The following is a 922,746-nucleotide window of genomic DNA, read 5'->3' as shown; positions in this document are numbered from 1 at the left end:
CTACAACGCGACGATGCAGCTGCTTTCGCTGCACGACCGCCCGAGCGCGATCTTCTCGGCCAACAACCCGATGGTGATCGGCACCATGAAGGCGATCCGCGACATCGGGCTGTCCTGCCCGGAGGATATTTCGGTTGCCTGCTTCGACGATTTCCCATGGTCGGACGTGTTCCAGCCGCAACTGACCACGGTCGCCCAGCCGGTGCAGGCAATCGGCGAGCAGGCGGCCAATCTGCTGCTCGACCGGCTCGCCGGAAATAGGGACGCGCCGCCGCGCAAGCTGGCGCTCAAGGGACGCCTGATGATCCGCAATTCATGCCGGCCACTTGGGCCGCCCTTGGGCGCGATCGCACAAAGCGTCAGCGCCTAACGCGCCTTCGCAGTCTCGGAAAAACCGTCAGGCCGCTTGTGACAGCGATTTGTGGGCTTCGGCCAGGATCTCGAAGGATCGCACCCGCGCTGCGTGGTCGAAAATCTGCGCGGTGACCATCAGCTCGTCGGCGCCGGTGCGGCGGACAAACGCTTCTATGCCTTGCCTGACCGTTTCCGGGGCGCCGACGACGGCGCAGGACAGCGCCTGGCCAAGCATTGTTTTGGCCATTGCGTCGAGGTCGCGCTCATATCCCTCGACCGGCGGCGGCAATCGGCCGGGCCGGCCGGTGCGCAGATTGACGAAGGCCTGCTGCAGCGAGGTGAACAACAGCCGCGCCTCGGTATCGGAGGGTGCAGCGAACACATTGAGACCGAGCATCACATAGGGCTTGTCGAGCTGTTCCGACGGCTGGAAGCGCGAGCGGTAGACTTCCAGCGCGTGGTCGAGCTCGGCCGGTGCGAAATGCGACGCGAAGGCGTAGGGCAGGCCGAGCATGGCGGCGAGCTGCGCGCCATAGAGGCTTGAGCCCAGGATCCAGATCGGCACCTGCTCGCCCTCGCCGGGCACGGCTCGGATACGCTGACCGTCCTCGGCCGGCTGGAAATAGCCCATCAGCTCGACGACATCCTGCGGGAAACTGTCGGCGCCGGCCTCGAGGTTGCGGCGTAGCGCGCGCGCCGTGCCCATGTCGGTGCCCGGCGCCCGGCCGAGACCGAGGTCGATGCGGCCTGGATGCAATGCGTTAAGCGTGCCGAACTGCTCGGCGATGACCAGCGGCGAATGGTTGGGCAGCATGATGCCGCCGGCGCCGACGCGTATCGTCCTGGTGCCGCCGGCGACATGGGCAATGACGACGGAGGTGGCGGCGCTGGCGATGCCCGGCATGTTGTGATGCTCGGCCAGCCAGTAGCGCTTGTATCCCAGCCGCTCGGCATGGCGGGCGAGATCGAGCGAATTGGCGAGCGATTGCGAAGCGTTGCTGCCTTCGACGATCGGCGACAGGTCGAGAACGGAAAGAGCGGTCATGGCGGGGATCCTGTGGACGGGAGGGATGTAGGAAGCGACCGCCACGGCCGCAAATTCAAAAAATTGAACAGACGCCGCGCGTCCAAGCAGCCGCAAAGGACGCTCTAGGCATTTTTAATTCGAGGTCCCTTCCGGAACTTATCCCGTTTCCCGGACATGCGCCCGCCGCCGACGCGTATCGTCCTGGTGCCGCCGGCGACATGGGCAATGACGATGGAGGTGGCGGCGCTGGCGATGCCCGGCATGTTGGCGGGCGAGATCGAGAGAATTGGCGAGCGATTGCGAAGCATTGCTGCCTTCGACGATCGGCGACAGGTCGAGAGCGGAAAGAGCGGTCATGGCGTCTCAGGCCTCCAGGATTTTCTTCTGTCGCGCCATAGCTTCGAAGGCTGCACGGTCGGGAATGGCGATTTCGAGCGGGCCTTCCAGCACGTCGGCGAGTTCGGCGGCTGTCGCTATCTCCATCTGCTCGGTACGGCCGCCGAGATGATGCGTCGACAGCCGGTTGTTGCGGAGCGCATAACGGCGGCCCGGCAAGGCTCGTGCGGCGATTACGGAGGAAAGGAAGTGCGAGGTTGGGTGGGTCGACAGGAAATGGTTGCTGACCGAATAGTCGACCTCATAGTTCTGCTGCATGTCGAAGCGGTAAACTGTCCGCCAGTCGCCGCCGACATTGGCCTGCAGCCGAAAATGATCGCCTGTCTCAACCATGCGGAATGTCTCATGTGGGGTCTTTTGCTCGAGACCCGGTCGAAGCAGGAGCGGCGCTGTCAGTGTCAGTCCGCCGAAGCCGACATCGGCAATATAGGTTCGGCCGTCGAGTTCGACGCGCAGCAACATATGGCTCCGGGCGGTTATGGCATCATCGGGCTGGCCCCAAAGAACGCGTGCGGCAAGGCCGCTGACGGCGAAGCCAAGCGCCTTCAGCACATGCATGAAAATGAGATTGTGCTCGAAGCAATAGCCGCCGCGACCCCGAGCGACGATCTTTTCCTGCAGCGAGGCGAGATCGAGACGAACCGGGTGGCCTAGAAACGGATCGAGATTTTCGAACGGGATTGCCTGCGGGTGTAAGAGATGGAGCGACTTCAGCGTTTCCAGCGAAGCGTCTCTCAAGCCGGTGTATCCGATGCGGGCGAAATAGGCGTCGATGTCGAAGGAGATATCGGTCATGGAAGGGAGCCAGGCTTTGACCAGCTCGATATAGGCATTCAATCCGGGCGCCGCAAACGCCGCGTGCCGGTTTGCGCTGCAGCGCTGTTCGTCTCCTCGATGAGTTCTTCTTCAACCACCGCAGTATGCTGCGCCGCCAGGAAATTGCCGACATGGCTGAGGCCGTCGAAATGATCGCAGAACACCTTGATGACGACCAGCAGCGGCACCGCCATCAGCGCGCCGACGAAACCCCACAGCCAGGACCAGAAGGCGATGGCGATGAGGATCGCCACCGCATTGATCTCGAGGCGGCGGCCAACCACCGTCGGCGTCACGAATTGGCCCTCGACGGTATCGCACAACAGCACGAAGGCCGGCGCCAGCAGCGCGTAGGAGATGCTGTCGAAGCTGATCAGCGCGATGATCGTGACAAGCGTGATTGTAATCAGCGCCCCGATATAGGGCAGGAAATTGAGCAGAGCCGCTGCCGCGCCCCAGACCTGCGGGTTGGGCACGCCGAGTGCCCAGAGGCCGAGTCCGATGACCAACCCCAGGCATGTATTGATGACGGCGACGGTGAGCAGGTAGTGCGAGATTTCACGTTCGACGTCATAGACGACGCGCAGTGCCCGCTTCTTTTCGCTGAGACTGGGGAAGGATTCGACGATCTTCTCATAGAACATCGTGCCGGAGGCGAGCAGGAACAGCGACAGGACGAAGACGATGATGAGGCTGGTGCCTGCCGACAGCAAATTGCTGGCGGCTTGCGGGAGAAGGCCGGATTGCGCCATGGCTACCCTCTGAACGCCCGGCTCCTGGGATGTCTGCGTCAGCCCCTCTATCTGCCGCGAAATCTCCATGATCCTTTCGAAAGGGCGCCGCAGTTGCGCGAGCCGTTCGGTCAGCTGCTGGCCAATCACCGAGGTGTTGTTGATGAGATCAATGACTGGCCCGCTGAGTAGATATCCTGCGACGGCGACGACGCAGAACGACAGCAGCACCAGCAATGTCGCCGACATCACGTCGGGCAAGCCGTGTTTGCGCAGGAAGCGGACGATCGGCGTCAGCGTCAGCGCCAGCAGGAAAGCCAGAATGACCGGCATGAAGAAGGCACGAGCGAAGGAGAGCGCGTAGATCGCCATAAGGATGAAGATGCCGACGAGCAGCGAACGCATCAGATGCGTGTCCGCCCGCGCCTCGACGCGCGGATCCGGGCTTTCGGCAGCGCCTGCGCCCAAAGCGGCGGGGTCGGCTTTCATTCTGGCCCTCGGCGGCACACCACGATTGGTGTACGCTGTTGGCGGAAACGCCTTTGCGGCTTCAAAGTTCCGTTAGAGCGACGTGCGTCCACTTGGACGCACAAAGCACGCTCTAACACTTTGAATCTACGCATCGTGCTTTCCGAAAATCGATTCCGATTTTCGGGCCGATGCGTTAGCCGGCGTTGATGGCAAGGCCGTACTGCGCCCTTGCCAGTGAATCAGGGCCGATGAATCAGGCGGCCGGCGCGGCCACGGCAGGGATGGTCTTCGCCGTTTCCTTGCGCACGATCGGCGCGACCTTGGTGCCGTAGAGCTCGATCGCCTTCATGATCTTGGCGTGCGGCATGGTGCCGATCGCCATTTGCAGCAGGAAGCGGTCGTTGCCGAAGATCCTGTGCTGGGCAACGATCTTTTCGGCCACCTGTGCGGGATTGCCGACGAACAGTGCGCCGTTCGGGCCACGCGACTGGTCGAAATGCGCCCTTGACGTTGGACCCCAGCCACGCTCGCGGCCGATGCGGTTCATCACCTCGGCCTGCGGCCCATAAAAATCGTCGGCCGCCTGGTCGGTGGTCTCGGCGATGAAGCCGTGGACGTTGAGGCTGGTGGCGAGATCAGCCGGATCGTTGCCGGCCCGTTTGGCCGCCTCCCTGTAAATGTCGAACAACGGCGCGAACCGTGCCGGCTCACCGCCGATGATGGCCAGCGCCAGCGGCAGGCCGAGCGCGCCGGCCCGCGCGGCGGACTGCGGCGTGCCGCCAATCGCGATCCAGATCGGCAATTTGTCCTGGAAAGGGCGGGGATAGACGCCGCGATCGTTGATAGGAGCGCGCAGCCTGCCCGACCAGGTCACCTTGACGCTATCGCGGATGGCAAGCAGCAGGTCGAGCTTTTCGGCGAAGAGCTCGTCATAGTCTTCGAGATTGTAGCCGAACAGCGGAAAGGATTCGATGAACGAGCCGCGCCCGGCCATGATCTCGGCGCGGCCACCGGAGAGAAGGTCGAGTGTCGCAAACTGCTGGAAGACGCGAACCGGATCGTCGGAGGAAAGCACGGTGACCGCGCTGGTCAGCTTTATGCGCCTGGTGCGTTCGGCGGCCGCGGCCAGGGCCACGACTGGCGCTGAAGCTGCATAATCGGGACGGTGATGCTCGCCCAGCCCAAACACGTCGAGGCCGACCTGGTCGGCCAGCTCGATCTCCTCGATCAGGTTGCGCAGCCGCTCATGCGCGCCGATGGCACCGGGACCCGGTTCCGGGCTGACGTCGGCGAAGGTATAGAGACCGAGTTCCATCATGTGTCATCCTGGCGTTTTGTATTTCGCGCTACAGGTAGCGACCAGTCCGCCGCGCCGCCAGAGGGGCGGATGGTGAACGGTGCCTGTCCGTTTCAGTCGAATTCAGCCGAAAAGGCGTCTCCCGACTGCAACAGCTCAGAATTTCATGGCTGGCATACCGTTTTGGCGCTTGAACTCTGGGTTTTCACGCGTATGTAAGCCTCGCAAATTGACTCCAGGGAAGTGGACTTGGCTATCTATAGGGAAAAAGACGTTTTCGAGCGGCGCAATGCCGCAAACGAGGCAAAGAAGGCGCTTCTCGAGCGCTTCAAGGCAAAGCCGGCAGCAGACGATCCAGCAGTGCTGGCACGACAGGCCGAACGCAAGGCAATCCTCGAAGCTCGTGCGATACGCGAGGCCGAAAAGGCCAGGCTGAAGCAGGAAAAGCTGGCGCGCGAAGCGGCCGAGAAGGCCGAGCGCGAAGCGGCTGCCGAAGCAGCGCGTATCGCTGCCGAAGAAGCGGCGCAGGCGGAAGCGAAGATTCGGGAAGCCGAAGAGAACGAGCGCATCGCTCGTTTGCTCGCCGACGAGGCCGAGCGCAAGGCTAAGCGCGACGCGCGCTATGCGGCGCGCAAGCAGCGCACCGGCAGGACGCCCCCGGGCTTTTCGGCTCGCTAGCGCTCCTACAGCGCGATTTCACCAAGCAAATTCAGGGCCGCCTTGCAGCGGCCCTGAAGGCGTTTGTGTTGCAATCTTGCAGCCAAACTAGGCCGCGAGCTTCAGCCCCATAATGCCGCAGACGATGAGCGCGATGCAGGCCAGCCTGATCGCCGTCGCAGGCTCGCCGAGCAGCCAGATGCCAAGCAGCGCCGTGCCGACTGTGCCGATGCCGGTCCACACCGCATAGGCCGTGCCGACCGGCAGCGTCTTCAGCGCCAGTCCGAGCAAGGCGAGACTGACGACCATCGAGACAACCGTCAGGACCGTCGGCAGCGGCTTCGAAAACCCATTAGTGTATTTGAGGCCGATCGCCCAGCCGATCTCGAACAGGCCAGCGAAGAAGAGAAGAATCCACGACATCGGAACGCTCCATTGAATTGCGGGTCGTCCCGGTCTTTTCGGAAAGCGCGAAGTCGTCTTCGCTGCATTGATATAGAAATTTCGGGTGCCCAATCAACAGCAGCGCCGGCGGCATTTCAGGACCAATCGCTGACTGTCGATTGGTCCTGAAATGCCGCCGGTCATGGCCTTGCGCCGAAACGCCGAGACTTACCTGTCCTTGAGTTTGGTCGCCTTGACGGGCGGCGCCTTCAGGGTCGGGGCAGCGGCGGGTTTCTTCGCGTCCTTCTTCGGCTTGCGGGCTTCTTTGCCCGCCTTCATCGCACCTTTAGCCATGATTCGTCCTCCGATTGTGGCAAGCGAAATGAACCAAGAGAAACGCCCGACCGCAAGAGGCATAATCTGGCGCCTGTGCCGGCCGGCGGCCGTCAAGCGGTTTCTAATTCGCTCGCAAACCGCGTTGGTCCGTGCGATGATCTTTTTGCACTGCAGCAACAGCCCGTGCCTTCGCCGGGTGTTGATCCGGCAGGCCGGTCAGGACGACAATGCGAATCCACATCGGCTGCGAGATGAGCTTCGACTTTCCGCAGGAAGCGCCGCTGATCGCGATGCTCAACGTCCACTATTCCCGGGCGTCCGATCTCGAGCGGCCGGATTTCCTGACCTCGAACCCACCGGTGCCGATCGAGAGCTACCGCGACAGTTTCGGCAATTGGTGCAACCGTCTTGTCGCCCCGCCCGGTCGCTTCACCTTCGGCACGGACGCCGTGATCCGCGACCCGGGAACCTTCGAGTTGGGCGAGCTGGTGGCGTGGCAGCACGAGGTGCGCGACCTGCCGTCGGAAACATTGCTGTTCCTGCTGCCTAGCCGCTATTGCGAGAGCGACGTGCTGGCGAGCGAGGCATGGCGGCTGTTCGGCCACACACCGCTCGGCATTCCACGGGTTCAGGCGGTCTGCGACTTCGTCCACAACCACATCATCTTCAATTACGGCAATGCGCGGCCGACGCGCACGGCAGCCGAGGCATATCGTGAGCAAAGCGGCGTCTGCCGCGATTTTGCCCATCTCGCCGTCGCCTTCTGCCGCGCCCTGAACATCCCGACCCGCTATTGCACCGGCTACATCAGCGACATCGGCCTGCCGAAACCGTGGTCGGACATGGATTTCGCTGCCTGGATGGAGGTCTATCTCGGCGGCCGCTGGCATGCCTTCGATCCGCGCAACAATGCGCCGCGCATAGGCCGCATCCTGATCGCCTCCGGCCGCGACGCTGCCGATGTGCCGCTGACCCATATTTTCGGGCCGGGCACGCTGGCCGGTTTCAAGGTCTGGACGAACGAGATCGTCGATTAGGCCGTGTGGACAGTTACCGCAACCACAAGACAATAGCCGCGAGAGTGACAACGGCGGTAATTGCGGGCGGTTTTCTCGAGCGGGTTGCGACCCAGCGGAACTGCTTGAGTTTGGAGGAGCAGCACTCGGCGAGATGATGCTGGGCATAGAGGTGCCCTGACAGTGGGACAGTTTCTAGAGAACCTAAAAAGCGGCGGGCTTGCTTCGGATGGTTAAGGCCAGGAGCGCCTCCGAAAGTCGTTTCTTCGCCCGCTCGACCCCGTTCTCGTCGATTGCCTCAACATCGAGGAACAAGTCGAGGCCAGTCGCGTGCTCGCTGATGACCTGAGGGCGCTGGGCCAGTTCACCCAGGAGGCCCTCGACTTCATAGGGGACAACCTCCCGGCTGATCCCCTTCATGGCAATCGGTGCTAACGGACGCGCCCGGACAAGGTCGCGGACGAGCGCGTAAGTTTCATAGCTGAGGCAGATGCCGCCGGGCTCGGCAATCGACTGCAGACGGGCCGCCAAGTTCGCTTCGGCTCCGATGATCGTGTAGTCCATCCGATCATCGGAACCGAAGTTCCCAACATTGCAATAGCCCGTGTTGATGCCCATGCGAGCTCGGAAGGGCCGTTCAACTCCGCGGTCACGCCACACCCTGTTCAACTGCTCCAGCCGACGCTGCATGTCGACAGCCATGCGCAAGCAGGCTCTCGCGTCTTCCTCGATGCCTTGCGTCTCCGGGTCTCCGAAGAACACAAGAAGCGCGTCGCCGATGAACTTGTCGACGGTGGCGCCGTGTTTGAGCGCGATCCTCGACATCTCGGTGAAGTACTCGTTGAGGAGAACCGTCAGGTCCTCGGGCTGGAGCCGTTCCACGATCGCGGTGAAATCCTTGACGTCGGAGAAAAAGATCGTGAGCTTCTTGCGCTCGGTCGCGATGGTGACGTCCTTCTGGCCGCTGAAGATGCTTTTGTAAATTTGAGGCGAGAGGTATTTGGCGATCTTCAATGAAATCGCGGCCAGGAAGTCGTTTGCCTCGGAAAGCTCCTTGTTGATGCCCTGAACCAAGGCGGACTGCCGACGCTGCAGGAGAATGAACGTCAGGCCCGCCGCCGCCGCGAAGCCGAAATATAGGAGCAGATACTTGAAGGCGAGGACGTTCGCAGCGATAGGCTGATTGACTGATATCTCCTGGATCCCTCGGACATCCCCTACCTTCCAGTCCGTCTTGGGGCTGTCCGGGTGTGAGTTATGGCAGGTCACGCAGACTTGTCCCATTACAACGGGGGCCGCGGCGCGGACGTGCCGGTCAAACAGCGAACCCGAGACTTCGATGATCGGCTCCCTCGGGTTGGCACGCAAAGCAAAGATTGCATTCCGCTCGAATAGATCGAGCTGGTGGGGGTCGCGACCTTTAAAAGGTAGATCGGAGACGAACCGATATTTGACGGACCCGTCGTGAGCGCTGATGCGCTTGCCGAGTTCGATCGAGAGGGTTGCTGGAATAGGGATCGCACCTGGCACGTCCCGGTAGTTGTGCGTCGCGGTCACGGCGTCGTCTGCTTGCAGCACGCGTCCCACGACGTCGCTGCCGTAAAATCCGCGCATTTCGTCGATGATCCGGCTGATTTCGCTGGCTTGCGTGCGCAGCATCCGTTCCGATAGGTCTCGGAGGTCGAGCCAGGCTGCGACGGGCAGGCCTATAAGGCCGATGACCACTGCCGCCACCAGGAGCGGTCCCATGGTGCGCTGCTGACGCGCAATCTGTTCACCCAGTCCAGCCATTGTGCCAGCGCCCGGCAGTCACTAGTATCTGAACTATATCTCATTCCCGGCACGGTACCTAGCGTCAGTCTTGGCTCGATGAAAACACGCCAGCCCTGCAACGACGGACCGACCTTGGCGGTTGTGGCTAAGCCCCCACGTTCACAGCGGATTTCGCATACTGGCGCGCCCGGCCAACTGCGGACTGTTCTCACGCTTGGAGAAGGAATGCTCAAAGTCCGACCGATGGCGCCCGAGCCGGTTGCCAACGAGGACCATTTGTCGGCGCCCGAGATCGAGACCTGCGTCGAACACATCGAGGCACGGCTTGAAGACCGAGATGCCCGAGGTCACGCGACTGTTCGTCAAAGCCGCAGACCAGCGGAACCTGAGCCCGCCGGCTCAAGGCCATAGAGGCTGCGTCGGGACAAGCGCCGGACTAGAGGCCTGCCGTTGCAAGGTTCGCCTGCCGCGCTGCCGCATCGACTCGAATGTCGGAGTCGATTTCGGAAAGCATGATGTGTAGGTTCAAAGCATTACACCATACTATGTGTCCAAACGGGCGCACGTCGCTCAAGCATTGCCGAACGGATTTTGGGAGGAATGAAGATGAAAATCGACGGCGGGTGCCATTGCGGGGCCATCACCTACGAGGCCGAAGTCGATCCGGAAAAGACCAATATCTGCCACTGCATCGATTGCCAGCAACTGACTGGAACGGCGTTTCGGGTGACCGTGCCGGCGTCGGAGGATCATTACCGGATCACCAGGGGCACGCCGAAGATCTACATCAAGACCGGGTCGAGCGGCGCCAGGCGCGCCCAGGCTTTTTGCGGCGAGTGCGGTTCGCATCTCTATGCCACGTCGGTCGGTGACGGACCGAAAGTCTACGGCATCAGGGTAGGCACGGCGCGTCAGCGCGATGAACTGGTGCCGAGACGGCAGTTGTGGCATCGCTCGGCGCTACACTGGCTGCCGGACTTCGAAGGCACGACGATCGTCGAGGAGCAGTAGCCTCTCAGTCGTCGCCTTCGACGACCCTAAGTCTCAGATGACCGGTCTTGGAGTCGGCGACGCGCGCACCCGCTTCGACCTTCGCGCCGTGTGTGGTCTCGGCCGATCCGGCGTCGCCCTCCGTCGGCTGCGCGCCGAACTCCAGCGCCTCGATCTTCTGGCCGCGCTTGGTCACCTTCGACGTCGAGACGAGGATATCGTCGATATCCTTGGCCGACTGGCCGAAATGGCTCTGCAATTTGCGCACCCGCTCGTCGAGGCGCGAGACATCCTCCATCAGCCGGATCACCTCGCCCTGAATCAGATGCGCCTGCTCGCGCATGCGGGCGTCCTTGAGGATCGCCTGGATGACCTGGATCGACAACATCAGCAGCGACGGCGAGACGATGACGATGCGGGCGCGGTGCGCCTTGTGGACAATCCCCTCGAAATTCTCGTGGATCTCGGCAAACACCGATTCCGACGGCACGAACATGAAAGCGGTGTCCTGCGTCTCGCCCTGGATCAGGTATTTTTCTGATATATCGCGGACATGCACCTCGATGTCGCGTCGAAACGCTTGTGCGGCGACCTTCTGCAAATCGACGCCTTCGGCGGCACGGATGGCGTTCCAGGCTTCCAGCGGAAACTTGGCGTCTATGGCAAGCGCCGGCGCGCCGTTCGGCATCTTCACCAGGCAGTCGGGCCGGCTGCCGTTCGACAAGGTCGCCTGGAATTCGTAGGCCCCGTGCGGCAGGCCGTCGGCGACGATCGCCTCCATGCGCGACTGGCCGAAGGCGCCGCGCGTCTGCTTGTTGGAGAGGATCGCCTGGAGCTGAACGACCTGGCCGGCGAGCGACTGGATGTTGCCCTGCGCGATATCGATGACCGCCAGCCGTTCCTGCAGCTTGGCAAGGCTCTCATGCGTCGATTTCGTCTGCTCGGTCATGGTCTGGCCGAGGCGGCCGGTCATCGCGTCGAGGCGTTGGCCGATCGACTGTGTGAGTTCGGCCTGCCGCGCCCCGAACACTTCGGCGATGGCGCCCATGCGGCCCTGCATCTCGGCCTGGCTTTGCAGGATGCCGGCCATCCGCGCCTCGGCGTCGCGGGCGTGGTCGGCGGCTTCCGCAGCCGCCACTGCACGCGCCTTGGCCGACCGCCACAGCGCGACGACCAGCGCCACGAACAGGCCCAGAAACAGGATCGCGCCGAATGCCAATGCGTGGCCGAGCGTGATCGTGGTGGCGCCGAGCCGGGCGATTGGTTCGGACAGGATTGATGTCAGGTCGGTCATATGGACAGCATAGATGATTCTCCCTGACGGCACAGATCAAAACGTGAACGGCGCTTCAATTGCCCCGGTTGACGCTTTCCGTGCGACGTCTTAGGTGAGACGCCATGTCGATCAAGCCTCTCATCATTCTTCCCGATCCCGTCCTGCGCCAGGTTTCGAAACCGATCGAGCGCGTCGACGGCGCCTTGCGCAAGCTCGCCGACGACATGCTGGAGACCATGTACGATGCGCCGGGCATCGGCCTGGCGGCGATCCAGGTCGGCGAACCGTTGCGCATGCTGGTGATCGACCTCGCCAAGGAAGACGAGACGCCGGCGCCGCATGTCTTCATCAACCCCGAGGTTCTCGACAGCGCCGATCAGCGCTCGGTCTACGAGGAGGGTTGCCTGTCGATCCCGGATTACTATGCCGAGGTCGAGCGCCCCGCCGCCGTGCGTGTGAAATATCTCGATCGCGACGGCAAGCTGCAGGAGATCGAGGCCGAAGGGCTGATGGCGACCTGCCTGCAGCATGAGATAGATCATCTCAACGGCGTTCTGTTCATCGACCACATCTCGAAGCTGAAGCGCGACATGGTGGTCAAGAAGTTCAAGAAGCTCGCCAGGGACAAACCATCAGGCAGCAAGGCGCCGGGCAAGTTGGTGGGATAGGGCTCAAAAATGCCCCTGCGCGTCGTTTTCATGGGTACGCCCGAATTCTCGGTGCCGACGCTGCGGGCGATCGCGGAGGCCGGGCATGAGATAGAAGCCGTCTACACCCAGCCGCCGCGCGCCGCAGGTCGCCGCGGGCTGGAACTGACGCCATCGCCGGTGCAGCGCGAGGCGGAGCGGCTGGGCGTCGAGGTGCGGACGCCGGTGTCGCTGAAGAGCGAGGCCGAGCAGCAGGCGTTCCGCGCCTTGCGGGCCGACGTCGCCGTGGTCGTCGCCTATGGATTGCTGTTGCCCAAACCCATCCTCGAGGCGCCGCGGCTCGGTTGCCTCAATGGCCACGCGTCGCTGTTGCCGCGCTGGCGCGGCGCCGCACCCATCCAGCGCGCCGTCATGGCCGGCGATGCCGAGACAGGCATGATGGTGATGCGGATGGAGGAAGGTCTGGACACCGGTCCGGTGGCGATGATTGAAAAATGCGCCATCGGCCCCGATATGACGGCCGGCGACCTGCACGATCGGTTGATGCTCATTGGTGCCGCGCTGATGGCGGAAGCGCTGGCACGGCTGGAACGGGATGCCCTGACATTTACCACGCAGGCGACGGTGGGGGTGACCTACGCCAAAAAGATCGATAAAGCGGAGACGCGCGTGGACTGGACGCGGCCTGCTGGCGAAGTCCACGATCATATTCGCGGCCTGTCGCCCTTTCCCGGCGCATGGTGCGAGACCGAAATCGGCGGCCGCCTGGAACGGCTGAAACTGCTTCGCTCGACGCTTTCGCAAGGCGCCGGCGAGTCGGGAGGAATTCTCGATGACCGCCTGACGGTCGCCTGCGGGTCAGGCGCCATCAGGCTGGTCGAAGTTCAACGTGCGGGCGGAAGGCCCATTGCCGCGCAAGAGTTTCTGCGCGGGGCCAAGCTCGAAAAAGGAACGAAATTCTCATGAGCATGATGTCGATACGCGCGGCGACGCCGCGGGACCGCGAGGCGATCCGCCTTGTCGAGGAACACGCATTCGGCCAGCAGGCGGAGGCCGGACTGGTCGACGCGCTGGTCACCGGCGGCGATGCCGTCGTCGAGCTGGTGGCGGACGAAGATGGGCAGGTGGTCGGCCACATCCTGTTTTCCAGGCTTTTCGTGCAGAATGGTGGCAAGAGCTTTCCAGCGGTGGCGCTGGCGCCTTTGGCCGTCGAGCCGTCATTCCATGGCACCGGCATCGGCGGCGCGCTGGTCCGCGAGGCGCATATCCGTCTCAAGGACGCCGGCGAGGTGCTGGCGGTGGTGCTTGGCGATCCCGCCTATTATGGCCGCTTCGGCTACAGCCACGCACGCGCCGAAAAATTCGAGAGCGAATATCAGGGCGACGCGCTGCAGGCGCTGGCCTGGGGCGAGGCGCCTGAGACCGGCAAGCTGGTCTACGCTTCGGCCTTCGGCTCCGCGCTCGCCGCCTAACCTCATCCTGCTTTAGGAATGCCGCGTTTTCGCCTCGACATCGAATATGACGGCAGCCTCTATGCCGGCTGGCAGCGCCAGGCAGACCAGCCTTCGGTGCAGCAGGCGATCGAGCAGGCGATCGAGAAATTCTGCGGTGAGCAGGTCTCGCTGCGCGGCGCCGGCCGCACCGATGCCGGCGTCCATGCGACCGGCCAGGTAGCGCATGTCGATCTCGTCAAGGCGTGGCCCGATGACAAGGTGCGCGATGCGGTCAACGCCCATCTGCAAGCGGCCAAGGCGCGCATCGCCGTCCTCAAGGCGGCTGTCGTGCCTGATAGCTTCGATGCGCGTTTCTCGGCGACCGGCCGCCACTATCTCTATCGCATCGTCAACCGGCGCGCGCCGGCAGCGCTCGACAAGGGCAAGATCTGGTGGGTGCCGAAGCGGCTCGACGCCGAGGCCATGCACGAGGCGGCAAAAGTGCTGCTGGGGCGGCATGATTTCACTACGTTCCGCTCGACCCAATGCCAGGCCGACAGCCCGATCCGGACGCTTGATCGGCTGGATGTCAGTCGGCTGGGTGACGTGATCGAAGTGCGAGCCTCGGCGCGCTCGTTCCTGCACAATCAGGTGCGCTCGATGGTCGGCTCGCTGAAGCGCGTCGGCGAAGGCGGCTGGACAATTGCCGACCTGAAGGCGGCGCTCGATGCGCGCGACCGTGCAGCCTGCGGCCAGGTTGCGCCGCCCGACGGACTTTTTCTCGTCGGTGTGGATTATCCGAAAGTCGATTAAGCGGGCGCACCGATGCCGAGCAGCGCCTGCAGGCCGAACAGAACGACCAGCGACGCCACGAACATGCCGGCGAAGACGGCGGTGCCGACAGCTGCGCCCCTGCCGATGGCGATGTTTGTCATCCGCCAGGTCAGGACCATCGACAGCGCAAACAAAAGCAGCGACGCCAGTACGGCGAACTCGTTGGTGGAAGGCAGGAAAAGCCTGATCAACGCCGACGGCAGCATCATCCAGGCGATGATCGCCGACGCCCAGTTGCTGGCGACGACATAGTGGACGAAGCGCCCGCCAATGCCGGCACGCGGCGCGATAAAGGCAAGGCCGACAAGCGGCAGTACCCAGGCGCCAATGTCGACCGTCGCCAGACGGATCAGCATGCTGAAGCGCCCCGCGAATGCATCCGGATCGCCGATCTCGTTGGCAAGGCCGACCCAACCGACGATCAGCGCCGGTGCCGCGACGATGATGGCGAAGAAGGAATTCCAGAAACCGTCGGCCGAAAGGTCGAGCAGGCGCAGCCCGTCGGCCTTGCCGAGCATCAGTCGCCAGGCGCCTGTCAGGGAAGCATAGGTTTCGTCCGACGAAAGCATGGTTACGATATGCCTCGCTCGAACCAGTCTTCGATGAAGCGCTGATAAATTTGCGTCAGCGTCTCGAGGTCGGCAAGCGCGACGCGTTCATCGACCATGTGCATGGTCTTGCCGACCAGCCCGAACTCGACCACCGGACAATAGTCCTTGATGAAGCGGGCGTCTGAGGTGCCGCCGGAGGTGGAAAGCGCCGGCTTCCTGCCGATCACCGCCTTGACCGAGCCGCTGAGCGTCTCGATCAGCCGGTCGTCGCGAGTGAGGAAGACGTGGCTCGGTCGATCGCGCCAGAGGAGCTCGTAATCGACCGGCATCGTCTTGCCGGCCCGGTATTTCTTGCGCTTCGCCGCCTTGTCGAGACGGTTGTGGATTTCCGCCTGGATGGTCTCGGCGGTCCATGTGTCGTTGAAGCGGATGTTGAAGGTGGCGGTCGCCTTCGCCGGAATGACATTGGTGGCCGGATTGCCGACGTCGATCGAGGTCACCTCCAGATTGGTCGGCTGGAAATCCTTTGTGCCCTCGTCGAAGACGGGGTGCAGCAAGGCGTCGACCAGCGTCACCAGGCCGCGCACCGGGTTGTCGGCAAGCTGCGGATAGGCGGCGTGGCCCTGCCGGCCGTTGACGATGATGCTGCCGGACAGCGAACCGCGCCGGCCGATCTTGATCATATCGCCCAGCGCGTCTGGATTGGTCGGTTCGCCGACGATAGACGCATCCCACTTCTCGCCCTTGGCGGCTGCCCATTCGAGCAGCTTTGTCGTGCCGTTGATGGCCGGCCCTTCTTCATCGCCGGTGATCAGCAGCGAGACCGAGCCTTTCAAGCCGCCCTTCGACTCGATATGGCGCGCCACCGCGGCGATGAAACAGGCGATGCCGCCCTTCATGTCGACGGCGCCGCGGCCGAACATCTCGCCCTTGGCAATCTCGGCGGCGAAAGGCGGATGTGTCCATGAAGCTTCGTCGCCGACCGGCACCACGTCGGTATGCCCGGCGAACATCAGATGCGGACCGTTGCCGGAGCGCCGCGCATAGAGATTTTCGATATCGGGCGTGCCGCCTTCCGAAAACACCGGGCGCTCGACGGAAAAGCCGAGCGGCTTCAGCATTGTTTCGAGCGTGCTCAGTGCTCCGCCTTCAGCGGGCGTCACCGAGGCACAGCGGATAAGGGCGGCTAGATTTCTGGCGGGATCGGAAGGCAACGTCATGGGCAAAAGCGATAGTGGAAAGCGTAAGGCCTGTCACGGCCAGACATAAGGGCCAGCCATCCCGCCGACATTATGGTTTTCATGTCGTATAGTCGCAGGCCAAGGCAGCACCATCAGATGGCCAACGAGGACAGGAGGATCGTCATTGCCGGCGCCGGCAGCATCGGCTGCTATGCCGGCGGCTGTCTCGCGCTCGCCGGGCGACGGGTGATTCTGCTGGCCCGGCCGCGCATCGAAGAGGCCTTGCGGAAGGACGGGTTGCGGGCCACCGAGCTTGACGGCCGCGATCGCTCCATCCAGCCGGATGGGCTGTCGGCCACCGCCGATCCGGCGGCCGCCTTGCGCGGTGCTGAAATTATTCTTGTGACGGTCAAGAGGACGATCTGCAGCGCGGCCGGCCGACCGAGATCGACGAGTTGCAAGGCGCGATTCTGCGCCTGGCGGACAAAGCCGGCACGCCGGCGCCACTGATAAAGCGGGTCGCGACGCTGGTGCGCAAGGCAGAGCAGGAAAGGCGTGGATCGCCCGGCCTGACGCCCGAGGCCATCATGGCGGCGCACAGCCCCGATGATCAGGTGTGATCGTCAGTTCGCGGCCCGCACATGCGCCCAGTAACGGCCCTTGCCGGTGCGCTTGGCTTCATAGAGCGCGTGATCCGAACAGGTGAGAAGAACTTCCGGCTCGCCGCCGTCGGCAGGCGCGAAGGCGCTCCCAATACTCAACCCGATCCGTATGGCGGTGCCCACCTCAAGGTCGAAAGGTACCGAAATCTTCTCAATGGCCCGCTTTGCCAAATAGGTGGCTTCGATCTCGGATGTGCCGGGCAGCAGGATGACGAATTCGTCACCTCCGATGCGAAAGACCACATCCCCCGCCCGGAAAGCGCGCTTCAATCGTTCGGCCACCTTGCGCAGCAGTATGTCGCCGATCGCGTGGCCGAAGCGGTCATTGACGTGTTTGAAGCGTCGAGGTCCATGCTGAGAACGGCAAACGGCCTGCCGCCATTTGCCGCCGGCGCCGCAAGCTCGCTGCACATGTCGCGCAGTTTCTCCTGAAGGAAGATGCGGTTTGGCAGGCCGGTCAGCGCGTCCTTGATCGCCAGATCGCGATTGTCCAGTTCGGCGCGGAGCATGCGGGCGTTGATCGCATGGTTTTGAAGCAGCGCGATGACGACGCCGGCCGCATAGAACGGCATTTGAATTCCGACGATCGGCATTCCGGGCGCCGGAGAAAACAGCGCGCCAATCAGATAGGGCAGGCTTACGGCCAGCATGACGAATATGGCGAAGCGCGGGGTCGCAGCATTGCGTGACGACACCACGCCGACGACGCCTGCGACATTCAAGGCAGCCAGCACGGCGAGCGTCATGTGCCCGCTGGCGACACAGCCATAGCAGCCGAGGCCGAAAATGACCGACCATAGGCCCCCGGCGGCCATGAGGGCGGCCAGCGGCCCCTTTCGCCCGCGCTTGCGGACCTGCTCACATTCCCGCATCAGCAGGAAGCGGACGGCAAACAGGATGAGGTCGGCCGCGATCCAGGCGTAAGGCCACCAGTCGCCGGTGACGACCGCGGCGCTGACTGCCAGCACCAGGACGCTGATGGTGCCGAACAGGACAGCGAATTTGCGGTCGTAAGTGGTGTCGAGAAGCCGCGCGCGGACAGCTTCCGGTTCCGCTTTCATCGGCGAAGAAAACCAGGCGAACAGCCGCGCGCCGGCGCTTCGCTGTCCGCGCGTTTCCGGGTTGGCCAGGCGTTTGTCGTGTGCCAGTCGAGTGCTCCGTGTCGGGCGACACAGTCTACACGGGCATGCTGGACCAAGGTGATTAAGATTAGCTTAGGTATCTGGATGTGCCGACCGCAAGGGAGCGTTGATCAGCGTGATCTTTTGCCAGATCTTCCGCGACAGGTTGGAGGCGAGAGTCTCGATGTCGTTGACGCCATCGACGACGACATTGTCGTTGACCGACTGGGCGAACAGCGCGGCGATTTTGCCGGTGATCGACAGCATTTCGGAGCAATAGTCGAGATAGCGGGCGAGATCGGCACGGTCGGTTATGCGTGCCGGTGAATGCGATGCCGGCTTGAAGTCGGCTGAAAGCACTGCCGGATCCTTGGTCAGCTGATGCATGTCGATGACATGGATCAGCGATCGCAAGCCGTGAAGCTTGCGAAACACCTGCTTGCGCTTGATACGCTCCTCGGTTCGGATCAAGGCCAGGAAGCCCAGCGCCGTCAGGATGATCACGTTGATCGAGGATTCTATGCCCTGCACCGACTGGATGGCATCGTGGTTTGCCGAGACACGGCCGAGCGGCAGGATGGTGCCGACGAACAGGAACATCAGCGCGCCAGCGGCAATGGCGGCGATGATGACGCCGCGCAGCCACCAGATCGGCGCTTCCAGCGCCTTCGCCGCCTTGGCCAGATCACGCGACAGCGACACAAGTTCAATGGCGACGCCACGCAAGCCTGCATCGGGAAAACGGTCGGCGACGCGTTTTTCCAGTTGCTCGGCGGTTTCGATGATCAGTTTCGAATCAAGCGTGCGGTAGCGCATGGCGAGAGACCCGATCGACGTTCAGGATTCGGCCGGTGCATTGGTATGTTTGCCGTAGCGGTTGGGTCCGGGATCACTTTTGAAAAAGGCCAGAATGATAAGGAGAATGGCGCCGATGACGAGAGAGATCAATGCGTAGTAGGTAGGCTTGCCGAAATCATGGAACCGCTTCGCCGTTAGCGCAAAGGTCGACCATGTCGAGACGACCACAGCGATCCACCAGGCGAGCGCCCAGTACTGGCTTGCGGCAGTGCCGAGCGGCGTTCGCGAGAACTGGTAGAGCAGAAAAAGCTGAACGAGGAGCGGCAAAAGACCGGCCAGAACGTAGGCGCTGGGGTTCACTCGCCCGGAAAGGCTGAAGAAAAGCCAGAAAAATCGAGGTCTGTCGAGCAATCGGGTGCGTCCGTTTTTTTGCGAAGGATCAATCGCGAAGCAGTTCATTGATCGAGGTTTTGGACCGGGTCCTGGCATCGACCCGCTTGACGATGACGGCGCAGTAGAGGCTCGGACCGGGCTCACCGCTGGGCAACGGCTTGCCGGGCAGCGAGCCGGCGACGACGACGGAATTGGCCGGCACTTCGCCGTAGAAGACCTCACCGGTGGCGCGGTCGACGATCTTGGTCGACTGGCCGATGAAGACGCCCATGCCGAGCACCGAGCCCTCGCGCACGATGCAGCCTTCGACCACTTCGGAGCGTGCGCCGATAAAGCAATTGTCCTCGATGATGGTGGGACCGGCCTGCATCGGCTCCAGCACGCCGCCGATGCCGACGCCGCCCGACAGATGCACGTTCTTGCCGATCTGGGCGCAGGAGCCGACCGAGGCCCAGGTGTCGACCATGGTGCCGCTGTCGACATAGGCGCCGACATTGACGAAGGACGGCATCAGCACGGCACCTGGCGCGACATAGGCGGAGCGCCGCACGATCGATGACGGCACGGCGCGAAAACCTGCCTTCTCGAAATCGATGGCGCTCCAGCCGTCGAATTTCGACGGCACCTTGTCCCACCACACGGCCTGGCCGGGGCCGCCCTTGATGATCTCCATCGGGTTGAGCCGGAAGGACAGCAGCACCGCTTTCTTCAGCCACTGGTTGACATGCCATTTGCCGTCGGCCTGGCGCTCGGCAACGCGGGCGACACCCCGGTCGAGCAGGTCGAGCGCCGACTGGATGGCGTCGCGCGTCGCGCCACGGGTTGCCGTCGAAATCGTGTCGCGTTCCTCGAAGGCTTCTTCGATGATCTTTTCGAGACTCGCCAGATCGGGCTTCGACATGAATTCGCTCCATTACCAAGCTGTTAAGGGGCCGCGCCTTAACCTGTTTTGAAAGTCGCCGGACCCTATGTGAAGGCTTGGTGAGGGTCAATCGCGGCTGCGCCACGGGACGGCGCAAGTGAATAATTGGACGGTAGGTAACATGACTCCTATGGAAAAGGCGGGGTGGACGCCGCTGCCGCATTCGGACGAGGATCTGGAGCGTTCGAAAAGCGTGCCGGATACGCCGCAGACGCGCGCCGAAACCTACCGGTTGGCCTGGAACGATCCCGACTTCATGACACGGCGCGAACTGCGCGCGGTCAGGCTACAGCTCGAACTGTTGAAGCCGGAGATGATCCTGGCCGAGCGCGGCATCCGCTCGACCGTCATCCTATTCGGTGGCGCGCGCATCCCCGAGCCGGGCGGAGAAGCCTGGGCGGCCAAGAACGAGACGCAGAAGAAGAACCTTGAGAAAAACAGCAAATATTATGAGGAAGCGCGAAAATTCGCCCGCCTCTGCTCGCAGCAGTCGGCCACCTCGTATTATCGCGAATTCGTCGTGGTGACCGGCGGCGGACCCGGCGTCATGGAAGCCGGCAACCGCGGCGCCGACGATGTCGGCGCACCGTCGATCGGCCTCAACATCGTGTTGCCGCACGAGCAGGCGCCGAATGCCTATGTGACGCCGGAGCTCTGTTTCAACTTCCACTATTTCGCGGTCCGCAAGATGCATTTCGTCATGCGCGCCAAGGCTGTCGCGGTGTTTCCGGGCGGCTTCGGCACGATGGACGAATTCTTCGAGACGCTGACCCTGATCCAGACCGGCCGCATGGAGCGCGTGCCGGTGATCCTGTTCGGCAAGGCTTTCTGGAAAAGGGCGATCGACCTCGATTTCCTCGCCGAGCAAGGCACGATCACCCCCGGCGACCAGGACATCATCGATTTCGTCGACACCGCCGACGAGGCCTGGGGGATTATCAGCCGTTTCTACAAGCTCTGAGACCTCGCTGCGGACCCACGGGTCAAGCCCGAGGGCATGCTTTTGGCGACATGCACTAGAGCAATTCTAGGAAAAGTGCGGAGCGGTTTTCCGTCCGGAATTGCGTAAAAACAAATACTTAGAGCGGTTCGGCGTTTCCGTGAAACGATGAAGTGCTCTAGGCTGCGACTTCGACGATCGCAGTAAGGAATTCGGCAAGATCGTCGGTGACGAAATCCACATCGTCCTCGTTGGCCGGGTCACGTTCCCAGATTTCCGAGAAGGTCGGCTCGAAGTTGCGCGGCACGACCAGCACCGTGGTCATGCCCAGCGATTTCGGCACGGACAGGTTGCGGGCCAGGTCCTCGAACATCACCGCATTGTGGCCGGTGACGGCGTGGAGTTCCGCAAACTTCTCGTAGGTCCGGCGCGCCGGCTTGGGGTTCAGCCCGGCGGCGACGATATCGAAGATGTCGTCGAAATGGTCGAGGATGCCGAGTTGGCGCGCGGTGCGTTCGGCATGCCTGCGGTCGCCATTGGTGAAGATGAACTTGCGGCCGGGAAGTTGGCGGATGGCGGTGCCGAGAACGGGATCGGGAACCAGCCAGGAATAGTCGATGTCGTGGACCTTCTCGAGAAAGTCGTCGGGATCGATGCCGTGGCGCGCCATCAGGCCATTCAGCGTCGTGCCGTATTCCCGATAGAGTTCCTTCTGCAGCTTGCGGGCATCGTCGCGCGGCAGCGTCAGCAGCTCTCCGACATAGGCGGTCATCTTCACGTCGATCTGCGAGAACAGGTTCGAATGGTGCGGATAGAGCGTGTTGTCGAGGTCGAACACCCAGTCGGTGACATGGGCAAAGCGGGCGGGATCCGGGAGTGTGGTCATGCAATCCTTATGGCACGAAACATTGCTTTTGGCAGAGGCTTTATCCACAACTTATGCGGGTTTCGGGTGGCGAAAATGACGCCATGATTCAAATTTTAGGCATCGCAGAAAGGTGGCATTCAGGGCTTGCTGGCACACAGACGGTCGAGGGGGAGCCAGCGATGAGCCGCATATTTCTGAAGTCTGCCGCCGTCGCTTTCGCCTCCCTCGCGGTCTCGCTTTTGCTGACGCTGATCGTCGTCCCGGCAATGGGCTTTCCGTTCAACCGCACGATGTGGCTGACGTGCACGGTCTGCCCGCTCGCGCTTGCCTGGATTGCTAGCGCTTATACATTCTGGCAGGGCGAGAGGCTGAAAGGCGCCCATCGCGATCTCGCCCGCGCTCATGCCCAACTCGCCGCCGCGCATCGGCGCCTGTCGGAAAAGGCGAGCCGCGACGACATGACCGGCATGCTCAACCGCGAGAGCTTCTTTGCGGCGCTCGACGCCTCCCGGCGGAAATCCGATCGCGGTGCGTTGCTGATCATCGATGCCGACCACTTCAAGATCATCAACGACAGCTACGGCCATCTGACCGGCGACGACGCGCTGCTCCTCATTGCAAGCGCGATCGAGCGCGGCGTGCGCAGCGGAGACGTGATCGGCCGCATCGGCGGCGAGGAATTCGGCGCGTTCCTGATCGGCGCCACCGAGCAGGAAGCCAAACGCGTCGCCGAGCGCATTCGCCGTGAAGTCGAGCTGATCCGCTTCCGTCCCGTTGATGAGCGGATCATACCCCTCACCGTCAGCATCGGTGGCGTCACCTGCGGCGAGGGCGCCGCCGTATCGGATCTGATGCGTGCCGCCGACCGGCGCCTTTACCAGGCCAAGCACCGCGGCCGCAATCTGACCATCCTGGACACGGACATTTCCGAGGCGGCTTGAGCGGTTTTCAATCAGCCTGGCCGTTTACACGGCTTAAGCAAGTGTGCGGCTAGGTTTGGCACGGAATTGGCTTCTCTTGGCGAGCATGTGCCGTTCTGGGAACGCCATGCGTGGATAAAGGCCCCATCGAGACGTGTCATGAGTTTCTTCACAAAGAAAATGTCGCGCCGCACGATCATGCAGGCGCTGATCGCATTGCCGGCCCTGTCGCTGTTCCGCAAGCTGCCCGATGCCGATCCGGACGCAATCGTCGAGGTCAATGGTTGGATCCTAAAAAGGAGCGACCTGGCGTGATCTTCGACAGCTACGAGGCATTTCGCGCGGTGAATTTCACCGCCAAGGTCTGCATTCTCGGCTCGGGGCCAGCCGGCACCACGATCGCCAGGAAGCTTGGCGTGGCCGGCATTCCGGTTGTGGTGCTGGAGGCCGGCTCCCGTGAGTTCAGCGATGATTCGCAGGATTTCTACCGCGGCGCCACGGTCGGCGATCCCTATTTCGATCTCGACATCACCCGGCTACGCTTCATGGGCGGCAGCTCCAATCACTGGGCCGGCTGGTGCCGCGTGCTCGACAGCCAAGATTTCGAGCCCAAGGCCTGGGCGCCGGATACCGGCTGGCCTATCAGCCGTGCCGACATCGAGCCCTACCTGCCTGAAGTCCACGATATCCTCGAACTTCCCGATTTCCGGCCGGATGTGCCGATCTCGGACGACATTCGCTGGGTGCAACTGATCAAAAGCCCGGCCGTGCGCTTCGGCGAGAAATTCGCCGACGAGCTCGACAAGAGCAGGAACGTCGCCGTGGTGCTCAACACCTATGCCACCGAGCTTGCCGGCGATGGCAAACGAGTGACCGGCGCCAAATTGTGGTCGAACGGCCAGGACGCCGGTTCCTTCACCGCCGACTATTTCATCGTTTGTACCGGCGGCTTGGAAAACTCGCGGCTGCTTCTGTGGTCGAACCAGCGCTCGAATGGCGGCGTGGTGCCGAAGGCGACGGCACTCGGCAGCTACTGGATGGAGCATCCGACCTTCGAGGGCGGCAATGCCATCCTCGCCGACTATAGCGCGTTCGAGGTCGACGCCACCAACGAGGCCTTCTTCTCGCCGACGCTTGCCGCCATGGAGCGCCTTGAGATCATGAATTTCGGGATCAGGCTGATCGAGACGCCGTACCCCGGGGTCAAACGCGTCATCGCCGACCTCGCCTGCACGGCGCCCGAGATGGCCGAATGGGTGTCCTATCAGCTCAGCCAGGACCTGCGCTGCGCCGCCCAGCTCTATGTCACCTGGGAACAGGCGCCGCTGGCCTCGAACCGGATTCAGTTGTCGAAAGCCGATGTCGACCATGCTGGCGTGCCGCGCATCGAGCTGCACTGGAAAAAGTCGGAGCTGGAGCGCCGCACGCTTCTCGAGGGCTTGAGGCTGTTCGGGACGACGCTCGTCCAGAAGGATCTCGGCCGGGTGCGCATCGCCGACTGGCTCACCAATGGCGGGGACTATCCGACGAATGAGGAGCTGGCCGGCCACCACCATATGGGCGGCACCCGTATGGGCACGGATGTGATCAAGAGCGTGGTCGACGCCAACTCAAAGGTGCATGGCATGGACAATCTCTATGTCGGCGGCTCTTCGGTGTTCTGCACGTCCGGCGAATGCAACCCGACGACGACGATCGTCGCATTGGCCTGCCGGCTGGGCGATCACCTCAGCAAGGTTATCGGCGTATAGAAGGCCGGCTCAGCCGGCCGGCCGAGGGATCGCCATCGCAGTCCACCGCCAACAACGCCCGCGCCGGTCGGCTACGAGCGTCCGAGCCTGCCCAGCGTTTAAAGTTTCGCCGGGTCGAGCGCCGGTTTGCCCTTGTGGCGTCCGACAATCGCTGCCATCCCGGCGACATTCTGGAATCCATCGCGCAAAACGTCGAAGGATGGCAGCACGAAATAGGCGCGCTGGAACTTGTCGATCTCGTAGCTGGTGCGCATCACCGTTTCCAGATCGAAGGGGACATGGTGCGCGTCCTTGCTTTCAATCGCGAATTGAAGTTCCGCAAAGGACGACATCAGCCCGGCGCCGAAAGCCTTTAGCGGTTGGCCGGCTTCCTGTATCAGCCCGTATTCGACGGTGTACCAGTAAAGGCGGCTGATCATCTCGTCGCCGCCAAGCGCGATCAGGTCCTCCGCCTTCTCCCCATACATCTGCATGAAATCGGCAAAGACCGGCTGCGTCAGTGCCGGCACGTGGCCGAAGAAGTCGTGGAACATGTCCGGCTCGACGATGTAGTCGAGCTCTTGTTTCGTCCGCAGCCAGTTGGTCACCGGGAAGCGCCGGTGGGCGAGGTGGACGAAGAAGGCGGGGGCGGGAATGAGGCCCGGCACGGCGACGATTTCCCAACCGGTAAGCTTGCGCAGTTTTTCGCTGACCACACCGAAATCCGGAATCTTGTCTAGCAGGCCCAGCGTGGCGACGCCGTCGAGATAAGACCGGTGTGCCAGCTTTTTGGTCAACTTCGTCTGGCGGTCGCACAGTGTGCGCCACACCGCCTGCTCGTCGGCGGTGTAGTTGTAGCTCTGCTCGACGGTGAAATCGGAACGGCAGATCGAATAGTCGCCGCGAAGGCCTTGCGCCGCGCATTCGCGGGCGTAGTCGGCAACGTTGATCGTCATGGCTGTTCTCCCTGGAAATCACGACTAACATCATAAAAATCTAGCCGGATCCGGTGAGGCAAATCCGCTTTGATGATGGCTCGAATACGCGATTTGAGGTAAAAGCCACCACAGCAAAGCTGTAGGAGAGTGAAAGTGCCTCAGTTTGACGATTTTGAGATCAAGATGCTCGATATCTTGCAACGTGACGGACGCAAGCCTGTGTCCGAACTGGCCCAGGAGATCGGCCTGTCGACGACGCCATGCGCGCGCCGCTTCGAGGCTCTTCAGAGTGCCGGCATCATCAAGGGCTTTGCTGCTGTGCTCAGCCGCCGCGCCGTCGGCCTGCTGGTCGAGGTGTTCATTCAGGTGCGCCTCGTAACCCACAGCGACGGTTCGCCCGAAACCTTTATCGCTGCCGTGCAGCGCATGGACGAGGTGTCGTCGTGCTGGACGATGACCGGCGACTACGATTTCCTGCTGCATGTGATGGTGCCGTCGGTCGACGAGCTCAACGCCTTCGTCATGCACCGGCTGATGCGGCTCGACGGCGTGCGCGACGTCCACACGCAGCTTGTGCTGCAGAACATCAAGGGGCCGGGCCACGTGCCGCTCGGGCACCTCAGGCGATGAGCCTGTATCTCGGCAAATGCATTTCTGCGGAAAAGCTGCACGGAAACTGCTGAACCGGGCCAGCTGCAGGCCCAGATCGACGACCAGGATGACCGGACCGCCATTGCAAAAGGTCCTTCATGAAAATCGTCCTGATCAATCCGCCGCATACCGCCATCGGCAGCCGCGTGCCCGACGACCATTCGCCGCCGCTCGGCCTGCTCGCATTGGGCGGCCCGCTGATCGACGCTGGCCATGAGGTGCGGCTCGTCAATGCCGAGTTCGGGCCGATGCCGCTTGCCGCAGCCGTGCAAGACGCCTTGAGCGATCATCCCGATTGCATTCTGATCGGCCATTCCGGTTCGACATCGGCGCATCCGACAGCACTGGAGATCGCACGAATGGTCAAGCACATCGATCCGGCGACGATGGTGATCTATGGCGGCGTGTTCCCCACCTATCACTGGCGCGACATACTTGCCGAAACGGACGTCTTCGACTTCATCGTGCGCGGCGAAGGCGAGGCGACCATCGTCGCGTTGGTTGAGGCGCTGGGAAGGCGCCGGCCGCTGTCTGGCGTGGCGGGCATCGCCTTTCGCGACGATTTGCGCCGTCCCTTTGCCACCAATCCGGCAAGCACGATCGCCGACCTCGATGAATACCGCATCGGCTGGGACCTGATCGATATCAGTCGTTACAGTTATTGGGGCGGCAAGCGCGCGGTGGTCATGCAGTTTTCTCGAGGCTGCCCGCATCTGTGCAATTATTGCGGCCAGCGCGGTTTCTGGACGCGATGGCGGCATCGCGACCCGGTGAAGTTCGCGCAAGAGATCGCCTGGCTGCACCGCGAGCATGGCGTCGAGCTGATCAACCTTGCCGACGAGAATCCGACCTCGTCCAAAAAAGCCTGGCGCGCCTTTCTCGATGCGATGGTCGCCGAGAACGTGCCGGTCCTGATCGTCGGCTCAACCCGCGCAGATGACATTGTTCGTGATGCCGACAGCCTGCATCTCTACCGCAAGGCAGGCGTCATCCGTTGGCTGCTGGGCATGGAAAACACCGATGAGAAGACGCTTGCGTTGATCCGCAAGGGAGGCAGCACCTCGTCCGACCGCGAGGCGATCCGGTTGCTGCGCCTCAATGGCATACTGTCGATGGCGACCTGGGTCGCCGGTTTCGAGGATGAGCGCTTTCGCGATCTCTGGCGCGGCTTCCGCCAGCTCATCGCCTATGATCCGGACCAGATCCAGGCGCTCTATGTCACCCCGCACCGCTGGACGCCGTTCTTCAGGATGGCCAGGGACCGCAAGGTGATCCAACTGGACGCCCGCCTGTGGGACTACAAGCATCAAGTGCTGCAGATGACCCGACTGAAGCCTTGGATGCTGTTCTTCAGCGTCAAGCTGATCGAACTGGCGGTGCAGTCGCGGCCGAAGGCACTGGCGCGCATCCTGTTCCACAAGGACCCGGAACAGCGCCATTCGATGCGCTGGTACACGCAGATGGGCCGCCGCGTCTGGTTCCGCGAGGTCTGGGGCTTTCTCGCCCGCGACCGCCGCCTGAAGGACGGTCCGACACTGGCCGAATTCTGGGGCGCGCCGCAGGACGAGGAAGAGGAATCGATGGTGTTCGGGCACCCGGCGCGCAAGCTGACACCGCCCGGGATCGCGATTTCGCCGAGCGCCTGATCAGCTCTGGGCAATCTCCTAAAAACATACGCAACGTATGCGTATTGACATACGGAGCGTATGTACCCACTTCGGGGAGACGGGGTATGTCAGCAACCGCCCGGAAACCGGAGCGCAGCGATCCAAAACCCTGAAGCCTTGCGAGCGGCTCTCGCCCTTCTCGGCGAAGCCACATCGCGATCGTCGGGAGGTCTGGCCTGCCTTGTCTAGATGGAGTGAAACAATGACCAAACGCGATGCGATCTTCCCTGCCGGTCGGCAGGCCCTCTACGAGATCAACCGCTATTCGGCGGCGATCCGCTCGGGCGACTTTCTGTTCGTCTCAGGCCAAGTCGGCAGCCGCGAGGACGGGTCGCCCGAGCCGGTCTTTGCAAAGCAGGTCCAGCTTGCCTTCGACAATCTCGCGGCGGTGCTGAAGGCTGCCGGCTGCACCTTCGACGATATCGTTGACGTCACCACGTTCCACACCGATCCGGCCACACAGTGGGAGGCGATCAACGCCGTCCGGCTGAAGGCGATCGGTGAACCGCCCTACCCGAACTGGACCGCGGTGGGCGTGAACTGGCTGGCTGGCTTCGATTTTGAAATAAAAGTCATCGCGCGCCTTCCTCAGCCCAGCTAATCGACTGGCGGCGCGACCAAAGGCCGCCGCTTATGGCACGATCAGCGTGCCGGCGCCGTGTTCAGTGAACAGCTCGAGCAGCACCGAATGCGGCGTCTTGCCGTTGAGGATGACGACGCCTTCGACGCCGCGCTCGATCGCCTCGATGCAGGTCTCGACCTTGGGGATCATGCCGCCCGACACCGTGCCGTCCTTGATCAAGGCCTTTGCCTCGGCCACGGTCAGCTCGTCGATCAGCTTCTTGTTCTTGTCGAGCACGCCGGGCACGTCGGTGAGGAACAAAAGGCGTGTCGCCTGGCAGGCGCCGGCAATCGCGCCGGCAAAGGTGTCGGCATTGATGTTGTAGGTGTGGCCGTCGCGGCCCGGTGCCACCGGCGCCAGCACCGGGATCATTTCGGACCGCGCCAGAAGGTCGAGCAGCGTGCGGTCGACCTCGACCGGCTCGCCGACGAAGCCGAGATCGAGCACGCGCTCGATGTTGGAGTCCGGGTCGATCATGGTCTTGCGCGCCTTTTCGGCGAAAACCATGTTGCCGTCCTTGCCGCACAGGCCGATCGCCCACTCGCCCTCGGCATTGATCAGCGCGACGATCTCCTTGTTGATCGAGCCGGCCAGCACCATCTCGACGATCTCGACCGTCTTCTGGTCGGTGACACGCAATCCGCCCTCGAACTTCGATTCGATGCCCATCTTGCTCAGCATGGCACCGATCTGCGGCCCGCCGCCATGGACGACGATCGGATTGACTCCGGATTGCTTGAGCAGCGCGATGTCGCGGGCGAAGGCCTTGCCGAGCGCAATATCGCCCATGGCATGGCCGCCATATTTCACCACAACCGTCTTGTTCTCGTAGCGCTGCATGTAAGGCAGCGCCCTCGAAAGCAGCGCGGCCTGCATTTCGGCGGTGGCGGCGACGTCCGTCATCGGCATTGTTCCCAGCTTGAAATGATCGGCGGCGTCTTAGCGGGAATTGCGGCGGGCCGCAAACGGCTTTGCTGTCACATCAGGTGAAATCGGCCCGCTTCTATGCTGGCATTCTCATCGGCGCCCGCCGCGCCTGCCATCCCGAAATCTTTTCCATTTGCGCGGCGAGGGACAGAAGCGTCTCTTCGTCGCCGGGCCGGCCGGCAGCCTGGATGCCGAGCGGCAGGCCGGCATCGGTGACATGGACAGGCAGCGTGATCGACGGCTGACCGCTGACGTTCTGGATCGCCGGCCAGTGGGTGAACCACAGGCTCTTGTCCATCAACTGCCCAAACAGCGGCTTGAATATCAGCAGCCGGGCGAGGCGCAGCCTGTCGAGCACGTCCTCTATGAACGCATCTGCGCCTTTCGGATCCATGGCGCCGCAGGCGAGTGGCGGATGGGCAATAACAGGCATCAGCACGGCATCGTATTGCGCGGTCTCGGTGATCAGGCGACGCGATACGGCATGCAGCCGCTGCAGGCCGGCATAGATCTCGCCGGCCGAGACGATCTCGCCGAAGCGGCTCATCAGACGCGTGGCGCGCTCGACGTCGCCCGAGACGGAGCGTCCGACACGCAACGCTTCAGCGCGCATCGTACCGGCCACCGCCGCGGCGACAATCTTGCAGAAATCGGCCATGAAATCACGATCGATATAGGGCAGGTCGATCTCCTCGATCGTATGGCCGCCTTCGCGCGCCAACGCCACGGCCGTGTCCAGCGCGGTCAGCGTCTCGGCCGATATCGGCAGGCCGAGCGGCGATTTCCGATAGACGGCCAGCTTGAGCTTGCCGGGATCGCGCGCCACCGCGGCGGCGAAAGCGCCTTTCGGCGGCGGCGCCGCATAGGGCGACAGCGCATCAGGGCCATGGGTCAGGTCGAGCAGCAAGGCCGAATCCCGGACCGAGCGGGCAAGCGCGTGATCGACGACCAGCCCGTACCAGCTCTCGGTGACGAGCGGCGACAGCGGCACGCGGCCGCGCGAGGTTTTCAGCCCAACCAGCCCGGTGCAGGCGGCGGGAACGCGGATCGAGCCGCCGCCGTCCGAAGCATGTGCCACCGGCACGACGCCGGCCGCGACAAGCGCCGCCGCCCCTCCAGACGAGCCGCCGCTGGTGTGTGCCGTGTTCCACGGATTGCGGGTGATGCCGAAAGCGGTGGATTCGGTCATCAGCCTCAGCCCATGTTCGGGCGAGGTGCTGGTGGCGATCGGGACAAGGCCAGCGGCCAGATGGCGTTCAGTCATCACCGAGTCGAAATCGGCAACGAAAGCCGGAATGCGGCTGCCGCCATGCGTCGGCACGTCTTTCATGGCGATGCCGAGATCCTTCAGCGCAAAAGGCACGCCGGCCAACGGCAGCTTGCGGTCGATGGTTTTCGCCCGCGTCCGCGCTGCCTCGTAAAGCGGCTCGGCGATGGCGTTGATGTCCGGGCGGGTGGCCTCGGCCCGCGCAATCGCCGCATCGACGAGCTCCTGCGGTGTGATCTCGCCCTTGCGCACCAGGCTGGCAAGCCCGGTTGCGTCGTGCTCCCACAAGACCTGTTCAACCGACATTGCCGCTCTCCCCGCTATGAGAAGGCTAGCGGTTGCGGATTTTCTTGGCAATCGAAGTCCACGACGCTCCCGGTGCACAAGAACGCTTCCGCCGTTGCAAATACATTGCAATTGCCTAATTTGGCAGCCGATGACGCCGCAGGACATCAGCAACCTGATCGTTCGGACTTCGATGAAGGACCGGGCTGCGTTCGATCTGCTCTACCGGCAGACCAGCGCGAAACTTTTCGGCGTCTGCCTTCGTGTATTGAAGGACCGGGGAGAGGCAGAAGAGGCGCTGCAGGAGGTCTTCGTCAAAATATGGACGAAGGCGGATCGTTTCGCCGTCTCGGATCTAAGCCCGATTTCCTGGCTGGTGGCCATTGCGCGCAATCATGCGATCGATCGTATCAGGGCGCGGCGAGAGCCTGCCGCCTATATCGATGCTACGCTCGAGGTGGCCGATCCGGCGCCGGGACCAGAGGCAGCGGCTGTTGCGGGCGGTGAATCCGAGCGCATCTATCGTTGTCTCGACGAATTGGAAAAGGACCGGGCGGCGGCCGTCCGGGGCGCCTATCTGGACGGCGAAAGCTATGCCGAACTGGCGGCACGCCACGACGTGCCGCTGAACACGATGCGGACCTGGCTGCGGCGCAGCCTGTTGAAGCTCAGAGAGTGTCTGGAAAGATGACGCTGGAAGAGGATAACGGACCGGAACCTGGGGGCGACGACCTGTTCGCCGCCGAATATGTTCTTGGCGTGCTGGCCGCGGACGAGCGCGAGATTGCGTCACGCCGCATCGACGCGGACGCCGCTTTCGCGCGCCTTGTCGATGCATGGGAGGCGCATCTTTCGCCTATCGCAGGCGCCTATCCGGAGACAGAGCCTCCGATCAGGGTCAAGGAGGCGATAGATCGCCAGCTGTTCGTAGCAGAGCCTCGCGCCGGCCTCTGGTCGAGCCTTGCCTTCTGGCGCGGTCTTGCCGCAGCTTCCGTCGTGGCGCTGGCGATCACCATCGCCGTGCCTTACCTCAACCCGCCGGTCGAACAGCCGCGGCTTGTCGCCTCGCTGGCCGCTGACGGCAGCGACGTCAGATATCTTGCCGTCTATGACGCCGCCCATCGCGAGGTCGGCCTGTCGCATGTCTCGGGCGAGCGTGCCGCCGGCAAGGATTTCGAGCTGTGGATGATCGAGGGCAAGAATGCGCCGGTCTCGATGGGCGTCATCCCGGCCGGTCAGACCGCGCATATGACCATCTCGCCGGCCGTTCAGGAAAAGCTTGCGCAGGGCGCCGTGCTTGCGGTTAGCCTCGAGCCGGCCGGCGGTTCGCCGACCGGTCAGCCGACCGGCCCCGTGGTCGCTGCGGGCGATTTGAAGAGCATCTGATCGCACCTGTCTTCTCGCTCTTACGAGAAGATTTCAATCTATCTCTTATGGTTGAATGAGATTAGGAACATACAACCGAGCATGGCCTGCTCTGAATCGCCGTTATGAAAGATAAGATTTTCTCCTGAGCGACGAAACTCACGCACTTATCTCCCGTATCTCCTTGCGCCCCCAAAGAGGGGAAAGATAAACTGAGGAGATTGACATAATGCGTAAATTCGCCACCCTTTTGCTTGCCGGAACGGTCGCCGTCTCCGCGCTCGCCACCGCCGCCTATGCCCAGAATCCGATGGTCGGCGGCGCCGCCATGTATGCAACCAAGAACATCGTCGAGAACGCCGTCAATTCGAAAGATCACACGACACTGGTTGCGGCCGTCAAGGCCGGTGGTCTCGTCGAGACGCTGCAGAGTGCCGGTCCCTTCACCATGTTCGCGCCAACCAACGAGGCCTTTGCAGCACTTCCGGCCGGCACGGTCGACACACTGCTCAAGCCCGAAAACAAAGACAAGCTGGTCAAGATCCTGACCTGCCACGTCATCGCTGCCAAGGCGCTGGCCGCCGACGTCACCAAGATGGTCATGGACGATGGCGGTGCGCACAAGGCCAAGACGGCCGGTGGCTGCGAGCTGACGCTCAAGGCCGATGGCGGCAAGGTCACGGTGACCGACGAGAACGGCAATGTCGCCAATGTGACGATTGCCGATGTCGAGCAGTCGAACGGCGTCATCCACGTCATCGACAAGGTTCTTCTGCCGAAGATGTAACGAAGGGCCTGCTGCCAGCGAAGATATGGGCGAGGCTCCATGCCGATAGCGCGGGTTCCGCTTGCGTGACCCGCGCGATCGACAAGCGTACACTCCGCACCGTCCGCTGCAAGCGGGGGCCCGGTGCGGAGTATCCGTTTTCAGGAGCTAGCCGTCACCGGCTTTTGATTTCCGTATGACGGTCGAATTTGGCAGACGGATAACAGGAGAAATGATCATGAACCGTCGCGATCTTCTTTTGAGCGGTGCGGCTGGAATTGGGGTGGCTGCAGGTGCCGCGGCGCTGTTGCGCATGGGCGGACCGCAGGATGCGGGGGCGGCCGAAACCTTCGAGGTCACCAAGACCGAGGCCGAGTGGCGCGCCGTGCTGTCTGACGCGGCTTTCAATGTGCTGCGCAAGGAAGGCACCGAATATCCGGGCACCAGCCCGCTGCTCAACGAGCACCGCAAGGGCATCTTCGCCTGTGCCGGCTGCGACCTGCCGCTCTATTCCTCCGAGACGAAGTTCGATTCCGGCACCGGCTGGCCGAGCTTCTGGCAGGAGATTCCCAATGCCGTCGGCAAGACCGTGGACAGGTCTCTCGGCATGACCCGCACCGAGGTCCATTGCCGCCGCTGCGGCGGCCATCTTGGCCATGTCTTCGACGACGGCCCGCCGCCGACCGGCTTGCGTCATTGCATCAACGGCGTCGCCCTGGCCTTCAAGCCGGCCACGGCCTGACGGCTTGAATTCGAGCGCGACCGCCATCAGCGTTCATCCAGCCATCAGCGTTCATCCAGAATGGCGAGGGCCGCGAGCGTCAGCAGAATCGACGGAACCACCTTGACGAGGGGACCGAGCGGATCGAGCCAAAGCACAGGTTCGGTGAACGTTGCGGCAACCAGATAGACAAGCGTCAGGAAAAGCATGCCGATCAGCGCGCGTCTTGCCCAGGGTCGGAAAAGAACCGCAAGCCCCAGCATGATGTCGGCAAGACATGTCGCGACCACCATGATGCCTGCGAGACGATCGGGCAGAAAGGCGAGATGGCTTTGCGCCGCCTCGAATGTGAGGAACGGCGCGAGGCCGGAAATCAGCCAGAAAAGCGCCAGGATGATAATGATTGGCGACTTCAGCAGATAGAGGCGGGCGAACCAGAGATCCTGGACCCCCGAAGGGACCGCGGCGAGCGTCTCGGCCGTCGACGACAGACGCGGGCAGTGGTCCCTTGGCCGCCGGTTTTCAACGCCACCTGACATGACTGCCATGGCGGTAGAGCGGAGCGGCGAACGCCAACCAAGCCTGCCGGCCATGTCGGCGAACCATGTCACCGGCCGAGCGACCGCCGACGGCATGGAAATCACCGGCGCGGCAGGAAGGCCGAGCCAGCTGCGATGCAATAGGACGAGTTCTCTGAGCGTGAGCCTTTCATCGCTGCCGAGAGCGACATCGGATCCGGCTGGCAGCGTTCCCTGGATGGCCGCGCTGACGGCGCTGGCGACATCGTCGAGTGCGACCGTCGTAACGAAGCTTTCAGCGTAAACCAGCGGAATGACCATGGGAAGGCTGCGAGAGCCCTTAGCAATGCGGATCCGCCATGCGCGTTGCGGCCGAGCACAAGCGCCGGACGCAGAATGATATGGCGTACGCCACTTGCCACGAGAGCCGTGTCCGCTCGCCTTTTGGTGCTGAGAAAAGGAATGTCGCGGTCAGCGGTTTCCGTTTCCGCCGATATCTGAATGATAAGCAGCCTCTGGTCGCGCGCCGCCTCATAGAGGGCGAGCATCGCCCGTTCCTGGGTGGCACTCAGATCGTCCGAGAGCCCATCCTGAAGCGCGCCGGCGCAATTGACGACAACCTGCTGCTCATCCAGCACGTGCTGCCAGCTGACGCCCTGCGTCATGCCGGCGAGATCGGCCTTCAGCCAGCGAACGAACGGCATCTTCAACGAGGCACGCGCGATATCACGCCCAAGCCCCGTGACCTGATGGCCTTCGTCCGCGAGTTTCCTTGCGACGGCGGAACCGATGAAACCGGTCGCGCCGAGAATCAGGATATTCATCCCGGAACTTTAGCCCAAACCATCTAATGCATGTCGCCCAAAAGTGGCAGCGGTTTTGGGGGAACGACATGCAAAGACCTAAAGCCCGGCGCGTGGTTCCCATCACACGCGACGCGCCTACTGCCTTTTAAGATTTTGCGCATGACCCCGAAAATTGCTTTTCGGGGTCATGCGCGAGGATGCCGGGCGGGGGGTCCCGGCGCTCCTCAGTGTCCGCCACCACCGCCGCCCTGTGCGGCTGGCTTGCGGATCACCAGGGTGAAGAGCCCAAGCGTGGCGAACAACACGGTCAGCATGAAGAACACGTCCATGAAAGACAGCAGCGACGCCTGCTGCTGGACCATGCCTGATAGTTTGGAGATCGCCGCCTTGGAGGCGTCGAGTCCGGCAGTCTGCTCGAAGTTGAGCGTCATGTTCTGCAGCTTTTCCTGTGCTGCGGCACTGCCCCATTGCACGTGCTCTGAGAGCCTTGCGTAGTGGAAGGCGTTGCGGTCGATCAGCACGGTGTTGATGACGGCCAGGCCGACGGCGCCACCGAGATTGCGGGTCAGGTTGAACAGGCCCGACGCGTTCTTCAACCGCTCGGGCGGCAAGGTTCCGAGCGCGATGTTGTTGATCGGCACCATGCACAGCATCATCGAACAGCCGCGCAGGATCTGCGGGATCAGCAGTTCATAAAAATCCCAGTCGGCGGTGAGATGCGTCATCCACCAGGTCCCCGTGGCGAAGCCGAAGAAGCCGATCATCATCATCAGACGCGGGTCCATCTTGTTCGACAGGATGCCGGAAATCGGGGCGGTGAAGAACATGGCCAGGCCGCTGACGAACAGCACCTCGCCGATCATCAGGGAATCGTAGCCGCGGATGCGCCCGAGGAACACGGGATAAAGATAGGTCAGCCCGTAGAGGCCGATGCCGACGACGAAGGAGAACAACGAGCCGAAAGCGAAGTTGACGTTGGTGAAGGCCTTCAGGTCGACAATCGGCTCCTCGGCTGTAAAAGCGCGCCAGAAGAACAGCGCCGCGCCGACGGTCATGATGGTGGCGCAGATGAACACCGCCTGATCCTGCAGCCAGTCGTTGTTAGGACCTTCTTCCAGCACATATTCCATGCAGCCCAGGAAGGCCGCCATGCCGGCAAGGCCCCACCAGTCGAACTTGCTGAACAGCTTGAGATTGGGCTTGTCGAAGTCGATCAGCGACCAGGCGGCTGTCGTCACCAGAATGCCGGGCACGACGTTGACGAGGAACAGCCAGTGCCAGGACATGGCGTGACTGATATAGCCGCCGACAGTCGGGCCGATGGTCGGCGCCAGCGTCGCCACCAGGCCGATCATCGGCGAAACGATGGCGCGGCGCGCCGGCGGGAAGATGGTGAAGGCGGCTGCAAAGACGCTCGGGATCATGCCGCCGCCGATGAAGCCCTGCACGGCGCGGTAGACGATCATCTGGTCGATATTGGTTGCGGTCGCGGCAAGAGCGCTTGCCGCAGTGAAGCCTGCCGCCGAGATCGTGAACAGCACCCGCGTCGACAGCATCCGGCTGAGGAAGCCGGACAGCGGGATCATGACCACCTCGGCGATCAGATAGGCGGTCTGCACCCACGGGATTTCGTCGGAGCTGGCGCTCAAGCCCGCCTGGATCTCGGCCAGCGAGGCCGAGACGATCTGGATGTCCAGGATCGCCATGAACATGCCGAACACCATCGCCAAGAAAGCGATGACGCGCCGTGTGGAAATGGTGTCAGGCGTAGCCGGCCTCGCCGGCGGCGATCCTGCCGTCACGGTTGCCCTTGCCATGGCATTGCTCCCAAGCGGCCGCTCAGTTCGACGCGGCCGGCGCTGTGCGGCTGTCGACGGCGACGACGACGCTGAGGCCGGCGCGCAGCTTGCCGGTCTTCAGCACGTCGGCCGGCACGTCGATGCGAACCGGCACACGTTGCACGACCTTGGTGAAGTTGCCGGTGGCGTTTTCCGGCGGCAGCAGCGAGAACACCGCGCCGGAGGCCGGTGCCAGCGACGACACCGTGCCTTCAAAGTCGTGACCGTCGATAGCGTCGACCGAAATCCTGACCTTTTCGCCAGGCACCAGCCGGGCAAGCTGGGTTTCCTTGAAATTTGCGACGATATAGAGCTTGTCCATCGGCACGATAACGGCGAGCTTCTGTCCAGGGCTGATCAGGTCGCCCTGCTCGACCGAGCGGTTGCCGACCACACCGTCATAGGGCGCGCGCAGCACGGTGAAGGACAGGTCCCGCGCGGCCTTGTCCCGGGCAAGCTGCAGCGACGCCAGTGTGCTTGCCGTCTCCGCGCGCTGCGCCTGAAGCACACCGATATTGGCCTGCGCCGCTGCGATCTGGGCGTCGGCGCCGACAAGGGCGGCATTGGCCTGCTCGACCGCGGTCTGGGCATCATCCAGTTGAGCTTGGGTGCCGACACGCGTCTTGAGCAATTGGGCGGCGCGCGCTTGAGCTCGCGCCGCATTGTTGGCGGCTGCCTGGTCGGCGGTCTTCTGCGCCCGCGCCTGCTCGAGCGATGCGCGCGCCGCCTCGGTCTGGGCGTCGATACGGTCGAGCGTCTTGCTCAAGGTGGCGATCTGCGCCTCGGCCTGGGCGACCGCTATTTTATAGTCGCCATTGTCGACGACCAGCAGAGGGTCGCCGGCCTTGACCTGCTGGTTCTCGGTCACCTTGACCTGATCGACATAGCCGGAAATTTTCGGCGAGATGAACGCCATGTCGGCCTGGACATAGGCATCGTCGGTTGAGATCATGAAACGCCCGTCGGTCCAGTAGTCGTAGCCATACCAGGCGCCTGCGCCCAGCAATCCAAGCGCGATGATGGGCAACAGAAAGGAGCGTGCCGAACGTTTCTTTTTGGCCGGCGTCTCGGCCGGAGGACTTATTGCGGGCTCGGTCGGTGCGGTCGGCGCTTCGGTCGCTGGCGCAATCTTGGCGTTGGGGAAAGGACGGACTTCGGCGGTGGGGGTCGCGTTCGAGGACATGGAATCTCTCTGGGTCTCTGGAGACTGGGCATTCTCTCTGGAAAATCAGTCAGACTGAACCGTTCGGTTCGATGTGAACATTGACTTAGCGCGGAGAGAGGCCCATATCAAGGGTGATCGAACCGATCGGTTCGAATATTTTTCGAGGTGTGACGTTATGACCGAAGCCGACAAGGACCAGTGCGATCTGCTGGATGGCCTGCGTCGCGGCCGTCCGGCGGCGGGGCAAGACCCGGTCAAGCGCAGCCAGATCATCGAAGGCGCGCGCCGTGTCTTCATCGACAAGGGTTTTGAAGCGGCGTCGATGAACGACATCACCCGCGAGGCCGGCGTTTCCAAGGGCACGATCTATGTCTATTTCGCCAACAAGGAAGAGCTGTTCGAAGCACTGATCGAGGAAGAACGCGGCACGATCTTCAAGAACATGTACGATATGCTCGACCGCGCCGACGACCTTCGCGAGACGCTGGTGAAGTTCGGCAAGGTGCTGTCCCTCAAGATCACGTCGGCCAAGGTCATCCAGGCGCAGCGCACGGTAATCGGCGCGTCCGACAGGATTCCCGAACTTGGCGCGCGTTTTTATGAACGCGGCCCGAAACGCGGCCACGACAAGGTCGTTGCTTTTCTCAATGCCGCCATCGAGCGCGGCCTGCTGCGGATCGACGATGTCGATCTTGCCGCCTATCAGTTCACTGAGCTGTGCCTTGCTGGCCTTTTCCGCCAGTGCATATTCGCCTACCGCACCAAAGCCCCGAGCCAGGAAGAAATCGACCACATCGTCAGGTCGGGCGTCGGCATGTTCCTGAAAGCTTACGGCACCGAAACGCTTGCCACGGAAGAAAGCACCCAGACGATTGCACTAGAGGCAAAGTCCTAGCCGCCATTGGCTGCCAGCACGATCGCCGCGCGCAATTCCTCGAGGCCCTCGCTCTTTTCCGACGACGTGGCGAGAACGAACGGAAACGCGGCCGGCCGCTTCTTGATCTTCGCAAGCGTCTCTTCGATCAATCGCGGCACGCCGGCCGCCTTGATCTTGTCGGTCTTGGTCAGCACGACCTGGTAGGACACCGCCGCCTTGTCGAGCAGCGACAGCACCTCATCGTCCTTGGCCTTGATGCCGTGGCGGGCGTCGATCAGCACGTAGACGCGCTTCAGCGTGACGCGGCCCTTGAGATAGTCGAATACGAGTTTCGTCCAGTCGTCGACCTTTTCCTTGGGCGCGGTGGCGTAGCCGTAGCCCGGCATGTCGACCAGCGCCATCGGCGGCAGATCGGCGCCTTCGCCGGAAAATCCACCCGGAACGAAATAGTTGAGTTCCTGCGTCCGCCCCGGCGTGTTGGATGTCCGCGCCAGCCCCTTCTGGTTGACCAGCGCGTTGATCAGCGACGATTTGCCGACATTCGAGCGGCCGGCAAAGGCGATCTCCGGCGGTCCTTCCGGCGGCAGGAATTTCATTGCCGGCACGCCGCGGATGAAGATCCACGGCCGTGTGAACAGCTCGGTGCCGATCACGGTCTTGTTCAACGCGTTCAAACCGCTGCCTCCAGAAGAGAAATATCGGCGCCACGAATGGCATTGAGGTTGCGGCTGATCTTTTCCACCGGCCAATCCCACCACGCCGCCGCCAAAAGCCGCCAGATGGTCCTGTCGTCGAAGCGCATCTTCACCACCTTGGCCGCATTGCCGGCGACGATCGCATAGGGTGGCACGTCATGCGTCACCACCGATTTTGCCGCGACGATGGCGCCATGGCCGATCGTTACGCCGGGCAGGATCACCGCTTCCATGCCGATCCATACATCATTGCCGACCACTGTGTCGCCGCGCAATTCCTTCGACCATGTCGCCGGGTCGAAGCCCTCTTCCCAGCCGTGACCGAAGATGTTGAACGGATAGGTCGAAAAGCCGGACATGGCATGATTGGCGCCGTTCATGATGAAGCGCGCGCCCTCGGCGATGGCGCAGAACTTGCCGATGATCAGCCGGTCGCCGATAAACGGATAATGATGCAGCACGCATCGCTCGGCGAATTTGTCGGGCCCGTCCGGATCGTCATAATAGGTGAAGTCGCCGATCTCGATGTTCGGCGCCGTGACCAGTCCCTTCAGGAAACCGACGCGCGTATGCATCGGGATCGGGTGCTTGATGTTGGGGTTGGGTCCGATCATGGTCTGGGTCCATCGGCGAAATAAACGGGCAAGGTCAAAATAGCGCGATCCGCCCGGCAGCACCAACTGCGTGCGCAGCGGATCATCCTTACCTGTTCATCGACAGAGCGCTCCTGAAACGAGAGCGACCTTATAGGGATGTGTCGCGGCGGCGTCTACCGCCGGGCCGACGGGTTTCGCCGTTCGGCGGCGGCTCGGCTTGTTCAAAAAAAGCCCCGGTGCAGGGCTTTTTTGGATTCGCGAAAGGGGGCGCCGGCTACTCCGCCGGCGACGGTTTCTTCCGGAAAAGCGCGACCAGATTGTCCCACAATTCGATCTTGGCGCCCTGCCGCTTCATGATAACGCCTTGCTGGATGATCGAAAGCAAGTTGTTCCAGGCCCAGTAGATGACCAGGCCGGCCGGGAAGCCCGCCATCATGAAGGTGAAGATGACAGGCATCCAGGTGAAGATCATGGCCTGCGTCGGGTCCGGCGGCGTCGGGTTCATGCGCATCTGCAGGAACATGGTCACGCCCATGATCAGCGGCCAAACGCCGACCATCAACATATGCGGCAAGGTGATCGGGATGAGGCCGAACAGGTTGAAGATCGAGGTCGGGTCGGGCGCCGCCAGATCCTGGATCCAGCCGAAGAACGGTGCGTGCCGCATCTCGATGGTGATGTAGAGCACCTTGTAGAGCGCGAAGAAGACCGGGATCTGCAGCGCCACGGGCCAGCAGCCGGCGAGCGGATTGATCTTCTCGGTCTTGTAGAGCTCCATCATCGCCTGTTGCTGTTTCATCTTGTCGTCCGCGTATTTCTCGCGGATCTCAAGCATCTTTGGCTGCACCTTCTTCATGTTCGCCATCGACGCGTAGGATTTGTTGGCAAGCGGGTAGAAGACGGCCTTGACGACGACGGTGGTGGCGAGGATGGCCAGACCGAAATTACCGAAGAATTTGTACATCGTGTCGATCAGGTAGAACATCGGCTTGGTGATCCAGATGAACCATCCCCAGTCGATCAAACGGTCGAACAGCCTGATGTGGCGATCTTGCGCATAGGCGTTGACCTTGGCGACTTCCTTGGCGCCGGCGAAGATCTCGGTCTCTACCGTCGCCGACTGGCCGGCATCAACATTGATCGGGTCGGTGAGGAAGTCGGCCTGGTAGCGGGGGCGGCCGTCCTCGAAATAGGCGTAGCGCGGCTGGAACGGCTGCTTCTCGGTCGGCACCAGCGTCACCGCCCAGTATTTGTCGGTGATGCCCAGCCAGCCATCGGTCGACTTGCCGGGCGTGAACTGCTTGTCCTCCTCGACGGCCGCGTATTTGTGTTCCTGCAGGCCTTCCGTGCCGGTGACGCCGATCAACCCCTCATGCAGCACATAGATGCTGGCAACGGCAGGTTTGTCGAAGCGGGTGACACGGCCGTAATTCGACAGGGTAACGGCGGTCGAACTCGAATTCTGCACCGTGTCCGAAACAGTGAACATGTAGTCGCTGTCGACGGAGAAGGTGCGCTTGAAGGTCAGGCCCTTGTCGTTGGTGAAGGTCAGCGCGACCGGTGTCGCCGGGGTCAGTGTCGCATTGCCGTCGACGGTCCACACCGTTTCCGGCCCCGGCACCGCGCCGGTCTTGTCGCTGCCGACAAAGCCGATCTCGGCATAGTAGCCGGTAGGCAGCGCCGCCGGGTTGAGCAACTCGATCTCGGGCGAGTTCTTGTCGACCGTCGTCGTGTAGTGCTTGAGCCTGAGGTCGTCGAGACGGGCGCCGGTGAGATTGATCGAGCCCTCCAGGCTCGGCGTGTCGATCTTGACGCGCTGGGTCGACGCCAGTGCCTGCTCGCGGCCGGCCGGCGTCGTGCCGTCGGTTCCCGGTGCGTTGGGGCCCGCTGCATTGGGAATGGCGCCTTGCGGCGGCACCGGCGTTTCGCTACCGCCCGGACTGGTGGCTTGGGCCGCCTTCTTCTGCTCCGCTACCCGCTGTTCTTCGATGCGGGCCTTCTCGCGCTGTGCCTCGCTCTGCGGCAGCACGTAAAAATACTGCCAAAGCGACAGGATCAGCACCGACAGCGCGATGGTGATGAAGAAGTTCCGGTTGTTTTCCATCGAAAGCCTTGGCCTATCGTGTTCCGCGCAATCGGCGGGAGAGTTCGGCCTTCAATTGGCCGAACGGAGTGGTAAGCACGTCTTCGCGCCCGACGATGACATAGTCATTGCCAGGCGCCATGTCACCCGCGGCATGCGTGCGCACGGCTTCCCTCAGCCGCCGCCGGATGCGGTTGCGCACGACTGCGTTGCCGACCTTCTTGGTGACCGTGTAGCCGACGCGAGGCGCCTCTGCGTCGCTGCGGTCCAGAACCTCGACGAGAAAAAGCCGCCCGCGGCGCTTCTCGCCACGCCGGACAGCCAGGAATTCCGCGCGTTTCAGAAGCCGCTTGGGATGTGCTCCCACTGGCTTGCCGGTTGCGGGCAACGATCTCGTCTTCCGTTCAGGCGCTGAGCCGCTTGCGACCGCGGTTGCGGCGGGCTGCGACGACGCCACGACCACCCTTGGTGGCCATGCGGGCACGAAAACCGTGCCGACGTTTGCGGACGAGTTTGGACGGTTGGTAGGTACGCTTCATTTGTTTTAATACCGCGGGGTGCGGCCCTTCTTGATTCTGTCACTCTGTAACAGGAGCTTTGCCGGGTCGGTTTTGGCGCGATCGAAACCGCGCCGGGACGAATGGCCCGAGCGTGAGCGGGCTTATAGAAAGAAGGGTTTTGGAAGTCAATCCGGCGCCGTCATGGCCGATGGCTGAAGTGATGGCCGAACTCTGGGCGGTCTTATCCCGTATTGGGACGAAGGATGAAATTGGCAAAAAAGCCGCAATGGCCTAATCTTGGCTGATCAAGTGATCGTGAAGAAAAAGCAGCATGAGTGAAATCCCATCCGCGGACGAAGGGACCGACCGGGCGACGGCCGCCGCCCGGACCGTGCCTTTGTCGCGTGGATTGTCGACAAAGCTCCTGCTGCTCACGATCGTCTTCGTGCTTCTGGCCGAGGTCCTTATCTTTCTGCCCTGGATCGCCAGCTACCGAATGAGTTGGCTGAAGGAAAGGCTGAGCACCGCCGCGGCGGTCTCGATCGTGCTGGTGCAGGGAGAGCCAGCCTCGCTGTCGCGCGCCGCGCAGAACGACGTGCTGACGGCGATCGGCGCCAAGGCGATCGCCGTGCGCGACGGCGGCGTCTCGCGCCTTCTGGTCGTGGCTGAAATGCCGCCGCACGTCGACGAGCATATTGACATCGCCAATGTCGGCCTGGTCCAGGGCATGACCAGTGCTTTGGACACGCTGTTTTTCGGTGGCGAGCGGATGCTGCGCGTTTTCGGGCCGGTCGGCGACAGCGACAAGGAATTCGAGCTGATCATGCCCGACTACAGCCTGCGCAATGCCATGCTCATATATTCGCGCAACGTCGCCTTCGTCTCGCTGCTGATCTCGCTGTTCACCGCCATGCTGGTCTATGCCGCCATCGACCTGATCATGATCGGCCCGATCCGGACGATGACGCGTTCGATGCTGGCCTTCTCCGAGGCGCCCGACGACCCCGGGCGGATCATCCACCCTGCCGCCCGCGCCGACGAGATCGGCGTTGCAGAGCGAGAGCTCTCGCAGATGCAGGAGCGGCTGCAGAAGATGCTCTCCGAGCAGAAGCATCTCGCCGATCTCGGTCTCGCCGTGTCGAAGATCAACCACGACATGCGCAACATCCTGGCGTCGGCGCAGCTGATGTCGGACCGTTTGCGTCAGGTCAAGGACCCGACCGTGCAGGCCTTCGCGCCGAAACTGCTGCGCGCGCTCGATCGTGCCGTATCCTACTCGGAAGGTGTGCTTTCTTATGGCCGCACCCAGGAGCCGCCGCCTTCGCGCCGCAGGCTCAGGCTGCGCCAACTGGTCGACGACGTCCATGGCCTGCTCGACACCGAAGGCGGCATCGAATTCGTCAACGCCGTCGATCTGGCTTTCGAGGTGGATGCCGATTCCGATCAGCTCTTTCGCGTGCTCACCAATCTTTGCCGCAACGCCGTGCAGGCAATGGCGGCGGACGCGGAAAGCGCGGTGGTGCGCCGGTTGGCGGTGTCGGCCGAGCGCGTCGGCAGCGTCAGCCGTATCACCGTCACCGACACCGGCCCCGGCCTGCCGCCGAAGGCGCGCGAGAACCTGTTCGCGGCGTTCCGCGGCTCGGCCCGCAGCGGCGGCACCGGCCTTGGCCTGGCGATCGCCTATGAATTGATCCGCGCTCACGGCGGCACGGTGGAGCTTGTCGAAAGTAGAGGCGGCCGCACCACATTCGCGGTCACCATCCCGGACGAGCCGGTCCGGCTCGACCAGGCCCGCAACGGCCTGCGCCGCCCGGCCTGATCCAGAGCAATTCCAGGAAAAGTGTGTGACGGTTTTCCGTCCGGAATTGCGCAGAACAAAGAGCAATTCCAGGAAAAGTGTGTGGCGGTTTTCCGTCCGGAATTGCGCAGAACAAAGAGCAATTCCAGGAAAAGTGTGTGACGGTTTTCCGTCCGGAATTGCGCAGAACAAAGAGCCGGCCAGCACGAACAGCAAAACTTTTGCCGGATCGGCTTGCTTTTCGGAAATTCAGTCGCTAGGGAACACGTCACATCGCGGCCGGTCGTTAAGGATCGGATCGCGGGCTATGCAAAGCATGGCCTGTTGCGCGCCCGTAGCTCAGCTGGATAGAGCACCAGACTACGAATCTGGGGGTCAGGAGTTCGAATCTCTTCGGGCGCGCCAAATCTACGCTGCAGCACGCCGGACGCGCTTGTAGCCAGCGAAAGCCCTCCAACCTATGAGAGACGTTTTCGTGCGGGCGAGCCCCTGTGGCGCTTCGGCGCGGCCTGCTCCGCTATTCCCGGCATGTCGAAGAGCACGCCAGACCCATGTCATTGAGCCGAAAGCTGCCCAGCGGCAGGCGATGCTAAGGCAACCCTATCCGACGCCATCAATCAACGCGTGCGCTGCTAACTCCTCAGCAGTAGTTCGGCGTTAGGAACTTAGGGCATGCACGACGCTGGCGCTCAATCTCCCTTAACTTTTCGTAAGACAGATCATGGGTGCTAACGCCCATTTCAACCAAAACAGATATCCTGATGTTGTGCCATTGAACTCTTCTTGTCCCCGTAGACTCTGATCGAATGGTGCCTTTAGATAGTCGCGGTCGCTGAGCCGCATGGTCTCCGCCCAACGAGCCCCGCTCTCATTTTCCACGGTGGTTACGATCTTTCGAGCCTTTTGGATGTACGGTCCCGTAAATGTGTCTATGGCTTCAGTAGGCTCAAAATCGCACCCGACGAACTCCACAGTCAGCTCATTTCTCCCATTCCAATTCTCTCTTTTTTGCTCCCGGCATCTGCTGGAGGAGCTGTCCGGCGGGTTTTCAGAAATTAAATCTGCGAATCGCGCGCCTAGTTCGCCACCTTCTTCGACAGTATAGACATAACGAACATTGACACCCTTAACGGATCCGCGGCCATAATTCTTTGTGTAGGTAACTACTTGGAATATTTTTTGACCCTGGTAGTCTTCCGTGTGGATTACTTGTGCTTGATTGAGGAAGCAGGCCTTGCCGGAGGCGACTTCGGCAACAACAGAAGTAACACCCATTCCAATCAGGACACTACCTATGACGCCAATCGTCCACTTAGCCAAGGCCGGCAGTGAAGAAAACCATTGGTTCATTTTGCCACCCTCCAGCAGCGACATAGCGAGCAGGCACGCCCCAGTGGACAGATCGGATTGTGAACATCTGCATGCTGGTGCGCCGCGAGCATAACAGCTGCGTAAAACTGGAGCTATCGCCAGGAACGCCGCCCATCGTAGCGGCTTTGGCGGGCTTCGGATTTTTCCGGCCGCTCCTGCCACGCAAAGCCGTCTAGGCCGGCTTCGCGTGGGCGCCAAGCCAAAGTGGACTTGCGCCGGCGGGAGCCACGCTGCCCGTTTCGTGGGCGGCCTCAGCCCGAATAGCGGAGCACATTGACAAGCAGAGCGAAAGCGGGGGACGTTTGGCGGCGGCTGGGATAGTAGAGGTGATATCCCGGCCAAGGCGGGGACCACTCATCGAGCACCCGCACAAGGCGACCGCTGTCAAGGTGGGCCTGCGCCACGTCCTCCGGCATATAGGCGAGGCCGAAGCCCTCCAACGCGGCTTCGAGAATCTCGACGGTGCCATTCAGGATGATCTGGCCGTCCACCCGCACCTTCAGCTCGCGACCGTCTCGCTCGAAATCCCAGGCCCACAGCCCGCCGTTGGAGGAAAAGCGCTGGTTGATGCAAATGTGACCAGTTAGCTCCTGCGGTGTCATTGGCGGCGGCCGCTTGGCGAAATATGATTTCGCCCCAACGACGGCGAAGCGGATGTCCGGCCCGACGCGCACAGCAATCATGTCTTTTGCGACGCTCTCTCCCATTCGCACGCCTGCGTCGAACCGTTCAGCTGCAATGTCTGTCAGTGCGTTGTCGAGGAACACCTCCACTGTGACGTCGGGATAGTCGGGAAGGAGCTTCGCCAACCTCGGCCAGATAACAGAATTAAATGCGTGATCGCTGGCGGTGAGGCGAATGGTGCCGGCAGGCTTTTCCCTCAATTCGCTCAACGCCTCGACCTCGACGTTGATCTCCTCGAAGCGCGGGCCGATGTTGCGCAGCAGCCGCGCGCCGGCCTCTGTAGGTGAAACGCTGCGGGTCGTGCGGGTCAGCAGCCGAATACCCAGTTGCTCTTCGAGTGCACGGACCGTGTGGCTCAGCGTGGACTGCGAAATTCCGAGCTGCGCCGCAGCCCGCGTGAAGCTGCCCTCCCGTGCGACGGCCAGAAAGGCCAGAAGCATATCAAGTCTTCCACGCCGCATTTATGGCTCAAACCGAAAAGTCGATACTCATTATACAATCTAGTGGGACGAGTTGCACCTGGGTCCAATCGAAATCGCCGAGAGCGTGGAATATTCTAGGTGGATCACACCTCGGTGAATCGGACGAGCAATGACGATGAAAGTAAGAGCAGCCAGCCGAAAGTGATCGACAACCTTCCAACGTTCTTTCTGCGTGATTGATCCGTCGTGGTAAAACGCTCCGAACCGACAACGCTGCATCACCGTTCCTCCGGGGGCTTGAGATGCCGGAACTGCATCAGAAGCAGCAGATCGTACGTGATCTTCAGGGCACCGCAAATGAGGAGGGGCCAAGCCCGGAACGAGGCCGCGAACAGCGCGCCGGCCAGCGCGGGACTGGCGGCGGCGGCCAGACTGCGCGGCACCGATGTGAAGCTCGCTGCCGCCGCCCGTTCTGCCTCCGTGACGACGGCCATCACGTAAGATGATCGCGTCGGCACGTCCATCTGCGAAAGTGCTGCGCGGATCAGCAGTAAGGCGAGCGCCAAGGGGAGCGTGGGCGCCAACGCCGCCAACATCAGGGCGATGCTCGACGGAATGTGGGTGAACACCATCGTGTTGATCAGTCCAATGTGCCGGGACAGCCAAGCTGAAACGGGGAAAGAGAACGCCGAAAGCACGCCGGACCAGAAGAAGAAAAATCCCGCTTCCGAAAGCGACAGATCGAATTTTTCGAAAAGCCAGAGGGCAAGCAGCGACTGGACTACAAAGCCTCCGGCAAAAGCATCGAGGCTGAAAAGCGCCGCGAGCTTGAACACAATCTTGCGCGAGGGGCCGAGCGCGGACCCGCTGCTGGAGTCCGTCGCCGGACGGCGCTGCGGGATCTGCGCGTAAAGGAGGCCGCCGAGAAGACCCAGAAACGCATAGAGCACGAACATCGCCTTGATGCCGGCGAGTTGGTCGAGGCCGGCCGGAGCCAGAAGATCAGGTGTCGCCGAAACGAGCGCGCCAACCGCGCCTGCCAGCGCACCCACAAGGCTGTAACGCGCGAACATCCTGGTCCGCGCGGCATCGGTGACTTCGCGTGTCAGCACCGCATGCTCCAATGGCACGAATACGCTGACGCTGCCGGCCGAGGGGTTGATGGTGCCTGCGAACGCGACCACTAACAGCAGCGCGTAGTCATGGACCAAAGCAAAGGCCACGCCCGTGGCGACCATCAGGCTGGCGGCGGCAAACAGGAGTTGGCGGTGATCGTAACGGACGCCGAGGAACCCGACAACGATGGTTAAGAGCGCGGAACCAAGCAGTGACGCCGTTGCGATCACGCCGACCTGAAGGGGAGTGAAGCCTAATGCGAGGAGATAGACCGGCAGCAGAACGGCCACGAAGCCATCGCCCATGTCGCGCAAGGCACGGGCCATGAAAAGAAACGTCGTCGAATGGATCCGCAGCACTGATCTGCCTGCCCTCATCACCTGCGTGAGCGCCCGCGTGTTCTGTTTCAGGCGGCCGTTTCGACCGGCAGGCCGGCGGTCTTCCATTCGGGATAGCCGTCTTCGAGCCGACGCGCGAGATAGCCCTGCTCTCGCAAGGCGGCGACCGCTTCGAACGAGAGAACGCAATAGGGGCCGCGGCAATAGGCGATCACTTCCCGATCTGCCTCTAGCTCGCCTAAGCGACGCTCCAACTCGGCCAGCGGGATGTTGAGGGCGCCTGGAAGATGTCCGGCCGCGAACTCATCCTCTGGCCGCACGTCGAGAACCGTGACCATGCCGTCATGCAGCCTTGAGACGAGTTCGTCTCGCGACACCGGCTCCATCGCATCGCGAGCCCGGAAATAGTCGGCCATGACGCGGCCGATTTCGGCAACATTTCGCTCGCCGACGCGGCCGAGCGCCTTGATCAGCGCCACCACCTCGGCGTCGCCGGCGAGGCTATAGAGCATGTGCTTGCCGCGGCGCTCCGTCTCGACGAGGCGCGCCCGCCGCAGGATCTGCAGGTGGCGCGACGTGTTGGCGAAGCTCAGATGGGCTCGCGCGGAGAGGTCCTCGACGCTGCGCACCCCTTGCGCGAGGTGCTCCAGAAGCTCGAGCCGATGCGGATGGCCGAGCGCCTGAGCCACTTCGGCAAGGCTCGCGTAGATCGCCTGTTTCGGTCCGGTGCTTGACACGGCTTCTCCTCAGTGGAACATTCAGCGGAATGATTGAATGTCTCTAGCCCGTCGTCGCGAGGCGCGCAAGACCATGATCCTTCGCCAATTCCTTCATACCGATCCAGTCGGCGTCTCATACCTGTTCGGCTGCGGCGGCAAGGCAGCCGCGGCCGTCGTCGATCCGGCCGGCGACATCGAGTTTTACCTGCGCGCCGCCGAAGACGCCGGCATGCGCATCCACTTCGTCGTCGACACGCATGTTCATGCCGACCATCTCTCTGTCGGCCGCGCGCTCGCCGAAGCGGCGGGCGCCGCATACGTGCTCGGGGCGGAGGCGTATGTCGCGTTCCCGTTCAAAGGAATGCGCGACGGAGAGGCCCTCTCGCTCGGCAACGTCGCCGCAACCGTCCTGCACACACCCGGTCACACCCCGGAGCATATCTGCATTCTCGTCAGCGACCGCACGCGTGCCGACGAGCCATGGTTCGTGCTGACCGGCCACACGCTGATGGTCGGCGATCTCGGTCGCACCGAACTCGCCGTCAGCGCCGAGCAAGGCGCAAAGGATATGTTTCACAGCGCCGGTCGGCTCAAGGCTCTCCCAGATCATGTCGAGGTGCTCCCCGGCGCCTATGCTGGCTCGGTCTGCGGCCGGCGCCTGAGCGCCAAGCCCTGGTCGACCATCGGTTTCGAGAAACGCCACAACGAGGCCTTGCGGATCGAGGACGAAGCCGCGTTCATCCGCTTCATGCTCGCCGAGATTCCCCCGGCTCCGCCCGAGGCCGCGGCGCTCCGGGCCGCCAATTCCGCCTTGGCTGCGGCGGCGGCCTGACCCATGGACGAAGCGGCATCGGTGCCAGGCAAGGCGGGTTCACCCGTCAGGCTAGGCCTCAGAGAGAACTGGCCGCAATTCGCGCTGCTCGTCGTGATCAACGCCTTTGTCGGCGGTATGGTCGGTATAGAACGAACGGTGGTGCCGCTGATCGGGTCGGAAGAGTTCCACGTCACGTCGACAACGCTCATCGTCTCCTTCATCGTCAGCTTCGGCGTCGTCAAGGCGCTCGCCAATCTGGTCTCGGGGCAGCTTGCCGACGCGTGGGGCCGCAAGCGCGTGCTCGTCTTGGGATGGCTGGTCGGCCTGCCGGTGCCGTTCATGATCATCTGGGCGCCGACCTGGGAATGGGTGATTGCGGCCAACGCATTGCTCGGCATCAACCAGGGGCTCGCCTGGTCGATGACCGTGATCATGAAAGTCGATCTCGTCGGGCCGAAATCGCGCGGCCTGGCCGTCGGTCTCAACGAGTTCGCCGGCTATCTTGCCGTCGGGGTGACGGCGTTCCTGACCGGCTATCTCGCCTCGCAATACGGACTTCGGCCAGTGCCGATCTATCTCGGCATCGGCTATGCGGTCATCGGTGCCGCACTGTCGATCCTGCTCGTGCGCGACACGCGGGACCACGTTCGGCTGGAGGCCTCATCCCACGCGCAGCAGCCCGCGCCGATCAGCTTTCGGGAAGTCTTCGCGCTCACCTCGTTCGGGGATCGCAACCTGTTCGCCGCTTCGCAGGCCGGCCTCGTCAACAATCTCAACGACGGCATGAGCTGGGGCATTTTCCCATTGTTCTTCGCGTCCTTCGGCCTCGGCATCGAGCGCATCGGCATCCTCAAGGCGGTCTATCCCGCGACGTGGGGTGTCTTGCAGATCGCCACCGGCCCCTTGAGCGATCGCTGGGGGCGCAAGGGCCTGATCGTCGCCGGCATGTGGGTACAGGCCGCGGGTCTGTTTCTCACCGCGGCGACGCGCCAGTTCGAGTGGTGGATCGTCGGCAGCCTTCTGCTCGGCCTCGGCACGGCGATGGTCTACCCAAGCCTGATCGCAGCCGTCTCCGACGCCTCGCATCCGACCTGGCGCGCCCGCTCACTCAGCGTCTACCGGTTCTGGCGGGATCTCGGCTACGCGATCGGCGCGCTCTCCGCCGGCCTCATCGCCGACAGCTTCGGGCTATCATGGGCGATCACATCGATCGCCGCGCTGACGTTTCTCTCAGGGGTGGTCGTGGCTGTTGTGATGAGCGAAACCGAGGCTCATCCGTCCGCGAGGAGGGCAACATGACAGCGGCGGCAGATCGCTGCCCAAGCAATTGATCCGGCGCAAGCTCGCCGCGCTGCCCGTTGGGCCTATATTGGAATTTGACCGCGACCGGCAGTTTGCCGGCAGTACGGAAAGAGCCCAAAGCATTTCCGGCCGCAGAGCCGCCAGTGGGTCAAAACTGCCGAGCCCATGAGAGGAAGGAGGATGCTATGACGTTGATTTCATTGACGCGCGTGGCCGCGCTCGCCGCAATTGTCGCCGCCGGCATGACGGCTATAGCCGCCGCGCAAACGACCGCAGCCGATCCGCACCATCCCGATACGACGGTCGCACAGGCGGCGCCGTCCACCGAGCCTGGAGATATGGCGGGACAAGACCAAGGGGCACAGCCCGCTCAACCCGGGATGATGCCTCCCGGAATGATGGGTCAAGGCATGATGGGCCAAGGCATGGGTCAGGGCATGATGTGCGAGATGAAGCAGCCCGGCATGATGGGCGCAATGCCGATGATGCGCATGCGCGGGCACATGATGAAGATCATGTTCGCCGTTGCCGACACGGACGGCGACAGCGCGCTTTCCTTCGAAGAGATCATCGCCATCCATAAGCGAATCTTCGACAAGGTGGACGCAAACAAAGACGGCAAAGTGACACCCGAAGAAGTGCAGGCATTCATGCGGCAGTAGCCGCGCGCAGCTGATCGCCGGGCGACAAGCCGCGAAGGAGGCTCCCGAACATGACGTCGATCTACCTCGACTACAACGCGAGCACGCCGATCGATCCGGCCGTCACGGCTGCCATGCGGCCATATTTGGATGAGGCTTTCGGCAATCCGTCGAGCGGCCATTGGGCGAGCATGCCGGCGAAGGCTGCGCTGGAGAAGGCCCGCGGCCAGGTTGCGGCACTACTCGACTGCGCACCCGACGAGATCGTGTTCACAAGCGGCGGCAGTGAGGCCAACAACCTGGCGATCAAGGGCACGTTCTTCGCCCTGCGCCACAAGGGCGAGCACATCGTCACCACTACGGTCGAGCACCCGGCCATTCTCGCGCCTTGCCGTTTCCTCGAGCAGCTCGGCGCGGCAGTGACCTATGTGCCGGTCGACAGCACGGGCCGGGTCGATCCCGACGACGTGCGTCGTGCCATCACGTCGCGCACCATCCTGATCAGCGTCATGCACGCCAACAATGAGGTTGGCACGATCCAGCCGATCGAGGAGATCGGTGCTGTTGCTCGGGAGCTTGGAGTTCGATTCCACACCGACGCAGCGCAGTCAGTCGGCAAGATTGCAAGCAAGGTCGACACGCTTGGCGTCGATTTGCTGACCATCGCCGGCCACAAACTCTATGCACCAAAGGGTGTCGGGGCGCTCTATGTCCGCGATGGTGTCACGCTCGAGCCGCTGATCCATGGCGCGGGGCATGAACATGGCCGGCGCGCCGGCACTGAAAGCGCCTTGCTCGCGGTTGGCCTCGGTACGGCCTGTGGGCTCGCCAGCGACCTGGAGCCGATGGCGCGCGTCCGCGTGCTGCGGGATCGTTTTTGGGACGCGCTGCAGGAAAGTTTCGGCGACCGTATCGTGCTCAACGGGCACCCTCAGCATCGCCTTCCCAACACGCTCAACGTTTCATTCGTAGGCATGATCGGCGCCGAGGTGCTTTCGCATCTCGACGGCGTCGCGGCATCGACCGGTTCGGCCTGTCATGCCGGCCGGGTCGAGCTCTCCCCAGTGCTCACGGCCATGGGCGTGCCCGAGGAGATCGGCATGGGCGCCGTTCGCTTCAGTCTTGGTCGAGCCACGACCAGCACCGAAATCGACGCCGTCGTGGGTCAGCTTCGAGCCGTCACGGTCCGATCCGCCATCCGCTAGACGATAGGACCCAAAGAGACGGCACCACCCATCGTTGCGTCATAAAGCCGGTCGCGCCGGCGGCTCTTTCGCCGCTGTGGGTTCCTCTGGACTGAGGGCGCCCGGCCGGAGCCTGAACAGGATCAGCAGCGGCCCGGCGACGAAGATGGAGGAATAGGTCCCGGCGAGGATGCCGAAGATCATCGCGACCGTGAAGGACTGGATGACCTCGCCGCCCCAGATCGAAAGCGCCGCCAGCGCGAACAGCGTCGTCACGCCGGTAAGGACCGTTCGCGCCAGAGTCTGGTTCATCGACAGGTCGAGCAGCTCGGCGATCGGCATCTTTTTATAGCGGCGCAGGTTCTCGCGGACCCGGTCATAGACAACAACCGTATCGTTGATCGAATAGCCGACGATAGTCAGGATCGCGGCTATCGAGGTCAAATTGAACTCTATGCCCGCGACGACGTAGAAGCCGATCATCAGGATCACGTCGTGGAAGGTCGAAATGATGGCGCCGAGCCCGAACTGCCACTCGAACCTGACCCAGATGTAGACGAGCATCGCCAGCAGCGAGGCGAGCACGCCCATCGTGCCGTTGAAGGCTAGTTCCGAGGACACAGTCGGGCCGACGACCTCGATGCGGCGGAACTCGTAGTCAGATTCGAGCGCGCTTCTCACTTTCTGGACGGCGGACTGTTCGGCAACGTCGCCGCCCCCCTGGGTGCCGATGCGTATCAGCACATCCCGGGTCGACCCGAACTCCTGCACCTGCACCTCGCCCAGTTCGAGACCTGTCAGGCGCTCGCGGATGTTGCCGATGTCGGCCTGCTGACCCTTCGCCTGCACCTCGATGCTCGAACCGCCGCGGAAGTCGATGCCGTAGTTCATGCCGACAGTGAAGAACGCCGCGGCCGAAGCGATCGACAATAGCAGGGACAGCGTGAAGGCGTACTTTCGGAACGCCATGAACGGCACGCGCGTGTCGTCGGGCACCAGTCGCATGACACCGCTGGGCATGGTTTTCGGGCGTTGCCGGCGAAGCCAGAACGCGACCAGCCAGCGCGTCAGCGTGAACGCCGTGAACACGGTGGTGACGATGCCGATGGCGAGGGTGACGGCAAATCCCTTGATCGGCCCTGAGCCGAGAAAGAACAGGATGACGGCGGCAATCAGCGTCGTCACATTGGCGTCGACGACTGTCGCCAGCGCCTGTTTGAACCCGGAATCCATCGACTGCACGATCGAGCGCCCTTGGCGGCTCTCTTCGCGGACGCGCTCGAAGATGATGACGTTGGAATCGACCGCCATCCCCATCGTCAGCACGATGCCGGCGATGCCGGGCAGCGTCAGCGTCGCGCCGAGAACCGACAGGACGGCGATGATCAATGCGACGTTGGCCAGGAGCGCGATATTCGCGATCAGCCCCAGTCGCCCATAGGCGAACAGCATGAAGCCGACGACGAGGAACCCGGCGACGATTGACGCGAACTGGCCGGCGTCGATCGAATCGCTGCCGAGGCTCGGACCGACGGTGCGTTCCTCGACGATGGTGAGGTCGGCAGGCAGTGCGCCGGCGCGCAGCAGGACCGCAAGGTCGTTCGCGCTCTCCACCGTGAAACTGCCGGATATCTGCCCGGTGCCGCCCAGGATTGGTTCGCGGATCTGCGGCGCGGAGATCACCTCGTTGTCGAGGATGATCGCGAACAGGCGCCCGACATTGGTCTGAGTAGCCTGACCGAAGCGGCCGGCGCCGCGGCTGTCGAAGCGAAACGAGACCACCGGCTCGTTGGTGCGCTGGTCGAAGGTTGCCTGCGCATCGACGAGGTTTTCGCCGGAGACGATGATCCGATTCTCGATCAGATGCGGAACCCGCGGTTCGTCCGTCGAATACAACACCGTCGAGCCCGCCGGCGGGCGGCCGGAGATAGCCTCCTCGACCGGAATCGACTGGTCGACCATCTGAAAGGTCAGCTTCGCGGTCTGTCCGAGAATATCCTTCAGCCGCTGCGGATCTTGCAGGCCCGGCACCTGGACCATGATACGGTCCGAACCCTGGCGCTGGATGATCGGCTCGGTCGTGCCAAGCTCGTTCACGCGCCGGCCCACCACCTCGATCGATTGGGTCAGCGCCGCGGCGATCCGGTAGTCGATCCCGGCTTCGGTCAGCGTAAAACGCAGCAGCCCCGGTTCCGGCTCGGCCATCTCCATCTCGGTCACGGAGCCGCTCATGAAAAGTCCGGTCGAGATCGGCTGCGTCAATCTTTCGAGCGCGCTCTTCGCAGCTTCGACCTGACCTTGGTCGCGAATGCGGACCTGGATCGAATTGGCGGTGCCGGCAAGTCCGGTATAACCGATCTGGGCATCGCGCAGCGATGTGCGAACCTCGTCGCGGGCCGCTTCGAGGCGTTCGTTGGCGAGGTCCTGCCGATCGATCTGGAGCAGGATGTGCGAGCCGCCCTGCAGGTCGAGCCCCAGCGTCAGCTGCTGCTTTGGCAGCCAATTGGGCAGCGATGCCAGAGTGGAGGCGGGAACCAAATTGGGCGCTGCGTACAGGACACCGGCTAGGACCGTCAGCCAGATGAGAATGGTCTTCCAGCGCGAAAAATGCAGCATATTCTTATCCGTTCAGCCCATATCGGGCGGAAACCGCCTCCGACAAGTGCTTTGGCATTCCGATCGGCGAGCAACTCGACGAGAGCCCGGGAACGCGATGTGAAAGTTTTGGGAGCCGAGGGCCGCGGTCGCGCGGCCAAGATCATGCCGTGAGAAGCGGAGGCGCGCGCGCATCGAAGGCGCGGTTCGGCGACAGTTTCGGCCGGTCTTCGGACCCTATACCAAACGGTGCGGCTGACGCTGTTTCGAGCGGCAGGCGCAAATCCGGGATGATGCAAAAGGGCTTGCCGTTTCCCGCAGTGACAGGCGTTCCCGTCTTGAAACGGGAAGTCTCAGCAGCAACACGGCGTGCAATGTCGCGGACAAGGAAAGTCGGGTGTGTGACGGGCTCGGTCGCGCCGAGCCTCATTTGCCCCTTGGCAAGATCCTGTGCGACGTGCTCGGCTGTTGCCGCGGGAATGGTCCAGATCAAGAAGAGCAATGAAGCGAGCAGCCGCAGACCAGCACCCATGCTGAGCAGAGTGCCGGGCCTTATGCTAGCCTGTCTTCGACCGTTTCGTCTCATCTCACCGGCACGGCTCGTCATACACTGGGGCAAAATATGCTTTCGCCGACGTTGTCTCAGCAAGCGGCAAGCCGCCCTCCTGGTCCTTAACTATAGTACTTGGATTGCGAATTGAAGCGCACCTTTCACGCACTCAAGGGTAAGTGTGTTGGCCGATCGGTTGGCGGCCTACCGCTTCTCTATCAACTGGACATAGTTTTTCAGGATACCGCTCCAGCCGCGATCGGAGTCGAAGATCTCACGCACCGCTTCGCCGGCCGCGCCCATGTTCTCAAGCCGACGATGCTCGAGCTCGACGCGAGTCGCGTTCTCGCCGGCCTCGGAGAAGTTGATCTCGACTTCGGTCAGCAGCGACGGATCATATTGCCAGTCGGCGCGAATCCGCCATGCCAGGACGATGCGGTTTGGCGGTTCCCACGCCAGCACTTCGCCCCAGTCGCATTCCGTCCCATCCTCGCCGGTCTCAAACCAGCGGCCTCCTGCCTTTGGCTCGATAGTCGCGCTCCTGAGCGCGGACTTGCCTATCGAGTGGGACGCCGGCCACCAACGTCCGAACCCGCTCGTGAACACTTCAAACGCCGTGGCAACCGGCACGTCCACGGTGACCGACTTGCGCACAGGCGCTGGTTTAATGATCGCCGTCATTATTTCGCTCCTTGGCTTTGTTGATCTCGTTTCGGAAGGCGTCGAGCGCGTTCCCCCACATCTGGTCGAGCCAGGCTCGCATCTCGCCAAGACCATGAGGGTCGACATGGTAGATGTTGCTGGCGCCGCGAGGCTCGGCGCGGACCAGCCGCGCCTCCCTCAGCACCTTCAGATGATGAGAGATCGCGGGCTGAGACACCGGCAGGGTTCGAGCGAGGTTCGCTACCGAACGCGGCTCTTCGGCCACAAGCTCGAATACCTTTCTGCGCGTGGGGTCGGCCAGCGCGACCATACCTGCATAATCATAAATCATGGTTTATGATAAGCACAGGTTTATGATCAAGGCAACCCCAGTTGCTTGCGAAGCAGGGCAGAGGGCAGCGTATTCTCTCCTCATTCAGGTCTCATGCTGCGCTTCCTTCAATGAGAGGAGCACTGGGGAGGAGACCGAACCCAAGCACCTCAGACACGGACTTGAATGGCCACCTCTCGACTCGTGTACGAGCATACGAGTCGATCATCTACATAACTTCATGACCTTCGTCGGGAACCGTTCGGGCTGCGCGCCGAGACCCAATGTGCCTACTGCCGGCATCCCTGCCAGACCATTTGGAGACGCTCATGGCCGACACCTCGAAAAGACTGCGCATTGCCGTGCTCTTTGGCGGACGCTCCGCCGAGCATGACGTTTCGGTGCTGTCGGCAACCAATGTCATGCGTGCGCTGGAACCCGCGAAATACGATGCCGTTCCCGTCTTCGTCACCCGCGAAGGACAATGGCTGCTGAGCAGCTTCGAGGATGGCACGCTGGCGAAACCTTCGACCGGTACAGAAGTCTGTCTGGTGCCGGGCGGACAAGGACGGGTGTTGGCGATCCCGACGAATGGCACGCCTCACGAACTGCCTGCCATCGACATCCTGTTTCCCGCCCTGCACGGCCTCCATGGCGAGGACGGCTCGGTGCAGGGGCTCGCGGAGGTGGCGCGTGTGCCGCTCGCCGGCTGCGGCATACTCGGTTCGGCCGCCGCCCTCGACAAGGACATTGCCAAGCGGCTGCTGAACGAGGCGGGCTTGCCCACCGCGCGTTCCGTCACAATCCACCACGGCGCCGCACCGGCCTTTGCGGAACTGGAGAGCGTGCTTGGTCTTCCGCTTTTCATCAAACCGGCCCGGCAGGGCTCCTCTGTCGGCGTCAGTAAGGTTTCGGCTGAAAAAGACTATGAGGCAGCGCTGACAGAAGGTTTTGGTCACGACCGCAAGCTGCTGGCCGAAGAATTCATTCGAGGCCGCGAGATCGAGTGCAGCGTGCTGGAGGATACGCAAGGCGGCCTCTTCGTTTCCCGTCCTGGCGAAATCATGCCAGCACAGAGCCACGGTTTCTACAGCTACGACGCCAAATATATCGACGAGCACGGCGCCGCGCTGAAAGTCCCGGCTGAACTGCCGCAGGAGATTGAGGGCAAGATCCGCGCGATGGCAGCAAAGGCCTTCCGTGCGGTCGGCTGCGACGGCATGGCCCGCGTTGATTTCTTCGTGACGCCTGACATGCGCGTCCTCATCAACGAGCTCAACACCATTCCCGGTTTCACCGATATCAGCATGTATTCCAAGGCGATGGCGGCAAGCGGCGTCAGCTATTCCGAAATCATCGATCGGCTGGTGGCGCACGGGCTGGCACGCGCTGGTCGATCTGCTTGATGGCGAGAGCTTGTCGGAATATCCCCAACTGAAGCGACGATCTTGCGACCGGATCTGGCTGAATAATTTGGTGCGTGGCCTATGACACTGAAGACCTTATCAACGGCCCGAAAAAGCCGACGATACGCGTTATTCGCTTCTGGCTGGAGTCGAGGAAGGCTATGTCCAAACCCTCGGGGAAGGACGATCCATCAGGCATCACAAACTTCCACGCGAAGCGTGCGATCCCATGATGAACATCCACGTCACTTGTCCGTAAGATGCGGGCACCGGGATGCTTGGCCAGAACTCCTGCGATGTGCGCGAGCAGTTCTTCCGCGCCAGTCGCATGGACTGTAGGGTCGGTGTATGTTGCGCCATCGCTCCAGACCGATGACAGCAACGCCCGCCGCTGCTGGGCGTTCTCATCAGACCAGGCAGCACAATACGAATCGATGAGAAGCGTCAAAGGCATCCTATTCCCCTAATGCGGATCACTGGCCTGACTCGGCCCATGCTTGGACAACAAAGCCCGAACGCAGCTCACCGTTAAACGGCCCGCTGGCTGACGGTAAAGCATGATCCGCCTCAGTAAGGCCGAAAGCTGCATAATGAAAATCCGCTCAGCCAGTCAGAAAGGGCCTTCTCGCAATCCAGGTCGGAGAGGTCTCCTATCCGGACTTTCCCAGAAACTGCGATAACGCGGCAAAATCATCATGTAAGTGGCCAGCTGCAATCGCCCGTTGGAAGATCGCGTCGTAAGCGTTGACGACCGAGCGGTCGATCTTGCGCGCCTCCATCAGCTCCAAGAGATGCTGGAATGCGCCGTAGTGCGGGGAGATCGACGAGAGCGTCTCGTCGTCGCTGGCAAAACGGCCAGCATTCGTCCGCTTGATGAGGTCGACGATAAGCCCGTCAACAACAGGCGCTGTTGCGGTCCACTGCCGTGCCAACTCGCCGAGGTCGATCTCTTCGGCCTGAGACACGGCGATCGCATGGAGCGCTCCGAACAGCGCGCCCCACATGAGAGCAAGCAGCGCGCTATCAAGTGCGTTTGCCCGTCCCGGTTCTTCCCCGACATGCTGGACATTGCCGCCCAACGCACGAAACATCTCCTCGTTCGCGTCGAAAGCCTGCCTTGGCCCCGAGATCAGTATCGTCCCGGCATCTGTGCCAATGAAATCCGGCGTGGCCATGATCGCGCCATCGAGATAGTTGGCTCCGTGCTCGGCAAACCATTCAGCGGCTTCGCGTGCGCCATGCGGCGTTCCCGAAGTGAGTTCCACGATCAACTTGCCGCGAATAGCTGAAGCAACGGCATCGTCGCGCAGAACCGCGCTTGCCTGGTAGTCGCTTACGTTCACGATGATAATCTCAGCCGCATTGACAGCTTCGAGGACGGACCCCGCGACAGTGGCGCCGAGCGCGGCCAGCGGTTCGGCCTTTTGTTTTGTCCTGTTCCAGACCGTCGTCCGATATCCCGACTGAAGCAGGGCGCGGGCGAGCGCCGATCCCATACGACCCGTCCCCACAACGCTGATTGAAAGCTTCATTGCAACACTCCATACCAATAGATGCCAATAGGCGCCCGGCGCCATGGTTTTGCCGTCACGGGCAGAGGTATGCTGGAGTGAATGGCGCGCACAATACGCACCTGGAGGTAAGTGGTTACCCAACGGTAAGGAGAACATCATGAGTAAGCCGACGGCCAATTGCGGCTTCGCAACCGCGATCAAGGCGATCGAAGGGAAGTGGAAAGTGGATATTCTTTGTGAGCTTGGAACGGCGTCTCGCAGGTTCGGCCGGTTGAGGCAGTCGATTCCGGCGATCAGTGAAAAGATGCTGACGCAGCAATTGCGTGAACTGGAGGCCGACGGGCTTGTGAACCGAGAAGTCTATCCGGGATCGCCGACCAAGGTCGTCTATTCGTTGACAGAAAGCGGAGCGGCGCTCAATGCTGGAGCTGAGGCATTATGCCGTTGGGGTGAGCAATTCCCTTCCGGTATCGATGCTTAACGGAACTCCACAATTTTCAGAAGTGGTTTGGTCCATGCTCAGCTGGTTGTCGGACCGTTTGAGCGCGCGGGCGCCACAGCACCGACCGATTCCCGTTCGACCAGCGGGCATTCAAGCTTGGTGATGGGATAGCGGCCCCGGCCGGGCGGTGCGGGAACTTCCAATTGCTCGATCGCCCATTGCCCCATCGCCATATGCGGCAGGATCGACGTCGTCAAAGGCGGGAACAGATGGCGGGCGATTTCCTCGTCGTCATAACCGATAACCGAAATGTCCCCGGGAATGTGCAAGCCGGCTTCCTTGAGCGCTTCGTAGCAGCCGATCGCGGTGCGGTCGTTCTGGCAGAAGATGGCGGTCGGGCGGTCCTTGAGCGCCAGCAGCTTGACGGTCGCCGCGTAACCGGCGCTCGCCGACCAGTCACCCTCGACCACCAGCTCCGCATCGAACGGGATGTCGGCCGTCGCCAGCGCCCGGCGGTAGCCCTTCAGCCGATCCTGCGCTGCCTGCATCCAGGGCTCGCCGGTGATGGTGGCGATGCGGCGGTGGCCATGGCTGATCAAGTGGCGGGTGGAACTCTGGCCGCCGGCGATCTCGCTCGGCACCACGGCGGGGAAGGCGTAGTCGGCGGTGTAGCAATTGAGCAGGATGACCGGGATGTCGAGGCCGTAGAGATAGTCGGGCGCGACGATCTCGCGCGTGAAGATGGTCATGTAGATCAGCGCCGAAATGCCCCGCTTGGTCAGCGCCGCAATGGCGCGCGGCTCCATGACGGAATCGCCCAAAGTCTGCGCAACCAAGACGACATTGCCGGCATTCCACGAGGCCTGGCGTGCCCCTTCGATGGCGACGACCGCTTCGGGGCTGGTCGCCAGTTGATCGACCGCGAAGCCGATCACCCCGTCCAGCCCCTCGAACGAGGCGACAGGGCCGCGAAGAGCAGAGAAGGCTGGTGGCGCATAGCCGAGACCCCGCGCGGCCTCGATCACCCGTTCGCGGGTCTGCTGCGACAGCCTTATGCCCGGCGTGTTGTTGAGCACGAACGAAACCGTCGCCTGCGAGCAGCCGGCGGCCCTGGCGATGTCCGTCATGGTGACGCGACCCTTGGGGTTTTTCGCAGGGGCCTTTCGGGGCTTGGAGACCTCAGGCGCAGGATCACGCAGATCCGTCGGTTCGTTCATGGCATTGTGTTCCAAATTCCCGGCCTGGCTGATCAGAGGTCGCCTTGGACGTCGTTAAATACGGCAGCACGGCCCCGTGCTTCGCGTTTATAAAACAAGCACTCGATTAATCATTATTACCAGTCCTGGCAACCGAATGGCTATCAGCGCGAAGAGAGCAATGTGAGATACACGCGGTCTTGAAGGGCGGATTCCTCACTTCTCGCGCCATGCGGCAGGCAGCCATTTCGTCAGCGACACCAGGTTCCAAGCAGAAGACTAATACTATTTACTAATAGTCGTAAGCGTTTTAAAGTCAATTTGTCATGCCGGCCCGGGGTCGAACGGGCATGACGGGAAGCAGGCGTGTGGCGCGGCATCCGCGGCTCTTGGACCGGCAAAGCAACGCCACGCAATTACAGAAATGTCAGACAAATCCGACTATACGAACAGCCAATGAGTCTCTAAAGTCCAAAATCGCGGCTGGAATGGCGCCGTTCTTTCGCTGCCAGCACCCCTTGAGGAGGAGGGCGTCCAAGCCGCATTCGACAAAGTTCAGATCAGCGAAAATGACTGAATCAAACGGGAGGTTGAACATGAAATCTGTAATACGAAATGCGTCCGTCGCCGCCGCGGCTTTGGCTCTCGGCCTGTCCATCACGGCAATTGCACGCGCCCAGGACAAACCGACGCTGGCCTTCGTCGTCAACGGCGCTTCCGATTTCTGGAAGGCGGCCGAAGCCGGCGTCAAGAAGGCGCAGGGCGAATTGCCCGACTACGATCTGCAGCTCAAATATCCGGAGCAGTCGTCGGTCGCCATCCAGCAACGGCTGATGGACGATCTGGTGACGGCCGGCGTCAAGGCCATCATGGTTTCGGCAGTCGACCCCAAGACCTCGACCGACGGGCTGAACAAGATCGCCTCGGAGACGGCGCTGTTCACCACCGACAGCGATGCGCCGCAGACCAAGCGGGTCGCCTATATCGGCTCGTCCAATATCGACGCCGGCAAGCAGGCGGCAGAGATCGCCAAGAAGGCGATGCCTGACGGCGGCAAATGCCTCGGTTTCGTCGGCCTGCTCGGCGCCGACAATGCCAAGGAGCGCATCGAAGGCATGAAGGAAGGGCTCGCCGGCAGCAAGATCGAGCTGATCGACGTTCGTGGCGACGACATCGACCAGGCCCGCGCCAAGAAGAACGTCGAGGACGCGCTGGTCGCCAGCCCCGACGTCACCTGCATGGTCGGCTTCTACTCCTACAACACGCCGCGCATCTATGAAGCGCTGCGCGACGCCGGCAAGCTCGGCCAGATCACGGTCGTCGGCTTCGACGACGATCCGATCACGCTGGGCGGCGTCAAGGAAGGCACCGTTGCCGCCACCGTTGTGCAGCAGCCCTTCGAATGGGCCTACCAGGGCATGAAGCTGATGGCCGCCTATCTCAAGGGCGACAAATCGGGCGTTCCCGCCGACGGGCTGATCATCGTGCCGACCAAGATCATCGGCAAGGACGACGTCGACGCCTATGCCGCCAATCTGAAGACAATGGCGGGTAAATAATCGGCGTTGGCGCTGCCCCTCATCCGCCTGCCGGCACCTTCTCCGGTGAACAACGGGGAGAAGCGACAAGCTCCAGCGCTGGCGATCCCCCTCTCCCCGTTCTTCACGGGGAGAGGGTAAGGGTGAGGGGCAGCGCGACGCTGTTGTTGACGGGCCTCGCCAGGCCCGTCAGTCTGTGGCCCACCGGCTGCTGTCAGGCATGATGAATTATTCCGACGCATCCATCAGCGCATCCACGATTGCCCCGTTCCTCAGTCTCGAGGACGTGCGCAAGACCTACCCCGGCGTGGTTGCGCTGGACGGGTTTTCGATGGACGTCAGGCCCGGCGAGGTCATCGGCCTCGTCGGCGAAAACGGCGCCGGCAAGTCGACGCTGATGAAGATACTCGGCGGCGTGACCACCCCCGACACCGGCACGATTATCGTCGACGGCGTCGCCCATGACGGGCTGACGGTCGAAGCCAGCATCGGTTCCGGCATCGCCTTCGTCCACCAGGAACTCAACCTGTTCGAAAACCTCGACGTTGCCGCCAACATCTTTTTCGGCCGTGAGCCGTTGCGCGCCGGGCCGCTCAAGCTGGTCGACCGCGCCAGGCTGCGCGCGCTGTCGGCGCCGCTGCTCAAACGCGTGGGCGCCAATTTTTCCGCCGACACGCCGGTATCGGCCCTGTCGCTTGCCCAGCAGCAGATGGTCGAAATCGCCAAGGCGCTGTCGATCGAGGCGCGGCTGGTCATCCTCGACGAGCCGACATCGAGCCTGCCCCTTGCCGAAACCGACAAGCTGCTCGATGTCATCAGGGCGCTGAAGGCGGAGGGCATCAGCGTCATCTTCATCTCGCACCGCCTTCACGAGGTCGAGCGGGTCGCCGATCGCGTTGTCGTGCTGAGGGACGGCATGCTTGCCGGCACGCTGCCGAAGAACGCCATCAATCACGACCAGATGGTCAAGCTGATGATCGGACGCATGCTGAAGGAGAGGGAGAAGGCCGCAGAATCGGCGCGCCCGCCCGGCACCGTCGCCCTGTCGGCCAAGGCCGTTCGCACCAGCGCCTATCCCGATCGGCCGGTCGATCTCGGCGTCAGGCATGGCGAAATCCTCGGGCTGGCGGGTCTTGTCGGCTCCGGCCGCACCGAGCTGGCGCGCGTGCTTTTCGGTATCGAGAAGAGCCTAGGCGGTGCGCTCCAGCTTGATGGAACAGATCTGGTCCTTGGTTCGGCTGCGGACGCGGTCGCCAGCGGTATCTTCCTCGTCCCGGAAGACCGCAAGCTGACCGGCGTCCTGCTCGACCTGTCGATTGCCCAGAATATTTCGCTCCCCAATCTGCCGGCGCATGCCCGGCGGTTCCTGGTTTCTGCCGGCGCCGAAGCCGTCACCGCCGAGAAGCAGAAACGCAATCTCGGCATCAAGGCGCCCTCGGTGGCGACGCGCACCGGCACGCTGTCCGGCGGCAACCAGCAAAAGGTGGTGCTTGCCAAATGGCTGGCCATGCACCCCAAGGTGATGATCCTCGATGAGCCGACACGCGGCATCGATATCGGCGCCAAGGCCGAAATCTACGGGCTGATGCGGGCGCTGGCCGATGCCGGCGTCGCCGTGCTGATGATCTCGAGCGACATGGAGGAGGTGATCGGCGTCTCCGACCGCATCGCCGTCATGCATGAGGGCCAGATCTCAGGCATTCTCGACAAGGAGCAATTCAGCCAGGAAAACGTGCTGCTGCTGGCGGTTGGCAAACAGCCGAAATAGCTTTTTGTTTTGGCGCGGGTTCTAGGCAGGCATTGGGAGAAGACGATGAGCAAGAAAGATCTCGGCCTGCTGATCCTGATCCTTGTGGTGGGAGCGGTGGTGGCGATCATCAATCCGCGTTTCCTGCTGCCGATCAACCTCGCCAACACGTCGAACCTGATCGGGCTGTTCGGCATCCTGGCGATCGGCCAGGCCTTCGTCATCATCACCGGCGGCATCGAATTGTCGGTCGGCTCGGTGGTCGCGCTGCTCGGCGTCCTGTTCGTCGATTTCATCGCGACGCGCGGCATGGCATGGCCGGTGGCGCTGCCGCTGATCCTCGTGCTCGGCGGCCTCATCGGGCTGGCACATGGCTGGCTGATCACGCGGCTCAAATTGCAGCCCTTCGTGGTGACGCTCTGCGGCCTGCTGATCTACCGCGGCGTGGCGCGGTTCTACACAGCCGACGGCACCGCCGGGTTCGCCTTCGGACAGAACTTTCCGGAGCTCGAGTTCCTGACAGCGGGGCGATCCTATGGCGTGCCAAACAGCTTCATCGCGCTGATCGTCATCGCAATCGTGACGTGGGTGGTGCTGCACCGCTCGGTGTTCGGGCGCTACCTCTATGCCATCGGCAAAAACGAGGAGGCGGCGAAATATTCCGGCATCCGCACCGGTCGCGTCGTCATCGCCGCCTATGTCATCTGCGGTGTGCTGACGGCGCTGTCGGCGATCTACTTCGCCATGTACACGCGCTCGATCTCGCCGGCGAGCCACGGTCAGTTCTACGAACTCTACGCCATTGCCGCAGCCGTGCTCGGCGGCTTCTCGCTGCGCGGCGGCGAGGGCTCGCTGATCGGCGTCATCCTCGGCACGGTCTTGCTGCAGGAGCTGCAAAACCTCGTCAACCTGCTCGGCATCCCCTCCTCGCTCAACTTCGCGGTGATGGGCGGAGTGATCCTCATCGGCGTGCTGGTCGACCAGCAATGGGGCGTGTTCCGGGAGCGGCGACTGATGCTGGGGGCAGCCCGCAAGGGCGCGACAGGTGCCGCCGCGGAATAGTTGCACCGCCTCGTCCTTCTCCCCTTGTGGGAGAAGGTGGATCGGCGCGTAGCGCCGAGACGGAAGAGGGGTGTTGGACGGATCGCTGGCGATGCCAAGCTGGAGCACCCCTCATCCGACCGCTTCGCGGCCACCTTCTCCCACAAGGGGAGAAGGTAAGGGGCAGCCTAGATCAGGCCCGACATGTCGGAGAAGGCCATCGCCTTGCGCAGCACATCGGCGAAGCGCTCGCCGGCTGCCTCGCGTGGGCCGCTATTGTCGATCGAGGTGACGCCTGGCCCGGACAGCGCCACATTGGCGCTGCGCGCCAGGCGCGCCAGCACCTCGCCGCGCGACTCGCGGCCGCGCATGGCCAATCGCTCGGCCAGGATTTCCGGTGAAGCGGTGATCTCGACGATGGCGAGATTTGCGTAACGCTCGCGTAGAACCGGGATAATGGCGCGGGAGACATTGGCAATGGCGACGCGTCCATTGGCGACCGACCAGTCGACTTCAGCCGGAATGCCGTAGCGCAAACCATGCGCCTCCCAGGAGATGGCGAAGGCGCCATCCGCCTCGGCCTCGACAAAGGCCGCATCGGCCAACGTGTCGTGATCCTCGCTTGTCGTGTCGCTCGGCCGGGTGATGACCCGGCGCACGAACTCCAGCCTTGTCTCGTCAGCGAAGCGGGTGCGGGCATAGCCGATCACCGTGTCCTTGCCGGCGCCGCTCGGCCCGACAACGGCGACAAAGACACCGTCGCGGATCGGAAACGCCGCGGCCGACAACTCACGCTCGATCAACGCCGACGCCATCATGCGACCCGGCGTCCCTGCCGCCAGACCGTGCGGACGACCGGGACATGGTCGTCGAGACGTACACGCACCAGATCGGCGCGCCGGCCCTGCTCGATGACGCCACGGTCGGTTAGGCCGACTGCCTCGGCCGGGTTCTTCGAGACCATCGCCACCGCCTGAGGCAGGGAAATGCCGTCGACCACGTCGCCGAGAAAAAAGGCCGACTGGATCAGGCTGAAGGGAATGTAGTCGGACGACAGTATGTCGAGCAGCCCGTCGCCGGCGAGTGTGCGGGCTGAAACGTTTCCAGAATGCGAGGCGCCGCGCATGACATTCGGCGCGCCCATCAGCACGCCAAGCCCTGCTTCTTTCGAGGCCCTGGCGGCTTCTTCTGTAGTTGGGAACTCGGCGACGCGGACACCCTGCTCGATCGCTTCGTCGACATGGCCTGTCGTGGCGTCGTCATGGCTGGCGAGCACGATGCCGCGCTGATGGCAGGCGGCGGCGATGAAGGCGCGGTTCGGGCCGGAATTCGTCGCCGATTCCGCCATCCGCTTCTCGCAAAATTGCTGGAATTCGCGATCCGTCAGCTTCAGCTTGCGCTGGTAGTAATAGGCATAGGTTTCCAAGTCGACGAACTGGCGCTGTCCCGGCGCATGGTCCATCAGCGACGCCAGCTTGATCCTGTCATCGCCGTCGAAATGGGCGAAGGCTGCGAGGCAATCCGGCGCCGAAACCTCGCAGCGCAGATGGATGAAATGATCGGCCCGCAGCCGGTCCTGCTGGACGCTGTCCTCGATCGCATCGGCCAGCTTGCGCATGTCGGCCGAATTCATGTCGGCATCGTCGTCCATGCCGACGCGCAAGGCATCGAGCACGGTGGTGATGCCGGCGGTCGCCACCTGCGCGTCGTGAGCGAGCACCGCGGCGATCGGGTTCCAGCGCACCTTCGGCCGCGGCGCGTAATGGCCTTCGAGGTGGTCGGTGTGAAGCTCGACCAGTCCGGGGATGATGAAATCGCCGCCCATGTCCTCGCCGGTCCGGCCGGCACCGGCATCGATCCCGGTGATCAAGCCGTCGCGCAGCACGATCGATCCTTCGACGATCTCGTCGGCAAGCACGATGCGGGCATTGTTGAGAACGGTCTCGGCGGTCATTTCAGGCAGTCCTTGGAGCATTTTGCAGCCAATTGGAATCGATTGGCATCGCACAAATGCGGTTAAAACAAACAGTCATCTCAGGCAGTTTTTCTAGCCGGGCGGCGCCCGAGCGCGTGATGGGAAAGCACCATGAACGGGGCGCCAGGTTCGGTTTCGACAAACAGGGTCAGCGCGTCCACCGGCACCGGCTTTTGCAGGACGTGCGCAAACAGGCTGTCGATTGCTAAGCGAAGACGAGGGCTTTCCTGTGGCGAGGCCCGGCCGGACAGCGTCATATGGAAACGAAAGGTCTCGAAGACATAGGGGTAGCCCCATTGGCAGAGATTGCGGAATTCAGCCGGCTTCAGCGAATCCGGGCTGCGCCGCTCGATTTCCGCCTCGCTCAGCGGCGCGCGAAAACGGTCGAAGTCGCGCACCACGTCATCGGCGAAGCGGTTGAGCGCCGGCAGTGGTCCTTCCGGCACCAGTGCGAAGAAGCCGTCGATCTGGCTGACGACCAGCCGTGGGATGGTCACCACCGGCGTCGCCTCGGCAAAATCGTCGAGCGCCGCGCGAAGCGAGGCTTCCGTCTCGTTCGGGGCTAGCCGGAAGGGCGCCTTCAGCGTCGCATGGAAGCCGTAGCGGCGCGCCGAAGCGGTGTGGAAGGCGACTTCCGCCGCCGACAGCTCGCCCACGGCCTCGACCGGCCTTGTGGCGGCGCCGAATGGGTCGCGGCCGAGCCAATTGGCGGCGATCCGCGCCAGCGGTTCGTCCTGCCGGGGGGTGAAATAGATCGCGTAGCGCATCGAAGTTCCTCGTCAACACCCGCTGCCATAGGCGATTTGCATGACGAAATGACGAAGCTGATGATCGCTCCTGATAACAAAGTTGTTCAGGCGGGTCATTAGCCGACGATTTTTTCGCTTTGGGCCAGTTTGCCGGCCCGGAAGAGCCGCGCGATCAGCTCTTCATCAGCCATTCGTGCTCGGGCGCGTTGTGGAACTTCCACGTCCGCTTCGGCCCGGCCATGACATTGAGATAATAGAGGTCGTAGCCATGGCAGGCGGCGCAAGGGTGATAGCCCTTTGGCACCAGCACGACATCGCCGTCCTCGATCGCCATCGCCTCATCGAGCGAACGAGCGCCATTCCTGTCGGCATCCGTGTAGACGCGCTGGAAGGCGAAGCCCTGTGGCGGGTTGAGCCGGTGATAGTAGGTCTCCTCGAGATAGGACTCATCAGGCAGATTGTCCTGGTCATGCTTGTGCGGCGGGTAGCTCGAGGTGTGGCCGCCGGGCGTGATGACCTCGACCACCAGCAAGGAATCGGCCGGCTTGCCTTCCGGCAGGATGTTGGTGACATAGCGCGTGTTGGTGCCCTTGCCGCGAACCTCCTGGCCGAGATCCTTCGGCGCAATGACGCGGACGGGCAGGCCGCCGCCAAGCCCCGGCGCCGAGCAGACGGCGAGTTCGAGATCGGTGTCGGCAGTTACCGACCAGTCAGAGCCCTGCGGCACATAGACCGACCACGGCTTGCCTTCGAAGGGCGACATGCGTTCGCCGAGCAGGCCGAGATCCTTGTCGCCGGCCCTAGCCTTGCCCTTGCCGGTGACGAACACCAGGCAGACTTCGCAGTTCGCGGTCTGCCCGGAGGCTGCCTCACCGGGCCGCAGCCGATGCAGATCGAAACCGACATAGGTCCAGCCGGCGCTTTGCGGCGTCACATGGGCGACGCGGCCGTGGCCCTTATCGGCTTTGACGAGCAGTTTCGACATTGTGTCTCTCCTATCGCAAATCTTCGAGATTGGCCGAAGCCCCAACTTCGTCATCCTAGGGCGTAGCAGGAGCGAAGCTCCGTCGCGAAGACCCTAGGATCCATGCCGTAACCTCAGTCCAAGAGCGCAGCGGAACGGAATTCTGCACCGTAGCGGCCGTTTTGATGTCACGGCATGGATCCTGGGGTCTGCGCCGCGTCGCTTCGCTCCTTGCTCCGCCCCAGGATGACGAAGCGAGAGGCGTTTCAGCTAAATCTTCAACGCAGGCGATCCGTCATGGGCGCAGTGCCCGACCCGTAAGCCTTGAGCGCCATGGACTGCTTTATTCCTTCGGCTCGACCGGAGGCTTCGCCTCGTCGGCCGGCTTGTAGAGATAGAAGAACTGCCACACGGCATAGCCGGTGAAGCCGAGCGCGATCGTGCCCCAGAATGGTGCGCCGGTGGCAAACTCGACCACGGCCCACACCAGGCAGACCGCGACGATGGCAACGCGCCGCCACAGGGGCCGGAAGAACGGATGCTCAGAGTCCTTCATCGGATCAACCCCCGCATCGGATCAGCCATTTGCCGGGAATAGTGCATTCAAGCATTGGGGAAGCCCTGTGTTTCAACCGTGTAGCCTGCGGCCGTCATCACCCGCATCAATTCCTTGTAGCCGACTTGCGCCATCTTGAGCGGCGGATTTTTTCTGGGGTCCTGCTCGGCCTCGACCACGAACCAGCCTTCATAGCCGTAGTTCGCCAGCCTTTCCACAATGGCGCCAAAATCCAGCGAGCCATCTCCCGGGACCGTGAAGGCGCCGAGCGCCACGGCATCGAGGAAGGATTGCTTCTGGCGGTCGAGTTTCTCGATCACCCCCATGCGCACGTCCTTCACATGCACGTGGTTGATGCGCCGGTGATGATTGTCGATGGCGCGCAGCACGTCACCGCCGGCAAAAGCCAGGTGGCCCGCATCGAGCAGCAAGGGAATGCCTTCGCCCGAGTACCGCATGAAGGCATCGAGTTCGGGCTCGGTCTCGACGACCGCCGCCATATGATGGTGGTAGGAGAGTGGCATGCCTTGCTCGGCGCACCATTCGCCGAACTCGGTGAGGCGCCTCGCATAGGCTTTCATCTCGTCGTCCGAAAGCTTGGGCTTGGTGGCGAGCGGCTTCGAGCGATCACCCTGGATGGAGCGGCCGACCTCGCCATAGACGATGCAGGGCGCGTTCACTGCCTTGAACAGATCGATCATCGGCTGGATGCGATCCTTATTCCTGGCCATGTCTTCGTCGACCAGCGTGCCGGAGAACCAGCCGCCGCAAAGCGTGACGTCGGCCTCTTTCAGGATCGGCAGCATGATCTCCGGATCGCTGGGAAAACGGCGGCCCATTTCCATGCCGGTGAAGCCTGCCGAGCGCGACTGCGCCAGGCATTCCTCCAGCGACACATCATCGCTGAGTTCCGCAAGATCGTCGTTCCACCATGCAATGGGGGACATGCCCAGTTTGGCTCTCAAGTCGTTACTCCAGTTCAGGCCTTAGGATCAGCTTCACGGACGGCTTAAGGCCGCCCGCTCAGCGCTTCCTCGTATTTCTTGCGCGCCGCGTTCACTTGCGGGCGCACCGAGACTTCCGGCACGGCGACATCCCACCAGCTTCCACCGGCTTCGGTCGAGACCAGCGGGTCGGTGTCGATGACAACCACAGTGGTCCTGGTATTCTTCTTCGCTTGCGCCAGCGCCGTTTCCAGCCCGGCGATCGACGAGACTTTCTCGGCGATCGCACCAAGGCTCGCGGCATGCGCGGCGAAGTCGATATCAGGCAGAACCTCGTGGCGTGCGTCCTTCAAGAGATTGTTGAAGTTGGCGCCGCCGGTCGCCATCTGCAGCCGGTTGATGCAGCCATAGCCTCGGTTGTCGAGCAGCACGATGGTCAGCTTGAGGCCGAGCATGACAGACGTTGCGATCTCGGAATTGAGCATCAGATAGGAGCCATCGCCAATCATCACGACGACCTCCTCGTCGGGCTTGGCCATTTTGACGCCAAGCCCGCCTGCGATCTCGTAACCCATGGTCGAGAAGCCGTATTCGGCATGGTAGGAGCCGGGCGCCCCCGCCTGCCAGAGCTTGTGCAATTCGCCGGGCAGGCCGCCGGCGGCATGAAGCAGCGTCACACCGGCGCCCATGGCGCGCTGCACGGCACCGATCACCTGCGCGTCGGAGGGATAGGCGGCATTGGTCGACGCCGTCACCTTGTCGGCATCGGCCTGCCAATCCTTCTTGCCCCTGGCCGCATTGTCGGTCCAGGCAGGAGGCGCCTTCCAGCCCTTCAGCGCCGCACCGAGCTCGGCGAGCCCTTCCGCGGCATCGGTGACGAGCGGCAGCGCCTGGTGCTTTCCCGCATCGAAAGGCTGGACGTTGAGGCCGATGATGGTTTTGCCGGAATTCTTGAACAGCGCCCACGAACCGGTGGTGAAATCCTGCAGCCTGGTGCCGACGGCAAGCACGACGTCGGCTTCTTCCGCCAGCCGGTTGGCAGCCGAAGTGCCGGTGACGCCGACCGCCGCCATGTTGAGCGGATGATCGTCCGGCAGCGAGGATTTGCCGCCCTGCGTCTCACAGACAGGGATACCGGCGCCTTGCACCAGCTTCGCCAATTCACCCGACGCCTGCGAATAGAGCACGCCACCGCCGGCAATCACCAATGGCTTAGTCGCCCCCTTCAGCGCTGCCACCGCGGCCGCCAGCTCCTGGCGGTCCGGACGCGGCCGTCGCTGATGCCAGACCCGTTCGGCAAAGAAGCTCTCGGGGTAATCATAAGCCTCGGCCTGCACGTCCTGGCAGAGCGCCAGCGTCACCGGTCCGCATTCAGCCGGATCGGTGAGCACCTGCATGGCACGGTTCAGCGCCGGGATGATCTGCTCGGGCCGGGTGATGCGGTCGAAATAGCGTGACACCGGCCGAAAGCAGTCATTGACCGTCGCGGTGCCGTCGGAGAAATCCTCTGCCTGCTGCAGGACGGGGTCGGGGATGCGATGGGCGAAGACGTCGCCGGGGAGAAACAGGACGGGCAACCTGTTTACATGCGCGAGTGCCGCCGCCGTCACCATGTTGAGCGCGCCGGGGCCGATCGAGCTGGTCGCCGCCATGAAGCGGCGGCGAAAATTGGCCTTGGCATAGGCGATCGCCGCATGCGCCATCGCCTGCTCGTTATGGGCGCGGAAGGTCGGCAATTCGTCGCGCATCTGATAGAGCGCCTCGCCGACGCCGGCGACATTGCCATGGCCGAAGATCGCCCAGACACCGCCGAAGATCGGCATTTTCTTGCCGTCGATCTCGGTCATCTGGCGAGCAAGAAAGCGGGTCAGCGCCTGCGCCATCGTCAGGCGGATTGTCTTGGTCATCTTGTTTTCCTCCGCAGTCCTTATGCCGCGCCTTCTTATGCTGCTTTGCGGCCGCGCGCGGCAAGCCATGCCTCGGTCAGTCTCTCGAAGCGCGACGCCATGTCGGCCACCGCCTCCTCATCCGACATCTTGCCGGCAAGCCATTGTTCGGCAGCGTTGATGAAGATGGTGCGACCGACGGCGAAGCCCTTGACGATGGGCGCCTTGGCGGTGGCAGCGAAGGCCGCTTCCAATTCGTCCTGTGGCGCTTCCAGGCCGAGCAGCACAATCCCGCGGCACCATGGGTCGTTCTTCAGGATCACCGCCTCGATCTTTGCCCAAGCCCCGGCTGAAGCCTGCGGTTCGAGCTTCCACCAGTCAGGCTTGATGCCAAGGGCGTAGAGTTCCTCGAGCGCGCGCGGGATCGTCGTGTCGTCGAGCTTGCCGTGCTTGCCGGCAATGATCTCGATGAGAAGTTCCCTGCCCACTTTCCGCGCGGCCTCGAACAGGCTTTTGAGCTTCTGCTGCTGCTCGGTTTTCAGCGTCTCCGGGTCGTCGGGGTGATAGAAGCATAGGCACTTGATGCAATGGTCGACCGGCCACTCGATCAATTGCGAGCCGATGTCCTGCGAGAATTCGAAACGAAGCGGCCGCGATCCCGGCAGCTCGACCGGCCGGCCGAGCCAGGCGAAGGAATGGCGGGCGAATTCGAACATCGCCTCGCGGCCGTATTTCTCGTCGAGCAGCATGCCGTAGCCGGCACGGCCGGCGGCAACCCTTGCCGCCGCCTTGACCGTCAGCACCTTGAAATCATGGATGCGCGATGGGTCGGCACCGGCTTTCGCGGCGACATCGTCAAGCTGGATACGGTGGTCGCAGGCCAGCGCCATCAGCGAGGGAATGTCGCGCCTGCGCGTCGTCGCCCAATGGACATGGTTGATCGCCTCGTCCTTGCGCAGCGCCAAGTGCCTGCTGCCGTTCTTCAGGAAGAACTGCAATTCCTCGAAGGTCGGGTATTCCGGAGCGCAGAGCAGCCGCGACACCGCGAAGGCGCCGCAGGCATTGGCCCAGGTGGCCGCCGTCTCAAGGCTTTCCTCGCCGAGCCAGCCGCGCAGGAAGCCCGACATGAAGGCATCGCCGGCACCGAGCACATTGTAGACCTCGATCGGAAAGCCCTTGCCGACAATGCCGTCTTCGAGATCGTCGCTGATCGGCCCGTCATAGACGATGCAGCCCATGGCGCCGCGCTTCAAGACGATGGTCGCCTTGGACAGCGAGCGGATCGTCTTCAACGCGCTCAGGCAATCGTCGGCGCCGGAGGCGATCATGATCTCTTCTTCGGTGCCGACGATCAGGTCGCAATCGGGCAGCACCGTCTTCAGCTGGGCGGAGACCCGGTCGGATTTCACGTAGCGTTCGAACCCTTCGGCATGGCCGGCAAGGCCCCAGAGATTGGGCCGATAGTCGATGTCGAACACCACCTTGCCGCCCTTGGCCTTGATAGTGCGGATCGCCTTGCGCTGCGCGGCATCGCTGTTGGGCCGCGAAAAATGCGTGCCGGTGACGACGATGGCACGCGCCGAAGCGATGAACGCTTCGTCGATATCGTCTTCCGAAAGTGCCATGTCGGCGCAGTCGCTGCGATAGAAAATCATCGGCGAGACGCCTTCCTCCTCGACCGACAACAGCACCAGCGCGGTCAGCCGGTCGGGGTCGGTCTTGAGGCCGTCGACGGAGACGCCCTCGCGTGTCAGCTGCTCGCGGATGAAGCGGCCCATCTGCTCGTTGCCGACGCGGGTGAGCAGCGCCGAGCGCAAGCCGAGCCTCGCCGTGCCGACCGAAATGTTGGCCGGACAGCCGCCGACCGACTTGGCAAAGGAGGTGATGTCCTCCAGGCGGGAGCCGATCTGCTGGCCGTAGAGGTCGACGGAGGCGCGACCGATGGTGATAACATCGAGCGGCGCATGTTTCGCGTCCACGGCTTCGCCCATTCGAACCTCCCATCGGCCTTGTTGTCTTGGGGTACACGCGCGAGCGGCAGCGTGGCGCCGGCAATATGAAATAATAATTCCAATCCATAGTCAATATGGAACGCGCGTTCCTTTGCTGAAAAGTGCTGACGCGATGGCCGCCTAGGCCTTGCGCTTGCGGCCGGTATCGCGCCGCTTCTCGCCAACCGCGACGGTCAGCGCCATGGCCAGCGCCATGGTCGCCGACAGCGAGCGGAAGCCGGCGAAATCGGCTTCGGCGACCTCGAACCAGACCTTGGCGAACTGGGCGAGCGGCGAGAACGAGCTGTCGGTGATCGCCACGATCGGCACGCCTTGCTCGGAGATGACGCGCGCCTCCTCGATGGCCGCCGGGGCATAGGGTGAGAAACTGATGGCGATGACGGCATCCCTGGGCGAGGCAAAGCCGATCATCTCGGCGTTGAGTCCGGCGGCCGATTCGATCAGCTGGTTGCGGATCTTGAGCTTGCCCAGCGCATAGGCGATGTAGGAGGCGACCGGATAGGAGCGGCGCTTGGCCAGCACATAGATGGTCTCCGCCTTCGCCAGCAAGGCGATAGCATCTTCGAAATGCTCTTCGTTCAACCTGCCTGAAATATCGTTGAGCGAGGTGCTGGCCGCGGCGACGAAGCCGTCGAAGATCGCCCGGTGACCGGCGCCTTCCTCGGCCTTGGCGCGCAATGCCGCCAGCCTTTCATCATAGGACGAATTGCGCTCACGCAGGCGCTCGCGAAACACCAGCTGCAGGCTGGTGAAGCCGTCGAAGCCGAGCTGCTGGGCAAAGCGGATCAGGGTCGAAGGCTGAACGCCGGCGGAGGCGGCGATGCTGGCGGCGGTGCCGAAGGCAATATCGTCGGGATTGTCGAGCGCATAGGCGGCGATCTGCGCGATACGCTTGGGCAGGCTATGGCGCCGTTCCAGGATCGTCGTACGCAGCGTCTCGAAATCGCGGGGCACCCGTTCGTCCATCGTCGCTCCGCCTAGGCCCATCAGTCGATGCTGTGTGCCCCATCATAGCGAGCCTGTGCAAGAAGGCCATAAAAAATGAGGCATGCGTTCCATTTCTGGATAAAATGGACTAATTCATCCACGCAAATCTTCCTGACAGCGGAGACAAGGGAATGGTCGGAGTCGGTCTTATCGGCACAGGCTTCATGGGCAAGTGCCACGCCATCGCCTGGAACGCGGTCGGCACTGTCTTTTCCGACGTGGCCAAACCAAGGCTGGTCCATCTCGGCGAGGTCGACGAGGAGCTTGCCAAGCGCCGTGCCACCGAATTCGGCTTCGCCAAGGGTTCCGGTGACTGGCGCGCCGTCGTTAACGACCCCGAGGTCGATATCGTCTCGTTGACGACGCCAAACCAGTTCCATCCGGAAATGGCCATCGCCATCCTCGAAGCCGGCAAGCATCTATGGTGCGAAAAACCGATGGCGCCGGGCTTCGCAGAAGCCGAAGCCATGGCGGCAGCAGCGAAAAAATCCGGCAAGGTGGCAGCCCTCGGCTACAACTACATCCAGAACCCCGCGATCCGCCATATCGGTGCGCTGCTCGACGAAAAGATCATCGGCGAGGTCAACCATCTGCGCATCGAGATGGACGAGGATTTCATGGCCGATCCAGAGGCGCTGTTCTTCTGGAAGCACGAGGCGGCGTCCGGCTACGGCGCGCTCGACGATTTCGCGGTGCATCCGCTGTCGCTGGTCGCCGTGCTGTTCGGCCGCGTCGCCCGCGTCATGTGCGACATGGCAAAACCCTATGCCGATCGCCGCGTCGCTTCAGGCGGGCGCCGCACGGTCGAGACCTATGACATCGCCAGCGTGCTGATGCACCTCGAAAACGGCGTTGCCGGCACCTTGCTGGCCAACCGTTCGGCCTGGGGCCGCAAGGGCCGGATCGCTATCCAGATCTTCGGCTCGAAGGGCTCGATCCTGTACGATCAGGAGCGGATGAACGAGTTCCAGCTCTATCTCACCGCCGACCGGCCGACCGAGCAGGGTTACCGAACCATCCTGGTGGCGCCGCACCACAGACCTTACGACGCCTTCCTGCCGGCACCCGGCCACGGTCTCGGCTTCAACGATCTCAAGATCATCGAATGCCGAGAACTGCTGACTAGGCTCGCCGGCAAGCCGGCGCGCATCATCGATTTCGACGAAGGCCTGGAGATCGAGCGCACCGTGCATGCCATGGCGCGCTCGTTCGAGGAACAGCGCTGGTTGGATGTTAGGTAGCGCGGGCGTTGGCTCCCCTTCTCCCCTTGTGGGAGAAGGTGGCCGAGCGAAGCTCGGTCGGATGAGGGGTGTTGGACGGATCGCTACTTTGATGTCTTAAGAGCTTAAAATCATTCGATATCTTAACGTCTCGTTTCTTCCAACACCCCTCATCCGGCTCGGCGCTTCGCGCCGATCCACCTTCTCCCACAAGGGGAGAAGGGGAAAGCGTCAAGCGGCTCCCGGGCGGCTGGCGACCAGGGCGCGTCGCGCCGACCGGCGTTGCTCGACCGCGTCGGCAAGGCCGTGCAGCACCGTTTCGGTGGTTGCCCAGTCGATGCAGCCATCGGTGATGCTCTGGCCGTAGACGAGCGGCTTGCCGGGCATGACGTCCTGCCGGCCGGCAACGAGGTTGCTCTCGATCATGACGCCGATAATGCGCTCGTCGCCTGCCGCGACTTGGCCCGCCACGTCGGCCGCTACCTTCGGTTGGTTCTCTGGCTTCTTGTTGCTGTTGGCGTGGCTGACATCGATCATCAGCCGGGGCGCGACACCGATCCGGGCGAGTTCCGCACTGGCGGCGGCGACGCTTGCCGCGTCATAATTGGACTGAATGCCGCCGCGCAGGATGACGTGGCAGTCCTCGTTGCCGGTGGTCGTCGCGATGGCGCTGCGCCCGCCCTTCGTCACCGCCAAGAAATGATGCGGCTGGGCAGCGGATTTCACCGCCTCGGCGGCGATCCGCAAATTGCCGTCGGTGCCGTTCTTGAAGCCGACCGGGCAGGACAGGCCGGATGCGAGTTCGCGATGGATCTGGCTCTCGGTCGTGCGCGCGCCGATCGCGCCCCAGGCGACGAGGTCGGCAATGTATTGCGGGGTGGCCATGTCGAGGAATTCGGTCGCTGCCGGCAGGCCGAGATTGTTGACGGCGGAGAGCACATTGCGCGCCATCCTCAGTCCTTTGTCGATGTTGAAGCTGCCGTCCAGGTCGGGATCGTTGATCAAGCCTTTCCAGCCGACCGTCGTGCGCGGCTTCTCGAAATACACGCGCATCACGATCTCCAGCCGATCGGATAGGCTTTCGCGCAGCGATGCCAGGCGGCTGGCATAGTCTACGGCGGCGGCCGGGTCGTGGATCGAGCAGGGGCCGACGACGACGATCAGCCGATCGTCAGTGCCGGTCAGCACGGCGTGGATAGCGTTGCGCGACGCGGTCACGGTGCGCGTCGCCGTCAGCGTGCGCGGTATCTCCCGCATCACCTGGTCCGGCGTACTCAGTTCCCTTATTTCCTTGACCCGAAGATCATCTGTGGTGGTCAACACGGCTCTCTGCTCCTGATTGGGAGACCTGCCGGCTGAAACAAAAAAGCCGCCAGGTCTGGCGGCTGTTCGGATTTTGATGCTGCAATCTTCAGATCGAGCGCAATCCTCCCGCCGCCAGCGAGTTCCTAAAGTACCAATAGGTGGCGGTCAGGTTGATCATGGGGCTCATATAGTCGAAGCCGTGGCGATTGTCACGTGTCTGATGAGGAGGAGGTCTACTCCAGCCCATTCGCGATTGGCTGAAGCCTTCCGAACTTCGTCATCCTAGGGCGAAGCAGGAGCGAAGCTCCGTCGCGGAGACCCTGGGATCCATTCCGTGACGCTAGCCGAAGAGCGCAGCGGAGCAGAATTCTGCATCGCGGCAACGCGTTGAAGTCACGGCGTGGATCCTCGGGTCTGCGCTGCGTCGCTACGCTCCTTGCTCCGCCCGTGGATGACGAAGTGATGACGAGGACACATCGGTCGCTTTCGAGCCCCAACACGCAGTGCCGAGCGGTTCATGCAGTCCAGGGATTGAAGAGTTCAATTCCAAAGCCTTCGAAATCGTTCGTATTACGCGTTGCCAAGGTGAGCTCCTGCGCAATCGCCGTGGCTGCAATCAGGCCGTCCATCGACGACAGGCCGCGACCGCGGCGCTTCGCCAGGCCCATCAGGTCGCCCCACGCCAAGGCAATCGGTTCGTCCACCGAAAGAACCCTCTGTTCGAAGCGCTGCGGCAGGTCTTGAGCGAGCCATTGGGCCAGTGCCTCGCGTTTCCGGCTCTCATCCATGAGGGCGACGCCACGCCGGATCTCGGCGATCGACACGACGCTGATGAATGAGCGGTCCTCATCAAGCCCGTCCAGCCAGTCCAAAACGCGTGGGTCAGGCGCCGGCCTAGTCACCTCGGACAGGACATTCGTATCGAGCAGGAGCCTCACAGCGGCAGATCACGCGGTTCGTCGCGCTGACGCTCGAGGTCGAGATCGGCGCCGCGCAGCGGCGACTCCAGCAGAAACTCCGCAAGCGTACCCTTGCGCGCGGTCTTGCGCTGCCATTCCTCGGCGGAGACGACAACCACGCTTGGTTTGCCGTTTCTGGTGATCGTCTGCGGCGATGACTGGGCGCGCTCGATAACCTCCGAGAGCCGAGCTTTTGCCCCAGCGACCGTCCAGTTGGTGCCCTTTTTGGGCGCAGACAGCATTTCGTCCTCCATGACCATTCTGACCATCTTGACTATATGGGAATGATGATCCGGCGGCAACAAGGAAGGAGAGGGGTTTTTCAGCCCGAGCGCCTTGGTGAGTTTGGTCGAATCGATCACGCCGGCCGCGGGTATTCTCGGGTCATCTCGGCCGACGCGTGCCGAGCTGCTTCTGGACGTGAGGCTACTCGGCTGATCCTATTCCGGCGACGATCCCGCAATATTCTGGTCATAGTCGACCAGCGACCCGGTCATGACGCCCGACTGCGGGCTGACCATATAGCTGATCAGCCGGGCAAGCTGGTCCGGCTTCACCAATTGGCCCATCGGCTGCGCCGCCTCGGCCTTTTCCAGCCAGTTATCAGGCGCATCGTGCCATTTCTTCTGCACGATCGCCTCGCCCTCGGTGTCCATCCAGCCGGGCAGCACGGCGTTGCAACGGATGCGGTTGCTGCGGTACGCGTTGGCGACATTCTTGGTCAGCGTCGCCAGTGCGCCCTTGCTCGACGAATAGGGCGCCAGGAACGATTGCCCGCAATGCGCCGACATCGACAGCACATTGACGATCGAGCCTGGCGCCTTGCGGGCGAGCAGCTGCGCCACCACGCCCTGCATCAGGAAGAAGGGGCCGCGCACATTGGTCTGGAAAATCTGGTCGAAAAGCTCTTCACTCGTCTCGACCAGTGAACCGCGCGCCGAGGTGGCGGCGGCATTGACCAGCGCGTTGACGCTGCCGAAATGGCCGATCGCCGTTTCGACCGCGCGCTTGCAGTCGGCCACTTTGGAAACATCGGCGCTGATGAAGATGGCGTCGACGCCCGACTTCTTGAGGATGGCGACGGCCTTGTCGCCCTTCTCCTGCGAGCGGCCGACCAGCGCCAGCGCCCGGCAGCCCTCATCGGCCAGCGCCTCAGCGACGGCGAAGCCAATGCCTTGCGCACCGCCGGTGACGATGGCGCGTGTTTCTGAATTGCGACCGGCGGAACCGTTCATCGCCTTGCTCCTGTGCTTGATAGTCAGACTGTCTTGTCGAGGCGAACGGTCTTGCCTTCCTTCGCCGATTTCAGCGCCGCGTCCGCCAGCCTCAGCGCGACGAGCCCGTCCTTGCCGCTCGGCGCCGCCTTCTTGCCTGATGTCGCCGCCGCGATGAAGGCAGCGATCTCGTTGGCATAGGCGTCGAGGTAGCGGGTCATGAAGAAGTCGTGCAGCGGCGGGCGCGTATAGCCCTTTTCATTGGCCAGTTCGATCGACACCGGCCGCTGGTTCTCGGCCGCAATCATGCCTTTCGAGCCATGCACCTCGATGCGCTGGTCGTAGCCATAGGTGGCGCGGCGCGAATTGGAGATGATGCACTGCTTGCCGGAAGAGGTTTCGAGGATGACGCTGACGCTGTCGAAGTCGCCGGCCTCGCCGATTTGTCTGTCGACCAGCACCGAGGCATGGGCGCTGACGGCCACCGGCTCCTCGCCGAGCAGGAAGCGCGCCATGTCGAAATCATGGATGGTCATGTCGCGGAAGATGCCGCCCGAGCGGCCGATATAATCGAGTGGCGGCGGGCCGGGATCGCGCGACGTGATAGTCACCATCTCGACCGTGCCGATGGCGCCGTCGTCGATCGCCTTGCGCACGGCGGCGAAATGCGGATCGAAGCGGCGATTGAAGCCAACCATCAAAGTGGCTCCGGCCTTGTCGACCACTTCAAGGCATTCTTCCACTCTGCCGGCGTCGAGGTCGATCGGCTTCTCGCAGAAGATCGCCTTGCCGGCCTTGGCGAACCGCTCGATCAAGTCGGCATGGGTGTCGGTCGGCGTGCAGATGATGACTGCGTCGATATCTCCGGCTTTTTCGATGGCCTCGATGGTTCGTACTTCGGCGCCATAGGCCGACGCCAGATCCGTCGCCGCCTTCTCGAAGGCATCGGCAACTGCCACCAGCCTGGCCTGCGGATTGGAACCAACGGCACGGGCGTGGACCTTGCCGATGCGGCCGGCACCGAGAAGAGCGAAGCGGAGAGACATGGGAATTTCCTTTGAGGATTGTTCGAAAATGAAAGTGCGTCTTTCCTGCACCGTTCAGCGCGAGGCGCAGTAGATTTTCTTATCGCGGCAGATCGGCGACGGGTCGATGACCCGCGCCGGCATTGGCCCTAGGCCGCAAGTTCCGCCTCCCCGGTCTTGGCGCCGGTGATATATGAGACGATATCGTTGCCGTCGGTGTCCTGCTTGCGCAAATTGGCGACGATGCGGCCGCGCCGGAAGACAACGATGCGGTCGCAAAGGTCGAACACCTGGCGCATGTTGTGGCTGATCAGGATCAACGGCTCGCCATTGGCTTTCAGCGTGCGGATGATGTTTTCGACCTGCATCGTCTCCTGCACGCCAAGTGCTGCCGTCGGCTCATCCATGATGATGAGCTTGGACGCAAAGGTCGCGGTTCTGGCGATCGCCACGCACTGGCGCTGGCCGCCCGACATGTGGCGGATGGTGTTGTTGAGATTGGGAATCTTGACCGCCGTGCGGATCAACGCCGCCTCGGTCGCCTTGCGCATGAACTTGCGATCGAGGATCGAGAAAGGCCCGAGATTGAAAAGCACCTTCTCGCGGCCGAGAAACAGGTTCGACGGCACGTCGAGATCGTCGGCAAGCGCCAGGTTCTGGAACACCGTTTCGATGCCCGCCTCGCGCGCCGCGATCGGGCCGGCGAAGTTCACTTCCTTGCCATCGAACCAGACCTTGCCGCTGGTGCGCTGCTCGACGGCGGTGATCTGGCGCACGAAGGTCGACTTGCCAGCGCCGTTGTCACCCATGATGGCGACATGCTCGCCCTTGCGCAGCTCGAAATTCGCGCTTTCGAGCGCATGCACGCCGCCATAGTATTTGGTCAGGTTTTCGGTTTTCAGGACGATGTCTGACATGATCAAGCCCTCATTGCCCGCAGGCGCTGGCGCCACTGGTCGAGAACGACTGCGCCGATGATGATCACGCCCTTGACCATCTCTTGGTAGTAGGCGTCGAGGCGCAGGAAGGTGAAGCCGGAGATGATGACGCCGAAGATCAGCGCACCGATCACCGTTCCGATAATCGAGCCGCGGCCGCCCGACAGCGAGACGCCGCCGATGACCGCCATGGCGATGGCGTCCAACTCGTACATCACGCCCATGCCGGCCTGAGCGGTGAGGTTCTTGGAGCTCAGCACCACGGCGGCGAGCGAGGCGAGGATGCCGGCAATGACGAAGACGAGGATCTTGTGGTTCTGGACATTTATGCCGGACATCCGGGCGGCGTCCTCGTTGGAGCCGATGGCATAACAGTGCTTGCCGTACCTGGTGTATGACAGGATCAGCTGGAACAGAATCGCCAGCGATATGAAGATGATGACCGGCATCAGCCCCTTGCCGATGGCGGCGAAACTCTCGGTGGGAAACGAGATCGGCTGCCCCTTGGACCACCATTTGGCGATGCCGCGCGCGGTGACCATCATGCCGAGCGTGGCGATGAACGGCGGAATGCGCGTGTAGGCGATCAACGAGCCATTGACCAGGCCCGCCAATAGGCCGCAGCCGATCGCGACCAACACCGGCACGATCACCGGCAGGTCGGTCCAGCCTTGCGCGAGGAACACCGCCTTGGGGTTAGGGTTGCCGTTGACCGTCGCCACCTGGGCGAAACTCATGGCGATCATCGCCGTGGCGCCGACGATCGAACCAGAGGAAAGGTCGATGCCGCCGGAAATGATCACCTGCGTCACGCCGATGGCGATGATGCCGACGATCGACACCTGCAGGATGATGATCTGCAGGCGCGCCTCGTTGAAGATCGTATCGACATTGGCGCGGGTATTGAACAGAAAGCTGTCGCCAAGAAAGACGCGGCCTATCAGCTCGAAGGCGCCGACAAGGATGATGAGCGCCAGGAAAACGTTGAATTCGGCAGGCCATGTGCGCTTCTTCGCATCATAGCTCAGCCCGCCGACGCCATGGGTTGTCTGTGCCAAATCTTGCTTCCTCCGTCAGCAGTCGCCTCCCGCCGCCTGTCTACGGCGATAAGGAAAAGAGGAGCGGCGCTTTTTGTTTTTCGAACATCGGATTCTTAAAAGGGTCCGATGCTCTGCCGCGCCGCTCCCTATCGAAAAACCGTCCTCTGCCTCAGTTCTTCTGCAGGAACTTGTCGATGTTCGCCGGCGTGACCAGCTGGAAGGGGATGTAGACCTTCTGTTCGACCGCCTCGCCCTTGGAAAGCTTGAGCGCCGCGTCCAGCGCCCCGGCGCCCTGGCCGGCCGCGTCCTGGAACACGGTCGCGTCGAGGTCGCCCGCCTGCATCGCGGCAAGCGCGTCCTGGGTGGCGTCCACGCCGCCGACGACAACCGACTTCATGTCGATGTTGGCAGCCTTCATGGCCTGGATGGCGCCGATGGCGCTTTCGTCATTGTTGGCGATAACGCCATCGAACGGCGTGCCGGTCGACAGCCAGTTGGTCATCAGGTTCTGCGCTTCCTCGCGTTTCCAGTTCGACGTCTGCTTGTCGATGATCTTGATGAAGCTGCATTCCGGAGTGGCGATCACGTCGTCAATGTCCTTGGTGCGCTGCACCGCCGCCTGGTTCGACAGCTCGCCCATGATCACGTAGACGTTGGCCTCGGTCTTGCCAGCCTCTTTGAACAGGCGGCAGACTTCCTGGGTTTCGAGAGTGCCGGATTCGACCTCGTTAGAGGCGACGAAGGCCTGGTTGTCCGGCAGCGTGTCGACATTGACCGGCTCGCGGTTGACATAGACCAACGGAACCTTGGCCGCAGCCGCGGCGTCCGACATCGCCTGGGTGGCCGAGGTGTCGACCGGATTGACGATGATCGCGTCGACGCCCGAGGCGACGAAGTTCTTGATCTGGTCGAGCTGCTTGGCGACGTCGTTCTGCGCGTCCTCGACCTGCAGCTCCACGCCATCCATGCCCTTGGCCTGCTCGATCATGCCGTTGCGCAGCACGGTGAGAAAATTGTCGTCGAACAGCGCCATCGACACGCCGATCTTGGCCGCGAGGGCGGACGAACTCATCAGCGCCGAAAACACGACGCCCAAAAGCAGTTTCTTCATTTTATTTTCTCCTCCACAGAATTGGTGTCCGGCTGCACCGATCTACCCGGAATCCCCGATCTCACAGGGAATCTCTCCCGATTGCCATCTCCGTTCCCGATGGCGATTTCCGAGTTGACTGGAACGCCAGGCCCTCTGCTTGAAACAGATGTTCCGGAACGAAAGAACCAAAATACCTATCTGGTGAAATATTTATTCCATTCCGCGTGCGGGCGTCAAGGAGATTCCGAAAGCGGATGCCGGATTTTCGGATAACGCAGCTGAGGGCCGGCAAATCGTCTGCAAGAATCCATCAGGCTGATTGTTCACATCATTGCCGACGCATCGTGCCCGAACCTAGATGTTTTCCGGCAGATAGATGTCGAAGGGCAGGAAGGTCTGGCCGGGCGCGTTGGCAGCGCCTGCCTCGATGGCATGCGCCATCAGATCGACAAGCTCGCGGCATAGTGCTGCCAGCGGCGTCGAAATCACCATCGTCAGGATGTTGTCGGCAAGCGCCGCGCGCGATTCGGCGTTGATCTCGTTGCAGACGACCACCGGCATGTTTGCCGGCCTGGCCGCCCGTAGCGCGGAAACCGCGCCTTCCATGCCGCCGCCAGCGACGTAGCAGCCGGCAAGATCCGGGTACCGCGCCAGAAGATCGATCATCGCATCATGGGTCACCTGGTTGGCCTCCAGATTGACCAGCGTCTCCAGCACCGTGAATTCCGGCGCATGCTCGCGGAAGAATGATCTGAAGCCGATCTCGCGCAGCTCATGACCATGGAAGCGATGACTGCCGACAAAAAGCGCGACCTTGCCGGGCTTCCTCGCCGCCCTGGCGATCATCCAGGCCGCGGTGCGGCCGACCTTGCGGTTGTCGAGGCCGACATAGCCTTCGCGGATGCCGGCGGCAAAGTCGGACAGCAGCGAGAAGACGGGTTGCCCTCTCGCCTTCAGCGCCTCGACGGCTGCCGTCAGCGTCGGATGATCCGGACCGACAAGGGCGACCGCCCTGGATTTCGCCGCCAGCTTGCGCATCTGGGCAGTGATCTCGCCGGGGGCCAGCGAACCGGCGAAATCGATGGTTGCCACGCCGCGGAAGCGCTGCGACTGCGACACCGCCAGTTCGAGCTCCCGCGCGAAATCGCTGTAGAAAACATCATTGCCCCTCAGCAGCAGGAAACCGAGCCGGTACTCCGGCAGTTCCTGGCGCATCCGCTGCTTGATCAGTCCGGCAGCGTGATAGCCGATATCGGTCGCCGCCTCATAGACACGGCGCGCGGTTTCCTCGCGCACCGGCAGGCGATTGTTCAGCACCCGGTCGACGGTGGCGACGCTGACGCCGGAGGCGCGCGCCAGATCGGTGATGGTCGGCCGTTTTGCCATTGCTGTCTCTCCGCTTGCCAAAAGCAATTTATATCATTCTGATGGGAAATGATAGAAACTATCTTTGTGATATTGAGCCTATCATGCCTTGGCGCTATTTCTAGCCTACGATGCTTGCGACCGCGGCCCGGTCATTGGCCGGGGCGGATCGCAGGGCGCTGGTGGAGGCACTCCGATGGACGCAACGATGGACGCAGCACCGTCCCGGCGCGACTACAGCCTGATCGGCCGCGACGCAAAGCTCGCCGTCGAGACCGGGCTGGCGGCGGCCGAGTGGTATCACACCGACGTGCCCCGCAAGCAGATGAAGGAGCTGATGCAACGCTCCGATGGGCCGGCGATCCGCGACACCATCATCTGGCTCGGCGCCCTCATCCTGAGCGGAGCGGGCGGTGCCTGGTTCTGGGGCACGTGGTGGTGCGTGCCGTTCCTCTTCGTCTATGGCGTCCTCTACGGCTCTTCCACCGATTCACGCTGGCACGAATGCGGTCACGGCACCGCGTTCAGGACGCAGTGGATGAATGACGTGATCTATCAGATCGCCTGCTTCATGATCATGCGCAACCCGGTGACCTGGCGCTGGAGCCATACGCGGCATCACACCGATACGATCATCGTCGGCCGCGATCCGGAAATCGCGGTGATGCGCCCACCCGATCTGTTGCGCGTCGTGCTCAACTTCTTCGGCATTGTTGATGCCTGGCATGCCATGAGCGACATGGTGCGCAATGCGGCCGGCATCATCAGCCCGGCGGAAAAGGCCTTCATTCCAGAGCAGGAGCAGCCAAAGGCGATCCGCATTGCCCGCATCTGGGCGGCAATCTATGCCGCGACCATCGCGCTGGCACTTTATAGCGGCTCGTTCCTGCCCCTGATGCTGGTCGGGCTGCCCAGGCTTTACGGCGCCTGGCATCATGTCATGACCGGCCTGCTGCAGCATGGCGGCCTCGCCGAAAATGTCATCGACCATCGCCTCAACAGCCGCACGGTCTACATGAACCCGATCAGCCGCTTCATCTATTGGAACATGAACTACCATGTCGAGCACCACATGTTCCCGATGGTGCCCTATCACGCGCTGCCCAGGCTGCATGAGATGATCAAGCACGACCTGCCGGCGCCGACGCCATCGATCCTGGCCGGCTATCGCGAGATGGTGCCTGCCTTCCTGCGCCAGCTGCGCAATGAAGATTATTTCCTCAAGCGCGAACTGCCGCCGACCGCGAAGCCCTATCGCGAGGAATTCCACAACGATAACGCTGCTGTCGCGGCAGCAGCGGAATGATATGCGCCCATGCCAGGTAACATGCCGGGCAAGTTGACCAAGCAAAAAACTGCGGGAGGACTGATGAGCGACTGGGTCGAGGCCTGTGATGCCGAAGACATCGACGAAGAGGACGTGATGCGGTTCGACCATGGCGGCCGCACCTTCGCCATCTATCGCAGCCCCGACGACGAATATTTCGCGACGGACGGCCTTTGCACGCATGAGAAGGTGCATCTGGCCGACGGGTTGGTGATGGACGACATCATCGAATGCCCGAAGCACAATGGCCGCTTCAACTACAAGACCGGTGCGGCCAGGGGTGCGCCGGTCTGCGTCAATCTCAGGACCTATCCGGTCAAGGTCGACGCCGGCAAAATCCTCCTTCAGATTGGGTGACGGTGATGACGAAGGGGATGGTCATCATCGGTGCCGGCGAATGCGGTGGACGGGCTGCCTTGGCGCTGCGCGATCTCGGCTATGACGGGCCGGTGACGCTGGTCGGCGACGAGCCGCATCTGCCCTATGAGCGGCCGCCGCTGTCGAAAGACGCGATGGCCAGCAATGCGCCCGAGATCAAGGCGATCGCCAGCGATGAGATCCTGGCCGACAGGTCGATCCGGCATATCCATTCGGTTCAGGCGGTGGCGATCGACCGCGCGGCGCATGTCGTGCAGCTGTCGGACGGCTCAGGCCTTCCGTATGACAAGCTCTTGCTGGCGACGGGTTCTGTGCCGCGCAAGCTGCCGATGCCCGGCCTTGGCGCGCGCTGCGTCTATCTCCGGACCTTCAACGACGCGCTGGCCATCCGCGCCCATCTCAGCGCCGGAAACCATATCGCCATTGTCGGCGGTGGCTTCATCGGCCTCGAGCTTGCCGCCGCGGCGCGCAGACTGGGCGCCGCAGTCACCGTCATCGAGGCGCAGCCGCGCATCCTGATGCGCGGCGTGCCGGCCGAAATCGCCAAAATCATCCACCAGGCGCATGAAGCCGAAGGCGTGAAAATCCTGTGCGGCGACGGCATCGTGGCGATCGCCGACGACGGCGCCGAGGTGCGCATTGGGCTTGCGGGCGGGCAGGACATCGTCGCCGATCTCGCCGTGATCGGCATCGGCGCCGTGCCGGTGACCGGACTTGCCGCGGAGGCGGGGCTGACGATCGACAACGGCATAGCAGTCGCTGCCGAGCTTCGCACCAGCGATCCGGATATCTTTGCCGCCGGCGATTGCTGCTCGTTTCCGCTTGCCGTCTATGACGACCGGCGCGTGCGGCTGGAAGCCTGGCGCAATGCGCAGGAGCAGGGCGCGCTCGCGGCCAGGAACATGCTGGGCGCCAGCGAAAGCCATGCAGCAGTGCCATGGTTCTGGTCGGATCAATACGGCCTGACCTTGCAGATCGCCGGGCTCTCGGACGAGGGCAGCGAGGTCGTGCGACGAGACCTCGACGACGGCGCCTTCATCCTGTTCCACCTCGCCGACGACGGCAGACTGGTCGCGGCAAGCGGCATCGGCCCAGGCAATTCGGTCGCACGCGACATAAGGCTGGCCGAGATGCTGATCGCCAAAAGGGCGAAGCCGGCGCCGGAAGCGCTCGGCTCGCAGACGGTCAAGCTGAAGTCTCTGCTGGCGGCGTGAGCCGTGGCGCCGATTGCCGAAAGCCGGCGCCGCACCTCATCTGCCTGCCGGCATCTTCTCCCCGTATAGTGACGGGGAGAAGGACACTGTCGCTTAGGATTTCGCCAATCGCCAGCGCCGCAGAACGGGCGTTGCAGCCGATGCCAGCGTGTCCAGTTGATAGATGGGTAACACTTTGAACCGGATACATGGGTTACAGTTTTCCCCCTGTGCTGTCGGCCGCAGCGCCAAGCGGTCTGGTTGGCGCGGCGCTGCGGCGGACAAGTTTCATGCGCCTGGTGTCGAGGATGCCGAGCGGATGGGCATGGAAGCTGAGCGCCCATTCACCATCCTCGGTCTCTGCGGCGGCGACCGCTTCGCCGGCCAGCGTCTTGGAAACGTAGATGAAGCCGCCATTCCACCTGATCTCGCCGTTGTGACGCACGCTGCGCACCGCCGCCTCGGCCGGATAGTCGGGCTCGGGCGGTGTCGCGGGCATGGCGCGCGGCGAGGCGCGGTAATGCTGCGCCGGGGTGTCCATGGCCAGCGCCTCATGCGGACGCTCCTCATTGTAGCTGCGCCGGAAGGCCTCGAAGGCCTGGCTCTGGGCCATTCTGTCGGCCTCCGGCGTCTTGGCCAGCGGCAGCATGGTCAGGTGGAAGCGCTCGTGGCGCCCGTTCTGCTGCGGCTTGCCGGGCGCGATCCGCTCCAGCGTGATGCCGAGCTTGATGAAGCGCACCGAAAGCGGCGTCAGCCCGGTGACGCCGGCCGATGCGAAAGGCGGGCCATTGTCGCTTCTGAGCCGATCTGGCAGACCATGCTCCTCAAACAGCCGCTCGAATACCGGCCAGGCCTCATCGTCCGCCGTCGAGCCCGTCGCTTCGAGCGCCAAAAGGTAGCGGCTCGACGCATCCATCACCGTCAACGGTTCGCAGCGCCACCCGTCACGGGTCCGGAACCAGCCCTTGTGATCGCCCGTCCATACCGCGTTCGGCTCCTCGGCTTGCGGCCATGGTCCGTTGCCACAGGCCCGCAGCCGTGCCCGCTTGCGGACGCTGACAAGCCCGTGCCGCGCAAGGATCGCACCAGCCGTCGAGGCCGACGGCCACAGCAGCTCGGGAGCGGTGCGCTTGAGCCGCGCCATGATCTTCTTCGGGCCCACAGCGGGTGCGTCTCCTTGGCCGCAACGATCCGCTCCACCAGATCCAGGGCCGTCGCTCGGCCATGATTGAGCGGCGCCCGCGGCAGATCATGCAGGCCTTCCGGGCCGAGCGCGCGATAGCGACCAAGCCATTTGTAGCCGGTCTTGCGCGATACGCCGTAGGCCACACAAAGCTCGCTCATCGTCTCCTCACCCGCCAGGCACTCCACAACAAACCGAAGCCGCTCGTCCATGATGCCAGTCTCTTGCCAAACCATCGCCGGTCCTCCCGGCGGACAAGAAAACTGTCACCCATGCAATCGGTCCATTCTGTTACCTATCTATCCGGTTCGGACAAGCGTTCTTTCTCCCCGTCACTATACGGGGAGAAATGCCCGGCAGGGCAAGGAGGGGCAGCGCAAACGCCCGAAAGGGGCGACTTCGATCCGGCTCAAAATCCGAATCTCAACACGTTCTAAAACAGCGCCTTCAGCTCCGGCAATTTGTCGTTGACTAGCCAGCCATAGTAATTTTCCTCGGGCAGCTTCTCCGGTTCGCCCGCGGCACGGCGCTTGTCGTTCTCGGCCTTCAGCGCATAGGCGCGCTGTTCCGGATTACCGACATTGTAGAGCGTCGATGTGATGCCGGGATTGTCCGATATGTCGAAGCCGGCAATGTTCTGGTAGGCATCGATCGATTTCCGGATCGTCGCCGCGACATAAGCCAATGTCAGGTCCGGATCCATGATGGTCTTGTAGACCCCGTTCGGATCGCCGACGTCGAGCTTCGGCAGGCCGGAAACCTGGTGCACGAGATCGCTCATCTGCAACGCCGTCAGCGGATTGAGTTGCCCAAGACCGAAGGTCTGGCCGGCATAGTAGGGCTGGAAGAAAGTGGCGCCGAAGCGGTCATTGGGAAAGCTTGTCCCCCCGACATTCTTGCCGCGAAAGGACTGGTTCCACACCTGCTCGCGGCACGCCCACAGCGCGTAACTGTCCGATTCGCCGGCGCATTTGGCAAATTGCGGCCGTTGCACGAAATCGGTGATGTCCTCGCCTTCATAGGCGAAGGACAGCTTGCTCGACAGATAGGAGATCGCCTTGACGTAGTAGGTCTGCAGCCGGTCGTAGGCGTCGACATTGTAGGTGTGCTCGCCGACGATGGCGCCGACGATGTGCATCGGATCGATGCCATAGGTCGCCGCCGCTTGGCTGATCTTGCCGCGAAGACCGGCGTCGTTCTGCAGCAGCGCGTAGACCTTGCGGTATTTCGCCTGGAAGGTGGTGTTGGTGGCCTGGGTGCGCCGGCTCGATGCGCCCGGTATGTTGGGCTGCTCGGCATGACTGTTGCCAGGCGGCACCATCGTCGCCGCTTGCGCAGCGAACATGGCTGCCGCCAGCGTCAGCCCGAGAATGACGAGGATCAGTTTTTTCATGCGCCGCCGCCTGTAATAGTCGCCGGGCAAACTAGGTAAAGCCCCAGGTCGAGTCGAGAGCCCTTCGACAACTGAGACAAAAGGTGGCCAGATGCTTCCATTTGGCCACACACTGCGGAATGTCCGGAAATCGCCCGTCGCCCGGGCACCGGGCTTGGCCGGCGCCGTCTTACAGGATGAAACGCGACAAATCCGTGTTTCTGGATAGGTCGCCGACATGCTTTTGCACATAGGCGGCGTCGATGGTCACCGACGTGCCGTGGCGGTCCGGCGCGTCATAGGAGATCTCGTCCAGCACCCGCTCCATCACCGTCTGCAGCCGTCTGGCGCCGATGTTCTCGACGCTGGCGTTGAGATCGACGGCAATGCCGGCCAGCGAATCGATGGCGTCGTCGGTGAAGACGAGGTCGACGCCCTCGGTCTTCATCAGCGCGATATACTGCTTGATCAGGCTGGCCTCGGTCTCGGTCAGGATGCGGACGAAATCGTCCTTCTCCAGCGCCCGCAGCTCGACGCGGATCGGCAGACGGCCCTGCAGTTCCGGCAGCAGGTCGGACGGCTTGGCGACGTGGAACGCACCCGATGCGATGAACAGGATGTGGTCCGTCTTCACCGGTCCGTATTTGGTCGCGACCGTTGTGCCTTCGACAAGCGGCAGCAGGTCGCGCTGCACGCCTTCGCGGGAAACACCGGCGCCCATGCCGCCCTCGCGCGAGGCGATCTTGTCGATCTCGTCGAGGAAGACGATGCCGTCGTTTTCGGTCGATTCGAGCGCTCTGCGCACCACCTCATCCTGGTCGAGCAGCTTGTCGGACTCGTCGCCGACCAGCAGCGTGTAGGATTCCTTCACCGTCGTCTTGCGCGTCTTGGTCTTCTGGCCGCCCATCGCTTTCGACAGCATGTCGTTGATGTTCAACACGCCGATATTGGCGCCCGGCATGCCGGGAATCTCGAAGCCGGGCATTCCGCCAGTGCCGGTGTCGGCCACTTCGATCTCGATCTCCTTGTCGTCGAGCTCGCCGTCGCGCAGCTTCTTGCGGAAACTGTCGCGCGTGGCAGGGCTCGCCGTCTTGCCGACGAGCGCTTCCAGCACACGTTCCTCGGCATTGATATGGGCGCGCGCCTTGACGTCCTCGCGCATCTTCTCGCGCACCAACCCGATGGCGATCTCGACCAGGTCGCGGATGATCTGCTCGACGTCGCGGCCGACATAGCCGACCTCGGTGAACTTGGTCGCCTCGACCTTGACGAACGGCGCACCGGCAAGGCGTGCCAGGCGGCGCGAAATCTCGGTCTTGCCGACGCCGGTCGGGCCGATCATCAAGATGTTCTTCGGCATCACCTCTTCACGCATCTGGCCTTCGAGCTGCTGGCGGCGCCAGCGGTTGCGCAAGGCGATGGCCACGGCGCGCTTGGCGTCCTTCTGGCCGATGATGAAGCGGTCGAGTTCCGAAACGATTTCGCGGGGAGAGAAGGTGGTCATGTCACTAAATTCCACTTTGCCACTGCCGGATGGACTCGAACGGATGCAGCAGCATGATCACGTTGAGTGTCAGATTGTCCCTGATGATGTAGCCGACACCGAATTCGAAGATGAGAGCGAGGGTCACGATCACCCATATAGGAAGCCTCCGCGCCATCACAAATCCCAGCACCATTGCCAGCGTGTCCGCCACCGAATTGATGATGCTGTCGCCGTAGTAATCGAGCGAAATTGTGCCGGCGCGATAGCGCTCGATGATCAAGGGGCTGTTCTCGAGAAGCTCCCAGCCGCCCTCGATGACGACCGCAAATGCCAGCCTGAGCCCGATCGGCGAGCGCGGGAACAGAGCCCACGCCAGCGCGTAGAACAGGAAGCCATGGATGATGTGCGAGAATGTGTACCAGTCGGAAATATGCTGGGAATTCTCCGAGCTCTGCACGATGCCGTGCCACAGCTTGACATAGCCGCATGTGCAGATCGGCGTTCGGCCCATGCCGTAAAGGGCTCCGGCCTGGAATATGATCAGGCCGAGGACGAGCAGAAGTCCCATCCGCCAGCTGTCTTCGTAGGCCGAGACGGATTTGTCGGCGCCGGTTGTGCTCATGCTGTTACTGCCCCTCTTCGGCGTCGCCCACTTCGACATCGATTGCCATCAGCAAAACGTCGCCATATTCCGATTGCCTTCGATCGATAGCTCTGAAACCGGCCTTTTCATAGGCGCGGATGGCTCGTCCGTTGGCCGGATCCGGGTCGATGATGACACGCGGCGCCCCTTCCTCGAACAGCTGTTCCACGAACTGCCGCACAATTGCCGAGCCGTGGCCGTGTCCGACAAGCTCAGGCCTGCCGATCGACAGATCGATGCCGAGCGTGCCGAACGGCTGGTCGCTATAGGGATGGCCGTCCTCCAGATGCGGGTCGTAGCTCTGCATATAGCCGATCGGCTCGCCGTCGAGCTCGATGATCAGCGGTTCGACGGAAATCGAGTCGATATGCTCGCGGATTTGCGTGATCTCCGTCTCGGGATCATCCCACCACTCGGCGACATGCGGCTCGGCCAACCATGCCGCGATCATCGGCAGGTCCGCCTCGGTCACCGGCCGAAAGTCATATCTATTCTCTTGTTTGGCCATGATTTCCGCCGAAAACCGGTTTCCACTTTTCGGGATCATGGCCAGCGGCCGGCTCAACCGGCATCGAGTGTTTCGATGACGAAGTTGTTGTTGGTGTAGACGCAAATGTCGGATGCGATCTGCATCGCCTTGCGGGCGATCTCCTCGGCATCCTTGTCGCTGTCCATCAGCGCGCGCGCCGCGGCCAGCGCGTAGTTGCCGCCCGAACCGATCGCCATGACGCCATGTTCGGGCTCGAGCACATCGCCGGTGCCGGTCAGCGCCAGCGAGACCGACTTGTCGGCGACCAGCATCATCGCTTCCAGCCGGCGCAGATAGCGGTCTGTGCGCCAGTCCTTGGCGAGCTCGACGCAGGCCCGCGTCAATTGCTCCGGATATTGTTCGAGCTTGGCCTCGAGCCGCTCCAGAAGGGTGAAGGCGTCAGCGGTGGCGCCGGCGAAACCGGCAATGACATTGCCGCTTTTGCCAATGCGGCGCACCTTCTTGGCGTTGCCCTTCATGATGGTCTGGCCGAGACTGACCTGGCCATCGCCGGCGATGACCACCTTGCCGCCCTTGCGCACCGTCACGATGGTCGTGGCGTGCATGGTCAGTTTATCAGACATTTTCTGCTCCGATCAGCACCGATCCCGAAGGCAATTGGCGCGTTACGAGTGACTTGATCGGCCATATGTATGCATAGGCCCGATGATTGCAAACCGGTCATCTGCCAGGCTCGATATCCCCTGGCATGGCAACTGGCAATCGCCGGATCATGCTGCTAGAAGGCTCTCGTTTTCAAGCACGTGGGCGCTTGGAACGTCTGAACTCTGGACAAGGATGAGGTCATGCCGCCCCGTTCCGCCAACGCAAGCCGCAAGACTGGGGAAACCGACATCTCCGTATCGGTCCAGGTCGACGGCTCGGGAAAATCCGATATTTCGACGGGCGTCGGCTTCTTCGACCACATGCTGGACCAGCTTTCGCGCCATTCACTGATCGACATGACGGTCAAGGCCAAGGGCGATCTGCACATAGACGACCACCACACGGTCGAGGACACCGGAATCGCGCTCGGCCAGGCTTTGGCCAAGGCGCTGGGCGAGCGGCGCGGCATCATGCGCTATGCCTCGATCGATCTCGCCATGGACGAGACGCTGACACGCGCGGCGATCGACGTCTCCGGCCGTCCTTTCCTGGTCTGGAACGTTGCGTTCTCGTCGCCGAAAATCGGCACGTTCGACACCGAACTGGTGCGCGAATTCTTCCAGGCCCTGGCGCAGAATGCCGGCATCACGCTGCATGTCACCAATCACTACGGCGCCAACAATCACCACATCGCCGAGACCTGCTTCAAGGCAGTGGCCCGCGCGCTGCGCGCAGCACTTGAAAGCGACCCGCGCCAGCCGGACGCGGTCCCCTCCACCAAGGGATCTCTGAAGGGATAGGTCATGGCCATCTATGTCGTGATGGAACCGTCCGGCCGCGGCGAAAAGTCTGATATGACGGCCTTTGTCCGTGATGGTTTTTCCTGGCTCGGCTTCCTCGTGCCGCCGCTGTGGCTGCTCTGGCACCGGTTGTGGATCGAGGCAGCCCTGGCCTTTGTCGCCATGGCTCTCCTTTCGATGCTTGCTGAAGGATTGAGCCTGGGGCTGGCAGGTCCGCTGCTGTCGCTGCTTGTATCGCTCTATGTCGGGCTGGAAGGGCAGACCTTGCGGATTGCCGCACTGCGCCGCCGTGGCTGGCATGAATGGGGCGTCGTCGAGGCCGACAGGCTCGATGATGCCGATACGCGCTATGTGCTGGAAGCCGAAGCGCATTCGGATGAGCAAGCGCCCGCGCAACGCATCGTTCCCGACGCTGTCCATGCCAGGCCAGCACATATGGGCATAGCGCTAGGGCTGAACCACACGCCGGGAAGACCCTGACATGCGGGTCGCGATCATCGACTACGGCTCGGGCAATTTGCGCTCGGCCACCAAAGCCTTCGAGCGCGCCGCGCACGAAGCCGGCATCGCCGCCGCCATCGACCTGACCGCCGATGCCGAGCGTGTCAGAACCGCCGACCGCGTCGTCCTGCCCGGCGTCGGCGCCTACGCCGATTGCGCGGCCGGGCTGCGCGCTGTGGCCGGCATGTGGGAAGCGGTCGAGGAGGTCGCGATCGTCAAGGGGCGGCCGTTCCTCGGCATCTGCGTCGGCATGCAGCTGATGTCGGAGCGGGGGTTGGAGAAGACTGTTACAAAAGGCTTTGGCTGGATCGCCGGCGACGTCAAGGAGATCGCCCCGGCCGATCCTGCGCTGAAAATCCCGCAGATCGGCTGGAACACCATCGAGCTCACGCACAAGCACCCGCTGTTTTCCGGCATTCCGACCGGCGCCAAGGGACTGCACGCCTATTTCGTTCATTCCTATCATCTTGACGCCAGGAAAGCGGACGACGTGCTGGCGATTGCCGACTATGGTGGTCCGGTGACGGCTACGGTCGCCCGCGACAATCTCGCCGGCACGCAGTTCCATCCCGAAAAGAGCCAGGCGCTTGGCCTGGCGCTGATCACCAATTTCCTGAGCTGGAGGCCCTAGGATGAGCAAGAAAGGCTACTGGATGGCGATGGTCGATGTCCGCGATCCTGAGGTCTACAAGCAATTTATCGAGGCGAACGCCGCAGCTTTTGCGAAATATGGCGCGAAGTTTCCCATGCGGGCCGGGCGTCGCGCGAACCCGGAAGGGCCGACAGGCAACCGTCATGTCCTGGTGGAGTTCGAGTCCTACGACAGGGCGATAGAATGCTACGAATCGCCTGAATACCGGGCGGCCCTGAAGTACAGGCTTGCCGCCTCGACCGGTCACTTCGTCATTGTCGAAGGCGCTTGAACGGTGATCCTGTTCCCGGCCATCGACCTCAAGGACGGCAAGTGCGTGCGCCTGAAGCATGGCGACATGGCGACCGCGACGATCTACAATGACGACCCGGCCGCGCAGGCCAGAGCCTTCGAGCAACAGGGCTTTGAATGGCTGCATGTGGTCGACCTCAACGGCGCCTTCAAGGGCCAGAGCGTCAACGGCGCGGCGGTCGGCGCCATCCTCAAGGCGACGAGAAATCCGGTGCAACTCGGCGGCGGCATCCGCACCCTGGCGCAGGTCGAGGACTGGCTCGATCGCGGGCTGGCCCGCATCATTCTCGGCACGGTGGCCGTGCGCGATCCCGATCTGGTCAGGCAGGCCTGCAAGGCATTCCCCGGCAGGATCGCCGTCGGCATCGACGCCAAGGGCGGTAAGGTGGCGGTCGAGGGCTGGGCCGAGGCCTCGAGCCTCGGCGTCATCGAACTGGCGAAGAAATTCGAGGGCGCCGGCGTTGCCGCCATCATCTACACCGATATCGATCGCGACGGCGTGTTGACCGGCATCAACTGGGACGCCACCATCGATCTCGCCGAAGCGGTTTCGATCCCGGTCATCGCCTCTGGAGGTCTGGCCTCGATTGCCGACATCGTGCGCATGACCATGCCCGATGCGCAAAAACTCGAAGGCGCCATCTCGGGCCGCGCGCTTTATGACGGGCGTATCGATCCGGCCGAGGCACTGGCGATCCTGGCGGCAGCACCGGACAAGGCGAGGGCGCGATGAAACTCTCGATCATTCTCGCACCCTATGACAGCGGCCTTTACCATGCCGGCTGTGGCCAGGGCCCCGACGCCATCATTGCCGGCGGCCTCGTCGATGAACTTACTTTCCGCGGCCACGATGTCGTCGTCGAGGACATCGGCGAGGTCGGCGATGCCCAGAGACGCGAAATCGCGACGGGCTTCGCGGTTTGCCGGGCAGTCGCCACCAAGGTCGATCTGGCGCGCGACGATGAGCGTTTTCCCATCGTGCTCGCCGGAAATTGCCTGACCGCCGCCGGTGCGGTGGCCGGCAACGCCGCGGATTCGATCATCTGGGTCGATCAGCATGGCGATCTCAACACGCCCGAGACGTCCGCCTACGGGTTCCTCGACGGCATGGCGCTGGCGACGACGCTGGGGCTCTGCTGGCGTCCGATGACGTCAGCGATTCCCCGCTTCCAGGCGATAGATCCATCGCGGTGCATGCTGGTCGATGCACGCGACCTCGATCCCGATGAAAAGCGCCTGCTGGACACATTGCCTATCATTCGCACCCAATGCGCCGATGCGCTCGACAATGTCGGAAAGCTGAAGGCGGCCGGCGCGGTTCGGGCACATCTGCATCTGGATTTGGACGTTCACGATCCGGATGTGCTGCAAGTGAACCGCTATGCGCAGCCGGGAGGCCCAAACCCGGATCAACTGCGGCAACTGGCGTGCGGACTGGCCAGGTCGATCCCGATTGTCGGCGTCACCCTGTCTGCCTACGACCCGGCATTTGACGCCAAGGGCGAGGTTCCGCCCATCGTCGGGCAATTACTTGGCGATTTTCTTGCCGCGCTTGAGAGGATCTGATGCTGAAAGCCCGCGTCATCCCCTGTCTCGATGTCAAGAACGGCCGCGTCGTCAAGGGCGTCAACTTCGTCGACCTGGTCGATGCCGGCGATCCGGTCGAGGCGGCCAAGGCCTATGACGCCGCCGGCGCCGATGAGCTCTGCTTCCTCGACATCACGGCTTCATCCGAAAATCGCGAGACGATCTTCGATATCGTCGCCCGCACGGCCGAACAATGCTTCATGCCGCTGACCGTCGGCGGCGGCGTGCGCCAGGTCGCCGACATAAGAAGGCTGCTTTTGGCCGGCGCCGACAAGGTGTCGATCAACACGGCGGCGGTGAAAAATCCCGATTTCGTCGCCGAGGCGGCCGACAAGTTCGGCAACCAGTGCATCGTCGTCGCCATCGACGCCAAGAAAGTATCGGGTGAAGACGAGGCCGACCGCTGGGAGATTTTCACCCATGGCGGCCGCGAGAAGACCGGCATCGACGCAGTCGAATTTGCTCGGCAGATGGTCGATCGCGGCGCCGGCGAGATCCTGCTCACGTCGATGGACCGCGACGGCACCAAGGCCGGCTACGACATTGCGCTCACCCGCGTGGTAGCCGACGCCGTGCGTGCGCCGGTCATCGCCTCCGGCGGCGTCGGCACACTCGATCACATGGTCGAGGGCATTCGCGATGGCCATGCCGGTGCGGTGCTGGCGGCATCGATCTTCCATTTCGGCACTTACAGCATCGCCGAAGCCAAGGCGCATATGGCCCGCGCCGGGCTGCCGATGCGGCTGGACTCATCGGGCGATCGGCTCTAAAGCATGAAAAGTGGGGACCCGGTTATCGGAAAAGATCATGCTTAAACAAGCAGATAGATGGTGCCATGGCTGAGTTTTCGCTCTCCGATCTGGAGACAATCATCAGGGAACGCGCGCATTCCGGCGATGCGGATTCATGGACGGCAAAACTGTTCGCGCGCGGCATCGACAAGGCGGCACAGAAGTTCGGCGAAGAGGCGGTCGAAACAGTGATCGCGGCCGTTGGGGGTGACAGACAAGCGCTCGTTTCGGAAAGCGCCGATCTCATCTATCATTGGCTCGTCGTTCTGGGCGTCGCCGGCGTTCCGCTTGCCGATGTCCTGACCGAACTCGAACGCCGCGCCGGTCGTTCGGGGATCGCCGAAAAGGCGTCTCGGCAGGACCGGGGCTGATCGCTGCGGAGGGTAGGAAACTCGATGGACCAGCTCGCCCCCACCGAGAAATATTCACCCTTTCGTTTCTTCTCGGCGGAGCAATGGTCGCAGTTCCGCGCCGACACGCCGATGACGCTCGGCGCGGATGAGATCCGTCGCCTGCGCTCGCTCAACGACCCGGTCGACCTCGAAGAGGTCAAGCGCATCTATCTTTCGCTGTCGCGGCTTTTGTCCGCGCATGTCGAGGCGAGCCAGCTGCTGTTCAGGCAGCGCCAGGCCTTCTTCAACGCGGTGGATATCGTCAAAACGCCGTTCATCATCGGCATTGCCGGCTCTGTCGCGGTCGGCAAATCGACCACGGCGCGCGTGCTCAAGGAATTGCTGGCGCGCTGGCCGTCGAGCCCCAAGGTCGATCTGATCACCACCGACGGCTTCCTGCTTCCCAACGAAATCCTGCGCCGCAACAACCTAATGGAACGCAAGGGCTTTCCCGACAGCTATGATGTCGGCGCCCTGCTGCGTTTCCTGTCGGGCATCAAATCGGCGCAGCGCAATGTCCGCGCGCCTGTTTATTCGCACCTGACTTACGACGTCATTCCCGGTGAGTTCCAGACCATCGACCGGCCGGACATATTGATCTTCGAAGGCATCAACGTGCTTCAGCCCGGCAAGCTGCCGAAGGACGGCAAGATCGTGCCTTTCCTGTCGGATTTCTTCGATTTCGCCATCTATATCGATGCCGAAGAGGAGCTGATCCATCACTGGTACATCGCCCGCTTCATGCGGCTGCGCGAGACCGCCTTCCGCAACCCGGACTCCTTCTTCCACCGCTATTCGCAACTTTCGCAAGCAGCGGCCCGCGCCATCGCCGAAGGCTTGTGGGCCAATATCAACCTGAAGAATTTGCGCGAGAACATCCTGCCGACGCGTGCCCGTGCCGATCTCATCCTGCGCAAGGGCGCCAATCACCTGGTCGAGGAAGTGGCGCTCAGGAAGCTGTGAAATTCCGAGCCATTCCTTAAAGTCATCTTAACCCAGTCTTTCTATTGTCGAGCCTGATCTGCGGGCTCCGGCAAACAATGAACGCGCCATTCCTTCATATTGATCGACCGGCAGCTGACCGCGTCGCACATCCGGCGAACGGGACCGCAACGATTGCTTTGATCGTGCCGGTGCACAATGAGGAAGGCGCGATCGCGCCATTTCTGAAGGCCGTATGCGAAAGCATCGATCCGCTGCAGGAAAATGGCGTTACCTTCGATCTCATCTTCGTCAATGACGGCAGCAGCGATGCGACGCTCGAACGGCTGATCGAAGCCCGGCAAGCCGATCCGCGTATTCGGGTGATCGACCTTTCACGCAATTTCGGCAAGGAGGCCGCGATGACCGCCGGTCTCGACAGCTGCGATGCCGATGCCGCAATTCCCATCGATGTCGACCTGCAGGACCCGCCGCATGTCATTCCGCTGCTTGTCGAGAAATGGCGCGAGGGTTTCGAGGTCGTTCTGGCCAAGCGAGCCAATCGGTCGAGCGACAGTTTTCTAAAGCAGCGCTCCGCCTCGACGTTCTACCGCGTTCACAACTGGATCGCGCAGCAGAAGATCCCGCATGATGTCGGCGACTTCAGGTTGATCGATCGTCAGGTCATCGAAGCGCTGCGCTCCTTGCCCGAACGCCGTCGTTTCATGAAGGGACTGTTCGCCTGGGTGGGCTTCCGCACTGCAACCGTCGAATATATCCGCGATCGGCGCATCGCCGGCCAGTCGAAATTCTCCGGCTGGAGGCTGTGGAACTTCGCGCTCGAAGGCATCACCAGCTTCTCCACCGCGCCGCTTGAAATCTGGACCTATGTCGGCGCGACGATCTCGGCATTGTCATTCCTCTACGGCCTGCTGATCGTCGCCAAGACGATGATCTTTGGCGCGGATGTGCCAGGCTACGCTTCGCTGCTGGTCAGTGTTCTTTTCCTTGGCGGCATCCAGTTGCTCGGCATCGGCATCATCGGACAGTACCTTGGCAGGGTCTACGCCGAGATCAAGCAGCGTCCGATCTACATCGTGCGTCGCAAATATGAGGGGATGAACTGATGGAGCTCGACGCCTACCGACAGATGGCCGCCACGGAAGACGAGCATTGGTGGTTCTGCGGGCGGCGCGCCATCGCGGAGGCGGTCATTCGCCACCTCGACCTGCCCGCAAAGGCGCGCATCGTCGAGATCGGCGCCGGCACCGGCGGCAACATCGCGATGCTGGAACAGTTCGGCGCGGTGACGGCGGTGGAAATGAGCGATCTGGCGCGCGAGATCGCCGGGGAAAAGACCGGCCGCGACTTTCTCGCCGGCCATCTGCCGGACAACATTCCTGTCGCGCCGCAAAGTTGTGACCTCATCTGCCTGTTCGACGTGCTGGAGCATGTCGCGGAGGACGAAGCATCGCTGGCCGCAATCCGCCAAATGCTGAAACCAGGTGGCCGCGTCATCCTTACGGTGCCTGCACATCAATGGCTGTGGAGCGCCCACGACGTGGGGCTGCATCACATGCGGCGCTATTCCCGCAATCTGCTGCGTGAGCGCATTGAAAAGGCCGGCTTCACGATCGACCGGCTGAGCTACACCAATGCCGCGCTGTTTCCCGCAGCTGTGTTGGCACGACTGGTTGACAGGCTGCGCAAACCGGCCAGGCCAGCGGGCCACGCGACGCCGCCGAAGCCGGTCAATGCGGCGATGAAGGCTGTGTTTTCGGCGGAGGGCCGTATCGTGCCAAACGCAAGCCTGCCGTTTGGTGTCTCGCTACTGGCCGTGTTTCGTAGGGATGGCGCCGTCGACACCGGTCGCCTCGACGAGAAACTGGCGGCCTGATCGCGCCATGTCGGCTACTGGCTCGTATCGTCGCCTGTCGCGCTTTGCCCTGATCGGGATTGCCTCGACGCTGATCTATGCCGTTTGCGCTTTCCTGCTGTCGCGTGGACAGGCAACGGCGGGCCTGCCGGCAGCGCTCACATCCTTTGCGGCTTACGCCATCGCCGCGCTGTTTTCTTATACCGGGCATAAATATTTCACATTCATCTCTGGCGGCAGCCACGCAATGGAACTGCCCCGCTTCCTCCTGCTCACCGCTTCGGGCCTCGCTGTCGCGGTCGCTCTGCCGGGGCTTTTGACCCAGATGCTCGGCGTCCCTGCTTCAGTCCCGATCCTGCTGACCTGCATTGCCGTGCCGGTTATCAACTATGTCGTCCTCGGGCGTTGGGTGTTTCGTGGTCTCTAGCGCGCGATCCCTCGGTGAACCGCTGCCTGCCATAGGCCGTTTCTCGCGGTTTGTCGGCGGCGCAGGTGCTGCTCCGTCGTTGCTGGTCGGCGTGGTCGTGGCGTATGCCGTCTGGTTATCGACAGTTGTGACGCCGACCAATGTCGATGTGTCATGGCTCCTGGTTGCGTGTGATCGGTTGCTCGGCGGAGAGCGACTGAACACCGACATCATGGAGACCAATCCGCCTTTCTCGATCTTTCTCTACATGCCGTTTATGCTCTTGGAAAAGCTTAGCGGCATACGTGCCGAAGTCTGGCTGACGCTCGGTGTCGTCTGCCTGAGCTTGGCCAGCCTGTTTGTTTCCGCCCGCATTCTCGTCCGCGTCGACCCGATTTACCGACAGCCTAACGCTCTCTGGGCAGCTCCGGTCGCGCTGTTCATGGTCCTGTGTTTCCTGCCGGACCAATTCGGCCAACGCGAGCATTTCGCGCTGATTGCCATTCTGCCCTGGTTGGCATTGCAGTGCGCACGCCAGCGCACGCCGGACTTCGTCACAGGCTCGACCGTGGAGCGCGTTCTGGCGGGGCTGGGCGCGGCCACCGTCATCATGCTCAAACCACCGCATTTTGCCCTGGCCCTCCTGCTGCCCTCGCTGTGCCTTGCGCTCCAGAGACGGTCTCTAAAGCCGTTCTTCGCCATGGAAAATCTTCTCGGCGCTGCGATCATTGTCATCTATGTGGCTTCCATTGCGATCTTCGATCGCGCCTACTTCAGCGAAATACTGCCCTTCATCAGGGAGGTGTATCTGCCGGTGAGAGCTTCGGTCGTCGAGATGATGGCAAACTGGCCGAAGATAGTGCTGCTTCTGGCCGCGGCTGTCGTGCTGGCAGCGGGCGACATCAGACAATTGCATTGGGACGTCCGGATTCCGCTCCTGGCCGCTCTCGGGTTCATCCCCGCCTTCGTCGTCATGGGCAAGGGTTGGCCTAACCACGCGCTGCCGATGGTGGTTGTGGCGGTACTTGCATTCGCTGTCCAGCTTCCGCGGTTCGGTGAGTTCCGCGCTGCAGGCTTCGTTCGCAAAGCCGCCCTTGTCTTCGGCTGCGTGTTGGTGCTGCAAATAACGGGTAGAGCACAATACGCTGCGCTGACTGCGGACAACGAGCCGATAGAGCGGTCCGCCGCCACAATCAGAGCCACGATCGAAAACCCGACGATCATGTCGATCGCGGATCGGATGCAGGTGGGCCATCCCCTCACCAGGCTGGTCGGCGGCAAGTTCATGTCGCGTCACCCAGGCGCCTGGGCGGTGTTCAATGCGGAAATACTTGCTCGCAAGGCCGATGAATACGGACAGAAACGGAAATTTGAAGGGATCCGCGATCGGGTGATCGGCGAATACGCCGCCGAAATATCAGCGAAGAAGCCCGATATCGTGCTGTCAGGCTCTCCCTCGTGGACTGCCTTGATGCTGCAGGACAAGCGAATCGCAGCTGCCTTGAGCGACTATCATGTGCTGCACGCCGAGCCGGAGATCACCGTCTTTCTGCGCGGCGGCGCGCGCCAATTGACGCCCGTTTCGAACTAGTTCCGTCCGAACGATTGGCTGATCGAGGAAGAGGCTACAGAGAACATGGTAAGGGCTATCCAATCGTTTTATCGGAGAGCACATATGTCAACGTTCCGGGGCAGGACAGCACCGTGAGCGTCGCGAACGAGACTGGCGGCTGGGGCCGGTGGGGCAGTCGGGATTTTGCGGCGTCGCTGCATCTTGGCCGCAATGTCCTTGCGATTGCTGCGCTCACAGTCTTGTCGATCGCCTGTCAGGTGCGCTGGGGAACTATTCCGGATACGAGTTGGCTGATCACCGTCTGCGAACGGATACTCTCTGGTGAGCGGCTTTACACGCAAATCTACGAGACCAACCCTCCATTCAGCGTATGGCTCTATCTGCCGCCAGTGGCTGCGGCCAGGTTGCTGGGAATCGCCCCGGAAGTCCTGGTTCAGGCCTGGACCTATCTTGCCGCACTTGTCGGGCTTTCGTTTTCGGGCGTGATCGTCAAGCGTGCGGGTTTCGCCGAAGCAGCATCACTATTTGCGTTGGCGCCAGCTTTCTACGCAATGCTGGTGATCTTTCCCGGCAACGCCTTCAGCGAGCGAGAGCATATCGGCATAGCGCTTTTCATGCCGCTGCTGGCACTTCATGCCTGGCGCGCGCGCCGAGATGCAACGGCGCAACCAGGCTTGGGTCTTGCAGCCCTTGCCGGCCTGTCGGGCAGTGTTCTGTTGCTGATCAAGCCCTACTACGCGATCATGGTGTTGGCGCCGGCACTGCTCGTCGCAGCACGCCGATGCAGTCTGAAATCGGTTTTCGCTCCGGAGCACTGGGTCATAGGCGGCGTCTGCATCGCTTATTTCGGCGCGGTCACATTGATCCATCCGGAATTCCTGCGCGACGTTTATCCCCTGATGGCGGATGTTTATGCAAAGGTCAGCGTCTTTCTGCCGATTGTGATCGTCTACGGTTTTACGTGGGGCTTTCTCGTATTCCTGACGTGGTGGCTGTGGCCGGCCGGGCGATTTCCGGAGCTGGCGGCGGTAGCGCTGACCGCGTCGGTCGCCGGCATGTTCCCGCTGTTCTACCAGGCGAAAGGCTGGGCCTATCATGCCTATCCCGCCATCTTTTGCGCCGTGGCAGCCATTCTCTGCCTGCTGGCATTGCCCAGGATCGAGCAGCAGCAGCCAAGGCTGTTGTCATTTGTGACGGCACCTTCGCGAGCTTGGGCGCTGGCGGGGGTGGCGATCGCTTTCTTGCCGTACTGGAGCACTCAGAAGCCAGACCCCGGGCTGGTTGCCGCCATTCGCGCCGCGACCGATCGGCCGACCGTCGCGTTGATCAGCCCGGACATTTCCTCTGGACATCCGCTGAACCGCATGATCGACGGGCAGTTCGTTTCGACCCATGTCAGCGATTGGCTTGGAGCGTTCTCGCTCCGCCTGTCCCAGCAGGCGGTTCTCTCCGGTGACACCGCCGAGGCGACACGTTACCAAGCCATCATGGTGCGCTACGCCGAAAGCAAGCGCGAAGAATTTGAGCGCCTGCGCGCGGATGTCATCATCTTCAAGAAAAACAACACCAACTGGACAAGCCAACTGACCGAGCGTTTTGGCTTTGACGCGATCCTGGCCCGTTACCACGTGCTCGCCGAAGACGGTGCCCTGCGCATCTATCTACGCGATGACTATGTCCGCCCCGGCCCGTTGACGGTCGGGCGCCTCACGTCGGCGTCGTCACCCGCCTCAGCGTCAGATTGATCCGTCCGCCATTCCTGAGCAACGCCGAGGTCGAGGGATAGATGCGGTCGACGCCGTGAAAAGAGAGGCGGCCTTCGCCGCCAAGCACGACGACGTCGCCGCTTTTCAGCCTGAACGATTTTGTGCCGCCTTCGCGCGTGCTTTGGCCGACCCTGAACAGGCAATCGTCGCCCAGTGAGACCGACACGACCGGCGCGGCGAAATCCTCCTCGTCGCGGTCCTGGTGAAGGCCCATCTTCGCGTCCGGCGAATAGAAATTGACCAAACAAGCCTCCGGCGGATGCGGATAGTCAGACACGTCCCGCCACAACTCGAGCAGCACGTCCGGGATCGGCGGCCAGGGCGTTCCGGTCACCGGGTGCGTCGGCTGGTAGCGATAGCCGTGCTCCTTGTCGGTGACCCAGCCGAGCGGGCCGCAATTGGTCATGCGCACGCTCATCTCCTTGCCGGTGCGCGGCATGGCCGGCACGAACAGGGGAGCCTCCTGGACGACCCGTCTCACATCCTCGACCAGCGCTTCCTGCACCGCACGGGACAGATAGCCGGGCATGTGGCGGACACCTTTGGGCAGAACGAGCATCAGCTTGGTCGCTCCATTAGGTTCATCTGGCGGATAATGCCACCAACAAACAAGAACGGCGACCCGAAAGCCGCCGTTCTTCTCTTGTCGCGATTGCACCGGGCTTAGAGACTGTTTCGAAATTCGCTCTGGCGAGTCATATGGTGGTGGTTTCGAGAACCGGAGCGGAGCGTACTTAAGCACGTGAGCACCGGAAGCGCAGAAAACGCTATCAGATAGCCGCCGGAGTAGAGTTTCCAAACAGTCTCTTAGTCGAGGTCCGGTATGCGCAGGACTTGCCCCGGATAGATCTTGTCCGGGTGGGTCAGCATCGGCTTGTTGGCCTCGAAAATGATCGGGTTCTTCGCACCTTTGCCCTTGCCGTAGCTCTTTTCGGCGATTTTCCAGAGGTTGTCGCCTTTCTTGACCGTGTAGAAGGTCGGTTCCTTGGCCGCGGTAGCGGGCGTGCCGGACTCGGGTGCGGCGACCTGCAATTCGTCCGCCTGCACCTTGGAGACGCCGAGCGTGTTGCCGACGGCGATGACAGCCTTTTCGAAGATCGATTGATCCTTGACCACGCCTTTCAGGACGGCCGTATCGCCTTTGACGACGACTTCCACATTGTCGGTGCCGAGCGCGTGCGAATCGAGCTCCTTCTTGAGCGTATCGGCGGTCGGCTCCGGCTCATCGTCGCCGAAGCCGAGCTTCTTGCCGACGCCCTTGACGAAATCAAACATGCCCATCTGTGGTCTCCCTTGCTGTGGCGAATACAGAACTTGCCATCTGCAACCTTGAATTGGAAGCCGTCTCGACCGCGGGATCGATGTCGCGCCTGCCACATCGTGGACGCACGTCGCTCTAATCGTCGTCCACCCGGCCGCGCAGTTTCTTGATTGTGCCGCGCCCAGCTTTAGTCTTCAGCCGCCTTTCTACCGCGCCTTTCGACGGCCTCGTCTTCTTGCGCGGCGGCGGCGGCGGTTCGGCGGCCTTGGCGACCAGTTCCGCAAGCCGCGCGCGGGCGTCAGCCCGGTTCTGCTCTTGCGTGCGGAAGCGTCCGGCCTCGATGACGATGACGCCGTCCTTGGTGGCGCGTTGGCCGGCCAGCTTTATGGTTCGCTCGCGGACGCGCTCCGACAGGCCCGGCGCATTCGCCGCATCGAAGCGCAATTGCACCGCCGTCGCCACCTTGTTGACGTTCTGGCCGCCAGGGCCGGACGAGCGGATGAAGTCCTCATGCAGGTCATCCGGATGGATCACCGCATCGTCGGCAATGATGATCTTGTCGTCGGCGTTCATGCCGCAGTCATGGCGCGGCAAGCGAAAAAAGAAAAGGCCCGATCCCCGGGGTCGGGCGTTCCCGTTCCCCGGGTCGGGCCTCCCCGATCCCGGTCCGGGCCTTGAGGTGCAGGATATCCGCCCGGCGATTATTCCGCGGCTTCGCGCATGCGCGGGGCGGCGCCGAGCACAATGGCGTCGACATGAGGTTCGAATTTTTCGAAATTGATGGCGAACATGCCGACCAGCCTCGCCGCCTGCAGGTCATAGGCTGATGTGTCGGCCCAGGTCGATCTCGGATCGAGAATGGCGCGGTCGACGCCAGCGACCGCCACCGGCACATCGAAAGCAAAATTGGCGTCGGTGCGGAAATCGGCCCCGTTCAGCGAGCCGTCGAGTGCCGCGGCAAGCAGCGCCCGCGTCGCCTTGATCGGCATCCGCTTGCCGGTGCCATAGGCGCCGCCGGTCCAGCCGGTGTTGACCAGCCAGCAATCGACACCGTGATGGGCGATCAGCTCGCGCAGCAGATTGCCGTATTCCGACGGATGGCGCGGCATGAACGGTGCGCCGAAACAGGTCGAAAACGTCGCTTCGGGTTCAGTGACGCCCTTTTCGGTCCCTGCCACCTTGGCGGTATAGCCGGAGAGGAAATGATACATCGCCTGCGCCGGAGTGAGCCGGGCGATCGGCGGCATCACGCCGAATGCGTCGGCGGTCAGCATGATGATGTTTTTCGGGTGACCGGCGCGGCCCGTCTTGCTGGCGTTGGGGATGAAGTCGAGCGGATAGGCGCAGCGCGTGTTTTCGGTGAGACTGCCGTCGTCGAAATCCGGCACACGGTCCGCGTCGAGCACCACATTCTCCAGCACCGTGCCGAAGCGCTGCGTGGTGGCGAAGATCTCCGGCTCGGCTTCGGCCGAAAGCTTTATCGTCTTGGCATAGCAGCCGCCTTCGAAATTGAAGATGCCATCCGGGCCCCAGCCGTGCTCGTCGTCGCCGACCAGCGTGCGCGACGGGTCGGCCGACAGCGTCGTCTTGCCGGTTCCCGAAAGGCCGAAGAAGATGGCCGCGTCTCCGCCAGCGCCTTCATTGGCCGAGCAATGCATCGGCATCACGCCCCTCGTCGGCAACAAATAGTTGAGCACGGTGAACACCGATTTCTTCATTTCGCCGGCATAGGAGGTGCCACCGATCAGCACGATCATGCGCGAGAGATCGACGGCGATCACCGTTTCGGTGCGGGTGCCGTGGCGGACGGGATCGGCGCGGAATGACGGCAGGTCGATGATCGTCATGTCAGGCACGAAATGCTCGAGCTCGGCGGCTTCCGGACGAATGAGCAGATTGCGGATGAACAAGGAGTGCCAGGCAAGCTCCGTGACGACCCTGGTCGTCAGCTTCAAGTCCTCGTCGGCGCCGCCGACCAGATCCTGCACATAAAGATCCTTGTCCGCCGCATGGGCGCGAAAATCGGCGAGCAGCGCGTCGAACTGGGACGGCGAAATCGCCTTGTTGTTGTCCCACCACACATGCGGCCCGGTGGTCTCGTCGCGCACGATGAATTTGTCCTTGGGCGAGCGGCCGGTGTGCTGCCCGGTTTCGGCGACGAGCGCGCCATGCGCGGTTGTCCGGGCCTCGCCGCGGCGGATCGCTTCCTCGTAAAGGGCCGCCACGCCGAAATTATAGCGCACCGCGCCCGTGGTTTTCAGGCCGATCCGATCGATCGCCCATGCGGGATTGCGTTTGCCGGCTTCCGACATGAGGGTTCCTTCTTCGATTTGAGCATCCTGGCCGGCGAATTTCCGGAGCCCCCACGACGGAGACTGTAAGCGTCAGAACCAGAAAAGCCAAATGATATCAAATAATTAATCGATTTAAATATTTTGAAAGTTGTTTAAATCGTTTATATATGCAAAAAATCAGGCGGTTGCCCAAAGGATTGGCGGTCTTTATCAGTCCAATCCATATCGAGGTGAGATTGTGGCCGCCGGCATGCCGCTCGTGACAGCGGACTGAGCCTGTGCCACATTTTGTACCTAATTTGTCCTGCAAAAGCCCCTTCTCGACCAAAGAAGGGACAGCTCATGAGGGAGCCACTTGAAATGGCAACAATCGCGCTTGTCGACGACGATCGCAACATTCTGACTTCGGTGTCGATCGCCCTCGAATCGGAGGGGTATCGCGTCGAAACCTACACGGATGGGGCATCGGCGCTGGAGGGCCTGGCGGCGCGTCCGCCGAATCTCGCCATCCTCGACATCAAGATGCCGCGCATGGACGGCATGGAGCTTCTGCGCCGGATGCGCCAGAAATCCGACCTGCCGGTGATCTTCCTGACGTCCAAGGACGACGAGATCGACGAGCTTTTCGGCCTCAAGATGGGCGCCGACGACTTCATCCGCAAACCCTTCTCGCAGCGTCTTCTGGTCGAGCGGGTTCGGGCCGTGCTGCGCCGTGCCAGCGCCCGCGAGGCGTCGGCCAAGACGCCCAACCAGCAGGCACGTTCGCTCGAGCGCGGCCAGCTTGTCATGGACCAGGAGCGCCACACCTGTACCTGGAAGGGCGAGCCGGTGACGCTTACCGTCACCGAGTTCCTGATCCTGCATTCTCTGGCCCAGCGTCCCGGTGTGGTAAAAAGCCGTGATGCGCTGATGGATTCGGCCTATGATGAGCAGGTCTATGTCGATGACCGCACCATCGACAGTCACATCAAGCGGCTTCGCAAGAAGTTCAAGGCCGTCGATGATGACTTCGAGATGATCGAAACCCTTTACGGAGTCGGATACCGGTTCCGCGAAGCATGAATTGATGCATGTCGCCCAAAAGTGGTCCCGGTTTTGGGGACAACGACATGCATCGAAAACGTTATTGCATGTCGTCCAAAAGTGGTCCCGGTTTTGGGACAACGACATGCTCAAAACTAAAGACCGAGCGGGGGCTGCTATTCGATGGCAGTGGACGTAGAGCGAGTGAGACGGACGGGCGGCCGGCGCCCGTCGCGGATTCTGCCCGCATTCCTGTCGAGGATCACGGTGCCGATGCGCCGCTTCCTCGGCCACCATATCTTTTCCAGCCTGACGCGGCGCATTCTCTTCCTCAACCTCGCCGGCCTGGCCGTCCTGGTCACCGGCATTCTCTACCTCAACACGTTTCGCGACGGGCTGATCGATGCCCGCGTCGAGAGCCTGATGACCCAGGGCGAGATCATCGCCGGCGCGATCGCGGCATCGGCGACGGTCGAGACCGATTCGATCAGCATCGATCCGGAAAAACTTCTGGAACTGCAGGCCGGCGAAAGCCTGGGTCCCGGCTCCGATCAGCTCGACAATCTGGACTTTCCGATCAATCCGGAGCGCGTCGCGCCGGTGCTCAGGCGCTTGATTTCGCCGACGCGGACGCGTGCCCGCATCTATGACCGCGACGCCAACCTGCTGCTCGATTCCCGCCATCTCTATTCGCGCGGCCAGATCCTTCGCTACGACCTGCCGCCGGTCGCCGCGGAAGAGCCCGACCTTCTGGAGCGTATCCAGAAATTCGTCTTCGATTTCTTCCGCAACACCGCGCTGCCGGTCTATCATGAGCAGCCGGGCGGCAATGGCGCTGCATTTCCGGAGGTGGTCAAGGCGCTTACCGGCAGCCCGTCGACCATCGTGCGGATCTCGGAACAGGGCGAGCAGATTGTTTCGGTCGCCGTGCCGATCCAGCGCTTCCGCGCCGTTCTCGGCGTATTGATGCTGTCGACGGAAGGCGGCGACATCGACAGGATCGTCGCGGCCGAGCGCAAGGCGATCCTGCGCGTCTTCGGCATTGCCGCCCTTGTCACCGCCATCCTGTCGATGCTGCTCGCCTCGACCATCGCCAACCCGCTGCGCCGGCTGTCGGCGGCGGCGGTCAGGGTGCGGCGCGGCGTCAAGAACCGCGAGGAAATCCCTGATTTCTCCGACCGGCAGGACGAGATCGGCAATCTGTCGATCGCCGTGCGCGACATGACCAATGCGCTCTATGCCCGCATTGAGGCGATCGAAAGTTTCGCGGCTGACGTCTCGCACGAGTTGAAGAACCCCCTGACCTCGCTGCGCAGCGCAGTGGAGACCCTGCCGCTGGCCAAGAACGACACGTCGCGCAGCCGGCTGATGGATATCATCCAGCACGACGTCAGGCGGCTGGACCGTCTCATCACCGACATTTCCGATGCCTCCCGTCTTGACGCCGAGCTCGCGCGGGAAGACGCAGGAACCGTGGATCTCAAGAAGTTCATCACGGATCTGGTCGACGTTTCACGCACCGCCACGCGCAACAAAAAGACGGTCGAGATCGAGTTCAAGGTCGCCAAGCCGCCGCAGGGCGTCAAGGGCTACTTCGTCGCCGGCCACGATCTGAGGATCGGCCAGGTCATCACCAATCTGATCGAGAATGCCCGCTCCTTCGTTCCTGAAGAGCGCGGCCACATCACTATCTCGCTGGCGCGTGCCGGCAAGGTCAACATCATCACCATCGACGACAATGGTCCCGGTATAAGAGCCGACAACATCGACCGCATCTTCGAACGCTTCTACACCGACCGGCCGGCCGGCGAGGCGTTCGGCCAGAATTCAGGGCTTGGCCTGTCGATCAGCAGGCAGATCGTCGAAGCCCATGGCGGCACGCTGACCGCCGAGAACATCCCGGGCACCAAACCCGGCGAAATCAAGGGCGCGCGCTTCGTCGTGACACTGCCGGCCGAAGGCTGATCTATGCGCGCTGAAAACATTCATGGAACGGCGCTGCTGATCGGCGAGCGCGGCGTCCTCATCACCGGACCGTCCGGCGCCGGCAAGACGACGCTGGCGCTGACGCTCCTGGATCATTGCCGCGCGCGCGGGCTGTTTTCGCGGCTTATCGGCGATGACAGGCTGCTCGCCGTGGCCCACGCCGGGCGGCTGGTCTGTGGCGTGCCGGCGACCATCGCCGGTCTCGCCGAAGTGCCTGGGTTCATGCCGCGCCCGCTGCCCTTCGAGCCGGGTGGAGTGATCGACCTGCATGTCCGGCTGGTGCCGAAGGCAGAAATGGCCCGTTTCCAGGAGGAAATCAGCGAACCGGTGGCAGGCTGTCCGGTGCCGCGTATCGACCTTGCCGAGCGCAACGCCGCCACGGCCTTGCCGGCGGTGATGGCACGGCTCTCCATCGCGCCTTTTCTATGATCCGGTTCCGGTTTTTTGCTGCAATGCGTCAAAATGGCCTAGGCCTATGCAATTTTGGGCTTGTCAACGCGTCTCGCGTCGACAAGATAGCGCTCCCGCCGCCTAAAATGGCCGGCGAGTATGAAACGCCTTATGAAGCGGCGATGACGGGAGCCACCAAAGAATGATCGGACTCGTGCTTGTAACGCACGGTCAACTGGCCGCCGAATTCCGCCATGCCGTGGAACATGTCGTCGGGCCACAAGACAGTTTCGAGACCGTGGCGATCGGCGCCGATGACGATATGGAGCAGCGCCGCAGCGACATCGTCGACGCCGTTGCCCGTGTCGACACGGGGGCGGGCGTCATCGTTTTGACAGACATGTTCGGCGGCACGCCCTCCAATCTCGCCATTTCGGTGATGGAATCCGGTCGTACCGAGGTCATTGCCGGCATGAACCTGCCGATGCTGATCAAGCTGTCCAGCATTCGCAAGGGCGACAATATGAGCGCGGCGCTGGACGAGGCGCAGGCAGCCGGCCGCAAATACATCAATGTCGCCAGCCAGCTTTTGAGCAGCAAATGAACGCGCTGTCGGCCAAGAAGGATGACATCGTCCGGGAGTTTCCAATCGTCAACCAGCGTGGCCTGCATGCCCGCGCCTCGGCGAAGTTCGTTCAGGTTGCCAGCGGCTTCGACGCCTCCGTCCATGTCGAGAAGGACGGCGTCAAGGTCGGCGGCACCTCGATCATGGGTTTGATGATGCTGGCGGCGAGCCCCGGCTATTCGATTCGCGTCACCGCCAGCGGCCCGGAGGCCGAGCAGGTCATCGACGCACTGGAGAAACTGGTCGCCTCCCGCTTCGGCGAAGAGTCCTGACGCCTGGAGCGCCGCGCGTCCTTTGGACTCGAATTTGCGCATCGTGCTTTCCGAAAATCGCTTCCGAAGACATGCACGGATAAAGATTTCTTTATATCCCATTGTCGTTCGACCGGCGATCTGCTAGTCAGGCCGGCAACTCGCGCCCTTCGAAACGCCTTTGGCGCGGGCGCATCCCGAAGACAATTCTTGATCGGAGCACTGCCATGACGGGTAGCAAAGACTATGTGGTCGCCGACATCTCTCTTGCCGGCTGGGGCCGCAAGGAGATCGAGATCGCCGAAACCGAAATGCCGGGTCTGATGGCCTGCCGCGAGGAATTCGGCAAGGCGCAGCCGCTCAAGGGCGCGCGCATCACCGGTTCGCTGCACATGACCATTCAGACGGCGGTGCTGATCGAAACGCTGAAGGTGCTCGGCGCCGATATCCGGTGGGCCTCCTGCAACATCTTCTCGACCCAGGACCATGCGGCCGCGGCCATCGCCGAGGCCGGCATTCCGGTCTTCGCCATCAAGGGCGAGACGCTCGAAGACTACTGGGTCTACACCGACAGGATCTTCCAGTGGGCCGATGGCGGCACCTCCAACATGATCCTGGATGATGGCGGCGACGCCACCATGTACATCCTGATCGGCGCGCGCGCCGAAGCCGGCGAGGATGTGCTCTCCAATCCGGGCAGCGAGGAGGAAGAGATCCTGTTTGCGCAGATCAAGAAGCGTATGGCGGCTTCGCCCGGCTTCTTCACCATGCAGAAGGAAGCGATCCGCGGCGTCACCGAAGAGACGACGACCGGCGTCAACCGGCTCTATCAGTTGCAGAAGAAGGGCCTGCTGCCGTTCCCGGCCATCAACGTCAACGATAGCGTGACCAAGTCGAAATTCGACAACAAGTACGGCTGCAAGGAATCTCTGGTCGACGGCATTCGCCGCGGCACCGACACGATGATGGCCGGCAAGGTCGCGGTCGTCTGCGGCTATGGCGACGTCGGCAAAGGCTCTTCGGCGTCGCTCAAGGGCGCCGGCGCCCGCGTCAAGGTCACCGAGGTCGATCCGATCTGCGCGTTGCAGGCGGCGATGGACGGCTTCGAAGTCGTCACGCTCGAGGATGCCGCACCGACGGCCGACATCATCATCACCACCACCGGCAACAAGGACGTCGTCACCCTCGACCACATGCGGTCGTTCAAGGACATGGTGATCGTCGGCAATATCGGTCACTTCGACAACGAGATCCAGGTGGCGTCGCTGCGCAATCTGAAGTGGACCAACATCAAGCCGCAGGTCGACATGATCACCTTCCCGGACGGCAAGCGGATGATTCTTTTGTCGGAAGGCCGCCTGCTCAATCTCGGCAATGCCACCGGCCATCCGAGCTTCGTCATGTCGGCGTCCTTCACCAATCAGGTGCTGGCGCAGATCGAGCTCTACACCAAGCCCGGCCAGTACAAGAATCAGGTCTATGTCCTGCCGAAGCACCTCGATGAAAAGGTCGCGCGCCTGCATCTCGACAAGCTTGGCGCCCGGCTTACCGAACTGTCCGGCGAACAGGCCGCCTATATCGGCGTGACCCCGCAGGGGCCGTTCAAGCCGGAACACTACCGCTATTAACCAAAGCTTAAATTACCACTAGATATTGATGCCGGGCGATTGACTTTTCGCCCGGCTTTATTTTTGCGCTGATTGATTCTTCACGCCGATTCGCGCAAGCGCTATGGTGCTGATTCGCGGGTCCGGGGACGAGGGCCGACGCACGCATCAGGGCGGTCTTGCATTCAGGCGGCGAAGAGGACCAAGACATGCCGGGGGATAACCCGCCTCGCGCGGGACAGGCCGTTTCCGGCGGCCACAACGATTCGGTGACCACGGATTCCGCTGCAACAGGCGGAAGTCTCTTATGGTGCGCTGGCGCTCGCGTCGGAAAATTGCTTGCCTCTTCCGCGCTCGCCGGTCCGCTGCTCGGTTTTGCGGCACATGCTGAAACCGTCGCTGCGCAAAAAGCCGGGCTGTCGGTCTCCACGGTCGAGGTCATGCAGCTCGCCATGTTTGTCGGCGTCATGGGCGCGGCACTTGTCTCGGCCATCGCCCTGATCCGCGAAAGAGCGCGCACCTCGGCACAGAATGTCGAACTCAGAGCCCGCTTAGCCGACGTCAACGCTGCGCTGCGGCGCTCCGAGGCGCTGCTCAATCTGCGCGACCAGCGTGTCATCGTATGGGCCGCGGAAAACAAGAAACCCGAGCTCGTCGGAACATTGCCGGTTGAGAGCGGCGCCCCGGAAGACCGCGCCGCTTTCCTCGCCTTCGGCCGTTGGCTGATGCCGCGCTCGGCGGCGGCGCTCGAGAATGCCGTGGCGGGACTGCGGGAAAAGGCGAGGCCGTTCGATCTCGTCATCGAATCGCAGGTCGGTGCGCCGCTCGAAGTGCACGGTCGCAAGAGCGCAGCACACGTGCTTGTGCGCTTCGTCTCGCTGTCTGAAACGCAGCGAAGCGAGGCCAGGCTGAAAATCGAGAACCAGCGCCTCGCCGCCGACTATGACACGATGCTCGGCCTTCTCGACGCGCTCAGCATGCCGTCATGGCTGCGCACGGCGGACGGGCGGTTGAAATGGGTCAACCGCGCCTATGCCAACGCAGTCGAAGCGGAAAATGCCGAAGCGGCCGTTCGCGACGCGAAGGAATTCCTGGGTGGCCAGGCGCGCGATGCGATCGCTGCGCAGCACAAGTCGCATCCCGTCTTCGAGCAGGCGCTTTCCACCGTCATCGAAGGCGACCGCCGCATGTTCGCTGTGACCGACTTCGCCGGCGCGGATGGTTCGGCGGGTCTTGCCTGTGACACCAGCGGCATCGAGATCATCCGTAACGAATACGAGCGGACCGTGCGGAGCCATGCCGACACGCTCGATCAACTCAACACCGCCGTGGCGATTTTCGATACCGACGAGAAGCTGCGGTTTTTCAACCAGGCGTTCCAGAAACTATGGGGCCTCGACAGCGGCTTCCTGCACAGCGCCCCGGACAACGCCTTGTTGCTCGACAGGCTGCGCAGCGAAGGCAAGATCGCCGAGCAGCCCGAATGGCGGCGCTGGAAGGAGAGCCTGCTAGGCGCCTATCGCGCGGTCGAGTCGCAGGAACATTGGTGGCATCTGCCGGACGGCAAGACCATCCGCGTTGTCGCCAATCCGCAGCCCAAGGGCGGCGTGACCTGGGTGTTCGAGAACCTGACCGAGAAGATGGACCTCGAAAGCCGCTACCAGACCGCGGTGCGGGTCCAGGGCGAGACGCTCGACAATCTTGCCGAGGGCGTGGCCGTGTTCGGCCCGGACGGAAGGCTCAGATTGTCGAACCCGGCATTCGCAGCACTTTGGGGACTGGACGCCGACGCCGCCAAGCCCAACGTCCACGTCTCCACGATCCGCGATCTTTGCGACCGGCGCGCCGCCGACAGTCCCTGGGCCGGGTTCGTTGCCGCCATCACCGGTTTCGACGATGAGCGCCGCGACCGCCACGGCCAGACCGAGCTGAACAACGGCAACGTGCTGCGCTACGCGATGATCCCGCTGCCCAACGGGCAGGTGATGATGACCTTCGTCGACGTCACCGACAGCGTCAATGTCGAGCGGGCCCTGAAGGACAAGAACGAGGCGCTGGAAAAATCCGACCAGCTCAAGAACGAGTTCGTGCAGCACGTCTCCTACGAATTGCGCTCGCCGCTGACCAACATCATCGGCTTCACCGAGCTTCTTTCGCTGCCGTCGACCGGGCCATTGAGCCAGAAGCAGCGCGAATATGTCGAGCATGTCGGCTCGTCTTCCTCGGTCCTGCTCACCATCGTCAACGACATCCTCGACCTGGCGACCGTGGATGCCGGCATCATGGAGCTCGACATCTCCGAAGTTCACGTCGACCGGACCATCGCCGCCGCCGCCGAGCTTGTTGCCGACCGGCTGGAGGAGCATGCAATCAGGCTCAAGATTGACGCGGCCACCGCGCCAAAGACGTTCCACGGCGACGAAACCCGCATCCGCCAGATCCTCTACAATCTGCTGAGCAACGCCGCGAACTACGCTCCGGAGGCGAGCACCATCACGCTCGCCTGCCGCTCGCTTGCCGAAGGCGTGGAATTCTCCGTCCACGATGACGGTCCCGGGATGCCGCCGGACCTGCTCGATTCGGTGTTCCGTCGTTTCGAGCCGCGCACCAATGGTGGCCGCCGGCGCGGCGCCGGCCTCGGCCTGTCGATCGTCAAGAGCTTTGTCGAGCTGCATGGCGGCAGCGTCCGCATCGAGACCGGCAAGGACAGGGGCACCACCGTCATTTGTGCCTTTCCCGACACGCCGTCCGGCATCCGCGCGGCGGCCGAGTAGCGCGCTCGATGGCAGGCGTGGTGCTGGAGCGTTTTCTCGCCGACGAGGCTGCGACCGCAAGGCTGGGCGAGGATCTGGCCATGTCGCTGCGCCCCGGCGACGTGCTGGCGCTCAAAGGCGACCTTGGCGCCGGCAAGTCGAGTTTGGCGCGGGCGCTGATCAGGGCAATGACCGACGATTCCGGTCTCGATGTGCCGAGCCCGACCTTCACGCTCGTCCAGAGCTATGAGGCGCGCGTTCCCATCCATCATTTCGACCTCTATCGCCTGTCCTCGGCGTCCGAGCTGGACGAGCTGGGCTTCGACGAAGCGCTGGCGCAAGGCGCTGCCCTGGTCGAATGGCCGGAACGGGCAGGGTCCTATTTGCCAAAGACTTCGGTCCAGATCGAGCTGCTCCATCAGGGCGACGGCCGCCTGGCGAGACTGTCGGGACAAGGCGCTGCCTTCGAGCGCGCGGCGCGATCGCTGGCGATGCGCGATTTTCTGGAAAAAGCTGGCTGGGGCAAAGCGCAGCGACGATACTTTGTTGGCGACGCATCGGCCCGCTCCTATGAGATCGTCTCGCTGGCCGGCCTGCCGCGGCGCGTGTTAATGAATTCACCAAGGCTGGTGCTCGGGTCGCCGGTCCGCAACGGCAAGCCCTATGCGGTGATCGCCCACACCGCGCAATCCGTCTCGGCCTTCGTCGCCATCGACCGGGCGTTGCGGGCCGGCGGCGTCAGCGCCCCGGAGATCCATGCGCAGGACCTGGACCAAGGCTTTCTTCTCTTGGAGCATCTCGGCTCGGAGGGATTTCTCGGCCAGCATGGTCAGCCGGTGGCGGAGCGGTACGCAGCGGCGGCCAAACTGCTTGCCATGATGCATGGCAAATCATGGCCCGATCGAATGGAGGCCGCGCCCGGCGTCTTTCACGACGTGCCGCCTTTCGACCGCGACGCCATGATGATCGAAGCCGAATTGCTGCTCGACTGGTATGTGCCGGCGATATCGGATGGCCCGGCAAGCGATGCCTTGCGCGCCGGCTATGACAGGGAATGGAATGCGGTCCTCGACCGGCTGGAAGGGCGCGAATACACGCTCATGCTGCGCGATTTTCATTCGCCCAATATCATCTGGCGCGGCAATCGTACCGGTCACGATCGCCTTGGGGTCGTCGATGTCCAGGACGCGCTGATCGGCCCGTCCGCCTATGACCTCGCTTCGCTTGCCATGGATGCGCGCGTCACGGTTTCGCCTGAGATCGAGAAGCGGACGCTCGAAGCCTATATCGCCGCGCGCCATAAGGCTGGCGCCTTTAACGAAGACGAATTCGTCGAGACCTATGCGATCATGGCCGCGCAGCGCAATTCGAAGATACTCGGCATTTTCGTTCGGCTCGAAAAGCGCGACGGGAAGCCCTATTATCTAAAACACCTGCCGCGCATTCGCGACTATCTCAGGCGAGCGCTGGCGCATCCCGGGCTGGCCAGCTTGCGGGATTTCTATACCGCCCACGGCCTGCTAGAGGAGCGGTCGCTGTGACGACACACCTCAAAACCGCAATGGTGCTTGCCGCCGGGCTGGGAAAGCGCATGCGGCCAATCACCGACACGATGCCGAAGCCGCTGGTCAAGATATCAGGCAAGACATTGCTCGACTGGTGCCTGGACAGCCTGGCGCAGGCCGGCGTCGACAAGGCGATGGTCAACGTCCATTATTTCCCCGAACAGATCGTCGCCCATGTCGCCGCGCGCCGCGCCCCGAAAGTCGTCATTTCCGATGAAAGCGAAAGACTGCTCGATTCCGCCGGCGGTATCGTCCATGCTTTGCCGGAACTGGGAGGGGCTCCCTTTTACATCGTCAACGCCGACACCTTCTGGATCGACAGCGGCGTGCCCAACCTTGCCCGCCTCGCCCTTGCATGGGATGCGACGAAAATGGATATTCTGCTGATGCTCGCAGATATCAAGTCAGCAACCGGACACAACGGCGGTACCGATTTCCTGATGGCGCCGGACGGCGCCCTGCGGCGTTCGAAGGGCGATCCGGCGGGCCTGATTTATGCAGGTGCGGCCATTGTCCATCCGCGCCTTTTTAGGGATGCGCCGGCCGGGCCGCATTCGCTCAACGCGTATTTCGATGCCGCCATTGCCACTGGGCGCCTGTTCGGCATGGCGATGCAGGGCCATTGGATCACTGTCGGCACGCCAGACGCCATTCCGCTTGCGGAAGCCGCCGTCGCCGCTGCTCTCGCTGAGTCACCCAGTGCTTTTACCGAGTTGACAAGCGCCTTCACTAAGTCGAAATGAGCGGCTCCCGCCGCGTTTTCTCGATCCCACCCGGAGCGCCGTTTCTGCCGACGCTGGCCGAGGCCCTGCTGTCAGGACGGCTTGTCCCCGGTTTCCGCTTCGACGGCGACCCGCTGGCGCTGGCCGACGCCACCATCTACGTGCCGACGCGCCGCGCCGCGCGGGCGCTGCGCGGCGTCTTCGTCGACCGTCTGGGTGGCCGCTCGGCGATCCTGCCGGTCATCCGTCCGCTTGGCGAGTTCGACGAGGACGAAGCTGCATTCGAGGCCGACGCATCGGCGGCGATCGATCTCGCGCCGCCGATCGCGGCGATCGAGCGGCTGCTGCTGCTGGCACCGCTGGTGCGCGCCTGGAAGCGCCGCTTGCCTGCCCATGTCGCGGCACTTTTCGATGAGGAGATCGTTGTGCCGGCCTCCGCCGCCGACGCCATCTGGCTGGCGCGCGACCTGGCCCGGCTGATGGACGAGATCGAGACCGAAGGCACAGACTGGACCAGGCTCGCCGATCTGGTCACCGGCAACCTTGCCGGCTGGTGGCAAGTGACACTCGACTTCCTGAGCATCGTCACCGAAAACTGGCCGGATTTCCTCGAGGAACGCAACCGCTCCAACCCCGCCGCGCATCGCAATGCGCTGATCAGGCTGGAAGCGGCGCGGCTGAAGCGCAATCCGCCCACTGGGCCGGTGATCGCAGCCGGCTCCACCGGGTCGATTCCGGCCACCGCCGAATTGCTTGCGGTGATCGCCGGCCTGCCCAGCGGCGCCGTCGTGCTGCCCGGCCTCGATTTGATGCTGGATGAGCCGTCATTCCAGGCAATCGCGGCGCCCGGGGCGCGCCCGGCCTTGCTTGGCCATCCGCAATACGGCCTGGCAAAACTGATCGGCAAGATCGGCGTGCTGCGCGGCGATGTCGAGGAGATCGCCGTTGCCGAAAGGCCGCTGGCGCTGCGCGCCGCACTTGTCGGCGAGGCGCTGCGGCCGGCCGAAACCACTGAGCTATGGGCGCAGACGCGCGCTGGCTTTGCCGCCGCGGACATCACTGATGCCTTCGCCGACGTGACGCTTCTCGAAGCCGCCGGCGAACGCGACGAAGCGGTGGCGATCGCCGTCGCGCTCAAACGTGCCGTCGAGCAGCCCGGCCAGCGCGCGGCGCTCGTCACCGGCGACCGCGCCCTGGCGCGGCGCGTCTCGGTCGAGCTGTTGCGGTTTGGGGTCGTGGCCGACGATTCGGGCGGCACGCCGCTCATCAACACGCCAGCCGCCAGTCTGCTCAGGCTGGCGCTTCAGGCCGCGTTCCGGCCCGGCGATCCGGTCGCCCTGCTGTCGCTGCTCAAGCACCCGCTGCTTGGCCTCGGCCTGGAACGCACAAGCGTCCGTCATGCGGCGGAGATCATCGAACTGGTGGCGCTGCGTGGCGGCACCGGCCGCCCCGATATCGCATCGTTGCCGGAGCTCTTCGAGGCCCGTCTCACCAGCCTGGGCGATGCCCGCCCGCCCTTCTGGTTTTCCCGCCTGACCGTGCGCAACATCGAGGGCGCCCGCAAATTGCTCATCCGCCTAGCCGCGGCGCTGGCGCCGCTGATCGCCTTTCGCAATCAAGCCGAGGCCGATCTTGCCGAATTGACCCGGGCCAGCGTCGTCGCGCTCGAAGGTCTCGGCCGCACCGCGGATGGCAGCCTGAGCGAACTCTATGCGGGCGATGCCGGTGAAAAGCTCGCCGAACTCTTGCGCGGGCTGGTCGCTGCCTCGGCGTCGTTCTCCTTCGCGGCGGACGAATGGCCCGATGTGATGGAGGCGCTGATCGCGCCCGAAACCGTCAAGCCGGCACAAGGCACCGACAGGAACATCGCCATCTGGGGCGCGTTGGAAGCCCGGTTGCAGAGCGTCGACACGCTGGTCGTCGGCGGGCTCAATGAAGGCGTGTGGCCGCGCAAGCCGGAGAGCGACCGCTTCATGTCGCGGCTGATGAAGACCGGCATCGATCTCGAACCGCCCGAACGGCGCATCGGCCTGGCCGCCCATGATTTCCAGATGGCGATGGGGGCGAAGAAAGTGGTGCTGGCGCGCTCCGCCCGCTCGGGCGACGCGCCGGCGGTGCCGTCGCGCTGGCTGCAGCGCCTCCTGACCTTCATCGGCAAGGACCATGCGGCAGCGCTGCGCCGGCGTGGTGATGAATTCCTTTCCTGGGCACGTGCGCTCGATGCCGGCGAAAGGAGAGATTTCGCGCCGCGACCGCAGCCGAAGCCGCCGCTGGCTGTGCGGCCGCAGCATTTCTCGGTCACCGAGATCGAGACGCTGCGCCGCGACCCTTACGCAATCTACGCCAGGAGGATCCTCCGCCTGATGCCGCTCGACCCGGTCATCCGCGACCCGGGCGCTGCCGAGCGCGGCACGCTGTTTCACGCCATCCTGCATCTCTTTTCGCGGACCGTGGCCGATCCGCTTGTGCCAGAGGCGCTTGACGGTCTCATCGTCGCCGGCCGCCAATGCTTTGCCGAAGCGGCCCTCCCTCACGATGTCGAGGCGGTGTGGTGGCCGCGCTTCGAAAAGCTTGCGGCAGGGATCATCGAATGGGAGCGCGGCCGCGCCCTTGCCGTGACAATGCGGCACGCCGAGGAGCGCGCCGAGAAAACCGGCGTCGGCCGGTCCGGCGTGACGCTGTCCGGCTACGCTGATCGCGTCGACCTGCTGGTCGGCGGCATGGCCGACATTCTCGACTACAAGACCGGCTCCTCGCCGTCCAAGGCGCAGGCGCACACGCTGCTGTCGCCACAATTGGCGCTGGAAGGGGCATTGCTGAGGCGCGGGGCCTTCAAGGGGCTTGGCGCGCGCGAGCCGTCGCAGTTGGCCTTCGTCAGGCTGAAGCCGAACGGTGAGGTATTCGAGGAATCCATCCTCGAATACAACCGCAAGCCGCGAACCGCCGCCGATCTCGCCGAGGAGGCCTGGGCGCGGTTGGAAAAACTGCTGATCCATTACGCCGACCCGACGACCGGCTATTTGTCGCGGGCGCTGCCATTTCGCGAAGGCGAGACCGATGGCGACTACGACCATCTCGCCCGCGTTCTCGAATGGTCCGCCGGCGGCGACGCCGACGACGAAGGAGGGGAGGCATGAAGAAGGCCTATCCCATCCCGACCGATACCGCCGCCAGCCAGGCAAGCGCCTCCGACCCGAAAAATTCCGCCTGGGTGTCGGCCAATGCCGGATCGGGCAAGACCCATGTGCTGGCCCAGCGCGTCATCAGGCTCTTGCTGCGTGGCACCGATCCATCGAAGATCCTGTGTCTGACCTACACCCGTGCCGCCGCCGCCAACATGTCGAACCGGGTGTTTTCGACGTTGTCGGAATGGACTGCGCTTGCCGACGTCGATCTGGCGGCGAGGGTAGAGGCGCTGGACGGTCGCCAGCCCGATCGCGAAACCATGCGCCGCGCGCGCCGGCTGTTTGCCGAGGCGCTGGAGACGCCGGGCGGGCTGAAGATCCAGACCATCCACGCCTTCTGCGAATCGGTGCTGCACCAGTTTCCGCTGGAAGCCAACATTCCGGCTCATTTCGAAATGCTCGATCCGCAGATGGAGGCGTCGCTCTTCGCCGCCGCCCGTCGTGACATGATCTCGGGCACGGCCGCCGGCGATGCGGGACTGGCAGAGGCATTCGCCACCATTCTGGAGCGCGGCGGCGAACATGGGCTCGACGCATTGCTGGCCGAGATCGTGCGCAAGCGCGACGGCTTGCGCGCCTTCATCAGCGCGGCCGGTGGCGATGGCTTCCGGGCGCTGTTGGACGAGTTTAGGTTTCGCGCCGGCCAGACCGCCGAGGGCCTGGCGGCGTCCGTCTGGCCGCTGCCGGGCTTCCTGCCGGACTATTTCACCACTTTTGCCCGCGCCGCTGAAGCCGCCGATGCCCGCATCGTGCTGAACAATCTTCTGCCCTACGCCCACCTTGCCTTCGCTGAGGATGATCCGGTACGGCGGCTGCAATTGCTGGCAAAAGCTTTCCTGCGGGCGGATGGCGAGCCTTATGAGCCGGCAAAGACATTCAAGAAGGCGTTGCTCGATCGGCTGCCGGATCTTGCCGAGCGCTATCTCTCAGCGGCCGATGCCATCCTCGAAATCTCCGATCGATTGGCGTTGTTCAGGATGCTGGAGGGCACACGTGCCGCGCTGACCATCGCCGACTGGCTGATCGCCCGTTACGAGCACTTGAAGCGCGCCCGCGGCTTTCTCGACTTCAACGACCTCATCACCCGAACGGTTAATCTTCTGGCGCGGCCCGACGCCGGCCCTTGGGTGCAACACAAGCTCGACCAGGGCATCGACCACATCCTGCTCGACGAGGCGCAGGACACCAGCCCCGACCAATGGGAGGTGGTTAAGCGGCTGGCAGAGGAATTCTTTGCCGGGCTCGGCGCGCGCGACAATGTTCATCGCACGGTCTTTGCCGTCGGCGACGAAAAGCAGTCGATCTATTCCTTTCAAGGAGCGGCGCCCGACTCCTTTGCCGACTCAAGGATCCTGTTTGCCGGAAGGGTGCGCGACGCCAACGCCGCCTTCGCCGACCTCAAGCTGACCTGGTCCTTCCGCTCGACCGACGACGTGCTTGCGGCGGTGGACCGTGTCTTTGCCGACCCGATCGTGCGGCGCGGCATCAGCCACGATCCCGACCCGCTGAATCACAAGGCGATCCGCACCGATGCGCCTGGCTATGTCGAGGTCTGGCCGTCGATCGGCGCAGACGTCGTCGACGAACCCGACGACTGGACGCAGGCCGTCGACCACGCCCACGCGCCGGCGGTGCGTGTTGCCGAGAACGTGGCGGCGACCATTGCTGGCTGGATCGGCACCGGCGAGATCATCGAAGGCCGTGGCAAGAAGCTTCGGCCCGGCGACGTGCTGGTGCTGGTGCGCAAGCGCGATCGTTTCGTCCATGCGCTGACGCGTGCGCTGAAGCGCCGCGACATCCCGGTCGCCGGCGCCGACCGGCTTAGCTTGCCCGGCCATATCGCGGTGAAGGATCTGATCGCGCTCGGCCATTTTCTCATCCAGCCCGAGGATGATCTGTCGCTTGCGGCAGTGCTGCGCAGCCCGATTTTCGATGTTTCGGAAGAGATGCTTTTCGCGCTGGCGGGCGAGCGGCCGTCTGGTCTCTCGCTGATCGCTTCGCTCAGGCAGCAAGCCGGCGAAAGCGCTGCCTTGGCCGCAATCGTTGCCCAACTCGACACATGGTCTGATGAGGCCGCCTTCAAACCGGTGTTCGAATTCTATGCCGGGGCTCTCGCCCGCGACGGCCTGCGCAAGAAAATGATCGCGCGGCTCGGGCCGGAAGCCGGCGACATCCTCGACGAGTTTCTAAGCTTTTGCCTGGCCGAGGAACGGACCGGCCTGCCGGGACTGGAATCCTTCCTGTCGACGCTGGAAAATGCCGGCCCCGAGATCAAGCGCGAAATGGACCAGACCCGCGACGAGGTTCGCGTCATGACCGTGCATGCCGCCAAGGGCCTGGAGGCGCCTGTCGTGTTCCTGGTCGATGGCGGCTCGGCGCCGTTCAGCGACCAGCATCTGCCGCGACTGATGCCGTTCGATGGCTCGGGCGAGCACTGGGGTGGCAAGGGCTATCTCTGGCGCTCGGCCAGCGATGTCGCCAATGGATTCTCGCGGGCCGCTTCGGTTCGCGCTCGCGAGCTGTCCGACGACGAATACCGTCGGCTGCTCTATGTCGGCATGACCCGCGCCGAGGACCGGCTGATCGTCTGCGGCTACCATGGCAAGCGGGCACCGAACGCCGGTACCTGGCATTCGATCGTCAGCCGCGCGCTGGTCGGCGCCCCCGAAAGCGATGAGCGACTGCACCCCGCCACCGGCGAGACCGTGCATCGGTTTCACGTGACAAAATTGCCGCCGGTCGCACAGGCGGCGGCCGAAGAGGCGCGGCAGACGCAACAGTTCGAGCCGTTGCCGAAGACCCTGTTCCAGCCCTTGCCGCCTTTCGAGGATCTGCCGCGACCGCTGTCGCCCTCCGGCGCCTCGGCCCTGATCGATGAGGCCAAGGAAGCCGTAATCGACACCGGCTCGCCGGTGCTGGACACCGAGGCGGAACCTGGCTTTGCCGTGATGCGAGGGCTGGCGCTGCACAAATTGTTGCAGATGCTGCCCGGCATTGCCGAGGCCGAACGCCGGGATGCCGCGGAACGCTATCTCAAGCGCGTTGGCGCGCAATGGCCTGAAGGCGAGCGCGACAAGGCCTTGACCTCGGTGGCGGCGATCCTTGCCGACAGCCGCTTCGATCAGCTGTTTGCATCATCGTCGCGCGCCGAAGTCGCGGTCATGGGCAGCCTGGAGGTCAAGGGCAAGCTGCGTTCCATCTCCGGCAAGATCGACCGGCTGGCGGTCACATCAGGCAAGGTGTCGATCGTCGATTACAAGACCAACCGGCCGGCGCCAGCAGCGCTGGCGGACGTTCCGCCGGCCTATGTCCTGCAGCTCGCGCTCTACCGCGCGCTGCTCCAGCCGCTTTACCCCCGGCATGAGGTCTCGGCGGCTCTGCTGTTCACTGAAGTGCCGCGGCTGATCGAGCTGCCGCCGGCGGTCATGGACGACGCTCTTGCCCGACTCACGGGAGCGTGACACAACAGCTGCTTGAAGAAGGCCACGATCACCACCACATTTGGTGCGACAATAACTCTCGAAAGGATTTTCGCATGGCCACCGTCAAGGTCGACAAGAGCAACTTCCAGACCGATGTGCTTGACGCCAAGGAGCCGGTCGTGGTCGATTTCTGGGCGGAATGGTGTGGCCCGTGCAAGATGATCGCGCCGGCGCTGGAAGACATCGCCATCGAACTCGGCAGCAAGGTGAAGATCGCCAAGCTCAACATCGACGAGAATCCGGAGCTGGCCGCGCAGTTCGGCGTGCGCTCTATCCCGACGCTGATGATCTTCAAGGGCGGCGAAATGGCCGACATGAAGGTTGGCGCCGCGCCGAAGACGGCGCTGTCGCACTGGATCAACGGCAATCTCGCCTGATCCGACCGAAAATTTCGCAGACGAGCCCGGCCCTCGCGCCGGGCTTTTTGTTGGTGTCACCAATCCGCCGATCTGGCACTCGCCACTTGCCGCGTCATGTTCTTGTCTGGCTTAAAGCAGGAGAACGACATGACCGGATCCGCAAAAGCCACCGTCTTCATCGACAATGAGCGCGTCATCGTCACCGAATATCGCTTCGCGCCGGGCGACAACACCGGCTGGCACCGTCATGGCCACGACTATGTCATCGTGCCGCTGATGGACGGCAAGCTCAAGCTCCTGACCAAGGACGGCGAATCCTTCGCCGAAATGAAGAAGGGCGCGCCCTATTTCCGCAAGGAGGGCGTGGAGCATGACGTCATCAATGCCAATGAGGGCGAGTATGCCTTCATCGAGATTGAGCTGAAGTAGTCCCCACCGAGGCCGTCTCCGCCATAGGCGTGAGGCGATCACCAATCCGCGATACGATCGCCTCCGACGAACTGCGCACTTTTCTCAGTGTATTCAAACAGTTCTATCTTCACGTCGTTAGGGTCGCGAATCCACGCCTGGTAGGTATCATCGCATGCGTGTTTCTTTGACGTGACTTCAACGCCTTTCGCTCTTACGTGGGCGATCGCGGCGTCAAGGTTTTCCACTTCAAGGCAGAAGTGGTTGATCTGGTTCAAGTCGCTATAGCTGGCCCCGTCTTTCTGGAACACCTCGACGTGGCTGCGGCTGCCGCAATTAAGGTAGAAACCGAAAATCTTGCCGTCGCGCAGGAAGTTGAACTGGGTGTCCATGCCGAGGACGTCCCGATAGAAGCTTCGCGTCACTTCGAGATCATCTGCGAAGATGCAAACGTGAGCGAGCTGCTTTACGTTGATCATGGCTGACTCCTCGTGGTGATTTGACGAAGTCCGTCATCATGGCCTGGTGAACCAGAGCCTCAAACCGGCGGCGTGCCGTTTTCGGCCAGCACCGCGCCGGCCAGATAGAGCGAACCGCTGATCAGGATGCGCGGCGGCGGTCCGTCCCAGGTATCGCGCAGCAGCATCAGCGCATTGGCGACAGAACTCACCGGTTCGGCCGACAGGCCGGCCTCGACGGCGCGGACCGCCAGTTCGTCATTCGGCACGCTGGCCTCGCTGAGGCTCACCGGCACCGTGTACACATGCCGCACCAAGCCCTTGAAGGCGCTGAAATAACCGCTCTGGTCCTTGGTGTTGATCATGCCGGAAATCAGGAACAGCGGCCGCGGGTTCTTTTCCTCCTGCTCGGCCAGCGCCTCTGCGACGACCACGCCGGCGCCCGGATTATGGCCGCCGTCGAGCCAGATGTCGGCGCCCTTCGGTGCCAGTTCCGTCAGCCTGCCTTGCGGCAACTTCTGCATCCGCCCCGGCCAGGCGACATTGGCCATCGCCTTGTCGGCGACGCGATGGCTGATCTCGAAACCCGCCGCCTTGACCGCCGCAATCGCCGCCGCCGCATTGGCGAACTGATGGCGACCCGGCAGCCGCGGTGGCGACAGGTCCATCAATCCGTCTTCGTCCTGATAGACCATGCGGCCGTTTTCCTCGAAGGCGAGGAAATCCTGGCCATAGACGAAGGCGGGACAGTCGAGCCGCTCGGCGGTTTCGAGAAGCACCTGCAGCGCCGTCTCGCTTTCCTGCGCGCCGATGACCACCGGGCAACCGCGCTTGATGATGCCGGCCTTTTCGGCAGCGATCAGTTCGACACGGTCGCCGAGAAAGGATTCGTGATCGAGCGAGACCGGCATGATCACCGACACTGCCGGCTCGGTGATGACATTGGTGGCGTCGAAGCGGCCGCCGAGGCCGACCTCGATGATGACGGCATCCGCCGGATGTTCGGAAAACAGCAGGAAGGTGACCGCGGTGAGGATTTCGAAGACGGTGATCTTCTGGCCTTCATTGGCCTTGGCGACCCGGGCGATGGCGTCGGCAAAGACTTTGTCCTCGACCAGCCTGCCGCCACCATCGGCGGCCAGCCGGTAACGCTCATGCCAGTTCACCAGATGTGGCGATGTGTGGACATGGACGCGGTGGCCGGATGCTTCCAGCAGCGCCCGCGAAAACGCGGCGCAGGAGCCCTTGCCGTTGGTGCCGGCGATGTGGATGACCGGCGGCAGATGGTCCTGCGGATTGCCCAACCGCTCCAGCAGCCGCGAAATGCGGTCGAGCGAAAGATCGAAGCCCTTCGGATGAAGCGACATCAGGCTTTCGATTTCGCGGTCGGCGGCAAGCGTGGTCATGGGAGAATCCTAGGCGCGCCACAGATGGCGCGCAATCGCGGTTCGCGACGAAGGATGTCGCGTCAGGCTTGCGGGCGTGCTTCCGCCGGGATCGCCGCCGGCGGCAGGATTTCCGGCTCCAGCGGCTTTTGCTCTTCCGGCAGCTTGAGCAGCATTTTCAGGAGCCGCGCGATCGTCTGGCGCATCTCCAGCCGCGACACCACCATGTCGACCATGCCGTGCTCCATCAGATACTCGGAGCGCTGGAAGCCGTCGGGCAGTTTTTCTCGGATGGTCTGCTCGATGACGCGCGGCCCGGCAAAGCCGATCAGCGCGCCGGGCTCGGCGATGTGCACGTCGCCCAGCATAGCGTAGGAGGCGGTGACGCCGCCGGTGGTCGGGTTGGTCAGAACGACGATATAGGGAAGACCGGCCTCTTTCAGCCGATCGACGCCGATCGTGGTCCTCGGCAATTGCATGAGCGACAGGATGCCTTCCTGCATGCGGGCGCCGCCGGACGCTGCGAACAGGATCAGCGGCCGCTTGCGTTGCAAGGCGACCTCGAAACCACGAACAATGGCGTCGCCGGCGGCCATGCCGAGCGAGCCGCCCATGAAGGCGAAGTCCTGCACGGTCACCACCACCGGCAGGCCTTCGACGGTGCCCAGCGCATTGATGATCGCGTCTTCCAGGCTGGTCTTGGCCTTGGCGTCCTTCAGCCGGTCGGTGTAGCGCTTCTCGTCGCGGAATTTCAGCGGGTCCTGCACCACCTTGGGATTTTCGAGCGTCTCGTACTTCCCGTCGTCCATGAAGAATCTCAGCCGCTCCTTGGCCGAGATCTTCATGTGGTGGCCGGAGGATGGGATGACGAACTGGTTCTGCTCCAGATCCTTGTGGAAGACCATCTCGCCGGTCTCGGGATCCTTGATCCAGAGGTTCTCAGGCATGTCGGTGCGCCGGCCGAGCATCGAATTGATCTTCGGGCGAACGTAGTTGGTGATCCAGTTCATCGCTTCGGCTCCTGTCCTGACGAAGACGTAGGAAGACTATTCGGCGGCAGCAAGGCGAGCCGCACGCACGCCTTGCGAAAGCCCGCTGACCAGCGTGGCGACCGCCTCGGCCGGGTCGGCGGTTTTTTCGCCCTTCGGCCCCAGAACATTGGCGACCGCATTGACGATCGCGGTGCCGACGACGACGCCATCGGCATTGGCGCCGATCACGCGCGCCTGCTCGGCGGTCTTGACGCCGAAGCCGACGCAGACCGGCAGGTCGGTATGGCCCTTGATGCGCGTGACCGCTGCCGCCACCTTGCCGGTGTCGGCAAGTGCGGAACCGGTGATGCCGGTCATCGACACGTAGTAGACGAAGCCGGAGGTGTTCTGCAGCACCTTGGGCAGGCGCTTGTCGTCGGTGGTCGGCGTCGCCAGCCGGATGAAATTGATGCCGGCCTTCAGTGCCGGAATGCACAGCTCCTCATCCATTTCCGGCGGCAGGTCGACGACGATCAGCCCGTCGATGCCGCTGGCCAGCGCGTCGCTCAGGAAGCGGTCGACGCCGTGGATGTAGATCGGATTGTAGTAGCCCATCAAAACGATCGGCGTTTCATTGTCTCCGGCGCGGAATTCCGACGCCATCTTCAGCGTCTTGACCAGCGTCTGGCCGCCTTTTAGCGCCCGCAGGCCGGCCGCCTGGATCGCCGGGCCGTCGGCCATCGGATCGGAAAACGGCATGCCAAGCTCGATGATGTCACTGCCGGCGCCGGGCAGCGCTTTCATGATCGACAGGGAGGTGTCGTAGTCCGGGTCGCCGCCCATGAAATAGGTGACGAGCGCCGGGCGGCCTTCGGCCTTCAGCTTGGCCATGCGGCGGTCGATGCGGGTGGTCATGATCAGATCTCCATGCCCAGCATATTGGCCACCGTATGCACGTCCTTGTCGCCGCGGCCGGACAGGTTGACGATGACGATCTGGTCCTTGTCCATGGCGGGCACGATCTTCACCGCATGCGCGATGGCATGGGCGGATTCGAGCGCCGGAATGATGCCTTCGACGCGCGTCGTCAGCTGGAACGCCTCCAGCGCCTCATCGTCGAGAACAGGCACATAGTCGACGCGGCCACTGTCGCGCAGCCAGGAATGCTCCGGCCCGACGCCCGGATAATCGAGGCCGGCCGAGATCGAATGCCCGTCCATTATCTGCCCGTCGGCATTCTGCAGAAGGTAGGTGCGGTTGCCGTGCAGCACGCCGGGCGCGCCGGCGCTCATCGAGGCGCAGTGCTCGATGCCGTCCAGACCGCGGCCGCCGGCCTCGATGCCGATGATGCGAACCTCTTTGTCATCGAGGAAGGGGTGGAACAGGCCGATGGCGTTGGAACCGCCGCCGACGCAGGCGATAATGGTGTCCGGCAGCCGGCCTTCCTGCTCGAGGATCTGCGCGCGCGCCTCGGTGCCGATCACCGACTGGAAGTCGCGCACCAGCTCCGGATAGGGGTGCGGGCCGGCGGCGGTGCCGATCAGGTAATAGGTATCCTCGACATTCGTCACCCAGTCGCGCAGGGCCTCGTTCATGGCGTCCTTGAGCGTGCCGTGGCCTGCTGTCACCGGCCGCACCTCGGCGCCGAGCAGCTTCATCCGGAAGACGTTCGGGCTTTGCCGGGCGACGTCGGTTGCGCCCATGTAGACGACGCAAGGAAAGCCGAAACGCGCCGCCACCGTGGCCGACGCCACGCCGTGCTGGCCGGCGCCGGTCTCGGCGATGATGCGCTTCTTGCCCATGCGCTTGGCCAGCAGGATCTGGCCAAGGCAGTTGTTGATCTTGTGCGAGCCGGTGTGGTTCAAATCCTCGCGCTTGAAATAGACTTTCGCACCGCCCCCGAGGCCCTTCGCCGCGGAAACCTCACGAAGATGCCTGGTCAGGCCTTCGGCGAAATAAAGCTTCGACGGCCGCCCGGCATAGTGGGTCGAAAGGTCCGTTAGCTCAGCCTTGAAATCCGGATCGTCCTTGACCTCGTTCCAGTGCCGTTCCAGGTCGAGGATCAGCGGCATCAGCGTTTCGGCAACGAAACGACCGCCGAAGATGCCGAACATGCCCTGTTCGTCGGGTCCGGTGCGGAAGGAATTGGGTATCGCCGGCTTGTCCATCGCCGATCTCCTACTTCTTGTTTGGAGCATGTCCTTGTCGGAAAACCGGTTTCCACGTTTCCGGGACATGCTCCGGGTTCTATCCTCAGGCGGCGCGGTTGTCGCGTGCTGCCCTGACGGCCCGGAAAAACTGTTCGATCAGCGCCGGATCCTTGACGCCCGGCGCGCTTTCCACGCCCGAGGAAATGTCTAATCCGGACGGGTTGGCAAGCCGAAGGGCATCGCCGATATTGGCGGCGTTGATCCCACCGGAAAGCATGTAATCGACGCCTGCGTCAAGACCGGCCAGAATGCGCCAGTCGAAGGCAACGCCGTTGCCGCCCGGCAGTTCCGAACCCCTCGGCGGCTTGGCGTCGAACAGGAAGCGGTCGGCAACGCCGACGAAGGGTTTTAGCCGCTTCAGATCGACAGCCTCGCTGACCGACAGCGCCTTCATCACCGGCAGGCCATAGCGCGCCTTCAACTCGACCACCCGCTCGGGCGTTTCCGAACCATGCAGCTGCAGCATGTCCGGGCGCATTTTCCCGACGATTTCATTCAAAAACGCGTCGCTGGCGTCGACCGTCACGGCAACCGCCTTGGCCTTGCCGATCGCCGCTCCGCGCAAGCGGCCGGCTTCCGCCGGCTCGACATAGCGCGGGCTTTTGGCAAAGAAAATAAAGCCGACATGACTGGCGCCGCCGGCCAATGCCGCGGCCAATGCCTTGTCGGTCTTCAATCCGCATATCTTAATGTCGAGCGCCATGGCGCGGGATTGGCACGAAACGGCAAAAGAGTCGAGAAAAAGCATCCTGTTTGCCACCAGCGCGGAACGCGCTACCTTACTTCAGACAGTACAGGCGGGAGCAAACAAGCATGGCAGACCAAACCGTCGCCCAACTCAGGCAAAAGATCGCCCAGGCCCACGAGGTCATCGCTCATCTGATGGACAAGGCCGCCTTCAACGGCGCCGAGGCACATCGCGCGCTGGCCTATTTCAGCAACGATGGCTTCGAGAAGAATTTCTTGCCATGGCCGCGCCATACCGACGAAGGCTTACGTCCCGAAGAGCTGAACGCCGCCAACGACGATTGATCGGGCGATCTACTCGAACATGATCGCTTGCAGCGCGCCGCCATTGCGCTTGAGCCAATCCTTGCAGCGCTCGGTGTCGGGGCAAAGCTGCTCGCACAATTTCCAGAATTTCGGGCCGTGGTTCATCTCCTTGAGATGCGCCACCTCATGCGCGACGAGATAGTTTATAACAGGCGATGGCGCCATCATGATGCGCCAGGAGAAGGACAGATTGCCGTCGGAGGTGCACGATCCCCAGCGGCTCGACGTGTCCTTGAAGCGGATCGCCTTGGCGCGCTTGCCGACCGCGCCTGTATGCTTGACCACCAGCGCCTCGATCTCGCGCTTGGCTTCGCGCTTGAGGAAATCGGCGATGCGGCGCGGCAGGTGCACGCGATCGCCATGCACGATCATCAGCGGACCGCGCTCGTCGCGCGACAGCGTGACGGTCCCGCGTTTCGAAGGCTCATGAACGATGCGATGCGGCACGCCGCGCACCGGTACCTTGATGCCGGGCCGCACCTGCGGCCGGTTGGGCACCTTGGCCAGCCGCTGCTCCAGCCAGTCCTGATGGCGGTCCAGGAATTTTTCGACTTCGCCACGGCGCAAGCCCGGCGGCACGGTGATGCGCAAGCCACGGCCGCCGGAATCGATGCGCAGCGTCAGGCGCCGCGCCCGGTCGCTCTCGACGATCTTGAGCGGCAGCGTGCGGCCGGCAACACAATGCTCTCGCTCCACGACGGGGGCGGGCCTGGGTTTGGTCAGGTTGCGGAAGAAGCCGAATGACATGGGGCGACGATACGTGATTCGAGGAAAACGAATAGAACATAAAAGAAACGGCGCCGCTGACGCGACGCCGTTTTTTGATTATTTATCGGGGCAAGTGCCTTACTCGTCCAGTAGGCCTGGCGTGGATTTGCCACCGCGTTTGCCGGTCCCCGTCGAGCCGGTTGATCCACCGGTTGTAGGCGACGTCGACTTGTTGCGGTTCGCCATGAAGCGGTCGAACTCTTCCTGGTCCTTGGCGCGACGCAGTTCCCTGGCATATTCGTCGAACTCGCTCAGCATCTCGTCGAGCTTGCGGCGCTCTTCATTGAGCCGCTCGAGTTCCTTTTCGCGCCAGTCGTCGAAAGCGACGTTGCCGGTGCGGGCGGAGCCGTGGCCCCAGCGCGCCGCTTTGTCGGAACTGCGGCGGCAGCCGGCGAAGATGCCGTCGGTGGCGCGGTTGACGTCGCGCTTGAAGCCTTCAAGCCGGTCGCCCCAGATGATGTAGGCGAGCATGGCGAGGCCGAGCGGCCAGAACACCATGAAGCCGATCACCATCAGTGCGATGGTTGCCGGCGTCCAGGCCGGACGGATCAATGCAGATGTGTTCATTTTCTCCCAATCCTTCAGTTGGAGACAGCCAATCCCGGCTGCGTGGAATCGAAATGGGAAGGGAAAAACGGCGATTCAAGACAGTGTCAGCCAAAACCGGACAAGCAGCTGAAATGATTATCGCTTTTTGAGAGTTTCAAGGAAAAGGATGACCAGGCCCGCAATCAGGCCCCAGAACGCCGCGCCGACGCCGAACAGCGTCAGCCCCGAGGCGGTGACGGCAAAAGTGACGGTGGCGGCCATGCGCTCGCCGTCTTCCTTCAAGGCGATCGACAGCGCGTTGGCGAGCGGTGCCATCAGCGCCAGTCCGGCAACCAGCACGATCAGGCTCTGCGGCAGCACGGCGAAGATCGCCACCAGCGAGGCGCCGAAAATGGCGAAGACGAGATAGGCAAGCGCGTAGAAGGGACCGGTCTTCCAGCGCTCGCCCGGATCGGGATGGACGTCGGGGCCGGTGCAGATCGCCGCCGAGATCGCCGCCAGATTGCTGGTCGAGGCCCCGAATGGCGCCGACAGCAGCGAAAGCAGGCCGGTGACGCCGATCAGCGGGCCGGGTTCTGGGTGGTAGCCCGCGGCCCTCAGCACGGCGAGGCCGGACAGGTTCTGCGAGGCCATGGTGACCAGATAAAGCGGCAGCGCCAGGCCGATGATCGCCGTGACGGTGAACTGCGGCGCAATCAGCGTCAAAGTCGAAAGCTCCGGCGTCGGCAGGCCACCGACCCGGCCGGTGAGGAAGGCGGCAGCGCCGCCGCCGATCAGCACCGCCAGCACCGAGAGCGCCGGATTGAACAGGCGGATGACGAAGAAGGCGGCGATCAGCGGCAGGATCAGCCACGGGTCGGCGGGAATGGCCTTCACCGCGTTGATGGCGAAGGTGACGACGATGCCGGCAAGCATTCCCGACGCGACCGAGGCCGGTATCCTGGCGATCAGCTTGGTCAAAGGCCTGAACAGGCCGGTGGCGATCAGCAAAATCCCGGTGACTATGAAGGCGCCGACAGCCTCGCCGATTGAAAAGCCGCTCGATGCCGCGATCAGCGCCACCCCCGGCGTCGACCATGCCGCGATGACCGGCATCCTGGTGCGCCATGACAACCACAGGCTCTCGATCGCCATGGCGAGGCAGATCGCCGTCACCCAGCTCGCGGTTTCGACCTGCGTCGCGCCGACCGCCTTGGCGGCGGCGATGACGATGGCCAGCGTGCCGCCGAAGCCGACGATCGCCGCGACGAAGGCGGATACCGGAATGGAAATGCGCATGTCTCTACCCCGCCTGCCGCACCATGGCGTCGACCGCCCGTACCAGCATGTCGAGGTCATGCGGCCGCGACAGGCGGTGATCGCCGTCCGGGATCAGCGACAGCGTGACGTCGTCGGCCGGCAGCAGGCCGACCAGTTTCAGCGCATGGCTCGACGGCACGTCAGCATCGGCCAGCCCTTGCAATATGTGGACGGGGCAATGGGTGTCGATTGGCCCGGTCATTGTCAGGTTGTTGCGGCCGTCCTCGATCAGCGCTCGGGTGTAGACGTAAGGCTCGGCCGAATAGTTCGACGGCTCCTCGAAAAAACCCTTTTTGGCAAGGTCTCGCTTCTGCGCTTTGGTCAGCGCCGGCTCGACCAGCTCGGCGGTGAAATCCGGCGCCGGAGCCAGAAGCACCAGGCCGGCGATGCGGTTCTCGCCTGCCTTGTGCGATTCCTGAACCATGCGCAGCGCGATCCATGCGCCCATCGACGAGCCGACCAGGATTTGTCTGCCTTGCGTGAAATGGCGGAAGACAGCGAGGCTCTGCGAAAGCCATTTCGAGATGGTGCCGTCGGCAAAGGCGCCATCCGATTCGCCATGGCCGGAATAATCATGGCGCAGGAAAGCACGACCTTGCCCGCTCGCCCATTCCGACAGCTTCTCGGCCTTGGTGCCCAGCATGTCCGACTTGTAGCCGCCGAGCCAGACAATGCCTGGTGCAGCACCCGCAGCGCGCCTGACAGCGATGCTGGTTCCGTCGACGTCGAGAAAAATCGGTGCGGTCATGGCTAACTCCTCAGGCAGGTCTTTTGGCACGGCTGGCGGTTCAACGAAAAGCGCTCGGCAAGTTTCTTCGTTTGGTGCAGGCTGCGGTCAGGGAACAGGTGATTTCCTGTGAACGCTGTGCTATTGACTCCGGCCGCGCGCTCACCACATTGGCGCGTTCACAAATCTGAACTGAAAATCCTGAACGAAACGGCTCAAGGAGACCACGACCATTCGCAGACCTTTCAAAGCAACGGCGCCCACCAAGGAGGGCCCGCGCTCCAACCGTGACATCCGGGTCCCCCGGGTCCAGCTTATCGACGCCGAAGGCCAGAACCACGGCGATGTCTCCATCAACGACGCATTGTTGCTCGCCGAAGAGGCTGGGCTCGATCTGGTTGAGATATCGCCCAACGCGGTGCCGCCCGTCGTAAAAATCCTCGATCTCGGCAAGCTGAAATACGCCAACCAGAAGAAGGCGGCCGAGGCGCGCAAGAACCAGAAGGTCATCGAGATCAAGGAGATCAAGATGCGCCCCAACATCGACAGTCATGACTACGAGACCAAGATGAAAGCCGTCCGGCGGTTTTTCGAAGAAGGTGACAAGGTCAAGCTGACATTGCGCTTTCGCGGCCGCGAGATGGCGCATATGGAACTCGGCATGCAGCTTCTGAACAAGGTTCGCGAGGAAGTGGCGCCGATCGCCAAGGTCGAAGCCGAACCGAAGCTCGAAGGCCGCCAGATGATGATGGTGCTGGCACCCCGCTAAAAGCGATTCCGTCAAAGCAAAGGCCGCTTCGGCGGCCTTTTGTTTTTGTCTTCGCCATGATTTCTCCGCAAGTTGCCCATGATTTCTCCGCAAGTTGCATCGACAAGGAACCTGGTTGCCGGTCCTCGCGGCAAAGGATTGTTCCATGGCCGCTGCGGCACGTTCTCCGATCGAAAAGTCGTTCGACGAAATGGGCCGCTATCAGCGGCGCCGGCGCATCCTGCTGGCGCTGCTGGTTGGCGTTTTTTGCGCTTTGCTGATCTTCGGCGGCTCCGCGCACGATGAGCTTGGCCACGAACGCATAGAGGGGCAGTACGGCGTCGCCCTGATACTGATCGGGATCGGCGGCCGGCTCTGGTCGATCCTCTATATCGGCGATCGCAAGTCGGCCGAAGTGGTTGCTACCGGCCCATATTCGGTGATGCGCAACCCCTTGTATTTTTTCTCTACCGTAGCGGCCGCCGGCATCGGCGCCCAGACCGGCAGCGTGATCGTCTCGGTGGCGTCGGCGGTTTTGTGCGCGGCCGCGTTCTACATCGTCACGCTGCGCGAGGAACGGCATTTGACCACCGTGCTCGGGGCGCCGTACAAGGACTACATCGCACGGGTGCCGCGGTTTTTTCCCAATCCCCTGCTTTTTCGCGATCAGGCCGAGGTCACCTTCACACCGCGCGTCTTCAATCACACGCTGCGCGATGGCTTGATGTTCCTGGCTTCCATACCGTTTTTCGAACTCATCGAGTCCGGACAGGAAAGCGGTGTAATTCCCGTCCTCTTCTGGCTGTATTGAGCTGCGGATGCCGGCAAAAGAGGCGACATGCATTAAATACGCCTGAATTATCCTGCAAAGGCGTCCCGGCGATCGGCGGGGCGCCTGTTTTCTTAGCCAGACGCTGCGATCGCCGGCAAAGTTCCTCGACGATCGGATTCCCGACATGCTCAATGAAGTTAAATCGGCGCAGGCCGAACAAGTGCAGGCCAGGCGTGCGCTGGGCAGCTACCAGCACGCGCGCAGGATGGTGCTTGCCGTGCTCGTGCTCGTCATGTTCGTGGCGCTGCTGTTCGGCCAATCTGCCTTTCCTCCCGAAAGCGTGCCGCACGAAACGATCGAAATGGTCGGCATCCTGCTGATCTTTCTCGGCATTGTCGGGCGTTTGTGGTCGACGCTCTATATCGGCGGACGCAAATCCTCCGAGGTGGTCACCGGCGGACCCTATTCGATTACCCGCAATCCGCTCTATGTCTTCTCCTCGATGGCTGCCGCCGGCGTCGGCGCGCAGATGGGCTCGATCACCGCGACGGTAGGCTTCGCGGTGATTTGCGCCGCCGCCTTTCATGTCGTCATCCTGCGCGAGGAGAAGTTCCTGAAGGAGGCGCTCGGCACTCCATTCCAGGCCTATGTGGCGCGGGTGCCGCGCTTCTTCCCGAAGCTTTCGCTGTATCAGGAAGGCGACACCGGCAGCTTCAAGCCGCGCCTGCTGCGCACGACGCTGCTGGACGGATTGGTGTTCCTCGTTGCCTTGCCGTTTTTCGAATTGATCGACGGCGCCCAACAGTCGGGCATACTGCCGGTGCTGTTTCGCTTTCCATGAACACTGGGTGTTGGGCGCATTGGTGTGTCGGACTGGGTGTTGCGCGCCGGCCCGCTTTGACGTATAGGACCGCCGTTCCCAAAAACCGCCCGGCAGGGCATGCCGTGGCGGTTTCATTTGCTTTTCGGGCTTTGGTCGGCCTGAAGCGAACAAAAAGCGCGATGATGCGCATATAAACGGAGTAGCAAAATGCCCAAGATGAAGACCAAGTCGGCCGCCAAGAAGCGGTTCAAGATCACAGGTACGGGTAAAGTCCTGTCGGCTGCGGCCGGCAAGCGTCACGGCATGATCAAGCGTTCCAACAAGTTCATTCGAAATGCCCGCGGCACGATGGTTCTGGCTGAACCGGATGGCAAGAAGGTCATCAAGAATTTTCTGCCGAACGGCCTCTAAGGCATTCGGTCTGGACAGCGTTTTAAGGAGATCATGACATGGCACGCGTAAAAAGAGGCGTCACCTCGCACGCCAAGCACAAGAAGGTCCTGAAAGCCGCCAAGGGTTTCTACGGCCGTCGCAAGAACACCATCCGCATCGCCAAGCAGGCGGTGGAAAAGTCGCTGCAGTATGCCTACCGCGACCGCAAGAACCGCAAGCGTTCGTTCCGCGCTCTGTGGATCCAGCGCATCAATGCCGCGACCCACGAGCATGGCCTGACCTATGGCCGCTTCATCGACGGCCTCAACAAGGCCGGCATCGAGATCGACCGCAAGATCCTGTCGGATATGGCCATCCACGAGCCGCAGGCATTTGCCGCACTTGTGGCTAAGGCGAAGGTCGCGCTCGAATACCTCAAGAACACCACGCCGAACGCTTTTGAAAGCGCTGTCGCCTAAGCCAGCGCTTCCCAAGCATTCGCAATTCTGATTTTGGGGAACCCGCGCTGGCACGGCTGGCGCGGGTTTTCTTTGCTTCCAATCGAGTCTGAAACATGAGTGACATGGAAACTCTCGAAAATTCCCTGATGACCGACATTGCGTCGGCCACCGACGAGCAAGCGATCGAAGCCGTGCGTGTTTCAGCGCTCGGCAAGAAGGGCTCGGTCTCAGAAATGCTGAAGACGCTCGGCTCGATGAGCGCAGAAGAGCGCCAGATAAACGGCCCGGCTATCAACGGCCTCAAGAACCGCGTCACCGAGGCGCTTACAGCGCGCCGCGCCGAGCTGAAGGACGTGGCGATCGCAGCCAGGCTCGCGGCGGAAAAGGTCGATGTGACGCTACCGGTGCGGCAATCGCCGGCCGAGCGCGGTCGTATCCATCCGATCAGCCAGGTCAGCGACGAGATCGCCGCGATCTTCGGCGATCTCGGCTTTGCCATCGCAGAAGGTCCCGATATCGAGACCGATTATTACAATTTCACCGCGCTGAATTTCCCGGAAGGCCATCCGGCGCGCGAGATGCACGACACCTTCTTCTTCCAGTCGGACGAGAAGGGCGAGCGCAAGCTGTTGCGCACCCACACCTCGCCGGTGCAGATCCGCACCATCGAGGCGCAGAAGCCGCCGATCCGCATCGTCATTCCCGGAAAAACCTACCGGCAGGATTCCGATGCCACACACTCGCCGATGTTCCATCAGGTCGAGGGTCTGGTGATCGACAAGACAGCCAATGTCGCCAACATGAAATGGGTGCTGGAGGAGTTCTGTAAGGCCTTCTTCGAGGTGCCACAGGTCAAGATGCGCTTCCGGCCGTCCTTCTTCCCGTTCACCGAACCCAGCATGGAGGTCGACATCCAGTGCGACCGTTCGCGGCCGGGCGAGGTGCGCTTCGGTGAAGGCTCCGACTGGATGGAGATCCTCGGTTGCGGCATGGTTCACCCCAATGTGCTGAGATATGGCGGGCTCGATCCCGACGAGTATCAGGGCTTTGCCTGGGGCATGGGCATCGACCGCATCGCCATGCTGAAATACGGCATGCCGGACCTGCGCGCCTTCTTCGACGCCGATGTGCGCTGGCTGTCGCATTACGGCTTCCGGCCGCTCGACATGCCGACGCTATTCGCAGGCTTGAGCGCATGACAGCGGCCCACACCGGCGGCTGCCGCTGCGGCGCCGTGCGGTTCGAGGCTTCGGCCGAACCGCACCATGTCAGCTATTGCCATTGCGGCGATTGCCGGCGGGCCAGTGGCGCGCCGGTGTCGGCCTTCGTCGGGTTCCTGACTGAGCAGGTCGCCTTTACGGGCAAGGCGCTGAAGATGTTCGAGAACGGGTCGGTGACGCGCTCCTTTTGCGGTGTCTGCGGCTCGCCGATCGCCTATGTCGACGAGCGGCTGGCCGACCACATCTATTTTATGCTCGGCGCCATGGACATGCCGGCCTATTTCAAGCCGATGCACCACGCCCATGTACGCGAGCAGCTTCCCTTCGTGCACATGCCGGACGACTTGCCGCGCCATCTGAAGACCAGCGTGCCCAGGCCTGACGGGCAAAGACCAGACGGAACACAGTCATGAAATTCACTCTCTCCTGGCTCAAGGACCACCTCGAGACCGACGCCTCGCTGGCCGAAATCGTCGAGCGGCTGACCTCGATCGGCCTCGAAGTCGAGCATGTCGACGACAAGGCGAGCCTGAAACCCTTCGTCATCGCCAAGGTGCTGACGGCGGTGCAGCATCCCGACGCCGACCGGCTGCGCGTGCTGACCGTCGACACCGGCGACGGCAGGCCGCCGGTGCAGGTTGTCTGTGGAGCGCCGAACGCCCGCGCGGGCCTGATCGGCGCCTTTGCAGCGCCTGGCACCTATGTTCCCGGCATCGACGTGACGCTGACGGTCGGCAAGATCCGCGGCGTCGAAAGCCACGGCATGATGTGCTCCGAGCGCGAGCTCGAGCTTTCTGACGAGCATGACGGCATCATCGACCTGCCCGAAGATGCGCCGGTCGGCACCAGCTTCGCCGCCTATGCCCATCTCGACGATCCGCTGATCGAGATCAATTTGACGCCGAACCGGCCGGATGCGACCAGCGTCTATGGCATCGCCCGCGATCTGGCGGCGAGCGGGCTCGGCCAACTTAAGAGCGCGCCGGTCGAGGCGATCCCCGGCAAGGGCGAGACGCCGGTCAAGGTGACGATCGAAGCGCCGGAGCTGTGCCCCGGTTTTGCGCTGCGCCTGGTGCGCGGCGTGAAGAACGGCCCGTCGCCGAAATGGCTGCAGCAAAGGCTGATCGCCATTGGTCTGCGGCCGATCAGCGCGCTGGTCGACATCACCAATTATGTCACCTTCGACCGCGGCCGGCCCTTGCATGTGTTCGACGCGAACAAGGTCGCCGGCAACCTGGTCGTGCGCCGAGCGCGCGACGGCGAAAAGGTGCTGGCGCTCGACGGCCGCGAATACACGCTGACGCCTGATATGTGCGTGATAGCAGACCAGGACGGCGTCGAGTCGATCGCCGGCATAATGGGCGGCGAGCATTCCGGCTGCGACGAGAACACCACTGACGTGCTGATCGAATCGGCACTTTGGGACCCGATCACCACCGCCCGCACCGGCAGGACGCTCGGCATCATCAGCGACGCGCGCTACCGCTTCGAGCGCGGCGTCGACCCTGAATTCATGGTGCCCGGCGTGGAGCTGGCGACCAGACTGGTGCTGGATTTCTTGGGCGGCACGCCGACCGAAACCGAAGTCGTCGGCTATGCCGGCCATGTCGAGAAGATCGTTTCCTTCCCGCTGTCGGAAGTGAAGCGGCTGACCGGCATCGAGGTGCCGAGGGACGAGAGCCTCGGCATCCTGAACCGCCTCGGCTTCAAGCCGGAAGGCGCGGGCGATGTCGTCAATGTGGCGGTCCCGTCCTGGCGGCCGGATGTCGACGGCAAGGCCGACCTGGTCGAAGAGGTCATGCGCATCCATGGCGTCGACAATATCGCGCCGCAGCCGCTCGGCGCCCATGATGCCGTCAACGCCAAGATCCTGACCGTGCTGCAGATCCGCACCCGGGCGGCCAAGCGGGCGCTGGCGGTGCGCGGCATGATGGAGGCCGTCACCTGGTCGTTCATTCCGGCAAAACATGCCGAACTGTTCGGTGGCGGCCAGACCGCGCTGAAGCTCGCCAATCCGATCGCCGCCGACATGTCGGACATGCGGCCGTCGCTGCTGCCGGGCCTGATCGCCGCCGCCCAGCGCAATGCCGACAAGGGCATCGGCGATGTCGCGCTGTTCGAAGTGTCGGGCACCTATGAAGGGGACGGCGCCGACCAGCAGCGACGCGTCGCTGCCGGTGTGCGGCGCGGCACGGCCAAGCTCGACGGCTCCGGCCGCAATTGGGCCGGCAATTCGGGTCCGGTCGGTGTGTTCGACGCCAAGGCCGACGCGATCGCCGCGCTCGAAGCCTGCGGCGCGCCGGTCGAGCGGCTGCAGATCGAGGCCGGCGGGCCGGCCTGGTATCATCCCGGCCGTTCCGGCACGATCAGGCTCGGGCCTAAAGTCATTTTGGGGACATTCGGCGAATTCCATCCGAAGACGCTGGAGGGGCTGGATGTCTCCGGCCCGCTTTGCGGCTTCGAGGTTTTCGTCGACGCCGTGCCCGAGCCGAAGGCTAAGCCGACGCGGACAAAGCCGAAGCTGGAACTGTCCGCCTTCCAGGCGGTCAAGCGCGATTTCGCCTTTGTCGTCGACAAAGCGGTCCAAGCCGCCACGCTGACCCGCGCCGCCCTTGCCGCCGACAAGAAGCTGATCACCAATGTCTCGGTCTTCGACGTGTTCGAAGGGGCGTCGCTGGGTGCTGCCAAGAAATCGATCGCCATCGAGGTGTCGATCCAGCCGGTGGAGAAGACGCTGACCGACGAGGATTTCGAGGCGCTGGCCAAGCGCATCGTTGAGAATGTGCACAAGCAGACCGGTGGCGTGCTGCGAGCATAAATTTGGAAACAAGAAGGGGCGCCGCGCCGGCTTTTGCCTTCTCCCCTTGTGGGAGAAGGTGGATTGGCGCGCAGCGCCAAGACGGATGAGGGGTGTTGGACGGAGTGCGGCGGTGCCAAGCTGGAGCACCCCTCATCCGTCGCCTTCGGCGACACCTTCTCCCACAAGGGGAGAAGGGAGAGCCGCGCGAGGCTGGACGGCGGCGAGACAAGCGGCTCGCCCCGGATGAGGGGGGCGAACTCAAGCCTGAAGCGATTGCCCTAGCCGAAACCGCCTCCTTTGAATTTTCATCCAGCCCGCCGTTTATCCGTTGACCAGCGCCAGCGCCGCTTCGGTGTAGCGCTTGCCGACCACCTTTTCCGGCGAAAGGGCGTCGCCGATGGCCGCCACCTCGGCTTGGCTCAGCGCAATCTGTGCCGCCGCGGCGTTCTGCTCCAAATGGCGGATTTTTCGCGCGCCGGGGATCGGCACGATGAAATCGCCCTGGTGCAGCACCCAGGCGAGCGCCAGTTGCGCCGATGTCACGCCCTTCTCCGCCGCCATTGTCTCCAGCGTGGCGATAACAGCCGCATTGGCGGCCATGGCGTCGGCCTGGAAACGCGGCAGGGTGAGGCGCCAATCGCCGGCGCCGAGAGCCTCTGGCTTGGCGATCGTGCCGGTCAGCAGGCCGCGGCCGAGCGGGCTGTAGGGAACGAAGCCGATGCCGAGCTCGCGGCAGACGGCAAACACCTCTTCTTCCGGATCGCGGCTCCACAGCGAGTATTCGCTCTGCACGGCTGATATCGGATGCACGGCATGCGCCCGGCGAATGGTCGCCGCACTCGCCTCCGACAGGCCGAGCGCGCGCACCTTGCCCTCGCGCACCAGCTCGGCCATGGCGCCGACCGTATCCTCGATCGGCACGTTGGGATCGACACGATGCTGGTAGTAGAGATCGATCACCTCGACGCCCAGCCGCTGGAGCGAGGCTTCGGCGACCGCCTTGACGTGTTCGGGACGGCTGTCGACGCCGGCCATGCGCTCGACGCCGTTGCCTTCCTCAAGAATCTTGAAGCCGAATTTTGTCGCGATCGTCACCTGACCGCGCACCGGCTTCAACGCCTTGCCGAGCAGGATCTCGTTCTCGTAAGGCCCATACACCTCGGCCGTGTCGAAGAAATTGACGCCGATCTCGACGGCGCGGCGTAGCGTCGCGATCGCGTCGGCCTTCGGCTGGCCGCCATAGCCGAAGCTCATCCCCATGCAGCCGAGGCCGACCGGATAGACGTCAAGTTCATTTCCAAGCTTGCGGGTTTGCATCACGCGTCTCCTTGTTGTGATGCGGCGGAGATAGCGCCTTGCAGCGCGTTCGATAATCGGCTCTCTTTCGCACGGGCTGTTCTAAAGAATAGAGCAATGAACCGAACTCACCTCTTACAGCTTGTAGTGCTGGCAACCGTTGCCCAGTGCGGCAGTTTTCGCGGCGCGGCCAAGGAACTCGCCATTGCGCCCTCCGCAGTCAGCCATGCGGTTTCCAGCCTGGAAGCGCGTCTCGGCGTGCGGCTCCTGGCGCGCAGCACGCGTAGCGTCGCCCCGACCGAGGAAGGCGCCCAGCTGCTCGAGCGGCTGAGGCCGGCATTGTCCGAAATCGACCTCGCCCTGGAAGCGGCGGTCGAGGCGCGCGACCGGCCGGCCGGCAATCTCAGGCTGACCGTGCCGCGCACCGCGGCCCATCTGGCGCTGACGCCGCGGCTCGGCGCCTTTGCATCGGCCTACCCGGACGTCGTGCTGGAGATCGTCATCGAGGATCGCTTCACCGATGTGGTCGAAGGCGGCTTCGACGCCGGCGTACGGCTCGGTGAGAGCCTGCAGCGCGACATGATCGCGGTGCGCATCGGGCCAAACCTTCGCGGCGCCGTCGTCGGCGCGCCATCCTATTTCGCGACCATGCCCAGACCGCGCCATCCGCACGATCTCGTAGGTCATCGTTGCCTCCGTTTCCGTTTCTCCAGCGGCATCCTCTACCGCTGGGAGTTCGAGAAGGACGGCGAGGCGATCGAGATGGCGGTGCAGGGGCCACTGATCCTCGATGAGGATCATTTGGTCGCCAATGCGGCAGTCGACGGTGCCGGCCTTGCCTTCCTGTTCGAGGACTATGTCCGCGAGGCGTTGGCCACCGGCCGACTCATTCGCGTGCTGGAGGACTGGTGCCCGTCCTTCGACGGTTTTTTCGTCTACTATCCGAGCCGCCGCCAGATGCGGCCGGCGCTCAGGGCCTTTGTCGATTTCTTCAAGATAGCCGGATGAAAGCCGGGCTCGCCGGCGTTCACTTCCCATGCCCGCATTGATCACAAACGACACCACCCGCTATGGCTGGGCGGCGATCGTCCTCCATTGGCTGATCGCCGCGATCTTCATCGGCCAGTTCGTGCTCGGCTTCGTCATGATGCGGGTGTTCAGCCAGCGCACCGCCTTCGAGCTGATCCAGCTGCACAAATCTTTCGGTTTCTTGCTGCTCGGCTTGGTGATCCTGCGCATTGCCTGGCGGCTCGGCAATGCGGTGCCGGCGCTGCCACGCTCAGTCGGACGCTTCGAGCGCCGGGCGGCGGCGCTCGTTCATTTCGCGCTCTACGCGTTTCAGCTTGCGCTGCCTCTGTCCGGCTGGGCGCTGGTATCAGTGTCGATGCTGGAGATACCGAGCGTGCCGTTCAACCTGTTCGTCATGCCGGACCTGCCACTCGTGGAATCGGACACGGCGGAAAGCTTCTGGATCTCAACGCATTGGTATCTTGCTTATGCTGGCATCGGACTTGTCGCCCTGCATATCGCCGCGGCGCTGCGCCATCATTTCTGGCTGAAGGACGCGGTGCTGACGCGCATGATCACGCCTTCTTCAAATCACGATGCGGAATAGAGCTGGCGGCTCATTCGTTGATGGGGCGAGGACGCGGAAAAAGCGTTGCCTGCAAGAAAAGGACTAATCCCATGTATGCGCGCATCCTCGGACTCGCGGTGGTCGCCACCTGCCTTGCCATGCCTGTTTTCGCTGCGGTCGCGCTTGGTGATGCCGCCGGCAGCTACACGATCAGCCCGGCCGCTTCCAGCATCCGTTTCTCCGTCGGCAAGGCCGGCGGCGGCGGGCTCGCCGGCGCCTTCGCCCGCTTCAAGGGCAACATCCGCATCGACAACAGCGATGTCGGGCGCTCCCAGGTCAATATCACCATTTTTCCCGAAAGCGTCGGCACCGGCCAGAGCCGCATCGACGCCTTCCTTCGCTCCGACGCGGTGTTCGACGCCGCCAACAACCCGGAAATCCAGTTCCGCTCGACCAGCGTGAAACGCATCGGCGACACGTCAGCTCTCGTCACCGGCCGGCTGACGGCACGCGGCAAGACCTTTCCGGAAAAGTTCACGGCCGAACTCGGCGGCCTCAAGTCGGGCACGATCAGATTCCATGTCACCGGCAAGGTGCTGCGCTCGCGCTACGGCATGGACGTCGGCACGCCGATCTATTCGAACGTCGTCCACTTCGACATGACACTGACCGGCAAGCGGAGCTAGCTTCACTTTCGCGATTGGCAGAGACACCTCTCGCATCGTCATCCTGGGGCGGAGCAAGGAGCGAAGCGACGCGGCGCAGACCCCAGGATCCATGCCGGGACATCAAAGCGTTGCAACGGTTCAGAATTCTGTTTCGTCGCATTCCTCGGCGATGTCGCGGCATGGATCCTCGGGTCAAGCCCGAGGATGACGAAAGTGCGGATCGACGAGCCAGTGTCTGATTGGCTTTTCTCCTGAATTAGGGCAAACCTCCAGTCCTGCAATCGAGAGGGAGAAGCCTGATGTTCCGATGGGGTGTTTTGTCGACGGCCAAGATCGGCCGCGAGCATCTTTTGCCCGCAATGGTCGAGGCGGAGAACGGCGTGCTGTCCGCCATCGCCAGCCGTGACCTGTCGAAGGCCCGCGCCCTGGCCGATCGTTTCGGCGCGCCCCATGCTTTCGGTTCCTATGACGAGCTGCTCGCATCCAAGGAGGTCGACGGCGTCTACATTCCGCTGCCGACCGCGCAGCATGTCGAATGGACTGCGAAGGCCATTCAAGCCGGCAAGCATGTTCTGGTCGAAAAGCCGCTGGCGCTCGATGCCAGGGACATTCCGCCGCTGATCAAGCTGCGCGATGCCAATAACGTGCTGGTCTGCGAAGCCTTCATGGTCGTCTACCACCCGCAATGGATCAAGGTGCGCGAGCTGATCGCCAACGGCGCCATCGGCCGGCTGCGCCATGTCCAGGGCGCGTTCTCCTACTACAATGTCGATCCCGCCAACATGCGCAACCAGCTCGACCTCGGCGGCGGCGCGCTGCCCGACATCGGTGTCTATCCGACAGTGTCGACGCGCTTTTCGACGGGCAAGGAGCCGCTGCGCGTCCAGGCGACGATCGAGCGCGACAAGACGTTCGGCACCGACATCTACTCCTCGATCCGCGCTGATTTCGGCGACTTCGAACTGTCGTTCTACCTGTCGACGCAGATGGCGGCGCGGCAGGTGATGGTGTTCCACGGCGAGAAGGGCTTCATCGAGGTGCTTTCGCCATTCAACGCCGGTATCTACGATCATCATCGCATTGAGCTGCACAACCAGAAACACAGCGAGGCGCAAGTGTTCCGCTTCCCCGGCATGCAGCAGTACCGGCTGGAGGTCGAGGCCTTCGCGCGGGCGGCACAGGGCGGCACGGACCGCGTCTTCACGCTGGAAGAATCGGTGCTCAACCAGAAGGTCATCGACGCCATCTTCCGCGCCGGCGAGAAGGAAGGCTGGGAGACGGTCTGACAACTAAGCAGGTTCCGCAAAAGTGTCCCCACGGTTTTGCGACAAGAACCTGCGACAAACCAAAGAATCAAAGCCGGAGAGGAGAGCCCCGGGGAGGAGAGAATGGCTGACGATGCCGATGTGATCATTGTCGGCGCCGGCCTTGCCGGCCTCGTCGCCGCGGCCGAGCTGGCCGAAGCCGGCAAGAAGACCATCATCGTCGACCAGGAGCCGGAACAGTCGCTCGGCGGCCAGGCGTTCTGGTCGCTTGGCGGCATCTTCCTCGTCGATTCGCCCGAGCAGCGGCGCATGCGCATCCGCGATTCGCATGATCTGGCGCTCGAGGATTGGCTGGGCACCGCCGCCTTCGACCGCGCGGAAGATCTCTGGCCGCGACGCTGGGCCGGGGCCTATGTCGGCTTTGCCGCCGGCGAAAAGCGCTCCTGGCTCATGCAGCGCGGCATAAAGTTCTTTCCCGTGGTCGGCTGGGCGGAGCGCGGCGGCGGCAACGCCGTCGGCCATGGCAATTCCGTGCCCCGCTTCCACGTCACCTGGGGCACCGGGCCCGGCGTGCTCGAGCCGTTCGTTCAGCGCGTGCGCGAGGCCGAGAAGAGCGGGCTGGTCCGCTTCAGATTCCGCCACCGGGTCAACGAACTGACACGGACGGGCGGCGTCGTCGACGGCGTGCGCGGCGACATGTTGGCGCCGAGCGACGTCGAGCGCGGCCGCAAGAGTTCGCGCGAAATCGCTGGCGATTTCGAACTCAAGGCGCAAGCGGTCATCGTCGCTTCCGGCGGCATCGGCGCCAATCCTGAGCTTGTCCGGAAAAACTGGCCGCAGCGGCTGGGCACGCCGCCCAGGCGTATGATCTCCGGCGTTCCCGATCATGTCGACGGTCGCATGCTGGCCATCACCGAGGCGGCCGGCGGCAGCATCATCAATCGCGACCGCATGTGGCACTACGTCGAAGGCATCAGGAACTGGGCGCCGCTCTGGACCGACCATGCCATCCGCATCCTGCCCGGCCCGTCATCGCTGTGGCTCGACGCCCGCGGCAAGCGCCTGCCGGTGCCGCTCTATCCCGGCTTCGACACGCTGGGCACGCTCAGCCACATCATGGGCACCGGCTTCGACTATTCCTGGTTCATCCTGACCCAAAAAATCATCCAGAAGGAGTTCGCGCTCTCGGGCTCCGAGCAGAACCCCGATCTCACCGGAAAAAGCTGGCGCCAGGTGCTCGGCCGCGCAACATCAGGCGTTCCCGGTCCGGTGAAGGCATTCATGGAGAAGGGCGAGGATTTCATCGTCGAGCCTGATTTGCCGGCGCTGGTCGCCCGCATGAACGCGCTTGTCGGTGGCGAGCCGCTGCTTGAGCTTCGCCAGGTCGAGCGCGAAATCCGCGCCCGTGACCGGCAGCTCGACAATCCGTTCTCCAAGGACATGCAGATCACCGCCCTGCGCGGCGCTCGCGCCTATCTCGGCGACCGGCTGATCCGCACGGCCAGGCCGCACAAGATGCTAGATCCTGCCAATGGCCCGCTGATCGCGGTCAGGCTCAACATATTGACCCGCAAGACGCTGGGCGGCTTGCAGACCGATCTCGGCAGCCGAGTGCTGGATGCCGAGGGCCAGCCGATCGAAGGGCTCTATGCCGTCGGCGAAGCCGCCGGTTTCGGCGGCGGCGGCATGCATGGCTATGCAGCGCTGGAAGGCACGTTTCTCGGTGGCTGCATTTTTTCCGGCCGCAGCGCCGGCCGCGCCGCGTCACGCGGGGTGGGGTAGAGCCCTCACCAGATCCATTCGCCGCGTCCCAGAACCGACACAGCGTCGACGATGCGGGTGAAGCTCGAACGGGCGTGGCCGACCGTATGCCTGGCTCTGAGATAGCCATGCACCAGCCCCGGCTCCTCCAACCAGTAGGCGTGGCCGTCCGCCGCAACGATGCGGTCGCGATAGGCCTCTCCGTCTGACGACAGCGGATCGCATTGCGCGGTGATCAGCACGGTCGGCGGCAGATTGGCAAAATCGGCATCGGCCAGCGGCGACAGAGTGAGATCGCCGGTGCGGTCCTCGCCGCCAGTCCTGATATTCGTGTAGAAATCGAGGTCGCGCACCGTCAGCAACGGCGCTTCGGCATGGGCCACGTAGGACCCTTGCGAGCGGTCGCCGCCAAGACCGGGATAGATCAGCACCTGGCCGATCGGCCTTCGCGCATGGCCGCGTGTTGCGTGGCTGACGGAGGCGCAGAGATTGCCGCCGGCGCTGTCGCCGCAAAGCAGGATCGCGCGCTTGTAAGTTGTCGCCGCCCATTCGAAGGCGCTGATGGCATCGTCGAAGGCAGCCGGATGAAGATGTTCCGGCGCTAGCCGATAGTCGACCGAAACCACTTCATAGCCGGTGCGGCTGCAAAGCTCGGCGCAGACGTCGTCATGGCTGTCGAGTCCGCCGAGGATAAAGCCGCCGCCATGGAAATAGAGCACCATCGCCGCCGCTTCCGGCGCCGGTGTGCGATAGACGCGGATCGGGATGGGATGAGAGGGCGTGGCAATGGCGGTGGTCTCCGCCGTCACGCCTTGGGGATAGCCGGCAGAGAACTCACGGCACATGCGGTCGTAGATTTCGCGCTGCTGATCGATCGTATAGTCGATCGTATCAGGCGGATAGTAGGAATTGGTCCATTCGATGAAGGCCCAAGTCTCGGCGTCGATGAGGGTTTTGTAGTCGGTCATGAGAGGAGACCAACCTGCGACGACGGCGCCCAGGCACCCCCCTCTGCCCTGCCGGGCATCTCCCCCTCAAGGGGGGAGATTGGCAGCTTCGGGCTCGGCGCTTTCCCTGCGACATAGAAGATTGGCGAAAGCCTTCGCGACATCCGATCTCCCCCCTTGAGGGGGAGATGCCCGGCAGGGCAGAGGGCGGTGGGCCGGATCGCCATCATCTCCGCGATACCTTCACTTCCCCTTCCACACCGGGTCGCGCTTTTCGGCAAAGGCGCGAAAGCCCTCGAGATTGTCCTCCGAGCCGTACAGTGCGTCAACTGTCGGCAACTGGCGGCGCGTCACCCGGTTCATAGCGTCCTGGAAGGTGAGCGCCTCGGCCACCCGCGCCGTCTCCTTGATCGCGGCAAAGACCAGCGGCGGGCCGCCGGCCAGCAGTCGTGCGATCTCCCAGACGCGGTCCTCGAGCCTGTCCCTGGGCAGCACCTCATTGACCAGGCCCCAGCGATGCGCCTCTGCGACATCCATCCAGCGGCCGGTGAGCAAAAGATCCATGGCGACATGATAGGGGATGCGCTTCGGCAGCTTGATCGTCGCCGCATCGGCAAGCGTGCCGGCGCGGATCTCGGGCAGCGCGAAGGAGGAATGATCGGACGCGTAGATGAGGTCGCAGGACAGCGCCAGCTCGAAGCCGCCGCCGACCGCCATGCCGTTGACGCAGGCGATGACCGGCTTGTTGAGGTCGCGCAACTCCTGCAGCCCGCCGAACCCGCCGACGCCATAGTCGCCGTCGACCGCATCGCCGCCGGCCGCAGCCTTCAGGTCCCAGCCGGCGCAGAAGAACTTGTCGCCGGCAGTCCTGACGATGGCGACCCGCAGATCCGGATCATCGCGGAACGCCTTGAACGTCTCGCCCATCAGCCGCGAGGTCTTCAGATCGATGGCATTGGCCTTGGGCCGGTCGAGCGTGACTTCGAGGATCGTGCCCTCGCGGCGCGTTGAAATGACGTCAGACATACTTTTTCTCTCCAAGCACCAGCAGCGCGTCGGCGATCCAGGCGCCTTTGCCGTGCGCGCAGACAATCAGCGGATTGATGTCGAGTTCCTCGATCTCGCCGGCATTTTCCTGCACGAAGGCGGCGATGCCTGATATTGCATCGATGGCCGCCGCGACATCGGCCTTCGGCCGACCGCGATAGCCTTCGAGCAGCGGGAACAATTTGAGCCCGCGCAGGGCCGCCTCGATGTCGTCGCGTGTCGCCGGCAGCATCAGCGTGACGCTGTCGCGCAACAGCTCGACCAGCACGCCACCGGTGCCGAGCGTCATCACCGCGCCGAACATCGGGTCGCGGGTGAAGCCGACGAGCAGCTCGGCGACGCCGTCGCGCACCATGCGCTCGACATAGAGGCCGGTGCCGAGCGGATCGAGATCATGGGCGGCGGTGCTGACGGATTCGGCATCCCTGAGGTTGAGCCGCACCGCGCCAAGCTCGGATTTGTGGGTGACGCCCAATGCCTTCAGCGCTACCGGAAAGCCGAGCGCCATCGACGAGATCACCGCCTCGACGGCGTTGCCGGCGCGTTCGCCCCTGGGCACGGGAAGCCCGGCCTCGATCAGCCGTGCTTTCGCCTCGGCCTCATCAGGTGTGACATGGTCGCCACTCGGTGCACCGGAAGCGGAGGTGTCGATCGGCTGCGCCTGCGGCTCGCGCCAGGCCCAGCCGATAAAGGCTGCCGCCTGGGCGGCGTCCATGGCCTCGGAAATGCCGAACAACGGCACCATGCCGCGCGCCATCAGTCCGGCGGTGTATTCCTCGGGCAGGTTCTCCGGCAGCGACGACACGATCGCGCCCTGCGCCTTGTTGGTCTTCAGCGCCGATTCGAAGGCACGCAGCGTCGCCCACCAGTCAGTGTCGGAGCAGCGGTCGGGGCGCGGAAAGTCGAGCACCAGCATGTTGAGGTCGAAGCCGCCCGACACCATGGCGGTGAAGGTGGCGGTCATCGCCGGCTCGTTGTTCCAGATGAAGGTGTGGTAGTCGAGCGGGTTGGCCACTGCAACCAGCGGCCCGAGCGTCGATTTGACGTGGGCGCGGTGCGTGTCGGTCAGAACAGGGAAATTCACCCAGCGGCCTTCGGCGCTGTCGGCCATGACGGAGGCCTCGCCGCCCGAACAGCTCATCGACGACAGCCGGTAGCCGGGCAGGGGTCCGGTGACGTGCAGCAGCTTCAGCGCCTCGATGAAGGCGGGGATGGAGTCGACGCGGGCGATGCCGAGCCGCTTCAGGAAGGCGCCCGAGGCCGCATCCGAGCCGGCCAGCGATGCCGTGTGCGAGACGGTCGCTTGCCGCGCCTGCTCGGAGCGGCCGACCTTCATGGCAATGATCGGCTTTCTCAACTCACGCGCCCGCGCGGCCAGCCTTTCGAAGCCGGCTACCGAATCGAAGGCCTCGATATGCAGGCCGAGCGAGGTGACGCGGTCGTCCTCGATCAGGCCGAGCGCCATTTCGGAAAGGCCGGTCTGCGCCTGGTTGCCGGCGGTCATCAGAAACGCGATCGGCAGGCCGCGCTTCTGCATCGTCATGTTGATGGCGATGTTCGACGATTGGGTGATGATGGCGACGCCGCGGCCACCCTCGACCAGCCTGATGCCGCCATGCTGGTCGGGCCATAAAAGCGCGCCGTCGGCATAATTGATCAGGCCGTAGCAGTTCGGCCCGATGATCGGCATCTGGCCGGCCGCTGCGACCAGTTCGGCCTGCAGCCGCTCGCCGTCCTCGTCATAGGCCTCGGTCTCGAGAAAGCCGGCGGCAAAGCAGACGGCGCCGCCGGCACCGCGCTCGGCCAGCGCCTTGACCACCTCGATGGTCAAATGCCGGTTGACGCCGACAAAGGCAGCGTCCGGCGCGCCGGGCAAGTCGGCCACCGAGCGATAGGCTTTGCGCCCGGCGACCTCATCCTTGGTCGGGTGCACCGGCCATATCTCGCCGGCAAAGCCCATCTTGATCGATTGCGCGACGACGGCAGCCGCCTGCGCGCCGCCGAACACGGCAATTGTTCGCGGGCGCAAAAGGCGCTCAAGTTTGTGCATGAACACCCCCCTCTGCCCTGCCGGGCATCTCCCCCGCAAGGGGGGAGATTGGCAGCTTCCCCAGCCGCGCCACGTTTGCAACGGTAGCTACTGGCGAAGTCAGAGATCGTAGCGAATCTCCCCCCTTGCGGGGGAGATGCCAAGTTTTGGCAAAGAGGGCAGGACAGAGGGGGGTGGGAAGGAATGCGAACATTGCGCTTTCAGCCCCCAACCGCTCGCAGCAGCGCCCGCGAGATAATGTGGCGCTGGATTTCCGATGTGCCTTCCCAGATGCGCTCGACGCGGGCGTCGCGCCAGATGCGCTCCAGCGGCAGGTCGTCCATCAGGCCCATGCCGCCATGGATCTGGATTGCCTCATCGGCAACGAAGGCAAGCATTTCGGTGGCCTTCAGCTTGGCCATGGCCATGTCCTGGTCAGTGACGGTGCCTTGATCGTACTTCCAGCCGGCTTCGAACACCATCAGGTCGGCGGCCTTCAACTCGGTCGCCATGTCCGCGAGTTTGAACGACACGCCCTGGAACTTGCCGATCGGCTGGCCGAACTGCTGGCGCTGCGCGGCATATTCGATGGCGTGGCCAAGCGCCCGCTCGGCACGGCCGAGGCAGGTGGCGCCGACCTGCAGGCGGGTCGCGCCAAGCCAGGAATTGGCGACGTCGAAACCCTTATGGACTTCGCCGAGCACTTGGGCTCCGGGCAACCGGCAATCGTCGAATTCGAGTATGGCGTTGGTGTAGCCGCGATGCGAAACGTTGCGGTAGCCGTCACGCACCGTAAAACCCTTGGTGCCCTTGTCGACGAAGAAAGCGGTGATCTTCTTGCGTTTTCCACGCGAAGTTTCTTCCTCTCCCGAGGCCATGAAGACAATGGCGAAGTCGGCAAGATCGGCATGGCTGATGAAATGCTTGGTGCCGTTCAGCACCCAGTCGTCGCCGTCCTGGACGGCGGTCGCCTTCATGCCGCGCAGGTCGGAGCCGGCACCCGGCTCGGTCATCGCCAGGCAGTCCCATTTCTCGCCGCGAATGCAGGGATAAAGGTATTTCTCGCGCTGCTCTGGCGTGCCGGCCAAGAGGATGTTGGAGGGCCGCGCCACGCAGGTCCAATGCAGCGCGTAATTGGCGCGGCCGAGCTCCTTTTCGTAGAGCAGCCAGGTCACCGTATCGAGGCCGGCGCCGCCGACATCCGCCGGCATGTTGGCGGCATAGAGCCCGGCTTCGATCGCCTTGGCCTTGATCTCCTCGATCAGCTCGCGGCGCAGCACGCCGGTGCGCTCGACCTCGCGCTCATGCGGGTAGAGCTCGTTCTCGACGAAGGCGCGCGTCGTCTCGACGATGAGTTTCTGTTCTTCCGAAAGACCAAAATCCATGGTCTCAGCCCTTCTTCTTTTTCTTCGGCTTTTCAGCTTTGGCCTTCACCGGCTTGGTTGCCTTGGCCTTATCGGCTGCCTTGGAAGAGGCGGGCTTCTTCGCCGCAAGCTTGGCGAGCTGCTTGGTATAGTCCTTGTGCAAAGCGCCGGCGCCCCAGCCCTTGCCTTTGTTCTGCTTCGACAACGCCTCCATGATCGCGACCAGATTGTCGTCGCGGATCTTTTCAAGCTCGCGGATCGACAGGCCATGCGCCTGATCGTCCGACTGGGTGGCGATCAGGTCGACCAGTTCGTCGTTGAACTCCGGCACATCCATCAGCTTGGTCCACGGCCATTTCAGGCATGGCCCGAACTGCGCCATGAAGTGGCGCATGCCGGCCTCGCCGCCGGCGACGCGATAGACCTGGAACATGCCCATCTGCGCCCAGCGCAGGCCGAAGCCATAGCGCATGATGTCGTCGAGTTCCTCGACCGTGCAGATGCCATCCTTGATCAGCCATAGTGCCTCGCGCCATGCCGCCTCCAGCAGGCGGTCGCCGACGAACGCCTCGATCTCCTTGCGGATGACCACCGGCTTCATGCCGATCGAGGCATACATCTCCTTGGCGACCTCTATCGCCTCGGGAAAGGTCTGTTGGCCGCCGACGATCTCGACCAGCGGCAAGAGATAGACCGGGTTGAACGGATGGCCGACGACCAGCCGCTCCGGATGCTTCTTCATCGCCACCTGCATGTCGGTCGGCTTGATGCCGGAGGTCGACGAACCGACAATGGCGTTGGCCGGCGCATAAAGGTCGATCTCGGCCAGCACGCGGTGCTTCAGGTCGAGCCGTTCCGGCACGCTTTCCTGGATGAAATCGGCATCGGCGACGGCATCGGCGATGGTCTTGGCAAAGGTCAGTTTTCCTTCCTTGGGCAGGCCACCGGGCAGCATCTGCTTGTAGGCGCGGCGCGCACCTTTCATCACCTCGCCGACCTTGCGCGAAGCTTCCGGGTCGGGATCGAAGATCGACACGTCGATGCCATTCAAGAGCAGCCGCGCCACCCAACCGGCGCCGATGACGCCGCCGCCGATGGCGGCCGCCTTGTTGATGATGCTCATGCGGAGGCTCCGGTTCTGGTCCTGGCTACTTTGGAATCGGTGAGGGGCACGCGCTGGCCGGCGCGGATCACGGTGGGGTCATAGGCCTTGCGCGCAAACACTTCGAGCACGAAGGGCCGGAAGAAGTCGATCGGTAGCGTCTCGTAGCCGGGGTCGAAGCTCGACTGGTCCCAGCGCTCGCAGAACTCATCGCAGTCGTCGAAATAATGATGATCGGCGAAGCGGTCGCGCGCATGCGGATTGCCGCCAAGGTGGTGCGCGTAATAGAGACGCTGGAAGTCGCCGTGCTTTTCCACCACCCAGGTGCACTGCTCGCGCACGAACGGCTTCAGGATCGAAGCCGCATATTCGTCGTGATTGTAGGGTGCGTAGATGTCGCCGATGTCGTGCAGCAGCGCGCAGGCGATCCAGTCGGTGTCGGCGCCGTCGCGCCAGGCACGCGTCGCCGCTTGCAGCGAATGGCCAAGCCGGGTGATCTTGTAGCCGGACAGCCCCTCGTCGAGCTGGACAAGTGCATCCAGCAGCCGGTCGCCGGTCTTCGCCGCATAGTCGATCTCGTGCTCGGTGAGGAAGGCGTAATCCTCGCGGTCGCCGTCCTTCATGGCGGTGAATTTCACGGTCTTCATCGGCGGCTCCTCCCTACCGATTCCCTTCAAAGCGGCGCGCGCTTCGTCAGGTTGAGCTTCTTGCGCACCTCATCCGGGCCGATGACCCTCGCGCCCATGTTCGACACGATGCTGACCGCCCGCTCGACCAGCTGAGCGTTGGTGGCCAGCACGCCCTTGTCGAGCCAGAGATTGTCCTCGAGCCCGACGCGGACATTGCCGCCGGCCAGCACCGCGGCGGCGGCATAGGCCATCTGGTTGCGGCCGATGGAAAAGGCCGACCAGGTCCAGCTCGACGGCACGTTGTTGACCATGGCCATGAAGGTGTTGAGGTCGTCAGGTGCCCCCCATGGCACCCCCATGCACAATTGCACGAGCGCATCCGGATCCAGCACTTTTTCCTCGACCAATTGCTTGGCGAACCACAGATGGCCGGTGTCGAAGGCCTCGATCTCCGGCTTGACGCCGAGCGCCGTCATCATGCCGCCCATGGCGCGCAGCATGCCGGGCGTGTTGGTCATCACGTAGTCGGCCTCGGCGAAATTCATGGTGCCGCAGTCGAGCGTGCAGATTTCCGGCAGGCATTGGCGGACATGTTCCACGCGGCTGGTGGCGCCGCCCATATCGGTGGCTTTTTCGTTCAGCGGCAGCGGGTTTTCCGGCGAGCCGAACACCATGTCACCGCCCATTCCGGCGGTCAGGTTCAGCACCACGTCGACGTCTGCCGCGCGGATGCGCTCGGTCACTTCGCGGTAGAGATGCACGTCACGCCTAGGCTTGCCGGTTTCGGGATCACGCACATGGCAGTGCACGATCGCCGCACCCGCCTTTGCCGCATCGATGGCCGAATCGGCGATCTGCTTGGGCGAACGCGGCACATGCGGGCTGCGGTCCTGCGAGCTGCCGGACCCGGTCACGGCACAGGTAATGAAAACCTCACGGTTCATCGCAAGCGGCATGGACTTTTCTCCCAATCAGCACAGACGGTTCCGATCAAACATGGCCCAATCAAACATGGGCCCAATCGAGCAGATGGCAACAATGCCTGACTTGCTGGAAACTGTTTTGCGTTTTACGAAGGCCATATGATAAAAAGCGAAAAGCCATCGATCTTTCGCGCCGAGCGCGCGCCGCTCAAGGTGACGTTGCTGGTGTTTTCCGGCTCGTCGATCATGTGCGTTGCATCGGCCGTCGATCCGCTGCGTGCCGCCAACCGTATTGCCGGCGAGACGCTGTTCGATTTCAGGCTGGTTTCGGTGACCGGCGAAGCGCCGCTCACCACATGCGGCCTGCCGGTTGCGGTCAGCGGCCGCTTCGATGCAGCGGACACAACCGATATGCTTGTTGTGGTCGCCGGCTTCGGCACGCAGAACTATGCCACATCGGCCCTGCTTGCCGGCCTGCGCCGCGCGGCCCGCGCTGCGCGCGCCTGCGGCGGTGTCGAGGCCGGCACCTGGCTGGTTGCCCGCGCGGGCTTGCTGGAAGGGCGCAGCGCCACCACCCATTGGGAGGACATGGAGGATTTCTCGGCGGCTTTTCCAGGCGTCGATGTGCGCCCCGACCGCTATGTCATCGACGGGCCGGTCTTCACCTCCGGCGGCGCTTCGCCGACCTTCGATCTGATGCTGCATCTGATCCGCACGCGGCTCGGCATGGCTGTCGCGCTCGATGTGGCAAGTGTCTTCATCTACGACCAGGCGCGGGCGGCGACCGATGCGCAGCCGCTGGTCTCGCTCGGCCGCCTAGACGGCTACGATCCGCGACTGGCGCAAGCCATCCGGCTGATGGAAACCCATGTCGACCAGCCTTTGACCATTGCCGCGGTGGCAAAGCGCGCCGGGGTGACGGCGCGAACGCTGGAAAGCATTTTTCGCAAATCGATCGGCGAGACGCCGGGTGCCTATTATCTCCGGCTGCGGCTGGGCGCCGCGCGCCGGCTGGTGGTCGACACGCGCGTGGCCATGGCCGATATTGCCGGGCGGACAGGGTTCTCGTCCGCCGCGGCATTTTCCAGGGCGTTTTCAAGAGCTTTCGGCGAAGCGCCGGTCAGGCTGCGTCAGAGATAGTGTGGGGATTAGGCAGCGTCCTGGCGGTCGCTGTTGCCGTCGATCTGCGAGCGCATCTGTCTCGCAAGGTGGGTCTCGAAGCGGCTGGCGACCGCGCGATCCCATTCGTTTGCACTGCGCGCACCATGCTTCGGATGCGGCAGCGCCATCAGCCGGTCGATGATCGATCCGGCCTCGCCAGATGAGAGCAGGGCGTCGATTTCGCGTTCGTGCTGCATATCGTTTCGCCTCCTTCTTTCTGTTCCCGCCACGAACCACACTATACGAGATTCGTGACGGCTGTTTGAAGGCAAGAGCGAGGCGATTGAGGGGCGTGCGAGGCAAAACCTTGTCGCCGGTTCCGCCCTCGCGCAAAGCTGTTCCGGGCCGGCGGGTCGGTTAGGAGACCCGCCGGCGCGACACCTCAGACGTAGCGGTTGACGATATTCTCGAGCAGTTCCTGGCGGCCGGATTTGGGCTGCGGCTCGATCTTCTTCTTGACGACGCGCTCGGCGATCTCCTCCAGCGTCCGCTTGCCGGCAAGCATCGCCTTGGCCTCGGCAGAGTTCCAGCCGGCATAGCGCTCGGCCAGCGGACCCGACAGCGCCTTGTCCTCGACCATCTTGGCGGCAGCCTTGAGGCCGCGTGCGCAAGCGTCCATGCCGCCGATATGGGCGATCAGCAGATCCTGCGGATCGAGCGACTGGCGCCGCAGCTTGGCGTCGAAATTGGTGCCGCCGGTCTTGAAGCCACCCGCCAACAGGACCTGGTAATAGGCCAGCGCCATCTCCGGCACATTATTGGGGAACTGGTCGGTGTCCCAGCCCGACTGGTAGTCGTTGCGGTTCATGTCGATCGAGCCGAAGATGCCGAGCGCATTGGCCAGCGCCAGCTCATGCTCGAAGGAATGGCCGGCCAGGATCGCATGTCCCTGCTCGATGTTGACCTTGACTTCCTTCTCCAGTCCGAAGCGTTTCAAGAAGCCATAGACCGTGGCGACATCATAATCGTACTGGTGTTTTGTCGGCTCTTGCGGCTTCGGCTCGATCAGAATGGTGCCCTTGAAGCCGATGCGGTGCTTGTAGTCGACGACCAGGTTGAGGAAGCGGCCTGCCTGTTCCTGCTCGCGGGCAAGGTCAGTGTTGAGCAGCGTCTCATAGCCTTCGCGGCCGCCCCACAGCACATAGTTCTCGCCCTTCAGCCGCTTGGTGACGTCGATGCAGTGCTTTACCGTCGCTGCCGCATAGGCAAAGACATCCGGGTCGGGATTGGTGGCGGCCCCCGACATGAAGCGGCGGTTGGAGAACAGGTTGGCCGTGCCCCAAAGCAGCTTGACGCCGGTCTGCTTCATCTTGCCGGCGAAGTAATCGGCGATCTCGTCGAGGCGCGCGGCACTCTCGGAAAAGTCCCTGCCTTCCGGCCGCACATCGGCATCGTGGAAGCAGAAATAGGGTGCGCCGAGCAGCGAAAACATCTCGAAGGCGACATCGGCCTTGAGCTTGGCCAACTCCATCGTGTCGGTGCCGCCGGCCTTGGCGAACCATGGCCGGTCAAAAGTCTGGCCGCCGAACGGATCGCCGCCCGGCCAGGCGAACGAATGCCAGTAGGCGACGGCAAAGCGCAGATGGTCCTCCAGCCGCTTGCCGGCGACCACCTCGTCTGGGTTGTAGAAGCGGTAGGCCAGCGGATTGGTCGAATCCGGTCCTTCGTATTTGATCGTCTTGATGTCGCCGAAAAAGCCGCTGGTCATGTTTGTCTGTCCTCTCGCATGGTTCTGTCCTGATTACCTCAGGCGTAATTGGTTTCGCGCTGGCGCTGGGTGAAAAGGGTCGTGTCAAAGCCACTCAACAACGGAGACAGACCATGACCGACCTCAACACGATCGCCGAAAACTACATCACCGCCTGGAACGAGAGTGATGCGGCTCGCCGGCAAGCCTTGCTCAAGGCGACCTTCACCGAGGACGTCAGCTACCGCGACCCGATCATGCAGGGCGACGGCCATGACGGCGTCGCCGCACTGATCGACGGCGTGCAGCAGCGCTTTGCCGGCTTCCGCTTCTCGCTTAAGGGTAAGCCGGACGGGTTTGGCGACACGATCCGCTTTTCGTGGAATCTCGGGCCGGAAGGCACTGATTCCGTCATCGAAGGCACCGACATCGGCGTCATCGAGAATGGCCGCCTGAAAAGCGTCACCGGCTTTCTCGACAAGGTTCCGGCGCAGTGAAGACTTCTGGGTAAGGCGGGCGCCAAGCACCCCCCTCTGGCCTGCCGGCCATCTCCCCCTCAAGGGGGGAGATTGGCTGTCTTTTCTGCTTTCGCCAATCTCCAGCGAAACAAGGTTGGCACCAGCGCTGGAACTGCCGATCTCCCCCCTTGAGGGGGAGATGGCCGGCAGGCCACAGGGGGGTAAGCGCCGGCTCACGCCGTGGCGCCTTTGATCGCCGGATAAAGCGCCCAGTAGCGCTGATAGGCATCCGCATAGGCGTTGCTTAGCGCGGCGACCGGTTCGATGGTGGCATCGGTGGCCGGCGCCGTGCACACTCTGAGCGGATCGGCGCCTGTCGCCGCGATCATGCCGAGCCGGGCTGCACCGAAGGCAGCGCCGAAATCGCCGTCGGCGGGAACGTCGACGGGCAGGCCGAGCGCGGTGGCGATGGCCGTCAGCCAGTAGCGCGAGCGCGAGCCGCCGCCGATCGCCGTCACCCGCGTCAGCGTCGTGCCGGCCTTGGCCAAGGCTTCGAGACTGTCGCGGAAGGCGAAAGCCACGCCCTCCAGCACGGCCTGGGTCAACACGGCGCGGCTGGTTTCATGTGCAAGCCCGGTAAAAGAGCCGCGAATGGCCGAGTCATTGTGCGGCGTGCGCTCGCCGGAGAGATAGGGCAGGAAGGACACGCCGGTCGGCGCCTTCAGCGCATCGCCGAGTTCGGCGGTCAGCTCGCCGGCGCCTTTTCCTGATATCTCCGACAGCCAGTTGAGCGAATCGGTTGCCGACAGGATGACGCCCATCTGGTGCCAGGTGCCGGGCAGCGCATGGCAGAACGTGTGCACCGCGCTTTCCGGGTTTGGCAGATAGGACGCGTTGGCGGCGAACAGCACGCCTGACGTGCCAAGCGAGACGAAGGCCTGGCCCGCTCCGACAGTGCCCATGCCGCAGGCCGAGGCCGCATTGTCGCCCGCGCCGCCGGCGATCGGGATGCCGGCCTGCATCCCCCATTTCGAGGCCAATTCGCTGCGCAAGGCGCCAGCCTTCTCAGTGCCTTCGACCAGCGACGGCATCTGCTTCTCATCAAGCGACGTGGCAGTGAGCAGGTCGGATGACCAGCCTCGCTTGCCGACATCGAGCCAGGATGTGCCGGCCGAGTCAGACATTTCCGAAATGTGTTCGCCGGAAAGCCAGAGCCGCAGGAAATCCTTCGGCAGCAGGACCTTTGCCACCTTGGCGAAAATATCAGGCTCGTTGTTTTTCACCCAGACCAGCTTTGGCGCGGTGAAACCGGGGAAGACGATGTTGCCGGTGAGCTTGCGAAAGCGCGGATCGGCGTCGAGCTTGGCCGCCTCGGCATGGCTGCGCGTATCGTTCCACAGGATGCAGGGACGCAGCACATGGTCGCCGGCGTCGAGCAAGGTGGCGCCATGCATTTGGCCGGACAGGCCTATGCCCTTCACGGCGGCGAGCTGCCCTGGATGCGATGCCTTGAGCTCGGCGATCGCTTCCTCGCAGGCGCGGATCCAGTCGGCCGGATTCTGCTCCGACCAACCGGGATGCGGCCGCGACACGTCGAGTGAAGCATGGCCGGAGCCGATGACGGTCTGCCCGGCATCGATCAAAAGCGCCTTGACGCCCGACGTGCCCAGATCGAGGCCGAGATACATGGTATCCTCCCAATGCCATTAATTTTTTCGGATCTCGAAAAAATCTGACTTGGCAGTTTTTAAGACAAGAACTGCCTCCGGTCAATTCTCCGACGAATCGTCCGCCCGACGCGAGAACAGTGCCGACAGCGGACTGTCCGGCCGCGCCAGCGCTCGTTCCGCAGCAAGCGCCCTTGCCAGCGCATGGTCGCCGGAACGCAACGCCGCCTCGACCAGCGTCAGCTCGATGACGTCGCGTTGCGCGTGGCTGCCGCCGAAGCGGTGGGCGATCGCCCGGATTGGCCGGATCAGGCGCACCGTCTCGGCATAATTGCCGTCGCCGAATGCGTTGATGGCGAGCGTCAGGGGATGGCCGACGTCCCGGGTGAAGGCGGCGTTGTCGTCGTTGCCGCGCATAGCCTCGCGCTGCGCCTCGAGCAAGGTGCGAGCCGGCGCTTCGAGGCCGGCGCCGACGAAGGCCATCATCGCGTGGACATCGTTGAAGGCATAGTTGCCGGCGCTTGCCTTGGCCCAGTTGGCGGCGATTGCCGCCCAGCGGTCGCCGACATCGCCGCCGCCGAGATGCAATCGCCACAGGATCGCCGAGGCGTCGACCATGTTGAGCGCCAGCGTCGAGCGCTCGCCGTAGATCGGCCCATCATAAAGCGCCAGCACCTGGTCGGTCTCGCCGAGATCGTAGTGGAACAGCGCCAGATGCCACCAATTGTGCACTTGCAGGAAGCTCTCTTGCGTCCACGCTTCGGGGTTGGCGCGCATCCAAGCGATGCCGTCCTTTTGCCGGCTCTGCATCTCCATGACATGGGCGACGGCGTGCTGCGCCCAGCCGTCGCGCGGCTCGATGTCGACTGCCGCGCGGCCAAGCTTTTCGGCGCGCGCATAGTCGCCCATTTCCTCCAGCCCGAACGCCTGCATGCCGAGTATGGCGTGATAGCCCGGCATGCCGCTCTGCCATGACGGCAGCGCGCGGCCGATGCGGTCGCGCAGCATGCGAGCGTTGCCGGTGAAGAAATCGATCTGGTGCCCGGTCTGCAGCGCCAGCGCGTCGAGCGGAAACTCGATCGCGATATCCTCGAGCAGACGGGCGGCTTCATGCCAGCGTCCTGCTGCAAGATGGCCGAGTGCTGCGACGTGCGCCTGCTCACGCGTCGTCGCGGCAAGCGGCAGCGCCGCCTCGTGGCATGTCCTGGCCACAGCAGTCGCCTCGCGCTCGGTGGCGAGGCCGAAGAGATAGCCCTTGAACACATGCGCCATGACGAAGCCGGGATCCTCGGCGATGGCTCGGTCGACCGAGCCGACCGGATCGCCGATGAAGCATTGCAGTTCGCGGACAGCTTGGCTGTAGGGCGAGAACCCGGCTTCGGTCGCGCCCGAAAAAGTCAGGCCGAATGCGTCCCTGACTGCCATGTCATGTCCTCAATTGCCCGAGCGCATCGCCACCGTGGCGATGCCGGCGCCGACCAGCAGCGTGCCGCCGGTGCGGTTGAAGATACGGATCGCCCGGGGATTGCGCACCACGTTGCGCGCCCTTGCGGCGATCAGGGCATAGCCGAAGGCATTGGCGAAGGCGAGCGCCAGGAAGGTGGTTTCGAAGATCAGCATCTGCGTCCAGAAATCGCCATGCCGGTCGAGGAACTGCGGCAGGAAGGCGACGAAGAAGGTGATGCTTTTCGGGTTGAGCGCGGTGACCAGCCAGGCATGCGCCATCATCTTGGCCGACGACACCGCATCCAGGCGCGGCTCGGCCCTGAGCGTGCCACCGGCGCGAAACAGCTTTACGCCGAGATAGATCAGATAGCCGGCGCCGATCACCTTCAGCACCGTGAACACGGTGGCCGAGGCCGCCAGCAGCGCGCCGATGCCCAGCATCGACAGCGTCATCGCCGTGAAGTCGCCAAACGCGACGCCGACCGCCATCGGCAGCGCCGTGCGCCAGCCCTGGCCGAGCGCATAGGACACGACCAGAAGGATGGTCGGGCCGGGAATGACAAGGAGGATCGTCGAGGCCGCGGCAAAGGCGGCCCAGTTTTCGAAGGACATGCTCGTCTCCTTGAACTCAAAGAAGAGGATAAATCCTCGACCCCGCGAAGATGTAAAGGGGCAGCATTGAAATAGACGGCACGACGGCTCGGCCAGAGGTTAAGGTAGGGCAAGACGTCTTCACGCTTTTTCAACCATGATTGGTGAAAATACCATCGATCCGGCCGGACCGTGTTTCCCGCCGATAGCGTAGGGTTTGGGTACATGCGTGAGTTGCCGCAAGGTCTGACACCGCCGTACAATGGCGACGCCGTCGAAATCGAAATTTCCGAAATCCAGCTTTCCCGCCGCGCGGTGTTGTCCGGCGCCGGTGCGCTGGCGCTACTCGGGGTTGCCGGCTGCAGCCAGACGCTCGATTTGCCATCGCTGCAACTCGACGGCGTCACCACCGGCGCGATCACCCCTATCCGCCCGAGCATCAGCGTCGACAAGAACATCACCAGCCCTGGTGTGATGTATGCCTCTGTCACCGATGGCGGCTTCACGCTGCCGGAAGTGCCCTACCTCAAGGTCAAGCCGGAGTTCCGCCGCCAGATCGTCGTCGACCCGACCGGCGAGCAGCCCGGCACCATCGTCGTCCATTCGCAGGAGCGGCTGCTCTATCTGGTGCAGCCCGGCGGCGACGCGATCCGTTACGGCGTCGGCATCGGCAAGGAAGGCTTCCGCTGGTCCGGCCGCGCCAACATCCAGTACGGCAAGGAATGGCCGGTCTGGACGCCGCCGGCCGAGATGATCGCCCGCAAGCCGGAGCTGGTGAAATGGCAAGGCGGACAACCCGGCGGCCTCGAAAATCCGCTCGGCGCGCGCGCCCTCTACATCTATCAGAATGGCCAGGACACCGGCTACCGCATCCACGGCTCGCCCGAATGGTGGAGCATCGGCCAGGCGATGTCGTCGGGCTGCGTTCGCCTGATCAATCAGGACATTATCGACCTCTACAGCCGCGTCTCTAGGAAGAACCCCGTCGTCGTCGTCTGACCCTCCCGGTCGTCGCCTGACCTCATAGCGGCTGGCGCGACCGCTCGACTCTCCCGTTGCGTGATCTCGCAAGACAGGCGAATGTGCCTGCAAAGCCACTGCTCGGGAGACGTGAAGCATGTCCGGAACTTTTGTGATCGCGCAAGGCGGCGGCCCGACCGCCGTCATCAACCAGACGATGGTGGGCGCCGCGCTCGAGGTCCGCAAGCGGCATCCCGGCGCCAAGGTTTTAGGCTCCATCCATGGCGTGCGCGGCATTCGTGACGGCAACTATGTCGATCTTTCCGCCATTGCCGAGGACCGGTTGCGGCTGATCGCGGCCACGCCGAGCGCCGCCCTCGGCTCGACGCGCGACAAGCCGGATGCCGCCTACTGCGAAATCATCCTCAACGGCCTGAAGAAGGCCGGCGCCGACGCCTTCATCTACATCGGCGGCAACGACACGTCGGGCACGCAGCAGATCCTGACCGACGCCGCCGGCGGCAAGATGGCTTTCGTCCATGCGCCGAAAACCATCGACAACGATCTCGAGGAGAACGACCACACGCCCGGCTTCATTTCGGCGGCCGAATTCGTCGCCGGCGCCTTTCTCTCGGTCGACCTCGATTTCCGTGCCCTGCCCGGCATCTATGTCGGCATCGTCATGGGCCGGCACGCCGGTTTCCTCACCGCCGCCGCTGCCGCATGGCAGCTTGACCCCGACAGCGGCCCGCATCTCGTCTATGTGCCGGAGCGCCCGTTCTCGGCTGCGGCCTTCATCGACGATGTTCGCGCCACGCTCGATCGCCATAAGCGCTGCATCGTTGCCGTCTCCGAAGGCGTCAGCACCGCCGACGGCAAGGCGCTGGTCGAAAGCCTCGTCCCGCCGGACAAACTGGAGCGCGATGCACATGGCAACGTCAAGCTGTCGGGCAGCGACCTGCCGGCCGCCCTCGAGCGTGCGCTGGCCGAAGGATTGCCGGGCAAGCGGGCGCGCGTCGATGCGCTCGGCTACATGCCGCGCGGCTATGTCGGCGCCATCAACGCCGTCGATGCGCAGGAAGCCTTCGATGCCGGCGTTTTTGCGGTCGCTGTCGCCGAGCAGGGCGGCGGATCGGTCGCGCTGCAATATGACGGCAAGAAAACCGTGCTGAGGAAAGTGCCGCTGAAAAACGTCGCCGGCAAAACCCGCCACATGCCCGACGATTTCATGCTGCCGGATGTCAACCAGCTCTCCGATGCGGGCATGGCCTATCTGAAGCGGCTGGTCCCCGAAAAATACAAGGTCGGGAAGCCGTTCGTCTGATGCCGGATCTCTCCTGATGCTTGACTGGTTCAGCAAGACGGAAGTCGACGCCCATACGACGATGCTGACCGAGCCGTTCTTGCATGATTTCGTGCGCGCCAACATCTGGCATCTGCGCGGCCGCGACGTCGACCTGCTCGTCGACACCGGCATGGGGATTTGCCCGCTGGCGCCGCAGATCAATACGCCTGCTGGCAAGCCGCTGCTCGTCGTCGCCACCCACATCCATCTCGACCATGTCGGCTCGCTGCACGAATTCCCCTCGCGGGCGGGGCCGAGGATGAGTGCCGCGCATTTCGACAGCATGGACGAAGCGGTCACCTACGCCCACATGTTCCACGATCTCGAGGGCGCCGTCTCCAAGCTGCCGGCGCCCGGCTGGAAAGCGGCCGATTACAAAATTCCACCCGCGCCGCTGACGCGGACGCTTGACGAGGGCGACACGGTCGATCTCGGCGACCGGCAGTTCCGTGTGCTGCATCTGCCCGGCCATTCGCCTGATTCCATCGCGCTGTTCGATGAGGCCGATGGCCTGTTCTTCGCCGGTGACGCCATCTACGACGCTATGCTGATCGACGACCTGCCGGACTCCGATCGAACGGCCTATCGTCGCACCATGCAGCGGCTGCTCGACCTGCCGATACGCATCGGCCATGGCGGCCACGGCCCGAGCTTCGACGCCAAACGGATGCGCGAGATCGCTAACGGCTATCTCAGGCGGACTGACGGGATCGGCGCATAGGGGGCTCCGGCAGGACGGGAAGAGATGCGGGCAGGCGCCGTCGGCGAAGCTGCTGATCTCCCCCGCAAGGGGGGAGATTGGATGCCGCCACGGCTTTCGCCAGTCGTCAACGCCGGAAGCAGGGCCAGAGGTGTTCATGCTCTTGTGCCGGGTCTCAGTGATTTTGTTCTTGCTTTGTGCCGGCAGTTATGCTAGTAACTTTGGCATGGTGCTGATTGCGCCAGCGACCCGCCGTTGAGGCGGGTTTTTTGTTTTCGGGTTTCGGCGCCATCGCGGCAGGCCGGTGCCAGGCCGTTATATTAAATCTTCGTAATATCATCTGGAAACCACGATCGCCGCCCTAGATGCGGGGGCTGTCGATCGGTCGGCTGCCTGCCAGGCGAGACAGGCAAGGCGACCCTCGACACGCCGAATGGGCGGTTTCCCAGCCGGAACGCCACGGTGCCCGACCAATTTCTCGCCCGGACAACGGCCATGTCACCCATCCACATTCTTCGCAGACATCGCGTCGCCGCCTTGCTGGGCGCCGCATTGATCGTCAGCCCTTTCATCCTGCCGCTCGCCCCCAAGCTGAATGGCGCCCTGGCAGAAACAGTGACCCCTCCCGTCACCGGCATGACGGTGCCCAATGGATCGTTCGCCCCGATCGTGGCGGCCGACAAGCCGGCAGTGGTGACGATCACCACCGTCATGAAGGCACAGTCGGAGACCATGAGCGACGCTGCTCCCTTCGGCGACGGTTCACCCTTCGACGACTATTTCCGCCAGTTCTTCGGCGACCAGGGGCTGCCCGGCCCCAGGACCCCGCCGCAGCAGCAGGCGCCTCGCGCAGAGGCGCTCGGCTCCGGCTTCATTGTCGCAGCTGACGGCACCATCGTCACCAACAATCACGTCATCGATGGCGCCACGTCGATCAAGGTGACGCTCGACGACGGCACCGAGCTTCCCGCCGAGCTGGTCGGCCGCGACGCCAAGAACGACCTCGCCGTCCTCAAGATCAAATCCGACAAGACTTTGCCGACCGTCAAATGGGGCGATTCCGACAAGCTCATGCCGGGCGACCAGGTGCTCGCTTTCGGCAATCCGTTCGGCCTCGGCACCACGGTTACATCAGGCATCGTCTCGGCGCGCGGCCGCGATCTGCACAGCGGGCCGTTTGACGACTTCATTCAGATCGACGCACCGATCAACCACGGCAATTCCGGCGGTCCGCTGATGGATGTGAGCGGCAACGTCGTCGGCATCAACACGGCGATCTTTTCGCCGAATGGCGGCAGCGTCGGCGTCGGCTTCGCCATCCCGTCGGACCAGGCGCAAAAGGTGGTCGCCAAGCTGATGAAGGGCGGCTCGATCCAATATGGCTATCTCGGCGTCCAGATTCAGCCGGTGACGCCCGACGTGGCGAGCGCCGTCGGCCTCGGTCAGTCCAGCGGTGCGCTGGTTTCCGAGGTCAGCGACGGCTCGCCGGCGGCAAAAGCCGGGATTGAGACCGGCGACGTCGTCACCAGCTTCGCCGGTCAGCAGATAAAGGATCCCAAGGACCTGTCGCGTGCCGTTGCCGATGTCTCGCCCGGCGAGACGGAAACGCTGGGTGTCTGGCGCAAAGGGCAGAATGTGAAGATTTCCGTCGATGTCGGGCGCAATGGAGACGATGTGGAGACGGCATCGGCCGGCGGCGGACCAGAGACACCGTCCGCACAGCAAGGCCTTCGTGCTCCTGCGATCGGCCTCGGCCTGATGGACGTCACCCCGGATGTCCGACAGGCGATGAACCTGGCGCCCAACCAGCGCGGCGCGCTGGTCGAGAGTGTCAATCCTGACAAGGCGGCCTCGGCTTCCGGGATCCAGCCGGGCGACATCATCATCGCCGTCAATCAGGCGCCGGTGAGGGACGCCAGGCAGGCGGACCAGGCGATCGCGCAGGCCGGAAAGGCTGGCAAGAAGTCCGTGCTCCTGCTCGTCGAACGGGGCGACGCGCAGATCTTCGTCGCCGTGCCCTTCGCCGCCGGCTGAAGCGCATTGGCGCGAGGTCGCGGCCAAGATTTCGGTTGCCCGTCAGAGCATCTTCGAGAAGACTAGCGCAGGTTGGCTTCAACCTGCATGGATTGTCTCGATGGTCACCCGCGGCTTCTCTTCAGGACGAAAGCCCCCGACGGATGCGGATGCGCGCATCCCGCCGGGGCAGTATCTCGAGCAAGGGTTCCCGGTGCTGTCGGCCGGGCCGACGCCGCGTGTGCGCACCGAGGAGTGGTCGTTCACGCTCAAGCACGGACCGCGGCCGATCAAGAAGTGGAATTGGACGGAGTTCAACGCGCTGCCTTTGACCAAGATGACGCGCGACATTCATTGCGTCACCGCATGGACCAAGTTCGACACGGCGTGGCAAGGCGTGCTGGTCGACGATATTCTGGCGGATGCCGGCATCGAGCCGCCGACCGGCTTCACGCTGGCGCTGTCCTTCGACGGCTACACCACCAATGTGCCGACGAAGGACCTCACCGCCGGCAAGGCGATGGTGGCACTGCTTTACGAAGGCAAGCCGATCACGCCGGACCATGGCGGCCCGGCGCGGCTGCTGGTTCCGCATCTCTATTTCTGGAAGTCGGCCAAATGGCTGAACGGGCTGCAGTTCACCGAGCGCGACGAGCCGGGTTTCTGGGAACTGCGTGGCTATCATATCTATGGCGACCCGTGGCGCGAGCAGCGCTATACGGGCGATCCATGAACGACGGGCCGGCGGCGCAGTCGCCCTGGCAGACGGTGACCATCACCCGCATCGAAAAGCGCACGCCGCGCGTCACCAGCTTTTTTCTCCGGCCGTCACGGCCCTTCGCCTATCGTGCCGGGCAGCATGTCGATGTCAGGCTGACGGCGCCGGATGGCTATCAGGCGCGCCGTTCCTACTCCATTGCCTCGGCGCCGGAAGCCGGCGAGACGATCGAGCTGGCGATCGAAAGGCTCGATGATGGCGAGGTCTCGCCGTTCTTCCACGAGGTCGCGGCAGTCGGCGACGAGGTCGAGCTGCGCGGCCCGCTCGGCGGACACTTTGTCTGGTCCGACAGTGACGGCGGCCCGCTTCTGCTGGTCGGCGGCGGGTCGGGCGTGGTGCCGCTAATGGCGATGATCCGCCATCGCGCCGCACGCAAATCGGCGGTGCCTGCCACGCTGGTGTTTTCCGCACGGATCTGGGACGAGGTGATCTTTCGCGACGAGCTGATCGACTTCCACGATCGCCGGGACGGCTTCGATCTGGTGTTGGCGCTGACCCGCGAGCCGGCCCGGCGCCCGGCGGACTATTCACGGCGGATCGATGCCGCGATGATAGAGCAGTCGATGGTGCGGCTGCCCGCGCCGCCAAGGTTCGCCTTTGTCTGCGGCTCGAATGCCTTCGTGTCGGCCGCCGCCCAGGCGCTGATCGATGCCGGCGTTCCGGCAAGCCTCATCCGCACCGAGCGCTACGGGGTCTAATGCATGTCGCGCAACAACCTAAAGCGCGTCGCATAAGGCCGGTCAAAACGCGACGCGCTTTAGGGCCGCCGGTCATGCCTCGATCTCGATCGCCGTCAGCGGCTTCGAACAGCAGGCAAGGATGAAGCCGTCGTCGATCTCGTGATCGAGGATGCCGCCATTGTGGCTCATCTCGACCGTGCCCGAGACCTTTTTCACCTTGCAGGTTCCGCACAGGCCGAACTCGCAGGCCGCCGGGATGCGCACGCCCGAAGCGCGCGCCGTCTGCAGCACGGTCTGGCCGGCAACGCAGTCGGCATCGACATCCGAAAGCGAAAAGCGGATTGGCGTTGCGGCTTCGGCAGGTATTTCGACCCCACCCTCTGCCGGCGAACCGAACGGGGCCGGTATTTCCTCCACCATCGGGGCCGCAAAGCTCTCCTGATGATAGTTGCCCATGTCGAAGCCGGTGGCCTCCAGCATCTGCCGCACCGCACGCATAAACGGGTCGGGGCCGCAGCAGAAGATTTCGCGCTCGCGGAAGTCTGGCGCCAGCAGCGGCAGCCGTATCGCGTCGATCCGGCCCATATGGCCGAACCAACCCTCGCGGCTGGACCGTTCCTCGATCATGAAGCCAAGCGTCAGACCCGGCATGCGGCTGCCGAGCAGTTCGAGCTCCTTGCGGAAGATGATCTCCTCGGGCTTTCGCGCGCAGTTGACGAAGCCGACATCGGTCCATGGCGCGCAGTCGTTCAGCCAGCGCAGCATCGACATCATCGGCGTCACGCCGGAGCCGGCCGAAATGAACAGATACTTGGCCGCGGGATGGCTGTGCAGCGAAAAGTCACCCGTCGGACCATAGGCCCTCACGTGAACGCCGGGCTTCAGATTGTCGAACATCCAGCGCGTGCCGAGACTGCCGGCTTGCGCCTTCACCGTCACCGCGATCGAGAACGGCCGCGACGGCGAGGAAGACAGCGTATAGGTCCGCATCAGCGGGCCGTCGGAGGTCGGCAGTTCCAGCGTCACGAATTGGCCCGGCTTATAGCGGAACCAGGTCTGGTTGTCGGAGCGGAAGGTGAAGGTCTTCACGTCAGGCGCCTCGTCGCTGACGCCGATCACCTCCAGCACCTGCAGCCGGTCGTTCCAGGGCGCCATTTCGTCGAGATGGCGGTAGAGCCCGAGGTCCGTCATTGCGTTCATCTCTTCACGTTTCTCTCAGGCGACGCTGCGCAACGCCGGCCGGCCGTCCTCGGCAAGGCGCGGTCCGATGAAGGAGGCGTACCATTCGACGAACTGGATGACGCCGCCCTCATGCAGTTCCGAATAGGGGCCGGGCTCATAGGCCGGCGACAGGATGCCGAAGGCGTTTTCCTCGACAATGCGGCGGTCCTGGTCGTTGGTTTCGGTCCATACATGGGTAAGTTCGGCGAGGTCGTAATCGACGCCTTCGACCGCGTCCTTGTGGACAAGCCATTTGGTGGTGACGGCGGTTTCCGTGGCGCTAATCGGCAACACGCGGAAGGTGACGGCATGATCGCCGAGGATGTGGTTCCAGGTCGTCGGATAGTGGTAGAGCAGCAGCGAGCCGACACGGTCGGTCGAAACGCTGTCGGAAAGGTTCTTCTTCACCGCGCGCCTTCCCGTCATCGTATAGCTGACGGCGTCGCGCAGCAGCGGTGCGCGGGTGGCGCGATATTGCCCAGCCGGATCGATGCGGAACTTGCTCGGCAGGCCCGCCGCCTCGCATTTGGCCCAGTGCGCCAGCATCTCAGGATCGCTGTCGGCGCCCTGCACGCCGGTAACGGTCGGTGCTTCCGGGAATGTCTTGCACAGTTCCGGATGGTTGCCGGCGCAATGGTAGCACTCGCGGTTGTTTTCCCAGACGAGCTTCCAGTTGCCCTTCTCGACGATGGTCGATTCGAAGGCGACCTTTGCCTCGCGCAGTCGGTGCGGCAGGAGGTAAGGCTCGATCATGGCGCGCATCGGCGCGAAATCCGCCGGCTCCTTGGCCAGGCAGATGAAAATGTAGCCGCCGACACTTTCGCAAGCCACCGGCTTGAGGCCGAACTGGCTCTTGTCGAAGCCATCCGCCATCTGGCGAGCGAACAAAAGCCGGCCGTCCAGCTCGTAGGTCCACTGGTGATAGGGGCAGACGAGCTTTGCCGCCGTGCCCTTGTCGGCGTTGCAGACGCGGCTGCCGCGATGCCGGCAGGAATTGTGGAAGGCATTGATCTTGCCTTGCTGGTCGCGGACCAGCACGACCGGATAGTCGCCGATCTGGGCGGTGATGTAGCTGCCCGGCTTCGGCAACTCGCAATCGTGGCCGATGAACAGCCAATCGCGATACCAGATCAGCTCCATGTCGAGCTTGAAGAAATCGGGATCGGTGTAGAAGGGCTGCTCGAGCGAATAGCCTTGCCTGCGGCCGTGCAAGAGCCTCAGCATGTCGTTGCGCGAATCCATGTCCTGTCCTCATAGCCGTCGCATCGGCCCGAAATCGGAATCGATTTCGGAAAGCACGATGCGCAATTCAAAGTCTTGGAGCGTACTTTATGCGTCCAGATGGACGCATGTCGCTCCAAAGACTGAACTGGTGGTGATTGAGGAAGGATCGCTTGCACGCCGGCGACAGGCCAGACATGCATCATCCACCTCTTGACCGCCCACCGCGATCAGTCGAGTCTAGACACCTCGGGCTGGTTTCCGGGCTCTGGAGTGTCCTTGCGGACAGTCGCGACACCTTCCCAGGCTTGTGGCCCAGTGGTCTCCCGTTGCGACTTGAACTCCACCACCGTTGCGGGGGCAGCGCCGGGATTTGACCGGCTTCCCAATTCTCCGCTTCGTCGTCACCAAGCGGCACCTGAGATGGCGTCATCTAATCATGACGGCCAGCTGACTGTCGGCATGAAAGCGACATCGTATCCATGCGGCGCGACACGGCCCGCGAAACGTGCAGGTTGGTAATTGCAGGGCTGAAAACCCATTTTTTCGGCCACCATTGTCGGCCGCCGTGACATCGAATTCCGACCCGCGGCGGAGGCAAAGAAGGTTAACAGTTTCCAAAAGTGACTATTAGCCGCTTCTAAAATCGAACCGAACGGTTCGTTTCTGTTGACAATGCGTGCATGACGCTGTGAACGCAGGTCCGCCAATCCGTCAAATCGTCAAATGGCGACTTTGGCATAAACCTTTGAAAATAAAAGATAAAGCAGCGCCCGTAGAAGCGTCTGGTACAATTTCAAGGTGTAGATTCTTGGTCCACACGGAACAACTTCGTGATTGGAATCTGCGGGATGGCCTTCCCACATCGGGGCTGTCCGAACGACGCGAATTCCTTCCAAGACACGCCGCTAGCCGGACGGAAAACTAAGATACTGGAGTACCAAAAATGAAAAAGATTGCTCTTACTGCCGTCGCCGTTCTGGCCATCACCGGCAGCGCCTTTGCCGGCAGCGACCATTATGGGTCCAACGGCGCCAACCAGCCGGCCGCTGCGGTCGACAGCTCGTACACGGCTTCCATTCAGAAGCCGGCTCACGCTGAAAAGCCCGCCGTCCAGGGCGCCGACCGCAACCTTTTCGGCAACAATTAACAGCTGATCCCAGACCATGGTCCCGAAAAGTGGAAACCGGTTTTCGGAAAAGATCATGGTCAAACAAGAAGACAGAGCGGCGGCAGGTCCGCCGCTGGGGATCTTTAGAAATTCAGGAGTATTGGAAATGAAGAAGATTGTTCTTGCCACCGCCGCCATTCTGGCCATCTCCGGCAGCGCTTTTGCCGGTAGCGACAACTATGGATCGAACGGCGCCAACCAGCCGGCCGCTGCGGCCGACAGCTCGTACACGGCTTCGGTTCAGAATTCCGCTTCGGCGCAGAATCCGGTTCCGGCCGACGAGAAACCCGTCCACGGCAGCGACCGTAACCTCTTCGGCAACAACTAACAGCCAGTTCCAACAGCAGCGGCGGCATTTGCCTGCCGCGCTGATGGGATACGAAAATCCAGGAGCACTGAAATGAAGAAGATCGTTCTTACCGCCGCCGCGCTTTTGCTTGCTGCCGGCAGCGCCTTTGCCAACAACGACAATGTTGGCGGGACCGACATCAACAAGCAGGCGACCGTCAACGTCGACAACACGCAGACGTCTTCGGTACGCAACACCGGTTCGCCGATCTACAAGCTGCTCAATTCGTCGGGCGACGTAGAGAAGTCCGCCCCGCAGGGCAGCGACCGGAACCTGTTCGGCCGCTAGCGCATCGGCCCGAAAATCGGAATCGATTTTCGGAAAGCACGATGCGTAGGTTCAAAGTGTTAGAGCGTACTTTGTGCGTCCACTTGGACGCACGTCGCTCTAACAGCAACCTGAATGCACAAGAGCGGCGGGCTTTGCCCGCCGCTCTTGTTTTTGGCTTCGCCAAACAACTGCTCGGCAGTCCTGCTGCCGTTCTCAGGCCGCCTTTGCTTCCGCTTCGTGAAGCGTGAAGGACCGCCCGTCGGTATCGAAAATATGCAGGTCGCCGGCATCGGCACTCAACCGCAGCGTCGCACCCCGCTTGACCTCGACATTGCCGGGCAGCTTGGTCACCAGCGGCAGGTCGGCGCGGCCGATGTCGACATAGACGAGCTGGACCTCGCCGAGCTGCTCGACATAATCCACCGTTCCCTCGAAAAGATAATCCGCGCCGCTAGCGATCATCAGATCCTCCGGCCGCACGCCGAAGCTCACCGAAGCGCCCTTCGCTGAGGCCGGCGTGGCGATCGGCACCGTCGCCTTGCGCCCGCCGACATGGCTGACGATGGTCGGGTTGCCTGATTTGTCGATTGTCGCCGGCAGGATGTTCATTGCCGGCGAGCCGATGAACTGGGCGACGAACAGATTGCCGGGTTTCTTGTAGAGCTCCATCGGCGTGCCGACCTGCTCGATATGGCCGTCCTTGAGCACCACGATGCGGTCGGCCAGCGTCATCGCCTCGACCTGGTCGTGGGTCACGTAGATCATTGTTGTGGCAGGCATCGACTCCTTGAGCTTGGCGATCTCGATGCGGGTGGCGACGCGCAGTGCCGCGTCGAGGTTCGACAGCGGCTCGTCGAACAGGAAGACCTTCGGGTTGCGCACGATGGCGCGGCCGATGGCGACGCGCTGGCGCTGGCCGCCCGACATCGCTTTGGGCAAGCGGTCGAGATATTTGGTCAGCTGCAGGATTTCCGCCGCTTGGCGCACCCGCTTGTCGATCTCGGCCTTGCTCTCCTTGCCGATCTTCATCGAGAACGCCATGTTGTCGTAGACGGTCATGTGCGGATAGAGCGCATAGGACTGGAACACCATGGCGATGCCCCGCTTCGACGGCGGCACGTCGTTGACCACCTCGCCGGCGATCTTGAGTTCCCCGGAGGTGATTTCCTCAAGCCCGGCGATGGACCGCAGCAAGGTCGACTTGCCGCAACCCGAAGGGCCGACGAAGACGATGAACTCGCCCGACTTTATGTCGAGGTCGATACCGTGGAGAATGTTGAGATTGCCGTATGATTTCTTCACTTGCCTTAGCGTGACATCGGCCATGGGTTCCCTCCAGTGAATTGCAAACTCAGTCGATGCGCCCGAACCAGGCGCCGTAGCCGCCGAGGCGGATAGAGCCGGCGCCAGTCTGTCCCGAAAACCCGTGCCCCGGCAAGGGCTGCAGCGAGCGTCCGCCGAGATTGACTTCCGCCGGTCGGCTGCCGAGATTGAAAACGCAGACGATCTGCTCGTTGCCCTCGCGGCGCGTGAAGGCGACCGTATCGCCCTCGCTTTCGATGAAGTCGATATCGCCCTTGGCCAGCGCCGGATGCAAACGGCGGAAGGCGAGAAAGCGCCGGTAGTGTTCGAGCAGCGAGCTGTCGTCGCCCTGCTGCACATCGACCGCTTGCGAAAGGTGCTTGGCGGGCACGGGCAGCCATGGCTTTGCCTTGGAGAAGCCGCCATTGCTGTCGGCGCCATCCCAGACCATCGGCGTGCGGCAGCCGTCACGGCCCTTGAATTCCGGCCAGAAGCGGATGCCGTAGGGGTCCTGCAGATCCTCGAATTGCAATTCCGCTTCGCCAAGACCAAGCTCCTCGCCCTGATAGATGCAGACCGAGCCGCGCAGCGACATCAGCAGCGCCGAGATCACCTTGAGATAGGCGGTCTGGTCGGCTTCGCCGGCCGCCCAGCGCGAGGCAGTGCGCATCACGTCGTGGTTGGAGAACGCCCAGCACGACCAGCCGTCGCTGGCGACCTTGCCGAAGGCTTCCAGCACCGAGCGCACCTTGGCCGCGCTGATTTTTTCGGGCGCCAGGAAGTCGAACGAATAACACATGTGCACGCGCTTGCCGCCGGCGGTATAGGCCGCCACCACCTCCAGCCCGCGTTGCGAATCGCCGACTTCGCCGACCGCCGCTGTCGCCGGATAGTCGTCGAGCAGGGCGCGGAAGCGCTCGAGGAAGCCAAGGTTTTCGGGGCGGCTCTTGTCGTAGAGGTGGTCCTGGTAGTTGTAAGGGTTGACGGAAGGAGCAGTCTGGTCGTTGCGTTCTTCGGGCGGCAGCGGCGGATTGTCCTCCAGGCCCTGGCTGTGGAAATAGAAGTTGATGGTGTCGAGGCGGAAACCGTCGACGCCGCGCTCCAGCCAGAAGCGGGTGACATCGAGCAGCGCGTCCTGGACGGCGCGGCTGTGGAAATTAAGATCGGGCTGCTCGGCCAGGAAATTATGCAGGTAATATTGCTGGCGGCTGGTGTCCCACTGCCAGGCAGAGCCGCCGAAGATTGACAGCCAGTTGTTGGGTGGCGTGCCGTCGGGCTTGGCGTCGGCCCAGACATACCAGTCCGCCTTGGGATTGGTGCGGCTCGAGCGGCTTTCCCTAAACCACGGATGGATGTCGGCCGTATGCGACAGCACCTCGTCGATCATCACCTTGAGCCCGAGCCTGTGCGACTCGGCGGTCAAGGCATCGAAATCGGCCAGCGTGCCGAACATCGGATCGACATCGCAATAGTCTGACACGTCGTAGCCGAAATCCTTCATCGGTGATTTGAAGAACGGCGAGATCCAGATGGCATCGACGCCGAGCGCAGCGATATAGGGGAGCCTGGCGATGATGCCCCTGAGGTCGCCGATGCCGTCGCCGTTCGAATCCTGATAACTGCGCGGATAGATCTGGTAGATCACGGCACCGCGCCACCAGTCGCGGCCGACGGCGAGGTCGGGGCTCAACGTCGCTTTCACAGCGGATTGCATGATCTCAACCACCTTTCACTGAGCCGGCGAGCAGCCCGCGGACGAAATAGCGCTGCAGCGAGAAGAACACGATCAGCGGCACGACAATGGTGATGAAAGCCGATGTCGTCAGGATCTCCCAGTCGCCGCCGCGCGAGCCGAGCAACGCATTGAGCTTGGCGGTCAGCACGATCTGGTCGCCCTCAGTGCCGAGGAAAACCATCGCAACCAGCAGGTCGTTCCACACCCACAGAAACTGGAAGATGGCGAAGGAGGCCAGCACCGGGAACGACAGCGGCAGCACGATCTTGACGAAGATCTCGAAATCGCTGGCGCCGTCGATGCGCGCCGATTCCATGATTTCGCGCGGCAGGCCGGCAATGTAGCTTCTCAGGAGATAGATAGCGAAAGGCAGACCGAAGCCGGTATGCGCCAGCCAGATGCCGAGATAGGTTTTCGACGGCACGCCGAAGAAGCTGCCGACGCCGTTGTAGAGCTTCAGCAGCGGGATCAGCGACATTTGCAGCGGCACGACCAGGAGGCCGATGATAACCGCGATGAGCAATGCCCGGCCGGGAAAGCGCATCCAGGCCAGCGCATAGGCCGCGAACGCCGCGATCAGGATCGGGATGACAGTCGCCGGGATGGTGACGGTCAGCGAATTCATGAACGAGCGGCCGATGCCCTCCGAAAACAGCACCGTATTGTAATTGTCGGTGGTGAACTTCGGCGGCGCCGACGAGGCGTAGTAGACGCGCTGGCCGCGCTTGCCCTCGAAGGGCTTCGTTGAGGTCATGACGAAACTGCCGTCGGCGTTGAGCTGCAAGGTCTCGCCGTCGCCGAGATCGGCTGTCGTGCCGGCGGGATATTGCGTCGGCGCCGCCGACTTGACGCCGAAGGCGCTGATGTCGCGGGCCGCATCCTCGCCGAAGATGTTGCCCTCGAGGACGAACTTGCCGTCCTTCTCGACTTGCGCCGAGGCGGGTGGCAGCCGGCCCGCTTCCGTCTGGGTGGAACTGGCAAACGAGTTCCACCAGCCCGAGGCGATGATCTGATCCTTGTCGCGCAGCGACGAGACGAGAATGCCGAGGGTCGGGATGGTCCAGATCGCGACGAAGATGAAGACGGCGATATGGACGCCGAAACGGCTGGCAAAAGACTTTCCGGTCGCCACGGCCATCTCAATGTCCTCCCGTCTCTTTGTTCGCCTGGCGGATGTTCCAGACCATGATCGGAATGACCGCGACCATGATGATGATGGCGATGGTCGCGCCACGGCCGAAATCACCGCCGCCGCGGAACATCCAGTCGAACATCAGATTGGCCAGCACCTGGCTATTCCATTGGCCGTTGGTCATGGTCAGCACGATGTCGAACACCTTCAGCACCAGGATGGTGATGGTGGTCCAGACGACGGCGATCGTGCCCCAGATCTGCGGCACCATGATCTTCCAGAAGATCTGGAACGGATTGGCGCCGTCGATGACGGCCGCTTCCAGCGTCTCTTCGGGAATCCCCCGCAAGGCTGAGGACAGGATGACCATGGCAAAGCCGGTCTGGATCCAGATCAGGATGATCATCAGGAAGAAATTGTTCCAGAACGGCAGCGATATCCAGACCTGCGGCTGGCCGCCGAAATACTGGATGATGGCGTTGAGCAAGCCGATCTGCGTCTGGCCGGCGCCTCTATACTCATAGATGAATTTCCAGATGACGCTGGCGCCGACAAAGGAGATGGCCAGCGGCAGGAAGATGAGGCTCTTGGCGATGGTGCCCCACCAGATCTTGTCGGTGAGGACGGCGATGATCAGCCCGAGGAAGGTGCAGGCGGCAGGCACGACCGCCAGCCAGATGATGTTGTTGAGGATGGAGGTGCGGAACTCGCGGTCGCCGAACGCCCATTCATAATTGGCGAAGCCGACGAAATTGGCGCCGCCGCGATCGAGGAACGACAGCCTGAGCGTTTCCACGACCGGGTAGATCAAATAGATGGTGAGGATGATCATGGCCGGGCCGACGAACAGCCACGGCCGGATCATCCCCTGCCGGCGCAAATTGTCGATGGCCGCAGCACCTGCGACGCCGCGCGACGGGAAGATGATGTCCACCAGCTTGTTGGCGCCCCAGAAATAGGCGACGCAGCCGCCGACGCCGACGATGATGACAAATATGGCCGAGAAAATCTGAGCCGCCACGGGTCCCTCCCTCTGCGCATGATCCGCCAGTCGAGAATGGCTTTGGCGACGGGATCATGGGCCGATTCAGTTGTTGAGAGCGATCGAACGCAAACCGGTTTCCACCATTGCTGATCGCACTCCAAGCTGGAATGTCGTTGTACTCGTGACAATCGGTGCGGCGCGGGCCGCCGGTCGGATCCGGGCCATTGAGGCCCGGATCCATTCAGGATCGGTAGTCCGCACGTTCAGCCGGGGACGCCTACTTGATCGCGTCCCAGCTCTTCTGGATGTCGGTGGCGACATCCTGCGCGGACTTGCCGCCGACAAGATCGATCATGCCGGTCCAGAAGGCGCCGGCGCCGATCTTGCCCGGCATCAGGTCGGATCCGTCGAAGCGGAAGGTCGAGGCTTCGGCAAGGATTTCGCCCTGCTTCTTCAGCGCGTCGCTGGCATAGGCATCCTTGTTGACCGATTTGAGCGGCGTCACGAAACCGCCCTGGGCCATCCAGATCTCATGGGCGAGCGGCATCTTCAGGAATTCGATGAACGCGCGGGCACTCTTGCTATCCTTGGTGATCATGGCCAGCGTGCCGGCGCCGAGCACCGGGGTGCCGAGGTCGGACTTGGAAGCGTAAGGTGGGAAGTAGAAGAAGTCGGCGTCCTGGCCGATCTCTGTGCCTTCCGGAAAGAAGGTCGGGATGAACGACGCCTGATGATGCAAATAGCACTTCGGCGGCACCGAGAAGAGGCCTTTCGGGCTGTCGCGGAAGTCGGTCGCGGCAACCGCCTTGGCGCCGCCGTCGACCATTTTGTCGTCGGTCGCGATCTTGCCGAAAATGTCGATGGCATTGACCACAGCGGGATCGTTGAACGGAATTTCGTTCTTCACCCACTTGTCGTAGGTTTCGGGCGTCTGGGTGCGCAGCATGATGTCCTCGACCCAGTCGGTCGCCGGCCAGCCGGTGGCGCCGCCCGAACCGAGCCCGATGCACCATGGCGTGCCGCCGTCGGCGATGATCTTCTTTTCGAGCTCGGCGAGCTCTTCCTGCGTCTTCGGCACCTCGTAGTCGGCTTCCTCGAAATTGTCAGGCGAGTACCAGACCAGCGATTTCACGTCGGCCTTGTAGGGAAAGGCGAAGAAGCCCGGCTTGCCGTCCTTGTCGTTGAAGGTGCCGAGATCGACCCATGACTGGCCGGCGCCGTAATTGTCCTTGATCCAGTTGGCGGTGTCGTCGCCGAGCGGCGTCAGCAGGCCCTTGGACGCCAGGTCCTGGATCAGGCCCGGCTGCGGCAGCACGGCAATGTTGGGCGGGCTGCCGGCCTGCGTGTCGATGACGATCTGCTGTTCGTAATTTTCCGACGAGGAGTATTTGATCTCGGCGCCGGTGGCTTCCGAGAAATAGTCGAGAACGGTGCGGATGAGGCCCTCGTCCTCGCCGCGCCATGGCCCGAAGATCGACAGCGTCTCGCCCTTGAGGTCGACTTTCTTGAGGTCTTCGTAATTCGCCCAGTTGAAGCGGGGATCTTCGCCCGGCTTGAACTTCAGTTCGGCTTGCGCCGGCGCGCCCAGGGCGAGCGCGACAAAGGCGGCGCTCAGCAGAAGCATTTTCTTCATCGGTATTCCCTCCCAGTGGTGACAAACACTCGGACGGAACCTCCATTCCGTCCGCCGACGCTGCAGGACTGTGACTCAGTCGGAAAGGAACCGCAACCTTTCGAAGAGTCTTCCAAAGCGCTTTGGTCTTTTCGATCACGCCACTGAATCGATCAGGAGTCAAGAGGGGTCGCGTGCTAATCGATTTAATTTTCGCGATATAAGAGCAACTAAAGTGCGCTGCAGCATGCTTTTTTGGCGCTGCGGCAGCATATTTTGCTTCAAACTGGTCGGAAACGGTGCTTATGGTCTTTGCATCAGGCAGGGCTGCCCGTAGCGGCTAGGCCGATCCATAGTTAAAGCGCTTTGAGGCTTGGAGGCCTCCGGTGAACCTTAAACAGCTCTCCCACATGCTGGCGCTTTCGCAGACAACGGTAAGCCGCGCGCTGAACGGCTACCCGGAAGTCAATGAGGAAACGCGCCGGCGGGTGATCGACGCAGCCAAGCGCCACGGCTACCGACCCAACCCGAGCGCGCGCCGGCTGGCCACCGGCAAGACCGGGATGATCGGTTATGTCTTGCCGACCGGCACGGCCGTCGACATCGACCCGCATTTCGTCGAATTCCTGTCCGGTCTCGGCGACTATGCCCGTTCGCATGAACTCGACCTGGCGCTGTCCCCGGCCGATGCCGACGACCAGGAGACGACCTACCGGCGTATTGTCGCCAACCGGCAGGTCGACGCCGTCTACATCTCCTCGCCGAAGCCGGCCGACCGGCGGGTGGCGCTGGTCAACACGCTCGGCATCCCGTTTATCGTCCATGGCCGCAGCGAAGGGCTCGATTTCGACTACCCTTTCACCGACATCGATAATGAGGGTGCCTTCCACGAGGCGGCACGGCTGCTCGTCCAGCTCGGTCACCGGCGGTTGGCGCTGATCAACGGCGACGACCGCGAGACTTTCGCCATCCACCGCGAGCGTGGCGTGCGCCGGGCATTGGCAGCGAGCGGTCTGGTGCTTGGCGAAGGCCATGTCTGTTCCCTCGCCATGACCGAGGAGAACGGCTACCGCGCCGCCAGACGGTTGCTCGAGCAGAGCGATGCGCCGACAGCGATCGCCTGCTCCAGCCTGATCATGGCGCTCGGCGTCGTGCGCGCGGTGCGCGATCTCGGCCTGACCATCCCGGGCGACCTGTCGCTGATCGCCCATGACGACGTCTTCGCCTGGCTGAAGCCGGAGAATTTTTCGGTGCCGTTGTCGACGACGCGTTCGTCGATCCGCCTGGCCGGCGCCCGCGTCGCCGAGCGCCTGGCGGCGCGGATTTCCGGCCTGGAGGAGGGCGCCCGCGGCGAAGTCTGGCCGGTCGATCTGGTGATCAGGGGATCGGTCGCCGGCGCGCCGGGTTAGAGATCCAAATCCAAATCGCTCTGAGCGACGGAGTTCGACCCATTCCAGTCATCCACGTCACTTGCGCGACCGCGCAAGTGACGTGGATGGAAACTTTCGGCCCGTTACCAAACGGCTGGTAAGGACATGGCCGGTCTTCCTGAAAACTTTCATTCTTTCAGGGCTGCCACCATTCATTGAGCCGTCGATGGGCGTGGCTACGATCAGGCATTCGTGGTATACTTTGCCGGCTTGAAACCGTGACGCTTACTGCGGTTTGCCTTGGGAGATGCCGAATGCGCGTGTCCTTGCTCTTCATTGCACTGCTGCTTGTAAAAATCCCGATTGTATCGCATGCCGCCGACATTCACGATGCCGCCATGAACGGCGATGTCGCAGCGATCACGGCTGCGCTGGATGCAGGCGCTGATGTAGATGAGAGTGATGGAAGCGCAACGCCGCTCTATCTCGCGGTCTTTATGGGCCACATCGAAGCGGCAAAACTGCTCATAGAACGTGGTGCCGAAGTCAACGCCCAGACGACTGGTGGTCCACCGCTGATGGCGGCTGTCGGGACAGGCAAGATCGATCTGTTAAATCTGTTGCTGGAGCGGGATGCGGATCCAAATTCCGATCATGGTGGCGAATTCGCCCTTCATGTCGCCGTCACTCTCGATTGTTTCGACTGCGTGAAGGCACTGGTCGAGGCCGGAGCGGACGTGAATGCGAAGGCAATGCACGGCAAGACGCCGCTCCATCTGGCAAAAAGCAGGGGGCAACGCGAAGTTGCTGACTATCTCTTGGCGCATGGCGTCGTCTTGCCAACACCAGCCCCAATCTCAATGAAGTTGGCTTCTGCGGATGTCGAGAAAGGCCGAACCGAATACACCCGCCGGTGTACTACTTGCCACGACGCCGAGCCACAGGGAGGAAACAAAATAGGACCCAACTTGTGGAGCGTCGTCGGCCGCGACAAGGCATCCATGGCAGATATGCGCTACTCTGACACCTTGCTGGGCTGGGAGGGTGTCTGGACGTACGAGGATCTGAACAGATTTCTCTTCGGGCCCATGCTCACCACGCCGGGCGTCAAGATGGAGACTCCCGGTGTCCCGGACGAGACCGAACGGGTCAACATGATCGCCTACTTGCGCACACTCAGCGACAAGCCGATCCCGCTGCCCCCTGGCTGAAGCCGGAGAATTTTTCGGTGCCGTTGTCGACGACGCGTTCGTCGATCCGCTTGGCCGACGCGCATCGCCGAGCGGCTGGCGGCGCGGATTTCCGGATTGGAGGAGGGCGCCCGCGGCGAAGTCTGGCCGGTCGATCTGGTGATCAGGGGATCGGTCGCCGGCGCGCCGGGTTAGAGGTCATTATCTCATTATCTCGGAGAGAGGCCATCCAGCAGGAAGCCGAGGCCTTTCCGGAAAGCACCATCCCAATCATTATCCAACAGCAGACGAGAGCGTTCGATTGTCGGGTAGCGTTCGGTGAGACGTGTAAGGCGCTGCTGCGCGGCTGCCCTGTCCGCGTCCGAGAGGTCGAAGTTCGCCCGGGTAATGGTGGCGCCCATCACATAGTTCCAGAGCGACCATATCGCGACGTTCACATCGGCGTCCGCTACACCGGCTTTGGACAAGGTCTTGCTCAGCAATTCTAGGCGGCTGAGGATGTTTGGGCCGAGCGCCCGGCGCGGCAACAGCGATGCCGACCAAGGATGGCGCAGCATGCTGGCGCGCCAGTCTTCGAGCATGTGAACGGCTTCTCCGCGCCAGTCTTGAGACTCGACTATTTGCGGCGGTCCGCGATATTCGAGCACCGAGTCGAGTGCCAGATCAAAGACATCCTCTTTGTTGTCGACGTGCCAATATAGGCTCATCACGCCCGAGCCGAGGCGATCGGCCAGCCGGCGCATCGTCAATCCGTCGACTCCCTGGGCGTCCAGCAGTTCCACCGCGGTCACCACGATGCGTTCCCGAGAGAGCGGCGGTTCACTGCGCGGCTCCTGAACGGGCTGGAGCCGCTCACTTATCTGTTGAGACCGTTTGCTCCGGGCGCCGCTGCGTTTGGCTGCCATCTGTCTTCCTCGCTGTTCTGAACGTCGATTTTGACCGGCAACGCGACGAATGTCGATCTTGAACGATTGACTCGTACGGCGTACCATATGATTGATCGTACCTCGTACGAGTCAGTCGTATGGGCGATATGGCTACAGTTCAATCATGTCGGCCGCGAGGGCCTGTCGCTCGCAGTCCGCAGAGCCAAGAGAAAATCATGTCACGCGTAATCAAGCATCTGCTTATCGGAGGGCTATTCATCATGACCATGGGAATTCCCACTGCCACGACAGCGAATCAGAATGATCTCAAGCTGACCATCGTCAATCCACAAAACCTCTACGACCCGTCGCCGAATGGCTATAGCGCGGCGGTGATCACGCCCCGCAATGCACAGGTGGCCTACATCTCCGGACAGGGCGGCCAAGACAGCACAGGAGCCTTGTCGCCCGACTTCGCTGTCCAGGTCGAGCAGGCCTACGCAAATTTGCGCACCGCCCTCGATGCGCTCGGTGCCAGGCCCGATCAGGTCGCCAAGCTCACGGTCTTCGTGGTCGATCACGATATGTCCAAGCTTGCGGTGTTGACCAGGAACGTCAAGGAAATGTTCGGCGAGGCGTTGCCGGCGCAGACTCTGATTCCCGTTCCCAAGCTTGCAATTGACCCCATGCTCTTCGAGGTGGAAGCCGTCGTCATTCTGGAATAGTGGGGCGGCGCTGTTGGCCCGATCGTTCGAATTGAAATGGGTCGAGCCGCCGATTGTCGCGGACCTATTCCTTGGCCGCTTCGGCCGCCTTGGTGTCCAACAGGCCGTAGCCGAAATCATTGTCTCGTCCCTTGGGGCCGAGATCCTTGGCGGTGGCGGCCAATGCCTTCTCGACCCAGTCGGCGGAACGGTCGGGCGCGGCATGTAACAGATTGGCGACCGCGCCGGTCACGATCGCTGCGGCAAACGAGGTGCCGGTGACCACATCCGAACCGGTGCCGCTCGGCGCCACCATCTCGACGCCGGGAGCGGAGAGGAAGACATAGGCGCCGCGATTGGCCTCCTGCATCAGCCCGTCCTTCGCATCGGTGGCGGTCACCGCAATGACGCCGTCGAAGGCGGCCGGGTAGCCATAGGGTGCTTTCGGCCCGTTATTCCCCGCGGCGGCGACCAGCACGATGCCGAGCGCCCTGGCATTGCGGCAGGCGATGCCGAGCAGGTCGTTCTTCGGTCCGACGAAGCTCATATTGATGATGCGAACATCTTGGCTTGCCGCCCAGTCGAGCGCCGACAGGATGATGTCCATGGTCGACTTGCCGCCCTCGAAAGCGCGGGCATGGTAGATTTTCGCGCCCGGCGCCATGCCTTTGAGTGCGCCGACGCCGGCGATCAGGCCGTCGATCGAGGTGCCATGATCGCGCGCCTTGATCGGCACATCGGGCATGGCGTCGAACTGATCGACGATGACGCCGGAGAGTGCTGGATTGGCATCGTCGATGGCGGTGTCGATGACGGCGACGCGCACATTCTCGCCGCTGGCCGCTTTCGAATCCAGCGCGATGCGCTCGAAGGCATAATTGACGATCGTGGCTGCCTGTTGCAGCGAGTAGATATGGTTGGGCTCGCGCCGCACGGTGCGGCCGTCGGCGGCAAGCTGCGCCAGCACGACGCCGACCGGTCGGCCATCGGGAATGCCGAAGCGCACCAGCGTGGTGCCGAGCAGCAGAGACTGGCGCTGCGAGCGCACCTCGAGGCCAAATGAGGCGGCGATCTGCTGGACGGCGTCGCCGTCTACCGTCACCAGCACCTCGTCGGGCACGAAATCACCGATGACGGCGCGCGGCGGCTCGGCCGCGACGAGATCGCTGGGCGAAACGATCGGACCGCCCGTCGCGGCGGCCTGTATCGCAGGCGCACCGGCGGCCTGCGGCGGCAGTGCCCGACCGGCCGGATTGCGGCGTGGATCGGGCGTCGGCAGCGGAGCTTGGCCGCCGCCGACCGGGTTGGGAAACAGGTCAACGATCAGCGCAGGAAGAACGACCGCATTTGTCGCGGCGGAACCAGCGCCGGGCTTTTCGCCGCTGCCATCCCTTATATCGTCCTCGATACAGTCGGCCGCCGCCGTCGCCCGGTTGAGGCAGTCGATTTCCGTCTGGGTGAGGTTTGGATCATTGGTCTGCGCCAAAGCGGGCGCGGCAACGAGCGTCATCGCCGCCACAACGAGCGCCACAAACCCAATGACCGCCCTAGCCGCCATCAACCGGTTTCCTTCCCTCGACCACAGCCTCGGCGAACGGCTGGGCGGCAATAAGGCCGAGCACTTTTTCATAGTCGGCGGCCGTCGTGGCGGGGATGCCAAGGCGGAAGACACCGTCGGCGGTCGGCCCGCCGGCAATCTTCAGCTGGTGTTCGCCAAGAAAAGCGACAATGTCGGCCATCTTCGCATCCGGCTTGAACTTCACCAGCGCGAACGGCATTTTCGCCAGATCGCCTTGTTGGCCGGCAATTTCGAAATCGCCGTCCTTGCCACCTGGCTGAACAACCGATTGCACCATGACGAGGGCAAGCAGTGCTGCCGCCGCAGCCCAGGCGATGCCGGCCGGCACCGCCATGAAGCGGCCCCACACCTGCGCCAGCCAGGACGATGTCGCCGGCGCGCGCACGGGGCCGGCTTCGGCGTCGAGCGCCCGGGCGAAGCGGCCGAGCGCATCGGCCGGCGGGCGGATCGCCTCATTGGATGCAGCAGTGCTGGAGAATTCGGCTTCGGCCTCGCCGAGTGCAGCAAGTGCTGCCGGATCGGAAGCCAGCCATTCCTCGACGGCTTCGAGTTCCGAGCCTTCCAGCGAGCCGTTCAGATAGAACGGCAGCAGCGTTTCCATTTCATCGCGGCGGGACATCTTTTCAGCGGCGCTCATGGCCACCCCCTGTCGTAACCGGCGGCCTTGAGCGCCTCGCCGAGTTTCTTGCGGGCGTAGAACATCCGGGTCTTGACGGTAGCAACCGGGATGCCGAGCACCTCCCCGATCTCGGTCACCGACTGTCCGTGGTAATAGGCAAGGTCAATCACCGTGCGGTGCTCTTCCGGCAAGGCATCGACGAAGCGCCGCAAAGCGGCGCCCTTGTCTTCCTTCATGGTGACGACTTCCGGCGTGTCGGCGCTGTCTGGGACCTGGGCCGCGTCATCGTCGTCGATCCAGTCTTCCTTCTTCTTGCGCAGCGACGACAGCGCCTTGAAGCGGGCGATGCCGAGCAGCCATGTCGAGACTTCCGAGCGCCCCTCGAAGCCGGGCGCCTGGCGCCACAGTTCGAGAAACACCTCGTTGGCGATATCGTCGGCCATCATTTCCGATCCCGTCTGGCGCACCACGAAGCGGTAGACCCGCGCGTGGTGGCGCATGAACAGGAGCCGCACGGCGGCACGGTCGCCCTTCGCGACCCGGCCGACAAGCGCGCGGTCGGTTTCCGTCGCTGCCGTCATGGCCGGTCGAGCCGCCTGGCTCCTGTCTGCTCTGTCGCCGATCGGCCCAAAAAGGTTCACCGCTTTCCGCCCGGATTTTTGCGGAGGCTAACCGAAGAGCGGAAAGGTTGCCAGAGTATACCGTTGCCCCCCGTTTTTAGGGGTCAGTCTCAGTCAGGGGCACCAAGCAAAAGGCAGCCGTCAGGCTCGCCATGATGGCGGCCACAAGGCGGCTCATCCCAGTCGGCAAGGTGCAGTCGTTCAGCCTCGGGCGGAGCGTCATTGGACGCCGCCGCCGCGCAGGGGATTCCCGACAGGTTTGTAACTCACCGGTCCGCTGCCGGGCGACTAAGGTCCCGATCGCAAACCGCAACCCTCTGAAGAAGTGAAAGTCATGACCAACAACAGCTTTTCGGCCGCGACTCGTGGATCAGTCGCCGATGGCGGTGTTCGACGCGGTCAATCGTCCATGCGACTGGTGAGGCGCATGAAACCCTTGCGCGATCGGAAGGACCTTTCCATGAGACTGATTAGGCTGAAAGCGCCGGGAGGCTTGGAAAATCTCAAGCTGGTCGAGGAAGATTGTCCGAAACCGGGGCCGGGTGAGTTGCTTGTCAGGATACGAGCGTGTTCGTTGAATTTCCACGACAGCATGGTGGCGCTGGGAAAGAAACCGTGCGCCGATGGCCGAATCCCGCTGTCCGATGGCGCTGGAGAAGTGGTTGCGGTCTCAGACGATGTCCAAGAATTCAAGGCCGGAGATGCCGTCGTCAGCACTTATTGGCCCCATTGGCTGGCCGGCGAACCGACGCCAGCCAATAAGAGGGGCGAATTGGGAGATGATGTTGACGGCTATGCCCGCGAGTATGTGTGCATGCCGTGGCATGCCTTCACAAGGGCACCGGCAGACTTCACGCATATGGAGGCGGCAACGCTTACCTGTGCCGGCGTTACCGCCTGGAAAGCCCTGATGGTGTGCGGCCAGGTGAAGCCCGGTGATACGGTGCTGGTCCTTGGCACGGGAAGTGTATCGCTGTTCGCGCTGCAATTCGCAAAAATTGCGGGCGCTCGCGTTATTGCCACCTCTTCATCGGAGGAGAAGCTGGAAAAGCTGAAGCGGTTTGGAGCCGACATTGTCGTCAATTACAAGGCAGTGCCGGATTGGGGCCAGAAGGTAAGGATTTTGACGGACGGACGCGGCGTCGATCACGTGATCGAGGTTGGCGGGCCGGGCACGTTGGCGCAGTCGATAACAGCTTGCAGGATGGGCGGCCACATCGCCCTGATCGGCGTCCTGACTGGCTTTGCCGGACAAGTTTCGATCCCGGCCCTGTTTTCCAATCAGATTAGGATCAGCGGAATTTCTATTGGCAGCAGGGCAGACCAGGAAGACATGATTCGTGCCATCGAGGCCAACCGTTTGAAGCCAGCTATCGACCGCGGTTTTCCGCTGCAGGAGATCGCCAATGCCTTCAAGTACTACGAATCCCAAAAGCACTTTGGCAAGGTTTGTCTCGAACTTTGATACGACATATGCGTCGCTGCTCTATCGTATCTGGCTGCGTTCGGCGCCATATGTCGGCGCCTGCAGGAGAGAGGGCCAGCATTCGTTCAGTCGAGGAACGGCCTGGCCTTCATCGTCGCAGGCACCGGCACGCCGAGGCGGGCAAGCACGGTCGGCGCAAGCTGCAACTGGTCTAACAGCGTGCCGGCCTCCGGCCCCTCGCCCTGTCCGAAATAATACAGAGCAAAATCCTGCATCTCGTCGTCATGGCCGCCATGATGGCCGCGATCGGTCTGGCCGTGATCGGCTGTGACGATGACCTCGTAGCCGGCTTCCCGCCAGCGCGGCAGGAAGGCTGCGAGCATGCCGTCCATCGCATAGACGGCGTGATCCATCTCATGGCAGTCATGGCCGAAGCGGTGGCCCATCGAGTCCAGCGTGCAGGTGTGCAGGATGCCGTAGTCGATGCGGTGGCGCCTGGTCAGCATGGTCAGCGTCGCGAACAGGTCGACGTCGCTCGGCGTCATCTGGTTGCGGGCGTTGTAGCCGGTCATGGTGTGGAACCGGCCATGCGTGATCGGCCCGCCGGGCTCGTCGAACTCCATGTCCTCGACCAGATCGAACGGATAGGCCCGGAAGAATTCGGACCAGTAGGAATGAGTGACCGCGCCGGTCTTGCCGCCGGCCTTGCTGACCTCCGAAAATATATCCGGTTGCTTGACGCGGAACCGGCTCTCGTTGGTCAGGATGCCATGCACTTGCGGTGCCACGCCGGTATGGATCGACGCATAGCAGCAGGCTGAGGTCGACGGCAGAACGGAGCGCATCTTCCAGACACGCGCTTCGCCCGATTGCACCCAGCCTTCGAGATTGCCCATCAGCCGGCGCCAATTGCGGTAAGGCACGCCGTCGAGGATGATGAGCAGAAGTTTTGTATTCAACGCCACCGGGTGTCTAATTCCCGGCGCTTGCCATGCGCCGTCCCTTGATCGCCTTCTCCAGCCAGCCGATCTCCATTTCGGGCACCGAGGACAAGAGAAGGTCTGTATAGTCGTCGAAGGGCGGCGCCAGCACCTGGCTCTTCGCGCCGTAGCGCACCACCTCGCCGCGATACATCACCGCGATCGAATCGGCGATCGACTTCACCGTGGCGAGGTCGTGGGTGATGAACAGATAGGCGACGTTTTCCTCTTTCTGCAGCTCGAGCAGCAGCTTCAGGATGCCGTGGGCCACCAGTGGGTCGAGCGCCGAGGTGACCTCGTCGCAGATGATCAGCTTCGGCTTGGCGGCAAGCGAGCGGGCAATGCAGACGCGCTGCTTTTGGCCACCGGAAAGCTCGGCCGGGTAGCGGTCGACGAAGCCCTTGCCCATCTCGATCTTGTCGAGCAGCTCGGCGACGCGGGCGTCACGTTGCCTTCCACGCAGACCGAAATAGAATTCGAGCGGCCGGCCGATGATGGTTCCGACGGTCTGGCGCGGATTCATCGCCACGTCGGCCATCTGGTAGATCATCTGCAATTGGCGCAGATCCTCCTTCGGCCGGTCGGCAAGCCGGTTGGCGAGTGGACGTCCGTCGAAGGTGACGGTGCCTTGTTCGGGCGGCAACAGGCCGGTGACGGCGCGCGCCAGCGTCGACTTGCCCGAGCCGGACTCGCCGACCACCGCCAGCGTCTGGCCTGGATAGATGTCGACCGAGACGTTCTTCAGCACCTTGATGTGACTGCGGCCATAGGCGGCGGTGATGTTCTTGACAGACAGGAACGGCGTCGTGCCGGGCTTCTGTTCCTGGTGCTCGATCTCATGCACCGAGACCAGCGCATTGGTGTATTCCTGGCGCGGTTCCTTGATGATCTGACGGGTGCCGCCCCATTCGACCAGCCGGCCGTGGCGCAGCACCATGATCTCGTCCGAGACCTGGGCGACGACGGCAAGGTCGTGGGTGATGTAGAGCGCCGCGACATGGGTGTCGCGGATGGCGTCCTTGATCGCCGCCAGCACGTCGATCTGCGTCGTCACGTCGAGCGCCGTGGTCGGCTCGTCGAAGACGATCAGGTCGGGCTCGGAACAGAGCGCCATCGCCGTCATCACGCGCTGCAGCTGGCCGCCCGACACCTGGTGCGGAAACCGCTCGCCTATGCTTTCGGGGTTCGGCAGGCTGAGCTTCTTGAACAGTGCGACGGCGCGCTTCTCGGCCGCGGCCCGTGTCGCCGTGCCGTGCAGCAGCGTCGCCTCGACCACCTGGTCCATCAGCCTGTGCGCCGGGTTGAAGGCCGCCGCGGCCGATTGCGCGACATAGCAGACCTCGCGGCCGCGCAGCTTGCGAAAGCCCTCCTTGCCGCCCTTCAGGATGTCGCGGCCGTTCAGGATGACCTCGCCGCCGGTGATGCGGACGCCGCCGCGGCCATAGCCCATCGAGGACAGGCCGATGGTCGACTTGCCGGCGCCGGACTCGCCGATCAGGCCGAGCACCTTGCCCTTCTCGAGCGTCAGTGAGACGTCGTGGACAAGCACGATGTTCTTGGGCGGCTCGCCTGGCGGGAACACCGTGGCCTCGATGCGCAGATTGCGGATATCGAGCAGCACGGACTTTGCTCGCTGGTCAGCCATCACCCGCGCCCTCCCTTCAGGCTTGTCGTGCGGTTGAGCACCCAGTCGGCGACCAGATTGACTGAAATCGCCAGCATGGCGATCGCCGCCGCAGGGATGAGCGCCGCCGCGATGCCGAAGACGATGCCATCCTTGTTTTCCTTGACCATGCCGCCCCAGTCGGCGCTAGGCGGCTGCACGCCGAGCCCGAGGAAGGACAGCGTCGACAGGAACAGCACGGCATAGATGAAGCGCAGGCCAAGTTCCGAAACCAGCGGCGACAACGCGTTGGGCAGGATTTCGCGGAAAATGATCCACATGCTGCCTTCGCCGCGCAGCTTGGCCGCCTCGACGAAATCCATGACGTTGATGTCGACGGCGACTGCCCGCGACAGGCGGTAAACGCGGGTCGAGTCGAGGATGCCCATGACCAGGATCAGCGTCACCAGATTGGTTGGCAGCACGGACAGCACGACGAGGCCCATGATCAGCGTCGGAATTGACATCAGGAGATCGACAAGGCGCGACATAAGCGTGTCGAACCAGCCGCCGAAAACCGCCGCCGAGAAGCCGAGGATGGCGCCGAGCGAGAAGGACAGGGCGGTGGCCAGCACCGCGATGAACAGCGTGACGCGGGCGCCGTAGATCATGCGCGAAAGGAGGTCGCGGCCGAGATTGTCGGTGCCCAGCCAATGTGTCGCCGACATCGGTGCCCAGACGTCGCCGACGATCTCGCCATTGCCGTACGGCGCGATCCACGGCGCGAAGATCGCCGCCAGCACGAACAATGCCGTCAGCACCAGGCCGATCAGCGCAGGGATGGGGATGCGTTTTATGTCGAGCATGCCCTCTCCCCTATTTCGGGTGTCTGAGACGCGGATTGGCGACGATCGCCGCTATGTCCGCAACGATGTTCAGGCTGATATAAACGGCGGCGAAGATCAGGCCGACCGCCTGCACCACCGGCACGTCACGCTTGGTGACGTGGTCGACGAGATATTGGCCCATGCCCGGATAGACGAAGATCACTTCGACGACGACGACGCCGACGATCAGGTAGGCGAGGTTGAGCATGACGACGTTGATGATCGGCGCAATCGCATTGGGGAAGGCATGCCTGCGAATGACGGCGAATGCCGAAAGCCCCTTGAGCTCGGCGGTTTCCACATACGCCGACTGCATGACGTTGAGGATCGCGGCGCGCGTCATGCGCATCATGTGGGCGAGCACCACCAGCGTCAGTGCCGCCGCCGGCAGCATGATCGCCTGCATGCGCTCGCCGAACGGCATTCCGTCATAGACCGTCGAGATGCCGGGGAAGATCTGGTATTTCACGGCAAAGAAATAGACGAGCACGTAACCGATGAAGAATTCGGGAAACGACGTCGAAGCAAGCGCCAGTCCGGAGATCAGCTTGTCGACCCAGCCATTGCGGTAACGCACTGCGATCAGGCCGAGGATGATCGCCAGCGGCACGGCCACGACCGCCGCCCAGAAGGCGAGGAACAGCGTGTTCCACAACCGCCCCTTGATCGACGTCGCAATATCCTGCCCGCTTGACATGGCAGTGCCGAGATCGCCGGTCACGACGCCGCCGAGCCAGCGGAAATAGCGGATAAAGGCCGGATCGTTGAGGCCGAGCTGCTCGCGCAGATTGGCGAGCGACTCCGGTGTCGCCGACTGTCCGAGGATGGCTTGCGCGACGTCGCCGGGCAGGATCTGGGTGCCGGCGAAGATCAGGACCGATACGGCCAACAGCAGGAGAATGCCCAGCGCAATGCGCTGGGCCACCAGTTTCACGATGGGTGAGGACATATCCGCAAGGCCGGGCTCAGGCTTCGAGCCAGCACTTTGCCAGAGCGTACCCGTTCATCAGCTCCTGATGCGGATCGTCGACCCAGCCGGCGACCTTGGCGCCCGTCGCGTCGATGAACTGGTTGAACATCGGCAGGATCAGGCCACCTTCGTCGCGGACGAGCATCGCCATGTCGCGATACATCGCCTTGCGCTTGGCTTCGTCGAGCTCGGCACGCGCCGCCAGCACCATCTTGTCGAAATCGGGACGCTTGAAACGCGTGTCGTTCCAGTCGGCCGTCGACAGGTAAGCAGTCGAATACATCTGGTCTTGCGTCGAGCGTCCGCCCCAGTAGGAGGCGCAGAAGGGCTGCTTGTTCCATACTTCCGACCAGTAGCCGTCGCCCGGCTCGCGCTTGATCTCCAGCGTGATGCCGGCCTTGGCCGCGCTCTGCTGGAACAGTTGCGAGGCGTCGACTGCGCCTGGGAAGGCGACGTCCGATGTCCTGAGCAGGACGGCGCCGTCATGGCCCGACTTCTTGTAGTGGAACTTTGCCTTGTCGGGATCGTATTTGCGCTGCTCGATGTCCTCGGAAAACAGCGGATAGGCCGAGTTGATCGGAAAGTCGTTGCCGAGCGAGCCATAGCCTCTGAGGATCTTGTCGAGCATCTCCTCGCGGTCGATCGCCAGCTTCAGCGCCATGCGCAAATCGTTGTTGTCGAACGGCGCCGTGTTGCAATGCATGATGAAGACGTAGTGGCCAGGACCCGCATGGTTGCGGATGGTAACGCCGGGCAGCCGCTTGATCAGGTCGACGATCTTCGGCTCGACACGGTTGATCATGTTGACCTGGCCGCCCTGCAAGGCAGAAGTGCGCGCCGTGGCGTCGTTGATGACGATGATCTCGATCTGGTCGGCATGGCCCATCTTGTCGGCCTGCCAGTAATTGGCGAACCGCTCGCCGCCATGGCGCACGCCGGGTTCGTTGGTGGTGATCTTGTAGGGTCCGGCCGAGATGCCGGCGTCGGCCTTGTCCTTGCCGCCATTGGGCTGGATGATCAAATGGTAATCGCTAAGCAGATAGGGCAGGTCGGCATTGGCTTCCTTCAGCGTCAGCACGACTTCCTTGCCGCTGGCCTTGATGCTCTCGATGCCTTTCATGTAGCCGAGCGCGCCCGACTTCGACTTCTCGTCCGAATGGCGTTCGAGCGTGGCGGCCACGTCCTCGGCGGTCACCGTCTTGCCATTGTGGAATTCGACGCCGTCGCGGATCTTCAGCGTCCAGACCTTGGCGTCGTCCGACGAGCCGATCTCCTCGGCGATGCGGTTCTCGAGATTGCCTTCCGGGGAAAGCTCGACGATCAGTTCGCCCCACATCTTGCCGAAGGCGAACGGCACCTGGGTCATGAACAGGGCCGGATCGAGGCTGTTGGTGGACTCGCCGCCGACCAGGCCGGCCTTCAGCGTGCCGCCCTTGACCGGACCCGCGGCGCGCGCCGCACTTGAAAGCAGCGAGTTGGCGAAGGTCGCGGTGACGCCGAGCGCTGCCGCCCGGCCGAGAAAATCACGACGGCTCAGTTTGCCGGACGCGACGCGCCGGCTGAGAAATTCCAGTTCGTTCGACATGTTGAGTTCCTCACTCTGTTGGTTCGACCTTGTGGTCGTTTTTTATCATTTCTTGTGAGGAGAATAATGACCGCAAGGGAACGCCGTAAGCAAGACCGAATGCGACATGCCGTGGCGTAAATCGTACGTCGCAATTGGACCAATCCGCATAAGCGCTCAAAGCAGCGCGCGCGGGATTTTCTCTTCGAAAGAGCGCTCGAAAACCAGTTTCTCGCCTTCATAGGCTTCGATTCTGGCGCTTACCATGAAGCTTTGCGCGTCGGACCGCATTTCGGCTGATGTTTCGGTGCGCACCGACCATCCATTTCGCGACAGCGTCTGCGTCCAGTGCGTCTTGCCCGACGCCGACAGTGGATTGTCCGGATGGATCGCCCATGTCTCACTCGCGATGCTGCCATTGGCAAGGCCATGCTCCAGGTCGCGCACCTCGCCGAAATCGTCGACGATGGAAAGCGTGACGATTCCGGTCTTCTCGTCGCGGTCGACATGACGTTCGGAATTGGCGACGCGGACCGTTTCGGTCGCCCAGAGCGCGGCGGCCTCGGGCGAGGGGAACGTGACTTCATCGCGGTGCGCCAGCGGGCGCAACGGCAGCTTCAGTGTCGCCGCCGACAGGTCGAGCCGGACCGGCTCCGGCGATGGCCAGATCATCGGCCAATAGGCGTTCGAAACGGCAATACTCAGGCGGTGGCCTGATGGCACGCGATAGGCGCACTGGTCGAGCACCACACGGGCGCTGACGGTTTCGCCCGGCACCAGCGCCTCGGGGAATTCGTGCGAGTTGCGATGCGTCAGGTTGAGCACGCCATAGGAGATCAGCTCCGACGCGCCGTCGGGATGCACGTCGCACAGCCGGATCGCGATGTTCGCTTGAGGCCGGTCGGACGAAACCCTGACCAGTGCTTCCGGCGCGCCGACAATGTCGATCGCCTGTGTTAGCACCGGCTGGTCGAAACACACCGATAATGCATCGTCGGGGCGCTGGTCGCCGGGCAATTCCGGGCCGAAGGTGAAGGGAAAGTATTCGCCGCCGGCAAGGCCGCAGCTTTGCGGCGAAGCGACGATTACCGGCTTGGCGCCTTCATGGATCAGCTCGATCTCACGTGTCTCGATTTCGGGCGACGGCCACACCGATTCAGCGACCCAGCGGCCCGGCCGCTCCGGATGCCAGCGCGCGGGGCGCACGCTGTCCATCACATAGGCGCGGTAGGCCGGGTCGGCCTCGACGCCGGTGTCGATGCCCTTTAGCCAGCGGTCCCACCAGCGCAAGGCCTCCTGCAGGAAGCCGATCGCTGGTTTCGGTGCTGCGTAGTGCGGGTACTTGTGGATCCAGGGGCCGACGATGCCCTTGACCGGCGCCTCGATATTGGCGGCGAGATGGGAAATGGTGTTGCGATAGCCGTCATGCCAGCCGCCGATCGACAGCACGGCGGCTTTAATGGCGGAATAGTCCTCGCAGATCGAGCCGCGCTTCCAATAGGCGTCGCGGTGCTGGTGCCTCAGCCACAGCGGCGCCAGGAAGGGCTGGTTCTCCAGCCGGGTCAGCCACAGGTCGCGCCATCTGTTGTCGCCGGCCAGCAGCGGGTCCGGCGGTCGCGACGAATAGGACAGCATGGTCGAGGCCCAGCCGAAGTTCTCGATCAGCAGGCAGCCGCCCTTGTAGTGGATGTCGTCGGCATAGCGGTCGACGGTCGAGCAGAGACTGATCACCGCCTTCAGCGCCGGCGGCTGCTTGGCTGCTGTCTGCAGGCAGTTGAAGCCGCCCCAGGAGATGCCCATCATGCCGACTTTGCCGTTGCACCAGGGCTGGGCCGCCGCCCAGGCGATCACATCACAGGCGTCCTGCAATTCCTGCTCGGAATATTCGTCATCCATAAGCCCTTCGGAATCGCCATTGCCGCGCATGTCGACGCGGATCGAGGCGTAGCCGTGGCCGGCGAAATAGGGATGCGTCAGCTGATCGCGAAAGATCGTGCTGTCGCGCTTGCGGTAAGGCAGATGCTCAAGGATCGCCGGCACCGGATCGTCGCTGGCGTCGTCGGGCATCCACACTCGCGCCGACAGCCGGCAGCCATCCGGCATGACGATCCCCATATCCGGAAATTCGACGACCTTGCGGGGAAATTCAGTGACGGTTTTCATGCTGGGCTCCTAGGTGACTGCATGATGGAGCCCAAGCCTGCCGCGTCGTGGGCCAGCCAACGAATTCGGCTGGTCAATCCGCGTCAACTCAACGGAATGTCGTTCTCGGTCTTGCTCGCCTGGTAAGCGCTGGACAGTTCGTCATAGCGCGCCGAAATGGTGCCGATCCGCGTTTCCAGCCGCAGGCGCTCGGCCTCGGGCAGTGACCGCACCAATTTGCGGATCGAAAAGCTCTTCCAATAGGCGTTCTCGGCATTGTAGCCGCCGGGGTCGAGGGTGAAGACCTCCTTCAGGATTTTCAAATCGTGCGGAATGGCGAAGCTGTCGCGCGAATCCTCGTGGCTGAACAAATAGTAGAAATTATCGAAGCCGGTCCAGGTGATCGCCGACAGGCAGAGCGAGCAGGGTTCGTGCGTGGCGAGGAAGATGGCGTCCTTGGTGTCGACGCGCTCGGCCTTCGGCATTTCATAGAATCGCTTCAGGCAGTGCACTTCGCCATGCCAGAGCGGATTCTCCGTCTCGTTGTTGGTTTCAGCGAGCACCAGCGAGCGGTCGCCCTTTCTCATGATCGCCGCGCCGAACAGCTTATTGCCGTGGGCGACGCCTTCGGCCGTCTTCGGCACGATGTCATGCTCGATGACGTCGAGCAGGCGGTCGATCAGCGAGACGTCGGCCATCATGCGGTCCCATCGGGAAGGTGGATCTCGTAGGCGTGCGAGAAATGGCACTCTTCGAGGTTGGAGCCGTCGCCGCCGCGATCGACGACGAGAAAATCCTGGGCCTCGCCGATCGGCGTCAGCACGCCGTGCCACAGATTGCGCGGATAGTTGACGCCTTGCCCGGGCGCGGTGATGAAGGCGTGCGGCTCGCCTGGACCTTCGTCGCCATCATGGCAGACGATGACCAGGAACGGCCGTGGCGACAGCGGGATGAAGGCCTGGCTGCCGAACGGGTGACGCTCGACCATGGTGAGCTTCAGCGGAAAATCGTAGGGCGCGCCCCGCACCATGGAGATCAGCACGCGCGCATTCGGCCCCAGCGCTTGCGCCGTGGCGAGGTCGTGATAACGCTCGGCCTTGCCGCCATTGATCGGGTAGTGATTGTCGCCGCCCATATCGATGACGTCGCCGAATTCGGCGAAGCTCTCGCGGGTCAGCGGCCGGGCGACAATGCGGCTCATGGCACGCGCTTCGCGATGCCGGCACCGCCAAGCTTGGCGTGCCGATTGACGTCCTTGTAGAGAAGATAGCGGAATTTGCCGGGCCCGCCGGCATAGCAGGCCTGCGGGCAGAAGGCGCGCAGCCACATATAGTCGCCGGCCTCGACCTCGACCCAGTCCTGGTTGAGGCGATAGACCGCCTTGCCTTCCAGCACATAGAGGCCGTGCTCCATGACATGGGTTTCGGCGAAGGGGATAACCGCGCCGGGCTCGAGCGTGACGACGGTGACATGCATGTCGTGGCGCATGTCTTCAGGATCGACGAAGCGCGTCGTCGCCCATCTGCCTTCGGTGCCGGGCATGGGCGTGGGCGCGATGTCCCTTTCGTTGGCAAAAAAGGCCTGCGGCGGATCGATGTCTTCAACGGCGTCGTAGGCCTTGCGGATCCAGTGGAAGCGGACAGCAGCACCACTCTCGTTGCGAACGGTCCATCCGCTGGCCGGCGGCAGGAAAGCAAAGCCACCCGGCTGCAGGACATGTTTCTCGCCAGCCAGCAAGACGCTCAGCTCGCCCTCGACCACGAACAAGACGCCCTCGGCGCCGGCATCCGGTTCCGGCCGGTCGCTGCCGCCGCCGGGCGCGACCTCGACGATATATTGCGAGAACGTCTCGGCGAAGCCGGACAATGGGCGCGACAGCACCCAGACTCGGGTTTTGTCCCAGAACGGCAAGGCGCTGGTGACGATGTCCTGCATCACGCCTCGGGGAATGACTGCATAGGCCTCGGTGAAGACGGCCCGGCCGGTCAGCAGCTCGCTCTGGCCGGGGTGGCCGCCATGCGGCGCGTAATAGGTTCGGTCGGCCATCTTGATCGTATCCATGAGTTCAAGCCTATTGCGGGAGCCAAAGCCCATTACGGAAGTAAGTCCTTGAGGCGAAGCAGCGCGATGCGCTCGACCTGTTTGCAAGCGGTGTCGAATTCGACGCCGCGGGTGTTGCCGCTGCGCGCCTCGAACTCCGCCAGGATTTCCACCTTGGTCTTGCCTTTCACCGCGATGATGAAGGGAAAGCCAAAGGACGTGACGTAGGCGGCATTGAGTTTTGAGAACAGCTCGCGCTCCTTATCGGTCAGTGCGTCGAGCCCGGCTGAAGCCTGCTCTCTGGCCGATTCCGCCGTCAGCCGCTTGGCCTGCGCCAATTTGCCGGCAAGGTCGGGGTGGGCGTTGAGCACGGAGAGCCGCTCGGCCTCGCTGGCGCCGCGAAAGACACGACACAGTGCATTATGGAGGCCGCCGGCGCTGTCATGCGCCGGGCCGAGCTCCAACTCGTAGGCGCGTTCGGCGATCCACGGCGAATGCTCGAACATCCCACCGAATGCCTGGACGAAGGCCTCGAACTCCATTTTCGACGGGCGCAGCGCCGGCCGCCGGAACGGATGGGTCTCCTGCCAGTGCCTGGCGATGTCGATGCGCCGCGCCAGCCATACCTTGTCGTGCGATTTGACGTAGTCGACAAAGCGCTTGAGCGCCGCGACCCGGCCCGGCCGGCCGACGAGACGGCAGTGCAGGCCGATATTCATCATGCGCGGCCGCCCTAGCTTCCCCTCGGCATAGAGCGTGTCGAAACTCTCCCTGAGATAGGCGAAGAACTGGTCGCCCGAGTTGAAGCCTTGCGGCGTCGCGAAGCGCATGTCGTTGGCGTCGAGCGTGTAGGGGATGATGAGTTGCGGCTTTGTCGACCCGTCCGGCCCATCATGCTCGAACCAGTAAGGCAGTTCGTCGTCATAGGTGTCCGACACATAGTCGAAGCCGCCTTCTTCCGCCGCCAGCCGCACAGTGTTGATCGACGTGCGGCCGGTGTACCAGCCGGTCGGCCGTGCCCCGGTCACCTCGTAGTGTAGCTGGATCGCCGCTTCCATGTCGCGGCGCTCGTCTTCCGGCGCATGGTCGCGATAGTCGATCCATTTCAGCCCGTGCGAGGCGATCTCCCAGCCGGCCTCCTGCATCGCCGCGACCTGGTCGGGCGAACGCGCCAGCGCTGTGGCGACGCCGTAGCAGGTGACCGGCACCTCAGCCTCGGTGAACAGGCGCAGCAATCGCCAGAAGCCGGCGCGCGCGCCATATTCGTAGATCGATTCCATATTCCAATGGCGCTGGCCAAGCCAGGGCGCGGCGCCGACGATCTCGGAGAGGAAAGCTTCCGAAGCCTTGTCGCCATGCAGGACGCAGTTCTCGCCACCTTCCTCGTAATTGACGACGAACTGCACCGCCACATGCGCCCCGCCAGGCCATTTCGGATCCGGCGGATTGGCGCCGTAGCCACGCATGTCTCGTTCGTAACGCATTGTCGCTCCTGCCGGATGGTGTGATCAGGATAGTCGAAAGGGCCGCTTGCGCATTCCCCCGAAATTTTTGAAAGTGTTTTTGCAGCACTCCGCTCGACCGGAACTTATGCATCGCCTTTAATTGGCGCACAATTCGTCAAACATGTTCGACGGTACCGGGCATGTTCGACTGTACCGGGAATGGGAGCAGCCAGTGGCGGAAACGTCGAAAGCCGAAGGCGGACGTCTGACGACCCATGTCCTCGACACCGCGACCGGCAGGCCGGCGGCAGGCCTGTCGATCGAGCTTTACAGCATCAACGGCGACATGCGGACGCATCTGAAGACGGCGGTCACCAATGCCGACGGCCGCTGTGACGCGCCGCTGCTTGCCAACGCGGAATTCCGCACCGGCGAATACGAGCTGGTCTTCGCGGCCGGCGACTATCTGCGCCGGCAGGGATTGAGGCTGCCGGATCCGGCCTTCCTCGACAGCGTGCCGATCCGCTTCGGCATGGCCGAGCCGGTGCACTATCATGTGCCACTGCTCATATCGCCTTACGGCTATTCGACCTATCGCGGGAGCTGATACATGGCCGGGCTCAAGACACGCAATGAGATACGCTTCATCCTCAATGGCGAGCACGTTGCGCTGACCAAGGTTGCGCCCGACGAGACCTTGCTCGACTGGCTACGGCTCGAGCGCTCGCTGCGCGGCACCAAGGAAGGCTGCGCCGAAGGCGATTGCGGTGCCTGCACCGTGCTGGTCGGAAGGCTCTCAGCCGGCCGGCTGGTCTATGAAAGCGTCAATGCCTGCATCCGCTTCCTCGGCTCGCTCGATGGCACTCATATCGTGACCGTCGAGCATCTGCGCGGTGACGGCGATAGGCTGCATCCCGTGCAGCAGGCGATGGTCGATTTCCACGGCTCGCAATGCGGCTTCTGCACGCCGGGCTTCGTCATGTCGCTTTACGCCCTGTGGATGCGGTCGCCGGAGCCGTCGGATGCGGCCATCGAAAAGGCACTGCAGGGCAATCTCTGCCGTTGCACCGGCTACGAGGCGATCGTTCGCGCCGCACGTGCCATCTCCAGCTACGGCAAGGCGGCAAAGGACCCGCTGGCAGCAGAGCGCAAGGCGATCGCCGAGAAGCTTGCGGCCATAAAAGACGGTGCGCGCATCGAGATCGGCGCCGGTAAGCAGCGGCTGGTCGTGCCGGCCAATGCCGACGATCTCGCTGCCGTGCTCGACAAGGAGCCGGGCGCCACCATCGTTGCCGGTTCGACCGATGTCGGCCTTTGGGTAACCAAGCATATGCGCGATATTGCGCCGGCGATTTTCATCGGCAATCTCGACGGTCTGTGCGGGATCTCCGAGGACAAGGGCGTCATCTCGATCGGCGCCGGCGTCACCTATACCGAGGCTTTCTCGACGCTGGCGAAACGCGTCCCGGCGCTCGGCCCGCTGTTCGATCGCATCGGCGGCGACCAGGTGCGCAATATGGGCACGATCGGCGGCAACATCGCCAACGGCTCGCCGATCGGCGACACGCCGCCGCCGCTGATCGCACTTGGTGCGCGGCTGACGCTGCGCCGCGGCAACAAGCGGCGGACCATCCCGCTCGAAGATTTTTTTATCGCCTATGGCAAGCAGGACCGGCAGCTGGGCGAATTCGTCGAGGCCGTGCATGTCCCGGTGCCAGGCAGAGACACCAAATTCGCCGTCTACAAGATCACCAAGCGCCGTGACGAGGACATCACCGCAGCACTTGGCGCGTTCCTGCTGACGCTGGCCAGGGATGGCACGGTGGCGGAGGTGCGTATCGCTTATGGCGGCATGGCGGCAACGCCCAAACGGGCTTTCGGCGTGGAAAAGGCGTTGCTCGGCAAGCCTTGGACCGAGGCGACAGTCGAGGCGGCGATGGCCGAATACGCCAGGGATTTCACCCCGCTGACCGACATGCGAGCGAGCGCCGAATACCGGGCGTTGGCGGCACGGAACCTGCTGTTGCGCTTCTTTGCCGAGACCAGCGGCACCAAGGCGCCGATCCAGGTTTCAAGATACGAGACGGCGTGATGACCAAACATGCCCCAAACCTCAAGGCGCAAAAAATCTCCGGTGGCGTTGCCACCGACCAGCGCCATGATTCCGCGCACAAGCATGTCCGCGGCACGGCCGTCTATATCGACGACATGCCGGAATCAGCCGGCACGCTGCATGGCTGCCTTGGGCTTTCGACGGCCACGCACGCCACCATCACCAGCATGGACCTGTCGGCGGTGCGCGCAGCCCCCGGCGTCGTCGATGTGCTGACGGCGAGCGACGTGCCGGGTGAAAACGACATTTCGCCGACCGGCCGTCACGACGAGCCGGTGCTGGCCGACGGCAAGGTGCAGTTCTTCGGCCAGCCGATCTTCTGCGTCATCGCCGAAACGCGCGAGCAGGCGCGCCGCGCCACAAGGCTGGCCAAGGTCGAATACAAGGAATTGTCCTTCGTCACCGACATCGGTGCACTTGATCCCCGCAAGGACAAGCTGGTCACGCCGCCGCTGACCTTGAAGCGTGGCGATGCCGCCGCCTCGATAAAAGCGGCGCCGCGCCGGCTGAAGGGAAAAATGCGCATCGGCGGGCAGGATCATTTTTATCTCGAAGGCCAGATCGCCATGGCCATTCCCGGCGAGGACCAGGACGTCACGATTTATTCCTCGACCCAGCATCCCAGCGAAATCCAGCACATGGTCAGCCATGCGCTCGGCGTGCCGAGCCATGCCGTCACGGTCGAGATCCGCCGCATGGGCGGCGGCTTCGGCGGCAAGGAAACGCAAGGCAACCAGTTTGCCGTATTGGCCGCTATCGCCGCGAAGAAACACCATCGTGCCGTCAAAATCCGGCCCGACCGCGACGACGACATGATCGCCACCGGCAAGCGCCACGACTTTCTGGTCGACTACGAGGTTGGCTTTGACGACGAGGGCAATATCCTCGGTGTCGATTTCATGTTCGCGGCGCGCTGTGGCTTTTCGGCGGACCTGTCCGGCCCGGTGACCGACCGCGCGCTGTTCCATTGCGACAACACTTATTTCTGGCCGGCGGTGCACGCGCAATCGGCGCCGCTCTACACCAACACCGTGTCGAACACCGCCTTCCGAGGCTTCGGCGGGCCGCAAGGCATGGTCGGCGCCGAGCGTGTCATCGAAGAGGTCGCCTTTGCCGTCGGCAAGGACCCGCTGGAGATTCGCAAGAAGAACTTTTATGGCACCAGCGACCGCAACGTCACGCCGTACCACCAGACGGTCGAGGACAACATCATCCACCGCATCGTCGCCGAGCTGGAGTCGAGTTGCGACTATGCGAGGCGCCGCCGCACGGTTCGTGCCTTCAACGCCAACAGTCGCTTCATCAAGCGTGGATTGGCGCTGACGCCGGTCAAGTTCGGCATCTCGTTCACCGCAACGCACTACAACCAGGCCGGCGCGCTGGTGCATGTCTACACCGATGGGTCGGTGCATCTGAACCACGGCGGCACCGAAATGGGGCAGGGCCTCTACGTCAAGGTGGCGCAGGTGGTCGCGGAAGAATTCCAGATCGACCTCGACCAGGTCAAGATCACCGCAACGACGACCGGCAAGGTCCCGAACACCTCGGCGACCGCCGCATCGTCCGGCTCCGATCTCAACGGCATGGCGGCGCAGAACGCAGCCCGGCAGATCAAGGAGCGGCTGACCAATTTCGCCGCCGAAAAATATCAGGTGCCGCGCGACCAGGTGCTGTTCCTGCCCAACCGGGTGCGCATCGGCAATCAGGAGATCGCCTTCGCCGACCTCGTCAGGCAGGCCTACATGGCCCGCATCCAGCTTTCTGCGGCGGGCTTCTACAAGACGCCGAAAATCCACTGGGATCGTGACAAGGGCGAGGGCCGTCCCTTCTACTATTTCGCCTATGGCGCCTCGTGCTCGGAAGTCTCGGTCGACACGCTGACCGGCGAATACATGGTTGAGCGCACCGACATACTGCACGAGACCGGCCGCTCGCTGAACCGCGCCATCGACCTCGGCCAGGTCGAGGGCGGCTTCATCCAGGGCATGGGCTGGCTGACGACGGAGGAACTGTGGTGGGACGATAAAGGCCGGCTGCGCACCCACGCACCGTCGACCTACAAAATCCCCTTGGCCTCGGACCGGCCGAAGATATTCAACGTGACTTTGGCCGATTGGCCGGAAGCGAGCGAGCCGACGGTCCACCGCTCCAAGGCGGTCGGCGAGCCGCCGCTCCCGCTCGGCATATCGGTGCTGCATGCGCTGTCGGATGCGGTGGCGAGCGTTGCCGACCACCGGATCTGTCCGCGCCTCGACCCACCGGCGACACCGGAGCGGGTGCTGATGGCGATCGAACGGCTGAAGGGTGAGGCCAAGGCCGGCACGTGAACCCTGCCTCGGAATCCCAGAAAGCGTGCAATTCAGGCCGAAAACTCTATATTTCCCGATAGGGAATGCGAATGATGAACGCGAAAGTGCAAAGCTTGAAAGCCTTTCTTGCGCGCGCCGGCCGGGTGGCCCTGGTCGAGGTGGCCGGAACAAAAGGCTCGACGCCACGCGAGAAGGGCGCCTTCATGCTCGTCTCGATCGCGGCGATTTTTGGCACGATCGGCGGCGGCCAACTCGAATATATGGCGATCGACAAGGCGCGGCAGATGCTTTTCTCCCCCCTTGAGGGGGAGATGGCCGCGGAGCGGCCAGAGGGGGTCGGTAGAGGGAGCGCGCGACCTAAAAAAATGTCGAGCACTGCCGCGGCGACCCCACCCGGCGGCTTCGCCGCCACCCTCCCCTCAAGGGGGAGGGATATCCGAGCCACCCTCGACATCCCGCTCGGACCGGAAATCGGCCAATGCTGCGGCGGCAGGGTCGAGGTGCTGATCCGGCTGGTCGATGCTGCGCTGGCGCAAGAGCTGGTTGCGGCGGCGGAAGCCGAGGAGGCGCAGTTGGCGCATGTCTACATCTTCGGCGGCGGTCATGTCGGCCAGGCGCTGGCATCGGCGGTGGCCTTGCTGCCGGTGCGTGTCGCCGTTGTCGAGACGCGGGCCGAGGCGCTGGATGGCATGCCGGACACGATCGAAACGAGCCTGACGCCTATGCCGGAGGCGATGGTGCGCGAGGCTCCGGCCGGGAGCGCCTTCGTCATTCTTACCCACGACCACGCGCTGGATTTCCTGATCGCCACTGAGGCGCTGAAGCGCCGGGATGCCGCCTATGTCGGCATGATCGGCTCGAAGACCAAAAAGGCGACATTCAGGAGCTGGTTCCTGAAGTCGGCGGACGGCAGCGAGGCGGAATTTGCTCGCCTCGTCTCGCCGATCGGCGGCGAAACGGTCAAGGACAAGCGACCGCAAGTGATTGCGGCCTTGGCGGCGGCCGAGATCATGACGGCGCTGGCCGCTCACGCCGTCGCACCAGCGGCTCCGCACCCCGCCTCTCGTGGCAAGGCGATGGCCGGCTGACGGCTAACATACTGCCGAGCTGCATTTTTCGTGCAGGCGCGCTTCCATAGCGTGCTGCTCAGATCGGCCGCTTCAGGCCCAGATGGTCGCGCAAGGTGCGGCCTTCGTACTCCGTGCGGAACAGGCCGCGCCGCTGCAATTCCGGCACGACGAGCGCGGCAAAGGCATCGAGTTCACCGGGAAACCAGGACGGCATGACGTTGAAGCCGTCAGCGGCGCCGCCCTCGAAGCGTGCCTCGAGCTCGTCGGCGATCTGAGCCGGCGTGCCGACGACGCGCCAGTGGCCGCGCGCGCCGGCGAAGTGGCGCGCAAGCTGGCGAATGGAGAGCTTGTCCCGGCGCGACTGATCGACGACGAGAGCTTGCCGGCTCTGCATGCCTTCGCTGGCCGGCAGCTCCGGCAATGGTCCATCGATGGGATAGCGCCACAGATCGGAAATGCTGAGATAGCTGGAAAGCAGCGCGATGCCGACATCGTCGGGGATCAACTCCTGCAATTCCTCGTATTTTTCCTGCGCTTCAGCCTCGGTTGCCGCCACGATCGGTGCGACGCCCGGCATGATCTTGATATCATCAGGCTCGCGCCCATAGGTCGCCAGGCGACCCTTGAGATCCTCGTAGAAGGATTTCGCCTCCTCGAATGTCTGCGCCGCTGTGAACACGACGTCGGCGGTGCGGGCGGCAAGGTCCCGGCCAACGTCCGAGGCGCCGGCCTGAACCATCACTGGCGCGCCCTGGGGGGAGCGCGGCAGGTTGAGCGGGTCGCGAACCGAAAAGCTCTGGCCGTCGTGACCGGATCCGGAAGCCCCATCGAGCTTGCCGTGCCAAAGTCCGGTGACGACTTCGGCGAATTCACGCGCGCGCTCATAGCGATCGGCGTGCGGGCGCAGGCCGGTCGAGCCGAAATTGGCGGCTTCGATGTGGCTGGCGGAGGTAACCAGGTTCCAGCCGGCTCGGCCGCCGCTCAGATGGTCGAGCGACAAGAAGGTCCGCGCCAGCCCGTAAGGCTCGTTGTAGCTCGTCGATGCCGTGGAGACGAGACCGATGTGGCTGGTCTGGACTGCGAGAGCCGAAAGCAGGCTGATCGGCTCGAAGCCGATCGAGCGCGAGGTCTGGCTAGCGATATTGACATTGGCCTCGCGCACGCCGGCAGCGTCCTCGCAGAAGATCATGTCAAACTTCGCCGCCTCCGCCGTCCGCGCCAGCTGGATGTAATGGTCGATATCTACACCCGCCGTCACATGCGCCTGCGGATGGCGCCAGGCCGCGATATGGTGGCCTGTTGCCCACAGAAAGGCGCCAAGCTTCATCTGACGTCGATGGGCGGTCATAGTTCATCTCTCCCAGCAAGTCCGAGATCGGAGCGAAGCGTCGCGCCGGGATAATCCGATCGAAGAAGGCCGCGGCGACGAAGCTCCGGCAGCACGAGGTCGACGAACTCGTCGAACACAGCCTCAACCGGCGGCATGACTATGTTGAAACCGTCGCAGCTTTTTGATCGGAAGGGCTCTTCGAGCCTGTCCGCGATAATCTCCGGCCCAGCGGCCGTTTCAGCACCAGGCGCGACGTTCATCAGCGCCTTTATCGCGTCCGGACTGCGCCCGACCGCAAGCGCGCGGCGCTTCAGATCATCAGCGTTCGCGCCCGCTGGCTCGTCAAGCAGGATGACATCGGCGAAGCGGGCGGCGATGTCCATGTCAGCCTCCGACAGGCCAGACATGACGAGCACCGGCATATCCTGCGGCGAGCGTGCAACGTTCAGCGGTCCGCGCACAGAGAAAAACTCTCCCTTGTGGTCGAGCAGGTGCATCTTTTCGGGATCGAAGAAGCGGCCGCCGCTTTTGTCGAACAGCAGGGCATCCGTATCCCAACCTTGCCACAAGCCCTGCACGATGCCGATGAATTCCTCCGCACGTCGGCGGAAGTCGTCGCCGGAAAACCCCTCTGGCCGGCTGAAATTGGCTGCCTCGCGCGGATTGGGGACCATGCTAGCGTTCCAGCCGGCGCGGCCGTGGCTGATGATGTCGAGCGAGGCAAAACGGCGCGCCAGATTGTAGGGTTGATGCGCGACGGTCGAGGCCGCGGCGACGAGGCCGATCCTGCTGGTCACCGTCGCCAGCGCCGCCAGCAGGGTAGTCGCTTCGAAGGGCACTTGCCGGTTCGGCGCGTCGCCGCGTGCAACCAGCTCGGAATCGGCAAGAACCACCATGTCCAAGCCGGCTGCTTCGGCCTTTTGCACGAACCGGGCCAGAAGGCTGAAATCCGGGCCGGCGTCGGACGGATGGGAAGGCGCGGCTTCCGGAACCAGTGAAACGGCAAGATGCATTGTGGCGCCGTCGGCCATCGGTCTTCCCTGGTGAGTGAGATTCCGCAGGAATTATCTTCACCAGCTGGACGGAAAGCAACCGGCCAGCCACGCATCATTTGCCGGCCAGAATATCCTTGATCAGCCGCTGACAGCGCTCGGCCATGAAGTCGAGCAACAGCCGCACCTTCGGGTCCTGCAGCTTCTTGTGCGGATAGACGGCGGCGAACTGCACCGGCGTCGGCGGCGTGTCGGACAGGATCACCTTCAGCCGCTGGTCGCGGATGAACGGCTCGACCTCGAATCGCGGCTTGTTGATGATGCCGCGGCCGGACAGCGCCCAGCCGGTCAGCACGTCGCCATCGTCCGTGTCATAGGGTCCGTGCACTTCGAATTTCCGCGGGCCGTCGGCCGTCTGCAGCGTCCAGACGTATTCGCGCGCGCCGGAATAGCGCAGCATCAGGCAGTCGTGCTTCTTGCCGATCAATTCCTGCGGCTCGGTCGGCTCGCCACGCGCCTCCAGATACTTCGGTGCCGCCACCAGCACCCGTTCGCACTCCATGATGCCGCGCATCCTGAGGCTGGAATCTTCGATGATGCCCAGCCGGAAGGCGACGTCGATGCCTTCCTTCATAATGTCGACATTGTGGTCTGAAAGTCTCAACCGAACCTCGATATCAGGATATTTGTCGTGGAAATCGGGGATGCCCGACGCCACCAGCCGGCGGCCGAGGCCGAGCGGCGCTGTCACTTTTATGGTGCCGCGCGGCTGGCCGGATAAGGCGCTGACCGCAGCCTCCGCCTCGGTGACCGCCTCCAGCACCTGCTTGGCGCCGGAGTAGAACACGGTGCCGTGCTCGGTCGGCATCAGCTGCCGGGTCGTGCGGTTGAACAGCCTGACACCAAGATGCTTCTCGAGCTCCTTGATGCGGTTGGAGGCGACCGCCGGCGAGATGCGCATGTCGCGGCCCGCCGCCGACAAATTGCCGAGTTCGACGACGCGGACGAAGACGGCGATGTTGTCGAGGTAGGCCATGCGGGTTTCGGGGCTCTCATGCAGCTGCGTGTAACGAGCCTAGTATTTTCCAATTTTTTTTGAAAGTCATCGTGCAGCTCGGCCCTTTCCGTTTGCGCTCCAGCCCGTAAAGTCACCCAATCGGCAGGGACGACCTTTCAATGATGGATTTCGCGATTTTCTGGGACTGGCTGAGCTTCGCCGTGCGTTGGCTGCATGTCGTCACCGGCATCGCCTGGATCGGCTCATCCTTCTATTTCGTCGCGCTCGATCTCGGCCTGCGCCAGCGTCCGGGCATGCCCGCCGGCGCCTTCGGCGAGGAATGGCAGGTGCATGGCGGCGGCTTCTATCACGTGCAGAAATATCTGGTGGCGCCGGCCGAGATGCCTGAGCACCTGACTTGGTTCAAATGGGAATCCTACGCCACCTGGCTGTCGGGCTTCGCCATGCTGTGCGTCGTCTACTATGCCGGGGCGGACCTGTTCCTGATCGATCCCAATGTCCTCGCCATGTCGGTGCCTACAGGCATCTTGCTGTCGCTGGCGACGATCGGCGTCGGCTGGGTGGTCTATGATCTCTTGTGCCGCTCGCCGCTCGGCAAAAGCGACACCGGCCTGATGCTGGTGCTCTACGCCGTGCTGGTGTTCATCGCCTGGGGTCTTACCCATTTGTTCACCGGCCGCGCCGCCTTCCTGCATCTTGGCGCCATCACAGCGACGATCATGTCGGCCAACGTCTTCATGGTCATCATCCCGAACCAGAAGATCGTCGTCGCCGACCTGATAGCCGGCCGCAAGCCCGACCCGAAATACGGCAAGATCGCCAAGCAGCGCTCGCTGCACAACAATTACCTGACCCTGCCTGTTTTGTTCCTCATGCTGTCGAACCACTACCCGCTGGCCTTCGGCACTGAGTTCAACTGGGTGATCGCCTCGCTGGTGTTCATCATCGGCGTGCTGATCCGGCATTATTTCAACACCATGCATGCGCGCAAGGGCAACCCGACCTGGACTTGGCTGGCTGCCGCCGTCCTGTTCGTCGTCATCATGTGGCTGTCGACGGTGCCGAAAGTGCTGACCGGCGAAGCCAAGGCGTCCTCGGCGGCACAAATCTATGTCGCCTCGGCGCATTTTCCCGCCGTGCGCGACACAGTGCTTGGCCGCTGCTCGATGTGTCATGCGCAGGAGCCGTCCTACGAGGGCATCTATCACGCGCCAAAAGGTGTGATGCTCGACACGGACGCCGATATCGCCGAGCAAGCCCGCGAGATCTACCTGCAGGCCGGCCGCAGCCACGCCATGCCGCCCGCCAACGTCACGCAGATTACCGACAAGGAACGGGCACTGCTGGTGGCATGGTTCGAGGAGGCGGAGAAATAAGCATGATCAGCACACTCCTGCGCGGCCGCACACTGTCCTTTCTGCGCTGGCCTGAGACCGTCGACGACCATCCCGCCTGGCGCTACGAGGAGGACGGCGGCCTGCTGATCCGCGACGGCAGGATCGCAGCCGCCGGCACCTATGCCGAGGTCGAGAAAAAGGCTGATGAAGGCGCAAAAAAGATCGATCACCGCCCACATCTGCTGCTGCCGGGCTTCATCGACGCGCATGCGCATTTTCCGCAGATGCAGGTCATCGCCTCCCATGGCGCGGAACTGCTCGACTGGCTGAACACCTATACTTTTCCTGAGGAAACCAAATTCCAGAACGCCCAGCATGGCCGCCGCATTGCCAGGCTGTTTCTCGATGAGGTGGTGCGTCACGGCACGACGACAGTCGCCGCCTATTGCTCGGTCCACAGGGAGTCCGCCGAAGCGTTCTTCGCCGAGTCGCATGACCGCAACATGCTCAACATCGCCGGCAAGGTGATGATGGACCGTAACGCGCCGGAGGGTGTGCTCGATACAGCGCAATCGGCTTATGACGATAGCAAGGCGCTGATCGCCGATTGGCACGGCAAGGGACGCCAGCATTATGCCATCACGCCGCGCTTCGCCATCACCTCGTCGCATGAGCAGTTGGAAATGGCGGGCGCGCTCTGCCGCGAATATCCTGATCTGCACATGCAGACGCACCTGTCGGAAAACCACGCCGAGATTGCCTTTACGCTGCAGCTCCATCCAAAGGCGCGCGACTATACCGACGTCTACGAGCACTACGGGCTGCTCGGGCGCAAAAGCTTGTTCGGCCACTGCATTCATCTGTCGGAACGCGAGGCGGATTCGCTTTCGGATTCAGGCTCGGTGGTGGTGTTCTGCCCGACCTCGAACCTGTTTCTCGGCTCGGGCCTGTTCGATTATCAGCGCTACCGCACGCGAGACAAAGCTCTCCGCATCGCGGCCGCCACCGATGTCGGCGGCGGCACCAATTACTCGATGCTGCGCACCATGGACGAGGGCTACAAGGTGATCGCGCTGAACGGCGAAAAACTCAACCCGTTCCAGTCGTTCTGGCAGCTCACCCGCGGCAATGCCGAGGCGCTGTCGGTCGTGGAAAGAATCGGCACGCTGGACCAAGGCAGCGATGCCGATATCATCGTGCTCGACGCCCGCGCCACGCCGGCGATGCGGCTGCGGATGGAGACGGCGGACACGCTGGCGGAGGAATTGTTTATGCTGCAGACGCTCGGCGACGACCGCGCCGTGCGCGAAGTCTATGTCGCCGGGCGGGCGGCGAAGAGCGATATGGCGGTTTAGCTATCCCGCACGTTCCGTCTTGACCGGGCGGCAGCCATCGGTCAAAGCCTGCAGCGAAGTTGACAGGGGAACGACATGGCCGTTGCGGACGACATCGCTCTGATCAAGAAACAGGAAGCCACGCTTGTCTTCCCCATCTTCGACGAGGCTGTCGCCTTCAAGATCGGCTCGGCGATCCGCGACCGGGCGCTAGCCGAAGACCTGCCGATCATCGTCGACATCAGGACCTTCGACCGGCCGCTGTTCTATGCAGCGATGCCAGGCTCGAATGCCTCCAATCCGGACTGGGCGCGGCGCAAGACCAACGTCGTGCGCCGGTTTTTGAGAAGCACCTACCGCATGGTGCTGGAGCAGCAGCGTCCCGACCGCAGCTTCAAACCCGGTGAGGGGCTCGACATATCAGACTATGTGCTGGCCGGTGGCGGCTTTCCCATAACGGTCAAAGGTGCCGGCGTGATCGGTGTGATCGCGGTCTCGGGCTTGCCGGAGCGCGAGGATCACGGCGTCGTCGTCGATGCGCTTTGCGCCCACCTAGGTATCGATGCGCGCGAGCTTGCGTTGCCGCCGGAAGCAAAATCTTGACGTTGGCGGCGCCCCTCATCCGCCTGCCGGCACCTTCTCCCCGCATAGTGACGGGGAGAAGGGAAGCGCTCCAACGCTGGCGACCCCCTCTCCCCGTCTCTATACGGGGAGAGGGTAAGGATTGTCCGAACCGGATAGATAGGTAACAGAATGGACCGATTGCATGGGTGACAGTTTTCTTGTCCGCCGGGAGGACCGGCGATGGTTTGGCAAGAGACTGGCATCATGGACGAGCGGCTTCGGTTTGTTGTGGAGTGCCTGGCGGGTGAGGAGACGATGAGCGAGCTTTGTGTGGCCTACGGCGTATCGCGCAAGACCGGCTACAAATGGCTTGGTCGCTATCGCGCGCTCGGCCCGGAAGGCCTGCATGATCTGCCGCGGGCGCCGCTCAATCATGGCCGAGCGACGGCCCTGGATCTGGTGGAGCGGATCGTTGCGGCCAAGGAGACGCACCCGCTGTGGGGCCCGAAGAAGATCATGGCGCGGCTCAAGCGCACCGCTCCCGAGCTGCTGTGGCCGTCGGCCTCGACGGCTGGTGCGATCCTTGCGCGGCACGGGCTTGTCAGCGTCCGCAAGCGGGCACGGCTGCGGGCCTGTGGCAACGGACCATGGCCGCAAGCCGAGGAGCCGAACGCGGTATGGACGGGCGATCACAAGGGCTGGTTCCGGACCCGTGACGGGTGGCGCTGCGAACCGTTGACGGTGATGGATGCGTCGAGCCGCTACCTTTTGGCGCTCGAAGCGACGGGCTCGACGGCGGACGATGAGGCCTGGCCGGTATTCGAGCGGCTGTTTGAGGAGCATGGTCTGCCAGATCGGCTCAGAAGCGACAATGGCCCGCCTTTCGCATCGGCCGGCGTCACCGGGCTGACGCCGCTTTCGGTGCGCTTCATCAAGCTCGGCATCACGCTGGAGCGGATCGCGCCCGGCAAGCCGCAGCAGAACGGGCGCCACGAGCGCTTCCACCTGACCATGCTGCCGCTGGCCAAGACGCCGGAGGCCGACAGAATGGCCCAGAGCCAGGCCTTCGAGGCCTTCCGGCGCAGCTACAATGAGGAGCGTCCGCATGAGGCGCTGGCCATGGACACCCCGGCGCAGCATTACCGCGCCTCGCCGCGCGCCATGCCCGCGACACCGCCCGAGCCCGACTATCCGGCCGAGGCGGCGGTGCGCAGCGTGCGTCACAACGGCGAGATCAGGTGGAATGGCGGCTTCATCTACGTTTCCAAGACGCTGGCCGGCGAAGCGGTCGCCGCCGCAGAGACCGAGGATGGTGAATGGGCGCTCAGCTTCCATGCCCATCCGCTCGGCATCCTCGACACCAGGCGCATGAAACTTGTCCGCCGCAGCGCCGCGCCAACCAGACCGCTTGGCGCTGCGGCCGACAGCACAGGGGGAAAACTGTAACCCATGTATCCGGTTCAAAGTGTTACCCATCTATCAACTGGACAGGATGAGGGGCAGCGGCAGCGGTGGGAAAACTGCATCGACGTTGGTGCCGGCGCAGTATGACCGTGCTCGACCCGAAACCCTTCCTCATATCGATCTTCAATGCCGCCGTTACCGCAGCCGATCCCCAGAGGACCATCAGGGATCATCTGCCGGCAATGCCGAAACGCCGCACCATCGTCATCGGCGCCGGAAAAGGCTCAGCGCAGATGGCGGCGGCCTTCGAAAAAGTATGGGACGGGCCGATCGAAGGGCTGGTCGTCACCCGCTACGGCTATGGCGCGACCTGCCAGCGCATCGAGATCATCGAGGCGGCGCATCCGGTGCCGGACGCCGCCGGCCTCGAAGCCTCGCGCCGGCTGCTCGAAAAGGTGCAGGGGCTGACCGCGGACGATCTGGTCGTGGCGCTTATCTCGGGTGGCGGCTCGGCGCTGCTGCCGTCGCCTGCTGGAGGTCTGACGCTGGCCGACGAGATCGCCGTCAACGAGGCGCTGCTCGCCTCCGGCGCGCCGATCGCCGCAATGAACACCATCCGCAAGCATGTATCCACGATCAAGGGCGGCAGGCTGGCGGCGGCAGCATATCCCGCCAAGGTGGTGTCGCTGGTCGTCTCCGACATTCCGGGCGACAATCCGGCGCTGGTCGCTTCCGGCCCGACCGTTCCCGATTCCGGCAGCCGCGAAGACGCATTGGCGTCGATCGCCGCCTATGACATGAGACTGCCGGCCGCGGTGATGGCGCATATCAATTCGCCGGCCGCAGAGGCGCCGCACGCCGACGATCCGCGTTTTTCGCGCAATGAAGTGCATCTGATCGCCTCGGCCGGCGTGTCGCTGGAAGCGGCTGCGGCCGAAGCCAGACGCCAAGGCATCGAAGCGGTCATCATCTCCGATTCCATCGAGGGCGAGGCGCGCGAGGTGGGCGGCGTCCACGCCGCGATCGCGCGTGAAGTTGCGACGCGCAACCGGCCTTTCCCAAAGCCGGTGCTGATCCTGTCGGGCGGCGAGACGACAGTGACCGTGCGCACAAAAGGCAAGGGCGGCCGCAACAGCGAGTTTCTGCTCGCCTTCGCCATAGGCATCAGCGGCATGGATGGCATCCATGCACTGGCCGCCGATACCGACGGCATCGACGGTTCGGAAGACAATGCCGGCGCCTTTGCCGACGGTTCGACTGTGGCGCGGATGCGGGCGGCAGGCGTCGATGCCAAGGCGATGCTTGCCGGCAACAATGCCTGGACGGCATTCAAGGCTATTGGCGATCTTTTCGTGCCCGGCCCGACCGGGACGAACGTCAATGATCTCCGGGCGATACTGATCAGGTAGGTTCAGGCGGCCATCAGCGTCTTCACCGCCTTCATATCCTTCAGGAACCGCTCGCGTTCGGCCTGTTTGTCCGCCGGCTCGCGGATACGCAGGATGAAGGACGGATGGATCGTGACGAACACACGCAGGCCATCCTCGCGCTCCACGACCGCGCCGCGCATCTTCATGATCGGCACGACTTTACCGAGCAGTGACTGCGCCGCCGTTGCGCCGAGCGCCACAGCCAGATTGGGTTTTACCAGATCGAGCTCTTTGTCGAGCCACCAGCGGCAGGCCTGCACCTCGCCGGCATTCGGCTTGGAGTGGATGCGCCGCTTGCCGCGCGGCTCGAATTTGAAATGCTTGACCGCGTTGGTGACATAGACTTTCAGCCGGTCGACGCCGGCTTCGTCCAGGATTGCGTCGAAGACCTTGCCAGCAGGCCCGACGAAAGGTTTGCCAGCCAGATCCTCCTGGTCGCCGGGCTGTTCGCCGACGAAAATCACCTTGGCCTTATCAGGGCCTTCGCCGAACACGATCTGTGTCGCATTGCGCCACAGCGAACATCGGCGGCAGGCTTTCGCCACTTCGCTGAGTTCGGGAATGGTGCTTGCGCCGTCGTCTTCCGCCGTCTCAGGCAATTCAGGCTTCGGCCAGCGTCTTGCCTGCACCTTGGCGTGGTGCGGCGTGGGATTTGTCTGCATCCTGGCGATCATGGCTGATGCGGCCTTCGTCCGCTGCTGCGATCAGATGCGGAATGAGCGAGGCCCCGGAAAGGTTCCTTGAAATAACCCGGACCGGGCTTCGCCGGGAGAATGTCGGGCGATGCGATCGCCTCACACCTCGTGCAGATAGAGATGATAATCCAGTTCACTGACCGTGCGCGCCACGCGCAGATATTCGGATTGCTTGATCGCCACGAACGTCCGGTGCAGGTCTTCGCCCAGTGCGCCTTTGAGGAATGTCGAAGCCCTCGCCGCCTCGATCGCGGCGCGCCAGTCTACCGGCATCGTCGTGCGCGTGATTGCCGACTCGTAGCCGTTGCCGATGGTTTCGGGGCCGGGATCGAGGCCCTCGTCGAGACCCCTCGTGATGCCGGCCAGCACCGTTGCCGCGACCAGATAGGGATTGGCGTCGACGCCCGACGGCCGGTGCTCGATGCGCCGGTTTTTGGCATCACCCGCAGGCACGCGCAGCGCCACCGAGCGGTTGTTGACGCCCCAGCTCGGCGCTACCGGCGCATAGGATTGCGAGACGAAGCGACGCCATGAATTGGCGTGCGGTGCGAACACCAGCATTGATTCCGCCATGGTCTGGATGAGGCCGCCCAGTCCGCGCAGCAGCGGTAAGGACCAAGTCTCGCCACTGGCTTCAGCGAAGACGTTCTTGCCGGCCTTGTCCTGCAGCGAAACATGGAAATGCATGCCGGAGCCGGCATATTTCTCGATCGGCTTGGCCATGAAGCAAGCGGTGACGCCGTGGCGGCGCGCCTGCGCCCGCACCAGCCGCTTCAGCATGACGAGATCGTCGGCCGCCCGCATCACATCCTGGCGATAGTTCAGCGTCAGCTCGTATTGGCCGGGCGCATATTCGGAAATGACCGTCTCGGCCGGGATGCCTTGCACCTTGGCCGCGGCATAGATGTCGGAAAACAGCGGCTCCATACCGTGTAGGTGGTCGACGGAATAGACTTCGGTCTTGGCCGAACGTCGGCCGTCGAGCACCGCGTTCGCCGGCTGCACCTTGCCGTCGGCGTCGCGCTCGTTGGCGAGCAGGAAGAATTCGAGCTCGAAGGCGCCGGCCGGATGCAGGCCCTTGGCTGCCAATATCTCCACCTGACGGGCAAGCGCCAGCCGCGGGTCGGAGGACATGGGCTGACCGTCGAGATGATACATCGCCATCAGCACCTGGCCGCGCGGCGGCTGTGTACCGAACAGCGGCACCAGCGTGCCGGGGATCGGCCATGCCCGCAGGTCGCCGTCGCCGGTCGTCCAGATCAGCCCGGTCTCGTGAACGTCCTCGCCGGTGATATCGAGACCGAGGATGGATATCGGCATGTGCCGGCCGCCCTCGAAGATGCTCATCAACTCGTGCCGGCGCACGATCTTGCCGCGACCGACGCCATTGGCGTCTGTCAGCACGATGTCGAACGCTTCGATCTCGGGATGGGCGTCGAGAAAGGTTTGCGCCTCGGCGAGCGTCGAGCCAGAAGGGGAGGCGATGATGGCGTTCAAAGTTTGCTTGTGCGCTTCTCTCATGCGCTAGCTTGTCTCATGCCGCGAGCCTTGCCGCAACCGCGCCGAAGGCGGTGATCAGGCGGTTGACCTGGGTAGCGCTGGTCGCCGGCGAGATCAGCATCATGTTGTGGAACGGCGCGATCAGCACGCCGCGGTTGACCAGCGCGACATGGATCGCCGCTTCGAGCTCCGGCGCATGCGCTGTTTCCGCCTCGCCGCCATTCCTCAGCGGACCGGGTGCGCAGATGAACTCGACGCGCGCACCGACTCGGGCGACATGCCAGGGCAGGCGGTAGCGGTCGATGACAGCGGTCAGCCCGGCGTCGAGCCGCCGCGCCAGATGGTCCATATGATCATAGTTCTCTTCGGTCATCACTTCTTCCAGCGTGGCACGCATCGCCGCGAATTGCAGCGGATTGGCCGAGAGCGTCGTGCCCATGCCGGAATAACCGGGCTGTTTCTGGCTATTATAGGCAGCATAGCGCGCGGCGACGTTTTCGTTCATGCCCCACACGCTGGCCGGCACACCGCCGGCGATCGGCTTGCCGAGCACGAACAGGTCCGGCTCCAAGCCGTGTTTCGCCGTATAGCCGCCGGGACCGGTCGAGATCGTGTGCGTTTCGTCGATCAGAAGCAGGGTGCCGGCTGCGCGGGTGAGGCGTCGCAGCGCGTCGTGGAAGCCGGGATCGGGCAGCACCATGCAGGAGTTGGTCAGCACCGGCTCGGTGATGACGCAGGCGATATCCCCGTCCCGGAGCGCGGCCTCAAGTGCCGGCAGATCATTGAACTCGATGACGTCGGTTGCCCGCGTCAGGTCGCGGAATTCGCCGCCCAGTCCAGGCCGGTTGCCCGGTTTGCCGTCGACCAGCCGCACCATCGTCTCGTCGACCGAGCCGTGATAGCAGCCGTTGAAGACCAGGATCTTTTCCCGGCCGGTGATGGCGCGGGCGACGCGCAGCGCAAAGCGGTTGGCGTCGGTTGCCGTCGTCGCGATCTGCCAGAACGGTAGGCCGAAACGCTGTTGCAGCAGCGGGCCGATGGCGAGTGCATCCTCCGAAGGCAGCATGTAGGTGAGGCCGCGTCCAGCCTGCCGGCGGATGGCGCGGGCGACCGGCGGCGGCGAATGGCCGAACATCGAGCCGGTATCGCCGAGGCAGAAATCGTCGAGCCTGTTGCCGTCGATATCGGTGATGGTGGCGCCCTTTGCGCTGCCGACCAGGATCGGGAATGGCGTCGGCCAGTCGTTCATCCAGTGCATCGGCACGCCGCCGAAGAAGCCCCGCAGACCATTGCCGGCCTTCGCTGCCGATTTTGGCCGTGCCTTGCGGAAGGCTTCGGCCTCGGTCTCGCGCAGATCGGCGATGCGGGCAGTGCTGATGCCGCCGACGGATGTCTTTGAATGGTCGATTGTATGCATGAAGGCCCCTCTCGTACGTCACTCTAGCCAATCGGCATCCGGAACCGCAATTGGCCGCGCGGCCGCCCTGCATTGGTTCAGCGATCGCGGTGAAGAGGACTGGAGCTTGACCTCAGGGCATCATCGAGCATCAATGCCGATGGGGTTTGTGGCTAGGGGAACAAAAGATGCGGACGATCTTCTGTGTAACAACGCTGCTGTTGTCGGCCGGCGCGGCTTCCGCCAGCGGCGGCATCTGGTGCTCCGTCGATGATAATGCGGCGGTGAAATTCGAGGTCGAAGCCGGCGTCACCAGAGGCATGGGCGGTCCAACGTTCAATTTCCGCGGCGACCTCGAAATTCTTGGCAGGCCCGTTGGCGACGATCTGCGCAAGACCATGTTCGAGGATTCCAACCTCACGCAATACTGGCTCGACGGCAAGGAACTGCGGCTGCTCGTCTATCGTGAGCACGAGGTCGCAAACACCTATAGCTCAGTCGAACTGACGATCCTGACCAAGGCCAGCGAGGAAGGCGTCTATGACGGGCGCTATTCGCTTGCCATCTATGACGGCGCGGCTGCCGCGGACAAAGACGGCAAGCCTGTCGAATTGACCGGCAAGGTCTCCTGCGGGGCCGAGTAGAACTCCCGGCTAGTTATGCCGAAATATCGATAACGCCGCAGTCGCCGGCCGCACTGCCGAAGGCGACGCGCCGCTCTTGCCTGTCCCACATCATCGAGGTGATGGCGCCCTTGCCCGGCCGGCGCAACAGCACTTCCTTGGCGTCGGTGAAGCGCACGGCCATTACCATGCCGTCGTCATAGCCGACGGCGACGACGTCCTGGCTTGGATGGCAAGCGACCGAGGTCACCATGGCGTTGCCGCGCGTGCCGAGCTCCAGCGGCGCTTTGCCCATCGGCCCGTCCTTGCCCGAAAACGGCCAGACGATCGCCGCCGGCGCGCCGGAACTGGCCAGCCATTTTCCCTTGGCGCTCCACGACAGGCTTTTGACCTTGCCGGGATAGCCGCTCATGCGCATGTGCTTGCCGTCGGCCAGCTTCCAGCCATGCAGCGCGTTTTCCTGCATGGTGGTGACGAGGAAGGCGCCGTCCGGCGAGAAGGTGATGCCGGTGTGGGCGCCGGCCCATTCGAGCTCGACAGGCTTGCCGTCGGCCGCCGGGAAATGCAGCGTCGCGCCATTATAGCGGGCAACGCCAAAGCGCATCCCCCTGGGCGAGAACGCTAGCCCCTCGACCGAACGCGGATGCGCAAATTCCCTGGCCTTGCCGTCGGCGAAACGCACGAAGGCGATCTTGCCCGAGGCGTAGGCAATGGCGCCTTGCGGCCCGGCAGCGACGCTGGTGATCCATTTTTTGCCGGCGCTTGCCAGTTCCGCCGCATTGCCGCCGGCGGTGACGGCAAAGACCTTGCCGTCCTCGCCGCCGGTGATCAGCCGGTCGTTGGCCGCGTCGTGGAAGGCCGCGAGCAAGCCGTCATTGGCCTGCACAGTCTTGTGGCCATGGTCGAGCCGATGGATGGTGCCGTCGGCCAGGGCAAAGTGCGGCACGTCGTCAAGGAAGACGGCGGCGATGCAATGGCCATCGAGATCAAGCGGGGCGACTGTGGGCATGCGAGCTGTTCCATTAGAGATCGTTGTGGTCGCCTTGCCGCCGCAGAGGAATCGTTAGCGTGGCTAGGTGCGACGCGACCTTCTCCCCTTGTGGGAGAAGGTGGATTGGCGCGCAGCGCCAAGACGGTTGAGGGGTGCTGGACGAAACGCCGTCAGTGCCAAGCTGGAACACCCCTCATCCGACCGAGCTTCGCTCGGCCACCTTCTCCCACAAGGGGAGAAGGAAAGAAGGTGCAGCGCTATCGTTATAAGGTTTGGAAATCAAGCGGCCTGGCAGGCGTCAAAACTCTTCTTCAGCCGCTCGGCATCGAGCTCGCGGCCGATGAACACCAGCCGGCTCTCGTGCTTCTCGCCGTCCTTCCAGGCGCGCTGGTGGTCGCCCTCGATGATCATGTGCACGCCCTGGATGACATAGCGCTCATCATCGCCCTTGAGCGCGATGATGCCTTTTAGCCGCAGGATGTTCGGGCCTTCCATCTGGGTGATCTTCTCGATCCACGGGAAGAATTTCTTCGGGTCCATCTCGCCGCCGCGCAACGACACCGATTGCACCGTCACGTCATGAATATCGGACGGGTGCGCGTGATGATGGTGGTCATGCCCGTCATGATCATGGTGATGATGGCCGTCATGGTCATGATGGTCGTGGTCATGGTCGTCATGCGCCTCGAGGAAATGCGGGTCGTTCTCCAGCGCCCGCGAGAGATCGAAGGCGCCGCGGTCGAGCACTTCCGACAACGCCAGGCCGGCGCGTGTGGTGCGATGGATCCTGGCCGCCGGGTTGATCGCGCGGATCGTCGCCTCGACCTTGCCCAGTTCCTCCGGCGTGACGAGATCGGTCTTGTTGAGCACGACGACATCGGCAAAGGCGATCTGGTCCTCGGCTTCACGGGAATCCTTCAGCCGCAACGGCAGGTGCTTGGCGTCGACCAGCGCCACCACTGCGTCGAGCCTGGTCTTGGAGCGCACATCATCGTCCATGAAGAAGGTCTGCGCCACCGGCACCGGATCGGCGAGGCCAGTCGTCTCGATCACGATGGCGTCGAAACGGCCCGGCCGGCGCATCAGGCCTTCGACGACGCGGATCAGGTCGCCGCGCACCGTGCAGCAGACGCAGCCATTGTTCATCTCGTAGATTTCCTCGTCGGATTCCACGATCAGCTCGTTGTCGATGCCGATCTCGCCGAATTCATTGACGATGACGGCGTAGCGCTTGCCGTGGTTTTCCGAAAGGATGCGGTTGAGCAGCGTGGTCTTGCCGGCGCCGAGATAGCCGGTGAGAACGGTTACGGGGATCTGCGTCGTCTGTGCATCGCTCATGTTGGGCCTCGAAAAGGATTGTTGGCTCCATATAGGATGTGCGCCTCGCTTTTGCACGCAGCAAACCAATGGGCCAAACAGGTCGCCAACATTGCCGAACTTTCATTAGTGCTGGCTGGCCTCACTGCCTAGATAAGAACAAGGTGAGTTGCTCGACAGAATGAAAGTGACGCCGGATGCCCGACAATCCATCCTTATTTCCATTGAACCGGCGTCGGGCGCTCGGCCTCATCGCCGTCACTGCCGGCGGCGGCATTTTCCTTCCAGCTGCAAGGGCCGAAGAAGCCTCGCCCTTTGCCGGGCTTGCCCTGTTCGATAGTGGTGCCGGCGTCTGCGCGATCACGCCGGAGGCGACCGAGGGGCCGTTCTATTTCGACCCGAAGCTCGAGCGCGCCGATATCACCGAGGGCAAAGCGGGCATTGCCCTCAATGTACGGCTGCAGGTGGTCGACGCGGGCTGCCGGCCGCTTCCCGGCGCGCGCGTCGACATCTGGCATTGCGATGCGCAAGGGCATTATTCGGGCTATCCTGGACAAGGTGACGGCCAGGATGTCGACACGTCAGGCCAGAGTTTTCTGCGCGGCTGGCAAAAGACGGACGACACCGGCATCGTTTCCTTCGCCACCATTTATCCCGGCTGGTATCGCGGCCGCACCACCCACATCCACTTCAAGGTCTTCCCCAACGACAATTCGGTGATGACCGGCCAGCTGTTTTTCCCCGACAGCCTGAGCGAGCAGATATTCACCACTGTCGCGCCCTACACCGACCGGTCCGGCAGGCGGGATACGCTGAATGCCAGGGACGGTATCGCCCGGCGCGCCGGGCCGCTGTCGCAGGCGGCGCTGCGTGAGGTGGCGGACGCCTACCAGGCGTTGATGATCGTCGCGGTAAAGGCTGATTGAGTCTCGTTTCGTGTGTGCGGCGCTCCTGCGGAAAGCTCCCACCTGCACTGAAAAGTCGTTTGTCATCTAACTGAAATAAACATCTGGCATTAGCCACGGCGGACATCGCATTGCTTGCCGGCAAAGCTGTTTTGCAGAGCCGGATCTTTTTGATCGTCGATTGCCAACCGGGCGGCTGCCTCTATGCTGTCCGCACCGGTTCGGCCGAAGAGGGATGACCATGGCCAAGGCGGACAAAACTGCGACAATGAGCCGGCTGCATTCGGCGGCGCGGCTGGCACGTACTGCGCTGGCGGCGCGGCTCCTAGGGCACGGCTTTTATGCCGGCCAGGACCAGATCATGCTGGCGCTCGACCGCGAGGACGGGCAGACGCCCGGCAATCTTGCCGGCCGCCTCGGTGTTCGCCCGCCGACCATCACCAAGACCATCAACCGGCTTCAGGCGCAGGGCTTCCTGGAAAAGCGCGCCTCGGCCGCCGATGCCCGCCAGGCCCATATCTTCCTGACCGACACCGGCCGCGAAATCATTCACGCCATCGAGAAATCGGTGAAGAAGACCGAGAAGCAGGCGCTGAAAGGTCTCGACAAAAAGGACCAGAAGGCGCTGTTCAAGCTGCTCGCCCGCGTCGAGGCGAACCTCTCGAATGGAGAGATGGTTCTCGTCGATGATGAGATCGACGCCGACGAATGATCCGCGGCTGACGGCATCAGGCAGCTGCTGCCGACGACCCATGGACCAATGCCGACCAGCGGCCCGGCGTGACACCGAACGCCTTCTTGAAGTGCCTGTTGAAATGACTTTGGTCGCTGAAACCGGCCGCTATTGCGATCTGCGCCAATGGCTCGCTCGCCTCGATCATGCGGCGTGCTCGTTGAAGTCGGCGCATCAAGAGAAAGCGATGCGGGCTGGTGGAGAAGGCCGCACGGAAATGCCGCGATAGGGCGTAGCGATCCAGCCCGGTGATCGCCTCCAGCTCCTCAGAACGGACGATACGGAAAACATTTTCTTCCAGATAGTCGCGTGCCAGGCTGGCTGCCCGCCACGCTGTCCTCGGGATCGGCTTCGCCGGCAGGCCTGCATGCCGTGTTAGGCTTTGCATCAGCTGCGCAATGAAGTCGGCGACAAAAAGATCGTCCAGCTTCTGGTCCAAAGGCCCCAGCGCCGAAAGCAGCCTCATGCGGAAAGCTGGATCCGTCACCACGGCATCCCTGACGAAAGGCAGCGGTGCGCCGACCGTATCGAGGCAGTCCAGCACGACGGACGGCTCCAGATAAAGCATCCTGTAACGCAGGCCGTCTTCGGTGCCGGCACCGCCGTCGTGCAATTCGTCGGGATGCAGCACGATAATCTGGCCGGGCAGGCTGTGATGCGTCGCGCCGCGATAGCGGAAGGTCTGCACGCCATGCAGCGTCACGCCGATCGCGTAGGTATCGTGACGATGGAGATCGAAGGCGCTGCCGTGGAACCGTGCCTCGATACGCTCCATGCCGACCGAATCGGGGGCCGAGATGACGCAGTTTTCAGCCACGTCAACGCACAAACGTCCAAGACCCTGAAAGGCCTCGCCCGCTAAATCGTGTGGCATCGCTTCATCCACGAACCAATGGCGAATGTCTCATGTTCGACACCAAGTTTGCAATCGTGCTGCAGGACGATCTTCCCGTCTGGCAAAAGCTCAATGTCACGGCCTTCCTGACCAGCGGCATCGTCGCGCAGTATACAGAAATCATCGGCGAACCCTATCGCGACCGCGCCGGCAATATTTATAACCCGCTCTCGATCCAGCCGGTCATCGTGCTTTCGGCCGACCGCCCGACGCTTAGTGCGATCCACCGGCGGGCGCTGGACCGCGGCGTGACAACTTCGCTCTACGTCGACGAAATGTTTTCGACTGGACACGATGCCGCCAACCGCGCCGTCTTTGCCGAATTCGCGCCCGACGACGCCAAGGTCGTCGGCATCGCGCTGCGCGCCGAAAAGAAGCTTGTCGACAAGATCACCAAGGGCGCCCGTATGCATCCCTAGCGCATCGGCCCGAAAATCGTAGTCGGTCTTTTTGGCTTGCCGGCAGGTGGCAATTCCCGCAAAGGTGGGCTCTACCTCACTATCCGGCCCGAAATTGACTGCTCCCCCAACACAAGACGAAAGCGCGACGCCTCCGGCGGCGATCCTTTGCATGCTTTCGGTCTATGTGTTTTTTACCTTTCTGGACACCAGCAGCAAATATCTTGTCCTGGCCGGGGTCTCGGCGTTGATCGTCGCCTGGGCTCGCTTCGCCGTCCACGTCGTGCTTGTCGGTATCTTTCTCCGCGGATGGCGCGAGCCGGCGCGCTTTCGCGCCAACAATTTGCCAGCGCATATCCTGCGCGGCGCCTTCCTGTTCGGATCGACCATTTGCAACGTCATGGCGCTGCGGACCCTGCAACTGGCCGAAACCACCTCGATTTACTTCTTCGCACCGATGGTGATCACAGCACTCGCCGGTCCGCTGCTCGGCGAATGGGCCGGCTGGCGGCGCTGGCTGGCGATCCTGAGCGGCTTCATCGGCGTCCTCATCATCACCCGGCCGGGCGTTGGCGTCTTTGGCCTTGGCCACCTCTTCGCGCTAGGCTCGATGCTGTCGAACTGTTTCTACGTCATCATGACGCGGCGCATGTCGGCCACGGAAACCTCGGAGAGCCTCATCCTCTTTTCGGCGCTGGCGCCCGCCGTGCTGCTCCTGCCGATGCTGCCGTTTTCGCTCTCCCTGCCGCAGGATGGCTGGCACTGGTTCATCTTGCTGATGCTTGGCGTCTTCGGCGCAATCGGCCACTGGCTCCTGGTTCAGGCCTATCGTCTCGCCACCACCACGGCACTGGCCCCCTATCCCTATTCGCAGATGATCTGGATGATCATTGCCGGCTGGATTGTCTTCAACCAGTTCCCCGATCGGTGGACGCTCGTCGGCGCGGCCGTCATCGTCGCCAGCGGCCTTTACATCGTCCATCGCGAGCACAGGCTCCGCGTGCGCAATCGCGCCGCCCTCGACGTCGAGATGGAAGCGCTGGCAAAAAAACTTTGATTTGCTCCCGATCGATGGCATAAGAGCCCGCCTTTAAACAGTTTAAAGAAGCTCGGGGAGCGAAGAGCGCTGGCACAGAAGATCAAGCTTTCAACGATCGCGGACGCGCTCAGCGTGTCCACGGCCACGGTTTCGCTAGCCCTGCGCGACAGCCCGCTGGTCGCCGGAACCACCCGTGACCGCATCAAAGAACATGCCCGCGCCATCGGCTATATCTACAATCGCCGCGCCGCCAGCCTGCGCACCTCGCGCTCGGGCATCGTCGGCGTTGTCGTTCACGACATCATGAATCCCTTCTTCGCCGAGATACTGCGCTCGATCGAAAGCGAGCTCGATCGCAGCCGGCAGACCTTCATCCTGTCGAACCATTACGACCAGCTCGAAAAGCAGCGCACCTTCATCGACACGCTTTTGCAACTCGGCGCCGACGGCGTCATCATGTCGCCGGCCATCGGCACGCCGCCCGAAGACATCCTGATGGCCGAGGAAAACGGCTTGCCGGCGGTGCTGATCGCGCGCACCGTCGAAGGCGCCGACGTGCCGGTGTTTCGCGGCGACGATGCCTACGGCACCGCGCTTGCCACCAACCATCTGATCTCGCTCGGGCACAAGCGCATCGCCATGGTCGGGGGCACCGACCAGACCTCGACCGGCCGCGACCGCTACCAAGGCTATGTCAATGCCATGGAGGCGGCCGGGCTGGAGGTCAGGCCGTCCTGGCGCATCGCCGGTCCGCGCACCAAGCAGGCCGGCTTCGAAGCCGCTGGGCAGTTCCTGGCGCTGAAGGACAAGCCTACCGCGGCCTGCTGCTGGAACGACCTCGTCGCCATCGGCCTGATGAACGGCATCGCGCGCGCCGGGCTGGTGCCGGGCATTGACATATCCGTCACCGGCTATGACGATCTCGAGGAGGCCGCGATCGCGACGCCGGCGCTGACCACCGTCTGGAACGGCCAGCGCGAGGTCGGCCGCCGCGCCGCCAGCGCGCTGCTCGACAAGCTCAATGGGCAGATGGTGCGGCCGTCGCAGGAACTGATCAAGCCGGAACTGCATGTGCGCCAGTCGACCGGTAAACCGGTGGAACGTGCATGACAAAAGCCGAACAGCAAACAGTCGCCATTCTGGTGCCGGGCCAATTCAACGACCACGCGGTCGGTCGCATCGACCGGACGTTTAGCCGGGTGGGGATCGAACGGCCCGATGCGTCACTGGTCACCGATGAGCTGCGCCGCTCGGTGCGCGGCATTGCCGCCTTTGGCGGCATAAATGCCGCACTGATGGATGCGTTGCCGAACCTCGAGATCATCGCCAATTTCGGTGTCGGCTATGATTCGGTCGATGTCCGCCACGCCGCGCAGCGCGGCATCATGGTGACCAACACGCCTGACGTGCTGACCGAGGAGGTCGCCGACACGGCGCTCGGCCTGCTGATCAACACCCTCCGCGATCTGCCACGCGCCGAGACCTGGCTGCGCGACGGCAGTTGGAAGCGCAAAGGCAACTATCCGCTAAGCCGGCTGACCTTGCGCGGCCGCAGCGTTGGCATCTTCGGCATGGGCCGCATCGGTCTCGCCATTGCCCGGCGGCTGGAGGCCTTTGGCCTGCCGATCGCCTACCACAACCGGCGCCAAGTCGAAGGCCTGCCCTACGACTATCACCAGACCCTGAAAGGCCTTGCCGAGGCGGTCGACACGCTGATCTCGGTAGCGCCCGGCGGCGCCTCGACCGAAAAAGCGGTCAACGCCGAGATCCTATCGGCGTTGGGCGCTGACGGCGTCTTCGTCAACATCGGCCGTGGCAGCACGGTGGACGAGGCAGCCCTTGCCGCAGCCCTTGCCGACGGCACCATCGCCGCTGCTGGGCTCGACGTCTTCGCCGACGAGCCGAACGTGCCGCAGGCGCTGCTCGCCGCCCCCAACACCTCGCTTTTGCCGCATGTCGGCTCGGCCTCGGAACATACCCGCCGCGCCATGGCCGATCTGTGCGTCGACAATCTGGTTTCCTGGTTTTCCCGGGGAAAGGCGCTGACGCCGGTGCCGGAGACGGAAAAGGTAAAGGCGCAGAGCTAAGCGGTGACCTTCCATATTTATTAACGTCGGCTTAACGCTTTGAAATCATTCTGTATCTATCGCCAAATAAGCAGAGAATACAGGATGAAAGCACTTGCCGCATTGATGGCGGCCGCCGCGCTGTTCGGTAGCGTTCAGCTGCTTCGCGGCGGTGGTGGCGAAGCAGCCAGTGAGCCAACGCCGCCGTCCGGCAGCTACAAGCTGGTGGCCAATGGCGACGAAGCGTCCTGCGCGGTCAAGCGCGGTGCCGAAATTTCCGATGGCCTGTCGCTGCTGACGGTCGCTGCGAACTGCCGCCGGATTTTACCCGGCATCGAGCGCGCGAAATTCTGGCGTGAGCAGGATGACGACACGATCGCCTTCAGCGCGAACGGCATCGACCCGATCGTCACTTTCGGCATCGCCGACGGCGACGGTTATGAATCCTACGCACCGGCCCTGCCGCTGCTGTCGCTGGCAGCCAGCGCCCCCTGATTTCGGGCGACTGAGTTATCTATTCCGCGGCGGCGCGCGCGCCGGATTTCGCCGCGGCGTGCAGGCGCACGGCGTCGCCGAAGGCACGGAATATCCTTGCCGAGACGCTGTCCGACTTGACCCAGTATTCGGGATGCCACTGGACGCCAACGGCGAAGGCGCGGGCGTCCCGCACCGAAACCGCCTCGACCGTGCCGTCGCTGGCGACCGCCTCTATCTGCAGCTTCGGGCCGAGCCGGTCGACGGCCTGGCGATGCACCGAGTTGACCATTATGTCGCCCGCCCAGAACACACCGGCGAGGCAGCTTCCGGGCTTGATCGAAATGGCCTGGCGGATGGCGAAACGTTCGTCCTGATTGTCGCTCGCCGGCGCGCGATGGTCCAGCGAACCCTCGCGCTCCTGGATTTCGGTGGCCAGCGTGCCGCCCAGCGCCACATTCATCTCCTGGATGCCACGGCAGATGGCGAGCAGCGGCACGCCGCGCTCAACTGCCTTGCGGATCAACGGCAGCGTCGTGGCGTCGCGGGCAGGATCGTAGGGACCATTGGCCTCGCTGGCATCGCCGCCGTAGAGCGAGGGATGCACATTGGACTTCGAGCCGGTGACCATGACGCCATCGACCGATGACAGGAGTTCATCGAAATCGAGCCGGTCGCCGAAGGACGGCACCAGCAACGGGAACACGCCGGCGGCCGAAAGCGCCGCCTCCAGATATTGCTGCGGAGCGGCATGCCAGGTGTAGTTGTCGAACTGGCGGACGTCGGTCGATATGGCGACGAGCGGCTGCTGCATTTTATCCGGGTCCATTCAGTGCAGGGACATATTCTGCCTTTAAAATAGGCGATCCGAACGCGCTTTGCCATGACAAGTTTCGGCATGTCGCATGGGCCACGGAGCGGTCGTTAGACTATAGTTGCAGGAGGCGCGTTCACCTCGCGAATTTCGTGGAAACGCCGCCGGCAAAACCGGCTGCCAAGCTGGACTCGACTTCTTGCCCGTGTATTGTTTGCCGCGAAGCCGATCCGGGGAACAGAGCATTTTCCGTACGTCGGTCTGTTGATCCAATAGGGAGGACTTCATGGATCGTCGATCATTCATCCGCAAGGCCGGCGCGACCGGTGTGGGCGCCGCTGCGGCTACAGCAGCGCTTGCCGCGCCGGCCATCGCTCAATCCAATCCGAAAGTGACATGGCGCCTGGCGTCGTCCTTCCCGAAATCCCTGGACACGATCTATGGCGGCGCCGAGGTCTTTTCCAAGATGCTTTCAGAGGCGACCGACGGCAATTTCCAGGTCCAGGTCTTTGCCGCCGGCGAACTCGTGCCCGGCCTGCAGGTTGCGGACGCCACCACCGCCGGCACTGTCGAAGCCTGCCATACGGTGGCATATTACTATTGGGGCAAGGACCCGACATGGGCACTGGGCGCCGCGGTTCCGTTCTCGCTCAACGCGCGCGGCATCAATGCCTGGCATTACCACGGCGGCGGCATCGACCTGTTCAACGAGTTTCTGGCCACGCAGGGTCTTTTTGGCTTGCCGGGCGGCAATACCGGCGTGCAGATGGGCGGCTGGTTCCGCAAGGAGATCAACACGGTCGCCGACCTTTCGGGCCTCAAGATGCGCATCGGTGGCTTTGCCGGCAAAGTGGTGCAAAGGCTCGGCGTCGTGCCGCAGCAGATCGCCGGCGGCGATATCTATCCAGCGCTGGAAAAAGGCACCATCGATGCCGCCGAATGGGTCGGCCCCTATGACGATGAGAAACTCGGCTTCTACAAGGTCGCGCCCAATTATTATTATCCCGGCTGGTGGGAAGGCGGACCGACCGTCCATTTGATGTTCAACAAGGCGAAATACGAAGAGCTTTCGCCGGCTTACAGGGCGCTGGTGCACACCGCCGCGCAGGCCGCCGACGCCAACATGCTGCAGAAATACGACTATCTGAATCCGGCGGCCGTGAGGCGGCTGGTGTCCGGGGGCGCCAAATTGCGCCCGTTCAGCCCGGAAATCTTGGCAGCCTGTTTCGAAAAGGCGAACGAGGTCTATGCCGAGATGGAAGCCTCGAACGCGCCGTTCAAGAAGATCTGGGACTCGATCAAGGCCTTCCGCAAGGAGCACTATCTCTGGGCGCAGGTGGCCGAATACAATTACGACACCTTCATGATGGTCCAGCAGCGCACCGGCAAGCTCTGACAACCGTCACGGCGCCACGCGTTCTTCGGACGCGTGGCGCCGTGACATTTCGATTTGCCGATCAGCGCGGCACCACCACCACCTTGACTTCACCTGGCGCAGGCGGGTTGGCGATCACCGCGGCCGCCTCCTCAAGCGTTACCTGCCGTGAGATGAGCTTGTCGATCTCGATCGCACCCGAGGCGATGAGATCGGCGGCCCGGCGATGCGTAAACGGATTGAGGAACGAGCCCAGAACCTTCAATTCCCGGAACAGCAGGTCGAAGGGTTCGAATTCTGCCTTCATGCCTTGAGGCGTCACGCCGACGACGACGATTGTGCCGCCGGCCCTGGCGAGCCGCATCGATTGCTCGACCGTCTCTCTTACACCAGCACATTCGAACACCACATCGACGCCGCCCGGCAGCAGACCCGACGGGCCGCCGACCGTATCGATAATATCGCAAGCGCTGGGGTCGACCGTCGCTGTTGCGCCCAATTCTTCGGCGAGGGCACGCCGCGAGGCCTGGCGCGTCGACAGGATGATTGTGGTCGCGCCGGCAAGCCTCGCCAGTTGCACGGTGAGCAGGCCGATCACGCCGCCGCCAAGCACGGCGACCGAGGAGCCGGGCTTTATCTGGGCCAGTTCCACGCCATGCAGGCAGCAGCCAAGCGGCTCGCAGAACGCGCCATGCGTCGGCTTCAGGTCTTTCGGAAGGAGGAAGGCCTGCTTCTGAGGCAGCACGACATATTCGGCGAAACCGCCGTCGCGGCGGATGCCGATGGCAATCAGATTATGGCAGAGATTGATGCGACCGGCATGGCAGTGCGGACAGCGCCCGCAGGCGATGTTGGGATCGCCGGTGACGCGATCGCCGACCGAAAAGCTAGACACAGCGGCTCCAATCGCCTCGACGATCCCGGAGAATTCATGACCGAGCGTGACCGGCGGCGTACAGGGAAATTCGCCATGGAAAAGATGCCGGTCGGTGCCGCACACGCCGCACGCCTCGATCCGCACCAGGAGGTCATCCGGCCCGGCGGATGGTTTGCCGACCTCGCGCAGGGCAATGCTGCCCACGCCCTCCAGCCGCACCGCTCTCATGTCTGTCGGGCCTCCGGCATCAATTGAAACTCGGCGGTTGGGACAGATCGGATGCCGGCGCTGCTGGCTTGGCAGGCGGCGGTTCACCGAAACTCGGCGGCTGCGACAGATCCGGTGCAGTCGGCGCCGTGCCGCCATCCGCCGGCGGTGCGCCGAGCGGCGACAGGCTTGGCGTTTCCGGCACCTGGTAATCGATCGTGCCCGGATCGACTGGCGTGCCCTTGTAGTGCATCACCATCTGCGGGAAGGCGATGGTCAACCCGATCATGATGACCTGGATGCAAACGAAGGGAACCGCCCCCCAATAGATCTGGCCGGTTGTCACCGGCGCGATCTGCTTGCCGGTGAGGCGGTCGAGATAGGGCACGCGGGCGGCGACCGAACGCAGGTAGAACAGCGCGAAGCCGAAGGGTGGATGCATGAAGCTGGTCTGCATGTTGACGCCGAGCAGCACGCCAAACCAGATCAGGTCGATGCCGAGCTTGTCGGCGGCCGGCGCCAAAAGCGGCACGATGATGAAGGCGAGCTCAAAGAAATCGAGAAAGAAGGCGAGCAGGAAGACGAGTATGTTGACGCCGATCAGGAAGCCGACTTCGCCGCCCGGCAGCGAGGTCAGGAGATGCTCGACCCAGATATGGCCGTTGACCCCGTAGAAGGTCAGCGAGAACACGCGCGCACCGATCAGGATGAACAGCACGAAGGACGACAGCCGCGTCGTCGACGCCAGCGCCTGCTTGATCACATCCAGCGACAGCCGCCCTTTCATTGCCGCCATGATCAGCGCGCCGACAGCGCCCATGGCGCCGCCCTCGGTCGGCGTGGCGATGCCCAGAAAGATGGTGCCCAACACCAGGAAGATCAGCGCCAGCGGCGGGATCAGCACGATGATCACCTGCTGCGCCAGCCGCGACATCATGTTGATGTTCAGGCGCTGGTCGGCGATCGCCACGACATAGATCAAGACCACGCCGATGGTGGCGCCGAGAATGTCGGCATTTTGGCCCTGCGAAGGCGCAAGATAGCGATACGCCGCGTAGGAAACCACGACTGCTGTCAGCACCGCCACCAGCAACGACAGGATGCCGTGGCCGAGCGTGCGTGCCTCCAGCGGCAATGCCGGCATGGACTTCGGCCGGACAATCGACATGATCAGGATGTAGAGCGTATAGAGGCCGGTCAGCACCAGGCCGGGGATCAGCGCGCCCGCATACATGTCGCCGACCGAGCGGCCGAGCTGATCGGCCAGAACGATCAGCACCAGCGAGGGCGGAATGATCTGAGCGAGCGTGCCCGATGCGGCAATGACGCCGGACGCCACACGGCGGTCATAGCCGTAGCGCAGCATGATCGGCAGCGAGATCAGGCCCATCGCGATGACGGAGGCAGCCACTACACCCGTGGTTGCGGCAAGCAGCGCACCGACGAAGATCACGGCATAGGCGAGGCCGCCGCGGATCGGCCCGAACAATTGGCCGATCGTGTCGAGCAGGTCTTCGGCCATGCCCGATCGTTCGAGCACGATGCCCATGAAGGTGAAGAACGGGATGGCCAGCAGCGTGTCGTTCGACATCACCCGGCTGCCGTAGAAATTATCCGGCAGTGCGTGCAGCAGCGGCCAGGCGAGATTGATCGAGCCGCCCGAATAGGGTGACAGGAGGACGCCGATAAAGAAGAACAGCAGGCCGTTGGCGGCGAGCGAAAACGCGACCGGATAGCCGATCAGCATGAAGATGATCAGCGAGGCGAACATGATCGGCGCCATGTTCTGCGCGATGAACTCGATCACGAGCGCACCTCTTCGGCGAGCGCCTTCGCTTCGTCGGCGAGCGCTTTCGCTTCGAGTTCGGCCTGCTCATGCACCGATATGAACGGCGTGGGATCGTCCATGTCGCCGCGCATGATGGCAATCTTCTTGATGATCTCGGAGATGCCCTGGAGCGCGAGCAGGAAAAAGCCTACCAGCAGGATCGCCTTCGCCGGCCAGATGATCAGCCCGCCTGAATTGTTCGACATTTCGCCGCTGCGAAACGACAGCGAAACATAGGGGACGAAATAGATCACCATCAGCGTCACGAACGGCATCAGGAAAAAGAGGTGACCGAGAAGGTCGATCCAATGCTGCACGCGGCGCGAGAACATGCCGTAGACGATGTCGATGCGGATATGGTCGTTCTGCTTCAGCGTATAGGCGGCGGCCAGCATGAAGGCGGCGCCGAACAAATACCACTGCAGTTCCAGCCAGGCGTTCGACGACATGTCGAACGTCTTGCGGATGACGGCATTGGCGGCGCTGACCAGAATTGCCAGCAGGATCAGCCACGACACCCATCTGCCGATGAATTCGTTCACACGGTCAATGGTTCTGGATAGAGCGAGAAGCCCTGCCATGCATTCCTCCCTTTACGCATCGGCCGAAAATCGGTGTCGATTTTCGGAAAGCACGATGCGTGACTCAAAGTGTCAGCGGCGGCTGATTCCCGCTTGTTTTTCGTCGCGCCGCTGTGGCCCAACGGTATGCCGTGCGTGGCCCGGCGGGTCAACACGGCGCAAGCCGAGTAAACAATCTTGTGAGGTGAGCAAGGGCGAAACAGCCGCCTGACCGAGCGTCATGCAACCAAAGTCTACCAAAACCCGAGGCGGTTCAGGCAATCTTGCTCTGGTCGCGGCCGGCGCCGACCAGCACCAGCATGGCGACGAGGAACAGATACATCCAGGCGTCGCGCCACTCGACCGGGAAATAGCCGGCCCAGAGCGATTCGGCCATGCCGAAGGCGGCAGCGCCAAGTGCTGCCCGCAACGGCGAGAGATAGCCGCCCACCGCCGTCACGAAAAGGATTTTCAGCCCGTAGACCAGGCCGGAGCCGAAGCTGATGTTGCCATAGTAAAGGCCGGCAAGGACGCCGGCCAGCGCCGCGCAAAGGCCGCCGGCGAGCACTGCGTGCCGAAACACCGCGCGCACATCGACGCCGCACATGGCCGCGGCTTTGGGGTCGTCGGACACGGCGCGCCAGCGCCGGCCGAAGCTAGAGCGGGCGAACATCCAGGCGGCGAGCCCTATGGTTGCCGCGACGACTGCGCAGTCGAGCAACTGGATGAGCGTCAGCGTGGCATTGAAATTGGCTCCCCGCGCAAAAATGATGGGCTGGGCCAGCATTGGCGGCAGCCACAGGTCGTGGGTATTGGCGGCGATGCGGCTTACCTCTGACAGGAGCAGCAATATGCCCAGCGTCGTCACCACAATCGCGTTGGGCGTGCGGTCGACCAGCGGCTCGAAGATGCTACGCGACAGGACATGGCTGATCAGCGCCGCATACAGGAACGCAGCGACAATGCCGAGCGCGACGGCCGCGAACAGGGTCAGCCACAGGGCCTGATAGCCGAAGGCTGCGGTGAGGATCATCGTCTGTCCGCAAAAGGCGAACAGCGCGCCGTAGGCGAGGTTCGTCCGGTGCAGAATGCCGTTGGTCAGCACATAGCCGAAGGCGAGCAGCGCATAGAGCGCGCCGGAATGCAGTCCGTTCAGGACCTGCTGGAAGAAATAGAGCATGCGAACGTCCTTGGATCGCGGAAAACCGCGTCCATGCGAAGCAGATTTGCATCGGGTAATCTAACTTGTCAAACGCGATTTATCGGTTAGAAATGGCGCTCATGACGGTTTCCTGGACTCCGCACCGCTTCACTGGTGGCCTTCTTGCACTCGATACGGCGAACACCGTCGTACTGCGTGGCGATCCCCAGAAAACCTTCGACCGGCTCAAAGATCCGGCAGAGATCGCCCGTTTCGCCGACGCGGCAAGCGTCTTTCGCGCCGCCGAGCTTGGCGGCAGGCGGCTCGAAGCGCCGTTGCCGGGTAAGATCGCGCCGGTCGTGCTGGCGATCCGCGAGACGACCGACCGGCTGTTTCGTGGTGCGGCGTCGAAAGGCGCGGTCGCCACGGGCGATCTGCCTGGCTTTCTGGAGGCCTGCGCCGAGGGTCTCGCGCACAGCCGCACCGAAATTCGTGCGCCGGGACGGCCGTTCGGCGATCCGGCGACGCCTATCGCCTTCGAGGCGGCACTGGCGGTTTCGGCACTGTCGCTGCTACAGGGCGACACCGTCGCTAGGTTGAGGGTCTGCCCCAACTGCACTTGGCTGTTCCTCGACCGAAGCCGCAATTCCAGCCGTCTTTGGTGCGACATGGCGGTGTGCGGCAACCGCCAGAAGGCGAGCCGCCATTATCGTCGCCGCCGAACGGCAGCCGGAGGGACAGCCAATGTCTAGGAAAATCTTGCGTCTGGTCGGTGCCGCGCTCGTGGCAGCGACGATGCTCAGCGCCTGCCGCGATACCGGCAGGGACGGCGAAGGCAGATTGTTCGAGATCTCCGGCAAGCTGTTCGTCTTCAACTACCGCCTCGCAAGGGCGACCTATGTCGTCACGCTGAGACCGTTGCAGCCTATGCAGGAAGGGCAGGTCGCGGTCGCCAGCTTCCAGAATCCGGCTGGCGGCGAGCCGCTGATCGTCGAGCAGAAGGTCTGGCCGAAGCTCGGCAAGGTGTCGCTCGAGAGCCCGGCGCTTTTCTGCATCGTCAAGGACAAGCCCTATGCGATTGCGATCAGCATCAAGGATGCCGACGGTACGGTTCTCCAGAAGATCGACACCACGCTGATGTCGACGCAGGACCAATCGGTCCTGCCCGACCGGCCGTTGGTCATCGACCAGCTCTATACGCCCAACCCCGAGCTTGCCGGCCATCCTGACGGCAAGCTGCCGGGCGCGCCTAAGCCCGACTGTTCGAAGACCGGCTGACGCGTCGCCGCCGGTATCGGCTGCGGCCGGAATTTTCATGCGCTGGCGAGCAACCGGTGTGCGGTTTCTTACACCATCGGGCGCGGACCGGATCGTTTGTTGCGCTTCGCCTTCGTATCTTCGATTTTGTTTGACCTGCCCGCCAAGGGAAGAAACACTGTAGCATCCGCTCCCGACGTTGGCTGTGCTTGCGGCCTCCGCAGAGGAAATGCCTAATGACGCTGCATGATGTCGCGCTCGACGACAAGTTCGACTTGGGAAAGGAGCGCATCTTCCTTTCCGGCGCGCAGGCGGTCATCCGTATGCTTCTGATGCAGCGCGAGCGCGACCGGCGGGCTGGCCTGAACACTGCCGGCTTCGTCTCCGGCTATCGCGGCTCGCCGCTCGGCGGGCTCGACATGCAGCTTTGGAAGGCCAGGAAGCAGCTCGCCCAGTCGGACATCGTCTTTCAGCCCGGTCTCAACGAGGAACTGGCAGCCACCGCCTGCTGGGGATCGCAGCAGGCCGAATTGCTCGGCGAGGGCACGCATGACGGCGTCTTTTCAGTCTGGTACGGCAAGGGACCGGGCGTCGACCGATCCGGCGACGTGTTCCGCCATGCCAATCTCGCCGGCTCGTCTAGATATGGCGGCGTGCTTGCCCTGATGGGCGACGACCACATGGCCGAATCCTCGACCAACGCGCACGCCACCGAATTCCTGTTCGTCGACACCATGGTGCCGATTCTCAATCCGGCCGGGGTTCAGGAGATCATCGACTACGGGCTCTACGGCTTTGCCATGTCGCGTTTCGCCGGCACCTGGGCGGCGATCAAATGCGTCAAGGACAACATCGAATCGACGGCTTCGGTCGATGCCGCGCTCGAACGGCTCGATATCGTCGTCCCGGACTTCGACATGCCGCCCGGCGGTCTCAATATCCGCAACGAGATCGACATGCTCGGCCAAGAGGAACGTCTGCATGAGTACAAGCGCGCCGCGGCTTCGGCCTTTATCCATGCCAACGGGCTGAACCGGATCGTCTATTCCGGTGGACGTGCCCCGAAGCTTGGCATCGTCACCATCGGCAAGAGCTATCTCGACGTTCGCCAGGCGCTGGAAGACATCGGCGTCGACGAGGTCGCCGCCAACCGCATCGGCATCAGGCTGTTCAAGGTCGGCTGCCCGTGGCCACTTGACCTGCAGCACATCGCCGACTTCGCTCGCGGCCTCGACACCGTCGTCGTCGTCGAGGAGAAACGCTCGCTGATCGAGGTGCAACTGCGCGAGAACCTTTACGGCACCGCCACGCAGCCGGTCATCGTCGGCAAGAAGGACGAGCGCGGCGACGGGCTGTTCCCGGCCAAGGGCGCCCTCGATCCCAACGACATCGCCATAGCGCTCGGCGAGAGGATCTTGCGAACGATCGGTCCGTCGGACGAGATTGCCGCACGGGTGGCGAAACTTCGCCAGTTCCAGGCGATGCTCGCCGACACGTCAGACATCGCCTCGCGCACGCCCTTCTTCTGCTCCGGCTGCCCGCACAATTCCTCGACCAAGGTGCCGGACGGCTCGCTCGCCGCCGCCGGCATCGGCTGCCATTTCATGGCGCTTTGGATGGACCGCAACACCGTTGGTTTCACCGCCATGGGTGGCGAGGGCGCGCAATGGGTCGGCCAAGCGCCGTTCTCGAAGCGCGACCACATCTTCCAGAATCTCGGCGACGGCACCTACAACCACTCCGGCGCGCTGGCGATCCGCTTTGCGCTGTCGACCGACGCCAACATCACCTACAAGATCCTCTACAACGACGCCGTCGCCATGACCGGCGGCCAGCCGCACGAGGGCGGCCTGACGGTGGACATGATCGCCAGGCAGGTGCGCGCCGAGGGTGTCGAGCGCATCGCCATCGTCACCGACGAGCCGGACAAATATGCCGGCAAGGTCGAATTCCCCGCCGGCGCCACCATCCATCATCGCGACGACCTCGACCTCGTCCAGCGCGAATTGCGCGCGGTCAGGGGCACATCCGTGCTGATCTACGACCAGACCTGCGCCGCCGAAAAGCGCCGCCGCCGCAAGCGCGGCACCTTCCCCGATCCCGACAAGCGCGTCTTCATCAACGAGTTGGTCTGCGAAGGCTGCGGCGATTGCGGGGTGCAGTCGAATTGCGTGTCGATCCAGCCGGTCGAGACCGAATTCGGCCGCAAGCGCAGGATCGACCAGTCGAGCTGCAACAAGGATTTCTCCTGCATCAACGGGTTCTGCCCGTCCTTCGTCACCGTGCATGGCGCCAAGATCAGGAAGGCCGAGGGTATGGCCGGCACGACCGATCCGCTCGACGGCGTGCCCGCGCCCGCCGAATTTCCGCTCGGCGAACAAGGCTGGGCGGCGATCATCGACGGCGTCGGCGGCACCGGCGTCGTCACCATCGGCGCGGTGCTCGGAATGGCGGCCCATCTCGAAGACAAGGGCTGCGGCATGATCGACATGGCCGGCCTTGCCCAGAAGGGCGGCTCGGTGTTCACCCATGTCCGCATCGCGCAGAGCCCGGACGATATCCATGCCATCCGTGTTTCGGCCGGGAAGGCCGACCTCGTGCTAGGCTGCGACCTCGTCGTGTCGGGCGCCCAGAAGGTGCTCGCCGCGGTGCGCGAAGGCCACACGATCTTCCTCGCCAACACCGCCGAGATCATGCCCGGCGAGTTTACCCGTTCGGCGGATTTCTCGCTGCCTGTCGAGCGGCTGAAAAAGGCGATCCGCACTGCCGCCGGCGAGAATAAGGCGCATTTCTTCGATGCCACCCGCACCGCCACCGCGCTGTTCGGCAGCTCGCTCGGCGCCAACATGTTCATGCTCGGCTTCGCCTTCCAGCATGGCGGCTTGCCGCTGTCAGCCGAGGCAGTCGAAAAGGCGATCGAGCTCAACGGCCAGGCCGTGGCGATGAACGTCTCAGCCTTCCGCTGGGGCCGCCGTGCCGCCCACCAGCCGGATTTCGTGCGCGGCCTCGTTGCCCAGCCGGGCAAGACTGCACAGACGGCCGCTGTCGCCGAAACGCTGGACGACATCATAGCCCGCCGCGTCGCCTTCCTCACCGCCTATCAAAGCGCCGCCTATGGCAAGCGCTATGCCGACAGACTGGCCGCGCTGCGCAAGGCTGAAGCCAAGGCGGTGCCCGGTTCGACCAATGTGACCGAGGCCGCCGCGAGGAACCTGTTCAAGCTGATGGCGATCAAGGACGAATACGAGGTGGCGAGGCTCTATACCGACGGCTCCTTCGCCGCCGAGCTGGGCAAGCAGTTCCAGAGCTACGACAGCCTCGAATTTCATCTCGCGCCGCCAATCATGGGCAGGCGCGGCAAGGATGGCAAGCCGAGGAAATCGAGCTTCGGTCCCTGGATGATGAAGGGGTTTCGCCTGCTGGCAGCGATGAAAGGATTGCGCGGCACGGTCTTCGATGTGTTCGGCTACAGCACCGAGAGGCGTATGGAACGGCAGCTTCTTGTGCAGTACGAGGCTGACCTGGAGCTTGTCGCCGCAGCACTCGCGCCGGGCAAGGTCGAGGCCGCCGCAGCGCTTGCCTCGGTGCCGGCGCTCATTCGTGGCTATGGTCACGTCAGGCAGGCCAGTGCCGAAAAGGCCGCTGGCGAGCGCCAGAGGCTGCTCGATCGGTTGGCAAAGACGCCGGTACGGCGGGAACTCCAGGCCGCCGAGTGATCGATATGCCCTATTTACCTGAAACCTGCCTCACGTTGGGTCAACGGGGTTGGTGGCGGAGCCCGAAACGGCCTCTCTAAACCTTTCTTAAGGCGAATGTGACACAGCTTGGCTCCCCAGGGTTGGGATTCAAGCGTGAATCTAAGAAGAAAGAACGAGATCCCGGTCGACGTCTACATTCCGTTCGTGGAAACTCTGTTTCGCGACGGTTTCACGCTGTCGATTGGTCTCGTCGCGCAGACGCTCCTCGTCATTCTGGTCTACTGGAAGACCATGGACGTGACGTATCTTCTGGTCGCCGCTGGGCTGATCATCGTAGGCACGCTGCGCCTTCGCAATATCAAAAAGTATTTGCGGCGTCCTTCCCCGACGACTTGGGAGGAAGCGCGCGCCCGCGAAAACGACTATATCATTTATGGTTCGATGCACGGCTTCATGCTTGGTGCTTTCTGTTTCGTCGGCATCTATCTGGCACACGACAGCTATGCCGAAATAGCCGCTGTCTGCGTTACGCTGGCATCGGTCACGTCGATCGCCGGCCGCAACTATGGCTCGCCGCGGATGGTCATGATCTTCATCATGACCACCACATGGCCGATATCACTGGGTTTCATCCTGCGTGGCGATGTCTACCATGTCATACTTGGTCTGATGTCGGCTCCCTTCCTGTTCGCTATCAAACGGTTTGCCGATATCGTCCGCGAAGTCCTGTTTACCGCTCTGTCCGAGGAGAAGAAGGCGAATCGCATCGCCCAACGCTTCAATCGGGCGTTGAACACCATGTCGCATGGCCTTGTCATGCTCGGCCCCGACGGCCGAGTGGCGGTGGCCAATGCCGAAGCCGCGCATCTGATGTCGCTCAAGTCCCCCGACGCGCTGCTCGGGCGGTCGATCCACGGTCTGCTGATGCGCGGCGTTGCCGGCGGCATGCTGGCGCCGAAAGACTGCCGCTACATCGAAGCCCAGCTTACGCGCGCCCTGCGCGAAGGGCGCGACCGCAAGGTTCTCGTCTCGCTCGCGAACGGTCAGCATTACGAGTTCTCGGCGCGCGAGGGTAGCCAGGAGCTGGGCGTCATCACCTTCGAGGACGTGACGGCCCGCGTTGAGGCGGAAGACAAGATCCGCTTCATGGCGCGTTACGACAGCCTCACCGGTCTGCCCAATCGCGCTTATTTCCACGAGCTGATCGGAGAGGCGATGGCGTCCGGCGACCTTGAGCGCCTTTGCGGGCTCGCCGTGCTTGATCTCGACGACTTCAAAAACGTCAACGACACCCTTGGTCACCCGGTCGGCGACGGATTGATCTACGCCGTCGCGGAGCGGCTGGCGGCGGTCGCCGGCCCAGGCATCACCATCAGCCGTTTCGGCGGCGACGAGTTCATGATCTTCTTCGACCGTGTCGAGGACGAAAGTCATCTGATCGGCCAACTCGACGGGATTTTCGTCGACTTGCAGGGCGAGGTCGACGTAGCCGGCCATGGACTGCGCATCCAGGCCAGCGGTGGCGCCGTGCTGTCGCGGGTCAAGGATACCGATGTCGACGCCATGATCGTCAAGGCGGATCTCGCGCTCTACAAGGCCAAGGAACTCGGCAAGAACACTTGGCGATTGTTCGAAGCGTCGATGGACGCCGCTTTCCGCAACCGCCAGCTGATGAAGGCGGATCTGCGCACCGCAGTGGAAAGCAAGGGGTTGCGGGTGGTCTACCAGCCGATCGTGGCGATGAGCACGATGCGCATCGTCAGTTGCGAGGCGCTGTGCCGTTGGGATCACCCCGAGCTCGGACCGATTTCGCCCAGCATCTTCATTCCGCTGGCGGAAGAAATGGGCATCATTTCCGAGATCAGCACCTTCGTCCTGCATGCCGCGTGCACTGAATGCGCCAAATGGCACGCGCAGACCAGTGTCTCGGTCAATCTCTCGGCCAAGGACTTCCGCAACCGCGACGTTATCCAGAAGGTTCGCGATGCGCTCGCCAGTTCCGGTCTCGCCGCCGGCCGCCTGGAGATCGAAGTCACCGAGACGGCATTGCTCGACGACAAGTCGCTGACGCGTCAGTACATCGAGGAATTGAAACGGCTTGGCGTGCGCATCGCGCTCGACGATTTCGGCACCGGATATTCGAGCCTGAGCTATCTCCACAAACTGCCGCTCGACAAGATCAAGATCGACCGTTCGTTCCTTATAGACGTCACCCAGAACAGCCGTTCGCTCGAATTGCTCAAGGGCATCGTCAATCTGTCACGGCCGCTGGGGCTTTCGGTGACCGTCGAGGGCGTCGAAACCTTCGAACAGCTCAAGATACTCTCGTTGCAGGTCAAGCCGGACCTGGTCCAGGGATTCCTGTTCGGCTCAGCGCTCAGCGCATCCGGCATCGAGACCATGTCGAGCACGGTCTGGCCCTTTGCTAAGGACATCAAGACGGGCAGGAAGGCGACACGCCGCTAATTCCTGACGAAAAATCTCGTACTTTAGTATAATTTTACCTATTATTAAGGTTAATGACTGGTAAATGACCCCTATCCAGTTTTCATCTTTACATCGTACGACCCCGCCGTAGTGTTGCTCGCGGGGGCAGTTTGCGGGGTTTGAGTTCATGGTTGTTGAGTTGACTTCGCCTCGCCAGGCGGCGGGCGCTGAACATGAGAATATGTCTACTTTCGCGCGTCACGTTTATGCGCTCCTCGACCGGACGGAATACCGCCGCTGTGAAACCGGCGAGGATTTCGAAAGTATCTACAGGTTGCGCTACAACGCCTATCGGATGAACGCGCTGGTACCCGAGAATGCTTCCCGCGAGGTCCATGACGAGTTCGACGAGCTGCCGAACTGCCATACGTTCGGCATCTACATAGACGGGCGGCTGGTCAGTACGATGCGCCTGCACGATGTGTCCGCCGACAACCCAGCGTCGCCGGCTCTAAGCGTCTACAAGGACCTGTTGACGCCGCGTCTGGCGGCTGGCGAGCTCTTTATCGACCCAAGCCGTTTTGCCGTAGACGCCGAGTGGTCGCGGGTTTATCCGCAGATCCCTTACGTCACGCTGCGCTTAGCCGGCATGGCGTGCTTCCACTTCCACGCGCCTTATTGCATATCCATGATCCGCGAAGATCATGCCGCCTTTTACAAACGTATCTATCGGGCACGGCCGATCGGCGACGCGCGTCCTTATGCTGGCGTAATCAACTGTTTTGCGCTGCTCTATCAAGCCGATGTCCTGGCGATCAAGAACGAGACCTACGCCCGGTTCCCATTTTTCCGGTCGACGCCGATGGAACAGCGCCTGATGTTCGGCAAGCCGCCGGCCGGAGAACTCGCGCCGCTGACCATCCTGCCGACAGCCAAATACTATCGCGAAGCCGCCTGACATCTGGCAAATTTAGAGCGCGGCTGGAGCTTTCCGGCCGCTTCGGCGTTCTGGGAGGCGCGCGGGTGGCGCGTGGACGACGTCAATCTGCATCGCTCCGGCGGCAATTCTATCGAAAGGAACCGACATGACCATTTCCACGCTCGCACTCACTCCACTGATCTCGCTGATTGCCGGCGTGCTGATCCTGGTGATGCCGCGGCTCCTCAACTACATCGTCGCGCTCTATCTGATCGTCGTCGGCCTGCTCGGGTTGTTTCCACAGCTCGCCGGCTGAAAATGGCGGCTGGCGCGGCGAGCGTTAGCCGGCAAGCAAGCGCAAGGCGGCTGCAACGGTCGCCTCCGGAACATCCTTGGCGGCTTCAACTTTCCTTTGAGGCTGTTGTCTCCGGCGATGCGGCAATAGCGCCATTGCCCTCGGCCCGGCTTTTCGCTATGTGCCTCAAAGATGTCTTCGAAGGGGTATTCCTATGGCTGATCACACGCCGACCGGTCCTGTCGAACTGGGCGCGAAGATGGACTATGCCGAGCACGACCGCACCTATGCCGGCTTTGTCATGCTCGCCAAATACGGATCGCTCTTTTGCGCCGCCGTGCTCTTGGCAATGGCTTTCGGCTTCTTTGCGGGCGGCTTCTTCTCCGGGTTTATCCTGTTCGTTCTGATCCTCGCCGTCGGCGCCTTCATTCTCCGGTAAATTCTTCAAAACCCCTTGCCCTTCAAACCCTTGCCCGCGACATCGCCGGAAGTCCGGCCGGCGTCCTGCGCAGACAGGTTCCAGCCGAAAGGATCATGCGGTGGGACAGACGGTTTTCATCCCTCGTGAGCTCGATGCGAACGAGCCGCGCGTTGCTGCCTCGCCGGATACGGTGAAGCGGCTGGCGGGGCTGGGGTTCGACGTGATCGTCGAAAGCGGCGCCGGCACGGCATCGCGCATTCCCGACGAGGAGTTCGCCAAGGCGGGCGCCGTGATCGGTAAGGCCGGCGATATCGCCAAGGCCGATGTGGTGCTGAAGGTGCGCCGGCCCAGCGAAGCGGAGCTGAAGGCCTATCGCCGGGGCACAGCGGTCATCGCCATCATGGATCCCTACGGCAACGATGCTGCCGTCGATGCTCTGGCAAGGGCCGGCGTCACCGCCTTCTCGATGGAGTTCATGCCGCGCATCACCCGCGCCCAGTCCATGGATGTCCTGTCCAGCCAGGCGAACCTCGCCGGCTATCAGGCAGTGATCGACGCGGCTGCCGAATATGACCGGGCGCTGCCGATGATGATGACGGCGGCTGGCACAGTGCCGGCGGCGAAAGCCTTCATCATGGGCGTCGGCGTCGCCGGCCTGCAGGCCATTGCGACGGCAAGACGGCTTGGCGCCGTCGTCACCGCCACCGACGTGCGCCCCGCCGCCAAGGAACAGGTCGCCTCGCTGGGAGCAAAGTTCCTGGCGGTCGAGGATGAGGAGTTCAGGGCGGCCGAGACGGCGGGCGGCTACGCCAAGGAAATGTCCAGGGAATACCAGGCCAAGCAAGCGGCGCTGACCGCCGAGCACATCGCCAAGCAGGACATCGTCATCACCACGGCGCTGATTCCCGGCCGTCCGGCGCCGAAGCTCGTTTCGGCCGCGATGGTCGCCTCGATGAAGCCGGGCTCGGTGATCATCGACCTCGCGGTCGAGCGCGGCGGCAATGTCGAAGGCGCCGTGCCCGGGCAGGTGGTGACCACGGCCAACGGGGTAAAGATCGTCGGCCATCTCAACGTGCCGGGCCGCGTCGCGGCATCCGCCTCGCTGCTCTATGCCAGGAACCTCTTTGCGTTCATAGAGACGCTTGTCGACAAGACCACGAAGGCGCTTGCCATCAACCGCGACGACGATCTGGTCAAGGCGACGATGCTGACCGATGGCGGCCAGGTCGTGCATCCGGCCTTCGCCGGCAAGCCGGCGGTGATGATCGCTTCGGCTGAACCTGCGAAGCCCGCTGCTGCAAAGAAGCCCGCTGCTGCAAAGAAACCTGCCGCACCCAAGTCGCCCGCTAATAAGCCGAAAGGGATCGCGTGATGGACCAGACCTTGCAGAAAGCCCTCGACCAGCTCGACCAGGCGACCGCCGCCGTCCGGCTTGCGGTGCAGGATCTGGCCACCGCTCCAGGCGGCACCGATGCGGCAGCCGACGCTGCGCACGCGCTGTCCGGCGGGGCGATCGATCCGTTCGTCTTCCGTTTCGCCATTTTCGTCCTGGCGATCTTCGTTGGCTATTACGTCGTCTGGTCGGTGACGCCGGCGCTGCACACGCCGCTGATGGCAGTGACCAACGCCATCTCCTCGGTCATCGTCGTCGGCGCGCTGCTTGCCGTCGGCATCTCGGCGTCCGGCATCGCCACCGGCTTCGGTTTCGTCGCGCTGATGCTGGTCTCGGTCAACATCTTCGGCGGCTTCCTCGTCACCCAGCGCATGCTGGCGATGTACAAGAAGAAGGACAAGTAGAGCGCCATGAACGCCAACTTCGCCTCCTTCCTCTATCTGGTCTCCGGCATCCTGTTCATCCTGGCATTGCGCGGCCTGTCGCACCCGACCACCAGCCGTCAGGGCAACATGTACGGCATGATCGGCATGGGCATCGCCATTGCCACCACGTTGGCGCTGGCGACCCCTTCGGCGGGCGGCTTCGGCCTCATCGTGCTCGGTCTTTTGATCGGCGGCTCGGTCGGCGCGGTCACCGCCCGGCGCATCGCCATGACCTCGATGCCGCAGCTGGTCGCCGCCTTCCATTCGCTGGTCGGCCTTGCCGCCGTCATGGTGGCGGCTGCCGCCATCTATGCGCCGGAAAGTTTTGGCATCGGCACGGTCGCCGACATCCACGCCCAGGCGCTGATCGAGATGAGCCTCGGCGTCGCCATCGGCGCCATCACCTTCACCGGCTCGGTCATCGCTTTCCTCAAGCTCGACGGCCGCATGTCGGGCAAGCCGATCATGATCGGCGGCCGCCACTTCATCAACGCGGCGCTTGGCATCGCGCTGGTCGTGCTGATCGTGCTGCTGGTCACCAGCGAGTCCAAGCTGGTGTTCTGGCTGATCGTCGCGGCATCGCTTGTCCTTGGCGTCCTGCTCATCATCCCGATCGGCGGCGCCGACATGCCGGTGGTCGTGTCGATGCTGAATTCCTATTCGGGCTGGGCGGCGGCAGCACTCGGCTTCACGCTCGGCAATCTGGCGCTGATCATCACCGGCGCGCTGGTCGGCTCGTCCGGTGCGATCCTGTCCTACATCATGTGCAAGGGCATGAACCGAAGCTTCATCTCGGTCATCCTCGGGGGCTTCGGCGGCGAGACGGCGGCTGCCGTCGACGACGGTATCGAGCGCACGGTCAAGCAGGGTTCGGCCGACGACGCCGCCTATCTGATGATGAACGCGCAGAAGGTCATTATCGTGCCGGGCTACGGCATGGCGGTCGCCCAGGCGCAGCATGCGCTGCGCGAGATGGCCGACAAGCTCAAGGCAGCCGGTGTCGACGTGAAATACGCCATTCATCCGGTCGCCGGCCGCATGCCCGGCCACATGAACGTGCTGCTCGCCGAAGCCAACGTGCCTTACGACGAGGTGTTCGAGTTGGAGGATATCAACTCCGAATTCGCGCAGGCCGACGTCGCCTATGTCATCGGCGCCAACGACGTCACCAACCCTTCGGCTCGTGACGACAAGTCGTCGCCGATCTACGGCATGCCGATCCTCGATGTCGACAAGGCGCGCACCTGCCTGTTCGTCAAGCGCTCGCTCGGCTCCGGCTACGCCGGCATCGACAACACGCTGTTCTACAAGGACGGCACCATGATGCTGCTCGGCGACGCCAAGAAGATGACCGAAGAGATCGTCAAGGCGATGGATCACTGACCGGCTTCGCGGCGCCGATACACCGCCGGTTGCTCGAATTAAGCCCGGCTCCCCGCCGGGTTTTTTCTTGACCCTGAGCATCCGACGTCTTTGCTTCCATGCCGGTTTCAGAGCTACGATGGGCGAATTCTGTTCCGGGATTTTCACCAACGGAGGCACTGGTGTCCGACCTTCATCCTGCTGCGTCGCCGGTCACGGGCAGTACGCCGGCCCCGGGTAAAACGCCGCGCAAGCTCAGTCAGGCTGTGGTCATCGTGCATGGCATGGGCGAACAGCAGCCCATGAGCACGCTGAGGGAATTTGTTCAGGCTGTTTGGAGTCACGATCCCGCTCGCGTGCCGTTTTATGCCCGTGTCTCCGATCCGGGCCGGCCCGCCGGCGAGAAGATCAACCGGAGCTGGATCACGCCCGACAGCCGGACGAATTCGCATGAGCTTCGCCGGATCACCACCCCTTACGACGTCGCTGGCCGCCGCACCGATTTCTACGAGCTCTATTGGGCCGACATCACGCAAGGCACGACACGGGGCCGGCTTGCAGCCTGGGTGACGAGCCTGCTCTGGCGCAAGCCCGCCGACATTCCGCGCGATGCCCGTGGGCTTTATGTCGTCACGCTTCTGGCCGTCATAACGGTCCTGTGTGCGGCGCTCGTGCTCGCGACATCGGCCTCGCAAGGGTATCTTTCCTGGACCACGGGCACGCTCGTCACGATCCTGGCCTCGTTCGTCATCTGGTTGGTGGACCGATTTGGCCTGCCTTATTTCGGCGATGTGGCCGCCTATGTGCGTGCTGAAGCGGCAACGGTCGAGAAGCGCGCGCTTGTCCGCGACCGTGGCCTGACGCTGCTGAGGCGTCTCATGATGGACGATGGCTACGACCGGGTCGTGCTGGTCTCGCACAGCCTGGGATCAATCATCGCCTATGATCTGCTGCAGATATTGTGGGCCGATTTCAGGCCCCGAAAGCTGGAAGCTGCCCGCGACAAGGCGAGGCTGAAGGCAATCCACGCCGTCGACAAGGCCACGCTCAAGTCAGATGGTGCTGCGTGGCCCAGCTTGGATGATTTTTCCGGATTCCGGCGCGCCCAATGGGAGCTCTATCGGCAGCTTCGCGTCAGGGACGCCGATCATCCATTACCATGGAAGATCAGCGATTTCGTCACGCTTGGCAGTCCGCTGACTCACAGCGAATTTCTGGTGACCTACAATCTCGCCGAATTCAGGCGCGGCATCGCTGAGCGGCTGTTCTCGGCATGCCCGCCGATTGCCGAGACGGCGGCCGGTGGAACCGTCCTTTACCAGGAAGGGCGCAGCCGTTCGGGCAAGCCACAGCGGGCGGTGCATCATGGTGCGGTGTTTGCCGCGACCCGTTGGACCAATATCTTCGACCGGGGCAATGGCTGGCTGACGGGCGACCCGATTTCCGGGCCGATGGCAGAAAATTTCGGCCCCGGCGTGGAGGACATTCAGGTCAAGTTGCGCAGTTCGCGTGGTCGCATCTTCACCCACACGCTCTACTGGTCACTGAAGGCTACCGGTATCGAGATCGCCCCAGCCGCCGGCACGCCGCGTTCGCATATTGACGTGCTGCGCGACGCAGTCGACCTCGGCCGCAAATTCGAGCCAAGTCAGGCAGTGCCGACGATCGCTGCTGGAAAATAGGAGCCCGCTCGTCTCGGCGAATCAGCGCGCGCAATCCATGGCGATCGCCATTAAAACAACAGGCCCATGCCGGCTCACAGTCCGGCATGGAGGGCACCGTCAAGCACCGATCAACGGTTGGTCAGGAAGACCGCCTCCTCGTCGTCGCGTTGCCTGCCGCCAAGGGCGGCCGCCGCGCTCGCGATGAAGGCGCCGACGACCAGGGACAGCGCGCCAACCAGCGCAAAACTGGCACCGGCCTTCCTGGCGGTATCGGCGGCCTGCTGGGCCTGGACCTTTGTTTCCTGTGCCCTGGCAATCACCGCATCCACACGGGCCTTGGCATCCGGTTCCGACAGCCCCGTGCGGGCAGCCACCAACTGCGACAGATAGGTCTTGTCGTCTGCCGAAACTTCGCCTGCAGCTGCGCTCGCGATCAAAATGCGTGAAGCCTGCGCCGTGGCCGCCGCATCGCTCTCCGGATTGGCGGCAGCAAGCCTGGCCGCATCGGCCGGGCGGAACAACGTATCGACGAAGTACGACGTTGCGTTGTCGGTCGAGCCGCTTCCGACGTTCGCACTAGCACCTGCCGAAGCGCCCATTGCCGCGCCAGACGCGACAGTCGAAGCGGCCTGGACACCAGTTCCGATAGCCGCGGAGAGCGCCGAACCGAGCACCGCGGCAACGAGCAAGGTCGCAAGCGCCCAAGCGAGGAAGCCGTGAGCGGTATCGCGGAAAAAGACTTCATCGGTGTGGACGCCGACCCATTTGGTGCGCAGCCGCCCGGCAAGATAGCCGCCGAGAGCCGACGACAGCCACTGCACGATGATCAGCCACGCCGCGGTGGAGGCCGCGAAAGTTGTGACCGAGGTGCTCAAGCCGGACCACGGCGAAACCATGGTCAGCCCGAGCCCGGAGCCGAGCAGCATCAGGATCAAGGTCAGCGTCGAGGCAGCGAACGCGCCGGCAATGATCGGCCCCCAGCTGACAGCGGTGGAGGAGGATTCCGTCGGCGTGGAAACGTCGACAGCCGTTAGGGTTGACTGCATGTCAGCCCCCTACCGTGCGAAAAGCATGATGAGAATAATGATCGGAATCGGGACTCCGAGAAGCCAGAGCAAAATGCCACGTCCCATGAGTGCCTCCTGCGGCTATTGTGATCGTTGATCGATTACAATGCCTTGGAAGCCGTTCCGTTCCGGCCGGCCCTCAGTGATCTTTGTTGGGGGCGGTAGACATGTTTGGTAAGCTTAAGCCTACCAATTATGTCTCAAACATCCGAAATTGAGCACCCGGCTTGGGCTTCAGATATCCAGATTAGCGACCGACAGCGCGTTTTCCTGGATGAACTCGCGCCTGGGTTCGACCTCGTCCCCCATCAGTCGCGAAAACAGCGAGTCGGCGTCCGTCGCGTCATTGACCTTGACCTGCAGCAGCGAGCGCACATTCGGGTCGAGCGTGGTTTCCCAGAGCTGCTCGGCGTTCATCTCGCCGAGGCCCTTGTAGCGCTGCATGGTCAGGCCCTTGCGTCCGGTGGCAAACACGGCGTTGAGCAGTGCCAGCGGTCCCGAGATGGTTTCGGCCACATCCTTGCGGCGCAGCACCGGCGGCTCGCCATAGACCTCTGCCAGGCGCGGCGCATAGCGGTCGAGCTGGCGGGCATCGGCCGAATTGATCAGCGCGAGATCGAGATGCGCGAACTCCTTGACGCTGCGCACCGTGCGCTCGAACACATAGCCGCCGATGCCTTCGTTCGAGGTCGACATGCGGCCGGTCCAGCCGCGTTCGGTGTCCTCGGCGATGATGTCGAGACGCCGGGCGACACGCTCGGCCATGGCGTTGGCCCGGCCGAGATCGGCGAAAACCTCCGGGTTGAGCCCGCCCGCGATCGCCGCCTGCTCGACCACGCCTCTGTTATAGCGTGTGTGCAGCCCATTGATGAGCTGGCGCACCGCCAGCGCATCGTCGATGGCGCTGCGCAGGTCCTGTCCGGCCCGCACCTCGCCGGTGCTGAGCGCAAGCGACGCCTCTTCCAGCCCCGAGCCGATCAGGAATTCCTCGAAGGCGCTTTCATCCTTGATGTATTGCGAGCTCTTTCCGCGCGTCACTTTGTAGAGCGGCGGCTGGGCGATGTAGAGATGGCCGCGCTCGATCAGTTCCGGCATCTGCCGGAAGAAGAAGGTGAGCAGCAAGGTGCGGATATGGGCGCCGTCGACGTCGGCGTCGGTCATCAGGATGATCTTGTGGTAGCGCAGTTTGTCGGCGTTGAACTCGTCCTTGCCGATCGAGGTGCCGAGCGCGGTGATCAGCGTGCCGATCATGTCGGAGCCGAGCATGCGGTCGAAGCGGGCCCGCTCGACATTGAGGATCTTGCCGCGCAGCGGAAGAATGGCCTGGTTCTGCCGCGAACGGCCACCTTTGGCCGAGCCACCGGCGCTGTCGCCCTCGACGATGAAGATTTCGGATTTCGCCGGGTCGCGTTCCTGGCAGTCGGCCAGCTTGCCGGGCAGCGAGGTGACGCCGAGCGAGCTCTTGCGGGTGATGTCGCGCGCCTTGCGCGCGGCTTCGCGCGCCGCAGCCGCCTGGATGACCTTGTCGATGACAACCTTGCCCTCGGCCGGATGCTCCTCGAGCCAGGTGCCGAGCGCCTCGTTGACGAGCCCTTCAACCACCGGGCGGACTTCGGATGAGACCAGCTTGTCCTTGGTCTGTGACGAGAATTTCGGGTCGGGAACCTTGACCGACAACACCGCCGTCAGCCCTTCGCGGCAATCGTCGCCGATCAGCGCCACCTTCTCCTTCTTGGTGAGGCCCGAGGAGTCGCCATAGCCGGTTATCTGGCGCGTCAGCGCGCCACGGAATCCGGCAAGGTGCGTGCCGCCGTCGCGCTGCGGAATGTTGTTGGTGAAGGCCAGCACGTTCTCGTGGTAGCTGTCGTTCCACCACATGGCGACTTCGACGGTGATGCCGTCGCGCTCGGCTTTGATCGCAATCGGCTTGTCGATCAGCGGTTTCTTGACGCGGTCGAGATATTTGACGAACTCCTCCAGCCCGCCATCATAGTGCAGCTCATGGCGCACGACGTCGGCATGGCGGGCATCGGTCAGAACGATTCGCACGCCGGAATTCAGGAAGGCGAGTTCGCGCAGCCGATGCTCCAGCGTGCCGAAGTCGAACTCGACCATGGTAAAGGTGTCGGACGACGGGAAAAAGGTGATTTCGCTGCCGCTCCGCCCCTCATAGGTGCCGGCAACCTTGCGCTGCTCGTAGGTGCCGGTGACCCTCAGTGGCGCGTCGGCGTTGCCGTGCGTGAAGCTCATCTCGTAAATCTGGCCGTTGCGGCGGATCTTCAGCTTCAGCCAGGCCGACAGCGCGTTGACCACCGAGACGCCGACGCCGTGCAGGCCGCCGGACACTTTGTAGGAGTTCTGGTCGAACTTGCCGCCGGCATGCAGCTGCGTCATGATCACTTCGGCCGCCGAAATGCCTTCCCCGGTATGGATATCGGTCGGAATGCCGCGGCCATTGTCGATGACCGTCACCGAACCGTCGGGGTTGAGCGTCACCGTGACGAGGTCGGCATGGCCGGCCAGCGCCTCGTCGATGGCGTTGTCGACCACCTCGTAGACCATGTGATGCAGGCCCGAGCCGTCGTCGGTATCGCCGATATACATGCCCGGCCGTTTGCGGACGGCATCCAACCCCTTCAAAACCTTGATGGAATCGGCGCCGTACTCGGCCTCAGCGCCGCTGGCGTTGTCGATCTGATCGCTCATGAAAACCTGTCTGATTGATGCCGCATATCCAGCGCTAAAAATCGGCTCCGAATCGCGCGTCCTTGATGCCCTAGATATAGGCGCAAAAGGCGGTTTTTCCAAGGTTTGCAAGCATTTCCGAATGGAGGAAGAGCACGCCTGGCCGGTTGGGGCATCGGACCCGAGAAGTCGAGCCGGTGTTGGGGACAGAGCGGCGGCAACAGGAGCAGGCCGGCCTGTTCCGGCAAGCAGGCACTTGGCGGTGCTCCGGTCACATCCGGGAGCGGGATGCTTCGCCTTTGCCGTTCGGCCACATGGACGGTTGCCTTGCCAGCCCCTACATTGAGTTCACCAGCGGAGCACGCCATGGACAGTCAGCCCGCCCCCTTCGTCCCGCCGGCGCCGAAACCGCGCACGTCGCCGCCTTCGACGCTGGAGATGATCCGTATCGTCTATCGCAACCCGCTCGAACTGTGGGGCGAGCCGACCTATAACCAACCCTGGATATCGGTGACCGGCATCGGGGGGCCGCTGGTCATCGCCAACGACCCCGGCCTGATCCGCCACGTGCTGGTCGACAACGCCAAAAACTACAAGATGGCGACGGTGCGCCAGATGATCCTGCGGCCGATCCTGCGCGACGGCCTGCTGACCGCCGAAGGCGAGGTATGGAGGCGTTCACGCAAGGCGATGGCGCCGGTGTTCACGCCGCGCCACATCTTCGGTTTTGCCGAGCCGATGCTGAGGCGCACGCGGGAGTTCGTAACGCGCTACGAGAGCGGCGGCACGTCGGACATCGCCCATGACATGACGCTGCTTACCTTCGACATCCTGGCCGAGACGCTGTTTTCCGGCGAAATATCAGGCGAACCGGGCAGCTTCGCCAAGGAGATCGACCGGTTGTTCGAGACCATGGGTCGGGTTGATCCGCTCGACCTGTTGCGGGCGCCCGAATGGCTGCCGCGCCTGACCCGCATCCGCGGCCGCAAGACCATGGCCTATTTCCGCAAGATCGTCACCGACACCGTCAAGATGCGCGAAGAGCGGGTCAAGCGCGATCCGGACAAGGTGCCACAGGATTTTCTTACGCTTTTGCTCAAGGCGGAGGGTCCGGATGGGCTGACGCGCGCCGAGGTCGAGGACAACATCATCACCTTCATCGGCGCCGGCCACGAAACCACGGCGCGAGCACTTGGCTGGACGCTCTATTGCCTGGCCGAAGCGCCTTGGGAGCGCGAAAAGATCGAGCGCGAGATCGACGCCGTGCTGGCCCGCGAGCCCGACCCGACAAAGTGGCTCGACGCCATGCCGTTCACCCGCGCCGCGTTCGACGAAGCGCTCAGGCTCTATCCGCCGGCGCCATCGATCAATCGCGAGCCGATCGAGCCCGAAACCTGGAACGGCCTCTATATACCGCGCCGCGCCGCGGTGCTGGTCATGCCCTGGGTCGTTCACCGTCATCGCAAGCTGTGGGACAGGCCTGACGCCTTCATGCCCGAACGCTTTCATCCGGGAAATCGCGAGAAGATCGACCGCTTCCAATATTTGCCGTTCGGCGCCGGCCCTCGCGTCTGCATCGGCGCCAGCTTTGCCATGCAGGAGGCGATCATCGCGCTGGCCATCATGATGTCGCGGTTTCGCTTCGACACCACCGCCGAGACCAAGCCATGGCCGGTGCAGAAACTGACGACGCAACCGCAGGGCGGCCTGCCGATGCAGGTCACACGGCGCTTTTAGTGGAGCGCCTGATTGGCTAAGCCGCTGTCTTGCGCTGGAACTGGCCGGCGGCGCGGTAGCGCCAGAGATAGCTCGGCAGGATACTGCCGATCGACTGCGGCTGGATGCCGAGGCCGGCGAGCGTCGTGTCTTCCCTGGTGGCCGCGTCCGACACGATGTTGTGCTCGCGCAGCTGCAGGACCTGATCCTTGGTCAGCAGCGGATTGGGCAAAAGCCCGAGGATCGATGCCTGCATGTTCGCCACCCACCACGGCACCGACACCAGAAGCCGTTTGCGGTCGATCATGGCAAGCATTTCCTGCATGCATTCCTTGAAGGTCAGCACCTGCGGTCCGCCAAGCTCATAGACCCGGCCGCCCTGGACCTTGCCATCGACCGAGCGCGCCACCGCTTCGGCGACATCGCCGACATAGACCGGCTGGAATTTGGTCTGCCCGCCGCCGATCAGCGGCAGCACCGGCGAATAACGCGCCATGTTGGCGAAGCGGTTGAAGAAGCTGTCCTCCGGCCCGAAATTGATCGACGGCCGCAAGATGACGGCATCGCCGATGGTTTCCAGGACCGCTTTCTCACCGAGCGCCTTGGTGCGCGCATAGTCCGATTGCGCGTTCAGATCGGCGCCCAGCGCCGAGATATGGGTGAGGCCGGCGCCGACGGCGCGCGCCGCTTCGGCGACGGCGCGGGCGCCGAATTCGTGGACGGATGTGAATTTCTGCCGGCCGCTCTCATGCAGGATCGCCACCAGGTTGACGACATGGTCGGCGCCCTGCACGGCGCGGTCTACCGACCAGCGCACGCGAACATTGGCCTGCACCGGCTGGATCTGGCCGACATTGCCGAGCGGCTGCAGATGGCCGGCGAGATCGGGCCGGCGGCAGGCGACCCTGATGCGATAACCGCGCCTGGCCAGCGCCCGCACCACGTGGCGGCCGACAAAGCCGGAGCCGCCAAACACGACGACGAGCTTTGGGGTCTGCAGGATTTCGGTCATTGCTGGCTCCGGCGCAGTTTCCAGATTTACTGGGGCCCAGATCTACTGGGGCTTGGCTGAAGCCGTTTCATAATCGGTTTCGCATCAAAGGCAAAGGGCGATCAATTGTCGCCGATGCCTCTGCTTCGGCTGGTTCAGAACGCTCTGCCGATGCGCGCGTCGGTCGATTGGCGGTTGCCGCCGCGGATGACGAAGAAGAACAGGATCGCCGCCCACAGCAGCGATTTCTCGGCGCCGGAAAAACCCTGACCCATGGTGACCCAGTGGAACCACACCGTCACCAGAAGCACGAACATTCCGGCGAAAGCGGCCGGGCGGGTCAGTAGGCCGATGGCGATGAAAATGCCGCCGAAGAACTCGGTGCAGGCCAGCAGCAGAGACCAAAATGCGCCGGGATAGAAGCCGAGGCCTTCGACCATCTCGGCTGCGCCGAACGGATCGGTGATCTTGTGCGAGCCATGGATGGTGAGGAAGATGCCGGCCACGGCACGCAGGATGGTTTCGGAGGCGGTGTTCAGCGCCGCATAGAGGCTGCCAAGCGCTGGGAAGAAAAGGCATCTGCTGGAATTGTCGGTGCTTGCGGACATTGGGGTTCCTCTTTTGCTGCTCGGCGCAAACACCCGACCACCTCGGTTAAAGTCAAATGAACAAAAGTTGACCAAAACAGGCATGTTAACCGATCAGATCCGAGAGAACGCAGAAAACCCCGCCGAAGCGGGGTTTTCCGGGTGACTTCCATGGTCGGCGTCAAGGTCCGACGAGGCGGCCTGACCTGAGACGGTATCAGGACGACGTGAGACGCCCGCCTCAGCCTTGGACACATCGGGACCGGATGTCACCGCCCGGGCAAACCCCACCCCGGACAGGCATTGGTCGCGGCACCGCGCGAAAAGGTTCAACGACCGCGAAAAAAATCGCAGACAAACTTTTCAGGAAGAATACCGGGCGGCGAATTCGGAGATGCGTTGCACCACGGCCTTGGGCGCCGTTATGCCCCGTGCCGCCGCCTTCTCCGCCGCTTCGGCTCGGGCGCGGCCGGGAACATGCACGCCGTAGCGGCGCCGCAACCGGTCGAGCTGGTCCTTCATGCGCTTCTCGAAATCCGGATCGAGCAGCTTGGGCTCGACGGCCAGCACGAAGAGGCCGGTTCCTGGACTGTCCGGACCGTCGGTGAACCATGGCGCATCGAGCGACCAGTTGGCGCCCGACAGGCCCGCCGCCAGCACTTCGACCATCAGCGCGATGTTGGCGCCGCGCTGGCCACCGAAAGCAAGCATCGCGCCTTTCATGGCGGCAGCGGGATCGGTGGTCGGGTTGCCGCTGACGTCCAAGGCCCAGCCTTCGGGAATTTTCTTGCCGTCCTCGGCCGCCTTGCGGATGTTGACGAAAGCCGTGGCGCTCGACGATTGGTCGATGACCAGTGGCGCTCCGTCGGCGGCGGGCGCGGCGAAGGACATCGGGTTGGTGCAGTAGACCGGCTTGACCGAGCCCGAGCCGGCAAGCACAGCCGGTCCGTTGGTCGCGGCGAAGGACACCAGCCCCTGCGCGGCCAGCCGCCCGGTGAAATAGCCGAGTGCGCCGCATGTATAGGCGTTCTTCTGCGAAAAGATGGCGACGCCAAACAGGCGCGCCGCCTTGGCGAGACCGTCGATCGTGCGGTCGAAGCCCGTATGCGCCAGACCGCCACGCGCGTCGGAGAGATAGATCGCCAAAGCCGGCCTGGTGATGACCGGCTCCGCCTTGCCGTCGATGCGGCCGGCCTCCAGCGCTTCGAGATAGTCGATGAAATGCGACAGCCCGACCGTCGACAGACCTTCCGCTTCGGCCGCTACGATGGAGGCTGCGAGCGACTGCGCCGCTTCTTCATTGGCGCCGGCGCCGAGCGCCGCCATCCGGCACAGCCCTGTCGCCTGGTCGAGACTGAGTTGCATTGTGAGTGCCTCTAGTGAGTAGTGAGTAGGGATTTAGTGAGTAGTGTGAGCGACTGCCTACGCACTACTCACTACCGACTACTCACTAAAAACCCTAGCCGATCTTGTTCGGGATCCGCGCCTCGATCTTGCCGAGGGCGAAGACCAGGATGCCGGTGATCGCCATATAGATCAACGCCAGGAGCAGCAAGGGTTCATAGGTGAGGAAGGTGCCCTGCCTCACCTTGGACGAGACGGCGAAGATGTCGATCACGCTGATGGTCGCCACCAGCGGCGTCGATTTCAACTGCAGCACGGTTTCGCCGGTCAGCGTCGGCAGCGCCCGGTAAAAGGCTTGCGGCAGCCAGATCCGCCGGAGGATCTTCCAGCGGCTCATGCCGAACGCGCGGGCGGCCTCGAGCTGGCCCTTCGGCACCCCGGCAAAGGCGCCTCGCATCACCTCGCCCTCATAACCGGCGAAGGACAAGGTCAGCGCCAGGACGCCGTAGGGCCACGCTTGCCTGAGATACGGCCACATCCAGGATTCGCGAATCCATGGATACTGTGGAAACAGCGAGCCGAGCCCATAGTAGAGCAGCCAGAGCTGCAGCAGCAGCGGCGTTCCCCTGATCACGGTGCAGAAAGTCTTTGCGGGCGCCGCGAGCCAGAAGGGGCCGGCCGCCTGCGCCAGCCCGAGCGGCACTGCGAGCGTGAAGCCCAGTATGCAGGTGACGGCGAGAATCCAGAGCGTGCGCCAGATCCCGACAAGCGCCATTTCATAATATTGCGGCAGCCAGTCCCAGCGCATGAAGAAGGCGGCGGCCAGAACCAGAGCCAGCCCGATCAGGACCAGCACGATGCGGTGCGGCTGCAGCCACAGCGACGCGCCGGCGGCTACGTTGACGATGGTCGCTTCGACAGCCATCAACGCGCCTCCTTGACGGAAGGCATGCCGCGCCGGGCCCGGGCCTCGATGCGGCCGATGATCAGATTGGAGACCAGCGTCAACAGAAGATAGATCATGCCTGCGGCGAGGAAGAATGTGAGATAGGCTTTGGTTACGCCCGCCGCTTGCCGCGTGGCCAATGTCAGTTCGAAGAAGCCGACGACTGCGAGCAGGGCGGTGTCCTTGGTGGCGATCAGCCAGAGATTGGCAAGGCCTGGTATAGCGAAGGGCAGCATCGCCGGCAGCGTGATGCGTCGCAGCAGGAGGCCGGGAGACATGCCAAAGGCTCTTGCGGCCTCGATCTGGCCTTGTGGGATGGCAAGGATCGCGCCGCGCATCACCTCGGTCGAATAGGCGCCCTGGACGAAGCCGAGCACGGCAATGCCGGCCACCAGCCCGCTGATGTCGATGCGCTGATACCCCATCGCCGTCAGCAACTGGTTGATCAAATCGGTGCCGGCATAATAGAGCAGCAGGATCAGCACCAGCTCCGGCACGGCGCGGACGATCGTCGTGTAGACCGCCAGCAGATCGCGCACCACGGGTCCGCCGTAGAGCTTGCCATACGCACCGCAAATGCCGATCACGAGGCCGAGGCCGAACGCACCGGCGGCGATCTCGACGGAGTGGAGAAGTCCGACCAGAAGTGTTCCGCCCCAGCCAGGCGGCGTCGGCGAAAGAAGTTCGATGATGCGGGCCGCAGAGGCCGGAAGAAATGCGTCGATCAGCGTCGCCCCCGAATTGCTGGCGCCAAAACCGCTGGCGATACCGTCAGCGGAAAGCTTGCATGGGTGGATTTCGACGAAGCCACACGGCGCGCTGTCCGCGCCGCGTGGTTATTCGCTCAGGGATGCCGTCAGTTCGACTGTGTGTCGGCGCCGTAAATGTCGAAATCGAAGTATTTCTTCGAAATCTCGTCATATTTGCCGTTGGCGCGGATCGCCTTGATGCCGGCGTTGATCTTCTCCTTCAGCTCGGTGTCTTCCTTGCGGACGCCAGCGCCGACGCCGGGCCCGAGGATTGCCAGATCCGGCGCGACCGTGCCCTTCATATCGCAGCATTGCTTGCCCTGATCCGATTTCAGGAAGGCATCGAGCGCGATAGAATCGGCCTGCACCGCATCAACGCGACCGGCGGCAAGATCCTGATTGGCCTCGTCCTGGGTCTGATATTCCTTGATTTCCGCGGCTTCGGTGAAGTGCTTCTTGACGTAGTCGGCATGCACGGTCGAAACCTGGACGCCGATGATCTTGCCCTTGAGATCTTCCGGGGAAGCGCCGAACTTCTGGTCCTTCGGACCGATGATGGCCGTCGGCGTGTTGTAATATTTGTCGGAGAAGTCGATCGTCTTCTTGCGCTCGTCGGTGATCGACATGGAGCTGGCGATAACGTCGATCTTCTTGGTCGTCAGCGCCGGGATGATGCCGTCCCAGGCGACAGGCGTGATAACGCAGTCGAGCTTCTGCTCGGCGCAGACCGCGTCGATGAATTCGATCTCCCAGCCGACCCATTTGCCCGAGGCATCCGGCGAGGTGAACGGCGGATAAGGTTCGGCGGCGACACCGATCTTGACCGGATCGGCCTTGGCCACGCCCATCGCGGCAACGCCGAGCAACAGCGCCGCGGCAAATGTCTTCAGAACGGTCTTCATTTCATTAACTCCCAGTTTGTTGTTGTTCCCGTTTGTCCATCCGCCTCGGCCTAACCGATGTTGCGGATGAATTGCTTCAGCCTTTCGGATTTCGGAGCGCCGAAGATCTGCTCCGGCGGTCCCTCTTCCTCGACCAACCCGTTATAGAGATAGACGACATGCGTCGCGACCTCGCGGGCAAACTTCATCTCATGGGTGACCAGCACCATGGTGCGGCCCTCGCGCGCCAGATCGCCGATCACCTTCAGCACCTCGCCGATCAGTTCCGGGTCGAGCGCCGAGGTCGGCTCGTCGAACAGCATGACGCGCGGATTGATGGCCAGCGCCCGGGCGATGGCCGCACGCTGCTGCTGGCCACCCGACAGATAGGCCGGATAGACGTCGCGCTTTTCGGCCAGGCCGACGCGGGCGAGCAGCTTTTCGGCCTCGGCGATAGCCACGTCGCGCTTGACGCCAAGAACATGCACCGGAACCTCGATGACGTTCTCGATCAGCGTCATGTGGCTCCACAGATTGAAGTTCTGGAAGACCATGCCGAGCTTGGAGCGGATGCGCTCGATCTGCTTGCGGTCGGCGGGAACCGTGTGGCCATGGCTATCGGCCTTCATCCGGATCTCCTCGCCATTGACGCGGACGATGCCGCTGGTCGGATTCTCCAGGCAATTGATGCAGCGCAGCAGCGTCGACTTGCCCGAGCCGCTGCCGCCGATGATAGCGATGACCTCGCCGTCGCGCGCCGACAGCGAAACACCCTTCAGCACATGCAGTTCGCCGAATTTCTTGTGCAGGTTCTCGACATGGATGGCTTCGGCGGCGCTGTTCTGCGCCGTGTGCTTCAGGGCGGGGGCCGTGCCTTGCGTTATCACCTTTTCGGTGCCTCACGAAGCGGCTGGACCCGTCGCTGCTGGAATCTTTTACTCATTACCCATCACTGGACAGACTTCTCATGCTCAAGATGGACCGTTCCGCTTGCCTCCGTCAACCATGCTTTTTGGACCATTGATCACGGCTCGCTGAGTGGCTATTGGCTGGATGGGATGTTTCAGGAGCACTTGGTGGGTAGAGCATACGGGTCGCAGTCCATGGTCGGACCCCTGCAGCGCGTGCTGATGCGGTCCGCCGCAAGCGCCATGCACCGCGCCGAAGCATCGGAATGGCACTATGGCCCCGGCTTCGATCCGCAAAAGGCGGCTGCCCAGCATGAGGCGCTGACGACGCTGGTTTCGGCATCTGGCGCCGAGATCGAATGGCTGACCGACGCCGACGACGGGCTTGCCGATTCCGTCTTCACCCACGATCCGTCGCTGATGACCGACCACGGCGCCATCATCCTTGCCATGGGCAAGGCGCTGCGCCGGGCCGAGCCCGGCCTGCACGAGGCGGCCTACAGGCGCATGGGCGTGCCGATCCTCGGCCGCATCGAGCATCCCGGACAGGTCGAGGGCGGCGACTGCGTCTGGCTGGACGCAAGGACTCTGGCCGTCGGCCGCGGCGTGCGCACCAACCAGGAGGGCATCCAGCAACTCGCCAACCTGCTCTCACCCAAAGGTATCCAGGTCTACGGTTACGACCTGCCGCTATGGCATGGCGAGGAGGCGTGCCTGCATCTGATGTCGGTGATCAGTCCGCTCGCCGACGATCTGGCGCTGGTCTATGCGCCGCTTTTGCCAGCTGCCTTCTACCAGATGCTTCGGGCGTGCGGCATTCGCCTGGTCGAGGGCGACGCCGAGGAGTTCTTCGCCTCCCACGGTCTCAGCCTCAATGTGCTGCCGACCGCGCCGCGCGACGTGATCGCCGTTGCCGGCTTCCCGAAAACGGCTGCGGCCATGGCGGCCGCCGGCTGCCGGGTTTCGACCTTCGAGGCGGACGCGCTGTGTATCGCCTGCGAGGGCGGCCCGACTTGCCTCACACGTCCGGTGCTCAGACAATGACGACGGTCGGCGAAGCGCTCATCACTTTGCTCGAAGCCCATGGTGTAGACACCGTCTTCGGCATTCCGGGTGTGCATACGGTCGAGCTCTATCGCGGGCTGGCGCGCTCGAAGATTCGCCACGTCACGCCGCGCCATGAGCAGGGCGCCGGCTTCATGGCCGACGGTTATGCGCGCGCTAGCGGCAGGCCGGGTGTCGCCTTCGTCATCACCGGGCCGGGGCTGACCAACACCATAACCGCCATGGGCCAGGCCCGTGCCGATTCGGTCCCGATGCTGGTGATCTCGGGGGTCAACGCCACGCCGACGCTGGGCAAGGGCCTCGGCCATCTGCACGAGCTGCCCGACCAGCGCGGCATGATGGAGAAGGTCGCGCTGTTCTCGCACCGTGTCACCGAGGCTGGCGAACTGCCCGGCGTGCTCGCCCGCGCCTTCGCCCTGTTTTCGTCCTCGCGTCCCGGTCCGGTCCATATTGAGATCCCAACCGATATTATGGTCAAGCCGGCCGACGGCATCGCGGCTTTGCTGACGAATGTAGCGCCGCCCGAACCGGATGCGGCGGCGATAGCAGAGGCGGCAAGACTTTGCGCGGCTGCCCGCCGACCGCTGATCCTTGCCGGCGGCGGCGCCAGGAGAGCCGAAGCGCCGTTGCAGCGCCTCGCCGAAAGGCTGGGAGCACCAGTGGTTCAGACCGCCAATGCCCGCGGCTTGCTGCACCGCCATTCGCTTGCCGTGCCGGCCAGCCCCAGCCTGAAGGCGGTGCGCGCGCTGATTGCCGACGCCGACCTGGTCATCGCCGCCGGCACCGAGTTTGGCCCGACCGACTATGACGGATATGGCGATGGCGGCTTTGTCCTGCCTACCAATCTCATCCGCATCGACATCGGCGCCGACCAGCTTGCCCGCCGACCAGCTACGATTTCGATCCAGGCCGATTGTGGCGTAGCCCTCAAGGCGCTGCTTTCAGAAATTGGTAGGGACCAGGCGCCATCGGGCGACGGTCAGGCTCGCGCCGCTGCGACCAGGCAAGCCGCGTTCGCCGAAATCAGCCCGGGTCTCCAAGCGCAAACCCGCGCCGTCGAGGTGATCCGTGATGCATTGCCGGGCTCGATCATCGTCGGCGATTCGACCCAGCCGGTCTATGCCGCCAACCTCTATTACGACCACGACCGCCCGGGCGGCTGGTTCAACGCCGCCACCGGCTTCGGCGCGCTGGGCTATGGTCCGGCGGCCGCGATCGGTGCGGCCCTTGCCGTGCCCGATGCGCCGGTCGTTTGTCTCACCGGCGACGGTGGGTTTCAGTTCACGCTGCCGGAACTGGGAGCCGCGCTCGATGCTGCGGCGCCGGTGATCTTCGTCGTCTGGAACAATCGCGGCTATCGCGAAATCGAAACCTCGATGCTCGATGTCGGCGTCGAGCCGGTCGGCGTATCGCCGGCGCCGCCTGATTTCTGCAAGCTGGCCGAAGCCTATGGCATTGCCGCCGAGCGACTCGCCGGCACCGGTCATCTGGCAGACGCACTTAAGCGCGCGCGGGCGACCGGACTGCCGTATGTCGTCGAGATCACTGTCGATTGAGTGCTGTGGCAGCGTCTGCTTGGAGATACGATCTTCGATGGATAGCCGACGGCTTGACGCGCACAAGCGACGCTGTGTCATCGAGATTTTGGTTGAGTGATCGCGCGAAAGGCGCGACCCTTCGGCGGCGGCGCGGCATATGAATGACTGGAGCGGTCGAAGATGACGGACACACTGGACGGCAGACATATTGTGGTGACCGGCGGCACCGGAGCGCTCGGTGGCGCGGTTGTCGGCAAACTGCTGGGTGAGGGCGCGATCTGCCATGTGCCCAATGCCCATGCTGCCGCGCCTGCGCATTTTCCCTTCCCGGCCCATGAGCGCGTCCGGCTGGCGCACAATGTCGATCTCGCCGACCCCGCCAAGGTCGATGCATTCTACGCCAGTGTTACGGATTTGTGGGCATCCATCCATCTGGCCGGCGGCTTCACCGCCGCGCCGGTCGAGAAGATCGAGCCCGCCTCCTTCGCCGAAATGATGGACACCAACGCCCGTACCACCTTCCTGTGCTGCCGCGCGGCAATACGCTCGATGCTGGTATCTTCCGTGTCGGGCCGCATCGTCAATGTCACGGCGCGCGCCGGGCTCGACCTGCGCCGCGGGTCCGGCATGGTCGCCTATGCCGCTAGCAAGGCGGCGGTCGCGGCAATGACGGTGGCGATGGCCGAAGAACTCAAGGGCAAGGGCATCCTGGTCAATGCGGTCGCGCCCTCGACGCTCGACACGCCAGCTACCCGGGCTGACATGCCGGCCGCCGATTTCGGCAAATGGGTCAGCCTCGAAGCGGCCGCGGAGGCCATTGCCTATCTCGCTTCGCCGGCCAATCTGGCGATGAGCGGCACTCTGGTGCCGCTTTACGGCAGGGCCTGATTTGCCGGTATCGGATCGGGCGGATGGCTCGCTGGAAAACCAGCGTCATCCGGCGGCTCAATTGCAGACGAGATCGCCGAGCTTGAGCTTGAACTTGCGCGGTCCCGGCATCAAGGCCGCGCTGGTATCGTCGACGATCAGCACGTCGAGTGCGCAAGTGCCTGCCCGCACCCGGTAATGGTCGTTTCCCACGCGCTCGACCGCATCGATCGGGCCGCGGCTTTCCAGTACGCCGGCGACGGCACCGCTGTCGACTATGGCCTGGATCTCGGCCTGTCGTTGCCAGTAGGGTGGCAACGCCGCCGATGCCGCGATCGTGCCGACCAACAGGATTGCAAGGCTAAAACCGGTGCGGATCACAGAGCTCGCGCCTCCGATCGTTTCGCATACATATCCAGGACGGATCTTTCGGGCCGATGCGGCAGACTATAGGCTCCGTCGGCCGTTTCAAGCACGATCGGCTGCCGGACCACCCAGTCACATTGCGCGACTCCTCGCGGCCATGAAAAAACCCGCGGACCTTTCGGCCCGCGGGTTGCGTGTACAGGCCGCGCGCGAGGCGCGGCGTTTATAGACTTAGCTGCCCTGCTTCTTCAGCGCGGCACCCAGGATATCGCCCAGCGAAGCGCCGGAGTCGGTCGAGCCGTACTGGGCGACCGCTTCCTTCTCCTCGGCGATTTCCAGCGCCTTGATGGAGACCTGCAGCTTGCGGGTCTTCTTGTCGAAAGCGATGACGCGGGCGTCGACCTTCTGGCCGACCGTGAAGCGCTCGGGGCGCTGCTCGTCGCGGTCGCGGCTGAGGTCGGAGCGCTTGATGAAGGTCTCGATGCCGCTGTCGACCAGCCGCACTTCCAGACCGCCATCCTTGACGCCGGTGACCTCGCAGGTGACGACCGCGTTCTTGCGCAGTTCGCCTGAAGTCGCCGCCTCGCCGGCCGTGTCCTTGGCCAGCTGCTTGATGCCGAGCGAGATGCGCTCCTTGTCGATGTCGACGTCGAGCACCTGCGCCTTGACCATGTCGCCGCGATTGTACTCCTCGATCACCTGCTCGCCCGGACGGGTCCAGTCGAGGTCGGAAAGATGGACCATGCCGTCGACATCGCCTTCGAGGCCGATGAACAGGCCGAACTCGGTCTTGTTCTTGACCTCGCCCTCGACCTGGCTGCCGACCGGGTGGCTGCTGGCGAAAGCCTGCCACGGATTCTCGAGCGTCTGCTTGAGGCCGAGCGAGATGCGGCGCTTGGCCGGATCGACCTCGAGCACCACCACGTCGACTTCCTGCGTCGTCGAGAGGATCTTGCCGGGATGCACGTTCTTCTTCGTCCACGACATTTCCGAAACGTGGATGAGGCCCTCGATGCCCGGCTCCAGCTCGACGAACGCGCCGTAGTCGGTGATGTTGGTGACGGTGCCCTTGATCTTCTTGCCGATCGGGAATTTCGTTCCGATCTCGGACCACGGATCGCTCTCGAGCTGCTTCATGCCGAGCGAGATGCGATGGGTTTCCTGGTTGATGCGGATGATCTGCACCTTGACCGTCTGGCCGATGTTGAGGATTTCGGTCGGATGGTTGACGCGGCGCCATGCCATGTCGGTGACATGCAGCAGGCCGTCGATGCCGCCGAGGTCGACGAACGCACCATAGTCGGTGATGTTCTTGACGACGCCTTCGACCACTTGGCCCTCTTCGAGGTTCTGCACGATTTCCGAACGCTGCTCGGCGCGGCTTTCCTCGAGCACGGTGCGGCGTGACACCACGATGTTGCCGCGGCGGCGATCCATCTTGAGGATCTCGAAAGGCTGCGGATTGTGCATCAGCGGCGAGACGTCGCGGATCGGGCGGATATCGACCTGGCTGCGCGGCAGGAAGGCCACGGCGCCGTCGAGGTCGACGGTGAAGCCGCCCTTGACCTGGTTGAAGATGACGCCTTCGACGCGCTCACCCTTGGTGAACTTCTCTTCGAGACGGACCCAGCTCTCTTCGCGGCGGGCCTTTTCACGGGAAAGCATCGCTTCGCCAAGCGCGTTCTCGATGCGCTCGACATAGACCTCGACCGTGTCGCCGACCTTGAGCGTCGAGTCCTTGCCCTTGACGCCGAATTCCTTCAGCGGCACGCGGCCTTCGACCTTGAGGCCGACGTCGATGATAGCCATGTCCTTTTCGATCGCGGTGATCGTGCCCTTGACGACTTGGCCTTCGCCGGAATGGCCGGCGGAAAAAGATTCTTCGAGCAGGCTCGCGAAATCATCGCGAGTGGGATTTGCAACTGACATAGTTTCTCCTGGAGTGCCCCGCATCTCAAGCGGGGCGGGCGCCGTGGGTTAGCGTTGCGTGGCCTGCCGGCGTTCCGGGCTTGCAAAAGCCCTTGGCCGCCTAAGCGGCAATTCCGGCGCATGAAGAATGCTGGCAGGCTGGTTCGTGCCCGATGGGTATCTTTTCGCCGCCGGCAATCGGCAACGGGTGGAAAATCCCGGCTCAGGCTTTGTTTCTCTTGGCCAGAACGTCGTCGATGATCGCCTTGGCCGTAAGAAACGCGGCTTCTATAGCCATTTCCGACGTGTCGAGCAAGTGCGCATCGGCGGCCGGCTTCAGCGGCGAGTCGGCGCGGCCCATGTCGCGCTCGTCGCGGCGCAGGATATCGGCCAGGATCTCGTCAAAATTGGCGGTGCCGCCGATGCTCTCGATCTCGGCCAGCCGTCGCTGTGCCCGCACCTCGGCGCTCGCCGTCACATAGAGTTTTATGTCGGCGTCGGGGCAGACCACCGTGCCGATGTCGCGGCCGTCGAGCACCGCGCCGGGCGGCGCCTTGGCGAATTCACGCTGCTTTTCGACCAGTATGCGCCGCACCGACGGGAACACAGCGACTTTCGAGGCCGCCTCGCCGACCGCATGCGCCGACAGCACCGACCGGTCGAGCTTTGCCAGATCGACCTGGCGGGCAGCGGTTTCGGCGGCCGAGACATTGTCGAGCGGCAGGCCGAGCCGAAGCAGCGCATGCGCCACCGCGCGATAGGTGAGGCCGGTGTCGAGCAGGTTCAGCCGGTAGTGGTCGGCCAGGCGGCGGGCCAGCGTGCCTTTGCCGGCGCCGGCGGGGCCGTCGATGGCGATGGTGAAGGTTGATGTCATTCGCCGCCCACCGTAACCGAAAAGCGCAATGATCCAGATAGGCGTGGCGATCCTTCGCGCCCCCCTCTGTCCTGCCGGACATCTCCCCCACTTGGGGGGAGATTGGCAGTCACCGCGGCTTTCGCCAATTGTCTACGTTGCAGGATTGAGCGGAGCGCCGAAGCTGCCGATCTCCCTCCTTGTGGGGGAGATGTCCGGCAGGACAGAGGGGGGCGCTGTCCCGCCGACGTTCCAGTTTGGCCCCAACCTCCAAGGCTATTGATTGCCATCAACTGTCACTCAATCTCCACGCCCAGCCTCTTCATCAGCCCCATGAACTCCGGAAAGCTGGTCGCGATCATCGCCTGGTCGTCGATGGTGACAGGCTTTTCCGTTGCCAGTCCCATGATCAAAAAGCTCATGGCGATGCGGTGGTCGAGATGGGTCTGGACGACGGTGTTGTGCCCATTGGGGTGTTGGCCGAGCCCTTTGCCGCCGGGTTTTCCACGTACGGCAAGCGTCGCCTCGCCCTCCGTGCAGTCGACGCCGTTGAGCTTCAGCCCTTCGGCGACGGCCGACAGCCGGTCGGATTCCTTCACCCGCAGTTCTTCCAGCCCCAGCATCAGGGTCTCGCCCTCGGCGAAGCTCGCCGCAACCGCAAGCACCGGATATTCGTCGATCATCGTCGGCGCCCGTTCGGGTGGCACGGTGACGCCCTTCAGCTCGGAATAGCGCACGCGCAGATCGGCGACATCTTCGCCGCCTTCGTTGCGCGGGTCGAGAATGTCGATCCGGGCGCCCATTTCCTGCAGCGTCAACAGAAGCCCGGTGCGGGTCGGGTTCATAAGCACGTTTTCGATTGTAATGTCCGAGCCCGGCACGATCAGCGCCGCCACCAGCGGGAAGCCGGCCGAGGACGGGTCGCCCGGCACCGCGATCGTCTGTCCCGTGAGCTTGCCCTGGCCTTCGATGAAGATGTGGCGCACGCCGCGCTCATCGGTCTCGACCGACAGATTGGCGCCGAATCCCTTCAGCATCTTCTCGGTGTGGTCGCGCGTCATCACCGGCTCGATGACGGTGGTGACGCCGGGCGTGTTCAGCCCGGCGAGCAGCACCGCCGACTTCACCTGCGCCGAGGCCATCGGCACGCGGTAGGTGATGGGCGCTGCGTGCTTGGGCCCGTGCAGCGTGATCGGCATGCGGTCGCCGGGCGTCGCCTTCAGCACCTGCACGCCCATCTGGCGCAGCGGCTCGAGCACACGGCCCATCGGCCGGCCGGACAGCGAGGCGTCGCCGATGAACGTCGTTTCCATGTCGTAGGTGCCGACCAGGCCCATGGTGAGGCGCGAGCCGGTGCCGGCATTGCCGAAATCGAGCGGACCTTCCGGCTGCAGCAGCGCGCCGTTGCCGGTGCCGCGGATCACCCACTCAGTGCCGTGCTTCTCGATATGCGCGCCCATCGCCTTCATCGCCGCGCCGGTGCGCATGACATCTTCGCCTTCCAGCAGGCCGGTGATGCGGGTCTCGCCGGAGGCGAGGCCGCCGAACATGAACGAGCGGTGCGAGATCGACTTGTCGCCGGGCACTCGCGCCGTGCCTGAAAGCGCTGACGATTTGCGAGCGGTGGCCGGTTTCGGGGCGGCAGTGTGCGACATGGGGTTTTCCCTGGATCAAACGCCGGCAGCCGGCCTTTTCTTTTGGTTTGGGCGGTCTCGTATCACGGCGGACCGAAATGGTCATCCCCTTGCAACAGGTCTCTCAACACCGGGATTTATGACGTTGGCTTTAGGCTTTGACAGCGCCGTAAACTCTGGTTATGGGGACCAAACTTTCATCGACGAGGCTTGCTGTGGCAAAACCCGAACTTGGCACCAAACGCATCGACCCCGAGACGGGTCAAAAATTCTACGACCTGAACAAGGATCCGGTCGTCTCGCCCTATACCGGCAAGAGCTATCCACGTTCCTATTTCGAGGAAGGCAAGGTCGCCCCCATCGAGGAGGAAGAGGAAGTTGCCGAGAAGGAAGCGGACGCCGAGGAGGAAGAGGGTGTCGAGGTCGTCTCCCTCGAAGAGGCGGACGAGGATGCGAAAGCCGACGATCTGCCCGATCTCGGCGATGACGAGGACGATGTGGATCTCGGCGATGACGACGACGATACTTTCCTCGCCGACGAAGAGGAAGAAGACGACGATGTCGCCGACATGATCGGCGTCGGCGACGACGACGACGAAGTCTGATCCGGCCTCTGACGCGAGCGCCCGCCGACTTTCGCGGCGTCTTAAGAAAAAGCCGCTCTTGAAGGCTTGATATTGACGGAAGGCGGGGTTAGAAGCCGCCTGCACTAACGGCGCGGTCTCAACCCGCGCCGGATCTCTTCGCCGGCAACGGCGCCGGTAGACTGCCGGAAGTGGGGCCATAGCTCAGTTGGGAGAGCGCTTGAATGGCATTCAAGAGGTCGTCGGTTCGATTCCGATTGGCTCCACCAGTCTTCTCCTACGGAAATCAGTCTCTTTAGGCCTGCCTATCACTGGCAGGCCTCACAAAACCGGTCGGTCCTCCTGTTCGCTGGATTTCTGCTAGCCGACACCTTGCGGTGACATCCGCCGCAGGATTCCTAGCGGTCGCCTGAAGCGAAAACCCCGGCAACCACCGGGGTTTTCAGCACACTATTTGCTAATAATACCAATCCCAGACCCAAACCCGCCTGCGACGGCACCGGACGCGCCGATAGCCATTCCGCCAGTAGCGACGGCAGACCCTTCTCCAAGCGCGCCGCCTGCGCCGCCGCCTGCGGTGCCACCGCCGATGGCGGACCGGCTCTGCTTGAGTATCTTCGTCCTCGAAGGTTTCTATATCCGGCGCGTCGAGTTCATCGAGAATGCCGCTTCTGGCGTCCGGTACACCGGCTATCGCGTCGATAGGCCGAACTGCGCTCACAAGGGCTGCTGCCCCAGCAAGGCCAAACATTCCTGTCAAAAATGATCGCCGATCCATGGAAACCTCCAATCTTCTAGGCAGCGAGACAAGGTTCGCAATTGGAAGATAGCGCAGTGGATACAAAAACCAAAGTCAGCCCTATTAATGGTATTTAAAGAAGCTTAACGGGTCGGCTCCGCGAACATATGGCGGTCCCTCTGAATTCGAAGAGATGACTGCGTCAATTATTGCCGTGCCGCATTGCACAATCGCGCGGCGTGCGCAAAATACGGCATGATCCGAAAATCCCTCACCGTCCTGGTGATCGATGAAAACCACATCCGCGCCTCCATTATCGAGGCGGGATTGCGGGAAGCCGGGCATGAGCAGGTCACGGTCGTTCACGATGTTGCGGGAATAGCGCGGCGCATTGCCGAGATCGAGCCGGATGTAATCGTCATCGATCTCGAAAATCCGAACCGCGACATGCTTGAAAACATGTTCCAGCTTTCGCGCGTGGTGAAGCGGCCGATCGCCATGTTCGTCGACCGGTCGGATCAGGCTTCGATCGAGGCTGCGGTGGAGGCGGGGGTCTCCGCCTATGTCGTCGACGGGCTGCGCCAGGAGCGCGTCAAGCCGATCCTCGACATGGCGATCAGCCGCTTCAACGCCTTCTCTCGGATGGCGCGCGAGCTCGAAGAAGCCCGCAGTGAATTGGAGGACCGCAAGGTCATCGACCGCGCCAAGGGCATCCTGATGAGGTCGCGCGGCCTGTCGGAGGACGCAGCCTATGCGCTTCTGCGTAAGACCGCGATGAACCAGAACCGCAAAATCAGCGAAATCGCGCAGAGTCTGGTGACGGCCGCAGGCCTTCTGGATCCCGGAGAGAGTTGAGCATGGCGGCCGAACACCAGATCAATGCCGGTTTCATACCGCTGTTCGACAGCGCGGTTCTTGTTGCAGCGAGCGAGATCGGCTTTGCCGCGCGCGAAGGCGTCGATCTGACGCTCAGCCGCGAGACATCCTGGGCCAACATCCGCGACCGCATCGCGATCGGGCATTTCGATCTGGCGCATATGCTGGGACCGATGCCGATCGCCTGCAATCTGGGGCTCACCCCGCTCGCCTCCGACACGATCGTGCCGTTCTCGCTGGGACTGGGCGGCAACTGCGTGACGGTTTCGAACACGCTCTGGGCGGGCATGGTCGCGCACGGCGCCTTGCCCGACCTCGATCCGGCGCGAGCCGGCAAGGCCTTGGGAGCGCTGATCCGTGAGCGGGCAGATGCCGGTCGCGACCCGCTGCGCTTTGCGGTCGTGCATCCACACTCGGGACACAATTACGAACTGCGCTACTGGCTCGCAGCCTGCGGCATCGATCCGTCGCGCGAAATAGAAATCGTCATCGTGCCGCCGCCCTTCATGGCCGACGCGCTCGCCGCCGGCAGGATCGACGGCTACTGCGTCGGCGAACCCTGGAACAGCGCCTCGGTCGTCGCCGGCACCGGCCATATCGTCACCATCAAGGCGCTGCTGTGGCGCAACAGCCCGGAAAAGGTGGTCGGCGTGCGCAAGGCGTGGGCGGAGCAGAATCCGGATGCGCTGGCGGCGCTGCTGCGCGCGCTGCATCATTCGGCCCGCTGGTGCCAGAATCCGGCAAACCGCGGCGAGCTGGCCGCCCTCATGGCGCAGCCTTCCGTTCTTGGTCTTTCGCCGGCGCTGCAGATGCCGATCCTGACCGGACATGTCGCGCTGGGCGGTGGCGCGGAACTGACCGTTGAGGACTTCTTTCTTCCTTTCGGCAAGGCAGCGAATTTTCCATGGAAGAGCCACGCGCTGTGGTTCTATACGCAGATGGTGCGCTGGGGGCATGTCGCGCACACGCCGGAAAACCTCGCTATTGCCCGCGACTGCTACCGCCCCGATCTTTACCGGTCGGCGCTGAAGCCGCTCGGCGTCGCACTTCCCGGCGCCAATTCTAAGGTCGAGGGCGCGCTGGCGTCTGCCACACCCGTCGGCTCCGCCGGCGCTAGTCTGGTGCTCGGCCCCGATGGTTTCTTCGATGGCCAGATATTCGATCCCGACGAGATCGACGCCTACATTGCCGGGCAGAAATTGGCGCGCGCCGAAGCCTGATCATCTTCGCGCCATTCTTGTGCATTGCACAAAAATTATGCGTGCAACGGCGCTAATGAACAATCTTTGGCTTGCTCGCCCAGCGGGCCAGCGCGCCGACGGTTGTGGCATACCATTGATCTCATTGATGTTTGTCATCCATTCCGAAACTGGCACGGTTCCTGCTTTGCAATAGGCAGACTCTTCTCGGGGTCACGGAACAGGCGTCCAATGGCGGGCGCTACAGGCAAAGCTGCCGCTCAGGTCAACACGCGATCCCGGATGGACGGACGCGCGCGGCCTGGCCGGCGGCTTTTTTGTTTTGACCGAACACGCAATCGACGGCGCTGATCCCAAGCAGTGCCCAACGGGAGACGACGATGACGAAACGCATCAAGACTGAAGCCCCTCTCGAGGGCATGACCCGCCGCAATTTTCTGATGGCAAGTGCTGCCACCGCGGCAACGCTGGCGGCGGCGCGCGCGCTGCTGCCGTCTGGCGCCTATGCGGCGACGGCAGCTCCGGAAGTCACCGGCGCCAAGCTCGGCTTTATCGCGCTGACCGATGCAGCGCCGCTGATGATCGCCAAGGAGAAGGGCCTGTTCGAAAAATTCGGCATGCCCGATGTCGAGGTGCTCAAGCAGGCCTCCTGGGGCGCGACGCGTGACAATCTGATGCTCGGCGGCGAAGCCAACGGCATCGACGGCGCCCATATCCTGACGCCGATGCCTTACCTGATGCACACCGGCAAGGTGACGCAGAACAACCAGCCGATGCCGATGGCGCTCGTGGCGCGGCTGAACTACGACTGCCAGGCCATTTCCGTCGCCCAGGAGTATGCCGGCACCGGCGTCGGCCTCGACGCGTCCAAACTGAAGGACGCCTTCGCGGCCAAGAAGGCCGAAGGCAAGGAGGTGAAGGCCGCCATGACCTTCCCGGGCGGCACCCATGATCTCTGGTTGCGCTACTGGCTGGCCGCCGGCGGCATCGATCCCGACAAGGACGTCTCGACTATCGTTGTGCCGCCGCCGCAGATGGTCGCCAACATGAAGGTCGGCAACATGGACGTGTTCTGCGTCGGCGAGCCATGGAACGAGCAGCTCGTCCACCAGGGCGTCGGCTTCACCGCGGCCACAACCGGCGAGCTCTGGAAGGGCCATCCGGAAAAGGCGCTCGGCTTGCGCGCCGCCTTCATCGACAAGAACCCGAATGCCACCAAGGCGATCCTGATGGCCGTCATGGAAGCCCAGCAATGGTGCGAAGCCTTGGAAAACAAGGACGAGATGGCGGCCATCATCGGCAAGCGACAATGGATGAACGTGCCGACCGCCGATATCATCGGGCGCCTCAAGGGCGACATCAACTACGGCAATGGCCGCGTTGCCACCGGCACCGACCTCTACATGAAGTTCTGGAAGGGTGGCGTGTCCTACCCTTTCAAGAGCCACGACAGCTGGTTCCTCGCCGAGAACATCCGCTGGGGCAAATTCGCGGCGACCACCGACATCAAGGCACTGGTCGATCAGGTCAACCGCGAAGATCTGTGGCGCGAGGCGGCCAAGGACCTCGGCGTCGCGGCGGCCGATATCCCGGCGTCTTCGTCGCGCGGCGTGGAGACCTTCTTCGACGGCAAGATCTTCGATCCGGCCAACCCGTCCGCCTATCTCGACAGCCTCAAGATCAAGGCATCGGCCTGACGTCGACGACAAGCGGCGCCGTTGGCGCCGCCTGTCACTCCACGTGCTCAAGGAGCTTTTTGCGAAATGTCTATCCAAACCATCGAGGACAGCAAGGTGAAGGCGTTCCCCACGCCTGCCAAGCCCGCAGAGGTCATAGCTTTCACCGCCAAGATGAGGCGCCGCTTCGATCCCGCCGCGATCGCCGGCAAACTGGCGAGTACGCTGGTGCCGCCGGCAGTCGTTATCGCCGTCATGCTGGTCATCTGGCAGATCGCCTGCTCGTCGCCCAATGCCAGCTTGCCGCCACCGAGCCAGGTGTGGAACGAGGCCTACGATCTGATCGCCCATCCGTTCTTCGACTATGGTCCGCAGGATATCGGACTGGCCTGGCGAGTGCTGATCTCGCTGCAGCGCGTCGCCATCGGCTTCGGCCTGGCTGCAATCGTCGGCGTCGCGCTCGGCGCTCTAGTCGGCCAGTCGATCTGGGCGATGCGTGGCCTCGACCCTGTGTTCCAGATTCTGCGCACCGTGCCGCCGCTCGCTTGGCTGCCGCTGTCGCTGGCTGCCTTCCGCGATTCCAGCCCGTCGGCGATCTTCGTCATCTTCATCACCTCGATCTGGCCGGTGATCATCAACACCGCCGTCGGCGTCCGCAACATTCCAGAGGATTACCGCAACGTCTCCCGAATCCTCAGGCTCAACCAGCTCGAATTCTTCGTGAAGATCATGGTGCCGGCCGCGGCACCTTACATCTTCACCGGCCTGCGCATCGGCATCGGCCTGTCCTGGCTTGCCATCGTCGCGGCCGAAATGCTGACAGGCGGCGTCGGTATCGGCTTCTTCATCTGGGATGCCTGGAATTCGTCGCGGCTGCCCGACATCATCGTCGCGCTCGCCTATATCGGCGTCACCGGTTTTTGCCTCGACCGCCTGGTCGCGGCGGTCGGCGCCTTCGTCACCCGCGGCACAACGGCAAAGTGAGGAGAGAGCGATGACGGCCTACCTGAAACTCGACCATATCGACAAATCCTTCGCCCGCGGTGGCCAGGTCAGCGAGGTGCTGAAGGACATTCGGCTGACCATAGACAAGGGCGAATTCGTCTCGATCATCGGCCATTCCGGCTGCGGCAAGTCGACCTTGCTCAACCTGATCGCCGGGTTGACGAGAGTGTCCGCCGGCGCGGTCCTGCTCGAAGACAAGGAGGTCGACAGCCCCGGTCCCGAGCGCGCCGTGGTGTTCCAGAACCACAGCCTGCTGCCGTGGCTCACCGTCTACGAAAACATCAACCTGGCGGTGTCGAAGGTGTTCGGCAGCACCAGGACCCGGGCCGAGCGGCATGACTGGATCATGCGCAATCTCGACCTCGTGCAGATGGCGCATGCCAGGGACAAGCGTCCGGCTGAGATTTCGGGCGGCATGAAGCAGCGCGTCGGCATCGCCCGCGCGCTGGCCATGGAGCCGAAGATCCTGCTGCTCGATGAGCCGTTCGGCGCGCTCGACGCGCTGACACGCGCCCATCTGCAGGACGCAGTGATGGATATCCATTCCCGGCTTGGCTCGACGACGATCATGATCACCCATGACGTCGACGAGGCGGTGCTGTTGTCCGACCGCATTGTCATGATGACCAACGGCCCGGCGGCAACCATCGGCGAGGTGCTTCCCGTGCCGCTCGCCCGGCCGCGCCGGCGCATCGAGCTTTCCTCCGACCGGACCTTCCTGCGCTGCCGCGAGGCGGTGCTGAAGTTCCTCTACGAACGCCACCGCTTCGTCGAAGCCGCGGAATAAGGCCATGACCGAAAAACGCGTCATCATCGACAATTGGCAATCTGCATCGGCAATGGGCAATCTATCGCATTGCACAAATATTATGCTGCTGCGCAAGGCATTCTGACTAATCTTTGATCCGATGCTGGGCTTGGTCAAAAATCGCTCGGCTGCGGTTCACATTGATTTCATTCGGTAATCTAGAGCGCTGTCGAATTGGCACGCTTCCTGCTTTTTAGAATGTAGGTCCGCAAGGGCCAAGTGACACGGCGTCCAATGGCGGGCGCCACAGGCAAAGCTGCCGCTCAGGTCATACGCGATCCCGGATAGACGGACGCGCGAAGACCTGGCCGGCGGCTTTTTTGTTTTTACGCGATCGACGGCGCTGGTCCCAAGCGGCGCCCAACCGGAGACGACGATGACGAAACGGATCGGAACTGGCGCGTCCCTCGCGGACTTCACGCGCCGCGATTTTCTGGCCAGCAGCGCGCTGACGGCGGCGCTGTTCACCGCCGCGCTCCTGCTGTTTCCCGTCGGCGCAAAGACGGAAAGCAAAGACCCGACCGTGGCGAGCCCGGTCTCGTTGCACGCGCCGATGCCGCGCCGCTGATCATTCACCCACAAACATCCGCGGTGCCTCCCACGCCGCAAGCCGGAGCCAGACATTGACCGCAAATCTCCCAGCCGCGCCCAGCCAGGACAGTGCTCCCCAGCAGGCGCTTGTGATGTCCACCATCGCCTTCACCGTCTGCTTCGCGGTGTGGACGATCTTTTCAATCATCGGCGTGCGTATAAAGCAGGACCTTGGGTTGAACGAGACGGAGTTCGGCCTGCTGGTCGGCACGCCGATCCTCACCGGTTCGCTCGTGCGCATGGTGCTCGGTGTCTGGACCGACCGTTTTGGCGGACGGCTGGTATACACCGCGACCATGCTTGCGGCGGCGGTCGCTACCTTCCTGCTCGCTTTTGCGCACACCTACGGACAGATGCTGGTCGCCGCGCTAGGCGTTGGGCTCGCCGGCGGTTCCTTCGCCGTCGGTGTCGCCTATGTCTCGCGTTTCTTTCCGGCCGGCAGGCAGGGCACGGCGCTTGGCATTTTCGGTGTCGGCAATGTCGGCGCCGCAGTCACCAAGTTCCTGGCACCGTTCGTGCTTCTCTCCTGGGGCTGGCAGTCGGTCGCGCTAATCTGGGCGGCAGCACTCGTCGTCATGGCCGCCGTCTTCTGGTTCACGACCGGCGACGATCCGGTCATCCGCGAGCGCCGTGCCTGCAAGGCAGCGCCCGCGAGAAGCTTCTTGCAGGAATTCGCGCCGCTCAAGAATCTGCAGGTCTGGCGCTTCGCCTTCTATTATTTCTTCGCCTTCGGTGCATTCGTCGCGCTGTCGCTGTGGCTGCCCCGCTACCTGATCGGCGTCTACGGCTTCGGGCTTGCGACCGCCGGCATGATCGGCGCGGCCTATTCAATTCCGGCAAGTATTTTCCGCGCCTATGGTGGCGTGCTTTCCGACCGGATCGGCGCCCGCACCGTGCTCTACTGGACCTTCGCTGTCAGTGCCGGCGCGACTCTCGTTCTGTCTCTCCCCTCGGCAGACTACGTCGTGCATGGCATCAGCGGGCCGATCGCCTTCCATTTCGAGATCGGCCCGCTCACCTTCATAGCCGTTGCCTGCGTGCTCGGCTTCTTCATGAGCCTTGGCAAGGCCGCCGTCTACAAGCACATCCCGGCTTACTACCCGCAGAGTGTCGGCGCGGTCGGCGGCGTTGTCGGCATGATTGGCGGGCTCGGCGGCTTTATCCTGCCAATCGCCTTCGGCGCGCTCAACGACCTCACCGGCGTCTGGTCGAGCTGCTTCATGCTGCTCTTCGTCATCGTCGCCACCTGCTTTGCCTGGATGCATTTTTCCATCCGGCGGATGGAGCGCACGGCGTCTGCCGAAGCTTCAGGCCTTTCCTACGCGGCTGAGTGAGACCGGAGTGGATCAGGATATGACCGAAAAACTCGCCATCATCGGCAACGGCATGGCCCCCGGGCGCATGCTGGAGCATCTCCTGGAAAAGGCGCCTGGGCGCTACCAGGTCACCATCTTCAACGCCGAGCCGCGCGTGAACTACGACCGCATCATGCTGTCGCCGGTTCTGTCGGGCGAGAAGGCCTATGAGGAGATCATCATCCATGGCGACGGCTGGTACATCAAGCACGGCATCACCCTCTACAAGGGCCACAAGATCGTCGCCATCGACCGGCAGGCAAAGACAGTCACCTCCGATCATGGCGTGACCGAGCCCTACGACAAGCTGGTCATCGCCACCGGCTCGGTGCCGTTTATCATCCCGGTGCCCGGCCACGATCTGCCGGGCGTGCTCACCTATCGCGATCTGGACGACGTCCGGGCCATGATGCTTGCCGCCCAGTCGCGGGCCAAGGCTGTGGTCATTGGCGGCGGCCTGCTCGGGCTGGAGGCCGCGGCCGGCCTCAACGCGCAAGGCATGGACGTCACCGTGCTGCACGTCATGCCGACGCTGATGGAGCGCCAGCTCGATCCCGCCGCCGGCTATCTCCTGCAACGCGCGGTTGAAGAACGCGGCATCAAGGTCATCACCAAGGCCAACACCCAGGCGATCACGGGCAACGGCAAGGTCGAGCAGGTGGAACTTGCCGACGGAACCATCATCCCGGCGACGCTGGTGGTCATGGCGGTCGGCATCCGGCCGAACGCCGCAATCGCCAAGGCAGCCGGCATTGCCGTCAATCGCGGCATCGTCGTCGATGCCGGCATGCGCAGCAACGATCCCGACATCTATGCGCTCGGTGAGTGCGCCGAGGTCAGTGGCCAGGTCTACGGGCTGGTCGCGCCGCTCTATGAGATGGCGCGCGTCACTGCCAGCCAACTCGCCGGCGACGAGGCTGCTGCCTTCGTCCATTCGGACACGCCGACCAAGCTCAAGGTCACCGGCATCGAGCTGTTCTCGCTCGGCGATTTCGCCGAGGGCGACGACCGCCAGGAAATCGTGCTGCGCGATGCTTCGGCCGGTGTCTATAAGCGGCTGGTGCTGAAGGACGACCGCATCATCGGCACCGTGCTCTATGGCGAGACGGCCGACGGCGCCTGGTTCAACGACCTCAAGAAGAAGCAGACCGACATATCGGAAATGCGTGACACGCTTATCTTCGGCCAGTCATACCAAGGAGGCGCCTCCCTGGACCCTATGGCGGCCGTTGCAGCCTTGGCGGATGATGCGGAAATCTGCGGCTGCAACGGCGTTTGCAAGGGAAAGATCACCGGCGCGATCACGGCCAAGGGCCTGACCTCGCTCGACGACGTGCGTGCCCACACCAAGGCGTCCGCTTCCTGCGGCTCCTGCACCGGGCTGGTCGAAAAGTTGATGGTGCTGACCATCGGCGACAAGTACAATCCGGCGGCTGTGCAGCCGATGTGCGGCTGCACCACGCTCGGCCACGACGAAGTCCGCCGCCTGATCAAGGCCAAGGGCCTGAAGACCATCCCCGCCGTTATGCAGGAGCTGGAATGGACCACTTCCTGCGGCTGCGCCAAATGCCGGCCGGCGCTCAACTACTATCTGGTCTGCGACTGGCCGGACGAGTATGCCGACGACTACCAGTCGCGCTTCATCAATGAGCGCGTCCACGCCAACATCCAGAAGGACGGCACCTATTCGGTGGTGCCGCGCATGTGGGGCGGCGTCACCAATGCCGCCGAACTGCGCGCCATCGCCGACGTCGTCGACAAGTTCGAGATCCCGATGGTCAAGGTCACCGGCGGACAGCGCATCGACATGCTCGGCATCCGCAAGGAAGACCTGCCCGCGGTGTGGGCCGATCTCGGCCAGGCTGGCTTCGTCTCCGGCCACGCCTATGCCAAAGGGTTGCGCACGGTGAAAACCTGCGTTGGTTCGGACTGGTGCCGCTTCGGCACGCAAGATTCGACGGGGTTCGGTGTCCGCATCGAGAAATTCATGTGGGGCTCGTGGACGCCCGCCAAGGTCAAGATGGCGGTCTCGGGCTGCCCGAGGAACTGCGCGGAAGCAACCTGCAAGGATGTCGGCGTGATCTGCGTCGATTCAGGCTACGAGATCCATTTCGCCGGTGCCGCCGGCCTCGACATCAAGGGCACAGAGGTGCTCGGCCTGGTCAAGACCGAGGACGAGGCGCTGGAGCATATCGTGGCGCTGACGCAGATGTATCGCGAGCAGGGCCGCTATCTCGAGCGCATCTACAAATGGGCCAAGCGCATCGGCATCGCCGAGATCAAGCGCCAGATCATGGACGATGGCGACAAGCGCAAGGCCTATTACGAGCGCTTCGTCTTTTCGCAGAAATTCGCGCAGGTCGATCCGTGGTCGGAACGCGTTTCCGGCAAGGACAAGCACGAGTTCCGGCCGATGGCTTCGGTCGGCTTCGCGCAGGCGGCGGAGTGATCATGATGAACTGGATATCAATCGGCTCGATATCAGACATTCCGCGCCGCGGCGCGCGCTGCGTCGCCACGCCTCAAGGTAAGATCGCGGTCTTCCGCACGGCAGAGGACCAGGTCTTCGCCATCGAAGATCATTGCCCGCACAAGGGCGGGCCGCTCAGCCAAGGCATCGTCCATGGCGCGGCGGTGACCTGTCCCTTACACAATTGGGTGATTTCGCTGGAGACCGGCAAGGCGCTCGGCGCCGACGAAGGTGCGGTGCGCACTATTCCGGTGCGGATCGACGGCGAGCGTCTGTTCATTGCGCTAGAAGCGCTGGCCAGTCGCGCGGCCTGAGCATGAAGATCGACGAAGCGCGCGAGGTGAGGACCACCTGCCCCTATTGCGGGGTAGGCTGCGGCGTCCTGGCGAAGGTCGCTGCGGACGGTGAGGTGACCGTCCGCGGCGACCCCGACCATCCGGCCAATTTCGGCCGGCTCTGTTCCAAGGGCTCGGCGCTGGCCGAGACGATCGACCTCGACGGACGGCTGCTCCATCCGGAGATCCACGGTCGCCGCACCGGTTGGGACGAAGCGCTCGACCTCGTCGCCTCGACCTTCTCGCAAACCGTTGCCGAGCACGGCCCCGATTCGGTCGCCTTCTACGTTTCCGGCCAGTTGCTGACCGAAGACTATTATGTCGCCAACAAGCTGATGAAGGGGTTTATCGGCTCGGCCAATATCGACACCAATTCGCGCCTGTGCATGGCCTCGTCGGTTGCCGGCCACCGCCGCGCCTTCGGCTCCGACACGGTGCCGGGCAGTTATGAGGATCTGGAGCTCGCCGACCTCATCGTGCTGGTCGGCTCCAATCTCGCCTGGTGCCATCCGGTGCTCTACCAGCGCATCGCCGCCGCCCGGGAAAAGCGACCCGAGATGAAAGTGGTGCTGATCGACCCGCGCCGCACCATGACATCGGATCTCGCCGACATGCATCTGGCGATCGCGCCGGATGGCGACGTCGCGCTGTTCACAGGGCTGCTCGCCTATCTCGGCCAGCATAACGCGCTCGACCGCACCTATATCACCGCGCACACGACCGGCTTCGGGCAAGCCCTTTTCGCCGCCTCGGCGCTCGACCTTGCCGGTATCGCCGCTGCCACGGGCTTGAGCGAGGACGAGCTTGGCCGCTTCTACAGCCTGTTTGCCGCGACTGACAAGACGGTGACCGTCTACAGCCAGGGCGTGAACCAGTCGTCCTCGGGCACCGACAAGGTCAACGCCATTATCAACTGTCATCTCGCCACCGGCCGCATCGGCAAGCCCGGCGCCGGGCCGTTTTCGGTGACCGGTCAGCCCAACGCCATGGGCGGTCGCGAGGTTGGCGGCATGGCCAACATGCTGGCTGCCCATATGGAGATCGAAAACCCCGAACATCGCGACCGCGTGCAGCGCTTCTGGGACGCGCCGACTGTGGCCGAAAAACCCGGCTTGAAGGCGGTCGAGATGTTTCAGGCTGTGGCCGACGGGCGCATCAAGGCGCTGTGGATCATGGCGACCAACCCGGTCGATTCGATGCCGGATGCCGATGCCGTCGAGGCGGCGATCAAGGCTTGCCCGTTTGTCGTGGTGTCGGATGTGCTGGCCAAGACCGACACGGTCCGCCACGCCCATGTCCGCCTGCCCGCCGCAGCATGGGGCGAGAAGGACGGCACCGTCACCAATTCTGAGCGCCGCATCTCGCGCCAGCGCGCCTTTTTGGCCACGCCCGGCGAGGCAAGAGCCGACTGGTGGATCGTCGCCGAAGTGGCCAAGCGGATGGGTTTTGGCGAAGCGTTTTCGCATGCGTCGCCAGGGGAGATTTTTGCTGAGCACGCCGCGCTGTCGGCATTCGAGAATGACGGCGCGCGCGATTTTGATATAGGCGCGTACGCCGGGACCGATGGAGAAGACTACGACGCGCTGGTGCCTTTCCAATGGCCAGCGCCGAGCCCAGGCACCCCCCTCTGGCCTGCCGGCCATCTCCCCCTCAAGGGGGGAGATCAGCCTGCTGCTCGGCTTTCGCCAGTCTCCAAGGTTGATGAGTGGGCGCAGCCGGCAAAACCGCCAATCTCCCCCCTTGAGGGGGAGATGGCCGGCAGGCCAGAGGGGGGTGTTCAAGCTGGACGTAGCTCACCCAGCACCCGCTTCTTCGCCAATGGCGGCTACTACACACCCGACCGCAAAGCGAAGTTCATCGCCGTCCGCCCGACAGCGCAAACCCGCACCAGCCTGGACTATCCGCTGATCCTCAACACCGGCCGCGTTCGCGACCACTGGCACACCATGACGCGGACCGGCAAGAGCCCGCGACTGTCTCAGCATCTGGCCGAGCCCTTCGTCGAAATCCACCCGGCGGATGCGCAGCACTTCGGCATCGGCGATGCCGACATCGTGCGCGTCTCGACTGTGCATGGCGAGGTGCTGGTTCGCGCGCTGGTGACAGCGCGGCAGCGGCCAGGCTCGGTCTTCGTGCCGATGCACTGGACGGACCAGTTCTCAGCGCGCGCTCGCGTCGATGCGCTGGTGGCGCCCATCACCGATGCTATTTCAGGCCAGCCGGCCTCGAAGAATGTTGCTGCCCGCGTGGAACGCTTCGCTGCTGCAGCCTTCGGCTTCGCCGTGGTTGCCGAACGGCCGGCCTCGATCGACGCTGATTATTGGAGCCTCGCCCGCTGCGCCGCCGGCTGGCGCCTCGAGCTTGCGCTGGAAGCCGGCCGGGACTGGCCGGCTTTCGCAGGCTCGCTTTTCGGGACGGACGCGCAAGGCGAGACGCTCGCCTATCATGACGTCACCGGCGGGAACTATCGCTTTGCCCGCTTCGCCGGCAGCCGGCTGGCTGGCGCGCTCTATCTTACGCCCAAGCCGGTAGCGGTGTCGCGCAGCTGGGCGGTGGAGCAGTTGAGCGCGGACCATGCCGATCGGCGCGGGCGGCTGGCGATCGTCGCCGGGCGGCCGGGCGGTAATCGCGCCGACCGGGGCGCCATCGTATGCTCCTGCTTCGGAGTTGGCGCCAATCAGATCGCGGAAGCGGTGCGCGGCGGCTGCAGCAGCGTCGAAGCGATCGGCGCCACCCTGAATGCCGGCACCAATTGCGGCTCCTGCCGCGCCGAGATCAGGACCATCATCGAGGCGCGACGCCTTCAAGCGGCGGAGTGAGCGCGTCGAGAAACTCTGTCGCGCCGGGCCTCGACGCTTACCAGCAATTTACAAACCATGGGCTACCAACGTCCTCATTCGATTCGTTCCGAACAGGACCCTTATGAGCAAAGCCCTCACTTCATTCGCACTGGTCGCCATATTGACGGCTTTGCTGATGGCGCTCAGCCTGGCAGTGGCCCAGCATGGCTATCCCTATGGTGCGATCGGCGCAAAACGCCTGGACGACGTCGCCGATGCCGGGACGTTTATCCCGCTTGCATCGGTCTATTTCTTCAGCGCGCTGCTGATGATGATCCTGCCGATCAGGGCCGCCAGCGTCGTCCTGACGAACGCCGCGGATGCGATCTTCTGGACAGTCGTCGTGTTGTTCGCAGCCATCATTGGCTGCCTCGCCGCCAGATGGGCTTTCGATCGAAGCAATATCCTGCCTGCGCTGCTGAACTGGCGCTTTCTGTTTGTCGCAGCAGTCGTCGGCTGCCATCTCTTCATGAACGAGCTGCGCCGCAACATCCTGCTGAGAAGTCTGTTCTTTGTCGTCTTCGCCGCAGCGACGCTGGCCTGCCTGTTCTGGTCGTTCACCATCTGAGAAACCCGTGCAGGCGTTGGCTTGACGGCTCAGTTCTTGTCGACCGGCTTCGAACGCATCCGCGACACCGTCTCGCGTTCGGCCCGCTTCGAACGCATCGGCGGCAGGCCGCGGTCGATCAGATCCATGTCTTCCAGCACCATGTCGCCCATGCGCTTGAAGGCGATGTCGAGCGCGCCGGCCCGGTGGGCGGAGCGCAGGAAGCCGGGCAGCGTGCGCACGGGATGATCCTGCGCCAGCGGCTCTTCCGGAAACACGTCGCTGGCGGCGACGATATGACCGCTGCGAACGGCCTCCATCAGCGCCGGAAAATCGACCACGCCGGCACGGCTGAGCAGGACGAAGGCGGCTCCTTTGCGCATTCTGGCAAAGGCTTCAGCGCCGAGAAAACCCTGGTTTTCGCTGGTCACAGAAGCGACGACGAAAACGAAATCGCTGGTCGACAGAACCGCGTCGAGTGTAGCCGGCTCGACGCCGTTCTCGATGAGGATCGACGGCGGCAGCCACGGATCGAAGACTTTTGTTCGCGTGCCAAAGCCCGACAGCAGCCGGTTGAGCGCACGGCCGAGATCGCCGAAGCCGATGATGCCGACATCCGCGCCGGACAGAAGCCGCGCCGTCCGGTTGCCGTCGCCGCCCCAAAGTTCCTTGCCCTGCCGGAAGGCGAGATCGGCGTCGACGATGTCGCGGGCGAGGTTGAGCGCCATGGCAAGGCCGAGCTCGGCAACGGGTTCGGCGAACACCAGGCCGGTGGTGACGACATGGATGCCGCGCGTAAACAGCGTCTCATACGGCATGTTGTTGATGAGGTTGCTTTCGACATTGAAGACGCAGCGCAGCGCCGTCATTCTTTCCAGCGTCTCCGGCGCGATCGGCGGCTGGCCGACAATGTAGCGCGCCTCGGCGAGCACGTCGGCCGGCAGGGCCGCGACGCCTTCGGGCGACGTTTCGACGATACGATATTTGGCACGGAATCTCGCCAGTGCCTCGGGTGTGAAAATCAGGTCGAGCGTGCGTGGCTCGGGCGCGCTGATCACCAGCGGCAACGCGCTGTCGGACATGGCAGTTCCTCCCGGCGCGATCCGCGTCGCACCACACTAGAATCAAATTTTGCCGCCGCGACACCTAAGCAGGCTTGCGGGGCTTCGCCATGCTTCGCCTGCATAGGTTTTTGTTTGTCGCAGGTTTTTATCGGAAAACCGTGGGACACTTTTCCGAAACCTGCTTAGCACATGCCTGTCGAGGAGGAGAACTTTGCCGTCGGCGGCCTTGCAGTGTGGCGGCCGGTAGTCCAGATAGACGGCAATCGAAGGACGACAAGGAAGACAGCGATATGACCCCGTTTCGAAAGAACCTCATCGATGGCGAGTGGGTTGGCGATGCCGGCTCCCGCAACATCAACCCGTCCAATCTCGACGACGTGGTCGGCGAATATGCGTCGGGCGACGCCGAGCAGGCCCGGCAGGCCATCGCGGCGGCGAAAGCGGCATTTCCGGCATGGTCGCGATCGGGCCTGCTGGCACGCCACGCAGTGCTGAGGAAGGCGTCGGATGAGATCACCGCGCGCAAAGATGAAATCGGCCGGGCATTGGCGCGCGAGGAAGGCAAGACGCTGGTCGAGGGCATTGGCGAGACCGTGCGCGCCGCCCAGATCTTCGATTTCTTTGCTGGTGAGGCGCTGCGCCTGTCGGGCGAGCTGGTTCCAAGCGTGCGGCCCGGCGTCGGTGTCGAGATCACGCGGGAGGCGGTCGGCGTCGTCGGCATCATCACGCCATGGAATTTCCCGATCGCCATCCCGGCGTGGAAAATCGCTCCTGCCCTGGCCTATGGCAACACCATCGTCTTCAAACCGGCCGATCTGGTTCCGGAGAGTGCCTGGACCATTGTCGACATCCTGCATCGCGCCGGCCTGCCGAAGGGCGTGCTCAATCTCGTCATGGGCAAGGGTTCGGTGGTCGGCCAGGCCATGCTCGACAGCCCTGACCTCAATGCCATCACCTTCACCGGCTCGGTCGGCACCGGCAAGCGCGTGGCTGCCGCAAGCGTCGAGCATATGCGCAAGTTCCAGCTCGAAATGGGTGGCAAGAACCCGCTTGTCGTGCTCGACGATGCAGATCTTGCCGTCGCCGTCGACTGCGCGATCAATGGCGCATACTTCTCGACCGGCCAGCGCTGCACGGCATCGTCCCGCCTGGTCGTGACGGACGGCATCCATGACCGCTTCGTCGACGCGATGAAAGATCGCCTGGCCAAGCTGGTCGTCGGCGACGCTCTCGATGCGAAAACCCAGATCGGACCGGTGGTCGACCAGAGCCAGTTGAAACAGGACGAAGACTATATCGCCATCGGCCGCCAGGAAGGCGCCGATCTGGCCTTCGGCGGCGAGCGGCTCGATCGCGAAACCCGGGGCTTCTACCTGCAACCGGCGCTGTTTACGCAAGCCACCAACGCCATGCGCATCTCGCGCGAGGAGATCTTCGGACCGGTCGCCAACGTCATCCGCGTCAAGGACTATGACGAGGCGCTGGCGGTGGCCAATGACACGCCGTTCGGGCTGACGTCGGGCATCTGCACGTCGAGCCTCAAGCACGCCACGCATTTCAAGCGCAATTCGGAGGCCGGCATGGTGATGGTCAATCTGCCGACCGCGGGCGTCGACTTCCATGTGCCTTTCGGCGGACGCAAGGGATCGAGCTACGGTCCGCGCGAGCAGGGCCGCTATGCGGCGGAGTTCTACACTACGGTGAAGACCGCCTATACGTTCGCCGGCTAATAAAATCGGCAGAGCGGGTGCACGGGCGAGCATGCCCGTGCCCACGTTGCAACGGCGCTGATGCCTGGGCTAATGCTTGCAGATGGGCAGGTTTCGTCGGCTAAAGCTCTTGCAAAAGGCGGTTCATTCCGCCGCGCTGCCCTTTCTTCGCGTTCCGCCGCTGTTATGGTCTAAGGGCATCGGGCAGTTTTGCGATTTTGCCGGTCCACGCTGGTATCGATACGCACCGACCGAATCGGCACAGACGGAGGCCTTCTTCCGCAAGCACTATAGCGGTGCATATGGCGTGGTCTGGCTACGCCTGAGCACCCGGGCCAGGGAATTGCGTGTCTGCGATCTCGACACTTTCGTGGAAGTGGCCCTGCCGACCATCAAGGCGCCGTTCGCGCTGGTGACAACGGATGGCGATGCGTCGGTGCCGTCAAATCTCGCGAAAAATACCGTCGATCGGCTTCTCGCCGATCCTTTCCTGGTGTCCTGGTACAGCCAGAACTGCGTCGGCGATCACCCCAAGCTCAAACCTTTCCCGATCGGGCTCGATCTTCACACCATGCGTGGCTTTACCACGCCCGGACAGCTTGCGAGGCTTCTCGAAACCATTCGCCTTCGGCAGGACGCGCCGGACCGTCGCCCGCTCAGAATATTCTGTGATCTCAACTTGAGCAGGGGTCCCAGGGAGCGACGGGATCTGGTCGATGCCCTGAAGGGGTGCCCGCATGTTGATTGTCTTGACAGGCGGCTATCGCAGCACTCGATCTGGGAGCGCTATTCACAGTACCCGCTGGTCGTTTCGACGGCTGGAAGCGGCCTCGACTGCCACAGGACGTGGGAACTGCTGTATCTGGGCTGCATCGTGGTGACCAGCACGTCGCCGCTCGATCCTCTCTATGAAGGGCTGCCCGTCATCATAGTCGACGATTGGCGGCAGGTTCGGGACCCCGAAATGATGCGACAATGGGTCGGCCAGGTCGCGCATCTGACCGATCGCGATTACGTCTGGCAAAGGCTGCGGCCGCGAGCCTATCTGGAACCGATCCGGCAGGAGCTCGAACAGCGTCGATCGGCCTTAATCACCACGGAACGTGGAGTATCTCAAGCTTGGGGAGACCGACGGGCCTGATGCCCAGATCGTTGGCGAGGGCGCCAAAGCCTTCGGTTTCGATGAGATCGCGGTAGGGAATTTCCGGGAATCGAAGACCGCCACGATGCAAGGCGGCGTCGACAAGAAGCATGGTTCCGCCGACCCCATCGAGACCGATGCTTTCGAGATGCCGAACATCGCTAAGGTGAAGGCGGCCCATGGAACAGGCAGGCGGCTGGTATAGGCCGCCACGTATTTCACGATAGTAGCGATAATTCTTTTCCGGCTGGGTGGTGACGAAACTGTTGAGGTCGAAGCTGTCGCCGCCGGCGATCTTCACGCAGTTGGGGACCGCGATCCGATGCCCGCCTCCGATCAGCCGATTCACGACGTCGCTAGGAAATCGCCACACATCGATGTCGATCCACAGCGCCCAATCGTCGTCCGCATCCAGCCCATGATCGATCAGGTGGTTGCGCACCTTGGCAATGGCGCCCCGTCTCTCGCGCTGCTGTCGCGGTTTCGTTCGCTTCGCCCGATCGAGGCGCGTGCCCAGACGCTTTTGCAGCAGGACGACGCCACGATAGCTGCCGGCAAGCGGCGCCACTGCCGCCTGCAATCTTTCCCAGCTTCCGTCCGAACTGTCGCCCTCGCAGAAGACCAGCTTGATCCTGTCCTTAGGGTAGTCGAGCGCCTGCAGCGCATCGAGGAACGGCTGGATATGGTCGGCGGCATCGCGCAGCGGCACCAGAATGGCGAGATTCGGGCCTGACGGCGGCGATGCCGAAAGCGCCGCCTGGCTGACGCTCGCTTTCGCCGCGGCCTCGTCCAGATGTGCGCCGCGTGTCAGATGGTGCCACAGCCGGTAGGCGTGGTTGCGGACTTTGTCGCGCCGCCGCGTTGCCGGCCGCGCCGTCCACCATGTGCCCGCCCAGTGATGGATCGACAGCGTCGGCGCTCCGCTGCCGGCTGGCATGTCCGTGCGCCCGGCCGAGTCCACCGGCGTGAACAAGGGAGAGCCGTGTATGGCGAAGGCCGCCTGGTTGCCATAGCCGAGCTGCGCGGAGGTCAGCACACAGGGGCCGGTCGCGTCGAGCGCTTCCTTGGCATGGACCAGGCCCGGCAACAGCGACAGGACCTGCAGCCAGAAAGGATGCCGGGGCGGGCTCGCCATCGTGCCGTTGAACAGCAAATAGGGCAAGCCGCGAAACTTTGCCTGGACGAGCGCGTGCGTATCCGGCTCCTTACAGAGCACGATACGATCCTCGTTCATGATCGGATCGAAAGCGGCGACGCATTCGCAGTCGATATCGGCGTAGACTCCGCCAAAATGGTACAGGAGCAGATAGCGTGCCGCATCGGCGCGCAGCACACCATGTGAATAGCTGCAAAAGATCGACAGGAAATCCGGATAGTGCTCGGCGATGAACTCGAGCAGCCTCCGGTCGCTCCAGAACATCGTCGTCCAGCGGGGATGGTGCCGTTTCCAGCTTTCGACATATCCCTGGAAGCGGGCAGGGATGCTGTCGGTCTTCCACGTCTGGTGCAGGATGGGCGGGATCATCGGGGGCTCATCGATCGGTGATTTGGAAAAAGCGTGGGTGTCATGTGCCGGCATCGTCCAGCCCAAGGCCGCCGCGGACGGCATTGCGGATGGCTTCAGGGCCGAACCTGGACCATGCCGCTTCATGCGCGCGAGCGCGCTGGCTCGCCATGCGCCTGCGGTCCAGACAAAGTTCGATGGCCATGTCGGCAAGCCTTTCATCCGAATCCGATAGAAGCACCTCTTCATTGTCGACCAGGTCCAGGCCCTCGACCGCCAGCGGCGTCGCAATCACCGGAATGCCCCAGGCCATTGCTTCGAGAGCCTTGATGCGCGTGCCGCCGCCTGCCGAAAGCGGGATGATGCTGAGATGCGCGCGCGACAGCAGTGGCCCCATATCGTCCGGATTTTCGACGAGGTCCAAGCCTTGCAGTCCGGTCAGAGCTTTCACGGCCGGCTTGGGGTATCGGCCGGCGAGAACCAGTCTTGCGGTCGGCAGTCTTTGCCGGATGCGCGGCAGGATGGTGGCGGCCAGCCGCTCGGCGGCATCGATGTTTGGCTTGTATCCGAGATGCCCGACAAACAGGATCATCGGAAAGCCCCCGTCGGTCGCGGCCTCGACCGGCAGGTCGACGGGGCTGTCTTCGAAACGAGGGATGCCGTTCGGCACGATGTCGATCGGCACCTTGCGCGGGGAAAGTGCCGCTAGTCTTTCGTGGTCCTGCCTCGAGCAGACCCAGGCTCTGTCGACGATGGCGAGCGCCTTTCTTTCGAGGCGCCTGACGCCAAAGGCGGCGGCGATGGCAGGCACCGATCTTGCATCGTCGGCGCGATGCAACTGTCCCGCCAGGTCCGACTCGACATTGTGCATGTCGAGAATGAGCTGCCCGGCCAATGGCCGCAAGGGCCGTAGCAGTTTGAACAGCCCAATGCCCTCGACCACGATGCTGTCCGGGCAAAATTCGCGAACGATCGCCTCGAGACGCGCCAGCACGGAGCGGGGAATTCGGTTCTCGGCACGGATCCTCCACCAGCCGATCGAAGCCGTGCGGGCTTCCCCCTCGATGGTCAAGGCAGCCGTTTGAATGCGGGGATCGGCCGGTTTCGACGGATCGGCCTGCGGCCGGACCGAGACAAGGCAGACTGGCCCGAATGCTGCTGCGGCCACGGCGTTGCGATGGTTCCTGAGATCCGCGCCCGAGGCAGGAGGGAAAGCCGGATCGTAGGACAGCACCAGCGTGCGCCGCTCTTTGCCGTGGTTGGGGGTGGTAAACCTTGCATCCGGACTACGTTTTTCAGTCATTGCTCCGAACTGGATACGGGCGCTGTACTGCAATGCCTTCCAGCTCCGGCCGGATGCTTTGTGGGCGCGAACGGCCCGCATCATGCCCGCCGCATCGGCGTATCTTTTGTGCTTGATGAGCTGTCGTGAAATCCGCTGCGCGATCCAGGACTTTCGCCATTGAAGGGCCTCCCGCTCGACGCCCGATCCAGCCAGCCGGTCCAGTTCGAGCGCAATGGCAAGAAACGTCCTGCGCGGCGCAAGAATGAAACGCTGCGCCATTCTCGTTTCGTCGTGGTGGTAGAGCAGCACCGGAGCCGAGACGATCGCCACATCGAAGCGTGCGAGCAGCGCCACCCAGTAGCATGTGTCTTCGTCGAGGCCGATCGCTTCCGGAAAGCGGATCGTGGCCGTCGCTGATGTCGCGACCAGCGCGCTTCCCATGGCGATCGGCCAGAGCTCGTTGAGAAGATAGCGCCTGGTGTTTTGGGCTCTGTCGCTGGTGTATCCGTGCGGGGTCTTGAGCTTGTCCGGCCGCCCGTTCGTGCGACGGATGCTGGCCCCGATCGACAGGCCGGCTTCGGGGTTGTGCAGGAGCGCGTCACATAAAAGCGAAAGGCCTCCCTCTATCAACTCGTCATCCGCATCCAGGAAGAATATGGATTTGCCCCTGGCCCGTGCAATTCCGACGTTGCGCGCAGCACCCGCGCTGCCGAGGTTGACGCTGACGACCTCCAGCGGCAATCCGTATCGTTGCGCGCTTCCGATCGCGGCAGACGCGGTCTGATCGTCGGATCCGTCATCGACCAGAAGGATCTCGCCGATCAGATCTCTGTCTGAGATCAGGCTGCGCAGCGTCGCATCGATCGTCGCGGCAGCATTCCTTGCCGGGATGACGACCGTCACGTCCAATCGCGTTTCCTCTGATTTACTCACTGCCGCTCGAAAAAACCGCGGTTTCGCACACGATCATAATAATGCTTGAGCGGCGAGACCGGGCGCAGCGAAAGACTGGCGAGGTTCTCGACCAACTGCGGTTCGACATCGAACGGCGACTGGTTCTCCAACCAGCTATAGGAGGATCCGTCCTTCAGCACCGAGGGACTGCCCACCACGTAACCGCCAAGCGCCTTGGCATGGCCGACCCGGCGCATGCCGAAATGCAGGCTGGATGACACCGTCGGTTCACGTGTCCTCAGATAGACGTGGAAGCCGTTGGGCGACCTTGCGACCGGTGTGCGGTTTGCAATTTCACCATGGATGCCGAACCAGCCGCGATATGCGGCGGCGTTGTCGAAATCCAGGATCAGCAGGTTGGAAAATCCTCCCAATATGCCGACATTTCCGGCGAAGTCTCGAAACCAGCGCTCGATGTCTCCGCTGGTCGGTGGTTTCTGCGACAGTTGGAACGCAATGGAACAGAAGGCGAGTTCCTTCAGATCCTTGCGACGGGTCTGCAAATGCAGCGGATCATACCCCATGGCCTCGAGGTCGAGATGCTTGCCGCCGGCACGAAGCGGCAGGCATATGTAGCCCTGCGCCAGCAGCCGGAACGCATAGTCGGTCTTTATTTTAGGCAACATCCAGAAATGTTCCGCCCCGTGCCATTTCACTTCAATCTTCTTTAGCCGAATAGCACTTTCGTCAAGCGTTGGATGCGGCGCGGCCTGGGGCCTGCCAAGTTGCGAGCGATCCCTGTTGAATCATCCGACATGGTGGGCGGCCTGGAAAGCGGCGGCGGGCTGCGACAGCCAGCCGCCGCTGAACCCGGCCTTGCTCAGGCCGCGACGGATATGCGGGCTCGACCGCATCAGGTCCCAGATCAGGCGCGAGCGGTGGTTTTCGATCATCAGCACGGCGATACCCTGGTCCAGTCCGTAATGCGCATCCGATATCCAGCCGCTCGGCCCGAACTTCCGCCGGTTCGCCAGCGTCGGGTTGAAGCCGCTCGGCATCCTGAAGCCGTCGATCACCTCAGGATGGCGTTCTCTGAGATGGCGCAGCGCCGGCAGGCAGATTTCCGGCGCGAAGGGCAGCGATGCGAGATACGACCACGGCGCTATCGTTCCGTCGTCGGGGCCGAACGGCGCGCCGCGCGCCGCATAGCCGGAAAATTTGCGCGGCCGCCGCTCGATCCGCGCGCGGAAGTTGCCGGGTCCGTCACCCGCCGAAAGGCCCCAAAGTCCTTCGCCGTAGCCGTCATAGCCGGAGGGGTTGTGCCGCGCATAGTCCCGGTGAAGGTAGGTCGCGCGACGGCTGTTTTCGAAATAGTCCGAGTTCTTTTCCCGCATGAACGCATCCCGTATGCCGTCGAAGTCGATCCAGGCATGCGAGAACTGGTGCATGAACAGCGGGCCGCCATAGAGCACGTCGTAGCCGTAGATGTTTTCCCACTGATATGTCGCCGTCCAGCCGGCATAAATGTCGTCCGAGGCTGGCTTGTCGGGGGCGGCCATTGCCAGAACGTAGAGCACCGTCGCTTCATTGTAGCCTTCCCAGCCATAACGCAGAAAGCCACTCTTCGGCTTCCAGCCCTGCCGCAAGGTCGAGTTGCTGCCTTGCGCCCATCGCCAGTCGACGCGCCGGTAGAGCACTTCCGCCAGTTCGCGGATTTCGGTTTCTTCGTCATTGTCGCCCGTGAAATAGGCGCCAGCCACGAGCAAGCCGGCCATCAAAAGCGCCGTGTCCACCATCGACAATTCGCATCGCCAGGCGCGCAGGCCGGTCTGCATGTCGAGGAAATGGTAATAAAAACCCTTGTGGCCGGTGACATCGTCGCCATTGCCTTGCCGGCTGTTCCAGAAGAAGCGCAGTGCGGCAAGCGTCAGCCTCACGGCTGCGTCTCGCGTTATCCAGCCACGCTCGACCCCGACCGGATAGCAGGACAGGGCGAAGCCGACGACCGCAATGCTTGCCGGCCAATTTGGCCGCGAGGTGTCGGCGACCAGCCCGTTCTCCGGGTTCACGGTTTCCAGGAAATAACCGAAGGCCGCGCGCTGGAAGCGGTCGAGCAGATCTTCATCGGACAGTGAAGGTTCAATCCTAAGCAAACGACGTGAACTCCAGTCTCGCGGACCCTGGCGGCAGATCGCGCCTGACTTGCTTCAATAGGTCGCCCGGCCGCCGGAGACGTCGAAGACGGCAGCCGTCGTGAAGGAACATTCCTCGGAAGCGATCCATGAGATCAGTGCCGCCACCTCCTCGACCTCGCCAAACCGCGCCATCGGTATCTTCGACAGCATGAAGTCGATGTGCTGCTGGCTCATCTGCTGGAAGATCGCGGTGCGCACGGCCGCCGGCGTGACGCAGTTCACCGTCACCTTGGTCTTAGCCAGCTCCTTGCCCAGCGACTTGGTCAGGCCGATCACTGCCGCTTTTGACGTGCTGTAGGCTGAGGCATTCGGGTTTCCCTCCTTGCCGGCGATCGAGGCGATGTTGACGATCCTGCCGTAATTGCGCTCGAGCATATGCGGAACCAGCGCCTTGTTGCAGAAGAAGACGCCGTTGATGTTGATGTCGATGACCCGGCGCCAGTCCTCCACCGAATAGTCCCAGGTCGTCATGTTCGGTCCGGTGATGGCGGCGCTGGTGACCAGGATATCGACCGCGCCAAGGGCATCGATCGTCCGCCGGGCGGCCTGTTCGACCGCCACGGGATCGGCGACGTCGACAGTCACGCCATGCAAATCGGCAATGACAGCCTTGGCCTGCTCGATCTGGGTGGGATCGCGATCCCAGACGCAAACGCGTCCGCCCTCTTCAACGATTCTTTGCGCGACAGCCAGGCCGATGCCGGAGGCGCCACCGGTGATCACGGCCGATCGTCCGGCAAACCGTCCCGCAAAACTCATCGTCATGTGTTCATCCTCCCAATCGGCGGCAAATGTGAAGTCAGCGACGGATAAGTTCAAGCCGGAGTCTGGAGCCTCCGAACAGGTTCGTGGTGGGCCAGGCGCAGGCGGTTGAGAAGCCCCTCCTGGCCGCTACCTCTCCATATGATACTAGGGCTGCGATCGCGGCGAGGCGGCAGGGCCGTCCGAGCGACTCCCATGCGCACAGTTCAGACGTTCTTGATCGACTTCCAATGGCTCAGCCGCTCTGCGATCAACTCCACGCGCTGCTGATTGTCGCGGCCGTCCAGGATGCTTAAGTCCTCAGGATCGGCGCGCAGATAGACACCGGAGGTGCGCGCGTTCAGTTTTGGCGGTGTGTCGGCTCGTGTGGTGAAGTACCCGGACGCGCGATCGGCGGACTCCAGCCGGATCTCTCCTGTCCCGTACAACTGCGACGCGTTCGCGTCCAAGGGTCGTTCTCCATTCCAAAAGTAGAAGATGCCGGGAGGCTCCTTTCTCTCCTTTACCGCTTCGCTCCAGTATCTGGCTGACAGACTGCCATTCTCTTGCCATGAGCGGCCGGTTAGCTCCAGCGCGCCATCGCGGTCTCGCGAGATACGCAAGAGGCTCACGGCGGACGGCTCCTTTACGGTTCGTTCCGACAAGGAAAATTGCCACCAAAGGCCCTCTATCCGGGCAACGCGACTTTCATTCTCGATCGCATTCCGAAGCTTTTGGTTGATCGCCCTCATCTCCGCGCCGGTCGTCGCCTCGCCATACCTTACGGAGGTGAGGCCGAGGAGATCGCTTGGAAGCTTGGAGCCATTGGCATGGAGGATGAACGTCCGGCGCATTCCAAGGACTCCGCCGAAAAGGCCGGCCTCGAAAACCACATTGTCTCGTGGAGAAGCTTGAGCGGATGCCGTCGCAGACGATGCCGGCTGACTCACACTGGTCCAATCGTCTTGAGCGAACACGAAAGCGGCGAAGTCGACTTCACGCGTAAGCTCGAGGAGGCGCCCCAGGGTGGTTGTCCCAGGATTGAAGGACGTCGTCCAGGGTTCCACATGCGCGATGTCTTCAAGACCGCGTGTCAGCGCCTGCAGCAGTTTTTTCTGCTTCCCCGACGAGCCCAGGAAGATTCGAGGTTTGTCCATCCGTTTGCTCCAACCCAGCAGATCGGGGGACCAGCGTCTGCCAATTATCCTGCGGTCATTGGCCTGGTTGTCCCCGACATAGGGTACGCGGAGGGTCTCATTTATTGCAACGGATGCAATGAATGCCGGCTGCTACTTTTCGTCAGGTGCTGGAAGAAAAACAGTTCCGCGGTGGTGATGCCAAACCGCTCATAAATGCGGCGGCGATGGTTCTTGACAGTGCCGACGGTGATGCTCAGCCGTTAGGCAATGTTTGCGGCCACAGCTGGCTGCGCGCTCGGTTCTTGCCCGGCCTATCGGTCTTTCACCGCTCGCCTTGGGCATCCTTATGGCTGTTTTTGCCTCATTTGGGTGACAGGCTGCGGGGGATGGGTTATATTGCACTGCACAACGGAAGCGCCCGCGCTTGGCGCGGCGGCAAATCGGCATTGAACTGCATGGACGGGAATCCGCTACCGAGATGAAGATTCCAAAATCTCTGTTGGTCGACCCGGAGAAGAACACGGTCTACGGTACATTTGCTGTTGCCATCTCCATTTGGGCGTTCTCCTACTCCTCCGTCTTCGGCCAGATCCTGATCCTGGCCTATTATGCGGTTTGGCTCCCCCTCATCCTGGTGGACTACCGGCGGCTGTTGCGACATGTATCCAGCGCATGGCTCCCGCTGGCGTTTGCCATCTACGTCTGCCTGTCGGTGTTCTGGTCGGATGCTCCCGGCATCACGTTGAGGACGGCAGTCCAGTATTGCTCCCATATCGCCTGCGCCTACATCGCGGCGCGCACCGTCAGCGTCCGAACGTTGACGATAGGCTCGCTGATCGGGATTTTTCTCGTCCTGCTCTATTCGCTCATGGTCGGGGGTTATTCCTATGACGTTCTCGACGGGACGTACAATTTCGTCGGCGCATTCAGCTCCAAGAACCAGATCGGCTTTGTCGCATCGCTGGGTGTCTACTTCTGCGTTGTCTTCCTGGCTTTTCTCAGGCGCGGCCGAATAAGCCTTTTCTTGACGGCGCCCGTCGTCGCCCTGTCGGCCTATCTGCTGGTCATTGCGCATTCGGCCACCTCTATGGCTTCGATACCGGCAGTTCTCGCTCTGGTGGCTCTGCTTGCCATGGCCAAGAAGCTTTCGCTCCGCTATCGACGGGTGATTTTCCTGGTCGGCACATGCGGGCTGATCGCGGTCACCCTGGTTGCCTTTGCGGGACTTCTGGATTTCGTCCTTGGCGTCTTCGGGAAGGATTCCACGCTCACCGGACGGACCTATCTCTGGGAGCAGGGCTGGGAGGCGGCGCAGCAAGCGCCGATCCTCGGCGTCGGCTATTCGGGCTATTGGGTGCAGGGTTTTGCCGAGGCCGAGCGGCTTTGGAACGAATTCTACATCACAACCCGAAGCGGCTTCCACTTCCACAATACCTATATCGAAGCCCTCGTCGAGCTTGGCTATGTCGGGGCGACGCTGATTTCGCTGATCATCGTGCGCACGCTGTGGGGCCACATATCGGCGTTGATATTCAGGACGTGGCAAGCCGAGTCTGTGATTCTTGCCGGCGTGATGGTGCTTCTGTTCATCCGGTCCTTCGTCGAGGTCGAGACCCTCAACCCCTACATCATGGGCTCCTTCCTCCTGTATTACAGCTACTTCAAGCTGGTGAGGGTGTTAGTCGCCCGTCCCCGGTGGACCGCGGCCAACCTCGCGGAACCAGAAACCGCAAGGGGCTAAGCAAAGCGCTAAATGTCACCTAGAGCAATTCCAGGAAAAGTGTGCAGCGGTTTTCCGTCCGGAATTGCGCGAAAACAAACAGCTCTAGCTTTTCGTCTATCAAAATGAGATCAAAAACGAATATAATCTTGGGGCGCCACTAGTTCGCGAATTATTCGGGCAGGATTTCCTGCAACCAAGCTTCGTGGCGGTGCACTTTTGGTGACCACAGAGCCGGCTCCAATTACGCTATGATCCCCGATTTCCACCCCAGGCAGGATTATTGAATTTCGGCCTATCCAAACATTATCACCAATTAGGACAGCTTTCGCTTTAACACCGGCACCATCTTCGACCTCATGATAGTTTGAGTCTTGGATTACAACCGAATCGCCAATAAGGCATCTTTTTCCGATGCTTACTGCGACTGATGCGTCGATCATGACTCCGCTGTTTATAAAAGATTTAGAGCCAATTGACAGGCTTGCGTTCCGGCGTGCATGAAACCAGGAACGTGACCCCAGCCCTCGAAACGAAACGCGAGAGCCAAATCTAAAATTGCCTTTTCCTGCTATATGAGGCGAGACTCCAAGCACCGAAACTCGATCGGATATTTCGATACCTCTCATTACCCAAATGAATGTAATGATTGTGCCTTTAATATACCTTCTAGCACGATAGATATTCACTACGCTTCCCCCACGGATAGCCGCTCCTCGCCGAGGAGCGTGCATCTATGCGGACGGCCTTGGCGTGACGCTCCCTTTGAGCGTCAGCTGACGTCGGGGTATTCGATTGCTCGAAACGGCCTATTGGCTAGCCATCGGCGCCAACTTCACCTTGATCACGTCCCCGGGCAGCACGGGCGTGTCTTCGCTGGCGGCGATTTCGCTGCTCTTTCCGTCGACCACCCGAACCAGGCCAAACGACATTGTTGGCTCTTCGCCGTCGCGATAGCGTTGCAGCGCCGGGTTCCCCGACATGGCTTCGGCCATCAGGCCTGTTTGCATGTTCATCTTGAGCATTGTTTGACTGAGATCGGCTTCTGCCTGTTGCCGATCGGTGGCGAGGCCCGCATTCTGGGTGTTTTCCAGATCGATGGCGTCCTGAATGGCCTTGCTGATCGACTGCTTGGCGGTGAGGATGGCCGTTTCGTAATCCAGGATCTGGCCTTCCAGGTCGGCGATCGTTTGTTGCGAAGTCAGAACCCGCGTGTTGACGACAAGGCCCTTTTGCGCCAGCGAGCCGATGCCGCTCAGCTGTTCCTTTGCCAGGTCGACCTGCCGCTGCTGGTTGACGATCTTTTTCTGCAGCGAATCAATCTCGCTCTGCAGCAGCGTCTTCAAATCATCGAGCGCCTGAAGGCGCAGTTTGAGATTCTTCTGATCGGCCGTCAGGATCGCCATCTCGTCGGCAACGATGCTTGCCAGTTTCGGATCGTCGGCCACCTCCTTCGGCACGTCGAACGTCGACTTGTCCGCTATCTCCGCTTCGATGCGCGCGCGCCTGACGATCAGTCGGACCCGTTGGTCCTGGAGAACGTCAAAATCGCCCTTGGCATTGATCATGTCGCGGTCGTACCGCTGTCCTTCCGGGCTCCGTCGGACACCGCCGGCGATGCTCATCGCCCTCAGCACGGTCAGGTCAGGCACGTAAGGATACTGGCCGGGCGTCTGGACCTCCCCGGAAATATAGAACGGCCTGTACTGCGCCATTTCGACGGAGGCTTCCGGCCGGTCCGCCAGAGCGAGCTTGCGCTGGAGCGCCTGGCCGATCGCTGCCGCGACCTCGGACGTGGTCTTGCCGGATGCCGGCATTTCGCCGACGAACGGCACGGACAATGTTCCGGCAGGACCGACCGTGTACTCTCCGTTGACGGCCGTCCAGTCGCGGAACGTGCCTTCAACGGTCTGCCATTCGGCCACGCGGATGGTCAGCTTGTCCTGCGATCCCAGGCGGTACTCGTCGGCGGTGGCGAGTTGGGGAACGGCGAGCGTCAGCGCGAGGCAAGCAGTCATAAGCCGCATCCGTCGCTTGTGATTGCTGACAGTGCCGGCGCAGGAGATTCCGAAGATGTTTGTTTTCAACTGAGCTTTTTCCGATCCGCTTTGGCCCCGCCCGATGAAGCTTGCTGCAGAATGCTTGGCGTCTGGACCGTCACTCACCGGCTCCCGGCCGGGTCAGTAGCAGCCCCGCGACATCCAGACCGCAGGCACGGTCTTGATGATGATGCGAATGTCCTCGAATAGCGACCAGTTCTCAACATAGTGGCGATCGAACGCGACGCGGCTGTCGTAGGAAACGTCGTTGCGGCCGCTGACCTGCCAGAGCCCGGTCAGGCCGGGGCGCGATTTCAGGTAATAGACAGCCGAACTGCCATAGATTTCGAGCTCGTCGCGCACGACGGGGCGAGGACCGACAAGGCTCATGTCGCCCTGAAGGATGTTGATGATCTGCGGCAGTTCATCTAGGCTGAGCTTCCTCAGCACGGCCCCGACGCGCGTGACGCGCGGATCGTTCTTGAGCTTGCGGGTCGCTGTCCATTCGGCATTGGCGTCCGGATTGGCGGCAAGATATGCCGCCAGCACCCGTTCACCATCCTGAACCATGGTGCGAAACTTGAGGCACGGGAAAATCCGTCCTCCCCGACCGATCCGGCTGTGACCGTAGAAAATCGGCCCGCCGTCGGAAAACTTGACAAGCAGCGCGACCATAACAAACAGCGGACTGAGAGCCACCAGGCCAATCAGTGAGCCGGCAATATCGAAGCTGCGTTTTAGCAGGCCGCCGATTGGTGGAAAATCGATGCCGGCCTGCGAAAAATCCGCATCGGCCGACTTGGCTACGTCCCTCATGCGTAAACTCCATACGTTGAACGGATGGTTTCGCCCACAATATCAAAAAAATGCTGCATCGCAACACACAATTTCTCGATCGCTTGAAATAATCACGTCATGAATTGACTAAATAATAAACCGATCCTGCACAAATTTTGATCTTTATGGCACGTTCGTGACAGATTATGGGCAATTTTGAAAAATCTAGTGCCTTTTTGAGGCTGATTTTAGGCGAATCGCTCTTTGTACCGCGTCATGGAACATAATCGTGCTTTAGCTTCCGAGACATATATAGATTTTAGAGTAAAATACTAATTAATATTATGGGTCTTACTGGAGGGGTTCCATATCCGGTGATTGGCCATGATGCAGACGTGTGCATCGCAACATGGCAGAGTCGATCCCGCGAACGCATCCAAAATTATTTGTGGTTGGCCTTGCCCGCTATTGCACACCTTAATAGAGTTGCAATTTGTTTCTGTCAGAGTATGGAACAGCGTGGGAAAGGCCGAAAGCAACCGGCCAAAAAGCGGGCCGCCTCAACGAGCTCGCATGCGAAGGGAGGCTCGGGGTGGGTCAATCATCGATTATTGCCCGAGCAGGTTGACGGGCTGTCGGGTATGTCGCTACCAAAATTCATTGTCGGCATGATTTTCGCTCTGGCGATCGTGGTCGCCTGGTCTCATCTGGGCGGCGCTTCGCTCGGCACGACGCTTTTTCGCGCTATGGCTTGCGCCATCGTCATTCAGCTAGGCTATTTTTTGCTGGTTTTCGTCATGGTTGCCAGAAACACGCCGACATCGGCTGATAAGATTCGCGATGCCGAACGAAAGCTGAGTCCGACCGAGGCGGCCGATGGCGAGAAGTTCAGTGCCAGGAGAAGCCTTCACTGACCCTGCGTCAGGTCGCGTCGGTTGGGTTCCTGTCGGACTGCTCGCCTTACAGCATCCTGGACAACTGGCCTTCGGATTTTTCCTTCAGCCTCTGATCCCCTGATTCACTATCTGATTTTGCCTGACCTTGACGATGCGGCCGTTTTCCATCGCGACCACCAGGTCGGCGAAAGCGAAGATCGACGGCCGGCGCGACGGTCAGGGTCGACATCGCGCCGCAGCCCGTCGATCGCCTTGGTGATCAGCGATTCGAGTGCGCTGACAGCGCTATCCAGAATGGTCAGGGGCGGTTTGCGAAGCGGCGCGTCGATTCGCTGGCATTACACCGCCCATCGATTTGCGCCATGACGACACCGAAAGGAAAGACTGGACGGAGCGAATGATTTTGGCGATGCTTCGCACTTGCAGCATAAGCGCCGGCTGACGCTCTTTCGAACAGCCGGACAGTCGATGAGGACGAGAGTTGCATCGGACATTCAACGGGGGGGCGGCAAGAAATTCGGAGCCACCTTTGCAGTCGAGAGACGAATTGATGACAAAACCCGAGGTCTGCGTGATCATCGCTGCCCGCAACGCGGCGCGGACAATCCCGGTTGCCATCGCATCGGCGTTGCGCGAGCCGGAGGTGGCGGAAGTCGTCGTCGTCGACGACGCTTCCACCGACGATACCGCGAAAGTCGCTCGGGCAGCCGACGATGGCAGCGGCAGGCTTTCTGTAATCCGGCTCGACGTCAACGGCGGTCCTTCCTTCGCCCGCAACGCCGCGATCGCCAGCTCCAAGTCACCGTTCATCAGTATTCTGGACGCCGATGATTTTTTTCTCGAGGGCAGATATCGCGAGTTGTTCGCCAGCGCCGATTGGGATTTCGCTGCCGACAACATCATGATGATCAGGGACGATGCGGTGACCGATGTCTCTAAAATCGCCGCTCCGCAATTCTCGGCCGACCCGGAATTTCTCGATTTCGAGCGTTTCATCGAAGGCAACATCTCCAGTCGCCGTGTGCAGAGAGGTGAGTTAGGCTTCCTCAAACCGGTGATCAGCCGCGCTTTTCTCGACCGGCATGGGCTGCGCTATGACGAAAACCTGCGGCTGGGCGAAGACTATGAGCTCTACGCGCGCGCGGTTGCTTGCGGGGCACGCTTCAAGGTCATCAGGTCCTGCGGCTATGGCGCCATCGTTCGCGCGGATTCGCTGAGCGGCCAACATAAGACGCAGGATCTCAAGCGTCTGGCCGACGCGGATCTGGCGCTGCTGGCGATCGACAGTTTGCCGGAAGGCTCTAAGGCGGTGCTCAGAAGGCACGAACGGCAGGTGCGCGACAAATACCGGTTGCGGAACTTCCTCGACGTGAAGAACGAGCGGGGGCTGACGTCGGCCGCGGCCTACGCCCTGGCCAGCCAATCCAACCTCATCCCCATCGTTCGCGGCGTGGCCGCCGACAAGCTGGATGCGCTGTTTCGCCGCGCCGGCTTTGCCTCGAAGCAGCCTGTGCCGCCGCTGCGCTTTCTCATGGCCGCAACCAGCCCGCTCGGCGAGACTTGAGCTTGTCCGCGAGCGGCGCCATGCCGATCATGTCAACAGGTCCTTACCCCGCTCCAACGTGAAGCGAATTTCCGATTCGCCACACTAAAGCGCGTCGCGTTTGATGAGATTCATGCGACGCGCTTTAGTTCTTGTTCTTATGCATGTCGTTGTCGCAAAACCGCTGCGCACTTTTGCGCAACATGCATTAGGTGGTTGCCTACTCGCTCTGGGGATGGCATGTATGTTGCGGTGCAGCAATTTTGGTTGGCCGTTTGAATCGGCCCGAAAATGTCCCCTGTCAGAGGAGCTGGACGATGCGACAAGATTTTTTCGGCCTGGATGGGCACGGGATTGCCATAGGCCGGCTATGACAGGAGACTGAGCGCATGGCCTCGATATTCGGCTTCAGATCAAGGGATCCGGCTCGAGACAGGCAGACCGACATCTCGCGCCTTGACCGCTTGGCAAAGCTGCTTGACCAGATCGCAGCCGAGGTCGAGGCGGAGAAAAACGGACTTGAGAATCGCTACCGGACAAAGGCCACCAACGCGGCCTTTCTGGTCGAGGCGATGGAAAATGGAGCGGCCTCCTCCAGCAGATCCGCCGAAGTCAGCGAACTGACGAAGTCGATCCTGAATTGCGAGCAGCGCATCGCGGCGCTCGCGCGGCAAAACGAATTGATGAAGGATCTCCGTCATTCGCTGGATGCAATCTTCGATGAAAGCGGTCAGCGTGGTTCGACCACCAAGGCTGATTTCGCCAAGCCGGCCGCCGGCACGGGGTGAACTTCAAAGTTCTGGGTGGCGCCGCAGGCAAGAGGTTTAGTGCCACAGGTCAACAAAGAGGCAGCACAAGGAAGGTGCCGGGAGAAGGTCAAGATCAGCTCGTTTCGTCATGGTTCGAACGTCGACTTTGGGTTGGGGGCACACAGCACAAAGGTGAGTTTGGTATGAACGCGGATCCGAAAAGCACGTCCACCCCAAAAACCGGCGGCAGCCCGTTCACGCGCTCGATCAGGCAAGTGAACCTGAGGCAGCTATGCTCTGGCGGCGCGTTTCTGCTGGTCGCGCTCGGCAGCCTGGTTGCAGGCCCGACCCCTTCCCGTTCGCAGGATATCCCGACTGCGCCATCGTTCGTCGATGATTTCACCAGCTTCGACCGTGCGCGCTGGTACGTTGCCGATGGCTGGACGAACGGCAGCCATCAGAACTGCACCTGGTCCAAAAGCCAGGTCGAGCTTTCCGACGGCATGCTGACGCTCGGTTTCGAAAAGCGGAAGTTGAAGGATCGCGATTTTGCCTGCGGCGAGATCCAGACCAAGCAGCGCTTCGGCTATGGCACCTATGAGGCACGGATGAAAACCGATGCCGGCTCCGGCATCAACGCCGCCTTCTTTTCCTACATCGGCCCCTCCGACAAGCAGCCATGGGATGAAATCGACTTCGAGGTGCTGACCAAGGACACCTCCAAGGTGCAGGTCAACGCCTACATAGCCGGCAAGGGCAACAACGAGAAATTGGTGGATGTAGCGGGCGGCGCCGACAAGGCTTTCAATGACTACGCCTTCGTCTGGGAGAAGGACCGGCTGCGCTGGTACGTCAATGGCCAGCTGGTGAACACGATCACCGATCCGGCAAAGCTGCCCAGCCATGCGCAAAAGATATTCTTCAGCCTCTGGGGCAGCGACACGATGAAGGGCTGGCTGGGCCCGTTTTCGGATCCGGGGCGCAAGCTCACCATGCAAGTGGACCGCGTCGCCTTCACGGCGCTCGGCCAGCCATGCCAGTTTCCGGAATCGCTGGCATGCAGCATAAAGTGAAGGCTAATCTGAACCGGCCGGACCGAAAGCGCTCCGAAGCCTTGAACAGGGATGAAACCAAATGAATTTGACGGTCTTTGGAATTGGCTATGTCGGTCTCGTGCAGGCGGCGGTGCTTGCCGAAGTCGGACACCAGGTGGTGTGCGTCGACATCGACGTGAAAAAAGTCGAGCGGCTCAATCAGGGCCTCATCCCGATTTTCGAGCCCGGGCTCGAAAACCTCGTCAAGGAGAACCACGCGGCCGGCCGCATCAAGTTCACCACCGACGCCGCCGCCGCGGTCAAGCATGGCGAGATCCAGATGATCGCCGTCGGCACACCTCCCGGAGAGGATGGTTCAGCCGACCTCAAATATGTCCTGGCCGTCGCCGAGGCCATCGGCCGGGAGATGGACGCGCCCAAGATCGTCGTCGGCAAATCGACCGTGCCGGTCGGCACCTGCGAAAAGATAAAGGCCAGGATCGCCGCGACGCTGAAGGCGCGGGGTCGCGAGGATCTGGCTTTCGACGTGGCCTCCAATCCGGAATTCCTCAAGGAAGGCTCGGCGGTGGCCGACTGCACGAAGCCCGATCGCATCATCGTCGGCACCAGCAGCGAAAGCACCGAGGCGGTGATGCGTGAGCTTTATGCGCCGTTCAACCGCAACCACGAGAAGATGATCGTGATGGATGTGCGCAGCGCCGAATTCACCAAGTACGCGGCCAATTGCATGCTGGCGACCAAGATCAGCTTCATGAACGAAATGGCCAATCTGGCCGAGGAGCTGGGCGCCGACATCGAGGAGGTCCGCAAGGGCATCGGCAGCGATCCGCGCATCGGCTACCATTTCATCTATCCGGGTCTCGGCTATGGCGGCTCGTGCTTCCCCAAGGATGTGCGCGCCCTGATCAAGGCGGCGGAAGGCGTCAAGTTCGATGCCAAGCTGCTGCGCGCGGTCGAGGAGCGCAACAACGAGCAGAAGTCGGTCCTGTTCGACAAGGTGAACCGGTACTTCGAGGGCAATCTGAAGGGCAAGACCTTTGCGCTTTGGGGCTTAGCCTTCAAACCCGACACCGACGACATGCGCGAGGCGCCGGCGCGTGTCCTGATGGAAGCGCTGTGGAAGGCCGGTGCCAAAGTGCAGGCCTACGATCCCGAGGCGATGCAGGAATGCCAGGCCATCTACGGGCTGCGCGAGGATCTCCTCTTGTGCGGGACCAAGGAGGCAGCGCTGCGTGGCGCCGACGCACTCCTGATCGCCACCGAGTGGAAGAGCTTCCGCGCGCCTTCTTTCGACGCGGTGAAGGATGCGTTGACCACGCCGATCATCTTCGACGGCCGAAACCTCTACGACCCGAAGGTCATTGCCCGCCACGGCATCGAATACCACTCGATCGGCAGGATGGCGGCGTGAGGCCCATTCGGGAAAGGCCTATGGCTAGACCGGATCGCACACCAGGGACGGTTACGAAGGCTTTGATGAACGCGCTCGTTTCAACAAAGGATTTTATCTGATGGTGCTGGGCGTCAGGCCGGAACAGATCGCCAACGAACATTTCGATCTTGTCGCCATCGGTTCCGGTTTCGGTTCGGCGTTCTTCCTGCATGCGTTCGCGAAGCAGCGAAAGGCTCGCGTTCTGGTTCTGGAATGGGGCCGGCACAACACGCATGAATGGCAGATCGACCAGAACGCCAACACCGACATCGACGAAGGGACGACCTATAAGACCAACTCCGACAAGCCGTGGAACTACACCATCGGATTGGGTGGCGGAACGAATTGCTGGTTCGCGCAGACGCCGCGCTTTCATCCGAACGACTTCAGGCTGAAAAGCCTCTACGGCATCGGCAACGACTGGCCGATCAGCTATGACGAGCTTGAGCCGTTCTACTGCGATGCAGAGGACGTCATGTCGATTTCAGGCGATCCCGACATGGCGGCGATGATGCCGCGTTCCAGGCCGTTTCCACAACCACCGCATCACATGTCGACGCCGGACCGGATGATGAAAGCGGCGCAGCCGGATCAGCATTTTGTCGTGCCGACAGCGAGGGCACGCGTGCCGACCGCGCAGCGGTCTTCGTGCTGCGCCAACTTGCGATGCGGCTTATGCCCGGTCGACGCGAAATTCACCGCCAACAATGGCCTGATGCACGTCTTCGAGCATCCCGACGTTTCGGTCTGCCTTGGCGCGGAAGTGCGCCGGCTCGATCACGTCGGCGGATCGGTCCGTTCGGTCGTGTTCGTGCAGGACGGCAAGGAATATTCGGTCAGCGGCGATCTTTTCATTCTGGGCGCCAATGCCATCCAGAGCCCGGCGATCATGTTGCGATCCGGCCTGTCGGGCGAATTCGTCGGGCGTGGCCTGCACGAATCCTACGGATGGAATTTCGAAGCCTATCTCGACGGTGTCGACAATTTCGATGGCAGCACCATCACCACCGGCTTGAATTTCGGCCTTTATGACGGCGCCCACAGATCGCAGCATGCGGCGGCGCTGGTCTATTTCGAAAACCGCTGGCAGCACGGGATGCGCCCCGAAAAGGGACGCATCCGTCAGACGCTTCCCCTCATCATTGTCACCGAAAACCTGCTCGAGCCGGAAAATCTCGTCATCCTCGACGAGGATGAAAACGCCTTCGTCAGTTTCAAGGGGGCATCCGACTATGCCGTCAAGGGCATGGCGTGGGCAAAGGAGAAACTGCCGGCGCTTCTGGCCCCGCTGCCGGTCGAAGAGATTTTCGATCGCGGCATCCGGCCGACCGAGTCGCACGTCCAGGGCACGTTGAGGATGGGCTTGAGCCCGGCGGATTCGGTGGTCGACCGGGACATGATCCACCATCAGCTCAGGAACCTGGTCGTCGTCGGCTCGAGCACATATCCAAGCTGTTCCTGTGCCAACCCGAGCCTGACCGCGGCAGCCCTCTCCTTGCGGGCGGCGAGCCGGATAGCGGGAAAGGAAATGGCCGGATGATCAAGGTTTCGCGGCGCGCGGCACTGGCCATCATGGCTGGCGGAGTTGCTTCGACCGGCATCGCCTATGCCGCCGTTTCCTCGCTTTCGGACGAGGACCTGGTGCGCGTCACGCTCGAAAGATATTTCGGCAGGCTGAACATGCGCATCGAACATCTGCAGCAGTTCGTCCTGGAATTCCAGAAGCGGAACCCCTGGATATTTCCAAACAAAAAGCTGGGCGATGCGGTCACTCTGCTTGAAGAGCTGAAATTGGGCGCCGCACGCCGGTTTCTCCCCGACCAGAAAAAAGAAGATCTGAGCCATTTCGACCGCTGGGTTATTGCCGAGTTCCATATGCTGACCGACTATGCCCGGCGCAGTTCGCCAACCGATCCGATCCGATTCACCGGATGGCAGCCATGCACCAATCCGTTCGCCAATTTAGAGATGCAACAGGATGCCTGAAAGCGGGTCGCAAGCCATCACGCGTGAACAAGCCATGCGTTAACAAGCAATGCGTCATCGCTCGTAAACTTGAGAATGCGACAAGGAGCCGAAACCATGAAAGTGCTTTTTGCAGGCGGCAACGGTTACACGCCCCAGTTCAGCGGCGGTGTCCAGTCCAGCACCCATCATCTTGCCGAGCAGTTGCTCGAGCACGGGCATGAGGCGTCGGTGCTCGCCGCCCTGTTTGGCCAAGGCGTTTTCGGCTACAAGGCGCGCGCCAAGATGAAGCTTCTGAGACAGCGCGCGGTCATCGACAGCTATCCGGGCTATCCGGTCGTGCGGGCCTGGTTTCCCTGGGAGGCGGCGGGTTTTGCCGTCGAAAAGCTGAGGCCGGATGTCGCCGTGGTCCAGTGCCACAAGTCGGTTCCGATCGGCAAGGCGCTGCAGGCGGAAGGCGTGCCGCTGGTCGTCTATCTCAGAAACGTCGAGTTCCACGAATTGGGCGGCGATCTGCGCGAGCTGCATTCGGCGCTTTACATCGCCAATTCCGAATTCACGGCGCGCACCTACAAGGCAAAATTCGATATCGATTCGACGGTTATACCGCCGACCATCAATCCCGCCCTCTACAGCACGCCGACGACAGGCGAATTTGTCACGCTGATCAATCCATATGAGGAAAAAGGCTTCGAGCTTGCGGTGCGCATTGCCGCCGCCTGCTCCGAAATCCCGTTCCTATTCGTTGAAAGCTGGAAGCTTGACGACGATCATCGGGCCCGGATCGAGCAGACGATTGCGCCGCTCGGCAACGTCACGCTGGAGAGCCGGACCAGCGAAATGAAAACCGTTTATGGCCGCACGAAAATCCTGCTCGCCCCCAGCAAGTGGGAAGAGGCCTGGGGCCGGGTGGCGTCGGAAGCCCATTGCAGCGGCATTCCCGTCGTAGGCTCGCGTCGTGGCGGCCTGCCCGAAGCGATCGGCTCCGGTGGCGTGGTGCTGGATTACGACGCCCCGCTCGCCGATTGGGTGGCAGTGGTCAGGCGTCTGTGGACCGACAGCCAGGAATATGGGCGGCTTTCAACGGCGGCACGTGCATTCTCCGAGCGACCGGAACTCGATCCGGCTGGTCAGTTCGCGACCTTCTTCTCGATGCTCGACAGGGCGGCACGGCAGCCTTCGCGACAGGCCGCCTAGAGCAATTCCAGGAAAAGTGCGTAGCGGTTTTCCGTTCGGAATTGCGTAAAAACAAATGCTTAGAGCGGGTCAGCGATTCTATCAAAGCTGAACCGCTCTAAGTTCTGAATCGGATTCAAGCAGGTCTTTTGATCCGGCTCTTGAGCGTCTCGTAGCCGCGTTCGCCGAGCAGTGTGCGCGCCACGGTCTTGATTGCCGTCTTGCGCCCGTCAGGCGAACTGATCCCCCGCAATCTGCTGGGAAGGTTGCGTGCCGTCTGTCCTAGTGCCGGAAGCGACAGCGTATCGGGATAAGTTACCAGATGCGTTTCGACGCACAGCACCGGTTTGCCGGAAAGCTTGGCGATCTTGAGGGCCTGCTGGTGCTCGCTCTCGATGAACAGGATGGCGTCGGATTTGCGGTAGAAATCGGCTTTGAAACTGCCATGCACGCCAAGCCGTTGCCGTTCCGCCTTGCTCGGCAGGTCAAGCATGATCAGTCTGTCGTATGCGATGCCATGCTTTGCGAGCCATGCTTCGGTAAGCGCGCGGTATTTCTCGAGCCGGCTGGTGACGAGCCAGCCGATCTTGCGGGTCGGGCCAAACAGAGGCAGTGCTTCGCTCAGGAATTTCTCATAGGCCGGGCCGTCGTCGTTTTCGGCTTCGGTCGGGTCCAGGCAGAGCACGCCGTCAATGTCGACGCAGCATTGCGCGAGGAATTTGTGGTGCATGAAGTTCCATTGGAACATCCTTGGATGCGGCACGACTTCCAGGACGACGTCAGTTTCCTCGTGCTGAGGCAGCAGGCCGAACACCGCGGCAAAGATGAAGTCCGCCTTGATGCCGGCGGCCTCTACCCGGCTGCGCGCCTCGCGCATCGCGGCACCGCCGCTGACGCTGTCGTCGATCACCAGAACCTTGCGCATGTCGGAGGCCTGCCGGTCGAGCGCGGCGCGGCGTTTGGTGACCCCCGAAGTATAGATCTTTCCGGCCAGGAAGCTGTCCAGATCGGTCATCGGGATGTTCGCCGTCAGGCTGAGCAGTGTGGCGGCGAGAATCCCGCTTCGGGGAACGCCGACCACCAGGTCGATGTCGCGCGGCAACCGGTGAAGGTTCCTGACAATCGCATCGTTCATGTCGGAGATCGATCGGTAGTGCATGGGATCAGACCTGCTTCTCGTATGGATGTCCGTGCAAGTTACTTCGCCTCGCTTGGTGCTGCCGCGGGCGCCCGTGCCGGCAGGAGTTTCAGAGCCTCCCGCAATGCTTCGCGGCCGGACGCAAACGCCAGCGCGGTCACGATGGTGATCATGTAGGACAGCACAACCGCGCTCGCCATGGCGACGATGTGCTGTTGCGGCAGCAGCGGCTTGGCAAACCAGATCGCGGCAAGCGCCAGATGCGCGCCAAGCACGAAGGGCGTTGCCGCGCGAAGCATGTGGCTTGCCCGCAGCGGCCCGGTCTTGCCGATATACAGCCACAGGAAAGGTGTTTTGAGATACTCGCTGATCGCATAGGCGATCGCCACCCCCAACGCGCCATAAGGCAGGCCGACCAGGAAGGCCAGCACCGACGTCACGGCCGCTATGATGCCCCAGCGCATGAAATCGCCCGAGCGACCCTGGCTGATGAAAAGCCAACCCGCCGGGTTGTTGAGCGGCTGCAGCAGCCCGGCAAAACCGAGCGCCAGGAAGATGTTGGAACTCTGCCGCCACTGCTCGCCGAGCACAAACGGTATCAGCAGGTCGGACATGGCGGTGGCGAAGGCGACACCGGGAAGTGCAACCAGCAAGATCAGCGGCATGACGCGAAGATAGGCGCTGCGGTAGCGGTCCGGCTCGTCCTTCAGCCTGGAAAGAGCCGGCACCATGACCTTCGACAGCGGATTGGTGATCTGGCTCAACGGAAACAGAAGCAGCTTGTAGGCCCGGTCATAAAGCCCAAGCTGCGCTTCGCCCCAATATTTTCCGATCAGCACATTGTCGAGATTGCGGGCAAAGAAATTGGTGAAATTGAACCCGGTGATGCCGGCGCCGAAATTGATCAGGTCGCTGATGCCATCGACCTTGCGCGGCAGGCTGGGGCGCCATCGCGAGTTTGCCCAGAAGCAAAGTGTGGGCAGCACGGCTGTTGTCAGCGTGCCGGCAAAAAGTGCCCAGTAGGAACGGTCGATGAAAGTCCAGGCGATCGATACGACGAGGCCGGCGACGGCACTTGCGACGTCGATGATGGCCAGGCGGCCGAACTGCATGCGGCGTGTCAGCAGCGCCAGATGCTGGGCGCCCAGCCCATAGGCTATGATCTGCAGCCCAAGCGCTGCCACCAGACCGGCCACCCGCGGCTCGCCGTAGAAAGCGGCGACCAGCGGCGCCGAGCCGGCAAGCACGCAAGCGAGCAACGTGCTGACCGCGACATTGACCCAGAAGAGGTAGTTGATCTCCTCATGCCTTATCCCGCTTTTCTGGATCGTGGCCTGGGTCAGGCCGAAATCCTGGAACAGCGCGATGAAGGCAAGCACCGGTGCGCACATCGCCACCACACCGAAGTCCTGCGGCGACAGCAGGCGCGACAGCACGATGACGGAGACGATCTGCGTCGCAACCCGCACCGATTGCGCCAAAGCCGTGATGATAGCGCCGCGTCCGACTGATCTGCGGAGAGAGCCCTCTGGCGGGTCGAATGCATTGGCTTGCAAATTCAGGGTCCCTGATTTTTGTGCCGGTCCGACGTCCCGACCCGCGCCCGATGCCACCATCAAACTACGGCAATAATTTTGCAGCGCAACAAAAAACGTGGATTTTTGCTACGCTGCACCAAAAATGTTGCGATGCAGCACGAGCTGTACTAGGATTCTTGCGGGCGGGCCAACAGCGGTCGAATTTTCATGCTGCATGTCTTGTACTTGGTACACGACGTCTCCGACCCGGCAGTGCGCCGGCGGATCATAATGCTCAAGGCAGGCGGCGCCCAGGTCACACTGGCGGGCTTCCGTCGGACAGCAAGCCCAATCGCCGAAGTCGAGGGCTTGCAGCCGATCGATCTTGGCGCGACGCGCGACGGCCGATTCGGCCAGCGCCTGGCAGCGGTCACAAAGGCGGCGGTCTCGATCGTCTCGAAACTCGGTTCGATGCCAAGACCCGACCTCATCATCGCGCGCAATCTGGAAATGCTGGCGCTTGCCCGCCGTGCCAGATCGGCGTTCCAGGCAACGGTGCCGATCGTCTATGAGTGTCTCGATATCCATCGCCTGGTGCTTCGCGACGACTTTCTGGGCAAGGCGATGCGCGGCGCCGAACGCTATCTGGCCAGGGATGTAAAGCTCCTGGTGACCAGTTCGCCGGCTTTCATCGCCAACTATTTCAAGCCGTTCGGGCAGATTGCCGCGCCGGTCGAACTGCTCGAAAACAAATATTTCGAGCCTGCCGCGGTTTTGCTGGATGATCGCACAGTGGCGGAGGCCCCCGTCGCTCCGCCTTGGCGGATCGGCTGGTTCGGCGCACTCCGGTGCCGCCGCTCCCTGGAGCTTCTGGCCGAATTTTCCCGACGGCTCGAGGGGCGCTTCGAAATCATCCTCAGAGGCCGTCCGGCGCTTTCCGAATTTCCGGATTTTCACGGTTTCGTCGAATCCGAGCCCTGGCTCTCGTTTGGCGGGCCCTATCGGAACCCCGAGGACATGGCGACGATCTACCGCGAGGTTCATTTTTCCTGGGCCATCGACTTTTTCGAGCAGGGGCTGAATTCCGAATGGCTGCTGCCCAACCGCCTCTATGAGGGCTGCCGCTTCGGCGCGGTGCCGATCTCGATGGGCAACACCGAAACCGGCCGGTTTCTCGACCGACAGGGTATCGGCGTTCTTTTGCCTAAAGCCACGCCTGAGGCGCTCGAAGCCGCCTTGGGCGATATGGAGCAGCATCGTTTCGGGAAATTGCGGGCGTGTGTTCTTGCCCGCAATCCGCGAACCTGGAGCCATGATCGCAGCGATTGCCGAGCGCTCGTCGAGAAGCTTCGCGGGTTGACGGCCGTGCCCGGTCCATATGCCGCCGAGGCACTGGCTTAGGATGGCTAGGGATGGACATGGGCCAATGACGCAAACCGAAATGCTTGCGCCCAGCCTGATCGTGATTCCGTGCCTGAACGAAGCGGCTCACATCGGCGCGCTTGTTGACCAGCTTCGACCAGCAGCCGAGAGGCTCGGTGCCCGGATCGTCGTTGCCGATGGCGGCAGCACGGACGCCACAAGGGCGATCGTGGAGGAGATCGCCGGGAAGGACCCGCGGATCATCCTTCTTCACAATGAAAAGCGCCTCCAGAGCGCGGCGATCAATCTCGCCGTTGCCAGTTACGGCGAAGGGGCTGAGTATCTCATTCGCATCGATGCGCATGGCGGCTATCCCCTGGACTATTGCGATCAGCTGGTCGAGGAGGCGCTGGCCACCGGCGCGGATTCGGTCGTCGTCTCCATGCTGACCAGCGGCAGCGGCACGGTGCAGAAAGCGGTGGCGGCTGCACAGAATTCCAAGCTCGGCACGGGCGGCTCCAAGCACCGGCATCTCTCGGCTGGCGAGTGGGTCGATCACGGCCATCATGCGCTGATGCGGATATCGGCCTTCAAGGCGGTGGGCGGGTATGACGAGACATTCAGCCACAACGAGGATGCGGAACTCGACTACCGGCTCCGTCAGGCCGGCTGCCGGATCTGGATGAGCGGCAAGACGCAAATGATCTATTACCCGCGCTCGTCGCTCGCCGGCCTCTATTTCCAGTATCTCGGCTATGGCCGCGGCCGGGCAAAGAACGTTCTCAAGCACCGCATGATACCGAAGGTCCGGCAGATGGTGCCGCTTCTGGTGTTTCCCGTCGTCCTTCTCTCTGCCTTTTTCTTCGTGCATTGGCTGGCGGTCGTGCCGCTTCTGGTGTGGGCGTCGGTTTGCCTCGGCTATGGCGTATGGACCGCCATCAGCCAGCGCAATCCGGACAGTGCGCTTGCCGGGATTTCGGCGATGGTCATGCATTTCGGCTGGTCCGTAGGCTTCTGGCTGCAACTGCTTGGACCGCGATCGCAGCGTAGGAGGGTAGCGTGATGGGTGTGGCCGAAAAAAACCGCAGCATAGATATCTGCGTCTGCACGTTTCGGCGGCCGGAGCTTGCCGACGCGCTCCGCTCCATTGCCGCCCTGGATGTGCCTTCGGGGTTCGACATCCGCGTCATCGTCGCCGACAATGATGACGGCCCGACGGCCGAACTGCTGGTGGCGACGCTGGCGGAGACGTTGAAGCTGCCGATCAGCTATCGTCATTGTCCGGCGCGCAACATCTCGATCGCCCGCAACGCCTGCCTTGACGCCAGCACGTCGGATTTCGTCGCCTTTCTCGACGACGACGAAACGGCATCTTCCAAATGGCTCGCCGAACTGGTTGCGACGGCGGAAGCGAGTGGCGCCGCCGCCGTGCTCGGACCGGTGCGGGCACGCTATCGGCCGGACGCGCCCGACTGGATGCGTCGCGGCGATTTCCACTCCACCTTGCCCGTCTGGGTGCGCGGCGAAATCCGCACCGGCTACACCTGCAACGTTCTGCTCAGGATGGGCGCCGACAGCCTCCGCGGTCGGCGGTTCAGCCTCGCGCGTGGCCAGACCGGCGGCGAGGACACCGAGTTCTTCGACCATATGGTCAAAGCCGGCGGCCGCATCGCTTTTTCGCCGCAGGCCTGGGTCGACGAAGTGGTACCGCGCGCCAGGGCCGCATTCGACTGGCTCCGTCGCCGGCGGTTCCGCGTCGGGCAGACGCATGGGCATCTCATGGGTCGCGACGCACGCGGCCTCGCATTGGTCAGGCAAGTCGGCCTCGCCTCGGCAAAGGCGGTCTATTGTTTCGCATCGGCAATCCCGGTCGCCATCAATCCCGTGCGCAGGAACCGCAGCGTGCTTCGCGGCATCATGCATGTCGGCGTCGTGAGCGGGCTCGTCGGTGTGCGTGAAATCCGCCAGTATGGCCTGCCCTCGCCGCAGGAAGGGGACAAACGTGCAGCCTGACGTCACCTTTGTCATTGCCGCCTACAATGCGGAACTGACCATCGAGCGGGCGATCGCCAGCGCCATCGCCCAGCGTGATGTCAGCGTCGAAATCATCGTCGTCGACGACCAGTCGCGCGACCGGACGCTCGATCTGGCGCGATCCTACCCAGAAGACATCGTGCGTGTTGTCGCACTTGAGCAAAACCGTGGCCCCGGTGGCGCCAGGAATGCCGGCCTTGAGCTTGCCCGCGGCAGATGGGTCGCGGTCCTCGATTCCGACGACGCGGTTTATCCCGGGCGAATCTGCACCATGATTGACCGCGCGGAGAAAGCGGGCGCCGAGATCGCGGTCGACAATCTCCAGGTCGTTCGCGAGGACGGCGTTGCCGAAGAGACGATGTTCCCTGCCGACTATCTGGAGGGCTTGAGTGAAATCTCGCTGGCGGATTTTATCGCCGGCAATGTGGTCTTCGAATCGAGATTCAATCTCGGCTATCTCAAGCCGATCTTCCAGCGACGTTTCTTGAACGAAAACGGGCTTCGCTATGACGAAGGCCTGATCATCGGCGAAGATTACATCCTGCTGGCCAGTGCTCTGGCCAAGGGCGGCAAATGCGTCGTCGAACCGACGACGGGCTATGTCTACCATATCCGCACCGGCTCCATTTCCCGCGTGCTCGAACTTCATCACGTCGAGGCGATGCGCAAGGCCGATCTCGTTTTCGCCAGAACTCATTCGATGGACGCAAAGGCCGAGGCCGCTTTCGCGAGGCGTACGCGCAGCCTGCGCAAGGCGGCGTCGTTCCTGTCGCTGGTCCAGCACATCAAGGCGCGGTCCCCGCTCAAGGCGGTGTGGACGGCGCTCAGCGATCCGGCGGCGGTTCGGCATATGGGCATGCCGATCGCCGTCCGGCTGCGAAGGGTGGCGGCGCAATTTGCCGTGGGGGCGGGGGAGGTGAAAGGTGCAGGCAGGTGAAAAACAGTTTTCGCGGCCTGCGACAGTTGAAGTCGATCTCCTCAGAAGGAATATGCGATGAAGAAAGTCAGGAAGGCAGTCATACCGGTAGCGGGGCTTGGAACGCGATTCCTGCCGGCGACCAAATCGATGCCGAAGGAAATGCTGCCGGTCGTCGACAGGCCTGTCGTGCAATATGCGGTGGATGAGGCGTTCGAAGCCGGCATCGAGCACATTGTCTTCGTGACGGGCCGCAACAAGGCGGTCATCGAGGATTATTTCGACCTGCATCCCGAATTGATCGGGACTTTGGAGCAGACCGGCAAGACAGCGCAGCTTCAGGCGCTGGAAAGCCTGCTTCCCGTGGCTGGTGCGACGAGCTTCATCCGGCAGCAGTCGCCGCAAGGTCTCGGCCATGCGGTATGGTGCGCCCGGGAGGTCATCGGCGATGAGCCTTTCGCATTGCTGTTGCCGGACATGGTGTCCTTCGGCGGTCGCGGATGTCTCGCCGAAATTGCCGATCTCTATGCGCAGACCGGCGGAAACGTCATCGCCGTCGAGCGCTGCGACCCGACCGAAACCAGCAAATACGGCATCGTCGGCTGCGGCGCGGATGTCGGCTCGGGCTTCGAGGTGACCGCCATGGTCGAAAAGCCGGCTCCCGCCAATGCGCCGTCGAACTACTACATCAACGGCCGCTACATCCTGCAGCCTGAGATATTCGCGCTGCTCGGCAATCAGCAGCGCGGCGCCGGCAACGAAATCCAGCTGACCGACGCCATGGTCCGCCTTGCGCAGAGCCAGGCTTTCTTCGCCCAGCCCTTCAACGGCCGGATGTTCGACTGCGGCTCGAAAGAAGGGTTCATCCAGGCCAATGTCGCCTTCGCGCTCGCGCGTGACGACATGAAGGGGCCGATCTTCGAGATGCTTCAGGAGTTCGTCCGGTCGCATGAGCGCCGGGTGGAAGCCGCATAAAGCCCATTTTTGGGGAGCATTAGCGTATGAATGGTGACGCAAGACACGCCGATATGTTTGGCCGCCCGGGTTTTCGCGGTGTCCGGCATGAAGCTTGCGTTGCACTTATGCTGATGCCCCCCATCTTGCTCTAGCGCCTGCAAACTAGAGCATCGGACCCAAAACTGGAGACTGGTTTTGGAAAAATCCGGTGCTCAAACAAGAGATAGAGCGGCGGCACAGTTCGACTTGAGGGACCGCCGCTCTAGATGCAAACTAGAATTGGACCGAAGATGAATTATGCCAATTTTCCTCTCGACAAGAGGAAGCCATTGCCGAGTTCGGACGCAGTAAACGCCGAAGATTTCATCGACGTCGAGCGCCTGCTCGCCATGGCAGCAAGGCAGGCAAAGGTTGTCGCGGCATGCGCCGCCATCGGTCTTTTTCTGGGCGTGCTTTATTTGCAGACCACGCCTCCCACCTACATGGCAACGAGCCGCGTTCTGATCGACGAAGGCTTGAACAAAGTTGTCGACGAGGTTTCCGCGGCGTCGGTCAGCATGCAGACCGATTCCGCCATTCTGAGCCAGATCGAAATTCTCCACTCGGCGAGGCTGGCGGCGGTGGTCGTCGACAAGCAGAAGCTCGATCAGAACGACGCTTTCTTGTACCCTCCGACGTCGGCAGCGTCGAAGGCCGCCGGCTTTGTGCGCGGTGTGATCCGGTACTTCCGTCCCAACCCCGCCGTGGGCACCACCGACGTTGCTCAGCTTGATCCGGCCACGCGTGACGCGATGATCGCCTCGTCACGCCGTGATTACGCAATCCTCAAACTGCAGAACGAAGTGCAAGCCGAGCGCATCGGACGAAGCTATGTGATCTCCATCGCCTATCAAGCGACGGATCCAGTGCTTGCGACCGCGGTCACCAAAGCCTATGCCGACGCCTATCTCGCCGATCAGCTTGATGCGAGCTTCGATGCGACCGAGCGAGCGGCGGTCTGGCTGCAAGGCCGGCTGACGGAGCTTCGCGAAAGTTCGCAGGCAGCGGCGCTCGCCGTCGAGAAGTTCAGGGCCGAACATGGATTGGCCGTCAACGACGGCCAGTTGATCAGCGACAAGCAATTGGGCGACCTCAATGGCCAGCTCATTGAGGCGCAGGCCGATACCGCCCGCGCCAGCGCCCGCTACCAACAATACAAGTCGATCGTCGAAAGCGGTTCGGACAACGCATTCAGGGATGCCGCCATATCCGCCGACCAGCCCAGCAACTCGGTCATTTCAACGCTCAAGACCCGCTATCTCACTGTTGCCAAGCGGCAGCAGGACGTCGAAGCCAATTTCGGCGCCGAGCATCCCCAGGCGGTCGCACTTGCCAAGGAAAAGGCCGACATATCGGCGCAGATTTTCGGCGAGCTGAAGCAATTGACCGAAAGCTACCGCAACGAATACGAAGTCGCTCTCGCGCGCGAAACGGCGCTCCGCGCAAATGTCGCGTTAGCGGCCGGCAAGAGTTCCATCGACAACCAGTCGCAGGTCAAGCTGCGCGAACTGGAACAGAAGGCAACGGCGCTCTCGACACTCTATCAGACGTTCCTTGGCCGGTACGAGGAAGCCTCCCAGCAGCAATCCTTCCCGGTCGGCAAGATCCGCGTCATCTCGGACGCAACGCTGCCGCAGTCGGCGGCAACGCCGCGCACGTCCATCGTGCTGGGACTTTCGCTTGTGCTTGGCCTGATGATGGGGGCCGGGGTCGGTGGCCTGAACGAATTCAGGGAACGGTTCTTCAGGACCGGTGAGGACGTTCGCGATCGCGTCGGCCTCAAATTCCTCGGCTACCTGCCAGTCATTGGCAGCAAGGTCGCCAAGAACGATGACGGTCAGGCGGATGTCAAAACCGCCCAATCACCGTCGGCCGCCGAAAGACGCGCGCGCATGCGGGTCAGCATCGACGCCCCGGCATCGATGTTTTCCGAAACGCTCCGCAGCGCCAAGATTGCCTTCGACGTCGTATTGGAAGGGCAAGGCAGCCGGGTCATCGGCGTGATCTCGGTCCTTCCCGGCGAGGGCAAATCGACCGTGGCGGCGAATCTGGCCGGACTGCTTGCCGCCAACGGCTCCAAAACGCTGCTGGTGGACGGCGACCTGCGCAACCCCGGCCTCAGCCGCAGCCTTGGCATGGAGGCCGAGCAAGGCCTGATGGAAGCGGTGGTGAGCGGGCAGACCTGGCAGTCCGTCGGCAAGATCGACCGACAGACCAAGCTGGCGATCGTCCCGGCCGTCCCGCGCGGTCATTTCTCCCACACAAGCGAGCTTCTGTCGTCGGCCGGGATGCGACGTTTCATCGACAACGCCAAGGAAACCTTCGAGTACATCGTCGTCGATCTGCCGCCGCTCGGCCCCGTGGTCGATGCCAAGGCCTTTGCTCCGCTTGCCGACGGCTTCGTGCTCGTGACCGAGTGGGGGCGCACGCCGCGCGCGATGGTGCAATCCATACTGAGTTCGGAATCCTACATCGCCAACAAGATCGTCGGCGTGGTGTTGAACAAGGTCGATCTGAAGAAGCTGGCGAAGTATGGATCGATCGGCGGCTCGGAGAAATTTTTCGACAGGTATTCGAGCTACTATCTGGAAAAATCGGAAGCGCGGACGAAGGCAAATACCTGAGGCCCGTATAGGAATGGATGTTGAGCGGATCGTCGTCCTGTGCGGCGAGGCCGATGCTGGCTGATGCGGCGTGAGCGAACACGGATGCCCTCGAGCAAGGCAATGATCGGCGGCTGGGCATGAAGCGACAGTGTCGACGGGAATGATGTCCTATGCGTGGGTCGATCGCCTCGCTTGACCCGCGCCGCGACCGGTCGACACGGTAGAGAGAGGGCTCATCACTTGCAAAGAGCGTGGGCACCATGCTTCGCGCCGCACATTCCACAGCAGCACGTTTGCAGCCACGAACCGGCGTGACACGCCGGCGGTTACGCCGCCTTGAGACGATAGCGGAAGATGGTGTGGTCGAGCAGAAGCCGGATTCGCGGTTCGGCCTCGATCGCAATCAGCCAGCTCGCGGCGACCATGGTCGCCCCGACGATGACCACCGAAAGCAGATATGGCACTCCCGCACGCATCAGGGCGCCGAGAATGGCAGCGCCGACGACATCGTGGATCAGATAGAGAGGGTAGGTCATCAGGCCGATCCGGCGCCAGCCGCGCCAGGAGAGGTCGAGCCGCAACGACCATGCCATCAGGGCGATGGCAACGAGGAAGAAGACGATCGGTGGCGCGTATGGCATCTGCTCTTCGACCTTCACGGTGTGAACATCGACCGAACTGGCGATCTGGAGGACGCAGCCGACGAGAAACAGCGCGCAGAGGACAAGACGGAAAGGCGTCACCGCCTTGAAGCGCATCAGCCAGATCATGACGCCCGTCGCAAAGAAGCACCCATGATGCACCAGCAGCAGGGCGAGCCAACGCGTCTCGGCAAAGGCCGACCAGTCGAGCGGATAATACAGGCACCAGAAGAGCGTGCTGACCATGCCGATCACAATGGCCACGACCTCCATCAGATGGAAGCGGCCCAGCCACAGCAAGGTCCAGACGACGGCGTAAAAGGCAATCTCGATGCCGAGCGTCCAATAGACGCTGTCGACCCAGGGGGAGTAGGGAACGAACAATGCCGTGCGAACGAGCCGGTTCACGGCATCCGTCGGCCAGCTGAGGCCGACGAGGAGCAGCACCGCCGCAGTGACCGGCGCGCAGATCCAGACCGCCGGCGCCAGCCGCTTCACCCTTGCCTCGAAAAACCGCAAGGGGGTTGAGTTTTCGGCGCTGAAGGCGATGACGAAGCCGCTGATGACGAAAAACACCTGTACGCCGACCCATCCGGAGCCGAGCATCTCCAGTTCCGGATGCGGCGGGATGCCGCCGGTGGCCCGTGCCGAAACGCCGGCGGGAAAGGCCCACACCCAGTAACCGTAGTGGTAGAACATCACGAGGACGGCGGCGAGAAATCGAAGAATGTCGACGCCGCCAAATGTGGTTTTTTGCTGAGCCATGCCGTATCGTCGGTGGGCGCCCCGGCAAAACTGTATGGCGATTTGCTGCATTGCACAATAGCCAATTGGCTACCGGCGCGCTGTCGATGGCCAGATGTCTTTACAGGCCGATCCCGCGTCCCTTCAGCACTGCGGTGATTTCGTCGAGAATGACCGGATCGTCGATGGTCGCCGGCATAGTCCATTCTTCCTTGTCGGCAATCTTTTGCATGGTGCCGCGCAGGATTTTGCCGGAGCGCGTCTTTGGCAGGCGCTTGATCGTCACCACCGTCTTGAAGGCGGCGACCGGGCCGATGCGCTCGCGCACCAGGGTGACCACCTCGGTCTCGATAGTGCCGGTATCGCGGTCGACACCCGCATTCAGCACGACGAAGCCGAGCGGAACCTGGCCCTTCATCTGATCGGCGATGCCGATGACGGCGCATTCGGCAACGTCCGGATGCGCGGCCAGCACCTCCTCCATGGCGCCGGTCGACAGCCGGTGGCCGGCGACATTGATGATGTCGTCGGTTCGGGCCATGACGAACAAATAGCCATCCTCGTCCATCATGCCGGCATCCGCCGTCTTGTAGAAGCCGGGGAATTCGTCGAGATAGGCTTGGCGAAACCGGTCATCGGCATTCCACAGCGTCGGCAGGCAGCCGGCCGGCAGCGGCAGCTTGACCACGACATTGCCCAGCGTGCCGCGCTCGACCTCATGACCTCCATCGTCGAGCACGCGGATGTCGTAGCCGGGCATCGGCACGCCGGGCGAGCCGTATTTCACCGGCAACAGGCCCAGTCCGGCCGGGTTGATCGTCATCGGCGAGCCGGTCTCGGTCTGCCACCAATGATCGATCACCGGCACGTGCAACTTCTGCTCCGCCCATTTGATGGTTTCCGGATCGGCGCGCTCGCCGGCGAGGAACAGCGTGCGGAATTTCGAGAGGTCGTATTTCGGGACGAATTCACCCTTGGGATCCTGTCCCTTGATGGCGCGGAAGGCGGTCGGCGCGGTGAACAGCGCGACCACGCCATGCTCTGATATCACCCGCCAGTAGGTGCCGGCGTCGGGCGTGCCGACCGGCTTGCCCTCGAACATGACGGTCGTGCAGCCATGCAGCAGCGGGCCGTAGACGATATAGGAATGGCCGACCACCCAGCCGACGTCGGAAGCCGCCCAGAACACCTCTCCCGGCTTGACGCCGAACTCGTTCTCCATCGACCATTTCAGCGCAACCATGTGGCCGCCATTGTCGCGCACGATGCCCTTGGGCTGGCCCGTCGTTCCGGACGTGTAGATGATGTAGAGCGGGTCGGTGGCGAGCACCGGAACGCAGTCGACATTGGCGCCCGCGGCCCGCTCGCGGGCGACGGCGTCGGCATAGTCGATGTCATGGTTTTCCCTGAGCTCGCAGCGCAGCTGGTCGCGCTGCAGGATGAGGCAGGCGTCGGGCTTGTGCCGCGACGTCTCGATCGCCTTGTCGAGCAGCGGCTTGTAGGCGACGACGCGCCCAGGCTCCAGGCCGCAAGAGGCGGAGATGATCAGCTTCGGCTTGGCGTCGTCGATGCGCGTGGCGAGTTCGTGCGAGGCAAAGCCGCCGAAGACCACCGAATGCACGGCGCCGATGCGGGCGCAGGCAAGCATGGCGAAGGCCGCTTCCGGCACCATCGGCATGTAGATGATGACCCGATCGCCTTTTTGGATGCCGCGGTTCTTCAGCACCGATGTCAGCGCGACCACCTCGCGCTTCAGTTCGGCATAGGTGAATTTCTTGATCGTGCCTGAAATCGCGCTGTCATGGATCAGCGCGATCTGATCGGCGCGGCCACCCGTCACGTGACGGTCAACGGCGTTGAAGCAGGTGTTGCAGGAGGCGCCGCCAAACCAGCGCCCGTAGACGCCGGCATTCGGATCGAACACGTTGTCGTAGGGTGAGAACCAGTCGATGGCTTTGGCCGCATCCGCCCAGAATTTCTCCGGATCGCGTTTCCAGCTGTCATAGACCTCGTGGTAGCGTGACGCCATCCAGCTTCCTCCCCAGGAATGTTTGCTGTCTTTGAAATAGCGTATGCTGTTTTTGCAAGCATGTGCAATTTCGTCTTTTGGCGACCTCGCCTTGGCCGCAAAACGCGGCATGATGGTCTAGGGTCATAATGGGGGGCAAGGCGCAATGAAGTCGCGATGCGAGGTTGCCGTGTTGGCGGCTGTGCTGTTGACGGTCGCTTCCGCCGCTCAGGCCGGCGATGCGGCGGCGAGGCGCATTATCGGCTTTTCGCCGGACGGCAACTATTTCGCCTTCGAGCAATATGGCACGCTCGATGCAGGTGTTTCGGATTCGGGCTGGTCGGAGATCGACATCATCGACACGCGCACCGCTGAGTTCGTCGGCGGCAAGCCCATCCACATCGTCGACGAGTCGGAAGAGGCGACGCTCACCCTGGAGCAGGCGAGAGCACAGGCAGCCGCGCAGGCGGCACCTCTGCTCGCCCGATATGCCATCGCGCCGCGCGGCGAACGGACGGCCGTGGACAAATTCACCTTTCCCGACGACATGATCGGTTACCAAGACATTGCGCGCCTGGAGCAGGTTTCGCAGAAATGGCTTTCGCCGAGCTATGACGAGCTTGGCATCTCGACCATCCAGCTCGACCAGGCCCTAGCCGAGAGCACGACGGATTGCTCGTCAAGTTTCGACGGGACGCAGCAAGGCGCCACGGCCGGCAAGGCGCTCGGTTTCCGCCTGACGCTGCAGGGACAGGACGGCAAGCCGTTCAAGCTGCTGCATGAGGACAAAGCCGTGCCCGGCTCGAGGAATTGCCCGACCTCCTACAGCCTGTCGGAATCCTATGCGTTCGCCCCAGATGGCAAATCGGCAGTGCTAGCCGTGCTCGTGCAACGCTTCAGTCAGGGATTTGAAGGACGGGACCGCCGCTTTATCGCCGTGACCGGACAGGCGCGTTGAAAGCCCGCTTACGCCCAGGCATCTCGGCGGGATCTCGACTGCGCCTCTCGGACTGGTTCTAGAGCGGCAGCGCCGCAAGCACGAGTCCGACCCCACCAGCGATCAGCAAAGCGGCAGCGAGCGCCTTTCGGTGACGTTCGAAACCCGTCGGAGCCCGATCCCAATTGTAACGCATGTTCTGCCCCCAAAACCCGCCGAATTCCTTACCTTACCAAAGGTAAACAAAGCAACATTGTGCCTAAACTGACAATGCTCGGCGTGGCGCATGAGAATGTTGTCACCGACTATTTTTGGGGGCGTCTTTGCAAAGTCCCGCTTCGCAGATCGAAGCGGGCTTGCTTTTTGATGGTAAGCGGCAGCGCCGTGTTGGCCGCGCTACATCCCCCAGCGCAGCGCAGCCGTATGCACCGGTGCGTCCCACAGCGCGGTCGTCTCGTCGTCGAGCATCGTCAGCGTGATCGAGCAGCCGGCCATGTCGAGCGATGTCGCATAGGACCCGACCAGTGAGCGGGTGACCGTCACGCCGTTGTTCTCGAAGATATTCCGGGCGCTGTTGTACATCAGGTAAAGCTCCATCAGCGGCGTGCCGCCGAAACCGTTGATGAAGAGCAGCGCCGGGCCTTTCGCCTTCTCGCCCAGATCGCCCAGGATTGCCGCGCAGATCTCCTCGGCGATGGCATCGGCGCTCTTCAACGTGTCGCGGCGGCGGCCGGGCTCACCATGAATGCCGACGCCGAACTCCATCTCGCCGTCGCCGATATCGAAGGTCGGCTTGCCGGCCGCCGGCACGGTGCAACTGGTCAGCGCCACGCCCATAGAGCGCGTCGCGCCATTGACGCGTTCGCCAAGCGCCTTCAATGGCTTCAGCGCCATGCCTTGCTCGGCCGCGGCGCCGACGATCTTCTCGACCACCAGCGTGCCGGCGACGCCGCGCCGGCCGGTGGTGTAGGACGAGTTCTCGACCGCGACATCGTCATTGGTCACCATCTGCACGACGCCCTCCGACATTTCGGCGGCCATGTCGAAATTCATCACATCGCCCTCGTAGTTCTTGACGATGAACAGGCAGCCGGCGCCGGTGTTGACGGCTTCTACCGCGGCCATCATCTGGTCCGGTGTTGGCGAGGTGAACACCTGGCCGGGGCAGGCGGCATCCAGCATGCCATGCCCGACCAGCCCGCCATGCAGCGGTTCGTGGCCAGAGCCACCGCCGGAAATCAGCGCCACCTTGCCGGGCTTCAGCGCCTTGCGGCGCACGAATTTATGCTCGTCGCCAAGCACAAGGATGTCGGCATGGGCGGCGACGAAACCATCGAGGCTTTCGGTCAGCACCGTGTCGACCGAATTCAGAAATTTCTTCATGACCGTCCTCCCGAAATGGCCAGGCGCGGCGCGACTATGTCCCGCCCTTGCCGGCTATGCTGGTGATCTTCTGGATGAAATCGTTGACTGCCCGGTCGAGTGCTGCGTTCTGCTTGTCGTCACCGAAATCGGGAACGATCAGCGAGACATGCCGCGTCTTTCGCATGCCTGACGCCACCGACATTTTTCCCGGATGCGCCTGGTGGTAGGCAGCAAGAAAATGGTCGCGTTCGGCCGGGCTGAAATGGCAGACGGAGAAAATAGCCGGCAAATGTTTTGACGGGATCGGGATCGAATAGGCCGGGCTGGAAATCTGCGTGACGAAGCTGCGGTGCTTGCCGAGCGCGTCGGCGAGGCGCTGGCGCATGCCGGACGGGCGCTGGTCGATCACCTGCGACAGGATGGTCTTGTAAGCGCGGATCGCCTCTTCGGAGCCGGGTTCAGGTGTCTTGTCGGCCATGCCAGCGCCTAGATCGATACGTCCGCGATGGCCGCCTTGGCCATGGCGAGCTGAGCGGGAACCACCGAAAGGTCGCGCAGGCCGGCCTCAAGCAGCGCCGGGATCGACGCTGGATCGCCACCGGCGTCGCCGCACAGGCTGACCGGAATCCTTTGCGCGCGGCCGAAGGCGGCAACCGAGGCGATCAGCCGGAGCACGGCCGGGTGCCGGACGGAATTCAGATGGGCGACGAAAGCATTGTCACGCGCCGCCGCCATCACATACTGGGTCAGGTCATTCGAGCCGATCGAGAAGAAGGCGACGTTGGCAAACGCTTCCGGCGCGATCGCAACCGACGGCACCTCGACCATGATGCCGAGCGGCGGCATTTTTTGCGCGACGCCGCGCGCCACGAGACCAGCCTGTTCTTCCGTAAATAGCGCGACGGCACGTTCGTACTCGTCCGCCACGGCGATCATGGGAAACATCACCTTGAGATTGCCATGCACGGCGGCGCGCAACAGGGCCCGGATCTGCACGCGAAAGACCTCCGGTCGCGCCAGCGACAGCCTGATGCCGCGCAGGCCGAGAAACGGATTGCCCTCGTCCACGGTGAAGCCTGGCACCGGCTTGTCGCCGCCGGCATCGACGGTGCGGATGGTCACCGGCTTTTCGCCCGCCCATTCCAGCACCTTGCGGTAGGCGCAATATTGCGTCTCCTCGTCGGGCAGCGTCTTGCCGAACAGGAATTCGGTGCGCATCAGCCCGATGCCGTCACAGGTCGAGATATCGATGCCGTCGACATCGGATGGATCGGCGATGTTGACCTGCACGCGCACCGCTGTGCCGGCTTTTGTCACCGCCGGCCTCTCCAGATAGGTCTGTGCCTTGTCGCGACGGGCCGTGAACGACGACGAAGACCGGCGGAAAGCTTCGATCTCGGCCTTCGATGGCGAAAGCACGATGCCGCCATGCTCGGCGTCGAGCAGTGCGATGCCGGCAAGATGAGCCGGCGAAGCACCAAGCCCCACGATCATTGGCACGCCGCGCGAGCGCGCCAGCATGGCGACATGGCTGGCGGCACTGCCGGCTTTCAGCGCGATGCCGCCGCCGGAACTCCAGTTGGTTTCGAGAAAGCGCGTCGGAGCGATGTCCTCGCCATAGAAAATGGCTCCCGCCGGCGCAGCTGCCTCGCTGTCCTCGGTCAGCGCGCGCAGCACCTGGTCTCTGATGTCGCGCATGTCGGCCGCGCGTGCGCGGAAGTAATCCTGATCCGACGTTTCGTAGCCTGCGATCTCGGCATCCAGTGCCTGCCGCCATGCCGCATCGGCTGGCTGGCCGGCGGCAATCGCGGCAAAGGCCGGGCCGGTCAGCGCATCGTCCTCCAGCATGGCGATCTGGAATTCGAGAATGTCGGCTGCATCGCCTTCACTCGCTTCGATCAGCGCGGTGAGCCTGCCTGTCGCAATACCGATTGCCGTATCGAGCGCAGCCTTCTCTTCAGCAGCCGTTGCCTTGCCGGCATAGCGCGCGGCAACCGGGTCGAGGTTGAACAGCGGCCCCTCGGCATAGCCGGCCGAGGCCGAAATCCCCTTCAGCCTAAGCGGTTCGGGCATGGTCCACGCCCTCGTCGAAATCGCGCCGCACCAGCTCGGCCAGCGCGCCGACCGCCTCGCCGGCGCCGTCACCCCTCGCTCGGATATGCAGAACCGTCCCTTTCGGCGCCTTGGCCGCCATCACCTTGACGATGCTCTTGGCATCGAACCAAGGTCCGTTGGCGGCGAGCGCAACTTCGACATCGGCCGAAAATGTCTTGGCGAGCTTGGTGAACTTCACCGAAGGGCGCGCATGCAGGCCCACCTCGTGGGTGATCAGGACGGTGGCTTCTGCGGATGCGGACATTGAGTCAAAATTCCTGTTCATTCACGATGGCGATAATTCGTGTGCCGTCGCCACCACTTCCCTGAGCGAAGCGCCGCCGGAAGCTTCCGTCGCCGCCATCACCGCGCCCTCGACGATCGGCGCATTGCAGACGATGATCTTCTGCGCGCGCGGCTCGCCGATCATCTCGACCGCCATCTCGCTGTTGGTCTCGGCGCCGCCGAGATCGACAAGTATGGCGACACCCGCCTCCGACCAGGCTTTGTCGATGGCGCTCATGATCGCCTCGACATTGGTCCCCAGCCCGCCATGGCCGTTTCCGCCGCACCATGCAAGCGGCACTTCGTCGCCAACCATCTGGCGCACCATGTCCGCCGTGCCTTCGGCGACCAGCGGTGAATGCGACACGATAACGATGCCGACATTGCTCATGCTTGCTCCCCGATGGTCTCAGTGACAGCCCGCACCAGAAGCGCGACCGAGCGCCCGCCGGCATCCATATGGCCGATCGAGCGGTCGCCAAGGAACGAAGCGCGTCCGCGCAATGCCTTCATCGGCACGGTGGCATCGGCTGCACGGTCCGCGACATCGGCGATTTCCGCCCCGGTCTTTCCCTGCAGCAGGGCGTCATGCACCGGCTGCAGCACGTCGAGCATGGTCTTTTGCCCGACTTGCGACTTGCCCCTCGCTGCCACCGCCTCGATTGCCTTGCCGAAAGCCGTAGCCAGATTGGCGCGATCCGGCTCTGCGGAAGTCTCCTTGCCGAGCGCCATGAACAGCGTCCCGAACAGCGGTCCCGATGCCCCGCCCACCGTCATCACCAGCTTGGTGCCGATCGCCTTCAGCGCCTCCGGCAATGGCTTTGCAGCAAACCTCTCGGCCTCCGCCCGCACTGCCTCGAAGCCGCGCTTCATGTTCAGGCCATGGTCGCCATCGCCGATCGCCTGGTCGAGCGCGGTCAGTTCGTCCGCGTGGGCGGCAATCGTGTCGGCGGTGACGGATATCAGCGTCTTCAGGTCAACCTTGTCCATCGTCCCAGTCTTGTCCAGCGTCCCAGCGCTCATCGGTTTGCAATCCTGTTGCCGGCTTGGTCGAAGAACAGCGGCGCCCGGTAGCGGATAATCACCCTGTCGCCCTTTTCCAGTTGGATGTCGGGGTCGGTCAGCGTCACCAGCTTTCTGCTTCCCACCGTCACATGCAGGTGGTTCTGGTCGCCCAAATGCTCGACCCAGTTAACAACGCCGTCGGCGGGGCCATTCGATGCCTTGCCGATCGACAGATGTTCTGTACGCGCGCCGATCGTTTTGGTTCCCGCCGGCATGTCGCCATCCGGCAGCAGGCCCGTCGGCAACAGATTGATTGCCGGCTGGCCGAGCCTTGCGGCGACATGAAGGTTTGCCGGCTCCGAGTAGATGGTGCGTGGCGTGCCGATCTGCACCAGCACGCCGTCGGCGAGAATGCCGATGCGATCGGCCATCGTCATCGCTTCGATCTGGTCGTGCGTGACATAAAGCATGGTGGCGCCGAGCTCGGCCTGGATGCGCTTCAGCTCGAGCCGGAGGTCGGCGCGCAGCTTGGCATCGAGCGACGACAGCGGCTCGTCCATCAGATAGATCGAGGGCTTGCGCACCAGGGCGCGCCCGATGGCGACGCGCTGCATCTCGCCGCCGGAAAGCTTGGTGGAGCGGTTGTTCAGCTTGTGGTGGATACGCACCATCTTGGCCACTTCCTCGACGCCGCGGCGCACCGCGTCCTCTCCCAGCCGCCGCGCAGGCGAGCGCAGCGGAAAGGCCAGATTGTCGTAGACCGACAGATGCGGATAGAGCGAATATTGCTGGAAGACGAAGGCGGTGTCGCGCTCGGCCGGCGACAACATTGTTGCATCGCGGCCGCCGATATGGATCGAGCCCATATCCGGCCGTTCCAATCCGGCGATCAGCCGCAGCGTGGTCGTCTTACCGGCGCCGGTCGGGCCGAGCAGCACGACGAATTCGCCATCGGCGACATGCAGATCGAGAGTGTCAACGGCGACATGTTCGCCGAAGCTCTTGGTCACGCCTTTGATCTGCACGTCAGCCATGATGTGCTCTTCCCTGGGAAGCCCCGTCATGGATTGCGGTTCGCACCGCGCGGCCGGAGCCCCTCTCGAACAGCGACAGCCGTGCGCTGCTCAGCGCCAGGCCGACATGGTCGCCCGCATTGAGCCGAATTTCGGCCGGCACCCGCGCCTTGATGATGCCGCCGGATGTCTCCACCGCAACGATCTGCGTGGTGCCGAGATATTCGGTGCCATAGATGGCGCCACGCAGCTTCGACGCGTCGTCGAAGCGGATGTGTTCCGGTCGGATGCCGAGCGCCATGTCGGCCGGCGCGATGTCCTCGCGCACCTCCGGCACCGCCACCTTGGCACCTTGCACTACTATCTCCCTGGCACCCTTTGAAAGCCCGCCGCCGAAGCCGAGAAAATTCATCGGCGGCGAGCCGATGAAATCGGCGACGAACATGGTAGCCGGCCGGTCGTAGATTTCGCGCGGGGTGCCGAACTGTTCGATGACGCCGTGGTTCATAACCGCGATCTTGTCGGCCATCGACATCGCTTCCATCTGGTCATGCGTGACGTAGACCGTGGTGGCGCGGATGCGGTTGTGCAGTTCGCGCAGCTCATGGACCATGAGATCGCGGAATTCGGTGTCGAGCGTGCCGAGCGGCTCGTCCATCAGGAAGCATTTTGGCCGCCGCACGATGGCGCGGCCGAGCGCGACGCGCTGGCGATCACCGCCGGCAAGGCCGGAGACCGATTTGTTGAGCAGATGGTCGATGCGCAACAGCTTCGCCGTCTCTTCGACGCGCTGGCGGATTTCGATGCCGGGCATGCCCTGCGCCAGCAACGGGAAGCCGATGTTCTTACGCACATTCATGTGCGGATAGAGCGCGAACAGCTGAAAGACGAAGGCGATGTCGCGCTCGCGGGCACGTCGCATGGTGACGTCCTCGCCGCCAAGCAGGATCTTGCCGCCGGTCGGCAGTTCGAGCCCGGCAATCATGCGCAACGTCGTCGTCTTGCCGCAACCCGACGGCCCCAGCATGACGAAGAACTCGCCATTCCCGACGACGAAGTTGGAATCCTGCACGGCGACGAAATCGCCGAATGCCTTCCTCAGATGCTCAACGCGGATTTCAGCCATCGTCTACTCCGGAAACTTCGAGACGATGATGAACATCGCCGTGCCGGCCAGCATGGTGACGAAGGAGTACGTGTAGAGCGACAGCGCGAAGGGCTGAAACAGCATCAGGAAGCCCATGGCGATGATCGCGGTGGCGATGTTTTCCATCAGCCCGCGGCGGAGCGCGCGCGGCCATGATGGTCTTATGGGAGCAACAGGACGCGTCATGCTCCACTCCCTTCCTTCTTCCCGTTCACGGGGCGAGGCGGTTGCCAGGTGGTTCCCCCACTCCGCCGCTGCTTCGCAGCGCCACCTCTCCCCCCTCCGGAGGGAGAGGAAGGGAGTCTGGCTGAATTAAGTTCGCACCCTTCCTCTACCCCGTCGATCGGGGGAGAGGTGTCGAGCGAAGCTCGACGGAGTGGGGGTCGACCTGGCGCGGCGGGAGAAGATGTATGTGCCTGCTTGTCATACACGCTATCGCTAAACGGTAAGCGTTCGCAAATGTGTCGATCCCGTAGCCGTGGACAAGGAGAAGGGAAACGGTGGCACCGTCGGTTTCTTATTCCCACATCAATCATTTGCGCACCGCGCCGAAGGTGATGCCACGCAGCAATTGCTTGCGAAGCAGGATGGTGAACACCAGGATCGGCACCAGGAAGATCGTCGTGCCTGCAGCGACCGCCGGCCAGTCCTGGCCGCCTTCGCCAATGATGGTCGGGATGAAGGGCGGCGCGGTCTGCGCCGTGCCCGAAGTCAGCAGAGCGGCGAACGCATATTCGTTCCAGGCAAAGATCAGGCAGAAGATGGCGGTCGCGGCAATACCGGTGGTCGCCTGCGGCAGCACGGTGCGCCAGAAGGCCTGCAGCCGCGTATAACCGTCGATCATCGCCGCTTCTTCGTACTCGCGCGGGATCTCGTCGATGAAGCCTTTCAGCAGCCACACGGCAAGCGACACATTGACCGCCGTATAGAGCAGGATCATGCCGAGCGCGGTGTCCGACAGGCCAAGCTCGCGATACATCAGATATATGGGAATGGCGACCGCGATCGGCGGCATCATCCGCGTCGACAGGATGAAGAAGAGAAGGTCGTCGGCCAGCGGCACCTTGAAGCGCGAGAAGCCATAGGCCGACAACGTGCCGAGGAACACCGCGCAAAAAGTCGAGCCGAAGGCGATGATCAGCGAATTGACGAAGCGCGGCATGAAGTTAGACGGGCCGGCGATCACCATGTTGCGCTTGCGCGTGGTCTCGTCGCAGAAGCCGGTCGCCGGTCCAAGCGAGTTGATATATTCCGGCGTCTGCCTTGTGCGCGTCGTGAACAGATTGCAGTAGCCTTCGAGGCTAGGCTGGAACAGGATCTTCGGCGGATACGCAATCGAATCCGGCGGCGTCTTGAAGCTGGTGGCGAAGATCCACAGCAGCGGCACGATCGAGATCAGCGCGTAAAGCACGATGATCGTGCCGGCGACGCGCTTCGACGTGGCCGAGGGTGCGACGACCGAATGGGCTGACGTCAGGCTCATCTCTGCTTCACCTTGTTGAGCGCCTTGACGTAGATATTGGCCAGCCCGAACACCGCGACGAAGAGGATGATGGCGAAGGCCGAGGAATAGCCCGTCCGCCAGCTTTCGAAGGCCTGCCGCTTCAGCGTGATTGAGGCGACTTCGGTGGTCGAGCCGGGTCCGCCGCCGGTGAGCAGGTTGACCATGTCGAACATCTTGAAGTTCTCGATGCCGCGGAACAGCACCGCCAGCATGATGAAGGGCAGCGCCATCGGCAGCGTGATCGACCAGAACTGCCGCCAGTTGGAGGCACGGTCGACCTCGGCCGCCTCATAGATATATTCGGGGATCGAGCGCAGCCCGGCGAGGCAGATCAGCATCACGTACGGCGTCCACATCCAGGTGTCGACGATGACGATCGACCACGGTGCCAGCGAGACGTTGGAGAGCATGCCGATCTCCGTTGCCGGAATGCCGGTGACGAACGAGACGGCATAGGCGAACAGGCCGATCTGCGGCTCGTAGAGGAAGCGCCAGAAATTGCCGACCACTGCCGGCGACAGCATCATCGGCACCAGAATGATGGTCGTCCAGAAGGCGTGGCCGCGAAACTTCCGGTCGATCAGCCAGGCCAGCGTGAAACCGATCAGCGTCTGCAGCAGGATGGTCCAGAACACGAAATGCGCCGTCGTCTGCATGGCGATCCAGATGTCCTGGTCGCCGAGGATGCGCTTGTAGTTGGCAAGGCCGACATTCTTCACCACCTCGTTGGGGCGATTGGCGCGGTAATTGGTGAAGGAAAGATAGATCGCCCAGAACAGCGGAAAGATGTTGATGGCGAGCAGCAACAGGATCGTCGGCGAGATGAACAGCCAGGCGAGGCCCTTGTCGCTGATGCCCCGGACCTTGCGGGCCAACGGCTCAGGCGTGGCCCGGGCAACGCTGTCCGCAGTCCGATTGAGCATGGTCAGTCCCGCTTCGGTCACTTCAAGTCGTCTCGACATTGGAATTTATCTGAACTGTGTCCCGTGCCAAGGGCGGCACGGGACCAGAACATGATGCCGAAAAGTGTTAAGCGGTTTTCGGACGACATCATGCTCACTCGCTCTTGGTCCGGGGCCGGATGATTTCGGGTCTTCGACCCGAAATCATCCGGCTCTGGGGTCGTGGCTCGGGAGGAGCCGGTCTCTCGCCGATTACATCTTGCCGTCGTCTTGGAAGACCTCGGTCCAGTCCTTGACCAGGCCGTCCAGCGCGTCCTTCGCCGAACCCTGGCCGGCTACGACATAGTCGTGGAAGCGCTTCTGCGACGCCTGCAGCAGCGGCGCATAGCTCGGCTCAGCCCAGAAGTCCTTCACGATGGCCATCGAGTCGAGGAAGGTCTGCGCATAAGGCTGGCTGGCCGGAAAGCTCGGGTCTTTCACGACCGCGTTGAGGCAGGAATAGCCGCCGAGCGACCACCATTTGGCCTGCACGTCCTTGTTGGCGAACCACTTGATGTATTTGAGCGCGGCTTCCTGCTTGTCGGAATAGGAAACCACCGAGATGCCCTGGCCGCCGAGCTGGGCGAACTGGTCGCCGTCGGGACCTTTGGGATTGGCGAAATAGCCAATCTTGTCGCCGCCGACATTCTCGTCCTTCTGCAGGCCTGGCCAGGTAAAGGCGAAGTTCATGTGCATCGCCACCTGGCCGGATTTGAAGGCATCGACGCCTTCGCCCATGTAGCTGTTCGAAGCCCCGGGAGGCGTGCAGCAGTCGTAGAGCGCCTTGTAGAACTCCAGACCCTTCACCGATTTCTCGGAGTTGACGAAGCCGTCCATCTCGTAGGGCTTGTCGGGGTTCTCGTATTTGAAGCCGAAGCTGTAGAGCACGTCCATGGCGCCCATGGTGATGCCTTCGGAGCCGCGCTCGGTATAGATCGATGCGCCATACACGGTCTTGCCGTCGATCTCGCGCTTCTGGAAGAACTCGGCGATCTGCTTCAACTGGTCGAACGTCGTCGGCGCGGCGAGATCCCAGCCGTATTTCTCCTTGAATTCCTTCTGCAGTTCCGGCTTGGAGAACCAGTCCTTGCGATAGGTCCAGCCGACGACGTCACCCATGGCAGGCAGCGCCCAGTAGTTCGGCGTGTTCTTCGGCCATTCCGAATAGCCGACGACCGTGGCCGGCACGAAGTCGTCCATGCTGATCTTCTCCTTGTCGAAGAAGTCGTTCAGCTTGACGTAATGGCCATTCTCGGCGGAGCCGCCGATCCACTGGCTATCGCCGATGATCAGGTCGCACAGCTTGCCCTTGGAATTCAATTCGTTGAGGAAGCGGTCGGCATAGTTGGTCCACGGCACGAATTCGAATTTCATGCCGATGCCGGATTCCTTAGTGAAATCCTTGGACAGTTCCACAAGAGCGTTCGCCGGGTCCCAGGCTGCCCAGCAAAGCGTCAGATCTTCCGCATGCGCGACGTTCGAAACGGCTGTCGACGCAAACATCGCCGAGGTCAGTCCCAACGTCAGTTTCAAGGTCGATTTCATGCCTTCCTCCCATTTGCGAAACGCGCCCGGATGACGGTCTCAAAAACCTCAACCCCCCTCCTCAGGGGCCTAAACACTATGACGGGTTGAGCGCCGGATGTTTAGTAATTTGTTTAGTGATGCAATTTTTACTAAACAAGGCAAGCGAATTCGTCGCTGCACCGCAGCATGACGCGTCGGCTCCGGGCGCTGGTTCGGGAAAGGCGGCTTCTGTCGGGTTGTTTGGCGCGCCGGGCACCGGCTCATTTGACCGTTCTGGTGCTCACCGTCACCGGCCGGATCGCCGGGGCCGGCGGCAGCAGGGCGCGTATGTCGGCGAACGGGAAGACCGGCTCGAAGCGAAAGGCTTCGGCGAAGGAACCGGCTGCGCCATTGCACTGGCCGGCGCGAAAGGCGTTCTGCGTGCGCGCCGCGTCGACGAAACGTTCGGGATCCTGCGACTGATGCGCCCGGATCGCCATCGTCTTGAGATCGAAATGCCCTGATATATCGACATAATGCGTCGGCGAAAAACCGGTGCCGCCGAGCGTGTCGGCATGCAGCACCGGCACTGCGAAAGACGCCGCGATCCGCACGCTGTCCGACAGCGCACGGTGGTCGCCATGATAGTCGTTCGGCGCATGGGTGATCGCCAGGTCCGGCTTCACGTCGCCGATCAGCGTCTTCAGTGCCGCGATCAGCGCGGCGTCGGCAACCAGCGCGCCGTCCGGAAAATCGAGGAAGTGCGGTGTTGCGCCAAGCAGGTCCGCCGCCACAGCCGCTTCCTCGCGGCGGGCGCGGGCGAGCGGTCCCGGATCGCCCCTCCCACCCCTGGCGCCGTCCGTGGCTATCGCAAAAACCAGTTCTGCGCCTTGCGCGGCATAGGCTGCCATCGTACCGAACATGAAAATCTCGATGTCGTCCGGATGCGCACCGAGCGCCAGTATCTTCACCCTGCTCTCCCTGGAACTGGAAACACGTGACGAACGGAATTCTGCTCGCCCTGATCGCCTATGCAAGCTATTCATTCAACGATGCCGTTGTCAAAAGCCTGGGTGGGCAGTTCACGGTGTTCGAGATCGGGTTCTTCTCGACATTGTTTGCCGGCTTCTTTCTTCTCTTCACCCGGCCGAACGGCGAACGCTTGCGGGATTTCTGGCGCACGAAGCGGCCTTGGGCGGTTCAGGCCCGCGCCTGGGCCGGCATCGCGTCCGGCGTGCTCAGCGTCTATGCCTTCACCACCATCCCGCTGGCGGAAGCCTATGCGCTGATTTTCCTGGCGCCGCTCTGCGTCACCATCCTTTCCACCCTCATCCTCAAGGAGAAGGTCGGCCCTTGGCGATGGCTGGCGGTGGTCGCCGGCTTTGCCGGCGTCATGCTGGTCGTGCGGCCGGGCTTTCGCGAGATGCATCTCGGTCACCTCGCTGCGTTCGGCGTTGCTTTCCTTGCCGCCGCCAGCATCATCCTGATGCGCTCGCTCGCGGCTGGGGAAAAGCGCACGACGATGCTCGGCGTGCTGATTGGCTACGGCCTGTTCTTCAACGGCATCGGTGCCGCGGCCACGTCATTCACGCTTCCGGACGCAAGGCAGCTGACCTGGCTGGTGCTGTCGGGTGCGTTCACGTCTTGCGGACAATTGCTTCAGCTTATGGCCATGAAATACGCGCCAGCCAACCGGATCGCGCCGACGCATTATTCGCAGATCGTCTGGGCGGTGATCCTGGGCGCGCTGTTCTTCCAGGAATATCCCGATTTTCTGTCGCTTGTCGGTCTCGCCATCGTCGGTGGCTCCGGCCTTTTGACGATGGTGCGCGAGGAGGCGAGGTTGGGCACGGTGCGCTGGAACCCATTTTCGCGGACCCGGCTTTGAGTTGGCCCGCTCTCGGTTGCGCGGCGACCGTCACCGCTGATATGCGGGCGCTGCGGATCCGCCGCGATTGGATGAGTACGTCCGTGGGACGATGACCAGAAAGCCCTTGCCGGAACTCCCGGTCTCCGCCGTGCTGCCGGCGCTCAGCGAGGCGCTTGGCCATGGCAACAGCGCCGTGCTGGTGGCGCCGCCCGGCGCCGGCAAGACGACGCTGGTGCCGCTGGCGCTGCTCGATGCAGCATGGCTCGGCACGGGCAAGATCATTCTGCTCGAGCCGCGCCGGCTCGCTGCCCGCGCCGCTGCCCGCCGCATGGCCGAACTGCTCGGCGAGGAGCCCGGCGAGACGGTCGGCTATGCCATGCGCATGGAGAACCGGACCTCGGCAAGGACGAGAATTCTTGTCGTGACCGAAGGCGTGCTGTCCCGCATGATCCTCGACGATCCGGAACTGCCCGGTGTCTCGGCGGTGTTCTTCGACGAATTCCACGAGCGCTCGCTCGACGGCGATTTCGGTCTGGCGCTGGCGCTCGATGTGCAAGGTGCGCTGAGGCCCGATCTGCGGTTGCTGGTGATGTCGGCGACGCTCGACGGCGCGCGTGTCGCTCGGCTGCTTTCCGGCGCCCCGCTGATCGAGAGCGAAGGCCGCGCCTTTCCCGTCGACGTGCGCTACGACGATCGGCCGGCCGGGATCGCCATCGAAGACGCCATGGCCAAGGCGATCCGCGCGGCCCTTGCCGAGGAGAGCGGCAGCGTGCTCGCCTTCCTGCCTGGCCAGCGCGAGATCGAGCGCACCGCCGAGCGGCTGCAGGGCCGCGTCAGCGCCGACACCGACATCGTGCCGCTCTACGGCATGCTCGACGGCAAGGCCCAGGACGCGGCCATCAAGCCGGCGCCATCCGGCCGCCGCAAGGTGGTGCTGGCAACGTCGATCGCCGAAACCTCGATCACCATCGACGGTGTGCGCGTCGTCATCGATTCCGGTCTGTCGCGGCTGCCGCGCTACGAGCCGGCCAGCGGCCTGACGCGGCTGGAGACGGTGCGTGTCAGCAGAGCCTCCGCCGACCAGCGCGCCGGCCGCGCCGGACGCACGCAACCGGGCGTCGCCATCCGGCTGTGGCGAGCCGAGCAGACGGCGGCACTTCCCGCGTTCACCCCGCCGGAGATCATCGAGGCCGATCTTTCCGGACTTCTGCTCGATTGCGCCGCCTTCAGTGTCGCCGATCCAACGAGCCTTTCGTTCCTCGATCCGCCGCCGGCCCCGGCGCTCAACGAGGCAAGGTCGCTGCTTCGTGCGCTCGATGCCATTGACGAGGCAGGGCGCCTGACGGAAGCGGGTGCTGCGATGCGCAGGCTGGCGCTACCGGTGCGGCTCGCTCACATGGTCGCCGAGGCGGCGAAGACCGGCCAGGCGTTCGAGGCGGCCATGCTCGCCGTGCTGCTCACCGAGCGCGGCCTTGGCGGCGACGGCGCCGACCTCGAACGCCGGCTGATGCGGTTCCGATCCGAAAGATCGCCGCGCGCCACATCGGCGCGGCAGCTTGCAGAGCGGCTGGCGAGGCAGGCCGGTGGCGGGAGAAACAATGAGCAGGCTTCCGCCGGCGCCTTCCTCATCCATGCCTGGCCAGACCGCGTCGCCAGGGCGCGCGGCGAGCGCGGCCGTTTCGTGCTGGCCAACGGTTCGGGCGCCATGCTCGACACCGCTGATCCCCTGGCGGGCGAAACCTGGCTCGTCGTCGCTGACCTGCAGGGCAAGGCGCAAAATGCCCGCATCACGGCAGCAGCGGCGATAGATGAGACCGACATTCGCGCTTCGCTTGCCGACAAGATCGAGACCCGCGGGGAAACGAGCTTCGACCGCGACAGGCGCGCGGTGCGCGTGCGCGAAACCGTTCGCCTCGGTGCCATCACTCTGTCCGAACGCATGCTGCCGGCGCCGGCCGGCACTGAGGCGGATCACGCGATCCTTGACGCCTTGCGCCAACACGGGCTGGCGCTTTTGCCGTGGGGCAAAGAAGCGGAAACGCTGCGCCAACGGCTCGGCTGGCTGCATCGCGGCCTCGGCGCGCCCTGGCCCGATGTTTCCGACGCCGCGCTCATCGAAAGCCTCGATAACTGGCTGCTGCCGTTCCTTTCCGGCGCGGCGTCCTTTGCCGCGATCCACCCTGGCGTGCTTTCGGCCGGCCTCATGGCATTGGTGCCGCACGATCTCCAGCGCAGGATCGAGGCGCTGGCGCCGACCCATTTCGACGCGCCGTCAGGCAGTCGCGTGCCCATCCGCTATGACGGCGAATGGCCGGTGCTGGCAATTCGTGTGCAGGAGCTGTTCGGGCTCGACCGCCACCCTTCGATTGCCAATGGCACCGTGCCGCTGACGCTCGAGCTTTTATCACCGGCGCACCGGCCGATCCAGACGACGCGTGACCTGCCCGGCTTCTGGCGCGGTTCCTGGGCCGATGTGCGGGTCGACATGCGTGGCCGCTACCCCCGGCACGTCTGGCCGGAGAACCCGCTTCTCGCCACCGCCACCAGCCGCGCCAAACCGCGTGGCAGCTGATGCATCCCGACCGTGATCCGATCATGGTCAACAAGAAGACAGAAACATCTACCGCTTCTCCTTTCCCGGCTATAATCCTTGGTCATGATAAATATCCTGCAGGCGCCCGACTTCCAGCAAAGCCAGCGGCTGCGTCTCAACACGCTGATCAGGCTGCGCTGGCTCGCCATCGTCGGCCAGAGCCTGACGGTGCTCGTCGTCGCCTACGGGCTGAAGTTCCCGCTGCCTGTCAGCCTCTGCTTCGCGCTGATCGCCTGCTCTGCCTGGATGAACCTGTTGCTGACCTTCCGCTATCCGGCAGCGCATCGGCTGACGCCGCTGCCGGCCTTTGCCATCCTGACCATCGACAGCCTGCAGCTTGCCGGCCTGCTCTACATGACCGGCGGCCTCACCAATCCGTTTTCGGTGCTGGTGACCGTGCCCGTGGTCATCTCGGCGACGTCGCTGCCGCTGCGCCTGACGGCCATCCTCGGCGCGCTGGTGATGGTTGCGGCGACCTTGCTGGTCTTCTTCCATCTGCCGCTGCCCTGGTACGAGGGCGCGCCGCTGGAGATGCCGTTCATCTATGTCGCCGGCATATGGATGGCGGTGTTTTCCTCGATCGCCTTCACCGCGATCTACGCCTTCCGCGTTGCCGAGGAGGCTCGCCTGCTCGCCAACGCGCTTGCCGCCACCGAGCTGGTGCTGCAGCGCGAGCAGCACCTGTCGGCGCTGGACGGCCTTGCCGCCGCCGCTGCGCATGAGCTGGGCACGCCGCTTGCCACCATCACCCTTGTCGCCAAGGAGATGGAGAAGGCGCTCCGCAACGATCCGAAATACGGCGAGGACGTGACGCTGCTGCGCTCACAGAGCGAGCGTTGCCGCGAAATCCTCAAACGCCTCACCAGCCTCTCGTCTGAGGGCGAGGCGCATCTTTCCCGTCTGCCGCTGACCTCGCTGGTCGAGGAGATGACGGCGCCGCACCGTGATTTCGGCATCTCGATCAAACTTCGCCCCGGCGAGCGCATCGGCCCCGAACCGGTAGGGCGGCGCAATCCCGGCGTCATCTACGGCCTCGGCAATCTGGTCGAGAACGCCGTCGACTTTGCCCGCAAGGCCGTCACCGTGCGCTGGAGCTGGAACGAGGTCGCCGTTACCTTCTCGATCACCGACGACGGGCCGGGGTTCCCTCCTGAAATCATCGACCGCATCGGCGAGCCCTATATGTCGACACGCCAGGGCACCGAGGCCGGCGGCGGCCTGGGCCTGGGGCTTTTCATAGCCAAGACCTTGCTGGAACGCTCGGGGGCCACGCTTGATTTCCGCAATTCAAACGAGCCGGGTGAGGGCGCCATCGTGCAGATATCGTGGCCACGCAGCGTTTTCCTCAATCCTGAATCGGCTTCGGCCACCATGTTTGACACGGCTTGAATTGGACAATAGCGCTCCAAAACTATATTTGCGTAAAAATCAGGCAGCAGGAATTTAGAAGACGATGAATGGCGACGAAACGATTGGCGCAATGGTTGAAGGCGAGGACACCTCGCTGTTGATCGTCGACGACGACAAGCCATTCCTCACGCGGCTTGCCCGCGCCATGGAAACCAGGGGTTTCGTGGTCGAGACGGCCGAGAGCGTCGAGGAGGCGGTGGCCAAGGCGCGCGCCAACCCGCCCGCCTATGCGGTGGTCGACATGCGGCTCGCCGACGGCAATGGCCTCGATGTCGTCGCCGCCATCCGCGAGAAGCGCGACGACGCCCGCGCCATCATCCTCACCGGCTACGGCAACATCGCCACCGCGGTGACGGCGGTGAAGCTGGGAGCCATCGACTATCTGTCGAAGCCGGCCGATGCCGACGACATTTTCGCCGCCCTTACCCGCACCGCTGGCGAACGCGCCGCACCGCCTGAAAACCCGATGTCGGCTGACCGCGTGCGCTGGGAGCACATCCAGCGCGTCTACGAAATGTGCGACCGCAACGTCTCCGAGACCGCGCGCCGGCTCAACATGCACCGACGCACGCTGCAGCGGATACTCGCCAAGCGCGCCCCGCGCTGACGGAGCATCGGAACCCAAAAGCATGCCCACGGGCTTGACCCGAGGGTGGGAACCGGTTTTGGGGGAATCCGATGCTCGAACGAGCTGACTGACAGGCTGCTTGCCTCATTGCCGGGGCTTGCGCATCATCCTGCGAAGTGATTCCGTCCGACCGGGAACATGAGAGGCGACATGCAGGACCAGAAGCAGCGGCCGGTCTCCATTTTCCGCGAATTCCTCGATAGCGAGGCGGCCGGCGGCATCATCCTGATGGTGGCCGCCGCCCTGGCGCTGATCGTCGCCAATTCGCCGCTGGCCGAAACTTATTTCGACGCCCTTCACGCCTATCTGGGACCGCTCAGCGTATCGCACTGGATCAATGACGGCCTGATGGCCGTGTTCTTCCTGCTGGTCGGCCTGGAGATCAAACGCGAGATGCTGGACGGACAGCTCTCGACGTGGCCGCGGCGCGTCCTGCCCGGCGTCGCCGCCGCCGGCGGCATGCTGGTGCCGGCACTTGTCTACGTCGCTATCAACCTCGACAACCCAGCCGCTCTTTCCGGCTGGGCGATCCCGACCGCTACCGACATCGCATTTGCGCTCGGCGTGCTGTCGCTGCTCGGCAGCCGCGTGCCGGGATCGCTGAAGGTATTCCTCACCGCGCTCGCCATCATCGATGATCTCGGCGCGGTCGTCATCATCGCCGTGTTCTACACGAGCGGCCTGTCGCTCGCCTATCTCGGCGCCGCTTTCGCGGTCATCGCTCTGCTCATCGCGCTCAACCGCATGCGCGTGCTGACGCTGGTGCCCTATCTCGTGCTTGGTGCCGTTCTTTGGGTGCTGGTGCTGAAGTCAGGCGTCCATGCCACGCTCGCCGGCGTGGCGCTGGCCCTGACCATACCCCTGAAGGTCACCCCAGGCATCAGCCATGATCTCGACCATTCGCCGCTGCACCGGCTCGAACACGGGCTGCACAACATCGTGCCCTTCGTCGTCATCCCGATCTTCGGCTTTGCCAATGCCGGCGTCTCGTTGGCCGGCCTGAGCCCAGCCGCTCTGGTCGAGCCGCTGACGCTGGGCGTCGCCGCCGGCCTCGTCGCCGGCAAGCTGGTCGGCGTGTTCGGCTCTTCCGCGCTTGCCATCCGGCTCGGCTTCGCCGACCTGCCTGTCAATGCCGGCTGGCTGCACATGGTTGGCATTTCGCTGCTCTGCGGCATCGGCTTCACCATGAGCCTGTTCATCGGCCTGCTCGCTTTCGCCAACAACGTCGAGCTGCAGGACGCGGTCAAGGTCGGCATCCTGGCCGGATCCTTCATCGCCGCGATCCTCGGCGCCGCCGTGCTACTGGTGGCGCCGGCTGCGAATGGGGCAGACGAGGAAGAAGAATAGAGTTGGTGGATTGGCGCCGTTTGGAAGCAGCCGACAAACGTCGCGCCGCCCCTCATTGCCCTGCCGGGCATTTCTCCCCGTATAGAGAGGGAGAGAAAGACGCCTTCGCACAGGGTTTCGCCAATCTCAAGCGTTGCTGAAAATCTGCCGAGGTTGCGGCCAGCCCCTTCTCCCCGTCACTGTACGGGGAGAAGATGCCGGTGTCCGAACCGGATAGATAGGTAACAGAATGGACCGATTGCATGGGTGACAGTTTTCTTGTCCGCCGGGAGGACCGGCGATGGTTTGGCGAGAGACTGGCATCATGGACGAGCGGCTTCGGTTTGTTGTGGAGTGCCTGGCAGGCGAGGAGACGATGACGCAGCTGTGTGGAGACTTCGGCGTGTCGCGCAAGACCGGCTACAAATGGCTGGGTCGTTACCGGGAGTTCGGCCCGGAAGGTTTGCATGATCTGCCGCGGGCGCCGCTCAATCATGGCCGGGCAACGGCTTTGGATCTGGTGGAGCGGATCGTTGCGGCAAAGGAAACGCATCCGCTGTGGGGTCCGAAGAAGATCATGGCGCGGCTCAAGCGCACCGCTCCCGAGCTGCTGTGGCCGTCGGCCTCGACGGCTGGCGCGATCCTTGCGCGGCACGGGCTTGTCTACTCGCTCTCCCCCTCCAGCGCCGGCACCGAAACACCAGCGAGTTCCGCCGCGAGCAGCCGTGAAGCACCGGCCCGTGCGATCCTCAGCATCAGCGCCTTGCGCGTCGCCGCCGCCATGCGGTGCTCGGGCGCATCGCGCAGGATTTCGGCGCCGTAGCCGTCGGAAAGGATAAAACCGCATTCCTGCGGAAAGATTTCCGAGGGCACGCCGGGATGGGTGGCGAAGAAGAAGCGGTCGGAGTGCAGCCGGTAGTCCGGCCATTTGCGGTCGACCCTGAAATCCTCGATCGAGGATTTGATCTCGATGATCCAGATGTCGCCCTCGCGGGTCAGCGCGACGAGGTCGGCGCGGCGCCCGGTCGCCAGCGACAGTTCGGGCAGCACATGCGCGCCCATTTCCTTAAGCAGCCGCTGCACGCCGCGCCGCACGAGCATCGCGCGCTCCGACTGGCGGCCGTCGATGAGCGGGTTGAGGGGGACAGGCGAGATGATTGGCATGGCAGCACCATGCCAGATTCTGTTCACGGTTTGAACCCGCTTTCTTCAGGCGATTATCTGGCTGACAAACCCAACGGGAAACAATCGATTACAGCGGAACAAATCAGCGCCAGTGGGCTGGCTGGAGGTCTGAGTGGGAATTGAACCCACTACGTCGGTTTTGCAGACCGATGCGTCACCGTCCCGCCCTCAGACCTTGTTGCCTCTATGCCTAATCCATCAGCGGTTAGTCAACCTGCCGACGCCCGGATGGCCTTTCCTAGGGCGATTATCCGGTTGGCAGCCCGGCCTTCTAACCGGCGGGCGGCATGCCCTCCAGCGCAATGATCCTCGTCCTTGCGCAGCGTTCGCGGATAGCTTTGAGCCGGCTGTATTCTGGAGAGTCGTACCATGCCATGAGGGAGGCCATGTCCGGGAACTCGACAATGACCAGGCGATGAGGTTCCCAATCGCCTTCCAGCACTTTGGTGGCTCCGCCGCGAGCGATGTACCTTCCTCCATAGCGCGCTTCGGTTGCTGGTACATCCCGGCGGTATTCCTCGAAAACGGCGGCGTCGGTTATGTCTACATCAGCAATAAGATAGGCTGCCATTGCCTCACTCCCTGAAGAAAAGGCCATGAAGCAGGTCCATTAGCCGTCCTGCAACTAAGCCAACGGTACTACGCCTCGGAAACGACTCGCCTTCTCCCTGTATCGGGCGCTTTACTACATTCGTTGGGGGCAGCTCTGGGAGGAGACGAACCATGCCGATGTATCTTACGAAATTCAGCTATACGCCCGAAACCTGGGCGCGCTTGATCGAAAACCCCGAGGATCGCCGCGAGGCGGCCCGTTCCTACATCGAATCGGTGGGCGGAAAACTACACGGGTTCTGGTACGCCTTCGGAGAGCACGATGGCTGGAATCTGTGGGAGGCTCCAGACAATGTCTCGATGGCATCCGTCATGCTGGCTATCGGTGCGGGCGGGGCGCTCAGCTCGCATGAGACCACCGTCCTCCTAAGCGTCGAGGAGACGATGCAAGCGCTTGGGAAGGCAAAGTCGATCCGGTATCGCCCGCCGGGGTCGTAAGGGCCGCCCGTTCGCGGCCTCGCGGAGTGCCGGAGGCTGGTCGCTCATGCCGCCGCGGAAGCGATTTTATCTCCAGCCAGCGCAGCCCCGGCAATATCATCCAGGGTACGGCAGTGCGGCCGGTCGTCGCCGTGGCAGGAGCGGCGCAGAAAAGTCAGCCGGTGGATGTCGTCGCCGCAATAGTCGCGGTAGCCGTTGCCGGCGCGCGCAGGACGGATCAGGCCGATCTCCTCATAGTAGCGGATGGTCTTGGCCGGCAGGCCGGAACGGCGGACGGCATCTCCGACATTCATGACAGTTCCTCGACCTTCGGCGGTCCGGCGAGCCGCCCCATTGAATTTCCTTCACAATCTAGCGAAGGCCGTTGCCGAAAAGCCACAGTTACGCACTTACCGGCGCGTAAGCCCCTGCATATAGGCATCGCGCGCTTGGCAAGCAAAGCAAATGCCAGCATGAATGATGGTGACAAAGCGGCCGTCTCGAGCCGCTCTATTTCGGGCGGGGCATCGGACCTTTTCATGCGCATGAAGTCATTCGCAATCGTCGCCGCACTTGCGCTGTCGACGGCTATCGCTGGTTGCAGCACCATCGGCTCGCAGATCTTCACCAGCAACTATGGCCCGATGACCGATGCGGGCTATCAACTGCCGCGCATTCCGATCGAAAAGGTGCCGTTCAAGTACCGCCGGCAGGTGGTGAGCTACGACACCGATGAAAAGCCGGGCACCATCGTCGTCGATACGCAGAACAAGTTTCTCTATTACGTCATGGGTGGCGGCGAGGCGATGCGTTACGGCATCGGCGTCGGCCGCGAGGGTTTTGAATGGCGCGGCACCGCCCGCATCGCGGTGAAGCGCGAATGGCCAACCTGGACGCCTCCTTCGGCGATGATCAAGCGCCAGCCGGAGCTCGCCAAGTTTGCCGGCGGCATGGAGCCGGGATTGACGAACCCACTCGGTGCGCGCGCCCTGTATCTGTTCAACAAAGGCGGCGATTCGGGCTACCGCCTGCATGGCAGCCCGGAATGGAACTCGATCGGCAAAGCGATGTCGTCGGGCTGCATCCGCCTGATGAACCAGGACATCATCGACCTTTACGACCGCACCTCCGTCGGCGCCAAGGTTATCGTTCTTTAGAACTCATACGCGGACCGTCTAGGCAACAACTGACGTCCCAAAACAGAAAACCGGGCAATTCGGCCCGGTTTTTTGTTGTCGCGAGAAGGCGAATGGAGTCCTTAAGAGACCTGTTCGACCTGCTGAACCTCGGGCACAAAATGCCGGAGCAGGTTCTGGATGCCGTGCTTGAGCGTCGCCGTCGACGACGGGCAGCCGGCGCAGGCGCCCTTCATGTGCAGGAACACGGTGCCGTTCTCGAAGCCGCGGAAGGTGATGTCGCCACCGTCCTGGGCGACGGCCGGGCGCACCCGCGTGTCGAGCAGTTCCTTGATCGTGATGACCAATTCCTCGTCGGCCTTGTCGTAGAATTCGCCGGTCTGGCTGGTCTCGGCGGCGGGACCGGCCTTGGCCATCACCGGCGCGCCGGACATGAAGTGTTCCATGATGGCGCCGAGGATCGCCGGCTTCAGATGCTGCCAGTCGGGACCGTCCTTGGTCACGGTGACGAAATCATAGCCGAAGAAGACGCCGGTGACGCCTGGGATCTCGAACAGCCGGCCGGCCAGCGGCGAAGCTGAGGCGGCGCTGTCGGCATCACGGAAATCGGCGGTGCCTTCGACGAGCACTTCCTTGCCGGGCAGGAATTTCAATGTCGCCGGATTTGGCGTCGATTCGGTCTGGATGAACATGGACGTCTCCGTGCCCATTCGGGCAGACAGTTTGGAATAATTCTAAATAGGCCTTCTCGGCGGGACATTCAAGCGAAAGCCATCGCTAGAACGGCTGGCTGGGAGAATGTTTTTGCGGTCTTCTGCAACATGGTTTGAGGTGTGTTGAGATTCAGGCCAGGGCGAGCCGAAAATGATGGTTTCCGAGAACCGGAGCGGAGCGTACTTTTGGTACGTGAGCACCGGAAGCGCAGGAAGCCGCCGTTTGCAGGCCGACCTCACCTGAATATCAGCACACCTCAGGCCAGGCTGTCGATTTCTTCGTCAGACAGGTTCTGCGGCACCACCGTCACCGGGATGGGGAAGGCGGCGCCCTTGCCGGCGACCGCGCCGACCAGCGGCCCCGGCCCCTCTTTGCCGGCGCCGGCCGCCAGCACGAGGATGGCGATATCCTGGTCTTCTTCGATCAATTTGTGGATCTCTTCCGTCGGCTTGCCTTCGCGCACCACCAGTTCCGGCTCGATGCCGAGCTTCTGGCGCACCTTGTTGGCATAGCTGTCGAGGGCCGCGCGAGCCGTCGCCATAGCCTCCTCGCGCATGATCTTCTCAACACCCAGCCAATGCTGGAAATCGTCCGGCTCGATCACATAGAGCAGCACCAGCACGCCGTTGGTGCTCTGCGCGCGCTTCGAGGCGTAGACGACGGCCCGCTCGCATTCGGGCGTATCGTCGATGATCGCCAGGAACTTGCGGCGATGGCCGGCTTCGCGGCTGAGGCGTTTGGAGACCATATTCACCCTGTTCGACGGTTTCGGTTCGCAATCTGCCACCGCCACAGCCCGGCCGCAAGCGACCGGCGGATGTAGCGATGTTAGGCGCAGATCAGCTTTGCAGCAGGCCGATGATGTCGCGCACGGTCTTCATCGTCGCCTCGGCCAATAGTCCGGCGCGCTCGCCGCCATCCCTGAGCACCGCGTCGACATAGGCGCGGTCATCGGAAATGCGGCGCATTTCATCCGCGACCGGTGCCAGCTTCTCCACGGCAAGGTCGGCCAATGCCGGCTTGAACACCGAAAACTGCTGGCCGCCGAACTCTTTCAGCACCGCCTCCTTCGATATCTCGGCAAGACCTGCATAGATGCCGACGAGGTTTTCGGCTTCGGGCCGGCCGGCAAGGCCGCCCAATTCCCCGGGCAACGCCTCGGGGTCGGTCTTGGCCTTGCGGATCTTCTTCGAGATGGTGTCGGCATCGTCGGTCAGATTGATGCGCGACAGGTCCGACGGATCCGACTTCGACATCTTCTTCGAGCCGTCGCGCAGCGACATGATGCGCGCCGCCGGTCCGCCGATGATCGGCTCGGTCAGCGGGAAATAGCCGTTCACCGTCTCCTCGCCGACCTTCATCTCGATGCCGACGCCAAGGCCGGCGATGCGGTCCGAAAAGTCGTTGTTGAATTTTTGCGCGATGTCGCGTGTCAGCTCCAGATGCTGCTTCTGGTCATCGCCGACCGGCACATGGGTGGCACGATAGACGAGGATGTCGGCCGCCATCAGGCTCGGATAGGCAAGCAGCCCAAGCGAGGCGTTCTCGCGGTCCTTGCCGGCCTTGTCCTTGAACTGCGTCATGCGGTTCATCCAGCCGATGCGGGCCACGCAGTTGAAAATCCAGGCGAGCTCGGCGTGCTGCATGACCCGCGACTGGTTGAAGACGATGTGCTTTTTCGGGTCGATGCCGGAGGCGAGAAACGCCGCGGTGATCGCACGCGTTTGATCCGCTAGATCCTCATGCACGAGCTGCGCGGTCAGCGAATGCAGGTCGACGACGCAATAGATGCAATCGGAGGTGTCCTGCAAGGCGACGAATTTCTTGATGGCGCCGAGATAGTTGCCGAGGTGCAGATTGCCGGTCGGCTGGACGCCGGAAAAGACGAGCGGTTTGAAGGCGGTCATGATGTCCTCATGGCTTGTGGAGGGCCGTTTCGCGCGCGGCGAAAGTCTTTCGACGGCGCGCTTATGGACGAAGGCGACGATCCGATCAAGGCCGGCGCCGCGCTCAGAGTCTGCGGATTATTCGTCCAGTTCGGATTTTGGGACAGGCGTTGCCTTCGCCGCTCCTCGCCTGATATTGCGCCGGATCATGCCGAAATCGGCGCCGCCGGTGGCGAAGGCGGTGACGAAATAAAGCAATGCCCCGCCGGCTACCAGCGCAAGAAGCGTCGTAGCCTTGATGATCAGCGGTGAGCCCGAGGCAAGCCTGGCGGCAAACCAGTGCTCGGCAAAATAGAGTGCCGCCCCCATCACCGCCGCTGACAGCACCAGCCGTGGGATACGTCTCATGAGCGGCACGTCGCGGCCCCAATGGCCGCGCCGGATCAGCACGCCGAGCAGCATCAGCGCGTTGACCCAGCCGGCGACGGCCGAAGCAACCGCGATGCCCGGCGCGCCCATCGACGGAAACAGCGTCAGCGCGGTGGTGACGTTCACCGCCACCGAGATGGCGGCGAAGATCATCGGCGTGCGCGTGTCCTCGCGGGCGAAATAGCCTGGGGTGAACGCCTTGATCAGCACGAAGGCCGGCAAGCCCAGGCCGAAGATCGCCAGGATCGCCGCCACGATCGGCGTCGAGTTGTTGGCGGCAAAGGCGCCGCGTTCGTAGACCAGCCCCACGATCGGCTCGGACATGACCAGCAGGGCCGCCGCCGCCGGCAAGGTCAGAAACAAGGTGAACTCCACCGACCGGTTCTGCAGATTGGCCGCTTCGATCAGATTGCCGGACTTCAGCGCCCGCGACAGTTCGGGCAGGAGCACGATGGCGACGGCGATGCCGACGACGCCGAGCGGCAGTTGGTAGATGCGATCGGCATAAGCGAGCGACGACACCGCGCTGTCCTGCGCCGACGCGATCGCCGTGCCGATCAGCTGGTTGATCTGGGTGATGCCGCCGGTGATCGCCGCCGGCAGCGCCAGGATCAGCAGCCGCTTGACGTTGGGCGTCATCCTTGGCCGGCGAAAGCCTATCGAGATGCCGGCATGGCGCACCGCCACCCAGACGATCGCCAGTTGCACCAGTCCAGCCGCCAGCACGCCCCAGGCCAGCGCGAAGCCGACGGTGCGCGCGTCCGATCCCTTGTGCCAGGCATAGGCAAGCACGCCGATCAGGATGATGTTGAGGAACACCGGCGCCACCGCGGCGGCGAAATAGCGGCGCAGCGAATTCAGCATGCCGGCCATCATGGCGCCGAGCGACATGCAGATCAGGTAGGGAAACATGATGGTCGCAAGCCCGACCGTCATCTCGAACTTTCCCGGCGTGTCGGCAAAGCCCGGCGCCACCAGGTAGCGCACGATCAGCGGCATCGCCAGTTCCATGGCGATGGTCAGCGCCAGCAGCGCTGTGAACAGCACGCCGAACACCTCTTCGGAGAAGCGCTTGGCGCCATCGGTGCCGTGGGTCTCGATCTCCTTGGCGAAGAGCGGCACGAAGGCAGCGTTGAAGGCGCCTTCGGCAAACAGCCGGCGAAAGGTGTTGGGGAACTGGAACGCGGCGTTGAAGGCGTCGGCGATCGGTCCGGTGCCGAGTGCGGCCGCCATCAGCATCTCGCGGGCGAAGCCGAGAGCGCGGCTCATCAGCGTGCCGGAAGCGACCGTCGCGAATTTCTTGACAAGGCTCATTTGTGCGGAGATTGCCTGCGTGATGGGGAAAAATCGAGGCCGGCGTTCACTCGGCGGCGGCCTTGGCCTTGCCGCCGCGCTCGGTGCCTTCGAGGGCCGCGATCAGCCTGTTGTGAATGGCGGTCGTGCGCGTCGGGCTGTCGATCTTCTGGCCGGTGAGGTCTGTGACATAGAAGGTGTCGATGACCTTTTCGCCGAAAGTGGTGATGTGCGCCGACGCGATGTCAAGCGACAGGTCGGACAACGCCCCGGTGATCTCGGACAGCAGGCCCGGCCGATCCAGCCCCTCGACCTCGATTACCGAGAACCGGTTCGATAGCGTGTTGCGGATTTCGGCGCGCGGCTGGATGCGGAACACCTTGGCGCCGCGCCGCGGCTTGGTCCGCTTTTCGATCATCTCCGGCAGCCAGCTCTTTCCCGACAGCACGTCCTCGATCAGGCGGCCGACGCGTTCGGCGCGGCGGCGCTCGTCTTCGTCGCGGTCGAACTCCCTCGATATCAGGATCGTGTCCAGCGCGCGGCCATCGGAGGTGGTGAAGATCTGCGCATCGACGATGTTGCCGCCCGCCGCCACACAGGCGCCGGCAATGACCGAAAGCAGTCGGGGATGGTCCTGCGCCAGCACGGTGATTTCGGTCACCGCCTCGAACTGGTGGGTCTTGATCATGGTGGCGAGCTTCTTGCCCGCCGCATCCGCCTCGCGGATGAATTCGGCGTGGCGAAGCTGGTCGGCGAGATCGACCGTCAGCAGATAATTCTCGTAGTGCTTGCCGACATAGCGCTTGCGGGCCTTTTCCGGCCAATCGGCGAGCGCCTCTGCCAGTTTTTCGCGGGCAGCCGCGGTGCGCATCGCACGCGACACTTCTGAAAACCCGCCGGTCAACAGCAATTCGGTCTCGTAGTAGAGCGTGCGCAGCAACTGCCCCTTCCAGCCGTTCCAAACGCCCGGCCCGACGCCCCTGATGTCGCAGATGGTGAGGACGAGCAACAGCTTCAGCCGTTCGACCGACTGCACGATCGCGGCGAAATCCTCGATCGTCTTGCGGTCGTTGAGATCGCGGGTCTGCGCCGTCATCGACATGACGAGATGGTTCTCGACCAGCCAGGCGACCGTTTCGGTGTCGGCCGCCGATAGCCCCATATACGGGCAGATGCGCCGCGCGATCCGGGCGCCCGCCTCGGAATGGTCCTCCGGCCGCCCCTTGGCAATGTCGTGCAAAAGCACCGCGACATAGAGCGCCTCGCGGCTTTTCTTCAGCCCCGGCATCAGCTTGTGGGAAAGCGGATGGGTTTTTTCGCCGTCGCCGCGCTCGATCTCGGCCAGCACGCCGATGCAGCGGATCAAATGCTCGTCCACAGTGTAATGGTGGTACATCGAGAACTGCATCATGGCGACGATCTTGCCGAAATCCGGGATCAGCTTTCCCAGCAGCCCCGCCTCGTTCATGCGCCTGAGATTGAGTTCGGCATTGCGGTCCGACGTCAATATGTCGAGGAACAGCCGGTTGGCTTCCTCGTCGCGCCTGAGTGCCTTGCCGACAAGGCCGAGCGAACGGGTCAAAAGCTTCAGCGCATCGGGGTGGAATTCAAGCCCATGCTTGTCGGCGAACCAGAACAGCCTCAAGAGATTGACCGGGTCGCGCTCGAACACCTGGTCGTCGGCGATGTTGATGCGATGGTTGTCGATAATGAAATCGGACGTGCCGGCAAGCTTACGCTTGCGGCGCGAGAAGGTGAGGAAGATGCGGTTGAAGCCAGGCACGTGCTTGGCCTGCTCTTCCTCGAGCGCAGCGCAGAAGATGCGGGTGAGATCCCCGACATCCTTGGCGACGAGGAAGTAGTGCTTCATGAAGCGCTCGACCGCCGACAGGCCCGGATGTGTGGTGTAGCCCAGCCGTTCGGCGATCTCGCGCTGGATGTCGAAATGCAGCCGTTCCTCGGCCTTGCCGGTGAGAAAATGCATGTGGCAGCGCACCGCCCACAGGAAATCCTCGGCCTTCTGGAATTCCCTGTATTCGCTGTCGGTGAAGACGCCCTTTTCGACCAGCTCCTCGCCGGTGCGCACCCGGTAGAAGTATTTGCCGATCCAGAACAACGTCTGCAGGTCGCGCAGGCCGCCCTTGCCGTCCTTGACGTTGGGTTCGACCAAATAGCGGCTTTCGCCGGCCTTGGCGTGACGTTCGTCGCGTTCGGCAAGCTTGGCCTGCACATATTCGGGTCCGGTCGTGCGCACCACCTCGCGGTCGAAACGCTGCAAGAGCTCGTCATAGAGCTTCTGCTCGCCCCACAGGAAACGCGCTTCCAGGATCGAGGTGCGGATGGTGATGTCGGTGCGCGACTGCCGCAGGCATTCGTCGATATTGCGGGTGGCGTGGCCGACCTTCAGCCCCAGATCCCACAGCATGTAGAGCATGTATTCGACGATCTGCTCGCCCCATGGAGTCTGCTTGTAGGGCAGCAGGAAGAGGAGATCGATGTCGGATCCCGGCGCCAGCGTGCCGCGGCCATAGCCGCCGACCGCGACGACGGCCATGCGTTCGGCCGATGACGGGTTTTTGACGCGATAGACATGGGTGGCGGCGAAATCGTAGAGCGCGCGGATGATTTCGTCCATGAGATGAGACAGCCGGGCGGCGCAGGCGGTGCCGCTGCCATCGTCCATCAGCATGCGTTCGGCAACGGTGCGGCCGGCTGCTAGCCTACCCTTGAGAAGCTGGAGAACACCGGCGCGCGCAGTTTTGCCGGAGCCGTCGCCTGCCGTGGCCGCAGTCAGCGCGGTCATCTCGCGGCGCAAGGCTTCACCGTCGATCAGTTCATCGAGCTTTAGGGAGATTCTTGCCATGTGCGCAGATCGGCCTCGCCGTTTCGGCGGCGTCTATAGCGCGTTTTCGCGGCGCTGGGTATGGGGCGGACGGACACGCTCTCCACGATAGTCGAACGGGATGATCGTCTCCTGCCGCAGCCGGCAGAGGTCGAAAATCTGCTGCACGATCCGCTTGACCTCGGCCTTGATCTTGTTGGCTCCCGTCTTCTTATGTCTTTTGACCATGCCGATTGCAGCCCACTGGTCGCTCCGCTCCGATTTGAGCAGGCTTGGCAGCCCGATCGCCTTGTCACCCAGGAACTGGTCCTGGACGCACAGCGCTGGAACAAGCTGATAGATGGTCTTGCTGGACGATGTTGCCAAGCCCGGATTGAAGACGACGTGATCGACCGGAATACCGATATCCTCGGTGGCATTGATGAGGTCGCGCGCGGCCTGCCTTGAAACTATGTAGCCGGCTGTCCCGATGTGGATCCTGTGAAGCCTGGACACGGAAAAGCCGCGGCCTGCAGAAACGTGTTTGCGCGCGATCGTGGTTTTCTTGAAGAACGTCTCCAGCTTGACGATATCGGCATCGGCCGGAATCCAGCCGGCGTCGGCAAGCAATGCGCCGGCTTTTGCGGAAAAGACGATGTCGTCCTCGAAGACGGCACCGTAGTCATCGTCGCCGGCCGCGATGATCGCCCAGCAGGCTTTATGGCTGAGGAGACAAGCGATCTCGGCGTCGGTCAGGCGCAGCAACGACTTGCGCTTGACGCGCAGCGGCATGCGGGCGAGGTCCGGCCGATCCTGCGCGTCGATCGCTGCAACCCGTTCGAACTGAACGCCGAGACTGGCAAACTCGGCCGTCATATGGGCGAGCCTGTCGCGGGACCGATCGAGATTGATGACCAGGCATTTCATTTGAACGGGATCGATGCGGTTAGCCGAAAGTGGTGGCGTCCATAGCATATGGATGCGGTTGGGTGCGGGATTTTTCCGACCCAGGCCTATCCGGCATACACCACGGCACGAAAGGCTGAAATTGGCCCTTGACCTTCCAGTCACTGGAAGCACTACGTCAGTCTCAAGATCGAGACAGAGAGGCTTCTCCGTATGACCCATTCCGACCACGACCATCACGCGCATAGCGGCTGCTGCTCGGCGAAAGCTGCTCCGTCCGTCGCCGACGCCGTCATTCGCGATCCGGTCTGCGGCATGACCGTCGATCCGGCCGTCGGCAAGCCGATAGCCGAGCATGGCGGCCATCTCTATCATTTCTGCAGCGAGCGCTGCCGTTCGAAATTTGCGGCCGAGCCGGAAAAGTACCTTACGGCCACCGACCCGGTCTGCGGCATGCGTGTCGACCGTGCCACCGCGAAGCACTTTTCCCGGCATGAAGGTCAGGGCTTCTATTTTTGCTCGGCCGGTTGCAAGGTGAAATTCGACGCGGAGCCGGCAAAGTATCTTGGCGACAAGCCAGAGCCTCAGGCGATGCCGAAAGGCACGCAATACACCTGCCCGATGCATCCCGAAATCGTCCGCGACAAGCCAGGCGCCTGCCCGATCTGCGGCATGGCGCTGGAGCCGATGGGTGTACCATCAGGCGATGAGGGGCCGAACCCGGAACTGGTCGATTTCACCAGGCGCTTCTGGGTGAGTGCCGTCTTGTCCGTGCCATTGCTGATCTTCGCCATGGCGCCGATGCTCGGCCTGACGTTTAGCGCCTTCGTCGAGGATTCGGCGAAGGTCTGGGTGGAATTGGCGCTTGCGAGCCCGGTTGTCTTGTGGGCCGCCTTTCCTTTCTTCCATCGCGGTTGGGATTCGGTTCTCAACCGCAGTCCCAACATGTGGACGCTGATCTCGCTCGGTGTCGGTGCCGCCTATCTCTACAGCGTCGTCGCCACGCTGTTTCCGGATATATTTCCGCACCAGTTCCGCGGTCATGAGGGCACGGTGCCGGTCTATTTCGAGGCAGCCGCCGTCATCGTGGCGCTGGTTTTTCTCGGCCAGGTGCTGGAATTGCGCGCCCGTGAAAAAACCGGCTCGGCGATCCGCGCGCTGCTCGACCTCGCGCCGAAGACCGCTCGGCTGATTGGCGAGGACGGTTCCGAAAACGACGTGCCGCTCGACACGGTAAAGGTCGGCGATCGCCTGCGCATCCGCCCCGGCGATGCGGTGCCGGTCGACGGCATCGTGCTGGACGGCCGCTCTTCCATCGACGAATCGATGCTGTCAGGCGAGCCTCTGCCGGTCGAAAAAACTGAAGGCGACCCGCTCACCGGCGGCACGCTCAACAAGAACGGTTCGCTGATCATGCGCGCCGAGAGGATCGGCGCTGAGACCACGCTGGCACGGATCGTCGAGCTCGTCGCCAAGGCGCAGCGTTCGCGTGCGCCGATCCAGGGTCTGGCCGACCGCGTCTCCTTCTATTTCGTCCCGGCCGTCGTAGTGGTTGCGATCGTTGCGTTCATCGCCTGGGCGATCTTCGGGCCGCAACCCAGCCTGATCTTTGCCATCGTCTCGGCGGTCTCAGTGCTGATCATCGCCTGTCCCTGCGCGCTCGGTCTTGCCACGCCGATGTCGATCATGACCGCCACAGGGCGCGGCGCGCATGCCGGCGTGCTGATCAAGGACGCGGAGGCGCTCGAACGCTTTGCTTCGGTCGACACGCTGATCGTCGACAAGACCGGCACATTGACCGAAGGCCAGCCGAGATTGACCGACGTCGTCGCTGCCGAAGGCGTGACGGAAGATGATCTCCTCGCACTCGCCGCCGGCCTGGAAAAAGGCTCGGAGCACCCGCTGGCCGAGGCAATCGTCGAAGGTGCCCGTGAACGCGGGGTGGAGATCCCCGACGCCGGTGGTTTCGAGGCGATCACCGGCAAGGGCGTTTCCGGCACGGTGTCGGGAAAGAAGGTCGCGCTCGGCAACGCCGCGATGATGGCCGATCTCGGCATCGATATCGCATCCGTCTCGACCAGCGCCGAGGCGCTGCAGACCGAGGGCAAGACTGCGATGTTCGTCGCCGTCGGCAACAAACTGGCCGGCATCGTCGCCGTCGCCGACCCGATCAAGGCGACGACATCAGAGGCGATCAAGGCGCTGCACGAGCGCGGCCTGAAGATCATCATGGCGACCGGTGACAACGAACGCACGGCGAAAGCCATCGCCAGCAAACTCGGCATCGACGAGGTTCGTGCCGGGCTGCTGCCGGAACAGAAGAGCGCGCTGGTCGAGGAGTTGCGCGCCAGGGGCGCTGGCGTCGCCATGGCCGGCGACGGTGTCAACGACGCGCCGGCGCTGGCCGCCGCCGATGTCGGCATCGCCATGGGAACCGGCGCCGATGTTGCGGTCGAAAGCGCCGGGATCACGCTGGTCAAGGGCGATCTCAACGGCATCGTCCGGGCCCGCACGCTCGCCCAGGCGACGATCCGCAACATCCGCCAGAACCTGTTCTTCGCCTTCCTTTACAACGTGCTTGGCGTGCCGGTCGCCGCCGGCGTGCTCTATCCGCTCACCGGCACGCTTCTGTCGCCGATGCTGGCGGCGGCGGCGATGAGCCTGTCCTCGGTTTCGGTCATCACCAACGCGTTGCGGCTCAGGACGTTGAAACTCTGAGCGAAATCCCCAGATAGGAATTCGTTCAAAAAGGAGATCATGAATGACCTTGGCCAAGAAGATCGTGCTGCTGCTGATGGCGGCGGGAATGCTGCTTGCCGTTTTCCTCGAAAGCATTCCGTCGCAAGCCCAGGAGATGAAACACGACATGGGGGCGATGAGCGCGCAAAGCCCCTCAACCGACGGCTACAAGGCGGCGATGGACAAGATGCATACCGCCATGATGGCGCTCGAATATTCCGGCAATGCCGATGTCGATTTCGCCCGCGGCATGATCCCGCATCACCAGGCGGCCATCGACATGGCCAAGATCGAGCTCGCCAATGGCAAGGATCCGGAAATGCGCAAGCTGGCCGAAGCGGTGATCGCGGCGCAGGAAGCCGAGATCAAGCAGATGCAGGATTGGCTCGACGCCCACCCTGTGAAGTAGCGTCAAGCAGTCCGGAGGAAATCCAGGGAAGGACTTTCATCTGGATTTCTCCCGAAGGCTGTGGTGCCATCGGGCCTCGACTGGAGCGCGCCATGCCGTCAACGATAAAAACCACCACATTGCCCTCGGGCGAAGCCGTTCCGGTGCTGGGTCAAGGCACGTGGAAGATGGGCGAGGATTTCAGCCGCCATGCCGATGAGGTCAACGCGCTGAAGCTCGGGCTCGATCTCGGCATGACGCTGATCGACACCGCCGAAATGTATGCCAGCGGCGGTGCCGAGGAGGTGGTGGCGGATGCCATTGCCGGGCGCCGCGACGAGGTGTTCCTGGTCTCCAAGGTGCTGCCGTCCAACGCCTCGCGCACCGGCGTGCCGGCGGCGTGCGAGAGAAGCCTCAGGCATCTGCGCACCGACCGCATCGATCTTTATCTGCTGCATTGGCCCGGCAGCGTGCCGCTGACGGAAACGGTCGAGGCCTTCGAGGCGTTGAAAAAGGCCGGCAAGATCCGCCACTGGGGCGTCAGCAATTTCGACACCCACGAGATGGAGGAACTGATCCAGCTGCCGGCCGGCGACAGCGTCCAGACCAACCAGATCCTCTACAATCTGACCCAGCGCGGCCCCGAATTCGATCTCGCCCCCTGGAGCCGGCAGCGCGGCATTCCGCTGATGGCCTATTCGCCGGTCGATCAGGGCACGCTGGCGCGCAACGCCAGGCTCGAAGCCATCGCGGCCCGCCACAATGCCACGCCGGCGCAAATCGCGCTTGCCTGGGTGATGGCGCAGCCTGGTGTCATCGCCATTCCAAAGGCCAGCAAACAAGAGCATGTCCGCCAGAATGTCGCTGCGTTGGACATCGAGCTCACCTCGGAAGATTTCGCAGAAATCGACCGCGCCTTCCCGCCGCCGACCCGCAAGCGCGGGCTGGAGATGATTTGAGGATAGTAGCGGGGAAATAAAACTAAGGCCGCGTTCCTTCGCGCCCCCTCTGTCCTGCCGGACATCTCCCCCACAGGTGGGGAGATTGGCTATCACCATCGCTTTCGCCAATCTCCAACGCTAGAGAAAAGATGCTGTCTGCGAAGCTGCCAATCTCCCCCCAAGTGGGGGAGATGTCCGGCAGGACAGAGGGGGGCGCCGTAGAGCACTATCGGACGAGGCCCACTCTACTTCCCCGCCATTCCCTTCAACCGGTAAAGCGCCTCCAACGCCTCCCTCGGCGTCATCTCGTCGGGGTTGATCGCACCGAGCGCGGCACCGAGTGCATCGTCCTTCACCGGCCTCAGTGCTTCCCGCCTCACCGCCACCGAAAACAGCGGCAGGTCGTCGACCAGCCGGTTTGCCTTGCCCGAAACCTCGCCCGCTTCCAGTTGGTGCAGCACTTCCCTCGCCCGCCCGACCACCGCTTCCGGCAGGCCGGCCAGCCGCGCCACCTGCACGCCATAGGAGCGGTCGGCAGCACCCTTGCCGACCTCGTGCAGGAAGACCACGTCGCCCTCCCATTCCTTGACCCGCATAGTGACGTTGTGCAGTCGAGCGAGTTTGCCAGCCAGCGCCGTCATCTCGTGGAAATGGGTGGCGAAGATCGCCCGGCAGCGATTCTTCTCGTGCAGATATTCGACCGCCGCCCAGGCGATCGACAGGCCGTCGAAGGTGGCGGTGCCGCGGCCGATCTCGTCCAGGATCACCAGCGCGCGTTCGCCGGCCTGGTTGAGGATCGCCGCCGTCTCGACCATCTCGACCATGAAGGTCGAGCGGCCGCGCGCCAGATCGTCCGAGGCACCGACACGCGAAAACAGCCGGTCGACGACGCCGATATGAGCTGATGCCGCAGGCACGAAGGAGCCGGTCTGGGCGAGGATGGCGATCAGCGCGTTCTGCCTGAGGAAGGTCGATTTGCCGCCCATATTGGGGCCGGTCAGCAGCCAGATCGCGCCGTTTTTGGCATCACCCTCCGGCGATAGATCGCAATCATTGGCGACGAACGGTCCTTCGCCCGAACGCCGCAGCGACTGTTCCACCACCGGATGCCGCCCGCCCGAAATCGCGAAGGCGAGGCTCGCGTCCACCAGCGGCCGGCACCAGGCCTCGCTTTCGGACAGCAGGGCGAGGGCTGCCGACACGTCGAGCGCGGCAAGCGCTTCGGCCCCGGCGCGGATTGTGTCCGCCTGGCCGACCGCTTCCGCCGTCAGCGTTTCGAAGGCGGCAAGCTCGATCGCCAGTGCCCGGTCGGCGGCATTGGCGATCTTCGTTTCCAGTTCGGCCAGTTCCGTCGTGGTGAAGCGCATGGCATTGGCCATGGTCTGGCGATGGATGAAGCGCGCCTTCGCCCCGTCGCTGCCGGTCATGATCGCATGGTGGTTGGCGGTGACCTCGATGTAGTAGCCGAGCACATTGTTGTGCCGGATCTTTAGCGAGCGGATGCCGGTTTCGTCGATCAGCGAGCGCTCCAGCCCGGCGATCACCTTGCGCGATTCGTCGCGCAGTGCCCGCATCTCGTCGAGTTCGGCGTGATAGCCGCCGCGGACGAAGCCGCCGTCGCGCTTGAGCAGCGGCAGCTCGTCGCCGAGCGCCTGCGTCAGATGCTCGGCCAGCGGGCGTGGCAGCGCCTCGATCGCCGCCAGTGCTGCCGCCAGCTCTTGTGGAACGGCGGTCGCCCCGAACAGTTCGGCAATAGTGCCGGCTGCTTCAAACCCGGCACGCAGCGCGCCGAGATCGCGCGGACCGCCGCGGTTGAGCGCCAGCCGGGACAGGGCGCGGGGCATGTCGGAGACACTCTTCAGGCTTGCCCGCACCGCCTGGCAGAGCCGCGTCTCGGAGCGGAAGAACGACACCGAATCCAGCCTGGCGCCGATCGCCGCCGGATCGGTCAGCGGCGCCATCAGCCGGTCGGCGAGCAGCCGTGCCCCACCACCGGTCACCGTGCGGTCGATCGCCTTGAACAGCGAACCCTCGCGGCTTCCGGACAAGGTGCGCAGCAGTTCCAGATTGGCGCGTGTCGCCGGGTCGATGAACAGCGTCGAGCCCTGCTCCTCGCGCTCGGGCCGCGACAGTGGCGGCCGCTCGGCCTTCTGCGTCTTCTCGACATAGGCGATGACGCCTGAGATCGCCGACAGCTCGGCGCGGGAAAACGTGCCGAAACTGTCCGGCGTCGCCACCTCGAAGAAACGGGCGATGCGCCCGGCGGCCGACGCCGAGTCGAACAGGCTCGGCGGCTGCGGACTGGCGACCCGGCCGAGCACATCGAACACCGGTTTCAGATCGGGATCGTAAAACACCGGCTCGGCGACGATCAGCTCGCGTGGGTCGACGCGAAAGACATCGGCGAGCAGCCGGTCGGCGGTGGTCTCGGCAACGCGGAAGGCGCCGGTCGAGATATCGATCCAGGCCAATGCAAAGGAGTGTTGTTCGGCCCCGCCCTTCACCCGGCTAAGCGCCATCAGGAAACTCGATTCCGACGGCGCCAGCAATTTGTCCTCGGTGATGGTGCCGGGCGTCACCAGCCGCACCACGTCGCGGCGCACCACCGACTTCCCGCCGCGCTTCTTCGCCTCGGCCGGATCCTCGATCTGCTCGCAGACGGCGACGCGGAACCCTTGTCCGATCAGCTTCTGCAGGTAATCGTCGGCGGCATGCACCGGCACGCCGCACATCGGGATGTCGAGCCCCTGGTGCTTGCCGCGTTTGGTCAAGACGATGCCGAGCGCCCGGCTCGCCTTTTCGGCGTCGTCGAAGAACAGCTCGTAGAAATCGCCCATGCGGTAGAACAGCAGCGAGTCCGGGTTCGCGGCCTTGATCTCGATATACTGCTCCATCATCGGCGTCGCCGGCGCAAAGGCCGGCGTAGCGCTGTCGCTGCGAATGGGCGTTTCGTCGTTCAAGAAGCTGCTTCCAAAATTTCCCAAGCCATCTGCTTGGCGGTTTACAGCGGCGAAGTGTAGCCTTAATCCCGAACGTTCCACAAAAGAAAGCATTGCACCCGTCTCAACGAGGTGCCGCACGGGCGAGGAAATCGAAAGCATCATGGCCAGGAAAACCGAAAGCAACGGCCCTTCCGTCAGCGCGCAGGAGGCGCTGGAATTCCACGCCATGGGCCGCCCCGGCAAGCTGGAGATCGTCGCCACCAAGCCGATGGCCACCCAGCGCGACCTCAGCCTTGCCTATTCGCCGGGCGTCGCGGTTCCCGTCCTCGCCATCGCCGAGGACCCCAGCCGCGCCTTCGACTATACGGCGCGCGGCAACATGGTCGCCGTCATCTCCAACGGCACCGCCATTCTCGGCCTCGGCAATCTCGGCGCGCTGGCCTCGAAGCCGGTGATGGAAGGCAAGGCGGTTCTGTTCAAGCGCTTCGCCGATGTCGATTCCATCGATCTCGAAGTCGACACCGAGGATGCCGACGAGTTCATCAACTGCGTGCGTTTCCTTGGGCCCTCCTTCGGCGGCATCAACCTTGAGGACATCAAGGCGCCGGAATGCTTCATCATCGAGCAACGGCTGCGCGAATTGATGGACATACCGGTCTTCCATGACGACCAGCATGGCACCGCCATCATCTCGGCCGCCGGCCTGATCAATGCGCTCAAAGTCACCGGCCGCGACATGCAGACCACGAAAATGGTCTGCAACGGGGCGGGTGCGGCCGGCATCGCCTGCATCGAGCTGATGAAGGCGATGGGCTTTACGCCTGAAAACATCATCCTGTGCGACACCAAGGGCGTCGTCTTCCAGGGCCGCACCGAAGGCATGAACCAGTGGAAGTCGGCGCATGCCGTCAAGACCGACGCGCGCTCACTTGCCGAGGCGCTGGACGGCGCCGACGTGTTCCTCGGCCTCTCCGCCAAGGGCGCGCTGACCACCACGATGGTGCAGTCGATGGCCAAGAACCCGATCATCTTCGCCATGGCCAATCCCGATCCGGAGATCACGCCCGAGGAAGTGGCCGAGATCCGCACCGATGCCATCATGGCGACGGGGCGTTCCGACTATCCGAACCAGGTCAACAACGTGCTTGGCTTCCCCTACATCTTCCGCGGCGCGCTGGATGTGCGGGCCACCACCATCAACGACGACATGAAGATCGCCGCGGCGCGTGCGCTGGCCGAACTCGCGCGCCAGGACGTGCCCGACGACGTTGCCGCCGCCTATCAGGGCAACCGGCCGAAATTCGGCCCCAACTACATCATTCCGGTGCCGTTCGACCCGCGGCTGATCTCGGCCATTCCGATCGCGGTCGCCAAGGCCGCGATGGATAGCGGTGTCGCCCGCAAGCCGATCCTCGATCTCGACCGCTACGCCCAGGAGCTTTCCGCCCGCCGCGACCCGATCGCTTCGACCCTGCAGCGCATCTACGACCGCGTGCGCCGCCAGCCCAAGCGCATCGTCTTCGCCGAGGGCGAGGAGGAGCAGGTCATGCGCGCCGCCGTCTCCTATGTGAATCAACGGCTCGGCACCGCCATCCTGCTCGGCCGCGACGACATCATCAAGGAGAACGCCAGGAACGCCGGCATCGAGCTCGACAGGCAAGGCATCGAGATCATCAATGCCCGGCTGTCGCGCCGCAACGGCGTCTACACCGACTATCTGTACGAGCGCATGCAGCGCAAGGGCTTCCTGTTTCGCGATTGCCAGCGCCTGATCAACAACGACCGCAACCATTTCGCTGCCTGCATGGTGGCGCTGGGCGACGCCGACGGCATCGTCACCGGCGTCACCCGCAACTATTCGACCGCGCTCGACGACATCCGCCGCGTCATCGACGCCAAGCCCGGCCACCGCGTCATTGGCGCCTCGATCGTGCTGGCGCGGGGCCGAACCGTGATCGTCGCCGACACCGCCGTGCACGACATGCCGAATGCCGAGCAGATCGCCGACATCGCCGAGGAAGCCGCCGGCTTTGCCCGCCGCATGGGTTATGAGCCAAGGCTCGCCATGCTCGCCTATTCCACCTTCGGCCACCCGCAGGGCGAGCGCTCCGAGCGCGTCCAGGAAGCGGTGCGCATCCTCGACAAGCGGCGCGTCGATTTCGAGTATGACGGCGAGATGGCCGCCGACGTGGCGCTCAACGCACGCGCCATGGCGCAATACCCGTTCATCCGGTTGACCGGCCCAGCCAATGTGCTGATCATGCCGGCCTTCCACTCGGCCTCGATCTCGACCAAGATGCTGCAGGAGCTCGGCGGCTCGACCGTCATCGGCCCGCTGCTGGTCGGCCTCAACAAGCCGGTTCAGATCGTCTCGCTCAACGCCAAGGATAGTGACATCGTCAACATGGCGGCGATCGCGGCCTATACGGCGGGGGCGTGAGGAGATCGGAGTCCCGCTCTGCCCACAGCAGGCGAAAAAAGCCTCCCCCATGCGGGGAAGGCCAGACACTTCACCTAGCGATGGGACGGCTCATCTCCAGCCGCGGCAGCTCTGATAGGCATGCCGCCAGTAGCGCCAGCCGGTCGTCTTCCATTTCCAGAATTCATAGCCGCAGCCACCGTGATCGGAAGCGACGATCGTCACGCCGCCCCAGAACCAGGAGCCATGCTTGTTGTGGCCATGGTGATTGCCGTGGTGGCCGTCATGATCCTTGCCGGGTTTGCATCCGAACACCTTGCAATGCAGCTTGGGCCTATGCTTCAGGATCGGCGGCTTGGCTTTGCAGCCAATCACGGCGCAGTTGATTTTCGAATTTATCCTGGGGCGCGACTGCTCGCGGGCGAGGCGCATATGCGGCGACGCCGAGTTCTGCTTCACGGCCTGTGAAATACCTTGCTTTATCTTGAACTTGCCATCTTCGGCGCGGGCGCCGTTGGTGACGGCCATGGCTCCGATGATCGTCGCCAGCAACAGGACGATGCCGGCGAGACGACCTTCGATCCTAAACATCGATGTCAGGCGCGCGATGCCTTTGGCGGGCACGGCCGATCTTTCCTGACGCGCGCGAGCCATCGCGCCGGTGTGGAGCTTTTCGTGCTGCGTCGGTGTCAACGCGCCGGGATCGACGCCGCTGAAAGCGTCGACTGTTACGGGAGTAAACATCTTCCTGATCCTTCAGTTGGTTAGCGGCCTCGACCGCGGAGCCGTCCCGACGGGTTCGCTCCATGGCGCGGTTTTTCGCTCCCGGTTGTTTCGGATGAATGCCGAAACTCGACTGAAGTGTTTCAATTGTTGCGGTTCGACCGCGCAGCGCGCCAATGGCGACGTTGTCGGCGAATTCGGCGTCTAGCCGTCGCGCGCATTCCCCTTCTCCCACAAGGGGAGAAGGAAGAAAGCGTCCCTAAATCAACCCTGCTTGCTCAGCCTCGTGGCGCAGATTCTGCCTCGGCCTTGGCCCGAGCTGCTGGATGACCAGTCCGGCCGCCAGCGAGCCGAGATCGCCGCACTCCTTCAGGCTGCGCCCCTGCGTGTAGCCGTAGAGGAAGCCGGCGGCATAGAGGTCGCCGGCGCCGGTGGTGTCGACCAGTTCCCGGATTTTTGTCGCGTCGACGGTGACGGTCTCGTCGCCGCGCACGATGACCGAGCCCATTTCTGAGCGGGTGACCGCGGCTATCTTGCAGTCCTTGCGGATTTGAGCCAGCGCCTCGTCGAACGAGGCGGTCTGGTAGAGCGCCTTGATCTCGTGGCTGTTGGCAAAGACGATGTCGACGGTGCCCGAGCGCATCAGATCCAGAAACTCGTCGCGGTAGCGGTCGACGCAGAACGAATCCGATAGCGTCATCGACACTTCGCGGCCGGCGGCATGCGCGAGCTTCGCCGTCTGCCGGATCGCTTCCTTGGCGCGCGGCGGGTCCCACAGATAACCCTCGAAATAGGTGACTGCCGCACCCGAAGCCTTGTCGGCCTCGACGTCCTCAGGCCCGAGCTCGATGCAGGCGCCGAGATAGGTGTTCATCGAGCGCTCGCCGTCGGGCGTGACGAAGATCATCGAGCGCGCCGTCGGCGGCTCGCCGTTGAGTGGCTTGGTATCGAAGGCAACGCCCTGCGCATGGATGTCATGGGCATAGATTTCGCCGAGCGGGTCGTTCGAGACCTTGCCGAAGAAGGCGGCGCGACCGCCGAAGGAGGCGACGCCCGCCGCCGTGTTGCCGGCGCTGCCACCGGAGGCTTCGATGGCCGGGCCCATGCGGCTGTAGAGCAGTTCGGCGCGCCTTGTGTCGATCAGGTTCATCGCGCCCTTGATGATGCCGTTCGTCTCCAGGAACGCCTCGTCGCACTGGGCGATGATGTCGACGATGGCATTACCGATACAAAGCACGTCATAGTTCGGCATCAATGATGTCTCCGCGAAAGAACCACCGGCTTTCTGCCACGCCGGCCGCGGGCGGGTCTAGCGATTTGATGCGGCTTTGCCTAGGTCGTGAATTTATAAATCGGGTCGAAATCGCGTGACGCCGGATGTGGTGGCGCTTGTGACTTGTCGTGTCTCCGCCTATCTCGCAGATGTCTTGCCATGGGCCCGTTTGAGCCCTGTTCAACATGGAATTGGAAACGCCGTGATCCCTAGCGCCGCCCGCGCCGCCGCCAGCCAGCTGTTCTCGCCCGAATTCCGCTCGGTGTTCGTGAAGACGCTCGGCCTGACCTTGCTGGCGCTCGCGGCGCTGTGGTTCGCGATTGAGGGCCTGTTCGAATGGCTGGCCTGGCCGTGGATCGACGCATGGTTGCCCGGCCTGCCGTCATGGGCCGGATGGCTAGGCGTCATCGTCACCGGGATCGGTCTTGCGCTGGGTCTGGCGCTGCTCATCGCGCCGGTGACGGCAATCATCGCCGGCCTGTTCCTGGACGACGTCGCCGAAGTGGTCGAGCGCAGCGATTATCCCGATGAACCGCCTGGTCGCGCCACGCCGGCGCTGCGCTCGATGGTGCTGGCTTTCCGCTTCTTCGGCGTCGTCATACTCGGCAACATCGTGGCCTTGCTGCTTCTGCTGGTGCCGGGCATCAACATCGCCGCCTTCTTCGTCGTCAACGGCTATCTGCTGGGGCGTGAGTTTTTCGAATTCGCCGCCATGCGCTTTCGCCCGGAGGCCGAGGCCCGCGCGTTGCGCAAAAAACATGCTGTCACGGTGTTTCTCGCCGGGCTGGTTGTCGCTGCCTTCCTCGCCGTGCCGCTGCTCAACCTTCTGACACCGCTGTTTGCCGCCGCCATGATGGTGCATCTGCACAAGGCGATCTCAGCACGGGAAGCCGCCCGGTCCTCAAAATCCTAGCGCAGCAGAAAGCCGCGCCCCAACTCGTCGTCGGGCTCGACGATGAATTCGGCCCGGCCGGAGTAGTAGGCGCGGCCACCGACGCGGGCGATGATGGCGTCATGCGGCCCGGCTTTCGCGGTCCTCGCCACGCTGCCGGAAAAGCGCGAGCCTGCAATACTCTCGAACAGCCGCGTCTGGCCGGCGATTTCGCCCTTGGCATGCATTGCCGCCAGCCGCGCGGTGACGCCCGAGCCGGTTGGCGAACGGTCGACCTCGGCCTCGGCAAAGACGCAGATGTTCTTGGTCGGGACATCGGAAAATACGTCCTGTCCGTCGGTCAGGATGGTGCCGTAGAGAAAGGCAAGGTCGGCATGGTCGGGATGCGACAGCGGGAACTCGGCCTTCAGTTTCTCCGTCAACGCCGTCGCCGCATCGACGAAATCGCGCACGCGGTTCTTGCCGAACTCCAGCCCGAACTGGCGGCAATCGGCGAGCGCATAGAAGGCGCCGCCATAGGCGATGTCGAAGCCGATCGCACCGAAGCCCGGCAATTCGATCTCCTGGTCGCGGGCGAACAGAAACGCCGGCACGCTTTCGAACGACACCGCACCGGCCTTGCCGTCTTGCACCTCGACCGAGGCGACGACCAGCCCGCACGGCGCTTCGATGTTGACCGTCGTCACCGGCTCCTGCCGCGCCACCAGCCCCTCGTCGACGGCGTAGCGGCCGAGCGCGACGATGGCGTGGCCGCACATGGTCGAATAGCCTTCATTGTGCATGAACAGCACGGCGAGGTCGGCGCCGGGCAGGTCGGGTTCCACCAGCAGCGCGCCATACATGTCGTAATGGCCGCGCGGCTCGAACATCAGGATTTTCCTGAGATGATCGAGGTGATCGCGCACATAGGCGCGCTTTTCCAGGATCGTTCCTTTCGGAATCTGCGGATAACCGCCGGTGACGATCCGCAGCGGCTCGCCGCCGGTGTGCATGTCGACGACGGTGAGCGTCATGCGTTGGATTCGGCAAACAACGCCTGCAGCTTACCGAACGGCATGGCGGCGCGGGTGAAGCCGAAAGTGCCGTCCTGCTGGATCTCGCGCGCCGCCGTTTCCAGCATGCCGAAGGCGAAATTGGTCAGCCACGGCCCGAGCGAAATGCGCTTGACCCCTGCCAGGGCAAGATCGGCGATGGTGAAGCCGGGCCTTGCCATGACGTTGACCGGCTTGGTCAGCGCCGAGCAGACGGTCTGCACCGTCTCGATGTCGCCGATGCCCGGCGCATAGAGCACGTCGGCGCCGGCCTTCTCGAAGGCCTGCAGCCGCCTGATCGTGTCGTCGATGTCGGGCCTGCCCCACAGAAAATTCTCGGCCCGCGCGGTGAAGACGAAATCGTGTTTCAGCGCCCGTGCCGCCTCCGCTGCAGCGGCGACGCGCTCGACGGCATGCGAAAAATCGTAGATCGGCTTGTCGGGCTCGCCGGTGTGGTCCTCGATCGAGCAGCCGGCGAGGCCCGCCGCCTCGGCCGCGAAGACAGTCTCCGCGGCACTTGTCGCGCTGTCGCCCTTGCCCTTCTCGAGATCGGCCGAGACCGGCAGGCCGGTCGCCGCCGTCACCTCGCGGCAGTGATGGATCATCGCCTCGAAGGTCACCGCGCCGTCGGGCAGGCCGCGCGAAAAGGCAAAGCCGGCGCTGGTCGTCGCCAGCGCCTTGAAACCGAAGGAGGCCAGCAGTTTCGTCGTGCCGATATCCCAGGGGTTGGGCATGACGAAAATCGAGCTATGCAGGTCGCGAAAGATTTTTCCCTTGTCCATGGATGCTCCCAGAGTGCGAAGCGCATTTTATCCCGCCACTGCCCGCCGGGCAAACGAATGCGGTTGGTTCAGAAGCGATTGGCGTTCTCTCCTGCCAATTTGTCCAGTGCGTCGGAATTCTTGACGTATCCGGCCCCGTCCCAATGGTAGGTGACGGAAATGTCGCGCGAGGAAGCCTTGGGCGCCGGATCGTCGCAGCTTTCGCCATTCGGCACCGTGGTATCGGTCACCGTCGCCTTGATGGCCGCATAGGGCTGGCCGTCCGCAAAGGTCCGAAAGGCCAGCTCCTGCGTGCGCTTATAGGCGCAGAGGTTCTCGTTGAACGTGTAGATCATGTCGATCAGCTCGAACCTGTCGTCGCGGACCAGGATCAGCGGCGTGCTCACATAGCCCTGGCTCGAATTGAAATGCGTGCTCAGGGTGATGATGGCGTCATCGCTGGGCCCAACCGGCAGCTTGCCCGGATCGCGGAAAGAGGTGCTCCGGTCGACGGCGACATTGACAGCGTCGAGCAGTCTCGGCTTGCCGGCAAGATCGTAAAGCGCTAGCACCGCGAACCCCTCGGCGCTGTCCCACGAGCTGCCGAGGTCGAGCAGCATGGCCAGCCGATCCTTGCCGCCGGCCTCGATGTCGAGCGCGGCGGCGTTGGAGAGGCCCGACGTTTCGGGCGGCGAGCCACCGCTATCCGGACCCTCGATATGGCGCATCTCGACCGGCATGGAACCCCGATAGAAGCTTTCCTTGTCCCCCGCCAGGTCGGGAATGACCATCCTGGCGAGATCGAGATAGGTCGTGCCCTCGTGGCCAGGAACGGCGCTGCCAAGGTCCGGGAAGCTGACGGCTTGCGCGCCGGCCGTCGTCCACAGGCACGGCAGCAGCAAACAGGCGAGGATGAAGCGAAGCAGGATGGAACTCATGCGCTGGGCGCCTCCCACTATCGAGCGTTCGCAAGCTAGCACGAACGGCTGAGGCGTACAGCCGGATAAGAAGCCTGAATATCAGATCAGTGGATCGGCACCAGCCCGGCCAGTTCGCGCATGTCGTCGAACAGGATGCCGCCGGCCCCAGTCAGGCCGTCGCGATCGGTATGCGGGTCGCCGTGGTAGGAATAAACGCGCATGCCGGCGGCAATGCCGGCTAATGTCCCGGCGACGCTGTCCTCGATGACGATGCAGTCGGCAGGGGCGAAGCCCATCGTGCTTGCGGCATGCAGGAACAGGTCGGGAAACGGCTTGCCGCGCGAGACCATGGTCGAGCTGAACAGCGCATGCTCGAACAGCGGCAGCAGACCTGTCTGGCCGAGCGTGATGTGCATTTTCGACACCCGCGCCGATGAAGCGACGCACGTTGCGATGCCGGCCGCGTGCACGGCTTCGATGAACTCCCTGACATAGGGGACGGCTTCGACGCCATGCGCGAACAGGTCCGGCAGGCCGGCGTTCCAGCGTTCGACGAAATCGGCGCCGAGGCTGACGCCGGTCGCCTCGACCTCCTTCTGCACCGAGACCATGGAGCGGCCGGAGAAATTCTTGCGGCAATGTTCGAAGCTTGCCGGGTAGCCGGCTGCGGTTAGCCATTCGGCGAGGCGCCGATTGGCCAGGTTCTCGGTGTCGACCAGAACCCCGTCGCAATCGAAGATGACGAGTTTGGGTATTCTCATCAGGCCGTGCCGGTCGATCCGAACCCGCCGGAGCCGCGCGTCGTGCCGCCGGCCAATGTCCGCTCCTCGACGGTCGCCTGCGTCACCGGGGCGAAGACGATCTGGGCGATCCGCATGCCGCGCGTCACTGCAAAATCCTCGTCGCCGAGGTTGATCAGCATCACCTTGACCTCGCCGCGATAGTCGCTGTCGATGGTGCCTGGCGTGTTGAGGCAAGTGAGCCCATGCTTGAAGGCAAGGCCCGAGCGCGGCCGGACTTGGCCTTCCACGCCCTCCGGGATCTCCAGGATCAGCCCGGTTGGCACCAGCGCGCGTTTTCCCGGCAGGATCAGCAGCGGCCGGTCGTCCGGCACCGCGGCGCGCAGATCCATGCCGGCGGCGCCCGCGCTTTCATAGGCGGGAAGCGGCAGGCCTTCGCCATGCGGCAGCCTGACGAAGCCGACGGCCGGACCGATGACGGAGGAAGTGTAGATGGCTGCGCGCATGAGGCGGATCCTATCGCTATCAACGCCGATTCGGTCAACTCGGCGGCAATGCTATCAACGGCTTTCTTTCAGCGCAGTTCCGCTTCAGCGCAGTTCTACGGGAACGATCGTCGTCTCCTTGATCTCCTCCATGACGAAGGAGGCCGAAACGTCCGACAGCGCCACCTTGGCGATCAGCCGCTGATACAGCCGGTCATAGGCCTTCACGTCCGCGACGCGGGCACGCAGCACATAATCGAGATCGCCAGACATGCGGTAGACGCCGGTGATCTCGGGAAAACCGGTCACTGCCGCCCGGAATTTTTGCAGCCAGTCCGGATCGTGATTGGAGGTCCGGACCAGGATGAACACCGAGAGGCCAAGGCCAAGCTTGTCCGCATCGACCAGCGCCACCCGGCCAGTGATGACGCCGTCTTCTTCCAGCCGCTTGACCCGGCGCCAGCAGGCGTTGCGCGACAGCGACACCCTTTCCGACAATTGGTCGACCGACAGCGTGCCGTCACGTTGCAGTTCACCCAGCAATCTTCGGTCGATTTCATCGATTTCCAGCGGCATGCGGGATTTTTGTCCCAATAATTGGCCAAACACAAGGATGATTTGGGACCGATGAACCGGCGAGGCATGTCAAGATGCGAAAGATCGGGACTTCACGCGCTGAAAAGGGGACCAGCATGACCGCACGGCTCGCAAGACTTTTCACCTCTCATCCGGCATCGGTGGGCGAAACCTATTTCGGCCACATGGCTTTCGCCGCGTGGTTCTCGTCACGGTTGTTCATGGCGGCATTCGCCGCGCTCATTCACGCTTTGTTGCCGTTCTTGTTCGATTCCACGGCAAGCCGGATCATCCGCGAGCTTTACGAGCGGACGCACAACAGGGGACGTTAGAGGCGAAGTGCGGGCCGGCGGCCTGTCTAGGCGAAGCGGTCTGCCTCGGCAGGAGCATTCGCCCCTCTCTCGGGTCGCGGTGAAGCTGGCGCTGGTCGGCTAAGCTCTGCGCAATCCCGATCAAGCGATGCCGGCCCTCGAATGCTGAACTTGGCTTGAAGCCGCGCCGCAGTCTGCCATTTGGTGAGACGAGTGCTGCCAGCTAGCCGGGAGCATTGGTCATGGACCTCGTCTTTTCCTCCACCACCGAATTGGCTGCCGCCATTCGCGACCGCAGGATTTCCGCTGTGGAAGCGCTGGACGCGCATCTGGCGCAGATCGACAGGCATAACAGGGCGATCAACGCAGTCGTCACGCTCGACAGGGAAGGGGCGCGGCAACGCGCCGAGAAGGCCGACGAAGCGCAGGCGCGCGGCGACGCTCTCGGGCCGTTGCACGGCGTGCCGTTCACACTGAAAGACATGCACCAAACATCGGGCATGAAGACCACGGTAGGCTTTCCGCCCTTTGCCGACTATGTGGCGAGAGAAGACAGCCCGATCGTTGCCAGGCTGAAGGCGGCCGGCGGCGTGCTGGTCGGCAAGACAAATGTCGCAACGATGCTGGGCGACTGGCAGTCGAACAATCCGCTGTTCGGTCGCACCAATAATCCGTGGGACCTCTCGTGCACCGCGGGCGGTTCCAGCGGTGGCGCTGCCGCAGCGCTCTGCGCCGGGATGACGTCGTTCGAGGTCGGCACCGACATGCAGGATTCAATCCGCCTGCCGGCCGCCTTTTGCGGCGTCTACGGCCTTAAGCCGACAGAGCATCGCGTGTCCTTAGCCGGCGCCTTTCCCGATCCCGGTGGCGTACCGCGCGGCGTGCGGCTGATGTCCTGCATCGGCCCGCTGGCGCGCGACGTCGACGATCTGGCGCTGATCCTGGCGATCATTGCAGGACCGGATGGCAGCGACACCGATCTTGCGCCGGTGCCGGTCGAGGGCATGCCGGAGCTTGACCTCAAGACCCTGCGCATCGTTTTCGCGCCGGCCTTTCCGGGTTTTCCGGTGGCCAGCGAAATCAGGGCCGCTGTCGAGAACCTGGCAAGGGAGCTTCAGTCTGCAGGCGCGGCCGTCGAGGAAGCAAGACTCCCGACGCTCGACTTGCATGACGACCTGACGCAAGGCGGCGCGCTGATCGGCATGATGCTGGAGGCAGCGCAGCCAGAGCCGCCAGAAGAACCGACACCGGTCTCGCGCTGGTTCGAGGCGCTCGGCCGCCGCGATCAGTCAATCCTTGCCTGGGAGCGTTTTTTCGAAGGCTGCGATGCCTTGCTGTGCCCGGTCGCCATGACCACGGCCTTTCCGCATTGCGAGCCAGGAATACCGATCAAGGTCGATGACAGGGAGCAGAGCTACTGGATGCTGCCGGCCTATGGCGCGGTGTTCAACTACAGCGGCCATCCCGCACTTTCGCTGCCGTACGCGCAGGATCGTGACGGCCTCCCCATTGGTCTGCAGCTGGTCGGCAGACGCTGGTCCGAATCGCGGCTGCTCGGCATCGCCAGGGCAATAGCGCCGCCGAGCAGCGGTTTTCGCCGTCCGCCCGGCTATTGAGCAAACCGCGTCAGCCCATAAGGCTCAAGCAGCGGATCGCGCGCGCCGTCGAGGATTTCCCGGGCGGCGAACAGGCCGACGGCTGGCGCCAGAGTGATACCGGAATGCATGACCGCGACGTAGAGCCCGCTGACGCCTTGAGCGCGCCCGATGATCGGAAAACCGTCGATCGGCGTCGGCCGGTAACCGACCGTGTGGAAATCCAGTTCCAGCCCGTCGGCGCCGCGCAACATGCTCTTCATCGCCGCAAACAGCTCGCGGGCGGTGGCTTCGGCATCCATGCCCGGATCGGCGCCGCCGAAATCCGAGCCGACGATGATGCGGCCTTCCGCCGTCTGGCGCATGTGCAGCCGGTCGCCGATCACCAGCCCGTTGAGCAGCTTTTCGTAGGGGCGTGAGTGGACGATCAGGCCGGGCGGCGTCTCGATCGGCAGTTTTAACCCGGCCGTCGCCGCAATTGCCGGAGAGCCGGCGCCCGCCGCGATCACCACCTCGTCGGCGGCAATGCGTCCGCTTGACGTATCCACGCCGGCAACCCTGCCATTGGCCTGCACCAGTGCGATGATGGCCGTTCCAGTCAGCACCCGCGCGCCAAGCCGCTGGGCGTCGGCCAGCAGCGCTTGCGTGGTGGCAACCGGCTCGGCGACGCCTTCCTCGGCGACGTACAGGGCGAAATCGGGAAGCTCGGTCACGTTGGCCTCGATGCGTGCGGCTCGCGTGCGATCGACGCGCTCGATGCCGTAACCCCAGCCGGAGTGCTCGGCGGCATAGGCCTCGAGCTCGGCCGCCGGCAGGTCCCAGCACAGGCCGCCGCACCAGGCGAGCGGAATGCCGGGCAGGTCCTGCGCCAGCCGTGTCCATTCGGCCATCGAACGGGTGCGCAGCCGGAAATACGGCTCTGGATTGCCCCAACTGGCATTGATCCAGGCAAAGGAATTCGGCGTGGCGACGCCGCCGACGCCGCTGTCGGCAACGACCGTCACCTTCGCGCCGGCCTTCGCCAGATGCCAGGCGATGGACGCGCCGATAATGCCGGCGCCGACAACGATGACTTGCTTGGCTGCGCTCATGGATGGTCCTTTGTCGAATCGGGTCTTCTGATGTCGTTGCGGCAACCCTATCTCAAGACCGGGTGAGAGCCATCCGCCCAAAAATATTCGACAGGCTACAAAAGCGCTGCTAAAAGCCCGCGCACCACATGGGATTCCACAAATTGGCTGAAGACATCACGAACGCGGTGGCGCGCCGCCGTACTTTCGCGATCATCGCGCATCCGGACGCCGGCAAGACGACGCTGACCGAAAAGCTGCTTTTATTCGGCGGCGCCATCCAGCTTGCCGGCGAGGTCAAGGCCAAGAAGGATCGCATCCAGACCCGGTCGGACTGGATGAAGATCGAGCGCGAGCGCGGCATTTCAGTCGTCACCTCTGTGATGACCTTCGAGTATGAGGACAACGTCTTCAACCTGCTCGACACGCCCGGCCACGAGGATTTCGCCGACGACACCTATCGCACGCTGTCGGCGGTCGACGCGGCGGTCATGGTCATCGACGCCGCCAAGGGCATCGAGCCGCGCACGCTAAAACTGTTCGAGGTGTGCCGGCTGCGCGACATCCCGATCATCACATTCGTCAACAAGATGGACCGCGAAAGCCGCGACCCGTTCGAGATACTCGACGAGATCGAGCAGAAGCTGGCGCTGGACACCGCACCGATCACCTGGCCGATCGGCCGCGGCAAGACCTTTTCCGGCACCTATCATCTGGCGCTGAACGCCGTGCGCAAGGGCGATGCCGAGAAGGAGCGCACGCCGGTCAACGGTCCCGATTCCAACCGCGTCGCCGGCCTGTTGCCGGAGAACGAGCGCGAAGCCTTCATCGAGGAGCTGGAGCTGGCGCGCGAAGCCTGCCGTCCGCTCGACGTCGACTCCTTCCGCGAGGGTCATCTGACGCCGGTCTATTTCGGCTCGGCGCTGCGTAATTACGGCGTGCGCGACCTGATCGAAGCGCTTGGCGCCTACGGGCCGCCGCCGCGCGCGCAGGAGGCCGACACGCGTAAGGTCGAGGCGACCGAGGACAAGATGACCTCGTTCGTCTTCAAGATCCAGGCCAACATGGACCCTAACCATCGCGACCGCATCGCCTTCGTCCGTGTCTGCTCGGGCAAGCTCGAGCGCGGCATGAAGGCCAAGCTGGTGCGCACAGGAAAACCGATGAGCCTGTCGGCGCCGCAATTCTTCTTCGCCCGCACCCGCGTCACTGCTGACGAGGCTTTTGCCGGCGACGTCGTCGGCATCCCCAATCACGGCACGCTGCGCATCGGCGATACGCTGACCGAGGGCGAGGAGATACTGTTCCGCGGTGTGCCGAATTTCGCGCCGGAAATCCTGCGCCGCGTCCGCCTCGGCGACGCGATGAAGGCCAAGAAGCTCAAGGAAGCGCTACACCAGATGGCCGAGGAAGGCGTCGTGCAACTGTTCTCGCCGGAGGACGGTTCACCGGCAATCGTCGGCGTCGTCGGTGCGCTGCAGCTCGACGTGCTGAAGGAGCGGCTGAACTTCGAATACACGCTGCCCGTCGATTTCGAGATGTCGCGCTTTTCCGTCTGCCGTTGGATATCGGCTGACGACAAGGCCGAGGTGCATCGCTTCATCGAGGCGCATCGCGGCGACATCGCCCGCGACCTCGACAACGACCCGGTGTTCCTGGCCCAGCACGCCTTTTCGCTCAACTACGAGGCCGAACGCTGGAAGGCGATCCGCTTCGCCGCGGTCAAGGATTACCAGGTCCGCGACAAGGCAGCCTGAGCTGCGCCGCTTTTCCTTCTCCCCTTGTGGGAGAAGGCGACGGATGAGGGGTATTCCAGGGAACGCTGACGCCTCACTCCGCTGGAACACCCCTCATCCGTCTCGGCGCTGCGCGCCGATCCACCTTCTCCCACAGGGGGAGAAGGCAAGGTCGCGCGTTCACTCACCCCCTGGCTGCCTCTTCGATCTTGGCGATGTCGATCTTGGTCATCTGCATCATCGCCTGCATCACCCGGTTGGCCTTGGCCTGGTCGGGATCAAGCAGCAGCCTGGGCAACTGCTCCGGCACGACCTGCCAGGACACGCCGAATTTGTCCTTCAGCCAGCTGCACTGGCTGGGCTCGCCACCGCCTTCGATGAGTCTGTCCCAGAAATAGTCGACCTCCTCCTGCGTCTTGCAGTCGATGGAGAGCGAGACTGCCTCGGTGAACTTGAATTGCGGCCCGCCGTTGAGCGCCTGGAACTGAACGCCGTCGAGCTCGAAATAGGTCACCAGAACCTTGCCCTCACTATCGCCGCTGCCCTCGGGCCAGCGCATCACGCTCAGCACCTTCGAATTCTTGAAGATGGACATGTAGTGGTTCATGGCCTCCTCGGCCTGGTCGTCGAACCACAGGCAGGGGGTGATCTTTTGCATTTGCTTGCTCCTCGGCTGTTGCAGTTGGCTATCACGGTGAAACGGCCTGGCTTGGCGTTGGTGTTATTTGCCCTGCCGTTTGCCAAGGACGCCCGGGCGGCGCGCAATCCGACAGTGTCATCAAATTTTCTTGGGAAAATCTGGCGCATTGCAAAATTGTGGCCAGACTAGGCTTCGGCGTCTATAACGCCTGCGGTCCGAATTCAGCGCCGCCGCGCTCCCATCGAGCGCAGCCAGCCAGCCAAGGAAAATTCATGCCTGCCTATCGCTCCCGCACCACAACCCATGGCCGCAACATGGCCGGCGCCCGTGGCCTTTGGCGCGCCACCGGCATGAAGGATTCCGATTTCGGCAAGCCGATCATCGCCGTGGTCAATTCTTTCACCCAGTTCGTGCCCGGCCATGTCCACCTCAAGGATCTTGGCCAGCTGGTCGCGCGCGAGATCGAGAAGGCTGGCGGCGTTGCGAAAGAGTTCAACACCATCGCCGTCGACGACGGCATCGCCATGGGTCACGACGGCATGCTCTATTCGCTGCCGTCACGCGAGCTGATCGCCGACTCGGTCGAGTACATGGTCAACGCACACTGCGCCGACGCCATGGTCTGCATCTCCAATTGCGACAAGATCACCCCCGGCATGCTGATGGCGTCGCTGCGTCTCAACATCCCGACGGTCTTTGTCTCCGGCGGGCCGATGGAGGCCGGCAAGGTGGTGCTTGCCGGCAAGACGCAGGCGCTGGATCTGGTCGATGCCATGGTCGCGGCCGCCGACGACAAGATCTCCGACGAGGACGTCAAGACCATCGAGCGCTCGGCCTGCCCGACCTGCGGCTCCTGCTCGGGCATGTTCACCGCCAATTCGATGAATTGCCTGACTGAGGCGCTGGGTCTTTCCCTGCCAGGCAACGGCTCGACGCTGGCGACCCATGCCGACCGCAAGCGCCTGTTCGTCGAGGCCGGCCATCTGATCGTCGATCTCGCCCAGCGCTATTACGAGCAGGACGACGACACCGCGCTGCCGCGCAACATCGCCTCGAAGGGCGCCTTCGAGAACGCGATGACGCTCGACATCGCTATGGGCGGCTCGACCAACACCGTGCTGCACATTCTCGCTGCAGCGCATGAGGGCGAGATCAACTTCGACCAGGACGACATCGACGCGCTGTCGCGCAAGGTGCCGGTGCTGTGCAAGGTTGCCCCCGCCAAGGCCGATGTGCACATGGAAGACGTCCACCGCGCCGGCGGCATCATGGCGATCCTCGGCCAGCTCGACAACGCCGGGCTGATCAATCGCGACCTGCCGACTGTACATACGCGAACGCTGGGTGAAGCGCTCGACCATTGGGACATCTCCCGCACCACCAGTCAAAGCGTCCGCGACTTCTTTCTGGCGGCTCCGGGCGGCGTGCCGACGCAAGTCGCCTTCAGTCAGGACCGCCGCTGGGACGAGCTCGATCTCGACCGGGAGAAGGGTGTCATCCGCTCGGCCGAGCACCCGTTTTCCAAGGACGGTGGCCTTGCCGTGCTCAAGGGCAACCTTGCGCTGGACGGCTGCATCGTGAAGACCGCCGGCGTCGATGAATCGATCCTGAAATTCACCGGCCCGGCCAGAGTGTTCGAAAGCCAGGACGCCAGCGTCAAAGCGATCCTGTCCAACGAGATCAAGGCCGGCGATGTCGTCGTCATCCGCTACGAGGGGCCGCGTGGCGGCCCTGGCATGCAGGAAATGCTCTACCCGACCAGCTATCTCAAGTCGAAGGGCCTCGGCAAAGCCTGCGCGCTGGTCACCGATGGCCGCTTCTCCGGCGGCACCTCCGGCCTGTCGATCGGCCATGCGTCCCCGGAGGCGGCGGAAGGCGGGCTGATCGGGCTGGTGCAGGAGGGCGATACGATCGAGATCGATATCCCGAACCGTACCATCCGGCTTGCTGTCGACGACGCGGAACTGGTCGCCCGCCGCGCGGCGATGGAGTCAAAGGGAGCTGCCGCCTGGAAGCCCGTGGAACAGCGCAAGCGCAAGGTGACGATGGCCTTGCGCGCCTATGCCGCGATGGCAACCAGTGCTGCAAAGGGTGCGGTAAGGTACGTGCCGGAGTAGCGCGGTTCTTCCCTTCTCCCCTTGTGGGAGAAGGTGGCCTTGCGAAGCGAGGTCGGATGAGGGGTGTTCCAGGGAACGCCAGCGCCTCATTCCGTCCAGCACCCCTCAACCGTCTCGGCGCTGCGCGCCGATCCACCTTCTCCCACAAGGGGAGAAGGGAACAGAGCGCTACGGCATCAACTGGTATTCATAAAGCTTCTGGTAGAGCCCGCCTTGCCTAAGCAGCGTCCGGTGCGGGCCGCTTTCCACCACCTTGCCGGCTTCCAGAACCACGATCGTGTCGGCCTGGTGCACGGTCGACAGCCGGTGGGCGATGACGATGGTCGTGCGCCCGACCGTCAGCTGCTGTAGCGCATCGCGAAACAGCGCCTCGGATTCGGCATCGAGTGCGCTGGTCGCTTCATCGAGAAGCAGGATCTCCGCGTTGCGCAGCATGGCGCGCGCGATTGAGATACGCTGGCGCTGGCCGCCGGAAAGCAGCGCGCCGTTCTCGCCGACCTCCGTGTCGTAGCCTTTCGCCATGGCGGTGATGAAATTGTGGGCGTTGGCTGCCTTGGCGGCGGCGATCACGTCCTCGTCGGGCGCGTCCTGCCGCCCGAGACGGATGTTGTGCATCACCGTGCCGGCAAACAGGAACGTGTCCTGGCTCACATAGGCGATCTTCTGCCGCAGTGAGGCGAGTGTGGCGTGCGCAATGTCCTGGCCATCGAACAGCACCTTGCCGCTCTGCGGGTCGTACATACGCATGATCAGGTTGAGGATGGTCGACTTGCCGCCGCCCGATGGCCCGACCAGCGCCGTCATCTTGCCTGCCGCCAGGGTCAGGTCGAACCCTTCGAACACCGGCGGGCTTTCCGGATAGGCAAAGCTAACATTGTCGAAACGGATTTCGCCCGGCCCCGGCCGCAGCGGCTTGGCGTCCGGCTTTTCGGCCAGCGTCAGCGGCCGGTCGGCGAGCTGGAACATCATGCGCACGCCGACGATGCCGGTTTCCAGCGATATACGCACGCGGGCGAGGCGCTTTGCCGGTTCATAGGCAAGCAGCAGCGCCGCGATGAAGGCCATGATGTTGCCTGGCATCTGGCCCCCCTGCAGGACCAGAAGGCCGCTGACCAGGATGGCGCCGGAGATCGCCAGTCCGGCAAGCGTTTCCATCACCGGGCTGGTGGCAGCCTCCAGTGTAGCAATGTTGTTGGCGCGGTTCTCGACATCCGACACCGCCTTGTGCATGCGCTTGCGCATCGCGCCTTCGAGACCGAACGATTTGACGACACGCACGCCGATTGCCGTTTCCTGCATCACCTGCACGATCTGGCCTAGCGAGCGGAATTCCTGCGCGGCGATCTTGCGGACGCGCTTCAGGATGCGGTTGACGCCGTAGATGGCTATGGGCCCGATGACGAAGCAGATCAGGGACAGCGCAGGCTGCTGCCAGACCATGACCGCCACCAGGACAACCAACGTCACCAGGTCGCGCACATAGGACGTGACGACGAGGTCGAGCACGCTGCGAGCGGCCTGTGCATTGTTGGTCATGCGGGTGATCAGGTCGGATGACGAGGTCGAATGGTAGAACTCGATGCCTTGCGCCAGGATGCGGTCGTAGATCTTGCGCTGCCGTTCGGCGATGATGCTGTTGCCGACGCGGCTCATGAAATAGGCTTGGACGAAATTGGCGATGCCCTTGGCGATGAAGATCGCGGCGACCGCCGCGGCAATCCAGTTGATGCGCTCGACTCTTTTGTAGATCACGAACTCATTGGTGATTTCGCGCAGAATCCAGGCGCTGGCGCCCGTCATGGCGGCCACCACCAGCATCGACAGTATGGCGGCGCCGTATCCAAACTTGTGCTGGTGAAAGGATTCCCTGATCAGCCTTACGATAAGGCGCCGGTTCTCTTCCGAGCGTTCGTCACCTTTGAGGAACTTCAAGTTCACACTGGATTTCCGTGGTTGCGAATGTGGCGTTGAGCCCGAAGCCGATCGCTGCGCCGCGACACACGATGCGGATTCGCCTCAATGGACGAAAGGCGGCTTATAGAGCGAGTTGTGGTCGGATGGAACTGTTCGCTGCCGCGGAAAGAAACGGCTGCGGCAACCTGTCTTTTGCTCCACGATGCACACGGCCCCGGAAATCGGATTCGATTTTCGCTGGGGATCATGCGCAAAATCAAAGTGCTGCAGCGTCCTTTGCGCGTCCAAGAGGACGCGCGGCGCTGTAACGTGATTCTGAAAGAGGACGACGACAGATGAATTTCGACCTTATCGTCCGCGGCGGCATGCTGCCCGACGGCACAATCGCCGACATCGGCATCATCGGCGAGACGATCGCGGCCATCGAGCCAGAGTTGAACGTCACCGCGGGCACGGCGATCGACGCCCATGGCAATCTGGTCTCGCCGCCCTTCGTTGATCCACATTTCCACATGGACGCCACGCTCTCCCTGGGAATCCCGCGCATCAACGCGTCTGGCACGTTGCTGGAAGGCATTTCGCTTTGGGGCGAATTGAAGCCGCTGCTGACGCATGAGGCGGTGCGCGACCGCGCCCTCGCCTATTGCGACTGGGCGGTGTCGATGGGTCTGCTCGCCATCCGCACCCATGTCGATGTCTGCGACGACCGCTTGCTGGCGGTCGAAGCTCTGCTCGACGTGAAGAAGACGGTCGCGCCCTATATCGACCTGCAACTGGTCGCCTTCCCGCAGGACGGGTTTTACCGCTCGCCGACGGCGCGCGACAACACCATCAGGGCGCTCGACATGGGTGTCGACATCGTCGGCGGCATTCCGCACTTCGAGCGCACCATGGCCGACGGCACGCGGTCGGTGACGGAACTGTGCGAAATCGCGGCAAAGCGCGGGCTGATGGTCGACCTGCATTGCGACGAGACCGATGATCCATTGTCGCGCCATATCGAGCAGCTAGCCTATGAGACGCAACGCCTCGGCCTGCAGGGCAGGGTAGCCGGCTCGCATCTAACTTCGATGCACTCGATGGACAATTACTACGTCTCGAAGCTGTTGCCGCTGATCGCCGAGGCCGGCGTCTCGGCGATCCCCAATCCGCTGATCAACATCATGCTGCAGGGCCGCCACGACACATTTCCCAAGCGCCGCGGCCTGACGCGGGTCAAGGAAATGCTTGCCCTCGGCATCCGCGTCGGCTGGGGCCAGGATTGCGTGCTCGACCCCTGGTATTCGCTGGGCACCGCCGACATGCTCGACGTCGCCTTCATGGGTCTGCACGTCGCCCAGATGTCCAGCCCGGCCGACATGGCGCGCTGCTTCGACATGGTCACCAATGTCAACGCCGCCATCATGGGCCTCGACCATCTCGGCCTGGCGGTCGGTAAGCGCGCCAGCCTCGTCGTCCTCGATGCCGGCCATCCGGTCGAGGCCTTGCGTCTGCGTCCCGAGCGCCTCTGCGTCATCGCCAGGGGCAAGGTGGTGGCCGAGCGGGCAAGGCAGGAAACGCGGCTTTCGATCTCGGGACGGCCGGGAACGGTGAGCCGCAGGCATCGCCCGCCCATTTCATGACCAATAATGGCAGGCCCAATAGGACGTTGGACCTGCATCAAGCCGCACGCTTCGATCGGATTGATAGGTCCCGACCTTAAGTATACAATCGGACTCCAGTTTTGTGTCGAGGAGGACACCATGTGGCGCAAGACGGCGACGGTGGTCGCGTTGGCGGCGATCTGTGCAGGCTGCATGACGGCAGAAGACCGTCGTGCCACGGACGAGGCGAAATGCCGGTCCTACGGCTTCGCCAGAAAGAATGATGCCTTCGCGGAATGCCTGCAGCGCATCGATCTCGCGCGGCGCGCGGAACTGAGAAGCGCGTCGGCTTTCGATCCTTGGGACCGGCCGGTGATCTATCGTCCGGTCATCATTAGGCCACGGCCAAAGTAGGCCGTTCAAGCGGCGACTTTCAGTATAGGCCCAGCCGATTTCCGGCTCTGGTCTGGCGGGGTTCCCGATTTCCGCTCGTCAAAGCGGCTGCTTGCGTCTACGACGCTGCTCACCGAGCTTTCATGCGGGAGGAAGCGACATCGGCATGGCGCAGCCAACAGCCCAGAATTCGACGATCAGGAACGTGCTTTTGGCTGGCATTCTGCTGATGCTGGCCGGCGATTTCCTGTTTGCGTTGAACGATGCGATGGGCAAATGGCTGGTCGCCAGCTTTTCCGTCGGCCAAGTCGTGCTGATCCGCTCGATCGGCGCCTTTTTCGTGCTCGGCCCGATGATCGCGCGTCAAGGTACGGCCAAGCTGTTCCGCATGGAACGACCTGAGCTGCAGGTCTTGCGCGTCGTCATGACGACGCTCGACACAGCGCTGTTTTACGCCGCCGTCGTCTATCTGCCGCTCGCTGACGTTATGAGCTTCTATATGGCGGGGCCGATCTACGTTGCGGCATTGTCCCACCTGCTGCTCGGTGAAAAGGTCGGCTGGCGCCGCTGGATGGCGATCCTGGTCGGCTTCTGCGGCGTGCTGATCATGCTCAAACCATCCTCGGCCGCGTTTTCGCTGTCATCGACCTTCGCGCTGGTCGGGAGCATCTGTTTTGCCTTCGCCATCATCCTCAACCGGCGGCTGCGCGGCACCAGCGACACCTCGCTCGTTACCTGGCAGACCATCGGCACATTGCTGGTCGGCGCGGTGCTGACCATCGGCAACTGGCAGACGCCGTCCTCGCTCGATTTCGGCGCCATGCTGCTTCTCGGCATCGTCTCCTGCGGCGCGCATCTGATGATCACCAGGGCGCTGAAGCTGGCGCCCGCTTCGACGCTGGCGCCGCTGCATTACAGCCTGCTGCTGTGGGCCGTCATCTTCGGGCTGGCCTTCTTCGGCGACATGCCCGGCCCGCGCATCCTGATCGGCTCTGGGATCATCGTGCTGGCCGGCCTGTTCATCTTCCATCGCCAGAAGGTGGTCGACACCGTGCCGCCCGAAAACGTGCCGAAAGGCGTAAATTAGGTCTAACCCGCATGCACCGCCGCCAGATGCCTTGAAAACTCCGGCGTCTCCATCAGCGCCTTGCAGCGCGAAAAACGCCCGTCGGCATAGGCGCGGAAATCGTCGACCGGATTGCTATTGGCAAGCTGGATCAGTCCCCACAGCGTCCACAGCAGGTCGCACATCGCCTTGTAGATGATAACGCGGCCGCGCTCCGCCGGCGTTGGCTCGCCGCCGAAATAGGCGAGCATCATCTCTTCCTCCTGCGCCGTATCAAATTGTCCTTCGACGCTGAGGTCGCCGAGATCCCAGAGCGGATCGTTCATGCCGGAATATTCCCAGTCGACGATCCACATCCTGTCGCCCGTATCGAGGAAGTTTTCGCACAGCGGATCGCAGTGGCAGGCGGCGAGGGGCAGGGGATGCGCGGCAAGGGCCGAGCGCACGTTTTCCGCCTCACGTACCACGTCGTGATAGCCGGTGGGCAGGGCGACGTCCTTGGTCGACAACACCTTCAGATAGTCGTCGATCATCGCAAAAAGCTCGAAGCGGAAGGGAAACACGGCGCCGGATGTATGCAATCTGCGGAAAGCTTCGCCGGCACGCGCCGGACTGCCCGGCCGGGTCCTGAATTTTTCCGGCGACATCGTCTCGGCTCCGACGACGAAACGCGTCATCATCACGCCTGTCTCGCCGTCGACATGCAGCACCTCGGGGCTGACGCCGGCCTTGGCGGCTTCCCGTGCCGTCACCGCCTCGTTGGCGCGGTTGATATACTCCTCTGTGCCCTTGCCGGGAATCCGGAGGCAGACTTCTCCAGCCCTGAAGACGAGGTTGGTGAGGCCGCCAAGCCGCTCCAGCGGTCCCTCGTAGGCGGCCAGCATTGGAATGGCTGCAAGCGCCGCGCGTGCTTCCTCGTCCACCATCGCTTTCCGCCCCCTTTCGCGTCTTTATTTGTGGCGACGACGGTTCCACAAATTTCACCGTTTGGCTATCATCGCCGGCATGCGATTCACTCCAGCGCCGTGCGTCCCTGTTGGACGCGCAAAGGTCGCTGCAGCACTTGATTTTGCGGATAGGACTGCGATGGCGGACAGGAAAAATGAGGGTGCGCTCGCCGCAGCCTATGCAGCGCAGCGGCCAGAGGAGGTGGCGGCGCTCTACGACCGCTGGTCCGACACCTACGACGCCGACATGTTGGCGGCCGGTTACCGCCATCCAACCATCTGCCTTGCCTTGCTTGCCCGCCATTTGCCGCGCGGCGCGGCACCGCTCCTCGATGCTGGGGCCGGCACCGGGCTGATTGGCGAATGGCTTGCCATCACAGGCTATTCGCACGTCGAGGCGCTCGACATATCGGCGGGCATGCTGGCCAAGGCCGAGCGCAAGGGCGTCTATTCGGCGCTTCACTGCCTGGCGCTCGGCGGGCCGCTGCCTTTCGCGGATAATGCCTATGCCGGGATCATATCGGCCGGCGTCTTCACCTCGGGCCATGTCGGCGCAGAGGGGCTGGACGAACTGATCCGCATCTGCCGGCCGGGCGGGGTGATCGTGCTGACGGTCAAGAACACGCTGTGGGACGCCGGCTTTTCCGCTCGGATTGCCGACCTCGAGGCGAAGGGCATCGTCACGCGCGCCGAGGAGACGTCGCCCTATGTGTCTATGCCGGGCGAGGCGGACACCGTGCCCAGCCGCGGCCTCGTTCTGCGCGTGAGCTGATCTAATGCATGTCGCCCAAAAGTGCGCAGCGGTTTTGGGATAACGACATGCATAAAACAAGAACTTAAAGCGCGTCGCATGAATCCTTTCAGACGCGACGCGCTTTAGGCTCTGATCTTTTCTCCCGCCGGATCGTAAAGCGGCTCAAGATGGATCTTTGCCGGTGTCCGCTCCATCGCGACCACCAGCTCGTAGTCGCCGGACACGAGGAAATCGTCGCTGACGCCATCGGCGTTGCGCACGTAGCCATAGCCGATGTTCTTGCCGACGGTGTAGCCATAGCCGCCGCTGGTCAGGTAGCCGACCGGCTCGTTGTTGCGCAAGATCGTCTCGCGCCCGAGCAGCACGATCTCGCAATCGTCGACCGTAAAGCCGGCAAAGCGTTTTTTCGGTGCGGCGCCGCTGATGCTTTCCAGCGCCCGCCTGCCGAGGAAATCCGTGTTCTTTCTGAGTTTCACCGCCCAGCCGAGGCCGGCCTCCTGCGGCGTGTCGTTGGGCGTGATGTCGGAGCCCCAGGCGCGGTAGCCTTTTTCCAGCCGCAGCGATTCCAGCGCCCGGTAGCCGACCGGGCGGATGTCGTATTCCCTGCCTGCCGCCATCAGCGTGTCGAAGATATCGCCTGCCGCCGCGATCGGCACATGCAGTTCCCAGCCAAGCTCGCCGACATAGGTGATGCGCAGCGCCCGGATGGTGTGGCCGGCAATGGAGATTTCCCGCACATGGCCGAACGGGAAAGCGGTGTTCGACACATCCGCATCGGTCACCGCAGCCAGCACTTCGCGGGCAAGCGGCCCCATCAGCGACAGCGTGCCGAAATGCTCGGTGACATCGGTGAGCGTCACGTCGAGCTCCTTGCCGACATGGTCGCCCATCCACGAGAAATCATGTGTCCTGAAACCGGTGCCGGTGACGACGTAGAATCGTTCTTCGCCGAGCCGCGCCACGGTCAGGTCGGCCTCGATGCCGCCGCGCGTGTTGAGAAGCTGCGTGTAGGTCAACCGACCTACCGGCTTGTTGGTGTCGTTGGCGCAGATCCAGTCGAGCGCCTTCAGCGCGTCCGCGCCGGTCATCTCGTATTTGGCGAAGGACGACTGGTCGAAGATGCCGACGTTCTCGCGCACGTGCCGGTGTTCGTCGCCGACCGGCGAAAACCAATTCTGCCGGCCCATCGAATAGACGTCCTTCGGCTCGACACCTTCGGGCGCAAACCAGTTCGGCCGCTCCCAGCCGAGCTTCGAGCCGAACACAGCGCGGTGCTTTTGCAGCCGTTCATAGAGCGGCGACACGATCCGCGGCCGGCCCGTGACATACTCCTCATGCGGGAAGCCGATCGTGTAGTGCTTGCCATAGGCTTCCAGCGTGCGGTCGCGGACCCATTGCCGGTCGCGGTGCAGGTCGGAAAAGCGTCTGATATCGACCACCCACAGGTCGAATGGCGCCTCGCCGTCGACCACCCATTGCGCCAGCACCCAGCCGGCGCCGCCCCCCGCCGCGATGCCGAAGGCGTTGAAGCCGGCGCCGACGAACATGTTGGCGCATCCGGGTGCCACGCCGAGGATGAAATTGCCGTCGGGCGTGAAACTCTCCGGTCCGTTGATCATCTGCTTGACGCCGACGGTTTCGAGCGCCGGAACCCGCGCGATCGCCTGGTTCATATGCTGCTCGAAATGATCGTAATCGTCGTCGAACAGCCGGAACTCCCAGTCGTCAGGGACGTCGCCGCCGGGAAGATCGGTCGTCCAGGCTTGCGGGTTCGGCTCATAGCCACCCATCACCAGCCCGCCGACCTCCTCCTTGAAATAGGTGCGGCGGTCGGGGTCGCGGATCGTCGGCGCATCGGTCGCCAACCCGTCGATCTTTTCGGTGATGATATACTGGTGCTTCACCGGCTGCAGCGGCACGTTGATGCCGGCTAGCGCACCCACCTGCCGCGCCCATTGTCCGGCACAATTCACCACCTTGTCGCAGTCGATATCGCCCCTGTTGGTCTTAACCGCGGTGATGCGGCCATCCCTCGAGTCGAAGCCGGTGACGCGCACATCCTCGAACAGTCTGGCGCCATGCATGCGCGCGCCTTTGGCCAGCGACTGCGTGATGTCGGAAGGGCTTGCCTGGCCGTCGGTCGGCAGCCAGCTGGCACCGACGAGATCGCCGGTTTCCAGCAGCGGCCACATTGTCTTGACCTCGGCCGGCGACAGCAACTGCATGTCCATGCCGAAGCTTTTCGCCGTCGTCGCCAGCCTCTTATACTCGATCCAGCGGTCGGCATTGGTGGCGAGCCTGAGGCACCCGGTCATCTTCCAGCCGGTGGCCAGCCCGGTTTCGGCTTCCAGCCCTTTGTAGAGATCGACCGAGTATTTCAGCACGCGGGTGATCGAGGCCGAAGACCGCAGCTGTCCGACCAGCCCCGCCGCATGCCACGTGGAGCCCGAAGTCAGCCTGCCCTGCTCCAAAAGCACGACATCAGCCTTGTGGTCACGCGCCAGATGATAGGCCGTCGAACAGCCGATAATGCCGCCGCCGATGACGACGATCTCGGTATGGGCGGGCAATGTCATGATTTTTGTCCGTATTTTGTTCTGTAGTTTTCCAGCGCGGCTTCCAGCCGCGTCAGGTTTTCGTCGGTATAGGCGACGTAGTCGATGCCGGGCGCGTCGAGATAAAGTTCGGAAACCATACTCCACATCGCTTCGCGCAGCAGCGACGCGCATTGCATGGCCGCATGCGAGCGGCGGATCGCCTCGTCCGGCTCCTTCATGAAATAGGCGGTTAGGAAGGCGAAGGACTCCTCGTCGCTCATGCCGGCGTTCGAGGCGACGCCGGCAAGGTCGAACATCGCCGTGTTGAAACCGGCATATTCGAAGTCGATCAGCCACAGCCTGTGGCCGTCGTCGAGAATATTGGCCGGCAAAAGATCGTTATGGCCAAAGACGATCGGCAGGAGTTTCTGCGCCCGTTCGAGCTCGTCCGCAAGCGTCAGCAGCCGCGGCAACTCGCTTCGCATGCGGCTGCCGCCTTCCTCCAGCGTGCGCGCATAGTCGCGGATGACATGGAACACCCAGAACATGAAGCCGGCGCCGGAGACATGATTGGGCATCTCCCGATGGAAGCCGCGCATCAGGGCGGCGACGCGGCCAATATTGGCGCGTACGTCTTCCGCGACATACGTCTTCGCGCCGAGAAATTCCGTCACCAGGATGCCGGGCTCGGAATAAAGAACCGCCGGCGCGAAGCCGGCGGCGTGTGCCGCACGCGCCGTCATCACCTCACGCTCGCGAAAGACATGGTGGAACGGAAAGTCCTGGCCGAAGCGCACGACATGCCGCCCGGCCGCATCCTCGACCAGATAGTTGGCGTTGCTCAGCCCGCCCGGCAGCGGCGCGATCTCGATGCTGCCGGTCCAGCAGGGCAGCGCGCGGATGCGGTCCTCGGCGGTCACAGGTTCATCCCTCGTTGGGCGGGGCTCAAGACGCCGCGGGCGAGACAAAGATGGCGGCCGGCAGGAGGGAGCAATGCGAAGATCTCGTCGGTGCGGGATGCCAGGATCGGTATCCCGCACCGCACCGACGAGCCCCTGTGCCGGGTTCTTCGACGCCGGCATCCGCCCCCGCGGATTCGAAAAAAACCTTTTCCCTTGCGCCTGACGATTTTCCAGACATTCGGGCAAACGAATTTTGAAGCGGCTCTGCCATCGTTCTCCCGTGGCAGCTCCGAGCCTGTCACCAGCTAGTGTCGCGCCATGTTAGCTGGCTTGTCAACGAAAACTTGTGGCTTTTTCTGTGTTATTGCCCGAAACAGCAAGGATTCCTTGTATACTGTGGCGAATTTGCCTTAGAATTGGTCAGTAGCGCAACAATCCGATTGGGCGAAACCCAATGATCCATTCGAAGCGGCATAGCGAAATCCTGCGCCTCCTGCAGGAGGAGGGCACCGTCACCATCGCCAGCCTGGCCGACCGGCTGGGCGTCTCGCTGGAGACCGTGCGCCGCGACGTCAAGCCGCTGACCAGTGACGGTTCGATCCTGAAGATGCATGGCGCCATCGGCCTGCCATCGATGGCCGGCGAGGCGCCATTCGAGCGGCGCATGCGCGAGAATGCCGACGCCAAGCGCACCATCGCCCGCATGGTTGCCGCCACCATTCGCGACGGCGAATCGATCATGCTCGACACCGGCACCACCACCTCTTTCCTCGCCCGCGAGCTGCTCGGCCACCGGCGCCTGACGGTGGTCACCAACTCCTCCGACATCGCCCGCACGCTGGCCACCGTCAACGGCAACAAGGTCTATATGGCCGGTGGCGAATTGCGCAGCGACTCCGGCGCCGCCTTCGGCGTCTCGGCCATCGAATTCGTCAGCCGGTTTTCCGTCAACCATGCGGTGATCTCCACCGGCGCGGTCGATGCCGTCACAGGCGTCATGGACTATGATCTGGAAGAGGCGGAAATCGCCCGCATGGTGCTGTCGCGCGGCCAGCGTTCGCTCGTCATCACCGACCACACCAAGTTCGGGCGCCAGGGGCTGGTCCAGGTCTGCGGCTTCGAGGGTTTTTCCGAACTTGCCACCGACCGTTCGCCGCCGCGCGACATCACCGCCGCCCTTGCCCAGGCCGGTGCGCGGCTCAGTGTTGCCGGCGGCGAAACCGAGTTCTAGTCGAAAATCAGCGATTGGTGGGCGCATACGCCCGCGAAGGCGCCACTTGATACGGCGAAGGCGATGTTGTGCATCGATCGTGCCGCGTCTCCGGCGGCATAGACGCCGGGCACGGTCGTCTGCTGCCGGTCGTCGACGGTGATCACCGGGCCGAGAAAGCCTTCCGTGAAGGTACAGCCAAGCTGTTCGGCCAGCGGGCTGGCCATGGTGTTGCGTGGTGCGGTGAACAGCGCCTTGATGCCGGCTTTGCGGCCGTCTTCGAGATTGACGATCAGCCCGCCCGAACCATCCTTTTCCAGCTCCGCCACCCCGGCCGGCTCGAACCGCACGCTTCGCCTTTCCAGCGCAAGCATCTGTTCCGCGTCAGGCTCGAACACGCCGTTTGCGAACAGCGTGACGTCACCCCAGTCGGCGATCAATTGCGCCTGATGCACAGCCATCGGGCCGGTTGCCAGCACGCCAAGCGGCCCGCCGGCCACCTCGTAACCATGGCAATAAGGACAATGCAGCACGCTCTTTCCCCAATGCTCGGCAAGCCCGGGGACATCCGGCAGGATATCGCGCACGCCGGTGGCAAGCACCAGCCGCGCCGCACCGAATGTCTCGCCGCGATCAGTCATGATCTCGAAGCCGGAACCGACGGCAGCGGCCTTGTCCGCCAATCCGGCGACGACCCTGGCTGTCGGATAGGCCAGCAGCTGCCGTCTTGCGTCGTCCAGGATTGCGCCGGGCGCATGCCCGTCCTGCCCCAGGAAACCGTGTGAGTGTTCGGCAAAACGGTTGCGCGGCTGGCCTGCGTCGATCACCAGGACATTGCGCCGGGCTCGTGCCGCCTGGATGGCGGCGGACAGGCCGGCAAAGCTGCCGCCCACGACAATCAGATCATACTGCATGGCTGGTCACTCCAATCAACTCGTAACGGCGGTGGAAATCGGCGGCGAGATCGGCGAGCGTGATGCGGCTGAGTTTCTCTGCCAGCAGCCTCTCGGCCTCGACGCGAAAATCATCGAGCGCCGCTATCACCGCTTGTTCGACAAGGCAGCCGGGGCTCTCCGGCTCGGTGCCGAACGGCAGCAGCGTTTCGCCTAGGGCGGCACTGATCTCGGCCAGCGAGATCTTCTCGGGTGCACGGCCAAGCTGCCAGCCGCCGCCATGTCCGCGCGACGAGGTGACGATGCCGGCGTCGCGCAAGCCGGCAATGGTCCGGCGGACGACGACCGGGTTCGTGTGGATAAATGTGGCGAGCTGCTCGGAGGTCAGCGCGTGCTCCTGCGCCTCGGCCATGTGGACGAGAATGTGCAGGGTCGAGGAAAGTCTGCTGTTTCGTTTCATGTAACTTATTTAGTTACGAGTCTCGCGATCGTCAAGCGCCCGTCGCCCACTTCCCAGCGCCGCCTTCGCCGTGTTTAGTCGGGCCATGGCCTTCACCATCCGCCAATTGCAGTTCTTCATCGCCGTCGCCGAGCAAGGCACGGTTTCGGGCGCCGCCCAAAACCTGTCCATCTCGCAATCGTCGGTCACAGAAGCGATCAAGGAACTGGAACACGATCTCGGCGTCGAGCTGTTCGAGCGTCACCCGCGCGGCTTGAACATCACCCACAAGGGCCATCAGTTCCTGCGCCACGCGACAAAGATTCTTGCAGACGTCTCCGACGCACGCCGCGCTTTCTTCGGCGATCAAATGGTGGCAGGCGGCCGGCTCCAGCTCGGTGTCACTTCGCTGGTCGCCGGTTATGTGCTGTCCGACCTTCTCGCTCGCTATCGACGTGCCTACCCAGGTGTCGAGGTCTCGGCCATCGAGGACAACGGCGATTACCTTGAGCACCTCCTGATCGGCGGCAAGCTCGACATCGCCGTCATGGTCACCTCGAACCTGCGCGACCGCACCGCGCTGCAATCGGAAATTCTCGAGGTCTCGGCCTACCGGCTATGGCTGCCGCTCGGCCACCCGCTGGCCGGCGCCGACATCATCGGCATTGGCGACATCGCCTCGGAGCCGCTGATCATGCTGACCGTCGACGAGATCGAGGAGAATACCGGAAAACTGCTGGCGGCGATCGGCGCCAAGCCGCATGTCGCGTTCCGCACCCGCTCTGTCGAAGCGGTGCGCAGCCTCGTCGCCACCGGCGCCGGTGTGGCGTTGTTGCCCGACCTCGTCTACCGGCCATGGTCGCTCGAAGGCGACCGCATCGAATCGCGCGATATTTCGGGCTCCTTGCCGGTGGTACAGGTCGGCATGGTCTGGCGGCGCGGCTCCGGCCTGCCGCAGGCCGCACGCGACTTCATCGGGCTTGCCCAGTCGCAGCGCATGGTCCGTCAGCGGCCGGAGAAGATTGGCCGCTGATCTATCGGAAAAACCGATATCGGCCTTCTGATAAATGGATTTGCGAAACCGAAAATTTCGCAGCACCTTCACGATCGGGACCAAGCCGCCGCGACAGTGCGGCCCCTCAAATGGGAGATTGACGATGAATTCATTCCTGAAGTCGTGCACTGCATTGACGGTCGCGCTGGCCTTCTCCGGCCAGGCGATCGCTCAGGTCAAGGAACTCGGCAACGGCGAAGGCCAGGTCAATATTGTCGCCTGGCCGGGCTACATCGAGCGCGGCGAAACCGACAAGGGCTACGACTGGGTCACGTCCTTCGAGAAGGACACAGGCTGCAAGGTCAACGTCAAGACGGCCAATACATCCGACGAGATGGTCGCGCTGATGAATGAGGGCGGCTTCGACCTCGTCACCGCCTCGGGCGACGCTTCGCTGCGCCTCGTCGCCGGCAAGCGTGTCCAGCCGATCAACACCGATCTCGTCCCGAGCTGGAAGACGGTTGACGACCGGCTCAAGGATGCGCCGTGGTTCACGGTCGGCGGCGTCCACTACGGCGTCCCCTACCAGTGGGGCCCGAATGTGCTGATGTACAACACCGAGGCGTTCAAGGAAGCGCCGAAGAGCTGGAACGTCGTCTTCGAGGAGATGACCTTGCCTGACGGGAAGTCGAACAAGGGCCGCGTCCAGGCCTATGACGGGCCGATCCATGTCGCCGATGCCGCCAACTATCTGATGTTTCACAAGCCGGAGCTCGGCATCAAGGATCCCTACGAGCTGACCGAGGATCAATACAAGGCCGCACTCGATCTATTGCGCGTCCAGCGTACGCTGGTCGGACGTTACTGGCATGATGCCGCCATCCAGGTTGACGATTTCCAGAACGAAGGCGTCGTCGCCTCCGGTTCATGGCCCTACCAGGTTAACACGCTGGTTGCCGCCAAGAAGCCGGTCGCTTCAACCATTCCCCAGGAAGGCGTCACCGGCTGGGCCGACACCACCATGATGGAGGCCGACGCAGCCCACCCGAACTGCGCCTATATGTGGCTGGAACATTCGCTGTCGCCGAAAGTGCAGGGCGACATTTCCGCCTGGTTCGGCTCGCTGCCGGTGGTGCCGGCTGCCTGCAAGGGCAATGAACTGCTCGGCGAAGAAGGCTGCAAGACCAACGGCTACGACAATTTCGAAAAAATCAAGTTCTGGAAGACGCCAGTGTCGAAATGCGCCACCCAGAACGAACAGTGCGTGCCTTACTATCGCTGGGTGTCGGATTACATTGGCGTCATCGGCGGGCGGTGAGTTCGTCTCACTCGTTCTGAGAGCGTATCACTGCCCTCACTCTCACCCTCTCCCCGACGGGAGAGGGAGGACGCCGGCGTTTAGGTAAGCCCCTTCTCCCCGTCACAATACGGGGAGAAGGTGCCGGCAGGCGGATGAGGGGGCAGCGCCGTCGCCTGAATTTGATCAGCCTGGGACAGCCCATGACATCAGCCGTTTCGTTCGCCAGAGTCTCGCGCCATTTCGGCAGCGTGCGCGCCGTCGATATGGTCGATCTCGACATCGTGCCGGGCGAGTTCTTTGCCATGCTTGGACCCTCAGGTTCCGGCAAGACGACCTGCCTGCGCCTGATCGCCGGCTTCGAGCAGCCGACATCGGGCGCGATCTCGATCTTCGGCGAACGCGCCGAAGGCGTCCCGCCCTATCGCCGCAATGTCAACACCGTGTTCCAGGATTACGCGCTGTTCCCGCATCTGAACGTGCTCGACAACGTCGCCTATGGGCTGATGGTCAAGGGCGTCGGCAAGCCCGAGCGGCAGAAGGCGGCGGAAGAGGCACTGTCGATGGTCCGGCTTCCCGGCTACGGCGCCCGTCGTCCCGGCCAGCTTTCCGGCGGCCAGCGCCAGCGTGTTGCGCTCGCCCGCGCCCTGGTCAACCAGCCCAAGGTGCTTCTGCTCGACGAGCCGCTTGGCGCGCTCGACCTCAAGCTGCGCGAAAACATGCAGGAGGAGCTAAAGTCGCTGCAGAAGGCGCTCGGCATCACCTTCGTCTTCGTCACCCACGATCAGGGCGAGGCCCTTTCGATGGCCGACCGCGTCGCCGTCTTCAACGACGGCAAAATCATGCAGATCGGCACGCCGGAGGACATCTACCAGCGCCCGAAGACGCGCTTCGTCGCCGATTTCGTCGGCTCGTCCAATGTGCTGCCGCCTGATTTCGTCCAGCGTTATTCCGGCCAGCATCGATGGGGCAGCCTGCGCCCTGAATCCATTCGCGTCGGTCATGCCGCCAAGGGCGACGGCGTTGCCGCTCGCCTCGTCTCGACCAACTATCTCGGCGCCACGACAAGATTGGCGCTCGATGCCGACGGGCTGAGGCTGCACGCCATCGTGCCGGCCGGTGCGAAATTGCCGAAGGAGGGTGAGACGGTCGTGCTCACCTTCAACCGCGAGCACCTGCATCTGATGGACGAGCCGGCATGATGGTGACCATGACATCCAGCGTATCGGGCGTCGGCGATCCTTCGCACCCCCCTCTGTCCTGCCGGACATCTCCCCCGCAAGGGGGGAGATCGGCAGTTCCGGCGTCCCGCTTACTTTTCGATGTCGGCGATAGGCGAAAGCCTTCGCAACAGCCAATCTCCCCCCTTGCGGGGGAGATGTCCGGCAGGACAGAGGGGGGTGGGACGGAACTCGATTTCCCCCGTTTCGGCGACGATCGGACCGTGCCATGACTGCGGCAACACAGATCGCCCCAGCCGTCCTTCCCCGCGCCGGCGGCTTGCGCGGCGCTCTGTCCGATCTCCTCTGGCGCCGGCCGCAACTCCTGCTCCTGCTCATGCTGCTGCCGCCGGTGCTGTGGCTCGGCATCGTCTATATCGGCTCGCTGTTCGCGCTGCTGCTGCAGAGCTTTTTCTCGATCGACGAATTCTCCGGCCTCATCAACCGCGAATTCACGCTGAAGACATATGGCGACCTGCTGCAGGCCGCCAATCTCGACATCATCCTGCGCACGGTGACGATGGCGGCCCTGGTAACGTTCGCCTCCGCGATCATCGCCTTCCCCATCGCTTATTACGCAGCGCGCTATGCGCGCGGCCGCTGGAAAGCGCTGTTCTATCTCGGCATCATGCTGCCGCTGTGGTCGAGCTATCTGGTCAAGATTTATGCCTGGAAGCTCATCCTCGCCAAGGAAGGCATCCTGACCTGGCTGCTCGCCAAGCTGCATCTTCTATGGCTTGTTGATGGCTGGCTGTCGCTGCCGATCGTCGGCGGCAATTCTCTGTCGGTGTCGTCCACCGGCACCTTCATCGTCTTCGTTTACGTCTGGCTGCCCTTCATGATCCTGCCGGTGCAGGCGGCACTCGAGCGCGTGCCGGGCAATCTGGTCGAAGCCTCGTCCGATCTCGGCGCCTCGCCCGGCCAGACCTTCCGCAACGTGCTGTTCCCGCTGGCGCTGCCGGGCATCGTCGCCGGCTCGATTTTCACCTTCTCGCTGACGCTCGGCGATTACATCATCCCGCAGATCATCGGCACCTCGCGGCTGTTCATCGGACAGGCCGTCTATTCGCAGCAGGGCACCGCCGGCAACATTCCGCTTGCCGCCGCCTTCACCGTGGTGCCCATCGTCATCATGGGCTTCTACCTCTGGGGCGCCAAGCGCATGGGAGCTTTCGATGCGCTCTGATGGCTCACAACCCGCTCCTCTCGGCCTGAAGGTCGCCGCCGCCTGCGGCCTGCTGTTCCTGCATTTGCCGATCTTTTTGATCTTCGTCTATGCCTTCACGACCGAGGAAAAGAGCTTCGTCTGGCCGCCGCCGGGGCTGACGACGCAGTGGTTCGCCGTCACCTGGAACCGTCCGGACGTGTGGGAAGCGCTGTCGCTGTCGGTCCGGGTCGCCGCCATCTCGACCGTCGTCGCCCTGGTCCTCGGCACGCTCTGCGCGGCCGCCGTGTCGCGAACACGGTTCTTTGGCCGCGAAACCATTTCGCTGCTGGTCATCCTGCCCATCGCGCTGCCCGGCATCATCACCGGAATCGCGCTGCGTTCGGCTTTTTCGCTGGCCGAGATCCCGTTCTCGTTCTGGACGATCGTGCTCGGCCACGCCACCTTCTGCGTCGTCGTCGTTTACAACAACGCCGTCGCCCGCTTCCGCCGCACTTCCGGCTCGATGATCGAGGCGTCGATGGACCTTGGCGCCGACGGCTTCCAGACCTTCCGCCATGTCGTGCTGCCCAACATCGCCACCGCCCTGCTCGCCGGCGGCATGCTTGCCTTCGCGCTGTCGTTCGACGAGGTCATCGTCACCACCTTCACCGCCGGCCAGCAGCAGACGTTGCCGATCTGGATGCTGGAGGAACTGATCCGTCCGCGCCAGCGCCCGGTCACCAATGTCGTGGCGATGGTTGTCGTGCTGGTGACGCTGCTGCCTATCCTCGCCGCCTACTACCTGACCCGCGACGGCGACCAGATCGCCGGTTCGGGCAAATGACGTCAAGAATCCGTAAGGGAGAGACTTCCATGGACACAAAGATGCTGATCGGCTCGATATTCGAGAAGGGCACCGAAACCGAAGAACCGATCCTCAATCCGAAGACCGGGGCGACCATTCTCAACCTGCCTGAAGCCAGCCAGGCCCAGATCGAGGCGGCGGTGCTTGCGGCCGAAAAGGCCTTCATCACCTGGTCGCGCACCACGCCGGCGCAGCGCTCGGGCTATCTCCTGAAGATCGCCGATCGCATCGAAGCCGATGCGAAGGATTTCGCCGCCCTCGAGGCGCTCAATTGCGGCAAGCCGATCAATGCCGTGCTCAACGACGAAATCCCGGCGATCGTCGATTGCTACCGCTTCTTTGCCGGTGCTGTCCGCTCAATGCCCGGCCAGGTCGCCGGCGAATATATCCCCGGTCACACCTCGATGGTCCGGCGCGACGCCATCGGCGTCGTCGCTTCGATCGCGCCGTGGAACTATCCGCTGATGATGATGGCCTGGAAGCTGGCGCCGGCGATCGCCGGCGGCAACACCGTCGTCTTCAAACCATCGGAGCAGACGCCGCTGACCGCGCTGAAGCTGGCGAAAATCCTTGCCGAAATCCTGCCGGAAGGCGTCGTCAATGTCGTGCTCGGCCGTGGCGACAGCGTCGGCAACACGCTGATCAACCACCCGAAAATCAACATGATCTCGATCACCGGCGACGTCGCCACTGGCAAGAAGGTTCTGCAGGCCGCCGCCAAGTCGGTCAAGCGCACGCATCTCGAGCTCGGCGGCAAGGCGCCGGTCATCGTCTTCGACGATGCCGACCTTAGCGCGGTGGTCAATGGTCTGCGCGCCTTTGGTTACTACAATGCCGGCCAGGACTGCACCGCCGCCTGCCGCATCTACGCCGGCAAGAAGATCTACGACAAGCTCGTCGCCGACCTCTCCTCCGCCGTCTCGACCATCAAATACAACCGCCCCGACGACACCGAAAACGAGATCGGGCCGCTCATCTCACGCCGCCAGCGCGACCGCGTCTCAAGCTTCGTCGAACGCGCCTCGGAGCTGAAGCACATCGAGATCACCACCGGCGGCAAGCCGGGCGAGGGGTCCGGCTTCTTCTACCAGCCGACCGTCGTCGCCGGCGCTCTGCAGGAAGACGAGATCGTGCGCCGCGAAGTGTTCGGGCCGGTCGTCTCGGTCACTCGCTTTTCCGAGGTGGACGAGGCGGTGAACTGGGCCAATGACAGCGACTATGGCCTCGCGTCCTCTGTGTGGACCAAGGATGTCTCGCGCGCCATGGCGACAGCCGCTCGTTTGCAATATGGCTGCACCTGGATCAACACCCATTTCATGCTGACCAACGAGATGCCGCATGGCGGGCTGAAGCAGTCCGGCTACGGCAAGGACATGTCGCTATATGCACTGGAGGACTACACCGCCGTGCGGCATGTGATGGTAGCACACGGCTAGCGCCTTCCCTTCTCCCCGCTTGCCGGGGAGAAGGGCGCCCGCCGCTACTCGACGATGCGATAGATGTTCCACAGGCTGGTGCCCGACACGACATAGGGCTCCATCTCCTTGCCCCATTTGGCATGTGCGTCGATCTTGCCGATCTTGGCGAAGAACTCCTCCAGTTGTGCCAGGGTTTCGACCTGGTGGTGGGACTCGACCGTCGCTTCTCGTGCGCCGATCGAGCCGGTCATGATCTAGAACTCGAGGTCGGCCAGACCGACCTGCGAGCCGATCTCGCGTTCCCATTTTTTCAATAAGTCGAGCACTGTCTGCTTGTGCCCGAACTTGGCGTCGATCTGCCATCTGGCGCTGAACATGGCCACCTCCTCACTCGTCCCATGCCTGCACGACGGTCTGCCGTGCGATCTGGCCGTCCTTCAGCTCCAGCATCGCCGCGCAGAACACTTTCGTGCCGTCCGGATAGGCGCAGGCCTGGGTGAAGGCGAGGTTGTTGCCGTCGGCGATGGTGGTGTCGACTTTGTGGGTCATCGCCCGGCTGCAGATGTCGTCCCAGAATATGCTGATCGCCGCGCGCCCGCGGATTTCGCGCGGCTTGCTCGGCGGATTGTTGCGGTCGATTACCCGCACCAGCGCGTCATCGGCATAGAAGCTCGCCAGCAATTTTCCGTCACGGCCTTCGATCGCTTTCTTGATCGCCGCGCCGTCCACGGCCTGTGTCTTGGTCACCATTGTATCCTCCATGTGCCCGTCTTCACGAGCGGGCGTTTGATTGATCGGCGCTGTCCGGCGTTCATCGCCGGGCAGTGATTTTTCTACTGGGACTTCGCCTTGACGGCGGCGAACACCTCATCTGCTTGCTGTTTGAAAGTCGCGAAATCGACCTGGCTGCCGTTGAGCATCGTCGACCAGTGGCGCACGATCGCGGCCATCGCCAACGCTTCCTTGATCTCCTCGTCGGTTGCGCCATTGAGCTTGGCTGCCTGCGTGTGGAAATAGATGCAGTACTGGCAGGGGATCTGCGCAGCGACAGCGAGGCCCATCAACTCCTTGGTCTTGCCATCGAGCGCGGTTTTCGGGTTGAGCTGCACCCCTTTGATCTCGGCCCAGGCGCCGGCGACCGCGACGTCCGGCAGTGTCCTGAACATGTCCGGCACCGAGCCGAGCGTCGCCTCGATATCCTTGTAGGCAGCCGTTGCCGAAGCATCCTCGGCCTTTGCCGGGGCAACAGTCAGGAGCGCACCAATGCCTGCTGCCATCACCAATGATTGGATCTTCCACTTCAACATTTCATCCTCCCTTCGCAGCACCTTTCCTGGCGACATCCGCCTGGCCTGCATGCATGGAGAGAATTGATACGCTTACGCTTTCGTGGCCGCTTCGCCCGAAAGCGCCATGGCTCTCATGGCCCGTCCGGGCCAGCGTGCCTGGCAGAAAACGCCGCCGCAGCCGCGCGCGACGGCAGATCCAGCTTGAACAGTATGTTGGCGACGTGACGCTTGACCGTGTGCTCGCTCAGCCTGAGTTCGGCGGCAATCGCGGCATTGCTCTTGCCGTCGGCAATCAGGCTTACCACCTCGCTTTCGCGTGCCGTCAGCGCTACCGGTTCGGTCATCCGGGCTTTGGGCCGGCAGGCGGGCTCCAGATGCTGTTCGGACTTCGCATGCACCAGGGCGAGCGGCTCATCGAGTTCGTCAAGTGCGATCCGCCCGGCATCGGCGAAATGAAGGCCCGAACCGGTTGCCAGATCGGCGACCAGCCGGGACGCGAGGATATCGCCGCTGCCGGCATGGGCGGCAAGCTGCATCGTCACGCGCCCTGTCAGCCCCGCTGGCGGTCCGCGCAACTCGATCTCGCCGACATGCGCACCCTGCGCTGTGGCCACGCCGATGTTCTGTGCCGCGTCGCGCAGCGCTGCCGCACAGCGTATGGCACGCGCCGGGGCGTCGAAGCGCGACATCATCATCTCGCCATGCGTTCCAGCAGAGCGGCCCCCATGGCGCCCGACCAGCAGCCGCCAAGTTTCCTGAAAACGCAGGCTGCGCTCGCTCCAAATGCGGTCGCCGAGGTGCGCCGTATCGTAGATGCGGGTCGCTAGAAGCGCGCCTAGCACGCGCTCCGCCTCGGCGACAGCGCGCTCGCCGGTTAGAAACTCCTCGCTCAGGTCGGCCACCCGGTCCACGTCGCCGGTCCAAATCGGGTGGTCGCGGCCAGGGATCTCGACCAGGCGGGCATTCGGGATTTTTTTGGCCAGGAAACGACTGGCGTCGGGGTCGACCCGCACATCGTTGCGGCGATGGATCAGCAACGTTGGTGCGCTGATCGCCGCCAGCACGCCGCGCACGTCGATCCCAGCATTCATGCGCGCCAGGGCAGCTGCCGCCGTCGGGCTCGCCGATAGCCGCTCGAACCGCCCCCACCATGTTGCAAAGTGGGAGTCGTCGACCCGGCCAGGCGCGAAATGGGGCAGAGTGGCGCCGGTGCTCCATGCGGTTTCCGCCATCTCGATGAAGGCGTTGAGACGTTCCGGCGGCATCACCCATTTGTGGAAATGTGCATAGCCGCCATAGAGAACCAGCGCTCGCGTCCGCTCCGGATAGGTGGCGGCGAACAGCATCGCCATCGGCGCGCCTTCCGAAGCGCCGAGTAGCGCCGCGCGGCCGCTGCCGGCGGCATCCATCACCGCCCGCACATCATCCATGCGGGTTTCGAGACTGGGCAGGTGACGGGTATCGACGCGGTCCGACAGGCCGGTGCCGCGCTTGTCGAACAGGATCAGCCGCGAAAAGGCAGCGAGCCGCTTCAGCAGCCGGCTGTAGCCCTCGTCTTCCCAGTGCAGATCGAGATTGGAAATGAAGCCCGGCACGAAAACGAGATCGAACGATCCCTGGCCGACCACCTGATAGGCGATCCGCACATCGCCGCTAAGCGCGTATCGGGTTTCGATAGGCCTCACGAGGTTGTCCGCCCGGCCAGACGATTTCTGGTCGCCGGATCATAGCAGAGGCGTGCGGATTGCGGCAGATGAAACTTTAGAGAGGTGGAATGTAAGCCGGTGGTAGCTAAAGAGGCGTTTGCTGGCCTATTTTTGACGCCGCGGCGATCTCGGCCTTCCCGTCCGCGCTAAAACCTGCGCCCTCCGGTGGAGTCGGCCGCTTGATCCTCGCCGAGGCGGCCACGACAAGCTCGTTGAACCCTTCGCCGCCGCTGTCCAGCATCTCGAACAACTGCCGCCGCATCCTCGGTTCCCAGAACTTGTTGATGTGCTCGGCGACGCCGGCAATGCCTTCTTCGCGCGGCTTGGAGTGAAAAAAGGCTGCGATCTGGTTGGCCATGCGGACCAGCTTTTCGCTGGTGCTCATGATGTGGCCTTCGTCATGCGACATGCTTGGCAACTCCGGAAACCACACGGCTAGGGTGGGTGAAGATATCGAAATCATCGCCGCGCACGAGAGCCACCAGCGTCATGCCGGCATCCTCGGCGGTGCGGATGGCAAGTGCCGTCGGCGCCGAGACGGCAATGATGAAGGCAGCACCTATCGCCGCCGTCTTCTGTACCATCTCGACCGAAACGCGCGACGTCACGACGACGGCACCCGAGGTGCCGTCGATGCCGGCTTTGGCCAGTGCGCCGGCCAGCTTGTCGAGCGCATTGTGGCGGCCGACATCCTCGCGCGCCATGACAATGCCCTTGCCGTGGATGTAAAAACCGGCGGCATGCACCGCACCGGTCTCGGCGTGCAGCGGCTGCACCCTCGACAGAAGCTTGACCGAGCGGATGATATCTTCGGCCGCAAGCGTAAGTTTTGACGAACCGACGGCCTCGACCGAGCGCATCGCTTCCTCGATCGATTCGATGCCGCACAGCCCGCAGCCGACCGGTCCGGCCAGCCGTCTGCGCCGCGCTTCGAAGCGCGTATTGGCCTGGTCCTTCAAGCTGATCTGGATGTCGATGCCGGCGCCGTGATCTTCGATTTCGATCGCCTCGATTTCTTGGCGGTCGGCGATGATGCCTTCGGTCAGTGAGAAGCCGAGCGCGAAATCCTCGAAATCGGCGGGACTTGCCATCATCACCGCATGAGTGGTGCCGGCAAAGGAGAACGCCACCGGCGTCTCTTCCGGCACCATGCGGTTGGCGGCCGCAGTGCCGCCGGCGCGGTGCGCCAGCCGCGAGATCTGCGTCGTGGCTTTGCGGCGCGCGCTCAAAGATTACTCCGCTGCTTCCAGCGTCGCGATGCGACGGCTGTTGCGGGCCTGCTCGTCATAGTCGATCTGCCATTCCGACGGTCCGTTGGACGCGCCTACCTGCACCGCCGTCACCTTATATTCCGGACAGTTGGTTGCCCAGTCGGAGAAGTCGGTGGTGATGACGTTGGCCTGCGTGTCGGGGTGGTGGAACGTCGTATAGACCACGCCAGGCGACACCTTGTCGGTGATCAGCGCGCGCAGCGTCGTCTCGCCGGAGCGGCTGGTCAGGCGGACCCAGTCGCCGTCACGCAGACCGCGGTTTTCGGCGTCATGCGGGTGGATCTCCAGCCGGTCCTCGCTGTGCCACATGATATTGTCGGTACGCCTGGTCTGCGCGCCGACATTGTACTGCGACAGGATGCGGCCGGTGGTCAGCAGCAGCGGGAAGCGTGGTCCCGTTCTCTCGTCGGTCGCCACATATTCGGTGCGGATGAACTTGCCCTTGCCGCGCACAAAGCCGCTGATATGCATGATCGGCGTGCCCTCCGGCGCCTTCTCGTTGCAGGGCCACTGCACCGAGCCCATCTTTTCCAGATAATCGTAGGAGACGCTGGCGAAGCTCGGCGTCGTCTTGGCGATCTCGTCCATGATTTCCGACGGATGCTGGTAATTCCAGTCAAGCCCCATCGTCTGTGCGAGCTTCTGCGTCACTTCCCAGTCGGCCAGCCCGTTCTTCGGCGCCATCACCTTGCGCACGCGGTTAATGCGGCGCTCGGCATTGGTGAAGGTGCCGTCCTTCTCGAGGAAGGTCGAGCCGGGCAGGAAGACATGCGCGTAGTTGGCGGTCTCGTTGAGGAAAAGATCGTGCACGACCACGCATTCCATTGCCGCCAGCCCTGCGGCGACATGCTTGGTGTCGGGATCGGACTGCAGGATGTCCTCGCCCTGCACGTAGAGGCCCTTGAACGAGCCGTCGACGGCGGCGTCCAGCATGTTGGGGATGCGCAGGCCGGGCTCATCGTCGAGCTTGACGCCCCACAGGCTCTCATAGATGTCGCGCACCGCGTCGCCGGAGACGTGGCGATAGCCGGGCAGCTCATGCGGGAACGAGCCCATGTCGCAGGAGCCCTGGACATTGTTCTGGCCGCGCAGCGGGTTCACGCCGACGCCCGGCCGGCCGACATTGCCGGTCGCCATGGCAAGGTTGGCGATGGCGATGACCGTGGTCGAGCCCTGGCTGTGCTCGGTCACGCCGAGGCCGTAATAGATCGCGCCATTGCCGCCGGTGGCAAACAGCCGTGCGGCGCCGCGGATCTCTTCGGGATCGACATTGGCAAGCTGGCCGACGACTTCCGGGCTGTTTTCCGGCAGCGCCACGAACGACGCCCAGTCCTGGAACTCGTCCCAATCGCAGCGCTCGCGGATGAAGGCCTCATCGAACAGGCCTTCGGTGACGATGACATGGGCAAGCGCGGTGACCACGGCGACATTGGTGCCGGGCTTCAGCGGCAGATGATGCTGCGCCTCGATATGGGCCGAGCGCACGATATCGGTGCGGCGCGGGTCGAGCACGATCAGCTTGGCGCCTTTGCGCAACCGCTTCTTCATGCGCGAAGCAAATACCGGATGTGCGTCGGTCGGATTGGCACCGATGATCATCACCACGTCGGTTTTCTCGATCGAATCGAAATCCTGGGTGCCGGCCGAAGTGCCGAATGTCTGCCCAAGACCATAGCCGGTCGGCGAATGGCAGACGCGGGCGCAGGTATCGACATTGTTGTTGCGGAAACCCTGGCGGATCAGCTTCTGCACCAGATAGGTTTCCTCGTTCGTGCAGCGCGACGAGGTGATGCCGCCGATCGAGGTGCGGCCATACTGGTACTGGATGCGGCGGAACTCGTTGGCGGTATGGGTGAGCGCTTCTTCCCACGACACTTCGCGCCATGGATCGGTGACCTTTTCGCGGATCATCGGATTGAGGATGCGCTCCTTGTGGGTCGAATAGCCGTAGGCAAAACGTCCCTTGACGCAGCTATGGCCACGGTTCGCCTTGCCGTCCTTGTAGGGCACCATGCGCACCAGCTCGTCGCCGCGCATTTCGGCCTTGAACGAGCAGCCGACGCCGCAATAGGCGCAAGTGGTGACGACCGAATGCTCCGGCTGGCCGATCTTGATCACCGACTTTTCGGAAAGCGTCGCCGTCGGGCAGGCCTGCACGCAGGCGCCGCAGGACACGCATTCGCTGTCGATGAAGAGCTGATGCATGCCTGGCGACACGCGGCTTTCAAAGCCGCGGCCCTCGATGGTCAGCGCGAAGGTGCCTTGCACCTCCTCGCAGGCGCGCACGCAGCGCGAGCAGACGATGCATTTCGAGGGATCATAGGTGAAATACGGGTTGGACTCGTCCTTCGCCATCCATTTGAAATTTTCTGCGCCGTCGTTCTTCTTGAAAACGTGGTTGTCGCCCTCATAACCGTAGCGCACGTCGCGCAGGCCGACGACGCCGGCCTGCGTCTGCAATTCGCAGTCGCCATTGGCGGCACAGGTCAGGCAGTCGAGCGGATGGTCGGAGATGTAGAGCTCCATCACGCCGCGGCGGATGTCCTTCAGCCTTCCGGTCTGGGTGTGCACCACCATGCCCGGCGCCACCGGCGTCGTGCAGGAGGATGGCGTGCCGTTGCGGCCGTCGATCTCGACCAGGCAAAGCCGGCAGGAGCCGAAGGCGTCGACCATGTCGGTGGCGCAGAGTTTTGGAATGGCGATGCCCGCTTCCATCGAGGCGCGCATGATCGAGGTGCCTTCCGGTACGGTGACGGTGAAGCCGTCAACCGTCAGCGTCACCTGCTTCTCGGAGGTCGAGGCCGGTGTGCCGTAGTCGATTTCCTGAACGAGACCCATGGCGAGACTCCTATTCTGCTGCTTCGGCGACCGGCGCCGGCTTGAAATCATCGCGGAAGTGGTTGATTGCGCTCATCACCGGGTAGGGCGTGAAGCCACCCAGCGCACAGAGCGAACCGTACTTCATCGTGTTGCAGAGGTCTGTCACCAGCTCGATCTGCTTTTCCGGCTCGATACCCCTGGCGATCTTGTCGATCGTCTCGACGCCGCGCGTCGAGCCGATGCGGCATGGCGTGCACTTGCCGCAGCTTTCGATGGCGCAGAACTCCATGGCGAAGCGCGCTTGCTTCAGCATGTCGGCGGTGTCGTCGAACACGGTGATGCCGGCATGGCCGATCAGCCCGTCCTTGGCGGCGAAAGCCTCGTAGTCGAATGGCGTGTCGAACAGGGCGCGGGGAAAATAAGCTCCCAACGGACCCCCGACCTGCACCGCCTTGACCGGACGTCCGGTCGCCGTGCCGCCGCCGATGTCATCGACGATCTCGCCAAGCGTCATGCCGAACGCTGCCTCGAACAGGCCGCCATATCTGACATTGCCGGCGATCTGGATCGGAATGGTGCCGCGCGAGCGGCCCATGCCGAAATCCTTGTAGAAGGCAGCACCCTTGTCCATGATGACAGGCACCGATGCCAGCGAGATGACGTTGTTGATTACCGTCGGCTTGCCGAACAGGCCCTGGATGGCCGGCAGTGGCGGCTTGGCGCGAACGACCCCGCGCTTGCCTTCGAGGCTGTTGAGCAGCGAGGTTTCCTCGCCGCAGACATAGGCACCGGCGCCGACGCGGATTTCCATGTCGAAGGCGTTGGGCGAGCCCAGCACGTTGACACCGAGCAGGCCCGCTTCGCGGGCGACCTCGACCGCCTTCTGCATCATCGCCACCGCATGCGGATATTCCGAGCGGATATAGACAAAACCCTTGGTCGCGCCGGTCGCGATGCCGGCGATCGCCATGCCTTCGATCAGCACGAAGGGGTCGCCCTCCATGATCATGCGGTCGGCGAAGGTGGCGCTGTCGCCCTCGTCGGCATTGCAGACGATATACTTTTTGTCGGCCGTCGTATCGAGCACCGTTTTCCACTTGATGCCGGTCGGGAAGCCGGCGCCGCCGCGGCCGCGCAGGCCCGACTCGGTGACCTGCTTGACGATTTCGGCCGGCGCCATCGCCACGGCGTTCTGCAGGCCCTTCAGCCCGCCATGTGCCTTGTAGTGATCGAGCGACAGCGGATTGATGACGCCGCAACGCGCGAAGGTCAGGCGCGTCTGCCTGGCCAGGAACGGGATCTTGTCGGGCGCGCCCAGCCAGCGCTTGTGGTGACCGCCGGTGAGGAAGCCGCTGTCGAACAGTCCTTTGACGTCGGACGGCTTCACCGGCCCGTAGGCGACGCGGCCCTTGTCTGTTGTTGCCACTTCGACCATCGGCTCGAGGAAATAGGCGCCGCGCGAACCGTTGCGCACGATCTTGGCCTCGATGCCGCGATCGGCCAATTCTCTCTCAATCGCCTTGGCGACCTTTTCCGCACCCAGCGCCAGCGCGCCGGAGTCTCCCGGAATGTAGATGCGCGGGATCATGAGCGCACCTCGGCAACGATCTCGTCGAGCTTTTCGTCATCGAGCCGGCCGATCACCTCGCCGTCCAGCATTGCCGATGGCGCGCAGGCGCAAAGGCCGAGGCAATAGACCGGTTCCAGCGTCACCGAACCGTCGCGCGCCGTCTCGTGGAAACCTATGCCCAGCAATTGCTTGAGCTTGGCGGCAACGGCGTCCGAGCCCATCGACTGACAGGCTTCCGCCTGACAGAGCTTCAGCACATGCCGCCCGGCCGGGTGGTTGCGGTAGTCATGGTAGAAGGTTACGACGCCGTGCACCTCCGCCTTGGAGATGTTCAGCGCCTCGGCGATCACCGGCAGCGCGTCCTGCGGCACATGGCCGAACTCTTCCTGGATGCCGTGGAGGATCGGCAATAGCGGGCCTTCGAGGCCCTTCAGCTCCTGGATGATCGCCGCCGTGCGCGACGCGATCTCGGTACTTGCAGGCTGCATTGTCATGCAGCGCCCTCCCTGGTCGTTGCGATCCAATGCATGTCGCCCAAAAGTGCGAAACGTTCTTTTTGGGCAACGACATGCGATGTCGCTAAGTGTTTAGGAAATCAGAGAAAACCCGCCAAATCAATAAAGCCGATCCGTTGCTCGATAGAAATCTTCTATCGACCCCGCTCATCCGGCAATCTCTAGCTCAACGGCGGGCGCGGAAATCGTCCGCCAGCGCCATCGCCTCGTCCAGCAGCGCCGAGACCAGCGGCGTGTGCGGCTCGCGCGGCGTCGCCACCAGCCCCACGGTGTGGCTGGCATCCGGCTCGACGATCGGTATGGCCCGGATCGGCTCGGAAAAGCCGAATGTTTCCGAGAGGTTGAGCGGCATGATCGACGACCATTTGCCGGTACGGATATGGGAGAACAGCACGATCATCGAATTGGATTCGAGTGTCGGCCGCACCTGCGTGCCGGCTTCGGCCAAATGCTGGTCGATGATGCGGCGGTTCTGCATGTCCGGCGTCAACAGGCAGAGCGGCAGCTGGCTGAGCTCCGCCCATGTCACTTTGTCGCGGTCGGAATAGGGGTTTCCGACGGCGGTGATCAGCTGATAGCGCTCGTCATAGAGCGGCACGCTGGTCACCCGCCCCAGCGGCTCGTTGTCGAGATAGGTGATGCCGGCGTCGATGTCGAAGTTGCCGAGCAGCGACAGCACCTCGATCGAGGTGCGCGACAGCACCGAGAAGGTGACGCCGGGATGTTTTGCCCGAAAGGGTGTCGTCAGCCGCGCCACCATGGCCAGCGCCGTCGGGATGGCCGCGATGCGGATGCGTCCCGAAAGGCCGTGACGCGCCGCCCGCATCTCCTCGCGCATGGTGCGGGTATCGCCGACGATGCGGCGCGCCCACACCAGCACCTGTTCTCCCTCCGGCGTCAGCCCCTGAAAGCGCGAGCCGCGCAATACCAGCATCACGCCGAGCTGGCCCTCCAGCTGCTTGATCCCGGCCGAAAGCGTCGGCTGGGTGACGCCGCACACCTCCGCCGCCCGGCCGAAATGCTCTTCCCTGGCCAGCGCGATGAAGAATTCCAGCTTGTCGATCATGCCATCTGTCCGGTGTCCAGCGCCAAGGTCCGGGAAATTGCCTTCCGCCGCAAGCTGCATGTGCAATCGGCAGCATCCACACCTTTCAGCCGGCTTACTATTTCCCGCAGCGGCATGCGGCGCTATGTGGATAAGGCGAGGTCGTGGTGGCACGGGAGATCGAACATGCTGGGCTGGTTCCGCAAGCTGCTGCCGCGCGAAGATCGCTTCTTCGATCTCTTCGAGCAGCACTCCCGTACCGTGGTCGATGGCGCCGAGGCGCTCGAGCAGCTTCTCCAGGGCAAGGACATCGATCGCTGGTGCCAGAAGATCATCGATCTTGAAGACCAGGCCGATCACATCACCGCGGAAGTCCTGCTTTCCGTGCGGCGCTCGTTCATCACGCCTTTCGATCGCGGTGACATCAAGGACCTGATCCAGTCGATGGATGACGCCATCGACATGATGCACAAGACCGTCAAGACGGTGAAGCTGTTCGACAAGAAGGAATTCGACCCGCTGATGCAGGAAATGGGCGGCGTCATCGTTATTGCAGCCAAGCTGGTCGCCGAGGCCATCCCATTGCTCAGCAAGATCGGCGCCCACAGCGTGCGCCTCAATGCGATCGCCGAAGAGGTCATGCGCGCGGAAGGCCGGGCCGACGATCTGCACGAGCAGGGCCTGAAGGACCTGTTCAAGAGGCATGGCCGCAGCGACCCGATGGCCTACCTGATCGGCAGCGAGATCTACGGCGAGCTGGAAAAAGTGGTCGACCGGTTCGAGGACGTCGCCAATGAGATCAGCGGCATCGTCATCGAGAACGTTTAGCCAATGGAAGCCGCCATCGCCTTTCCCGTGCTGGCCGGGCTCATCGCCGTTGCGCTGTTCTTCGATTTTCTCAACGGCCTGCACGATGCCGCCAACTCTATCGCCACCATCGTCTCCACGCGTGTGCTGAGGCCACACTATGCGGTGCTGTGGGCGGCCTTCTTCAATTTCATCGCCTTCCTGTTCTTCGGCCTTCATGTTGCCGAGACCTTGGGAACGGGCATCATCGACGCCAGCATCGTCACCCCGGGGGTGATCTTCGCCGCTCTCGTCGGTGCCATTGTCTGGAATATCGTCACCTGGCTCGTCGGCATCCCCTCCAGCAGCTCGCACGCGCTGATCGGCGGACTTGTCGGTGCCGGCGTTGCAAAGGCAGGCGGCGGCGCCATCGTCTGGACCGGACTCGGCAAGACCATTGCGGCCATCGTCCTGTCGCCGGCGACCGGATTTCTGCTGGCGCTTGTCCTGATCCTTACCGTCTCCTGGGCGTTCGTGCGCCAGACACCGTTCGCCGTGGACAACACTTTCCGCGTCATGCAGTTCGTTTCCGCCTCGCTCTATTCGCTCGGCCATGGCGGCAACGACGCACAGAAAACCATGGGCATCATCGCCGTGCTGCTCTATTCGCAAGGCATGCTCGGAGAGAATTTCTACGTGCCGCTATGGGTCGTCATCACCTGTCAGGCGGCGCTGGCGCTGGGCACATTGTTCGGCGGCTGGCGCATCGTCCACACCATGGGCTCGAAGATCACCCGGCTGAACCCGATGCAGGGGTTCTGCGCCGAGACCGGCGGTGCGATCACCCTGTTCGCCGCCACTTGGCTCGGCATTCCGGTGTCGACGACGCATACGATCACCGGCGCCATTATCGGCGTCGGCGCCGCCCGCCGCGTCTCGGCTGTGCGCTGGGGCATCGCCGGCAACATCGTCATCGCCTGGATTGTCACTCTGCCGGCCACCGCCGCGATTTCGGCCCTCACCTACCTCGCGGTCAGCCTGGCGGCGTGACGTGAGTGGCACCTGAAATCGTATTGTGCGGCAGCGCGAAATCTACCTGTCCACAAGGTTCAGGATGTTACCGTCCGGATCCTTGAACCAGGCAACCTTCATGCCGTGACCGACGTGGATGTCGCCTTCCAGCGTCAGGCCCGGCATCTCGTAGTGCTCGAAGACCACGCCCTTCGATTTCAGCGCCTTGACGACGGTGTCGATCTCGTCGCCGACCATCCAGGTCACCGCTGTTGCCTTGTTGGTGCCGGCGAACTTCGAGTGGTACACATTGATGCTGGTGTCGCCGCTTTTGTAGACGATCAACTCGCCACCCTCATTGTGTACCTCTGTCAGGCCGAGCGTTCCCTCATAGAAAGACCTGGCCTTCGCCAGATCTTTCACCGCGAGATTGGCCGTTGCGTTGCTGTTTGCGAGCATGATTGTCTCCTTCCTTGCTGGCGAGCACGCCCGAGCCCTGCAGGAAAATAGGGCTGCTTTGCCTTCTGGCGACCGCAGCTCGCGCGATCGGCGTGCCTCTTCCTAAGACGTTTCGATTGACGCAAATCCCTACAAGTGGACGCAAGTTTTTGAAGCCATGCCACTGCGCGTGCCGTTCCGCCGCTTGGTTCTGTTCGGGAACTGCATTATCTGATGCGGAAAAGCAGAGGAAAAGCTGATGCCCGCCGTCCAGGAAAACGTCACCAAGGAAATCGTCATCGAGCGCCTGAAGACGGTCAATGGGCCGGATTTCACCGGCAACATCGTCGACCTCGGCATGGTTTCCGAGATTTTCATTGCCGATGCCAAGGTCTTCTTCTCGATCACCGTTCCTGCCGCCCGGGCCCAGGAGATGGAGCCGTTGCGCGCCGCAGCCGAACGGGTCGTCAAGGCGATCCCCGGTGTCGCCGGCGCCGTGGTCGCGCTGACGGCGGAAAAGAAGGGTGGCGGCATGGAGGCTCCGGTTCCGCAAAGACCCGCTCCCAGGCCCGCCCCAAGGCCCACACCTGCGGCCGCACCCGCTGCCGCGCCACGCCCGGCTCCGCATGCTCCGGCCTCGCACAGCCAGGGCAAACGCGGCGTGCCCGGCATCGAGGCGATCATCGCTGTCGCTTCCGGCAAGGGCGGCGTCGGCAAGTCGACCACCGCCGTCAACATCGCGCTTGGCCTCGCCGCTAACGGCTTGAGGGTTGGTGTGCTTGACGCCGACATCTACGGCCCGTCCATGCCGCGGCTGCTCAACATCCATGGCCGGCCGCAGACCGTCGACGGCAAGGTCCTGAAGCCAATGGAGAATTACGGGCTGAAGGTCATGTCGATGGGCTTCCTCGTCGATGAGGAGACGCCGATGATCTGGCGCGGGCCGATGGTGATGTCGGCGCTGACGCAGATGCTGCGCGAGGTCGAGTGGGGTCCGCTCGACGTGCTCGTCGTCGACATGCCGCCCGGCACTGGCGACGCGCAGCTGACCATGGCCCAGCAGGTGCCGCTCGCCGGCGCCGTCATCGTCTCGACGCCGCAGGATCTGGCCCTGATCGATGCGCGAAAGGGCCTCAACATGTTCAAGAAGGTGGACGTGCCGCTGTTGGGCATCGTCGAGAACATGAGCTACTTCCTCGCCCCCGACACCGGCAAGCGCTACGATATCTTCGGCCACGGCGGCGCGCGCCGCGAGGCCGAGCGTCTCGGCGTCACCTTCCTCGGCGAAGTCCCGCTCGAGATGGGCATCCGCGAAAGCTCGGATGCCGGCACACCGGTGGTGGTCTCGAAGCCCGATGGCGCAGAGGCGAAGATCTACCGCGACATCGCCTCGAAGGTCTGGGGCAGGGTCAACGAAGAACGCGGCGCGGCCGAAGCCGCCGTGCCCAGCATTGTGTTTGAGTGAGACGGATATCCCTCCCCCTCGAGGGGAGGGTGCCGCGCGAAGCGCGGCGGGAGGGGTCATCTGAACCGCCTCAACCTCTTACGAAAGAAATGTTGGAGCGCGTCGCCACCGACCCCACCCGGCCTGCGGGCCACCCTCCCCTCAAGGGGGAGGGATCACTGCGCCCACCTTCTCGCCGAACGACGAAAAAAACTGCCCGGCCAGTTTCTTCGACGTCGATTCGATCAGCCGGCTGCCGAGCTGGGCGATCTTGCCGCCGACATCGGCCTTGGCCGCATATCTGAGGATCGTCGCCTCCGGCCCATCGGCGGTCAGCGTCACATCGGCGCCGCCTTTTGCGAAGCCGGCGATGCCGCCCTTGCCCTCGCCCTGGATGGTGTAGGAATGCGGCGGGTTGAGATTCCTGAGCGTCACCCCGCCGTTGAACGTAGCCTTGATCGGGCCGATCTTGAGCACCACGGTCGCTCCCATCTCGGTGTCCGACTTCTTTTCGAGGCTCTGACAGCCCGGAATGGTCTGCCTCAGAACGTCCGGGTCGTTCAGCGCTTCCCACACCTTTTGCAGGGGTGCGGCGATGCGTTCCTCGCCTTCGATCACCAAAGCCATCAAAATCTCCCGGATTCAAAATTGACAAACCCCGATCCGGTCTAGCGTGGGGGCCGATGTATGTCTATCGCACCAAAGTCCGGAATAGGATGGCGCGTGCCTCTTGCCTGCTCTCGCGCGTTGTCATATCGATTTGTCATACAAATACGGAGACCATGATGGCCGGCGCCCCCACAACTAAGAAGAAATTTCGCTCGCAGGAGTGGTTCGACAATCCCGACAACCCGGGGATGACGGCGCTTTACCTTGAGCGCTACCTGAATTACGGGCTGACGCGTGCCGAACTGATGTCGGGCAAGCCGCTGATCGGTATCGCCCAGACCGGTTCGGATCTGTCGCCCTGCAACCGCCATCATATCGAGCTGGCCAAGCGCGTGCGCGAGGGCATCGTCTCGATGGGCGGCATCCCTTTCGAGTTCCCGTGCCACCCGATCCAGGAGACGGGCAAACGCCCGACAGCCGCGCTCGACCGCAACCTTGCCTATCTCGGCCTGGTCGAAGTGCTCTACGGCTACCCGCTCGACGGCGTCGTGCTCACCATCGGCTGCGACAAGACGACGCCGGCCCTGCTGATGGCAGCGGCCACCGTCAACATTCCGGCCATCGCGCTGTCGGTCGGCCCGATGCTCAACGGCTGGCACAAGGGCAAGCGCACCGGCTCCGGCACGATCGTCTGGGAATCGCGCCAGCGCCTGTCGGCCGGCGAGATCGGCTATGACGAGTTCATGGACATCGTCGCCTCCTCGGCGCCGTCCACCGGCTATTGCAACACAATGGGCACTGCCACCACCATGAATTCGCTGGCCGAGGCGCTCGGCATGCAGTTGCCGGGCTCGGCTGCGATCCCCGCGCCCTATCGCGAGCGCGGCCAGATCGCCTATGAGACGGGAAAACGTATCGTCGACATGGTGCATGAGGATCTGAAGCCTTCCGACATCATGACCCGGCAGGCCTTCGAGAACGCCATCGTCGTCAATTCGGCCATCGGCGGCTCGACCAACGCGCCGATCCACCTCAACGCCATCGCCCGCCATCTCGGCGTGCCGCTCGACAATGACGACTGGCAGAAGGTCGGCCTCAAGATACCGCTCATCGTCAACCTGCAGCCGTCGGGCGAATATCTCGGCGAGGATTACCACCATGCCGGTGGCGTGCCGGCGGTCGTGGCCGAACTGATGAAGGCTGGGCTGTTGCCCCATCCCGACGCCATGACCGTCAACGGCAAGACGATGGGCGACAATTGCAGTGGGGCCGTCAACGAGAATCTCGACGTCATCCGCACCGTCGCCGAGCCGCTGAAGGCCAATGCCGGCTTCATCAATCTTAGGGGTAATCTGTTCGATTCGGCGATCATGAAGACCAGCGGCATCTCGCCCGAATTCCGCGAACGCTATCTGTCGAACCCGAAGGACCCTGAGGCCTTCGAAGGCAACGCCATGGTCTTCGACGGTCCCGAAGATTACCACGCCCGCATCGATGATCCGGCGCAAGGCATCGACGAGCACACGATCCTGTTCATGCGTGGCGCCGGCCCGATCGGCTATCCGGGCGGCGCCGAAGTCGTCAACATGCAGCCGCCGGCCCATCTCATCAAGAAGGGCATCCACGCGCTGGCCTGCATCGGCGACGGCCGCCAGTCGGGAACGTCGGGCTCGCCGTCGATCCTCAACGCCTCGCCCGAAGCCGCCATAGGCGGCGGGCTGGCGCTGTTGAAGACCGGCGACCGCGTCCGCATCGACCTGCGCAAGGGCACCGCCGACATTCTCGTCACCGACGACGAGATCACGCGCCGTCGCGCCGAGCTGCAGAACAGTGGCGGCTATCACTATCCCGAGCACCAGACGCCATGGCAGGAGATCCAGCGTGGCATGGTCGACCAGTTTTCCGAAGGAATGGTGCTGAAGCCGGCGGTGAAATATCAGGATGTGGCGCACACCAAGGGCGTGCCGCGGGACAATCACTAGAGCAATTCCAGGAAAAGTGTGAAGCGGTTTTCCGTCCGGAATTGCGCAAAAACAAAGAGATAGAGCGGTTCGGCGTTTCCGTGAAACGATGAACCGCTCTAACGTCGGTCTCCGGCGCCTTCTGCTGGCCGGCGGCTTGTTTCGATCAAGCCGCCGTCAGATGTTTTCTGAACCCGCCGCTCACAAATAACCGGTGATCTCCGGCGCTTGGTCCTGCCTGTCGCGCTTGCCGTCCTCGTAGACAATTGGTGCTGCGGCGAGTTCCTCTTCGGTGACGTCGTCGAGGCAGGCGACGTTCACCGCCCAAAAATTCCCGCCCATGAAGTCGAGATAGCCGCGGGAGAGAAAATTCGCGCCGCAGTTCGGGCACATATAGTGGTTGATGTCGCCTTCCGGCCAGTTGGACGGCGTTGCCTTGTATTCACGCATCCGGTCGCGGCCATCCGTCACCCTCACGGCCTCATAGGCTGCGAAGGATTTCCGGTAGCCGAGCTTCCAGCAGAAGCTGCAATTGCATTTGCGGATGCCTTCGGCGAGGTCGATATCGGCTTCGAAACGCACCGCGCCGCAATGGCAACTGCCGTGATAGGTCTTTTTCATGGTTTTTCCTCGCAGAAATGTTCTGGCTCCGCCAAACCGGCCCTCGGAGCAGAGCATCCTTTGCTCTAGGCATGACGCTTGACAAGTGGGCGCGACAAATCCACGATCATGGCAAGGGGTGCATCGCGACGACCCCGTGAGGCGTCAGCCCAACGTTCGCGTCCAAGCTTCTCTTTCAAGGAGGTGGACGCCATGCCGTCAACAACCGTTATCACCGTATCGCAACTGTCCCGTCTGATTGGTCTGCCGGGCGCGCCAACGATTATCGATGTTCGCGTCGATGATGATTACAACGCCGATCCGCGCCTGCTGCCGGCCTCAAGCCGGCGTGATTTCAAAACCGTCCCAACCTGGGCATCCGAATTCACCGGCAGCCGAGTGGCGGTCGTCTGCCAAAGAGGACAAAAGCTCTCGCAAGGCGTGGCCGCATGGCTGCGGCATGAGGGCATTGCCGCCGAATCCCTCGAAGGCGGGTTCGAGGCCTGGCGCGATGCCAAGGGGCTTTTGGTCCGCACCGGCAAGATGCCTACCCGCGACGAAAGGGGCCGCACCGTGTGGGTGACGCGGGCCCGCCCGAAGGTCGATCGCATCGCCTGCCCCTGGCTGATCCGGCGTTTCATCGATCCGAGCGCGGTTTTTCTCTTTGTTGAAGCGGCCGAAGTGCCGGCCGCTGCGGATCGCTTTCAGGCCGTGCCTTTCGACATCGACAATGTGTTCTGGTCACACCGCGGCGAACGCTGCACCTTCGACACGATGATCGAAGAGTTCGGGCTCGAATCCGAACCGCTCGACCGCCTCGCCATGATTGTGCGCGCAGCCGATACCGCAAGCCTCGATCTGGTTCCCCAGGCAGCCGGATTTCTGGCCGCCTCGCTTGGACTGTCGCGGATGTTTCGCGACGATCTTGAACAGCTGGAGGCAGGGATGCTGCTCTACGATGCGTTTTTCCGATGGTGCCGCGACGCCACCGAGGAGACGCACAACTGGCCAAGCGCGAGCAAGCCATCATGAGCGCCATGCCGTCTGACAAAACGGGGGCTTCGGAGAAAACGGGCGGGATCGTCGAAGCGCCGGAAGCGCCAACCTTCCGCGAAGGCGTAAAGCTCTGGGCGAAAATCGGCCTGCTCAGCTTCGGCGGGCCGGCCGGGCAGATCGCGCTCATGCACAAGGAACTGGTCGAGGAACGGCGTTGGATCGGCGAGCAACGTTTCCTGCATGCGTTGAACTACTGCATGCTGCTGCCCGGCCCTGAAGCCCAGCAACTCGCCATCTATGTCGGCTGGCTGCTGCACCGGACGATCGGCGGCCTGGTCGCCGGCATCCTCTTCGTCGCGCCGGGCGCGCTTGTGATGCTCACCTTGAGCATACTCTATGCGCTGTATGGCGACGCTCCCCTCGTCGAGGCGCTGTTTTTCGGGGTGAAGGCGGCCGTGCTCGCCATCGTGATCGAGGCGATGATCCGGATCGGACGACGTGCCCTCAAGAATCGAGTCATGGTGTCGATCGCGCTCGCCGCCTTCATCGCCATCTATGCATTGAACGTGCCGTTTCCGCTCATCATCTTGCTTGCGGGCCTGGCAGGCTGGATTGGCAACCGTGTTGCGCCGGGCCTCTTTTCCGGCGCGTCGCACGGCAAGGGCGATGCTCCCGACATCAAAGGGGCGGTCGACCTGATGTTCGAGCGCGGCGAACTGGCCCACACCAGGCCGACGCGATGGCATGCGCCGCGCACCATTGCGATCTGGCTGCCGATCTGGCTCGGGCCTGTGCTTCTGATCTGGGCGTTCACCGGATCCGTCAGTGTATGGACTGAGATTGGCGGCTTCTTCAGCGTCATGGCGGTCGTCACCTTCGGCGGCGCCTACGCGGTCCTTGCCTATGTCGCGCAGGCAGCGGTCGAGTCCTTCGGCTGGCTCGCACCCGGTGAAATGGTCGATGGCCTCGGTCTTGCCGAAACCACGCCCGGTCCGCTCATTCTGGTCCTGCAGTTCGTCGGCTTTCTGGCCGCGTTCCGCCAGCCCGGAGCCTTGCACCCCCTGCTTGCCGGATCGCTAGGGGCGATGCTCACCCTGTGGGCCACGTTCACGCCTTGCTTCTTCTGGATATTCCTCGGTGCGCCCTACATCGAAGCCCTGCGCGGCAACAAGGCACTGTCGGCGGCGCTGGGCGCGATCACCGCCGCCGTCGTCGGCGTCATCATGAATCTCGCTCTGTGGTTCGGCTTGCACGTCATTTTCGGCGAGGTGCGCAACATCGGGCTTGGAATGGACGTGCCGGTGCTCTCATCAATCGACTGGGGTGCGGCGCTGCTGTCGTGTGCTGCCATGATCGCCATTCTGAAGCTGAAGATCGGCATGCTGCCGACGCTTGCGGGATCGGCCCTCGCTGGCGTTTTGTTGCTGGCAGCGAGCGGATAGCGGCTGCGTGCGGTCGGCACTTCGCTGCGGTTTCGGGCATTCGGATGAAGGAACATCATGGCGAGACGACGCTCTTCCCTAGGCTTCCTCGGAATGTTCGGCCGTTCAGGCGACCTCAGGCAACTCGACGCCGCGTTGCGTGGCGTCGACCTTCATCCCGCCCTTGTGCCGGAGGGAGCAAAACTCACCATCGTCAATCTGATGAAGGATCACTGGCCCGACGAGCCGCCACCACAAGCCTACCCACCGGTGGCGCAGCTATTTGGCTATTGTATTGCCGGGCCGGAAGCGTTCGAGCAATCCAACGGCCTTCAACATAGGCTGGATGCGGAGCGCCGGCTCGAGGCAGCCCTTGAGGCCGGCGACAGCTTCGATGCGCAAATTATACTGATGACGCTGCATGCCAAGCTGATCAGCAGCGAGGTCGTCGAGCGCTACGGTTTGAGCGCCGACTAGACCATGATCCCGAAAAGTGGAAACCCGGTTTTCGGAAAAGGTCATGGTCAACAGAAGGTAGAGCCCCATCCCGATTTTTGTCGGGATGGATTAGGCTCTGACAGTTTTTTGACGAGAAGCGTCCTCAGCCGCCCATGCCGCTGCGCGGCAGATGGATCAGATTGCCGAAGCGAGCGCGCAGCTTGTCGTCGAGCAGCTTTGGCACATGGCGCGGGAAGCGCTCGGCGAGGATGCGTTTCTTCTCGATGATTGCCCGCTGCAAGATGTCGGGCCTGCCCTTCTCGTTCCACTCCTTCGGCGAAAAGCGATCGCCGACCGCCGGGTAGAAATATTCGGTCTGCATCAGCCGCAGCGTCTGCTCGTTGCCGAGATAGTGACCCGGCCCCTTCAGGCAGACGTCGGCGATGGTGTCTATCGACAGCGACTCATCGGTCACCTCGATGCCGCGCACGCAGCGCAGGCAATGGCCGAGCATGTCGTTGTCGATGATCAGGCTTTCCAGACAGAAGCCGAGCAGCGAGGCGTGCATGCCGGCCGATTCGTAGACGAGGTTGAGGCCTGCAAGACCGGCCATCACATCGGTGATGCCCTTCTCGTAACCGGACTGAATATCGGGCAGTTTCGAATCCGTCATGCCGGCGGCCGAACCACCGGGCAGATCGTAGAATTGCGCCATCTGGGCGCAGGCAGCGGTCAGCACCGCTTGCTCGGCCGAGCCGCCGGACATGGCGCCGGTCCTGAGGTCCGAGACGAACGGCCAGGTGCCGAAGATCGCCGGATGCCCCGGTTTGATGGCGTTGACATAGACAAGGCCGGCGAGCACCTCGGCCACCGCTTGCACCACCGCACCGGCAATCGCCGCCGGCGCCGTGGCACCCGCCTGGCCGGCGGACAGCAGCAGGATCGGAATGCCGCCTTCGACGCAGGCCTCGAGCACGCCGCAAGCGTCCTCGGCGAATTTCATCGGCGGCACGACAAAACAGTTCGAATTGGAGACAAAAGGCCGCGCGCGAAAATTCTCTTCGCCGCCGGCAATCGCGTAGAGCATGTCGAGCGCCGGCTTGACGTTCTCGCGCACCGTGAAGGACGTGCCGACATGCTTCGACGTCCCCATCACACAGGCGTAGAGCGTGTTGAAATCCATGTCGAGCGGATCGGGAATGTCGCGCGGCACCATCGGCCGCTGGAAGAAGTGGATGTTGTCGAGCCCCTCGACGATGCGGGCAGCGTCGTAGATGTCCTGCAGCAGCGACTCCCGGTATTCGCGCTTCTCGACATCGACCAGATGCACCGCGGCACCCGCCGTGCCGTAATGCACGCGCTTGCCCTGGATCAGCATGTCGTGCTTGGGATCCTGGCCATGCAAGGTGAAGTGGCGCGCGGCCTTCTTGATCGTGTCGAGGACAAGCGCGCGGGGAAAGCGAATTCGCCCGTCCTCGCCGAGAGTGGCGCCGGCCTTGGTCAACGCCTCGATGCAGGATGGGATGGCATTGGCGAAGCCGACCGTTTCAAGCAGCGTCAGCACTGCTTCGTTGATGCGCTCGCGGTCGTTTTCGCTGAGCGGCCCGTAACTTCCGCCTTCGAGGCCGGCGCGCACCGGCTTGATGTCGTCGGCAAGTGGCGCCGCACGCATGGCGCGGCGCGCTTCACGCCCGCCGGAACGCCGCGAACGTTGGTCCGAGGGCGTATCCGGCTTCTCAACAGCCACTGACATGGAGGCACTCCACCTTTAGCTGCGAAGCTGGCGGCGGCGGTTGGTCCACCATCGGCCTGCTTCGTCCCCTTATGCCTCGAACTATGCCGTCGGCATTGGCACAGCCTATGAGCCAGACGGTCCCGTCGCATATGCCAGAGCGCTAAAGAACGGTGGCCGGTCCCAGCCCGGACGAGGCATCAAGCCGCCGCCGGCCTGCGCCCGGCCGCCGTTGCCAGTTCGCGGATGCCGGGCTCGATGTGCTGCAGCGCGATCGAGGAGATGCCCAGCCGCATGAAGCGCGACGGCTTTTCGGTGCGGTCGAAGAAGCGGTCGCCAGGCTCGATGATGACGCTGCGCGAGGCAGCGGCCTCGGCCAGCCCGCGCGAGTCGGTGCCGCGCGGTCCCTCGAGCCAGAGCGACGCGCCGCCGGCCGAATCGGTCGAGCGCCACTCCGGCAGGAATGCGGTAATCGCATGGATCAGACGCTTGCGCCGTTCGTCGAAAGCGCTCGATAGCCGCCGCACCAGCGCCTCATGGTGACCAAGCGATAGGAACAGCGCGACGGCGCGCTGGTTGTTGGCCGGCGGATGACGCAGCATGAAGCGGCGTAGCGCGCGAAGCTCGGAGATCAGCCCGGCCGAGGCGACGATGTAGCCGAGCCGCAGACCGGGAGCCAGCGTCTTCGACATCGAGCCGACATAGATGACCCGGCCGGAACGGTCGAGGCTCTTCAGCGCCTGCTGCGGCGCCTCGTCCAGGAGCTGGCTGTCATAGCCGTCCTCGATGATGATCTGGTTGTGGCGGTTGGCGCGCGCCAAAAGGTCCTGCCGGCGCTCCGCCGACAGTGGCACCATGGTCGGGCAATGGTGGCTGGGCGTCACGAAGACGAAGCCGGAATCATTGGGAATAGAAGCGGTTACGATGCCGGAGTGGTCGACCGGGACCGGTGTGACGTCGGCGCCCGCCAGCCGGAAGATCGAGCGTGCGTCGGGATAGCCGGGGTCTTCCATGGCCACTTTGGAGCCCTTGGTCATCAGCAGCGTCGCCAGCATGTAAAGCGCGTTCTGCGCGCCGAGCGTCACGATAATCTCGTCGGGATTGGCGAAGATGCCGCGCCGCGGCAACAGCCGCGCCTGGATCTGCTCGATCAAGAGCGGATCGTCGCGGTCGACCATGTCGGACGCCCAGTTGCGGATCTCGAGCACGGCAAGCGCCATGCGGTTGCACTCGCGCCATTCGGCGGTTGGGAACAGTGCCGGATCGAACTGGCCATAGACGAAGGGGTAGGACGACTTGATCCAGTTGTCGTGCTTGGCCGGCGGCGGCATGTCGCTGGCCGCGATCTGGCGGCGCGCCTTCCAGTCGATCTCGTTGGCCTGGTCTGGCGCCTTCTGATGCGGCCTCGCCGGGGTCGCCAGCACGTCGGGATTGACGAAATGGCCGCGCCGTTCGCGCGCCACCAGGAAACCCTGGTCGACGAGCTGCTGGAAGGCCAGCACCACGGTGCCGCGCGCCACGCCGAGTTTCTCGGCCAGGATCCGGCAGGACGGAAGCGGCATCGAAGCGGCGATCTGCCGGTCGAGGATGGCGGCGACGATCGCTTGACGGATCTGCGCCTGCAGGGTCTGGCCGGAGTCTGCCGAAATCCGGAACAGGCCGGACCATATGGCCGTGTCGTTTCGCTGTGGCATGGGAAATGTTCCTCGATGGCCAGCCTTTTTCATTTGGCTGGACCAGTCGAATGTACCGGTGGCACAAGGCGTTGCGCCAATCAATTTTTCTGATCGTTGGGATTTACGCCAGTGATCCTTCGCTGCGCTGCGGCATCCCCGGGTCACGCACTGCGTCATTCCCGGCGTGACGCAGTGCGTCATCGCTGCGCATTGAAACCAGTGGATTTCGGCTAGATAGTTTGCCGCGACGACACGCGCCGGAAACATCCGGCCTGTTATGTTGGCATCAAAGACTTCGGAGCAAGCCAGTGGATCAATCGTCCTTTCAAAAACAGCTCGACGCCCTGCGCGCTCACCGTGCGGCCAAATCAGGCAGCATGCGCGAGGCTTTCGCTGCTGATCCCCAGCGCTTCGAAAAATTCTCCGCCACCGACGGCGACCTACTGCTCGATTGGTCGAAATGCGCGGTCGATGCGAAGACGATGGATCTGCTTGAGAAGCTGGCGGGAGCCGCCGATCTCGAAGGCCGGCGCGCCGCGATGTTCTCCGGCAAGAAGATCAACGTCACCGAAGGCCGCGCCGTGCTGCACACCGCGCTGCGCAACCTGAACGGCAAGGGCATCGTGCTCGACGGCCAGGACGTGAAGGCGGAAGTCGTCGCCGTGCTCGACGCGATGGGCAGCTTCGCCGATGCCGTGCGCTCCGGCAAGGCGGCCGGCGCCACCGGCAAGAAGATCACCGATATCGTCAACATCGGCATCGGCGGGTCCGACCTTGGCCCGGCCATGGCAACGCTGGCGCTGGCGCCCTATCACGATGGGCCGCGCACGCATTACGTGTCCAACATCGACGGCGCCCATATCCACGACACGCTGAAGGGCCTTTCCGCCGAAACCACGCTGTTCATCATCGCTTCGAAGACCTTCACCACTGTCGAGACGATGACCAATGCCGAGACGGCGCGCGACTGGGTGCAGAAGGCGCTCGGCAAGGAAGCGGTCGGCAAGCATTTCGCCGCCGTCTCGACGGCGCTGGACCTGGTGGCCAAATTCGGCATCGCGTCCGACCGCGTCTTCGGCTTCTGGGACTGGGTCGGCGGCCGCTATTCGGTGTGGGGCGCGATCGGCCTGCCGGTGATGATCGCCGTCGGCCCGAAGAATTTTCGCGCTTTTCTCGATGGCGCTCATGCGATGGACGAGCATTTCCAGACGGCGCCGCTGGCCAGCAACCTGCCGGCGCTGATGGGCTTGATCGGCTGGTGGCATCGGGTGATCTGCAAATACCCCGCCCGCGCCGTCATTCCCTACGACCAGCGCCTGTCCAGGCTGCCGGCCTATCTGCAGCAGCTCGACATGGAATCGAACGGCAAGAGCGTCACCCTCGACGGCGGCGCTGTGACCACGCCGACCGGCCCGCTGGTCTGGGGTGAGCCCGGCACCAATGGCCAGCACGCCTTCTTCCAGCTGCTGCACCAGGGCACCGATTTCATCCCGGTCGAATTCCTAGCCGCGGCAATCGGCCATGAGCCGGGCCTCAAGCACCACCACGATCTGTTGCTCGCCAACTGCCTGGCGCAGTCGGAAGCCTTCATGAAGGGCCGCACGCTTGAGGAAGCACGCGCGCAGATGCTGGCAAAAGGCATGACGCCGGCCGAGGTCGACAGGATCGCCCCGCACCGCGTCTTCTCCGGCAACCGGCCCTCGGTGACGATCCTCTACAGACAACTCGATCCGCATACGTTCGGGCGGCTGATCGCGCTCTATGAGCACCGCGTCTTCGTCGAGGGCACGCTCTTCAACATCAATTCCTTCGACCAATGGGGTGTCGAGCTGGGCAAGGAACTGGCGACCGGGCTGCTGCCTGTCGTGGAAGGCAAGGAGAATGCCGCAAAGCGGGACGCGTCGACCGCTGGGCTGGTGGGACACATCCACCGATTGCGCGGATCGGAGTAAGCAGCTTGGTCGAGATCAAGGGAATATTGTTCGACAAGGACGGCACGCTTGTCGACTTCAATGCGACATGGCTCGGCGTTGCCGATTTCATGGCGATGGATGCGTCGGAGGGCGACCGCTGGAAGGCCGACAGGCTGCTTGCCGCGGCGGGCTACGATTTCGCCACCAAACGCTTCAAGCCCGACTCCATCTTTGCCTCCGGCACCAACATGGATGTCGTCGAGCTTTGGTTTCCGCGCCTGTCCGACGAAGACCAGATGCTTGCCGTCGCCCGCTTCAACGAGATCACCTCCATGCAGGGCTCGGCGATGGCGGTGGCGCTGCCGGGCATCGTCGAGACGCTCGGCGTTCTTCACAGGAAAGCCTATCGGCTCGGCGTCGCCACCAACGATTCGACCACCGGCGCGGAAAAGACATTGCTGACGCTGGGCGTCGCGCAGCTGTTCGACGCCGCCTATGGTTACGACGCGGTGGCCAATCCGAAACCGGCGCCGGATACGATCCTTGCCTTCTGCGACCTGACCGGCCTGAGGCCTGCCGCGATCGCCATGGTCGGCGACAATCGCCACGATCTGGAGATGGCGCGGGCCGGCGGCTGCGGTCTGGCAATCGGCGTGCTCTCCGGCACCGGCACGCGGGAATCACTGTCACAGATCGCCGACGTCATTCTGGATTCGGTTGCCGATCTGCCCGACTTTCTTTCGGCAAGGGTCAAGGAGACGACCTGACTGGCCAACTGACTGGCAAGGCCGGGGGCAAAACTCAAATCAACCTGGGCTTTCCCGCCAATGGTCGAGATGGGTGGAAAGTTGCCGCTGGCTCATCTGCCAGAACGGGCACGTTGCGCCAGAAGCGGACACCCGAAAGGATGGTTGCGAACCGCTAGAGCGGTTCAGCTTTTGATAGAATCGCCGAACCGCTCTAAGTATTTGTTCTTACGCAATTCCGGACGGAAAACCGCTACGCACTTTTCCTGGAATTGCTCCTAGACCCGCAAGCCTGGCTCGGCAGGTCGCGATACATACTCCGGGAACTCCGCGGCGCCTCTGCTCAGGGCCTTCACCATGAGAAGACCATCATCAAAGAAGCCGTTTCGAGCGTAAAACTGGCGCGTGCGTTCCTTGCCAAGCACCATGGCAATACGGAAGACAGCGCATCCAGTCCGCTCGCCCTCCGCCTCGATCCACGCCATCAGCTTGGTGCCTGTGCCAAGGCTGCGTAGCGTCGTGTCGACCACCACGTGGTCGGCTTCGATGTACTTCCCGCACCAAATCTGAATGCCCGTCCAGAAGCCGGAGAGACCCACCAGCCGATCGCCGATATAAGCCGCGATGCAGCGGTAATTGCCCTGAGCGAGGATCGCCGAGAGTCGTTCACGAAACGCGGCTTCGTCTAGATGCGAGTTGCCCTGCCGGAACACTGGATAGATCGACAGCATCTCATCGAGCCCATTGAGTTCACGAATTGTCACCTCGTCGGTCACGACAGCCCTCCTCCCCTGTCGTTCCACTCTGCGGTCGATTCCGGCCGCGGTCCAGTGGGATCTTCCAATCAGGGATTGAGCCAGTCACTGCTCAGGGTCAGATCGGTCATGCGATCCTTCGAAACTGAACGACCGCAATGGCGCGATCCCGCTCATTCAGAGTGATGGGGTTTCGATCTAGCGCTAGCGATCTTCAGGCTCGAAGCGAAAGACGCCGCTCGGCTTGCTCGCGGCACCCTTCGCGTCGCCGAAATCCGGCACCCGATATTCGGCGAGCAACCGCAGCCGGGACAGCGGCAAGTCTGTGCGACGGGGATCGCCGACCAGCACCTCGATACCGGCTGCCAGGCAGCGATCGAAAAACGGGGTGACCCGACGAGCAACCTCGCGGCCGTAAAACACATCGCCCGCGAGAACGAGGTCGACCGCAGGTGGCGGCCCCGTGGTGATATCATTGTCGATAACGGTGATCGTGACGCCGTTCGCCATGGCATTGAGGCCGAGCGCAGCAACGCCGTTGCGATCGATCTCGGCGGCGATCACGTCGCTGGCGCCAGCCTTTGCCGCGGCGATGCCGACGAGGCCCGAACCGGCGCCGAGGTCGAGCACGCGGCGACCCACCACCGTCTGCGGCTGGTCGATTATATAGCGGGCGAGCACCGCGCCGCCGGCCCAGGCATAGGCCCAATAGGGTGGCTGCGGCTCGTTGTCGCCGGCTTTCGCTTCTTCTTCCGGCCCCTCCGGCTCGAACCCCTGTCCTTCCGGATCGGCGAGCCGTCTGAGGCCGCTGCCCGGATGAGCCGTGTAAAGCCGGATTTCGGGAAGCGAAGGCACCGGCAGCAGCCGCATGTTCGCCCTGATGAACGCGACCGGGTCAGGGCCGGAACGCGGGTCGACCGCTTCACCACCGGCAAGGCAATCGTCCAAAATCGTGCCTATCCCCGCAACGCCCGCCGCAGGATCTTGCCTACCGGCGTCTTCGGCAGTTCGGTCCGAAACTCGATGTATTTTGGCCGCTTGTAGCCGGTCAGGTTCTCGCGGCAATAGACAGTTAGCACCTCAGCGGTCAGCAACGGGTCCTTCTTGACGACGAACAGCTTCGGCACTTCGCCTGAATGCTCGTCCGGCACGCCGATCGCCGCCACTTCTAGGACGCCCGGATGCAGGGCCACGACTTCCTCGAGTTCGTTCGGATAGACGTTGAAGCCGGACACAAGGATCATGTCCTTCTTGCGATCGACGACCTTGGTGTAGCCGCGCTCGTCCATGAAGCCCATGTCGCCCGACTTGAAGAAACCATCCTTGGTCATCACCTTGGCGGTCTCGTCCGGCCGGTTCCAGTAACCGGCCATCACCTGAGGTCCGCGGATGCAGATCTCTCCGACTTCGCCGAGCGGCAAATCATTGCCGTCGTCATCGCGGATGGCGATCTCGGTGGACGGCAGCGGCAGGCCGATCGTGCCGGTAAAGTTGCCATCGCTGAATGTGTTGGCGGTAGCCACCGGTGAGGTTTCCGAAAGCCCGTAGCCCTCGGTGACCGGGCAGCCGGTGAGCGTCTTCCAGCGTTCGGCGACACCCTTCTGCACCGCCATGCCGCCACCTAGTGTCAGGATCAGCGGCTTGAAGTCGAGTTTGCGGAAATCCTCATTGTTGAGCAGCGCGTTGAACAGCGTGTTGAGGCCCGGAAAGATGTGGATCGGGTATTTGCCGAGTTCCTTGACGAAGCCTGGAATGTCGCGCGGATTGGGAATGAGTATGTTCCGGCCGCCCATTTGCATGCCCATAAACGCGTTCACCGTCAGGGCAAAGATATGATAGAGCGGCAGCGCGCAGATGAAATTGAGATGCGCCGGTTTCGGCTTGACCGTGTAGGCGTCTTCGACCCAAAGCGCGTTCTGCGCGACATTGGCCAGCACGTTGCTGTGCAGCAGCACCGCGCCTTTCGAGATGCCCGTGGTGCCGCCGGTATATTGCAAGAAGGCGATATCGTCGGCTGCGACCTTCACCGGCTTGAAGTTCACGCTGGCGCCTGCCTTCAACGCGGCGTTGAACTTGACATGGCCTGGCAGCGACCAGCCCGGCACCATCTTCTTCACGCGGCGCACGACGAAATTGACGATCGTCCCTTTCAGGCCGCCAAGCATGTCGCCCATCGCCGCGACCACGACATGCTTGACCGCCGTCTTGGCGATCACCGCCTGCAAGGTGTTGGCGAAATTTTCGAGAATGACGATGGCTTGCGCACCGGAATCCTTGAGCTGATGTTCCAGCTCGCGCGGCGTGTAGAGCGGGTTGATATTGACCACGACATAGCCGGCGCGCAGCACTGCCATCATCGCCACCGGATATTGCAGCACGTTCGGCATCATCAGCGCGACGCGCGCGCCTTTCTGCAACCCTGTCGATTGCAGATAGGCGCCGAAGGCGGCCGATTGCCGCTCGACTTCCGCATAGCTGATGGTCTTGCCCATGCAGGTGAAAGCGGGCCTGCCGGCATACTGCTTGCAGACGTCGGCGAGCAGATCGCCGATGGAGCCGAAGGGCAGGGCGCCGATCTCGGCCGGAACGACTTTCGGATAGCTTTTGAGCCAAGGCTTTTCCGGCAATCGAGCGGCAGGCGCTTTCGGCAATCTCCTGGCCGAACCCGGCTTCGACGCCGATGAAGCCGCCGATGAAGCCATTGTCGCTGCCGCCTTCGGCTTGACCGCGGCAACGGCTTTGGTGGGCGGCGATTTTGGCTTGTCGGGGCTGGCCGGTTTTGCGGCAGCTTTGGCCTTCGCTTTCGCTGGTGCCGTCGTCCTTGGTGTTTTTGCCACCTGTCCCTCCCTCGGTTGTTCTTATTGTCTCTGCTTGCCCGCCGCGTCGTCTCCGAATGACAGAGACGTCCCTCCGCTGTTGCCGGCATCCAGGAAATCCAACATGCCATCTATGTATTGCGACTATCGGCAGCCGTGCAAGTCTGCCCCTGCGGCAAGACGGGAAGAAAACCTTCCGCGCCAACGACAGGCCGAAGGTCGCGGTTCCTTGCTATCGGCCGCGTTAAAGATAATAAAAAAATGCAATCGTTAATAATGCCGTGATCGGCTGAAATTGACATTTAATTCTCGCTTTTTATGAAAGTGAAGAATTAAATTCTGCTTCCCATGGGGTAAGCAAACGGGGTGTTCCAAAGGCGGAAAAACGATGCTTATATGCGCGCTTCGCGAGCCTGAAGAGGGGCTTGGAAGAACATCAGGGAGTCCTCCATGAAAAAGAAACTGACTTTTGCGGCCGCGTTGCTGGCCGCAAGCGTCCTCGGCGGCATGGCCAATGCGAAGCAATTGGTCTACTGCTCGGAGGCGTCGCCGGCCGGCTTCGACCCATCGCCGTGGAGCGGTGGCAACGACTTCGACGCGTCGTCGCGCACTATCTATTCGCGCCTGGTCGAGTTCGAACACGGCAAGACCACCATCGCGCCCGGCCTCGCCGAGAGCTGGACGGTTTCCGACGACGGTCTCGAATACACGTTCAAGCTTCGGCCCGGCGTGAAGTTCCAGACCACCGACTATTTCACGCCGACGCGCGACCTCAATGCCGACGACGTGATCTTCTCCTTCGAACGCCAGTGGAAGAAGGAAAGCCCGTGGTTCAGCTATCTGGAAGGCACCGGCTGGGAATATTTCACTGGCATGGGCTTCCCGGATCTTCTCAAGGAAATCGTCAAGGTTGACGACCTGACGGTGAAGTTCGTGCTGAACAAGCCTGAAGTCGCTTTCCTGCCGGACCTCGGCATGGATTTCGCATCGATCGTCTCCAAGGAATATGCCGACCAGCTCGACAAGGCCGGCACCAGGCAGCAATTCACCCAGAAGCCGATCGGCACCGGTCCGTTCCAGTTCGTCGACTACCAGGTCGATGCGGTCGTGCGCTATGCGGCATGGGACGGCTATTATGGCGGCCGCCAGAAGATCGACGATTTGATCTTCGCCATCACGACCGATCCGGCCGTGCGCGCGCAGAAGCTGAAGGCAGGCGAATGCGATATCATGTCGTACCCGGCGCCGGCCGACATCGCCGGCCTGCAGGCTGACCCAAACCTCAAGGTCGACGAGCAGGAAGGCCTGAACATCGGCTACATGGCCTACAACACCACGCTGCCGCCCTTCGACAAGGTCGAGGTCCGCAAGGCCCTCAACATGGCCGTCAATAAGCAGGCCATTCTCGATGCGGTCTATCAGGGCGCTGGCCAGGCGGCCATCAACCCGATCCCGCCGACGATGTGGTCCTATAACAAGGACATCAAGGACGATCCGTACGATCCGGACGCGGCCAAAAAGATGCTGGCCGACGCCGGCGTCAAGGATCTCTCGATGAAGATCTGGGCAATGCCGGTCAGCCGCCCGTACAATCCGAACGCTCAAAGAGTCGCGGAACTGATCCAGGCCGACTACGCCAAGATCGGCGTCAAGGCCGAGATCGTCAGCTACGAATGGACCGAGTATCGCGAACGCGGCAAGCAGAAGGATCGTGACGGCGCCTTCCAGCTCGGCTGGACCGGCGACAATGGCGATCCGGACAACTTCCTGTTCCTGCTCGGCTGCGATGCCATCGGCCAGTCCAACTATGCGATCTGGTGCAACCAGGAGTTCGAAGCCCTGTTGCAGAAGGGCAAGGCGACCACTGATGTCGCCGAGCGCACCAAGATCTACGAGGAGGCTCAGGTCGTGTTCAAGCGTGAGGCGCCGTGGCTGACCATTGCCCATTCCAAGGTCTTCATGCCGATGAACAAGAAGGTTTCGGGCTTCGTCATGGATCCGCTCGGCATTCATCGGTTTGACGGCGTCGACGTCACCGAGTAACTCCTGAGAAATTGGACGGCGGCGCTGGACTTCCGGCGCCGCCGTTCTATGAAGTAAGATGCTCCGCTATCTCCTCCACAAGCTCGCCCTAATCATCCCGACCGTGTTCGGCATATCGCTGGCGGCGTTCGCTTTCGTCCGGCTTCTGCCGGGCGACCCGATCATGGCCCTGGCAGGCGAGCGTGGCGTCAGCCCCGAACGCTACGCGGAGCTTGTCGAGCGGTTTGGCTATAACAGGCCTTATGTCATCCAGTATCTGGAGTATATCGGCAGGGTCCTGACCGGCGACTTCGGCATATCGATCGCCACCAAGCGGCCGGTGCTCGGTGAATTCCAGGCGCTGTTTCCCGCCACGCTGGAACTGGCGACGATCGCGCTGATCATCGCCGTGCTCATAGGCATCCCCGCCGGCATCTTCGCCGCGGTCAAGCGCGGATCATGGTTCGACCAGGCGACGATGGGCGTGGCGCTGACCGGCTATTCGATGCCGATCTTTTGGTGGGGGCTGCTGCTCATCATATTCTTCTCCGGCTATCTCGGCTGGACACCGGTTTCCGGCCGCATTGGCCTTCAATATTTCTTCAAGCCGACAACGGGGTTCATGCTGATCGACAGCCTGATCTCCGGCAAGAGCGGCGCTTTCAGGTCCGCCGCCAGTCATCTGGTCCTGCCGGCGATCGTGCTGGCGACGATTCCACTCGCCGTCATAGCGCGCCAGACGCGGTCGGCGATGCTGGAGGTGCTGGGCGAGGACTATGTCCGCACCGCCCGCGCCAAGGGCCTGGCGCCGCGCCGCGTCATCGGGCTCCACGCTTTTCGCAACGCGCTGATCCCTGTCGTCACCACCATCGGCCTGCAGGTCGGCACGCTGATGGCCGGCGCCATCCTGACCGAAACGATCTTTTCCTGGCCCGGCATCGGCAAGTGGATGATCGACGCGATCGCCAAGCGCGACTATGTCGTCGTCCAGAGCGGCTTGCTGATCATCGCGCTGATCGTCATGGCAGTGAACCTGATCGTCGACGTGCTCTACGCCGTCATCAACCCACGTATCCGGGTGCAGTGAGATGACCGACCAAACCACGGCAGAAGCCACCGCCGCCTCCATTCCGACCGGCGGTCGGCAACGTGCCTTCACCGAGTTCTGGCATTACTACTCGATGAACACCGGCGCCGTCATCGGCCTGGTCGTGTTCTCGGCTCTGGTGCTGATCGCGATTTTCGCGCCGCTGGTCGCGCCGCATTCGCCTGACGAGCAGTTTCGCGATGCGCTGCTGACGCCGCCGGTCTGGCAGGAGGGCGGCAAATCGATGTTTCTTCTGGGCACCGACGCTGTTGGCCGCGACATGCTTTCGCGGCTGATTTTCGGGGCGCGGTTCTCGCTGTTCATCGGTCTGGTCGTCGTGGTTTTCTCGCTGACCAGCGGCATCATCCTCGGCGTGCTCGCCGGCTATTTCCGCGGCTGGGTCGATACGCTGATCATGCGCGTCATGGACGTCATTCTGGCCTTCCCGTCGCTGCTTCTTGCTCTGGTTCTGGTGGCGATCCTCGGACCTGGCCTGTTCAACGCCATGCTGGCGATCGCGCTGGTGCTGCAGCCGCATTTCGCGCGGCTCACGCGCGCGGCGGTAATGGCCGAAAAGAACCGTGAGTATGTGATCTCCGCCAAGGTGGCCGGTGCCAGTCATCTCAGGCTGATGGTGAAGACGATCTTGCCGAACTGCATGGCACCGCTGATCGTGCAGGCGACGCTGTCCTTCTCCAACGCCATTCTCGAGGCCGCGGCTCTCGGCTTCCTCGGCGTCGGCGCGCAGCCGCCGACCCCGGAATGGGGCACGATGCTGGCCACGGCACGCGAGTTCATCCTGCGCGCGCCATGGGTGGTGACCTTCCCCGGCCTCGCCATCCTCATTACCGTGCTTGCCATCAACCTGATCGGCGATGGCCTGCGCGATGCCTTCGACCCCAAGCTGAAGAGGTCGTGATCATGCCTCTTCTCGAAATCAAGAACCTTACGGTCTCTTTCGATACTGCCGCCGGACCGTTCATGGCGGTGCAAGGCATCGACCTGTCGATCGAGCCGCGCGAGGTGTTGGCGATCGTCGGTGAATCCGGCTCCGGCAAATCGGTGGCGATGTTGGCGGTGATGGGGCTTTTGCCGAATACGGCGACGGTGAAGGCCGACCGCATGGCGTTCGACGGTATCGACCTGCTTGAGCTCAGTCCGTCCGAGCGCCGCAAGATCGTCGGCAAGGACATCTCGATGATCTTCCAGGAGCCGATCGCCAGTCTCAATCCATGCTTCACCGCCGGCTTCCAGATCGAGGAGGTGCTGCGCTTCCATATGGGCATGGACCGCGCCCAGCGCCGGGCCCGCGCCATCGAGCTGATGAAGCTGGTCGGCATTGCCGATCCGGAAGAGCGGCTGAATTCGTTCCCGCACCAGATGTCGGGCGGCCAGTGCCAGCGGGTCATGATCGCCATCGCCATCGCCTGCAATCCGAAGCTGTTGATCGCCGACGAGCCGACCACCGCGCTCGACGTCACCATCCAGAAGCAGATCCTTGACCTCTTGGTCGGTCTGCAGGCCAAATACGGCATGGGCTTGATCATGATCACCCACAATATGGGCGTCGTGGCCGAGACCGCCGACCGCGTGATCGTCCAGTACAAGGGCCGCAAGATGGAAGAGGCCGACGTTCTGTCGCTATTCGAGCAGCCGAAGAGCAACTATACCCGCGCGCTCCTGTCGGCGCTGCCGGAGAACGCCGTCGGCGACCGGCTGCCGACCATTTCCGACATGCTGTTTGAACCAGCCCCCTCGGCTGCGGGAACCGGGTCTGCAACGGGAGCCGCGTCATGAGCGTGACGGTTCTCGAAGGCAAGAACATCGTGCGCGACTATCATGTCGGGGGCGGCCTGTTTCGTCCCTCGCGCACGGTTCACGCGGTCAAGGGCGTCTCGTTCAGCGTCGACAAGGGCAAGACGCTCGCCATCGTCGGCGAAAGCGGCTGCGGCAAGTCAACGCTCGCTCGCATCATCACGCTGATCGATCCGGCCACGGCGGGTGAGCTCTTCATCGACGGCAAAAAGGTCGATATCGCCAAGGATGGGCTGTCGAAGGAGATGCGCCGCAAGGTGCAGATCGTCTTCCAGAACCCGTACGGTTCGCTCAATCCGCGCCAGAAGATCGGCGACGTGCTGGGCGAGCCGCTGCTCATCAACACCGACACGCCGGCCAACGAACGGCGCGATCTCGCCATGAGGATGCTGAAGAAGGTCGGCCTCGGACCGGAGCATTACAACCGTTACCCGCACATGTTTTCGGGCGGCCAGCGCCAGCGCATCGCCATTGCCCGCGCGCTGATGCTCAATCCGAGCCTTTTGGTGCTCGACGAGCCGGTCTCGGCGCTCGACCTGTCGGTGCAGGCGCAGGTGCTCAACCTGCTCGCCGACCTGCAGGACGAGTTCAAGCTTACCTATGTCTTCATCAGCCACGACCTGTCGGTGGTGCGCTACATCGCCGACGACGTGATGGTCATGTATTACGGCGAGGCCGTCGAATACGGCTCGCGCGACGAGGTCTTTGCCGACCCCAAGCACAGCTACACCAAGACGCTGTTCGCCGCCACGCCGCGCGCCGACGTCGCCAGCATCAAGGCGCGGCTGGCGAAGAAGAAGGCTGCCTGACGCCGCAATCGCGGCACCCCAGCGTATTTCGACGCCGATCAGGACAGCCGGGCGATGACGACGCGCAACACCTCGCCGAAGCGCCGGACTTCCTCGACAGTGTTGTAATGGACCAGCGAGGCGCGGATGGCGCCGCTGTCCATGCTGAGGTTCAGGCGCTTCATCAGCCGCGGCGCATACATGTGACCGTCGCGGATGCCGATCTGCATCTCGGCCATGGCCTCGACGATCATTTGCGGCGACAGCGTGCCGATGTTGAAGCAGAAGGTCGGCACGCGCTCGTTGAGGCGGGCTTCGTCGGCGACGCCATAGATCGTCGCGCCGCAATCCTTGAGCACGCCGAGCATTTCGCGCGCCAGCATCAGCTCATAGTCGCGGATGGCGTTCATGCCGGCGACGAGGTTGTCACGCCGCGACCGGTTGTTCGCTGGCGCAAAATTGCGGCCGATCGATTCGAGATAGCGCACCGCGGCATCCATGCCGGAGACGTTCTCGTAAATGAAGGTGCCGGCCTCGACCTTGTAGGGCGGCTCGTCGGGAATGAAATCCTCGCGGAAAGTCGGCAGCCGCCTCAGCGTCTCGAAGCGGCCCCACAGGAAGCCCATATGCGGCGAGAAATTCTTGTAGCCGGAGCAGACCAGATAGTCGCAATCCCAGGCCTGCACGTCGATCAGCCCGTGCGGCCCGTAATGCACGCAGTCGAGGAACACTTCGGCACCCGCCGCATGCGCAATATCAGCCACTGAAGCGACATCAACGATCGAGCCGATCGAATGCGCGGTGACGGTGCAGGCGACAAGCCGGGTGCGGTCGGAGACCAGCGGGCGAAGGTCGTCGACATGGAGATTGCCGTCCTCGCGCATCCGCCACCATTTGAACTTGGCGCCGGCGGACTCTAGCGCAAGCCAGGTGGCGATGTTGGCGTCGTGATCCATGTCGGTGATGACGATCTCGTCACGCTCCTGAAGCATCTGGCCGATGCCGAGACTGACGAGGCGGATGAACGAGGTGGCGTTCATGCCGAAACAGATTTCCGCAGGACTATAGGCATTGATCAGCAGCGCCACGCTTTCACGCGCGTCGGCGATCGCTTGATCGACGGTGACGCTGCGGCCGTAGCGGCCGCCGCGCTGCACATTATGCGCGACCAGATGATTGGTCACCGCGTCGAGCACGCTTTGCGGGATCTGCGCCCCGGCCGCATTATCCATGAAGATAAAGTTGCCGGCCTGCCGCAGGGCTGGAAACATGGCGCGGATCGTGTCGACCGGGAAGGCTGCGGAGACGTCGCTCGCATTGTGGGTCTGATGCTTGTTCAAGATGGTCTCCTGCGAAGTGCCTGACAGATGGGGGAGCGAGAATTGACAGATGGGAAACTGGCGACGTCAGCGGGTCTTTTCGGTTTTGAAGCGGCGTTCCAGCAGGCTGACGAGGCGGACCATCGGCCAGAGAAAGAGGAGATAGACCAGCGCCGCGCCGATCAACGGCGAGGGGTTGGCGTAGAGCGACTGCGCGTTCGTCGCTTCCTTCAGCAATTCGGGCAGCGCCACGGTGGAGGCGAGCGAAGTGTCCTTGAACATCGAGACGCAGTTGCTGGTCATCGGCGGAATGACCACGCGGATCGCCTGCGGCAGCACCACCTTGCGCAAGGTCAGCAAAAACGGCAGGCCGAGCGCCTGCGCCGCCTCGAACTGGCCGCGCGGAATGCTTTCTATGCCGGACCGGAACACCTCGGCCGAATAAGCCGCCATGATGATGGCGAATGCCGTCACCGCGGAGGTCCAGGACGACAGGCGTATGCCGAGGAACGGCAGCGCGTAGTAGATCAGGATCAGCACGACCAGCACCGGCATCGCCCGGAAAATATCGATATAGCCGACCGCCAACAGCCGCAGCGGCTTTGGCGCGTAGAGCCGCATCAGACTGATCGCCAGGCCGACGGGGATACCGATGCCGATGCTCAACAGCCCGAGCAGCAGCGTGTTCAGAAAGCCGCGCAGCAACGCCGGCAGGCTGGAGATCATGACATCGGCGTTGAAGAAGGTTTCGATCAGCGACATGGGGAGCATTCCCGAAAGATTTGGCGTCCCGCGACGCTAAAGCATGACTCCGAAACCCCGAAATCGGCTTCGGAGCGGATCATGCGTGAAAGAAGGGCTACGGCGTCCGTTGCGCGTCCAGCAGGGGCGCAACGCTATCCCATGAAATTGTGCCGGCGTGCAAAGCCGGCACAATTTCAGCGGCTGCCGCTCAGGCCTTCGGCATCGGCATTTCCTTGACGGTCGAAGAGTCGGCGGGTGCATCGCTGCCGAACCACTTCTTGTGGATCGCGGCCAGCGTGCCGTCCTTCTTCATCGCGGTCAGCGCGTCGTTCAGCTTGCCGAGCAACGGGTGATCCTTGGCCATCATCAGGCCGTACTGCTCGCCGGTCTTGATACGCTCTTTCACGGCGAGATCCTTCATCCTGGTGAAGGAGTATTCGAGGCCCGGAATGTCGCTGACCGCGGCGTCGACGCGACCGGCGCTGAGATCGAGCAGCAGGTTCTGCTGCGTGTCGTAACCCTTTACCTCGCTGAACCCGCCGGCCTCCTGGTGCTGCTTGGTCCAGGCTTCCCCGGTCGAGCCGGACAGCACGCCGATGATCTTGCCCTTGAGGTCGGCCTCGGCCTTGATCGGGCTGTCGGCCTTGGCGGCGATACCCATGTCGGAATCATAATAGGGCTGCGAGAACGCCTGCGACTTCAGCCGCTCAGGCGTGATCGTGATCGACGAGATGGCGACGTCTATGCGCTTCGACGTGGTGGCGGCGAACAGGGCCTGAAATCCGAGATCGGCAATTTCCGTGGTCATGCCGATGCGCTTGGCCGCCTCGTTGACGATGTCGACTTCAAAACCTTCGAAGGTGCCGCTCTCGTTCTTGTATTCGAAGGGCGGATTGGTCGGATAGGCGCCGACATTCAGCGTCTCTTGGGCATAGGCGGTGGCTGGGCCGGCGGCGATGCCGAAGGCGGCAGCGAGAAGAAGCAGATTACGGCGAGTGAAGCTCATTTTCGTTCCCTCTGGTTCGGCCACTCCCTGTGGCGCTTTTCACTTCCGCCCCTTTCAGCGCCGTATTTTCCGGACACTGCAGGCGAGGCGGCGCCTGAAGTCAGGACGCGCGGCGTTGCCGCGAGCCGATCAACTGTTGCAGACGCTCCAGCAAGGCATTCACCGCGTCGTCCGTGGTGACCATGCCGGGCGACAGCCTGAGCGTCGCGCCGCGCGCGTCGCAGTAAAGTCGCTCACTGCGCAGCGTCGACACTGTCTTCACCGGGTCGACGCCTTGCGGCAAGGTCAGCATGACGCTGCCGCCGCGCCGGTCTGGATCGAGCGGCGAGCGGACCGTCCAGCCATTGTCCAGCGCACAGGCGATAATGCGCTCGGCCATGCCGGCGTTCTGCGCGCGGATCGCGTCGACGCCCGTTTCGGCCACCCATTCGAGGCCGGGCAGCGATGCGACGCTGGCCAGGATGGCCGGCGTGCCATGGTCGAAACGGCGTGCATCGTCGGCATAAGTGAAGCTGTCGAGATCCCACGAAAATGGGTTTGGCTGGCTGAACCAGCCGCGAAGCTCAGGCCGGCAGACGGACAGCAGTTCGGGCGTCACCTGCAGGACGCCGGCGCCCGAAGTGCCGCACAGCCATTTCAGCGAGGTCGAGACGACGAAATCGACCGGCGTCTTCGCAATCGAGAAGGGCGTAACGCCGACCCCTTGCGTGATGTCGACACCGACGATGGTGCCCATCTCCCGGCCATGCGCGGCGAGCCGCGCCAAGTCGCAGCGATGCGAGGCCGTCGAGGTGACGAAGGTCAGCAAGGCCAGGCCGACATCGTCCTGCCAACGGGCGATGAAATCGTCGTCGCGCACCCAGCTCTCGCCGGGCCGCAGCGGCACTGTATCGAGCACGAAGTTGAAGCGCTCGGCCAGACCAGCGAGCAGGAAATGCAGGCTCGGAAAACAATCGGCCGCAACCAGCAGGCGCTTTCCTGCCAGGCGCTCGGACGGCAAAGCGCCGATCAGGCTGTAGAGCGCTGACGTGACGTTCTCGGCGGTGGTCAGTGTTCCCTGTGGCGCATCGATCAGCGCGCCCCAGGCATCGATGAAGCGCTGCCGCGCGGCCAGGCCCGCCGGCCACTGGCCGTCATCTTCCGCCGACCAGATGTCCGAGAATTCCGACAGGGCAGCAGCCATGCGCTCCGCCTTGCCGGGAAACGTCCCGATCGAATGGTAGAGAAAATAACCAGACACTGCGTTTTTTTACTCCCTGTGATCATGTGATCACAAAAGGGAATACGGATCAATCGTTGCCCGCGAAGAAATGCGATTCAATAGCGAAGATCGGGACGATTTTTCCGGCCACGAGCGGTCGTGGGTCGGCACTTTCCGGCGTCGATCTTGCGTTCAACCCGCAGCGAAGATTCAGGAGGCCTTGCCGAATCCAGCGAACTCGACCGGCCTAGTTTCCGGCACGTCGGGGCAGATCGCGCGCAGCGTCTCTTGCGTCGTCCTGATGTCGGCAACCACCTCTTCGCGGGCGCGGGCAAAATCGCGATCTTTCAGTGCTGCGATGATCGCCGTGTGCCGCCCCGACGGCTCCATCGTGCCTGCTCGCATCAAAGGCGCGACATGGTTGGACAGCAGCCGCATATAGGGGCCGAAGCGCAGCCATAGCGTCTCGATCAACTGAAACAGCACGTCGGAGCCGGAGGCACGGTAGATGGTGAAGTGGAACTGCTGGTTCTTGGCGATCAGCTCGTAGATGCTGCCATTGCGCCCGATCGCCTGCTGGTCGGCGGTGATCTTCTCCAATGTGGCTATATTGGAAGCGGTCAGGCGCGGCGCCCCGAGTTCGGCCGCCAGCCCTTCGACGGCGACGCGCGCCCGGCAGAGGTCGTCGAGCCGCGCGCGGGTGACGACCGGCACGCAGGCCGAGCCGTTCTGCGATATCTCCAGCGCGTTCTCGGCGGCGAGCCGCCGCAAGGCCTCGCGCACCGGCATGTTCGAGGTACCGAAGGCTTCGGCCAGCGAGGCAATGGTCAGCACCTGGGCCGGATCGAAGCTGCCGACCATCAAGGCATGCCGAAGCTGCTGGTAGACGCCGTCCTGGACGGTCACGCGTCCCGATACAGGTTCAAATCCCAGAGCCACGATTTTTGGTTTCCTTGGGTTTCGACAGAAGCTATGTGCAAACGGCAGGCGATCGGGCCAGCCGGCGCGGATGTGATCATCTGATCACAAATTGCAGATACAGCCAAGCTGTCTGAGTGCACGCTGGGACAATCTCTCTCAGCCCCTCTGTTCCGTGAAGAAACTGGGGAGAAGAATGGCGCCAGCGTTGCGGCTCTCCCTTCTCCCCTTGTGGGAGAAGGTGGCCGAGCGAAGCTCGGTCGGATGAGGGGTGTTCCAGCTTGGCATCGACCGCGCTCCGTCCAACACCCCTCAACCGTCTTGGCGCTACGCGCCGATCCACCTTCTTCCACAAGGGGAGAAGGGAAGCACGCCGGCGTCAGTCCGGGATCACCGCTGTCGCCTGGATTTCCACCTTGGCGCGATCCTCGACCAGCGCCATGACTTGCATGGCGGCCATGGCCGGAAAATGCCGGCCGATGACCTCGCGATAGGCCTCACCGATCCCTTTGAGGTTGGCCAGATACTCGGCCTTATCGGTAAAGTACCAGGTCATCGAGGTGATATGCTCAGGCCTGGCGCCAGCCTCGGCGAGCACGGCGACGATGTTGGCAAGCGTCTGGCGCACCTGGCCGACAAAATCATCGGTTTCGAATTGGCCTTGCCCGTTCCAGCCGACCTGGCCGCCGATGAAGATCAGCTGCCCGCGTGCGGCGACGCCATTGGCGTAGCCGACCGGTTTCGCCCAGCCTTCCGGCTGCAAGATGGTGTGCATATCAAGCCTCCCGATATTCAAAATCCGGTCGCAATGTTGAAAATTCGAAACCAGCTCACCCAATTTTCCGTCGCAAGCTCGGCCTCAGGCCGCTCCCATCACTTGCCTGGCGATGACCACCTTCTGCACGTCGGACGCGCCCTCGTAGATGCGGAGCGCACGGATCTCGCGATACAGGCTTTCGACGATGTGGCCCTTGCGGACGCCGTCGCCGCCGTGCAGTTGCACGGCCTTGTCGATGACCTCCTGCGCCTTGTCGGTGGCGAACAGCTTAGCCATCGCCGCTTCCCGGGTGACACGGGTGGCGCCCATGTCCTTGGTCCAGGCGGCGCGGTAGACCAGCAAGGCGGCGGCATCGACGTCCAGCGCCATGTCGGCGATGTGACCCTGCACCATTTGCAGCTCGACCATCGCAGCGCCGAACAGTTTGCGCTCGGCCACTCTTTTGATGCTTTCGTCCAGCGCGCGCCGGGCAAAGCCGAGTGCCGCCGCGCCGACCGTCGAGCGGAACACGTCGAGCACCGACATGGCGATGCGGAAACCGTCGCCTGGCTTGCCGATCAATGCCGAGGCCGGAACGCGGACATTGTCGAAGAACAATCGTGCCAGCGGATGCGGGGCGATCACCTCCAGCCGCTCGGCGATCGTCAGGCCCTTGGTGTCTGCAGGCACGATGAACGCCGAAAGCCCCTTGGCGCCGGGCGCCTCGCCGGTGCGGGCAAAAACGACGTAGAGATCGGCAATGCCACCATTGGAGATCCAGGTCTTTTCACCTGACAGCACATAGTCGTCGCCGTCACGCGTCGCCGTCATCTCCATGTTGGCAACGTCCGATCCGGAGCGCGGCTCCGATAGCGCAAAGGCGGAAATTGTTTTGCCGGCACGTGTCTTCGCCAGCCAGCGCTGCTGCTCGGGCGTGCCGAACAGGCTGAGCGCGCCGGTGCCGAGCCCTTGCATGGCGAAGGCAAAGTCGGCCAGCCCGTCATTCCGGGCCAGCGTCTCGCGCGTCAGGCACAGCGTGCGCACATCGAGCGGTCCCGGATTGTCCACATCGAGCGCTGTCGGCTTCAGCCAGCCGTCGTTGCCGAGCTTCGCCACCAGCTCGCGGCAGGCGGCATCGACATCGTGGTGCGCGACCGGCAGGTTCTTCGCGCACCACGCGTCCAGCCGCTCGGCCAGCTCGCGGTGTCGGTTCTCGAAGAACGGCCAATTGAGGAAGGACCGGTCAGGCATTTCTGCCTCCACTGTGCTTCGGGCCTTGCACTCCACGGCGCCCCCCTCTGTCCTGCCGGACATCTCCCCCACGAGGGGGGAGATTGGCTGTCGCGGGCGCTTTCGGCAATTTCCAGCGTTGCAAAAAGAGGCGAGGCAATGGAACTGCCAATCTCCCCCCAAGTGGGGGAGATGTCCGGCAGGACAGAGGGGGGCGCTGTCCCGCCAGCGTATCCATTGAAACAACCATCCTAATTCCCCTCGAACACCGGCTTCTGCTTGCCAACAAAAGCCTCGTACGCCCGCTTGAAATCGCCGGTCTGCATGCAGATCGCCTGCGCCTGCGCTTCCGCTTCGATCGCCTGGTCGAGGCCCATCGACCACTCCTGGTTCAACTGCGTCTTGGTGATCCCGTGAGCGAAGGTTGGGCCGGAAACGATGCGCGCGGCCGTGTCGAGTGCGTCGGCTTCAAGTGCTGCGGTATCGACCAGCCGGTTGTAGAAACCCCAGCGCTCGCCCTCCGCCGCACTCATCGTGCGGCCGGTGTAGAGCAGCTCGGCGGCGCGGCCTTGGCCGATGATACGCGGCAGGATCGCGCAGGCGCCCATGTCGCAGCCGGCTAGGCCGACGCGGGTGAACAGGAAGGCCGTCTTGGCTTCAGGCGAGGCGATGCGGATATCGGACGCCATGGCGATGATGGCGCCGGCGCCCACCGCCACGCCGTCGACCGCCGCAATGATGGGCTTGCCGCAATTCAGCATCGCCTTGACGAAATCGCCGGTCATTCGGGTGAAGGCGAGCAACTCCTTCATGTCCATCTTGACCAGCGGGCCGATGATGTCGTGAACATTGCCGCCGGAGCAGAAATTGCCGCCATTGGGCAGGAACACCACCGCATCGACATCCTCGGCATAGACGAGGTCGCGAAAGATATCGCGCAGCTCGGCATAGCTTTCGAAGGTCAGCGGGTTCTTGCGCTCCGGCCGGTCGAGCCGGATCTTTGCGATCTTGCCTTCGACCTGCCAGAGGAAATGCTTCGGCTTGCGGCCGGCCATTTTTGTCATTCCCGTCCCTCCCAGTTGCTGCGGAAGGAGTTCAGCATGCCGGTCAGCCGGCGCGCCTCGTCCTCGCTCACATTGCCGAGCAGCTCGCCGATCCAGCTTTCATGCGCGGCGGCAATCACACTGAAGGCTTTCGACCCTACTTCGGTCAACCGCACCATCGAGGTGCGGCGGTCGCCATTGCGCCGGGCGCGGGCGACCAGCCCTTCAGAGACCAGCCGGTCGACGATGCCGGTCACATTGCCGTTGGAGACCAGAAGGAAACGCGACAGGTCGCTCATCAGCATGCCTTCCGGCACGCGGTAGAGTGCGGCCATCACGTCGAAGCGCGGCAGCGTCGTGTTGAACTCCTGCCGCAGGCGCTCGCGCAATTCGGCCTCGATGCTGCGCGAGGCGCGCAGCAGCCGAACCCACAGCCGCAGGCGATCCTTGCCGGGTCCGGATGGCGCGGGCAGGGGACCGGCTACCATGTCTCGCCTCCCGATATCGAGATTGTTTGCCCGGTGATCGATTGGGCAGCATCGCCGCACAGCCACAGCACCGCGGCTGCAACCTCTTCCGGCTGGATGAAGCGGCCTTGCGGGTTGGTCGAGGCAAGGCTCGCCCTTGCTTCTTCGGCCGAGCGGCCGGTCTTTTCGACGATGCGCTGGATGGATTCCTCGAGCATCTCGGTTTCGACGAAGCCCGGGCAGACGGCGTTGACCGTCACGCCGGATTTGATGGTCTCGACCGCCAGCGCCCGCATCAGGCCGACGACACCATGCTTGGCGGCAACGTAAGCGGCGACATACGGATAGCCTTTTAGCCCCGCCGTCGAAGCAACGAAGACGATTCGGCCCGCCTTTCGGGCGGCCATGCCGGCCAGCGCCGGCTTCACTGTCAGGAACGCGCCGGTCAGGTTGACGTCGAGCGTGCGCTGCCAGTCCGCGAGCGAGGTCCGCTGTGCCGGGGCGCTGCCGGACATGCCGGCATTGGCGACGACGATATCGATCGGCCCGCGCTCCGCCTCCGCCTGGCTGTATAGCGATGCCATCGCCGCTTCGTCGGTGACGTCCGCAGCGATGCCGAAGATGCGTTCATTTCCCCTGGCGACCTCGGCCAGCGCCGCCTCGCGCCGGCCACAGATGGTCACGTTTATCCCCGCGCCGGCCAGCGCCAGCGCGATGGCGCGGCCGACGCCCGAGCCGCCGCCGGTGACCAACGCGTGCTTGCCCGCGATCATGCGGCAATCCTCGAAACATGGCGCTGCCCCTCACCCTTACCCTCTCCCCGTGAAGAACGGGGAGAGGGTGGCGCCAGCGCTGGAGCGTGTCCCTTCTCCCCGTTCTTCACGGGGAGAAGGTGCCGGCAGGCGGATGAGGGGCAGCGCCCATGTGGAAGCAAGGAAGCGCTCATACTTTCAGCCCCGCGGCCGCGTCGCGTTCGGCCAGCCGGTAGATCTGGTCGCGGCCCGGCAGATAGGGATCCGGCCATTTGACGCCGCGATCGCCGAGCGTGACGGCCGCATGCAACGTCCAGTAGGGGTCGGCGAGATGCGGCCTTGCCATCGCGACGAGATCGGCGCGGCCGGCCATCAGGATCGAATTGACGTGGTCCGGCTCGTAGATGTTGCCGACCGCCATGGTCGCCATGCCGACCTCGTTGCGGATGCGGTCGGAAAACGGCGTCTGGAACATGCGGCCGTACACCGGTCTTGCATCGGCCGAGGTCTGGCCGGCCGACACGTCGCAGATGTCGACGCCGGCCTCATGCAGCAGCCGTGCGATCTCGACCGCATCGGCTGGCGTCACGCCGTCGATGCCGACCCAGTCGTTAGCCGAGATGCGCATTGAAACAGGCTTTTCATCAGGCCACACGGCCCGCACCGCATGGAAGACCTCCAGCGGATAGCGCATGCGGTTTTCGAGAGATCCGCCATAGGCGTCCGTGCGCCGGTTGGTCAGCGGCGTGATGAAGGAGGACAGGAGATAGCCGTGCGCAGCATGGATTTCGAGCATGTCGAAGCCGCAGCGCGCCGCCATCTCGGTCGAGGCGACGAACTGGTCGCGCACCAGATCCATGTCGGCGCGGTCCATCGCCTTCGGCAGCTGGTTCTCAGGCGACCATGCCACCGCTGATGCCGCCATCACAGGCCAGTTGCCTGATGTCAGTGGCACGTCGGTTCCTTGCCAGCCGAGCCGGGTCGAGCCCTTGGCGCCGGAATGGCCGATCTGCGCGCAGATTTTGGCCTCGGTCTCGGTATGGACGAAATCGACCAGCCGTTTCCAGGCGACCTCATGATCGGGTGCGTAGAACCCGGGGCAGCCAGGCGTGATGCGGCCTTCCGGGCTGACGCAGGTCATCTCGATATAGACGAGGCCGGCGCCGCCCTTCGCCCGTTCGGCATAATGGGCGAAGTGCCAGTCGGTCGGGCAGCCGTCGACGGCCTTGTACTGCGCCATCGGCGAGACGACGATGCGGTTGTGCAGCGTCATGTCGCGCAGCCGGAACGGCGCGAACATCGGCGCGCGACGAAGACTGTTGCCGCCGGCGCCCGCCTGGCGCTGGAACCATTCCTCGGCGCCGGCCAGCCATTCGGCATCGCGCAGCCGCAAATTCTCGTGGCTGATGCGCTGCGAGCGGGTCAGCAGCGAATAGTTGAACTGGACCGGGTCGAGGCCGAGATAGCGCTCGACCTCCTCGAACCATTCGAGCGAATTGCGTGCCGCCGACTGCAGCTTCAGCACTTCGGTGCGGCGGGCATCTTCATATTTGCGGAACGCCGCTTCGAGGTCGGGCTCGGAATCGACATAGTCGGCCAGCGCCGCAGCACTTTCCAGCGCCAGCTTGGTGCCGGAGCCGATCGAGAAATGCGCTGATGCCGCCGCGTCGCCCATCAGCGCCAGATTCTTGTAGGACCAGCGTTCGCACAGCACGCGCGGGAAATTGATCCAGGCCGAACCTCTGATGTGGTTGGCATTGGTCATCAGCGCGTGGCCGCCGAGATGCCTGGCGAAGATCCGTTCGCAGACGGCGATCGATTCTTGCTGTGACATCGCGCCAAAGCCGAAGCGCTCCCAGGTCTGCTCGTTGCATTCGACGATGAAGGTCGCGGTTTCACTGTCGAACTGGTAGGCATGCGCCCATACCCAGCCATGCTCCGTCTTCTCGAAGACGAAGGTGAAGGCGTCGTCGAACTTCTGCTGCGTGCCGAGCCAGACGAACTTGCATTTGCGGGTGTCGATATCTGGCTTGAACACGTCGACGAAAGCGCCCCGTGCCTTCGAATTCAACCCGTCGGCGGCGACAACCAGATCGTGGCTCTCCATATAGGGCTTGGGGTCGGCGATATCGGTCTCGAAGACCAGCTTCACGCCAAGCTCACGCGCCCGCCGCTGCAGCAAGGTGAGCAACCGCTTGCGGCCGATGCCGCAGAAGCCGTGGCCGGTCGAGACCGTGCGCACGCCGTCATGGATGACGGCGATGTCGTCCCAATAGGCGAAATGTTTTTTGATCCAGACGGCGCTGACTGGATCGTTCCTGGTCAGGTTGTCGAGCGTTTCGGCCGACAGCACGACGCCCCAGCCGAATGTGTCGTCGGCGCGGTTGCGCTCGAACACTGTCACCTCGTGCGCGGCGTCCCTGAGCTTCATCGAGATGGCAAAGTAGAGGCCGGCTGGTCCGCCGCCGAGAACCGCAACCTTCATGTGTGCGATCTCCTCTTCGCTTTTCTGCGCCTAGTATCGCGCTTGAGGCAAATTATTTCAAGCTTGAAGTTTCATAATTGAAGCGATCTGCCTCGGATGCCCATGGTGTGCCTGCGGGTCAGACCCGCAAGCACGCGCTTGCCCGGATTATTTTTCCGGGCTCTTCGGGCTCCACAGCACCGTCTCCGCGTCCTTTTCATAGGCCATGCCGTTGGGATAGCTGATCGCTTCCAGTTGCAGACCCCAGGGCGCCTGGAAATAGAGGATGGTCTGGCCGGCAGCCGGCCCTTCGGTAACCGGCAGCGGGCCCATCCGCGTCTTCACGCCCTTTTCATCGAGATAGGCTTTCGCGGCAGCGATATCGTCGACATAGAAGGCGATGTGGAAGCCGCCAATGTCGCTGTTGCGGGCCTGCAGGTCTCTCTGGTCCGGCGCGGTGTATTTGAACAGCTCGATATTCGACCCGTGGCCGCAGCGGACCAGGGTGATCTCCTCGATCACCGCCTTGGGGTCGACGCCCAGCAGATCCTGCATGAACGTGCCCTTGTCGTCGGCGAATGGGCCGAAGGACATCGCTTTCTTGCAGCCGACGATCTCGGTGAAGAAGTCCACAGCCTGCTTCATGTCAGGCACCGTAACCCCGGTGTGATCGTGCCCGCGTATGCCGGGAATGGAGCCGGCGTAGGCGGTGCCGATGCTGGCCAGGACGGCGGTGGCAAGCGTAGCGTTTCGGATTGCATTCCTCATGTCAGTCATCCTTCTCGCGGGACGTGGGTGACTTGCCGGGCGCACGCCCGAGGCCCGCTCTTCGGCGTGCGAATGAGATTTGCTGCGAATGATGGTTATGGCCGTTTTCATGCCGGCGCCTTCGCGGTAGGCAGCAGCCAGTCCGCATCGATCTCGGGCAGCGGAATGGCTGATATCAGGTCGCGCGTGTAGGCCTGCTGTGGCTTCTCGAACAAAGCGTCCGTCGCGCTGGCTTCGACGATCGCGCCTTCGCGCATGACGATCACTTGCCGGCACAGCCGCCGGATCACCGACAGGTCGTGGCTGATGAAGGCGACGGTCAGGCCCATTTCGGCTGCAAGCTTTTCCAGCAACGTCAGGATCTGTGCCTGGGTCGACACGTCGAGGCCGGAGACGATCTCGTCGGCCAGCACGAATTTCGGCGACAGCGCGAGCGCCCGGGCAATGCCGACGCGCTGGCGCTGGCCGCCCGACAGTTCGTGACGGTAGCGGCTGGCGAAGCTTTGCGGCAGGCCGACGCGCTGCAATGCCTCCGCGACACGCCCCTTGAGATTGTCGCCAAACCCGTTTTGCCTGAGCGGTGCGGCGATGATGCTGGCAATGGTGCGGCGCGGATTGAGCGACGACATTGGATCCTGGAAGATCATCTGCAAATTGCGGCGCAGCGGCCTGAGCTCGGCCTCCGGCAGATGCGTGATGTCGCGGCCATCGAATGTGATACTGCCGGCGCTCGGCTCCAGCAGGCGCACCAAAGCGCGGCCGAGCGTCGATTTGCCCGATCCGGATTCGCCGACGATGCCGGTCACCGATCCCCTTGGCAGGTCGAAATCCAGCCCTTTCAGGATCTCTACCATCGGCGCCCGGCCGATCAGCGGCTTACGGGTCATATCAGGCAGCGCGACCTTCAGCCCGCGCACGGAAAACAGCGGCTCAGCCATGCGGTCGCCTCCAGGCCTGGTCGGCAGCGGCGATCTCCGAGGCCAGTCCGGCCAATACCGCGTCGTCCACCGGTTTCAGCGAGGCGAACGGGTCGGTGTAGCGCGGTGTCGCCGCCATCAGCGCTCGCGTGTAGGGATGCTGCGGAGCCGCGAACAGCGCTGCCGTCTCGGCTTCCTCCACGACCTTGCCGGCATAAAGAACCGAAACTTTCTGGCTGATCTTGGCGACGACGCCGAGATCATGGGTGACGAACAGGATCGCCGTGCCGTGCTCGCGCTGCAACTGCGCGATCAGGCGCAGGATCTGCTTCTGCACGGTCACGTCGAGCGCCGTTGTCGGCTCGTCGGCGACGATCAGCCTTGGCTCGGCGGCGAAGGCGGCGGCGATCAGCACGCGCTGGCGCATGCCGCCGGAGAGTTCGTGCGGATAGCATTTGAGGACGCGGTCGGGATCGCGGATCTGAACCTCGTCGAGCAACTGGCGGATGCGGGTGTCGGCTCTCTGCCCGCTCCAGCCGAGGATGCGCACCAGCCGGTCGGTCATCTGCGGGCCGATGCGGCGCGATGGGTTGAGCGCGGTCAGTGGATCCTGCGGGATCAGCGCGGTGCGGGCGCCGATCAACGTGCGCCTCGCCTTTGGCTGAAGCCGGCCGAGATCTTCACCTTCGAGCAGCATGTCGCCCTCGACGATGCGAACGCTCAGTGGCAGAACGCCGAGCACCGCCTTGCCGATCATCGTCTTGCCGGCGCCGCTCTCGCCGACCAGCGCGCGAACCTCGCCGGGTTGGACCGAGAGCGAGACCGAGCGCAGCACGCGGGCGCCATTCGGCAGCACGGCGCTGAGGTTACTGATATTGAGGCAAACGCTCGCGCTCATCGCAGCACCGGATCGAAGCGTGCCTTCAGGCCTTCGCCGAACTGGCTGAACGACAGCACCGTCAGGATCAGCGTGACCAGCGGGAACACCAGCACCCACCACGCCTGATGGATCGACAGGCGGCCCTCGGCGATGATGCCGCCCCAGGTCGGATCGTCGGTCGAGATCGACAGATTGACGAAGGACAGGATCGCCTCGACGATGACGGCGATGCCCATTTCCAGTGACAGCAGCGCGACGATCGACGGCACCACATTGGGCAGCACTTCGCGCAGCATGATACCGATGCGGCCGTAGCCGGCGATGCGGGCGTTCTCTACATAATCCATGCGCGCCTGGCCCATGGTCTCGGCGCGGATCACCCGGCAGAAGCGCGTCCAGTCGATGACGGCGATGGCGATGATGACCGAGCTCAAGCCGGTGCCGAGCACGGCGACCAGCAGGATGGCGAACAGCACCGGCGGAAACGCCATCCAGACGTCGACGATGCGCGAGATGATGCGGTCGGCCCAGCCGCCGAAATAGCCGGCGACAAGCCCGAGCGTCGAGCCGACCAGGCAGGCGGCCAAGGCCGCCGCGAAGGCGACTATGAAGGCGATGCGAGCGCCGAAGATCAGCCGTGACAGGAGATCGCGGCCGAGGCTGTCGGTGCCGAGCCAGAAGCCGGGCTCCGCACCACTCATCCAGAAGGGCGGCAGGCGTTCGAACATCAGGTCCTGCGCCAGCGGGTCCTGCGGCGCGACCAGCGGCGCGAAGATCGCCGCCAGCAGCGCCAGCAGCAGCCAGCCGCCGGCCAGCCACAGCCTTGCGCCCGAGCCATGTCTGGAGATGCGGCCGTCATCCATGGCGCAGCCTCGGATTGAGCAGTGCGTACATCATGTCGACAGTGAGGTTGATCAGCACGAACAGCAGGGCGAAGACCAGCACGATGCCTTGGATCAGTGGCAGGTCGCGGTTGATTACGGCGTCGATCGCCATGTTGCCGAGACCCTCATAGGAAAACAGCCGTTCGACGATGACCGTGCCGCCGATCAGAAAGGTGAACTGCACGCCGACCAAAGTCAGCGTCGGCAGGGCGGCATTCTTCAGCGCCTCGCGCAAAATGACCTGCGTTTCCGAAAAGCCCTTCACTCGGGCAAGCACGACGTAGTCGAGATCGAGCACTTCCTTCAGCGACTGCTTCAGCAGCTGCGAGATGATCGCGGCCAGCGGCAACGCCAGGGCCACGGCCGGCATCAGCATGTGCCCGAGCAGGTCCTTGGTCAGGTCGAAGCGCAGCCGCGCAATGCTTTCGAACAGATAAAACTGGGTGACGAAGGGCAGGTCGAGTTGCGGCGAAACCCGGCCAGAAATGTCGAAGATAGGCACCAGCACGCCGAACAAAAGGATCAGCACCAGGCCCCACAGGAAATCGGGAATGGAAAGCGCTGCACCGCTGGCGATGTCGATGCCGGCCTCGACTGCGGTGCCGCGTTCGCGCGCGCCAAGGATCGCGGTCGTGCCGCCGATCGCCAGCGCCATCAAAAGAGCGACGATAGCGAGCTCCAGTGTCGCCGGCAGCCGGTTGAAGACCAGCCCCAGCACGTCCTGTCTGAGCGAGATCGAGGTGCCGAAATCGCCTCTGACAACGCCGGACAGCCAGATGAAGAACTGCTCGACGATGGTCTTGTCGAGCCCATAGAGCGCACGCAACCGGGCGATGTCGGCATCGGTGGCGCCGGGCGGCAGCATCATCGCGATTGGGTCGCCGGGCGCGACGCGAATGACGACGAAAACCACGACGGCGACGCCGAACAGCGTGATCGCCATCGTCAGAAGACGGATCAGGAATCTTTGCAGCAGCATGGTCGCCCGTATGCCTGCGGAAAGGGCGCGCCATCGACGGCGATGGCGCGCTTGGACGCTATGCCGATCTCACGCCGGGGTCATCAGCGCCGGCAGCAGCGCGCCGGATATATGCTGCACGACATTGACGCCCTTGGCATGCACGATCGGCTGCGCATACTGGATCAGTGGCAGCACATAGGCCTGCTCGGCGATGTACTTGTCGACAGCCTTCCAGCCGCCGATGCGCTTGGCCTCGTCTTTCTCGCCCCATAGCGGGTTGATCATGTCGATCAGATCCTGGCTGTCCCACACCGAATGCGGGCTCGGGCCATAGGTGGCAAAGCCGGTCGACGTCGTCGGATCGCCAATGGCGTTGCCCCAATTGTAGAAGGCCGCCGGCGTCAGCTTGTCGGCGGCGCGCAACTCGTAGTGCTTGGCGATCTCGTAGACCTCGATCGTCGCCTCGATGCCGACCTTGCGCCACATGCCGACGATCGCCTGGATCATCTCGTAGTCCTTGGGCTTGAAGCCCTTGGTCGTCTGTATCGTGAACTTGACCGGCTTTTCCGGCGAATAGCCGGAGGCGGCCAGCAATTCCTTGGCTTTTTCTGGATTGTGCTCGACCTTGATCGACGCATCATAGGCGGCGTATTCCGGTGTTTCCAGCGTGTCGATCGGCTGGCCGTAGCCGCGCAGCAGGCGGTCGACCAGCAGCTTCTTGTCGACCGCCATGACGGCAGCCTGGCGGACGTTCTTGTCCAGCATCACGTCGATGTCGTTGAAGAAGATCATGCCGATGTCGGAAACATTCTTGCACGAGCCGGCAAGCCCGTCCTTGGCGATCAGCCGGTCATATTCCTCATAGGGGATTTCGAGCGTCACCTGCGAGGAACCGGACTCGATTTCGGCAACGCGGCTCGCCGCATCGGTGACGAACTTGATCGTCACATTCTCAAAGGCCGGCTTGCCGCCCCAATAGTTCGGATTGGCCTTCAGCCGCAGGAAGGCGTTGCGCTCGAATTTGTCGACCATATAGGGGCCGGTGCCGATCGGGGCTTTCTCGAAGCCCTCGGCGCCGACCTTTTCATAATAGGCCTTCGGCATGATGTAGCCGGTCAGGAACGACATCCACTTGAAATAGACCGGGTCGAACTGCACCACGTCGCCGGTGATTTTGTTGCCGTCGATCTTGAAATTGTTGACGTTCTTCCAGACGAATTGGATCGGGTTGCCGGTCTTTTCGTCGCCCGCCCGCTGCAGCGACCAGACCACGTCCTCGGCCGTGAACGGCGAGCCGTCATGCCAGGTGACGCCGTCGCGCACCGTCATCATGATCTTGGTGCGGTCGTCATTCCAGCCCCATTCGGTGAGCAGGCCCGGCCCGAAGGACAGGTCCGGCTTCTGCGGGATGAACTGGTCGAACACCGACTGGTAGAGGCCCTGGATCGTCGGGTTGACCGCCGAAGGCCCGGTGGTCGGGTCCCAGGACGGCAGGTTGACATTGTAGGCGATGGTCAGTTCACCGGCTGCCTTGGCCATTTGCGGCAGGCCGATTGCGGTGGCGCCAAGTGCTGCTGCGCCATATCCGAGCAATTCTCGTCTGTTGATTGTCATGGTCGTTCCCCTGTTGGTTTTCTGTGCGCGTCGTCGTTGTCGTTCAGTGGGTTCAGGCTCCTTGGGCAACCGCGCATTGCCTCTCCTTCACCCGCAAGTGTTTTGGATTCTACCTCCCGCCAAGCTGTTGAGCGAGCATATAGCCCGAGGCTGCACCGGTGCCGGCCCCCGGCCATGTCGCAGCCCCTGTGAGATGCAAATTCCCGACCGGCGTGTTCCACCCGGCATAACCGCGCGCCGGGCGAAACAGGAAATTCTGCGCCAGATGGTGGCTGCCGCAGATCTGGTCGCCGCCGACGAGGTTGGGGTTCTCGCGTTCGAGGTCGAGCGGCGAGAAAACGGCGCGGCCGCGGATCTTCCGGCGAAGGCCGGGCGCATAGATCTCGATGATGTCGAGAACGCGCTCGGCATAGCGCTCCTTGACGTTGTCCCAGTGGGCCGGCGCGATTTTGCCCGCCGTATCGCCTGACATTTCGGCGGGCAGCATGCGCACCTGCACCCACAGCACATGCTTGCCTTCCGGCGCCCGCGACGGATCGACCGCAGTCGGCTGGCCGACGACCACAACCGGCCCGTCCGGCAGCATGCCGGACATTGCCTGCTGATAGGTGCGCGACATGGCGTCGAGCGAAGGCGACAGATGCACATACGCGAACTGCCGAAGCTCGGCGCCGGCGCGCCAGTCCGGCAGATCGTCTAGCGCCAGATGGATCATCATCGTGCCCGGCGCATGACGGAATTTTTTCATCGCCGCGTCGAAACTGGCGTCGCCGGAACCATCAGGCAGCAGTCTGCCGGGCAACGCCCCTGGTGCAACCCCGGCGACGACCGCCTTGGTGGCAGTGTGGGTCTCGCCGGAGGCAAGCCGCACGCCGGTCGCCTTGCCGGCGGAAACCGTGATTTCGGCCACCTCAGCCCCGGTGATAATCTGGCCGCCGGCAGCGGTTACCATGCCCGACAGGGCGCGGATGATGGTGTCGGCGCCGCCCTTGCCGAGCACCATGCCGAAGCACTGGCTGGCCATCGATTCCAGATATGGGAACACCGCGCCGCCGGCGATGTCGGGGGCGAAGTCGAGATGCATGCCCCAGGCGGCGAGCGTCGCCCTGACATGCGGGGTCTCGAAATTCTCCTCGAGCCACGCGCGCGGCGACGACAGCAGCAGGCGACCGGTGTCGAGCGTGCCGGCAAAGCCCTTCCTGCGCCACAGGTCCCATGCAGTGCCGGCCAGCGCCCGCCCGCTCATCGGCGCTCCTAGCAGCCGGAACAGATGCTCGGCCTCCGCCGGGAAGGCGTCAACCAGCCGGCGCCAGGTGGCGGCGTCGGCTTGCGAAAATCCGGCGATGCGCGACGCGGTCTTCTCCAGGTCGTGGCTGACACCGAACCAGCGTCCGTCGGGAAAGGCGCTGGCAAAGCAGTCGGCGACCGGCGCAAATTCCAGCCCGTGTTTTTTCAATTCATTTGCATATTTCTTGTGAAAGGCCGAGCCGGCGAACAGGCTCAGATTCATCGCGCCGAAATCGTGCCGGAAGCCGGGAAGCGTGAATTCGCGGGTCTGGACGGCGCCGCCGATTGTTGCGCTGCGCTCGAAAATCGCGGTTTTCCAACCTTTCAACGCCAGATGCGCTGCGCATGCCAGACTGTTGTGGCCCGCCCCGACGAAAATGGCGTCAAACTCGCTCACACCCCACCCAACCCATTTCCTTTATGCTTAAAGATAATTGCAGATGCATATGTTTTCGTCTAGTAGGATATTAAGGGCCGCAACGAGCCTTCAGAGCCATCCAAGAAGAGGGAACAGAGACCATGGACACGCAAAAACTCCTCGGCGAGGTCGCCGGCCAGCTTCTTTCAGGCGCCATCCAGGTGGTCGACTTGACGGCCCCGCTTGGGCCGAACACGCCGCTGATCAAGCTGCCGCCGGAACTCGCCGTCGATACGCCGAAGGTCGAGATCCACGCCATCTCCGCCTATGACAAGAACGGACCGTGGTGGGCCTGGAACTGGCTGAAGCTCGGCGAGCACTCGGGCACGCATTTCGACGCGCCGCAGCACTGGATCACCGGCAAAGATTATCCGGACGGCGCCACCGACACCATTCCGGCGCAGAACTTCGTCGGGCCGGTCAATGTCATCGACTGCTCCAGCCAAGCCGCTGCCGATCACGACTTCCTGCTCACCGTCGACCACATCAAGGCGTGGGAAGCCGAGCACGGCACGATCAATGCCGGCGAATGGGTGGTGATGCGCACCGACTGGTACAAGCGCAACGGCTCGGAAGCCGAATTCCTCAACGCCGACGAGACCGGACCGCACACGCCAGGACCGACGGCCGAGGCCATCCAGTACCTGATCAGCAAGGACATCAAGGGCTGGGGCAGCGAGACCATCGGCACGGATGCCGGCAAAGCAGGGGGAATGGAGCCGCCATTCCCGGCGCACAGCCTGATGCACAAGGCCAACCGCTACGGCCTCGCCAGCCTCTGCAACCTCGACCAGCTGCCGCCGAAAGGCGCGATCCTGATCGCGGCACCGCTCAAGATCGAGCATGGCACCGGCAGCCCGATTCGCGCGCTGGCGCTGGTGCCAAGGCATTAGGACGAGGTGGCGGTCTTCGGGAGAAGATCATGGTCGCAGGTAACGCTGTAGTGACGATTTGGGAGCGGCAGCCTTGCAATGCCGCCGCTCCACGGCGCCCCCCTCTGTCCTGCCGGACATCTCCCCCTCTTGGGGGGAGATCGGCAGTTCCGACGCCCAGCTCATTCCTACAGCCTTGGAGATTTTCGAAGGCCGCAGTGACGGCCGATCTCCCCCCAAGAGGGGGAGATGTCCGGCAGGACAGAGGGGGGCGCCGTAGAGCGCCAATCTCCCCAATTGAACTCCTGCCGGCGGAGAGCAATCGTCGATGAACGCGCCCGATCACATCATCGTCGGCAGCGGCATCAATGCGCTGGTCTGCGCGGCGATGCTTGGCGGCAAGGGGGCGAAGGTGCTGGTGCTCGATCGCAACGACCGCATCGGCGGTTGCATGCGCACCGAGGAGATCACCGCGCCTGGTTTCATCCATGACGTGATGGCGACGACCTTCGTGCTGTTCATCACCTCGCCGGCCTATGCGGCGCTGGGCAAGGATCTGGCGCGGCACGGCCTGGAATTCTGCAACACCGGCACGCCGACCGGCGTGCTGCGCCCGGACGGCAGCCATGCCATCCTGCGCACCGACCGCCCCGCCAATGTCGCGGCTGCCAATGCGCTTGCCGCAGGCGACGGCGACCGGCACGGCAGCGATGTCGGCGAGATCGAGCGCAATGCCGGTCTGCTGTTCGGCCTGCTTGGCGGCAGCCTGTGGTCCTACCCCACGGCAAAGCTGCTGGCGGGCGAAGCCTGGCGGCGAGCGCCGCGTGGGCTTGCCGCCTTTCTTGGCGAAGCGCTGGTGCCGGCGCGCGGCTGGCTCGAAAGAACCTACCAATCCGAAACCACCCGCGCGCTGTGGGCGCCCTGGGTGTTGCATGCCGGCCTTGGGCCTGAAGACGCGTTCTCCGGCCAGATCGCCAGGGTAATCGCCTTCGCGCTCGAAGCGGCCGGCGCGCCGATCGTCAAGGGCGGCGCCAAGAATCTGCTTTCTGCCTTCGAAGCGCTGATCAAGGAGCGCGGCGGCGTGATCCGGACTGAAGGGGACGTTGCCTCCATCATCCAGACGAATGGCCGAGCCACCGGCGTGCGGCTGGCTTCGGGCGAAACGGTCACCGCGAAGAAGAGCGTCATCTGTTCGGTCACGCCGACCCAGCTCTACGAGCGGCTGCTCGGCGACGCAGCGCCGAAACCCGACGTCGAAGCGACGCAAAAATACCGCTACGGCAAGGGCAATTTCCAGATCCACTATGCCTTGGACAAACCACCCGCATGGCGCGGCGACGGCTTGGACAAGGTCGCGCTGCTGCATCTGACCCCCGGGCTCGACGGTGTATCGAAAGCCTGCAACGAGGCCACGCGCGGTATGCTGCCGGAGGTTCCGACCATCTGCGTCGGCCAACCGCATGCGCTCGATCCTTCGCGCTGTCCGGACGGAAAGGCGATCCTGTGGCTGCAACTGCCCGAGGCCCCACGCCATATCAAGGGCGATGCCGCCGGCAAGCTGCCGACGCCGGCCGACGGCCGCTGGACCGAAGCATTGCGCGAAGCCTACGCGGACCGTGCCGAAGCGATCCTCGCCAGTCATATCGCCGGGTTCAAGGACAGCGTGATTGCACGCCGCGCCTATTCGCCGGCCGATCTGGAAACAATGAACATCAATCTGGTCGGCGGCGATCCCTATGGCGGCTCCTCGACCGTCGATCAGTCGTTTCTGTGGCGGCCGTTCAAGACGAGTCGCAATCACGCCACCGGGGTCAAGGGCCTCTATCATATCGGCGCCTCGACCCACCCCGGCGCCGGGCTTGGCGGCGGCTCCGGCTTCCTGCTGGCGGGGAGGCTGTGATGGAACAGAAAGTTGAAAAGCGCCAGCGCATCTCGACACTGGGCCAGATCGGCTTGCAGCAGTTCGCGCCCTATCTGATGAACCGCATCATGGGCCGCTACAACGCCACCTTGCGCGACGATTTCCGCAAGCAGGGCTTGACCATTCCGCAGGTGCGCACACTCGCCGTGCTGTCGGTCACCGACGGCGTCACCGTCAACGACCTCTCGGTCTATACGGTCATCGAGCAGTCGACGTTGAGCCGGACGCTCGACACGCTGGAAGGACAAGGGTTTGTGCGGCGGGAGCAGGGAGTCACCGACAGCCGCATCCGCCATGTGTTCCTGACCGACGAGGGTCGCGCCGAGTTCACCCGCGCCTGGCCGGCCATGCATGACGCGTTCGAGGCGATGTTCGACGACGTCGACGATGCCGAATATTCGGCGCTGATCGCGACGCTGCAGAAGATGCTGAAGAACATTCGCAAGCACGACATTTGATCTTACGCGCTGCCGGATGCCGGCGGTAACGGAAGGAGCCAAAAAATGGCCGAACGGTCTTTTGCCAAGGAAGTCGAAAAGCTCAGGCTCGGCGCCGGCGAGGAGTTTTCCGGCGAGGGCATTCTCGCCATCACCAAGGCGCTGCTGCAATGCGGGGTCGGTTATGTCGGCGGCTATCAGGGCGCGCCGATCAGCCATCTGATGGACGTGCTGGCCGACGCGCAGGATATTCTGGGTGAGCTCGGCGTGCATTTCGAGGCGAGCGCCTCGGAAGCGACCGCCACCGCCATGCTGGCGGCATCGGTGCATTATCCGATCCGTGGCGCGGCGACTTTCAAGTCGACGGTCGGCACCAATGTTGCGTCGGATGCGCTCGCCAATCTCGCCTCGGGCGGCGTCACCGGCGGCGCGCTGATCATCGTCGGCGAGGACTATGGCGAGGGCTCCTCGATCATGCAGGAGCGCAGCCATGCCTTCGCCATGAAGAGCCAGGTCTGGCTGCTTGACCCGCGGCCGAACCTGCCGTCGATCGTCAAGGCGGTCGAGGACGGCTTCGAGCTGTCGGAGATTTCCAACACGCCGGTTATGCTGCAGGTCCGCATCCGCTGCTGCCATGTCCACGGCCATTTCATCGCCAAGGACAACAAGCGGCCGGCGATGACGGTGGCCGATGCGCTCGACGCGCCGCGCCGTGACACCGGCCGCATCGTGCTGCCGCCAGCCTCCTTCCTGCACGAGAAGGAGAAGGTGCAAAAACGCTGGCCGGCGGCGGTGGATTTCATCCGCGAGAACAAGATCAACGAGTTCTTCGGTCCCGAGCACGGCTCGGTCGGCATCGTCATGCAGGGCGGCATGTACAATTCGGTCATCCGGGCGCTGCAGCGCCTCGGCCTTGCCGATACTTATGGCGAGACAGACGTGCCGCTCTACGTGCTGAATGCCGTCTATCCCTTGGTCGATGACGAGTTCCTGTCCTTCTGCGAGGGCAAGGACGCCGTGCTCGTCGTCGAGGAAGGCCAGCCCAATTATATCGAGCAGGCCTTTGCCGCGATGCTGCACAAAGCCGGGCGCGGCACCAAACTCGTCGGCAAGGAACATCTGCCGATGGCCGGCGAATATACCGGCCAGGTCATGCTCGACGGCATCGGATCGTTCCTGCGCGCCACCATCCCCCATTTGCTGCCGGGCGAGGTCCGCGCGCCGAACAAGATCGGCGACGGGCTCGATACCGCCGACCTGGTCAATGTCGTCCCGGGCCGTCCGCCAGGCTTCTGCGTCGGCTGTCCGGAGCGGCCGATCTTTGCCGCCACCAAGCTGGTCGAGCAGGAGTTGGGCAAGCACCACATCGCCTCCGACATCGGCTGCCATCTGTTTTCGATCATGCCGCCTTTCGAGCTTGGCGCCACCACAATGGGCTACGGGCTGGGGCCGGCCTCGGCTTCGGCGTTCAATTCGCCCGACGCCAAGCGCCGCTCGATCTCCTTCGTCGGCGACGGCGGCTTCTGGCACAACGGACTGACCTCGTCGATCGGCAATGCGGTGTTCAACAAGAACGACGGCGTCATCGTCATCGTCGACAATTTCTATTCTGCCGCGACGGGAGGGCAGGATATTCTTTCATCCCGCGCCGGCAATAAGACGAAATCGACAAAGCATCCGATCACCGAGGCGGTGAAAGGCATGGGCGTTAAATGGCTGCGCCACATCGACCGCACCTACGATGTCACCAAGATGCAGGACACGCTGCGCGAGGCGCTGACGACGGACGAGAAGGGCCCGAAAGTCATCGTCGCCTCGTCCGAATGCATGCTCAACCGGCAGCGCCGCGAAAAGCCATTGGTCGACAAGGCGATCAAGGGCGGTGAGCGGATCGTCAAGCCGAAATTCGGCGTCGACGAGGACATCTGCACCGGCGACCATGCCTGCATGCGGCTTTCCGGCTGTCCGTCGCTTTCGGTGAAGTCGCTGGACGATCCGCTGCGCGACGATCCGGTGGCGCATATCGACCAGAGCTGCGTCGGCTGCGGCAATTGCGGCGAGGTCGCCGATGCGGCGGTGCTGTGCCCGTCCTTCTACCGCGCCGACATGGTGCACAATCCGAGCCGCTGGGACCGTTTCCTGGAAGCCGCCCGTCGCGCCACGATCGGCCTCTTGCAGCGGCGCCGTGAAAGCCGGCGCCTGACATTCGCCGATGCTTGACGCGGTCCCCTCATCGCGCTCGAAAGCCGGCGCTCGCGAAGATGAGCGCGTCATCAAGCTTGCCGTGCTGGCGGTCGGCGGCCAGGGCGGCGGCGTGCTGGCCGACTGGATCACCGACGTCGCCGAGCGCAACGGCTATGTCGCGCAGTCGACCTCGGTCGCCGGCGTCGCCCAGCGCACCGGCGCCACCATCTACTATGTCGAGATGTGCCGCGACACCGGCCGGCTGCCGGTCTTCGCGCTATCACCTTCGCAGGGCGACGTCGACATACTGATCGCCGCCGAACTGATGGAAGCCGGCCGCGCCATCATCCGTGGCTTCGTCACGTCCGAGCGCACGACGCTGATCGCCTCGTCGCATCGCATCGCCGCGGTGTCGGAAAAGATCGAGCCCGGCGACGGCCGGGCCTCGTCGCCAAAGGTGCATGCGACAGCGGAAGCCGCGGCCAAGCGCTTCATCGCCTTCGACATGGAGAAGATCGCCGCCGACAACGGCTCGATGATCTCGGCCAGCCTGCTCGGCGCATTGGCGGGGTCCGATGCCTTGCCGTTCACCCGCGAAAGCTATGAGCAGGCGGTCAGTGCCGGCGGCCGCGGCGTGAAGGCCAGTCTCGCCGCCTTTGGCGCCTCCTTTGATCGCGCCCGCGGCATCACGAACGCGCCACCTCTGGGCGAAAAGGCTGCGGAGCCGAAAGCTGTCGAAATCGGTTTGGCGGCAAAGGTTAGCGGCCCGGAAAGCCTGATGAAGGGCTGGCAGGCACTAGCCGCCCGGGTCGCTGCGCTGCCGGCCCCGGTGCGCGACATGGCGCTTCGCGGCCTCAGGAAGGTGGTCGACTATCAGGACATCGCCTATGGCGGCGAGTATCTCGACCGGCTAGACCGGGCGGTCGTCCTGGACAATGCCGACCACGACTACGCGCTGTCGATCGCTGCGGCAAAGCATCTGGCCAACGCCATGTGCTACGACGACATGATCCGCGTCGCTGACCTGAAGACGCGCTCGACTCGCGACAAGCGCGTGCGCCGCGAGGTCGGCGTCAAGGATGGCTCGATCCTCCAGGTGACCGAATATTTCCATCCGCGCATCGAGGAATTCTGCGGCACGCTGCCGGCCGGGCTCGGCAGCTACATCGAGGCGCGGCCGAAGCTTGCCGCCTTTCTCGACCGCCGTATCAATCGCGGCCGCCGCATCCGCACCGACAGCTTCGCCGGCTTTGCCGCCCTCTGGTTCATCGGCGGCATGCGCCGCTGGCGTCGCCGCCTGCTGCGCCACAAGGTCGAGACCGCGCATCTCGAGCGCTGGTACGCGCTGGCGCTCGGCCATGTCAGGGAAGACTACGCGCTTGCCGTCGAGATCCTCAACTGCCGCCGGCTGATCAAGGGCTACAGCGACACCCATGTTCGCGCGCAGTCGAAATTCGACCGGGTGCTGTCGGCGCTCGACCTGCTCAAGGGCCGCGCGGATGCTGCCGACTGGATCCGCCGCCTGCGCGAAGCCGCGCTAAAGGACGAGAAGGGCGATATGCTCGATGGTGCGCTGAAGACCGTGGCGTCGCTGCAGTAGAGCTAATAGCTGAATTCCGCCGGCCTTTGCGATTTTGCGTTGACCTGCAAGGTGAAAATATCCGGCCGGCTGTAGTGCCCGGCGACGTCGAGACTGCGGCGAGCGGCAATTGCCGCCTTGAGATCGATGTCGGCATGCAGAATGCCTGTTTCCTTGCGCAAAGGGCCGGCAACGATTTTTCCCCCTGGCGCGATGACCACGGAGTCGCCCTGATTGATCCACTCGTCCGCGTCCGGATAGAGGCGGTCACGGTCGGGAAAGTCGCGCGGCAAGTCTTCCACCCGCAAGACATTGCCGGCGCCGATGACCCAGCAGCCGCCCTCGCGGGCGATATGCTGCAATGTGCCGATCCAGCCGTCGCCACTGTCGTAGGTTGGGGCGACGTGGATATCGATGCCTTGAGCATAGAGCGCGTACCGGGCAAGCGGCATGTAGTTCTCCCAGCAAACCAGCGAGCCAACCCGTCCTGAAGGCGTGTCGACGACCTTCAGCCCGCTGGCGTCACCAAATCCCCAGACCATCCGCTCGGGGTTGGTGGGCATGAGCTTGCGGTGCCTGTTTAGAAGCGAACCGTCCGGGCCAATTACGATGACGCTGTTGTAGATAGTGGCGCGGCTCCACTGGCTGTCGCGTTCGTTGATGCCGCACAGGATGGTCACTTTGAACGTCCTGGCGGCGTCGAACAGCGGGCGCAGTTGATCCGACGAGAGGTCGACGGCATTGTCGACCAGGCGCCCGTGCAATTGGCCTGCCAGGCCGCCGTCGGCCCCCGGCTTCAGGCGCCAGATCCAGGCGGGGTATCCGGGGATGAACGCCTCGGAGAAGACCACAAGCTCGGCGCCGCCATTCGCGGCCTCGGCAACCAGCCGCACTGCCTTGGCGATCGTCCCTTCACGATCCAGAAAAGCCGGCGGTTCCTGGACAATGGCAATTCTCGTCATGAGGTTCCTCCTCGCTTCGGCACAGAGGCCGGCGTGTCCCTATCTTGTGGCGGCCGCGACTAGCATTTCGCATGGTCCCGCGAATTGTCCGTCCCGCTCGAACTGGCCAAGCGCCTCTTCGATTTCCGCCCACGCGTCGTCCTGTTCCCGGGCGGACAGGCCGGCGAGCATCTGATGCAGCGCGCCAAACGATTCCTGCTCGAACTGCAGACATTCCAGGGCCGAGTGCAGCCGCACCGGCGCATCGATCCTTTCGATCCGGACGTTACGGAATCCGGCATCAATCAGACGTTTTGCTAGAACCGTGGGATCGCCCAGGCTGAATGGGCCTGGCTGGCCGGGCAGTGGTGCGGGCAGCGCGGCGCGGCGGCGAATGATACCGACAGGGATCGAAAAGAACGGGTTCTTGTCTGCCGTGGAATAGACGATTGCACCGACCCTTCCCCCCGGTTTGAGGTGGTCGCGCATTCCGCCCAGCGCCTTGTTCTGATCCGGAAAGTAGATCAGGCCGACGCGCGAAATGACGGCGTCGAAGGGGTCAGCGGATATGGCGCCCAGCATTTCGCCGTCGGCGACGATGGTGTCGATGTTGCCATGGCCCGCCAGTTTCGCGTTGCTGGCGGCGAAATCGAGAATCCCGGCCGAAATGTCGGTCGCGAGCACATAACCCTCGGGGCCAACGCGCCGCGCCGCGGTCAATGTCTGTTCCCCGGCACCGGCGGCGACATCGAGGACGCGACTGCCGCGCTTTACATCGGTCATGTCCAGCATCAGTTCCGTCGCCGGTCCAAGCCACCGGGACAGGAGCGGACCCCAGCGGTTCCATGCCTCGGCCGCGCTGTCCCATTGCTTGCGGGTCGTTTCCTTGAATTTGACGGGATCGAAAGTCGGTTGCTGCTGATCCATGGTCGCCTCCTGGCGCATAACCTCGGAAACCGGACGGCATCCGGAAGACAGTATTGTCTTGCAGGAAACGATATTGGGCGCGTAGTTTCGGCTCAATTCTCGAAATCTAGACGCCCATTTTGCAAAATTGCACAGATCGGGGCTCCATGATGCAATGGGATGATTTGCGGATTTTCCTGGCGGTCGCGCGCGACGGCTCGATCAGCGGCGCCGCCAAACGCATGAACGTTCAGCATTCCACCGTGTCGCGCCGGATCAGGGTGCTGGAGACGCAGCTTGGCACGCGCCTGATCGAGCGCAAGAAGTCCGGATACGAACTGACCGCGGCCGGCGAGGAATTGAAAATGGCGGCCGGTAAGATGGAGATGGAGGTCCTCGAAGTCGAGGGCGCTCTCGGCGGTCAGGAAAATCGGATTGCCGGCGAGCTGAGGGTGTCGGCGATCAACAATATGGCATCATCCGTGCTGATGCCCATATTTGCCAGTTTCAACGAAAGCTATCCGGACATCGAGCTGCATGTGCAGGTTTCCAACAAGTATGTCAGCCTCGCCGAGCGGCACGCGGATATCGCCATTCGCCTGACCAACACGCCACTTGACACTCTGGTCGGTACCCGGCTCGCCAACGTTGCATCAGCCGTCTACGGGGAAAGAAACTACCTCAAGGCTTTGCGCGCCGGCAGCGCCAAACCAAGGTGGCTGGGGGTGGAATGCTGCGCTTTCCATCAATCCTGGACCAACGAGGCCTGCCCGGACCACCATCACAGCCTGTTTGTCGACGACACATTGCTCACGCTCGCCGCCTTGAAACAGGGAGTCGGCTTGGCCTACCTGCCCTGCTTCATGGGCGACGGTGACGACCGGTTGGAGCGCTTCCGCGCGCCAGACCCGATACACGATCTGGGGCTATGGCTGCTTTATCACCCCGACTTGCGGCGCACCAAACGGGTGAGGGTTTTTCGCGAACATATGATTGCGCGGATCGGCGACCAGAGTGCCCTGTTCGAAGGGCGACGACCGAGGCACGGCGACGACACGCTGCTTAACCGAGAAGCGTTGGGATAAGTTTGGCCGGAGTCACAATGGCTTGGATCGGCGGCCTTTCGATGGCCGATTCGTTTGGAGAATTTTTGGTGCGCTTGCGTGGCTCGAACACGCGATCCCCGCATTACGAATGATGTGCTCTACCAACTCAGCTAAAGCGGCCCGGGGAAGCCAAAGCACTCCAAGATGCGTTGGTGATAGAGACGCACCTACGGAATGCAGTGCTTCTCGATGTCGCGCGCCGTGAACTCTGCTGCTCGTCGCCACGCTTCGTCGGTATCTCCCCGGTAAGTCAGGTATCGATCGCAGACAGGCTTGTTGTTGTTCAAATCCAGCACTGCAAACTTCACCCAGCCAACCAGCGTGCTCATCTTGTGCATCTGACCGATCAGTAGATAGTTCGCGCTGGCTGTTCTTGCCTGCTTCGAGAGATCGACAAGGCCGGGGTCCCTGATGGTGCACCGTTCTGCCTGACAGGGTAATGCGACGAGGTCGATCTTCTCCGAAAGACCATCCCGCAATGCAACGCCAAACGCCTTCAGTCGCGTTTCGTGTTCGGCGGTCTGGTCCCTGACTTCGCCTGACGTATCCCTGAACTCGAAATCCGCGACGGCGAGGGTCGGGGGCTCGACGACATCGGCAAAGGCGGCCGACGCAAGTGCACCGGCGCCTAGCAGGACAAGGAAAAATCGTCCGCGCTCAAAAAGCCGAAATCGAACTTCTGCGCGTTGCACCTTGAGCATCTCGTTCTCCGAGGTTGGAATGATAGCCATCCCAAAGGCGGTGCCGATTGTCTCTTCGCGTTGTTGGAGGCGCGGAAAGCAAGCGCAAGACTACCCGGTTGCGTCGCGACGTCAACTTCCACCCGTTACTGGGTGGACTCGACCTTCGCGACGACGAGCTTGCCTTTGGCGCGCGAGATTTCGAGTGTCTGGCCGGGTTTTGCCAACTCGCCCGGAACCGAGATCACCATCGCCTGGCCTTCGGTGAGGGTCGCGACGAAGCGCACGGGCAGGTTTTCTTCGCCCGCCGCCATCGTGGTGACCACTCGATAGCCGTCATCGGCCTCGGTGTAGTAGACGACGCCGTGAAAGTTGCCGAGATCGACGGTCCCACCCTGACGGGCCGTGAGTTCGCCGGCAGAAGCGGAACTTGCCGCAACGCAAAGCGCTGCAAGAGCTGTGTATCTGAACATCGTTTTTCTCTCCATTTAGAATTGTCGTTCGGGTGGATGGTCGCCTTCGGCTGCATCCCAATAAATCACGCTGCGAGCTGATCCTCGCGGGCAGCCGCGATCATCACGCTTGCGAGCAACCCGTAGGCTGCCTCCCAAGCGTCGCGCACGGCCGGCGTGAAAGCCGTGCCGAGGCCGGCCGCCAGCGTCTCGATGAGCGCTTGCCCGACGATCGGGTAATGATGTTCCTTGACGCCGTAGGTCACGTGACGCCTGGCAAGCACGCGCACCGTCGGGAGAATGGTGTCGGCACGGTCCAATCCGTGCACGACGAAGCCCAGGCTCGCCATCAGCTTGGCGCCTTGCTTGGCCATGTCTGTCACCGGAAACAGCATGCGAAGATCCGCGTCGATCGCGAACAGGCGTTCATAGAACAGCGCGGCGGCGGCCACGCGTATTGCGACGACCTCGCGAAAACTGTCCTGGACAAGTCTGATCTGGTCGGGTGTCATCGGCGACGCTCCTGCATTCCCTAAGCTGGGTGAGGCTCGACAATCCTCCCAAAGCGTTTCGCGTGCATGTCGCCTGCGCGTAGATGTGTTTCAGTTGTGTCTCAATTGGGTTTCATTTGCGCTCATTTGTCTTTCAGATCCCGACGGACGGGATCGTGCGCTGGGTCGCTCGCATCCTGATGATGGGCGCGTTTGAAATTGAGGAAGACGGAAGCGAGCCTGTACATGAGGCAAGGGGCGAAAAGGCGCCGCTGAAGACAGCGTGCTACCACGCGGTTTCTGCCATACCCTCAGACCCCGCAAAGCCTTGAGAAATAGTGGTGCCGCTTAGGTGACTCGAACACCTGACCCCATCATTACGAATGATGTGCTCTACCAACTGAGCTAAAGCGGCCCGGGAAGCCAGGGCCTCCAAGATGCGCTGGGTGATAAACGCAACCCGCCACAAATTCAAGATGGGACTTTGGCATTTCGCGTCGGGGGCTCATCCCAGGCCTATCAGGGCCGCCGCGCCGATCCGCCAAGCGGTCGCGTGATGCAGTACCGGCAGGCCGCGCGACCGCCACGTTGGCGCAGGGGCCGGAATAATCGGGGAAAAATGTTGATTCCTTTACCGAAAATCGCCGAAATGGCCCCTGGATGCGTCGCCAAGGCAGAATGCGGCCGCTGGCCCGTTGATTGATTGGTCGCCTACGGCTAACGATCATGACAATGTGACCATACGTGCAGAGGGATCCCGCTTGGACGCGATCGAAAAAGCGATCCGGAACGCCTTCGAAAAAGGCAATGCCGACGACCGGGCGTTTCGCGAGCGGGTCTACCGATCGGCCTTCGCCGCACTGGACCGCGCCCTGCAGGCCAACCCGAGCGTGACGGTGGAAGTCGCCATCAAGCGCCGCAAGGCGGTGCAGGCCAAGATCACGGAAATCGAATCCGAGTTCCTGCCGGCGGTTCCCGATGTCGCCCTACCGACCGATGATGACGCCGCAGCACCGGCGGCGGAGCAGCCGGCTGACAGCGCAGCCGAAGCCGAGGCTGAATCCAATGTCGAACCGGGTGCGGATGCCGATGCTGGACCCGCGCCGTCGCCTGACGTCGTTGTCGACGGTCCGGTAGGGCCTCGTGCATCCGATATGCCCCGGTCGCGCGTCTTGCCGGTCGTTCCCGATATCATGCCCGAGGCGGTTTCTGCCGATGTGCCGGAGATCGACATGTCGTCCCCTGCATCGACCGGAGACGACGACGCAGAGGTGATGCCCGACCGCGACGAGAGGCGGGTGAGAGGCCCCCGCCTGCCTCTCACCGCGATCTTCCTCGGCGTCACGTTGCTCGCGGCCGCCGGCATCGGCCTCTATTTCGCAGCGCAGACCGGCGTCTTCAAGTCGGCGGCCCAACTCGACACGGCCCCTCCGCAAGCGCCTCCGACAGTGGAGGACGATGATTTCACGCCGCCAAGCGACACGGCCTCGCCGCTGACCCCCGGTGAGGCGGATGAGGATCGCGACTGGATCAATGTGTTTTCGCCGAGCGACCCGGCGCTTGTCAGTGCGCCTTCGGATGCCAAGGCCGAAGTCATGCAGGACGACAGCGGCTCCTTCCTGCGCATCCGGTCGGGCGCCTCCGGCTCTGCCATCAGCTTCGACGTCGGGCAAGGCGTGCTGGAAAAACTCGCCGGCAAGCACGCCGTGTTCGACATCATCGCCCGCTCCGAGGAGGGCCAGGAGACGCAGATCTCCGTCGATTGCAATTTCGGCGAACTCGGCGACTGCGGCCGCAAGCGCTACGCGGTCGGCCATGAGAACAACGAATATCTGTTCGACGTGCGCTTTCCCGACAAGCGTCCGGGCGCTGCCGGCACCATCGCCATCAATTCCGACTTCGACAAGCAGGGCAAGTCGGTCGACATCTACGAGATCCGCGTCTCGATCGTTCCTTGAGCTTCAACGCATCGGCCCGAAAATCGGAATCGATTTTCGGAAAAGCACGATGCGTACATCCAAAAGTGTTAGAGCGTACTTTGTGCGTCCAATTGGACGCACGTCGCTCTAACGGTCGAGCAGCGCCTGCAGCGTCTCGATGCGGTCGGCTTCGGCCGCCGGCTTGTCCCAGCGCAGCCGTGAAATGCGCGGAAAGCGCATGGCGACGCCGGATTTGTGCCGTCTCGAGCGGTTGAGTCCTTCGAACGCCACCTCCAGCACGAGGCCTTGTCTGCGGTCGGCTCGCACCGAGCGGACCGGGCCGAAACGCTCGATCGTGTTGTCGCGGACATATTTGTCGATCTGCCTCAGTTCTTCGTCGGTGAAACCGAAATAGGCCTTGCCCACCGGCACCAGTTCCTCCGACCCTTCCGGCCCGGACCAGACGCCGAACGTGTAATCGGAATAAAAGCTCGAACGTTTGCCGTGGCCGCGCTGGGCATACATCAGCACGGCGTCGACCGTGTGCGGATCGCGCTTCCATTTGAACCATGGGCCTTTCGGCCGACCGGCGACATAGGGCGAATCCCAGCGCTTCAACATTACGCCTTCGATGACCGGATGCAGCGGCTTGCGGCGCAATTGCTCCAGCGCCTGCCAGTCGGTGAACTCGACCAGCGGCGAAAGATCGAAGCGGCTCGGATCGAGACTCCTGACGAAGGCTTCGAGGCGGCTGCGCCGCTCGTGGAAGGAGAGCGGTCGCAAGTCCTCGTCGCCGATCTGAAGCACGTCGTAGCAGCGCATGAAGGCCGGGTATTGCTGCTGGATCTTCAGCGTCACGCTCTTACGGTTCAGCCGCTGCTGCAGGTCTGAGAAAGTGCCGGTCGCCTGCAAGGGATCGCCGACCAGAAGCTCGCCGTCGAGGGTGGCGGAAAAGTCCATTGCGTCGGCGAGATCCGGAAAGGCACCGGAGACGTCGTCGCCGGTGCGCGAATAGAGCCGGCGCACACCGCCTTCGCAAACCGCCTGGACGCGGATGCCGTCCCATTTCCATTCGGCGGCGTAGTCGGTCGGATCGAGCTTTTCGAGATCGCCGTCGCCGACCGGCGTCGACAGCATCACCGGCCGGAACAGCGCCAGCGCCGTTTTCTCAGGTTTCTCGGCCTTGCCTTCTAGCCAGGCGAACAGCTCGGCATACGGTGGCGTCAGCCCATGCCACAGCTCCTCGATCTCGGCGATGTCGACCTTGCCGAGATCGGCCAGCGCCTGCTTGGCCAGCCGCGCCGAGACGCCGATGCGCAGGCCGCCGGTCACCAGCTTTATGATGGCGAAGCGCGCCGAGATGCTGGCGCTGTCGAGCAATCCGGCCAGCACCTTCGGTCCATCGGAACGGCTCGCCGCCTGCAGCTTTGCCACGACCTCGGAGAGCGTCGGCTCGTGGTTGATGATATCCTCGGGCGATTGCGGCCAGACCAGCGACACCGTCTCCGCCAGGTCGCCGACATAGTCATAGGAATAGCCGAACAGCACCGGGTCCATGCGCTCCATCACCAGCATGCGCAGCATCGCCGGCTTGACCGCCGCGATGGTGAGATCGCCGGTGATGGCGGCCAGCGCCAGGCCGCGATCCGGATCCTCGACGCTGCGAAAGTAATCGGTCAGCAGCGTCAGCTTGCCATTGCGCGACGGCGTCAGGACGAGGCGATCGAGAAGTTCGGCGAAGCGGTTCATGAGGGTACGCGCCAGGCCAATCGGGAAAGCTTGCGATCCTTCGCGCCCCCCTCTGTCCTGCCGGACATCTCCCCCACGAGGGGGGAGATTGGCAGTTTCGTTCTTGCCGCCCGTCCTGCAACGTCAGTGATTGGCGAAAGCCGGCGCGACATCCGATCTCCCCCCTTGAGGGGGAGATGTCCGGCAGGACAGAGGGGGGCGCCGTAGAGCTCTGCGCAGGTGACTACCGAACCTCCCGCCATCAATCGCCCTCGTCCTCATAGCCGACGAGATGCAGCGGCCGCGCGGCAATGCCTTCGAGCTCGCACCAGCGCACCAGGGCCTCCTCGCGGCCATGCGTCACCCAGATTTCCTCGGCGCCGGTCTCCTTGATCGTCGCGGTCAGTTCGTCCCAGTCGGAATGGTCGGAAATGATCAGCGGCAGCTCGACGCCGCCCTGTTTGGCGCGCTGGCGGATGCGCATCCAGCCGGACGCAAAGCACGAGATCGGATCGGGAAAGCGCCGCGCCCAGCGGTCGGCGAAGGCCGAAGGCGGGCCGACGATGACGGCCCCAATGAAATCGCCCTTGCCACCGCTTTCGACGGTCGCCGGCTCCAGTGTCCCGAGGTCGATGCCCTGGCCCTGGTAGTAGTCGCTGAGCTTGGCCAGCGCGCCGTGGATGTAGATCGGCCTGTCGTAACCGGCATCGCGCAGCAAGCGCATGACCCGCTGCGCCTTGCCGAGCGCATAGGCGCCGACCAGATGCGCGCGTTCGGGAAACTGCGCCGTCGATTTCAGCAGGCGGGCGATCTCTTCGGTATCGTGCGGATGGCGGAACACCGGCAGGCCGAAGGTCGCCTCGGTTATGAATACGTCGCATTTGACCGGTTCAAACGGCTCGCAGGTCGCGTCCCTCTGGCGCTTGTAGTCGCCCGACGCGACGATGCATGTGCCCTGATGCACGACCTCGATCTGCGCCGAGCCGAGCACATGGCCGGCCGGATGGAAGGTTACGGTGACGTCGTTCAGCGCAATCGTCTCGCCAAGTGCGGCCGCTTGCGTCGTCCCGGCGAAGCCTTCGCCGTAGCGAAGCCCCATAATGTCCAGCGTCTGTTGTGTGGCCAGCACCGAGCGGTGGCCGGAACGGGCATGGTCGGAATGGCCGTGCGTGATCAGCGCCCGGTCGACCGGCCGCACCGGATCGATGAAAAAATCGCCGGGTGAGCAATAGAGGCCCTCAGGCCGGGGATGAAGCAGGTCGCTGGCGCGCATGGCTTAGAGATAGTTGCTAATTCCGGCGCGGGAAGCCTGTTGCAAGTGACTGCTGACTCGGCCTACAGGCAACGGCCGGCGGGACCTCCGTTTTTGGACCTCGTCCGGCGCCCTTTTTCGTTCACCTGCGCCACGTGTGGCGCAGGCTGCGAAAAAGCCCGATTCGCATGCCCGAAAGGGCGGGACATCGATACGGAGGACATTCCATGCGCTGGAACTTGGTGGTCTTGGCATCTTGCCTGGCGATGGCCGGCTGCGCCGGCGCCTCGATGGCCGAACGACAGGATGAGAATGTCCAGTCCTCGCTGCAATATGATAGCGTGCCTTGCGATCAATTGCTGGCGCAACGAAACGAGCTGGCGCAGCGATATCGCCTTTCGCAGGATGCCAAGCCGTCCTTCTCCGATCCGGGGGTGGGCCTCGGCCCATTCACGCCGGACGTCCGTTCCAAGACCCAGCGTGACGTCGAACAGGCAAGCGGCCGGATCGACGCCATGAACCGGTCGATCGCCCGCCGCGAATGTGGCAAACCAGCCAAGCAGACCAAGCTTGGCTTGCCTAGCTAATACCCCGCGTCGCGATCCACCAGGTTCTTGAGCTTCTCGCCGCGCTCGAAGGCGGCCATCTGGCGCAGCATGATCGGCGCCAGATGGACGGGGTCGGAGGTCGCCGCCGCATGCGGCGTCACGAACACTTTCGGGTGGCTCCACAGCGGACTGGTCTTCGGCAGCGGCTCGACCTCGAACACGTCGAGGCTCGCTTCCTTCAGCGTGCCGTCCTCCAGCGCGCGCGCGATATCGGCATCCTTCTGCAGGCGGCCGCGCCCGGCGTTGATCAACACCGAGCCGCCGAGGCCGTTGCGTTTCCTCAGCTCCTTCAGCACGCCGTAATTGACGATACCTTGCGTGTGCGGCGTGAGCGGCAAAAGCACCACCAGAATGTCGGTGGCGTTGAGGAAGGGGATCAATCCGGCCTCGCCCGCATAGGTCGAAACGCCCTTCATCGGCCGCTCGCTGCGCGACCAGCCATTGACTGCAAAGCCGAGCGACAAAAGCACCGACGCCGCCGCGCGGCCAAGCGTGCCGAGCCCCATGATGCCGACAGAGATGTCGCCGGCCGGGCGCTGCGGCGGCTCGTGCCAGATCTTCCTTTTCTGCTGCGTTCGGTAGAGCATGCCCTGGCGGTGATGATCGAGCACCCGCCAGACGACATATTCGGTCATGTACTGGGTCAGGTTGTCGGCGACGACCTTCACGATCGGCACGTCGGGCACAGTGGGATCGGCCAAGATGTGGTCGACGCCGGCGCCGATCGAAAAGATGGCGCGCAGATTGGGCAGAGACGACAGAAGGTTCGGCCGCTGCTTCCAAACCACCGCATAGGTGATCGAGGGATCGCTGGCGCCGTCCGGCTCGAGCACCACCTCGCGTTCCGCCGACAAGAGTTCGCGCCAGCGTTGCGGATGAAAGCCGGTGACGGCAAGCAGGATACGGCCTTTTTCCATTTCGGATTCTTTTTCCTATTTACGCGACCCTGTCACTCGCTGACGATGCCGACCGGCGCCGTCTCGATCCTGAACGCGGCCGAGATCAGCGCCTTGGTATAGTCGGTCTGCGGCCGTTCGAAAATCTGTTCGGAGGGGCCGGCCTCGACGATCCTGCCATTGCGCATGACGATGACGTCGTTGGCAAGCGCGCGGATGACCTTCAGATCGTGGCTGATGAACAGATAGGCGAGGTCGTGCTTCGCCTGCAGGCTGCGCAGAAGGTCGACCACCTGTGCTTGCACGCTCATATCGAGCGCCGAGGTCGGCTCGTCCAGCATGACGAAGCGCGGGTTGAGCACCATGGCGCGGGCGATGGCGATGCGCTGGCGCTGGCCGCCGGAAAACTCATGCGGATAGCGATTGCGCGTGGCGGGATCGAGCCCGACTTCTCCGAGCACATCGACGATGCGCTTATCACGTTCATCGGGCGACAGTTTCGGCTCGTGGATCTTCAGCCCTTCCTCGATGATCTCGGAGACCGACATGCGCGGGCTCAAGGACCCGAACGGATCCTGGAAGACGATCTGCAACTCGCGCCGCAGCGGCCGCATGGCGTTGAAAGTCAGCTCGTTGATGTCGCGCCCGTTGAACCGAATGGTCCCGGTCGAAGAGATCATCCTGGCCAGCGCCAGGCCGAGCGTCGTCTTGCCCGAGCCGGATTCGCCGACGACGCCGAGCGTCTGGCCGGCGCGCACGGTGACGTCGATGCCGTCGACCGCCTTCACATTGTCGACGGTGCGCCGAAAAAAGCCTTTCTTGATCGGAAACCAGACTTTTATGTCCTGGCCCGTCATCACAGGCTTGGCGGCAGCGTTGGCCGCCGGCGGCTTGCCCTTCGGTTCGGCGGCAAGCAGATGCCGCGTGTAGCTATGCTGCGGATTGGCGAAGATATCTTTCGTCGGTCCGGTCTCGACGATCTTGCCTTTTGTCATCACGCAGACCCGGTCGGCGATCTTTCTGACGATGCCGAGATCGTGGGTGATGAACAGCATCGACATGCCCTTGCGGCTTTTCAGCTCCGCAAGCAGTTCGAGGATCTGCGCCTGCACGGTGACGTCGAGCGCGGTTGTCGGCTCGTCGGCGATCAGCAGCTCCGGCTCGTTGGCCAGCGCCATGGCGATCATGACACGCTGGCGCTGGCCGCCGGAAAGCTGGTGCGGATAGGCGTCGAGCCGCTTCTCCGGCTCGCGGATGCCGACCTCGTTGAGCAGCTCCAGGGTGCGCGCCTTGGCTTGCCGGTCGCCAAGACCTTGGTGCAGCGTCAGCACCTCGACGATCTGTTGCTCGATTGTGTGCAGCGGGTTGAGCGAGGTCATCGGCTCCTGGAAGATCATGGTGATCTTGTTGCCGCGCACGCGGCGCAATGCCTTCTCGTCGGTGGCGAGCAGGTCGGCGCCCTGGAACAGGATCTTTCCCGACGGATGGCTGGCGGCCGGATAGGGCAGCAGCTTCAGCACCGACAGGGCCGTGACTGATTTGCCGGACCCGGATTCACCGACCAGCGCCACCGTCTCGCCCTTGGCGATGTCGAAGGAGATGTGGTCGACAGCCATCGACTGGCGGCTTTCTTGCACGAAGGCGACGCTGAGATCGCGGACGGAGAGGAGAGGGGCTTCGCTCATCTGAACGTCTTGCGCGGATCGAAGGCGTCGCGGGTCGCCTCGCCGACGAAGACCAGCAGCGACAGCATCAGCGAGATGACGACGAAGCCGGAAATGCCCAGCCATGGGGCGTTGAGGTTGCGCTGCGCCTGCTTCAGCAGCTCGCCCAGCGAGGCCGAGCCGGGCGGCAGGCCGAAGCCAAGGTAGTCGAGCGAGGTCAGCGTCGAGATCGAGCCGCTGAGCAGGAAGGGCAGGAAGGTCAGCGTCGCCACCATGGCATTGGGCAACAGATGCCGGAACATGATGGTGCCGTTGGGCACGCCGAGCGCGCGGGCCGCATTGACATATTCGAAGTTGCGGGCGCGCAGGAACTCGGCCCGCACGACACCGACCAGCGCCACCCATGAGAACAGCAGCATCAGCCCGAGCAGGATGAAGAAGCCGGGCGGCAGAATGGCGGCGACGATCAGCAAGAGATAGAGCACCGGGATCGCCGACCAGATTTCTATGAAGCGCTGAAATAGAAGGTCGGTCCAGCCGCCGAAATAACCCTGCAATGCGCCGGCCGTCACGCCGATCAGCGCTGATCCGGCGGTGAGGATAAGGCCGAACAGCACCGAGACCCTGAACCCGTAGATGACTCGCGCCAGCACATCGCGTGCCTGATCGTCGGTGCCCAGCCAGTTCCAGTTGCCGACGACGCAATTGGGGTCGGCGGCACCTTGCGGATACTGGTTGCAACGTGTCTTGGCATCATAGAGCCAGGACGGCTTGGTGGGCGCTGCCTCGGGAATGGCGTTGTTGACGGTCCGGTAGGAGTAGCGGACCGGCGGCCAGATCATCCAGCCATGGGCATTGATCTCGTCCTGGATGACCGGGTCGCGATAGTCGGTGACCGCATAAAAGCCGCCGAACTTCTCCTCGGGATAAGCGACCACGACCGGAAACAGGATCTCTCCCTTGTAGGCAACGAGAACCGGTTTGTCGTTGGCGATCCATTCGGAAAACAGCGACAGCACGAAAAGCACGAGGAAGATCCATAACGACCAATAGCCGCGCCGGTTGGCCCTGAAATTCTGCAGGCGCCGCTGGTTGAGCGGCGACAGCCAGGGTCGGGCAATCCGGTCCGGCGTCGTTTCGACTGCGGCCCCGGCCATCAGACGTCTCTCCGCTCGAAGTCGATGCGCGGGTCGACCCAAGTGTAGATCAGGTCGGACAAGAGCCCGACAATCAGGCCGAGAAGCGAGAAGATGTAGAGATTGGCGAAGACCACCGGGTAGTCGCGCTCGACCACCGACCTGAAACCGAGCAGGCCGAGCCCATCGAGCGAAAAGATGTTCTCGATCAGCAGCGAGCCGGTGAAGAAGGCCGAGATGAAGGCGCCCGGAAAGCCGGCGACGACGATCAGCATGGCGTTGCGGAACACGTGTCCGTAGAGCACCTGCCGTTCCGACAGGCCCTTGGCGCGCGCGGTCACCACATATTGCTTTCGGATTTCCTCGAGGAACGAATTCTTGGTCAGAAGCGTCGTGGTGGCGAAGGCCGACAGCACCAGCGCCGTCAGCGGCAAGGTCATGTGCCAGAAATAGTCGACGATCCGCGCCGGCCAGGACAGCTGGTCCCAATTGTCGGAGGTGATGCCGCGCAGCGGAAACCAGTCGTAGAACGATCCGCCGGCAAACAGCACCATCAGCAAGATGCCGAACAGGAAGCCCGGAATGGCGTAGCCGACAATGACGACGCCGCTGGTCCATATGTCGAATGTCGAGCCGTCCTTGACTGCCTTGCGGATGCCGAGCGGGATCGAGATCAGGTACGACAGAAGCGTGATCCACAGCCCGATCGAGATCGACACCGGCATCTTCTCCAGGATCAGATCGATCACTGAAATGTCGCGGAAATAGCTGTCGCCGAAATCGAACCGGATATAGTTCCACAGCATCATGCCGAAGCGCTCGAGCGGTGGCTTGTCGAAGCCGAACTGCTTTTCCAGCTTGGCGATGAATTCGGGGTCGAGCCCTTGCGCGCCGCGATATCTCGAACCGACGTCGCCGGCGACGTCGACATTGCTGCCGCCCGCGTCGCCACCGCCGCCGCCGAGGCGGTCGCTGCCGCCCTGGTTCGTCAACCTGGCGATGACCTGCTCGACCGGCCCGCCCGGCGCGAACTGGATGACGGCGAAGGAGATAGCCATGATGCCGAACAGGGTCGGGATCATCAGCAGGATGCGGCGCAGGATATAGGCGCCCATCAGATGTTGTCCTCCTTGAAGAGGAGCACTGTGTCTGGACGGCCCCCCAAGGCAATCGCTTCAGACCAATTGTCGACGCCAGCGCCGCCCCTCATTGTCCTGCCGGACATTTCTCCCCGTATAGTAACGGGAAGAAATGGGCCGGCCGTAGGCTCGGCGCTTTTACTACGACGCTTGTGATTGGTGAAACCATCGATGAAAGCGCCCCTCTCCCCGTCACTATACGGGGAGAGGATGCCGGTGTCCGAACCGGATAGATAGGTAACAGAATGGACCGATTGCATGGGTGACAGTTTTCTTGTCCGCCGGGAGGACCGGCGATGGTTTGGCAAGAGACTGGCATCATGGACGAGCGGCTTCGGTTTGTTGTGGAGTGCCTGGCGGGTGAGGAGACGATGAGCGAGCTTTGTGTGGCCTACGGCGTATCGCGCAAGACCGGCTACAAATGGCTTGGTCGCTATCGCGCGCTCGGCCCGGAAGGCCTGCATGATCTGCCGCGGGCGCCGCTCAATCATGGCCGAGCGACGGCCCTGGATCTGGTGGAGCGGATCGTTGCGGCCAAGGAGACGCACCCGCTGTGGGGCCCGAAGAAGATCATGGCGCGGCTCAAGCGCACCGCTCCCGAGCTGCTGTGGCCGTCGGCCTCGACGGCTGGTGCGATCCTTGCGCGGCACGGGCTTGTCAGCGTCCGCAAGCGGGCACGGCTGCGGGCCTGTGGCAACGGACCATGGCCGCAAGCCGAGGAGCCGAACGCGGTATGGACGGGCGATCACAAGGGCTGGTTCCGGACCCGTGACGGGTGGCGCTGCGAACCGTTGACGGTGATGGATGCGTCGAGCCGCTACCTTTTGGCGCTCGAAGCGACGGGCTCGACGGCGGACGATGAGGCCTGGCCGGTATTCGAGCGGCTGTTTGAGGAGCATGGTCTGCCAGATCGGCTCAGAAGCGACAATGGCCCGCCTTTCGCATCGGCCGGCGTCACCGGGCTGACGCCGCTTTCGGTGCGCTTCATCAAGCTCGGCATCACGCTGGAGCGGATCGCGCCCGGCAAGCCGCAGCAGAACGGGCGCCACGAGCGCTTCCACCTGACCATGCTGCCGCTGGCCAAGACGCCGGAGGCCGACAGAATGGCCCAGAGCCAGGCCTTCGAGGCCTTCCGGCGCAGCTACAATGAGGAGCGTCCGCATGAGGCGCTGGCCATGGACACCCCGGCGCAGCATTACCGCGCCTCGCCGCGCGCCATGCCCGCGACACCGCCCGAGCCCGACTATCCGGCCGAGGCGGCGGTGCGCAGCGTGCGTCACAACGGCGAGATCAGGTGGAATGGCGGCTTCATCTACGTTTCCAAGACGCTGGCCGGCGAAGCGGTCGCCGCCGCAGAGACCGAGGATGGTGAATGGGCGCTCAGCTTCCATGCCCATCCGCTCGGCATCCTCGACACCAGGCGCATGAAACTTGTCCGCCGCAGCGCCGCGCCAACCAGACCGCTTGGCGCTGCGGCCGACAGCACAGGGGGAAAACTGTAACCCATGTATCCGGTTCAAAGTGTTACCCATCTATCAACTGGACACCGGCAGGCAGGTGAGGGGCGGCGCCGACGCCCGCAAGAAATTCAGGCTTTGCCAATTTTTGCCGCCTTGTCCTTGTCGAACCACCACAGCGCCTCGACCGGAAAGCCGAAATCGGGCTTCTGCTCGGGAAAGCCGAACATGTCCCAATAGGCGACTCGGTGATTCGCGAGATGATATGTTGGAATCCAGTCTAGCCGCGCGCGCAAGACCCGATCGAGTGCTTTGAGCGCTGTGACCAGCTCGATCCGGCTCTGCGCCTTGCCGGCTGCCTCGATCAGCGCGTCGACGGCTTTGCTTTCTGTACCGGGATAGTTGCGCATCCCCGGCATTTTCGCCATCCGGGAGTCATAGAGGATTTCCAGGCCGTCGGCAGTCGGCGTCGCCCCGATCGACCATCTGAACAGGTTGAAATCGAAATCGAAATTGCTCTGCCGCGCTTCGTATTGCGTCGAATCGACCTGCCGGATCGAAGCGTCGATCCCGATCGCCTTCATATTCTCGGCCCACGGGGAGAAAAGGCGGACGATGCCATCGTCCTCGGCCAGCATTTCCACCCGCAGTCGCTCGCCCTTATCATTGACGACGAAATTGCCCGCTCGCTTCCAGCCGGCTTCGGCAAGCAGTCTCGAAGCCTCACGCAGCAGCTTACGGTCGTGGCCCGAACCGTCGGAGACAGGCTGCATCACCGGTTCGCCGAAGGTTTCCGGCGGCAACTCGGCTCGGAACGGCTCCAGCAGGGCCAATTCCCCGGGCGTGGGCAGGCCCTCGGCCTTGTAATCCGACTGTTCGAAGTTCGAGTGCGAACGCTCGTAGGCGCCGTAAAACAGAACCCGCTTGGTCCATTCGAAATCGAAGCAACTGGCGATCGCCCGTCTCACGCGCACATCACGGAATTGCGGACGACGCTGGTTCAGCGCGACAGCCTGCATGTCCGGCGTTTTCTCGCCGGGAAATTCACGTTTGATGACCCTGCCGTCCTTCAGCGACGGAAAGTCGTAGCCGGTCGCCCATACCCGTGCGGTAAATTCCTCGCGAAAATGCGTGTCGCCCTTTTTCAAGGCTTCAAACGCTGCCTGGCGATTGATGTAAAAATCGATACGGATGCGGTCGAAGTTGTAGAGGCCGCGGTTCACGGCCAGATCGCGGCCCCAATAGTCGGCGACACGTTCATATTCGATGGTCTGTCCGGCCGCCACGCGCCCCACCTTGTATGGTCCGGAACTGAGCGGCGGTTTCAGCGTCGAGGCATCGAATTCGTTGACCGTATAAAAGGCTTTGGACACGACCGGCATTGCGACGATCGCAAGGATATTCTGCGCCGACTGTTTGCCGTTGAAGGTGAGGTTGACGGTAACCGGATCGACCGCGACGGCTTCAGTCATATGCCGCAACGCTTGGGAAAGGTTCGGATGGCCTTTGTCTTTGTAAAGTTTCAATGCGAAGGCGACGTCCTCAGCGGTCAGTGGCGAGCCGTCGTGGAAGCGCGCTTGCGGTCGCAGGCTGAAGCGGAAGCCATTGCGGTCCGGCGATAAGGTAACGGACTCGGCAAGCAGGCCATAGACCGCGTCAGGCTCATCGAGTGCGCTTGCCATCAGCGAATCGAAACAGAATTCGGTGCGCGGCGGCGAATCCCCCCTCAACACCAGGGAATTCAACGTGTTGAACGTCAGAAAGCTCTGGTTGAAGGTGGAGTTCGGCGGTGCGAAATTCATCTGGCCGCCCTTGGGGGCGTCCGGATTGACATAGTCGAAATGCGTGAAGTCCGCGGGATATTTAAGGTCGCCGAAGGCCGACAGGCCGTGCAGCTTTACGCCGGTCGGGATGGCGGCGAAGGCCCGGCCTGGCAGCAGCGCTGCCGCCGCGGCAGCAGTGCCCAGGGCCAGAAAGTCGCGGCGGGCCAGAGAGTCGCGCCAGGGGAGCGCCGCCATCAATTGCCACTCTTGTATTTTGCCGCCAGCGCCTTTTCCTTGTCCGCATCGATCCACCAGGAATTCTGATCGACGCCGCTATAGGCCGGTTGCTTTTCCGGGATGCCGAACTTGTTCCAATAGGCCATCCAGACCACCGACCGATGGTGTTGCGGCACGACATAGTAATTCCACAGCAGCACCCGGTCGAGTGCATGGGTGGCAGCAACCAGGTCGTCGCGATCGGTGGCGAAGATGACGCGGTCGACCAGCGCATCGACGACCGGGTTCTTGATGCCGGCATAGTTGCGGGATCCAGGCGTGTCGGCGGCCTTCGAGCTCCAGAAGTCACGCTGCTCGTTGCCTGGCGAATCCGACTGTCCCAGCTGCGATATGGTGACATCGAAATCGAAGTTGTTGACGCGGTTGACGTACTGGGTCTGGTCGATCAGCCGCAGCGTGGCGTCGACACCGATCTTGCGCAGATTGGCGATGTAGGGACTGGAAAGGACCTGGTCGGTGTCGTTCCAGCCGAGGATTTCGAACTTGAACGGCTCGCCCGTCTTGGCATTCACCATTTTGCCGCCCTTGATCACCCAACCGGCCTTGGCGAACAGATCGACCGCAGTCTTCAGATACTTACGCTCCGCCTGTGGCGAATCGTAGACCGGCAGCTTGAATTCCTGGGTGAAGATTTCGGGCGGCAGCTTGTCGCGATATTGCTCAAGGATCTCCAGTTCCTTGCCCTGCGGCAGTCCGCTCGATGCCAGTTCGGTGCCTTGGAAATAGCTTGATGTACGGGTATTGGAACCGAAGAACAGCGTGCGGTTCATCGACTCGAAGTCGAGCGGGTAAGTCAGCGCGGCGCGCACCAGGCGATCCCTGAACAACAGACGTCTCGTGTTGAGCATGAACGCCTGCATCGGTTCGGGTGAGGCGGTCTTGAATTCCTTCTTGATGACGTCGCCAGCCTGGACTGCCGGGAAATTATAGGCCGTGTTCCAGCGCCTCGAACTGTTTTCCGGCTTAATGTCATCCAGCCCGCCTTTGGTGAAGGCCTGCCACGCCGCATTATCGTCGAGAAAGTAGCTGAAACGCTGGGTGTCGAAGTTCTCCCGGCCGATCTTCACCGGCAGCTTGGCTGCCCAATAGTCGGGCACGCGCTGCCAGATGATTTCCGAGCCCGGCTTGAAGCTGGCGATCTTGTAGGCGGCGGACCCCAGCGGCGGCTCCAGCGTCGGCCTGGTGACGTCGCGCTTCTTGCCATTGGCGTCGGTACCTTCCCACCAGTGCTTCGGCAGCACGACGAGATCGCCGATGATTTTCGGCAACTCCCGATTGCCCTTCTGGCTGAAATGGAATTCGACTTCGCGGTCCGAGATCGCGACGGCATCGGTGACATTCTCGAAATAGCGACTGTACATCGGGCTGTTGGCCTTCAGCACCTGAAACGACCAGATGACGTCGTCGGTGGTGATCGGCTGGCCGTCGTGCCACCTGGCCCGTGGGTCCAGGCGGTAGGTCGCCGAGGAATAGTCGTCCGGATGTTTGTAGGCGTCGGCGATCAGCGGATGGCTGACGCTGCCCTCGTCGGTCGCCTGCTCCATCAGCGTGTCATAGAGCAGCCCGCCGCCGAACTGTGTGAAGCCGGCTGCCGGCGAACCCTGGACGATATAGGGATTGAAGCTGTCGAACGTGCCGAGCACCACCAAATTCAGCGTGCCGCCCTTCGGCGCGTTCGGATTGACGTAGTCGTAGTGCTGGAAATTATCGCCATATTTGGATTCGCCGATCAGCGACGAGGTGGTGCGCCATTCGTCCGCGAAGGTTGCCTGCAGGCCGCCGGCAAAAGCCGCCATAACCAGCACCGATCTTAGAAACGTTCGGCCAACCGTCATGCCTTCTCCTCTTCGCGATGGCTGTTTAGCGGACAATCTAGATCATTTGACGCTCATGAAAACCGCGACAGGCCGGCTTTGTCGCCGCAGATGCGCTTTTCCCATTAAAAAAGCCGGGCTGAGCCCGGCTTTCCCAAAGATATGTACATGACAATTGCGTTATTGCGCCGGTGCTGGTGCGGGAGCAGCAGGGGCTGGTGCGGGAGCAGCAGGTGCTGCACCCTCTGCCGGCTTGGCCGGCGCCGCACCTTCAGCGGGTGCAGCCGCCGAAGCGCCAGGCGTCGGCAGTGGCTTCGGATTGTCCGACAGCGTGCGCAGATAGGCGATGACGTTGGCGCGGTCCTCATCCTTCGGCAGGCCGGCAAAACCCATAGCGGTGCCCTTCACGTCCTTCTTGGGCGACAAGAGGAAGTGGTCGAGGTTCTCGTAGGTCCACTTCTCCGCGCCGGCCTTCGAATATTCCTTCATGCCAGCCGAATAGGCAAAGCCCTCGTGAGAGGCCACTGGACGATCGACGACGTCCCACAGATCGGGGCCGACCTTGTTAGGCCCGCCCTTTTCGCCGGAGTGGCAGGCCTGGCACTTCTTGAACACGGCGGCACCCGCCTCGACATTGGCGTTGGCCAGGAGGTCGGCGATCGGCTTGGCTTCTGCCGCCGGGGCTGCCGGGCCGCCCTCGGCAGGCTCCTCGGTCGCCTCGATGGCGAAGCCGGGTTTTTCCGGTGCGGGGGAGGCGAACAGCGCATCGGACACGATGCCGACGGAGAACACGACGAACACGGTTCCGAGCAGCCCGCCGATCAGCTTGTTGATTTCGAAAGAGTCCATACGCCCCAGGCTCCCTTTTCCGGCGGACCGATCCGTCCACTCCGTCCGTCGGTAATCGTGAACCACCCCGCGAGGCGGTCAAATCGGGCGGAAACTAGGTCTTTTGCTCTGGCGTTGCAACACCTATAAGGGCGCTTCCAGTGAGACCTTTTGCCACTTTTCCCATCCTCTTTTTCGAACGCTTCGTCACCCGATGTCCACGCTCATCCTCATCCCGGCCCGCATGGCCTCGACCCGCCTGCCGGGCAAGCCGCTGGCCGATATCGCCGGCGCTCCGATGATCGTCCACGTCGCCCGCCGCGCCGCCGAGGCCGGGCTTGGCCGGGTGGTGGTCGCCACCGATACGCAAAGCGTGGCCGAAGCGGTGCGCGCGCATGGTTTCGAGGCTGTCATGACGCGGATGGACCACGAATCGGGCTCCGACCGCATCTTCGAGGCGCTGGCCACGCTGGATCCAGGGCGCAAGGTCGAAACGATCGTCAATGTGCAAGGCGACCTGCCGACCATCGATCCCGAGATCATCAATGCCGCGCTGAGGCCTTTCGAGGATGCGACGGTCGACATCGCCACGCTCGGCATCGAGATCGTCCGCGACGAGGAAAAGACCAATCCGAATGTCGTCAAGATCGTTGGCTCGCCGCTGTCGGAGACACGGCTGCGGGCGCTCTATTTCACCCGCGCCACGGCACCTTGGGGCGAGGGGCCGCTCTATCATCACATCGGCCTCTATGCCTATCGCCGCTCAGCGCTCGAACGCTTCGTCGCGCTGAAGCCGTCGCCGCTGGAACGGCGCGAGAAGCTCGAGCAGTTGCGGGCGCTGGAGGCCGGCATGCGCATCGACGCCGAGATCGTGCAGTCCGCGCCGTTCGGCGTCGACACGCCGGACGACCTCGAACGCGCCAGAACCATCCTTTCAACCTGAGACATTTGGTCAACCCGAGACATTTGGCATGCCTGAAAAAACCAACAGAATATCCTTCCAGGGCGAGCCGGGCGCCAATTCAGACACCGCCTGCCGCAACATGTTCCCTGATATGGAGCGGTTGCCGTGCCCGACCTTCGAGGATGCCTTCAACGCGGTCGAGACCGGCAAGGCCGACCTCGCCATGATCCCGATCGAGAACACGATTGCCGGCCGCGTTGCCGACATCCACCATCTCCTGCCGGAATCGAAGCTGCACATCGTCGGCGAATATTTCCTGCCGATCCATTTCCAGCTGATGGTCTTGCCGGGCGTCAGGCGCGACGAGATCAAGACCGTGCACAGCCATATCCATGCGCTCGGCCAGTGCCGCAAATACATCCGCAAGAACGGCTGGAAGCCGGTGGTCGCCGGCGACACGGCGGGTTCGGCCAAGCTGGTCGGCGAGGTGAAAGATCGCACTATGGCGGCGCTTGCCCCGGCGCTGGCCGCGACGCTCTATGGGCTCGACATCATCGAGGAGAATGTCGAGGACACCGACAGCAACGTCACCCGCTTCGTCGTGCTGACGAAGAACAGGCAATGGGCGGAACGCCCATCCGACGCCGCCAAGATGATGACGACGTTCATCTTCCGCGTCCGCAACGTGCCGGCCGCGCTCTACAAGGCGATGGGCGGCTTTGCCACCAACGGCATCAACATGACCAAGCTGGAGAGCTACCAGCTCGGCGCCTTCACGGCGACGCTGTTCTATGCCGATATCGAGGGCCATCCCGACGATCCGCTGGTGAAGCTGGCGCTTGACGAGCTGCGCTTCTTCTCGCGCGAAATGCGGATCCTGGGTGTCTATCCCGCCAGCGAATCGCGCGAGCAATGGAAGGTGGCGGATTAGCTAGCATTCATCGAGAGCTCTGCGGCGTCCTGACCTGGCGCCTTGCCAGATGACGAGTGCCGGGCGACATTCCTGGCATGTGGCTCCTGAAACTGGCGCTCGCAGCCGCTGGATTGTATGCGGCGGTTGTCGCCGTCGCGTATGTGCTTCAGTCCTGGCTGATCTTTCCGGCCGGCTTTGCGGCTTTCGGACCCGATCTGCCGGCCGGGGCCCGCCATGTCGAGTTGGCGACGCAGGATGGCGAGCGCTTCGTTCTGGTGCGCCTGCCGGCAAGACAGGCCGAGCCACGCCCGCTCCTGCTGGGGTTCGCCGGCAATGCCTGGAATGCCGACGCGCTTGCCCTCATGCTGCACCAGCTATTCCCCGAACATGAGGTCGCGGCGCTGCACTACCGCGGATATGCGCCGAGCAGCGGAAGCCCGTCAGCCTCCGCCCTGTTCGAGGACGCCCGACGCGCCCATGACCACCTGGCCACCGACGCCAAAGCCGGCATCGTCGCCATCGGCCTTAGCATCGGCGCTGCGGTTGCGGTCGATCTGGCGACCGTCCGGCCCTTGCGCGGCATTGTCATGGTGACGCCCTTCGACTCGCTGAAGGAACTCGCCGCCCACCACTATCCCTGGCTGCCGGTGCGCCTCTTGCTGCGGCACCGCATGGAAGCGGCAGAATCTCTGCGCGACCTCGATGTGCCCACGGCCGTCATCGTCGCCGAGAACGACACCATCGTTCCAGCGGCACGCTCGGCACCTCTGCGCGAGGCCGCCCGTGATTTGCGCAGCCACATCGCCATAGCGGCTGGCCACAACGACCTCTATGGCCATCCCGACTTCGCCGGGGCGCTACGCGCCTCCGTTGCGGCGGTCACGCACGATTGACGAGCACTGGGTGGCGAGCGGGCAAGCTCTGGCAGCGATTTGGCCGCAAATCGCGATGGGCCGTCAACCGCGCCGCGCCGCCTCGATCGCGGCGACGTCGATTTTCCTCATGGTCATCATGGCATCAAACGCGCGCTTTGCTTCGTCGCCGCCAGCCGCCAGCGCTTCAGTCAGGACGCGCGGCGTGATTTGCCAGGAAACGCCCCACTTGTCCTTGCACCAGCCGCACGCGCTCTCCTGGCCGCCATTGCCGACGATGGCATTCCAGTAGCGGTCGGTCTCCTCCTGATCGTCGGTGGCGATCTGGAACGAGAAGGCTTCGTTGTGCTTGAAAGCGGGACCACCGTTGAGGCCGAGACAAGGAATGCCCGCAACTGTGAAGTCGACCGTCAACACGTCGCCCTCCTTGCCGGCTGGGTAGTCACTGGGTGCATGGTGCACGGCACTCACCACGCTGTCAGGAAAGGTCGCGGAGTAGAAGCGGGCGGCAGCCTCGGCGTCCTTATCGTACCAGAGGCAGATCGTATTCTTCGCCATTGCGGGTTCCTTTCGCCTTGAAGCCAAGATTTCGGCCTTCCCCATCCGCTCCCTTCCGAAATAGGTAGCCAATCGCTTTTCTCCACCCCGGCAGCGTCCGGCCCGCCCCGGCGATCGCAAAGGGCAGTTTACCCTTAGCGTCGCGGTCCGCTTTGGGTGGACAGACATTCTCGTTGTTTCCCAAAGCGGACGTTCGCGCGATGACTGGAGTCGGCCCTTTTGCACACCATCACGAGGCGACCGGCCATGTACATGACAGGCGGGTCGCGGAAGGTGTTTCAATTGAAAGCAGACTCCTGCCCTCCTGAAATCAGAATGTAACGTTCTCCGCGAATTTTCGCCCCCGCCGTCGTTCGCATCGGATCGACCGAGCGGACGGAATTTGAGTCAACACGGAGTTTGTCACCATGACTACGAAGAAAACAGGCAGGCCGACCGCGCCACGGATCGTTGGTCTTCGCCACGTCGGCATGGTCGCCGAAAACCCGGCTGCGCTTGCGCGATTTTATGAGGATGTCCTCGGCCTTCAGGTGGTCGGTGGCAGTGGCGAAGAAAACCCGTTCGGCGCCACCGCCTTCCTGAGCAGCGATCCGGCCGAAGAGTCCCATCAGATCGCTATCTTCACCAATCCTGCCTTGCGCCACATCGCATTCAAGGTCGGCACATTGGCCGATCTGCGCGCCGCCTACACGCGCATCGTCGACATGGGGCTGCCGATTAAGATGGCCTTCAATCACGGTGTATCGCTTGCGTTCTATTTCGAAGACCCTGAGGGAAATCTTGTCGAAGTCTACTGGCCGACCGGCATGGCCTTCGACCAGCCCTACGGGGATCCGCTCGATTTGACGCTGCCGGAAGAGGCATTGCGGCAGAGGGTCGAGCAACTGGTGCGGCAGGCGAGTGAACAGGTTCCGGCATCTCTGCCGTCTGCATCCGCGTCATAGCGCGGAGCGGTCGCTCCTTCACCCCTCCTACCATTCAATTCTCACTCCTGACGAGGAAATGACGACACCTCTACCGCGGACGCGTACTGCTGGCTTGCGCAGATCGGATTGATCGATAAGGCGGCTCTGCCGATCCTCGGCGCGACGCAATCGCGCGCGCTGATGCCGTCCGCCACAGGGAATTATCAACTCAACAAGTTGATGTATTTCAAATGAAACAGTCAAGACATACGGCGAAAACATTGTGGTGGTAGCCAAGCTGCCTCGGGACGTGGAAGCGAGTAAATATTTCCATCGCAGACTCACTTTCTACGTCAGCCAAAGCCGAGATGTTTCGTAGAAGCCTAGGAATACAGGAGCATCCAGATGAGCTCAAGATCAACAACCTTGGTCGCGTCTGCAATCGCGATCATGACTACCACCGCCGCCGCCCCGGCCGCTCCGCTGACACCGGCGGAGGCAGCGCGGATCGACGCATCGTCGTTCCCCGCGCCCGGCGAGCCGAGCCTTGCCGAAATCCGCCATGCAACGGAGCGGTTCCGCAATGTCAACGTCGCGCTCGCGGAGGGCTACATCCGCGATCCTGCCAACATGTGCGAGACCGCCGAAATGACGGGACAGCCGCAGAAATTAGGGGCTATGGGCCTCCACTACTTTCGCCCCGATATGCTCGGCATCACCGCTCCGCCCAATCCGCGTGTCGACGGCACAGGGACGCACACGGACTTCGGCAAGCCCGCGGTCCTCGTCTACGAGCCGCAGGCCGACGGATCGCTCGAGCTGATCGCGGTGGAGAATCTCGTCTTCGCGAAAGCGTGGAAGGAAGCCGGCCACGACGCCCCGCCGTCGTTCCACGGCATTCCCTGGGACACTATGATCGACGACCCGGCGACGCCTGCGGATGAGGCGCATAATTTCGAGCCGCATCACGACCGGCACGTCTGGCTCTATCGAGCAAACCCGAACGGCATCTTCGCCCAGTTCAACCCGCGGGTGACCTGTGAGCATCACAACCCCGGTGCGTCCCACCAGCATGCGTCAGGCCAGTGATAAGCGGCGACCTGGCTTACCTGCTCGCGCCGAGCGGCAGGTGAGCCAGGCGTCGTCTGTTCGAACTTGCTCGTTCAGAGCGATTGGATTTTTGGTCCTAGGTCAGCGGCTCGTAGTCGATCTCGAGAAACGCCTCGACCTCCGGGATCCAGCGATCGCGGACGAAGGCGACGTGGTCGGGATGGTCATTGTAACGGGAATAGGCGGCCTCGTCGGCGAACTCCATCGAGAAGCCGAAACGATAATCGTTCTTCGGGCTGACCTGCCGCAACTGCTCGAATTTCTCGACACCCGATATCGCCGCGAGCACTTTCGCATCAGTGAGGAATTTCACCTCCTCGGCCGAGTTCTCCCTGTGCTTCAGCCTGAACACCACAGTGTGACGGATCAATTTCTGCTCCCCATAGCGTTTACGCGCTGTCGGCCCAGGCGCGGATCAGGTGATGGACAAATGATCACCACCGGGTCGGTGCGCGGAAAATGCTCGGTGCCGCAGGCCGGGCAGTGTCGCTTGTAGCCGCCCGCCCGCATTTCGACTAGGCGAAAAAGCCATCGAAATTCAAACGGCGCAGTTCGATAGCCTTCTTTCCAAAGCCATGGATGCAGACGCAAGCAACGGAATTCACCCATCCGTATGCCATCCGTAAGTGCGCTTCTCGCATGGTCGTGCGGGCACAATTCACTGCTCGGAGGTTCACCATGCATGACGTTTCATCTTCTCATCTCTCAGGCAGCATTTCGCGAGACATGTTTGTTTCTTTCGTCCGCGACCTGCTGGGCAGCTATCCGAATCCAGACGAACCGCAGCCGCGAGGTCCCTGGGATCCAATCATCTTTGCCGCCTTGCAGCGAATGGCATGGTTCGGTCCACATCCGGAGCCCTGGCACTCACTGTTTCACGTCATCGCCCAGCGGCATCCTGAACTGTGGGATATCCTTGGCGGCCCCCTGGTTCGGGCGGCGCTCAATCCGCAGCCGCTACCGCCCCGCATCGCCTTCGCCGCCGCTCTGGCCGACGGGTTGATAGAGCGCGCAGCGTCTGCTCAGGAAATCGCGGACTGGCTGCCGCAGCAGGGGGAACAGCGCGGCATCATCATCGTCAGCGGCCGTCTTCTGCAGTATGTCGACGATCTTTGCGGCAACGGCCTCAGGCTCAAATTCCCTAAGCCCGTTCCACCGCCGCCGTGGTGGCAGGAGCAGTTGAGTGGCGCCGACCTGGCGGTAATGGGCGTCCGGTTCGAGAGCGCGGCAGCGCAGGTTGTCAACGAGGCGCTCGGAGGCGCATTCCGTCAGGCCGGCGTCAAACTTATTCAGACCGGGCTATCGAAGTTCCAATAGCGGCAGACGGGCGATCGCTATGGCCGACCTGCAGCATTCTTGCTCGGATTGAAGTGTTGTGGTGGGGCGGATTTGGGTCAGGGTCGAGGGTTCGGTGCAGTTGCAATATCGCTGCAACCGCGCCGAAGCCCGAAGGCTCTGACCCAAATGGCCCAGTCATTTTGGTCCCACAAACCTTTACGCGCTGTCGGCCCAGGCGCGGATGAGGTTATAGGCGATCGCCCCCTTCGGCGGCGTGACCAGGCCGCCCGGATGCTCGCGGGCCAGCATCGAGAGCACCTCGTCGCGAAAGAACCAGCGGCAGTCTTCCAGCTCGTTGAGGTCGGCCTGGATGTCGTCGTTGAGCGGCTCGCCGAAGCAGCCGATCATCAGCGAATAGGGAAACGGCCAGGGCTGGCTGGCGTGGTAGACGACGCGGCCAAGCCTGATGCCGGCCTCCTCCAGCGTTTCACGGCGCACAGCCGCCTCGATCGTCTCGCCCGGCTCGATGAAGCCGGCAAGCGCCGAATACATCCCCGGCGCGAAATGCCGGCCGCGGCCAAGCAGGCATTTTTCGCGCGTCGCCGTCAGCATGATCGCCACCGGATCGGTGCGCGGAAAATGCTCGGTGGCGCAGGCCGGGCAAAGCCGCTTGTAGCCTCCGGCCCGCATTTCGGCTTCATTGCCGCATTTGCTGCAGAAGCGGTGGCTGGCATGCCAGGCGAGCAGCGCCGCCCCTTGCGCCATGGCGCCGGCCGCCGCTTCGTCGATCAGCCCCTGCATGTAGACCGAGCGATAGTCGATGGCCTTGATCGTCTCCGGCAATTGTTCGGGATCGATGCCTGCCGGAACGGCGAGTACCGGGCCGCTGTCGGAAAAACCGAGCAGGACGCCATGGTCGAGCGACGCCTGGAGCGGCTGGCTCTCCTCGGCGCCGAACCAGGGGTCGAAGCCGTCGCCAACGAGCTTCAGATAAAGGCGCCCGCCATGCATCAGCAAAAGCCTGGCTGAGGGATCGGCGAGTGCCTTTTCGACGGAATCGTCGGCGCGGTTTTCGGATTGCCGGTCGATCATATTGCCGGCGAAGCCGACGAACTGGCTCGGCTCGCGCAAGGGCGCGTCAAACAGGCGGAAGCTCATGGGAGACTCTGGATTCCAGGATGGACACGGGACAGGCTTATAGCGCCGCCTTTATCTGTTGCGCAAACCGGCGCAGGTCCGGGCGCTGATAAGGCTCGCGCAGGCCGTGGCCCCACACCGGGCCCGGCCAGCCGGGATCACCTTCCGAGCGCGCGATGACATGGACATGCAACTGGCGCACGATGTTGCCGAGTGCGCCGGTGTTGATCTTGGTGCAGCCAGTCACCCTCTTCAGAGCCTGCGCCACCATATTGGTCTCGAAGGTCAGCATCGCCTGGTCGAGCGGCGTCAAATCGTGGATTTCCTCCACACCCGGTCGCTGCGGCACCAGAAGCAGCCACGGCCAGCGGCGATCGTTCATCACCCGCAACTCGCACAGCCCGAGCCACATCAACTGTTCGCTGTCCGTCTCCAGACGAGCATCCAGCGTGAATCCGGCCTTGAGGCCCGGCAACATCGGCGTTTCCTTCGCTTTTGTAGTGTTTTTTAAACGTCATGAACGCTAAAGCGGCTGCCGGGGGCCGCAAGAGGGCGGCAAGCGAATCATTGCTCCGTGACGGCAGTTATGCTATTGATTTGGGCATGGTGCTGATTTGCGCCGATGACCCGCCTTCCGAGGCGGGTTTTTTTGTTTCAGCTTTCGGCGTCACCCCTGCTGATTGATCCTGCGCACTTGCATTTCATCGCCGAATTGCCGATATGGAGAACGGGAGGTTGGTGGTGGACGGTCCACTCGCCAACCGGGTCAGGTCCGGAAGGAAGCAGCCCTAACGAGCCCGGAACGGGTCATTGTTCCAGCCTCCCGCCTCTTCGCCTTTCTCCCGCGACATTGACGGCGCCAAGCCCTGCGGGCGAAACTATGCGCAGGAATCGGCCGCCTACAGCGGCGGCCCTTGGAGCTTTACGGGCGAATGAGCGAAGCCGGAAATTCGGGAACGGAAAAGGCCGCCGCCTATCGCGTTCTGGCGCGCAAATACCGTCCTGCGAACTTCTCCGAGCTGATCGGCCAGGAGCCGATGGTCCGCACCCTCACCAACGCCTTCGCCACCGGCCGCATCGCCCAGGCCTGGATGCTGACCGGCGTGCGCGGTGTCGGCAAGACGACGACGGCGCGCATACTCGCGCGGGCGCTCAACTACAAAACATCGACCGTCGACCAGCCTTCGGTCGATCTTGCCGTTCCGGGTGAGCACTGTCAGGCGATCATGGAAGGCCGCCATGTCGACGTCATCGAGATGGACGCCGCCTCGCACACCGGCATCGACGACATCAGAGACATCATCGAGCGCGTGCGCTACGCGCCGGTGTCGGCGCGCTACAAGGTCTACATCATCGACGAAGTGCACATGCTCTCGACCCAGGCCTTCAACGGCCTGCTGAAGACGCTGGAAGAGCCGCCGCCGCACGTCAAATTCATCTTCGCCACCACCGAAATCAGAAAAGTTCCGATCACCGTTTTGTCGCGCTGCCAGCGCTTCGACCTCAGGCGTATCGATGCCGGCGCGCTGGTCGCGCATCTCTCCTCGATTGCCGGCAAAGAAGGCATTGCGGTCGATGACGACGCGCTGGCGATGATCGCCCGTGCGGCCGAAGGCTCGGCACGCGATTCGCTGTCCATCCTCGACCAGGCGATCGCCCATGGCAGCGGTACTGTCAGTGCAGAGGCGGTGCGCGCCATGCTCGGATTGGCCGACCGCGCCCGCATCGTCGACCTGTTCGAACATGTGATGAAGGGCGACGTGGCGGCCGCCTTGGCCGAGTTCCGCAACCAATACGATACCGGCGCCGATCCGGCCGCGGTGCTGACCGACCTTGCCGAGTTCAACCACCTCGTCACGCGACTGCGCTTCGTGCCGACTGCCCTCGATGACGCCTCGCTGTCCGAGGACGAGCGCCGGCGCGGCGCCGACTTCGCCAAGGCGCTGTCGGTCAGGGTAATGTCGCGGACCTGGCAGATGCTGTTGAAAGGCATTCCCGAGGTGCAGTCTTCCAATCGGCCGGTCAGCGCCGCCGAAATGGTGCTGATCCGGCTGGCCCATGCCGCCGACTTGCCGACATTGGACGAGGCATTGAAATCGCTGGAGGGCGCAGCATTGGTGCCGAACGGCGCGCCACGCTCGAATGGTGCGCCCGCAAGCTCTGGCCCCGCATATTCTGGCCCGGCAAGCCCCGGTAATGGCGGCGGCGCCAGCGCCGTGGCGCAGACGCGGATGCCGACGGCCAATGGCGGCGCGCAGACCATGCGGCTGGTCGAGCCCGAGCCGATGCCGGCAGCCTTCGTTCCCGCGCCGGAGCCGGTTGCGGATGCGCCGGCGGTGCCGGTGAAATCGCTGGCCGACATCGTCGCGCTTGCCGACGCCCAGCGCGACATGGCCTTCAAGGTGCTGGTGAAGCGCTGCGTGCGCCTGGTGCGCATCGAGCCGGGCCGCATCGACGTCAGCCTGACCGATGACGCGCCGAAGATGCTGCTCAATGAGCTGACCGCCAAATTGCGCGCCTGGACCGGCCGCAGCTGGCTGGTGTCGCTGTCGAAGGAAGAGGGCGGCCAGACACTGGCCGAGATGGAATCGACCAAACGCGAAAACGCCCTCCTCGATGCCAAGAGCGACCCGACCGTCGCCGCCATCCTGGCGCGGTTTCCCGGCGCCAAGATCATCGACGTGCGCATTCCCGACGCACCGGAAGCCGATGCGGTCGAGGCCGAAGTTCCGGTCGAGCCGGCGGCGGACGACGACGAAACCTGATACAGATCAATCTAGAGGACCACGCGATGAAAGATCTTCTCGGCCTGATGGGCAAAGCGAAGGAAATGCAGGCCAAGTTCCAGGCCATGCAGGACGAGATCGCCACGCTGGAAGCCACCGGGCAGGCCGGCGGCGGCTTGGTCAGCGTGACGCTGACCGGCAAATTCGAGATGAAGTCGCTGAAAATCGACCCGTCTCTGTTCAAGGAGGACGAGGTCGAGATTCTGGAGGATCTGCTTCTCGCCGCCCACAATGACGCCAGGGCCAAGGTCGAGCAGATGATGCAGGAAAAGACCCAGGCACTGACCGCGGGACTGCCGATACCCCCGGGAATGAAGCTGCCGTTCTAGATCTGAGCTTTAGCGTTCAGCGGCGCCATGACCAAAGAGCCATCAGCCAGGTTGATAGAGCAGCGCCTCCGAAACAGGATCTATGAGATCCTGGAGATCCTGGCCGACTGCGACGCGGGCGTGAAGCTCGTTGGAATCAATGGCTATTTCAATCTCTTCGACGATTTCCTCCATCGTCCGTCCATCGAATCCGGCATGCCCGTCCTGTCGAAGGATGAACGTGCCATCGTGCTGGAAATCGCCCATCTTCTAGAAGAAGCCTGCGTGGCTATGCCCGATTTCACCAAGGCTGAGTTCGTCGAAAGCGGCTGGCCGCGGCAGATTGCGCCGAAAGCGACGGTCGCACGGATGCTGTTCCTGCAACGCGGGCTGTTTTCGGAGGAGTTCGATGAGGCCGAACCCGGGCAACGGTTCGTGCCGTCAGCCAGTTAAATCTGCCATCTATCGGGTGTGTCTATTCCGCCACTTTCCGCTTAATAACGCTTTAGCCATCTTTTTGCCTGAAAGTGTCTCATTCTTGCCGCAGCCTGGGCGGGCTGGCAGCAGAAACGAGGGGATACCTGTTGATCTCTACCCGATGGAAGATGCCGTTGTTGCTCGGCGTCGTCACCTCTCCGCTGTTTTTGGCCGCCTGCAGTCAGACCACCTCGCATGGCCTGTCCGTGGCCAGTCTGACCGATGCCGTCAGGTCCCGGCCCTCCAGTCACACAGCGAAGGACAAGGAGTGCCTCCAGCGCGCGATGTTCTTCGAATCCAACCGGTCGAGCCGTGACGGCATGATTGCCGTCGGCACCGTGGTCATGAACCGGCTGCGCTCCGGCAAGCACGGCAACACCATCTGTCAGGTGGTCGGCGAGCGCGGGCAGTTTGCGCCGGGCGTGATGACACGGCGGATGAATTCGAAGGCGATGCCCGATGTCGAGGAGGCCGCCGAGGCGGTGCTCAAGGGCGAGCGCAAGGCCAAGCTGAAGAACACGATGTTCTTTCACACCGCCGGCCTGCGCTTCCCCTACAAGAACATGCACTACACCATGGTTGCCGGCGGCAACGCCTTCTATGAAAAGCGCGGCCGGAACTGGAAGCCGCTGCCGGACGAGCCCACGGTCGCGGTGGCACAAGCGACGCCGCGGGCGCCGGCGGCCACCGCTCCGGTGACGCTCGTCGCCTCCGCGGCGCCGGTTCCCAAAGCAACACCCGCCAAGGCAACCTATGTGACCGCGATCGCATCGCAGCCGGTAGAGCCGACTCTGGAGAAGGTGACGCCACAGAAGGCGACCCTTATTGCGATGCAAGAACCGATGCAGGAGCCGGACGCGGCCCGTTTCGGCGGCACGGCCGACACCCGGCCTGTCACCTCGTTCCCGGCCGCGTCGGCCGAGCCGACAATGGCGTTTGAATCGACCCCCGAGAACACCGACGCCATCGGTGCGATGATCGCCGGCCAGACCCGGCCGCTGGAAGAAAACTGAGGCGGTCGACGTCGGCGCCGCCCCTCATCTGGCTGCCATCTTCTCCCCGTATTAGTGACGGGGAGAAGGACGCTCTCGTCGATGATTTCGCCAATCGTCAGCCTTGCAGGAAGGGTGCCGAGGTCGCGGTCTGCCCTTTCTCCCAGTCACTATACGGGGAGAAATGCCCGGCAGGGCAATGAGGGGCGGCGCAAGCCGACGCGATTGTCCCGCAGCAGCGTCGTTGCGTTGAACATCACCCGCCGCTGCGGTGTTTCAAAACCCATTGAAAAATCCTAAACCGATGCGATGTCGAAGCGAATCGCCGGTCCCGAGATCGAACGCCTGATCCAGCTCCTGGCCAAGGTGCCGGGGCTCGGTCCCCGTTCGGCCAGGCGAGCCGCACTCCACCTCATCAAGAAGAAGGAGCAGCTGCTGGCGCCGCTCGCCGCCGCCATGAGCGAGGCGGTCGACAAGGTGCGCATCTGCTCGACCTGCGGCAATGTCGACACGTCCGATCCCTGCATGATCTGCACCGATCCGCGCCGTGACCCCGGCACGCTCATCGTCGTCGAGGACGTGGCCGACCTGTGGGCGCTGGAGCGGGCGGCCGCCATGAATGTCCGCTACCACGTGCTCGGCGGCTCGTTGTCGCCGCTCGACGGCATCGGCCCCGAGCAGCTCAACATCCGCTCGCTGGTCGACCGCGTCGCCGGCGGCGAGGTCAAGGAGGTGATCCTCGCCGTCAACGCCACGGTCGAGGGCCAGACCACCGCGCACTATCTCACCGACCAATTGTCCGGCTTCGACATCAAGGTAACGCGGCTGGCGCATGGCGTGCCGGTCGGCGGCGAGCTCGACTATCTCGACGAAGGCACGCTGGCCGCGGCGCTGCGCTCGCGTACGGCGTTTTGAGGCGATTGGGGGAGGGGTATTCTTGAGATGATTGCATTCTTTCGCGCCCCTCTCTGTCCTGCCGGACATCTCCCCCACACGGGGGGAGATCGGACGTCACGCCGGCTTTCGCTAACCTTCAACGCTGGAGAAAAGCTGCCATCGCCAAAGCTGCCAATCTCCCCCCAAGTGGGGGAGATGTCCGGCAGGACAGAGGGGGGCGCGACAGAACGTCGACTTTGCGGATTGGCGTTCTTTCTTGCTACGCTCGTTGCCCTCCTCCTCGCCACCCCCGCCTCCGCAGCAAAAATCGACGACCAGTTTCACGCTTGGCTGCAAGGCGACCTCTGGCCCGAAGCCAACGCCAAAGGCATCTCCAGAAAAACCTTCGACGCCGCCTTCGACGGCGTCAAGCCGAACCTCAAACTGCCCGACCTGGTGATGCCGGGCAAAAAAGCGACGACACCGCAGAAGCAGCATCAGGCGGAGTTCGGTTCGCCCGGCGCCTATTTCGCCGAAAAGACGGTTCGCGCCGTCACATCAGGCGGTCGGTCGCGCGCGGCGGCCAATGCCAGGACGATCGCCGCGATCGAGAAACGCTACGGCGGGCCGGGCGAGGTGCTGCTGGCGATCTGGGGCCGCGAGACCGGCTTCGGCGCGGCGAAAATGCCTTACGATGCTTTCGAAGTGCTGGGCACCAAGGCGTTCATGGCGACCAGGAAGGACTTCTTTCGCACCGAGTTGCTCGCAGCGCTCGAGATCGTCGAGCGTGGGCTGGCCCCTGTCAGCGCGATGAAGTCGTCCTGGGCAGGCGCGCTCGGCCAGCCGCAGTTCATGCCGAGTTCGTTCCTGAACCATGCCGTCGATTTCGATGGCGATGGTCGGGCCGACATCTGGAACTCGGTGCCGGACACGCTGGCCTCGATCGCCAACTATCTCGTCCACTATGGTTGGGTGAAGGGCCGCGGCTGGGGTTTCGAGGTGACTGTGCCTGAGACGGTTTCCTGCTCGCTCGAAGGTCCGGACCAGGGCAAGAGGATTTCCGACTGGGCTGATATGGGCATCAAGCGGGTCGCGGCAAGACCGTTTCCGGCGCGTGAATTAAAGGCCGAAGGTTTTCTGTTGATGCCGGCCGGGCGCAGCGGTCCAGCCTTCATCGTCACTCCCAATTTCTACGTGCTGAAGCAATACAACACCAGCGATCTCTACGCCCTGTTCATCGGCCACGGCGCTGATCGCATCGCCCATGGCGACAGCAATTTTTCCGGCAGCTGGGGCGCCGTCGGCGGGCTCCACAGGTCGGACATCGCCGCCTTGCAGCGGGCGCTGGAGGCCAAGGGCTACGATGTCGGCAGCGCCGACGGACTGCCCGGTTTCAAGACGCGCCGGTCGATCGGCAAGTGGCAGGCCAGCAACGGTCGCACTGCCACCTGTTTTCCCGACGCCGATTTGGTCACCGCGTTGAAATAGCTGCACTCCGGGTGTCGCGCCACGGCCGTGGTGGCTGCCGATCTGGCCCAACCAACAGCTTTGCAAATGCTCGTTGCCGTGCTTGAAAGCGCCGGATATGGTGAGGCGGAACTGGGCGAAAATTGCCGCGACAACCGGTCCAGGGGCCATCGTTCGGTTAGAGCGCCGCGCGTCCGTTGGACGCGCAAAGGACGCTCTAAGACTTTGGACTACACATCGTGCTTTCCGAAAATCGATTCCGATTTTCGGGCCGATGTGGCAAAGAACGCTGCAACCCTGAGCCGGGAACTCAGGTCAACAAAAACAGGGAACAGTTAAAAATGATGATGGAAAAGTTTGCTCTACGCTCCCGCTTCTTGCTCGCGGGCGCAGCCATGTCCGCGCTGCTTCTGGCCGGCGCGCCTGCCTTTGCGGTCACGCCCGCCGACACGCTGGTCGAGGGTTTCGCCGTCGACGACATCATCTCCATGGATCCGGGCGAAGCGTTCGAGCTGTCGACCGCCGAGGTCACCGGCAACACCTACGATCTGCTTGTCCGCCTCGACTTGAGCGATACGTCCAAGGTCAAGGGCGATCTTGCCGAAAGCTGGACTGTCTCCGACGACGGCCTGGTCTACACCTTCAAGCTCAAGCCCGGCCTGAAATTTGCCTCGGGCAATCCGATCACGGCGGCCGACGTCGCCTATTCGTTCGAGCGCGCCATCAAGCTCGACAAGAGCCCGGCCTTCATCATCGGGCAGTTCGGCATCAATGGCGACAACGTTGCCGACAAAGCCAAGGCCGTCGATGACACGACGTTCCAGTTCACCGTCGACAAGGCCTATGCGCCGAGCTTCGTCTTGAACTGTCTGTCGGCAACGGTCGCCTCGGTCGTCGACGCCAAGCTGGTCAAGGAACACGTCGCCGCGGTCACGCCGAGTGCCGACTACAAATACGACAACGATTTCGGCAACGCCTGGCTGAAGACCGGCTATGCCGGCTCCGGCGCCTTCAAGCTGCGCGAATGGCGGGCCAACGAGGTCGTCGTGATGGAGCGCAACGACAATTATCACGGCGAAAAGGCCAAGCTTGCCCGCGTCATCTACCGCAACATGAAGGAAAGCTCGGGCCAGCGCCTGGCGCTCGAGGCCGGCGACATCGACGTTGCCCGCAATCTCGAGCCGAACGACCTCGACGCCATCGCCAAGAACGCCGATCTCACCACCACCAGCGCGCCGAAAGGCACGGTCTATTACATCAGCCTCAACCAGAAGAACCCGAACCTCGCCAAGCCAGAGGTTCGCCAGGCCTTCAAATATCTCGTCGACTATGATGCCTTGAGCACGACCATCCTCAAGGGCATCGGTGAGATCCACCAGACCTTCCTGCCCAAAGGCGTGCTCGGCGAACTGGACGAGAACCCGTTCAAATTCGATCTCGCCAAGGCCAAGGAACTGCTCGCCAAGGCCGGTCTCGCCGACGGTTTCAGCGTCACCATGGACGTGCGCAACACCCAGCCGGTGACCGGCATGGCGGAATCGTTCCAGCAGACGCTGGGACAGGCCGGCGTCAAGCTGGAGATCATTCCCGGCGACGGCAAGCAGACGCTGACGAAATACCGCGCCCGCAACCATGACATCTATATCGGCCAGTGGGGCCAGGATTATTTCGATCCAAACTCCAACGCCCAGACTTTCGCCAGCAACCCCGACAATTCGGATGAAGGCAAGACCAAGACGCTGGCCTGGCGCAACGCCTGGGACATTCCGGACTTGAGCAAGGAAACCGAAGCAGCCTTGCTCGAGAAGGATCCGGCCAAGCGCGCCGCAATGTACCAGGATCTGCAGAAGAAGATCCTCGAAACCAGTCCTTTCATCATCGTTCACCAGCAGCTGGAAGTGGCCGGCCTGCGCAAGAACCTCAAGGGCTTCGCGCTCGGCCCGAGCTTCGACACCAACTTCGTCGGCCAGATCTCCAAGGAATGATGCCGGCGGACGCGCCGCATGAGCACTGTTGAAAGCGAAGCGACGGCAGGGCGCGGCAGCGCCCGTGCTGTCGCTGTCGCGTCGTCGATCGCCCGCTTCCTGGTCATCGCGATAACCACCTATCTCGGTCTTCTCGCGGTGACCTTCTTCATCGGCCGGGTGATCCCGATCGACCCGGTGCTGGCGGTGCTCGGCGACCGGGCGCCGGCCAATGTCGTCGAGCGCACACGCCGCGAGATGGGGCTCGACCTGCCGCTGATCGAGCAGTTCTACATCTATGTGAAGAATGCCCTGAACGGCAATTTCGGCACATCGGTGCTGACCACCAATCCGGTGATGACCGACATCCGCCGCGCCTTTCCGGCGACGATCGAGTTGGCGACGCTGGGGACGCTGATCGGTTCGGTGATCGGCGTGCCGCTCGGCGTGCTGGCCGCCGTCAAGCGCGGCAGCATCATCGACCAGATCGTGCGCATCATCGGCCTGGTCGGCTACTCCGTGCCGATCTTCTGGCTGGGATTGCTGGCGCTTGTGCTGTTCTATGCCAAGCTGCAATGGGTGGCTTTTCCCGGCCGCCTCGACATCGTCTACGAATACACCTTCACGCCGATCACCGGCTTCTATCTTCTGGATGCTCTGTGGCAGCGGCAGTGGGATGTGTTTTTCGATGCCTTTCGCCACATCATCCTGCCGGCCTCGTTGCTCGGCTATTTCTCGCTTGCCTATGTCAGCCGGATGACTCGCTCGTTCATGCTGAACGAGCTTGCCCAGGAATACATCGTCGCAGCGCGCGCCAAAGGCCTGTCGGAGACACGCATCATCTGGGGGCACGCGCTGCGCAACGCGGCGGTGCCGATGGTCACCGTGATTGCGCTTTCCTATGCCGGCCTGCTCGAAGGCTCGGTGCTGACCGAGACCGTGTTTTCATGGCCGGGTATCGGCCTCTACATCACCAATTCCCTGCAGAACGCCGACATGAACGCGGTGCTCGGCGGCACCATCGTCATCGGCTCGGTCTTCATCGGCATCAATCTCCTGTCCGACCTGCTCTACCGAGTGCTCGATCCGAGGACCAAAGTGAGATGAGCGCAGAGGCGATACAAAGCCGTCGCGACTGGTTGCTCAGCGAGCGGCCGGCATCGCGCATGCAGGCAAGGCTCGGCCGCGCCTATGTGGCGTGGCGGCGCTTTTCCGCCAACCGGCTGGCGTTTCTCGGCCTGCTCATCATCATCGCTTTGCTGGTGGTCGCGGCCTTTGCCGATGTGCTGGCGCCCTATTCGCCGACAATCGGCGACCTCAAGGGCTCGCGCCTCCTGGCGCCGAGTGCCGAGCATTGGTTCGGCACCGACGACCTCGGCCGAGACATCCTTTCGCGCGTCATCTTCGGCTCGCGATGGACGCTCTACGTCGTCATTCTCGTCGCCGTCATTGCCGCCCCTATCGGCCTGCTGGTCGGCACGGTCGCCGGCTATGCCGGCGGCTGGATCGATGCGATCCTGATGCGCATCACCGACATCTTTCTGGCCTTTCCGAAGCTGATCCTGGCGCTGGCCTTTGTCGCCGCACTTGGCCCCGGCATCGAGAACGCAGTGCTCGCCATCGCCATCACCTCGTGGCCGCCTTACGCGCGCATTGCCCGCGCCGAAACGCTCACCGTGCGCAATTCGGATTACATCAAGGCGGTGCAATTGATGGGTGCCTCGCCGTTCCGCATCGTGCTTCGCCACATCATGCCGCTCTGCATCTCGTCGCTGATCATCAGGGTGACGCTCGACATGGCCGGCATCATCCTGACCGCCGCCGGTCTCGGCTTCCTCGGCCTCGGCGCGCAACCGCCGCTGCCGGAATGGGGCGCGATGATCGCGTCGGGCCGCCGCTTCGTGCTCGATCAGTGGTGGGTGGCCGGTGCACCGGGCTTTGCCATCCTCTTCGTCAGCCTCGGCTTCAACCTGCTCGGCGACGGCCTGCGCGACGCCCTCGACCCCCGGAGTGGTGACCAATGAGTGGTGATCAATGAGTAGCGACCAATGAGCACGCTGCTGGAGGTCGACGATCTGCGCGTCACCTTTCCGACGCGCACCGGCCTGATCGAGGCAGTGCGCGGCGTCTCCTTCTCGCTTGGTCGCGAGCGGCTCGGCATCGTCGGCGAGAGCGGTTCCGGCAAGTCGCAGACCGGCCGCGCCATCATGGGCCTGACCCCGCCGCAGGCCGAGGTCACTGCCAACAAACTTGCCTTCGACGGCATCGACCTGCTTGCAGCGCCGCCCCGCGACCGCCGGGCGCTGCGCGGAAAACGCATCGCCATGATCCTGCAGGATCCGAAATATTCGCTCGACCCGGTGATGAGCATCGGCCGCCAGATCGTCGAGACGCTGCGCACGCATGAGAAGGTCGGCAAGGCCGAAGCCCGCGACCGCGCGCTCGCCATGCTGGAGGCCGTGCAGATCCGTGATCCGGCCCGTGTCTTCGACCTGCATCCGCACGAGGTCTCGGGCGGCATGGGCCAGCGCGCCATGATCGCCATGATGCTGATTGCCGGGCCGGAAATGATGATCGCCGACGAGCCGACCTCGGCGCTGGACGTCACCGTGCAGCTCGACGTGCTCGGCATCCTCGACAAGCTGGTCAGCGAGCGCGGCATGGGGCTGATCTTCATCTCGCACGATCTGCGCCTGGTCTCGTCCTTCTGCGACCGGGTGATCGTCATGTATGCCGGCAAGGTCGTCGAACAGCTCAAGGCGTCGGAACTCGGCCGCGCCCAGCATCCCTATACGCGCGGGCTGCTCAACTGCATGCCCAAGATCGGTGCCGACCGCCACCCGCTGCCCGTGCTCGACCGCAAGCCGGAGTGGGCGGCATGACTTCGGCCCTTTCCGTCGACAGGCTGGAGGTGATCTTCGACCGTTTTCGCGCGCTGAAGGGCGTCAGCCTCGACGTGCTGTCAGGCGAATCCTTCGGCCTGGTCGGCGAATCCGGCTCCGGCAAATCGACGCTTCTCAGGGCAATCGCCGGCCTCGCACCGGCCGCTTCGGGCAGCATCACCGTCAACGGAAAAAGACTCGGCGCGCGCCGTGACAAGGCTTTCTATCGTGAGGTGCAGATGGTCTTCCAGGACCCTTACGGCTCGTTGCATCCGCGCCAGACCGTCGATCGCCTGCTGCAGGAACCGCTCGCCATCCACGGCTTTGCCGATAGTGAAAAGCGCATCCAGCGGGCGCTCGACGAGGTCGGCCTGGGAACCGGCTTCCGCTTCCGCTATTCGCATCAATTGTCGGGCGGTCAGCGCCAGCGCGTGGCGATCGCGCGTGCCTTGATCCTCGAACCCTCGATCCTGCTGCTCGACGAGCCGACCTCTGCACTCGACGCTTCGGTGCAGACCGAAGTGCTCAACCTGCTGGAAGAGATCCGGCGTCGGCGCAAGCTGACCTTCCTGATGGTCAGCCACGACCTCGCCATCATCACCCATATGTGCGAGCGGCTGATGGTGATGCAGAATGGCGAGGCGGTCGAACACCTCACCGCGGACGATCTCGTCCGGCGTCACGTGACGAAGGACTACACGCGCAACCTGCTCAGGGCGAGCGAAGGGTTTGTGAGGGTGTAGTTTTCTGCGTCGAGCTCCGTCGCGCCCCCCTCTGTCCTGCCGGACATCTCCCCCACAGGTGGGGAGATTGGCCGTCATCGATGGCTTCGCCTATCGTCACAGGAGTGAGCGCGGCGCCGAAACCGCAGATCTCCCTCCTTGTGGGGGAGATGTCCGGCACGACAGAGGGGGGCGCGAAGGAACGCGACGCAATTCGCAAGCGCCCTGTCAGGCCACGCTGCCTATAGGAACCTCGTCGCCACCGTTTGCGCTCGTGTCGTCTTCCGGCGTCGTCTTAGGCTCCTTGATCCTGAACCACGTCACATAGAGCGCCGGCAAGAACAGCAGTGTGATCGCCGTGCCGGCGATGATGCCGCCCATCATGGCATAGGCCATCGGCCCCCAGAACACTTCGCGTGCGATCGGGATCAGCGCCAGGCTGGCGGCCGCCGCCGTTAGCGCGATCGGCCGCATGCGGTGCTCGGTCGCCTCGATGACGGCCGCCCAGCGGTCCTTGCCCTCGGCGACAAGTTGCTCGATCTGCACGATCAGGATGACCGAGTTGCGGATCAGGATGCCGATCAGCGCCAGCACGCCGAGGATGGCGACGAAGCCGAGCGGCGCCCCGCTCGGCACCAGTGCCGCCACCACGCCGATCAGGCCGAGCGGCGCCACCGCCACGACTAGGAACAGACGCTGGAAGCTCTGCAACTGCACCATCAGGATGGTCGCCATGACAAACAGCATCAGCGGCACCACGGCGGCGATCGGCCCCTGGCTGTTGGCGCTTTCTTCGACCGAGCCGGCGGTGGCGATCGAATAGCCCGGCGGCAATTTGGTGATGAAGGCGTCGACAGACGGCTTCAACTCGTTGACCACGGTGGCGGGCAGCACGTCGCCGACCAGACCGGCGCGCACGGTGATGGTCGGGATGCGGTCGCGGCGCCACACCGTCGGCTGTTCGAGCTCGTAGCGGAAGTTCGCCACCGCGGCGAGCGGGATCGCCTCGCCTGTCCCGGTCGGCAACTGCATGTTCTGCAGCGTGCCGATCGAACCCCGTTCGGCCTCGCGCGAGCGGGCCACCACGTTGATCAGATAGGTCGCGTCGCGCACCTGGGTGATGGTGGAGCCACCCACCGTGCTGTTCAGCGCGCTGGCAATGTCCGAAGAGGTGATGCCGAGTTGCCGTGCCTTATCCTGCAGCACGTCGACCCTCAGCACGCGCTCGGGCTCGTTCCAGTCGAAAGTGGGTGCGGCCAGCTTCGGATTGGCGGAAATGATGCCGGCGAATTCCTGCGCCAGCGTCCGTACCGTCTGGACGTCAGGACCGCCGACGCGGTACTGCACCGGCCGCCCGACCGGCGGCCCGAGCTCGAGCGGCTTGACGAAGGCGTCGGTGCCGACGAACTCGTCGCGCAGCAGCTTTTCCAGGGCCGGCTTGATCCGGTTGCGCGCCTCGATGCTCTTGGTGACGATGACGGTCTGGCCGAAATAGGGATTGGCCGGCTGCACGTCATAGGTCAGCACGAAGCGAACTGCGCCCTGGCCGATATAGGAGCTGAAGTGGTCGATATCGGAATTGCCGACCAGCGCCCGCTGCTCGAAGCGCTCCATCTGGTCCCGGGTCTCGGCGATCGAGGAGTTCTGCGGCAGGTTCCAGTCGACGATCAGTTCCGGCCGGTCGGATGGTGGAAAAAACTGTTGCTGGACGAGGCCAAAGCCGGCCAGCGAAGCCGCGAACAACAGCACCGTTGCGATGATGGTCAGCCAGTGATGACGCACCGAGCCGACGAGGATGCGCCGGAACAGCGCGGTGAAGCGGCCGGGCTTTTCATGGTGCTGCTTCATCGTCGCCGGTAGGATGGTGACGCCGAGCAGCGGTGCAAACAGCACCGCGACGATCCATGACACCAGCAGCGACACGGCGATGACGACGAACAGCGTGAATGTGTATTCGCCGGCGGCGCTGTTGTTGAGGCCGATCGGGATGAAGCCGGCGACCGTCACCAGCGTGCCGGTCAGCATCGGGAAAGCGGTCGAGGTGTAGACATAGGTCGCCGCCTTGCGCAGATTGTCGCCGACTTCCAGCCGCGCCACCATCATCTCCACCGCGATCATGGCGTCGTCGACCAGCAGGCCGAGCGAGATAATCAGCGCGCCGAGCGAAATGCGCTGCAGCGATATGCCGAGATAGGCCATGACCGTGAAGGTGATGGCCAGCACCAGCGGGATCGACAGCGCCACCACAAATCCGGCGCGCATGCCGAGGCTGATGAAGGACACGGCAAGCACGATGGCGACCGCCTCGAACAGGGCGCGGGTGAAGCCTGAAACCGCCTCCTCGACGATGACAGGCTGGTCGGCGACCAGATGCACGCCGACGCCGATTGGCAGGTCGGCCAACACCTTGTTCATCTCCTCGTGCAGGGCCTCGCCGAACTCCAGCAGATTGGCGTTGGGCTTCATGCCGATGGCGAGGCCGATCGCGTCCTGCCCGTTGAAGCGGAACAAGGCCGTCGGCGGGTCGACATAGCCGCGCGAAATCGTCGCCACGTCGCTCAGCCGGAAGAAGCGATCGTTGACGCGCAAATTGATGGCGCGAAGGCTCTCTTCCGAGGTGAACTGGCCGCTCACACGCACGCTGATGCGCTCCGGCCCGGACTGGATGACGCCGGACGGCGTGATCGCGTTCTGCGCCTGCAGGCTGGCCACGATCGCCTGCTGGTTGAGGCCGAGAGCCGCGATCTGGCGGGTCGAGAATTCGAGGTAGATCGCTTCGTCCCGGGCACCGACCAGATCGACCTTGCCGGCATTCGGCACGGCCAGGATCTTTGTCCTGACATCCTCGACATAGTCGCGTAACTGGCGCGGCGTCAGCCCGTCGGCGGTGAAGGCATAGATGTTGCCGTAGACGTCGCCGAAGCGGTCGTTGAAGAACGGTCCCTGCACGCCTTGCGGAAACTGCGCCCAGATGTCGTTGACCATGTTGCGCACCTGCAGCCAGGTCGGCACGACATCGCGCGCCCTGGTCGTCGGCTTCAGGTTGACGAAGATGACGGTCTTGCCGGCTGAGGTGACGGATTTGGTATAGTCGAGGCTGTCGAGCTCTTCGAGCTTCTTCTCGATGCGGTCGGTTACTTGCCGCACCGTCTCGTTGACCGATGCGCCGGGCCAGTTGGCCTGGATGACCATGGTCTTGATGGTGAAGGCGGGGTCTTCCTCTCGGCCGAGATTGAGATAGGCAAAGACGCCGGCCACGACGAAGACCAGCATGAAATACCACACCAGCGAACGATGGCTCAGCGCCCAATCGGAGAGGTTGAAGCCCTTCACGTAGCCCCTCCCTCAGGGATCTTGACCTTCTGTCCCTCGGTCAGGCTGTGGACGCCGGCGGTGACGACGCGCATGCCGGCATCGAGGCCCTCGGCGACGGTGAAGGTGGCGGCGCCCTTGGCGGCAATTTTGATGTCGCGGGCACTCACGCTCGACGTCTGCTGGTCGACGATCCAGACTTTTTGTCTGCCGTTCTTCTCCAGCAGCGCCGAAAGCGGCAACTCGATCGTCGGCGCGATCTTGGCCATGCGGGTCGCCGTCACCGTCGAGCCAAGCCTGAATGCCGGCGGCGGATCGATGAGCGTCAGCCGGATGCGGCGCGTTCGGGTCGAACCTTCGGCTTGCGGGGCGATCTCGCGCAGCCTGGCTTCGCTGCGTATCGTCGGCAGCGATTGCAGGATGATCTGGAAGGGCGTGCCGACGGCGAGATCGCCGGTCAACTGGTCGGGAATGTCGACGACTGCTTCACGCGGGTCGGAGCGCGCCACCGTGACGACGGTCTGGCCGGGCGAGACCGTCTGGCCGACCTCGGCGCCGACGGCGGTGACCACGCCATCGAAGTCCGAGAACAACCTGGTATAGCCAAGCTGCTCCTGCGATTTGGCAAGGGCCGCATTGGCCCGCTCGATGCCGGCCGCGGCGGCCTGCCTGGCTTGCTGCGCGGCGTCGAAGACGGCTTGCGAGGTGTTGGCGGCGGCAAGCAACTGGCGCTGGCGCTCCTCGCTGGCGGCGGCATTGGCAAATTGCGCCTGCGCGTTGGAGAGTTCCGCCTTCGCCGCCTGCTCGGCAAGTTCCAGCGCCGTCGGATCGAGCGCCGCGATCGTCGTGCCCTTGGTGACGATATCGCCGACCTTGACATCGCGGGCGACGACCCGGCCAAGCAGGCGGAAGGCAAGATCGGCGCTGAATTGCGGTTCGACGGATCCGGCGAAGCCGAAGGTCTCTATGGTGCGTGGCTCGACCACCACCGACAGCACCGGTCGGATGATCTCGGGCGGCTTCTCTTCCGATTGCGAGCAGGCGCCGAGCACCAGCCCAAACAGGGCAGGGACAAGCGCGGTAGCGCTGCGCAGGAACCGGTTCATTGCCCCGCTCCCGCTATCTCGACGGTCTGGCCGGGGCTGAGCAACTGGCCGCCGGCGGTGACGACGGTTTGGCCTGCCTCCAGTCCCTTGTCGATGACGACCGAGCCGGATCCAAAGGCAAGCACCTCCACCTGGGCCGTTGTCACTGCCTTGGTCGATTGATCTACGACCCAGACGGCCGGCTTGCCGTCGCTCAAGGTCAATGCCTGCCACGGCAGAATCACTGCTTTCAACGGCTGGGCGCTGACCGAGCCGATGACGGCCGCGCCCAGCGGCATGCCTGCGGGCGTGTCGGGAATGGCGACCTTGACCCGGATCGAGCCTGAAGCCGGATCGACCGCTGGCGAGATTTCGCGCACCTTGCCCATCGCCTTGATCTGCGGATCCGACAACAGTGTGATTGTCACCGCCGGTGCTGCCGGCGTCTTGGCGACCAGCGTTTCCTCTACGTTGAAGACCGCATCGCGGTCGCCGTCCTCGGCAAGGGTGAAGACGGTCTGCGCCGCCTGCACCACCTGCCCTGCTTCGACCTGGCGCACTGTGATCACGCCTGCCGCACCCGCCTTGAGTTCGGTGAAGGAAAGGTTCTCTTTTGCATTGTCGAGCGCGCTTTGAGCGGCATCGACGCTGCCTCGCGCCACCTTCGACGCCTGCTCGGCCGCATCATAGTCGCGCCTGGTGGTGTAGCCCCGGGCAAGCAGTGTCTTTTGCCGTTCGAAGGCGGCGGCGGCCTGGGTCAATTGCGCCTGCGCGGCGTCGAGATCGGCTTGCGCCGAGCGCAGGTCAAATTCCTGTTCCTGTGGATCGATGCGGGCAAGCACGGCGCCTTGATCGACATGCTGGCCGACATCGACAAGCCGTTCGGCGACGCGGCCGCCGACTCGGAACGACAGATTGTTCAGCGTGCGCGCCGCGATCGCGCCGGTGAGCGAAGTCCTTGGCGCATAGTTGGCGATCGCCACCGTCTCGGTGCGCACCATGACCGGCAATTTCTTCGCCGCCGCCTCCTGCTTCTGGCAGCCGGCCAGAAGCAAAGGCAGCGTTGCCATTGCGCAGGCAAGTATTGTGGAAAAAGGCAAATGGCTGGGGGTTTTGACCGATGGCGGCGAGGCGGACGATGTCGCGTTCCTGCTCATGGCTCCCTCAACCGCGGGCTGCTCTACCGCAAGACAACGCGGACAAGGGCGAGGATAATTGATCCCCGCAAAAAGGAAACCTCTTCTCGTACGCGTATAGGCGGTTTGTTTAAGTCGCCAGTTAACGCATGGGTGGCAGGCCCAATCGCCTGCCGTCGGTGCCAACTTGAGGAAAACGTGAAATAAGGTCAGAACAGATCTTGGCACACACCAAACGAGAACGGGCGCCGGCCCGGTGAGGGACATCATGAAGAACTCTGCCATTTCCGAACGCAAGAACCAGTCGATTTCGCGCGGTGTCGGCATGACCACGCAGATCTATGCCGACCGCGCCGAAAACTCGGAAATCTGGGATGTCGAGGGCCGTCGCTATATCGACTTCTCGTCCGGTATCGCCGTCGTCAACACCGGCCATCGTCACCCAAAGGTGATCGAGGCGGTCAAGGCGCAGCTCGACCGTTTCACCCATACCTGCCACCAGGTGGTGCCCTATGAGAGCTATGTCAGACTGGCCGAACGGCTGAACGGAATGCTGCCGGGCAAGTTCGACAAGAAGACGATCTTCGTCACCACCGGCGCCGAGGCGGTAGAGAACGCCATCAAGATCGCCCGCAACGCCACCGGCCGCCCGGCGGTCATCGCCTTTGCCGGCGGCTTCCATGGCCGCACCTTCATGGGCATGGCGCTGACCGGCAAGGTCGTGCCCTACAAGGTTGGCTTCGGCGCCATGCCGGCCGATGTCTTCCACGCGCCGTTCCCGGTGGCGCTGCACGGGGTCTCGGTCGCCGATTCGCTGGCCGCGCTCGACCGGCTGTTCAAGGCCGATGTCGATCCGGCCCGTGTCGCCGCCATCATCGTCGAGCCGGTGCAGGGCGAGGGCGGCTTCTACGAGGCACCGCGCGACTTCATGACGGCACTGCGCAAGATCTGCGACCAGCACGGCATGCTGTTGATCGCCGACGAGGTGCAGACCGGCTTCGCCCGCACCGGAAAAATGTTCGCCATGGATCACCACGAAGTGGCGCCCGACATCACCACAATGGCCAAGAGCCTGGCCGGAGGCTTCCCGCTGTCGGCGGTCACCGGCCGCGCCGAGATCATGGATGCGCCGAACCCCGGCGGGCTCGGCGGCACCTATGGCGGCAGCCCGATCGGCGTCGCCGCGGCGCATGCCGTGCTCGACGTAATCGAAGAGGAAAAGCTCTGCGACCGCGCCAACACGCTGGGCAACCGGCTGAAGCAGCGGCTGCAATCGATCCGCGACGACACGCCGGAGATCGTCGATATCAGAGGCCCCGGCTTCATGAACGCCGTCGAGTTCAACGATGTGAAGAAGGGCTTGCCGTCGGCCGAGATCGCCAATGCGGTCAGGCTCAAGGCGCTCGACAAGGGCCTGATCCTGCTCACCTGCGGCGTCTATGGCAATGTCATCCGCTTCCTCGCGCCGATCACCATCCAGGACGGCGTCATGAACGAAGCGCTCGACATTCTGGAAAGCTCGATCCGTGAGGTCCGCGCTGCCTGAGCGACACGACTATTCAGCGGCGCGGACAGTCTCTTCCTGCTGGAAGGCGGCGAGCGCCGCCTTCAATCCGTCCGGTCCTGTTGCAACCGTCTGCGGCGTCGGCGAGAAGCCGGCGCCGAGCATCTTGCGGCCAAGCATATGGTCGCCCGGCCGGTTGACCGATTCGATGCCGAGCAGACGATTTCCAGCATAGTGGTAGATTGAGAATCTGTTCTCGTTGACGTCACCCAGCACGACTTGGCTGTCGCCGCCCGAAATCAGGCCGACCATCTGCAGCTTCATGTCGCCGATGTCGGACCAGAACCATGGCACCGCCGCAAACGCGTCTGCATGGCCCAGCATGGTGCGCGCGGCAAGCCGCGCCTGATCGGTCGCATTCTGCACCGATTCCAGCCGCACTTCGCCGCCGGTGAGCCAGTGCCGGTAGGAGGCGGCATCGCCGATGGCGAGGATTTCGGGCACCGAGGTGCGCATTTGCTGGTCGACGCGGATGCCGTTGGCGATGGTGATGCCTGCAGCTTGCGCCAGTTCGACATTCGGCACGACGCCGATGCCGATGATGACCATTTGCGCCGGCAGGCGCTCGCCGCTTGAGGTGACCGCGGCCGCGACACGGCCGCTCTCACCTTCGAGCCGCGCAATGGTGGTTCCGGTGAGGATGCGCACACCAGTCGCTTCCAGCCGCTGCCGCACATGGCTCGCGATGACCGGCGCCACCGCCCGGCCAAGCAGCCGGTCGATCGCCTCGACCACGGTGACCTTGCGGCCGGCCGCTTTGAGCGTCGCGGCGATCTCCAGCCCGATGAAGCCGCCGCCTAAGATGACGACATCCTCGCTCTGCGCGCTCAATTCACGGATCAGGCGCGCGTCGGCGAGCGAGCGCAGCGACACAACGCCTGAAAAATCCGAACCCGGCAGCGGCAGGATACGCGGTCGCGAACCGGTCGCCAGGATGAGCCGGTCGAAAGGCAGCACGCCGCCACCTGACATTTCCAGCCTGCTTCCGCCGGCATCGATGCGATCGATGCGGACACCCGGCCGGTAGTCGATCGCGCTGCCGGTATAGAAGGCCTCGCCGCGCAGCGGCTGCGGTTTGGCTTCTTGATCCTTGATGAAAGTCTTCGACAGCGGCGGCTTGTGGTAGGGCAGTTCGTTCTCGTCGCTGACGAGGATCACGGGTCCGTCGTAACCGTCCTCGCGCAGGCTGGCGGCCGCTTGCACGCCCGCATGACCCGCACCGACAATGACCACACCGTTTTTCATCGCAGCCCCATTCCTTGATCCAAGTCTAGGACGTCTCGCCAAGTGGCAATTGTCTGACGCCGCCGCAAGACCGCCTTTGCGGGTCGCACCCGGAATGGCGGTCCGCCAAGAGTGCTGTTCAATGACGGCACAATATATGCGGCTAAAGTTGACACTCGCAGTTTAGAATAATTCTAAACTATTGTTTCGATTGGCTTTTCTTTCTGAAATTGATTGACTTCCGGCGCCTTCATCGCTTTATGGAAGCTTGCGTGTCAAGCGCATCCCTTTGATGTCTGGGCCTTGAACCCTTTCGATTGGAGGCATTTCGATGTCTTTCTTCCGCGAACCGCGCTATGTCGCGGCCTGTTTTTCGCCCAATGGCATGGGCTTGCCATGGCGCCGATTGCCTGCCGACGCGCCTTTGGCGCCGGCATTTCACTGAATTCCGAGGGAGACGACAATCATGAGAGCGATGATCACGGCGCGATATGGCAGCAGGCTTGCAGCGATCGGCGCCACGGCGGCATTGACGGCAGCGATATTCGTGTTGCCTGCCAAGGCGGAGACCGATGCCAAGGCGGTCATCAAGACCTATTCCGAGATTGCGCTCGCTAAATATGAGGATTCTCTGACCACGGCGCAGGCGCTCGACAAGGCCATCGATGCGCTGCTCGCCAAGCCTTCGGTGGAAACGCTGACTGCCGCCCGCGAGGCCTGGAGAGCGTCGCGCGTTCCTTATCAGCAGACCGAAGTCTACCGCTTCGGCAACGCCATCGTCGACGATTGGGAAGGCAAGGTGAATGCCTGGCCGCTCGACGAAGGCCTGATCGACTATGTCGCCGCCGGCTACGGTACCGAATCGGACGCCAATGCGCTCTACACGGCCAATGTGATCGCCAACAAGTCGATCGAGATCGACGGCAAGAAGATCGACGCCACCAATCTTACTCCGGAGTTCCTCTCCTCAACGCTGCAGGAGGCCGGCGGCATCGAGGCCAATGTGGCGACCGGCTATCACGCCATCGAATTCCTGCTGTGGGGCCAGGACCTGCACGGCACCGGCCCGGGCGCCGGCGAACGGCCCTATACGGACTACGATCTCACCAACTGCACCGGCGGCAATTGCGATCGTCGCGCGCAGTACCTGAAGTCGGCGAGCGACCTTCTGGTTTCCGATCTGCAGGACATGGTCAACGACTGGAAGGAAGGCGGCGCCGCCCGCAAGAACCTTGCCGATGGCGAGCCGAAGACCGGCATCTCGACCATCCTCACCGGCATGGGCTCGCTGTCCTATGGCGAACTCGCCGGCGAGCGCATGAAGCTCGGCCTGCTGCTGCACGATCCGGAAGAGGAGCATGACTGCTTCTCCGACAACACCTATGATTCTCATCTCTACGATGCCGTCGGCATTCGCGCCGCCTATCGTGGCAGCTACACGCGCCTTGACGGCACCGTCGTCGAAGGGGCCTCGGTATCCGACATGGTCAAGGAGGCCGATCCGGCGATCGACAAGGAACTGTCGGACAAGCTGGATGTCACCGTCGCCAAGATGGAAGCCATCAAGGCGCGGGCGCTTGGCGGCGAGGCCTATGACCAGCAGATCGGCGAAGGCAACACCGAAGGCAACGCCACCGTGCAGGCGGCGATCGATGCGCTGGTCGACCAGACCAAGTCGATCGAACGCGCCGTCGGCACCCTGAAACTCAATGCCATCGCCTTCGAGGGTTCGGACAGCCTCGATGCGCCAGACAAGGTGTTCCAGTAGGTCATCGATGCCCCGAGCCCGAACCGAGGGTCCGCATAGCAAATGAAAAACGGTTTTCGGACTCAGGCTCGACCAAGAAAATAAGCCACACGGCGCTGAGCAAGCGCCGTCAGCCATACAGAGCAAACAATGCTGATCTGCCATTGCAACATCATCACCGAGAAGGAGATTGAGCAGACGATCGTCGGGCTGCTGGATCAGGATCCCTGGCAGCTTATCGTGCCGGCGAAGATCTATCATGCCATGCAGAAGCGTGGTCGCTGTTGCGGCTGCTTCCCAAATGTGGTCGAAACGATCATTCGGGTAACCGAAAATTACCACACCCGCTCGGAGGCGAGCGGCGTGGACATCGTTTCACACCTGGATCGCGTCAGAGGCCTGCGCGTCCAATACGGGAGCAGAACCCATGAAAGGCGAACAGCAGATCATAGAGCGGCTTAACGAGGCTCTATTTCTGGAACTTGGAGCAGTGAATCAGTACTGGGTGCATTTCCGGCTGCTGGAAGACTGGGGCTACGCCAAGCTGGCGAAGAAGGAACGCGCGGAATCGATCGAGGAGATGCACCATGCCGACCGGCTCGTGGCCCGCATCATCTTCCTTGAAGGTCATCCGAACCTGCAGTCGGTAGCGCCGCTGCGCATCGGACAGAATGTCAAGGAAGTGCTCGAATCCGATCTCGCCGGCGAATATGACGCGCGCACCGCCTACAAGCGTTCGCGCGAGATTTGTGACGAAGCAGGCGACTACGTGACGATGAAGCTGTTCGAAGATCTGCTGTCCGACGAGGAAGGTCACATCGACTTCCTCGAGACGCAACTCGACCTGCTCGCCTCGATCGGCGAGGAAAAATATGGCCAGCTCAACGCCGCATCGGCCGACGAGGCGGATTAGGGACATGCGGGAATGCGGCGCCGCTTAGATTTCTTGCGCCGCTTGCGGCGGGCCGAGGATTACGGCCTGCCGTCCCAGCAAAACCCGCGGTTCGGATGGCTTCGCGGGCTTTCGCTTGCCGTAGTGGTCGCGCTGACGGCCTCGGCGCTGGCCGGCGCGCCGGAACCGGCGGGCCTTGCCACCAGCCGTACCGATCTGACGCCGAAGGATCTGGCGCGCGTCATCGCCATCACCAAGCCGACATCAGATTTTTCCAAGCCCGAGCAGTTCGAGCCGATGCAGGGCGGCGCCGGCACATCGCGGAAGGACGTCAACAAGGACGCCTTCTCGCAGTCCTCCGCCAATATCACCTTCGAGGAAGAGGGCACCTTCAAGCTCGGCAATGCCCTTTTCCGCAAGAACTGGGTGTCGTCGCCCTCGTCGACGCAGGCATCGGACGGGCTTGGGCCGCTGTTCAACGAGCGGGCGTGCCAGAATTGCCATCTGAAGGACGGCCGCGGTCATCCGCCGGAAGGCGACAGCGGGACCACCTCCATGTTCCTGCGGCTGGCGCGGCAGGCGAGCACCGAGGAGGAGAAGGCAGCGCTGGCCGCCCGCAAAGTGCTCAACTTCCCCGATCCGGTCTACGGCTCGCAATTGCAGGACCTGGCCGTTCCGGGGCTCCGGGGCGAAGGCAGGATGCGTGTCGACTATCAGGAGCAGAAAGTCACGCTGCCGGACGGCACCGTGGTTTCGCTGCGTAAGCCGAGCTATTCGGTCGATGATCTTGCCAACGGGCTGCTCGATCCGCGCACCACGCTTTCGCCGCGCTTGACGCCGCCGATGATCGGCCTCGGCCTGGTCGAGCAGATCGCCCCGGCGGACATTCTCGCCAATGCCGATCCGGACGATCGGAATAGTGATGGCATTTCCGGCAAGCCCAACATCGTGCGCGACGGCCAGAGCGGCGAGCCGACGCTCGGCCGCTTCGGCTGGAAGGGGCAGACCCCATCGATCCGCCAGCAAGCAGCGGACGCATTCGCCGGCGACATCGGCATTTCGACCCCGGAAGTGCCGAACCACTGGGGCGATTGCAGCGCGGCCGAAAAGGCATGTCTTGCCATGCCAAACGGTGTGCAGGAGCGTCTCGGCCCGGTTGAGGCGCCGCCGCCGGTCATGGACCTGGTCACCTTCTATTCGCAAAACCTCGCCGTGCCGGTGCGGCGCGATCTCGACAAGCCCGAAGTGCTGGCCGGCAAGAAGCTGTTCTACGACATGGGCTGCATTTCCTGCCATACGCCGAAATTCGTCACCCGTCGCGGCACCCCCAATAAGGCGCAGGCCTTCCAGTTGATCTGGCCCTATTCCGACTTTCTGCTGCATGACATGGGGCCGGGGCTCGCCGACGGGCAGGCGGTGGGCGAGGCTACCGGCAGCGAATGGCGCACGCCGCCGCTGTGGGGCATCGGTCTTACCGAGACCGTCAACGGCAACAGCTTCTTCCTGCATGACGGGCGCGCGCGCACGTTGGCCGAGGCGATCCTGTGGCATGGCGGCGAGGGGCAGAAGGCGCGCGACCGCTTTGCCGCCGCCGATGCGGCCGATCGCGACGCACTGGTCAAATTCCTGGAGTCGTTGTGATGTCGAAGCGTCTAAGCAGGTTCCGCAAAAGTGTCCCACGGTGTTGCGGCAAGAACCTGCGACAAACAAAAGAATCTAAGCAGGCATTCTTGGGCCAGCCCACGAATGCCTGCTTAGCGCTTGCTGTGATTCTCCCGCTAGTCCTCGCCGGCGCATTGCCGGCGTCCGCCGCGGTCAAGGCCTCCGACGTGATCCAGCGGGCGATCGATGGCTTTGTCCGCCCGGCCTATGCACGCCTGCATGACCATGCGGACAGCCTGACAAAGGCAATGCGCGCGCTTTGCGACGCGCCCTCGCAGGACCATCTCGATGCGGTGCGCACGGAATTCTCCGGCACCGTGGATGCCTGGTCGGTCGTGGAGATCATTCGCATCGGACCGATAACCGAGAACAACCGGCTGGAGCGCATGCTGTTCTGGCCGGACCGCAAGAGCATCGGCCTGAGACAGGTGCAGGCGGCGCTGGCTGGTAAAGATAAGACCGCCGCCGATCCGGCCCAGCTGGCGACAAAGAGTGTCGCCATGCAAGGGCTCGGCGCGTTGGAATTCGTGCTTTACGGCGATGGCGCCGAGCGGCTCGCCGACAAGGACGATCCCTATCGCTGCGCTTACGGCGCCGCCGTCGCCGGCAACATCGAGACGATTGCCGCCGACGTCAGCGACGCCTGGAACAAGCCAAACGGTTTTGCAGCGCTTTGGGCCAATCCGGGCCCGCAAAACGCGCTCTACCGCGACGGCACCGAAGCGGTGACCGAACTGGTCGGCGTCTTCATCAACGAGCTGGAAATGGTCCGCGACGTGCGCCTGAAAGGCTTTCTGGGCAGCAATCCGCAAGCCGACAAGCCGAAACAGGCGATCTACTGGCGGTCGCAAAACACCGCGCGTTCGCTGACCGGCAATCTTTCGGGCATGGACGCGCTGTTCCAGGCCTCGCAGCTTGGCGATGCGCTGTCGCCTGACGCGCGCTGGATGGCGCAATCGATCCACATCCAGCTCGTCAACGGGGCCGCCGACGCCACGGCCATCAGAGGTCCAATCGACAAGGCGCTCACCAACCCGGCGCTGCGCCAGAAGCTCGATCATTTCTCGCTGGTGACGTCCAGCCTGACGACCCTGATCGGCACAAAGCTGACCGCCGAATTCGGCCTGACCGCTGGCTTCTCGTCGTTGGACGGAGACTGACTCTGAAGACGCCGCTGATTGATCGTCGTGATTTCCTCAGGGCCGCAGGCATCGGCTTTGTTGCCGCGATGGCGCCTTCCGCATGGGCGAAGACGCTTAGCACGGACGCCGTCTTCGCCACGGCTTTCGTCAAGCGCGACGGCAGCTATGGCGCGGCCATCCTGTCCGAGGCCGGCAAGGTCCTGCACGCCATCGACCTGCCCGCCCGCGGTCACGACGTCACCTTCGATCCGGTCTCGAAGCGCTCCGTGGTCTTTGCCAGGCAACCCGGCACCTTCGCGGTGGTCTTCGACCACACTGGCCGCGACGAGCCACTGACCATTGCCAGCGTCAGTGGACGGCATTTCTTCGGCCACGGCGTGTTTTCGACCGACGGTGCGCTGCTCTACGCCACCGAGAACGATTTCGACAATGCCGCCGGCGTGGTCGGCGTCTACGACGCGCGTGCGGAATTCAAGCGCATCGGTGAATTCCCGACCTACGGCATGGGCTCGCACGAGCTTCTGCTGCTGGGCGACGGCAGGACGATCGCCGTCGCCAATGGCGGCATCGAGACCCATCCGGATTACGGCCGCGCCGAGCTCAACATCGCAACGATGAAGCCTTCCTATGTGCTGGTCGACCGCCTCACCGGCGACCTCATCGAAAAGCACGAACTGCCGCCGGAGCTGCACCAGCTGTCGATCCGTCACATGGATCTCGACCGATCCGGCACGGTCTGGTTCGGCTGCCAGTACAGGGGGCCGGGCACCGATCGTCCGCTGCTGGTCGGCCGCGCCGCGCGTGGCAAGGATCTGCAACTGCTCGACATGCCGCAGGACGTCCTCTCCGGCTTCCGGAACTACATCGGCTCGGTCGCCGCCAACCCCGCCGCCGGCACCGTCGCGGTGTCCTCGCCGGAAGGCAACTCGCTTGCGGTGATCGATGCGGCCAGCGGCCGGATCGTCACCACCAACGCATTGGCCGAGGTCTGCGGTTTGGCGCCCGATGGGGCGAACTTCATGGCGACGACGGGCACCGGCGAAATCGTCGAAGTGGGCGGCGCGACACGGTCTGAGCCGGACTATGTCTGGGACAATCACATGCTGCGCATCGAGCAGGCCGGATAAGCGCTTCCGGCACCGGTTCCCTAACGGTTGCGCTCGCTGGAAGTTACCGTCTTCAGGCGAGGCCGAAGCGAAGCCGTCAAACGATTTATGCATTATCCCCTTGCGGGGATGAGCCATGGCAGGCACAGGGAAATTGTTTTTCGAACCCTGTGCCCAAGCGGGTGCTCCAACCGGCCGTCTCATGAAGTTGCTTGCCATCGACTGTGCCGCCAATCTCTGCGCCGCCTGCGTCTACGACGCAGCGGCCGGGAAGGAGCTCGGCCGCTCGGTGCTCGATCTTGGCAAAGGCCATGCCGAGCATTTGATGGCCGTGATCGAAGAGGCGTTGAAGGCGGCCGGAACCGACTATGCCGGCCTCGGCGCTATCGCCGTCTCCACCGGTCCGGGCTCCTTCACCGGCCTGCGCGTCGGCGTCTCGGCGGCGCGGGGCCTAGCGCTGGCGCTGAAAATCCCGGCAATCGGGGTGACGACGCTGGAAGCGCTGGCGGCGCAAGCGAGAGCGACATTTCCCGGCCGCGCCGTGCTGGCCGCGCTCGACGCCGGCCGCGAGGAGATCCATGCAGCACTTTACGACGAAGTGTCGGTTCTGCGCTATGGTCCGGCCGTGAGCACGCTTTCGCAAGCCGCGACTATCGCGGCGGACAGTTCTCCGGTTCTGGCCGGCACAGCGGCCACGCAAATCGCCGCGTCGGCCGGGCGCGCCTTCGACATTGGCCCGACAAGTGCCACGGCCGACATTGTCGTCTATGCCCGTCTGGCCGCTGCCAACGGCGAGGGCGAAAAGCCGAAACCGCTCTATCTGCGCGGGGCGGACGCCAAGCCTCAGGCAGGGTTTATTCTATCAAGGCAAAAAAACTGATGCGCATTCCTTTCCTCCAGCCGCGCCGCAGGGACTTTGCGCTCGAACCACTGACGATTGCCGACAGCGCGGCCATGTCGGTGCTGCATCGCGAGGATTTCGTGCGGCCGTGGACCGACGACGAGTTCGCCACGCTGCTCGAGCAGGACACGGTGTTCGGTTATGCTGCGCGACAGACCGGACAGGGTGCCAAGCCGCCGGTCGGCTTCGTGCTGGCGCGCCTGGCTGCCGGTGAAGGCGAGATCCTGACTGTCGCGGTGGCGCGCTCCCATCGACGCCAGGGGCTCGGCTGGCAATTGATGGATGCGGTGCTGCGCGAACTGCACGCGCAACGCGCCGAGGCGCTTTTCCTCGAGGTCGACGAGACCAACATAGCTGCGATCGCGCTCTACCGGCGGCTCGGATTCCGCGAAGTCGGCAAACGTGCCAACTATTACAGATCGCCAGAGCACGGCCCGACCGGCGCGCTTGTCATGCGTCGCGATCTTCGCTAGCGCAGATTCAAAATTGCTAGAGCGTGCTTGTGCGCTCTAGCCAGAACTCGGGGCAGGGCCAAGAGCGGATGATCGGAAAAATCAGGATTTTCCTGGCGCTGGGCCTCGTTGTCGCCGGCTCGTTGATCCTCGTGCCGTTGCAGATCCTATCGATGAAGACCGGGCTCTGGCGCGAGACGTTCATCCTGAAGATCTGGCACCGGCTCATCATCCGGGCGCTGGGCATGCGCATCCATGTCAAGGGAACCCTGTCCAGCCAGCGCCCGCTATTGGTTGCTTCGAACCACGTCTCCTGGACCGACATCATGGTGCTGGGGTCCATGGTCGACGTGACATTCATCGCCAGGGCCGACATGGCCGGCTGGCCATTGATCGGCATGCTGTCGAAGCTGCAGCGCACCGTCTTCATCGAGCGCGAGCGCAAGCGTTCGTCGGGCGACCAGGCGAGCGAGATCGCCAGCCGCATGGCCAAGGGCGACGCCATGGTGCTGTTTGCCGAAGGCTCGACCGGTGACGGCAACATGATCTTGCCGTTCAAGAGCACGCTGTTCGGCGCCGCCTCGATGGCGATTTCGGAAGGGGCGGCCGAAAAGGTCTTCATCCAGCCGGTGGCGATCGTCTACACGCGCCTGCATGGCGTGCCGCTCGGCCGCAGGCACCGGCCGATTGCCGCCTGGATCGGTGACGAGGATTTGATGCCGCATCTCAAGGTTCTGATGGCGGAAGGCGGGCTCGATGTCGAAGTGCATTTCGGCGAGCCGGTCGCCTTTTCCAAGGGCTCCAACCGCAAGGAAACGGCACGGCTGATGGAAAGTCGGGTGCGTGATATGGTGCACGCCGCGCTGGCCGATCCGCGCCCAAGCCGGTAAGCCGGACAGGCTCACGTGCTCCATCGTTCTTTGCGCATCCAAGAGGACACGCGGCACTAGAGCATTTTGCTGCCAAGTGGAATCATTTGGCGTCGCACAAATGCGGCTAAAACAAACAAATAGAGCGGGATGCCCCGTCCAATCCAAATGCATCCCGCTCTATGGAGCAGAATCGTCTGTTTTTTGTCTGGGAAAGGCGTTAGAAGCCGCCGGATGGAACTGAATACGATAGAACGGGACGACATCGAAAGTGCGGCCGAAAGTGCGGTCGTACCATCTGCCGCGACCAGGAAGGTCTTCGTCAAGACCTATGGCTGCCAGATGAATGTCTATGATTCGCAGCGTATGACCGACGCACTGGCCGCTGATGGCTATGCGGCGACGGATGCTATCGGCGAGGCCGATCTGGTGCTGCTCAACACCTGCCATATCCGCGAAAAAGCCGCCGAAAAGGTCTATTCCGAACTCGGCCGCATTCGTGAGATGAAGGCCGAACGGGCTCTGGCCGGCCGCGAGATGCTGGTCGGAGTCGCCGGCTGCGTGGCGCAGGCGGAAGGAGCCGAGATCATCCGTCGCTCGCCGGCCGTCGATCTGGTCATCGGCCCGCAGACCTATCACCGGCTTCCGCATGTGCTGGCACGGGTGCGCGGCGGCGAAAAGATCGTCGAGACCGACTACGCCATCGAGGACAAGTTCGAGCACCTGCCGCAGCCGAAGCGCGCCGAGATCATCAGGCGCGGCGTCACCGCGTTCCTGACCGTGCAGGAAGGCTGCGACAAGTTCTGCACCTTCTGCGTCGTGCCGTACACCAGAGGCTCGGAAGTGTCGCGGCCGGTGGCGCAGATCGTCGCCGAGGCCGAGCGGCTGGCGCAAGCCGGCGTGCGCGAGGTGACGCTGCTTGGCCAGAACGTCAATGCCTGGCATGGCGAGGGCGAAAACGCCGACGAATGGGGTCTTGGCCGCCTGCTGTTCCGGCTGGCCGAGATTCCCGGGCTGGCGCGGTTGCGCTACACCACCAGCCACCCGCGCGACATGGACGACGAATTGATCGCTGCCCACCGTGACTTGCCGACACTGATGCCTTATTTGCACTTACCTGTGCAATCCGGCTCCGACCGCATCCTCAAGGCGATGAACCGCAGGCATACGGCAAAGGACTATCTGACGCTGCTCGACCGGATCCGCGCCGCGCGGAGCGATATAGCGCTTTCGGGTGACTTCATCGTCGGCTTTCCCGGCGAGACGGAAGCGGATTTCGAGGCAACGATGGACCTTGTACGCCAGGTGAACTATGCCTCGGCCTTCTCGTTCAAATATTCGCCTCGCCCCGGCACGCCGGGCGCCGAGATGGCCGATCATGTGCCGGAAGCCGTCAAGGACGAACGTCTGCAGCGGCTGCAGGCACTGCTGCTGAAGCAGCAGCAGGATTTCAGTGCGAGCCTGGTCGGCAGCATCATCGACACGCTGATCGAGAAGCCCGGTCGTCAAGCCGGCCAGAAGGTCGGCCGCTCGCCGTGGCTGCAGCCGGTTATTGTTGATGAAAAGTCCGGCGAAATCGGTGAGATTATCCAGGTACGAATCACGAAGACGGGTTACAACAGCCTGTTCGCCGAATTGGCCTGAAGGTCTCGGCAGATGAGGAGAGACGGTTGAGCGCTGCGGAAGTGAAGAACCTGCCCCAGAACCTACCATCGGGGGCTTCGGATATGGCGCACATCGTTCTGACTTTCGACAACAACAAGCTTGCTAGCGCCCTTTATGGCCAGTTCGACGAGAATCTGGCCAGGCTCGAGCAGAAGCTTGGCGTCGATATCCGATCCCGAGGCAACCAGCTGACCATCAAGGGCTCCGCCTCGGCCGCCGAGCAGGCGCGCCGCGCCCTGGATAATCTCTACGGCATTCTCCAGAAAGGCGCTGACATCGGCCAGTCGGACGTCGACGGCGCCGTGCGCATGGCGATCGCCGCCGACGACCAGCTGACGCTGCCGACGCTGGAGCGCAAGGGCAAGGTGTCCGCCGCCCAGATATCGACGCGCAAGAAGACGATCTATGCCCGTTCGCTCAACCAGGACGCCTATATGCGCGCGCTGGAGCGGTCCGAGCTCGTCTTCGGCATCGGCCCGGCCGGCACCGGCAAGACTTATCTGGCGGTAGCGCATGCGGCGATGCTGCTCGAGCGCGGCATGGTCGAGCGCATCGTGCTGTCGCGGCCGGCCGTCGAGGCCGGCGAGCGGCTTGGCTTCCTGCCCGGCGACATGAAGGAGAAGGTCGATCCGTACCTGCGGCCGCTCTACGACGCGCTTTACGACATGATGCCGGCCGACAAGGTCGAACGGGCGATTGCCGCCGAGGTGATCGAGATCGCGCCGCTAGCCTTCATGCGCGGCCGCACGCTGGCGCACGCCGCCGTCATCCTCGACGAGGCGCAGAACACCACACCGATGCAGATGAAGATGTTCCTGACCCGCCTCGGCGAGAATTCGCGCATGATCGTCACCGGCGATCCGACCCAGATCGACCTGCCGCAAAACACCAAATCGGGTCTGGTCGAGGCGCTTCGGATCCTCGACGGCGTCACCGGCATGGTGACAGTGCGCTTCAACGAAGGCGACGTCGTCAGGCATCCGCTGGTCGCCGAGATCGTCAAGGCCTACGACCGCGACGGCAAGCTGGCCCGGGGCCTGGGCACCGAAGGCTGATGTGAAGATGCGGCCTTATGGCTGAGGACAAAAAATCCGGCGGCGGAGATCTTCCGGTTCCTGTCGACATCGATATAGCGGTTGAAGCGGGCGACTGGCCGGATGAGGCCGCGCTGACGCGGCTGGTCGATCGCGCCGTTGCCGCCGCTTTTGCCGAAACCGGCGCCGCCGGCCGCTCCGAGCTCAGCATCGTCTTTTCTGACGATGCCCATATCCGCAGCCTCAATGCCGGCTGGCGCGGCAAGGACAAACCGACCAACGTCTTGTCTTTCCCGGCGTTTCCGCTCGCCAAGGGCGGTCCGCTGCCGCCCATGCTGGGCGACATCGTCCTGGCCGCCGAGACGGTCGCGCGGGAAGCCGCACTGGAAGACAAGCCTGTCGACAACCATATCACCCATCTCGTCATCCACGGCCTGCTGCATTTGCTGGGCTACGATCACGAGACCGACGCCGAGGCCGAGGAAATGGAAGCCAAAGAACGCGCAGCGCTTGCGAGGCTTGCCATTCCCGATCCCTACGCGTAACTAAAAAGATCAAATGACCGGACGACGATGAACGACAAACCAGAGACTGCCGCCCGCCCAGACGCCGGCAGTGCGACCAAGCCATCCGAACAGACGGAAGAGGGCTCTAGTCCGAGTACCACGACCGGCAGCTTCGCCAGCGAGCCATCGCCTGCCGGTCCTTCCCTGTTCGATCGCGTGCTCGGCCTGTTCAGGCAGCGCAACGGCACCAGCCTGCGTGAGGAGATCGCCGACGCGCTTGCCGAAACCGCGAGCGATGCCGGCGCCTTTTCGCCCGGCGAACGGGCCATGCTCAACAACATCCTGCGCTTGCGCGAGGTGCGCGTCGAGGACGTCATGGTGCCGCGCGCCGACATAGAGGCGGTCGAGATCACGACGAACCTCGGCGATCTTCTGGGACTGTTCGAGCAATCCGGCCATTCCCGCATGCCGGTCTATTCGGAGACGCTCGACGATCCGCGCGGCATGGTCCACATCCGCGACGTGCTCGCTCACATCACCAAGATCGCCCGCGTCAGAAAGGGCAGGACGACCAGGAAAGCCGCCGCCACCACGCTTCTCGATCTTGCCAAGGTCGATCTCGCGCGCACCATCGGCGACCTGAACCTGATCCGCCCGGTGCTTTTCGTGCCGCCGTCGATGCTCGCCTCCGATCTCATGGGGCGGATGCAGGCGATGCGCACTCAGATGGCGCTGGTCATCGATGAGTATGGCGGCACCGATGGCCTGGCCTCGCTCGAGGACATCGTCGAGATGGTGGTTGGCGACATCGAGGACGAGCATGACGAGGACGAGCCGATGATCACCCAGACCGGCGAGGGCGTGTTCGTCGTCGACGGCAAGGCTGAGATCGACGAAGTCACCAAGATGATCGGCGAGGATTTCGCCGCCGGCGAGCATGGCGAATATGTCGACACGATCGGCGGCATGATCTTCAACACGCTTGGCCGTGTTCCGGCCCGCGGCGAAGTGGTGCAGGCCATACCTGGTTTCGAATTCCTTGTGCTCGACGCCGATCCACGCCGCGTCAAGCGCGTGCGCATCGTGGAGACCCAAAAGGGCGAGCGCCGCCGGCGCGCGGTGCGCGCCGAGCAGGCTTGAAGACGCCGCTCGCCCGATGACGGTCGACGATCCGTTTCAAGCACGCAACCCTGCGCGCTGATCCCGCGAACTTCTGCACGGGTGGTAAGCGGCCATTTGCCAGCCGTCACAACACGCTGTAGCGGAAACTTGTCCCGCGCCGTGCTATACTGACCAAGCCGACCTGCACTGCACCGCAGTTAGGGAAATGCCTCACGGCGCGGAACCTGCGGGAGTCGCCAGTCCAGATCAGAAAAATGACATGGTGGATGACATGTCCCTCGACGCCAATGATTTCGCTCAAGCAGTTGAAAAATACCACCTCGCTTTGGATGAGTTCATGAAAGGAAACCCCGCGCCTGCGAAGAAGCTCTTTTCTCAACGAGACGATGTAACACTGGGCAATCCCTTTGGCCCTTTCGCGCATGGATGGAAGCAGGTCGTTGAGACGATGGAGCAAGCGGCATCGAATTATAGGGACGGCGACGCTACCGGTTTCGAGAACATAGCGACATGTGTGACGTCTGAGCTGGCATACCTCGTCGAAGTAGAGCGGCTCAGGTCCAAGGTTGGCGGTCGCAGCGATGTCACGCCTCTTGCGTTACGCGTGACGAGTGTCTTTCGTCCAGAAGATGGTCTCTGGAAGATTGTGCATCGTCATGCCGATCCGATAGCGACGGCTCAGCCGGCCAATTCGGTACTCCGCCGATAGGCGCGGTTGTGGTTTGGGGAGGCGGTCGATATCGCAAACCCTTGCTGCGGCAACGCGGCGGTTCTTCATTCCGTTCTCGGCGAAGGTTGGCCCGCGTCATCGGGCTCGTAGCATCAGGCGTCCGCAAGGAGTCGCGAGCCGAATTCAATCCGGCACGTTGGCTGAAGCGGTGGCCGTTTGGAGCGCGGACCGCGGCCTGATAAATCTTGCTCCGTGATTCGCACGACTCGGAAGCATCGATGAAGCGCCTGGCCGGCCGGATAATTCTGCTGTGGGGCTGGCGCCGCGCGCTTGTGGCGTTTCTTGCCGGGGCGCTGGCGGTTCTTGCCCAGGCGCCTTACGATTTCTTCGCCGTCTGTTTCGTTTCGTTCCCGCTGCTGGTCTGGCTTCTCGACGGCGCGACCGGCGAAGCCTCCGATGGCTGGTTCCGGCGTTTGCGGCCTGCTTTCGCCATCGGCTGGTGGTTTGGCTTCGGCTATTTTCTCGCTGGCCTGTGGTGGATCGGCTCGGCACTTCTGGTCGAGGCCGACAGCTTCGCCTGGGCGCTTCCCTTCGCAGTGGTCGGAATTCCGCTGGCGCTCGCCTTTTTCTACGGCTTCGCGACAGCGGTTGCCCGGTTGCTGTGGAGCAACGACATCGGCCGCATCGCTGCCCTTGGCTTCGGCTTTGCCCTGGCGGAATGGCTGCGCGACTTTCTATTCACCGGCTTTCCCTGGAATGCCGTCGGCTACGCGGCGCTGCCGGTGCCCTTGCTTATGCAGAGCGTGTCGGTGACCGGCATGGTTGGCATGAACGCGCTAACGGTCTTCGTCTTTTCATTGCCGGCCCTGCTTGCGGCGCGCCGGCATGTCCGCCTGGGGGCTGCACTGCTTGTCGTTCTCGTCTCGGCCCATGTCGGCTTCGGCTATATCAGGCTTGCTGCTCCGGAGAAGCCTGCGGAACGCAGCCTCGATGTCCGCATTGTGCAGCCGGCCGTTGACCTCAGCGAGAAGTGGGACGCTTCGGTGCCCGACCGGATCTTCGCCACGCTGACGGGACTTTCGGCCAAAGCGCCGGAGACTGGCCATGACAAGCCGCTGTTGATCCTATGGCCGGAGACCTCCGTGCCGTTCTTTTTCGCCCAGCGTCCCGATGCGCTGACCGCGCTGGGCGAGATGCTTGGCGACGGCCAGATGCTGATCGCCGGTGTTGTCCGGGAGGAGGGTGGCTCGGCGGCAAATGCCGACAGGCGGTATTACAATTCGGTGGTGGCGATCGACGACAAGGGTGAAATCGCAGATGCCGTCGACAAGGTTCATCTGGTGCCCTTTGGCGAATATCTGCCTTTTGCCGACCTGCTGGGCCGCTTCGGGCTCAAACAGCTTGTCGCCGGGCCGATGACCTACGCGGCGGGCAATGAGCGACATCCGATCGCGCTGCCCGGCGGTATCCGCGCGCTTCCGTTCATTTGCTATGAAGTCATCTTTCCCGATCTGGTGGCGGTTGACGCTACGTCAGCCGAGCTTATTGTGAACGTCACGAACGACGCGTGGTTCGGTGACACGCCGGGTCCATACCAGCATTTCAGGCAGGCGCAGATTCGCGCCGTGGAGAACGGGGTGCCCTTGTTGCGCGCAGCCAATAACGGCATCTCCGCTGTAGTCGATCCGCGCGGACGCATCCTTGACGCACTGGCGATCGACGCACGCGGAGCCATCGATGTCCATGTGCCGATTTCCAATCAGTCCGTCGTTTCTTCCAGCCAAAGGCGCATTAACGGACTGCTGATCATGTTGCTGCTTGGCCTGGCCGCTTTCGCATTGAATGTAAGGCAAAGGCTACGGGTGAATTGACAGTCGACACATTAGAAACTCATACTGTAACCGCCTGAAATTTCTCGAAGTCGGTACGTCGTTCTGTTGGGGCACTGGCCGCCGGCTTCGTTTGGGCAGAAAAACACAAAAAGCCGGAAAAATTCGGCGAGGAAAAAATGGCAGAAGAAAACAAGAAGAAGCCGAATCCTATCGACATCCATGTCGGAAGTCGCATCAGGCTTCGCCGCAATATGTTGGGAATGAGTCAGGAGAAGCTGGGCGAGAACCTCGGCATAACGTTTCAGCAGATACAGAAATACGAGAAGGGAACCAATCGCGTCGGCGCCAGCCGTTTGCAGGCAATAGCCTCGATACTCGGTGTTCCTGTCGCTTTCTTTTTCGAGGACGCGCCGGGCCAGGAGGCCGTGGGCAACCGCGGATTTGCCGAGGATGCATCAATGACTTTTGCGGTCGAATTCTGCGGCAGTCCTGAAGGGCTTCAACTCAACCGGGCCTTCGTCAAGATTGGCGACGTCAAGATACGCCGCAAGATCATCGAGCTCGTGAAGGCCCTTTCAACCGACGAGGTCGATTGATTGGGCCGATTGATTTGCGCCGATTGAGTTGGCAGGCAGTTTAAAGCCGGAAATGGCGAGGATGTCGTAGCCGGGCACGACCTCGCTGATCGCGGAATTTACATCCTGTAGGCAGGCCGGAGAGGAAATCGATTTTGCTCGACGCCCAACGTGTTGGAACTAAGCTCGCCGGCGGCATCCTGCCGCTGGTCGCAGTGGTGCAAGATAATAGCGCGATTTTCATGCCAGAATGGCCGCGCCGCTTGACGAGCGCCGCCCGGCACAGCTAACACGTGGCGCGCCAATCGGCAGCGTGCCGATATTTTTTCAAGAGGGGACACCCGTGACGCGGCAAAACTATTTATTCACCTCGGAATCCGTTGCCGAGGGTCATCCCGACAAGGTTTGCGATCGTATCTCCGACGAGATCGTCGATCTGGTCTATCGCGAGGCCAGAAAAACCGGCATGGACCCCTGGAAGGTCCGCGTCGCCTGCGAAACGCTGGCGACCACGAATCGCGTCGTCATCGCCGGCGAGGTGCGCGTCCCCGAGACCCTGCTCAAGAAGGACAAGGCTGGCAATATCCTGATGGATGCCGCCGGTCATCCGCTCGTCAATCCGGCGAAGTTCAAGTCGGCCGCCCGCAAGGCGATCCGCGAAATCGGCTATGAACAGGCCGGTTTCCACTGGAAGACGGCAAAGATCGAGGTTCTGCTGCACGGCCAGTCGCCGGATATCGGCCAGGGCGTCGACAATGCCTCCGACCGGCAAGGCGAGGAAGGGGCCGGCGACCAGGGCATCATGTTCGGCTATGCCTGCCGCGAGACACCGGATCTGATGCCGGCGCCGATCTACTACAGCCATAAGATCCTCGAACTGCTGGCCGCCGCGCGCCATGAGGGCAACGGCGATGCCGGCCGGCTCGGGCCGGACGCCAAGAGCCAGGTCACCGTCCGCTATGTCGACGGCAAGGCGGCGGAAGTGACGCAAATCGTGCTGTCCACCCAGCATCTCGACGCCAGCTGGGATTCGAAGAAGGTCCGCAACGTCGTCGAGCCCTATATCCGCGAGGCGCTGGGCGAGCTGAAGATCGCCGACAGCTGCAACTGGTACATCAACCCGACGGGCAAGTTCGTCATCGGCGGCCCCGACGGCGACGCCGGCCTGACCGGACGCAAGATCATCGTCGATACTTACGGCGGTGCTGCGCCCCATGGCGGCGGTGCTTTTTCCGGCAAGGACACCACCAAGGTCGATCGTTCCGCGGCCTATGCGGCACGCTACCTGGCCAAGAACGTGGTGGCGGCGAAGCTCGCCGATCGCTGCACCATCCAGCTTTCCTATGCCATTGGCGTCGCCCAGCCGCTGTCGGTCTATGTCGACCTGCACGGCACCGGCAAGGTCGATGAGGCGAAGCTCGAGCAGGCGCTGCGCACCGTGATGGACCTGTCGCCGTCCGGCATTCGCCGTCACCTCGATCTCAACAAGCCGATTTATGCCAAGACGTCGTCTTATGGCCATTTCGGCCGCAAGGCCGGCCGCGACGGGTCCTTCTCCTGGGAAAAGACCGACCTCGCCAAGGCGCTCAAGGATGCACTCGCCGAAGCGCCCGCCGAAGCAGTCGCGGCCTAGCCGCGGCGTCCATAGATCCGAAAGACGTGGATCCGAAAGACCGGCCAAGCCGTGCGACCGAAGCATTTTTCGGTCGCCGGCGCGGCAAGACCATCCGTCCGCAGCAGGCGGCGGCACTGGAAAGCGGCTTCCGCACCTACCGGCTCGATCTGATGGCCGGACCGCCGGCCGAACTGCGCAGCCTGTTCGAAGCGGATGTCTGCGCCATTCATCTCGAGATTGGTTTCGGCGGCGGCGAGCACCTGCTGCATCGGGCGACGGCAGCTCCTGAGACCGGCTTTATCGGCGTCGAGCCTTTCGTCAACGGCATGGCCAAGATGATGATGGCGGTCAGGGAACGGCCGCTGGCCAATCTTCGGGTCTATGACGACGATGCCACGCGCCTGCTCGACTGGCTCCCGCAAGCCTCGCTCGACGGCATCGACCTTCTCTATCCCGATCCCTGGCCGAAAAAGAAACACTGGAAGCGCCGCTTCGTCAGTCCGGTCAATCTCGACCGTTTCGCGCGCGTCCTGAAGTCAGGCGGAAAATTCCGCTTTGCGTCCGATATCGATAGCTATGTGAACTGGACGCTGCTGCACTGCCGGGCGCATGATGCGTTTGAATGGCAGGCTGAAGAGGCAGCCGATTGGCATCGGCCCTATGAGGGTTGGCCGGGTACGCGCTACGAGGCGAAGGCCATTCGCGAAGGCCGTCGGCCTGCCTATCTCACCTTCGTCCGAAGATAGGCGACCAAGTTAAGCAGCGCCCCATCGCGCGCTTTGCCGTCGACGAGGACCAAGGACGTCCTCGTCCTGCTTCGCAGGTCTTAGAAGCGGCCGATCTTGTCGAAGGCGGCCGGATCCACGCCGAGATTGCGCAGATCATGCGCGCGCGGCTTGCGGCCGGCTTCGACGGCGTGCGAAGCGGCGACGGCGCTGCCGAACACAGTGAAGAAATCGCCGATGGCCGAGAAAACCTTGCGGTTGGTCATGATTATGCCCTTTCGCCTGCTGCAATGTGACTGAATTTGTGCAGCGCAACATAGATAGGCGCGTATTGCCTGATATCACAGGGACGTTGCCGCATGGCCGCCATGCGTCCTGTGCAACGCTGCTGCCTCCTCATGGAGACAGAAAACCGGACAACTGGTGTGCTACCTAATCCGGACAACTCATCTGCTTACGACAGACCCCGCATGCGGACTTGAAACGCCGGCTGCGATCGTCTATATCAAGCTCAAATTCTTGGTCGGTATGGCGAAGAGTGGGTCCACCCGGTCCCGCTCTTTTTTGTTACCTTCCGACCGCCAATGAAGCGACAGGAATAGAATGACCGCAACGGCGACCGACAGCGACGACCGCATCATCCGCGAAAGCGGCATCGATGCGCGCGTCGCGCTGATCGTGCAGCCGGTGCTGCGTGCCATCGGCTTTCGCCTTGTCAGGGTGCATCTGACGGGCCAGAACGGGCTGACGCTGCAGATCATGGCCGAGCGCGAGGACGGCACCATGACCGTCGAGGATTGCGAAGAGGTCAGCCGGGCAGTGTCGCCGGCCCTCGATGTCGATGATCCGATCGAAAAGGCGTATCATCTCGAAGTGTCGTCGCCGGGTATCGACCGGCCGCTGGTCCGCAAGTCGGATTTCGCGACCTGGACGGGCCATCTGGTGAAGATGGAAACGTCGGTCCTTGTCGCCGACCGCAAGCGCTTCAAGGGCAAGATCGCCGAGAGCGATGCGGACGGCGTGCTGATCGAGCGCGACAAGGCGGCCTATGGCGAGGAGCCGACGGTGCGCGTGCCCTACGATGCGATTGCAGAAGCGCGGCTGATCCTGACCGATGACCTTATCCGCGATGCGCTGTCGAAGGACAACAGGGCGCGCAAGGAAGCCAAGAAGCGCCGCGGCGAACCCGAAGACGCGCCAGAGGGCGTAGAAGCGGGCGCGGAAGACGAAACCGAACAGGAAATGTGATTGGGCTGCCGGGCGCAAAGGCTCGGCAACAAGCTCGGGAGAAAAAAGATGGTTGTAAGCGCCAACAGGCTTGAACTGCTGCAGATCGCCGACGCGGTCGCGCGTGAAAAGTCGATCGACAAGTCGATCGTCATCGCCGCCATGGCCGATGCGATCCAGAAGGCGGCGCGCTCGCGCTATGGCCAGGAAACCAACATCCGTGCCGACATCAATCCGAACACCGGCGAGATGAAGCTGCAGCGGCTGATGGAAGTGGTCGAGAAGGTCGACGACTATGCGACGCAGATCGCCATTTCCTCGGCGCGCGAGCGCAATCCCGACGCCCAGCTCGGCGACTTCATTGCCGAGCAGCTGCCGCCGATGGATTTCGGCCGCATCGCCGCCCAGTCGGCCAAGCAGGTCATCGTCCAGAAGGTGCGCGAGGCCGAGCGTGACCGCCAATATGACGAGTACAAGGACCGCATCGGCGAGATCGTCAACGGCACCGTCAAGCGCGTCGAATACGGCAATGTCATCGTCGATCTCGGCCGTGGCGAGGCGATCATCCGCCGCGACGAGCTGATCCCGCGCGAAAACTACAAATATGGCGATCGCGTCCGCGCCTATGTCTACGATGTGCGCCGCGAGCAGCGCGGTCCGCAGATATTCCTGTCGCGCACCCATCCGCAGTTCATGGCGAAGCTGTTCACCATGGAAGTGCCGGAAATCTACGACGGCATCATCGAGATCAAGTCGGTCGCCCGCGATCCGGGCTCGCGCGCCAAGATCGCCGTCATCTCGCGTGACAGTTCCATCGATCCGGTCGGCGCCTGCGTCGGCATGCGCGGCAGCCGCGTTCAGGCGGTGGTCGGCGAATTGCAGGGCGAGAAGATCGACATCATTCCGTGGTCGCCTTCGGCCGCTTCCTTCATCGTCAACGCGTTGCAGCCGGCGGAAGTCGCCAAGGTCGTGCTCGACGAGGACGCCGAACGCATCGAGGTCGTGGTGCCGGACGACCAGCTGTCGCTGGCTATCGGCCGCCGCGGCCAGAACGTCCGGCTTGCCTCGCAGCTCACCGGCTGGGATATCGACATCCTGACCGAGCAGGAAGAGAGCGAGCGCCGCCAGAAAGAGTTCGTCGAACGCTCGGCGCTGTTCATGGATGCGCTCAACGTCGACGAGATGGTCGGCCAGGTGCTCGCCTCCGAAGGCTTCACCAGCGTCGAGGAAGTCGCCTATGTCGATGCCGACGAGATCGCGTCGATCGACGGCTTCGACGAGGACACCGCCTCGGAAATCCAGGCCCGCGCCCGCGAGTATCTGGAGAAGATCGAAGCCGAGCATGACGAGAAGCGCAAGGCGCTGGGGGTCGAGGACGAGCTGCGTGAGATCCCTGGCGTGACCACCGCCATGATGGTGACGCTCGGCGAGGACGGCGTGAAGACGATCGAGGATTTCGCCGGCTATGCGGCCGACGACCTGACCGGCTGGAAGGAACGCAAGGACGGCGAGACGAAGGTGTTCCCCGGTGTGCTCGCCAGTCACGGCGTGTCGCGCGCCGATGCCGAGCAGATGGTTCTGGCTGCCCGCCTCAAGGCCGGCTGGATCACCGAAGACGAGCTTGTAGCCGAAGACGTGCCGGCTGACGAAGCCGTTGGTGCGTGAGGTGAAACCGCATCGCACACAACCCGCCCTTGGACGAGATGAACGATCGCACTTGCATCGTCACGCGCAGACAGGCCGAACCGGATGAACTGATCCGTTTCGTCGTCGGCCCGGATTCGGCCGTCGTTCCGGATATCAAGAAAAACCTGCCCGGCCGCGGTTGCTGGGTGACGGCCGACCGCCTACATATCGACAAGGCGGCAGCGAAAAACCTGTTCGCTCGCGCCTTTAAGGCGCAGGTGATCGTGCCGACCGATCTCGGCGGCATGGTCGACGGGCTGCTTTCCAGATACGCTCTGGGCATGCTCGGTCTTGCCCGCAAGGCAGGCGCGATCGCGCTCGGCGCCACCAAGGTTGAGAGCGCGGTGCGTGGTGGGCTGGCGCTTTTCGTGTTGCATGCGGCCGAGGCGTCAGATGACGGCGTCCGCAAGATCAGCCAGGCGCGACGGGCAACCGTCCACCTTGGTGGCCCCGCCATCCTTGCCTACAAACTTTTCTCCGAGGCCGAGTTGAGCTTGGCATTGGGGGGTACAAATGTGATACATGCTGCCGTTCTCGCGGGAGACGCGGGCAGGGCGGTCCAGAAGCGCATGGTTGCGCTCGACCGGTATCGGGGCGGTTCCCCGGACGATCTGGCAATGCTTGCGGCCGTTGCTGACGAAGATGATGCCGCAGAGGATATGGAATGAGCGATACGAAATCGGGCGACGACAAGACGTTGAGTGTGACGCCGAAGAAGACCTTGACGCTGAAGCGCCCCGGTACTGAACAGGGCACCGTGCGCCAAAGCTTCTCGCATGGCCGCACCAAGGCGGTCGTGGTCGAGACCAAGAAGCGCAAGTTCTCGCTGCCCGGCGACAAGCCGGAGCCGGCTGCTGCCCCTGTGTCAGTCTTCACGCCGAAGCCGCCGGTCGCGGCAGCGCCCGTTGTGCAGGAAGCGCCCAAGGCGCCGCCGCCTCCGCCGCCTGTCGAGCGCGGCGGCATGGTGCTGAACGAATTGTCGCGCAATGAGATGGAGGCGCGCCGCCGGGCCCTTGAGGGCTCGAAGGTCCGCGACGTCGAGGATCGCCAGCGCGCCATCGACGAGGCCAAGCGCCGCGCCGAGGATGAAGAGCGCCGCCGCCGCGAGCGCGAGGAATCCGCGCGCCGCCAGGCCGAGGAAGAGGCTCGGCTGCAGGCTGAGGCCGAGTCCCGCCGGCGTGCCGAGGAAGAGGCGCGTCGCCGCGCGCCGCTGGCCGCCGAACTGGCGACAGTCGACGACGAGGACATCAAGCCGAAGCGGACCGGCGCCGGTGCCCCGGTGCGCCGTCCGGTCACGCCCGAAGTGGCGCGTCCGGCCAAGCCGACCAAGGGCGAGGAAGATCGCCGCCGCGGCAAGCTGACGCTGAACGCCGCACTTTCCGATGAGGATGCGCGTGCGCGTTCGCTGTCGTCGATGCGTCGGCGCCAGGAGAAATTCAAGCGCGCGCTGCATAACGAACCGCGCGAGAAAGTCATGCGCGAAGTGATACTGCCCGAAACCATCACCATCCAAGAACTGGCGCAGCGCATGTCCGAGCGCGCCGTCGATGTGGTCAAGTTCTTCATGAAACAGGGCCAGATCCTGAAGCCGGGCGACGTCATCGACGCCGACACGGCCGAGCTGGTCGCCACCGAATTCGGCCACACGGTTCGCCGCGTCGCCGAGTCCGACATTGAGGAAGGCCTGTTCAACATCGCCGATCGCCCAGAAGATCTGGAATCGCGGCCGCCGGTGGTGACGATCATGGGCCATGTCGATCACGGCAAGACGTCGCTGCTCGATGCTATCCGCAACGCAAATGTCGTGTCCGGCGAGGCTGGCGGCATCACCCAGCATATCGGCGCCTATCAGGTCGAGAAGAACGGTCACAAGATCACCTTCATCGACACGCCCGGCCACGCCGCCTTCACGGCGATGCGCGCCCGCGGCGCCCAGGCGACTGACATCGCCATCCTCGTGGTGGCGGCCGATGACAGCGTGATGCCGCAGACGATCGAATCGATCAGCCATGCCAAGGCGGCCGGCGTCCCGATCATCGTGGCGATCAACAAGATCGACAAGCATGACGCCGACCCGCAGAAGGTGCGCTCTGAGCTGCTGCGCCACGAAGTCTTCGTGGAATCGATGGGCGGCGAGGTGCTGGATGTCGAAGTGTCGGCGACCAAGGGCACCAATCTCGACAAGCTGCTCGAAGCGATCCTGCTGCAGGCCGAAATCCTCGACCTGAAGGCCAATCCGGACCGCACCGCCGAGGGCGTCGTCATCGAAGCCCAGCTCGACAAGGGCCGCGGTCCCGTCGCCACGGTGCTGGTCCAGACAGGCACGCTGATGCCCGGCGACATCCTCGTTGCCGGCAACGAATGGGGCCGGGTGCGTGCGCTGGTCAACGACCGCGGCGGGCAGATCAAGGAAGCGCCGCCGGCAATGCCGGTGGAGGTGCTTGGTCTGCAGGGAACACCGCAGGCCGGCGACCGTTTCGCCGTCGTCAACAACGAGGCCCGTGCCCGCGAGATCACCGAATACCGCCAGCGTCTGGCGCGCGAGAAGGCGGTGGCCAAGCATGCCGGCCAGCGTGGGTCGCTCGAACAGATGATGTCGCAGCTGCAGACGAGCGGGCTGAAGGAATTCCCGCTGGTCATCAAGGGCGACGTGCAGGGCTCGATCGAGGCGATCAACGCGGCGCTGGACAAGCTCGGCACCGACGAGGTGCGTGCGCGCATCGTCCATGCGGGCGCCGGCGGCATCACCGAAAGCGATGTGTCGCTGGCGGAAACCTCGGGTGCTGCGATCATCGGCTTCAACGTCCGCGCCAATGTGCAGGCGCGCGCGGCTGCCGCGGCGGCAGGCATAGAGATCCGCTACTATTCGATCATCTACAATCTCGTGGATGACGTGAAGGCTGCGCTCTCCGGCCTGCTTTCGCCGGAGCGTCGCGAGACCTTCATCGGCAATGCGGAGATCCTCGAGATCTTCGACATCACCAAGGTCGGCAAGATCGCCGGCTGCCGTGTCACCGAAGGCAAGGTCGAGCGCGGTGCGGGCGTTCGCCTGATCCGCGATAACGTCGTCATCCACGAAGGCACGCTGAAGACCCTGAAGCGCTTCAAGGACGAAGTTGCGGAAGTCCCAGGTGGCCAGGAATGCGGCATGGCCTTCCAGAACTACGAAGACATGCGCGTCGGCGACGTCATCGAGTGCTTCCGCGTCGAGATGGTGACCAGGACGCTCTGAGTTCGAGCAGCTTGAGCTCAAGCATCTACTGAGACCGGGCGGTGGTCGAAAGACCGCCGCCCAAACCATATGAGACATGCGGCGCGGTCCCATCCCGCGCTTCACGATTTCAGGATAGAGAAAAATGCCCCGTTCAACCACATCAGGCCCATCCCAGCGCATGCTTCGCGTCGGCGAGCAGGTGCGCCATGCGCTTTCGGAAACCTTGCAGCGTGGCGAGATCCTCGATCCCTTGATCGAGAATGCCGTGGTTTCGGTCTCGGAAGTGCGCATGTCGCCCGATCTGAAGATCGCCACCGCCTTCGTCTCGCCGCTCGGCGCAAGTGATACCGATGCGGTGGTCGAGGCGCTCAACAAGCATGCGAAATTCGTGCGCGGCCGCGTTTCCGGCGCGCTCCGGCAGATGAAGTACATGCCCGAGTTCCGCTTCCGGCTCGACACCAGCTACGACAATTTCCAGAAGATCAACGAATTGCTGCACTCGCCCGAAGTGGCGCGCGACCTCGGCACAGATGCCCAGATTGACGACCAGAATAAAGACAATGACAAGGACGAAAAATAGTGGCGCGTCGCGGCAAGAAGAAGGGCCGGCCGATCTCCGGCTGGCTGGTGCTGGACAAGCCCGTCGGCATGGGTTCGACCGAAGCCGTCTCCAAGATCAAATGGCTGTTCCAGGCCGAAAAGGCCGGCCATGCCGGCACGCTCGACCCGCTCGCTTCCGGCATGCTGCCGATCGCGCTCGGCGAAGCGACCAAGACCGTGCCTTATGTCCAGGATGGCGCCAAGGTCTACCGCTTCACGGTTGCCTGGGGTGAGGAGCGTTCGACCGATGACCTTGAAGGGCCGGTGACGAAAAGCTCCGACCAGCGTCCGGCTGAAGCCGATGTGCTTTTGCTGATGCCGAAATACACCGGCGTCATCATGCAGACGCCGCCACAATTTTCAGCCATCAAGATCGCAGGCGAGCGCGCCTATGACCTTGCCCGCGACGGCGCGACGGTCGACATTCCGGCGCGGGAAGTCGAGATCGGCCGTCTCGACCTGATTGAGCACAGTGCTGATCGCACCATTTTCGAGGTCGAATGCGGCAAGGGCACTTATGTGCGCTCGCTGGCCCGCGACATGGGCCGCGACCTCGGCTGTTTCGGTCACATCGCCGAACTGCGCCGGATCGAGGTCGAGCCGTTCACGCAGGAAGACTTCGTCACCATCGCCGAGCTGGAAGCCGCCCGCTTTGGCGAACGGGGCGAAAGTTCGGATTCAGCGGACACGGTGCCAGTCGACTTCGACGCGATCGACGCGCTTCTGGTCGATACATCAGCCGCGCTCGACTGCCTGCCGCAGATCGCGATCAGTGACGACGCGGCAACAAAAATCCGCCTCGGCAATCCGGTCATCATCCGCGGCCGCGATGCGCCGGTGGAAGCTGAGGAGGCCTGCGCAACGGCGCGCGGCAAGCTGGTCGCCATCGGCGCCATCGAACAAGGCATGTTCAAGCCGAAGCGGGTCTTTGCCGGGTGAGTCCCGTCGTCTAATCTCGATGAGACTTAAACATCCGAGGGGCACATGGCAAAGGCCGAGACGATCAAGAAGCGGGCGCCGGTGACGGCACGGCGGCCGCCGGTTGGCGCATCGCCGGGCACACTGATCGCCGACCCGGCGGCGCGGCGCAGCGAACTGCGACTGACACTGATGTCGCCCAATAAATTCGAGACGATCGAAGATGCCAGCATCGACGACGTCAAAGCCAATTGCGACACATGGCCGGTCATCTGGCTCGACTGTACCGGTCTCGCCAACATCCCGCTGATCGAGGAGATCGGCCGGATTTTCAGCCTGCATCCGCTGGCGCTGGAAGATGTCGTCAACACCGGCCAGCGGCCGAAGGTGGACTTCTTCGAGGACCATGCCTTTGTCGTCGTCAGGATGATCGACGACGTCACCGCGCATCGCTACGAGCAGATCGCCGTCTTCTTCGGCAAGAACTTCGTCGTCACCTTCCAGGAGCGCGAAGGCGATCCGTTCGATCCCGTGCGCAAGCGCATCGAAAGCTCGATGCCCAACCGGTTGCGCGCACGCGGAGCAGACTATCTCGCCTATGCCCTGATCGACGCCATCGTCGACAGCTATTTCCCGCCGATCGAGGCTGCCGGCGAATTGGTCGACAGCATCGAGGACCAGATGCTGCGCGCGTCGGATAAGCACCAGATGCGGCAGCTTCACGAGTTGCGGCGCGACGCCAATGTGCTGAAGGGGGTGCTTTGGCCGATGCGCGATGCGCTGGCCACGCTGATCCGCAACGACGTGCCCTATGTGAAGGCCGAGACCAAGGTTTTCCTGAACGACACGCTCGACCACTCGCTTCGGCTCATTGAACTGGTCGAAACCCAGCGCGACATGCTGACCGGTCTGATCGAGATGCATCTGTCGCTGAGCCAGGCGCGCACCAGCGATGTCATCAGCTATCTGACGATCGTCTCGGTGATCTTCATCCCGCTAACCTTTCTCGTTGGCGTGTGGGGCATGAACTTCGATCCAGAAAGCTCGCCATGGAACATGCCGGAGTTGAAGGCCCAATACGGCTATCCGGCGGCGCTCGTGTTCATGGCCCTTGTCGCGTTCGGGCTGATTGCCTTCTTCAGATGGAAGAAGTGGCTTTAGCCGAAGGGAAATCTTCGTTTGTGCCGCAAAAAGCCGGCTTGTGAATTGGGCTGGTGTTTTTGCCTGAATTGCACTATATGCGCCGCAGCATCGTGCAATGACACGTTGCTTGTACCGGCCCCTGCTGGACGACATCCCGGCTGAGGGCGTCCCGTTTCCTCAAACAGATAAGGAAAAACACGATGTCGATTACTGCCGAGCGCAAGAAGGAATTGATGGGTGAATTCGCAACCGCCAAGGGCGATACCGGGTCTCCGGAAGTCCAGGTGGCCATCCTTTCCGAGCGCATCAAGAACCTGACCGACCATTTCAAGGACCACAAGAAGGATAACCATTCCCGCCGTGGTCTGCTTGCTCTCGTCTCCCAGCGCCGTAGTCTGCTTGATTATCTCAAGCGCAAGGATGACGCGCGCTATCAGACGCTGATCGAGAAGCTCGGTCTGCGCCGTTGACGAATTGACCGGCGGGTTCTTTCGAGAGCCCGCCGGTCGCGCATTGGAGCATCGGATCAGTCCATTGCTCTATGAAGGAAGTAGAGCGCCGCGCATCGATCTAGACGCGCAAATAGGACGCTCTGAAAGTTTGAATTTGCGCATGATGCTTTCCGCAGGCCGCGGTTTCGGGATCATGCGCAAGGCCAGTCGGATCGATTGGCCAGACCCGGTTTCGAAATAGCACAGGGCCATTCGAAACCGCCCATGGACGGTCATGGGGCAGGATTGCAGGACGCTCGCGCGGCAATCGCGCCGGATTTACCCGAGCTTCCCGTTGTCTTGCCCGTGGCTGCCCGAGAAATGAAGCCAAGGGAAAGGGGCACTCGCGCACGGTGAAACGGCGCGGCCCTTTCCGCATATGAAGGACAAGATATGTTCAATCACCATAAAGTGGAAATCGAATGGGGCGGCCGCCCGCTCATCCTCGAAACCGGCAAGATCGCGCGCCAGGCTGACGGCGCGGTGCTCGCCACCTACGGCGAAACCAAGGTTCTCGCCACCGTCGTTTCGATGAAGGAGCCGAAGCCCGGCCTCGATTTCTTCCCGCTAACCGTCAACTACCAGGAAAAGACCTATGCCGCCGGCAAGATCCCGGGCGGCTATTTCAAGCGCGAAGGACGTCCGAGCGAGAAGGAAACGCTGGTTTCCCGCCTTATCGATCGTCCGATCCGCCCGCTCTTCGCCGACGGCTACAAGAACGACACGCAGATCGTCGTCACCGTCGTCCAGCATGATCTCGAAAACGACCCCGACATCCTGTCGATCGTCGCCACCTCGGCGGCCTTGACGCTGTCCGGCGTCCCCTTCATGGGCCCGATCGGCGGCGCCCGCGTCGGTTACATCAACGGCGAATATGTGCTCAATCCGCATGTCGACGAGATGCAGGAATCCAAGCTTGACCTGATCGTCGCCGGCACCTCAGACGCCGTGCTGATGGTTGAGTCCGAAGCCAAGGAGCTCGGTGAGGACCTGATGCTCGGCGCCGTCATGTTCGGCCATCGCGGCTTCCAGCCGGTGATCGATGCGATCATCAAGCTGGCCGAGGTTGCCGCCAAGGACCCGCGCGATTTCACCGCGCCGGACTATTCGGCGCTTGAAGCAGAGATGCTGAAGATCGTCGAAGGCGAGCTTCGCGAAGCCTACAAGATCACCGACAAGCAGAAGCGCTACGCCGCCGTCGATGCCGTCAAGGCGAAGGTCAAGGCTGCGTTCGTACCCGCCGAAGGCGAGGAAGCAAAATACACGTCCGAGCAGATCGGCACCGTGTTCAAGGAGCTCCAGGCCAAGGTCGTGCGCTGGAACATCCTCGACACCGGCTCGCGCATCGACGGCCGCGACCTGAAGACGGTCCGCAAGATCGTCTCCGAAGTCGGCGTCCTGCCACGCACCCACGGCTCGGCGCTGTTCACCCGCGGCGAGACCCAGGCGCTGGTCGTCGCCACGCTCGGCACCGGCGAGGACGAGCAGTATGTCGATTCGCTGACCGGCATGTACAAGGAGAAATTCCTCCTTCATTACAACTTCCCTCCCTATTCGGTTGGTGAAACCGGCCGCATGGGTTCGCCCGGCCGCCGCGAAATCGGCCACGGCAAGCTCGCCTGGCGCGCCATCCGCCCGATGCTGCCGACCGCCGATCAGTTCCCCTACACGCTGCGCGTCGTCTCGGAGATCACCGAGTCCAACGGTTCGTCGTCGATGGCCACCGTCTGCGGCACCTCGCTGGCGCTGATGGATGCCGGTGTGCCGCTGGCCAAGCCGGTCGCCGGCATCGCCATGGGTCTCATCAAGGAAGGCGAGCGCTTCGCGGTGCTCTCCGACATCCTCGGCGACGAGGATCACCTCGGCGATATGGACTTCAAGGTTGCCGGCACCGCCAACGGCATCACCTCGTTGCAGATGGACATCAAGATCGAGGGCATCACCGAGGAGATCATGAAGATCGCGCTCGGCCAGGCCAAGGACGGCCGCCAGCACATTCTCGGTGAAATGGCCAATGCGCTGTCCGGTGCCCGTTCCGAGCTCGGCGAGTTCGCGCCGCGCATCGAGGTCATGCACATCCCGACCGACAAGATCCGCGACGTGATCGGCTCGGGCGGCAAGGTCATCCGCGAGATCGTCGAAAAGACCGGCGCCAAGATCAACATCGAAGACGACGGCACGGTCAAGATCGCTTCGTCCAATGCCAAGGAGATCGAGGCGGCGAAGAAGTGGATCCACACCATCGTTGCCGAGCCGGAAGTCGGCGAGATCTACGAGGGCACGGTCGTCAAGACCGCCGACTTCGGCGCATTCGTCAACTTCTTCGGTCCGCGTGACGGCCTCGTCCACATCTCGCAGCTCGCCAACGATCGCGTCGCCAAGACCTCCGACGTCGTCAAGGAAGGCGACAAGGTCTGGGTCAAGCTGATGGGCTTCGATGAACGCGGCAAGGTCCGCCTGTCGATGAAGGTCGTCGACCAGGCCACGGGCAAGGAAATCGCCCGCGACAAGAAGGCCGAAGGCGAAGAAGACGCCGCCTGAGCGATCTGACGGTATAATCGAAGCGGGCGCGCCGACAGGTCGCGCCCGTTTTCATTTTCAAGAGATCGAAGAATGTCCGCCGAGCCGCTGAAGACACTGTTCCACCCGTTCGAGGCCGAGGCTGTCGCCATGCCGCGTAAAGGCGAGCGCGTCCTCTTTCTGGGCGCTGAACCGGGTTTCCGCCTGCCCGAAGGCTTCGATGCAACACTGCATCTGGTGCAAGGCTTCCGCCCGCATTTTCGCGCGCTGCAGGGCGCCGGCTTCACGGTCACGCCGCATCTGGAGGGCGAAGGTTTCGATGCGGCACTGGTGCTTGCCGGTCGTCATCGCGGGCAAAACGAATTGCGCATCGCTGAGGCGATTGAGCGTGTGAGGCCGGGCGAACTGATCGCCGTCGCCGGCGGCAAGGACGATGGCATTGCGAGCCTGCGCAAGCGCATCGGCGAGCTTGTGACGCTCGACGGCCATATGCCGAAACATCACGGCATCGCCTTCTGGTTCCATCGACCGGCCGATGCCGCGGCTGCGGCCGCGCTTCGCGTCGCCAATCCAACGCTTCTGGTCGAGAGCCGTTTCCGCACCGCACCAGGCATGTTCTCTTTTGATAAGATCGATGCAGGTTCGAGATTGCTGGTGGACAATTTGCCCGGCGACCTGCGTGGCAACATTGCCGATTTCTGCGCCGGCTGGGGCTATGTGGCGGCCGAGGTCGCCGCCCGCTCACCCGGCATCTCGGCGCTCGATCTCTACGAGGCCGAGTTCGAGGCGCTGGAGGCGGCGAAACGCAATATCGGCAATACAGCGGCGGAACCCAATTTCTTCTGGATCGATCTTTTGAGCGAGCCGATCGAGCGCCGTTATGACGCCATCGTCATGAACCCGCCCTTCCATCGCAGCCGCGCGACCGAGCCGGAGATCGGTGCCGGCATGATCCGCGCCGCGGCGAAGGCGCTGAAGCCAGGTGGGCGGCTGTTCATGGTGGCGAACCGTCAGCTTCCCTACGAGCCGGTGCTGGCGGCCGCCTTCTCCAGCCACGCCGAGATCGCCCGCGACGGGATGTTCAAGGTTTTGGCGGCGCGCCGCTGAGCGGAGTTCACCGGACCAAGGCATTTTCTATGGGCCGAATTATTCCCGGCCGGTGTCGGCCTGCTTCAACTCGTCGAGCGCCGGCATCGAGACGATGTGGTAGCCGGAATCGACATAGTGGATTTCGCCGGTGACGCCGGACGACAGGTCGGACAGGAGGTAGAGCGCGGAGCCACCGACCTCGTCGATGGTCACTGTACGGCGCAGCGGCGAGTTGCGCTGCTGGTAGGAAAACATATGGCGTGCGTCGGAAATCCCGGCGCCGGCCAGTGTCCGCACCGGTCCCGCCGATATGCCGTTCACCCTGATGCCGCGCGGTCCGTAGTCGTTGGCGAGATAGCGGACGCTGGCTTCCAGCCCGGCCTTGGCCACGCCCATGACGTTATAGTTCGGCATGACACGGACAGAACCCGCATAGGTCAGCGTGATCATCGAGCCACTGTCCTTCATCAGCGCGGCGGCGTGACGGGCGACCTCTGTGAAGGAGTAGCAGGAGATGACCATGGTGCGGACGAAATTGTCGCGGCTGGTGTCGGCGTAAAGGCCCTTCAGCTCGTTCTTGTCGGAAAAGCCAATGGCATGGACGACGAAGTCCAGCCCGCCCCAGGCCTTGCCCAAGGTCTCGAAGGTGGCGGCAACCGATGCGCTGTCCTCGACATCGCAAGGCACGACCAGCGAGGCGCCGAGCTTGTCGGCGAGCGGCTTGACCCGGCGCCCGAAGGCCTCGCCTTGATAGGTGAAGGCGAGTTCCGCCCCATGTTCGGAGAGTTTCCGGGCGATGCCCCAGGCGATCGAGTGATCGTTGGCGACACCCATGACAAGCCCGCGCTTGCCCTTCATCAATCCGTCCATGGTCGGCAAATCCTTATGCGGAATAGCGCTGGAAAATCAGCGTTGCGTTGGTGCCGCCGAAACCAAACGAATTGGACAAAACAGTGTCGATCCTGGCGTCGTCGATGCGTGTGCGCACGATCGGCATGCCTTCGAATTCCGGATCGAGTTGCTCGATATGAGCGCTCTCGCCGATGAAGCCGCCTTGCATCATCAGGATAGAGTAGATCGATTCCTGCACGCCGGCCGCACCCAGCGAATGGCCAGTCAGCGATTTGGTCGAGGTGATGAAAGGCATCTTCTCGCCGAACACTTCGCGGATCGCGCCCATTTCCCTGGAATCGCCGACCGGCGTCGAAGTGCCGTGCGTGTTGATGTAGTCGACTGGCGAAGAGGTGGTCGCCAGCGCCTGCCGCATGCAGCGCACCGCACCTTCGCCCGATGGCGCCACCATGTCGTAGCCGTCTGAGGTCGCGCCATAGCCGACGATCTCGGCGTAGATCTTGGCGCCGCGTGCCTTGGCGTGCTCGAGCTCTTCCAGGACCAGCACGCCGGCACCGCCGGCAATGACGAAGCCGTCGCGATCGACGTCATAGGCGCGCGAGGCGGCCGACGCCCTGTCGTTGAACTTGGACGACATGGCGCCCATCGCGTCGAACAGGTCCGACATCGTCCAGTCGAGATCCTCATGGCCGCCGGCGAAGACCATGTCCTGCTTGCCCCACTGGATCAGTTCGTAGCCATTGCCGATGCAATGCGCCGAGGTCGAGCAGGCCGAAGAGATCGAGTAATTGACGCCATGGATCTTGAACCAGGTGGCGAGCGTCGCCGAAGCGGTCGACGACATCGCTTTCGGCACGGCGAACGGGCCGATGCGCTTGGGGCTGCCGTTCTTGAGCGTGGTTTCAGCCGCTTCGACGATGGCTCGGGTCGACGGTCCGCCCGATCCCATGACGATGCCGGTGCGCTCATTGGTGATGTCGTTCTCGCCAAGTCCGGCGTCCACGATGGCCTGGTCCATAGCGACATGATTCCAGGCCGCACCTTGCGACAGGAAGCGCATGGCGCGACGATCGATCAGGGCGGAGGGGTCGAGCGTCGGCGCTCCCCAGACCTGACAGCGGAAGCCGTGTTCGGCGAAGGAATCAGAGAAGCTGATGCCGGACTTGGCATCGTGGAGCGAGGCCTGCACCTCGTTGGCATTGTTGCCGATCGACGACACGATGCCGAGGCCTGTCACTACGACCCGTCTCATTCGCAACTCCTTCCAGCGCTTGAACCCGAAACCTGTCGGACACGGATCATGCGCAAATTAAAGTTCTACAGCTTCGTTTGCGCGTCCCAGGGACGCGCGGCGCTGTGGGGGCGCCGGTCAGGCGGCGGCCGATTGCTTGGACAGACCCACCTTGAGGTCCGTTGCTGCGTATATGGGTTCGCCATCCGCCTTCAGCCAGCCATCGGCGATACCAAGCACCAGCCGGCCGCGCATCACGCGCTTGAAGTCCACGCCATACTCCACCTTCTTGACCGACGGTGTCACCATGCCCTTGAACTTCACCTCGCCGGTCGAGAGCGCCATTCCTTTGCCCGGCTCGCCGAGCCAGCCGAGGTAGAATCCCGTCAATTGCCACATGGCGTCGAGGCCCAGGCACCCCGGCATGATTGGATTGCCGATGAAGTGGCAGGCGAAAAACCACAGGTCCGGCTTGATGTCGAACTCTGCGCGGATGAAGCCCTTGTCGAAGGCACCGCCCGTCTCGCTGATTTCGGTGATGCGGTCGAACATCAGCATCGGCGGATAGGGGAGTTGGGCGTTTCCAGGTCCGAACAGCTCGCCGCGGGCGCAGGCAAGCAGTTCTTCGTAATCATAGCTGGATTTCGAAACCGCCATCAATCTCTTCCCCGTAATCGTCCGGGCGGTAGTGCGCCCTTGTCGTTGGTTTCCTAACACAATCTATTTCAGGCCGGAAACCGGCGTTTGCGCTTAACCTGCCCGTCTGCCTGGGTCAATGCGCGCTATTGATCGTATTCGGCCGACAGAATATATGTCGGGGGGTGTCCAGGTTCGGTCGATGTTCGTTTTTTGCCATTCTGGGCATACGTTGGGGCGAAACTGTGAGCTTGGACGGATAGATGGATCTGGGCTGCCGGAAGGAAAATGTCGCTGTGGACAAGCGGGTTCGCGAAGCTGGGCTGAGGCCGACGCGTCAGCGCATTGCGCTGGCCGATCTGCTTTTCGCCAAGGGCGACCGCCATCTGTCGGCCGAGGAACTGCACGAGGAGGCGATCGCCGCCGGCGTGCCGGTGTCGCTCGCCACCGTCTACAACGCCCTTCATCAATTCACCCAGGCGGGCCTTCTGCGCATCCTGGCCGTCGAAGGGTCGAAGACCTACTTCGACACCAACACCTCCGATCACCATCATTTCTACATTGAAGGCGAAAACAGGATCTTCGATATCGCCAGCGGTCCTGTCACGGTTTCCAACCTGCCGGAGCCGCCGGAAGGCATGGAGATCGCCAATGTCGACATCGTGGTAAGGCTGCGTCCCAAACGCTGCGATTGATCGGCGCGTCATTGGGTCCGCGAGATACCGTCTCGCCCGCTAGACCATGATCCCGAACCGACAAGGAGAGGTCAGTTTTTGACCCGTTCGCCCGGATAGGCGCCCCAGACAAGCGACTGGGCGAGCCAGCCGGTGTGGCCGTCGAAGGTCATTTCGCACCACTGGCCGTCACAGGACCTGATCGTGCCCATGGCGCCCGGCTCGATGATCGCGATGATGCTGGCATCCTTTTCCGGGTCGTTGAGAAGGTTGATTCGGGCATCCTTGCCGCGCTGCCAGGGTGCCACGATCGCCGTGCGGCGGCCTGAAAGCAGCGACTGGTTGATCCAGCCTTCCGAGCCGTCGGCATCGCGCACCCGACGCCAGGTGTCGAATTCCTGGATGATTTCCATCGGCAGGCCAGGCTTCATGTACATCCAGTCGACGGAATAGTTGACGCCTGGTCCGACGCGGGAGTTGACGCGGCCCGCTTTCAGGCTGACGAAACGCGGCAGCGGCAGGCCGCTCGGCCCAAGCGTTGCGCTCTGGGCCGGTGCTGCCGCACTCTGTGCCGCCACAAGCGGGGAATAAAGGAGAGCGCCGATAAATGCTGCGCTGAGGGTCAGGCGGAGCGACGCAAAACCAGACACTTTCGTTCCTTTCAGCGCCGGCTCATCGGCCTTGGCGCCCCTTTTTCTTTGTCTTCGGCGGAACCTCTTGTTACATGGAGAACTGGCACCGCGACCGGCCTCCAGTTTCGCCTGTCTTGGTTAAAGAGGTCTCAACGAGGGGTGGGTTTGAGGAAACAATGGCAGGCAGAAAAAGGCCCCTCGTCGTCATCACGCGCAAGCTGCCCGATCCGGTCGAGACCCGCATGCGTGAGCTGTTCGACGCCCGGCTGAATGTCGAAGACAGGCCGATGACGCAGCCGGAATTGGTCGCGGCGGTCAAGGAAGCCGACGTGCTGGTGCCGACCATAACCGATCATATCGACGCAGCGCTAATCGCTCAGGCTGGCGACAACCTCAAGCTGATCGCCAATTTCGGCAACGGCGTCGACAAGATCGACGTGGCGGCAGCAGCGAAGAAGGGCATTACCGTCACCAACACGCCGAACGTGCTGACCGAAGATACGGCCGACATGACCATGGCGCTAATGCTGGCGGTGCCTCGGCGGCTGGCGGAAGGCGCCAATGTGCTGACTGGCGACAAGAAGTGGGCGGGCTGGTCGCCAACCTGGATGCTCGGCCGGCGGATCTGGGGCAAACGCCTCGGCATTGTCGGCATGGGCCGCATCGGCACCGCTGTCGCCCGGCGGGCCAAGGCTTTTGGGCTGTCGATCCACTACCACAACCGCCATCGCGTGCTGCCGGCGGTCGAGGATGAGCTGGAGGCAACCTACTGGGAAAGCCTCGACCAGATGCTTGCCCGCATGGACATCATCTCGGTCAATTGTCCGTCGACGCCTGCAACCTTCCATCTGCTTTCGGCGCGGCGGCTGTTGCTTCTGCAACCGTCCGCTTACATCGTCAACACGGCGCGCGGCGACATCATCGACGAGGACTCTCTGGTCAAGCTGATCCAGGACGGCAAGATCGCCGGCGCCGGTCTCGACGTCTACGAGCATGAGCCGGCGCTGAACAGCAAATTGCTTAAACTCGCCGCCAAGGGCAAGGTCGTGCTGTTGCCGCATATGGGGTCGGCGACGCTCGAAGGCCGCATCGACATGGGCGAGAAGGTGATCATCAACATCCGCGCCTTCTTCGATGGCCATCGCCCGCCGGACCGCGTACTGCCGCTGCGGACGTGACCGGCCGCCGTCCAATTCTTCAGCAAAGACTTCAGGGTCCCCGATAGTGGATCAGGGACCCCGCCTTGAGGCGGCTGGGATGGCTCGGCATGAGCAACCATCTCACGCAAAAGTTTGCGGCACCGGTTGCACGCGGTGCAGTCGCGCGGGAAACAAGGTTCCCAGATGCTGCCCCCGGAGCAGCTCCCATGTGGCTTTAGAAAATCATTCTACTCCCGATCGGTCTCGTCGATTGTCGATCCTTGACAATAGGGACAGTAGCATCAAGCAAAGGGCTTCCATCGCAAGAGTGTAAAAAGCTGATGCCTGAACGCCGCAACGACCCCGGCCCCGAGATCGAGGGACTTATCCGCGCCATCGAGGCTCGCCTCATTGAACTACGTCGCGACATCCATGCCCATCCAGAAACCGGCTTCGACACGGTCCGCACGGCCGGCCTGGTCGCCGCCGAGCTTGGCGCGCTCGGGATCGAGGCGCGCACCGGCGTCGGCCGCACCGGCGTCGTGGCCGAGATATCCGGAGCCTTTCCCGGTCCCTGCCTGATCCTGCGGGCCGATATGGATGCCTTGCCGATCGGGGAGCAGACCGGTCTGCCTTATGCTTCGACCATTCCAGGCAGGATGCATGCCTGCGGGCACGATCTTCACACCGCCTCGCTTCTCGGCGCCGCGCATGCGCTCGTCTCGCTGGCGCCGCGTCTGCGCGGCTCGGTCCGGCTGATTTTTCAGCCCGCCGAGGAGACGCAGGAGAGCGGCGCGGCGGCCATGGTGGCGGACGGTGCCGCCAAAGGTGCTGACATGGCCATCGCCTTCCACAACCGTCCGGAACTGCCGGCGGGGCAGGTTCTGTTGAACCGCGGTGCAAGCACCGCATCGAGCGACGAGTTCAAGGTGGTGGTGCGCGGCAAGTCGGGCCATGCCGCGCGGCCCCATGCCGCCATCGACCCGATCGTCGCCAGCGCCCACATCATCACCCAACTCCAGACCGTGATATCGCGCGAGATGGACCCCGCGCAGTCCGCCGTCCTGACCATCGGCCATATCGAGGGCGGCGCGACCCAGAACATCATTCCCGACAGCTGCATGTTCGAGGGCACGGTGCGTTGCCGCTCGCCGCGATCGCGCGATCTCGCCGAGGCCGCGTTCCGGCGCATCTGCGAAGGCACCGCGCAGGCGCTCAATGCCGCCGTCGAGATCGATTATGCGCGCGGCGCGCCGCCCCTGATGAACGACGATGCGCTGGTTGATCGTGCGGTTTCCGTGCTCGGCCATCAGTTCGGCGCGACGCCTCAGGTCGAGCCGGGAACGAGCTTCGGAGCCGAGGACTTTTCCTATTTCTCCGAGCTCATGCCTTCGGTCCAGATATTCATCGGTTCGGGCCAGCCCGGCCGTGACGACCGCGTCCACAACTCCGACTATCAGCCCGATGAAGCCTGCATCGGGCAAAGCGCCATCGCGCTCACGCGCATGGCGGTCGATCTTCTTTCCTGACCCCTCAACCCTCCTCCCAAGGATGATCCAAGCATGAAAATCACCCGCAGCACCTTCCTGCGCATGGGCCTTGCCGCCATTGCCGGGCTCGCCGTTGCCCCCGCCACAGCTCTTGCCCAGGGACGTAAAAAATATGTTTTCGCCACCGAAGGAGCCTTCCCGCCCTTCAATATGACCCGACCGAATGGCGAGCTCTACGGCTTCGAGCTGGACATGCTGGCCGAGATCGCCAAGCGCGCCGACTTCGACTATGAGGTGATCTCGCAGGCCTGGGACGGCATGATCCAGGGCCTCATCGACGGCAAGTACAATGCGGTGGTCGACTCGGTCTCCGTCACCGAGAAACGCCTCGAAGTGGTCGATTTCTCGCTCCCCTACACCACCGGCGGCTCGACCTTCGTCGTGCTGAAGGAAAGCGGCGTCGAACTGTCGGGCACGGGCGCTTTCGTCGACCTCGACGATACGAAGGCCACCGATGCCGCCATCGCGGCGATCGCCGGGGTGCTGGACGGCAAGACCGTGGGCGTCCACGTCTCGACCATCCAGGCAGACTTCCTGAACAAGTATCTGGCCGACAAGGGCGTGACGATCCGCACCTATCAGACCGGCCCGGAAGTCTATCAGGATCTGCTGAACGGGCGGCTCGACGCCGGGATCGCCTCGGTCACCAACATCTCGGCTTTCCTCGAGAAGAACACAGAAACCGCCAAGGCCACCGGCCCGTCCTTCACGGGCGGCGTCATGGGGCGCGGCTCGGCCTTCGTCGTCCAGAAGGGCGACGCCGAGCTGGCCGGGCTTCTCAGCAAAGCGCTGAAGTCGATGTCGGACGACGGCACGCTCGTCGAGCTGTCGAAAAAATGGTTAGGCATGGTCGTGACGCCCGCGCTCTGAGGCCAGGGTGCAGGCCGATCTGACACTTCTCGGCTTCGGGCCCGACGGATGGGGGCTGGCGCTCGCGCGCGCCGGCCTCATGACGCTCTATGTCTCCGTCGCGGCATTCCTGAGCGGGTTGGCCTTCGGCACGCTCATCGCCTGGGCCCGGGTGGCGGGCAACTGGCCGCTGCGCAAGCTGGCCGAGGCCTACGCCACGGTCTTCCGGGGCGTGCCCGATATCCTGGTGATCTACCTGTTCTATTTCGGCGGCCGGCAGGTCGTCACGGCCATTGGCACGGCGCTCGGACTGTCGGGGCCGTTCGACATCAGCGGCTTTTTGGCCGGAGTGCTGGCGATCGGGCTGATCTCGGCCGCCAACCAGTCCGAGGTGCTGCGCGGCGCCTATCAGGCCGTGCCCCGGGGCACGATCGAGGCGGGGCGCGTGGTCGGCATGACGCAGCTGATCCTGTTTCGGCGGGTCATCGCGCCGCAGGCGCTGGTCACCGCAATTCCCGGCATGGGCAACCAGTGGCAGTCGGTCATCAAGGAATCCGCCCTCGTCTCGGTGACGGGGTTGGTCGAGACCATGCGCCAGGTCGCGGTCGCAGCGGGCACCACGCAAGAGCATTTCCTGTTCTACGCCGCCGGTGCGATCATCTATCTCATCATCACCACGCTGTCGGATCATGTCTTCCGCCTCGCCGAAAGACGCAGCCTGCGCGGCCACGAGCAAGGCAGGCTCTGAGATGGATTTCGCCTTTCTCTCGGACATGCTCACGCAGCTCCTCAAGGGGTTGCCGCTGACGCTCAACCTCGGCGTCCTGGCGCTTGTGGGCGGGTTCTGCCTTTCGCTGATCCTCAACCTCATGCGCACGACGAGGGTCGGCAACGCACTGGCCTCGGCCTATGTCTTCGTCTTCCGCGGCACGCCGCTGCTCATCCAGATATTCATGATCTACTACGGGCTGGCGGGCTTCGGCTTCATCCGCCACGGCTTCCTCTGGCCCTTCCTGCGCGAGCCCTATTGGTGCGGGCTGCTGGCGCTGATCCTGAACGATGCCGCCTATACGTCCGAGATTCTGCGCGGGGGGTTGCGCGCCGTGCCAAGGGGCGCGGTCGAAGCAGCGCGCGTCTCGGGCATGACGCGGCTGACGGTCATGCGCCGCATCACGCTGCCCATAGCCGTCCGTCAGGCGCTGCCCGCCTATTCCAACGAGGTGATCTCGATCCTCAAATCCACGGCGCTGGTCTCGACCATCACGCTGATGGAAGTCACCGGCATAGCCCGCGCCGCCGCCTCGGAAACGTGGCGGGCGGTCGAGATATTCCTCTGCGCGGCGGCGATCTATCTCGCCCTGTCGCTTCTGGTTACGCGGCTCTCGGCCTGGGCCGAGCGGCGCCTTTCGCCCTGGCAATTCGGAGAGACGCCATGAGCCTCCCATCGACCGCGCTTTCCATCGCCGGCCTGCGCAAGAGCTTCGGCAGCAACGAGGTGCTGCGCGGCATCGACCTTGTCGCCAAGGACGGCGACGTGATCTCGTTGATAGGCGCGAGCGGCTCTGGCAAGAGCACGCTGCTGCGCTGCATCCCCATGCTGGAGATCCCCGACGTCGGAACGGTGTCGGTGGGCGAGGACAGCCTCTCCCCGACGGGCGGACGTCTGTCGCGCGCCCAACTGGCCGTGGCGCGGCAGATGCGCGGACATCTCGGCTTCGTCTTCCAGAACTTCAATCTGTGGCCGCACCGCACCGTGCTGCAGAACGTCATCGAGGCGCCACTGTTCGTCCAGAGCCGTCCCCGCGCCGAGGCAGTGGAGGAGGCCACGGCGCTCCTGGAAAAGGTAGGCCTCGCCGAAAAGCGCGATGCGTGGCCCGCGCATCTTTCGGGCGGGCAGCAGCAGCGGGTCGCGATCGCGCGCGCTCTTGCCCAGCGGCCCCGCGCCATCCTGTTCGACGAGCCCACCTCGGCGCTCGACCCGGAACTGGTGGGCGAGGTCCTGAAGGTGATCCGCGCCCTTGCCGCGGAAGGGCGCACCATGCTGATCGTCACCCACGAGATGGGCTTTGCGCGCGAGGTCTCCTCGCAGGTAGTCTTCCTGCATCAGGGCCTGATAGAAGAGGCCGGCACACCGGGGCAGGTCTTTGGCAATCCTGCATCGGAGCGCTGCCGCGCCTTTCTCAGCGGCCATTTCGACCGCAATCGCTAGGGACCCCGGACATGCGTCAGCCAATCCAGCGCAAGAGCCTTCAGGACCAGGCCACCGAGTGGCTACGCGAGGCGATCGTGCGTGGCGATTTTGCGCCGGGCGCGGTGCTGACCGAGCTGACCTTGACCGAACGCATCGGTCTCGGCCGTGGCACGGTGCGTTCCGCGCTCTTCGCGATGGAAGCACAGGAACTGGTGACGCGCACGCCCTATTCGAGCTGGCGCGTGGCCGTGCTCGATGCCCAGGCGATCTGGGAGATCTACACATTGCGGGCGGCGTTCGAAGGCCTGGCCGCCCGCATTCTCGCCCAACGCCGCGCCGCTCTCGGTACCGATCTGGTCGAGGCGGCCTTTGCAGCCCTACCGGCGGCGAATGACGGCGGCACGGATGTGCGGGTGGCAGCCGATCTCGGCTTCCATGCCAGTTTCGTCGAGCAGACCGGGCACCAGCATCTGATCCGTCGCCACGGGCTTCTGGCCGACAAGATGGAGTGGCTCTATCGCTGGTCCGAAGCACACTGGCCCTGCCGCCAGCCGCTGGTCAGCGATCACCAGCGCCTGTTCGACGCGCTGATGAGGGGAAGCCCCGAAGCGGCCGAACAGGCCGTCCGCGACCATATCGCCGAGTCGATAGAGCTGGACGTCGCAGGCTTCTACGAACTTCAAGGACGCGGCGCGACGACGCCGCAACAGGAGCAGGCATGAACGACATCACCATTCTCGACGGCGGCATGGGCCGCGAACTCGAGCGCATCGGCGCGCCCTTCCGCCAGCCGGAATGGTCCGCGCTGGCGCTGATGGAAGCGCCCGAGATGGTCCGCCGGGTGCACGATGATTATATTCGCGCGGGCGCGAAGGTCATCACCACCAATTCCTATGCGCTGGTGCCCTTCCACATCGGCGAGGGGCGGTTCCGTGCGCGCGGCGCCGAGCTGGCGTCGCTGGCCGGAAGGCTGGCGCGCGAGGCGGCCGACGGCACGCCCGGCGTGAAGGTAGCTGGATCGTTGCCGCCAGTCTTCGGCTCCTATCAGCCGGAACTTTTCAAGGCCGACCTGGCGCAGGACTATCTCTCGGTTCTGGTTGAGGGCCTCGCGCCCCACGTCGATTGCTGGCTCGCCGAGACCCAGAGCAGCCTCGAGGAGGCCCACACCGCCGCCGCGGCGGTGCGCGGCAGTGGCAAGCCGCTCTGGCTGTCCTTCACCCTGCGGGACGATGTCGCGCCGCAGGACGTGCCCGAGCCGCAGCTGCGGTCCGGGCAGAGCGTAGCCGACGCTGCCCGTCTCGCACAGCGCACGGGGGCGGAGGCGCTGCTCTTCAATTGCTCTATGCCCGAGGTCATGGGAGCAGCGCTCCAAGCTGCGCGCATTGCCGCCCCCGGTCTGCCGCTCGGGGTCTATGCCAACGCCTTCGGCTCCCAGGACGAGGACGGCGCGGCCAACGAGGTGATCTCGGATATCCGGGCCGATCTCGATCCGAAATCCTATTGCCGCTGGGCCGACGGCTGGGTCGCGAAGGGTGCCTCCATCATCGGCGGCTGCTGCGGGATTGGCGCCGACCACATCCACCATCTGGCCGGGCATCTGCGCTGCGGGCATCATTGATGCCTGTGGGCCGCGCAGAGCGGCTCTTGTCACGGGCGTCAGCCGCGGCATCGGCAGGGCGCTTGCCAAGAGGGGCTGCCGAGGCAGGCTTCGTTGTCGCCATCAACGCCATCTGACCCCGGGTGGGGTATCACGAAAGACATTTGCGCATCGTGATCGAGGTCGGACGGTCGTAGCCGTTGTGCGCCGTCCGTTCGGTTTCGCGAAAGCCGAGGCGGGCAAAGGCTGCATGATTTCCGGTCAGCTCGACCCGCGTCTGAAGCTCGATCGCCGGCTTGCCGCGGTTGCGGGCAAGATCCTCGACAGCTTGCATCAGTTGGCTGCCAATCCCCTGTCCTTGAAAGCCCGGTTCGACGGCGAGCTTTCCGACGTAGAAATCGTTGGCCCGCTCCAGAACAAAAATACAGCCGATGATCCTGCCGTCCTTCAGCGCCGAAAAGCCCATCTCCCGCCGAGCCTTGTCCCGGAGATTTTCGACCGTGAGCCGATGTGCTGAGGATGGCGGATCGATGACGCCGTCCATCGAGGCGAAGGCGCGCATGATCAGCGCCAGCACCTCGTCCCATCGGTCGAAATCGGCGGGAAGCTGCGCGATGGAAACCAGGCTGCCCAAGATCTAGTTTCTCTTGTAGCGGATCGTATCGAAGCGCGCGGTCAACGCATCGTAAAGCAGCAGCCGACCGACCAGCGGCTCGCCTATGCCGGCGATCAGCTTGATCGCCTCCATGGCCTGCAGCGTGCCGACGACGCCGGTCAGCACGCCGAGCACGCCGGCCACAGCGCAGGACGGCACCAGGCCGGGCGGCGGCGGTTCCGGAAAAAGATCGCGATAGCTTGGATATGGCTTGCCGTCCGCGCCGGTCTCGAAGGGTTTCAGCACGGTCACCGAGCCGTCGAAGCGGCCGACGGCGGCATGTACCAGCGGCCGCTTTTCCGCGGCGCAGGCGTCGGCCACCGCATAGCGTGTTTCGAAATTGTCGGAGCCGTCGACGACGATGTCATAGCGGGCGACGAGAGCAGGGGCGTTGTCCGCCGTCAGCCTGAGATTGTGCAGTTCCACGGCGACGTTGGGATTGATGCGGGCGATCGCCGCTTTGGCACTGTCGGTTTTCGCCATGCCGACAGTCTCGGTGCCGTGAATCACCTGTCTTTGCAGGTTTGACAGCGAGACGCTGTCGTCGTCGACGATCCCGAGCGTGCCGACGCCGGCGGCGGCAAGATATTCGAGCACCGGCGCCCCCAACCCGCCGGCGCCGATGACCAGGACCCGCGCACGCTTCAGACGCTGCTGGCCGGCGCCACCGATCTCGGGCAGCACGATGTGGCGGGCGTAGCGTTCAAGCTCTTCGTCGGTGAGCGCGGTGATGTTCATTGCAAGACAATATAGCTGCCGAGAAATCTTGTCAGGCGTCTTTGGTTGGCCCAACCGTGCCGTGATCGACGGTCAGGAACTGCGCGCGTCCCTTAAGACTGGAAAACAGCGCCGCATCGGTCCCGGTCATGAAGGCCTGGCAGTTCAGCTCTTCGAGGATCGAGAACAGCGCGGCGCGCCGGCCTGCGTCGAGATGGGCGGCGATCTCGTCGAGCAGCAGGATCGGCGTCATGCCCGACATCTCGCCGGTCAGCCGGGCATGCGACAGGACCATGCCGACCAGCAGCGCCTTCTGCTCGCCGGTCGAACAGAGTTCGGCCGGCATCGCCTTGGGCCGGTGCCTCACCACGAGATCCGAACGGTGCGGGCCGTCTAGCGTGCGCCCGGCGGCGCGGTCGCGATCGCGGCCTTCGGCAAGGGCGCGGCGGAACCGCTCCTCGACATCGACAGCCGCGGTGGTTCCGACTTCGCTTTCCAACGCGCCCGACAGGCCGATATCGGCTTGCGGAAAGGGACCCGCGCTTGGCAGCCTGTCGATCATCGCGGCAAGCAGGCGCACCAGTTCGGCACGCGCCGCGGCAATCGCCACACCGGTTTCGGCCATTTGCGTCTCGATCGCGTCGAACCAGGCGCCGTCACGCGAGCCTTCGGCGAGCAGCCGATTGCGGCCGCGCATCGCTTTTTCGTAGTCGAGCGCGCGCTGGCCGTGGCCGGGATCGATCGCCAGCACCTGACGGTCGAGAAAGCGCCGGCGGTCTGCAGCCGGCCCGGTGAACAATGCATCCATCGCCGGTGTCAGCCAGACGACGCGCAGCCATTCCAGCATGTCCTCCGCCGAGCGCGCTGCCGCGCCATTGATCCGCACCCGCCGGCCGCCCTCGCCGGCGGCGTCGCCGCCTGCAATGCCGGTGCCGATCTCGACCGGGCCGTCCGGCCCATCGAGCCGGGCATGGAGGGCAAAGCCGCCGTCGCCGCCTTCGCGTGCCACATCGGCATAAGGTGCGCGGCGTAGGCCACGCCCCGGTGTCAGCAGGGAAATCGCTTCCAGCAGATTGGTTTTGCCGGCGCCATTGTCACCGGAAAAAATCACGGCGCCGGGGTCGATGTCGATCGACAGCGTTGCGTAGTTGCGGAAATTCGTAAGCGATAGCTTACTTATATGAGTCTGCTGGTCGTGCGCAGACTGCTTCGCAACTCCGGTCATGACAGCAAGATGGCTTCTTTCGGGCCTATACCCGCATCGGCATCAGCACGTAGAGCGTGGTTTCGTCGGCCATGTCGTGGATCAGCGTTGGCGAACCGGCGTCCGCCAGCATGAATTTTGCCTCAGTGCCGGTCAACTGGGCTGCGACGTCGAGCAGATATTTGGCATTGAAGCCGATTTCGATCGCGTCGGACGAATAATCCGCAGCCAGTTCTTCGGTGGCGCTGCCTGAATCCGGATTGTTGACCGCAAGCGTGACCTGGCCTTCTCCAATCGAAAGCTTCACCGCGCGGCCGCGCTCGGAGGAGATGGTCGAGACGCGGTCGACGGCGGCGGCGAAACTCTGACGGTCGATGATCAGCTTCTTGTCGTTGCCGGTGGGGATGACCCGCTGATAGTCCGGGAAGGTGCCGTCGATCAGCTTCGATGTCAAAACCACACTGCCGATGGTGAAGCGGATCTTGGTGTCGGACAATTCGGTGGTCACGGCGATATCAGGGTCATCGACAAGCTTTTGCAGCTCGCTGACCGTCTTGCGCGGAATGATGATGCCCGGCATGCCCTCGGACCCTGCCGGCGCGTCGATCTCGGCGCGCGCCAGTCGATGTCCGTCGGTCGCTACCGAGCGCAGCTTCAGCTTGCCGTCGGTATCATGCGTGTGCAGATAGATGCCGTTCAGGTAGTAACGCGTCTCTTCGGTGGAGATGGCGAATTGGGTCTTCTCGATCAGGCCCCTGAGCGCAACCGAATCGAGCCGGAAGATATGCGAGAACGATCCGGCCGAAAGCTCCGGGAAATCGGATTGCGGCAGGCATTGGAGACGGAAGCTCGAGCGGCCCGAGGTCACCGTCATGGCGTTGCCGTCTTCGTCGGTCTTCAGCATGACCTCCGCGCCGTCGGCGAGCTTGCGCACGATGTCGTAGAGCAGATGCGCGGGAACCGTCGTCGCTCCGCCGCGCTCGACCTTGGCAGGCGTGGCTTCGGTCACCTCCAGATCGAGGTCGGTCGCCTTCATCTCAAGGGTGGCGCCTTCGGCGCTCAGCAGCACATTCGAGAGAATCGGTATGGTGTTGCGCCGCTCGACCACGCGATGAACGTGATTGAGCGACTTCAGGAGATTTGACCGTTCCAAGATAACACGCATGACGAAACAGGCTCGCTTGAATGAATGAGCGGGTCTCCGGCAAGCGGTGCCCCGCGAAAGGTCTGAACAGGCTCAGAATCTGCATAAACTGATAGGAAAAACCCCGCAAGCGCAAGCCCACGCCACCGGTTCGAGCCGGTTACGCAGGCTTTCTGGGGATAAAGCTGGCGAAGCCCGCAAGCCAATGCTTGTCGCCCAAAAGTGCGCAGCGGTTTTGAGGCAACGACATGCATAAAAACGTAGATTTCAAGCGCGTCGCAGCCACGCGACACGCTTTGTTTTCGGGCCGGTCAGGCTTGATCGTTGATCAGTCTTCTCAGCAGTTCGAGCTCCTGCGCCAGCGTGTTGTCGACGCCTGAAAGATCCTCGATCTTGCGCACGGCATGCAGCACCGTCGTGTGGTCGCGGCCACCGAAACGCCGTCCGATCTCCGGCAAGGAGCGCGGTGTCATCACCTTCGACAGGTACATGGCGACCTGCCGCGGCTTGACGATCGTACGCGTGCGCCGGTTGGACAGAAGTTCTGTCTTCGAAACATTGTAATGGCGCGCGACGATGCGCTGGATGTCCTCGATGCGCACCCGCTTCGGCTCGCCCGAACGATAGATGTGGCCGAGGATCTCGTCGATGCGGTCGATGGTGATCTGCGGTTCGAACGACTGGCGGAACAGAAGCTGGTTGAACGCGCCTTCGAGTTCGCGTCCGCTGCCGGTCACAGTGCGGGCGACATGGTTGAGGATCTCCTCCGAGATGTCGAGCGATGCATCGTCAGCCTTTGCGGTGGCAAGGCGCAGCTTGAGCATGCCGATGCGCATGGCGAAATCCGGCGCCGACATTTCGAGCGCGACGCCGCCGTTGAGGCGCGAGCGGACGCGGGGCTCCAGCGATTCCAGTTCCGACGGCGGCCGGTCGGCGGCAACCACCACCTGCTTGGCGCTGTCGAGCAGCATGTTGATCAGATGGCAGAATTCATGCTGGATCGACTTGCCTTGCAGGAACTGCATGTCGTCGATGATGAGGAGGTCGATGTCGCGCAGCTGCTCCTTCAGCGTCAGCGCATTGTTGTCGCGGATCGCGGTGGCGAACCGCCACATGAAATATTCGGCCGTGAGATAGACGACGCGCGACTTTGGATTCTGCTTCAGCGATTCCGCCGCGATCGCCTGCAACAGGTGCGTCTTGCCCAGCCCCACCGTCGCGTGAAGAAAGAGCGGATTGAAGCGCACCGCGCTCGACTGCGATTCCGCCACCGCCTTGGCGGCGGCGAAGGCCACCCGGTTCGACGGTCCCTCGATGAAGGAGCCGAACGTATAGCGCGGGTCAAGCGGCGAACCGAGCACATTGTGCCTGAACTCGGTCTCTGCAGGCATTCCCGAGCGAGGTGCCGGCACCCGCTCCACCCTGCCGGGGCCCGCTGTTCCAGAGGCCAGCGCCGTTTGCGATTGCCTTGTCATCTTGCGCGCCGGGGCCAGTTCGGGCTCGACGCCATTGCGCCCCGGGCGGGTAGCGGTGCGCACGACGATCTCGATCTTGAGGATTTCGGGATCCTCGTGTTTCCACAGCTCGGCGATGAGGTCGAGGTAGTGGCCGTTGATCCACGAGCGCAGGAAGGCAGTCGGCACGGAGATGCGGACAATGCCCCGGGATGCTTCGGCGACCTTCATGCGCCCGAACCAGCTCGAATAGACTTCGGTTCCCAGACGCGCCTTCAACTGAGCCTTGACCCGGTCGAACTTCTGTTCCGCATCGTTGGAAGCCGACATAGTGTCCCCTCCGGTTAAGGTTCCAGGGAATGGGAGGTCGCCCGTAAGCTCCCTTTCGATGCCGCTCTGCATGATCGAGTTCCTTGTCCTTTTGTACCTTTTTCCGCCGGGGATACGCCTCCTGCATCCATGTTTCCGGCGACCGTGTCTTCGCTGCGACACTACCGCCGCCGCCGGCAGATGATGTCGCCTCGTTGTCAGGGGACCGGCGCCGACTCCTCAGAGCCAGCCCGTTTGGTCATGTCAGGGCAATACAATGCCGTCCGGCGAAAACGCCGGCGCGTCATGACCTGCCATATACAGTTACGCCAATCCCCTACCGTATCGAAAAAGACAAACCAAACCCGACGCGGAAATGATCCACGTCATGAATTCCGCCACTTTTTTGCTGGCCGATTCAGGCTGGGTTAAGGGCCAACAGGCCCGTCCCTCTCGATAGACCGACATTAACGAAATCGTTGTGGATAGGGCAAGGCCACGACTAACGGATTTTTAAGGAATGTGGTTACCGCAGACGGGTTCGAACCCTGTGTTGCACGGGCGTATTTTGACAAAGCCATTGTGATTCAAACCCTTTTCCGGCGAATATGAAAAAGGCCACGCCGCGCGAAATTTTCTGAAATAATTTTCTTGACAGGCAATTGTCCCCCATCCCCCGCACGCGATGTGAACAAGCTGTGGATGGACCGTCCGTAAGTTATTGAAAAGTAAGGGTAGTTTTTGACAGCCGATATTTTCGTCGCGGACGCTTTCAGCGGCCTTGAATATCAGCAGGCATGTATATGCCGGCAAAGCATTTCGAACATTGAAGTTCGCGCGGAGGTGTGGTTTGCGAGCATTCTTTTTAAGTACTTGCCGGCAAACGAAAAAACCCGGCGCGAGCGGCCGGGTTTAAAGAAGATCAGTTCTGGAAAGGTATATCAGGCCGACAGCACCTTGAGCCGCTGGGCCAGGCGCGACACCTTACGGGATGCCGTGTTCTTGTGCACCACGCCCTTGGTCGCGGCGCGCATCAATTCCGGCTCCGCCACTTTGAAAGCAGCCTGCGCGGCGGCCTTGTCGCCCGAGGCGAGCGCCTCCTCGACCTGGCGGATATAGGTCCGCACGCGCGAGCGGCGGTTCTTGTTCATCGCCGTGCGACGGGCGATCTTGCGCGTTGCCTTTTTGGCCGAGGAGGTATTGGCCATGATGCCTCTCTTCTGATCTGGTGGGCGCATGCGGGATGCCGCAGGGCGCAAAAAACAAACGGGCAGCCACAGGGCCGCCTCGGTTGGTGCGGCTTATAGTTCAGCTTTTCCGGCGCGTCAACGCTGCTTCGCCTTCTTTTTGGCCGCTGTTGTCGCTCGCATCCCGCCGCCGTCGTCACGATCTACCGGTTCGTGAAATTCGGCTTCCGCTTCTCGGTAAAGGCGGCCATGCCTTCCTTCTGGTCGTCGAGCGCAAACAGGGAGTGAAAAAGCCGGCGCTCGAACCGCAGCCCTTCGGCCAGTGTCGTTTCATAGGCGCGGTTGACGGCCTCTTTCGCCATCATCACCGAGGGCAGCGAAAAATCGGCTATCTTGGCCGCCGCCTTCAATGCCTCCTCGATCAGCTCGTCGGCAGGCACGACGCGCGACACCAGGCCGCAACGCTCGGCCTCCGCGGCATCCATCATCCGTCCGGTCAGGCACATGTCCATCGCCTTCGACTTGCCGACGAAGCGGGTTAGGCGCTGTGATCCGCCCATTCCCGGCATGACGCCGAGCGTGATCTCGGGCTGGCCGAACTTGGCGTTGTCGGCGGCGATGATGAAGTCGCACATCATCGCCAGTTCGCAGCCGCCGCCGAGCGCATAGCCGGCCACTGCCGCGATAACAGGCTTGCGCGCCCGGGTGAACTCTTCCCAGCCGACAAAGAAATCCTGCACATAGGCGTCGGCAAAGGAGATCGCCTGCATCTCCTTGATGTCCGCACCTGCCGCGAAGGCCTTTTCGGAACCGGTGATGACCATCGCGCCGATGTCGGCATTCGCGCAGAAGCCGTTCACGGCCGCGACCACTTCCGCCAGGATTTGGGAGTTCAGCGCATTGAGCGCCTTCGGCCGGTTCAGCGTGATCAGCCCGACCTTGCCGCGGGTTTCCACGATGATCGTTTCATAGGTCATGACTGTATCTCCTCGCTCGGGTCATCTATCTACATCTGGCGTCCAACTCACACATGGCGTCCAGCCTTGCTCACATCTGACAGGTCCGGCAATAGAAGGTGGAACGCCCGCTTTGCACGACGCGCTCTATGTGGCCGCCGCAGCCGTGCTTTGAGCAGGGTTCGCCCTCGCGATCGTAGACCGCGAAGGAATGCTGGAAATAGCCCAGGGACCCGTCGGTCTGCACATAGTCGCGCAGCGACGATCCGCCGGCGGCGATTGCATCGGCGATCACCGCGCGGATTGCTTCGGCCAAGGCGTCGCTCTGCTGTCTGGCCTTCTTTCCAGGCTTTGCGATGGTGCCCGACTCGCGCAACGGCGACAGGCTGGCGCGCCACAGGGCTTCCGACACATAGATATTGCCGAGCCCGGCGATCAGCCGCTGATCGAGAAGTGCCGCCTTCAGCGGCGACTTCCGGCCTTTCAGCAGCGAGGCGAGAAGCCCGCCGTCCAACGCATTGCCTGTCGGCTCGACGCCCAGCCCCGCCAGCATCGGATGCGTGTCGGGCGCCCCTTCCGAAAACAGCATGAAGCCGAAACGACGCGGGTCGTTGAAGGTCACGCGCGACCGGACGCCTTTGGGCGAGACGACATGGAAGACGACATGGTCGTGCACCGCGTTTTTCGAGCGCTCGTGATAAAACGCGCCCAACATTTCGCTGTTATCGGGCATTTCGCTGTCATCGGACATTTCGATGCGGAACGAACCAGACATGCCGAGATGGCAGATCAGCACCGGGCCGCCTGCCAGATACATCGTCAGGTATTTGGCCCGGCGACCGAGTGCCGTAATCGTCTTGCCGGTCAGCCTCTCCGAGAATTTTTCAGGAAACGGAAAGCGCAGGTCGGGCCGGCGTGCCTCGACGCGTGCGATGCGGGCGCCTTCCAGGACCGCCTGCAGGCCACGCCGGACCGTTTCGACCTCAGGCAATTCAGGCATGGCCGCCTATCGTTGCATAAAAGGAGGTGCCGTGGCGGCCGCGTGCCAGCCCAAGATGCTCGGCGACCGTTTCACCGATGTCGGCGAACGTCGTTCTGAGCCCAATGTCGCCGCCAAAACCTGGTCCCGTGCCGATCACCGGAATGCGTTCGCGCGTATGATCGGTGCCGTGCCAGGTGGGATCGTTGCCATGGTCGGCCGTGAGGATGAGAAGATCGCCGTGCCTCAGCCGCGCAAGCGCCTCCGGCAGCCGCCGGTCGAACGCCTCGAGCGCGGCGGCATAGCCGGCAACGTCGCGCCGATGGCCGAACTCGGTGTCGAAGTCGACGAAATTGGCGAAGACGAGATCGCCGTCGCCCGCGTCATCCATCGCGCCGAGCGCCTTGTCGAACATCGCCATGTTGCCGGCGGCCTTGCGCACTTCCGAAATGCCGCGATGGGCGAAGATATCGCCGATCTTGCCGACCGCGATGACCCGGCTGCCGCGCGCCGTCAGCCGGTCGAGCAGGGTTGGTTCGGGCGGCGGCACCGAATAGTCCCGGCGGTTGTGCGTCCGTTCGAAGCTGGCGGCGGTTTCCCCAATGAAAGGTCGCGCGATCACCCGTCCGATGTTCAGCGGATCGACCAGCCTGCGCACCACCTTGCAGAATTCGTAGAGCCGTTCCAGGCCGAAGTGAACTTCATGCGCGGCGATCTGCAGAACGGAGTCGACCGAAGTGTAGCAGATCGGCTTGCCGGTGCGGATATGCTCCTCGCCGAACCGTTCGATGATCTCCGTGCCCGGGGCATGGCAATTTCCGAGAACGCCCGGCACCTCTCCTTCGCGGATGATTGCTTCGGTCAGCTCGGCTGGAAAGGCGGGAACCGTGTTCGGAAAATAGCCCCAGTCGAACCGGACTGGCAAGGCGGCGATTTCCCAATGGCCCGACGGCGTGTCCTTGCCGCTTGAAATCTCCTGCGCCGCGCCATGGAAGGCGGAGGCGAGATGGGCCTTGCCGCCGCTTTCGATGCTGAATCCTGTCGCGGTTTTTGCCGCGTGACCCAGACCGAGCGAGAGCATATTGGGTATGAAAAGCGGTCCTTTGCGCAGCCCCTCGCGATCCGCCCGGCCTTCCGCGCAGGCTCTGGCGATGTGTCCGAACGTGTTGGAACCGGCGTCGCCATAGCGCTCGGCGTCGGCCGCGCCGCCGATGCCGAAGGAATCGAGAACGAAAAGGAAGGCGCGCGCCATTGCAGGGTTCATTACAATTGTCTGTCCGTCCGCCCAGACATAGGGTTCCGCGGCGCCATTGGCAATTCGGAACCAGACGGCTTGGCGCGATAGTTGAGATGCCGCGAAATGCCGGCATAGGCATGGACCGATGAAAGGCGAGCGGGGACTCACATGAGGCATGCCTTGAAGGCCTCCGTAGCCATCATGACGATGCTGGGCGCATCCTGGTCAAACCCGGCGCGCGCCGATTGGCGGGACGACATCGGCACGTTTCGTGTCGGCATCGTTGCCGAGCCCGGCGCCGGCAACACCGTTCCAGGTCTTGAGCTGTTGACGGATGCCTACACCAAGGCGCTCGGCATGAGGGTGGAGTTTGTCGTTGCCCGCGACTACGCGGCGCTGATCGAGGCGCAGGCCAATGCCCAGATCGAATATGCGGTCTATTCGGCGACCGCCTACGCCACCGCATCCGAACGTTGCGAATGCGTCGAGCCTCTTGTGGCGCCTGTCGATTCCGACGGCGCGGTCGGCATCCGCTCCGTCTTGCTGACGCGGGACGGCAAGGTCCCGGATCTGGCCGCGATGGAAGCACATCGGGTCGCCATGGCGCCCCCGGACAGCGTCGGCGGTTCTCTCTTGCCACTTGCCGGGCTGGCCGCCGAAGGCGTCAAGGTTGCCGAGGACGCACCATTTCTGACGCACGCCAGTTCGGCTGCGGCGGCTGAAATGATGCTGGTCGGTGGTGAGGCCGATGCCCTGTTCGGCTGGATGCCGGCGATGGCCGATGGCCAGCCGGATGTTCCGGGCGGCACGGTGGCCAGGCTGGAAATGGCAGGGATTTCGAAAGCAGCACTTCGGGTCGTGTGGACGTCCGGCGTGCTGCGATATGGTCCCCATGCCGTCCGCAGCGATCTCGACCCCGAAGCCAAACGGCGGCTCACCGTGTTCCTCATCAATCTCAGATCGATGTCGCCGGATGTCTACGATCTTCTGGAATGGAAACATTCCGGCGGCTTCGCCGTCGCCAGCCCGGATGACTACGCAATGGCCGCGGCGATCGTGCGCCTGATGTCAGGCAACCATCGACAGCAATAGCAACCGGCGTCGGAGCATCGGAGCAAAAAAAGAAGACCGGTTCTGTGTCAATCCGAGTTCAAAAAATGGAGCGGCGGTGCGGCTCGATTTGAGAGTCCGCCGCTCTGCCCGCGGTTGTTTCAGCAGGTGGCGCAAGGAATCGTCAGGCTCCTGCGGGGCCTGAGATAATATGTTTCCCCCATCGATATCTTGTTGAAGGCCGAGCTCAATCCAAGTCGCTTTTCGCTGTCCGCCGACCAGGTGATGATCGGCTCGTATGCAAGATCGCTTTCGACGCGAATGAGGAAGGTGTCCTTGATCTCAAGCGTTTTTGGAATCGTGGTGACGGAGTCCTTGGCGGCGTCGGCGCTGAAGGCATCGCCAACCATCTTGCGTGACCACACGACCTGCACCTTCGGCGGCGTTTCGTTGGTGACCTTTATCGCGGTGATGACGATCTTCGGGGTCGAGCGGTTGTAGGGCTGAAGGGTGGAGTTGCCGATCTTCATGATCGCATCGAGATCGGCGGCGGAGATTATCTCCTGCTGGGTGACCAGATCCGCCACCATGCTGCCTATGCGGCTGACCTTCTTGCTGGTCTCGATGGCTTGCGAGGCTTCCATGGTCATGAAGTACATGATCAGCAGGACAGGCACGATGAAGGCAAACTCAACGGCCGCGACACCGCGGCGATCGCAGCAGAACCGGATGGCTTTCGTGCAGATCCCAGTGATTCCCATATGTGCCCCCGCACGCCCCATGCCCTCGTCCTTTTCCCCACTCACGCAATGGCTCGGTTCAGTCGTCGAACGGCTCGTTCTGCCAGGTCACCGATGTGAAATGCAGCGTCTTGCCGCCGTCCAGATTGGCCATCGATTTAGCCATGAAATCGGTCATGACCGGCCATTTGTAAAAAACCCGCAGCATGTTCTTCGATGCAGCTAGGCCCGGGTCTACCGTAAAGGTCGTTATTTTCGTGCCGGTCAGCTCGATGTCGCCAGCTGTTGTGATCTTGAAGCCCGCGGTTGCCGCGTCGGCGAAGGTTGGGAATTCGCGCAGGTCCACCAGCAATCCGGGGCAGTCCTTGGCGACCATGATCTCCAGCCGGCTGCAGATCATGGCCTTCAGCGTGGCCTCGGTCACGTCGGCCCTCTTTAGCTGCCCTGTCCGTAACTGGCGCGCGACGTCGTCGGTGATGTTGGCCATCACCTCCTGCCCGGCAAATGAAATGCAACTCTCCAGGATGGCAAAGACGAGGAGCGCAAACGGCACCGCAAGCATCGCGAATTCGATGGCCGTGCTGCCGCGCCGGTCACCAAGGAATCGCGCGGAAAAGCTCGCTCGTCCTGCTTTGCTCATGTCCCGTCTTCGCCGATCCTGATGGGGGTGTCGGAGGAAACATTAGCGGAAACCCATTGAGGCGCGGTTTGGATGATCGTTAAATTCGACGGAAAGGTTTTAAGCGGCCGATAACCAAAGCGGCATTTCAGTGAGACGAGAATAGCCCAGTTGCTTATTGGCCGGCGCTCATCTCGGCTTCCGAGGCTTTCTCCGCATCGCTCTTGTACGAGCTTTCGCAATACGGCGTGCAGGACATGGTCTGTATTTCGGCACGTCGATAGATGCGCACCGACGACGCGTCCTGTCGCACGACAGTGATCTGCTCGTCGACGATCGGACTGCCCTCTTGATCGAGGACGACGAGGTTGGTGACGCCAAAGCCCTTGCCCGTCAGCACGATCGTCGAAGCATCCTGCACGGAGGCATCGGCGATCGCCGGATTGCCGACGACGATCGTATCGGCGGCGCGCGACAATTTGACGATCTTCGCCTGGTTCATCGTAACCTCGATGCCGCCGCCCGCATTGGCCGGCACGACGAAGGCCGTGGTGGCAAGAAGCGCGGCAATCGGAAAGGACGATCTCGGCCCGGTCATTGAAGCGCTCCACGGCGGCGAACTGCTCAACGGAACATGAACGAGATTGGTGAACCAACGGTTAAGCGGATGGAAGCCGTGGTGATGTCGGGATCGGAATCATGATCGCCTGGAGCGCGCCGCCCCTTTCTCAAATCGCCAAATTGCGGCTTTCACGGCCTTTGGGGTGTTTGTCGGGTTCGCGAGCGTCACTTAGTTTACGGTTAACCACGCAATGCCTTCGAAGCGGGAAAGGAATCGGTAAGGCTGTTTATTAAGCCGATCGAAAGAGCTTCTCCATAGATTGGCAGCATCCGATCAGCCACCAAGAGAAGTTGACGGAATTGCTGTAACATCTGGAGTAGGAGCTCTCGAATGTCTAATCTCATTGCACGTTTTGTGAAGGACGAATCCGGCGCGACCGCCATCGAATATGGTCTGATCGCCGCCCTCATCGCACTCGCTATCATGGTCGGCGCCGGTCAACTGGGCAATAGCATCAACCAGAAGTTCAAGGATATCTCCTCGACGCTGAACGGCGCCTGATAATAGCGACGTTAGTCGCTTTTTCGGATCAAGGGCCGCCTCGTTTGGCGGCCCTTATTCGTTGTGTCAGGCGATTTTGAATTCCCGGCCTCATCAATCGTTAATCGAACACGTCTAGGCTGGGCCAGGTACCATGGGCGCTGCGCTGATGATTGAAGCCTTGATCTTCGTTGTCTTTCCGTTCTGCATGCTTTTCGCCGCGATCTCCGACATGCTGTCGATGACGATCGCCAATCGCGTGCCGGTGCTGCTCGTGGCTGTTTTCGCTCTGGTCGCACCGCTGACGGGCATGGACTGGGCAACCTATGGCTTGCATTTCGTCTCCGGCGGCCTTGTCCTCGCCGTGACGTTCGGTCTGTTCGCGCTCGGCGGCATGGGAGGCGGAGACGCCAAGCTGCTGGCCGCCACGGCCCTCTGGATGGGGCTGAGCATCCATCTCGTCGAATATCTCGTGGCCTCGGCATTCATCGGTGGCCTGCTGACGCTCGCCATCCTCGCCTACCGGAAATCGCCGCTTGCAGCCGTTACAAGTCACAATCCGTTTTTGCGCCACTTCGCCGACGAGACGACCGGCGTGCCCTATGGCATAGCGCTCGGCATTGGCGGGCTGCTCACCTTTCCAAATTCGCCGTTGATGGCGTGGGCACTCGCAAGGCTGGCAGCCTAATTCTCTCGCCAACCTTCCCTCGCCAGATTAGCCTTCCACTATTTCGATTTGGCGTTGGAGCAGGCGGCTTGGCCGCCTTTTTGCGGGCCGAACCGGGATGCCTCAAATTTATGTAAACCTTAAATTAATCACGATCGTAAGCATTATATTAACCTTGTTTTGACGATTGCCGCTGCAAGGTCCGGCTTGGCTAAGTGGTTTGCCAAGGGGTTCGGACAAATGCCAGCATCCCGACTGATCATTCTAGGCGTGGCGGTGGCCGCGGCGGGTGGCGCAGGCTATGTTGCAAAAAACATGGTGGCGGCTCCGCCGCCTCAAATTGTCGATTCCGGCCCCACGGCGCCGGCAATCGCGCTGCAGGACGTGCTTGTCCTGTCCAGCGACGTTCCGATGGGCAGCCCGCTCGAGAACAATATCAGCTGGCAGTCCTGGCCGGCCGACGGCATCAATGCGAATTTCATAACCCGCGCCGCGGAGCCCGAAGCGCTTGAGAAGCTGAAAGGCGGTGTTGCCCGTGTGGCGATGTATGCCGGCGAGCCGTTGCGGCGCTCCAAGCTGATCGGCGAGGGACAGAGCTTCATGTCGTCGATCCTGCCCTCCGGCATGCGGGCCGTCGCCACAGCCGTATCTGCCGACACCTCGGCCGGCGGCTTCATTCTTCCCAACGATTTCGTCGACGTCATCATGACCCGCAGAGCCGATGCCGCGAGCGGCAGCAGCGGTTTTACGACCGAAACCATCCTCAAGAACATTCGCGTCCTGGCAATCGACCAGACAATCCAGGAGGACGAGGAAGGCAAGAGGACCAGGGTCGGTCAGACCGCCACGCTGGAACTGACACCGCAGCAGGCGGAGATCATCACCGTCGCCCAGCAGATGGCCGATCGCCTGACATTGGCGCTGCGGTCGATCAGCGACACCCAGGAGAAGAATCTGGGCGAGGCCGACTATCTCGTTTCCGGCAATGGGCGGCGCGGAACGGTGCGATTGATAAAGTCGGGCGAAGTTTCCGAAGTGGGGGCAAGGCAATGAGGCTACACGCTGGACTGCCGGTCACCGTGGCTGCGGCAATCGGCCTGTTTCTCCTCGGAACGAATGCGCATGGTGTCGTCGAGGCAAATGCGGCAGGCAGGAATGCCGAGGTGTCGGCTTCGACCGCCACCCAGCGCGTCAAGCTCGGTCTCAACAAATCGGTGGTCATCGACCTGCCGAGCGACGCCTATGACATTCTCGTCGCCAACCCCGCGGTCGCCGATGCGGTGACCCGCACCGCCCGGCGCATCTATCTGTTCGGAAAGGCGGTGGGCGACACCAACATCTTCGTCTTCGGGCCCAATGGCGAGCAGATCGTCAGCCTGGATCTGGCGGTCGAACGCGACGTCGCCGGGCTGGAAGACTATATCAGGCGCTTCATCCCGTCATCGGCCATCACGGTCGAATTGCTGAACGATAACGTCGTCCTGACCGGAACCGTGGACACTCCCCTGGACGCCAAGCGCGCGGTCGATCTGGCCACCATCTTCGTGTCCGGCGGTGAAGCGACCACGGGACAATATTCGCAGACCGCCTCCGGCGGCTCGGCCGAAGCCGGTGTCGACATCGACAATCCGGATTCCGAGCGCCGCGTCAGCCAGATCGTCAACCTGCTGCAGATCATCGGCGACGACCAGGTGACGCTGAAAGTGACGGTGGCCGAAGTCAGCCGCTCGGTGATGAAGCAGCTCGGCGTCAACCTTATTGGCGACGGCGGCAGCAACGGCATCAGTTGGAGCGCACTGACCAGCCCCGCATACGGATTGGGAAAGCCACTGTCGCAAAACTCGGGACTTTCAATCGGCACCTCGGCGCTTCAAGCGTACATCAACGCCATGGAGCAAAGCGGTGTCATGAAGACGCTGGCCGAGCCGACATTGACCGCAGTCTCGGGTGAGAAAGCGACTTTCAAAGTCGGCGGTGAATTCAATCTCATCACAAGCCGAACGAACAACGTTTCAGGCGACAATCAAACGGGCCAGGTTACTTACACCAACGAAAAGCTCGAATATGGAATTGGCCTCGAATTCCAGCCTGTCGTGCTCTCGGCGGGCCGCATCAGCCTTAAAGTGAGGACGTCGGTTTCGGAGCCTACGACGGAAGGCGCCACAGTGCTCGAAGGGGGTGGTGACTTGCCCGGCACCACTTTGCTGTCGATCCGCAAACGCCTGGCCGACACCACCGTCGAATTGCCTTCCGGCGGTTCGATGATGATCGCCGGCCTCGTTCGAGACGATATCCGGCAGGCGGTCGCGGGGCTGCCCGGGCTGACCAAGATACCGGTGCTCGGCACGCTGTTCCGCAGCAGGGACTTCGTCCGCAACGAAACCGAGCTCGTCATCATCATCACGCCCTACCTGGTGAAGCCGGTGGCGCGCAACGAGCTTGCCAAGCCGGATGACAATTTCAACGCGGCCAGCGATGGCGCCGGCATGTTCCTTGGCCGTGTCAATCGCGTCTACGGCACCATGCAGACCGACAAGCCCAACGGCCGTTACCACGGCGTTGTCGGCTTCATCTACAAGTGATCGGGGAAGCGGACATGTCTCAGTCAGCGTCGAAGCCAAGGAAGATCATCGCAGCGATGCGGCCCGGCCGTTCGCGGACCTACCGGCCGGCCATTCCGGTCCTGGCGATTGCGGTCGCGGCATTGCTGGCGGGCTGCGCCAAGCGGGACAGCATCACGGTTGGTGCCGTTCCGGACGACTATCGCACCACGCATCCGATCGTGATCGCTGAGAAGGTCCAGAAGATCGACCTTCCGGTCGGCGCCGGCGACCGCGGCATGACCGGGTCTCAACGCGCCACGCTTCTGGGTTTCCTGGACGGCTACGACAAGAGTGCCGCTCCGGCTCTGACGATCTCGATCCCGAGCGGTTCGGCCAACGAGATCGCCGCGACCGCAGCCGGTCGCGATTTCGCCAGGCTTGCGATTGCCAGCGGCATCAGCCGCAACCGGATCGCCGTGACTACCTACCAGTCGGTTTCGGCCGAAGCGTCCGCGCCGATCCGCGTCGCCTTTGTCTCGGTGAAGGCCCAGACCGATAAATGTGGGCGCTGGCCCGAAGATCTGCTGGAGACGTCGGAAAACAAGCACTACGCCGATTTCGGCTGCTCTTATCAAAACAATCTTGCCGCCCAGATGGCCAACCCAGCCGATCTAATCGGGCCGCGCAAGCAATCCGATATCGACGCGGAAAATCGCGGCGAGGTGATCGACGTCTACCGCCAGAGAGGCATTTCGGACGAGTTCCTCGGCAATTCCGAAGTGGAATATTGAGCTTGAGCCGCGCAGGTCACGGAAAGAAATGACAATGAGCAATCTTGCCTACGACGCAGGGCTAGACGGCGGCGAAACCTCGCAGCAGGATATCGCCGCCATGCAGGCGTTGCGGCCGATTCCGCGCATTTCGATCCAGGCATTTTGCGAGACCGAAGGCGTTGCCAATCCGGTCGAGCGCGCCGGCGAGGATCGCCGCATGGCGAAGGCCCATCTGAAGGTCCATATGGGCGGCATCGCCACCGCCATCGAATTCTACCAATCGGCGCCGACACCGAACTTGATCCTGCTGGAATCGCGCAGCGAGCCGACGCAATTGCTCGAGCAGCTCACGCAGCTCTCCGAATATTGCGATCCGACCTCCAAGGTCGTGGTCATCGGCCACTACAATGATGTTGGCCTTTACCGCGAGCTCATCCGCTCCGGCATTTCCGAATATGTCATCGCGCCGGTGTCGATGGCCGACATCGTCAGCGTGATATCGTCGATTTTCGTTGATCCGGAGGCCGAGCCGATCGGCCGCTCGATCGCCTTCATCGGCGCCAAGGGCGGCGTCGGCTCCTCGACCATTGCCCACAATGTGGCCTGGGCGATGTCGTCCCTGTTCAAATCTGAAGTGGTCGTCGCCGACCTCGATCTTGCTTTCGGAACGGCCAACATCAATTTCGATCAGGATCCGGCGCAAGGCATTGCCGAGGCGGTCTTCTCACCGGAGCGCGTCGACGAGGTCTATCTCGACCGGCTGCTTGCCCAGTGCGCCGAGCACCTGTCGCTGCTTGCAGCACCTTCAACGCTCGACCGGGTCTACGATTTCGATCCCGACGCCTTCATGCAGCTTATCGACACGGCCCAGCGCAGTGTGCCGCTTCTGGTGCTCGATATCCCGCACATCTGGACAGGCTGGACCAAGAACACGCTGGTCAAGGCCGACGAGATCGTGATCACAGCGACGCCGGAGCTGGCCAATCTGCGCAACACCAAGAATCTCGTCGACATGTTAAAGCGGCTTCGCCCGAACGATCCGCCGCCCAAGCTGATCATCAATCAGGCAGGCGTGCCGAAGCGCCCGGAGATTGCGTCATCCGACTTCGCCGACTCGCTCGGCCTGTCGCCGATGTCGGTGATTCCTTTCGAGCCGCAGCTGTTCGGAAATGCCGCCAATAATGGGCGCATGCTCGGTGAAATGGATGCCAAGAACCAGGTCGTCGGCATGGTCAACGAGATTGCGCATGTGCTGACCGGGCGCAGCGAAATCAAGGCAAGAAAGAAAGCGGGCCTGGGCAATCTCCTTGGCAAGCTCTCGCGCAGCAAGAAGTGATGCTTTCGCAGCGGAATTGGTAGTCGATCATGTTTGGTAAAAGAGGTAGCGACGACGGCAGCCGGTTCACCCCGGAATTCCGTCAGCCGGCACCTGCGCCCGCCGCGCCGGCGGCGGCAAACCCTGCGGAAACGTCGGTTCTTGCCAAACCCGCGCCGCCGTTGCTTGGCACGTCCGCGGCCCCGCTCGCGCGCCGCGCTGTCGAGGCGCCGCCACTGGCACCGGAGCCAAAAAGGATCCAGCGCGAGAAGAGCGAAGCCTACTACGACACCAAGAGCCAGGTCTTCTCCGCGCTCATCGACACGATCGACCTGTCGCAGCTCGCCAAGCTCGATCCCGAAAGCGCGCGCGAAGAAATCCGCGACATCGTCAACGACATCATCGCGATCAAGAATTTTGCGATGTCGATCGCCGAACAGGAAGAACTGCTCGACGACATCTGCAATGACGTCCTGGGTTACGGGCCGCTGGAGCCATTGCTCGCCCGCGACGACATCGCCGATATCATGGTCAATGGTTCCAAGGACGTCTACATCGAGGTCAACGGGAAGGTCGAGCAGACCGGAATTCGTTTCCGCGACAACCAGCAGCTTCTCAACATCTGTCAGCGCATCGTCAGCCAGGTTGGCCGCCGCGTCGATGAATCGAGCCCGATCTGCGACGCACGCCTTCCCGATGGTTCCCGCGTCAACGTCATCGCGCCGCCGCTCGCCATCGACGGCACCGCTCTCACTATCCGCAAGTTCAAGAAGGACAAGCTGACGCTCGATCAGCTGGTCAAGTTCGGTGCCATTTCGCCGCATGGCGCCGAGATTCTCAAGATCATCGGCCGCGTCCGCTGCAACATCGTCATTTCGGGCGGCACCGGCTCGGGCAAGACGACGCTGCTCAACTGCCTGACCAACTATATCGACCGCGAGGAACGCGTCATCACCTGCGAGGACTCGGCCGAGCTGCAATTGCAGCAGCCGCATGTCGTGCGTCTGGAAACCCGCCCGCCCAACCTCGAGGGCGAGGGCGAGGTGACCATGCGCGACCTGGTCAAGAACTGCCTGCGCATGCGTCCCGAGCGTATCATCGTTGGCGAAGTGCGCGGACCCGAAGTGTTCGATCTTCTGCAGGCGATGAACACCGGTCATGACGGCTCGATGGGCACGATCCACTCGAACAGCCCGCGCGAATGCCTGAACCGTATCGAATCGATGATCGCGATGGGCGGCTACACGCTGCCGCAGAAGACCGTGCGTGAAATCGTGGTCGGTTCCGTGGACGTGATCATCCAGGCCGCTCGCCTGCGCGACGGATCGCGGCGTATCACCCACATCACCGAGGTGATCGGAATGGAGGGCGATGTCATCATCACGCAGGACATCGTCCTCTACAACATCAAAGGCGAGGATGCGAACGGCAGGCTGCTGGGCGAGCACGTGTCGACAGGCATCGGTCGTCCGCATTTCTGGGAGCGCGCCCGCTACTATGGCGAGGAACAGCGCCTCGCCAATGCGCTCGAGGCGATGGAGAAACGCGCTGACTGAAGCATTCGGAGGCGTAGGGGCCAGGATCGATGTTCGGAATTGACGGCACCGTATTGGCATTCATCGTGCTCGCCGGCTTCAGCGCCGGCGCGGTCGCCTATGCTTTTCTGTTCAATCGGATTAGCACCGAGAAGCAAGTCGGCAGGCGGCTTGAAACGATCAAGACTGCCGAGACGGATCGTGACGTCGTCAAGGCCTCGCGCGATCGCGTGGCGGAAGCGGCCAAGCGTCGCAAATCGGTCCAGGATTCGCTGAAGGATCTTGAGCAGAAGCAGAAAACCAACCAGAGCATCGTCAAGAAGCCGCCACTGAAGGCCCAGATCCGTCAGGCGGGCATGAAGGTCTCGCTCGAGCGCTTCTATCTCTACTCGGCCGTTTGCGGCGCCGTCCTGACGTTTCTTGCGTATTTCATCGGCGCGCCACTGCTTGTCTTGCCGGGTGCGCTGCTGGTCGGCACTCTCGGACTGCCACGCTGGTTCGTCTCGTTTTGCCGCGCGCGCCGGGTCAAGGCGTTCCTCAACGAATTTCCGAATGCGCTCGACATCATCGTGCGTGCGGTCAAATCCGGCCTGCCGCTGAACGACGCCGTCCGCCTGATCGCCAACGAATCTCCCGAACCGGTCAAGACCGAGTTCCGCCGCATCGTCGATTCGCAGCAGATGGGCCTGTCGATCCCCGACGCCAGCCTGCGTATGGCCGAAACAATGCCGTGCACGGAAGCGAGCTTCTTCGGCATCGTCATCCAGATCCAGTCCCAGGCCGGCGGCAATCTTTCGGAGGCGCTTGGCAATCTTTCGCGCGTGCTTCGCGACCGCAAGAAAATGAAGGCCAAGGTCCAGGCGCTGTCCATGGAAGCGAAGGCGTCCGCCGTGATCATCGGCGCGTTGCCTTTCGTCGTCGCCTTTCTCGTCTACCTGACAAGCCCGAACTATATCATGCCTCTGTTTACCACCAGCGCCGGCAATCTGATCCTCGGTTGCTCGGCGGTCTGGATGTCTATCGGCATCCTGGTGATGCGCAAGATGATGAACTTCGAAGTTTAGGATTTCGAGCGCATGACCGAAACTGTCGTCAAGACCCTTACCGACCCGGCATTCCTGATTGCCTTGCTGGTCGGCATCGCGGTGTTTGCGACCGTCTTCACGCTGCTGCCTGCTTTTGGTGGAAACCAGCTCAAGGCGCGCATGAAATCCGTAGCGCTGGAGCGCGACGAATTGCGCGCCAAGCAGCGTGCGCGGCTTGCCGTCGAGGCCGATCGCCGCCGTAAGGGCCTGCGCGAGCAACAGTCGATCGGCATGCGAAATATTGTCGACCGGCTGGACCTGAGACGCGCCCTTGCCGATGAAGGCACGTTGCAGAAACTCAAGGTGGCTGGCTTTCGCGGGCAGAATCCGCTGACGCGTTTCCTTTTCTTCCGTCTGGTCCTGCCCTTTATCGGCTTTGCGCTGGCCGCGATGTATCTGTTCGTGCTCGGAGGATTGCCGGAGCAGCCGCCTCTCATCAAACTGTTTGTCTGCGTCGTCGTCGCCTATGCGGGTTTTTACGCGCCGGTGCTTTACGTCAACAACCGCGCCACTAAGCGCAAGCAGTCGATCCAAATGGCGTGGCCGGACGCGCTCGATCTGATGCTGATCTGCGTCGAATCAGGCATGTCGGTTGAGGCGGCGTTTCGCAAGGTCGCGGACGAGATCGGCGCGCAATCGGTGGCGCTTGCCGAAGAGTTCATCCTGACCAATGCCGAACTTTCCTACTTGCAGGAACGCAAGCAGGCTTACGAGAACCTTGCAAGTCGCACCGGCCTGGAATCGGTCAAGTCGGTGTCGCAGGCGCTGGTCCAGGCTGAGCGCTACGGCACGCCGGTGGCGCATGCGCTGCGCGTGCTTGCCAGTGAAAGCCGCGACATGCGCATGAACGCCGCCGAGAAGAAGGCCGCGGCCTTGCCACCGAAGCTCACCGTGCCGATGATCCTGTTCTTCCTGCCGGTGCTGTTCGCCATCATTCTGGGTCCTGCAGGCATCCAGGTGAGCCAGCGCGGCATCTTCGGCGCCCCGTCGACATCCAGCGGCCAATAGCCTCGCCAAGGCGACAATACACGCAAAATCCGCGGTGCTGATGCACCGCGGCTTTGGAATTTCCGGCATGTCGACGAGTTGAGGGACTGGCCGGCAAAGCCGGCGCGGTCAGTTGGTGGCAGGCTTCGCCTTGTCCTGGTCCTTGAGCTGGCTCCAGGCGTTCTGCTGGGCGAGCATCTGGCGAAGGTAAGCCACGTTCGCTTGCGCCTGTTCGGCCGAGAGCTCCTGCGAAGCGATTTTCTCGGCTTCGTCGAAACGACCCTGCAGGCCGACGACCAACGCCAGGTTCTGGCGGACGCGGCTGTCGGCGTTCGGCTGCTGGGCGGCCGAGCGCATATAGGTTTCGGCCGTGCGCAGGTCACCTTCCAGCACATAGGACATGCCGAGATTTGAAAGGATCGAAGGTTCGTTCGGCTTGAGGTCCAGCGCCTTGCGATAATCCTGGCGCGCCTCGTCTCTCTGGCCAAGCTGGTCGAGAATCGCGGCTTCCGCCGACACCAGTTTCCAGTCCGGATATTCCGGCGTCTGCGCGCGGCGCACGGCCTCGAGCGCCGGCTCGAACTGGCCGTTGGCGGCGAGCGCCTTGCCATAGGCGGCAAGCACGTCGCGGTCTTTCGGCAAGGCGATCGCCAGCTTGCGCATCACGGCGAGCGACTGGTCGGCGTCGCCATCCATTTGCAGCGCCGCCGCGTAATTCGTCGCGATCCGCTTGTCGTTGGGGTTTTTGGCGTAGGACTGACCGAGCGCTGCTGTCGCATTGTGCAACTCGCTGGCCGACATGGTTTCCAGTGGTTTGCCGCTGGAGCGCGAGATGGAACCGGTCGTCAACTTGCTGGTTCCGCAGCCGGCGACGCTGGCCGCAAGCGCCATCATAAACGCCGTGGTGATCAGCCGCTTTCCCGTGGCGTTCATCTTGCGGTTGGTCGGCATCTGCACCAGGCCTCCATTCATAGACGTGGCCATTACGTGGCCATCTTCCCTCCCGCAGAAATATTCTGTTAACCCTAACGGACAGTTAAGAAGCGCCGACTCGAACGCCGGAGACCATCGAATGCCTGTCGAACTCGTCGAGAGAAAACTGAAGACCGCGCTGCCGGTCCATCTGGTGGCGAAGGATAGGCTGGATGCGGCAGGTCTTCCGCCATCCACGATCGCCTGGGCCAGGGCCAACGGCTTTTCCGGTGAGGCAGGCAGGACACTGGCCGTGCCCAGCGAAAACGGCGCGCTGGCCGGAGCCCTGTTCGGCCTCGGCGATGGTGAAAGCGCGCTTGCCCTCGGCGCGTTGGCGCGAGCCTTGCCGGAGGGCGACTGGCATTTCGTCTCCACATTGGCCGAGCCGGACCTTGCGGCAATAGCGCTGGTTCTCAGTGGTTATGTCTTCACCCGCTACGGCAAGAAGCCCGGCAAGGCGCTGCGTTTTTCGCTGCCGTCCGGCGCTGAAGCGGCTTATGTTCGTCGTATCGCCGATGGCGTTTTCCTGACGCGCGATCTGGTCAATACGCCGACCAGCGATATGGGGCCGGACGATTTGGAGGCGGCTGTCCGGACCTTGGCCAAAAAGCACAAGGCCGAAGTGTCGGTGACCAAGGGCGACGATCTGCTCAAGAAGAATTTCCCGATGATCCATGCGGTCGGCCGCGCATCGGTCGGCGCGCCGCGCCTGATCGACATGATTTGGGGGCCGAAGAACGCCCCGAAGGTGACGCTGGTCGGCAAGGGCGTCTGCTTCGACACGGGCGGTCTCGACATCAAGCCCTCCTCGGGCATGCTCTTGATGAAGAAGGACATGGGTGGCGCCGCCAACGTATTGGGCCTTGCCTCCATGATCATGGCCGCTGGCCTGAAGATCCGGCTGCGTGTGCTGATCCCGGCGGTCGAGAATTCGATCGCCGGCAACGCCTTCCGGCCCGGCGACGTGCTGGCGAGCCGCAAGGGCATCACCGTCGAGGTCGGCAACACCGATGCCGAGGGACGGCTGGTGCTGGCGGATGCCTTGGCGCTGGCCGACGACGACGAGCCGCAACTGCTGATCGACATGGCGACCCTGACGGGGGCTGCTCGCGTCGCGCTCGGTCCCGACCTTCCGCCCTTCTACACTGGCGATGAAGCGCTGGCGTCCGAACTGGCGGCGGCTTCCGCCGCGGTCGAGGATCCGCTATGGCGCATGCCGCTGTGGAAGCCCTATGACGCAAAGCTGTCGTCGAAGATCGCCGACATCAACAACGTCACGTCTGACGGGTTCGCCGGCTCGATCACGGCGGCGCTGTTCCTGAAGCGCTTCGTCGAGAAGAGCGCCGGCTGGGCGCATTTCGACATCTTCGCCTGGAACCCGTCCGATCGTCCGTACGGTCTCGCCGGCGGTGAGGCGCAAGGCATCCGGGCGCTGGAAAGGGTCATCTCGAAACGCTACGCCTGACGGTTGCTGTCCGACAGGAAATTCTCGAGACTGAAACGGAACCGAAACAATTTGCCGTCATGTTGGCCGGATGTCGATTTCCATGCGCCCGAGCCAGGCCTTGCGACTGTGGCAGCAGGTGATGCTGTCCCAGGTGCGCGACGATACGCCGGACCTTACCATGCGCCAGACGGCGATCCTGTTCACCATCTATCTCGACCCGCCGCCGCACACGGTGCGCGGGCTCGCTGCCCGGCTCAATGTCACCAAGCCGGTGATTACCCGCGCGCTCGACACAATGGGCGCGCTGAAGCTGGTTTCGCGCCATCGCGACGAGCTCGACAAGCGCAACGTGCTGGTCAAGCGCACTGTCGAAGGTGCTCTCTTTGTCGAGCGCTTCGGCGATGTTATCATCGCCAGAGCCCAGGAATTGCCCATCTGACCGAGTTGCCGATTTGAACGAGTTGCCGATTTGACCGCCAGGGATGCCCGCCTCCACGCCTTCCGTTCCGATCTCGCTGATGTCAGGCTGAAAGGCGAGGTCGCCGCCGATCGCTTCGTCGCCGGACGGCCAGCGCGTATATCAGCTTCAGTGGCCGATATCCGCAAGGCGCCGCGCCCGGATGCCGGAGTCGACACGCAGCTTCTGTTCGGCGACGACGTCCTCGTCTTCGAGGACGTTGAGGGCTGGGCCTGGATCCAGGCCGAGCGCGATGGCTATGTCGGCTATGTCGCCGACACCGTGCTGGGGGCGCGAGGCCATACGCCCACCCATGTCGTCTCGGTGCCGCGCACCTTCCTTTATCCCGGACCGGATTTGCGGTTTCCGTCGAACGGACAGCTCTCGATGGGATCGGCGGTAACGGTGACGGGCGCGGCTGAAACACGCGGTACGCACTATGCGCTGCTGCCATCCGGCGAGGCGGTCATATCGGGCCATTTGCGGCCCTTGAACAAACCAGCTGCCGACTATGTCGCGGTCGCGGAAACCTTTCTCGGCACACCCTATCTGTGGGGCGGCGCCTCCGGCTTCGGCATCGATTGTTCCGGCCTCGTGCAACTGGCGATGCACATGGCCGGCAGGCAAGTGCTGCGCGACACCGACATGCAGGCGGCGACCATCGGTGAGCCGCTCGACCCGGCCCGGGATTCTGCCGGGTTGCGGCGCGGCGACCTGGTGTTTTGGAAAGGCCATGTCGCTGTTATGACCGACCCAGAAACGATGATCCATGCCAACGGCCACACCATGCTGGTCTCGCGTGAAGGGTTCAGAGAAGCCGTCGCCCGCATCGGCTATCTCTATGGCGGCCCGACGGGGTTTCGGCGGCCTTAGGGGCATCCCTTACCTCTCCCCCTGTGGGAGAGGTCGGATTGCCCCGATTTGTCCTTCACAAATCGGTTGGCAATCCGGGTGAGGGGTAAGTTGGCGCCAAGCTGGAACACCCCTCATCCGTCTTGCCGCTTCGCGGCAATCCACCTTCTCCCACACGGGGAGAAGGTGGAGAGGCGCTCGATCACCTTTTGTTCCGATTCTTCTTGGCGATTGCGCGCCGCCGCGCTACCTCTGGCGCGTGACAGAGCAGCCGCGCCTTGCCGAACAGAATGCCGCCGTGCACTTGCCCGAGCCATTCCTCAGATGGTTTTCGCAAAAGGGCTGGTCGCCGCGTGCCCATCAGATCGAATTGCTGGCGACTGCCCAAGCCGGGCAGTCGGTGCTGCTGATCGCACCGACCGGCGCCGGCAAGACGCTGGCAGGGTTCCTGCCGTCGCTGACCGAGTTGGCAGGTCGGCCAAGGAAGAAACCGGGGCAGGCGCGTCGCGGCATCCACACGCTCTACATCTCGCCGCTGAAGGCGCTGGCCGTCGACATCGAGCGCAATCTCGGCAAGCCGGTCGAAGAAATCGGTCTGCCTATCACGATCGAGACACGCACCGGCGACACGCCCGCCCACAAGCGCCAGCGGCAGAAGCTGGCGCCACCCGACATTCTCCTGACCACGCCCGAGCAACTGGCGTTGCTGATCGCGGCGCCCGACGCCAGGCGCTTCTTCGAGGACCTGCATTATGTCGTGCTCGACGAACTGCATTCGCTGGTGACGTCAAAACGCGGGCATCTCCTGTCGCTCGGTCTGGCCCGGCTGCGATCCTTTGTTCCGGGCTTGCAGACGATCGGCCTGTCCGCGACGGTGGCCGAGCCCGATGAATTGCGGCGCTGGCTGGTCAGCCAGAACCCACCCGGCGGCATGGCTGAGTTGATCGTCGTGACGGGCGGCGCCAAGCCCGAGATCTCCATTCTCGACTCGGAGGAGCGTGTGCCGTGGGCCGGACATTCGGCCCGCTACGCAACGCCGGAGATCTATAGCGAGATCAAGCGACACAAGACGACCCTGCTGTTTGTCAACACACGCAGCCAGGCCGAGCTGCTGTTCCAGGAGTTGTGGCGGGTCAATGAAGACACATTACCGATCGCCCTGCATCACGGCTCGCTCGATGTCGCCCAGCGCCGGCGCGTCGAAAAAGCCATGGGCGAGAATGCCTTGCGCGCCATCGTCGCCACTTCGACGCTCGACCTCGGCATCGACTGGGGCGATGTCGACCTGGTCGTCCATGTCGGCGCACCGAAGGGTGCGAGCCGGCTGGCGCAGCGCATCGGCCGCGCCAATCACCGCATGGATGAGCCGTCCAAGGCGATCCTGATTCCGGCCAACCGCTTTGAGGTGCTGGAATGCCGGGCGGCGCTCGACGCCAATTATCTCGGCGCCCAGGACACGCCGCCGCTGGTCAACGGCGGGCTCGACGTGCTGGCGCAGCATGTGCTTGGTTGCGCCTGCGGTGCGCCATTCCATGCCAATGCGCTTTTTGAGGAGGTAAGAGCAGCCGCGCCCTATGCCGAACTCGATCGGCCGACATTCGACCGCGTCATCGATTTCGTCGCCACCGGCGGCTATGCGCTGAAGAACTATGAGCGCTACGCCCGTATCCGCCTGAACAAGGACGGGCTGTGGCGCGTGTCCAATCCTCGGGTTGCTCAGCAGTATCGGTTGAATGTCGGCACCATCATCGAGGTGCCGGCGCTCAACGTGCGTTATATCAAGGCCGGCAGCAAGGGCTCTGCCTCGCGCGGCGGTCGCGTCCTCGGCAAGATCGAGGAGGCGTTCCTTGAAACGCTGACGCATGGCGACACGTTCATGTTTGCCGGCAAAGTACTGCGCTTCGAGGGCATCCGCGAGAATGAGTGCTTCGTATCGAATGCACCCGGCAGCGACGCCAAGGTGCCATATTATGGCGGCGGCAAATTCCCGCTTTCGACCTACCTCGCTGAGCAGGTCCGCATCATGCTGGATGACCCGCAGCGCTGGAAGAAGCTGCCGGAACAGGTGGCCGACTGGCTACGTTTCCAGGCCGACAAATCGGTACTGCCGAAACGCGATGACCTGCTGATCGAGACCTTTCCGCGCGGCAACCGGCACTACCTGGTGGCCTATCCGTTCGAGGGCAGGCTGGCGCACCAGACGCTCGGCATGCTGCTCACCCGCCGTCTCGACAGGGCGGGCGCCAGGCCGCTCGGCTTCGTCGCCACCGACTATGCACTTGCCATATGGTCGCTGGCCGATATGGGCAGGATGTTCCGGGCGAAGAAGCCTTCGCTCAGTGAACTTTTCGACCAAGACATGCTGGGCGACGATCTCGAAGCCTGGCTGGCCGGCAGCTGGCTCTTGAAGCGCACCTTCCGCAACTGCGCGCTGATCTCGGGGCTGATCGAAAAACGCCATCCGGGCCAGGAGAAAAGCGGCCGCCAGGTCACTGTGTCGACCGACCTCATTTACGACGTTCTGCGCAGCCATGAGCCGGACCACATCCTGCTGCAGGCGACGCGTGCCGATGCGGCCACCGGTCTGCTGGATGTCAGCAGACTTGCCGAGATGCTCTCGCGCATCCAGGGACGAATCGTGCATAAGAACCTCGAACAGATCTCGCCGCTCGCCGTGCCGATCATGCTCGAGATCGGCAAGATGCCGGTGCATGGCGAGGCCGATGATACACTGCTGATGGATGCGGCAACGCTGGTCGAGGAAGCCATGGGGACGAAATGACGCGCGCGCTGGCCATGCCTGCACCCCTGGCGGATGCCGATTTTATCGGCATCGCCGGCGAGCGCGCGATCTGCGATCGGCGCGGCGTGCTCTACTTTCCCGAGCTGAAATTGCTGGCGGTGTCGGATCTGCATCTGGAAAAGGGATCGTCGCTAGCACGGCGCGGTACGTTGATCCCGCCTTATGATACCGGTGCGACGTTGTTGCGGCTGCAGGCGGTGATATCAGACTACCAGCCGGCGATCGTCATCAGCCTCGGCGACAGCTTTCATGATGGCGGCGGCGCGTCGCGCATGCACTCAAGCTTTCGCGAGCGGCTGGAAGGACTGATGGCCGGCCGCGACTGGTTCTGGGTTGCCGGCAACCATGACCCGGACGCGCCGGCCGACTTGCCCGGCGAGACGGTGCGCGAGCTGGCCATAGGCTCTCTGCTGTTCCGGCATGAACCTTCGGCAGTGAGAGTGGAAGGCGAGATCGCCGGCCATCTGCATCCGTGCGCCCGCATCGTGCAGCGCGGCCGCTCGGTGCGGCGGCGCTGCTTTGCCGGCGATGGCGGCCGCATGATCATGCCGGCCTTCGGCGCCTATACCGGCTCGCTCAATGTGCTCGACCGCGCCTATGCCGGGCTGTTCCGCCGCGAAACGCTGATGGCCTATATGCTCGGCACGGAGCGCATCTTCGCGATTTCCCGCTCAATGCTGAGGCCCGGCTGAGACCGCTACCGGCCGTAGTACAAGGTGACGGTGTGCTTCGCCTCGGCGAAAAACAGCCAGCGTTCGACCAGCATGCCGGCGAATTGAGCGATTGCGGCGAGCGCCGACAGCACCGCCGCATAGGGCCACGGCAAGGCGAACGCGGCAATCAGCAGCAAGGCTGGCAGAGCGAAGGCCAGCGCTTGCGCGATCTGGCGCAGCCGCACCTTGTGTTTGCGCGCTATACGAAAGCCCATCTCCTTGAGCAGGTAATTTTCCTCGGTGTGCGGCCATTCCAGCGACCGCACCGTGCCGCCGGCAAGTCCGGTCGCGGTGTTGGCATTGGTCGGGATTTCCAGCCCGTCATTGTATCGCCAGGTTGCCAGCTTCCAGCCCCAGCCGAGCACGGTCAGCAGCACGCAACCTGCCAGAGCGATGGTCGAGCCGATGGCGAAACCCTGCAGCAGCGCGTTGAGCAGTACGCTGCCGCTCATCGCCGAAAAGATCAGATAGCCGGGCAGAGTGAAGCGGCTGTGCCATTGGGCGATAGGCTTCAGCGACGCATAGATCATGCCGGTGGTACAGACGGTGACGACTGCGCCGACGGCAGCCAGCAGCCCGGCGACGGCCACCCAGCCGTTTGTGCGACCGAGGACCACCCAGCCGATGGCGAACAGTCCCGCCGGCACGAAGGTCGCGACCGACGCGACGCCTTCGCGCGACAGCCATGAGCTGCGCCATTGCGAAAATGCCCGCCAGGCGCGTTCGGGCCGGCCGAGATGGCCGGCCGACGACAGCAGGCCGGCCGAGATCAGGCCGAGCGCCAGCCCCATGCCGATGAGGCCGAGCCAGAAGTCAGGCGGGACAAGCCCCAGTCCGGCCAGCACGCCAAGCAGCGCGAGCAGGCCGTAACCGGCGCCCGTGGCGGTGGTGAAAAAGACGACGGAGAAGGCTGGATGCATGGAGGCGCTGGTCAGTTCGAAAGCATTCGGTCGACCCAGCCGAGGAAACCGCCTTCAGCCCGCACCGGTTCGAGCGCCGGCGCCGGCACCGATGCGGCGCGTGTGGTAGGGGCGCGCGGCGGCAAATATTTGTTGGTCGGGTGATAGCCGAGTTCGGGCATCAGGTCGACGCCGCCGCGTTCGGCCACCAATAGCGAGATCGCCGACGCCGGGTCGCCGAGATCGCCGAAGTGCCGCGCGCTGGTTGGGCAGGCGGCTACGCAGGCCGGCACTCGGTCTTCTTCAGCCAGATTGTCGTTATAGATGCGGTCGACACACAGCGTACATTTCTTCATCACGCCGACATCTGTGTCGAATTCGCGCGCGCCATAGGGGCAGGCCCAGCTGCACAATTTGCAGCCGATGCACTTGTCCTCGTCGACCAGCACGATGCCGTCCGAGGCCCGTTTGTAGGAGGCGCCGGTCGGGCAGACGGTGACGCAGGCCGGTGTCTCACAATGCAGGCAGGAGCGTGGGAAGTTGACCGTGCGGCCGCCCATCTCCGTCATGTGTTCATAGCTGTGCACGCGGTTGAACCAGACCCCGTCGGCTTCACCGCCATAAGGATCGATGTCGGTCAGCGGCGCCATGTGGCCGCCGGTGTTCCATTCCTTGCAGGCGGTGACGCAGGCCTGACAGCCGACACAGGTGTCGAGATCGATGACGAGGCCGAGCTTCTTGTCGGTTTGGGCGGGAAGGCAGGTCATGATCTGGAAGCTTCTCTTTCCCGGCGAAACTCGGCGCCGAAACTTAGCTTGTCGGGCGAGGGTTCGAAATGCGGCGGTTGCTGGAACCGCTCGAACTGCGGCTCGGTGAAGCCGGCTTCCTCGGCCGCGCATTTGACGATGCGGACGCGCAGGTCGAACCAAGCCGCCTGGCCGGTCACTGGATCGGAATTCGAATAGCGCCTGCCATTGGCATCGGCAGAAGTCTGGTCGCCGATGATATGGTTGAGCAGGAAGCCACGATTGGATTCAGCGGCGTCGTCCTTCAGCCCCCAGCTGCCGCGCCGCTTGCCGATCGCGTTCCAGGTCCAGACCGTATCCGCGTTGACGCCGTCGACCAGCTTGATCTGTCCCTTGACCTTGCCGTTGATGCTCTCGATCCAAACCCAGTCGTCGTCGACAAGGCCGAGGCCGGCGGCAGTTCGGTTGTGCACGAACAGCCGGTTCTGGCTGGTGATCTGCCTGAGCCAAGCGTTCTGCGAGCCCCAGGAATGATACATGTGCATTGGCCGCTGCGTCAGCGCATGCAGCGGATAGATCTGCGTGTCGACAGCCGCTTCCTCGAAGGGCGCGTACCAGAAGGGCAGCGGGTCCATATAGGTCTCGATGCGGCTGCGCTCCGTCTCCGGCGGCAGCACCCGCCCATGGCCGCGCGCGGCGAGGCGAAACCGCTGGATCGGCTCCGAATAGAGCTGGAAGACGATCGGCTCGGCTTTCGGGATGAAGCCCATGTTCTCGGCGAAGTCGAGATAGGAGCGGTTGGCCATCTTGTAGTAGCGCTGGTCGTCCGCAAAATCATGGTGCCAGAAGCCGCCATTGTCGATGTAGCGCTGCAGCTGGTCGGGATTGGCCTCGCCCTTGCCGGTCAAGGTTCCGTCCTTGCCGCGCCAGCCGGCGAGCGGGCCGATGCCCGGCGTGCGCTGGTGATTGACGATGTAATCGGCGTAATCGCGGTATTTGGCCGAGCCGTCGTCATCGACGAAGCCGGGCAGGCCAAGCCGCGCGCCGAGCTCGATCAGCACCGTCTGGAACGGGCGGACGTCGCGGTCTGGCTCGACGACGGGATGGCGGATGGCGTCACCCGGCCCGTCGGCATGGCTGATTGGCCGGTCGAGCAGGCTGATGCAGTCATGCCTTTCGAGATACGTGGTGTCGGGAAGCACGAGATCGGCGAACGGCACGGTCTCGGAATAATAGGCGTCGGAATAGATGATGAAGGGGATCTTGTAGTTTCCGGCCTCGTCGCTGTCGGTCAGCATCGCCATCGTCTCGACGGTGTTCATTGACGAGTTCCAGGCCATGTTGGACATATACATCATCAGCGTGTCGATCTTGTAGGGATCTCCGGCCCAGGCATTGCGGATGACCGTGTGCATAAGGCCGTGCGCGGCAAGCGGTGCATCCCAAGAATAGGCCTTGTCGATACGAACAGGCGTGCCTGCGTCATCGACCAGCAGATCGTCCGGTCCGCAGACGAAGCCGAGCGGCATGCCTTCAAGCGGCGTCATCGGCCTGACGTCCTTGCCCGCCGGCTTCGGCCCCGGCGGCGCCGACCGGGGATAGGGCGGCTTGAAGCGAAACCCGCCCGGAACGTCCACCGTGCCGAGAAGCACTTGGAGCAGGTGGATGGCGCGGCAGGTGTGAAACCCGTTCGAATGGGCCGAGATGCCGCGCATCGCATGCATCGACACCGGCCGGCCCTTGATCGTCTCGTGCCGGCGGCCGGCCCAGTCGGTCCACGCCACCGGCAGTTCGATTGCTTGCTCGAAGGCGACATGCGCCAGTTCGGCGGCGATCCGACGAATGGTGTCGCCTGAAACGCCGCAGCGTTCGGTAACCGCATTGGGAGAATAGCTCTCGTGCAGATAGCGGTCGGCGATGAGCTGGAAGACCGGCACGCAGCGGCGGCCGTCGATCGTGAAGTTGCCGGTCAGCGCCGGCTTTGCATCGGCATCTGTGGCGTTGACGGGCGTCTTCGCTACCCTGTCCCAAGCCAGCGGATCGCCGTCGCTGTCGCGCGCGAAAAGCCCGTCATCGGCAGCACCCGGCTCCTGGATGAGGAGGACATGGGCGTTGGTGTAACGCAGCAAATAATCGAGATCGACACGGCCAGCCTTCAGCAGTTCGTGGATGAGGGCAAACACGAACAGGCCGTCGGTGCCGGGCCGAATGCCGATCCAGTCATCGGCGATGGCGTTGTAGCCGGTGCGGCACGGATTGATCGAAACCACCTTGGCGCCGCGCGCTTTGAGCTTGCCGAGGCCGATCTTGATCGGATTGGAATCATGGTCTTCGGCAACGCCGAACAGCATGAAGTATCTGGTGTTGTCCCAATCGGGCTCGCCAAACTCCCAGAACGAGCCGCCGATCGTATAGAGCCCGCCGGCCGCCATATTGACCGAGCAGAATCCGCCATGGGCGGCGAAATTCGGCGTGCCGAACTGGCTCGCCCACCAGCCGGTCAAGGATTGCGACTGGTCGCGCCCGGTGAAGAAGGCGAGTTTCTTCGGATCGGTCCGGCGGATTTTCGAAAGCCGTTCCGTCGCGATCGAGAACGCTTCCTCCCACTCGATCTCGCGAAACTCTCCCGAGCCACGCGGACCTGTACGCAGCAATGGCTTCTTCAACCGGGCCGGACTGTAGTGCTGCATGATGCCGGCGCTGCCCTTGCCGCACAACACGCCGCGGTTAACGGGATGGTCCTTGTTGCCGTTGATGTAGCGGACCTTGCCGCCCTTGATGTGGACGTCGATGCCGCAGCGGCAGGCGCACATATAGCAAGTGGTCTTGGCGATGCTGTCGGAGACATCAGGCGAAGTGTCGACGCCATCGCCTTCGTCGGGCGCGCGCGTGTCGGCAAGCGGCCGTTGCGACGGTGCGGAATTGGCGCCGCGCGGCGGTCCGTTCGTCATGATCTACTTTTGCGGTCCGAGTGTTTGGCTCGCGTTTTTGGCCCGGGGCCGCGCATGTAATGCTCTTCCGGATGATAGCTGTCGCCGGTGAGCCGCCGCCGGAGGCCGCGCGTCCAATGGGCAAACAGGGATTTGAATCGCCCGATCACTTTCTGCCCTTTGCGGGTTGGCCGCGATATTTTTCCAATTTCGTCCAAAAACTTAGAACAAAATGATCGATCCGTCTAACAAGTTGCTCTTGTAATTCCAATCGAATTTGTTTCTTAATTTTCTCATGACCCTGGACCAATTGCGGATCTTCGTTGCTGTCGCCGAACGGGGGCACATGACAAAGGCCGCCGAGCTGCTGGGCATTTCCCAGTCGGCGGCGTCGGCCGCCATCCGCTCACTCGAGCAGCAGCACGGCGTCCAGCTGTTCAACCGGGTCGGCCGCAACATCGAGCTTGCGCAGACCGGGCGCAGGTTCCTGCCCGAAGCCAAGGCCGTGCTCGAACGGGCGGCTGCCGCCCACAATGTGCTGGAGCACGTCTCGCAGACAATTACCGGCAGTCTTTCGATCGCCGCCAGCCAGACTATCGCCAGCTACTGGCTGCCGCGCCGGCTGGCCACTTTCCACGAGGCCTATCCCGCCGTCAGGCTGAGCGTGACCATCGGCAACACCAGACAGGTCGAGACCAATGTCTTGGACGGCACGGCGGATTTTGGCCTGGTAGAGGGGCGCACTGATTCCGACATATTGCGGCGCGCCAAGGTCGATGTGGATCGCCTGATGCTGGTCGTGGCGCACTCTCATCCCGAGATCGCTGAAGTCTCGCAAGGGCATCCCGATATCAGGGAGCTCCGGTGGATCATCAGGGAAGGCGGATCGGGCACCCGCGAGGTGCTGGAAGATCTTGCCCGCCGCGAAGGGATCTCGTTCGCGGACCTCAGGATATTCCTGGTGCTGCCGAGCAACGAGGCGGTCCGCCAAGCGGTCGAGGCCGGCGCCGGCGCCACCATCATTTCGGAGCTCGTCGTCGCCCGCGCGGTCGCCGAAGGCAGCTTGCGGTCCGTGCCGATCGATCTGCCGAAGCGCGATTTCGCGATGATCACGCATCGTGACCGGCAGGCAAGTCTGGCCCAAATGGCGCTCAAGGCGCATCTGGGCGAGAAGGCCGGCGAGACCGTCCGGGGCTAAGCTGGATCAGCCGAATTTCCGCTGCGCGTCGAGCGCCAGCCCAAGCCCGACCGAGCCGAACATGTCGCCTTCGATGACGGACGCCTGCGGCACCAAGGCTAGTATCTGTTGCTTTGCCAGCGGGATGGCGGTCGATCCGCCGGTCAGGAACACCGCGGTGATGTCGGACGGTTTCACCTGCGCGTCACGGATGGTCTCACCGACCGTCGCGGCAACCCGTTCGATGTCCCTGGCGATCGTGGCCTCAAGACCGTCGCGCGAAATTTCTGCCGTGAATTCCACTCCCGTCAGCGCGACCACGACATCGGCGGACAATTGCTCCGTCAGCTCGATCTTGGCCTTTTCGACCAAAGCGGCCAGCGCATGCCCGTAACGATGCTCGACGATATGGATGAAACGGTCGACTAGGTCGGCGCGTTCAGCCTCGTAGCGGATCTGGCGCAGATGCGTCAGCGCCCGGGCGGTGTAGACCAGATTGATGCGCTGCCATGTCGCCAGATCGATGAAGTAGCTGGCCGGCAAGTTGCGCTTGCCGTCCTTGGTCGGCGAGAGATAGCCGAGCTGCGGCATCACATGGGCGATGCTCAGCAGCCGGTCGAAGTCGGTGCCGCCGATGTGGATGCCTCGGCTCGCCAGAATGTCGTCCTTGCGATCGAGGGAGCGGGCGCGCTGCGGCGAGACCCGCACGATCGAGAAGTCGGAAGTGCCGCCGCCCATGTCGACGATCAGCGCCAGTTCTTCCCGCGTGACCTTCTGCTCGTAGTCGAGCGCCGCCGCGATCGGCTCGAACTGAAATGCAATATGCTTGAAGCCCTGGGCGCGCGCCGCGTTTTCGAGTTCGCCTTCGGCCTTGGCATCGGCCTCGGCATCGTCGTCGACGAATTGCACCGGCCGGCCGAGCACCACGCTCTCGACCACGTCGCCGGCATCCTCTTCCAGCCTTTTCCTGAGATGGCCGACGAACAGACCGATGATCTCGGTAAAGGCGATCGACCGTGCCTTGATCCGCGTCTTTTCATGGACAAGCGAACTGCCGAGCACGCTCTTCAGCGAGCGCATCAGGCGACCTTCGATGCTGTCGGTATAGTTGGCGATGGCGCTGCGCCCGAAATAGGTGCGGTTGTCCTCGAAGTTGAAGAACACGGCGCTGGGCAGCGTGACCTGGCCGTCTTCCAGCGCCACAAGCCGCGGCTGCCCGTTTCTGACCACGCCCACGGTGGAATTTGACGTGCCGAAATCGATACTGCCGAATGCTGGTCGCATCGCAAGATCCTGTATTCTTGATTTGGGGAGCGACAGCTCGCGCTTCGGCCGAGCCGGGGAACGCGGTCTAACCCATGAAGCTCGAAAGGGGAACCGTCTTACGGAAAAGATCAGTCCTTCCGGAAGACGAGCCTTCCGAGCCAGCCGGTCAGCATGGCCAGCGACACGGCGAAGATGCCGTAGAGGAAGGAATAGTCGTGGGCCACGCGGAAGATCGACTGTTCGAAACCGGACTTGCGGATTTCGAGCTGGGCGGAGCTTTCCTTGATGAACAAGCCGCTCTTGAACAGGAACGCACGGGCCTTGTGGGTGCCGACCGGAACATTGGGGGCGAGCCTGACGGTGGCACGGAACAAGTTCTGCGACAGGAACTGCACGCCGCCGACATTCTCGCTGTAGAGGCCCGTCGCCGTTTTGCGCTCGCGCAGCGCCGCGGTGAATTCCTCGATCGTCGCCGGGCTGTCGTCGTCGTCGGCCGGTTGCATATAGAGGTTGGCGGCGCCGAGCGACAGTTGCTTGTAGCTGTTGGGGTCGGTGACGTCCTGCAGCGGTCGCGTCGTCGCCACCGAATAGGACACCGGCACATTCTCGAAGGTCTCGGACTCCAGATTGATCCAGATGCCGAGCACCCGGTCCTTGCGGCGCACGACGACCGGCCGGGCCGGCCCTTCCAGCACGACGATGATGTCGTAGCGACCTTGGCGCGCGACAAGCGGGTCGGCATTTTCCAATGAGCCGAAGATGGTGAGGTCGGCACCGGAAAAGCCGGCGGTGATCGAGACGTGGTCGGTGGACAGGCCGATCTGGATGTTTTCGGCAGCCGGCGTCTGCGCTTCTCCCGGTGACACGGCGGCGAACAGCGACAGCGAGGCAACGGCCAAGAACGCCCTCAAGCCGGCCATCAGGTCAGACCCACGCCGGACAGGGAATAGAGGTTGGGCGGTGTCACGAACAGATCGATGGCGAGCCGGATGGCGACCGCCAGCACCAGCAGTGCCAGCAGCGCCCTGAGCTGCTCGCCACGCAGCCTTTGGCCAGCCTTGGCGCCATATTGCGCGCCGGCGACGCCGCCCGCCATCAACAGGAAGGCGAGCATGACATCGACCGTCTGGTTGGTGGTGGCATGGACCAGCGTGGTGTAGGCCGAGGTGAAGATGATCTGGAACAGCGAGGTGCCGATGACGACGTTGGTCGGCACTTTCAAGAGATAGATCAGCGCCGGAACCATGATGAAGCCGCCGCCGACGCCCATGATCGACGACAGGAAGCCGATGCCGGCGCCGAGGCCGAGCACTGGGATAACGCTGACGAAAAGCTTCGAGGCCCTGAACCGCATCTTCAGCGGCAAGCGGTGGATCCAGTTGTGCTGGCCGGATTTCTTCAGCACCGGCGCGGCACCACTGCGGGTGGCGCGCAGCGCATTGACGCTCTCGACCAGCATCAGCCCGCCGACGGTGCCAAGCAGCACGACGTAGAGCAGCGAGATGAACAGGTCGAGCTGGCCGAGCCGGCGCAAGAAGCCAAAAACAAAGATGCCGCCGGTTGAGCCGACGATACCGCCGGCCAAAAGCACTCCGCCGAGCTTGAAGTCGAGCGTGCCGCGCTTCACGTGCGACAATGCGCCGGAGAAGGAGGAGGCGATGACCTGGTTGGCGCCGGTGGCGACCGCGATCGCCGGTGGTATGTTGTAGAAGATCAGCAGCGGCGTGATGAGGAAGCCGCCGCCCACTCCGAACATGCCCGACAGGAAGCCCACCGCCGCGCCCATGGCCAGCAGCACGAAGACGTTGACGGAAATTTCCGCGATCGGGAGATAGATGCCCACCCGTCAGTCTCGATCAGTTTGCCTCTCGGCGAATGCAACCGTTGCGGGCATTTTTGCGCCAAAAAGCTAAATTGTTCTTGCGCCGGCAGGACGGCGAAGTCAAACCCCGCCGTACAGCCGAAACAAAAAACAACTCAATCAGTTAACAGGCAAATGTGTGGCAAAGGCATCGTGTAAACGACGCATCTGCCGTTATTTGCGCGCAAGCAGCGCCTTGACCAGCTTTTCGTCGACCGTGCCGGTCGCGGTCATGTCGTTGTCGGTCTGGAAAGCCATGATGGCGTTCTTGGTCTTCAGGCCCATCAAGCCATCGGGGTTGCCGGCTTCATAGCCATTCTTGTTGAGAATGCGCTGGATGTTCTGAACGGCCTTCTTCATGTCGACGCTGGCGGTCGTCTGCGGAGTGCCGTCCTGCCACGACTCAGGAATGTCGGCCGAATTGGCCGCCGGATCGAGCGGTTTCGCCTTCCACATTTCGGTGGCGGCGCGTGCGCGTTCGAGCTGCTCGGGCCTGAGCGCCTTGGCGATCTCATCGCGCTTTGCCGCCGCATCCTTGTCGCCGGTCTTGGCGACGAGCGCGAACCATTTGTAGGATTCCTCGAGATTCTGTTTCATGCCGACGCCCTTCGCCGCCAGGATGCCGAGATTGAACTGGCTGTCCTTGACGCCGAGATCGGCGGCGGCCTGGAACCAGTGCGCGGCCGATTCATTGTCGGTCACGCCGTCGGCCGCCATGGCAAAGAGCACGGCGAGATTGTGCATGGCGCTGGCGTTGCCCTGCTCCGCCGCGAGCTGGTACCAGGTCTTCGCCTTCTTGACGTCGCGCGCGACGCCGGTGCCCTTCTCATAGAAGTTGCCAATGCGGTATTCCGCCGGTGCGAAGCCGAGCTCGGCGGCCTTCTCATACCATTTGGCGGCCGCTGCCATGTCTTGCTTGACGCCGCTCGATTCGGCGTAGCGCGAGCCGATCTCGAACAACGCTTTGGCATCGCCGCCGGCCGCTGCGTCACGCAATGCAGCCGGACCGGCATCGGCCGGGATGTCGATCTTGGCAGTGGCTGCCGCAATCGAAGCATCTGCGGGCGTAACCGTGCCGGTCATGTCCTGGGTCGCCGGCGTGGCGGCCAGCTCTGTGGCCTTTGGCTCGGTGTCCGCCGCTGCCGGGCCCTCAGGTGCCGACGCTGTCGCGTCCGCCGCCGGATCGGGCGACGCCGTTGAAGCCATGGCAGGAACGGGTTCGGCCTCGGGTGCGGTGTCCATCGGCGTTCCGGCGTCCGACGGCGCGGCGAGGGTGGTCTGTGCCGGCATGTCGTTCTCGGTTACCGATTCGGACGGCTCTGCCTGCCGGACGGCGCGGGCCGGCGCGCTGTCCGGCGCTGCAGTTTGCGCGTCCGTCGTTGGCTCGCTGGCGGCACCGACCGACGCGGCTTCCGCTGGCTGCGCGGCCACGGTCGACGCCGCATCGTTGCTGGCTATTTCGACGGGGTCGGAGAAAAAGGCCTTGCCCAGTTGCAGGCCGGCGAGCGCCAGCATGATTGCAGCGGCCGCCATCAGGATCGGCTTGCGCCGCGCCTTGAGCAGGTCGCCGATCCTGAGCGCCTTCACCGGGCCACGCGTCGTCGACTGCCGCTTGAGAGCCTCGGCCTCGGCAGCGGCGGCTTGCGCCGCGCGTCTGGCTGCTGCGATGAAGTCGGATTTCGATGCATCGGCATTGCCGGCCCTGACCGGCGGTCCGCGTTCGTCGCGCACGCGTTTCATGATGGCGTTGAGGTCGGGTGGCCCGGAGCCGGGCTCCAGCGGCCGGTTGGCAACCTTCGGATCCAGTGGCTCGTCGAGATCGGCGCTCGGTATCTCGACATCAGGCGCCGAGCCGGCAAGCGGTGGAACATCCGCCTCCTTCTTGCCCTTGAAGGCGCGCGCCAGTCCGCCGAGCATCGACCTCCGGCCGCCGGTCTGCTCGCTTTTCTCCGTCGTCGTGTCCGAACCAAGCGCCGCCATGGCCGCGGCCGCGGCGGCTTCGGCTGGCGTGCGGGTGCCTGGTTCGCTACGCGAACCTGGCTCATTGCGCATGACGGCAGGTGCACGGCTGTCGAGGTCGGCCATGTCCCCGGTCAGCGGCAATGGCTGGTCGATGTCCATGGACGGCGCGTCCCGAACGGCCATCTTTGACGATCGCGCGCCGCGCCAGCTGTCCGGTTCGACCGGTTTCGTGCTGAGAAGTTCGCTCACCGCGTCGGTCGGCTCGCCGGTCTCCAGCGAGCCCAGTCGGTCGACGATCTTGAGCAGCGTGTCGTGGATGGCCTCGAAGGTCCTCGAATTGCGCTCGTCGGAACGGCGCGTCAGTGCTTCGAGCGTCCTCAGATCCTGGGCGAGGCCAGAAACGGCCGCCGTATTGGCACTGGAGTCGGCAAGCGAACGGACAGCGCTCTCGGCTGCCTCGCGCGCCGCGCTAAGGATGGAATCGCGGGTTCCAGCCAGCGACTTCTCGATTTCGTTGAGACGCGGGCTGATGTCTTCGAATTCCGGCAATGGCGTGCCGGGCTTCGAAAGATGCGCCGACAGGCCCGCGACCTGCGCTTCCAGGCTGCGGATCAGGGCCGGGTCGATGCCAGCGACTTGTGCCGCGGATGAATCCAGCCGGCTTGAAATGTCTTCGAGGCGGCTTTCCAGGCCACGGATCGCCGCTTCGCCTGCGGAATCGGGAACACGCGTCTCCATGCGCTTGGCCAGCGCGCTGAAGCGGGCGTCGATGGCGTCCATGATGCCGGCCCCATCGATCTGCGGCAGGCGCTGGTCCAGCCTGTCGGCGACTTCGTCCAGCCGGCGCTCGAGATCGCGAAACAGCATGTTGCCTTGTTCGATCGCGTCTCCCTGGCGGCGCTCCATCATGCCGGACAGCACGTCGAAACGCTGTTCCAGCCCCTGGAAGATGTAATCGGCGTCCGGCATGGCAGGCGCCCTGTCGATCTTCTCGGCAATGAGCGCGATCTGCTTGTCGAGGCGCTCCATCGCCTGCTCCGGCAGATTGGCCCGGCCGGCAAGATCGTCGACCCGGCTCGACAGCATGTTGAGGCGGTCGATGACCACGCCACTGGGGTGCACCTGCGTGACTTCCTCGATCTGCTGGGCAAGCGAGGCGATCCGCTTCTCGATGCGCTCGAAGGGCTCGGGGTCGAATGAATTGGCCTGCGCGGCGACGGTTGAGGCAACGATAGCGCGGGAAATCTCATCCAGCCGCTCGTCGATCATACCGAATGTGCCGCTGCCGCGATTGTCCTGCTGCCTGGCGAAATGATCGACGGCGCCGGCAAGCGTGCGGACCTTCTCTTCAAGCGACCGCAGCGACAGCGATTCCGGCAAATTGTTGACGGCATTGCTGATCTGTTCGAGCCGGTCGGTCAGCATTGAAAGACCGGGTGCGTCCGACCGCTTGCGCTGATCGGCATCGACACGATCCTCGAACGCGGTCCAGCGGCGGTCGAAATCGTCCCAGCGGCGGCCGACCGCCTGCACGCTCTCCTCGCGCGCCAGCGTGTCGAGCGCGGCCTTGACCTGCTCCAGCTCGAGCCGGAGCATGTTGACGCTTCTGTCGTCGCTCTTTTCGGCCAGGGTCTGGATGGCGCCGGAAAGCCGTTCGAACTCGACGCCGAGTTCGGCGCTGCCTTTGCCGGAGCCCCCCGGCTGAGCGCTTGCTTGGAAAGCCCGCTCGATGTCCTTGCGCAGCGCTTCGAATTCGCGCTGCAGGCCGGCGGTCATCTGGTGGCGCAGTTCCTCGCGCAGGCCGCGCAATTCGCCGGCGATCTTGCCGACCACGGCGACGCCGTCTTCTTGGCCGCGCACGCGGTCGATGTCGCGGGCGATCGCGTGGTAATTCTGGTCGAAGGCAGCCGGTGCTTGGCTTTTCGGCGGCTGCGCGGGACGCGGATCATCATAAGGCCGGGCGCTGGCATAGCGCGGCTCCGCGCTCGGCCGGCGAGGATCGGGACGCTCGCTCATGTCCTCGCGCGTCCGCTCCAGCCGCTGCTCCAGCGTTTCCAAGGAACGGTTGAGCTGTTCAAGCGTGGTGTGCGGCCTGCGCTGCCTGCCGGCGTTGAGTGTATCGAGATAGGACCGCTTGCTGTTCATCGATGCGCCCGTTCAGAATTACTGGTCCGTCTAATTGCTGGCCTATGACCAGTTTCCCAAGTCTGCCGGAAACGAAGGCGGCCGCGCGGCTCTGCTGCGGTGGAAGACGAGCTTCCCGGGTTTCACCCGCGCTCCGAAAAACCGTGAAAAATTCGCTACAGGATAAACACGGGTAACCGACATGCGCACATTTCGCCCAACGTGGTAAACAACGCGTTAACCAAGCTTAAGAAGTTGCAACGTTGTGTTGGCGGGCCGCCTAAAGCCGGAGTGATGCTCTGGCGGATGCGGCAAAAAGTTCCTCCCGCACAACGCCCTTGCTTCGTGAGGCGGCTATCGGTATAGAATTGACGTAAACGTAAAGGTGCACAGACCGTGCCGTTTGCGATTTGTTTGTTGAAACCACGACTGGAAGCACGCCCCCGCTTCCACTCAGGCGACGCTTGGTCCGGGACCGCGGCGCCACCAGATGGGGAAAGCCAGTGACCATGAAACTTGTTTCGCCCGGCGAAGCCGCGGCCAATACCAATGACATGTCTGACAAAGCCGGTGAGGATCTTGTCCGCATCGGCGAGATGGCCAAGAAATACGGAGTAACGCTGCGCACGCTGCGTTTCTACGAGGACAAGGGCCTTCTCAATCCGCAGCGTGACGGCTCGACCCGTCTCTACACGCGCCGCGACAAGGCGCGGCTGAAGCTGATCCTGCTCGGCCGCAAGGTCGGGTTCTCACTGCGCGACGTCAAGCAGATGATGGACCTCTACGACCCGACCGGCTCCAACACCAAGCAGTTGCGGCTGGCGCTCGACAAGTCGGAGAAGCAGCTTGCCCGTCTGCAGAAGCAGCGGGCGCTGATCGATGATGCCATCAACGAGTTGAGCAACTCGATGGCGGCGGTGCGCCGGATGCTGAGCGAACGTTCGGCGCCGCAGGCCAGCGTCGCCGGGTAATTCGGCCTCACCGGCTTCCGGTGAGCCGCCTTTCCGACGAATGAGTGCCGCGTGGCCTTGGCCGCGCGGCACTTTCCGTTGTCTTCCGGCTGCGGCGGGAAGAAGACATTTCAATCTGTTCCGCACTGGCTTCATCGATATAGCGCCGCTACGCTCACGGGCGGGAAAATTTGTCTCATCAAAAAATTGACGTTTACGCAAACGTCAACTTTTGCTATCTCGATCTGAACGTTGGTCCGATGCTGTCCCTGACTTCATTTTGGGGCTTGATTTCGGGACCAAGCCGCATGGTGGAGGAAGAGCATGCCGATCTACAAGGCGCCGGTCCAGGACACGCTGTTTGTGCTGAACGAGGTACTGGGCTACCAACGCTATTCCAATCTTCCCGGATTTTCCGACGCGACGCCGGATGTGGTCGAGGCCATCCTCGCCGAGGGCGCCAAGCTCGCCGAAAACGTCATGCAGCCGCTGAACCGCGTGGGCGACACGGAAGGTTGCGTGCGCCATGACGATGGCTCGGTGACGACGCCGAAAGGCTTCAAGGAGGCCTTCGACCAGTATCGCGAAGGCGGCTGGATGGGGTTGGCGGCACCCGTCGAATTTGGCGGCCAGGGCCTGCCTTACGCGGTGCATACCGCTGTTTCCGAATACATGGTTTCGGCCAACATGTCGCTGATGATGTATCCCGGCCTGACGCAGGGCGCGATCGCGGCGATCATCACCCATGGCACCGACGAGCAGAAGGCGACATGGCTGCCGAAGCTGGTCGAGGGCACCTGGACCGGCACCATGAACCTGACCGAGCCGCATTGCGGCACCGATCTCGGCCTGTTGCGCACCAAGGCGGTTCCCAACGGCGACGGCAGCTACAGGATTTCAGGCCAGAAGATCTTCATCTCGGCCGGCGAGCACGACATGTCGGACAACATCGTCCACCTCGTGCTGGCCCGCATCGAGGGCGCGCCGGAAGGCGTGAAAGGCATCTCGCTGTTCATCGTGCCGAAGCTCAAGCTCGATGCGTCAGGCAATCCGGGTGAGAAGAACACCGTCTCTTGCGGCTCGATCGAGGAGAAGATGGGCATTCATGGCAATTCGACCTGCGTCATGAACTATGACGAGGCGCAAGGCGTGTTGCTCGGCGAGGCCAATGGCGGGCTGAAGGCCATGTTCACGATGATGAACGAGGCCCGGCTCGGCGTCGGCCTGCAGGGGCTTTCGCTGTCGGAGGTCGCCTACCAGAACGCTGTGTCCTATGCCAAGGATCGCCTGCAGGGCCGCTCGCTGTCCGGGCCGAAGGCGCCGGACAAGAAGGCCGATCCGATCATCGTCCATCCTGACATCCGCCGCAGCCTGATGACCATGAAAGCCTTCAACGAAGCCGGTCGCGCGCTGGCGCTGTGGACGGCGATCAAGTCGGACATCGCCCACCGCTCCGACGACGACAAGGACCGCCAGGCTGCCGACGACTACACCGGCCTGATGACGCCGGTGGTCAAGGGCGTGCTCACCGACAAGGGCTTCGACCACGCGGTGATGGCGCAGCAAGTGTTCGGCGGCCATGGCTATATCGAAGAGCACGGCATGAGCCAGTTCGTGCGCGATGCCCGCATCGCCATGATTTACGAGGGCGCCAACGGCATCCAGGCGCTCGATCTCGTCGGCCGCAAGCTGGCCTTGAATGGCGGCCGCGCGGTACAGGCCTTCTTCAAAGAGGTCGGCGAGTTCTGCGAGGAGAACCGCGCTGACGAGAAGATGGCGCCTTTCACCAAGGCGCTGAAGAAGGGCCACAACGATCTGCAGGCGGCGACGATGTGGCTGATGCAGAACGGCATGGCCAGGCCCGACAACGCCGGTGCCGCCTCGACCGACTACATGCATCTCTTCGGCCTCGTGGCGCTGGGCTACATGTGGGCGCAGATGGCGAAGGCCGCCGGCGCGAAGCTGGCGAACGGCGCCAACGGTGCTTCGTCTTTCTACGAGAGCAAGCTGGTGACGGCGCGCTTCTTCATGGAGCGGATCATGCCGGAGACGTCGGCGCACCTCGCTCGCATCTCCAGCGGCGCCGAGACATTGATGGCACTGCCGGCGGAAGCGTTCTAAGCTCGACAGCGTCGGCACAGCCGACCTTCAACCTGTCGATACGCGGAGGAAATCGTGGCGACAAATCCTACCGAAATCCTCGGCCTCCCCAAACCCGCCTGGGCGGCGGATGAGGTCGGCATGCTCTACGACATGGCGCACCGTTTCATGTCGGAAGAGATCGCGCCGCGCTATGACGAGTTCGAGAAGAACGAGATGGTCGACCGCGAGTGCTGGCTGAAGGCAGGCGCGGCCGGTCTGCTCTGTGCCTCGATGCCGGAGGAATATGGCGGTTCAGGCGGGACATTCGCGCATGAGAGCGCCATCATCGAGGCGATCGGCCATGTCGGCGTCGACGGTTTCGGCATCGGCCTGCACAATTCGATCGTCGCCCCTTACATCCTCCACTACGGCTCGGAGGAGCAGAAGAAGAAGTGGCTGCCGAAACTGGCGACCGGCGAGTTGATCGGCGCCATCGCCATGACCGAGCCCGGCGCTGGCTCCGACCTGCAAGGCGTCAAGACGCGTGCCGAGAAGGATGGCAACCATTACAAGGTCAACGGCTCGAAGACCTTCATCACCAATGGCCAGCTCGCCAACTTCATCATCGTCGTCACCAAGACCGATCCGGAGAAGGGCGCTAAGGGCACTTCGCTGATCGTTGTCGAGACCGACGAGGTGGAAGGGTTCGAGCGCGGCCGCAACCTCGACAAGATCGGTTTGAAGGCCAACGACACGTCGGAACTGTTCTTCAACGATATGCGCGTGCCGACCTCCAATCTGCTCGGCCACGAGGAAGGCCAAGGCTTCGTCCAACTGATGCAGCAATTGCCGCAGGAGCGGCTGCAGATCGGCACCGGCGCCATCGCCATGGTCGAGCGGGCGCTGGCGCTGACAATCGACTACGTCAAGGAGCGCAAGGCCTTCGGCAAGGCGATAATCGATTTCCAGAACACCCAGTTCAAGCTGGCCGAACTGAAGACCGAGGCGACCATCGGCCGCGTCTTCTACAATGACTGCGTCGCTCGCCACATCAATGGCGGCCTCGACCCGGTGACGGCCTCAATGGCCAAATACTGGCTGTCCGACTTGCAAGGAAAAGTCGTCGACGAATGCCTTCAATTGCATGGCGGCTATGGCTACATGAACGAATACCCGATCGCCCGCATGTTCCGCGACGCCCGCGTTCAGCGCATCTACGGCGGCACCAACGAGATCATGAAATTGCTGATCGGGCGCTCTCTCTGAGCGACTTTTCAGCAAACCCAAGGAGCAGGAAAATGGCCGAAGCTTATGTCTATGACGCCGTGCGCACGCCGCGCGGCAGGGGCAAGAAGGATGGCTCGCTGCACGAAGTGCCGGCGGTGCGGCTCGGCGCCAAGGTGCTTGAGGCGATCCGTGACCGCAATGGACTGGACACCGGCACCGTCGACGACATCATCTTCGGCTGCGTCGATCCGGTCGGCGAGGCGGGTTCTGTCATTCCGCGTGCCGCAGCCTTCGAAGCCGGCTATGCGACCACGGCGCCCGGCATGCAGATCTCGCGCTTCTGCGCCTCGGGCCTGGACGCCATCAACTTCGGCGCCGCCAAGATCGCACAAGGCGCCGATGAGATCGTCATCGCCGGCGGCGTCGAATCGATGTCGCGCGTCGGCATGGGCGCATCCGGCGGCGCCTGGTTCATGGACCCTTCGGTTGGCCTGCCGGGCTGGTTCGTTCCGCAAGGCATCTCGGCCGATCTGATCGCCACCAAATACGGCTTTTCGCGTGATGACGTCGACGGCTATGCGGTCGAGAGCCAGAAGCGTGCCGCCAAAGCCTGGGGCGAAGGCCGCTTCAAGAATTCGGTGATCTCGATCAAAGACCAGAACGGGCTGACCATCCTCGACCATGACGAGCATATGCGGCCTTCGACCGACATGCAGTCGCTGGCGGCACTCAACCCGTCCTTCGTCATGCCCGGCGAAATGGGCGGCTTCGATGCCGTCGCGGTGCAGAAGCATCCCGAGGTGGAAGAGGTCAACCACGTCCACCACGCCGGCAATTCGTCCGGCATCGTCGACGGCGCGGCGGCCGTTCTGCTCGGCTCGAAGAAGGCCGGAAAGACGCTCGGCCTGAAGCCGCGCGCACGCATCCGTGCATTCGCCAATATCGGCTCGGAACCGGTGCTGATGCTGACCGGTCCGGTCGACGTGACCGAAAAACTGCTGAAGCGCGCCAAAATGAAGCTGTCGGACATCGATCTGTTCGAGCTTAACGAGGCTTTCGCCTCAGTGGTGCTGCGCTACATGCAGGCGTTCGACATTTCGCACGACAGGATCAACGTCAATGGCGGCGCCATCGCCATGGGCCATCCGCTCGGCGCCACAGGCGCGATGATCTTCGGCACCGTACTGGACGAACTGGAGCGCCGGAACCTGAACACCGCGCTGGTGACGCTTTGCATCGGCGCAGGCATGGGCACCGCAACGATCATCGAACGCGTCTGACGGGAGAGACCGATGAGCTACACCAATTTCACCCTCGACATCGACGCAGACGGCATCGTGCTGATCACCTGGGATATGCCCGACCGCTCAATGAACGTCTTCACCGAAGAGGCGATGCTGGAACTGAACGCCATCGTCGACAAGGTGGCGAGCGATGCGGCGATAAAGGGGGCGGTCATCACCTCCGGCAAAGACACGTTTTCCGGCGGCGCCGATATCACCATGCTGCAGAAGATGCTGACGACCTTCGCCGCCGAAAAGGGCAAGGACGTCGAAAAGGCGACCAAGGCGCTGTTCGACAATGCCGGCTACATGACCGGCCTGTTCCGCAAGCTGGAGACTTCGGGCAAGCCGTGGGTTTCGGCGATCAACGGCACCTGCATGGGCGGCGCATTCGAATTGTCTCTCGCTTGCCATGGCCGTGTCGCGGCCGATTCCGACAAGGTGAGGATGGCGCTCCCCGAAGTGAAGATCGGCATCTTCCCGGGTGCCGGCGGCACCCAGCGCGTGCCGCGGCTGACCGACCAGCAGCAGGCGCTGCAGATGCTCACTTCCGGCCAGACGCTGTCGCCGCAGAAGGCCAAGTCGATGGGCCTGATCCACGAGATCGCCGAGCCGCAAAAGCTGGTTGAGACCGCCAAGGCCATGATCAAAAATGGCTTGAAGCCGGTGGCGCCGTGGGACGAGAAGGGCTTCAAGCTGCCTGGCGGCCCGATCTATTCGGTGGCTGGAGCCAATCTGTGGCCGCCGGCAATCGCCATCCTGCGTCGCGAGACCTATGGCAATTATCCTGCCGCCGCGGCCATTCTGAAATGTGTCTATGAAGGCCTGCTGGTGCCGTTCGACACCGCCTTGCGCATCGAGCAGCGCTATTTCACCGAGATCATGCAGACTAAGGAAGCTGCGGCGATGATCCGCTCGCTGTTCGTCTCGCTGCAGGAGCTGAACAAGGGTGCCCGCCGCCCGGCCGGTGTGCCGGAAACCAAATTCAAGAAGATCGGCGTGCTCGGCGCTGGTTTCATGGGCGCCGGCATCGCCTATGTCACCGCCAAGGCCGGCATTCCGGTGGTGCTGCTCGACCGCGACATGGAAGCGGCCGCCAAGGGCAAGGCGCATTCAGACAGCCTGATCTCGGATCAGGTCAGGAAGGGCCGCGCCAAGCCAGAGGACAAGGACAGACTGCTGTCGCTGATCACGCCGACGGCGGATTATGCCGACCTCGCCGGCTGCGATCTGATCGTGGAAGCGGTGTTCGAGGATTCGGGCGTCAAGAAGGACGCCACCGAAAAGGCGGAGGCCGTGCTGAAGCCGTCGGCGGTCTTCGCGTCGAATACGTCCACCATCCCGATCACCTCGCTGGCGAAGAATTCGGCGCGGCCGAAGAATTTCATCGGCATCCATTTCTTCTCGCCGGTCGACAAGATGATGCTGGTCGAGATCATTTTGGGCAAGAAGACGGGCGACAAGGCACTGGCCACCGCGATCGACTTCGTCCGCGCCATCAAGAAGACGCCGATCGTCGTCAATGACACGCGCGGCTTCTACGTCAACCGCTGCGTGCTGCGCTATATGTCGGAAGCCTACAAGATGCTGATCGAAGGCGTCCCGGCGCCGATGATCGAGAATGCGGCGAAGGCCGCCGGCATGCCGGTCGGCCCCTTGGCGCTCACGGACGAAACGGCGATCGATCTCGCGCAGAAGATCATGAAGCAGACCATGCGCGATCTCGGCGAAAAGGCGGTCGATCCGAAGCAAATGGCGCTGATCAACACGCTGGTCGATACGCATGGCCGCTTCGGCCGCAAGAACGGCAAGGGTTTTTACGACTATCCGCAAAAGCCGGCCAAGAAGAAGCTGTGGCCTGGCCTCAGGGATCTCTACCCGCAGCTTGCGCCGGAAAAGGTCGACTATGAGGAGCTGAAGCAGCGGCTGCTGGTCATCATCGCGCTGGAGGCGGCACGGGTGATGGAGGAGGGCATCGTCACCGATCCGCGCGAAGCAGATGTCGGCTCGATCCTCGCCTTCGGCTTCGCGCCTTTCACCGGCGGCGTGCTGTCCTACATCGACGGCATCGGTGCTAAGAAATTCGTCAAGATCGCCAAGGGTCTGCAGAAGAAATACGGAGCCGAGTTCAAGGCGCCCAAGCTCCTGCTCGACATGGCGGAGAAGGGCGAGACCTTCTACCAGCGCTTCGATCCCTACGCGAAAGGCGAGGTGAAGAAGGCAGCCTGACGCCGCCTTCGGTGGTGGACAAAATCACGGCCACCGGTTAGAACGAGGAAGGTATTTTTTCCTGTTCTGAAGGAGAGCAAAAAGTGCTCTCGCATGATCGCGTATGGGCCGCCATCGACGCTCTCGCCGAGCGCTATTCGCTTTCGGCCTCGGGGCTGGCGAAGCGCGCGGGCCTCGATTCGACCGCCTTCAACAAGTCGAAGCGGCTGTCCTCAGACGGGCGGCCGCGCTGGCCGTCGACCGAATCGCTGGCCAAGATCATCGAGGCGACGGGCGCCTCGCTCGACGAATTTACGGGACTGGTCGAAGGGCGGGACAAGCTCGGTCCCGGATCCCTGCCCGCGCAGAGGTCTTCCGTGCCGCTGCTCGGCTTCGCCCAGGCCGGCGCCGGCGGCTTCTTCGACGATGCCGGCTTTCCGGCGGGGCAGGGCTGGGACTTGATCGAGCTTCCGGCACAGGCGACCGAAACCTCCTATGCGCTGCAGGTTCAGGGCGATTCCATGCTGCCGCTCTACCGCAATGGCGACGTGCTGATCGTCGAGCCGGGCGCTGCCACCCGCAAGGGCGACCGGGTCGTCGTGAAGACCAATGCCGGCGAGGTGATGGCCAAGGTGCTGGACCGTCAGACGGCGAAGTCGATCATGCTGGTCTCGCTCAATCCCGATCACCCGGACCGCGACATCCCCATGCGCGATGTCGAATGGGTGGCGCGGATTGTCTGGGCAAGCCAGTAGGGGCCGCCGGTGCGTCCGCTTCATGCAGCCGCCGCGGTGTTGACGATTTTGGTGATGGGGGCCGCGATCGTCGCCGGCGGCCGCGCCGTGCTGCATGACGAAAGCGTCCGTGTCGCAGCTCGGGCGCAGGCCGGCATGGTGGCGCAATCCGAAGCGCCTGCTACATCAGCGATTCCGCGACCCAAGGTGGCAAGGCCGGAGGCGCATTCCAGGGCCATCGATCCCGAGGTCATCGCGCCGCCGCAGCTTCAGTCCGAAGAGCTTGAACGGGTCGAGCCGCGCGCGCCGTTGAGCGAGTTGGCGCTGGCCGGACCGCCCAAGCCGCCCAAAACGAAAATGCCCGACGACTGGAACGGGACAAAACTGTTCCAGCCGGTTGCGCCAGCCGCAGGGGTGATCGAGGCCAAGGGCTACTCGGTCGCGATTTCCGGTATCGACATCGTCAGGCAGGACGAAACTTGCACCGACGGCGGCAAGCCCTGGACGTGCGGCACCCGGGCGCGAACGGCGTTCCGTGCTTTCCTGCGCGGCCGGGCGGTGGTCTGCACGGTGCCGCCCGAGGGCGGCCGCGACCTGGTCGCCGCCGAATGCCGCGTCGGCAACCAGGATGTCGGCCAGTGGTTGATCGAAAACGGCTGGGCACGCGCCACCAAGAACGGCCCTTACGCCGAGGCCGGCGACAAGGCGCGTACGGCGAGAAAGGGCATTTTCGGGCCGGCGCCCAGTCTCTCCGGCCTGCCTCCGGCACCAGCCCCTGTCGCTGCCGCATCGCAACCGACGCAGCCGATTCTCGATCCGTCGGCGACGGCTACGCCGCCAACCGAGACGACGGCTACGCCACCAACTGACCAGCCAACGCCTTCTGAATGAGCGCGCGGGTCTCTGCGATGCCATAGAGCGCGGCGAACGAACCGAAGCGCGGGCCGCGCTCCTGTCCGATCAGCACCTGGTAGATCATCTGGAAGAAGGCGACGGAGACGCCCGGCCCGCCTTCCGGACTCTGCTTCGAATGGTCCTGATAGCGCTCGACCTTGCGCGCGACGTTGAGGGCGGCATTCTGGATCACCTCGCCATCGGCGTCTGGCGGCAACGCGGCGAGCGCTTCGGAGAGTTTCGTCAGCGCTTCGCGCTCGACCCCGTCGGCGGCCCGGTACACCTTGGCCGGCTTCACGAAATCGTCGAAATAGCGGATCGCATATTCAGCCAGCCGGTCGAGCTCGGGATGGGTCGTCGGCGTCACACCCGATGTGTGGCGCGAAATGAACCCCCACAGCACGTCCCTGTTCTGGGCGTTCGAGGCGCTGACCAGATTCAGCAGCAACGCGAACGACACCGGCAGGTCGACGACAGGCGGGTTACCGTCATGCATATGCCAGACGGGATTTCCCAGCCGCTCCTTCCACTCCTGCCGGCGATAGGCGGACAGAAAGGCGTAATACTCGTCCACCGCCTTCGGAATGACGTCGAAATAGAGCTTCTTGGCCTGCCGCGGCCGCTGGTACATGTACAGCCCGAGGCTTTCGGTCGGTGCATAGGTCAGCCATTCGTCTATGGTCAGTCCGTTGCCCTTCGACTTTGAAATTTTCTGGCCGTTCTCGTCCAGGAACAGTTCATAGACGAAATGCTCCGGCGCCCGCCCACCTAGGATGTTGCAGATACGGTCGTAGATCACCGCATTCGTCTGGTGGTCCTTGCCGAACATTTCGAAATCGACGCCGAGCGCCGCCCAACGCATGCCGAAATCGGGCTTCCATTGCAGCTTCACCTTGCCGCCAGTTATGGGAAGTGTTGTCTCGGTGCCGTCATCGTCGAAGGTGATGGTGCCGGCCTTGGCGTCGACATGCTTCATGGGAACGTAAAGCACGCGGCCGCTCTTGGGGGAAATCGGCAAGAACGGACTGTAGGTCGCCTGGCGCTCTTCGCCGAGCGTCGGCAGCATCACGTCCATAATTTTGTCAAAACGTTCGGCAGCGCGCAGCAGAACTTCGTCGAAACGGCCAGCCTTGTAGTATTCCGTCGCGCTGGCGAACTCGTAGTCGAAGCCGAACGTGTCCAGGAAGCGGCAAAGCATTGCGTTGTTGTGGTCTGCGAAGCTCGCATAGTCGCCGCCGAAAGGATTGGGGACGGTCGACAGCGGCTTGTGCAGGTGCGGCTCGAGTGCGGCGCGATCCGGGACGTTGTCCGGAATCTTGCGCATACCGTCCATGTCGTCGGAAAAGCACAAGATCTTGGTCTTGACCGTGTCTCCGGTAAGCACACGGAAAGCGTGGCGCACCATCGAGGTGCGTGCGACCTCGCCGAAAGTGCCGATGTGGGGCAGCCCCGACGGACCGTAGCCGGTCTCAAACAGGACGGTCTCGGGAAAGTCAGTGCCTTTGTAGCGCTCGACGATCTTCCTGGCTTCCTCGAACGGCCAGGCCTTGCTTTCACCCGCCGCCGCAAGCACCTCGGGATTGAGATCGATGATGTTTGATCCCGCCATGTCACTGTTTTCCAAATCATTCGCCGGCATCGCCGCAGAAGGGGGCCGGAAGAGGTTTTTTCAACCGGTCTCTAGGCGTGCCTGCCGTGGGCGTCAACGATCGCGGCTCTTTTTCCTTGCGGCGTTGGTGCCTCGTTCCTAACTTCGGAGCCCGTTCGAGGAGTTTTCAAATGTCGTTGCCGCCGCATGAAGCCCTGATCTATCTGATGGTTATCACCTCCGCGTCCGATCGCGACATGACCGATGTCGAATTGGCGCGGATTGGCGACGTCGTCCGCTCGTGGCCGGTGTTCGAGGATTTCGACCACGACCGAGTCGTTGGCGTCGCCCAGGATTGCCAGAAGATGCTGCATGAAAAGGACGGGCTGGAAGGCGTCCTCGCGCGCGTCGCCGAGTCGCTGCCTGAGCGGCTCCACGATACCGCCTATGCCGCCGCTTTCGAGGTCGCGGCCGTCGATCTCGAAATGCGGATGGAAGAGGTGCGGGTGCTGCAGCTCATCCGCCGCCAGCTCGATCTCGATACGCTGACCGTCGCCGCGATCGCCCGTGCCGCCAAGGCCCGCCTTCGCACGCTAACCTGATCCAGGCACTGAAGGGTCAAAAGATGCTGATCGGACCGGATCAGAAAAAGCCGGGCCGGATCAGAAAAAAACTGACCGGGCCGGATCAGAAAAAACTGATCGGGAAATAGCGCAGATAGAATTCGGCGAAGATGCCCTTCACCGAAATCTCTTGCAGCGCGTAGTCGAACGCTGCGGCGAGCGCCGGATCGTTGGCCCTGGTGGCGATGGCCATGCCCGAGCCCAGATATTCGGGTGCCAGATAGGGGCCGCCAGCAAAGCGGCAGCAGGCTGCTGCATCCGAACCGCCCAACCAGAAGGCGAAGCGCATGCCGTCGCCGAAGGCGGCGTCGACCTTGCCGGCCTTGAGGCCATCATAGAGTTCTTCCGGCCGGTCGAAGGGAACGACCTGAACGGTGCCGAAATAATCGCGCAACATCCGCTCATGCGCGGAACCGGCGACCACGCCGACGCGCTTGTCGCGCAGTCTGTCGAAGATCGGTTCCGTCAGCGCCTTTGTCTTCTGCATGATGAAGCGCGCCGGAAACTGCAGGTAGGAACGTGAGAAGGCATATTTCGACCGCGACTCCGGCGTGGCGGCGATGCCGGCAATGATCGCTTCGCCTTCGCCCTTCTGCAGCGCCCCTTCGAGCTCGGCCCAGGGCAGCGCCTGGATTTGGCATTTTTCCGCGATGCCGAGTTCGGCGCAGATGGCGCGCGCCAGATCGACGTGGAAGCCGGACAACCGGCCTGCTCCGTCGAGGAAATTGAAGGGCGGGAAATCGGTGGTGGTCAGGAATCTCAGACGCGGCAGTGCGGAAAGGTCCGGCTTTGGCAGCCGCTCCTTGGCATCCCACAGCACAGGCACTTGCGGCTCCGCGGCACGCGCATTCGTGAGCAACTGTGCCCCCGTCATTACCAGCATCAGGACGATGGATATCCACCGAATTGCCACGACCGGAGCTCCGCCCTGTTCTGTCCAGCTTGGCTTTTCGTACGAAAATGGTGCAGGCACAACGGTTTTTGATTTCATCACGCCGATTTAGGGATATGGTTTAGCGAGTTTGCAAACGTGTGCGGCGTCGGCTGGAGGGGAGCAAGGCGCTGCAAGCAGAGGAGAGCAGGTTTGTAATCCGGGGTCGATGGCAAAGTGCAGATCAGGCACTGGACGTTGATCTCAACGCGGAAGGCAACATGGGGTAGATGTTGCGATGGGCCACTTCGATCGCACACTGGAATTCATAGATCAGTTGCAGCACGCCGACACAGCGGCGGCGGTCTGCCAAAAACTGCTTGGCATAACCTCGGAGTTCGGCCTGACGGCGCTTATGGCCGGGACGGTTCCGCAGCCAGGCACCCCGCGAGGCCAGCAAAAGGACCATGTGCTGCTCTGTGATTGGCCGGGAGAATGGCTGGAGCGCTATGTGGCGCGCAACTATGTCGACCATGACCCCGTCGTCAGCCACATGAAGCAGCTGCAGGCGCCGTTCCAGTGGCGGGAAGCGTCTCAGGGCATTCGCATCGACAAGAGCAGTGGCGAGGTGATGGGCGACGCCAGCGAATTCAAACTGCGCGACGGCATGGCCTTCCCGCTGGTCACGCTCGACGGTCAGATCGTTATGGTGTCGCTCGGCGGCGAGGCCGTGGAACTGTCGGGAGCCGAGTTCGGGCAGGTATCGCTGGCAGCGACCTATGCGATCGGCCGCGCCATGCAACTCCACACGATGGCGGCCAAGACCATCGACCACGTCGAACTGACGCCGCGTGAGCGCGAATGCATGCAATGGGCCGCCGTCGGCAAGTCCGAATGGGAGATTTCACAGATTCTCGGCATTTCGGAACACACGTCAGAGAAACACCTTCTTAACGCCAAAAGCAAACTCGGTGCCGTCAACCGGGTGCAGGCGGTCGCGGAAGCGATAAGGCGCGGCTATATTAGCTAGCTCGGCCGTGCCGGCCTAGAAATTCTTGCCTACGTGATCGCGTAATTTTCTCGGGACAGCCCGGCCGTATCTTCCTATTGAACCTAGGAGACGGCAGATGCTTTTTTCCCTTACCACACAGGAACTTATGGAACGTCCCGACCTTTGGGAGGCCGTTCATCGCTTGCGCTACAAGATTTTCGTCGAGGAAATGGGGTGGACCGATCTGCAGCGCCCCGATGGGCTTGAGATCGATCAGTTCGACCACGACGAGGCGGTGCATCAGCTCGTCATCCGCAACGGCGAGCTTGCCGGTTATCAGCGGATGTTGCCGACAACGCGGGCGCATCTTCTGACCGAGGTGCTGGCGGACCTCTATGAAGGGACGCCACCGTCCGGGCCGAACGTTTGGGAGTTGACCCGCTATGCGGTGGCGCCGGGCTTTCGTGACGGCAAGCGCGGCGTATCGACGGTCGGCACCGAGCTCATTGCCGGCTTCGTCGAGTGGGGGCTGAAGCGGAACGTCAATCAGGTGATCATCGAGTTCGAGCCGATGTGGGTCCTGCGGGCGCTGCAATTGCACTTCCTGGCGAAGCCGCTTGGCTACCAGCGCACCTATGGCAACCAGCAGGTCGTCGCCACGCTGCTCACCTTCAACGAGCATACGCTTGAGGTGGTGCGTTCGCGTCGTAGCCATTTCGCGCCGGTGCTGGCCAGGGGATATCCCGACAGGCTCGGAATGAGGCAGGCCTCGTGAGATTGGAGACAACCATGAACGTCCACACGCAAACGGAGTTCCGCAACCATACGCTGATCGTCACGGTGTCGTCGGATGACGGCCGGCCGGTGCTGGACAGGCGAGCCTATGAAAGCCTGGCCAAGACCTTCCATGAAGCCGCCGTCGACGATGATGTACGCGTCGTGGTGCTGCGCGGCCTCGCCGGCTGCTTCTGCCTCGGCGGCGACTTTTCCGAGTTCCTCGACGCCACCAAGCATCAACGATTGATCGCCGCCGTCACCGACATGTTCCGCACGCTGGCGACGTTTCCAAAACCGGTCCTTGCCTGTGTCGATGGCGGCGCCGTCGGCGTCGGCTGCACCATCCTGTTCCATTGCGACATGGTGATCGCATCTGATGAAAGCACGTTCCGGGTGCCGTTCGTCGATTTCGGCCTCGTGCCGGACGCGGCGACCAGCATCCTGGCGCCGCAGAAACTCGGTTATGCCGGCGCTTTCCGCTTCTTCTGCCTGGGCGACACGCTCAGTGCCGAGGACGCCAGGATGCTTGGCCTGGTCACGGAGATCGTGGCGGGCGATGTCGAGGAAGCCGCACTTGGCAGAGCCAGGCAACTCGCCAAAAAGCCGGTCGCCGCGCTGCTGCAGACGCGCGACCTGCTCAAGGGCGACACAGGCGCGCTCTGCGATCGCATCGACCAGGAGATTTCGCTGTTTCAGCAGGCTTTGCAGGACGATGCCACGCTGAAGCGACTGCAGCGGATTGCCCGGCTAGCGGCATGAGAAGTCACTCGGGAGAATGACAAGAATGTCCGGAATCGTGCCGCGCGTCTTTGGCGCGCGGCAGTGCTTCAGGCCCGTGTTCCCAGGAACGAAGGCCCTTCCCCGATGATTTTCTTGTCTTCCTTGCCGATGGTGTCGAGGTCGCGGCCCTCATAGGGAAGCGACAACAGGATACGCCGGATGACGGCAAGTCGCGCGCGCCGCTTGTCGTTGGCCCGCACGATGATCCAGGGCGCGAATTCCTCGTGCGTGCGTGCGAACATGAGATCGCGCGCCTTGGTGTAGTCGTCCCATTTGGTGATGCCGGCAATGTCGATCGGCGAGAATTTCCAGCTCTTCAAAGGACTCCAGCGGCGATCGTGAAACCGCTCAAGCTGTGTCTCCCGACCGATGTTCAGCCAGAATTTGAAAAAATGGATGCCCTCGTTGCAGATCATCCGTTCAAAATACGGCGTCTCGTCCAGGAATTTCTCATGCTGCTCCGGCGTGCAGAAGCCCATGACCGGCTCGACGCCGGCGCGATTGTACCAGGAGCGGTCGAAAGTGACGAACTCGCCGGACGTCGGAAAGTGCGCGACATAGCGCTGGAAATACCACTGTCCGAGCTCGGTCGGGGTCGGCTTGGTCAGCGCCACATTGCGTGCGGTTCGAGGATTCAGGTACTGGCGCAGCGCAAAGATCGTGCCGCCCTTGCCGGCGGCATCGCGTCCTTCGAACAGCGACATCACCCGCTTGCCGGTCGATTGCAGCCATGCCTGCGCCTTGACCAGCTCGATCTGCAGCCGCTCGAGCGTCTCGTCGTACTCGTCGCTTTTCATTTTCTTGTCGTAGGGGTAGCCGCCGGCGGTCAGCTTATTGTCCTCGACCCAATTGGGAAGCTTGGGATCCTCGATGTCAAACTCGAGCTCCTTGCCGTCGATCCGTATCTTCAGCGGGCCTGCAACGGGCGCGGCGGCATCTTCCTTGGAGTTTTTCATCGAGACGAACCTTTCCAGCTTCCGGACTCATGCTATTGGGAGCCTAACTGCATCGGCCGGAAAATCGGAATCGATTTTCGGAAAGAACGAGGCAGCAGATTAAAAGTGGCAGAGCGTCCTTTGTGCATCCAATTGGACGCACGGCGCGCGTGAATGGCTGACAATGGCTGACATCGGCACAGAACAGCGAAGCAAGGCGCAAGCCGTCGCCAGTCGGTTGTGGAACAGCCGCTGGCTGCTGGCGGCCGGCATCGTCGCGGTCCTGACGGTCTATGTTTTCGCGGCCGGCTATGTGGTGCTGCTGGCATGTGCGGTGCTGCTGCTTGCCGCCGCGATGCTGCCGGCCGGCGTTGCGCGACAGTCCGCCGGGGATGCCGCGGCGATCGAGGCGAGCGGGCTGCAACACCTGTCGGGGGAAAATCTGGCGGCGGCCGTTGCCGATCCGCTGATCATCTTCGATCGCACCGCCACGATCGTCCATGCCAACGCCGCCGCCTTCGCCGCCTTCGGCGGCATCGCACCGGGCATGTCGCTGTCGCTGAAATTCCGTGCGCCCGAGATGCAGGCCTTGCTGGACAGTATTTTGTCTGGGGCCGCCGCTTCAGATGTCGTCGACTATACCGAAAAGCTGCCGGTCGAACGGGCTTATCGGGTGAGTGCGTCTTCAGTCGGCCACGGCACCGACCTCTATGTGCTGGTTTTCAAAGACCAGAGCGAGGCGCGCCGGATCGACCGGATGCGCGCCGACTTCATCGCCAATGCCAGCCACGAACTGCGCACCCCGCTCGCCTCGATCTCCGGCTTCATCGAGACGCTGCGTGGCCCGGCCCGTAACGACCCGGCGGCGCGCGAGCAGTTCCTGCAGATCATGCAGAATCAGACCGGCCGCATGGCGCGCCTGATCGATGACCTGTTGTCGCTGTCGCGGCTGGAGATGAAACCCTATCTAAAGCCGGGAACCGAGGTCGATCTCCGCCAGACGCTCGACAGCGTCATCGATTCGCTCGGGCCGCTTGCCAGGGAAAACGGCGTTGCCATTGAGCGGGATTTCGAGAAAGGACCGCTCGATGTGCCCGGGGATCGCGACGAACTTTTCCAGGTCTTCGAAAATCTGCTGGAAAACGCCTGCAAATACGGACAATCGGGTGGACGTGTCGTGGTGACGATTGCTCACAGCGATGACGGTCCCGAACCGGGCATCGACGTCACCATCCGGGACTTCGGTCCCGGCATTCCCGAGGAGCACATCCCGCGCATCACCGAGCGCTTCTACCGCGTCGATGTCGAAAACAGCCGGACCCAGAAAGGCACCGGCCTTGGCCTCTCGATCGTCAAACATATCCTGACGCGCCACAACGCCAGACTCTCGATCAAGTCCGAGGTCGGCAAGGGCGCAGCCTTCTCGGTTCATTTGCCGGCGCATTAGCGCCGCACTACGTATTAAGGGGCTTTTTCTTTTTTCTGTCATCCGGCTAGCGTATCAGCGGGGATTCGAGGAAACGACTCACTCTGGAAGGCATTTCCATGCAGTCCGTGCACATCGTAAGCGCCTATGACGAGGAGCTGAAATATCTGTCAAAGCGCATCGCCGCGATGGGCGGGCATGCCGAACGTATGGTCGAACAGGCGATTGCGGCGCTGGTCAACGCCGACCCCGGCCTTGCCCAGAAGGTCATCCGTGATGATCTCGTTCTGGACGAAGGGCAGCGCGAGATCGACGACAAGGCGATCGTCATCATTGCCAAGCGCCAGCCGATGGCGACGGATTTGCGCGAGATCGTCGGCGCGATCCGCATCTCGGCGGATCTCGAACGGGTCGGCGACCTCGGCAAGAATGTCGCCAAGCGCGTGGTTGCCGTCACAGAAGGACGCCAGCCGACCAGCCTGTTCCGCGGCATCGAGGCGTTGGCCGACCTAGCGTTGACGCAGCTCAAGGAAGTGCTCGACGTCTACGCGTCGCGCTCGGTGGAAAAGATCGTCTTCGTGCGTGATCGCGACGATCAGATCGACGCCGTGTACACCTCGCTGTTTCGCGAATTGCTGACCTACATGATGGAAGATCCGCGCAACATCACGCCTTGCACGCACCTGCTGTTTTGCGCCAAGAACATCGAGCGGATCGGCGACCACGCCACCAATATCGCCGAGACGATCTACTACATCGTCACCGGCGATCAGATGCCGGCCGAGCGGCCGAAGGACGACAAGACAGACAAGATTGTTCTCCCGGGAGCGCTACCCGCGAAATGAACCGCCAAAGCGAGAAGATCCCGTCTGAACTCATCTCGCTCGGCCTCTCGAACGCTTTATGAAACTGCGCTAAACTATCCGGACGTTAAGCTTCTCAGTTCCCTAGTGAAGGCCATGCTTTCAGGAGGCTGCGATGGAATATGTTCGGGAGTTCATGCCTGCGCCGCCGACGTCCAGCATTATCGCTTCCGGCGTCTACACGGCCGGCCGGCGTATCGCCGACATTCCGATCGAGGAAGCTGGCGAATGGGCAAAGAAGCCAGGCCATGTCGTCTGGATCGGCCTGCTGGAGCCCGACCGCAATCTGTTGCTTCGCGTCCAGGCGCAATTCCATCTGCATGATCTGGCGATCGAGGACGCGGAGCATCCGCATCAGCGGCCCAAGATCGAGCAATATGGCGACGCCTTGTTCATTGTTGCCCGCACGGCTCAATTGATCGACGGTCGTGTCACCTTCGGCGAAACCCATCTGTTCGTCGGTGCCGGCTACATCGTCAGCGTCAGGCACGGTCCATCAACCTCTTATGCCGCCGTTCGTCAGCACTGGGAAAGCTGCCCGCATTCGCTGGCCAAGGGCGAGGATTTCGTCCTCTATGCCATTCTCGATTTCATCGTCGATAACTACATGCCGGTGCTCGAGCAGATCGAGGATGAGGTCGAGGCGATCGAGGACAAGGTTCTGCTGAAACCTATGGCCGGCTCCGACATAGAACGGCTTTACATGCTGCGCCGCGACCTGTTGCGCCTGCGCAATGCGGCACTGCCGCTGGTGGAAGTCTGCCGCCGGCTGACCAGCGCCGACCTGCCGCAGATCCATGCGGCCATGCACCCGCTGTTCCGCGACGTCACGGACCACATCCGCACCGTCCAGGAGAAGATCGACAGCTTGCGGGAGGTTCTCGCCTTTGCCTTCGAGGCGAGCCTTCTGGTTGGTCAGAGCCAGGAAACGGCGATCACCAAGAAGCTTGCCTCATGGGCTGCCATCCTGGCGGTGCCGACGGCGCTCGCCGGCATCTACGGCATGAATTTCAACGACATGCCGGAACTGAGGATGGAATATGGCTATCCGATCGTGCTGGGAGCGATTGTTTTGGTCTGCTCGGTTCTCTACTGGCGCTTCCGCAAGAGCGGCTGGCTGTGAAAGAGAGCGAATAGGAAATAGCGAGTAGCGAATAGGTGAAAATGAAGCTGCTTCCTCGCGGAGGCTCAATCCGTTTCTATTCGCTATTCGCTATTCGCTCAGCGACTGCGGCGCCGCTCCGAGGCCGGCTGGAACGCTATGCGGGAGTGATACTTGCAATAGGGTCCGGTTTCGGCCGCGTCGTTGCCGCAGAAATGGAATTCTTCCGAAAGCGGATCGCCATTCGGCCATTTGCATGTCCGCTCGGTCAACTCGACGAGTTGCAGATGCCGCGAGATCGGCACAACGACGTTCTCGACCGGACGGACGTAATGACGCGTCATCGGTACGGCGTCGAATTGCGCCTGCAGCGCGGTCGCGCCGATCGACGTGGTGATATGCCGCGCTGTGCTTGCCGCCCGCGACACCGATTTCTGGACGGTTGATCCCTGCACGCTCTTCTTCTGGCGTGCCGGCGTGGCGGTCGAGCGTCCGCGGCCCGACAGTTTCAGCCGATGCACCTTGCCGATGACAGCATTGCGGCTGACACCCCCGAGCTGTGCGGCGATCTGGCTGGCGCTCAGTCCCTCCGACCACAATTTTCTAAGAAGTTCGACCCGCTCGTCAGTCCAATTCATGAGACCGCGCTCCTGCTGAAATGTGCGGCGATCGGAATCCTTCCACGATCCGGCTTTCGCCGGGCAGACACCACATATATCGGGTGATTAGGTCCGCCGCACGAAATCTAGTTATTTCTCGACTACAATTACCTTATGCGCTGACTCGGTGACAAGAGTCCGAGGGCCAACACGAATCGGTTTTTTCGGTTTTCCCCAACTTGCCCGGTCGCTTATGAGCCGGCGCCTCGCTGGAGGGCTTGCCGCGCGTCATTGCGCGACGTTTTCGTTGACTTCATGGCCGAAAAACACGATAAGCCGCAAAGGCCGCCGCTTTGGCGGCTTTTTTGATTTTCCGGTACCGGAGACGCATATAATGAGCGGTTCGGCGCTTTTCGAGACCTTTACCCGCGCACCCCTGGCCTTCGACCATGGGGAAGGCACTTGGCTGGTCACCGACAAGGGCGAGCGATATCTCGATTTTGGCGGCGGCGTCGCCGTGAATTCGCTTGGGCACAGCCATCCGCATCTGGTCTCGGCACTCACCGAGCAGGCGGCTAAGGTCTGGCATGTCTCCAACCTCTACGAGATTCCGGGGCAGAGCCGTCTGGGCGAGCGGTTGGCCGACGCCACCTTCGCCGACAAGGTGTTCTTCACCAATTCCGGCGCCGAGGCGCTGGAATGCGCCATCAAGACGGCTCGGCGCTACCACTTCGTCAAGGGCCATCCCGAGCGCTTTCGCATCATCACCTTCGAAGGCGCCTTTCATGGCCGCACGCTGGCGACCATCGCCGCCGGCGGCCAGTATAAATACTTGGAAGGTTTCGGACCCAAGGTCGAAGGCTTCGACCAGGTCGGCTTCGACGACATCGACGCCGCCGAAAAGGCGATCACATCAGAGACCGCCGCGATCCTGATCGAGCCGGTGCAGGGCGAGGGTGGCATCCGCCCGGTGCCGACGCAGTCGCTGAAACGGCTGAGGCAGCTCTGCGAGCAGCATGGCCTGCTCCTGATCTTCGACGAGGTCCAGTGCGGCATCGGCCGCACCGGTAAGCTGTTCGCGCATGAATGGGCTGGCGTCACGCCCGACATCATGGCGGTCGCCAAGGGCATCGGCGGCGGCTTCCCGATGGGCGCCTGCCTCGCCACCGACGAGGCGGCCGTCGGCATGACGGCCGGCGTGCACGGCACCACTTTCGGCGGCAACCCGCTGGCGATGGCGGTCGGCAACGCCGTGCTCGACGTGGTGCTGGAAGACGGCTTCCTGGAGGATGTCCAGCGCAAGGCGTTGCTGCTGAAGCAGGGGCTGGCGAGTGTCGCCGACGAATTTCCTGATATCATCGAAGACATCAGAGGCACCGGCCTGATGCTCGGCTTGAAATGCGCCGCACCCAACACCAAGGTGAACATGGCGTTGCGCGACCAGCATCTGCTGGCGGTTCCGGCCGGCGACAACGTCCTTCGCCTGCTGCCGCCGCTCACCGTCACCGATGCCGAGATCCACGAGGCGCTCGACCGCATCCGCGCCGGCGCCCGGGGCCTGGCCGACGCCATCGCCGCGGCTGCCGCGAAGTAACAGTCGAAAGACCCCAAATGAGCCTTCGCCATTTCACCGATCTTTCCGCCGTTTCTGAGGGCGATCTGCGCTTCATGCTGGACGATGCCGTCGTGCGAAAGGCAAGGCTCAAGGCCGGCGAGCGGACGAAACCGCTCGAAGGCAAGGTGCTGGCGATGATCTTCGACAAGCCGTCGACGCGCACGCGCGTGTCCTTCGACGTCGGCATGCGCCAGCTCGGCGGCGAGACCATCATGCTGACCGGCACCGAGATGCAGCTCGGCCGCTCCGAAACCATCGCCGACACGGCCAAGGTGCTGTCGCGCTATGTCGATGCGATCATGATCCGTACCACATCGCATGACCGGCTGCTGGAGCTGACCGAGAACGCCACCGTTCCCGTCATCAACGGGCTGACCGACGATACCCATCCCTGCCAGCTGATGGCCGACATCATGACCTTCGAGGAACATCGCGGTCCGGTCGCCGGCAAGACCATCGCGTGGACCGGAGACGGCAACAACGTGCTGCATTCGCTTCTGGAAGCCTCGGCGCGGTTCCGCTTCAACCTCAACGTTGCCGTGCCGGAAGGCAGCGAGCCGGCGCAGAAGCATGTCGACTGGTCGACGGCGCATGGCGGCAAGTTGAATTTCACCCGCTCGCCCGAGGAGGCGGTCCACGAGGCCGACTGCGTCGTCACCGACTGCTGGGTGTCGATGGGCCAGGAGCACCGTGCCCGCGGCCACAATGTCTTCTCACCCTATCAGGTCAACGCGGCGCTGATGGCGAAGGCAAAGCCCGACGCATTGTTCATGCACTGCCTGCCGGCGCATCGCGGCGAGGAGGTCACCGACGAGGTCATCGACGGGCCGCATTCGGTGGTGTTCGACGAGGCCGAGAACCGGCTCCACGCCCAGAAGGCGGTTCTGGCCTGGTGCCTCGGCGCTTGATCCGGGCCACCTTGATCCGGGCCACCTTGATCCGGCCCACCTTGATCCGGCCCACCTTGATCCGGCAATGTGTGGTGCCTATCTCAGGCGCATCACGCAAATCGAGCGCGTTTCGACGCATGCGCCCCGGAGGGCGGCATGGCCGCGCCCCGGAGCTTTGTTATGTTGGAAACTCATCAATTGGCTGAACATCAACCCAAACTCGGCGAGTTCGGCTATGCCGGCGACGATCATGTCGTGCCCTTCGAGGTCGGCCCGCTCGACGTGCGTGGCCGCACCGTCCAGCTCGGGCCGATGCTCGACGCGATCCTCAGCCGTCATGACTATCCCGAGCCGGTCGCCCGCCTGCTGGCGGAAGCCTGCGTGCTGACGGTGCTGCTCGGCACCTCGCTCAAATTCGAGGGCAAGTTCATCCTGCAGACCCGCACCGACGGGCCGGTCGACATGCTGGTTGCGGATTTTTCCACGCCGCAGGCTCTGCGCGCCTATGCGCGCTTTGATGCCGACCGGCTGGAAGCGCTGACGTCTGCCGGCGAGACCTCGCAGCAGACGCTGCTCGGCAGCGGTGTCCTGGCCCTGACCATCGACCAGGGCGCCCACACGCAACGCTATCAGGGCATCGTCCAGCTCGACGGCGAGACGCTGGAGGAGGCCGCGCGCACCTATTTCCGTCAGTCGGAGCAGATCCCGACCGATCTCAGGCTCTCGGTGGCCAAGCTGTTGACGCCCGGCGTCGGCGGTGCCCGCGAGCAATGGCGTGCCGGTGGCATTCTGGCGCAATTCCTGCCGCAATCGCCCGAACGCATGCGCGTGCCCGACCTTCCGGGCGGCGACGGCGATCCGCGTGAGGAGATCCACGATCCGGCCGACAATTCCTGGCAGGAACTGCTGGCGTTGCTTGGAACGATCGAGCCGACGGAGTTGATCGATCCGACGATCGGCGCCGAGCGCTTGCTTTACCGGCTGTTCCACGAGCACGGCGTCCATGTCTTCGGCGGCGTGCCGGTCGCCGACCAGTGCTCATGCTCCAAGGAGAAGATCCGCGGCATCCTCGAAGGCTTCTCCGCCGACGAGATCAGGGACAGCACCGAGGATGGCGGCATTCACGTCGCCTGCGAATTCTGCTCGAAGCAATATGACTTCGATCCGGCGGAGTTCGGCTCGGCACAGTAAAGTGGATAGCGTTGGCGCTGCCCCTCACCCTCACCCTCTCCCCATAAGGACGGGGAGAGGGGGCGCTGGAGCTTGTCCCTTCTCCCCGTCCTTTACGGGGAGAGGGTGCCGGCAGGCGGATGAGGGGCGGCGCGAACGGCCGATGCTTTCTCTCTCAGTTCACCGTCCGCCGTGTGCCCGGCAAGTCGAGCGAAAAGGCGGGGATGGCGATATCAAACGTCTCGCCCCGCTTGTTGCGCATCGTGTAGTGGCCGACCATGATGCCGGACGGCGTCGAGAGCGGGCAGCCGGATGTATATTGATAACTGTCGCCGGGGTTGAGTTCGGGCTGGTCGCCGACAACACCGGCGCCGCGCACTTCCTCGACCCGGCCGGTGCCGTCGGTGATGTGCCAGTAGCGTGACAGAAGCTGCACGAATTCATCCGACTGATTGTCGATGGTAACCTGGTAGCCCCAGACATAGCGGTTCTCCGACGGATCGGAGCGATCCTCCAGATAGAACGGCCTGACCTGTACTTCGATGTTGCGCGTAACGGCGCTGTACATAGACTACTCCACAATATGTAGACGGAACTTTCGACGCTCTCCGTGATTTGGTCAACCGGGTGCTTTCTGGCGTTGTCCGACTCCTTTGAGCGCAGGTGCCGAAGAACAATGTCATTTAAGTGACACATGACAATGATGGTGTGCAGGGCCGGGCGACTCAGCATTCTGTCGAACTGTTGAAAACGGCTTCCATGCGGCCGGTTTTTCTGGAGTGACCAGATATCGATGGAACTGACAGTCACAGCCGCCTTGCTTTCCACAGCTCTGCTCCTTGTCAATCTCGCCAGCATCCTGCTCGCTTCGTTGAAGCTGAAGCGGCCTGGCAGGATCGCGCCGCCAGCCGGCAAGGCGCCTGCGGTGTCGATCGTCGTGCCGTCGCGCGGCGTCGAGCCGTTTGCCGAGGAAACGCTCGAGCGCGTCTTCTCGCTCGACTGGCCGCGCTATGAGCTCATCTTCTGCGTCGCCCATGCCGACGACCCGGTGGTCAGGCCGATCACCGATGCGATCGCCCGCTTTCCGGCCGTGCCGGCCCGGCTGCTCGTCGGCGACGACCGCATCAGCGGCAATCCGAAACTCAACAATTGTGTGAAGGGCTGGGAGGCCGCGCGCCACCGCTGGGTCATCCTTGCCGATTCCAACGTCCTGATGCCGAGGGACTATGTCCAGCATCTGATGGCGGCGTGGCGGCCCGACACCGGCCTTGTCTGCTCGACGCCGATCGGCTCGCGGCCGGACGGGTTCTGGGCGGAGGTCGAATGCGCATTCCTCAACACGCTACAGGCGCGCTGGCAATATGCCGGCGAGGCGATCGGCCTCGGTTTTGCCCAGGGCAAGAGCATGTTGTGGGACAAGCCCATGCTCGACGCCAATGGCGGCATCCGTGCGCTTGCCGCCGAGATCGCCGAGGACGCCGCCGCGACCAAGCTGGTCAACGGGCTCGGACTGCGCGTCAATCTCGTCGCCTCGCCCTTTGAGCAGCCGCTCGGTTTGCGCACTCTCGGCGAAATCTGGTCGCGCCAGGCCCGCTGGGCACGCCTGCGCCGCGTCACCTTCCCCCTGTTCTTCGCGCCCGAGATACTGATCGGCGCGGCGATGCCGCTGGCGCTTGCGCTGATTGCGGCGGCCAGCGCCGGCTTCAGCCTGTCGGCAACCGCCATCGCCGTGCTGGTAGCCGCGTATCTGCCGGAATGCGCTCTCGCCTCGGCTAAGGGCTGGCACCTGTCGCTGCGCATGATCCCGGCGATGGTTGCGCGGGACGTGATGCTTCCCGCCATTTGGGCGCGAGGCTGGCTCAGCGGTGCCGTCGACTGGCGCGGCAACACGATGACCATCCACACCAGCGCCGCTGCGGAATTGGAAGAGACCCCGTCGGGCGCCTGACAGCACCTGCTTTTGACGATGCGAGCAAAGCCGCCCCGGTGCGTATCCCTATCTGGCGGCTTTCAATGCCTGCTCGATGTCTTCGAGCAGGTCGTCGGCGTCCTCCAGGCCGACAGACAGCCTGAGCGTGCCCGGCCCGATGCCGAGTTCGGCGCGCGCCTCGTCGCTCAGATTCTTGTGCGTCGTCGTCGCCGGGTGAGTGATCAGGCTCTTGGCGTCGCCGAGATTGTTGGAGATCAGCACGATATCGAGCGCGTTCTGGAAGGCGAAGGCCGCCTGCTTGCCGCCCTTGACGTCGAGGCAGATCAGCGTCGAGCCGCCCGACATCTGCTTTTTGACGATCGCCGCCTGCGGGTGGTCGGCGCGGCCCGGATAGATGACACGGGCAATCTCTGATCGCTCGGCAAGGAAATCTGCGATCCGGCCGGCACTTTCCGTCTGCTGGCGCACGCGCAGCGGCAGCGTCTCCAGGCCCTTCAGCAGCGTCCAGGCGTTGAAGGGCGACAGGCTCGGACCGGTGTGGCGGAAATAGTCGTGCAGGTTCTCATCGATCCACTTCTTGTCCGACAGGATGACGCCGCCGAGGCAGCGGCCCTGGCCGTCGATGTGCTTGGTCGCCGAATAGACGACGATATGGGCGCCGAGCTGCAAGGGCTTCTGCTGCAACGGCGTGGCAAAGACATTGTCGACGATCAGCCGCGCGCCGATCGAATTGGCAAGCGAGGCAACGGCTGCGATGTCGACGACTTCCAGCGTCGGATTGGTTGGGCTTTCAAGAAAGAACAGCTTGGTGTTCGGCCTGACCGCCTTTTCCCAATTGGCGATTTCGGTGCCGTCGACCAGCGTCGCCTCGATGCCGTATTTCGGCGCCAGCGTCTCGACCACCCAGCGGCAGGAGCCAAACAGCGCGCGCGCCGCCACGATATGATCGCCGGCCTTGGCGCTGCACAAAAGTGCTGCGGTGACCGCCGCCATGCCGGATGCTGTGGCGCGTGCATCTTCGGCACCTTCCAGTGCGCACATGCGCTTCTCGAACATGTCGACCGTCGGGTTGGCATAGCGCGAATAGATGAAGCCCGGTTCCTCGCCCTTGAAGCGCGCTTCCGCCGCCTGCGCGGTGTCGTAGACATAGCCCTGGGTGAGGTACATCGCCTCGGAGGTCTCGCCGAAGCCGGAACGCAAGGTCCCGCTATGCACGAGTGCTGTCTGAGGTTTCCAGTTGCGCTTCTTGCTTGTCATCACTTTTGTTCCAGACACAAAAAAACCGGTCGCGAAAGTCGCAACCGGTCCATACGGCCTTGCGGCCCGACGGTCCTTTAGCGACTTGTTTAACGTGGCTGCAAGCCGACCGGCCAAATCACCACGGGATAACGACCCTTTAGACCCGCGCCGCGCTTGCGTCAATTGCCGGCATGATTAAGAGGTTTGTACCAGCAGGTTCCGCGGCAAGGACCTGCGGCAAACGATACGTTGCCCGGCCTTCGAGCGGAGCCAGACTTTGCGGCAGACAGGCATTCTTCCCGATCAGGATATTTCCGCGCTGTTCCAGTCGGGCGCGCTGACGTCGCTACGCGCGCTCGATGCCGACCAGGTCCAGCCGGCCAGTCTCGACCTCAGGCTTGGCGACAAGGCCTGGCGGGTGCGCGCCTCCTTCCTGCCCGGCCCGAACCATAGGGTCGACGAAAAACTCGACCGCCTGAAGCTGCACGAAATCAATCTCGCCGACGGCGCGGTGCTGGAGACGGGCTGCGTCTATATCGTGCCGCTGCTGGAGAGCCTGGCGCTTCCGGCAAACATTTCGGCCTCGGCCAACCCGAAGAGCTCGACCGGACGGCTCGACATCTTCACCCGCGTGATGACCGATCGCGGCCACGAGTTCGACAAGATCGCTGCCGGTTACAACGGCCCGCTCTATCTGGAAGTCAGCCCGCGCACCTTTCCGATCGTCGTCCGCACCGGCTCGCGGCTGTCGCAGATCAGGTTCCGCACCGGCAATGCGCTTTTGTCTGAAAGCGAGCTCAACGACTTGCACCGCGCCGAGACGCTCGTCGCCACCGAGCCACCGAACATTTCCGGCGGCGGCATCGCGCTGTCGATCGATCTCGATGGCGATAAGGATGGCCTGGTCGGTTACCGCGGCAAGCACCACACCGGCCTGGTCGATGTCGACAAGCGCGCCGCACAGGATGTTGTCGACTTCTGGGAGCCGCTCTACAAGAGCGGTGCCGGCGAATTGGTGCTCGATCCGGACGAATTCTATATCCTCGTCAGCCAGGAGGCGGTGCATGTGCCGCCGCTCTACGCCGCCGAGATGACGCCCTTCGATCCGCTGGTCGGCGAATTCCGTGTCCACTATGCCGGTTTCTTCGATCCGGGCTTTGGCCATTCGGCGGCCGGCGGCACCGGCAGCAGGGCGGTGCTCGAAGTGCGCAGCCACGAAGTGCCGTTCATCCTCGACCACGGTCAGATCGTCGGACGGCTGGTCTACGAGCACATGCTGAAGCGGCCGCAGGCGCTCTACGGCACAGATCTCGGCTCGAACTATCAGGCACAAGGCCTGAAACTGTCCAAGCATTTCCGCGCCGCGCGCTGATCGCCCATCACGATCAGACCGCGCTTGCCTGAACCCTGCGCGTCGTGCTTGGCTGTGCCCAGCCGTCAGGGTGGCTCTGAACCAAGGGAACAAAAAAATGCAGATTTCAAGATGGATCGCATCGGCAGCAACAGCCGCCATGCTGGTGATATCAGCCGGGTCCTTTTCGGCGCAAGCACAGGAAAAATTGAAGATCGCCACCGAAGGCGCCTATCCGCCGTTCAACACCATCACCGCGGATGGCAAGCTCGTCGGCTTCGATATCGACATCGCCGAGGCGCTTTGCGCTCAGATGAAGGTCGAATGCGAACTTGTCACGCAGGACTGGGACGGCATGATTCCGGCGCTCCAGGCCAGAAAGTTCGACGCCATCGTCGCGTCCATGAGCATCACCGAAGAGCGCAAGAAGCAGGTCTCCTTCACCAACAAATACTATACGACGCCGCTTTCGCTGGTGGCCTTGAAAGACAGCGATATTGCCTCGACCGAACCCGCCGCACTCGCCGGCAAGACGGTCGGCGCCCAGGCTTCGACCACCCAGGCCGACTATGCCCAGGATGTCTATGGCAAGGCCGGTGCCGAGGCGAAGCTCTATCCGACCCAGGAGGAGGCGGTTACCGACCTGATGAACGGCCGCCTCGATGCCGTCCTTTCAGACAAGTTCGTGCTGATGGACTGGATGAAGAAGTCGAGCGACGGCTGCTGCAAGATGGTCGGCGACGTCAAGGGCACTGAGACGGAAGCGGGCATCGCCGTGCGCCAGGAAGACAATGCGCTGCGCGAAAAGCTCAACGCCGCGATCGATGCAATCGTCGCCGACGGCACCTACAAGAAGATCCAGGCCAAATATTTCGACTTCGATATTTACTGAGGTAGGAACTGCCAATCTCCCCCCTTGAGGGGGAGATGGCCGGCAGGCCAGAGGGGGTCGGTCCGGCCGGGCTCGGCTCTTTATCGCAGACGCAGGGGGCTGGCGCTCTACGCGAGACGACCCCCTCTGTCGCCTTCGGCGACATCTCCCCCTCAAGGGGGGAGATCCCGCTACAGCGCCTTCACCGACACCTTCACCGGCTGCTCGATTTCAAGCGGGTTGCGCAGCGGCAGGCCAAAATCCTTGGCCTCGATCTCGAACACGTCGCCGGCCTCGGTCCTGACGCCGTCGGCGAAGGACAGCGTCGCGGTGCCGAACATGTGCACATGAACGTCGCCCGGCTGGCGGAAAGCCGAATATTTGAAGTGGTGATGTTCGAGATTGGCGATGGTGTGCGACATGTTCGCCTCGCCTGACAGGAACGGCTTTTCCCACAGCAGCTTGCCGTCGCGGACAATGCGTGAGGAACCCCTGATGTCGGACGGCAGGTCGCCGATCAGGATCTCCGGCCCGAACGAGGCGTTGCGCAGCTTGGAATGCGCGAGGAAAAGATAGTTCACACGCTCGGTGACGTGGTCGGAAAACTCGTTTGACAGCGTGAAGCCGACGCGGAACGGGGCACCGTCGTCGCCGATGACATAAATGCCGGCGATTTCCGGCTCCTCGCCGGCATCCTGGGCGAAGGCGGGCGACAGAAGTGCCGCACCGGGCGCCACCGCCATGGTGCCGTTGCCCTTGTAGAACCATTCCGGCTGCACGCCCGTCTGGCCGTTGGTCGGCTTGCCGCCCTCCAACCCCATGCGGAACATCTTCATGGAATCGGTGAGCTGCTCTTCGCCGCCGGTGCTGAGCTTCTTGTGCATGGCATCGCGGGTCGCGGCGGAGCCGAGATGCGTCAGCCCGGTGCCGGTGAGATGAAGATGCGCCGGATCCGGATGGTTGATCGGCGACAACAGCCGTCCCTTCTTGTAGGCGGCATCGAGGTCGACCGCTTCACCGAACCCCTTGCGCTCGATGAGGGCGGCGAGCCCGGTGCCGGTGCGCGCGGCCTCCATCGCCAGCGAATAGACGCTGCGGGCGCCGTTGATGATCCTGGTCTTGCCGCCGTTGCGGGCAACAACGCGGATGGTCTCCGCGTCGTCGAGGATCTGGGAAATCAGCATGATGTGCCCTCTCTATTGTCTTGGCCCGGCCGCCCATCTGGCAAACCCTGACCTGCGCGGCTCGGAACCAATCCGTGCCACGGGTGAAATTCTTCGTCCGGATTGCGCTCGCTGGCCTGGTCTCTCAGGAGACTTCTTCGCACCGGCCTCTTGCCGGCAGCCGCGATGTGACCCGTATGGTTTCCTCGTCCGGCCAGGTTTCTCCCGGCTCAAGCCTTGTTCTTGTTGTAGACGTCGAAGACCACGGCGCCGAGCAGCACCAGGCCTTTCACCACCTGTTGCCAATCGACATTGACGCCCATGATCGACATGCCGTTGTTCATCACGCCCATGATGAAGCCGCCGACCACCGCGCCAATAACCTGGCCGACGCCGCCCATCGCCGAAGCGCCGCCGATGAACACGGCGGCGATCACGTCGAGCTCGCTGCCGAGGCCCGCCGCCGGCACCGCCTGGCCAAGGCGCGCCGCAATGATCAGCCCGCCGAGCGCCGAGAGCACGCCCATATTGATGAACACCATCAGGGTCAGCCGCTCGGTCTTGATACCCGATAGCTGCGCCGCCTTGGCATTGCCGCCCATTGCGTAGATACGACGGCCGACCGTCATGCGTTTGGTGACGAAGACGAACAGCGCGATCAGCACGCCCATCACCACGAGAACGATTGGCAGACCTCTGTAGGTGGCGAATTGGTAGACCAGGAACAGCGTCAGGGCGCTGATCACCAGGGTCTTGACGACAAACAGCGGGAAGGGCTCGGCTTCATAGCCATGCCGCTCTCGGCTGCGCCGCGCCCTGAGCCCGAGATAGGCATAGGCGAGCACAGCGACGAGGCCGATCACGATCGTCGTCATGTGCAGCGTCAGCCCGCTGCCGACGATGGTCTTGCCAGCGGCGTTCACGACCGGCGGGATCAGCGTCAACGAGCCGATCACGTCCGGAATGAAGCCGGAACTTAGCGCCTTGAAGCCGACCGGAAGCGGCCCCACGGAAGACCCGCCACCCAGCAGCGCCTGGCAGATGCCGCGGAAGATCAGCATCCCCGCCAGGGTGACGATGAAGCTTGGTATTCGGTGATAGGCAATCCAGTAGCCTTGTGCCGCGCCGATTGCGCCACCGACGATCAGGCAGATGATCGACACCACCAGCGGATTGCTGAAAGGGCCGAGAGGCCAGATGACCATCATCATCGCTGCCAGCGCGCCGATGAAACCGGCGACGGAGCCGACGCTGAGATCGATATGGCCGGAGACGATCACCAGCAGCATGCCCAGCGCCATCACGATGATGAAGCTGTTCTGCTGCACCAGGTTACTCAGGTTCACCGGTTTGAACAGCGTTCCGGACGTCGTGAACTGGAAGAACACCATGATGAGGATCAGCGCCAGGATCAGGCCGTATTCGCGCAGGTTGGTGACCAGCGCCGAGACGGCAACGCGCGGCCCCTGCTGCACATCTTCGGCGACGCCGCTTTTCGGCACGGGAGCGCTTTCGGTGCTCATGATGCTTTTCCTTCTCCGCGAACGATGGCGCGCATGATCTTTTCCTGGCTGGCATCGCTCGCCGCCATTTCGCCGACGATACGCCCTTCGTTCATGACATAGATGCGGTCGGTGATGCCGAGCAGTTCGGGCATTTCCGACGAGATGACGATGATCGCCTTACCCTCCGAGGCGAGACGCGCGATGATCGTATAGATTTCATACTTGGCGCCAACGTCGATGCCGCGCGTCGGCTCGTCGAGGATCAGCACTTCCGGATTGGCGAACAGCCACTTCGACAGCACCACCTTCTGTTGATTGCCGCCCGACAGGTTGCCGGTCATCTGATAGACGCTGGACGAGCGGATGTTGGTCTTGGCCTTGTAGTCGTTGGCTACCGCAAGCTCGCGCATATCGTCGATCACGCTATGGCGCGACACGCCGGGAAGATTGGCCAGCGTGATGTTGTGCTTGATATGATCGATTAGGTTGAGACCGTAGGTCTTGCGATCCTCGGTGACGTAAGCAATGCCATGTTCCACCGCCTTGCTGACAGAGGAGACATCGATGGGCTTGCCCTTGAGCAGCACTTCGCCCGTGATGCGGCGGCCATAGGAGCGGCCGAACAGGCTCATCGCGAATTCGGTGCGTCCAGCACCCATCAGCCCGGCGATACCCACCACCTCGCCCTTGCGGACGTTGATATCGATACCCTTGATCACCTGCCGCTCGGCATGGATCGGGTGATAGACCGACCAGTTCTTCACCTCGAGCACGGTCTCGCCAATCTCTGGCTCTCGCGGCGGGAACCGGTCGTCCAGCGAACGGCCGACCATCGAGGTGATGATGCGGTCTTCCGAGATGTCTTTCTTGGGCAGCGTCTCGATGGTGCGCCCGTCGCGGATGATCGTGACCTTGTCGGCGACCCGATTGATCTCGTTGAGCTTGTGCGAGATCAGGATCGAGGTGATGCCTTGCCGCTTGAATTCGAGGAGCAGATCGAGCAGCGCCTGGCTGTCCTTTTCGCTGAGCGATGCCGTCGGCTCGTCGAGAATGAGCAGCTTCACTTCCTTGCTGAGCGCCTTGGCGATCTCGACCAGCTGCTGCTTGCCGACGCCGATATTGGTAATCAGCGTCTTTGGGTCTTCCTTGAGGCCTACCTTCTTGAGCAGAGCGCCGGTGCGCGTCTCGTTGGCGTTCCAGTCGATGATGCCGAATCTGGCCTGCTCGTTGCCGAGAAAGATGTTTTCGGCGATCGACAGCATCGGCACCAGCGCGAGTTCTTGGTGGATGATGACGATGCCGCGGCGCTCGCTGTCGTGGATGCCTTTGAAATGGCACTCATCGCCGCGATAGATGATTTCGCCGTCATAGGTGCCGGATGGGTACACGCCCGAAAGCACCTTCATCAGCGTCGATTTGCCGGCGCCGTTCTCGCCGACCACGGCATGGATCTCGCCTTCCTCAACGCTGAGGTTGACATTCGACAGCGCCTTGACGCCGGGAAACGTCTTGGTGATGTCACGCATCTCCAAAATCGTCGAGGTCATCAGGAATTAAGCTCCTCCGAGATCGGCAAACATACCGGCCTCGCTGGTTAACGAAAAGGGGCCCTGCGTTGCGCAGGACCCCAGACTTTGCAACTGCGGTTACTTCAGCTCTTCGGCCTTGATGTAGCCGGAGTCGACCACGAGGGCCTGGTAGTTCGACTTGTCGACCTCATGCGGCGTCAGCAGGATCGAGGGGACGACCTTGACGTCGTTGTTGTAGGTCGTGGTGTCGAGGCCTTCCGGCTTGCCGCCCGAGAGCACCTTGTCGACGAGCTCGACCGTCGCCTTGGCGAGTTCGCGGGTATCCTTGAACACGGTCGAGTACTGCTCGCCGGCGATGATCGCCTTGACCGAAGCGGTCTCGGCGTCCTGGCCGGTGACGATTGGCCAGGGCTGGTCGGCCGTGCCGTAACCAACGGCGCGCAGCGAGGCGATGATGCCGCGCGACAGGCCGTCATACGGCGAGAGCACGCCATCGACGCGGCTGCCATCCGAGTAGTTGGCGGAGAGCAGATTGTCCATGCGGGCCTGGGCGGTCGCTGCCAGCCAGCGCAGCGTGCCGACCTTGTCCATGCCCATCTGGCCGGACTTCACGACGAGGGTCTTGTCGTCGATCAGCGGCTGCAGCACCGACATGGCGCCGTTGTAGAAGAAGAAGGCGTTGTTGTCGTCCGGCGAACCGCCGAACAGCTCGACGTTGAACGGACCCTTGTTTTCGGGATAGCCGAGGCCCTTGAGCAGCGATTTGGCCTGGATGACGCCGACGCCGAAATTGTCGAAGGTGGTGTAGTAGTCGACATTCGCGGTCTTCTTGATCAGGCGGTCATAGGCGACGACGACGACGCCGGCGTCAGCCGCCTTCTGCAGCGCGTCCGACATCGTGGTGCCGTCGATTGAGGCGATGATCAGCGCCTTCGGGCCTTTGGTGATTTCGTTTTCCAGCTGGCTGAGCTGATTGGGGATATCGTCCTGCGCATATTGCAGGTCGACAGTGTAGCCCAGAGCCTCGAGCTGGGACTTGACGGCGTCGCCGTCGTTGATCCAGCGCTGCGAGGTCTTTGTGGGCATCAGCACGCCGACGAGGCCTTCGCCTGCCTGCGCCGGGACCGTCATGGCCGCGATGCCAAGGGCCGCGACGGCGGCCAGTGTCTTGATGATCTTCACATTAACTCTCCCTGTTTGATGGACGCGCACCCTGGGTTTCGTGGGCCGCGCGATCGTGCAGGAGCGCCAAACGCGCCGCTGCCGTCATATCGATCTCCGGTATCCTCCCAATCGGCCCTGAGACTCTGGTTCCAGTCGATGCGATTTTTCTCGCTGGCGACGGTCAAGCTTCAGGACGCGCAAAGGGTGTGGCTCTTTGCCATAACTGTCAAATGCGATCTTTGATGGTTGCTATACCGAAACTGATATATTGAAAGCCGACGAAGACCTGGCCGGATTGCCGGTGGCCACGAGCGGGACAGAAAAAGACGATGGCGGCGCTGCGGAATCCTGATGGACTTTCAGCCGGTTACGAAGAACCCCCCGGCGACGGAGAGATCCTGCTGCGCAGCGGCCTCAGCCTGCGCCACATGCGCATGATCGCAGCCCTTGACGACCATGGCCGGGTCAGCGCGGCAGCCCAGGTCATGAACATTTCGCAGCCCGCCGCCTCACGGATGATCGCCGAGATGGAGGCAGTGCTCGACGTCAAGCTGTGCGAAAGGCTGCCGCGCGGCATCACGCTGACGCCCTATGGCAAGGCATTGGCGAGGCGCGCGCGCTCGATCCTGCTCGAGATGCGTGAGGTCGACCGCGAGATATCCGAGCTCAAGGCGGGCAAGGGCGGCTCGGTGTTCCTGGGCGCGGTGACGGCCCCTGCGATCGAGCTCGCCGTGCCGGCGATCCGCGAAATCCGGCGCATCTATCCGCGTATCGAGATCACCATGCAGGTCGAGACCTCCAATGTGCTGGCGCGCGAGCTGATCGCCACGCGTCACGATTTCATCATCGCGCGCATCCCCGACGACCTCAATCCACGGCTGTTCGAGGCCCGCGTCATCGGTGTTGAAAAAGCCTGCCTGATCGTGCGCCGCGGCCACCCGCTCGCCAAGGGCAAGGCGGTGCGGCTGGAGGAGACCGCTGCCTACGACTGGGTTTTCCAGTCGGGCGGCTCGCCACTGCGCCAAGCGATGGAAAGCAATTTCCTGAACCGCAACATCGCGCTGCCGGACCGCATCCTCAACACCAGTTCGCTGCTTCTGACCCTGGTCATGGTCGCGCAGTCGGACGCCATCGCGCCGGTGTCGATTCAGGTGGCGAAATTCATCCAGAATCCCGAGGGGCTGGCCGGCGCCATCGACGTCGTCCAGACCGAGTTCGACATCGAGGTCAGGCCCTACAGCCTGATCACCGTGAAGAATCGCGTGCTGTCGCCGGCAGCCAAGATGCTGCACGACTTTATCTTGAGGGAGGTGGGTTGAGAGAGAGGTGGGCTGACGGCTGGAGCGGGTAGCGGGAATCGAACCCGCGCGTTCAGCTTGGGAAGCTGACAAGCTACCATTACATCATACCCGCGCAGCAGCCTCGTTACCACGCAATCCGGCGTTCGGGCAATCGTTAAGCGCGCATTCGAGCTTTGCCCGCCGCCAGCCGCTACTTCGTCGTGGCAAGGGCATCGTCTACCGCAAACACCGGCCAGTATTTCGCAATGGCCCGCGTGGCCCCTATCGAGGAGAAATGGCCATAGTCGAAATAGAGAAACTGGCCTGCGTCGGCGTAGGAGCAGCGTCCTGCGCTACAGAGGAATTCGAGCGGATCGATGAAGGTGGCGCCTTTGGTAAATGAGCGCACGCGGTTGTTGATGTCGGGATCCATGGCCATCGGCCAGGACGTATCACTGAGATTTCCGCGCCTTGCGAAGAATGCGATTTTCCGAACGTCGGTTATGAACTGCGGAGACTGGCCGATGACAAACACGCGCACACCCAGGCCATGAAGCGTATCGATCGTTTGCTGGAGACCGTCGAAACTCCTGGCCTCATAGTCGGTCCACCGGCCGCTGAGTACAACCGTCTTGATGCCGGCGTCCTGGATGACTTTCAGGGCCTGCTGATTGAACCGCATGCAATCCGGGCGTGCATAGGAGAAGTAAGAGAGGATTGGTGGACAGCCTGCGTATGTGTATTCGACGACGTTGGCCTGAAGCTGATTTATGTTGGCCTCCAGGCCCGAAACATAGTGGGCGGCAAACGAGTCGCCCCACAACAAAACGGTTGTAGGGAAGCCGCGAGTGCGTGTGCAGTCCTTGATGTTCCAGCTTTCGATCCGGCTGGAGCCCTCGTTGAAACAGGTGCCCTTGAGCCAGTCCCCGACAGGGATCCGCTGTTGGGCATAGTCCGGAAACCGTTGCGGAAAACCGTTGCCGAGCGCCCCGGTCGCCCCGCCAACGCAAAGAAGAGCGATCGCGCCGGCTGAAAAGGCGAAGATGGGCATCGGGGCGGTGAAGCTCCTTTTCTGCCGAAACGGCTGCTCGATATACTTCCAGGAGAATGCAGCCAATGCGAAGCTTGCGACCGTCATCGCAACGGTCATCGACGGGTCGAGTTTTTGCAATGAAAGATAGTGCGCGAACGCATTGATCGGCCAGTGAACAAGATACAGCGAATACGAGATGAGACCGATCCAGACCAGCGGTCGGACTTCGAGTATGCGGCTAGCGATCGTCGAGGGGCTGTTTTGGCCGACATAGATGAGGAGTGCCGTTCCGAGGCACGGATACAAAGCGTTGTAGCCCGGGAACGGGTCGCTCTCCGAAATCGCGAAGAACCCGATGGCGAGAAGGCCAAATCCGGCCAGCCCCACCAGTTCCATAAGAAATCGATTGCTCAACGGCGGGGGCCGTTTCAGCATGAGCACAGCGCCCAGCATGAGTTCCCAGACCCGTGTCGGCAGCAGGTAGAATCCCGCGCTTGGCGCCAGCCATGTCGCCATCACCGCCAGCACGAAGCTGCCGAGTATGATCGGCAGGAGTGCTGTCAGCCAGCGCTTCGCAAAATAGCGATAGATCAGGAACATCAGGATTGGGGCAAAGATATAGTACTGCTCCTCGACCGAAAGCGACCACGTATGCAGCAGCGGTCGGAGCTCGGCATCGATGGAGAAGTAATTTGACGTTTTCCAAAAATAGATGTTCGACCAGAAAGTCGAGGCCGCTATGACGCTGAGACTGAATTCATGCAGATCTGACGGCAGAAGAATGAACAATGCCGCAATACAGGTGAGAAGCGTGACAAAGATCAGAGCCGGCAGAATGCGCCGGGCACGGCGCCAGTAGAAGCTGACGATCGAAAATTGGCCGCGTTCAAGGTCGTCCAGAAGACTTCCGGTGATCAGGTAGCCGGATATGACGAAGAAGATATCGACGCCGGTAAAGCCGCCTGGAATTGCCGAGATTCCGAAATGGAAGAGTACAACCGGCAGCACCGCAACAGCCCTAAGGCCATCGATATCGCGCCTGTACTTCATTCAAGAAGCCCTGTGTTCGCAGGTCACGGCGAGACGGCGCAGTCCGTCCATAGTCGGGCGATGAGTCTGGCAGATCAATATCAACGGATTACCCTCTGTCCTCCAATTTTGCTGCGCTGCAACATAAGTGTCAAGGTCGGCGAGCAGACAATCCGCAAACCGCCGTGCGGAGCAACTGGATTCAGCGACCACCTTGATGCCAGCGCGGCAAGTGCGTATTTCTGAACCTGTACCCGAATCGGGTTAACCGAATCTGGAGACACGCCTTGTCCGCACTGACGCGCTTTCTCGGCGATACGCCGCTCCGGGTGCTTCTGAAGCTGCTGGTGGTATCGTTCCTCGTCGGCCTTGTCATGAACGCTTTCGGCTGGTCGCCGGTGGATGTGCTCTACGGCATCCGGAATTTCTTCGTCGATCTCTGGAATCTGGGCTTCCGCGCCATTGACCGTTTCCTCGGCTACATCCTGCTGGGCGCGGCGATCGTCATTCCGGCCTTCCTCCTGCTCAGGATCGCCAACTACCGGAAATAGGTATGGCCCCGAACCTGCGGTTCGGCAAGGATCATGCTCAATCGGTCAGGCCTCACGCGAAGCCTGATGCCACTTCGAACAGGATGGCATGGCGCGCGGCAAGCGCCGCCACGTCAGTCGAATAGCCGCCGCCGATAACGCCGCAGACCGGGATGCGGAGCGCGCGGAAATGACGGATCACCATGTCGTCACGGGCGCGCAGCCCCTCGTTCGACAGCGATAACCTGCCAAGCCGGTCATCGGCATGGACGTCGACCCCGGCATTGTAGAAAACGATGTCCCAGGGCGCTCTGGCGGTGAGTTCCGGCAGAATGCCGCCCAACCTTTCGAGATAGGCCGCATCGCCGGTGCCGTCGGGCAGGGCGACGTCGAGGTCGGAAGCGATCTTGCGCGCCGGATAGTTACGGTCGCCATGCATGGAAAAGGTGAACACGCGCCGTTCATCGCCCAGAATGTCCGCCGTGCCGTCGCCCTGATGGACGTCGAGATCGACGATCAGGATGTTGCGGGCGGCAGCTTCGGCGAGCAGCACCAGCGAAGCCACGGCAACATCGTTGAAGGTGCAGAAGCCGGCGCCTTGCGCGCGCCGCGCATGATGGCTGCCGCCGGCGGTGTTGCAGGCGATGCCGTTCAGCAACGCCAGCCGCGCCGCCAGCACCGTGCCGCCCGTTGCGAGCTGCGCCCTGAGCGAGACCCGCGGACTCACCGGAAAGCCGATCTCGCGCTCGATCTTTTCAGGCACTTCGCAGGCCAGCACCTGATCGACATACGAGGCGGCATGAGCAAGCTTCAGCCATGATGCTGGCGCCGGCCTAGGCATGCTGAGCGCCTCGGGCCCGGCAAGTCCGCGCGCTCTCAGGGCTTCCATCAGCAATGGGTATTTGCTCATCGGGAAGCGATGGTTGACGGCAAAACTGGCGTCGTAATCGGGATGATGAACGATCTGCAGTGGCATGAGCGGTCGGTGCGCCAGAAGCGGGTTTCGGTTGACCATGACGCGATGAAAGATTGCGCGGCGTCGGGAAACTGGGGCACATCGGCCATTCGAGCAAGCCGCAATGAGGGTCGGGTCCTGGATCAGGTGTCAGCAACGGCCAACAGACGGTCCTTTGTCGTCACCAACCGCTCGGTGCTCGCCATCGCGGTGCCGATGACGCTGGCCTATCTGACGACGCCGCTGCTCGGCATCGTCGACACCGCGGTGATCGGCCAGTTTGGCGACGCTGCCCTTCTCGGTGGCCTGGCGGCGGGTGCCCTGGTCTTCGACGTCGTCTTCACCTCGTTCAATTTCCTGCGCTCCGGCACCACGGGCCTCGTCGCCCAGGCTCTCGGCCGTGGCGACGAACTGGAGGAACAGGCGGTGTTCTGGCGTGCCGTGCTGATCGCGATCGTTGCCGGCATCGTGCTTGCCGCCCTTGCGCCACTGTTCGCCACCGCCGGACAGTGGTTCATGGATGCCGAGCCGCGCGTCAGCGAAGCGATGGCCGTCTATATCCGCATCAGGCTGCTCGCGGCACCGTTCTCGCTGATCAACTACGCCATCCTCGGCTATGTACTGGGGCGCGGCGAGGGCGGGCTGGGACTGATGCTGCAATTGGTGCTGAACGGCATCAACATCGCGCTCTGCATCCTGCTGGGGCTGGAGCTCGGCTGGGGCGTCGCCGGCGTCGCCTGGGCGACCGTCACCGGTGAATTCGTCGCCATGCTGCTCGGCCTGGCAATCGTCATCAGGCGTTTCTGGGCGGCACCCCGGCTGCCGCGCCATCGCGTCTTCGATCTGCCGGCATTCTTGCGTATGGCGTCGCTCAACCGTGACATCATGATCCGGTCGTTCTCGCTGCTCGCCGCCTTCGCGCTGTTCACCCGCCAGGGCGCACAATTCGGCACGGTGACACTGGCCGCCAATGCGGTGCTGATGAACTTCTTCCTTATCGCCGGCTATTTCCTCGACGGTTTCGCCACGGCAGCCGAACAGCTCGCCGGGCGGGCCATCGGCGCGCGTGCCGCCATGCAATTCCGGCAGGCGGTGCGGCTGACCCTGTTCTGGGGTTTCGGGCTGGCGGCCACGGCGACGCTTGTCCTTTTGCTGGGCGGTACCGATCTGATCGCACTGATCACGACGTCACAAGATGTTCGCGCCGTTGCCGACATCTATTTGCCTTGGGCGGCATTCACCGCGCTCAGCGGCGTGCTGGCGTTTCAGATGGATGGGGTCTTCATCGGTGCGACCTGGTCGCGCGATATGCGCAACATGATGCTCTTGTCGTTCCTCGTCTTCAGCGCCGCCCTGCTCATCCTGGCGCCGGCCTTTGGCAATCACGGCCTGTGGGCGGCGCTGCATGTCTTCCTGCTGGTGCGCGGCTTCAGCCTGCTTGCCATTTTGCGCTTGCGGCTGCGGACGGCGTTTTAGTCAGTGTCCTAGGTCAACTTTCGCGCAGGGTGGAAAGCGATCCTATTTTCCATAAGTTCTGGCGTCAGCGGATCGCTTGCACTTCCAGTCGATTTCGTTACGTTTTTTCGGCAGCTTGATGCAGCAATCGTTCTGGGGAAGCTTGTGCGAAGTTACCTGCCATATGTCTTAGGCGCAGCGCTGGGGCTGCTCGCTGCGTTCATTCTCTCCGCAATTTTTGGCGTCGGCGGAACTGCCCAGTTGCTTCTTTTTGGGTTGTTGCCTGCTATCGGCGGCGCCACCTGCGAGCGGATCGTCAGTCGCAATTGACCCTGGACGAATGAGCCAAAGGGGTCGTGAGCGGATGCATCTCGAACTATGACACTACGCTTTTTAGAGCATTTACAGTTGCTTCGACGCCCAGAAGTCGAGGCGGCTGTCACGCAGATCACGGACAGATTTGAGCCGCTCTTTTTTCACGAAGCGGACCATTCCGGAAAGAATGCGGCCCGGCAGTGCGGGCCCGGCATAGATCATGCCGGTATAGAGCTGGACGAGATCGGCGCCGGCGCGGATCTTTTCCAGCGCCGTCTCACTGGAATCGATACCGCCGACACCGATGATGGCGCGGTCCGGGCCAAGCAGTTTGCGCATCTTGGCCAATACGATGGTCGAGCGTTCGAATAACGGCTTTCCGGAAAGTCCTCCGGGCTCACCGGCAAGGCCGGCGCTGCGCAGGCCAGGCCGCGCAATCGTGGTGTTGGAGACGATGACGCCGTCAATTCGCTTCTCCGTGACCTCGGCGGCGATGTCCTCGAGCTCGGCCTCGACCAGGTCCGGCGCGATCTTGAGGAAGACCGGCGGCTGCGCGGCCGCTGCCGCCCGTGCGGCCATGACGCGCGACAAGAGCTCGCCGAGCTGCTGGCGCGCCTGCATGTTGCGCAGGCCGGGCGTGTTCGGCGAGGAGATGTTGACCGTCAGATAGGTCGCGTATGGCGCAAACCTGATAACGCCGCGTTCATAGTCACCGACGCGGTCGGCGCTGTCCTTGTTGGCGCCGATATTGACGCCGACGATGCCGGCACGGCCCTTGCGGGCGGCAAGCCGTTTCTCGGCGGCTTCGTGACCCTCATTGTTGAAGCCCAGCCGATTGATCACCGCTTCGTCCGATGTCAGCCGGAAAATGCGCGGCTTCGGGTTGCCGGCCTGCGGCAGCGGCGTGATCGTGCCGACCTCGGCAAAGCCGAAGCCGAGGCCAAGCAGGGCATCGGCAACCTCGGCGTTCTTGTCGTAGCCGGCAGCCATGCCGAGCGGATTGGGGAAATCGATGCCGCAGACGCTGACTTTCAGCCTGTCGTCGCGCACCGGTCGCCCGGCCACCGGCAGCCCGCATTTCAGCGCGGCGATCGACAGGCCGTGGGCGGCTTCCGGATCGAATGCGAACAGGAGCCTCTGGCCGAGCCGGTCGAGCACGCTCATTCGGCCTCCAGCGCCGGGAATTGGTGGAGGCCGTCGGTGCCCAGCGGCAATGGTTGCACCCAGGCGACGGCCTTCAGGTCGAGCGGGCCGTAAAGATGAGGGAACAGCGCACCGCCGCGCGAGACTTCGTATTTCAGCGCATCACCCAGTTTGGCTCCATCGATGGCGACCAGCAGCAGCCCCGTCTGGCCGGCGAAGTGTTTTGCAGCTGTTTCCCTCGCCTGCCCGGCGGTGGAAAAATGGATGAAGCCGTCGGCGACGTCGATCGGCGCACCGGTGAAGCGGCCATTTCTTTCGGCCTCGCGCCACAGCGGTTCGGGTACTATCTTGTAGATAATCTGAGACATGATTGCGCTATAGTCCGAACCAACCATGCGGGGAAGGGTGCGCCAGAGTTCTTCCCCATTTCCGGCGCAAACATGCGATAAATTGCGCTACTGGCCCATGGAGGACAATATGCGTCCGCAGCACGTCTTAATCCCCGCAGCGCTCGTCTCGCTCGTCGCGGCGTCGGCCTTTTCCGAGGAAGCGAACCGCTACCGGCTGGAAAAATCGGCCACCGGCTATGTCCGCATGGACACGCAGACCGGTGCGATGTCGATCTGCGAGGAGCGGGCCGGCCAGCTCGTCTGCAAGATGGCGGCCGATGAACGCGCCGCCTTCCAGGACGAGGTCGACCGGCTGCAAAATTCGGTGAAGGCGCTCGACGAGCGCGTCGTCAAGCTCGAGAACTCGCTGGCCGCCCGGTTTGAGTCGACGTTGCCCAGCGAAGAGGATTTCAACAAGACGATGAGCTACATGGAGCGCTTCCTGCGCGGCTTCATGGGTATCGTCAAGGACATGGAAAAGGACAGCGGCGAAGATGGCGCCAAACCCAATTCGCAAAAAACCTGAGCACCGGTCACCGGAAGAAACCCGGCGCATAGTCTTGCCGCTTGAAAATGGCTGATATCGCCGCATAATCGTCGACTGATCCCGTAAGAAGCAGACAATCATCAATGGGATTCGGGGAGGGCCATGTGCCGTCAGGCTACACTTTCGTCATCGCCGACGACCATCCGCTTTTTCGCGGCGCGCTGAGAGAGGCGCTTGCCGGCATCGGCAACGTCGCCGGCATTCACGAGGCCGGCGATTTCGAAAGCGCCAAGGCGCTGGTCGTAACCAATGAGGACGTCGATCTGGTGCTGCTCGACCTGTCGATGCCGGGCGCGAGCGGCCTTTCCGGTCTGATCTCGCTGCGCGGCATCCATCCGACGGTGCCGCTGGTGGTGGTATCGGCGCATGACGACCCGGTGACCATCAGGCGCGCGCTCGATCTCGGCGCTTCGGGGTTCATCTCCAAATCGGCTAGCATGGAGGAGATCCGCAGCGCTGTGCAGTCGGTGCTTGCCGGCGACATCGCCGCACCCACGGGCATCGATCTCGGTGTCGAGCGCGATCCCGAGATATCCGATCTGATCAAGCGGCTGCAAACGCTGACGCCGCAGCAGACGCGCGTGCTCGGCATGCTGGCCGAAGGACTGCTCAACAAGCAGATCGCTTACGAACTCGGTGTCTCCGAAGCGACGATAAAGGCGCATGTATCGGCCATTCTGCAGAAGCTTGGCGTCGACAGCCGCACCCAGGCGGTGATCCTGCTGTCCAAGATCGGCAGCGACCCGCTACCGGCAGCCATCTGACCTCGGCACCCGGGGGGTCAACAGAAAGCTGTGACCGTTACTCGGCCGCCGACGCCAGTGGCCTGACCCTGGCCATCATCGAGCGCAGCACCGCCGGTTTGAGCGGCTTGTTGATCACCGGCACGTCGAGCCTGGCGGCGCTGGCGCGCACCTCGCTGGAGCGGTCGGCGGTGACCAGCACCGCCGGCATGTCCTGGCCGTGGATCGCGCGCAGCTTAGCGATCATTTCGAGACCGGTCTCGCCGTCGAGATGGTAATCGGCAAGCACGATGTCGGGGCGTTGCTTGACCGATCCCTTGAGATCCCCCGAGCCGGAAAATGTGTCGACGCTGCAGCCCCAGCCTTCGAGCAGCAGCCGCATGCCGTCGAGGATGCGGGCGTCGTTGTCGATGCAGAGCACGCGGAGCCCGGCAAGCGAAGCCGCGGTGCGGACCGGCGCTTTCGCCGCGATCTCGCGGCGTGGCTCCTGCGCTGCCGCGACCGGCAGGATGACGGAAAAGCGCGTGCCTTTGCCCGGGTTCGAAAAGATCCGGATTTCGAGGCGCAAGACGCGAGCGATGCGGTCGACGATGGAGAGGCCGAGGCCGAGGCCTTCGGCCTCGCGCGCACCCTCGTCGAGCCGGGTGAACTCGCGAAAGACCGTGTTCAGCTTGTCGCCGGCAATGCCAATGCCGGTATCGATCACCTGTATCTCGACCAGTTCGCCGCGCCGCCGCACCCCGACCAGGACGTGGCCGCGGCGCGTGTATTTGACGGCGTTGGATACGAGGTTCTGGATCAGGCGGCGTAGGAGATTGCGATCCGTCATCACGCTGAGCGACGACGGCACGATCGTCAGGCCGAGCTTCCTCTCGGCGGCAAGCGGCTGGAAGTCGTTGCCGATCTGTCGCAGCAGCTCGTCCAGGCTGAAGACGGTGTCGTCCGGTTTCATCGCGCCGGCATCGAGACGCGAGATATCGAGCACCGCGCCGAGAATGGTCTCGACCGATTCCAGCGAGGATTCGATGTTGATCGCCGCCTTGCCGGCCCGCCCCTTGCCGGCCTTTTCGATCAGCGACGAGCAATAGAGGCGGGCGGCGTTCAGGGGCTGCAGGATGTCGTGGCCGGCGGCGGCAAGGAAGCGCGTCTTGCCGAGATTGGCCTCCTCGGCCAGCATCTGCGCCTGTGCCAGCTCCTCGTTGACGCGGGTCAGTTCGACGGTGCGATCCTTGACGCGCTGTTCCAGCGATTCATTGGCGCGCTTGAGCGCCAGATCCTGCTCGACGCGTCCGGAGATGTCGGCATAGGTGGCGACGATGCCGCCGTCCGGCATCGGATTGGAACGCAACTCCAGGATGCGGCCGCTGGTCTTCAGCTCCATCTGCCAGGGGCTGACGAAACTGGTGAGGCGGTTGAGCATCGCCACCCTCTGGTCGGCCGGAATGTCGCCGCGCTCGGCAAGGTAGCGCAGGATGCGATCGAGCGAGACGCCGACTTGGCCCATCTCGTCGGGCAGGTCGAACAGCGCCCGATACTGGCGGTTCCAGCAGATCAGCCGAAAATCCCTGTCGAAGACGGTGATGCCCTGTTCCATCTGGTCGAGCGCGATCTGCAACAGGTCACGATTGTGCTGCAGCGCTTCGGTGGCGTCGTCGAGCAGGCGGAAGGCATCCTTGGATTCGCGGTCGTTGCGGCGTAGCAGCAGCGACAGGATCAGCCGCGCCGAGGAGGAGCCGACCGCACTCGCCAGAAGCTGCTCGGAGAAACGGATGACGTCCATGCTGGCCTGCTCGTTGCCGTGCAACGAAACGCCATTGCTCTCTTCAAACGTCTGAAAGGACCGCTCGGTACGTTCGACGCCAAGATAACGCGCGATCGTGTCCTTGAGGCCATTGACGGTGACGGTGGTGCGGAAGCGGCGCAGGCTGGGCATCGGGCTCGCCTCGCGCGGCACGAAGATCGACGCCTGGATGCGTTCCAGCGGCACCGACGCGCGCGACAGCGAGCCGAGCACGAAGAACAGGGTGTTGATCGACAGGCTCCACAAGACGCCATGGTTCAGCGGCTCGGCGACGGTGCCGAACAGCGCTTGCGGCCGCAACGCTTCGAAACCGAACAGGCCGTGCACGACGATGCCGGTATCGGACGCGACGAGCGACGGAAGCAGCAGCGTGTAGCCCCAGACGACGATGCCGGCGACCATGCCGAGTGCAGCACCCCTGCCGTTGGCGCCGCGCCAGATCAAACCGCCGATCAATGCCGGCGCGAACTGCGCGATCGCCGCGAAGGACATCAGGCCGATCGAGGAGAGCCGCGCGCTGTCGGTGCTCTCGCGATAGTAGAGGAAGGCGATGAACAGCATGATGAAGATCGCCGCCCGCCGCACGTTGAGGATGAGCGCCGACCAGTCCTCGTTCTCGGAAGTCGTGGTCCTGAGCAGGCGGCGCACGAACAGCGGAATGACGAGGTCGTTGGAGATCATGATCGACAGCGCGACGCTTTCGACAATCACCATTGCGGTCGCCGCGGACAGGCCGCCGATGAAGGCCGCCATCGCCAGCAAATCGTGGCCGCTGAGCAGCGGCAGCGACAAGACGTAGAGGTCGCTGCTGGTCCTGGTGCCGACCAGCGCCAGGCCGGCGAGCGCGATCGGCAGCACAAAAAGGTTGATCGCCACCAGATAGAGCGGAAACACCCATGTCGCGGTGCGCAGCTCGGCCTCGCTGCGGTTTTCGACGATGGTGACGTAGAACTGGCGCGGCAGCATGATGATGGCGAAGCCGCTCAAACATGTCAGCACCAGCCAGGTTGCGAGCGACGTCCTGTAGCCCATCGCTTGCTGAACTTGCGAATTCTCCGCGAGCTTGTCGACCATATCGCCTGGGCCGCCAAAGATCAGGAAGATCACCAGCAGGCCGATCGCCAGGAAAGCGGCCAGCTTGACCACGGTTTCGACCGCCACCGCCAGCACCAGCCCGTCCTGGTGCTCGGTGGCGTCGGCGTGGCGCGTGCCGAACAGCACTGCAAACAGCGCAAGCAGCATGGCAACGACCAGCGAGATGTCACTGACGAACGGATCGAAAGAGGGTGGCGAGCCGGTATAATGCTCGACCATCAGGCTGACCGAGCCGGAAATCGCCTTCAACTGCAGCGCCATATAGGGCACCGCGCCGATCGTCGCGATCAGCGTGGCGATCGCCGCAACGGTAAAGCTCTTGCCGTAGCGGGCACCGAGGAAGTCGGCGATCGAGGTGATCTTCTCGGTCTTGGCCAACCTGACGATGCGATGAAGCAGCGGAAAGCCGAACACGAACACCAGCACCGGTCCGGTATAGATGCCGAGGAATTCAAGGCCGCGCTCGGAGGAAAGGCCGACCGAACCGAAGAAGGTCCAGGAGGTGCAGTAGATCGCCAGGCTGAGCGCATAGATGAAGGGGCGGGCCTGGCCAGGCCCGGATGCCGCCGAGCGCCGGTCGCCGAGGCTGGCGATGACGAACAGCAACGTCACATAGGCTATCGCGATGATGACGATAAACCAGCCCTGCACGGCTTGATAATCCTCCCTTACCGGTTTTGCATCCGGCCTGCTGAGACGCAATCACAGCTTGGCGATCAAGTCCATCGCGGCTTTCGGCGCAGATGGCTGCGGCTTCGGGAAATTTGGCCGGTGGAAACCAGTCTTTTGCCCATGCTGCAACCGCAGGTTTTTGCTATCTTGCCTGTGGGCCGGTGCCGAAAGGCGCGGGTAGGGCGGCAGCACGGCCCCGTCATGACAAGGAGGGTCGAATGCTGAAAGAATTCCAGGAGTTCATTTCCAGGGGCAATGTGATGGACCTGGCCGTCGGCGTCATCATCGGCGCTGCCTTCGGCAGAATCGTCGATTCGCTGGTCAACGACATCATCATGCCGATCGTGGGCGCGATTTTGGGCGGACTGGACTTCAACAATTACTTCTTCGCCCTGTCCTCTGCCGTCAATGCCACGTCGCTGGCGGATGCCAAGAAACAGGGCGCCGTTTTCGCTTATGGCAGCTTTATCACCGTGGTGCTGAACTTCATCATTCTCGCCTTCATCATCTTCTTGATGATCAAGGCGGTGAATAATCTGCGCAGGCGGCTAGAAGCTGAAAAGCCCGCCGCCCCTGCCGCGCCGCCGGCCGATGTTGCGCTCCTCACCGAAATTCGCGATCTCCTCGCCAGGAAATAGCGCAGGGGCAAGATCTCTGGACCAAAACCCCGGTCGTTTTCGGCCGGGGTTTTCTATTTTCGCCTGTCGTAAAACACGCTAGCAGTCCAGAAGACGAAAACGGATCTATCCATGACCCTGATCGAGAATTTGCGCGCCGAGGCCCGGGCTGCGCCGGAAAGCGGCATTGTCGCCGTCATGAACCGCGGCCGCGACCGCGACGGCATGATCCCGCTCTGGGCCGGCGAGGGCGACCTGCCGACGCCCACCTTCATCACAGATGCCGCTTCCCGCGCGCTGGCCGGCGGCGAGACCTTCTATACCTGGCAGAAAGGCATCCCCGAGCTGAGGCAGGCGCTCGCCCGCTATTACGTCAGGCATTTCGGCAAGAGTTTCGCCGAGGAAGAATTCATCGTCACCGGTTCGGGCATGCACGCTATCCAGCTGGCGCTCGACGCGGTCGCCGGCAATGGCGACGAGGTCGTCTATCTGTCGCCGGCCTGGCCCAACTTCGCCGCTGCCGCCAGCCTGGCGGGCGCCATCCCGGTCGCTGTCACGCTCGACCAGTCCGGCAATGGCTGGTCCTGCGACGTCGACAAGATCGAGGCGGCGATCACGCCAAGGACGAAGGCGCTGTTCGTCAACACACCGTCCAACCCGACCGGCTGGACCGCCGACAGGGAGACGCTGCAGGCGATCCTCGACCTTGCCCGCGAAAGGGGCCTGTGGATCATCGCCGACGAGATCTATTCGCTGTTCCACTACGGCGACCGTCGCGCGCCGTCCTTCATCGACATCATGGCCGACGAGGATCGCATTCTGTTCGTCAACAGTTTTTCCAAGAACTGGGCGATGACCGGCTGGCGCGTCGGCTGGATCAAGACCCATCCTGCCTTGCAGCAGGTATTCGAGAACCTGGTCCAGTATTCGACCTCTGGCGTCGCCCAGTTCATGCAGCGCGGCGCGGTCGTCGCCCTCGACGAAGGTGACGCCTTCATCGTCGAGCAGGTGGAGCGGGCGAGGGCGGCGCGTGACCTGGTCTGCGGCATCCTGGCTGCGACCGGCAGGGCACGCTTCACCGTGCCGCAAGGCGCGTTCTATCTGTTCTTCGCGATCGACGGCATCACCGATTCACGCGCCGCCGCCTTCGACATCGTCGACCGCGCCAGTGTCGGCCTGGCGCCCGGAACCGCCTTCGGCCCCGGCGGCGAGGCCTTCCTCAGGCTGTGCTTCCACCGCCGCCTCGACCAGCTCGAGGAAGCCGCGCACCGGCTGGCGAAGTGGATGAAGACTGCTTGAGGTTTGTTGAGGTTCGCGCCAGGTCGGACAGCGCGAACCGTTGCACTCCTTGGCCAACGCAATGGCATGGATCCTAGGGTCTGCGCCGCGGCGCCTCGCTCCTTGCTACGCCCTAGGATGACGAAGGGTGTGTCGCTTTTCGCCAATCTCCGAAGTCGCGATTGCCGTCAGCCACAACGCTTCTCGGTATTCGCTGTGCCAGTCGCCGCTAGTCTCCAACCTTTTGCGATTAGCCGCTGGCCACCATGCCTTCGTCATCCTAGGGCGTAGCAGTCGCGAAGCGACGTCGCGTAGACCCTAGGATCCATGCCGCGACCACTGAGCGTCGCAACACTGAAGAATAAGGCGGCACCGATGGGCAGCTACCACAATGATGCCCACGGCGGCGGAGGTCACCCGCCGGACTTCGGCACAAGCAACGGAATGACGCGGTCGCTTTCCCTCACGGCCGGCCGGCCCGCAGACCCGTAAGGGATACCCAAAGCATCCCAGGTCTCGACGAGAGCATCCTGAAGCTCCGCGATCAGGTGATCCGAATGGAACGGGGTCGGCGTGATGCGCAGCCGTTCGGTGCCGCGCGGCACGGTCGGGTAGTTGATCGGCTGGATGTAGATGCCGTGGACGCCGAGCAGGCGGTCGCTGGCCATCTTGCAGAGCTCGGGATCGCCGACGAGCAGTGGCACGATGTGGGTGGCGGAGTCCATCACCGGCAGGCCGGCGGCGGTAAGAACCTGCTTGGTCCGCGTCGCCTGACGCAGTTGCGCGTCGCGTTCGGCCTGCGAGCGCTTCAGATGGCGGATCGATGTGGTCGCCGCGGCGGCGATGGCCGGCGGCAGCGCCGTGGTGAAGATGAAGCCCGGCGCGTAGGAGCGCACGGCATCGATCACGGCACTTGTGCCGGTGATATAGCCGCCGAGCGTGCCGAACGCCTTGGCCAGCGTGCCTTCGATGATGTCGATACGGTCGGCCAGCCCTTCACGCTCGGTGATGCCGCCGCCGCGCGGTCCATACATGCCAACGGCGTGGACCTCGTCGATATAGGTCATGGCATTGTAGCGCTCGGCAAGATCGACGATCTGCCTGATCGGCGCGATATCGCCGTCCATCGAATAGACGCTCTCGAAGACGATCAGCTTGGCGCGCTCGCGGCCCGCCGCCTGCAGCAGGCTTTCGAGATGGGCAACGTCATTGTGGCGGAAGATCTTCTTCTCGGCCCCCGAACGCCGCACGCCCTCGATCATCGAGGCGTGGTTTAGTTCGTCCGAGACGATCAGGCAGTTGGGCAGGAGCCGCGCAATAGTCGAGATCGAGGCTTCGTTGGAGACAAAGCCGGAGGTGAAGACGAGTGCGGCTTCCTTGTCGTGCAGGTCGGCCAGTTCCAGTTCAAGCTCGACCAGCGGGTTGCTGGTGCCGGAGATGTTGCGGGTGCCACCGGCGCCAGATCCCATCTTGCCGGCGGCATTCTGCATCGCCGCGATGACGTCCGGATGCTGGCCCATGCCGAGATAATCGTTGGAGCACCAGACGGTGATTTCCTGGGCGCGGCCGTTGGCGCGCCAGATGGCGCGCGGGAATTTCCCCACAATGCGCTCGAGGTCGGCGAAGATGCGGTAGCGACGCTCTGCATGGAGCTGGTCGATCGCGTCTTCGAAGAAACGCTGATAGTTCATTTCGGCTTCCCAATTTTTGCGTGGGATCATAATCATTGCCCTATTCGACGTCCACTTGGCCTTTTTGGTCAAAATGCCACGCCCCAAGCCTGTTCCTAACGACCACGGATCATGGCCTATTCCCTTGATGTGCATCAATTTTGTTTCAGGACGATGCCACGCGTCGATGAGGCTGGTCACCACAGACACTAATGGTACTAATGGCCTAGTGGCAGCCTTTCCAGTAAGGCGGGTGTTGAGACAGTTTCCGATAAATCTTGAGCAGCGAGGACGCGGATGACGGTTTTGGTGACAGGTGGTGCCGGCTATATCGGCAGCCATATGGTCTGGGAGCTGCTGGATGCCGGCGAAAGCGTCGTCGTCCTCGACCGGCTTTCGACCGGCTTTGAATGGGCGGTGGCGCCAGAGGCAAAGCTCGTCGTCGGCGATGTCGCCGACAAGGAGCTGGTCGGTTCGATCATCCGCGACAACAAGGTCGACGCGATCATCCATTTCGCCGGCTCCATCGTGGTTCCCGAATCGGTCGCCGACCCGCTCGGCTATTACGAGAACAACACCTGCAAGACGCGCACGTTGATCGAGACCGCGGTGCGCGAAGGCGTGCCCAATTTCATCTTTTCCTCGACCGCCGCTGTCTATGGCGGCGCCGGGCTGGAACCGGTGCGCGAGGATGCCCGACTTGCACCGGAATCACCCTACGGGCTGTCCAAGCTGATGAGCGAATGGATGTTGCGCGACGCCGCAATCGCCTATGGCTTGCGCTATACGGCGTTGCGCTATTTCAACGTCGCCGGCGCCGATCCGAAGGGCCGCACCGGCCAGTCGACGCCGGGCGCCACGCATCTGATCAAGGTCGCCGCCGAGACGGCGCTCGGCAAGCGTCCCTTCATGCAGGTGTTCGGCACCGACTATCCGACACCCGACGGCACCTGCATGCGCGACTACATCCATGTCAGCGATCTGGCGGCGGCGCATCGGCTGGCGCTGGAGCGGCTGCGCGCCGGCGGGACGAGCCTCGTCGCCAATTGCGGCTACAGCCACGGCTATTCGGTGCTTGAGGTGATCGACAGCGTGCGCCGCGTCTTCGGTCGTGATTTCGACGTGCGGATGGGCGAGCGCCGTCCGGGCGACGCCGCCGCGGTGGTTGCCAATTCGGAGCTGGCGCGCCGCGAGCTCGGCTGGACCCCGGAACGTGACGACCTCGATCTGATTGTCGCCGACGCGCTCGCCTGGGAGCGCATCCTGACCGGCAAGAATTCGGCGCGGAGCTGAGACCAAGTTCTTAGGCTCGAAAGCTCTACGCAGAAGCGCTATTGAAGGAGCTGCGCGGCGAAGCGTGAACGCATTTGGCCGCGTGTGACCTTTGGGGGGGCGGCATGAGAATATTGGTGCTCGGAGCTGGCGTCGTCGGCACGGCGGCCGCCTATTATCTGGCGAGCGACGGCCACGAGGTGACCGTGATCGAGCGCCACCCGGCAGCGGCGCGCGGCACCAGCCAATCGAATGCCGGGCTGGTCTCGCCAGGCGACGCCACCGCCTGGGCCTCGCCCGCCGCGCTGAAGACGTTCCTGCGCGCGCTTTACAACCATGATCTCGGCATCAAGGTGCGGCTGCGCTTCGATCCCTATTTCTTCGCCTGGAGTCTGCGCTTCCTGCGCCAGTGCACGCAAGCGCGTTTGCGCGCCAACACCGACATCAAGCTGCGCCTTGCGCTCTATTCGCGCGACTGCATCAACGCCATCTCGGCCGACACCGGCATTCACTATGACGAGCGTAGGAAGGGCATTCTCTATTTCTTCCGCTCGCAGCAGAGTTTTGATACCGGCACCGACAATTACCGCTATCTCGCCGAGCACGGTCTGCCGATCGAGATCGTCGGCCGCGACCGGCTGGTCGAGTTGGAACCTGGGCTCGCCGGAGTGAAGGACAAGATCGCCGGCGGCGTCTATTCGCCGATCGACCAGACCGGCGATTCCAGCCAATTCACCCAAAACCTCGCTGCCTATGCCGCCGAGAAACTCGGCGTTCAATTTCTCTACGGCACATCAGTCGAAGGCCTCGACATCGAAGGCGATCGGGTACGTGCGGTGATGACCTCGGCCGGCCCGGTCGCCGGCGACGCCGTGGTCATATCGATGGGACCGGAAAGCGGGCTGCTTGGTCGCCGTTACGGCATCGATCTGCCGGTCTATCCGGTCAAGGGTTACACCGCGACCGTGCCGCTGGAGGACGAGAGCAAGGGGCCGACCATGGGCGGCGCCGATGAGGATCAGCTCATTGGCTATTCGCGGCTGGGCAACCGGCTGCGGCTTGCTTCGACCGCCGAATTCACCGGCTTCGACCGCACCCACAAGCCGAGCGATTTCGCCGCCATGTTCAGGACCGGCAAGGAGCTTTTCCCGGGTGCCTTCGATGAGAAAAAGGCCGAGCTCTGGGCCGGCTTGCGACCGATGATGCCGAACTCGGTGCCGGTCATCGGCCGGGCGCGCTACAGCAACCTCTACCTCGATACCGGCCACGGCCATATCGGCTGGACCATGGCCTGCGGCTCCGGAAAATTCCTCGCCGATCTGGTCGCCGGCCGTAACCCGGAGATCGACCCGCAAGGGCTGGTCTACAGGGGCTAAAATGTCGGGACCGCAAGTCGCCATCGACCTTGGCCGCATCGAGCGCAATGCGCGCACCATCGTCGATCGCTGCGCCCTGTCCGGCATCAAGGTCTTCGGCGTCACCAAGGGCACTTGCGGTATGCCGCAGGTAGCTCGCGCCATGCTGCGCGGCGGCGTCGCCGGCATCGCCGAATCGCGCTTCGAAAACATCCGCCGGCTGCGCGACAGCGGCATCAATGCGCCGATCATGCTGCTGCGCAGCCCGCCGATGGCGCGCATCGAGGAGGTGGTGCGCACCGTCGACATCAGCCTGCAGTCTGAACTCGCCACCATCCGCCAGCTATCGCGCATCGCCGAGCGCATGGGCCGCGTTCACGACATCTTGCTGATGATCGATCTCGGCGATCTCAGGGAAGGCATCTGGCCGAACGATCTCGTGCCCACCGTCGAGCAGATACTAGCGCTCAGGGGCGTGCGTATCGCCGGCATCGGCACCAATCTTGGCTGCTTCGGCGCCATCATGCCGACCGAGGAAAATCTCGGGCAACTCGTCGCCCACGCCTACAAGACCGAGCGGCTGTCCAGTACAAGGCTCGACTGGATTTCCGGCGGAGCGTCATCGTCGCTGACGCTGCTGCTGGAAGGCAAGCTGCCCGCCGGCATCAACAATCTGCGCGTCGGCGAGGCGATATTGCAAGGCGGCGTCGAAACCTTCCGCGAGACGCCGTGGGCCGAACTCGAACCCGATGCCTGCCGCCTGACCAGCGACATCATCGAGGTCAAGCTAAAGCCGTCGCGGCCGATCGGCCAATCCGGCTACGACGCTTTCGGCAACCAGCCAGTGTTTCCCGACGAGGGCGACAGGTTGCGTGCCATCGCCAATATCGGCCGCGAGGACGTGTTGATCGAAGGGCTCACCCCGATCGCCAAGGGTGTGCGGGTGCTCGGCGCCTCCAGTGACCATCTGCTGCTCGACGTGACCGACGCCGAGCCGCCACCCGCCGTCGGCGACCGTGTCGCCTTCCGTATGAGCTATGGCGCCATGCTGCTGGCGATGACCTCGGAATATGTCGAAAAGGCCCCGATGCACGACGTCGAGGATTTTTCCGGCCGCAAGATGGTGTCGATATCAGCCGAACCGGCTGCCGCCGGCATACTGGCCCGGGAAGCGACCGGCGCCCGGCTGGAGGCAATGAATTTCGATGTGGTCGAACTGGCCGATATCGAGCGGCCACCGTCCGGCCTGATCCGGCTCACCGCCGGCAGTGATCGGCGCGTCGCCCACAGAGCGCTGACGACGACCGCGCGGGCGACACACTCCTTCGGTTTGATCTGGATCGACTCCATCGCCGCCTTGATGCCCGAGGACGAGGACGGCATCGACCTGCCGGAAGGTTCGGTGCTGGCGCGGGCGCTCGGCCTCGATCACAAGCCCGGCGCGCTGCAGCCGCAGCTGTCGCCGGAAAATGTCGTCATAGTCGGTTTGCGCCATGCCGATCCGGCCGAGGCTCGGGTACTGAAGGATTCGCGCGTCTCCGCCTTCACCATGACGGATATCGACGCCATGGGCATGCGCGACCTGATGCACGAGGCGATCCGCATCGCCACCTCCGGCACGCAGGGCTTCCATGTCAGCTATTCGCCTGAGGTGACCGAATTCGCCGGTTGGGCGGCTGGCTCCGGCGGCATCACTGTGCGCGAAACGCATCAGGCGATGGAGGCGATCGCGCTGTCCGGCGGGCTGTTGTCGATGGATGTTTCCGGCCTGACCGCCGATTTGGAATCGCGGATTGCGACAGACACCGTCAACTTCGTCATGTCGGCTTTCGGCAAGCGGATTTTGTGATCAGCCTCGCGCCTCGACCGCCGCACGCCACGAGCGCGCATAGTTTGCCCAGGCTGGACCGGCTGGCGGTTCGATCCTTTCGCCTTTGCCTTGGACCGTTCTTTGGTCGGACGCCAGCAAGGCAGCCCCGATGCTGGTGCCGGTCGCTGCCTCGGACGCAATGACGGCACGCGCCGTTGCTGCCGCCAGCATGCTGACAAAAAGCCGGTTGCGGGCGAATGGGCCTTCGACGATAGCAGGGCCGTCGGCGCCGATCAGATCGAGGCACGTCGCGGTCATCAGCGCCAGGTAGAAAGAGATGGCGGCAAAGCGCTGGCCGCTGTTGATGCCGTCGGCGTTGAGCCATGCGGCAGTGTGGTGCGGAAACGGCCCCGAACCCTGTTGCGTTGCCGGCAGCAGCAGAGCTGTCCTGGCGAACACCGCCTCAACATCCTCTTCGCTCCAGTCTTCCGGTTGGCCTTCGGTCAGCAGCGAAAACTCGCGGCCGCCCATGAAGCGCGCCGACGGCACCGGATCGCCGAGCGCGTTGACGTTGACCAATGTGTCACGCGCCGGGTCGAGCGTGACTTTGTTGCCGCCGACGGCCATCGACACCACCCAGGTGCCGGTCGAGACGACGGAGAAAGGCGGTCTATCCGACAGGAGATGCGGCAGCAGCGAGGCGTTGGAATCGTGCAGGCCGCAAAACACCGGCGTTTGCGCGTCGAGTCCGGTTAGCTTGGCAAGCGCGGGCAGGATCGGGCCGAGGCGGTCCTCCGCCAGCCGCACTGGCGCCATCAGCCGGCGCCATTCCATCCGGTCAACCAGCGATGAAAAATCCGCTTTCAACGGGTTCCACAGATCGGTGTGGCAGCCGAGCGAGGTCACCTCGTTGGCAGCGACACCGGTCAGGCGCAACGCCCAATATTGCGGATACATCAGCATCGCGGCGGTCTTGGCGAACTCCGCGGGGAAGCGCCTCTGCTGCCAGAAGAATTGCGCGCCGAGATTGAGGCCGACCGGCAGGCGCGGCGTGCCCGTCTCCGTGAAGGCGGGACGGACCGCGTCATAGTCCTCGGCGAGGGTGTCTGGTCCGGCGAATTCATAGTCGAGCACCGGCAGCGCCAGTTCACCGGCAGCGTCCACCAGCACGCCCGTCGCGCCATGGGTGGTGATCGATATCGCGTCGATGCGCTGTTCGCGATTAATCCCGGCGAGGCTGTCGAGGATGAACGACCACAGAAGCTCGACATCGTGGTGTGGGTAGGGACCGTCGGCAACGGGCGCGTTCGCCATGCGGCGCAGCGCGACCTCGCGCATATCGGCGAGATCGACCAGCGCCACCTTGGCGTTGGTCTTGCCGATATCGATGACGGCAATGTGGCGGGTCATTCCATATGGAACATTGTTTCCAGCGGCACTGCCACCGGTTCGTTATCAGGCCTGGTCTCCATGATGTCGGCCATCTCGGCCCACCAACGCTGCATCACCGGGTGCTTCGGCAATTCGTCCATGCCATGGCCGTCACGCCGCCACAGCACGCCGAACAAGGTGTTGGTCTCTTCGTCGAGATGGATCGAATAATCGGAAACGCCGGCCTGTTTGAGCAGTGTGACCAGCGACGGCCAGATGTCGTCGTGGCGCCTTTTGTATTCGGCCTTCATGCCCGGATTGAGCTTCATCTTGAACGCGTATTTCTCGGGCATCAGGTGAAGCGCTCCCGCCGCACGCGCCGCCAGACGATTGGCAGCGCGATGACGATGATCAGCAGCAGGCCGATGAAGATCGACATGACGATGCCGGGCACGTTGAGCAGCCCCAAGCCAAAAGTCACCAGCCCCATGATGAAGGCGGCCAGCACCACGCCCACGATGCTGCCGGCGCCGCCCAGGATGCTGACGCCGCCGAGCACCACCATGGTGATGACCTCCAGTTCGTAGCCTTGCGCGATCGACGGCCGGGTCGAGCCGAGGCGCGAGGTGATCAGCACCGAGGCGATGCCCGCCATCAGCCCGGTCAGGCAGAACAGGATGAATTTGATGCGGCCGACGCGCACGCCGGAAAACTGCGCCGCAACCGGGTTGTTGCCGATGGCGAAGACGCGGCGGCCGAAGCTCGTCCGGTGCAGCAGGAACCAGTAGATGACGGCCGCGACGAGGAAGAGCGTCAGTTCGAACGACACCACCCACCAGACATAGCCCTGGCCGAAAAAGGCGAAGCTCGAGGGATAGCCCTTGTAGGCCTGGTCGCCGAGGACGATGAAGGCGACGCCGCGAAACAGGCTCATCGTGCCGATGGTGACGACGATCGACGGCAAACCCAGCCCTGTGACGAGCAGCCCGTTGAAGGCGCCGCAGCCGAGCCCGACCAGGATGCCGATCGCCGCCAGCACCGGCGTGCCGGCGCCGGCCTGCACCGCCATGCCCATCATCGTCGAAGCCAGCGCAATGATGGCGGCGACCGACAGGTCGATCTCGCCGGAAATGATCAGCAGCGCCATGGCAAGCGCGATCAGCGCCTTTTCGGTGAAGTTGAAGGTCAGGTCCGACAGCGACCACGCGTCGAGAAAATAGGGCGAGGCGAAGCTGTTAACGGCGAAGATGGCGACCGCCACCGCGACCAGCAGCGCCTCCCACGAGAAGATCGCCGAAGTGAATGGCTTGTCGAGCCGGTCTGGAATGTGGCGTGGAGCAGGAGTGTCGGTCATGCCGCTTCCGCCTTCTTGAGGATGATGCGGCCTTGCCGGCGTTCACCGCGCGCGTTGAGCACCACGGCCAGGATGATGGCGCTGCCCGAAATCGCCATCTGCCAGAAGGGCGAGATGTTGATGACCGGCAGCGCGTTGGAGATGATGCCGAGGAACAGCGCGCCGAGCACCGCGCCGCCGACCGAGCCGATGCCGCCGGCGATCGAGATGCCGCCGATGACGCAGGCTGCGATGATGTTGAGCTCGTAGCCGTTGGCGACCTCGACCGAGGCGATGACGTAGCGCGAGATCCAGAGATAGCCGCAGAGACCGGCGGCCATCCCCGAAATGCAGAAGACAACGAACTTGGTCCGGCCGACATCGATGCCGGCATAGACCGATGCTGTCGGGTTGACGCCAATGGCGTAGATCGAGCGGCCGAGCGCGGTGCGCGTCATCAAGAGAAAGAACAGGGCGATGACCAGTATGGCGATCCACGACAGGACCGGAATGCCGAGGAAAGCCGCGCGTTGCAGGCCGATGAAATCAGGGCTCATCTGATCGGCATTGACCCAGGCGCCGCCTGAAATGACGAAGGTGGCGCCGCGATAGATGGTGAGCGTCCCGAGTGTCACCACGATCGAGGGAATGTTCAGCCGCCATACCAGCAGGCCGTTGATGGCGCCCAGCACCAGGCCGACCAGCAGCGCGATGACGATCAGCAGCGGGATCGGGATTGCCGGATGCGCGGCGTTCAGCATCGCCACCACCATGCCGGTGAAGCAGAGATTGGATGCCATAGACAGGTCGATCGAGCGGGTCAGGATCACCACCATCTGACCCAGCGCCAGGATCATCAGGATCGAAGTGTCGTTGAACACCTGGCGCAGATTCACGGGGGCGGCAAAGCCCGGGAAGCGCATCGAGATCAACCCGATCAGCACGACGATTGCCGCGAGCAGCCAGACTTCGCGGTATTTGAGAAGAGCCTTCATGCCGCGATCCCTGCTGCCGTCTTGACCAGCGTTTCCGCGTCGAGCCCCTTGTTGTCGTAGACCGAGGCGATGCGGCCCTCGCGCATGACGACGACCCGGTCGGACATGCCGAGGATTTCGGGCAGTTCGGACGACACCATGATCACCGACAGGCCTTGCGCGACGAGCTCGGCCATGAAGCCGTGCACGGCGGCCTTGGAACCGATGTCGATGCCCTTGGTCGGCTCGTCGAGGATGATCACCTTGGGGGCGGTCGCCAGCCATTTGGCGATGACGATCTTCTGCTGGTTGCCGCCCGACAGCGTGCCGACATCCTGGCTGAGCGAGGAGGCGCGCAGGTCGAGGCGCTCGGTGTAGGAGCGAGCCAGCGCGAACTCCTCGCTCAGCCGCAACATGCCGGATTTGGATGTGCGCCTGAGCGAGGGCAACGAGATGTTCTGGAAGATCGGCAGGCCGATTACCACGCCTTGCTTGCCGCGTTCTTCCGGCACATAGACGATGCCGGCGTCGATCGAATCCGCCGCCGATTTCGGCTCGATCGCCTTGCCTTCCAGCGTGATCGTGCCGCTGCTGGTGCGGGTGATGCCTGATATCGCTTGCATCACTTCGCTGCGGCCGGCGCCGACAAGGCCGTAGAAGCCGAGAATTTCGCCTCTGTGCAGCTCGAAGCCGATGTCGTCGAACTCGGTTGGATGCGACAGGCCGGAGACAGTGAGCACCGGCGCGCCGATCTCGGCCTTGCGCTGCGGAAAGATGTGATCGACGGCGCGACCGACCATCATGCGCACGATCTGGCTCTGGCCGGCGTCCTTGATCAGGCCTTCGCCAACCATCTCGCCGTCGCGGAACACCGTATAGCGGTCGGCGATGCGGTAGATCTCGTCGAACTTGTGGCTGATGAACAGGATGGCCTTGCCTTCGCTCTTCAGGAATTCGATCAGCAAGAAGAGTTCCTCGATCTCCTTCAGCGAAAGCGCCGCGGTTGGCTCGTCCATGATGACGATCTGCGCGTCGATCGACATGGCGCGGGCGACCGCGACGAGATGCTTGTTGGCAATGCCGAGATCCTTCAGTCGCGCGTCGGCGTCGATGTGCCCGGCACGCATCGTATCGAGCACCTCGCGGGCATTCTTGCGCATGGTGCGCCAGTCGATCGTGCCGAAGCGCGACCGCGGCGCATGGCCGAGAAAGATGTTCTCGGCCACCGTCAGGTCGTCGAACAGCACGGTTTCCTGGTGGATGGCGGTGATGCCGTGCCCGAAGGCGGCATGAGCGCTGGGCAAGGTCACGGCCTGGCCGTCGATACTGATGGTGCCTGTGTCGGGCTGGTAGATGCCGGTCATGATCTTGACCAGCGTCGACTTGCCGGCGCCGTTCTCGCCGATCAGCGCGGTGACTTGGCCGGGGTAGAGCGACAGGCTGACATCATGCAGCGCGCGCACGCCGGGAAAACTCTTCGAAATGCCGGACAGGGTCAGGCGCGGAGCCGGAGCCAAAGGCTGCTCGGTCGTCGGGTTGAGTTGGGCTGTCGTGTCCATAGTCGTATCAAGCCCTGAAGCAAGGTTCGTTTGAAGGTGCGGCGGGACCTGAGGTCCCGCCGCACCGGCTTGAAGGGCTCCAGGATCAATAGATCTTGGAGAACTCTTCGATGTTCGACTTGTCGAACTTGAAGGGCGGAGCCATCGCGGCCGAGTTGGTATCGTCGAGCGTGACTTTTCCGACGCGGCCGATCGACAGCGTGGCACCCGGCTTGGCTTCTTCCTTCTTCACCGCCAAATCATGGGCGAGGTAGACGGCCGAGTAGCCGAGGTCGATCGGGTTCCATAGCGCAACCGCTTGGCTGGCGCCGTTGTCGATGAACTTCTTGAACTCCGACGGCAGCGCCAGGCCGGTGACGTTGACCTTGCCGATCAGGTTCTCGTCGGTCACCACCTGGGCGGCAGCGACGACGCCGACCGTGGTCGGTGCGATGATCGCCTTGAGATTCGGATAGGACTTCAAAAGGCCCTTGGCCTCGTCCGTGCTCTTGGCCGAGTCGTCGTCGCCATAGACGGTGGCGACGAGGTTGATCTTGGGGAATTTCTCCGGCAGCACCTTCTTGGCCGCGTCGATCCAGGCGTTCTGGTTGGTCGCGGTGGACGAAGCCGACAGGATGGCGACATCGCCGCCTTCCGGCAGGTAGTCGGCGGCAAGCTTGATGATGGTCTCGCCGATCAGGTTGGTGTCGGACGGGTTGAGATGGAGCTGGCGGCCTTCCGGGGCGACGCCAGAATCCCACGAGATGACGGTGATCCCGCGATCCATCGCCTTCTTCAGCGCCGGAACCAGCGCGTCGGCGTCATTGGCCGAAATGGCGATGGCGTTGACCTTCTGGGCGATCAGCGAATTGATCACTTCGATCTGCGCTTCGGCGGTCGCCTTGGTCGGGCCGGTGTAGATGATGTCGACGCCGCCGAGTTCCTTGGCCGCCTCTTCGGCGCCCTTGTTGGCGGCATCGAAGAAGCCGTTGCCGAGCGACTTGACCACCAGCGCGATCTTGACGTTCTCGGCATAGGCGGCATTCACGAACATGGCGGCCGAAAACGCCGCCGTAACCATCAATTTCCTAAGAAAGCTCATCGAATATCCTCCCTTGAGCGTTGCATTCCATCGCCGCTGCGGGTCTCAGGCCTGCAGCGAAGATTCTTCCTTATTGCTTGCCGCTGTGCGGGCGACGATCAACGTCACACCAGCGGCCTCCAACATCTTGGCCTCGCGATCCTCGATGCCGTCGTCGGTGATGACGGTGGCGATGCGCGACAGGCCGCACAGGATCAGGCTCGAGCGTTTGCGGAACTTCGACGAATCGACCAGCACCACCAGCTCGTCGGCCTGGTCGATCAGTTTTTGCTCGGCCTGGATCAGCAGCGGATCGCCTTCCATCAGGCCCAACGGCCCGAGCCCTTGCGCGCCCATGAACATGCGGCGGGCATAGAAATTGCGCGTCACGTCATTGTCGAAGGGCGACAGGATGATGTTCTGCTCGCGGTAGATGGTGCCGCCCGACAGCATCACCGTGTTCTTGGAGTGCTTGAGCAGGTGCTCGGCGATCGGGAAGGAATTGGTGAAGATCGGCATGCGGCGGCCGGTCAGGAAATGCACCATCTGGAAGGTGGTGGTGCCGCCATTGATGATGATCGGCTCGCCTTCCTTGCACAACTCCACCGCTTCTCGTGCGATTGCTCGTTTCTGCGAAGCGTTGATCGTCTCGTTGACGGAAAAAGGCCGTCCGGCAAGGCCAATGAACTGCGGTGGCGAGATTGCCTCGGCGCCGCCGCGCACGCGGCGCAGGCGCTTTTGCACATGCAGCGCGGCGATGTCGCGCCGGATCGTCGCTTCGGACGAGTCCGTCAGGTCGACCATTTCCTGAACCGTCACCACGGGCTTTTCCTGGACGGCGGACAAAATGATCCTGTGGCGCTCTTTCTCGTGCATGGTTCCTCCCTGCCTGAGCATCTAGGCACCCAAAACGCGCAGTGTCAATCATTTCCGATCATATTATTCCATTGTGCAGTGCAATATGATCAATCTTGATCGTTTATGATTGACAATGCCGCTGCTTCCGTGGACATTCGACCAAAGCTGACCCGCTATGCGGTAGCCGTTGACCGCACCGTTTTGCGCGTCTCACGTCACGGGAGGATTACCTATGCTCGACAAGCGCTCCGGCACGCGCCTCGCCAATCTTTGGGATGAGGCGAAAGCCCAAGCAATGAGCGAGCCGGAACGTCTCGTCTATCGCTCGAATGTTCTCGGCTCCGACAAGCGCGTCACCAACTATGGCGGCGGCAACACCTCCTCCAAGATCTGGCAAAAGGATCCGCTTACCGGCGAGGACGTCGAAGTGCTGTGGGTCAAGGGCTCGGGCGGCGACAGCGCCTCGATCAAGCTCGACGGCTTCGCCACTCTCTATATGGACAAGCTGCGCGCGTTGAAGGGCCTCTATCGAGGCGTCGAGCATGAGGACGAGATGGTCGGCTATCTGCCCCATTGCACGTTTAATCTTAACCCACGCGCGGCCTCGATCGACACGCCGCTGCACGCGTTCGTGCCGAAGCCCTATGTCGACCATATGCATCCCGACGCGATCATCGCCATCGCCGCCGCCAAGGATTCGCAAGCGCTGACCAAGGAGATCTTCGGCGACACGATCGGCTGGCTGCCATGGAAGCGTCCGGGCTTCGAGCTTGGCCTCTGGCTGGAAAAATTCTGCATCGAGAACCCCGAGGCCAAGGGTGTCGTGCTGGCGAGCCATGGCCTGTTCAGCTGGGGCGACACGCCTCGGGAATGCTACGAGACGACGATCTCGGTGATCAACCAGGCGATCGACTGGTTCGAGCGCAAGTCTGAAGGCAAGCCGATTTTCGGTGGTGAAGTGGTCAAATCGCTCGACGCGCCGGCGCGTCGCGCCGTGGCGGCAAGGCTGATGCCGAGGATCCGCGGCCTGATCTCGGAGAAGAGCCACAAGCTTGGCCATTTCGACGATTCGCCCGCCGTGCTCGAATTCGTCAATTCGAAGGATTTGCGCCCACTGGCGGCCCTCGGCACCTCCTGCCCCGACCATTTCCTGCGCACCAAGATCCGGCCGCTGGTCATCGAGTTCGATCCCAAGAATCCCGATGTCGATGCCGTCATCGCCCGTTTCGCCGACGACGTGGCGGAGTATCGGGTTGGCTATCAGGCTTACTATGACAGGTGCAAGCATGCGGATTCGCCACCCGTGCGCGATCCGAATGCGGTGGTCTATCTGATGCCGGGCGTCGGCATGTTCACCTTCGCCGGCGACAAGGCGACGGCGCGCATATCGGGCGAGTTCTACGTCAACGCCATCAATGTCATGCGCGGCGCCTCGACGGTGTCGACCTATGTCGGCCTGCCCGACCAGGAGGCTTTCGACATCGAATACTGGCTGCTCGAAGAGGCAAAGCTGCAGCGTCTGCCGAAGCCGAAAGCCTTGGCCGGCCAGATCGCGCTGGTCACCGGTGGCGCCGGCGGCATCGGCCGGGCGACGGCCAACCGGCTTCTGCGCGAAGGCGCCTGCGTCGTGCTGGCCGATATCGACGAAGCCGCCCTTGCCAGCGCCAATGGTGAGTTGGCCAAAGCCTATGGCAAGGATTTCGTGCGGCCGCTGGTCATCAATGTCACCGCTGAAGACCAGGTGATCTCCGGCTTCGCCGAGACCGCGGTCGAGTTCGGCGGCATCGATATTCTGGTGTCGAATGCCGGCCTGGCAACCTCGGCGCCGATCGAGGAGACGACGCTGGCGCTGTGGAACAAGAACATGGACATCTTGTCGACAGGCTATTTCCTCGTTTCGCGGGAAGCATTCCGGTTGTTCCGCGCGCAGAAGATCGGCGGCAACGTCGTCTTCGTCGCCTCCAAGAACGGCCTTGCAGCCTCGCCCAATGCCGCTGCCTATTGCACGGCCAAGGCCGCCGAGATCCATCTGGCGCGTTGCCTGGCGCTGGAGGGCGCGGAAGCGCAGATCAGGGTCAATGTCGTCAACCCGGACGCGGTGCTGCGCGGCTCGAAGATCTGGACCGGCGAGTGGAAGGAACAGCGCGCCGCCGCCTACAAGATGTCGGCCGACGAACTGGAGGAGCATTATCGCTCGCGCTCGATGCTGAAGCGTTCGGTGTTCCCCGAAGACATCGCCGAGGCGATCTATTTCTTCGCCTCCGACATGTCGGCCAAGTCGACCGGCAACATCGTCAATGTCGACGCGGGCAACGCGCAGAGCTTTACGCGCTAATAGTTTGAAGGCGGCGCTGCCCCTCACCCTTACCCTCTCCCCGTGAAGAACGGGGAGAGGGGTCGCCAGCGGCGGAGCTTCACCTTCTCCCCGTCTCCACACGGGGAGAAGGTGCCGGCAGGCGGATGAGGGGCAGCGCCAACCGAACGCATTTGGGAGGAAACGCAGTGTCCGAAACCATCATCTCCGCCGATATCGTCGACAAGGACAATGCCGCGCGCGAAGCCGACCTCAAGCGCGATTATGGTTCGCTCGGCGAGCGCCTCGACCGCCACGGCATCGCCATCGACGCCATCCGCGGCAAGGTCGAAAAATTCGCTGTGGCGATCCCGTCCTGGGGCGTCGGCACCGGCGGCACCCGCTTTGCCCGCTTTCCCGGCGCCGGTGAGCCGCGCGACATTTTCGACAAGATCGAGGATTGCGCCGTCATCCGGCAGTTGACGCAGGCAACGCCGACCGTCTCGCTGCATATTCCGTGGGATAAGGCCGATCCGAACCGGCTGAAACAGGCGGCCTCCCGCTTCGGCCTCGGCTTCGACGCGATGAATTCGAACACGTTTTCCGACGCCCGAGACCAGGAGCTTTCCTACAAATTCGGCTCGCTGTCGCATGCCGATGCCGCAACGCGCCGGCAGGCGGTCGAGCACAATCTCGAATGCATCGAGATCGGCAAGACGCTGGGCTCCAAGGCACTGACGGTATGGATCGGCGACGGCTCGAATTTCCCGGGCCAGGTCAATTTCGCCAAGGCGTTCGAACGCTACCTCGACGCGATGAAGGAGATCTACGCTGGGCTGCCGGACGACTGGAAGCTGTTCACCGAGCATAAGATGTACGAGCCGGCTTTCTATTCCACCGTCGTGCAGGATTGGGGCACCAACTACATCATCGCCAAAGAGCTCGGCGACAAGGCCTTCTGCCTGGTCGACCTCGGCCACCATGCGCCCAACGTCAACATCGAGATGATCGTGTCGCGGCTGATCCAGTTCAAGAAACTCGGCGGTTTCCATTTCAACGATTCGAAATATGGCGACGACGATCTCGATGCCGGCTCGATCGACCCCTACCGCCTGTTCCTCGTCTTCAACGAGTTGGTCGATGCCGAGCTTGCCGGTGCCGAAGGTTTTGATCCGGCCCACATGCTCGACCAGAGCCACAATGTCACCGATCCGATCGAAAGCCTGATGCTGTCGGCGGTCGAGGTGCAGCGCGCCTATGCGCAAGCGCTGCTGGTCGATCGCAAGGCACTGGAAGGCTATCAGGACGATAACGACGCGCTGATGGCGACGCAGACGCTGAAAGCCGCCTATCGCATCGATGTCGAGCCGATCCTCGCCATGGCGCGGCTGAACACGGGCGGCGCCATCGATCCGGTTGCCGCCTACCGGGCGGCCGGCTACCGGGCCAAGGTCGCGGCGGAACGGCCGGCGGTTGCGGGTGGCAGCGGTGGGATTGTTTGATATTCGGGGGTCGGTCTGAAAACGAAAACCCGCCTAATGCGGGTCGCGGCGCAAATCAGCACCGTAATTGAATTTGTAGCATAACTGTCGGCACAAAGCAAGAACAAAACGGCTGAAGCGTGAAGCATGGGGCTTGCCATCAACGCTGCGACACTGAGATGTTACGGCGTGGACCCTAGGGCGGAGCAGGAGCGAAGCGACGTCGCGGAGACCCTAGGATCCATGCGGTAACATCAGCCGAAGAGCGCAACGGCGCTTTACGAAGCGGACCGGCAAAGCGCGCGAAGGCTTCCGGAATCTTTCTACCATTGGCAGTAGACTCAACCCCTCCGACAGGGTCTTCTAGGCACATCCAACGCCCCTCGGAGAACGGCCATGCACCACACCCGCCGAACGTTGATCGCCGTCAGTCTTTCCCTCACCTTGACCTTTGCGCCGCTGGTGGCCGCATTCGCCGCCTCGCCACAGCCGGCGAAGGGCGAGCATGGCATGGTGGTGACCGCCCAGCATCTTGCGTCGGAAGTCGGCGTCGAGGTGCTGAAGAAAGGCGGCAACGCCGTCGATGCGGCGGTTGCCGTCGGCTACGCACTGGCTGTGGTCTATCCGAACGCCGGCAATATCGGCGGTGGCGGCTTCATGACCATCCGCTTCAAGGACGGCCGCTCGACCTTTCTCGATTTCCGCGAGCGGGCGCCGCTCGCCTCGACGAAGACCATGTATCTCGACAAGGACGGCAAGCCGGTGAAAGGCGCCAGCCTTAACGGCTATCTCGCGGTCGGCGTGCCGGGCTCGGTGGCCGGCTTCGAGATGGCACGGGAAAAGTACGGCACGCTGACGCGGCAGGACCTGATGGCGCCGGCGATCGGCTATGCCAAGGACGGCTTCGTGCTAGAGCAGGGCGATGTCGCCTCGCTCGAAGGCGGCGCCGAGCGGCTGGCCAAGGACCCAGCGGCCGCTGCCATCTTCCTGAAGCCGGACGGCAAGCCGTATGCCATCGGCGAGCGCCTTGTTCAGGCCGATCTCGCCGCGTCGCTTTCAGCCATTTCGGAGCAAGGTCGCGATGCCTTCTACAAAGGACCGATCGCCGACGGCATCGTTAGGGCGAGCGCGGAGAAGGGCGGCATTCTGGCCAAGGCGGATTTCGAAACCTACGCGGTCCGCGAGCTCGAGCCGGTGACCTGCAACTACCGTGGCTACGAGATCACCTCCTCGCCGCCGCCGAGCTCGGGCGGCGTCATCATCTGCGAGATCCTCAACGTGCTGGAAGGTTACCCGCTGTCCTATCTCGGCGCCGGTTCCGCCGAAACCGTCAAAGTCATGGTCGAGGCGATGCGCTATGCCTATGTCGATCGCAACTCGGCGCTCGGCGACCCCGACTTCGTCGACAATCCGGTCGAAAAGCTGCTCGACAAGAACTATGCGAAAGAAATCCGCGAAAAGATCGATCCGTTCCGGGCTGGCGTGTCGCAGGAATTGATGCCGGAGGGTTTTGGCGAGAGCCAGGAAACGACGCATTATTCGATCGTCGACAATGACGGCAACGCCGTCGCGGTAACCTATACGCTGAACGGCTCGTTCGGCGCCGCCGTTGTCGCCGACGGCACCGGCATCCTGCTCAACAACGAGATGGACGACTTTACCCAGAAACCGGGCGTGCCCAACCTCTACGGCCTCGTCCAGGGTGAGGCGAATGCGATCGAGCCGAGAAAGACGCCGTTGTCGTCGATGAGCCCGACCATCGTCGCCAAAGACGGCAAGCCGTTCATGGTCATCGGCAGCCCCGGCGGCTCGCGCATCATCACCATCACGCTAGAAGCGATCGTCAATGTCGTCGATCATGGCATGAACATCCAGGAGGCGATCGACGCGCCGCGCATCCACCACCAGTGGCTGCCCGACACGGTCTACATCGAGCCGTTTGGCCTGTCGCCGGACACCGAAAAAATGCTTGCCGGCATGGGCTACCACCTCGATGTCACCGAGGCGACCTGGGGCCAAGCGGCCGGCATCCTGGTCGGCGGCAAGAGCCTAGCCGAGATCGAAAAGGGCGGCGGCGCCCGCTACAATGGCGCTATCGATAGCCGCGCCGCATCCGGCGAGGCAATCGGATATTAGGTTTCGTGCGCCCCGGGGTCTGTTGAGATTCAGGTCAGGCCGGCATCACCTGAATATCGGCAGACCCGTCAGATGACCAAGGTGACGGTGGACGCAATCAGCATCACCGCCGCCACGCCGACGAACAAGGCATAGATACGCGGCCGATCGAGCAGAAGCGCATTTCCGGATATCCACGCCGCGGTGGCGCCGCCAAGCGCGTACAGGAAGCCGTTGCGGTGCCCCAAGGCCAGGGATGCGGCCATCAGCCCACCGATGATAAGGGCGCCGAACACGATGATCACGGCGACCGCGTATTTCTCGAAATCGTTGCTGGCCACACCCGGACCCATTGCGTTCAACGTCGACAGGTCGTCCGGGTCGAAGGGGTTGGCCGACCCATATTCGTCTTGACCGACAGGCTCGCGCATCATTCATTCTCCTTGAAGCGGCAACAAATCATCAAGCCTTGCCGAGCGCAACTGGATCGCGCCGCGTGGAATACGATCGGCACGGTCTTCAACACTTTCTGGCGGCGGCTTGCTACCGGTTTTTTGGATTTATGTCGGGTCGTCCTGCCGTTCCAGGCGATCTGCCCGGCTGGAATCGCAGGTCGGAGCCGTTTCAGCATGCAATGCGTTCATGGAGGAAAAATGATGCTGGAGGCCGCCGCCGCTGCCCCTAGAACCTCATGCTGAGGCTGCCCTTGATGACGCGGCCTTCGCCATAGATGCAGCTGAGGTCTTCATTGCTGCCGGCCCTATAGCAAGTCGAGTAGTAGGTCTTGTCGAACAGGTTGGAGACATTGATCGCGGCCTGCCAGCCGTTCTTCTGGTAGCGCAGTGCCGCATCGACCAGCGTGTGGCCGGGCACGTTGGTTGCGTTCGCGTTGTCGCCGAAGCTTGCGCCGATGTAACGCACGCCGGCGCCGACGCTCAAGCCCTCAAGCATACCGTTGCCGACCTCGTAATTGGCCCACAGCGACGCCTGATGTTCAGGCACCAGCGACGGGCGGTTGCCGACGACGGCGGGGGCATCCTTGGTTATCTCGGCGTCGAGATAGGTGTAGGCCGCAGTCATGCTCAGGCCGGACGCGAGGTCGGCATTGGCCTCGATCTCGAGGCCGCGATGCCGGACTTCTCCGGTTTGAACTTGAAACTGACCGATGGAGGTCACGACATTGGTCTTGCGCAGGTCGAACAGCGAAGCAGTGATGAAACCGGGGAAGAAGCTCGGTTCGTACTTCACGCCGACTTCGTATTGCTTTCCCAACGAAGGCTGGAACGCGTCTCCGGACTGGGACTGGCCGATATTGGTGGTGAAGGATTCGGCATAACTGGCATAGGGCGTCAGGCCATTGTCGAAAAGATAACCGACGCCGGCATTGCCGGTGAAGGCATGGTCGTTCTGGTCGTAGCTGCCCCCGTTGCCGCTGCGGTCCTCATTGGTGTGGTCGATCCAGGCCTGTCGGCCGCCGAAAGTCAGCACCCAGTGGTCGGCGATCCTGGACTGGTTCTGCGCATAGAGGCCGACCTGTCCGATCGTCTCCACGCGATCCACAAGGATGCCGGGGGGTGGCGTGATCGGGATCGAGTAATCCGGGTTCAGGATGTCGAGGTCTGGCCCTTGCCCATAGTGGTTTATACCGTCGACGGACTGCCTGTTGTAATCGAGACCGAACAGCAGCTTGTTTTCGACCAGCCCGAAGTCAGCCTTGTATTCGGCCTGGTTGTCGACGCTGAACAGCCGTGCCGTCTCGTCCACCGTGAACAGGGTGCGCGCCATCGTGTGGTCGTCGATCATCGCCGGGCCGCCGAGCCAGTCTCCAAAATAGAGTTGCCGGTAGTCGGTATCCTGCTGGGCGTAGCGCAGGTTCTGCCGCACCGTCCAATGGTCGTCGAACTCGTGACTGAACTGGTAGCCGATCGAGCCATGGTTGGCGTCGAAGCGGTCGAAATCAGGCGAGCCGGTGAAGAAGCTCCGCGGCAGGCCATAGCCCACGGGAAGGAACTGACCGGGCGCCAGCCTGTCCCACTGGTAGTTGGCGAGGATGGTGAGCGAGGTCTGCGCGTCCGGCTGCCATGTCAGCGCCGGTGCGACGAAGATGCGGTCGTTGCGCGAATAGTCGGTTTCGATCGCGCCGTTGCGCACCAGCCCGGTCAGCCGGTAGGACCACACGCCGGCGTCGTCGACCGGCCCGCCGATGTCGAGCCCGGCCTCGACCGTGTCGAAGCTGCCATAGCTGAGGAAGCCGTCATAGATCGGCGTGTCCGTCGGTCGCTTGCTGATGGCGTTGACCATGCCGCCGGCTTCGTTCTCGCCATAGAGCACCGAGGACGGTCCCTTCAGCACCTCGACGCGCTCCAGCCCGTAGGGCTCGATCTTGAAGCCGGAGAAGTCGATCACCTTCTGCGGCAGCCCGTCGCGGTAGATCGCCGAGGTGCAGAGGTCGAAACCGCGGATCAGGCACTGGTCGAAGCGGTTGTCGACGCCCCAAGGCGAGGTGGTGACGCCGGCAAGATAGGATAGCGCGTCCTCAAGCTGCCCGGGCTGGCGGTCGTCGAGTTGCTTGCGGGTCACCACCGACACCGACTGCAGAATTTCCCTCAGCGGCGTGTCGGTCTTCGAGCCGGTGGTGGTGTTCTTGGCGATATAGCCGTCATCCGGGCCGATCGGGCTGTCGGTCTGTCCCTCGATATTGATCGGGTTGAGCTCGACCGTATTTTCCTGCGCGAAGGCCTGGGTGCAGAGCAGGGTCAAGAGGCATGTCGCAGCGATCAGGGAGCCTTGGCTTGGAATGCCGTTTCGCCGACCTGCCGCACGATATGCGCTCAACCTCATCTCGATCACCCTCACTGTCTGCGAAGCGCGGCATCGATTCGGCCGGCCAATAAATGTTGACTCTTTTAGTCATCTTCAATGTTGACTATTAAAGTCATGTTTCATAGTCAACCGGTATCGACCGCCGGCAGCCAAATTCCGGAAATGCCCACACCTTGATTGAAGAGAGACCAGGGACCGTGCCTGAGCGTCACATCCAGACGGCCATCCGCCCTCGCAACCGAATGACCCGGCGCGCGGCGCTCGGACTTTTCGCGCTGCCCTTCGCCGGCATTGTGCCCTCGATGGTCGAGGCGAAGCCGCTGCGCATCGTCTGCCTGGATGACGGGCTGGCCGAGACCTTGCTCACGCTCGGCGTCAACCCGGTGGCCATTGCCGGTCGCGATGTCTGGGAGAACTGGGTGGTCGAACCGCCGCTGCCGCCGGAGATCGCCGATGTCGGCACGTTGCTGGAACCGAATCTCGAACTGCTGCAGCAGCTTGCCCCGGACATCATCCTGTCCATGCCGTATCTCGACGGCATCAAGCCGCTGCTCGAACGCGTGGCGCCGGTAACGACGATCGGGCTCTATACCGAAGCGGGACAGCCCTATCAGCGCGCCATAGAGGCAACCCGCCAGCTGGCCAAGCTTGTCGGCAAGGAAACGGAAGGCGAAGCGCTGATCACAGCGACGGACGCCTATTTTTCAGAAGTTCGCCGGGAGCTGGCGCCGCTTTCGGCGCGGCCGATCTATATCGTCAGCTTCTTGGATCCGCGCAATGTGCGCGTCTACGGCAGGAAAAGCCTGTTTCAAGAGGTGTTCGACCGTATCGGACTGCGCAATGCCTGGGCGGGCGAGACCAATTATTGGGGGTTTTCGACCGTCGGCATCGACGGCTTGGCGACGTCGAGCGACGCGCGCCTTGCCTATCTCGAACCCTTGCCCGAGGGCGCCGGCGGCACGCTGACCGAAAGCCCGGTCTGGAATGCGATGCCCTTCGTGCGCAACCGCTCGATCATACGTCTTCCCGCCGTCCTGATGTTCGGCGCGCTGCCGTCCGCCACCCGTTTTGCCCGCGTCCTGGCCAAGGCGATGACTGGGGAAGCTGCCCGTGGCTGAGGACGCAACAGCCTTGGCGGAAGACGGCAGCCTGACTGGCCGGAGAGGGTCGCGCCGCATGTTGGGCAAACAGCCGGCGGCCGCGATCCTGCTCTGTGCGGTGCTGTCAGCGGCAGCGGCGGCGGCAACTGCCTCCAATCTCACCGTGCAGCTGCCTTCGGCACTTTGGCTGCAATCGCTCACCGCCCCTGATATCGACGACATGCGGCAGGTTCTCGTTCACTATGCCTTCCTGCCCAGGCTTACGGTCAGCCTTTTGTGCGGTGCCGCCCTTGGCCTTGCCGGAACCGTTCTGCAGCAGGTCTTGCGCAACCCGCTGGCCTCGCCGGAAACCGTCGGCGTCTCGGCCGGCGCCTATCTGGCTCTGGCATTGGCGACGCTTCTGGCACCCTCCCTGCTTGCCTACGGCCGCGAATGGGTGGCGCTTGCCGGCGCTTTTGTCGCCATATCGGCCGTCTTCGCTCTGTCCTGGCATAAGGGCCTGTCGCCGCTTTCCGTCGTGTTGGCAGGGCTGGTCGTCAGTCTCTACGCCGGCGCGGTTGGAGCAGCCCCCATCGTGCTCCGGCACGAATGGCTGACCAGCCTGTTTATCTGGGGCGCCGGGTCGCTCGGCCAGCAGGACTGGACGACGACGCTTTGGCTGTTGCCGCGCATCGGCGCTGCGGCTTTGGTGATCGGCCTCATGGTGCGGCCGCTCACCCTGCTTGGCCTCGACGATGAAGGCGCGCGCAGCCTCGGCGTTCCGCTTGGCGTGTATCGTTTCGCCGGGCTGGCTGCTTCCGTCGCGCTCATCGCTTTCGTCGTCGCTGCTGTCGGCGTGGTCGGCTTCGTCGGCCTGGCGGCGGCGTCCCTCGCCCGCATCGGCGGTGCGCGCCGGCTGAGCCAGCGGCTGGTCATGGCGCCGCTCATCGGTGCAGCGCTTCTGTGGGCCGCCGACCAGGCGGTGCAATTGGCGACCGGGGCGCAGGGCGACCTGCTGCCGACCGGCGCGATCACAGCCCTTCTCGGCGCGCCGCTGCTGCTGTGGCTGCTGCCACGCCTGGCGCTTCGCCTGGAGGTCCCGGCGCTCACCGAGGAGCGCCTGCCCAGAACAGGCCGGCCCGGCCTAGTGCTGGCGACGATTGGCCTGTCCCTGCTTCTGCTGCTTGGGCTGGCGTTGCTCTATGGGCCAGGGCCGGACGGCTGGACGTTCGCCTTCGGCGACCAGTTGCAGCCCTTGCTGTCATGGCGCTGGCCCCGCGTGTCCGCCGCGTTTGCCGCCGGCGCGATGCTGGCGCTTGCCGGGCTGATGATGCAGCGGTTGACCGGCAATCCGATGGCCAGTCCCGAGGTGCTCGGCATCAGCGCCGGTGCGGCGCTCGGCATGATGGTGGCGCTGTTTTCGCTCGCCGATGCAGGCCGCCCGGCCCAGACCGCGGCGGCGACCGTCGGCGCCTTCGCCGCTCTGCTGGTGACGCTGGCGATGGGGCGACGCGCCGCCTATGCGCCGGAGCGCTTGCTGCTCGCCGGCGTGGCCCTGACGGCGCTGTTCGATGCGCTGATCCTGATGCTGACCGCCACAGGTGATCCGCGCGCCGTGAAACTCCTCAACTGGCTTACCGGCTCGACCTATGGCGTCGATGCCGGTGCCGCGCTTCTGACCGGCGCCATCGCTTTTTGCCTGTTGCTGCTCGCGCCGCTTTTCCTGCGCTGGCTGGATATGCTGCCGCTTGGGTCCTCCACTGTCCAGTCGCTTGGCGTCGATGTGCCCAAGACCCGGCTTCTCGTACTGCTGATGGTTGCTGTTCTCACCGCCGCATCGACGCTGATCGTCGGCCCGCTGACCTTCATCGGCCTGATGGCGCCGCATCTCACCCGCCGCCTTGGGCTCGCCCGTGCGCTGCCGCAAGCCGCCGGCGCGGTGCTGGTTGGGGCTTTGATCATGGTCGCCGCCGACTGGATCGGCCGCACTGTCATCTTCCCGCGCCAGGTCCCGGCCGGGCTCGTCGCCACGCTGATCGGCGGCCCGGTGCTGATGTGGCTGCTGCGCCGCCGCTGACTTTTGTCCCTGTGGAGATATCCATGCCCAAGTCGATGGAGGCATTGATCGCCGACACCACCGTCCACGATCTGGCTCCCGCGCATGGCAGCGATCCCTACCGGATATTCCTGCATGTGCCGGCAAAGCCAGAGCCACGGGCTGGCTGGCCGGTGCTCTACATGACCGACGGCAACGCCGTGATCGCCACCGCCGTCGATGCCATGCGCGCCCAGGCGGGTTACCCGCTCGGCACCAATGTCGAGGAGGGGATCATCGTCGCCATCGGCTATCCCGTGGCGGGCGCCTACGACCCGCTCAGGCGGTCATGGGATCTCGGACCGCCGCCTGGCGAGATCTATCCGCCATTCCATGATGGTGGCCCGGAGGTCAGGACCGGCGGGGCGGAAGAGTTCCTCGCCTTCATCGAGGACGAATTGAAGCCGTGGGTGGCGAACCGCACCAGGATCGACAGCGGCCGGCAGGCGCTTTACGGCCACTCCTTTGGCGGGCTGTTTGCGCTCTATACCCTGTTCACTCGCCCTCTCGCCTTCCAGACCTGGATTGCTGCCAGCCCGGCCATCTATTGGGAGGATCGCCTCATCGACCGCTTTCTCCAGGCGTTCGAAGCCGCCGTGCCGGATGGCTTGATGACGCAGGTGATGCTGTCGGCCGGCGAATACGAGACCGAAAAGCTGGCGCCGTTCCAGATCGGTGCTGCGGATGAGGCAAAGCGCCTGGAGCACAAGAAGCTGACGCGCACCGACGAATTCGCGCGGCAGATGGCGGAGCGTCTCGGCACGATCCCTGGCCTGAGCGCCGGTTTCGAACTGCATGCCGGCGAAAACCACATGTCCATCCTGCCGGTCACGGTCAACCGTGCCGTTCAGGCGGCATTCGCGGTGCATCGTCCCTGAACGCAGGTGCTCGGGGCGCGCCAACGCGGCGCCGAGGGCGCCTCTTCCGATCGCAGATCCGTGTGTGCCCGATATGAGGTCCGCTCGAGGTGACTATCGGGCCTGGCGACGGTGGCGCGCAAGTCTCGCCCTCGCAGGGCTTGCTGGAGATGTCGGTGGCGAAGATTGGCCGGCGCCACTTGGGGGGGCGTTGGGGTAGGTTTGCCTGATGGGCGCCGGCCAGGCGGAAATCAGGTCCACCGCAAGGGAATATAGCAGGCGTGGCAAGCGATGGCAGTGGTGTGATCGCGGAAGGTCGTTCGCGCTTCCCGGATGCGGTGACCCATTATGGGTCAACATGTCTGGCACCTGAATTGCACCGTAGGCAATGCCGGGTAACACCCCGGCATCGTCCCCGAGTATGGGGCCTCGCCGCTTCGCAAATGGAGCGGCGGGCCTTTTCGGCTAAGGCAACAGCTGCGAATTGCAAAATCACACTTCAGTTGGATTCAACCATCCGCGCGCCGCTGTGAGCGCGTCGCCACCGGATCTCCAAGGTAGCGTTTGTTATTCGGCGCGAGCCGGCGGTAGTTCGAACAGGTTGGCGCCATTCTCCTGGCCTCGCTCGACATAGCCGATTATTCGAAACCATTTTGCGACATCCGGTCTCTGGAGCCAGCTGCGCGAGTGAATGGGGAGGTTACCGGCGAGCGCCTGGATATGGCGAATGTGCCGCTTACAGAAGCGAACCGTTGCGGCGCTGAAGAAATCCTCCTGTGCGGCGAATAGCGTATCGGCGGCGTCGCTATGCTCGTGCCACGCGATGATCGCCACGGTCTTTTCACCCTGGACAAGCGCATGAGCACGGCCCTCTTTCAAATTCATCATCAGATTGTCGTACGCGATCTTGCTGTCCTTGCCGGCCGCGGCGTACTCGTCCGATATCCGCTTGGACAGATCACGGAAAAGAGCTTCCAGATCTCCAACCGTTGCTGCGCGTGCTCTCATTTCTCCTCCTAGAGCCCAGAGGTAGTTTGCCCTAAGGATAGGGGATCACCAAGCAAATCAAATCCGTCATCGGCCCAAAGCGAGCAAAGATGTTTCGTCGGGCGAGGCCGGCTGTGTTGGAAAATGGTGCCCTGAGGTGGAATCGAACCACCTCCGGGGTCAAATTTCTCCAGGCAGCGAGGGATATGACGCGCCAGGGGCCAGCTTGGGATCCGTCACGCACGCCGCGGTTCGTCCTTTGCACGCGGGGCGTTGCCCTCAGCCTTTGCGCCGCTTGGACTTATCTTCTTCCGACATGGGCTTTCCTTGTTCGGTGCTCTCGCCAATCCCGGACTTGGCTGCCAAACTATAAAGAAGGCCTGCCACGACAAGCACCAAAAGCGTGCCGAGGGCCGCCACCTGCCACAGACCGAGCCCGCACGCCACGCCAATTGCGCCGGACAGCCACATGCCTGCACCGGTCGTCAGCCCGTGGATCTCGCCTCTCGAAAACAAAATCGATCCGGCGGCAAGGAACGCGACGCCAGCGGTAACCGCTTCGACAACACGAATCGGATCCACCTTCACCGATTCCTGCAGAAACATCGGCGCGTGAACGATTTCAATCGTCAGAATACCGAAAGTAGCCGCTGCCACGCAGATCAGGATATGGGTGCGAAGGCCAGCAGGCCGATTTCGCCATTCGCGTTCGAAACCGATCGCAGCACCGAAGATCGACGCCAGTAGAAGCCTGGCCGCAATAACCGGAAACGGGACGTATGTCGGATGGCCGAATTCTTGGAGGAGTTGTTGCATGAGTAACCCGGGCTGACCGGACACAACGTGCTCGGACCGGCCAGGTTCCCCAAGGTTTGCCGGAGGGAGCGCCGGCCTCCACCTTATGGCGCACGATCCGATCGACACGCTGGGAAAGGCCCGGCACAATATGCTCATCAAGGCGGAATGCAGTTGCGGCAATGTCCGCTATTGCCGTTCGGCCGACCTGACGATGGTGTATGGCGGCGGGTTCGGTCCGCTAAAGCTGGAGTTCGATTGCAGCCGGTGCAAGCCGGAGATCAAAGTCACGCTGCTCGAAGTTCATCCCGAACCACAGCTTTTTCATAAGTTTCTGAATTTATTTGGGAAAAATTGGTGCCCAGAGGCGGATTCGAACCACCGACACGCGGATTTTCAGTCCGCTGCTCTACCAACTGAGCTATCTGGGCCTGTTCCGGCACGCGGGCAGTGTTGCACACCGGATTTCTTGAAAGCGCCGCAGGCGCCCCTTGAAAGCGCGTGGGTTATAGCACGGGAATCCGGCCTGTCCAGCGCTTAAGCGTTGATTTCGAGCGGGAGACCAGCAGTTGTTCGACAGGCTGATTCATGGGCCACGGTCGGGACCAGCGGACTGCTCTGAACGGGCCTCATTTGGGAGGGTCACCGTCCGTTTCGTCCTCGTCGTCGCGGGCAGAAATGACGTAGGCGCCCTTGAGCCAGCGGTTGAGGTCGATGTCCTTGCAGCGTGTCGAGCAGAATGGATAGGTCTCGCGCGCCGACGGCTTGCCGCATTCGGGGCATGGCCGCTTGGGGCGCAGCGGCGTGACTTTGTCGTCCGAGCTCATGGCCGCCCCGAACTTATAGCCGCTCCGAAACTCATGGCCACCCCGAAACTCATGGCCGAACTGACTGCCAGTTGGCGTGCACCTTGAACCCCTCGCCAGTCAGAAGCGCCACCGTCTCATAGAGCGGCAGGCCGACGACGTTGGTGTAGGAGCCGACAAGCTTGACGACGAAGGCGCCGGCCAGCCCCTGGACGGCATAGCCGCCGGCCTTGCCTCGCCATTCTCCCGAGGCCACATAGGCGTCGATCTCGGCGCGCGGCAACCGCTTGAAACGCACCCTGGTCTCGACCAGCCGCTGGCGCAGCTTGCCGGCCGGCGTGATCAGGCAGATGCCGGAATAGACCCGGTGCGAACGGCCGGACAGCAGCCCGAGGCAATTGGCGACGTCGTCGAACGTTTCGGCCTTGGGCAGGATGCGCCGGCCGACGGCGACCACCGTGTCGGCGGCCAGCACGAAGCTGGGCGCATAGTCCTCTTCCGTCTGCAGTGAGCCCAGCGCCTTCTCGGCCTTTTCCTTCGACAGGCGCTTGGCCAGCGAGCGCGGATGCTCGGCGCGCAGCGGCGTCTCGTCGACACCGGCCGGCAGCACGCGATCCGGCTCGATGCCGGCCTGCTGCAACAGCTCGATCCGGCGCGGCGAACCCGAGGCAAGCACGAGCTTCTGCAAAATGCTCATCGCGATCCCGGCCGAACTCTGACGATCTTACTTGAAACGGTAGGTGATGCGGCCCTTGGTCAGGTCGTATGGTGTCATCTCGACCAGGACCTTGTCGCCGGTCAGCACGCGGATGCGGTTCTTGCGCATGCGGCCGGCCGTGTGGGCGATGATCTCGTGTTCGTTTTCGAGCTTCACCCTGAACATCGCGTTGGGCAACAATTCCGTGACGACACCCGGAAACTCGAGGACTTCTTCCTTCGGCATTCGATACCTTTGCTTGGATGGGGATTCCCAGCGCCCCGGCCGGAATTTGGGCGGAACCTATATGATAATCGTGCGCTTGTGAACATGCTTAATCAGCGCGGTTTTTTTGCTTCCGGCGCCAGAAAACGGCCGCCGATCCGCGCCTTTAGCCGTTCGCGCACTTCACGATAGGCGGCCATGATCTGCTCACGCGTGCCGCCCACGCCGGTCGGGTCCGGCATCGGCCAGTATTCGACGTCGACGGCAAGCGAGCGGGTAAGCTCGAGCGCGGTGTGATGCGCCTCCGGCGACAGCGTGACGATCAGGTCGAAATAGTCGTCCTCAAGATCGTCCAGTGTCCTCGGGTGTCGTCCACCCAGCGAAAGCCCGTCCTCGGCCAGCACGGCGTCGACGAATGGGTCGCGTTCGCCGCCGCGCACCCCGGCCGACGCCACGAAAGTGGTCGCCGGAAGCATTTGGCGCGCCAGCATCTCGGCCATCGGCGAGCGCACGGCGTTCATGCCGCAGACAAACAGGATCGAGCGGGGCAGGATCGAGCGGGGCAGAGGGGCTGGCAGTTCAGCCTCGCCAGTGCAGCACGCAGACCAGCGTGAACAGCCGGCGCGCCGTGTCGAAATCGATATCGATCTTGCCGGCCAGCCGGTCCATCAAAGTCTGCGAGCCATCGTTGTGCAGGCCGCGCCGGCCCATGTCGATCGCCTCGATCTGGCTGGGGGTCGAGGTGCGGATGGCGTCGTAGTAGCTTTCGCAAATCATGTAATAGTCCTTGACGATGCGCCTGAGCGGCGTCAGCGACAGGATGTGGGTGACGACCGCCGTGCCGTCCTCGCGCGTCACCGCGAAGACCAGGCGGGATTCGGCCAGCGACAGTTTTAGCCGGTAAGGCCCGGCGCCGTCGTCATTGACCGGCTGGAAGCGGTTCTCCTCGATGAGGTCGAAGATCGCCACCGCCCGCTCATGCTCGACATCGGGCGTCGAACGGCCGATCGATTCGTCGAGTTCGACATCGATCAGCCTGCCATGGGTTCGATCGTAGTCGGACATGTCAGTCTACATGTTCAGCCGTATGGCGACGGAGCGTCCATGCGCGTCGAGGCCTTCCGCCTTGGCCAGCGCGATGGCCGCCGGCGCCAGCGCCCGCAACTGCTCCGGCCCGAGCTTCAGGATCGAGGTGCGCTTGACAAAATCGAGCACCGACAGCCCGGATGAGAAGCGCGCCGAGCGCGCCGTCGGCAGCACGTGGTTGGAGCCGCCGACATAGTCGCCAATCGCTTCCGGCGTGTGGCGGCCGAGAAAAACAGCACCTGCATTGCGCATCCGCGCCAGGAAGGCTTCCGGCTCGTCGATCGCAAGCTCGACATGTTCGGCCGCGATGCGGTCGACCAGCGGCAGTGCTGCCTCGATTTGGGGAACGAGGATGACGGCGCCGAAATCGCGCCAGCTCGCCGCCGCCGTCTCGGCGCGCGGCAGGCTTTTCAACTGGCGCTCGACCGCCTGTTCGACCGCCGCGCCAAAGGCGGGATCGTCGGTGATCAGGATCGACTGCGCCGACACGTCATGCTCGGCCTGGGCAAGCAGGTCGGCGGCGATCCAGTCCGGATCGTTGCTGCCGTCGGCCACGACAAGCACTTCCGAAGGCCCGGCGATCATGTCGATGCCGACCGTGCCGAAGACCTGGCGCTTGGCCGCGGCGACATAGGCATTGCCGGGGCCGACGATCTTGGCGACCGGCTTTATCGTCTCGGTGCCATAGGCCAGCGCCGCGATCGCCTGCGCGCCGCCGACGCGGTAGATTTCGGAGACGCCGGCGAGGTCGGCGGCCACCAGCACCAGCGGCGGCACCCCGCCGCCGGAGGCAGGCACAACCATGGCGATGCGCTCGACGCCGGCGACCTTGGCTGGGATGGCGTTCATCAGCACCGAGCTCGGGTAGCTCGCCGTGCCGCCCGGCACATAGAGCCCGACCGCTTCGACCGCCGTCCAGCGCGAGCCGAGCTCGACGCCGGCGGCGTCCGTATAGCGGTCATCCTGCGGCAGTTGCCGCTGGTGATGGGCGCGGATGCGCTCGCGCGCGAATTTCAGCGCTTCGATCGTCTGCGGATCCGCTGCGTCGTACGCCTTGGCAATGTCATCCTCGGAGACGGCAATGCCGAGCTTGATCAGGTCGCCGCCGCCGAATTTTTGCGTGTAGTCGACCAGCGCCGCGTCGCCCTCGGCGCGCACTCGTGCGATGATCTCGCGCACCACGGCATCGACATCAGCCGAGACTTCCCGCTTGGTCAAAAGGAACGCGGCAAAACGCTGCTCGAAATCGGCATCGGACAGGCGAAGGGTGATGGCCATCTTGCGCTGCTCAGGCTCTGTGGAAGGGGCGCGAGGTCGCTTCCCAGGCACCGCCGATGTCGGCGAGCCGCGCCTCGATGCACTCGACATCGAGCATGATCGCGCCACCGCCTGAAAAGATCAGCTCGACAATGCCGGCCGGCTTGTCGAGGGCGAGAAAGCTGATCGCCAGCAGCGACAGCACCTCATCGGGCTTGTCGCGGGCAATGCCGCTGGTCTTGGCGCCCAGCACCCGGTCGAAATGCAGCACACTTTGCCGCCGCTCATTGTGCTGGCGGAACAGGCCCGATTTCGCCTCCCAGACGAAGCGGTTCATGGTCACCACGAAGCGCTTGGCCGCCGGCATGTATTCGAGGTCGCCGACCTTCAGCACCGCGTCCTGGACATGGGCCGAGACGATGCTCAGATCCTGATCGTCGAGCGCGACAAGCTTGAGAGCCATGCGGATTTCACACCTGAAAGTTGACAATTCAACCTTCTGTTAGGCGGTCTTTTCGGTCCGCGCAACCGCGCCGCAAACCTTGCGAAATCGCCTAGCCGGAAATCCGCTCGATCACCGCGCCGCAGCCGGACAGCTTTTCTTCCAGCCGCTCGAAGCCGCGGTCGAGATGGTAGACGCGGTTGACCGTGGTCTCGCCTTCGGCCGCCAGGCCGGCGATGACCAGCGACACCGAGGCGCGGAGGTCGGTCGCCATGACCGGGGCGCCCTTCAGCTTCGAGACGCCGTCGACGATCGCCGTCTGGCCGGAAAGCGTGATGTGGGCGCCGAGCCGGGCAAGCTCCTGCACGTGCATGAAGCGGTTCTCGAAGATCGTCTCGGTGATGCGCGATTTGCCCTTGGCCATGGTCATCAGGCCCATGAACTGCGCCTGCAAATCGGTCGGGAACGCCGGGAAGGGCGCCGTCGCCACGTCGACCGGCGCAATGCCGGCGCCGTTGCGCCTGACGCGGATGCCGGAATTGGTCTGCGTGATCTCGGCACCCGTCTGGGAAATCACGTCGAGCGCGGTCTGCAGCAGGTCCGCGCGCGCGCCTTCGAGCACGACGTCGCCGCCGGTCATCGCGACGGCCATCGCATAGGTGCCGGTCTCGATGCGGTCGGGTATCACCCGGACGCGCGCACCCGACAGCGCTTCAACGCCGTCGATGGTGATGGTCGCGGTGCCGGCGCCGGAAATCCTGGCGCCCATGGCGTTGAGGCAATCGGCGAGGTTGACGATCTCGGGCTCGCGGGCGGCGTTTTCGAGCACCGTCTCGCCTTTGGCCAGCGAAGCCGCCATCATCAGCACATGGGTGGCACCGACCGATACTTTCGGGAAGACGTAGCGGTTGCCGACAAGACGGCCGTTCCTGGTCTTGGCGATGACATAGCCGGTGTCGACGTCGATATCGGCGCCAAGCACCTGAAGGCCTTCCAGGAAAAGATCGACTGGGCGCGTGCCGATGGCGCAGCCGCCGGGCAGCGAGACCTTGGCCTCGCCCATACGGGCAAGCAGCGGCCCGATCACCCAGAAAGACGCGCGCATCTTCGACACCAGCTCGTAGGGTGCCGTGGTGTCGACAATGTTGCGGGCGGAAAAATTGATGGTGCGCGAATAGCCTTCTTGCTGCTTTTCGCGGCGGCCGTTGACCGAATAGTCGACGCCATGATTGCCGAGGATGCGGATAAGCTGCTCGACATCGGCCAGGTGCGGCACGTTTTCCAGGGTCAGCGTGTCGTCGGTCAAAAGCGAGGCGATCATCAGCGGCAGCGCGGCATTTTTCGCGCCCGAGATCGGAATGCTTCCGGCAAGCTTGTTGCCGCCGACAATTCTGATGCGATCCATGGAAGAAACGTCCCCTCGGCCGAAAGGCCGGTTTTCAATCGGTTGAGTCTGTTGTGGCCGGTCTAGACCATTGGCCGGCTTGGTTCAAGAAACAGGATTTCGGGCTTGGGCCCAGCCTGTTGATATAGGTCAATCCTTTTGCGTTTCCCTTAAGGCATCGAGCCCGTCCGGCCGCTTGTCGGCGTCGCCAGTGCGCCGCGAGCGCGACTGCGCCTTGCGCTTCTGCAGATTGGCGCGCAATTGCTCCGCGAGCCGGGTCTTGCGGTCGGTCTTTTTCGATGGACCGCTTTTGTCAGGTGGAATTATCGTGTCGTTCATGGTTCCGTCCCGGCTGACGCTTAAAGCGACGTGCGTCCGCCTGGACGCACAAAGTACGCTTTAATACTTTTTATCTCGCCAATCCGTTCTCAAGGGATAGCCAACATTGTGGCGCCGCCATGTCCGGAAAACCCGCCGGAGCGGGCTTTCACAGATGACTTGCGCTTGGCCTTGCGCTTGCCGGTTCGATATGGCAGAAGCCCCGCCATCAGCGGCTGCGGTAGCTCAGTGGTAGAGCACTCCCTTGGTAAGGGAGAGGTCGAGAGTTCAATCCTCTCTCGCAGCACCAGTTTTCCTGAAGACTCTCAATAGTGTGCTTCGCCTGGTCATTTCTTCTTTCCGGCACCAGCAGGCGAACGAAGGCGCAACACGGCACCAGTATCCGTGGATTTTCCGTGGACTTTATCCCCGTTGCATTTACGAGTCGTGCGGAAATTCAAGCCGTCGACGAGGAGTGACGATGTGTCTCCCGTCGGCTAAAAGACGCGATGCCTGTTGTGGTCTTAATCGGATTGTTTGCGCTCTTGGCGATCGGCAAATTGTTTGAGCCGCTGATCGGTGGGATCGGTTTCTTTTTGTTGATTGGTATCGGGCTGCCCTGCATTATGGCCGCCTACTATTATGCTTGGGACCTTCGGAACCGAGACAAGTTTCGCAGAAAGTGACGGGCAGCCTGCCGAGCGCAAGCTGATGCTGGGTCAAACCTAAGCTGGATCCTGCTACAATCCCCTATGGCCGCTCGATTAGTGGTTATCCTGGTGCTGCTTTTCGCCTTCGCCTACGGATTCGCAAAACTCGTGGAACGTTATGGCGACGCTGGCGACAAGCCCTCTCCGTGTGAACAATGGCCGCATCCTGATTGTCCAGTCCCAAGCGCGCCTCCTCAGGAAGAAACTAAGCCTTGAGCGGGCGCGACCTCAAACGTCAGCGTTGATATGCCGTGGCAGCGGGTTCGCGCCGCGCCACCGGAACAAGAATTGCTCCGCCCCGTTTTAGATAAGTAAGCAACCCGTGGCGGCAGCAATCAAGCACCGCAGCTGAAGGTTGCTCGGAGGCTAATATGGGTAAGCAACTTACATCGGCTGCGGCAGGCATCCTTCTGCTCGTTGGTGTCAGCGCCGCCGCTGCTCAGGACGTCATCATTCAACCCGAGCAGGACACTGTGATCCGGGAATACGTGAAAAAGAAACCGTTGGCATCCCTCAGCCTTCCCGGCGTGGAGCTCAACATCGGCACTGCTCTGCCCGAGACAGTCGAGCTCTACGAGGTGCCGGACGTTCAGTACCGCTACGTAGTCATCGACGGCCGAACCGTCCTGGTCGATCCAGGTACCCGCAAGATTGTGAAGGTCTACGATTGACTTGACCCCTCCCGCTGAAGCCCGTCATGCCGAAAGGTGCGGCGGGCTGGCGCCTTCTCAGGCTCGGCTTGGACTTCTTCTGTGATGACTTCGAAGCGAGTAAGCCGGGAAAGACCGAAGCTCGTTGAGATGGCGACGTCATTCGCATCGCATCCCGTCGCCATCAGGATTCTGCCGATACGAGGCTGGTTATGCCGTGCATCAAAGGTGAACCAATGGCCGCTGAGATAGGCTTGGAACCATGCGTTGAAATCCATGGGATACGGCATCGGCGGTATCCCGATGTCGCCGAGGTAGCCGGTGCAATATCGCGCCGGAATGTGCATGCAACGGCACAGCGTGATTGCCAGATGCGCAAAATCACGACAAACGCCGGCCCGATCGGTTAGCGCGCCGTAGGCGGTCCGCAGCGTGTCCGCGGCCTGGTAGTTGAAGGCGATGTGTTCGTGAACGAAATCACAGATCGCCTGGACGCGCGCCCATCCGGGTGCGGTGTTGCCGAAATTGGCCCAAGCGAAGTCGCCAAGCCGATCGGTATCGCAATAGCGACTGCCGAGAAGAAACCTGAGCACGTAGTCGGGCAGCTCTTTGATATCGTGCTGGATGGCGTCGGCGACCACAATTTCTGGCTTACCGGTGTCATAGATTTCGAAGTTCGTTGATATCGTCGTCAGCCCGGCGGGCGCTTCTATTCTCGTGCATAGATTGCCGAAAGCGTCGATATAGCCGCGGGCCTCGCTCGGGCGATCGAAGCCGATGATTTGTTCTGTCAAAAGATCGATGCGACGTGAAGGATGGATCTCAAGGACGAGCAGCATCGGTGTCGGCTGCGGACATTCGTAGGCAAGCTTGAAACCGGCGCGGATACGCATGGCAGCTCCAACGCGTTGATTTCAGCAAACTCCAGACTGTCCGAACAGTTCCGCAAAACATTAGGGTTCTCTAATTTCCATTGGTGCCGGCTTCCTTCACCACCTTGACCTCCACCGTCATGCCGAGAAAACTCGACGCGCTGCCGGAGTAGCTTCCAGAAAGAGGGATGGCTTGCTGCGGGTGCCTGGCGACGGCCACCCTGATCAGATCCCGGTTGCCGACAATGCCATTGGTGGGATCGAACTCGACCCAGCCCGCGCCAGGCAAATAGACCTGGCACCAGGCATGCGTCGAACCGCCGCCGAGGACAGAAGCACTATCGCGGTTCGGCACATAGACATAGCCAGTCACAAAACGGGCGGCAAAACCAAGCGAACGAACCGCTTCCATCATGAACAGCGCAAAGTCCCGGCATGTGCCTCGGCGCAGGTGCAACGTCATGAGCGGCGGTTGCGTCCCTGGTTCAGTTCGACGGGAATACACAAAGCTCTCGTGGATGGCATAGCAAAGCGTCATCAACAATTTGCCCGTCTCGGTGTGCCCTCTGGCACTCACGAACTGTCGTGCCCATTTGCCGATCTCGTCGCCGTCATCGAGATGATGGCGCTCCATGGTTTGAGTGAGGTCGGTTGCCTCGTCGGGATCATAGGAGAAGGGATAGCTGAGTGCCGCTTCATCGATCCGGAAATCAGGCGCATGCTGCGGTGTGTGATCGAGCCGAATGTCTGTCACGAAACGCAGTTCGTCTTCGGAGCCCTTGAAGTCGACTACCGCAACGCAGTTTCCGAAAACGTCGTGGATCCAGCGAATCTCTTTGGGCTCGGGGTTCACAAACAGCGCGTGATCGAGAAGTCGCTGATCGAAACTATCGCGCGGCCTGAACATCAGCCGGTGCTCGCCAAACGTCACCGGTTGCGTGTAGCGATAGACGGTCGTGTGCTTGACTGAAAAAATCGGCATTGGCTTGCGTCGACCACCTGCGATATCAGCGCAATCATATAATCTTTTTCGATGTGCAGCGGACAAAATGGAGTCCTCCGCCTCGACCGGATCGCATCAGGCGCCGTAGGCCTAAGCCTTTTGCAATCTCCAATTGGTAGACTCTCTCAATGCCCCGGAACTTAATCTTTGCGCCAAGGAGGGGCCAAGGCGAGGAACGTCGCAAACGGGAGGAAGTAATGAACGAGGACTACGATCTGGCCATAGGTCACGACAAGCCCTACGAAATAGCTGCTTTCGCTGAAAAGCATGGCCTTACGATAGGGGCTGCCGAGCTGATCCTTTTCGCCTATAGCCCGTCCCGAGCGGCGTGCGATACTGCCGCAACCGCTTTCCTCACGGCAGTCGCCGCACAAGCCAACAGACAATCGGCGCGCTAGCTCTCGTTCCGAACATCCTGAAAGCGACGGTGGCGTAGATCACCTCGCCACCATCGCATACACGTCGCCCGCCGCTCATTTCGGAGCGGCAGGCTTTGGACGGTGCCGAAGGCTGCGCCGATCGACGGCGCAGCCTTCTGAACGCTCAGGTGAGGCTTCTGGACCAGTCGTCTATCTGGCGCTCTGCCTCTTCCTTGGCAATTCCATACCGCTCCTGAATACGTCCTGCGAGTTGGTCACGATTGCCCTCGATGCGATCAAGGTCATCGTCCGTGAGGTCGCCCCATTGCTCCTTGGCCTTGCCTTTGAACTGCATCCATTTTCCCTTGATTTGATCCCAATTCATGGATTCCTCCTTTGTCGTCTAGAGGAAATGCAATTGGACACCACACGTTCCCGACCGGCGGATCGCCCTTGACGATTATTGTTGGGCGACGCAGCAAAAAGCCGCCAGCCGGAGCCGGCGGGGCGAATTGGAGCAGGGGAGCGAATGGAACCATCCGCGTCTTGAAACTCGACAGAAAGGTTCCCCAGCGGGATCAGCTGGCGCGCGCCAAGGCGATCGATATGACGTTATCTGCATCCGCCCCCGGTAGATCGAACAGCATCGGAAGTTGGCGGGTCATGGCCATTTCAACGATCAACTCTTCAATGGAAGCTGTCGGCAGGTCGGTCTCGACACTATTCGAGATCATCGAGGCAAGCTTGTGGACTGGCACTGGTGCCGACTTCGCACGGTCGTCGAGCAACCTGCTGATTTCGATTACAACGTCTGCGTCAATGCTCTTTGGCAATTCGCGCATGGCTTTTCCTCCCTGCCCGTATCATGCGCGTGCCAGAGGGCTGAGTCTCGAAAAATCGACGTATGGAACCGAAGGCGTGCGTCGGTCCGATTGCTTTGCTGCGTCAGGGCTGAGGCGAAAAAGCGAAGTGCACTGGTGTCGCATGCGGCAACGAAATCGCCCCTTTTGCGTTGGCCAATCATACATCGTTCAGCAAACGTGACCAAAAAGGAGAGTAAGCATGACAGCCGACGCGGCGAAGCTCTATCCCCGCCACCGGGATCGGATCTCCGGCAGCGAGGACTACATAGTAGCGCATTTTGCCCGGCAAAACGGTATCACCCCGGCGCAAGTCCATCAGTTGATCAAGAGATATGGAAGCAACCGCGCCAAGCTGGTGGCGGCGGCGAAGGAACTTCGCACGTCGCTTCGATCAGATGTCCCCAAGCCCCTGCTAGGCTCGGGCCGCCGCGCCGGACGTCTCAGCGCCGGTGTTGATGCCAGAAATGGCTTAGAAACGCGGTGAGGAGACTGCTGAAAACAATCCAGCCAAGGATTTCGTTTTCAGACTTTTCAATCCTGGCCGCCGTCGCCAGCTTCTGTTCGCGATCACTTGCTTTGATGGTCGCCTCCAGATCGGATCGGCTGCCATATCGAACCGAGTAGGCTCGTGTAAATTCGGCGCCCAGCAGAAAGATCTCGGACGAATAAAAGACCCACAACAGCACGACGAGCAGCGCACCGGCTGCGCCGTATGACGATGCGGTTGCGCTTGCTCCGATATACCAGCCGATCAGCGACTTGCCGATCGTGAAGAGAAACGCCGTCACCACCGCGCCGATGCCAACGTCGCGCCATCGCAGCGCGCGATCGGGCAGGACCTTGTAGATTGCCGCGAACAAAAGCGCGATCAGGGCAAACGAGACGATCCCGTTGATTGTGCTCAGGATAATGGTGCCGAAGGGCAGATATGCGTTGATGATTTCGCCAAGCGCAGAAATTGCAGCGCTCGCGACCAGGGACACCAGGAGCAGGAAGCCAAGCGCGGCGACGAGCCCAAGGCTTGCGGCGCGGGCCCGCACAAGCCCGGAAATCGATGTCTTAACCGGTTTGACTTTCCAGATTTCGTTCAGCGCAAGCTGCATTTCGCCGAACACGCCGGATGCGGTGACGAACAGCGTGACGAGCCCCAGGATGGCCGCAAGAGTGCCCGCCGTCCGATGGGAGGCATTTTCGATTGTCGCTTGCAAAAGCTCCGCGCTCTGCGGCCCCATCAGACCCGCGAGCTGGGCCGAAAGGGCAAGTTGCGCCGCATCATTTCCGAAGGCCAGGCCAGCGATAGCGACAACGATGAGCAGGATCGGCGCAAGCGAGGTTGTGGCATAAAACGCCATTGCTGCCCCGTGACTCAGGGCGTTGTCATTGATGAAGCCGACAATGCTCTCCGCAAGGAGTGCCCAGCCCTCTTTCGCCAGATTCCACATGCTAGCCTCACCTGCCTCTCAGCAAGCAATTAGAGGCAGCACGGCAACGGACCAGAGCAGCAGATGGGTAAGTCCGTTTGGATCCGGAGTTTAGGTGATGGATCTTGAGTTGTTTGACGAGGTGCCACTGCGACGACGAGGAGGTAGCAGGCGGCCGAGATTGCAGATCTGGGAGCGGGCGTGGCGCTCTTTTGCGGCAATACGGGCCAGGTTTGACGTGATGAATGTTTTCCTGCAGCGTTGCAGTTCAGCAACAGACTTCGGGGAGATAGCCGGCTACTGTGGGGGATATTCTGGAGCCGACGAGGGGTGCCATGTTTTCTATCAGACGGACTGCTTTGACCGCCACGATGCTGCTTGCCTGGGGCGGATGCGCTCTCGCGGCAGACCCAGTGTATGAGGAGCCCGTGGTCGCTTCAGTCTATGACTGGAGCGGTGTCTACCTTGGCGTGCAAGGCGGATATGGCTGGGCTGATGCGGATGTGACGATTTTCACCAATCCACCACTTGTTGGAACGGCCGATCTGGACGGAGCATTTGTTGGAGCGCTTGCCGGCTATAATTTCCAGTCCGGAAATTTCGTGTTCGGTGTCGAGGGTGACATAAACAAGAGCTGGATCGAGCTCGACGATGACGGAGACGCCGAGATCGACTGGTTCGGGTCCGTGCGCGGACGCGTGGGCTACGCTTGGGATCGCACATTGCTTTTTGGCACGGCCGGTATTGCTTTTGCGCATGGCGAAGTGTCTACGGTTGTGGAAGATGACGATATGAGCTTCACCGGCTGGACCGCGGGGCTCGGTGCGGAACACGCTTTCACCGACAACTGGCTTGGACGGGCCGAGTATCGCTATTACGATTTCGGCACGGAAGACATCACGCGCGGGGAAGTCGACCTGACGATGCACACCGTCTCTGTAGGCCTCGCATACAAGTTCTAGTCTAAACGAAGCCAGCAGACGAACCGACTGCGGTCCCTGGACGACCCATGCCGGCCTCAGGCAATTGAGCGCAGGCTTGGGCACCGTCGTCGCTCTGACGGCAGCATGACTGCGGTGTGGGCGTGAACTCATTTTGTCATGCCAACCTCGCCTGAGACCCTGTCGGGCGCGCCGCGCCGACAAGGACGTCTCCTCATCTCCGAACAGTATCTAGGCTGAACACTATCCGGTCGTGGCGTGAGAGCCAGCCACAAGAAATTGCCGACGGCGGCCGGTTTCGTTGGCAAAAGGTTACCGTTCCCTGCTATTCCCCCTTCAAATCAAAAGCAGTGGACTTGCGCATGACCAATGTCGCCCTGACCGGGCTTGCCCGCGATCTCGCCAAGCGCGCCGCGGAAGGCCGTCCGGTGCGCATCGGCGTCATCGGCTCCGGCGAGATGGGCACCGACCTGGTGACGCAAGGCATGCTTATGCCTGGCATTGCGGTGTGCGCCGTTTCGACCCGGCGCCCGCACACGGCACGTGACGCCATCCGCATCGCCTACGGCGACGAGGCGATGGCACGGGAGGCCGATACGCCGTCGAAGGTCAGCGAGGCGATCGAAAGCGGCAAGATCGCCATCACCTCGAACGAGATGCTGGTGACCAATCCGCTGATCGACGTGGTGATCGACGCTACCGGCAAGCCGGGCGTCGCCGCCGATTTCGACTTGATGGCGATGGAGCACGGCAAGCATCTGGTGATGATGAACGTCGAGGCCGACGTCACCATCGGCTGCTATCTGAAGCAGCAGGCCGACCGGCTCGGCGTTGTCTATTCGGTCGGCGCCGGCGATGAGCCGTCGAGCTGCATGGAACTGATCGAGTTCGCCTCGGCACTCGGCTACACCATCGTCTCGGCCGGCAAGGGCAAGAACAACCCGCTCAACCACGACGCCGTCCCCGATGACTATCGCGCGGAAGCACTGCGGCGCAATATGAACCCGCGCATGCTGGTCGAGTTCGTCGACGGATCCAAGACCATGGTCGAGATGTGCGCCATCGCCAACGCCACCGGGCTGGTGCCTGATATTGCCGGCATGCACGGCCCCAAAGCCGATCGCGATGAATTGGCCAAGGTGCTCATCCCGCGCGCGGATGGCGGCATCCTGTCGAAGAAGGGCGTCGTCGACTACACGATCGGCAAGGGCGTGGCGCCCGGCGTCTTCGTCATCGTCGAGGCGACTCATCCGCGCATCATCGAGCGTATGGACGATCTGCATATCGGCCACGGTCCCTATTACAGCTTCTTCCGGCCGTATCATCTGACCTCGCTGGAAGTGCCGCTCACCGCCGCGCGTATCGCGCTCTACGGCAAGCCGGACATGGTGCCGCTGCCGAGGCCGGTTGCCGAGGTCTGCGCCGTGGCCAAGCGCGATCTGGCGGCAGGAGAGACGTTCGATGCGATCGGCGAGACCTGCTACCGTTCGTGGACCATGACTGTCGAAGAGGCTCGCGCCAACCGCGCCGTGCCGGTCGGCCTGCTCGAAAGCGGCAAGGTGCTGAAACCGGTCAGGAAGGGCGAGCTGCTGACATCAGGCAATTCCGCACCCGACCCGACGACCAAGCTGTTCGCCTTGCGCCGGCTGCAGGACGAAATGCTGTATGGGGCTTGATGCCGTCGAGAGTGGGAGCTGTCGGACGGCTTTCGTCCGAGCACGCTGGTATTGTCATGACAAACTCTCTATATTGTAGTGACAGCGAGGCGGAGGCCGATTACATGAATCTTCAGATCAGGGACCCGCGCGCACGCGAACTGGCGCGAGAGCTTGCTGCCAAACGAAAGATTTCGATGACCGAAGCGGTCATCGAAGCGCTTGAATCCGAATTGAAGCGGGAAAGCGGACGCATTCCCCTGGCGGAGCGGCTCGCTGCCATTGCCAACGACTTCAAGGCCAAGGCAGGCCAGGGCGGTCGGGCTGTCAACAAGGATGAGATCGACGAAATGTGGGGACATTCCTAATGTTCGTCGACACCTCCGTGGTTGTCGCGATTCTTTCAGGAGAAGAGGATGCCGGCGAGTGGAGCAACCGCATCGAGGCAGCGCCAGCAAGGATAACTTCGGCGCTGGTCGTGCTTGAAGCGGCGATGCGGCTTTCAACGATGCTCGCCGTCCAGCCGGTTGTCGCCGGGGACGCGATAGAGGCGTTTCTTCGCGAGGCTGAAATCGAAATCGTGCCGATCGACGCCGGCGATGCCGCGCTCGCGATCCAGGCGTTTTCAGACTATGGAAAGGGGCGTGGGCATCCCGCCCAGCTCAACTTAGCCGACTGCCTTTCTTATGCCTGCGCAAAAAGTCATGGCTCCGCACTGCTCTACAAGGGTAACGATTTTTCGCACACCGATCTCGCGTAATCCGCGAAGCCGCTATTACTTTCCCAACTCGATCGACCTTAGCCGCGCCGCTTCCACCGCTTCGGTGAGCAGGTGGGTCAGCCGGTCCTCGCCCATCAGCACGGCCAGCGCGGCGGCCGTGGTGCCGTTCGGGCTGGTCACCTGCTGGCGCAGCACGCCCGGATCTTCGCCGCTTTCGGCGGCCAGCGAGGCGGCGCCATAGACCGTCTGCATGGCCAGCAGCCTGGCCGTCTTGGTCGGCAAGCCGGCCTTCTCGGCCGCCACGGTCAACGCTTCGATGAAATGGAAGATATAGGCGGGTCCCGACCCGGACACCGCCGTCACCGCATCCATCAGGCCTTCGTCGTCGATATCGGTCACTTCCCCACTCGCCGAAAGCAGATCGGCGACGAAACGCTTGGTGGCGTCGGACACCAGCCTGTTGGAAAACACCACCATCATGCCCTTGCCGATGGCCGCCGGCGTATTGGGCATGCAGCGCACGATCGGCGCGCGATCGCCTAGAATGCCCTCGAAAGTGGCGACCGGCGTTCCGGCGGCGATGCTGACGAAGGTGGTGCGGCCATCATTGAAGCGCTGGTAGGCGGCGGTCACGTCGCGGATCACTTGCGGCTTCACCGCGATGACGACGAGGGCTGGCACCGCGTCCGCCGGAATGCCGCCGGCATCCGCGGCGGCACCGCAGCCCAGCGCTTCGGCGCGCTTGCGCAGATCGGCATTGGGCTCGACCACGAAAACCGCCGCCGGGGGGAGCTTGCCCGATTTCAGCCAGCCCGAGAGCATGGCGTAACCCATATTGCCGCAGCCGGCGAGAACGAGCCTGATCGTCATGGAAAACCTCCGCTAAAAGGTTCTCCCATAGACGCTCGCGACTAGGCGGGAAAGCCCTCTTGGGACGAATGGGGTCGGGACGAACCCTGGACCGCCATAGGCCGCAGCGACACCTGCCGGAGGCCGAACAGGCCGAACACGAAGAACAGCCAGACCGGATCGGCGCGATGGAAGAAGAAGCTTTCGAGGAAGGCGTTCAGCGCTGCGAACAGCACCACCATCATGAAGAAGTCGCCGAGATAGATGTTTTCCTTGCGCAAGGGAATGCGCATGTAATCGCGCAGCGGTGCGATCAGGAAGGTGTAGACCGCCACGCAGAGCGCCGGGATGCCCATCAGCACCGCGATGTCGAGATAGCCGTTATGGCCATGCACGATGGTTCGGATGTCCCAGGCCCGGTCGAAGGGCTGATCCTGGTTGAGCAGCAGCGGCGTGCCCCAGAAGCTCTCGTAGCCGTAACCGGTCCATGGCCGCTTCGCCAGCATCTCGCCGGCGAACTCCCACAGCGTCGTGCGTCCGGTGTAGGTCAGGTCGGGGAAATAGAGTGCCGCCAGATGCTTCACCGGCGGCAGGAAGACGATGCCCAGCGTGCCGATCGCCGAGGCGATGATGGCCAGGGCGAACAGGATCGGCGTTTCGAGCCGCATGCCGATCAGGCTCGGCAGCACGACGATCAGGATCGAAAACGGCACCAGTCCCGCGGTCGTCTTGGAACCGGTGTGCAACATGAAGATCACCGCCGCGCAGAAGATCGACGCGCCCCATAGCCGCTGTCCGCGCCGATAGAGGTACAGCCCGGCGAAACTGAAGCAGGCCATGACAGGCCCGGCGATGTTCTTGTGGGTGAACACGCCGCGCCACAGGCCGGCATGTTCCGGCTCCAGCGAAGCGGTGGTGTGCAGCGCCTCGTGCGGAAAGACGACTAGGCCGACATAGGAGAGACCCATGACGACGACGGTGGTAAAAATGATGACTTTCGAGAAAGCCTCGGCGTCACGGGTCAGCGCCAGGATCGTCGCCATTGTCAAAATGCCGAGCAGCGTGAAGGAAGCGGCGCGCATCGCCGTCGGCGGGTCGGTTGCCATCACCACCGACAGCACGAGGAAAGCCAGCATCAGCAGCCAGGACGGGCTGAGCAGCGAGCGCACCACGCGCGGGTCGGCGAAAGCCATCAGCGAGAAGATCGAGATGGCGCCGAGCGAGCCGAAGCCGAGCTGGTTGACGATGTCGCCGCCGTCGCCGGTCATTTCGGCGCCGGCCGGCTGGAAGGGACGGAACGACACCAGGACGACGGTGAACAGCAGCGCCGCGATCGCGGTCGCCACGCCGTCGCGCGTGAACGCCGTGCTGAGCGGCGCGCGCTCAGTTCTTCTCAGGTTGCCGGTATTGCTCATTGGCATATCCGAATTCGGCAAGCACGCGGCCGAGGGCGACATGAATGGGGTATAAGGCGGCCGCCGATGATCCCGTCCGCATCAGCCTGGCCGCGCCGCGAAACGGCGAGGCGGCAAGCAGCGCCAGGCTCTTTAGAAAGACCTTGGTGCCGGCGAACGGCGTGCCAGCCCGTTTCTTCTTCTCGACCAGTGTCGAGATGACGCCATTGCGCAGGCTGCGGGCGCGGATCCAGTCAGCTTCGACGCGCCGGGCCGGGACGCTTTCCCGCACCTGCGCCTCGGCGCACCAGCCAAGCACAAAGCCTTTTTGTGCTGCCCGGCTCAGGAAATCGGAATCGCCGCCGCCTATAAAGTTGAATTTCAGGTCGAGGAAGGGCGGCCCCATGGCGGTGAGCACGTAACGCCCAACCAGCAGATTGCCGGAGGAATAGAGCGCGGGCACACGCCCGGTCTCTCGGTAGGGTGGCGCAAAGACCGGATGCTCGGCCCATCTGGCATGGGCCGCGTCGGCAAACACAGGCCTTTGCGGGCCGCCGACGATGTCGGCACTGAACGTCTCGGCCGCCTTGCACATGCGCTCGAGCCATTGCGGATCGGCGATCTCGTCATCGTCGATGACCAGCAAGTGCCTGAAATTTGGAAAGTGCAGGATCGCCGTCTGCCAGCCGGCATTGTAGGCGCTGCAATTGCCGCGCTCATGCGCAATGATGACCATGCCTGATATCGCGCCGCGCTCGAACAGCGGCAGCGCCGCCCTGGCGCCGGCGCGCGCCTCGGCCTCGTTCTCAATGACGATGATTGCGAAGCGTCTGCCGGTTTGCTGGGCCTTGAGCGATGCCAGCGTCGCCAGCAGCTGCTCGGGCCGTTTGAAGGTCGGCAGCGTCACGACCGCCTCGACGGCCGTCGTGACAAGCCCCGGAGAGCGCCCCGCGATCGATACCGAATCGTCCGATGGCAATGGGATCATCCGTGTTCAGCCCGGGATGGTGAGTTTGGTTCTCGATAGCATTGCGACGATAACGTTTCGTTAATCACCTTTCGCGGACGAGCCCGCAAATCCGCGACCCCAGGCCACCAGATACCTTCACTTAATCAACGCTTCACCGCGCTTTGCTAGCTGTATCCGCTCAGGATAGGTGAGATGCATCTGCTGTTCGCCACATCGATCGTGCCCGACGGCGCTCTTGCCTCGGGCTATGAGATAGCCAATGCCGCGATCATCGCTGCGTTGCGGCGTGCCGGCGCGCGCGTCACCGTGATCGGCTTCACCTGGCCTGGCAAGCCTGCAAGCGATCCGCAAAGCACCATCGTGCTCGGTGCCGTCGATGTGCGCACCGAAAGCGCATCATCGCTGCAAAAGCTCGCCTGGGTTGCTAAGGCGATGCTCTCCGGCCTCACTTTCGCATCGGTCAAGCTGCGCGTGGTCACCGACAGCGAGGTCCACGCCGCCGTCGAGCGCGCCGGCCCTTTCGACGGCTTTGTTTTGAATTCCGTGCAGTTCGCCGGCGCTTTCGAAAGCCTCTTCGGCGACCGGCCGTCGATCTTCGTCGCCCACAATGTCGAGTACCGTTCGGCGCAGGAGAACGCCGCTGCCGCCGGCGGCCTTTTCCAGCGCCTGTTGTTTCGCCGTGAGGCCAAGCTGCTCAAGCCTATGGAAGAACGGCTTTGCCGCCGGGCACGCTTCGTCTTCATCCTGGCCGAGGAAGATCGCTCAGCACTCGGCGTCGCCTCCGACGACCGTTCGGCGGTGCTGCCATTGGTGACTTGCGCCGAGGCGCCCGTGCAAAAAAACCCACGCCGCATCGATTGCGACGCGGCGCTGATCGGCACCTGGACCTGGCAGCCGAACCGCATCGGCCTCGATTGGTTCCTGGACAAAGTGGTGCCGCATCTCAGGCCCGATTTCCGGGTCAGGGTCGCCGGCAGCGTGCCGTCGGGCATCATTTCCACGCATCCCGGCGTTGAATTCGTCGGCCGCGTACCGGACGCGCAGGCCTTTGTGCGCAGTGCCGCCGTCATCCCGCTGATCAGCACTTCCGGCAGCGGCGTGCAGCTCAAGACCATCGAAACCTTCGAACTCGGCCTGCCTTCCGTCGCCACCAGCCATTCGCTGCGCGGCATCGATCATCGCCCGGTCAATTGCATCGTGACCGACGATCCGGTCGCCTTCGCCGGCGCACTGGAAGCCGCGGCAACCGACGTCAGGGACGTCGACGGCAGCGCTTTCCACGGCCGGCAAATGAAAGCACTCGATGCCGCAATCAGGCGTGGCCTGAAAAAGCTCGATCCCATCAGGCAGGAGGTGTTTGCATGAATATGCACACCGCCCGCGCCGCTTTCGGGGTCGACAGTTTGAAATCGATCCTCGGCATATCCGTCCTCGCCATCCGCTGGGACGATGCGGTCGCCCTGCTGACCCGGTTGATTGCGGAGCGACGCTTCACCAAGGTCAGCTTTCTCAACGCCCACAACGCCAATGTCGCCTATACGGAGCCGGTCTTTGCCGAGGCGCTCGACGATTTTCTCATCCTGCCGGACGGTGTCGGCGTCGATCTGGCGGCGAAACTGCTCTACGGAACGTGGTTTCCGGACAATCTTAACGGCACCGACTTCATCCCTGCTTTCCTGCAGGCGTCCGCCAGGCCGCTGACCGTGGGGCTGCTCGGCGCGACGCAGGCCAACGCCGAGGCGGCGTCGAAGAAGCTGGCAGCGCTCGCGTTGCAGCACAGATTCGTGGTCATCCACGACGGTTATTTCTCCCCCGCAGAGGAGCCGGCAATCGTCGAGCGCATCGCCAGACTGCGGCCGGACGTGCTGCTTGTCGCCATGGGCGTGCCGCGCCAGGAATTGTGGATCGCGCGCCACATCGATGCGCGCCACTGCACGCTGCCGATCGCCGTCGGCGCGCTGCTCGATTTCCTAAGCGGCGCGGTGCCGCGGGCGCCGCTGTGGATGCGCCGGCTCAGGCTCGAATGGCTGTTTCGGCTGTGGATCGAACCGGGCCGCCTCTGGCGCCGCTATGTCGTCGGTAATCCTTTGTTCCTGTGGCGCGTCCTCGGCCAGAAAATCTTTCGCAGGCCCGCCCCTGCCAGATCAGGCCGTGGAGCAGGCTCCGGAGCGGGCCGTTGAACAGCCGGTTCGTGCCGAGCCCTGCCGCCGGACCCGATGTCCTTCGCCAGACGCCGACGGCGGCGGTCGTGACGGCGAGCTATGCGCCGGATTTGGAGCGTTGCCGCCTGCTGTGCGAAACCCTCGACCGCTACGTTTCCGGCGTGGCGCACCACTATATTCTTGTCGAGCATCGCGACGTGGCGCTGTTTCGCCAGCTGGAGAACAGCCGCCGCACCGTCGTCGACGAGCGGGACCTGTTGCCGCGCTGGCTGCATGCCTTCGACGATCCGCTCAGCCTGTTCCGTCGGCGCATCTGGCTCAGCCTGAAGACCATGCCGCTGCGCGGCTGGCATGTGCAGCAGCTTCGCCGCATCGGGATTTCAGCGCACGCCGGGGAAGACGTGCTGATCTTCTGCGATTCCGACGTGGCGTTCCTAAAACCTTTCGACTGCAGCGCCTTTTGGCGCGATGGCAAGGTGCGGCTGTTCCGCCGCGACGGCGTGCTGTCCGGCGAAGGCCATGAGGAGCATCGCATCTGGTCGCGCAATGCGGGCTCGGCGCTCGGCATCGAGCCATCAGAGGTTTCCACCCACGATTACATTTCGACGCTGATTGCCTGGCGCCGCGAAACCGTAACGGCCATGTGTGCCCGGATCGAGAAGATCCATGGCCGCAACTGGGTCGAGGCCGTCGGCGCTGTGCGCAAATTCTCCGAATGCATGATCTACGGCCGCTATGTCGACGACGTGCTCGACGGCGCCGGCCATTTCCACGGCCCGGAGGAATTCTGCCGCGTCCACTGGAAGGGCGAAGCGCTGTCGGATGACGAGTTCCGCCGCTTCGTCGCCGCCATGGCGCCAGAACAGGTGGCCATCGGCATGCAGTCCTTCATCGGCACGGATATCGGTCGCATCCGCCGCCTGATCGGGCTCGACTAGCTAGTCTTGGGTCAGACCCAATCACCCTGAACGACCGGGTTCGACACCGACCTTGCCATTTTCCCGGTAGGGGTGATGAAAAGGTTGGAAGTCGCTCGTTACCGACGGAAGCGCAGGTTCCGTCGCGTGAGCTCGTTGATCGAGGTGCAGCCCATCAGCTTCATGCCGCGCTCGATCTCGATGTGCATCAATTCCAGTGCGCGTTCGACGCCGGCCTGCCCGGCGGCCGCCAGCGGAAAGAGGTAGTAGCGGCCCAATCCGACGGCCTTTGCGCCCAGCGAGAGGGCCTTGAGCACATGGGAGCCGCGCTGCACGCCTCCATCCATCATCACATCGATTCTGTCTCCCACCGCATCGACGATCTCCGCAAGCTGGTCAAACGCGGTACGCGAGCCGTCGAGTTGGCGACCGCCGTGATTGGAGAGGACAATTCCGGTGCAGCCAATCTCGACCGCACGCCTGGCATCCTCGACCGACATGATGCCTTTCAGGCAGAACTGTCCGCCCCAGTGCTGCACCATCTCGGCAACGTCGTCCCACGACATGGAAGGATCCAACATCTCCGTGAAATAGCGGCTGATCGACATCGCGCCGCCGCCCATGTCGACATGGCCGTCGAGCTGCGGCAGCCGGAACCGCTCATGTGTGTAGTAGTTGATCGCCCATGACGGTTTGACCGCGAACTGCGCGATGCCAGCGAGATTGAGCTTGAAGGGGATGGCGAACCCCGTTCGCTTGTCACGCTCGCGGTTGCCGCCGGTGATGCTGTCCACCGTCAGCATCATCACCTCTACTCCCGCCTGCTTGGCCCGGGCCATCATCTCGCGGTTCAATCCGCGGTCCTTGTGGAAGTAGAATTGGTAGACTTGCGGCCCATTGCTGATCCGGCGCGCCTCTTCGAGGCTGACGGTGCCGAGCGAGGAGACGCCGAACATCGTGCCATATTTCGCCGCCGCTGCCGCCACCGCACGTTCGCCCTGATGGTGGAACAGGCGCTGGAGCGCCGTTGGCGAGCAGTAGACCGGCATCGCCAGCTTCTGGCCCATGACGGTCACCGACATGTCCACATTGGTCACGCCGCGCAGGACGTTCGGCACCAGGTCGCAGTCATCGAAGGCAGCCCTGTTGCGCCGATAGGTGACTTCGTCATCGGCCGCACCGTCAATGTAGTTGAAGATCGGTCGGGGAAGGCGCTGTTTGGCCATGCTGCGGAAGTCATGGAAGTTGTGGCAATTGCTCAGACGCATCTCTCATCACTCTATTGGCCCGGGCTCAACTCCGTTGGCCTGGGCCCACCTGCCCGATAGCTCACTGCCGCGCAATGCCTAACTTACGCGGGCTGAACGAGGGACGGCCGCAACGGGCCGGGCGTCGGCGGCCATTGACGGCAGCCGGCCGATAGCGTTTGCCCCTACACCGGCTTGGCCGGTTTGCGCATCGCCGAATAGGTGAGCAGTGTCGAGGCGAGATAGAGCAGCAGGAAGACGACGTTGAGCGACAGCACCAGATTGGGTGTGTCCAGGATGGTGGTCAGCACATAGGTCAGCAGGACCGCCTTCAGGCCTGCAAGCAGGGCCAGGTTGATCGCCCGCACCAGCGTCTGGCCGCGCGCGAACAGAAGCTCAGCCTGATATTCGACCAAATTGCGCAGGCCTGGCACGCAGATCGCCAGCGCCACCAGAGGGGCGGCCTCGGCAACATTCTTGCCAAGCGCGTTGGGAAAGAAATGCAGCACGATGGCGAGCGCCGCCAGCGCCAGCGTCGAGACTAGGAACACGCCGCCTTCGATGCCGCTCTTGACCGAAAGGCGCGACAGAAGTTCTGGCGCCCGCATCATGCGCTGCACCAGCATCATAGAGAAGGTGCGGATCGGGATCGCGGTCAGGTCGACCAGCCGCATGATGATCGCATAGATGCCGGCGAGGTGCGGCCCGCCGATCGCCAGTACCAGCAGCTTGTCGAATTCCATCTGCAGGTAGAACAGCACCTCCGCGCCGGCCACGTAGATGGAGTCGGCGAGCCGCCGCAGATAGAGCTCCAGGCGCAGCCGCAGCCTCTGGCGCGGATAGAAAAATCCGAATGCGAGCAGCAGCGAGGCGGCGTTGGCGCCGATATAATACCAGGACCAGAGCCCTATGGTCGGCTGCGCCGCGAACATGAACAGGACGGCGCCGAGCGCCCGCAAGGCCGTCGCCAGGATCGTCAGCAGAGCGGCGCGGCCGAATTTGCCGAGACCGTTGTTGACGATCAGCGCGACCTCGACCGGCCGCCACAACAGCCCCTCGGCAAAGACGATCGCCGCAAACACCGATAGCGGCACGGTGCTGGCAAAGAAGGCCAGGTAGACGCCGTAGGAGGCGGCAATCAGCAGCGGCAGCGATATCACGCCGAGCAGCAGGAAGCCGGCGGTGAAGGTGCCGATCAGATTGGGGCGGATGGTGGCGGTTCGATAGAGCGCCGAGATGAAGCCGAGGCCCAGGATGCGTGACAGCATCACGCCGGCCGCCGAAGCGGTGGCGAACATGCCGAACTCGGCGATGGACAGCGTGTTTGCCAGCGCGATGAAATAGGCGAGCGAAAACACCAGCCGCCCGCCCGCGCCGCTGATCGCCGAAAGATAGTCGCGAACCAGGCCCCGTCGCTCGGCCACGAAAGCGCCGATCCGGGCGAGGGGCCGCCTTTGCGGGATGTTGCCAGCCTGAGTCATGTGTCGGAGACAGCATAGGTTGGAAAGTTTAACGCGCCGTTCTGAACGCTTTTGTTGCACTCAAGAAGGGCACAACTGAAGAGGGAAACCTCGCCGTCAAGGCAGAGAAATTAACCTTTTGTTTCCTATGCTTGTTTAGCGTGGCTTAACGAATGGCTGACCGCGCGTCCAAGCCGCCAGGGGCAAGCTCCACGACAATGGTCGACAGGCAAAACCGTGAAGATTGGAAGCGCGAGCGGTCCTTGCTGGCGCTCGGCCAGGCGATGCGCGGCGAAGACGACGCTGAACCATCGCTGGTTTCGATCGGGGATCGCGCGGACCCGTCATGGCGCGAGGATGCCGCCACGCGCCATCGTCTCGCGCGCTCACGCCGGGAGGCGCGAGCGCATCCGGAACTCTCGGCAGCTCCGGAGCCCTCGGCACCCCAGGAACGCCCGGTAATTTCGGAATTCTCGGCAGACGATGAAACAAGCCAGCCTCGAGCCGACTATGCATCCGCTTCGGCCGCCCGGATACCGCTTGAGACCGACGAGGCCGTTGAAGCAGACTATGCGGAAGCCAGGCTGCGGGAGGAGCCGGTTGCTGCCGGTGTTTCCGGGGACCGCCGTTTCGATGCCGATTCCCGACATGCCGCGTTCGAGCCTCGATACACCGGTGACGAGCCTCGATATGCCGCATTCGAGCCTCGATATGCCGCATTCGAGTCCCGATATGCCGATGACGAGCAACGGTCTTCCCGCGACGACGGACAAGAATGGAGGCCGTTGATCGATCCGATGCAGGTCGTCCGCGGCATTGCCCGGTCGAAGCTGCTGATCGTCGCCATGACCATACTGGGCGCCACGCTTGGCGTCGCGATCGCGCTGTCGACGTCGAAGAAATACGAAGCCACCGCAGAGCTGATCGTCGACCCGCGCGACCTGAAGCTCACCGACCGCGATCTTACCCAATCAGTGGTTGCATCCGACGCCACGCTGGCCATCGTCGAAAACCAAGTTCGCGTGCTCACCTCCGGCACTGTTCTCAACAAGGTCGTGGACAAGCTTAATCTCGTCAACGATCCGGAGTTCAACGGGCAAGATTCCGGCGGCCTGGGCGTGATGACGCTCATCCGGTCGATCCTGTCGCGCAATGACGAGCCGGGTGCCGATGCGGACCGCCGCCGTGCGCTGGCCGTCGGCAATCTGGCCGAAAGCCTTTCGGTCGAGCGCGGCGGCAAGACCTTCGTCATCTCCGTCAGCGCCACCACGCAAAATGGCGAGAAGTCGGCTCTCATTGCCAACACGATGACGGACGTTTTCCTGCAGACGTTCGGTCAGATCCAGTCCGACACCGCTGGCCGTGCGACCAACGAACTGACCGGCAGGCTCGACGAGCTGCGCAAGGGCGTGGAAGTGGCCGAGCGCAAGGTCGAGGATTTCAGGGCCACGCACGACCTCGTCGACGCGCAAGGTCACCTGATCAGCGACGACGAGATGCTCAAGCTCAACCAGCAGCTTGCCATCGCCCGCGCGCGCACGCTGGAACTCAACGCCCGTGCGGCGTCGGCGCGCTCGATCGACGTGAATTCTGTTCTGAGCGGCACCTTGCCGGAGGAAATCAACTCCAACACCATGAGCGAATTGCGCTCGCAATATGCGACGCTCAAGCAGGAGGCCGACCGCGCCGCGATCCGGTTCGGGCCGCGGCATCCCGAGCTCCAGGCGCTTAATGCCCAGCTTGCCGGCTCGCGCGATCGTATCGACGGGGAACTGCGCCGCATCGCCTCTTCGCTGCAGGTCGACCTGAAGCGCGCCGTGCAGCTCGAACAGGATCTGGCCTCTCGGCTGGCGCAGTTGAAGGTCCGCAGCGGCGACGTCAACAGCGACCTCGTCACCCTGCGCGAACTGGAGCGCGAGGCCGCCGCCAAACGCTCCGTCTATGAGCAATATCTTCTGCGCGCCAAGGAAACCGGCGAGCAGAAGGACATCAACACCGCCAACATCAACGTGATCTCCAAGGCCTTCGCCCCGCTCGAGCCAAACGGACCGTCGCGCGCCGTGACGGTGCTTGCCGGCCTGCTGGCGGGCCTCGCCTCTGGTGTCGGTCTGGGCGCCATGCGCGGTGCCTATGCGAGCCTGCGCGAAACCGCCAATGCGCGGCCGCGTCGCAGGACGGCCGAGCGCCCGACACCCATTGAAGACAAGGGATACCAGGCGTCACCGCCGCCCGCTCCGCCAGTCGAGGCCACCAGGCGTTCAGGTCCGATCAGTGCGCTGCTGTCGGCGGTGAGCAACATCGTGCCGGGCAAGGCACGCAGGGAAGACTCTGCCAACACGCGTTTCGGCTCACCGGCCAGTGGCTCACCGACAGTCGCCGAAAACGCGAAGCGGAATCCCGTCTATTCCGCTCGCCCGGAACCGGTGTCTCCTTTCGCGCCGCGTCGGCCGGCGCCTGCCGGCTACGAGCAGCCGCAAGCCCAGCAGGGCGCCTATGCTTCGCACCCGCAACAGACCTATCCGGCGGCCCCGCCTATGCAGGCGTACCCCTATACGCAGCCGCCGCCGGCCGGCTATCCCTATCCGCCGGCCATGACGCCCCATGCTGGACAAGTGCTTTATCCGCAACAGCAGTCGGCCTATCCCCGAGCCTCATGGGACAAGGCAAATCAGGCTTCGGAAGCGGCTGAACCGCAAGCCTCTATCGATGAAATCCGAGCCAGCCTGCGCGAATTCCGCGAAGCCGTTCGCGAACTCACCGAAAGCCGATCACACCGCCGCTATTTCTGAGCGCCGAATAAAAGCCATCGGTTTCGAGTTAACGGCATAAGACGGCGCTTTGACGGGATTGCCCGGCCGGATTTTCGTGAAAATGCCGCCCGAAGAAGAATGATGTTGAAGGTGCCTCATGGCCGAGTTGATTGACGGAAAACGCATCGCCGAAGACGTGGTGCAGCGTGTCAAGGCCTTGACTGTCGAGCTGATGGAAAAGGGCGCGCAGAAGCCCGGTCTCGCCGTGGTCATCGTCGGCGAGGATCCGGCGAGCCAGGTTTACGTCGCCTCCAAATCCCGCACCGCCAAGGAATGCGGCTTTCATTCGGTCCAGCACACGCTGCCGGCCGAGATCTCCGAACAGGAGCTGCTGAAGATCATCGGCGAACTCAACGCCGATCCGGCCATCAACGGCATCCTGGTGCAGCTGCCGCTGCCTGGCCATATCGATGCCGGCAAGGTTATCCAGACCATCGCGCCGCAAAAGGATGTCGACGGCTTCCACTTCATCAATGTCGGCAAGCTCGGCACCGGCGAACTGGAGACGGCGTTCGTGCCTTGCACACCGGCCGGCTCGATGCTGCTGATCGAGCGCGTGCGCGGCAAGGATCTTTCCGGACTCAATGCGGTGGTCGTCGGCCGTTCCAACATCGTCGGCAAACCGATGGCCAATCTTCTGCTTGCCGCCAACTGCACCGTCACCATCGCGCATAGCCGCACCAAGGACCTGGCTGCACTGGCGCGCACCGCCGACATTCTCGTTGCCGCTGTCGGAAGACCTGAAATGGTCAGGGGTGATTGGGTCAAATCCGGAGCTACCGTCATCGACGTCGGCATCAACCGCATCGCGGCGCCCGAAAAGGGCGAGGGCAAGACCCGCCTGGTCGGTGACGTCGCCTATGCGGAAGCGGCGAAGACGGCCGGCGCCATCACGCCGGTGCCTGGCGGCGTCGGACCGATGACCATTGCCATGCTGATGGCCAACACGCTAGCTTCTGCCTATCTCGCGGCCGGGTTGAAACGGCCCTCCTTCTGATCCTGGAAAGCGCAGCTTTGCCGAACCTCACTGTTCCCTCAGAGCGGCCGGTCACGAACGATCCCGTTCAAGGCGGCCGGCAGTTCGGGTTCCTGCTGGTCGACAAGTTTTCCATGTTCTCGCTGGCTGCGGCAATCGACACGTTCCGGTCGGCGAACCGGCTGCTCGGCCGCGACTTCTATGGCTGGACGACGGTGTCGGCCGATGGCGATGCCGTCATGGCCTCCAACGGCCTGCCGCTCAAGATCGACTACGCTGTCGCCGATCTGCCGCCGGTCGATATCCTTTTCGTCTCGGTCGGGCTGACGACGGAGTTTCCCGGCAAGAGCAAGGTGCTGGCAGCGCTGCGCAGCTGGGGCCGGCGCGGCAACGCGCTCGGCGCACTCTCGGTCGGCTCCTATCTGCTCGCCGAGGCAGGCCAGCTCGAAGGCTATCGCTGCACCATCCACTGGGAAAACCGCGCCGGCTTCGTCGAGCGGTTTCCCGACATCAACTGCACCGGCAATGTCTTCGAGATCGACCGCAAGCGCTACACCTGCGCCGGTGGCACCACTTCCATCGACCTGATGCTGGAGATCGTGCGCGGCGATTTCGGCTCCAGCCTCGCCAACGGCGTCGCCAACCAGTTCCAGCACGAGCGCATCCGCTCCGCCGGAGACCGCCAGCGCGTCGGCCCTGAGCGCGACCTGACCGGCAAATCGGAAAAGCTGCGGCGCATCGTCGAGCTGATGGCCGATCATCTCGACGAGCCGTTGTCGGCGGTGCAACTCGCCAAGTCGGCGGGCCTGTCGGTGCGCCAGGTCGAGCGCCTGTTCCTGCGTCACCTCACAGTGACGCCCGGTCGCTATTATATGCGGCTCAGGCTTGAGCGCGCGCGCGAATTGCTGCGCCAGACCAACATGCCGATCCTCGACGTGGCGATCGCCACCGGCTTCACCTCACACTCATATTTTGCCCAGAGCTATCGGCTGCAGTTCGGCCGGCCGCCTTCCGAAGAGCGGCGCACGACGTATTGAGGGGTTTGGCTCAATGGCCGACCCTCCCACACCCTGCGTCCGGGCTTGTGTCCTAGTGCCGCGTCAAATAGCTTCCCGGAACTGACGGTGACTGACTGGGGGAGATTTTCATGGCGGGACTTGCACGGAGCCTCGCCGCGGCGATCCTCCTGTTGTGGATGACGACGCCCGGCCTTGCCGCCGACCGTGTCGTCATCGTTCTCGACGCTTCCGGCTCCATGTGGGCGCAGATCGACGGCAAGCCCAAGCTCGAAATTGCCCGCGAATCGCTCCGAACCGTGCTGCAGTCGGTCCCCGCCGACAAGGAAATCGGCTTCATGGCCTATGGTCATCGCGAGAAGGGCAGTTGCGAGGACATCGAGCTCATCGTGCCGCCGCAAGCCGGCTCGGCAGGTGCTGTTTCCGCTGCCGCCGACAGTCTGAAATTCATCGGCAAGACGCCGCTGACCGCGGCCGTCAAGCAGGCGGCCGAGGCGCTGAAATACACCGAGGACAAGGCCACCGTCATCCTGATCACCGACGGGCTTGAGACCTGCAATGGCGACCCGTGCGCGCTCGGCAAGGAGCTGAAGGCTGCCGGTGTCGACTTCACCGTCGACGTCGTCGGCTTCGGCCTGACCGCGGACGAGGGCAGGCAGGTCGCTTGCCTCGCCGACAACACCGGCGGCAAATACATCCAGGCGTCCGACGAGCAAGCGCTACAGAACGCATTGGTCGAAACTATCGCCGCCGCGCCTGCACCGGCGCCCGAACCAGCGCCTGCGCCGCAACCGGCGCCGGCTCTCGAGCCGGAAAAGCCAGAGTTCAACTTCGTGCCGACCGTGGTGCTAGCCGAGGGTGGCGATCCCGTCACCGACGGCAATTCCTGGGAGATCTACAAGGCGAGCTCCGACGGCACGCGCGGCGATTACGTCACCACCGAATACGGCGCCTACAAGGGCAATCTGGAACCCGACGACTACATAATTGTCGCACGCGATGGCGAGGCCAGGACCGAACAGAAGCTCAAGGTCGAGGCGGGGCAGGTCTATAAGCCTCTCTTCGCGCTGAATGCCGGCACGCTCATCATTCACCCGCGGCCAAGTGAGGGAGCGGATGTGGCCGATGGCGCAGCTGTCGTGATCGCCTATCCGGGCGTCGATACGCCCCCGACTTATTATGGCGACACGAAAGTCGTGTTGCCGGCCGGCGACCAGAAAGTGACGGTCACGATTGGGCATGGCGAGGTTACCGAAACCATCTCGCTCACGGCCGGCAGGGTCATCGACAAGGATATCATCGTCGGCGTCGGCCACGTCGTCGCCAACGCCTACTATGTCGCCGGCGGCGACAAGGCCGACGGTTCGGGCATCGGCTTCAAGGTGTTCAAGGCAAAAAAGAAGATCGACGGAACGAGGGAAGAGGTGACCTATGCCTATGGTCCCGACAGCAAGTTCGATCTGCCGCCCGATGACTATGTGTTGATGGCGACGGTCGACCTCGCCGTCGCCGAGCAGCCGTTCAGCGTCAAGGCCGGTGAGAATCAGGATCTGAAGATCGCCATCAATGCCGGCGTGCTGGCGATCACCGCGCCAGGGGCCTCGAAGATCGAGATTTTCGATCCGAAAAAGGACATCAACGGCAACCGCAAATCGCTCGGTTACGCCTATGACGAGAAGTATCAGGCGGCGCTGCCGGCCGGCGACTATGCGGTCGTTTCGGAGAAGTTGGACAACAGCTCAAGGGAAAGCACAGTGACGATCAAGGCCGGCGAGCGAGCCGAGCTGACGGTGCAGTAGGGACGTAATTCGACGCCGGCAAAAGGGCGGCCCGCCAGCCACGGCATTGCGCCGCCCTTTTTTCACTGCAGTGCGAGTTCCGCCACGTTGTTTCCGAAGGCGCTGGCGCCGTGATCGGCACGGCCGACCATTTGCCGGAACCCAGCGAAAAGCTCGCGGCCGAAGCCGAATTCATTGGCGATAAGATCGCTGTCCGCCGCCCGTCGCAGTGCGAAATCGCCGGCCGGCACCAGCACTTCCAGCGTTCCGGCCTCGGCGTCGAGCCTGATGATATCGCCCTCATGGATCCTGGCGATCGGCCCGTCCTCGACCGCTTCCGGCGTCACGTGGATGGCCGCCGGCACCTTGCCGCTCGCGCCCGACATGCGTCCGTCAGTGACCAGCGCCACATGCTGGCCGCGATCCTGCAGGACGCCGAGCACGGTGGTCAGCCTGTGCAGCTCCGGCATGCCATTGGCTTTCGGCCCCTGGAAGCGGATGACGGCAATGAAATCGCCGGTCAATGTGCCTGCCTTGAACGCCTCGTTGAGCCCTTGCTGGCTGTCGAAAACCTTTGCCGGCGCCTCGATGATGCGCCGCTCCGGTTTCACGGCGGACGTCTTGATGACGGCGTGGCCGAGATTGCCCGAGAGCATTTTCAATCCGCCCGTTGGCTGGAACGCTTTCTTGAACGGCGCCAGCACCTTCTCGTCGCCGCTTTCGCGGGGTGAGGCCTCGCGCACCACGCCGCCATCGGCGCCGAGCTTGGCTTCGACCGCATAAGGACGCAGCCCTTCGCCCCAGACCGTCTGGACGTCCTCGTGCAGGATGCCTTCGTCGAGCAGTTCGCGGATCAGGAAGCCGAGCCCGCCGGCCGCATGGAAATGGTTCACGTCGGCAAGGCCGTTCGGATAGACCCGCGCCAGCAGCGGCACGGCTTCCGAAAGGTCCGAAATATCCTGCCAGGTGATGGCGATGCCGGCCGCGGCCGCCATGGCGATCAGATGGATGGTGTGATTGGTCGATCCGCCGGTGGCGTGCAGGCCGACGATGCCGTTGACGATCGAGCGCTCGTCGATCATCCGGCCGACCGGCGTGTAGGCGTTGCCGAGCGCGGTGATCGCCAGCGCCCGCTTCGTCGCCTCTCGGGTCAGCGCGTCGCGCAACGGCGTGCCGGGGTTGACGAAGGAGGCGCCTGGCGTGTGCAGGCCCATGATCTCCATCAGCATCTGGTTGGAGTTCGCCGTGCCGTAGAAGGTGCAGGTTCCTGGTCCGTGATAGGATTTGGACTCGGCCTCGAGCAGTTCGGCCCTTCCTGCCTTGCCTTCGGCATAGAGCTGGCGGACCTTGGCCTTTTCGTCATTGGGCAGGCCTGTCGTCATCGGCCCGGCCGGGATGAACACCGCCGGCAGATGGCCGAAGGTCAGGGCTGCGATCACCAGCCCCGGCACGATCTTGTCGCAGACGCCGAGATAGACAGCCGCGTCGAACATGTTGTGCGACAGGCCGATCGCCGCGGCCATGGCGATCACGTCGCGCGAGAACAGCGACAGCTCCATGCCGGGCTGGCCCTGCGTGACGCCGTCGCACATCGCCGGCACACCGCCGGCGACCTGGGCAATGCCGCCGGCCTCGCGCGCTGCGTCCTTGATCAGGGCCGGAAATGTCTCGAAAGGCTGATGCGCCGACAGCATGTCGTTATAGGAGGTGATGATGCCGAGGTTCGGCACCCGGTCGCCGCCAAGTGCCACCTTCTCCGAAGGGCTGCAGACGGCAAAGCCATGGGCGAGGTTGCCGCAGGAAAGCACGGCCCGGTTGGCGGTGCGGTTCGAGGCCTCGGCGATGCGGCCGAGATAGGCCTCGCGACCAGGTCTGGAGCGTTGGCGGATGCGCTCGGTGATGGCTTCGATGTCGCGTCTCGCGGTCATGACGTCGGTCCTTTCAGGCGAGGTCCCGCAAACACCTTCCGGCTATCTGCCGGGACCCTCGGCAAGTTGAAATCAGGGTGCCCAGAAAACCTCTACGGGCCTCTCGGCTGCGTCGAGCACGGCGCGAATGGGCTTTCGTGTTGCCGATGCCATCGCGCTCTCGAATGCCTTGCGCTTGTCCTCGCCCTCGATATGCAGTGCGATGAAGCCGGCTTCGACGAGCCGCGCCAGCGCCAGCGTCAGCCGCGGCTCGCCGGCGCTTGTCGCGTGAACCGGGAGCACGATCCTCGTCGAAGACGGGTCGAGCAATTTTGCCAGGTCGTCGGCATCGGGAAAGAACGAGGCGGTGTGGCCGTCGGTTCCCATGCCAAGCACGACGACGTCGAGCGGCCAAGGCAGCGACCGCAACATCCTGCTATCGGACTCCGACGCATCCTCGATGGTTGCTGCCTCTTCGTAGAGCGGCACGAAACGTGCGGCTGCAGCCGCGTTTTGCAAAAGATTAGCGGCGACCAGCCCGGCGTTGGAGCGCGGCGAGGAGGCCGGCACGCAACGCTCGTCGACCAGCGTCACCGTGACCTTGTTCCAGGCGATCGGGATATTCGAAAGCGATGCGAAAAATCTCGCCGGTGTCGTGCCGCCGGAAACAGCGAGCAGCCCTGTGTCGCGCTCAGCGATTGCATTGGTCAGGCGGCCTGCAACGTGGCCGGCAAGTGCTGCCGCCAGGTCCTGGCGTCCGGCAAACGCGTGCCAGTTGTAGGCGGCGCTGTTCAATTGCTCTCGTGCCATGTCCGCCCGTCGCGTTCGATCAGCGCAATCGAGGCCGAGGGACCCCATGTGCCGGCCGTGTAGCCCTGCGCCTCTTGCCTTCCGCTTTCCCAGGCATCCTGGATCGGATCGATCCATTTCCACGCCGCCTCGACCTCGTCGCGGCGCATGAACAGCGTCTGGTTGCCGCGGATGACATCCATGATCAGGCGCTCATAGGCATCGGGCGCGCGGCCGTCGAAGGATTGCGCGAAGCTCATGTCGAGCGGGATCTGGCGCAGCCGCATGCCGCCCGGCCCCGGATCCTTGATCATGATGAACTGCTTGACGCCTTCGTCGGGCTGCAGCCTGATGACCAGCTGGTTGGCGGAGATCGGTCCGGCGCTGTCGCCGAAGATCGAGTGCGGGATCGGCTTGAATTCGATGACGATCTCCGAGACGCGGGTCGCCAGCCGCTTGCCCGTCCTGAGGTAGAACGGCACGCCAGCCCAGCGCCAGTTGCCGATTTCGGCCTTGAGCGCAACGAAGGTCTCGGTGTTGCTATTCTTGCCGAGCTCCTCGACATAGCCTTTCACCGGCCCGCCGGCCGAGGCCCCGGCACGGTACTGCCCGCGCACCGTGTGCTTGGGTGCTTCGTTGCCGTTGATGCGTTTCAGCGCGCGCAACACTTTCAGCTTTTCGTCGCGCACGGCATCGGCATCCATCGACGACGGTGCCTCCATGGCGACGAGACAGAGAAGCTGCAGCATGTGGTTCTGCACCATGTCGCGCAACGCGCCGGCCTTGTCGTAATAGGTGACGCGATCCTCGAGGCCGACCGTCTCGGCGACGGTGATCTGCACATGGTCGACATTGGCGGAATTCCACAGCGGCTCGTAGAGCGCATTGGCAAAGCGCAGCGCCATCAGGTTCTGCACCGTCTCCTTGCCGAGATAGTGGTCGATGCGGAAGATCTGGCTTTCATGGAAATCATCGCCGACCAGATCGTTGAGCGCACGCGCCGAGGCGAGATCGCGCCCGATCGGTTTTTCCAGCACGATGCGCGAGTTCGGCGTGATCAGCCCGTTCTCTTTCAGCTTATGCGAGATGTCGCCGAACAGCGCCGGCGCGACTGCCAGGTAGAAGGCGCGGATGCATTCGCTGTCGCCGATCGCCTTCTTCAATTTGTCGAAGCCCGCGCCAGTGGTCGCATCGGCCGAGACGTAGGAAAGCCGGGCAAGGAACGTCTTCAGCTCCGCGGCGTCGATATCGGCCGGTCTCACATGGTCGGAAATCGCCTGCCTGGCGAAATCCCGAAATTCCTCGTCGGTCATTTTCGAGCGCGACGTGCCGATGATGCGCGTCGGTTCGGAAAACTGATGGTCGCGCTGGCGATGGTAGAGCGACGGCAAAAGCTTGCGTTCCGACAGATCGCCGGTGCCGCCGAAAATGATGAAGTCGAAAGGGTCGACGGGAATGATCTGGCTGGTCATGGTCTGTCCGCTTTGACGCCGGTCGCTGTGACGCGGCTGATATAATCTAATCGATTTAGATTTTCCAGTGCCACGGCGTCACACTCCAAGGCCAATCGGCCTTTGCCGATTGGTCCTGATGTGTGCCCTTGACACTGGCGCAACCCGGACGCTTGTCGGCGAGGTGGTTCCGGGAGGCCTTCGCAGATGCAGCATAAAGCGGGACCGAGCTGAAAGCCAAAGGAGAAATCGAGAGTATATTGATCTTTCGGCCGCCATCGCCGGCGGTTGGCCGAGCCATCGTCTTCAATCATGAGTGAGAAAACCATGCGCCTGGAAAACAAAGTTGCCATCATCACCGGTGCCGCGTCAGGTTTCGGCGAAGGCATGGCCAAGCGTTTTGCCGAAGAGGGCGCAAGCGTCGTTGTCGCCGACCTCAACGCCAAGGGCGCCGAACGCGTCGCCAACGAGATCGGCCGCGCGGCGATCTGGACCCAGACCGACGTCTCGTTGCGTTCCGAGTTCGACGAGATGGTCCATGCGGCAAAGAGTGCCTTCGGCCGCATCGACATCATGGTCAACAATGCCGGCTACACCCATCGCAACGGCGACATGCTGGATGTCGACGAGACGACCTTCGACCTGATCACGGCCGTCAACATGAAGGCGATCTACCACGCCGCTCTGGCGGTCGTGCCGATCATGGATCGGCAGGGCGGCGGCGTCATCCTGACCACGGCCTCGACGGCCGGCATCAGGCCGCGGCCCGGCCTTACCTGGTACAACGCGTCGAAGGGCTGGGCGATCACCGCGACCAAGTCGATGGCGGTGGAGCTCGCGCCCAAGAACATCCGCGTCAACTGCCTGTGTCCGGTCGCCGGCGAGACCGGCATGCTGGGAAAATTCATGGGCGCCGACACGCCGGAAATCCGCGAGAAATTTCGCGCGTCGATCCCGCTTGGCCGGCTTTCGACGCCGCTCGACATAGCCAACGCGGCGCTCTGGCTGGCGTCGGACGAGGCGGCTTTCATCACCGGCGTGGCGTTGGAGGTCGATGGTGGACGTTGCATCTGAGCCCTCCGGCCATATCGGGCTTCAACATGCCTGGCTTCAATTGACTTGACCATCCAGCGAAAGGCATAAGACGGCAATAGGGTGGGGGTTTGGTGGCGCGATGAACGCTAGATTGCGGAAAGTTCGCGAAGACCTGGGGCAACGTCTCAGAGTCTATAAAGCAAGACGCGCTCGGGCAAAAAGCAGCGCGACTTTCATCGGCATTACCGGCAGTTCGGGTAAGTCGACGGCAGCGAGTTTGCTCGGACACATACTGGCCAGCCATGGCTCAGTCTATGCACAGGTTCTCGCCAACACGATCAAGTCGCTGGTAAGCACGCTTTACAAGCGCATGAAGACTGATGGTGAGGTCGACTACGTCGTTTTCGAAGCCGGAGCCCATGGGCCCGATACGCTCAAGCCGATGGCGGATATGTTGCAGCCGCATGTGGCTGTGGTCACCATGGTTCGCCTCGAACATTTTACAGCTTTCAGGACCCTGGAGAACGTCGCCGGGGAAAAGCGCGCATTGGTCGATGCGCTGCAGCCGGGCGGCTTCGCTCTGCTCAATGCGGATGATCCCCATGTGATCGGCATGGCTTCCGCCACTCCGCATCGCGTCGTCACTTTCGGCCTGTCGGAACAGGCCGACTACCGCGTGACTAATGTCCATGCCGCCTATCCGGATAGGCTGGCGCTGGCCGTCCATTGGCGTGGCGGCGTGCTAGAGCTGAAGACGCCGTTCCCAGCCGAACATTTTTGGCTGCCGACCGCCGCAGCAGTCAGCGTAGCGCTGGAGCTTGGCGTTCCTCCCGAAAAAGTGGCGGCAAGGGTGGCGACATTCCAGCCGCTGCCAAATCGATGCCAGGTGCTCATCACCAATGGCGGTCCGCAATTCATCGTCGACGCCGCCAAGTCGCCCTGGCATTCGATCAATCTTGCGTTCGACATGATGGCCAAGGCCACTGTCGAGCGGAAGCGCATCGTTCTGGGGCAGATTTCAGACTACGCAGGCTCGACCAGAAAGTACCATTACGCCTACAAGACCGCGCGGGAAATCGCAGACCAGGTCATCTATGTCGGCGACAATGCGCATCGCTCGGGAGCCGGGCAAGACGATCGTGACGCCGGCCGCTTTCACGAATTGCGTATGCCCAAGGAGGTCTCGGACCACATCAAGCGGACGGCCGTGGCCGGTGAACTCATTTTACTCAAGAGCTCGTCCCGTCTTCATCTCGAACGGATCGCACTGGCCTGGAAGCACGACGTCAAATGCTGGATTCCGGTCTGCGGCAAGCGGGAAGGCTGCGATACGTGCGGTCTGTTCGAAGTGCCATTCGAAGAGCATCGCAACCATGTCAGGGAACGCAGGCATGCCAGACGATGGCAACGCTTTCGGCGTCTGCTCGGCCGCCAACCATAGTACGGAAGCCATCTGAGCCCGACCAGCCCTACGCGCCAGTCTTGATAAAGCTCTTGTAGATCCAGCCGCGTTTGCCGTTGTAGACGATCTGGCACCATTTCTTGCAGCCCATCACCTGAACCGAGGTCTTGGCGGGAACGGTGACTATGGGGGCCGCATTCTTCTTCGGTCCGGTGCGCATGGTGACGGCCCTGAGGATGCGTCCGGTGTCTGCTGCGCTCACTTTCTTGGCCTCGACTTTGGCTTGGGTGCCATCGTTCTGCGTCGCGGCCGGCAATTGCGGCTTAGCGGTGGGAATGGCGGCGGTTTGCGCACCGTCCGGCGCTGTCTTGTTGGGAGCAGCGACTTTGGCAAGCAACGCTGCGGCTTTGCTTTTCGCTGCCGGATCGGCGAATGCCGCCGCAGTGGACGGCTTGTCTGCCGTTGGTTCAGCCTGGCCCGCCATCTGGCCGGATGCGGTCTTCGGCCTCGATCCTGTCCAGCGAGGATCATTGGGCGCCAGCGCCGGTATCTCGGCGCCCGCCGCAACGACCGCCGGCGAAACTGCATCGGCCTTGCCCGTGGCCTGCTGCACCGCGGCGACCGTCGAGGCAACGGCCGGCACGATCTTCGTCGTTTTTACCGGAACGCTTGGAACGATCTGCTCGGGGCTCGCAACAGCTTGTCTCTCGTTGGCCGGCAATGCCAGCCATAGCGCCACCGCGGCCACGCCAAGCAGCGCTGCTGTACCAAGTGCAGCGATTACCAGATGCAAGTTCGACCGGACTTTCTGCCAAAACCTGGGCCGCATGTCGTAGCCAAACTGCATTGCAAAGCGCCGTCGTTCCGGCGCGCCGAAACTGAAGGGCTCTCTCACTCTTGCAACCTCCATTTGCGGGCCGACGTTCAATCGGAAAACCGGCGTTAGATCGGTCCCAAAACCAAAAAGCGGGCAGGCCCGCAAAATTCCCCCGTTTAACTGCCCACGGCCCTCATCTCTTGCCCGCGATTGTGGCATCACTGCGCCCTTGCAAAGGATTCTGCACGCCCGCGAGGGATTCTGCAACCTGTGGTTAGATCCGGTCCCTCAGGGCATACCAGTTTAGCGCAAGAAAGAGCAGAGGCGCGCGGAAGCGTCGGCCACCGGGAAAGGCCGGGATTTTCAGATCCTCGATCAGCCTCAGCCGGTCCCGGTTGCCGGCGACGGTTTCGGCATAGAGCTTGCCGAAAAAGTTCGACAGCATGACGCCGTGGCCGGAATAGCCGCCGATCGAGATCACATTGGGCATCACCTCGCGCACAAAGGGTTTTCTCGGCATCGTGATGCCGACATAGCCGCCCCAGCCATGGGATATCTCGACATCCCTGAGGTCAGGGTAAAGCTCGGCGATCTGCCGGCGGATGTGGACATGGATGTCTTTCGGATCGTTGACGGCGTAGATCTCGCGCCCGCCGAACAGCAGCCGCCCATCCGTCGATTTGCGGAAGTAGCGCACGACGAAGCGGGAATCATCGACCGCCTCACCGCCCGGCAGCACTTTTGTGTCGGCCCCGAGCGGCACCGTCGCGCCGATGAAGGAACCGATCGGCATGATGTGCGCGGCACTGATCGGCTCGAGCGTGCCGCCATGGGCGTTGACGCCGATCAGACATTTCTCGGCCGATATCGTGCCTTTCGGCGTCGTCACTTTCACCTTGCCGCCAAGGGACGCGATGCCGGTCGCCGGCGTCTGCTCGAACAGCTGCGCGCCCGCCTGCGCAGCCACCTTTGCCGTGCCGATCGCCAGCTTCAGCGGATGGATGTGCCCTGTGCCGGTGTCACGGGTGCCGCCGAAGTAGCGCGTCGAGCCCAACCGCTCCGCCGTCTCCCTCGCGTCCATGAAGGTGATGTGCGGATAGCCGAAGCGGTTCGCCATGATCTCGGCATGCGCCTTATAGTCGTCGACATAGCGCTGCTTGTGCGCCACCGACATCTGGCCGGGCATGTAGTCGATCTCGATCTTGTTGACGGCGGCGAATTCGAAGAGATGCGCCTTGGCCTCTTCGGCGAGGTCGAGCAGCGCCTTGGCGCGGGAAAAGCCGTATTCCGCTTCCAGTTCCTCGGCCCAGGCGCGCTGGCCGGTGCCGAGCTGGCCGCCATTGCGGCCCGATGCGCCGTCGCCGAAACGATGCGCTTCGATCAGCACGACATTGCTGCCGGCCTTAGCGAGATGCGCCGCCGCCGACAGGCCGGTGAAGCCGCCGCCGACGATGACGACATCGCATGTCCGATCGCCGTCGAGCGCCGGATATTCGGGCCGTGGGCCGGCCGTGTCCTCGTACCAGGAGCGGCCGGGGGAGATTGGGGATTGGTAGGGCATGATGACCGAGTAGGGCAGTAGGGCAGTAGGGCAGTAGGGCAGTAGGGCAGTAGGGAAGCTATTCGGCTGACAGTTTGCGGATTAGAAGTCGAAGAAGCTTTCCCACACTTTCGGTACTCGACAACAATGAAGTCGCTGTAGCTTTCGGTGCGATACCGATACGCTCAGCGATCATAAGCTGAGTTTCTAGTTCTTTCAGTGATCCTTGAGCAATACGGAGAAATTGTTGATAGGAGCCTCGGATCTCTCTGCCATAGCCTTCCGCTATGTTCGCCGGTACCGAAGTTGCAGCGCGCCGCACTTGGCTGGTCAGTCCATAAAGTTCCTCTTTCGGCCAGGATTTCGTCGCGCCGTAAACCGCCACCGCAAGGTCCATTGCCTGCTGCCAAACAATTAGATCCTTGTAGGAAACCCGTTTTCTCAGCCATTTCCCCTACTCCCCTACTCCCCTACTCCCCTAAACATTTAGCAGCAGATACTCCCGCTCCCACGGGCTGATCACTTCCATGAAGGTCTCGAATTCCGCCCGCTTGATCGCCGCATAGGTCGCGGCAAACGACTTGCCGAGCAGCGCGCAGAGTTCCTCGTCGGCTTCCAATAGGTCGACGGCTTCGAGCAGGCTGCGCGGCAGGTCGATCTCGGCATCGTTGGCGGTGGTGAGGACAGGCGGCTCGGCCTTGATCTTGTTGGTCATGCCGATCAGCCCGCAGGCGAGCGATGCGGCCAGCGCCAGATAGGGATTGGCGTCGGAAGAGGGGATGCGGTTCTCGACGCGCCTGGCCGCCGGGTCGGAACGCGGAACGCGGAACGCGGTGGTGCGGTTGTCGTAGCCCCATTTGTTGTTGACCGGCGCCGAAGCCGACTGGGTCAGCCGGCGGTAGGAATTGACATAGGGCGCAAACATCACCAGCGCGTTCGGCACGTGTTTCTGCATGCCGCCGATGAAATGAAAGAAGGCCTCGGTTTCCGAGCCGTCCTCGGCAGAAAAGACATTCCTGCCAGTTTTCTTGTCGATGATCGACTGGTGGATATGCATGGCCGACCCAGGCTGCCCCTGGATCGGCTTGGCCATGAAGGTAGCATAGATATCGTGCTTCAGCGCTGCCTCGCGGATGGTGCGCTTGAACATGAACACCTGGTCGGCGAGCTCGATCGGATCGCCATGGCGCAGATTGATCTCGAGCTGGCCGGCGCCTTCCTCGTGGATCAGCGTATCGATTTCCAGGCCCTGGCTTTCGGAGAAATGATAGATGTCGTCGATCAGTTCGTCGAACTCGTTGACGCCGGCGATCGAATAGCCGGCGCCGCCGCCGATCGCTCGTCCCGAACGCCCGACCGGCGGCGTCAGCGGGTAGTCCGGATCGGGATTCTTGCGCACGAGGTAGAACTCGATCTCGGGCGCCACCACCGGCTTCAGCCCGCGCTTGTCGTAAGCGGCAAGCACACGCTTCAGCACGTTGCGCGGCGTGAACTCGACCGAGCGGCCGTCCTGGTGGACGAGGTCGCAGATGACCGCCGCCGTCGGGTCCTCTTCCCACGGCACCACGGTCAATGTCGAAAGATCCGGCATCAGCTTGAGGTCACCGTCGTCCTCCGGATAGTGGAAGCCGTTGCCGTCCTCCGGATAGCCGCCGGAGATCGTCGTCATGAACACCGCCGAGGGCAGCGCCAGCGAGGTGTTTGAGGTGAATTTCTTCGACGGCATCATCTTGCCGCGCGCAACACCCGCCTGATCGGGCGTGATGCACTCTATATCCTCGATGCCGCGCCACTCCAGCCAGGCGCTGACTTCCTTCCAGTTCTTCACGCCGCGCTGATTTTTCACGAAGGCAGGCGTGCGGATACGTCCTCCGCGGCTCGACGGACGGACTTCCTTTTTTGCAGGCGGCATCATTCACCAGATTGGGTTGCGGATTTTGGAGTATAGCCGTGGGCGGTGATGGAAGGGAAGGGGAGCCGGCCCTGCGTTCGTCTGGCAGTTGAAAACCGCTTCGAGCAGCTTAGGTTCGACGCAAATTAAATGACCTCGGTGAAGACGTCGAATGCAGAACAATCATGAATTGACCACTATCGGCTTCGATGCCGACGATACGCTCTGGCAGAACGAGCAGTTCTTCCGCATCACCGAGAGGCGCTTTGCCGCGCTGCTCGCCGATCATGCCGAGGAGGGGCACATCTCGGCAAGATTGCTGGAGGCGGAGAAGCGCAACCTCGCCGTCTACGGCTTCGGCATCAAGGGGTTTACCCTGTCGATGATCGAAACGGCGATCGAGATTACCGGGGGCCGGGCGCCGGCCTCGGTCATCGCCGAAATTCTTGCCGCAGGCCGCGAGATGCTCGGCCATCCGATCGAGCCGCTGCCCCATGCGCGCGAAACCGTGGAAAAGCTGGCGAGCGCATATCGCCTGGTGCTGATCACCAAGGGCGACCTCTTCGATCAGGAGCGCAAGCTGGCGCAATCGGGCCTTGGCGACCTGTTCGACGCCGTCGAGATCGTCAGCGACAAGAGCCCTGCCACTTATACCAGGATCTTCGGCCGCCATGGTGATGGCGCGGAAAAAAGCATGATGGTCGGCAATTCGCTCAAGTCGGATGTGGTGCCGGCCATCGAGGCGGGCAGTTGGGGCATCCACGTGCCGCATGAATTGACCTGGGTGCTGGAACATGTCGAGCCGCCGGTCACCGCGCCTCGCTTCCGCCAGATAGCCGATCTCTCGGAACTGCCCCGGCTGATCGAAAACATCGGGAAAGCCGGCTGATCGTCTTGGCGTCGGGCCGGGTGCTGGCTAGTTACGTCCGAGCTCGACCAGGCGGTCGATCACCGGCTGCAGTCGTTCGGTCGTGATCGGTTTGACGACCACCGCATCGACGACGCTCGACAGACCGAGGCTCTCTGGTGTGCCGTTCTTGGTCGAAAGCAGGATCACCGAGGGGAGCGACTTGCCAGAAGTGCGTCGCAGCGCGTCGATACCCGACATCAGCGCGTCGCAGTCCTTGTTGTCCGCGCCGCCGTCGAGGACGACAGCTCCGGGAATGAGCGATCGCAACGTCGTTGCTGCCGTCTCGGGCGATTCCGAGATCGGCTTGAGCCCGGATCGTTCGACGATTTTCGAAACCACCACCCGGTTGACCGGCGACTTTCCGACGACGAGCACGCGGGTGAAGTCCGTGAGCATCTCGGGATCCACATTCCGGCTCACCAAACTCAGGTGGTTTACAGTCTTGGTATCGCGATTCACGGGGCGCATGAGCGGGGCGGGCACTCGACTGGTTTCAATGCAGGGTTGAAACTCTAGAGACAATTGCCGTGAGATCGCTGCCTATGTCAAGCTGAAATGGCGAACATCGAGAATATCGCAAGAAACGTTAAAATTTAAAGCAAGTTCTGTTTTTTGCCCGTATGCAAACTGGCCGTGCAAACGCAAATCACCTGCGCAGAGACTGCGCAGGTGATTCCGGATCCACAATAGGCTTTGCTTGGACTTCGGTCAGCCGTGGCTCCGCTGCGTGACGATCACCGGGATCAGCAGATCGCCCCAGTTGCCGTCGCCGCCATGGTGCCGTGCCGAGCGCACGAGCTCAACCGACACACCGGCCTCGACCGCCTTCATCACCGACTGGTTGAGCCTGTGCAGGTCGTTCGCAAGCATGCGGATGGTTGCTTGCTGGTCGACGCTCATGGTGGTGGCCTGTTCTTCGGCCCGTTCCTTGACGCGGCTTATCGATGCCATTGGTCTTCTCCTTCTGCGTATTTATACCCCTTCGGGGGCGTTCCTCTGTTCGTTGCGTTCCTGCTATTCCGCCGCCGGTTTGAACTGGGCGTGCTCGGTCGATTCATGCATGGCCGTGGTTGAAGACCGGCCACCGGTGATCGCCATCGACACGGCGTCGAAATAGCCGGTGCCGACTTCGCGCTGGTGCTTGGTCGCGGTGTAGCCGTGGGCTTCCGCCGCGAATTCAGCCTCCTGCAACTCGGAATAAGCCGCCATCTGCCGCGCCTTGTAGCCGCGGGCGAGTTCGAACATGCCGAAATTGAGCTGGTGGAAACCGGCCAGCGTGATGAACTGGAACTTGTAGCCCATGGCGCCGAGCTCCCTCTGGAACTTGGCGATCGTGGCGTCGTCGAGGTTTTTCTTCCAGTTGAACGACGGCGAGCAATTATAGGCGAGAAGTTTGCCGGGATGATGCCTGTGCACGCCCTCGGCGAACTTCTTGGCCTGCGCCAGATCGGGCTTGGAGGTCTCGCACCAGATCAGGTCGGCGTAGGGCGCGTAGGCGACGGCCCGCGCAATGCAAGGCTCGATGCCGTTCCTGACTTGATAGAAGCCCTCCACCGTGCGGCCGGCGCCATAGTCGACGAAGGGCTGGTCGCGCTCGTCGATGTCGGAGGTGAGCAGCTTTGCCGCTTCCGCATCGGTGCGCGCGACGACCAGCGTCGGCGTGCCCATGACGTCGGCGGCAAGCCGCGCGGCGTTGAGGTTGCGGATGTGTGCGGCGGTCGGGATCAGCACCTTGCCGCCGAGATGGCCGCATTTCTTTTCCGACGCCAGTTGGTCCTCGTAGTGGACGCCGGCGGCACCCGCCTCGATGAAGGCTTTCATGATCTCGAAGGCATTGAGCGGCCCGCCGAAACCGGCTTCCGCATCGGCGACAACAGGCGCGAACCAGGTGTCGACCGAAAGCCCCTTGCCTTCGGAGGTCTCGATCTGGTCCGCACGCTGCAGCGTGCGGTTGATGCGCTTGACCAGTTCGGGCGCGGCATTGGCGGGATAAAGCGACTGGTCCGGATACATGGCGGAGGCGGTGTTGGCGTCGGCGGCGACCTGCCATCCAGACAGGTAGATCGCCTTCAGCCCGGCCCGGACCTGCTGCATCGCCTGGTTGCCCGACATGGCGCCGAGCGCGTTGACAAAGTCCTCCTCGTGGATGAGCTGCCAAAGCCGGTTGGCGCCCATTTCGGCGAGGCTCTGCCGGATCTGGACCGAACCGCGCAGTCGCTTCACATCGTCCGGCGAATAGGGCCGCTCGATGCCGTCGAAGCGGCCTTCCGGCGCCGAGGGGACGAGGTTGTAAAAATCGGTCATTGGTCGCTCCGGATAAATCGTTACTGGGATAGAGAACGCCGCCTCATGCAGATTTCGCGCCGTTTTGGTGTGACAGCATTTACATTTCGGCGCGAAACAGGCGAGAGAAACCGTAGATTTGGCTGAGGAATAAGAGAAAACCTGTGTTGCGTTTGACAGCCAGGCGCTGTAAATTTGTCATGATTGTAAAGACCGGCGTGACATCGCCGTGCAGAAGCAATGTAAATTTCTGTCAAGGACAGTCGAGTGGCCGATCAAAAGATCTTCGCCGGGCCGCGCATCCGCCGTATCCGCAGCGCCAAGGGCCTGACCCAGACGGCGATGGCCGAAGGGCTCGGCATCTCGCCGTCCTATCTCAATCTCATCGAGCGTAACCAACGGCCGCTGACGGTCCAGCTGATCCTAAAGCTGGCATCTGTCTACAAGGTCGACCCGCATGAATTGCAGGGCGAGGCGAGGGGGTCGGTCGCCGCCCTGAAGGAAGTGTTTTCAGACCCGCTGCTGGTCGGCGAATTGCCTGGTGACCAGGAGCTGATCGAGCTTGCCGAGGCAGCGCCCAACGCTTCCGCCGCGGTGATAAAGCTGTTTCGCGCCTATCGCGAGCAGGCCGAGCGCCTTTCCGACCTCAACGAGCTTCTCGCGCGTGAGGGCAAGGCGACGGCACTCTCCGGCGCCCGCTTGCCGATTGACGAGGTGCACGAGATTTTCGAGCGCCGGCCGAACCATTTTGCCGCGCTCGAAGAGGAGGCCGAGGCATTCACGTCGGTGCTCGATCCCGGCGACGATCTGCTCGGTGCGCTCAAGGCCTGGCTGAAGCGCGAATACGGCATCGTGGTCAAGGTGCTGCCGGTCGCCACCATGCCGAACTGGCGCCGCCGTTACGACCGCCACTCGCAGCGTCTGTTTCTGTCCGAGCGCCTGTCGCCGTTCGACCAGTTGCGCGAGGTGGCGATGGAGGCCTGCCTGATCCGCATGACGGTCGCGGTGGCAGGCGAGATCCAGGCGCTGAAGCTGACCACGGATGAGGCCCGCCGGCTCGCCCGCTTCGAGCTTGGCCGCTACGCCGCCCACGCGCTGATGATGCCCTACCAGTCCTTCCATGCGGCCGCGACCCGCGCGCGGTACGACATCGACGTGCTGCGCTCGCGCTTCGGCGTCTCCTTCGAGCAGGCGGCGAACCGCCTGACAATGCTGCAGCGGCCGGGCACGCCGGGCGTCCCGTTCTTCATGCTCGAGGTCGACAGTGCCGGCAACCGCTTCCGTAAGGCGGGCAGCCAGGGTTTTCCCCAGAGCCGCTTCGGCGGCGGCTGTCCGAAGCTCCCCGTGCATGCCGCCTTTACCCAGCCCGGCCAGATCTTCGTCGAGGCGGTGGAAATGCCCGATGGCGCCGAGTTCCTCTGCGTCGCCCGCACGCTCGAAGGGCCGCAAGGCTCGTTTTCGGAGCGCCCGCGCCGTACCGCGCTTCTGCTCGGCTGCGACATCGGCTTTCGTGACGAGATCGTCTACGGCACGGCACTGCCGGGGCCAGCCGCCGCAACGACAGGAAAAGCCGGACAGGGCATCAATCCGGCCACACCGATAGGCCCGGCCTGCCGGCTGTGTGAGCGCATCGGCTGCCTCGCCCGCGCCGAGCCGCCGGTGACGCGCCCGCTCGGCCTCGACGAAATGGTGACCGGGCTGAGCGCCTTCGATTTCCAGTGAGGCCCCAGATCGCCGACTGCCGCCTTTGCCACAACCGTCGCCGTCCGGTGGACCACGCTCCGCCGCTGCCTTTGCGCTACGCGAATGAAGCACGTTCTTGTCGTCCGTTGCGCATCGTGCCGCCCTGAAATCGTCGACAGTCGCGCCCATGACCGATACCGCATCATCACCGATTGCCGTCTCGCCGCGTGAGGAGCGCGTCGGCTTCCTGTTGATATTTCTGTCGGCGCTGATGTGGAGTTTCGGCGGCGCCATCGCCCGCTTCATCGAAGCGGGCGACAGCTGGACGGTGGTGTTCTGGCGCTCGGTCTGGGCCGCCGCCTTCCTGGTCTGCTTCATGATCTGGCGCGACGGTTGGCACGGCACGGTGAAGCTGTTCCGCGGCATGGGCCTGCCCGGCCTTGCCGTGGCGTTCTGCTTCGCCACTGCATCGACTTGCTTTGTCGTGGCGCTTGCCTACACCACCGTCGCCAACATCCTTTTGATGCAGGCCGGCGTGCCGCTGCTGGCAGCGCTGTTTGCGTGGGTGCTGTTTCGCGAACGGGTCGGCATGGCGACCTGGGTAGCGATTGCAGCCGTCATTGCCGGCGTTGCCATCATGGTATCGGAATCGCTCGATGGCGCCGTGTCGCCCATCGGCGACGGCTTGGCGCTGCTCATCGCGGTGATGTTTTCGATCGCCACCGTCATCACGCGGCGCTTTGCCCATGTGCGCATGACGCCAGCGACCTGCCTCGGCACGATGCTTGCCGCCGCATTCGCGGCGTCCCAGGCATCGCAATTCGGCGTTTCCAGCAGCGACATGGGCTTCCTGTTTGCGTTCGGCGTGGTCAATCTGGGTCTCGGCCTTGCCTTCTTCGCCACCGGCGCCCGGCTTGTTCCGGCAGCGGTCGCGGCACTCCTCGGCACCTTCGAGCCGATCCTCGGCCCGATCTGGGTCTGGCTCATCCATTCCGAGGTGCCGTCGGGACGCACCATCCTTGGCGGCACGGTCGTGGTCACGGCGCTGCTCGTCCATATCGGCCTCGAATTCAAGCGTCAGGCGCGGCCCGTGCGGCCGGGTGTCACCGGCATGCCGTCGCCTAATTGATGCAGCGCACGCGCCAAAGCGAGATGAGCCATTGACAACGCCGCAGCCGCGCGGGCAGGCTGCCAATACGGCAACAACAAGACAGGCGTATCTTGCCAAGTCTCCCCTCCGGCCCGATCGAGACCGGACAACATCGTCGTATCCCTGCCCGCGTCGTGGCGAGAGCCTCTGACGGCGCCAGAACGCCATCCGGATCACGACATGGGAACGGGAGCCTTGGCCGCTGCACATCGAACCATCAAGGTGTCGGCGGTTCGTGCTTGTCGCTTGCCGGAAAGCCCAATAATCTGAAGCAAATGTCCAGCCGCGCAGCCCCGCGACGAGCTGGCGATGGAACACTCATCAAAGGAGAGACTCAATGACCCGCAAAGCGTTCTGGCTTTCGGCGACCTCGGCATTTCTGACGCTTTTCACCCTCGGCGCTCATGCCCAGGACCGTGTCGTCAACGTCTATAACTGGTCGGATTACATCGACAGCTCGATTATCGAGGATTTCACCAAGGAAACGGGCATCAAGGTCACCTACGACACGTTCGATTCCAATGAGCTCCTGGAGACGAAACTGCTTGCCGGCGGCAGCGGCTACGACGTTGTCGTGCCGACCGCCAATTTCCTCGCACGCCAGATCCAGGCAAGTGTGTTCCAGAAGCTCGACAAGTCGAAGCTGCCCAACATTTCCAACATGTGGGACATCGTCTCGGAGCGCACAGCCAAGTACGATCCGGGCAACGAATATTCGATCAACTACATGTGGGGCACGGTCGGCCTCGGCTATAACGTCAAGAAAGTGCAGGAAGCGCTCGGGACCGACAAGATCGACAGCTGGGACGTGTTCTTCAATCCGGAAAAACTGGCCAAGCTGAAGGATTGCGGCGTCTATGTCCTCGACTCCCCGAGCGACATCCTCCCAAACGCCTTCAAATATCTGGGCATCGATCCCGAGACCACGTCGCTGGACGATTTCGCCAAGGCGGAAGAACTGATGCTTAAGATCAGGCCTTACATCCGCAAGTTCCACTCGTCGGAATATATCAACGCACTGGCCAATGGCGACATCTGCCTGGCAGTTGGCTGGTCGGGCGACGTGTTCCAGGCGCGCGACCGTGCGACCGAGGCCAACCATGGCGTCGAGATCAGCTATTCCGTGCCGAAGGAAGGTGCCGAAATGTGGTTCGACCAGATGGCAATCCCTGCCGATGCGCCGCATGTCGCCGAGGCGCATGAATTCCTGAACTACATGATGAAGCCGGAAGTGATCGCCAAGTCGAGCAACTATGTCTTCTACGCCAACGGCAACAAGGCGTCGCAGCAGTTCATCAGCAAGGAGATACTCGAGGACCCGGCGATCTACCCGGACGAGGCGACGCTGGCGAAGCTGTTCACCATCTCCCCTTACGATTCCAAGACCCAGCGCGTGGTCACCCGCACCTGGACCAGGATCGTCACCGGGCAATAAGAGACGATCAAGGACCCCGGCACAGCGTGCCGGGGTCAAATCTTTTTTGGGGATAGAACCAGGACGGAGTGGGACATGAAATCGCTTGGCAGCATCCGCAGGGATTTCGCGCCATGGAACGATCCGAACGCCAAGCCATACATCCAGTTCGACAAGGTCACCAAGAAGTTCGGTGACTTCACCGCCGTCAATAATTTGTCGCTGACCATATTCGAGCGCGAGTTCTTTGCCCTGCTCGGGGCGTCGGGTTGCGGAAAATCGACGCTTCTGCGGATGCTCGCCGGCTTCGAGGAGCCGACCGCCGGCCGCATTCTGCTCGATGGCCAGGATCTGCGCGGCATCCCGCCATACCGGCGGCCGGTCAATATGATGTTCCAGTCCTACGCGTTGTTCCCGCATATGACGGTCGAGAACAACATCGCCTTCGGCCTCAAGCAGGACGGCATGCCGAAGCCCGAGATCGCGGCGCGCGTTGGAGAGATGCTGAAGCTGGTCAAGCTCGAGCAGTTCGCCAAGCGCAAGCCGCACCAATTGTCCGGCGGCCAGCGCCAGCGCGTCGCGCTTGCCCGCTCGGTCGCCAAAAGGCCGAAGGTCCTGCTGCTCGATGAGCCGCTTGGCGCGCTGGACAAGAAGCTGCGCGAGGAAACGCAGTTCGAGCTGATGGATCTGCAGCAGTCACTCGGCCTCACCTTCGTCGTCGTCACCCACGACCAGGAAGAGGCGATGACCATGGCCGACCGCATCGCCATCATCGACAAGGGCGAGGTGATGCAGGTGGCGACGCCGGCGGAAGTCTACGAGGCGCCCGGTTCCCGCTTCGTCGCCGGCTTTGTCGGCAACGTCAACATGTTCGAAGGCAAGATCGCGCGTGGCGAGGCTGGCGCGGCAAGCATCGACGCGGGCAACGGCATCACCATCCGGACCGAGAATGCCGGCGATGCCGCCACCGGCGCGGCCGTCGCCTTCGCGATCAGGCCGGAGAAGATCAAGATATCGTCGAAGAAGCCGGCCGGTGCCGTCAATGCCATTGAGGGCGAGGTCTACGATATCGCCTATCTCGGCGACATGACCGTCTATCACGTCAGGCTGGACGATGGCCATGTAGTGCGGGCGAGCACGATGAATGCGGCCCGCATCACCGAGGATCCGCTGAGCTGGAACGACCGTGCCTGGGTGTCGTTCCGGCCGGACGCCGGCGTCGTGCTGACGCGATAGGGGACGGTCATGTCGAACGCCGCTGTCACCGCTGCAGCAAGCTCTCAGGCCACCGATGCTGGCAAATCCGCCTTGGCCAGATTGAGTGCCGCCTTCATTGGCCGTCTCGTCATCATCATCCCGTATCTCTGGCTGGTGTTCTTCTTCCTCATTCCGTTCATCATCGTCCTCAAGATTTCGCTGTCGCAGACGGCAATCGCCATACCGCCCTACACGCCGGTGCTTGGCTTCGGCGACGGCCTTTCCGGTTTTCTTGCCCAGCTGAAACAGCTCAGCGTCGATAACTACACATGGCTGACGCAGGATGCGCTGTACTTCAATGCCTATGTGACGAGCGTCATCGTTGCCGCCATCTCGACGGTGCTGACATTGCTTGTCGGCTACCCGATCGCCTATGGCATGGCCCGCGCGCCGGCGACGCTTCGCCCGACCTTGCTGATGCTGGTGATCCTGCCGTTCTGGACCTCGTTCCTGATCCGTGTCTACGCCTGGATCGGCATTCTCAAGCCCGAGGGGCTGCTCAATCAGCTGCTGCTCGCCACCGGCGTCATCAGCCAGCCGCTCATCGTCCTCAACACCTACACGGCGATCTTCATCGGCATCGTCTATTCCTATCTGCCGTTCATGGTGCTGCCGCTCTATTCGTCCTTGGAAAAGATGGATTACTCGCTGATCGAAGCGGCCAAGGATCTTGGCTGCCCGCCGACCAGCGCGTTCTGGAAGATCACCTTTCCGCTGTCGGTGCCCGGCGTCATCGCCGGCTGCCTGCTGGTGTTCATCCCCGCCGTCGGCGAGTTCGTCATTCCCGACCTGCTCGGCGGATCGCAGACGCTGATGATCGGCAAAACGCTGTGGAACGAGTTCTTCGCCAATCGCGACTGGCCAGTGTCGTCGGCCGTCGCTGTCATCCTGCTGTTGCTGCTGATCGTGCCGATCATGCTCTTCCAGCGGGCGCAGGCCCGCGCCCAGGAACAAGACAAATGAACCCGACCTGGAGCCGTTTCAACATCACCTCGATCGTGCTGGGCTTTGCCTTTCTTTACCTGCCGATCGTCCTGCTCATCGTCTTCTCCTTCAACGAGTCGAAACTGGTCACCGTCTGGGGCGGTTTCTCGACCAAATGGTACGTCGCGCTGTTCCACAACCAGGGCCTCATGGACGCCACCTGGGTAACGGCCCGCGTCGCCGTCATCTCGGCCACCGTGGCGACAGTGCTCGGCACACTGGCGGCTCTCACCTTGACGCGCTACACGCGCTTCAAGGGCCGGATGCTGTTTTCCGGCATGGTCTTTGCGCCGCTGGTCATGCCGGAAGTCATCACCGGCCTGTCGCTGCTGCTGCTCTTCGTCGCCGTCGGTCTCGACCGCGGCTTCCTCACCGTCACGCTTGCCCACATCACCCTGACCATGTGCTTCGTCGCCGTTGTCGTGCAGTCGCGCCTGGTCACCTTCGACCGCTCGCTGGAAGAAGCCGCGATGGATCTTGGCGCGCCGCCGGTGAAGACCTTCTTTCAGATCACTCTGCCCGTCATCATGCCTGCGATCGTGTCGGGCTGGATGCTGGCGTTCACATTGTCACTCGACGATCTGGTCATCGCCAGCTTCACCTCAGGGCCTGGCGCCACCACGCTGCCGATGAAGATCTACAGCCAGGTTCGTCTCGGTGTGACGCCGGAGATCAACGCCGCCTGCACCATCCTGATCGCGGTCGTGGCGGTTGGGGTCATCATCGCCTCGCTCGCCAACAAGCGTCGCGAGGTGCAGCGCCAGCGCGACGAGCAGGCCGCTCAGCGGGGGTGACGAAAGAAGCGGCACCAGCCAAAAGCCGGCAGGAAGCGCGTCCGATGACACCCGCAGCAGCCTAGTTGCCTATTCTCCGGAAACCCCGCGGCTTATCGGCGAAATGAACGGCGTGCTCCACGTTCCGCCGACGAAGAACGAAGATTGGTTGGGCCCCTGGTTGTTCGTCTGCGTGGCTGGCTGGTCCGCCTGAATGATGCCGCCGGACAGCGCCAGCCCGCGCCCGGCGTAGGAGGCGATGCCGGAAAGCCAGACCTTGTACTTCGCCGAATTCGCTTCGGCCTTGTCGATCCTGGCCACACCGTTCGAAATGCTTGCCTTGAGTTCGGCCCCGTCGATCGGCAGCGTTCCGTCGGAGACATCGTCGAGCGCGAAGAACCCGCCCTGTTCGTTGTGCTTGAGAAACGCCGGCAGGTCGAGCCGGCTCAAGGCGCCCTGGCCGAATTTCGCCGAAACCGAGCCGTCGGCGTTTTCGAAAATGGAATCCCAGGTTCTGCCCGGGCCCTTGAGGATAACCGAAACGGTTCCCCTGCCGATCGGCACCAGCCGCGTCATTCCGGCTGCGGTGCCAAAAGCGCCGCCATCGACATCGGAGGCGAGCAGCCTGATCTCGACCTGCGTGCCGCCCGGCTTGCGGTCGAAACGAAGACTGCTCTGGATGATGCCGCCAAAGGCCGATGCATCGGAAATATCGAAGACGGCAAGACCGTCCTTGACCTGGGCGGTGGCGGCGACGTCGGCAAGCTGGATGGTGCCTGCGGTGGCCTGCGCTGCCGACAATCTGAGATCGAGATCGATCCGGTCGGCGACGCTTATGTCGATTTCGCCGGGACCAGCGCCGTCCGCAGGCGCCAAGGGTGTGAAGGCGGAGAGAAACGATCGCAAGTCGAGCGTGTCGAAGGCGAGCGTGCCGGCGATCACCGGCCGCGCCTCGCCAAAGGAGAAGTCCAGCGCACCCATCCCTGGATTGTCGTCCAGAGCGATCTCGGTGTTTTCGAGTTTAATGCGGCCGGAGGTCGCGGTGACCTTGCTGGAAACGGAAACCGAGCCGATTGCCGCGCCCGGCGCGATGCCGGCCCGCGACCATTCGAGCACGCGCCTGAGCGAGGGCGCGGCAAATTTCGCCTGGCCGTCGAAATAGGCGTTCTCGGACATGCTGGCCACGCCGTCGAACGAAAAACTGGCAGGGGCCGCCTTGAAGGAAAGCGTCATCGGCGCAGCACCGCCCCCAAACAGCACCAGCGGGTTCGACGAAGCGGCGTCCACGGCGACGCTTTCGCCGCGCCAGATCCCGGTCGCCGACAGCGTCGCATTGCTGTTCATTGCGGCCCAGTTCGCCTGTCCGCTCAGGCTGCTCAGTATCTCAGTGTCCTTGCCATCGACGGAGGTCACCACGCGGCCGTTCCTGAACTCCACGGTGCCGAACGGATCTGCCGGCAGCTTGCTCAAGTCCGGCTTGGCTGGATTGGCGCTGACCACGGCGCGAGCGGTGTCGATGGAACGCGTGATGCGCCCGCCCGACGGCAAGGCGGGCAGGAAAAGCCCATTTGCTGCGCGTTGAACCCTGATCGTCGGCCGGATCAGCCGCGCCGTCGAGAACACCACGTCGCCACGCAATGCCGCCATGGCCGAGAGATTGACCTCGACCCGTTCGGCTTCGATCACAGGCGGCGCGTCGGTCTCTGTCCACTGCGAGAGCGTCACGTCGGCCAGGATGGCTCGAAAATTCGGCCAGACCTCGATCCGCGGCGCGCCGTCAATGGTGACCCTGAAACCGCTCCACGCACTCATTTCCCAGGCGATGCGATCGCGCACGATGCGGGTCGAGGCGACGAGCGGCAGCGCGGCGACGGCCAGCGCGATGACGAGCACGGCAACGCCGATCGCCCATATTCCGCGCCGGATCAAAGATGATGACATGTCGCCCCGTATGCTTCCGTTCCGACAAAATCGCCCGACGGGTGTAACCCACGGCTGACGCATTTCAAGTCTTTATGGCCCAGCGATGGCATTTGCGCACATCCACATCGCTCGGCCGAACAAAATCTTGCTCTGCTGACCTGCGATATGCATAAGCGACGGTGACCGCGGGAGGATTGATCATGGCTGGCGAAGCACCGCTCTGGGCACCGACGAAAGACCAGGTCGACGCGGCGCCGATGACCGCCTTTAAGACGGCCGCCGCGGCTGGAACCGGCAAGGTTTTTTCATCCTATGCCGATCTACACCGCTGGTCGATCGACGATCGCGAGGCATTCTGGAGCCTGGTCTGGGATTTTTGCGGGATCGTGGGCGACAAGGGCACCAGCGGGGGCGAGCGCGTGCTCGTCGATGGCGATAAGATGCCCGGCGCCGCGTTTTTTCCCGACGCGAAGCTGAACTTCGCCGAGAACCTCCTGAAGAAGACCGGCCCCAGTGACGCTATCGTCTTTCGCGGCGAGGACAAGGTCGAGCGCCGGCTCTCCTGGAATGAGCTGCATGCGCTGACCTCGCGGCTGCAGCAGCTTTTCCTGTCGCTTGGGGTGAAAAAGGGCGACCGCATCGCCGCCATGATGCCCAACATGCCGGAGACCGTCGCCGCCCTGCTGGCGACAGCCTCGATTGGCGCGGTCTGGTCGTCCTGCTCTCCAGATTTCGGCGAACAGGGCGTGCTGGACCGGTTCGGCCAGATCGAGCCTGTCGTCTTCATCGCGCCCGACGGCTATTGGTACAATGGCAAGGCGATCGAGGTCGCCGACAAGATCGCGGCCGTTGCGGCAAAGCTTCCCACCGTCCGCAAGGTCCTGATCGTCGACTATCTCGGCACTTCGAGCGATGTCGCGGCGACCGTCGAGAAGGCTGCGGCGCTGGACGAGGCACTCTCATCCTTCGCGGCCAAGGCGGTCGCTTTCGAACGGTTGCCGTTCGCGCATCCGCTCTACATCCTGTTTTCTTCCGGAACGACCGGCATCCCCAAATGCATCGTCCATTCGGCCGGCGGAACGCTGATCCAGCATGTCAAGGAAGAGCGGCTTCATGCCGGCCTGCTCGACGGCGACCGCTTCTTCTATTTCACCACCTGCGGCTGGATGATGTGGAACTGGCTGGTGTCCGGCCTCGCGTCGGGCGCAACCCTTCTGCTTTATGATGGCTCGCCCTTCTACCCCGACGGCAATGTGCTGTTCGATTTTGCCGACGCCGAGAAGATGACCTATTTCGGCACCTCGGCCAAATTCATCGATTCCGTGCGCAAGGCCGGCCTCAAACCGATCCGCACGCATGATCTTTCCACCGTGCGCACGATCTCCTCCACCGGCTCGCCATTGTCGCCGGAAGATTTTCGCTTCGTCTATGAGGGCATTAAGCACGACGTGCATCTCGCCTCGATCTCCGGCGGCACCGACATCGTATCCTGTTTCGTGCTCGGCGTGCCGACGGAACCGGTGTGGACCGGAGAGATCCAGGGACCCGGTCTCGGTCTCGCCGTCGATGTCTGGGATGACGATGGCCGCCCGCTCAGGCAGGAGAAGGGTGAGCTCGTCTGCACCAAGGCGTTTCCTGCTATGCCAATCGGTTTCTGGAACGATCCCGAAGGCAAGAAATACCACGCAGCCTATTTCGAGCGCTTCGACAATATCTGGTGCCACGGCGACTTCGCCGAATGGACCGCCCATGGCGGCCTGATCATCCATGGTCGCTCCGACGCGACGCTCAATCCGGGCGGTGTGCGGATCGGCACGGCGGAGATCTACGATCAGGTCGAGCAGATGCCGGAAATCCTGGAAGCGCTGTGCATCGGCCAGGATTTCGACAATGACGTGCGCGTTGTGCTGTTCGTGCGGCTGGCTGCCGGCGTTGAGCTCGACGCCGAGCTGGAAAAACGTATCCGGGCGAAAATCCGCAGCGGGGCGAGCCCGCGCCACGTTCCCGCCAGGATCGTCGCCGTCGCCGACATCCCACGCACCAAATCGGGCAAGATCACCGAACTCGCGGTGCGCGACATGGTGCATGGCCGCGCCGTCAAGAACAAGGAGGCGCTGGCCAATCCAGAAGCGCTCGAGCTGTTCCGCGATTTGCCGCAGCTTGCCGACTAAGCAAACAGAGCGGCGCCGCCATTCGGCTTGATAGGTGCTGGTCGAGCATGGTTAACGAAATATCTCGCTCGAATTTACCTAGATTTCATGAGTGGTACACATTGGTAAATTTTCGGCGACGCCGGTAAGGTTTTGTTAAGGGCCGGCACCGATAGTCGTGCGTAACTTGAGGGAGAAATCCCGTTCCTCGAAATCCCCAGAGGATCTGAATTCGCTCAAGCCCCCGTTGTAACAGCAATCCCATCATTCAAGGCGTCCTGTTGGACGCCTTTTCTTTTAGATCAATCCGCGAGCACGCGGGTCGACGGAAAAGCGACTTCGACCAGAGTGCCCTCGCCGGGCGTCGAATTGATGGTGAATCGAGCGCGGTTCGCCTCGACCATGGCCTTGGTCAGCGGCAGCCCGAGACCGGTGCCGTCGCCGCGCCCGCGCTTCAGCGCGTTGATCTGCTTGAACGGCTTCAGCGCTTGCTCGATCTCGGACTGGCTCATGCCGATGCCGGTGTCGCGCACCCGCATCACGACGTCGCCGGAGATCTCATAGGCGGTCGACACGATTACCTGGCCGCCGGCCTGCGTGTAGCGGATGGCATTCGACAGGATGTTCAGCGCGATCTGGCGCACGCTGCGCAGGTCGGCCACCACTTCCGGCAGCCGTGAGGCGAAACTGGAGCGGATGATGACACGTTCGCGGTTGGCTTGCGGCTGCATCATCGCCACCGTCTCGGCCAGCGTGTCGTTGAGCGACACCGCCTCATAGGCCATCTCCTGCTGGCCGGCCTCGATCTTCGAGATGTCGAGCAGGTCGTTGACCAGGTCGAGCACGTGGTTGCCCGACCGGTTGATGTCGCGCAGATAGTCGCGGTAGCGGTCATTGGCGACCGGTCCGAATTTCTCGTCGACCATCAGCTCGGAAAACCCGATGATGGCGTTGAGCGGCGTGCGGATCTCGTGGCTGATGCGGGCGAGGAAGTCGGTCTTCTGCGAGGAGGCGCGCTCGGCCACGGCGCGCGCCTGGGTCAGATCCTCTTCGGCCCGCTTCCACTGGGTGATGTCGCGCACCACCGCGCAGAACCCGCTGTCGTTGGGCAGCCTGCCGATGGTCATGAACAGCGGAATGAAACGCCCCTGTGCCTCGCGTCCGATCACCTCGCGGCCGTCATTCATCACGCTCGCCACGCCGGGCTCGGACAGTCCGTCGAGATAGTCGCGCGCCGCGCGCTGGCTTTCGATCGCAAACAGCGAAAAGAAGGGTTTGCCGGTCACCTCATCGCTGTCAAAACCGAACAGCGCTTCCGCCGGGCGGCTGATCGAGCGGATCGTTCCGTCACGGCCGATCAGCACGACGCCGTCGGTCGCGGTGTCGATGATGGTGCGCATCTCGGCGATGCGCGCCTTGAGCTCGGAAACATCAGGCTGCGTCTGGTCGTCGGCGCCACCCTGCGGAATAGCCGCTGCCTCGTCGTCGCCGGAACGGCGCACGACCAGCATCAGCGCCTTGCCGCCACGCCACGGTACCGAGCGCAGAATAGCCTCGATCGGGAACTCCTGACCGTCATGTGTCTTCAACCGCAGCGCGTGATCGGTGCCATCGGAGGCGCTGTCGTCATAAGGATCGGCAAACAGCGCGCCGAGGCCACCTGCATCCTCCAGATCGTCGAGCGTGTCATAGCCGGTCAGGCTGAGGAATTCCTCATTCGCATAGTGAAGATCGTCACCGGAATGGATGAGCAGGGGCACCGGCAGCTTGCCGAGAATCGAAATGTCCGCAGCGTTGTTGTCGTCTGCGGTCGAAAAAGCCGATGGCACGAACCCTTCGAGCTTGAGCGACGGCACCTGCAGGCGCGGCCGCTCGACGGGCGCCGGCTCCATGTCACCGGCATGGCCGATGTCATCGGCTGACGAATGGGTTTCATCGTCATCGGACCGCGCCCAGTCTTCGCTGTCTTCTGCGTCACGGAAATCGGCAGCCGTCATGCTGTCGTCGTCTTCGGCGGCGATCGATCGACTGTCCGAGTCAGCGATTTCCTGCGTCGCCCTGTCCGGCTCTGCAACCGGCGCACCGCCGCTGTTGTCGGCGACATTATCCCGGTCGGCATAGTCGAGCAGCGAGCCTGAGATGTCGCGCACGGTTGATTCCGGCTGCTCGCCTTCGAGCCTTGCGACATCCTTCTCGTCTTCGCCATCGGTTTCGGTCGGTTCCGCCGCAGCCGGTTCTGCCGGCTTTGCAGCGTCGGGCTGTTCGGTCGGCGGATTGTCCTTCTTGAGCCGCTCGCCGATTTCACGGAATGCACTGCGTTCCAGCGTCGACAGGCCTTTGTCATTGGCCGGCTGCCTGTGCTCGGCCAACCGGATCACCTTGTCGGCAAAGCGCCGCTCCGGCTTCGGCACGATGGTCAGCGCCGGCACCTCGCCCTTGAATGGGTCGGTGTCCTCAGGCGTTTCGGCGACTTCCGGCTCGACGGCTGCGGGGGTTTCGGCATTAGGGACAAGCGCCATGCCGATCGCTTCCGGATCGACCACCGCATCGCTGGAGCGGGCCACGCCGAAACCACGAAAACCTTCGAAGGCACGGCTTCGGCTGTAGACAGGCAGCGCCGCCAGGTCGACGGGTATCTTGAAATCGGTGCCGGCAACCGGCCACAGCACCGAGCGGCCGGACCAGGTGTCGCGTCGATCGAGCAGGCCCGCGATCTCGCCGGACGGATCGAGGTCGAAGGTGGCCGCGACGTCCCTGAAGCGCCGGCCGATCACATCGGCGGCAGGCTTGCCGACGAGTTCCGCGAATTCCGGCGACAGGGCACTGAACCTGCCCTCGGCGTCGGTGCGCCAGACGAAACGCAGGGGCGCCGCCGCGCGGTCGATCGGGGGGATGGCACGGTCGGCCGGGGAGGCGGCCCTGGTGGCATCCTGCGCGGTATTCTCCCCCGAAGCGTCCGACGCGGCCGGTGCCTCGACAGGCCCGGATGCGTTCGGTCGGCCCGGCTCTTGTGTCTCATCCTCGCTGGCGCTGAAATACCAATGGTCAAGCTGCGTGGGGGCTCCGCCGGCCGCAGGGCGGGCGCTATCGGCTGCTTCCGGGCTCTGCTCGGTCGCATCGGGCCCAGTCGCATCGAGTTGGGGCGAACTGGGAATGTCATGCTCCACCGACACCGCAGTGTCTTCGCCGGCTGCCGGAGCAGTCTCCGCTGCCGCATCCGCCTTCGCGACTGTTGCCGGCGCGTTGTCCTGTTCTGCTTTTGGCTGGACTACGGCATCGGCCGCAGCGCCATAGGTGTGCTCGCCAGCGGAGGCTTCTTCGGAGTCAAGCTGGTTCTCGTCGATCACCACCAGCAGGTGCCGCTCATCCGTCAGCCGGGCGAGACCGGCCGGATAGGAAGTGGTGCCGCCTGGAACGAGGCGTTTGACGATGCGATCGCTCTCGTTCGCCACATCGGCCACGAGCGCTGCCAGCCTCTCGGGCAAGATGCCGAGCGCCGAAAAACCATCGGAAGCGGCCTCGATATTGCCCTTGGCGTCGACGAAGGCGATGAAATGACCGTCTTCGGTAAAGCCGCTGATGGCCCGAGCGGCGATCTCGGCAGCGCTGCGCGAGCCGGTCTGTGCCGCCGGCACCGCCAGCATGATCGCGTTTTCGCCGTCAGGCATGGTCACGGCGCTGGCCAGAAAGCCAACCGCGCGGCTGGTTAGGCCGGTTGCCAGCCGCACCGTGATGGCGCGGTCGCGGCCGATCTGTGGAAAACCGCTTGTCGCCATGATCTGGCGCCGGGCGATCAGTGGCAGCCCTGTCGAGGCGCCGATGATGGCCTCGATGTCGGGGTAGCCGAACGCCGCCGCCCCTGGTCCGTTTGCCCAGATCACCTGTTCGAGATCTGCCGACAGAAGGGCGATCGCGTCGCCTGCGGCAAAGCGCTGGCGGACCGCGTCGAGCACGGCGACGTCGAGGAAGGAGTAGTTTTCGGACGGCATGCGCTTGGCGGACCCTCACGGAACGGGCAGTTTTTCCAGTTAACGTTTTGTTAATAAAAGCCGACGGCGCGAAGGTCCACAAGCCATAGCGTGCAACCGCTGGAATCTCTGGGCTCGTGGTTAACGCAGGGAAAGAATTTTATGGTGCACTGCAACAAGGATATTGCAATGCACAAAAATTGCCTTTATATTGCCATCATACATGAACGAGACGGCTTTCTGTCAAAGCCGCTGCCACTGCAAAGGATGGAAAATGTCCAGGACCAAGACTGCTGAAACGATCGAAAACGTTGAATTCCCGAGCTTCGATGCTTCCAAGGCCACCGACCAGATCCGCGCTTTCGCCGAAAAGGGCGTCGAGCAGTCGAAAGAGGCCTATGCCAAGCTGAAGACCGGTGCGGAAGAGACCCAGAAGGCTCTGGAGTCGACCTTTGAGACCGCCAAGACCGTTTCCAACGACCTGTCGCTCAAGACCATCGCTGCTCTGCGCGCCAATACCGAAGCCGGCTTTTCGCATTTCGAAGCCCTGATCGGCGCCAAGTCGCTGTCGGAAGTCGTCGAGCTGCAGACCGCATTCCTGCGCAAGCGCGTCGAGATGGCCGTCGAGCAGGCAAAGGATTTCCAGACCGTCACCTCCAAGGCGGCCGAAGACGTCTCCAAGCCGATAAAGACCGCCTTCGAGAAGGCGATGAAGGAAATTAAGGCCGCCTAATATTTGCGCATATTTCGAAGATGCAACAAAAGGTCGCATTTCTTCGAATAGGATTATGTGAAATATAGTGGTCAAGCGAAATACCCGGTGGGTGGAACCTCCTCCCTCTGCTCTCCGGGGTGACCAGCCAGCACCTCCTCCCGCTGGCTCGTAACAGGAAAAGGCCGGCACCTCCTCCCGCCGGCCTTTTTCTTTGCCCGGCGAAAAGGCGACGCCGTTGCCGGAGCGATCTTTGCCTACAGCACCGCGCGTCCTCTTGGAGGCGCACAGGACGGCGTAGAACTTTGGATTTTGCGCGTGATCCTTTCCGAAAATCGATTCTGATTTTCGGGGTCATGCGCGGCCAAAAGCCTTGAATTAAACTCCGATAGCCCGTATGGACGCATCGCCGAACGACAGAGCGGGTCCCGGAGAATGAACGGTCCACCTCGATCCCGCTCGGGCAAACGTGCCGTTGTAGCTCAGATGGTTAGAGCGCCGGATTGTGGATCCGGAGGTCGCTGGTTCGATCCCAGCCAACGGTACCATCGGCTTGTCGGTTAAATCACTGAATTTGTTAGGGCGGCTGCGCTGCCTATGTGTCAGCCGCAATCGTCGCCTTTAGCCACTGCGTGATGGCATCGAAAGCGATCGGTTTGGTCGTGTCGACGTCAAACAGCGGTCCGCGCCGCAGCGGCGCGGCACGCTTGGCCAGTTCGATCAGTTCGGGGATGTAGGCCGCGCCGGGATGGCCGGCGGGGCGCTGGTCGAGCCGTGCGCGATAGCGCTCGGCCAGAACCTCGCCGGGCGCGTGACACCAGATTTCGGCGGTCTGCTCGACGCCAGCCCTGCGCAGGTGATCCTCGAGCACCTGGCGCGGCTGGAAACCGAACCAGGCATCGACGATAACTGTGGTGCCCGCCGGAGCTTCGCCGACGATCGACCAGATCGCCTCGTAACTGGCGCGGCCGAGCGTGCGGTTGAATTCACGGTCGCCGCCGCCGAGCGCTTCGAGGAACGGGTTCTTGACCGTATCGAGCGTGAGCAACGGCCATCCCATCCGGTCGGCGATACCGCGCGAGACCGTGCTTTTGCCGCTGGCAGGGATGCCGTTGACCAGCACGGCGCGCCTGGTGGGCACGGCCCGCCGGCCGGGATCGAGCCGTGCAGTTGGCAAAGACACTGTCGACGCCTGTGTGACCGTCGCCTCAGCGGCGAGCGCTTGCAGACCGGCGCCAATGACGCCGGCGTCGTCGCCGAGTTGCGCCGGTTCCACCGGGCATTGGTACCAGGGAGCCAATGCGGGAGCGTTGGCAAGTGCCCTGTGGGCCGCCAGGCCAAGTCCGCCGCCGAGCAGGACTAGATCGGGGGCGAACATGGCCACGGCCGAATCGATTGCGGCACGCAGCGGCCTGGCCCAGGCTTCGAGTATGCCGCGCGCCAGCGTGTCACCGCCCGCATCCCGGGCAAAAAGCTGATCGACCGAAACATCCGGACCGAGGCCTGCCCGCGCGATGTGACGGCCAAGCGCGGTGCCTGAGCTGGTGGTTTCAACGCAGCCGCGCCGGCCGCAGACGCACGCTTCGCCTGATATGTCGACAGTGATATGGCCGAGCTGCCCAGCCGTCCCCTTGCCGCGGACGATCTGCCGATCTAGAGCCACGGCACCACCAATGCCGGTCCCGATCGTGAACATGACGATGCTTTCATGGCCTCTGGCGGCGCCGAGAGCCATTTCCGCGACCAGTGCCATGTTGCAATCATTGTCGATCAAGACGGGCTTGCCTGCCAGGCTTTCCAGTCGTTGCGCCAGGGGGATCGAGGCGAGGTTGACGTAGCCTCCGGACAAGACCGCGCCAAGCCGGGCATCGACGCGTCCGGGGACGCCGATGCCGATGGCGGCAACTTCGGGAGAATCGAGCCGGCGCACCATTTCGGCGATCCGAGAGAGCACAAGCTCCGGATCCGGCGCGCTCTTCTCGGAAATACGATCGAGGATTTCGCCTGTGCCGGAAATACGGGCGGCGCGCAGATTGGTGCCGCCGATATCGATTCCTATGGCCATCGAACTAGAGCCTGTTCCATTTCGACTAAATCGAAATGGGGCTCTATCTTGCTGTTTGACCATGATCTTTTCCGAAAACCGGTCCCCACTTTTCGGGATCATGGTCTGAGGCATGACGTCCCGTGCGTGCCTGGTGTGAACGCCGAACGGCTAAGCGGCTTTCTGCCTGTAGTTTCCGATCACCGCCTGAAGCTCGCGCAATCTCGCCACAGCGATGGTCTTAAGCCTTTCCCGCTGAATGTCACGGTCAAGCGAGATGCAGTCCTTCCACAGCGACCGACCGGCGATGACACCTGATGCGCCGTTCTTCATCGCGATCTCGACCTGGCCCAGGAACGTTGCGTGGTTGACGCCGGCGGAGAGGACCGCCCATGGCACCTCGCCAGCCATGCTGCTGATCCTTGCGCAGGCTTCCGGCGTTCCGGGATAAGGAAGCTTGAGCACCTTTGCCCCGCATTCCAGCGAAATCCGGGTGCCCCCTTCGACTAGCCAGGGGATCTTGGCCGTATAGTCTTCAAGGCTTTCCCCTTCGACCTGATAGGTCAGGAACTCGACGACAAGCAGGAGGTCCTCTTGCGCGAAGTCGGCGATGCATTGGCGCAGAATGGCGATATTGTGCTCATTCGCCTCAGGCCTGTCAGCCCTGAGATAGACCATGATCTTGCCGCCGGTGCCGCCGAGCTCGCGGACGCGGCGCGCGTCGATGCCGGGAACGAGGCGCGACAGGCGGTAGCCGGCGGGCGAGACGTCGAAGCCTGAGGCGTCGAGGCCGATGAGCAGAGCCGTATCTCGGTTCAGCACCCCTTCATCGACAACCCGCGGCACCGCGCAGAGCGGGTCGAGCAGCACGCAGGATGCCTGGCTGGCGAGGTATCGCGTGATGTCCGACTTGGTGTCGCCGAGCATGTCGTTGGTGATCGTGGCCTGTTCTGCAGGGTCAGACGCAAGCAAGGTCCGCATGCCGCCGCGCTGGTCACAGGCGATGGCCATCATGGCCCCATCCTTGCCGCATATCTGCTGGTAGCCGCGCAACTCTGCGGTCGTCATCTTTGTCATGGTCTTCTGTCCGATGTTGGCGCCCATTCACCAGGGCGCAGATCCGTGGAACAAGAAAGGTTCAGTCTTTACCTGCCTGTCGCAGGGAGGTTTGCCGTTTTGATGCGTTATCGAACCGAGAAATCTGGCCTTGGCCCGCCATCTGCCGTGGAAACGGGCCCACGTTGCGAGTCAGCCGAATTTGCGCGATAACTCCCATCCATCGATGGGTCTGTAACACATTGCTGAAAGGAATTGCAAGCTGTCTGTCCCTCCCGCACAAGATGCAGCCGCCGCATCGCGGACGATGCTGCATACGGTCGCCAAACTGCACTACGAGGCGGAGATGTCGCAGGTCGATATCGCGCGGCGGCTTGGTGTCTCCACCGCGACCATATCGCGTCTCCTGCAGCGGGCGAGGGCAGAGGGCATCGTGCGGATCGAGGTTCTCGATCTTGCAACGCCCGAAGGCATCACCACGCAACTGGTCGAAGGGCTAGGACTTCGTGACGCGGCGGTCATCGAAACGCCGGCAGCCGGTGCGCTGACGGCGCTCGCTGCGCCGCTCGGCGCCTTGCTCAAGCAAGCGGAACTAACGGCCGGCTCGGTGGTCGCCATTGGCTGGGGGCGAGCCATTCGCGAGGTGATCCGGGCAGGCCTGCCGCGCATTCCCGGCGTTCTCACCGTCGCTGCCACCGGCGGCATGCAGCAGCAGGCGCCGCATTTTCAGATCAACGAGTTTGTGCGGCTCGCCGCCGAAGAGTTCGGCGGGACGCCGCATTTCATCCATGCGCCCTATCTGCCATCCACCGAATTGCGTGACGTCTTCCTCGGCGATGCGGCCATCCGCGACAGCGTCGCGCTTTGGGACCGGACCGACGTCGCGATCGTCGGCATCGGCCTGCCCCATGCCATCAATCCGCCCGAGGCGAGCGCGGCCACGCTGAGCGAGCAGGCACTGTTCCACGCGGCTGGAGACGTTATCAGGCATTATTTCGACGCCGAAGGTACCCTTATCCCGTGGGAAGGGGAGAGCCGGATGATCGCTATGTCGCCGGCCCAGCTTCGAGCCGTCCCTCTGGTGATCGGTGTCGCCGCCTCGCCGGAGAAGGCGACCGCCATTATCGGTGCCGTCCGCGCCAGGCTTATCAATGCTCTGGTAACGGACACGAAGACTGCCCAGGCCATTCTCGAGGCTCTCTTGCCTCAATAGAGGCGGGCGCGCCGATCGGCACACCTGATCGACCCCAAACGCGGCTCGCCAGCCCGCCGCCGTGAAATCATCAGTTGTGCCGTCAAAGCGTTGGGGCAATAGTCTGCACAAAGGGGGCTCTGCGGCGCAGACAGATGTCGTCCGGTTTGAAGGCGTTTCCAGCCAAGAAATACCAGGTTGCAATTTCTTTCAGCAAAGTGTTACAACATTGCGGCTAGGCACGCATGTGCGCCGAGCGGCGCTATTCCCTGGACCTTGCAGAGGCTAGGAACGGGACTGCGCGCATCAGGCTGGTCGGGTTTCGACTGGCTGATCTAACGACTGGGGGGCGCTCGGGAGGAAGCTGCCCATAACGGCAAGCAGGCGAACCCCGTTTCTCGCCGCCAGCATTTCACGTAGCCGGAACGGATTGACGGCCATGTCAATGTCAATCGCAACGGCAAATCTGCCAACATTATGAGGAGGATGTTATGAAGAAGATTGTTGCCGCCCTTGCGGCTCTCGCCATCTGCGCAACGGCGCTGATCACGCCCGCTTTGGCGCAGGACAAGAAGTTCACCGTTGCTCTCGTTCCCGGCCTTACCACCGACGGTTTTTACATCACCATGCGCAAGGGAGCGCAGGCAGCAGCCGATGCCCTTGGCGTGACCCTGGTTTTCCAGGGCGCCCCTGATTTCAATCCGGTGACGCAAGTCCCCGTGCTTGACGCGGTCATCGCCAAGAAGCCGGACGCTATCCTGATTGCGCCGACCGACAAGGTTCAATTGGTCGAGCCGCTTCGCAAGGCCAATGATGCCGGCATCCCGGTGATCACCGTCGACACCTTCATCGGCAGCGGCGTCTATCAGACCGGTGCCGGCGAGGCGGATTTCCCGCTGTCCTATATCGCCTCGGACAACATTCTCGGCGGCGAGATCGCCGCCCGGGCATTGGCCAAGGCCATAGGCGACAAGGGCAAGGTCTACGTTTCGAACGTCAAGCCTGGCATTTCGACCACCGATCAGCGTGAAGAGGGCTTCAAGAAGGAGATGGCGGCCAATCATCCCGGCATCACCGTCCTCGAAACCCAGTTCAATGACAACGACGCCAACAAGGCCGCCTCGCAGCTGCAGGCTGTGTTCGCGCGCAACTCCGATCTCGTTGGCGTGTTCGGTGCAAACCTGTTCTCGGCGCTCGGCGCGGCGAATGGCGTCCAGCAAGCTGGGCAGACCGGCACCATCAAGGTCGTGGCGTTCGACGCGCCGACTAGCATCGTCGACAACATCAACACCGGCTTGGTGGACGTGGCGATTGCCCAGCATCCGGCTGAGATCGGCTATTTTGGTGTCGTTTCGGCCTATGCCCACCTGACAGGCCAGTCGATCCCGGTTGCGATCGGCACCGGCTTCACGATCATGGACAAGTCGAACATCGCCGATCCGAACATCTCAAAGTACCTCTATTCCGAATGAGTCCAAACCAGCTTGATCTCCTTCCGGCTTGCCGGGAGGAGATCTGCGCCGGGTCTCTGGGACCCTGTTGACGGAGGCCGCGCCCGCGGATCGGATATATCAATGACCTCAACATCACCAATCGAGCAAAGCGAAACGCATGTCGCCCCTCAGGCCGACCATGGTGATCCGGCCAGGACCTGGCTCGGACGCATCGCTGAAGGGCGCGCCTGGCTGTTTCTCGCCGGCCTGATCATCTGTTTCGAGGTTTGGTCGAGGCTCTCCTTCGGCGCGACCTTCGTGCTCAATCCGTTCAACGTGCAATCCATCGCGATATTTGCCGTGGCGCCGCTGCTGCTTGCGACCGGACAGACATTCGTCATCATTTCGGGAGGCATCGACCTCTCGCTGGGCTTCATCATGGGCCTTGCGGCCGTCGTTGCGGCCCACGCTACGAACATGGCGGGAGCCGTAATCCCGCTGCCACTTGCAATGCTGGCGGGTATTCTGGCGGCCGTGATTGTCGCAGGCTTGCCTGGTGTCATCAACGGCTTGCTGATCTCGCGCCTGAGAGTTCCGCCTTTTATCGGCACGCTCGGCATGTTCGGCGTGGCGCGCGGCGTTGCTTTCCTGTTGGCCGGCGGCACGACGGTGCCGGTCCAGAATTCCTGGTTCGCACTGCTCGGCAACGGCAGGTTCTACGGTGTCCCTTATCTCGTCATCATCGCCGCCGTTTTCGTTGTCGTGATGCACTACATCCTGAGCCAGACCCGATTCGGTCAGCACAACTACGCTATCGGTGCCAATGTGCAGGCAGCGCGTCGTGCCGGCATCGACATCAGGGGCCATACCCTGCGTCTTTATGTGCTTTCGGCGATGTGCGCAGGCCTCGGTGGCGCGCTCTATGCAGCGCGTTTCACCGCTGGCGCGGCACAGGCCGGCGAGCCGTTGCTGCTCGACAGCGTCGCAGCCGTCGTGATCGGTGGCGCCAGCCTGTTCGGCGGATCCGGCACCATCTTCGGGACGGTTGCCGGTGCGCTGGTGATCGCGGTCATTCAGTACGGGCTGGTTTTCGTCAATGTCGAGCCGTTTTGGCAATTCATCGCCGTCGGCTTCGTCATCATCATTTCCGTTCTCATCGACCAGGCGCAGCGCCGGTTCAGTGGAGCCCGTCAGGATGAATAGCCCAGCCCAGACCATCCCCCTTCTGGAAGTCCGGAACCTTTCCAAGCACTTCGGCGCCGTCCGGGCGCTCAACGACTTCTCCCTGGTCGTGCGGCCCGGCGAAGTGGTGGCCCTGGCGGGCGACAACGGCGCCGGCAAGACGACGCTGATCAAGGCGATATCGGGCGTCTTTCAGCCGACGGGCGGTGAAATTCTGCTGAGGGGTCAACCGGTGACGTTTGCGACGCCGCATGAGGCGCGCGAAAAAGGCATCGAAACCATCTATCAGGATCTCGCTCTCGCCGACAATTTGTCCATCGGCGCCAATATCTTCCTCGGTCGTGAACCCATGCGCAAGGCCTTCGGCTTCCTGCCGGTGCTCGATCGCAAGGCCATGGCGGTTGCCGCCAAGAAGACCATGGGCCGGCTGGATTTCCATGTCAGTCGGCTCGACGCCCCGGTCAGCAATTTCTCCGGCGGTCAGCGGCAGGCCGTTGCCATCGGCCGGGCCGTCTATTGGGACGCGCAGATCCTGATCATGGACGAACCGACTGCGGCCCTCGGCGTTCCCGAGCAGCGCAAGGTCATCTCGCTCATCCACCAGCTCAAGGCGCAAGGCAGAGGCGTGATCTTCATCTCGCACAATCTGCAGGACATTTTCGCCGTTTCCGACCGCATCGTCGTGCTGCGCCGAGGCATTCAGGCCGGCGAGCGCAAGATCTCGGAAACCAACCATGACGAAGTCGTCAAGCTCATGGTTGGCGGATAGGCCGATATTTTCGATTGCTGAAACAACGCACTTCCCGAGCAAATCAGCTTTCCGGGTGGCGAGCCGGCCAAGCCGGCAATTCTCCGGCGAGAAGCGACCGCGACAGGATCGCTGGCACAGCTACCGCGCCTAGCCGCTCAGCATCTCAATGCGCCCGGTCGATTTCCGGCGAAATATGCTCGCCCCCAACGATGACAAAATGCCATCCAGAGACGCTCGGCGCAGTGGAAATAAGCAGGATGGCGAGCAGAGTCGACATTGCCTGAGGATGTCACTATATAGCGGCGGCTTTGGCCGCGTACCCTAGGGTTGCGCAGCGAACGGCGCCGCAAACGTGCTACGTATTATGACACCTATTGTCATACAAATTGACTGGAATACCGGAAAAAAGCAAGTAGAAACAATGGCGCGATCCGGGACTTGATCCCAGCCAACGGTGCCAATCTCCCAAGAAAATAGAATCTCCTCAAGAATTAGAATGTGCTCCTTGAACCTTCGATTTCCTTCAGCTCTGTGGAGCTTGGGCAAGATCGGCTTGCCGGGTGACGACGACTCGGTTGGAATGGGAGCGTGCATCTTTCCGGGGATACCGGCGTTTATGATTACCAACCGGCGCAGCCGCCAGGGAACAGCAGTATGAGTGAACACGCGATCGAGTTCTTGCAGGAATGGATCGGCGAAAAGGTCCACTGCCACGCCTCGCCGGACAGGATCGAGAAGCAAGCCGAGACACTCGCCAGGGAATGTGCCGCCAAGGCGGCTGAGGCCGGCATACCGCTGGAGGATATCCAGGAAGAGGTCGGCGATATCAAGGAGCTTATAGCGTCGAAGCTGGAAGAGGCGGCTGAGGCCGACCAGGACGAAAAGAATTCGGACAAGCCTGCCGGGTGATCTGCCGACCCGGCGAAAGGCCGGGGAAAGCATTATTGACCCGGCTCAACCATATGCAAGACCGGTGCGGCGCGTGTGACGCGCCAGGCAGTCTTACGTCCCCTGACGACTTGCATCGAATCTGCCCTCGAGCCATGCCTTCGGCAGCGCCGGCACGAAATTGCCGTCGCGCCCGGTCATGTCGTCATTGGCGACCAGCGCATTGAGGATCGCTTCCTCCACGCCTTGGATCACGGCGTCGAAGAACGGATCGATCTCGCTATCCGGGACAAAATCGGCGCTGGCGATGCGGCCTGACGGCGCCAATGCCGCCTCGCGGTTGGCGGTCGAAAAGCCCAGGAAAATATCGCCCGAGCTATGATAGCCAAAGCCGCCGGTCATGGCGACGCCGAGCGGCACCCGGCGGGCCAGCCGCTTCACTTGATGCGGCAGGAACGGCGCATCGGTGGCGACGACCCCGATGATAGAACCCTTCTCGGCGTGCGGCGTGCTTTCGCGGATCGCCGGTTCCACGAGATCGGGCCCGGCGCGCAGGCCGCGAATGGTAAAATTGCTCCGCTTGCCGAAATTCGCCTGCACGAACGCACCGACCGTGTAGCGCTGGTCTTGCCATTCGACGATGCGCGATGCCGTGCCGGAGCCGGCCTTGAAACCGAAGGCGATCATGCCGGTGCCGCCGCCGACGCTGCCTTCCTCGATCGATCCGCTGGTCGCGCCATCGAGCGCCGCAGCAACATGCTCGAACCTGAGATGGTGGCCGTTGATGTCGTTCAGGAAGCCGTCGTAGGTTTCCGCCGCCACCGGCAGGCCCCAGGCGCTGTCGAGCGCGGCCGGCAGCACGCGCTGCATCCAGTGCAGCGTCGCGTCGCGTGAAACGCCGCAGGAGTGCGTGTTGGTGATGGTGATCGGGAAATTGAAGGCACCCGTCTCCTCGATGATGTGCGAGCCGGTCAATTCGCCATTGCCGTTCTGGCTGAAGATCCCGGCAAAGACCGGCGTGGCGAGATCTGCGTGCGGTCTGGGCAGGATAGCGGTCACGCCGGTGCGCACCGGTCCCTGGCCGACCACCAGCGCACCATCGCCCGAAATCAGCGTCGAATAACCGACCGCAACGCCAGGCACATCGGTGATGGCGTTGAACGGTCCGGGCGTGCCGTCAAAACTTATGCCGAAGGCTCTCGCGCGCGGCTTGCCGGAAGGCGTCGTCTGGTGATGATTGTCGGTCATTGCCATTCAGAAAGTCATGCGCGCTCAGAATTCATGGGCGCTCGGAAATAATGGCCACTCAAAACAGAGAGCCTTGATTGCCAGGCTCCTTGGCTTTGGCGGCCGGCTTTGCAATTGTTTTCGGCCGTGCGGCACCGCTGGTCGCAACCGCATCGGCGGTTCCGTCGGCGAACTCCAGCGAAAGTGCCATGCCCGACGTCACTTCCGCCGCTTGCTTGATCACCGCACCGTCGGCGTCTTTCACCAAGGCAAAGCCCCGCGCCAGCACCGCCTTATGCGACAGCGTCGCCAGCAGCCGGTCGGCCTGGGTCAGTTTCCCGCGCAAGCGTTCGAGCCGCACCGAAATCATCCGGTCCTGTCGCCGCGACAGTGCCGCCAAGATATCTACCTGCAATTTCTGCCGCCTTGCGATCGGCGCGGGCGACAGCCGTGCGGCGGCGCGCGAAAACCGCGTTCGCCGCTCGCGCACGATGGCGAAGAACGCCGCTTGCGCGCGGGCGAGATCGCGGCCGGCCAATGTACGGGCCTCGTTCATGCGTCGCGACAGAGTGGCCGGCGTCAGCCGCTGTGCCTGAAGCCTGGCTCGCTTGCGTTGGACGCTGACGGACAGCGCCCGGCCAAGCCGGCTCGTCGCCTCGTCGAAGCGCCGGCGCGGCAGCGCCAGCAACTGGTCGGGCGAAGGCAGTGCACGGGCGGCGGCACGGACCGCCTGGCGCTTGCGTTCGAAATTGCGCGATACCGCGGTCTTGAGCCGCGCACCAAGGCCGGCAAGCGTCACTTCGAGGTCGGCGCGCACGGGCACGGCGATCTCGGCGGCACCCGTCGGTGTCGGCGCCCGCACATCCGCCGCCAGGTCGATCAGCGTCCAGTCCGTTTCATGGCCGACAGCGGAGATCACCGGAATACGCGAGGCGGCGACGGCACGAGCCAGCGCCTCGTCATTGAACCCCCAAAGATCCTCGAGGCTGCCGCCGCCGCGCGCCACGATCAACAGGTCGGGCTGCGGGATGACGCCATCGTGCGCCAGCGCGTTGAAGCCGTTGACGGCGGCGGTCACTTCCTTGGCCGTCGTCTCGCCCTGCACCCGCACCGGCCAGACGAGCACATGCAGCGGAAACCGGTCCTTGATGCGGTGGATGATGTCGCGAATGACGGAGCCTGTCGGCGAGGTGACGACGCCGATGACGCGCGGCATGAACGGCAGCAAGCGCTTGCGGCCGGCATCGAACAGGCCTTCGGCCTGCAGCCGGCGCTTGCGCTCTTCCAGCAGCGCCATCAGCGCCCCGGCGCCAGCCGGCTCCAGATTGTCGATGACGATCTGGTAGTTGGACTTTCCGGGATAGGTGGTGAGCTTGCCGGTGGCGATCACCTCCATGCCCTCTTCGGGGCGGAATTTCAGTCGACCCATCGTGCCCTTCCACACCACGGCGTCGAGCCGCGCGCGGTCGTCCTTCAGGCAGAAATAAGCATGACCGGAGGAATGCGGCCCGCGATAGCCGGATATTTCGCCACGCACCCGCACATTGCCGAAGACGTCCTCGACCGTGCGCTTCAGCGCGCCGGAAATCTCGCTCACCGTGTATTCGGTGGCGTTGGTGCGTGATTCGGATGCTGCGTCGCTCATTGGCCGATTGGGGGGCGGTTGTGCGTCCGCGTCAAGCCGTAGGTGCTCAGCGCCGACCCCCGGGTCCTTCACCAGCCCGGCAAGATCTGGTTCGGCTTGTTCCGCTTCATCTTCGAAAAGGCGAGTGCGGCGAAGTCGAAGGTTCCCGTCTCTTCGCCGAGCGGCACGGAAATATTATCGAGGCTTTCCGAAATGTGGCGGGCTAGCGCGTCGACGATCTCCGGCCGCGACGTCTGGCCGCGCATGATGCCTATGCGGCAATCGGGCAGGGCGCCGAACCCGTCGGCGTCGCCCAAAACTCGCATGCCGGGCCGCAGCGCACATTCCGGCAGCACCGAGATCGCCAGGCCGGAAAGCACCGCAGCTGTGATGACGGTGGCCGAGAAGCTGGTGAACAGGATGCGGTAGTCGCGGTTCTGCCGGTCGAGCACGTCGACAGCAGCCCGCCGCCAGATGCAGTTCGGCCGGCCGAAAGCCATCGGCAATGTGTCCTGCTCATGTGTCGCGTGGTTGGCCGAAGTGACCCACAGCAGCGGTTCGCGCCGCACCACTTCCGACTGGCCGTGCGCGTCATTGTGCGTCACCAGCGCCAGATCGAGATTGCCGCGCTTGATATGGTCGACCAGCCCGGGTGTTGGCTCGCAGATGACCGTCAGCTCGACACGTGGATTGGAACGGGCGAAGCGGGCCATGATCTCGGGCAGGAAGCGATCGGCATAGTCGTCCGGCGTGCCGATGCGGATCGTGCCTTCGAGCCGCCGGTCGTCGAAGGCGGCCAGCGTTTCCCGATTGAGGAACAGCAGCCGTCTTGCGTAGGAGAGCAGCCTGTCGCCATCTTCGGTCAGCCTGTTGGTGCGCCCGTCCTTTTCGAACAGCGGCTTGCCGATCCGTTCTTCCAGCCGGCGCATCTGCATGGACACCGCCGACTGCGTCCGATGCACCTCTTCCGCCGCGCGGGTAAAGCTGCCGGTGTCGACGATCGAGACGAAGGTCTGCAACTGATCGAGATCGAGTGGCGCTTTCATCGGTCCAATCCATCATTAGTGTTGATGCTAAAGATTAGAAACATTCGTTGGATTAATCAATCAAGCGGTGGCAGATTCAGCATTGTCCACATCAAGGCAGTGCATGTCGCCTAAGTGGTCACCGTTTTTGGGACGACGACGTGCATCTTCTACGTGGATCGGGACCGGAACGGCCGCTGTTGCCAGCGCCGATCGCCCCGTTTCGTCCGTTCAAATATGAAGGAGGCTGATATGGCTACGTTCGACTTCGCCACCGAGACTTCGCGCATCACGTCGCGTCCGGCTATTGCGACGCGCGCGGCCAATGCCATTTCCAACGTCTACCGCGCCTGGAAAAACCGCCGCGCTTTCTATCGCCTTGGCGAGATGTCGGACTCCGAACTCGCCGACATCGGCTTGACGCGCGCCGATCTCCACGTCGCCATCGAGGTACCGTTTGGCCGCGATCCGACCGAAAGGCTACGCGTCATCGCGACCGATCGCATGGACACGATCGAGGATCTTGCCCGCAAGGTGGCCTAAGGGGGCGCGCTGTAGGATTTCGCAGGCGCCCACTCCCTGCCGGTTCCCCGCCGGCCCGCCTGCACACTGCCCGGCCCTCTCGAGGGCTGGGCATTTTTCTTTTTGGGCGGCGCTGACCTGATGTTGGCCTACCGCCGATCCATGCCTCGCTTGAACTGATCGAAGATCGATTCCATGCCCTTCTGGTAATCGTCGCGCTGCTGCGCGCCTGTCTCGAACATCTTGCCGAACAAATCGTCGAACGGATTCTGTGGCCTGCCGCTTGGGCTGGCCTGCGGCTGCGGCGCCTGGCGCTGCTGGGGCGCCTGACGCGGCTGCGGCTGAGACTGCTGCGCGCCACCGCCGAACATATCCTGCAGTACCTTGCCGAGCGGATTGTCGCCGCCATAGGGATTGGGTGCCTGCTGCGGCTGGGTTTGCTGCGGCTGCTGCGTGCCGCCGCCAAACATATCCTGCAGCACCTTGCCAAGTGGATTGTCGCCACTGGGATTTTGCGTCTGCTGTGGCTGGCCTTGCGGCTGCTGTGCGCCGCCGCCGAACATGTCCTGCAGCACCTTGCCGAGCGGATTGTCGCCCATGGGGTTCTGTGTCTGCTGTGGCTGGCCTTGCGGCTGCTGACCACCGCCGCCGAATATGTCCTGCAGCACTTTGCCAAGCGGATTGTCGGCTGGGCCTGCAGGCTGCGGCGCCTGGCGCTGCTGTGGTGCCGGCGCCTGTGCGCCTCCACCGGCCTGCCGCATCATCTGCTCGATGATCTCGCCGAGCGGATTGCTGCCGCCGCCGAATCCGCCTGCTGCTTGCATCTGATTTGTGGTCTGCTTGAACAGGCCGCCCATCACCATCGAAGCCACCGCCGGCAGCATCTGCTGCAAAACCTGCTGGCTGACGCCGCTCGCCTGCGCAGCCTGGCTGGCAACGGCGCGGGACAGGTCCTTGGAGCCGAACAGATGCCCCAGAATGCCATTGCCTTCATCGACGCCCTGCGGCGAGAAAGCCCGGCTCGCGTCCTCGAAATACTTGGCGTGCTGGCCGCTGGCCATTGCCGTCATGAACGAGCCGAGCCCGTAAGGGTCGGACGTGTTGCGCTTCAGCCCCTGTGAAAAGGCCGGCAGCAGCGCCTCGACCGCCGATTGCGTTTGCTGCTGGGAAAGCCCGAACCGTTGGGCCAGGGCCTGCATGCCGTTGCCGTTCTGCGCCTGCGTCAGAATGTCGAACAAGGAAGGCATTGGCTTCTCCTCGAAAATCCGCGCCTGCAGAAACCTAGCCCCTTTCCCGCGTTTGTTGAAGGGGTACAGCGAGCGTGCGTGCTGCATCTCTTTGTCGAACTTCAAACATCCTGAATGAAGTTCTGACATCGGTATGCACGGATGCCTTGGAAGTAGTGGACTTGAGCTCCGGCGGCGCCCTCTGCGTCAGGAACAGTCCGAAATCACAGCCCCATGTCATTAGTTGGGTAACATGACCTTGAAGTGATAATTGCGTCTTGCTCCATATTCCGAAACGATGCGAGAACGAAAACGCGGGCAATCCGGTATTTGATCGAGCCGACCATGCATCATGATTACTTTGCCGAAAAGTCCTTCTCGCATGACTGGACATCTACGCATATCCCGAAATGGCAGCGCTTGTTCAAGGATATCAAGAAAAGAAATCTTGAAATACTTGAGATAGGCTCGTTCGAGGGTCTGTCGGCTGTGTTTTTCCTTTCGTTTTTCAAACGGTCGAAGATTTGCTGTGTCGACACATTCGCCGGGAGCAAGGAACACGTGACGAGCGGTTCTGAATATGAGGCGGATATGAGTTCCGTCGAATCAAGGTTCGACAAGAATCTCGCTCCCTTCGGAAGCAGGCTGGAGAAGCTCAAGGGGCTATCGATCGAAATCCTGCCGAAGCTTCGTCGTGAAGGCCGGACATTCGGGCTGGTCTATGTCGACGGCGACCACCACGCCGCCAGCAGCTTTGCCGATGCGTCGCTGGCCTGGCAGATTCTGGAAACGGGCGGCATCATGATTCTGGACGACTATGTCTGGATGCCGGATCGACCTGCCGCGGATCGGCCGCAGGCTGGCATCGATGCGTTCCTTGGGTCGATAGAAGGCCAGTTCGAGGAGCTGCGGCGAGGTTATCAGATCATTATTCGCAAGACGCCATCGCAAGCCCGCCTGGCCGGTTCGGATTTGTTCGGATCCCGGCCGCGGGAAATCATGACTGGCGGGGCCGTCGAATTGACCTTGGCAGGGCGTCTTCGTGCAGCTTTAAAATTCGGGAAACGCTAAGTCGCCTCCTCCTACACAAACCCTTAATACGCATACTCCATGAACACCGGCTCGATCGAGCCGCCCCAGCGCGTATGATAGGCGGAGAGCAGCTCTTCGGCGCTGGTGGTGCCGCGCGCGACGACTTCGTCCAGCGTGCTGAGGAACGAAGTTTCGTCGTAGCCATCGCGGTTCTTGCGGCCGCGGTTCTTCAGCCCCATGCGCGAGATGACGAGCACGTCGCGGGCGATCTCGCGCAGTGTCGTGTTGCGGAACGGCGCCGAAATGCCCTGTTCCGGCACGGCGTTGCGCATCGCCAGCACTTCTTCATAGCTCCAGCTCGAGGTCAGCGCCTCGGCCGCGTCGAGCGCCGCCGCATCGTAGAGCAGCCCGACCCAGAAGGCCGGCAGCGCGCAGATGCGCCGCCACGGTCCGCCATCGGCGCCGCGCATTTCAAGGAAACGCTTCAATCGCACGTCGGGAAACAGCGTCGACAGATGGTTCGCCCAATCGCCCATCGTCGGCAGCCCGTCGGGGATCTCGTTGCGGGCCGCGCCTGCCATGAACTGGCGGAAGGTGACGTGCGTCATGTCATGGTAGTGGCCGTCGCGGATGACGAAGTACATCGGCACGTCGAGCGCCCAATCGACATAGTCGGCGAAGCCGAAGTCGGGCGAGAAGCAGAATTCGAGCAGGCCCGAGCGCTGGTTGTCGGTGTCGCGCCAGATGTCGCCGCGCCAGCTCTGGAATCCGTTGGGCCGACCCTCGGTGAAGGGCGAGTTGGCGAACAGCGCCGTCGACAGCGGCTGCAGCTTCAGTGACACCTGCATCTTGCGGCGCATGTCGGCCTCGCTCTCGAAGTCGAGATTCACCTGGATGGTGCAGGTGCGGTACATCATGTCGAGGCCTTTGGTGCCGACCTTGGGCATGTAGCGCGTCATGATCTCGTAGCGCGATTTCGGCATTTTCGGCGTCTCGGCCAGCGACCATTTCGGGCTGCCGCCGAGGCCGAGGAAGCGGATGCCCATCGGTTCGGCGATCTCGCGCACCTGTGCCAGATGTGCATTGCCTTCGCGGCAGGTCTGGTGGATCGTCTCCAGCGGCGCGCCGGACAGCTCGAACTGGCCGCCGGGCTCCAGCGAGATCGCGCCCTGGCCGGTCGGCTCGACCAGGCCAATGATGCGACCGGCATCCATGATCGGATCCCAGCCGAGTTTCTCCTGCATGCCTTCGAGAATGGCGCGGATGCCGCGCTCGCCGCCATAGGGCACCGGCGCATTGCCGTCGACATAGAACGGGAATTTCTCGTGTTCGGTGCCGATGCGCCATTTGTCGCGCGGTTTGTTGCCTTCGGCCAGATGCTCGACAAGCTCGTCGACGCCTTCGATGGGCCGGAAATCGGTTGTGTCGCGCGCCATTACAAGTCCTCTGCAGCGGCCGGACGACCGCCGGCGCTAGATGGACGAAATGTCAGTAGACGATCAAGCGAAAAATCCTGAGCCACAGGGTAACTGGAATTGATCACCAATCCCCGACCGTCGCCTGTATCACCGCCAGTGCCGCCACTGCAGCCGTATCGGCGCGCAAGATGCGCGGACCGAGCGGGATGGCGGTTACGAAAGGCAGCGCCCTCAGCATCCTTCGTTCCTCGTCGGAAAACCCGCCTTCAGGCCCGACCAGCAGCCCGAATTTCTTCTCCCGCACCGCTTGCAGCGCGGGCAGAGGATTGTTGGTCGAGGCATCCTCATCGCAGAAGATCAACCGCCGCTCCTTGTCCCAGCCTGTCAGCAGGCGTTCGAACTTTTCCGCTTCGCGCACGTCCGGCACCGCCAGGATGCCGCATTGTTCGGCAGCCTCGACGACATTGGCGCGCAGGCGCTCGATGCCGGGCTTTGCCACTTGCGTGTGCTGGGTGATGACCGGCTGCAGGACGCCGGCGCCCATCTCGACCGCCTTCTGCACCAGATAATCGACCCGTCCCTGTTTCAATGGCGCAAAGCAATAGACGAGATCGGGCAGCGGCGGCTGCGGCCGCTGCAAGGTAAGCACCTTCAGGCGTACCGCCTTCTTGGATCTGGCGGCGATTGCCGCCGACCATTCGCCGTCACGGCCGTTGAACAACAGGATTTCGGCGCCCTCGCCGAGCCGCAGCACATGCATCAGGTAGTGGCCCTGCTGCGGGCTCGCCTCGAACTCGATATCCGGTCCGAGGTCGTCCGGCACGAACAGCCGCTGCATCTTGTAATTGGCGCGCATCGCCGAGGAATGGGCGAGCCGGCTCTTGGCGTCAAGTCTCGGCCGAGGGATGCCAAACCGGCTCGTAGCCTTGCCTCAGCACGGAAACGGTGGTTATCGGCGTGAGCAGGCGAATTGGACGGCCTGCAAAACCGCCGAACCCCACCGGTTCGCCATAGCCGGCGAACGACCAGCGCAATACCTCGCCGCCCCGTATCGCATAGGCGCTGCCGCCGTCCGCAACCATGGCGCCGTCCGGCAACCCGGCAAGGTCTTCTGCGGATACGACGGGTGCCCGCCCACCTGCGGCGAGCCGCTCCTTATGCAGCCGCTTGTCGACCTGCGGTGCGCGCGGCTCGGCAATGCCGAAGGATACGCCGAAGCGCTGGACAAAATCTCTGGCCCGCTCGCGCCGGCAGAAGAAGCAGGGCCGATGGCCGGCAGAGAGCGCGGTCACCTCGTCCAGGAAAAACAATTCGGTCCAGCCGGGTTTTCCCCCTGGCCTGTTGCGGCCCATCGGCTCGCGCCGCACATCGCGGAATTCGCAGACGCAGATGATCCAGGCATGCAGCGCCCAGCGCTTTTTCAGCAGTGTCTTCGTTTCGGGGTCATGGATGATGCCGCGGTTGCCCATGAACAGGCCGCGCTCCGGCACGGCATGGAGGACGCCGAACGGGTCTACGCGGTTCTGCAGTGGCATAGCTTTCTCCCCGGACACGCATCTTGGCTGGAATGATGACGGCATGATATCGCTCGTCGCATCATTTTCATGTCAGCAGGTTTTTCAATGCGGGTGCTGGTGGTCCAGAATTTCGACAATGAGGGCCTTGGCCAGATCGGCGCAGCTCTTGTCGAGGCGGGTGCCGACATCGATCTGCGCCGGCCCTATTGTGGCGAGACGCTGCCGCAGGACAGCGATGCGCACGACGCCATGGTCGTGCTCGGCGGCGCCCAGAATGCGTTGGACGACGAGATTTGCCCGTATTTTCCGGGGTTGCTCGACCTGACGCGCGATTTCGCCGACAAGGATCGCGCCGTTCTCGGTATCTGCCTTGGCAGCCAACTGGTCGCGCGCGCCTTTGGCGGCGAGAACCGGATCGGCGGCGCCTCGGAATTCGGCTGGCATAAGGTCTCGCTCACTCCGGCCGCCAAGGCCGATCCGGTGCTCGGCGCGCTACCCGAAAATTTCCCCATCTTCGAATGGCACGATGACACCTTTGCACTGCCTGAAAACGCTGTGCGGCTCGCCGGCAACGACGTCGCCGAGAACCAGGCGTTTCGCATCGGCCGCGCCGTCTATGGCTTTCAGTTCCATTTCGAGGCGGACCGGCCGATGGTCCGCGACTGGAGCAGGTCCTTTGCCCCGCTCATAGCCGAGCGGCATCCTGACTGGAGTGACCGGCTCGACGACGAAATGGCCCGCAACGGAGCGGATGCGGATGCCGCCGGGCTGGCCATCGCCCGCGCCTGGGTGGCGACGATCTGACGGCTTGTCAGGGCCGACGTTGCATATTTGGCACGCTGACAAAAATCCGCTGTGGACAGCTTGTTTCGTCCTTGGCTTGTGGCCGGCCGCCACCCTAGAAGGCACGCGCTCTGCATCTTCCGTGCAACCGCGATGAACCCTTTGTGTCACTCGCGCGACACATCGCCGATACAGAACATCCCTAGAAGCGCGAAATCGTATTTTCGTTTCAACCCATTGGTAACCCGCCTCGTGCACAGATGCAGAAAGCTCAACAAGAGATGACGTCCGTGAAAGCAGCGCTTCTGTCCTTTGCCATGTTGTCGGCCATCGTGTTGTGCGGCCTCGGCACTTATTCCGGCGACGCAGCCGCCAACCACAACGCCGTCGACGGCTACGGCGTCACCGCCGCGCTTCGCTAGCGCGTCCCACCCAGAAGCCTGCCTTTGGGCTTGACCCGAGGGTGCGCAGCGGTTTTGGGATAACGACATAAACAAACTAAGACTTGAAGCGCGACCCGCCTTAAGCCCTCTCACCTGACACCACCAGGATACGCTTGTCGGCGCCGTCCACGACGAGCGCGGTGAGGTTTCCCGTCTGGTAGGCGAGCGTGTCGATATTGACGCGGTTGATCATCACCTCGGCCTCCGGCACCGGTGTGTGGCCATGCACCACAATCTTCGGATGGAGGCCTGGATGGTTGTGGAAGATATCGCGGATCCAGATCAGGTCCTGCGTGGTCTGACTTTCCAGCGCAATGCCTGGCCGGATGCCGGCATGGCAAAAGAAGAAGTCGCCGAACGTCAGTGAAAACGGCAGCGACTGCAAGAAGTCGACATGGCTTTTCGGCACGGCCTCGACAAGTGCTGCATGGCCTTGCCGCAGTGCCGCCTCGGACCTGCCAAACCACGCGCCGCCGCCTTCATTGATCGCCACCCCGTAGGATTGCGCGGTCTGGATGCCGCCATAGCGCATGAAAAGTCCGTCTGCGTCGGGGGCATCGAGGAAGTCGAGGAAGCCGATGTCGTGGTTGCCCGCGAGCATCAGGTGACGCGGGTCGCGTTTTCGCGCTTCGATCAGGAAATCAAGGACCCCCTTGGAGTCCGGGCCGCGGTCGACATAGTCGCCGAGATAGATGACACGCCAGTCGGCTGGTCGCGCCTGGATGATCTCGGCCGCAATCCGGCGGTACATGGCGACCAGCAGATCGAACCGGCCATGCACATCGCCGACCGCATAAAGGCGCATGCCTTCCGGTCCGCGCGCGTCGAGAAAGTGGATGCCGGGGGCGGTCAATGCTTCCATCTCCGTGATCATGCCGTCACGGGAGTCTAACGCCGAAGCTGATCCTTGCCCATGTCGGTTACCAGACGCTTTCCGCACAGCGCCAGCGTTATGTCCATCTCCTTGCGGATAATTTCCAAGGCTTTTGTAACCCCATCCTTGCCGAGCGCGCCCAGGCCGTAAAGGAAAGGCCGGCCGATATAGGTGCCCTTGGCGCCGAGGCACAGCGCTTTCAGCACATCCTGGCCCGAGCGGATGCCGCCATCCATATGGACCTCGATCGTGTCGCCGACCGCGTCGGCGATCTCTTCCAGCACTCCGATCGATGACGACGCACCGTCGAGCTGGCGTCCGCCATGATTGGAGACGATGATCGCGTCGGCGCCCGTCTTGGCTGCCATCAGCGCGTCTTCCTTGTCGAGGATGCCCTTCAGGATCAGCTTGCCGCCCCAGCGTTCCTTGATCCAGGCAACGTCCTTCCACGACAGATGCGGGTCGAACTGCTCCGTCGTCCATGACGACAGCGAGGTGAGGTCGCCGACGCCCTTGGCGTGACCGACGATGTTGCGGAAGGTCCGACGCTTGGTGCCCGCCATGCCAATGCACCAGCCCGGCCTGGTCGCCATCTGCCAGATGTGTTTCGGCGTGAAGCGCGGCGGCGCCGAAAGCCCGTTGCGGATATCCTTGTGGCGCTGGCCGAGGATCTGCAGGTCGAGCGTCAGCACCAGTGCCGAGCATTTCGCAGCCTTCGCCCTGTCGATGAGATCGAGGACGAAATCCTTGTCGCGCAGCACGTAGAGCTGGAACCAGAACGGCTTCTTGGTCACGGATGCGACATCCTCGATCGAGCAGATGCTCATCGTCGACAGCGTGAACGGCACTCCGAATTCCTCGGCCGCCTGCGCCGCCAGCATCTCGCCGTCGGGGTGCTGCATGCCGGTCATGCCGGTCGGCGCCAGCGCCACCGGCATCGCCACCTTCTCGCCGATCATGGTCGATTCCAGCGAGCGGTTGCTCATGTCGACCAGCACGCGCTGGCGGAATTTGATCTTTTGGAAATCCTCCTCGTTGGCCCGGTAGGTGCTTTCGGTCCATCCACCTGAATCGGCATAGTCGAAGAACATCTTCGGCACGCGGCGGCGCGCCAGGTCCTTGAGATCGGCGATGGTGAGGATCATGCTCATGGGCTTCCCGCTGGTTCTCGCTAATTCGTCGTTGTTGATTTTGTCTGCCCGGCGCTCACGTGCGTTTCCTTGCCGGCTCGCCGTCGCCGGCTTCGGAGCGCTGCATGAGCCTCAGCCGCGACACGCGCTGCCAGTCGCCGCTGCGCTCCGCCTGGGCCATGGCGCGTTCGACATGGGTGATGTGGTCCATCGCCGCCTGCCGTGCGGCCGCCGGATCGCCGGCCTTGACCGCCGCGTAGATCGCCCGGTGCTGCGAAAGCAGCGCCTCGCGCGCGCCCGGCACGTTGAACACCAAGAGCCGGTTCTGGAACACGCCCTCCGACAGCAGCCGGTAGCACGAGCGCAGCGTGTGCAGTAGGATGATGTTGTGCGCGCATTCGCAGATCGCGTGGTGGAACTCGACGTCGATTTCCGCCTCGTCGTCGAAGTTGCCGGTCCGGTGCGCCTCGTCCATGCGCGCCATGATGCGGTCGAGCAGCGCCAAGTCGTCGGCTGTGGCGCGCCGCGCCGCATACTCGGCCGCCACCGCCTCGATCTCACGACGGTATTCCAGATAGTCGGTCGCCGCCTTGCGGTGCATGGAGATCAGGTCAGTCACCGGCTTGGTGAACAATTGGCCGATGACGTCGGCGACATGGGTACCGCCGCCGGGCCGCGTCGTCAGCAAACCGCGTCCTTCCAGCGCCTTCAGCGCGTCGCGCAGGATCGGCCGCGACACCTCGAACTGGCGTGCCAGCTCGCGTTCGCCCGGCAGCCTGTCGCCGGTGCGCAGAACGCCTTCGAGGATCAGGCTCTCGATCTGCTGCACCACCTCGTCGGCGGTGCGGGAATGCTCGATCCTGGAGAAAATGTCGCTCAACGGGGATGCCTGGGGATTGAAGCGGTGTCGCAAGATAAAGCCAGCGTCGCCAACTGGTCAAATTATTTATCCAATTTTCCCGACCGAGTCGGTTTCGCTGCTGTCGCCGCATATCGCGTTCGGCTAACTTGTTGTTTGCGTCCCCTTGCAATTGGCTCTAGAGGGACGCGATTGCACAAGCCCGGGGGACCAGCCGTGGCAGATGACCCGTCCAAGCTCGAATTTCAGCCCCGCGTCAAGGGCAGCGTCATGGGCTTTCCGGCGCATGAGGGACGGCCTGGCGCGCTTGGCGAGGTTCACGCCCGTCCGCATCCGCTGGTCGAGAAACCGCGCGTGCTGGTGCAGCTTTCCTTCATGACCGAAGCCGGATCCGGCGTCGACCAGGCGGTGCTTTCCGAACTGTCGCGACGCCTCGGCATCGCCGCGCCCGACCCCCACGCCCGCCACCACGCGATGAAGTGGGGCAAGGGCTCGCTGCGCTGGGAACGGCACACGGAATTCTCGACCTATCTGTGGGAAGGGCCGCTCGCCGCGAGCGGCCAGCGCCAGGAAGATTCGCCTTTCGGCAACGGGTTTTCGCCGCCGGGAACGGTGATATCCGGCATCAGGCTCGAAATACGCAAATGGACGCAGGCGAGCGAAAAGCTGATCGCCGGCTTCGACCCGACCAGCCTGTGCTATTCGCTGGTTGAGCGCGGCAACGCCGCTATCGTCACCGATTTCCGCCAGGACGGCGACGGCATGACCCGCATGCTGGTGCTCGACCGCGGCCTGACGCCGGCACGCACCGGCGCGCTGGCGCAACGGCTGATCGATATCGAAACCTACCGCACGCTGGCCATGCTTGGCCTGCCGCTGGCGCTGACCTTGTCCGGTCGCGCCCGCCGCATCGAAGACAGGCTGGCTCAGACCACGCTGGAAATGAAGGTCGCCGAGACCCGCGACAGCCAGACGCTGCTTGCCGACCTGACCGAGCTGGCCGCCGAGCTGGAGGCCGACGCAGCCTCCAGCCTCTACCGCTTCGGCGCCAGCCGCGCCTATGACGGCATCGTCCGCGAGCGCCTGGAGGCGCTGGAGGAGGAGGCGGTGCCCGGTTACGACACCTGGGGCGGGTTCCTGCAGCGTCGCGTCGCCCCCGCCATGCGCACCTGCCGTTCGGTCGAGGAGCGTCAGGCCAATCTGTCGACGAAGCTCACCCGCGCCACCACGCTGCTGCGCACCTGGGTCGACGTCGAGGTCGAGAAGCAGAACCGCGGTCTGCTGGCGTCGATGAACAACCGCGCCCGTCTGCAATTGCGCCTGCAGCAGACGGTGGAAGGTCTCTCGGTCGCTGCTGTCTCCTATTATGTCGTCGGCCTCATCGGCTACGTCGCCAAGGGCGTTTCGATCTTCGGCCATGTCTTTGCGCCGGAGGTCGTCACTGCCGCCTCGGTGCCGCTTGCCATCCTGCTCGTCTGGTGGGGCGTGCGCCGTGTCCGCCGCATGCACTCAGAACCGGCGAAGCAGGTGGGCGAGTAGTCTCCCCCCTTGAGGGGGAGATGTCGCCGAAGGCGACAGAGGGGGTCGCCTCGGTGGAGCGCCAACGCACTACCGACAAGAAATGACGTTGGCACTTTACGCGCCTGGACCCCCTCTGACCGCTTCGCGGCCATCTCCCCCTCAAGGGGGGAGAAGGCCAGCGGCAGATTGCCGCCGCAGAAGCCTGTCCCAGCGTCGGCTTCCGATTTCGGCCAAGCAGGATTTGCAACAGGCACCCGCCGCTGGTAAAACATTTTTACCAGTCAATCGAAGGAGGCTGCTGATGTCCGGCCTGCTGATGCCGAAGCCAGACGACGCCACGATGCGCCGGCGCGACGAGATCGTCGCCGATATGCGCATCATCGTGCCGGGCGAAGGCGTCGTCGACGCCGCCAATTCAATGCGCGCCTTCGAAAGCGACGGCCTCACCGCCTATCGGCAATTGCCGCTGGTCGTGGTGCTGCCCGAAACGGTGGCGCAGGTTTCGCGCGTGCTGAAATATTGCAACGACCGCAACATCCGCGTTGTGCCGCGCGGCTCCGGCACGTCGCTGTCCGGCGGGGCGCTGCCGCTCGAAGACGCGGTGCTGCTAGTCATGAGCCGGTTCAACCGCATTCTCGAGATCGATTTTCCCAACCGCATCGTCGTCGCCCAGCCGGGCGTCACCAATCTCGGCATCACCACCGCCGTCGAGCAGGAGGGTTTTTACTACGCCCCCGATCCATCCTCCCAGATCGCTTGCTCGATCGGCGGCAATGTCGCGGAAAATTCCGGTGGCGTGCATTGCCTGAAATATGGCCTTACCGCCAACAATGTGCTCGGTATCGAGATGGTGCTGATGAATGGCGAGGTGGTGCGGCTCGGCGGCAAGCATCTCGACGCGGAAGGCTACGACCTGCTCGGGGTCATGACCGGTTCCGAAGGGCTGCTGGGCGTCGTCACCGAGGTCACCGTGCGCATCCTGAAGAAGCCGGAGACGGCGCGCGCGCTTTTGATCGGCTTCCCGACCAGCGAGCAGGGCGGCCAATGCGTCGCCGACATCATTGGCGCCGGCATCATCCCGGGCGGCATGGAGATGATGGACCGCCCGGCGATCCACGCAGCCGAGGATTTCGTCCATGCCGGCTATCCCTTGGATGTCGAGGCGCTGCTGATCGTTGAGCTCGACGGGCCGGGCGTCGAGGTCGATCATTTGATCGGCCTTGTCGAAGCCATCGCCTACAGGAACGGCTCGACCACCTGCCGCATCTCGCAGTCGGAGCAGGAGCGGCTGAGCTTCTGGGCCGGCCGCAAGGCAGCCTTCCCGGCGGTCGGCCGCATCTCACCCGACTATTACTGCATGGACGGCACCATCCCGCGCAAGGAACTGCCGCGCGTGCTCGCCGGCATGCGCGAGCTCTCCGAGAAATACGGGCTCGGCGTCGCCAATGTCTTCCATGCCGGCGACGGCAACCTGCATCCGCTCATCCTCTATGACGCCAACATGCCGGGCGAGCTCGACAAGGCGGAAAGCTTCGGCGCCGACATCCTGCGGCTCTGCGTCAAGGTCGGCGGCGTGCTGACCGGCGAGCACGGGGTAGGGGTGGAGAAGCGCGACCTGATGCCGGAAATGTTCAACCAGATCGACCTCGACCAGCAGATGCGGGTCAAATGCGCTTTCGATCCCAACCATCTGCTCAATCCGGGCAAGGTGTTTCCGCAGTTGCGCCGCTGCGCCGAGCTCGGACGCATGCACGTGCATCGCGGGCAAATGGCGTTTCCGGACATTCCGAGGTTTTGATGGCAACGTCTCAAAATGACGGTTCCTCGCCCCCGCGAAGCGGGGGAGAGGTGGCTCGGGCGAAGCCCGAGACGGAGAGGGGGCCTGCGGCCGACGTGCCAAGCCGACGCTCACCTGAAAGGATCGCGCGTGCCCGCGCGCTTCGCCATGGCGACAATCCGGCGGAAGCAACCCTCTGGAACGAGCTGAAGGCCAAGAAGCTGGGCGGATACAAATTCGTGCGTCAGATGCCGATCGGGCCATATTTCGCCGACTTCGCCTGCCGAAGCGAAAAGCTGGTCGTTGAACTGGACGGAAGTCAGCATGCCGGGAGTTCCTACGATAGGCGACGCGACGAATTCATGCGTGGCGAAGGGTTCTCGGTCGTGCGGTTCTGGAATGTCGACGTACTCAAGGGCCGGACGAGCGTTTGCGAGACTATCCTTGCGGTGCTGGAAGGGCGATTGGCCGAAGACGTGATCGCCTCGGACCTGAGGTTCGTTTTTGCGGCCAAGAAGGTTGGGGGTGGCGCTCTATGATTGCCCCCTCTCCGTCTCGGGCTTCGCCCGAGCCACCTCTCCCCCGCTTCGCGGGGGCGAGGAACCAGAGATCGCCATGACCACCTTCACCCCTTCGACCGCAGCCGAAATCCTCTCCACCGTCGCCTGGGCTGCGGCAGAAGAATCGCCGCTCGAAATCCTCGGCCATGGCTCCAAGCGCGGCATCGGCCGTCCGCTGCAGACCGAGCACACGCTCGACCTGTCGAAACTCTCCGGCGTCACGCTTTACGAGCCGGCCGAACTGGTGCTGTCGGCGAAGGCCGGCACGCCGCTCGCCGAGATCGAAAAATTGCTTGCCGAAAACGGCCAGCAGCTGGCCTTCGAGCCGCTGGACTATGGCCCGCTGCTCGGCGGCGAAAAGGGAAAAGGCACGATCGGCGGCGTGCTGGCCTCGAACCTGTCCGGCCCGCGCCGGCTGAAGGCGGGGGCGGCGCGCGACCACATCCTCGGCATAGCAGCCGTCTCTGGTCGCGGCGAGGCGTTCAAGTCCGGTGGCCGCGTGGTCAAGAACGTCACAGGCTATGACCTGTCCAAGCTCATGGCCAACAGCTGGGGCACGCTGGCTGTGTTCACCGACGTCACCTTCAAGGTGCTGCCAGCCGCCGAGACCGAAGTCACGCTCACTCTGCGCGGCCTGCTCGACGATCACGCCGCAGCCGCCATGGCGCTGGCGCTCGGCTCCAGTGTCGAAGTGTCGAGCGCTGCCCATCTTCCCGAACGCGTAGCCGCGCGGGTCGCCGGCGGTAGTCTCGGCAGCGCTGCCGCGACGCTGTTGCGCGTCGAGGGGTTCGGTCCGTCTGTTGCCTACCGCATTACCGCGCTGAAAGATCTGCTCGGGAATGCCGGCCCGCTCGAGGAAATCTCGGGCGATATCTCGCATTCCGTCTGGCGCGATATCCGCGATTGCGCGCCTTTCGTCGACGGTCTAGCAAAGCCGGTGTGGCGCGTCTCGATGGCGCCGGCGCAAGGCCACCAGATGGTGCTGGCGCTGCGCATGCAGGCGGCCGTTGATGCCTTCTATGACTGGCAGGGCGGATTGATCTGGCTGCGCATGGAGCATGGCGATCCCGAAGCCGATCTTCTGCGCGGATTGGTGAGACAACATGGCGGCGGCCATGCGACGCTGGTGCGCGCCGCCCCGTCGCATCGCGCCGCTGTGCCGGTGTTCGAGCCGCAGGCGCCGCAACTGGCAGCATTGGCGGCGCGGCTCAAAGGCGAGTTCGATCCTAAGAACATCCTCAATCCCGGCCGTATGGCGCCGGCTGCAGGCTCTGCTACTCTTGGCCCGGCAACCGAGGGAGCAGCATCATGAGCGACATCAATCCAGGCCCGACCGATTCGGGCAAACCCGCACCGCGCCAGACCGACCGCTGGCTCGAGCCCGGTCCGACCAACGCCCTGATCATTTACATTCTCTACCTTGCCGGCCTGGTGATCGGCGTCACCGGCCTTGTCGGCATCGTCCTGGCCTATATCAACCGCGGCAAATCGGGCGGCTTCGTCGAGAGCCACTACACATTCCTGATCCGCACCTTCTGGATCGGCCTGCTTTATGCGCTGATCTCGGTTGTGCTGATGATGGTGGCGATAGGCGTCGTGCTGATGTTCGCCGTCGCCGTCTGGTTCATCGCCCGCTGCATTCTCGGCCTGCAGGCGCTGCAGCGCGGCGAGCCGGTCAAAAACCCGGAAAGCTGGTTTCTGGGATTATAGGAAATTTTCTAGTGCAGACCAATTTCTCAGCTGCCCAGCTTGCCGATCCGCATGTCGCGGAATCGGAAAAGATCCTGCGCAAATGCGTGCATTGCGGCTTCTGCACAGCCACCTGCCCGACCTACGTGACGCTTGGCAACGAGTTGGATTCGCCGCGTGGGCGGATCTACCTGATCAAGGACATGCTGGAGAACGGTCGCCCCGCCGACAAGGAGATCGTCACCCATATCGACCGTTGCCTGTCCTGCCTCGCCTGCATGACCACCTGTCCGTCGGGCGTCAACTACATGCATCTGGTCGATCATGCCCGCGCCCATATCGAAGAGACCTATAAGCGCCCGCTGCTCGATCGCCTGACACGCGCCATGCTGGCTTTTGTCCTGCCTTATCCCTCGCGTTTTCGTGCTGCGCTCAAGCTGGCGAAGCTCGGCCAGCCATTCGCCGGACTGTTCGAAAAGATCCCGGCGCTGAAGCCGCTGGGCGCGATGCTCAAGCTCGCTCCGGCATCAGTCCCGGCGGCCTCGCCAATGGCTTCGCCGGGCATCCATGCCGGGCAGGGCACGAGAAAAATAGGCCGCGTCGCCATACTCACCGGCTGCGCGCAATCCGTGCTCGATCCCGCCATCAACGACACGACGATCGCGCTGCTGACGCGGCTTGGCGTCGAGGTCGTCGTGCCCGAGGGCGAGGGCTGCTGCGGCGCGCTGGTCCATCACATAGGCCGCGAGGAGGCAGCGCTTGCCTCGGCCAGGAAGAATGTCGACGCCTGGACGCGAGCCATCGACCAAGGCGGCCTTGACGCCATCGTCATCACCGCGTCCGGCTGTGGCACCACGATCAAGGATTATGGTTTCATGCTGCGCCTCGATTCGGCCTATGCCGACAAGGCGGCGCGGGTGTCGGAGTTGGCCAGGGACATTACGGAATATCTGGCGAGCCTCGACCTGCCGGAACCCGTTCGCAAGCCGGGCACCATCGTCGCCTATCACTCCGCGTGCTCGATGCAGCATGGCCAAAAAATCACCCGCCAGCCGAAGGAGCTTCTGGCCAAAGCCGGCTTCGTCGTGCGCGAGCCGCGCGAGGGCCATCTCTGCTGCGGCTCGGCCGGCACCTACAACATCCTGCAGTCCGAGATTTCGGTTCAGCTGCGTGACCGCAAGGTCAGGAATATCGAGGCAACGGGTGCTGAAATCGTCGCCACCGGCAACATCGGCTGCATCACCCAGATCGCTTCGGCGGCGAAGATGCCGGTGGTGCACACGATAAAACTGCTCGACTGGGCTTATGGCGGACCGCAGCCGGAGGGTGTCCCGAAAGACAGGGCAGTCGTGGCCGCGGAGTGATCCACTGACGCTCCCGAAACGCTGCCGTCTTATTCCGCCGCGAGCTTGTCCACCACACCGTAGGTCGCCTGGTAGCGTGCGCGCTGGCGGCTGAGCGCCACCATCGTATTGCGCAAAAGAATCGCCACGGTGATCGGACCGACGCCGCCCGGCACCGGTGTGATCCAGGACGCCACCTCCTTGACGCTCTCGGTATCGACGTCGCCGACGATGCGGCTTTCCCCGTCCGGTCCGATCTCGGCATTGATGCCGATGTCGATGACAGCCGCACCGGGCTTGACCATGTCGGCCTTGATCAGCCGCGGCTTGCCGACCGCGACGAACAGCGCGTCGGCTCGGCGGGCGTGCGCTGCCACCGAGCGCGTCATATGGTGGCAGACCGTCACTGTCGCGCCCTCGCTCATCAGCAGGAAGGCGATAGGCTTGCCGACGATCTCGGAGTGGCCAACGATGACGACCTCGAGTCCCTTGAGATCAAGCCCAGTTTCCCTAAGCAGCTCGACCGAAGCGGCGGCCGTGCACGGCGCGAGGTCTAGCTGGTTGTAGACGATGTTGCCGATCGAAGCTGGATGCATGCCCTCGACGTCCTTGAGCGGATGCACCGCCGCCTGAAGGGTCTTGATCGGGATATGCGCCGGCACCGGCCGCTGGATGATGATGCCGGTGACGCGCGGATCGGCATTAAGGCCGTGGATCGCCGCTTCGAGTTCGCCGGCGGTGATGTCGGCGGGAAAGCGCCTTTCCTCGAAACCGATACCGGCCAATGCTGCCTTGGCGCGCTGGTTCCGGACATAGACATCCACCGCAGCTGTGTCGCCGACGGTGATCGATATCAGTTTGGGCGGAAAGCCTTCGGCGGTGGCGATCGCTGCATCCACGCGCACCGAGGCGATGATGCGTTGGGCGACCGGGCCGCCCCTGAGATAGCGGCTGTCATCGGACAGGGACATGCGTGAACCTTCTGTCTGAAAGTGTTGCTGCCGACATAGCAAAACTCTTGGGATAATGGCAGCTCGAAAGCGAACCGCTATGCCTGTCGCGCGACGTACCGGCGCGAAGATATGCCCGCCAAGGGATGTCAGCAGAAACAAAAAGGGCAGCACGGCTTGCCGCGCTGCCCTTTCGTGACTGGCCGCATCCCCACACGGCCCGTCCCCCGTTGTTCTTTCGTCCGGCCTCAAAAAGCCAAAGCTAATGTCTTTCTAGCCGAGATGATTCGTGACCGCAACTATATCACCACAACCGTTGTGCCAACATTGACCCGTTCATAGAGGTCGACAACATCTTCGTTGCGCATGCGAATGCAGCCCGACGACACCGCGCCGCCGATCGTCCATGGCTGGTTGGTGCCGTGGATGCGGTAGAGTGTCGAGCCAAGATAAAGCGCGCGTGCGCCGAGCGGATTCTCGGCGCCGCCGGCGACATAGGTCGGCAGATAACGGCCCTTGGCGGCCTCGCGCGTGATCATCTCCGCCGGCGGCCGCCATTCGGGCCAGACCTTCTTCTGCGAGATCTTGTGCTTGCCGGCCCATTCGAAGCCCGGCTTGCCGGTCCCGACGCCATAGCGCCGTGCCTTGCCGTTGTTCTCGACCAGATAGAGAAAATTCTCTGTCGTATCGATGACGATCGTGCCCGGTTTGTGCGGACCGTCATAGGCGACTTCCTGCGGCAGGTAGATCGGGTCGATCTGCGGGCGCGCGACCATGCGCTTCTTGGACGGCGCCTGCACCGCGGCCGTATGCAGCTGAGCCGGTTGCGCCTGCCGTTGAGAACGGCGCTGCGGCTTTTGCATCTCTTGCCGGTTTTGGCGGACGATGCCCGGCGCGCGGCCAAGCTGCAGCACCCAAGGCGCCGAAAGGTCGGGGCTCACCATCACCGGCGGCCTGTCGGCATAACGGTCATTGGCGCTGGAGGATGTAGCGGCAGCGGCCAGCGCGGCTGCGGCGCCGAGCAGCGGAAACAAAAATGTCTTCATTGGAACGCACCTTGATCGTCGAACATCCGGGGGCGCAAAAGCGTCCCCGATTTCGTGGACATTGGGCGCGGAGCGGCAACCGAAACGTGAATCGGAATGCGTAAAATGCTCCATTGTCAGTAAACCTTTCGGTGTGGTTACTGGCCGGTTCAGGAATCTGGTAAAGCCGGAGTAAAAGGCGCGCTAAGGCGCATTAACGAATGGAATTCCGCCATGGATGAGAAGACAGGCCTGCTCGCCGGCCCCGATGGTATCGCGCGCTGCTTCTGGCACGGCAATCTGCCGGATTATCTGCACTACCACGACCATGAATGGGGCCGGCCGGTCACCGATGACCGCAGACTGTTCGAAAAGATCTGCCTCGAAGGCTTTCAGTCGGGTCTGTCCTGGCTGACCATATTGCGCAAGCGCGAGAATTTCCGCGAGGCGTTCGCCGGCTTCGATATCGATAAGATCGCCGCCTTCACCGACGAGGATGTCGAGCGCCTGCTCGGCAATGCCGGCATCATCCGCCACCGCGGCAAGATCGTCTCCACCATCAACAACGCCAAGCGCGCGCGTGAAATGGCGGACGAGGCCGGCTCGCTGGCCGCCTGGTTCTGGAAGTTCGAACCCGGCCCGGACGAACGGCCCGAAATCGTCGATCTCGCCCATCTGCGCGCCAATCCGACCACGGCGGTTTCTGTGCGGATTTCGAAGGAGCTGAAGAAACGCGGCTGGAGCTTTGTCGGCCCGACCACCGTCTACGCCTTCATGCAGGCCATGGGGCTGGTCAACGACCATCTCGAGGGCTGCGTCTGCCGCGAGCAAGTCGAGGCGGAGCGGAAGGCGTTCAAGCGGCCGAAGTAGCTCCTTCTTGCCTTCTCCCCTTGTGGGAGAAGGTGGATCGGCGCGCAGCGCCGAGACGGAAGAGGGGTGTTGGACGGAGTGCTGTCGCAGCCAAGCTGGAACACCCCTCATCCGACCGAGCTTCGCTCGGCCACCTTCTCCCACAGGGAGAGAAGGAAAGGGGCACTCAAAAACTCAAGCGCCGCTGGCGCCGGCCAGGAAAAGTCCGGCAACGATGGCCGCCACCGTGGCAAAAGCCGGATAGATCACAAGCAGGCTGGTCACCAGCGCATCACGCATGGTCGGTCCCTTGCGCTCGTCCGCCGCGACCTCGAATGGTCCCGCCGTTTGGCCTGCCGGTCTCGGCGCATGGCCGTCGGCCGGCCGCAAACGAGCGGGCAGCTCGCGGGCGCCACTGTCGATGATATCGAATTGCCGTGCCGTGGTCATGGCCCGAACCCCTTGTTTCGGCGCGCTTTATCGGCTGCGATTGTGTCGGCACGATGCCGCGCTTATGGCGGAATTGTTTCGTTTTGGGTCCGGTTTGTTTCAGGAAACGTGCAAACGCTTGCCGCTCCCGGCTGCATCGGTTAGGACACCCGCGCTGTGGAGTTCAGGAGTTTTTGCCGATCCACGGAGCGCCACGAAACACCGAGTACCCATGCCATGGCCGACAAATCGGAAAAGACGAAAGCGCGGCTGCCGCGCGGCTTTGCCGACCGCAGCGCCGACGACATCCGCGCCGTCGAAAAGATGATGGCGACGATCCGTGGCGTCTACGAGCTTTACGGCTTCGAGCCCGTCGAGCAGCCGCTGATCGAATACACCGATGCGCTGGGCAAATTCCTGCCTGATCAGGACCGGCCGAACGAAGGCGTGTTCTCGTTCCAGGACGATGACGACCAGTGGCTGTCGCTGCGCTACGACCTGACCGCGCCGACGGCGCGTTTCGTCGCCGAGAATTATGACAGGCTGCCGAAGCCGTATCGCAGCTATCGCTCCGGCTGGGTGTTCCGCAACGAAAAGCCCGGTCCCGGCCGCTTCCGCCAGTTCATGCAGTTCGACGCCGACACGGTCGGCACGCCGGGCGTCGCGGCCGATGCCGAAATGGCGATGATGATGGCCGACGTGATGGAAGCGCTCGGCATCAAGCGCGGCGACTACGTCATCAGGGTCAACAACCGCAAGGTGCTGGACGGCGTGCTGGAGGCGATCGGCCTTGGTGGCGACGAGAACATCGGACGCCGGCTGACCGTGCTGCGGGCGATCGACAAGCTGGATAAATTGGGTGTCGAAGGCGTGCGCCTACTGCTTGGCACCGGACGCAAGGACGAGAGCGGTGATTTCACCAAGGGCGCCGGGCTGGACAACGTTCAAGCTGAGGCCGTTCTTTACGCTACGGCGAAGCCTGAGCTAGGTGATTTAGGGCACCCGGATTCCGCGGTGAAAGCCAGCCAGTCCTTCAACGAAGGCGTTGCCGAACTATCAATCATTGAAGACTTGGTAAGGGCAGCTGGATATGGCGAAGACCGCATAATTATGGATCGTTCCGTCGTCCGCGGCCTAGAATACTACACCGGCCCGGTTTACGAGGCCGAGCTTCTGGCTGAAATCCCCAATGAGGATGGCCAGATCGTGCGCTTCGGCTCGGTCGGCGGCGGTGGGCGCTATGACGGCCTCGTCTCGCGCTTCCGTGGTGAGCCGGTGCCGGCAACCGGCTTTTCCATCGGCGTCTCCAGGCTGATGACCGCGCTGAAGAACCTCGGCAAGCTCGACACCTCTGATGTCATCGCTCCGGTCGTCGTGCTCACCATGGACAAGGACACCGAAAGCCTCGGCCGCTACCAGAAGATGGTCGCCGAACTGCGCGCCGCCGGTATCCGCTCCGAAATGTATCTCGGCGGCGCCGGCATGAAGGCGCAGCTCAAATATGCCGACCGCCGCGGCAGCCCGGTCGCCATCATCCAGGGCGGCGACGAGCGCGCCAAGGGCGAGGTGCAGATCAAGGATTTGATCGAAGGCGCCAGGATGTCGGCGGAGATTGTGGACAACGCCGAATGGCGCGCGGCACGCCCGGCGCAGGTGACGGTGGCGGAAAGCGAGCTGGTTGCCGAGGTGAGGAAGATACTTGCGGCGCAGGCCGAGGAGCGGGCGCGTGGCAACTAGGGCGCCGCTCCCTTCTCCCCTTGTGGGAGAAGGTGGCCGAGCGAAGCTCGGTCGGATGAGGGGTGTTCCAGGGAACGCCGACGCCTCATTTCTTCCAGCACCCCTCATCCGTCTTGGCGCTGCGCGCCAATCCACCTTCTCCCACAGGGGGAGAAGGGAAGGGCGCCTGCCATGACCTCCCGCTACCCCGCCATCGCATCAGACATCACCAATCTCTTCGCCGCGCGCAACACCCATGCGGTGGAAGTCGCGGTGCTGCAGCCGGCCGACCCGTTCCTCGACATGGCGGGAGAGGATCTGCGCCGGCGTATTTTTCTCACCGAAAGCGAGACCGGCCAGACGCTTTGCCTGCGGCCTGAATTCACCATTCCGGTCTGCCTCGACCACATTGCCAGCCAGGCCGGCACGCCGCGCCGTTATTCCTATCTCGGCGAGGTGTTTCGCCAGCGCCGCGAGGGCGGCAATGAGTTTTTCCAGGCCGGCATCGAGGATCTCGGCGACCGCGACACGGCCGCTGCCGATGCCCGTTCGCTGGCCGATGCGCATGCGCTGCTTTCGCTGGTGCTGCCGGGCCAGGTCCTGGCGGTGACGCTCGGCGACCAGACCATATTCGAAGCGGTGCTGGCAGCCCTCGGCCTGCCGCGCGGCTGGCGGATGCGGCTGGCCCGCGCCTTCGGTTCGGCACCGATGCTGGAGGCAGCACTTGCCGATCTCGCCAACCCGCCGCGCAATGGCCAGCTTTCCGGCTCGGTCGCGGCCCTTGTCCTCGACGGTGATCTGGAAGCGCTTTCCTCGCACATCGCCGGCGGCATGGAGCAGGCGGGTCTGTCGGCGTCGGCCGGGCGCTCGCCGACCGACATTGCGCGGCGTCTGATCGAGAAGGCCGAGCTGCGCAGCGTGCGGCTGTCGAACGAGGCGTTTTCGGCGCTGAAGACTTTTTTGGCGATCGACGTGCCGCTCGACGGCGCAGCAAAAGCGCTCGAAACCTTCGCGGCCGGTTCTGGTCTCTCGTTGGGAGCGGCGCTGGACAGTTTCGCGGCCCGCGCCAAGGCGATCGAAGCGCATGGCCTGCCAGTCAAAAAAATCCGCTACGATGCCGCCTTCGGCCGCCCGCTCGACTACTACACCGGTCTGGTGTTCGAGATCGCGGCGGAAGACGGCGACCGGCCGCTGGCCGGCGGCGGCCGCTATGACCGGCTGCTGACACTGCTCGGCGCGAAAACGCCGATCCCCGGCGTCGGCTTTTCCGTCTGGCTCGACCGCATCGAAGCGTTGCGGGAGCAGGCGCAATGATCACCCTGGCGATCCCGTCGAAAGGTCGGCTCAAGGAGCAGGCGCTGGAAGTGCTGGCGAGCGCTAGGCTTGCCGTCAGCCTGTCCGGCGACGAGCGCAAATACCGCGCCCGCATCGAAGGCGAGGAAGCCGTTGAGGTGGTGTTCCTGTCGGCGTCCGAAATCGCAGGCGAGATCGGCCAGGGTTCGGTCGATCTCGGCATCACCGGCGAGGATCTGTTGCGCGAAAGCCTCGCCGACTGGGAGGCGCGCGCCGAGATCGTCGCCCGCCTCGGCTTCGGCAATGCCGATGTCGTGGTGGCGGTGCCCGACATCTGGCTCGATGTCGACACGATGGCCGATCTCGACGACGTCGCCGCCGATTTCCGCCAGCGCCACGGCAGGCGGCTCAGGATCGCCACCAAATACTGGCGGCTGACCCAGCAATTCTTTTCGCAAAAGCACGGCATCCAGGTCTATCGCATCGTCGAAAGCCTGGGCGCTACCGAAGGCGCGCCGGCGGCGGGATTGGCCGATGTCGTCGTCGACATCACCACATCAGGCTCGACGCTGCGCGCCAACCATCTGAAGGTGCTGGCCGACGGCGTCATCTTGCGCTCGCAGGCCTGCCTTGTGGCTTCGAAGAAGATCCGCGCGGCCGCCGACGAGGCTGTTCTGCGCGACATCGCTGCGAAAATGAGCGCTCTCCCTCCCTCTTGAGGGGAGGTGCCTCGTGGAGCGAGGCGGGTGGGGTCGTCTCACGTCGAGCACTGCCGCAACGACCCCACCCGTCCATCCGCCTTCGGCGGCTGTCCACCCTCCCCTCGAGGGGGAGGGATCGCCCCCAGTACCATCAACGGGATTTCCACCACCCCGGCAGGCTGATAGACTCGGTCGCCTGCGGAGGAGACGGCGATGCCGATCAATCTCGACGAGTTGAAGAATGCCACAAACCTGCGCAGCCGCCGCCCGCGCAATGGCGCCTCGTTTGTCGCGCCGGTAGACGGCAGGGCGCATGTGTCGGGCGAGCGCACCGTGCCGCTGCTGCAGCAGACGATCCCGGCATTGCTTTCCGACACCGTCAGCAAATACGGCACGCTCGATGCCGCCGTCTTCGTCGAGCAGGACAAGCGCTTCACCTGGAGCGAGCTTTCAGACACGGTGGACGCGCTGGCCGCCGGCTTCCTGGCGCTCGGCCTGGCAAAAGGCGACAGGGTTGGCATCTGGTCACCCAACCGCTGGGAATGGCTGGTGACGCAGTTCGCCACCGCGCGCATCGGCCTTATCCTGGTCAACATCAACCCGGCCTACCGGCTGGTCGAGCTGGACTATGCGCTGAACAAGGTCGGCTGCAAGGCGCTGGTCACAGCCGCCAGTTTCAAGAGCTCCGACTATCTCGGCATGATCGAGACGCTGGCGCCGGAGATCGCGACTGCGACGCCCGGCAAGCTTGAGGCGAAAAAATTGCCGGCGCTGAAGATCGTCATCCGCATGGGCGAGGAGAATTCGCCCGGCATGTTCAATTTCGCCGACGTGCTGGCGATGGCCGGGCGCGACGAGCATGACAGCCTCGACCGCATCTCCGAGGGGCTGAAGCCCGGCGACGCCATCAACATCCAGTTCACGTCAGGCACTACAGGCGCACCCAAGGGCGCGACGCTGACGCACAACAACATCGTCAACAATGGCAATTTCGTCACCTCGGCGATCAGGCTGACCGCCGACGACCGGCTGTGCATCCCGGTGCCGCTTTATCACTGCTTCGGCATGTCGATGGGCACGATCGGTTGCGTCACCAAGGGCGCGACCATGGTTTTCCCCGGCGAGGGGTTCGATGCCGGCGCCACACTGAAAGCGGTGGCGGGCGAACGCTGCACCGGTCTTTACGGCGTGCCGACCATGTTTGTCGGCCTGCTCGACCATCCGGATTTCCAGTCCTTCGATCTCACCAGCCTGCGCACCGGCATCATGGCCGGCTCGCCGTGCCCGATCGAGGTGATGAAGAAGGTGGTGTCGCTGATGCACATGGCAGAGGTGACCATCGCCTATGGCATGACCGAGACCAGCCCGGTCTCTTTCCAGAGCAGCGTCGACGACCCGCTGGAAAAGCGCGTCTCGACCGTCGGGCGCGTCCACCCCCATGTCGAGGTCAAGGCCATCGATGCCGACGGCGCGACTGTTGCGGTCGGCGCGCCGGGCGAGCTCTGCACGCGCGGCTATTCCGTGATGAAGGGCTATTGGGACGACGAGGAAAAGACCCGCGAGGCGATCGACGCCGACGGCTGGATGCACACTGGCGATCTCGCCACCATCGATGCCGAGGGCTATTGCAACATTGTCGGCCGGGTCAAGGATATGGTCATCCGCGGCGGCGAGAACGTCTATCCGCGCGAGGTCGAGGAGTTCCTCTATCGCCATCCCAAGGTCAGGGAAGTGCAGGTGTTCGGAATTCCCGACCCGAAATATGGCGAGGAGCTTTGCGCCTGGATCGTGCTCAAGCCCGGCCAGATCGCCACCGAGCAGGAGATCAAGGCCTTCTGTACGGACCAGATCGCCCACTACAAGATCCCGCGCCACATCCGCTTCCGCACCGAATTGCCGATGACGGTGACCGGCAAGCCGCAGAAATTTCTCATGCGCAAGGCGATGGTCGAGGAGCTGGGGCTGGTGGCGGCGAAGACGGCTTGAGGGGGGCAGGAGCGCGCCCTCGCAACCTACTTCAGAATCGCAGCGAGTTCGATCAAGTTATTTGCCATGTATTCCCAACCACCGAGCGGCTCGATGGCGGCAGCCTTTGACGGGTCGTGCGCATTTAAGCGAACGACATATGCCGTCTTCAATCCGCATCGACGCGCGGCGTCCAGATCGTAGTCGTGGGCGGCAACCAGCATCGCCCTGTTCGGCTCCACGCCCAGCAGCTCGCAGGCACGAAGATACACCTGTGGCATCGGCTTATAGGTCTCGGAGACATCAGCGCCCAGGATCGTATCCCATGGCAGCCCGGCATGTTTTGCCACGTCCACCAGAAGTCGGGTGTTCCCATCGGACAGCGGCGCGACGATGAAGCGTTCCTTCAATCTGGAGAGGCCTTCCACCGAATCCGGCCACGGCTTGAGGCGGTGCCAGGCCAGATTGAGGTCTTCCAGTTCGGCGCTCGGAAAAGCCGATGGCGTCAGCCCGAACCCCTTCAGGCACGCTTCCAGGTTTTCCATATTGAGCAGATCGAGCGGGACAAAGGGCCGCTGACCACTCCGGACGGCTTCAACCGATGGGTCATAGCGTCCAACCCAAGCATCGGCAAAAGCACCGGCATCGATATGCAGGGCGTCATGGCGCTTAAGAAACGAACTCGCCTCCGCCGCTATGCTGCCGCGCCAATCGACAACGGTTCCCAAGACGTCGAAGAACAATACCTCAACTTTCGTCACTTTTAGCTCTCCATGCTCGTCGGTCTGGTGGTCCGCCAGTCGCGGTAAGAGGGATCGATCTTGTTGCCGCTTGAAATAGTCGAAATGCGTGAAAGCCTGATAGTTGTAAAGCAGCCAGCCGTCCGCTGTTTTCAGCGCCAGATCGTCGGACATGACCCAGATCGCCGGACATGACATTGAGCGGTTGCCAGTCGGTCGGCCTCCCAGTACTGATTCGATCTATCGGCCGCTGCGAATACCTTGAGCGCGTCGGAAACATCGGCGGCGACGGCGAGGCCCTCGCTAGCCTTGCTTTCGATTTCCGCTGTCAACTGGCTGAGCGCGTTTGTGGCGGGCGAGCAGAGGCGCCGGTGACCACCGTTGTCATTCCGCTTTCAATCCGACGGCGCCAGGTCGGTGTTGGCAAAGTCTAAACCGCCGGTCCTTCGAGCCCGCTTCTCTCGTGCGATTTCCACAGGAACCAGCCGAGGACGGCGCCGAAGAAGAATGTGTGGGCAACGAACTGCAGGACCGGGCTTGCTTGCAGGAACCACGGGAATGCGATCGGCGCGATCACATAAAAATTGACGAGCCACAAGGCGAGGCCAAAGACGCTGCCGAGACCAATGAAGGCGGCGGATCCTCGCAGCATTGAGGCAATCTCCCCGAACACGATACCGTAGATGATGGCCAGGATCAGATGCACGATCACGCCGGCAATGCTGGCCGTCAGGAGCGAATAGCCAGGATCGAGAGCTTCCGGTCCAAGCGCGATGGCGCCGATCATGCGCAGGGGCATGAAAAACGCTTCCGCCCCCATCATGAACGCACTCGCCGTCATTTCGAACGCCGCAAAGACGAGGCCGGCGACAATGCCCGCAACGGCCCCCTGTTGGAGTCCCCATCGGATGTCGCGCGGCGTCACTGGTGTGTGGATGTAATCACGGTAAGCCATGATACTGCTCCCTTCTGGAACGCAGACTCCTCCAGAAAACCAATGCGGGATGCGCGTCGGCGGTTCCGGCCGTTCGGCGCAATTCACGGGGATTTGATTGAAGTTGGGGTTTTCTCAGGCCGAACGGGTGCAGCGATGGGCCAGCAGACTTTCCGCCAGATAATACAGTGCGTCTCGCCTCAGGCCGCCAGCACCGCCGCATCCAGCCCGCGAATAATCTTCGCCAGCTCCACACACTCGTCGTGGCGTACCTTGTTGCGCCGCCAGGCGAGGCAGACCGTGCGCTGCGGCATCGGTTCTTGGAATGGCACGATCTTCAGATCGGGGATAGTGCTGGCTGGTCCTGCCGCCATTTCCGGAATGAGCGTGACGCCGAGCCCGTGCGCCACCATCTGCAGCAACGTCGTCAAGCTGGTCGCGCCGTAGCTTGCCATTGCCACCGGCCGCACGCTGCCGCAGACGGCAAGCGCCTGTTCGCGCAGGCAATGGCCTTCCTCCAGCAGCATCAGCCTTTCGAGCGCCGGGCTTTCCGGCGGAACCGGCGGCGAGGCGAAGGCGGGATCGCCGGCCGGCACGGCAAGGAAGAACCGGTCGGAGAAAAGCGCCTCGGTGATCAGCCCGGGCTGATCGAGGGGAAGGGCCGCGATGAAGGCGTCGAGCTTTCCCAAAGCGGTGTCCTCGACCAGCGATGCGGTCACCGCTTCGCGCAATTCGAGCTGCAAGGCCGGAAAATGCCGTCTCAGCTCCGGCAGCACATGCGGCAGGAGATAGGGCGCCACCGTCGGGATTATGCCGAGCCGGAAGCGTCCTTCCATGGCGGGACGCCCACGCCGGGCCGTGGTCTCGATCTCGCGGATATCGGCAAGAATACGCTCGATGCGCGGCAGCATAGCCTGCGCCTCGTCGGTCATCCGAACCGATTTGCCGCCGCGCTCGAACAGCCGGCAGTTGAGCCGCAGCTCCATCTCCGCAATCTGCGAGGACAGCGCCGGCTGGCTGACGCCGGCGAGCTTCGCGGCGCGGCCGAAATGCAGCGTCTGTGCCAGCGCCTCGAAATATTGCATCTGTCGGACAGTGAGACCTATCATAAGGAAAACCTATCGTAACAAACAGGAAAGGCAATTTGTTTTTATCGGCAATGCGGCCTAGTCTGGAACCATTCCAGAATGGCGTGGCTCAAGGCCCGTCCGGAAAATCAACAAATCCCGGAAATCAACAAATCGGAGAGAACGATGGACGCAAAGACCGATGACAATAGCGCGGGAAAATGCCCGGTCGCGCATGGATCGGCCGGCAGGACCAACCGTGACTGGTGGCCAAACCAGCTTGACCTTGCCGTTCTCCACCAGCAGTCGAGCCTCTCGGATCCGATGGGCGAGAACTTCGACTACGCCGAGGAATTCAAGAGCCTCGATCTCGATGCGGTGATCAAGGACCTGCACCAGGTGATGACCGATTCGCAAGATTGGTGGCCGGCCGATTTCGGCCATTACGGCCCGCTCTTCATCCGCATGGCCTGGCACAGCGCCGGCACCTATCGCATAGGCGATGGCCGTGGCGGCGCCGGCGCCGGCCAGCAGCGTTTCGCGCCGCTCAACAGCTGGCCGGACAACGCCAATCTCGACAAGGCACGCCGGCTGCTGTGGCCGATCAAGCAGAAATACGGCAGGAAGATCTCCTGGGCCGATCTGTTGATCCTCACCGGCAACGTCGCGCTGGAATCGATGGGCTTCAAGACGTTCGGCTTCGCCGGCGGGCGCGCCGATGTCTGGGAGCCCGAGCAGGACGTGGACTGGGGGTCGGAAACCAAGTGGCTCGGCGACGAGCGTTATTCCGGCGACCGCGAACTTCGGGGCCATCTCGGCGCCGTGCAGATGGGGCTGATCTACGTCAACCCGGAAGGGCCGAATGGCACGCCCGATCCGTTGGCCTCGGCACGCGACATCCGTGAAACCTTCGCACGCATGGCTATGAACGACGAGGAAACCGTGGCGCTCATCGCCGGCGGTCACACCTTCGGCAAGACCCACGGCGCCGGCGATGCATCGCTGGTGGGGCCGGAGCCGGAAGGCGCCGGCATCGAGGCGCAGGGCCTCGGCTGGTCGAGCAAGCACGCCACCGGCATTGCCGGCGACGCCATCACCTCGGGCCTCGAAGTGACCTGGACCACGACGCCGACCAAATGGAGCAACAACTTCTTCGATAATCTGTTCAACTACGAATGGGAACTGACCAAGAGCCCGGCTGGCGCCCATCAATGGACGCCGAAGGGCGGCGCCGGTACAGGCTCGGTGCCGGACGCGCACGATCCGTCGAAGCGCCGCGCGCCGGCGATGCTGACCACCGACCTCGCGCTGCGGGTCGACCCGGCCTATGAGAAGATCTCGCGGCGTTTCCACGAGAATCCGGATCAGTTCGCCGATGCCTTCGCCCGCGCCTGGTTCAAGCTGACCCATCGCGACATGGGGCCGGTTGTCCGCTATCTCGGCCCGCTCGTGCCGAAGGAAGAGCTGATCTGGCAGGACCCTATCCCGGCCGTCGATCACGAACTGATCAGCGAGCAGGACATCGCCTCGCTGAAGGCGAAGATACTGACCTCTGGCCTGTCCGTTTCCGAACTGGTCTCGACCGCCTGGGCCTCGGCCTCGACGTTCCGCGGTTCCGACAAGCGCGGCGGCGCCAACGGCGCACGCATCCGTCTGGCGCCGCAGAAGGACTGGGAAGTCAATCAGCCGACCGAACTGTCGAAGGTGCTTGCGCAGCTCGAAGGCGTCCAGAGCGAGTTCAACGCCGGGCAGACGGGCGACAAGAAGGTCTCGCTTGCCGACCTGATCGTTCTCGGCGGCGTCGCCGCGATCGAGAAGGCCGCCAAGGACGGCGGCCATGACGTGGAGGTGCCTTTCACGCCAGGCCGCATGGACGCCTCGCAAGAGCAGACGGACGTCCAGTCCTTTGCCGCGATCGAGCCAAAAGTCGATGGCTTCCGCAATTATGTCAGGGGCAAGCAGCCGATGTCGGTCGAAGCGATGCTGGTCGATCAGGCGCAGCTGCTGACCTTGACGGCGCCCGAGATGACGGTGCTCGTCGGCGGGTTGCGGGTGCTCGGCGCCAACACCGGCAAGTCGAAGCACGGGGTGTTCACCGACAGGCCGGGCACGTTGACCAACGATTTCTTCGTCAACCTGCTCAGCATGAACACGGTCTGGGATCCGGCCGCCGGCTCCGATGAAGTCTACGAAGCGCGCGACCGCAAGACCAAGGCGGTCAAGTGGATCGGCACCCGCGCAGATCTGATCTTCGGCTCGCACGCGCAGTTGCGTGCGCTTGCCGAGGTCTACGGGTCGGCGGACGCCGGGCAGAAGTTCGTTAGGGATTTCGTCGCGGCCTGGACCAAGGTGATGAACGCCGACCGCTTCGATCTTGCCCGGGGCTGAGGCGGCAAGTGATTCTCCAATTTAACAAAAAGGCGCGGGCCTTGACCCGCGCCTTTTTGTATTGAAGCCTTCGAAAATCAGTCTTTCTCGAAGATGCGGGTCTTGGCGACCACGCCGGCGATGGCGCCGCCGATCAGCGGTGCGACAATGAACAGCCAGAGCTGGCCAATCGCGACACTTCCTGAAAACAGCGCCGGGCCGATCGAGCGGGCCGGATTGAGCGACGTGCCGGTCACCGGGATGATGGCGAAGTGCAGCCCCGCCAGCGTCAGGCCGATGACAAGGCCGGCAAAGGCTGTCGTGTGGCTGCCGCTGGTGACGCCGAGGATCACCGTCACGAAGGTGAAGGTTCCGATCAGCTCCCACAGGAACGCCGAGCTGACGCCCCATTTCGTCGCATCCCAGCCATTGGCGCCGAAGCCGCCGGTGTGTCCGCCGACCTGTCCGGAGACGATGATCCACAGCGCCAGCGACGCGATGATGGCGCCGATGATCTGCGCGATCCAATAGGGGATGACGTCCTTGGCCTGCATTCGGCCGGCAAGGAACACGCCGAGCGTCACCGCCGGGTTGAGATGCGCGCCCGAGATCGGGCCGATCGCATAGGCAGCCGCAATCAAGCCGATGCCGAATGCAAGACCGATGCCTTCCTGGCCGAGCGGCAGCGCGCCGCCGAAGCCGCCCGTCACCACCGAAGCCGTGCCGATGAACACCAGTAGAAATGTTCCTAGAACTTCCGCCAGATAAGTCTTCATTGCCCTCTCCTCGTAATTTTCCCGCCGATCCGCTTGCAGTTCTTGGCGAATCACGCAGCGAAAGAGTATCGCAACTTCAAAAGTTTGGAAGCACAAGCATTGCGCCGACTACAGCGCCGCGCGTCCTTTGGGACGCGCAAAGGACGCTGTAGCAGTTTGATTTTGCGCATGATCCCTTACCGAAAAATCGATTCCGATTTTCGGGGTCGTGCGCTAGAGCTGTGGGTGCCGACATATCTGCGCTCGATCTGGTATCCGAGGCTCTCCCCGCTTGTGTGCGCCAGTCGCGCGCTTTAGAGCAGGGCGGAAGTAATTTGCTGAATAACGGAATAAGAAGATGCGACTGGGCGGACGGCTGGCGGCGGCCATCGAAGTGCTGGAGGATATCGGCCGGCGGCACCGACCGGTCGCCGATGCGCTGAAGGACTGGGGCCTGTCGCATCGCTTCGCCGGCGGCGGCGATCGCGCTGCGATCGGCAACATCGTCTATGACGCGCTGCGCCGGAAGCGCTCGGCCGGCTTTTTGCTGGGCGAGGACACGCCGCGCGCCATCGGCTTCGGCGCGCTGCTGCTCGAATGGAACCAGACCGCGCAGTCGCTGAACGAAGCGCTCGACGGCGACAAATTCGCGCCGCCGCTGCTCAGCGCCGACGAGCTGAAGGCGGTCGCCGATAGTAGGCTTGCCGATGCGCCGCCCGCGGTGCGCGCCGACATTCCGGACTGGTGCGAACCGCTTTTCGAACGGGCCTTCGGCGCCAGCTGGGTCGATGAAGGCGCTGCACTTGCGACGCGTCCGCCGCTCGACCTCAGGGTCAACACGCTGCGGGCCGATCGCAGCAAGGTGCTCGCCGAACTGGCCGAGACCGATGCCAAGGCTGCACGGATCGCGCCGCACGGCATCCGCATCCCGCCGATCGCAGGTGACGGCAGGCATCCGAACGTGCAGGCGGAACCGGCCTTCCAGAAAGGCTGGTTCGAGGTTCAGGACGAAGGCTCGCAGATCGCCGCCACGCTGGCTGGCGCGGAGGCTGGGATGCAGGTCCTCGACTTTTGCGCCGGCGCCGGCGGCAAGACGCTGGCACTGTCGGCGGCGATGGACAATCGCGGCCAGGTGTTTGCCCATGATGTCGAAAAGGCGCGGCTGGCGCCGATCTTCGACCGCATCCGCCGCTCGGAAAACCGCAACGTGCAAATCGTCACCAAGCCGACGGAGCTCAGCACCCTCTCGGGCCACATGGATATCGTCCTGGTCGACGCACCGTGCACCGGCAGCGGCACTTGGCGGCGCCGGCCCGATGCCAAATGGCGGCTGACGCAGAGACAGCTCGATGCACGCAAAGGCGAGCAATCGGCGATCCTCGACGCGGCCAACGCCTTCGTCAAACCGGGCGGGCTGCTGGTCTATATCACCTGCTCGGTGTTCGACGAGGAGAATGGAGAACAGGTCGCAGCCTTCCAGGATCGTAACAGCGACTTTATTCCAGTCGATCACCGCCAGCTCTGGGACAGCCGCTTTCCGGGCCACGAGGCGGCCGCGCGGATCGGCGCCGCAGGCGGCATTTCGCTGTCGCCGGCGCTGAGCGGTACCGATGGGTTTTATGTCTGCGCGCTACGCAAGGGCGGCTGAATCTTGCCAGCGGACTTGATTGTTGCAGTGCAGCAATAGCGATTGCCTGCCGCTCATGCCTCTGCAATAAGCTTTTCAGACAGGAGCGTGACAAGCCATGGCTGCAAAGATCGTACCCGCCCCCGACTATGAGGATCGCGTCAGGACGTCCTTCGCGCGGCAGAACGCCATGATGACCATCGGCGCCGAGCTGACGCTGGTGACGCCCGGCATCATCGAGATCGAGATGCCCTATTCGGCGGCGCTGACCCAGCAGCATGGCTTCCTCCATGCCGGCGTCATTTCGACGGCGCTGGACTCGGCCTGCGGCTATGCAGCATTCTCGCTGATGCCGGAGAACTCCGGCGTGCTGACCATCGAGTTCAAGGTCAACCTGCTGGCGCCGGGCCGGGGCGAGCGCTTCCTGTTCCGCGGCTCGGTGACAAAGCCCGGCCGCACCATCATCGTCGCCGACGGCCAGGCCTATGCCTTCGCTGTCGACGGCGAGGCCAAGCTGATCGCCACTATGACCGGAACGATGATGACGGTGGTCGGTCGCGATGGCATCGAAGGCTGATCCGATGCGCAAGGCGGTCAGGATTGCGGGTAGGGACGTCCTCTTCGTGATGGCGGCGCAGGCCGAATACGGTCCGCATCTGCAGCGGCTTTTCACGCCTGTCATGACAGGGGTGGGGCCGGTCGAGGCGGGTGTCAGGCTGGGCGCGGAACTGTCATGGCTGAAGTCTGAAAAGGCGCTGCCGGACCTCGTCGTGTCGCTCGGTTCGGCTGGGAGCCGGACGCTGGAGCAGACGGAAATCTACCAGGCCGTTTCGGTCGCCTACCGCGACATCGACGCCTCGCCACTGGGGTTCGAGAAGGGCGCGACGCCGTTTCTCGACCTGCCGGTGACCGTGCCGCTGCCGTTCAGGATTCCTGATATAAGAGAGGCGACGCTGTCGACCGGCGCGGCGATCATTTCCGGCAGCGCCTACGATGCGATTGCGCAGGACATGGTCGACATGGAGACCTTCGCCTGCCTGCGTGCCTGCCAACTGTTCGGCGTGCCGCTCGTCGGCCTGCGCGGCATTTCCGACGGGGCTGCCGATCTCAGGCATGTCGGCGACTGGAAGGAGTATCTCCACGTCATCGACGAGAAGCTGGCGGATGCGGTCATGCGGCTGGAACAGGCGATCGGGTCCGGCGCGCTGGAATTCGGACCATCGCATGAGGACGCGAAATCGGATTGAGAGCCGCCTCTCAGCCCATTGCGCCGACTCGTTTCTTTCTCTAAACGCTCGCCATGAAGATAGCCAATCATCCCGACACCGTCCTGATTGTCGATTTCGGCAGCCAGTTCACGCAGCTCATCGCCAGGCGCATCCGCGAGGCCGGCGTGTTTTCCGAGATCGTGCCGTTCCAGTCGGCCGAAGCGGCGTTCAAGCGCATCAAGCCGAAGGCGGTGATCCTGTCCGGCGGCCCGGCCTCGACCGGCGACATCGGCAGCCCGCGCGCCCCGCAGATCGTCTTCGATGCCGGTGTGCCGGTGCTCGGCATCTGCTATGGCCAGATGGCCATGTGCGTGCAGATGGGCGGCGTCGCCGAAAGCTCCGACCATCGCGAATTCGGTCGCGCCTTCGTCGAGATCCAGAAGGACAGCCCGCTGTTCGAGGGCCTGTGGGCGCCCGGCCAGCGCCATCAGGTGTGGATGAGCCACGGCGACCGCGTCATCTCCTTGCCCAAGGGCTTCGAGGTGTTCGGAAAATCGGAAGGCTCGCCCTTCGCCATCTTCGGCAATATCGAGCGCAAGATGTACGGCATCATGTTCCACCCCGAAGTGGTGCACACGCCGGACGGCGCCCGGCTGCTCCAAAACTTCGTCCACAAGATCGCCGGCATCGAAGGCGACTGGACCATGCGCGCCTACCGCGAGCACGCGGTCGAGACGATCCGTAAGCAGGTCGGCAAGGGCAAGGTCATCTGCGCGCTTTCGGGCGGCGTCGATTCCTCGGTCGCAGCACTCCTGATCCACGAGGCGGTCGGCGATCAGCTTACCTGTATCCTCGTCGACCACGGGCTGATGCGCAAGGACGAGGCTGCTGGCGTGGTGGAGATGTTTCGCCAGCACTACAATCTGCCGCTCATCCTTGTCGACGCTTCGGACCGTTTTATCGGCGCGCTCGAAGGCGAGTCGGACCCGGAAAAGAAGCGCAAGACCATCGGCCGGCTGTTCATCGAGGTGTTCGAGGAAGAGGCCGAGAAACTCGGCGGCGCCGATTTCCTGGCGCAGGGCACGCTCTATCCCGATGTCATCGAAAGCGTCTCCTTCACCGGCGGCCCCTCGGTGACGATCAAGTCGCACCACAATGTCGGCGGCCTGCCCGAGCGCATGAACATGCAGCTCGTCGAGCCGCTGCGCGAACTGTTCAAGGACGAGGTGAGGGCGCTCGGCAAGGAGCTCGGCCTGCCCGAAAGCTTCATCGGCCGGCATCCGTTTCCAGGTCCCGGTCTCGCCATCCGCTGCCCGGGCGGCATCTCTCGCGAAAAGCTGGAGATACTGCGCGAGGCCGACGCCATCTATCTCGATGAGATCCGCAAGGCCGGCCTTTACGACGCCATCTGGCAGGCTTTCGTCGTGCTGCTGCCGGTGCAGACAGTCGGCGTGATGGGCGATGGCCGCACCTATGAATTCGTCTGCGCGCTGCGCGCCGTCACCTCGGTCGACGGCATGACCGCGGATTTCTACCACTACGACATGGCGTTCCTGGGCGCCGCCGCCACCCGCATCATCAACGAGGTGCGCGGCATCAACCGCGTCGTCTACGACGTGACCAGCAAGCCGCCCGGCACAATCGAGTGGGAGTGAGGGATAAAAACGGCGGCAATAGCGTAGTTTCGGCGGTGCTTTTCGCCTCCGCTTAATTGCCGCTCCCATCCGTCTTTCACTTCCATTGAATTCGCCTACTCCATTTCTTTCCTACAGGATCGATCTGCGCCCGCTTCAGGATGGTGTAAAGCCGCTTCCATCGGCGGGAGTGCTCTGGCGTAGAATAGCGTGCACAAAGGCGGGTCTGCTTCGAGCCCCGTTGTTGTCGTCGGTCAGGAGTGTGCACGGCGATCCCGAAACCGGCCGTTCCGCATGCGGCCTGAGAAGCGGTACACTCACGTTTTCAGCTTGGACTTTGCAGCCATTCCCGCTTGCACCGTTGCACGTCGGTTTGCGACAGAAGCCGACGTTCCCGCATTTACCCCCATTCTTCCCCTAAACGAGCAAGACCCGGCAAGCGTCGCCGCGATCTACTGCGCGTCAGTCGCGCGATATGGACAGCCCCGCTAAAAGTGGGGCGTAGGCGGCGAGTCTGCGGGATACGAACTCGGTGAAGAGCCGCACGCGCTTCGTCTTGCGTGTCTCCCCCTGAGTGAGAACCCAGATCGGTCCATACAGGTGTAGGTTGGTACCTGGCACCCTCTCCAATAAGGGATCGGCATCTCCGACGAAACACGGGAGCGTCGTGATGCCTATACCTTGCCGGACCGCCGCGATCTGCGCTTCGAAATCCATAGTCCGGAACGGAGTCCCAGTCGTGCGGAGTTCTCCCTGGCGGGTCCAGTCCGGTACTCCATGACCACTTATGGCGATCCACCTGGGATCCGGCCCGCCCGCCTGCCACTCGGCCAGTCGATCGCCGGACATGTAGAAGCCGCCGTACAGCTCCGGTCCCTTCAGACCGTGAAGATTGAGCGGCAAGGCTTCGCGGTCATAGACGACACGGATCGCCACGTCGGCCTCTCGGTTGGTCAGATTTGCCAGCTCGCCGGACGACAGGATTTCCATCTCGATGTCCGGATGCAGGCGTACGAAATCCGCGAAGTTCGGCATTAGCAGGTGTGCTGCGAGGGGCGCCGGCAGCGTCACCCGCAGAAGCCCGCGCACGCTTTGATCGCGCCCCAAGACGCGCGTTTCCAGCTGGTGCGACGACGCTTGCATCTGGTCCGCGAACTCGAGGACCTCCTCGCCCGCAGCTGTTAAGCGGTAGCCCGAAGGCAGCTTTTCGAACATCTGCGCCCCGAGGCGGTCCTCGAGCTGGGCGATGCGTCGCAGCACGGTCGCGTGGTTCACTCCGAGACGTTTGGCGGCGGCCCGCACTGAGCCTCCTTGCGCGGCGGCGAGAAAGTAGCGAACGTCATCCCAGTCGATCATGGTGCATTCCCGCGCCGCGCAGTGAGGCTTCCGAAGCTCACTCTAACATACAGAGTCGGATTTTGCGCGAACATCGCGGCGTCTGGTTATCGGTATGGATCGTTTTCGCACCACCGATGTGTGCGATTGCTCACTGCCTGGCTGACTTCGGCAGGGCCATGTTGAGCCTCTCGGAAAGACCTCCCGTACAGCCAAAGTCCCGAGATGGCGAAACGAAGGATACACGATATGACCAGATTGAATGGAAAGACCGCCGTCATCACCGGAGGCGCCACCGGCATCGGCCTCGCCGCTGCAAAGCGCTTCATCGAGGAGGGCGCTTTCGTCTTCATCTTCGGCCGTCGGCAGGATGCGCTCGACGCCGCCCTCGTCGAGCTCGGGTCCAATGCCCGCGCGGTGCAGGGCTCGGTCTCCGATGAGGCCGATCTCGACAAGCTTTACGCGGCGGTGAAGACCGAGCGTGGAACCCTCGACATCGTCTTTGCGAACGCCGGGGTAGGAAGCCAGCTTAAGCTCGGCGAGATCACCGCCGAGCACATCGACGAAACCTTCGACGTCAATGTGAAGGGTACGATCTTCACCATCCAGAAGGCGCTGCCGCTGATGGGCGAAGGCGGCTCGATCATCCTGACCGGATCGAGCGCAGGCACCACGGGCGCCCCGGCATTCACTGCCTACAGCGCGAGCAAGGCGGCAGTGCGCAACCTCGCGCGGACCTGGGCGGAGGATCTGAAGGGCACCGGCATCCGCGTAAACGTGCTGTCGCCCGGGGCGATAGCGACCGAACTCGCGACCGAAGCGTTGGGCGAGGAGGGCCTGAAGGCCTACGGCTCGATGACTGCATTCCAGCGCATGGGCAATCCGACGGAGCTCGGGGCGGCTGCTGCCTTCCTCGCCTCATCGGACAGCAGCTTCATGACCGCCAGCGAGGTAGCCGTTGACGGCGGCCTAGCGCAACTCTGACGCGCTACACTTGGACGGGTTCCGTTCGATACTCGGAGCCCGACCGGCGTGGGAAAATAAAGGAGAATAAATATGAGCTACGCAATTGTCGGCTTCGGCAATATCGGCAAGGCCCTAGCCAAGGCATTTGCCCGCAAGGGCATCGAAGTATCCGTCGCAACCACGCGCGACCCGGAAAGCTTTGCATCCGATGCGGCCGCGATCGGGCCTACGATCATTCCCAAAAAGCTGGCGGAAGCGGTCAAGGCAGACATCATCTTTTTGGCCGTGCGTTTCGAGTCGCACCCGGACGTCGCGAAGGCACTTCCCACCTGGCAGGGGAAGACCATCGTCGATGTGACCAATGCCTACGGCGTGCCCCCTGAGCAACTGGGCGGACAGCCTTCTTCCAAGTTCATTGCGCAGGCCTTCTCAGGTGCAGAACTGGTCAAGGGCTTCAACCATTTGATCGCCGCGGTCCTTGACCAGGATCCGGCCGTAAAGGGTGGCAGGAGAGTCATATTCCTCGCGAGCGATGATGAAGGCGCTGCAGTGCAGATTGGTACACTCGCGGAAAATCTCGGCTTCGCGCCGATCAAACTAGGCGGGCTTTCGGAAGGCGGACTGCTCGTGCAGGCGCGCGGGAACAGCTGGGGCCGGCTGATCTTCAAGGACCTGGTCAAGTTCGACTGATGAACATGACGTCCCCACCGGCAGGGACACGATGCACGCATCGGATCGTGCTCGATCCGATGCGTGCGGCCGAGGTGACGCCTGGAAGCAAAGGATGAAGTGCTCCGCCTCTCGTCAGCAGTATGATGGATACTCAGTTTTGACGGTCGAGCGCAGCAGAAGCCGATCCGGTCGACGGGTTCGCCAGAATGGCGCCCGTAATGATGCGAAAGAGATGATCGGCCCGCGGCGCGAATGAGGGTTGGTCGACCGCCCAGCCGAGAGCCGTCATCAGGGCGAACAGGTCATCCCCATTCATGTCGGGCCGCGCCGCGCCTTCGGCCTGTGCACGGAGCAGCAGTCGCGCGCTCGCCGAGTGCACCGCAGCGCATGAAGCATAAAGAGCGGAGTCCGGGTTCGTGTGGGCGGCGGCCATCATGGCGACGACGCCCCTATAGCTTTGGGCGAACACCAACCATTCCTGGAACCAGGAGATGAGCGCTTCGTCAGGTGAGTTCGACGTTTCGAGTTCATCTGCCCTCTTAGTCAGTGCGTCCAGATTCGTACACAGCAACGCTTCGAACAAGGCTTCTCGCGTCGGGAAATGACGCAGCAGCGTGGCCAACCCGACGTCGGCCCGGCGGGCGATATCGCGCATGGACGCATTGATACCGTGCTCGGTGACGACGTCACGCGCGACCGCGAGGATATGGTTGTAATTTTTTTTTGCGTCGGCTCGCATGAGATGCCTTGATAACCGGATCGGTGATCCGTATATGTGGATCGGTGATCCGATTGTTAAGCGGATCGGTGAACCACTAAATAGAGTGCGTCTGCACAAATGGCAACAAAGGCGCTGCCCGCCCCGCGAGGAAAATGAACATGAGCACCATCAGCATCATCGGCTCAGGCGGTATGGCCGCAGCGATCGGCGGCCTTGCCGCCAAAGCCGGACACAGCGTCGAGGTGATGAGTCGCGACGCCGCCAAGGCGCGGGCGCTGGCCGAGCAGGTTGGAGCCGGCGCGACGACCGGAACGTTTGGCGCCGCTCCGGTCGGGGACATCGTCATCTTGGCGGTGCCTTTTTCGGCCGTTCTCGACGTGGTGAAGCAGTACGGCGAGAAGCTGGCAGGCAAGCTCCTCGTCGACATCACCAACCCCATCAAATCCGACTTCAGGGTTTTCTTGACTCCTGAAGACAGTTTCGGCGCGCAGGAGATCGCCAAGGTTGCTCCTGCCAATGCCACTATCGTCAAGGCGTTCAACACCCAGAACGCCCAGGTCCTGGCTGTCGGTCCAATCGGGGGCCATCCATTGGACGTGTTCATCGCCGGGGACGACTCTCAGGCGAAGGCGCGCGTCTCGGCGTTCATCGACAGCCTCGGACTACGTCCGATGGATACCGGGCGGCTGATTATGGCGCGGACGTTAGAGCACGCCTGCATGCTGTGGCTGGGCCTCATGACCCACTCCATCAAACACACCAACTTCTCAATCCGCGTCAGCCTCCTCGGCTGAGCCCACGGCACCACGTCTCGCATCACATTACCCAAGGAGCAGCAGTATGCGCGTTTTAGTTACTGGCGGGACCGGCCATATCGGTTCGTATATCATCCCCGAGCTCATCGCGGCCGGACATGAGGTCATTGGCCTGGCCCGATCGGACACATCCGCGACTGCGGTGTCGGCGCTCGGCGCCAAGGCACGTCGCGGGGATATCACCGACCTCGACGGGCTCAAGGCCGCGGCGGCGGAGTCCGACGGCGTCATCCACGTCGCGCACCGGCAAGACCTGCTGCCCTCTGGCGGGATCGACGCCGTGGCCGCCGCGGAACTCCAGATCATGCTCGCCTACGGCGAGGCGCTGGCGGGGACCGGAAAGCCGCTCGTCGTCTCGGGGAGCATCGGCTCGCCGGGGTGGGAAAACCTGGGCCGGCCAGCCACCGAGGAAGATCCGGCTCTTCCCGGCGGCGATGCATACAAGGGCACCCTGCGGGTTCGTAACGCCGTGGAACTCGCCGTGATCGGCTTAGCGGGACGGGGCGTGCGGTCTTCGGTCGTCCGAATTCCTCCCATCGCGCACAGCACGACCGATGCCGGCTTCCTCCAGCTGCTGATCGGTCTCGCGAAGGAGAAGGGCGTTATCGGTTACCCCGGAGACGGCGCGAACCTCTGGCCGGCTGTGCATGCCCGCGACTTGGCCTCCCTGTTCCGCCTGGCGCTGGAGAAGGGGCCGGCTGGCAAATATTGGCACGGGATTGAGCGCGACGGCATCCGGTTCCGCGAGATCGCTGAGGCCATTGGCAGCCGTATGGGCGTACCCGCCGTGCCCATCCCTGCGGACGTACTGATGTTGCCTGGCTTCTTCGGCTTTCTCGCGAATTTGGTCACGCTGAACCTTCCGGCGTCCAACGCCATCACCCGCCAGACTCTCGGCTGGGATCCAGTTCAGCCGGGCCTGATCGAGGACCTCGACAACGGCCATTACTTCCCGGCGGGCCGTATCGCGATCCCGTAATTCGTCAAACCAATAAACGGGATCCCCCGTCTAGAGACCACCAGCAATAACCCCATCTCAATAGGAGACTGCACATGAGCATTATCAGCATCATTGGCTCTGGAACTATGGCCACGGCGATTGCCGGCCGTGTCGCCAAGGCTGGACACACTGTCGAGGTGGTCGGCCGCGACCCCGCCAAGGCGCGGGCGCTCGCCGACCAACTTGGAGCCGGAGCGACCACTGGGACATACGGAGCCGCCCCCGCGGGCGACATCGTCATCCTCGCCGTGCCGTACAGCGGTGCAGCGGCGGCGGTGGCCGACTTTGGGAAAGCGCTCGATGGCAAGGTGATCGTCGACATCGCCAACCCGGTTGCCCCCGACCTCTCGGGCCTCGTCACGCCCCACGGCAGTTCTGGCGCGCAGGAGACCGCAAAGGGCCTCCCCGCCGGCGCGCATGTTGTGAAGGCGTTCAACACGATCTTTGGTCACGTGCTTGCGAAGGGTGGACGCCTCGACGCTTTCATCGCAGCCGACGATGCGGAGGCGAAAGCGCGCGTCTCGACGTTCCTCGAAAGTCTCGGGCTGCGTCCGCTCGACGTGGGCGGCTTGCACATGGCCCAGACGCTGGAGGCGCTCGGTTTGATGATGATTGGCCTCGCCAAAAACGGCGCTGGCACCTGGGACTTCGCCATGAACGTCGATATCGGCTGAATCACCGACATCAGCCCTCACCGGCAGATCCGCAACACCACTGGAAGCAAGTCATCCGATGGCTGTCGTCACCCGATGAGTCGGGCGTACTGTCGGGTGCCATGTGGTTCGCATGGTCAATGCGGCTCGGAAACACATAGTCGGCAATAGCACCGCCCGACGTTCGAGCCATGCTAATAGGCTGAAGCGCACATCGGAGGTCAATTCGAATTAGACCGGTCGGCCGGTCTTCTGCTGCACTACAGCCAAGGAATCGATCATGATCACTCCCTTCCAGATTCCCTATGATGCGGACCAGGCCGCTGACCTTCGTAGCCGCCTCGCACGGACGCGTTGGGCCGACGCAGTAACTGACGACTGGACCATGGGAACCGAGCGCGGCGTCCTCAACCAGTTCATCGATTTCTGGCGTGACGGCTATGACTGGGCGCAGCGGCGAGACCGGCTTAACCAGCTTCCCCATTTCTGGACGACGGTCGACGGCCATGGCATACACTTTCTGCATTTTCGCAGCGGACAAAGTGGATCTATCCCGCTACTGCTGATGAACGGGTGGCCGTCCAGCTTCGTGGAGTTTCAGCGCATAGCGCCGCTGCTTACCCAGGGAACGCCGGCATTCGATGTCGTGATCCCCACCATGCCCGGCTTCGGCTACTCGGACAGGCCAATCCGGCCCTACGAGGCGGAGCCCAGTGACCTTTATCCGAAGCTAATGACGATGCTGGGCTATGGGCGGTTCGTCGTGGCCGGGACTGACATCGGCTCCGGCCTTGCCACCCGGATAGCCCTTCGGCATGCGGCGCGTTTGCTGGCTCTGCATGTCTCGGCGGTCGCGCTAAAGCCGATTCCAGAAGATGCGTCGCCCCTGTCGAAAGCCGAGATCGACTATGACGAGCGCCTCCAACTGTGGAGCCGGGAGGAAGGGGGCTATCAGGCGATCCAGAGCTCGAGGCCACAAACTCTCGCCTTTGGGCTTGCCGACAGTCCTGTTGGCCTCGCCTCGTGGATTGTCGAGAAATTTCGGGCCTGGACGGACTGCGATGGCGACATCCTCTCTGTCTGGCCACTCGAAGCCTTGACTGACACTCTGACGATCTACTGGATGACCAACACGATCGGGTCGTCTGTCCGCTACTATTACGACGCCGCCCGGCTGCGGCCGCCGCTGCGGGCAGATGACTTCGTGCATGTCCCCACCGCCGTCGCTATGTGGCCACATGATCTGACGCTCGCGCCGCGCGAGCGGGCCGAGCGGCTCTACAATGTGCGGAGCTACACCGTCTTTCCGCGTGGCGGGCATTTTCCGGCCTGGGAAACGCCGGAACTCTACGCCGACGATTTGCGAAAGATCGCGCTCGCCGCGATCTGAACGAACAAGCGTGTTCCGCTTCACTCACGAGCGGGCACGGCTCGTGGAGATTGCCCGCCAGCGGTGTGCCGAGCAGGCGCGGCTGGCCAAGCTCGAAGAACAGCGGGTGGAATATCTCGATCGCAAGCTCGCGCAGGCAGAGCCGCGTGATCGACTACGGACGTTTCTGACGACGCTTCCCGCTGACCCCGTCTCCGAGGAAGCGTCCGCCTTTCATGCTTTCATCGAATGGGCCCGACCGCGGCTGAAGAAGATGGACGCCCAACTGCAACTCGCGACGATTGCCGCTGAGGCGGCGGAAATGGAAGCCTTCGCACCAACTGACGATGCCAACGGTCTGCAACGATAAGCCATCGCATCCATGGGATGCGATGGCTTCAGTCTTAGTCCGATGACCTATCAGTCTGTTTGACCGGCCGGGCTTTGCGCTGATGGACATCCGGCCCGGGCGCGATCTTCGCTCGGCCCTCAAGACAGGTCTGGCGGCGCTGCTCCAGCCACGCTTCGACCTCCTCCAGGTCCCACACGATGCATCGCGGCGTGAGATTGAAGCGGCGAGGGAATTCCTCGCGTTTTTCCATTTCATAGATCGTGCTGTCGGCGAGCGGTACGATGAGCCGGAGCTCATTCCGTCGGATGTTTCGTGGTAGCCCGGTCAGCACGGTGGCGGGACCGGAATATCCCACCGGGTCTTTGTCGTCGTAATCCTGATACGGTATCGTCAGGATGCGAACGCGATCTGGCTTCTTGGTCATGTTTATCCTCCGTGGTTGAAGGATGTTTGATGCCGCTGCGGCTTTGCCTGGTCGCGTAGCTATCGTTGGTCGGGAACCTGACGGTACTTTTGGGTGTGCTCACGTTTCGAATGTCAGGCCTGGAAAGGCAGGCCGAGAGCCAATAGTAGTCGATAGATCGCTCGTGGGGGTTGGCCAAAATTCGCCAACTAAATCAGAACGGTAGGATCCTGACGGGTCCTAGGCCGGTAGTATTTGGACCGAAAAAATATTTTCTTGGGAAAATTCAATTAGTTAGCATAGGGCCGAACGATCGAGTGGGAGTGAAGTACCGTGGAGTAGATTGGAGTACTGTCGGATACATTCGGAAATTGTTGGTCCCCGATAGTGGGCGATAGTTCGCGGGCGATTCTGCAAGAACGAGCAGCAGTTTTGCAGATCGGCGATAGACCTTGCGATTGTGTGTCGAGATGTTCAAGGGGATCGATACACCGCGCCGTTCACGGCACATGCTTCGGATTGGGATTGGAGCGCCGATAAAAATCCTCGGACAATAGACCTCATGTTCCGGGGATTTGTATCAGGGTCTAAGCCCGGTCGAGACCAACGAGACGAGCACAAGGCCGCCGAGCACAGCGAAAAGGGCGCCATAGCTGAATACGCTCTCGTGCCCCCGTAGTTCCAGAGTGCTCCCGCAATGAGGCTGGCGACGAGCTGCATGACGCCGACCGTCGTGCTGTACCAGCCAATGCCGCTTGCCCGCAGATGCTGGCACAAAATCCGCGGCGAACGTTGAAGTCGGCAACCGCGGCATCAGGCCTTAAAGAAGGCCAGCAGGTCCGCCTTGATGATGTCTGCGTGGGGCGTGGGCTGCCGTGCGGCAGATCCTTGTAGACCTTCGGCGTGCCGTTCTTCAGCAGCTTGGCCGACGGCGGACCTAAGTCGGCGAGCGGAACAATTTGGCGTCCTGCTACGCGACGAAACGGACCACGCCGCCATCCACCCGTAAAGCCGCGCCGGTTGTCGCCGAAGCCTGCTCCGAGCATGCGTAGATGATCATGTTGGCTACCTCGTCGGTGGTCGCGAAGCGTTGGATGAGGGTGGTCGGACGCATCGCCTTCAGGAAGCCCTGCTCGGCTTCCTGAAGCGTGATCCCGTTTGCGTCAGCCTGCTTCGCCATGAAGTCGCCCAGGATCTCAGAGCGGGTGGGTCCCGGCAGGACGGCGTTGACGGTGACGCCCGTGCCCGCGACCGCCTCGGCAAGCCCGCGCGAGACCGCGAGTTGAGCTGTCTTAGTCATGCCGTAGTCAAGCATTTCCTTGGGGATGTTGACTGCGGACTCGCTACTTACAAACACGACGCGGCCCCAGCCTTTCGCCACCATCCGCGGCAGATAATGACGGGTCACGCGCACGCCACTCATTACATTCAACTGGAAGAGACCAAGCCAGTCCTCGTCCGGGATCTTCGCGATGTCCTCGACGCCACTGTAGCCCCGGATGTGAGCCGTGCCCACGTTGTTCACAAGGATATCGGCGTCCGGCGCCTGCGCGATCAAGGCTTCGGCACCCTCCGTTGTCGCAAGATCGGCGGCGATACCCGAGATGTCGCTTCCGGGAAAGGCCTGTCGCATCTGCCGTACCGCCTCGTCAATCCGGACGTATCCACGGCCGTTGATGACGACCGATGCGCCGGCACGGGCTAGTCCCTCCGCGGTAGCACGGCCGATGCCTGCCGTTGACCCCGTAACGATCGCCTTGCGGCCCTTCAGTTCGATATTCATGTTATTTCATCTCCAAATTATAGGTGAACAAAGGCGATCGATCCACTGATCCAGGCTGGAAGCGCAGATTGTCGCCCGTCGAGTACGGGCAACATCCGGACGAAGGCAGCGTTGGGAAGCGTGGATAGCGCCAGGACAGGGGCGTCAGCTCGCTTTCTTTGTTGCTTCAGCCTCCGCTGCGCGGGCGAGGCTTTCGACCCACTCCTGATGATAGCGGTAGAGCGCGCCGGGATGCTTGTGCCCGAGAAGGTCCAGAAACCAGGCTCCCTGTTGCGTCTCCTCGGTCAGGACATGGCAGCCATCGTTAGTCGGCGTGATAACCCAGCCGTGATATGCGCTCGAGCCGGTCTCATCGCCGTCGACTGTCGTCGCCCAAGCGAGCCGGCGCAAGGGCTCGAACTCGGTCACGACAAGGCTCATCGGGAATCCGACGGTGACTCGACTGTACGTGGTTCCGAGCGCCAGTTCCGCCTCACCTGTCAGGATCTTGACCTGGTCTTCGGCAGGAAAGTAGCTCAGCCAATTCTCGGCATCGACGAGCAGCTTCCAGACCACTTCAGGCGGCGCCTTAACGTCGATGTCGTTCAGCGCATAGATGGCCGACGTTCTGGGGTCATACCGCTCCGGCCAGATTACATGGTCGTACATGGTTCATTTGTCCTTTTTGAACAGGTCCTGGAAGATCAATGGCGCCCAGCTCTTGTCCCGCGCCTGCACTAGCTGACCGCCTTCCGCGATCTTGCCGAGGCTAACCGGCCCATACGCCGTCAGGCCCAGCCCAACCTTCGCGACTTTGTGGCGTTCAAATATTCGGTCGCGCGCTGCTCGAAGAAATTGGCGCGCGCGACCAGTTCTCGGCGCCGATCGCACGGTCGTAGATCGATTACTGCTCCTTCTTGAACAAATCCTGGAAGATGAGCTGGCCCCAAGTGCGGCCGCGTGCGTGCACCAGCGCGCCACCCTCGTTGAGCTTTCCCAGCTTGACGGGTGCGAACCCGAGTTGTTTGGCCAAGGTCGCCACGGGAGCGATCGCGTCCTCGTCGTCGCTCGACAGAAAGACGACCCTGTGGCCGCCCTCGACGATCGGATCGGCAGCCAAGGTGGCCGCAATCAGGTGATTGAAACCTTTCACGAATTTGGCGCCGGTGAACGCCTTCGCGACGAAGGCGGAGGATGGGAGACCGTCCAGTTCCTCGGGGGGAACTAACGCGTTCATCGCGTCGATGACTGTCTTGCCTTCCCAGCTCGGCAGGGCTTTCGCAACCTCGCGATGCTCCCCGAACGGGACCGCCAAGATGATTGTGTCGGCCTCAAGCGCATCCCGCAGCGACTTGGCGACGACCGTGGGTCCGATCGCCCGAGCTTGCGGCGCCAACGCCTCGGGCGGACGGCGGCTCGCGACGGTCACCTTGATGTTTTTACGGGCAAAGGCGTGGGCGAGGGCCTGGCCTACCTTACCGAATCCTACAATTGCGTAGCTCATAATACTTCTCCGATCCGTGTTGGTATTGATTCCCCGGCCTTCAACGGCGCTGGGTTATCCGTTCTGCTGTGTGGCGACCTTTGCGTAGACGTCTCGCCGTGAACCATGGACACGCTAGTTCCCGCCGATCAGCCGCTTCCCGCGATCCGGCGCGATTTCAGATGGCCGAGAAGCCGCCGTCGACAGACAACTCCACCCCATTCACAAAGCTCGAATCGTCTGAAGCAAGAAACAGCGCGGCCGCGGCAACTTCCTCAGGACGCCCCATCTTTCCCCGCGGGATCAGGGATTCGAACATCTGCTTCGCCTCCTCGGTGAGAACTTGGTCCTGCATCGGTGTGGCGATCGGCCCCGGGTGCAGCACGTTCACCCGGATATTCCTGCCCTTGAGCTCGTTGAGCCACCCGCGTGCGAATGCGTGCAGCGCCGCCTTGCTCGCCGCATACACGCTGTAACCAGGAAAACCTTTGATCGAAGCAACTGACCCGGTCATGAAGATCGATCCGCCATCGTTGAACAGCGGCAACAACTTCTGAACCGTAAACAGCGTGCCACGCGAATTCAGCCCGAAGGTCGCATCGAAATGCTGCTCGGTAATCTCGCCCAGTGGGACGGCTTCGCCCGTGCCGGCGCTCGCGTACAGGATGTCGATCTTGCCCTTTTCCCGCTTGACTGTATCGAACAGGCGGTCGAGGTCGTCGAGATTGGCAGCGTCGCCGCGCACGCCGGTCACGTTCCGGCCGATCAGCTTGACGGCCTCGTCCAGCGCCTCCTGTCTCCGGCCCGTGATGAAAACATAGGCGCCTTCTTCGACGAACCGCTTGGCGCTCGCCAGCGCCATGCCGCTCGATCCACCCGTGATGACTGCAACCTTACCCTCGAGCTTTCCCATGACTTCTCCTGTCGTGGTGTCGGGACAGCATCTGCCTCCGAGACCCTCGAAATGGGTCCGCCGGCGTCAGTTGTTGAGTGCGGAAGCGCGCACATCGGTGGTGCAAAATCGATCCGGCTGGACGACCGACGCCAGCCGCGACGATCGGTGTCCGCTTTTCGCAATTGGGCCGCGCTCGTCGACATAGGCTATGATGACCGCCTGTATTGCTGTTCGATGTGTTAGATACAGACTTTGGAAGGCGCACCGCGCGGTGCCGGATTGCACCATGATCGACTGGGATGACATTCGCTACTTTCTTGCCGTCGCGCGCGGAGGCTCAGTGCGGGCTGCCGCCGAGCGCCTCGGGGTGAATCACTCGACCGTGCTGCGACGCATCGCTCAGCTCGAGGAACGCCTCGGGGCGCAGATGTTCGAAAAGCTGCCTTCGGGCTACCGCCTGACGGCTGCGGGCGAGGAGGTCCTCGAGCTCGCGAACCAGATGGAAGCGTCGTCGCACCAGTTGGAGACGCGCGTCTTCGGTCGCGACCAGAGCGTGCGCGGGCTTCTGCGGGTGACGTTGGCTCCGACCCTTGCGACACACCTGCTCATGCCGGACTTCGCCGATTTCGCGCGTCTGCATCCGGACATCGAGATGGAAATCCTGTCGTCCGGCGAGCTGGCAAATCTGACCAACCGAGAGGCCGATGTCGCGATCCGCGTCGTTTACGACCGCAAAACCCTGCCGCTCAATCTTCACGGCCTGAAGGGACCGGAGGTGTTCGGCGGCGTCTACATGTCCCGGGATAGACTAGCCGCATGGCGTGCGGGCGCGCTTGATCCCATCCGGTGGATCGTCATAAGCATGCATGGAATTCCGGATTGGGCCAGCGAGGGTGAGGTTCGCACCACGGAGGTTCCGTTCAGGACTACGGGCGCCGACGCGCAGATCGTTGCTGTACGGCAGGGCCTCGGGATCACGACACTGCCGTGCTTCGTCGGAGATGCCGACCCCCTGCTGGTGAGGGTGCCGGGCACAGACCTGCACATGTACGGAACGCTCTGGCTTCTCACACAGGGGGAAACACGCAAGACGAAGCGCGTGCGGCTCTTCACGGAGTTCGTATCCCGCAGGCTCGCCGCGTACGCTCCGCTTCTCACGGGACTGTCCATATCGCGCGACTGACGCCCGGCAGGTCGCCGGCGACGCTTGCCGTAGTCCGGTCGGAAGCCGAGCTGCGATCGCTTGAAGCGGCGTCGTTCAATCCGCGAATGGTGCGCCGTATCGCAACCGGCGCGAGGGCCACACTACCGACGGACGACGGACTTCATCATCGCTGACGGTTTTTTTGCCAGGCTGGAGACGCCGCTTTTGCGGAGGACTCCGAGGAGAATAGACCAACCGATATCGATAGTTTGTGAAACCGAGCGGATCGCCGAAATTCTCCTTTGAATTCAAGAGCGAGAATTTCTGGCGGATCCGGGATACGGTTCTTCATCGTCAGCGGAAAGATTTTCCTCGATGGATCAATGCGTTCTGATGCTTCAGAACAATCGAGTGGAGTAGGGGGAATCGGCGGCGATAGTGTAGGTTCGGCGGACTTTAAGCTCCGTTCCGTCCGCATCTCGGCTGTTCTTAGCGTTCTTGTATTTCTGGAGCTGCTGAAAGCTGATGCCGATGGATCGAGCAAGCTGCGCTCCAGGGTCGGCACTGCCAAGCGGCAAATCAGGCCGGGAGCCGCCACATTCGTACACGACCTGTACCACGCAATTCCGTTTCCGCGAGTGGGTCGCAAGCAAAATCCGGTCCAAGCAGTTTGTGAGTTGCATCCGAAATACGGATTTCATCGGGCTCCGCGGACGTTTGAATACGTGCTGCGAGATTAACGGTCTCGCCCCACAGGTCGTAGGCAAACCGCCTTTTGCCTATGACGCCCGCGACGATTGGTCCTGAGTGAATTCCAATTCTGAGTCTTAGCGGTTCTCCTGCGAAGCGCTCGAGCTTAACCGCCTTCCGCAGTTCAAGTGCATAGTGCGCAAGGGCTTCCGCATGATCGGATCGCGCGACGGGGAGGCCAGCGACCACCATCACACAATCGCCAATTGTCTTGATCTTTTCGCAGCCGTATCGTTCCGAGAGCAGATCCGCCGCCTTGAAGAAGTAATTTAAAATAGCGAGCGTTGTCTCGGCTCCGACGCTCCGCGCTCTTTCCGTAAAGCCGACGATGTCGGCAAAAAGCACACTCACCTCAGCGTGGTTGTCTGCAATTTGTTCGTCCGCTTTTAACCGCTCCGCGATCGACGCTGGAAGAATGTTGAGGAGTAGGCTTTCGGCGCGCTGGTATTCACGCGACAATCCCTCTTGGCTCTGCCTCAACGCCTCGTTCGTCAATTGTAATTTTTCGTTGAGTTGACGCTCCCTCTCTTGCAGGAGTGTCATTTCATAAGCCTTCTGTTGAAGCCGCTGCCTATTGTCGCGTTCGGCAGTGGCGTCAAGAAAAAGCAGCCACACGCAGGCATTGTCAGCAAAAAGATGAAGGTCCGCGACACGCCCGCTGGGCAGTTCGACCATGGCCATATGATATGGCAGCTCCGGGCAAGGCAGTAAACCCTCCATGAATTCGAGCTGCTCGGCAACAGGCCTACCAATGCGAAGTGATGAGAGTCCGTAATGTTCAACACTACCGCCCTTCGCAGCGATGCAAAGCTGGGCGTCAATTTTCAGATATGCGACAGAGTGCTCGTTGTAGAAGAAATCGTAAATCCAGTTTCTGACTTCTCTTGGCAATCCATGCATGGTTTATTTGGTGACCATCGAAGCAAGCTGACGAAATGCATCATCAACATGTTCACCCGAAAGCGCGCTTGTTAGATAGATTTGCCATCCAAGTTGCCTCAGTTCGTTAATCTCACTATCCGTTATTGCCCACCGATCGGCCAGATCGGATTTGTTGAACAGCAATACAAACGGCATAGCGCCGAATTCGGCCTCGGCCCGCTCGCGCAGCGTGAGCGCCACGGCAAGTGTAGCGGCGCGGGTTCCATCGACGACAAGCACGAGCCCGCTCGCACCTCGCACATAGCTGACGCGAAATGAGCCGATATCGTCTTCGCCGGCCAAATCCCACAAAATCAGATCCACGGTTTTGTCTGGGAATGCGACGCTCTTCTTGTCGATTTTCACTCCCACCGTGGTCAAGTAGGTTTCTGAAAAGATGCTTTGCACAAACCTGCGAACCAGACTCGTCTTTCCGACAGCGAACCCGCCCAACATGCAGATCTTCTTTTGCAATATCCTGGGCTCCGCCTAGTGGAAGTTTACCGTAACCGAAACTCTGCGATTGGCGGAGCTCCCGGTTCGGCTATTCTCAGTCTCCGCCGGCTCAAAGGTGCCCGCGCCGCGAACCAAAAGCGATTCCGGAGCGACGCCGCGCTTCTTGAGAAGCGCACGAACTGTCTCGGCGCGGGCGGCGCTGATTGACGCGTTGGTCGTCTCACGGCCCACGGCGTCCGAATGGCCAGTCAACATGAACTGTGCTGTTACGCCCGCCTTGCGGGCGTCCTTGGCCAATTCCTTCAACTGATTCGCCAATTTGTCGAGAACTGGCAGTTGCTCTGGTCCCGGTACAGCCTTGCCAGAATCGAAGAAAATGTCGACCGCTTGGATAGCCTCCCTCAAACGAGTGAGTTCCTTTCCTGAGGGGTCAACTCGCGCAGCTCGGAAATTTCTAGAGAGAGTCCGTCCGCGGCCAGTTGTTGGGCGGCGACCCGCGCCCGATCTATCCAGGCGGCAGGAGCCTCACCCACGAGAACGATGCGATCCTTGATGATCGAAAATCGTACTGAATCCGGCGGGGCCAGCGATGCCATCAGCCGCTTCACCACGAACTTCGGATCAAGGCTCTGATAGAATTGCCACTGCGAATGAACGCGAGCCGGATCAACCCCTGTTCCGGACAGCAGAGCCTGCGGATCGGCGGCCTGCGGGTCTCTCAGGCCGGAAATGTAGAAATGTCCGCCCCTCGCCGTTTGTTGGGCGACGATGATCCCCGCTTGGGCCTCAAGTCGCGACACATAATGCTGCCAGTGCTCCGCCGCGCGTGCTTCGGGGCTCACATCACGAACCTTGGAGATGTCGAATTCCGGTCCGCCTGCCGAAAGCTGCCGGGCCGCTGCGCGTGCCCGATCTATCCAGGTGTCGGGAGCCTCACCCTCGGCAATGATGCGATCATTGACGATCGAAAGTCGAACTGATTTCGGTGGGGTCAGCGACTCCGTTAGCCGCTTCAGCACGAACTCCGGCTCAAGGCTCTGATAGAATTGCCACTGCGAATGAACGCGAGCGGGATCGACCTGCGTTCCGGACAACAGCGACTGCGGGTCGGCGGCAAGCGGGTCTCTCAGGCCGGCAATATAGAATTGGCCATCGCGCATTTTTTGTTCGGCAACGATGATGCCCGGCTGGGTACTCAGCCGCGACACATAGGCCTGCCAGCGCTCCGCCGCGCGTGCTTCGGGGCTCACATCACGAACCTTGGAGATGTCGAATACCGGTCCGCCTGCCGAAAGCTGTCGGGCCGCTGCGCGTGCCCGATCTATCCAGGTGTCGGGAGCCTCACCCTCGGCAATGATGCGATCATTGACGATCGAAAGTCGTACTGAATCCAGCGGAGCCAGCGACGCCGTCAGCCGCTTCAGCACGAACTCCGGCTCAAGGCTCTGATAGAATTGCCAGTGTGAATGAACGCGGGCGGGATCGACCTGCGTTCCGGACAACAGTGACTGCGGGTCGGCGGCAAGCGGGTCTCTCAGGCCGGCAATATAGAATTGGCCATCGCGCATTTTTTGTTCGGCAACGATGATGCCCGGCTGGGTACTCAGCCGCGACACATAGGCCTGCCAGCGCTGCCCGGATTGCCAGGAAAGAAAGAACCAACCGCCTGCCGGAATCAAAACCAGCAGGACTGCAGCCACCACCAGCCACGGAAATCCCTGGTTTGAGTCCTCCTGCTTCAGTTCAACGCAGGTCTGCAACTGCGTCTCTACGCCGGCCAGCTGCGAACTGTCGCCGTCAAACTGCTCTAAAGCCTGTGAGCATTCATCATGGATGCGAAGCAACACATCGCGAATTATTTCATGTAATTCCTCTGGCGGATTTCCCCGGATCACCGCAACCAACGTCGCAAACGGTCCAACTTCTGACCAGAGACGAAGCTCCCCAAAACGGATAGTGTCCAGGCCGCTCTGTTCTTTCTCGTTAAATGAATCTTTCACAAAATCTTGAATTGCACTAAGCATCGAAGAAATGAGTTGAGGATCTTCGCTAGTTGCATTATCGGCAGTTACATGCGCTATCAAAAGCCCGGAATTGCGGTTAATGAGAAAGACATGTTCTACACGGTAGACAAGTGAATGCTTAAGAACGACTTCTGAGAAGCTTGCACCAGTTCTCCAAGCTTCAAATCTCCACTTGAGCCCATGCCAGGTAAATATATGTCTTAAAGTTTCATTCAGCGACTGAAAGGTCTGATCGATCTTTTCCCCGATCGACTTGCGAATTGCCGGCAGAAACACCGGGTATAATATATCCGTAAGCGTGCGCGGGCTCTTCTGGATGGACCGTTGCACGGCCCTCTCGACAGCTGGCGCAAGGGCCTCGCCGAGTTGCGCATAAGGCGCGCGTGCGGCTGCACTGGGGAGAACACCCCCAACTGCAGACGCAAGCTGCTCAGGTTCGTCGAGCAGGTGCGTAACTCGTGAAAGCTCCGAAATTTCGCGGCCGACCAGCAACTGGCGCAGCGTTTCCATGCGAGGATCGGCGGTTGGAACTCCGTCGAAACGCGCACGATAGTCCGGATCAACGTTCCGGGCAATTTCGACCAAAAGACTAGCCAGAGCCTCGCGATCAATCTCTGTATCGTTCGAAGCCGCTTGAGGAAGGCTGATTGGGTCGACGGTCGACGTCAAGTTCCGATCAACTCACTTTCCAGCTACGTTCCGAGTTGCTCTTGCTGCCGACGGGATCCTGATTTAGACATTTTGCAACCTCGACAAACAGGCCAGCCAAAAGATTTCGGTCGGTCTTGACGTTGCTGAGATCGGAAAACATTTTCTCCATTACCATCTGAATGGTTTCATTCTTTTGCTTGATTTCCTCACGCAGCAATTGATCGCTTCGATTTATCCGGTCCGCAACTTCGCGCTCAAGCTCGCTCAATTGATCCGACAACGCGCGCACCTGCTTTTCAAGCGCCTGATTTTGCTCGCGAAGATTCCGGTCAATCTCCTTGTCGGCTTCGGCTCGTGCATCTTTTTCGTTCCGCAATTGCCCCGCAAGCGATTCGACCTGCTTTTTTGCATTTGACTCGTACATTTCAAGATTGCGCTTGGCCTCGGATTCGACATCCTTGAAGCGCTGCAAGAACCGTTCTTCAAGCTTGGAAAAACGGCGGTCATAGTCCTGCATCTGGTTGCCGAACAGCAGATCACGTATCTTGTCGACACCTACAGCGTCGCCGGGGCCTCCGCTCTCGCGAGCCTGGGCCGCCATGAAGGCCAGCCCGTTTCCGTCTGCATTACCTATCAGATTTACGTCCGCTTTATTTGCTGGAGAAGCGCTATTCGAAGATTCCTTGGCCATCCTTGTGCCCCTTCTTTTGAACAACTGCCACAGTGCGAAACTCAGAAACGGACAAGAATGTCAGCAAAATACCCGGCTCGCAAGCCGGAATCTTCTTGACCTAAGCCAATTCGTGCGTCCCTTTTACATCTCTTGGACTAGCAGCAAATAAACGAGCTCCGAATGGTGTAGATTTCGCATCTCTTGTTATAGATGCCATAATCAGCTAATCTAATCGACAATTGGATGAAATCTACTATCGAATTGAGCAATACAATATTAGGCTATATCTACTGGAGCGCAATTAAGTAGCGCTGACTCATTAGAAATATCTAAATTAGATGATATGGCGGTACACATACTGCCTCGCATCCGGCTGTATACTGCGACGATCGGCTTCCGATGCGGGCCCAACCGTAGAAGGAAGGTGTTCTTTCGCACGGAGAATGGCTGTTCGAGAGTGCACCTCGGTGTCGAGGCATTTCGGTCGATAGGAGGGGAACAGTAGTCCCGACAACTGCAGTCATTCACACCAAGCTTCCGTGGGCTTGCTTTGTTGCGCCCCGATTGCAAAGGACGTCAGTTTGCCATAGCTATTTCACTCGTACGGCGCCAGGGACCGCAGCTTATGGTCATGGCGCCGATTCCGGGGATCGACATGAGTATGCGGCGTGTTTGCTTTGACGTGCATCTGCGACAGCTGGCGCCCAAGCTCGGCGGCACGGATGCGAATGCTGCGCCAGGCTTCCAGCATCGGTACCACAACAGGAGCAAGCTCCCTTTGCAGCCCAATAGTGGCGTCGCGGCGGCTCGGAAGAATTCGCAGAACACTGTTTGGACACAGCGTCCCTAAGGACCGTTTCCTTTGCCAGGAATTCGCGGGCTATGTTCCGGGAGCCTTGTTCTACCTTCGAACCAGGCGCGGGTAAGACGGCGTGGCGCATAATCCCTTGGTTTCAATCGTGGTTCCTGCGCACAACGCGGAGGCAACGCTGGCGCGCGCACTCGATTGCCTTCTCGATCAGGAAATAGTGGATTGGGAGGCGATCATCATCGACGACGCCTCCACTGACCGCACCTCCGCGATCATCGCCGGTTATGTGGAGCGCGATGCCCGATTTCGGACATTGAACTCTTGCGCGTATAGCGCCGCCGGCGCGCGCAATAGCGGGATTTCGACAGCGCGCGGCCATTGGCTGATGTTTCTGGATGCGGACGATTGGGTGGATGCCAGCTTCCTTGCGAAAATGCTGGCCGCGCTGAAAACAGCTCCCGATGCAGTGGCGGCCTATTGCGGTTCTCGGCGCGTGATGCCCGATGGCGAACTCACCCCGCCGAGCATCACAACGGAGGTTGCGATCCAGCCCTTCGAAACATTCGCCCGCCGGTGTGCCATCCGCACTCACACGCTGCTGGTCGACCGGGAGACAATTGTCGGGTTGGGCGGTTTCGATGTGTCGCTGCGCACCTGCGAGGACTGGGATCTGTGGCAGCGCCTCGCACGTCTAGGCAAAAATTGGGTGATGGTCGACGAGCCGCTCGCTTTCTATCGAGCCAGCCCCAACTCGCTCAGCCGCAATTCGGCGCAGATGCTAGTAGATGCGGAAATCGTGATCGCCCGCGGCTTTTCTCCTGATCCCAGGGTCAAACACCCAGCATCAGCACACGCCAATGGAGCGATCGAGGCGAGCGGCCACACCGCTTCCGAGGCACTCGCGTGGTTCGCGTTGTGGAACGCCGCGTCGGATTGCGGCTGCGGCTCACGCTCGATCAACCCGCAGTCGCTGCGCGCGCTCCCGGCAGGACGTAAGTGGGCGCGTGAGATCGCCAAGGTGGCCTTCGATGGCCTTATGGTAGGAAGCTTATCGGTGCCAGCGCAATTGGCTGCCAGGTGGGACAGGTTCGGCGGCTCCTTCACCGAGTTGATCATCGAACTCGGCAAGCTCTGGGACAACCCCGTCGCGGGTCGCCGCGTCCAGTATCACCTTGAGCAAATGCTTCTCGACGTCGACGATCTTGCCGCGCCGCGCAGGCTGGCGCGGACACTTGGAATTCGCGTCGACGGTCGAAATCCGGCCTCGACCGAAATTCCGCAAGGAATCGATCAAATCTATGCCTATCTGATGATGGATGGCCAGATCGAGGCTGTCGTGCAATTCGGCGTGCTCGGGACAGTGACAAGGCGTCATTGGATTGAATTGCTCCTGAATGTCGTGCCCCCTGAGCGGCTTGAACGCCGGTCCGATCCGGACAGTCACTTCGGCAGACTCGCCCAATTGGCCGAGGAAGCGCGGGAGCTGGTTAGGTCGAGCGCCGAACCTGCGGAGCCTCCCGCGGCGCCGCGCCGCGCACGGGTCAGGCACGACAAGGATCGCACGTCGTTCTGGAATGGCTATTTCGCGACCGAGGATCCCTGGAACTACGGTTCGCCCTATGAGCAGGAAAAATATCAGCGGCAACTCGAAATTCTGCCTGCCGGTCCCATCGAACGGGCGCTTGAGCTGGCCTGCGCGGAGGGCCATTTCACGCGGCAGCTGGCGCCGCGAGTGGGCCATTTGACCGCAACCGACATCTCCGCCATAGCCATCGAACGGGCCCGCGCGCGATGCGGCGATCAGCCGAATATTGAATTCGGCGTACTGGATTTCTCTGCCGACACGCTGCCGGGTGAGATGGATCTGATCTTCTGTTCGGAAGTGCTTTACTATCTGGATGATCTGGCCGAGTTGCGGCGCATCGCCAAAAAATTCGCAGAGGCGTTGGCGCCTGGCGGCAGTTTCATCAGCGCACACGCATTCGTGCTGCGTGACAATGTTGAAAGGACGGGCTTCGACTGGAACACATTCGGTGCACAAGCGATCTCGGAGACGCTGGCAGCGACTGAAGGCCTCGTCTTGGAGCAATCGATCCAGACCGAGCTCTATCGCATAGACCGCTTCCGCCGCCTGTCACCCGACGACGTGGCGACGGAACCGATGATAGATCATGTGCCAATCCGCGCGCGCATCGAAATCGGGGTCGCGCGAAATATCGTCTGGGGCGGCGCGCGGGCCTTGCGCCGCGACGTTGCGCGTAGCGAGCGGCGGCAGCGTATTCCTGTCCTCATGTATCACAGCGTCTCCGATGATGGTCCGGCCGCTCTCGCCCGTTTTCGGCTCACGCCCGCCGCATTCGCCAGCCAGATGGCATGGCTGCGCTCCAATGGCTTTCACGCGATTGGGTCTGAGCAGTTGGAAGAGTTCATCGCCAACCGTCGCCCTTTCGTTGGTCGCCCAGTGCTCGTCACCTTCGATGACGGCTTCCAGAACTTTGCCGACCACGCCTGGCCGACCTTGCGCGCGAACGACCTGACCGCGGAAGTGTTCCTGGTGACGGACTTGGTGGGTGAAAGTGCACAGTGGGACGCCTATACCGGTCCGCCGACGCAGCTTATGGACGCCGGGACGGTGCGGCGCCTCTCCGCCGAAGGTGCGTTCTTCGGAAGCCATCTGGCGACGCATCGCGCAATCGATGGTCTGTCGAGTTCTGACTTAGCCGCTGAGCTCCTGCGCTCTCGTATGTTTATCGAACGGTGGACCGGTCGGCCAACCACGGCGTTCGCGGCACCCTTCTCTGTCACCGACCGACGGCTTGGCAGGCTGGCCAAGGAGTGCGGCTATCGAATCGGCTTCGGCGGCAGACACGGGCCGGCGGGCCTCGACTGCGATCCCATCGACCTTCCGCGCATCGAGATTCGCGGAGACCGCTCACTCGATGACTTTGTTGCCATTGTCGAGGCTGTGCTCGAAGAGCGGTGAACTTGTCAGTGTCATTTCAGTGTCCCGCTCGTTTACCTCGTTCGCAAATCTATTGGGCGACTTGGGACACGGCTGACATCAGCTCCTGCGGGTTTGGCGCCCCAAACATGTATCGCCCACCCTCTGGAACCTCCGTGAAGCTCCAGCGGACGATCCCCTGCCGGTCCAGCAGGAACTGACCGACCAGTTGTCCGTGTCCCGTTGCCATCATCTGCTCGTCGGCTTCGGTCATTTCGTAATTGTCCTTCTTGTCGAGGATTTCGCCGGCCGCAAGAGGATCCATAGGACCGGGCAACTCGCTTGGTATGTCGACCCGCATATCCATTACCGCTGCCATCGAGACCTTGTACGGCCATTTCGTCTCGTTTTGGGTGAATTCGAGATTGGGCAGTCCGAAAGCACGATGTGAAGCGCGTTCAGGGTCGGAGGCCGCGAGCAGATTCGGTATCGGGTGGTAGCGGAAATAGAGACGCGCCCGTTCGATCGGCGTGTTGACCACCGTCAGGCTCTCCACGCCCTTTTCGCGCAGTTCCGGATCAAGCCGCGCCTGGGCGGCGATATGGCGCCGGCAAAACGCACAATGCAGACCTCGAAACAGGCCGACCAGCACCGGTTTTTGTCCGCGAAAGTCGTCAAGCGCAATCTTGCCTTCCTGGGTAATGGCGTCGAGAACCAAGTTCGGCGCACGGTCGCCCGGTTGAAGCGGCACCAAGTCAGCACGCGCGGACATTTCCAACCTCCAACCCGGCTAGTCGAGAAAAGGCAGCACCACAAGCGCTTCCGGGTCGAGCCCGTGCTGGGCGCATATTCCCTGCGCCAGGGAAAAGTAGCGTTCGGCCTCGGCCAGATTGTCGAGGTCGAGATTAAGCGTTGCGAGCCCATCATAGCACGGAAACAGCAGTTGGGGCTCGCCCGTTTCGCGGGCTACGTCGAGTGCTTCGTGGAACAAGCCAATCGCCAGTTCCGGGCGGCCGTTGCACTGGTGGATCTGCCCAAGCACGATCAACGGCACCGGCAGGTGCTCGCGCTGGTCGAGCGCCCGGTCGATCTCGATGGCCTTCTCGGCAGCAGGCACGCCCTCCCTTGGACAGCGATCCGTGAAAGTACAACAAGCGACCGCCAGATTGGCGAGGAGGCGCGCCTGGAAACCCAAATCACCAATATGGCGCGCCACTTCAAGACCGCGCCTACAGACCTCCATCGCCTGTGCCGGATCGATGGTCGTGTAAAGCACGCCGAGATTGGTGTAGCCGCGGCACGCCGCGCCCAGTAGACCGGCGGCTTCGGCCAATTCAATGCTACGCTCAACCTGACGCACGGCTTCACGGTTTTGCCCAAGGCGAGCCAGCGCGACAGCCTTGGTATTAAGTGCCTCGGCGGTCACGAGAGTGGCATCACACCCTACCTCGGAGACATGCTCCGTTGTCAGAGAGCGTACGCAATCCAGCGCCGCGTCTGCCCATTTTGCCGCGAGAGCGTGATCTCCGCTACGGAACGCCTGTCGGCCACGTTCTTGCCAGAGATGCGCCTGCTCGATCGGGGCATCCGCTCCATCGAGGAGCGCTGCCGCTTCAGCATAGCGGGATTCTGCGTTGTCCCGCTTGCCGACGTCCCAGAGCAGCCGACCGACCTTGCGTAAAACGCGCGCCGAAGCGACACGATCGGCTGACTCGCGGTATGCCTGCAACACCGTCTCGTAGTGGTGGTGCGCGATCTCGCGGCGGCCTACCGGGCCGCTCAAATCGGCAATGCGCTCTGCAATTGCCAGTTTGAGCGGTGTTTGCCCGATCGCGCCCAACGCAGCCAGTGCTCGCTCGTAGAAACGAAGGGCGTCGTCGTTGGCGTATATCATGCGAGCGCGATCGCCCGCCGCCTGCAGGTAATGCGCGCCCCTCTCCCGCTCGGCGCTCTGTGCGAAATGATGACCGAGCACGGTCAAATCCTCGAGCCGTTCCGGCTTGTCGCCGCACAGTTGCTCCAAGGCAGCACCGACCCGCCCATGGATGTCGGTCCGGCGTTGCAGGAGCAGATTCTGGTAGATCACGTCCTGCAGCAATGTTTGCGTAAAGCGGTAGCTTTGCGACGAGACCGAGCCTGATCCGGCAACTTCCTCGATGATTTCCGCATCGCAAAGCAGTTCGCAGCCGGCTTCTAGCCGACCGGGGTCGGCTGTCACGGCTTTCAGAAGTGTGGCATCGAAGCGCGGGCCGATTACCGCGGCTTCCTGGGCCAACCGGCGCACTTCTTGGGGCAGCCGGTCGACGCGAGCAAGCAACATTGCCTGGATAGTGGCGGGAATGCCGGTTGCCACTTCGCCTGCCACAGTCCGCCATCGCTGGCCCTCGCGCATCAGTACACCGCGATCGATAAGGCCGCGAACGATCTCCTCTACAAAAAGGGGGTTGCCGCCCGCGCGCTCGAGGATCTGGTCGAGAAGCCCTCCTGCGGAGTTTACCCAGCTCTCGCCGAAAAGCGCCGCCAGCAGGCTGCGTCCGTCATCATTGTTGAGCGGCGAAAGCCTGAGCGCTGTGTGACTGACCCGACTAGAGTCGAGCTGGCCGTTGTCCGGCGCCGGACGATGCGTGACCAGCAACATCAACCGCGTGCGTTCCAACCTGTCCATCACGAAACGTAGTGCCTCGAGCGACACGGCGTCGGCCCAGTGCAGGTCTTCGACGACAATTAACAGCGGCGACAACGCAAGCCGCCGTTCGATGATTGTGCGGACTGCGTAGAGAATTTGCCGCCGCAACTGCTCGGGCTCGACATGCTGCAAGGTGGCGTCCGGGTCGCCAAGGCCGAGCACATGGTAGAGCAAAGGCATCAGCCGCTTCGCCTCCTCGCCCTGTAGGCCGAGATCGGTAAGCAAGCCTGCGAGCTTCCCCCGCACTTCGTCCCCACTGTCATTTTGCATCATCCCGGCAGCGCTGCGCACCACTGCGCCCAAGGCGCCAAATGATTGTTCGCCCAGCGGTGAGCAGGTGGCCAGCCGCACGGCGACGTTGCGAAAACGATCATCGTCGCCGACGCGGGCGACGAACTCCTTCACCAGCCGCGATTTCCCGATACCGGCTTCTCCGACGAGGCGGACAAGTTGGGCCGAGCCGCCGCAGGCCTGGTCAAGGCTCGCCAGCATTCTATTGAGCTCCGCACCACGACCTATTATCGGCGCACTGAGGCCAAGCGCCTCGAGCCCACGCGCTGCACGCGGCGCCGCAAGCGGTGCATCCAGTCGATGGACGAGCACACTGCCAGCCTTGCCACGAAACACGACATCACCCAGCGGCTCGTAAGAGAAGGCATGCCGGGTCAGCCTGTGAGTGAGCTCGCCCACCAGCACCTCACCCGGTGCGGCCAGCGATTGCAGGCGTTGCGCCGTATTCACTGTGTCGCCGGTCACCGAATAGGATTTGGCGGTGCCGATGCCCAATCCACCAGTAACGACGGGACCAGTGTTTATGCCGATGTGGAGTAACAGAGGCGAGCCGGAGTGGGGGGTGCTTTCGCCGAGCCGCGCCGTCCGGGCGATCATGTCGAGAGCGGCGCGAAGCGCACGTTCCGGATCGTCCTCATGCGCAACCGGCGCACCGAACAAGGCGAGCAGTGCATCGCCGATGAATTTGTCGACGAAACCACCAAAGTTTCGCACGGCCGCCGTCCATTCCTTGAACAGTTCGTTCTGCAGCGCTTGCATGACCTCGGGGTCGAGCTGCTCGCTGAGTGTCGTGAAGCCGCAAAGGTCGGCGAACAGGACTGTTACCGTCCGGCGATCGGCGTCAGAGACGGGATGCAGCCCATCTTCGCTTTCGATGTTCGGAAGCAGCGACGGAGTTCGAGAAGGCGGCACAACGGTCCGGCTTGGTGTGGGAGCAGGCCGTTCGACGGTTTTTGCGGGCGCACCGACGCTTGCTCCGCATTTCGGACAGAACTCGAAATCAGGTGCGCAGGGGTAGCCGCAACTGGCGCATGGCACGGGCTGGCGCCTGCCACACCTCGGACAGAAAGCGTAACCGCCCTCAACCTCGAAACCGCAGCCCGAGCAGTCCATAGGACGAGACCTCACTAGGGGCCGTGCCGGCGTGATCTCACTACGCACTTCACGGCCAGGGTATTTCACAAGGATGAACCGATAACCGTCGACCAGCAAGCGGCAGCGCAAATGGGCATCGAACGGTCAGTGTGGGTCCGGTGGCAGAGCGCTGCCGATCAAGGCGGAAGCCGTCGTCGAAATCCCGAAAGGCATCAGCGTCAAGGAAGCGGCCGGATCAGACACCAGAGGCTCACCCATAGATCGCCGTCGCTTGGGGTTGCGGACCAGAAAATCAACCTGAAGCGAGGCTCAGCTCGCCTTGATCTCTGCCTGGCCGATCTTGCGCCATCGGGCGTTTTCGCGAACCAGTTTCAGGTCGTCGGTCGTCTCGGCAAGCGTCCGCAAGCGGTATTGCCGGAGCAGGTCCGGGAAGAGCGCCCCTTCCGGTAGGCCGGCAAGCTGCTCGCGGACCGAGATCTTTTCATCGATGACCCGCATGCCCCAGGCATTTTCCCGAACCTGCAGCTCCGCAGCCAGATCGCGCTCTTCCGGCGAGTTTTCATCTAGCGCAGCCAGCAGGATAGAGTGGAAAAGCGCTACATAACCAATCTGTCTCAGGCCGCCCACAACCCGCACGCGCGGCAATATGGCAAGGACGAGGAACATCAGGAACAAGTTCGGCAGCAGCACGCCGTCCAGCAGCGCCTGCCTGAGATGCGGCCGCTCGAACGGGATGGAAAGACCATTCGGCCTGTCAGGCTCGATCAGGTGCCCGTTCTCGAGGACGAGCTTGCGCACGCGCTCCTCGCGGATGCCCCAGAAATAGGCCGTGGCATTGGGCAGGAATCTGCCAAATGGGCTCGATGCGGCCGCTTGCAAGGCACATTCCAGACGCTGGCGCCTTGCGGGCTCAATGAGCAGCCCGGAAAGAAGGCTGCCATCATGTTCTAGATGCCGCGCCACGGCAGCCGCGGCGAGCCGATCATCGATGAAAACCGGCAGGGCCATGCCGGAACGATCCCAATCGGCGACCAGATCCTCGTTGAGGGCTGTCAGCGCATCGGCGGCGGTTCCAAACAGCTTGTCCTGGCTGGCAAGCAGTGTGCCCAGCCAGCGGCTGGCATCCGTTTCGTCGCCCACCGCTTCGAGCGCGCGCTTGTTGAGGGTGACGGGACCGACCACGCAGGCGCTTTTGCGGCACAGTTTGTGGCGCCCCATGCCAAACAGGTTGACCTTGTCGTCACCGACATCGAGCCATCCCGGCCCCTCCCGGCCAATTGTCTCCATGGTCATCGTCGTTCCCATGAAGCTGAAGAAGGCCGAGAGCCCGTTTTCGACCGCGCCGAGCCAGGCAAGCAGGAGGGCATCGAAGGTGATCCGGTCCATCAGAAGCAGGCAGTGCAGGCCGGACTGAATCACCGGTCTGTGCTCGAACTCTTCGAGGGCCTTGCCGATCTCTTCAGGCTGCATGATCACCCCAAGGCGCTGACGCAGGACTTCGCGCAGGATCGAGCGGGCAGCGATCGCCGGGCCCGATGCAGGCCTTGCCACCGGCCGCCACAGATGGCGGGCATAATCGGAAACCGGTGCATTCCAGTTCTGCTCTATGTCACGCACAACTTCCGGGCAGAGCAGCGACAGCACTGCCAGAATTTCCACCGGAGGCGTAGGGGTTGGGTCAAAGACAGCGGTCATTGGTCCCGTCTAGCCACTTGCGGCGCAAACGCCAAGGGAGACCAGACTTGCTGGATGCAGCCGGCCCACACGTAGACTGTCAACTCGATCAAAATGGTGTGAGACGAAATTGACCGTATCCTACGGAGCTCTCCATGAGCAATCACCTGTTCGCCGGCACGAATTGTTAGATTGGCCAAACAGTTAAGGCCAAGCAGCGGATCTCAGAACCGCAGCCGGGCCATGCTCAGCAGGTCGTGGTACTGCCCGTCGGTAAAACCGGCCTTCACATGCCGGCCTTCGACCTCGAAGCCGTGGCTTGTGTAGAGACGGACGGCCGGTTCGTTGTCGGCATAGACGGTCAATTCGACCCGCTTCAGGGCGCGCCAGTTGTCGGCCACGTCAAGCAGCGCGCCAAGTATGGCAGAGCCGATGCCCTTGCCGACAAAGGCATCGTCAAGGCCGATATTGATCTCGCCGATATGCGAACGGCGCGGCGAACCCTGCACGACTAGGCTGCCATGGCCGACGACTTTGCCGTCCAACTCCGCAACGATCCAGGTGGTTTCCTGGCCGGACTTGGCGATGCGCCGCTCCACCTGCTCCACCATCTCGAAGGGCATCCTGAGCGTGCCCCAGCGGAACCCCGGCATGTTGAAGATAGCGCAAAGCGCCTCCGCATCGCTTAGCCGGACGGACCGGAGCTGCGGCTGGATTTTCTCGGAAGATGGCGAGGTCGTGCTGGTCATGGCGCTCCCGGCAAAGCAATCGGCCCGGCACGATGCACCGGACGCCACCTAAAAATCCAGCCGTCTCCGCAACCTATGCCGATTGCGAGCTAAAAACCGGGAGGCGGCGTAGAGTTTGAAGACGCCGCTGACGCCGATCCAGCCGAAAAGGGCGAGCCAGCGCAATGTCCCGGTCGCCGTCCAGTCGATCCGGTGCACCGCAGCGTCGGTGATGACGAGGCCAAGGATGGCAAGCAGGCCAACCAGAAACTGCGCCAAGCCGAGCACCAGCAGTTCCTCGCGCGGCGCGCTTCTCCAGACGAGATACACACCGCCCGCACCGGCGAGGAAGATAGCGCTGTAGACCTGAGCGTGGAAGGCATCGATCGGCCATGGCCAGAAGCCGCTGAATGTCAGGGGAAACAGCAACAGGCCGACTCCATAGAGCCCAAGGATCGCCGATTCCACCGGCATGTAGCCGCGCCATGCAGGGTTTAAGATCACGCCTTTTGCAGAAGGACGGGCCCTGGTCCGCCACAGGAACAGCCCGGATACCGCGACCGAAGCAAGATAGACCAAAAACCAGAGCCAGGGCGCTTTGCGCTCGAAGTTGAAATAGCCGAGATTGATGAACGAAGCCACCGACACGATGACGGTGAAGATGAAGGCCATGACGAGCACGAGCCTGCCGGGCGACCAGCGGTTCCAGACCAGCAACGCCACCATCATGACCATTTCGGCGGTGTAGAAGCCGCCGAGGAAGCGGGCATTGAACGGCGTGACGGCCCAAGGCCAGCGCGGCTTGACCAGCACCGGCGCAAAAAACAGGCCGGCGCCTACGATCAGGACGATGATGACCACCACCGAGAAAAGGCGCAGAGCCGCGGGAAATGGCGGGTTGTCGGATGTCGGCATGGGAGAAAGTCCCAAAGATGAATGCCTCATGGACCCATCATAGTGCCGCTTGCGGCCGGTGAAAATCCGCCCGAATGGAAATTGAGCTGTCACCGGCTTATCCATTCGAATGGCCGTACGGTCCGTTTCGAAGTAAGATGGAGCGCTCGGACCGAAAACCGGTCCGGCCAACACGCCTCTAGGGTGCATTTCCCGGAACCTGCACGATGAACGAAGCTCAGGATCTGTTCTCGCTTCTGCGGCAATCGACCGATGTCGATCTACTGGCAATCGACGCGATCAAGCGAACCATCGAGGAGGGTAACGACCGCGAGCTTTGTCGCATCAATGTGCCAGCCTTCGCCAGCAAGCATGGCCTCGACGAGGAGCGCGCCATAAGCGCCTTTCTCCATGCGGCACGGGTGGGCATCTTCGACATTTCCTGGAATGTTCTATGCCCCGGCTGTGGCGGCGTGCTCGACACCAACGCCACGCTGAAAACCTTGCAGAAGGACGAATACACCTGCGCGCTATGCTCCGAGGGCTATTCGCCGACCCTCGACGAGATGGTCGAGGTGACATTCACCGTCAGCCCCCGCGTGCGCAGGATTGCCGCTCACAATCCACACGAATTGCCGTTGATGGAATATTTTCGCCAGATCTACTGGGCGTCCGGCGTCGATCTGCCGGAAGAGGATTTCGCGAAGAAGATGGAAGCATTCTCGCTGGAGGATATCGAGCTTGCCCCTGGTGAAAAGGCGGTTCTGCCCATACAGCTTCCGTCTGAATTCGTCATCGTCTTCGAGCCGGTCACCCATTCAGTGCAGTTCATCGACGGGAAGGGCGAACCAACAAAAGAGCGCCGAAGCCTCTCTTTGGTGTTCGACCGCGACCATGTCCAGAACCAGACGCTGGAGATGCAACCCGGCCCGTTGCGCATTTCGCTGGAGAACAGGACCGATGCCCGCGTGCTGCCGACGGTCTTCATCGCCGGCCAGGAATTGCATGATTTCCTGGGCAAACGCCGGCCCTTCCTGACCGCCAAGCGCCTGCTCACCAACCAGACTTTTCGCGATCTCTATCGCACGGATACGCTCGACATCAACCAGCGCCTGAAAATCACCAGCCTGACCTTCCTGTTCACCGACCTGCGCGGATCGACCGAGCTTTACGAGCGGGTGGGCGATCTTTCAGCCTTCGATCTCGTGCGCGAGCATTTCCAGGTTCTGCATGAGATCGTCGCGGCGGAGGCAGGCGCGGTGGTGAAGACGATCGGTGATGCGGTGATGGCGACCTTCGCGACGCCTGATCGTGCGATTGCCGCGGCCCTCAGGATGCGCGATGCCATGCGTGAGCTCAACGACAAGAGCGGGCGCGAGGATCTGCTGCTCAAGATCGGAGTCCATGCCGGCCCCTGCATCGCCGTGTCCATGAACGAGCGACAGGACTATTTCGGCCAGACGGTCAACATTGCTTCACGGGTTCAGAACCTTGCCAACGCACAGGCGATCTTCGCCACTCGTGCGGTGGTCGACGACAATCTCACCGCCGATCTGTTGCACAGGAACGCGCTGACGCCCGTGCCCTACGAGGTCTCGCTGCGCGGCATTGAGCGGGAGATAGCAGTCTATACGATCCCCTGAAGACTTGGCCCCTGAAGACTTGGCCCCTGAAGATTTGGCCCCTGAAGATTTGGGTCGTCTCGGCCCCTCAGACGCGCCTGCAGAGGAAATAACGATCGGCGGGCTCCGAAGTCGGCGGCGGGAGGCGTTGCAGCAGCGGGTGATCGAGCGGCGTGCCACTGACCGCGAAGCCGCCGACGCGAAGCAGGCGCGCAATCAGATCGGGAAGCCAGGTAGCGGTCACTGCATCGCGATCGTCATAGCCGGTGCCGATGTCGGCATGAACAAGAGCGGCGTCGATGCCAATGAACTTGCGGGCCGTCTCGCGTATTTCGCCGAGCACGAGGTTTTCAGCTTCGGGAATTGAGCTGGCGTGTGCGCCAACTTCGCGGTCGAACACCACGATCCGGCGCCCGGGCAGGCGCTCGCGCAGATGGTGGAACGTCCGGCCATTGCCGAGGCCGAGCTCGAGCACAAGCCCCTCCATCTTCGCCACCTCGGGGCAGATTTGATTGAGAATGTCGCGCTGTGCGGTCATCCTGCTGATGAAATTATCAAGGCGACTCATATGCGATTTATGTCCTGAACCAGCAGCCCCGATCGAGGCTTGCCGCATATAGAGGCGAACGACAAACCCTGCAATAACCCAACCGGCCGCCGACAAGCGTCATACCGGGTGGAGTCGGCGGCCCGGCGCGCGGCGGAACAGCGATCTCACTTGTAGGGGTCTGCGGCGTCCCGCAAGCCGTCGCCGAGGAAGTTGAACGCCATGATGACGAGAATGACGGGGAGCATCGGCAAAAGCAGCCATGGATAGAAAGCGATGACGCTGACGCTGCGCGCCTCGGTGAGCAGGATGCCCCAGCTGGTTATCGGGGCCCTCAGGCCGAGCCCGAGGAAGCTCAGCGCCGTCTCGCCCAGGATCATGCCGGGGATGGAGATCGTCGCCGTCGCGATCAGATGCGACATGAAGCCGGGAATGAGATGCCGCCCGATGATGCGGCTGCTTCTGGCGCCCATCAATTGCGCGGCCAGAACATAATCCTCCTCGCGCAAGGCTAGAAGCTTTGAACGCACGGCCCGCGCCAGTCCGGTCCAGTCGAGCAGCCCGAGGATGACGGTGATGCCGAAATAGATCAGGATCGGACTCCAGGTTATCGGCATGATCGCCGCCAGAGCCAGCCACAGCGGAATGCTGGGGATCGATTGCAGAACTTCGATTATCCGTTGAACGATCAGGTCGAAGATACCGCCGTGATAGCCGGCCAGTCCGCCGATGACAATGCCGAGCAGGAAGCTGAAACTGATGCCGACGAGGCCGATTGTCAGTGAAATGCGTGCGCCATAGATCATGCGCGAGAGCACATCGCGCCCCAGCCTGTCAGTGCCGGCTAGAAAGAGCTGGCCGTTTTCGGCAGGGCAGACAAAATGCCTGTCACCTTCGATCAAGCCCCAGAACTGATAACTGTCGCCCTTGCAGAAGAAACGGATCCGCTGAACATCATCCTTTTTCTCGATGTAGTTCCGCTTGAGCGTGTCCATATCCAGCGTCATCTGGCGGCCATAGACGAACGGACCGACGAACTGGCCGTCGTGGAACAGGTGCACCCGCTGCGGCGGCGAATAGATGTAGTCCATGTTGCGCGTGTGCAGATTGTAGGGCGCCAGGAACTCGCAGATCAGTATCCCGAAATAAAGCGCCGCCAGGAATATGCCTGATATAACGGCAAGCCGGTGCTTCCGGAATTTCCACCACATCAGCCGCAACTGCGACGCCTGAAAGACTTTCGACTGCTCCGGCGTCATCGCCTCGACCGACTGCAGGTCAAAGGGCGCGGTGGAAACATAGTGCTGCAGTGGAGCACCCGGAGCGGGCAGGGGCGAATGCGTGTTCATTTGGTGCTGCCGCCCTGCAAACGAATTCGTGGATCAAGCAGCGCCAGCGCTAGGTCGGAAATCAGGACACCGATGACCGTCAGGAAGGCGAGGAACATGAGGAACGACCCTGCCAGATACATGTCCTGGCTTTGCAGCGCCTTGATCAGCATCGGCCCGGTCGTTTCCAAAGACAGCACTATCGCGGTGATTTCGGCGCCGGAGATGATGGCCGGCAGGATAGAGCCGATGTCGGAAATGAAGAAATTGAGCGCCATGCGCAGCGGATATTTGACCAGCGCCTTGAACGGATGAAGTCCTTTGGCGCGCGCGGTCACGACATATTGCTTGTGTAGCTCGTCGAGAAGATTGGCGCGCAGCCGCCGGATCATGCTTGCCGTGCCTCCGGTGCCGATGATCAAGACCGGAATCCAGAGATGGGCGAGGATCGACTTCGCCTTGGCCCAGCTCATCGGCTCGCCGAGATATTGCTGGTCCATGAGATGGCCGATGGATGTGCCGAACCAGATGTTGGCGAAATACATCAGGATCAGCGCCAGCATGAAGTTCGGAATCGCAAGGCCGAGAAGGCCGAAGAAAGTCAGGCCGTAGTCGCCCCAGCTGTATTGATGCGTGGCGGAGTACATGCCGATCGGAAAGGCGATGAGCCAGGTGAAGATGATCGTGACGAAGGAAACCAGCACCGTGAGCCACATTCGGTCCCCGACGACATCGCGAACCGGCAGCTCATATTCGAAGGAATAGCCGAAATCGCCGTGTAGCATCCCGCCGACCCAGTAGAAGTAGCGAATGAGCGGTGGCTGGTCGAAACCATATTCCTCGCGCATCATCTCGATGCGGTCGGAATCCACCGCTTCGCCCTGAGCCCGAAGCTCGGCAACATAGCTGTCGAAATAGTCGCCTGGTGGAAGTTCGATGATCGTGAACACCAGTGCCGATATGACCAGCAGCGTTGGAACCATCACGGCAATGCGCCAGACAAGATATCGAAGCACGCTCAGGAGTCTCCAAGCCAGAATGTATCCGGCATGTAGACACCGAAATAGGCGGTCGGGTCGTAGCCGTAGAGAGCCTTGTCAGGCAGATTGCGCAGCCGCGAGGACGCCAGAACCGGCTGATGCGTTCCGTTCACGGTGCCGATGGAAAACACCTGATCGGTGTAGATCGACAGCATCGAGTTCCAGATTTCGGCGCGCTCCGTGGCTTCGGTAGATGCGTTCCAGCGCTTGAGTAAAGCCATCAACTCGACCACAGGCGGAAGATCGGGCGCCTCACCGACCTTGCCATGAGACAAGTAGTGGGCACCCCAGAGCGGCCATTGCAGCTGGTCGTCGATGGTGGGGGCCAGCTGGTACGGGTTCATGTCGGCGGTCGGCACGCCATTGTCGATGCCCGACCACATCGACATCATGACCTGGCCGCCAAGCGCGCGGCTGCGGAAGATATCGCGCTGCGAAGTCCGGATGAACAGGGCGATGCCGATCTTGCGCCAGTGATCGGTGATGAGTTCGAGCGCGTCGGTTTCCAGCGTGCTTTCGCCGGCCGTTTCCACTATGATCTGCGCAGGGCGTCCATCGGGAAGTATCCGCAGGCCGTCATCGTCACGCGTCTGAAGCCCGACCTCGTCGAGCAGGGCGTTGGCCTGGTCTGGATCATGGGCGACCCAGGCTTTCGCGAATTCCGGCCGGTAGAGCGGGCTCTCCGGCAGGACCGTATCGGCACTTTCCTGTGCCAATCCGTAGAACACAGCCATATTGATCTCGCGCCTGTCCACAGCGAGCGAAAGGGCACGGCGCACGCGCACGTCACGAAAAAGGCCACGCCACACCTGATCGGAACAATTCAGATTGGGCAGCAGCGCCAGCCGCGAACCCTGTGTGCGTTTCCAGAGATGCATCTTCACCGGGTAGCGCTTCTCCGCGTCCTTCAGGAAGGAGTAATCGCTGAAGTCAATTCCCATGCATTGCAGGTCGCTCTCGCCCGCACCGGTCTTGGCCGAGATGATCGCCGACGAGCTGACATTCATGACGATCCGGTCAACATAGGGCAGTTGCCGGCCATTCTCGTCCATTCGATGAAAGAACGGGTTGCGCTCGAAGACGAATTGCTCGGCCGGCGGTTTGGTCCGGTTCTGCCAGGGATCGAGCGTCGGCAGTTCCGGGTTCTCCGGGCGATACTGCCGCGACATGCGGATATGCAGGAGCGTCCATTTCTTGGCCCGGTTCTCCTTCATCAGGCCGGCGAGCCGGAATGGATCCTGGTATTTCTTGTGGAACTGCTTGAGATAGGCGGCCGGCAGAACAAGCGATAGCGGCGAAGCAGCAGCGAGCTTGGGCAGGAAGTCGGGATTGGGCGCATTCCAACTATAGCGGACCGTCAACGGATCGACGATCTCGAAGCGTGGCGGCCTGCCGTCCGCCAGCAGGGTCGGGGCAAGCCCGCCCTGCGAAAGCTCATCATTCAGCCAGACATCTTCCCAGCAATAGCGAAAATCCTCCGGCGTCAGCAGGCTACCGTCAGACCATTTATGCCCTTCCCGAATCTTGAAAGTGAAGACGCGATCATCCGCTACGTCGAAACTTTCGAGAATGTCGGGTTGCAAGTTAAGCTTTTCGTCATAGCCGACCAGGCGAGCATATCCGTAGATCGTCATCATCCGGATATCTTTCTGGCTGCCGATGATCGTGCGCAGCGTGCCGCCATACTGGCCGGGCTGCCGGCCCATCGCGGCGAGGTTCAACGCGCGCGGGCTCTTGGGCAAGCGTTCGGCGAGTGCCGGCAGCGCCCTGGCCTTCAGCCGCGGCTGAAGAAATTCCGGCTCCAGATCGCCGGCGCGCGACGTGCCCGGCAGAAATGCCGAAGCCATGAGTCCAAGGACGGTGCGCCGGCTGATCAATGGCGTAACTCGCTGACATCGGCCGTACGCCGGGCCAGCACGAGGTGGCCGCCGCCAAGGTCGAGCGGCGACAGCATGCCCTCGTCGCCTTCGTCGCGGAATTGCGGTCCCCATGCGCTGGTGTCGGATGCGCCGCCGAGCTGCAGCGTCTTGAAATCCATCGGCCTGTCGAGATCGGGGAAAGGTACTGCAGCTACTAGTGAGCGCGTGTAGGGGTGGACCGGTTTCCTAAGCAGAATTTCGCGCGGCGCGAGCTCGACGATACGCCCGCCGCACATCACCGCGATGCGGTCTGCCATGTAGTCCACCACCGCCAGGTTGTGGGATATGAACAGGTAGGTCAGGCCCAGTTCCGTCTGCAGGTCCTTCAGAAGGTTCAGGATTTGCGCCTGGACAGAGACATCGAGTGCCGAAACCGGCTCGTCGCAGATCAGGAGTTCAGGCCCCAGCGCCAACGCGCGCGCGATGCCGATACGCTGACGCTGCCCGCCGGAGAAACTGTGCGGATAACGCTTGATGAAGCGCGGATCGAGCCCGATTGCCTGCATCAGGCTCTTGACCGTGGCGAGTCGGGACGCGGCATTGCCACGTTGATGGATTTCCAGCGGCTCGCTCAAGATGTTCTCCACCGTCATGCGAGGTGAAAGCGACGAAACCGGATCCTGGAAGACCATCTGGATTTTCGCGCGCAGCATGCGCAGGGCGTCTCCCTCGGCTTCCAAGACGTCGATCGGACCATCGCGGCCGTTGAAGATCACAGAGCCGCCGCTAGGGGTGACAGCCCGCATGAGGATCTTGCTGACGGTGGTTTTGCCGCAGCCGCTTTCGCCGACAAGACCCAGGCACTCACCCCGCCTGATATCGAAGCTCACGCCGTCCACGGCGCGAACAGAGGCTTGATGATCTTCGCCGAACCATCCGGACTTGCGGATGGTGAAGGTCTTTGTCAGATCCCTGACCGACAGCAGGATGTCGTCCGGCCCCTTCGATGCCGGCGCCGTCTGCTTGCCGAGCAGGTTCCCGACATTCACCGGCACCTCGCGGAGCGCCTTTAGCCTTTCGCCAGGCTTCAGGTCGAAATGCGGAACGGCTGCCATCAGGCCCTTCAGGTAAGGGTGGCCTGGCCGGCGGAATATCGCCTCCACAGGTCCCGCTTCCATGATCTCGCCCTGGTACATGACCACCACCTCGTCGGCGACATTGGCGACCACGCCAAGGTCGTGCGTGATCAGCAGCATCGCCATGTTCAGCTTCGTCTGAAGCTCGCGCAGCAATTGCAGGATTTGCGCCTGGATGGTGACGTCCAACGCCGTCGTCGGCTCGTCGGCGATCAACAGGGCGGGCCGGCAGATAAGCGCCATGGCGATCATGGCGCGTTGACGCAATCCTCCCGAAAGTTCAAAGGGATACATGTCATAGGCGCGCTTGGGGTTGGGAAAGCCGACAAGGCCGAGCATTTTCTCGGTCCGCGCCTTGCGCTCCACCCGAGCCATGGGCGTATGAATCTGCAGGGATTCGCTGACCTGATTGCCGATCGTGTGCAGCGGCGACAGTGATGTCATCGGCTCCTGAAAGATCTTGCCGATGCGGCTGCCTCTCAACGCCCGGATTTCGGGTCCGTCACGCGGCATCTGCAGGATATCCTGCGTCGTGCCGGGCTTTTCAGGATCGGAAAACAGGATACGGCCGCGAACATGGGCTGTGTTCGGCAAAATGCCCATCACTGCCTGGCTGAGAACCGATTTTCCGGAACCGGACTCGCCCACAAGCGCGGTAACCTTGCCGGGCAGGACGCGAAGATTTGCACGCCTGACGGCATGCAAGGGTCCCCCGATAATGGCAAAAGAGATGCCAACATCCTCGATCCGCAGCAGATCAACACCCGAATTCATTCTCACACCAGCCCCACTCTGGCGGCCTGCCAGGCGGCAGGCCCAAAAAGCGAGACTAGCGTATTGCCAGCCTAGAGCAACTTGGATTCGAAACGGTCGCCAGTTCCCTGGCGGAACCGGCGACCGGACTGCATACCAAGGCGTTCGGATCAGATCGCGGCGGTTACTGGAGCTTCCTCGGGTCGGCCGCCGACAGCCGCGCGGCATCGCGATGAAGCAGCATGACCTGCTCGGCGTCCGATATTCGGTCGTAAATCGGCTCCAGCGCACCGTCTTCATCGAGCGCGAGAGCACCCGACAGATCGGGTGAAAGCACCGTCAGCTTCTGCTTGATGCCCGCCAGTTCCTCCTTGCCGAGCGTCAGCCAGCTGTTGGCGCCGCAATAGCTGGCGAAGTCTTTGCTGGCGAGAACGCTGTGCGGATGTTTCTTGGTCAGGGTCTGGAGGCGCTGGACCTCGTTTACAGCCGAGCCGAAGACAGAGAATGTGAGCCGGTCTGTAAGCCCGACATTGCCAAACATCACATTGCCGACATGCAGGCCGATACCAAACTTTATGTCGCCTAACCCCTGCTCCTTTCTGCGCAGATTGAGATCCATTATGCGCGCGCTAGCCTTGTGCGCTGCCGCAAGAGCAGCCTGGCAAGCGATCTCGGACTGCGAGCGATGCCTTTCGCAAGGGTAGACGGCAATGAAGCCATCACCTATGAAACTCATGATCTGCCCGCCGCTGCGATTGAAAGGTGCGGCAACGGCGTCGAAAAACTGGTTCAGCGTATCGATATAGATTTCGCGGCCGGAGGTTTCGGCAAGCCTTGACGACCCGCGCATATCGGCCATGACCAGTGCGGCCCGGATGGTATCGCCCTCGCCGCGCTTGATCTGGCCGTCCAGCACGCGCCTGCCGGCGTCGCCGCCGAGATAAGTGGTCATCATGTTGTCGGCGAGCTTGGTGAGCACCGCCATCTTGGTTGCGATGGCGAGATGGTTCTGGATGCGCAGCAGCGCCGAAATCATGCTGTCGCTGAAGCCTGCAGCACTGTCGGTGGACCAAGACCCCAGCATGCCCTGACTGGTATTGCCGCTGAAGGGATGCACGAAAGCCATGTAATCGGTGACGCCCATAAGCCTGAGGTCATCGAAAACAGGAAATTCCGACGACACTGACGGGTCGAGCCGGCGCCGCAGATGGTCGAGCTTGTTGCTGAGCAGATGATAGTATGGGCTGGTCAGGAATCTGTCAGAATGAACGCCGTCCTCCTTGCGGAAGCCTTCCACTTCCAGGCCCTGGCCGCGGAGCCAGGTGAAGCCAAGCGCGTCATAAAGCGGATGAAGCATCGAAAAGCTCAAATGCACCCGCTTCAAAGGCAGGCCGGCAGCAGCCAGCCGTTCACAAAAGCCCTTTACCAATGTTTCCAGGTCGTCGCCCGCCAGCGCCGATTGGGTCAGCCAATCGGCAACCCTATCCATGAGAATGGCAGAAATTTCTGCTTGCGCTGTGCTCATGCTATCTCCGAACTCTTGGGCCTCATGTGGCGAGGCTGCCGGCGGGATGCAATCACGATCCTGACAGCGGGCAAAAAATTCGCCGGCTCGGACGCCATCAGGCCTTCACCACCGTCTCTCGGGCTAGCCCGAGGCGGCCAAAAACATTGCGTGTGTCGATGATCAGAGGAGCGTGATCAGCGATCGCCTGATAGTCGATCGCGTCGTGGTCGGTTGCAACGACGACAGCGTCGAAATCCTTCAAGGCCACCTCGGTCAAGTCGACCGAGCGACGCCCCTTGATCGCCATATGCTCCCGTGTGGTCGGGATTTCGGTAACATGCGGATCGTGGAATTCCGCCTTGCCGCCCCATTCCTCGATGAGTTCAATGAGCCGCAATGAGGGGCTTTCGCGGATGTCGGGCACATTCTTCTTATAGGCGAGCCCGATGATGAGAATGCGCGAGCGGCTGAGCGCCTTGCCGTGGCGCCGGTCCAGCGCCTTCGCCAGTTCATCGACCACATGACGCGGCATAGCCGTGTTGATCTCTGCGGCCAGCTCGATGAAGCGGGTCGGCAGTTCGTATTCGCGCGCCTTCCACGTCAGGTAGAAGGGATCGATCGGAACGCAGTGCCCGCCAAGTCCAGGGCCAGGATAGAAAGGCATGTAGCCGAAGGGCTTGGTCTTTGCCGCCTCGATCACCTCCCAGATGTCGATGCCCATCGCACCGAGCACGACCTTCAACTCGTTGACGAGGGCTATGTTGACCGAGCGGAAGATGTTTTCCGTCAGCTTGACCGCCTCGGCGGTCGCCGTGGTGGAAACCGGAACGACGGTCTTGACCACGCCCTGGTAGAAAGCCTGCACGAGCGTCGCCGCTTCAATGCCGTCACCTGCCACGACCTTGGGGATCGTCGCGACTTCAAAGCTGCGGTTGCCGGGATCCTCGCGCTCGGGCGAGAAGCCGAGGAAGAAGTCTATCTTCGACTGCAAGCCGGTCTTTTCCAGTATGGGCTTGATCACGTCGTCGGTGGTGCCAGGATAGGTGGTCGATTCCAGCACGATCAGCTGGCCGAGACGTAAATGCTTCGCGATGGTGTCTGCCGTGTTTCTGACAAAGGAGAGGTCCGGCTCTCGGTGTTTCGTCAGCGGTGTCGGAACGCAGATGATGATGACATCGCAGACGGCCAGTTCGGCAAAATCCGCAGTGGCGCGGAACCGTCCGATCGCCACCTCGCTGGCAAGGGCTGTGGACGTCACCGCCTCAATATAGGACTGACCGTTGTTCAGGCTCTCGACCTTCTGGGCTTCGACGTCGAAGCCGGAAACCGGGAAGCCGGCGCGTGCGATCGCAACCGCCAGCGGCAACCCGACGTAGCCCAGTCCGATCACGCCGACTTGCGCGGCACGCGTCGAAATCCGGTTCAGAAGACTGTCATATGTCGATCGTGAGGCGTCCAAAAATCTGCTTCCCGTCAATTCGGACAGGCTGTCCGCGCCCATGGCGAGGCGCACCATGGTCCCAAGAACCATTGCCGAGGCATATTGCGGAAAATCGGTTTCCGCAAGCCGTCATCAGACCGGCACCTTCGCCTTCAGGCTTGCGGCAGCAATCGCATAGCCGCCGGCGGCGCCATCGATGAAATGAACGTGATCGCGCTGCAGCGGCGATGCGACGAGGCATGTCATCAAGGCCGATTTCTGGCGGTGCAGGCCATAGTTGCAGATGCCCGCCTCTTCCGCCTGTTTCAGCCGGTTCTCGATCCGTTGCAACACATCCGCGTCAACGTCGATGGTCATCTTCAAGCCGTCGTCGAACTTCCGGAAATCCGAATTGCTGGCCACGTCGCGTTTGTAGATCTTCGGATCGAAACTGCCGATCCTCCAGCCATATCTATCCGTAACAGCCGTAAGCGTCATCAGGAACACTACCCACAGTTTCGATAGCCACCGCCATCCTGCGGGTGCCATGGCCCGCGCCTCGATATCGAGGCCGGCGGGCAGAAAACTGTAGCTCGGCCCGTTCACCGGCACCGGGTGGCCATCGCGTTCCTGCCTGCCGGCAAGGGCGATGATGTCGGAAGCCAGAAACTGAAAACCGCGCAGGTCGCGCAACGCCCCCGGTACGGCTATGATCGAGACGATTTCGCCATGCCGGGCTTCGATCGGGTTCCAGCGGCAGGAGAGGCCGGTCAGATCCGGCCGCGCGCCGGCCGGCGCAGGATCGATGCGGTAGCGCCCGGCTTTCATCTCGGCTTCCGCCCAACTGCCGCCACCTCCGGCGAACATGGCATAGAAGACCGCTTCGGAGGCCTGGAACCTCGCCACGCGAACGTCGAGGCCTTGCGCTCTTATATCCTTTATCGGCACGATTGCGGCACGCAAGGTCAGATCCAGTTCGTCCGCCACCCATCTCTGGACAGCCGCCAGCGCGTTGCGGATGATCTCCAGCGCCGAGCCAGGAAACGCCACGAGCGCGCCGTCGCCGCCGAAGACAAAGGGAAGATCTTGCCTACCCAGCGCATTGAGCAGCGCCGAAATGACGCTGGCACCGGCCATATTGACGGTTTTATAGCGCCCCGCCTCGATCGCCTTGGTCGAGCCGACGATGTCTGCGGTGGCCAGCGCCCAGCCATCGGGGAGAGGCCGATAGTTATCGATATCGGCAACGCTTTCGAACCTTGCGAAGACCGGCAAAGAAGCGACAAACGGGTCGGACGCGGCAGCTGTTTCCATGAGCATCAGATAGCACATTCCAGTGCTTGAAGGGTGAAGTCGATCATGGTTCGAAATTGACTTGCGCAGGCTTTCCGATGATAGGGTCCGGCGATGCGAATTGCTTTCTACGCGCCGCTGAAGTCACCCAATCATCCCGTTGCCTCCGGCGACCGCCAGATGGCACGGATGCTGGTCAAGGCGCTGGAGTATGTAGGGCATAGCGTCGAACTGGCATCCGAATTGCGCTTGTATCTACGCGAACCGGAGTCGAAGAGTTTCGATGCGCTCAAGACCGAGGCCCGAGAGGAGGCTGCGCGGCTGACCAAGCTTTGGGATCGTGACGGCAAGCCCGATCTCTGGTTCTCCTATCATCCCTATTACAAGGCGCCCGACCTGATCGGGCCCGAGCTGGCGTCGGCCTTTGCTGTCCCCTACGTGACAGCGGAAGCCTCCTATTCGAGGCGGCGCAACGCCGGCTTGTGGGCCGATACGCAAGCGTTGGTGGCGCGAGCCGTCGAACAGGCAGCGCTGAACATCTGCTTCACGCAAAGGGATCGTCAGGGACTGACAGATGCGATTCCCGACGCCGCTCTCGGTATGCTTTCGCCCTTCATCGACACATCGGTATTCCGGGAACTGCCGGCACGGGGTTGTCCGACGCGCCTCGTTACCGTCGCCATGATGCGCCCGGGCGACAAAGTCGAAAGCTATCGCATGCTGGCGCAGGCGCTCGGTCCGATCGGCCACGTGCCCTGGACCATGTCGGTCGTCGGGGATGGGCCTGCCCGTGACGAGGTCAAAGCGCAATTCGCCGGCTTGCCCGCCGACCGTATCGAATGGCTTGGCGCGATTGAGCCAGCCGCCGTGCCGGATGTCCTCTACCGTGGGGGAATTTACGTCTGGCCGGGTTATGGCGAGGCCTATGGCGTTGCCTATCTTGAAGCGCAGGCCGCCGGCCTTCCGGTGGTGGCTCAGGACATCGCCGGCGTGCCGGAGGTCGTGCGGGATGGCCAGACCGGGTTTCTCACCCCGCCGGGCGATGTGGCGGCGTTCGCTTCTGCCATTGAAAGGCTTCTGGCCGGCAACGACGAAAGAACCATCATGGCCGCGGAAGCCAGGCGTTTCATCCTCGAAGAACGTTCCCTCGGTGTTGCAGCGGCGCGTCTGGCCAAACTTCTTGCGAAGATCCCGGTTTCATGACATCCGATCAGATCTGGCAGCCCTTGGTGGAAGAACTGGCGTGCCTGCAACGGGCGGACCGTAAGGCAGAGTTCTGGCTGCGCGACGACGACGCCGTGGATCCGACGCCTGCGCTTGATCGGCTGCTCGACCTTACCGGTAAATTCGCGGTTCCGGTCACTCTGGCCGTCATTCCGGCCCTGACTGATGAGAAGCTTGTCGTCCGGCTTGGCGAGGCGCCGCATGCCACGGTCGCCATCCATGGCTGGGCGCACCGAAATCATGCGCCCGAGCACCAGAAAAAGCAGGAACTCGGCGCGCATCGGCCACGCGAGGCGGTGCTCGATGATCTGGCTCGCGGGCTGACGCACGTAACCGAACTGCACCGCGCACGTGCCGTTCCGATGCTGGTGCCACCTTGGAACAGGATCGACGCCGGCTTGGTATCCGACCTTGGATCGATAGGATTTTCGGCATTGTCGGTCTATGGGCCGCCGAGGCCGGCTTCACTTGCAGTCATCAACAGCAATGTCGACATCATGGATTGGCATGGCACGCGCGGCTGCCGCGATCATGGCCTATTGGTTCAGGCTATCATCGCGCAATTGCAGCATGCAATCGACGGCGGCGAACCGGTCGGCCTGCTCACCCACCATCTCGTGCATGATGAATCGGCCTGGCTCTTCCTCGAACGGCTGTTCACAGTCACCGCACAGACTGAAGCCTGCGCATGGCTTCCGATCAGGACATTGATCGGGCGCAGCGGCGCTAGAGCAATTCCAGGAAAAGTGTGAGCGGTTTTCCCGGGAAAAGCGCGTAGCGCTTTCCCTTGGGAATTGCGTCAAAACAAAGAGGTAGAGCGGTTCGCCGTTTCTGTGAAACGGTGAACCGCTCTAGAGGAAAATAGCTCAGCGCTTTTTGCGCAATGAGACTGGAAATTTGAGCGTCTGGCCATCCCGCGCGGCAAAAGCGCCGGTAAACCTGTCTTTGGCCAGTTTCTCGATCTCGTCCAGGTCCTCGTCGGTCCGCGTCGGATCGTGGTGAAACAGCGCAAGCCCCCGCGCACCGGCCGCCTCACAGAGCTTGACGCCCTGTTGCCATGTCGAGTGCCCGTAACCGCGGCGGCGTTCCATTTCCTCCTCGGTGTAGGTGCAATCGTAAATGACGAGGTCGGCATCTTCGATCAGGGCGAGCACCGCCTGATCGAGTTTGTCCGGCTCGTGCTCAGTGTCTGTGATCACCGCCACGACGCGGCCGCCCCATTCGACTCGGTAGCCTATGCAGCCGCCCGGATGGATAAGACTGCCGGTTCGGACCACCACCCCTTCGCGCGGCCGAAGCACGTCTCCGGATACGAAATCGCGATAGTCGAGGCTTGCCTTGCAGATCTCCAGTTTCACCGGAAACCACGGCGGCCGCATGAACTCATCGACCATCTGCCGGGTCGTCATGTGTCCTGCAAGATGCCCGGACCAAAGCGTAACCTTGGCGCTCCGGTCATAGATCGGCGCAAAAGACGGCAATCCGATGATGTGATCGTAATGGCAATGGGTGAAAAGCAGGTCGAAATCGGTCACGGCCGACGCCTGAAGCGCCCCGCCGGCAGGCCGTAGGCCAGAGCCCGCGTCGAACAGAAGCGTATGCTTACCGCATCGCATCTCAATGCAGATTGTGTTGCCGCCATAGCGAGAGAATTCTGGCCCTGATACCGAAATGCTGCCGCGCACACCCCAAAACCTGACCAGGAAAACGTCGTCGTCCATGCTACCCCTTCGCCCATCTTAGCCAAACAACTGCTGCTATGCGAGACAGGCTTTCTCCGGGCGACCTTCTCAGCAAGAGGACAATGCCATCACGACGGCGAGGATCGAGCGCACGTCTTGGTTATTTGGCGCTTCGTGCGTCGATCAGATCCGCGGTCGTATGGCTTAGGCGATCGGCAAGAACCCGCAATATCTCGATGGTCATTTCCGGGAACTCCCTCATAAGCCTCAGGAAATGATCCTTACGGATTCTCAAGACTTCCAGCGGACTTGCCGCTCTGACGGTGGCAGTGCGGGAGCTGTTGCACAATATGGCGATCTCGCCAACAATCGAATTTGACTCCAGTTCGGCAACTTTTATCGGTCCGCTGTCGGAATCGACCAGAATATCTGCCCTGCCTGAAAGGATGACATAGGCGGCGTCTCCCTCGTCGCCCTGCCGGAAAAGGATCTGGCCGGCGCTGTAGCTCACACGATCGGATGTGAACGCAAGCAGCTTGAGCTTTGTCGGCTCGATGGCAGCGAACAAGGGAACGCGTTGCAGCATTCCAACTTCATCCTTGAGCAGCATTGTCGCAAACCTTCCCAATTCGCGTTTGCCAGACTAGACCAACGGACGCCCAGATGGAATCAATTCTGTTTCCGGGATGGCGAGACGAACCACTCCGAATGGTAGCGAACCCGGATCAGGTGCAAACCTCAATCCCTTGACCTTGCAACAAGTTCCCACCGGCAGAATGATCCCATCGGAATGTCCAAAGCTCTATGACAGCAGTTCCTTGAAGATACCGTTCCCTGCCAAAAGTGTCTCGTGTGTTCCGTCTTCCACCAAACGACCCGAGTCGAAGACGACAACGCGATCGAACATCATCGCCATTGCCGGATTCGTCACGACCCACACAATTGCCGGCGAATGGCCGTCGCGTCTGGCTTCCTCGAGCACGTTTCGCAGCACCTTATCCTGCATGCGCTGGTCGAGCGCCGACAGCGGCCGGTTGAGAATGAGAAAATCGGGACGCTTGATCAGGGCCCGGGCAACATCGAGCTTCTGTCGCTGTCCACCGGTCAGCCGCCTGCCACCGGAGCCGACGTTGAAGTCCAGGCCGACATCCAGAAGTTCGTCATAAAGCCCCAGTTCGTCAAGGATGTCATAGACGATAGACCGTATACGGTCCGGCGCGTCGGGATGGTTGGTGCCCACACGCCCGAACAGGACATTGTCCATGACGGTAGCCGCGGCAATGTATTTGGCAGGATCATATCGTTCGACTGCATTTTGCAGCTCGGGCGGCAGGTTTTCATAGAACTGGTTGCGTGCAGCGACGATCTTGCTCATGAGCTCGTCGCTCAGCAGGCCGAAGCGGTGCCGGGGCTCGATATAGTTAAAGCTCAAGGTGATGATCATGGCGCGGTCGTTCTCCGAAACCGCCTCGTAGGGACGGTTTTTGAGCCGTTGCAGCAAGCTTTCGTAGGCGGGTATCTCCTCGGCGCTCATGAAGGCGAGCTGCTGGAAGAACTGGTGATCGGGCGGCAGGTCGGCGAACAGCTCGATCGCCTGTTCGGCGATCTCCATGCCCATTTCGTAGAACGTGCGGTCGAGGCCGGCTTGCTTCAGCACAGAAGCAAAATAGGGATTGGCCGCCAGAGCCCTGTCGGCCAGTTCGGGGCCGGCGGCAGCGCCGAAGAGCAGGTTTTGGCCGATCGTTGCTTCCTTGTTGTACGCGCCCGGTTCGAAAGGAGCCACCAGTCCGCTCAGCCCTTCGTGTTCCAGCCGGGTTCGCAGCGCCGCACGCAGTTCGACGATCCGCCTGGCAAGCTCCGTGTGACGCGTGAGGTCGGCCGAAGAGCGCAAGCCAAGATCCAGAATGTCGCGCGACAGAACAACCGCGTCGAGCACCCGGCGCACGGCTTCAAAGAGGTCGTGCGGGCCGGTAGCGCCAGCGGAAGCATAGTTGATCCAGTCGCTGTGGATATCAAGCTCCGGATTGCCCGACCGACGCGCCTCGTCGATGTTCCAGCGGCGCTGGTCTGCCGCAGCACCCTCATAAGTCACCGATGTCAGCGGCGCGTGCTTTAACCCGTAGAGCAGGTTATCGCGGAGGCTTGCCTGGAACAGGAAAACATCCGACGAGGCATAGGACATGCGCCGGCCGGTCACTGCTTCGGGGAGTTCAAGCAGGTCGTCGGCGCCCGAAGCGACCCTTCCGCTGTCCGGCCGATTCAGCCGCGCGAAGGCTTCTGCTAGCGCCTCCGCTCCACCTGTTGTGGTGCTGACCAGCGCCACCGTCTCACCCGGCTTGACCTGGAGGGAGATATGATCGAGGAGCATTGCACCGCCATCGTCTGCCATGGACAGATTGATGGCCGACAGGGGGTTGGTCATCGGAGCGGGATCGTTGATCGTCAATGCCCCGATTGTCGGCGCAATGAGACCCTCGGCGGTAAACTGTTCAACGACCTGCTGATATTTGACCTGGACATCCTGCCGCGCCTGATCCCAATCGATCAGTTCTTTCATCGGTCCGGGCAGGTCCTTGTAGGCGCCGATCACGGCCACGAGCTGGCCGACGTCCAACCGGCCCTGGATGACCAGGTACCCGCCGATCATGTAGAACAAAAAGGGCGTGACCTGCGCGAGAAAATTGTTGAGGAACTTCACCATGAATTTCCATTGGTAAAGATCGAAACGGATTTTAAAGATAAGCCCGAGCCGGGCAGCTATGTCGGCCCGCTCGTAGTTTGATGTGTCGTGGACGTGCACCGCGCCGATGCCGTCGACGATTTCGCCAACCCGGCCCGAAAGCGCGCGCGCCGTCAACTGCCGCTCGCGCCCGAGCACGATCAGCCGCCGCCGCATTCGCGGGATGAGCACGATCTGGATCCCCACGATCACGGCCGCTATCATTCCCAACCAGACGTTCTGGACCATGATGAACAGCATGGCCGTCAGCGCTTGGCCGCCGAGCAGCACCGGCTGCACGAAGGCATCGCCGATGAAGCCGCCCAGCGGCTCCACCTCGTCCTTCACCATGGTCGCCACTTCGGCGGATTTCACCCGCTTGAAGTAAACCGGCGGAAACCGCAGCACACGATCGACCAGATCGAAACGGATACGCCGCAGCATGCGTTCGCCGAGGCGGCCCTTGTAGGTGTTGATGTAGAGTTTGAACAGGCCGTTGATGATGACTAGCAAGAGAAACACAACGCTCAGCGCAAACAGCGTCTCCTTGCGGTCGAGCTGAAAACCGGAGAAGAACTGGACCTCTCCGATGAACGGCAAGTTATAGTGTAGCCTCATGAATGGCTGGGTCGCGCCCGGTTGCTCGAAGCCGCCACCTTGGATCGGGCCGTTGACGATCAGCTTCGGCAGGTCGAAGGACATGAAATACGGGATCATCGAAAGCACGACGATCATCAATATCCAGAGTTGCTGCTTCTTGGTGTGCGTCCAGATATAGCGGGCTAGGCTGGGTTCCATATGCGGCTGTGGACCCTTCAGTTGGAAAGATGCAGGATGTAAAAGCACCTGCTGGCGAATAGCATATCGGCGATTTCTTCGTCGCCAGCGGCAAGCTCGAAGCTGCAGTGCACGGAGATTGTCCTGCGCTCAACGATGGACGGAACCTGCGAGGCGGCGCGATCCAGTTCCGGCGCATGGTCGATGACAACGACGTGGGAATTGGCGATCAGCGAAGACTGCAGCTGGCCGAACGGTTCGCGGCTTCCGTAGGGTTTTGGCGAATAGCCGAGCGGCACGAGGCCCCGGCTGCGCGGCTGGTGCTGCCAGATGGACGCCGCTGCTCCGGACAGATGCAACAGGCTCTCTCCGGCACCGGGCAATGGCGAAGCAGCTTGCAGCATAATCACATCCGCGAATCAACAGCCTTGCGCGAGGCAAGATTGCGTTGTGTCGCCCGAAATCCCAACATACAAGGCGAATATGATGGATGTCACGCAACCACGCAATGCCGGCATGGACTGGCACGAGCAAGCCTTGGACCTCACGCGGGGAATTGCTGCCTATGTCAACTGCCCTCTCGTGGCAGGGCTGGCGCGCGTCGTTACCAAGCATCCGAAGGCCGATATCGCCAACGCCTTCAACCACAAGCAGGTCGCCTGCAAGATGTGGGCGCTCGATAGGCTGTTCGAAAGCTGCGGCGGCCGGTTCGAGCGTATATGGGTTCTGGGTGGATGGTACGGCATATTGCCGGCAATGCTTTTCAACGACGCCCGCTTCGATATCGCGGCGGTCGATAGCATCGACATCGATCCCGAAGTCGCTCCGGTCGCCCGGACCCTCAACCGGGAAGCAGGCGACCGGTTCCGGGCGCTGACGGCAGATATGTACGCACTCGACTATGCGGCCGGGCGACCCGACCTGACGGTCAATACGAGCTGCGAACACATAGCCGATCTGCGCGCTTGGCTTGCTCTGCTTCCGCGGGGCATGAATGTGCTGCTGCAATCGAACGATTATTTCAGCGAGCCAACGCACATCAGCTGCGTGGCCTCACTTGCAGCCTTCGAAGCAATGGCGGCGCTACGGGAGGTGCGGTTCTCCGGCGAACTACCGACAAAAAATTATACGCGCTTCATGCTTATCGGAACTGTTTAATGCATTTCGTCCGCGTAGCGGTTTTGGGACAATGACGTGGATAAAAATAAGGACTTGAAGCGCGTCGCACGAACCTCGCCAGACGCGCGTTAGAATCCATCGTCTGTTTGATCATATACTTTTCCGAAACCGGGCCTCACTTTTAGGGACCAGGTTCGATACCGCTCACGCAGGATTTGCGCCGAGTGACGCGCGCCTTCCAGATCGAGACGATGCGCGGATGGCGTCGGTCCCACAAGCGCCTGTTCGATCGCTTGCGCCAAACCTTCAGGCGTCAGGTCATTTTCCATCAGCACCGTTGCAAGACCGAGTTCTTCGAGCATCAGGGCGCGAACCGTCTGTTCGGTTTCCCCGCCGGCTGCAAATGGAACGAGCAGGGAGCGACAACCCGCGCGCAGGACATCGCAGACCGTGTTGTAACCCGCCTGCGAGGCTGACAGGCGGGCGCCGGTCAGCAGGCTGGCGAAATCCTCGCGGAACCGGAAGATGGACAGGCCCGGCGTGGCATCGTGTGCGATCGCGTCAAACTCGTCTTTCGGCAGGTTTGGGCCGGTGATCAAACACCATTTCCAACCGTTGTTAGCATTCCGCGCCGCTGCGATGGTGGAGCTGACAAGGCTCTTTCCGGCAGCCCCGCCGCCAACCGACACCAGAACGTCGAAGCGCTCGGAGGTCGCGGGCGCTGGCGGCGCGGCAACGAGCCCTGTGTAGGTGACCTCGGTCCTGATCGCCCCAGCCAGTGGAAATGTCTTGTCGATGGTTGCGAAAGCCGGATCGCCGTGGACCATGACAAGGTCGAAATGCCTGTTGATGAGATCGACCGTTTCCTCGTTTCGGCCCGGCTTGACGCGCTCCTGAAGGATATCACGGACGGACGTCGCCAGCAGCGGTCTGGGCGATGTCGCGTCGATGGCCTCGATCAGCGGCAAGAGTTCGAAACGCATCTGCCGGCGTCCAAATGGAAACGCCTCGACAATGACAATATCAGGCCTGCAATCCCGGAATGCCTGCAGCAGCAGCTCCGAACGCCATTTCTTGAAATCATCATCGATGGGTTTGCCCTGCAGGTCGACGAGTCCGGAAAATCCTTCATCACCGGAGGTGACAGGTGGCAGGGTTACAGATTTTACACCCCGTCCCGGAAACCCCGCGATCGGCGCCCCGCCGGTCACGACGGTTACGTCAAACCCGTCATCGACCAGAGCCGCCGCAATGCGGCTGGCGCGCGCGAGATGGCCGATGCCGAGCAGGTGCTGGACATAGAAGAAAGCGCGCAGCCGCTTCATTCGGCGGCCCGCCACTCCCGCTCGAACAGTTCCTTGAGCTGTCCAATGCTTGCCATATGATCGAAATTGCCGCGCACGCGCCGCTCCGCGGCCTCGCCGAGGCGGGCGCGCAGCACGGGATCACGGATCAGGCGCTCCAGCGCCTGTGCCAGGGCAATTGGGTTTTCCGTCGGAACCAGCAGCCCGGTTTCATCCGGCGATAAGAGCTCCGGCACGCCGGAAATATCGGTCGACACGCAGGCAAGCCTCTGGCTGGCCGCCTCCACCAGAACATTCGGCAGACCGTCCCGGTCGCCATTTGCGGTGATCCTGCAGGCCAGGGCGAAGATGTCGGCGCCTCGGTAGTGCTCAAGCACCTCCTCCTGCGCAAGCGCGCCTTTCCAAGAGACGCGACCATCCAGTCCGAGCTTTTGCGCCAGCGCCTTGAGCCGTTCCAGTTCCTCGCCACCGCCGATATGCTCGAAACGCCACGCCAAATCACCAGGCAAGAGGGCGAGGGCCTCCAGCAAGGTATCGTAACCTTTCTTTTCAACGGCGCGCCCGACACTCAAAACGATAACCGGTTCGTCCGGCGCCGAGCCATCATGCTGTTTTCGCGCCTCGCCGAAACTGCCGAAGCGATCAAGGTCGAGCCCATGATAGCTCAGATGCACAGAGGAGCTGCCGTTAGCGAGTTTTTTCAGACGGTCGAAGCCGGTTTTCGTGCAAGTGACTGTCCAGCGCGCCGAGGAAAGCTTGCCGGCCAGATCCCAGTCCGCCGAAGTCCAGATGTCCTTGGCATGGGCCGAGCAGCTCCAGGGCAGTCCACGAAGCTGGCTGGCATAGCGCGTCACCGATGCCGGCGTATGCGCGAAATGTGCATGCAGCCAGCCCGCGCCTTCCGGCCATTCGGCCGCCAGCACGAGCGCTTGCCCGAAGCGGCGCGCGCGATTGCGCGTAAAGTCGCGGGGGATATCGCTAGCCAGCGATCCGAGCGCGCGCCAGAAGCCCGGCCACAGCATACAGGCAAACAGCGAGCGAACCACGCGCAGCGGCTCTTCATGCAGATATTCCGGCAGATAGTGGACGAGCGCTTTGATCTCGTCATGCACGGGGTGGCGTTTTGAGTCGGTCGGCCGCCTGAGCGCGACGAGTATCAGGTCGAACCCCGCACGCTCCAGACCGAGCAGTTCCTGCGCGATGAAGGTTTCCGACAGCCGTGGATAGCCCTTCAGAACCACGACGATCTTGCGATGTTGCAACTCAGTTCATGCCTTCAATGACCGAAAGGTGATGGCCGGCCCGCCGGTCGAGCAGTTCCGCGACGATTTCGGAAATATGAGGCAGCCCTTCCAGCGTCAGATGCGGATTGCTCTGCGATGGGCGGGGCCGCTCCGGCAGCACCTTCAGTGCATTGGCAAACCGCTGGGAATCCTCGGCTTCTTCCGGCAAAAGCATCTCGATAAGGCCGAGTTCGGCTGCGCGCCGTGCGCGGATCAGTTGTTCCTCGCGGGGCGTGACGCGCGGCACGATCAGCGCCGGCTTGTCGAAAGATAGTATCTCGCAATAGGTGTTGTAACCGCCCATCGCCACTACCGCCTTGGCGCCGGCAATCAGGTCTTCCATGCGGTTGTCGAACTCGATCATCTTGATGTAGGGGATCTTGCACCCCTTCTTGAGCAGCTTGTTGCGCTTGCGCGCCGGCATGTAAGGCCCAAGCACGATCAGCGCCCTATGCTGCAATTGCGGATCCTGGTGATAGGCATCGATGACGTCGTGGATCAGGTCGGCGCCGTCACCGCCGCCACCGGTGGTAACGAGGATATAGTCGCCCTCGGGCCGGTGGCCGGGCAACTCGTTCCGCTGCAGGCTCCGTTGCAGGAACCCGACGAACCTCATCTTTGCCCTGATAGCCGGCGGCACATCCAAGCCAGTCAACGGATCGTAGAAATCCGGCGGACCATAGGCCCAGACCTTGTCGTAGAACAGGCCTATCTTGCGCATCACATCTTTGCGTGCCCACTCCGCTTCGAGCAGATGCGGCGCGTCCATCACCTCGCGCAGGCCAAGCACGAGCGTGGTGCCCCGCGTCTTGAGGTAGGACAGAGTGTCCTCAATCTCACCGCGCAGGCCGAGCGGTTCCTTGTCGACGATGAAGATATCCGGCCGGAAGGTCTCGGCGGTGTGGCGGATGATCGACTGGCGCATCCTTAGCGTCTCATGCAGATCGATATCCTTTTCCAGCGAGGTGTATTCGCCGTTGCGCAACTTGATGACGCTGGGGATCTTCACGAAGTCGACACGGGCGCGGTAGTCGAAGGCGCCAGCGATAGTCGCACCCGAAATGATAAGCACCTGAAGTCCGCGGAAATCCTCGACCAGCGAATGCGCGATTGTCCGGCAGCGCTGCAAGTGGCCGAGCCCGAACGTGTCGTGGCTGTACATGAGAATTCGAGCGTTTTGTACGTGATGGGTCATTGCTGAACGTCTTCTAGAATTCTCGCCTTGAGGACCGTAGGCGACCCCGCTTCGAAACCATCCTCGCGGGTCATCCACCGACCTGTTTGAAACATGAGGCCGCAATTTTCAATTTGTACTACCCAGGAGGTCCAAGGATGCCGCTCTTTTTGATCGTGTCTTCAAGCTGATCGTCGTCCGCTATACGACGTTCGACAATGTCGTCCAAGCTCATTAATCACCTCAAAGTTCGGGCTATTCAAGCCGCCGCGTGACAGCGCCTCGCGGCCGAAAGTGGCGCAAGCTATCACCAACTCGAAGGTATTCTGTGGAATGCCTGTTGGATAGGCTTTCTGATTGCCTGAGCCCGAAACTAGATGGAATGGCGAATATCGCCTCGGCAGGAGCGGGCCTAGATTCCGTATTATTGTCTTGGGGATGGATCGAAGGGAAACCCGGTGTCCCAAAGTTCGGCAGAAGCCATCCCTCTTGATTCCAATAAGCCCCGGTCTCTCCGAACTCCATTGGTTTCGGAGCGGTGAAGACGAATTCCGCTATCCTGCCAATATACCTAATTGCTTGATCGGCATACGAAACGACAAGGTCGCCGGGCGTCGCACGGCGCATATTGTTGTAGAACTCACTTCGCGCGCCATTGCTCTCGGTCTTGGGGGACCAAAGGTGCTGCCCATCAATCTCTTGATGGGCGGTCTGATTATGAATCACCCACCAGAACTGAGCCATCTATCACCCAGGCTAGCCGGAAATTCGGCAGGAATCGAGTGGATGCCAGCGCTCACAGCACACCGCCTGCAGTAGGATCTGTGCAACACCGGTTGCTTGTCGATCGCGATGGCTTCTGGCTAATGCGTTAGCTGGGGCGGTGACGGTGCTTTTCGAGACGGCTTGGGCGCTGCGTCGAACGCCGAAAGGTGCAAAAAAATCGGCCGATTGGCCCCGATAGTTGGCGAAATCTCAAAATATCTTTTTGTGGCGATTTTCCCTTTAAAATCAAGAGCGTAATTTTTTGTCAATGAGTTATATGCTGTTTGAACAATCGAATGGGAATGAGGGAGCGCGAATCTGGAATCCAGAAGATTGAGCTGGCCGCGTCGATCTCGATCAGTACATTGTCAGTCCGCACTGCTGGCTCCGGCATCTCGCTAAGCCGTTTTTCCTTTCTAAGAGGTTTTCTCTGGATCGAGCACTTTCCCTGTCGATCTCGGCCGCTTATTCCTGGCGCTGCCAAATCTGCGAACGACCCAGCAATGACACGCCTATGTAGCCGCGCACGTTTAGCTTCTTGCCGCCATCGGTCACGTAGATCTTGCTGCTATAGGTTTTGCCATTATCCGGATCGAGGATTTGGCCGCCGGTAAATCCGGCGCCATCCTTTTTCAGGCCGGACAGGATCACCAGGCCGACGACGGGCGCATTCTTGAGCGCGCCTTCGCACTTCGTACAGGTCGGGCTTTCGTTCGGGGCTAGGAAGACTTTCTCGATCTTGCCCTGCAAGCTCACATTCGCTTCCGTGATGCGGATCAGCGCCCTTGGTTTGCCGCTGACGTCGTCGACGTTCCTCCACAAACCGACTGGCGAGGCATTGTCCGCCCTCGCTGCCGAGGACGCGAGCGCGGCGACCACGGTGAGCGCGATAACGGCAGATTGTTTCAGAATACGCATTGCGATGTTCTCCGAGAGGATAAGGTGCTGCCGTCGAGTTGGGATGGCTGCCGCGCAGGCGCGGCGCTCCGATGGGCTCATGGGTGGCTTGAGGCGGCGATCGCGGGATAGTCGGTATAGCCGGCGGAGCCGCCGCCATAGAGCGTCGCCGGGTTGAACTCCGCCAGCGGCGCGCGCGTCCTCAGCCGTTCCACAAGGTCAGGATTGGCGATGAACGGGCGCCCGAAGGCGAACAGGTCCGCCTTGCCGTCGGCGAGCTGCGACGCAGCGAGGTCAAGGTCATAGCCGTTGTTGGCGATATAGGTGTTGTTGAAGCGCCGGCGGAGCGACCCGAAGTCGAACGGCGCGACATCGCGCGGTCCGCCCGTGGCGCCCTCGACGACATGGATGTAGACGATGCCCAAGGCGTCGAGTTGATCGACGATATAGTCGAACTGCGCCTGGGGGGCGCCGCTCGAGACGCCGTTGGCGGGCGAGATGGGCGAAATCCGGATGCCGGTACGCTCAGCGCCGATCTCCTCGACCACCGCAGCCGTAACGTCCAGCATCAGCCGGGCGCGGTTCTCGACCGATCCGCCATAAGCATCCGTGCGGACATTGGCGCCGTCCTTGGCGAATTGGTCCAGCAGATAGCCGTTGGCGCCGTGAATCTCGACGCCATCGAAGCCGGCCTCAATGGCGTTCGCGGCTGCTTGCCGGAAATCGTTGACGATCCCCGCAAGCTCGTCGAGCGCCAGCGCTCGGGGCTCCGAAACCTCGACGAAGCCGTTGTTCACGAACGTCTTGGTCGCGGCCCGGATCGCCGAGGGCGCGACGGGCGCGGCGCCATGCTCCTGAAGGTCGACGTGCGAGACGCGGCCGACATGCCAGAGCTGCAGGAAGATCCGGCCACCCTTGGTGTGCACGGCGTCGGTGACCTTGCGCCAGCCGTCGATCTGCGCCTGGGAGTAGATGCCGGGCGTGTCCTGGTAGCCCTGTCCCTGCTGCGAGATCTGCGTAGCCTCGGAAATCAGCAGGCCGGCCGACGCGCGCTGGCCGTAATACTCCGCGGCGAGATCGCGTGGAACGAAGCCTGGGCCAGCGCGATTGCGCGTCAGGGGCGCCATGACGATACGATTGGAGAGGGTCAGCGAGCCGAGAGTATAGGGCTCAAACAGCGTTTTGCTTGTCATAGGTCACCTTTGTTTTGTCCCCGCCGCGGCGGGGTCGTTTATCGAAGTGGCTGCGTTGGTGCTCAGGCGACCGTGCGGTACCGCTCGGCGGGATGTTCGTTCCGATAGTTCGGAAGCATGGCCTGGCGCGCGGCCTGAAGCGCGTCCCACTGCCCGGCATCGGGAAGCGGCGGAATAGTCACCGGTTCGCGGCGGTCGAAGCCGACCAGCGCCGCATCAACCAGATCGCCCACCTCCATCACGTTGGAAAGCGTGTTGATGTCGGCGCCGACGTGGTCCCAGATCTCCGTTCGCGTCGTGGCGGGAAGCACGGCTTGGACGTAGACACCCTTCGGCGCGAGCTCGAGGCTGAGCCCCTGCGACAGAAACAGCACGAAGGCTTTGGTTGCGCCGTAGACCGTCATGCCGAACTCCGGCGCCAGGCCGACCACGGAGCCGATGTTGACGATCGCTCCTTCGCCGGCCTTCGCAAGACGCGGGGCCATGGCGCTGGCAAGTCGCAAAAGTGCGGTCGTGTTGAGCGCAACGAGCCGCGCGACGTCGTCGGTGCCCTGCTCGATGAAGCTTCCGCCGATGGCCGTTCCGGCATTGTTGACGAGGATCCCGATGCGGGCGTCATCGCGCAGCCTCGTCTCCACCGTTGCAAGCTCGGTAGGCAGCGTAAGATCAGCCTGGATGATGTCGATCGCCACGCCATTTTCCTGACGCAGACGGGTCCCCAGAGCCTCCATTCGTGCCATGTCACGGGCAACCAGCACGAGGTCGTGCCCGCGGCGCGCGAAGCGCTCGGCATAGGCGGCTCCGATGCCGGTGGAGGCGCCGGTAATGAGGACTGACGGGATGGTGGTCATGGCATTGCTCTTTTCTCTGATGGAACCTATATTCATGACGATCATCATGATTGAAGTTAAATATGATAGCCATCATGTAAATGTCAACAGGGGTCCGGCGGAGAATTTGAAATGAAGGTCAGTCGAGAACAGATGGCGGAGAACCGTCGCCGAATTCTGGATGTCGCCAGCCGGCTGTTTCGCGACAAGGGGTTCGATGCAGTCAGCGTGGCGGAGGTGATGAAAGCCGCCGGGCTCACCCATGGCGGCTTCTATGGCCATTTCAGTTCGAAGGACGACCTGATCGCGCAGACCCTTGCCCATGTCCTCGCCCTGGACGCAGGTGGAGAGGGCGATCTTCGCGCATATGTCGATGCCTATCTTTCGCCCCGTCATCGCGATAATGCCGCCGGTGGTTGCCCAACGGCGGGCCTTGTTGCGGCCATCCGCCATCAGACCCCGGCTGCACGCTCGGCCATGACCGAAGGCCTTCGCTCGCAGATCGACCGTATCGGCAAGGCGCTCCCGGAGTTTGATGCGGCAGACAGACGCCGCGTGGCGATCGGAAGCTGGGCGGCGATGGTAGGAGCAGTGATTATCGCTCGGGCGATCGACGATCCCACGCTTTCGGATGAGGTGCTGGAACAGACACGTGCCTGGATCAATGCCGGGCTTGGTCAACAGTTTGCCTCTGCATGAAGCCGGGAGCCCTTAGTGTCGCCGCCACGGCCTGGCAGGCATAGCGAGCGACACGGACCTCACGAATGGGGCCTTCCATCCGCACTCCAAAAGACAGCGCTGGTTCTACGCGCCGCAGCCGGCAAGGCCGGCACCGACGCGCCGAGCAGGCCCACAGGTCGATCAGAGCGCGCTTCGAGAGATCGACAGAATGTCCTGGCTCCCGAGCGGCCGGGGTTGTTGTCGATCAGGCGCTTTATGGCAAAGGCCTCCTCGGCCCAGATCGGCAAATCTTGCCCCTGTGCGCCATGGCGCGACAGACGCATTTCGATGCCGAGCGCCTGGCAATAGTCCATGGCGCTCGTCAGAATGTCGTTGGCACGCGCACCGGCGCCGAGGCCCAGCATAGAGGCGACGCCAGCAGTCTTGTCTGGGCAGGCAGACGCGTTGAAGGCCAGCACGTGCGGGAAGATGATGGCGTTGGCCAGCCCATGGGGAAGCTTGAGCCGCGTGCCCAGAGGATAGGCCAAAGCATGGCCACCGGCGGTATTGACCGGCCCAAGCACACCCCACCGTAGTAAGAGGTCAGCATCATCCCGGCCCGCGCTTCGGTATCCGCCCCGTCGGCGACGGCGCGCCAGGTAGCGGCCCACCAGGTCGATGCCGAGGCGGGCATAGCCGTCGATCAGCGGATGAGCCTTGATATTGGTGTAGGTGCTGTCGTCATGCGGCAAGAAATGTGGGCGAGATGACTGTGCGCCAAGGAGTTCAGAAGGATCTTGTCGCGATGATCATGGGTGTCACTGAAACAGCGTCATCCAGAAATCATGCTGCTTTGTGAAAGTGGATTGGCGCGGTCGATGGAAAGTCGATCGATGAGTTCCTCCACTTTCCCGAGGCTGAAGATATCCTCAAGCGCCAAATAAGCAGCGCCAAAAAGCGCACTGTCCTTCTGCGGATTGGCAAGTACGATCTGCAACTCGCGCGTGGCAAGTGGAAGGCATCGCTGGTAGACAAGCTCGCGGATACCCGACAGCAGAAACTCTCCACCCTTGGCGAGTGTGCCGCCCACCACGATCAGGCTTGGGTTGAGAATACTGACGACATCGGAGGCGACTTCCCCGATCACCCGCCCAGCGCTGCGCAGCAGCATCAGGGCTTCCGGCTTCTGCATTTCGACAAGCGATATGACATCACGGGCGTTCTCCGCCTGGAAGCCTTTGCTCGAGAGGTCCCGGGCAATCGCCCAGCCACCGGCGCGGGCTTCGACACAACCGAGCTTGCCACAGCGGCACAAAGGCGCGTTCTCGGAATTGAACTGGATATGGCCGATGTCGCCGGCCGCGCCCTGAGCGCCACGAAAGATCCTGCCGCCTGCGATAATGCCGCTGCCGATACCCGTTCCCGCTTTGATGAAGAACATGTCATCCACATGCGGGAAATTCTGGCGATGCTCGTGGATCGCCATCAGGTTAACGTCATTTTCGACATAGATTGGCACATCGAAGCGACGGCGCAGCCAGCCTATGATGTCGAATTCATCCCACCCGTGAAGGACCGAAGGACCGACGACGCGACCGCGTTTGAAATCGACCGGCGTGGGCATGCTGAGGCTGACTCCAAAAAGGGAGCCGTGGCTGGTTCGGGCCTTCGCTGCCAGGGCGTCGAACCCATCGGCAATCTGCTCAAGGGAAGCCGCCGGTCCGTCCGACGCGTTGAACGGTATTGTACTTTGCGAGACAATCGCGGGTTCGAGGTCCATGGCGGCGAGATGGATGTAGGCTTCGCCAATATTGGCGACGAGAAAGAAACCCGCCCGTTCATTGATCCCAAGCACGCGCGTCGGCCTCCCGCCACTCGGCATGGTGCGCGCCGTCTCGCGGATCAGGCCCGAGTCAATCAGCGCATTCAGGCGCTGGGTGACAGTCACTCGCGACAATCCCGACGCGTCGAGCAACGCCGACCGAGACGTGGCAGCACCGGTAGCAATAAGCGAGAGAATTTCACCGCTGTTCGCAAGGGCGGGATGCTCCGCCGTACCATTTGTCCTGGCCATTCCGCTCTTCCCTGTTTGCCCGAGATTTAGCCACAAACCCAAGGGAGATAAAGGCTTGTCCGCAAGAAAGCCTTGTATATTTTGAATAAAAATATACAATACTACGTTGACTTATAGACATATCTATGGCTAAGAGGACGCCTTCTGGGAGAACCAACAAACTTGCGTGGCTGACCCGCGCTGTTCCGACGTTTCTACGTCACTCGATCAAACGGGCCCTCACATGTTGTCAGCGCAGAAGGACTTCGCCCACCCGGATCTCCTGGCGAACGCCATTCGCGCGCTGTCAGTGGATGCAGTCGAGAACGCCACCAATCCCGTCTGGCCTGACCGTGATCGCGTCGTGCTCAGCAATGGCCACGGCTCGATGCTGCTCCAGGCAGTCGAGCAGGCGAGATGACCGCAACCTACGTCATCGGACTGGACTACGGCACCGGGTCAGCCCGCGGCGTTCTGCTTGACGCCGCAACCGGCGAGCAGATCGGCAGCCACACGCATGCCTATCGCCATGACGTCATGACGCAAAGCCTTCTTGACGGCACGCCCTTGCAGCGGTCATGGGCGTTGCAGAACGCCGCCGACTATCTCGATGCGGCGGAAGAAATTCTAGGTGTGTTGGGGCGCGGACGGGTCATCGAGTCGATCGGGCTGGGCTTCTCGGCAAGCTCCCCGATGCCGACCACCACCGAGGGCACAGCCCTCTCCGAACTTCATCCTGGCGAGCCCCATGCCTATGTAAAACTGTGGAAGCATCGCGCCGCGCAGCCCTACGCGGACGCGATCAACCGTGTCGGCGGATCCTTCCTGCGCAATTTCGGCGGCAAGCTTTCCGGGGAATGGCTGCTTCCAAAGGCCGCCCAGATCGCGGGCGAAGCACCGCACATATGGAGCGCGGCCGGCCGGTTTATCGAGTCCGGCGATTGGCTTGTCTGGCAGCTGACCGGCCGCGAAGTGCGAAGTCTGGGATTTGCAGCCTACAAGGCCCAGTATTCCGAGACTGAAGGCTATCCGCAGGGCATCGTGCCCGGCCTGTCCGAAAAGCTCTCGGTGCCGCACCGTATTGGCACGCCGGCTGGAAGCCTGTCTGAGGCATGGCGGGCGCGCACCGGAGTCGGCGGTCGCGCGATCGTCGCGGTGGCGGTCATTGATTCACACGTCGTGCTGCCCGCGGTTGGGGCCGTGTCGTCCGGCTGTCTCGTCGGTGCGCTCGGGACTTCGGCTGTCTATCTCTTGTTGAACGAACAGTTCCGTCCTTTGCCGCCCGGCATTGAAGGCGTGGCCAAGGATGGATCGGTTCGTGATCTCTGGTGCTACGAGGCCGGGCAGGCCGGGTTCGGCGACACGCTCGCCTGGTTCGTGAAGGCCTTTCCGCGTGGTGCCGACGAAGCAGAAAGTTTCCGTGTCTACAATCGCGAGGCGGCCGGGCTCGAACCCGGCGCTAACCATCTCGTAGCGCTCGACTGGTGGAACGGCAACCGCGTGCCGCTCGCGGATTCAGACCTCAGCGGCATGCTTGTCGGCCTCACCACCGAGACCACGGGCGTCGGCATCTACCGCGCACTGATCGAGTCACTGTGTTTTGGCGCTCGCACGGTGGTCGACCTCTTCGAGGCCGGCGATTTTGCTATCAACCGCGTGATCCTGACGAGCGGGCTGGCTCAGAACAATCCATTGCTGGTGCAGATCATGGCCGACGTGCTGGGGCGTGTCGTAGAGGTTCCAAGCATTACCCATGCAACGGCCGTCGGCGCGGCGGTCCATGGTGCGGTCGCGGCCGAACTGGTGAACGGTTTCGCCGAGGGCACGGCCCGGTTCGGCGCGCGCACCTTCACGCCCTATCGGCCCCGTCGCGAAAGCGCGGCCGCCTACCGGTCTCTCTACAAGAATTATCGGCAGCTCAGCGACAGCCAGGCCGTGCGCAAGGCCATGCACGATCTGAACAGGGCGGCGTCTCTCGACCGGCCGGCGGAAGAAACGAAATCGGTGGCCTGAAAGGACGATTGCCACCCGTCGATTTCTGTTGCGGAATCGCATCCTCGTCATGCAGAGCGCGCCCTGAGGCGCGGCTAACACCTACAATAATGTATAAAAACATACATAATTATGGATATAATGTTTGACGGTATGCAAAACGTATGCGTTACTCAGTGGGCCTTTGGGAGAAGGGTTCAACAACTCGGGAGGAGTTTCATGTCCACTTTGCCTATGTCGACCGGCACCAAATCCGGAACCGTCGTGAGATCAACCGTTGCGGGCCTTGTGTTCTTCGGGACTGCCTTTGCAGTGACCGCCCATGCCTCGGCCGAGGAAGTCATTGTTGGCCTCGTCACCAAGACGGAGGTCAACCCGTTCTTTGTAAAAATGCGTCAGGCTGCCGAAGAGGCGGCCAAGGCCAAGGGCGTCAAGTTGATCGCCCGCGCCGGCAAGTTCGACGGCGACAATGAAGGCCAGGTCACTGCGATCGAGGATCTGATCAGCGCGGGCGCCAAAGGCATATTGGTGACGCCGAACAATTCGACCGGCATGCTGGGTGTCATCAAGAAGGCGCGCGATGCAGGGGTCCTCGTGATCGCGCTCGATACCGCGACCGAGCCGGCCGATGCCGTCGACGCGACGTTTGCCACGGACAATTTCGAGGCCGGCGTGGAGCAGGGCGCCTATGCCCGCAAGGCGCTCGGCGACAAGAAGCCGGTGCTTGCCATGCTCGATGGAACGCCTGGCGGCACGGTCGATACGTTTCGGCACAATGGATATCTGAAGGGCTTCGGGCTCGCCGAAGGTGATCCGGCTATTGCCGGCTCGGCCATTACCAACGGTGCGCAGGACAAGGGCCAGGTCGGCATGGAAAACCTGCTCTCGAAGAATGGCGAGATCAATGCCGTCTACACCATCAACGAGCCAGCCGCCGCCGGCGCCTACGCGGCGTTGAAATCCTTCGGCAAAGAGGCCGATGTCATGCTGACCTCGATCGACGGCGGCTGTGCCGGCGTTCGCGACGTCAAAGCCGGCAAGATCGCCGCGACCGTCATGCAGTTCCCCTACAAGATGGCGGCCATGGGTGTCGATGCGGTCGTGGACTATGCGACCAACGGCAAGAAGCCGAGTGGGTTCGTCAATACGGGGTCGTTCCTGATCACCGACAAGCCGGTTGAAGGGATTGACTCCAAAAATACCGAATGGGGCCTCAAGAACTGCTGGGGCGACTGATTTCTGAATCCTCCCGGCGGGACCATGCTGGACAGGCCGTCGACAAGGCGGTGTATCTGTATCGGCATGGTCCCGTTCGTTTCCGGCCCAACCCTTGAGGTCGGGAAACGTGGCGACCGTTCCAGAGGGCGAGGGCACTATGAATTCGGCATCAGCATTCTCTTTCGGCAGGATGTCCAAGATTGCCGCGAGGTTCGTCGGCACGCCATCGGTTGGTCCACTGCTTGTACTGCTCGCTTTCGGCCTGATCTTTTCCCTGACCAATCCGCGTTTTCTCGCCACACAAAACCTGTCGATCATTCTCCAGCAGACGGTGATCATCGGTACCTTGGCCATTGGCCAAACCTTGATCATCCTGACGGCCGGCATCGACCTCGCAGTGGGGGCGATATGCGTATTGGGCACCATCCTTGCCGGAAAACTGGCCAACAGCGGCTATGATCCGATTGCGGCCATGGGCTTGGCCGTTCTCGCCTGCTCGGCGGCCGGTGTCGCGGCTGGAAGCCTGATCAGCGGTCTGCGCCTGCCGCCCTTCATCGTGACGCTCGGTATATTGGGCATCATCACCGCCGCGCTCAGGCTGATTTCGGCGGGCGGGGCATTTCCGGTCACCGACGAATTTCTCGGCTGGACGGGAAACACCGTCCGCCTGAACGGCTTCATCGTCACCTACGGCGTCATCATCATGCTCCTCCTCTATGGAATGGTCTGGTTCCTTCTCAACCAGACCCAATGGGGGCGACATGTCTACGCGGTCGGCAACAATCCGGAAGCAGCCAGGCTTGTCGGCATACCGGTCGGCCGACTTCTCCTCTCGGTCTACGTCCTTGCGGCGTTCATTTATGGGATCGCGGCCTGGCTGGCGCTCGGCCGGATCCCCAACGCCGACCCCAATGCCTTGCAGACCGCCAATCTCGATTCCATCACCGCCGTCGTCATCGGCGGCACCAGCCTGTTCGGTGGCCGGGGCGGATTGATCGGCACACTGATAGGCGCGCTGATCGTCGGCGTCCTGCGCAACGGGCTGACGCTCGCCGGCATTGATCCGCTCTGGCAGGATCTGGTCACAGGCATTCTCGTGATCGTGGCGGTCGCGCTAGATCAATTGACCAGAGGGAGGCGGTGATGACGCCTGTCGAGCCGAGAGAGCCGGTGGCGACCGCTCCAGTTGGCGTCGTCCTCGAAGCGCGCAACGTGATCAAACGCTACGGGCACATCACCGCTCTCGACGGTGTCGATTTCGAACTGCGCTCCGGCGAAATCCTGGCGGTCGTCGGCGACAACGGCGCTGGAAAGAGCTCGCTGATCAAGGCGCTGACCGGAGCGATCGTCCCTGACAACGGCGACATCCTGCTGGACGGCCAACCCGTCCACTTCAAGGGTCCGCTGGACGCACGCAAGCTGGGCATCGAGACGGTCTACCAGGATCTCGCCGTTGCGGCCGCGCTCGATATCGCCAGCAATCTGTTTCTGGGTCGGGAACGCCGCCGCCCCGGATTCCTCGGCAATGTCCTGCGCATGCTCGACAAGAAGGGCATGCGAGCAGAGGCAGAACGCAGCATGGCGGAACTGAAATTCCGCCTGCCGTCGATCGGCAGCGCCGTGGAAGCGCTGTCAGGCGGTCAGCGTCAGGGCGTCGCTGTTGCCAGAGCGGCACTATTCGCCAAGAAGCTTGCGATCATGGATGAGCCCACAGCAGCACTCGGCGTGCGGGAAACTGGCCAGGTTCTCGACCTGATCCAGGCAATCCGGCAGCGTGGACTGCCGGTAGTCCTGATCAGCCACAACATGCCGAACGTCTTCGAAATCGCCGACCGCATCCACATCATGCGGCTCGGCAAACGTGCGGCCGTGGTCAGTCCGAAAACCCACACCATGGCCGATGTCGTCGCCATCATGACCGGCGCGGCGAAGTTCGAAGAACCGGCAGCATCAGCTTCTCGGTAGGACCGCCGTCATAGGTCTCATCGGCAGGTATAGCCGCCATCGATGGGTAGCGACACGCCGGTGATCATCGAGGCCGTATCGCTGAGCAGGAACACGATCGGGCCGGCGATTTCGTCCTCTGTTGCCCACCGGCCGAGCGGCATCTGCTTCAGGAACGGTTCGGCGACATGCGGCTGGCTCCAGTGGCCGGATGAGATTGGTGTCATGACGACCGTTGGATTAACGCTATTGACCCGAATTCCGTATTTGCCCAACTCCAAGGCCGAACAGCGCGTGATGTTTTCGAGCGCCGCCTTCGAGGAGCCGTAGGAAATGTGCCCCTCGAGCGCGACCAGCGCTGCCTGGCTGGAGACGTTGACGATCGCGCCGCCCTTGCCGATGCGCACCATTTGCTGCGTTGCATATTTGGTGACCAACAACGCGCCACGCGCATTGATGGTGATGGCCTTGTCGAAAATCGCGATGTCGGTGTCCATGGGCGTTGCGATCTCGCCGCCGAAACCGCCGCAATTGACCACTCCCCAGAGTTCGAGGCCTTCCAGGGCAGTTCGGATATCGTCTTCCGAGGCAAGGTCGAAGGTCACGGTGCGGCAACCCGTCTCCTTGGCGATGGCATCAAGCGCTTCGCGGGAGCGTCCGGCAGCAATCACGTCGGCGTTCGCCCGCGCCAGGTGCCGAACGGTGGCGCCGCCGATGCCGCCGCTGCCGCCCGTCACCAGAATCTTTCTTCCCTGAAAATCCGTCATGATTTACTCTTAGCCCCTGTTTGAAGTTTTAAGCTTGTGTCGCGGCAGCCCGATCAGTTGACACGCTCCTTGAGCAGGACGCGTTCCGCATGCGCGGCGGCTGCATTGGAAATTCTGTCTCCGGCCTCGTTGAAAAGGTGGCAGACGTCAGCCGGCAGCGTGATTGCGATGCGTTCGCCCGCCCGCACGATCCGGCCGCGGCTGTCACGAATGATCAGGCTTTCCTCGCGTTCATTGGCATGTATGAATGTGTCGCTGCCAAGCAGTTCGACCATGGAAGCCTGCACGACATGGGCATCGGCCTGTCCGTGGCCCGCAAGCACGACATGTTCCGGCCGAATGCCCAGCGTAACGCGATCGCCGGGCTCGACATGCCGCTCGACCGGAATGTCTAGTACCGGTCCCCAGGAAAGAGCCACGGTCACGACCATCTCGCGAATGGCAGCAACCTTGCCGTTCAGGAAATTCATCGCCGGCGAACCAATGAATCCGGCAACGAACAAATTGGCTGGCCGATGGTAAAGCTCGAGCGGTGTGCCGACCTGTTCGATGCGCCCGCCATTCATCACCACGATGCGGTCGGCAAGCGTCATGGCTTCCACCTGATCGTGCGTGACGTAGACCATGGTGGATGCCAGTTCAGCCTTCAGCCGCGCGATCTCCACCCGCATGCCGACACGCAATGCCGCGTCGAGATTGGAAAGTGGCTCATCGAGCAAGAAGAGTTTCGGCTTGCGCGTCATGGCGCGGCCGATCGCGACACGCTGGCGCTGTCCGCCGGAAAGCTCTCGCGGCTTGCGCTTGAGATAGGAACCGAGCCGCAGTTTCTCGGCAGCACGCCTTACGCGTTCAACGATTTCGGCGGCGGGCGTCCGTGCGATCTTCAGGCCGAAACCGATGTTGCGGCCGACATCCATGTGCGGATAGAGCGCGTAGGACTGGAACACCATGGCCACGCCTCTTGCCGGTGGCTCGGCACCGCTCATATCCGCGCCATCGATCAGGATACGGCCGGAGCTGATCGGCTCCAGCCCGGCGATGATCCGAAGCAGTGTGGACTTGCCGCAGCCCGACGGTCCCACCAGGACGCAGAACTCGCCGTCCTCGATTGTCAGCGACAGTTCCGGAATGACGATCGTATTGCCGAAGGCCTTGGTGACTTTGTCGATCGAAAGCGTTGCCATGGGTCTAGCCTTTGACCGCACCGGCGAGCAGGCCCCGCACGAAGGCGCGCTGCACCAGCACATAGAGGAGGATGAGGGGAAGTGCGATGAGCGTAAGGATTGCGAAGAGGGCGCCGGGATTGGCCATATAGAGGCCGGAGTACTGCATGGGCACGATGGTGAGCGTCTTCATCTCGCTCTTAGTGAGAACGATGAGGGCGAGGAAGAACTCGTTCCACGTCACGATGAACTGCCAGATCGTGACGAAGACCAGGGCCGGCCGCACTAGCGGCAAGGCCACGTGCCAATAGGTTTGCCAGGCGTTGCAGCCATCGACACGCGCCGCCTCGAAGAGTTCGCGCGGGGCGTCCTCCATGAAGGACTTGAGGATAACCATGGCAAACGGCACGCCGAGCGCCGCATAGGGCAGGATGAGTCCGATATAGGTGTTCACCCAGCCGAAGTTCTGGAGGAGGATGGCGAGCGGCAGGACCATGGAGGCGAGCGGAACCATCAGGGTCGTCAGCAGCGTTGTGTAGAGAAAGATCGAGCCCTTCAGCCTCAGGATCGCGCAGGCGAAGGCGAACAGCGAGGAGACCGCGACCACGATCACCACTGTCGCAACCGTGATGATCAGGCTGTTCAGAAAAATGGCCCCCAGCGGATTGTCGCGAACGACGGTGACGAAGTTGTCGAAGGTCACTGGCCAGCTGAAGAGCTCTGCGTCGAAGGCCTGTGCCGGGGTGCGCAGCCCGATCGACAGCATGTAGATCTGGGGCACCATCCAGAAGCCGAGCACGATGAAGAGGACGGCATGGATGAGCATGCCGCGGATTCGGAGGCGGGTGAGGGGCATCATCACGGATGCTGCCTTGCCGCGGGCGTCAGGCGGGCGCCCAGCGCTGCGATCTGGATCAGCGAGAGGGTGAGCGCGATGACCAGCACGATGACGGAGAGCGCGGCCCCACTGCCTGTGTCGCCCAGCACGAAGCTCTGCTTGAAGATGAATGTGCCGAAGACCTCGCTGGCCCGGTTCGGTCCGCCGCCGGTCATCAGGTGCACGATGGGGAAGGTCTGCAATGTGCCGATAACGCCCAGGAGCAGCAGGGATTTCGTTGCAGGGGCAAGCATCGGCACGATCACATGCACGGCAAGCCGCCAGCCCTTCGCTCCGTCTATGCGGGCGGCATCGAGCACTTCGCTGGGCAGGTTGGCGATGCCGGCGATGTACATGAGCATCGAGAAGCCGGTCCATTGCCAGATGTTGACGATGATCAGCGCATAGATCGCCGTCTCCGGGTCGCCGATCGGTGACGTCGCCATGACGATGCCGACACGCTTCAGATACTCCTGGGCAATGCCATAGTAGGGCGCGTAAATTTGCACCCAAACCAGGCTGATGACCGAAACCGAGGTCACCACCGGCAGGAAGAACATGGTGCGAAAGAAGCCGCGAAGGGCATGCGTATGGCGCTCGATGAAATAGGCGAGCAGCCCGCCGATCAGCATCTGCACCGGTATGGTGATGACGCCCCACAGAAACATGTTGCGCACCACGGTCCAGAAGGTCGGATCGCCGAGAACCGTCCTGTAGTTGGCAAGCCCGGCAAAGACCGCTCCGGCGCTTGTGCCGACATAGAGGCTCTGCCCGGCGACCCAGAGAATCGGATAGGCGATGAAGACGACAAACAGAAGCGTCGCCGGAAGCACGAAAAGATAGAGCCGCGAAGCTCTGGATGCCGATCGCCGCCCGACCTCCGCGATGGTGGATCCGGCTCGCATAGCTTCTGTGCTCATGATGCTTGCCATTTCAGAATGAAAGCGACCGGGCGCGTCTGCGCCCGGTCGTTCGTCCCAGGTTACTTTGCAGCAAGTGCCTTCTCGGTCGCCGCCTGCACGGTGGCGAGCGCTGCTTCCGGCTCGATGCTGCCAGCCGAGACGCCGGCAAGCGCATTGTCGAGCGCCTCGGCGACTGCCGGCGAGGCAAAGCGCTGGTTTTCCGCCTTGGGCAGGTCTGCCATGAAGCGGGCTGACATCTCCTTCACGTTATCGGTAATGTCGCCCTTCGGCGAATAGCCCTCGAACGCCGGGAGGTCGTTGAGGTCATTCAACGCCTCCTGCAGGCCAACACCATTGGTGAGTTCGGCAAGGAAGGTCCAGGCTGCAGGATTCTTGCCACCGTTTTTGGTCAGGCCGTAGCCGATGTCGATGCCGCCGATGGGCGGGCTCGCGGGATTACCGTCCTTGACAGGGGGGAGATAGAAGAAGTCGAAGCCGTCCATGTTCTGGACAAACTCGGACAGTGGGGGAGGGAACTTGCTTTCCTGCATCCACCAGGAGCCGAGCGCCATCATCCCGACCCTGCCCTGTGCAAAGAGCTGAGCGCCCGTCGGATAGGCATGCGCCCCAAGCGCTCCCTGTTGGAAGATGCCGTCGTCGAAAAGGCCTTTCCAGGCCTTCATCGCCTCGACGAGTTCCGGTGCTGTCCAGGGCGTTTCGCCCGCCTGGGCCTTGTCGACGATGCCCGGCGAGAACTGGTTGGCGAGCATGAGGAAAACGTTCTCGTTCTGCCAGCCGTCGGCCGCGCCCTGGAACATCGGAATATAGCCGTTATCGGTCAGCGCCTTGGCCGCAGCTTTCAACTCGTCATAGGTCTTTGGTGCCGAAAGATTGAGCTTTTCGAAGACCTTGCGGTTGTACCAGATGCACAGAACCTGGGATTCCTGGGGGATGATATAATAATTTTCGTCGCCCTTCGGATTGCCCATCAGCATCTGCTTGCGGTTGACCGGGAAGATCTTTTCCGCCCACTTGTCGCCCCACTGCTTGGCGGCGCGCTCGTTCACCGCTTCAAGATTTTCGCGATATTGTTGGGTGAGCGATCCTGGCTGCAGGCCGATCACGTCAGGCAGGCTCCCGGACGCCGCCGCCGCCTTCAGGGCCGTGATGTATTCAGGCGAATAGTTGTAATAGGTATATTTCACCTTGACGTCCGGATGTGCCTTCTCGAAGGCGGCGATGGACTTGTTCATCGTGCTCTGCACGAACCATGACCAGACGGTCACCTCTTTCTGCTCGGCATTCGCCGAAGCAGAAAGAGCGGCGGCGAGGATCGTCGTCGCAAGAAACAGCATCTTCCTCATAGTATTCCTCCCTTTTTCTACCACATAGTACGCGTCGCGAGCCTCCTACTCGCGGGCGCAGTGACCCATTGGAGGGTCGCTTTCCTAACCGACAGCGGTTTGCATGCGCCGCTCATCAGTTCCGGCGTCAGGCGGCCTTGGCGGCTGCGACCGTCAACACGTCTTCCGTGATCACCCGGTCGTCCGCGAGCGGGCGGTTTGGCGTCAGGCCGAGCTTCTGCAGGTCGCCGTGATAGGCGCGCACGGCTTCCTCCGGGCCAATTGCGCCGTCGGCAACCGCCCGCATCAAAACGATGAGGTGAAGCGGCGCCTCGGCGAGGTTGATCTTGCGGCCGAAGAGCGCCAGGCGAGCACCGTAACGCTGCGACTGGGCGACTAGCTCGAACGTGTCGCGGGTGGTGCCAGCCCCGCCGCCGAGCACGCCGACGATCAACTCGGAATCGAAATTGGCGAGTTCTTCCATCGCCTTCGGCCCATTATATGGCGTCTTCAGGAACAGCGGACGCTCGGCCTTCGGCACGCTCGCCAATGACTTGATGATGTTGTCGTTGACGAATTCGCCGATTTGCTCAGTGCTGAGACCGATATCGACGCTTGGATTGAAGACCTCGTAGAAATATTTGAAGTTGGTGCGGGCCGCCTCGGCACGGAACTCGGCAAAGGCCTTCAACGTGCGGATGTCGAGTTCGACATCGTTGCTGAAGGAAACCGAATAGAGGGCAAGGTCCGTGCCGCGCGTCGGATAGTTGGCGACAGCGCGCGAAAGATTGGCATCGCGGAAGGGCACCGACGGCTTCTGGGTATAGACGCCGTGGCGCACGGCGCCCCAGCACATCGTTTCCAGATTGCCGCGGATCGCCGGTTTCATCTCACTGCCGAAGAAGGCGCCACGCTCGTCGAGAAGATCAAGGTTGGACTGCGACACCAGCATGATGTCGACGATGTCCTGTTTGATGATCTCCTCGATCTGGGCGATGAATTCCTGGCGGCTGCGGCGGCGCGGCGGCTTGACCGAATAGTCGAAGCCTGTAGCGGTCACGCCGGCGCCGACGTCGCTGTCCTTGGCATCGGCAATGACGAAATCGGTCGGCTTGTAGCGGCCGGCGCGAATGTTCGCCAGCTTCCTGTCGAGTCTCGTGACCATAGTGTTCCTCGGTGGATATGTTGTGCGGCTCTGCTGCCGCGCTCTTCCTTCGTCGTTCCAACATCATAGGCAGATATTTCTCACAATCTGTCAATAGCTACCTAAATCTTTCTAAATCGCGTATTTGGAGCGACGTGGCGCCGCGCCAATCTCATTCATCTGCCATAAGTTGGGCTTTGCCTAGAATTAACGTGTTGTTTTCATTATAAAATATTCAGAAGCCCCAATGAATGGCGCACTCTGAGCATTTGCACGAATTGCGTGCTGCGATGCCCATGAGCCGGCTCCGCAACGCCATTTCTGCGCAATTCCGGCGCGAAACTACAGAATTGCATTGACGCTGTGGAAGATAATGATAGCAATTGGCAGTGTCGGCAGAGGTGAGGAGGAGCGCGGCCGTGAGTGATGGTTTCGTCGCATCGTGCGCAGAACGCTATCGCGCCCTGATCGATCCGCGGTCCGGTTCGCTTGGCGCGGATGCCCTTGCGTCGGCGGGCCTGTTCCTGTGCGGCATCAGCGCATGTATCGATGCGCGGGTCGAGATGCACGACATGCAGCCGCTTCTGGGCGCACCGAACGGCAGCCCTGCGGCGCAACTCGCCGATCTTCTTCTTTCGCGTGCCGCGCGCGGGGTGGGCGGCGAGGTGCGGTTCGACTGGCCGGAAGGCCCGGCGTGGCTGCGCGAGCGCTTGCCGCTGCGCTATGCACCGGGCGGAACCGGTCCTCAGGCGGCTTGGGTGCTAGGGCAACTTGGGGTACGCTCCCTGGTCGCCATCGAGGATCGTCACGCGGCAATGCTGCGGTTGGTACCGGCCGGCGTTCTGCTGGCGGAAAGCGGGGCGCTCAAGACGGCGGCTGCTTTGTCGCCAACTGGTCCGCACATTCCGGAAATCTTCATCTTCGAATTCACCGCCGGCCGCGCGATCGGTGCCGTCGTGCCGACCCGCTCCTCACGTGTCATCGTCCGCTTCTGCGACCGCGGAATTCAGCATGACGAGGATTTCGAGACCATGTCGCGCCGGCTGGCACCGTCAGCCGCAGCCGGGCTCCTTTCCGGGCTGAACGATGAGGCGGTGGAGAATGTCGGCGCCGCCAGCCGGCACGTCTTCGCTCTCAGCCGCGACTGGAAGGCAGCCGGCCTCAAGACGATCCATTTCGAGCTGGCGGGCTATGCCACGCTGCAGGCAGTCGAGGAGCTTTTTTCCCATGCCCGCGGTGCGATCACCTCGCTCGGAATGAGCCATTCCGAACTGCTCGCCATGAGCCCGTCCGCCCACCATCCCATGGAGGCTCTTGTGGCGCTAGGCGAGCGTCTCGATCTTGAGCGGGTGTGCGTGCATGCCGATACATGGGCCGCCGCCGCAACCTTGAACGATCCAAAGGAAGAGGAACGCGCACTAATGGCAGGCTGCGCTATCGCCAGCGCCAGGGCGGCGAATGGAGAACCCGCACGAACCATCGCGATCGCACCGACGGCCGAATTCCATCCACTTCCTTTCGAAACGCCAGTCCGCAAGGGACGCTGGACCTTCGTTGCCTGCGCTTCTCCCTACTTTGAGAAGCCAGTGACGACGCTCGGCCTGGGTGACAGCTTCACCGCAGGCTGTCTGCTCATCCTCGGACAACACCGCCACGCCGACGCCGGTCCCGCACTCCAACGCGCCTGAAGGACAAATTCCATGTTTCTCGAACGGTTCCGACTTGACGGTAAAACTGCCTTCATCACCGGCGGCGGCCGCGGCATCGGTCTGTCGACGGCCGAAGCGCTCGCGGAGGCTGGCGCACGGGTTACCATATCGGACATGGATCCTCAGGTGTTGGAGGCGGGGCGTGACGAGCTAAAGCGGAAGGGCCACCAGGTCGAAGCGGTACAGCTCGACGTAACCGATTCCAAGGCCGTTGCCGCAGCCGCTCGATCTGCCAATGAGCGTCACGGCGCGGTCGATATCCTGATCGCCAATGCGGGGATCGCCTGGCCCGACACAGGCGGGGAGGATATGAGCGACGACGTATGGCTGAAGGTGATCGACGTCGACCTGAATGGCGCCTATTGGTCATGCCGGGAATTCGCAAGACCCATGCTCGAACGTGGCCGTGGCGCGATCGTCACGCTGGGTTCCATGTCCGGATTGATTTCCAACAAGCCGCAGCGTCAGGTGCACTACAACACCGCAAAGGCCGCCGTTCACCACATGACGCGCAGCCTTGCCGGAGAATGGGCCGAGCGCGGCGTGAGGATAAACTGTGTCGCGCCGACCTATGTCGATACTGTCATGTCGCGCGGCGGCTTCACTGACAACAAGCTGATGCCGGTGTGGATGGAGATGACGCCGATGAAGCGCGTTGCGCGCCCCGACGAGATTGCCGCTTCCATCCTCTTCCTTGCCTCGGATGCTGCGAGCGCTATGACCGGCGCGGTTGTGGTTGTGGATTGCGGCTATACGATTTGGTAGAGATTGAACGATCTGGCCTGAAATCCGTCGACCTCGCCGTCGGCTACCGAGCGGGTGAAGCATGGACTCTCCAAGCAGACGCGTCGAGATGCTTCCCGCCAAGCGGCGGGCTCTCATCCTGGAGCACCTGCGGGTCAGCGGGGCGGCCAGCATCCAGGAGCTCGCCGACACGATTGGCGGATCGCAATCAACGGTAAGGCGCGATCTCGAACACCTGGTGGAAAAGGGGTATCTCGAACGCACCCACGGTGGCGCACATTTGCTGCAGCCGATGCGCGCCACCTTCGAACGCGAGATGACCGTCAATGCGGAACTGCAGCACGCCGAGAAGGTAGCGATCGGGCGCGAGGCCGCGCAGCGGCTGAGTGCTCGCGACAGCGTCATCTTCGACAGTTCCTCGACCGTCATGGAGGTGGTGCGCGCCGCCGCCGAGCGGGATTTGCCGCTGACCGTGGTGACGAACAGTCTCCAGATCGCCGATTTCGCGGCCGACATCAAATCCTGGCGCATCATCCTGCCAGGCGGCACTGTCCGTCCTGGCTATCGGCACCTTGCCGGTGAGCCGGGCGAGAGTTTCATCAGAACGCTTCATGCCGACCTCTGCATGACCGGCGCTTCGGCCGTCACGGGCACGCTGCTGACGGAAACCTCGCTCGAGGTGGCGTCGCTCAAGCGCGCCATGATCTCTTCCGCCCGCAAGACGATCCTGCTCGTCGACAGCTCGAAGTTCACCGCACCTGGTTTCTGCACGCTTTCGGATATTTCCGAAATCGACGAGGTGATCACCGACGAGGGCATTTCCCAGGACGCACTTTCGTCCTTGCGCTCCGCTGAGCGAAAAGTGACGGTGGTTAGCGCCAGCTCTTTGCCGGCTTCAGGGCGTTCCAAATTGTGATGGCCTGACGACGGGACGCTCGGTTGATTCGAGTGCATCCGACGCGGCAAAGTGAGCGTTAGCGGTCGCGACCTGTTCGCTGCAGGCAGGAATTTCGTTGTCCCGTAGAGTGCGCCTCGCCGCGCGCAGGCGTAAGTTGCATGTCGATTGGCACATTGAAACGACGCGGGAAATTCGCCGCGCTTCTCCATCTCGTAGTTGTTGAGGCTTGAAATGGCGCTGGTCGGTTTCCACACCGTCGCCGGGCAGCTGCAGCCCGTCTCGCGGACCTTCGAATCCTTCCATCCTTTCATCGGGAAGGCTTGTCATCGGGAAGGCTTGGGCGCTGATCCCCCGCGATGCTATGGCGAGGCGGGTTCGCGCATCACGGCAACATCTCTGGCCGCCAGGAATGCGATGATCTCGTCGTCGATCGCCTGCATGTTGGCTTCGCGAAACTTGTCGTGCGTGCCCGGGACGACAACGGTTTTTATCCTGGTTTTTTCAGACGCCCAGCCCCTGTATTGCTCCACCGTTGCGGCGCTCCATTCCGAACTGGCGAGAACCAGGATATCGCAGGGGTAAGACGAAGGCGAGAATCCGGCAGCGGCGCGGACGAGGGCGCTCTTGAATGCTTTCTGCCGGGTGTGACGCCCGATGCGCGTTTGTCCCAGCCCAGCGGCATTCAAGCCGTCGCGAAGCAGGCGCCAATAGACGACCTTGCGCGTGATCTGGCGCCGCCTGCTGGCGGTCATGCGGTCGTCCGGTATCGGCTTCAGCCAGGCCGAGCCGAGCGGCGGCGGATCGATGAGCAGCAGCGCAGGCCGCTCGCCAGTCACTTCATAGGTGAGGCGCCCGACCTCGATCGCAAGCAAACCGCCAAGGCAGATGCCGCCGATTATATGTGGGTGTCGGCCTGTCACTGAGGTCAGGCCTTCAAAATAGTTGGCGCTTATCTCGTCCAGATTGGAATACGGTGTTTCGCCGGGCTCAAGACCCATGCCGCGCACGGCCATCACCGCGTATTTCTCCTTGAGGCGCTTTCCGAAGCGATTGGCAAACAGCGCCGATCCCGAAATGCCGTGGATCATTGCGATCGGCTCATGGCCGGAACCGCCGGATACCGGCACAATGAGTTGCCGTGCGGGGTGGGTTGGCGTCAAGGACGCGACCAGCCTGCCAAATTCACGCGGCGTCGGCGCCGCCAGCAGGACCGAAGTCTGGAGCTTGATGCCGAACCGGTTTTGGACGGCAAGAACGAGAGTTTCGGCGGTCAGCGAATCGCCCCCGAGATCGAAGAAACTATCGTCGATGTCCGCGGTCGGAATTTGCAGTTCCGTGGCGAAGATGCCGGCAATAACATGCGCGGGACCGTCGCTCGGTATCGCACGGATAGGCTGGATAATTGGCCGCACGTTCATCGGCAAGCCCCCCTGGATCGATGATCGTCCGCCTTTTGGGAAGCGTGGCGGTACATCGAATGCTTGCGTGCTTTTAACTCACAGCCTGTGCGGCTAACAAGGACTCATCGCAGCGACCAAGCGGGCGCTGTTCCTTTGATCGAGAGACGCAGCAGGTATGCCGATCCTGAATGGTCGCTCGCCTTTCACCGAATACCAGCCCAGGCAAAAAGCCCTTTCCATCTCTTGATCAGTTTTGCAGTTGGCCCGTTCACTTTCCTGTCGGACGATTGCGCGGTCTGGCCGTTGTTGGCGGGGCCACTAGGTGCCTGCAAATATTGCTGCAGAAGCAGCCTGTCTATCTTGCCGGTTGGCGTCAGCGGCAACGACTCGATCGCGTGGATTCGGCCCGGAATTTTCCACTGTGGGAGGATCGACCTCAAGCTGGCCCTTAATGCGTCAGTCTGAAACAAGGCTCCCTGTTTTATCACGACGAAGGCGGCAAGGGAGTGCGTATCCTGGCGAAGTTCGGTGATGACCGCGACTTCATTCACCATTGGAAGCAGCAGGAAAGCCTGCTCGATTTCCCGCGTTTCAACGCGATACCCGCGAATCTTGACCTGGTCGTCGCGCCGTCCGAGGAATTCAAGACCGTTGCTCGATAAACGCCCGATATCGCCGGTGTGAAACACACGCTGATCGGGAAAATTGAGGTCGGTGCCGAAATGCTTTGCCGTTTCGGACGCCTGCCGCCAATAACCGTCTGCCAGGAAAGCGCTGCGGACGACGAGTTCGCCGACGCCTCCCTGTTCGACCGGCTGGCCATCTTCATCGACGACCAGGAGAGACTTGTCCGCGACTGGTCGCGGCGCCGGTACCGTGCCTGGCGCGAGCAACTCGCCCGGAGCTACCGAAGCGACCGCGATGTGACCGGCTTCGGTGGAAGAGAAGCGATGGCGCAAGGCACAGGACGTCGCGAAGTGATGGCGCCATTGCTCGACGTCCGAGGCAACGACCGTTTGACCCGCCAGCGCCACCAAGCGTACCGATGGATGCAGGCCCGAGCCCGCGAGCATCGACAGATACTTGCGAAACAACATCACCGGAGGGTGCAGTAAGGTTACGCGACGCTTATCAATCCACGCCCCGAGACCACCGAGACCACCCGATGCAGCATCGTAGAGTTCCAGCGTGGCTCCGTTGAGAAGCGCGCCGAAGACGTCCGCCTCCGATGAGGCGAAACTGCAATATGTCAGGAGGGACTGCCGGTCTGTGGAGTTCACCCCGTCATACCGGGCACAAAGCCAGGCCCGATGCAGCACGGTGCGATGGCTTTTCACGACCCCCTTCGGCCGCCCGGTGCTTCCAGAGGTGTAGAAGATTGCGGCCGGGTCACCCGGGTCCATCGGAATATGCAACGCATCAGCCGAATAACGCGCGTCGATGTCCTCAAGCAGGAGAACCCGCCTGTGGTCATCGACAAGGTCATGCGCGGCAGGCGCGTGAGACGCATCGGTAAGCAGCAGATCCGGCGCCGCATCGCTGAGTATGTCGCGCTGTGCTGCAAGCGGCATACCAGGATGGACGCAAAGGAATGCCTTTGCCGCCTTGAGCGCCGCCAGCGCGCAGATCACCATGTCCGGCGAATGGTCGACAAGATAGGCGACGCATCCGCGCCCGGGCTGCGTGTGCTCGAGGATTGCCCGGGCCAGCTGATTGGAACGTCGTTCAACGTCGTCGTATGTCCATCGATGCCGGTCGCCGCCAATCGCCACGTGCGAGCCATACCTGCGGACCACTGTGTCGAAACGCGCCGGGATGGTCTGCTCCAGCTCGGCCCGGTCGAACGCCATCATGCCACCATTCAGATCGGGCGCGGGATCGTGCAAGTGTTCAGCCATGGCCCTCTGCAAGCTGGTTTTCGGTCACGGCACTCAGTTCGGCGTCGAGCTTTGCCTTCCGTCCATAGGCGACGAGAGCCCTGTAAGTTGATGAGCGCAACCGCACTCCTTCCCTCAGGCTCTCCTCGCGGGCGCGCAATTCCATTTCGCCGGGGATCAGGATTTCGGTGGCGCCTTCGGCACGTTCGCCGTTCCTGGTCTGCTCGATCAGGCGGTCGACGCGCTCGGTGAATTCCGACGCCGGCATGAATCGCTGTGGATCCAGCGCCATGAAGAAATGGCCGTAGTCGGGCGCCTGGGCGCTCTCGCGCAATCTGTCCTGATGGTGATCGCTGCCAAAACCCGCGCCGCTGAGCACGCCCGCAAGCACCTCCATCACCAGGGCCAGGCCATATCCCTTGTGTCCGCCGATCGGCACGCCAAGCCCTGCGGCGAGATCGCCGAGATCGGTCGAAGGGCGCCCCGACCGGTCGAGTATCCAGCCCGGCGGCAACGGACTGCCTTCCGCCACGGACAGGCCGATCTTGCCGCGAGGCGCGACGCTCATGGCGACGTCGAGAAGGATAGGGAAATGTCGCCCTGCCGGAATGCCGACACCGAGCGGATTGTTGCCGAATGTCGGCGTGACCCCGCCCGTCGGTGCCAGGATCAGCGGTCCGTTGGTCGTGCAGAGCCCGATGAGACCGTTCTTCGCTGCCTGCCAGACATAGTGGCCGGCGGCGCCGAAATGGTTGGAGCGGCGGACGCCGACAATTCCAACGCCGTGCCTGCCCGCCTTTTGAATGGCGAGGTCCATCGCCACCGTGCTGACCCACTGGCCCGGGCCGTTGTCGCCATCGATCCGCGCGATGGTGGCGGTCTCGTGCTCGATCCGTATTTGAGGATCGGCGTTGATCTTGCCCGAGGCAATCCGCACGGCATAACGCGGAATGCTGACCATGTCGTGCGTCGGCTGTCCGCGCAGGCTCGCCTCGAGTTGGACTTCCGCGACGATTTCCGCACCCTTGAGGCTCAATCCAGCCCGTGTCAGCGCTTCGCGACCGTAGGCGCGAAGGCTTTCAATCGTCACCAGAATTTTCCCGCCATTTCCGCTCGATGCCGGTGCAGCCGCGACGGTTGGTCCGATGTCATGCCGCGCCTGGGCGACGGCGCGAGCCAGATCGGTGATCGTCTGATGCTGATAGAGCTGACGCAGATCGACGTGCAGACCGGCCCTGCTGGCTTCGACAACAACATTGATGCTCAGGATGGAATTGCCGCCCAGGTCGAAGAAGTTGTCGTGTAGCCCAACCTCATCGAGCCGCAACACCTTTTTCCAGACCCCCGTCAGGATCGTCTCGTCGTCGGTTGGCGCGACCACGCGCAGATCGACCCGGCTGGAGGGATGCGTCACGACAGTTGATCGAGCCGTCTGCGCCTCCTTGGTGAGCAGTGCCCGTCGGTCGACTTTTCCGTTCGACGTGCGAGGCAAGCGCTGCAGCATGACGATGCGTTGCGGCAGCATGTATTCCGGGAGCTGCTGCTTCAGAAATTCGCGCAGGCGCCCGGACAGAGCAGGCACTTGCGCATCATGCTGCTCATTGACCGCAACGAAGGCCACCAGACGTTTGCGATCGCCGATATTATCGTCTGCGGCAGCATCCTCCACCACGCCGACGACACATTCGCGCACGTCCGGGTGTGTGTGAATCGCAGCCTCGATCTCGCCCAGTTCGATACGGAAACCGCGAATCTTCACCTGTTCGTCGGCGCGGCCGAGAATTTCGATCGTCCCGTCAGGCCGGTATCGGGCCAGATCGCCGGTTCGATGGAGCCGCGCGCCGTCATGCGGGCTGAACGGATTTCGGACGAAGTTTTTCGCCGTATGCTCCGGATGATTGATGTAGCCGGCTCCTATACCGGCGCCGCCGACATACAAGTGACCGCCGATGCCAACCGGCACCGGGCGGCGGGACGTGTCCAGCACATAGGCCTGCGTATTGGCAATCGGCCGACCGATCGGGACGACCTTCGCCGCGCCGCCCTCGGCCGGGACGGGATAGATCATCACGATCCCTGTCGTCTCGGTCTGGCCGAACATATTGACGAATCTTGTCCCGGGTCTGCAGAGGTGCCGCCATTTTTCGATCAAGGCGCTGGGCAAGGGCTCGCTGGCTGAAAGCACGAGCCGTAGCTGATTGTCGAGCAAGCTTGCCCGCACGGGTTGATCGAGCGACATCAAGACCTGCAGGCAGCCGGCCGAGAATGATGGAACAAGGTCCAGCACTGATACGCGCTGGTGGCGTACCATCTCGAACAGCAAATGCGGATCGCGGAGTTCCTCGGCCGAAGCAACGGCCACGGCCGCACCGCAGGAGAGCGGAACGGCAAACTGCCGTATCGAGGAGGAAAACGAGAACGAAGCCGTGTGCAGGTAGATGTCGTCCGGACGGATTGCGACAGCGCGGACCATCGCCTGCGCATAGTGGCCGACATTCGCCTGCGTGATCATCGCGCCTTTGGGTTTGCCTGTGGAGCCTGACGTGTAGATCACGTAGGCAAGCGCGTCGGACGCAGGGATGGTGCCAACGTTGTGACTGTCCTCCAGCGCTAGGGAAGCATGGCAGGCGTCGATGCAGATGGTTCGGGTGTGGTCGGAGCTGTCGATGGCCATCGACTGAAACGTGGAGGGGAATTTTGGCAGCAGCGATGTCTCGGTGATGAGCAAGCTCACGCCGGCGTCACGCAGCATAAAAGCAATACGTTCGGACGGATGTTCGGGGTCGAGGGGCAGAAACGCACCGCCGGCCTTCCACACCCCGAGCAGTACCGCCAGCATCTCGGCAGACCTCGGCAGGCAGATCGCTGTCAATGTCTCGCGGGCAACGCCGCGGCGGCGAAAATACCGCGCGAACCGGCTGGCTCGCTCGTTGAGCTCCCGATAAGTGAACTGCCGGTCCCCGCCCAGCACGGCTGTGGCATCAGGTGTTCGCTCGACCTGCGCCTCGAACAGCTGGACATAATCCTGCCCCAGCAATTCGCTGGCTTCGGTGTGGTTCCAGTCGATTTCGATCTGGCGGCGGTCGACCTCAGGCAACAGGGACAGTTCCGACAGTCTTTGCCCGGGATCGCTTCCTATGCTTTCGAGCAAGGTCTGGAAATGCCGAGCCAGCCGGTCGATCGTGGCCGGCTCGTACAGATCAGCGTTGAATTGCCAAGTCGCGGACATCCCTTCCGGGGTTTCCGACAGGTACAGAGTGAGGTCGAACTTCGCCGTCACCTTGTCGATGCGCACAGGTTGCGCTGTGAGACCTTGCGCGAGATCGAAGCAAGGTCCCGCCACGTGATCAGTTACCGACTGAGCGGGCAAGACCGAGCCTGGCAACCCCGGGATGTTCTGAAACGCGAACATGACTTGGAACAACGGCGCGTGGCGGGGATCGCGCGGGATATTCAACTGTTCAACGATGCGCTCGAGAGGAACATCCTGGTGCGCGTAGGCGTCAAGCGCCGTCGACCGGACGCGGCCGAGCAATTCCAGGAATGACGGGTCGCCCGCAAGCGGCGTTCGCAAAACCAGCGTGTTGGCGAAGAACCCGATCAGCGGCTCCAACTCCTTGCTCGGGCGGTTTGCGATCGGCACGCCGACGGCGCAATCGTCTTGCCCGTTGTAGCGGTGGAGCAATGTCTTGAAGGCCGCCAGAAACGTCATGAACACGGTCGCGTTATGGCTTTGACCCAGCGCCTTAAGTTGATCCGTCGTTTGACGGTTGATCAGGGCCTGTATGGTGCCGCCGCGATAGGATTGAATGGCCGGGCGGGGGCGGTCCGTCGGAAGCGTGAAGGCCGGCGGCATCTCCTTGAGCTGACGGATCCAGTAACCGGTCTGGCGCTCGAATTCGCCGACCTCGACGCCGTGCTGCTGCCAGGCTGCGAAGTCGCCGTACTGAAGCGGCAAGTCGTCGAGCGGCGACGCCCTGTCGTCATAAAATGCTTCGTACAGTTGCCTCAACTCGGTGTAGAGGACGCCGATCGACCAGCCGTCGGAAACGATGTGGTGCATCGTCAGAAGCAGGACGTGCTCGTCGGATGTCAGCCGGATCAGCTTGGCGCGAAACAGGGGACCTTGCGCCAGGTCGAACGGTTCGCCAGCGTCCTGGCTGGCGAGGTGCTTTGCCTCGGCGGTTCGTGCGTCCGCCTTGTGGCCGGACAGATCAATCATCACCAGCCTGGTTTCCTGAAATTCGGAAACCACTTGCACTGGTCCGCCCTCGCGCATGTGAAAGGTCGTGCGCAGGATGTCGTGACGTCGGCGAATTTCGTCGAGGCACAGCGCCAATGCGCGCTCGTCGAGCGGGCCTGTCAGCCAGAGCGAGGCCGACATATTGTAGGCGCCGCCGGCACCCATCCGATCAAGAAAATAGACGCGCTTTTGCACGGAGGAGAGCCGTGCGAGCGTTCCTCCTTGCCGCCGGGGGATGTGTTTCGTGGCCTGCGTAGAAGTCGTCGATCCTTGCTCCAGTCGCGCTCTGCCATCCGCTACGAGATCGGCCATCTGCTCGCCGATGCGCTCCGAAAGTCGCGCAGTGGTCGGGCGTTCAAACATGCAATCGATCGGCAACGTAACCTGGAATATCTCCTGCAACCTGGCGAGAACCTGCATGGCGATAAGTGAATGACCGCCCAGGTCGAGGAAATCGTCATGAATGCCGGGCGGTTCGATTCCCAGAACTTCGGCAAAAACCGCCGCCACCCGGCGCTCAGTGGCGGTTCGGGCAATCACTTTGCCAGTCTGTGGCGGATCGCGTTGAGCGTCCTGTTGTTGCGGATCGAGCGTCAGGGCCAGATGTTTGCGATTGACCTTTCCGCTGGAATCGGCGGGGATCTCATCCACCACAACGATCCACTGCGGCACCTTCGAGCGTGCCAGCCGCTCGGCGACAAAGCCGCGGATCTGCTGAACCGGCGTAAATTGTTTCTGCCCCGCCTTGAGCACGACCGCTGCGGCGACCGTCTCGCCGAGCACCGGGTGGGGAACGCCGAAAACAACCGTCTGTTCAATCGCGGCATGCTGGAGCAGGATCTGCTCCACCAGCCGCGGCGAGATCTTTTCGCCGCCGTGATTGATGATATCCTTCAGGCGGCCGGTGACGAACAGATAACCTTCGGCATCGAGGTGGCCTATGTCGCCTGTCCGCAGCCAGCCATCGATGAAAGCGGCTTGGTTGTCAGTGCGATCATCATAATCGTGCATGACATTTGGGCCGCGAATGACCACCTCGCCACTCCCGCCGGGCGGCAACAGACGTCCGGCCTCATCCATAATGGCAATTTCTGGACCGGCAGCCTTGCCCACGGAGCCTGGCTTGCGTTCGAACGGCGGAAGGCGATTGCTCGCAATCTGCGGCGCCGCCTCGGTCATCCCGTAGGCTTCGACAAACGGCACGCCGAACGCGCTTTCGGTATCCGCGATCAGCTGTGGCGGCATTGGCGCCGAAGCCGAGCGAATGAAGCGCAATCCGCTCTGGCGCGGGTCTTCGCGGCAGAGACGGATCTGATCGAGGATCGTGCGATGCACGGCCGGGGAAGCCGTATACCAGGTCGGCTTGAGGTCGCTGAGACAGCTAAAGAAGCGGTCGGCGGAAAAGCCCTCCACGCTGATATGAGAGCCTCCGCATACCAGCGATGACAAAAGGCTGCTGATGCCATGGATGTGAAACAGGGGCATCATGCCCAAGCACCGGTCGGTGTGCCGGAGATCCACCGCCGCGCAAATGTTGCGCGCCGAAACGCAAAGGTTTCGATGTGTCAGCGGTACCAGCTTGGGCCGCGCAGACGTGCCCGATGTGAACAAGAGCAGTGCGGCATCGCCAGGCGCAGCCAACGGCTGGTCACCGCGATGCCCTCGACCAGCAGCTGTCAGCGAGAAGGTCCCGGCCGCCGCATCGGGCTGCGAAACGAGTTGCAGGATCCGGATGTTCAGAGACGCCGCCAAGGCGAGCAACGGCGATTCCCAGCCGTGCGGCACGATCAGGACTTGGGCACCTAGCGCGCTGAGCTGTGCTTCAAGCTCAGATGCGGGCCATGCCGGGTTCAGCGGAGCGCATGCCGCATTGGCTGCCACCGCCACGATCGCAACCGCTGCTTCCGCTCCTTCGGGCAGGATGAGCGCGACGCGGCCCGTTGGCCCGACAGCTTCCAGCGCCAGCTTTTCGCCGACATAGTGGATCTGGCGCCCCAGCCCTTCATAGGTGAGGGGCGGGCGTCCCGCGGCCAGAACGGCCACCGATTGCGGATTGTGTCCGGCATGCCGGTCCACGTGGCCACGTATAGTGTCCATCAGATACCGCTCCGGGATCGAGGTTGATTAGGAATAGAGCCCATGCCGGGTTCACTGAGTGCTGGCTGGCTGCGTGGCTGTCAATGCGCAGAGACGTCAAAACACGAGAACAAGGTTCCATCGCTGTTGCCGAAGCGGCCTTCAAAGCAGCCATTGTCGGCCGCCGCCAGGCGGCTTGATCGAATGACCATGGCTTTGGCGTTCTCCACATCCAGTTCGATACGAACATCATGAAACGTCAAAAAGCGCCGGTTGAGCGGGAAATGCATTTTGTAGAAGGCTTCCTTTATCACGAACAGAAGCTTTGGCAGGTCGTAGCCTAGGCGCCCTTCGATCACGTCCCGGTCTTTCAATTCCGAAGCAAGCGACACCAGTTTTGTCAGTTCGTCGGAAAGCGGAGAATCTTCCTCGATGTCGATTCCGATGCCGAGGCAATCGGCGGACAATCCGACGGCGACAGCGCACAGGCTTCGGGTATGAGAGATTGAACCGACAATACCTGTCGGCCAGACCGGCGCCCGATCGTGTCCAATCGGGATGACGCTTTCAGGAATGCCCAGGCCCCGCAATGCCTGCCTTGCGTAAATGCGTCCGGCGCGAAACTCACGACGTCGCGCCGGCACGACATTGCCCAGAGACAGTTCTTCTTCGAGCAGCCAATCTCGATCTGCTGGTTTGAAATCGCCGCCCTCGATGACGATGCCATCCGCAACCAATTGTCGAATGGCTGCTATCAGGCGGACTGGCGAAGAGTCGTCGCGGACTTTCGGCTCACCCGGCAATACCACTCCTTCACCGATCCAAACTGCTGCTGTCTTGCGTTGTAACAGAACGTCGACGAACCGGGCAACGCCAGGTTGCCGGGGCACCCGTTTAGCGAGGCCCGCCAAGGTGCGCGTCATCGTAGTGGATCGGTTATGACGCAATCGGCCTGTCGATGCTTTTCATCGCCCACGATCTTCGCGTGGCGTCGGTAATCGCCAGCCGCGTTGTCGTCATGCAAGGTGGAAAGATCGTGGCCGGGATGCTGCTCTCCACGCGAACCTGCCGAAAGCGAGCCAACTGCCAAACGACCACATAAGTTTATTCGTTTTTGACCAATACGCGCCGGCGAATTCCTGTAATCTTCAGAAAAACACCGGGCTAACCGGGCCAACCAGAAAGGTCGGGGAATGAAATACGTCGTCGATACGATCGGCGGTCCCGCAGGCGGTGATGCCTGGCAAGCCGCTGTTACCGAAGCCTATTTTCCGCTCGACACCGAGTATCGGAACCGTCGCGAATTTTCAGGCACGCTGGAAACCTTCTCTCTCGGGCTCGTCAGCGTGTCTAAAATGCGCTGCGATGCTGTAAGCTATCGTCGCCATCGCCGCCACTTCCTCAACGAGCGTGACGCCAGCCTGCTCATCACCATCCCGGAGATGTCGGAGGTGAATTTCTCGCAAGGATCGAGGACCGTCAATTGCGTTCCGGGGGGCTTCCTCCTTGAGAGGGGAGATGCGCCTTACGAATTCTGGCACGGCAAGCCAAACGCGCTGTGGGTCCTGAAGGTGCCGTCATCGAGCGTTCGGGCACGGATCGGATCTGCCGAACGGCTCAGTGCACTCAGTTTCGACGCAACCCAAGGCATCGCCGCGCTCTTTCTCGACACGGTGCGAACCACGATCGGCCATGTCGATGAGATCACTGAAGTCGCTCGTGAGATGATGGGCAGGCACATCCTGGAAATGCTGTGCCTGTCGATCGTGAGTGACGATCGCGTGCTGGACAGCAGCATCTCGTCGATCCGGGCCGGCCATTTGCATCGCGCCGAGCAGTATATTCGCGACAACCTGAAGAATTCCGGCCTCGGCCCGCAGGCTGTGGCTGATGCCTGCGGCATCTCCCTGCGTTACCTGCAGGTTCTGTTTCAAGACAGCAACCAGTCGATCAACGGCTTCATCCGCGACGCCCGGCTTGAGCTTTGCGCCGAGGAGCTGATGTCAGTGACCAACATCAGCAGCGTTGCCGAGATCGCTTACCGCTGGGGCTTTGCCGACCAGTCTCAGTTCTGCAAGCACTACCGGACGCGATTCGGCTGCGCACCGACGGATACCCGTCGCGAAGCAGCGAACCGGGCAGGCCGCGCTTCGACCTCAAGACAGCGGCACTAGACCCGACGAAATCCGGGCCAATTCCACCTTTTACTGCGACGTCACCCCGGCAAGGGGCGATGGGGCCGGGCTTTGCCCGCAAAGACCCTACGAAGGAACTGTCATGAGCCGAATAAGAGTTGCCGTCGATGTCGGAGGGACCTTCACCGACATCTGTATCATGGATGAAGATAGCGGCGCGATCCGCATCGAGAAGACCGCCTCCACGCCTGACGATCCCATGCAGGCCATCATGAATGGCGTGGAGCAGGGCCGCATCGATCTTTCCGAGGTGACGATGTTCTCTCATGGCACGACGGTTGCCACCAATGCGCTGATCACCCGCCGCCTGCCACGCACCGCAATGGTCTGCACCGAGGGTTTCCGTGACGTTGTCGAGATCCGTCGCGCCAACAAGGAAGACCTCTGGGACACCTACAAGGATGTCGCCAAGCCCTATATCCCGCGCCGCGACCGGCTGACAGTCCGGGAACGGGTCAGTGCCGAGGGCACGATCCTGGAAGCGCTGGACGAAGAGGCTGCGCGCCGCGTCGCGGAAATTCTCGTGAAACGGCAGGTCAAGTCCATAGCCGTCTGCTTCATGAACTCCTATGTCAACGGCGCCAATGAGCGCCGCATGCGTGAGATCCTGAAGGAGGCCATGCCGGATCTGCCGGTCTCGATCTCCTCGGAGGTGATGCCGGAAATCTTCGAGCACGAGCGTTTTTCCACCACCATGGCGAACGCCGTCTGCGCCCCGGTCGTCGTCGACTACGTGTCGCGTCTCGGAGAAAAGCTTGCAGCGGCCGGATACAAGCGAGATCTCCTGTTGCTGCACAGCGGTGGCGGGGTCATGACACCCGCAAGCGTCAGGGATTTCTCAGCTCGGCTCGCAGGATCGGGCATCGCTGCCGGCGCGATCGCAAGCCGCTTCATCGGAAATCTCTGTGGCTTCCCGAACTCGATCGGCTTCGACATGGGCGGTACCAGCACCGACGTCTCGCTCGCATGGAACGGGGAGTCGCGCATCACAAAAGACTGGTACATCGAATTCGGATATCCGATCCGCTTCCCCTCCATCGAGGTGCTGACCATCGGTGCAGGCGGCGGGTCGTTGGCATGGCAGGACGAAGGCGGCAGCTTACGCAACGGACCGCAGTCTGCCGGCGCTTTTCCAGGTCCGGCCTGCTACAAGAATGGCAACCGCACTGCCACCAACACCGACGCCAATGTCGTGCTCGGCCGTCTCGGCACCAGCCTTGCGGGCGGCAAGATCACGCTCGACCCCGCCTTGGCCGCCCAGGCGGTGCAGGAGACGGTGGCGGCACCCTTCGGCATGGAAATCCACAAAGCGGCCGAGGCGATCATCGCCGTCGCCAACGCCAATATGGGCAATGCCGTCCGGCTTCTCTCCATCAGCCGAGGCTATGACCCGCGCGACTTTGCGCTCGTCGCATTCGGCGGTGCAGGCGCCTTGCACGGAGCTGCCGTGGCGAAGGAGCTTTCGATTCCAACCGTGATCGTGCCGCCCAATCCCGGCGTCACCTCCGCGCTCGGTTGCCTTCTCGTCGACGTGCAGCACGATTTCTCCGAAAGCTTCATGGCCGATGCTTCGACGGTCTCGCCCGCCGAGATGCAGACAGCCTTTGTTCTGATGGAAGAACAGGCCGTTGAGCGTCTGACCCATGAGGGCGTGGCGCGGGAAGACATGGCGCTGCAGCGCACGGTCGAGATGATGTACCAGGGACAGTGGCGCTCGCTTGCGGTGTCAGCGCCGGCGCGGATCGAGAGCATCTGCTCGCTGATCGAGGCATTCCACAACGAGCACGAACGCGAGTTCAACTACCGCCGCGAAGAGGCGCCGGTGTCGATCTTCCGCATCGCGGTCAAGGCGATCGGCATCGTCCCGAAAGCCGAGATACCGCGGCATGAAGTCTTGCCGCATAAGCCACAGCCGGTCGGCCGCCGCAGCGTCTGGTTCGACGGCGCATCTCATGACGCGGCCGTGTATGAGCGTGAGCAACTCAGCGCCGGCGCTGCCTTCACAGGGCCCGCCATTGTCGAACAGTTCGATTCCACCACCGTGGTTCCGCCGGGAATGAGCGCGACCGTCGATGGCTTCCTGAACATTCTCATCGTGACGAAAGGCTGAGACATGACAAAGCTGATTGAAACGAGCCCTGGCCTCGATCCGGTAACGTTCGAGGTGCTGAAGAACTCCTTCATCACCACTGTCGACCAGATGGCCGAACAGATGCTTCGCACCTGCTATTCCTTCGTCATCTACAACCGAGACTTTTCGAACGCCCTGCACGACGCCGATGGCAACTCTGTCGCCCAGGGCAACTACGACATCGCGGTCCATGTCGGCACGCTGCACAACACGTGCAAGGAGGTGATCCGAGTCTTCGAAGGCGATATGGCACCCGGCGACGTCTACGCAATCAACGATCCCTATGCCGGCGGTACGCATTTCAGCGATGTTCGGCTCGTCCGGCCGATCTTCGACGAAGACAAACTGATCGGCTTCTCCCAGTCGAACGGACACTGGTCGGATCTTGGAGGCTCAGTGCCGGGTTCCTTCGACGTCACCGCCCGCGACATGTTCCGCGAAGGCCTGCGGATCACGCCGTTGCGCCTTTTCCAGCGCGGCCGATTCTGCTCCGACGTCGCCAACATGATTGCGGCCAACACGCGCGATCCGGCATCGATCATTGGCGACATCCATTCCCAGGCGCAGGCGACGCAGGCTGCCGAGCGCGAGCTGTTGCGGCTGGTCAAGAAGTATGGGCGCGGCCAGGTCATGCGCGGTATGGAGGAGGTTCAGGACTACGTCGAACGTGCCGTGCGAAAGCGTCTCGCGGAGCTGCCCGACGGCACCTGGGAGACGGTCGACTACATCGACCGGGATCTCGGTGCCGGCGAAGGCATGATCCCGATCCGCATCAAGATGACGATCAAGGGCGACACGATCCACTACGATTTTACGGGAAGCCATTCGACCATTGCCTCGATGTACAATTCAGCCCCGGGCGCGACCTTCTCGGCCGTGGTCGCCGGCATGAAGACCTTCTTCCCGGACCTTCCACTCAACAGTGGGTTTTACCGGATGATCGAGGTGACCGCGCCGAAGAACAGCGTCGTCAGCGCGGAATGGCCGGTGGCGGTGACCGGGTTCCTGATGCCGTTCGAAAAGATCATGAACGCGATCTTCGAGATGTGGTCGAAGATCATGCCCGAACGCGCTATCGCCTGCGCCTTCAACCTAGAATATCTGCTGGCCGGGGGACGGGACGCGCGCAAACCCGAAAAGCCGATCTTCATGTTCTACGAATGGCTGCCCGGCGGTTGGGGCGGGCGCAACGGCAAGGATGGTGCCGATGTCACCACCGCCTGCTTCGGAACCGGGCTGATGTCGCAACCGAACGAAGGCAACGAGCGGGTGAATCCGACTCGGACGATCGAGTTCCAGATCAAGCAGGATTCAGCCGGCCCCGGCAAATGGCGGGGCGGCGTCGGCGTGCAGAAGACCTCGTTGTTGCTTGAGGCTGAAAATGCCGTCATGTCCTATATTTGCGACCGCGAGCGCGCTGTCGTCTGGGGTGTCGAAGGAGGCCTGCCGTCGATGCCACACGGCTTGACCATGAAGCGCGCGGGAGAAGAGACCGAGATCTGGCTCGGCTCCGTGTTCTCCGATTACTCCGTCCACACAGGCGACCAGTTCGCTCGTCCGACGGCCGGCGGCGGCGGTTTCGGCGATCCACTGGAGCGCGAGCCCCGCAAGGTGATGGAGGACGTGATCGACGACTATGTTTCTCTGGAGCGCGCCAAGATTGACTACGGCGTGGTGATCCGCGAAATCGACCGCGACCTGTGCCAGTACGAAATCGACGATATGGCTACCGAAGCCTGCCGTGCCGACATCCGGGCGAAACGGAAGGACTGGGCACGCATGGATCCTGAGGAGGTCGCGCGCAAATACCGCTCCGGCGAGATCGATACGCTCGATGCGGTTCGGCACTATGCCGTGATCCTCGATTGGGAGACTGGCGAACTCCTTCCCAAAACCACCGCCCAGTTCCGTGAGAGCTTTGAGAAACGGACGGTCAGTCACTGGGCCTGAGCGCTAGAGAGCGCGCCCCAAACCTTGCGGGCGCTCGCAGGAGTTATCTGTTTTTTAGATACCATTTTCAAGGAATTACTATTTCACAGGAGCCTAAAGCTGGAGCAACAATGTTGCAACGCTGCGAAAGTCGGCTGCTTCCGAGGGGTATGACAGATGGCAACAAGCGTGGGACGATTGTTCACCGCAGCCAGCACTATTGAAGAGGCAATGGCCGCACGCCGGCAAGGTGCGGCGGTGCTTGCCGGCGGCACCTGGATGATGCGTGATCCACGGCGTGGGGTCGACCTTCCCGAGGCGGTGGTCGCACTCCACCGAATACCGGCCTTGTCCAAGGTCGAAATCGGCTCGGACCATGTCGTGATCGGCGCAGCTGTTACCCACGCAGTACTTGGTCGCGAGTTGCACGGGGCAGCGGGTTTCGAAGGTTTGGTTGCCGCGGCGGAGGGTGCGGCCAATCCCGGCATCCGAAGGGTCGCCACCGTGGGCGGCAACCTTTGTGCCCTCGACTTTGCCGCCGCCGATCTCGCCCCTGCGCTTCTCGTCTGTGAGGCGACGGTGGAACTGGAGACGTTCGAAGGCCCAAAACTCCTCGGTATTTCGGATTTCCTCAAAGACAGGCATACGTTGCTGGCCGAAGCGATTGTGACGAAAATTCATCTGCGCCGCGACCTGGTCGCAAGTGCTCATATCCGCCTGCCGCTTCGGAAAGCTGGCGACTATCCGGTCGCCATCGTCTCCCTCGGGGTGGACAAGGACAAACGATGTCGCATCGCCGTCGGCTCGGTGGAGCCGGTAGCGCGGCGCTGGACGGCGCTCGAACAGGCCATGAGGGCAGGCCCGGCCTCCGCGCTCGATCCGGAACGCGCCGCCGAGCTTGCACTGGAGCACAATGATTTTCAGGGCCGCGACGGCAAGGAAGCGGAGGGTTGGTACCGGCGCCAGGTTCTTCCGTCGCTGGTCAAGCGCGGTGTTGCCGCACTTCTCAAGACCGGGGGCGTGGCATGACCGTGAGATTCCAGCTGAATGGCGAGGACTGCCGCTTTGATGGCGATCCGATGACGCCGCTCGTCGACATCTTGCGGCAGGAACGATTCCTGACGGGGACCAAGGCCGTGTGCCGCGAAGGCTTTTGCGGCGCGTGCACGGTGCATGTCGACGACGAAGCGGTGCCGTCCTGCCTGAAGCCGGTTGGACTCGTCCATGGATGCGCGGTGACGACCATCGAGGGAATGAGTTCTGGAAACCAGGCGCTGCACCCGCTCCAGGTCAATTTCGAGGCGGCCGATGCCGTGCAATGCGGCATGTGTTTTCCGGGAATGGTCATGAGCCTTTCGGCGTTCGTGCGTGACAATCCGCATGCGAGCCGTCCCGAAATCAAGGCGGCGATGGTCGGCAACATCTGCCGCTGCACAGGATATGAGCGGATCGTCGACGCCGTGGCCGAATGCCTCGACCAAGCGCGGAAGGCTGGCCAGTTGGTGGGAGGCACCCATGTCTGAGCTGTCCGCCACGGTGATGAATCTTCCCCGCCGCGATGCGCAGGACAAGCTGCGCGGGCGGACGAAATACACCAACGACCGGATTCGCCCCGACATGTTGCATGCCGTGCTGCTGCGGTCGACCGTTCCCGCGGGGCGTATCCGCAAGCTCGACGTTTCGGCGGCACTGCGCTGTCCTGGCGTGCGCGCGGTGGCGACCGGCGCCGATGCGCCGGGACTCTACGGCATCGGCATTGCCGATCATCCGCTCTTGGCGATCGACACGATCCGCTATCACGGCGAGCCAATCGCCGTCATCGCCGCCGAGACGGAGGAGCAGGCGCGGGCGGCACTTGCCGCCATCATGCTCGAGGTCGAGCCGCTGGCACCGGTGTTCACCATGGCCGAAGCGCTCCAGCCCGCCGCCCGCCTCGTCCACGAGGGCTGGCGCGGCTATGAGGTGATCACGGAGGGCGGTGCACGTGCCGGCAACATCGCATGGGAGGCAAAATCCAGCCGCGGTGACGTCGATGCGGCCTTCGCCCGTCCCGATATACGCATTGTCGAGAGCAGCTTCACCGTCGGTCGGCAGAGCCATGTGCCCTTCGAACCGCGCGTTGCCATCGGCTCCTGGGAGGACGGCCGTGCTCACATCCAGACCTCGACGCAGGTGCCTTGGACCGTGCGCAACGTCACCGGAAGGGTCATGCAGCTTTCACCCGGGCGTGTGCGGGTCACTGTACCCCCTGTCGGTGGCGGGTTCGGCCTGAAGTTCGATGCGTCCATCGAGCCTATCACGGCACTTCTGGCGCGGATGACCGGGCGCACGGTGGTCCTGGAAAACACCCGGCAGGAAGAGATGGCAACCTGCCTCTGCCGCGAGAATGCGGAAATCCGCATTCGGTCCGCTGTCACCGCCGAAGGATACATCGCCGGGCGCGAAGCGGTCGTGCTGATGGATTGCGGCGCGTATGGCGGTGAGCAGGTCTTCCTGACGACGATGACGGCGCACACGCTGGGCGGCAATTACAGGGTTGGCGCAACGCGGCTCGTCAGCCGCGCCGTATACACCAACACACCACCCAACGGTGCTTTCCGAGCTTGCAACGGCGTCTACAACACATTCGCGTTGGAGCGACACACCGACGAAATCTGCGGTGCGCTAGGCTTCGACCCAATGGAGTTCCGGAAGAAAAATGTCCTGGGAGATGGTGATCTCGGTGCCACGGGCCAGGTTTTCGAGGCCGACGTGCTGGGTCCGATGCTCGATCGTATGGAGGCGTTGCGTGCCAGTACCGGCACATCCGAAGCGAAGGCCGACGGCAGGCTCTATGGAATTGCGACCACGGTCGGCACATGGTTCGTGTTTGTCGGACCCTCGGCGGCAACGGTGAACTTGAACGCCGACGGCAGCGCAACGCTGGTCACGTCGGGTGTGGAGATCGGATCGGGCACGATGGTGCAATCCCTGCCGCAGATGGTGGCTGGGCAGCTTGGCCTCGCTCCCGACCAGGTGATCGTGCGCGAAGCCGATACAGATGCCGCTGGCCTCGATGTCGGCGTTGGCGGTGGGCGCACCACCGTGTCCATTGGTGCTGCAAGCATCGCCGCCTGTGCAGAGGTGCGGGAGAAGCTGCTGCGGACCGCCGGCGAGATGCTCCAGACCCGACCGGAAGACCTGGTGCTGCGGGACGGTCGTGTCGAGATCACCGGACGTCCCGGTTCCGGCATGTCGATTCCCGCCGTCGTCGCCCATGCGCAGGCCACCACCGGCCCGATCACAGGAAGTGGAGCCTTTACCGCCAGGAACACTCCGGCAATGTCCGGCTGCGCCATGGGGCATTTCATCGATGCGCTCGACATCCCCGTCTTCGTCGTTCACGAGGCCGAGGTGGCGGTTGATCCGGACACCGGTCATGTCGAGGTGCTGGCCTATCGCGTGGTTCAAGATGTCGGCCGCGCGCTCAACCCACGCGCCATCCTGGGCCAGATACAGGGCGGCGTGGTGCAGGGGCTGGGCTATGCGTTGCATGAGGAGGTGACGCTCACCGCCGACGGACGCATCGCGCAGGACGATTTCGAGACCTATCGCCTGCCGCTGGTGCAGGACGTGGTTCCAGTCGCCGCCGACCTCTACGAGGGCGCACCGTCGATGGGGCCTCTAGGTACCAAGGGCGCGGGCGAGGTCCCGATCCTGGCCGTGGGCGCGGCGATCGGCTGTGCGGTGGCGCGCGCCATCGGTAAGCCGGTGCAGCAACTGCCACTGACGCCGCCGCGCGTGCTTCGACTGCTGCACGAGCGCGAACCACCGCCGGAATTCCCGCACATCGCCCCCGGCTGGGCAGCAAACACTCTGGGCTGAGGCAGCAAACCATGGTCACCCTGAACTGCGACATGGGGGAAAGTTACGGCAACTGGCGCTTCGGCGACGATGCCGGCATCATGCCTCATATCGATTGCGCCAACATCGCCTGCGGCTTCCACGCCTCCGATCCATGGACGATGCTGAAGACCGTGCGGCTCGCGCTTTCTCATGGAAAGCAGGTTGGCGCGCATCCCTCCCTTCCCGATCGCGAGGGGTTCGGTCGGCGCGAAATGAAACTTCAGCCGGAGGAACTGACAGCCGCCTTCCTCTACCAAATCGGTGCGCTGACAGGAATTCTGGCCGCCGAGGGCGGGCAACTCAGCCATGTCAAACCGCATGGCATCATCTACGGCATGGCCGCGCACGACATGGACACTGCGCGGGCGATTGCCGCGGCGGTCAAGCCGTTCGGCATTCCGCTCTTCGGCATGGCGGGAACCTGTCACGAGACGGCAGCAGCTGAACTCGGCGTTGCCTTCGTGGGCGAGTTCTTTCCCGATCTTGCCTACGCTCCCGGCGGCAGCCTGATCATCCCGCGCGTACAGTCGGCCATCGACCTGACGCTTGCCGAGCACCGAATGGTGGGGGCGCTTACCCGACGCGAACTCGTCACGACAGACGGCACGATCCGCCCGGTCGACTTCGACACCGTCTGCATCCACTCCGATCCGCCGAATGCGCGCGACGTCGCCGCGCTGATGCGGCGGATCATCGACACCCATTCGACAAGCCTCCCATGATTCATTTTTCCGAATCGTGAAAGCTCCACGCACGGGATCGAGGACCATCTCGAACTCACTGCCCGAACCATTCCACAAGCCGCTGAGGACTTCCATGGACGCGCTTTCCAACTCTCTCGCCGCCGCCGACATCGCCACCACAATGCACCCCTACACCAACCTGCGTCAGCACGAACAAACCGGGCCGCTGATCATCAGCCGCGGCGACGGCATCCGAGTGTATGACGAGCGCGGCAAGGAATACATCGAAGGGCTCGCGGGGCTGTGGTCGGTGGCCGTTGGCTTTTCGGAAAAGCGGTTGGCCGACGCTGCCTATCAGCAAATGCTGAAGCTGCCTTACTACCACATCTTCTCCTCCAAGGCGCATGAGCCGTCCATCCGGCTCGCGGAGAAACTCGTGGAGATGACGCCGGAAAACCTGACGCGTGTTTTCTTCACGTCGTCGGGCTCGGAAGCCAACGACACCATCGTCAAGATGGTGTGGTTCATGAACAACGCGCTGGGCCGGCCCAAAAAGAAGAAATTCCTGGCACGGACCAAGGGCTATCACGGCATCACCGTCGCCTCCGGCAGCCTGACGGGCCTGCCGATCAATCATCGCGACTTCGATCTGCCGGCGATTCCCGTTCGCCACCTGACCTGCCCGCACTTCTATCGTTTCGGCTTGGAAGGCGAAGACGAAGCCGCCTTCACGGCGCGTCTGCTCGCCGAGCTGGAAGCTGTGATCGCGGAAGAAGGGGCTGACACTATCGCAGCCTTCATAGGAGAGCCGCTTATGGCAGCCGGCGGCGTTCTGCCACCGCCGGTCGGGTACTGGGAAGGCGTGGAGAAAATCTGCCGGGCAAATGATATCATTCTGATAGCAGACGAGGTGATCTGTGGTTTCGGGCGGCTCGGCACGCCCTTTGGCTGCCAGAAATTCAGCTTCACGCCCGATATCATGACGCTTTCCAAGCAAATTACCTCCTCCTACATGCCGCTGGCCGCGGTGATGTTCTCGGAGGCGATCTATCAGGCGATCGCCGACAACACCGCAACGATCGGCAATTTCGGCCACGGCTTCACGGCGTCGGGTCATCCGGTCGCCACGGCAGTGGGTCTCGAAAACCTCGCCATCTTCGAGGAGCGGGACTTGATCGGAAACGCGGCCCGCCTTGAGACGTCGTTCCAGCTCGGCATCCGCTCATTCGCCGATCACCCACTTGTCGGCGAAGCGCGGGGCACCGGTCTTATCGGCGCCGTTGAGTTGGTGGCAGACAAGGCGACGAAACGCCCCTTCGCCAAGGTTGGGTGCGCAGGGACTATCGCAGGAGGGATCGGCCACGAGGAAGGCCTCATCTTCCGCGCCATCGGCGACCAGCTCGCGCTCTGTCCGCCGATGATCTCGACAGAAGACGATGTGAAGGAAATCATGACGCGCATGGGCCGGACGCTTGAGCGTCTGACCGGTGCGGTCGCCAAGGAGGGACTTGAATGACTCGCATGAAAGCCGAACCGGTCGTCCATATCGACGACGAACGCTTCCGGGTCACCGAATGGCGCTTTGCCGCCGGGGCCGAGACCGGCTGGCACATCCATGGCTATGACTACGTCATCGTGCCGCTTACGGACGGCAAGCTCGGTCTCGAAGGCCCGGACGGCGCGCAATCGCAAGCCGCTCTCACCCAAGGGGTGCCCTATTCGCGGCGGACAGGTGTGGCTCACAACGTCATCAATACCGGCAATGCGCCGCTCGCATTCTTGGAGGTTGAGGTCGTGGAGGCTGGCGACCTCACAGCCAGGCGGCTCGCCGTGCTCGACCGGTTCCTCGCGGCCTGGAACGCCCGCGACGTGGGCGCGCTGATGGACTGCATGGCTGAGAATTGCGCTTTCCACGGCTCGGCCGGCCCCGATGCCGAAGGGCGCAAGCATATGGGGCGTGACGCCGTGCGCGTCGCCTATGCAGCGCTGTTCGATGCCTTCCCGAAAGCCGTGTGGACCAGGGGACGACACGTCGTGACGGGCGACACCGGGCTTTCATCATGGCGCTTCGTCGGCACCACGGCAGCCGGGCAGCAAATCGAAGTCGACGGCTGCGATATCTTCGCTTTTTCGGGGGAGCTCATAGCGCTCAAGGATTCCTACCGCAAAGCGCGAGGGTAGCGAAAATCTGAATTCATCGGCAATGAGGGCGGTCCAAGCGGGCCGCCCTCCTTTTTTGTTCAAAGGCAAGATACTCAAAAGACGAAAGGCCCTGTCGTCCCAAAGCAACAGGGCCTTTCGCATATCAAGGGCGGGATTATCCGCCCCATCTTCTCCTACTTGAGCAAGGCTTCCATCGGTACCGGCTCGGAAATCGTCCAGTTGCCTACAACACCCGGCTTGCCGGCCTTGGTCTCGACGATCAGGTACCGCGTCTGGTTCTGGTGATGCAGTTCGGGCGTGAAGGTGCGAGGCCCGAACAGCGTCGGCTCATTCTTCATCTTTTCCAGTTCCGCGACGACCGCGTCGGCATCGGTCGTGCCTGCACGCTCGACCGCCTTGGCCCAGACGTCGACCATGACGTAACCCGGAAAAACATACTGGCTCGAGGGATCGGCGCCTGTCTTCTCCTTGTATGAGGCATTGAACTTCAACACGGCCGGATTGGGATCGTCGCCATAGATCGATCCCTGAACGGGGACGTAGAAGTTCGTCAGATCGGACACGGCCGAGAGCCAATAGCTACCGTCGACGCCCGAGCCGTTCAGGATCATGGAGTTGATACCCGCGGCGCGAAGCTGCTTGATGGCTGAGACAGCGCCCGGCATCATCGTGCAAAGCATGATCGCATCCGGCTCCTTCGGCAGAGACTTGATGCGGGTGATCTGCGCGGCGATGGAGGCGTCCTCGTTCTTGAAGGTGTCTTCACCGACAAGCTTGGCGCCCTGGGCTTCGAGCTTCGGCATCATCCAGTCGAAGCCGTCGCAGATGCCCTTGTTGTAGGCCGTCCAGGTATCGAGCAAACGGTAGAAGTCCTTTGCGCCCTTTTCCTTGAATGCCCACTCGGCCATGGTCGCTCCCTGCACGGCCGCCAGCACCGACGCAGAGAAGCTGTGCGGGCCGACACCCTGGATACCGGCCTTGACCGATTCCGCGCACAGGAAGAAAGAGATATGGCCGGCGTCCTCGGCCGCGAGCGCAGCCGGCGATCCGAAGTCGTAGTCGCAGGAGACGACCACGAGATCGGCGTCCTGGTCGAGCACGGAGAGGCCCGCCTTGGCGCCTTCGGCCCGGTCGGACTTGGTGTCGGCCTTGACAACCTTGATCTGCTTTCCAAGCAGACCGCCAGCCGCATTGATCTCGTCGATGCGAATCAAGGCCGCCTCCTGGGCAGGCTTGTCATAGGCTTCCATGAAGCCAGACTCCGCAGTGGCGAAGCCGATGACGATAGTCTCGTCATCCGCCAGGGCCGGGTATGCGATGGACATCGAGGCCAGAGCGGTTGCGACAATTCTCATTTTGTATGTCATGCACGTCTCCTTTTTTGTTTTCCGGTCGGGCTTGTGCCGCCGGTCACTTGTTGCGACTGCTGCGGGGTAAGGTGAGCTCGCGGTTGCCCATGAGTCCGGACGGGCGAAGCGCGAGGATCACGATCATGATGACGCCGAGGGCTATTTCCTGAACCCCTTTCGGGAGGGCGAACGTGGACTCGCCGAGCGATACGCCTGCCTCCAGCCAGCGCAGCGCCTGGATGAGGGCGGACAGCAGGACGACACCCACCACACCCCCCGACAGGCTGCCCATGCCGCCGACGACGAGCATGGAAAGGGTGATGAAGGTGAGACCGAGATAGAATGTATCGGGTGTGACCACGCCGATGGAATGAGCCATGAGCGCACCGCCCAGTCCCATCACCGCGCCTGATACGACGAACGCCACCAGTCTTTCCCTGGGAATGTCGACTCCGGAAGCCGCGGCGGCGGTGGGCTCATCGCGGGCAGCACGAAGGGCCAGGCCGGACCGGGAGATCGCGTGCGCCCAGGCGATGAAGATTGCGACCACGGCGCCGATGAGATACGGCCAGATCACGCGCACGATCGGAATGCCGACGACCGATGAGGTCGCTCCGGTCACGCTCTCCCAGTTGGAATAAATTGTGTTGATCATGGCGAGCATCGCGAAGGTCGCGATCGATGCTGCGATGCCCGATAGCCGCATCAGCACCCGCCCGAAAATGAGAGCGGCGAGGGCGGCGAACAACGCCGCCAGCACAGCCGATTGCCAGTACGGCAAACGGGTCGCCAGCAGCCATTCGGGCAGTCCCGGCAACGAACCGCGTTTCATCATCGGATTGATGGTGAGCCACGCGGCCGCGTAGGCGCCAAGGCAGGTGAAGCCGATATTGCCGAAGCTGAGAACGCCCGAATTTCCGATAAAAATGTATAGGCCCACGACGAGGATGACACGGACGAACACGTCGATCACAGTCTGGTTGAAGGGCCGCGATCCGGTCATCACCGTGATCAGCGCGATGGCCAGCAGCAGCAGAGAAAGCAGGACCGGCGTCAGGATTGTGCGGCGGGCAAGCGCGAAGCGGGCGGGCTTTCGCTCGGCAGCCGCGGCACCGGCAGCGGTAGAGTTGGCAAGGGAGGCGGCGACAGCCATGAAATCAGACCCTTTCCTTGGTGCCGCGCGCGGCAATGAGCCCTTGCGGGCGGAAGAGGAGAACGAGGATGACCGCTCCATAGACAAAGGCATCGCGGAATGGCCGGGCGTCGATGGGCAGCATGACCTGCATGATCACCGAGGCGGCACCCAGCAGGAAGCCGGCGAGCACGGCCCCCCCGAGGCTGCCGAGGCCGCCAATGACGGTGGCGATGAAGGCCATCAACATGATCGAGGCGCCCATCTGGATGTCCAGCGTGCCTGTCTGGGCGCCAAAGATCAGCGCAATGGCTGCGGCCAACGCGCCGGAGAGGGCGAACGCTCCCATGATAACCCGGTTCGCACGCACACCCAGCATGCGGGCCATCGAGAAGTTCTCGGCCGCCGCCCGCATCTCCAGGCCGAAGCGGGTTTGACGCAGGAACAGTGTCAGGCCGATCAGGATGACCATCGTAGTGACGATCGTTATGAGCTGGAGGAGGGGAAGCCGGGCACCAAGGATCTCCACCGGTTGGGACAGTTCGGGCAACAGCGAGATCGATTTCGGCCGACTGGAGAAAAGCATGAGCAGGAAGTAGCGAATTACGAAACCGAGCGCGAAGGAGGCGATCATCATGGTTGCCGGATTTGCCTGGCGGAACCGCCTGAAGACGACGATTTCGCACAGCACCGACAGCCCGGCCCCGCAGAGGAGCACGAAGGGCACCAGCAGGTACCACGGCAATTGGCCGGCGAAGACGATGGCCATTGCGTCCGTAGACGGCCACAACAGGGCGAAGACGCAGAACGCGATGACGTCGCCATGCGCGAAGTTCACGAGCCGCATGACGCCGAAGATGAGGGCAATGCCGAGCGCCCCGAGCGCGTAGAGCGAACCAAGCGAGAGTGCGTCGAACAGGATCTGAAGCATCTCAATTGTCCTCGTAACCGAAATAAGCAGCCTGGATCGCCTCGCCGTTGCCGAGCGTCCGGGCGTCGCCATCGAGCACGATCTGTCCGCCACGCATCAGGATCATCCGCCCGCCCACCATCATCGCCCGGGCCGAGCTCTGCTCAACGATCAGGAGCGTGAGCTGGCGCTGCGCACGCAGCGCGATCAGCCGCTCGTAGACCTGGTCGTTGATGTTGGGGGCGAGGCCCAGCGAAGGCTCGTCGATGGCTACAAGCCGCGGATTGGTCATCAGCGCGCGTCCGATGACCAGCATTTGCTGCTGCCCGCCGGACAGCAATCCCGCCTGCCCGTGCCGCCTCTCTTTCAGCATCGGGAAGGTTGCGTAGACGGCTTCGAGCTCGTCGGCAGCTCGGCTGCGCCAGCCGCGTTCGCGGGCGTGCATGCCAGTTCCGACCAGGAGGTTCTCTTCGGTCGTCAGCGAGCCGAAGACATCGCGCCCCTCCGGGACCATGGAGAATCCGAGCCGGGCGATGTTCTCCGGCGCCTGGCCGGTGATCTCATGACCTGCAAGATCGATTCGGCCGCCCGCAACCGGCGTAACACCGGCGATCGCGCGCAGCAGTGAAGACTTCCCGGCTCCGTTCGGGCCGGTGATGAACAGGATCTCTCCCTCGTCCATGGAGAAGGAGACATTGCGGACCGCCGTGAGACGGCTGTAGCGGATGGTGATATCGGAAAGGGCGAGCAGGCTCATTCCATCGCCTCCAGCACAGGCAGGTCGGTGTTCGCGGCCGTGCCCATATAGGCGTGGCGCACCTTCTCGCTGTCGCGGATCGCGGCGGGCGGGCCTTCCTCGATGATCGCTCCGGAATCGAGCACGACGATATGCTCGCAAAGGCCGAGCACCAGCCCGACATTGTGCTCGATGAGCAGGACACCGCAGCCGAGATCGGCGGCGATGTGTCTTATCAGGGCCGACAGCTCCCGCGCCTCCAGCGCGCTCATGCCAGCCGCGGGCTCGTCGAGCAGGATGTATGCGGGCCGTCCCATCAGGGCGCGGCCAATGGCGACGCGGCGCTCGTCCGTATATGGCAACGTCCCGGCGATGCGGGTGCCCAGCGCACCGATGCCTATCCAGTCTAGCATCGCTTCCGCTTCGGCGATGGCAGCGCGCCGGCTCATTCCCAGACCAACGCCGGTTACCTCCAGGTTGTCCAGCACAGGCAGGTCGCGGAAGAGCCGCCCACCCTGGAAGGTGCGGGCGATGCCGCGCCGCCGGACCTGATGCGGCTTGAGACCCGTGAGTGCTGCCCCGTCGAGCTTGATGGTGCCTTCCGTTGGTGCCTGGAAGCCGGTCAGCACGTTGACGAGTGTGGTCTTGCCGGCGCCATTCGGGCCGATAAGGCCACTGATGCGGCCGGGCGTGATTTGGAGGTCTACCGATGACAGGGCCTTCAGCCCCGCAAACGATACCGAGACGTTCTCCGCGCTCAGATGACTCATGTCCCTTTCCTTCTTTTTACCGACGGAAAGGCGCGAAGCATCCAGCCTTGCGGCCAGTCACGTTGCAAATGTCTTCCCCTGTCGGTTCCGGCGGTCTCTAGCGGACTGCTCGGATGCCAAATTCACGCCGTTGCCCGGCGTCGTCTTGTCGTTTCGCGCACCGGATTTTGTCTTCCGCCACGCGCGGTCGGTTTTGGCCGACCGATCTCCTCGCCTCCGGCTCCTCTGCCGGCATTTTTCCCGGCTGACGTCAGCCGGCCAGATGCCTTTCAGCACGCGCCAGCGCGGCGCGCTGTTCGGTTCGCGCGGCAAGCGCGTCTTCCAGCGTCACCGGAACGAAGCGCGCCGGGGTGTGCGGCTGGAGCTGGGCGATCAGGTCCATGTCGGCCGATATTACCACGCCCAGCATCATGTACCCGCCACCCGAAACTGCGTCCCGGTGAAGAACGATCGGCTCTGTGCCACTCGGCACCTGGACGGATCCATAAGGATAGCAGGCATCGACGATGTTCGAGGGGTCGGAGCCTGCACCGAAAGGCTGCTCGCGCTCAACGAACTCCAGCGCCGTTCCGCCACGGAAGCGATAGCCGATGCGGTCAGCTTCGGGCGCGACCTTCCAGGTTTCCTCAAAGAACCGGTTGCCGGCAGCTTCAGTGATCCGATGCCAGTACATGCCGGGCAGCATTCTGAGTTCCGCCAAACTACTCCGCGCGCGGCGCAGATTTGCAGGCAGCGAAAGACCGGCTTTGCCGGAACCTTCGCCGACGGGAAGCTCATCGCCCGCCTTCAGCGTGCGGCCCTGATGGCCGCCGAGTGCGCCCAGAATGTAAGTTGAGCGCGAACCGAGAACCACCGGTACGTCGATGCCGCCGGAGACGGCCAGATAAGCGCGCGCGCCGCCCTTGAGGAAGCCAAAGGAAAGCCGGTCACCCGCCTTCACCGGAAAACTTTCCCAGGTCGGCCGTTCCTCGCCATTAAGTTTGGGTGGGAGGTCTCCTCCCGTGACGGCGATGATTGCGGATTGGGTGAATTCGAGTTCGGGGCCCATGAAGGTGGCTTCGAGCACCGCAGCATCCGGATCGTTTCCGACAAGCAGGTTTGCGATGCGTGTGGCAAAGCGGTCCATGCCGCCGCCTTCGGGAATGCCAACATGATAGTGGCCTGGTCGGCCAAGGTCCTGCACGGAAGTGGACAGGCCGGGAGAGATTACCTTAACGGCCATTGATAAGCTCCATCAGCTTTGCATTGGTGCCGTAAATATCGCTGTTGAAGTCCTTTAGGCTGAAGGTGCACTCGCGAACCGTCGGCTGCCACCGATTGGCTTCGATTTCCTCCAGCGTGGCGTCGTAGTCATCGCGGCCAATGGCCTTGAACTTGACGATGTCGCCTGGCTTGAACAGGCACATGTCATCGGAGAGGTAGCGCACCTTCCTGGTCGGGTCGTAGATCGGGGCCGGGGTTATGCCATACATCTGGTAGCCGCCAGCGCCGCGCACCGAATAGATCGCTGCAAAGCAGCCGCCATGGCCAATGGTGAGCTTGGGAGTGTCGGTGCGTGGACGCAAGTATTTCGGCGCCTGAATCTGTTTCTTGCGCTCAACCATCTGGTACAGGAAGGGCAGTCCAGCGACGAAGCCGACCATGGATACGAACCAGGGCTGGCCGGAATAGGCAGCGATAAACTCTTCCACCGTGGCGTAGCCGTTGATGCGTGCCGAATATTCAAGATCGGTGGAGGACGGGTCCTGATGGCGCTCGCGGAAGCGCAAGCAGGTTTCACGCGTCCACGGATCCTGGAAATAAACCGGCAGTTCGATGATCCGGGTCTTCAGCACCGGGTCTGCCTTTGAGGCCGCCTCTTCCATCGACTTCAGTTCGCTGAGCAAATCCTGGGGCTTGACGATGTCGGGGTTGAAGCGAATCTGGAAGCTGGCGTTGGCTGGGCAGATCTCGGTGACACCTCGGATGCCTGCCGTACGCACCGCGTTGGTCATCGAAAGGCCGGTAAAGAAGGAGGTGAGCGACATTTCCTCGGACACCTCGCCGAAGATATGTTCGTCACCGCCGAAGTTGAATCGTATCGACATCGATCCTCCTTAACCCGCCAATGCTGCGGCGTTTTCGATGAGCCAGCCTTCCAGCCAGCGGGTATGCACGTCTCCCGCCCGCACCGCCGGATCGGCGGCCAGCGCAAGAAACAGCGGCTTGGTGGTATTGAGCCCGCCGATCTTCAACTCGTTGAGCGCGCGGATCAGGCGCACTATCGCCGCCTCGCGCGTCTCTGCATGCACGATCAGCTTGGCAAGCAGCGAGTCATAAAAGGGCGGCACCTGATAGCCTTGGTAGAGCATGGAATCGAAGCGTACGCCCGGACCGCCGGGAATGCGAAGCTCGGCCACCTGCCCGGGGAATGGAGCGAACTCCTTCGCCGGGTCTTCGGCATTGAGCCGGACTTCGATCGCATGCCCCTTGACGGAGACATCGCCTTGCCGAATCCGCAGCTTCTCGCCGCCGGCGATGCGAAGCATCTCCGCAACGAGGTCGATGCCGGTGATCGCCTCGGTGACCGGGTGCTCAACCTGGATACGGGTATTCATCTCGATGAAGTAAAAGCGGTCTGCTTCATCGTCATAAAGATACTCCACCGTGCCGGCACCAGAGTATTTGACCGCCTTGGCCAAAGCGACCGCCGAAGCGCAGAGCTCCTCGCGCAGCCTGTCGGAAAGTGCGCGCGACGGCGCCTCCTCCCAAACCTTCTGGCGTCGCCGCTGCAGCGAGCACTCCCGCTCGTAGCAGTGGATGGCATCGCTTCCGTCTGCCAGTACCTGCACTTCGATATGGCGGGCCTTGCCGATCACCTTTTCCATGTAGAGACCACCGTCGCCAAAGGCGGCGAGAGCTTCTGCTTCGGCCTGAGGAAAGGCTTGTTCGAACTCTGCGAGCGAGTTCGCAATGCGGATGCCCCGCCCGCCGCCGCCCGCCGCAGCCTTGATCATCACCGGAAAACCGGTTTCGGTCAGCACCTCGTGGCCAGCCTTGAGGCCCTCGACCCGGCCAGCCGAGCCAGGCACCACAGGGACACCTGCAGCGGCAGCGGCCGATCGCGCCGAGACCTTGTCTCCCATCATCCGGATCGCATCTCCCGACGGGCCGACGAAGACCAATCCAGCGCCTGTGACCGCGTCGGAAAACGCGGCATTCTCGGCAAGGAAACCATAGCCAGGATGAACGCTGTCGCAACCGGTGTCGCGGGCAGCCTTCAGAATTGCTTCGACGTTGAGATAGGACTTCTTTGCTGCCGGTGGGCCGATGTTGACCGCTTCGTCTGCAAGCTGGACGTGGAGCGATCCCGCGTCTGCGGCCGAGTACACCGCCACGGTGGCGATGCCCAGATCTTGTGCGGCCCGGATGATCCTGACCGCTATCTCGCCCCGGTTGGCAACCAGAAGCTTTTTCAGCATCAGTCGAGATCCGCAATAGGTGCGCCGGCCATGATGGGGTCCTCATTGTCGGCAATGAAGCGGATGTTCGTACCGGCCGTCTCGGCCCTCACTTCGTGGAACGACTTCATCACTTCGATGAGACCGATTACGTCTCCGGCGGAAACCGCGTCGCCATCCGCCTTGTAGGGCGGCTGGTCGGGCGAAGCGCTCCGATAAAAGGTGCCGGGAAGAGGCGAAAGGATCTGGGCCATAAAAAGCTCCGGAAAACTGCTGACAGGCTAATTTGTAACCGCCTGCGCGGGCGGTTTCGGTCGACTTCAGTGCCAAGGGGCGATTGCAGTGCGCACGGCCCTGGCTATTTCGATGGCGTTCGGCGTATCGGAATGCACGCAGATGGTTTCGCAGCGCACAGGGAAGAAACTGCCGTCCTCTGCCGTGCCCTCACCCTCGCTGATGGCGCGCACGCAACGCTCGGCCATCTCTGCGGGGTCCTTGGCGTCATGAACGCGTGTCAGAATCAGCTTGCCGGAGGCATCGTAGTCGAGATCGGCATAGAACTCGGCGACGAATGGGATACCGCGCTCTTGATAGATCTTCTCGTGCAGGGTGCCCGTCATGCCGAAGAGGGGTACGCCGAAAACCTCTGCCGCGTCGCACACGCCATGGGCGACGGCCTCCTGCTGCATGGCCATGAAGTAAAGGCTGCCATGCGGCTTGATATGGTGGAGTTCCACACCCTCGGCCTTGAGGAAGCCGGCAAGCGCTCCCACCTGGTAAACGATGGTGTTCCTGACTTCGTCGCGGGTCATCCGCATCTCGCGCCGTCCGAAACCCTGAATGTCCGGCAAGCCTGGATGGGCGCCGATCTTTACGCCACTCGCCTTGGCGCTGCGGACGGCGGCGTGCATGTGATCCGGATCGGAAGCGTGAAAACCACAGGCGATATTGGCAACGTCGATGATCGGCATCATGCCCACATCATCACCAACCTTGTAGAGGCCAAAGCTTTCGCCCATGTCGCAGTTTAGCGTCACCGCCATCGCATTGTTACCCCTCGAAGCTGCCGTCTTTGCGGCGTTGCAGCATTTTTTGCGCATGCGCGGGCATTTGTGAAATAGTAGTTTATTGATTGTCATATCAAAAAAACAGATAATGGTTCTGGGCCGGAGCGCACCATGACCATCACCTTGAAACAGCTTGATTATTTTATCGCGACCGCCGAGAGCGGACAGGTCAGTCATGCCGCGGTGGAACTCAACATCTCACAATCGGCGGTCACTGCGGCGATAAAGACGCTTGAGGCTGACCTGGGCGTACGGCTTTTGGAGCGTAACCACGCTGGCGTAAGATTGACGATGGAGGGCGCGCGGTTTCTTGAACATGCGCGTGTTATCACCGGGGCGGTCGCAGCCGCCGTCCGAAGTCCGTTGCGCGATAGGAAAGGCCTGGCGGGCAAGCTGCGGCTGGGCATGACCTACACGGTCGTCGGCTACTACATGTCGCGCCACTACGCGCGGTTTCGAAAGACCTATCCCGAGATCGAGGTCGAGGTGCTGGAACTGCCCCGAGACGCTCTCGAAAGCGGCTTGATGTGCGGGGACATCGACATGGCCGTGATGCTGGTGTCCAACCTGGAGCACACCGAGGAATTGGCGCAGGAGGTCTTGATGCGGTCGAACCGCCGGCTCTGGCTTTCGGCTGATCATCATCTGCTCGCGCGGCAGGAAATCAGCCTCGCCGATGTGGCGGCGGAAGATTATGTCATGCTGACGGTGGACGAGGCACGCACGACGGCCGCCCGTTACTGGGATGCCGCGGGCCTTTCGCTCCGCGCCGTCCTTACCACCAGTTCGGTCGAGGCCGTGCGGTCGCTCGTGGCTGCCGGCATGGGGGTCACTGTCCTGTCTGACATGGTTTACCGCCCCTGGTCCCTGGAGGGGCAGCGCATCGAAGTGCGCGGGCTTGTCGAGCCGATCCCCACTATGGATGTCGGCCTGGCTTGGTCGCGTGACAGACCAATCGACCCGGCGGCAGCGGCCTTCCGGGCCTTCATGTCCGTGACCATGGGCGGCGGCGGCTAACCGCCGGCCCGTCAGACAGACGCTCTACCTCAGGCTCGCTGGTTGGACAGCGGATGGTCGTGAAATAGTCCGCGACGATCGCGTCCTTCTGCTCATCGGTCCAGTCACCAGCCACGGGCGCCCGGCATGGTCGGCGGGGCAGGAGGGCTGGACTATGCCAGCAGCTGCGTCGGCACGCCGAGCATCGGACCGGCCTCGGCAAGCCGCTGGTCGAGCGTGTGTACCGTGGCGCCATGCTCCGACGCTGTCGCTAGATGCAGAGCATCGCCGGCGCGAAGTCCGAGCGTATGCTGATCGGCGAACTTCGCCGCCGCCCGGAAATGCCCGCCCGTCACTGGCAGCACGTTGAAGCTCTCGGCGATCAGCTTGTTGAACATGGCGAGCGCCGCCGCGCGCTGCTCCAGGTTGACCTGCCCGGTCCGCAGCTTGATAGCCATCGCCGAGGACATCTCGGTGATGGTCCAGTCGCTGATCAGAAGCGGGGTTCTTCAGCCCATTCCATCCTGCGAACCTACTGCCGTGACGGAGAACAAGCTGTCCTCCAAATTGCACGCTTCGCGATGCACGCCCCTGATCGCTCGCCAGCACAAAGCCCGTGAGTCTTTAGGAGATGTAATATGATGATCGATCAAACTTCCTGCGAACTCCGTGATGTACACAGTTGGACTAGTGACGGATCGTTGATCCCGGACTGGGTGTGCAGTCAGCGATGACTGTGTCCTCGCTGACCTCGGTAAGCGCTTGCGCCACCGGTCGCCGCCTTCTCGTTGTCGACGAGATCCGCCTCGTTCCGCTTCACCGACATCGACATGGCGCAGCTCTGCGCGTCGAGCGGCGCCATCGCTTCCCGCCAGGAGGCGCCTGGGAGCGGCTTCCCACTGGCGAGCCACGCTACAGGCGTCGCGAGTTGGTTCCGCGCCCGCCGGCGCGGTCGTCCGGGCTGAACCATTGCGCGACCATGTTCAGCGTAGGATTTCCTGCATTCTCGAGCTGACGGTCTGAAGCGCCGAGAGATAGCGCGCTGCGAGCTCTTCGATCGGCTCGCTGCGGGCCGGCAACCCGAGATTGACGGCAGCGACGATGACACGGCGTGCCGTCACCAGGGGAACCGCGATGGAGCGGAGGCCGACCTCGACCTCTTGGTCGATGACGGCATAGCCTTCTGCCCGAACGCGAGCCAGCTCGGCCATGACCGCCTCGGGCTCCGTAAGCGTATGCGGGGTGCGACGGGGCAGGGGGACGGAACCGAGCCGCTCCCGCGCCTGGGCCTCGGGCAGGGCGGCGAGCAGCACACGGCCCATCGAGGTGCAATAGGCCGGCAGGCGCGAGCCGGGCATCAACGTGATCGACATCACCTTTCGCTGCGCCGCGCGGGCGACATAGACGATCTCGGCGCCATCGAGGATCGAGACCGAGGAGCTTTCCCCGATCTCGTCGGACAACTGGTCGAGCAACGGCTGCACGAGTTGCGGCAGCGGCATGGTGGCGAGGCAAGCCGTGCCCAGCCGCAGCACGCGCGGGGTCAGCGTGAAGAACTTCCCGTCATAATCGGCATAGCCGAGATGTGCGAGCGTCAGCAGGCACCGCCGTGTCGTCGCCCGATCTAGCCCGGTGGCCGCCGCGACCTTGGAGATCGACTGGCGCGGGTGGTTGGGGCTGAACGTCTCGATCACAGCCAGGCCCTTGGCGAGGCCGCTCATCAGGTCGCGTTCGGTGACGGTCATGCTGCTTCTTACCTCAATCTTGAGCGATATGCGAACAAATGCATCATATCGCACAAGCTGAATGGACGGAAGCTCGGGCCGGGCCTATCCCTCGCTTTGCCGCAGGCGTTTTGTGCCACGGAACTGAGAGGAACTCGGATGGACAAGACAGTCGCAGACCCCGCCACGGCGGTGGCGGGGATCGGAGACGGCATGACCGTGATGATCGGAGGCTTTGGGGGGGCGGGTTCGCCCATCGAGTTGATCCACGCGCTCATCGACCGTTTCCGCGCCACGGGGCACCCGAAGGACCTGACGATCATCAACAACAATGCGGGCAACGGCCATGTCGGCCTCGCCGCGCTGATCGGGGCCGGGATGGTGAAGAAGCTGATCTGCTCCTTCCCGCGCTCTGCTGATCCGGTGGTGTTCACCGATCTCTATCTGTCCGGGAAGATCGAGCTGGAGCTGGTGCCGCAGGGCACGCTTGCCGAGCGCATCCGCGCGGGTGGGGCAGGAATCCCGGCCTTCTATACGCCGACGTCCTACGGAACGGATCTCGCGAAGGGCAAGCCGGTCGCTGAATTCGACGGACGGTGCTATGTGCAGGAACGCTGGCTCAAGTGCGATGTAGCGCTCGTGAAGGCGGAGATTGCCGACGCCCATGGCAATCTCACCTATCGGGCGGCCGCGAGGAACTTCAATCCGCTGATGTGCATGGCGGCGGCGGAGACCGTCGTGCAGGCGACGCGGATCGTGCCGGCGGGAGGGATCGACCCCGAAATCGTCATCACCCCCGGCATCTTCGTCCAGAAGGTGGTCGCGGTCGCCCATCCGCGGCAGGAAGAAGATCTGAACCGCGCGAACGCCGTCTATCCGGAAATTGCCTGAGATGATTGTGAAGCTGACCAACAACCAGATCGCCTGGCGCGCCGCGCAGGACATTCAGGACGGCGCCTATGTCAATCTCGGCATCGGCTTTCCCGAGAAGGTGGCGCAGTATCAGCCGCCCGGTCGGGAGGCGATCTTTCACACCGAAAACGGCATCCTGAACTTCGGCGAGCCTCCGCCGAAAGGCGAAGAGGACTGGGATCTAATCAATGCCGGCAAGAAGGCGGTGACGCTGAAGCCTGGCGCCGCGTTCTTCCACCACGCGGACAGCTTCGCCATGGTGCGGGGCGGCCATCTGGATGTGGCGATCCTCGGCGCCTATGAGGTAGCCGAGAGTGGCGACCTCGCCAACTGGTCGACAGGGCCAAATGGGGTGCCGGCGGTAGGCGGCGCGATGGACCTCGTCCATGGTGCCCGGCGCGTTGCGGTGATTACCGATCACGTGACGAAAGACGGCAAGCCGAAGCTTCTGAGGCGCTGCACCCTGCCTCTGACCGGCGTCGGCTGCGTGACGCGCGTCTATACCTCGCTTGCGGTGATCGACATCGAGGGCGGGCGCTTCGTCCTGCGCGAGAAGCTGCCCGCATTGTCCCTCGATGATCTGCAGGCCGTCACTGGCGCCGAATTGCTGGTGACCGGCACTGTTGCCGACCTGATCGTCCCGGAACTCTAGGATGACGGACGTTTTCATTGGCGACTATATCCGCACGCCGATCTGCCGCTTTGGCGGGGCACTCTCTTCGGTACGGGCCGACGTTCTCGGCGCCATTCCGCTCAAGGCGTTGCTAGCGCGCAACGGCGGCGTCGATTGGGAGGCCGTGGACGATGTAATCTTCGGCTGCGCCAATCAGGCGGGCGAAGACAATCGCAACGTGGCGCGAGCATTTTGCAGCCAAGTGGAATCAATTGGCGTCGCAGAAATGCAGCTAAAACAAATATATAGAGCGGGATGTTCAGTTTAATTTGAATGCATCCCGCTCTAGGCTCCGATCGCCGTAATGTTGCTCAGCAGCCTGTCCGCGACACAGGTCGATGCTCCAGCCGCCATGAGCATCTGCGGCAGGATCAACCATTCCAGCGTCCAGGCGGCGCCAGAGCGCTCCTGCTCGTGGACGAGCGCATGATGCGTCCCGGAGAGCTGGACGGCGTTGTAGCGGGCGAGCGTCACCAGCATCTCGGCATCGATGGGATTGCGCTTGTGCGCCATGGCCGACGATGAACCGCCGCCCGCCAGTTGCAGCTCGTCGCCTGCCTGCGCCATCAGCGCAATGTCCTGCCCGAACTTGCCGAGGCCGCCCGTCACAAGCGACAGCCAGTTGGCCAGCTCAGCGATGCGGTCGCGCTGGCTGTGCCATTGCGGCGCGTCGCCGAGGCTCAGCCGCTCGGCCACCGCGGCACGGACGGCGGCTCCCTTGTCTGCGAACTTCTCGAGTGTCCCGACGGCGCCGCCGAACTGGATGACGAGAACCGATCTTCGCATCGATTGAAGCCGCTCGTGGTGGCGCACGAGCGGTTCGCGCCAGCTTGTGACGCGGTCGGCTACGGAAATCGGGATCGCTGCCTGCATTCGGGTTCGGGCCATCAGCGGGCGATCGCCAAACCGATGACCGAGATCGGCAAAGGCGACCACCAGTGCCGAAAGCCGTTCTTCCAACAGGTCGATACAGGCGCGAATTCGCAGGATCATGGCCGTGTCGATCACGTCCTGGCTGGTCGCACCGAAATGCACATGCTCCGAATGCGGCTCTCCCACAGCATGCCTGATCTGCCGCACGAGCTCCGGCACCATGACGCCGTCGCGCGCCGTTCCGTCCCTCAGGGCCGAAATGTCCGGCCGGAAGTTGTCGAGGACGCGTCCGATTGCGCTTGCTGCAGCCGCCGGGACGATGCCGAGTGCGCCTTCTGCGTCGGCGAGCGCCTTCTCGAATTGCAGCATCGTCGCAAGTTCGGCCTCGACGCCGAGGAGCGTCGCCATCTTCTCATCGCCGAGAAGCCCGGACAGGAGGGGACTGTCGAATGCTGCGATCATATGTCGAAGAAGACCGTCTCGTTCATGCCCTGAAGATGAATGTCGAACTTATAGATGTCGCCATCGCGCGGCGCGACCAGCGTTGACACGCGCTCTCTTTGCTCAATACGCATCAGGACGGGATCCTCGGCGTTGGCCGTTTCCTCGTCGCTGAAATACATGCGGGTGTGAAGGCCAATGTTGATTCCACGCGCGACGATCCACACCGTCAAATGCGGCGCCATCTTGCGGCCGTCAAAAAAGGGCACGCGACCGGGTTTGATGGTCTCGAACATGCATTCGCCCGTCGTCATGTCGGTGGGCAGCCGGCCCCAGCCGGTAAAATTCGGGTCGGCGGAGCCACGCAGATCCGAGGGCGAATTGTAGATGCCGGCGGCGTCCGCCTGCCAGATCTCCACAAGCGCGTCTTTCAGCGGCGAGCCGGCGCCGTCGATCACCCGGATGTTGACCCTGATGCGCTCGCCCTTGGTCTTGTCGGCGACCATCGCGGCGCCAAGGTCGCGTTCATAGACGCCCGAGATGCCGACAAAGTTGGGCGTCAGCCCTATATGGACGTAGGGTCCCGCGGTCTGCGAGGCGCTTTCCTTCAGCCGGCTGAGACCCTGGACCATCAGCTGCCCTCGATGCGGTTTTCGAACGGCGTCGAGCGGCGGCCGCGCAGCACGATGTCGAATTTGTATGCCCGCGCATCCATCGGCATCGTTGCCTCCATGTCGAGCGCGGCGGTGAGGCCTTCAATAGCGCGGCGGTCGTTGATGGTCCGCACGATCGGGCACCTCCAGATCATCGGATCGCCCTCGAAATACATCTGGGTGATCAGGCGCTGCGCGAAGCCGTGCCCGAAGATCGAGAAATGGATGTGGGCTGGACGCCAGTCGTTAGGTCCGTTGGGCCAGGGATATGGCCCCGGCTGGACTGTGCGGAAACAATAGGAGCCATCCTCGCCGGTGATGGTGCGGCCGCAGCCGCCGAAGTTCGGATCGAGCGGCGCGAGATAGGTTTCCTTCTTGTGTCGGTAGCGTCCGCCTGCGTTGGCCTGCCATATCTCCAGCAGCGCACCGGCGACGCCGATGCCGCGCTCATCGAGTACGCGGCCATAGACGAGGATGCGCGGCCCGATCGCGCTTTCGCCCGGCCCGGCAAAATTGTATATGAGGTCATTGTCCAGCTCACCGAGAATATTGTGGCCGAAGACCGGCCCGGTAAGCTCCGACAGGGTGTTGTCGAGGGAAAGAAGCGGCCGTTGCGGCGAGCGCAGCACCGAAGTCTTGTAGGCTGGCGTGAAGGCCGGCGGATGCCAGTTGCGGTCGCGCTGAAAGAAGGCGCCGATTTCCGGCGTGCGGTTGGCGGGAAAGCGCGACTTGGTCATGATTTGCCGGCTTGAGCATCCATTTCGTCGAACGTCTTCCTGGCGATCTTCATCGCGTGATTTGCCGCCGGCACGCCGGCATAGATTGCCACATGCAGCAGCGCCTCGCGTATGTCGTCGCGCGTCGCCCCGGTATTGACGCTGGCGCGGATATGCATCGCGACTTCTTCATCCTGCTTCAGCGCGGCGAGCAGCGCGATGGTGATCATAGAACGCTCGCGCTTGGTGATGTTCGGCCGCGACCAGACGTGGCTCCATGCAGCCTCCATGATCAGTTCCTGGAAAGGAATGTCAAATTCGGTCTTGGCCGCCTCTGCGCGGTCGACATGGGCGTCACCCAGCACCGAACGGCGCGTCGTCATCCCTTCGACGTATCGGGCGCCGTGTTGTGGCTTGCTCATTCGCGCTCCCTTCGCATGTCGTTCAGGAAGCCACGGATCAGCCCTGCGAGCCTTCCCGGCTGCTCGACGCATGGGATGTGGCCCGCACCGGCGATGACCTCGAACCGTGAGGCGGGGATTGAGAGGGCCAGCGATTCCACCAGTTCAGGCGGCGTCGATCCGTCTTGATCGCCGACAATGCAGAGTGTCGGCACATTAATCGCGGCGGTCGTAGCGGTCAAATCGGCGTCGCGGATAGCTGCGCAGGCAGCAGCGTAGCCGGCCGGATCCTGGCGCGTCAGCATCGTTTTATACCCTGCCAGTTCCTCGCCGCGATTCTTATGGAAATCCGGTGTGAACCATTTTCGCATCACGTCGTCGGCAAAGCTCGCGATGCCCTCCGACAGCGCCGCGTTGATGCGCCCGTTCCACATCTCGGTCGTGCCGATTTTCGCGGCCGTATCGCAAAGGATCAACCCCTCGATCAAATCCGGCCGCGTCTTGTAAAGGCATTGCGCAATGACGCCGCCGATCGAAAGCCCGCAGATCACAGCGCGTTTTACGCCAAGATGGTCGAGCAGCCCTGCAAGGTCCGTCGCATGGGTCTCGATTGTTTGTGGCGCGTCACCCAGTTCGCTCAGACCGTGTCCGCGCTTGTCAAATGCAACGAACGTGCAGTCGTTGGCGAGCCTTCGCTCGACCTCGTTCCAGATGCGCATATCCGTGCCGAGCGAGTTCGCGAAGACGACCGTCGGCCTGCCAGCTGCGGGACGATACCGATAGTGGATCGTCGCGTCGTTGATGCGAGCAAAGTTCATACCGGTCATATCTTTGGCATTCCTTTGGGCCGCATCAGCCGCTTTTGCGCGGCGATGCGGAATGGTGCGTTCGGCGCACCATATCCTGCATACGCGCCGCGCCGTTCAACAAACTCGATAATGAACCCCTCTCCGAATGTCGGCGCATAGAGCTGAAAAAATTCGCCGTTGTCGTCGCGGTCATAAAGAACATTGGCTGAGCGCAACCGATCGGCGACCTCCGGATCCAAACCGAAGCGCGCCTCTACGTCGTCGTAGTAGTTCATCGATATCTGAAGCGGTTCGAAGCCGTTGGCCTGCAGCTTCGCCGCCGTCGCAAAGATGTCATCGGTCGCGAGTGCGAAATGCTGGACGCCGGAACCAAAGGTTTCGGCGATGAAATGGCCAGCCAGGGTGCGATGACTCTCGGCGCCGTTCAGCGTGAGGCGGAAGCGCTTGTCCAGACCTTCTATCACCTGGCTGCGCACGAGGCCGGCCGGATCGACGATGTCGACCATAGGGGTCTTGGTCGTCCTGAAGATCGAGACATAGAACAGCAACCAGCTCGGCATCTCCTCCTGTGCCATGGTCTGCCCGACATGATCGATGCGGGTGAGGCCGACGCCATTGCCGGAACTTGTCGGCATGACCGGCGTGAACTCTATGTCCCAGACCTTCGCCAGGTCGGTCTTGGCGTCGAGGAAGTAGATCAGCCCGCCACCGACGCCGCGGATCGCCGGGATCGACAGCTCGCCAGGGCCGACCCGCTGGTGAAAGATCTCCGCGCCCAGCGCCTCGGCGCGCGCAACCGTGGCGGCGGCGTCCTCGACCTTCAGGCCCATCGCATATGCCGATGTGCCATGGACAACAAAGGAAGAATGGGCGAAGCCCTGCCGCTCCGTATTGATGACAATATTGATCTCGCCCTGGCGGTAGAGCGTGACGTCCTTCGAGACGTGTCGACCGGCCTCGACAAAGCCGAGCATGCGCAACAGCGATCCAAGTTGTCCGGCGTCCTGGCGATCGGCCGCGAACTCGATGAACTCGACCCCTCCAACCCAGATGCGGTCGGGCATGGGCGGGATAGCAACGTCAAGTGCCGGTTCTTCACGCCGCACCTGATCCATCAACCACACGAGCGAACGCCGTCCGTCGACGGAGATCGCCTTTGCCGACCCGCCACGGAACTGGTCGTTGAAAATCTCGAGCGACAGATAGCCATCATAACCGGTTGCCGCGACCGCCTGCATGAACTGTCGCACCGGCAGATCGCCTTCGCCTGGCATGTTGCGGAAGTGCCGGCTCCAATAGAGCAAGTCCATTTCGATCAACGGCGCGTCGGCGAGTTGGACAATGAAGATCTTGTCGGCGGGTATCGAACGGATGGAGCCGAGTTCAATCCTGCGGGCTAGCGTGTGGAAAGAATCGAGAACCAGCCCGATGTTCGGATGCGCAGTCCTGCGCACGATTTCCCACGCATCGCGATGATCGTTGACGTGACGCCCCCAGGCCAATGCCTCGTAGCCGACGCGCAGACCGCGCTTGGCGGCGCGCTCGCCAAGCTCGTGAAAGTCCATGGCCGCCCGGTCGATCCCGCCAAGCGAGACCGGCGACACCGACGAGCATACCAGCATCAGGTCGGTGCCGAGTTCCTGCATGACGTCGAACTTGCGCTCGGCACGGTCGAAAGCGCGGCTACGCTGGGGCTCCGGCAAACCCTCGAAGTCCCTGAACGGCTGGAAGAGCGTTATGGTCAAACCTGCGTCATCAGCCATTCGGCCGACGTCGCGCGGTGAGCCGTCAAAGGCGAGGAAATCGTTCTCGAAGATTTCAACACCGTCGAAGCCCGCGGCGGAAATTGCCGCGAATTTCTCCGCCAGGTCACCGGCGATCGACACCGTCGCGATCGAAGTCTTCAAACGCGCCTCCTCCCTGGTTGTTATGAACGAACCAGTTCGTACATAATTAAGGCAACGCTGGCAGCACCGCAAGTTTTGGCGCGCTCAGCGTTCTGCGGGAGCTTCGTCCTTCGCGACAAAGCGCAACAGCATCTCCACGCTGTTGCGCTTGAGCCGCTCGAGTTGTGCCGGAGCGCCAAAGTCGCGTCCGAAGATCATCGAAAAGGTGGCGCGGTTGGAAACGTTGAAGAAGCACAGCGCGCTTACCTGCCAATGGAGTTCGACCGCGTCGAGCCCCGGCCGGAAGACCCCCTCTTCGACACCGCGTGAATAGATGCGAGAAATATGGTCGATCGCAGTCACGTTCAGTTCGCGGATCGCATCCGATTGTTCGAGGTATTGGCCGTGATGGATGTTCTCGATCATCACCATGCGGATAAATTCCTCGTGTCGGTGATGGTGGTCGAACGTGAACTCCACTAGGCGCGTCAGTGCCGCCACGGGGGGCAAACCTTCGATATCGAGTTGGGCCTCGCCCTCGCGCACCTGGCGATACGCGTTCTCGAGCGCGCGCAGGTAGAGGCCCTCTTTGTCACCAAAGTAGTAGTAGATCATGCGCTTGCTGAAGCGTGTGCGCGCCGCAATCTCGTCTATGCGCGCGCCCGACAAGCCGTTCAGGGCAAACTCCTTGGAGGCGATCTCCAGGATGTTGCGGCGCGTGCCCTCAGGGTCCTGGATACGCGTCGTGCTCGCGTCCGGCTTCGTCTTTCGTTCCTTCTTGATAACGGCCATGCAGTTTGAGTTCCCGCCCCGGCGCCAGCCGGCAATTGACTAAACTAACCAGTTAGTACATCATTCGCAAATCGCGACGGACTTATTTACCGGCGCGTTTGACGTGAACACAAGGGCGATCCAAGCATTGCCGCATTTGGGCCAGGAGGCGGCCCGCACAGGGAGGAATCTCGGGAGATGGGCGACAGCCTTGTCGACCTCCTTTGCCGTCTTGCGGACGAGCACAAGAGCGCTGCTAGCGGCGACAGCGAAAAGGTCGTGATTGGCCTTGTCGGACGCGGCATTCAGTCCTCGCGCACTCCCGGCATGCATGAGCGTGAAGCCCGGCGCCTTGGCATCGGCTATTCGTACCTTTTGCTCGATTTCGACAGGCTCGGATTTCCGGACGCGGCGATCGGCGACTTGATCGCGGCGGCGCAAATTGCGGGCTTTCAGGGCCTCAACGTCACTCATCCGTTTAAACAGGCTGTTATTCCCGTCCTCGATGCGCTGTCGCCAGAAGCGCGCGCGATAGGCGCGGTGAATACGATCGTGTTCGCTGGCGGACGCAAGGAAGGCCACAACACCGACGGCTGGGGTTTCGCGGAGAGTTTTCGCGAAGCGATGACAGGCGCATCGATGGGCAGTGTCGCCATGTTCGGCGCCGGCGGAGCGGGCGCCGCAGTCGCAAACGCGCTGATGGAGATGGGCGTTGGCCGGCTGTTCGTCGTCGACAGCCAACCCGATCGCGCCTCGGATCTTGCGTCGCGCATGGGCGCCTTGTTCGGCGGCCGCGTCGAGGCGTGGCCGGACCCGGCCGCAGCGGTGCGCATGGCAAACGGCATCGTCAACACGACCCCGGTGGGCATGGCGAAATACCCCGGAACACCGTTCGACACGGCTCTTCTGACGGCCGAAAAATGGGTCGCCGACATAGTCTATTTTCCGATGGAAACGGAGTTGTTGATCGCGGCCCGTAAGATCGGCTGCAGAACGCTGCCGGGCATCGGCATGGCGATCTATCAGGCCGTCCGCGCGTTCGAGCTCTTCACCGGGCGCAAGGCCGACCGCCGCGCCATGGCAGATCACTTCGAGGCCGCCGCATGAACTCAATGACGCCTATAGCCGCATGAAGACCACTGGGAGGAAATCGACATGAAAGCTGAAATGAACCGACGCATGTTTATGATCGCTGCCGGCGCATTTGCCGCCGGAACCGCTGTCCCCGCCTTCGCGCAGGACAAACCAAAGCTGCGTTTCTCGGCCGTGTTCTCGGAACAGGACATCCGGGCTGAGATGATGAAAATGTTCGCTGACGCCATCAAGGACGACTTTGCTTTCGAGGGCTACTACGGCGGCAACCTGTTCAAGCAGGGCACCGAGCTTGTCGCCATCCAGCGCGGCAACCTCGAAATGGGCAACATCGCCCCGCAGGACATCTCCAAGCAGATTCCGGCCTGGTCTATCGTCACCGCCGGCTACCTGTTCCGCGACGCCGCGCATCTCAAGGCCTTCTTTGCCAGCGACGCCGGCGCGGAGCTGAAGAAGATGACCGAGGACCAACTCGGCGTGAGGGTGCTCGGCCCCACCTATTTCGGCCTGCGTCAGGTCGGCCTGAAGCCCGATAAGGAAATCAAGACTCCCGCCGACTTGGCCGGCGTCAAGCTGCGCATGCCGGGTGGCGACGCCTGGCAATTCCTCGGCCAGGCGCTCGGCGCGAATCCTACGCCGATGGCCTACGCAGAGGTCTATACTGGCCTGCAGACAGGAGCGATCGATGGGCAGGACAACCCTCTGCCCAACGTCGAGAACATGAAGTTCTACGAGGTCATGTCGCAGATCGTGCTGACCTCGCACCTTGTCGGCTTCGACCTCCTCAGCATCTCGAAGAAGGTGTGGGACGAGATGGGGGCCGAGAAGCAGGCAAAGGTCCAGGCCGCGGCGGACAAGGCGATCGACTTCTCGACAGAGAAACACCTGACGCGCGAGAAGGAACTCGTTGAAACATTCAAGGGCAAAGGCCTGAAGATCTACGAGCCCGACGTCGCTGCATTCCGCAAGCACGTGCAGGAGCAATATCTTGCCTCTGACCTCGCCAAGGAATGGCCGGCCGGGATGATCGACAAGATCAACGCGCTTTGACGCGCCAAAACTCGCCAGCCGGTCCGCTTGTGACCGGCTGGCCCAAACTCGTTTAGCCAGACGACGCCAGGGAGGCATGATGAACCCGGGATTGAGAAAGGTCGGCGGCTGGCTATACCGGCGCGCCGAGAACGCCATCGCCATCGCAATCGGCGCCATGTTCGCCGCGTTTCTTCTGCAGGTTGCTTTTCGTTACCTTCTCAACTGGCCGACCGGCTGGAGCAACGAGCTCACCGTCGTGCTCTGGATTTGGGTTGTGCTGTTCGGCGCAGCGTTCGTCGTTCGTGAGGAAGAGGAAATCCGTTTTGATCTCCTCTATGCCGCAGTCGGTCCGAACATAAGGCGAGCGATGACGCTCGCCTTCGCGATCGCTCTCGTCGCGCTCTATGGCTGGTCCTTTCCGGCCGTCTTCGACTATGTGACCTTCATGAAGGTCGAGAGCACCGCCTACCTCAAGATACGCTTCGACTGGCTGTTCTCGATCTACCTCGTCTTCGTGGTCGCCGTGATTGCCCGCTACCTATGGCTCGCGTGGCGTGCTCTCCGGGGCGAAGCGCCGGCGGAATTTGACCCGACGAAAGCGAGTTCCGGCGTATGAGCCTCGCGAGTCCCTTTTCGCTGTCGGTCGTTGCGATCACAGCGCTGGCCCTGCTTGGCCTGCCGATCGGTCACTCGATGATCGCCGGGTCGATCCTCTATCTCTGGCTAGCAGGGCTCGACATGGGCACGTCCGCCGAGCAGCTCCTCAACGGGCTCTACACGAGCTACATTCTGCTTGCCGTGCCGATGTTCATTCTCGCCGCGGAGTTGATGAACGCCGGAACAATGACCGACCGGCTGCTGCAATTCTGCAACGCTGTCGTCGGCCGTTTCCGCGGCGGCCTGGCGCAGGTCAACGTGCTGCAGTCGATCATCTTCGCCGGCATGTCCGGCTCGGCCATTGCCGACGCCGCGGGCACCGGCAAGATGATGCAGCAGCTCATGACCAAGGATGGCAAGTACCCGGCGAGCTATGCCGCTGCGCTGACAGCCGTCACCTCCGTGATCGGCCCGATCATTCCTCCGTCAATTCCGCTGGTCATCTATGCGCTGATCTCGGATGCATCCATCGGCTACCTCTTCATTGCGGGTATCGTGCCGGGCCTTCTTCTCGCCCTGTCGCAGATGATCATCGTCGCCATCGATGCGCGCCGGAAGAACTTTCCGGTCGAGAAGCCGGTGCCGCTCAGGGAATTTCCGGGGATCACCTTGCGAGCGTTTCCGGCGCTGATGCTGCCGGTCGTTCTGCTGGTCGGCATAAGGGGCGGCGTGATGACCCCGACCGAGGCTGCGGCGGTCGCCGCCGGCTACGCGCTGCTCATCTCGGTCGCGATCTATCGCAGCGTGACGCCGGTTCAGCTCTACCATGCGCTTCTCAACAGCGCCCGCACCACGGCCTCGATCGGCATGCTCATCGCCGGCGCCCTGGTGTTCAACTACGTTGTCACGGTTGAGAACATTCCGCAGTCCCTGTCGGTGATCCTGCAGTCCTGGGATCTTTCGCCGATGGGTTTCCTGATCCTCGTCAACATCCTGCTGCTGATCCTGGGCTGCGTGCTGGAGGGCACGACTATTCTGCTGGTGATCGTGCCGGTGCTGATTCCGACGGCGAAGGCGCTCGGTGTCGACATGGTGCATTTCGGCGTGATGGTCGTCGTCAACATCATGCTCGGCCTCGTCACCCCGCCATACGGGTTGCTGCTGTTCATCATGACCCGCATCGCAGAGGTGCCGCTGCGCGACCTGGTGCACGACGTAATGCCGTTTCTCTACGCCATGATTGCCGCCCTGATGCTGATCACCTTCTTCCCATCGCTGGTGCTGTGGCTGCCGCGCCTGCTGGGCTATCAAGGATAGGACCATGACCAAGCCAATCTTCGTTCTCAACGGTCCAAACCTCAATCGCTTGGGCAGCCGCGAGCCGGAAATCTACGGGACGACGACGCTTGCCGAGATCGAGACGATGTGCCGGAAGGCCGCAGACGGGCTTCCAGTCCGCTTTCACCAGTCGAATTTCGAGGGTGAGATCGTCGGCTGGATCCACGAGGCGATCGACGACGGCGCCGGCATCATCATCAACCCGGCGGGCTTCTCGTTCACCTCGATTGCCATCCTCGACGCGCTCAAGATGTTTCCTGGACCGATCGTTGAGCTCCACATTTCCAACATCCACCGACGCGAGGAGATCTATCACAAATCGCTCGTCTCGACGGTGGCGACGGCGGTCATCGCCGGTTTGGGGCCGCGAGGATACGCCACCGCGGTCAATTCGCTGAAGCAACTGATGGAAGGTTAGGTAAGGCCACAGGCAAGGCGTGAAATCCGCAGCGGGAATATACTAACTGGATAGTATGACAATCGTCTCGTCAAGATCGCCAATGGGAAGGAAAAAACATGTGCCCTCCGGGATGCCTGCATTCAATCTGTGAGAAAGCCACACGTAGAGGTCTTCTCAAAACCGGCTTCACTTTGGGCCTCGGCGCCGCCGCCGCCGCGTTTCCTGGCACGCCACAAGCCCAGGCCGCTCCAACGAGCTTCAGCGAGACGGTCGACCTTTCGCACGCGCTCTATGAAGGGTTTCCGACCTTTAGCGGCGAGAAATGGTTCACCGTCGAGCATTTGGTCACCTTCGCAAAGGACAAGGTGAACCTGAACCGCTGGACGATCGTCGAACACAGTGGCACCCATATGGACGCGCCCATCCATTTTTCTGCCGATGGCTTGACGGCCGATCTGATTCCCATCTCCGACCTGATCGTGCCTGTCGCAGTCATCAATATTGCTTCGCGGGCGGCCGAGAATGCGGACACATCTCTCACCCCCGACGATATCAAAGCGTGGGAGGCAAAGAACGGGCCTCTTCCGGAGGGATGCTGTGTGGTGATGAATTCCGGATGGCACAAGCTTCTGGACGATCCAAAGTTCACCGGCAATGACGGCGAGAAGAGAAATCATACCCCCGGCTTTCACGTCGAGACTGCGCAATTCCTGATAGGCGAGCGAAATGTTAAGGGCATTGGGGTCGACACCCTCTCCCTCGACACGGGGCTTAATTCGGGCGGGGCGTTTCCCGTCCACTACGAATGGCTTGGAAGCGGTCGCTGGGGCGTCGAGTGCCTTGCAAATCTAGACGCGATTCCTGAAGTCGGGGCGCGTCTCTTCCTCGGGATTCCGAAGGTGAGGGGCGCGACCGGCGGGCCGACTCGGGTGATCGCGCTTCTCTAGATCCACCCGGTGGCGACTGCGGTAAAAGACGATCTGCGGGCTTGAGAGCCGTTTGAAAAATCGAGGGCTGGATGGCCCAGATCGCCAAGAAGACCAAGCGCAATCACCACGGACTCCTCTGCGCGCACGAGTATGACGACGTCTTTGCCGCTTCCATCAACGAGCCCGAGGCGACGGCTATCCTCGCCAACGGATTGGAGCGTGCGGGTATTGGGCGGCGCGACCAGAAGGTGCCGTCGGTCGGTTCGGAGGATCGGGCAGTTCGGGCTGAGCGGCGCAAAGGCCGCGATGCTCTTTCTCGGGTCCGGCCCCGACTGGCCACGGGTCCGTCCTCCTGAATATGACTTCCGCGACGAACTGATTCCGGTGGGTATCCGGATATTCTCGGAGACGCTGGCGGCCTGTCTGGATAACAGCTGAATGCGATCGTCTGCGATGTCCTGCCGACCGATGCCGCCGGCAGAAGTGTGCGGATAAGGTGTCGATGTGACCAAGAGAAAGACAGGCTGCCATTGACAACCTTCCCGTTCAGCGAAGCCATCCCGGTGCAGTTTCAGGCGCTGTTGCCGAAGACATCCGACGTCGTGATCGTTGGCGGAGGCATCATCGGCGTGATGACGGCACTGTTTCTGGCGCGACGGAACATCTCGGTCACGCTTGTCGAGAAGGGCCGCATCGCGGCCGAGCAGTCATCGCGCAACTGGGGTTGGATCCGGCAGCAAGGCCGCGACGCTGACGAACTGCCGATCATGATCGAAGCGCGCCAACTCTGGCAGCAACTTGCCGAAGAGTGCGGCGAGGATATCGGTCTGAGGCAGACCGGGATCACATACCTTGCGCGGACCGACACGGAGATGGCCGCGTTTGCTGCGTTCGTGCGGATCGCCGGCGCACACGGTGTCGACACACGCCTCCTCGACCCGAATGAGGTCGTGGATCTGATCCCCGCCATGTCGCGGCGCTACAAGGGCGGAATGATAACCCCGTCGGACATGCGGGCCGAGCCTTGGGTTGCCGTGCCGGCGATCGCTCGCCTGGCCGCCCGGGAAGGCGTCACGATCATCGAGAATTGCGCGGCGCGGATGCTTGACCGATCCGGCGGTCGGATCAGCGGCGTCTGGACCGAAAGGGGCCACATCGCTACCTCGAATGTTCTCGTCGCCAGCGGCGCGTGGACGTCGCTCTTCCTGCGCGCGCATGGCATCTCGATCCCGCAGCTCAGCGTCAGGTCGACCGTCGCCGCGACCGAGCCGATGCCCGAGATCTATGCGGGGGCAGCCACCGACGAACACATCGCCTTCCGGCGGCGGCAGGATGGCGGCTATACGCTCGCGTCGGGCGGTGCCAGCCAGCTCTATGTCGGCCCGGACGCATTCCGGCATGCGATCAAATACGTTCCCGCCTTGAGGGCAAATCCCCTGGGCACGCGATACCTGCCGGCGGCGCCAATGGGATATCCGGATGCCTGGTCGACGCCGCGCAAGTGGGACGCGACCCAGGAAAGTCCGTTCGAGCGGATGCGCATCCTGAACCCCGCTCCCGAACCCTCCGGGCTCCGCTCGATCGAGCGCGGGTTCAGGGAGCTTTTCCCTCAGGTCAAGGACGTGCGGCTGAAGGCGAGCTGGGCGGGCATGATCGATGCGATGCCGGACGTGGTGCCCATCGTCGACCGCGTAGCCGAGATTCCAGGCCTCGTCGTTGCGACCGGGATGAGCGGCCACGGTTTCGGCATCGGGCCCGGCATAGGCCGCGTCGTGTCGGACCTGATCCAGGGTAATGAGGTTGGCCACAACCTCAATCGGTTCCGCATCTCGCGATTCAGCGACGGCAGCCCGATCCGATTGGGGCCAGCCTTGTAGCCCCCATACCGACCATAATGACGGTGCTTGAGGCATGTCGCCGGCGGAATGATGGTGCCCGCTACGCAGGCTCATGCGCCATGATTTCCGGCATAGCGGTTCATCCCGATGTCCTTCGACGTGGCGCGCCGATGGATTTCTGCCATGGCGGAGTGGAACACCGCGTTCAGTGTCTCCAGTTCGGCGTGCGCGGCGAGGTGCGCCGGGACAAGCTCACGGATCTCGGCCAGTATGGCGGCTTCGTCGATCGTTTGCAGGCGGCCGTCATGGACGACGATCTGCCCCGCTATCATCACCGTTTCGATGGAAGAACCGTTCTCGGCATAGACGAGATGCTTGGCGATATCGTTGAGCGGGGTGAAGCTGAGGGTGGTGAGATCGAGGATCAGCAGATCAGCGGCCTTGCCGACTTCGAGCGAACCGGTGACATTCTCCAGCATGGCACTGCGTGCGCCGCCGATCGTCGCCATGGTCAGGATTTCCTCAGCACGGATCCACTGGTCATAATCCGGGCCGGAAACACTGTGGATCAGCCCGGCCACCCGCATGACGTCGAAGATGCGCGCCGTGTCGTTCGACGACATGCCATCGGTCCCGAGACCAACGGTTATGCCTGCATTCATCAGGCGGCGAATGGGAGCAATGCCGGCGCCGAGCTTCTGGTTGGAAATGGCATTGTGGGCAACGGAGCACCCTGCCTCGCCCATCGTCGCGATGTCCTTGTCGCTCACCCAGACGGAATGGGCGATCGTCGTGTTGCGCGACAGCACGCCGAGATCGCTCATATAGCCGATCAGGCTCTTGCCGTAGACTTCATGGCCGGTCACGGCCTGTGTCTTGGTTTCCAGGATATGCGTGTGTAGCGGCACGCCCATGTCGACGGCGAGTGCATGGCAGGCTTGCAGCAAGTCCGGGGTACAGCGTTGCGGCGCTGACGGTGCGATCATGAAATTGAGCCGGCCGGCCCTGCCATGCAGCGACGCGAAGGCGGAACGGCAGTAGTCCATATAGGCGTCGGTCGACATCGGCGGCCCGAAATCGAGCTTCTGCTGCAGGTGGAGCGGCATCACCTCGCGGGCGTAGGGCAGGGCGTCCAGCGCATGCACGTTCATGGCCGCGCTCGACACATTGGCGCGGATGCCCGCGTCCTCATAGGCCCTGAAGACGGCTGACAGCCGTGAGAGGTCGTGCGCAGGCGGATCGAAGAAGTCGTCGCATATCGTCGTGACGCCGCTGCGCAGCGATTCCATCGCGAGGAGAAGGCTGCGCAGGTAGAGAAGTCGCTCGTCGACGACAGGGCCCATCAGCAGGGGGTAGGCGTAGAGAAGCCAGAGCTCTAGCGGCATGCCTTCATATCGGCCGCGAAAGAAGGTTTCGCCCGAATGGGCATGGGCATTGACGAGGCCCGGCATTACCAGCCGGTTTTGGCCGTCGATGAGGGTGGCATCCGGCGCAGCCACGAGGTTCTGTCCGACGGCAGAGATGCGGCCGTCCTCGATAAGAATGTCGCCTTGGAACGGCTTGCTTCCGTTCCGGGCGCACATCGTCAAAAGGGTGGCGTTCTTGATTAGTGTCTGGGGCATGGGCATGTCCTGCTCGTGTCGCGCTGTACGCGCCCGGCTGCCGGTCCGGTGCGATGCCAGCCTGGTGTCTATTGGTCGCGCAGCTCACCGAAGCCGCTGGCGGCCTTGGTGCCGCCGCGCAGCTGCGTGCTGAGCCAGATGCCGAGAACGGTGGCTATGTAAGGCAAGGCGAGCAGCAGATCGTGCGGGACGCGGTCGCCGAAGGCGAGCTGCGCCCTGATGCCGAGCGCACCAACGACGGCGAAGAACACGGCTGCCAGAGTCGCGCCGATTGGATGACCCGCGCCGAATATGACGGCGGCAAATCCCATGAAGCCGCGGCCGGCTGTCATGTTCTGCGCAAAGATCTGAAGGCTCCCCGCAGCAAGCTCAGCGCCTGCGAGCGCGCAAAGCACGCCGCCGGTCATCAGCGCGACGAGGCGCATTGCCGCTGGATTGACACCCACACCGCGCGCGGCAAAGGGATGCTCGCCCGACGCCGCCAGACGCAGGCCGAAACGGGTTCGCCGCAAGACAACCCACATCGCGAAGACGATCACCGGCATCATGACGACGAGGATCGAAAGCGACCCGAACGCCCCGAAGGCGGGTCCTATGCGCGGCAGGCCGAAGGGTGCGCTGACTGCGGCCTGCGTTCCAAAAATCGACTGCACGGCAAGCGCGGTTCCTCCGAGGCCGAGCCCTGTAAGCCCGAGGCCGGCAATGATCTGGTTGGCCTTGAGCTTCTCCACCACGAACCAGAACAGGATTGAGCCGAGGACGCACGCCGTGATCGCACCGAGAAGCGCGATCCAGATCGATTGCGTAAGCACGATGCCAAGGATCGTTGCGCAAGCGCCGGTAATCATCAGGCCTTCGAGGCCGAGATGCCAGATGCCGGCTCGCTGGGCGATGACGCCGGCAAGGGTCACGTAGATCAGCGGAGTGCCCGACCGCAGGATGGCGATTACGAAGTCTTCCATATCCGTCCTCCGAGTTTTGCTATCCGGTCGACGGCGCTGGATTTCGCGGTGATGAACAGAGCAATGGCTGCGTTGATGATGTCGATTGCCGACGACGGCAGGCCGGCCATGATCGGCAGGTAGAGGGCGGCGGACGCTAGCCCACCGAAGAACAGCGACACGATAGCCGTGCCGACGACCGAGAAGTTGGCGACGAGTGCGATGAGGATTGCGGTGAAGCCGTGGCCCGGCAGGAAACCGCCGGTCAGTCGTCCGTTGGGGCCCATGAACTCTATCGTGCCGGCAAGACCGGCGAGCGCGCCGCTGAGCAGGAAACTTGCGAGCCCGATGCGCCATGTCTTCGCGCCCTGCCACTCGACCATCGTCGGATTGCGACCGGCAAGGCCAGAGAGCACGCCGAAGGCGGTTCTGTTGACCAGAAACCACATTGCCAGGCCGACCAGAACGGCGATGGCGATGATCGTCGGAGACAATCCGAGCGAGTCGCTGATCCGGTAAGCGCTGTCGAGCGGGCGGCTTGACGCCTGCTGCCCGGTGCCCGATGGGTCCTTGAGCGGTCCGGCCGTCACATAAAGCAGCACCAGACCGGCAATGAAATTGCCCATAAGCGTGGTGATCACCTCGTCCGCGCCGGATTTCAGCCGCAGGAGCCCGGGCCAGAAAGCCCACAACGCACCACCCGACATGCCGGCGAAGAAGCAGGCGGTCATGAGGATCGGCGCCGGTGCGCCGTCAAGCCATTCGGCCATGAACGCGGCCGCGATGGCTCCCATGTAGAACTGGCCCTGGGCGCCGATGTTGAAGTAGCCCGCCCGGAAGGAGACGGCCACGCCGACAGCCGTGATGAACAGGGGAAGCCCCCAACGAAGTGCCTGTTGCAGGGCGCCGGGTCTGAGGAAAGCGCCATCGGCGATCGACTGGAACATCAGGGGCGCCGAATAGCCGGCGGCCTGAAAGATAACCCCGCAAAGCGCAAGGGCGATCAGGATGAAGATCAGCGCGCGGAAAACGGAGACGAACCGATCGATCATCCGAGCACTCCTGTCATGGCTGCGCCGACGGCTGTGATGTCATAGGGTGGACGGAACTCGGCGACGATGCGCCCGGACAGCATGACAACGACGCGGTCCGAGATATCGAAGATCTCGTCGAGATCCGAAGAGATGAACAGCAGGCCGCAACCGCGCGCTCGCGCATCGAGCATCGATTGCCATACGAACGACGTTGCGCCGATATCGAGACCTCGCGTGGGCTGCGCCGCAAGAATAAGGCGGGCGTTTTCGTCCATCTCACGCGACAGGATCACCTTCTGGGCGTTCCCGCCCGATAGCGAGCCGGCCCGCTGACCGACATCGGAATAGCGGACATCCCATTGCTTGAGGGCGGTATCGCATTGCTTGCGCAGAGCAGAGGGGCTGATGGCGGACAGGAGCGGTCTCTGAAGGAGACCGCGCGCCGACCAGTTTTCCCAAAGAGAGCTGGTCAGGCTAAGGCCTTCGACATTCCGTTCGAAGGGAATGACGCGCAGTCCGGCCGCTCGTCGTGCAGCGAGTGGTGCGCGGGTCACGTCCATCCTGTCGATGGAGATATCGCCGCTGACGACATCAGCCAGTGCCGAGATCGCGCGCACAAGCGTTCTCTGCCCGTTGCCCTCGACGCCGGCCACGCCGACGATTTCCCCGGGGCGAACCTCGAGGCTGATCTCGTCGAGCGCCGGGCCTTCGGGATCGCGCCGCGTGGAAACGGCGCGCATCTTGAGGACCGGGGCGGCAGCATCGGTGTCCGCAACATGCTGTTCGGCATGGGTGATCACTGCTGCGCCTGTCAAAGCCGCCTTGTCGTCCGAGCTGAGGTTGCGGGCGGCGGCTGGCCCGATGATAAGCTCGGCCAGCCGATCCGCATCAATCCCGTCGCAGGACAGCGGTCCGTCGACGAGCTTTCCGCCGCGCAGAACCGTCACCGTATCCGCAATCGCCAGAACCTCCCGTATCTTGTGCAGGATGAGGATGACCGTGACGCCGCGCTCCTTGAGACGTCGGACCCGATCGAAAAGCTTCTCAGCGCCTTCGGGAGACAGGACCGCGGTCGGCTCATCCAGGATGAGGAGCTTCGCATCCGAGACGAGGGCTCTGGCGATTTCAACACTCTGCTGGGTTTCCACCGGCAGGTCGCGGATACGCTGCTTGGCCTTCACCTTCACATGGAGCGCATCGAGATGATGCTGCCACCGCTTTTCGAGGGCTGCCTTTGTGAATAGCCCTCCACCTTCCGCGCCGAACTGCATGGCTTCGGCAACCGTGAAAGAGGGGGGAAGGGCAAAACTCTGGTGGACGAGTTCGACGCCCGAACGCCGGGCATCCCTCACGTTTCCACCCGCAAGCGGGCGGCCGTCGATTTTGAGCTCGCCCGATGCAGGGCGCACGAGACCGGCCAGGACTCGGGCAAAAGTCGTCTTGCCCGCGCCGTTTTGGCCGACCACGGCGTGGATCATGCCCCGTTCGAAGACTGCTCCGACATCGGAGAGCGCGACAATGTGACCGTAGCGCACGGTCACATTGCGGCATTCAAATATGGGGGATCTGTCCTCGGTCACCGCAGCATGATCCAGTCGAAGGTCAGAGGCTCGTATTGAACGGCACCTTCAGCGACCCATCGAGGATCGCTGCGCGCGCCGCCGCTATTTCTGCCCCTGCCTCCTTGCCTTTGGCGATGATGTCAGCCGGTCCCTGCTGCGTGAAGAGGGGCGACGGAATGAAGTCGATGACGCCTGTTCCAAGGCCGGTATGCTCATGTGTGCCACCGGAAAAATCGCTGCCGAGTGCCTTCGTGACCTCGTTGTAAAGCGAGGTGCCGAAGTCGAGGCCGACGATCGAGATCACGGACTTTGGCCCCTGCGGGAACTGGGCCGGGTCGAGCACGCTCACCAGGCGGCCTTCCGCCTCGTTTGCGGCGGCGATGATGCCGAAGTCGGTTGCCGCGGCGTCGGTCTGGATGAAGTCGATACCGCTCGAGTACATCTGCGTGGCGATTTCCTGGCCCTTGGCCGGGTCCTGGAAAGAGCCCGCGAATGCAATGGCGACGGATACGTCTGGACGCACGGACTGGGCGCCTGCCTTGAACGCATTGTAGTCGGCATTGATCGGCGGAATGGAAACACCACCGATGAAGCCGAGCTTTCCTGCTTTGCTCACACGCGCGGCGAAAATGCCGGAGAGATAGCACCCCAGATAGTAATCATAGGAAACGGTGACGACATTCGGGATCGCCGGCTCGAAGGGATCTGCAAACAGCTGGATCCACTTGGTATTGGGATAGGAGTGAGCGAGCGCCTTGAAGGGTTCCGCGACCTCGTTGAAGGTCGAGACGATCACTGCCGCACCAGCATCGCCCAGCGTACGGAAAATGGTCTCGTAGGTCGCCGGGTCCTGAGCGTATACCGCGCGATACTGGAAGCCTTGCTCCTCGGAGAGCTGCTTGAGCTTGGCAATCATCGAGTCCACCGGACCGGCATCGCCTGCCGCCTGCGTGTGAACCAGCGCCACGAGGCCGCCCGAAGCGTGCGCGGCAGCTGTCAGCAGGCCGCCCGCCATTGTGAAGGCAGCCAATCCTGCCGAGGCCTTGAGGAGGCTGCGGCGGCCGACCGGCCGGTGCAGCACATTCATTTCATTTGAAGTCTTGTTGGTCATGTTCCCTTTTCCTTGCTCTAGAGGTTCGATATCTGCAACTTCTTATTGGGGTGGCTTCTTTCGCCGCCCGGTCGTCATCGGGATGCAAGGTTTGCATCCTCTTCCTCAGGCGCCGGGAGAAAACGGCGCCGGATTCATGATCATCACGTCCTGGCTCTGAATGGCGCCGAGAGACCAGACACCGGAGATGAACGCCTGCCATTCCGGGTCGGCATACATGGCTGCCCGCCGCGTCTCGCGGTCGGCGAGGCTGTCATAACGCCACATCAGGACCGTCGTGTGCAGGCGGCCGATCTCACTGACATAGAGTCCGAGAAAGGTGTTGAGATGCCGCTTCTGGATCGGCAGACCCTCGGTCTCGTATTTCTTCAGCCAGCCATCGACTGTTCCCGGCCGAAAGGTGTACGTGCGATGTTCCACGATCATCTGGATGCCTCGTCGAGAATGAATTCGGCGGCTCGCTCCCCGATCATGATCGACGGCGCGTTCGTGTTGCCGCTGGAAATGATTGGCATGATCGAGGCGTCCGCTACGCGCAGGCCCTCGATGCCGTGAACTTTCAGTCGGGCGTCGACCACGGCCATCGGGTCGTTGCCCATCTTGCAGGTGCCGACCGGATGGAAGGTCGTCATGGCATTGGTACGCAGCCACTTGACCATTTCGGCATCGCTTTCGACGGCCGGACCCGGGGCGAGCTCCTTGCCGCGATATTTCTCGAAAGCCTTCTGCTTGATGATGTCGCGCGTCATGCGGATCGCGTTGATCATCGTGCGAATGTCAAACTCGGTTTGCAGGTAGTTCGCGTTGATGCGCGGCCGGTCCATCGGATCGGCCGAGCGCAGCCTGATCTCGCCGCGGCTCTCGGGATTGACCGGGCCGACGCGCAACGAGAAGCCATGGTTGGCCTCCACCCGCTCTTTCTTGAACGGGTTTGGAAAATGCAGGTTCGCCGTCTTTTCGAGCGCCGGCATGAAGTGAAGCTGGATGTCAGGCGCGGCCAGATCGGTGCGCGACTTGACGAAGGCCCCGGCTTCGTACGGGAAGGTCGTGGCGATGCCTTCACCGAACAGCATGCCCTGGATCACCGACCAGGTGAGCTTGTCGGCGCGCAGGTCCGAATAGAGCGTGACCGGCTCCCGGCATTCATAGGCCATGACGCAATCGACATGATCCTGAAGGTTCTTGCCGACACCAGGAAGATCCTGGACGACAGGGATGTCATGCTGTGCGAGTTCGTCGGCAGCGCCGATCCCCGAAAGCATGAGGATCTGCGGCGAGTTGACGACGCCGGCCGACAGGATCACCTGGCGGTCTGCATAGGCTCTCGAAATGTTGCCTTTTCGGCTGAACTCGACGCCGACAGCCTGGCCGTTCTCGATGAGGATGCGCCTCGTATGGGCGCGGGTGATGATCGTCAGATTCGGGCGTTTCTTTGCCGGCCGCAGGAACGCATAGGCTGCCGAGCAGCGTTTGCCCTTCGCGATGGTGAAGTCATAACGGCCGAAGCCTTCCTGCTCTTCGCCGTTGAAATCGTCGTTGTGAGGATATCCCGCCTGTCCGCCTGCCTCGTGAAAGACATCGAGCAGGCTGTTCCAGCCGCGCGCCCGGCAGACGGTCAGTTCGCCTTCGGCATTGTGATAGGCGCCATTGCGCTGCACATGGGTCTCCGAGCGGAGGAACGCTGGCAACACCTCATCGTAGGACCATCCTGTGGCGCCCATCTGCGCCCAGCGATCGTAGTCGTGCCGGTTTCCGCGAACATAGATCATGCCGTTGATGGTGGATGTGCCGCCGAGCACCTTGCCACGAGGCCAGTAGAGCGACCGTCCGTTCAGATGCGGCTCGGGCTCTGTGTGATAGTGCCAGTTGTAGATGCCCGAATGGAAAAGCTTGCCCATCAGCATGGGCAGCCGGAACAGCGGGTTGAGGTCCCTGCCGCCGGCCTCGAGCAGAAGCACCTTGTTGGCGGGATCGGCGGACAGGCGGTTTGCCAGAACGCAGCCTGCCGAACCGGCGCCGATGATGATGAAATCGAATGTCTTCGTTGCCGCCATGGTCACCACGCGATGGGACGAGAGCCCATCTCCTCCAGGTAGCGGTTGCAAAGAATGAATGGATTGGGTCTGGAAAGGACGGCTTCGGCGCGGGCGGGATGATCGCGCAGAACGCAGCGAAGATGCCCGCCCGCGTTCTCGTCGATTCCCGCTTCTGCCAGTGCTTCCGCGGCGGCGTCGCCGAACCCGAGGAATACCAGCGGCTTTTCCCGCGAGGCAAGGGCGCGCAAGGTTTCCACGATCAGCGGACGCCAGAGCCGGAGATGGCCCTTGGACTGATGCGGATCCACATCCACCTTGAAGCGAGTGAGCGTCAGCGAGGCATTCAGTAGGAGAACGCCTTTCGAGACCCAGCGGTCCGCGATATCGGACGGCTGCTCGATGTCGGCTGCACCGCTCTCCATGGCTGCAAGTGTCTTCGGCCAATCGTCGAAGCTGCGGGCATAGGACAGGTCACCGGTGCGCGCTGCCAGGATCATCTGCATGTAGGCACGGATGCTCTTTGAAAACATCTTGTCGAGCTCGTGCCATCCCGCCAGGTTTCCAGCTTCAAATGCCCGTCCGGTGGCAAACCCGGGTTCGGGGTAGGGGTCCTGGCCCAGAACGACACAGTGAACCTCATCGGGGGCGATTCCGTCGAAAGCTCTCAGGCAATGCGCGCCCGCAGGCATTCCCGGAAAGTGCTTGCCGCGACGGACGGGAAAGATCGGTTCCCAGACCTCGAGCTCAAGTTCGGCCGCGATCCCGTCAATATCCGGCCCCGCATGCCTGATCAGTGCACGCCAGGGTCCGTTCAGATCGGCGGACCAATCTGAAAGGAATTCCTCCATGGCGGTCTTTAGCAACATTGCCATTCGCACCCTCTCCAAGGTGGTCGACTGCGGCAGCTCCTTCAGGAACCTGACCGTTTTGTCAGCTTTTCATGAAAAAACTTGACCAGATTGTCAACTTCTTTTTTAGTGGTGCTTCGATTCTCGAGGCCTCATACAATCCGGTTGAAAGGTCTCTGAGCAAAAACGAACTGTTGACCCGGGTGATCATCCAGGCGCAAAAAATCAATGAAAATAATGGATTAACCAATGGCAGAAGAACTGAACGCGCCCCGTGCTTCCGCTGAAAAAGGGCACCCGTCGCAGGCCGCGTCGGATGAGCCGATCAGAGCGAGGAACGTGTTCAAGATCCTGACAGCGGCTGTCGAGATCTTCTCGCGGAAGGGCCTTGATGGTGCCCGCATTGTTGAGATCGCGAAGGCCTCAGGGCTGCCGAAGGGCAATGTCTACTATTACTTCTCGTCGAAAGAGGAGATCTACAACGCCGCCATCGATCGCCTCATCCATAGTTGGGACGACGCGTTTCGGCATATATCGGCCGATCGTGAGCCCGGCGAGGCAATCGAGGCTTACATTCGAGCGAAGCTGGACCATGCCCGGGAGAATGCCGCAGAGACGCGCCTTTTCGCAAACGAGATACTGCAGGGAGCTGTACATCTCTCGACCGAGGCTCGCGATCATATGCGAACCGTCACGTCCGAGAAGGCCCGGGTGATCGATATTTGGGCCATGGCCGGAAAGATAGAGAAAGTCGACGCGCGCCATCTGTTTATTCTGTTGTGGTCCGCGACGCAGTTCTATGCCGAGTTCGAGGCTCTCGCCTGCGATGCGCTACATGTCAGCCAGCTAAAGGCGGCTGACTACAATTTGGCTGCGAAGACGATCACGGAGACGGTCTTGCGGGGGCTCCTTACCCGTCCATCGTGATGGACAATACCGCAGGGAGTCCGACCTCTGCGGCGACTGATGAGTTGGCAGCTCATCGGGGCAGCCCAGCCCCCTTAAGCGGGCGCGGAAGTGCCGAGAGCTACGGCCAGGACATCAACAAGGCCACGGCCGGCGCTGCCGTCGACGTCGAGGCGCGGATTGTAGATGGCGACCTCGAGCCCGACCGCCTTGCCGCTTGCCAGGATGATCCGGAGCGCCGCCGATAGCTCGTCCCACGACAGCCCGCCCGGTACGCGGAAATCGACCGCCGGCATGATCGCATCGTCGAGACAATCGGCGTCTAAATGGATGAAGAAGCCGTCGAGCTCAGGCCGCGTCAGGTGGCCAACGGCCGCCCGGGCGGCGGCTTCGACGCCCAGGTGGCGGATGGCATGGAGATCGTAGGCCATGAGCTCCGCCGGCAAAGGCTGGCTGCCGAATTCGGCCTGGTCCTCGTGGTCGCGAAAAGCGAAGGCGACAGCGTCCTCGGAGCGCACCAACGGGCGGCGACCCTCCAGGTCGGTCAGCAGCGCCGGCCCGTAGCCGGTGACGAAGGCCAGGTCCATGGACGCGCCTTCGCCGTTGGGCTCGGCCTCGGGCTGGAAGAAATCGGCGTGGCCGTCGATGAAGAACAGGCCGTAGCGGCCGCGCCGGCGCAGCGCGAGCATCGGGCCCAGCACGATCGTACAGTCGCCGCCCAGCACCACCGGGAATTCGCCTGCGTCCAGCACCTCCTCCACCGCGTTGGCGAGCTTGGGCGACCACGCCGCGATCGCGTTGGCATTGAGCGTCAGGGTGGCAGGGTCGGGCTTCGGGTCTTTCGGCGGGACGGCCAGCCGCCCGGCATGGCGCGCATGGATTCGGTCGGCGAGGCCCAGTTCCAGCAGCCGACTGGGCAAGTCCTCCACGCCGTCGGTCGCCAGACCCAGCGCGGACGGCGCTTCAAGAATGGCATAGGGGCGGGTCGGCATCAGATGCTCCCAGGTATCGCGAGTGAGAACCGGCGCTCTCTGCCACTGAGCGCGCGCCCAACGCAGCTTTGGTACGCAAGATCCCAAATTGCTCTTCAGGCCGCCACGCTCTTCGACGATATCTCCAGCACCGCTGACGGTATTTTTCTCGTCAATTCGATCGCGCTGTTTTCGCCGGAAATCGCACCACTCGGCCAATTGATAGCGAAAGTGGGCAAAACCGAGGAAATTTCAACCCGCCCAAGTCCCTTTTGAAGTCAAGATCGCAAGTTTTCTGACCGGTATGGAGACTGTTCCTGACTGCGTTCTGAGAGAAAGTTGCGAGGCTGGATCAATGGGTGCCGTAGCTCAAAACGATCCAAAACGGGCGCTCTTCTCAAAGGCCTTCATCCCAATACGGCATGCGCCCAATGCATCGCGCAAGGTGGTCGACGAAGGCGCGGACCTTCATCGACATGAGCCTGTTGCTGGGATAGACGGCATAAATCGTGCTGGCTGGAGGCTCCCAGGCGTCAAGCACGCGTCGCAGCGCGCCAGTACGCAGCGGCTCCGCTACCGCCCAAGTGGGCAGTAGGGCGATGCCGATGCCACCGAGCGCCGCAACGCGCAGCATCTCCGCATTATTGCTGCGAAAGCTGCCGCCCACAGCCACCCGCACCTCGCCTCGTTTGCCGGCAAGGCGCCATCCATCGCCCCAAGGCAGGAGGCTGGTGCAGAGGCAGTTGTGCTTGGCAAGGTCGCCCGGCTCGCGCGGCGCTCCACGCTCCGTGAGATAAGCGGGCGCAGCACAGGCGACGAGCCGGGATGGCGCGAGCTTGCGCACGACAAGCGGCGAATCCTCGATCACGCCGATGCGGATCGCCAGATCGAGCCCCTCATCGACCAGACTCACATGCGTCGGGCTCAAAGCAATATCGACGGAAAGTTCCGGATAGCGCCTCAGGAACTCGGGGACGGCCGGCGCCACATGCATCCAGCCGAATCTGTCGGGCGCCGAAATGCGAAGGGTGCCGCGCGGCTCGCGCTGCAGCGCGCTCGCCGCCTGTTCCGCAGCTTCAGCTTCGGCGAGAATCCGCGCACAGTGGCGGTAATAGGCTGCGCCCGCTTCGGTCATCGAGAGTCGACGCGTGGTGCGGTTGAGCAGGCGAATGCCCAGGCGCTCCTCAAGCCGCTGCACATGGGCGCTAACAGCGGATTTGGAGATTTTGAGATGCCGTGCCGCCGCTGAGAAGCTGCCGCTATCAACGACACGAGCGAACGCAGCGATTCCATCGAGCGGATCCATCGTCCAAATACGGCGTCACCATCGAGCCGCCGGCTGCCTGAGATCTCGTTCCAGACCGCCAGCGCGCCCGTCAGGCGGGAAACAGAAATGCGGCGGCGGGATCGAAAAAAATCTGTCTGCTCGAGGCGAAGCCTTCATGTGCTTCTGCCATGTCGGATGTCGGCCTGACGTCGATCTCCTGGCCGGCGGCCGTGCGCGCGATGACGCGCCGCCGCTCGCCGAAGAAGGCGGTGTCGATGAATTCGACCGCAA

834 protein-coding genes, 8 tRNA genes, 1 other RNA gene, 10 pseudogenes and 2 riboswitches (2 of these 855 only partly in view) are annotated in these 922,746 nt (G+C 62.8%); of the genes and pseudogenes, 418 read left to right on the top strand and 435 right to left on the bottom strand.

Translation table 11 applies throughout. The features are described 5' to 3' along the window. On the top strand, positions 1–370 hold the end of the coding sequence (locus EJ075_RS08835; protein ID WP_126104070.1) for a LacI family DNA-binding transcriptional regulator. It extends 662 nt beyond the left edge of the window; the window shows 370 of its 1,032 coding nt (coding positions 663–1,032); the start codon falls outside the window, past its left edge; the stop codon is at positions 368–370. A gap of 27 nt (positions 371–397) precedes the next feature. Here the strand turns inward: EJ075_RS08835 and EJ075_RS08830 are convergent, their stop codons facing one another. The 5 genes and pseudogenes from EJ075_RS08830 to EJ075_RS08810 all read right to left on the bottom strand — a co-directional run bounded on the left by EJ075_RS08830 (position 398) and on the right by EJ075_RS08810 (position 5,110). Then, a complete protein-coding gene (locus EJ075_RS08830; RefSeq protein WP_126104069.1) occupies positions 398–1,399 on the bottom strand; it encodes an LLM class flavin-dependent oxidoreductase in 1,002 nt (333 codons plus the stop codon). 155 nt (positions 1,400–1,554) lie between these two features. Next, positions 1,555–1,738, bottom strand: a pseudogene (locus EJ075_RS08825) (alkane 1-monooxygenase); the annotation flags it as partial. Between the two features lie 6 nt (positions 1,739–1,744). Continuing rightward, complete coding sequence (locus EJ075_RS08820) at positions 1,745–2,572, bottom strand: arylamine N-acetyltransferase (RefSeq protein ID WP_126104068.1); 828 nt, start codon at positions 2,570–2,572, stop codon at positions 1,745–1,747. Positions 2,573–2,610: 38 nt separating this feature from the next. Next, positions 2,611–3,813 (bottom strand): AI-2E family transporter, encoded by a 1,203-nt coding sequence (locus EJ075_RS08815; RefSeq protein ID WP_126104067.1) that lies wholly within the window; start codon positions 3,811–3,813, stop codon positions 2,611–2,613. Between the two features lie 235 nt (positions 3,814–4,048). Then, positions 4,049–5,110, bottom strand: coding sequence for an LLM class flavin-dependent oxidoreductase (locus EJ075_RS08810; RefSeq protein WP_126107285.1), 1,062 nt, complete (start codon positions 5,108–5,110; stop codon positions 4,049–4,051). 231 nt (positions 5,111–5,341) lie between these two features. Here EJ075_RS08810 and EJ075_RS08805 point away from each other — a divergent pair, with 231 nt between their 5' ends. Further along, positions 5,342–5,770: a DUF6481 family protein gene (locus EJ075_RS08805; RefSeq protein WP_023801556.1), complete on the top strand. Its 429-nt coding sequence runs from the start codon at positions 5,342–5,344 to the stop codon at positions 5,768–5,770. Between the two features lie 87 nt (positions 5,771–5,857). Here the strand turns inward: EJ075_RS08805 and sugE are convergent, their stop codons facing one another. Together sugE and EJ075_RS33935 are read right to left on the bottom strand one after the other, a co-directional pair. After that, positions 5,858–6,172, bottom strand: a complete 315-nt coding sequence (gene sugE, locus EJ075_RS08800) for a quaternary ammonium compound efflux SMR transporter SugE (protein WP_126104066.1) — start codon at positions 6,170–6,172, stop codon at positions 5,858–5,860. A gap of 189 nt (positions 6,173–6,361) precedes the next feature. Continuing rightward, the gene (locus EJ075_RS33935; protein WP_082982715.1) at positions 6,362–6,487 is read right to left on the bottom strand and encodes a hypothetical protein; all 126 of its coding nucleotides are present in this window, start codon (positions 6,485–6,487) and stop codon (positions 6,362–6,364) included. Between the two features lie 209 nt (positions 6,488–6,696). Between EJ075_RS33935 and EJ075_RS08790 the strand changes: the two genes are divergently transcribed. Further along, the gene (locus tag EJ075_RS08790) at positions 6,697–7,506 is read left to right on the top strand and encodes a transglutaminase family protein (RefSeq protein ID WP_095484561.1); all 810 of its coding nucleotides are present in this window, start codon (positions 6,697–6,699) and stop codon (positions 7,504–7,506) included. 13 nt (positions 7,507–7,519) lie between these two features. Here EJ075_RS08790 and EJ075_RS08785 read toward each other — a convergent pair. The 3 genes and pseudogenes from EJ075_RS08785 to EJ075_RS33080 form a co-directional block, all read right to left on the bottom strand. Beyond that, positions 7,520–7,672, bottom strand: a pseudogene (locus tag EJ075_RS08785) (IS5/IS1182 family transposase); the annotation flags it as partial. 17 nt (positions 7,673–7,689) lie between these two features. Beyond that, complete coding sequence (locus EJ075_RS08780; protein ID WP_126104065.1) at positions 7,690–9,276, bottom strand: adenylate/guanylate cyclase domain-containing protein; 1,587 nt, start codon at positions 9,274–9,276, stop codon at positions 7,690–7,692. Positions 9,277–9,417: 141 nt separating this feature from the next. After that, positions 9,418–9,609 carry a hypothetical protein gene (locus EJ075_RS33080; RefSeq protein ID WP_164547065.1) on the bottom strand — a complete coding sequence of 64 codons (192 nt, stop codon included), beginning with the start codon at positions 9,607–9,609 and terminating at the stop codon, positions 9,418–9,420. A 255-nt stretch (positions 9,610–9,864) separates the two neighbouring features. On the opposite strand from EJ075_RS33080, the gene EJ075_RS08770 reads away from it, so the two are divergent. After that, positions 9,865–10,269: a GFA family protein gene (locus EJ075_RS08770; RefSeq protein ID WP_095485074.1), complete on the top strand. Its 405-nt coding sequence runs from the start codon at positions 9,865–9,867 to the stop codon at positions 10,267–10,269. Positions 10,270–10,273: 4 nt separating this feature from the next. Here EJ075_RS08770 and EJ075_RS08765 read toward each other — a convergent pair whose 3' ends face one another. After that, entirely contained in the window at positions 10,274–11,542 is a 1,269-nt protein-coding gene (locus EJ075_RS08765) for a DNA recombination protein RmuC (protein ID WP_126104064.1), read from the bottom strand. A 104-nt stretch (positions 11,543–11,646) separates the two neighbouring features. On the opposite strand from EJ075_RS08765, the gene def reads away from it, so the two are divergent. Genes def through truA form a run of 4 tightly spaced genes read left to right on the top strand, consistent with a single transcriptional unit; the run spans position 11,647 to position 14,417 of the window. Further along, positions 11,647–12,192 (top strand): peptide deformylase, encoded by a 546-nt coding sequence (gene def / locus EJ075_RS08760; RefSeq protein ID WP_077374507.1) that lies wholly within the window; start codon positions 11,647–11,649, stop codon positions 12,190–12,192. 9 nt (positions 12,193–12,201) lie between these two features. Next, positions 12,202–13,137, top strand: coding sequence for a methionyl-tRNA formyltransferase (gene fmt / locus EJ075_RS08755; protein WP_126104063.1), 936 nt, complete (start codon positions 12,202–12,204; stop codon positions 13,135–13,137). After that, a complete protein-coding gene (locus tag EJ075_RS08750) occupies positions 13,134–13,643 on the top strand; it encodes an N-acetyltransferase (protein ID WP_095484556.1) in 510 nt (169 codons plus the stop codon). Before fmt ends, EJ075_RS08750 begins: the two co-directional genes overlap by 4 nt. 18 nt (positions 13,644–13,661) lie before the next feature. Then, positions 13,662–14,417, top strand: coding sequence for a tRNA pseudouridine(38-40) synthase TruA (gene truA, locus EJ075_RS08745; protein WP_126104062.1), 756 nt, complete (start codon positions 13,662–13,664; stop codon positions 14,415–14,417). Here truA and EJ075_RS08740 read toward each other — a convergent pair. Next, the gene (locus tag EJ075_RS08740) at positions 14,414–15,007 is read right to left on the bottom strand and encodes a transporter (RefSeq protein ID WP_126104061.1); all 594 of its coding nucleotides are present in this window, start codon (positions 15,005–15,007) and stop codon (positions 14,414–14,416) included. The two genes, truA and EJ075_RS08740, sit on opposite strands and share 4 nt — an antisense overlap. 2 nt (positions 15,008–15,009) lie before the next feature. Next, positions 15,010–16,209 (bottom strand): succinyl-diaminopimelate desuccinylase, encoded by a 1,200-nt coding sequence (gene dapE, locus EJ075_RS08735; protein ID WP_126104060.1) that lies wholly within the window; start codon positions 16,207–16,209, stop codon positions 15,010–15,012. 117 nt (positions 16,210–16,326) lie between these two features. Here dapE and EJ075_RS08730 point away from each other — a divergent pair, with 117 nt between their 5' ends. Together EJ075_RS08730 and EJ075_RS33480 are read left to right on the top strand one after the other, a co-directional pair. Further along, positions 16,327–16,680 (top strand): 2-dehydropantoate 2-reductase N-terminal domain-containing protein, encoded by a 354-nt coding sequence (locus EJ075_RS08730; RefSeq protein ID WP_245458128.1) that lies wholly within the window; start codon positions 16,327–16,329, stop codon positions 16,678–16,680. After that, positions 16,626–16,790, top strand: coding sequence for a hypothetical protein (locus EJ075_RS33480; protein WP_245458127.1), 165 nt, complete (start codon positions 16,626–16,628; stop codon positions 16,788–16,790). The genes EJ075_RS08730 and EJ075_RS33480 overlap by 55 nt, the downstream gene beginning before the upstream one ends. Before the next feature lie 3 nt (positions 16,791–16,793). On the opposite strand, the gene EJ075_RS33075 is transcribed toward EJ075_RS33480, so the two are convergent. The 5 genes from EJ075_RS33075 to dapD all read right to left on the bottom strand — a co-directional run bounded on the left by EJ075_RS33075 (position 16,794) and on the right by dapD (position 20,045). Continuing rightward, entirely contained in the window at positions 16,794–17,114 is a 321-nt protein-coding gene (locus EJ075_RS33075) for a GGDEF domain-containing protein (protein WP_245458126.1), read from the bottom strand. After that, on the bottom strand, positions 17,099–17,893 hold the full coding sequence (locus tag EJ075_RS33475) for a hypothetical protein (protein WP_245458125.1): 795 nt from the start codon (positions 17,891–17,893) through the stop codon (positions 17,099–17,101). Before EJ075_RS33475 ends, EJ075_RS33075 begins: the two co-directional genes overlap by 16 nt. Before the next feature lie 153 nt (positions 17,894–18,046). Continuing rightward, positions 18,047–18,769, bottom strand: coding sequence for a hypothetical protein (locus EJ075_RS08720; RefSeq protein WP_126104058.1), 723 nt, complete (start codon positions 18,767–18,769; stop codon positions 18,047–18,049). Between the two features lie 21 nt (positions 18,770–18,790). Next, a complete protein-coding gene (locus EJ075_RS08715) occupies positions 18,791–19,210 on the bottom strand; it encodes a DUF805 domain-containing protein (protein ID WP_164547063.1) in 420 nt (139 codons plus the stop codon). Beyond that, entirely contained in the window at positions 19,191–20,045 is an 855-nt protein-coding gene (gene dapD, locus EJ075_RS08710) for a 2,3,4,5-tetrahydropyridine-2,6-dicarboxylate N-succinyltransferase (RefSeq protein ID WP_126104057.1), read from the bottom strand. The genes EJ075_RS08715 and dapD overlap by 20 nt, the downstream gene beginning before the upstream one ends. 142 nt (positions 20,046–20,187) lie before the next feature. On the opposite strand from dapD, the gene EJ075_RS08705 reads away from it, so the two are divergent. Beyond that, on the top strand, positions 20,188–21,027 hold the full coding sequence (locus EJ075_RS08705; protein ID WP_095484549.1) for an LOG family protein: 840 nt from the start codon (positions 20,188–20,190) through the stop codon (positions 21,025–21,027). A gap of 157 nt (positions 21,028–21,184) precedes the next feature. Here EJ075_RS08705 and EJ075_RS08700 read toward each other — a convergent pair whose 3' ends face one another. Next, complete coding sequence (locus EJ075_RS08700; protein WP_126104056.1) at positions 21,185–21,892, bottom strand: pyrimidine 5'-nucleotidase; 708 nt, start codon at positions 21,890–21,892, stop codon at positions 21,185–21,187. Between the two features lie 161 nt (positions 21,893–22,053). Here EJ075_RS08700 and EJ075_RS08695 point away from each other — a divergent pair, with 161 nt between their 5' ends. From EJ075_RS08695 to EJ075_RS08685, 3 genes are all read left to right on the top strand, one after another. Beyond that, positions 22,054–22,815 (top strand): GGDEF domain-containing protein, encoded by a 762-nt coding sequence (locus EJ075_RS08695; RefSeq protein WP_095485073.1) that lies wholly within the window; start codon positions 22,054–22,056, stop codon positions 22,813–22,815. 138 nt (positions 22,816–22,953) lie between these two features. Continuing rightward, a complete protein-coding gene (locus EJ075_RS08690) occupies positions 22,954–23,109 on the top strand; it encodes a hypothetical protein (protein ID WP_126104055.1) in 156 nt (51 codons plus the stop codon). Further along, complete coding sequence (locus EJ075_RS08685; protein ID WP_126104054.1) at positions 23,106–24,545, top strand: GMC family oxidoreductase; 1,440 nt, start codon at positions 23,106–23,108, stop codon at positions 24,543–24,545. The genes EJ075_RS08690 and EJ075_RS08685 overlap by 4 nt, the downstream gene beginning before the upstream one ends. 98 nt (positions 24,546–24,643) lie before the next feature. On the opposite strand, the gene phhA is transcribed toward EJ075_RS08685, so the two are convergent. Further along, positions 24,644–25,480: a phenylalanine 4-monooxygenase gene (phhA, locus tag EJ075_RS08680; protein WP_126104053.1), complete on the bottom strand. Its 837-nt coding sequence runs from the start codon at positions 25,478–25,480 to the stop codon at positions 24,644–24,646. 135 nt (positions 25,481–25,615) lie between these two features. Here phhA and EJ075_RS08675 point away from each other — a divergent pair, with 135 nt between their 5' ends. The 3 genes from EJ075_RS08675 (at position 25,616) to EJ075_RS08665 (ending at position 28,381) form a co-directional block, all read left to right on the top strand. Then, positions 25,616–26,092: an Lrp/AsnC family transcriptional regulator gene (locus EJ075_RS08675; protein ID WP_095485072.1), complete on the top strand. Its 477-nt coding sequence runs from the start codon at positions 25,616–25,618 to the stop codon at positions 26,090–26,092. A gap of 119 nt (positions 26,093–26,211) precedes the next feature. Further along, positions 26,212–27,759, top strand: a complete 1,548-nt coding sequence (gene bchE, locus EJ075_RS08670; RefSeq protein ID WP_126104052.1) for a magnesium-protoporphyrin IX monomethyl ester anaerobic oxidative cyclase — start codon at positions 26,212–26,214, stop codon at positions 27,757–27,759. A gap of 223 nt (positions 27,760–27,982) precedes the next feature. Beyond that, positions 27,983–28,381 (top strand): RidA family protein, encoded by a 399-nt coding sequence (locus EJ075_RS08665; protein ID WP_126104051.1) that lies wholly within the window; start codon positions 27,983–27,985, stop codon positions 28,379–28,381. A gap of 30 nt (positions 28,382–28,411) precedes the next feature. Here EJ075_RS08665 and argB read toward each other — a convergent pair whose 3' ends face one another. Continuing rightward, positions 28,412–29,305 (bottom strand): acetylglutamate kinase, encoded by an 894-nt coding sequence (gene argB / locus EJ075_RS08660; protein WP_126104050.1) that lies wholly within the window; start codon positions 29,303–29,305, stop codon positions 28,412–28,414. Positions 29,306–29,405: 100 nt separating this feature from the next. Beyond that, the gene (locus EJ075_RS08655; protein ID WP_126104049.1) at positions 29,406–30,902 is read right to left on the bottom strand and encodes an amidase; all 1,497 of its coding nucleotides are present in this window, start codon (positions 30,900–30,902) and stop codon (positions 29,406–29,408) included. Positions 30,903–31,032: 130 nt separating this feature from the next. Here EJ075_RS08655 and EJ075_RS08650 point away from each other — a divergent pair, with 130 nt between their 5' ends. From EJ075_RS08650 to msrB, 4 genes are all read left to right on the top strand, one after another. After that, positions 31,033–31,572 (top strand): sigma-70 family RNA polymerase sigma factor, encoded by a 540-nt coding sequence (locus EJ075_RS08650; protein WP_126104048.1) that lies wholly within the window; start codon positions 31,033–31,035, stop codon positions 31,570–31,572. Continuing rightward, a complete protein-coding gene (locus EJ075_RS08645) occupies positions 31,569–32,267 on the top strand; it encodes an anti-sigma factor (RefSeq protein WP_126107284.1) in 699 nt (232 codons plus the stop codon). Before EJ075_RS08650 ends, EJ075_RS08645 begins: the two co-directional genes overlap by 4 nt. Before the next feature lie 208 nt (positions 32,268–32,475). After that, the gene (locus tag EJ075_RS08640) at positions 32,476–33,033 is read left to right on the top strand and encodes a fasciclin domain-containing protein (protein WP_126104047.1); all 558 of its coding nucleotides are present in this window, start codon (positions 32,476–32,478) and stop codon (positions 33,031–33,033) included. A 217-nt stretch (positions 33,034–33,250) separates the two neighbouring features. Further along, a complete protein-coding gene (gene msrB, locus EJ075_RS08635; protein ID WP_126104046.1) occupies positions 33,251–33,754 on the top strand; it encodes a peptide-methionine (R)-S-oxide reductase MsrB in 504 nt (167 codons plus the stop codon). Positions 33,755–33,798: 44 nt separating this feature from the next. Here the strand turns inward: msrB and EJ075_RS08630 are convergent. From EJ075_RS08630 to EJ075_RS08620, 3 genes and pseudogenes are all read right to left on the bottom strand, one after another. After that, positions 33,799–35,075, bottom strand: a pseudogene (locus tag EJ075_RS08630) (SDR family oxidoreductase). 206 nt (positions 35,076–35,281) lie between these two features. Beyond that, complete coding sequence (locus tag EJ075_RS08625) at positions 35,282–36,874, bottom strand: DHA2 family efflux MFS transporter permease subunit (RefSeq protein ID WP_126104045.1); 1,593 nt, start codon at positions 36,872–36,874, stop codon at positions 35,282–35,284. A gap of 22 nt (positions 36,875–36,896) precedes the next feature. Then, entirely contained in the window at positions 36,897–38,078 is a 1,182-nt protein-coding gene (locus EJ075_RS08620; protein ID WP_126104044.1) for an HlyD family secretion protein, read from the bottom strand. Between the two features lie 157 nt (positions 38,079–38,235). On the opposite strand from EJ075_RS08620, the gene EJ075_RS08615 reads away from it, so the two are divergent. Then, positions 38,236–38,955: a TetR/AcrR family transcriptional regulator gene (locus EJ075_RS08615; protein WP_126104043.1), complete on the top strand. Its 720-nt coding sequence runs from the start codon at positions 38,236–38,238 to the stop codon at positions 38,953–38,955. Here EJ075_RS08615 and yihA read toward each other — a convergent pair. The 5 genes from yihA to rpmH form a co-directional block, all read right to left on the bottom strand. After that, entirely contained in the window at positions 38,952–39,611 is a 660-nt protein-coding gene (yihA, locus tag EJ075_RS08610; RefSeq protein ID WP_126104042.1) for a ribosome biogenesis GTP-binding protein YihA/YsxC, read from the bottom strand. The genes EJ075_RS08615 and yihA overlap by 4 nt on opposite strands. Continuing rightward, positions 39,608–40,246: a CatB-related O-acetyltransferase gene (locus EJ075_RS08605; protein ID WP_126104041.1), complete on the bottom strand. Its 639-nt coding sequence runs from the start codon at positions 40,244–40,246 to the stop codon at positions 39,608–39,610. The genes yihA and EJ075_RS08605 overlap by 4 nt, the downstream gene beginning before the upstream one ends. Positions 40,247–40,502: 256 nt before the next feature. After that, on the bottom strand, positions 40,503–42,332 hold the full coding sequence (gene yidC, locus EJ075_RS08600) for a membrane protein insertase YidC (RefSeq protein ID WP_095484531.1): 1,830 nt from the start codon (positions 42,330–42,332) through the stop codon (positions 40,503–40,505). 13 nt (positions 42,333–42,345) lie between these two features. Beyond that, complete coding sequence (rnpA, locus tag EJ075_RS08595) at positions 42,346–42,699, bottom strand: ribonuclease P protein component (protein ID WP_095484530.1); 354 nt, start codon at positions 42,697–42,699, stop codon at positions 42,346–42,348. A 16-nt stretch (positions 42,700–42,715) separates the two neighbouring features. Beyond that, the gene (gene rpmH / locus EJ075_RS08590) at positions 42,716–42,850 is read right to left on the bottom strand and encodes a 50S ribosomal protein L34 (protein ID WP_008833937.1); all 135 of its coding nucleotides are present in this window, start codon (positions 42,848–42,850) and stop codon (positions 42,716–42,718) included. A gap of 292 nt (positions 42,851–43,142) precedes the next feature. On the opposite strand from rpmH, the gene EJ075_RS08580 reads away from it, so the two are divergent. Both EJ075_RS08580 and EJ075_RS08575 read left to right on the top strand, forming a co-directional pair. Further along, positions 43,143–44,630: a HAMP domain-containing sensor histidine kinase gene (locus EJ075_RS08580; protein WP_126104040.1), complete on the top strand. Its 1,488-nt coding sequence runs from the start codon at positions 43,143–43,145 to the stop codon at positions 44,628–44,630. Positions 44,631–44,937: 307 nt separating this feature from the next. After that, positions 44,938–45,014, top strand: a tRNA-Arg gene (locus tag EJ075_RS08575). Between the two features lie 294 nt (positions 45,015–45,308). Here EJ075_RS08575 and EJ075_RS08570 read toward each other — a convergent pair. From EJ075_RS08570 to EJ075_RS08555, 4 genes are all read right to left on the bottom strand, one after another. Beyond that, the gene (locus EJ075_RS08570; protein WP_126104039.1) at positions 45,309–45,959 is read right to left on the bottom strand and encodes a hypothetical protein; all 651 of its coding nucleotides are present in this window, start codon (positions 45,957–45,959) and stop codon (positions 45,309–45,311) included. Positions 45,960–46,231: 272 nt separating this feature from the next. Next, on the bottom strand, positions 46,232–47,125 hold the full coding sequence (locus EJ075_RS08565) for a LysR family transcriptional regulator (protein ID WP_126104038.1): 894 nt from the start codon (positions 47,123–47,125) through the stop codon (positions 46,232–46,234). Between the two features lie 239 nt (positions 47,126–47,364). After that, a complete protein-coding gene (locus tag EJ075_RS08560) occupies positions 47,365–48,579 on the bottom strand; it encodes an MFS transporter (protein WP_164547267.1) in 1,215 nt (404 codons plus the stop codon). A 29-nt stretch (positions 48,580–48,608) separates the two neighbouring features. Then, the gene (locus EJ075_RS08555; RefSeq protein WP_095484525.1) at positions 48,609–49,277 is read right to left on the bottom strand and encodes a metalloregulator ArsR/SmtB family transcription factor; all 669 of its coding nucleotides are present in this window, start codon (positions 49,275–49,277) and stop codon (positions 48,609–48,611) included. 37 nt (positions 49,278–49,314) lie between these two features. Between EJ075_RS08555 and EJ075_RS08550 the strand changes: the two genes are divergently transcribed. The 4 genes from EJ075_RS08550 (at position 49,315) to EJ075_RS08535 (ending at position 53,221) form a co-directional block, all read left to right on the top strand. Continuing rightward, on the top strand, positions 49,315–50,091 hold the full coding sequence (locus EJ075_RS08550; protein WP_245458124.1) for an MBL fold metallo-hydrolase: 777 nt from the start codon (positions 49,315–49,317) through the stop codon (positions 50,089–50,091). A 3-nt stretch (positions 50,092–50,094) separates the two neighbouring features. Next, positions 50,095–51,372 carry an MFS transporter gene (locus EJ075_RS08545; RefSeq protein ID WP_126104037.1) on the top strand — a complete coding sequence of 426 codons (1,278 nt, stop codon included), beginning with the start codon at positions 50,095–50,097 and terminating at the stop codon, positions 51,370–51,372. 188 nt (positions 51,373–51,560) lie between these two features. Continuing rightward, positions 51,561–52,037: an EF-hand domain-containing protein gene (locus EJ075_RS08540; RefSeq protein ID WP_126107281.1), complete on the top strand. Its 477-nt coding sequence runs from the start codon at positions 51,561–51,563 to the stop codon at positions 52,035–52,037. A 50-nt stretch (positions 52,038–52,087) separates the two neighbouring features. After that, positions 52,088–53,221, top strand: a complete 1,134-nt coding sequence (locus tag EJ075_RS08535) for a cysteine desulfurase family protein (protein ID WP_126104036.1) — start codon at positions 52,088–52,090, stop codon at positions 53,219–53,221. A 39-nt stretch (positions 53,222–53,260) separates the two neighbouring features. Here the strand turns inward: EJ075_RS08535 and secDF are convergent, their stop codons facing one another. From secDF to EJ075_RS08520, 3 genes are all read right to left on the bottom strand, one after another. Further along, positions 53,261–55,816, bottom strand: coding sequence for a protein translocase subunit SecDF (secDF, locus tag EJ075_RS08530; protein ID WP_126104035.1), 2,556 nt, complete (start codon positions 55,814–55,816; stop codon positions 53,261–53,263). A gap of 733 nt (positions 55,817–56,549) precedes the next feature. Beyond that, positions 56,550–57,026 carry an SRPBCC family protein gene (locus EJ075_RS08525; RefSeq protein ID WP_126104034.1) on the bottom strand — a complete coding sequence of 159 codons (477 nt, stop codon included), beginning with the start codon at positions 57,024–57,026 and terminating at the stop codon, positions 56,550–56,552. Next, a complete protein-coding gene (locus EJ075_RS08520; protein WP_126104033.1) occupies positions 57,010–57,339 on the bottom strand; it encodes a metalloregulator ArsR/SmtB family transcription factor in 330 nt (109 codons plus the stop codon). Before EJ075_RS08520 ends, EJ075_RS08525 begins: the two co-directional genes overlap by 17 nt. Before the next feature lie 308 nt (positions 57,340–57,647). On the opposite strand from EJ075_RS08520, the gene EJ075_RS08515 reads away from it, so the two are divergent. Then, a complete protein-coding gene (locus EJ075_RS08515) occupies positions 57,648–58,724 on the top strand; it encodes a D-alanine--D-alanine ligase family protein (RefSeq protein WP_126104032.1) in 1,077 nt (358 codons plus the stop codon). 79 nt (positions 58,725–58,803) lie between these two features. On the opposite strand, the gene EJ075_RS08510 is transcribed toward EJ075_RS08515, so the two are convergent. Beyond that, on the bottom strand, positions 58,804–59,178 hold the full coding sequence (locus tag EJ075_RS08510) for a hypothetical protein (RefSeq protein WP_095484517.1): 375 nt from the start codon (positions 59,176–59,178) through the stop codon (positions 58,804–58,806). Positions 59,179–59,374: 196 nt separating this feature from the next. Continuing rightward, a complete protein-coding gene (locus EJ075_RS08505) occupies positions 59,375–60,256 on the bottom strand; it encodes an NAD(P)-binding domain-containing protein (RefSeq protein WP_126104031.1) in 882 nt (293 codons plus the stop codon). A gap of 139 nt (positions 60,257–60,395) precedes the next feature. Between EJ075_RS08505 and EJ075_RS08500 the strand changes: the two genes are divergently transcribed. Continuing rightward, on the top strand, positions 60,396–60,719 hold the full coding sequence (locus EJ075_RS08500) for a helix-turn-helix domain-containing protein (protein ID WP_126104030.1): 324 nt from the start codon (positions 60,396–60,398) through the stop codon (positions 60,717–60,719). 38 nt (positions 60,720–60,757) lie between these two features. Here the strand turns inward: EJ075_RS08500 and EJ075_RS08495 are convergent, their stop codons facing one another. Continuing rightward, positions 60,758–61,897: a LacI family DNA-binding transcriptional regulator gene (locus EJ075_RS08495; protein WP_164547061.1), complete on the bottom strand. Its 1,140-nt coding sequence runs from the start codon at positions 61,895–61,897 to the stop codon at positions 60,758–60,760. Between the two features lie 575 nt (positions 61,898–62,472). Here EJ075_RS08495 and EJ075_RS08490 point away from each other — a divergent pair. The 3 genes from EJ075_RS08490 (at position 62,473) to EJ075_RS08480 (ending at position 66,223) form a co-directional block, all read left to right on the top strand. Further along, positions 62,473–63,435, top strand: a complete 963-nt coding sequence (locus EJ075_RS08490) for a sugar-binding protein (RefSeq protein WP_126104029.1) — start codon at positions 62,473–62,475, stop codon at positions 63,433–63,435. Between the two features lie 202 nt (positions 63,436–63,637). Further along, positions 63,638–65,182: a sugar ABC transporter ATP-binding protein gene (locus EJ075_RS08485; protein WP_126107279.1), complete on the top strand. Its 1,545-nt coding sequence runs from the start codon at positions 63,638–63,640 to the stop codon at positions 65,180–65,182. 45 nt (positions 65,183–65,227) lie between these two features. Beyond that, positions 65,228–66,223 carry an ABC transporter permease gene (locus tag EJ075_RS08480; protein WP_126104028.1) on the top strand — a complete coding sequence of 332 codons (996 nt, stop codon included), beginning with the start codon at positions 65,228–65,230 and terminating at the stop codon, positions 66,221–66,223. 167 nt (positions 66,224–66,390) lie between these two features. Here the strand turns inward: EJ075_RS08480 and phnN are convergent, their stop codons facing one another. From phnN to EJ075_RS08435, 9 genes are all read right to left on the bottom strand, one after another. Further along, on the bottom strand, positions 66,391–67,020 hold the full coding sequence (gene phnN, locus EJ075_RS08475; protein ID WP_164547060.1) for a phosphonate metabolism protein/1,5-bisphosphokinase (PRPP-forming) PhnN: 630 nt from the start codon (positions 67,018–67,020) through the stop codon (positions 66,391–66,393). Further along, positions 67,017–68,156: an alpha-D-ribose 1-methylphosphonate 5-triphosphate diphosphatase gene (locus tag EJ075_RS08470; protein ID WP_126104027.1), complete on the bottom strand. Its 1,140-nt coding sequence runs from the start codon at positions 68,154–68,156 to the stop codon at positions 67,017–67,019. The genes phnN and EJ075_RS08470 overlap by 4 nt, the downstream gene beginning before the upstream one ends. Before the next feature lie 80 nt (positions 68,157–68,236). Further along, positions 68,237–68,944, bottom strand: a complete 708-nt coding sequence (locus EJ075_RS08465) for a DUF1045 domain-containing protein (RefSeq protein ID WP_126104026.1) — start codon at positions 68,942–68,944, stop codon at positions 68,237–68,239. Positions 68,945–69,098: 154 nt separating this feature from the next. After that, positions 69,099–69,911: a 5-deoxy-glucuronate isomerase gene (iolB, locus tag EJ075_RS08460; RefSeq protein WP_126104025.1), complete on the bottom strand. Its 813-nt coding sequence runs from the start codon at positions 69,909–69,911 to the stop codon at positions 69,099–69,101. Between the two features lie 322 nt (positions 69,912–70,233). Beyond that, entirely contained in the window at positions 70,234–70,446 is a 213-nt protein-coding gene (locus tag EJ075_RS08455) for a DUF3329 domain-containing protein (protein ID WP_126104024.1), read from the bottom strand. 47 nt (positions 70,447–70,493) lie between these two features. Next, the gene (iolE, locus tag EJ075_RS08450; protein WP_126104023.1) at positions 70,494–71,411 is read right to left on the bottom strand and encodes a myo-inosose-2 dehydratase; all 918 of its coding nucleotides are present in this window, start codon (positions 71,409–71,411) and stop codon (positions 70,494–70,496) included. Positions 71,412–71,455: 44 nt separating this feature from the next. Then, the gene (iolD, locus tag EJ075_RS08445) at positions 71,456–73,297 is read right to left on the bottom strand and encodes a 3D-(3,5/4)-trihydroxycyclohexane-1,2-dione acylhydrolase (decyclizing) (RefSeq protein ID WP_126104022.1); all 1,842 of its coding nucleotides are present in this window, start codon (positions 73,295–73,297) and stop codon (positions 71,456–71,458) included. Between the two features lie 35 nt (positions 73,298–73,332). Next, positions 73,333–75,267 carry a 5-dehydro-2-deoxygluconokinase gene (iolC, locus tag EJ075_RS08440; protein ID WP_126104021.1) on the bottom strand — a complete coding sequence of 645 codons (1,935 nt, stop codon included), beginning with the start codon at positions 75,265–75,267 and terminating at the stop codon, positions 73,333–73,335. A 141-nt stretch (positions 75,268–75,408) separates the two neighbouring features. Then, a complete protein-coding gene (locus EJ075_RS08435) occupies positions 75,409–76,254 on the bottom strand; it encodes a MurR/RpiR family transcriptional regulator (protein ID WP_164547059.1) in 846 nt (281 codons plus the stop codon). 152 nt (positions 76,255–76,406) lie between these two features. On the opposite strand from EJ075_RS08435, the gene EJ075_RS08430 reads away from it, so the two are divergent. Next, positions 76,407–77,516: a Gfo/Idh/MocA family oxidoreductase gene (locus tag EJ075_RS08430; RefSeq protein ID WP_126104020.1), complete on the top strand. Its 1,110-nt coding sequence runs from the start codon at positions 76,407–76,409 to the stop codon at positions 77,514–77,516. Positions 77,517–77,726: 210 nt separating this feature from the next. Here EJ075_RS08430 and EJ075_RS08425 read toward each other — a convergent pair whose 3' ends face one another. From EJ075_RS08425 to EJ075_RS08385, 9 genes are all read right to left on the bottom strand, one after another. Then, positions 77,727–78,818, bottom strand: coding sequence for a 3-deoxy-7-phosphoheptulonate synthase (locus EJ075_RS08425; protein WP_126104019.1), 1,092 nt, complete (start codon positions 78,816–78,818; stop codon positions 77,727–77,729). Positions 78,819–79,315: 497 nt separating this feature from the next. Next, a complete protein-coding gene (locus EJ075_RS08420) occupies positions 79,316–79,738 on the bottom strand; it encodes a type II toxin-antitoxin system VapC family toxin (protein ID WP_126104018.1) in 423 nt (140 codons plus the stop codon). After that, a complete protein-coding gene (locus EJ075_RS08415) occupies positions 79,735–80,001 on the bottom strand; it encodes a type II toxin-antitoxin system Phd/YefM family antitoxin (protein WP_126107278.1) in 267 nt (88 codons plus the stop codon). Before EJ075_RS08415 ends, EJ075_RS08420 begins: the two co-directional genes overlap by 4 nt. A gap of 198 nt (positions 80,002–80,199) precedes the next feature. Then, complete coding sequence (locus EJ075_RS08410; RefSeq protein ID WP_095484499.1) at positions 80,200–80,994, bottom strand: SDR family oxidoreductase; 795 nt, start codon at positions 80,992–80,994, stop codon at positions 80,200–80,202. A gap of 23 nt (positions 80,995–81,017) precedes the next feature. After that, entirely contained in the window at positions 81,018–82,019 is a 1,002-nt protein-coding gene (gene iolG / locus EJ075_RS08405; protein ID WP_095484498.1) for an inositol 2-dehydrogenase, read from the bottom strand. A 128-nt stretch (positions 82,020–82,147) separates the two neighbouring features. Continuing rightward, positions 82,148–82,915 (bottom strand): ATP-binding cassette domain-containing protein, encoded by a 768-nt coding sequence (locus tag EJ075_RS08400; RefSeq protein WP_095484497.1) that lies wholly within the window; start codon positions 82,913–82,915, stop codon positions 82,148–82,150. 2 nt (positions 82,916–82,917) lie between these two features. Further along, positions 82,918–83,994, bottom strand: coding sequence for an ABC transporter permease (locus tag EJ075_RS08395; protein ID WP_095484496.1), 1,077 nt, complete (start codon positions 83,992–83,994; stop codon positions 82,918–82,920). Between the two features lie 151 nt (positions 83,995–84,145). After that, positions 84,146–85,087 carry a sugar ABC transporter substrate-binding protein gene (locus EJ075_RS08390; RefSeq protein WP_126104017.1) on the bottom strand — a complete coding sequence of 314 codons (942 nt, stop codon included), beginning with the start codon at positions 85,085–85,087 and terminating at the stop codon, positions 84,146–84,148. A 336-nt stretch (positions 85,088–85,423) separates the two neighbouring features. Continuing rightward, a complete protein-coding gene (locus tag EJ075_RS08385; RefSeq protein ID WP_126104016.1) occupies positions 85,424–86,455 on the bottom strand; it encodes a LacI family DNA-binding transcriptional regulator in 1,032 nt (343 codons plus the stop codon). A 175-nt stretch (positions 86,456–86,630) separates the two neighbouring features. On the opposite strand from EJ075_RS08385, the gene EJ075_RS08380 reads away from it, so the two are divergent. From EJ075_RS08380 to EJ075_RS08370, 3 genes are all read left to right on the top strand, one after another. Beyond that, complete coding sequence (locus EJ075_RS08380; RefSeq protein ID WP_245458123.1) at positions 86,631–87,740, top strand: fatty acid desaturase family protein; 1,110 nt, start codon at positions 86,631–86,633, stop codon at positions 87,738–87,740. Between the two features lie 63 nt (positions 87,741–87,803). Beyond that, positions 87,804–88,118 (top strand): MocE family 2Fe-2S type ferredoxin, encoded by a 315-nt coding sequence (locus EJ075_RS08375; RefSeq protein ID WP_126104015.1) that lies wholly within the window; start codon positions 87,804–87,806, stop codon positions 88,116–88,118. 5 nt (positions 88,119–88,123) lie between these two features. Further along, positions 88,124–89,353, top strand: coding sequence for an FAD-dependent oxidoreductase (locus tag EJ075_RS08370; protein WP_126104014.1), 1,230 nt, complete (start codon positions 88,124–88,126; stop codon positions 89,351–89,353). A 193-nt stretch (positions 89,354–89,546) separates the two neighbouring features. Here the strand turns inward: EJ075_RS08370 and EJ075_RS08365 are convergent, their stop codons facing one another. From EJ075_RS08365 to hslV, 7 genes and pseudogenes are all read right to left on the bottom strand, one after another. Beyond that, positions 89,547–90,494: an integrase core domain-containing protein gene (locus EJ075_RS08365; protein WP_245458122.1), complete on the bottom strand. Its 948-nt coding sequence runs from the start codon at positions 90,492–90,494 to the stop codon at positions 89,547–89,549. A 77-nt stretch (positions 90,495–90,571) separates the two neighbouring features. Next, positions 90,572–90,676 (bottom strand): annotated as a pseudogene (locus tag EJ075_RS33470) (helix-turn-helix domain-containing protein); the annotation flags it as partial. Between the two features lie 272 nt (positions 90,677–90,948). Further along, on the bottom strand, positions 90,949–91,908 hold the full coding sequence (locus EJ075_RS08360) for a DUF1402 family protein (RefSeq protein ID WP_126104013.1): 960 nt from the start codon (positions 91,906–91,908) through the stop codon (positions 90,949–90,951). A 169-nt stretch (positions 91,909–92,077) separates the two neighbouring features. After that, complete coding sequence (hslU, locus tag EJ075_RS08355) at positions 92,078–93,391, bottom strand: ATP-dependent protease ATPase subunit HslU (protein WP_126104012.1); 1,314 nt, start codon at positions 93,389–93,391, stop codon at positions 92,078–92,080. Positions 93,392–93,395: 4 nt separating this feature from the next. Beyond that, complete coding sequence (locus tag EJ075_RS08350; RefSeq protein WP_126104011.1) at positions 93,396–93,995, bottom strand: DUF2585 domain-containing protein; 600 nt, start codon at positions 93,993–93,995, stop codon at positions 93,396–93,398. A 4-nt stretch (positions 93,996–93,999) separates the two neighbouring features. Next, positions 94,000–94,524 carry a GNAT family N-acetyltransferase gene (locus EJ075_RS08345; protein ID WP_126104010.1) on the bottom strand — a complete coding sequence of 175 codons (525 nt, stop codon included), beginning with the start codon at positions 94,522–94,524 and terminating at the stop codon, positions 94,000–94,002. 53 nt (positions 94,525–94,577) lie between these two features. After that, positions 94,578–95,129 carry an ATP-dependent protease subunit HslV gene (gene hslV / locus EJ075_RS08340; protein WP_095484490.1) on the bottom strand — a complete coding sequence of 184 codons (552 nt, stop codon included), beginning with the start codon at positions 95,127–95,129 and terminating at the stop codon, positions 94,578–94,580. Positions 95,130–95,351: 222 nt separating this feature from the next. Here hslV and hisB point away from each other — a divergent pair, with 222 nt between their 5' ends. The 14 genes from hisB to EJ075_RS08270 all read left to right on the top strand — a co-directional run bounded on the left by hisB (position 95,352) and on the right by EJ075_RS08270 (position 106,686). Next, positions 95,352–95,951: an imidazoleglycerol-phosphate dehydratase HisB gene (gene hisB / locus EJ075_RS08335; RefSeq protein WP_126104009.1), complete on the top strand. Its 600-nt coding sequence runs from the start codon at positions 95,352–95,354 to the stop codon at positions 95,949–95,951. 3 nt (positions 95,952–95,954) lie between these two features. Then, positions 95,955–96,431 carry a DUF2628 domain-containing protein gene (locus EJ075_RS08330; protein ID WP_126104008.1) on the top strand — a complete coding sequence of 159 codons (477 nt, stop codon included), beginning with the start codon at positions 95,955–95,957 and terminating at the stop codon, positions 96,429–96,431. A gap of 1 nt (position 96,432) precedes the next feature. Next, positions 96,433–97,083: an imidazole glycerol phosphate synthase subunit HisH gene (gene hisH, locus EJ075_RS08325; protein WP_095484487.1), complete on the top strand. Its 651-nt coding sequence runs from the start codon at positions 96,433–96,435 to the stop codon at positions 97,081–97,083. A gap of 1 nt (position 97,084) precedes the next feature. After that, on the top strand, positions 97,085–97,375 hold the full coding sequence (locus tag EJ075_RS08320; RefSeq protein ID WP_126104007.1) for a DUF1330 domain-containing protein: 291 nt from the start codon (positions 97,085–97,087) through the stop codon (positions 97,373–97,375). Between the two features lie 3 nt (positions 97,376–97,378). Beyond that, positions 97,379–98,128, top strand: a complete 750-nt coding sequence (hisA, locus tag EJ075_RS08315) for a 1-(5-phosphoribosyl)-5-[(5-phosphoribosylamino)methylideneamino]imidazole-4-carboxamide isomerase (protein ID WP_126104006.1) — start codon at positions 97,379–97,381, stop codon at positions 98,126–98,128. Further along, the gene (locus tag EJ075_RS08310; RefSeq protein ID WP_126104005.1) at positions 98,125–98,961 is read left to right on the top strand and encodes an arginase family protein; all 837 of its coding nucleotides are present in this window, start codon (positions 98,125–98,127) and stop codon (positions 98,959–98,961) included. The genes hisA and EJ075_RS08310 overlap by 4 nt, the downstream gene beginning before the upstream one ends. Then, positions 98,958–99,752, top strand: a complete 795-nt coding sequence (gene hisF / locus EJ075_RS08305) for an imidazole glycerol phosphate synthase subunit HisF (RefSeq protein WP_164547265.1) — start codon at positions 98,958–98,960, stop codon at positions 99,750–99,752. The genes EJ075_RS08310 and hisF overlap by 4 nt, the downstream gene beginning before the upstream one ends. Positions 99,753–99,817: 65 nt before the next feature. Next, positions 99,818–100,144, top strand: coding sequence for a phosphoribosyl-ATP diphosphatase (locus EJ075_RS08300; protein WP_126104003.1), 327 nt, complete (start codon positions 99,818–99,820; stop codon positions 100,142–100,144). Between the two features lie 24 nt (positions 100,145–100,168). Beyond that, positions 100,169–101,128 (top strand): type I pantothenate kinase, encoded by a 960-nt coding sequence (gene coaA / locus EJ075_RS08295; protein ID WP_095484481.1) that lies wholly within the window; start codon positions 100,169–100,171, stop codon positions 101,126–101,128. Positions 101,129–101,292: 164 nt separating this feature from the next. Further along, positions 101,293–102,213: a glycosyltransferase family 2 protein gene (locus tag EJ075_RS08290; protein ID WP_245458121.1), complete on the top strand. Its 921-nt coding sequence runs from the start codon at positions 101,293–101,295 to the stop codon at positions 102,211–102,213. Continuing rightward, positions 102,213–102,983, top strand: a complete 771-nt coding sequence (locus EJ075_RS08285) for a class I SAM-dependent methyltransferase (protein WP_126104001.1) — start codon at positions 102,213–102,215, stop codon at positions 102,981–102,983. Before EJ075_RS08290 ends, EJ075_RS08285 begins: the two co-directional genes overlap by 1 nt. A 7-nt stretch (positions 102,984–102,990) precedes the next feature. Continuing rightward, on the top strand, positions 102,991–103,389 hold the full coding sequence (locus EJ075_RS08280) for a GtrA family protein (RefSeq protein ID WP_126104000.1): 399 nt from the start codon (positions 102,991–102,993) through the stop codon (positions 103,387–103,389). A gap of 97 nt (positions 103,390–103,486) precedes the next feature. Then, positions 103,487–104,959, top strand: a complete 1,473-nt coding sequence (locus tag EJ075_RS08275) for a hypothetical protein (RefSeq protein WP_206437539.1) — start codon at positions 103,487–103,489, stop codon at positions 104,957–104,959. A gap of 14 nt (positions 104,960–104,973) precedes the next feature. Beyond that, positions 104,974–106,686 carry a hypothetical protein gene (locus EJ075_RS08270; RefSeq protein WP_126103999.1) on the top strand — a complete coding sequence of 571 codons (1,713 nt, stop codon included), beginning with the start codon at positions 104,974–104,976 and terminating at the stop codon, positions 106,684–106,686. Here the strand turns inward: EJ075_RS08270 and EJ075_RS08265 are convergent. From EJ075_RS08265 to EJ075_RS08250, 4 genes are all read right to left on the bottom strand, one after another. Then, positions 106,649–107,266 (bottom strand): alpha-ketoglutarate-dependent dioxygenase AlkB, encoded by a 618-nt coding sequence (locus EJ075_RS08265; protein ID WP_126103998.1) that lies wholly within the window; start codon positions 107,264–107,266, stop codon positions 106,649–106,651. The two genes, EJ075_RS08270 and EJ075_RS08265, sit on opposite strands and share 38 nt — an antisense overlap. Before the next feature lie 248 nt (positions 107,267–107,514). Further along, a complete protein-coding gene (gene lysM, locus EJ075_RS08260) occupies positions 107,515–107,988 on the bottom strand; it encodes a peptidoglycan-binding protein LysM (protein ID WP_095484476.1) in 474 nt (157 codons plus the stop codon). Between the two features lie 115 nt (positions 107,989–108,103). Then, positions 108,104–108,541, bottom strand: a complete 438-nt coding sequence (gene arfB, locus EJ075_RS08255) for an alternative ribosome rescue aminoacyl-tRNA hydrolase ArfB (protein ID WP_077374749.1) — start codon at positions 108,539–108,541, stop codon at positions 108,104–108,106. A 128-nt stretch (positions 108,542–108,669) separates the two neighbouring features. Beyond that, the gene (locus EJ075_RS08250) at positions 108,670–110,280 is read right to left on the bottom strand and encodes a phosphoenolpyruvate carboxykinase (protein ID WP_126103997.1); all 1,611 of its coding nucleotides are present in this window, start codon (positions 110,278–110,280) and stop codon (positions 108,670–108,672) included. Positions 110,281–110,622: 342 nt separating this feature from the next. Here EJ075_RS08250 and EJ075_RS08245 point away from each other — a divergent pair, with 342 nt between their 5' ends. The 13 genes from EJ075_RS08245 to EJ075_RS08185 all read left to right on the top strand — a co-directional run bounded on the left by EJ075_RS08245 (position 110,623) and on the right by EJ075_RS08185 (position 128,639). Continuing rightward, positions 110,623–111,324 carry a response regulator transcription factor gene (locus tag EJ075_RS08245; protein WP_023796909.1) on the top strand — a complete coding sequence of 234 codons (702 nt, stop codon included), beginning with the start codon at positions 110,623–110,625 and terminating at the stop codon, positions 111,322–111,324. A 144-nt stretch (positions 111,325–111,468) separates the two neighbouring features. Beyond that, positions 111,469–113,250, top strand: coding sequence for a sensor histidine kinase (locus EJ075_RS08240; protein ID WP_126103996.1), 1,782 nt, complete (start codon positions 111,469–111,471; stop codon positions 113,248–113,250). Positions 113,251–113,253: 3 nt separating this feature from the next. After that, a complete protein-coding gene (locus tag EJ075_RS08235) occupies positions 113,254–113,700 on the top strand; it encodes an HPr kinase/phosphorylase (RefSeq protein ID WP_126103995.1) in 447 nt (148 codons plus the stop codon). 163 nt (positions 113,701–113,863) lie between these two features. Next, positions 113,864–114,265, top strand: coding sequence for a PTS sugar transporter subunit IIA (locus EJ075_RS08230; protein ID WP_029347440.1), 402 nt, complete (start codon positions 113,864–113,866; stop codon positions 114,263–114,265). Further along, positions 114,262–114,558, top strand: coding sequence for an HPr family phosphocarrier protein (locus EJ075_RS08225; protein ID WP_126103994.1), 297 nt, complete (start codon positions 114,262–114,264; stop codon positions 114,556–114,558). The genes EJ075_RS08230 and EJ075_RS08225 overlap by 4 nt, the downstream gene beginning before the upstream one ends. Positions 114,559–114,764: 206 nt before the next feature. After that, the gene (gene ahcY, locus EJ075_RS08220; protein ID WP_126103993.1) at positions 114,765–116,165 is read left to right on the top strand and encodes an adenosylhomocysteinase; all 1,401 of its coding nucleotides are present in this window, start codon (positions 114,765–114,767) and stop codon (positions 116,163–116,165) included. Between the two features lie 188 nt (positions 116,166–116,353). Further along, positions 116,354–118,918: a PAS domain-containing sensor histidine kinase gene (locus EJ075_RS08215; protein WP_126103992.1), complete on the top strand. Its 2,565-nt coding sequence runs from the start codon at positions 116,354–116,356 to the stop codon at positions 118,916–118,918. Positions 118,919–118,926: 8 nt separating this feature from the next. Further along, complete coding sequence (gene tsaE, locus EJ075_RS08210; RefSeq protein ID WP_126103991.1) at positions 118,927–120,438, top strand: tRNA (adenosine(37)-N6)-threonylcarbamoyltransferase complex ATPase subunit type 1 TsaE; 1,512 nt, start codon at positions 118,927–118,929, stop codon at positions 120,436–120,438. A 20-nt stretch (positions 120,439–120,458) separates the two neighbouring features. Further along, on the top strand, positions 120,459–121,205 hold the full coding sequence (locus EJ075_RS08205; RefSeq protein ID WP_126107276.1) for a nucleotidyltransferase family protein: 747 nt from the start codon (positions 120,459–120,461) through the stop codon (positions 121,203–121,205). After that, positions 121,202–124,321, top strand: coding sequence for a double-strand break repair protein AddB (addB, locus tag EJ075_RS08200; RefSeq protein WP_126103990.1), 3,120 nt, complete (start codon positions 121,202–121,204; stop codon positions 124,319–124,321). The genes EJ075_RS08205 and addB overlap by 4 nt, the downstream gene beginning before the upstream one ends. After that, positions 124,318–127,830, top strand: a complete 3,513-nt coding sequence (gene addA, locus EJ075_RS08195; RefSeq protein WP_126103989.1) for a double-strand break repair helicase AddA — start codon at positions 124,318–124,320, stop codon at positions 127,828–127,830. Before addB ends, addA begins: the two co-directional genes overlap by 4 nt. Positions 127,831–127,904: 74 nt before the next feature. After that, on the top strand, positions 127,905–128,228 hold the full coding sequence (gene trxA / locus EJ075_RS08190) for a thioredoxin (protein ID WP_027152031.1): 324 nt from the start codon (positions 127,905–127,907) through the stop codon (positions 128,226–128,228). Between the two features lie 129 nt (positions 128,229–128,357). Further along, positions 128,358–128,639, top strand: a complete 282-nt coding sequence (locus tag EJ075_RS08185) for a cupin domain-containing protein (protein WP_065011517.1) — start codon at positions 128,358–128,360, stop codon at positions 128,637–128,639. A 38-nt stretch (positions 128,640–128,677) separates the two neighbouring features. Here EJ075_RS08185 and EJ075_RS08180 read toward each other — a convergent pair whose 3' ends face one another. The 6 genes from EJ075_RS08180 to EJ075_RS08155 all read right to left on the bottom strand — a co-directional run bounded on the left by EJ075_RS08180 (position 128,678) and on the right by EJ075_RS08155 (position 134,345). Next, positions 128,678–129,097 carry a VOC family protein gene (locus EJ075_RS08180; RefSeq protein WP_126103988.1) on the bottom strand — a complete coding sequence of 140 codons (420 nt, stop codon included), beginning with the start codon at positions 129,095–129,097 and terminating at the stop codon, positions 128,678–128,680. 59 nt (positions 129,098–129,156) lie between these two features. Then, on the bottom strand, positions 129,157–130,482 hold the full coding sequence (locus EJ075_RS08175) for a folylpolyglutamate synthase/dihydrofolate synthase family protein (RefSeq protein WP_126103987.1): 1,326 nt from the start codon (positions 130,480–130,482) through the stop codon (positions 129,157–129,159). Between the two features lie 62 nt (positions 130,483–130,544). Next, positions 130,545–131,471, bottom strand: a complete 927-nt coding sequence (gene accD / locus EJ075_RS08170) for an acetyl-CoA carboxylase, carboxyltransferase subunit beta (RefSeq protein WP_126103986.1) — start codon at positions 131,469–131,471, stop codon at positions 130,545–130,547. A 36-nt stretch (positions 131,472–131,507) separates the two neighbouring features. Beyond that, positions 131,508–132,347 carry a tryptophan synthase subunit alpha gene (gene trpA, locus EJ075_RS08165; protein WP_095484461.1) on the bottom strand — a complete coding sequence of 280 codons (840 nt, stop codon included), beginning with the start codon at positions 132,345–132,347 and terminating at the stop codon, positions 131,508–131,510. A 2-nt stretch (positions 132,348–132,349) separates the two neighbouring features. After that, complete coding sequence (trpB, locus tag EJ075_RS08160; protein WP_126103985.1) at positions 132,350–133,600, bottom strand: tryptophan synthase subunit beta; 1,251 nt, start codon at positions 133,598–133,600, stop codon at positions 132,350–132,352. A gap of 85 nt (positions 133,601–133,685) precedes the next feature. Next, the gene (locus tag EJ075_RS08155) at positions 133,686–134,345 is read right to left on the bottom strand and encodes a phosphoribosylanthranilate isomerase (RefSeq protein ID WP_126107275.1); all 660 of its coding nucleotides are present in this window, start codon (positions 134,343–134,345) and stop codon (positions 133,686–133,688) included. A 110-nt stretch (positions 134,346–134,455) separates the two neighbouring features. On the opposite strand from EJ075_RS08155, the gene EJ075_RS08150 reads away from it, so the two are divergent. Continuing rightward, a complete protein-coding gene (locus EJ075_RS08150) occupies positions 134,456–134,674 on the top strand; it encodes a hypothetical protein (protein WP_126103984.1) in 219 nt (72 codons plus the stop codon). 9 nt (positions 134,675–134,683) lie between these two features. Here the strand turns inward: EJ075_RS08150 and EJ075_RS08145 are convergent, their stop codons facing one another. The 4 genes from EJ075_RS08145 to EJ075_RS08130 all read right to left on the bottom strand — a co-directional run bounded on the left by EJ075_RS08145 (position 134,684) and on the right by EJ075_RS08130 (position 138,059). Then, positions 134,684–135,442 carry a M48 family metallopeptidase gene (locus EJ075_RS08145; RefSeq protein WP_095484457.1) on the bottom strand — a complete coding sequence of 253 codons (759 nt, stop codon included), beginning with the start codon at positions 135,440–135,442 and terminating at the stop codon, positions 134,684–134,686. 99 nt (positions 135,443–135,541) lie between these two features. Beyond that, the gene (locus tag EJ075_RS08140) at positions 135,542–136,030 is read right to left on the bottom strand and encodes a DUF2852 domain-containing protein (RefSeq protein ID WP_095484456.1); all 489 of its coding nucleotides are present in this window, start codon (positions 136,028–136,030) and stop codon (positions 135,542–135,544) included. Between the two features lie 117 nt (positions 136,031–136,147). Continuing rightward, a complete protein-coding gene (locus EJ075_RS08135) occupies positions 136,148–137,290 on the bottom strand; it encodes a benzoate/H(+) symporter BenE family transporter (RefSeq protein ID WP_126103983.1) in 1,143 nt (380 codons plus the stop codon). A gap of 4 nt (positions 137,291–137,294) precedes the next feature. Beyond that, on the bottom strand, positions 137,295–138,059 hold the full coding sequence (locus EJ075_RS08130) for an alpha/beta hydrolase (RefSeq protein WP_126103982.1): 765 nt from the start codon (positions 138,057–138,059) through the stop codon (positions 137,295–137,297). A 211-nt stretch (positions 138,060–138,270) separates the two neighbouring features. Here EJ075_RS08130 and infC point away from each other — a divergent pair, with 211 nt between their 5' ends. The 8 genes from infC to pheT all read left to right on the top strand — a co-directional run bounded on the left by infC (position 138,271) and on the right by pheT (position 145,252). Continuing rightward, a complete protein-coding gene (gene infC, locus EJ075_RS08125; protein ID WP_095484453.1) occupies positions 138,271–138,807 on the top strand; it encodes a translation initiation factor IF-3 in 537 nt (178 codons plus the stop codon). 145 nt (positions 138,808–138,952) lie between these two features. Beyond that, positions 138,953–139,597 (top strand): isoprenylcysteine carboxylmethyltransferase family protein, encoded by a 645-nt coding sequence (locus EJ075_RS08120; protein WP_126103981.1) that lies wholly within the window; start codon positions 138,953–138,955, stop codon positions 139,595–139,597. Between the two features lie 145 nt (positions 139,598–139,742). Beyond that, entirely contained in the window at positions 139,743–140,399 is a 657-nt protein-coding gene (locus EJ075_RS08115) for an isoprenylcysteine carboxylmethyltransferase family protein (RefSeq protein ID WP_095484451.1), read from the top strand. 189 nt (positions 140,400–140,588) lie between these two features. Further along, the gene (gene rpmI, locus EJ075_RS08110; RefSeq protein WP_006201248.1) at positions 140,589–140,792 is read left to right on the top strand and encodes a 50S ribosomal protein L35; all 204 of its coding nucleotides are present in this window, start codon (positions 140,589–140,591) and stop codon (positions 140,790–140,792) included. 38 nt (positions 140,793–140,830) lie between these two features. Next, complete coding sequence (rplT, locus tag EJ075_RS08105) at positions 140,831–141,232, top strand: 50S ribosomal protein L20 (protein ID WP_006201247.1); 402 nt, start codon at positions 140,831–140,833, stop codon at positions 141,230–141,232. Positions 141,233–141,327: 95 nt separating this feature from the next. Further along, complete coding sequence (pheS, locus tag EJ075_RS08100; RefSeq protein ID WP_126103980.1) at positions 141,328–142,413, top strand: phenylalanine--tRNA ligase subunit alpha; 1,086 nt, start codon at positions 141,328–141,330, stop codon at positions 142,411–142,413. Then, a complete protein-coding gene (locus EJ075_RS08095) occupies positions 142,410–142,847 on the top strand; it encodes a GFA family protein (protein ID WP_095484449.1) in 438 nt (145 codons plus the stop codon). Before pheS ends, EJ075_RS08095 begins: the two co-directional genes overlap by 4 nt. Then, positions 142,844–145,252 (top strand): phenylalanine--tRNA ligase subunit beta, encoded by a 2,409-nt coding sequence (gene pheT, locus EJ075_RS08090; RefSeq protein WP_126103979.1) that lies wholly within the window; start codon positions 142,844–142,846, stop codon positions 145,250–145,252. The genes EJ075_RS08095 and pheT overlap by 4 nt, the downstream gene beginning before the upstream one ends. A gap of 303 nt (positions 145,253–145,555) precedes the next feature. Here the strand turns inward: pheT and EJ075_RS08080 are convergent, their stop codons facing one another. Beyond that, positions 145,556–146,551: an aldo/keto reductase gene (locus EJ075_RS08080; protein WP_126103978.1), complete on the bottom strand. Its 996-nt coding sequence runs from the start codon at positions 146,549–146,551 to the stop codon at positions 145,556–145,558. Positions 146,552–146,647: 96 nt separating this feature from the next. Here EJ075_RS08080 and EJ075_RS08075 point away from each other — a divergent pair, with 96 nt between their 5' ends. The 5 genes from EJ075_RS08075 to EJ075_RS08055 all read left to right on the top strand — a co-directional run bounded on the left by EJ075_RS08075 (position 146,648) and on the right by EJ075_RS08055 (position 151,821). Continuing rightward, the gene (locus tag EJ075_RS08075) at positions 146,648–147,538 is read left to right on the top strand and encodes a LysR family transcriptional regulator (protein ID WP_126103977.1); all 891 of its coding nucleotides are present in this window, start codon (positions 146,648–146,650) and stop codon (positions 147,536–147,538) included. Between the two features lie 28 nt (positions 147,539–147,566). Then, entirely contained in the window at positions 147,567–148,145 is a 579-nt protein-coding gene (locus EJ075_RS08070) for a cytochrome b (protein ID WP_126103976.1), read from the top strand. A gap of 71 nt (positions 148,146–148,216) precedes the next feature. Further along, positions 148,217–148,792, top strand: a complete 576-nt coding sequence (locus EJ075_RS08065; protein ID WP_126103975.1) for a YceI family protein — start codon at positions 148,217–148,219, stop codon at positions 148,790–148,792. 281 nt (positions 148,793–149,073) lie between these two features. Further along, complete coding sequence (locus tag EJ075_RS08060; protein ID WP_126103974.1) at positions 149,074–150,060, top strand: Gfo/Idh/MocA family oxidoreductase; 987 nt, start codon at positions 149,074–149,076, stop codon at positions 150,058–150,060. 102 nt (positions 150,061–150,162) lie between these two features. Beyond that, the gene (locus EJ075_RS08055) at positions 150,163–151,821 is read left to right on the top strand and encodes an FAD-binding dehydrogenase (protein WP_126103973.1); all 1,659 of its coding nucleotides are present in this window, start codon (positions 150,163–150,165) and stop codon (positions 151,819–151,821) included. Positions 151,822–151,826: 5 nt separating this feature from the next. On the opposite strand, the gene EJ075_RS08050 is transcribed toward EJ075_RS08055, so the two are convergent. The 7 genes from EJ075_RS08050 to EJ075_RS08010 form a co-directional block, all read right to left on the bottom strand. After that, a complete protein-coding gene (locus EJ075_RS08050; RefSeq protein WP_126103972.1) occupies positions 151,827–152,768 on the bottom strand; it encodes an alpha/beta hydrolase in 942 nt (313 codons plus the stop codon). 222 nt (positions 152,769–152,990) lie between these two features. After that, on the bottom strand, positions 152,991–153,773 hold the full coding sequence (locus tag EJ075_RS08040; protein ID WP_126103971.1) for a carnitinyl-CoA dehydratase: 783 nt from the start codon (positions 153,771–153,773) through the stop codon (positions 152,991–152,993). After that, positions 153,766–155,844 carry an acetate--CoA ligase family protein gene (locus EJ075_RS08035; RefSeq protein ID WP_126103970.1) on the bottom strand — a complete coding sequence of 693 codons (2,079 nt, stop codon included), beginning with the start codon at positions 155,842–155,844 and terminating at the stop codon, positions 153,766–153,768. Before EJ075_RS08035 ends, EJ075_RS08040 begins: the two co-directional genes overlap by 8 nt. A gap of 200 nt (positions 155,845–156,044) precedes the next feature. Continuing rightward, positions 156,045–157,208, bottom strand: a complete 1,164-nt coding sequence (locus EJ075_RS08025) for an acyl-CoA dehydrogenase (RefSeq protein WP_126103968.1) — start codon at positions 157,206–157,208, stop codon at positions 156,045–156,047. Positions 157,209–157,212: 4 nt separating this feature from the next. Then, positions 157,213–158,310, bottom strand: coding sequence for a carnitine 3-dehydrogenase (locus tag EJ075_RS08020; protein ID WP_126103967.1), 1,098 nt, complete (start codon positions 158,308–158,310; stop codon positions 157,213–157,215). Further along, entirely contained in the window at positions 158,307–158,936 is a 630-nt protein-coding gene (locus tag EJ075_RS08015) for an HD domain-containing protein (RefSeq protein WP_126103966.1), read from the bottom strand. The genes EJ075_RS08020 and EJ075_RS08015 overlap by 4 nt, the downstream gene beginning before the upstream one ends. A 26-nt stretch (positions 158,937–158,962) precedes the next feature. Beyond that, complete coding sequence (locus EJ075_RS08010; RefSeq protein WP_126103965.1) at positions 158,963–159,874, bottom strand: 3-keto-5-aminohexanoate cleavage protein; 912 nt, start codon at positions 159,872–159,874, stop codon at positions 158,963–158,965. Positions 159,875–160,000: 126 nt separating this feature from the next. Between EJ075_RS08010 and EJ075_RS08005 the strand changes: the two genes are divergently transcribed. Beyond that, complete coding sequence (locus tag EJ075_RS08005) at positions 160,001–160,981, top strand: GlxA family transcriptional regulator (protein ID WP_126103964.1); 981 nt, start codon at positions 160,001–160,003, stop codon at positions 160,979–160,981. 8 nt (positions 160,982–160,989) lie between these two features. Here the strand turns inward: EJ075_RS08005 and EJ075_RS08000 are convergent, their stop codons facing one another. Then, positions 160,990–161,199: a hypothetical protein gene (locus EJ075_RS08000; protein WP_095484432.1), complete on the bottom strand. Its 210-nt coding sequence runs from the start codon at positions 161,197–161,199 to the stop codon at positions 160,990–160,992. A 185-nt stretch (positions 161,200–161,384) separates the two neighbouring features. Further along, entirely contained in the window at positions 161,385–162,710 is a 1,326-nt protein-coding gene (gene xylA / locus EJ075_RS07995) for a xylose isomerase (RefSeq protein ID WP_095484431.1), read from the bottom strand. Positions 162,711–162,823: 113 nt separating this feature from the next. Between xylA and EJ075_RS07990 the strand changes: the two genes are divergently transcribed. After that, complete coding sequence (locus tag EJ075_RS07990) at positions 162,824–163,186, top strand: nuclear transport factor 2 family protein (RefSeq protein ID WP_095484430.1); 363 nt, start codon at positions 162,824–162,826, stop codon at positions 163,184–163,186. A 194-nt stretch (positions 163,187–163,380) separates the two neighbouring features. Here EJ075_RS07990 and xylB read toward each other — a convergent pair whose 3' ends face one another. The 3 genes from xylB to EJ075_RS07970 form a co-directional block, all read right to left on the bottom strand. Beyond that, a complete protein-coding gene (gene xylB / locus EJ075_RS07980) occupies positions 163,381–164,835 on the bottom strand; it encodes a xylulokinase (RefSeq protein ID WP_126103963.1) in 1,455 nt (484 codons plus the stop codon). An 81-nt stretch (positions 164,836–164,916) separates the two neighbouring features. After that, complete coding sequence (locus EJ075_RS07975; protein ID WP_126103962.1) at positions 164,917–166,239, bottom strand: tetratricopeptide repeat protein; 1,323 nt, start codon at positions 166,237–166,239, stop codon at positions 164,917–164,919. A gap of 9 nt (positions 166,240–166,248) precedes the next feature. Continuing rightward, positions 166,249–166,872, bottom strand: coding sequence for a LysE family translocator (locus tag EJ075_RS07970; RefSeq protein WP_095484427.1), 624 nt, complete (start codon positions 166,870–166,872; stop codon positions 166,249–166,251). 204 nt (positions 166,873–167,076) lie between these two features. On the opposite strand from EJ075_RS07970, the gene EJ075_RS07965 reads away from it, so the two are divergent. The 6 genes from EJ075_RS07965 (at position 167,077) to EJ075_RS07940 (ending at position 173,345) form a co-directional block, all read left to right on the top strand. Next, the gene (locus tag EJ075_RS07965) at positions 167,077–167,850 is read left to right on the top strand and encodes a L,D-transpeptidase (RefSeq protein WP_095484426.1); all 774 of its coding nucleotides are present in this window, start codon (positions 167,077–167,079) and stop codon (positions 167,848–167,850) included. A 118-nt stretch (positions 167,851–167,968) separates the two neighbouring features. Continuing rightward, the gene (locus EJ075_RS07960; RefSeq protein WP_126103961.1) at positions 167,969–169,135 is read left to right on the top strand and encodes a diphosphate--fructose-6-phosphate 1-phosphotransferase; all 1,167 of its coding nucleotides are present in this window, start codon (positions 167,969–167,971) and stop codon (positions 169,133–169,135) included. Between the two features lie 16 nt (positions 169,136–169,151). After that, positions 169,152–169,877 (top strand): MBL fold metallo-hydrolase, encoded by a 726-nt coding sequence (locus EJ075_RS07955; protein ID WP_126103960.1) that lies wholly within the window; start codon positions 169,152–169,154, stop codon positions 169,875–169,877. 474 nt (positions 169,878–170,351) lie between these two features. Further along, positions 170,352–171,890, top strand: a complete 1,539-nt coding sequence (locus EJ075_RS07950; protein WP_126103959.1) for a DegQ family serine endoprotease — start codon at positions 170,352–170,354, stop codon at positions 171,888–171,890. A gap of 100 nt (positions 171,891–171,990) precedes the next feature. Continuing rightward, complete coding sequence (locus EJ075_RS07945; protein ID WP_095484422.1) at positions 171,991–172,602, top strand: molybdopterin-dependent oxidoreductase; 612 nt, start codon at positions 171,991–171,993, stop codon at positions 172,600–172,602. Further along, on the top strand, positions 172,599–173,345 hold the full coding sequence (locus tag EJ075_RS07940; RefSeq protein WP_126103958.1) for an FAD-binding oxidoreductase: 747 nt from the start codon (positions 172,599–172,601) through the stop codon (positions 173,343–173,345). Before EJ075_RS07945 ends, EJ075_RS07940 begins: the two co-directional genes overlap by 4 nt. 72 nt (positions 173,346–173,417) lie before the next feature. Here EJ075_RS07940 and EJ075_RS07935 read toward each other — a convergent pair whose 3' ends face one another. Both EJ075_RS07935 and EJ075_RS07930 read right to left on the bottom strand, forming a co-directional pair. Beyond that, positions 173,418–174,518, bottom strand: coding sequence for a hybrid-cluster NAD(P)-dependent oxidoreductase (locus EJ075_RS07935; RefSeq protein ID WP_126107274.1), 1,101 nt, complete (start codon positions 174,516–174,518; stop codon positions 173,418–173,420). A gap of 24 nt (positions 174,519–174,542) precedes the next feature. After that, positions 174,543–175,790, bottom strand: coding sequence for an aromatic ring-hydroxylating dioxygenase subunit alpha (locus tag EJ075_RS07930; RefSeq protein ID WP_126103957.1), 1,248 nt, complete (start codon positions 175,788–175,790; stop codon positions 174,543–174,545). A 213-nt stretch (positions 175,791–176,003) separates the two neighbouring features. Continuing rightward, positions 176,004–176,206, bottom strand: a riboswitch (cobalamin riboswitch). Positions 176,207–176,715: 509 nt separating this feature from the next. On the opposite strand from EJ075_RS07930, the gene EJ075_RS07925 reads away from it, so the two are divergent. The 3 genes from EJ075_RS07925 to EJ075_RS07915 all read left to right on the top strand — a co-directional run bounded on the left by EJ075_RS07925 (position 176,716) and on the right by EJ075_RS07915 (position 177,577). Next, the gene (locus EJ075_RS07925; RefSeq protein WP_126103956.1) at positions 176,716–176,919 is read left to right on the top strand and encodes a DUF680 domain-containing protein; all 204 of its coding nucleotides are present in this window, start codon (positions 176,716–176,718) and stop codon (positions 176,917–176,919) included. A gap of 127 nt (positions 176,920–177,046) precedes the next feature. Next, entirely contained in the window at positions 177,047–177,268 is a 222-nt protein-coding gene (locus EJ075_RS07920; protein ID WP_126107273.1) for a DUF680 domain-containing protein, read from the top strand. 72 nt (positions 177,269–177,340) lie between these two features. Continuing rightward, the gene (locus EJ075_RS07915) at positions 177,341–177,577 is read left to right on the top strand and encodes a DUF680 domain-containing protein (protein ID WP_126103955.1); all 237 of its coding nucleotides are present in this window, start codon (positions 177,341–177,343) and stop codon (positions 177,575–177,577) included. A gap of 195 nt (positions 177,578–177,772) precedes the next feature. On the opposite strand, the gene ugpC (EJ075_RS07910) is transcribed toward EJ075_RS07915, so the two are convergent. The 5 genes from ugpC (EJ075_RS07910) to EJ075_RS07890 all read right to left on the bottom strand — a co-directional run bounded on the left by ugpC (EJ075_RS07910) (position 177,773) and on the right by EJ075_RS07890 (position 184,346). After that, the gene (ugpC, locus tag EJ075_RS07910) at positions 177,773–178,885 is read right to left on the bottom strand and encodes a sn-glycerol-3-phosphate ABC transporter ATP-binding protein UgpC (RefSeq protein ID WP_095484416.1); all 1,113 of its coding nucleotides are present in this window, start codon (positions 178,883–178,885) and stop codon (positions 177,773–177,775) included. 25 nt (positions 178,886–178,910) lie between these two features. Beyond that, the gene (locus tag EJ075_RS07905) at positions 178,911–180,575 is read right to left on the bottom strand and encodes an alpha-glucosidase (RefSeq protein ID WP_126103954.1); all 1,665 of its coding nucleotides are present in this window, start codon (positions 180,573–180,575) and stop codon (positions 178,911–178,913) included. A 4-nt stretch (positions 180,576–180,579) separates the two neighbouring features. Continuing rightward, positions 180,580–181,734 (bottom strand): carbohydrate ABC transporter permease, encoded by a 1,155-nt coding sequence (locus tag EJ075_RS07900; RefSeq protein ID WP_126103953.1) that lies wholly within the window; start codon positions 181,732–181,734, stop codon positions 180,580–180,582. 1 nt (position 181,735) lies between these two features. Further along, positions 181,736–182,749 (bottom strand): sugar ABC transporter permease, encoded by a 1,014-nt coding sequence (locus EJ075_RS07895; RefSeq protein ID WP_126103952.1) that lies wholly within the window; start codon positions 182,747–182,749, stop codon positions 181,736–181,738. A 241-nt stretch (positions 182,750–182,990) separates the two neighbouring features. Next, complete coding sequence (locus EJ075_RS07890) at positions 182,991–184,346, bottom strand: ABC transporter substrate-binding protein (protein ID WP_126103951.1); 1,356 nt, start codon at positions 184,344–184,346, stop codon at positions 182,991–182,993. A gap of 365 nt (positions 184,347–184,711) precedes the next feature. On the opposite strand from EJ075_RS07890, the gene EJ075_RS07885 reads away from it, so the two are divergent. The 3 genes and pseudogenes from EJ075_RS07885 to EJ075_RS07875 form a co-directional block, all read left to right on the top strand. Then, complete coding sequence (locus EJ075_RS07885) at positions 184,712–185,734, top strand: substrate-binding domain-containing protein (RefSeq protein WP_095484412.1); 1,023 nt, start codon at positions 184,712–184,714, stop codon at positions 185,732–185,734. 275 nt (positions 185,735–186,009) lie between these two features. After that, positions 186,010–186,906 carry an ankyrin repeat domain-containing protein gene (locus EJ075_RS07880; RefSeq protein WP_126103950.1) on the top strand — a complete coding sequence of 299 codons (897 nt, stop codon included), beginning with the start codon at positions 186,010–186,012 and terminating at the stop codon, positions 186,904–186,906. Then, positions 186,897–187,080 (top strand): annotated as a pseudogene (locus tag EJ075_RS07875) (transcriptional regulator); the annotation flags it as partial. The gene EJ075_RS07880 and the pseudogene EJ075_RS07875, both read left to right, overlap by 10 nt. A 14-nt stretch (positions 187,081–187,094) precedes the next feature. Here the strand turns inward: EJ075_RS07875 and EJ075_RS07870 are convergent. Continuing rightward, a complete protein-coding gene (locus EJ075_RS07870) occupies positions 187,095–187,790 on the bottom strand; it encodes a TetR/AcrR family transcriptional regulator C-terminal domain-containing protein (RefSeq protein ID WP_126103949.1) in 696 nt (231 codons plus the stop codon). A gap of 197 nt (positions 187,791–187,987) precedes the next feature. Here EJ075_RS07870 and EJ075_RS07865 point away from each other — a divergent pair, with 197 nt between their 5' ends. Continuing rightward, entirely contained in the window at positions 187,988–188,476 is a 489-nt protein-coding gene (locus EJ075_RS07865; RefSeq protein ID WP_126103948.1) for a RidA family protein, read from the top strand. Positions 188,477–188,540: 64 nt separating this feature from the next. Here EJ075_RS07865 and EJ075_RS07860 read toward each other — a convergent pair whose 3' ends face one another. The 3 genes from EJ075_RS07860 to EJ075_RS07850 are packed head-to-tail and all read right to left on the bottom strand — an operon-like array spanning position 188,541 to position 191,234. Next, positions 188,541–190,013 (bottom strand): S8 family serine peptidase, encoded by a 1,473-nt coding sequence (locus EJ075_RS07860; protein ID WP_126103947.1) that lies wholly within the window; start codon positions 190,011–190,013, stop codon positions 188,541–188,543. After that, a complete protein-coding gene (locus EJ075_RS07855) occupies positions 190,003–190,671 on the bottom strand; it encodes an anti-sigma factor (RefSeq protein WP_126103946.1) in 669 nt (222 codons plus the stop codon). Before EJ075_RS07855 ends, EJ075_RS07860 begins: the two co-directional genes overlap by 11 nt. Next, a complete protein-coding gene (locus EJ075_RS07850; RefSeq protein ID WP_126103945.1) occupies positions 190,668–191,234 on the bottom strand; it encodes a sigma-70 family RNA polymerase sigma factor in 567 nt (188 codons plus the stop codon). The genes EJ075_RS07855 and EJ075_RS07850 overlap by 4 nt, the downstream gene beginning before the upstream one ends. 373 nt (positions 191,235–191,607) lie before the next feature. On the opposite strand from EJ075_RS07850, the gene EJ075_RS07845 reads away from it, so the two are divergent. After that, a complete protein-coding gene (locus EJ075_RS07845; protein ID WP_348627365.1) occupies positions 191,608–192,738 on the top strand; it encodes an NAD(P)-dependent alcohol dehydrogenase in 1,131 nt (376 codons plus the stop codon). 86 nt (positions 192,739–192,824) lie between these two features. Here the strand turns inward: EJ075_RS07845 and EJ075_RS07840 are convergent, their stop codons facing one another. From EJ075_RS07840 to puuE, 10 genes are all read right to left on the bottom strand, one after another. Next, positions 192,825–193,664, bottom strand: coding sequence for an alkaline phosphatase family protein (locus tag EJ075_RS07840; protein ID WP_126103944.1), 840 nt, complete (start codon positions 193,662–193,664; stop codon positions 192,825–192,827). Positions 193,665–193,671: 7 nt separating this feature from the next. Continuing rightward, a complete protein-coding gene (locus EJ075_RS07835) occupies positions 193,672–195,324 on the bottom strand; it encodes an ABC transporter ATP-binding protein (RefSeq protein WP_095484406.1) in 1,653 nt (550 codons plus the stop codon). After that, positions 195,324–196,148 (bottom strand): ABC transporter permease, encoded by an 825-nt coding sequence (locus tag EJ075_RS07830; RefSeq protein ID WP_095484405.1) that lies wholly within the window; start codon positions 196,146–196,148, stop codon positions 195,324–195,326. The genes EJ075_RS07835 and EJ075_RS07830 overlap by 1 nt, the downstream gene beginning before the upstream one ends. 10 nt (positions 196,149–196,158) lie before the next feature. Continuing rightward, complete coding sequence (locus EJ075_RS07825) at positions 196,159–197,118, bottom strand: ABC transporter permease (protein ID WP_095484404.1); 960 nt, start codon at positions 197,116–197,118, stop codon at positions 196,159–196,161. Between the two features lie 16 nt (positions 197,119–197,134). Next, a complete protein-coding gene (locus EJ075_RS07820) occupies positions 197,135–198,724 on the bottom strand; it encodes an ABC transporter substrate-binding protein (RefSeq protein WP_095484403.1) in 1,590 nt (529 codons plus the stop codon). A gap of 156 nt (positions 198,725–198,880) precedes the next feature. Then, complete coding sequence (locus EJ075_RS07815; RefSeq protein WP_126103943.1) at positions 198,881–200,866, bottom strand: CocE/NonD family hydrolase; 1,986 nt, start codon at positions 200,864–200,866, stop codon at positions 198,881–198,883. Positions 200,867–200,949: 83 nt separating this feature from the next. Next, on the bottom strand, positions 200,950–201,543 hold the full coding sequence (locus tag EJ075_RS07810; RefSeq protein ID WP_126107271.1) for a nucleoside deaminase: 594 nt from the start codon (positions 201,541–201,543) through the stop codon (positions 200,950–200,952). Further along, positions 201,543–202,046: an ureidoglycolate lyase gene (locus EJ075_RS07805; protein WP_126103942.1), complete on the bottom strand. Its 504-nt coding sequence runs from the start codon at positions 202,044–202,046 to the stop codon at positions 201,543–201,545. The genes EJ075_RS07810 and EJ075_RS07805 overlap by 1 nt, the downstream gene beginning before the upstream one ends. Continuing rightward, positions 202,043–202,906: a bifunctional allantoicase/(S)-ureidoglycine aminohydrolase gene (locus tag EJ075_RS07800; protein ID WP_126103941.1), complete on the bottom strand. Its 864-nt coding sequence runs from the start codon at positions 202,904–202,906 to the stop codon at positions 202,043–202,045. Before EJ075_RS07800 ends, EJ075_RS07805 begins: the two co-directional genes overlap by 4 nt. 32 nt (positions 202,907–202,938) lie before the next feature. Further along, positions 202,939–204,369 (bottom strand): allantoinase PuuE, encoded by a 1,431-nt coding sequence (gene puuE, locus EJ075_RS07795; RefSeq protein WP_126103940.1) that lies wholly within the window; start codon positions 204,367–204,369, stop codon positions 202,939–202,941. A gap of 193 nt (positions 204,370–204,562) precedes the next feature. On the opposite strand from puuE, the gene uraH reads away from it, so the two are divergent. The 4 genes from uraH (at position 204,563) to xdhC (ending at position 209,840) form a co-directional block, all read left to right on the top strand. Further along, positions 204,563–204,937 (top strand): hydroxyisourate hydrolase, encoded by a 375-nt coding sequence (uraH, locus tag EJ075_RS07790; RefSeq protein WP_095485053.1) that lies wholly within the window; start codon positions 204,563–204,565, stop codon positions 204,935–204,937. A gap of 3 nt (positions 204,938–204,940) precedes the next feature. Continuing rightward, positions 204,941–206,422, top strand: coding sequence for a xanthine dehydrogenase small subunit (gene xdhA, locus EJ075_RS07785; protein WP_126103939.1), 1,482 nt, complete (start codon positions 204,941–204,943; stop codon positions 206,420–206,422). Then, positions 206,422–208,770 carry a xanthine dehydrogenase molybdopterin binding subunit gene (gene xdhB / locus EJ075_RS07780; protein ID WP_095484397.1) on the top strand — a complete coding sequence of 783 codons (2,349 nt, stop codon included), beginning with the start codon at positions 206,422–206,424 and terminating at the stop codon, positions 208,768–208,770. The genes xdhA and xdhB overlap by 1 nt, the downstream gene beginning before the upstream one ends. 74 nt (positions 208,771–208,844) lie before the next feature. Then, positions 208,845–209,840 (top strand): xanthine dehydrogenase accessory protein XdhC, encoded by a 996-nt coding sequence (gene xdhC, locus EJ075_RS07775; RefSeq protein WP_095485052.1) that lies wholly within the window; start codon positions 208,845–208,847, stop codon positions 209,838–209,840. A 58-nt stretch (positions 209,841–209,898) separates the two neighbouring features. On the opposite strand, the gene EJ075_RS07770 is transcribed toward xdhC, so the two are convergent. From EJ075_RS07770 to EJ075_RS07760, 3 genes are all read right to left on the bottom strand, one after another. Beyond that, positions 209,899–211,170 (bottom strand): LLM class flavin-dependent oxidoreductase, encoded by a 1,272-nt coding sequence (locus EJ075_RS07770; protein ID WP_095484396.1) that lies wholly within the window; start codon positions 211,168–211,170, stop codon positions 209,899–209,901. Then, the gene (locus EJ075_RS07765) at positions 211,167–212,183 is read right to left on the bottom strand and encodes an LLM class flavin-dependent oxidoreductase (protein ID WP_095484395.1); all 1,017 of its coding nucleotides are present in this window, start codon (positions 212,181–212,183) and stop codon (positions 211,167–211,169) included. The genes EJ075_RS07770 and EJ075_RS07765 overlap by 4 nt, the downstream gene beginning before the upstream one ends. A gap of 76 nt (positions 212,184–212,259) precedes the next feature. Continuing rightward, complete coding sequence (locus EJ075_RS07760) at positions 212,260–213,180, bottom strand: LysR family transcriptional regulator (RefSeq protein ID WP_095484394.1); 921 nt, start codon at positions 213,178–213,180, stop codon at positions 212,260–212,262. A 140-nt stretch (positions 213,181–213,320) separates the two neighbouring features. On the opposite strand from EJ075_RS07760, the gene EJ075_RS07755 reads away from it, so the two are divergent. The 5 genes from EJ075_RS07755 (at position 213,321) to EJ075_RS07735 (ending at position 219,210) form a co-directional block, all read left to right on the top strand. Further along, a complete protein-coding gene (locus EJ075_RS07755) occupies positions 213,321–214,538 on the top strand; it encodes a urate hydroxylase PuuD (RefSeq protein ID WP_095484393.1) in 1,218 nt (405 codons plus the stop codon). A 2-nt stretch (positions 214,539–214,540) separates the two neighbouring features. Further along, positions 214,541–215,854 carry a guanine deaminase gene (gene guaD / locus EJ075_RS07750; protein WP_126103938.1) on the top strand — a complete coding sequence of 438 codons (1,314 nt, stop codon included), beginning with the start codon at positions 214,541–214,543 and terminating at the stop codon, positions 215,852–215,854. Between the two features lie 75 nt (positions 215,855–215,929). Beyond that, entirely contained in the window at positions 215,930–216,436 is a 507-nt protein-coding gene (locus EJ075_RS07745) for a heme-degrading domain-containing protein (protein WP_095484391.1), read from the top strand. A gap of 201 nt (positions 216,437–216,637) precedes the next feature. Further along, entirely contained in the window at positions 216,638–217,843 is a 1,206-nt protein-coding gene (locus EJ075_RS07740) for an integrase core domain-containing protein (protein ID WP_126103784.1), read from the top strand. A gap of 101 nt (positions 217,844–217,944) precedes the next feature. After that, positions 217,945–219,210 carry a glycerate kinase gene (locus EJ075_RS07735; RefSeq protein ID WP_126103937.1) on the top strand — a complete coding sequence of 422 codons (1,266 nt, stop codon included), beginning with the start codon at positions 217,945–217,947 and terminating at the stop codon, positions 219,208–219,210. 2 nt (positions 219,211–219,212) lie between these two features. Here the strand turns inward: EJ075_RS07735 and EJ075_RS07730 are convergent, their stop codons facing one another. The 3 genes from EJ075_RS07730 to EJ075_RS07720 form a co-directional block, all read right to left on the bottom strand. Further along, entirely contained in the window at positions 219,213–219,893 is a 681-nt protein-coding gene (locus tag EJ075_RS07730; protein WP_245458120.1) for a UdgX family uracil-DNA binding protein, read from the bottom strand. A gap of 132 nt (positions 219,894–220,025) precedes the next feature. After that, complete coding sequence (locus tag EJ075_RS07725; RefSeq protein ID WP_126103935.1) at positions 220,026–221,447, bottom strand: glutamine synthetase family protein; 1,422 nt, start codon at positions 221,445–221,447, stop codon at positions 220,026–220,028. A 13-nt stretch (positions 221,448–221,460) separates the two neighbouring features. Beyond that, complete coding sequence (locus EJ075_RS07720) at positions 221,461–222,843, bottom strand: aspartate aminotransferase family protein (protein WP_126103934.1); 1,383 nt, start codon at positions 222,841–222,843, stop codon at positions 221,461–221,463. 167 nt (positions 222,844–223,010) lie between these two features. Here EJ075_RS07720 and EJ075_RS07715 point away from each other — a divergent pair, with 167 nt between their 5' ends. Further along, on the top strand, positions 223,011–223,466 hold the full coding sequence (locus EJ075_RS07715; RefSeq protein WP_126103933.1) for a hypothetical protein: 456 nt from the start codon (positions 223,011–223,013) through the stop codon (positions 223,464–223,466). Positions 223,467–223,479: 13 nt separating this feature from the next. On the opposite strand, the gene EJ075_RS07710 is transcribed toward EJ075_RS07715, so the two are convergent. Together EJ075_RS07710 and EJ075_RS07705 are read right to left on the bottom strand one after the other, a co-directional pair. Next, positions 223,480–224,454 (bottom strand): WD40 repeat domain-containing protein, encoded by a 975-nt coding sequence (locus EJ075_RS07710; RefSeq protein ID WP_126103932.1) that lies wholly within the window; start codon positions 224,452–224,454, stop codon positions 223,480–223,482. Positions 224,455–224,715: 261 nt separating this feature from the next. After that, positions 224,716–225,774: a GTP-binding protein gene (locus tag EJ075_RS07705; RefSeq protein ID WP_126103931.1), complete on the bottom strand. Its 1,059-nt coding sequence runs from the start codon at positions 225,772–225,774 to the stop codon at positions 224,716–224,718. A gap of 176 nt (positions 225,775–225,950) precedes the next feature. Here EJ075_RS07705 and EJ075_RS07700 point away from each other — a divergent pair, with 176 nt between their 5' ends. After that, the gene (locus EJ075_RS07700) at positions 225,951–226,679 is read left to right on the top strand and encodes an intradiol ring-cleavage dioxygenase (RefSeq protein ID WP_126103930.1); all 729 of its coding nucleotides are present in this window, start codon (positions 225,951–225,953) and stop codon (positions 226,677–226,679) included. Positions 226,680–226,899: 220 nt separating this feature from the next. Beyond that, on the top strand, positions 226,900–227,370 hold the full coding sequence (locus EJ075_RS07695) for a MarR family winged helix-turn-helix transcriptional regulator (protein WP_095484383.1): 471 nt from the start codon (positions 226,900–226,902) through the stop codon (positions 227,368–227,370). A 16-nt stretch (positions 227,371–227,386) separates the two neighbouring features. On the opposite strand, the gene EJ075_RS07690 is transcribed toward EJ075_RS07695, so the two are convergent. Beyond that, entirely contained in the window at positions 227,387–228,265 is an 879-nt protein-coding gene (locus EJ075_RS07690; protein WP_095484382.1) for an AraC family transcriptional regulator, read from the bottom strand. Positions 228,266–228,297: 32 nt separating this feature from the next. On the opposite strand from EJ075_RS07690, the gene EJ075_RS07685 reads away from it, so the two are divergent. The 5 genes from EJ075_RS07685 to EJ075_RS07665 all read left to right on the top strand — a co-directional run bounded on the left by EJ075_RS07685 (position 228,298) and on the right by EJ075_RS07665 (position 232,284). Next, positions 228,298–228,705, top strand: a complete 408-nt coding sequence (locus tag EJ075_RS07685) for a DUF2000 family protein (RefSeq protein ID WP_095484381.1) — start codon at positions 228,298–228,300, stop codon at positions 228,703–228,705. Positions 228,706–228,856: 151 nt separating this feature from the next. Then, complete coding sequence (locus EJ075_RS07680; protein WP_164547055.1) at positions 228,857–229,741, top strand: DMT family transporter; 885 nt, start codon at positions 228,857–228,859, stop codon at positions 229,739–229,741. Between the two features lie 69 nt (positions 229,742–229,810). Then, on the top strand, positions 229,811–230,833 hold the full coding sequence (locus tag EJ075_RS07675) for a LacI family DNA-binding transcriptional regulator (protein ID WP_095484379.1): 1,023 nt from the start codon (positions 229,811–229,813) through the stop codon (positions 230,831–230,833). Next, entirely contained in the window at positions 230,830–231,810 is a 981-nt protein-coding gene (locus EJ075_RS07670) for a 2-hydroxyacid dehydrogenase (RefSeq protein ID WP_126103929.1), read from the top strand. The genes EJ075_RS07675 and EJ075_RS07670 overlap by 4 nt, the downstream gene beginning before the upstream one ends. Positions 231,811–231,894: 84 nt before the next feature. Next, complete coding sequence (locus tag EJ075_RS07665) at positions 231,895–232,284, top strand: hypothetical protein (RefSeq protein ID WP_126103928.1); 390 nt, start codon at positions 231,895–231,897, stop codon at positions 232,282–232,284. 19 nt (positions 232,285–232,303) lie between these two features. Here EJ075_RS07665 and EJ075_RS07660 read toward each other — a convergent pair whose 3' ends face one another. Further along, the gene (locus tag EJ075_RS07660; RefSeq protein WP_126103927.1) at positions 232,304–233,077 is read right to left on the bottom strand and encodes a gamma-glutamyl-gamma-aminobutyrate hydrolase family protein; all 774 of its coding nucleotides are present in this window, start codon (positions 233,075–233,077) and stop codon (positions 232,304–232,306) included. Positions 233,078–233,363: 286 nt separating this feature from the next. Between EJ075_RS07660 and EJ075_RS07655 the strand changes: the two genes are divergently transcribed. Further along, positions 233,364–234,473, top strand: a complete 1,110-nt coding sequence (locus EJ075_RS07655) for a TRAP transporter substrate-binding protein (protein WP_126103926.1) — start codon at positions 233,364–233,366, stop codon at positions 234,471–234,473. 61 nt (positions 234,474–234,534) lie between these two features. Here EJ075_RS07655 and EJ075_RS07650 read toward each other — a convergent pair whose 3' ends face one another. The 4 genes from EJ075_RS07650 to EJ075_RS07635 form a co-directional block, all read right to left on the bottom strand. Further along, positions 234,535–235,557: a zinc-dependent alcohol dehydrogenase family protein gene (locus tag EJ075_RS07650; protein ID WP_126103925.1), complete on the bottom strand. Its 1,023-nt coding sequence runs from the start codon at positions 235,555–235,557 to the stop codon at positions 234,535–234,537. Positions 235,558–235,576: 19 nt separating this feature from the next. Further along, complete coding sequence (locus EJ075_RS07645; RefSeq protein WP_126107270.1) at positions 235,577–237,340, bottom strand: TRAP transporter large permease subunit; 1,764 nt, start codon at positions 237,338–237,340, stop codon at positions 235,577–235,579. After that, positions 237,340–237,945 carry a TRAP transporter small permease subunit gene (locus EJ075_RS07640; protein ID WP_126103924.1) on the bottom strand — a complete coding sequence of 202 codons (606 nt, stop codon included), beginning with the start codon at positions 237,943–237,945 and terminating at the stop codon, positions 237,340–237,342. Before EJ075_RS07640 ends, EJ075_RS07645 begins: the two co-directional genes overlap by 1 nt. Before the next feature lie 253 nt (positions 237,946–238,198). Then, the gene (locus tag EJ075_RS07635) at positions 238,199–239,104 is read right to left on the bottom strand and encodes a branched-chain amino acid ABC transporter permease (RefSeq protein WP_126103923.1); all 906 of its coding nucleotides are present in this window, start codon (positions 239,102–239,104) and stop codon (positions 238,199–238,201) included. A 101-nt stretch (positions 239,105–239,205) separates the two neighbouring features. Between EJ075_RS07635 and EJ075_RS07630 the strand changes: the two genes are divergently transcribed. The 11 genes from EJ075_RS07630 to EJ075_RS07580 all read left to right on the top strand — a co-directional run bounded on the left by EJ075_RS07630 (position 239,206) and on the right by EJ075_RS07580 (position 252,944). Continuing rightward, on the top strand, positions 239,206–239,817 hold the full coding sequence (locus EJ075_RS07630) for a CGNR zinc finger domain-containing protein (RefSeq protein WP_095485049.1): 612 nt from the start codon (positions 239,206–239,208) through the stop codon (positions 239,815–239,817). Further along, positions 239,810–240,343, top strand: coding sequence for a hypothetical protein (locus tag EJ075_RS07625; protein ID WP_126103922.1), 534 nt, complete (start codon positions 239,810–239,812; stop codon positions 240,341–240,343). Before EJ075_RS07630 ends, EJ075_RS07625 begins: the two co-directional genes overlap by 8 nt. 215 nt (positions 240,344–240,558) lie before the next feature. After that, positions 240,559–244,038: an indolepyruvate ferredoxin oxidoreductase family protein gene (locus EJ075_RS07620; RefSeq protein WP_126103921.1), complete on the top strand. Its 3,480-nt coding sequence runs from the start codon at positions 240,559–240,561 to the stop codon at positions 244,036–244,038. A 135-nt stretch (positions 244,039–244,173) separates the two neighbouring features. Then, positions 244,174–246,486 carry an EAL domain-containing protein gene (locus EJ075_RS07615; RefSeq protein WP_126103920.1) on the top strand — a complete coding sequence of 771 codons (2,313 nt, stop codon included), beginning with the start codon at positions 244,174–244,176 and terminating at the stop codon, positions 246,484–246,486. A 148-nt stretch (positions 246,487–246,634) separates the two neighbouring features. Beyond that, positions 246,635–247,405 carry an acyl-homoserine-lactone synthase gene (locus EJ075_RS07610; RefSeq protein ID WP_095484368.1) on the top strand — a complete coding sequence of 257 codons (771 nt, stop codon included), beginning with the start codon at positions 246,635–246,637 and terminating at the stop codon, positions 247,403–247,405. Positions 247,406–247,532: 127 nt separating this feature from the next. Further along, positions 247,533–247,682, top strand: a complete 150-nt coding sequence (locus tag EJ075_RS07605; RefSeq protein ID WP_065006071.1) for a DUF3096 domain-containing protein — start codon at positions 247,533–247,535, stop codon at positions 247,680–247,682. A gap of 193 nt (positions 247,683–247,875) precedes the next feature. Further along, on the top strand, positions 247,876–248,100 hold the full coding sequence (locus EJ075_RS07600; RefSeq protein ID WP_095484367.1) for an aa3-type cytochrome c oxidase subunit IV: 225 nt from the start codon (positions 247,876–247,878) through the stop codon (positions 248,098–248,100). A 100-nt stretch (positions 248,101–248,200) separates the two neighbouring features. After that, positions 248,201–249,454 (top strand): Re/Si-specific NAD(P)(+) transhydrogenase subunit alpha, encoded by a 1,254-nt coding sequence (locus EJ075_RS07595; RefSeq protein ID WP_126103919.1) that lies wholly within the window; start codon positions 248,201–248,203, stop codon positions 249,452–249,454. After that, positions 249,451–249,879, top strand: coding sequence for a proton-translocating transhydrogenase family protein (locus EJ075_RS07590; protein WP_174654382.1), 429 nt, complete (start codon positions 249,451–249,453; stop codon positions 249,877–249,879). Before EJ075_RS07595 ends, EJ075_RS07590 begins: the two co-directional genes overlap by 4 nt. Positions 249,880–249,885: 6 nt before the next feature. Then, complete coding sequence (locus EJ075_RS07585) at positions 249,886–251,283, top strand: NAD(P)(+) transhydrogenase (Re/Si-specific) subunit beta (RefSeq protein WP_126103918.1); 1,398 nt, start codon at positions 249,886–249,888, stop codon at positions 251,281–251,283. Positions 251,284–251,444: 161 nt separating this feature from the next. Beyond that, positions 251,445–252,944, top strand: coding sequence for a hypothetical protein (locus EJ075_RS07580; RefSeq protein ID WP_126103917.1), 1,500 nt, complete (start codon positions 251,445–251,447; stop codon positions 252,942–252,944). 110 nt (positions 252,945–253,054) lie between these two features. On the opposite strand, the gene EJ075_RS07575 is transcribed toward EJ075_RS07580, so the two are convergent. Further along, entirely contained in the window at positions 253,055–253,972 is a 918-nt protein-coding gene (locus EJ075_RS07575) for a hypothetical protein (RefSeq protein ID WP_095484363.1), read from the bottom strand. Between the two features lie 255 nt (positions 253,973–254,227). Continuing rightward, entirely contained in the window at positions 254,228–256,699 is a 2,472-nt protein-coding gene (gyrB, locus tag EJ075_RS07570; protein ID WP_126103916.1) for a DNA topoisomerase (ATP-hydrolyzing) subunit B, read from the bottom strand. 345 nt (positions 256,700–257,044) lie between these two features. Between gyrB and EJ075_RS07565 the strand changes: the two genes are divergently transcribed. Further along, positions 257,045–258,415 carry a cytochrome P450 gene (locus tag EJ075_RS07565; protein WP_126103915.1) on the top strand — a complete coding sequence of 457 codons (1,371 nt, stop codon included), beginning with the start codon at positions 257,045–257,047 and terminating at the stop codon, positions 258,413–258,415. A gap of 16 nt (positions 258,416–258,431) precedes the next feature. Here EJ075_RS07565 and EJ075_RS07560 read toward each other — a convergent pair whose 3' ends face one another. From EJ075_RS07560 to EJ075_RS07530, 7 genes are all read right to left on the bottom strand, one after another. Then, complete coding sequence (locus EJ075_RS07560) at positions 258,432–259,406, bottom strand: NAD-dependent epimerase/dehydratase family protein (protein ID WP_126103914.1); 975 nt, start codon at positions 259,404–259,406, stop codon at positions 258,432–258,434. A gap of 134 nt (positions 259,407–259,540) precedes the next feature. Then, positions 259,541–259,993: a DoxX family protein gene (locus EJ075_RS07555; protein ID WP_126103913.1), complete on the bottom strand. Its 453-nt coding sequence runs from the start codon at positions 259,991–259,993 to the stop codon at positions 259,541–259,543. Positions 259,994–260,335: 342 nt separating this feature from the next. After that, positions 260,336–261,337, bottom strand: coding sequence for an Ldh family oxidoreductase (locus EJ075_RS07550; protein WP_126103912.1), 1,002 nt, complete (start codon positions 261,335–261,337; stop codon positions 260,336–260,338). A 94-nt stretch (positions 261,338–261,431) separates the two neighbouring features. Next, positions 261,432–262,241: an ABC transporter permease gene (locus EJ075_RS07545; RefSeq protein WP_126103911.1), complete on the bottom strand. Its 810-nt coding sequence runs from the start codon at positions 262,239–262,241 to the stop codon at positions 261,432–261,434. Further along, on the bottom strand, positions 262,241–262,906 hold the full coding sequence (locus EJ075_RS07540; RefSeq protein ID WP_095484354.1) for an ABC transporter permease: 666 nt from the start codon (positions 262,904–262,906) through the stop codon (positions 262,241–262,243). Before EJ075_RS07540 ends, EJ075_RS07545 begins: the two co-directional genes overlap by 1 nt. A 212-nt stretch (positions 262,907–263,118) precedes the next feature. Beyond that, a complete protein-coding gene (locus tag EJ075_RS07535) occupies positions 263,119–263,913 on the bottom strand; it encodes a transporter substrate-binding domain-containing protein (protein ID WP_095484352.1) in 795 nt (264 codons plus the stop codon). A gap of 50 nt (positions 263,914–263,963) precedes the next feature. Next, a complete protein-coding gene (locus tag EJ075_RS07530; protein WP_126107269.1) occupies positions 263,964–264,776 on the bottom strand; it encodes an ABC transporter ATP-binding protein in 813 nt (270 codons plus the stop codon). Between the two features lie 219 nt (positions 264,777–264,995). Between EJ075_RS07530 and EJ075_RS07525 the strand changes: the two genes are divergently transcribed. The 3 genes from EJ075_RS07525 to EJ075_RS07515 all read left to right on the top strand — a co-directional run bounded on the left by EJ075_RS07525 (position 264,996) and on the right by EJ075_RS07515 (position 268,291). Next, positions 264,996–265,844: an arginine deiminase family protein gene (locus EJ075_RS07525; protein ID WP_126107268.1), complete on the top strand. Its 849-nt coding sequence runs from the start codon at positions 264,996–264,998 to the stop codon at positions 265,842–265,844. Beyond that, positions 265,841–267,421 carry a 5-guanidino-2-oxopentanoate decarboxylase gene (locus EJ075_RS07520; RefSeq protein WP_126103910.1) on the top strand — a complete coding sequence of 527 codons (1,581 nt, stop codon included), beginning with the start codon at positions 265,841–265,843 and terminating at the stop codon, positions 267,419–267,421. Before EJ075_RS07525 ends, EJ075_RS07520 begins: the two co-directional genes overlap by 4 nt. A 162-nt stretch (positions 267,422–267,583) precedes the next feature. Continuing rightward, on the top strand, positions 267,584–268,291 hold the full coding sequence (locus tag EJ075_RS07515) for an SDR family NAD(P)-dependent oxidoreductase (RefSeq protein WP_126103909.1): 708 nt from the start codon (positions 267,584–267,586) through the stop codon (positions 268,289–268,291). A gap of 57 nt (positions 268,292–268,348) precedes the next feature. On the opposite strand, the gene EJ075_RS07510 is transcribed toward EJ075_RS07515, so the two are convergent. The 4 genes from EJ075_RS07510 to aroA form a co-directional block, all read right to left on the bottom strand. Further along, positions 268,349–268,651 (bottom strand): hypothetical protein, encoded by a 303-nt coding sequence (locus EJ075_RS07510; RefSeq protein ID WP_126103908.1) that lies wholly within the window; start codon positions 268,649–268,651, stop codon positions 268,349–268,351. 216 nt (positions 268,652–268,867) lie between these two features. Next, positions 268,868–270,565: a 30S ribosomal protein S1 gene (rpsA, locus tag EJ075_RS07505; protein ID WP_095484345.1), complete on the bottom strand. Its 1,698-nt coding sequence runs from the start codon at positions 270,563–270,565 to the stop codon at positions 268,868–268,870. A 202-nt stretch (positions 270,566–270,767) separates the two neighbouring features. Further along, the gene (gene cmk, locus EJ075_RS07500; RefSeq protein WP_095484343.1) at positions 270,768–271,418 is read right to left on the bottom strand and encodes a (d)CMP kinase; all 651 of its coding nucleotides are present in this window, start codon (positions 271,416–271,418) and stop codon (positions 270,768–270,770) included. A gap of 275 nt (positions 271,419–271,693) precedes the next feature. After that, entirely contained in the window at positions 271,694–273,052 is a 1,359-nt protein-coding gene (aroA, locus tag EJ075_RS07490) for a 3-phosphoshikimate 1-carboxyvinyltransferase (RefSeq protein WP_126103907.1), read from the bottom strand. 194 nt (positions 273,053–273,246) lie between these two features. Here aroA and EJ075_RS07485 point away from each other — a divergent pair, with 194 nt between their 5' ends. From EJ075_RS07485 to EJ075_RS07420, 13 genes are all read left to right on the top strand, one after another. Next, positions 273,247–273,636 (top strand): TIGR02300 family protein, encoded by a 390-nt coding sequence (locus EJ075_RS07485; RefSeq protein ID WP_095485047.1) that lies wholly within the window; start codon positions 273,247–273,249, stop codon positions 273,634–273,636. Between the two features lie 172 nt (positions 273,637–273,808). Beyond that, a tRNA-Ala gene (locus tag EJ075_RS07480) sits at positions 273,809–273,884 on the top strand. Positions 273,885–274,609: 725 nt separating this feature from the next. Continuing rightward, entirely contained in the window at positions 274,610–275,209 is a 600-nt protein-coding gene (locus tag EJ075_RS07470) for an ANTAR domain-containing response regulator (protein ID WP_095484340.1), read from the top strand. 2 nt (positions 275,210–275,211) lie between these two features. Next, complete coding sequence (locus tag EJ075_RS07465) at positions 275,212–276,450, top strand: CmpA/NrtA family ABC transporter substrate-binding protein (RefSeq protein ID WP_164547054.1); 1,239 nt, start codon at positions 275,212–275,214, stop codon at positions 276,448–276,450. Positions 276,451–276,809: 359 nt separating this feature from the next. Further along, a complete protein-coding gene (locus tag EJ075_RS07460) occupies positions 276,810–278,126 on the top strand; it encodes a CmpA/NrtA family ABC transporter substrate-binding protein (RefSeq protein WP_126103906.1) in 1,317 nt (438 codons plus the stop codon). Between the two features lie 66 nt (positions 278,127–278,192). Next, positions 278,193–279,089 (top strand): nitrate ABC transporter permease, encoded by an 897-nt coding sequence (gene ntrB / locus EJ075_RS07455; protein WP_095484336.1) that lies wholly within the window; start codon positions 278,193–278,195, stop codon positions 279,087–279,089. A 10-nt stretch (positions 279,090–279,099) separates the two neighbouring features. Beyond that, positions 279,100–279,897, top strand: coding sequence for an ABC transporter ATP-binding protein (locus EJ075_RS07450; RefSeq protein WP_095484335.1), 798 nt, complete (start codon positions 279,100–279,102; stop codon positions 279,895–279,897). Between the two features lie 397 nt (positions 279,898–280,294). Beyond that, complete coding sequence (locus tag EJ075_RS07445) at positions 280,295–280,486, top strand: hypothetical protein (protein WP_126103905.1); 192 nt, start codon at positions 280,295–280,297, stop codon at positions 280,484–280,486. 55 nt (positions 280,487–280,541) lie between these two features. Further along, positions 280,542–281,843 (top strand): nitrate/nitrite transporter, encoded by a 1,302-nt coding sequence (locus tag EJ075_RS07440; protein WP_095484332.1) that lies wholly within the window; start codon positions 280,542–280,544, stop codon positions 281,841–281,843. Positions 281,844–281,862: 19 nt separating this feature from the next. After that, positions 281,863–284,313: a nitrite reductase large subunit NirB gene (nirB, locus tag EJ075_RS07435; RefSeq protein ID WP_126103904.1), complete on the top strand. Its 2,451-nt coding sequence runs from the start codon at positions 281,863–281,865 to the stop codon at positions 284,311–284,313. A gap of 5 nt (positions 284,314–284,318) precedes the next feature. Next, positions 284,319–284,648 (top strand): nitrite reductase small subunit NirD, encoded by a 330-nt coding sequence (nirD, locus tag EJ075_RS07430; RefSeq protein ID WP_095485045.1) that lies wholly within the window; start codon positions 284,319–284,321, stop codon positions 284,646–284,648. 2 nt (positions 284,649–284,650) lie between these two features. Then, positions 284,651–287,488: a nitrate reductase gene (locus tag EJ075_RS07425; protein WP_126103903.1), complete on the top strand. Its 2,838-nt coding sequence runs from the start codon at positions 284,651–284,653 to the stop codon at positions 287,486–287,488. Positions 287,489–287,591: 103 nt separating this feature from the next. Further along, on the top strand, positions 287,592–288,077 hold the full coding sequence (locus tag EJ075_RS07420; RefSeq protein WP_095484329.1) for a hypothetical protein: 486 nt from the start codon (positions 287,592–287,594) through the stop codon (positions 288,075–288,077). Between the two features lie 29 nt (positions 288,078–288,106). Here the strand turns inward: EJ075_RS07420 and EJ075_RS07415 are convergent, their stop codons facing one another. Next, positions 288,107–289,138 (bottom strand): hydroxyacid dehydrogenase, encoded by a 1,032-nt coding sequence (locus EJ075_RS07415; protein WP_126103902.1) that lies wholly within the window; start codon positions 289,136–289,138, stop codon positions 288,107–288,109. A 272-nt stretch (positions 289,139–289,410) separates the two neighbouring features. Between EJ075_RS07415 and EJ075_RS07410 the strand changes: the two genes are divergently transcribed. Together EJ075_RS07410 and EJ075_RS07405 are read left to right on the top strand one after the other, a co-directional pair. Then, positions 289,411–290,850 carry an aldehyde dehydrogenase family protein gene (locus EJ075_RS07410; protein ID WP_126103901.1) on the top strand — a complete coding sequence of 480 codons (1,440 nt, stop codon included), beginning with the start codon at positions 289,411–289,413 and terminating at the stop codon, positions 290,848–290,850. Positions 290,851–290,932: 82 nt separating this feature from the next. Beyond that, entirely contained in the window at positions 290,933–291,970 is a 1,038-nt protein-coding gene (locus tag EJ075_RS07405; RefSeq protein ID WP_245458180.1) for a hypothetical protein, read from the top strand. Here the strand turns inward: EJ075_RS07405 and EJ075_RS07400 are convergent. From EJ075_RS07400 to EJ075_RS07375, 6 genes are all read right to left on the bottom strand, one after another. After that, positions 291,921–293,495 (bottom strand): glycosyltransferase, encoded by a 1,575-nt coding sequence (locus EJ075_RS07400; protein ID WP_126103900.1) that lies wholly within the window; start codon positions 293,493–293,495, stop codon positions 291,921–291,923. The genes EJ075_RS07405 and EJ075_RS07400 overlap by 50 nt on opposite strands. A gap of 40 nt (positions 293,496–293,535) precedes the next feature. After that, on the bottom strand, positions 293,536–295,662 hold the full coding sequence (locus EJ075_RS07395) for a glycosyltransferase (protein ID WP_245458179.1): 2,127 nt from the start codon (positions 295,660–295,662) through the stop codon (positions 293,536–293,538). Positions 295,663–295,688: 26 nt separating this feature from the next. After that, a complete protein-coding gene (locus EJ075_RS07390; RefSeq protein ID WP_245458119.1) occupies positions 295,689–296,339 on the bottom strand; it encodes a bifunctional DNA primase/polymerase in 651 nt (216 codons plus the stop codon). Between the two features lie 120 nt (positions 296,340–296,459). After that, positions 296,460–297,806: a glucoamylase family protein gene (locus tag EJ075_RS07385; RefSeq protein ID WP_126103897.1), complete on the bottom strand. Its 1,347-nt coding sequence runs from the start codon at positions 297,804–297,806 to the stop codon at positions 296,460–296,462. Positions 297,807–297,860: 54 nt separating this feature from the next. Then, on the bottom strand, positions 297,861–298,613 hold the full coding sequence (locus tag EJ075_RS07380; protein ID WP_126103896.1) for an SDR family NAD(P)-dependent oxidoreductase: 753 nt from the start codon (positions 298,611–298,613) through the stop codon (positions 297,861–297,863). A 203-nt stretch (positions 298,614–298,816) separates the two neighbouring features. Then, on the bottom strand, positions 298,817–299,746 hold the full coding sequence (locus tag EJ075_RS07375) for a TIR domain-containing protein (RefSeq protein WP_126103895.1): 930 nt from the start codon (positions 299,744–299,746) through the stop codon (positions 298,817–298,819). Positions 299,747–299,868: 122 nt separating this feature from the next. Here EJ075_RS07375 and EJ075_RS33070 point away from each other — a divergent pair, with 122 nt between their 5' ends. Further along, positions 299,869–300,210, top strand: coding sequence for a hypothetical protein (locus EJ075_RS33070; protein WP_164547053.1), 342 nt, complete (start codon positions 299,869–299,871; stop codon positions 300,208–300,210). After that, entirely contained in the window at positions 300,207–301,469 is a 1,263-nt protein-coding gene (locus tag EJ075_RS07365) for an O-antigen ligase (protein ID WP_126103894.1), read from the top strand. The genes EJ075_RS33070 and EJ075_RS07365 overlap by 4 nt, the downstream gene beginning before the upstream one ends. 788 nt (positions 301,470–302,257) lie before the next feature. Here EJ075_RS07365 and EJ075_RS07355 read toward each other — a convergent pair. Both EJ075_RS07355 and EJ075_RS07350 read right to left on the bottom strand, forming a co-directional pair. Then, positions 302,258–303,466: a polysaccharide biosynthesis/export family protein gene (locus tag EJ075_RS07355; RefSeq protein WP_126103892.1), complete on the bottom strand. Its 1,209-nt coding sequence runs from the start codon at positions 303,464–303,466 to the stop codon at positions 302,258–302,260. Positions 303,467–303,628: 162 nt separating this feature from the next. After that, on the bottom strand, positions 303,629–304,303 hold the full coding sequence (locus EJ075_RS07350; RefSeq protein WP_095484316.1) for a sugar transferase: 675 nt from the start codon (positions 304,301–304,303) through the stop codon (positions 303,629–303,631). 470 nt (positions 304,304–304,773) lie between these two features. On the opposite strand from EJ075_RS07350, the gene EJ075_RS07345 reads away from it, so the two are divergent. The 8 genes from EJ075_RS07345 (at position 304,774) to EJ075_RS07310 (ending at position 313,101) form a co-directional block, all read left to right on the top strand. After that, positions 304,774–305,178, top strand: a complete 405-nt coding sequence (locus tag EJ075_RS07345) for a hypothetical protein (protein WP_245458118.1) — start codon at positions 304,774–304,776, stop codon at positions 305,176–305,178. Positions 305,179–305,710: 532 nt separating this feature from the next. Continuing rightward, positions 305,711–306,724 carry a glycosyltransferase family 2 protein gene (locus tag EJ075_RS07340; RefSeq protein ID WP_126103891.1) on the top strand — a complete coding sequence of 338 codons (1,014 nt, stop codon included), beginning with the start codon at positions 305,711–305,713 and terminating at the stop codon, positions 306,722–306,724. Between the two features lie 368 nt (positions 306,725–307,092). Continuing rightward, positions 307,093–307,491: a hypothetical protein gene (locus EJ075_RS07335; protein WP_095484313.1), complete on the top strand. Its 399-nt coding sequence runs from the start codon at positions 307,093–307,095 to the stop codon at positions 307,489–307,491. A gap of 164 nt (positions 307,492–307,655) precedes the next feature. Further along, a complete protein-coding gene (locus tag EJ075_RS07330) occupies positions 307,656–308,525 on the top strand; it encodes a glycoside hydrolase family 16 protein (RefSeq protein ID WP_126103890.1) in 870 nt (289 codons plus the stop codon). Positions 308,526–308,586: 61 nt separating this feature from the next. Next, positions 308,587–309,918 carry a UDP-glucose/GDP-mannose dehydrogenase family protein gene (locus EJ075_RS07325; RefSeq protein WP_095484311.1) on the top strand — a complete coding sequence of 444 codons (1,332 nt, stop codon included), beginning with the start codon at positions 308,587–308,589 and terminating at the stop codon, positions 309,916–309,918. A 100-nt stretch (positions 309,919–310,018) separates the two neighbouring features. Beyond that, entirely contained in the window at positions 310,019–311,479 is a 1,461-nt protein-coding gene (locus EJ075_RS07320) for a GMC family oxidoreductase (RefSeq protein ID WP_126103889.1), read from the top strand. Next, positions 311,476–311,925: a hypothetical protein gene (locus tag EJ075_RS07315; protein WP_095484310.1), complete on the top strand. Its 450-nt coding sequence runs from the start codon at positions 311,476–311,478 to the stop codon at positions 311,923–311,925. The genes EJ075_RS07320 and EJ075_RS07315 overlap by 4 nt, the downstream gene beginning before the upstream one ends. Positions 311,926–312,021: 96 nt before the next feature. Then, positions 312,022–313,101, top strand: a complete 1,080-nt coding sequence (locus EJ075_RS07310; RefSeq protein WP_126103888.1) for a glycosyltransferase — start codon at positions 312,022–312,024, stop codon at positions 313,099–313,101. Between the two features lie 115 nt (positions 313,102–313,216). Here EJ075_RS07310 and EJ075_RS07305 read toward each other — a convergent pair whose 3' ends face one another. Further along, positions 313,217–314,239, bottom strand: coding sequence for a phosphoribosyltransferase family protein (locus EJ075_RS07305; RefSeq protein ID WP_095484309.1), 1,023 nt, complete (start codon positions 314,237–314,239; stop codon positions 313,217–313,219). A 38-nt stretch (positions 314,240–314,277) separates the two neighbouring features. After that, complete coding sequence (locus EJ075_RS07300) at positions 314,278–315,774, bottom strand: lipopolysaccharide biosynthesis protein (RefSeq protein ID WP_095484308.1); 1,497 nt, start codon at positions 315,772–315,774, stop codon at positions 314,278–314,280. Positions 315,775–315,963: 189 nt separating this feature from the next. On the opposite strand from EJ075_RS07300, the gene EJ075_RS07295 reads away from it, so the two are divergent. The 6 genes from EJ075_RS07295 (at position 315,964) to EJ075_RS07270 (ending at position 323,667) form a co-directional block, all read left to right on the top strand. Beyond that, on the top strand, positions 315,964–317,136 hold the full coding sequence (locus EJ075_RS07295; RefSeq protein ID WP_095484307.1) for a glycosyl transferase family 1: 1,173 nt from the start codon (positions 315,964–315,966) through the stop codon (positions 317,134–317,136). Between the two features lie 25 nt (positions 317,137–317,161). Further along, entirely contained in the window at positions 317,162–318,160 is a 999-nt protein-coding gene (locus EJ075_RS07290) for a glycosyltransferase family 2 protein (RefSeq protein ID WP_126103887.1), read from the top strand. Continuing rightward, on the top strand, positions 318,160–319,110 hold the full coding sequence (locus EJ075_RS07285) for a glycosyltransferase (RefSeq protein WP_126103886.1): 951 nt from the start codon (positions 318,160–318,162) through the stop codon (positions 319,108–319,110). The genes EJ075_RS07290 and EJ075_RS07285 overlap by 1 nt, the downstream gene beginning before the upstream one ends. Beyond that, a complete protein-coding gene (locus EJ075_RS07280) occupies positions 319,100–320,068 on the top strand; it encodes a glycosyltransferase family 2 protein (protein ID WP_245458117.1) in 969 nt (322 codons plus the stop codon). The genes EJ075_RS07285 and EJ075_RS07280 overlap by 11 nt, the downstream gene beginning before the upstream one ends. A 57-nt stretch (positions 320,069–320,125) precedes the next feature. Then, positions 320,126–321,022 (top strand): UTP--glucose-1-phosphate uridylyltransferase, encoded by an 897-nt coding sequence (locus EJ075_RS07275; RefSeq protein WP_095484303.1) that lies wholly within the window; start codon positions 320,126–320,128, stop codon positions 321,020–321,022. A gap of 272 nt (positions 321,023–321,294) precedes the next feature. After that, on the top strand, positions 321,295–323,667 hold the full coding sequence (locus EJ075_RS07270; protein WP_126103884.1) for a polysaccharide biosynthesis tyrosine autokinase: 2,373 nt from the start codon (positions 321,295–321,297) through the stop codon (positions 323,665–323,667). Between the two features lie 308 nt (positions 323,668–323,975). Here EJ075_RS07270 and EJ075_RS07265 read toward each other — a convergent pair whose 3' ends face one another. Together EJ075_RS07265 and EJ075_RS07260 are read right to left on the bottom strand one after the other, a co-directional pair. After that, complete coding sequence (locus EJ075_RS07265; protein WP_095484301.1) at positions 323,976–325,055, bottom strand: acyltransferase; 1,080 nt, start codon at positions 325,053–325,055, stop codon at positions 323,976–323,978. Positions 325,056–325,155: 100 nt separating this feature from the next. Further along, the gene (locus tag EJ075_RS07260) at positions 325,156–327,063 is read right to left on the bottom strand and encodes a propionyl-CoA synthetase (RefSeq protein WP_126103883.1); all 1,908 of its coding nucleotides are present in this window, start codon (positions 327,061–327,063) and stop codon (positions 325,156–325,158) included. A gap of 145 nt (positions 327,064–327,208) precedes the next feature. Here EJ075_RS07260 and EJ075_RS07255 point away from each other — a divergent pair, with 145 nt between their 5' ends. After that, positions 327,209–328,000: a DUF2259 domain-containing protein gene (locus tag EJ075_RS07255; RefSeq protein ID WP_126103882.1), complete on the top strand. Its 792-nt coding sequence runs from the start codon at positions 327,209–327,211 to the stop codon at positions 327,998–328,000. 375 nt (positions 328,001–328,375) lie between these two features. Here the strand turns inward: EJ075_RS07255 and dhaK are convergent, their stop codons facing one another. The 13 genes from dhaK to EJ075_RS07190 all read right to left on the bottom strand — a co-directional run bounded on the left by dhaK (position 328,376) and on the right by EJ075_RS07190 (position 339,810). Then, on the bottom strand, positions 328,376–329,362 hold the full coding sequence (gene dhaK, locus EJ075_RS07250) for a dihydroxyacetone kinase subunit DhaK (RefSeq protein WP_126103881.1): 987 nt from the start codon (positions 329,360–329,362) through the stop codon (positions 328,376–328,378). A gap of 34 nt (positions 329,363–329,396) precedes the next feature. Continuing rightward, positions 329,397–329,822 carry a hypothetical protein gene (locus EJ075_RS07245; protein ID WP_095484299.1) on the bottom strand — a complete coding sequence of 142 codons (426 nt, stop codon included), beginning with the start codon at positions 329,820–329,822 and terminating at the stop codon, positions 329,397–329,399. An 8-nt stretch (positions 329,823–329,830) separates the two neighbouring features. Continuing rightward, positions 329,831–331,417, bottom strand: a complete 1,587-nt coding sequence (ptsP, locus tag EJ075_RS07240; protein WP_126103880.1) for a phosphoenolpyruvate--protein phosphotransferase — start codon at positions 331,415–331,417, stop codon at positions 329,831–329,833. Next, entirely contained in the window at positions 331,401–331,703 is a 303-nt protein-coding gene (locus EJ075_RS07235) for an HPr family phosphocarrier protein (protein WP_095485040.1), read from the bottom strand. The genes ptsP and EJ075_RS07235 overlap by 17 nt, the downstream gene beginning before the upstream one ends. A gap of 21 nt (positions 331,704–331,724) precedes the next feature. Next, entirely contained in the window at positions 331,725–332,114 is a 390-nt protein-coding gene (gene dhaM, locus EJ075_RS07230; protein ID WP_027032790.1) for a dihydroxyacetone kinase phosphoryl donor subunit DhaM, read from the bottom strand. Next, entirely contained in the window at positions 332,111–332,713 is a 603-nt protein-coding gene (dhaL, locus tag EJ075_RS07225; protein WP_126107266.1) for a dihydroxyacetone kinase subunit DhaL, read from the bottom strand. The genes dhaM and dhaL overlap by 4 nt, the downstream gene beginning before the upstream one ends. Before the next feature lie 29 nt (positions 332,714–332,742). Continuing rightward, the gene (locus tag EJ075_RS07220; RefSeq protein WP_126103879.1) at positions 332,743–333,762 is read right to left on the bottom strand and encodes an ABC transporter ATP-binding protein; all 1,020 of its coding nucleotides are present in this window, start codon (positions 333,760–333,762) and stop codon (positions 332,743–332,745) included. Next, complete coding sequence (locus EJ075_RS07215; protein WP_126103878.1) at positions 333,755–334,867, bottom strand: ABC transporter ATP-binding protein; 1,113 nt, start codon at positions 334,865–334,867, stop codon at positions 333,755–333,757. The genes EJ075_RS07220 and EJ075_RS07215 overlap by 8 nt, the downstream gene beginning before the upstream one ends. A 3-nt stretch (positions 334,868–334,870) precedes the next feature. After that, positions 334,871–335,074, bottom strand: coding sequence for a hypothetical protein (locus EJ075_RS07210; protein WP_126103877.1), 204 nt, complete (start codon positions 335,072–335,074; stop codon positions 334,871–334,873). A 346-nt stretch (positions 335,075–335,420) separates the two neighbouring features. Continuing rightward, entirely contained in the window at positions 335,421–336,371 is a 951-nt protein-coding gene (locus EJ075_RS07205) for a carbohydrate ABC transporter permease (protein WP_095484294.1), read from the bottom strand. After that, a complete protein-coding gene (locus EJ075_RS07200; protein WP_126107265.1) occupies positions 336,368–337,315 on the bottom strand; it encodes a sugar ABC transporter permease in 948 nt (315 codons plus the stop codon). The genes EJ075_RS07205 and EJ075_RS07200 overlap by 4 nt, the downstream gene beginning before the upstream one ends. 231 nt (positions 337,316–337,546) lie before the next feature. Further along, positions 337,547–338,878: an extracellular solute-binding protein gene (locus EJ075_RS07195; protein WP_095484293.1), complete on the bottom strand. Its 1,332-nt coding sequence runs from the start codon at positions 338,876–338,878 to the stop codon at positions 337,547–337,549. Between the two features lie 242 nt (positions 338,879–339,120). Further along, entirely contained in the window at positions 339,121–339,810 is a 690-nt protein-coding gene (locus EJ075_RS07190; RefSeq protein ID WP_126103876.1) for a PIG-L deacetylase family protein, read from the bottom strand. A gap of 26 nt (positions 339,811–339,836) precedes the next feature. Here EJ075_RS07190 and EJ075_RS07185 point away from each other — a divergent pair, with 26 nt between their 5' ends. From EJ075_RS07185 to EJ075_RS33460, 6 genes and pseudogenes are all read left to right on the top strand, one after another. After that, entirely contained in the window at positions 339,837–340,727 is an 891-nt protein-coding gene (locus EJ075_RS07185) for a DMT family transporter (RefSeq protein ID WP_126103875.1), read from the top strand. Positions 340,728–340,818: 91 nt separating this feature from the next. After that, positions 340,819–343,281, top strand: coding sequence for an ATP-dependent helicase HrpB (gene hrpB / locus EJ075_RS07180; protein WP_126103874.1), 2,463 nt, complete (start codon positions 340,819–340,821; stop codon positions 343,279–343,281). Between the two features lie 84 nt (positions 343,282–343,365). Continuing rightward, positions 343,366–344,691 carry an ActS/PrrB/RegB family redox-sensitive histidine kinase gene (locus tag EJ075_RS07175; protein ID WP_164547051.1) on the top strand — a complete coding sequence of 442 codons (1,326 nt, stop codon included), beginning with the start codon at positions 343,366–343,368 and terminating at the stop codon, positions 344,689–344,691. 64 nt (positions 344,692–344,755) lie between these two features. Beyond that, a complete protein-coding gene (locus EJ075_RS07170; protein WP_082982096.1) occupies positions 344,756–345,319 on the top strand; it encodes an ActR/PrrA/RegA family redox response regulator transcription factor in 564 nt (187 codons plus the stop codon). Positions 345,320–345,490: 171 nt separating this feature from the next. After that, complete coding sequence (nhaA, locus tag EJ075_RS07165; protein WP_126103872.1) at positions 345,491–346,687, top strand: Na+/H+ antiporter NhaA; 1,197 nt, start codon at positions 345,491–345,493, stop codon at positions 346,685–346,687. 280 nt (positions 346,688–346,967) lie between these two features. Next, a pseudogene (locus EJ075_RS33460) lies at positions 346,968–347,330 on the top strand (helix-turn-helix domain-containing protein); the annotation flags it as partial. Here the strand turns inward: EJ075_RS33460 and EJ075_RS07155 are convergent. The 3 genes from EJ075_RS07155 to EJ075_RS07145 all read right to left on the bottom strand — a co-directional run bounded on the left by EJ075_RS07155 (position 347,330) and on the right by EJ075_RS07145 (position 348,422). Next, complete coding sequence (locus EJ075_RS07155; protein WP_126107264.1) at positions 347,330–347,830, bottom strand: MmcB family DNA repair protein; 501 nt, start codon at positions 347,828–347,830, stop codon at positions 347,330–347,332. The pseudogene EJ075_RS33460 and the gene EJ075_RS07155 sit on opposite strands and share 1 nt — an antisense overlap. A gap of 122 nt (positions 347,831–347,952) precedes the next feature. After that, positions 347,953–348,026: transfer RNA gene (locus EJ075_RS07150), tRNA-Cys, on the bottom strand. 96 nt (positions 348,027–348,122) lie between these two features. After that, entirely contained in the window at positions 348,123–348,422 is a 300-nt protein-coding gene (locus tag EJ075_RS07145) for a DUF1330 domain-containing protein (protein ID WP_126103871.1), read from the bottom strand. Positions 348,423–348,574: 152 nt separating this feature from the next. Here EJ075_RS07145 and EJ075_RS07140 point away from each other — a divergent pair, with 152 nt between their 5' ends. Continuing rightward, positions 348,575–348,901: a GYD domain-containing protein gene (locus EJ075_RS07140; RefSeq protein ID WP_095483041.1), complete on the top strand. Its 327-nt coding sequence runs from the start codon at positions 348,575–348,577 to the stop codon at positions 348,899–348,901. A 44-nt stretch (positions 348,902–348,945) separates the two neighbouring features. Here EJ075_RS07140 and EJ075_RS07135 read toward each other — a convergent pair whose 3' ends face one another. Beyond that, positions 348,946–349,194, bottom strand: a complete 249-nt coding sequence (locus EJ075_RS07135; protein WP_126103870.1) for a MerR family DNA-binding transcriptional regulator — start codon at positions 349,192–349,194, stop codon at positions 348,946–348,948. A 225-nt stretch (positions 349,195–349,419) separates the two neighbouring features. On the opposite strand from EJ075_RS07135, the gene EJ075_RS07130 reads away from it, so the two are divergent. Then, the gene (locus tag EJ075_RS07130) at positions 349,420–350,037 is read left to right on the top strand and encodes a L,D-transpeptidase (protein WP_126103869.1); all 618 of its coding nucleotides are present in this window, start codon (positions 349,420–349,422) and stop codon (positions 350,035–350,037) included. A gap of 101 nt (positions 350,038–350,138) precedes the next feature. Here EJ075_RS07130 and EJ075_RS07125 read toward each other — a convergent pair whose 3' ends face one another. From EJ075_RS07125 to EJ075_RS07100, 6 genes are all read right to left on the bottom strand, one after another. After that, positions 350,139–350,708 carry a NifU family protein gene (locus tag EJ075_RS07125; protein WP_095483050.1) on the bottom strand — a complete coding sequence of 190 codons (570 nt, stop codon included), beginning with the start codon at positions 350,706–350,708 and terminating at the stop codon, positions 350,139–350,141. A gap of 278 nt (positions 350,709–350,986) precedes the next feature. Continuing rightward, positions 350,987–351,478 carry a universal stress protein gene (locus EJ075_RS07120; RefSeq protein WP_126103868.1) on the bottom strand — a complete coding sequence of 164 codons (492 nt, stop codon included), beginning with the start codon at positions 351,476–351,478 and terminating at the stop codon, positions 350,987–350,989. 91 nt (positions 351,479–351,569) lie between these two features. Next, on the bottom strand, positions 351,570–352,637 hold the full coding sequence (gene trpS, locus EJ075_RS07115; protein WP_126103867.1) for a tryptophan--tRNA ligase: 1,068 nt from the start codon (positions 352,635–352,637) through the stop codon (positions 351,570–351,572). A 117-nt stretch (positions 352,638–352,754) separates the two neighbouring features. Further along, positions 352,755–354,359 (bottom strand): murein biosynthesis integral membrane protein MurJ, encoded by a 1,605-nt coding sequence (gene murJ, locus EJ075_RS07110; RefSeq protein ID WP_126103866.1) that lies wholly within the window; start codon positions 354,357–354,359, stop codon positions 352,755–352,757. A gap of 46 nt (positions 354,360–354,405) precedes the next feature. Continuing rightward, on the bottom strand, positions 354,406–357,201 hold the full coding sequence (locus EJ075_RS07105; protein ID WP_126103865.1) for a [protein-PII] uridylyltransferase: 2,796 nt from the start codon (positions 357,199–357,201) through the stop codon (positions 354,406–354,408). Positions 357,202–357,234: 33 nt separating this feature from the next. Next, positions 357,235–358,086 (bottom strand): glycosyltransferase family 25 protein, encoded by an 852-nt coding sequence (locus EJ075_RS07100; RefSeq protein ID WP_126103864.1) that lies wholly within the window; start codon positions 358,084–358,086, stop codon positions 357,235–357,237. A gap of 192 nt (positions 358,087–358,278) precedes the next feature. On the opposite strand from EJ075_RS07100, the gene EJ075_RS07095 reads away from it, so the two are divergent. The 3 genes from EJ075_RS07095 to EJ075_RS07085 all read left to right on the top strand — a co-directional run bounded on the left by EJ075_RS07095 (position 358,279) and on the right by EJ075_RS07085 (position 362,151). Then, positions 358,279–360,783 carry a heavy metal translocating P-type ATPase gene (locus EJ075_RS07095; RefSeq protein WP_126103863.1) on the top strand — a complete coding sequence of 835 codons (2,505 nt, stop codon included), beginning with the start codon at positions 358,279–358,281 and terminating at the stop codon, positions 360,781–360,783. Positions 360,784–360,826: 43 nt separating this feature from the next. Beyond that, positions 360,827–361,213 carry a DUF305 domain-containing protein gene (locus tag EJ075_RS07090; RefSeq protein WP_126103862.1) on the top strand — a complete coding sequence of 129 codons (387 nt, stop codon included), beginning with the start codon at positions 360,827–360,829 and terminating at the stop codon, positions 361,211–361,213. Between the two features lie 92 nt (positions 361,214–361,305). Further along, a complete protein-coding gene (locus tag EJ075_RS07085) occupies positions 361,306–362,151 on the top strand; it encodes an aldo/keto reductase (RefSeq protein ID WP_126103861.1) in 846 nt (281 codons plus the stop codon). A gap of 227 nt (positions 362,152–362,378) precedes the next feature. Here the strand turns inward: EJ075_RS07085 and mutS are convergent, their stop codons facing one another. Beyond that, positions 362,379–365,093: a DNA mismatch repair protein MutS gene (gene mutS / locus EJ075_RS07075; RefSeq protein ID WP_164547050.1), complete on the bottom strand. Its 2,715-nt coding sequence runs from the start codon at positions 365,091–365,093 to the stop codon at positions 362,379–362,381. A gap of 142 nt (positions 365,094–365,235) precedes the next feature. On the opposite strand from mutS, the gene EJ075_RS07070 reads away from it, so the two are divergent. Beyond that, entirely contained in the window at positions 365,236–367,515 is a 2,280-nt protein-coding gene (locus EJ075_RS07070; protein ID WP_126103860.1) for an NADP-dependent malic enzyme, read from the top strand. Between the two features lie 90 nt (positions 367,516–367,605). Here the strand turns inward: EJ075_RS07070 and EJ075_RS07065 are convergent, their stop codons facing one another. Then, the gene (locus EJ075_RS07065) at positions 367,606–368,238 is read right to left on the bottom strand and encodes a hypothetical protein (protein WP_126103859.1); all 633 of its coding nucleotides are present in this window, start codon (positions 368,236–368,238) and stop codon (positions 367,606–367,608) included. 238 nt (positions 368,239–368,476) lie between these two features. Next, positions 368,477–369,469, bottom strand: a complete 993-nt coding sequence (locus EJ075_RS07060; protein WP_095483030.1) for an adenosine kinase — start codon at positions 369,467–369,469, stop codon at positions 368,477–368,479. A 223-nt stretch (positions 369,470–369,692) separates the two neighbouring features. Between EJ075_RS07060 and EJ075_RS07055 the strand changes: the two genes are divergently transcribed. Then, positions 369,693–370,403 (top strand): sulfate transporter family protein, encoded by a 711-nt coding sequence (locus EJ075_RS07055; protein ID WP_126103858.1) that lies wholly within the window; start codon positions 369,693–369,695, stop codon positions 370,401–370,403. Here the strand turns inward: EJ075_RS07055 and EJ075_RS07050 are convergent. From EJ075_RS07050 to EJ075_RS07025, 6 genes are all read right to left on the bottom strand, one after another. Continuing rightward, a complete protein-coding gene (locus tag EJ075_RS07050; RefSeq protein WP_126103857.1) occupies positions 370,400–371,395 on the bottom strand; it encodes a proline racemase family protein in 996 nt (331 codons plus the stop codon). The two genes, EJ075_RS07055 and EJ075_RS07050, sit on opposite strands and share 4 nt — an antisense overlap. Further along, positions 371,392–372,195 (bottom strand): oxaloacetate decarboxylase, encoded by an 804-nt coding sequence (locus tag EJ075_RS07045; protein ID WP_126103856.1) that lies wholly within the window; start codon positions 372,193–372,195, stop codon positions 371,392–371,394. Before EJ075_RS07045 ends, EJ075_RS07050 begins: the two co-directional genes overlap by 4 nt. Positions 372,196–372,263: 68 nt before the next feature. Further along, positions 372,264–373,112, bottom strand: coding sequence for a hypothetical protein (locus EJ075_RS07040; RefSeq protein ID WP_126103855.1), 849 nt, complete (start codon positions 373,110–373,112; stop codon positions 372,264–372,266). Positions 373,113–373,198: 86 nt separating this feature from the next. Continuing rightward, positions 373,199–373,855 (bottom strand): HAD family phosphatase, encoded by a 657-nt coding sequence (locus EJ075_RS07035; protein WP_164547049.1) that lies wholly within the window; start codon positions 373,853–373,855, stop codon positions 373,199–373,201. Beyond that, complete coding sequence (dut, locus tag EJ075_RS07030; protein ID WP_126103854.1) at positions 373,855–374,340, bottom strand: dUTP diphosphatase; 486 nt, start codon at positions 374,338–374,340, stop codon at positions 373,855–373,857. Before dut ends, EJ075_RS07035 begins: the two co-directional genes overlap by 1 nt. Before the next feature lie 84 nt (positions 374,341–374,424). Beyond that, positions 374,425–374,895, bottom strand: coding sequence for an Lrp/AsnC family transcriptional regulator (locus EJ075_RS07025; protein ID WP_095483024.1), 471 nt, complete (start codon positions 374,893–374,895; stop codon positions 374,425–374,427). A gap of 116 nt (positions 374,896–375,011) precedes the next feature. Here EJ075_RS07025 and EJ075_RS07020 point away from each other — a divergent pair, with 116 nt between their 5' ends. Next, positions 375,012–375,227, top strand: a complete 216-nt coding sequence (locus EJ075_RS07020; protein ID WP_126103853.1) for a DUF6356 family protein — start codon at positions 375,012–375,014, stop codon at positions 375,225–375,227. Positions 375,228–375,448: 221 nt separating this feature from the next. Further along, positions 375,449–376,822, top strand: coding sequence for an amidase (locus EJ075_RS07015; RefSeq protein WP_126103852.1), 1,374 nt, complete (start codon positions 375,449–375,451; stop codon positions 376,820–376,822). Here EJ075_RS07015 and EJ075_RS07010 read toward each other — a convergent pair. After that, on the bottom strand, positions 376,816–377,892 hold the full coding sequence (locus EJ075_RS07010) for an FAD-binding oxidoreductase (RefSeq protein ID WP_126103851.1): 1,077 nt from the start codon (positions 377,890–377,892) through the stop codon (positions 376,816–376,818). The two genes, EJ075_RS07015 and EJ075_RS07010, sit on opposite strands and share 7 nt — an antisense overlap. Before the next feature lie 143 nt (positions 377,893–378,035). On the opposite strand from EJ075_RS07010, the gene EJ075_RS07005 reads away from it, so the two are divergent. Then, positions 378,036–379,628, top strand: coding sequence for a peptide chain release factor 3 (locus tag EJ075_RS07005; protein ID WP_164547048.1), 1,593 nt, complete (start codon positions 378,036–378,038; stop codon positions 379,626–379,628). A gap of 163 nt (positions 379,629–379,791) precedes the next feature. Here EJ075_RS07005 and EJ075_RS07000 read toward each other — a convergent pair whose 3' ends face one another. After that, positions 379,792–380,265 (bottom strand): VOC family protein, encoded by a 474-nt coding sequence (locus EJ075_RS07000; protein ID WP_126103849.1) that lies wholly within the window; start codon positions 380,263–380,265, stop codon positions 379,792–379,794. 254 nt (positions 380,266–380,519) lie between these two features. Here EJ075_RS07000 and ilvD point away from each other — a divergent pair, with 254 nt between their 5' ends. Beyond that, complete coding sequence (gene ilvD / locus EJ075_RS06995; protein WP_126103848.1) at positions 380,520–382,364, top strand: dihydroxy-acid dehydratase; 1,845 nt, start codon at positions 380,520–380,522, stop codon at positions 382,362–382,364. A gap of 168 nt (positions 382,365–382,532) precedes the next feature. Here the strand turns inward: ilvD and EJ075_RS06990 are convergent, their stop codons facing one another. Then, on the bottom strand, positions 382,533–384,296 hold the full coding sequence (locus tag EJ075_RS06990; RefSeq protein WP_126107262.1) for an ABC transporter ATP-binding protein: 1,764 nt from the start codon (positions 384,294–384,296) through the stop codon (positions 382,533–382,535). Positions 384,297–384,613: 317 nt separating this feature from the next. Here EJ075_RS06990 and EJ075_RS06985 point away from each other — a divergent pair, with 317 nt between their 5' ends. From EJ075_RS06985 to EJ075_RS06975, 3 genes are all read left to right on the top strand, one after another. Next, positions 384,614–385,900, top strand: a complete 1,287-nt coding sequence (locus EJ075_RS06985; RefSeq protein WP_126103847.1) for an amidohydrolase family protein — start codon at positions 384,614–384,616, stop codon at positions 385,898–385,900. 120 nt (positions 385,901–386,020) lie between these two features. Beyond that, positions 386,021–386,275 carry a hypothetical protein gene (locus tag EJ075_RS06980; protein ID WP_126103846.1) on the top strand — a complete coding sequence of 85 codons (255 nt, stop codon included), beginning with the start codon at positions 386,021–386,023 and terminating at the stop codon, positions 386,273–386,275. Between the two features lie 145 nt (positions 386,276–386,420). Continuing rightward, entirely contained in the window at positions 386,421–387,341 is a 921-nt protein-coding gene (locus tag EJ075_RS06975) for a DMT family transporter (RefSeq protein ID WP_126103845.1), read from the top strand. Between the two features lie 2 nt (positions 387,342–387,343). On the opposite strand, the gene EJ075_RS06970 is transcribed toward EJ075_RS06975, so the two are convergent. After that, a complete protein-coding gene (locus tag EJ075_RS06970; protein WP_126103844.1) occupies positions 387,344–388,246 on the bottom strand; it encodes a phosphotransferase family protein in 903 nt (300 codons plus the stop codon). A gap of 160 nt (positions 388,247–388,406) precedes the next feature. Between EJ075_RS06970 and EJ075_RS06965 the strand changes: the two genes are divergently transcribed. Further along, positions 388,407–389,039 (top strand): class I SAM-dependent methyltransferase, encoded by a 633-nt coding sequence (locus EJ075_RS06965; protein WP_126103843.1) that lies wholly within the window; start codon positions 388,407–388,409, stop codon positions 389,037–389,039. A gap of 104 nt (positions 389,040–389,143) precedes the next feature. On the opposite strand, the gene EJ075_RS06960 is transcribed toward EJ075_RS06965, so the two are convergent. After that, the gene (locus tag EJ075_RS06960; RefSeq protein ID WP_126103842.1) at positions 389,144–391,597 is read right to left on the bottom strand and encodes an FAD-dependent oxidoreductase; all 2,454 of its coding nucleotides are present in this window, start codon (positions 391,595–391,597) and stop codon (positions 389,144–389,146) included. Then, positions 391,594–392,478, bottom strand: a complete 885-nt coding sequence (locus tag EJ075_RS06955) for a phosphotransferase family protein (protein WP_126103841.1) — start codon at positions 392,476–392,478, stop codon at positions 391,594–391,596. The genes EJ075_RS06960 and EJ075_RS06955 overlap by 4 nt, the downstream gene beginning before the upstream one ends. 436 nt (positions 392,479–392,914) lie before the next feature. On the opposite strand from EJ075_RS06955, the gene EJ075_RS06950 reads away from it, so the two are divergent. Then, a complete protein-coding gene (locus EJ075_RS06950) occupies positions 392,915–393,691 on the top strand; it encodes a DeoR/GlpR family DNA-binding transcription regulator (RefSeq protein ID WP_126103840.1) in 777 nt (258 codons plus the stop codon). Here the strand turns inward: EJ075_RS06950 and EJ075_RS06945 are convergent. Beyond that, on the bottom strand, positions 393,688–394,584 hold the full coding sequence (locus EJ075_RS06945; RefSeq protein ID WP_126103839.1) for an NAD(P)/FAD-dependent oxidoreductase: 897 nt from the start codon (positions 394,582–394,584) through the stop codon (positions 393,688–393,690). The two genes, EJ075_RS06950 and EJ075_RS06945, sit on opposite strands and share 4 nt — an antisense overlap. Next, positions 394,574–395,023, bottom strand: coding sequence for an Rrf2 family transcriptional regulator (locus EJ075_RS06940; protein ID WP_126103838.1), 450 nt, complete (start codon positions 395,021–395,023; stop codon positions 394,574–394,576). Before EJ075_RS06940 ends, EJ075_RS06945 begins: the two co-directional genes overlap by 11 nt. Before the next feature lie 85 nt (positions 395,024–395,108). Between EJ075_RS06940 and EJ075_RS06935 the strand changes: the two genes are divergently transcribed. The 6 genes from EJ075_RS06935 to EJ075_RS06905 all read left to right on the top strand — a co-directional run bounded on the left by EJ075_RS06935 (position 395,109) and on the right by EJ075_RS06905 (position 401,961). Continuing rightward, positions 395,109–396,035 (top strand): LysR substrate-binding domain-containing protein, encoded by a 927-nt coding sequence (locus EJ075_RS06935; RefSeq protein ID WP_126103837.1) that lies wholly within the window; start codon positions 395,109–395,111, stop codon positions 396,033–396,035. Positions 396,036–396,159: 124 nt separating this feature from the next. Then, positions 396,160–397,314 carry an ABC transporter substrate-binding protein gene (locus tag EJ075_RS06930; RefSeq protein ID WP_126103836.1) on the top strand — a complete coding sequence of 385 codons (1,155 nt, stop codon included), beginning with the start codon at positions 396,160–396,162 and terminating at the stop codon, positions 397,312–397,314. A 182-nt stretch (positions 397,315–397,496) separates the two neighbouring features. Further along, a complete protein-coding gene (locus tag EJ075_RS06925; protein WP_126103835.1) occupies positions 397,497–398,495 on the top strand; it encodes an ABC transporter ATP-binding protein in 999 nt (332 codons plus the stop codon). A gap of 247 nt (positions 398,496–398,742) precedes the next feature. Further along, entirely contained in the window at positions 398,743–399,699 is a 957-nt protein-coding gene (locus EJ075_RS06915) for an ABC transporter permease (RefSeq protein ID WP_126103834.1), read from the top strand. Then, a complete protein-coding gene (locus EJ075_RS06910) occupies positions 399,689–400,504 on the top strand; it encodes an ABC transporter permease (RefSeq protein ID WP_126103833.1) in 816 nt (271 codons plus the stop codon). Before EJ075_RS06915 ends, EJ075_RS06910 begins: the two co-directional genes overlap by 11 nt. A 29-nt stretch (positions 400,505–400,533) precedes the next feature. Then, positions 400,534–401,961: a gamma-aminobutyraldehyde dehydrogenase gene (locus tag EJ075_RS06905; protein WP_126103832.1), complete on the top strand. Its 1,428-nt coding sequence runs from the start codon at positions 400,534–400,536 to the stop codon at positions 401,959–401,961. A 44-nt stretch (positions 401,962–402,005) separates the two neighbouring features. On the opposite strand, the pseudogene EJ075_RS34115 reads toward EJ075_RS06905, so the two are convergent. From EJ075_RS34115 to EJ075_RS06855, 10 genes and pseudogenes are all read right to left on the bottom strand, one after another. Then, a pseudogene (locus EJ075_RS34115) lies at positions 402,006–402,320 on the bottom strand (hypothetical protein). Positions 402,321–402,330: 10 nt separating this feature from the next. Then, positions 402,331–402,693, bottom strand: coding sequence for a nuclear transport factor 2 family protein (locus EJ075_RS06895; protein ID WP_126103831.1), 363 nt, complete (start codon positions 402,691–402,693; stop codon positions 402,331–402,333). A gap of 83 nt (positions 402,694–402,776) precedes the next feature. After that, positions 402,777–403,250, bottom strand: a complete 474-nt coding sequence (locus tag EJ075_RS06890) for a carboxymuconolactone decarboxylase family protein (RefSeq protein ID WP_126103830.1) — start codon at positions 403,248–403,250, stop codon at positions 402,777–402,779. A 113-nt stretch (positions 403,251–403,363) separates the two neighbouring features. Next, positions 403,364–404,917 carry an alpha/beta fold hydrolase gene (locus EJ075_RS06885; RefSeq protein ID WP_126103829.1) on the bottom strand — a complete coding sequence of 518 codons (1,554 nt, stop codon included), beginning with the start codon at positions 404,915–404,917 and terminating at the stop codon, positions 403,364–403,366. Between the two features lie 106 nt (positions 404,918–405,023). Continuing rightward, positions 405,024–405,347: a formate dehydrogenase subunit delta gene (locus tag EJ075_RS06880; RefSeq protein ID WP_126103828.1), complete on the bottom strand. Its 324-nt coding sequence runs from the start codon at positions 405,345–405,347 to the stop codon at positions 405,024–405,026. Next, positions 405,337–406,167, bottom strand: coding sequence for a formate dehydrogenase accessory sulfurtransferase FdhD (gene fdhD, locus EJ075_RS06875; RefSeq protein ID WP_126103827.1), 831 nt, complete (start codon positions 406,165–406,167; stop codon positions 405,337–405,339). The genes EJ075_RS06880 and fdhD overlap by 11 nt, the downstream gene beginning before the upstream one ends. Before the next feature lie 3 nt (positions 406,168–406,170). Then, positions 406,171–409,047, bottom strand: a complete 2,877-nt coding sequence (gene fdhF / locus EJ075_RS06870) for a formate dehydrogenase subunit alpha (protein WP_126103826.1) — start codon at positions 409,045–409,047, stop codon at positions 406,171–406,173. A gap of 10 nt (positions 409,048–409,057) precedes the next feature. Continuing rightward, positions 409,058–410,617 (bottom strand): NADH-quinone oxidoreductase subunit NuoF, encoded by a 1,560-nt coding sequence (locus tag EJ075_RS06865; protein WP_126103825.1) that lies wholly within the window; start codon positions 410,615–410,617, stop codon positions 409,058–409,060. After that, positions 410,614–411,093: a formate dehydrogenase subunit gamma gene (locus EJ075_RS06860; protein WP_126103824.1), complete on the bottom strand. Its 480-nt coding sequence runs from the start codon at positions 411,091–411,093 to the stop codon at positions 410,614–410,616. Before EJ075_RS06860 ends, EJ075_RS06865 begins: the two co-directional genes overlap by 4 nt. 187 nt (positions 411,094–411,280) lie before the next feature. Next, a complete protein-coding gene (locus tag EJ075_RS06855; protein WP_095482993.1) occupies positions 411,281–412,180 on the bottom strand; it encodes a LysR family transcriptional regulator in 900 nt (299 codons plus the stop codon). 165 nt (positions 412,181–412,345) lie between these two features. Here EJ075_RS06855 and EJ075_RS06850 point away from each other — a divergent pair, with 165 nt between their 5' ends. Together EJ075_RS06850 and EJ075_RS06845 are read left to right on the top strand one after the other, a co-directional pair. Next, the gene (locus EJ075_RS06850; protein ID WP_095482992.1) at positions 412,346–412,987 is read left to right on the top strand and encodes a DUF47 domain-containing protein; all 642 of its coding nucleotides are present in this window, start codon (positions 412,346–412,348) and stop codon (positions 412,985–412,987) included. A 3-nt stretch (positions 412,988–412,990) separates the two neighbouring features. After that, positions 412,991–413,995 (top strand): inorganic phosphate transporter, encoded by a 1,005-nt coding sequence (locus EJ075_RS06845; RefSeq protein WP_095482991.1) that lies wholly within the window; start codon positions 412,991–412,993, stop codon positions 413,993–413,995. 42 nt (positions 413,996–414,037) lie between these two features. Here the strand turns inward: EJ075_RS06845 and EJ075_RS06840 are convergent, their stop codons facing one another. Further along, the gene (locus tag EJ075_RS06840) at positions 414,038–414,415 is read right to left on the bottom strand and encodes a VOC family protein (protein ID WP_095482990.1); all 378 of its coding nucleotides are present in this window, start codon (positions 414,413–414,415) and stop codon (positions 414,038–414,040) included. 238 nt (positions 414,416–414,653) lie between these two features. Here EJ075_RS06840 and EJ075_RS06835 point away from each other — a divergent pair, with 238 nt between their 5' ends. Beyond that, positions 414,654–415,859, top strand: coding sequence for an Mrp/NBP35 family ATP-binding protein (locus EJ075_RS06835; protein ID WP_126103823.1), 1,206 nt, complete (start codon positions 414,654–414,656; stop codon positions 415,857–415,859). A 141-nt stretch (positions 415,860–416,000) separates the two neighbouring features. Here the strand turns inward: EJ075_RS06835 and EJ075_RS06830 are convergent, their stop codons facing one another. Further along, the gene (locus EJ075_RS06830; protein WP_126103822.1) at positions 416,001–416,465 is read right to left on the bottom strand and encodes a carbon monoxide dehydrogenase subunit G; all 465 of its coding nucleotides are present in this window, start codon (positions 416,463–416,465) and stop codon (positions 416,001–416,003) included. Between the two features lie 158 nt (positions 416,466–416,623). On the opposite strand from EJ075_RS06830, the gene EJ075_RS06825 reads away from it, so the two are divergent. After that, a complete protein-coding gene (locus EJ075_RS06825; protein WP_126107261.1) occupies positions 416,624–418,429 on the top strand; it encodes an IlvD/Edd family dehydratase in 1,806 nt (601 codons plus the stop codon). 180 nt (positions 418,430–418,609) lie between these two features. Here EJ075_RS06825 and EJ075_RS06820 read toward each other — a convergent pair whose 3' ends face one another. Beyond that, entirely contained in the window at positions 418,610–419,029 is a 420-nt protein-coding gene (locus tag EJ075_RS06820) for a GFA family protein (protein WP_126103821.1), read from the bottom strand. A gap of 192 nt (positions 419,030–419,221) precedes the next feature. Here EJ075_RS06820 and EJ075_RS06815 point away from each other — a divergent pair, with 192 nt between their 5' ends. The 3 genes from EJ075_RS06815 to EJ075_RS06805 are packed head-to-tail and all read left to right on the top strand — an operon-like array spanning position 419,222 to position 421,902. Then, positions 419,222–420,040, top strand: coding sequence for a chromate resistance protein ChrB domain-containing protein (locus EJ075_RS06815; protein WP_126107260.1), 819 nt, complete (start codon positions 419,222–419,224; stop codon positions 420,038–420,040). Further along, the gene (gene chrA / locus EJ075_RS06810) at positions 420,037–421,446 is read left to right on the top strand and encodes a chromate efflux transporter (RefSeq protein WP_126103820.1); all 1,410 of its coding nucleotides are present in this window, start codon (positions 420,037–420,039) and stop codon (positions 421,444–421,446) included. Before EJ075_RS06815 ends, chrA begins: the two co-directional genes overlap by 4 nt. Positions 421,447–421,503: 57 nt before the next feature. Next, positions 421,504–421,902: a hypothetical protein gene (locus tag EJ075_RS06805; RefSeq protein ID WP_126103819.1), complete on the top strand. Its 399-nt coding sequence runs from the start codon at positions 421,504–421,506 to the stop codon at positions 421,900–421,902. A gap of 124 nt (positions 421,903–422,026) precedes the next feature. On the opposite strand, the gene EJ075_RS06800 is transcribed toward EJ075_RS06805, so the two are convergent. After that, the gene (locus EJ075_RS06800; RefSeq protein ID WP_095482983.1) at positions 422,027–423,616 is read right to left on the bottom strand and encodes a trimethylamine methyltransferase family protein; all 1,590 of its coding nucleotides are present in this window, start codon (positions 423,614–423,616) and stop codon (positions 422,027–422,029) included. Between the two features lie 179 nt (positions 423,617–423,795). Then, positions 423,796–425,289, bottom strand: coding sequence for a PLP-dependent aminotransferase family protein (locus tag EJ075_RS06795; protein WP_095482982.1), 1,494 nt, complete (start codon positions 425,287–425,289; stop codon positions 423,796–423,798). A gap of 290 nt (positions 425,290–425,579) precedes the next feature. Here EJ075_RS06795 and pgi point away from each other — a divergent pair, with 290 nt between their 5' ends. Together pgi and EJ075_RS06785 are read left to right on the top strand one after the other, a co-directional pair. Beyond that, positions 425,580–427,223 carry a glucose-6-phosphate isomerase gene (gene pgi, locus EJ075_RS06790; RefSeq protein ID WP_126103818.1) on the top strand — a complete coding sequence of 548 codons (1,644 nt, stop codon included), beginning with the start codon at positions 425,580–425,582 and terminating at the stop codon, positions 427,221–427,223. Between the two features lie 5 nt (positions 427,224–427,228). After that, the gene (locus EJ075_RS06785) at positions 427,229–427,951 is read left to right on the top strand and encodes an HAD family hydrolase (protein ID WP_095482980.1); all 723 of its coding nucleotides are present in this window, start codon (positions 427,229–427,231) and stop codon (positions 427,949–427,951) included. A 257-nt stretch (positions 427,952–428,208) separates the two neighbouring features. Here EJ075_RS06785 and EJ075_RS06780 read toward each other — a convergent pair whose 3' ends face one another. The 3 genes from EJ075_RS06780 to EJ075_RS06770 all read right to left on the bottom strand — a co-directional run bounded on the left by EJ075_RS06780 (position 428,209) and on the right by EJ075_RS06770 (position 431,522). Then, positions 428,209–428,706: a GNAT family N-acetyltransferase gene (locus EJ075_RS06780; RefSeq protein WP_126103817.1), complete on the bottom strand. Its 498-nt coding sequence runs from the start codon at positions 428,704–428,706 to the stop codon at positions 428,209–428,211. A 183-nt stretch (positions 428,707–428,889) separates the two neighbouring features. Beyond that, positions 428,890–429,633 carry a methyltransferase gene (locus EJ075_RS06775; protein WP_126103816.1) on the bottom strand — a complete coding sequence of 248 codons (744 nt, stop codon included), beginning with the start codon at positions 429,631–429,633 and terminating at the stop codon, positions 428,890–428,892. Between the two features lie 8 nt (positions 429,634–429,641). Then, positions 429,642–431,522 (bottom strand): long-chain fatty acid--CoA ligase, encoded by a 1,881-nt coding sequence (locus tag EJ075_RS06770; protein WP_126103815.1) that lies wholly within the window; start codon positions 431,520–431,522, stop codon positions 429,642–429,644. A 429-nt stretch (positions 431,523–431,951) separates the two neighbouring features. Here EJ075_RS06770 and EJ075_RS06765 point away from each other — a divergent pair, with 429 nt between their 5' ends. The 5 genes from EJ075_RS06765 to EJ075_RS06745 are packed head-to-tail and all read left to right on the top strand — an operon-like array spanning position 431,952 to position 437,234. Further along, positions 431,952–433,544, top strand: a complete 1,593-nt coding sequence (locus tag EJ075_RS06765; protein WP_095482978.1) for an ABC transporter substrate-binding protein — start codon at positions 431,952–431,954, stop codon at positions 433,542–433,544. 58 nt (positions 433,545–433,602) lie between these two features. Next, a complete protein-coding gene (locus EJ075_RS06760) occupies positions 433,603–434,610 on the top strand; it encodes an ABC transporter permease subunit (protein WP_126103814.1) in 1,008 nt (335 codons plus the stop codon). Between the two features lies 1 nt (position 434,611). Further along, positions 434,612–435,529 (top strand): ABC transporter permease subunit, encoded by a 918-nt coding sequence (locus EJ075_RS06755; protein ID WP_095482976.1) that lies wholly within the window; start codon positions 434,612–434,614, stop codon positions 435,527–435,529. A gap of 2 nt (positions 435,530–435,531) precedes the next feature. After that, positions 435,532–436,407: an ABC transporter ATP-binding protein gene (locus tag EJ075_RS06750; RefSeq protein WP_095482975.1), complete on the top strand. Its 876-nt coding sequence runs from the start codon at positions 435,532–435,534 to the stop codon at positions 436,405–436,407. Further along, on the top strand, positions 436,404–437,234 hold the full coding sequence (locus EJ075_RS06745) for a dipeptide ABC transporter ATP-binding protein (RefSeq protein ID WP_095482974.1): 831 nt from the start codon (positions 436,404–436,406) through the stop codon (positions 437,232–437,234). Before EJ075_RS06750 ends, EJ075_RS06745 begins: the two co-directional genes overlap by 4 nt. 38 nt (positions 437,235–437,272) lie before the next feature. Here EJ075_RS06745 and EJ075_RS06740 read toward each other — a convergent pair whose 3' ends face one another. The 18 genes from EJ075_RS06740 to EJ075_RS06645 all read right to left on the bottom strand — a co-directional run bounded on the left by EJ075_RS06740 (position 437,273) and on the right by EJ075_RS06645 (position 456,822). Continuing rightward, entirely contained in the window at positions 437,273–438,553 is a 1,281-nt protein-coding gene (locus EJ075_RS06740; RefSeq protein WP_126103813.1) for a cysteine desulfurase-like protein, read from the bottom strand. Between the two features lie 66 nt (positions 438,554–438,619). Further along, on the bottom strand, positions 438,620–439,294 hold the full coding sequence (locus EJ075_RS06735) for an amino acid ABC transporter permease (protein WP_095482972.1): 675 nt from the start codon (positions 439,292–439,294) through the stop codon (positions 438,620–438,622). 190 nt (positions 439,295–439,484) lie between these two features. Further along, positions 439,485–440,282 carry an ABC transporter substrate-binding protein gene (locus EJ075_RS06730; protein WP_095482971.1) on the bottom strand — a complete coding sequence of 266 codons (798 nt, stop codon included), beginning with the start codon at positions 440,280–440,282 and terminating at the stop codon, positions 439,485–439,487. 100 nt (positions 440,283–440,382) lie between these two features. Next, positions 440,383–441,522, bottom strand: a complete 1,140-nt coding sequence (locus EJ075_RS06725; RefSeq protein WP_126103812.1) for an aminotransferase class V-fold PLP-dependent enzyme — start codon at positions 441,520–441,522, stop codon at positions 440,383–440,385. 171 nt (positions 441,523–441,693) lie between these two features. Next, positions 441,694–442,422 carry a GntR family transcriptional regulator gene (locus EJ075_RS06720; RefSeq protein WP_126103811.1) on the bottom strand — a complete coding sequence of 243 codons (729 nt, stop codon included), beginning with the start codon at positions 442,420–442,422 and terminating at the stop codon, positions 441,694–441,696. Between the two features lie 358 nt (positions 442,423–442,780). Then, the gene (locus tag EJ075_RS06715; protein WP_126103810.1) at positions 442,781–443,176 is read right to left on the bottom strand and encodes a RidA family protein; all 396 of its coding nucleotides are present in this window, start codon (positions 443,174–443,176) and stop codon (positions 442,781–442,783) included. Between the two features lie 84 nt (positions 443,177–443,260). After that, positions 443,261–444,409 carry an acyl-CoA dehydrogenase family protein gene (locus tag EJ075_RS06710; protein WP_126103809.1) on the bottom strand — a complete coding sequence of 383 codons (1,149 nt, stop codon included), beginning with the start codon at positions 444,407–444,409 and terminating at the stop codon, positions 443,261–443,263. 230 nt (positions 444,410–444,639) lie between these two features. Next, positions 444,640–445,452 carry an enoyl-CoA hydratase family protein gene (locus tag EJ075_RS06700; RefSeq protein ID WP_126103808.1) on the bottom strand — a complete coding sequence of 271 codons (813 nt, stop codon included), beginning with the start codon at positions 445,450–445,452 and terminating at the stop codon, positions 444,640–444,642. Beyond that, positions 445,449–445,919 carry a MarR family transcriptional regulator gene (locus EJ075_RS06695; protein WP_126103807.1) on the bottom strand — a complete coding sequence of 157 codons (471 nt, stop codon included), beginning with the start codon at positions 445,917–445,919 and terminating at the stop codon, positions 445,449–445,451. Before EJ075_RS06695 ends, EJ075_RS06700 begins: the two co-directional genes overlap by 4 nt. Beyond that, complete coding sequence (locus EJ075_RS06690; protein WP_126103806.1) at positions 445,913–446,671, bottom strand: SDR family NAD(P)-dependent oxidoreductase; 759 nt, start codon at positions 446,669–446,671, stop codon at positions 445,913–445,915. The genes EJ075_RS06695 and EJ075_RS06690 overlap by 7 nt, the downstream gene beginning before the upstream one ends. A gap of 169 nt (positions 446,672–446,840) precedes the next feature. Further along, complete coding sequence (locus EJ075_RS06680) at positions 446,841–449,135, bottom strand: bifunctional salicylyl-CoA 5-hydroxylase/oxidoreductase (RefSeq protein WP_126103805.1); 2,295 nt, start codon at positions 449,133–449,135, stop codon at positions 446,841–446,843. A 147-nt stretch (positions 449,136–449,282) separates the two neighbouring features. Continuing rightward, positions 449,283–449,882 (bottom strand): VOC family protein, encoded by a 600-nt coding sequence (locus EJ075_RS06675; protein ID WP_126103804.1) that lies wholly within the window; start codon positions 449,880–449,882, stop codon positions 449,283–449,285. 107 nt (positions 449,883–449,989) lie between these two features. Continuing rightward, entirely contained in the window at positions 449,990–450,820 is an 831-nt protein-coding gene (locus EJ075_RS06670) for an ATP-binding cassette domain-containing protein (protein WP_126103803.1), read from the bottom strand. Beyond that, complete coding sequence (locus EJ075_RS06665) at positions 450,813–451,697, bottom strand: ABC transporter ATP-binding protein (protein WP_126103802.1); 885 nt, start codon at positions 451,695–451,697, stop codon at positions 450,813–450,815. The genes EJ075_RS06670 and EJ075_RS06665 overlap by 8 nt, the downstream gene beginning before the upstream one ends. Further along, the gene (locus EJ075_RS06660; RefSeq protein WP_095487744.1) at positions 451,694–452,542 is read right to left on the bottom strand and encodes an ABC transporter permease; all 849 of its coding nucleotides are present in this window, start codon (positions 452,540–452,542) and stop codon (positions 451,694–451,696) included. The genes EJ075_RS06665 and EJ075_RS06660 overlap by 4 nt, the downstream gene beginning before the upstream one ends. Continuing rightward, a complete protein-coding gene (locus tag EJ075_RS06655) occupies positions 452,535–453,542 on the bottom strand; it encodes an ABC transporter permease (RefSeq protein ID WP_126103801.1) in 1,008 nt (335 codons plus the stop codon). The genes EJ075_RS06660 and EJ075_RS06655 overlap by 8 nt, the downstream gene beginning before the upstream one ends. A gap of 69 nt (positions 453,543–453,611) precedes the next feature. Then, entirely contained in the window at positions 453,612–455,138 is a 1,527-nt protein-coding gene (locus EJ075_RS06650; RefSeq protein WP_126103800.1) for an ABC transporter substrate-binding protein, read from the bottom strand. Positions 455,139–455,247: 109 nt separating this feature from the next. Then, positions 455,248–456,822, bottom strand: a complete 1,575-nt coding sequence (locus EJ075_RS06645; RefSeq protein ID WP_126103799.1) for an NAD(P)/FAD-dependent oxidoreductase — start codon at positions 456,820–456,822, stop codon at positions 455,248–455,250. Between the two features lie 122 nt (positions 456,823–456,944). Here EJ075_RS06645 and EJ075_RS06640 point away from each other — a divergent pair, with 122 nt between their 5' ends. The 5 genes from EJ075_RS06640 to EJ075_RS06620 all read left to right on the top strand — a co-directional run bounded on the left by EJ075_RS06640 (position 456,945) and on the right by EJ075_RS06620 (position 463,857). After that, positions 456,945–457,736: a cyclase family protein gene (locus tag EJ075_RS06640; protein ID WP_126103798.1), complete on the top strand. Its 792-nt coding sequence runs from the start codon at positions 456,945–456,947 to the stop codon at positions 457,734–457,736. A 307-nt stretch (positions 457,737–458,043) separates the two neighbouring features. Continuing rightward, the gene (locus EJ075_RS06635) at positions 458,044–459,615 is read left to right on the top strand and encodes an NAD(P)/FAD-dependent oxidoreductase (protein WP_126103797.1); all 1,572 of its coding nucleotides are present in this window, start codon (positions 458,044–458,046) and stop codon (positions 459,613–459,615) included. Further along, positions 459,615–460,094, top strand: coding sequence for a MarR family transcriptional regulator (locus EJ075_RS06630; RefSeq protein WP_126103796.1), 480 nt, complete (start codon positions 459,615–459,617; stop codon positions 460,092–460,094). Before EJ075_RS06635 ends, EJ075_RS06630 begins: the two co-directional genes overlap by 1 nt. Before the next feature lie 45 nt (positions 460,095–460,139). Beyond that, positions 460,140–462,293 carry an indolepyruvate ferredoxin oxidoreductase subunit alpha gene (locus tag EJ075_RS06625; protein WP_126103795.1) on the top strand — a complete coding sequence of 718 codons (2,154 nt, stop codon included), beginning with the start codon at positions 460,140–460,142 and terminating at the stop codon, positions 462,291–462,293. Further along, positions 462,286–463,857, top strand: a complete 1,572-nt coding sequence (locus EJ075_RS06620) for an indolepyruvate oxidoreductase subunit beta family protein (protein ID WP_126103794.1) — start codon at positions 462,286–462,288, stop codon at positions 463,855–463,857. The genes EJ075_RS06625 and EJ075_RS06620 overlap by 8 nt, the downstream gene beginning before the upstream one ends. Before the next feature lie 2 nt (positions 463,858–463,859). Here the strand turns inward: EJ075_RS06620 and EJ075_RS06615 are convergent, their stop codons facing one another. Together EJ075_RS06615 and EJ075_RS06610 are read right to left on the bottom strand one after the other, a co-directional pair. After that, positions 463,860–464,798, bottom strand: coding sequence for a carbon-nitrogen hydrolase family protein (locus EJ075_RS06615; protein WP_126103793.1), 939 nt, complete (start codon positions 464,796–464,798; stop codon positions 463,860–463,862). A 39-nt stretch (positions 464,799–464,837) separates the two neighbouring features. Further along, entirely contained in the window at positions 464,838–465,704 is an 867-nt protein-coding gene (locus EJ075_RS06610) for a class I SAM-dependent methyltransferase (RefSeq protein WP_126103792.1), read from the bottom strand. Between the two features lie 164 nt (positions 465,705–465,868). On the opposite strand from EJ075_RS06610, the gene EJ075_RS06605 reads away from it, so the two are divergent. Continuing rightward, on the top strand, positions 465,869–466,768 hold the full coding sequence (locus EJ075_RS06605) for a LysR family transcriptional regulator (protein ID WP_206437537.1): 900 nt from the start codon (positions 465,869–465,871) through the stop codon (positions 466,766–466,768). A 188-nt stretch (positions 466,769–466,956) separates the two neighbouring features. Here EJ075_RS06605 and EJ075_RS06595 read toward each other — a convergent pair whose 3' ends face one another. From EJ075_RS06595 to EJ075_RS06580, 4 genes are all read right to left on the bottom strand, one after another. Continuing rightward, the gene (locus tag EJ075_RS06595) at positions 466,957–467,490 is read right to left on the bottom strand and encodes a DUF2380 domain-containing protein (RefSeq protein WP_164547047.1); all 534 of its coding nucleotides are present in this window, start codon (positions 467,488–467,490) and stop codon (positions 466,957–466,959) included. A 125-nt stretch (positions 467,491–467,615) separates the two neighbouring features. After that, positions 467,616–467,942 (bottom strand): hypothetical protein, encoded by a 327-nt coding sequence (locus EJ075_RS06590; protein WP_126103790.1) that lies wholly within the window; start codon positions 467,940–467,942, stop codon positions 467,616–467,618. A gap of 65 nt (positions 467,943–468,007) precedes the next feature. Then, positions 468,008–468,433 carry a globin family protein gene (locus tag EJ075_RS06585; RefSeq protein WP_126103789.1) on the bottom strand — a complete coding sequence of 142 codons (426 nt, stop codon included), beginning with the start codon at positions 468,431–468,433 and terminating at the stop codon, positions 468,008–468,010. Between the two features lie 318 nt (positions 468,434–468,751). Further along, positions 468,752–468,827: transfer RNA gene (locus EJ075_RS06580), tRNA-Thr, on the bottom strand. 346 nt (positions 468,828–469,173) lie between these two features. Between EJ075_RS06580 and EJ075_RS06575 the strand changes: the two genes are divergently transcribed. Then, positions 469,174–470,370, top strand: coding sequence for a hypothetical protein (locus tag EJ075_RS06575; RefSeq protein WP_164547046.1), 1,197 nt, complete (start codon positions 469,174–469,176; stop codon positions 470,368–470,370). 108 nt (positions 470,371–470,478) lie between these two features. Here EJ075_RS06575 and EJ075_RS06570 read toward each other — a convergent pair whose 3' ends face one another. Together EJ075_RS06570 and EJ075_RS06560 are read right to left on the bottom strand one after the other, a co-directional pair. Then, a complete protein-coding gene (locus tag EJ075_RS06570) occupies positions 470,479–472,080 on the bottom strand; it encodes a cisplatin damage response ATP-dependent DNA ligase (protein WP_126103787.1) in 1,602 nt (533 codons plus the stop codon). Between the two features lie 241 nt (positions 472,081–472,321). After that, positions 472,322–473,332, bottom strand: coding sequence for a ligase-associated DNA damage response exonuclease (locus EJ075_RS06560; RefSeq protein ID WP_126103786.1), 1,011 nt, complete (start codon positions 473,330–473,332; stop codon positions 472,322–472,324). A gap of 206 nt (positions 473,333–473,538) precedes the next feature. Here EJ075_RS06560 and EJ075_RS06555 point away from each other — a divergent pair, with 206 nt between their 5' ends. Then, on the top strand, positions 473,539–473,898 hold the full coding sequence (locus EJ075_RS06555) for a hypothetical protein (protein WP_095487778.1): 360 nt from the start codon (positions 473,539–473,541) through the stop codon (positions 473,896–473,898). Here EJ075_RS06555 and EJ075_RS06550 read toward each other — a convergent pair. Genes EJ075_RS06550 through EJ075_RS06535 form a run of 4 tightly spaced genes read right to left on the bottom strand, consistent with a single transcriptional unit; the run spans position 473,895 to position 478,730 of the window. Beyond that, a complete protein-coding gene (locus tag EJ075_RS06550) occupies positions 473,895–474,836 on the bottom strand; it encodes a glyoxylate/hydroxypyruvate reductase A (RefSeq protein WP_095487780.1) in 942 nt (313 codons plus the stop codon). The genes EJ075_RS06555 and EJ075_RS06550 overlap by 4 nt on opposite strands. 32 nt (positions 474,837–474,868) lie before the next feature. Further along, positions 474,869–476,500, bottom strand: a complete 1,632-nt coding sequence (locus EJ075_RS06545; RefSeq protein ID WP_095487782.1) for an ABC transporter ATP-binding protein — start codon at positions 476,498–476,500, stop codon at positions 474,869–474,871. After that, positions 476,497–477,636: an ABC transporter permease gene (locus EJ075_RS06540; protein WP_095487784.1), complete on the bottom strand. Its 1,140-nt coding sequence runs from the start codon at positions 477,634–477,636 to the stop codon at positions 476,497–476,499. The genes EJ075_RS06545 and EJ075_RS06540 overlap by 4 nt, the downstream gene beginning before the upstream one ends. Beyond that, the gene (locus tag EJ075_RS06535; protein WP_126103785.1) at positions 477,636–478,730 is read right to left on the bottom strand and encodes a microcin C ABC transporter permease YejB; all 1,095 of its coding nucleotides are present in this window, start codon (positions 478,728–478,730) and stop codon (positions 477,636–477,638) included. The genes EJ075_RS06540 and EJ075_RS06535 overlap by 1 nt, the downstream gene beginning before the upstream one ends. A 320-nt stretch (positions 478,731–479,050) precedes the next feature. Between EJ075_RS06535 and EJ075_RS06525 the strand changes: the two genes are divergently transcribed. Further along, complete coding sequence (locus EJ075_RS06525; protein ID WP_126103784.1) at positions 479,051–480,256, top strand: integrase core domain-containing protein; 1,206 nt, start codon at positions 479,051–479,053, stop codon at positions 480,254–480,256. An 86-nt stretch (positions 480,257–480,342) separates the two neighbouring features. On the opposite strand, the gene EJ075_RS06520 is transcribed toward EJ075_RS06525, so the two are convergent. From EJ075_RS06520 to EJ075_RS06510, 3 genes are all read right to left on the bottom strand, one after another. After that, positions 480,343–482,229 carry an extracellular solute-binding protein gene (locus tag EJ075_RS06520; RefSeq protein ID WP_126103783.1) on the bottom strand — a complete coding sequence of 629 codons (1,887 nt, stop codon included), beginning with the start codon at positions 482,227–482,229 and terminating at the stop codon, positions 480,343–480,345. Beyond that, complete coding sequence (locus EJ075_RS06515; RefSeq protein ID WP_126103782.1) at positions 482,229–484,106, bottom strand: extracellular solute-binding protein; 1,878 nt, start codon at positions 484,104–484,106, stop codon at positions 482,229–482,231. The genes EJ075_RS06520 and EJ075_RS06515 overlap by 1 nt, the downstream gene beginning before the upstream one ends. Before the next feature lie 159 nt (positions 484,107–484,265). Beyond that, positions 484,266–484,934 (bottom strand): cytochrome c family protein, encoded by a 669-nt coding sequence (locus tag EJ075_RS06510; RefSeq protein WP_126103781.1) that lies wholly within the window; start codon positions 484,932–484,934, stop codon positions 484,266–484,268. A gap of 193 nt (positions 484,935–485,127) precedes the next feature. Here EJ075_RS06510 and EJ075_RS06505 point away from each other — a divergent pair, with 193 nt between their 5' ends. The 3 genes from EJ075_RS06505 to EJ075_RS06495 all read left to right on the top strand — a co-directional run bounded on the left by EJ075_RS06505 (position 485,128) and on the right by EJ075_RS06495 (position 487,623). After that, the gene (locus EJ075_RS06505; protein WP_126103780.1) at positions 485,128–485,856 is read left to right on the top strand and encodes a 3-deoxy-manno-octulosonate cytidylyltransferase; all 729 of its coding nucleotides are present in this window, start codon (positions 485,128–485,130) and stop codon (positions 485,854–485,856) included. Positions 485,857–485,884: 28 nt separating this feature from the next. Continuing rightward, complete coding sequence (locus tag EJ075_RS06500; protein ID WP_095487796.1) at positions 485,885–486,748, top strand: prephenate dehydratase; 864 nt, start codon at positions 485,885–485,887, stop codon at positions 486,746–486,748. Positions 486,749–486,825: 77 nt separating this feature from the next. Then, positions 486,826–487,623 (top strand): hypothetical protein, encoded by a 798-nt coding sequence (locus EJ075_RS06495; RefSeq protein WP_126103779.1) that lies wholly within the window; start codon positions 486,826–486,828, stop codon positions 487,621–487,623. A gap of 63 nt (positions 487,624–487,686) precedes the next feature. Here the strand turns inward: EJ075_RS06495 and EJ075_RS06490 are convergent, their stop codons facing one another. Beyond that, positions 487,687–488,160 (bottom strand): VOC family protein, encoded by a 474-nt coding sequence (locus EJ075_RS06490; RefSeq protein WP_126103778.1) that lies wholly within the window; start codon positions 488,158–488,160, stop codon positions 487,687–487,689. A gap of 407 nt (positions 488,161–488,567) precedes the next feature. Between EJ075_RS06490 and EJ075_RS06485 the strand changes: the two genes are divergently transcribed. Together EJ075_RS06485 and EJ075_RS06480 are read left to right on the top strand one after the other, a co-directional pair. Then, positions 488,568–489,104, top strand: a complete 537-nt coding sequence (locus EJ075_RS06485) for a VOC family protein (RefSeq protein ID WP_126103777.1) — start codon at positions 488,568–488,570, stop codon at positions 489,102–489,104. A 411-nt stretch (positions 489,105–489,515) separates the two neighbouring features. Then, positions 489,516–490,154: a hypothetical protein gene (locus EJ075_RS06480; RefSeq protein WP_245458115.1), complete on the top strand. Its 639-nt coding sequence runs from the start codon at positions 489,516–489,518 to the stop codon at positions 490,152–490,154. A gap of 97 nt (positions 490,155–490,251) precedes the next feature. On the opposite strand, the gene EJ075_RS06475 is transcribed toward EJ075_RS06480, so the two are convergent. Continuing rightward, a complete protein-coding gene (locus EJ075_RS06475; RefSeq protein ID WP_095487804.1) occupies positions 490,252–490,545 on the bottom strand; it encodes a Dabb family protein in 294 nt (97 codons plus the stop codon). Positions 490,546–490,604: 59 nt separating this feature from the next. Beyond that, positions 490,605–490,688, bottom strand: a pseudogene (locus tag EJ075_RS06470) (NADH pyrophosphatase zinc ribbon domain-containing protein); the annotation flags it as partial. Between the two features lie 165 nt (positions 490,689–490,853). Between EJ075_RS06470 and EJ075_RS06465 the strand changes: the two are divergent. Continuing rightward, on the top strand, positions 490,854–491,492 hold the full coding sequence (locus tag EJ075_RS06465; protein ID WP_126103775.1) for a hypothetical protein: 639 nt from the start codon (positions 490,854–490,856) through the stop codon (positions 491,490–491,492). A 177-nt stretch (positions 491,493–491,669) separates the two neighbouring features. Here EJ075_RS06465 and nudC read toward each other — a convergent pair whose 3' ends face one another. Beyond that, entirely contained in the window at positions 491,670–492,611 is a 942-nt protein-coding gene (gene nudC / locus EJ075_RS06460) for an NAD(+) diphosphatase (RefSeq protein WP_095487810.1), read from the bottom strand. A gap of 37 nt (positions 492,612–492,648) precedes the next feature. Beyond that, positions 492,649–493,068, bottom strand: a complete 420-nt coding sequence (locus tag EJ075_RS06455) for an HIT family protein (protein ID WP_095487812.1) — start codon at positions 493,066–493,068, stop codon at positions 492,649–492,651. Positions 493,069–493,320: 252 nt separating this feature from the next. Between EJ075_RS06455 and ffs the strand changes: the two genes are divergently transcribed. The 12 genes from ffs to EJ075_RS06390 all read left to right on the top strand — a co-directional run bounded on the left by ffs (position 493,321) and on the right by EJ075_RS06390 (position 505,085). Further along, an RNA gene (ffs, locus tag EJ075_RS06450) (signal recognition particle sRNA small type) lies at positions 493,321–493,417 on the top strand. A 105-nt stretch (positions 493,418–493,522) separates the two neighbouring features. Continuing rightward, positions 493,523–495,355, top strand: a complete 1,833-nt coding sequence (locus EJ075_RS06445; RefSeq protein ID WP_126103774.1) for a DNA polymerase III subunit gamma/tau — start codon at positions 493,523–493,525, stop codon at positions 495,353–495,355. A 26-nt stretch (positions 495,356–495,381) separates the two neighbouring features. Further along, positions 495,382–495,705, top strand: a complete 324-nt coding sequence (locus EJ075_RS06440; RefSeq protein ID WP_023802083.1) for a YbaB/EbfC family nucleoid-associated protein — start codon at positions 495,382–495,384, stop codon at positions 495,703–495,705. 27 nt (positions 495,706–495,732) lie between these two features. Further along, positions 495,733–496,137 carry a hypothetical protein gene (locus tag EJ075_RS06435; RefSeq protein ID WP_126103773.1) on the top strand — a complete coding sequence of 135 codons (405 nt, stop codon included), beginning with the start codon at positions 495,733–495,735 and terminating at the stop codon, positions 496,135–496,137. A 131-nt stretch (positions 496,138–496,268) separates the two neighbouring features. Next, positions 496,269–497,174 carry a cell wall hydrolase gene (locus EJ075_RS06430; protein WP_126103772.1) on the top strand — a complete coding sequence of 302 codons (906 nt, stop codon included), beginning with the start codon at positions 496,269–496,271 and terminating at the stop codon, positions 497,172–497,174. A 288-nt stretch (positions 497,175–497,462) separates the two neighbouring features. Then, entirely contained in the window at positions 497,463–498,068 is a 606-nt protein-coding gene (gene recR / locus EJ075_RS06420) for a recombination mediator RecR (RefSeq protein ID WP_095487818.1), read from the top strand. A 177-nt stretch (positions 498,069–498,245) separates the two neighbouring features. Then, positions 498,246–499,517 carry a lytic murein transglycosylase gene (locus EJ075_RS06415; protein WP_126107257.1) on the top strand — a complete coding sequence of 424 codons (1,272 nt, stop codon included), beginning with the start codon at positions 498,246–498,248 and terminating at the stop codon, positions 499,515–499,517. Positions 499,518–499,837: 320 nt separating this feature from the next. Then, positions 499,838–501,481: an ABC transporter substrate-binding protein gene (locus EJ075_RS06410; RefSeq protein WP_126103771.1), complete on the top strand. Its 1,644-nt coding sequence runs from the start codon at positions 499,838–499,840 to the stop codon at positions 501,479–501,481. Between the two features lie 18 nt (positions 501,482–501,499). Continuing rightward, positions 501,500–502,567 carry an ABC transporter permease gene (locus EJ075_RS06405; RefSeq protein ID WP_126103770.1) on the top strand — a complete coding sequence of 356 codons (1,068 nt, stop codon included), beginning with the start codon at positions 501,500–501,502 and terminating at the stop codon, positions 502,565–502,567. Then, entirely contained in the window at positions 502,564–503,484 is a 921-nt protein-coding gene (nikC, locus tag EJ075_RS06400; RefSeq protein WP_126103769.1) for a nickel transporter permease, read from the top strand. The genes EJ075_RS06405 and nikC overlap by 4 nt, the downstream gene beginning before the upstream one ends. Before the next feature lie 24 nt (positions 503,485–503,508). After that, positions 503,509–504,342, top strand: coding sequence for an ABC transporter ATP-binding protein (locus tag EJ075_RS06395; RefSeq protein WP_126103768.1), 834 nt, complete (start codon positions 503,509–503,511; stop codon positions 504,340–504,342). Continuing rightward, positions 504,339–505,085: an ABC transporter ATP-binding protein gene (locus EJ075_RS06390; RefSeq protein WP_126103767.1), complete on the top strand. Its 747-nt coding sequence runs from the start codon at positions 504,339–504,341 to the stop codon at positions 505,083–505,085. The genes EJ075_RS06395 and EJ075_RS06390 overlap by 4 nt, the downstream gene beginning before the upstream one ends. Positions 505,086–505,292: 207 nt before the next feature. Here the strand turns inward: EJ075_RS06390 and EJ075_RS06380 are convergent, their stop codons facing one another. From EJ075_RS06380 to EJ075_RS06370, 3 genes are read right to left on the bottom strand one after another with little or no spacing between them, the layout of a single operon-like run. Continuing rightward, positions 505,293–508,397: an efflux RND transporter permease subunit gene (locus EJ075_RS06380; protein ID WP_126103766.1), complete on the bottom strand. Its 3,105-nt coding sequence runs from the start codon at positions 508,395–508,397 to the stop codon at positions 505,293–505,295. Further along, positions 508,394–509,482 (bottom strand): efflux RND transporter periplasmic adaptor subunit, encoded by a 1,089-nt coding sequence (locus EJ075_RS06375; protein ID WP_185928202.1) that lies wholly within the window; start codon positions 509,480–509,482, stop codon positions 508,394–508,396. The genes EJ075_RS06380 and EJ075_RS06375 overlap by 4 nt, the downstream gene beginning before the upstream one ends. Next, the gene (locus tag EJ075_RS06370) at positions 509,479–510,618 is read right to left on the bottom strand and encodes an efflux RND transporter periplasmic adaptor subunit (protein ID WP_126103765.1); all 1,140 of its coding nucleotides are present in this window, start codon (positions 510,616–510,618) and stop codon (positions 509,479–509,481) included. Before EJ075_RS06370 ends, EJ075_RS06375 begins: the two co-directional genes overlap by 4 nt. Positions 510,619–510,865: 247 nt before the next feature. Between EJ075_RS06370 and EJ075_RS06365 the strand changes: the two genes are divergently transcribed. Beyond that, positions 510,866–512,143 carry a 4-aminobutyrate--2-oxoglutarate transaminase gene (locus EJ075_RS06365; RefSeq protein ID WP_126103764.1) on the top strand — a complete coding sequence of 426 codons (1,278 nt, stop codon included), beginning with the start codon at positions 510,866–510,868 and terminating at the stop codon, positions 512,141–512,143. A gap of 9 nt (positions 512,144–512,152) precedes the next feature. Here the strand turns inward: EJ075_RS06365 and EJ075_RS06360 are convergent, their stop codons facing one another. Beyond that, positions 512,153–513,406, bottom strand: coding sequence for an FAD-dependent oxidoreductase (locus tag EJ075_RS06360; RefSeq protein ID WP_126103763.1), 1,254 nt, complete (start codon positions 513,404–513,406; stop codon positions 512,153–512,155). 454 nt (positions 513,407–513,860) lie between these two features. Between EJ075_RS06360 and EJ075_RS06355 the strand changes: the two genes are divergently transcribed. From EJ075_RS06355 to trmB, 18 genes are all read left to right on the top strand, one after another. Next, positions 513,861–515,153 (top strand): imelysin family protein, encoded by a 1,293-nt coding sequence (locus EJ075_RS06355; protein WP_206437560.1) that lies wholly within the window; start codon positions 513,861–513,863, stop codon positions 515,151–515,153. Positions 515,154–515,282: 129 nt separating this feature from the next. Further along, on the top strand, positions 515,283–515,594 hold the full coding sequence (locus EJ075_RS06350; RefSeq protein WP_126103762.1) for a (2Fe-2S)-binding protein: 312 nt from the start codon (positions 515,283–515,285) through the stop codon (positions 515,592–515,594). After that, positions 515,560–516,045, top strand: a complete 486-nt coding sequence (bfr, locus tag EJ075_RS06345; RefSeq protein WP_023802097.1) for a bacterioferritin — start codon at positions 515,560–515,562, stop codon at positions 516,043–516,045. The genes EJ075_RS06350 and bfr overlap by 35 nt, the downstream gene beginning before the upstream one ends. Positions 516,046–516,057: 12 nt before the next feature. Further along, a complete protein-coding gene (locus EJ075_RS06340) occupies positions 516,058–517,665 on the top strand; it encodes a di-heme oxidoredictase family protein (protein WP_126103761.1) in 1,608 nt (535 codons plus the stop codon). A 125-nt stretch (positions 517,666–517,790) separates the two neighbouring features. Beyond that, positions 517,791–518,846, top strand: a complete 1,056-nt coding sequence (locus EJ075_RS06335) for an imelysin family protein (protein ID WP_245458114.1) — start codon at positions 517,791–517,793, stop codon at positions 518,844–518,846. A 2-nt stretch (positions 518,847–518,848) separates the two neighbouring features. Beyond that, on the top strand, positions 518,849–519,955 hold the full coding sequence (locus tag EJ075_RS06330) for a DUF1513 domain-containing protein (RefSeq protein WP_126103759.1): 1,107 nt from the start codon (positions 518,849–518,851) through the stop codon (positions 519,953–519,955). 181 nt (positions 519,956–520,136) lie between these two features. Then, a complete protein-coding gene (gene tsaB, locus EJ075_RS06325) occupies positions 520,137–520,814 on the top strand; it encodes a tRNA (adenosine(37)-N6)-threonylcarbamoyltransferase complex dimerization subunit type 1 TsaB (RefSeq protein WP_126103758.1) in 678 nt (225 codons plus the stop codon). After that, a complete protein-coding gene (rimI, locus tag EJ075_RS06320; protein WP_126103757.1) occupies positions 520,814–521,308 on the top strand; it encodes a ribosomal protein S18-alanine N-acetyltransferase in 495 nt (164 codons plus the stop codon). The genes tsaB and rimI overlap by 1 nt, the downstream gene beginning before the upstream one ends. Positions 521,309–521,376: 68 nt before the next feature. Next, positions 521,377–522,177: a 1-acyl-sn-glycerol-3-phosphate acyltransferase gene (locus EJ075_RS06315; protein WP_126103756.1), complete on the top strand. Its 801-nt coding sequence runs from the start codon at positions 521,377–521,379 to the stop codon at positions 522,175–522,177. 213 nt (positions 522,178–522,390) lie between these two features. After that, positions 522,391–523,800, top strand: a complete 1,410-nt coding sequence (gene miaB / locus EJ075_RS06310) for a tRNA (N6-isopentenyl adenosine(37)-C2)-methylthiotransferase MiaB (protein WP_126103755.1) — start codon at positions 522,391–522,393, stop codon at positions 523,798–523,800. A gap of 26 nt (positions 523,801–523,826) precedes the next feature. Further along, positions 523,827–524,876 (top strand): PhoH family protein, encoded by a 1,050-nt coding sequence (locus tag EJ075_RS06305; RefSeq protein WP_095487850.1) that lies wholly within the window; start codon positions 523,827–523,829, stop codon positions 524,874–524,876. A gap of 17 nt (positions 524,877–524,893) precedes the next feature. Beyond that, positions 524,894–525,400: an rRNA maturation RNase YbeY gene (ybeY, locus tag EJ075_RS06300; protein WP_126103754.1), complete on the top strand. Its 507-nt coding sequence runs from the start codon at positions 524,894–524,896 to the stop codon at positions 525,398–525,400. 27 nt (positions 525,401–525,427) lie between these two features. Further along, complete coding sequence (locus EJ075_RS06295; protein WP_095487854.1) at positions 525,428–526,501, top strand: hemolysin family protein; 1,074 nt, start codon at positions 525,428–525,430, stop codon at positions 526,499–526,501. A gap of 241 nt (positions 526,502–526,742) precedes the next feature. Further along, positions 526,743–527,192 carry a nuclear transport factor 2 family protein gene (locus EJ075_RS06290; RefSeq protein ID WP_245458113.1) on the top strand — a complete coding sequence of 150 codons (450 nt, stop codon included), beginning with the start codon at positions 526,743–526,745 and terminating at the stop codon, positions 527,190–527,192. Between the two features lie 239 nt (positions 527,193–527,431). Beyond that, positions 527,432–529,024 (top strand): apolipoprotein N-acyltransferase, encoded by a 1,593-nt coding sequence (lnt, locus tag EJ075_RS06285; protein WP_126103753.1) that lies wholly within the window; start codon positions 527,432–527,434, stop codon positions 529,022–529,024. 137 nt (positions 529,025–529,161) lie between these two features. Then, positions 529,162–529,581, top strand: coding sequence for a helix-turn-helix transcriptional regulator (locus EJ075_RS06280; RefSeq protein ID WP_095487857.1), 420 nt, complete (start codon positions 529,162–529,164; stop codon positions 529,579–529,581). 322 nt (positions 529,582–529,903) lie between these two features. Then, positions 529,904–531,193, top strand: coding sequence for a methionine adenosyltransferase (gene metK / locus EJ075_RS06275; protein ID WP_095488070.1), 1,290 nt, complete (start codon positions 529,904–529,906; stop codon positions 531,191–531,193). 26 nt (positions 531,194–531,219) lie between these two features. Next, entirely contained in the window at positions 531,220–531,921 is a 702-nt protein-coding gene (gene trmB, locus EJ075_RS06270) for a tRNA (guanosine(46)-N7)-methyltransferase TrmB (protein WP_095487859.1), read from the top strand. 80 nt (positions 531,922–532,001) lie between these two features. Here the strand turns inward: trmB and EJ075_RS06265 are convergent, their stop codons facing one another. Further along, positions 532,002–532,166 carry a hypothetical protein gene (locus EJ075_RS06265; protein WP_095487861.1) on the bottom strand — a complete coding sequence of 55 codons (165 nt, stop codon included), beginning with the start codon at positions 532,164–532,166 and terminating at the stop codon, positions 532,002–532,004. A gap of 337 nt (positions 532,167–532,503) precedes the next feature. Here EJ075_RS06265 and rimP point away from each other — a divergent pair, with 337 nt between their 5' ends. From rimP to EJ075_RS06215, 10 genes are all read left to right on the top strand, one after another. Next, positions 532,504–533,148 carry a ribosome maturation factor RimP gene (gene rimP / locus EJ075_RS06260; protein WP_095487863.1) on the top strand — a complete coding sequence of 215 codons (645 nt, stop codon included), beginning with the start codon at positions 532,504–532,506 and terminating at the stop codon, positions 533,146–533,148. 48 nt (positions 533,149–533,196) lie between these two features. After that, complete coding sequence (gene nusA, locus EJ075_RS06255) at positions 533,197–534,792, top strand: transcription termination factor NusA (protein WP_095488072.1); 1,596 nt, start codon at positions 533,197–533,199, stop codon at positions 534,790–534,792. Positions 534,793–534,830: 38 nt separating this feature from the next. Next, positions 534,831–535,481, top strand: a complete 651-nt coding sequence (locus tag EJ075_RS06250; RefSeq protein WP_126103752.1) for an RNA-binding protein — start codon at positions 534,831–534,833, stop codon at positions 535,479–535,481. Then, the gene (gene infB, locus EJ075_RS06245; protein ID WP_095487867.1) at positions 535,478–538,045 is read left to right on the top strand and encodes a translation initiation factor IF-2; all 2,568 of its coding nucleotides are present in this window, start codon (positions 535,478–535,480) and stop codon (positions 538,043–538,045) included. Before EJ075_RS06250 ends, infB begins: the two co-directional genes overlap by 4 nt. A 124-nt stretch (positions 538,046–538,169) precedes the next feature. Then, positions 538,170–538,607, top strand: a complete 438-nt coding sequence (gene rbfA / locus EJ075_RS06240) for a 30S ribosome-binding factor RbfA (protein WP_095487869.1) — start codon at positions 538,170–538,172, stop codon at positions 538,605–538,607. Next, positions 538,607–539,566, top strand: coding sequence for a tRNA pseudouridine(55) synthase TruB (truB, locus tag EJ075_RS06235; protein WP_126103751.1), 960 nt, complete (start codon positions 538,607–538,609; stop codon positions 539,564–539,566). The genes rbfA and truB overlap by 1 nt, the downstream gene beginning before the upstream one ends. Before the next feature lie 45 nt (positions 539,567–539,611). Beyond that, the gene (gene corA / locus EJ075_RS06230; RefSeq protein ID WP_095487873.1) at positions 539,612–540,706 is read left to right on the top strand and encodes a magnesium/cobalt transporter CorA; all 1,095 of its coding nucleotides are present in this window, start codon (positions 539,612–539,614) and stop codon (positions 540,704–540,706) included. Positions 540,707–540,846: 140 nt separating this feature from the next. Then, a complete protein-coding gene (gene rpsO, locus EJ075_RS06225; protein ID WP_280953385.1) occupies positions 540,847–541,158 on the top strand; it encodes a 30S ribosomal protein S15 in 312 nt (103 codons plus the stop codon). A 414-nt stretch (positions 541,159–541,572) separates the two neighbouring features. Further along, entirely contained in the window at positions 541,573–543,720 is a 2,148-nt protein-coding gene (pnp, locus tag EJ075_RS06220; protein ID WP_126103750.1) for a polyribonucleotide nucleotidyltransferase, read from the top strand. A gap of 72 nt (positions 543,721–543,792) precedes the next feature. Next, positions 543,793–544,806 carry a class I SAM-dependent methyltransferase gene (locus EJ075_RS06215; protein WP_126103749.1) on the top strand — a complete coding sequence of 338 codons (1,014 nt, stop codon included), beginning with the start codon at positions 543,793–543,795 and terminating at the stop codon, positions 544,804–544,806. A gap of 39 nt (positions 544,807–544,845) precedes the next feature. On the opposite strand, the gene fabI is transcribed toward EJ075_RS06215, so the two are convergent. The 3 genes from fabI to fabA all read right to left on the bottom strand — a co-directional run bounded on the left by fabI (position 544,846) and on the right by fabA (position 547,528). Continuing rightward, positions 544,846–545,658, bottom strand: a complete 813-nt coding sequence (gene fabI, locus EJ075_RS06210; protein WP_095487879.1) for an enoyl-ACP reductase FabI — start codon at positions 545,656–545,658, stop codon at positions 544,846–544,848. Positions 545,659–545,671: 13 nt separating this feature from the next. Further along, complete coding sequence (gene fabB, locus EJ075_RS06205) at positions 545,672–546,892, bottom strand: beta-ketoacyl-ACP synthase I (protein ID WP_095487881.1); 1,221 nt, start codon at positions 546,890–546,892, stop codon at positions 545,672–545,674. A 117-nt stretch (positions 546,893–547,009) separates the two neighbouring features. Beyond that, entirely contained in the window at positions 547,010–547,528 is a 519-nt protein-coding gene (fabA, locus tag EJ075_RS06200) for a 3-hydroxyacyl-[acyl-carrier-protein] dehydratase FabA (RefSeq protein WP_023802127.1), read from the bottom strand. A gap of 242 nt (positions 547,529–547,770) precedes the next feature. Here fabA and irrA point away from each other — a divergent pair, with 242 nt between their 5' ends. Further along, the gene (gene irrA / locus EJ075_RS06195) at positions 547,771–548,202 is read left to right on the top strand and encodes an iron response transcriptional regulator IrrA (protein ID WP_006337949.1); all 432 of its coding nucleotides are present in this window, start codon (positions 547,771–547,773) and stop codon (positions 548,200–548,202) included. 71 nt (positions 548,203–548,273) lie between these two features. On the opposite strand, the gene EJ075_RS06190 is transcribed toward irrA, so the two are convergent. After that, positions 548,274–548,831 carry an SH3 domain-containing protein gene (locus tag EJ075_RS06190; protein ID WP_126103748.1) on the bottom strand — a complete coding sequence of 186 codons (558 nt, stop codon included), beginning with the start codon at positions 548,829–548,831 and terminating at the stop codon, positions 548,274–548,276. A 158-nt stretch (positions 548,832–548,989) separates the two neighbouring features. On the opposite strand from EJ075_RS06190, the gene EJ075_RS06185 reads away from it, so the two are divergent. The 8 genes from EJ075_RS06185 to EJ075_RS06150 all read left to right on the top strand — a co-directional run bounded on the left by EJ075_RS06185 (position 548,990) and on the right by EJ075_RS06150 (position 556,160). Then, positions 548,990–549,991 (top strand): D-glycerate dehydrogenase, encoded by a 1,002-nt coding sequence (locus EJ075_RS06185; RefSeq protein ID WP_126103747.1) that lies wholly within the window; start codon positions 548,990–548,992, stop codon positions 549,989–549,991. 302 nt (positions 549,992–550,293) lie between these two features. Beyond that, positions 550,294–551,481 (top strand): M20 family metallopeptidase, encoded by a 1,188-nt coding sequence (locus tag EJ075_RS06180; protein ID WP_126103746.1) that lies wholly within the window; start codon positions 550,294–550,296, stop codon positions 551,479–551,481. A 33-nt stretch (positions 551,482–551,514) separates the two neighbouring features. Then, positions 551,515–552,372: a transporter substrate-binding domain-containing protein gene (locus EJ075_RS06175; RefSeq protein ID WP_126103745.1), complete on the top strand. Its 858-nt coding sequence runs from the start codon at positions 551,515–551,517 to the stop codon at positions 552,370–552,372. A 7-nt stretch (positions 552,373–552,379) separates the two neighbouring features. Next, positions 552,380–553,099: an ABC transporter permease subunit gene (locus EJ075_RS06170; protein ID WP_245458112.1), complete on the top strand. Its 720-nt coding sequence runs from the start codon at positions 552,380–552,382 to the stop codon at positions 553,097–553,099. Position 553,100: 1 nt separating this feature from the next. After that, complete coding sequence (locus tag EJ075_RS06165) at positions 553,101–553,787, top strand: ABC transporter permease subunit (protein WP_126103744.1); 687 nt, start codon at positions 553,101–553,103, stop codon at positions 553,785–553,787. Next, positions 553,784–554,560: an ATP-binding cassette domain-containing protein gene (locus EJ075_RS06160; protein WP_126103743.1), complete on the top strand. Its 777-nt coding sequence runs from the start codon at positions 553,784–553,786 to the stop codon at positions 554,558–554,560. Before EJ075_RS06165 ends, EJ075_RS06160 begins: the two co-directional genes overlap by 4 nt. An 11-nt stretch (positions 554,561–554,571) precedes the next feature. After that, positions 554,572–555,264: a GntR family transcriptional regulator gene (locus tag EJ075_RS06155; protein WP_095487892.1), complete on the top strand. Its 693-nt coding sequence runs from the start codon at positions 554,572–554,574 to the stop codon at positions 555,262–555,264. Next, a complete protein-coding gene (locus EJ075_RS06150) occupies positions 555,261–556,160 on the top strand; it encodes a homocysteine S-methyltransferase family protein (RefSeq protein WP_126103742.1) in 900 nt (299 codons plus the stop codon). The genes EJ075_RS06155 and EJ075_RS06150 overlap by 4 nt, the downstream gene beginning before the upstream one ends. A gap of 130 nt (positions 556,161–556,290) precedes the next feature. Here EJ075_RS06150 and EJ075_RS06145 read toward each other — a convergent pair whose 3' ends face one another. From EJ075_RS06145 to EJ075_RS06105, 9 genes are all read right to left on the bottom strand, one after another. After that, positions 556,291–556,773: a GNAT family N-acetyltransferase gene (locus tag EJ075_RS06145; RefSeq protein WP_126103741.1), complete on the bottom strand. Its 483-nt coding sequence runs from the start codon at positions 556,771–556,773 to the stop codon at positions 556,291–556,293. 3 nt (positions 556,774–556,776) lie between these two features. Next, entirely contained in the window at positions 556,777–557,532 is a 756-nt protein-coding gene (locus EJ075_RS06140; protein WP_095487898.1) for a molybdopterin-synthase adenylyltransferase MoeB, read from the bottom strand. A gap of 31 nt (positions 557,533–557,563) precedes the next feature. Further along, complete coding sequence (gene recF, locus EJ075_RS06135; RefSeq protein ID WP_126103740.1) at positions 557,564–558,736, bottom strand: DNA replication/repair protein RecF; 1,173 nt, start codon at positions 558,734–558,736, stop codon at positions 557,564–557,566. Positions 558,737–558,761: 25 nt separating this feature from the next. After that, positions 558,762–559,880: a DNA polymerase III subunit beta gene (gene dnaN / locus EJ075_RS06130; protein WP_126103739.1), complete on the bottom strand. Its 1,119-nt coding sequence runs from the start codon at positions 559,878–559,880 to the stop codon at positions 558,762–558,764. Between the two features lie 290 nt (positions 559,881–560,170). Next, positions 560,171–561,643: a chromosomal replication initiator protein DnaA gene (gene dnaA, locus EJ075_RS06125; protein ID WP_245458111.1), complete on the bottom strand. Its 1,473-nt coding sequence runs from the start codon at positions 561,641–561,643 to the stop codon at positions 560,171–560,173. A gap of 920 nt (positions 561,644–562,563) precedes the next feature. Continuing rightward, entirely contained in the window at positions 562,564–562,830 is a 267-nt protein-coding gene (rpsT, locus tag EJ075_RS06120) for a 30S ribosomal protein S20 (protein WP_095487906.1), read from the bottom strand. Between the two features lie 182 nt (positions 562,831–563,012). Next, entirely contained in the window at positions 563,013–563,786 is a 774-nt protein-coding gene (locus EJ075_RS06115; protein ID WP_095487908.1) for an enoyl-CoA hydratase, read from the bottom strand. A 70-nt stretch (positions 563,787–563,856) separates the two neighbouring features. Further along, complete coding sequence (gene mutM / locus EJ075_RS06110) at positions 563,857–564,765, bottom strand: bifunctional DNA-formamidopyrimidine glycosylase/DNA-(apurinic or apyrimidinic site) lyase (RefSeq protein ID WP_095487910.1); 909 nt, start codon at positions 564,763–564,765, stop codon at positions 563,857–563,859. After that, positions 564,758–565,996: a phosphopentomutase gene (locus tag EJ075_RS06105; protein WP_095487912.1), complete on the bottom strand. Its 1,239-nt coding sequence runs from the start codon at positions 565,994–565,996 to the stop codon at positions 564,758–564,760. The genes mutM and EJ075_RS06105 overlap by 8 nt, the downstream gene beginning before the upstream one ends. Before the next feature lie 153 nt (positions 565,997–566,149). On the opposite strand from EJ075_RS06105, the gene EJ075_RS06100 reads away from it, so the two are divergent. After that, positions 566,150–567,073 carry a phosphate/phosphite/phosphonate ABC transporter substrate-binding protein gene (locus EJ075_RS06100; protein WP_126103737.1) on the top strand — a complete coding sequence of 308 codons (924 nt, stop codon included), beginning with the start codon at positions 566,150–566,152 and terminating at the stop codon, positions 567,071–567,073. Positions 567,074–567,192: 119 nt separating this feature from the next. On the opposite strand, the gene EJ075_RS06095 is transcribed toward EJ075_RS06100, so the two are convergent. From EJ075_RS06095 to EJ075_RS06085, 3 genes are all read right to left on the bottom strand, one after another. After that, on the bottom strand, positions 567,193–567,813 hold the full coding sequence (locus EJ075_RS06095; RefSeq protein WP_126107252.1) for a TadE/TadG family type IV pilus assembly protein: 621 nt from the start codon (positions 567,811–567,813) through the stop codon (positions 567,193–567,195). 37 nt (positions 567,814–567,850) lie between these two features. Further along, positions 567,851–568,411, bottom strand: a complete 561-nt coding sequence (locus EJ075_RS06090; RefSeq protein ID WP_126103736.1) for a TadE/TadG family type IV pilus assembly protein — start codon at positions 568,409–568,411, stop codon at positions 567,851–567,853. Between the two features lie 154 nt (positions 568,412–568,565). After that, the gene (locus EJ075_RS06085) at positions 568,566–568,988 is read right to left on the bottom strand and encodes a pilus assembly protein N-terminal domain-containing protein (RefSeq protein ID WP_126103735.1); all 423 of its coding nucleotides are present in this window, start codon (positions 568,986–568,988) and stop codon (positions 568,566–568,568) included. Positions 568,989–569,342: 354 nt separating this feature from the next. Here EJ075_RS06085 and EJ075_RS06080 point away from each other — a divergent pair, with 354 nt between their 5' ends. The 9 genes from EJ075_RS06080 to EJ075_RS06040 all read left to right on the top strand — a co-directional run bounded on the left by EJ075_RS06080 (position 569,343) and on the right by EJ075_RS06040 (position 578,418). Further along, the gene (locus EJ075_RS06080; protein WP_126103734.1) at positions 569,343–569,513 is read left to right on the top strand and encodes a Flp family type IVb pilin; all 171 of its coding nucleotides are present in this window, start codon (positions 569,343–569,345) and stop codon (positions 569,511–569,513) included. Between the two features lie 148 nt (positions 569,514–569,661). Next, the gene (locus EJ075_RS06075; protein ID WP_126103733.1) at positions 569,662–570,180 is read left to right on the top strand and encodes a prepilin peptidase; all 519 of its coding nucleotides are present in this window, start codon (positions 569,662–569,664) and stop codon (positions 570,178–570,180) included. Positions 570,181–570,399: 219 nt separating this feature from the next. Then, a complete protein-coding gene (gene cpaB / locus EJ075_RS06070) occupies positions 570,400–571,212 on the top strand; it encodes a Flp pilus assembly protein CpaB (protein WP_126103732.1) in 813 nt (270 codons plus the stop codon). After that, positions 571,209–572,741 carry a type II and III secretion system protein family protein gene (locus EJ075_RS06065; RefSeq protein WP_126103731.1) on the top strand — a complete coding sequence of 511 codons (1,533 nt, stop codon included), beginning with the start codon at positions 571,209–571,211 and terminating at the stop codon, positions 572,739–572,741. Before cpaB ends, EJ075_RS06065 begins: the two co-directional genes overlap by 4 nt. A gap of 14 nt (positions 572,742–572,755) precedes the next feature. Then, positions 572,756–573,493: a CpaD family pilus assembly protein gene (locus tag EJ075_RS06060; RefSeq protein ID WP_126103730.1), complete on the top strand. Its 738-nt coding sequence runs from the start codon at positions 572,756–572,758 to the stop codon at positions 573,491–573,493. 28 nt (positions 573,494–573,521) lie between these two features. Next, positions 573,522–574,811 (top strand): CpaE family protein, encoded by a 1,290-nt coding sequence (locus EJ075_RS06055; RefSeq protein ID WP_126103729.1) that lies wholly within the window; start codon positions 573,522–573,524, stop codon positions 574,809–574,811. Positions 574,812–574,840: 29 nt separating this feature from the next. Further along, entirely contained in the window at positions 574,841–576,346 is a 1,506-nt protein-coding gene (locus EJ075_RS06050) for a CpaF family protein (RefSeq protein ID WP_126103728.1), read from the top strand. A gap of 29 nt (positions 576,347–576,375) precedes the next feature. Further along, positions 576,376–577,389: a type II secretion system F family protein gene (locus EJ075_RS06045; protein ID WP_126103727.1), complete on the top strand. Its 1,014-nt coding sequence runs from the start codon at positions 576,376–576,378 to the stop codon at positions 577,387–577,389. 12 nt (positions 577,390–577,401) lie between these two features. Next, on the top strand, positions 577,402–578,418 hold the full coding sequence (locus tag EJ075_RS06040) for a type II secretion system F family protein (protein ID WP_126103726.1): 1,017 nt from the start codon (positions 577,402–577,404) through the stop codon (positions 578,416–578,418). A gap of 108 nt (positions 578,419–578,526) precedes the next feature. On the opposite strand, the gene EJ075_RS06035 is transcribed toward EJ075_RS06040, so the two are convergent. Continuing rightward, positions 578,527–579,348 carry a tetratricopeptide repeat protein gene (locus EJ075_RS06035; protein ID WP_126107251.1) on the bottom strand — a complete coding sequence of 274 codons (822 nt, stop codon included), beginning with the start codon at positions 579,346–579,348 and terminating at the stop codon, positions 578,527–578,529. Between the two features lie 121 nt (positions 579,349–579,469). On the opposite strand from EJ075_RS06035, the gene EJ075_RS06030 reads away from it, so the two are divergent. The 5 genes from EJ075_RS06030 to pdeM all read left to right on the top strand — a co-directional run bounded on the left by EJ075_RS06030 (position 579,470) and on the right by pdeM (position 585,620). After that, the gene (locus EJ075_RS06030) at positions 579,470–580,834 is read left to right on the top strand and encodes a leucyl aminopeptidase family protein (protein WP_126103725.1); all 1,365 of its coding nucleotides are present in this window, start codon (positions 579,470–579,472) and stop codon (positions 580,832–580,834) included. 70 nt (positions 580,835–580,904) lie between these two features. Beyond that, the gene (locus EJ075_RS06025) at positions 580,905–581,255 is read left to right on the top strand and encodes a MarR family winged helix-turn-helix transcriptional regulator (protein WP_095487941.1); all 351 of its coding nucleotides are present in this window, start codon (positions 580,905–580,907) and stop codon (positions 581,253–581,255) included. A gap of 30 nt (positions 581,256–581,285) precedes the next feature. After that, entirely contained in the window at positions 581,286–582,146 is an 861-nt protein-coding gene (locus EJ075_RS06020; RefSeq protein ID WP_126103724.1) for an NlpC/P60 family protein, read from the top strand. 238 nt (positions 582,147–582,384) lie between these two features. After that, the gene (locus EJ075_RS06015; protein ID WP_126103723.1) at positions 582,385–584,907 is read left to right on the top strand and encodes a ligase-associated DNA damage response DEXH box helicase; all 2,523 of its coding nucleotides are present in this window, start codon (positions 582,385–582,387) and stop codon (positions 584,905–584,907) included. Next, positions 584,904–585,620, top strand: coding sequence for a ligase-associated DNA damage response endonuclease PdeM (pdeM, locus tag EJ075_RS06010; RefSeq protein WP_126103722.1), 717 nt, complete (start codon positions 584,904–584,906; stop codon positions 585,618–585,620). The genes EJ075_RS06015 and pdeM overlap by 4 nt, the downstream gene beginning before the upstream one ends. A gap of 5 nt (positions 585,621–585,625) precedes the next feature. Here pdeM and EJ075_RS06005 read toward each other — a convergent pair whose 3' ends face one another. Genes EJ075_RS06005 through EJ075_RS05995 form a run of 3 tightly spaced genes read right to left on the bottom strand, consistent with a single transcriptional unit; the run spans position 585,626 to position 590,237 of the window. Further along, complete coding sequence (locus tag EJ075_RS06005) at positions 585,626–586,561, bottom strand: DmsC/YnfH family molybdoenzyme membrane anchor subunit (RefSeq protein WP_126103721.1); 936 nt, start codon at positions 586,559–586,561, stop codon at positions 585,626–585,628. 11 nt (positions 586,562–586,572) lie between these two features. Then, entirely contained in the window at positions 586,573–587,307 is a 735-nt protein-coding gene (locus tag EJ075_RS06000) for a 4Fe-4S dicluster domain-containing protein (protein WP_126103720.1), read from the bottom strand. Then, positions 587,304–590,237: a molybdopterin oxidoreductase family protein gene (locus EJ075_RS05995; protein WP_126103719.1), complete on the bottom strand. Its 2,934-nt coding sequence runs from the start codon at positions 590,235–590,237 to the stop codon at positions 587,304–587,306. The genes EJ075_RS06000 and EJ075_RS05995 overlap by 4 nt, the downstream gene beginning before the upstream one ends. A 274-nt stretch (positions 590,238–590,511) precedes the next feature. On the opposite strand from EJ075_RS05995, the gene EJ075_RS05985 reads away from it, so the two are divergent. Further along, positions 590,512–591,414, top strand: a complete 903-nt coding sequence (locus EJ075_RS05985; protein WP_095487953.1) for a LysR substrate-binding domain-containing protein — start codon at positions 590,512–590,514, stop codon at positions 591,412–591,414. A gap of 6 nt (positions 591,415–591,420) precedes the next feature. On the opposite strand, the gene EJ075_RS05980 is transcribed toward EJ075_RS05985, so the two are convergent. The 4 genes from EJ075_RS05980 to EJ075_RS05965 all read right to left on the bottom strand — a co-directional run bounded on the left by EJ075_RS05980 (position 591,421) and on the right by EJ075_RS05965 (position 598,627). After that, the gene (locus EJ075_RS05980) at positions 591,421–592,677 is read right to left on the bottom strand and encodes an Hsp70 family protein (protein WP_126103717.1); all 1,257 of its coding nucleotides are present in this window, start codon (positions 592,675–592,677) and stop codon (positions 591,421–591,423) included. 110 nt (positions 592,678–592,787) lie between these two features. Next, positions 592,788–593,579, bottom strand: a complete 792-nt coding sequence (locus EJ075_RS05975) for a TIGR02186 family protein (protein WP_095487957.1) — start codon at positions 593,577–593,579, stop codon at positions 592,788–592,790. Further along, positions 593,579–594,502 (bottom strand): sulfite exporter TauE/SafE family protein, encoded by a 924-nt coding sequence (locus EJ075_RS05970; protein WP_095487959.1) that lies wholly within the window; start codon positions 594,500–594,502, stop codon positions 593,579–593,581. The genes EJ075_RS05975 and EJ075_RS05970 overlap by 1 nt, the downstream gene beginning before the upstream one ends. A gap of 192 nt (positions 594,503–594,694) precedes the next feature. Next, positions 594,695–598,627, bottom strand: a complete 3,933-nt coding sequence (locus tag EJ075_RS05965) for a peptidoglycan-binding protein (protein WP_126103716.1) — start codon at positions 598,625–598,627, stop codon at positions 594,695–594,697. A 488-nt stretch (positions 598,628–599,115) separates the two neighbouring features. Here EJ075_RS05965 and EJ075_RS05960 point away from each other — a divergent pair, with 488 nt between their 5' ends. The 7 genes from EJ075_RS05960 (at position 599,116) to EJ075_RS05930 (ending at position 607,981) form a co-directional block, all read left to right on the top strand. Next, positions 599,116–599,577, top strand: a complete 462-nt coding sequence (locus tag EJ075_RS05960; RefSeq protein ID WP_126103715.1) for a MerR family DNA-binding transcriptional regulator — start codon at positions 599,116–599,118, stop codon at positions 599,575–599,577. Positions 599,578–599,880: 303 nt separating this feature from the next. Further along, positions 599,881–601,677 carry an acyl-CoA dehydrogenase gene (locus tag EJ075_RS05955; RefSeq protein WP_126103714.1) on the top strand — a complete coding sequence of 599 codons (1,797 nt, stop codon included), beginning with the start codon at positions 599,881–599,883 and terminating at the stop codon, positions 601,675–601,677. A 54-nt stretch (positions 601,678–601,731) separates the two neighbouring features. Continuing rightward, positions 601,732–602,904, top strand: a complete 1,173-nt coding sequence (locus EJ075_RS05950; protein WP_126103713.1) for an acyl-CoA dehydrogenase family protein — start codon at positions 601,732–601,734, stop codon at positions 602,902–602,904. Between the two features lie 32 nt (positions 602,905–602,936). Beyond that, on the top strand, positions 602,937–604,145 hold the full coding sequence (locus EJ075_RS05945; protein ID WP_126103712.1) for an acetyl-CoA C-acetyltransferase: 1,209 nt from the start codon (positions 602,937–602,939) through the stop codon (positions 604,143–604,145). Positions 604,146–604,157: 12 nt separating this feature from the next. Then, complete coding sequence (locus EJ075_RS05940) at positions 604,158–606,377, top strand: 3-hydroxyacyl-CoA dehydrogenase NAD-binding domain-containing protein (protein ID WP_126103711.1); 2,220 nt, start codon at positions 604,158–604,160, stop codon at positions 606,375–606,377. Between the two features lie 83 nt (positions 606,378–606,460). Then, complete coding sequence (locus EJ075_RS05935; RefSeq protein ID WP_126103710.1) at positions 606,461–607,111, top strand: helix-turn-helix transcriptional regulator; 651 nt, start codon at positions 606,461–606,463, stop codon at positions 607,109–607,111. A gap of 9 nt (positions 607,112–607,120) precedes the next feature. Continuing rightward, positions 607,121–607,981: a thermonuclease family protein gene (locus EJ075_RS05930; protein ID WP_126103709.1), complete on the top strand. Its 861-nt coding sequence runs from the start codon at positions 607,121–607,123 to the stop codon at positions 607,979–607,981. Here the strand turns inward: EJ075_RS05930 and EJ075_RS05925 are convergent. Beyond that, positions 607,944–609,593 carry a lysine--tRNA ligase gene (locus EJ075_RS05925; protein ID WP_126103708.1) on the bottom strand — a complete coding sequence of 550 codons (1,650 nt, stop codon included), beginning with the start codon at positions 609,591–609,593 and terminating at the stop codon, positions 607,944–607,946. The two genes, EJ075_RS05930 and EJ075_RS05925, sit on opposite strands and share 38 nt — an antisense overlap. 170 nt (positions 609,594–609,763) lie before the next feature. On the opposite strand from EJ075_RS05925, the gene EJ075_RS05920 reads away from it, so the two are divergent. After that, positions 609,764–610,174 (top strand): tellurite resistance TerB family protein, encoded by a 411-nt coding sequence (locus EJ075_RS05920; RefSeq protein ID WP_126103707.1) that lies wholly within the window; start codon positions 609,764–609,766, stop codon positions 610,172–610,174. 85 nt (positions 610,175–610,259) lie between these two features. Here EJ075_RS05920 and EJ075_RS05915 read toward each other — a convergent pair whose 3' ends face one another. Further along, the gene (locus EJ075_RS05915) at positions 610,260–611,078 is read right to left on the bottom strand and encodes a transporter substrate-binding domain-containing protein (protein WP_126107250.1); all 819 of its coding nucleotides are present in this window, start codon (positions 611,076–611,078) and stop codon (positions 610,260–610,262) included. Between the two features lie 286 nt (positions 611,079–611,364). Between EJ075_RS05915 and EJ075_RS05910 the strand changes: the two genes are divergently transcribed. From EJ075_RS05910 to EJ075_RS05900, 3 genes are all read left to right on the top strand, one after another. Continuing rightward, positions 611,365–612,096 carry a LuxR family transcriptional regulator gene (locus EJ075_RS05910; protein ID WP_095487979.1) on the top strand — a complete coding sequence of 244 codons (732 nt, stop codon included), beginning with the start codon at positions 611,365–611,367 and terminating at the stop codon, positions 612,094–612,096. A 97-nt stretch (positions 612,097–612,193) separates the two neighbouring features. Continuing rightward, positions 612,194–612,832, top strand: a complete 639-nt coding sequence (locus EJ075_RS05905) for an acyl-homoserine-lactone synthase (protein WP_077377404.1) — start codon at positions 612,194–612,196, stop codon at positions 612,830–612,832. 14 nt (positions 612,833–612,846) lie between these two features. Then, on the top strand, positions 612,847–613,593 hold the full coding sequence (locus EJ075_RS05900) for an enoyl-CoA hydratase-related protein (RefSeq protein ID WP_126103706.1): 747 nt from the start codon (positions 612,847–612,849) through the stop codon (positions 613,591–613,593). A 68-nt stretch (positions 613,594–613,661) separates the two neighbouring features. On the opposite strand, the gene ppk2 is transcribed toward EJ075_RS05900, so the two are convergent. Next, complete coding sequence (ppk2, locus tag EJ075_RS05895; protein ID WP_126103705.1) at positions 613,662–614,570, bottom strand: polyphosphate kinase 2; 909 nt, start codon at positions 614,568–614,570, stop codon at positions 613,662–613,664. A 163-nt stretch (positions 614,571–614,733) separates the two neighbouring features. Here ppk2 and EJ075_RS05890 point away from each other — a divergent pair, with 163 nt between their 5' ends. The 3 genes from EJ075_RS05890 to EJ075_RS05880 all read left to right on the top strand — a co-directional run bounded on the left by EJ075_RS05890 (position 614,734) and on the right by EJ075_RS05880 (position 617,961). Next, positions 614,734–615,996 (top strand): ATP-binding protein, encoded by a 1,263-nt coding sequence (locus tag EJ075_RS05890; RefSeq protein ID WP_126103704.1) that lies wholly within the window; start codon positions 614,734–614,736, stop codon positions 615,994–615,996. A 98-nt stretch (positions 615,997–616,094) separates the two neighbouring features. Next, on the top strand, positions 616,095–616,820 hold the full coding sequence (phoU, locus tag EJ075_RS05885) for a phosphate signaling complex protein PhoU (RefSeq protein WP_126103703.1): 726 nt from the start codon (positions 616,095–616,097) through the stop codon (positions 616,818–616,820). Positions 616,821–616,953: 133 nt separating this feature from the next. After that, a complete protein-coding gene (locus EJ075_RS05880; RefSeq protein ID WP_095487989.1) occupies positions 616,954–617,961 on the top strand; it encodes a magnesium and cobalt transport protein CorA in 1,008 nt (335 codons plus the stop codon). Positions 617,962–618,059: 98 nt separating this feature from the next. Here the strand turns inward: EJ075_RS05880 and EJ075_RS05875 are convergent, their stop codons facing one another. Next, a complete protein-coding gene (locus EJ075_RS05875; protein WP_095487991.1) occupies positions 618,060–618,578 on the bottom strand; it encodes a GcrA family cell cycle regulator in 519 nt (172 codons plus the stop codon). Between the two features lie 355 nt (positions 618,579–618,933). Between EJ075_RS05875 and EJ075_RS05870 the strand changes: the two genes are divergently transcribed. From EJ075_RS05870 to EJ075_RS05860, 3 genes are all read left to right on the top strand, one after another. Further along, on the top strand, positions 618,934–620,133 hold the full coding sequence (locus tag EJ075_RS05870; RefSeq protein ID WP_126103702.1) for an aspartate aminotransferase family protein: 1,200 nt from the start codon (positions 618,934–618,936) through the stop codon (positions 620,131–620,133). Positions 620,134–620,150: 17 nt separating this feature from the next. Continuing rightward, complete coding sequence (gene argF / locus EJ075_RS05865; protein WP_095487993.1) at positions 620,151–621,062, top strand: ornithine carbamoyltransferase; 912 nt, start codon at positions 620,151–620,153, stop codon at positions 621,060–621,062. A gap of 138 nt (positions 621,063–621,200) precedes the next feature. Next, on the top strand, positions 621,201–622,235 hold the full coding sequence (locus EJ075_RS05860; protein WP_126103701.1) for an Hsp33 family molecular chaperone: 1,035 nt from the start codon (positions 621,201–621,203) through the stop codon (positions 622,233–622,235). 154 nt (positions 622,236–622,389) lie between these two features. Here the strand turns inward: EJ075_RS05860 and apaG are convergent, their stop codons facing one another. Then, on the bottom strand, positions 622,390–622,782 hold the full coding sequence (apaG, locus tag EJ075_RS05855; protein ID WP_095487997.1) for a Co2+/Mg2+ efflux protein ApaG: 393 nt from the start codon (positions 622,780–622,782) through the stop codon (positions 622,390–622,392). A 225-nt stretch (positions 622,783–623,007) separates the two neighbouring features. Here apaG and EJ075_RS05850 point away from each other — a divergent pair, with 225 nt between their 5' ends. Beyond that, on the top strand, positions 623,008–624,162 hold the full coding sequence (locus tag EJ075_RS05850; RefSeq protein WP_126103700.1) for a ceramide glucosyltransferase: 1,155 nt from the start codon (positions 623,008–623,010) through the stop codon (positions 624,160–624,162). Positions 624,163–624,210: 48 nt separating this feature from the next. Here the strand turns inward: EJ075_RS05850 and EJ075_RS05845 are convergent, their stop codons facing one another. Next, positions 624,211–625,401: an O-succinylhomoserine sulfhydrylase gene (locus EJ075_RS05845; RefSeq protein ID WP_126103699.1), complete on the bottom strand. Its 1,191-nt coding sequence runs from the start codon at positions 625,399–625,401 to the stop codon at positions 624,211–624,213. A gap of 57 nt (positions 625,402–625,458) precedes the next feature. Beyond that, positions 625,459–625,536, bottom strand: a riboswitch (SAM riboswitch). A 124-nt stretch (positions 625,537–625,660) separates the two neighbouring features. Between EJ075_RS05845 and EJ075_RS05840 the strand changes: the two genes are divergently transcribed. Beyond that, positions 625,661–626,755, top strand: a complete 1,095-nt coding sequence (locus EJ075_RS05840; protein WP_126103698.1) for a 2'-deoxycytidine 5'-triphosphate deaminase — start codon at positions 625,661–625,663, stop codon at positions 626,753–626,755. Between the two features lie 97 nt (positions 626,756–626,852). Continuing rightward, the gene (locus EJ075_RS05835; protein ID WP_095488005.1) at positions 626,853–627,626 is read left to right on the top strand and encodes an ABC transporter substrate-binding protein; all 774 of its coding nucleotides are present in this window, start codon (positions 626,853–626,855) and stop codon (positions 627,624–627,626) included. Between the two features lie 170 nt (positions 627,627–627,796). On the opposite strand, the gene araD1 is transcribed toward EJ075_RS05835, so the two are convergent. From araD1 to chvE, 4 genes are all read right to left on the bottom strand, one after another. Further along, positions 627,797–628,789, bottom strand: coding sequence for an AraD1 family protein (gene araD1, locus EJ075_RS05830; protein ID WP_095488007.1), 993 nt, complete (start codon positions 628,787–628,789; stop codon positions 627,797–627,799). A gap of 209 nt (positions 628,790–628,998) precedes the next feature. Beyond that, positions 628,999–630,291: a multiple monosaccharide ABC transporter permease gene (gene mmsB, locus EJ075_RS05825; RefSeq protein WP_095488009.1), complete on the bottom strand. Its 1,293-nt coding sequence runs from the start codon at positions 630,289–630,291 to the stop codon at positions 628,999–629,001. Next, complete coding sequence (gene mmsA / locus EJ075_RS05820; RefSeq protein WP_126103697.1) at positions 630,288–631,820, bottom strand: multiple monosaccharide ABC transporter ATP-binding protein; 1,533 nt, start codon at positions 631,818–631,820, stop codon at positions 630,288–630,290. The genes mmsB and mmsA overlap by 4 nt, the downstream gene beginning before the upstream one ends. 99 nt (positions 631,821–631,919) lie before the next feature. Further along, the gene (gene chvE / locus EJ075_RS05815; RefSeq protein WP_095488013.1) at positions 631,920–632,984 is read right to left on the bottom strand and encodes a multiple monosaccharide ABC transporter substrate-binding protein; all 1,065 of its coding nucleotides are present in this window, start codon (positions 632,982–632,984) and stop codon (positions 631,920–631,922) included. Between the two features lie 311 nt (positions 632,985–633,295). Here chvE and EJ075_RS05810 point away from each other — a divergent pair, with 311 nt between their 5' ends. After that, positions 633,296–634,285 carry a LysR family transcriptional regulator gene (locus tag EJ075_RS05810; RefSeq protein WP_095488015.1) on the top strand — a complete coding sequence of 330 codons (990 nt, stop codon included), beginning with the start codon at positions 633,296–633,298 and terminating at the stop codon, positions 634,283–634,285. A 20-nt stretch (positions 634,286–634,305) separates the two neighbouring features. Here the strand turns inward: EJ075_RS05810 and EJ075_RS05805 are convergent. After that, a tRNA-Gly gene (locus EJ075_RS05805) sits at positions 634,306–634,379 on the bottom strand. Positions 634,380–634,457: 78 nt separating this feature from the next. After that, a complete protein-coding gene (locus tag EJ075_RS05800; protein ID WP_245458175.1) occupies positions 634,458–636,257 on the bottom strand; it encodes an acyltransferase family protein in 1,800 nt (599 codons plus the stop codon). Here EJ075_RS05800 and EJ075_RS33450 point away from each other — a divergent pair. Together EJ075_RS33450 and EJ075_RS05795 are read left to right on the top strand one after the other, a co-directional pair. Continuing rightward, a complete protein-coding gene (locus EJ075_RS33450) occupies positions 636,156–636,554 on the top strand; it encodes a hypothetical protein (protein ID WP_245329995.1) in 399 nt (132 codons plus the stop codon). The two genes, EJ075_RS05800 and EJ075_RS33450, sit on opposite strands and share 102 nt — an antisense overlap. Before the next feature lie 41 nt (positions 636,555–636,595). Beyond that, positions 636,596–636,859 carry a DUF6460 domain-containing protein gene (locus EJ075_RS05795; protein ID WP_095488019.1) on the top strand — a complete coding sequence of 88 codons (264 nt, stop codon included), beginning with the start codon at positions 636,596–636,598 and terminating at the stop codon, positions 636,857–636,859. A gap of 52 nt (positions 636,860–636,911) precedes the next feature. Here EJ075_RS05795 and EJ075_RS05790 read toward each other — a convergent pair whose 3' ends face one another. Then, positions 636,912–637,814, bottom strand: coding sequence for a histone deacetylase (locus tag EJ075_RS05790; RefSeq protein WP_126103695.1), 903 nt, complete (start codon positions 637,812–637,814; stop codon positions 636,912–636,914). Between the two features lie 117 nt (positions 637,815–637,931). Between EJ075_RS05790 and EJ075_RS05785 the strand changes: the two genes are divergently transcribed. Further along, positions 637,932–639,269, top strand: a complete 1,338-nt coding sequence (locus tag EJ075_RS05785) for an MATE family efflux transporter (RefSeq protein ID WP_126107249.1) — start codon at positions 637,932–637,934, stop codon at positions 639,267–639,269. Between the two features lie 381 nt (positions 639,270–639,650). Here EJ075_RS05785 and EJ075_RS05780 read toward each other — a convergent pair whose 3' ends face one another. Together EJ075_RS05780 and EJ075_RS05775 are read right to left on the bottom strand one after the other, a co-directional pair. After that, a complete protein-coding gene (locus EJ075_RS05780) occupies positions 639,651–640,727 on the bottom strand; it encodes a quinone-dependent dihydroorotate dehydrogenase (RefSeq protein WP_126103694.1) in 1,077 nt (358 codons plus the stop codon). Then, positions 640,724–641,074, bottom strand: coding sequence for a DUF952 domain-containing protein (locus tag EJ075_RS05775; protein ID WP_164547042.1), 351 nt, complete (start codon positions 641,072–641,074; stop codon positions 640,724–640,726). The genes EJ075_RS05780 and EJ075_RS05775 overlap by 4 nt, the downstream gene beginning before the upstream one ends. 109 nt (positions 641,075–641,183) lie before the next feature. Here EJ075_RS05775 and EJ075_RS05770 point away from each other — a divergent pair, with 109 nt between their 5' ends. Beyond that, on the top strand, positions 641,184–641,621 hold the full coding sequence (locus tag EJ075_RS05770; RefSeq protein ID WP_126103692.1) for a hypothetical protein: 438 nt from the start codon (positions 641,184–641,186) through the stop codon (positions 641,619–641,621). Positions 641,622–641,746: 125 nt separating this feature from the next. Beyond that, the gene (locus EJ075_RS05765) at positions 641,747–642,406 is read left to right on the top strand and encodes a response regulator transcription factor (protein ID WP_126103691.1); all 660 of its coding nucleotides are present in this window, start codon (positions 641,747–641,749) and stop codon (positions 642,404–642,406) included. A gap of 37 nt (positions 642,407–642,443) precedes the next feature. Here EJ075_RS05765 and EJ075_RS05760 read toward each other — a convergent pair whose 3' ends face one another. Continuing rightward, positions 642,444–645,932, bottom strand: a complete 3,489-nt coding sequence (locus EJ075_RS05760) for a PAS domain-containing hybrid sensor histidine kinase/response regulator (protein WP_126103690.1) — start codon at positions 645,930–645,932, stop codon at positions 642,444–642,446. Positions 645,933–646,171: 239 nt separating this feature from the next. Here EJ075_RS05760 and mscL point away from each other — a divergent pair, with 239 nt between their 5' ends. Together mscL and EJ075_RS05750 are read left to right on the top strand one after the other, a co-directional pair. Next, positions 646,172–646,591, top strand: a complete 420-nt coding sequence (gene mscL / locus EJ075_RS05755; protein WP_126107248.1) for a large conductance mechanosensitive channel protein MscL — start codon at positions 646,172–646,174, stop codon at positions 646,589–646,591. 111 nt (positions 646,592–646,702) lie between these two features. Beyond that, on the top strand, positions 646,703–647,869 hold the full coding sequence (locus tag EJ075_RS05750) for a pyridoxal phosphate-dependent aminotransferase (RefSeq protein ID WP_126103689.1): 1,167 nt from the start codon (positions 646,703–646,705) through the stop codon (positions 647,867–647,869). A 392-nt stretch (positions 647,870–648,261) separates the two neighbouring features. Here EJ075_RS05750 and hemA read toward each other — a convergent pair whose 3' ends face one another. After that, the gene (gene hemA, locus EJ075_RS05745; protein ID WP_095488094.1) at positions 648,262–649,539 is read right to left on the bottom strand and encodes a 5-aminolevulinate synthase; all 1,278 of its coding nucleotides are present in this window, start codon (positions 649,537–649,539) and stop codon (positions 648,262–648,264) included. A 276-nt stretch (positions 649,540–649,815) separates the two neighbouring features. Here hemA and galE point away from each other — a divergent pair, with 276 nt between their 5' ends. From galE to EJ075_RS05730, 3 genes are all read left to right on the top strand, one after another. After that, on the top strand, positions 649,816–650,811 hold the full coding sequence (galE, locus tag EJ075_RS05740) for a UDP-glucose 4-epimerase GalE (protein ID WP_126103688.1): 996 nt from the start codon (positions 649,816–649,818) through the stop codon (positions 650,809–650,811). A gap of 104 nt (positions 650,812–650,915) precedes the next feature. Next, complete coding sequence (locus EJ075_RS05735) at positions 650,916–652,166, top strand: D-amino acid dehydrogenase (RefSeq protein WP_126103687.1); 1,251 nt, start codon at positions 650,916–650,918, stop codon at positions 652,164–652,166. A gap of 1 nt (position 652,167) precedes the next feature. Further along, positions 652,168–653,994 carry an alanine racemase gene (locus tag EJ075_RS05730; protein WP_126103686.1) on the top strand — a complete coding sequence of 609 codons (1,827 nt, stop codon included), beginning with the start codon at positions 652,168–652,170 and terminating at the stop codon, positions 653,992–653,994. Here EJ075_RS05730 and EJ075_RS05725 read toward each other — a convergent pair whose 3' ends face one another. From EJ075_RS05725 to EJ075_RS05695, 7 genes are all read right to left on the bottom strand, one after another. Continuing rightward, a complete protein-coding gene (locus EJ075_RS05725; protein ID WP_126103685.1) occupies positions 653,995–655,365 on the bottom strand; it encodes an FGGY-family carbohydrate kinase in 1,371 nt (456 codons plus the stop codon). Next, positions 655,362–655,679, bottom strand: a complete 318-nt coding sequence (gene rhaM, locus EJ075_RS05720) for an L-rhamnose mutarotase (RefSeq protein ID WP_095488041.1) — start codon at positions 655,677–655,679, stop codon at positions 655,362–655,364. Before rhaM ends, EJ075_RS05725 begins: the two co-directional genes overlap by 4 nt. Continuing rightward, positions 655,679–656,680 carry an ABC transporter permease gene (locus EJ075_RS05715; RefSeq protein WP_126103684.1) on the bottom strand — a complete coding sequence of 334 codons (1,002 nt, stop codon included), beginning with the start codon at positions 656,678–656,680 and terminating at the stop codon, positions 655,679–655,681. Before EJ075_RS05715 ends, rhaM begins: the two co-directional genes overlap by 1 nt. Continuing rightward, positions 656,677–657,654: an ABC transporter permease gene (locus tag EJ075_RS05710; protein ID WP_126103683.1), complete on the bottom strand. Its 978-nt coding sequence runs from the start codon at positions 657,652–657,654 to the stop codon at positions 656,677–656,679. Before EJ075_RS05710 ends, EJ075_RS05715 begins: the two co-directional genes overlap by 4 nt. Beyond that, the gene (locus tag EJ075_RS05705) at positions 657,651–659,192 is read right to left on the bottom strand and encodes a sugar ABC transporter ATP-binding protein (protein ID WP_126103682.1); all 1,542 of its coding nucleotides are present in this window, start codon (positions 659,190–659,192) and stop codon (positions 657,651–657,653) included. Before EJ075_RS05705 ends, EJ075_RS05710 begins: the two co-directional genes overlap by 4 nt. 85 nt (positions 659,193–659,277) lie before the next feature. After that, positions 659,278–660,273, bottom strand: a complete 996-nt coding sequence (gene rhaS / locus EJ075_RS05700; protein WP_126103681.1) for a rhamnose ABC transporter substrate-binding protein — start codon at positions 660,271–660,273, stop codon at positions 659,278–659,280. Between the two features lie 45 nt (positions 660,274–660,318). Continuing rightward, on the bottom strand, positions 660,319–661,128 hold the full coding sequence (locus EJ075_RS05695; RefSeq protein WP_095488051.1) for a DeoR/GlpR family DNA-binding transcription regulator: 810 nt from the start codon (positions 661,126–661,128) through the stop codon (positions 660,319–660,321). Positions 661,129–661,342: 214 nt separating this feature from the next. On the opposite strand from EJ075_RS05695, the gene EJ075_RS05690 reads away from it, so the two are divergent. From EJ075_RS05690 to ggt, 3 genes are all read left to right on the top strand, one after another. Continuing rightward, positions 661,343–663,445, top strand: coding sequence for a bifunctional rhamnulose-1-phosphate aldolase/short-chain dehydrogenase (locus EJ075_RS05690; RefSeq protein ID WP_126103680.1), 2,103 nt, complete (start codon positions 661,343–661,345; stop codon positions 663,443–663,445). Positions 663,446–663,612: 167 nt separating this feature from the next. Next, positions 663,613–664,905, top strand: a complete 1,293-nt coding sequence (rhaI, locus tag EJ075_RS05685; RefSeq protein ID WP_164547041.1) for an L-rhamnose catabolism isomerase — start codon at positions 663,613–663,615, stop codon at positions 664,903–664,905. A 375-nt stretch (positions 664,906–665,280) separates the two neighbouring features. Then, positions 665,281–667,020 carry a gamma-glutamyltransferase gene (gene ggt / locus EJ075_RS05680; protein ID WP_126103678.1) on the top strand — a complete coding sequence of 580 codons (1,740 nt, stop codon included), beginning with the start codon at positions 665,281–665,283 and terminating at the stop codon, positions 667,018–667,020. Positions 667,021–667,088: 68 nt separating this feature from the next. On the opposite strand, the gene EJ075_RS05675 is transcribed toward ggt, so the two are convergent. Then, positions 667,089–667,433, bottom strand: a complete 345-nt coding sequence (locus EJ075_RS05675) for a hypothetical protein (protein WP_164547040.1) — start codon at positions 667,431–667,433, stop codon at positions 667,089–667,091. Positions 667,434–667,680: 247 nt separating this feature from the next. Beyond that, a complete protein-coding gene (locus tag EJ075_RS05670; protein WP_164547039.1) occupies positions 667,681–669,759 on the bottom strand; it encodes a TonB-dependent siderophore receptor in 2,079 nt (692 codons plus the stop codon). 260 nt (positions 669,760–670,019) lie between these two features. Here EJ075_RS05670 and EJ075_RS05665 point away from each other — a divergent pair, with 260 nt between their 5' ends. The 3 genes from EJ075_RS05665 to EJ075_RS05655 are packed head-to-tail and all read left to right on the top strand — an operon-like array spanning position 670,020 to position 673,874. Next, a complete protein-coding gene (locus tag EJ075_RS05665; protein WP_245458110.1) occupies positions 670,020–670,940 on the top strand; it encodes an ABC transporter substrate-binding protein in 921 nt (306 codons plus the stop codon). Positions 670,941–670,998: 58 nt separating this feature from the next. After that, the gene (fhuB, locus tag EJ075_RS05660) at positions 670,999–672,978 is read left to right on the top strand and encodes a Fe(3+)-hydroxamate ABC transporter permease FhuB (protein WP_164547038.1); all 1,980 of its coding nucleotides are present in this window, start codon (positions 670,999–671,001) and stop codon (positions 672,976–672,978) included. A gap of 23 nt (positions 672,979–673,001) precedes the next feature. Next, positions 673,002–673,874, top strand: a complete 873-nt coding sequence (locus EJ075_RS05655; RefSeq protein WP_126103675.1) for an alpha/beta hydrolase-fold protein — start codon at positions 673,002–673,004, stop codon at positions 673,872–673,874. A gap of 546 nt (positions 673,875–674,420) precedes the next feature. Here the strand turns inward: EJ075_RS05655 and EJ075_RS05650 are convergent. The 12 genes from EJ075_RS05650 to EJ075_RS05595 all read right to left on the bottom strand — a co-directional run bounded on the left by EJ075_RS05650 (position 674,421) and on the right by EJ075_RS05595 (position 681,871). After that, positions 674,421–674,861 (bottom strand): hypothetical protein, encoded by a 441-nt coding sequence (locus tag EJ075_RS05650; protein ID WP_095483500.1) that lies wholly within the window; start codon positions 674,859–674,861, stop codon positions 674,421–674,423. A gap of 258 nt (positions 674,862–675,119) precedes the next feature. Further along, positions 675,120–675,656, bottom strand: coding sequence for an MgtC/SapB family protein (locus EJ075_RS05645; protein WP_095483501.1), 537 nt, complete (start codon positions 675,654–675,656; stop codon positions 675,120–675,122). A 334-nt stretch (positions 675,657–675,990) separates the two neighbouring features. Further along, a tRNA-Phe gene (locus EJ075_RS05640) sits at positions 675,991–676,066 on the bottom strand. A gap of 198 nt (positions 676,067–676,264) precedes the next feature. Next, the gene (yacG, locus tag EJ075_RS05635) at positions 676,265–676,462 is read right to left on the bottom strand and encodes a DNA gyrase inhibitor YacG (RefSeq protein WP_095483502.1); all 198 of its coding nucleotides are present in this window, start codon (positions 676,460–676,462) and stop codon (positions 676,265–676,267) included. A gap of 49 nt (positions 676,463–676,511) precedes the next feature. Continuing rightward, positions 676,512–677,138 carry a Maf-like protein gene (locus EJ075_RS05630; protein WP_126103674.1) on the bottom strand — a complete coding sequence of 209 codons (627 nt, stop codon included), beginning with the start codon at positions 677,136–677,138 and terminating at the stop codon, positions 676,512–676,514. A gap of 27 nt (positions 677,139–677,165) precedes the next feature. Then, on the bottom strand, positions 677,166–677,384 hold the full coding sequence (infA, locus tag EJ075_RS05625; RefSeq protein ID WP_006200926.1) for a translation initiation factor IF-1: 219 nt from the start codon (positions 677,382–677,384) through the stop codon (positions 677,166–677,168). A 92-nt stretch (positions 677,385–677,476) separates the two neighbouring features. After that, entirely contained in the window at positions 677,477–677,941 is a 465-nt protein-coding gene (locus tag EJ075_RS05620) for a low molecular weight phosphatase family protein (protein ID WP_281032968.1), read from the bottom strand. Between the two features lies 1 nt (position 677,942). After that, positions 677,943–678,428, bottom strand: coding sequence for a UPF0262 family protein (locus EJ075_RS05615; protein WP_126103672.1), 486 nt, complete (start codon positions 678,426–678,428; stop codon positions 677,943–677,945). 6 nt (positions 678,429–678,434) lie between these two features. Then, positions 678,435–679,727, bottom strand: coding sequence for a histidinol dehydrogenase (gene hisD / locus EJ075_RS05610; protein ID WP_126103671.1), 1,293 nt, complete (start codon positions 679,725–679,727; stop codon positions 678,435–678,437). 10 nt (positions 679,728–679,737) lie between these two features. Further along, complete coding sequence (locus EJ075_RS05605; RefSeq protein WP_095483507.1) at positions 679,738–680,169, bottom strand: DUF2948 family protein; 432 nt, start codon at positions 680,167–680,169, stop codon at positions 679,738–679,740. Between the two features lie 91 nt (positions 680,170–680,260). Next, a complete protein-coding gene (gene murA / locus EJ075_RS05600; RefSeq protein ID WP_095483508.1) occupies positions 680,261–681,553 on the bottom strand; it encodes a UDP-N-acetylglucosamine 1-carboxyvinyltransferase in 1,293 nt (430 codons plus the stop codon). Between the two features lie 129 nt (positions 681,554–681,682). Continuing rightward, positions 681,683–681,871: a hypothetical protein gene (locus EJ075_RS05595; protein WP_095483509.1), complete on the bottom strand. Its 189-nt coding sequence runs from the start codon at positions 681,869–681,871 to the stop codon at positions 681,683–681,685. Between the two features lie 214 nt (positions 681,872–682,085). On the opposite strand from EJ075_RS05595, the gene EJ075_RS05590 reads away from it, so the two are divergent. Together EJ075_RS05590 and EJ075_RS05585 are read left to right on the top strand one after the other, a co-directional pair. Then, positions 682,086–682,160: transfer RNA gene (locus tag EJ075_RS05590), tRNA-Thr, on the top strand. Between the two features lie 771 nt (positions 682,161–682,931). Next, positions 682,932–683,231 (top strand): DUF1236 domain-containing protein, encoded by a 300-nt coding sequence (locus EJ075_RS05585; RefSeq protein WP_095483510.1) that lies wholly within the window; start codon positions 682,932–682,934, stop codon positions 683,229–683,231. On the opposite strand, the gene EJ075_RS05580 is transcribed toward EJ075_RS05585, so the two are convergent. After that, positions 683,222–684,103: a transglutaminase family protein gene (locus EJ075_RS05580; RefSeq protein ID WP_095483511.1), complete on the bottom strand. Its 882-nt coding sequence runs from the start codon at positions 684,101–684,103 to the stop codon at positions 683,222–683,224. The two genes, EJ075_RS05585 and EJ075_RS05580, sit on opposite strands and share 10 nt — an antisense overlap. Positions 684,104–684,173: 70 nt before the next feature. Beyond that, positions 684,174–685,064: a transglutaminase family protein gene (locus EJ075_RS05575; RefSeq protein WP_126103670.1), complete on the bottom strand. Its 891-nt coding sequence runs from the start codon at positions 685,062–685,064 to the stop codon at positions 684,174–684,176. Between the two features lie 218 nt (positions 685,065–685,282). On the opposite strand from EJ075_RS05575, the gene EJ075_RS05570 reads away from it, so the two are divergent. Then, positions 685,283–685,483 carry a hypothetical protein gene (locus tag EJ075_RS05570; protein WP_095483977.1) on the top strand — a complete coding sequence of 67 codons (201 nt, stop codon included), beginning with the start codon at positions 685,283–685,285 and terminating at the stop codon, positions 685,481–685,483. 145 nt (positions 685,484–685,628) lie between these two features. On the opposite strand, the gene EJ075_RS05565 is transcribed toward EJ075_RS05570, so the two are convergent. Then, positions 685,629–685,829: a CsbD family protein gene (locus tag EJ075_RS05565; RefSeq protein ID WP_095483513.1), complete on the bottom strand. Its 201-nt coding sequence runs from the start codon at positions 685,827–685,829 to the stop codon at positions 685,629–685,631. Positions 685,830–686,022: 193 nt separating this feature from the next. Next, the gene (locus EJ075_RS05560; protein ID WP_029348484.1) at positions 686,023–686,286 is read right to left on the bottom strand and encodes a hypothetical protein; all 264 of its coding nucleotides are present in this window, start codon (positions 686,284–686,286) and stop codon (positions 686,023–686,025) included. 220 nt (positions 686,287–686,506) lie between these two features. Between EJ075_RS05560 and EJ075_RS05555 the strand changes: the two genes are divergently transcribed. Then, positions 686,507–686,791: a DUF3606 domain-containing protein gene (locus EJ075_RS05555; protein ID WP_095483514.1), complete on the top strand. Its 285-nt coding sequence runs from the start codon at positions 686,507–686,509 to the stop codon at positions 686,789–686,791. Here EJ075_RS05555 and EJ075_RS05550 read toward each other — a convergent pair. After that, positions 686,748–687,749 carry a YihY/virulence factor BrkB family protein gene (locus EJ075_RS05550; protein WP_126103669.1) on the bottom strand — a complete coding sequence of 334 codons (1,002 nt, stop codon included), beginning with the start codon at positions 687,747–687,749 and terminating at the stop codon, positions 686,748–686,750. The genes EJ075_RS05555 and EJ075_RS05550 overlap by 44 nt on opposite strands. Before the next feature lie 314 nt (positions 687,750–688,063). Here EJ075_RS05550 and EJ075_RS05545 point away from each other — a divergent pair, with 314 nt between their 5' ends. The 4 genes from EJ075_RS05545 (at position 688,064) to EJ075_RS05530 (ending at position 691,084) form a co-directional block, all read left to right on the top strand. Continuing rightward, on the top strand, positions 688,064–688,690 hold the full coding sequence (locus EJ075_RS05545) for an outer membrane protein (protein ID WP_245458109.1): 627 nt from the start codon (positions 688,064–688,066) through the stop codon (positions 688,688–688,690). A gap of 341 nt (positions 688,691–689,031) precedes the next feature. Further along, positions 689,032–690,345 (top strand): NAD(P)H-dependent oxidoreductase, encoded by a 1,314-nt coding sequence (locus tag EJ075_RS05540; RefSeq protein WP_126103668.1) that lies wholly within the window; start codon positions 689,032–689,034, stop codon positions 690,343–690,345. A 104-nt stretch (positions 690,346–690,449) separates the two neighbouring features. Beyond that, positions 690,450–690,692 (top strand): type II toxin-antitoxin system VapB family antitoxin, encoded by a 243-nt coding sequence (locus tag EJ075_RS05535; RefSeq protein WP_095483518.1) that lies wholly within the window; start codon positions 690,450–690,452, stop codon positions 690,690–690,692. Further along, entirely contained in the window at positions 690,692–691,084 is a 393-nt protein-coding gene (locus tag EJ075_RS05530) for a type II toxin-antitoxin system VapC family toxin (protein ID WP_095483519.1), read from the top strand. Before EJ075_RS05535 ends, EJ075_RS05530 begins: the two co-directional genes overlap by 1 nt. Before the next feature lie 15 nt (positions 691,085–691,099). On the opposite strand, the gene proC is transcribed toward EJ075_RS05530, so the two are convergent. Genes proC through EJ075_RS05515 form a run of 3 tightly spaced genes read right to left on the bottom strand, consistent with a single transcriptional unit; the run spans position 691,100 to position 694,276 of the window. After that, positions 691,100–691,915 (bottom strand): pyrroline-5-carboxylate reductase, encoded by an 816-nt coding sequence (gene proC, locus EJ075_RS05525; RefSeq protein WP_126103667.1) that lies wholly within the window; start codon positions 691,913–691,915, stop codon positions 691,100–691,102. Positions 691,916–691,956: 41 nt separating this feature from the next. After that, positions 691,957–693,309, bottom strand: coding sequence for an O-antigen ligase (locus EJ075_RS05520; protein WP_126103666.1), 1,353 nt, complete (start codon positions 693,307–693,309; stop codon positions 691,957–691,959). Further along, entirely contained in the window at positions 693,278–694,276 is a 999-nt protein-coding gene (locus tag EJ075_RS05515) for a glycosyltransferase (protein WP_126103665.1), read from the bottom strand. The genes EJ075_RS05520 and EJ075_RS05515 overlap by 32 nt, the downstream gene beginning before the upstream one ends. Positions 694,277–694,450: 174 nt before the next feature. On the opposite strand from EJ075_RS05515, the gene EJ075_RS05510 reads away from it, so the two are divergent. The 3 genes from EJ075_RS05510 to EJ075_RS05500 are packed head-to-tail and all read left to right on the top strand — an operon-like array spanning position 694,451 to position 697,358. Beyond that, complete coding sequence (locus tag EJ075_RS05510) at positions 694,451–695,623, top strand: glycosyltransferase family 4 protein (RefSeq protein ID WP_126103664.1); 1,173 nt, start codon at positions 694,451–694,453, stop codon at positions 695,621–695,623. Continuing rightward, positions 695,620–696,438: a WecB/TagA/CpsF family glycosyltransferase gene (locus tag EJ075_RS05505; RefSeq protein ID WP_126103663.1), complete on the top strand. Its 819-nt coding sequence runs from the start codon at positions 695,620–695,622 to the stop codon at positions 696,436–696,438. Before EJ075_RS05510 ends, EJ075_RS05505 begins: the two co-directional genes overlap by 4 nt. Further along, the gene (locus EJ075_RS05500) at positions 696,435–697,358 is read left to right on the top strand and encodes a DUF6492 family protein (RefSeq protein ID WP_126103662.1); all 924 of its coding nucleotides are present in this window, start codon (positions 696,435–696,437) and stop codon (positions 697,356–697,358) included. Before EJ075_RS05505 ends, EJ075_RS05500 begins: the two co-directional genes overlap by 4 nt. A gap of 98 nt (positions 697,359–697,456) precedes the next feature. Here the strand turns inward: EJ075_RS05500 and EJ075_RS05495 are convergent, their stop codons facing one another. Both EJ075_RS05495 and EJ075_RS05490 read right to left on the bottom strand, forming a co-directional pair. After that, positions 697,457–698,605 (bottom strand): alpha-hydroxy acid oxidase, encoded by a 1,149-nt coding sequence (locus EJ075_RS05495; protein ID WP_126103661.1) that lies wholly within the window; start codon positions 698,603–698,605, stop codon positions 697,457–697,459. 164 nt (positions 698,606–698,769) lie between these two features. After that, positions 698,770–700,065: a lipopolysaccharide biosynthesis protein gene (locus EJ075_RS05490; RefSeq protein ID WP_126103660.1), complete on the bottom strand. Its 1,296-nt coding sequence runs from the start codon at positions 700,063–700,065 to the stop codon at positions 698,770–698,772. A 197-nt stretch (positions 700,066–700,262) separates the two neighbouring features. On the opposite strand from EJ075_RS05490, the gene EJ075_RS05485 reads away from it, so the two are divergent. The 4 genes from EJ075_RS05485 (at position 700,263) to EJ075_RS05470 (ending at position 706,645) form a co-directional block, all read left to right on the top strand. Beyond that, positions 700,263–702,833 (top strand): GumC family protein, encoded by a 2,571-nt coding sequence (locus EJ075_RS05485; protein WP_126107245.1) that lies wholly within the window; start codon positions 700,263–700,265, stop codon positions 702,831–702,833. 118 nt (positions 702,834–702,951) lie between these two features. Next, the gene (folD, locus tag EJ075_RS05480) at positions 702,952–703,851 is read left to right on the top strand and encodes a bifunctional methylenetetrahydrofolate dehydrogenase/methenyltetrahydrofolate cyclohydrolase FolD (protein ID WP_126103659.1); all 900 of its coding nucleotides are present in this window, start codon (positions 702,952–702,954) and stop codon (positions 703,849–703,851) included. A 17-nt stretch (positions 703,852–703,868) separates the two neighbouring features. Continuing rightward, positions 703,869–704,867: a GlxA family transcriptional regulator gene (locus tag EJ075_RS05475; protein ID WP_095483530.1), complete on the top strand. Its 999-nt coding sequence runs from the start codon at positions 703,869–703,871 to the stop codon at positions 704,865–704,867. 110 nt (positions 704,868–704,977) lie between these two features. Then, complete coding sequence (locus EJ075_RS05470) at positions 704,978–706,645, top strand: VWA domain-containing protein (protein WP_126103658.1); 1,668 nt, start codon at positions 704,978–704,980, stop codon at positions 706,643–706,645. A gap of 62 nt (positions 706,646–706,707) precedes the next feature. Here the strand turns inward: EJ075_RS05470 and edd are convergent, their stop codons facing one another. The 3 genes from edd to zwf all read right to left on the bottom strand — a co-directional run bounded on the left by edd (position 706,708) and on the right by zwf (position 710,792). Beyond that, positions 706,708–708,552 (bottom strand): phosphogluconate dehydratase, encoded by a 1,845-nt coding sequence (edd, locus tag EJ075_RS05465; protein WP_126103657.1) that lies wholly within the window; start codon positions 708,550–708,552, stop codon positions 706,708–706,710. A gap of 72 nt (positions 708,553–708,624) precedes the next feature. Beyond that, entirely contained in the window at positions 708,625–709,341 is a 717-nt protein-coding gene (gene pgl / locus EJ075_RS05460; RefSeq protein ID WP_126103656.1) for a 6-phosphogluconolactonase, read from the bottom strand. Continuing rightward, positions 709,323–710,792 carry a glucose-6-phosphate dehydrogenase gene (gene zwf, locus EJ075_RS05455; RefSeq protein ID WP_126103655.1) on the bottom strand — a complete coding sequence of 490 codons (1,470 nt, stop codon included), beginning with the start codon at positions 710,790–710,792 and terminating at the stop codon, positions 709,323–709,325. Before zwf ends, pgl begins: the two co-directional genes overlap by 19 nt. A gap of 306 nt (positions 710,793–711,098) precedes the next feature. Here zwf and EJ075_RS05450 point away from each other — a divergent pair, with 306 nt between their 5' ends. After that, complete coding sequence (locus tag EJ075_RS05450; RefSeq protein WP_126103654.1) at positions 711,099–711,845, top strand: SDR family oxidoreductase; 747 nt, start codon at positions 711,099–711,101, stop codon at positions 711,843–711,845. A gap of 100 nt (positions 711,846–711,945) precedes the next feature. After that, positions 711,946–713,247: a Mur ligase family protein gene (locus EJ075_RS05445; RefSeq protein ID WP_126103653.1), complete on the top strand. Its 1,302-nt coding sequence runs from the start codon at positions 711,946–711,948 to the stop codon at positions 713,245–713,247. A gap of 28 nt (positions 713,248–713,275) precedes the next feature. Here EJ075_RS05445 and EJ075_RS05440 read toward each other — a convergent pair whose 3' ends face one another. The 4 genes from EJ075_RS05440 to EJ075_RS05425 all read right to left on the bottom strand — a co-directional run bounded on the left by EJ075_RS05440 (position 713,276) and on the right by EJ075_RS05425 (position 717,480). Continuing rightward, positions 713,276–714,103, bottom strand: coding sequence for an SH3 domain-containing protein (locus tag EJ075_RS05440; protein ID WP_164547037.1), 828 nt, complete (start codon positions 714,101–714,103; stop codon positions 713,276–713,278). Positions 714,104–714,299: 196 nt separating this feature from the next. Beyond that, positions 714,300–715,586 (bottom strand): FAD-binding oxidoreductase, encoded by a 1,287-nt coding sequence (locus EJ075_RS05435; protein WP_126103651.1) that lies wholly within the window; start codon positions 715,584–715,586, stop codon positions 714,300–714,302. 58 nt (positions 715,587–715,644) lie between these two features. Next, positions 715,645–715,962 (bottom strand): four helix bundle protein, encoded by a 318-nt coding sequence (locus EJ075_RS05430; RefSeq protein WP_245458107.1) that lies wholly within the window; start codon positions 715,960–715,962, stop codon positions 715,645–715,647. Positions 715,963–716,043: 81 nt separating this feature from the next. Then, positions 716,044–717,480, bottom strand: a complete 1,437-nt coding sequence (locus tag EJ075_RS05425) for a glutamine synthetase family protein (protein WP_164547036.1) — start codon at positions 717,478–717,480, stop codon at positions 716,044–716,046. A 148-nt stretch (positions 717,481–717,628) separates the two neighbouring features. On the opposite strand from EJ075_RS05425, the gene EJ075_RS05420 reads away from it, so the two are divergent. Next, complete coding sequence (locus EJ075_RS05420; RefSeq protein ID WP_126103649.1) at positions 717,629–718,345, top strand: HAD family hydrolase; 717 nt, start codon at positions 717,629–717,631, stop codon at positions 718,343–718,345. Between the two features lie 27 nt (positions 718,346–718,372). On the opposite strand, the gene EJ075_RS05415 is transcribed toward EJ075_RS05420, so the two are convergent. The 3 genes from EJ075_RS05415 to aceA form a co-directional block, all read right to left on the bottom strand. Continuing rightward, positions 718,373–718,834: a response regulator gene (locus EJ075_RS05415; RefSeq protein WP_126107244.1), complete on the bottom strand. Its 462-nt coding sequence runs from the start codon at positions 718,832–718,834 to the stop codon at positions 718,373–718,375. 240 nt (positions 718,835–719,074) lie between these two features. Further along, entirely contained in the window at positions 719,075–719,317 is a 243-nt protein-coding gene (locus EJ075_RS05410; protein ID WP_095483542.1) for a hypothetical protein, read from the bottom strand. Positions 719,318–719,380: 63 nt separating this feature from the next. After that, positions 719,381–720,670, bottom strand: coding sequence for an isocitrate lyase (gene aceA, locus EJ075_RS05405; RefSeq protein ID WP_095483543.1), 1,290 nt, complete (start codon positions 720,668–720,670; stop codon positions 719,381–719,383). A 246-nt stretch (positions 720,671–720,916) separates the two neighbouring features. On the opposite strand from aceA, the gene EJ075_RS05400 reads away from it, so the two are divergent. The 6 genes from EJ075_RS05400 (at position 720,917) to EJ075_RS05375 (ending at position 727,931) form a co-directional block, all read left to right on the top strand. Further along, positions 720,917–722,371 (top strand): helix-turn-helix domain-containing protein, encoded by a 1,455-nt coding sequence (locus tag EJ075_RS05400; protein WP_126103648.1) that lies wholly within the window; start codon positions 720,917–720,919, stop codon positions 722,369–722,371. A gap of 148 nt (positions 722,372–722,519) precedes the next feature. Next, a complete protein-coding gene (locus tag EJ075_RS05395) occupies positions 722,520–723,461 on the top strand; it encodes a DMT family transporter (protein WP_126103647.1) in 942 nt (313 codons plus the stop codon). A gap of 358 nt (positions 723,462–723,819) precedes the next feature. Then, positions 723,820–724,917, top strand: a complete 1,098-nt coding sequence (locus EJ075_RS05390) for a polyamine ABC transporter substrate-binding protein (protein WP_095483546.1) — start codon at positions 723,820–723,822, stop codon at positions 724,915–724,917. Between the two features lie 75 nt (positions 724,918–724,992). Then, positions 724,993–726,132 (top strand): ABC transporter ATP-binding protein, encoded by a 1,140-nt coding sequence (locus tag EJ075_RS05385; protein ID WP_095483547.1) that lies wholly within the window; start codon positions 724,993–724,995, stop codon positions 726,130–726,132. Between the two features lie 9 nt (positions 726,133–726,141). Beyond that, complete coding sequence (locus tag EJ075_RS05380; protein WP_126103646.1) at positions 726,142–727,116, top strand: ABC transporter permease subunit; 975 nt, start codon at positions 726,142–726,144, stop codon at positions 727,114–727,116. Then, positions 727,113–727,931: an ABC transporter permease subunit gene (locus EJ075_RS05375; protein WP_126103645.1), complete on the top strand. Its 819-nt coding sequence runs from the start codon at positions 727,113–727,115 to the stop codon at positions 727,929–727,931. The genes EJ075_RS05380 and EJ075_RS05375 overlap by 4 nt, the downstream gene beginning before the upstream one ends. A 69-nt stretch (positions 727,932–728,000) precedes the next feature. Here EJ075_RS05375 and EJ075_RS05370 read toward each other — a convergent pair whose 3' ends face one another. After that, positions 728,001–729,851, bottom strand: coding sequence for an AsmA family protein (locus tag EJ075_RS05370; protein ID WP_126103644.1), 1,851 nt, complete (start codon positions 729,849–729,851; stop codon positions 728,001–728,003). 182 nt (positions 729,852–730,033) lie between these two features. On the opposite strand from EJ075_RS05370, the gene EJ075_RS05365 reads away from it, so the two are divergent. Then, a complete protein-coding gene (locus EJ075_RS05365) occupies positions 730,034–732,004 on the top strand; it encodes an acetoacetate--CoA ligase (RefSeq protein WP_126103643.1) in 1,971 nt (656 codons plus the stop codon). Between the two features lie 281 nt (positions 732,005–732,285). Here the strand turns inward: EJ075_RS05365 and EJ075_RS05360 are convergent, their stop codons facing one another. Further along, a complete protein-coding gene (locus EJ075_RS05360) occupies positions 732,286–735,972 on the bottom strand; it encodes a PAS domain S-box protein (RefSeq protein ID WP_126103642.1) in 3,687 nt (1,228 codons plus the stop codon). A gap of 253 nt (positions 735,973–736,225) precedes the next feature. On the opposite strand from EJ075_RS05360, the gene EJ075_RS05355 reads away from it, so the two are divergent. Both EJ075_RS05355 and EJ075_RS05350 read left to right on the top strand, forming a co-directional pair. Further along, complete coding sequence (locus tag EJ075_RS05355; protein ID WP_095483553.1) at positions 736,226–736,684, top strand: phasin; 459 nt, start codon at positions 736,226–736,228, stop codon at positions 736,682–736,684. 450 nt (positions 736,685–737,134) lie between these two features. Next, positions 737,135–737,211, top strand: a tRNA-His gene (locus EJ075_RS05350). Between the two features lie 47 nt (positions 737,212–737,258). On the opposite strand, the gene EJ075_RS05345 is transcribed toward EJ075_RS05350, so the two are convergent. Together EJ075_RS05345 and EJ075_RS05340 are read right to left on the bottom strand one after the other, a co-directional pair. Continuing rightward, positions 737,259–738,728, bottom strand: a complete 1,470-nt coding sequence (locus tag EJ075_RS05345) for an ROK family protein (RefSeq protein ID WP_126103641.1) — start codon at positions 738,726–738,728, stop codon at positions 737,259–737,261. A gap of 150 nt (positions 738,729–738,878) precedes the next feature. Beyond that, entirely contained in the window at positions 738,879–739,784 is a 906-nt protein-coding gene (locus EJ075_RS05340; RefSeq protein ID WP_095483980.1) for a tagatose-bisphosphate aldolase, read from the bottom strand. A gap of 286 nt (positions 739,785–740,070) precedes the next feature. Between EJ075_RS05340 and EJ075_RS05335 the strand changes: the two genes are divergently transcribed. The 5 genes from EJ075_RS05335 (at position 740,071) to EJ075_RS05315 (ending at position 745,230) form a co-directional block, all read left to right on the top strand. Next, a complete protein-coding gene (locus EJ075_RS05335; protein WP_126103640.1) occupies positions 740,071–740,976 on the top strand; it encodes a sugar-binding domain-containing protein in 906 nt (301 codons plus the stop codon). A gap of 470 nt (positions 740,977–741,446) precedes the next feature. Then, positions 741,447–742,427: an ABC transporter substrate-binding protein gene (locus EJ075_RS05330; protein ID WP_095483556.1), complete on the top strand. Its 981-nt coding sequence runs from the start codon at positions 741,447–741,449 to the stop codon at positions 742,425–742,427. 102 nt (positions 742,428–742,529) lie between these two features. Further along, on the top strand, positions 742,530–743,591 hold the full coding sequence (locus tag EJ075_RS05325; protein WP_095483557.1) for a ribose ABC transporter: 1,062 nt from the start codon (positions 742,530–742,532) through the stop codon (positions 743,589–743,591). Beyond that, positions 743,584–744,339 (top strand): ATP-binding cassette domain-containing protein, encoded by a 756-nt coding sequence (locus tag EJ075_RS05320; RefSeq protein ID WP_126103639.1) that lies wholly within the window; start codon positions 743,584–743,586, stop codon positions 744,337–744,339. The genes EJ075_RS05325 and EJ075_RS05320 overlap by 8 nt, the downstream gene beginning before the upstream one ends. Before the next feature lie 636 nt (positions 744,340–744,975). Further along, a complete protein-coding gene (locus EJ075_RS05315) occupies positions 744,976–745,230 on the top strand; it encodes a DUF768 domain-containing protein (protein WP_095483559.1) in 255 nt (84 codons plus the stop codon). Between the two features lie 93 nt (positions 745,231–745,323). Here the strand turns inward: EJ075_RS05315 and EJ075_RS05310 are convergent, their stop codons facing one another. The 3 genes from EJ075_RS05310 to EJ075_RS05300 all read right to left on the bottom strand — a co-directional run bounded on the left by EJ075_RS05310 (position 745,324) and on the right by EJ075_RS05300 (position 749,106). Further along, positions 745,324–746,457 (bottom strand): P1 family peptidase, encoded by a 1,134-nt coding sequence (locus EJ075_RS05310; RefSeq protein ID WP_126103638.1) that lies wholly within the window; start codon positions 746,455–746,457, stop codon positions 745,324–745,326. A gap of 58 nt (positions 746,458–746,515) precedes the next feature. Then, the gene (gene xseA, locus EJ075_RS05305; RefSeq protein ID WP_126103637.1) at positions 746,516–748,081 is read right to left on the bottom strand and encodes an exodeoxyribonuclease VII large subunit; all 1,566 of its coding nucleotides are present in this window, start codon (positions 748,079–748,081) and stop codon (positions 746,516–746,518) included. Positions 748,082–748,149: 68 nt separating this feature from the next. Next, a complete protein-coding gene (locus EJ075_RS05300) occupies positions 748,150–749,106 on the bottom strand; it encodes a LysR substrate-binding domain-containing protein (protein ID WP_126103636.1) in 957 nt (318 codons plus the stop codon). A 231-nt stretch (positions 749,107–749,337) separates the two neighbouring features. Between EJ075_RS05300 and EJ075_RS05295 the strand changes: the two genes are divergently transcribed. Continuing rightward, a complete protein-coding gene (locus tag EJ075_RS05295) occupies positions 749,338–749,628 on the top strand; it encodes a DUF1127 domain-containing protein (protein ID WP_126103635.1) in 291 nt (96 codons plus the stop codon). Positions 749,629–749,756: 128 nt separating this feature from the next. Here EJ075_RS05295 and EJ075_RS05290 read toward each other — a convergent pair whose 3' ends face one another. Beyond that, positions 749,757–750,854 (bottom strand): DUF937 domain-containing protein, encoded by a 1,098-nt coding sequence (locus tag EJ075_RS05290; protein WP_126103634.1) that lies wholly within the window; start codon positions 750,852–750,854, stop codon positions 749,757–749,759. Positions 750,855–751,163: 309 nt separating this feature from the next. Here EJ075_RS05290 and EJ075_RS05285 point away from each other — a divergent pair, with 309 nt between their 5' ends. Then, a complete protein-coding gene (locus EJ075_RS05285; protein ID WP_126103633.1) occupies positions 751,164–751,904 on the top strand; it encodes a class I SAM-dependent methyltransferase in 741 nt (246 codons plus the stop codon). A gap of 23 nt (positions 751,905–751,927) precedes the next feature. Here EJ075_RS05285 and EJ075_RS05280 read toward each other — a convergent pair whose 3' ends face one another. The 3 genes from EJ075_RS05280 to EJ075_RS05270 all read right to left on the bottom strand — a co-directional run bounded on the left by EJ075_RS05280 (position 751,928) and on the right by EJ075_RS05270 (position 754,818). Further along, positions 751,928–753,301, bottom strand: coding sequence for a glutamate--cysteine ligase (locus EJ075_RS05280; protein ID WP_095483564.1), 1,374 nt, complete (start codon positions 753,299–753,301; stop codon positions 751,928–751,930). 103 nt (positions 753,302–753,404) lie between these two features. Continuing rightward, positions 753,405–754,139, bottom strand: coding sequence for a 16S rRNA (uracil(1498)-N(3))-methyltransferase (locus EJ075_RS05275; RefSeq protein WP_126103632.1), 735 nt, complete (start codon positions 754,137–754,139; stop codon positions 753,405–753,407). 31 nt (positions 754,140–754,170) lie between these two features. Beyond that, positions 754,171–754,818, bottom strand: coding sequence for a hypothetical protein (locus EJ075_RS05270; protein WP_126103631.1), 648 nt, complete (start codon positions 754,816–754,818; stop codon positions 754,171–754,173). An 87-nt stretch (positions 754,819–754,905) separates the two neighbouring features. On the opposite strand from EJ075_RS05270, the gene EJ075_RS05265 reads away from it, so the two are divergent. Then, positions 754,906–755,604: a type 1 glutamine amidotransferase gene (locus EJ075_RS05265; protein ID WP_126107243.1), complete on the top strand. Its 699-nt coding sequence runs from the start codon at positions 754,906–754,908 to the stop codon at positions 755,602–755,604. Between the two features lie 269 nt (positions 755,605–755,873). After that, on the top strand, positions 755,874–756,005 hold the full coding sequence (locus EJ075_RS33925) for a hypothetical protein (RefSeq protein ID WP_280953354.1): 132 nt from the start codon (positions 755,874–755,876) through the stop codon (positions 756,003–756,005). A 100-nt stretch (positions 756,006–756,105) separates the two neighbouring features. Here EJ075_RS33925 and EJ075_RS05255 read toward each other — a convergent pair whose 3' ends face one another. The 3 genes from EJ075_RS05255 to EJ075_RS05245 are packed head-to-tail and all read right to left on the bottom strand — an operon-like array spanning position 756,106 to position 758,910. Further along, on the bottom strand, positions 756,106–756,879 hold the full coding sequence (locus tag EJ075_RS05255; RefSeq protein ID WP_126107242.1) for a metallophosphoesterase family protein: 774 nt from the start codon (positions 756,877–756,879) through the stop codon (positions 756,106–756,108). A 35-nt stretch (positions 756,880–756,914) separates the two neighbouring features. Then, the gene (locus tag EJ075_RS05250) at positions 756,915–758,051 is read right to left on the bottom strand and encodes an alpha-hydroxy acid oxidase (RefSeq protein ID WP_095483569.1); all 1,137 of its coding nucleotides are present in this window, start codon (positions 758,049–758,051) and stop codon (positions 756,915–756,917) included. A 55-nt stretch (positions 758,052–758,106) separates the two neighbouring features. Next, a complete protein-coding gene (locus EJ075_RS05245) occupies positions 758,107–758,910 on the bottom strand; it encodes an FCD domain-containing protein (protein ID WP_126103630.1) in 804 nt (267 codons plus the stop codon). Between the two features lie 195 nt (positions 758,911–759,105). Here EJ075_RS05245 and EJ075_RS05240 point away from each other — a divergent pair, with 195 nt between their 5' ends. The 6 genes from EJ075_RS05240 to glcF all read left to right on the top strand — a co-directional run bounded on the left by EJ075_RS05240 (position 759,106) and on the right by glcF (position 765,800). After that, on the top strand, positions 759,106–760,428 hold the full coding sequence (locus EJ075_RS05240; RefSeq protein ID WP_126103629.1) for a DUF3422 family protein: 1,323 nt from the start codon (positions 759,106–759,108) through the stop codon (positions 760,426–760,428). 283 nt (positions 760,429–760,711) lie between these two features. Beyond that, complete coding sequence (locus EJ075_RS05235) at positions 760,712–762,208, top strand: FAD-linked oxidase C-terminal domain-containing protein (protein ID WP_126103628.1); 1,497 nt, start codon at positions 760,712–760,714, stop codon at positions 762,206–762,208. 50 nt (positions 762,209–762,258) lie between these two features. After that, positions 762,259–762,726: a DUF559 domain-containing protein gene (locus tag EJ075_RS05230; protein WP_126103627.1), complete on the top strand. Its 468-nt coding sequence runs from the start codon at positions 762,259–762,261 to the stop codon at positions 762,724–762,726. A gap of 76 nt (positions 762,727–762,802) precedes the next feature. Continuing rightward, positions 762,803–764,059, top strand: a complete 1,257-nt coding sequence (locus tag EJ075_RS05225) for an FAD-binding protein (RefSeq protein WP_126103626.1) — start codon at positions 762,803–762,805, stop codon at positions 764,057–764,059. Next, a complete protein-coding gene (locus EJ075_RS05220) occupies positions 764,056–764,457 on the top strand; it encodes a DUF4870 domain-containing protein (protein ID WP_126103625.1) in 402 nt (133 codons plus the stop codon). The genes EJ075_RS05225 and EJ075_RS05220 overlap by 4 nt, the downstream gene beginning before the upstream one ends. An 11-nt stretch (positions 764,458–764,468) precedes the next feature. Continuing rightward, on the top strand, positions 764,469–765,800 hold the full coding sequence (gene glcF, locus EJ075_RS05215; protein WP_126103624.1) for a glycolate oxidase subunit GlcF: 1,332 nt from the start codon (positions 764,469–764,471) through the stop codon (positions 765,798–765,800). Positions 765,801–765,829: 29 nt separating this feature from the next. Here glcF and EJ075_RS05210 read toward each other — a convergent pair whose 3' ends face one another. Further along, on the bottom strand, positions 765,830–766,750 hold the full coding sequence (locus tag EJ075_RS05210) for a bifunctional 5,10-methylenetetrahydrofolate dehydrogenase/5,10-methenyltetrahydrofolate cyclohydrolase (RefSeq protein WP_095483576.1): 921 nt from the start codon (positions 766,748–766,750) through the stop codon (positions 765,830–765,832). A 278-nt stretch (positions 766,751–767,028) separates the two neighbouring features. Then, positions 767,029–767,775 (bottom strand): L,D-transpeptidase, encoded by a 747-nt coding sequence (locus tag EJ075_RS05205; protein ID WP_126103623.1) that lies wholly within the window; start codon positions 767,773–767,775, stop codon positions 767,029–767,031. Positions 767,776–767,988: 213 nt separating this feature from the next. Here EJ075_RS05205 and EJ075_RS05200 point away from each other — a divergent pair, with 213 nt between their 5' ends. Continuing rightward, positions 767,989–768,624, top strand: a complete 636-nt coding sequence (locus tag EJ075_RS05200) for a DNA-3-methyladenine glycosylase I (RefSeq protein ID WP_126103622.1) — start codon at positions 767,989–767,991, stop codon at positions 768,622–768,624. A 174-nt stretch (positions 768,625–768,798) separates the two neighbouring features. Here EJ075_RS05200 and EJ075_RS05195 read toward each other — a convergent pair whose 3' ends face one another. Then, the gene (locus tag EJ075_RS05195; protein ID WP_126103621.1) at positions 768,799–769,053 is read right to left on the bottom strand and encodes a hypothetical protein; all 255 of its coding nucleotides are present in this window, start codon (positions 769,051–769,053) and stop codon (positions 768,799–768,801) included. Between the two features lie 216 nt (positions 769,054–769,269). Between EJ075_RS05195 and hisS the strand changes: the two genes are divergently transcribed. From hisS to EJ075_RS05175, 4 genes are all read left to right on the top strand, one after another. Continuing rightward, positions 769,270–770,769 carry a histidine--tRNA ligase gene (gene hisS, locus EJ075_RS05190; RefSeq protein WP_126103620.1) on the top strand — a complete coding sequence of 500 codons (1,500 nt, stop codon included), beginning with the start codon at positions 769,270–769,272 and terminating at the stop codon, positions 770,767–770,769. 171 nt (positions 770,770–770,940) lie between these two features. After that, positions 770,941–772,062 carry an ATP phosphoribosyltransferase regulatory subunit gene (locus tag EJ075_RS05185; protein ID WP_126103619.1) on the top strand — a complete coding sequence of 374 codons (1,122 nt, stop codon included), beginning with the start codon at positions 770,941–770,943 and terminating at the stop codon, positions 772,060–772,062. Further along, positions 772,059–772,760: an ATP phosphoribosyltransferase gene (gene hisG, locus EJ075_RS05180; RefSeq protein ID WP_126103618.1), complete on the top strand. Its 702-nt coding sequence runs from the start codon at positions 772,059–772,061 to the stop codon at positions 772,758–772,760. The genes EJ075_RS05185 and hisG overlap by 4 nt, the downstream gene beginning before the upstream one ends. Before the next feature lie 195 nt (positions 772,761–772,955). Next, positions 772,956–774,728: an AMP-binding protein gene (locus EJ075_RS05175; RefSeq protein ID WP_126103617.1), complete on the top strand. Its 1,773-nt coding sequence runs from the start codon at positions 772,956–772,958 to the stop codon at positions 774,726–774,728. Between the two features lie 26 nt (positions 774,729–774,754). On the opposite strand, the gene EJ075_RS05170 is transcribed toward EJ075_RS05175, so the two are convergent. The 3 genes from EJ075_RS05170 to EJ075_RS05160 all read right to left on the bottom strand — a co-directional run bounded on the left by EJ075_RS05170 (position 774,755) and on the right by EJ075_RS05160 (position 777,490). Further along, positions 774,755–775,621, bottom strand: coding sequence for a haloacid dehalogenase type II (locus EJ075_RS05170; RefSeq protein ID WP_126103616.1), 867 nt, complete (start codon positions 775,619–775,621; stop codon positions 774,755–774,757). Positions 775,622–775,877: 256 nt separating this feature from the next. Then, entirely contained in the window at positions 775,878–776,402 is a 525-nt protein-coding gene (locus tag EJ075_RS05165) for a hypothetical protein (protein ID WP_126103615.1), read from the bottom strand. A 179-nt stretch (positions 776,403–776,581) separates the two neighbouring features. Next, a complete protein-coding gene (locus EJ075_RS05160) occupies positions 776,582–777,490 on the bottom strand; it encodes a hydrogen peroxide-inducible genes activator (protein ID WP_126103614.1) in 909 nt (302 codons plus the stop codon). Positions 777,491–777,634: 144 nt separating this feature from the next. Here EJ075_RS05160 and katG point away from each other — a divergent pair, with 144 nt between their 5' ends. Continuing rightward, positions 777,635–779,836: a catalase/peroxidase HPI gene (gene katG / locus EJ075_RS05155; RefSeq protein ID WP_126103613.1), complete on the top strand. Its 2,202-nt coding sequence runs from the start codon at positions 777,635–777,637 to the stop codon at positions 779,834–779,836. A 77-nt stretch (positions 779,837–779,913) separates the two neighbouring features. Here katG and EJ075_RS05150 read toward each other — a convergent pair whose 3' ends face one another. Further along, the gene (locus EJ075_RS05150; protein WP_095483588.1) at positions 779,914–780,591 is read right to left on the bottom strand and encodes an aquaporin; all 678 of its coding nucleotides are present in this window, start codon (positions 780,589–780,591) and stop codon (positions 779,914–779,916) included. 337 nt (positions 780,592–780,928) lie between these two features. Between EJ075_RS05150 and EJ075_RS05145 the strand changes: the two genes are divergently transcribed. The 4 genes from EJ075_RS05145 to guaA all read left to right on the top strand — a co-directional run bounded on the left by EJ075_RS05145 (position 780,929) and on the right by guaA (position 785,060). Further along, on the top strand, positions 780,929–782,218 hold the full coding sequence (locus EJ075_RS05145) for an RsmB/NOP family class I SAM-dependent RNA methyltransferase (RefSeq protein WP_126103612.1): 1,290 nt from the start codon (positions 780,929–780,931) through the stop codon (positions 782,216–782,218). A 97-nt stretch (positions 782,219–782,315) separates the two neighbouring features. After that, a complete protein-coding gene (locus EJ075_RS05140) occupies positions 782,316–782,774 on the top strand; it encodes a PaaI family thioesterase (protein ID WP_126103611.1) in 459 nt (152 codons plus the stop codon). Positions 782,775–782,778: 4 nt separating this feature from the next. Next, positions 782,779–783,444: a 5'-methylthioadenosine/S-adenosylhomocysteine nucleosidase gene (locus tag EJ075_RS05135; protein WP_126107241.1), complete on the top strand. Its 666-nt coding sequence runs from the start codon at positions 782,779–782,781 to the stop codon at positions 783,442–783,444. 53 nt (positions 783,445–783,497) lie between these two features. Then, positions 783,498–785,060, top strand: a complete 1,563-nt coding sequence (guaA, locus tag EJ075_RS05130; RefSeq protein ID WP_095483591.1) for a glutamine-hydrolyzing GMP synthase — start codon at positions 783,498–783,500, stop codon at positions 785,058–785,060. A gap of 441 nt (positions 785,061–785,501) precedes the next feature. Here guaA and EJ075_RS05125 read toward each other — a convergent pair whose 3' ends face one another. Next, the gene (locus EJ075_RS05125; protein WP_095483592.1) at positions 785,502–786,395 is read right to left on the bottom strand and encodes a LysR family transcriptional regulator; all 894 of its coding nucleotides are present in this window, start codon (positions 786,393–786,395) and stop codon (positions 785,502–785,504) included. Positions 786,396–786,623: 228 nt separating this feature from the next. Between EJ075_RS05125 and EJ075_RS05120 the strand changes: the two genes are divergently transcribed. Both EJ075_RS05120 and EJ075_RS05115 read left to right on the top strand, forming a co-directional pair. Continuing rightward, positions 786,624–787,358 carry an SDR family oxidoreductase gene (locus EJ075_RS05120; protein ID WP_095483593.1) on the top strand — a complete coding sequence of 245 codons (735 nt, stop codon included), beginning with the start codon at positions 786,624–786,626 and terminating at the stop codon, positions 787,356–787,358. A gap of 72 nt (positions 787,359–787,430) precedes the next feature. Further along, positions 787,431–788,030, top strand: coding sequence for an NADPH-dependent F420 reductase (locus tag EJ075_RS05115; RefSeq protein ID WP_126103610.1), 600 nt, complete (start codon positions 787,431–787,433; stop codon positions 788,028–788,030). A gap of 133 nt (positions 788,031–788,163) precedes the next feature. On the opposite strand, the gene EJ075_RS05110 is transcribed toward EJ075_RS05115, so the two are convergent. After that, the gene (locus EJ075_RS05110) at positions 788,164–788,751 is read right to left on the bottom strand and encodes a TetR/AcrR family transcriptional regulator (protein ID WP_126103609.1); all 588 of its coding nucleotides are present in this window, start codon (positions 788,749–788,751) and stop codon (positions 788,164–788,166) included. A 134-nt stretch (positions 788,752–788,885) separates the two neighbouring features. Between EJ075_RS05110 and EJ075_RS05105 the strand changes: the two genes are divergently transcribed. The 5 genes from EJ075_RS05105 (at position 788,886) to EJ075_RS05085 (ending at position 792,940) form a co-directional block, all read left to right on the top strand. Then, complete coding sequence (locus EJ075_RS05105; RefSeq protein WP_348627362.1) at positions 788,886–789,527, top strand: NADPH-dependent F420 reductase; 642 nt, start codon at positions 788,886–788,888, stop codon at positions 789,525–789,527. A 46-nt stretch (positions 789,528–789,573) separates the two neighbouring features. Further along, entirely contained in the window at positions 789,574–790,527 is a 954-nt protein-coding gene (locus EJ075_RS05100; RefSeq protein WP_095483596.1) for an SDR family oxidoreductase, read from the top strand. Positions 790,528–790,601: 74 nt separating this feature from the next. Continuing rightward, entirely contained in the window at positions 790,602–791,222 is a 621-nt protein-coding gene (locus EJ075_RS05095; RefSeq protein ID WP_027152442.1) for an NAD(P)-binding domain-containing protein, read from the top strand. Between the two features lie 259 nt (positions 791,223–791,481). Beyond that, positions 791,482–792,591 carry an epoxide hydrolase family protein gene (locus EJ075_RS05090; protein WP_126103607.1) on the top strand — a complete coding sequence of 370 codons (1,110 nt, stop codon included), beginning with the start codon at positions 791,482–791,484 and terminating at the stop codon, positions 792,589–792,591. A 10-nt stretch (positions 792,592–792,601) separates the two neighbouring features. Further along, the gene (locus tag EJ075_RS05085) at positions 792,602–792,940 is read left to right on the top strand and encodes a hypothetical protein (RefSeq protein WP_095483598.1); all 339 of its coding nucleotides are present in this window, start codon (positions 792,602–792,604) and stop codon (positions 792,938–792,940) included. A gap of 34 nt (positions 792,941–792,974) precedes the next feature. On the opposite strand, the gene EJ075_RS05080 is transcribed toward EJ075_RS05085, so the two are convergent. The 5 genes from EJ075_RS05080 to EJ075_RS05050 all read right to left on the bottom strand — a co-directional run bounded on the left by EJ075_RS05080 (position 792,975) and on the right by EJ075_RS05050 (position 797,483). Continuing rightward, positions 792,975–793,346 carry an AlpA family phage regulatory protein gene (locus EJ075_RS05080; RefSeq protein WP_126103606.1) on the bottom strand — a complete coding sequence of 124 codons (372 nt, stop codon included), beginning with the start codon at positions 793,344–793,346 and terminating at the stop codon, positions 792,975–792,977. 949 nt (positions 793,347–794,295) lie between these two features. Beyond that, positions 794,296–795,108, bottom strand: a complete 813-nt coding sequence (locus EJ075_RS05070) for an SDR family NAD(P)-dependent oxidoreductase (protein WP_126103605.1) — start codon at positions 795,106–795,108, stop codon at positions 794,296–794,298. A gap of 144 nt (positions 795,109–795,252) precedes the next feature. Continuing rightward, positions 795,253–795,756, bottom strand: coding sequence for an SRPBCC domain-containing protein (locus tag EJ075_RS05065; protein WP_126103604.1), 504 nt, complete (start codon positions 795,754–795,756; stop codon positions 795,253–795,255). Between the two features lie 235 nt (positions 795,757–795,991). After that, positions 795,992–796,621: an NADPH-dependent F420 reductase gene (locus tag EJ075_RS05055; RefSeq protein ID WP_281033470.1), complete on the bottom strand. Its 630-nt coding sequence runs from the start codon at positions 796,619–796,621 to the stop codon at positions 795,992–795,994. Between the two features lie 127 nt (positions 796,622–796,748). Next, positions 796,749–797,483: an SDR family oxidoreductase gene (locus tag EJ075_RS05050; RefSeq protein ID WP_126103602.1), complete on the bottom strand. Its 735-nt coding sequence runs from the start codon at positions 797,481–797,483 to the stop codon at positions 796,749–796,751. A gap of 268 nt (positions 797,484–797,751) precedes the next feature. Here EJ075_RS05050 and EJ075_RS05045 point away from each other — a divergent pair, with 268 nt between their 5' ends. Continuing rightward, positions 797,752–798,648 (top strand): LysR family transcriptional regulator, encoded by an 897-nt coding sequence (locus EJ075_RS05045; RefSeq protein WP_126103601.1) that lies wholly within the window; start codon positions 797,752–797,754, stop codon positions 798,646–798,648. Between the two features lie 540 nt (positions 798,649–799,188). Here the strand turns inward: EJ075_RS05045 and EJ075_RS05040 are convergent. From EJ075_RS05040 to EJ075_RS05025, 5 genes are read right to left on the bottom strand one after another with little or no spacing between them, the layout of a single operon-like run. Then, a complete protein-coding gene (locus EJ075_RS05040) occupies positions 799,189–800,259 on the bottom strand; it encodes an adenylate/guanylate cyclase domain-containing protein (protein ID WP_126103600.1) in 1,071 nt (356 codons plus the stop codon). A gap of 3 nt (positions 800,260–800,262) precedes the next feature. Beyond that, entirely contained in the window at positions 800,263–800,754 is a 492-nt protein-coding gene (locus tag EJ075_RS05035) for a Rab family GTPase (protein ID WP_245458105.1), read from the bottom strand. A 15-nt stretch (positions 800,755–800,769) separates the two neighbouring features. After that, a complete protein-coding gene (locus EJ075_RS33445) occupies positions 800,770–801,141 on the bottom strand; it encodes an OmpA family protein (RefSeq protein ID WP_245458104.1) in 372 nt (123 codons plus the stop codon). Continuing rightward, entirely contained in the window at positions 801,138–803,429 is a 2,292-nt protein-coding gene (locus tag EJ075_RS05030; protein WP_245458103.1) for an OmpA family protein, read from the bottom strand. Before EJ075_RS05030 ends, EJ075_RS33445 begins: the two co-directional genes overlap by 4 nt. Before the next feature lie 7 nt (positions 803,430–803,436). Then, positions 803,437–804,102, bottom strand: a complete 666-nt coding sequence (locus EJ075_RS05025) for a hypothetical protein (RefSeq protein WP_095483607.1) — start codon at positions 804,100–804,102, stop codon at positions 803,437–803,439. A 914-nt stretch (positions 804,103–805,016) separates the two neighbouring features. Here EJ075_RS05025 and EJ075_RS05015 point away from each other — a divergent pair. Then, positions 805,017–807,878, top strand: a complete 2,862-nt coding sequence (locus EJ075_RS05015; RefSeq protein ID WP_126103598.1) for a trifunctional glycosyltransferase/class I SAM-dependent methyltransferase/polysaccharide deacetylase — start codon at positions 805,017–805,019, stop codon at positions 807,876–807,878. A gap of 49 nt (positions 807,879–807,927) precedes the next feature. Here EJ075_RS05015 and EJ075_RS05010 read toward each other — a convergent pair whose 3' ends face one another. The 5 genes from EJ075_RS05010 to EJ075_RS04990 form a co-directional block, all read right to left on the bottom strand. Continuing rightward, a complete protein-coding gene (locus tag EJ075_RS05010; RefSeq protein ID WP_095483609.1) occupies positions 807,928–808,608 on the bottom strand; it encodes a redoxin domain-containing protein in 681 nt (226 codons plus the stop codon). Positions 808,609–808,626: 18 nt separating this feature from the next. Further along, entirely contained in the window at positions 808,627–811,926 is a 3,300-nt protein-coding gene (locus EJ075_RS05005) for an adenylate/guanylate cyclase domain-containing protein (protein ID WP_126103597.1), read from the bottom strand. A 291-nt stretch (positions 811,927–812,217) separates the two neighbouring features. Then, complete coding sequence (locus EJ075_RS05000; protein WP_126103596.1) at positions 812,218–813,603, bottom strand: hypothetical protein; 1,386 nt, start codon at positions 813,601–813,603, stop codon at positions 812,218–812,220. A gap of 203 nt (positions 813,604–813,806) precedes the next feature. Beyond that, positions 813,807–814,331 (bottom strand): GNAT family N-acetyltransferase, encoded by a 525-nt coding sequence (locus tag EJ075_RS04995; protein WP_095483612.1) that lies wholly within the window; start codon positions 814,329–814,331, stop codon positions 813,807–813,809. 48 nt (positions 814,332–814,379) lie between these two features. Next, a complete protein-coding gene (locus tag EJ075_RS04990) occupies positions 814,380–815,225 on the bottom strand; it encodes a hypothetical protein (RefSeq protein WP_126103595.1) in 846 nt (281 codons plus the stop codon). A 206-nt stretch (positions 815,226–815,431) separates the two neighbouring features. Here EJ075_RS04990 and EJ075_RS04985 point away from each other — a divergent pair, with 206 nt between their 5' ends. Continuing rightward, complete coding sequence (locus EJ075_RS04985; protein WP_126103594.1) at positions 815,432–816,847, top strand: adenylate/guanylate cyclase domain-containing protein; 1,416 nt, start codon at positions 815,432–815,434, stop codon at positions 816,845–816,847. A 67-nt stretch (positions 816,848–816,914) separates the two neighbouring features. On the opposite strand, the gene EJ075_RS04980 is transcribed toward EJ075_RS04985, so the two are convergent. The 8 genes from EJ075_RS04980 to EJ075_RS04945 all read right to left on the bottom strand — a co-directional run bounded on the left by EJ075_RS04980 (position 816,915) and on the right by EJ075_RS04945 (position 827,730). After that, positions 816,915–817,394 carry a class I SAM-dependent methyltransferase gene (locus EJ075_RS04980; RefSeq protein WP_095483615.1) on the bottom strand — a complete coding sequence of 160 codons (480 nt, stop codon included), beginning with the start codon at positions 817,392–817,394 and terminating at the stop codon, positions 816,915–816,917. A 146-nt stretch (positions 817,395–817,540) separates the two neighbouring features. Further along, complete coding sequence (locus EJ075_RS04975) at positions 817,541–818,722, bottom strand: ABC transporter permease (RefSeq protein WP_095483616.1); 1,182 nt, start codon at positions 818,720–818,722, stop codon at positions 817,541–817,543. Further along, entirely contained in the window at positions 818,719–819,717 is a 999-nt protein-coding gene (locus EJ075_RS04970) for an ABC transporter permease (RefSeq protein ID WP_095483617.1), read from the bottom strand. The genes EJ075_RS04975 and EJ075_RS04970 overlap by 4 nt, the downstream gene beginning before the upstream one ends. A 2-nt stretch (positions 819,718–819,719) precedes the next feature. After that, a complete protein-coding gene (locus EJ075_RS04965; protein WP_126103593.1) occupies positions 819,720–821,618 on the bottom strand; it encodes an ABC transporter substrate-binding protein in 1,899 nt (632 codons plus the stop codon). Then, the gene (locus EJ075_RS04960; RefSeq protein ID WP_095483619.1) at positions 821,615–823,510 is read right to left on the bottom strand and encodes an ABC transporter ATP-binding protein; all 1,896 of its coding nucleotides are present in this window, start codon (positions 823,508–823,510) and stop codon (positions 821,615–821,617) included. Before EJ075_RS04960 ends, EJ075_RS04965 begins: the two co-directional genes overlap by 4 nt. A gap of 163 nt (positions 823,511–823,673) precedes the next feature. Then, positions 823,674–825,014: an adenylate/guanylate cyclase domain-containing protein gene (locus tag EJ075_RS04955; RefSeq protein ID WP_126103592.1), complete on the bottom strand. Its 1,341-nt coding sequence runs from the start codon at positions 825,012–825,014 to the stop codon at positions 823,674–823,676. Between the two features lie 97 nt (positions 825,015–825,111). Further along, positions 825,112–826,455: a nucleotide sugar dehydrogenase gene (locus EJ075_RS04950; RefSeq protein WP_126103591.1), complete on the bottom strand. Its 1,344-nt coding sequence runs from the start codon at positions 826,453–826,455 to the stop codon at positions 825,112–825,114. Between the two features lie 114 nt (positions 826,456–826,569). Then, positions 826,570–827,730 (bottom strand): DUF3095 domain-containing protein, encoded by a 1,161-nt coding sequence (locus tag EJ075_RS04945; RefSeq protein ID WP_126107240.1) that lies wholly within the window; start codon positions 827,728–827,730, stop codon positions 826,570–826,572. 93 nt (positions 827,731–827,823) lie between these two features. Here EJ075_RS04945 and EJ075_RS04940 point away from each other — a divergent pair, with 93 nt between their 5' ends. Further along, positions 827,824–828,912: a glycosyltransferase family 4 protein gene (locus EJ075_RS04940; RefSeq protein WP_126103590.1), complete on the top strand. Its 1,089-nt coding sequence runs from the start codon at positions 827,824–827,826 to the stop codon at positions 828,910–828,912. Beyond that, positions 828,909–829,685: a polysaccharide deacetylase family protein gene (locus EJ075_RS04935; RefSeq protein ID WP_126103589.1), complete on the top strand. Its 777-nt coding sequence runs from the start codon at positions 828,909–828,911 to the stop codon at positions 829,683–829,685. The genes EJ075_RS04940 and EJ075_RS04935 overlap by 4 nt, the downstream gene beginning before the upstream one ends. A gap of 114 nt (positions 829,686–829,799) precedes the next feature. Here EJ075_RS04935 and EJ075_RS04930 read toward each other — a convergent pair whose 3' ends face one another. The 4 genes from EJ075_RS04930 to EJ075_RS04915 form a co-directional block, all read right to left on the bottom strand. Then, on the bottom strand, positions 829,800–830,654 hold the full coding sequence (locus tag EJ075_RS04930; RefSeq protein WP_095483623.1) for an MBL fold metallo-hydrolase: 855 nt from the start codon (positions 830,652–830,654) through the stop codon (positions 829,800–829,802). Between the two features lie 121 nt (positions 830,655–830,775). After that, on the bottom strand, positions 830,776–831,225 hold the full coding sequence (locus EJ075_RS04925) for a cyclic nucleotide-binding domain-containing protein (RefSeq protein WP_095483624.1): 450 nt from the start codon (positions 831,223–831,225) through the stop codon (positions 830,776–830,778). Positions 831,226–831,417: 192 nt separating this feature from the next. Next, positions 831,418–834,132, bottom strand: a complete 2,715-nt coding sequence (locus EJ075_RS04920) for an ABC transporter ATP-binding protein (protein WP_126103588.1) — start codon at positions 834,130–834,132, stop codon at positions 831,418–831,420. A 17-nt stretch (positions 834,133–834,149) separates the two neighbouring features. Further along, positions 834,150–834,515, bottom strand: coding sequence for a hypothetical protein (locus EJ075_RS04915; RefSeq protein ID WP_126103587.1), 366 nt, complete (start codon positions 834,513–834,515; stop codon positions 834,150–834,152). Positions 834,516–834,597: 82 nt separating this feature from the next. On the opposite strand from EJ075_RS04915, the gene EJ075_RS04910 reads away from it, so the two are divergent. After that, on the top strand, positions 834,598–835,269 hold the full coding sequence (locus EJ075_RS04910; RefSeq protein ID WP_126107239.1) for a class I SAM-dependent methyltransferase: 672 nt from the start codon (positions 834,598–834,600) through the stop codon (positions 835,267–835,269). An 89-nt stretch (positions 835,270–835,358) separates the two neighbouring features. On the opposite strand, the gene EJ075_RS04905 is transcribed toward EJ075_RS04910, so the two are convergent. The 6 genes from EJ075_RS04905 to EJ075_RS04880 all read right to left on the bottom strand — a co-directional run bounded on the left by EJ075_RS04905 (position 835,359) and on the right by EJ075_RS04880 (position 842,697). Continuing rightward, the gene (locus EJ075_RS04905) at positions 835,359–836,555 is read right to left on the bottom strand and encodes a glycosyltransferase family protein (RefSeq protein ID WP_095483627.1); all 1,197 of its coding nucleotides are present in this window, start codon (positions 836,553–836,555) and stop codon (positions 835,359–835,361) included. Next, positions 836,552–837,796: a glycosyltransferase gene (locus EJ075_RS04900; protein ID WP_095483628.1), complete on the bottom strand. Its 1,245-nt coding sequence runs from the start codon at positions 837,794–837,796 to the stop codon at positions 836,552–836,554. Before EJ075_RS04900 ends, EJ075_RS04905 begins: the two co-directional genes overlap by 4 nt. A 1-nt stretch (position 837,797) precedes the next feature. Then, positions 837,798–839,012, bottom strand: a complete 1,215-nt coding sequence (locus EJ075_RS04895; protein WP_095483629.1) for a glycosyltransferase family protein — start codon at positions 839,010–839,012, stop codon at positions 837,798–837,800. Between the two features lie 1,209 nt (positions 839,013–840,221). Continuing rightward, positions 840,222–840,755, bottom strand: a complete 534-nt coding sequence (locus EJ075_RS04890; protein ID WP_245458102.1) for a DUF2147 domain-containing protein — start codon at positions 840,753–840,755, stop codon at positions 840,222–840,224. Beyond that, the gene (locus EJ075_RS04885; protein WP_126103586.1) at positions 840,752–841,846 is read right to left on the bottom strand and encodes an alkene reductase; all 1,095 of its coding nucleotides are present in this window, start codon (positions 841,844–841,846) and stop codon (positions 840,752–840,754) included. Before EJ075_RS04885 ends, EJ075_RS04890 begins: the two co-directional genes overlap by 4 nt. A 62-nt stretch (positions 841,847–841,908) precedes the next feature. Continuing rightward, positions 841,909–842,697, bottom strand: coding sequence for an SDR family oxidoreductase (locus tag EJ075_RS04880; RefSeq protein ID WP_126103585.1), 789 nt, complete (start codon positions 842,695–842,697; stop codon positions 841,909–841,911). Positions 842,698–842,808: 111 nt separating this feature from the next. On the opposite strand from EJ075_RS04880, the gene EJ075_RS04875 reads away from it, so the two are divergent. After that, the gene (locus EJ075_RS04875; RefSeq protein ID WP_126103584.1) at positions 842,809–843,375 is read left to right on the top strand and encodes a TetR/AcrR family transcriptional regulator; all 567 of its coding nucleotides are present in this window, start codon (positions 842,809–842,811) and stop codon (positions 843,373–843,375) included. A 59-nt stretch (positions 843,376–843,434) separates the two neighbouring features. Here EJ075_RS04875 and EJ075_RS04870 read toward each other — a convergent pair whose 3' ends face one another. Beyond that, positions 843,435–844,088 (bottom strand): iron-containing alcohol dehydrogenase, encoded by a 654-nt coding sequence (locus tag EJ075_RS04870; protein ID WP_126103583.1) that lies wholly within the window; start codon positions 844,086–844,088, stop codon positions 843,435–843,437. Between the two features lie 80 nt (positions 844,089–844,168). Beyond that, positions 844,169–845,410, bottom strand: coding sequence for an ROK family transcriptional regulator (locus EJ075_RS04865; protein ID WP_126103582.1), 1,242 nt, complete (start codon positions 845,408–845,410; stop codon positions 844,169–844,171). 223 nt (positions 845,411–845,633) lie between these two features. Between EJ075_RS04865 and EJ075_RS04860 the strand changes: the two genes are divergently transcribed. The 5 genes from EJ075_RS04860 (at position 845,634) to EJ075_RS04840 (ending at position 850,564) form a co-directional block, all read left to right on the top strand. Next, complete coding sequence (locus tag EJ075_RS04860) at positions 845,634–845,810, top strand: hypothetical protein (protein WP_206437535.1); 177 nt, start codon at positions 845,634–845,636, stop codon at positions 845,808–845,810. Then, positions 845,807–847,402 (top strand): FGGY-family carbohydrate kinase, encoded by a 1,596-nt coding sequence (locus EJ075_RS04855; RefSeq protein WP_126103581.1) that lies wholly within the window; start codon positions 845,807–845,809, stop codon positions 847,400–847,402. Before EJ075_RS04860 ends, EJ075_RS04855 begins: the two co-directional genes overlap by 4 nt. Before the next feature lie 243 nt (positions 847,403–847,645). After that, a complete protein-coding gene (locus EJ075_RS04850; protein ID WP_342587091.1) occupies positions 847,646–848,617 on the top strand; it encodes a substrate-binding domain-containing protein in 972 nt (323 codons plus the stop codon). A 139-nt stretch (positions 848,618–848,756) separates the two neighbouring features. After that, a complete protein-coding gene (locus EJ075_RS04845; protein WP_126103580.1) occupies positions 848,757–849,743 on the top strand; it encodes an ABC transporter permease in 987 nt (328 codons plus the stop codon). Further along, positions 849,743–850,564 (top strand): ATP-binding cassette domain-containing protein, encoded by an 822-nt coding sequence (locus EJ075_RS04840; protein WP_095483640.1) that lies wholly within the window; start codon positions 849,743–849,745, stop codon positions 850,562–850,564. The genes EJ075_RS04845 and EJ075_RS04840 overlap by 1 nt, the downstream gene beginning before the upstream one ends. Positions 850,565–850,581: 17 nt before the next feature. On the opposite strand, the gene EJ075_RS04835 is transcribed toward EJ075_RS04840, so the two are convergent. From EJ075_RS04835 to EJ075_RS04810, 6 genes are all read right to left on the bottom strand, one after another. Beyond that, positions 850,582–851,310, bottom strand: coding sequence for an SDR family oxidoreductase (locus tag EJ075_RS04835; RefSeq protein ID WP_126103579.1), 729 nt, complete (start codon positions 851,308–851,310; stop codon positions 850,582–850,584). A gap of 53 nt (positions 851,311–851,363) precedes the next feature. Further along, a complete protein-coding gene (ugpC, locus tag EJ075_RS04830) occupies positions 851,364–852,494 on the bottom strand; it encodes a sn-glycerol-3-phosphate ABC transporter ATP-binding protein UgpC (protein ID WP_126103578.1) in 1,131 nt (376 codons plus the stop codon). Positions 852,495–852,498: 4 nt separating this feature from the next. Continuing rightward, a complete protein-coding gene (locus EJ075_RS04825; protein WP_126103577.1) occupies positions 852,499–853,332 on the bottom strand; it encodes a carbohydrate ABC transporter permease in 834 nt (277 codons plus the stop codon). Beyond that, entirely contained in the window at positions 853,332–854,270 is a 939-nt protein-coding gene (locus EJ075_RS04820; protein WP_126103576.1) for a sugar ABC transporter permease, read from the bottom strand. Before EJ075_RS04820 ends, EJ075_RS04825 begins: the two co-directional genes overlap by 1 nt. A 62-nt stretch (positions 854,271–854,332) precedes the next feature. Then, a complete protein-coding gene (locus tag EJ075_RS04815; protein ID WP_126103575.1) occupies positions 854,333–855,616 on the bottom strand; it encodes an extracellular solute-binding protein in 1,284 nt (427 codons plus the stop codon). A gap of 127 nt (positions 855,617–855,743) precedes the next feature. After that, on the bottom strand, positions 855,744–856,760 hold the full coding sequence (locus EJ075_RS04810; protein ID WP_126103574.1) for a hypothetical protein: 1,017 nt from the start codon (positions 856,758–856,760) through the stop codon (positions 855,744–855,746). A gap of 398 nt (positions 856,761–857,158) precedes the next feature. Between EJ075_RS04810 and EJ075_RS04805 the strand changes: the two genes are divergently transcribed. The 3 genes from EJ075_RS04805 (at position 857,159) to EJ075_RS04795 (ending at position 860,108) form a co-directional block, all read left to right on the top strand. Then, the gene (locus tag EJ075_RS04805) at positions 857,159–858,427 is read left to right on the top strand and encodes an ADP-dependent glucokinase/phosphofructokinase (protein WP_126103573.1); all 1,269 of its coding nucleotides are present in this window, start codon (positions 857,159–857,161) and stop codon (positions 858,425–858,427) included. Between the two features lie 12 nt (positions 858,428–858,439). After that, positions 858,440–859,213 (top strand): SDR family oxidoreductase, encoded by a 774-nt coding sequence (locus EJ075_RS04800; RefSeq protein WP_095483647.1) that lies wholly within the window; start codon positions 858,440–858,442, stop codon positions 859,211–859,213. A gap of 61 nt (positions 859,214–859,274) precedes the next feature. After that, positions 859,275–860,108 carry a DeoR/GlpR family DNA-binding transcription regulator gene (locus tag EJ075_RS04795; protein WP_095483648.1) on the top strand — a complete coding sequence of 278 codons (834 nt, stop codon included), beginning with the start codon at positions 859,275–859,277 and terminating at the stop codon, positions 860,106–860,108. A 341-nt stretch (positions 860,109–860,449) separates the two neighbouring features. Here EJ075_RS04795 and EJ075_RS04790 read toward each other — a convergent pair whose 3' ends face one another. The 4 genes from EJ075_RS04790 to EJ075_RS04775 all read right to left on the bottom strand — a co-directional run bounded on the left by EJ075_RS04790 (position 860,450) and on the right by EJ075_RS04775 (position 870,609). Beyond that, complete coding sequence (locus EJ075_RS04790; protein ID WP_126103572.1) at positions 860,450–861,508, bottom strand: alpha/beta fold hydrolase; 1,059 nt, start codon at positions 861,506–861,508, stop codon at positions 860,450–860,452. A 185-nt stretch (positions 861,509–861,693) separates the two neighbouring features. Next, positions 861,694–863,388: an AMP-binding protein gene (locus EJ075_RS04785; RefSeq protein WP_126103571.1), complete on the bottom strand. Its 1,695-nt coding sequence runs from the start codon at positions 863,386–863,388 to the stop codon at positions 861,694–861,696. Further along, positions 863,381–869,707 (bottom strand): non-ribosomal peptide synthetase, encoded by a 6,327-nt coding sequence (locus EJ075_RS04780; protein ID WP_126103570.1) that lies wholly within the window; start codon positions 869,705–869,707, stop codon positions 863,381–863,383. The genes EJ075_RS04785 and EJ075_RS04780 overlap by 8 nt, the downstream gene beginning before the upstream one ends. An 80-nt stretch (positions 869,708–869,787) precedes the next feature. Next, on the bottom strand, positions 869,788–870,609 hold the full coding sequence (locus EJ075_RS04775; protein ID WP_126103569.1) for a 4'-phosphopantetheinyl transferase superfamily protein: 822 nt from the start codon (positions 870,607–870,609) through the stop codon (positions 869,788–869,790). A gap of 23 nt (positions 870,610–870,632) precedes the next feature. Here EJ075_RS04775 and EJ075_RS33440 point away from each other — a divergent pair. From EJ075_RS33440 to EJ075_RS04730, 10 genes and pseudogenes are all read left to right on the top strand, one after another. Further along, positions 870,633–870,725: pseudogene (locus EJ075_RS33440) on the top strand (ABC transporter ATP-binding protein); the annotation flags it as partial. 154 nt (positions 870,726–870,879) lie between these two features. Further along, positions 870,880–871,860: a helix-turn-helix domain-containing protein gene (locus tag EJ075_RS04770; RefSeq protein WP_126103568.1), complete on the top strand. Its 981-nt coding sequence runs from the start codon at positions 870,880–870,882 to the stop codon at positions 871,858–871,860. Between the two features lie 103 nt (positions 871,861–871,963). Beyond that, complete coding sequence (locus EJ075_RS04765; RefSeq protein ID WP_095483654.1) at positions 871,964–873,991, top strand: hydantoinase/oxoprolinase family protein; 2,028 nt, start codon at positions 871,964–871,966, stop codon at positions 873,989–873,991. Between the two features lie 3 nt (positions 873,992–873,994). Further along, positions 873,995–875,962: a hydantoinase B/oxoprolinase family protein gene (locus EJ075_RS04760; RefSeq protein ID WP_095483655.1), complete on the top strand. Its 1,968-nt coding sequence runs from the start codon at positions 873,995–873,997 to the stop codon at positions 875,960–875,962. Between the two features lie 156 nt (positions 875,963–876,118). Continuing rightward, the gene (locus tag EJ075_RS04755) at positions 876,119–876,970 is read left to right on the top strand and encodes an FAD binding domain-containing protein (RefSeq protein ID WP_126103567.1); all 852 of its coding nucleotides are present in this window, start codon (positions 876,119–876,121) and stop codon (positions 876,968–876,970) included. Beyond that, positions 876,967–877,464 carry a (2Fe-2S)-binding protein gene (locus tag EJ075_RS04750; protein ID WP_126103566.1) on the top strand — a complete coding sequence of 166 codons (498 nt, stop codon included), beginning with the start codon at positions 876,967–876,969 and terminating at the stop codon, positions 877,462–877,464. The genes EJ075_RS04755 and EJ075_RS04750 overlap by 4 nt, the downstream gene beginning before the upstream one ends. Beyond that, positions 877,457–879,805 (top strand): xanthine dehydrogenase family protein molybdopterin-binding subunit, encoded by a 2,349-nt coding sequence (locus EJ075_RS04745; protein WP_126103565.1) that lies wholly within the window; start codon positions 877,457–877,459, stop codon positions 879,803–879,805. The genes EJ075_RS04750 and EJ075_RS04745 overlap by 8 nt, the downstream gene beginning before the upstream one ends. Positions 879,806–879,816: 11 nt before the next feature. Beyond that, positions 879,817–880,548: a LamB/YcsF family protein gene (locus tag EJ075_RS04740; RefSeq protein ID WP_126103564.1), complete on the top strand. Its 732-nt coding sequence runs from the start codon at positions 879,817–879,819 to the stop codon at positions 880,546–880,548. Between the two features lie 94 nt (positions 880,549–880,642). After that, entirely contained in the window at positions 880,643–882,025 is a 1,383-nt protein-coding gene (locus EJ075_RS04735; RefSeq protein WP_126103563.1) for an aspartate aminotransferase family protein, read from the top strand. Next, entirely contained in the window at positions 882,022–882,690 is a 669-nt protein-coding gene (locus EJ075_RS04730; RefSeq protein ID WP_126103562.1) for a nuclear transport factor 2 family protein, read from the top strand. The genes EJ075_RS04735 and EJ075_RS04730 overlap by 4 nt, the downstream gene beginning before the upstream one ends. A gap of 155 nt (positions 882,691–882,845) precedes the next feature. Here the strand turns inward: EJ075_RS04730 and EJ075_RS04725 are convergent, their stop codons facing one another. From EJ075_RS04725 to EJ075_RS04680, 10 genes are all read right to left on the bottom strand, one after another. Further along, positions 882,846–884,039: an ABC transporter substrate-binding protein gene (locus EJ075_RS04725; protein ID WP_126103561.1), complete on the bottom strand. Its 1,194-nt coding sequence runs from the start codon at positions 884,037–884,039 to the stop codon at positions 882,846–882,848. 43 nt (positions 884,040–884,082) lie between these two features. Further along, positions 884,083–885,174, bottom strand: coding sequence for a branched-chain amino acid ABC transporter permease (locus EJ075_RS04720; RefSeq protein ID WP_126103560.1), 1,092 nt, complete (start codon positions 885,172–885,174; stop codon positions 884,083–884,085). A 4-nt stretch (positions 885,175–885,178) separates the two neighbouring features. After that, positions 885,179–886,084: a branched-chain amino acid ABC transporter permease gene (locus EJ075_RS04715; protein WP_095483664.1), complete on the bottom strand. Its 906-nt coding sequence runs from the start codon at positions 886,082–886,084 to the stop codon at positions 885,179–885,181. Position 886,085: 1 nt separating this feature from the next. Beyond that, entirely contained in the window at positions 886,086–886,820 is a 735-nt protein-coding gene (locus EJ075_RS04710) for an ABC transporter ATP-binding protein (protein WP_013533157.1), read from the bottom strand. Next, positions 886,817–887,569 carry an ABC transporter ATP-binding protein gene (locus EJ075_RS04705; RefSeq protein WP_095483665.1) on the bottom strand — a complete coding sequence of 251 codons (753 nt, stop codon included), beginning with the start codon at positions 887,567–887,569 and terminating at the stop codon, positions 886,817–886,819. The genes EJ075_RS04710 and EJ075_RS04705 overlap by 4 nt, the downstream gene beginning before the upstream one ends. 250 nt (positions 887,570–887,819) lie before the next feature. Next, positions 887,820–888,791: a biotin-dependent carboxyltransferase family protein gene (locus EJ075_RS04700; RefSeq protein WP_126103559.1), complete on the bottom strand. Its 972-nt coding sequence runs from the start codon at positions 888,789–888,791 to the stop codon at positions 887,820–887,822. Further along, positions 888,781–889,656, bottom strand: a complete 876-nt coding sequence (locus EJ075_RS04695) for a carboxyltransferase domain-containing protein (RefSeq protein WP_126103558.1) — start codon at positions 889,654–889,656, stop codon at positions 888,781–888,783. Before EJ075_RS04695 ends, EJ075_RS04700 begins: the two co-directional genes overlap by 11 nt. 9 nt (positions 889,657–889,665) lie before the next feature. Next, positions 889,666–891,030, bottom strand: coding sequence for an acetyl-CoA carboxylase biotin carboxylase subunit (locus EJ075_RS04690; RefSeq protein WP_095483668.1), 1,365 nt, complete (start codon positions 891,028–891,030; stop codon positions 889,666–889,668). Then, a complete protein-coding gene (locus EJ075_RS04685; protein ID WP_013533152.1) occupies positions 891,030–891,263 on the bottom strand; it encodes an acetyl-CoA carboxylase in 234 nt (77 codons plus the stop codon). The genes EJ075_RS04690 and EJ075_RS04685 overlap by 1 nt, the downstream gene beginning before the upstream one ends. 66 nt (positions 891,264–891,329) lie before the next feature. Further along, positions 891,330–892,052, bottom strand: coding sequence for a LamB/YcsF family protein (locus EJ075_RS04680; RefSeq protein ID WP_126107237.1), 723 nt, complete (start codon positions 892,050–892,052; stop codon positions 891,330–891,332). 135 nt (positions 892,053–892,187) lie between these two features. On the opposite strand from EJ075_RS04680, the gene EJ075_RS04675 reads away from it, so the two are divergent. Next, positions 892,188–893,093, top strand: coding sequence for a LysR family transcriptional regulator (locus tag EJ075_RS04675; RefSeq protein ID WP_095483669.1), 906 nt, complete (start codon positions 892,188–892,190; stop codon positions 893,091–893,093). 152 nt (positions 893,094–893,245) lie between these two features. Here EJ075_RS04675 and EJ075_RS04670 read toward each other — a convergent pair. The 3 genes and pseudogenes from EJ075_RS04670 to EJ075_RS04660 form a co-directional block, all read right to left on the bottom strand. After that, positions 893,246–893,572: pseudogene (locus EJ075_RS04670) on the bottom strand (type II toxin-antitoxin system VapC family toxin); the annotation flags it as partial. 224 nt (positions 893,573–893,796) lie between these two features. Next, complete coding sequence (locus EJ075_RS33345) at positions 893,797–893,934, bottom strand: hypothetical protein (RefSeq protein WP_206437534.1); 138 nt, start codon at positions 893,932–893,934, stop codon at positions 893,797–893,799. Between the two features lie 121 nt (positions 893,935–894,055). Beyond that, entirely contained in the window at positions 894,056–894,817 is a 762-nt protein-coding gene (locus tag EJ075_RS04660; RefSeq protein WP_126103556.1) for an IclR family transcriptional regulator C-terminal domain-containing protein, read from the bottom strand. A gap of 138 nt (positions 894,818–894,955) precedes the next feature. Here EJ075_RS04660 and EJ075_RS04655 point away from each other — a divergent pair, with 138 nt between their 5' ends. From EJ075_RS04655 to EJ075_RS04645, 3 genes are read left to right on the top strand one after another with little or no spacing between them, the layout of a single operon-like run. After that, positions 894,956–895,687 carry a 3-oxoacid CoA-transferase subunit A gene (locus tag EJ075_RS04655; RefSeq protein WP_126103555.1) on the top strand — a complete coding sequence of 244 codons (732 nt, stop codon included), beginning with the start codon at positions 894,956–894,958 and terminating at the stop codon, positions 895,685–895,687. A 1-nt stretch (position 895,688) separates the two neighbouring features. Continuing rightward, positions 895,689–896,360, top strand: a complete 672-nt coding sequence (locus tag EJ075_RS04650; RefSeq protein ID WP_126103554.1) for a 3-oxoacid CoA-transferase subunit B — start codon at positions 895,689–895,691, stop codon at positions 896,358–896,360. Position 896,361: 1 nt separating this feature from the next. Further along, the gene (locus EJ075_RS04645; protein WP_206437533.1) at positions 896,362–896,649 is read left to right on the top strand and encodes a hypothetical protein; all 288 of its coding nucleotides are present in this window, start codon (positions 896,362–896,364) and stop codon (positions 896,647–896,649) included. 17 nt (positions 896,650–896,666) lie between these two features. Here EJ075_RS04645 and EJ075_RS04640 read toward each other — a convergent pair whose 3' ends face one another. The 7 genes from EJ075_RS04640 to EJ075_RS04610 all read right to left on the bottom strand — a co-directional run bounded on the left by EJ075_RS04640 (position 896,667) and on the right by EJ075_RS04610 (position 902,952). Next, entirely contained in the window at positions 896,667–897,716 is a 1,050-nt protein-coding gene (locus tag EJ075_RS04640; protein WP_126103553.1) for a 3-carboxy-cis,cis-muconate cycloisomerase, read from the bottom strand. Continuing rightward, positions 897,713–898,327: a protocatechuate 3,4-dioxygenase subunit alpha gene (gene pcaG, locus EJ075_RS04635; protein ID WP_126103552.1), complete on the bottom strand. Its 615-nt coding sequence runs from the start codon at positions 898,325–898,327 to the stop codon at positions 897,713–897,715. The genes EJ075_RS04640 and pcaG overlap by 4 nt, the downstream gene beginning before the upstream one ends. Further along, positions 898,327–899,085 carry a protocatechuate 3,4-dioxygenase subunit beta gene (pcaH, locus tag EJ075_RS04630; protein WP_095483676.1) on the bottom strand — a complete coding sequence of 253 codons (759 nt, stop codon included), beginning with the start codon at positions 899,083–899,085 and terminating at the stop codon, positions 898,327–898,329. The genes pcaG and pcaH overlap by 1 nt, the downstream gene beginning before the upstream one ends. After that, positions 899,082–899,486 carry a 4-carboxymuconolactone decarboxylase gene (gene pcaC / locus EJ075_RS04625; RefSeq protein ID WP_126103551.1) on the bottom strand — a complete coding sequence of 135 codons (405 nt, stop codon included), beginning with the start codon at positions 899,484–899,486 and terminating at the stop codon, positions 899,082–899,084. Before pcaC ends, pcaH begins: the two co-directional genes overlap by 4 nt. Continuing rightward, positions 899,483–900,283, bottom strand: coding sequence for a 3-oxoadipate enol-lactonase (pcaD, locus tag EJ075_RS04620; RefSeq protein ID WP_126107236.1), 801 nt, complete (start codon positions 900,281–900,283; stop codon positions 899,483–899,485). The genes pcaC and pcaD overlap by 4 nt, the downstream gene beginning before the upstream one ends. Positions 900,284–900,288: 5 nt before the next feature. Next, the gene (locus EJ075_RS04615; protein ID WP_126103550.1) at positions 900,289–902,181 is read right to left on the bottom strand and encodes a sugar phosphate isomerase/epimerase and 4-hydroxyphenylpyruvate domain-containing protein; all 1,893 of its coding nucleotides are present in this window, start codon (positions 902,179–902,181) and stop codon (positions 900,289–900,291) included. An 84-nt stretch (positions 902,182–902,265) separates the two neighbouring features. Continuing rightward, positions 902,266–902,952, bottom strand: a complete 687-nt coding sequence (locus EJ075_RS04610) for a TetR/AcrR family transcriptional regulator (protein WP_126103549.1) — start codon at positions 902,950–902,952, stop codon at positions 902,266–902,268. A gap of 177 nt (positions 902,953–903,129) precedes the next feature. Here EJ075_RS04610 and EJ075_RS04605 point away from each other — a divergent pair, with 177 nt between their 5' ends. From EJ075_RS04605 to EJ075_RS04570, 8 genes are all read left to right on the top strand, one after another. Further along, entirely contained in the window at positions 903,130–904,038 is a 909-nt protein-coding gene (locus EJ075_RS04605) for a shikimate dehydrogenase (protein WP_126103548.1), read from the top strand. 48 nt (positions 904,039–904,086) lie between these two features. Continuing rightward, complete coding sequence (gene dctP, locus EJ075_RS04600; RefSeq protein ID WP_126103547.1) at positions 904,087–905,073, top strand: TRAP transporter substrate-binding protein DctP; 987 nt, start codon at positions 904,087–904,089, stop codon at positions 905,071–905,073. A 91-nt stretch (positions 905,074–905,164) separates the two neighbouring features. Further along, the gene (locus EJ075_RS04595; protein WP_348627361.1) at positions 905,165–905,671 is read left to right on the top strand and encodes a TRAP transporter small permease subunit; all 507 of its coding nucleotides are present in this window, start codon (positions 905,165–905,167) and stop codon (positions 905,669–905,671) included. Then, entirely contained in the window at positions 905,668–906,969 is a 1,302-nt protein-coding gene (locus tag EJ075_RS04590; RefSeq protein WP_095483683.1) for a TRAP transporter large permease, read from the top strand. Before EJ075_RS04595 ends, EJ075_RS04590 begins: the two co-directional genes overlap by 4 nt. Before the next feature lie 4 nt (positions 906,970–906,973). Beyond that, the gene (locus tag EJ075_RS04585; protein WP_095483684.1) at positions 906,974–907,408 is read left to right on the top strand and encodes a type II 3-dehydroquinate dehydratase; all 435 of its coding nucleotides are present in this window, start codon (positions 906,974–906,976) and stop codon (positions 907,406–907,408) included. 173 nt (positions 907,409–907,581) lie between these two features. Further along, on the top strand, positions 907,582–908,337 hold the full coding sequence (locus tag EJ075_RS04580; RefSeq protein WP_158302519.1) for a cyclase family protein: 756 nt from the start codon (positions 907,582–907,584) through the stop codon (positions 908,335–908,337). Between the two features lie 71 nt (positions 908,338–908,408). Continuing rightward, positions 908,409–908,675, top strand: coding sequence for a hypothetical protein (locus EJ075_RS04575; protein WP_126103546.1), 267 nt, complete (start codon positions 908,409–908,411; stop codon positions 908,673–908,675). Positions 908,676–908,849: 174 nt separating this feature from the next. Next, entirely contained in the window at positions 908,850–910,196 is a 1,347-nt protein-coding gene (locus EJ075_RS04570; protein ID WP_126103545.1) for an FAD-binding oxidoreductase, read from the top strand. Between the two features lie 71 nt (positions 910,197–910,267). Here the strand turns inward: EJ075_RS04570 and EJ075_RS04565 are convergent, their stop codons facing one another. From EJ075_RS04565 to EJ075_RS04530, 8 genes are all read right to left on the bottom strand, one after another. Then, positions 910,268–911,779 carry an amidohydrolase gene (locus EJ075_RS04565; RefSeq protein WP_126103544.1) on the bottom strand — a complete coding sequence of 504 codons (1,512 nt, stop codon included), beginning with the start codon at positions 911,777–911,779 and terminating at the stop codon, positions 910,268–910,270. Between the two features lie 68 nt (positions 911,780–911,847). Then, on the bottom strand, positions 911,848–912,741 hold the full coding sequence (locus EJ075_RS04560; RefSeq protein ID WP_126103543.1) for an ABC transporter permease: 894 nt from the start codon (positions 912,739–912,741) through the stop codon (positions 911,848–911,850). Continuing rightward, positions 912,726–913,772 carry an ABC transporter permease gene (locus tag EJ075_RS04555; RefSeq protein ID WP_095483690.1) on the bottom strand — a complete coding sequence of 349 codons (1,047 nt, stop codon included), beginning with the start codon at positions 913,770–913,772 and terminating at the stop codon, positions 912,726–912,728. Before EJ075_RS04555 ends, EJ075_RS04560 begins: the two co-directional genes overlap by 16 nt. After that, positions 913,769–915,334, bottom strand: a complete 1,566-nt coding sequence (locus tag EJ075_RS04550; protein ID WP_126103542.1) for an ATP-binding cassette domain-containing protein — start codon at positions 915,332–915,334, stop codon at positions 913,769–913,771. The genes EJ075_RS04555 and EJ075_RS04550 overlap by 4 nt, the downstream gene beginning before the upstream one ends. A gap of 22 nt (positions 915,335–915,356) precedes the next feature. Next, complete coding sequence (locus EJ075_RS04545; RefSeq protein ID WP_126103541.1) at positions 915,357–916,427, bottom strand: BMP family ABC transporter substrate-binding protein; 1,071 nt, start codon at positions 916,425–916,427, stop codon at positions 915,357–915,359. A 105-nt stretch (positions 916,428–916,532) separates the two neighbouring features. Then, positions 916,533–916,853 (bottom strand): NIPSNAP family protein, encoded by a 321-nt coding sequence (locus EJ075_RS04540; protein WP_095483693.1) that lies wholly within the window; start codon positions 916,851–916,853, stop codon positions 916,533–916,535. Continuing rightward, positions 916,850–918,481, bottom strand: coding sequence for a choline dehydrogenase (locus EJ075_RS04535; protein ID WP_126103540.1), 1,632 nt, complete (start codon positions 918,479–918,481; stop codon positions 916,850–916,852). Before EJ075_RS04535 ends, EJ075_RS04540 begins: the two co-directional genes overlap by 4 nt. Positions 918,482–918,483: 2 nt before the next feature. After that, positions 918,484–919,335, bottom strand: coding sequence for a uracil-DNA glycosylase (locus EJ075_RS04530; protein ID WP_245458101.1), 852 nt, complete (start codon positions 919,333–919,335; stop codon positions 918,484–918,486). 68 nt (positions 919,336–919,403) lie between these two features. On the opposite strand from EJ075_RS04530, the gene EJ075_RS33060 reads away from it, so the two are divergent. Continuing rightward, on the top strand, positions 919,404–919,598 hold the full coding sequence (locus EJ075_RS33060) for a hypothetical protein (RefSeq protein WP_127289406.1): 195 nt from the start codon (positions 919,404–919,406) through the stop codon (positions 919,596–919,598). Next, positions 919,561–920,238 carry a TetR family transcriptional regulator C-terminal domain-containing protein gene (locus EJ075_RS04525; protein WP_126103539.1) on the top strand — a complete coding sequence of 226 codons (678 nt, stop codon included), beginning with the start codon at positions 919,561–919,563 and terminating at the stop codon, positions 920,236–920,238. Before EJ075_RS33060 ends, EJ075_RS04525 begins: the two co-directional genes overlap by 38 nt. Positions 920,239–920,312: 74 nt before the next feature. Here the strand turns inward: EJ075_RS04525 and EJ075_RS04520 are convergent, their stop codons facing one another. Further along, the gene (locus EJ075_RS04520; protein WP_126103538.1) at positions 920,313–921,209 is read right to left on the bottom strand and encodes an arginase family protein; all 897 of its coding nucleotides are present in this window, start codon (positions 921,207–921,209) and stop codon (positions 920,313–920,315) included. Between the two features lie 3 nt (positions 921,210–921,212). On the opposite strand from EJ075_RS04520, the gene EJ075_RS04515 reads away from it, so the two are divergent. Continuing rightward, positions 921,213–921,464 (top strand): hypothetical protein, encoded by a 252-nt coding sequence (locus EJ075_RS04515; RefSeq protein ID WP_126103537.1) that lies wholly within the window; start codon positions 921,213–921,215, stop codon positions 921,462–921,464. A gap of 121 nt (positions 921,465–921,585) precedes the next feature. Here the strand turns inward: EJ075_RS04515 and EJ075_RS04510 are convergent, their stop codons facing one another. Continuing rightward, a complete protein-coding gene (locus tag EJ075_RS04510; RefSeq protein WP_126103536.1) occupies positions 921,586–922,494 on the bottom strand; it encodes a LysR family transcriptional regulator in 909 nt (302 codons plus the stop codon). A gap of 70 nt (positions 922,495–922,564) precedes the next feature. Beyond that, on the bottom strand, positions 922,565–922,746 hold the 3' end of the coding sequence (locus EJ075_RS04505) for an ABC transporter ATP-binding protein (protein WP_126103535.1). It continues 895 nt past the right edge of the window; 182 of the gene's 1,077 nt are visible here — the last part of the coding sequence; its start codon lies beyond the right edge, outside the window — the gene reads right to left on this strand; it ends in the stop codon at positions 922,565–922,567.

This window comes from Mesorhizobium sp. M6A.T.Cr.TU.016.01.1.1, assembly GCF_003952585.1.
Taxonomy (GTDB): domain Bacteria; phylum Pseudomonadota; class Alphaproteobacteria; order Rhizobiales; family Rhizobiaceae; genus Mesorhizobium; species Mesorhizobium mediterraneum.
Note: the sequence above shows the minus strand (reverse complement) of the source record. Positions and strands in the feature narration are given on the sequence as shown.

Coding starts and splice junctions, on each gene's coding strand:
- EJ075_RS04905 (WP_095483627.1), bottom strand. CDS start 836,555: ATGAAGCGGCTGCGCGCTTTCTTCTATGTCCAGCACCTGCTCGGCATC.
- EJ075_RS06710 (WP_126103809.1), bottom strand. CDS start 444,409: ATGCCTGACCGGTCCTTCCTCAATTGGCCGTTCTTCGAGAACCGACAC.
- EJ075_RS08510 (WP_095484517.1), bottom strand. CDS start 59,178: ATGCCTTTGACGCTTCTCATCGATTCGTATTGTGCTGCCTGGTCTGAT.
- EJ075_RS07610 (WP_095484368.1), top strand. CDS start 246,635: ATGGTTGTTGAGTTGACTTCGCCTCGCCAGGCGGCGGGCGCTGAACAT.
- EJ075_RS07090 (WP_126103862.1), top strand. CDS start 360,827: ATGACCTTGGCCAAGAAGATCGTGCTGCTGCTGATGGCGGCGGGAATG.
- EJ075_RS06045 (WP_126103727.1), top strand. CDS start 576,376: ATGTTCGGAATTGACGGCACCGTATTGGCATTCATCGTGCTCGCCGGC.
- EJ075_RS07235 (WP_095485040.1), bottom strand. CDS start 331,703: ATGTCCGCATCCGCAGAAGCCACCGTCCTGATCACCCACGAGGTGGGC.
- EJ075_RS05810 (WP_095488015.1), top strand. CDS start 633,296: ATGGCGGCGCTGCGGAATCCTGATGGACTTTCAGCCGGTTACGAAGAA.
- EJ075_RS05175 (WP_126103617.1), top strand. CDS start 772,956: ATGCCGATCAATCTCGACGAGTTGAAGAATGCCACAAACCTGCGCAGC.
- EJ075_RS06745 (WP_095482974.1), top strand. CDS start 436,404: ATGAGCGTGACGGTTCTCGAAGGCAAGAACATCGTGCGCGACTATCAT.
- EJ075_RS33475 (WP_245458125.1), bottom strand. CDS start 17,893: ATGAAAGCGGAACCGGAAGCTGTCCGCGCGCGGCTTCTCGACACCACT.
- EJ075_RS08570 (WP_126104039.1), bottom strand. CDS start 45,959: ATGAACCAATGGTTTTCTTCACTGCCGGCCTTGGCTAAGTGGACGATT.
- EJ075_RS06035 (WP_126107251.1), bottom strand. CDS start 579,348: ATGCCGACCAACCGCAAGATGAACGCCACGGGAAAGCGGCTGATCACC.
- EJ075_RS07295 (WP_095484307.1), top strand. CDS start 315,964: ATGCTGCATGTCTTGTACTTGGTACACGACGTCTCCGACCCGGCAGTG.
- EJ075_RS05515 (WP_126103665.1), bottom strand. CDS start 694,276: ATGATCCCATTGCCATCGGACGATTCGGTATCGATCGCGGGGCGCTCT.
- dhaK (WP_126103881.1), bottom strand. CDS start 329,362: ATGAAGAAATTTCTGAATTCGGTCGACACGGTGCTGACCGAAAGCCTC.
- hisD (WP_126103671.1), bottom strand. CDS start 679,727: ATGGCCATCACCCTTCGCCTGTCCGATGCCGATTTCGAGCAGCGTTTT.
- EJ075_RS06825 (WP_126107261.1), top strand. CDS start 416,624: ATGGCCGGCGCCCCCACAACTAAGAAGAAATTTCGCTCGCAGGAGTGG.
- puuE (WP_126103940.1), bottom strand. CDS start 204,369: ATGCGTTACGAACGAGACATGCGTGGCTACGGCGCCAATCCGCCGGAT.
- EJ075_RS08185 (WP_065011517.1), top strand. CDS start 128,358: ATGACCGGATCCGCAAAAGCCACCGTCTTCATCGACAATGAGCGCGTC.
- proC (WP_126103667.1), bottom strand. CDS start 691,915: ATGACGATCAGGCTCGTTCTCGCCGGCTGCGGCAATATGGGTTACGCC.
- secDF (WP_126104035.1), bottom strand. CDS start 55,816: ATGCTGCATTTTTCGCGCTGGAAGACCATTCTCATCTGGCTGACGGTC.
- EJ075_RS04510 (WP_126103536.1), bottom strand. CDS start 922,494: ATGGATCCGCTCGATGGAATCGCTGCGTTCGCTCGTGTCGTTGATAGC.
- EJ075_RS08435 (WP_164547059.1), bottom strand. CDS start 76,254: ATGGACGAACGGGTGCCCCGCGATTTCGAGACGCTGCGTACGACGATC.
- nirB (WP_126103904.1), top strand. CDS start 281,863: ATGACCGAAAAACTCGCCATCATCGGCAACGGCATGGCCCCCGGGCGC.
- EJ075_RS04990 (WP_126103595.1), bottom strand. CDS start 815,225: ATGCCGACATCCGACAACCCGCCATTTCCCGCGGCTCTGCGCCTTTTC.
- EJ075_RS06665 (WP_126103802.1), bottom strand. CDS start 451,697: ATGAGCGCGAGCGTTTGCCTCAATATCAGTAACCTCAGCGCCGTGCTG.
- EJ075_RS05980 (WP_126103717.1), bottom strand. CDS start 592,677: ATGCGACCAGCATTCGGCAGTATCGATTTCGGCACGTCAAATTCCACC.
- hemA (WP_095488094.1), bottom strand. CDS start 649,539: ATGAACTATCAGCGTTTCTTCGAAGACGCGATCGACCAGCTCCATGCA.
- mutM (WP_095487910.1), bottom strand. CDS start 564,765: ATGCCTGAATTGCCTGAGGTCGAAACGGTCCGGCGTGGCCTGCAGGCG.
- EJ075_RS05520 (WP_126103666.1), bottom strand. CDS start 693,309: ATGAGCAATACCGGCAACCTGAGAAGAACTGAGCGCGCGCCGCTCAGC.
- rpmI (WP_006201248.1), top strand. CDS start 140,589: ATGCCCAAGATGAAGACCAAGTCGGCCGCCAAGAAGCGGTTCAAGATC.
- EJ075_RS06360 (WP_126103763.1), bottom strand. CDS start 513,406: ATGAAAAACGGTGTGGTCATTGTCGGTGCGGGTCATGCGGGCGTGCAA.
- EJ075_RS08205 (WP_126107276.1), top strand. CDS start 120,459: ATGGTGCTTGCCGCCGGGCTGGGAAAGCGCATGCGGCCAATCACCGAC.
- EJ075_RS07725 (WP_126103935.1), bottom strand. CDS start 221,447: ATGAGAGAAGCGCACAAGCAAACTTTGAACGCCATCATCGCCTCCCCT.
- EJ075_RS07420 (WP_095484329.1), top strand. CDS start 287,592: ATGAGCAAAGCCCTCACTTCATTCGCACTGGTCGCCATATTGACGGCT.
- EJ075_RS04685 (WP_013533152.1), bottom strand. CDS start 891,263: ATGGCCCAGATCCTTTCGCCTCTTCCCGGCACCTTTTATCGGAGCGCT.
- EJ075_RS06505 (WP_126103780.1), top strand. CDS start 485,128: ATGTCCACGCTCATCCTCATCCCGGCCCGCATGGCCTCGACCCGCCTG.
- EJ075_RS07470 (WP_095484340.1), top strand. CDS start 274,610: ATGATCCGAAAATCCCTCACCGTCCTGGTGATCGATGAAAACCACATC.
- EJ075_RS07305 (WP_095484309.1), bottom strand. CDS start 314,239: ATGCACTACCGATCGATCTCCGACATGAACGATGCGATTGTCAGGAAC.
- EJ075_RS05200 (WP_126103622.1), top strand. CDS start 767,989: ATGGATGAGAAGACAGGCCTGCTCGCCGGCCCCGATGGTATCGCGCGC.
- EJ075_RS06365 (WP_126103764.1), top strand. CDS start 510,866: ATGAAGAACTCTGCCATTTCCGAACGCAAGAACCAGTCGATTTCGCGC.
- EJ075_RS08605 (WP_126104041.1), bottom strand. CDS start 40,246: ATGATCGGACCCAACCCCAACATCAAGCACCCGATCCCGATGCATACG.
- EJ075_RS05540 (WP_126103668.1), top strand. CDS start 689,032: ATGACCAATGTCGCCCTGACCGGGCTTGCCCGCGATCTCGCCAAGCGC.
- EJ075_RS04540 (WP_095483693.1), bottom strand. CDS start 916,853: ATGATCGTGGAACATCGCACGTACACCTTTCGGCCGGGAACAGTCGAT.
- EJ075_RS05790 (WP_126103695.1), bottom strand. CDS start 637,814: ATGCCACTGCAGATCGTTCATCATCCCGATTACGACGCCAGTTTTGCC.
- EJ075_RS07740 (WP_126103784.1), top strand. CDS start 216,638: ATGGTTTGGCAAGAGACTGGCATCATGGACGAGCGGCTTCGGTTTGTT.
- EJ075_RS08415 (WP_126107278.1), bottom strand. CDS start 80,001: ATGCTGTCTGCGCCCAAAAAGGGCACCAACTGGACGGTCGCTGGGGCA.
- EJ075_RS06655 (WP_126103801.1), bottom strand. CDS start 453,542: ATGCTGCTGCAAAGATTCCTGATCCGTCTTCTGACGATGGCGATCACG.
- EJ075_RS05025 (WP_095483607.1), bottom strand. CDS start 804,102: ATGGCCAAGGAATCTTCGAATAGCGCTTCTCCAGCAAATAAAGCGGAC.
- EJ075_RS08330 (WP_126104008.1), top strand. CDS start 95,955: ATGGCCATCTATGTCGTGATGGAACCGTCCGGCCGCGGCGAAAAGTCT.
- EJ075_RS08230 (WP_029347440.1), top strand. CDS start 113,864: ATGATCGGACTCGTGCTTGTAACGCACGGTCAACTGGCCGCCGAATTC.
- EJ075_RS05360 (WP_126103642.1), bottom strand. CDS start 735,972: ATGCCGTCCGAAAACTACTCCTTCCTCGACGTCGCCGTGCTCGACGCG.
- EJ075_RS05355 (WP_095483553.1), top strand. CDS start 736,226: ATGTCCAGGACCAAGACTGCTGAAACGATCGAAAACGTTGAATTCCCG.
- EJ075_RS08010 (WP_126103965.1), bottom strand. CDS start 159,874: ATGCCGCTTGCGATGAACCGTGAGGTTTTCATTACCTGTGCCGTGACC.
- trxA (WP_027152031.1), top strand. CDS start 127,905: ATGGCCACCGTCAAGGTCGACAAGAGCAACTTCCAGACCGATGTGCTT.
- EJ075_RS07650 (WP_126103925.1), bottom strand. CDS start 235,557: ATGAGAGCGGTGCGGCTGGAGGGCGTGGGCAGCATTGCCCTGCGCGAG.
- EJ075_RS07050 (WP_126103857.1), bottom strand. CDS start 371,395: ATGACGCTCACCGTCGTCGACATGCACACCGGCGGCGAGCCGCTGCGG.
- infB (WP_095487867.1), top strand. CDS start 535,478: ATGAGCGATACGAAATCGGGCGACGACAAGACGTTGAGTGTGACGCCG.
- EJ075_RS06800 (WP_095482983.1), bottom strand. CDS start 423,616: ATGTCAGTGGCTGTTGAGAAGCCGGATACGCCCTCGGACCAACGTTCG.
- hisB (WP_126104009.1), top strand. CDS start 95,352: ATGCCGCCCCGTTCCGCCAACGCAAGCCGCAAGACTGGGGAAACCGAC.
- EJ075_RS06535 (WP_126103785.1), bottom strand. CDS start 478,730: ATGGGCGCCTATATCCTGCGCCGCATCCTGCTGATGATCCCGACCCTG.
- EJ075_RS06915 (WP_126103834.1), top strand. CDS start 398,743: ATGACTGCGGCAACACAGATCGCCCCAGCCGTCCTTCCCCGCGCCGGC.
- EJ075_RS04555 (WP_095483690.1), bottom strand. CDS start 913,772: ATGATCGATCGGTTCGTCTCCGTTTTCCGCGCGCTGATCTTCATCCTG.
- EJ075_RS07015 (WP_126103852.1), top strand. CDS start 375,449: ATGGACCTCGTCTTTTCCTCCACCACCGAATTGGCTGCCGCCATTCGC.
- EJ075_RS04885 (WP_126103586.1), bottom strand. CDS start 841,846: ATGACAAGCAAAACGCTGTTTGAGCCCTATACTCTCGGCTCGCTGACC.
- EJ075_RS05730 (WP_126103686.1), top strand. CDS start 652,168: ATGTCGGGACCGCAAGTCGCCATCGACCTTGGCCGCATCGAGCGCAAT.
- EJ075_RS04995 (WP_095483612.1), bottom strand. CDS start 814,331: ATGACCAGCACGACCTCGCCATCTTCCGAGAAAATCCAGCCGCAGCTC.
- EJ075_RS07135 (WP_126103870.1), bottom strand. CDS start 349,194: ATGAATGTCGGAGATGCCGTCCGCCGTTCCGGCCTGCCGGCCAAGACC.
- EJ075_RS05485 (WP_126107245.1), top strand. CDS start 700,263: ATGGTCGACAGGCAAAACCGTGAAGATTGGAAGCGCGAGCGGTCCTTG.
- EJ075_RS04735 (WP_126103563.1), top strand. CDS start 880,643: ATGGACGCGCTTTCCAACTCTCTCGCCGCCGCCGACATCGCCACCACA.
- EJ075_RS08470 (WP_126104027.1), bottom strand. CDS start 68,156: ATGACCGCCGAGACCGTTCTCAACAATGCCCGCATCGTGCTTGCCGAC.
- EJ075_RS07145 (WP_126103871.1), bottom strand. CDS start 348,422: ATGGCAGCCTATCTTATTGCTGATGTAGACATAACCGACGCCGCCGTT.
- EJ075_RS05955 (WP_126103714.1), top strand. CDS start 599,881: ATGCCGATCTACAAGGCGCCGGTCCAGGACACGCTGTTTGTGCTGAAC.
- EJ075_RS06370 (WP_126103765.1), bottom strand. CDS start 510,618: ATGAGCAGGAACGCGACATCGTCCGCCTCGCCGCCATCGGTCAAAACC.
- EJ075_RS05915 (WP_126107250.1), bottom strand. CDS start 611,078: ATGCTGGTAATGACGGGGGCACAGTTGCTCACGAATGCGCGTGCCGCG.
- EJ075_RS08080 (WP_126103978.1), bottom strand. CDS start 146,551: ATGCAAACCCGCAAGCTTGGAAATGAACTTGACGTCTATCCGGTCGGC.
- EJ075_RS05040 (WP_126103600.1), bottom strand. CDS start 800,259: ATGCATGGATTGCCAAGAGAAGTCAGAAACTGGATTTACGATTTCTTC.
- EJ075_RS08410 (WP_095484499.1), bottom strand. CDS start 80,994: ATGAACGGTTCCGCCGGTCGCAATTCAGAAACACGCGCCATCGTCACC.
- ilvD (WP_126103848.1), top strand. CDS start 380,520: ATGCCTGCCTATCGCTCCCGCACCACAACCCATGGCCGCAACATGGCC.
- EJ075_RS05415 (WP_126107244.1), bottom strand. CDS start 718,834: ATGCGCCCCGTGAATCGCGATACCAAGACTGTAAACCACCTGAGTTTG.
- EJ075_RS08040 (WP_126103971.1), bottom strand. CDS start 153,773: ATGTCTGACGTCATTTCAACGCGCCGCGAGGGCACGATCCTCGAAGTC.
- EJ075_RS04710 (WP_013533157.1), bottom strand. CDS start 886,820: ATGAGCCTGCTCGCCCTTTCCGATATCACCATCCGCTACAGCCGTCTC.
- EJ075_RS07040 (WP_126103855.1), bottom strand. CDS start 373,112: ATGAGTTCCATCCTGCTTCGCTTCATCCTCGCCTGTTTGCTGCTGCCG.
- EJ075_RS07545 (WP_126103911.1), bottom strand. CDS start 262,241: ATGGCTGTCGAAGCGACCATCGTCAACGTAGCCGCCGGCGCGTCGCTG.
- EJ075_RS05295 (WP_126103635.1), top strand. CDS start 749,338: ATGGCTACGTTCGACTTCGCCACCGAGACTTCGCGCATCACGTCGCGT.
- EJ075_RS08830 (WP_126104069.1), bottom strand. CDS start 1,399: ATGACCGCTCTTTCCGTTCTCGACCTGTCGCCGATCGTCGAAGGCAGC.
- EJ075_RS07810 (WP_126107271.1), bottom strand. CDS start 201,543: ATGGCCGACGTCTCGCTGATCGACCGCCTGCTCGACGTCATCGAGCAT.
- EJ075_RS06680 (WP_126103805.1), bottom strand. CDS start 449,135: ATGAAGGTTGCGGTTCTCGGCGGCGGACCAGCCGGCCTCTACTTTGCC.
- EJ075_RS05275 (WP_126103632.1), bottom strand. CDS start 754,139: ATGCGCGCCAATTACAAGATGCAGCGGCTGTTCGTGCCGGACGACCTC.
- EJ075_RS08740 (WP_126104061.1), bottom strand. CDS start 15,007: ATGCTTTCGTCGGACGAAACCTATGCTTCCCTGACAGGCGCCTGGCGA.
- EJ075_RS04780 (WP_126103570.1), bottom strand. CDS start 869,707: ATGGACACTATACGTGGCCACGTGGACCGGCATGCCGGACACAATCCG.
- EJ075_RS06545 (WP_095487782.1), bottom strand. CDS start 476,500: ATGAGCGAAGCCCCTCTCCTCTCCGTCCGCGATCTCAGCGTCGCCTTC.
- EJ075_RS05380 (WP_126103646.1), top strand. CDS start 726,142: ATGTCGAACGCCGCTGTCACCGCTGCAGCAAGCTCTCAGGCCACCGAT.
- EJ075_RS04700 (WP_126103559.1), bottom strand. CDS start 888,791: ATGGCCGTTAAGGTAATCTCTCCCGGCCTGTCCACTTCCGTGCAGGAC.
- EJ075_RS07560 (WP_126103914.1), bottom strand. CDS start 259,406: ATGACCGAAATCCTGCAGACCCCAAAGCTCGTCGTCGTGTTTGGCGGC.
- EJ075_RS08370 (WP_126104014.1), top strand. CDS start 88,124: ATGACGAAGGGGATGGTCATCATCGGTGCCGGCGAATGCGGTGGACGG.
- EJ075_RS04810 (WP_126103574.1), bottom strand. CDS start 856,760: ATGGTCACGAGACTCGACAGGAAGCTGGCGAACATTCGCGCCGGCCGC.
- mmsA (WP_126103697.1), bottom strand. CDS start 631,820: ATGACCTCGACGATTTTGGAGATGCGTGACATCACCAAGACGTTTCCC.
- folD (WP_126103659.1), top strand. CDS start 702,952: ATGGCCGAGTTGATTGACGGAAAACGCATCGCCGAAGACGTGGTGCAG.
- EJ075_RS08465 (WP_126104026.1), bottom strand. CDS start 68,944: ATGCGCTACGCGATCTATTTCACCCCCCGGCAGGACGAACCGCTGGCG.
- EJ075_RS08615 (WP_126104043.1), top strand. CDS start 38,236: ATGACCGAAGCCGACAAGGACCAGTGCGATCTGCTGGATGGCCTGCGT.
- EJ075_RS05985 (WP_095487953.1), top strand. CDS start 590,512: ATGACCCTGGACCAATTGCGGATCTTCGTTGCTGTCGCCGAACGGGGG.
- EJ075_RS08665 (WP_126104051.1), top strand. CDS start 27,983: ATGACCAAACGCGATGCGATCTTCCCTGCCGGTCGGCAGGCCCTCTAC.
- EJ075_RS07270 (WP_126103884.1), top strand. CDS start 321,295: ATGAATTATGCCAATTTTCCTCTCGACAAGAGGAAGCCATTGCCGAGT.
- EJ075_RS07425 (WP_126103903.1), top strand. CDS start 284,651: ATGAAGATCGACGAAGCGCGCGAGGTGAGGACCACCTGCCCCTATTGC.
- EJ075_RS04750 (WP_126103566.1), top strand. CDS start 876,967: ATGACCGTGAGATTCCAGCTGAATGGCGAGGACTGCCGCTTTGATGGC.
- dnaA (WP_245458111.1), bottom strand. CDS start 561,643: ATGTCGGCTTCCAACGATGCGGAACAGAAGTTCGACCGGGTCAAGGCT.
- pheT (WP_126103979.1), top strand. CDS start 142,844: ATGAAATTCACTCTCTCCTGGCTCAAGGACCACCTCGAGACCGACGCC.
- rpsT (WP_095487906.1), bottom strand. CDS start 562,830: ATGGCCAATACCTCCTCGGCCAAAAAGGCAACGCGCAAGATCGCCCGT.
- EJ075_RS04980 (WP_095483615.1), bottom strand. CDS start 817,394: ATGAGTCGCCTTGATAATTTCATCAGCAGGATGACCGCACAGCGCGAC.
- EJ075_RS05165 (WP_126103615.1), bottom strand. CDS start 776,402: ATGGCTTACCGTGATTACATCCACACACCAGTGACGCCGCGCGACATC.
- EJ075_RS08175 (WP_126103987.1), bottom strand. CDS start 130,482: ATGACCACGCTTGCCGCCGACCGCGAAATCGAAAGCCTGATGTCGCTT.
- EJ075_RS04795 (WP_095483648.1), top strand. CDS start 859,275: ATGGACTCTCCAAGCAGACGCGTCGAGATGCTTCCCGCCAAGCGGCGG.
- EJ075_RS06890 (WP_126103830.1), bottom strand. CDS start 403,250: ATGTTGAAGTGGAAGATCCAATCATTGGTGATGGCAGCAGGCATTGGT.
- EJ075_RS08235 (WP_126103995.1), top strand. CDS start 113,254: ATGCGCGCTGAAAACATTCATGGAACGGCGCTGCTGATCGGCGAGCGC.
- miaB (WP_126103755.1), top strand. CDS start 522,391: ATGGAACTGAATACGATAGAACGGGACGACATCGAAAGTGCGGCCGAA.
- iolG (WP_095484498.1), bottom strand. CDS start 82,019: ATGTCTCTCCGCTTCGCTCTTCTCGGTGCCGGCCGCATCGGCAAGGTC.
- EJ075_RS06650 (WP_126103800.1), bottom strand. CDS start 455,138: ATGACAATCAACAGACGAGAATTGCTCGGATATGGCGCAGCAGCACTT.
- sugE (WP_126104066.1), bottom strand. CDS start 6,172: ATGTCGTGGATTCTTCTCTTCTTCGCTGGCCTGTTCGAGATCGGCTGG.
- phnN (WP_164547060.1), bottom strand. CDS start 67,020: ATGATGGCGTCGGCGTTGATCGAGCGTGAGTTGTCGGCCGCGGCGTTT.
- fhuB (WP_164547038.1), top strand. CDS start 670,999: ATGTTGGGCAAACAGCCGGCGGCCGCGATCCTGCTCTGTGCGGTGCTG.
- EJ075_RS05010 (WP_095483609.1), bottom strand. CDS start 808,608: ATGTCCGCGCGTGCTGACTTGGTGCCGCTTCAACCGGGCGACCGTGCG.
- EJ075_RS06610 (WP_126103792.1), bottom strand. CDS start 465,704: ATGGATCAGCAGCAACCGACTTTCGATCCCGTCAAATTCAAGGAAACG.
- EJ075_RS06855 (WP_095482993.1), bottom strand. CDS start 412,180: ATGATCGACAAGCTGGAATTCTTCATCGCGCTGGCCAGGGAAGAGCAT.
- EJ075_RS07170 (WP_082982096.1), top strand. CDS start 344,756: ATGAATGGCGACGAAACGATTGGCGCAATGGTTGAAGGCGAGGACACC.
- galE (WP_126103688.1), top strand. CDS start 649,816: ATGACGGTTTTGGTGACAGGTGGTGCCGGCTATATCGGCAGCCATATG.
- EJ075_RS07465 (WP_164547054.1), top strand. CDS start 275,212: ATGGCGGCCGAACACCAGATCAATGCCGGTTTCATACCGCTGTTCGAC.
- EJ075_RS07585 (WP_126103918.1), top strand. CDS start 249,886: ATGAACGCCAACTTCGCCTCCTTCCTCTATCTGGTCTCCGGCATCCTG.
- EJ075_RS06500 (WP_095487796.1), top strand. CDS start 485,885: ATGCCTGAAAAAACCAACAGAATATCCTTCCAGGGCGAGCCGGGCGCC.
- EJ075_RS08820 (WP_126104068.1), bottom strand. CDS start 2,572: ATGACCGATATCTCCTTCGACATCGACGCCTATTTCGCCCGCATCGGA.
- EJ075_RS05335 (WP_126103640.1), top strand. CDS start 740,071: ATGCTGCATACGGTCGCCAAACTGCACTACGAGGCGGAGATGTCGCAG.
- pcaG (WP_126103552.1), bottom strand. CDS start 898,327: ATGGTCCAGGGTCTCAGCCGGCTGAAGGAAAGCGCCTCGCAGACCGCG.
- EJ075_RS07920 (WP_126107273.1), top strand. CDS start 177,047: ATGAAGAAGATTGTTCTTGCCACCGCCGCCATTCTGGCCATCTCCGGC.
- EJ075_RS07965 (WP_095484426.1), top strand. CDS start 167,077: ATGCGTGAGTTGCCGCAAGGTCTGACACCGCCGTACAATGGCGACGCC.
- tsaB (WP_126103758.1), top strand. CDS start 520,137: ATGAAGTTGCTTGCCATCGACTGTGCCGCCAATCTCTGCGCCGCCTGC.
- EJ075_RS07045 (WP_126103856.1), bottom strand. CDS start 372,195: ATGGACAAGGGAAAAATCTTTCGCGACCTGCATAGCTCGATTTTCGTC.
- pdeM (WP_126103722.1), top strand. CDS start 584,904: ATGACGCGCGCGCTGGCCATGCCTGCACCCCTGGCGGATGCCGATTTT.
- EJ075_RS04770 (WP_126103568.1), top strand. CDS start 870,880: ATGAAATACGTCGTCGATACGATCGGCGGTCCCGCAGGCGGTGATGCC.
- ptsP (WP_126103880.1), bottom strand. CDS start 331,417: ATGCCCGAACCGCTTAGGCTGAAGGGGATTTCGGCCTCGGCCGGCTAT.
- argB (WP_126104050.1), bottom strand. CDS start 29,305: ATGACGGACGTCGCCGCCACCGCCGAAATGCAGGCCGCGCTGCTTTCG.
- pcaH (WP_095483676.1), bottom strand. CDS start 899,085: ATGACCAAGTCGCGCTTTCCCGCCAACCGCACGCCGGAAATCGGCGCC.
- EJ075_RS05595 (WP_095483509.1), bottom strand. CDS start 681,871: ATGAACGACACGATAATTCCACCTGACAAAAGCGGTCCATCGAAAAAG.
- aroA (WP_126103907.1), bottom strand. CDS start 273,052: ATGTCGCACACTGCCGCCCCGAAACCGGCCACCGCTCGCAAATCGTCA.
- EJ075_RS07815 (WP_126103943.1), bottom strand. CDS start 200,866: ATGAAAACCGTCACTGAATTTCCCCGCAAGGTCGTCGAATTTCCGGAT.
- EJ075_RS06065 (WP_126103731.1), top strand. CDS start 571,209: ATGAGGCTACACGCTGGACTGCCGGTCACCGTGGCTGCGGCAATCGGC.
- EJ075_RS07635 (WP_126103923.1), bottom strand. CDS start 239,104: ATGCTCTATTTCTTCCAGCAGGTCCTGAACGGACTGCATTCCGGCGCG.
- EJ075_RS04715 (WP_095483664.1), bottom strand. CDS start 886,084: ATGCTTCAGATCCTGTTCGACGCACTCTCGCTTGGTTCGCTCTACGCG.
- EJ075_RS04745 (WP_126103565.1), top strand. CDS start 877,457: ATGTCTGAGCTGTCCGCCACGGTGATGAATCTTCCCCGCCGCGATGCG.
- EJ075_RS07060 (WP_095483030.1), bottom strand. CDS start 369,469: ATGCCGAACTATGACGTGCTTTGTATCGGTAATGCCATCGTCGACATC.
- EJ075_RS07625 (WP_126103922.1), top strand. CDS start 239,810: ATGTCTAGGAAAATCTTGCGTCTGGTCGGTGCCGCGCTCGTGGCAGCG.
- pgl (WP_126103656.1), bottom strand. CDS start 709,341: ATGGCACGAGAGCAATTGAACAGCGCCGCCTACAACTGGCACGCGTTT.
- iolC (WP_126104021.1), bottom strand. CDS start 75,267: ATGGGCGAAGCCGTGGACGCGAAACATGCGCCGCTCGATGTTATCACC.
- EJ075_RS08540 (WP_126107281.1), top strand. CDS start 51,561: ATGACGTTGATTTCATTGACGCGCGTGGCCGCGCTCGCCGCAATTGTC.
- EJ075_RS07765 (WP_095484395.1), bottom strand. CDS start 212,183: ATGGCCGACGGCGCCACAATGCATCTTGCCGTTTCACTGGTTCCGGAA.
- gyrB (WP_126103916.1), bottom strand. CDS start 256,699: ATGAGCGATCAGATCGACAACGCCAGCGGCGCTGAGGCCGAGTACGGC.
- EJ075_RS06265 (WP_095487861.1), bottom strand. CDS start 532,166: ATGACCAACCGCAAGGTTTTCTCGGCCATCGGCGATTTCTTCACTGTG.
- EJ075_RS07255 (WP_126103882.1), top strand. CDS start 327,209: ATGAAGTCGCGATGCGAGGTTGCCGTGTTGGCGGCTGTGCTGTTGACG.
- EJ075_RS05125 (WP_095483592.1), bottom strand. CDS start 786,395: ATGATCGACTGGGATGACGTTCGCTACTTTCTCGCCGCCGCGCAAGGA.
- EJ075_RS08050 (WP_126103972.1), bottom strand. CDS start 152,768: ATGACCGACTACAAAACCCTCATCGACGCCGAGACTTGGGCCTTCATC.
- EJ075_RS06495 (WP_126103779.1), top strand. CDS start 486,826: ATGTGGCTCCTGAAACTGGCGCTCGCAGCCGCTGGATTGTATGCGGCG.
- EJ075_RS07975 (WP_126103962.1), bottom strand. CDS start 166,239: ATGGCAGTCAGGGACGCATTCGGCCTGACTTTTTCGGGCGCGACCGAA.
- EJ075_RS05645 (WP_095483501.1), bottom strand. CDS start 675,656: ATGCAACAACTCCTCCAAGAATTCGGCCATCCGACATACGTCCCGTTT.
- EJ075_RS04655 (WP_126103555.1), top strand. CDS start 894,956: ATGGACAAGACAGTCGCAGACCCCGCCACGGCGGTGGCGGGGATCGGA.
- EJ075_RS08790 (WP_095484561.1), top strand. CDS start 6,697: ATGCGAATCCACATCGGCTGCGAGATGAGCTTCGACTTTCCGCAGGAA.
- EJ075_RS06815 (WP_126107260.1), top strand. CDS start 419,222: ATGCCGTCAACAACCGTTATCACCGTATCGCAACTGTCCCGTCTGATT.
- EJ075_RS06155 (WP_095487892.1), top strand. CDS start 554,572: ATGCGTCAGCCAATCCAGCGCAAGAGCCTTCAGGACCAGGCCACCGAG.
- EJ075_RS04935 (WP_126103589.1), top strand. CDS start 828,909: ATGACATCCGATCAGATCTGGCAGCCCTTGGTGGAAGAACTGGCGTGC.
- EJ075_RS06115 (WP_095487908.1), bottom strand. CDS start 563,786: ATGACCTATGAAACGATCATCGTGGAAACCCGCGGCAAGGTCGGGCTG.
- EJ075_RS08390 (WP_126104017.1), bottom strand. CDS start 85,087: ATGAAGAAACTGCTTTTGGGCGTCGTGTTTTCGGCGCTGATGAGTTCG.
- EJ075_RS06540 (WP_095487784.1), bottom strand. CDS start 477,636: ATGGCCGGGGCCGCAGTCGAAACGACGCCGGACCGGATTGCCCGACCC.
- EJ075_RS07770 (WP_095484396.1), bottom strand. CDS start 211,170: ATGACCGCCCATCGACGTCAGATGAAGCTTGGCGCCTTTCTGTGGGCA.
- EJ075_RS04520 (WP_126103538.1), bottom strand. CDS start 921,209: ATGCCGACCCGCCCCTATGCCATTCTTGAAGCGCCGTCCGCGCTGGGT.
- EJ075_RS05395 (WP_126103647.1), top strand. CDS start 722,520: ATGACCGATACCGCATCATCACCGATTGCCGTCTCGCCGCGTGAGGAG.
- EJ075_RS07855 (WP_126103946.1), bottom strand. CDS start 190,671: ATGAGCGCCGCTGAAAAGATGTCCCGCCGCGATGAAATGGAAACGCTG.
- EJ075_RS06550 (WP_095487780.1), bottom strand. CDS start 474,836: ATGGAAAAAGGCCGTATCCTGCTTGCCGTCACCGGCTTTCATCCGCAA.
- katG (WP_126103613.1), top strand. CDS start 777,635: ATGGACGCAAAGACCGATGACAATAGCGCGGGAAAATGCCCGGTCGCG.
- cmk (WP_095484343.1), bottom strand. CDS start 271,418: ATGACATCAACCTTCACCATCGCCATCGACGGCCCCGCCGGCGCCGGC.
- EJ075_RS33070 (WP_164547053.1), top strand. CDS start 299,869: ATGCCGGCTGCTACTTTTCGTCAGGTGCTGGAAGAAAAACAGTTCCGC.
- EJ075_RS08620 (WP_126104044.1), bottom strand. CDS start 38,078: ATGTCCTCGAACGCGACCCCCACCGCCGAAGTCCGTCCTTTCCCCAAC.
- EJ075_RS07175 (WP_164547051.1), top strand. CDS start 343,366: ATGATAAATATCCTGCAGGCGCCCGACTTCCAGCAAAGCCAGCGGCTG.
- EJ075_RS08250 (WP_126103997.1), bottom strand. CDS start 110,280: ATGTCGGAAGCCGGCAAACGCAATCCCGCATGGGCGATCGATCGGATC.
- EJ075_RS06615 (WP_126103793.1), bottom strand. CDS start 464,798: ATGACGAGAATTGCCATTGTCCAGGAACCGCCGGCTTTTCTGGATCGT.
- EJ075_RS06165 (WP_126103744.1), top strand. CDS start 553,101: ATGGATTTCGCCTTTCTCTCGGACATGCTCACGCAGCTCCTCAAGGGG.
- EJ075_RS04910 (WP_126107239.1), top strand. CDS start 834,598: ATGGATGTCACGCAACCACGCAATGCCGGCATGGACTGGCACGAGCAA.
- EJ075_RS07410 (WP_126103901.1), top strand. CDS start 289,411: ATGACCCCGTTTCGAAAGAACCTCATCGATGGCGAGTGGGTTGGCGAT.
- EJ075_RS08320 (WP_126104007.1), top strand. CDS start 97,085: ATGAGCAAGAAAGGCTACTGGATGGCGATGGTCGATGTCCGCGATCCT.
- EJ075_RS33345 (WP_206437534.1), bottom strand. CDS start 893,934: ATGGCGCCGCTCGACGCGCAGAGCTGCGCCATGTCGATGTCGGTGAAG.
- EJ075_RS07535 (WP_095484352.1), bottom strand. CDS start 263,913: ATGAAGACCGTTCTGAAGACATTTGCCGCGGCGCTGTTGCTCGGCGTT.
- EJ075_RS05420 (WP_126103649.1), top strand. CDS start 717,629: ATGCAGAACAATCATGAATTGACCACTATCGGCTTCGATGCCGACGAT.
- rhaM (WP_095488041.1), bottom strand. CDS start 655,679: ATGCCCGAGAAATACGCGTTCAAGATGAAGCTCAATCCGGGCATGAAG.
- EJ075_RS05875 (WP_095487991.1), bottom strand. CDS start 618,578: ATGAATTGGACTGACGAGCGGGTCGAACTTCTTAGAAAATTGTGGTCG.
- nhaA (WP_126103872.1), top strand. CDS start 345,491: ATGCAGGACCAGAAGCAGCGGCCGGTCTCCATTTTCCGCGAATTCCTC.
- rbfA (WP_095487869.1), top strand. CDS start 538,170: ATGCCCCGTTCAACCACATCAGGCCCATCCCAGCGCATGCTTCGCGTC.
- EJ075_RS06560 (WP_126103786.1), bottom strand. CDS start 473,332: ATGCGCGCCAGCGACCTGCTTCATCCCCGGCCTGAGGGCCTCTATTGC.
- EJ075_RS07220 (WP_126103879.1), bottom strand. CDS start 333,762: ATGGCTGACGTGCAGATCAAAGGCGTGACCAAGAGCTTCGGCGAACAT.
- EJ075_RS04680 (WP_126107237.1), bottom strand. CDS start 892,052: ATGGCGGTGACGCTAAACTGCGACATGGGCGAAAGCTTTGGCCTCTAC.
- EJ075_RS05390 (WP_095483546.1), top strand. CDS start 723,820: ATGACCCGCAAAGCGTTCTGGCTTTCGGCGACCTCGGCATTTCTGACG.
- EJ075_RS08625 (WP_126104045.1), bottom strand. CDS start 36,874: ATGGCAAGGGCAACCGTGACGGCAGGATCGCCGCCGGCGAGGCCGGCT.
- EJ075_RS05570 (WP_095483977.1), top strand. CDS start 685,283: ATGAACGAGGACTACGATCTGGCCATAGGTCACGACAAGCCCTACGAA.
- EJ075_RS07210 (WP_126103877.1), bottom strand. CDS start 335,074: ATGACGCGTCCTGTTGCTCCCATAAGACCATCATGGCCGCGCGCGCTC.
- EJ075_RS08310 (WP_126104005.1), top strand. CDS start 98,125: ATGAAACTCTCGATCATTCTCGCACCCTATGACAGCGGCCTTTACCAT.
- EJ075_RS07520 (WP_126103910.1), top strand. CDS start 265,841: ATGACGACGGTCGGCGAAGCGCTCATCACTTTGCTCGAAGCCCATGGT.
- EJ075_RS05775 (WP_164547042.1), bottom strand. CDS start 641,074: ATGTCTCAGATTATCTACAAGATAGTACCCGAACCGCTGTGGCGCGAG.
- EJ075_RS04660 (WP_126103556.1), bottom strand. CDS start 894,817: ATGACCGTCACCGAACGCGACCTGATGAGCGGCCTCGCCAAGGGCCTG.
- xdhB (WP_095484397.1), top strand. CDS start 206,422: ATGACCAAACATGCCCCAAACCTCAAGGCGCAAAAAATCTCCGGTGGC.
- EJ075_RS07670 (WP_126103929.1), top strand. CDS start 230,830: ATGACAAAAGCCGAACAGCAAACAGTCGCCATTCTGGTGCCGGGCCAA.
- EJ075_RS04590 (WP_095483683.1), top strand. CDS start 905,668: ATGAGCCTCGCGAGTCCCTTTTCGCTGTCGGTCGTTGCGATCACAGCG.
- EJ075_RS06215 (WP_126103749.1), top strand. CDS start 543,793: ATGTCCGCCGAGCCGCTGAAGACACTGTTCCACCCGTTCGAGGCCGAG.
- EJ075_RS07660 (WP_126103927.1), bottom strand. CDS start 233,077: ATGCAGCAGCCGCTCGTCGCCATATCGACCGACGTCCGCCAGTTCGAC.
- EJ075_RS05270 (WP_126103631.1), bottom strand. CDS start 754,818: ATGCCACTGCAGAACCGCGTAGACCCGTTCGGCGTCCTCCATGCCGTG.
- EJ075_RS05550 (WP_126103669.1), bottom strand. CDS start 687,749: ATGTGGAATCTGGCGAAAGAGGGCTGGGCACTCCTTGCGGAGAGCATT.
- EJ075_RS05715 (WP_126103684.1), bottom strand. CDS start 656,680: ATGACCGACACTCCTGCTCCACGCCACATTCCAGACCGGCTCGACAAG.
- EJ075_RS05995 (WP_126103719.1), bottom strand. CDS start 590,237: ATGACGAACGGACCGCCGCGCGGCGCCAATTCCGCACCGTCGCAACGG.
- EJ075_RS08455 (WP_126104024.1), bottom strand. CDS start 70,446: ATGAAGGACTCTGAGCATCCGTTCTTCCGGCCCCTGTGGCGGCGCGTT.
- EJ075_RS04705 (WP_095483665.1), bottom strand. CDS start 887,569: ATGAGTCATCTGAGCGCGGAGAACGTCTCGGTATCGTTTGCGGGGCTG.
- EJ075_RS06950 (WP_126103840.1), top strand. CDS start 392,915: ATGATCCATTCGAAGCGGCATAGCGAAATCCTGCGCCTCCTGCAGGAG.
- EJ075_RS05120 (WP_095483593.1), top strand. CDS start 786,624: ATGACCAGATTGAATGGAAAGACCGCCGTCATCACCGGAGGCGCCACC.
- tsaE (WP_126103991.1), top strand. CDS start 118,927: ATGGCAGGCGTGGTGCTGGAGCGTTTTCTCGCCGACGAGGCTGCGACC.
- EJ075_RS07035 (WP_164547049.1), bottom strand. CDS start 373,855: ATGAGAATACCCAAACTCGTCATCTTCGATTGCGACGGGGTTCTGGTC.
- dut (WP_126103854.1), bottom strand. CDS start 374,340: ATGCGCGCAGCCATCTACACTTCCTCCGTCATCGGTCCGGCCGTCGGC.
- ppk2 (WP_126103705.1), bottom strand. CDS start 614,570: ATGAAAAACTCCAAGGAAGATGCCGCCGCGCCCGTTGCAGGCCCGCTG.
- EJ075_RS08385 (WP_126104016.1), bottom strand. CDS start 86,455: ATGGCAAAACGGCCGACCATCACCGATCTGGCGCGCGCCTCCGGCGTC.
- ybeY (WP_126103754.1), top strand. CDS start 524,894: ATGGCTGAGGACAAAAAATCCGGCGGCGGAGATCTTCCGGTTCCTGTC.
- EJ075_RS05445 (WP_126103653.1), top strand. CDS start 711,946: ATGAACGCTAGATTGCGGAAAGTTCGCGAAGACCTGGGGCAACGTCTC.
- iolB (WP_126104025.1), bottom strand. CDS start 69,911: ATGTCGAAACTGCTCGTCAAAGCCGATAAGGGCCACGGCCGCGTCGCC.
- EJ075_RS08715 (WP_164547063.1), bottom strand. CDS start 19,210: ATGAACTGCTTCGCGATTGATCCTTCGCAAAAAAACGGACGCACCCGA.
- EJ075_RS07195 (WP_095484293.1), bottom strand. CDS start 338,878: ATGAAATCGACCTTGAAACTGACGTTGGGACTGACCTCGGCGATGTTT.
- EJ075_RS04975 (WP_095483616.1), bottom strand. CDS start 818,722: ATGAACACGCATTCGCCCCTGCCCGCTCCGGGTGCTCCACTGCAGCAC.
- EJ075_RS05425 (WP_164547036.1), bottom strand. CDS start 717,480: ATGATGCCGCCTGCAAAAAAGGAAGTCCGTCCGTCGAGCCGCGGAGGA.
- EJ075_RS06595 (WP_164547047.1), bottom strand. CDS start 467,490: ATGCTCAAGGTGCAACGCGCAGAAGTTCGATTTCGGCTTTTTGAGCGC.
- EJ075_RS06025 (WP_095487941.1), top strand. CDS start 580,905: ATGTCGATTTCCATGCGCCCGAGCCAGGCCTTGCGACTGTGGCAGCAG.
- EJ075_RS06040 (WP_126103726.1), top strand. CDS start 577,402: ATGACCGAAACTGTCGTCAAGACCCTTACCGACCCGGCATTCCTGATT.
- araD1 (WP_095488007.1), bottom strand. CDS start 628,789: ATGCTGATTTCCCAGATCCTCGACGACGCGGAGACCATCCGCGTTGTT.
- EJ075_RS05650 (WP_095483500.1), bottom strand. CDS start 674,861: ATGAGAGCACGCGCAGCAACGGTTGGAGATCTGGAAGCTCTTTTCCGT.
- EJ075_RS05195 (WP_126103621.1), bottom strand. CDS start 769,053: ATGACCACGGCACGGCAATTCGATATCATCGACAGTGGCGCCCGCGAG.
- EJ075_RS07935 (WP_126107274.1), bottom strand. CDS start 174,518: ATGACGGACCTCGGGCTCTACCGCCATCTCGACGAAATGGCGCCCTGG.
- EJ075_RS08280 (WP_126104000.1), top strand. CDS start 102,991: ATGTCGGCTACTGGCTCGTATCGTCGCCTGTCGCGCTTTGCCCTGATC.
- EJ075_RS06660 (WP_095487744.1), bottom strand. CDS start 452,542: ATGGATGACGGCCGCATCTCCAGACATGGCTCGGGCGCAAGGCTGTGG.
- EJ075_RS06005 (WP_126103721.1), bottom strand. CDS start 586,561: ATGCATCCAGCCTTCTCCGTCGTCTTTTTCACCACCGCCACGGGCGCC.
- EJ075_RS05135 (WP_126107241.1), top strand. CDS start 782,779: ATGCGCAAGGCGGTCAGGATTGCGGGTAGGGACGTCCTCTTCGTGATG.
- EJ075_RS05225 (WP_126103626.1), top strand. CDS start 762,803: ATGACCACCTTCACCCCTTCGACCGCAGCCGAAATCCTCTCCACCGTC.
- trpS (WP_126103867.1), bottom strand. CDS start 352,637: ATGACCGCCTTCAAACCGCTCGTCTTTTCCGGCGTCCAGCCGACCGGC.
- EJ075_RS04930 (WP_095483623.1), bottom strand. CDS start 830,654: ATGGACGACGACGTTTTCCTGGTCAGGTTTTGGGGTGTGCGCGGCAGC.
- lnt (WP_126103753.1), top strand. CDS start 527,432: ATGAAGCGCCTGGCCGGCCGGATAATTCTGCTGTGGGGCTGGCGCCGC.
- EJ075_RS04725 (WP_126103561.1), bottom strand. CDS start 884,039: ATGACATACAAAATGAGAATTGTCGCAACCGCTCTGGCCTCGATGTCC.
- EJ075_RS05535 (WP_095483518.1), top strand. CDS start 690,450: ATGAATCTTCAGATCAGGGACCCGCGCGCACGCGAACTGGCGCGAGAG.
- dnaN (WP_126103739.1), bottom strand. CDS start 559,880: ATGCGTGTTATCTTGGAACGGTCAAATCTCCTGAAGTCGCTCAATCAC.
- EJ075_RS05005 (WP_126103597.1), bottom strand. CDS start 811,926: ATGGACTGCTCGGGCTGCGGTTTCGAGGTTGAGGGCGGTTACGCTTTC.
- EJ075_RS07930 (WP_126103957.1), bottom strand. CDS start 175,790: ATGGATTCGCGCAACGACATGCTGAGGCTCTTGCACGGCCGCAGGCAA.
- EJ075_RS06415 (WP_126107257.1), top strand. CDS start 498,246: ATGTCCGGCAGGACAGAGGGGGGCGCGACAGAACGTCGACTTTGCGGA.
- EJ075_RS06880 (WP_126103828.1), bottom strand. CDS start 405,347: ATGTCGCATGACGAAGGCCACATCATGAGCACCAGCGAAAAGCTGGTC.
- EJ075_RS06835 (WP_126103823.1), top strand. CDS start 414,654: ATGCCCGCCGTCCAGGAAAACGTCACCAAGGAAATCGTCATCGAGCGC.
- EJ075_RS05105 (WP_348627362.1), top strand. CDS start 788,886: ATGAACATGAGCACCATCAGCATCATCGGCTCAGGCGGTATGGCCGCA.
- EJ075_RS04515 (WP_126103537.1), top strand. CDS start 921,213: ATGCTCCCAGGTATCGCGAGTGAGAACCGGCGCTCTCTGCCACTGAGC.
- EJ075_RS05695 (WP_095488051.1), bottom strand. CDS start 661,128: ATGCACGAGAAAGAGCGCCACAGGATCATTTTGTCCGCCGTCCAGGAA.
- EJ075_RS06625 (WP_126103795.1), top strand. CDS start 460,140: ATGGCCGAACGGTCTTTTGCCAAGGAAGTCGAAAAGCTCAGGCTCGGC.
- hisS (WP_126103620.1), top strand. CDS start 769,270: ATGGCCGACAAATCGGAAAAGACGAAAGCGCGGCTGCCGCGCGGCTTT.
- rimI (WP_126103757.1), top strand. CDS start 520,814: ATGCGCATTCCTTTCCTCCAGCCGCGCCGCAGGGACTTTGCGCTCGAA.
- EJ075_RS05605 (WP_095483507.1), bottom strand. CDS start 680,169: ATGGCTCTCAAGCTTGTCGCGCTCGACGATCAGGATCTGAGCATCGTC.
- EJ075_RS04675 (WP_095483669.1), top strand. CDS start 892,188: ATGACCATCACCTTGAAACAGCTTGATTATTTTATCGCGACCGCCGAG.
- EJ075_RS07945 (WP_095484422.1), top strand. CDS start 171,991: ATGGTCACCCGCGGCTTCTCTTCAGGACGAAAGCCCCCGACGGATGCG.
- EJ075_RS06930 (WP_126103836.1), top strand. CDS start 396,160: ATGAATTCATTCCTGAAGTCGTGCACTGCATTGACGGTCGCGCTGGCC.
- EJ075_RS07710 (WP_126103932.1), bottom strand. CDS start 224,454: ATGCCCACAGTCGCCCCGCTTGATCTCGATGGCCATTGCATCGCCGCC.
- EJ075_RS08815 (WP_126104067.1), bottom strand. CDS start 3,813: ATGAAAGCCGACCCCGCCGCTTTGGGCGCAGGCGCTGCCGAAAGCCCG.
- trpB (WP_126103985.1), bottom strand. CDS start 133,600: ATGGACAAGCCGGCGATACCCAATTCCTTCCGCACCGGACCCGACGAA.
- EJ075_RS06515 (WP_126103782.1), bottom strand. CDS start 484,106: ATGACGGTTGGCCGAACGTTTCTAAGATCGGTGCTGGTTATGGCGGCT.
- EJ075_RS05170 (WP_126103616.1), bottom strand. CDS start 775,621: ATGTCCGACGATCTGGCGCTGAAAACAGCGGACGGCTGGCTGCTTTAC.
- nusA (WP_095488072.1), top strand. CDS start 533,197: ATGGTTGTAAGCGCCAACAGGCTTGAACTGCTGCAGATCGCCGACGCG.
- EJ075_RS05205 (WP_126103623.1), bottom strand. CDS start 767,775: ATGAAGACATTTTTGTTTCCGCTGCTCGGCGCCGCAGCCGCGCTGGCC.
- yidC (WP_095484531.1), bottom strand. CDS start 42,332: ATGGAAAACAACCGGAACTTCTTCATCACCATCGCGCTGTCGGTGCTG.
- EJ075_RS05370 (WP_126103644.1), bottom strand. CDS start 729,851: ATGTCATCATCTTTGATCCGGCGCGGAATATGGGCGATCGGCGTTGCC.
- EJ075_RS08215 (WP_126103992.1), top strand. CDS start 116,354: ATGCCGGGGGATAACCCGCCTCGCGCGGGACAGGCCGTTTCCGGCGGC.
- EJ075_RS04545 (WP_126103541.1), bottom strand. CDS start 916,427: ATGACCAACAAGACTTCAAATGAAATGAATGTGCTGCACCGGCCGGTC.
- EJ075_RS06175 (WP_126103745.1), top strand. CDS start 551,515: ATGAAAATCACCCGCAGCACCTTCCTGCGCATGGGCCTTGCCGCCATT.
- xylA (WP_095484431.1), bottom strand. CDS start 162,710: ATGACCAGCGGCTTTTTCGGCGACATCAAGACGATCAAATACGAAGGA.
- EJ075_RS04875 (WP_126103584.1), top strand. CDS start 842,809: ATGAAGGTCAGTCGAGAACAGATGGCGGAGAACCGTCGCCGAATTCTG.
- EJ075_RS06555 (WP_095487778.1), top strand. CDS start 473,539: ATGCGCTGGAACTTGGTGGTCTTGGCATCTTGCCTGGCGATGGCCGGC.
- EJ075_RS05510 (WP_126103664.1), top strand. CDS start 694,451: ATGCATCTGCTGTTCGCCACATCGATCGTGCCCGACGGCGCTCTTGCC.
- EJ075_RS07215 (WP_126103878.1), bottom strand. CDS start 334,867: ATGGCTGAAATCCGCGTTGAGCATCTGAGGAAGGCATTCGGCGATTTC.
- EJ075_RS05080 (WP_126103606.1), bottom strand. CDS start 793,346: ATGACCAAGAAGCCAGATCGCGTTCGCATCCTGACGATACCGTATCAG.
- EJ075_RS08560 (WP_164547267.1), bottom strand. CDS start 48,579: ATGAGGGCAGGCAGATCAGTGCTGCGGATCCATTCGACGACGTTTCTT.
- EJ075_RS08140 (WP_095484456.1), bottom strand. CDS start 136,030: ATGAACACATCTGCATTGATCCGTCCGGCCTGGACGCCGGCAACCATC.
- EJ075_RS07755 (WP_095484393.1), top strand. CDS start 213,321: ATGATGGATTTCGCGATTTTCTGGGACTGGCTGAGCTTCGCCGTGCGT.
- EJ075_RS07460 (WP_126103906.1), top strand. CDS start 276,810: ATGACGAAACGCATCAAGACTGAAGCCCCTCTCGAGGGCATGACCCGC.
- EJ075_RS06700 (WP_126103808.1), bottom strand. CDS start 445,452: ATGACAAAAATGGCCGGCCGCAAGCCGAAGCATTTCCTCTGGCAGGTC.
- hisH (WP_095484487.1), top strand. CDS start 96,433: ATGCGGGTCGCGATCATCGACTACGGCTCGGGCAATTTGCGCTCGGCC.
- EJ075_RS07665 (WP_126103928.1), top strand. CDS start 231,895: ATGAAAGCACTTGCCGCATTGATGGCGGCCGCCGCGCTGTTCGGTAGC.
- EJ075_RS08345 (WP_126104010.1), bottom strand. CDS start 94,524: ATGGCCAAACAAGAGAATAGATATGACTTTCGGCCGGTGACCGAGGCG.
- EJ075_RS05450 (WP_126103654.1), top strand. CDS start 711,099: ATGCGCCTGGAAAACAAAGTTGCCATCATCACCGGTGCCGCGTCAGGT.
- EJ075_RS08155 (WP_126107275.1), bottom strand. CDS start 134,345: ATGGCGCTCGACATTAAGATATGCGGATTGAAGACCGACAAGGCATTG.
- EJ075_RS04720 (WP_126103560.1), bottom strand. CDS start 885,174: ATGGCTGTCGCCGCCTCCCTTGCCAACTCTACCGCTGCCGGTGCCGCG.
- EJ075_RS04525 (WP_126103539.1), top strand. CDS start 919,561: ATGGCAGAAGAACTGAACGCGCCCCGTGCTTCCGCTGAAAAAGGGCAC.
- EJ075_RS06465 (WP_126103775.1), top strand. CDS start 490,854: ATGCATGACGTTTCATCTTCTCATCTCTCAGGCAGCATTTCGCGAGAC.
- EJ075_RS04560 (WP_126103543.1), bottom strand. CDS start 912,741: ATGGAAGACTTCGTAATCGCCATCCTGCGGTCGGGCACTCCGCTGATC.
- EJ075_RS04895 (WP_095483629.1), bottom strand. CDS start 839,012: ATGACCCATCACGTACAAAACGCTCGAATTCTCATGTACAGCCACGAC.
- xseA (WP_126103637.1), bottom strand. CDS start 748,081: ATGAGCGACGCAGCATCCGAATCACGCACCAACGCCACCGAATACACG.
- EJ075_RS06055 (WP_126103729.1), top strand. CDS start 573,522: ATGACAATGAGCAATCTTGCCTACGACGCAGGGCTAGACGGCGGCGAA.
- EJ075_RS06050 (WP_126103728.1), top strand. CDS start 574,841: ATGTTTGGTAAAAGAGGTAGCGACGACGGCAGCCGGTTCACCCCGGAA.
- EJ075_RS08695 (WP_095485073.1), top strand. CDS start 22,054: ATGAGCCGCATATTTCTGAAGTCTGCCGCCGTCGCTTTCGCCTCCCTC.
- def (WP_077374507.1), top strand. CDS start 11,647: ATGTCGATCAAGCCTCTCATCATTCTTCCCGATCCCGTCCTGCGCCAG.
- EJ075_RS06100 (WP_126103737.1), top strand. CDS start 566,150: ATGAGGCATGCCTTGAAGGCCTCCGTAGCCATCATGACGATGCTGGGC.
- EJ075_RS07335 (WP_095484313.1), top strand. CDS start 307,093: ATGGCCTCGATATTCGGCTTCAGATCAAGGGATCCGGCTCGAGACAGG.
- EJ075_RS06965 (WP_126103843.1), top strand. CDS start 388,407: ATGGCGGACAGGAAAAATGAGGGTGCGCTCGCCGCAGCCTATGCAGCG.
- EJ075_RS05345 (WP_126103641.1), bottom strand. CDS start 738,728: ATGGCCATAGGAATCGATATCGGCGGCACCAATCTGCGCGCCGCCCGT.
- coaA (WP_095484481.1), top strand. CDS start 100,169: ATGGACCAGCTCGCCCCCACCGAGAAATATTCACCCTTTCGTTTCTTC.
- EJ075_RS05140 (WP_126103611.1), top strand. CDS start 782,316: ATGGCTGCAAAGATCGTACCCGCCCCCGACTATGAGGATCGCGTCAGG.
- EJ075_RS08780 (WP_126104065.1), bottom strand. CDS start 9,276: ATGGCTGGACTGGGTGAACAGATTGCGCGTCAGCAGCGCACCATGGGA.
- EJ075_RS05615 (WP_126103672.1), bottom strand. CDS start 678,428: ATGTCCGACTACGATCGAACCCATGGCAGGCTGATCGATGTCGAACTC.
- EJ075_RS07315 (WP_095484310.1), top strand. CDS start 311,476: ATGATCAAGGTTTCGCGGCGCGCGGCACTGGCCATCATGGCTGGCGGA.
- EJ075_RS07640 (WP_126103924.1), bottom strand. CDS start 237,945: ATGGCAGGGCTTCTCGCTCTATCCAGAACCATTGACCGTGTGAACGAA.
- EJ075_RS07700 (WP_126103930.1), top strand. CDS start 225,951: ATGCCCGACAATCCATCCTTATTTCCATTGAACCGGCGTCGGGCGCTC.
- EJ075_RS06795 (WP_095482982.1), bottom strand. CDS start 425,289: ATGCCACAGCGAAACGACACGGCCATATGGTCCGGCCTGTTCCGGATT.
- irrA (WP_006337949.1), top strand. CDS start 547,771: ATGGATCTGGGCTGCCGGAAGGAAAATGTCGCTGTGGACAAGCGGGTT.
- EJ075_RS07685 (WP_095484381.1), top strand. CDS start 228,298: ATGTTCGACACCAAGTTTGCAATCGTGCTGCAGGACGATCTTCCCGTC.
- EJ075_RS04760 (WP_095483655.1), top strand. CDS start 873,995: ATGACAAAGCTGATTGAAACGAGCCCTGGCCTCGATCCGGTAACGTTC.
- pheS (WP_126103980.1), top strand. CDS start 141,328: ATGAGTGACATGGAAACTCTCGAAAATTCCCTGATGACCGACATTGCG.
- EJ075_RS08770 (WP_095485074.1), top strand. CDS start 9,865: ATGAAAATCGACGGCGGGTGCCATTGCGGGGCCATCACCTACGAGGCC.
- EJ075_RS08655 (WP_126104049.1), bottom strand. CDS start 30,902: ATGTCGGTTGAACAGGTCTTGTGGGAGCACGACGCAACCGGGCTTGCC.
- infA (WP_006200926.1), bottom strand. CDS start 677,384: ATGCCGAAGGAAGAAGTCCTCGAGTTTCCGGGTGTCGTCACGGAATTG.
- EJ075_RS08550 (WP_245458124.1), top strand. CDS start 49,315: ATGTCTCTAGCCCGTCGTCGCGAGGCGCGCAAGACCATGATCCTTCGC.
- EJ075_RS07605 (WP_065006071.1), top strand. CDS start 247,533: ATGACCATTTCCACGCTCGCACTCACTCCACTGATCTCGCTGATTGCC.
- EJ075_RS04765 (WP_095483654.1), top strand. CDS start 871,964: ATGAGCCGAATAAGAGTTGCCGTCGATGTCGGAGGGACCTTCACCGAC.
- EJ075_RS05375 (WP_126103645.1), top strand. CDS start 727,113: ATGAACCCGACCTGGAGCCGTTTCAACATCACCTCGATCGTGCTGGGC.
- EJ075_RS07120 (WP_126103868.1), bottom strand. CDS start 351,478: ATGGTCTCCAAACGCCTCAGCCGCGAAGCCGGCCATCGCCGCAAGTTC.
- EJ075_RS06750 (WP_095482975.1), top strand. CDS start 435,532: ATGCCTCTTCTCGAAATCAAGAACCTTACGGTCTCTTTCGATACTGCC.
- edd (WP_126103657.1), bottom strand. CDS start 708,552: ATGACCGCGAGACGCGACATCGAAGCCATCACCGAGCGCATCCGCCAA.
- EJ075_RS06630 (WP_126103796.1), top strand. CDS start 459,615: ATGGAACAGAAAGTTGAAAAGCGCCAGCGCATCTCGACACTGGGCCAG.
- EJ075_RS08115 (WP_095484451.1), top strand. CDS start 139,743: ATGCTCAATGAAGTTAAATCGGCGCAGGCCGAACAAGTGCAGGCCAGG.
- EJ075_RS08055 (WP_126103973.1), top strand. CDS start 150,163: ATGGCTGACGATGCCGATGTGATCATTGTCGGCGCCGGCCTTGCCGGC.
- EJ075_RS08300 (WP_126104003.1), top strand. CDS start 99,818: ATGGCTGAGTTTTCGCTCTCCGATCTGGAGACAATCATCAGGGAACGC.
- EJ075_RS06690 (WP_126103806.1), bottom strand. CDS start 446,671: ATGATCGCGGGCAAGCACGCGTTGGTCACCGGCGGCGGCTCGGGCGTC.
- EJ075_RS04690 (WP_095483668.1), bottom strand. CDS start 891,030: ATGCTGAAAAAGCTTCTGGTTGCCAACCGGGGCGAGATAGCGGTCAGG.
- guaA (WP_095483591.1), top strand. CDS start 783,498: ATGAAGATAGCCAATCATCCCGACACCGTCCTGATTGTCGATTTCGGC.
- EJ075_RS07155 (WP_126107264.1), bottom strand. CDS start 347,830: ATGCCAATCATCTCGCCTGTCCCCCTCAACCCGCTCATCGACGGCCGC.
- EJ075_RS05850 (WP_126103700.1), top strand. CDS start 623,008: ATGGAACTGACAGTCACAGCCGCCTTGCTTTCCACAGCTCTGCTCCTT.
- EJ075_RS07445 (WP_126103905.1), top strand. CDS start 280,295: ATGACGAAACGGATCGGAACTGGCGCGTCCCTCGCGGACTTCACGCGC.
- EJ075_RS07140 (WP_095483041.1), top strand. CDS start 348,575: ATGCCGATGTATCTTACGAAATTCAGCTATACGCCCGAAACCTGGGCG.
- EJ075_RS08075 (WP_126103977.1), top strand. CDS start 146,648: ATGAACCGAACTCACCTCTTACAGCTTGTAGTGCTGGCAACCGTTGCC.
- ugpC (WP_095484416.1), bottom strand. CDS start 178,885: ATGGCCGATGTCACGCTAAGGCAAGTGAAGAAATCATACGGCAATCTC.
- rplT (WP_006201247.1), top strand. CDS start 140,831: ATGGCACGCGTAAAAAGAGGCGTCACCTCGCACGCCAAGCACAAGAAG.
- EJ075_RS08265 (WP_126103998.1), bottom strand. CDS start 107,266: ATGCTCGTTCTGCCCAAAGGTGTCCGCCACATGCCCGGCTATCTGTCC.
- EJ075_RS04575 (WP_126103546.1), top strand. CDS start 908,409: ATGGCCCAGATCGCCAAGAAGACCAAGCGCAATCACCACGGACTCCTC.
- EJ075_RS04605 (WP_126103548.1), top strand. CDS start 903,130: ATGGGCGACAGCCTTGTCGACCTCCTTTGCCGTCTTGCGGACGAGCAC.
- EJ075_RS06945 (WP_126103839.1), bottom strand. CDS start 394,584: ATGCAGTATGATCTGATTGTCGTGGGCGGCAGCTTTGCCGGCCTGTCC.
- EJ075_RS07100 (WP_126103864.1), bottom strand. CDS start 358,086: ATGAAATGCCTGGTCATCAATCTCGATCGGTCCCGCGACAGGCTCGCC.
- EJ075_RS07575 (WP_095484363.1), bottom strand. CDS start 253,972: ATGCAGTCAACCCTAACGGCTGTCGACGTTTCCACGCCGACGGAATCC.
- EJ075_RS06640 (WP_126103798.1), top strand. CDS start 456,945: ATGGACACGCAAAAACTCCTCGGCGAGGTCGCCGGCCAGCTTCTTTCA.
- EJ075_RS05905 (WP_077377404.1), top strand. CDS start 612,194: ATGCTTTTTTCCCTTACCACACAGGAACTTATGGAACGTCCCGACCTT.
- EJ075_RS06865 (WP_126103825.1), bottom strand. CDS start 410,617: ATGATCCCGCGCATCTACATTCCGGGAGACTCCGGCGCGCTGGCGCTG.
- EJ075_RS05945 (WP_126103712.1), top strand. CDS start 602,937: ATGGCCGAAGCTTATGTCTATGACGCCGTGCGCACGCCGCGCGGCAGG.
- EJ075_RS06735 (WP_095482972.1), bottom strand. CDS start 439,294: ATGTCGCTGATCGAAACCTTCTTCAACGCCGATGTCATGATCTCCAGC.
- EJ075_RS08495 (WP_164547061.1), bottom strand. CDS start 61,897: ATGAACGAACCGACGGATCTGCGTGATCCTGCGCCTGAGGTCTCCAAG.
- EJ075_RS07350 (WP_095484316.1), bottom strand. CDS start 304,303: ATGAGGGACGTAGCCAAGTCGGCCGATGCGGATTTTTCGCAGGCCGGC.
- fabI (WP_095487879.1), bottom strand. CDS start 545,658: ATGGACGGATTGATGAAGGGCAAGCGCGGGCTTGTCATGGGTGTCGCC.
- EJ075_RS05575 (WP_126103670.1), bottom strand. CDS start 685,064: ATGCCGATTTTTTCAGTCAAGCACACGACCGTCTATCGCTACACGCAA.
- EJ075_RS07680 (WP_164547055.1), top strand. CDS start 228,857: ATGCTTTCGGTCTATGTGTTTTTTACCTTTCTGGACACCAGCAGCAAA.
- EJ075_RS05555 (WP_095483514.1), top strand. CDS start 686,507: ATGACAGCCGACGCGGCGAAGCTCTATCCCCGCCACCGGGATCGGATC.
- EJ075_RS05220 (WP_126103625.1), top strand. CDS start 764,056: ATGAGCGACATCAATCCAGGCCCGACCGATTCGGGCAAACCCGCACCG.
- EJ075_RS06350 (WP_126103762.1), top strand. CDS start 515,283: ATGCTGATCTGCCATTGCAACATCATCACCGAGAAGGAGATTGAGCAG.
- EJ075_RS08690 (WP_126104055.1), top strand. CDS start 22,954: ATGAGTTTCTTCACAAAGAAAATGTCGCGCCGCACGATCATGCAGGCG.
- phhA (WP_126104053.1), bottom strand. CDS start 25,480: ATGACGATCAACGTTGCCGACTACGCCCGCGAATGCGCGGCGCAAGGC.
- hrpB (WP_126103874.1), top strand. CDS start 340,819: ATGACCAGAAAGCCCTTGCCGGAACTCCCGGTCTCCGCCGTGCTGCCG.
- EJ075_RS04585 (WP_095483684.1), top strand. CDS start 906,974: ATGACCAAGCCAATCTTCGTTCTCAACGGTCCAAACCTCAATCGCTTG.
- EJ075_RS07375 (WP_126103895.1), bottom strand. CDS start 299,746: ATGGACAAACCTCGAATCTTCCTGGGCTCGTCGGGGAAGCAGAAAAAA.
- EJ075_RS06435 (WP_126103773.1), top strand. CDS start 495,733: ATGACCAAAGAGCCATCAGCCAGGTTGATAGAGCAGCGCCTCCGAAAC.
- EJ075_RS05780 (WP_126103694.1), bottom strand. CDS start 640,727: ATGAGCGTGCTCGACCGGCTCGGCCAGAGGCTCCTGTTCGCATTCGAT.
- murA (WP_095483508.1), bottom strand. CDS start 681,553: ATGGATCGCATCAGAATTGTCGGCGGCAACAAGCTTGCCGGAAGCATT.
- mmsB (WP_095488009.1), bottom strand. CDS start 630,291: ATGAGCACCGAAAGCGCTCCCGTGCCGAAAAGCGGCGTCGCCGAAGAT.
- EJ075_RS08360 (WP_126104013.1), bottom strand. CDS start 91,908: ATGAAAAAACTGATCCTCGTCATTCTCGGGCTGACGCTGGCGGCAGCC.
- fabA (WP_023802127.1), bottom strand. CDS start 547,528: ATGGCGGTTTCGAAATCCAGCTATGATTACGAAGAACTGCTTGCCTGC.
- EJ075_RS04940 (WP_126103590.1), top strand. CDS start 827,824: ATGCGAATTGCTTTCTACGCGCCGCTGAAGTCACCCAATCATCCCGTT.
- EJ075_RS06510 (WP_126103781.1), bottom strand. CDS start 484,934: ATGGACTCTTTCGAAATCAACAAGCTGATCGGCGGGCTGCTCGGAACC.
- EJ075_RS07925 (WP_126103956.1), top strand. CDS start 176,716: ATGAAAAAGATTGCTCTTACTGCCGTCGCCGTTCTGGCCATCACCGGC.
- EJ075_RS08145 (WP_095484457.1), bottom strand. CDS start 135,442: ATGTCATTCGGCTTCTTCCGCAACCTGACCAAACCCAGGCCCGCCCCC.
- EJ075_RS06080 (WP_126103734.1), top strand. CDS start 569,343: ATGTCTAATCTCATTGCACGTTTTGTGAAGGACGAATCCGGCGCGACC.
- EJ075_RS05735 (WP_126103687.1), top strand. CDS start 650,916: ATGAGAATATTGGTGCTCGGAGCTGGCGTCGTCGGCACGGCGGCCGCC.
- EJ075_RS07800 (WP_126103941.1), bottom strand. CDS start 202,906: ATGGATACGATCAAGATGGCCGACCGAACCTATTACGCGCCGCATGGC.
- EJ075_RS07405 (WP_245458180.1), top strand. CDS start 290,933: ATGGGCAGGTTTCGTCGGCTAAAGCTCTTGCAAAAGGCGGTTCATTCC.
- EJ075_RS04960 (WP_095483619.1), bottom strand. CDS start 823,510: ATGAATTCGGGTGTTGATCTGCTGCGGATCGAGGATGTTGGCATCTCT.
- EJ075_RS05250 (WP_095483569.1), bottom strand. CDS start 758,051: ATGAGCATGATCCTCACCATCGCCGATCTCAAGGACCTGGCGCGCCGC.
- EJ075_RS07960 (WP_126103961.1), top strand. CDS start 167,969: ATGTCCGGAACTTTTGTGATCGCGCAAGGCGGCGGCCCGACCGCCGTC.
- EJ075_RS07340 (WP_126103891.1), top strand. CDS start 305,711: ATGACAAAACCCGAGGTCTGCGTGATCATCGCTGCCCGCAACGCGGCG.
- EJ075_RS06910 (WP_126103833.1), top strand. CDS start 399,689: ATGCGCTCTGATGGCTCACAACCCGCTCCTCTCGGCCTGAAGGTCGCC.
- EJ075_RS06030 (WP_126103725.1), top strand. CDS start 579,470: ATGCCTGTCGAACTCGTCGAGAGAAAACTGAAGACCGCGCTGCCGGTC.
- EJ075_RS07830 (WP_095484405.1), bottom strand. CDS start 196,148: ATGCTCGACATAAAACGCATCCCCATCCCTGCGCTGATCGGCCTGGTG.
- EJ075_RS07245 (WP_095484299.1), bottom strand. CDS start 329,822: ATGGCCGACAAGACACCTGAACCCGGCTCCGAAGAGGCGATCCGCGCT.
- EJ075_RS05435 (WP_126103651.1), bottom strand. CDS start 715,586: ATGCCCTACCAATCCCCAATCTCCCCCGGCCGCTCCTGGTACGAGGAC.
- addB (WP_126103990.1), top strand. CDS start 121,202: ATGAGCGGCTCCCGCCGCGTTTTCTCGATCCCACCCGGAGCGCCGTTT.
- xylB (WP_126103963.1), bottom strand. CDS start 164,835: ATGTATCTCGGCCTCGATCTGGGCACGTCGGGCGTCAAGGCGCTTTTG.
- EJ075_RS06840 (WP_095482990.1), bottom strand. CDS start 414,415: ATGCTCGCAAACAGCAACGCAACGGCCAATCTCGCGGTGAAAGATCTG.
- EJ075_RS08705 (WP_095484549.1), top strand. CDS start 20,188: ATGACTCCTATGGAAAAGGCGGGGTGGACGCCGCTGCCGCATTCGGAC.
- EJ075_RS06150 (WP_126103742.1), top strand. CDS start 555,261: ATGAACGACATCACCATTCTCGACGGCGGCATGGGCCGCGAACTCGAG.
- accD (WP_126103986.1), bottom strand. CDS start 131,471: ATGAACTGGATCACCAACTACGTTCGCCCGAAGATCAATTCGATGCTC.
- EJ075_RS07850 (WP_126103945.1), bottom strand. CDS start 191,234: ATGACGGCAGCGACGGAAACCGACCGCGCGCTTGTCGGCCGGGTCGCG.
- yacG (WP_095483502.1), bottom strand. CDS start 676,462: ATGAGCTCGGACGACAAAGTCACGCCGCTGCGCCCCAAGCGGCCATGC.
- EJ075_RS05430 (WP_245458107.1), bottom strand. CDS start 715,962: ATGGACCTTGCGGTGGCGGTTTACGGCGCGACGAAATCCTGGCCGAAA.
- pcaC (WP_126103551.1), bottom strand. CDS start 899,486: ATGAGCAAGCCACAACACGGCGCCCGATACGTCGAAGGGATGACGACG.
- EJ075_RS07415 (WP_126103902.1), bottom strand. CDS start 289,138: ATGTCCGACAGCGCGTTGCCGCTGGTGATCAGCGCGCCCGAGCCACGC.
- EJ075_RS06095 (WP_126107252.1), bottom strand. CDS start 567,813: ATGGGGCGTGCGGGGGCACATATGGGAATCACTGGGATCTGCACGAAA.
- EJ075_RS08285 (WP_126104001.1), top strand. CDS start 102,213: ATGGAGCTCGACGCCTACCGACAGATGGCCGCCACGGAAGACGAGCAT.
- lysM (WP_095484476.1), bottom strand. CDS start 107,988: ATGGGCATGTTTGATTTCGTCAAGGGCGTCGGCAAGAAGCTCGGCTTC.
- EJ075_RS06905 (WP_126103832.1), top strand. CDS start 400,534: ATGGACACAAAGATGCTGATCGGCTCGATATTCGAGAAGGGCACCGAA.
- EJ075_RS08015 (WP_126103966.1), bottom strand. CDS start 158,936: ATGAAGACCGTGAAATTCACCGCCATGAAGGACGGCGACCGCGAGGAT.
- EJ075_RS07890 (WP_126103951.1), bottom strand. CDS start 184,346: ATGAAGAAAATGCTTCTGCTGAGCGCCGCCTTTGTCGCGCTCGCCCTG.
- EJ075_RS05655 (WP_126103675.1), top strand. CDS start 673,002: ATGCCCAAGTCGATGGAGGCATTGATCGCCGACACCACCGTCCACGAT.
- EJ075_RS07550 (WP_126103912.1), bottom strand. CDS start 261,337: ATGCAACTCAGTCTCGACCAGGCGACAGGGCTGTGCCGGATGGCGGCG.
- fdhF (WP_126103826.1), bottom strand. CDS start 409,047: ATGGGTCTCGTTCAGGAAATCGACTACGGCACACCGGCCTCGACCTCC.
- apaG (WP_095487997.1), bottom strand. CDS start 622,782: ATGTACAGCGCCGTTACGCGCAACATCGAAGTACAGGTCAGGCCGTTC.
- EJ075_RS05490 (WP_126103660.1), bottom strand. CDS start 700,065: ATGACTCAGGCTGGCAACATCCCGCAAAGGCGGCCCCTCGCCCGGATC.
- EJ075_RS08245 (WP_023796909.1), top strand. CDS start 110,623: ATGGCAACAATCGCGCTTGTCGACGACGATCGCAACATTCTGACTTCG.
- guaD (WP_126103938.1), top strand. CDS start 214,541: ATGATCAGCACACTCCTGCGCGGCCGCACACTGTCCTTTCTGCGCTGG.
- EJ075_RS06000 (WP_126103720.1), bottom strand. CDS start 587,307: ATGACCTGCCTTCCCGCCCAAACCGACAAGAAGCTCGGCCTCGTCATC.
- EJ075_RS08180 (WP_126103988.1), bottom strand. CDS start 129,097: ATGATCAACGTAAAGCAGCTCGCTCACGTTTGCATCTTCGCAGATGAT.
- EJ075_RS08720 (WP_126104058.1), bottom strand. CDS start 18,769: ATGCGCTACCGCACGCTTGATTCGAAACTGATCATCGAAACCGCCGAG.
- bchE (WP_126104052.1), top strand. CDS start 26,212: ATGAAAATCGTCCTGATCAATCCGCCGCATACCGCCATCGGCAGCCGC.
- EJ075_RS05320 (WP_126103639.1), top strand. CDS start 743,584: ATGAATAGCCCAGCCCAGACCATCCCCCTTCTGGAAGTCCGGAACCTT.
- EJ075_RS04860 (WP_206437535.1), top strand. CDS start 845,634: ATGTTGTCAGCGCAGAAGGACTTCGCCCACCCGGATCTCCTGGCGAAC.
- EJ075_RS05325 (WP_095483557.1), top strand. CDS start 742,530: ATGACCTCAACATCACCAATCGAGCAAAGCGAAACGCATGTCGCCCCT.
- EJ075_RS07105 (WP_126103865.1), bottom strand. CDS start 357,201: ATGGCAAGAATCTCCCTAAAGCTCGATGAACTGATCGACGGTGAAGCC.
- EJ075_RS07860 (WP_126103947.1), bottom strand. CDS start 190,013: ATGGCGGCTAGGGCGGTCATTGGGTTTGTGGCGCTCGTTGTGGCGGCG.
- EJ075_RS05890 (WP_126103704.1), top strand. CDS start 614,734: ATGGCTGACATCGGCACAGAACAGCGAAGCAAGGCGCAAGCCGTCGCC.
- EJ075_RS06975 (WP_126103845.1), top strand. CDS start 386,421: ATGGCGCAGCCAACAGCCCAGAATTCGACGATCAGGAACGTGCTTTTG.
- EJ075_RS06675 (WP_126103804.1), bottom strand. CDS start 449,882: ATGAGGAATGCAATCCGAAACGCTACGCTTGCCACCGCCGTCCTGGCC.
- EJ075_RS05265 (WP_126107243.1), top strand. CDS start 754,906: ATGCGGGTGCTGGTGGTCCAGAATTTCGACAATGAGGGCCTTGGCCAG.
- EJ075_RS04755 (WP_126103567.1), top strand. CDS start 876,119: ATGGCAACAAGCGTGGGACGATTGTTCACCGCAGCCAGCACTATTGAA.
- EJ075_RS04825 (WP_126103577.1), bottom strand. CDS start 853,332: ATGATGCCCCTCACCCGCCTCCGAATCCGCGGCATGCTCATCCATGCC.
- EJ075_RS06850 (WP_095482992.1), top strand. CDS start 412,346: ATGCTGGGCTGGTTCCGCAAGCTGCTGCCGCGCGAAGATCGCTTCTTC.
- EJ075_RS04775 (WP_126103569.1), bottom strand. CDS start 870,609: ATGACGCGCACCTTGGCGGGCCTCGCTAAACGGGTGCCCCGGCAACCT.
- EJ075_RS04840 (WP_095483640.1), top strand. CDS start 849,743: ATGACGCCTGTCGAGCCGAGAGAGCCGGTGGCGACCGCTCCAGTTGGC.
- EJ075_RS05845 (WP_126103699.1), bottom strand. CDS start 625,401: ATGACAAGCAAGAAGCGCAACTGGAAACCTCAGACAGCACTCGTGCAT.
- EJ075_RS05925 (WP_126103708.1), bottom strand. CDS start 609,593: ATGGCGGGATCAAACATCATCGATCTCAATCCCGAGGTGCTTGCGGCG.
- recR (WP_095487818.1), top strand. CDS start 497,463: ATGTCGAAGCGAATCGCCGGTCCCGAGATCGAACGCCTGATCCAGCTC.
- aceA (WP_095483543.1), bottom strand. CDS start 720,670: ATGACCGATTTTTACAACCTCGTCCCCTCGGCGCCGGAAGGCCGCTTC.
- EJ075_RS07070 (WP_126103860.1), top strand. CDS start 365,236: ATGGCCAGGAAAACCGAAAGCAACGGCCCTTCCGTCAGCGCGCAGGAG.
- bfr (WP_023802097.1), top strand. CDS start 515,560: ATGAAAGGCGAACAGCAGATCATAGAGCGGCTTAACGAGGCTCTATTT.
- pcaD (WP_126107236.1), bottom strand. CDS start 900,283: ATGAACTTTGCTCGCATCAACGACGCGACGATCCACTATCGGTATCGT.
- EJ075_RS05960 (WP_126103715.1), top strand. CDS start 599,116: ATGAAACTTGTTTCGCCCGGCGAAGCCGCGGCCAATACCAATGACATG.
- EJ075_RS06985 (WP_126103847.1), top strand. CDS start 384,614: ATGAATTTCGACCTTATCGTCCGCGGCGGCATGCTGCCCGACGGCACA.
- EJ075_RS05095 (WP_027152442.1), top strand. CDS start 790,602: ATGAGCATTATCAGCATCATTGGCTCTGGAACTATGGCCACGGCGATT.
- EJ075_RS04730 (WP_126103562.1), top strand. CDS start 882,022: ATGACTCGCATGAAAGCCGAACCGGTCGTCCATATCGACGACGAACGC.
- EJ075_RS07705 (WP_126103931.1), bottom strand. CDS start 225,774: ATGAGCGATGCACAGACGACGCAGATCCCCGTAACCGTTCTCACCGGC.
- EJ075_RS06830 (WP_126103822.1), bottom strand. CDS start 416,465: ATGGCTTTGGTGATCGAAGGCGAGGAACGCATCGCCGCACCCCTGCAA.
- EJ075_RS08020 (WP_126103967.1), bottom strand. CDS start 158,310: ATGAGCATCATCAACAAGGCGGCCGCCATCGGCGGCGGCGTCATCGGC.
- EJ075_RS07345 (WP_245458118.1), top strand. CDS start 304,774: ATGGAACAGCGTGGGAAAGGCCGAAAGCAACCGGCCAAAAAGCGGGCC.
- phoU (WP_126103703.1), top strand. CDS start 616,095: ATGCAGTCCGTGCACATCGTAAGCGCCTATGACGAGGAGCTGAAATAT.
- EJ075_RS04845 (WP_126103580.1), top strand. CDS start 848,757: ATGAATTCGGCATCAGCATTCTCTTTCGGCAGGATGTCCAAGATTGCC.
- EJ075_RS06180 (WP_126103746.1), top strand. CDS start 550,294: ATGCCTGAACGCCGCAACGACCCCGGCCCCGAGATCGAGGGACTTATC.
- EJ075_RS08060 (WP_126103974.1), top strand. CDS start 149,074: ATGTTCCGATGGGGTGTTTTGTCGACGGCCAAGATCGGCCGCGAGCAT.
- EJ075_RS06390 (WP_126103767.1), top strand. CDS start 504,339: ATGACTTCGGCCCTTTCCGTCGACAGGCTGGAGGTGATCTTCGACCGT.
- EJ075_RS08065 (WP_126103975.1), top strand. CDS start 148,217: ATGTATGCGCGCATCCTCGGACTCGCGGTGGTCGCCACCTGCCTTGCC.
- EJ075_RS07390 (WP_245458119.1), bottom strand. CDS start 296,339: ATGTTGCCTAAAATAAAGACCGACTATGCGTTCCGGCTGCTGGCGCAG.
- EJ075_RS08545 (WP_126104037.1), top strand. CDS start 50,095: ATGGACGAAGCGGCATCGGTGCCAGGCAAGGCGGGTTCACCCGTCAGG.
- EJ075_RS08430 (WP_126104020.1), top strand. CDS start 76,407: ATGGTCGGAGTCGGTCTTATCGGCACAGGCTTCATGGGCAAGTGCCAC.
- EJ075_RS06715 (WP_126103810.1), bottom strand. CDS start 443,176: ATGCACACCATCTTGCAGCCGGAAGGCTGGGCGAAACCGGTCGGCTAC.
- EJ075_RS08150 (WP_126103984.1), top strand. CDS start 134,456: ATGGCAGACCAAACCGTCGCCCAACTCAGGCAAAAGATCGCCCAGGCC.
- EJ075_RS08000 (WP_095484432.1), bottom strand. CDS start 161,199: ATGCAGCACGAACGCGAAATCGACGCCCTGCTCTCATCTGGCGAGGCC.
- EJ075_RS05860 (WP_126103701.1), top strand. CDS start 621,201: ATGGCCGCGCCCCGGAGCTTTGTTATGTTGGAAACTCATCAATTGGCT.
- EJ075_RS06315 (WP_126103756.1), top strand. CDS start 521,377: ATGATCGGAAAAATCAGGATTTTCCTGGCGCTGGGCCTCGTTGTCGCC.
- EJ075_RS08535 (WP_126104036.1), top strand. CDS start 52,088: ATGACGTCGATCTACCTCGACTACAACGCGAGCACGCCGATCGATCCG.
- dhaM (WP_027032790.1), bottom strand. CDS start 332,114: ATGAGCAATGTCGGCATCGTTATCGTGTCGCATTCACCGCTGGTCGCC.
- EJ075_RS06585 (WP_126103789.1), bottom strand. CDS start 468,433: ATGACACCCGACCAGATCAGACTTGTCCAGGACAGTTTTCGCGAGGTC.
- EJ075_RS06935 (WP_126103837.1), top strand. CDS start 395,109: ATGGCCTTCACCATCCGCCAATTGCAGTTCTTCATCGCCGTCGCCGAG.
- EJ075_RS07565 (WP_126103915.1), top strand. CDS start 257,045: ATGGACAGTCAGCCCGCCCCCTTCGTCCCGCCGGCGCCGAAACCGCGC.
- xdhC (WP_095485052.1), top strand. CDS start 208,845: ATGAACGCGAAAGTGCAAAGCTTGAAAGCCTTTCTTGCGCGCGCCGGC.
- EJ075_RS06160 (WP_126103743.1), top strand. CDS start 553,784: ATGAGCCTCCCATCGACCGCGCTTTCCATCGCCGGCCTGCGCAAGAGC.
- EJ075_RS08380 (WP_245458123.1), top strand. CDS start 86,631: ATGGACGCAACGATGGACGCAGCACCGTCCCGGCGCGACTACAGCCTG.
- EJ075_RS08375 (WP_126104015.1), top strand. CDS start 87,804: ATGAGCGACTGGGTCGAGGCCTGTGATGCCGAAGACATCGACGAAGAG.
- EJ075_RS07760 (WP_095484394.1), bottom strand. CDS start 213,180: ATGGCCTACCTCGACAACATCGCCGTCTTCGTCCGCGTCGTCGAACTC.
- EJ075_RS05290 (WP_126103634.1), bottom strand. CDS start 750,854: ATGCCTTCCTTGTTCGACATTCTGACGCAGGCGCAGAACGGCAACGGC.
- EJ075_RS07365 (WP_126103894.1), top strand. CDS start 300,207: ATGAAGATTCCAAAATCTCTGTTGGTCGACCCGGAGAAGAACACGGTC.
- EJ075_RS07515 (WP_126103909.1), top strand. CDS start 267,584: ATGACGGACACACTGGACGGCAGACATATTGTGGTGACCGGCGGCACC.
- corA (WP_095487873.1), top strand. CDS start 539,612: ATGGCAAAGGCCGAGACGATCAAGAAGCGGGCGCCGGTGACGGCACGG.
- EJ075_RS08810 (WP_126107285.1), bottom strand. CDS start 5,110: ATGGAACTCGGTCTCTATACCTTCGCCGACGTCAGCCCGGAACCGGGT.
- EJ075_RS08070 (WP_126103976.1), top strand. CDS start 147,567: ATGCCCGCATTGATCACAAACGACACCACCCGCTATGGCTGGGCGGCG.
- EJ075_RS05110 (WP_126103609.1), bottom strand. CDS start 788,751: ATGCGAGCCGACGCAAAAAAAAATTACAACCATATCCTCGCGGTCGCG.
- EJ075_RS06525 (WP_126103784.1), top strand. CDS start 479,051: ATGGTTTGGCAAGAGACTGGCATCATGGACGAGCGGCTTCGGTTTGTT.
- EJ075_RS04815 (WP_126103575.1), bottom strand. CDS start 855,616: ATGAGGAAGATGCTGTTTCTTGCGACGACGATCCTCGCCGCCGCTCTT.
- xdhA (WP_126103939.1), top strand. CDS start 204,941: ATGGCCGGGCTCAAGACACGCAATGAGATACGCTTCATCCTCAATGGC.
- EJ075_RS07275 (WP_095484303.1), top strand. CDS start 320,126: ATGAAGAAAGTCAGGAAGGCAGTCATACCGGTAGCGGGGCTTGGAACG.
- EJ075_RS07620 (WP_126103921.1), top strand. CDS start 240,559: ATGACGCTGCATGATGTCGCGCTCGACGACAAGTTCGACTTGGGAAAG.
- EJ075_RS07940 (WP_126103958.1), top strand. CDS start 172,599: ATGAACGACGGGCCGGCGGCGCAGTCGCCCTGGCAGACGGTGACCATC.
- EJ075_RS05315 (WP_095483559.1), top strand. CDS start 744,976: ATGAGTGAACACGCGATCGAGTTCTTGCAGGAATGGATCGGCGAAAAG.
- EJ075_RS04925 (WP_095483624.1), bottom strand. CDS start 831,225: ATGCTGCTCAAGGATGAAGTTGGAATGCTGCAACGCGTTCCCTTGTTC.
- EJ075_RS08505 (WP_126104031.1), bottom strand. CDS start 60,256: ATGAAGCTTTCAATCAGCGTTGTGGGGACGGGTCGTATGGGATCGGCG.
- EJ075_RS07095 (WP_126103863.1), top strand. CDS start 358,279: ATGACCCATTCCGACCACGACCATCACGCGCATAGCGGCTGCTGCTCG.
- EJ075_RS06845 (WP_095482991.1), top strand. CDS start 412,991: ATGGAAGCCGCCATCGCCTTTCCCGTGCTGGCCGGGCTCATCGCCGTT.
- EJ075_RS04855 (WP_126103581.1), top strand. CDS start 845,807: ATGACCGCAACCTACGTCATCGGACTGGACTACGGCACCGGGTCAGCC.
- EJ075_RS05690 (WP_126103680.1), top strand. CDS start 661,343: ATGCTCGACAAGCGCTCCGGCACGCGCCTCGCCAATCTTTGGGATGAG.
- EJ075_RS05340 (WP_095483980.1), bottom strand. CDS start 739,784: ATGACAAAGATGACGACCGCAGAGTTGCGCGGCTACCAGCAGATATGC.
- EJ075_RS04640 (WP_126103553.1), bottom strand. CDS start 897,716: ATGATCGCAGCATTCGACAGTCCCCTCCTGTCCGGGCTTCTCGGCGAT.
- iolD (WP_126104022.1), bottom strand. CDS start 73,297: ATGACCAAGACAATCCGCCTGACGATGGCGCAGGCGCTGACCCGCTTT.
- EJ075_RS08035 (WP_126103970.1), bottom strand. CDS start 155,844: ATGCACAAACTTGAGCGCCTTTTGCGCCCGCGAACAATTGCCGTGTTC.
- EJ075_RS05630 (WP_126103674.1), bottom strand. CDS start 677,138: ATGAGCATTTTGCAGAAGCTCGTGCTTGCCTCGGGTTCGCCGCGCCGG.
- EJ075_RS07310 (WP_126103888.1), top strand. CDS start 312,022: ATGAAAGTGCTTTTTGCAGGCGGCAACGGTTACACGCCCCAGTTCAGC.
- EJ075_RS05975 (WP_095487957.1), bottom strand. CDS start 593,579: ATGGCCGGCTTGAGGGCGTTCTTGGCCGTTGCCTCGCTGTCGCTGTTC.
- EJ075_RS07025 (WP_095483024.1), bottom strand. CDS start 374,895: ATGCCGCTGGAAATCGATGAAATCGACCGAAGATTGCTGGGTGAACTG.
- chrA (WP_126103820.1), top strand. CDS start 420,037: ATGAGCGCCATGCCGTCTGACAAAACGGGGGCTTCGGAGAAAACGGGC.
- EJ075_RS08490 (WP_126104029.1), top strand. CDS start 62,473: ATGAAATCTGTAATACGAAATGCGTCCGTCGCCGCCGCGGCTTTGGCT.
- EJ075_RS05835 (WP_095488005.1), top strand. CDS start 626,853: ATGCAGATTTCAAGATGGATCGCATCGGCAGCAACAGCCGCCATGCTG.
- EJ075_RS06085 (WP_126103735.1), bottom strand. CDS start 568,988: ATGACCGGGCCGAGATCGTCCTTTCCGATTGCCGCGCTTCTTGCCACC.
- EJ075_RS06060 (WP_126103730.1), top strand. CDS start 572,756: ATGTCTCAGTCAGCGTCGAAGCCAAGGAAGATCATCGCAGCGATGCGG.
- EJ075_RS05385 (WP_095483547.1), top strand. CDS start 724,993: ATGAAATCGCTTGGCAGCATCCGCAGGGATTTCGCGCCATGGAACGAT.
- EJ075_RS06970 (WP_126103844.1), bottom strand. CDS start 388,246: ATGGTGGACGAGGAAGCACGCGCGGCGCTTGCAGCCATTCCAATGCTG.
- EJ075_RS06695 (WP_126103807.1), bottom strand. CDS start 445,919: ATGGTAGCCGGTCCCCTGCCCGCGCCATCCGGACCCGGCAAGGATCGC.
- EJ075_RS08240 (WP_126103996.1), top strand. CDS start 111,469: ATGGCAGTGGACGTAGAGCGAGTGAGACGGACGGGCGGCCGGCGCCCG.
- hslU (WP_126104012.1), bottom strand. CDS start 93,391: ATGACCACCTTCTCTCCCCGCGAAATCGTTTCGGAACTCGACCGCTTC.
- EJ075_RS06960 (WP_126103842.1), bottom strand. CDS start 391,597: ATGACATTGCCCGCCCATACCGAGATCGTCGTCATCGGCGGCGGCATT.
- EJ075_RS07065 (WP_126103859.1), bottom strand. CDS start 368,238: ATGTTTACTCCCGTAACAGTCGACGCTTTCAGCGGCGTCGATCCCGGC.
- EJ075_RS08135 (WP_126103983.1), bottom strand. CDS start 137,290: ATGCGCATTTCCATTCCGGTATCCGCCTTCGTCGCGGCGATCGTCGGC.
- cpaB (WP_126103732.1), top strand. CDS start 570,400: ATGCCAGCATCCCGACTGATCATTCTAGGCGTGGCGGTGGCCGCGGCG.
- EJ075_RS05940 (WP_126103711.1), top strand. CDS start 604,158: ATGAGCTACACCAATTTCACCCTCGACATCGACGCAGACGGCATCGTG.
- EJ075_RS06455 (WP_095487812.1), bottom strand. CDS start 493,068: ATGTTGCCGGGCCTCAAGGCCGGATTCACGCTGGATGCTCGTCTGGAG.
- EJ075_RS07655 (WP_126103926.1), top strand. CDS start 233,364: ATGGATCGTCGATCATTCATCCGCAAGGCCGGCGCGACCGGTGTGGGC.
- EJ075_RS05705 (WP_126103682.1), bottom strand. CDS start 659,192: ATGGACACGACAGCCCAACTCAACCCGACGACCGAGCAGCCTTTGGCT.
- rpmH (WP_008833937.1), bottom strand. CDS start 42,850: ATGAAGCGTACCTACCAACCGTCCAAACTCGTCCGCAAACGTCGGCAC.
- EJ075_RS07285 (WP_126103886.1), top strand. CDS start 318,160: ATGGGTGTGGCCGAAAAAAACCGCAGCATAGATATCTGCGTCTGCACG.
- EJ075_RS06485 (WP_126103777.1), top strand. CDS start 488,568: ATGACTACGAAGAAAACAGGCAGGCCGACCGCGCCACGGATCGTTGGT.
- EJ075_RS07825 (WP_095484404.1), bottom strand. CDS start 197,118: ATGTCCTCACCCATCGTGAAACTGGTGGCCCAGCGCATTGCGCTGGGC.
- EJ075_RS05530 (WP_095483519.1), top strand. CDS start 690,692: ATGTTCGTCGACACCTCCGTGGTTGTCGCGATTCTTTCAGGAGAAGAG.
- EJ075_RS08485 (WP_126107279.1), top strand. CDS start 63,638: ATGAATTATTCCGACGCATCCATCAGCGCATCCACGATTGCCCCGTTC.
- EJ075_RS07900 (WP_126103953.1), bottom strand. CDS start 181,734: ATGGCCGTGGCGACCGGAAAGTCTTTTGCCAGCCGTTTCGGCGTCCAT.
- addA (WP_126103989.1), top strand. CDS start 124,318: ATGAAGAAGGCCTATCCCATCCCGACCGATACCGCCGCCAGCCAGGCA.
- EJ075_RS06925 (WP_126103835.1), top strand. CDS start 397,497: ATGACATCAGCCGTTTCGTTCGCCAGAGTCTCGCGCCATTTCGGCAGC.
- dapE (WP_126104060.1), bottom strand. CDS start 16,209: ATGACGTTGCCTTCCGATCCCGCCAGAAATCTAGCCGCCCTTATCCGC.
- EJ075_RS04650 (WP_126103554.1), top strand. CDS start 895,689: ATGATTGTGAAGCTGACCAACAACCAGATCGCCTGGCGCGCCGCGCAG.
- EJ075_RS05045 (WP_126103601.1), top strand. CDS start 797,752: ATGATCGACTGGGATGACATTCGCTACTTTCTTGCCGTCGCGCGCGGA.
- EJ075_RS07690 (WP_095484382.1), bottom strand. CDS start 228,265: ATGCCACACGATTTAGCGGGCGAGGCCTTTCAGGGTCTTGGACGTTTG.
- EJ075_RS07125 (WP_095483050.1), bottom strand. CDS start 350,708: ATGTTCATCCAGACCGAATCGACGCCAAATCCGGCGACATTGAAATTC.
- EJ075_RS06670 (WP_126103803.1), bottom strand. CDS start 450,820: ATGGCTGAGCCGCTGTTTTCCGTGCGCGGGCTGAAGGTCGCGCTGCCT.
- EJ075_RS06620 (WP_126103794.1), top strand. CDS start 462,286: ATGCTTGACGCGGTCCCCTCATCGCGCTCGAAAGCCGGCGCTCGCGAA.
- EJ075_RS06445 (WP_126103774.1), top strand. CDS start 493,523: ATGAGCGAAGCCGGAAATTCGGGAACGGAAAAGGCCGCCGCCTATCGC.
- EJ075_RS07955 (WP_126103960.1), top strand. CDS start 169,152: ATGCTTGACTGGTTCAGCAAGACGGAAGTCGACGCCCATACGACGATG.
- EJ075_RS06590 (WP_126103790.1), bottom strand. CDS start 467,942: ATGTTCAGATACACAGCTCTTGCAGCGCTTTGCGTTGCGGCAAGTTCC.
- msrB (WP_126104046.1), top strand. CDS start 33,251: ATGAACCGTCGCGATCTTCTTTTGAGCGGTGCGGCTGGAATTGGGGTG.
- EJ075_RS07325 (WP_095484311.1), top strand. CDS start 308,587: ATGAATTTGACGGTCTTTGGAATTGGCTATGTCGGTCTCGTGCAGGCG.
- EJ075_RS05160 (WP_126103614.1), bottom strand. CDS start 777,490: ATGATAGGTCTCACTGTCCGACAGATGCAATATTTCGAGGCGCTGGCA.
- EJ075_RS05900 (WP_126103706.1), top strand. CDS start 612,847: ATGAACGTCCACACGCAAACGGAGTTCCGCAACCATACGCTGATCGTC.
- EJ075_RS04955 (WP_126103592.1), bottom strand. CDS start 825,014: ATGAGCACAGCGCAAGCAGAAATTTCTGCCATTCTCATGGATAGGGTT.
- argF (WP_095487993.1), top strand. CDS start 620,151: ATGAGCCTTCGCCATTTCACCGATCTTTCCGCCGTTTCTGAGGGCGAT.
- EJ075_RS04945 (WP_126107240.1), bottom strand. CDS start 827,730: ATGGAAACAGCTGCCGCGTCCGACCCGTTTGTCGCTTCTTTGCCGGTC.
- EJ075_RS08520 (WP_126104033.1), bottom strand. CDS start 57,339: ATGATTTATGATTATGCAGGTATGGTCGCGCTGGCCGACCCCACGCGC.
- EJ075_RS05100 (WP_095483596.1), top strand. CDS start 789,574: ATGCGCGTTTTAGTTACTGGCGGGACCGGCCATATCGGTTCGTATATC.
- EJ075_RS07600 (WP_095484367.1), top strand. CDS start 247,876: ATGGCTGATCACACGCCGACCGGTCCTGTCGAACTGGGCGCGAAGATG.
- EJ075_RS08120 (WP_126103981.1), top strand. CDS start 138,953: ATGGCCGCTGCGGCACGTTCTCCGATCGAAAAGTCGTTCGACGAAATG.
- EJ075_RS07400 (WP_126103900.1), bottom strand. CDS start 293,495: ATGATCCCGCCCATCCTGCACCAGACGTGGAAGACCGACAGCATCCCT.
- EJ075_RS04565 (WP_126103544.1), bottom strand. CDS start 911,779: ATGCCCCAGACACTAATCAAGAACGCCACCCTTTTGACGATGTGCGCC.
- EJ075_RS07720 (WP_126103934.1), bottom strand. CDS start 222,843: ATGCATACAATCGACCATTCAAAGACATCCGTCGGCGGCATCAGCACT.
- EJ075_RS07000 (WP_126103849.1), bottom strand. CDS start 380,265: ATGCAAAAGATCACCCCCTGCCTGTGGTTCGACGACCAGGCCGAGGAG.
- EJ075_RS05115 (WP_126103610.1), top strand. CDS start 787,431: ATGAGCTACGCAATTGTCGGCTTCGGCAATATCGGCAAGGCCCTAGCC.
- EJ075_RS04740 (WP_126103564.1), top strand. CDS start 879,817: ATGGTCACCCTGAACTGCGACATGGGGGAAAGTTACGGCAACTGGCGC.
- EJ075_RS05210 (WP_095483576.1), bottom strand. CDS start 766,750: ATGTCCCTGTCCGATGACAGCCGCTATCTCAGGGGCGGCCCGGTCGCC.
- EJ075_RS07845 (WP_348627365.1), top strand. CDS start 191,608: ATGACCAACAACAGCTTTTCGGCCGCGACTCGTGGATCAGTCGCCGAT.
- EJ075_RS05580 (WP_095483511.1), bottom strand. CDS start 684,103: ATGCGTATCCGCGCCGGTTTCAAGCTTGCCTACGAATGTCCGCAGCCG.
- EJ075_RS06105 (WP_095487912.1), bottom strand. CDS start 565,996: ATGGCGCGCGCCTTCCTTTTCGTTCTCGATTCCTTCGGCATCGGCGGC.
- EJ075_RS07380 (WP_126103896.1), bottom strand. CDS start 298,613: ATGACGATGAGTTTTGCGGGACGGTTTGCCGGACGATCGGCCGTGATC.
- pnp (WP_126103750.1), top strand. CDS start 541,573: ATGTTCAATCACCATAAAGTGGAAATCGAATGGGGCGGCCGCCCGCTC.
- EJ075_RS06440 (WP_023802083.1), top strand. CDS start 495,382: ATGAAAGATCTTCTCGGCCTGATGGGCAAAGCGAAGGAAATGCAGGCC.
- EJ075_RS05910 (WP_095487979.1), top strand. CDS start 611,365: ATGGGCCACTTCGATCGCACACTGGAATTCATAGATCAGTTGCAGCAC.
- EJ075_RS04835 (WP_126103579.1), bottom strand. CDS start 851,310: ATGACGGATTTTCAGGGAAGAAAGATTCTGGTGACGGGCGGCAGCGGC.
- EJ075_RS08095 (WP_095484449.1), top strand. CDS start 142,410: ATGACAGCGGCCCACACCGGCGGCTGCCGCTGCGGCGCCGTGCGGTTC.
- EJ075_RS06410 (WP_126103771.1), top strand. CDS start 499,838: ATGATGATGGAAAAGTTTGCTCTACGCTCCCGCTTCTTGCTCGCGGGC.
- EJ075_RS04785 (WP_126103571.1), bottom strand. CDS start 863,388: ATGGCTGAACACTTGCACGATCCCGCGCCCGATCTGAATGGTGGCATG.
- EJ075_RS07820 (WP_095484403.1), bottom strand. CDS start 198,724: ATGTCGAACGAACTGGAATTTCTCAGCCGGCGCGTCGCGTCCGGCAAA.
- EJ075_RS05070 (WP_126103605.1), bottom strand. CDS start 795,108: ATGAATATCGAACTGAAGGGCCGCAAGGCGATCGTTACGGGGTCAACG.
- nudC (WP_095487810.1), bottom strand. CDS start 492,611: ATGAGCTTCCGCCTGTTTGACGCGCCCTTGCGCGAGCCGAGCCAGTTC.
- EJ075_RS04610 (WP_126103549.1), bottom strand. CDS start 902,952: ATGGCCGTTATCAAGAAGGAACGAAAGACGAAGCCGGACGCGAGCACG.
- EJ075_RS05000 (WP_126103596.1), bottom strand. CDS start 813,603: ATGACCGCTGTCTTTGACCCAACCCCTACGCCTCCGGTGGAAATTCTG.
- EJ075_RS07730 (WP_245458120.1), bottom strand. CDS start 219,893: ATGCAGACAAATCCCACGCCGCACCACGCCAAGGTGCAGGCAAGACGC.
- EJ075_RS05545 (WP_245458109.1), top strand. CDS start 688,064: ATGTTTTCTATCAGACGGACTGCTTTGACCGCCACGATGCTGCTTGCC.
- EJ075_RS08005 (WP_126103964.1), top strand. CDS start 160,001: ATGATAAAAAGCGAAAAGCCATCGATCTTTCGCGCCGAGCGCGCGCCG.
- EJ075_RS07330 (WP_126103890.1), top strand. CDS start 307,656: ATGAACGCGGATCCGAAAAGCACGTCCACCCCAAAAACCGGCGGCAGC.
- EJ075_RS04985 (WP_126103594.1), top strand. CDS start 815,432: ATGAACGAAGCTCAGGATCTGTTCTCGCTTCTGCGGCAATCGACCGAT.
- EJ075_RS05560 (WP_029348484.1), bottom strand. CDS start 686,286: ATGCGCGAATTGCCAAAGAGCATTGACGCAGACGTTGTAATCGAAATC.
- EJ075_RS04890 (WP_245458102.1), bottom strand. CDS start 840,755: ATGAGCCCATCGGAGCGCCGCGCCTGCGCGGCAGCCATCCCAACTCGA.
- EJ075_RS06765 (WP_095482978.1), top strand. CDS start 431,952: ATGAAAAAGAAACTGACTTTTGCGGCCGCGTTGCTGGCCGCAAGCGTC.
- EJ075_RS06980 (WP_126103846.1), top strand. CDS start 386,021: ATGTGGCGCAAGACGGCGACGGTGGTCGCGTTGGCGGCGATCTGTGCA.
- EJ075_RS05565 (WP_095483513.1), bottom strand. CDS start 685,829: ATGAATTGGGATCAAATCAAGGGAAAATGGATGCAGTTCAAAGGCAAG.
- EJ075_RS07950 (WP_126103959.1), top strand. CDS start 170,352: ATGTCACCCATCCACATTCTTCGCAGACATCGCGTCGCCGCCTTGCTG.
- EJ075_RS06940 (WP_126103838.1), bottom strand. CDS start 395,023: ATGAAACGAAACAGCAGACTTTCCTCGACCCTGCACATTCTCGTCCAC.
- EJ075_RS05470 (WP_126103658.1), top strand. CDS start 704,978: ATGGCGGGACTTGCACGGAGCCTCGCCGCGGCGATCCTCCTGTTGTGG.
- truA (WP_126104062.1), top strand. CDS start 13,662: ATGCCGCGTTTTCGCCTCGACATCGAATATGACGGCAGCCTCTATGCC.
- dhaL (WP_126107266.1), bottom strand. CDS start 332,713: ATGGACAAGGTTGACCTGAAGACGCTGATATCCGTCACCGCCGACACG.
- EJ075_RS04915 (WP_126103587.1), bottom strand. CDS start 834,515: ATGCTGCAAGCTGCTTCGCCATTGCCCGGTGCCGGAGAGAGCCTGTTG.
- EJ075_RS07525 (WP_126107268.1), top strand. CDS start 264,996: ATGGTCGGACCCCTGCAGCGCGTGCTGATGCGGTCCGCCGCAAGCGCC.
- EJ075_RS06860 (WP_126103824.1), bottom strand. CDS start 411,093: ATGACAATGCAGCCTGCAAGTACCGAGATCGCGTCGCGCACGGCGGCG.
- EJ075_RS04645 (WP_206437533.1), top strand. CDS start 896,362: ATGACGGACGTTTTCATTGGCGACTATATCCGCACGCCGATCTGCCGC.
- EJ075_RS06755 (WP_095482976.1), top strand. CDS start 434,612: ATGACCGACCAAACCACGGCAGAAGCCACCGCCGCCTCCATTCCGACC.
- EJ075_RS33935 (WP_082982715.1), bottom strand. CDS start 6,487: ATGGCTAAAGGTGCGATGAAGGCGGGCAAAGAAGCCCGCAAGCCGAAG.
- EJ075_RS08565 (WP_126104038.1), bottom strand. CDS start 47,125: ATGCGGCGTGGAAGACTTGATATGCTTCTGGCCTTTCTGGCCGTCGCA.
- EJ075_RS07835 (WP_095484406.1), bottom strand. CDS start 195,324: ATGGCTGACCAGCGAGCAAAGTCCGTGCTGCTCGATATCCGCAATCTG.
- EJ075_RS05870 (WP_126103702.1), top strand. CDS start 618,934: ATGAGCGGTTCGGCGCTTTTCGAGACCTTTACCCGCGCACCCCTGGCC.
- EJ075_RS06820 (WP_126103821.1), bottom strand. CDS start 419,029: ATGAAAAAGACCTATCACGGCAGTTGCCATTGCGGCGCGGTGCGTTTC.
- EJ075_RS08525 (WP_126104034.1), bottom strand. CDS start 57,026: ATGACGGCGATCATTAAACCAGCGCCTGTGCGCAAGTCGGTCACCGTG.
- EJ075_RS06075 (WP_126103733.1), top strand. CDS start 569,662: ATGATTGAAGCCTTGATCTTCGTTGTCTTTCCGTTCTGCATGCTTTTC.
- trpA (WP_095484461.1), bottom strand. CDS start 132,347: ATGACCACCCGCATCGACCGCCGCATGGCCAAGCTGAAGGCCGAAGGC.
- EJ075_RS07905 (WP_126103954.1), bottom strand. CDS start 180,575: ATGCAATCCGCTGTGAAAGCGACGTTGAGCCCCGACCTCGCCGTCGGC.
- EJ075_RS08750 (WP_095484556.1), top strand. CDS start 13,134: ATGAGCATGATGTCGATACGCGCGGCGACGCCGCGGGACCGCGAGGCG.
- EJ075_RS05495 (WP_126103661.1), bottom strand. CDS start 698,605: ATGCGTCTGAGCAATTGCCACAACTTCCATGACTTCCGCAGCATGGCC.
- EJ075_RS08645 (WP_126107284.1), top strand. CDS start 31,569: ATGACGCTGGAAGAGGATAACGGACCGGAACCTGGGGGCGACGACCTG.
- EJ075_RS08500 (WP_126104030.1), top strand. CDS start 60,396: ATGAGTAAGCCGACGGCCAATTGCGGCTTCGCAACCGCGATCAAGGCG.
- EJ075_RS07735 (WP_126103937.1), top strand. CDS start 217,945: ATGACCGTGCTCGACCCGAAACCCTTCCTCATATCGATCTTCAATGCC.
- EJ075_RS06340 (WP_126103761.1), top strand. CDS start 516,058: ATGCGGCGCCGCTTAGATTTCTTGCGCCGCTTGCGGCGGGCCGAGGAT.
- EJ075_RS08400 (WP_095484497.1), bottom strand. CDS start 82,915: ATGTCAGACATCGTCCTGAAAACCGAAAACCTGACCAAATACTATGGC.
- EJ075_RS06140 (WP_095487898.1), bottom strand. CDS start 557,532: ATGAACATCACCGCGCTCACCGACGAAGAGCTTGAACGCTACGCCCGC.
- EJ075_RS05150 (WP_095483588.1), bottom strand. CDS start 780,591: ATGAAGACTTATCTGGCGGAAGTTCTAGGAACATTTCTACTGGTGTTC.
- EJ075_RS08640 (WP_126104047.1), top strand. CDS start 32,476: ATGCGTAAATTCGCCACCCTTTTGCTTGCCGGAACGGTCGCCGTCTCC.
- EJ075_RS05300 (WP_126103636.1), bottom strand. CDS start 749,106: ATGAAAGCGCCACTCGATCTCGATCAGTTGCAGACCTTCGTCTCGATC.
- dctP (WP_126103547.1), top strand. CDS start 904,087: ATGAAAGCTGAAATGAACCGACGCATGTTTATGATCGCTGCCGGCGCA.
- EJ075_RS05185 (WP_126103619.1), top strand. CDS start 770,941: ATGACCTCCCGCTACCCCGCCATCGCATCAGACATCACCAATCTCTTC.
- EJ075_RS06295 (WP_095487854.1), top strand. CDS start 525,428: ATGAACGACAAACCAGAGACTGCCGCCCGCCCAGACGCCGGCAGTGCG.
- EJ075_RS05675 (WP_164547040.1), bottom strand. CDS start 667,433: ATGATGCGCGAGCCTGTCGGTCAAGACGAATATGGGTCGGCCAACCCC.
- EJ075_RS06405 (WP_126103770.1), top strand. CDS start 501,500: ATGAGCACTGTTGAAAGCGAAGCGACGGCAGGGCGCGGCAGCGCCCGT.
- nikC (WP_126103769.1), top strand. CDS start 502,564: ATGAGCGCAGAGGCGATACAAAGCCGTCGCGACTGGTTGCTCAGCGAG.
- EJ075_RS05330 (WP_095483556.1), top strand. CDS start 741,447: ATGAAGAAGATTGTTGCCGCCCTTGCGGCTCTCGCCATCTGCGCAACG.
- EJ075_RS08350 (WP_126104011.1), bottom strand. CDS start 93,995: ATGAGCACAACCGGCGCCGACAAATCCGTCTCGGCCTACGAAGACAGC.
- EJ075_RS04880 (WP_126103585.1), bottom strand. CDS start 842,697: ATGACCACCATCCCGTCAGTCCTCATTACCGGCGCCTCCACCGGCATC.
- hisG (WP_126103618.1), top strand. CDS start 772,059: ATGATCACCCTGGCGATCCCGTCGAAAGGTCGGCTCAAGGAGCAGGCG.
- arfB (WP_077374749.1), bottom strand. CDS start 108,541: ATGAACGCCGACGACAAGATCATCATTGCCGACGATGCGGTGATCCAT.
- EJ075_RS06355 (WP_206437560.1), top strand. CDS start 513,861: ATGATCACGGCGCGATATGGCAGCAGGCTTGCAGCGATCGGCGCCACG.
- EJ075_RS07695 (WP_095484383.1), top strand. CDS start 226,900: ATGGCCAAGGCGGACAAAACTGCGACAATGAGCCGGCTGCATTCGGCG.
- ugpC (WP_126103578.1), bottom strand. CDS start 852,494: ATGGCAACGCTTTCGATCGACAAAGTCACCAAGGCCTTCGGCAATACG.
- EJ075_RS07870 (WP_126103949.1), bottom strand. CDS start 187,790: ATGGCAGCCAAACGCAGCGGCGCCCGGAGCAAACGGTCTCAACAGATA.
- EJ075_RS05920 (WP_126103707.1), top strand. CDS start 609,764: ATGTCGTTGCCGCCGCATGAAGCCCTGATCTATCTGATGGTTATCACC.
- EJ075_RS05310 (WP_126103638.1), bottom strand. CDS start 746,457: ATGACCGACAATCATCACCAGACGACGCCTTCCGGCAAGCCGCGCGCG.
- EJ075_RS05725 (WP_126103685.1), bottom strand. CDS start 655,365: ATGACCCGCCACATTGCCGTCATCGATATCGGCAAGACCAACGCCAAG.
- EJ075_RS08730 (WP_245458128.1), top strand. CDS start 16,327: ATGGCCAACGAGGACAGGAGGATCGTCATTGCCGGCGCCGGCAGCATC.
- EJ075_RS05505 (WP_126103663.1), top strand. CDS start 695,620: ATGAATATGCACACCGCCCGCGCCGCTTTCGGGGTCGACAGTTTGAAA.
- recF (WP_126103740.1), bottom strand. CDS start 558,736: ATGACCGGAGTTGCGAAGCAGTCTGCGCACGACCAGCAGACTCATATA.
- EJ075_RS05050 (WP_126103602.1), bottom strand. CDS start 797,483: ATGGGAAAGCTCGAGGGTAAGGTTGCAGTCATCACGGGTGGATCGAGC.
- EJ075_RS07200 (WP_126107265.1), bottom strand. CDS start 337,315: ATGCTCAATCGGACTGCGGACAGCGTTGCCCGGGCCACGCCTGAGCCG.
- EJ075_RS04820 (WP_126103576.1), bottom strand. CDS start 854,270: ATGAGCACAGAAGCTATGCGAGCCGGATCCACCATCGCGGAGGTCGGG.
- EJ075_RS05065 (WP_126103604.1), bottom strand. CDS start 795,756: ATGTACGACCATGTAATCTGGCCGGAGCGGTATGACCCCAGAACGTCG.
- EJ075_RS07265 (WP_095484301.1), bottom strand. CDS start 325,055: ATGGCTCAGCAAAAAACCACATTTGGCGGCGTCGACATTCTTCGATTT.
- EJ075_RS07880 (WP_126103950.1), top strand. CDS start 186,010: ATGCGCGTGTCCTTGCTCTTCATTGCACTGCTGCTTGTAAAAATCCCG.
- murJ (WP_126103866.1), bottom strand. CDS start 354,359: ATGAGCCTTGTCAAGAAATTCGCGACGGTCGCTTCCGGCACGCTGATG.
- EJ075_RS33060 (WP_127289406.1), top strand. CDS start 919,404: ATGAAAAAACTTGACCAGATTGTCAACTTCTTTTTTAGTGGTGCTTCG.
- EJ075_RS06760 (WP_126103814.1), top strand. CDS start 433,603: ATGCTCCGCTATCTCCTCCACAAGCTCGCCCTAATCATCCCGACCGTG.
- zwf (WP_126103655.1), bottom strand. CDS start 710,792: ATGACCAGCCAGATCATTCCCGTCGACCCTTTCGACTTCATCATTTTC.
- ahcY (WP_126103993.1), top strand. CDS start 114,765: ATGACGGGTAGCAAAGACTATGTGGTCGCCGACATCTCTCTTGCCGGC.
- EJ075_RS06895 (WP_126103831.1), bottom strand. CDS start 402,693: ATGGTGACCAAGACACAGGCCGTGGACGGCGCGGCGATCAAGAAAGCG.
- rimP (WP_095487863.1), top strand. CDS start 532,504: ATGACCGCAACGGCGACCGACAGCGACGACCGCATCATCCGCGAAAGC.
- EJ075_RS08480 (WP_126104028.1), top strand. CDS start 65,228: ATGAGCAAGAAAGATCTCGGCCTGCTGATCCTGATCCTTGTGGTGGGA.
- EJ075_RS05585 (WP_095483510.1), top strand. CDS start 682,932: ATGGGTAAGCAACTTACATCGGCTGCGGCAGGCATCCTTCTGCTCGTT.
- EJ075_RS06570 (WP_126103787.1), bottom strand. CDS start 472,080: ATGAACCGCTTCGCCGAACTTCTCGATCGCCTCGTCCTGACGCCGTCG.
- EJ075_RS05710 (WP_126103683.1), bottom strand. CDS start 657,654: ATGAAGGCTCTTCTCAAATACCGCGAAGTCTGGCTGCTCGCGGCAATC.
- EJ075_RS08580 (WP_126104040.1), top strand. CDS start 43,143: ATGAGTGAAATCCCATCCGCGGACGAAGGGACCGACCGGGCGACGGCC.
- EJ075_RS06520 (WP_126103783.1), bottom strand. CDS start 482,229: ATGGCGGCGCTCCCCTGGCGCGACTCTCTGGCCCGCCGCGACTTTCTG.
- rpsA (WP_095484345.1), bottom strand. CDS start 270,565: ATGTCAGTTGCAAATCCCACTCGCGATGATTTCGCGAGCCTGCTCGAA.
- EJ075_RS05770 (WP_126103692.1), top strand. CDS start 641,184: ATGCGTCCGCAGCACGTCTTAATCCCCGCAGCGCTCGTCTCGCTCGTC.
- EJ075_RS05880 (WP_095487989.1), top strand. CDS start 616,954: ATGGAATATGTTCGGGAGTTCATGCCTGCGCCGCCGACGTCCAGCATT.
- EJ075_RS07970 (WP_095484427.1), bottom strand. CDS start 166,872: ATGTCCTTCGAAAACTGGGCCGCCTTTGCCGCGGCCTCGACGATCCTC.
- EJ075_RS07630 (WP_095485049.1), top strand. CDS start 239,206: ATGACGGTTTCCTGGACTCCGCACCGCTTCACTGGTGGCCTTCTTGCA.
- EJ075_RS08515 (WP_126104032.1), top strand. CDS start 57,648: ATGGCCGACACCTCGAAAAGACTGCGCATTGCCGTGCTCTTTGGCGGA.
- EJ075_RS07205 (WP_095484294.1), bottom strand. CDS start 336,371: ATGAGCCTGACGTCAGCCCATTCGGTCGTCGCACCCTCGGCCACGTCG.
- hslV (WP_095484490.1), bottom strand. CDS start 95,129: ATGTCTGATAAACTGACCATGCACGCCACGACCATCGTGACGGTGCGC.
- EJ075_RS07450 (WP_095484335.1), top strand. CDS start 279,100: ATGACGGCCTACCTGAAACTCGACCATATCGACAAATCCTTCGCCCGC.
- EJ075_RS05235 (WP_126103628.1), top strand. CDS start 760,712: ATGTCCGGCCTGCTGATGCCGAAGCCAGACGACGCCACGATGCGCCGG.
- EJ075_RS07715 (WP_126103933.1), top strand. CDS start 223,011: ATGCGGACGATCTTCTGTGTAACAACGCTGCTGTTGTCGGCCGGCGCG.
- EJ075_RS04695 (WP_126103558.1), bottom strand. CDS start 889,656: ATGTCGATACGATTCAACTTCGGCGGTGACGAACATATCTTCGGCGAG.
- EJ075_RS08700 (WP_126104056.1), bottom strand. CDS start 21,892: ATGACCACACTCCCGGATCCCGCCCGCTTTGCCCATGTCACCGACTGG.
- EJ075_RS07990 (WP_095484430.1), top strand. CDS start 162,824: ATGACCGACCTCAACACGATCGCCGAAAACTACATCACCGCCTGGAAC.
- EJ075_RS07260 (WP_126103883.1), bottom strand. CDS start 327,063: ATGGCGTCACGCTACCACGAGGTCTATGACAGCTGGAAACGCGATCCG.
- EJ075_RS08225 (WP_126103994.1), top strand. CDS start 114,262: ATGAACGCGCTGTCGGCCAAGAAGGATGACATCGTCCGGGAGTTTCCA.
- EJ075_RS07865 (WP_126103948.1), top strand. CDS start 187,988: ATGTCACGCGTAATCAAGCATCTGCTTATCGGAGGGCTATTCATCATG.
- EJ075_RS07010 (WP_126103851.1), bottom strand. CDS start 377,892: ATGAGCGCAGCCAAGCAAGTCATCGTTGTCGGCGCCGGCATTATCGGC.
- EJ075_RS06805 (WP_126103819.1), top strand. CDS start 421,504: ATGGCGAGACGACGCTCTTCCCTAGGCTTCCTCGGAATGTTCGGCCGT.
- EJ075_RS07745 (WP_095484391.1), top strand. CDS start 215,930: ATGGCCGTTGCGGACGACATCGCTCTGATCAAGAAACAGGAAGCCACG.
- EJ075_RS07085 (WP_126103861.1), top strand. CDS start 361,306: ATGCCGTCAACGATAAAAACCACCACATTGCCCTCGGGCGAAGCCGTT.
- EJ075_RS05365 (WP_126103643.1), top strand. CDS start 730,034: ATGGCTGGCGAAGCACCGCTCTGGGCACCGACGAAAGACCAGGTCGAC.
- EJ075_RS06635 (WP_126103797.1), top strand. CDS start 458,044: ATGAACGCGCCCGATCACATCATCGTCGGCAGCGGCATCAATGCGCTG.
- EJ075_RS05090 (WP_126103607.1), top strand. CDS start 791,482: ATGATCACTCCCTTCCAGATTCCCTATGATGCGGACCAGGCCGCTGAC.
- fabB (WP_095487881.1), bottom strand. CDS start 546,892: ATGAGACGGGTCGTAGTGACAGGCCTCGGCATCGTGTCGTCGATCGGC.
- nirD (WP_095485045.1), top strand. CDS start 284,319: ATGAACTGGATATCAATCGGCTCGATATCAGACATTCCGCGCCGCGGC.
- ntrB (WP_095484336.1), top strand. CDS start 278,193: ATGTCTATCCAAACCATCGAGGACAGCAAGGTGAAGGCGTTCCCCACG.
- EJ075_RS06280 (WP_095487857.1), top strand. CDS start 529,162: ATGGCAGAAGAAAACAAGAAGAAGCCGAATCCTATCGACATCCATGTC.
- EJ075_RS04865 (WP_126103582.1), bottom strand. CDS start 845,410: ATGGCCAGGACAAATGGTACGGCGGAGCATCCCGCCCTTGCGAACAGC.
- EJ075_RS08130 (WP_126103982.1), bottom strand. CDS start 138,059: ATGACCGCACCGATTTTTCTCGACGTCGACGGAACCAGCATCGCTGTC.
- EJ075_RS05145 (WP_126103612.1), top strand. CDS start 780,929: ATGCGACTGGGCGGACGGCTGGCGGCGGCCATCGAAGTGCTGGAGGAT.
- EJ075_RS04530 (WP_245458101.1), bottom strand. CDS start 919,335: ATGGCAATGTTGCTAAAGACCGCCATGGAGGAATTCCTTTCAGATTGG.
- EJ075_RS06730 (WP_095482971.1), bottom strand. CDS start 440,282: ATGAGCTTCACTCGCCGTAATCTGCTTCTTCTCGCTGCCGCCTTCGGC.
- EJ075_RS07290 (WP_126103887.1), top strand. CDS start 317,162: ATGACGCAAACCGAAATGCTTGCGCCCAGCCTGATCGTGATTCCGTGC.
- EJ075_RS06395 (WP_126103768.1), top strand. CDS start 503,509: ATGAGCACGCTGCTGGAGGTCGACGATCTGCGCGTCACCTTTCCGACG.
- rhaS (WP_126103681.1), bottom strand. CDS start 660,273: ATGAGCTTTCTTAGGAAATTGATGGTTACGGCGGCGTTTTCGGCCGCC.
- EJ075_RS06185 (WP_126103747.1), top strand. CDS start 548,990: ATGGCAGGCAGAAAAAGGCCCCTCGTCGTCATCACGCGCAAGCTGCCC.
- EJ075_RS07805 (WP_126103942.1), bottom strand. CDS start 202,046: ATGAGCCGCATTGTCGCCCGGCCGCTGACCCGCGAGAGCTTCGCCGAA.
- EJ075_RS07555 (WP_126103913.1), bottom strand. CDS start 259,993: ATGTCCGCAAGCACCGACAATTCCAGCAGATGCCTTTTCTTCCCAGCG.
- ggt (WP_126103678.1), top strand. CDS start 665,281: ATGCACCACACCCGCCGAACGTTGATCGCCGTCAGTCTTTCCCTCACC.
- EJ075_RS07355 (WP_126103892.1), bottom strand. CDS start 303,466: ATGACTGCTTGCCTCGCGCTGACGCTCGCCGTTCCCCAACTCGCCACC.
- EJ075_RS08765 (WP_126104064.1), bottom strand. CDS start 11,542: ATGACCGACCTGACATCAATCCTGTCCGAACCAATCGCCCGGCTCGGC.
- dapD (WP_126104057.1), bottom strand. CDS start 20,045: ATGTCGAAGCCCGATCTGGCGAGTCTCGAAAAGATCATCGAAGAAGCC.
- EJ075_RS06090 (WP_126103736.1), bottom strand. CDS start 568,411: ATGAGCAAAGCAGGACGAGCGAGCTTTTCCGCGCGATTCCTTGGTGAC.
- EJ075_RS05280 (WP_095483564.1), bottom strand. CDS start 753,301: ATGGCGCGCGACACAACCGATTTCCGGCCCATCGAAGGCGTCGACGAG.
- EJ075_RS07320 (WP_126103889.1), top strand. CDS start 310,019: ATGGTGCTGGGCGTCAGGCCGGAACAGATCGCCAACGAACATTTCGAT.
- EJ075_RS04535 (WP_126103540.1), bottom strand. CDS start 918,481: ATGGCGGCAACGAAGACATTCGATTTCATCATCATCGGCGCCGGTTCG.
- mscL (WP_126107248.1), top strand. CDS start 646,172: ATGCTGAAAGAATTCCAGGAGTTCATTTCCAGGGGCAATGTGATGGAC.
- EJ075_RS04920 (WP_126103588.1), bottom strand. CDS start 834,132: ATGGAACCCAGCCTAGCCCGCTATATCTGGACGCACACCAAGAAGCAG.
- fmt (WP_126104063.1), top strand. CDS start 12,202: ATGCCCCTGCGCGTCGTTTTCATGGGTACGCCCGAATTCTCGGTGCCG.
- EJ075_RS04790 (WP_126103572.1), bottom strand. CDS start 861,508: ATGAACGTGCGGCCAATTATCCAGCCTATCCGTGCGATACCGAGCGAC.
- EJ075_RS05410 (WP_095483542.1), bottom strand. CDS start 719,317: ATGGCATCGATAAGCCGCGTCAAGGAACGGGCCGAAGAACAGGCCACC.
- EJ075_RS04800 (WP_095483647.1), top strand. CDS start 858,440: ATGTTTCTCGAACGGTTCCGACTTGACGGTAAAACTGCCTTCATCACC.
- EJ075_RS05750 (WP_126103689.1), top strand. CDS start 646,703: ATGACCCTGATCGAGAATTTGCGCGCCGAGGCCCGGGCTGCGCCGGAA.
- EJ075_RS06250 (WP_126103752.1), top strand. CDS start 534,831: ATGAACGATCGCACTTGCATCGTCACGCGCAGACAGGCCGAACCGGAT.
- EJ075_RS07915 (WP_126103955.1), top strand. CDS start 177,341: ATGAAGAAGATCGTTCTTACCGCCGCCGCGCTTTTGCTTGCTGCCGGC.
- EJ075_RS06480 (WP_245458115.1), top strand. CDS start 489,516: ATGACTACCACCGCCGCCGCCCCGGCCGCTCCGCTGACACCGGCGGAG.
- EJ075_RS07130 (WP_126103869.1), top strand. CDS start 349,420: ATGCGCATGAAGTCATTCGCAATCGTCGCCGCACTTGCGCTGTCGACG.
- EJ075_RS08025 (WP_126103968.1), bottom strand. CDS start 157,208: ATGGATTTTGGTCTTTCGGAAGAACAGAAACTCATCGTCGAGACGACG.
- EJ075_RS06290 (WP_245458113.1), top strand. CDS start 526,743: ATGGTGGATGACATGTCCCTCGACGCCAATGATTTCGCTCAAGCAGTT.
- EJ075_RS06490 (WP_126103778.1), bottom strand. CDS start 488,160: ATGGCGAAGAATACGATCTGCCTCTGGTACGATAAGGACGCCGAGGCT.
- EJ075_RS05965 (WP_126103716.1), bottom strand. CDS start 598,627: ATGAACAGCAAGCGGTCCTATCTCGATACACTCAACGCCGGCAGGCAG.
- EJ075_RS07020 (WP_126103853.1), top strand. CDS start 375,012: ATGACCGCACGGCTCGCAAGACTTTTCACCTCTCATCCGGCATCGGTG.
- EJ075_RS08650 (WP_126104048.1), top strand. CDS start 31,033: ATGACGCCGCAGGACATCAGCAACCTGATCGTTCGGACTTCGATGAAG.
- EJ075_RS06375 (WP_185928202.1), bottom strand. CDS start 509,482: ATGAACCGGTTCCTGCGCAGCGCTACCGCGCTTGTCCCTGCCCTGTTT.